The organism is Nocardia sp. NBC_01388 (genome assembly GCF_045040085.1).
GTDB lineage: Bacteria > Actinomycetota > Actinomycetes > Mycobacteriales > Mycobacteriaceae > Nocardia.
Genome location: NZ_CP109553.1, coordinates 6,968,164 through 7,890,909, shown reverse-complemented (window position 1 = coordinate 7,890,909; position 922,746 = coordinate 6,968,164). Strand labels below are relative to the sequence as shown.

Below are 922,746 nucleotides of genomic sequence, written 5' to 3'. Positions count from 1 at the left end.
TTCGATCTGACCGTGGCGCCCGGCGAGACGGTCGCCATCATCGGCCCCGCGGGCTCCGGCAAATCCACGCTGTCGCTACTGCTCCCCCGCTTCTACACCCCGGACTCGGGCCGGATCAGCCTGTACGGCAAGAACTCCCGAGCCGATGTCGCCGATCTGCGCGCCGCCGACCTGCGTTCGGCGGTGGGCGTGGTCTTCGACGAGGCCTTCCTGCTGTCGGACACCATTGCCGCCAATATCGGCCTCGGCAATCCCGATGCCACCGATGCCGAAATCCGCACGGCCGCAACCCGGGCCGCCGCCGACGACTTCATCGAGGCGCTCCCCCAGGGCTACGACACCGTGGTCGGCGAACGCGGCCTCACCCTCTCCGGCGGCCAGCGCCAGCGCATCGCCCTGGCCCGCGCCCTGCTCGCGAATCCCCGCATCCTCATCCTCGACGATGCGACCTCCGCCGTGGACGCCCTCACCGAGGCCGCCATCTTCGCGGCCCTCCCCACCGGCGAGTCCCGCACCACCCTCATACTGGCCCATCGCGAATCCACCCTCACCCACGCCGATCGCATCATCCGCCTCCCCGGACCCGTAGCGCACGCGAATCCGGCCCAGGATTCGCCCGCAGGCGACAGGTCCGGAACAGTCTCCGGCGCAACACGATTCACCACCGAGGAGAGGCCACCTGCCGGATCGGGGGAAGGCCCGGCAGCAGCCGATGACGAACCAGCCGAAGCGTTTTCCCGCCGCAGGACCGCACCGGGCTCGGACGCAACACCATTCGCGACTCGATCACCGAACGGCCATGCCGTGCAGGGTGAACGGGCCAGGCCCCTAGACGGGCAGGCCGCGTCGGCGCGACAGGACGGGCCGGACGCACCGGACGGGGGCGGCTCCATCGCGGAGCTGGATCCGGAGACGCCGGCGGAGGTTCGGCGGGTGCTCGCGAAGTTGCACGCGGCGACGGAGGAGCCGGGGCTGGACGGGCGAGAGTTGCGGGCGGCCGATCCGGAATTCCGGCTAGGGAAGGCCATGCGGGCGGTGCGGTGGCTCGTGGTGGCGGCGGTGCTGCTGCTGGCGATGGATGCCATGGTGGGCGTGGCATTTCCGTCGATCATGCGGTATGCGATCGATGGTGGTGTGACCAGGCACGATGGCGGGGCGCTGGTGCGCGCGGCGGTGATCGGGGCGGTGCTGGCCGGGGTGGGATGGCTGGCCGCTTCGACGGCGCTGGTGTGGGGTTCGCGGGCCGGTGAGCGGATTCTGTTCGGGCTGCGGGTGCGCAGTTACGCACATCTGCAGCGGCTCGGGCTGGACTACTACGAGCGCGAACTCTCCGGGCGAATCCTGACCCGCATGACCACCGATATCGACGCCCTCTCCACCTTCCTGCAGACCGGCGTGCCGGATGCGCTGGTGAGCCTGCTCATGCTGGTGGGCATCGCGGTGGCGCTGCTGGTGATCGATACGCAGCTGGCCCTGGTGGTCTTCCTGTCACTGCCGCCACTGCTGCTGGCCACCTGGTGGTTCCGGCGCGCCTCCGATGCCGCGTACACCGAATCGCGCGAGCACGCGGCCACCGTCAACGCGGACTTCGCCGAGAATGTGGCGGGACTGCGTGTGGTGCAGGCCAATCGGCACGAGCGGTTCTCCTCCGAGCGCTTCGCGCAGTACTCCGACCGCTACCGGATCAGCCGCATGCGCGCGCAGCGAGCGATCTCGGTGTTCTTCGCCTTCGTCGGCTCCTGGGCCGATATGGCGCTCGCGGTCGTCGTGTTCACCGGCGCGCACGCGGTCGCGAACGGCGCGACCACCCCGGGCACCCTGGTGGCCTTCGTGCTGTATCTGGAGTTGCTGTTCGGCCCGATCAGCCAGCTGTCCCAGCTCTTCGACGGGTACCAGCAGGCCCGAGTCGGGTTGCGGCGCATCGGGGAGCTGCTCGCGACACCGTCCTCGATCGCCGCCGACGCCCCTGATGCGGTCACCATCGCGGACCGGCTGCACGGCGAGGTGGTCTTCGACAATGTGCGTTTCAGCTATCCGGGCACCGATACCCGGGCCCTGGACGGGGTCAGCCTGCACATTCCGCCGGGCACCAGTCTGGCGCTGGTCGGCGCCACGGGTGCGGGCAAATCGACCATCGTGAAACTCCTGGCCAGGCTCTACGACATGCCCTATGACGGAAATCACGATCATCGGCGCCCGGTCGGACAAGTCGCAATAGCCGATTCGCATGACACTCATCGCAGCGCCGGCGAACACGGCGAAATCCGGGTGGACGGGGTCGATATCCGCGACTACCGGCTCACCGGCTACCGATCACGGTTGGGTGTCGTCCCTCAGGAAGCTCACTTATTCACCGGAGACATCGCCAGCAACATTGCATTCGGCAAACCTTTTGCGAAGTCAGCGGAGATCGAGGCCGCGGCCGCGGCCGTCGGCGCGCTGGCGACCATCAACGCTTTACCACTGGGAATGCGCCAACCGGTGGGTGAACGCGGTCGCGGGCTTTCCGCCGGGCAGCGACAGCTGATCGCGCTGGCCCGCGCGGAGCTGGTGCATCCCGATCTACTGCTGCTCGATGAGGCCACCGCGGTGCTGGATCCGGCCGCCGAGGCATCGGTGCTGGTAGCGAGCGAATCGGTAACGCGGGGGCGGACCGCGATCATTGTCGCGCACCGCCTCGCGACCGCCGCGCAGGCCGATCTGATCGCCGTTGTCGAACACGGCCGGATCGCCGAAATCGGCACTCATGAAGAACTGCTATCAACACGCGGCGGCTACTCCCGCCTGTGGGCTGCGGCGCAGGCTACGGAAGGAATATTCTCAGTCGAGGACGAGTCGTCACAAGGGAGCGTGTCCGCTCGGTGGTAGTCCATGCCCATGGGCTAACCGGGGTGGGCATATCCTCAGAGGGGGCGCATCGGCGCGCATCGAGCCGATTACCCGTGCCGGGCACGTCACAAACGTCGCAGCGCGAAGAACGAAATGAGGCGAACACCTGCTGTGAGCAGCTCAACAGACCAGTTCGGACAGAACCAGTGGCTTGTCGACGAGATGTATCAGAAGTACAAGCAAGACCCGTCGTCGGTCGATGAGAGCTGGCACGAGTTCCTCGCCGATTACACGCCGGAGAAGACCGGCGACACCGGCAACGGCCAGTCGGCCGCCCCGGCTGCCGTAGCAACCCCGGCCCCCGCCGCCCCGAAGCCCGCGCCCGTTGCCGCGCCCGCCCCGGCCCCGGCTCCCGCCCCGGCCCCGGCGCCCGCGCAGGTGCGTGCCCCGCAGACCACTCCGGCTCCGGCCTCCAACGCCGCCCCCACGTCGGGCGCGCCGAAGGCCGCTGTCACGGACGAGACCAAGATCCTGCGCGGACCTGCCGCCGCGGTCGTCAAGAACATGTCGGCGTCGCTGTCCATCCCGACGGCGACCAGCGTGCGGGCCATCCCCGCCAAGCTGATGATCGACAACCGGCTTGTCATCAACAACCACCTCGCGCGTACCCGCGGTGGCAAGATCTCCTTCACCCACCTGCTCGGCTACGCCATCGTGCAGGGCGTCAAGGCCTTCCCGAACATGAACCGGCACTTCGCCGAAATCGACGGTAAGCCGAATTCGGTCACCCCGGCGCACACCAATCTGGGTCTGGCCATCGATCTGCCCGGCAAGGACGGCAACCGCACGCTGGTTGTCGCGGCCATCAAGAACACCGAGGACATGACCTTCGCGCAGTTCCACACTGCGTACGAGGACATCGTCCGGCGCGCACGCGTCGGCAAGCTCACCGCCGATGACTTCTCCGGTGTCACCATCTCGCTGACCAACCCGGGCACCATCGGCACGAATCACTCTGTGCCGCGGCTGATGCCGGCTCAGGGCGCGATCATCGGCGCGGGCGCCATGGAGTACCCGGCCGAGTTCCAGGGCATGGCCGATGAGCAGCTGGCCGATATCGGCATCGGCAAGCTCATGACGCTGACCTCCACCTACGACCACCGCATCATTCAGGGTGCGGAGTCCGGTGACTTCCTGCGGACCGTGCACAACCTGCTGATCTCGGACGAGTTCTACGACGAGATCTTCCACGGCATGGGTGTCCCCTACGAGCCGGTGCGCTGGCGCAAGGACATCAAGGAACGCGGTATCGACAAGTCGACCCGCGTCCAGGAGATGATCACCGCGTACCGCAACCGCGGTCACCTCATGGCCGATACCGATCCACTGCGGTTGGTGCACGACAAGTTTCGCTCGCATCCGGACCTGGATGTCACCCAGCACGGCCTGACCCTGTGGGATCTGGATCGCGAATTCAATGTCGCGGGCTTCCACGGCCAGGAGCGCATGAAGCTGCGTGATGTGCTGTCCATCCTGCGTGACGCCTACTGCCGCCACGTGGGTGTCGAGTACACCCACATTCTGGATCCCGAACAGCTGCACTGGATTCAGGAGCGCGTCGAGCAGAAGCATGAGAAGCCTTCTGTCGCGGAGCAGAAGTACATCATGTCCCGGCTCAATGCGGCCGAGGCGTTCGAAACCTTCCTGGCCACCAAATACGTTGGGCAGAAGCGCTTCTCGCTCGAGGGCGCCGAATCCGTCATCCCGATGATGGACGGTGTCATCGACCAGTGCGCCGAGTACGCGCTCGACGAGGTCGTCATCGGTATGCCGCACCGCGGCCGCCTGAACGTGCTGGCCAATATCGTCGGCAAGCCCTACTCGAAGATCTTCACCGAGTTCGAGGGCAATATGAACCCGGCCGCCACCCATGGCTCGGGCGATGTGAAGTACCACCTGGGCGCCCGCGGCACCTACATCCAGATGTTCGGCGACAACGACATCGAGGTGTCGCTGACCGCCAACCCGTCGCATCTGGAGGCCGTCGACCCGGTGCTCGAGGGTCTGGTGCGCGCCAAGCAGGATCTGCTCACCAAGGAAGATCTGGTCACCAAGGGCGAAGAGGCGCGCAGCTTCTCCGTCGTGCCGCTCATGCTGCACGGTGACGCGGCCTTCGCCGGTCAGGGTGTTGTCGCCGAGACGCTGAACCTGTCGGGTCTGCGCGGCTACCGCACCGGTGGCACCGTGCACATCGTGGTGAACAACCAGATCGGCTTCACCACCGCTCCCGAGTACTCGCGCTCCACCGAATACTCCACGGATATCGCGAAGTTCATCGGCGCGCCGGTGTTCCACGTGAACGGTGACGACCCCGAAGCCTGTGTGTGGGTGGCGAAGCTGGCCGTCGATTACCGCGAGCGGTTCCACCGCGATGTGGTCATCGACATGATCTGCTACCGCCGTCGCGGCCACAACGAGGGCGACGACCCGTCGATGACGCAGCCGGAGATGTACGACGCCATCGACACCAAGCGCTCGGTCCGCAAGGCGTACACCGAAAGCCTCATCGGCCGTGGAGACATCTCCATGAAAGAGGCCGAGGACGCGCTACGCGACTACCAGGGCCAGTTGGAGCGAATCTTCAACGAGGTGCGCGAGCTGGAGAAGTACGTTCCGGAGCCGTCCGAATCGGTCGAGGACGAGCAGCAGATGCCGACCACCCTGGTCACCGCGGTCGACAAGACCGTGCTGCAGCGCATCGGCGATTCGTTCGTGAACGTGCCCGAGGGCTTCAATGTGCACCAGCGCGTCAAGCCGGTCATGGAGAAGCGCCGCGAAATGGCGTACGAGGGCAAGATCGATTGGGCCATGGCCGAATTGCTCGCCTTCGGTTCGCTGGTCGATGAGGGTAAGGCGGTGCGCCTGACCGGTCAGGATTCGCGTCGCGGCACCTTCTCGCAGCGGCATTCGGTGATCATCGACCGCAAGACCGGTGGCGAGTACACGCCGCTGCACAACATCGGGTCGAAGAATCCGGGCTGGTTCGCGGTGCACGATTCGGCGCTGTCCGAATATGCCGCTGTCGGTTTCGAATACGGCTACTCGCTCGGCAACACAGACGCACTTGTGTTGTGGGAGGCGCAGTTCGGTGACTTCGTCAACGGCGCGCAGACCATCATCGACGAGTTCATCTCCTCCGGTGAGGCCAAGTGGGGCCAGCTGTCCGAGGTTGTGCTGCTGCTGCCGCACGGTCACGAGGGCCAGGGTCCGGACCACACCTCCGGTCGTATCGAGCGGTTCCTGCAGCTGTGCGCCGAGGGTTCGATGACGGTGGCGGTTCCCTCCACCCCGTCGAACTACTTCCACCTGCTGCGCCGGCACGCGCTGGACGGCATTCGCCGCCCGATGGTGGTCTTCACCCCGAAGTCCATGCTGCGCAACAAGGCCGTGGTCTCCGAGGTCGAGGACTTCACCGACAACAAGTTCCGCAGTGTGCTCGAGGAGCCCACCTACGAGACCGGTGACGGTGACCGTTCGAAGGTCAAGCGCATCCTGCTGACCTCCGGCAAGATCTACTACGAGCTGGTCGCGGAGAAGAACAAGAACAAGCGCGACGATGTCGCGATCATCCGCACCGAGCAGCTCTACCCGATCCCGAAGTTCCGTCTCAACGAGGCGCTCGAGGGTTACGCCAACGCCACCGATCTGGCGTGGGTCCAGGAGGAGCCCGCCAACCAGGGCGCCTGGCCGTTCTTCGGCCTGAACCTCCCGGAGATCCTCCCGGCCCGCTTCGCCAAGCTGCGCCGCATCTCCCGCCGCGCCATGTCGGCCCCGTCCTCGGGTTCGTCCAAGGTGCACGCGGTAGAGCAGGCGGAGATCATCGGCGAGGCGTTCGCACCGACCGCATAACCTCCCGATTCACGCGCTGGGCCGGACCTCTCCCCGAGAGATCCGGCGCAGCGCCATTTCGCAGCGAGTCCGTGACCAGCAGTATTACAAATCCCGCGTATTATTGATATCGGCAGATCATAATATGGAGGTGTTCATGGCTACGACAGTCGAGATTCCCGACGAAGTGCTGGCCGAAGCAATGCGCCTCACCGGCCTCACCACCAAGAAGGCGGTCATCAACCTCGCCATGGCGGAGCTCGTTCAGGGCTACCGGCAGCGCGAAGCGTTGACCCGGCTGCAGCGTATGGATCACAACCCATTCCTAACCGAGGAAGAACTCGCTGAGGTGACCACCTCGGACGAGCCGTGACCGCCGGTAGCGATCGGCCCCACTACCTGCTCGACCAATCGGTCATGTCCCACTATTGGACACAGCAGGCAGTGCGTCATCGCGTGGACGAGCTGGCCGTTTTCGGCGTGCTGTGCTCATCGATGGTCACGATGGACGAGGGTCGCTTCAGCGCCCGGAACAAGCGCGATCTCGGGTTCATCACCGAGCTCTACGGCTCGGTATTCCGTTGGCTCCCAACCGATGCCGACGTCGAGAAGCATGCAGCCCACATCCGGTCCGCGCTGTGGAAGATCGGCGCCGGCCGCGGCGCTCAGACCACGGACATCCAGATCGCCGCAATCGCCCTGCGCCACAATGCAACTGTCGTACACAACGACACCGACTTCGTCACCATCCAGCGCGCAGTCCCCGAACTGCGGCAGCTGCGAGTTTCACCCACCTGAGTCGGGACTGAAACCGAAGCGGCACGGGCCGTTTCGGTGAGATAGGCAACACCGCAGCCCACCGGCTCGAGTCGGTGGGCTGCCTCATGGTCGGACTAGGTGTCCTACGACTCCATGCCTCCTTGGTGGCGGGTCAGTAATGACTTGCGCGGGGAATCCTCCGCGTCGTATATTCCACGCGGAATATTTGATGCGGAGGATGTCGGTGGCGGGCGGTAGCGTCGGCGAGCGGCTTATCGGATGGAGGTCCTCATGGCTGACAGGCAGACGGGTGTGGCGCTGACGCCGTTGGGGGTCGCTGTGCTCGCGCTGCTCGAGGAGAAGCCGATGCATCCGTACGAGATGTACCAACTACTCATGACCCGGCACGAGGACGAGCTGGTGAAGATCAAACCCGGCTCGCTCTATCACACGGTGGCCCGGCTGGCCGAGCAGGAACTGGTGGTCGCGGAGGGCACGGATCGGGCCGGTAACCGGCCGGAACGCACCACCTACCGCATCAACCCGGCGGGCCGCGACACCCTGCGCGACCGGATCACGGAAATCCTCCGACGACCCGTCAAGGAGTACCCGATCTTTCCGGTCGGAATGGCCGAGGCGCACAATTTGCCAGTGCACGATGTGATCGTTTTGCTGCGCGAACGCGTCACCTGGATCGACGGCCAGAACGCCGAATACGAGGCGCTGCAGGACTGGGTCGTCGCCCGGAAGGTGCCGCGGCGTTTCTGGATGGTGATCGAGTACCTGCACGTCATGACCGTCACCGAAGGCGAATGGTTGCGCCGCGTCCTCACCGAACTGGAGAGCGGCGAGCTGCCGTGGGACAGCTTCGGCGAGGAGACCGGTGAGCGCAACAGCAATTGTGAAGCGCAACTGGGCGCCGGTTGGGGCGCCGGCCTCAGCGAATCGGACTTCGCGGCCGTCCGTAAGGGCATCGTCCCGTGAACACAGACCTCAGATAGGAACCAATCCCATGTCCACTCAACGCAATCCGTGGTTGGCGCTATACGCGCTGGTTGTCGGGTTCTTCATGATCCTGCTGGACATGACCATCGTCGCGGTGGCCAATCCGGCGATCAAGGAGGCCTTCGACGCCGACTACAACAAGGTCATCTGGGTCACCAGCGCCTACCTGCTCGCCTACGCCGTACCACTGCTGGTGGCCGGGCGCCTCGGCGATCGCTTCGGCCCCAAGAACATCTACCTCATCGGCCTGGTCGTCTTCACCGCCGCCTCGCTGTGGTGCGCCGAATCGGGCAGCATCGAGATGCTCATCGCGGCCCGCGCCGTGCAGGGCCTGGGCGCGGCGCTCATGACGCCGCAGACCATGGCCGTCATCACCCGCACCTTCCCGCCGGACAAGCGCGGCGCGGCCATGGGTCTGTGGGGCGGCGTCGCCGGTCTGGCCACGCTCGTCGGCCCCATCCTGGGCGGCGTGCTGGTCGATTGGAAGGGCTGGCAGTGGATCTTCTATGTGAACGTGCCGATCGGCGTCGTGGCGTTCGCGCTGGTGGTCTGGCTGGTGCCCGCACTGGAAACCCATGAGCACAAGTTCGACTTCGTGGGCGTGGCGCTCTCGGGCATCGGCATGTTCCTGCTGGTGTTCGGCATTCAGGAGGGCGGCACCCGCGATTGGGACACCATCACCTGGCTGATGATCGGCGGCGGGCTGGTCGTGCTCGCGCTGTTCGTGGTCAATCAGGCCCGCAACAGCGATGAGCCGCTGGTGCCGATGAGCCTGTTCAAGGACCGCAACTTCTCACTGTCGAGCCTGGCCATCGCCTCGATGGGTGCGGCCATCACCGCCACCTTCGTGCCGTTCTACTTCTTCCTGCAGCAGGTGCACGGCATGTCGCCGACCAGGTCCGCACTGGTGCTGGCACCGATGGCGATCCTGACCGGCGTGTTCGCGCCGATCATCGGCAAGATCTCGGACCGCATGCCGCCGCGGGTGCTGCCGACCATCGGCTTCGCGGTCTTCGCGGCCAGCATCTTCGGTTTCGCGCTACTGATGAAGCCGGACACCTCGATCCCGCTGTTCCTGGTCATCGGCGCGGTCGCCGGTATCGCGAATGCCTGCATCTGGGCGCCGCTGGCCACCACCGCCACCCACAACCTGCCGATTCAGCAGGCCGGTGCGGGCGCGGGCGTGTACAACACCACCCGTCAGGTGGGTTCGGTGCTCGGCTCCGCAGCCATCGCGGCTCTGATGTCGTCGCGTCTGGCGGCGCAGCACCTGGGCGGCGGGCCCGCCATGGAGGGCGGCGGCGGTTCGGCCAAGCTGCCGCCGGAGATCGCGGACCGGATCAGCACCGCGCTGAGCCAGTCCATGTACCTGCCGGCCTGCATCCTGCTGATCGGTGTGGCGGCGTCCGCGCTGTTCATCGGTCACGGCAAGGCTCCCGGCAAGCCGGCGGCCGCACCCGCCAAGGCGGATGTGGCGGCCTGAATCAGCCTGTGGCACAACGGAGGCCCTCTTCGCAGCTGCGGAGGGGGCCTCTCCCGTCGGTAGCGCGAAGCCGTCAGTAGAGCAGGCCGTAGAGCCGCGTCCAGTCGATGCGAATCTCGATCGGCATGTCCACCAAGGATTCTCCGCCGAGCGGATGCAACCGGCGATGCGGGCGATAGCGGTCGAGCACCAGCACATGGGTCTGAATGGCGGTCACATGATCGCGATCCAGATACACGAGCCAGTACCAGGGAATGCCCGCCTGCGCGTATTCGGCCTGCTTGTCGGTGGTGTCGACGCGTTCGGTCACCGGCGAGACCACTTCGACGGCGATCTTGACCCGGGCGGCGGGCAGCGGCACGGAACCCGTTGGCGCGCAAGAGAACATGGCGATATCCGGCCGCCGCAGCGTGAGCCGCGGCGATTCCCACAGCAGCACATCCTGATCGGTGCCGACGTACAGCGGGCCGTCGTTGTAGCGGCTCATATGCGCTTCGGCGCCGGCCTCCATCATGACACCGAGCCGGCGGGCCGCGTTCTCGTGCCGATGCGCCGGCGGTTCGGCGCGCACCACATCACCGTTCACCACTTCGACGAGTCGGCAGAAATCACGGGGTAGTTGATTCCAGACATCGAGGGTGATCGGTTCGGGCTGCAGGTTTTCCGCCCGCGCCCATTCGAGTACTCCGGTCATGCGCGCTCCCTTGGATGGGCGTCGACGGCCGGGCCGATCGTAAACCGCGCGCGCTTTCAACAAGGGCGTTCGGCATTTTCAGCGCTCCAAACACCCCGGCAATTGCGATAATTCAGCCGATTCGGACAGAGATCGAGGGGTAACCGGTCGCACCGTCGGGCACCGGATAGGCCACATCGGAGGTCTGCACCACACCGGAGCCGTCGGTGGCGCGCGCCCACACGGTGTGCAGACCGGAGGTGGCCTGCCAATCGAAAGCCCACTGCCGCCAGGTATCGATCGACGGTTCGGCGGCCAGTCGCGCAGGCTGCCACGCACCATTGTCGATTCGCACCTCGACCGCCTCGATGCCCCGGTGCTGCGCCCACGCCACCCCGGCAACGGTGACCCGGCCCGGTGCGAGCGAACTCGCCGTCGGGGTGTCGATGCGGGTACCGGTCTTGATCGGGCCGTCCTGCGACCAGCCGCGCTTGGTCCAATACGCCTGCGCGCGATCGAATCTCGTGATCTCGATATCGGTCACCCATTTGGTCGCCGAGACATAGCCGTACAGGCCCGGCACCACCAGTCGCACCGGATATCCGTGCGCCGTGGGCAGCGGTTCACCGTTCATGCCCACGGCCAGCAGGGCGTCGCGGCCGTCCATGAGAGCGGCCAGCGGGCTGCCCGCGGTGAAGCCGTCGACACTGGTGGAGAGCGCCATATCCGCATCGGGATGCGGACCCGCCTCGGTGAGCAGCTCGTCCAGCCGATAGCCCAGCCAGCTGGCATTGCCGATGAGATCTCCGCCGACCGGATTGGAGACACAGGTCAGCGTCACCAGCTTCTCGACGGCCTTCCGGGCGGCGAGATCGGCATAGGTGAGCCGTATTTCGCGATCCACCATGCCGTGAATGCGCAGTGACCAGCTGTCCTTGCTCACCTGCGGGACGGTCAGCGCGGTATCGATCCGGTAGAAGCCGGCATTCGACGTGAGATACGGCGTGAGGCCGGGGATTTTGAGATCCGCCGCCGGATCGACCACGGGCACCGGCCCGGCCGGAGACGGCAACTGCACCTCGGCGCGCTCACTCGACACATTGTGCGAGCGCAGCCCCAGCACGCGCCCCACCACACCGGCGCCGATGCCCGCCGCCGCGGCAATCACTATGCCCCGCACGACCTGTCGCCGCTGCAGCGCCGGCTCGAACCCGGAGTCGTCCGCGGCCGATCGACCGGCACCACCGGGCACGGATCCGGCGGCCACCGCAGTATTCGCAGCCGCGTCAGGCGAAATATCATCCGCCCCAGCGGATTCGCCCGCGGCCGGACCGATTCCGCGCAGATCCGTTGCAGGCCCGACCGGAGCCACCGCCCCGCCGGTTGCCGAAATCTTCGTAAGCGCTTCCGCCGCAGCTTCTTTCGAGACGAGCTCCGCCGATGCTGCGGCGAATTCCTCGACACGCCGAATCAGGTTGCGCAGCACCGCAATGCCAGCCCAGGCGCCCAGCAGGGAGGGCAACGCCCACGTCCATCCGGCCTCCGGGCGACCCACGGCCGCGAGCAGCGACAGCAGCCCGAAGACGGCGAAGGCGATCGATCCCACCGGCCGCCGTATCCGTTCGGCAAACCCCGCCAGCCCGGCGACCAGCACTGTCACAATGCCCATCGAAATGAACAGCAGCAGTTTGTCATCGGTGCCGACGGTCTCGATCACCCGCTCGCGCACGGTATCGGGCGTATGGTCGATCACCCAGGCCCCGACCGCCTGCAACGGCGAGCTATCGGGGCTGATCAGCACAGACACCACTTCGGCGACACCCAGGGTCACCCCGGCCGCTGCCACTCCACTAGCTATCCGCAGTCCACGCTCGGCCACAAATCCGACCCTACTGCGGTATCGAGCCCCGGGACCCGCGCGGAAAATGACATTCCGGTGACGGCACGCGCTATGGCCAGCGGCACGCCGAGCCGCGAAAGCCGGTCGCCGCGACTGGGCCGGGGTGTAGTTGATCATCCACGGCACCGAGAACTTATCGGTGACCATGGCGAATGCCTCGGCCCATTCGGTCCTGCCGAGTTGCCTGGCCGCCAGCGGCGAATTCGCGGTATCGACCTGCTGTCCTGCCGGGCGGAGGAGGCCATCGACAGGGTGTCGCCGAGCGGCAGGTCGATGTGCGCGATGCCGTTCTTCGGCGCACATGACAAAGGGCGCTGCCTGCGAGATATCCGCCGGCAGCGCCCTTTTCGATGGTTCAGGAGTAGATGGCCGCCACGTCGGCCGCGTACTGCTTCATGACCACATTGCGCTTGAGCGAGAGCTTCGGGGTGAGCTCGCCGCCCTCCTGGGTCCAGTCGACCGGCAGAATGCGGATCTTCTTGATCGCCTCGGCGTGCGAGACCAGCTTGTTGGTGGCCGCGACGGCCTCGTTGATCTCCCCGACCAGTGCCGGGTTCTCGATCAGGTGCTCGATCGAGGTGCCGGCCGGAATGCCGTTGCGTTCCTTCCAGCCCGGCAGCGCTTCGGGATCGAGGGTGATGAGCGCGCCGATGAACGGCTCGCCGTCGCCGACAACCATGACCTGGCTGATCAGCGGGTTCTGTCGCAGCGAATCCTCGAGCATGGTCGGCGAGACGTTCTTACCGCCGGCGGTGACGAGGATTTCCTTCTTGCGGCCGGTGATGGAGATGAAGCCGTTCTCGTCGATCGCGCCCAGATCGCCGGTCTTGAACCAGCCGTCTTCGGCGAAGGCGTCGGCGCTGGCCTCGGGGTTCTTCCAGTAGCCGGAGAAGACGACCGGTCCGCGGATGAACAGCTCGCCGTCCTCGGCGACCTTGGCGCCGTGGCCGGGCAGCGGGCGGCCGACCGAGCCGACCTTGATGTGCTTGGGGGTGTTCACGCTGACGGCGGCGGTGGACTCGGTCAGACCGTAGCCCTCGTAGATGGTGACGCCGGCGCCGCGGAAGTAGTGGCCCAGGCGCGCGCCCAGCGGACCGCCGCCGGATACCGCGGAACTGCACTGCCCGCCCATGGCCTCGCGCAGCTTGCTGAAGACCAGCTTGTCGAGCACTGTGTGCTTGAGCTCGAGGACCAGGCCCGGGCCGCCGTTCTGCAGCGATTCGCTGTAGGCGACAGCCACATCGGTGGCGTAGTCGAAGATCTTGCCCTTACCGGCGTCGTGCGCCTTCTGCTTGGCGCCGTTGAAGACCTTCTCGAACACGCGCGGCACCGAGAGGATGAAGTTCGGCTTGTACTGCCCGAACTGCTCGACCAGCGTGGACCAGTCGGAGCTGTGCGCGACGGTGACGCCGGCATCGAAGGCGGCCAGCGCGACGGCCCGCGCGAAGACGTGCGCCAGCGGCAGGAACAGCAGCGACCGCTGACCGGGGCGCAGGAATTCGCTCATGGCGGAGCGGTCGGCGGCCGATTCGGCGTACAGGTTGGCATGCGAGAGCATGACTCCCTTGGGCCGTCCGGTGGTGCCGGAGGTGTAGATGAGGGTGGCGGGCGATTCGGCCTTCACCTGCGCGCGGCGCTCGTGGATCACCGAGTCGTCGATATCCGCACCGCGAGCGGTCAGATCACCGATCGCGTCCTTGTCGACCTGCAGAACTTCCTTCAGATCACCGAGTCCGCCTTCGATTTCCGCGATGGTGGCCCGGTGCTTCTCGTTCTGCACAACGGTGATCTTGGTGGCGGAATCGGCGAGGATCCAGCGGACCTGCTCGGCCGAAGAACTGTCGAAGATGGCGACGGTGCAACCACCGGCGGCCCAGATGGCGAAGTCCAGCACGACCCACTCGTAAGAGGTGGCGGCCATGATGGCGACGCGGTCCCCGAGTTCGATGCCGGAGGCGACCAGTCCCTTGGCAACGCCGGTGACGGCCTTCGCGAATTCCGTCGCCGTGACGTCGCTCCAGCCGCCCTTACCGTCCGGAACATTGAAGACGACCAGTTCAGGGGTCTTCTCAGCATGCCGGAACGCACCGTCCGACATATTGGCGTTTTCCGGAATGGTGTAGGTAGCCGGGACTTCGAACTCTCGCATCGTTGCCCTTCCACAGTGAGTTATACCGGCGGGTAATTTACGCCACGCTTACATGTCACACCCGGCAGCCCGCCCGAACAGGTTCTCGTTTGCTGTTCGAACGGGCGCCGCGATCGGTACCGCCTCTATCCTATGGATCGAGTTTGTGCAGGTCGAAGTGCCTGTCGCAAGAACTCACCGAGTTCGCGGGTAATCGCCGCCGCCGGAGCGACCAGGGATGCCTGCAATTGCGACACGTGCCAGAGGCCGTCGGTCTCGGTGAACCGGGTGTCGACACCCGCCGCGCGCAATTTCGCGACCAGCCGCGTGCACTGCTCGTGCAGCAGTTCGGACCTGTCGGCCTGCACATAGGTGGGCGGCAGCCCGTGCAGATCGCCGAGCATCGGCGCGTAGCCGGTGTCGGAACCATCGCCGTTGCCGAGGTAGGCGGCCGCGCAGGCCCGCGACCACGGCTTGTTGATGACCAGATCGCGGGTGCGGACCGGAACCTCGTTGGGATCGCCCCACGGCGCGATGAGACCCAGCGCCGCCGGGGTCATGCCGTGCTTGTCCCGCAGGCGCAGCGCCAGGGCCAGCGAGAGCCCGCCGCCGGCCGAATCACCGGCCACCGCAATGCGTTCCGGCTGGTAGCCGAAGGCGACCAGTTCCAGGAACGCCGCCTCGGCATCGTCGAGCGCGGCCGGGAACGGATGCTCGGGCGCCAGCCGGTAGTCCAATACCTGTATCGGGCAACCGGTTTCGCGCGCCAAATAACCCGCCAGCGGGCGGTGCGTGACGGGCGAGCCGACCGTATAACCGCCGCCGTGCAGGTAGAGCACGGTGGCGGTATCGGTGGCGGGGCCGAGCGTGACCCGCTCGGCGGGCCGCCCGCCCAGCCGGACCCGCTCCACATGGATGCCACGCGGGGCGCCCTGGGCGGGCGCGCTCAGATTCATCAGCGCCCGCTGCGCCGCGAACGGCAGCCGCTTGTTCAATATCACACGGAACATCGGATGCAGGACCAGGCGGGCAACGGGTAGGGGCAGTTTCACATCGGGCATATCGAATTCCTAAGGCAGGAAACGCTTCTGAACCACGGCGGAGATGCGCTGGTAGTACGAACCGGTACTGCGCACGAAAAGGTCGAGAAGCTTTGCCTCCCAGCCGATCAGCACCCGGCCGTGGCCACGGGCCACGCCCTCGGTAATGGTCTGCGCGGCCATTTCCGGGGTGTGCAGGGCGAGCTGCTTGTCGAACAGGGCGGCCAGGTTCTTCTGGTCCAGGCCCTCGGCGACGGTGGAATTGCGGGCCACCGCGGTCTTGATGCCGCCGGGGTGCACACAGGTCACCTTGACCGGATCGCCGCTGATCAGCATTTCCTGGCGCAGCGCCTCGGTGAAGCCGCGCACCGCGAATTTCGCTGCGTTGTAAGCACTCTGGCCGGGCACCGCGATCAGGCCGAACAGGCTGGAGATGTTCACCACGTGGCCGGAGCCGGATTCGATGAGGTACGGCAGGAATGCCTTGGTGCCGTTGACGACTCCGTAGAAATCGACATCCATGATGCGGTCGATGTCTTTGAAGTCCGTCTTGATCACATCACCGTGGTGCGCGATTCCGGCATTGTTGTAGATCTGGTTGACCTTGCCGAAGTGCTTCTTCACCGCATCGGCGTAGAGCAGAACGGATTCGCGCTCGGCGACGTTCAGGCGATCGGATTTGATGTCGACGCCGAACTTCTCGCACCGCTTGACGGTCTCGGCGAGACCTTCGGTGTCGATATCCGACAGCGCGAGCTTGGCCCCGCGACGGCCCAGGTTCTCCGCGAGGGCGCGGCCGATACCGGATCCGGCGCCGGTGATCACGCAGACCTTGTCCTTGAAGTAAGCATCGTTGCTCACGGGTTTACCACTTTCGATTGTCTAGGTCCCGCTCCGAATGACGTGGCGGGGTGAGTCGGAGGTTTAAGCGACAGGTACTGCGGCCGTGGAGGTCTCGTACGCGTCCACATCGAACTTCTCGAGCAGACCACGGAAGCGGAAGGTGAAATCCGGCCACAGTGTGGTGTTGTTGCCGTGCTTGTCGAGGTACCAGGAGGCGCAACCGCCGGTGTTCCACACCGCGCCGGTGAGCTTCTTCTGCAGATCGACGTTGTATTCGTCCTGCACATCCTTGCGGACCTCGACAGTACGCAGGCCCAGCTTGTCGATGGTAGCCACGGCGTCGGCAATGTAATTGATCTGCGATTCGATCATGTACACCATCGAGGTGTGGCCCAGGCCGACATTCGGGCCGAGCATGAAGAACATGTTCGGGTAGTTGTTGATGGCCGAACCCTTGTAACCCTGCTGGCCGATGGCGTCGAAGACCTCCGACATCGTGCGGCCGTCGCGACCGGAAATGGTCTCGTAGGCAGGCGAATCGGTGACATGGAAGCCGGTCGCCACGATGATGGCGTCCACCTCGCGCTCGACGCCGTCCTTGGTGACGACGGAATTGCCGCGAATCTCCTGGATGCCGTCGGTGACGACATCGACATTGTCGCGGCCCAGCGCCGGGTAGTACTCGTTCGAGATGAGCATGCGCTTGCACCCGATGCGGAAGTTCGGGGTGACCTTCTTGCGCAGCTCCGGATCCTTGACCTCGATGCGCAGCTTGGCGCGCGCGACGGTCTCCAGGATCTTCATGGCGGGCGGGAACTTGGCCAGGCCGACGACCTGGGTCTCGCGCGCGGCGTAGATGGCGGCGCGCGAGAGCGCCTGCACACCCGGAATGTATTTGAAGGCAAGCTTTTCCGGCGCCAGGTACGGGCGGTCCGCGCGCGGCAGCAGCCACGGGGCGGTGCGCTGGTAGAGGTCCAGATGCGCGACCTGCTTGGCAATGCTCGGCACGATCTGGATCGCGGAGGCGCCGGTGCCGATGACGGCGACGCGCTTGCCGGTCAGATCGGCGTCGTGGTCCCAGCGAGCGGAGTGGAAGATCTCGCCCTGGAAGTCGTTGAGGCCCTTGATATCCGGCAGGTTCGGCTCACAGAGCGCACCGACGGCGGAGATGAGGATCTCGGCGGTGAAATCGCCCTGGCTGGTCTGGATCTCCCAGCGGGCCGTGTCGTTGTTCCACTGTGCGCCGGTCATATCGCAATTGAAGATGTGCTTGTCGCGCACGTTGTACTTGGCGGCGACGGTCTGAATGTACTTCTGGATCTCCGGCTGCTTGGAGAACGAGCGCGACCAGTCCGGATTGAGCGCGAAGGAGTACGAGTACAGCTGCGACGGCACATCGCAAGCCGCGCCGGGATAGGTGTTGTCCCGCCAGGTGCCGCCGACATCATTACCGCGCTCGAGCACGAGATAGTCGTTGCGACCCTGCTGGCTCAGCCGGATTGCCATGCCCAGGCCCGAGAACCCGCTGCCGACGATGATGATGCGGGAGTGCCGTACGGGACGGTTGCCGACAGCCTTGTCTGTAACCTTGCGACTCATATATCCGAGCGTAGGGTCTTATTGAGTTGGAGTCAACAGTATTGACTCGCGTTCAGTAAGATTGGACCCATGACCAAGGAGCACAGCGTGAGCAAACCGGATTCCGGGGCCAAACGCACACGCCTGAGCCCCGACGAACGTCGCCAGCAGTTGATCACACTGGGCGCCCGCATGCTGCGCGAACGCGCCCTGGAAGACGTCTCCATCAGCGAGATCGCCGAACAGGCCGGCATCTCCCGCGGCCTGCTCTTCCACTACTTCCCCACCAAACAGGACTTCCACCTCGCGATCGTCGCGCACGCCAATGCGCAGCTGCTGGAACGCACCACGCCGGACCCGAATCTGGACCCCTTCGACATGCTGCGCGACTCCCTCGAGCGCTACGTCGACTACGTCAGCGAGAACCGCACCTCGTACCTGGCCCTCCTGCGCGGACCCGCCAGCGCCAGCCCCGAACTGGTCGCCATGGTCGACGCCCACCGTCAGGCCCAGGTCGACCGCATCCTCTCCGAAGCCCCCCGCCTCGTCGAGAACGCCGACGGCCCACTCCTGGGCCTGGCGGTCCGAGGCTGGATCGCCTTCGTCGAAGAGACCACCCTCACCTGGCTCCGCGAAGCCCCCGTCACCCGCGACGCCCTGGTGGACATGCTCGTAATCTCCCTCCCCGCCCTGGCCCTGAGCCAGGACCCCTCCGCCGCCGCACATCTCTGAGCGGCCCTGGACGGATTCGTGTGCCGCGCAGGCGAATCAGAGAGCGTGGGCGTCGAGCCAGTCGCGGGCCAGGCTGGCGGGGGCGGCGTGGTTGTCGCGGAGCTGGCGGATCATATCGGCGAGGTCGGTGGTGGTGAGTTCGCCTGCTACGTAGTTGAGTTTGCGGAGTTGCGGGTCGGTGAGGGCGCCTTTGCGGATGATCGGGAGGGCGCTGGCGGCGCGGAAGGCGTAGGCGGGGTCCGCGAGGGGGGTGAGGCCGGCGCCGCCGTCGGGGAGGTAGGCCGGGGGGCCGGAGAGGACTGCCAGTTGGATTTCTCCGGCGGACAGGGCTTTTCGGAGGTCCTCGGTGGTGGGGAAGGTGACGGGGTGCGCGACGGCGCAGCCGTAGGCGGCCTGCAGCGGGGCGACCACATCGCGTTCCGGGTCCAGGGGTGCGCGCATGGGGTCCAGTGGAATACCGGTGGCTATGCCGATGGTGAGGTCGGCGCAGCGGGGAGCGAGGTCCCGCAGTGAGGACGGGTACTCGTCGACACGCGTGGTGAGGGCCACCACCGTCGGGCGCAGATCGGTGCCGTCGGCCACGTCGCCGACGATCAAACCCTCGGGCAGCGCGCTGTTCAGCGCCTTGTTGACGTCGTCGGGAAGCCGTGCGGCGGAGGAGGAGTCGAGAGTGCTGAGCAGATCGCCGCTGATGTCTCCGGCCACCGCGGCGGTATCGGCGTCCAGGGCCGCCAGGTAGCCGGGGCGCTGGCCGAGCCCGCCTTTGACCGCGGTGCGCGCGCCGGTGCGGGCCAGCGCGCCGGCATAGATCTCGGCGAGCATGCCGGACTGCGCGGAGTCACCGGCGCCGACGGTCAGCACCGGTTGGTTGTCACCGGACCCGCAGGCGGCGGCCAGCGCCGCCATCATCACGGCCAGCGCGGAGCGCAGCAGAACCACGCGGGAACGCCGGAGGCCGCGAATCAGCGCGCGGGAGTCTGTGCTGCCCAACATGCGCAACAGTCTGCCGCGCCGGAGGACTCGGCGCGGGATCGGGTCGGCTCCAGCGTGTCTCACCGGCGCGGAGCGAGTGCCGGCGGACGGCGCATAAAGAAACCAACCCTGGGTAGGCAACGTTCGGAGAACAAAACGGGCAGTATGGACAACCAGGTTGGTTCTCCCGATGCGACCTTGTGCCGGAGAGCCCCGCATAACCCCCGCTCGGAAGGACGACAGTGCATTCGCTCATCACCACGCGCGCCGACGGCAGGCGCACCGCCCGCACCGTGCTACGCATCCTGGCCGCCGCAGTGGCACTCGCAGCGGCCATGGCCGCCTCCGCCTGCGGCGGCAATTCCGACAATCCCCTCGGCGGCAAGAGCGACTGCGGAGGCGGCACCGATAAGCTCACCGTTGGTTCGGCCAACTTCCCGGAATCGGAAACCGTCGCCGATGTCTATGCGGAAGCACTGCGCGCCAATGGCTTCCAGATCGACACCAAACTCAATATCGGCAGCCGCGAAGCCTATGTGCCCGCGCTGCGCCAGTGCGCCATCGACCTGATCCCGGACTACACCGGTAACCTGCTGCAGTACCTGGACAAGACCGCGACCGCCACCTCCCCCGCCGATGTGGACGCCGCGCTGACCAAGGCGCTCGGCGATCAACTCGGTGTCGGCGCCTCCGCGCCCGGCGAGGATTCCGACGCGGTGGTCGTCACCAGCGGCACCGCCCAGCGGTGGAATCTCAAGACCATCGCCGATCTGGCCCCGCATTCGGCCGAGGTCAAATATGCCGCGCAGGCCGAATTCGCCGAGCGCCCAGGGGGTCTGCCGGGATTGAAGAAGGTCTACAACCTGGATATCTCGGCGGCCAATTTCGTGCCCATCGCCGACGGCGGCGGCCCGGCCACCGTGCGCGCACTCACCGAGGGCCAGGTGACGGCCGCCGACATCTTCACCACCTCCCCTGATATCGCCACCAATAATCTGGTGGCACTGGCCGATCCGAGCCACAACTTCGCGGCCCAGAACGTGGTGCCGCTGTTCAATACCGCCAAGAAGAGCGACAAGTTGCTCGCGGTGCTCAATGCCGTCTCGGCGAAACTCTCTACCGCCGAACTGATCTCGCTCAATACCGCCGTCTCCGGCTCCGCCAAAACCGAACCGGCCGCGGCCGCGAAGGCGTGGGTGCAGGCGCAGGGGCTGGCCAAGCCCATCGGATAGAAGGCGGAAAACGGTGTCCGACATCGAGTTCAGCGGAGTGACCAAGACCTACCCGGGCGGGACCACCGCCGTGCACGACCTCAGCCTGCGCATCGAATCCGGTTCGTTCACCGTATTCGTCGGCCCGTCCGGCGGCGGCAAGACCACCGCCATGCGCATGATCAACCGGATGATCGCACCGACCAGCGGCACGATTTCCATTGCCGCGAAGGATATTTCGACGATCAATCCGGTTCAGCTGCGGCTCGGCATCGGCTATGTGATCCAGAACGGCGGGCTGCTGCCGCACCGCACCGTGCTCGACAATGTGGCCACCGTGCCGGTGCTGCGCGGCACCTCCCGCCGCGCGGCCCGCGGCGCCGCCCTGGAACTACTGGATCGGGTCGGCCTGGATCGCGCACTGGCGCAGCGGTATCCGGCCCAGCTGTCCGGCGGCCAGCAGCAACGCGTCGGCGTGGCGCGGGCGCTGGCCGCCGATCCGCCCATCCTGCTGATGGACGAACCGTTCAGCGCCGTCGATCCGGTGGTGCGCGCCGAACTGCAGACCGAAATGCAGCGACTGCAGGCCGAAATGCACAAGACGATCGTTTTCGTGACGCACGATATCGACGAAGCCATCAAACTCGGCGATCGGGTCGCCGTCTTCGGACCCGACGGGCATCTGCAGCAGTACGACGAACCGCAGCGCGTACTCTCCCAGCCCGCAACGGATTTCGTGGCCGGCTTCGTCGGCCGCGATCGCGGCTACCGGGAGCTGTCCTTCCGCAGTGCGTCCGCGGTGCCACTGCACGAGCTCGCCGTCATCACGCCGGAACAGGTCGCCGGACTGCGGCTGAACAAGGGCGAATGGCGGCTGGTCGTCGATCCCGATCGGCGTCCGCTCGGCTGGATCGACACCACCGGATTGGAGGGAGTGCGGGCCGGCCGCGCACTCGCGGACAGCATGGCCGCGGGCGGATCGCTCTACCCGCCGGACGGCGACCTGCGCCAGGCCCTCGACGCCGCCATCTCCTCCCCCGCCGAAATCGGTGTGGCCGTGGAACATTCCGGCGCGGTGCGCGGCGGCATCCTCGCCACCGACGTGCTCGAACAACTGACCCGGCAGCGCGCCGCCGAGGACGCCGAACGCAATCGCGCCTTCTTCGAGGAGGAGGCGGCCAAGTGAAGTATCTCCTCGACAATTTCGCGGAGATCGCCGGATACGCGCGCACCCATCTGTACCTGGCTCTGCTACCGCTGCTCATCGGCCTGGTCATCGCCATTCCCGCCGGGGCCCTGGCGCACCGGCTGCGCTGGTTGCGCCGCATCACCACCACCGCCGCGAGCATCGCCTTCACGATTCCCTCGCTGGCACTGTTCGTGATCATTCCCCCGCTGGTCGGCATTGCCGTCATCGATCCGCTGAATGTGGTTATCGCACTGACCATCTACTCGGTGGCGCTGCTGGTGACGGCGGTGCCCGCCGCCCTGGATTCGGTGCCCGCCGGGGTACTCGATGCCGCCGACGCCATCGGCTATACGCCGCTGCGCCGCGTGCTCACCGTCGACTTCCCGCTCGCCCTACCGGTTTTCGTCGCCAATCTGCGCGTGGTCGCGGTCACCAATATCTCCATGGTGACCGTCGGCGCGCTCATCGGCGTGGGCGGACTCGGCAAGCTCTTCACCCAGGGCTATCAGCGCGACTATCCGGACGAGATCGTGGCGGGCATCATCGTGGTGCTGGCGCTGGCGCTGATCATGGACCGGCTGCTGTATCTGCTCGGGCGGCTGGCCACCCCGTGGCTGCGCGCCGGCGCGATACCCGGCCGCCGGGCGAAAGACGCTGCGGCATGAACCTTTTCCTCGACGCCTGGCATTTTCTCACCGACGGCGCGAACTGGTCCGGGCCCACCGGCATCGAAACCCGTATCGCACAGCATCTTTGGTACAGCGTGCTCGCCGTAGGGCTCTCGGCGCTGATCGCGCTGCCGATCGGGCTGGTGGTGGGCCACACCCACCGCGGGTCCGCCGTCATCGTCGGCTTCGCCAATGCCATGCGCGCCCTGCCGACCCTGGGCCTGCTCACCTTCGTGGTGCTGCTGCTCGGACTGGGGCTGTTCCCGCCGATCCTGGCGCTGCTGACCGTCGGGATTCCGCCGCTGCTGGCGGGCGCCTACGCCGGTATCGCCACTGTCGATCCGGCGGTGGTGGACGCTTCGCGCGCCATGGGCATGACCGAACGCCAGGTGCTCTTCCGCGTCGAACTGCCCAATGCGCTGCCCGTCCTGCTCACCGGCCTGCGCGCGGCCACACTTCAGGTGGTCGCGACCGCCACCATTGCCGCCTACGTCAATCTGGGTGGACTCGGCCGCTACATCTTCGACGGCATCGGGCTCTACAAATACGACCGCGTGCTGGTCGGAGCCATCCTGGTGGCGGCCCTGGCACTGGCGCTGGACGGCGTGCTCGCCTTCGTCGTCTGGCTGTCGGCCCCGGGCGCCGGGCGACTGCGCCGCCGGAACACGCATTGACCTCAGCTGTGATCCGAGTAACGATGTGACGTGGCCAATGCACCATCCGCATCAATGAGGAGGTCTGCGTGAAAGCCATGAAAGCCCGCGACATCATGCATCGCATGGTGGAAACCATCCCGGCCGACGAAACCCTGGACCGAGCCGCGCAAATGATGCGCAATGCGGATGTCGGAGCACTGCCGATCTCCAATAACGACCGCATGATCGGCATGCTCACCGATCGTGACATCGTGGTGCGGTGCATTGCCGAAGGCCACGACCCCAGCCGGGTGCGCGCCGGCGACCTCGCCCAGGGCACGCCGTACTGGGTCGACGCCGAAACCGACGTCACCGAGATTCTCGGCATCATGGAGCAGAACCAGATCAAGCGGCTCCCGGTCATCGACGTCAAAGACGGCAAACGCCTGATCGGCATGATCTGCGAATCCGATCTGGCCCGCAACGTCAGCGATAAGCAGCTCGCCGAATTCGTCGCCGCGGTCTCCATTCCACACTGACCGCGCGCCCGAGCGGGGTCTGCCCACATCAGGGCAGGCCCCGCGTCCATGTCCGGGGTGGCCCGCGGTCCATGTCCGGGATAGCCCGCGGGGCCGGATGCCAGCCGATTCACAGCAGGCCGCAGCACAATGTCCGGGTGCAACCGGGACGAATTCTTGTAGTCGAGGACGCCGAAGCCATCCGCACGGCCGTCGCGGCGGGGCTGACGGCGGCGGGTCACGAGGTGCTCGGGCGTCCGGACGGGGCGCGACTGGAACAGGATCTGGCGCAATTCCGGCCGGATGTGGTGGTGCTCGACATCATGCTGCCGGGACGGGACGGCTTCGCGCTGCTGGAGACCGTGCGGGCGCGGTCGGCCTCCGGGGTCCTCATGCTGACCGCGCGCGACGGCGTCGAGGACCGGGTGCGCGGACTGCGCGCGGGCTCGGACGACTATGTGGTGAAACCCTTCGATCTGAACGAACTGGTGGCGCGGGTGGACGCGCTGCTGCGCCGCATGGGTCGCGCGCAGCACCGCATTACCGTCGGTGACCTCGAGGTCGACGTCGAATCCGGGACCGTGTGGCGGGGCGAGACGACCGTGCCGCTCACCGCGACCGAATTCAAACTGCTGTCCTATCTGGCGACCAATCGCGACCGGGTGGTCACCAAGACCCAGATCCTCACTGCCGTATGGGGATACGAGAGTTACGACCCCAATCTGGTGGAAGTCAATGTGAGTGCGCTGCGGCGCAAACTCGAGGAGCACGGAGAACGGTTGCTGCACACCGTTCGCGGGCTCGGCTATACGCTGCGGGTCGGCGGCCGATGAAGACCGTATCTCTGCGCCGGCGCGTAACCCTCACCACCGCGGCGGTTTCCGGACTGGTGCTGATACTGGTCGCGATCAGTGTGCACACCCTGTTCGGACTGGTGGTCACGCGCAGTGAGAACACCCTGCTCACCGACCGGGTTCAGCTCGCGAAACAGCTGTCACAGGACGGGATCTCACCCACCGAACTGGTGGCGCGGGTCGACAACCGTTCGGCGCGGGCCCGGCTGGTGCTCGCCGACGGACAGAGCTTCGGCAGCCTCTCGCGACTGCACGCGGAGGACAATGTGGGCAAAACCCGCAGCCTGAAACTGACCGGGCCCGGCGAAATCGACAATGCCAGGCTCACTCTCGAGATCGACACCCCGCTGCTCTCCCGGGTGCAGAAGCGGCTGGGCTTCCTGCTGATCATGGCCACCGCGAGCGCCATCGCGGTGATCGCCGCCGGACTCTGGTTCGGTGTCCCGCGCACGCTCGCACCGCTCGACGATATGACCCGGCTGGCCCGGGAAATCACCCGCGGCAGACTCGGCCGCCGCCTGAACCCCTCCAGCACCGACACCGAACTCGGCCGCACCGCAGCCGCTTTCGACGAAATGCTGGACGCACTGGAAGGGGCGCTGCGGGATACGACCGCCGCCGAGGCGCGCGCCCGCGCCTCCGAAGCGCGCATTCGCACGTTCGTCGGCGACGCCGCCCACGAACTGCGCACCCCCATCGCGGGCATTCGCGCCCTCGCCGAGGCGGTCGTCCAGCAACCCGCCGATGCCGATCCGGAGGACCGTCAGCGCATGCACCTGCTGCTGGTGCGCGAGGCCCACCGGGCCGGACGGCTCGTCGACGATCTGCTCGACCTGGCGCGTATCGACGCCGGTTTGGAACTGCGCCGCCGATCCGTAGATCTCCGCGAGCTCGCCGCCACCCAACTCGACCGAATGCGAATGCTGCACTCGGACATCGACTTCCGCCTCGAGGGTTTGCCGGTGACCACCGAGGTGGATCCAGAGCGCATCACTCAGATCCTCGCCAATCTGCTCACCAATGCCTGCCAGGCAGTGCACAACGACCCGCCTGCCCTGGTGGCACACGCCGATACGGCCGAAAACCTCTACCCCGCAACGGAACTCCGCACAGCAGCCGTCGCCGTCCATATCCGCACCACCACCGACAGCGCCGAGATCGCCGTCACCGACACCGGCCCCGGCGTGCCGCCCGAAGACCGCGAACGCATCTTCGACCGCCTGGTCCGCCTGGACACCTCCCGCGACCACCGCACCGACGGCTCCGGCCTCGGCCTCCCCATAGCCCGCGGCCTCGCCCGCGCCCACGGTGGCGACCTGACCTGCACCGACCCGAGCGACGCCACCGGCGCACGCTTCGTCCTGCGCCTGCCGCTGATCATCGACCCCGTGGAGTGACACACCGCCACAACCAAGTACACCGAGGACGATCTCTTCCACGATCCTGTGCATCTACGCCCGGCAACCCGGCCGAGCGCACTCAGGGCCGGTTGCTGCACGTCCGAGGACACCGGAGGGCGGGGCGCAGCACGACCGAGGACACCGGACGGCGGGGCGCAGCACGACCGAGGACACCGGACGGCGGGGCGCAGCACGACCGAGGACACCGGACGGCGGGGCGCAGCACGACCGAGGACACCGGACGGCGGGGCGCAGCACGACCAAGGACACCGGACGGCGGGGCGCAGCACGACCAAGGACACCGGAAGGCGGGGCGCAGCACGACCAAGGACACCGGACGGCGGGGCGCAGCACGACCAAGGACACCGGAAGGCGGGGCGCAGCACGACCGATCGGCATCGAAGGCATCGGTCGGGCCGCGGCCGCGGCGGGCGGGTTAGCTGAAGGTCTGCTGAAGATGGCGGGGCGATTCAGGGGTTCTTCAGGAACCGCGGGCAGATTCGGTGGAGACAAGTCCCCCGTCCCACAGGAGTGAGTATGAAGCGCACGATCGCCGCAGCATTGGCCGGAGTCGCCGGATTCGCCACCATCGCCCTGGCGGTGCCCGGCGTAGCGTCCGCCGACGCACCCGACTGCAGCCAGGCCGCGCTGACCGCGGCGCGGGCCGACGCCAAGACCAAGGTGCAGGCCTACCTGTCCACCCACCCGGACGCGCAGGCCGAATTCGCGAAGATCAAGGCCCTCCCCAAGGACCAGCGCAAGGCCGAAATCCACGCCTACAAGCAGTCCCACCCCCAGGACGCCCAGGCCCTGCGCGACGCCCGCCAGTCGGTTCGCGACTTCCGCGCCGCCTGCCCGAAGTAACCCGGCACCGTCATCCCGGTCGGCCGAGCACCCTCGCAAGCCCGGTCGGCCGAACACCCCACCACCCCGGTCAGCCGAACACCCCCGTGGGCCCGGTCAGCCGAACACCCCCATGAGCCCGGTCAGCCGAACACCCCCATGAGCCCGGTCAGCCGAACACCCCCATGAGCCCGGTCAGCCGAACACCCCCATGAGCCCGGTCAGCCGAACACCCCCATGAGCCCGGTCAGCCGAACACCCCCATGAGCCCGGTCAGCCGAACACCCCCATGAGCCCGGTCAGCCGAACACCCCCATGAGCCCGGTCAGCCGAACACCCCCATGAGCCCGGTCAGCCGAACACCCCCATGAGCCCGGTCAGCCGAACACCCTCGTGAGCTCCGTCGGCCGGACACCTGTCATCCCGCCATGCTTTTGGCCGGGATCCACCGCAGCGGTGCAGCATCACCAGTGTGGATCCCGGCCAAAAGCGCGCCGGGACGACGGTATTCGTGCGCCACGACCGTGTTTCGCACGCCTCGCTGCCATGGTTCGGCGGCCTGCGACGATGGGCGATCACAGACCAGGCCGGTCATTCCGGCGGGCGGTCCGCACAGACCAATCCATGTCGGTAGGCGTAGACCACCGCGTGAATGCGGTCGCGGACACCGAGTTTGGCCAGGACGCGGGAGACATGGGTTTTCACCGTCTCCTCGCCGACGCCTAGTTCGGTGGCGATCTCGCCATTGCTGCGGGCATCGGCTACCAGGAGCAGGACTTCGCGCTCGCGGGCGGTGAGCTGGGTGAATTCCGGGGGTTCGACGGGTGGGGCGAGACCTTCGGCGAAACGTGCTGCGAGCCTTCGGGTCATGGACGGGTCGATGACGGCGTCGCCGCGCACCGCCACGCGGATGGCGGCCACCAGATCCTCCGGGGGCAGGCTTTTCAGCAGGAAACCGCTGGCGCCGGCGGACAGTGCGCGGGAAAGGTTTCCGTCGCTGTCGTAGGTGGTCAGCACCAGGACGCGGGTACCGCCCGCGGCGACAATGGCCTCGGTGGCGGCCAGCCCGTCCAGTTTCGGCATGCGCACATCGAGAATTGCCACGTCCGGACGCAGCCGGGCGGCCGCCTCTATGGCCGCGCGCCCGTCGCCCACCTCCGCCACACATTCCAGATCCGGCTGCGCGTCCACTACGGCTCGCAGACCCGACCGGAACATGGTGTGGTCGTCCGCGATCAGAATGCGCACGGGGCGTGGGATATTCGGCCGGATCGACTCCGGAACCCGGTCGTTCATGCCGCTCCGATCGGTACGGATACCACGACGTCCCAGCGCTCTCCGGTGCGGTCCGGCCCATATTGCGCAGTGCCGCCGAACAATTCGGCACGCCGCCGGATGCCGTCCAAACCGCGGTGCACACCCGCCTGCGTGACAGCGGCGGACGCGATCGGATTGATGCCGCGAACCTCCACCCGCGTCGGCCGATAGCCGATCTCCAGTCGAGCCGGTTCCCGCCCGTGCCGCAGCGCATTGGTGAGAATCTCCTGCACCACGCGATAGAGCATGACGTCGAGCGATTCCGGCAGCACCGGCGGCTCACCCGAAATCTGCACCAGCACATCAAGACCCGCCGCGCGCACCCGCTCCACCAGATCGTCGATATCGGCGAGCCCGGGCTGCCGCTGCCCGTCGTCCTCACGACCGTGCAGCAGATCCAGCTGCCGCCGCAGATCCACCATGGCGGCCCGGCTGCTGGTCTCCACCGCCGTCAGCGACCGCGCCGCCGCCTCGGCGTCGGTGCGCGACAGCACCGAATCGGCCCTGGGCACAGCCGAATCCGACTCGGGCACAGCGGGATCGGCGCGCGACAGTGCGGGATCGGCCCGTGACAATGCCATACGCGCGACCCCGGCATGAATACCGATGGCACTCACATGATGGGAGATCACATCGTGCAGATCCCGGGCGATCGCCGCCCGCTCATCGGCGAGGGCCCGATCCAGCGCGGCGCGATGCTCCTGCTGCCGCAAGCGTTCCCGCTGCTCCAACTCGGCGATATAGGCGCCGCGCACCGCGGTGTACCGGCCGACCAGCCACGGCACCATACCGGATGCCACGGCCACCAGCACCCACCGCCAGTCCCGCGAAACCAGGCTTCCCACAAGAACATTCGCGGCAGGCATGCCACCGACGAGCACATTCGCAGCAGCCGCGCCACCGGCGAGCACGGCCACCACGATGAAGGACGTCGCACCGCTCAGCCACGCGCCCGCCCGATAACCGGCGACCAGGAACCCGACATCCGGTATGCGAGCCGGCAGCCCATAGTGATTCACGAAGCCGGCGATACCGACCTTCACCGCCACCTGCCCGACCGCCGCCAAGGCCGCCGTCGAGGGCGGCGCGGCGAGCGCGAGATCGGCGGCCACCACCGCCGCGAGCAGGATCGAGGCCACCACGGGCGCCGCGCCGAACGCACCGCACATCACCAACTGCATGCTGTCCACCAGCGCTGCCACCACCGCGACCACCAGCGACATCCGGCCCAGCGATCTGGTCACATCCACCGTGGCACCACCTCGTCGACTCGGTCCGATCGCGCGCCGCCCGCTCGGGCACACCGAGCGCGACGCTACCCGCGCACTCGCCCATCCCCCGTTCGGGGGACACGAAATCCCCCGGCCGAGCGACACCCCGCCGCACCCGGCCCAGCAGCGTCGGCGCAACCCCATCCGAGCAGGTGACGCAACGTTTTTCGGTCGCCCGGCAGCACCGAACACTCGGCCGGAAAGCCCGAACCGCCGCACGATGCGTCGCGCATCCGCGTCGAAGCGACGGCTCGAGCACCGCAGCCTGAACACAGTGAAAGGGGCGTCTCGTCGATGACGAAACGCCCCTTCGGCTGTACGACTATGTGATTACGCGACACCCTCGGCGCGAGCGGCGGCGCCCACGGCCTCGGCGACGGCCGGGGCCACGCGGGGATCGAGCGGGCTCGGGATGATCTTGTCCACGGCCAGCTCATCCGCCACCACCGCGAAAATGGCATCGGCCGCAGCGACCTTCATGCCCTCGGTAATGCGACGCGCGCCCACATCCAGCGCGCCCTTGAAGACACCCGGGAACGCGAGCACATTGTTGATCTGGTTCGGGAAGTCGCTGCGACCAGTCGCCACGATGGCGGCGTACTTGGCGGCCACCTCCGGGTGGATCTCCGGATCCGGGTTGGACATGGCGAACACGATGGACTCCGGCGCCATCGAAGCGATGAGCTCCTCGGCGATGGTGCCCGCCGACAGACCCAGGAACACATCGGCCCCGGCGAGCGCCTCGGCCGGACCGCCGGTGATCTTGCGAGGGTTGCTGCGCTGCGCCAGTTCGGCCTTCACATGGTTCAGGTCGCCGCGGTCGCTGCTGATAATGCCCTTGGAGTCCAGCACGACGATGTCGGTGACACCGGCGGCCAGCAGGATGTTCGTGCACGCCACACCGGCGGCGCCCGCACCCGAGACCACAACCTTCAGATCCGCGATCGGACGGTCCTGCACCGCGGCCGCACCCTTGAGCGCGGCGAGCACCACGATGGCGGTGCCGTGCTGGTCGTCGTGCATGACCGGGCAGTCGAGGGCCTCGATGAGCCGCTGCTCGATCTCGAAGCAGCGCGGCGCGGAGATGTCCTCCAGGTTCACCGCGCCGAAGCTCGGGCGCAGGCGGATCACGGTCTCGACGATCTCGTCGACATCCTTGGTGTCGAGCACGATCGGAATGGAATCCAGGCCGGCGAACTTCTTGAACAGCGCCGCCTTGCCCTCCATCACCGGCAGCGAGGCGCGCGGGCCGATATCGCCCAGGCCCAGCACGGCGGTGCCGTCGGAGACCACCACGACCAGGCGCTCGGCCCAGGTGTAGGTCTTGGCGAGCGACTCGTCCTTGTGGATGCCGCGGCAGACCTGCGCCACACCGGGGGTGTAGGCGATCGAAAGGTCGCGCTGGGTATCCAGCGGCGCGGTAAGTGCGACCGAGAGCTTGCCGCCCAGGTGGCCCGCGAAAATTTCTTCCGAGGTGATGTCGGAAAGGTTCGCAGTATTGGACTCGGGGCTTGCCTTGGTGGCATTCACTGCTTCAGTCACGGGTGACACGATTTCACTCCATCTCGGTGCGGACTCAACCGTTTGACGGTTACCGTTCGGTAATAGGTAAATGGGATTCTTGCTCTATATCGGGCGCACCGGCCACTGCGTTCCCGGCACTGCATGAACCCTCACCACGGTCATCGGGGCGGGCGTCACAAAGCATTACGGTTCGCGGGGCAGCGTGTCTGGACAACACAGCGCGGCGGAGATCGTCGAGCGGAACCGGACGGGTGTGTCCGGGCGATGTCGCCGGGGTGATCCAGGGGTAACCCGCGCGTCGCGGATCGTGATCACCGAGTCTCCTGAGCCGGGCGGTCAGCGACGGCGGGAGATCGCAACATTCTGCCACCGGCAGCGACAACGCGCCAAATCGCCCCCGGCCCGTCGCGCTCGTTCACCATCCACGCAGCCTAGGCGCGCCGAATCACCCTCAGGTAAAGGGAAACTCGCACGTCGGGCCGTAACCGCGGTGAACAGTCACAACAGGGCCCGCACGCGACGGTGAGCTGTCGCGCCTGGTTGGCAGCGCCGCGGTGAGGTCCGGGCGAGCCCGCGAATCCGATCACCGCAGAAGCACCCGGACGCGTCGCCACGCGATTCAGGACGCCTCAGCGATGCGATTCAGGATGCCTCAGCGATGCGATTCAAGATGCCTCGGGCGCGGCGGATTCGACGGGCCCGCGCATGGATCGGGGCACGGCCGTGCGCTCCGGCCGCACCCACACACTGTCCAGACCGCCCGAGATCAACCGCACGCGCCAATCGCTGCCCGCGCCGGGGTGATCTGTGCGCCGATGCATTCCGCGCGTCTCCGTGCGCGCCAGGGCGCTGTACTTGGTCCAGCGCGCCACGGCCAGCAGCGCCGCCGCCTGCCGGGCGCGCAGGCGTTCCGCACCCGCGCCGCCGAGATCGAATTCCGCGCCCGGCCACATGCCGTCCAGTTCGCCGATGCTGTCGCGCAGACTGCCGTCACTGCGCCAGTAGCTGCGCCGCAGCGGCAGCGTGTGCTCCTGCACCAGGCCGACCACCGCGCGCGGATCGATGCGCGCGCGATCGCCCAGTCCCGCGCCGGGTACCGGCCGGGTCCGGCCGAGCCGTTTGCGGCCGCCCGCGAACCGGGCGGCCGCCTGGCCCGCCCACGCTCCGGAGGACACCGCCCAGGCCCCGTTCTGCCCGCCGACTCCGGAAACAGCGCCGGTCAAAGGCTCGCGGGTGGTCACATCGCCCGCGCCGTAGAGGCCGGGAACCGCAGTCGCGCAATCGGGTCCGGCCAGCCAGAGCCCACCGGTGCCGCGCACCGTGCCCTCGAGCACCGCGCGCACCGGCACCCGGCCGGCCGAATCCTGATGCCGCAGCAGCTCTTCGCGCAGTGAATCCACCTGGTCACCGTCGCGCAGCAGATCCTCCGGGCCACCGGTGCGCATCAGTCCGTCGCGCGCGGCATCGGAGAGCTCGTCGAGCGCGGCGTAGACGCGACGGCCGCCGGCGATCGCGGTGAAGGCCTGCACCCGCGAGCCTCCGCCGTGCTCGTAGAGCACCGACCGCGATTCGTCGTACAGCGTGGCGAAGTGCATGACCTGCTCGGCCGAGAAGACCGTGGTACCGGCCGGGCGCTGGCCACTCATCGACGCCGGACCCGAATTGCCGATGGGCACCAGCGAATACGCGTTGGAGAACTCCATCCCGGACAGTTCGGCCCCGGCCTCCGCACCCATGAGCAGGCCGTCGCCGGTATCGACATCGGTGCCCGCGCCGCCGGAGAGGAAGGCGCAACCGCCGGTGGCCAGCACCACGGCCCGGGCGCGCGCGGTCCAGCTGTGCGCCTCACCGCCCAGCGCCACGCCCGCCGCGCCGGAGACAATGCCGTCACCGTCGGTGAGCAGCTGCAATGCCGGGTGGTAGTCCAGAATCCGGACCCCGGCGATCACCATGCTGCGGCGCAGGCGGCCGAGATATTTCGGTCCGTCGAGCCGGATCCGGGCCGGCTGTTCGGCGGCCACCATCCCGCGCCCGATGCGTTCTCCCGGCGACCGCAGACTGCCGTGCACCAGCTGTCCGATCCGCCGGTGGGTCTCGTCGAGCACGCGGTACATCCATTCCGGATCACCGAGTCCGCCGCCGTGCGCGAAGTTCTGCGCCACCGCCTCGTCACGCGCCGGGCCGGCCGGGATGTTCCAGAGGATCGCCCCGCCGCGCGCGGTGGGGCCGCTCGTTCCGCAGCGAGCCTTGTCGACGAGCAGAACCCGAGCACCGGCAGCGGCCGCGGCGAGCGCGGCCCAAGCCCCTGCCGGACCGCCTCCCAGCACAAGCACATCGGCGTCGAATTCGGTCATAACGACAAATGTTCGCGGACCGTTCAACTACCCGCAACCGTTACACGTATTTCAATTCCACCACTGCGCCCACAACAGCGTTCCGGCACCGACAAAAACGACCAATACCCCGAAAAGTGCAGTAATTCCCTGACGTCTGTCAGCAAATATTTGCGCGGCCACAACCAGTAACGCCGCGCACACATGCCAGGCCAGATCTGCGGTGCCCGGACCGGGAAAACCGCGCAGGGCACCGATGATGGACGCACCGGCAACCGTCGTCGCCAAAGCCACCGTGCCGCCGGCGACGATCCCGCTCAGACCCCGCAGCACCCTCACGCTGTCTCCATCTCCATTCGGCGTGAGCGGGGGACCTGCGTGGTTACGCGGGCTTCCGCCTCCGGCCCCTGCCCGCTCACGCCGCGATCACCGGCACACCACTGGATTTGCCCACCAGTATCTCGAATTGTGCTGGATCGGTGGTGAATTCGCCGAGCCTGATGGTCTTGTTACTGCCGTGGTAATCGGAGGAGCCGGTCGTCAGCAAACCCAGCTCGTCGGCGAGCGATGCCAGGACCGCGCGATCGGCCGCACTGTGATCGGGATGATCGAGTTCCAGCCCGCCGAGCCCGAGCGTCGCCAGTTCCCGAATGTGATCCAGGGACAGCAGGCGGCCGCGCTTGCGGGCCCGCGCATGCGCCACCACACTCACACCGCCGGCCGCCGCCACCATTTCCACCGCGCGCTGCAGCGGCGTGTCGGCCTTCTCGACGTAGTACTTGCCGTTCGGAGCGAGCAGATCCTGGAAAGCCGCGTCCACCGAAGGCACCACACCGGCCTCGACAAGCGCCCGCGCCAGATGCGGGCGGCCCGCCGACGGTCCGGCCGAAGCCATGACCGCGTCCGGATCCACCGGCAGCCCGTCGGCGGCCATATTCTCGGCGATCGCGCGCAGCCGCACGGTGCGTTCACCACGTAACCGCTCCCGCTCCAGCGCGAAGGACTCGTTCGCCGGGTCGAACAGGTAGGCCAGCAGATGGACCGGCACCGGCCGGCCGTCATCGCCGTCGCCGACACACGACATCTCCATGCCGCGCACCAGTGTGAGACCCGGGGGCAACGCCTCCACCGCCTCCGCCCAGCCCGCAGTGGTGTCGTGATCGGTCAGGGCGACCACGTCCAGGCCCGCGGCCGCGGCATTGCGAATGAGCTCGGCCGGAGCGTCGGTGCCGTCTGAGGCATTGGAATGAGTGTGGAGATCGATGCGCACGGGGTCCATCTTGCCCGCGCGGCCGCGTCCGCCCCGGGCGCCCGGCGGTTACCGGCAGGGCAACCTAGACTTCGGCGCGTGTCCTCACTGCCCCCGCTCCCCGCATTCCACTGGCCCGGCCGGGCCGGTGACCGGCCGAAACCCGCCGAGAAGCGGCCTGGCGCAAACGTCGTCGTCGACTGCGCGGTCTATGTCGACGGGCACCGGCTGCTGGAGCACTGCTCCTATGAGGAGGCCCTCGGGGAAGTGCGCGAGCACGGCAAGGGATTCGTCTGGCTCGGCTTGCTCGAACCCAGCATCAGCCTGATGACCGATGTGGCGCGCACCTTCGGATTGCACTCGCTCGCGGTCGAAGACGCGGTGCAGGCCCATCAGCGTCCCAAACTCGAACGCTACGACGACATTCTGTTCCTGGTGCTGCGCACCGTGCAGTACCACACACACGAACTCAATACGGTCAGCGAGATCGTCGACACCGGCGAGATCATGATCTTCCTGGGCCCGGATTTCGCGATCACCGTGCGGCACGGTGATCACAGCGGATTGGCCGGTGTCCGTACCGATCTGGAGTCGCAGCCGGAACAGCTGGCGCTCGGGCCGGGCGCGGTGCTGCATGCGGTGGCCGACCGCTGCGTGGACTCGTACGTGGAGGTCACCGCGGCCATCGAGGAGGATGTGGACGCCATGGAGGAGGCGGTGTTCACGCCCGCCAGCAAGATCATTATCGAGGCGATCTACCAGCTCAAGCGGGAGGTGGTGGAACTGCGGCGGGCCGTGAAACCGCTCGCGCTGCCGCTGCAGCTGCTCTCGCACGACCCCAAACTGCCACTGCCCGTGGAGATCCGGCGCTATCTGCGCGATGTCGCCGACCACCACACCGCGGTGACCGAGCAGATCATGGACTTCAACGAATCACTCAGCGCGCTGATCAATGCCGCGCTCGCGAAGGTGAGCGTGCAGCAGAACACCGATATGCGAAAGATCTCCGCCTATGCGGCCATGGCGGCGGTGCCGACCATGATCGCCGGCGTCTACGGCATGAATTTCATCCATATGCCGGAATTGAACTGGACCTTCGGCTATCCGGCGGCCGTCGCCCTGATGGTAGGGCTGTGCGGCCTGCTGTACGTCAACTTCCATCGCAACGACTGGCTCTGAACTCTGAAATCCCGTGCCCCTTCGAAGTTTCGAAGGGGCACCGCGGGGGTTAGGCGGACTACAGGGAGGCAGCTGCTCGATCCGCGTCGCGCACATCGATTTTCGCCTCGGTCCATGCCTCGCGGAGGGCCTCGGCGCCGCGAATACGGACCCAGGCCGCCTCGGTCGCGGTGATCGGCGTCGCGGTCAGGAAATGCACGGGCTCAGCGGGTTCCGGCAATTCCACCGCGGGAATCTCGCTCGCACCGAGCAGTACGGCGGTGAAGGGCGCGTTGAGCCACAGCGCTTCTCCCAGATCCAGCAGCGCATCGGCTTGCAGCACAATGCCTTCCACCGAGGGAGAGGCCGCCAGCATGCCGAGCGCCCGGGTCAGCCCGGCGCCCGCGCCGACGCCGCCGCGCAGCGTGAGCAGCAGTTCCGCGCGCGGCCCGCGCAGCGGATCGGCCAGCGCCGCAGTCGGATCCGTCATCGGATGCCGGGAACCGCCCAGCGTCACGTAGTGCACCAGGTCGCCGTCCGGAATGCGCAGGATATCGATGGGTTCCAACCCCAGGAACGTCACCGATGCCGCATCCGCGGACTCCACACCGAAATGGCCGAGCACCCCGGCCCGGACCGTATTGATCACATCCACGATCAGATTGCCAGCCTCGCCAGCATGTCCCGGGCCTGTTCGGCGGCCTTGGGATCACACAGCACGTCGTAGCGGCCGGCCACCAGCTGCATGGTGGAGGCGAAATCGCGCTGCCCGCGGGTGGCCGCGTACGGGATGGAGGTGGACAGCAGGCCGAAGATGATGCCGCCCACCAGGCCGACGATGATCGCGCCGCCACCGGAGAACATGCTCAGCAGCAGGCCGATGAACAGACCCAGCCACGCGCCCGAAACCACGCCCCCGCCAAGGACTTTGCCCCACGTCAGCCGATACAGCACGCGTTCGACCTGCATGAGATCGACGCCGACGATGGTCACGTTCTCCACCGGGAACTGGTTGTCGGCCAGATAGTCGACGGCCCGCTGCGCCTCGGCATAGGTCGGATAGGACCCGACGGGCCAGCCCGACGGAGGCGTCGGCAGGCCCGAACGGTTCCGGTTCGAGTTCCCCAAGGGATTCGTCATATCTCCATCATGCTATTTCGGTGTGCCGGACGGGGGTTCGCAGCGCCGCATTTAACGTGCGGTTCGCGTTTACTGTGCGGTTCGCTGCATTTTCGCGGCTCGGCCCTTATCGGCGATGACCTGCGCCATCTTGGCACTGGCCTCATCGATCATCTCGTCGCCGAGCATGACCGCACCACGCGCTCCACCCTCGGCCGAGGTGTGGAAGGCATACGCGTCCAATATCTCCTCGGCGCGGTCGTAATCGGCCTGACGTGGGCTGAAGATCTCATTACCGGCCGCGATCTGGTCCGGATGCAGCACCCATTTACCGTCGAAACCCAGCGCGGCGGTGCGGGCGGCATTGCGGCGGAAGCCCTCGATATCACGCACCGCGAGATAGGGCCCGTCGATGGCCTGCAACCCGTGCGCCCGCGCTGTGAGCAAGATCGTCATATAGATGTGGTGATACGCATCACCCGGTTCGTAGCCCTCGGGCTGCTCCCCCACCACGAGGGTGCGCATATTGATCGACGCCATGAAGTCGGCCGGACCGAAAACCAGGGTCTGCACCCGGGGGCTGGCGGTGGCGATCTCGTCGATATTGCGCAGCCCGAGCGCATTCTCGATCTGCGGCTCGATGCCGATCCGACCGACCGGCAGGCCGTTGGCCTTCTCCAGCTGGGTGAGCAGCAGATCCAGTGCCCGCACCTGTCCGGCATCGGTGACCTTGGGCAGCAGCAGCGCGTCGACCTGTGTGCCGGCGCCCTCGATCACGGTGATGACGTCGGCGTAGGTGTGCTCGGTGGTCCAATCGTTGACCCGCACAACACGAATCTGATCGCCCCAGCCGCCGGAGTTGAGGGCCGCCACGATATTCGCCCGGGCCGCCGCCTTGGCCGCCGGTGCGACCGCGTCCTCGAGGTCCAGGAAGACCTCGTCCGCGGCAAGTCCCTTGGCTTTCTCGATCATGCGCGGGTTGCTGCCGGGTACGGCCAGCACGGTGCGGCGGGATGTCACGGGTCACTCCTTCATACGTCCGCGCTCGTGGCGCGACATTTCGGGCTATCTGGACCCACTAGCCTTGTCACCTATGGCAGCGACGAGAGTTTTCGCCGCCCGGCTTGCGGGCTTGGTGGCATTGGGACCGGACGGGGAGTCTATCGGCCGCGTCCGCGACCTGGTGATCTCCATCCGCTATGACCGGCAACGACCGCGCATTCTCGGCATCCTCGTCGAACTGCCCACGCGGAAGCGGATTTTCGTGCCGATGCTGCGGGTGCAGACCGTGGACCCGGGCGCGGTGACACTGACCACCGGCACCATCAGCGTGCGGCGTTTCGAACTGCGGCCCGGCGAGATGCTCGCCGTCGCACAGCTGCTCGACTCCACCGTGCGGGTCGACGATCCGGAACTGCCGCAGCTGGCCACGACCGATGTGGTGGTGGTCGATCTGGGCATCGAGCAGACCCGCACCCGCGACTGGGTGGTCACCCGGGTCGCGGTGCGCGAACGCCGGCGCCTGGGTGTCGGATTCGGCCGGCGCGGCGCGGTGCACGTGGTGGATTGGGCGCAGGTGCGCGGCCTCACCCAGACCGAACTCAATCTGCCCGGCCAGGACGTCACCCAGCTGCTGTCGCAATTCGAGGGCATGCGGCCCGCCGATGTCGCGCACATGCTCCGCGAACTGCCGAGCAAGCGCCGCATCGAGGTGGCGGCCGCCTTCGACGACGAGCGCCTGGCGGACGTGGTCCAGGAGCTGCCGGAGGCCGATCAGGTGGAGCTGCTCGAGCAACTCGGTGTGGAACGCGCCGCCGATCTGCTCGAGGCCATGGACCCCGACGACGCGGCCGACCTGCTCGGCGAGCTCCCCGAGGGCGAAGCGGAATCGCTACTGGCGCTGATGGATCCGGAGGATTCCGAGCCGGTGCGCCGCCTGCTCGAGCATGCCCCCTACACCGCCGGTGGCCTGATGACCTCCAAACCGGTGGTGCTCACCCCGGCCACCACGGTCGCGGAGGCGCTGGCCCGTATTCGCGATCCGGAGCTGACTCCGGCGCTGGCCACCATGGCCTTCGTGGTACGACCGCCGACCGCCACACCGACCGGTCGCTATCTGGGCTGTGTGCACTTCCAGCAACTACTGCGCGAACCGCCGGCGAATATGGTGGGCGGCATTGTGGACGACGATCTGGTGCTGCTGCGCCCGGAAGCGCCGCTCACCGCCGTGACCCGGTATTTCGCCACCTACAACCTGGTGTGCGGGCCGGTGGTGGACGACGAGAATCATCTGCTCGGCGCGGTCACGGTCGACGATGTGCTCGACCATCTGCTGCCCGAGGACTGGCGTGAACAGGACGACCACGTCCATGATCTGAACGGCATTCCGCTGATCGACGGCACCGGAGGCAGGGCGTGAACGGTCAGGGCCCGAAGGAGGCAGCCCGCGTAACCACGCAGGGCCCCCGCTCACGCCGAAAGGAAACAGCGTGACCGACCGCATCGACAAGCCCGGCGCCCGGCAGCGCCTGGAGACGCCCGTCGAGAGCCGCTTCCGCGGATTCGATTGGGACGCAGAGGCTCTCGCGCGCAGCAGTGAGAAGCTCGCACGCTTCCTGGGCACCGGCCGCTATCTGGTCATCCAGACCGTCTTCGTCATCGTCTGGATCATGCTGAACGTCTTCGCGATTCGGCTGCAGTGGGATCCGTACCCCTTCATCCTGCTGAATCTGGCGTTCTCCACCCAGGCCGCGTACGCCGCGCCGCTCATCCTGCTGGCGCAGAACCGGCAGGACAATCGCGACCGGGTGGCGCTCGAGGAGGATCGGACGCGGGCAGCCCAGACAAAAGCTGATACCGAATTCCTGGCGCGCGAGCTCGCCGCGCTGCGACTCGCCGTCGGTGAGGTCGCGACACGTGACTATGTCCGCCGCGAGCTGGACGATGTCAAGGACGCGCTGCTCAGGCTGGAGAAACTCGCCACGGACGGCGAGGTCGCCGGCGAGAAGAAAGCAAAGAAGAGTACCGATCGAAAGAGGTCTGGAGTCCCGATTTCGGCACAGAAAGATGGCGAGTAACCGCACAAGTTGTACCGAACAAGCTGACTGATGGGTAACCTGGATCACGTTGTTCCGAGCGACCGACCCAGACACTCCGATTTTGAGGCTGTCATCACGGGAGATCGGCCGCACGACTGAGGGGATTGTGTGGTGGCGAAGAGAATATCTGCACCCGTGACAGCGTCGGCCCTGCTGATCGCAGGCCTGGTCACCGCCGGTTCGGCCACCAATACAACAGTGCACACGGTGGCGCCGCAGGCCGCACCCGAGGCACTGCTGGCCGCATCGGCATCCAGCACCGGAGACGCCGCCTCGCCGGCGTCCGATCAGACCGTCGGCCTGGTCCCGGCCGCGCCCGACGCCCCCCGCAAACTCAGCGCAATGACCCCGCCCGCCGACGGCGCACTCGGCGCACTCCCGCTGCAGAACATCGCGCTGCCCGGCGGCACCGGCGTGCTGGGCATCCCCGAGCTGGTGCTCGCCGCCTATCGCAATGCCGAACTGGCACTGCAGTCCTCACAGCCCGGCTGTGGCCTGCCGTGGAATCTGCTGGCCGGTATCGGCCACGTCGAGTCCAACCACGCCAGCGGCGGCAATACCGATGCCGCGGGCACCACCATCTCCCCCATCTTCGGCCCGTCACTGGACGGGACCCTGCCCGGCAACGAGGTCATCAAGGCCGCCAGCGGCGGCTTCGTGCGCGCCGTCGGTCCCATGCAGTTCCTGCCCAGCACCTGGGCGAGATACGCCTCCGACGGCAATGGCGACGGCGTCGCCGATCCGAACAATGTCTTCGACGCGGCGCTGGCGGCGGGCAAATACCTGTGCGACGGCGGACTGGATCTGCGCGATCCGGCGCAGCAGCTGCGCGCGGTGCTCCGCTACAACAATTCGATGACCTACGCGTCCAACGTGCTGAGCTGGTCGAACGCGTACAAGACCGGTGGCACGCCCGCCGCGGTGAGCATCTCCGCGGATATGATTCCGCCCGGCTCGTACCCGGTGAACGGCCCGGATATGTCGCTGGCCTCCACCACGATTCCGGCCACCACGAGCACCACCACCGACGCGCCGGCGCCGGCCACCCAGGCCCAGCAGACCCAGGTGATGATCACCATTCCGGGTCTGCCGCCCATCCCCTGCGGCATCTTCTGCCCGGCGCCCGCACCCGTGAATCCCTGTGTGGAGGCCTCGGTTCCGGCCCCGAAGCCTGATCCGGCGAATCCGGTCGACGCCAAGCCGGAGGACGGCTCGCAGCCGGGCCAGGCGGACAAGGTCGATCAAAAGCCCGATCCGAAGGCCGATCTGCAGTACGGCCCCGACGGCAAGCCGGTCCAGCAGCCCGCCGCCTGCACCCAGCCGGACCCGGCCGCACAGCAGCAGCCGCAGGGTCAGGCTCCCCAGGCCCAGGCTCCGCAGCCGCAGGGCCAGAACGAGCAGAACAGCCAGCCGGTCGTCACCACCGATCCGGCTCCCGCGGAGCAGGCTCCCGAGTCCGCGCAGCCGACCACGCCGGCGCCCGCCATCACCCTCCCGTTCGGCATCACCATCCCGCTGCCGGTTCCGGCGGCGCCGTAATCCGCCACCGCGGCGGCGGCGTGATTCGCCTCCGCGGCGGCGGCGTGATTCGCCTCCGCGGCGGCGGCGTGATTCGCCTCCGCAACTGAGTCCGGTTCGCCTGCGCCCCCAGCTTTTCGGGGTCGCAGGCGAATCTGTTCGGGCGTGTCGTTCTACCCCGCCCGGGGCTCGGAGTCAGTCTTTCCGAATCACTCAAAACTGCCCTACCTGCACCGTTGCCCCTCGGATGACCACAGAGACCGGTCGGCCGGTTTCCGGCCTGTAATCGAAACGTCAAACATGGTCACGAAGCAGTAACGGAAAGATCTCGAATGCGGTAGCGTGGCCGTCACTACATCACCTGGTTGTTACGACCGACGGCAATGGAGGGTCACCGCACAGTGGGACGTCACCGTAAACCCCCGGTCCCGACAATGCGTCGCGGATCGGTAATCGCACTCACCGGTCTCGTACCCGCCGGACTCGCCACCGTCACCGGCGCCGCCGACGGCAGCTTCATCGGCAAGGTCACTTCGACTGTCCAGCACGAGTTCTCGCCCGACGCCAAGGAAACGGCGCTATCGAGACCGGAGGCGGCCCTACCGGCCGCCGCCCCGGAAGCTCTGCTGCACGAGGCGAAACAGGTTGTCCCCGTTGGCCCGCCGGTCGTCAAGACCGTCGCGAACCCCGGCGATCGGGTCCCCGCCGCACTGCCCGCGGGCCCACTCGGCATACCCGGTATCGCCACCAACGCTTATCAGAACGCGGAACGCATTCTGGCCGTGGAGAATCCGGCCTGTGCCATGCCGTGGTCCATGCTCGCCGGCATCGGCCGGGTGGAATCCACGCATGCCTTCGGCGGCAAAGCCGATGTGAACGGCGATCCCCTCGCCCCGATCTACGGCCCGGTGCTCGACGGCAGCCTCGCCGGCAACAATGTCGTCCGCGACGCCGATGCCGAGCTGAGCGGCCTGTCCTCCGGTTACACCCGTGCGGTCGGCCCCATGCAGTTCCTGCCCGAGACCTGGCGCAAATACGCCGCCGACGGCAATGGCGACGGTGTCGCCGATCCGCAGAACCTCTTCGACGCCACCCTCACCGCGGGCAAGTACCTGTGCTCCGGCGGCCTCGATATGCGCGATCCGGCCCAGCAGACCCGCGCCATCCTGCGCTACAACAACTCCATGGCCTACGTCGCCAATGTGATGGCATGGGAGGCGGCCTACTCCTCCGGAGTCACCCCCGCCGCCGCGCAATTGCCGCGCATCTGAGGTCCCAGCCGGTCCCCCTCGCGGCGGGCCGGTCCGGCACTCCTATTCTTTGCGTATGCCAGTGGTAACGGAATCGGATGTGCGGGGCGCGCTCGCGAAGGTGAACGACCCGGAGATCAGGAAACCGATCACCGAATTGGGCATGGTGAAAAGCGTTGTGGTCGGCGCCGACAGCAGTGTCCAGGTCGAGATCTACCTGACGACGTCGGCCTGTCCGATGAAGGGCGCGATCACCGAGCGCGTCAGCAATGCCATCAACGATGTGCCCGGTGTCGGCAAGATCGACGTGACCCTCGACGTGATGAACGACGAGCAGCGCACCGAGCTCCGCAAGAAATTGCGCGGCGACAATGCCGAACCGGTCATTCCGTTCGCCCAGCCCGGCTCGCTGACCCGCGTGTACGCGGTCGCCTCCGGTAAGGGCGGTGTCGGAAAGTCCAGTGTCACCGTGAATCTCGCGGCCGCCATGGCCGCCAAGGGCCTGTCGGTGGGTGTGCTGGACGCCGATATCTACGGCCACTCGGTGCCGCGCATGCTGGGCACCGACGCCCGCCCCACCCAGGTGGAGCGGATGATCATGCCGCCGCAGGCGCACGATGTGAAGCTGATCTCGATCTCCATGTTCACCCAGGGCAATACGCCCGTGGTGTGGCGCGGCCCGATGCTGCACCGCGCACTGCAGCAGTTCCTCGCCGATGTGTTCTGGGGCGATCTGGATGTGCTGCTGCTGGACCTGCCGCCCGGCACCGGCGATGTGGCCATCTCGCTCGCGCAGCTGATTCCGAACGCCGAGATCCTGGTCGTCACCACCCCGCAGCTGGCCGCCGCCGAGGTGGCCGAGCGCGCGGGGTCCATTGCCCTGCAGACGCGTCAGCGCATCGTGGGCGTGGTCGAGAACATGTCCTGGCTGGATCTGCCCGACGGTTCGCGCATGGAGCTCTACGGCTCCGGTGGCGGACAGACCGTGGCGGACAATCTGACTCGCGCGGTCGGTGCGAATGTGCCGCTGCTGGGCCAGATCCCGATCGAGCAGCAGATGCGTGAGGCCGGCGACGACGGCACCCCGATCGTGCTGCGCGCCCCCGAGAGCGCCTCGGGCAGGGCCCTGCTCGAAATCGCCGACAAGCTGGCGGTCCGCCGCCGCGGCCTGGCGGGCATGTCCCTCAACATCGACACGACACGCCATCTGTAGTCGCCCCACCCCAGATCACAAGGCCCGTGCCCGTTGCCCTCGCAACGGGCACGGGCTTTTCCATGACCAGGAAACGATGAGAGGTGCTCGGCGACCGGCCAATTCGACGGCCGGATTCCGCCGGGGTGCGGGGCCTGCCGTGAGCACACTCCCCCTAAGCTCGGGGGCATGCTCACGCTGCTTCTCTATGTGCTGATCGTCGGTTTGGTGGCCGCGCTGCTCTTCCTCGTCGCCAGCGCGCTGTTCGGGCGGTCGGAAGAGCTCGGCCCCCTGCCCGAGGGCACCACGGTCACCGTGCTCCCCGCCGAGGCGATCAGCGGCAGCGATGTGCGCGCCCTGCGTTTCCAGCAGGTGGTGCGCGGCTACAAGGCGGGCGAGGTGGACTGGGCGCTGACCCGGCTCGCCGGTCGCATCGACGAACTGGAACGGCAGCTGGCCTACGCCCGCGCCGGACAGGCCGAGGCCGGAACCACACTCGCGCAGGGTGTGCCGCTGGCGTACAGCACCGGCACCTATGCCGCCGGGCAGGAGGCGCCCGCGGCACTCGGCGCTCCGCTCGCACCCTTCGGCGGCACGCCGGCCGTCCCCGTCGCCCCTCAGTTGCCCGAGGTGCTGCCGAGCGGGCCGTCGCAGACCGCTCCCGAAGCCGAGCCCGCTGTGGCCGCAGCATCGGATCCGGACCCTGCGGCGGCGGCGCCGGGTACGGCCGCGGGCACACCGTGTCCAGCGCCGGCGCCGGACACGGGCGACACGCCGGACGCGGGCCTCGATACGAAACGGCGGGCGCCCTCCGACTGGGTGGCCGGTCCGGGTGGTCAGAGTTCCGGTCCGGGTGCGCGGTGACGACGGTCGCCGCGGCGGGTGACGGCCGGGTGCGCTGCGGGTGGTCGGAGGCCTCGCAGCTGTACCGGGATTACCACGATCAGGAGTGGGGCCGGGCGCTGCACGGCGATGACGCCCTGTTCGAGCGGGTCTGCCTCGAGGCATTCCAGTCGGGCCTGGCCTGGATCACGATTCTGCGCAAGCGCCCGGCGTTCCGCGCGGCCTTCGAGGGGTTCGTGATCGAGCGCGTCGCGGGCTTCGGCGAGTCGGATGTGGCACGGCTCATGGCCGATCCCGGCATAGTTCGCAATAGCGCCAAAATTCACGCGAGCATCCACAATGCCCGGATCGTCCTCGACCTTCCGAAGAGCCTGGACGAGCTGCTCTGGTCCTTCGCACCGGCCACCGGAAAGCGGCCACGCACGCTCGCGGATGTGCCCGCCGTCACTGCCGAATCCACCGCTCTCGCAAAAGAACTGAAGCGGCTCGGATTCAAGTTCGTCGGACCCACTACGGCGTACGCACTCATGCAGGCGACCGGGATGGTAGACGATCACATCACCGATTGCTGGGTGAATGTCGGGACTGTCTGAACGCCGCATCGGTCGGTTTTTGGAACTCAGGTACCCGCCCCGATCCGCGATAGGGAAGAATGGGCGTGGTGCAGCCCGCCACATGCCGGCGGGCTGCCTGGTTGGTGACAACTGGAGTTCCATGAAAGTGCGCAGAAATTCGCGCAGATCTGGAGGGAGCAGAGGATGGCGGCCATGAAGCCCCGCACCGGGGACGGTCCCCTCGAGGCAACCAAGGAAGGGCGTGGAATCGTCATGCGGGTTCCACTCGAGGGTGGCGGGCGTTTGGTCGTCGAGCTCACGCCGGAGGAAGCTGCGGCACTGGGTGACGAACTCAAGAGTGTCACGAGCTAGTAGCCATACTTGCCCGTGCCGGTGAGCCGCACCGAACCGGTGGTTGACCCCGCTCTCGAGCCGCTCACCGGCGCCCCGGTGCATTCCACGCACCCCCTCGGCGCAGCCGATCCCCTGATCGACTGCGCCGGGTTACTGTCCTGTCCGGAATGCGGGCAGGACCTCACGCCGCGCGACCACACTCTGCGTTGTCCGCGCGGCCACAGTTTCGATATCGCCAAGCAGGGCTATGTCAGCCTGCTGACGGGCGCCTCCACCAAGATGACCGGTGATACCCCGGCCATGCTCGACGCCCGGGCGACCTTCCAATACGCAGGCCATTTCACTCCCATTGCCGCAGCCCTCGCGGCCGCGGCAGCCGCCACCTCCCCCGCCGCCGTGGATTCGCCGGCTCACGCCCAGCAGCGAATCGCGGCACCGCGACACGCCGACGGGATTATTCGCCCGGGCTCGACCGTGACGGCGGCCTCCGCCGCCCGGCTCGCCTCTACGCTGCTGCCCGCCGCGCGCGCCGGATTCGATATCCCGGCCCGCCCGGCGGGTGCGGCGGTGCTGGAAATCGGTGCGGGGACCGGTTACTACCTGAGCGCAGTGCTGGACGCCGTGCCCGGTGCCCGCGGTATCGCACTGGACGTGTCCAAACCGGCGGTGCGGCGTAGTGCCCGAGCACACGAGCGGGCCGGCGCGATACTCGCCGACGCGTGGCGCGGACTGCCCGTGCGAGACGGAGTTCTGACCGCCGTGCTGTCGGTTTTCGCACCGCGAAATGCCGATGAGGTAGCGCGAGTGCTGGCGCCGGAAGGACGTTTTCTGGTCGTCACTCCCACCCCCCGGCATTTGGCCGAACTCATCGAACCTTTGGACATGGTGAGTGTCGATGCCGCGAAGCAGGATCGCCTCGCCGAATCTCTGGGCGCCCGTTTCGAATTATCCGAGCGCAATTCGGTCGAGTATCGAATGTCGCTCACACACACCGATATCGCGAATGTGTCCGCCATGGGCCCCTCCGCCTTCCATGCCGCGGCACAGCGCGCGGACCGTATTGCGGCGCTGCCGGATCCGATGCCGGTGACCGCATCGGTCACCATCTCGGTTTATCGCCACCGCGAGCCGTAATTCAGCGCTGCGGATGATTCGGCAGCAATGCCAGACCTGACCGCGCCTGCGAGCTAGCTCTTGCGAACCAGGTCGTAGATGCGGGCGGTGCGGGACGCCATCTGATTCCAGTCGAATTCGGCGACGGCCCGGGCTCGCCCGGCCGCGCCCATGGCGGCCGCGCCGACCTGATCGGCGGCGACCTTGTTGATGGCCCGCGCCAGACCGTGTTCGAAGGCGTCCGGCCGGGCCGGGTCGTAGTGCACGAGGCGGCCGGTCGATCCCTCCGCGACGACCTCCGGAATCCCGCCGACATCGGAGGCCACCACGGCGGTCCCGCAGGCCATGGCCTCGAGATTCACGATGCCGAGCGGCTCGTAGACCGACGGGCAGATGAATACCGTTGCGGCGGCGAGCACCTGGCGCACCAGTTCGGTGGGGAGCATCTCGCGGACCCAGTGCACCCCGTCGCGGGTCTTGCCGAGTTCCCTTACGGCCGTGGCCACTTCGGCGTCCATGGCGGGGGTATCCGCGGCGCCCGCGAGCAGTACCAGCTGAATGTCGGGGTCGAGATGCCGGGCGGCGGCGAGCAGATGCGAGACGCCCTTCTGCCGGGTGATGCGGCCCACGAAGGCCGCCACCGGACGGTCCATGCGCACGCCGAGTTCGCCGAGAATGTCGCGGGTGTCGAGCGCGGGCCCGCCCGGATGCCAGACCTCGGCGTCGATTCCGTTGTGCACCACATGCACTTTCGCGGGATCGATATCCGGATACGCGTCCAGCACATCGGTGCGCATGCCCGCGCTCACCGCGATCACGGCATCGGCGTAGGTCACGGCATTGTGCTCGGACCAGGAGGAGAGCCGGTAGCCGCCGCCGAGCTGTTCGGCCTTCCAGGGCCGCCGCGGTTCCAGCGAATGCGCGGTGAGCACATGCGGAATCCCGTAGAGCTCGGCGGCCAGGTGCCCGGCCAGCCCGGTGTACCAGGTATGCGAGTGCACCACATCGGAGCCGCCGGCGGCATCGGCCATGCGCAATTGCGCGGACATCATCTGCAGCGCCGAATTGGCGGCGTAGAGCATCGAATCCGCCTGGTGCACCACCGCATCGATACGCGGCACGCCCATGCAGTGCACGGTCACATCGCACAGTTGCCGGAGTCGCGGGACCAGCTCGGTGACATGCACGCCCGCCCCGCCGTACACCTCGGGCGGGTATTCGCGGGTCATCATGGCAACGCGAAGGGCTGTGCCCAATTCGCCTGCGCTTCGCTCCGGCTGTTCGCGGCCCTGCAAGCTCGGTCTTCCCTCCTCCGCACTGTGTCTAATTTGCCCTCCGCTTCGCTCCGGGCGGGTTCGCGGCCCTGCTAGCTCGGTCTTCCCTCCTCCGCACTCTGTCCAATTTGCCTGCGCTTCGCTCCGGCGGTTCGCGGCCCTGCTAGCTCGGTCTTCCCTCCTCCGCTCCTCCGCTTCGCTCCCCCGCTCCGTCAGTCCAGACCGAGCCGGGCCGCGAACTTGGGGTGGATGCCACTACGGCGCTTCACGGCCGCCGGTTCAACTTAGACGCCGATCTCGAGGGGGACCACTCAGCGGTGCGATCAACATGGAATGTGGCAGACATTCCAGGTTCAGTGACAGGCTGTAGTTTGGCGAGTGTGAGGAGCCAGCCGCACGTACTCGGGATCGTGCTCGCCGGTGGCGAGGGCAAGCGCCTGTTTCCGCTCACGAAGGATCGTGCCAAGCCGGCGGTCCCGTTCGGGGGTGCGTACCGCCTCATCGACTTCGTCCTCTCGAACCTGGTGAATGCCGGCTACCTGCGGATCTGCGTTCTCACCCAGTACAAATCGCATTCGCTGGACCGGCATATCTCGCAGACCTGGCGGCTGTCGGGTTTCGGCGGCGAGTACATCACGCCGGTGCCGGCGCAGCAGCGGCTGGGCCCGCGCTGGTACACCGGCAGCGCCGACGCGATCATGCAGTCGCTGAATCTGATCTATGACGAGGACCCGGAGTACATCGTGGTCTTCGGCGCGGACCACGTGTACCGCATGGACCCCGAGCAGATGGTGCAGGCGCATATCGCCTCCGGCGCGGGTGTCACAGTGGCCGGAATTCGGGTGCCGCGCAGTACGGCGAGTGCGTTCGGTTGTATCGACACCGACGAATCCGGCCGCATCACCGGCTTTCTGGAGAAGCCGGCGCATCCGCCCGGCACCCCCGACGATCCGAATGTCACCTTCGCCTCGATGGGCAATTACGTCTTCACCACCAAGGTGCTGGTGGACGCCATCCGCGCCGATGCCGAGGACAACGACTCCGATCACGATATGGGTGGCGACATCATTCCCGGCCTGGTGCGGTCCGGCGCGGCCGCCGTCTACGACTTCGGCAGCAACGAGGTGCCCGGCACCACCGACCGCAGCCGCGGCTACTGGCGTGATGTGGGCACCATCGACGCCTTCTACGAGGCGCATATGGATCTGGTGTCGGTGGATCCGGTCTTCGATCTCTACAACCGGCACTGGCCGATTCGCGGCGCCGCGGAGAATCTGCCGCCGGCCAAATTCGGCCGCGGCGGGCTGGCGCAGGAATCGATCGTCGGCGCGGGCAGCATTCTGTCGGCGGCGACGGTGCGCAATTCGGTGCTGTTCTCGAATGTGATGGTGGAGGACGGTGCGACCGTGGAGGGCAGTGTGCTCATGCCCGGTGTGCGAATCGGCCGGGGCGCGGTGGTGCGGCACGCGATTCTGGACAAGAACGTCATGGTGACCGAGGGCGAGATCATCGGCGTCGACCTGGACCGGGACCACGATCGATTCGCGGTCAGCAAGGGCGGCGTGGTGACCGTCGGCAAGGGCATCTGGGTGTGAGAATCGCCGCCACCCGGCGGACGCGCGGATAACGGCGGACCGCCGGGGATGGATAACGGTGGACAGCCGGAGTTCGGGGTCCGAAAATCGGTGGGTGGAGTGCCGTCCGCTGGGCGGCGCGGGAGGGATGATCATGAGCCGCGCAACGAGGGTTCTCACCGCTGTCGCCTGTCTGGCCCTGACGGCCACGCTGGCGGGCTGTGCCAACAAGGGCACCGCGGTCCCGGGTGAAATGGACGTCCGCACGCTGGATACCGGCACCTATCCGGTGAATCGGTTCACCTACGACCGCAATTCGAACGGGCACGGCCCGACACTCGAGGGTATGCACATGGCCGATGCCGTGGTCCCGACGGTGAAGGTGGATCCGAGTCTGAAGGTCGGCCGCGGCGGCATCGTGCTGACGTCGGTCAAGGATGTGGTGAGCGTCAGCCACCTGTCCTCGTCCGCGACGCCGGTGCTGCAGAATCGCGGCTTCATCGCCGGTTTCGCCGCGAGCGGTTCGGATCTGCCCGATCCGGCGGGCTCGGACAATCCGGACCCGGCCAGCACCACGGTGACCGTCCGGGTGCTGCGCTTCCCCTCCGTCGACAATGCCAAGCTGGCGGCCAAGGAGCTCGAGGACGCCGATTTCAATGTGGCACTGGACCAGAACAAGAAGCTGACGCTGCCGGACTATCCGGATGCCTTCTCGCACTGGCGGCCGACCTCGCCCACCATCGGGGTGACCATGCCGCGCAAGGAGTTCGTGATCTCGATCTTCGCCTCGCGCCCCCGGATCGATCAGGCCGATCTGCTGTCGTGGGCGAAGAAGGCCCTCGATGCCGAGGTCCCCGTGGTCGATGCCTTCCAGGGCACGCCCGCCGGCCAGATCGATCAGCTACCCGTCGATCCGGATCGGCTACTGGCTCGAATCCTGGTGTCCGACCGCGACAATCACACGCCCGATCCCGATAATTTCGCCGTGTACGGCCCCAATCAGCTGGTCACGCCCGCCGGTGACGAGGCCCTGCGCCAGCGGCTGGTCGATGACACCGGTATGGATGCCATGGCGCTGACCGAGGACGGCTACCTGTTCCGCACCCGGGACGCCAGGGGCAGTTCGGATCTGGTGAGCGGACTGATCAGCAGTCTGGGCGAGACCAGCCTCAGCCCGTCGGCGCCGGACAAGGTGCCGGATACCAAGTGCGTGCAGCACACGTCGGACACCAGCACCTCCTACCGCTGCTATGTGGTCTACAAGCGGTATGTCGGCGTCGTCAGCTCCGACAATCAGGCCGATGTGCTGAAGAAGGGCACCGCGCAGTACGTGCTGCTGGTCAACAGCCTCTGACGCGTGCAGCGAACGAGCCTCTAGCGCGTGAAGCGGATGGTGTCCGCGTCGAGAGCCTGCCAGGCGGCGGGCCGGTGGGCGCCGGGCCCGCCGGGCCCGGTCGCCTCGGCGTGGTCGTTCTCGGCGCACCGCGCGCATTCGGAATCGCCTGCGGGCCCCGGGGTGTCGTGCCAGGGGCGGCCATGCCCGTTGCGCGGCAGGCCGTGCGCGCCGGTGCGGCTGTCGTCCCGGAAGCGGTAGTCGCGAAATCCGAATGGCTGCAACAGCGCTCGCAGGAAGGCCGGACCGTCGTCCGGCAGCACCGTGCGCTCCTCGCCGAGAATGTCCACGCCCTGGTGATACCAGACCCGCGCGACCAGCCCTTCGACCGGATCGACCGCCCGGAAGCTGGCGTGACCGTCTGCGGTGAGCCGGAATTCGGCAATGCGGCGCCACTGCCGCGACTCACGCAGGTACAAACCCACCACGGCCGGAGGTCGCTGACCCATGGAAAACCTCACTCATCGAACTTTTCCCTGGAGTATCCGCAACCGGCCCGCCGTAACCCTCTAGGAGGGCGCCGGGGCTGTGGTGGCGCAGGAAAATGGTGCGCACGAAACCGGCGTCGACGGCACCACATTCGGGTGATCGTCGAAGCGCGCACCGCCGACCAGCAGCAACACCAGCAGTGCCGCGAAGACCACCAGTCCGAAGAAGATCATTGCGGGCCATAGCCATCCAGACGGCAGATGCGTACCGAGTACCAGTGAATCGAACATCCCCCACCTCCTCTAAATCGGTCCCCCTACTCGTCTACCACCGGCGCTGCGGCTGAATCCACCCCCAACCCCTGCCCCAGCACTGCCCTCGACGGGGCGGAATACCACAGCGCACAGTTCCAGCATCCCGATGGATACCACGGAATCAATTGCAGCACAGTATGATCGGCCGCGCGAATCGTGAGGCGACAACTGATTTCGCAAGGTCGGGGTAACTCACCGGGTACGGGCTGACCGAGCCAGGTCGTGCCCGCCGGTCCGCGACGCCACTTGCCGAGCACCCAGGTGCTCGGCAAAAGGTCCGGGGAGGCGGGTTGTGCTCGGCAAAAGGTCCGGGGAGGCGGGTTGTGCTCGGCAAAAGGTCCGGGGAGGCGGGTTGTGCTCGGCAAAAGGTCCGGGGAGGCGGGTTGTGCTCGGCAAAAGGTCCGGGGAGGCGGGACAGCCCTAGCGCAGGTCGCGGCGGCGGAATCCGATCAGCCCCACGGTGATCAGGGCAGCGGCGACAAGCAGCAGGATAATGAGCGGGGTGGCGGAGAAGGCACCGCCGGGCACCTTCGGCGCGTGCTCGAACGGGTCGATATCCCGGAACCATTGCGGCGCACCGGAGATCGAACCGAGCAGGAATACCGCGATGGCGGCCGACAGCACACCCCAGGCAACCGGTGTCCAGCGCGGCAGCAGGCCGAACAGCGCGACGGTGACACCGGTGAAAACCCAGACCGCGGGTAGCTGCACGGCCGCGGCCGCCATGACATCACCCAGCTTGCCGCCGATATCCCCGGCCGCGCGCCCGTACATCAGTCCCGCGAGCACACCGGCGAACAGCAGCGCCGCCGCCGGACCGAGCAGCGCGAACACCAGATGTGAGGCAACCCAGCGGATTCGCGATACCGAACCGGTGAGCACGGTCTCCGCCCGATCGGCGGACTCCTCACTGCTCAATCGCAGCGCCGCCGAAATCGAGTAGGCGGCCGCGATCACCGCGAGCATGGTGAAGGCATAGGTGATGAGCGAATTCTCCAGTGACGCAGAGCCGCCCATGCGGGTGATCATGTCGCGGATCGACTGACTCGAGCCCAGTTCGTCGCCGATACCGTGCACCACACTGCCGATCAGCAACCCGTACAGGCCGAGCCCGGCCGTCCAGGCGATGAGCGTGCCGCGCTGCAACCGCCACGCCAGCCCGAACGGACCACTCAGCCCCGGCGCGGCGACCGCCGCGCCCGGACGTTCGGCAATGAGCCCGGCGCCGATATCGCGATTGCGCAGCAGTGTGAACGCGACCGCGGTCAGCACCAGCACGGCGGCCACGTGAATCAGCAGCACCCCGAAGTGATTGCCCGCGTACGGCCGCACCTGCAGCGACCATCCCATCGGCGAGAGCCGGCTCAGCGGGCTGGTGGGCCCGGCCCCGGAGCGCACATCCCCCACGGCGCGGAGGGTGTAGGTGACGCCCAGCACCGCGAAGGCGATACCGCGCGCCAGGCGCGCACTGCTGCTCAATTGCGCGGTCACCGCGGCCACGGAGGCGAACACCGCACCGGATCCGGCCAGCGCCAGCCCGAAGGCCAGCGACCCCTCGTGCGGCACCGGCTCGTTGTAGAGACTGAGGAAGGCCAGCAGCCCCACCGCCAGCGAGGCGCCGTAGGCGAGCAGCAGCGCCGCCGTCAGTTCCGCGAACCGTCCCATCCGGGTGGCAGCCACCAGTTCGCCGCGTCCGGTCTCCTCCTCGGCCCTGGTGTGCCGGATGACGGTGAGGATGGTGGCGATGGCGATGATCAGGTAGAACATCCCCGCCTTCCAGATCCCCGCCGCGCCGAGGCTGCTGTTGTACACCGGCCCGTACATGGCCAGCTGGGCCGGGCTCGCGAGGATGGAGGCCGTGAACGAGGCCAGATCGGCCGGGGTCTTGTACACCTTGTCGATGCTGCCGATGTACACACTGCCGACCGGCAGGCCCAGCAGCACCACCCACAGCGGCAGCACCACGCGATCGCGGCGCAGGAACAGCCGCAGCAGCTGCCCGGTGCCGGTGAAATCCGCTGCGCGTACCGGTGATTCGAAGCTCCGGGGAGCGGCGATGGCGGTCATTTCGCGACCTTCTCCGACGCACGTGCGGTCCGCGCCGACTCGCGTGCGGCGTCCGCCGAATCCGCGGCGGCCTCGCCGTCGAGCGAATAGTGGCGCAGGAAAAGCTCTTCCAGCGTCGGCGGCTGGCTGATCAGACTGCGCACGCCGACATCGCCGAGCACCTTGACGAGGTCGCCGAGATGCGCGCTGTCCACCTGGCAGTGCAGCGTATGGTCCTCGATGCTGATATCGCTGACGCCCGGGATTCGGCTCAGATCGCCTGGGTCCCCGATCATTTCGGCGCTGATGGAAGTCCGGCTCAGATGCCGCATCTCGGCCAGCGTCCCGGTCTCGACCGTCTTCCCGGCCCGGATGATGGTGACCCGCTGACACAGCTTCTCCACCTCCGAGAGAATGTGACTGGACAGCAGCACCGTGGTGCCGCGGGCCGAGGCCTCGGTGATGCATTCGCCGAAGGCCTGCTCCATCAGCGGATCCAGGCCGGAGGTCGGCTCGTCGAGCAGCAGCAGCCGCGCATTGGACGAGAACGCCGAGACCAGTGCGACCTTCTGCCGATTGCCCTTCGAGTAGGTGCGGGCCTTCTTGCGCGGGTCGAGTTCGAAGCGTTCGATCAGCTCCGCGCGCCGCGCCTGGTCGATACCGCCGCGCATGCGCGCCAGCATATCGATGGTCTCACCGCCCGACAGCGACGGCCACAGCGTGACATCGCCTGGCACATAAGCGATATCGCGGTGCAGAGCGACCGCATCGTGCCACGGATCGCGTCCGAGCACCACGGCCTCCCCGGAGGTGCGCGAGAGAATGCCGAGCAGGATTCGGATGGCGGTGGATTTGCCCGCGCCGTTGGGCCCCAGGAAGCCGTGCACCTCACCTTGGTCGACCTCGAGGTCGAGGCCGTCGAGGGCGTACACCTGCCCGAAGTGCTTGTGCAGGCCTCGGACCGAAATGGCCGAGCTGGCCGGAACGTTCATCGAATCTCCTTGTAGGAAAACGATTTCTGAGGAACAGGGATTACTGCTGAGTCGATTTCCGGGTCGATTGCTGCGCAGTCATGGCATCGAAGATCGCCGATTCGGCGAGCAGCCCGTGCGTGTAGAGCTCGACCGCGGGCAGCGTCATGACATCGGCGTACTCGCGCAAGGCTTTCCGAAAGTCCATCGGACCCTCGTTCCGTGCGTCGTACAGCTGCAGGAACATCATCATTCCGCCGCTGTTGGTGGTGGCGATATATCTGGCGGTGGCCTTCAAATCCCTTGGGGCCTTGAGTGTTCCGGCAGCAACGCCGGCGGCGAGGTACTGCTCGACATCGCCGACCATCTGCTCGAAGAAGGTGAGCATCAAGCTGCCGCCGGCCTGGAAGCTGCGCAGTACATAGGCCATATACGGCGCGAAGCTCTCCACCTCCGCCAGCGCCTGGATCCAGCTGTTCGGCGACGGATGCTCCATCGATTCCAGCTTGGCGGTCCGTACCACCTCCCGCACCTGCTCGTCGCAGGCTTCGCGGAGCCCCTCCTTGGAGCCGAAGTGATGGTTCACCAGCCCGGGTGACACCCCCGCCGCCGCGGCGATGGCCCGCACCCCCACCCCGAATCCCTGCTCCCCGAACACGATGATCGCGGCATCGCGAATCCGTGCCCGGGTGGTCAGATCCTCCTTGACTGAACGCATGTTCAATACATTAAACACTCGTTCAACCACTTGGCAAGACCCCATGCGACACCGAATCCGTAAAGAATGCAGCGACGCCGTACCGCTATCGAATCACCTGGTCAGCAGGGCTTTCCAGTGCTCCCCGCAAGGACTTTCCGCACGCGGAAATTTGGGCGACACCAGAATATTGCGATGCGGACAATCCCCGCGGTAACTACCCGCGAGAGGCACGTTGACTACCCCCGCGACGCGCAGAGCAGCCCGTCACCCACCGGAATCAGCACACTGGTGAGCAGCGGATTCTCCGCGATCGCCCGGGTCGCAGCCCGCACCGCCTGCGTCTGCGGATCGCGCTGCGCCGGATCCGGCACCCGCCCGCCGAGCAGCGCATTGTGCAGCAGAATCGCCCCGCCCTCGCGCAGCAGGCGCACGGCCTGATCCACATACTGCGGATGCTCGAGCGGCGCGGCATCGATGAACACCAGGTCGTAGGCCCCATCCGCCAAGCGCGGCAACACATCCAGGGCCCGGCCGTTGATGAGCCGGGTGCGCGCGGGCGTGATCTCGGCGGAACGAAAGGCTTCCCGGGCCGCGCGCTGATGTTCGGGTTCGGAGTCGATGGTGGTCAGGGTGCCGTCCTCGCGCATGCCGTCCAACAGCCACAGTCCGCTCACGCCGGCCCCGGTGCCGACCTCCACCACCGCCCGCGCACCCAGCAGCTGGGAGTACATGCTCAGCAGTGCGCCGACCGAGGGCGGCACGGGCGCAGCGCCCAATTCGAGGGCGCGTTCACGCGCCGCGACGAGGATCTCGTCCTCGGCGACGGATTCCTCCACGTAGGCGAGGTTGCGCTGCAGGTTCGTCGCGGGAGTGAGGCTCACGGATATGAGGCTAACGGCGCGGAGCCGCTATCGCGTGGCGGTGATCTACCGGTGTGGCGATTTTTCTCAGGTGTCCCTCAGCGTCCACATACGGCGAGCACATCAGGACCGGCGAGAGTATGGACTACGTCAGGCCAGCGACCGTCGGCTCGGCGACCGGGAACACACGACCCACCAGGTCGGTTGTACCCGGCAGTCGGAACCGATGGTCCCGAGTAGGAGGTAATCCCATCCACATGGTCGACACGGCGCGTGAACCCCTCATCCTGCCCGCGCAGGACCTGCTGCTGACCAGCGAAACCCCGCTGGACGGCGATCTCAACGCGGAAGCCCTGTCCGGAACCGCTGTCTTCGATGCCACCGGTGACCGCACCATGATGCCGACCTGGGACGAGCTCGTCCGGGAGCACGCCGACCGCGTGTACCGCCTGGCCTACCGCCTCTCCGGTGATCAGCAGGACGCCGAGGATCTCACCCAGGAAACCTTCATCCGGGTGTTCCGCTCACTGCAGAACTATCAGCCGGGCACCTTCGAGGGCTGGCTGCATCGCATCACCACCAACCTTTTCCTGGATATGGTGCGCCGTCGCAACCGTATTCGCATGGAGGCGCTGCCCGAGGACTACGACCGGGTGCCGTCCGAGGGCCCGGGCCCCGAACAGCTCTACCACGACGCGAACCTGGACCCGGAGCTGCAGGCCGCACTGGATTCGCTGGCGCCGGAGTTCCGCGCCGCGGTTGTGCTCTGCGACATCGAAGGTCTGTCGTACGAGGAGATCGGCGCCACGCTCGGGGTCAAACTGGGCACCGTGCGCAGCCGCATCCACCGAGGACGTCAGGCACTCAAAGAGCACCTTGCGCATAATGGTGTGGAGCGGCGTTTCGCCGCCACCGAGAACGTCGGCTGAAGGTGCGGGCTCAGCGCCCGCTCACCGACATTCCCGATGTAGCCGAGGTGGCCTGGAAGGGTGTGCAGCTTATGAGTGGCGAGGACAGAACGCCGCGTCGACCACCTCGTTTCGCCCCCACCGAGCATCTGGCCAGTGAGGCCATCGCCGCGTATGTGGACGGTGAATTGCGGATGAACGCGTATCTGCGTGCCGCTCACCATCTTTCCGTTTGCCGTGAATGCGCGGCCGAAGTAGACGCACAGCAGCAGGCGCGCATTGCGCTGCGCCAGTCGTCGGATCAGATTTCCGCGCCCATGCGCTTGCACGATTCGCTGAGTCGTATCCCGCTGTCGGAACTCCCCACTGCGGAAAACACGCTGAATGCCGATCGCAGCACGTTCGCCCGTGGCGCGAACTTCGTCGGGCTGCGCGAAGATTCGTTCGACAGCAAACGGTGGACTTCTTGGTGGCGCAAGTAGAGTTCATCGCGTGACCACCGAATCGAAGAACACGGGCCCGATTCCGGGTGAGGGGCCCGCGGCGAACAACCTGCCGCAGTCTGCGCAGGCTTCGGATTCGGCGGCTGATCGGGGGAACCTGAGGCCGTCGGACGCACCGGTCCTGGGGCCGCGACCGGTGTATCGGCCGCATGTGGACAAACACACCGCGCGTGCCTTCCGCCGCCCGGACGGGCAGCGCAGTTCGTTCGCCCCGCGCACCGCCGCAGCCGCCACCGCCGCCGCATCGGACGGCCCGCAGGTGCAGAACCGGCCGCCGGACGCCGTGCTGGCCGAGGCGTTCGGACGCCCCGCCGGTTCCGATGAACTGCTGCAGCGTGATCCGGAGGCGAAGGCCGAGAGCGCGCCCGCCGCCGGTCCCGCCGATCCGTGGCGCGATCCCGAATCCCCCGCCCGGCTGGGTGCGCCCGCCGTGGCCACCGCGCAGCCGGCCGCACTCACCCAGGGCGCGCAGCTGACCGCCCGGGAGGTGCTTTTCGGTGGCCGGGTGGCCCCGAAGGCGCTCATTATTCTTTCCGCCGTCGCACTGGTGATCGGGCTGGCGGGTGGCCTGGTGGGGCGGCTCACCGCCGAATCCACCTCATCGCTGACCTCCCGCAAGGTGGCGCTGCAGTCCGCCGATTCCACCAATCTGCCGCACGGCCAGATCGCGAAGGTGGTCGATGCCGTCATGCCCGCGGTGGTGACCGTGCGCGCGTGGGTCGGCGATACCGGGTCCACGGGTTCAGGCGTGGTGATCGACGGCGCGGGTTACATCGTCACCAATAATCACGTGGTCTCGCTGGCCGCCACCGATAAGACCGGCAAAGCCCAACTGCAGGTGGTCTTCTCGGACGGCACCCGGGTGCCGACCACGATCGTCGGCCGCGATATCAAGTCCGATCTGGCGGTGCTGAAGGTCGATGTGAAGAACCTGGCGGTGCTGCAGCTCGGCAATTCCAATGATGTGAAGGTCGGCGACGATGTCATTGCCATCGGTTCGCCGCTCGGCCTGGAGAAGACCGTCACCTCCGGTATCGTCTCCGCGCTGCACCGGCCGGTGAAGGTCGGCGGCGAGGGCACCGATACCGATGCGACGCTCGATGCCGTGCAGACCGATGCCGCCATCAACCACGGCAATTCCGGTGGCGCACTGGTGGATATGCAGGGCAAGCTGATCGGCATCAACTCGGCCATCAAGTCCGAGAGCGGCGGGTCGGTCGGCCTGGGCTTCGCGATTCCGGTGGATCAGGTGAAGCGGATTTCGCAGGCGCTGATCCGGGACGGCTCGGTGCATCATCCGCGTCTCGGGCTGAGCGCCAAGACCAAGATTGTCGCCAATGATGTGATGAGCGGCGCGGCGGTGGCCGATGTGCAGGCCGGCAGCCCGGCGGCCAAGGCGGGCATTGTGGAGGGCGACGTCATCGTCAAGGTCGGCGACCGCGATGTCTCCGGTCCCGACGAGCTGACGGTTGCCGTTCAGTCCCATCAGATCGGGCAGACGGTGACGGTTCGCCTGATCCGCGACGGCCGCGAGGTCGACGTCCCGGTCACCCTGGAATCGGACTGAGAAGGACATGAACCCCAAGGTTCGAGGCCCGTCTCGTTCTGGACCGAGTGGAGCGGAGGAGCGCAGCGGGGGAGCGGGGGAGGGAAGAACGAGACTCCCAGGGCCTCGGACCCGCCCGGAGCGAAGCGTAGGGCAAGATAGACAGAGTGTTCAGCAGTTTTGGCTTTGGCGAGTTGCTGATTCTGCTCGTCGCCGCACTCGTGATCCTCGGTCCGGAGCGCCTGCCCGGCGCGCTGCGCTGGGCGATGAACGCGCTCAAAACGGCCCGCGATTACGCGACCGGCGCGACGCAGCAACTCAAGGATGAGCTGGGTCCGGAATTCGAGGACATTCGCAAGCCGCTGGAGCAGTTGAACGAACTGCGCAGTATGAATCCGCGCTCGATGGTCACCAAACATCTTCTCAATGGCGATGATTCATTGCTGAACGATCTCACCGATCTGACGAAGGGCAATTTCGACAAGCCCGTCACGCCTGCGAGCAGCAGTTTCGAGAACTACTCCATGCCGAAACCGCAGAAGCCGCTGGAGCGCAACGAACGTCCGCCGGTCGATCCCGACGCCACTTGATCTTCGGTTCGTCAAGCGGACTAGACACCTGCGGCTGTTCAGGTATCTAGACTGCGCTCATGTCGGCCGACGAGGTGGCACGGGTGTTCGCGATCGAAGATAAGGTCGAGCGCCTAAAAGCCGCCACCGAAGGCGTGGCGGCGGCGCAGCAGGCCATCAATGAGCTGACTCGCATCCGCCGCGCTGTGATTCGTGAACTTCATGCCGAGGGCTGGACGTTCGCCAGAATCGGTGCGGCGGCCGGACTTTCCCGGGCGCGCATCCATCAGGTCAGTACGCAGGGCCCGGTGCCGGAGGGATTGTTCTTCGGGCACGGACCGCTCACCATTCTCACGCCGGACGTGCGCAGCACCACCCGCACGCTGGCGCTGGTGGGCGCTCCCGATGCCGCAGCGCCGCACCGCCTGGTGGAACTGCTGCGCGAACTCGGCTTCACCGCGAATGTGCAGCGCTTCCTGCCGGGCCGCCCGCTCGATCTGGACCGGGACGGGCTGATCGTGCTCGGCGGGCCCGAATTGTCGCCCAGCCTGCGCTATCTCGTGGCCGCCGATCCCCGGCTGCGCCGCACGGTGGCGCGCGCGGGCCGGGTCCGGCGCGGTATCGAGGACCGGGCCGCGCGGCGCGTCTACCGTCCGGGCGGCACCGAGCCGTACGACATCGCCTATCTGGCCAGACTCCCGCGTCCGGACGGCAAGGGCACGGTGCTGGTCATCGACGGTCTGCACCCGCCGGCGTCACTGGGCGCAATCCGTTTGCTGGCAACACGTTTGGCCACCCTGCACGAGCGCGCGGCCACCCACCCCTTCTCGGCGGTGGTGGGTGTCCGCTACGACCGCAATACCGGCGAACCGATCGAAGCGGATCTGCTCACCCCGATCTACCGCCACGACCGGTAACTCGGTCAGGTGCCGGGTAGATCGTTCAGGCCGCGGCCCATTCGGGTCGGAGCGTATTCATCGGCGGCCGATCTGCCAAGGAAACTTCCGTCGACTGCGCGGTGAATTCGCCTCCGACGAGCGGGAACTGGGTCAGCGCCGCACCGGAGTCGGCGACGCCGGCCCGGCCCAGCACGGTGCCGAGAATCTGCCGGCTCATGACGCCGAGTTCCGACAGCGGCCGGTTGCGATGCTGGCGCACACCGAGATTCACCTGGCCGATGGCGGACATCCCCAGCATGTCGTGGGTGTCCAGCAGCAACCCGATCTCCACGCCGTAACCGGGCGCGAAGGGTACGGCGGTGAGCAGTTCCCGCGTGCCGGCGTATTCGCCGCCCAAGGGCTGCAGCACATTCGAGAGCTGCGGGCGCAGGGCGGCCAGCAGTGGGCGGGCCACCAGTTCGGTGACGCGGCCGCCGCCGTTGTCGTCGATGGTGGCGCCCTGCCGCAGCGGACGGCGGTAATACGCCTTCACCAGGTGCATACCGTCCACGGTCAGCAGCGGGCCGAGCAGTTTCGGTACGAACATCGGATCCGGGTCGATCAGATCCGAGTCGACGAAGGCCACCAGATCACCGGTGGTGACGGCGAGTGAGCGCCAGAGCACCTCACCCTTGCCGGGGACCGGTTCGAGTTCGGGCACGGCCTGCTCCCGGGTCACCACCCGCGCGCCTGCGGCCTGTGCGCGTTCGGCGGTGGCGTCGGTGGACCCGGAGTCCAGGACGACGAGTTCGTCGACGAGCGTGCCGAGCAGGGGCCGAATGCTGGCCACCACGGCGGCGACGGTCTCCTCCTCGTTGAGCGCCGGCAGCACCACGGAGACGGTGCGGTCGCCCTTGGCGGCCACGAGTTCCTCGACCGTCCACTGCGGACGGTCCCAGCTGTTGGTTTTCACCCAGTTCTTGTTCATGCCAAACCTCGCAACGTGCGGGCGGGTGGGCGTAAGCCCTGAATCGCGGCGATCATGTCCACAACACGTCGGGTGGCTGCCACTTCGTGTACCCGGAAAACTCGAGCACCCGCGGCGGCCGACCATGCAGTCGCTGCCAATGTGCCCTCCAATCGCTCGGATAGCTCGACACCAAGAGTCTCTCCGATGAAATCCTTATTACTCAGCGCCATCAAGACAGGCCATCCGGTATTCACAAGAACGTCCACAGACCGCAACAATTCAAGCCCGTGATACGTGTTTTTGCCGAAATCATGCGTGGGATCTATAAGTATCGAATCTTTTGCCACTCCGGCGGCCGCCGCACTCTCGGCCGCCGCCACCACGGTTTCGGTGACCTCAGCCACCACATCGGCATAACGCACCCGATGCGGGCGGGTTCGCGGTATCGCGCCGCCGGTGTGACTGCACACGATTCCCGCGTGCAGTTCCGCCGCCACCCCGACCAGGCCGGGATCGGCCCCGGCCCAGGTGTCGTTGATCAGATCCGCGCCGACGCCGACGGCCGCCCGCGCGACATCGGCTCGCCAGGTGTCCACACTGATCAACAGGTCCGGAAACCGCGCCCGGATCGCCGCGACGAACGGGACCACCCGCCGGGCTTCCTCGGCGGCATCCACATCGCTACCGGGTCCGGCCTTGACGCCGCCGATATCGACAAGATCGGCGCCCTCGGCCACGGCGCGGGCGACCGCGGCCATGGCGGCTTCGTCACTGAAGGTCGCGCCCTTGTCATAGAACGAGTCCGGCGTCCGGTTCACGATCGCCATCACGAGCGCCCGATCCGTCGCCACCGGCTTCCCGCACAATGTCGGCAACGGCGCACACATGCGCTCCAATGTACCGACCCCTGTCCCGCCCCTGCTGGGCAGCCGACCGGAACCAGCCGCTGAACGGGGCGCTCGCCCCGGCCGGTCGGATCAGGCGCGCGGCGCCTTGGCCGCAGCTACCTCGGCGGGATATTCGGGGTAGAAGGGGACGTAGCCGTCGGTTCGCCCGGCCAGGGCGTAGAGGGTGCTGCTGTCATCGGTGGTGAAGCCCTGATTGCGGAGCTCCACCTTCCGGCTCTTGTAGGTCGAGGTCTGCTCGAGTGCGGTGACCACCCGAATGAACAGGGGGACAGCGTAAGTGGGCAGCCGGTCGTAGAGCACCTTGGCGGCGGCCCTGCCGTCGAACTCGGCGCCGGCCGCGAGGGTCACGGCGGCCATGCCCGCTTTCCCGTCGGTGCCGGGGATCTCGACGCCGTAGACGACCGCCTCGTCGATGGCGTCCACACCGCCGAACGCGCCCTCGACCTCGGTGGTTGCCACGTTCTCGCCCTTCCAGCGGAAGGTGTCGCCGAGGCGGTCGACGAAGGCGATATGACCCCAGCGCTGATCACGGACCAGATCGCCGGTGTCGAACCAGCAGTCACCGGCGGTGAAGCCGTCCCGGACCAGCTTGGATTCGGTTGCGGCACTGTCGGTATAGCCATCGAAGGGGGAACTATCGGTGACCTTGGCGAGCAGCAGGCCGACGCCGCCCGGGTGGACGCGGCGGAGTTTGCCGTCGGATCCGCGCTTGGCCCTGCCGGTGCCGTCGTCGTACTCGACGATGGCAAACGGCAGCGGGGTGAATCCGGCGGTCTTGTCGAGGCTGAACGCATTGATGAAGGCGATGTTTCCCTCACTCGCGCCGTAGAACTCGACAATGCGCTTGATGCCGAAGCGATTACGGAATTCGTCCCAGAGTTCCGGGCGCAGGCCGTTGCCGACGGCCAGGCGCACCTTGTGCATGCGGTCGGTGCGCTTGGGCGGCTGATTGATCAGGTACCGGCAGAGTTCGCCGATGTAGATGAAGGCGGTGGCCTGGGTGGCGATGGCCTCCTCCCAGAAGCGGGAGGCCGAGAACTTGCGCCCCAGTGCGAGTGTCGCGCCGCCGGCGATGACCGAGGACAGCGCCACCGTGAGCGCGTTGTTGTGATAGAGCGGCAGGCAGCAGTAGAGGGTGTCGCTGCCGTTGAGCCGGACGCCGAGGCCGCCGATGCCCGCCATGCTCTTGGTCCAGCGCAGATGCGTCATGACGCTGGCCTTGGGCAGTCCGGTGGTACCGGAGGTGAAGATCAGATAGGCGCGTTCCCGGGCCGTGATCTGTTCGCACACAGGCGGATTCGTGGCGTCCGCGGTGCGGGCGGCGGCCTCCAGATCCTTCGACCACAGCAGGCTCGGGCGCAGTTCGGTGAGCGTGCCGAGAGCGTCGGCGCACTCCTCCCCCACCACATCGAGCACCGAGTTCAGCAGTCCGAAACTGTGCTGCAGCACGGACTCTCGCTGATTGTGGTTCAGCAGTCCGGCGGTCGCACCGAGTTTCACCACGGCCAGCACCGTGAACAGCGCCTCGGGCCGGTTGGCCAGCAGGATGCCGACCACATCGCCGCGCTTCACCCCGCGTTCGGCCAGCGCGTGCGCGTACCGGTTCACCTCGGAATTGGCTTCGCCCCAGCGGTATTCGCGTCCCTCGAAGCGCAGGAAGGGCCGGTCCGGATGTTTGGCGGCCGCGCGCTGGAAGAACAGTCCGATCGACGCCTTCGAATCGGATTTCACCAGCATGTGCACGGCATTGCGCAGCATCCCTGGTCCCTGCACTGCCATACCGGGCAGGCTGCGGACCAAATCCATCAGGCCGACCGTCGATTGGGCGTCGGTATTCACTTCGCTGGGCTCCTCACCGGGTTGTGCTGCTGACCACACCCTTACGGAAGTACCCCGGGTTGTCGAGCAAAACCCACTGGACCGGTCGGTTCTGCGGGTCAGTCCTCCGGCGCGAGCGCCTCGAACGCCTCGGCGAAATCGGCGGTCACGATCACGCGGTCGAGGGCGGCCCGTCCGGCGAATCCGCGCTCGGCCACCTCCTCCAGCCAGGCGAACAGGCCGCGATAGTGGCCGTCGGGATCCAGGACCACCACCGGTTTGTCGTGCATGCCCAGGTAGGCCCCGGTCCAGGTCTCGAAGAGCTCCTCGAGCGTGCCGAGCCCGCCGGGCAGGGTGAGGAAGGCGTCGGCGCGCTCGTCCATGACCTGTTTCCGCTCGCGCATGGAATCGGTGACGATCAGCTCATCGGAGTCCACATCCGCCATTTCGCGGTGCACCAGCTTCTTCGGGATGACGCCGACGGTTTTCGCGCCCGCCTCCCGCGCCGCCGTCGCGACCGCGCCCATCATGGAGACGTGTCCGCCGCCGGAGACCAATTGCCAACCGCGACGGCCGATTTCGGCGCCCACGCGGCGGGACAACTCCAGCACCGCCGGATCGTCGACGCTGGCCGAGCAGTACACGCACACCGAATACGGCCGGCTCACCACTGATCTCCCGTTCCGGCGGCGGCGTCCATCTGGGCGCGGGTGTCGGCGGCCTGCTGCACCAGGGCGATGACCTCGTCCACACTGTCGGTGACGTGGATCAGGTTCATATCGCCGGGCGCGATCTTGGCGGAGCCGAGCAGTGAGTCGCGCAGCCAATCCACCAGTCCCGCCCAGTATTTGGTGCCGAACAGGATGATCGGGAACTGGTTGATCTTGTGCGTCTGCACCAGGGTGAGCGCCTCGAACAGCTCGTCCAGGGTGCCGAAACCGCCGGGCAGGCACACGAAGGCCTGCGCGTACTTCACGAACATGGTCTTGCGCGCGAAGAAGTACCGGAAGTTGATGCCGAGATCGACCCATTCGTTGAGGTGCTGCTCGAAGGGCAGCTCGATGCCGAGCCCGATCGAGTACCCGCCCGCCTCGGAGGCGCCGCGATTGGCGGCCTCCATGGCGCCCGGCCCGCCGCCGGTGATGACCGCGAACCCGGCGCGCGCCAGCGCCCCGCCGATGGCCATGCCCGCCTGATACTCCGGAGACTCCGGAGTCGTGCGCGCCGAACCGAACACCGCGACCGCGCGCGGCACCTCCGCCAAAGCCCCGAAGCCCTCGACGAATTCGGCCTGGATGCGCAGCACCCGCCACGGATCGGTATGCACCCAATCCGCCGGTCCCCGCTCATCGAGCAGATGCTGATCGGTGGTCCCGATCCCGACCTTCCGGTCCCGCCGCAGCATTATCGGACCGCGATACTGCGGCGTCCTGGCACTCGGCTCACCCTCAGCAGACATGCAGCCACTTTAGCTCTGTTTAATTTGCCCTTCGCTTCGCTTCGGGCGGGGCTGGATTTTCTGCCTCCGCTTCGCTCCGGCGGGGCTGGATTTTCTGCCTCCGCTTCGCTCCGGCGGGGTCGGGGCCCTGTTACCCCGTTCTTCCCTCCCTCCGCTCCTCCGCTGCGCTCCCCCGCTCCACTCAGTCCAGAACGGGGCGGGCCCCGACCTTGGGGCGGATGTCTCTTCAGGGTGGCGGTTGCGGGGGTGCGCTCTCGCCTCAGGTCTTGTCGCCCCGGAGGTAGCTGCGGAGCATGGAGGCGACCTGGGTGATCTGGGCTACGGGGAGGTGTTCGTCGCGCTTGTGGGCGAGGTTGGGGTCGCCCGGGCCGAAGTTGACGGCGGGGATGCCGCGGGCGGCGAAGCGGGAGACGTCGGTCCAGCCGTATTTGGCGCGGACGCCGCCGCTGCCGTGTGCGTGCACGATTTCGATGAGGTCCTTGGCGGCCGGGTTGGACAGGCCGGGCAGGGCGCCGGGGGCGCCATCCGTGCGTTCGAAGCCCAGGTCCAGGCCCGAGAAGACCTCGCGCACATGCTCGGTGGCCTCATCGAGGGTGCGATCGGGCGCGAAGCGGAAGTTCACATCGACCTCGGCCACATCGGGCACCACATTGCCCGCGACGCCACCGGAGACGCGGACCGCGGACAGGCCCTCGCGGTACACACAGCCGTCGATCTCCACCTCGCGCGCCTGGTATCCGGCGAGGCGTTCCAGCACGGGCGCGAGGCGGTGAATGGCATTGTCGCCCAACCAGGCTCGGGCGGTGTGCGCGCGCACGCCGGAGGTGGTGAGCCGAATCCGCAGGGTGCCCTGGCAGCCCGCTTCGATCCACCCGCCGGAGGGCTCACCGAGAATGGCGAGGTCGCCGGCCAGCCATTCGGGGAGTTCACGTTCGATACGCCCGAGTCCGTTGAACTCGGCGGCGATCTCCTCGCAGTCGTAGAAGATGAGCGTCAGATCGTGCACCGGATCGGCGACGGTGGCGGCCAGGTGCAGGAATACCGCATCGCCGGATTTCATATCGACACTGCCGCAGCCCCACAGCTCCCGCTCGCCCTCGGCCCCGACTTCGAACCGGCTGGGCACATTGTCGGCAATCGGCACGGTGTCGAGGTGCCCGGCGAGAATCACGCGCGTGGCCAGACCGCGATTGGTGCGGGCCAGCACGGTATTGCCGTGCCGCAGAATTTCGAACCCGGTGGTCTGCTCGCGTACGGCCCGCTCGACGATATCGGCGATCACCGTCTCGTCCTTGGACACACTGGGAATATCCACCAGAGCAGCGGCGAGGTTTATGGGATCGGCGCTCAGATCGATGGTCACTGTATCCATTTTGCCTCCGCTTCGCTCCGGCGGGGTTCGCGGCCCCCTTTGTCTCGTTCTTCCCTCCCTCCGCTCCTCCGCTGCGCTCCCCCCCGGCTCCACTCAGTCCAGAACGAGACGGACCGCGAACTTGGGGGATTTGGTGTGGTCGGTAATCTTTACTGCCGTGAGCACTCAGGGAGCAGTTGCAGTCGGTCTGGCCACGATCACCGCCAATGGAACGGTCCTGGACACCTGGTACCCGTACCCCGAGCTGAGTGATGTGACCGATACCGGGTCGAAGCGCCTGGACGCCTCCGATATCGAGTACGCCAAGTTCGCCGAGGTCGCCGGGGTCGATGAGGCCCGCCGGGTCGAGGTTGTCGTGGTGCGCACCAGCATTGCCGACCTGTCCGCCCCGCCGATCGACACCCATGACGTCTACCTGCGGCTGCACCTGCTCTCGCACCGCCTGGTCCGCCCGCACGGCGTGAACCTGGACGGCCAGTTCGGTCTGCTCGCCAATGTGGCGTGGACCAACCACGGCCCGTGCTCGCTCGAAGAGCTGGAGCTGACCCGCCTCAAGCTGCGCGCCCGCGGCCCGGTCACCGTGTACAGCGTGGACAAGTTCCCGCGCCTGGTGGACTACGTGGTCCCGTCGGGTGTGCGCATTGCCGATGCCGACCGGGTGCGCCTGGGCGCGCATCTGGCCTCGGGCACCACGGTCATGCACGAGGGCTTCGTGAACTTCAATGCCGGCACACTCGGCAATTCTATGGTGGAGGGCCGTATTTCGGCCGGTGTGGTGGTCGGCGACGGCTCCGATGTCGGCGGCGGCGCGTCCATCATGGGCACCCTGTCCGGTGGCGGCAAGCAGGTCATCTCGCTCGGCGAGCGCTGCCTGCTGGGCGCGAACTCCGGTCTGGGCATCTCGCTCGGCGACGACTGCGTGATCGAAGCCGGCCTCTACGTCACCGCCGGCACCAAGGTCACCCTGCCCGACGGTGCGGTCATCAAGGCCGCCGAACTCAGCGGCAAGGACAACCTGCTGTTCCGCCGCAATTCCGTCACCGGCGCCGTAGAAGTGGTGCCGCGCAAGGGCACCGGCATCGAACTGAACGCCGCCCTGCACGCCAACGACTGATACCTCGTCATTCCGGCGAACTTCGTGGGGCGCCTATGACGGCGTTCCGGGATTGTTGCCGTCATAGGTTTCGCCGAGAACCCCGCGGATGAGTGCGGCGATATCGCGAAGCCAGGCTTCGGCTGCGGCGTCGGAGGTGTCGTCGTCGAGAACCCGGTTGGCGTCGGCGGCCACCATCCACGACAGCGTGCCCGGTGGTTGGGCAGTGTCCAGCACCTCGTCGATGGCTGCCAGCTCGCGCCGGATACCCCGCTGATTGCGCGTCGCGATCCGGAACAGATGATCATGCAATTCGTCCAGACTCTCGCAGTCGGCGACGAACGCGCGCAGGAAATCCCGAACCTGATCTATCGCGGGCGGCAGGGGCCGATTCGCATGTGCGCGCAGCTTTTCGGGAAGCTCCATATCGATCAGCGTAATAGCCCGGCCGGGTACGCGGAGATGACCACGAACGACGGGGGTCTGCCCGGAACCAGGTTCAGGACCACCGTGGCGAAGCTGGTTCGGCTGGAACGCGCCGATTTCGGCCCGAGCCCGTTCATGCCTTCGTTGTAGAACCCTTCTCCGGTCAGGTGCCCCGTGTCGAAGGTGGCTTTATGGAATTCGTCGAGGGCGAGGTCGCTGCGAACGGTCTCCCAATTCGCCTGTAGGTAATCGTTGATCGTCCGGCTCATCGTCGATGTATCCGCCCAGCGGTACGACCAGTTCTGCGCGTGGGCCCACGGCGGATCGCCGTAGATCCGGCCCTCGATGGTTCGGTCCCCCGGCGGGGCGTCGTCCCGGTTCAGCGGCACCTCCGGCCCGTGCCGCTCGACGGTGTGCGCGCCGTCGAGCGCATGGGCGGCGTCGTTCTCGCCGATGTTCACCCGAGGCGGTGCTGCACCCAGAGCATCGTAGATCTCGGTGACCTTGCGCAGCCCGGCATCGGGTGGTGCGCTCCCGGCCCCGGCATTGTCCGGGTGGACGAGCACGTTCGAATGATCCACCTGGACATACGCATTCGTGACGCCGCGCAGCTCGCCGGCTCCGGATCGACAGGGTTCGGCAACCGCAACCGTCTCCCGCTCGGGGCCCAGCAGGTCGATCAGCCGCCGACCGACTCCACTCAGGGCTTCGCTCGGGTTCATCGACCCGAGCAGGCCTCCGCTGCCGGGACCGCGCCGGGTGGAGGGCGCCGACATCGGCAGGTGGGGATCACCGTCACCTCCGTTGCGCTGCGCGAACCTCTGACCACGGCGCGGTTCGTACCCGGCGCCGGGACGGCTGGACGGGCCTCACGAGTCCAGCCGGATCAGTCTGCCGGAGAACGGATCTCGACACAGTCGAGTCATCCCAGCAGTGGGAATACCCGTTTCGGCGCAGGGGTGCGGAGGCGGTCGCTCAGTCGATGCCGAAGGCGATGACGCGTTCGGGGGTGATGCGGATCAGTTCCGGGGAGCCGCCGGGGATGTAGGTTTCGACGTCGCGCAATGCCTGTGCGGTGCCGCGGATTTCGAGGCAGCGGACGGTCCAGGGGTGCACCGAGGGCACATCGTCGACGACGAAGGCGACGCGCTCCTCCTTGCTGAGATTGCGGAACTTCTGGGAGGCGCCCATATTGTGGCCGGCGATATCGATGGTGCCGAGCGCCTCGTTGTAGCGGAAGCCCACCGGATTGTTCTGCGGTGAGCCGTCCGGGCGAATGGTGGCGAGCCGGCCGAGTCGCTGACCGGCGAGGTATTCGAGCTGCGCGGGCGACAGTGTTGCGATCATGTAGGCGACGTTAGGACCTCGAGTGCGGTTCAGGTCAAGCGCAACGCCCGCTGTTCACTCAGAGCAGCAGTTTCTTCTGCACCTTGCCCATGGCATTGCGGGGCAGTGACGGCACCACCCGCACCTCGCGGGGCCGCTTGTGCGCCGAGAGTTCCGCTCCCACATGATCGATCAGCTGCTGCGCCACGGAATCGCCTGCGCCGTCCCGCAATACGACATAGGCGACGATGCGCTGCCCCAGATCGTCGTCGGGCAGTCCGACGACCGCGGTCTCCGCCACGGCCGGATGCCCCAGCAGCGACGTCTCGATCTCCCCGGCTCCGATGCGATATCCACCGGATTTGATGAGATCCACCGACTCCCGCCCGACAATGCGATGGAAGCCCGCGGCGTCGATGACGGCGACGTCGCCGGTCTTGAACCAGCCGTCCCCGGTCCAGTTCTCGGCCGTCACCTCCGGCTTGTTCAGGTACCCGTCGAACAGCATGGGCCCGCGCACCTGTAGCCCGCCGACGCTCTCACCGTCGTGCGGGAGCGGTGCACCGGCCTCGTCGACCAGCCGCGTCTCGACTCCGGCGAGGGCGGTGCCCACCCAGCCGGGCCGGCGTTCCCCGCCGGGCCGGGTGGAGAGCGTGATCATGGTTTCGCTCATGCCGTAGCGCTCGATGGGGGCATGCCCGGTGAGGGCGCGCAGCCGCTCGAAGACCGGGACCGGCAGCGGCGCGCTTCCGGAGATCAGAATGCGCGCATCCGCCAATTGCTTTGCCGCATCCGGTTCTTCGGCGATGCGGGACCAGACCGTCGGCACGCCGAAGTACATGGTGCCGGGTGCGGCGGCATACGCCTCGGGCGTGGGCTTGCCGGTGTGGATCAACGGGCTGCCGACCCGCAACGGTCCCAGCACGCCGAGGATGAGCCCGTGCACATGGAACAGTGGAAGTCCGTGCACCAGCACATCGTTCGCCGTCCAGTCCCAGGCCTCGGCGAGGGCGTCGAGTCCGGCGGCGATGCCGCGCCTGCTGAGCATCACCCCCTTGGGCGCACCGGTGGTCCCGGAGGTGTAGAGAATGAAAGCCGTTGCCTCGGGCGGTGGTTCGGCATAGGTGTGCCAGGACCGCGCATGCGTGCGCACCGGCACCACGGGCAGGTCGCTGCCCGCCGGGGCCTCACCCAGCCAGGCCTGCGCACCCGAATCCCGCAGGATGTGCGCGAGTTCCGCACTGCCCGCATCCGGCGGCACCGGCACCACGGTGACGCCGGCGATGAGGCAGCCCACCACCGCGAGCACCGTGCGCACCGTCGGCCGGGCCAGCACCGCCACCCGATCGGCCTGGGCGATCCGCTCGGCGACCGAGGTGGCCCCGCCCAGCAGATCGCTGCGCGAGAGCGTCATGCCGTCGATGGTGACGGCATCCGGAATATCGGCTCCGGCGGCCACGGCGGCCGGATTCAATGAGCTCAGCAAAAGCGGCGACCTGTACGACACGGTGCTCACGCTACCGAATTGCTGGCCGGACACCGATTTCCGCTCCCGGTACGGCGATCGAATCATCCAGATCGCAAATCTTCCATCGGGCACCGCACAATCAAGATCACACGTTCGTCGATGTTGATAACTGCCCGTCTGCGTCCTATTCAGCCGGGGGCTGCTGCCAGCAAATCTCGTGTGACAGGCAACCAGTCGACGTCATAAAACGTGGCGATCAAAGCTTTACGGAAGAAGAGCATCCGGATCCGCCACCGGTTCCTCGAACTTGGACCGGGGCGACATCCGAAACACGAAGCGGCCCGGAACTCTCCGGGCCGCTTCGCTGTTCTCCGGGCAGCGGCAGCCGCGGCGATGGCCGCGACCGGGACACGAATCGGGCGCGAACCCGCCAAGTCGGTTGACAGGTGAGCCGAGTGGGTAAGAAAGTTTATGTATAACCTTCTCACTCGAGGATGTGGTCAACGATGACCAGGCCGCTCAGCGCTCTGCCGCAAACGCCCCCGACCGCGGAACCACCCATCGATATCCGGCAGTTCCTCGACGGCGCCGTCGGACTGCTCGGCGGGGCGGCCAATGTGATCATGCAGCTCTCCCTCCGGCCTGTCGGCTACGGCGTGGTCGAGAGCCCGGTGGAGAGCGGGAACGTCATGATCCACCCGATCAAACGCCTGCGCACCACCGTCACCTACCTGGCCGTGGCGCTGCTCGGCACCGATTCCGATCGCGAGGCCTATCGCACGGCGGTCGACACCTCACACCGGCAGGTGCGGTCCCGCCCCGGAAATCCGGTGAAGTACAACGCTTTCGACCCCCGGCTGCAGCTCTGGGTGGCGGCCTGCCTCTACTGGGGCGCCCAGGACCTCTACGAGCGCATGCACGGCGAGATGAAACCGGCCGATGCCGACGCGTTCTACCGGTACTCCGCCCGGCTGGGCACCACACTGCAGATGCGCCCGGAGATGTGGCCCGCCGATCGTCCAGCGTTCGAACGCTATTGGACCGAGAATCTGGCCGGCACGGTCATCGACCCGAAGATTCGCGCCTATTTCGAGGACCTCATCGATCTGAAGATGATGCCCGCGCCGGTACAGCTGGCGTTCGGCGGCATCCACCGCTTCTTCGTCACCGGCCTACTGCCGCAACATCTTCGGGACGAGATGGGGATGACCTGGTCACCGCGTCAGGATTGGCTGCTGGCCCGCACCCTGCGCGCGATCGGCGCGGCCGAGGCGGTGGTACCGACCCCGGTACGCAGCTTCCCGCTCAATGCCTATCTGCTGGATATGCGGCTGCGCCGGCGACTGGGCCGTCCCCTGGTATAACCCGCCGTTCATCTGAAGGCGTTGCGCGTCAGTAGATCCGGAATCCCGGCACCACATGATCGATGGCGAATCGGCGCAATGCCGCTTCGTCATCGAGCGGAATAACCGTCTGCGGGGTCAGCGCCAGCGAGAGTGCGCTGCGCGCAATCATTTCCGCGAGCGGCAGCGGATCGTATTGGGGAAGTTTGCCTTCCGATTGCAGGCGCGTAATGAATTCGGCGACATAATCACGGCCCAGTTCGATGACGGCCGCGCCCTGCACGGTGAGGTAGGGCAGTACCATCTCCGGCTCGGTTTTGAGGAGTCGCTCCAGCAGTACATTGCCGCGCAGTCCCTCGATGCAGGCGACGAACAGGGCGACGATCTGCTCCTGGGCGCCGGCGTCCCGCTCGCTCTGCGAGTGCACCGCGGCATCCACATCGGCGATGAACTGCCGGGCCTGCCGCAGCCCGACGGCCTGGATCAGATCGGATTTGCCGGCGAATCGCCGATAGAGTGTGGCGAGCGACAGGCCGCCGCGGCGGGCGACCTCGACCATGCTGGTGCGTTTGATTCCGAAGTCCAGGAAGGCCACCAATGCGGCATCGAGCACCTTGGCCTGATTGCGGTCCTCCGGACCGGATCCGCGCACGAGCGGCAGGAGTTTGGCCAGCTTGGCCATGGTCCGGCCCCTTTCGAGTCGCGAAGATACGATGAGGCACCAATCATCGCACATTGACAGTGCGGCACCTCGATGAGAAGGTGAGAGCAAGAGTTTCTCACACTCTCCTCATTGGTGAGGAATGACGACGAGGATCGAGTCAACGATGACCGCCCCCCTGCGCAAGTCTTTCGATGATGCCTCCGGCCTGCCGGAACCACTGACTCCGGAAACCGTCCGCGCACATATCGACGGTGTCGCCGCCTTCCTCGGCGGCGCGGCCAATGTCATCATGCAGCTGTCCCTGAAGCCCGTCGGCTACGGCGTCATGGAGAGCGATGTCCGCAGCGGCAGCGTCATGGTGCGCCCGATCAAACGGCTGCGCACCACCCTCACCTACATCGCGGTCGCCATGATCGGCAATGACGAGGATCGCGCCGCCTACCGCGAAGCCGTCAATACCTCGCACCGCACCGTGCGCACCAAGCCGACCAGCCCGGTGAAGTACAACGCCTTCGATCCGAAGCTGCAGCTGTGGGTGGCGGCCTGCCTGTACTGGGGCATCGACGATCTGTACCACCGCATGCGCGGTCCGATGGATCCCGAAGTGGCAGCAGCCTTCTACCAGTACGGCGCCCGACTGGGCACCACGCTGCAGATGCGCGCGGAAATGTGGCCGCCCACCCGCGACGCGTTCTACGCGTACTGGGAGGAAACCCTCGCCACCCGCCATATCGACGAGCCCACCCGGGCGTACTTCAATGCCCTCACCGACCTGAAGATGCTGCCGTATCCGATGCAGTTCCTGTTCGGCGGACTGCACCGCTTCATCGTGACCGCCCTACTCCCCCAGCATCTTCGGGAGGAGATGGGGATGACGTGGACGGCGCGCGACGAACGCTTCTTCGGGCGCCTGCTGCGGCTGATCTCCGCGGTCTGGACCCGGATGCCGCAGGTGATCCGGATCTTCCCGTACAACTTCTATCTCGCGGATATGCGCCTGCGCCGGCGCTTCGGACGGCCGCTGGTCTAGCCGTCACCTCGCCAGGCCGGGCAGCGCGACCAGCGGAATCGATCTCCACTGCTCCGGTACGGTTCCGGCATCGGCGACGACGGCCCGCGGGTCCGGTAGCGCACCGGGATCCAGGTCGGCGAGCCACGCGGGTTCGGCCAGCAGGTGCGTGACCCACTCCTCGGCGAGCGCGGTATCGAGGTCGATAGCGTTGTCGGGCAATACTATCGACGCGCCCGCCATACCGGCGGCCACCAGTTCGAGCACCGCGAGCGGTGTTATTTCGCGCTGATCACCGGGTTCGCCGATCGGGTTGAACCGGATGGCAATGACGTCTGCCGCGGATTCGACCGTGGCGGTGAGCAGTTGGCCGTAGAGCGGGCTGCCGGACCGCCGCCGGCGATTACCACGCGCGGTACGCGGAACGCTGTCCATGGCGCTGAAGGTATCCGCGCCGAAATCCGCTCACGAGCCGAAAGATCCGGTGCCATCGACAATGGGGGCATGTGGCAGGCCCCCATTTCACACCACCTCTTCCTGCGAATTCGCCGATCCTAACCGCGCTCGGTGAGAGCCCGGAGGAAGAATCCGATATTGGCGGGACGCTCCGCCAGCCGCCGCATCAGATAGCCGTACCACTGGGTGCCGTAGGGAATGTAGACGCGCAGCGCATGCCCGTCCTCGACCAGCCGGCGCTGTTCGGCATCACGAATCCCGTAGAGCATCTGGAATTCGAAATCACCGGGGCTGCGCCGATGTTCGGCAGAGAGCGCGAGCGCGGCCTCGATCATGGCCGGATCGTGCGAGGCGACCATGGGATACCAGCCGCCCCGCAGGAGCACGTCCAGACAGCGCAGATAGGACGAGTCCACCTCGGCCCGGCGCTGATAGGCGACCGTCTCCGGTTCCTGATAGGCCCCCTTGCACAGCCGAACCCTCGTGCCCGAGGTCACCGCGTCCCGGCAATCGTCCTCGGCGGTGCGCAGATAGGTCTGCATTGCCACTGCCAGCCAGGGAAATTCGGCGCGCGCCTGCCGCACCGCGTGCAGCGTATCGCCGGTGGTGGTGTGATCCTCCGCGTCCACCGTCACCCAAACCCGCGATTCGACGGCCTTGGCACACAGCTTGTGCAGATTCTCGGCGGCGATGGCGGGCCCGTCGACCGCGATCGACTGCCCCAGCGCGGAGAGTTTGACCGATACCTCCACGCGCGGCACCGCATCATCCGCCCGCGCGGACGCGGGCGCTCCGGCGGGACCGGGCGGCGAGGTGGTCGAACCGCCGGCCGTCACCGGCACCGCCCGATCCAGTTCGGCCAGCTGGTCGATGAGCGAAATATATTCCGCCACAGCGGCATCCGCCATCGACCGCTCGGTGGTGTACTCACCGAGGAAGTCGACGCTGACCGATCGCCCGCTGGCCAGCAGTGCCCGCACCACCGGCCCGAGTTCGGTGCGGGTCTCCCCCGCCACGAACCGCCGCACCACGGCGGCGGTGACCGGGGTCGCGGTCACCGCCCGCTTCATGCGCGGCGAACCCGCCGCGGCGAGAATCAACGGCCGTAACGGGTTCATCGGCACCTCCTGCTCGAAGCGGCCGCCGGCTTCACGGCGTATCCATATGCGGGTAGCGGTAATCGGCGGGGGCGACGAAGGCTTCCTTCACCGTGCGCGGGGCGACCCAGCGCAGCAGGTTGAGATACGACCCGGCCTTGTCGTCGGTGCCGGAGGAGCGCGCACCGCCGAAGGGCTGCTGGCCGACCACCGCGCCGGTGGGCTTGTCATTGACATAGAAGTTCCCGGCCGCGAATCGCAGTGCGGCGGCGGCCTGTTCGACGGCCTGGCGATCGCGGGCGAAAATGGCTCCCGTCAGGGCATAGGGCGAGGTCGAGTCCACCACGGCCAGCACATCCGCATACCCGTCCGGACTGCTGTCGTCGTAGACGTATACCGACAGGATGGGCCCGAAGTACTCGGTGGCGAAGGATTCGTCACCGGGATCATCGCTGAACAGCACCGTGGGCCGCACGAAGAAGCCCGCACTGTCGTCGTAGACGCCACCGGCCGGGATGCCGACGCCCTGGTCCCGGGCCCGCTCGATGGCCGCGACATTCTTGTCGTAGGAACGCCGATCGATCACCGCCCCACCGAAATTCGACAGATCCGCGACATCGCCGTAGGTGAGCTCATCCACCTCGGTCAGGAAGTCGTGCCCCATCTTCTGCCATACCGACTTGGCGATATAGGCGCGCGAAGCCGCCGAGCACTTCTGCCCCTGATACTCGTACGCGCCGCGAATCATGGCGGTGCGCAGGGCATCCGGATCGGCGGAGGAGTGCGCGACAATGAAATCCTTGCCGCCGGTCTCGCCCACCAGACGCGGATAACCGTGGTACCGGCTGATATTCGCCGCGACGCTCTGCCACAGGGACTGGAAGGTCGGGGTCGACCCGGTGAAGTGGATGCCCGCCAGTCGCGGATCCTCCAGCGCCACGTCCGAAACCCGCCTGCCGTCACCGGTGACCAGATTGATCACGCCCGGCGGCAGGCCCGCCGCCTCCAGCACCTGCATGGTGTAGTACGCCGAAAGCGTCTGTGTCGGTGAGGGTTTCCAGACCACGGTATTGCCCATGAGCGCCGGGGCGGTGGGCAGGTTTCCGGCGATGGCGGTGAAATTGAACGGCGTGATGGCGTAGACGAACCCCTCGAGGGGCCGGTAGTCCATCCGATTCCAGACACCCGCTGACGATTGCGGCTGCTGCTCCAGAATCTGCCGGGCGAAGGCGACATTGAAGCGCCAGAAGTCGACCAGCTCGCAGGGCGCGTCGATTTCGGCCTGCTGCACCGATTTCGACTGTCCGAGCATGGTCGCGGCGGCAATGGTCTCGCGCCACGGCCCGGCCAGTAGGTCCGCCGCCCGGAGCAGGACTGCCGCGCGTTCGTCGAACGGCAGCGCCCGCCAGGCCGGGGCGGCGGCGTTCGCGGCTTCGACGGCCGCGCTCGCCTCCTCGTGTGTGGTGTCGGTGAAGGTGCCGAGCACATGGTGATGCCGATGCGGCATGACTATGTCGGCACGTTCACCGGTACCGGGTTGATGTTTGCCGCCGATCACCAGCGGCACGTCGACGGATCCTGCGGAGATTTCGGCGAGCCTGCCCGTCAGCAGTTCACGTTCTCGACTACCCGGTGCATAGGTGTGCACCGGTTCGTTTGCGGGGGCAGGGACAACCGTGACAGCGTCCATATCCCAGGCTATCGCGAACAACACGACCGCTGGGGTGCAGACGCACCGAAACTTCTGCGGTTACTTCAGATCTGTCGCGATGATTTTCTCGATATTGCGCTCTGCCAGCGCCGTAATGGTGACAAAGGGATTCACCGTCGTCATGCCCGGAATGAGCGATCCGTCGATGACGTACAGCCCCGGATAGGAGGTGAGCCGCCCGTAGTTGTCGGTGGACTGGTTGATCACGCAGCCGCCGAGCGGGTGGTAGGCGAAATCGTCGCCCCAGGTCTTGTACGTGCCGAACAGGTCGGTGCGGTAGATCGTCCCCTCCTTGCTGTTGATCTTGTCGAAAATGCGCTTGGCCGCATCGATGCCCGGCTGATTCCAGGCCGTCTGCCAGTTCAGGTCCACCCCGCCGCTGCCGGAGTTGTAGCTGAACGTGCCGCGATTCGGGTTCTTGGTGATCGCCAGATAGAGGCTGGCGAAGGTCTCGATCCCGGCCGGGAACGGCGATACCTCGGCGAACGCCGGACCGCCGGCATCGGCCCAGTTGTCGATGCCCAGACAGGGAATACACGATTGCAGCGCGCCGGTCGCGTCCCAGGCCTGGTTCTGCCGCGCCACCATGACATTGCCGTTGTTGCCCCAGCCGGTGCCGACCGAATCCGGCAGATTGGGCAGCTTGCCCGTGGCCTTCTGGGTGACCAGCAGCTTGCTGGTGCCGACACTGCCCGCCGCGAAGAAGACCCGCTGCGCCACAATGTTTTTGGTGGCCACGGTATTGCCGCTGGTATCGATCTGCTTCATGGTCACCTGGTAGCCGCCGGTGGTCGGCGCGACCGCGGTGACCATGTGCTGCGGCGTGATGCCGACCTTGCCGGTGGCGACGGCGGCGGCGAGGTAGGTCTTGTCCAGCGACTTCTTGCCGAAGTTATTGCCGTAGATGACCTCGGCATTGAGCGCCGACCGGGTGACGGTGTTCGCCTGCTCCTGCTTCATATAGTTGAAGTCGTAGACGTTCGGCACGAAGGTGTACGAAAACCCGGACCGCTGCGCCTGTTTGCGGCCCACCCGCGCGAACTGATAGCAGTCCGCGGTCTCGAACCAGGTCTGGTCGATCTGATTGACCCCGAGCGCGGTATTGGCGCGCGGGTAGTAGGTGCCGTACATCTCGCCCGCGTCCACCGACGGCAGGATGCTCGCGAAGTTCTCCTGCTTCGGCGTCACCGCCATGCCGCCGTTGACCAGTGAGCCGCCGCCGACGCCGCGACCCTGGTAGACCCGAATCCCGCTGAACTGCTCGGAATCCAGCACACCGGTGTAGCTGCTGATGGACTTGTTGTAGGGCGCGCCCATGAAGTGATTGACCGGCTGATCGGTCTCGGTGCGCAGCCAGAACGACCGGCCGTCCGGATTGAGCATGTTGCAGAAGACTTTTCCGTCGGAGCCGGCCTGCGACCACGACATGCCCTTCTCCACAATCGCGACATCGACCCCCGCCTGGGCCAGCCGCAGTGCAGCAACCGCTCCGCCATAGCCCGAACCGATGACCAGCACCGGAACTTTGTCCCCATCGGCCAGCTGCTTGGTCGGCAGCGCCTGCGCCGGGGCCTTCGTGGCGAGTACCGCGGCGCCCAAAATGACACCTGTTGCAGCTAGAAAACCCCGACGGCTGACATTACTGCCGAACTGGCTGCTACCAGCGTTTTCATAGACAAATCCGCGCATGGATCGGCTCCTCATCGAGACCTAGGTGGGAACCTGTTATACGAACTGTGAAGTGCCCGTGTGTCACTTTTGCGCAAAACTGAACACTTCGATCGGCGAGTCGACAAAGCGTGTCGCGCAACACAATAGCGAACCGAAAACGGGGTTCTAAAAGGCGACAACTGATTTCGCGAGGCCCGGGTAACTCACCGGGTACGTCCAAAATGGTTTCGGCTCTCAACCGCAGGCACGCGTGCCCAACGAGAAACGGCTCCCAGGCCGTGCGCAAAAGTTCCGGAGAGGCGGAACAGGCGGAACAGCTGCGACCCTGACGGGACTCGAACCCGCGACCTCCGCCGTGACAGGGCGGCGCGCTAACCAACTGCGCTACAGGGCCATGCTTGATGTCGAAGCAAAACCACCGGGCCTTGCAACGCGGTAGACGTTAGCACGACCCGGTGGGCAAGAGTAAATCAGCTGTTCAGGCGTTCAACCGCCGCGGCGATGCGTTCGTCGGTGGCGGTCAGCGCGATCCGCACATGCTGTGCGCCACGGGGGCCGTAGAACTCGCCGGGCGCGGCCAGAATGCCGCGTTCGGCCAGCCAGTCCAGCGTGGTGCGGCAGGGCTCGTCCCGGGTCGACCAGAGGTACAGTCCGGCCTCCGAATCGTCGATCCGGAACCCGGACTCCAGCAAGGCCTTTCGCAGCAGCTCGCGGCGGGCACGGTAGCGCTCGCGCTGCTGCGCCTCGTGCGTATCGTCGCCGAGGGCCGCGGTCATGGCGGACTGGATCGGGAAGGGCAGCATCATGCCGGAGTGCTTGCGCACCTCCAGCAGTTCCGCGACCAGCGCCGGATCACCGGTCACGAAACCGGCGCGGTAGCTGGCCAGATTGGAGGTCTTGGACAGCGAGTGGATGGCGAGCAGTCCGGTGTGGTCGCCGTCGCACACCTCGGGATCGAGGATCGAGACCGCGCGGCCCTCCCAGGCCAGGCCCAGATAGCACTCGTCGGAGGCCAGGACCGCGCCCCGCTCGCGCGCGAATTCGACCACCTTGCGCAGATGTTCGACGCCGAGCACCTTGCCGGTCGGATTGGACGGCGAGTTCAGGAAGATCAGCGCCGGGCGCTCCGGGCCGACTTGAGTCACACTGTCCGCCCGCAGGATTCGCGTGCCCGCCAGCAGCCCGCCCACCTCGTAGGTCGGATAGGCCACCTCGGGAATCACGACCAGATCGCCGGAGCCCAGCCCCAGCGTGCGCGGCAGTCCGGCGATCAGCTCCTTGGTGCCGATCACCGGAAGCACCGCCTCCGGCGTCACGCCGGTGATCCCGAACCGCCGCTTCAGTGCTGCGACAACAGCTTCGCGCAATTCGGGGGTGCCGTGCGTGGTCGGATAACCGGGCACCGCGGCCACCGCGGCCAGGGCCTGCTGGATCAGCGGGTCCACCGGATCGACCGGTGTGCCCACGGAAAGATCCACCAGGCCGCCCGGATGCGAAGCTGCCTTCGCCTTCACGGAAGTGATGGTGTCCCAAGGGAAATCGGGTAGTAGCGCACTCACCCGGCCACGCGCGACCAAGACCTACTCCGCGGCCATCGGGGGTAGCGCCGCGATGAACGGCACGTCGAAGTCCACCTTGCCGACCTTGGTCGCGCCACCCGGCGAACCCAGATCGTCGAACCACTCGACATTGGCGCTGATGTAACCGCTCCATTGATCCGGAGTGTCGTCCTCGTAGAAGATGGCCTCTACCGGGCACACCGGTTCACATGCACCACAGTCCACGCACTCGTCCGGTTGGATGTAGAGCATGCGGCCGCCCTCGTAGATGCAATCTACGGGGCACTCCTCGATGCACGCCTTATCCTTCACGTCAACGCACGGTTCAGCGATGATGTACGGCACTGCCGTTCTCCTAGTCTGTCCTCACATGCGGGATAGTCCGCCCCGCCGGAACAGTATCCCGGCGGGTTAAGGCTACTACCGGTCAGCCTGACCTAAGTATTGGCTGTGTTTAATTTGCCCTCCGCTTCGCTCCGGGCGGGGTCGTGGCCCTGTTACCCGGTTCTTCCCTCCCTCCGCTCCTCCGCTTCGCTCCCCCGCTCCACTCAGTCCAGAACCGGGCGGGCCACGACCTTGCAGTACGTGGCCCGAGTGCGACGGACCCTGGAGTACACGGCCTGAGTGGTCAGGCGACTGTCAGGGATGCTGGTGAACGGTGCGGCGGGACACCGTAGGTGGTGGTGCCCCGGCGGACGGGGCGGCCTATGCCGGTGGCGATCTCGGTCCGCTCCCCCGCTCCACTCAGTCCAGAACAGGGCGGGCCACGACCTTGCAGTACGTGGCCCGAGTGCGACGGACCCTGGAGTACACGGCCTGAGTGGTCAGGCGACTGTCAGGGATGCTGGTGAACGGTGCGGCGGGACACCGTAGGTGGTGGTGCGCTGGCGGACGGGGCGGCCTATGCCGGTGGCGATCTCGGTGAGTTCCTCGACCGATTTCGCGGAGCCGTGCTCGGAGCCGGCCATGCGGGAGATGGTCTCCTCCATGAGCGTTCCGCCCACATCGTTGGCGCCGCCGTTCAGCATCAACTGGGTTCCCTTGATGCCGAGCTTGACCCAGCTGGTCTGAATATTGTCGATGCGGCCGTGCAGCATGATGCGCGAGAGCGCGTGCGCGGCCCGGTTGTCGCGCACGGTCGGGCCCGGGCGCGAGGCTCCCGCCAGGTACAACGGCGCGCTCTGATGCACGAACGGGAGCAGCACGAATTCGGTGAAACCACCTGTCTCGTCCTGGATTCCGCGCAGCACGCGCAAATGCCCGACCCAGTGCTTCGGATTGTCCACGTGGCCGTACATCATGGTCGAGCTGGAGCGGATGCCCAGTTTGTGCGCGGTGGTGATGACCTCGATCCAGGCCGAGGTGGGCAGCTTGCCCTTGGTGAGCACCCAGCGCACCTCATCGTCCAGAATCTCGGCGGCGGTGCCCGGAATGGTGTCCAGCCCAGCCTCTTTCAGGGCCGCGAGCCAGTCGTGAATGCTCTGCCCACCGCGTGAAGCCCCATTGACGACCTCCATGGGGCTGAAGGCGTGCACATGCATGCCGGGGACCCGCGCCTTGATCGCGCGCACCAGATCCGCATAGCCGGTGACGGGCAGCTCCGGATCGATGCCGCCCTGCATGCAGATCTCGGTCGCACCCTCGACATGCGCCTCCCAGGCGCGGTCGGCGACCTCCGAAGCGCTCAGCGTGAAGGCGTCCGCATCACCCTTGCGCTGCGCGAACGCGCAGAACCGGCAGCCGGTGTAGCAGATATTCGTGAAGTTGATATTCCGGTTCACGATGTAGGTGACATCGTCGCCGACGGTATCGCGGCGCAGCTGATCGGCCAGCGCGGTAATGGCTTCCAGGGCCGGGCCGTCGGCGGTGGCCAGAGCCAGGTACTGATCGTCGGTGAGCCCGGCCGGATCCTTCTCCGCGGCGTGCAGCGCGGCCAGTACGTCGGAGTCGAAGCGTTCGGGCGCGGCGACCGCGAGCTCCTTGACCTGCTCGCGAATGGTCTCCCAGTCGCCGAACGCGCCCAGACCGTCACCGGCCAGCGCGGAATCGCTGCGCGATTCGGTATTGCGGCCCTCGGAGTCGATGGCGGTATTGAGATCGACCCGGCCGACCGATTCCCAATCGTGGTCCGGCTCCTGCCACGGTAGCCCGACCGGATTCACATCCCGGGCCAGGCCCGTCGCCGGATCGGCCAGCGCCGCCACATGCCCGGAGACGCGCGGATCGATCCACGGGTGGCCCGCCTGTACATACTTCGGGTGCACCGTGAGGCGCTGGGTGAGCACAAAACCCGCATCGGCGGTGACCTGCTCGAGGGTCTCCAGGTTCGGCCAGGGCCGTTCCGGATTCACATGATCGGGGGTGAGCGGCGAGACGCCGCCCCAGTCGTCGATGCCGGCATCGATGAGCGCGCGGCATTCGGCGAGCGATACCAGATTGGGCGGGGCCTGAATCCGCATCTTCGGGCCGAGCAGCAGCCGGGCCACGGCGATGGTGGCGCAGAACTCCTCGAGACCCGCATCCGGGGTATCGCGCATGGCGGTGTCACGCTTGGCCAGGAAGTTCTGCACGATCACCTCCTGCACATGCCCGAAAGCCTTGTGCGACTTGCGAATCGCCATAATCGACTCGGCGCGCTCGGTGAGGTTCTCGCCGATGCCCACCAGAATGCCGGTGGTGAACGGCACCGAGAGCCGGCCCGCATCGGTCAGCGTGCGCAACCGCACCGCCGGATCCTTGTCCGGGCTGCCGTAGTGCGCCTGGCCCGGCTCGGTGAACAGGCGGGTGGAGGTGGTCTCCAGCATCATGCCCATGGACGGGGCCACCGGCTTGAGCCGCGACAGTTCGGCCCAGCTCATCACGCCCGGATTCAGGTGCGGCAGTAGGCCGGTTTCCTCGAGTACCCGGATGGACATGGCGCGCACATAGTCGAGGGTGGAGTCGTAACCGCGCTCGTCGAGCCACTGCCGGGCCTCCGGCCAGCGCTCCTCGGGGCGGTCACCGAGGGTGAAAAGCGCTTCCTTACAACCGAGTTCGGCGCCCTTGCGGGCGATTTCGAGAACCTCGTCGGGCTCCAGATACATACCCTTGCCCGCGGCGCGCAGCTTGCCGGGCACGGTGACGAACGTGCAGTAGTGACACTTGTCCCGGCACAGATGAGTGAGCGGGATGAATACCTTGCGCGAGTAGGTGATCGGCAGCGTCTCACCCGCATAGCCGGTCTCGCGCAGTCCCGCATCGCGCACCCGGGCCGCGGATCTGCTCAGATCTTCCAGGTCGGCGCCACGCGCCTGCAGCAGCACCACCACCTCGTCGAGGTTGAGCGTCGCGCCGTCGCGCGCCCGCCGCAACGCCCGGCGCATCCCCGAGGGGCTGGGCGGAGCCGGTGGGGTACTCGGGTTCGGTAGATCCGTCACGCTCTCGATCATGCGCCATCCATCCGGCTGATCCGACTCGGGTGCCATAAGGGTTGGCAACCGGGCGCCACGGCAGGCTATTCCGTGTCTTCTGCCTTCGCTTCGCTGCGGCGGGGTCGTGGCCCTGTTACCCGGGTCTTCCCTCCTCCGCTCCTCCGCTTCGCTCCCCCGCTCCGTCAGTCCAGACCCGGGCGGGCCACGACCTTGAAGTGGATGTTTGTTCGGGATTTATTGCCTCCGCTTCGCTGCGGCAGGGTCGTGGCCCTGTTACCCCGGTCTTCCCTCCTCCGCTCCTCCACTTCGCTCCCCCGCTCCGTCAGTCCAGACCCGGGCGGGCCACGACCTTGAAGTGGATGTTTGTTCGGGATTTATTGCCTCCGCTTCGCTGCGGCAGGGTCGTGGCCCTGTTACCCCGGTCTTCCCTCCTCCGCTCCTCCACTTCGCTCCCCCGCTCCGTCAGTCCAGACCCGGGCGGGCCACGACCTTGAAGTGGATGTTTGTTGGGGCAAATCCTTGCGGGGTCGTCGCGGCTCTTCTAAGGTCATCCGCCACGATTACTCGCATCATTCGATTCGAATATTCGCACTGGACGTTTACAGAAAGCGGGAATCCGTGTTCGAAAGACTCAGCCGCGCCACCGTCGTCGCCGCGGCCGGTGCGACGCTCCTGCTGACCGTCGCCACGAGTCCGGCCTCGGCCACCTTCGGACCGCTACCACCCGCCGACCCGTATCTGGGCCCGGTCGGCACCGCGACCATGCACGGTGATGCCGAATCCTCCGACTCGACCCCACTGCCCGGACCCGGCACCGGCGGTATCAATGCCGACTTCCATGAGGAGGCCGCAGCCTGCCCGACCATCCTGCAGGGCGCGGACGGTTTCCCGCAGGCGCTGTGCACCAAGATCACCGACCGCTCGCCCGAGGTGCTGCTGCTCGACCCGAACAGTGGAAATACGCTCGCCACACTGGATCTCACCAAGGGCAGCCTGCTCGGCGGCGTGTATGCCTACCTGGACGAGCAGAACCGCATGGTCACCGTCGACGGCAGCGGCAATCTGCTGCGCATCGGGCACCAGCGCGGCGGCGACGGGTCCTGGACGCTGTCCATCGCGTCGAAAACGCCTGTGTCGCAGGCGGTTACCGCGCACTGCGGCGGCGGATCCTGCGATGAGGTCGCCGCGGTGACGCCCGACTACGACGGCCGCGTCTGGTTCGCCACCGACAATGGCGCCGCCGGTTACGTGGATCCGGCCACCGGCGCGGCCCGCGCCATCGAACTCGCGCCCGGCGAAACGGTGGCCAACTCCATCTCCTCGGCGCCGCAGGGCGTCTCCATCGCCACCGATCACGCGCTCTACCAGCTGAACACCGATTCCTCGGGCAATCCGCAGATCCTGTGGCGGCAGCCCTACGATCGCGGCCCCGCGCGCAAACCCGGTCAGCTGAGCTGGGGCACCGGCGCCACCCCCACCTTCTTCGGACCCGGCAGCGGCACCGAATACGTCGCCATCACCGATAACGCGGCGCCCAAGGAAAACCTGCTGGTATTCGACACCGCCACCGGACACAGCGTCTGCTCGGTACCGGCCATCGACGGCACCGAGAACTCCCCCATCGGCTCGGGCAACAGTCTCTTCGTCGCCAGCACCTACGGCTACCCGTACCCGCAACTGCCCGCGAACGCCGGACCGAGCCAACCGGCCAGCGCATCCTTCACCGGCGGCATGACCCGCATCGACGTCACCGGCTCCGGCTGCTCGGTGGTGTGGACCGATACCGTTCCCTCGGCCGCGGTCCCCCGCCTCTCGGTAGCCGACGGCAAGATCTATACGATCGCCCGCTACGGCGCACTCGGCTCCGGCAGCGCCGGCCTGCTCCCCAGCGGCAGCGCCGGCGGCGTAGCCGACACCTACAAATTCACCGTCATCGACGCTGCCACCGGCACTGTCGACAGCGCACAATCCCTGGGCGCCACCACAGTTCAGGACACCCTCCAAATGGTCGGCACCATCGCCCCCGGCCGCGTGCAATACCAAGGCACCCTGAGCGGCCTCTTCCGCATCACCCCCCGCTAGCCCTGGCCGCCCCTCGACCACACAGCACCCCGCCACGCCGCACAGCACATATTCGACTGTGTGAACCAGATCCAGGCTGTGCCGTCCCGACAACGGACGGCACAGCACCACCCTCAGTCGGACAGCGTGAATTCGCGCTGTACGGAACCGGAACAGGCTGCGCGATCCCGACGGGGACGACACAGCGCTGCTGCTGGTCGGACAGGGCGTATTCGGGGTGTGGGGAAGCGGGGCGGGGTGGGCGGTGTCGATGGGGGGTGTGGGTGTGGCAACTGCCGCGCTGGGGGGCGGAATCGTGAAAGCATGGCGGGTATGTCCGATCGTCCCGCCTCAGGCGACACCCGCACCGCCTCCGGCGAGCTTCGCACCGCCCCGGGCGGCATCATGGCGGACCCGGCCTGGCACCCGAGTCCGCGGGCCAAACTGCTGTGGGCGCTCAGTGCCACGCTGTCGTGGATCGTCCCGTTCATCGCGCTGATCATCTGGATGATCGTCGATCCGCCGCGGCGCACCACGCAGGTGTGGATCCTCGGAATCGCGGTGGTGGCGGCCGCATTCAGCATTGTGGCGGTGCCGCTGTGGCGGTATGCGGTGCATCGGTGGGAGATCACCGATGAGGCCGTCTACACGCGGACCGGGTGGTTCACGCAGGAGAGCCGGGTCGCGCCGATCACCCGCGTGCAGACGGTGGACACCTACCGTGGGCCGCTGGAGCGGTTGCTCGGACTGGCCACCGTTACCGTGACCACCGCTTCCTCCGCCGGGGCCGTGCACATCAGCGCCCTGGAAACCGAGGATGCCCGGCGCACGGTCACCCAGCTCACCGAGATCGCGGCCCGGCACCGCGGAGACGCCACATGAGCCATCCGCCCGGCCCCGATCCCGCACCGCCTTATGCGCCATCTCCCTACGCGCGTCCGTCCGATGCGCAACCGACCTATGCGTCCCCGCCCGATGCGCAGCCGTCCCACACGTCCCCGGCACTTCCGAGCTCGGCGGCCGCACCCGGCGCTCCGGAGGCCGAGTCCTGGCAGCGGCTGGATCGGCGCATGCTGCTGGTACATCCCATCACCGAGCTCATCCGCTATATCCCGGTGCTGCTGGCGACCTTGATCGCCGGTGCGCGCAGCGACAGTCCGGTGTGGAGCCTCGCCGTGGTCGGGGTCATCATCACCTTCGCGCTCACCCGCTGGTTCACCACCACCTACCGCATCACCCCGGACAATCTGGAACTGCGCACGGGATTGTTTCAGCGCAAACGACTTTCGGTGCCGCGCACTCGGGTCCGATCGGTCGATGTGGAGGCCGATCTGCTGCACCGGGTGCTGGGACTGGCGGTGCTGTCCATCGGCACCGGCCAGCAGGCCGAGCGCAAGGACCGGTTCCGGCTCGACTCCCTCGACGCCCGGCTGGTGCCCGCGCTGCGCACCACACTGCTCGAGCACACTCAGATCGGATCGGAACCCGCTGCCGGACAGCAGGTTACGGAATCAGGTGAGCGCCACACCGTCGTGCTCGGGAAATCGGCGACCCCCGCCCCCGAGGCCAGGCCGCCGGTGGAAATCGCGCACTGGCAGCCGGACTGGGTGCGGTACGCCCCGCTGTCCCTGACCGGATTCGCGATCATCGCCCCGATTCTCGGCCTGGCGTTCCAGTACGGCTTCGCGAAGGTCATCGTCAATTCCGACGCCGTACAGGGATTGGAAGACGGTGGCGCACAAGCCATTGCGCTGGCGATCGCCGCGCTCCTGGTCTTCCTGGTGCTGTTCGTCAGTCTCACCGCCTGCGCCCGCTACCTCGCCACCTACTACGGGCTGCGCGTCATCGACGACGGCAGCACCCTGCACATTCGGCACGGCCTGTTCACCACCCGCCAGATCACCCTCGATCTGGCCCGGCTGCGCGGTGTCACCGTCAACGAGCCCCTGCTGCTGCGCCTGGCCGGGGCCGCCGAACTCGAAACCATTATGACCGGCACCAAATCTCGCCAGAAGATTCTGCCGCAGGCGCCGCGCACCGCGATCGATCGCACCGTCGCGCATCTGCTCGACTCGGGCGCCGATATCGGTGCCCCCAGCCCCACCGCGCCACCGCCGGTGACCGCCGCGCTGCTCCCGCACGGACCGGCCGCACAGCGGCGGCGCATCACCCGTGCCTTCAGTCCCCTCGCGCTGATCGCCCTCGCCCTGATCGCGGCATCGCTTGCGGGCGTGGACATTCCGTCCTGGCCGTGGATGCTGCTGGCCGTGGCCGCCGTCCTGGCCGCCGCGCTGGCCTGGGATCGCTACCGCGGCCTCGGCCATGCGGTGATTCCCGCCGCACACGGCAATCCCACCTGGCTGATCACTCGCAGTGGCTCCCTGGATCGCGACCGTGATTGCCTGGAGGGCCCGGGCATCATCGGCTGGACGGTCAAGCAATCCTGGTTCCAGCGCCGGGCCGGGCTGGCGACCATCACCGCCGCGACGGCCGCGGGCAAGAAGCGCTATCACGTGATCGACATCCCCTTCGAGCACGCGTGGCCGCTGATCGAGGCCGTCACTCCGGGTCAGCTCGGAACGCGCTGAGCCACAACGCGCAGAACACGAACGAAGCCCGGCATAGGATCGAATGATCCACTGCCGGGCCTTGATTCGCGCTAGGGGTGCTTCGGTTCAGCCGTTCACCACTGGCCGGGGACGTAGTCGCCGCCGGCCATCCCCGCGATCACATTGAGACGGTTCCAGGCATTGATAGTCGCGATGAGGGAGATGAGCGCGCCGATCTGGTCGTCGTCGTAGGACTTGCGGACCTGCGCCCAGGTGTCCGCGCTGATGCCGCGGCTGTTGTCGGCCAGCCGGGTGCCCTCCTCGGTCAGCGCCAGGGCGGCGCGCTCGGCCTCGTTGAAGACATTGGATTCCTGCCAGGCGGCGATCAGGGCCAGACGCACCGGGGTCTCACCGGCGTGAACGGCATCCTTGGTGTGCATATCCAGGCACATCCCGCACCCGTTGATCTGGGACGCGCGGATCTTCACCAGCTCCTGGGTGGCTTTGTCCAGCGGGGATTCGTCGATGACCCGGGCGGCGGTCACCAGGCGCTTGTTGAACTTGGCGGCGATCTCGTTCTCGTACAGGGCGAAGCGGGTCATGGTCTGCTCTTTTCTGGTTCGTTGTGTGGCTACAACAGGTCGACGGCGCAGCCTGCCGAGGTGTGACATCGGCAGTAATGTGGGCGTGGTCACACCTGCGCGCGAGGCCCGCAAGCTCCGCACGATGTAACTGCCAATTCACCTGCGAACCAGAGACTTTGACCAGCTGGCAGCGCTCAAAAGTAAGCGCACATTCCGGTGCTGTGGTAGAAATCACCGAGAATTACGAAGGGTGGATTCGTCATGGAACCAACAGCCGGACAGCGGGCCGCGCTGGGCCTGATCTGCGATACGTTCCTGCCCGGAGACGGGCTGACACTCCCCGCGGCGACGGAGCTCGGGGCGGTCGACACCATCTTCCGGATCCTGGGCCGCAATCCCCGCGAGGCGGAGCAGAAGCAGCTCGCCACCCTGCTCGGACTGTGGGACTCACGGCTGACGGGACTGCTCACCGGCCATGGCCTGCGGCGCTTCTCGACCCTGACCCAGGAGCAGCGGGAGGCGGCACTGCTGCGCCTCGGCGACTCCCGGCTGGCACCGGTCCGCGCCGTCTTCCAGGCACTCAAGGGTGCGTCACTGCTCGCCTACAACGTCACCCCGGGCCCGACCGGCACCAACCCGCTGTGGAAGGAAATCGGCTACCCGGCCCCGGCCGGCCCCCTGCAGACCGCACCGCAGCCCGCCCTCGCTCCCCTGCGCTTCACCGAAACCACCACGCTCACTTGCGATGTCGTTGTCATCGGTTCCGGCGCGGGCGGCGGTGCGGCGGCGGCGGTGCTCGCCGCGGCCGGGCTCGACGTGATCGTGCTGGAGCGCGGAAACTATTACGACGACCGGGATTTCGGCGGCGGTGAGCTCGATGCCCTGACCGGTCTCTACGCACCCGGCCCCGCGGGCTCGGCCGAAGGCCAGATCACCCTGGTCGCGGGCAGCTGCCTGGGCGGCGGCACGGTCGTCAACTGGAGCACCTCGCTGCCCACCCCCGACAGCGTCCGCCAGGAATGGGCGGAGCTGGGCGCGAAACAGTTCGCCGAGGACGAATTCGGCGATGCGCTGGCGGTGGTGCAGCAGCGGCTGGGAGTCAACAGCAACCACTCGCCGCTGTCGGCGCGGGACGGCGTGCTGGAGCGCGGCGCACAGGCGCTCGGCTGGGAAATCGATACCCTGCCCCGCAATGTCACCGACGCCTGTGATGCCGGAATCGAATGCGGCCGTTGCGGTTACGGCTGCCGACTGGGCGCCAAGCAGTCCGTCACCAAGACCTGGCTCGCCGATGCCGCCGCCGCGGGCGCCCGCCTGGTGATCGATGCCGATGCGCGCCGGATCGATGTGAAAAACGGTCGCGCCGAGACGGTTTCGGCACACACCGCGGGCGGCGCCGAGATCACCGTGCGGGCCCGTGCGGTGGTGGTGGCGGCCGGCGCCATCCAGACGCCCGCGCTGCTGAAGCGTTCCGGGTTGCGCAACAAGAACATCGGCCGCCATCTGCGCCTGCATCCGGCCGCGGCGGTCTTCGGCGTCTTCGACGAGGAGATCCGGCCGTGGGAGGGCGGGCTGCAGACCCGCATCAGCCGGCACCACGCCGATCTGGACGGTAAGGGCTACGGCGTCATCTACGAGACCGGGCCGATCCATCCGGGCCTGGGCACCGGTTTCATGAACTGGCGCGGCGCGGCCGATCATCGAAATACCATGCTGGACTTCGCACGCTCGGATGCCATCGGCATCATCACCCGGGACCGCGATTCGGGCACCGTATCGGTGGACGGCGACGGCGAACCCATCGTGAAATACCGGCTCTCGGACTACGACGCCGCCCACCTGCACACCGGAATCACCGGCGCCGCATCGATTCTCGAAGCCGCGGGCGCACGCCGCATCTTCTCCGGACATCAGGCCGGGGTGTCCTACGAGCCGGGTGTGCGCGGCTCGCACGCCGAATTCGACGCCGCCTGCAAGCGCGCCGGTTACGGTCCGGGGCAGTGCGCGATGGGCGCACTGCACATTATGGGCTCGGCCCGCATGGGCGGCTCCCCGGAGCTCTCGGCCACCAATCCCGACGGTGTCACCTGGGATATCGCGAATATCGTTGTCGCCGACGGCTCCAGCTTCCCGACCGCGCCCGGTGTCAATCCGATGGTGTCCATCGAGGCCATCGCCTATATGAACGCCACACGACTGGCGGCACAGTTGATATAGCGATCAGAGCGATCTGATGCCCGCCAGTACCGCGTGCAGCAGTCCCATATCGGAGCTGTTGCCCGTGGGCACCGGCGGTGACCGGTACACCAGCCGCCCGTCGTCGATCAGATCACCGAGCAGCACCTTGGCCATGGTCACCGGCAGCCGCAGATGTGCCGCCACCTCGGCCACCGAAAGCGGTGTGCGGCACAGCCGGACGATGACGGTGTACTCGGGTTCGGTGCGCCGCAGCGCCATTCCCGGATACGCATCGGCCACCAGCGTGGTCAGATCCAGCTCCGGTCGTTCGACCCGGCCGCGGCCGCGGGTCACGGCGTAGAGGCGGACCAGCGGTCCGGCATCCTCCTCGTACCAGTGCTCTCGCGGCTCGTTCATGGCCGTTGCGGACTGCCCGCATGATTACGCGGGTCCACCGACAGGTGCGTGCCGACCCGCTGGACCGTCTGATTCATCCCGTAGGCCACCAGGCCCATATCGGCCGTCTCCGCGGCCAGCAGCGCCAGGCAGGCATTCTCCCCGGCCGCGGTGATGAACAGCACCGCCTGATCCAGTTCCACCACGGTCTGGCAGACCCCACCGGCCCGGAAGTGCTGACCGGCGCTGCGCGCGAGACTGTGCAGCGCCGAGGCCATGGCGCCGAAACGCTCGGCATCGGCACGCTCCTGGCCCTTCGAGAAACCGAGCAGCAGTCCGTCGGTGGACAGCAGCACCGCCGCCTGCGCGTCGGGCAGTCCGCTCACCAATTCATCGAGCAGCCAGCCGAGGTCGATTCGCTGGGAGGTGGTCATTGTGGTCCCTTCTCGGATTCCGGGCGCACCTGGCGGCCCTGCCGGGTGCCCTTCGCAATGGCGCTCATGAGATTGCGCGCTTCGTCGGGAGTGCGCTGGCGCGGCGGCGCGGAAACCGGGGGTGCGGACACCGGCGGCAGTGCATCCTCCTGCGGGCCGCCCGGACGGTTCCGGCGCGGCAGATGCGGCCGGTCGCCCAGCTCCTGCGGGAGCAGCGGTACCGGCGGCAGTGCGACCGGGGCGGGAATACCCACGAGTGTGGAAATCGTCGCCAGGCTCGGATCGGTGATCGGGCTGCTGGGCACCGGCGCCCGCAATGCCGGGAAGTGGTCCGAGCGCACGGCATTCGACCACGCGGGCGCCACCTCCAGCACGTTCGGACCGCCGCCGGGTATCTCGGCGCGCGGACCCGCGACCTCCATGAGCACGGACGGAATCAGCACCACCGCCCGCACGCCGCTGTACACGGACTCGGCCAAACGCACCGTAATACTGTGCCGCCCAGCAAGTTTCGCAACCACGAACAGTCCGAGCCGGGTATTGCCGGACAGCGTCGCCACGCTGAAGTCGGGCGGATTCGCCAGCACCGCATTGCGTTCGGCGTATTCGGCCTCCGTCATACCGAGACCCTGATCGATGACCTCGACGGCCAGACCCCGGCCGACCACCACCGCCGACACCGTAACATGCGATTCCGGCGGGGAACAGGCCGTCGCATTGTCCATGAGCTCGGCGAGCAGGTGAATCACATCGGCGACGGCATGGCTGGCAATGCGCACCTCGGGCAGCCGCCCGGTCTGAATCCTGGTGTAGTCCAGGCTTTCCGCCACCGCGCCCCGGACCAGATCGAGCAGCAGCACCGGATTACGCCAGCGGCGGCCGGGCTGCTCACCACCGAGAATGATCAGATTCTCGGCATTGCGGCGGGCCCGGGTCGCGAGATGGTCCAGCTGGAACAGCAATTCGAGCTGATCGGCGTTCTGCTCCTCGCGCTCGGCCCGGTCCAGCAGGGTCAGCTGCCGATGCACCACCACCTGGCTGCGATGCGCGATATCGAGGAATACCGCATTGCTGCCGGCCCGGGTCTTCGCCTCGGCGACCGCCGCCGACACCGCCGCGATATGGGCGCGGTTGAAGGCATTCGCCACATGGCCGAGCTCATCGGTGCCGAAGTCCAGCCGCGACACCTCGGCATTGATATCGACGTCCTCGCCCTCGCCCAGTTTGCGAATCAGCTCGGGCATGCGCTCATCGGCCAATTGCAGGGTGTCGCGGCGCAATCGGCGCATCCGCGCGATGAATCGGTTGGCAAGCAGCAGGGCCGCCACGAAAGCGATAGTCGCGATGAGCAATACCGCCGCACCGCCGAGCAGCGAATTGCGTGTGGCGTCGTCGCCCTGCTTGCGTGCGATGACGTGCGCGTCGCGGCTCTGGTCCTCCCACAGCTTCTGCAATGCCGCATTGATCTGCCCGGACGCCGTCTGCCATGCGGCCACACCGAGGGGCAGCGGGGTGGCGGCCTTCGGCGTCGTCCGGTCGTGGGGTTTCGCCGAACTGTCGGCAGTGCTGTCGGCGTCGGCATCGGTCACCGGGCCGCGCAAGATCAGCGCATCCTGCATCGAGGTGACCTGCTGCCACGCCGGATCACCGGTAATGGCGGTCAGCTGCGCGAGCCGCCTACCCTTCAGTACTGACGCGGAATAGGCCACCTCACTGCGGAATTCACCCACCCGATTGCTGAATTCGAGCAGCTGGGCCGCGGGCATCTCACCGGTCGTCAGGGCCACCGCGCCGATGGTGCCGGCCTGCGAGAGCGCCTCCGCCGCGCGCAATTGCTCGACGGCGTAGCCCAGCTCGATGCCGATCTTGGCCTCCGGCGCCACCCGGGCCGCCACCATGGAGGCGGCGACAATGGTGCCGATCACCTGCGTGAAGAACCCGAAGACCTGATCCGCCGGCATCTGCCGCGAATCGACGCCATTGCGCAGGACCGGCACCATCTCGAAGAGTTTCTGGAAGCCCGCGATTTCGGCGGCGGCGCCATCGGGATTGAGCGCGCGGGCCGCATCGCCCTTGGCGACCATTGCCGCCAGCGCCGCATCGGAGTGCTGACGCGCGCCGACCAGTGCCTGCACGGCGTCATCGTCACCGGCCAGCAGCAGCGCGGACAACCGCCGCTCCTCCTCCAGCGCCGACACCATGAGAATCGCCGGAGCCGTGGTGCTGCTGGCCAATTCGGCCCACTGCTTCGATTCCCGAGCGGATTTCACCAGATAGACGGCCGCGCCGCCGCCGATGGCCAGCAGCGTGACACTGGAGATGAGCACGATCCCCATCAGCCGGACCCGGACGCTCACCCAGCCGCGAACACCGCGCCCGCCCGAATCAGATGTCCTGCCCAGGGAATTGCGCAGGTTCCGCCAGCTGCCCACAGTGATACTTCCCGCTCCCGAACGCCGTGGCGCCCCACTTCATGCCACACCGCCGGAAATGAGCGATACGTCACGCTTCCTCGTCGAGAGAGTAACGGAAACATCCCGAATCGACTACAGGTTCAAATCATCTCGACAAACTGTTGACTTCACACGCCAAAGTTTGCGCGAATCACCGTGTGCGGGTCGCGCTCTCGCTTGACCGCCCGCAGCCGATCGACGGTTACCGCATCGAATGCCGAGGTGGCGGACTCCCCCGCGGCGAGGAACGTATAGGGCTTCGCGCCGCTCACGTGCGCCCCGAGCGCTTCGACCACCGCATCCTGCTTGGCGGACACCGCATCTCGCAACTGCGGAATGCCGAGGCCCAGCAGGTACAGCAGATACGGTTCGGCTACCGGCCCGCGCGCACCCGAACCCGGCCGGCTCAGCGCGCCGCCCAGATGCCGCACCTGAATATTGAGCAGCGGCGCAACCGGCTCGGCCAGAATCACTTTGAGCGTCGCCTCATCGAGGTCCGTGAGCAACTCGGCCCGGGAGACGGAGGGGCTGGGCGTGGTCGGCTCGGCGGAGATATCACCGAGGTTTCCCGTGGACATGGCGGCGCGGGTATCGGACGCGGCCCCACCCAGCCGGTCGATGACCGCCACCAGCTCACGGCCCTGCTCGGCGGCACCCAGGTAGGCGACATCGAGCGCCACCATTTCCGGTGCGTTCGGGAACTGGAAGCGGTGGAACCACACCGTCAGCTCGTCCGGAGCCTGAGAGGTCAACTCGCGGAACGCGTCCCAGACCTCCGGCAGGCGCTCGCCCGGCCACACCGCGCGACCGCCGTACAGCTGCGGCGCCGGGAACAGTTCGAATTCGAGTGCGGTCACCACCGCGACATCACCGCCACCGCCGCACAGCGCCCAGAACAGTTCCGGATCACTGCTCAGCGTGACCCGGGCCGGCTCGCCCGCGGCATCCACGATCTCGAAGGCGCGCACCGCATCCGAAGCCCAGCCGTATTTGCGGCCGAACCAGCCCAGACCGCCGCCCAGCGTGTAGCCCGTCACGCCCACCACCGGATTGCTGCCCGCCAGACCGGTCAGGCCGTGCTCAGCGGCCGCCGCCTGCACCTGCCCCCAGTTCGCGCCCGCGCCGACCCGGGCGAGCCGCTGCGCCGCATCGATCCGCACGGTATCGAGCCGCCCGGTGCGCAGCAGGATCGCGGTATCGATATCGCCGGTCGCGCCGTGCCCGGTCGGCTGGGTCGCGACGGCCAGTCCCGATGCCCGCGCGAACCGCACCACCGCGGCCACGTCATCGGCGTCGGCGGCCTCGACCACCACCGCCGCCCGCTGCGCGATCGCGATATTCCACGGGGTGACCGCCTGCTCGAAATCCGCGTCGCCGGGCGCCAGCACCCGGCCTCGGACCGCACTGCGCAATTGTTCGAAAGCCATGGTCGTTCCTCGTTCCTGATCAGCGTGCCGTCTCCGAGCGCTGCGGCGCACGGCCGGTTCAGCGCGATTCGACAGGCTGACGACGCAGGCCCGAAAAGTGTGACACCGGCCTACGACAGAAACGGCGACCGCTAGCGAGCGGCCGCGATCTCGTGCGCGTAGCGCGAGGTGGCCCGCCAGTACAGGTACAACCCCGCCGGCAGCAGCCCGCAGATGAGCAGCGCCATGGTCGGCCATTCGCTCATGAGCATGACGTCGCCGCCCGGACCGGAGCTGGCGCACACCAGGAAGCCGAGGGTCCACACGGTCAGCGGCATGATCATGACGGCGGTACGCGTACTCACCACGGACATGCCCGCCACCAGCAGCACATTCACCACCGCCGCCGCCAGCGCCGTCAGCGGCAGTGCGATGGCACCCGCGGTCGTACCGGTCGAGGCCAGCGGCGCGGCGGCCGCCAGCAGCGGCGCACTCTCGTGCACGGTCGCGTGCCCCGCGTAGAGCGGCAGGTAGAGCACCTCGAGCACCAGCGTGATCAAGGCATCGACAGTCAGGAACAGCGCGATGGCCGCGCCCACCCACCTATCGCTCGTGCGCAGTCCGACGCTCGCGTCATCACCGGTACGAGCGCTGACGGCGGCCGTCACGACACCGGCGGGAAGCCGAGCAGGGTCAGCAACTGGCTCTGCATATCGACGAAGCCGTACAGCACCGTCAGATACAGATCGTGCTGTGCCTGGAAATTGGGGCGCTGGCTCTCGACGAACGCCGCGATCGCATTCTGCAGATCCCAGTTGTACATGGAGGTCAGTGTCTCATCCCGGTCGACTGTGAAACATACGTGTCGGACAATCCGGCGAACAGGTCGTGCTCGCGGCCGTCCGCGCCGGGCTCACCGCGCCGGCCGCGGACCAGGATGTAGTGCTCCTCCGGGAGCACGGGCTGGGCGATATCGTTCGACAGCGCGAACTCGCGGCCGGACGGCGCCACCGTCACCTGGGTGGCGTGTGCGCGCAGGGCGGCCCGCTTGGCGGCCAGGGCATCCGCGATGTCCACCGTGGTGGTGACGGATTCGTGTGGCACACAAGCCAATTCGCCCTCGTGCGGCAATCGCCAGCCGGGCGGCAGCGCGCCCGGCAATTGATCGACGGTGCGGCGCTTCAGCGCTTCGGTATGCATGGCGAGGGTGGCACTGTCGGTGACGGTCCAGTAGACCTTCGGCACCTCCCACCCCAGCTCGACAGCGGAATCGACTGCGGCCATGGTGATTTCGTGCGCGCGAATATGGTCCGGATGGCCGTATCCGCCGCGCGGGTCGTACCCGACCACCACGCTCGGGCGCAGCCGAAGAATGACCTGGACCAGTGCCTGCACCGCCGCGTCGCCGGAGTTCACGAAGGCTCGGGGGTTGCTCGCCGAGGGCGTCCCGGCCATGCCGGAGTCCCGCCAGCGGCCCGCACCGCCCAGCAGTAGCGGCGGCGCCGCGTCCAATGCGACCAGAGCCCTGGTCAATTCGAGAATGCGATAGCCGCCGAGCTGATCGGCCTGATCGGCGACCAGTTGCGCCCACTGCTCCCCGATGACCTCACCCTCTTCGCCCAGGGTGCAGGTCACCACGGTGACCGGCACACCGCGCCGGCGATAGTGCGCGATGGTGCCGCCGGTGGTGATGGATTCGTCATCGGGATGGGCGTGCACCAGCAGCAGCCCTCCGGTTTCGGGCGCGGTCACGGCAGCCGGTGCCAGTTCGCGGCGTCGGCGAAGATGCCGATCTGGATGGCGCCGCTGAGCGAGGCCCCGTCCACACGCGGTCCGGCCGCCGCCACCTGGGTGTCCTGCACGATGGGCAGCACGGTCGCCAGATCCCACAGCTTCGCCTCCGAATCCCCGATCACCTTGCCGACATCGACACCGCGCAGGGCGGCGTCGATACCCGGCTGCAGCGTCGGATCACAGACACCGGACAGATTCGAGGGCGACTTCTTCGCCGCGTCCGCGACGGCGGTATCGCTGCCGGGGGCATCGGGCGCCACCACCGGCGGGCAGCCGTAGCGCGAGGCCAGCACGGTCGCCGGATCGGCGCCCGCCCGCTCCCAGCCCACAATGGCGTCCACGCCGGAATCGGTGTCGTCCTTGCCGTACAACTGCGCGGCCGGGATGCTGCGCACATTGACATCGATTCCGGCACTGCGCAATTGGTCGGCGGCGGTATTGGCGACCGCGAGCGTGGAATCGTCGCCCTCCACCGCGCCGATCCGAATCGTCAGCGTCTTACCGTTCTTGGCGATCGGACGCGGTTGCGGCGCAGGCGAAGTCGGCGACTGGGTGGCGGGAGTCTCGGGCGCGCGGCCGTATCCGGCTTCGTTCAGCAACCCGAACACCTCGTCGGTACTGAGCCGCGGCGGCGAGGTCGGCACATAACCGGGATCCGACGGCGCCAGCACCTGGGCGCGCACCGGCTCCACCCAACTGCCGGTCTGCGCGCCGACGGTGGCCAGCAGCACCGGATCCAGCAGGCCGAGCACGGCCCGCCGCACCCTGATATCGGCCAGATCCCCGACCCGGCCGTTGAGCACCAGCTGCATTTCCCGGGATTGCGCCATCACGGCGGTCCGCACCGACGGGATGGCCGCCAGCTGCGATTGCAGCGCGACCCCGCCGTGCACGAGCGCCATCTGCGCATCCCCGACCCGCAGCGATTCGGCCACCTGCGCGGGAGTTCCACCGCGCCGCAACAGAATCTGATCCGGCACCGCGGGCTTGCCCCAGTACCGGTCATTGCGCTCGAGCAGGATCTCCTCGCGACCGCGATCGGCCTGCTTGATGCGGAACTGCGCGCCGGACACCCGGATGGTGTCCATCAGGCCCTGCTCGAATCCGGAATCCTTGACCAGATGCTGCGGCAGCAGATCCGCGAACAGCTGCCGCCAGGCCGGGTACTCCTCGCGCATGGTCACGGTGACGGTCTTACCGCCCGCCGAGGAGCTGATATCCGAAATGAGCCGGTACCCAGCGGGATCCACCACACCGGGCTGCGTGATCATCTGCTGCCAGAGGTATTTGAAATCCTCCGCGGCAATGGGGGCGCCGTCGGACCAGGACGCCTCGTTCTTGATCTGATAGGTGATGGTGAACGGTTCCTGCGAGGTGACATCCGCGGACACCATGAGCGCCGGATCCAGCACCCAGTCGGTACCGCCCGGCACCGCCGGCGTGGGCGCCGGCCGGAAGGGGCTCGGCAGCACCATCGACGACACCGCGGCCGCCGCCGGCGACTGCTGCGAGCGCAGATGCGGATTGAACCCGATGCCGATGTCATCCACCGCCACCACCACGGAATTGCTCCCCGGCTTGGCAGGCTGCGTCTTCGGACTGTCGGTGCTCTCGATGGGCGGAGGCGGATTCGCCGTGCATCCGGTCGCGACCGCCAGCAGGGTCGCAACCATCACCAACACCGCCCGCAACGATGCTCGAACCCCGGGCCCCGTCTTCACGTTCGGCACTCTACTGGACCCACTTCTCTCCACCTGTCCACCGACCCCACTCGCGATTTCGTTCTACCCCAAGACGACCGACTCCCCCCGCTCCAAGTTCGCGGCCCGCCCCGGTCTGGACTGAGTGGAGCGGGGGAGCGAAGCGGAGGAGCGGAGGGAGGGAAGACCGGGGTAACAGGGCCGCGAACCCGCCGCAGCGAAGCGGAGGCCGAAAATACAGCACCCGCCGCAGCGAAGCGGAGGCAGATATTACTGTGCGCCGCGATCGCGAGCTTTCTTGCGAGACAGCTCGCGGCCACGCTCGGTGGCGCCCAGGACGACCTTGCGGACGCGGACGACCTCGGGGGTCACCTCGACACACTCGTCGTCGGTGCAGAACTCCATGGCCGCTTCCAGATCCAGGTGCAGCGGCTTGGCCAGGGTCTCGAACACATCAGCCGTGGCGGACCGCATATTGGTCAGCTTCTTCTCACGGGTGACATTGATGTCGAGATCCTCGGCGCGCGGGTTGATGCCCACGACCATGCCCTCGTAGGTGTCGGCGCCCGGCTCCACGAAGAACTGGCCGCGATCGGACAGCTGGATCATGGCGAACGGGGTGACCGAACCGGCGCGGTCGGACACCAGCGAACCGGTGTGGCGGGCGCGGATCTCGCCGGCCCACGGCGCGTAACCGTCGAACACGGCATTGGCGATACCGGTACCGCGGGTGTCGGTGAGGAAGTCGGTGCGGAAACCGATCAGGCCACGCGACGGCACGATGAACTCCATCCGCACCCAACCGGCGGAGTGGTTGCTCATCTGCACCATCTTGCCCTTGCGGGCGGCCAGCAGCTGCGTGACGGCGCCCAGGTACTCGTCCGGGCAGTCGACGGTCAGCTCTTCGAAGGGCTCGTGGATCTTGCCGTCGACGGTCTTGGTGACCACCTGCGGCTTGCCGACGGTCAGCTCGAAGCCTTCGCGGCGCATCTGCTCGACCAGGATGGCCAGCGCGAGCTCACCACGACCCTGCACCTCCCAGGCGTCCGGGCGGCCGATGTCGAGCACGCGCAGCGAGACATTGCCGACCAGTTCCTGGTCCAGGCGCGCCTTCACCTGACGGGCGGTGAGCTTGTGGCCCGACACTCTGCCGACCAGCGGCGAGGTATTGGTGCCGATGGTCACCGAGATGGCCGGCTCGTCAACGGTGATGCGCGGCAACGCAACCGGGTTGTCCACATCGGCGAGGGTGTCGCCGATCATGATGTCCGGGATGCCGGCGATGGCGACGATGTCACCGGCGATGGCCTCCTCGCCGGGCTTGCGCTCGACACCGATGGTCTGCAGCAGCTCGGTGATCTTGACGGTCTTGGTGCCCTCGGGGGTCATCCACGCCACGTTCGAACCCTTGCGCAGGGTGCCGCTGTAAATGCGGACCAGGCCGATACGACCGAGGAACGGGGAGGCGTCGAGGTTGGTCACGTGCGCCTGCAGCGCCGCGTCCTTATCGCCCTTGGGGGCGGGGACGTGCTTCATGAGCACGTCGAACAGCTCGTCGAGATTGTCCACGCCGGGGGCCTGGCCGTTCTCGGGGCGGGTGGTGGAGGCCTTGCCCTCACGACCGGAGGCGTAGACGACCGGCAGATCCAGCGCCAGCTCGGCGGCCTCGGAGGCTTCGTCGTCCAGATCGGAGGCCAGGTCCAGCAGCAGGTCGTGGCTCTCCTCGACGACCTCTTCGATACGGGCGTCGGGGCGGTCGGTCTTGTTGACCACCAGGATCACCGGCAGCGAGGCGGCGAGCGCCTTGCGCAGGACGAAGCGGGTCTGCGGCAGTGGGCCCTCGGACGCGTCCACCAGCAGCACAACACCGTCGACCATGGACAGACCGCGCTCGACCTCGCCACCGAAGTCGGCGTGGCCGGGGGTGTCGATCACATTGATGACAGTGAGCGAACCATCAGCGTTATGCCTGTGCACCGCGGTGTTCTTGGCGAGAATGGTGATGCCCTTCTCGCGCTCCAGATCACCGGAGTCCATCACCCGGTCGACCAGCTCGGCGCGTTCGGCAAACACGCCGGACTGACGCAGCATGGCGTCGACCAGTGTTGTCTTGCCGTGGTCGACGTGCGCCACAATGGCGACGTTACGGAACTCGACAGACGACACGTTAGATTCCTCCTGGTGCAAAGGGTTGGCCCGACCCGGCGGGTCATGCATGGGGAAACTCGAGATTCCACCGGGCATGCGGCGAGCTATACATTACCGTTCGCCGAAGTCACACGTTTAACCCGCCCGGCTTAGGTTAAGCTAACCAACATGGGCAAGGTGAAGGCGAAGGACGTTTCACGTCTGAAGCCGAAGAAGAAATGCTGCCGCAAGAAGACGCGGTGTGTGAAATGCCCTGTCGTCATCATGCGCATGAAGAAGCTCGAGGCCGCGGGATGCTGCGGCAAGGAGCTCAAGAAGGGTCTCAAAGCCGCCCGCGCGGCCTGAAACCCGAGCGCGGCAGCCGAACCGGGAGTACACCGGAACCATGACCCCCGCGCCGCTGTCCGAAGAAGAGATCACCAAGGCCCTCACCGATCTGCCCGGCTGGACCCGCACCGGGGACACCATCGCCCGCACGGTCGAGGCCGCCTCGTTCCTGGCCGGTATCGAACTGGTGCGCCGCGTCGCCGTCGCCGCCGAAGCCGCGAATCATCATCCGGATATCGACATCCGTTGGCGGCGAGTCACTTTCACGCTCTCCACCCATGACGCGAATAGCCTCACCGCGCTGGATGTGGCTCTTGCGCACGAGATCGATCGACTGCATCAGCAGGGCTGATGCGGCCCACCCGAATCACCCAGAGGTAGAAGACCAGCACACCGGCCGTGTACACCGTGCCGAGCCAGGACAGGATGCCCGGCCGGGAGATGGTCCAGATGGTGGGCTGGAAGAACATGAGCACCCACGGCACCCCGATCAGCGTGACGACCAACCAGTATCCGGCCAGGATGCGCGCGCCCGCGGCCGCGCGCAGCGGGCCGTAGCACAGCCACAGAATGGCCGGAATCAACCAGATCCAATGGTGTGACCAGGAAATCGGCGAGGCCAGCAGGCCGAAGAACTGCACGATGATGAGCGTGCCCAGGCGGTCACCGGAGCCCAGTGCACGCCAGGCCAGCACCGCGAGCACCGCGGTCACCAGCACGGCCGCGATCCACAGCGGCCCGGTCTGCACATCGTGACCGAGGATGCGGCTGAGCGTGCCGCGCAGCGATTGGTTCGACGCCGTGGCGACCGGGCCGATACGGGTGGCGTCGCCGAGCAGCTCAGCGAAGTACTTGCGGGTCTCGCCGGGCGTGATCAGAAAGGTCAGGCCGACGGTCCCGGCGAAAACGATCGCCGACCACACCGCCGTGAGCCAGCGCCGCTGCGTCAAGAAGTACAACCCGGTGATCGCGGGCGTCAGCTTCATCCCGGCCGCGACGCCGACCAGCGTTCCCGACACCCACCAGCGGGTACTGCGCACCGCGAGCATGGCGAGCAGCACCAGGAACACGTTGACCTGGCCGTAGTCGAGCGTGGTCCGCACCGGTTCCAGCCATAAGCCGACCGCCGTCCACGCGACCGCCGCCGTGCGCCAATGCTGTTCGCGCAGCGCCTCTTTCCCGAGGATCAATTCCAGCGCGATCCACACCACCCCGTACAGCGCCGCCATGGTCGCCAATAACCAGGCGAGGGCCACCAGCGTGAACGGCAGGAAGTGCAGCGGATAGAACACCAGCGCGGCGAACGGCGGATACGTGAAGGGCAGCGGGAAATCCGGGGTTTTGCTGGCATCGGTGTAGTCGTACAGATTGCCGCTGCCGAGGCCGGCCGACCCGTCCATATAGACATGCAGGTCGACGAAATTCATACCGTTCGGGAGCAGCAGCACCCAGGCCAGACGGGCCAGCACCGAAAGCACCAGTGCCGCTACGGCCAGGCGGAAGTGTCGATTCACGGCACAGACTTTCAGCTCGGGCGGCGGGATTTCCGGTCGGGCTTCACCGGTGGGCGTGCGGGCGACGACAAGAGTAGTCCCAGAAGGAAATGTGCCGGGAAACGCACACCCTCTGCTGTAACATTCGCATCACTGACCACACCAGTAACACGATTTCTGGTCGGACGTTCGATAGCGTTGCCGGATATAGGACAGCAAGATCACACCGTGGCTGTACAACCGGGCAGCACGGTCCCTAGAGTGGCGCGGAGCGATGTCTCCATCGCTGCTAGATGTACCCGAAGGTAAGGACGGCTACACCAGTGCTTCGCACCCGAGGATCGCGATTCGCAATGTCAGCGCTGGCCCTGGCGGCCTGCGCCACTGTTGCCGTGCCGAACACCGCGTTCGCCAAACCCGCACCGGCCCCGCAGCAGACCACCGCGACGATTCCGATGGTCCCGGAAGGGGTTTCGGTCGACGCACTGGCCTCGCTGATCCCGGCCATCATCGGAGCGGCCACCGGTCCGGCCGATATCGCGGCGCCCGGTCCGCAGACCGCAATCCTCGATCAGGCCAAGCAGATTCTGGCCGGTCTGAACCTGCCGCCGCAGATCAAGACCACGCTGAACTCGATCATCACCTTCCTCGACGGCAGTGGCGGTGGCGGCCCCGACCTGCCGAAGGACGGCCCGGTCATCGCCCAGTTCCTGTGGCCGACAATCGGTAAGGGCTGCATCGGCTCCGGCGCCGACTCGGTGGGCACCGCGCTCGCCGTGCCCGGACCGGCCACGCTGCCGCCGCCCGGACCCGCCGCCGGTCAGGCCGGATTCGTCTTCACCGCGCTGGGCACCAAGAGCCCCAGCGAGATTCAGAATCCGCCGATGACCGTGCAGTGGCTGAATCTGGACACCCGCCAGAGCGGCGTGCAGAACCTGACCGACGAGGCCAAGATCAATCCGGGCGGACCGGCCACACTGTCCGCCATCGTCAATACCGGTGCCGGTCGTGTTGTCGCCGTGGTCTCGGGCTCGCTGACCACCCAGGCCGATCCCGAGACCCAGCCGATCAGCTGCTCGTTCCTGCCGACGGTCGGATTCTTCACCGTCTGATTGCCGAGAATTCCGCCCCTGTTCCATTCCGCGAACCGCGGTCCGGAACAGGGGCGAAATCATTTCCAGGGGTGGATCAGTGTGGTAGACCGCTAGGTATGGCCGCTGTGAACGCTCCCCTGGGGAGTCTGAAATCGCGCCGATCGATCCTGTCGATTCGTTCGGAAGGATCGATCCTGTCCATTGGATCGGCGTATTCGATCCTGTCCATCGGCAGTGTGGGATCGGTGCTGTCGATCGGATCGGCGGGATCGTTCGGATCCCTGATCTCGTCCGCATCCTTCGGAAGTATCGGCTCGGCGTTCTCCGGATTGTCGCGCTGGTCGCTGTTCTCCTGGCAGGGCAACCGCCAGGCCTTTTCGCAGGGCGACGACGACGAAATCCGGGACCGGCACCTCACGCTGCGCGTGGTGCCGGACGAGCCGGATCTGCGCGACGATCCCACCTGCCACTGCCAGACCTAGATTCGCCCATCTACGACCGTGCCCCGCTGCCATCGGCAGCGGGGCACGAGTGTCCAGGGGTCGTCTACCACCACTGCCCGTATCGGGGTGCCAGCACCGCGTTCACGTCCACCCCGATGCCGCTGACCGAGCGCTTGTCGATCTCGAACTGGTGCAGGTGCGCATCGGGGTGCACGTAACCCTTGGGTGAGCCCCAATTGTGTTGCCAGAAGTAGGAACCCAGGCCCGCGCCACGGAGGGAGTCGATGGTCGGCGAGTTCGCGTACACACCGGTCCGCTCGTGTCCGATGACGGTTTCCCAGCCGCGCAGATACGGCTCGATGAGATTGTCGAAATCCTCATCGCTGGGGTTGTCGTCGATGGAGGCGTAGATCGGGGCGGTATCGGGACCACCCGCCGCCTTGTGCAGCACCAGCCCGCGGGTGGCGTGCTGGATTCCGGCCGCCAGGCCACCGCGCCAGTCGGCGGTGGGCCCCTTGCCGAACTGGTAGCAGGACACGACCGAGAGTCCGGCCGCGGACAGCGCGTCGACTTCGCGCGCCAGCAAAGGCTTTCCGGCCATCCACTCCGCGCCGGGCCGGCGATCGGAGACGTAGCGGATGACACCCATATGCCCGTCGGCGCTGATGGCGCCGGCATCGGGCACACCGCCCGCGTAATCGAGCAGGGTGCCGAGTTGTTGCCGGGCAGCGGCATTGGGGGCGGGCAGTGTCAATCCGGCGGAGATACCGGTGGCGATTGCCGCGCCCCCGAGTAGGAAAGCCCGGCGGTTGACATGGAGGGAACGCATCGCGGAACTCCTTTGCACACTCGCTGATCGAACATGCCGATGACGGTGCAAAACCGAAAAATTGCCCGTGACCGGTAGAACTATTGCGGCGTGCCCGGCGCACCTTCCCCGATGATCCGAAGATCATCTGCGCGCCGGGAGCCCTGAACGTGCCCTCATTCCACCATATTCACATGGGAATCTCCAGGCTCACAGGGCCCATAAGCACCAATAATCCCACAAGTCCTAAAACGGACTAACAGGATTTTCATCGATCAAGCCCCCGGGTCGATCGAACCCCGGGTCGATCAGACGCGAGTGCCGTCGAGACGCGCCGTCACATCGATGGTGCGACGGGAAACATCCGCCACCTCGGTGCGCACCACGGAAGCCACCTGGATCGCGATCTGTTTGCGAATACCCGCGAGCTTGCCGAGCGCGGCGGCCCGCAGCCCCTTCGCCTTGAACTCGAGCTCGATGTCCTCGGCGGCGGGCGGCGCGGCGTCGATAATGATCAGCAGCGGATCAGCGGCACGAGCGGTGAGGGCCACGGGCACCTGCACCTCGGCGCGATAGCGATTGGACTGCAGCACATCCACGGTGATGTCGAGACTCACCGGGATCATCAGATCGAAGGTCACCAGATCCTTGGTGTCGGCTCCGACCGGCTCCGGCTCCGAAACCTCTGCGAGACTGGGCAATTCGGCGATGACGGGCTCGGGTTTCGGGGCCGCGGCGAGATGCGTCGACGCCACGACCCTGGGTAGTCGCACCGTACCGCGCACGGTCACCTGCGCCTTGTTGCCCGGCCCGGTGCGCAGTGGGCCGACCTCGATGGGTTTGCCCGCCAGCGATTCGACCACCTCCCGCACCCGGTCGGCGGTCACGATGCGCTCGAAGAAGCGGTGCCCGAATTCGTCATAGCCGATCCATTCATGGGTCGGCCGCCCGTGATACGGCGATTTACTGCTGTTGAGGATGGCTTCCACATCGAAGGTGCGCCCGCGCTGCGAATCCGGATCATCGAGAATGCCGTTGATCCGATTGGCGACCTCGCGCTGCACCAGCTTGGCAATGGGATCGAGCAGCAGTTCCCAGGCCGCGCCGATGGCTTGCGCCCGCATGACGAAGCTGACATCGCGACTGGTGACCGGCGGAATATCGATGACTATGAGCAGCGGGTCGGCGGTGCGGGCATGCAGCTTCAGGTCGATGTCGACCACCGCCTCCAGGCGCAGCCGCTGCCCGCCGAGCGTGACGTCCACCCGGAGCTTCACCGGCAGGGCCACATCGAAGTGCACATGCGGACCGCGGCGAATAACGGTGGGTTTCCCGGCGCTGCCCTTGGCCACGAAGCGCGCCAGACCGGCGGGCCCGATGGAGAACGGGCCGATGGTGATACCGCGGCCGGCGATACCGGAAACCGCCGCTTCGATCCGGGATTCCGTTACCGCCGCCGCTACGAAACGTTCGCCGAATTCGGCGTAATCGATCCACATCGGCTCGTCGGACGGCGTCATCCAGCTACTTTCGTCGGGCGGGGATCCCTGCCCTGCCGATGAGGGGGCAGCAGGGCAGGGATCAATCGGCGACGCTGCCGGGCGCCGCCGACACCCATGGTAGGCGGAAGATCCAGCAAGTCCCACCCTCCCGCGCCAGCTTTTCAATAATGTGGAACTGCTATGTTCCCAATCTGCCGTATCCGACCACGCCGGGTACGTCGGCCGGGCGGAACCGATGAATGCTGATTCGGCCGAATTCATTGCCTCCCACCGTGGTCAGCGTGCCTGCGACAGCGGCGATCACAATATTCGTGTGCTGGCCGAACGCACTTCCGGGCGCGTACATCACCACATCACCCAGATGTGGCTGATATCCCGCCTCTTCGAAACGGTGCTGTTCGCGGTAGAACTGCTCCAGGGTGGCGACGCCCGGAATTCGCCAGGATCCGGAATTCGGATTCTCCAGCGGCTGCCCGGCATCCCGCATCACCCAGCTCACGAAATCCGCGCACCACGCCTCCTTGATGCCCTCGGAGTAGGTGGTGCCGTCGTGCTGCTGCCCGTATTCGCGCTTCGTCACATCCAGGACTCGCAGCTGGAAGTCATCGAGACCGGAGCGGTCGACGGCGGGGAAATCCTGCAGGCGCTTCCCGGCCAGCGCGCGGTCGTTCGAATATCCTTGCCACCAGCGGACTCCCACCACACCACCGGTCGCGAGCACCGCGAGCACCACGACCAGCACCAGCCAGCGCGCCCGCCCCCGGCCGGTACGACTCGCCTGTTCGCCCGGCAGCTCTTGTTCGTCGTGCAACGTCATGCGGATCCTCCCCAGCATCCCCGGCCGGTATTCGGCCACTATGTATTCGACGTCCCGCGATGATCGCCGGTTCCCGTCTACACAGGATCTCCACGAAATCCGCACCACCCCCATACGCGCACCGCCGGTGTGGGCTCCGATCGATCGCGCTGCGAGCCCACGACCCACCGAGCCGGACGACACTGCAATCAGCGGGCCCGGTTGCGGGTCAGTCGGAGGAAGGGTCGGGGACGCGGCAGGACTGGCTCAGCGAGACCTCGCGGACCTGCTGGGCGCGCACCGGAGCCCGGCTGGGGGCAGCGCGTTCGTCGAGCAGGGCGAGGTCCAGGGCGATGCGCTCACGCAGCCGGACCGCGGCGGTGCGGTGCGCGGCAGCGCGTTCCGGGTCGCCGAGGAATTCGGCCAGTTCGGCCAGCGTGAGATCCATCGGGCCCAGGACGGTGGCCCCGCTCTCCAGGCCGGCGATCGTGCCCGCGTACGGCAGCAACTGGTCGTACAGCTCGTGCGCCCAGTCCCGATCGGCGAGGCCGATGGCCAGGCGGGCCCGCACGGAGGTGAAGGTGGTCCAGAACTGCGGGGCGAGCGGCGGAGATTCGCGGAGCACACTCCGCGCCTGCTCCTCCTGGCCGGAGTGCAGCAGGGCGAGCGCGTAACCGTAGACGAACAGTTCGGGTTTGATCACCGCCCGCTCGCGCAGCTCGTCGACGAACTCGGACATGTCATTGCGAGCCCACGCCAGCGAGATGGCAATGCCGATATGCAGGGCATTGGGTTCACGCGAGGGTTCGGCCGCACCCTCGGCCGAATGCGCCACGATCTCATCGGCGGCCGCCGGCTCGACGGCGAGCATGAGCGCCACGCCTTCGGTATTGCCGCGCAACAGTTCCAGCACCATATCGAAGGGCGCGAGGGCGTCGAGCAGATGGCGGAGCTGGCCGTCGGTGGCGTATTCGCCCGCACTGCGGGCATGTTCGGCGGCGGCGACCAGGTCGGCGTCGGCGAGGGTGGCGCGGAAGAGCAGATAGTGTGCGAGCGCGCGGAACTCGGTGAGTTCGGCCTCGGTCGCAATGCGCAGCATGCGGGTCGCATGGCGTCTGAGATCGTCGGCGCGCAGAAAACCCTTGCGCGCGAAGGCCGCGAACGCCTGCGCGTTCAGCACCGTACAGAGCAGTTCCGGATCGGCACTGGGCGCGGCCAGCGCGCTGGCCGCCGCGGCGGCGGCACCGGTGGCCGCCAGATCGTCGAGCGCCCGGTCGAAAACCGTATTGACCTGGATCCGAACGCGCGTGGACACCGGCAGGCCCGGGTCCGCCAGCGCAGTGCGCAGCGGTTCCCGAAGACGCGGATCGGGGGTGTGCCAATCGTGCACCGACCAGATCAGCGGTGTCGGCCAGCAGGTCGCGGCACGCGCCAGAAACTCTGTGCCACCGAGTGATTCAGCAAGATCCAGCGCCTGCTCCCGGGCGGCGCGAGCAGCGATGTGCTGCCCGTCGTAGGCGAGCGCCGTCACCAGCTCACAGCGCGCCTCCAACAGCGCCACCCGATCGGCCCGAGCCGTCGCCGCGCCGTGTCCCGCCATATCGTGCAGCGCCAGCACCGAACGCCACCGGCGCACCGCATCCGCCCGCATCCGCCGCTCCACACACCGCCGCGCCGCGGCCCGCACGAATTCCAGTGCCCGCGCGGCAGTTTCGGCATTCGCCCCGAGCGACGCATGATGTGCCAGCGCATCGATATCAGCCACGGACGACGCCTGCGCGACAGCACGCGCGGCCGCCGACGCCGCATGAACAAGTGCATCGACGGCCGTACGACCGGCCGCCGAACGGGCATAAATAGCATTGCAGGACAGCGCAATTCGTGCGGCATCCCCCTCGCCCGCCCTCTCCAGCGCACCATTCAGCGCCTCGATGACACCGCCGCCCACCGACTCCGCGGCACCCGACTCCGCAGCCGATTCACCCACCGCACCCGCGAACGCCTCAACCACGTCCCCCGGCGAGAACCCCCGCTCACCGGATATCCCCGCAACATCAGCAAGAGCCTCGATCACATCCCCCGACAACGCCCCTCGATCCCCCACCACCTCCTGCGAATCAGCAAAAGCGTTGCCGGAGAACGACGCCGCGATCGCCGCCGATGCCGCTCCCGAATCGGTGAGACCGTCGATCGACCGCGCTCGCCTGCCGGGCAATGCCCGGGAATCGGCCTGCGGATCGTCCCCGTTGCCCGAAGGCGCCGCGATTGCCTTCGACACAGCCGCCGAATCCGCGCTGCGATCGATCGGCAGCGCTCGCCTGCCGGACAGCGCCCGGGAATCTGCCTGCGGATCGTCCCCGTTGCCCGAAGGTGCCGCGATTGCCTTCGACACAGCCGCCGAATCCGCGCTGCGATCGATCGGCAGCGCTCGTCTGCCGGACAGCGCCCGGGAATCGGCCTGCGGATCGTCCCCGTTGCCCGAAGGCGCTGCGATTGCCTTCGATACGGCTGCCGAGTGGGCGAGGGCGTCTATGGCGGTGACCGGGGGTGGGGTGGGGGTGCGGGAACAGAGGAGTTCGAAGGCGGCCCAGTGCATTCGGGCGCGGCGCAGGACGGGGATGTCGTAGTAGACGGTTTCGCGGACGAGGGCGTGGTCGAAGGCGATGCGGCCGCTGCGCTCGGTGCGCAGCAGGCGCGCCGATTCGGCGGCGGCGATCAGGTCGATGACGGTGTCGGCGGTGTGGCCGGCGGAGGCGGCGAGGGTATTGACGTCGCTGTGCTCACCCCAGATCGACATGTGCCGCAGCAGTTCGGTCACCTCATCCGGCAGCTGCGCGATGCGCCGGCCGAGCAGATCGCGCACGCTGTCCGGCAGACCGTCGGTGCTGCCCTGTCCGGCAACAAGTTTCGCGAGCTCGCGGACGAACAGCGGATTGCCGCCGGTGCGGCGGCGCAGCAGTTCCACGGTGCGATCGTCCAGGGTGGTGAGCCCGGCGGCGACCGCGGCCCGCCGCGTCCCGGCCAGATCGAGGCCGTCGAGTTCGATGCGATCGGCGGTGAACAGCGCCAGCGCCGCGGCGGTATCCCGCACTCCGGGACCGGCTTCGGTGCCGCGCATGGTGGCCACGATGAGAATGGGCCGGTCCCGCAACCAGTTCACCACCTGCCGCAGCACCTGCAGGGTGGCGGTATCCGCGCCGTGCACATCCTCGAGCACAATGGCCACCGGTCCGGTGGCCGCGCGTTCCCGGCAGGAGCGCACCACCCGCCGCGCCAGCGTGAAAGCATCGGCGGCGGTATAGCTTTCGGGATCGGCGGCATCGAGTCCGGTGAGCACCTCGGACCACGCCCAGGCGGGCGGTGCGCCCTCCACCTCGGGGCAGCGCCCGAAGACGGTGGTCCAGGACCGTCCGGCCAGCTGCGTGACAATGGTGGCGGCGAGCGTGGTCTTGCCCGCTCCGGCCTCACCGGAGAGCCAGACCAGCCGCACCCGTCCGGCGGCGGCCGAGTCGGCGGCGGCCAGCAGTCCGGCCCGCTGCTGGGCATATCCGCTGTCCCGCATCGGATCCTGCGGCAGCAGTGCCTCCGGTTCGGCCGTCCGCACCGTGATCGGCGGCGCCGGCGCATCGGTTTCCACCGAGTGCGTGAGGATGGCGGTCTCCAGATCACGCAGTCCCGGACCGGGATCCACGCCGAACTCCAGGGTGAGGAATTCGCGACTGTGCCGCACCGTGGCCAGCGCGTCCAGCGATTGTCCGAGCCGGTACTGCGCGAGCGCCAAGAGTCGCGCGCATTCCTCGCGGCCCGGAAACTCCTCGAAGATCGGCCGCAGCGCCAGGACCACTTCGGCGGGCCGGTTCATCTCCAGCGCGGCCTGCGCCCGCAGTTCGGCGGCGGTGAGCCGGAGTGCGCCCAGGCGGGCGGTTTCCTGTGCGGCCCAGGTCATTCCCGCGAAGGATTCGAAGGCGCTGCCGTGCCAGCAGCCCAGCGCCGCGTCCAGGACGCGGACCTGCTCCAGCGGATCGGGCCGCCCGGCCGGATCGCGCATGGCCGATTCATGCCCGTGCAGCAGCTGTTCGAAGTGCCACGAATCCACCTGCTCCGGTTCCAGATTCAGTGCGTAGCCGTGGGATTCGGAGACGATGACGCGCGACTGACCCCGCCGCGGCCGGTCGGGTTCGAAGACCCGGCGCAGATTGTGAATGTACACCTGCAGGGCGGCAACGGCTTTGGTCGGCGGATCGCCGCTCCAGAGATCATCGATGAGCCGGTCGGTGGGCACCACCCGCCCGCCCGCCGCGACCAGCCTGCCGAGCACCGCGCACTGCATGGGCGCCCCCGGTGGCACCCGCTGATCGTCGATGCTGATGTGCAATGGACCCAGCACACCGATTCGCGTGACCGCCATCGAGCCGAGCCACCCCCAATACCCACTACGAACAAAAACCAAACCGAGTGTCCAATATGGCAGAAATTCTGCGGTAACACCCAGTCTTGTGATCGGGCTTAACTCGATACGAAGTGGATCCGAAGAGTTGTACCGCACACTGCCTAGGGTGTCCGACCCCTCCCGGCTTCCGCCCGCCGATCTCGCGGTGCTGCACAGCCTCCCGTATCCGGCGTGCCTGCATGACGGCGCCTATGACGTGGTGGCCGCGAACAGTGCCTTCGATGCGATCTTCCCGGGCACCGGACCCGGCGCGAACCTGCTGACCGCCATCATGCTCGAACCCATGTCCCGCTACCGCCTCGGTGACTGGGAGGCGGAGGCGCAGATCATGGTCTCGACCTTCCGGACCATGGCTCCGGACCTGATCAGTCCGGAGCGACGTGAGGAGATTCTCAATCTGTGCCGGCGCGCACCGGAATGGGATCGGCTGTGGCAGAACGAGGCCGCCCCGGACGAACAGCGCGAGCGGACGCTGCTCATGCACGAGCCGGAGACGCGGGCCGAGATCCGGCTGCACGTGCAGACCTTCCACTTCCAGGCTCCGCGCCGGCCCTGGTCACTGCTGACCGTGGTGCCGTTCCACTGAGCCGGGCTCAGGCCTGCGCGGCCGGCTCTTCGAACCAGCCGTCCTCGGGTTCGGCGAACCCGTGATAGACGAGCGGAATGCGCCGATCCACCCCGAAATGCCGGTAGACGGCGAGCATGGCGGTGCGCACGGCCCGATCGTGGAAGTCGTCGATGCGCCGCACCCCGAGATCGTGTTCGGGTAGCAGCGCCAGCCGCAGCATTTCCGCGGGATCGTCGATATCCAGGCCCATCGGGGCGGGATCGGCGATGAAGTGATCGTGCAGTACCGCGCGCGCCCGGCCGGGATCGTGAATACCCGGCCCGAAGGCCCGGAATCGGGTGCGGACGGCGGGCGAGCAGTGCACCTGCAGCCAGTCCACGAGGACGGCATTGCGGCGGGGAATGCGGCCGGTGAGCGGCGTCTGCTCGAGCAGATGCAGCATGCTGCCGCCGTGGACGCGCGGATCGGGAACGAGGAACAGGGTGAGCGCGGGAGAACCGGACAGCCTGTCCGAGAGATAGACCTTGGTGGTCATGGGGTCGGGCATGCGCTTCTCCTTCGGGAAAAAGGGACCGCAACGCCGAGAAGTATAGTCGCCCAGAGTTAACCGGACCGGTCGGTTTAAGACAGGTCCGTTGTTTTTCCGGCCGGTGCCGACACCCGTCGGCACCGCCCGAAACGATCGATCAGGCGTCGATGAGCCGATTGCGCACAGGCAGTGCGCTGAACTGCCCCTCGATAGTGGCCCGGACAGTCGGCCACTCATCCTCCAGGATCGAGTAGAAGGCCGTACTGCGAACCTCACCGTCCAGCCCGCGCGAATGCGCCCGTCTGACCCCGTCGCTGGTGGCACCGAGTCTCTCGATTGCCAAGCGCGAGCGGTGATTTCGCACATCCGCCCGGAAGGTGATGCGCCGCACCCGCCAGGTCTCGAAGGCATGCTGCAGCAGCAGCATCTTGGACTCCAGATTGATGCCGGTGCCACGCGCCTCCGGCGACAACCAGGTATTGCCGATCTCGGCCGCGTCCGGCACTGCCATCAAGGCATCCCCCGGTGGCAATCCGTGCACCAGCGGCCACACCAGCGGCCCCTGCCAGTAGTCGAATCGGGTGAACCTGGTGGAGCCCAGTATCCGGCCACTGGCGACGGCGATGATGGCGAAGGCGAGCGAGGTTCCGGCGGCATGCCCGGATAGCGCTTGCGCCACATATTCCAGCGCCTCGTCCACCCCGTGTGGGACAGGCGTGAACGCGAAATCGTCACGGTTCCCCGCCGCTGCTTCCGATATACCCGAAGCATGGTGCGGCGCAAGGGGTTCCAGCCGTACCAGACGGCCGGTCAGAGAAAGGGGTACAGGCACGTTCCCTCGATCTTTCGGATACGGTCGGGGGCTCGCTCAGACAATGCCGCACCGGCCGTGTGCTCCGGAAACGACGAATCAGCCTAGGCGCGCCAGTAGCAGCATCGAACAGTGCGATGAACGATAGCGGAACACGGGCGCACAACAAGGCAGGCGGCGCGCAAATTTACTTCGCCGCCACGCGTGTCGCGCCTACGGGATGTCGTGCCGCGTAGGCGGGTTCGTCAGATCAGGTAACGATCTAGACGTTGAATCGGAACTCGACCACGTCGCCATCTGCCATGACGTAGTCCTTGCCCTCCATCCGGACCTTGCCGGCGGATTTGGCGGCGGCCATGGAACCGGCCGCGACGAGGTCGTCGAAGGCGACGATTTCGGCCTTGATGAAGCCGCGCTCGAAGTCGGTGTGGATGACGCCGGCCGCCTTGGGGGCGGTATCGCCCTGGTGGATGGTCCAGGCGCGCGACTCTTTCGGGCCGGCGGTGAGATAGGTCTGCAGGCCGAGGGTGTGGAAACCGGCGCGGGCCAGCGAGTGCAGGCCCGGCTCGGTCTGGCCGATGGATTCCAGCAGCTCGACGGCGGATTCCTCATCCAGCTCGATGAGCTCGGATTCGACCTTGGCGTCCAGGAAGACGGCGTCGGCGGGTGCGACGGCGGCCGCGAGCTCGGCCTTCTTCGCCTCGTCGGTGAGGATCGCCTCGTCGGCATTGAAAACGTAGAGGAAGGGCTTGATGGTGAGCAGCGAAAGTTCCTTCAGCAGCTCGACATCGAGTTCCTTGCGCGCCGCGAACAGCGTGCGGCCGGCATTGAGGATCTCCTGCGCCTGCTTGGCGGCGTCGGCGACCGGCTTGCGGTCCTTCTTGACGCGCGCTTCCTTGTCGAGGCGGACGGCCGCTTTCTCCAGGGTCTGCATATCGGCGAGGATCAGCTCGGTCTCGATGACCTCGATATCGGCGAGCGGATCGACCTTGCCGTCGACGTGGATCACATCGTCGTCGGCGAAGACGCGCACCACCTGACAGATAGCGTCGGCCTCACGAATATTGGCGAGGAACTTATTGCCCAGGCCCGCACCCTCGGAGGCGCCCTTCACAATGCCGGCGATGTCGACGAAGGACACCACGGCGGGGAGCTGGCGCTCGGAGTGGAAGATCTCGGCGAGCTTGGCCAGCCGCGGATCGGGCAGCGAAACGACGCCGGTGTTCGGCTCGATGGTGGCGAAGGGGTAGTTCGCCGCCAGCACGTCGTTGCGGGTCAACGCATTGAACAGCGTCGATTTTCCGACGTTGGGCAGGCCGACGATTCCGAGGGTGAGACTCACGAGAACAAGACTCTACCTGCGCACTTCCGACGGAACGGACTCGGGCCGGACAGTTCGGGCCGTTCGCGCCCGCGCGGGTCAGTCGAGCACCGCGGCGACAGCTGCCGCCAGGGCCACATATCCGGCGTCTCGCAGGTGCAGATGGTCGCCGCTGTCGAAGGCGGGGGCGAGCCGCTCGGGATCGGCCGGATCGGCGAGTACGGCAGCCGAATCCACCACGGCATCGTATTCGCCCGAGGTGCGAATCCACGCGTTCACGGCCCTGCGGACGCCCTCACGATCGTCGTAGCGGACTCGATCACCGTCACCGAAGGTGGAACCCGCGGCGGGCGGAATGGTCGCGCCGATGACCCGGATGCCCGCCGTGCGGGCAAGCGCGATCAGGGACCGATAGCCCGCGATCAGTTGCTCGGCCGAGACGCCGGGGCCCGGACCTCCGGTCGCCAGATTGCCGCCGCCGAGCCAGATGTCGTTGATGCCCTCCAGGATCACCACGGCGCCGACCCCCGGCTGGTCGAGGACGTCGCGGCGGAAGCGGGATATCGCACTCTCCCCCATCCACTGCGAATCGGCGGTCACACAGTTGCCGCCGATGCCGAGATTGAGTATCGGGCGCGGTTTACCTTGTGCGACAAGACTTTCGGCGAGTATCTCCGGGTAGGTGTGGTGGGCGTCCATGGTGGAGCCGACACCCTCGGTGAGGGAATCACCCAGCAGCGCCACCCCGGAGGGACGCGGTCGCAGCTGCTGGGTCTCCACCGCCGCCAGGTAGTAGTAGGACGAGGAGGTAACAGTGAATGCCGTTGGGGCGGCGTCGGATCGATGGTCGCCCCAGGCCAGGTACGAGGTGCCCAGCACCTGCGCGTGATACGTCCCGGGTCCGGTCGGATCGGCGAAGAACAGCGTCACCGTCAACAGCTCCAGAGGATCGACCGGCATGGCGATCGGATCGGTGACCGCCGTGGTCCCCGGCGCGATTCGGAACGCCGATTCGGAGCCGATCAGCAACTGCCGCAGGCTATCCGGATGCACCGCCGCGCCGCCTGCACTGCGCGCGACGGTCGCGCCGGTCACCTGCAGGGGTTTCGTGCCGAACTGGTTCGACAATCGCACGCGCAGTTGCGTTCCCCCGTCGCTGACCCGAATCACCTGGCGCACCGATTGATTCCCGAATCCGGCCATCGACCAGTTGGGCACGAAGCTGTTGTCGCCCGGCCGCTGTGTTCCGGTCGCCCACACCGCCTGCCACCCCGGTGCGGAGACCGGGGCGGCGGCGGTGGCGGCGGCGAGTACAACCAGCAGTGCGAAGAGGGCGGCGAGGATGCGCACGACGGGGATCGCCTTCATCGGCCCCCTGCCGACCGGACCGCACCCGCAAGACCGAGTTCATGCACGCACCCAGCTTGGCACTGCGTGGCCGATTTATCGCGGCGGTTCAGGCGCGCGGGTCGCGGCCCAGGTAACCGAGCAGCTCATCGGCCACGGGAGTGGCGCTCGCGGAATCGGATTCGACGACCGCGGCGTAGGCGCCCCACTGGCGCAGCGGTTCCACCAGACCCGTTGCGGCGGTGAGCAGGTGACCGGCCAGCTCCTCGGTCAGCGGCGGCGGCTGCCCGGTCGCGATGGCGATATCCCAGGCGTGCACCGCCGCGTCGAGGGCGCACATGACGGCGGCGACCGGGGTCGGCAGCGCGCCGTGCGGCAGCGGGGTGGGGACGGTTTCGGCCGCGCCGGTGACGGTGGCCCAGGCGGCGGCGGTCTCTTCGACTGCGGCAACGACCAATTCGGCCGGAGTGCCGTCAACGGTGCCGGAGGGCGAGAACGGGTCGTAGGCCGGGCCCGCGCCGACGCCGAGGGACAGGGCGTAGGCCGGCTGGTCGGCGGCGGCGTGCTGCACGACCTGGGTGACGGTCCACTCCGAGCACGGGGTGATCAGCTGCCACTGGTCGGCGCCGACACCGGCGACCGCGGTGAGTGCGCTGTAGGAGGAGGCGAGCGCATCCCGCCAGACGGGGGCGAGGGCGGCGACGGGGGTGGCGGTCTGCGAGTTGGTGCTCATGTTCTTGCCTGTCAGGGTGTTTCGATACGTTGAGACAAGGATATGAATCCTGATCACCCGGACTCAGCAAAAGACGCTTTGTGAACTCGACCACAACCCGGCTGCTGCGCCTGCTGCTCGCCGACGACGAAGCGGTCGCCGTGGCCGTCGCGGTGGGCCTGGCCGAAGACGGTTCCACCGGCATTGCCGATATCGGCCGTCCCAGTACGGACCGCGTTATGGCCGAATGTCACTGACAAATGTGACGGGCTGACGGGTTATTCGAGCGATCGTTCCGAAATCTCGATCATCACACAGCACCGCCAGCCGGTGATGCTCAGCCGTTGCCGCAATCAGTAGGTCGACCGGCCCAGCCGATCGATGGGTTCCTTCCTCTGTCATCAGCTGCTGAACCTCGTGGGCACGCTCATATCCACGCTCGTACATCGGTACCCAGGTGAACAAATCGCGCAGCATTCGCTGCTTCTCGAGCCGATCGGCCAGGGAACGAGCCGAGTGCATGAATTCGAGCTCCACGACGGGGCAGGTGGCGATGACCCCGGCTGTCAGCTGGTCGATCCATGCTTGCCGGACCTTGTCTTGCAATATTCGGAACAGACCGGATGTATCGATGAGATACAAGGCAGGCGTCATCGGCGGTATTTCGACTTGTTATCGAGAAACTCGTCGAAGTCCCCCTGGTCAGCCATCTCTCCCAGTCGAGCGAGCGCTCGAATACGAACCAGCCGCTGCCCCACCTCACGGAGTGCTGCGTTGACCGTGTCCTTCTTGGTCTTGGTTCCGAGCACCTCGGCCGCGATGGCCAGGGCCTCCTCGTCTATCTCTATCGGCGTCTTCGATGCAGCCATGAGCTCGCCTCCAGTGCGGGTGTCCGAGACTTCCATGATGGACGTCCAGTGTATCAGCGGCCGCCGAGGCCGGACATGGCGATGCCCTTGACGAAGGAGCGCTGGGCCAGGGCGTAGAGGAGCAGGAGGGGCAGAAGCAGGAGGATGGCGGCGGACATCAGAAGGGGCCAGTTCGTCGAGTATTGGCCTTGGAGGCGGATGAGGCCGAGGGTGGCGGTGGCGTATTCATTGCGCTGGATCATGATCAGCGGCCAGAGGAAGTCGTTCCAGACGGTGATCCAGGTGAGGACGGCCAGGACCATGACGGCGGGGCGGGCGTGCGGGAGCAGGACGCGCCAGTAGATCTGCCAGGGGGTGCAGCCGTCGAGGGCGGCCGCCTCCTCCAGTTCGGTGGGCAGGGTCTGGAAGAACTGGCGCATGAGGTAGGTGCCGAAGGCGCTGCCGAACAGGCCGGGAACGATCATGGACCAGGGGGTGTCCATCCAGCCGAGGGCCCGCATGAGCAGGAATTGCGGAATGACGGTGACGGTCAGCGGCACCATGAGGGTGGCCAGATAGGCGAGGAAGAGCGCCTCGCGGCCCGGAAAACGCAGGCGGGCAAAGGCGTATCCGGCCAGTGAGCAGAAGAAGACCTGACCTGCCGTCACGCAGCCGGCGTAGATGACGGTATTGAGCAGCATGCGCCCCAGCGGAATGGCGTCGAAAACATCGGCGTAGTTGGACCATTGGGGATGCGCGGGCAGCGGAGTCGCGTCGAGCAGTTCGCCCTCGGACTTCAGCGAGGCCGAGACGGCCCACAGGATCGGCAGCAGTGCGCACCAGGCCACCGCGATCAGGGCCAGATAGATCAGCGCGCCGTTCAGGACGCGACGACCGGGAGTACGCCTCACAGGTCCGCCTCCGCACGCCGCGAGAGCCGCAGCTGAATCAGGGTGAGCACCAGCAGAATTGCGAATATCACCCAGGCCAGCGCCGAGGCGTAACCGACCTCGTAGAAGCGGAAAGCGTTCTGGAACAGCATGATTCCGAGCACGTAGGTGCCCGTCTCCGGCCCGCCATTGCTGCCCGTCAACGCGTACGCCTGATCGAACGCCTGCACCGAATTGATGATCGTGATGACAAAAACGAAGGACAGCGCACCGCGAATCAGCGGCACGGTAATCGACCGGAAGCGCCGGAACGCGCCCGCACCGTCGATTTGCGCCGCCTCGTAAAGGTTTTCGGGCACCCCCTGCATGGCGGCCAGCAGAATCACCGTCGCGAAGGGCACGCTCTTCCACACCGTGACCAGGCTGAGCGATACCAGCGCCCAATCCGGATCCGTCAACCACGGCACGGGACCGAGGCCGATCCAGCTCAGCATGCGATTGAGCAGCCCGTCATCGCTGGCGAAAATGAAGCGGAAGACCACCGCCATCGCCACCGTGGAGGCCACCAGGGGCAGGAAGGCGATTGTCCGGAACACCGCGATACCGGCCAGTTTTCGGTTCAGCAGGGCAGCGATGGCGAGGCTGATCACTACGGTCGGCACCAGCGTGAGCACGGTGAATACCGCCGTATTGCGCAGCGCGATATAGAACAGCGGGTCGGCGGTGAACAGCCGCTGATAGTTGTCCACACCCACAAACCGCGGTGCGCTGAACAAGTCCCACGAATGGAAGCTCAGGTAGAGCGAAAACCCCAGCGGGAACAGCAGAAACACGGCTACGGCAGCGAGATTCGGCGCGATGAACAGTGCTCCGGCCCGCGCCCGCCGCCGGGCCAGCGCCGTCGCACCCGCCCGGCCTCGACCCTGGCCGCGCTCGGCAATGGGCGGCCGCGCCTCGTCTCCGGCGGCAGTCTCCCCGCTCAGCACCCCCGTCGCTCCCCGCTCGAGCCCGCTCATGTCGCCGCCCGCAGCACGGCGTCGATATCGGCGGCGGTCCGGCCGCCGAGCGAATCCGCGGTCGCCGCACCGCGCAGCACCCGATTGCAGCCACGTTCGAGCAGCGCCTCCACCTTTCCCCACTGGGGCGTGACGGCCATTTGACGCGAGTTCGCAGGCCCCTCGGTGAAGACCTCCAGATTGCGAATGCCGCGATGGGCATCGGCGAAACCCGTGGTGTGCATGGCGGATTTGAGCACCGGCACGAACAATCCGGACGCCGCGATCAGGGCTTGACCTTCCGGCCCGGTCGCGAATTTCACGAATTCCCAGGCCTGTTCGCGGCGCGGGCTGGCGGCGGCAATGGCGAGTCCGGTACTACCGACGTCGGTAATGGCCCCCGGTCCCCCGTGCGGTCCGACCGGCAGCACGGTGACATCGAAGTCGAGCCCGTCGTGCCCGGTGAATTCCGAATACAGCCAGTGCCCGCCCATGAGCATGGCGGCCTTGCCGCTGCGGAACAGGTCCTGTGCCGAAACCGATTGCCGGTCACCGACACTCGGCGCCACCGCGTGCCGCACCGCGAGGTCGGCATAAAATTGCAGCCCTTCGGCGAAACGCGGATCCCCGATATTGGTCCGCATCGGCTGCACGGGCGGGCTGAACCATTCGGCCCCGTTGTTCATTCCGAAGCAGGCGGCCGAGAAGTACGGCACCCAGGCATCCACAAAACCCCACTGCTGCGTGCGGCCACCGGAATCGCGGCGGGTCAGCGCGGTGGCCGCCGCCAGGAACTCGGCGTAACTCCAGGCCTCCGACCACCGGGCCGGTGGCTGAATTCCGGCTTCCTCGAACAGTTTTCGGTTGCAGTAGAGAAATACCCCCGACCATTGCTCCGGCAGGGCGTACTGCCCGCCCCGCCACAGGAAGGTGTCCCGCAGCGGCGCGTACCCGTCCTCGTGCAGCTGCGCCGCGTACTGCGGATCACGGTTCAGGAATTCCCGCAGATCCACCAGTACCCCGCGTTCGGCGAGTCCGGCGTAGAGCAGCTCCCATGACATCAGCACGTCCGGACACTTGCCGCCCGCGCAGTAGGTGAGCATCTGCTGCAGCGGATCGGGCCCGGACATGATGGTCCGGATCTTGATATCCGGTCGCCGCCTGCGGAATTCGTCGATGATCTGCAAGCGCGAGCGCGCCTCCTCCGGGCGCGCCTGGAAGAAGAAGGTCACCGCGTCGTCGCCACCACCATCGCAGCCGCTCATGGCCGCGACCAGCGCTGCCGCTGCCGCCGAACGGAGCACGGTGCGCCGAGTGACGTTGCTGTTCACGGTGTGTCGAGCATGCGTAGCTCGGCGCCGACGAGAGTCATCGCAGTCTCCTCTGTCGTGGAAACACGGATCCGGGGCCACGTGACGCAGGTCTCGAGCCAGCATGGCAGCATACGGAGAGCAACCTGCGACACGCGGAGAACACGCAGACTCGCGGGACCCACGCCGGATCTCGTCACCCGCGTTCCCCGGCGCACACGTCCGCCGGGCCACCCATACCTGTCGGTACGACACTTGGTGAACGGCTGGAGAAAGCCGGGGTCCAGGTGTGCCGAGTCGGCTACGTTTGTCCCATTTCGTTTAGATCCACAGCACGTAGATCCACAGCACGTAGATCCACAGCACGTAGATCCACAGCACGTAGATCCACAGCACGTAGATCCACAGCACGTAGATCCACAGCACGTAGATCCACAGCATTCAGATCCACAGCATTCAGATCCACAGCATTCAGATCCACAGCATTCAGATCCACAGCATTCAGATCCGCAGTACTCAGATACGCCGCACGGGAGGGTTGTCGCATGGCGACCATCGAATACCTCCGGACAGACCCCGACCTCCCCCCGGTCGGCGTCGTGGACCGGACGCCCATGACCCCCGCGAAGAAGGGCATCTTCTTCGCCGTCGCCGTTCTCGGCGCCATCGCCTGGACGGTCCTCGCGATCGCGCGCGGCGAGGACGTCAATGCGGTGTGGATCGTGGTGGCCGCCCTCTGTACGTATGTGCTGGCGTACCAGTTCTACTCGCGGCTGATCGAATGGAAGATCACCAAACCGCGCGATGACGTCGCCACTCCGGCCGAGGAGCTGGAGAACGGCCGCGACTACATGCCGATGGACCGGCGCGTACTCTTCGGGCACCACTTCGCCGCCATCGCCGGCGCGGGACCGCTGGTCGGTCCGGTGCTGGCCACGCAGATGGGTTATCTGCCGGGCACCATCTGGATCATTGTCGGCGTCGTCTTCGCCGGTGCGGTGCAGGACTATCTGGTGCTCTGGGCCTCGGTGAAACGCCGCGGCCGCAGCCTCGGGCAGATGGCCCGCGATGAGCTCGGCGTGGTCGGCGGCGTAGCCGCCATCGTGGCGGTGCTGGTCATCATGATGATCCTGCTCGCGGTGCTCGGGATCGTGGTGGTCAATGCGCTCGCCGCCACCCCGAACGCGAAAACCGGTGTGCTGGAGGGCGGTAGCCCGTGGGGCGTGTTCTCCATCGCCATGACGATTCCGATCGCCCTGTTCATGGGCGTGTACCTGCGCTTCGTGCGGCCGGGCAAGGTCGGCGAGATTTCCCTCGTCGGCTTCGCACTGCTGCTGCTGGCCATCATCTCCGGCAACTGGGTGGCCGGATCCGCTTGGGGCCGTGACTGGTTCACCATGTCCGGCACCAGCATCGCCTGGATGCTGATCATCTACGGCTTCATCGCCTCGGTGCTGCCGGTGTGGCTGCTGCTCGCCCCGCGCGACTATCTGTCCACCTTCATGAAGATCGGCACCATCACCCTGCTGGCCGTGGGCGTGCTGGTCACCATGCCGGTGCTCGAGGCCCCCGCCATCTCGCAGTTCGCGGGCAACAGCAACGGTCCGTCGTTCGCGGGCAATCTGTTCCCGTTCCTGTTCATCACGATCGCCTGTGGCGCGCTGTCGGGATTTCACGCACTGGTGTCCTCGGGCACCACGCCGAAACTGCTGGAGAAGCAGTCGCAGGCCCGCATGATCGGCTACGGCGGCATGCTCATGGAGTCGTTCGTCGCGGTCATGGCGATCATCACCGCCAGCATCATCGACCAGCACCTGTACTTCGCCATCAATGCCAGCCCGGCCCTGACCGGCAATAGCGCCGACAAGGCCGCCACCTACGTGAACGGCCTGGGGCTGAGCGGGAATCCGATCACGGCGGCGGATCTGAATGCGGCCGCGGCCGGAGTCGACGAGGCCAATATCGTCTCCCGCACCGGTGGCGCGCCGACGCTGGCCATCGGCATGTCGGAGGTGCTGCACAAGCTCATCGGCGGGTCGGGCCTGAAGGCGTTCTGGTACCACTTCGCGATCATGTTCGAGGCGCTGTTCATCCTCACCACCATCGATGCGGGCACCCGCGTGGCGCGCTTCATGCTGTCGGATTCGCTGGGCAATCTGCCCGGGGCCAAGCGCTTCAAGGATCCGTCCTGGCTGCCCGGCGCCTGGATCTGCTCGGCCATCGTGGTCGCGGCCTGGGGTTCGGTGCTGCTCATGGGCGTCACCGATCCACTGGGCGGCATCAATACGCTCTATCCGCTCTTCGGCATCTCCAACCAGCTGCTGGCGGCCGTGGCGCTGACCGTGGTGCTGGCCATCGTGGTGAAGAAGGGCCTGGTGAAATGGGCCTGGATTCCGGCGGTGCCGCTGGTGTGGGATCTGATCGTCACCATGACGGCGTCGTTCCAGAAGATCTTCTCGGGTGATCCGAAGATCGGGTACTGGACACTGCACCACAACACCGTGCGCACCCACGACGCCTATGTCGCCGCGCGCGACTCCGGCCAGCTGCCCAAGGGCGTGGCGAATATCGCCGCGCTGAATACGCAGATCTCCAACCTGGACAAGACGATTCGCAATACGTTCATCCAGGGCACGCTGTCGATCGTGTTCGCGGTGCTGGTGCTGATCGTGGCGCTGATCGGGCTGTGGGTGTGCATTCGCGCGCTGCGCAAGGGCGGCGGCGAAACCACCGAATCGCCGGAGCAGCCGTCCAAGATCTTCGGGCCGAGTTCCTTCCTGGCCACCAAGGCCGAGAAGGAAGTGCAGAAGGAATGGGACGACCTCGTCGCACAGGGCAAGGTGCGTGCGAGCGGGGCCGCGGCGCACGCACACTGAGACCGTGACCCCCGCTATGACCGACCCGGCCGCCCCGTCCTCCGCAGGCTTCCTGCGGACGGCGGGGCGCGCTGTTCTCCGGGCCGCACGCGCGCTGATCTGGTGGTTCAACTCGATCCTCGGCGGCAACGACTACCGGCGCTATGTCCAGCACCTACAGCTGCAACACCCGGACGCGCCGATCCCCAGCGAACGCGAGTACTGGCGCGACCGCCACGACGCCGCCGCCCGGAACCCGGCCAACCGCTGCTGCTGAGGACCCACCTGCGTCGTTTTTCCGCTGATAGTGGTGTCCTATTTCCGCTAGCGGAGTCGGCCGCATCCTGCGATCGTGGATCTTGTGAGTGCGAACGAGCTGGACTTCGAGCGGTGCTACCGCGCCGTGGCAACCAAGGATGCCCGCTTCGACGGGCAATTCGTGACGGCGGTGCGCACCACCGGAATCTATTGCCGCCCTTCATGTCCCGCCATAACCCCGAAACCTGCCAACGTCACCTTCCTGCGCACGGCCGCCGCGGCCCAGCAGTCCGGATTCCGGGCCTGCCGCCGCTGCCTGCCGGACGCGGCCCCCGGCTCCCCGCTGTGGAATACCCGTGCCGACCTGGCCGCCCGCGCCATGCGCCTGATCGCCGACGGTGTGATCGAACGCGGCGGCGTGCCCGCCCTGGCCGATACCCTCGGCTATTCACAACGCCAGCTCACCCGGGTCCTCACCAGCGAACTCGGCGCCGGACCCCTGGCGCTGGCCCGGGCGCACCGGGCGCACACCGCCCGGCTGCTCATCCAGACCACGCCGCTGTCCATGTCGGATATCGCGTTCGCCGCCGGCTTCGCGAGTATCCGGCAGTTCAACGACACCGTGCGGGAGGTCTTCGCGGTCAGCCCGACCACGCTGCGCGATGAATCCCGCCGCCGCAACGGCGATACGCTGCCCGCCACCAATGGCCTGCTGACGCTGCGACTTCCGTACCGGGAGCCGCTCGACAAGCCCTGGCTGGAGTGGTTCCTGTCCTCGCACGCTGTGCCCGGGCTGGAGCTGTGGGAAGACGGGGTCTACACCCGTAGTCTGCGAACCCCGCACGGCCACACCACCGTTCGCATGTCCGTGCAGCCCGGGCACGTCCGCGCCTCGCTGGCGCTGCACGATATGCGCGATCTCGCGCCGACCGTCGCCCGACTACGCCACTTCCTCGACCTCGACGCCGATCCCGTCGGCATCGACGAGGCCTTGGCGGCGGGCATGGCCGGAAACAGAGCGGGCGTGGTGCTCTCCCACGGCATTCGGGTGCCCGGCTGCCTCGACGGACCGGAACTGTTGCTGCGCACCATGATCGGACAGCAGATCTCGGTCGCGGCGGCCAATACCCACAGCGCCCGGCTGGTGCAGAACCTGGGCGAATCCATTCCCGGACCCCTCGCGCACCTGTTCCCCACCGCCGCGGCCATTGCCGAACACGGCGCCGAGGTGCTGACCGGCCCGTCCAAGCGCATCGAAGCCATCGTGGCCGCCGCCCGCGCCCTCGCCGACGGTGACCTGGTCCTGCACTCCGGGCGCACCGCCACCGAACTCCGGCGCGATCTGCTGGCCCTCGACGGTGTGGGCCCGTGGACCGCCGATTACGTCACCATGCGACTGCTGGCCGATCCCGACGTGCTGCTGCACACCGATCTGATCGTCCGCCGCGGCGCCGGTCTGCTCGGCATCGATCTGACCGATACCGCCCGCTGGGCGCCCTGGCGCTCCTATCTGACCATGCATCTGTGGAAGCACGCCCTGGCCCACCCTGCCACCGTCCCCGATGGCGCCCCCGGCGCCCGGAAAGCGAGAACAGTACCGTGACCCGATCCACCTCTGCTGCCGCCGATTTCGCCACCGTTACCACCCCGGCCGGCCCCTTCACCGCCCTCGTCGACCCCGACGGCGCGGTCCTGGCCGCCGGCTGGACCGCCGATGCGGAGAATCTCCGGCAGCTCATCCACACCACCCTGCGACCGGCCGAAATCCGCGAACGCGATTCGCTCGGCGCGGTCACCAAAGCCGTCGTGGACTACCACGCGGGCGATATCGCGGCCATCGACGCCATTACCGTCCGCCAGCTCTCCGGCCCGTTCCTGGTGCACGCCTGGGAGGTGCTGCGCAAAGTGCCCGGCGGAGAACCGATCACGTACACCGATTTCGCCGCCGCCTCCGGCCGTCCCGCCGCCACCCGGGCCGCCGCCAATGCCTGTGCCCGTAATGCGGCGGCCCTGTTCGTCCCCTGCCACCGCATCATCCGCACCGACGGCACGCTCGGCGGCTTCCGCTGGGGTCTGCCGGTCAAGCGCTGGCTGCTCGACCACGAGGCGCACTGACCTCGGTCACCGGCGCCAGAACAGGTGGTGCACCACCCCGCTCGGGCTCGGGATCCGCTCCAGATGGAAGCGGTCGGTGAGTTCGCCGGGGTCCTCGACCCACCGACAATGTGCTCGCGGAACCGGAACCGCATGATGCGCGGCGACCGAAACCGTTGTGCGGTGGTCAGCCGAGGGCGGTTTCGAGGCGGGAGCCGGTGCGGCCGCGGATGACGTGCAGGCGGCTGGGGATGCGCTGGCGCATTTCATCCACATGGCTCACCACCCCGACGACGCGGCCGCCGGAGCGGAGTTCGTCGAGGACGCCCATGACCGCATCCAGGGTGTCGGCGTCGAGGCTGCCGAAACCCTCGTCGATGAACAGGGTGTCGAGGACGAGGCCGCCGGATTCGGCGGCCACCACATCCGCCAGGCCCAGGGCGAGAGAGAGTGAGGCCATGAAGGTTTCGCCGCCGGAGAGGGTTTTGGCGGGGCGGATGGCGCCGGTGTAGTCGTCGCGGATGTCGAGGCCGAGGCCGCCGCGCCGGCCGCGCGGGCCGGCGGCATCGGTGTGGACGAATTCGTAACGGCCGCCGGACATGCGGCGCAGGCGGACCGAGCCGGAGACGGCCACCTCCTCCAGGCGGGCGGCGAGTACGTAGGAGCGCAGGGACATTCGGCGATTGTTCTCACCGCGTCCGGCCACCACATCGGCCAGACGGGCGAGTTCGTCGTGCGCCTGCTGGATGGGTGCGATTCTGTCCACAGCCGCCCACAGCTGCGTGCACAGTTCTTCGAGTTGCTCGACCCGCCGGGCGGCCACGGTGTGCGCGGCGACGGCGCGTTCGAGAGCCGTTTGCGCCTGTGTCACCGCGGCTTCCAGCCCGGCCAGATCGCCGAGTGCGATACCGGCGGCGGCCTGGATCTCCGGTTCGGCCAGCACGGTTTCCGCATGCGAGCGGGCACGGTCGGCAGCGACGAGTTCGGCCTCGATATCGGCCTGCCGCTGAGCCGTGCGCGAGGCGGCATCGACGGCCCGGGCGTATTCGGCCAGGACGCTGTAGTCCGGGCCGGTTTCGCCCATGACGGGCGGGGCGGTGCCGACCAGACCCGCGTCATACGACAGCTTTTCGACCCGGACGGCCAGTGCCGCAACCTGTTCGCGAGCGAGCACGGACTCCGTGCGTGCCGCACGCAGCGCCGTGGCGGCCGCGACCAGCGCATCCAGGCGGGCGCGGCGGCGGTCCACGGTGCCGTCCGCACCCGCGGCGGTGGTCAGCCGCTCGGTGAGTTCGGCCAGCCTGCGGTCGGTGGCCACCATGCGTTCCATCGTTGCGCTGCTACGGCTTTCGCCATCTCGCAGCTCGTCCTGGAGCCGGGTTTCCTCGGCGCGCAGCCGATCCAGCTCCGCGGCCAGACCGTCCGCCAGCTTCGCCCGGTCCCGCGCCTCGGCCCAGCGCGTCTCGGCGGCGGCCAGACCGCTCGCCAATTCCGCCTTATCGGCATCGCCTCCGCGTTCGACGAGCACTTCGATGGTGCGCTCCAACTCCGCGACCAGCTGCCCGGCCTGTTCCCGCGCGGTCTCGGCGGCCCGTTCCGCCGCCACCGCAGCGTCTTCCGCCTCCTTGGACACCGCCAGCTCACCCGCTCGCGCCGGCGCGGGATGCTCGGCCGACCCGCACACCGCGCACGGATCTCCCTCCACGAGCGCCCCCGCCAGCTCGGCGGCCATTCCCGCCAGCCGCCGCTCCCGCAGCGCGAGCGTGCGCTCCCGCGCATCCAGATGCGCAACCCGCTTCGCGTCGAAGGTCACCCGCGCCCGCGTCAGCTCCCCCTGCCGCCGCTGCAATTCGAGCGCCGCCTTGGCCGCAGCGCGCAACCGCTCCCGCTCCGCCTCCAACACCGGCAGCCCCGCGGCGGCATCTGTAGCCGCCCGCAGTCGAACTTCCACCCCCGCAATAACTTCCGGAACTTTGGCGCGCCGCTCGGTCACCTTCCGCACCGTCTCGACCAGCCCTCGCTGCTCCTCCCGCAGTCGCGCCAAGGCCCCCGTCAGCTTTGCAGCCGACTCCGCATCCACCCGCACCTCATCCAAGGCCCCCATCTGCGCACTCCACCGCTGCACAGCCGCCTCCAACCCCCGAACCCGATTCGCGCCCGAACCACCAACCGCCGCACCAGGTCCAGCTGCGCCCGAGTGGGACCCGGCAGCACTGCCCATCGACTCCGCCTCAGCCTCGATGACTTCGGCACCGAGGCCGGGATGCCGATCACCGGAGTTCGCCGGGTCATCGCTCGGCGAGGAGGGGAATGCGCCACCGCGGACGGATTCGGCGTCGGCGTTTTTCTCCAGGTAGTCCAGCTCTGCCCCAAGGTCGCTGCCCGCCAGTTCGGCCGCGGCGAGATCGGCCGCGGCCCAGGCGGTTCCATCGAGTTCGGCGCTGGCGGGTTCGAGGAGGCGGTCGGCGAGTTGTTCGGCGGTACGGGTGGCGTCGTCTTCGCGGCGGCGCAGGGCTACGGCGGCGGAGCGGGCCTCGGCGAGGGCGGTGGCTACCGGTTCGGCGCGGCGGGCTCGGTCGAGTTCGGTTTGCAGGGTGTCGCGGTGGGCCGCGCCGGAGGCGTAGGCGTCGAGTTGCGTGCGGGCCTCGGTGAGACGGCGGTGGCGGTCGTGGAGACGGCGCTGTTCTTCCGCCGCGGCATGGGCGCGGGTGGAATCGGCCTGGCGCTGTTCGAGTTCCGCGGCGGTGCCGGTGAGCGCGGCGCGGGCGGTGACCAGCAGCCGCTGCGACCATTCCACGGATTCGAGCGGACCGGCGGTTTCGGTCGCGGCCAGACCCGCTGCCGTGCCGACCCGGGCGATGAGGCGATCGATGCCCTGTTTGCGGGTATCGAGATCGGCGGAGCCCGCGCGGCGCTTATCGATCAGCCACTGTTCGGCGGTACCGAATCGTTCGGTGTCGAAAAGCTTTTCGAGGAGCTTTTCCCGATCCTCGTTGTCGGCGCGCAGGAATCGCGCGAAATCGCCCTGGGGCAGCAGCACGACTTGGAAGAACTGGTCGGCGCTCATACCGAGCAGGCGCAGCACCTCATCGCCGATATCGGGAATTCGGGACAGGTGCTGGCCGCGACCGTCCAGCCATTCCAGTGTCGCGGAGGCATTCTCTTTGACCCAGCCGCTTTTCGCGCGCGAGCTCGGCCGCTGAAATTCGGGCGAACGTGTCAATCGCAATCGCCTGCCGCCGAGCGTCGCCTCCAGTTGCACCCGCGGCGGCGTCTGCTCATCGGCGTGATCGGAGTGCAGCCGCTTCTCCCCGCGCGCCCCGGGCACACTGCCGTACAGCGCGAACGCGACCGCATCCAGCACCGTGGTCTTACCCGCGCCGGTCTGCCCGTGTAGCAGGAACAATCCGTCGGCCCCGAGCTTGTCGAAATCCACCACGGCCGTTTCGGCGAACGGGCCGAAGGCGGTCAGTTCCAGTCGATGCAGCCGCACGCGCCGTCCCCTTCGATCTCCGCCCATCCAACAACCCCGCACGGGCGAGCGCCCGCAGGACACGCCGCCGCGTCGCGATAAATGCGACTCATGCAGTCAACTCGCCTGCGCCACCATCGGATTCGGGCGGCACCAGACCGAAGAGCTCGAGATCCCCGTCGAGCTCATCAGTGCCCGATAGGCGATTGCTCCCGTCATCGGCAACCGGCTGCCCGGCATCGGCAATCCGCCGCGCCGATTCGGCTCGAGCGGCGGCTCCCCCCTCCGCACCGGCACCGGAGACGCGCACCTGACCGTCCACGCTTTCACCCGCGGCGCGCACGAGATCGTCTGTCCCCGCCACGCCGGCACTGCGGCCCAGCCCGTCGCCCGCTTGCTCACCGTGGGCGCGCACCGGGCCCTCCTTCTCCCGCACCGCGGCGGCCAGCGCCCGCTCCAGCCACGTCATCTCACCCGCGGTGGGCGCACCGCGCACATCGGTGAGGAAGCTCTGGGCGATCTCGGTATCGCGGCGACCGTGCACGCGCTCCCGATAGTGCAGTTCCGGATTGCCTTCGGGCCGAACCCATTCCACGTGCACGGCGTGCGGAAAGCGCTCGCGCAGCCGCCGCAGGGCATCGACCGGGCGCGCATGATCGGTCAGCGTCGCCGATACATAGTCCGGTTCGGCCGCCGCGTGCTCGGGCGCGTCCAGCAGCTCCTCCAGCGTTCCGCTGAGCTGGCTGAGCCCACGCACCACCGGCAGTTCACGCCGCGAGACCGCCGACAATCCACCGGCGTCCAATTCCACAATCCACACCGCTTTGCGCTGCGACCGCTCGCCGAACGAATACGGCAGCGGCGACCCGCAGTACCGCACCGATTCCGACAGTGTCTGCGGCGAATGCAAATGTCCCAGCGCCACATAGTCGATGCCGTCGAAGGCCCCCAGCGGCACCGTCTCCACGCCGCCCACCGAGATGGACCGCTCCGATCCGGTGGCCTCACCGCCCACCACGAAGGCGTGTGCCAGCACCACCGACCGCACCCCGGCCCGTTCGGCCAGATCGCCCCGGATCAAGCGCATGGCCGCATCCAGGATCTCGGCATGCGAACGCGCCTGCGGCACGCCTAGTTCCGCCCGCGTGATCTCCGGCTCCAGGTATGGGATGCCGTAGAAAGCGACCTCTCCGTGCGCGTCGGACAGCATTACGGGCCGTGCCACTTCGGATATCCCACACCGCAGATGCAGCCCGCCCGCCGCCGCGAAACTCCCCAGCGCACCGAGCCTGGTGGGCGAGTCGTGATTGCCGGAGGTGGCGACAATGGCCGCCCCGGCGTTCCGGATGGCTTCGAAACCGCGATTGCACACCGCGATTGCGTCCGCACTCGGAATGGAGCGGTCGTAGACGTCCCCCGGCAGCACCACCACGTCCACCTGCTCCGCGGCCACCAGTTCGGCAATGGCGCGCAGCGAACACTCCTGATCGGCGAGCAGATCGACACCGTGAAAGGTGCGGCCGATATGCCAGTCGGAGGTGTGCAGGATTCGCATGCCGCAAAACGTAGGCGATCCCTCCGACAGATTCATCCGTACCCTCGCGCGCTTTCGGAAACACGCCGGTGTATTGCGGGCGCGGGCAAACTTCGCACCCCGGCGCGCCGACCGGCTCCGTCGAAAGCTGCCACGCAGTTGCCGCTTTCACGGTTTTGTCGGTGGCATAGGGCAAACTCGCCACCCATGACCGCACCGATGCTGTTCGCGCTGCTTTTGGTGTTCCTCGCCGGGATCGGCCTGGGCTGGCTCGGGCATGCCGCGCGCGCGGGTCAGCGCGCGGCCGTGGCCGAGGCCCGGCTCTCGGCCATGCACGACAACGAGCGGCTACTGCATCAGTCGCTGGGTGCGGCCAGTGAGGATGCGGCGCGGCGGCAATCGCACGCCCTGGGTTCGATGATGGAACCGCTGCGCGAGGCGGTCGGCACCCTGAACCGGCATATCCAGGAGGTCGAGCACAATCGCATCAACGCGTATTCCGGCCTGCGCGAACAGGTTGCGGGCATGCAGCGCACCTCGCTCCATCTCTCCACGCAGACCGGGCAATTGGTCGCCGCGCTACGGGCGCCGCAGGTACGGGGCCGCTGGGGCGAAATCCAATTGGAGCGCGTGGTCGAACTGGCGGGCATGACCCGGCACTGCGATTTCGACACCCAGGTCACCCGCCGCGCCGGCACCACCGGAACCACCGAGGGCGTGGTTCGCCCGGACCTGGTGGTGCGCCTGTCCGCCGGCCGGCAGATCGTGGTGGACGCCAAGGTGCCGTGCACCGCGTATCTGGAGGCCGCGGCCACCGAGGAGCCGCGCGAGCGTGATCACCACCTCGCCCGCCATGCCAAACACCTGCGCAATCATGTCGATCAATTGGCCGCGAAGGAGTACTGGGCGGCATTCGATCCGTCCCCGGAATTCGTTGTCCTGTTCGTGCCCGGCGATCCCTTCCTGGATGCCGCGATGGGCGCCGACCCGGGTCTGCTCGAGTACGCCTTCGGCCGCAATGTGGTGCTCGCGACCCCGACCACATTGATCGCGCTACTGCGCACGGTGGCGCTCGGCTGGCGGCAGGAGGCCATGTCGCAGGATATGGCGTTGATCCAGCAGCTCGGTCGCGAGCTGTACACGCGGCTGGGCACCACGGGCCGCCATTTGGATCGGCTGGGCGCACAACTCGGCAAGGCGGTGGACTCGTTCAATCACACCGTCGCCTCGGTCGAAACACGAGTCATGGTGACGGCCCGCAAACTTCATGATCTAGAGATTTCGGACACCCCGGTGCCGGAATTACATCAGGTGGAAACCTGGCCTCGGGCCGTTGGATTCGCTGAATCCGACTAATAGGGCAATGCCATTACGGATCACCGCATGATGTCGCCTCCCTCGCGGAACAGCTGCATGCTTTAGTGTGCTTGACGTGGCAGTTACCCAGCGTGAGCGAGCAGAGGTGCCCCCGTCGCACCGTTCGATCCTGCCGACGGTCCCCGGCGTCCCGGCGGGCGCCGCTGTGCTCATTGCCGTGACCTGCACGTTCATCGGATTCTTCATCGATAAGCAGGGCGGCTCCGAGCTGACCGGCACCTTCGCGACGCTGTACGTGATCGGCTGCCTCGCGGCCGCGCTCGTCGTCCGATATCGCGGGCTCTTCACCACCATGGTGCTGCCCCCGCTGCTGCTGTTCGTCGCGGTGCCGGTCTCCTATCAGTTGCTGCTCGGCAACTCCGGCAGCCTGAAGCTCAAAGACATTCTGCTGAATCTGGCCATCCCGCTGGTGAATCGCTTTCCCACCATGGCGCTGGCCACCGTGCTGGTCCTGATCGTCGGTGCGGTGCGAGTGGTGCTGAACCGCCGCGAGCAGAACAAGGATTCGGACAGCACGCCGCGGACCCGGACCCCGCGGCCAACCGGAGCCGCACGCGCCCAGCGCGCCGGCGCGGCCGCCGCCAAGGACCCCGCCAGACGACGCTTCGGCCCTGCCTCGGCAGCGCAGGACGCGGGCGATCCACTCACGTCCACCCCGGCCGCGGGCCGCCGGGCGCCCGGCGGCCGGGTGGCCGCTCGCCCGCCGCGCGTGGGCGCACCGGATCGCCAGGCGGCCCCCGGTCAACCGGGCGCCAACCGGCAGCCCCCGGCCGATCGCAAGCGCACCCCGCCCCCCGACCGCAAGGCCGCCCCGGACCGCAAGCCTCCGGTCGATCGCAAGCCCCCCGCCGAGCGCGGCAAGCCCCCGATGGACCGCAAACCGCCGATGGATCGCAAGCCTCCGGTCGATCGCCGACCGCCGCCCGACCGCGCCAACCCGGCGGCCAACCCCGCGGCGGAACCCCGCCGCCGCCGTGCGGCGAACCCTGAGGTGCCGCCGCATCCGCGCCCCAATGTGCGCTACCGCGAACGAGATTCCGGACGCATCGAACGCTGAGAACGGACGCAGAAAACAGAAATCCCCGCACCGGAGAGTGCGGGGATTTTCGCTATCCGAGGTGAATCAGCGTTATCGGAGGTGAATCAGCCTCGCGCGGAACGCAATTCACGCGGCAGCGAGAAAACCAGCGTTTCATTGGCGGTGGACACCGGCTGCACATCGCCGAAACCGTGTTCGGCCAGCAATTCCAGCACACCCTCCACCAGAATCTCCGGCACCGAGGCGCCCGAGGTGAGCCCGATGGTACGCACACCCTCGAACCAGGCCGGATCGACCTCGCGGGCGTAATCGACCAGATACGAGGCCTTGGCGCCCGCACCGAGCGCGACCTCGACCAGCCGCACCGAGTTGGAGGAATTGCGCGAACCGACCACGATCACCAGATCGCAGGCCGGGGCCATGGCCTTGACCGCGGTCTGACGGTTGGACGTGGCGTAGCAGATGTCATCGCTCGGCGGATCCTGCAGATTCGGGAACCGCGCGCGCAAGCGGTGCACGGTCTCCATGGTCTCGTCCACCGACAGCGTGGTCTGGGAGAGCCAGATCACCTTGTTCTCATCGCGAACGGTCACCTTGTCGACCGAGTCGGGGCCGTCGACCAGCTGAATGTGTTCCGGCGCCTCACCCGCGGTGCCCTCCACCTCCTCATGGCCCTCATGGCCGATGAGCAGAATGTCGAAGTCGTCGCGAGCGAAACGCTTGGCCTCCTGATGCACCTTGGTCACCAGCGGGCAGGTGGCATCGATGGTGTGCAGATCACGCGCGGCGGCCGACTCGTGCACCGCCGGCGAGACACCGTGCGCCGAGAAGACCACCACCGCACCCGGCGGCACCTCGTCGGTTTCATCGACGAAGATCACACCGCGGTCTCGCAGCGTCTCCACCACGTGCCGGTTGTGCACGATCTCCTTGCGGACATAGAGGGGGGCGCCGTGCTTCTCCAGCGCCTTCTCGACAGTGACGACCGCGCGGTCGACACCGGCGCAGTAACCACGAGGTTCGGCGAGCAGTACCCGTTTCGGCGAGTCGGTATCACCTGCCACGGACCGGACGATTCCGACGTTCAAAGGGATAGCCGAAGACATGCCCACCAGAATACTGTGTTGAATTTGCCTCCGCTTCGCTCCGGCGGGGTTCGCGGCCCTGGAGTCTCGTTCTTCCCTCCCTCCGCTCCTCCGCTGCGCTCCCCCGCTCCACTCGGTCCAGAACGAGACGGGCCGTGAACCCAGAGGCGATTTGTCTCGAAAGTCGGCGAAATTGCATTTTGGCGACTTCTCGCCTTTGCATCACAGTGCGTTTCGGGCAGGCTAGGGGCATGTTCCGACCTCCGTTCCTGGCCCGGGTCGCCGCCGGGGCTGCCGTCTATGCCCTCGAGGAAACTCGTCGGCTACCGACCAACGCGATCAATTTCCCGATCACCGCGATCAGTCAGATGCTGCAGACGACCATGCATCTGCAGCAGTTCGTGACCAGCCTCGCCCTCAAAGGCGATGCCGTTTTCGACCGTTTGATCAATCAGCCGGAAGAACAGCCGGCATGGGCGACGTTCGATGAGGACGAGTCCTTCGAGCAAACCCCGAGCGCCGCACCCGAATCGGCACGCAAGAGCAGTTTCGACCTGTTCGTCGCCGAGGAAACGGTCACCGAAACCCCGGCCGCGCCCGTCTTCGAACCGATTGCGGCCGAACCGGAACCGATCGCCGAGCCCGTCGCCGAGGAATCGGCCGTCGCGCCGGAGGCGGCTGCTGTCACCGCGCCGGAGGCGGCTGCTGTCACCACGCCGGAGGCGGCTGCTGTCACCGCGCCGGAGACCGTAGCCGTGGCCGAGCCGGCGGTTGCCGAAATCGCCGCCCCCGCAACGCCTTCCAAGGCCTCGACCAACGGCCATCAGAATGGCAGCGTCGCCGTGGTCGAGCCCGAGGTGGCCACCCGCTACGACTACCCGAACATGACCCTGGCGCAGCTGCGCGCCCGGCTGCGCATGCTCACCATCGACGATCTGGCCACGCTGCTGGCGTACGAACAGGGCACCCGCGACCGCGCCCCGTTCGTCACCATGCTGACGAACCGGATCGCCACCGTTAAGGCCAAATGACTGTGTCTAATTTGCCCTCCGCTTCGCTCCGGGCGGGTTCGCGGCCCTGAAAGTCTCGGTCTTCCCTCCCTCCGCTCCTCCGCTTCGCTCCCCCGCTCCACTCAGTCCAGAGCCGAGACGGGCCGCGAACCATGGAGTTGAGACCCCGTGGCGGTCGCAGTGATGCGGCCGCCACCACTGTGTCGGAGGACATTGGCAGGACCGGCGTTCCGTGGTCGGTGGGAACTGACAGAATCGGTGCGGTGACCACCGACCAGCCGGCGAAGCCGCCGAGTTCCGCCGAGAATCCGATGCCGGTGCGCACCGTTGCCGTGAAGGTGGCGCAGTGGATCGACAAGCTGGGCGCGGTCTGGGTGGAGGGGCAGATCACCCAGATCAATCTGCGGCCCGGCACCCGCACCGCCTTCCTGGTGCTGCGCGATACCGCCGCCGATATGTCGCTCACGGTGACCTGTGATCCGGATCTGCTGCGCAATTCGCCGGTGCCGCTGCAGGAGGGCAGCCGGGTGGTGGTCTACGGGAAGCTGTCGTTCTTCACCGCGCGCGGCACGGTCTCCTTGCGCGTCACCGAGATCCGGCCGGTCGGCATCGGCGAATTGCTCGCCCGCATCGAACGACTCAAGGCGCTGCTGGCCGCGGAGGGCCTCTTCGACCCCCGCCTCAAGCGCCCGATTCCCTTCCTGCCCAATCGCATCGGCCTCATCACCGGCCGCGCCAGCGCCGCCGAGCACGATGTGGTGACGGTGGCCACTCAGCGCTGGCCCGCCGTGCAATTCGAGATCCGCAATACCGCCGTACAGGGCCCGACCGCGGTACCGCAGATCCTGGAGGCGCTGGCCGCCCTGGACGCCGACGAGGCGGTCGATGTCATCGTGCTGGCGCGCGGCGGCGGCAGTGTCGAGGATCTGCTGCCCTTCTCCGATGAAACACTGTGCCGGGCAATAGTTTCGGCCAAGACCCCGATTGTCAGCGCCATCGGCCACGAGCCCGACAATCCGCTCAGCGACTACGTCGCCGACCTGCGCGCCGCGACTCCCACCGATGCCGCCAAGCGCATAGTCCCCGACGCCGCAGCCGAATCCGCGCTGCTGCGCGAATTGCAGGCCCGCGCCGCCGCGGCGCTGCGCGGCTGGGTGGACCGGGAATCCCGTGCCCTGCAACAGCTCCGCTCCCGCCCGGTGCTGTCGGACCCACTGCGCCTGCTGGAGCAGCGCCACGACGAGGTGGAGCGCTTCCGCACCGCCGCCCGCCGCGCCATCAACCAGAGCCTCACCACCGAATCCACGGCCACCCGGCACCTGCGTGAAAAACTCTCCGCGCTGGGACCGGCGGCCACCCTGTCGCGCGGTTATGCGGTGGTGCAGAAGGTTCTCGGCAAGGAACGCGAGGTGGTCCGCTCCATCGACGACGCTCCCGCGGGCAGTCAGCTCCGCATCCGGGTGGCCGACGGTGCGCTCACCGCCGCCGCGCTCGGCTCCCAATCCCTCGGCCCCCGAAAGGAATCCACCCCGAATGACTGAGTCCGACCTCACCGAGATTGCCGCCTTCGGTTACGAACGCGCCCGTGACGAGCTCGTCAATGTGGTGAAGATGCTCGAACAGGGCGGCCTCGACCTCGACGATTCCCTCTCCCTCTGGGAGCGCGGGGAAGCCCTTGCCAACCGCTGCGAGGAACACCTCGCCGGTGCGCGTAAACGCGTCGAAGACGCCCTCTCCCACCGCACCACGGAGAACTGACCGCCCCGGGGCGAAGACCGTGCCCTGATGGAGCCCGCCTCTCCGACCCACCCGGGTCCGACCGAACAGCCCCGCGTCGCGGTCTCACAGCGCCCATTGCGGCTGTGCGATTGCGGCGCGGGCTGTTTCGCGCGGGCGATCAGTGCGCGGGCGATCAGTGCGCGGGGAGCGGCTGCGCGTTGTCCACGGCGGTGGCGAGGGTGTTGAAGGCGGAGGCGTTGCCGGCGCCCTTGATCAGGATTCGGACGTCGCCGAAGTCGGTGATCCAGGCGGGTTCGCTGCCGGGCTCGGAGTATTCGACCCACTTGCGGTCGCCGATCTGCGCGGTGCCGCTGGCGTAGCGGGAGCCGACGATCTTCTTGGCGAGCACGTCCTCGGTGGCGTTGGACTGCGTGTACTGCATGTAGCTGCCCTGCGGTGTGATGTAGCCGACGGTGCTCACCGCGCCGCCGCCCGCGGCGGGGATGGTGTCGCGGCTGCCGGAGTTCGGCTTCCAATCGGCGGACAGCGCGGGCTCGCGAATCGGGAATCCGATGGTCTTGGCATCGTCTGCGAGAGCGGTGTGCGCATCGAAGTGCGGGACCTGGCCCTGGGTGGGTCCGTTCGCGGTGAAGGTGCACTGGCTGGCGATGCCGGCAATGACCAGGCAGATCAGTACCAGTGGCAGGAGGGACCAGATGAGGTCCCGCCAGTCGTTCAGGATCCGCGGCTTCGTGTTCGACACGCCCCCAGTATCCACGGGCCCTTACTGCGACCCTCCTCACAGGGCAGGTGTCCGCGCCCTTGCGCATCCCCCGCGTCAAGCGGCTCGTCCGTAAAGGTCCAGCGCCGAGCCGGAAGTGAAACGCAAGTACTTGTCTAGGGCTCCGGAGCGCAATGCGACAATTCACGCAGCAGTAGACAACCTAGGAGGCACCGTAATGACGGCACCGACACCCGCATCCCGCCGTGAGGCCCCGGACCGCAACCTCGCTCTGGAGTTGGTCCGGGTCACCGAGGCCGGCGCGATGGCAGCGGGTCGCTGGGTCGGCCGCGGCGACAAAGAGGGCGGCGACGGCGCGGCAGTGGACGCCATGCGGCAGTTGGTATCGACGGTCACCATGCGCGGCATCGTGGTGATCGGCGAGGGCGAGAAGGACGAAGCGCCCATGCTCTACAACGGTGAGCTGGTCGGCAATGGCGAGGGCCCGGAACTGGACTTCGCGGTCGACCCCATCGACGGCACCACCCTGATGGCGAAGGGCTCGCCCGGCGCGATCTCCGTGCTCGCGGTCGCCGAGCGCGGCGCCATGTTCGACCCGTCGGCCGTGTTCTACATGGAGAAGATCGCGGTCGGCCCCGAAGCCGCCGACGTCATCGACCTCGCGGCCCCGATCGCGGAGAACCTGCGCCGCGTCGCGAAGGCGAAGAACTCCTTCGTCTCCGATCTGACGGTGTGCGTGCTGGACCGCCCGCGCCACAATCAGTACATCCAGGATGTCCGCGATGCGGGCGCCCGCATCCGCCTCATCTCCGACGGTGACGTCGCCGGCGCCATCGCCTGCGCCCGCCCGGAATCCGGCGTCGACGTACTGATCGGCATCGGCGGCACGCCCGAGGGCATTATCGCCGCGGCCGCCATGCGCTGTATGGGCGGTGCGCTGCAGGGCAAGCTGGCCCCGAAGGACGACGAGGAGCGGCAGAAGGCCCTCGACGCCGGCCACGATCTGGACCGCGTGCTCAATACCGAGGACCTCGTCTCCGGTGAGGACGTCTTCTTCAGCGCCACCGGCGTCACCGACGGTGATCTGGTGCGCGGCGTGCGCTACTTCGGCGGCGGCGCGTACACCCAGTCCATCGTCATGCGCGCCAAGTCCGGCACCGTGCGCATCGTCGATGCCTACCACCGCCTCACCAAGCTGCGCGAATACGCCTCGGTCGACTTCGTCGGCGACGACCAAGCCGCGCCCCCCATGTTCTGAGCCGTCCCGCCTCTCCGAACCTTTAGCGCACCAGTAGGAACGACGACAGTCCCGTGCCTGCGGTCAGGTGCGGCACCGGTTCTGGGGGTACCCCGGGAGTTACCCTGATCTCGCGAGATCAGTTGTCACCGTTCATAGGTGATTCGAGGCGGCGGGAACGGCCGGAGTGTGTTCGAGGCACTCCGGCCGTTGTCGTATTCCCGGTCCGTCCTGTGCGGATTCCCTCAGGCGTGGCGCCCCCATCCACCCCGGTGCGGGCCTAGGGTCGGATTCATGGCAGACGACACCCGGTACCGCATCGAACACGACACCATGGGTGAGGTCCGCGTCCCCGTGGACGCACTGTGGCGGGCGCAGACTCAGCGTGCGGTAGAGAACTTCCCCATCAGTGGCCGCGGCCTGGAGCGCGCGCAGATCCGCGCGCTGGGCCTGTTGAAGGCGGCCTGTGCGACCGTGAACCGCGATCTGGGTCTGCTGGACCCGGCCAAGGCCGATGCCATTGTCGCCGCCGCCACCGAGATCGCCGACGGCAAGCACGACGACCAGTTCCCGATCGACGTATTCCAGACCGGCTCGGGCACCAGCTCGAATATGAACGCCAATGAGGTGATCGCGGGCATCGCCGCGCGCAATGGCGTCACCGTGCATCCCAACGACGATGTGAACATGTCGCAGTCCTCCAACGACACCTTCCCCACCGCAACACATGTCGCCGCGACCGAGGCCGTGGTGAAGGACCTTGTCCCGGCGCTCGATCATCTGCGGCTGGCGCTGCTGGACAAGTCGGTGCAGTGGCGGGACGTGGTGAAGTCCGGCCGCACCCACCTCATGGATGCCGTGCCGATCACCCTGGGTCAGGAGTTCAGCGGCTACACCCGGCAGGTCAGCGCCGGTATCGAACGCCTGCTGACCACGCTCCCGCGCCTGGGTGAGCTGGCCATCGGCGGCACCGCGGTCGGCACCGGGCTCAACGCGCCCGAGGACTTCGGCGCGAAAGTGGTTGCCCAGCTGAAGAAGTCGACGGATATCGACGCACTGTCGGAGGCCCGCAACCATTTCGAGGCGCAGGCCGCCCGCGACGGCCTGGTCGAGCTCTCCGGTGCGCTGCGCACGGTCGCCATCAGCCTCACCAAGATCGCGAACGATATTCGCTGGATGGGTTCGGGCCCGCTCACCGGACTGTCCGAGATCCAGCTGCCGGATCTACAGCCCGGCTCCTCGATCATGCCAGGCAAGGTGAATCCGGTACTGCCCGAGGCTGTTACGCAGGTGGCGGCGCAGGTCATCGGCAATGATGCCGCGATCGCCTGGGGTGGCGGCAATGGCGCCTTCGAGCTCAATGTCTACATTCCGGTGATGGCGCGCAATGTGCTGGAGTCGATTCGCCTGCTGGCCAACGTCTCCCGGCTTTTCGCCGATAAGTGCGTGGCCGGGCTGGTGGCCGATGTCGAGCGCCTGCGCCGGCTCGCCGAATCCTCGCCGTCCATTGTGACGCCGCTGAATTCGGCCATCGGGTACGAGGAGGCCGCGGCCGTCGCCAAGGAAGCGGTCAAGTCGCACAAGACGATTCGCCAGACGGTCATCGATCGTGGCCTGATCGGCGACAAGCTCTCGATCGAGGAACTCGATCGCCGTCTTGATGTGCTGTCCATGTCGAAGGTCGACTACAACAAAGAGTAAGCCCGCACCGGAGGTAGTTCCGGACACGACTGTGCGGGCACGGAAGGCATTCGCCACCGTGCCCGCATTTGTCGTATTTTACCGAGCGGCAACGATTTCCGGGTAGTTCTTCAGATCGATATCGTTCTTGGACTTCTCGGCGGACTTGACCATCATGGCGAAGAAGCGGGAGCCCAGGAACCAATTGCGGAAGCGCAGCCCGAGCGCGGTCTCGGGCGCCAGGAATGCACCCGGGCTGGACGCGCCGGCCATTTTCCCGGTGCGCTTCATCATCTCCTGGTAGCGCGGGAAGGCGACGGTGTAATCGCCGTCCGCGGCGGCCAATTCACCGGCGAGAACATACGCGCCGACAATCGCGAGACCGCTGCCGAAGCCGGCCAGGGTATTGCCGTAGCCCGCATCACCGACCAGGGCCACTCGGCCCTGCACGAAGTTCTTCATCGTCACCTTGCTGAGGGAGTCGAGGTAGAAGCCGTCCAGATGCGGCAGGTCGGCCAGCATGCGCGGCACCTCCCAGCCGATGCCGGCGAACTGCTCGGCGACGATGCGGCGCTGGGCGTCGAAATCATCACGGTCGTAGTCGAGTTGGGGCGAGGCGAACATGTACATCTGCGCGGCCTTGGAGTTGCCGAGGCCGGCCAGATGGCCCGGCGTATTGAGGGCGTACGACACCGCACGCTCGCGCGGGGCATCGGGCTGACTCTCCCACTTCGACGCGCCGGCGAGGCAGTAGTAGTGGCCCTGGTGCTTCACGAACTTCTGTTCCGGGCCGAACGCCAGTTTCCGCACCCGGGAGTGGATGCCGTCCGCGCCGAAGACGAGATCGAAGCGCTGGGCGGGAGCGTGCGCGAATTCGACATGGACGCCGTCGGCGGTCTCGGTGAGCGCGGTGATGGTGTCGCCGAACAGGTATCGGCAGTTCCGCGCGGTGCGCTGGTAGATGACATCGGCCAGATCGCCGCGCAGGATCTCGAGATCGCCGCCGGTGAAATCGCCTGAGATGCGCGCTTTTTCGTTCCCGCCCTCATCGACGATCACCATATCCGTCTTGCCGGTCCGGCGGCGCTCGATGTCCGCGAGGATCCCCATGCGCTCCAGCACCGTCATGTGGGTGTGGCCGGTGAAGTCGACCGCCTGGCCGCCCGCCCGCAGTGCGGGGGACTTCTCGACCACGGTGACGTCGAAGCCGTAGCGGCTCAGCCAGTAGGCCAGGGCCGGGCCCGCGATGGAAGCGCCGGAGATGAGAACGGTGGTGTTGCGCATGATGTCACTCCTGATATTTATTTGCGTCCGTCGGCCGCTGTTGTTAATTAGCGTATGATGGACGCAGTTAGACGTCAAGTGGAGAATTCAGGAAGGATGACGGGCATGCCGGGACCGACCACGACAGAGCTGCTCTGGGGTATCGAGCAGAAGCCCAAGCGCGGGCCGAAACCGTCCCTCACGCTGGAGCGGATCGTCGCCGAAGCCATTGCCCTCGCCGATGCCGAAGGGCTCGGCAACCTGTCCATGCAGCGGCTGGCCGAACGGCTGGGGTGCGCCAAGATGGCGCTGTACCGCTATGTCCCGGGCAAAGCCGAGCTCACCGCGGTCATGCTGGACGCGGCGCTCGGCCGGCCGCCGGAGCGGGGTGCCGAGATCCCGGGGCCCGCCGAAAACTGGCGCGATTACCTGAACCGCTATACCGAAACGGCCTTCGAACGCTTCGGCGCCCACCACTGGGGGCTGGAGCTGGCCGTGGGCATTCGGCCGCTGGGCCCCAATGAAATGAGCTGGCTGGAGGCCGGACTCGAGGCCCTCGACGGCAGCGGCCTGACCGCCTCGGAGCAGATGGACAGTGTGGTACTGCTGTTCGGTCATGTCCGCGGCCTGGCGCAGACCCTCGGGCCGTCCCACGGACTCGATATGGAGGAGGACCTGGTCAAGGAACTGGGTGCGGTGCTGATCGAGCACGGCCACCGCTATCCCCATGTCGCGGAGGCCCTCGCCGAGCAGGCGGCCCGTCCGGACGGGGACACCGGCCGCAACCAGGCACTGCGATTCGGAACCGACCGCATTCTCGACGGCATCGGGGCGCTGATCGCCAGCCGGAAGTAGCTGTGTCGGGGGTGCGAAGGCGGCGAATGTCTATGCGCCAGTGAGTGCTCGGCCTACAGTCGAATCATGTCCGACTTACCGGAGTTGCAGCAGGATGCCGTCACCACCGTGCGCGAGTTCTTCGCCGCCATGGAGATGAAGGCCGTCACCGAGGCCCTCGATCTCGTCGATCCCGCCATCGTCTGGAAGAACACCTCGTTGCCGGATGTGCGGGGCGCCGACCGGGTGCGCTGGATTCTCGACAAGCTCAGCAATCCCCGCTACGGCTTCCGGGCCGATATGCACCACGCGGCCGCCGACGAGGACGGCGTGGTCCTGACCGAGCGCACCGACTACCTACGCTTCGGCCCCGTCGAGATCGCCTTCTGGGTCTGCGGCACCTTCGAACTCCGCGACGGCCGAATCACCCTGTGGCACGACCACTTCAGCTGGGAGAACTTCCTCCGCGGCACCGCCGTCGGCCTCTTCCGGGCAGCCCGCGGCCGCTGACAGTCGCCCCGACCGCACGATAGCTCGACCGTCGTCCACGAACCGGCTGCCACCATGCGGCAGCCGGAATCCGGTGTCGGACATAGTCGTAGGTGAGCACCCGCCACCGCGCGGGGCCTGGTTGCCTCGAAGGCCGCCGCCACGATCGCGTTACCAGCGAGCTGAGACTGCGGCACGCATTGCGCTGCGGCGCTACCGAGCGGCCTCGCAGCAGTAGCTATCGGCAAGAACTCCGCCGTCCTGGCTCAGGAAACAGCGGCCATGGGCGGTCCGTCGGGCCGAACGCAAACCGGCTGCCCCTGAGGGACAGCCGAAATGCGTGATGATGGCTCTGCGGAAGCGTCCGATTGCCACTCGAGGCCCCCGCTGAAGTTTCAGGTGGGTCCCGAGGGCCGGGTCAGGAGCGGAGGTGGGCGAGTTCGGCGCGGGACTTCTCGCCGGCTTCGCTGAAGTCGGTGCGGGTGAAGATGTTCCAGCGCTCCAGGAGGGGGCCGAAGACGAGGGCGGGCTCGTTGGCGCGGTCGTAAATGCCGGCCTCGGCGAGCAGTTCGTCGCTGGTGGTGCCGTCGGCGAGCTTGACCACGGGGACGTGGAAGTCGGCGATGCGGTCGGCAATGGCGCGCACGGCCTGATCGGGGGCCAGGTCGAGCGCGGCGGAGATCAGGTTCGCGAAGAAGACGGCCTGCAGTTCGTCATCTGCGGCCAGGCGCTCGGCAATGGTGGCGACGATCGGGCTGTCGGCGGTCGCCGCGGTATTGCGATGCCGGATGGCGGCGGCGGTCTCCTCGAGCGCGCAGGCGGCCAGCACGTCGAGCAGATGCATGGCGGGGCGGCTGAAGCCCTCCACCATATGCGTCATGCGCGCGCGCTCGAGCTCGATCGGATCCACCGCACGGGTCACCATGAGGTAGTTCCGGATGAGGATCTCGTGCCGGTTCTCCTCGGCGGTCCAGCGGCCGACCCAGCGCCACCAGGGACCGGTGCGCAGGTACTTGCCGAGCTCCCGGTGGTACGCGGGCAGATTGTCGGCAATCAGCACGCTCACGGTCAGCGCGAGCTTGGAGACATCACTGAGCTCGGACTGCCCGGGCTCCCAATCGGTTCCACCGAGGAACTCGAAGTTGCGGCCGTCGTCCCACGGCACATAGTCGTGAGGCTGCCATTCCGCCGCGAGGGCGATATGGCGAACCAGGTTTGCTTCCACCTCCGCTGCCAGCGATACCAGCAGTTCGCGGTCGGCCAAATCGTTCTGCACGTGGACAACCTAGCGGCTGCGCGGCAAACGCGGGGATCTTCGTCCTGCATTCGCAACGGCTATGGCGTCGACAGCGGCCGCAGCCGGGGTGCGGGCGACGCGGTCCGGGGCAGGGAAGGCCCCGGACCGACGGCCCCGCTACTTCTCGTTGACGCTGGTCTGCCCGTTCACCCAGGTGATATTGCCGCCGGTGAACTCACTCTGCTTTCCGCCGGGGATATCGGTCTCATCACTGGTCGGGTAGCCGAGTTTGCCTCCGGGGCCGCCGTTCTCGTCCCAGGCCTTGCGGATCTCGCCCCACACCACGTGCGTTCCGGTCGTCGGGCTGCTGCAGATGGCGCCGCCCGCGAATTCCTGTGAGATGCCGCCGCCGGGTGTGTCCTGCTCCGGACCGGTGGGCGCGCCGAGCGGTCCGGCCTCACCCTTGAATTCGTTGTACTTGGCGAGAACGGTTCCGCCGACTGCGATTTCACCGTCCCGGGTGGCGATCTTGGTCTCGGTGGCGCCGGTGGTCTCGCCGCCGGTGGTCGGCTGCTCGGTGGTGGTCACCACGACCGTGCTGGTCGTATCGGACTTGGAATCCTTATTGTCCTTATCGCAGCCCGCGGTGAAAAGGGTCACGACCGCAACGGCCGCGATGATGCCAGCCGTACGTCGAGCGAAGGTGTGCATTTCATCCTCTCGGTAACTCGGGCCAGGCACCCGGCAACCATTCGGCGAATATGCAGATCCCGCCGAGTAAACCGCCGAGCAGCTATTTCAGCGAAATATACCCTGCGGCATGTGAGTTGAAACACACACTAAAGATTTGCCCTGATCAGCCGGAGGAGTCCGGCTGATCAGGGCAGTGGAAAGCTGACTACCGCACGCTCATGCGTTCGGCCCGAACTCCTCCAGCATCTCGGTGACCAGTGCCGCGATCGGCGACCGCTCGCTGCGGGTCAGCGTGATGTGCGCGAAGAGCGGATGTCCCTTGAGCTTCTCGATCACGGCGGCAACACCGTCGTGCCGGCCGACCCGCAGGTTGTCGCGCTGCGCCACATCGTGCGTCAGCACCACCCGCGACCCGCTGCCCAAACGGCTGAGCACCGTGAGCAGCACATTGCGTTCGAGGGACTGCGCCTCGTCCACGATCACGAAGGAGTCGTGCAGCGACCGCCCGCGAATGTGGGTGAGCGGCAACACCTCCAGCATGCCGCGCGCCTGCACCTCCTCCATCACCTCCGGGCTGGCGAGCCCGTCGAGGGTGTCGAAGACGGCCTGCGCCCACGGCCCCATCTTCTCGCTCTCACTACCGGGCAGATAGCCGAGATCCTGGCCGCCGACCGCGTACAGCGGGCGGAACACCACGACCTTGCGATGCGTCCGGCGCTCCAGCACGGCTTCCAGCCCCGCGGTGAGGGCGAGTGCGGACTTACCGGTACCGGCCCGGCCACCCATCGAGACGATCCCGATGCTCTCGTCCATCAGCAGATCCAGGGCGATGCGCTGTTCGGCGGAGCGCCCGTGCAACCCGAAGGCCTCACGATCGCCGCGCACCAGCTGAATCCGCTTGTCCGGAGACACCCGGGCCAGCGCGCTGCCACGCGAGCTCAGCAGCCGGATTCCGGTGTGGCACGGCATATCCCGCGCCTCATCGAGATCGATGATGGAATCGCTGTAGAGCCGGTCCACGGTTTCGGAACCGACCTCGATCTCCACCATGCCGGTCCACCCGGAGGTGACGACATCCTGGGCGTGGTACTCGTCCGCCTGCAATCCGACCGCGCTCGCCTTGACGCGCAGCGGAATGTCCTTGGATACCAGTACGACTCGTTCACCCTCGGCCGCGAAATTCAGCGCGCAGGCGAGAATGCGGGAATCGTTGCTGTCCGTGCGGAATCCGACCGGCAAAACGGTCGGATCCGTGTGATTGAGCTCCACCTGGAGCGTTCCGCCCCCGGTGCCGATCGGGATCTTCTGGTCGAGCCGACCGTGTGCCAGACGCAAATCGTCCAGCATCCGCAATGCCTCCCGGGCGAACCAGCCCAGTTCGTGGTGGTGGCGTTTGCCCTCGAGCTCGCTGATCACCACGAGCGGCAGCACTACGCGGTTCTCACCGAAGCGGGTCAGCGCCCAGGGATCGGAGAGCAGCACCGACGTATCCACAACGAAGGTTTTCAGTCCGGAATCGGACGACTGCGAGGCGTGAACTCCCGGACCTGTGGTGCGCGTGCCCCGGTTGGAGGCGGCGTTCCCGGTGGGAGCGTTGACGGAGCGTGCATCAGTCACGGTGGGCTCCTTTGCCACTCGCGCGGCACCGCGCGAATGTTCTCGCTGGGCCGGTCGGCCGTTAGGGTCGTATGACCCGAGGGCCGGATGCCGGCCCCCTCGCACTGAGTTGCTCAGCCACGATCAGGACCTCCCGTACGAGCCACACCTACGCGGCCCGCACTCCCGACGTTACTGCCGAATTCGCAATCCGGCTGCCTGACTTACAGGCGTGTTGGTGAAGATCGCGTTAACGTCCCTCCCCCGCAGGGCTTTCGGCCAGCTCACCGAGCAATACCGGGACATGACTGCGCTCCGGCTCCTTCACCGCTGTCACCAGCGTCAATGGTCCGGCCGCGGCCTCGCGGCGCAACCGCGCCAGCACATCTCGGGCCGTGTCATTGTCGAGCTCGAGTCGATACCGTGTCTCGAATTCGGCGCGTCGCGCCTGCGGGTCCGCGTGGTACCACTTCCGCAGCTCGTTCGACGGCGTCACTTCCCTGGGCCAGTCGTCGATCGCCGCTTGCTGTTTGCTGATGCCGCGCGGCCAGAGCCGATCCACCAGCACCCGGCGGCCGTCGTCCGCATCGGGCGCGTCGTACACGCGCTTGACCCGGTAGCTCGGTTGCGCTGCCATGGGTCCATTACAGTCGACACTATGGCCGATACCCAGGATCTAGAGGCGCTCTCCACCAAGGAACTGCACGACCGGGCCGTCAAGGCCGCGGTTCGCCGCGGTGATGTGAAATTCCTCTGGGAGCTGCTGAAGTCCATTCCGGCCGCCGAGGCCGCCTCCGGCGATCTGGGCGAGAGCGAGGCCGATATCAAGTACGTGCTGCCCATGCTCGACGACTACGTGCACGCGGGCGAGGGCGAGATCGGCGAGGTGCTGCGCCCGATGTACGTGGACTACCTGAGCAAGCACGCCTGACCCGTCAGGCACTGCCGTGCAGGCCGGTCAATACGGCCTGCACGAACGGCAGATAACCCTCCGGGCCCGAATCCCAGTCCTTCATATGGACCGTGGTGCGAGTGCTGGTCTCGAAGATCGCGCGCACGGCACGCAGTCGTATCTCGAGATCCAAACCGGAGCCCATGATCACATGATCGACGCTGGTCTCCGCGAAGGCGGCCTGCAGCTCGTCGAGGCCTGTCCCGGAACGGATCTCGATGCCCGAGCCGGTCAGCTGCGCCCGCACATCGTCGATGACATTCGCCCGTGCGCCGAGCAGGAATACCGTGGTCGCCATGATGGCCTCCGATCTCTGCGCATCATAGAAGGCCAGGAACTGTTCGCGGACAATCTTTTTCGCCATACAATCCCGGTATGACCGCTGACACCGGCCCTGAACTGGTCGTTTACCGCCGCCCCGGCTGCCCCTTCTGCGCGCGACTACGCCGGGCGCTCAACAGCAATGGGATCGTGCATCGCGAAGTCGATATCTGGCAGGATCCGGAGGCGGCGGCCTTCGTCCGCAAGGTCGCCGACGGCAATGAGACGGTGCCGACCGTCGTGCTGAAAAGCGGTGCGTCGGAACGCACCTGGGTGAATCCCCGCCCGAAGTGGCTCATTTCCGTCGTCACCACCGAAGCCCCCGCGCTGACCGGCGGCCCGCGCAGCTACTGGCCGATCCGCCGCGATGACCTCCCTCGCCCGCGCCCCGCAGCGCCCACAACACCACCGGCGCCCTGACCTTTCGCACCGACCGGCACCGAATCGGGCCCGCGATTGCACAAGGCCCGCCGCGACTTTCGGTCGCGGCGGGTCTGTTCGGGCTGTGACTCGGCTCAGCCGAGCAGGCGCCAGTCCTCGAGGCCCTCGTACAGCGGGAAGGCCTGAGCCAGCTTGGAGACTCGCTGGCGCAGCGAGTCCAGCTCCGCGGAGCCGGTCAGTGCGGCGGCGATGATCTCGGCGACCTCGGTGAACTCGGTATCGCCGAAGCCGCGGGTGGCCAGCGCCGGGGTGCCGATGCGCAGGCCGGAGGTGACCATCGGCGGGCGCGGGTCGAACGGAACGGCGTTGCGGTTCACGGTGATTCCGATTTCGTGCAGCAGATCCTCGCCCTGCTGGCCGTCCAGCTGCGAGTTGCGCAGGTCGACCAGAACGAGGTGCACATCGGTGCCGCCGGTGAGGACATTGATGCCCTTCGCGGTGGCGTCCTCACGGGTGAGCCGCTCGGCGAGAATCTGGGCGCCGCGAATGGTGCGCGCCTGACGCTCGGCGAACTCTTCGCCCGCGGCGATCTTGAACGCCACGGCCTTGGCGGCGATGGCATGCATGAGCGGGCCGCCCTGCTGGCCCGGGAACACCGCGCTGTTGAGCTTCTTGGCGAACTCCTGCTTGGCCAGGATCAGGCCGGAGCGGGGGCCGCCGAGGGTCTTGTGCACGGTCGAGGAGACGACATCGGCGAAGGGCACCGGCGACGGGTGCAGCCCGGCGGCGACCAGACCGGCGAAGTGCGCCATATCGACCCACAGGTACGCGCCGACCTCATCGGCGATCTCGCGGAAGGCCGCGAAATCCAGGTGCCGCGGGTACGCGGACCAGCCGGCGACGATCACCTTCGGGCGGGTCTCGCGAGCGATCTTGCGCACCTCGTCCATATCGACGCGGTGGTCTTCCTTGCTGACGCCGTAGGCGTGCACCTCGTACAACTTGCCGGAGAAGTTCAGCCGCATGCCGTGGGTGAGGTGGCCGCCGTGCGCCAGATCCAGGCCGAGCAGCTTCTCGCCCGGGTTCATCAGCGCCATCAGGACGGCGGCATTGGCCTGCGCGCCCGAATGCGGCTGAACATTCGCGTATTCCGCGCCGAAGAGCTCGGTGACGCGGGCGCGGGCCAGATCCTCGACCACGTCGACGTTCTCGCAGCCGCCGTAGTAGCGGCGGCCCGGGTAACCCTCGGCATACTTGTTGGTCAGCACGCTGCCCTGCGCCTGCAGGACCGCGCGCGGCACGAAGTTCTCCGAGGCGATCATCTCGAGGGTGTCGCGCTGGCGGGCGAGCTCGCCACCCATCGCGGCAGCCACCTCGGGATCGAGTTCGGCGAGGGACTGGGAATTGACAGAGGCGGTCGTCTGCGTCACCCGGCCGAGTGTATTGGCCGGCGCCGGAGTGTCGACCAGCGGGTTCTGGGTGTCGGTAACTGAGTGATCCATCGCAACCTTCGCGCTCCGGGAGCTTCGGGGGTGCCCGAAGTCCTCATGCCCAGCACCCAGGCGCGCGGTGCGGGACTTGGATGCTTCCCGGTGGTTGCTTCCACCTCGAATGCGCCAGTCGCGGTGATGTGATGCTAACCCGCCGCTGTGCGGCATGCGCGAACGCGCACCGTGAGACACGCAACGACTGATTTCGTATGGTGGGATAACTCACCGGGTACGTCCGAATCGGGTTCCGATCCCAACCGCTCCTACGCGTCCTCGACAGTCAACGGCACTCAGCCGTGCGCAAGAGTTCCGGAGAGGCGGGACGGCTGCCCCGAAAATTGGGGGCAGTCTCTCCGTCATTGCAGCCGGGACGGTGGGTTTGTCCGAAGCGGTGGACAGCCTCCGAAATTCAGGCTATGGCGGAGCAACAAATCTCGGTAAGGTGACGGACCACTGGCCTCAGTGCGCCAGTGTCATTGGCCCAAACTAGCTTTCGAGGTAGACACACATGCTTTTCAATATCGCCGGCGCCGGTCTTCCGGACATCCTGATCACCCTGCTCAAGTCCATGTGCACGATGTCGAGCGGCGGCGCGGCCTGTTCCACCTGGGGCGCATAAGCTCCGCAGACCTGATCGGGGAGTCCCCTCACATCCGGCGGATCGCGCCAGGTGTGAGGGGTTCGTCCAAGAGACGGCGAAAACGCTCGGACCGATTCTCGCCATCCGGCGCCTGGTCCAGCCAGCCCCCGAGCAGCCGGTAACCCTCCACGTACGTACTGATGTAGGCCCGCCACAGCGGTGAGGACAGAAAGCGCAGCGACTGCCGCGCCCGCTCCGGCGTGGTCAGACTCCAGCGCTGCAGGAATTCCGCGACGGTATCGGCGCTGCGCCCGCGATCGTGCAGCAGCAGCGCCGCATCCTGACGCACGCCCAGCAGCTTTCCGGACGCGGTCGAAATGCGTTCGGCGCGTTCCCCGTCGAAGCGCAATCCGAGATCGGCGTAGATGTCCTGCGCCCAGCGTCCCCAGCCCGGGCCCACGATCGACTTCAGCGCCAGATCCGCCAGCCCCTCCGCCATCAGGCACTGCGGGGTATTGACCACGAACAGCGTCTGCTCGTCCTGCCCGGCCCCGACCAGTCCGGCCTCCTTGCGGCAGTGCTCGGTGTGATGGCCCGGATACGACTCGTGCGCGATCAGATGCGGCAGCTGGGACAGATGCTGTTTCAGGTCGGAGTTGATGGCGACCTTGGACTGGTAGTTGCCGAGGTAGTAGTTGAAGCCGGACCACGGCTTGTCCCCCACCACTTCGTATTCGACCCGCTCGTTATCGGGCAGCGGATAGCGCTCGCGCACCAGCTCGCGCAGTGCGCTGGAGAAGGCGTCCACACATTCGCGCAGGCGTTCCGGCGGGATCTCGTCACCGCGGCGGTGCGCGGTGATGCGCTCGAAGAGCGATCCGTCGCCGGGGAGCACCTCGTCCAGCTGCCGGTGCGCGTCGCGGTAGTCGTCCTCGTCGCCGGGGGCGATCTCGACATCGAAGTAGGCGTGCACCTCGTCGATGAAGGAGATGTCGTCCCCCGCGAATTTACGCCCGGAGCATTCCAGGGCCCGCAGATGCGCCTCCAGGAATTCGGTGCGCTGGGCGGGCAGGCCCGCCTCCGGAAGTTCCTTCAGCAGTGCGGCGGCCTGGTTCGCGAGCTCGCGCGGCTGCGGCGCCGGTGCGTTCTCGATTTCTCTCCGCAGCACCGGATCACCGGTGTAGGCGTCGACGAAGCCCTCCTCGAGCCGATCGAAAGCCAGTCCCAGCCGCAGGTATTCGGTGACGAGTGGATGCGCTGCCATAGCGAACGACCTTATTGGATTGCCCGGCGAGCTTCGAGCGTGTAGCCAATGTCACTCCGGTTACCGGTGAGTAGCATCACCTGGTGTTCACCACCCTGTTGAGGCCGAGCACAATTCGGCTATGCGTGGAGTGTTGCCGTGTCTGCCGTCCGGAAACTGTTGTCGGCCGACGCTGGGACGTGGCTAAGTGGCACGGATGAGCGAGCCGAGTCCCTATGTGGAATTCGACCGGAAGCAGTGGCGCACCCTGCGCAAGTCGACTCCCCTGGTGCTCACCGAGGAAGAACTGACCGGCCTGCGCGGCCTGGGCGAGCAGATCGACCTCGAAGAGGTCGCGGAGGTCTACCTCCCGCTGGCCCGTCTCATTCATTTGCAGGTCGCCGCGAAACAGCGCCTGTTCGCCGCGACCGCGACCTTCCTCGGGGAAACCCACCCCGATCGCCAGGTGCCGTATGTGATCGGTGTGGCGGGCTCGGTGGCGGTCGGTAAATCGACGACCGCGCGTGTGCTGCAGGCACTGCTGGCGCGCTGGGATCACCATCCCCGGGTGGATCTGGTCACCACCGACGGATTCCTGTACCCCACAGCCGAACTCACCCGGCGCGGCATCATGCACCGCAAGGGTTTCCCGGAGTCCTACGATCGCCGCAAGCTGCTGCGCTTCGTCACCGAGGTGAAATCCGGTGCGCCCGAGGTGTGCGCGCCGGTGTATTCGCATATCGCCTACGACATCGTGCCCGAGCAGTTCCACTGCGTGCGCCAGCCCGACATTCTCATCGTCGAGGGTCTGAACGTGCTGCAGACCGGTCCCCGCCTGATGGTGTCGGACCTGTTCGACTTCTCCGTCTATGTGGACGCCCGCATCGAGGACATCGAGAACTGGTACGTGCAGCGCTTCCTGTCCCTGCGCAAAACGGCCTTCACCGATCCGAATTCGGCCTTCCACCACTACGCGAACTTCACCGATTCCGAAGCCACCAATCAGGCCAAGGAGATCTGGCACAGCACCAACCGCCCGAACCTGGTGGAGAACATCCTGCCCACCCGGCCGCGCGCCACGCTCGTACTGCGCAAAGATTCCGACCACGCCATCAACCGGCTGCGCCTGCGCAAGCTCTGACCGCCTCCCCGAACCTTCGGCGCCCGGCCGAGTGCCGCCGACCGCCGGGCACGCGTGCTGACGTTCGGGACCGAACAGATTCTGGGCGTACCCAGGGGTTACCCCGGCACTCACGAAATCAGTCGTCGGCTTTCATAGCCTCCACGCCGCGTCGAGACGCGCGGCGACGTCGATATCGGTGGCGGCCTGGATATTCGGCTTGCGGATCTCGGTCGCGATATAGCGCGCCACGAAGCGGCGGATCTCGTGATCGACGCTGGCCAGAATGCGCAGCAGCTCCCCGCGGCGGGATGCGCTCGCCACATTGATGCGCACATTGCTGGGCTGCGGTTCGGCGATATCGATGAGCACGCGCAGCGGCTCGGCGGTGCGCACGGTCAGATGCAGGTGGATGGTGCCGTCCACATGGAACGGGTAGCGATCCACCGCGAGATCGATGAGCAGATCGATATCGAGCGGGATCACCAGGTCGTATGAAATATTGTCCTGCACTTCCCGATTCAGCCGCGGCTGACCCAGCCGCACCCCGGCGGACAGTTTGGCTATCCGCCCCGGTCCCACCCCGATCGGGCCGAATTCGAACGCCTCCCCGGTCAATTTCTCGAAGGCCCCGGCTATCCGCTCCGGCGAGGCCGCGTACTCCAGAAACCGGCGGCCGAACTCCTCATAGCTGAGGTACGACTCCGTGGTGACGATCGTCGAGTCCCCCGGGCCACTCTGCCCTTCGCGCAGCTCACTCATGCACTCCGACGGTACGGCAGCGACGGCCCCGCCAACCACGGAAGCCATTGCACTGCAATGTAACTGTGCTGAGTTCGAGGTGAAATTCAGCAACCCGAGTGTTCGCGGCCCGCCCGGGTCTGGACTGACGTAGCGGAGGAGCGGAGGAGGGAAGACCCGGGTAACAGGGCCGTGAACCCGCCTGGAGCGAAGGGGAGGGCAAATTAGACACCGAAACGGCGGTGCCGGGCAGCGAAATCACGCAGGGCCCGCAGAAAATCGACGCGCCGGAACTCCGGCCAGTACGCCTCGGTGAACCAGATCTCCGAATAGGCGCTCTGCCACAGCAGGAATCCGGACAGGCGCTGCTCACCGGAGGTGCGGATGACCAGATCCGGATCCGGCTGACCGGAGGTGTAGAGGTGCTGCCCGATGGCGTCGACGGTGATCGACTGCACCAGATCCTCGCCGGTCTCGCCCGCCTCGATCTCCTGGCGCACCAGCGAGCGCACCGCATCGGTGATCTCCTGCCGGCCGCCGTAGCCGATGGCCACGTTCACGTGCACGCCATCGCGGCCGCTGGTGCGCTCGGCCGCCACCCGCAATCGCTTGGCCACGTAGTCGGGCAACTGATCGAGCGCACCCACGATGCGCACGCTCGAATTCTGTTCCGGCGCAGAGAGTTCGTCCACCACATCGGTGATCACCTCGAAGAGCGTGTCCAGCTCCTCGCGGTCACGGCGCAGATTCTCGGTGGAGAGCAGATAGACGGTGACCATCTCGACGCCCGACTCACCGCACCAGCCGACCAGCTCGGCGATTTTGAGCGCCCCCACCCGATGCCCGTGACTGACATCGGTGAAGCCGTTCTCCCGCGCCCAGCGCCGATTACCGTCACACATGACGGCGACGTGCCGGGGGTGCTGCCTGCCCGCCAGCTGCTGGGCCAGTCTGGCCTCGTAAATCCGATACGGGAGTCCACGCACCTGACTCGCAAGCTTCACGGGAAGTGACAGTACGCTCCCCCGCCTCTCCGGAACTTTGACGCCCGGCCAAGAGGTCGTCCAGTCCCATTCGCGCAGTGCGGTCAGGTGGGGCACCGGTTCTGGGGGTGCCCCGGGAGTTACCCCGACACTCGCGAAATCAGTTGTTCAGAACACTTTCAAGACCTTCGGCCGCTAACCTACGGTACCGTAGGTTACTGAGGAGGTAACTAACGTGTCGGACACTGTGCAGCCTTCCGCCCCGGTGGCGGATGCCCTCGACTCCGTTCGGGAAGAGCTGGCGCTGATCAAACCGCGGATGCGCGGGTGGATTCACGCGTGGGCGGTCGGCGTGGCCGCCATCGCCGTGATCGTGCTGGTGAGCAAGGCCGCCACGATCTCCGCCACGGCCGCCTGGTCCACCGCCGTCTACGGGCTGACCGTGTGCGGCGTGTTCGGCATCAGCGCCACCTATCACCGGGTGAACTGGCGCACCGCGCGTGCCCGCATGTGGATGAAGCGGGCCGATCATTCGATGATCTTCCTGTTCATCGCGGGCAGTTACACGCCGTTCGCACTGCTCGGCGTGCGCGGACGCGCCGGGACGATTCTGCTGATCACGGTGTGGGCCGGCGCGCTGGCGGGTGTCGCACTGAAGATGCTGTGGCCCACCGCGCCTCGCTGGGTCGGGGTGCCGCTGTATCTGCTGCTCGGCTGGGCCATTGTGCCGGTCGCCGGAACCCTCATCGGAAATGTCGGCTGGGCGCCGGTATTGCTCCTGCTCGCGGGCGGTATCGCCTATAGCGTGGGCGGCATTCTCTACGCCTCCCGCTGGCCGAATCCGTGGCCGGAGACCTTCGGACACCACGAGTTCTTCCATGCCGCAACGGTCGTCGCGGCCCTATGCCACTATGTTGCTGTCTGGCTGGTCCTGCTCCACTGACCGGAGCAAAAACTCACAAACGTGCAATTGGGGCCGAAAGGTCTCTAAAGTCCTGAACATCAGCCGGACGACCCCTAGGCATGCAACCGCGATGACACCACCGACTGTCGCCACCCGCGCGACACCCTTGGCGCCGTGATAAGCAGGCTCATCCTCTGGGCGCTGCGCGCGCGCTGGGGACTCTCGGTGGTTGTCATGGCGTGCAACCTCAGCGGGCTCGCGGTCATCTCCACCGAACTGCTGCTGAGCGGATTCTTCGGCCGCCTCGGATCGACGTGGATGACCACCTTCGTCCAAGTCGCCATCTACCCGGCCATCGGCGCCGCGGTCGGCATCGTGCTCGCGGTGCGCGATCGGGAGCACTATTTCAGCTGGCTCGATCAGCGCCGCGCGCCCACCGAAACCGAGGCGCGGCGGCTGCTGCATCTGCCCATGGGCATCACCCTGCGCGCGCTGGCCATCTGGATTCCGGGTGTGATCATCGCCGCCGCGGTGTACGCGCACGCCACCTCGCCGCGGAATTTCGCGGTGGTGCTGTCCATGTTCACGCTCGGTGGGCTGGAGTCGGCGGCTCTCACCTATCTCATTGTGGACCGGCTGATCCGGCCCACCATTCCGGTGGTGGCGGAGGTGCTCGACGACACCGCGCACTGGAGTTCCACGGTGCTCATGCGGGTGCTGGTCACCTTCGCGGTGGTGGGCGCGGTACCGCTGCTCATGCTCATCACCGTGCTCGCCGATCCCACGACCGATCCGAGCGATCGCGTTCGCACCGGCATCTACCTTGCGGTGGTGGGACTTTCGGCGGGTTCGGTGGCCACGGCCGCACTGGCCCGCGCCGTCGCCACCCCGATGCACACGCTGCGCGACGCACTCGATCGCATCGCGCGGGGCGAACTCGATGTGCAGGTGCCGATCGGCAGCACCAGCGAGATCGGCCGCCTCGAGCATTCGGTGAACGAACTGGCCGCGAATCTGCGTGAGCGCGAACATATGCGCACCGTCTTCGGCCGCCACGTCGGCACCGAGGTAGCCGAGCGCGCGCTGGCCGGCACCACCAATCTCACCGGCGATCTACAGGTGGTGACAGCGCTTTTCGTGGATGTCACCGGGTCGGTGGCACTGTCCACCGAACTGGCCCCGCACGATTTCGTCGCCAAACTCAACCGGCTGCTGTCCATCGTGATCACGGCGACCGAGGACAATCACGGGCTGGTCAACAAGTTCGAAGGTGATGCGGCCCTGTGCATCTTCGGTGCGCCGATCGCGCTGGAGGACAATGCCACCCCCGCACTGCGGGCCGCCCGCCGCATTCGCGACGAGGTCGCCGCCGCGGGGGAACTCGATGTCGGCATCGGTGTGGCGCGCGGCCTCGTTTTCGCCGGTGATGTCGGTGCGGACACCCGCCTCGAATTCACCGTCATCGGTGACGCCGTCAATGAAGCGGCCCGCCTCACGACCGAGGCCAAACAGGTCGGCCGCCGAATCCTGGCCAGTCAGGCCGTTATCGACGCCGCCGCCGAGTTCGAACGCAGCAGGTGGGAGTTGCACGACACCCTCCACCTCCGCGGCCGCAAAGAGCCCACTCCAGGCTGGACCGACACTCCGTCCCGCAGGACAGTCCGCCGCAACGGCACCGACCCGCAGGCCGCTGCCCGCCCGGCCGCACCCCCGGCCCCAGCCGACGCCGACCAGGCAGCCGATCGCTAGTCATCCACGCACGCGTTCCGAGAGTCCTCGGCATATCCGGTCAAAGCACTCGAAATAAACACACCCGGACTGTAAGACCGCCGGCACCCCCCAGCAACGAATTAACCCATAACCTCGCCCGCCCAGCCCCTCCTGCCTCCATGCACGGACAATCCGCCATCCGGCAAATTCACACCCGACGTCGCGGCAGAAGCACCTCCCGCCATCGGGGCATGCTTTCGGCCGGGATCCACGACGGCGAGGGTGGATCCCGGCCGAAAGCGCGCCGCGATGACGGGGGATGTGCCGGGATGATGGGGAATGCGGGGAGACGGTCGAGATACATCGCCCGTTGCGTGGATCGGGTTGTCGTACTGCGGGATTAGGGCGTTGCAGTACTCGGGGGTGATCCGGCGAGGTGAGCGGGCGGGACATCGTTGCGGGTATGGACGATGCCGGTTTTACCGATAGAGCACCGAATGCGGGTGGGCCGCAACATACACGACTGCTGTCGCTGGCCTTCCGGGCGATTGCGGTCGCACTGCTGGCGGGGATCGGGGAGACGCTGCTGCATGTGGTGCTGGAACTCCGCGACCACGGGATGGGCGCGGGAGAGCTACTGTCGGCGCTGATCCCGCGGGGCGCCATCTACTCGGCGGTATTCGTTGTCGCACGGCGAATGGCGGCCGATATCCGTTGGGCCCGAGGCATTCTCGTGTTCGGGCTCGGCACCCTCGGGCTGGCTTCGCTGGTGGTCGAGCCCCTCACGGCGGTGCTGACGGCGGATCGGTTCGGCGACCTGTTCGCGCATTGGACTCCGGCCGCGGTCACGCTGGGCGTGTGTCGCAGTGTGCACATCGTGGCGGTGCTGGTGGCCCTCACCGCGATGATTCAGGCCAGTGGCGGCAGCAATGCGGCCCGGACCTCCGACACGGTGGTGACCGGCAGATCGCAGACCGAACCGCGGCAGACGTAGGCGGCGGACAGGTCCGCTACCGGGGGACGGTCGGCCAGCAGGGGCTGGGAATCCTGATCGCCGGAAACGATGACGGTACCGCCGGGGGCGGCCACGCGGGCTGCGGTGACAAGGCAGGCGGCCCACCCGTCCAGGTCGGCGTCGCCGGCGGAGACTGCCACCTGAATCGGTCCGCGCAGTGCGGCTTCGGCGACCGCGAGCCAATGGCCGGCCGAACGGGGCGCCCGCGCAAGCAGAACCGCACCGCGCGTGAGCGTCTGATCGGCCAGCTCGCGGTAGCGGGTGGCCCGCTCCGGATCACTGAGGGCGGCGGCGGTGAGCAGCGCGTCGGCCAGCACGGAGGTGCCCGCCGGGGTCGCACCGTCGACGGGATCTCGCGGGCGGGTGACCAGGGTTTCGGCATCGTCGGCGGTATCGAACCAGCTGCCCGGGGTTTCCGGATCGGCGAAGTGCGAGACCGCGGCATCGAGAATGCGCTCCGCCTGCGCCAGCCAGTCCCCACTGCTGGTCTGATGCACGGCGAGCAAACCCAGTGCGAGCCAGGCGTAATCCTCCAGCACGCCGGGAGCGGTCCCGGCGACCCCGCCGAGAGAGGCGCGGCAGACCCGGCCCTCGCGCACATGCACATTCAGCAGGAAGGCGGCGCAGCGCTCGGCGGCGGCGATCCAGACCGGATTCAGGTGCGCCGCACCGGCTTCCGCGAGCGCGGTGATGGCCATCCCGTTCCAGGCGGTCACCACCTTGTCGTCGCGCGCGGGCTGCGGGCGGGTCTGGCGGGCTGTGCTCAAGGTGGCCCGAATGCGTTCGAAGCGTTCGTAATCCGCCGCGCCGGGATCCCGGTACCGGGTCAGCACCGAGGTGCCCTGTTCGAAGGTTCCGGCAGTGGTGACGCCGAAAAGCTCTGCGGCCCAGGCCCCGTCGTGCGCGCCCAGCTCACCGTTCAGTTCGGCCGGAGTCCACACATAGGTGGCGCCCTCCACCCCGGGTTGTCCGGGCTCGAGATGAGTGTCGGCATCGAGCGCGGACGCGAACCCGCCGCGTTCGGTGCCCAGATCCTCCAGCAGGAATCCGGCGGTTTCGCGAGTTACCCGCAGCGCCAGTGGTTCCGAGGCATCCGGCGCCGCCAGCGGATCACGCCAGGGCGTGGCCTCCCCGTCCTGCGCCCGCCGCGCCAGGTGCGAATACACCCGCAGCAGTTGTGCGTTGTCGTAGAGCATCTTCTCGAAGTGCGGCACCACCCAGGCCTCGTCCACCGAGTACCGGGCGAAGCCGCCGCGCAGCTGGTCGTAGATACCGCCCCGCGCCATCGCCTCGGCGGTGAACGAAACCGCCTGCCGCACAGCCTCGTTCCCGGTCCGCTCGAAGTCTCGCAGCAATCCCTCGAGCAGTGCGGACGGCGGAAACTTCGGTGCGCCGCCAAATCCCCCGTGCTTGGGATCCATATCCTTCAGCACGGACGCGACAGCGTGATCGAGCAGGTTGGCGCTGAGCGCCACAATGCTGTCCGGCAGCCCCGCCGTCTGCTGCCGCAGCGCCTCCCCCACCTGAGCTGCCGCCTGATCCACCTCATCGCGCCGATTCCGCCACGTATCGGAGACCGCACTCAACAACTGCGTGAACGACGGCATCCCGTGCCGCGGCGTCTTCGGGTAGTAGGTGCCGCAGTAGAACGGCTCCCCCTCCGGCGTCAGGAAGCACGTCATCGGCCACCCGCCCTGCCCGGTCATGGCGACGGTCGCATTCATGTACACCGCATCCAGATCGGGCCGCTCTTCCCGATCCACCTTGATGCACACGAAGTTCTCGTTCATGAGCCCCGCGGTGCCCTCGTCCTCGAACGATTCGTGCGCCATCACATGGCACCAGTGGCAGCTCGCGTACCCGATCGACAGCAGGATCGGCACATCCCGCTCCCGCGCCGAGGCCAGCGCCGCAGCATCCCATTCCCGCCAGTACACCGGATTGTCGGCGTGCTGTCGCAGGTACGGCGAGGTGGCATCCTTCAGGAGGTTCACTCCTTCAGCTTTCCACAGCACAGCCCCGGTCAGCCGGTTCGCACCCGTGTGTACAGCGGACAACTGCGGGCGCGAGTGCACTCCGCTCGAACCCGGTTCTCGCGTAGGTGCGAATGACCGGTTCGGCTGGACGCGACCGGTGCGTATGGCTGACGATGGCTGAAATGTTGCTCACGCGCGAGGCCGAGCTGTTCGAGAGCTCCAGGAGCCGCCTGGAGGCGATCGCCTACCGCATGCTGGGCTCGGCCGGCGAGGCCGAGGACGCGGTGCAGGAGACGTATCTGCGCTGGCAGGCCGCTGACCGCGAGTACGTGCGGACGCCCGAGGCGTGGCTGACCAAGGTACTCACCAATCTCTGCCTCAACCAGCTCACCTCGGCCCGCGCGCGCCGGGAAACCTATGTGGGGCAATGGCTTCCGGAGCCGGTGCTGGCCGGCGACCCGATACTGGGCCCGGCCGACACCGTCGAACAGCGGGAATCGGTGTCGATCGCCATGCTCACGCTCATGGAGCGGCTCACCGCCAACGAGCGCGCGGTGTACGTGCTGCGCTAGGCCTTCGGCTACCCGCACCACGAGATAGCCGACCTGCTCGACATCACCGAATCCCATTGCCAGCAGGTCTATCGCCGCGCCAAACAGCATTTGGCCGTGGAACGGGCGCGCATCGAGGTGGACGCGACGACCGCCCGCCGGATCGTGGCGGAATTCCTGGCCGCGGCGGTCAGCGGCCGCACCGGCGAGCTGGTGCGGTTGCTCACTGATGACGCCGCCATCATCGGCGACGGCGGCGCGTACTTCCCCACCTTGAACAGGCCGCTCGTCGGCGCCGAGCGCATCGCGTGCGATCTGCGGCCACCAGGACCAGTGCGGGTCCTGCGGCTGCGGGAACGCCTGTCCCAGCTGCGGGCGGACGAGACCGTGCTGATCGTGGGCGGCGGCCTGACCGCCATCGAGACCGCCACCGAGATCGCCGAGGCGCGCCCGGATCTGCGGGTCGCCATGGCCGCGCGCCTGAAGGAACTGATCTGCTCGGGCGCGGCCTGGTCCGTGCGGCACCCGACCCTGCTGGTGCCGAGCCGGAGGCGCCGGGTCGTCGAGATCAGCGCGGCGGCGCGTACCGCGGCCGTCTGAACGCGCGGTGCCGAACCGGCATCAGGTCCGCCCCGCCTGCGGCGGACCTGATACCGCAGACGATCAGTTCGACTGCGCGGCCGCATGTTTCGGCAATCTGCACACCAGCTACGGTGTGGATCGTGAATCGTCCGACGTTGTGCCGGTCAAGGTTCGCAGGTCGATGGCCCGCTTGAGGATCTTGCCGGTCGATCCCTTCGGCAGGGCATCGACCAGACGGATGACACGCGGGACCTTGTATGCGGAGAGTCGCTCGCGGGCCCAGGCCGACACAGCGGCGGTGTCGAGGGTCGATTGCGGGCGGCGCACGATCACCGCGGCGACCTCCTCGCCGTAGTAGTCGTCGGGAATGCCGAGCACGGCCGCCTCGACAATGTCGGGATGCGCGTAGAGCGCCTCCTCGACCTCGCTCGGATAGACGTTGTAGCCGCCGCGAATGATGAGGTCCTTGACCCGGTCGACTATGCGCAGGTCACCGTCGGCGTCGGTCTCGGCGAGGTCTCCGGTGCGAAACCAGCCGTCACCGCTGAGCACGCCGGCGGTCTCGGCCGGGCGATTCCAGTACCCCTTCATCACCGTGGCGCCCTTGACGAATACCTCGCCGATCGTCGCGGGAGGACACGGACGGCCCGCTTCGTCGCGGACCTCGACCCGGGTGGCAGGCGTCGGGCACCCGACATAGCCGATCTTCCCGCCGCGGTCGATATCGGTGAATGTGGCGAGAGCCGTGGTTTCGGTGAGCCCGTACCCCTCGAGGATGGTGCAGCCGAAGCGCGCCTCGAACTCCCGCGCCACCGGACCGGGCAGCGACGCGCCACCGGAGACCGCGATGCGCAGCTGCGCGAAATCCGCGGGATCCGCGTCACCGGCGGTGTGCAGCATCGCGTTCCACATGGTGGGCACCCCGACCATGACGGTGAACCGATCGCGGCGCAGCATCGCCATCATCGCCCGGGCGTCGAAACGGGAGAGCAGGGACAGCGATCCGCCGGCGGTGAAGGTCGTCATCATGACCGAGGCCTGGCCGAAGACGTGGAACAGCGGCAGGCCGGTGCCCGTCCGGTCCTCGTGCGATGCTCGACTGCATTCGGCGCCGATCTCGCCTGCGGACAACAGGTTCGACACCGTCAGCTGCGCCCCCTTGGGCCGCCCGGTGGTACCGGATGTGTAGAGGATCGCCGCCGTATCGTCCGGATCGCGGTCGCGGACCGTGGCCACCGCCGGCCCGGTGTCGGCGCCGGGCCGCAGGGTCCAGACCGGAATACCCTGCGCCGCTGCGGCACTCGACGCGGCGGTGCCCAGCGTGTGCCAGGCGATGACCAGCGAGCATCCGGCGTCGGCGAGGACATACTCGATCTCGTGCCGGGTCGACATGGTGTTGACCGGGACCACCACGGCCCCCGCCGCCTGAATACCCATGTACGCGACCACGAATTCGGGAACCGACGGTGCGGCGAGCAGGATCCGGTCCCCCGCGCCAATCCCCGCCGCCGCCAGCGCGGCGGCGTAATTGATGCTCGTCGAACGCAATTGGTGATAGGTCCACGCGGCGAAGGCGCCGGAATCATTGCTGTCGCCGCGAATGGCCACGGCGTCGGGGTGGGTGTCCGCATGCCGGCGGATGGGGTCCAGCAGGTTTGGCACGGTCTGTCCTATCGGTCGTGGATGCCGGGTCGCGTGTGCGGTGCGGGGATTGCGGTGGCCTCCTTCACAGGTCGACCATGTCGTACTCGGCGACCCGGCCCATCAGGAATCGCAAATGGTCGCTGGAATTCCCGAAGGTCTGCTCGATGGCGGTCAGCCGGGCGAAATACTGTCCGACCGGGTAGTCCACGGTCATCCCGATACCGCCGTGCAGTTGGACCGCTTCCTGCCCCACATATCGCGCCGACCGTCCGACCCGCAATTTCGCGCGCGAGGCGATGGACTGGTCGATCACGCCGTCCGCCAGTGCCATCGACGCGTAGACGGACATGCCGTGGGCCATCGCGACCGCGATGTGCATATCCGCGGCACGATGGGACAGCGCCTGAAAAGTACGCAGGGGAACACCGAACTGTTCACGGGCACACAGATATTCGGCAGTGATATGCAAGGCTTCGGTCATCGCGCCCACCGCTTCGGCGCACAATGCCGCCTGGGCGGCGACCAGCGCGGCTTCGATGGCCTCCTCAGCGCGCAGGGAGGCCAGTGGCTCCGCCGGGGCAGCCGTGAAGACGATGTCGGCCGCGCGCCTGCCGTCGTACGTCGCACTGCCGTGTCTCGACACACCCGCACCGGCGGGGTCGACGAGGAACAGCCGGATGCCGTCGGTCACGGCGGCGCTGACAACGAGCAGATCGGCTTCGCCCCCGAACAGCACCGGCGACTTGCGACCCGTCAACCGCCACGTACTCCCCTGTCGCACAGCCGAAGTCGACAGCGTCCGCAGTGGCCAGCGCGATCGCGGTTCCTCGTGCGCGAACGCGGGTCGCAGCTGTCCGGCGGCGATCTTCGGCAACAGTTCGCGACGCTGGGCAGGACTGGCCGCTTCGGCCACCAGGTTCCCGGGCAGGTAGGCACAGTCGAGCAGCGGAACCCGGGCCGTGCTCGCACCCAGCTCGGACATGACGATCATCGCCTCGATCGGGCCGGCGCCCTGGCCGCCTTCGGATTCGGAGAAGGTCAGCCCGAGAAGTCCGAGGTCGGCCATTACGGGCCAGAGGTCGGTGGAATCCGCCGACGAGTGGCGGGCCAGGACGTTGTTCACGGTGTCGCGCAACATCGTTTGTTCCGTGGACGGTTCGAAGTTCATGGCCGGGCTCACAATCCGAGGATCGTCGAGGCGATGATGCCGCGCTGCACCTCGGAGGACCCTCCGTAGATGGAGGTCTTACGGCAGTTCAGATAGTCCGCGGTGCTGCGTCCGGCCCACCGGGTCACGTCCGGCAGTAGCGCGCCGGGCCCGGCGACCTCCATCATCAGCTCGGTGGCGGCCTGCTGTAGTTCGCTGCCGCGCAGCTTCAGAATCGATGAGGTCCCGCCGCTCTTCGCAGCGGTCGCGCCGAGCTGGATCAATTCCAGTGCCAGCGTGTCGTTTTCGAGCTCGGCGAGACGTGCCGCGAACAGTGGGTCGTCCAGCAGCGAGCCCGCGCCCATCCGGGTCTGCCTGGCTCGCGCCTTGATCATCGACAACCGTACCTTCGTGCGGCCGACGGCGGCCATGCCGAAGCGCTCATTGCCGAGCAGGAATTTGGCGTAGGTCCAGCCCTGATTCTCCTGCCCGACAAGGAGATCGGCGGGTACCCGCACCTGATCGAGAAATACCTCGTTGACCTCGCCGCTGCCGTCGACAAGCGCGATCGGGCGCACGGTGACGCCGGGCGCGTCCATCGGAAGCAACAGCAGGGAGATGCCCGCCTGCTTTTTCGCCGCGCCGGAGTCGGTGCGCACGAGACAGAACATCCAGTCCGCGTACTGGGCCGCACTGGTCCAGATCTTCTGCCCTGTAACGATATAACTGTCCCCGTCGCGAATCGCGGTGGTGCGCAGGGCGGCCAGGTCCGATCCGGCCTCCGGCTCGGAGAATCCCTGACACCACCAGATGTCGAGGTTGGCCGTCGGCGCCAGAAACCGCGCTTTGAGCTGTTCGGAGCCGTACCGGGCGATGACCGGCCCGATCATGTCGACATTGAACGTCAAAGGTTCAGGGACACAGGCGAGTTGCATTTCGTCATGCCAGATATGGCGCTGAATGGGGGTCCAGTCCCGCCCGCCCCACTGCTGCGGCCAATTCGGCACCGCGATGTGGTTGGCGTTGAGAATGCGCTGCGTGGTGACGAGGTCCGCGCGGCTGAGCTCGCGCCCCTCCCGCACACCGTCCCGGATCTCGAGCGGAATCTCGCGGCGGTACAGCGTCCGCATCTGATTGCGGAACCCGATCTCATCGCCGGTCAGAGCCAATTGCATTGCAGGTCTGCACTTTCCGAGGTTTCGGGGATGGGCGACCATCGGTGCGCCCTCTCCTCCTGCGGACGGAAGTCCATGGAACGTTCTAATCTAAACGTTCCATCAATAGGGGCATGGTGTCAACCATTCCGTCAGATTTTCAGGCATTTTGGCAATACTGGCATTACTATCAGTCAAGCACTTCCAGAACACGGTAACCTGCTGCGATATGACAAGGTCCGAACCCGAGCCTGCCGGTCCCGCGCCGCGCCGCCGTCCGTCGTCGGTGCGACCCTCCGATGACGCACTGCTGGACGGTGTGCTGTCGGTCTTCGCCGCCCGTGGTTTCGACGACGTCACCATGGATGAGCTGGCCCTCGCGGCCGACACCTCCAAGCCGACGCTGTACGCCCACTTCGGCACCAAGGACCAGCTGCTCGAAGCCTGCCTGCGCCGGGAAGCGGACGGTTTACTGCGGTGGATGCGTGAAAGTTACCGGCGTGCCAGGGGTTTCGACCTGGACCGGCACGTCGCGACGACAACGCGCGCGCTCTTCGACTTCGCCGCCACCCGCGCCGAAGGATTTCACGTACTGTTCGGCGCGCCCACCGCGGGCCGCTCGCACGAGGTGCGGGCCGCGGTGCTCTCCGCGGTGGCCGATACCGTCGCCGACCTGATCCGCAACGAATACGGCAGCGCCGACCTGAGCTGGGGCGCCAGCGCCGATTTCTGCGCCTCGGTGATCGCGGATATCGGGGTCCGCGGCGTACAGCAGGCCATCGCCCAGCAGCTCGATTTCACCGCGGCCGCGAATCTGACGGTATCGATCATTGTCGCGGCCATGCGTCACCTCGATCCGGCGGCCGTGCGCACGGTCGATGCGGTCGCGAAACCGAGCGGTGTTTGCGCCGCTGCCGAAAATGCCGGTGAGCCGATCGATTACCCGGCAATGATCGGCGTGCACACGCATGCCGCGACGGACGAGTCGCGGTCGGTACCTCGAAATGATGTGCTCGACACCGCGATTCGCATCTTCCGCAGCGGCGAGCGGCTGGAATTGCCCGTGGTGGCGGCCGAACTCGGCATCAGCCGCACCACCCTCTACCGCCGGTTCGGGACCAGAGACGAACTGCTGGGCGCGGCCCTGGCCCTGCAGTTCGAGCGGGTGGTCACCTCGATCGACCGGCGTTGCACAAGCCGGGGCGCCCACCGCATTTCCGAGATATTCGATCTCGTCCTGCGGCAGCTGGCGGCCGATCCGGCGCTGCGCACCTACCTCCAGAACGAATCCCCGGCCGCGCTTCGCCTGCTCACCCAGGCCGACGGACCCGTACACCGCGGCAGCGTCGCACTGGTCGAACGGCTGCTCCACCGCGCCCAGGAGCAAGACGGGTACCGCCCGCCGATCGAACGGGAGTCCGTCGCCTTCGCCCTGGTCGCCCTGGGCGAAGCCTTCCTCTACAACGATGCCGTCGCCGACATCCGAGGCGATATCGAGCATCTGCTGCGGGTGCAGACATCCCTGCTCGGCGTGGCCGGTCCCGTTGGCGGGCGGTGAATCGACCTGCGGTAGCACCGAATTCAGCCCAGCTGCCCGGCGGCCGGAATGTTCACCCAGCTGGGTTCGTTCGGATCCAATTGCAGGTGTTCGGGTTTGAGCCCGCTGGCATCGAGCATCGGCCGCATCGGCAGTCCGCGCAGCACATCGAATGCGTAGATGTCGACTCGTAGCCGGTGCCCCGGCTGCAGGACGCCGTCGGTGGCGGGCATACCGATATCGACAATGGTGGGCTGGCCCGGCACCACATCCTCCCGGGTATCCAGGGTGAGAGCGGGGTACGGATCGGTGTAGTCGCCGTTCGGTGATCGAGTCGCCCTGTCCTCGTTCACTTTTCGCAGCGAGGCCTGTAGCTGGCCGCTGGTCCACACGGTGGAATGCCCATCGGGTGCGACATCGTTGACCGTCGCCGACCAGAAACCGTCCGTCGCATCCAGCACCGTGTTCAGATGCACGGCGATCGGTCCGGAGATCTCGGTCGGAACCCCGACCGGCGCACTGGTGAAGGTCAAACCGCTGGTCTCATTGATGCGTGCGTCTTTCGCGCAGATGTCCAGCACCCCGGTCTCACCGGCGGTACCCACCGCGGCCTCGCGGGAGCACAGCCCGGTCAGCCCCGGCGCGACGGTCAACAGCGCGGCCCCGCCCGGCCCGGTGCGCAGGCTGCCGTCGTGCACGCTCAGCGCCGTCCCCGAGGGCGCCGGATCCAGATACAACCTGCGGTAATCCATACCCGGACTGGGGAACTGCTGCCGATTCACCCAATTCCCGCCCTGCTGCCACAGCGTCACCGGATCGAAGCGATCGATGCCGTTGTCGATGCCCTTGAGCCACTTGTCGAACCAGGCGCGCTGGAGCACATCCAGGCGCGGCGGGCCGCCGGGCAGACCGAGCCCCGCGCCGGTGGTCAGATGGTAGGTGTCGCCCATGATCAGTTTCTTCTGCTCCGCGGGAACATCGATGGCGTTGTAGATGCGCGTCGCGGAGTAGGCGAAGATGTCCTGCCAGCCGCCGTAGACGAAGGTCGGCACGCTGACCTGCTCGGGATGACCGTCCAGACTGCGGCGTAATGGGCTGTCCCCGTTCAGCATTTCCGTCAGCTCCGGACTGCCGGCCAGACTGGGGGCGGCCAGCGTGGCGAGCAGGACATTGGCATCGGTGAAGGGATCCCGCATCCGATCTCGCAACCACTGCCCGTCGAAATTGCCGGTGAACAGTGCTTGCAGATCCGGCACCAGTTTGAGGGCGTTGACACTGGCCAGCCAGGTCGGCATGAATCCGACGCCGAATCCGCCTCCGGTGGCGATGATGTCGTGCAGCATGTCGCTGCCTGGGACGACCGGGAAGATCGCACGCAGCGCCGCCGGTTTGCGTTCGGCGGTCTGCAGTTGGTTGGCAGCCGAATACGACAGGCCGTTCATTCCGACCGTGCCGGTCGACCACGGTTGCGCTGCAGCCCAATTCACCACTTCGACGCCGTCCTGCTGCTCGCGTTCGCCGAAGACCTGCCAGTCGCCCTCGGAGAATCCGGTGCCGCGCACATCGACCACGACCTGGGTGTACCCGGACTCCACCAGCTTTCGATCCACCCCGAAATTGCGCAGTGCGCCGGCGGCCAGCGCTTTCGCCAGATCGGAGTAGCCGCTCAGACCCACACCGGACAGATCGAAACCGGCCACGGCGGCGGTCAGCATGCCCGAGAGCGCGGGATCGCCGAGCACCGCGTCGACGACGGTGGTGGTGAGCTTCGAATACGGCGTCAGGTTGACGATCGCGGGCGTCTGCTCGGTCGCCGGGATGCCCGCGGCGTCCGCCGGGCGGTACACATTCGCCTTCAGCACCACACCGTCGCTCATTGTGATCGGGACGTCCCAATCGGTGTGCACATTCGGAAACGGTTGCGGCCCATCATGAGTCGCGGTCCAGACAGCCGCATCGTCGACCTGTTCGGCGAGGGCCTGCGCCGGCGCCGGCACCCCCAGCGCGAGCAGTAGTGCGGTGAGCACGGCGAGGGCGCCGGACAGGTATCGAGGTCGGGCGTAGGCGGTGGTCGGCGAGCTTGCCATAGTGAACCTTCAGGTCGGAATGCGTCGAGGTCGGCGGATCAGCTGTTACGCGGTAAGCCCGAGCAATCGACCGGTAGCGGATTCGCGGGATCCAGGGCGTTCAGAACATCCTGTGCGGCAACAGGATCGAAGGCCGCACCATTGTGCTCGAAGAGCGCCAGCGGGCACTGGTCCTGCACCACGATATTGGTGATATTCGGCGCGACCGGTCCATATCCGCTGGTGTAGGGCACCACGGCCTCGTCGTACCGGGTCATCAGGAACGTGTAGTCGATGCCGGGCAGGTAGGCGACGCCGGAGTTCACCGCGTTCAGGTAGTCCGATCCGGTGGTCAATTCCACGGTGATCGGAGCCCCCGAGCCTTCGGCCAGACGCTGCGCCCGCCCCCACAGTCCGACCGCGCCCAGCCCGCCCGCGAGCAACCCTGAACCATTGGCCTGCGTGCCGTTGTTGATCGGGGCCAGGTTCACCGATTTGGCCACCTTATCGGCCCCGCCCAGGAACTTGATGTACCAGCGCGGCATGACGGTCCCCTCCGAATGCCCGACAAAATCGACCTTCGCCGCGCCCGTCGCCGCCAGCACCCGATCGACGAACGGCGCCAATTCCTCCGTGGCGGAGTCGATCATGGACCGCACACCCGGCACACCGTTCAGCGGCGGCGGCAGCGCCGGACTCCTGCCGTAGGTCAGGGAGAACACGCAGTACCCGTTGTTCGCCAGCAGCGGCGCGAGAGTCGTCCAGTTCTCGGCCTGGGTCGCGGTGAGGCCGTGCAGCAGGATCACCGGTTCGGGGTGCTCCGCACTCGGGCGGCAATGCCAATCATTCGCTCCCGCAGGCGAAGACGAATCACCGAAGTGCGCGAGCGCCGCCCCCAGTCCGTACGGAACCGGGTAGTGCGGCGCGGCCTGCGCGGTGGCGGGCATACCCGCCACCGCGGCTGCCGCAAACGCAACGACCACCGCCAGCCGTTTCACCATCCCTGGACCGGGACCTGCCGACCGGGCTCGAATATGCGCTGGCATGGGGCACTCCTTGGACCTCGTCGAAGCTTTCGCAATTTCTAACACGCTTTACTGATCAGTAACGCGAAATGCTGAAATTGCCTCCGGAGACCCAGTGAACCCGGCCTACGTCAGGGAGTCGATATGGCGGCACCACCCCCCGCATGCCACACATAACCTGCTACAACATGGTTTGAGGCCACCCACATCAGCGCACAAGCGGGATTTCCGCCACCCCATCCCCACAGCGCCGAGTCCGGAGCAGTGGAACGCATGACCACAAACGTTTCATACCGCATGACCACACCGCGTCCTCAGTTCGAAGTGTTCAGGAGCACTGCCAGGGATCCGCGACCGGTGATCGAAAGGAACGCTCCCGCGACCACATCGGGCTTGCCGTCGCCGTTGAAATCGGCGGTGTCGAGGGAGTTCGGGGTCCAACCGGCATCACCGATCAGGACCGGGGGGTCGAACGATAGCGCCGGCGCAGCTTTGGCGGTCGTATTGCGCAGGAAAGACAGCTGATTGCGGATGTTCAGGTAGGGGCTGGCGAGAATGACGTCCGGCTTGCCATCGCCGTCGAAGTCCGCGACCGCCGAGTTCTCGGTGGCCCAGCCGCCGGCCTGATGCGCCTGCGCGCCGTCGAACACGGTGGGGAAGACCGGCACCGGCGAACCGGCAGGGGTCTGGTTCACCGATGAGAACATACCCACCAGCGGATTCCCGAGAATGCCAACATCGGATAACAGGTCCGGTTTACCGTCGCCGTTCATGTCCTCGAGGCCGACCCAGGTGGAGAACGGGTAGAAGTAGGTGGTGGGTCGGAGGTCCGGAACAGGTGCGCCATCCGGGGTGAAGTTCATGAGTATGGTGACGGTGCTGGAGCTGGTTTCGCCGATGGCGAGATCGATCTTGCCGTCGCCGTTGATGTCCGCGGCCGCGATGCCCTCGGTGGTGATGCCCCCATTGAAGAAATATGGTCCGCTGAATGTCGGTGTGTCCGAACCTGATTCGGTGGTGTTCATGAGGACCTGGGTGGTTCCGAGCACAACATTGGCGGTATCGCCGATGATCAGATCCGGGCGACCGTCGTTATTGATATCGGCGGTGGCCACCACCGCGGGCAGCAGTCCGCCGGCGAAATACCGCGGCGGCGCGAAGACCGGTACGTCCGCACCCGGCGGGGTCTCATTGAGCATCACCACCACACCGCCGACGCCGACCTTGGAGGCGTCGGTGGCGATCAGATCCGGCTTTCCGTCGCCATTGATATCGGCGACATTGCACCCGAAGGCCAGCGGCACACCCGGAACATTGAAGGGCGCGCTGAAATTCGTTGTGGACGCACCTGTTTCGGTGTGGTTGATGAGCACGGACATACCGCCCCAGCCGCCCTGCAGCGAATCACAGGTGACGATGTCGGGCTTGCCGTCGCCATTGAGATCCACGGCACGGATGAAGAACGGCCCGCCCGCGAAGGTGTCGTAGAACTGGGCGGGCGCGAACGATATGCCGCCCGCCGCATGCGCCGCTCCCGCACCGGGCGCGGTCGCGCCGGCCACCACCGATACCGCTAAGGCCGTGGCTATCCCACGCCACCAGCCGCGCCGGCTCACCGCGGAACCAATCCATGCCCGCATTCGACTCATGCCACTCCGCCTTCGGTACGTATCGGCTGCCGGCCCTCGACATCGGGTTCGGAATGCCCGGGGTCGGCGGGAAGGTGAGTGGTGGAAGGCTGCGTCATCGCGGCCGTGCTCCTTTCGACGGTCTAGCTCGGAGTCGCTGGTCGTACGTGGTCCCGTCATTTGAACGGCAGCGCGCCGTCCAGGCCGCCGACATCGTTGATCTTCCAGTCGGCATTACGGTCCACGGTGACGTTGTAGGTGACGGTGGTCTGCGCGCCATCGGGGTTCTGGGCGTTGGTGGAGGACACATTGACGAAGACATCGACCTTGTACACCCCCGCGGATTCGCCGACGACCTTGGCCGAGATGGGGCTGCCGGTAGAGGTCCACTTCAAGGGCGTGAGCAGATCCTGCAGTTTGGGCGCGGTGGCGTCGAACTTATTGGAGAGCGCGGGCGCGGTGTTCTTCTTCAATCGCGCGACCCAGGAGTCGAAGTCGGCGAAGTTCACCGTGGACGCGCCCACGGCGTAATCGCTGGCCACCTGTTCGGCGTGGGAGTTGTCGGAAGCGACGGACTCCCGGTGCGCGAGGTCGCCGCGAGCGGTGATCAGCGCGATGCCCAGCCCTATCGCGGTGACAACCGGGACCGCCACGGCCACCGACCACGCCAGGGTGCGCATCGAGACCGACACGGCCCGGGACGGCATTGCCCCGCGCTGCACGGGTTCCGTTCTCTCGGTGGGCTTATCGGCCTGCTCGGACAGTTCTTCGATCTCGATGGTCATCACTGTGCTCCCGGTGTGGATTACTTGACGGCGAGCTGCAGCCGCAGCGTGCCGTCGGGGCTGGTGGCGTGCAGGGCCTGGCTGATCAGGCTGCCCAGGTCCAGTCGCTGGATGATCGGGGTGGCCGTGGCGTACAGCGGCGCGATGAGCGGGGCCAGCGGTGCGAGCTCGGGGCCCAGCTGCCGCAGGCGGCCGATCAGCTGCTGCAGGAACGGCGCCAGGCCGAGCTGGTCTTTGCTGTTGTCCAGGAAGGAGTCCGGCAGATTGCCCGCCCGCACCACCGCGGCGATGGAGGCGGCGACCTCCGAGACCCGTGGCCCGAAATCGGCCCAGGGTCCTGCGGCGTCCAGCATGGACGGTTCCGCCCAATCCATATCGGTGGCGTGCGCCTGCAGGGCGAGCAGCATGCGCCGGATCAGGTCGGTACGGCTGACCAGGGTGGAAGCCAGTAGATCGGTGGCGCGGGACAGTTCGGGGACAACGGCTTCCGTGCCCGCGGTGGCCTGGCTGAAGGTGTCCACGATCGAGGACAGCGCGGCCGGATCCAGCTGGTGCATGAGTGCGGTCGTGGTCGCGGCCACCTCGGGGATCGACACCGGTGCGGCGATCTTGGTGGCCTGCAGCGTCTGTCCGTCCTGCAGATACGGCCCGGCCCCCGACGAGGGTTCGAACTCGATATAGGACTCGCCGAGCCCGGACAGTCCTTCGACCCGCACGGCGCTGTCCGCGGGAATCCGATAGCGGTCCGTAAGGCGCACCCGCACCAGCACCCCGCCGGTGATATGCGCGACCGAGGTGACCTGCCCGACCTGCACGCCCGACAGCAGCACCTTCGAACGCGGCAGCAATCCGCCGGACTGCGGGATGGTCATGGCGGCGTCGATATCGTGGCGCAGCCAATCCACCCGCGCCACACCGAAGGCCAGATAGGCGCTGCCCACCGCCAGAATCGCCAGAATGCTCACCATCGACAGCACCGAACTCGGTTTCATCGGACGATTCCGATCATGCGCAGGGCGCGGGTGAGGGCGTCGATCTGGTCGCCGGTGGACAGCGCCGCCGGGTCGTCGCCGAGGGTCACGGAGGTGACGTTCACCTTCGCCCCGTCCCGCACGAACGGAATGACCTGATCGCGCAACAGCGCTACCAGCCGGTTCAGGTTGGACGGCGCGCTCAGGTCGAGCGGGTTGCGTCCCAGCAGCATCGGCACGAAGGCCTCGGCCGCCGCATCCCCGGCCCGCAGCAACGCCGCGAACGGCACCAGCGACTGCCCGATATCGCCCAGGGACCCGACAATGCCGAGCGTGTACACCAGCGCTTGCACGTCCGCCGGAATATCGTGTGCGCCTTGCGCACTGAGCAGCGCGTTCAATTCGACAGGGTTGTCGCGCACGGCGTCGAGGTCACTCTGGAAGGCGTCCAGGGATTTGTCCAGCACATCGAGATGGCCGGACAGGTCTTCGACATCGGTCCCGATCCGATCGAAGATCCGGGCCGTGTCCCGCGGATCGGCGGGCAGCACGGCATTGGCCTGGCTGACGACATCCTGCAGCTGATGTATCGCACCGCCGCCCACGAAGGTGGACAGACCGGCCAGCAGATCCTCCACCTGCAATGCGGGTTTGGTCTGCGCTAGTGGAATACGGCCGTCAGCGGCGATGGCGTGCGCGAAATCCCCTGGGGGCGTGGTGAGCCCGATGAAGACGTCGCCCAGAATGGTGTCCTGCCGCAGCTGCGCGGTGGTGGCGGCCGGCAGCCGCACCGAATCCTCGATCTCCACGACGGCGTCGATGCGGCCGGGCGCGCCGGGGGCCGGATCGATCACGCGGACCGATCGCAGACTGCCGATCTTCGCGCCATTGGCCATCACCTTGGCCTGGGCGGGCAGGTTCAGGGCGTTCGCGAATTCGATGTGCACCCGGTAGGTCGGACCCGATACCGAGGCCCCGGGCACCGGCACCGACGACGGGTTGAGGCCGCAGCCCGCGGGCAGGAACGCCGCTACCGCAATTGCTGTGCAGACCAGCATGTTTCGTCTCATTTCACACCTGCCATACCCAGGACCAGCGGCATGAGATCGACCGTCGCCACACCCTTGTCGCCGCCGTGGCACCCACCCGGCCGCAATGCGTTGACCGCAGCGCACACCTGATCGGCGGTGTCGGGTGGCAGCGCCACCCGCGGCGGTGCGTAGCCGACCTTCACCTGCCCGGTCTGCGGATCGATGAACCGCCCGAACGCGGAGACCGCGGCCGGGATCATCTGCAGCAGCTGTTGCAGCGAGCCGACTCCGGCCGCGATCAACTTCAGCTTCGGCACCGCGGCGTCGAGGCCATTGAGGATGGAACGCCCGTACTTGTGCGCAATGGTGTTGAACCAGGGCAGAATCACCAGCAGCGAGTCGATGATCTGGACTGTCGCGCCCCACACCGAGTTGATGAAGCCGATGCCCTCACTGGCCTGCGTGAGCGCCACTTTGATATCGCCCCAGTTGAGCGCGACGCTGTCGGCGAGGGAGGCGAACGCGTCCAGTACCGCTCCCAGGTGGCCGATGGCCGCGTCGGGATGGTCGAGCGCCGCGCCGAGGTCCTTGATGAGCTGGTTCAGCTTCGGCCCGGTGCCGGAGGTGGCCCGGTCCAGAGCCTGCACTCCGTCCCGGAGCCGATTCTGCTGTGCGGGGTCGTCATTGCCGTTCAGCTGTTCGGCGAGGGTGGAGAAGGCCTGCAGCGTCTGGGTGATGCTCTTTGGGGTGAAAGTCTTGGTAATGCACGTGTTCTCGGGCCAGCGCTCGCCGGAAGTATTGTCGCCCAGTACTTCCAGATCCCGGTCGGCGACGAGCGTGTCCGACACCGTGGTGGCGGTGACCTTGCCGTGCAGCGGATAGGCTGCGTCCACCGTGAAATTCACCCGCACAGTGCCGTTCTCGGGTGTGACGGAGCTGACCCCGCCGACCGGCATGCCGAGCATGGTGACGTGATTGCCGGGGTAGAGCCCGATGGAGTCCGGCATGATCGCGCAGTAGCCGATGGTCTTCTTCATCGGGTCGAAGGCGAGGAAGTAACCGGCGACGGCGAGCAGCACCACCAGCCCGACGCCGATGGCGGTGACAAGACCCTGGGATGCGAGCAGGCGCTTCATCTCAGCATTCCCTTCCGGGCAGCGGAATGCAGACCTGCGGTGCGGCCACGGTGATTCCGGATTGATCGATCGTGACCCCGGCTCCGGCTGCGCCCTGCAGCCGAGTCTTGATCTCGCCCAGGCTGTTCAACGCCTGATCGAAGCGTCGCCCCAGGTCTTCCAGCTGCGGAACGGCCTGCTCCAATTTGTCGGCCAGAGGTTCGAGTTCGTCGTGCCAGGAGGGTTCGATCCCGGCGATGCGAGCGAGCATTGTCCCGGTGACGGAGAGTGCTTCGGCGATCTCGGTCTTCTTGGCCAGCCCGGCGGTCTCCAGCGAACCGATCTGCCGCAGGAAGGTGCCGACCAGCGAGCGGTTGGCGTTCACCGCGGTGAGGTACTCGTCCATCACCGTCAGTGCTCGCGATACATCGGTGTTCTGCCGATCGACCAGAGTGACCAGGCTCTGCATCGCGGTGCCCATGTGCCGCAGCGCATCCGGGCCGGCGCCGGTCAGGGAGTCCTGCAGGGCGGCGAAGTTCTTGCGCACAGTGTCACCGTCGACCTCCTGGATAGGCACGGTGGCGTCCTGCAGGGTGCGAATCAAGCTGTACGGCAGTCGAACTCGATCTGCCGGAATGGTGTGTCCGCGCAACGGCTGATCCCCCGCGGGGAACGCCGCGATGTAATGGCCGCCGACCACTGTGAGCATGCGAACCTCGAGCGTGGTCCGATCCCCCAGCACCACACTGTCGTTCACGGTGAACGTCATGTGAACCCGATCCGGCAGCAGTTCCAGCGATTTCACCGAGCCGACGTGAATGCCCGCGATGCGAATCTCATCCCCGGCCCGCACCGACCGTGATTCCGCGAGATCGGCTGTGTAGGTGGACTTTCCGATCGGCAGCAGATACACGGCGGCGGTCACCACCAGTAGCAGCACCAGCACCAGGGCGCCGAAGATGCCGTAGCGCAGCTCCCTGGCCGCGGTGCCCGGCGTCAGCTTCGGCATATCGAGACCCGGCTTCCGCTGATCAGCACCGAGAACGGCGCGGGCACCTCCGCGGGCCCCTTGGAGCAGGTCAGCTTGATCTCCCCGGCGGTCGCGCCGGCGGGCGGCAGCTGATCGGCCAGCGATTGCAGCAGACCGGGCAGCCGCCCGAGCACGTCGAGGGCTTGATTCGGGTCGGGGAACAATCGCTGCAGATCCTGCTCCAGGTTCGGATTCGAGTTCTCGGTGAAGCCGAGCGTTTCCAGCAGGCTGTTGAGTGGAGCCAGTGCCGAGGGCGCGACCGCGGCGAAGTGCAGCAGGCCGTCGAGTTCGGTGCGGAAGGAGGTGAACACGTCGGCGAGTCCCTTGAGCAGGGTCACCAATTGCGGTGACTTACCGCCGATCTGATCGGAGATGCCCTGCAGATTCGACAGCACCAGCGACAACACCGCCTGCTTGTCGGTGACGTAGCGGCTGAGCTTCTCGAACGCGTCCAGGGCCGGTCCGATTCCGTCCCCATTGCCCTGGACCACCGCCAGCACGCTCTCGGTGAACTGGTTCAGCGCGCCCGGCGAGAATTCCTGCAGCACCGGTTGCAGGCCATTGAACAACTGCGTGATGTCGAACGAGGGCACGGTCTTGTCGGCGCCCACCGTCGCGCCGGGCGACAGCCGCTCCCCCGGCGCATCGGGCTGCCGCACATCGACATACCGCTGCCCGGTGAGCGTCTGATACCGGATGGCCAGCCCGCTGGTGCGGTAGAACGGCCGGTCTCGGCTCACCGTGAACCCGACCAGCGCGCGCGTCCCGCGCAGATCGATGGCGGTCACCTTGCCCACCTGCACACCGAACATGCGCACGTCATCGCCGGTCTTCAGACCGCTCACATCGGTGAATTCGGCTCGGTAGGAGTCGGTTCGGCCGCCGACCGGGCGCACGACGGCGCCGATCACCACCGCCAGCAGCACCAGCATGACCGCGGTGAACGCACCGAGCCGCCACAGCAACGCGCCCGGTTTCCGCTGCCTCATCGCCCGGCCCCCAGCAGTGTCACGGCGACGCGCAGCGCCGGCCCGTCCGGGGTGTCGGCGAATATGCGGCCGAGCCGGTCGATGGTCTCGGTGAGCTGCGCATGGGAGGTCGCCGGGTCGGGAACCGTATCGGCGAGCGCCTGGACCACCGGCGCCAGCGGATCGGTGAAGCCTCCGAACTGCTGATACACGGCATCGAAGGTGGTACCCAAACCCTGCAGCACGCCCTGGCGCATGACCTCGATGGACGCGTCGTAGCGGTCGCGATCGTTGCGGAAGATCTCGATGTCCATGATCGCCTTGACCAGTTTGAAGGTGGCGGAGGTGAATCCGCCCAATCCATTGAAGAATCCGGCGTACCGGCTCAGCAGATACGACGTGGCGTACTGCTGGGTGTCGGCCACCGTCCGGCTGAGTTCGACGACCGCTCGCAGCACCGGCGTGAAGGCGCGCAGATCGGTATCGACCTGGGTCAGCAGCTGGATCAGTTTCGGCGTGAGCACCTCGGTCGAGGTCTGGGTGAGCGAGCGCAGCAGTGCGCTCATGGTCACGTCGTTCACCCGGTTCGCCAGGTCGATGACCTGTCCGGCCCGCAGGGCCGTGCCACCGGGTGCGGTATGCACTGCGACGGTGCTGATGCCGAAGAGATTCTCCGGCGCGTAGTCCACCGTGAGACTGTCGGTGAGTCCGCCGATCTGTGCCGGATCCAGATCCAGGGTGAGCAGCTGGCGCCCGGTATCGGCGGGCCGCACCTCGGAGATCCGGCCGATGGCCACCCCGTCGAAACGCACCGGCGTGCCCGGTGCGATGCCCTCGCCGATCTGCTCGGTGCGCAATTGGATTCGCAGTCGCGGCCCGGTGGCCCGGCTGTCGAGGAGCGTCCACACCGGCACGGCGAGGACCACCATCAGGACGACGAGCGCTCCGAGGAAGCGAGATCGCCACCGGCCGATGCGCACTCCGGGAATCGCATAGTTCGGCATGACCTACCCTGGGAATTCGATCGCGGAATTGATGCCCCACAGCAGCAGCGTCAGCACCATGTCCAGGCTGATGATGGCCACGAAACTGGCGCGCACCGCACGACCGGAGGCAATGCCCACGCCCTCCGGCCCGCCGGCGGCGAAGAAGCCGTAGTAGCAGTGGATCAGGATCACCGCGACGCCGAAGACGAGGATCTTCGCGACCGCCGCGAGAATGTCGTAGCCACTGGTGAATTGGAAGAAATAGTGGTCGTAGACGCCGCCCGCCTGTCCGTGCAGCAGCACGATCACCGCCGAACACGACAGGTACGACAGGATCAGTGCGATCAGGAACGTCGGCACGATGGCGATCGCGCCCGCGATGACCCGTGTGCTCACCACGAACGGAACAGACCGCAGCCCAAGGGATTCCAGAGCGTCGATCTCCTCGGAGATGCGCATGGCGCCGATCTCGGCGGTCATCCGGCACCCAGCCTGCGCCGCGAAACCGATGGCCGCCGCGATCGGCCCGAGCTCCCGGGTATTGGCGACGGCGGACACCACGCCCGAGACCGAGCCGAGCCCGATCAGGTCCAGTGCCGCGAACGCCTGGATGCCCACCCCGCCGCCGATTGCCACGCCGAGCACCAGCAGCATCGGCACGGTGCCGCCACCGACTAGCAAAGAGCCACGGCCCCAGGTGATATCGGTAATGGCGCGCAGCGTCTGGCCGCGATAACGACGCAGTGTCAGGGGGATTCCGGCCAGCGCTTCGATAATGAATCCGAGCATGAACCCGGCGTTCTCCAGCGGGCTCAGCATCCGCCCTGGGTTGCGAGTCGCCCGGATCACCGTGCGAAATCCCTTGGGAACATATGGTGTTGCGGTCATCAGGCCACCCGCATGGGCACGAACATGGCTACGATCTGGGTGAGCGCGAGATTGATCACGATGATCGCCGCGACCGACAGCACCACCGCCGCATTGACGCCGTCGGCCACGCCGCGCGGGCCGCCGCGCGCTTCCAGCCCGCGCTGGCAGGCCACGATCACCACAACGAAACCGAAAAGCACCGCCTTGGCCAGGGAGATCCAGACATCCGTCAGCGTGGTGAACGCGCCGAAGGTCGCCCAGTAGCTGCCAGGTGTCACATGCTGCGCACGGACAGCCACCACGTAGCCCGCCACGATGCCCACGAAGATGACGAGGATATTCAGCAGGGGCGCGACCAGCACCATGGCGGCCACACGCGGTATCACCAGCCGGTGCACCGGATCGATGCCCATCACCCGCAGGGCGTCGATCTCCTCGCGGACGGTGCGCGCCCCCAGATCCGAGGCGATGGCCGAGGCGCCCGCACCGCCGAGCAGCAGCCCGGTGGCGATGGGCGCACCCTGCTGAACGACGCCGAGTCCGCCGGCCGCGCCGATGAGCGAATCCGCGCCGAGCTGGTGAATCAGATTGCCGACCTGCACCGAGACCACCACACCGAACGGCACCGCCATGAGGATCGCGGGAATGGTGGTCACGGTGATGAGATACCAAGCCTGGTTGAGCATTTCGCGCCACTGAAAGCGCCGTGCCAGTAGATCGGTGACCGTGCCGCGCAGGGCCTCGGCGCCGAGGTCGACCGTCCGGCCGAAGGTGCGCAGCCCGGTGGTTGCGACCGTGCTGACATTGGTGCGCAGGATCCGCACGGCCATGGTCGTCTCACCACGCATTCGAATCACCGCCTCGGACCGCATCTGATGGTTCCTCCCCCTGTTGTTTTGCACGCTATGCAGTCCCGATGGCATTGCCCAGGACAGGTCTGGCCAGGGGTTGACAGTTTCCGACGGACGCTTCCGACGGACACGCCGCGCTCAGGACGCGAGCGGCGCCGGGGTCACCGTGCCGCGGATGAAGTCGGCGAGCGCCAGCGCGATGGGTTCGGGCGAACCGTCGGCCCGCGGATCGGCTCCGGCCGCCACATCGCAGTGCAGATAGCCGGGAAACCAGTGCACATTGTGGTCCGGGAACACTCCCGCTCCGGCGATGACATCGGTGAAGCTGGACTGACCCATGAGATTGACGAAAGGCAATCGGGCCGCACCGTTTTCGTACCGGAGTGGCCCGAGCGATCCGGTGCGGCGACCGCACAGCGTGGCCACCGCGTCGAGCTGCTGGCGAATCGGAAAATAGTCTTCGAAGACATTGAGACGTCCACCCGCGAGGATCTTGGCCAGCTCGACGATGCTGACCACCTCACTGCCCGCGGTGGCCGCCGGAATGCCGGTGCGGGTGAATTGCCCTGGGGCATCGGCGGTTCCGCAGCGGTCGTAGTCACGCCAGCGGTAGAGCGTCTCGAACGAGGTCGGGCTGTAGCGCGGGGCGGTGCCGCAGGTCGCGCGATACAGCCCACGCAGGCCGCGAGTCTGGCCCGCCTCGAAGGACATCGGAAAAGTACGCGGCGCGACCTCGGCGCTGTCGAGCGTGCCGCAGCTCATGGAAAGCACCGCCTTGTTCACCGACATGTGCGCACCGCCCAGCAGCCCGAGCACGGCCTGATTGGTCAGCCGAAGCGCTCGATAATCAGTTGCGCGGCTGATGAATTCGCGCCACGTGCGCGTGGTGGAGCCGCGCACGATTCGCTCCGGGGTGCCCCGCCGGGGCAGCAGCCGGAGGATGTCGGACTCCGCCTCCGGGGCCAGCACGGCGGCCGCGGCGGTGGCCGCGACGATCGCGAAGGTTTCCGGATTGCCCCAGCCGCCCTTCAGAACCGCGGTGCTGTTCGGGGCGAGTCCGCGGCGCATGAGCGCCGGAACGCGCGCGGCGCCTCCTCCCAGCAGGCCGACGGGTCCGGACAGTGCGCGGCGCTCGGACAGCCGCAGTGGATCGAGATGGGTGATGGAGTCCAGTGCCACGAGTCCGGCGATCTGATCATGCCCGGGCCGACCGGCGAAATCCCATGCGGCATAGGTTCCGGCCTGGATCGCACCGAGCGAATGTCCGCCCAAGAACACCTTCTGCGCGCGCAGGTCGGCATCCGGAATCTCCCGGCACAGCACCTCGTGTGTGTCCTGCACCGTGCGGGCAGAACCGAATTCGGACAGGAAGCCGAGTTCGCGATCACGATGGAAACCTCCGAAGACCCTGCCGCCGACCTTCTTTCCGCCGTAGTAGTAGTCGAAGGCGAGGTGGTAGTCGCCCTCGGCCAGCGCCACTTCGATGCCGGAGTGGTCCTCCACGCCATTGGCGCGCCGGTCCAGCACCCACACCTCGGCACTGATCCCGGACGCCAGCAGATTGCGAACGGTGTTGCGGCCCAGCGGTTGCAGCGATCGTGCACCGGCGATGGCCCCGGGCAGCAGCACGATCACCACGTCGGCGCGGGCCGGGTCGTCGGGCGCCCCGGCCGGTCTGATCCGCAGGTGACGCAGATCGTCGCAGTCCACCGGATGCGCGGGGAAACCCTCCGGCAGCGGGAGGTGATGAGTCACCATGCTCAGCCGGATATCGTCCGCGACCTCCAGGACCTGTTCCGTACGCGTCATCGCCCAATCTCCCCGTTCGGTCCGGTTGTGGTCGAGCCAGGTTAGGCAGATCGCCCGGGCGTTCGGCCGGAGCCGGGGCGCGACGGCGGAAAGAGCGAATGGACTGGCCGCTGGAATCAAACGGGCCTCGCGCCGACGCGAAATATCAATCGCGAGTCCGCGACTGCACTGGTCGCGACGGTGCTGACGCCGATAGCGTGCGCGGAACATCGGCAGTGCGGAGGAATACGACGTGAATATTTCCCAGCCCGGGAATGCGAACTTCGACTTCGATTGGCTCGTGATCGGCAGCGGTTTCGGCGGTGCGGTGAGCGCATTGCGGCTGTCGGAGAAGGGATATCGGGTGGGCGTGCTCGAACAGGGCCGTCGCTTCGCCGATACGGATTTCGCCGAAAAGGCCACGCAGTTGCGGAAATTCCTGTGGCTGCCCGGCCTCGGACTACGCGGGATTCTGCGGATCGCACCCTACAAACACGCCATGGTGCTGGGCGGAGTCGGTGTCGGCGGCGGCAGCCTGGTGTACGCCAACACCATGTATCAACCACAGCACGACGACTTCTACCGGCATCCGCAGTGGTCCGAATTGGCGGACTGGCGTGCGGAATTGGAGCCGCACTACCGGACGGCGTTGCGAATGTTCGGAGTGCAGGACTACCAGGGCGAACGACCGGTGGACGGTCTCATGCGCGAACTCGCGGCCGAACTCGGGGTGCCGGAGGGTTATCGGCACACACCGGTGGCGGTGCATTTCGGCACGGCCGGACAGACGGTCCCGGACCCGTATTTCGAGGGCGCCGGTCCCGCGCGAACCGGCTGCGTGCGTTGCGGGCAGTGCATGCTGGGTTGCCGCTACGGCGCGAAGAACAGCCTGCCGAAGAACTACCTGTGGCTCGCGGAAAAGTCCGGCGTCACAGTCGCTCCCGAGCTCAAGGCGATCGATATCACCCCGCTGGGAGGCGGCGACGGTGAGCACGGCTATCGCGTGCGCGCACGACGGCCCGGCCCGGGGCGCGGCCGTGCCCGGGAGTTCACCGCACGCGGGGTGGTCCTGGCGGCGGGAACGCTGGGCACCAACGAATTGCTCGGCGCGTGCAAACGCCGGGGTTCCCTGCCGAAGGTGTCGGATCGGCTGGGACAGGTGGTGCGCACGAATGACGAATCCATCCCGGCCGCTTCCAGTTCGACCGCCGGCGCGGACTACCGCAGTGATATCGCGATCACTTCGAGCGTCTTCCTCGACGAGCACACCCATTTCACCAACAACACCTACGGCGACGGTGGCGGATTTCTCGCCCTGACCTACGGACCCGTCACCACGGCCGGCACCTCGCTGGGTCGCTGGGCACAATTCCTGCGGGAATACCCGGTATACCTGCTGCGCCTACTGCGGAACCGGCAGTGGTCGCGGCGGACGGTCATCTTCACTGTCATGCGCGGCACCGACGTATCCCTGCGGCTGCGTAAGGGGTTCGGCCCCGGGCGCATGCAGACCGAGTCGGTGAGCACGCCGGCCGGCGGGGTCTCGGCGGTCGACGTCGCCCGGCGGGTCGCCGCCGCGGCCGCGCGCCGGATGAACGGCAGTCCGCTGGCCTCACTCGGGGAAACCCTCGGATCCGCGCCCATGACCGCGCACTTCCTCGGTGGCGCGGTCATCGGCGCGGATCGCGACCACGGCGTAATCGACCGCAACCATCGGGTTTTCGGCTACCAGAACCTGCTGGTCTGCGATGGTTCGGCGGTACCGGCGAATGTGGGCGTCAATCCGAGCCTGACCATCTGCGCCATGACGGAGGCCGCCATGGCGCAGGTCCCGGCGGGAGCGGACTTCACTCCTCGGTGAGGTCGGCGACCAGCACCTGAACCAGACGGGTGTAGCGCTGGACCTGTTTCGGCAATTCGGTCGCGGCGGCGGCGTCCACCACCCGCGGATCGGTGAAAGAACGGGTCCGGCCGCGATAGGTGACCTCGCCGCCACCCGCTGCCAGCACATTGCGCAGCCAATCGGACCTGCTGCCGTAGATCAGCGGCACCACCAGCAACTTCTCCGTGTAGCGGGCGGCCACCGGCGCGGCGAAGGAACGGCCGGACTTCCGGCCCCGATGGTGAACAACGCTGTAGGGCCGGATCTTTCCGGCATAGGCCCGCGCGATCCGATTGGTCACCCGGCGATTGAAACCCGCGAGCCAGCCCGGCGTAAGGGCGTCACCGCTGGATTCATCCCGCAGCCAGCGCAGCGGGCCCCGACGCCACATATCCGACTCCGGCTGGATGCCATAGGTGTTCAGCATCATGGCCAGCATCTCGTAGTGGCCGACCAGCATGCACAGGTCGACGATCTGCGGATGTGAAAGATGCTGGGCCAGTTCATGAAACGTCGGCTCCGAGATCGCGCGCGCCTCATGCAGCTCGTCCACTGCCCGCAACAGCACCCGCTGCGGTTCGCTCCAGCCCGGCGCTTCGGGGCCAGCGCTCACCCGCTCCACCGTCTGCACGGACAGCCCGCTGAGGCGAGCCGCGTAGACGTGATGGTGCCATTCGTAGCGCGCCCCGGCATTCCACGCGGTCCGCAAGGTGGCCAGTTCGCAGTCGACCCGGGACAGCTTGCTGCGCAGTACTATTCGAAGCCCGAAGGGCGCGTACGCGAGTGCCAGCGCCCCGCCGCGCCCCATGATCTCGAGCAGTTTGACCCGCCGCCCGCCGCCGACCCGACCGGCAGCGCGCGCGATCAACCAGGTGAGGGTGTCGGTGCCGCGAAACTCACCGAGGCCGGGCATGAGCTCCTGCGCCGGCCCCCGCCAGTGCGAAGCGGTCTCGGTGCGGGCGGCGACATCGGATTTGAGTGTCACATCACGTCCTTCGATAGCTCGCGGTCAATTGACGAACCGGAAGCAGGTGCGCTGGCCCGCGTCTCCGGGCCGGGCGGCACGGTGGCACACCATCGCGTAGTCGCGGCCCGGATGCTGGGACAGGTTGTTCCAGATGCTCAGGTTGGAGTGCAGGGGAACCACCTCCTGACTGCCGTCCTTGAGATAGAGGGTCATCTCACCATCCGCGCCGCCGGGATCGCCCAGTTTCAGATCGGCCAGCCAGCCCAGTGTGAAGATCGGAAGATCCGGGCTCACATACCAATTGCCCGCGTCATAGGTGGTCCACTCGGGCGTGAGGTCGGTGTGCTTGAAATCGAACCCGGCGAGATTGATACCGAAGTTGATCGGCGGCAACCAGCCGGCGCTGGTGGTCAGGCCCGGCGGCAGCGGCGCGGGCTGCGGCGCCGCCGGTTCGTTGACGGACGGCGGCAGTTCGGCGTCGGCCGGCGCCGGGGCGGCCGGCAGCGCGGCCAGGGTCGCGAGTACCGCGCCGGTGAGCACCCGGCGGGTGAAAGCGGAAGTCATGGCGAGTCTTTCGTCAGTCGTTGGGGAAGCGCAGGCAGGTACGGGTGCGGTACGGGTCGGTGGTGACCTCACCGCACACCTCCGCGTATGCGCCGGCCGGACGGCTCGCGGTGACCGCGTAGATGATGGGCAGGCCGCAGGTCTGGCCCACCGGCACGATCTCCGGCACGCTGCCGTCCTTGGGATAGAAGGCGAATCGGCCCGAAACACAATGTCCCCCAGCGGTAGTGGCCAGCACGCCGAGCACGCCCGGGGGCACCGCCGGAGTGAGGGTGGCGATATCGGCGTCGAACAGCGCACCCGCCGGGACGGTCGTGAAATGGTTGATTCCGGTGCCGCCGAAGTTGGTCCCGAAGGACAGGGTCGGCTCCACCGCGGACGCCTGCGGTGCGGCGAGCGTGGCGGTGACCGCCAGCGCCCCACCGGCCGCGACCAGTCCGGCAGCGATCTTGTTTCTCATCGACCCTGTTGCCCTTCATCGGAATCGAGCGGAATGCGGTTGCGCAGCACGGCCACCGATTCCGACAACATGCTCATGGTGATGATGTCGTCGTGCCGGTCGTTGTCCAGGCGCACGGCCTCGGCGGCCTGCCCGCCCAGCCCCACGGTGTGCTGTTCCACGTAGCTGAAGGTGCGGTCGCCGTTATTGCGGTAGATCAGGGCCGCCGAGGGCGCGTACTGCACCGCGGCGATGTCCATCCGGCCACTGCCGGTGAAATCGCCGATCGCGATCGCGCACGGGGTGATGGAGCCGAAGGTGTTCTGCGGCGGGCCGAAATTGCCGTGCCCGTCGCCGTACATCACCGAGAAGCTGAAGGCGGCGACATTCGCGGAGATGACATCGGCAATGCCGTCGCCGTCCACATCGGCGACCTTCAGATCCTCATCGGGCAGCGGCAGCAGGTTCCAGCGCGGCGCCTCGAAACCACCGTGCTGATCGTTGCGCAGCACCCAGAAGCCGGTGGTGCCGAGGTCACCGGTGACGATGTCGGCGTATCCGTCATTGTCGAGGTCTGCGACCAGGACCGTGGAACGGATCAAACCCCCGGCCAGCCACTGCGGATCACCGAAGTGACCGGTGCCGTCGTTGTGCATGACGCCGATCGCGCCGGGCACCGGAAGCAGATTGTTGAAAGCGAGGTCCAGATGACCCGTGTGGTTGAAGTCGCCGAGTTGCACACCGACCGGCAGACCACCGGTGCGGTAGGTGACCTCCGGATTCGGATCACGTGAGTAGACCCGATCGACGGTGAAATGACCGCTGCCGTCATTGAACAGCACGCTGATGCTGAACTGATTGCTCACCACCAGATCCAGATTTCCGGTACCCCGAATATCGCCCGCCACAACGGCATTCGCACCGATCTCGGTGGGGATGAATTGTGTCCGGCTCAGGTGACCGTGACCGTCTCCGCGCATGATGGCGACGCCGCCCGCCACACCGGTGGCGGCCACCGACTGATTTCCGTCATGGAAGAAGTCACCCGTGGCCATGGTCTGCGAGCCGTAGCCCGCGCCCAATCCGCCCGCATAGGACTCGGCGGAATCCTCGAACACCGGATCGGGTCCGGACGAGCCGGTGAGACTGGAGCCGGTATCGGGCGTGGCCGTCGCCGTACCGGGCACACTCGGGCCGGCCAGCGCCAGGGCCAGCGCTCCCACGGTGAACAGTGTCTTGTGTACCGACATATGTTGCTTCCCTGCTGAATTGGTCTCGACGGTCACTACTGCGGCGTGCAGTCGTGCCAGCCGGGGCTGCTGGTGAGGTTCTGGAGCAGGATCTGCGGACGCAGCACCTGTTCGAGGGTGGCGCGGTCCGGAATTGTCACGCACAGGCTGGGCCCGTCATGGCCCTGCGGCGCGTATTCGGTGGCCACCGCCCGCGACAGCCCGTCGACCGGCCGGCTCAGCGCATCGCAGGCCGCCTGATCGGGTTCGCCGCGGCCGTAGCAATCGAACCAGGACAGCGCGTAATGCACCGACAGCGCAGGGGATTTCACATTGTGCGGCACCCCGAGCCAGTTGATGGAGTCACCGTGGCTGCCGCCCTCGTAGGTGATCGACATCATCGGGCTGGTGCTGCGGGGGTCACGGCGCTCCATATCGTAGAGATCCTTGGTGCCGATCGGGCCGTCCGTCGCCGACAGCACCGGATTGGGGATGATCAGACCGTTCTCGTTGAGACCCGGAATATCGAGATCCGCGGTCTGATACTGCACCGCCGCCGAGGCCGGGGCCTGGGTGTAGCCGGAGAGGCCGACGAAGGAATCGACCCTGGGCAGTGGGCGGCCGTCGTAGCCGTGCCCCTCGTCCTGCCAGCGCAGGTACGACGACATGCCGATGGAGCCCACGGACTGCCCGTACAGATTGATGTGGTCGAGATCGAGCATGTTCAGCCACGGATTGGGCTGATTCTCGCCCGCCGGGGCGTACGCGGGATTGATCCGGACCAGTCGCGGGTTCTGCAGCCGCATCACATTGCCGAGTTCGTTGCCGAGCTCGCTGATCGCCGTAATGTCTTGACCGGCAACCCATCTGGTGACATCCTGCGCGTCCAGGCAGGAACCAGGCGCGAAACAACCCCAGGAGGCGAGCAGCGGCGTCACCAGATCCAGGGCATTGCCATCGCTGGCGGGCTGGCCGGCCTGGGCGAAGGTGAAACTGATGAACCCGTCACGAGCCGCGCCCTCGGAATACATGCCGATATCGCTCTGATGCTCGGCGGCGCCCGGGAATCCGATGGTGACAGGGTGCTTTTCGGGCCCCGGATTGTCCGGGTCGACTCCGGCGGGGAAGAAGACCTTGCCTGCCAGGGAGATTCCGCGCGCATTGATCACCCGGAACTTTCTGACCGTGCCCAGCTTGAACTCCGCGCCGGAATCCGCTGGGGCACAGACGCCGTCCGCGGTCTCGAACCACACGGTGCCGTCGGGGTTGTTGCACGGCAGCCGGAACGTGGCCGCATTGTCGGCCGGATTGTCGTAATCGTCATCCAGTGTTTGATCATCGGCGTCGTCGACGCCGAAGCGGCCGTTGTGATTCCAGTCCGGAACGTACGCCGGATGCGTCGGCAGACTCAGCCCGAACGGCGCGACATGGGTCAGCGCATCCCAGAACTTCTGCGCCGCGGCGAGCGCCCCCTGCGCGCCCGCCGGCGTATGCCAGGTCTCGGGTTTGCCCAGATCCTCGAAGGGCTGGGCCAGCCGGCCGACATTGGTGAGAATGCCGGCCTTCACGAAGTAGTCGAGCTGCCCGGGTGTCAGGAGATCGACAAATGTTCCGGTGAACACCTGCCCGATCTCACTGAACAGATACGACGGGTCCGGCGGCTGTGGCGCGGAATAGACATCCGCCTGTGCGGGCGCGATGCCCGCACTCCCGCCCAAAGCGAGCAGTGCCGCCGCCGGCAACGCCGCCAGACCACGAATACGACGGGCTCTACGCACCTGGAACCTCCTGGCTCACTCCACGACCCGAATCCGCGGTGATCCAGGTCTCAGTGTGAATTGAAGTGGCTCAGACACTCGATCGGCAGGTCGCCGACGGCCAGAAGATTGACAGTTGCCGACAGGACCGGTGTGCCGCCGCCGGGCGCGGCTCAGTTCACGGTTCCGACGGCCGGTCGATCCGGGTCGGGAAGGGGGCGCCTTCATCGGAATCGGGGGCAAAGGATGGGGTTGATCCGGCCATGCTGAGGTAGCCGTTGACACTCTGGGTGAGGGTGAGCCCGTAGCCGTCCCGGGTCTGGGTGTAGCCGGCGCGGGGGCGCGCATCTCGATCGGTTCGAATTGCCCAGCCCTGGGTGCGCCAGGCGTGCATCACCAGGTCGAAACAGCGGTCCGAGGTATCGGGAGTGGCGCCCAGCACCCAGTACCGAATGTCGAAGAATTCCAGCAGATTGTCGGGATCGCTTTCGTCCCACGGCAGTCTGACGCCGCGGTGGAAGGCGGCGGCCGGCAGATCCGGGTGACGGAGTGCCAGCGCCAGTTCGGCGGGCAGGGCCCGGAGCGTCTCGGTGAAGTGCCGCAGCAATTGCGCACGGATCTCGCCCTGCGTCGTTGCCGATGGCATATCGTCCTCGTTTCTGTTCAGCGGAGCAGGTCCTCGTGGCCGGTCAGGATCAGCCCGAGACTGCGGTAGGACTGATTGCGGGAGCCGAAATAGTTCTTACCCACATGGTCGGCCGGATTCCAGCCCAGCCGGGTCTCGCTGGGTGTGGTGCCCGATTCGAAAACCGTAGCGCCGAACGCCGGATCGGTCGGCGCGGGGCCGTGGGTGGGTGGCATCAGCTGGATGGAGTCGTATTCGGCCATGGTCGCGAAGACGTGGTCGCCGGTCTCGGCGGGGTCGACGCCCGTCAGTCGCAGATCCCCGGCGTGCGTCACGCCGGTGCCCCAGCTCCCGACGAATACCAGGGCGTCGGTGTTCAGCGCGTGACCATGCCCGGCCGAATGCCCGCCGGTGACACCGCCGTACGAATGCGCGATGGTCGTCGTATGCGCGGGCGGTCCCTGATGGGTGGCCCGCAGCCCGTCGTGATACTCCCGCACCTTCGCCGCTCCGTCCTCCGCATGGGCCGAATGCAGTGCCGAGACCAGCGAATTCGGATTGTTGTAGGCGCCGAAGAGAATCACCGACGTCGCCGCGGTCGGGTCGATCGCCAGCGCGGCCTGCCGCACCTGCTCCAGAGTTTCCAGCGCGTAGCCGACACCGCTGCGCCGGCGGAACGCACCGGCCAATTCGATCGCCACATTGTGGGCGGTATCGGGATTGCCCAGGGCATAGATGTATTGGAGCTTGTCGTCGAGATACGACAGGTAGTGCTCCGGCATGCCCTCCTCGGCCGGCTCCAGGAATTTCTGCATATCGCGGATGATGTCCAGGCGCTCCGGGCTGGTGTTCTCCGCGTGCTCCCGCAGCAACTCGAGGGTTTGCCGGTTGTACCTGTCGCGGTCGATCTGCGGTATGCCGTCCCGGTTTCCGATGAAGGGGTCGGCGCGATGCCAGGCGTCCTTCTGCTCCGGCGAAAGGTTCGACCAAACCTCGTGCAGCTGTTGCGGATCGGCGGGGAGCCGGTAGTCCGGATCGGCGGGAAGTCCGATATCCGGCGCCGGCGCACTCGCCGGAGTCTCCTCCGCGTCCGGCGGCCATCGGAACCATCGCGCACCCGAATCCGGGTCCTCGACAATGTGATTGCCCGCGAGCCGGATCCGCTCGATGGCCGTCGCGCCCGGCCCTTCATCGGCCGAACGGGCAAGATGTTCGGCCATCTCGGCTCGATACGTCAGATGAGCCTTCATGACGGCCTTGTGGAACGGCAGCGACAGGAAGTCGAGAACATTCGAAGCCCTTGTCGCAAGCCGGATCTCGTCGACGAACTGCCGGTCCTGCGCGGGAAGATCGGACTCGCGGCGACCGGCGTCGGCGAGCAGATCGTCCACCTGCCCGCGGGCGTGCTCGGGCAGCAGATCGGCAATGAGCTCGCGCCGTTCCGCCGCGCCCGGCGTGTCCTGCCGTAATCCGAGTCGCTCGACAAGGGACAGCGCCTCACGACGCAGGGAGTTGTGCTCGGCGGAATCGGGCCCCGCCTCCGGCGAGATCCGCGCCGCCTGTTCGGCCAGCGCCTGCAGCTGATCGATCCTGCCGAGATCGTGCGGGGTCGGGACGGATTCGGGATGGAACTCCCCCGGCCGCAGAATGCTCTCGGGCGGCAGATGCGCCAAATCGATGCGGCGAGCGAGGTCCGGATCGTATTCGGCCAGCAGCCGTTCCGCGGTGGGGGCGTGCGCGGGATCGCGCAGGCCCACCCGCTCGATCAGATCGTGCAGCTTGCCCTGTAGCTCCGGAACCTCGTGCTGCCGTGCACGATCCGTGGTGGCTTCGTCGATATGTGCTGCCAAGTCGCGCATGTCGCCGAATCGGTCGCGGAGATGCGGCGTCATCTCCGCGGGACGATCATCAGGAGAGGTGCCCTCGAGCACGGACTCTGGAGACAGATCCGCTGCGTCGCTGTGCCGCACGCCCGCGTGAGAATCACCGCCCGGGTCGGCCGCCCCGTGCTCCGTGCCGTTCTCGTGTGGAGCCGGGGGTTTGCCGATGTCCGAATGTGCCCAATTACCAGCGGAATCCGGCTCGTAGGAGATCACCCACCGATGCTCGGGCTGCGGCGGGGAGAACTCGGCCATCCGCTCGTGCGGGAGCTTATTGCTCGAGCCCGCGTCGATCGTGTAGTCGTAATCCTTATTGCCCGGGTGCGGGAAATCGGTGCGCTCCACCAGCTTGAACGGATTGGTTCCGTCCTGGTGCACCCGCTCCAGCGCCTCCCACAGCTTGGTGCCCAGAATGTGATTGCGGCTGCCCGGCGGCCCATCCACCTTGTCCGGCTTCATATCCCACTGGACTTCGACGCGCCCGCCCGGTGCGAGCCCCTCCGACAGGTTCCTGGCAATGGCGTCGTAGACGGCATCGGGGAGTTTGGCGCTGACATTATTGATGTAGACGCGTGCGATATCGCCGCCGAGCAGGTGGCTGTTGCCCAGCAGATCACCGAAGACCATGACGCTGCCCGGTTCGGTGAGCGGTCCGGGATCGAGAATGCCGAGATCGCGGCGGCGCTGACCGGCGAGGGCCGCATCGGCCAACTCGGTCTTGATGATCAGGCCACCGCCGGCCCGATCCGCGGCCGGTGTCATCTCGACGCCGAAGGCGCCGCGGCCGACACCCACATCGATGGTGTGCCCGCCCGCCGCCGCGGCGGGGACCGGCGGGCGCGGTTGCGGTGCGATCCGCTCATTGCCGGGCCCGAAGACCAACTGGTCCAAGGGCAATCGGTGTTGCGGCTGCGGGCGGGGCAGCACCTCGACGGTGGACAGGCCGTCCACCGGATCGTGCAGGATCACCGCGTATTCGACGGTGAGGCCGTTCTCGGCCGCGCCCCGGTTGGCGCGATCGATGCCGTGCAGGAAATCCGCCAGGGTGGTCTGCTCGCCGCCGACGGTCATCCGCCCCGTCTCGTGATCGATCACGCCGGTGATCCGATCCACAGCGGTCACGAAACCGTCTGCGGCAGCGTGCATCTGCGCGAAGCGGTCCGGACCGAGAGCCTCGCGCGCCGCTTCGGGCATGCCGTCGTGGAAGCGGTCGATGGCGCGGTGGATCGCCGCGGCCTGCTCCGGTCCGCGCAGCGTGGGGTGATTGATCGCCGCATTGATCGGGTCGAGCCCCCTGAACAACCCCGGCACCTGACCGCGCGCGGCCTTGGCCTCGGGTTCGAAGATCGGGTCGAAGACGCGCCGCGAGAGTTCTTCGCGCAGGCGGCCGTTCAGGCCCTGCTCCTCGGTGCGCACGACATCGCCGGCATGATCGCCGGTCAGCAGATCCCGCAACCCGCCCAGATGATTCTCGGCCGCCTGGTCGAATCCGGCCTGCGTGAGGTCCGGGTTGAATGCCGGGCGCTGGGAGTGCACACCGTCCCGCTCCAGCTCTATTCGGTGCGTGAGAGTCGAATCATGCCCGGCGAGCAGGTGTTCCACCGTAGGGGCGTGCGCGGGATCACGGAATCCCAGGTGATCCATGAGGTCGCTGAGATCACGGCGCAGTCCCGGAAGCTCGTGCGCCCGGCCCGGATCCACAATGGCTCGGTCGATATGGGTTGTCAGGGTGCGCAATTCGGCGAACCGTCCGCCCAGCTGCGTCGACATCCGGGTGGGGCGATCATCGTGCGGATCGATCAGGATGTCATCGTCCTGCGACAGCCGGATCTCGGCCAGCTCGTGCGCCAGCGCGCGGACAACATCCTGATCGCGAGCGTGCTCCGACACCCGCACATCGAAACCGTCCGCACTGGGCCGGAATTCGGCCACATTGTTCCGCTCCGTCGGACCGACCTCGATCCGCACCAGCCGGCCGTCGGAGAGCACAAAATGCTGCTCATCCCGATTCCAGGAAACCCCCTCGGGCGTAATGAGCCGACCCTGCTCCTTGATCTGATCGTGCACAAAATCCAGCGAGAGCGGATCCCCGGTACGCGCACTGCCATGAAACTCCCCCACCGGCCCCGCCGCGGCGACATCGTATTTCCGCGTCTCACCCGGAACACGCGGACCATCGGCCTCGGCACGGTGCGGTGCGGAAGTATCGACGGGAATCGGTACCACAGCTTCCGGCACCCCGGCACGCTCACCACCGGTACCCGTGTGATCGCCAGCCGCACCAGCATGATCGCCAGCCGCACCAGCATGATCGCCAGCCGGGCCGGCATGATCGCCAGCCGGGCCGGCATGATCGCCAGCCGGGCCGGCATGATCGCCGGGCACAGCCGAGCGATCGCCCGGTGCACCCGTGTGGCCGCCCGCCGGACCGACCCGGTCACCGGGCGCACCTCTGTCATCACTCGGGGCACCGGCTCGATCGGCCGACGCGGCCGCAAGCGGGTCCTGACCGTCCTGATGGTCACTGCCGCTATCGGTCCGGGCGTGCGCCGTGGCGGGCTCGATGCCGGTGCTGGCGGCCCGAACCGCTGCGTCCGGTCGGGTCGGTCGGTCTACCGCACCGGCGCGGGGATCGCTGCTGGGGGTGCTCGGTTTGAGGGCGGTGCCGTCGGACGGCGCTCCGGCGCGAAAGTCACGCGGGAGCGGGACGGCCTTGCCGGGATCGGCTGCGGGCGCCCGGACTTCACTGGCGGCCACGGGGTTCGGACTGGCCGAGGGAGTGGCGTGCGCGGGCGGGGCGCTTGCGGGCGGGGCAGGCTGGCCCGCCTCGCCGACCGGTCCGGTGGCGCCGGCCGGTGAGACGCTGTTCGCCGCCTGGGGATACGGGTCTGCCGAAGACTCCGAGGCGGGATGGGGTGCGGTGTCGCCCGGGTGGCTGGCCGCCTCCACCCTCGAGGCCGGATCGTCGATGGGACTGTGGATATCCGAGCGCGAGTTCGTACCGGGATCCGAATTTCCGTCGTTATCAACGAGATTCGAATCGCCTGCTCGATCGCCGCCCGGCGCGGAGGCGCCGGAGGCGGGATGCGAGGACGAATCCGTTGTGCCGGTGCCGTCCTGGGCATTCGCCTCCGGCTGATCACGCCGGTTGTCGATCACCGCCGGGACGTTGTTGTCGCCAGGCGCGGCGTCGTGGCCGGGCGCCGAGGTGTCCCGACCGGGCGCGGTAGTGGTGTCCACCCCGGTCGCACTGGTCGAGTGGACGCCAGGACCGCCCGGCTGCCCGTCAACCGCCGGATCGGTGACGCCACCGGAGCGTCCGGCGGTCGTGGCGCCCGGCTGGTCCAGCGTGCTCGCACCGGGCCGGTCCAGTGTGGTGACGCCGGAGTGGTCGGTGTCGAAGTTCTGGACACCGGCGGCGCGCGGTATCGGGGCGCTGCCGTCGCGAAAGTCCATGGGTCCGGCGTGATTGGTCTGGCCGTCATAGCCGTGCAGCCCACTGGGTCCGGCTCCGGCCAGCGCACCGCCGGTCAGGGTGCGCGGATCCAGGTCCCAGTTCCCATTGACGAGTCCACCGGCCAGCCAGGCCGTCCCGGCGCCGCCGAGACCCGCGGTCGCACCGGTGAGCCCGCCGTTGAACACACCGCGCATGCCGCCCATATCGGTCGGAAACATATGGTGCGCACCGAAACCCGCCGCGCCGCCCCCGGCGCCCGACACGGCGGAGACGAGGGCGTTCTTCCCGATCGCACCCCAGTCGTAGCCGTGCCCGTGGCCGGTCTCGTTCTGAATGGTCTGGACGAGGAACTCCTGGGTGGTGCCCTGGAAGGTGGAGACGAGCGCCCCCTGCCCGATCTCGTAGATGAGCTTGGGGAGAACCTCTTTCAGCACCGCATTGGTAATGCGGCCCTCGATCATCTGCTCGATGCGCTCGGCGGCCTGCTGCCCGAGCTCCCGGAAGAACACCCGCGCCGTGCTGAGCACAACGGCTTCCGACTCCGGTGCGAACGGCCCGGTCGCCGCGGCCCAGGCGAGTTCGCCGATCAACCAGGCGCCCGCGATATAGAAGTTGAGTTTGCCCGCCTGCAGCTGATCGCCCATACCGTCTGCGGCAGTCGACAACTGGCGATAATTATCGGCGAATTCCCGCACCGAGCCGTGCCCGGACGCATCACCGTCGCGCAGCGGCGTGAGCCATTTCAGTATTTCCTGGCCGCCGTCACCATCCGGATAGGCGTCGCCGAGGGCGTTGATCAGATGATCGAGGTCGGTGATGATGTCATCGGCCTGTCCCGCAACGGCTTCGATATCGCGGGCCATCTGCCACATCTTGTCTTCATTGCCGTGCGGCCACGCGGAACCCACCACCCAGCTCAGCCATTCGAGCCACGACGGAAACTCCAGCGCCACGGCGTATTACGCGAAGCCGTCGCGGTTACCGTGCTCCATGGCCGTGAGCCGCTGCGCGGAGGTCTGCAGCCCGCTGGTCAAATTGCCGAAGGAGTCCGACAGATTCTCGGTCCCCGCAGCCATATTCGCGCTCCCGGTGACAAATCCCTTGGCGCCGTCGGCGAACTTGCGCCCGAAATCGTCATCGCCCCAGGCGGTCTGCCCCGGCGCCACCGCGGCCCGGGCAGCATCGGCCATGCCCTGCAAGCGAGCGCGAATCTCCCCGGCAATGGCCGCCGCATCCTGCACGAACTCCGGATGCGCGTTCAGCTTCCCCGCCATAGTCAGCCCCTCGCGAGTTTTCCGATCGACACCGCGGTACCAGCAGCGCGGTGAGATCGACTGTCCCACAGCCGAACAGTGAACACAAGATGAACACCGGGCCGGCTCACGCCGAACGGGAAGAGGACAGCTGTGCCACCAGTCCCTGCGGCGAACAGATCCGAACCGGACGCGCCTGACCTTCCGGTGCCGCGTGGCAGACGGCCGACTCCCCATCACCGACCCGATCTCGTCGGCAATCTGATCGAGACCCAGTTCGGCGGCCGGCAGATATTCGAGGTCAAGGTCGAGGCGACCACCTCCCAACTGGCGATCAGCCCCGGAGGCATCACCCTCCAGCGGATCTTCGGCAGATAGTGGTAGAGCGTCATGGCCTCGACGCCCAGTTCCGCGCCGAGTTTGCGCATGGACAGACCGGCGACGCCTTCGCGATCAGCCAGGGTCAGGGCAGGGTTTCCCGTCGGCCGCGCGCTGAGCGCACTGAACGCGCTCACACTGTTCGTCATCGCGCACGCGACCGCGGAGGTCGATATCTCACCGGTCAATGCCGCCGAGGCGCCCGGTTCGGGCGAGTACGCGGAACTCGACCCTGCGGAATTCCCGCTGCTGGTGCAGGCCGCCCGCACCGCGCAGGGCACGGATGACGGCGCCCGCTTCGATTTCGCCGTCGAAGCGCTCATCACCGGCTACGCGGCCACGCTGTAATCGGTTCACGCTGCCATAGATTGTCAGCCCAGCCGCTGCCGGAAGAACGCGCCGATGTCATCGGTGGCCGCCCGCGCCTCCGGGGCATCACCCACGATCGGATAGACGTGCGGCAGCCCGGCGCGGACCTGCAGCGTCACCTCGACACCCGCCGCGACCGCCGCGTCCGCGAAACGCTCTGCGTCACTGAGCAACAGCTCGGCCGAACTGGCCTGAATCAGCAGTGGCGGCAGGCCGTCGAGCTTGCCGAACAGCGGTGAGACCAGCGGGGCGCGCGGATCGGCCGCTCCCACATAGGCGGCGAACGCGCCGCGCAGCATATCCGGGGTGAAAATCACGTCCACACCGTCGTTTTCGGTGACGGAATCACCGGAGACGGTCATATCGAGCACCGGTGAAAGCAGGGCGACGGCCACCGGCAGCTGCTCACCCGTGTCGCGCAGTGCGATGAGCAGCGCGGCGGCCAGCGTCCCGCCCGCCGAATCACCCGCCAGCACAATGGAATCCGCCGCAATACCCTGCTCCTCGCGCAGCCACTTCCAGACCGCCCGCACATCGTCGAGAGCGGCCGGATACGGATATTCGGGCGCGAGCCGGTACTCCGGGAACAGCACCCGCAATCCCGCGGCCCGTCCCACTCGCGCCACGAGTTCACCATGGCTGCGCAGCGAGCCGAGCGAGAAACCGCCACCGTGCACGAACAGCAGCACCCGGTTCGGATCCGCCTCCGGCGTGTCGACCCAGTACGCCGGTACCCCGCCGGCCGAAACCTCGCTCACCGCAGCGTCTTCGGGCAGCTGGTACGACTTACCCGCGGGCAGGAAATTCGCCCGGACCTGATCCAACGACGGCGGCTGCGCGGGGCGGTTCGCCCGGCGCAGCCGGAACTGCTCGATGACATCCTGCATTTCGCGACTGGGCATGCCGTCCGAAACCTCGGTCCGGGCAGGTTTGTTCCGAGCCGCGCGCACTACCTCAGCTGGAGGCCGACTCCGGCTTCGCGGTTTCGCTCTCCGGCTTCACAACTCCGGGCTCGGTGCCCTCGTCGGCCTGCTGATCCGGCTCCGGATGCTCCGGAGAGAAGGAGGCGGGCAGGTTCTTCAGGTGCTTGTTCATGCTGCGCACGAGCAGCACGGTGCCGGCCAGCAGCACCAGCACGATGACCAGGCCCAGTGGTGACGCCTTGCCGAACTCCGGCCCGGTGGGCGTGTTGTTCTGGGCCTGGGCGAGCAGGGCGAGCATCATCGGTTGTCATCCTCGGCGTCGTCTTCGGTGTCGGCGTCGTCGATCCCGGCGAACAGGTCGGTCTCCGGGATGGCGGTGCGCACCCGGGTCTTCGCCAGTTCGAATTCCTCTGTGGGCCACAGCTTCTGCTGCAGCTCGGTCGGAATCGCGAAGAAGGCGCCGTTGGGGTCTATCTGGGTGGCGTGCGCGCGCAGCGCTTCGTCACGCTGCGGGAAGTACTTGCCGCAATCCACCTGGGTGGTCACGCGGCTCATGATGTCGCCGCGGGCGGCGGCATAGCCGCGCATGCGGTCCATCCACTCCTGCATGGGGAACGGTTCGCCCATGCGCTCGTACTCGTCGGCGAACACCTCCATGCGGGCGAGGGTGAAACCGTGGTCGTAGTACAGCTTCAGCGGTGTCCACGGTTCGCCCGCATCCGGGAACCGCTCCGGATCCCCGGCCGCCTCGTAGGCCTCGACGGAAACCTTGTGGCACATGATGTGATCCGGGTGCGGGTAGCCACCCTGCTCGTCGTAGGTGGTGATGACATGCGGCTTGAATTCGCGCACCACGCGCACCAGCGCCTCGGTGGCCTCCTCGAGCGGCACCAGCGCGAAGCAGCCCTCGGGCAGCGGCGGCAGCGGATCCCCTTCCGGCAGACCGGAATCCACGAAACCGAGCCAGAGCTGCCGGACACCGAGCGCCGCGGCGGCCGCGGCCATTTCCTGGCGGCGCACCTCGGCGATATTGTCTTTGATGCCGGGCGTATCCATGGCGGGGTTGAGAATGTCGCCGCGTTCGCCACCGGTCAGGGTGACAACGAGCACCTCATTGCCCTCGGCCGCGTAGCGGGCGGTGGTTGCCGCACCCTTGCTGGATTCGTCGTCGGGGTGTGCGTGTACCGCCATGAGGCGAAGACCACTCACTTCTCGTTCACCTCACCGATCACTGTTTCACCTCATCGCTCTCCGCCAGGTCCAGGCAGGGGTGTCCGATCTCTATTCCCTATAGTTCCATCCGACCAACGTTTGTTCCGACCTACCCCCCGGGAGCGTCCCGTCATGAGCGAGCGCAGCGAGCGAATCATGGATACAGCGCGCAGCGCGCATGCCCGAGCCGAGCGCAGCGAGGGGCGGGCATGAGCGAAAGACCGGCCGACCGGTATGGGTCACCCCATCGCAAGACACCCCGGTGGCTGCCTCTCGTTCTGGGCGCGGTGGTCGTGCTGGCCGGACTCGGCATCGCGTACGTCGGCTACAAGCAATACGGACCGAAAGACATCGAGCCCGATCGCATCGGATACACGGTCGTCGATGATCACACGGTCGACGTGGATTTCAAGCTGACCCGCAAGGATCCGGGCAAAGCGGTCGTTTGTTTCGTCCGCGCCATGTCCGCCGACAGCGATGAGGTCGGCCGCCGCGAGGTGCTCATCCCGCCCTCCGGCAGTGGCACCGTCCGGCTCACGACTACCATCAAGACGACGGCCCGCGCCGGCGCAGGCAATGTGTACGGCTGCAGCGACCAGGTGCCGGCATATCTCCGCGTCGGGTGAAAAGTCCGGAACGCAACCCGCTTTGATGCCTCTACCTGCATCTTTGCGAATCGTGCTAAAATAACGCAACACACGGTTCCGGGGTTCGGAGCCGTGTTTGCTGCATTGACGGCCGGCGCTGTCGGGAACCTCCCCCAGGATGGCTCTGGCTGTCCGCTGTTGTCATGCCCACCCACCGGTGGGTAGCGGCGACGGATTTTTCAGGGAATCCCGGCTTGCGCCGGGGACAACTACTAGGGAGTGATCGAGATGACTGAGACGAACGTGACCTGGCTGACCCCGGAGTCGCACGAGAGGCTCACGAGCGAACTCGGCGTGCTCATTGCCAACCGTCCCGTCATCGCGGCCGAAATCAACGAGCGCCGTGAAGAGGGTGACCTCAAGGAGAACGGCGGGTACCACGCGGCTCGTGAGGAGCAGGGCCAGCAGGAGGCGCGCATTCGCCAGCTGCAGGAACTCCTCAACAATGCCAAGGTGGGCGTGGCGCCGACCAAGTCCGGTGTGGCGCTGCCGGGTTCCGTCGTCAAGGTCTATTACAACGGCGACGAGAGCGATACCGAAACGTTCCTGATCGCCACCCGCGAAGAGGGTCTGAGCCAGGACGGTCTGGAGACCTACTCGCCCGCCTCCCCGCTGGGCGGCTCCCTCATCAACGCCAAGGTCGGCGATACCCGCGAGTACACCTTGCCCAACGGCAAGACCATGAAGGTCACGCTGGTGACAGCAGAGCCCTACCACAGCTAACCCGCCTCCCCGAACCTTCAGCGCACGGCTGAGAGCCGTCGCCGGTTGGGAACGCGTGGTAGCGGTCGAGAGGGACACCGATTTTGGGGGTACCCGCGGAGTTACCCCGAACGTACGAAATCAGTTGTCACGCTCCATAAAACAAGCGAAGCGCCGCACCGGATTCCGGTGCGGCGCTTCGTTTTTACTACATGGCCCCCGCGGTTCAGGCCAGAGCTTCCTCGATGTCCGCCAGGAGATCGCTGATGTCTTCGATGCCTACCGAGAGGCGGACGAGGTCGGCGGGGACCTCGAGGGCGGAGCCCTCGGTGGAGGCGTGGGTCATGGCGCCGGGGTGCTCGATGAGCGATTCCACGCCGCCGAGGGATTCGGCCAGGGTGAAGATCTTGGTGCGGGAGCAGAAATCGAGGGCGGCATCCTTGCCACCGTGCACGCGGACCGAGATCATGCCGCCGAAGCGGCGCATCTGCTTCTGCGCAACGGTGTGACCCGGGTGCTCGGGCAGGCCGGGGTAGATGACCTGGGCGATCTTCGGGTGGTTGGACAGGAATTCGGCGAGGGTCTCGGCATTGTCGCAATGCCGGTCCATGCGCAGCGCGAGCGTCTTGATGCCGCGCAGGGTGAGGAAGGCGTCCATCGGGCCGGGGACCGCGCCGGCGCCGTTCTGCAGGAACGCGAACTTGGCGTCCATTTCCTGATCATCGGTAATGAGCGCACCGCCGACCACATCCGAATGCCCGCCCACGTACTTGGTGGTCGAATGCAGCACGATATCCGCGCCGAGCAGCAGCGGCTGCTGCAGGTACGGGGAAGCGAAGGTGTTGTCCACCACCAGCTTCGCGCCACCGGCGTGCGCGACATGAGCCAGTGCGGAGATATCGCCGATATTCAGCAGCGGGTTGGTCGGGGTCTCGATCCACACCAGCTTGGTGTTCGGGCGCATGGCCGCGGCCACCGCATCCGGATCGGTCACATCGGCCACCGAGTACTCGATGCCCCACTGCGTGAACACCTTGTCGATGAGCCGGAAGGTGCCGCCGTAGGCATCGTTCGGAATGACCAGGTGATCGCCGGGGCGCAGATTGGCGCGCAGCGCACAGTCCGTCGCCGCCATACCCGAGGAGAAGGCCCGGCCGTAGGTGCCGGATTCGAGGGCCGCGAGATTGGCTTCCAGCGCCGTCCGGGTCGGATTACCGGTGCGCGCGTACTCGTAACCGCCGCGCATGCCGCCGACACCGTCCTGGGCGAAAGTCGAACTCGCATAGATCGGCACGTTCACCGCACCGGTCTGAGGGTCCGGGTCGAACCCGGCGTGCACGGCCCGTGTGGAGAAACCCAGCTGATCGCTCATGGCCGTAAGCCTAAGTCGCTGCGAATTCACCCCTGCTTCCGGGCACGCCTGGAGCGGCCCGGGTCTCGTCCGGGACAGGTGCGCCGTCCTAGGCTGGGGCGCATGGTCACCGTAGACGAGCTGTTCGCCATCGACTCCCTGCTCAATGATGAGGAGCGTGCGATCCGCGATACCGTGCGCGCCTTCGCCGCGGAGCGGCTGCGGCCGCATATCGCCGATTGGTTCGAGACGGGCACCTTCCCGGCGCGCGAGCTGGCGCCGGAGCTCGGCAAGCTGGGGCTGCTCGGCATGCACCTGGAGGGATACGGGTGCGCGGGCACCTCCGCGACCGCCTACGGACTGGCCTGCATGGAGCTCGAAGCGGTGGATTCCGGTGTGCGGAGCATGGTTTCGGTGCAGGGATCACTGGCCATGACGGCCATCCACAAGTACGGGTCGGAACAGCAGAAGCAGCAGTGGCTGCCGGGCATGGCCGCCGGACAGCTGCTGGGCTGCTTCGGGCTCACCGAACCGGATTTCGGTTCCAATCCCGGCGGCATGCGCACCCGGGCGCGACGGGACGGCGACGACTGGATTCTCGACGGGTCCAAGATGTGGATCACCAACGGTTCCGTCGCCGATGCCGCGATCATCTGGGCGCAGTCGCGGGAGGGTGAGCGCGATGCCATTCGCGGCTTCGTAGTCCCCACGGACACACCGGGTTTCAGTGCGCGCGAAATGCACCGCAAGCTGTCGCTGCGAGCCTCCGTCACCGCGGAACTGTCGCTGGACGGCGTCCGCCTGCCCGCCGACGCCATACTGCCGGAGGCGCGCGGCCTGGCCGCACCGCTGGGCTGCCTGTCCGAGGCGCGGTTCGGCATTGTCTTCGGCGCGCTCGGCGCGGCACGCGACTGTCTTTCCGCCACTATCGATTACACCCGCACCCGCGAGGTTTTCGACAAGCCGCTCGCCGGCTATCAGCTGACCCAGGCCAAGCTCGCTGATATGGCGTTGGAGCTCGGCAAGGGCCAGCTGCTGGCGCTGCACCTCGGCCGACTCAAGGACCGCAACGAGATTCGCGCCGAACAGATCAGCGCGGGCAAACTCAACAGCACCCGCGAGGCCATAGCCATCGCGCGCGAATGCCGGACCATCCTGGGCGCCAACGGGATCACGCTGGAGTACCCGGTGCTGCGGCACGCCAACAATCTCGAATCGGTACTCACCTACGAGGGCACGGCCGAGGTGCATCAGCTGGTCCTCGGCGAGGCGCTCACCGGAGCCAAAGCCTTCCGCTGAACTAGAGGTCGAGTGCGCTATATCTCACAGCCACTCACGCGGATGCCGGGCGATTGCTAGCATGACCAGGTGTTTTTGCCCGGCTCCGCATTGCTCGTCGTCTCGGCGCGTAAGACTTTGAACCGCCTGCAGCGCACGCACGGAGCCCCGGCCCTCAGCGCCGCACAGGAGTTTCCCGGCGTGGCCGCGGTGGTGGATCAGCACGCCGCCTCCGTGCGCGACATTCTCGAAGTAGGCGTACGGAATTCGAGCATGGTGCCGGTGAGCGTACTGCTGGCCGGCTACGCGCGCGGACTGCTCGAAGACCTGCCCGGGATCGACCTGGAAGCGCCCACCACCCCCGCGGAATGGCAGCAGGCCGACTGGGTGCACCTGCGCCTGGCCGCGGTCTGCTCACTCGCCCGCGCCGCCTGAGCGCACAACAGCAGACAGCGAAAGTCCCGCGTACTCGAGTACGCGGGACTTTTCGGATATTCCGTACGTGTCAGCGCGTTCCCGGCCGATTGCCTCGATCAGACTGTCCGCCCTGTCCCGGCATCTGTCCACGCTGATCCGGCATACCGCCCTGTCCGGGCATCTGCCCACGCTGATCCATACCGCCCTGTCCCGGCATCTGCGCCGAGGCGCCCTGCCCGCCGTAGCCAGCCGGAGAGCCAACGGGTTGCTCGGCCCACTTCCCGACCGGCATCTGCTGGCCCGACTGCGCCGACTGCCGCTGCCGCGCGGCATCCTCACGCCCACGCTGGAACGCCTCGGCATGGCCCCGCACCTCGGGCATCTCGCCTTCGACGGTTTCCAGCCACCCCTCCCAGCGCTGCTGCATGGGCCGGATCAGACCACCGCCGACGCCGACCACCAGCACACCGCCGATGACCGCGAGCACCGTGATGAGAATGGGCATGGTGACCGAGGTAGCCACCCCGATCTGGTTGAGCGCCGCGACAATGCCTACGCCCCAAATGAATACGGCCGCGATGCGGCCCATCATGCGACCGTAGGACAGGCCGCTGAGCATATTCGCGATCATGTCCTTCACCACATTGGCGATCGCGCCCGCAATACAGACGATGATGATGGCGACCGCCAGCCTGGGCAGCCAGCCGACAATCCCGTCGAGCATGGTGCTGATCGGATTCGGCCCGAACACACCGAAACCCAGCTGCAGCGTGACCAGTAATACCGCGTAATACGCCAGCTTGGCGATGATGCCGGTGGCGTCGTAGCTGCTGCGGGACAGCATGTCCTTGATGCCGCCGCGCTCGGCGAGCCGGTCGAAGCCGATCTGATTCAGAATCCGGGTCACCAGCCGGGCGACGATCTTCGCCACGATCCAGCCGATGATGAGAATGGCCAGGAAGCCCGCGAACTTCGGCACGAACGTGGCGACCGAGCTCCACGCGTCCGAGAGGCCCTGTTGGATATCGATAGCCAATATCGAGGTGTTCATGTACCCCGTCCCTTCGCTATCTGCTCCGGCTGCTCCGGCCGGGTGCCGGAACTACTCCATTGGCGGTTATACCCGGAGTTGATCACCGGATTCGCCGGTTTGCGAAATAGTTGCCAAATCAGGTGCCTGGGATTTGCCGGGTGATGGCCGGACAGCCGGAACCCTCCCGGGCAACTGCTCCGGGAGGGTTCTGAGGGATCGGACCGGCTCAGTACGCGCTGTTGACGTTGTCCATCGAGCCGTAGCGGGCGGCGGCGTAGTTGCAGGCGGCCACGATATTGGCGACCGGATCCCACACGTCGGTCGAGGTGCCGCTCACGTGGTACGCGTTGAAGGTGGGATCGATGACCTGCAGCAGGCCCTTGGACGGGATGCCCATGGCCGCATTGGAGTCGTACAGGTTGATCGCCTGCGGGTTGCCACTGGACTCACGCAGCACATTGCGCAGGATGCCCTCATAGCTGCCGGGGATGCCGTGGGCGGACATGATGTCCAGCGCCTGCCGGATCCAGCCGTCCAGGTTGTTCGCGTAGGCCGGTGCGGGCGGCGCGGGCGGCGCAACCGGAGCAGGCGCCGGCATGGGGGCCGGAGCCGGAGCCGCGACCGGAGCCACCTTGGCCGGGGCCGCGGGAAGGGCCGCAGCGGCCGGAGCAGCCGGCACTGTCGCAGCCGCCAGCGTCTCCTTCAGCGCGACCGGGTGCACATCACCGGAGGCAGTGCCCGCGGCGGTGATGATGGAGCCGAAGACTCCGAGCGCAAGAGCGGCGGTGCCGACCGTACGGGCGGCAGCAACCACCTTGCTACGTCTAGCAGGGCAACGCAGAGCAGTCAGGGTATTCATAGGCATGATGGATGTAGATTCCTGTTCGGTTTCTGGGGCTCGCAGGCCTGAAAAAGGCAGCGCTCGACTACGGGACGTCTCTCGACGTCCGGCGTTGCACTGGGGCTGTTTCTGGTTTCTGTTGTGAGACCCGTTACGGGCCAGGGAAATTCAGTGCTTCAGGAGGTCTGCGGAGATCGCGTCGGCCGCTTCGGGCCGCGGTGCCTCATCACACCGCTGTCGTGTTCGCGTTCCGCATCTGTGTCGACATCTCCTCGCACCAACCAGACTTGTGGTCTGTTTCCAACAAGGTCACAGCTTGATTGCGCTCGTTTAACACAGCATGAATCAAACATGAACAGAAGGTGAACCGGCTCGCTTGGAGATCCTTAGACCTGCATCAATACAAGCACTGACCTGGTGATCCAATTGAAACCATTAAGTGTTTCAGATCACAGAACAATTTAGCCCAACTTTTGCGATATACCCGTTTCAGGCCATTTGTCGGCGTTTCGCGATAGCCAGGCGATCATTCAGCAATGCCAGGGCGCCAATCACACTCGCATCACTGGACAACTCGCGTAACGGCAGATCGGGGTGCGCCGAATCGCCGTAAAGCACGCATGAGCAGGGGGAGTGTGAACATCACAAGCAGTAGCCGAATGGTCTGCACACTGGTGATGAGCGGCAGATTCGCATTCATTTTGTCGGCCGTCGCGAGCACCGCATTGATTCCGCCGGGCGTGGTCGCGAGATACAGATCCGACAGCTCCAGATCGACGAAGTGCGCCAATCCCAGCGCCATGACCGCCACCAGACCCGACAGCGCGAGCACCGCGACGGTCATGGCCGGAATCATGCGCGCCATCTCCCGCACCACCTGCCTGGTGAAGCGGGTGCCGACCTCGAACCCGATGAGTACGAACAGCAGATCCTTGAACAGATGCGTGGGCGCATAACCGTGACTGACACCCGCGGCGGTGAGCACCGCGGTCAGCAGCATGGGGCCGAGCAGCGCCGCATTCGGCAGTCCGATACGACGGCCGACCCAAATTCCTATGAGGCACAACATGATTGCCGTCGAGATACCGGCAACCTGATCACCGCGGCCGACGATCATCCAGTACGGCAGTGAGGGATCCGTCACCGAACCGCCGAGAGTCGCTGGGCTGTAGGCGATTCCCTCTTCATCGTCGAGCAGCGCCGCTACCGCGGGCGCGCTCAGCGCCACCAGCGCAACGCGCAGATACTGCATGAAAGCCACGCGGCGCGGATCGGCATCGAGCTCATCGGCAGCGGAGACGACGGCGGCGGAACCACCGGCCAGCATGCCCAGCGTCGCGGTCGGCACATCCACCTTGGCGACCCGCGCGAAGACCAGAGCCACCGCGACGCTGACCAGAATGGTGGCCGCCGTGACCGCCAGCACGGGCAGCAGATCGAGGCCGATCGAGGTCAGCAGCGATACCTGCAGATAACTGCCCATCAGCACGCCCAGCATGGCCTGCACGCCGATACTCACCTGGCGCGGCAGCGGCCGCGGCAGCCGATTGCTCATGGCCAGCACCGCGCCCACCACGATCGCGAGAATCATCTGCGGAGCCGGAAACCCCAGGCGATCCAGCAGCGTCGCACCGCCCAGCACAGCGGCCGACAACGCTACCCAGGTCAGCAACTGTCTCGGGTTCATACTCACCAACCCTGCCCGGCGACAGTAAACAGACAGTAACGGTGCAGCTATCCCCTAGGCCGAGCTTTGTGATTTCCAATGCAGAACCGAATAATCAAGAGCCGCGCCACAAATCACACGCGAGTAATCCGCACGACCGCCACCCGCTCACGACCTCCGAATAGGCGACTCCAGATTTCGCAAGTTCGAGGTAACTCCCCGGGTACCCCCAAAACTGGTGTAGCACCTGACCGCCAGCACGCGAATGGGACCAACGCGGCTCCCACCTGTGTGCCAAAGGTTCGGAGGCGGAACTGATCTCGCAAATTCGGGGTAACTCCCCGGCTACCCCCAAAATCGTCTCGGCACCCAACCGCCGGCACGCGTACACAACAGCACACGGCCCCCTAGCCGTGCGCTGAAGGTCCGGGGAGGCGGGTCAGCGGGGTCAGAGTGCGCCGTCGCTGAGGAAGCCGAGCAGATCGTGGCGGGTGATGACGCCGACCGGCTTACCGTCGTCGACCACCATGAGCGCATCGGTGGACTCGAGCAGCTTGGTCGCCGCCGACACCGGCTCGCCGGAGCCGATCAGCGGGAACGCCGGGCTCATATGCTGCGCCACCGAATCGGTGAGCTTGGCCCGGCCCTCGAAGACCGCCGACAGCAGATCGCGCTCGGTCACACTGCCCGCGACCTCGCCGGCCATGACGGGCGGCTCGGCGCCGACCACCGGCATCTGCGAGACGCCGTACTCGCGCAGGATCTCGATGGCATCGCGCAGCGTTTCCTGCGGGTGCGTGTGGACCAGATCCGGCAGCTCACCGGTCTTGCCGCGCAGCACATCTCCGACGTGCACCTCGGCGGTAGAACCGTCCAGGCGCGAACGCAGGAAGCCGTAGGAGCTCATCCACTGATCGTTGAAGATCTTGGACAGGTAGCCGCGGCCACCGTCCGGGAGCAGTACGACGACAACCGCATCGGGATCGCGCTCGGCGACCTTGAGCGCCGCCACCACGGCCATACCGCAGGAGCCGCCGACCAGCAGGCCCTCCTCGCGCGCCAGGCGGCGGGTCATCTCGAAGGAGTCCGCGTCGGAGACGGCGATGATCTCGTCCGGGATGGCCGGGTCGTAGGCGCTGGGCCAGAAGTCCTCGCCGACACCCTCGACCAGGTACGGGCGGCCGGTGCCGCCGGAGTACACCGAACCCTCCGGATCGGCGCCGATGACCTGGACCTTGCCGCCCGAGATCTCCTTCAGGTAGCGACCGGTGCCGGTGATGGTGCCGCCGGTGCCGACGCCCGCCACGAAGTGCGTGACCTTACCGTCGGTATCGCGCCAGATCTCCGGACCGGTGGTCTCGTAGTGCGATTCCGGACCGCCCGGATTGGAGTACTGATTCGGCTTCCAGGCGCCGTCGATCTCGCGCACCAGGCGATCGGAGACGTTGTAGTAGCTGTCCGGATCCTCCGGTGCGACCGCGGTCGGGCAGACCACGACCTCGGCGCCGTAGGCGCGCAGCACATTCCGCTTGTCCTCGCTGACCTTGTCCGGGCAGACGAAGACGCAGTGGTAGCCGCGCTGCTGGGCGACGAGGGCGAGGCCGACACCCGTATTGCCGGAGGTCGGTTCGACGATGGTGCCGCCCGGCTTCAGCAGCCCGGCCTCTTCGGCGGCGTCGATCATCTTGACCGCGATGCGGTCCTTGGAACTGCCGCCGGGGTTCAGGTACTCGACCTTCGCCGCCACCAGTCCGGAGTTCGGACCCACCACGGAGTTCAACCGAACGAGTGGGGTGTTTCCGATCAGATCCACGACGGAGTCAGCGATGCGCATACCCCTCATCGTTGCAGAAAGGAGATCGGGGCTTTCGCGCACGTAGGCGATCTCACCGTCGCGGGAAATTACCATCGGCGCATGAGGAGCCCGACCTATGTGCGCGCAGCCCTGATGTTCGGATCCCTCGCGGGCGTCACCATGATCGTTTCCGCCCCGCCGGCCCAGGCCCAGACCGTGGAATTTCCGCAGGTGCCGACCATGTTCCGAGACGGACTGTGCGGCGGCAGCATCCGGGTGTGGGCGGACACCAGCCCGGATTGGCCGGGCCGCGCCATCATCAATGTGCGGGCCCAGCCGATCGTCGGATTCGGTCCGGGCGAGTGGAGCTTCGCTCCCCTGTGCGAGAACCTGACCACCGTCGCCTGGCGCAATATGAACACCGGTGCGACAGGCGAATATCGAGTGGTCGTGACCGCGGGCATCTACGGCAGCGTGCAGTACGCGCTGTTCCAGGACACCGGGCCGGGGCACATCGTGGTGACCTCCTACACCGACATGGCCAACATCCCTCAGACCGGCGCCTTCGACGTCCCGCGATAGGCCCCGCCCCTGGTCGTGGCCCGCTGCCGCGAGGCAGCGGGCCACGAGAGCGCCCGCGAGTGAGGGATATTCCACAGTTCAATGACTGGGATACGGGCATACCGGATGTTTGATGCAGGACACACCCGTCGTAGATTCGAAGTGGTTCACCCCCGCACTTAAAGGAGTCCTCATGGCTGAGGCCGTTATCGTTTCGTACGCCCGCTCGCCCATCGGCCGCGCAGGCAAGGGTTCGCTCGTGGGCATGCGACCGGACGACCTCGCGGCTCAGATGGTGCAGGCCGCGCTCGACAAGGTGCCCGCCCTGGCCGCCAGTGATATCGATGATCTGATGCTGGGCTGCGGTCAGCCCGCCGGTGAGTCCGGCTTCAATATGGCTCGCGCCGTGGCCGTACAGCTGGGCTACGACTACCTGCCCGGCGTCACCCTCAACCGCTACTGCTCCTCCTCGCTGCAGACCACCCGGATGGCGCTGCACGCCATCAAGGCGGGCGAGGGCGATGTGTTCATTTCGGCCGGCGTCGAGACGGTTTCGCGCTTCCCGAAGGGCACCGCCGACGGCTGGCCCGACACCCACAACATCACCTTCGCCGAGGCCGAGGCCCGCACCAAGGCCACCGCGGAGTCCAACGCCACCTGGATCGACCCGCGCGAGAACGACATCCTGCCGGACGTCTACATCGCCATGGGCCAGACCGCGGAGAATGTCGCCACCTACACCGGCATCTCCCGTGAGGACCAGGACCACTGGGCCGTGCGTTCGCAGAACCGTGCGGAAGAGGCCATCAAGTCCGGCTTCTTCGAGCGCGAGATCACCCCGGTGACCCTGCCGGACGGCACCATCGTCACCACCGACGACGGCCCGCGCGCCGGCACCACCTACGAGAAGATCTCCTCGCTCAAGCCGGTCTTCCGCCCCGACGGCACCGTCACCGCCGGTAATGCCTGCCCGCTCAATGACGGCGCCGCCGCGCTGGTCATCATGAGCGACACCAAGGCCAAGGCGCTGGGCCTGACCCCGCTGGCCCGCATCGTCTCCACCGGCGTCTCCGGCCTGTCCCCCGAGATCATGGGCCTCGGCCCGATCGAGGCGGTCCGCAAGGCCCTCGGCTACGCCGGTATGACCATCGGCGACCTCGACCTCTACGAGATCAACGAGGCCTTCGCCGTGCAGGTCCTCGGCTCCGCCCGCGAGCTGAACATGGACCACGACAAGCTGAACATCTCCGGTGGCGCCCTCGCCCTCGGCCACCCGTTCGGCATGACCGGCGCCCGCATCACCGCCACCCTGATCAACAACCTCCAGACCCAGGACAAGCAGTTCGGTCTGGAGACCATGTGTGTGGGCGGCGGCCAGGGCATGGCAATGATCATCGAGCGGCTGTAGCCGCCTCCCCGGAACTTTTACGCACGGCTGAGAGCCGTCGACAGTTCCGGACGCGTGCCTGCGGTTAGGTGCGGGAACGACTCTGGGGGTGCCCCAGGAGTTACCCCGACCCGTACGAAATACCGTGAACGGTCCCCACTTCCAGTGTGGGGGCCGTTCTTCGTATTACCCGACAGGTAATCGACTTCGCTCGCGGGAGCGGGAAACATTGTGGGCGCCAAGGTAGTACGCAGTATCGAAGGAGCCCTGATGCCCGGTTACGCCATTGCGCAGCTTTACGACGTGGATCTCAATGCGGAGATTGTGGAGTATCTCGAGCGGATCGACTCGACGCTGGCGCCGTTCGGGGGGAAGTTTCTCGTCCACGGCGGGTGCAGCAGGTGATCGAGGGGCCCGCGAGCGCAGTGGCCATTGTCATCGAATTCCCTGACTACCAGGCGGTTCAGGACTGGCACCAGTCCCCGGCATATCAGGCGATCCTGCCGTTGCGGACCGGAAACTGTTCCAGCATTGCGGTTCTCGCGCAGGACTGCGGGACGGACCATATCGCGACGGATGTATTGCAGGGCGCGGCGCCACAGGGCTGAGGACGATCTCTTCGAGAGCCCACGAAAACGGTCCCCCACTGGAAGTGGGGGACCGTACACGGTATTTCGCTAGTTCGGGGTAACTCCCGGGGCACCCCCAGAATGGTTTCCCCACCCAACCGCACCACGCGCCCGGAACTGCCAACGGCTCTCAGCCGTGCGCGAAAATTCCGGGGAGGCGGGTCAGTCGCGCTGGAAGTAACTGAGCAGGCGCAGGATCTCGATGTACAGCCAGACCAGAGTGACGGTCAGGCCGAATGCCACGCCCCAGGCCGCCTGCGCCGGTGCGTTGGCGCGGATGAGCTGATCGGCCGCGTCGAAGTCCAGCAGGAAGCTGAACGCGGCGACGGCGATGACCACCAGGCTGAAGATGATCGACATGGTGCCGCCGTCACGCAGGCCCAAACCGCCCGGAGTGATGAAGGAGGCGATGATATTGCCGACCATCAGCACCAGGATGCCGATCATGGCGGCGACGATCATGCGGGTGAAGCGCGGGGTGACGCGAATGGCGCCGGTCTTGTAGACGACCAGCATGCCGAAGAACACGCCGAAGGTGCCGAGTACAGCCTGCGCGATCAGCCCGGAGCCGCCGACACCGCCGAACGAGACATTGGTGAACATGAACGACAGCGCGCCGAGGAACAGACCCTCGAAGGCCGCGTAGCTGAGCACCAGCGCCGGATTGTTCTGCTTACGACCGAAACTCGCGATCATGGCGAGCACGAAGCCGACCAGGCCGCCGACGATCACGAACGGTGCGGCCAGCGAGTGGTTGGACGCGGTCAGCGCGTAGGAGATGATCGCGCCGACGGTCACCACACCCAGCGTGATGCCGGTCTTGGTGACGACGTCATCGATGGTCATGGGCCGGGTGAGCGGCACCGCGGGCTGATTGGGCTGCTGGTACCCGTAGGGCGGGTACTGCGGGGGCTGCTGACCGTACTGGGGATTGGGCTGTCCGGCTCCAGCGGGCGCCGAGCCGAAGCCGGCATAGCCGCCGTTCTGCTGGGGCGTCAGGTTCCGGAAAACCGGGTTGGAGGTGGTGCGCAAGGCGCTTCCCTTTCTGGAGTCGCGGCCCACGGTGGTCGTGGCCTCGTTCTAGCGAATCAACGACCCGTGCCGCCGGCAAGTTCCCAAGTGGCACGGATCGGACTAGTCGGACTTTACCTGACCTTTACTGTACGTGCTGTCCCGAAAACATCGAGCGTAGTCCGGGGCCATGACCCGCAGCAGGGTGCGAACTACCCCAGCTGGCTCATGACGCGGTCGGCGATGAGCGCCAGGTGATCCAGATCCCGCAGATCGAGCATCTGCAGGTAGACCCGCGTGGTTCCGGCGACCTCGGCGTAGCGGGCGATCTTCGCGACCACCTCGTCCGGACTGCCGGCCAGACCATTGGCCTTCAGCTCGTCCACCTCCCGGCCGATGGCCGCCGCGCGCCGTGCCACCTCGGCATCGGTGGCGCCGACACAGGCCACCAGCGCATTGGAGAAGGTCAGCTGCTCCGGATCGCGGCCGATGGCCTTGGCGGCCCGGCGAACCCGGTCGAACTGCTCGGCGCAGGTCTCGGGCGACTGGAACGGCACATTGAATTCGTCGGCGTACTGTGCGGCCAGTCGCGGCGTGCGCTTCGCGCCCATACCGCCGATGACCACCGGGATCTTGGCCTGTGCGGGCTTGGGGAGTGCGGGTGAATCGGTGAGCGTGTAGTGCTCGCCGGTGTAGGAGAAGGTTTCTCCGGCCGGGGTGGCCCACAGGCCGGTGATGACGGCCAGCTGCTCCTCGAATCGCGCGAACTTGTCGGCGGGGAACGGAATGCCGTAGGCGGTGTGCTCGGCCTCGAACCAGCCTGCGCCGAAACCGAAGTCGACGCGGCCACCGGACATGGCGTCAACCTGTGCGACCTCGATGGCCAGCACGCCGGGCGGCCGGAAGGTGGCGGCGGTGACCAGGGTGCCGAGGCGGATGCGGCTGGTCTCGCGGGCGAGACCGGCCAGGGTGATCCAGGCGTCGGTCGGCCCGGGCAGCCCGTCCGCATCGCCCATGGCGAGGTAGTGGTCAGAGCGGAAGAAGGCGTCGTAGCCCAGGTCCTCGGTGGCCTTGGCCACGGTGAGCAGGGTGTCGTAACTGGCGCCCTGCTGAGGTTCGGTGAAGATACGAAGATCGATTCGGCCCATGCCTCTATTGTGCTGGTCGGTCTTTCAGCTCGCGTCCCGGTCCACCGCAGGGGTGGTGTGCAGCCCGCGTACCGAGCGGGTGACGGTGAATTTGCGATTGCGGCCCATCACCTCGGTCTTGCCGACCATGCGCTCCATGACCCCACGGTAATTGAGGTGTGAGTTGTAGACGGTCCACAGTTCGCCGCCGGGCCGCAGTACTCGACCGGCCTGCTGGAACATCTTGATGGCGGATCCGGTGTGCACAGCCGCGCCGACATGGAAGGGCGGATTGCACAGCACCAGATCGGCGCTGTTGTCCGGTGTGCTCGACATGGCGTCGTCACGCAGCACGGTGATCCGCTCGGCCACCGCATTGGCTTCGGCGGTGGCGCGGGTGGAGGCGACGGCCGCGGCCGACTGGTCGGTGGCGGTAATGCGGATTCCGGGCCGGGCCTTGGCCAGCGCCACCGCGAGAATGCCTGTGCCGCAACCTAGATCGATGGCGTCGCGGGCATCGGGCTTCATCCGCCTGAGGTAGTCGAGCAGGAAGCGGGTGCCGATATCCAGCCGCGAACCGGAGAACGCGGCGCCGTGGGCGACCACCTCGAGGCCCTGATCGTCGAGCTGGTTGCGCACCGGGAACTGGGGATCTCCAGCGGTTTTCGGTTCGGCGGCCAGCAGGACGCGCGATTTCTGCCGCCCGCGACTGGCCTGGACGGAGCCGAAGGATTCGGCCAGCACGTCATTCATGGCGGGCGTCAGGTACTTGTCCCGGCCGCCCGCGTACACCCGCACCTCGGGGGATGCGTAGCGGGCGATGGCATCGGCGGTTTCCGCCAGTCCGGACAGCGCGCGCGGCAGCCGCCACAGCACCACCCGCACGTCCGCGAGCAGCCGCTCGCCCAGCTCCATGGTGGCGTATCGATCCGACAGTCCGACCAGGCGCGCATTATTGGCCAGGGCGAGTTCGCCGGTGAGCAGATCCTGGTGCACCCGAACGCCGCGCAGGTCGTACGCGGCGATGGCGCCGAGCGTCAGCGCGCCGTAGCCGTCGTCGATCACCGCCACCCGGCCATCCCCCGCTGCGGCAAGGGAATCGGCGGCGACATCCAGTAGCAACCGATCAGCGGCATCGACCGCATACAGGTTCACCGCCTCCACATCCGGATACCGCCGCAATCGGCTCAGCACGTCCTCGACCTCAACCACACCTACAGTGTGCTGGATCATTGCCGACGCGTCCCATCTGGCCCGTGTCTGGCGGATGACAAAGTTTGCTCGACCAGCCAAAACGGACAAACCAAACCGCTCAGTCTTGCAGCCCAGCCGATCGGTTTCGCGGCCCAATCGATCAGTTTCGTGGCATCGTGGCCACCGCCGCGATCATGACCACCGCCATGGCCGCGACGCCGAGGAAGACCAGGCGGATCGCGGGCGAGAGATCCTGCGGGGCTGGATGATCGGTGCGGCCGATGCGGGAATTCACCAGCGCGCCGAAGAGCGCCACACGGGCGGATGCGAGCCGCACCCTGCCAAAGGCGGCTAGGAGCGATCTCAGCGCGAAGCACAACGAGCCGAGATCTGGGCGCAGAGTCGCTCCCAGCACAGCGGGTGACCGTCATCGCCACCATCAGGGCCTGGCGGTAAGCCGGGCTTCGCGGTCAGAGAGTAGCGATGCGGGAGTGCGCGATGCGACGGGCAGAGAGTCGGCCTCTGCCCGCGGAGGCCGCCTGGCGCATGAGGGCCGGGTCAGTGCTCAGCGTGTGGTCAGAGGGTGGCTACGAGGTCTCGGAGGACGGGGAGGCTTACGGAGCCGGAGCCCAGGACCTTGTCGTGGAAGGTTTTGATGTCGAAGGCAGGGCCTAGGCGGTGTTCGGCGGCGGCGCGTTGGCGGCGGATTTCCAGTTGGCCGACCTTGTAGGCGACGGCTTGGCCGGGCATGGCGATGTAGCGGTCCACCTCGGTGCGGATTTCGTCTACGCCGACCGGGGCGTTGGCGATCATGAAGTCGATGGCCTGCTGGCGGGTCCAGCCCTTGGCGTGCAGGCCGGTGTCGACGACCAGGCGGCAGGAGCGCCAGGAGTCGGCGGCCAGCATGCCGATGCGGGTGAGATCGTCTGGGTACAAGCCCATTTCGTCGGCGAGGCGTTCGGTGTAAAGCGCCCAGCCCTCCACGAAGGCGGTATTGGAGAACGACATGCGCTGGAAGCGGGGCAGGTGGTCGAGCTCATTGGCAATGGTGAGCTGCAGGTGATGGCCGGGGATGGCCTCGTGATAGGCGACCGAGGCGGTCTCATACCTATTGCGGCCCTTGGGATCATGCTGGTTGACGAAGTACGCGCCGGGGCGGGAACCGTCGGCGGCGGGCGGGAAGTAGTAGGCCGCGGGCGCATCCGCCGCCAGGAACTCCGGCACGGGGAGAATGTCGCAGGACTCCCGGGGCAGCCGGCCGAACCAGTTCCCCATCTCGGCCTGTGCGGCGGCCAGGCACTGCCGCGCATCGACCATGATCTCCTCGCCGTCGCCGTAGCGCAGCCCGGAGTCCTCGCGCAGCCGGGCGAAGATCTCGCCGAGGTCGGTGAGACCGAAGAGCCGGCCGCCCACCTCGGCGTATTCGGTACGCAGCCCGTCCAATTCGTCGAGCCCGAGCTGATGGATCTCGTCCGCGCCCAGATCGGACAGCGTGGTGTGCTGACGCAGCAGGGTGCGATAGATATTCGCGCCGTCCTCGCCCAGCCAGCACAGCCCGGGCTGCTCATCGGAGCGCGCGGCCGGGAGCAGCTCGTCGGCGAGCACATCCCGGTAGGCACGGAAGGCGGGCCGGATGACATCGCGTGCCACCTCGGCCAGGTCTGCGCGCCAGGCGGTTTCGCCGTCCCAGTTCGGCGGACCGGGGAAGGTGACAAACGGGTCGGCGGCAATATCCGAGGCCAGGTACCCGTCCAGCTGGTTGAGCGAACGCTCGATGGCAATGCGCGCCGGGGTGCGCCCGGCGGCCAGCCCGGCGCGGAAGCGCTGCACGGCCTGGTCCAGGAGCTGACCGAACCGCCGGTAGCGCTGCACCAACCTCAGCGCATTCTCCGGCTCCGGCGCATTGAGCTGCGGAGCCATGGTGAGCAGACTCGCGTGCACGCCGGTCATCTGGTCGGAGGCCAGCTCGATCGGCCGCCATTCCAGATTGGCTGCGGCGGAGGCCAGCTCGGTGCGCAGCAGACTGCGGGTGACCTGGTCCTCGGCGGTCAGCCCCTCGGGATCGAGGGCGTCGACCCGGGTCAGCAACTCCCGCCAGGTACCGAGCAGCCGCTGTTCGGCGGCCTCCGACAGATCCTCGATCCGATCGTCGAATCGCCTGTCCCCCAACAGGGTTGCCTCACTGGGCGCCGCCTCCAGCATGGCGTCCCAGTACCGGTCGGCAAGAGCGATCAGTTCCTCGTGCGCATCCATGCGACCCACTGTATCTTTGGCCTCCGCTTCGCTCCGGCGGGTTCGCGGCCCCCTTTGTCTCGTTCTTCCCTCCCTCCGCTCCTCCGCTGCGCTCCCCCGCTCCACTCAGTCCAGAACGAGACGGGCCACGAACATGAGGTGCATGTTCTGGGGGGTTGAAGGCGAGCGTGCCTGGTAGCTGTATTTGATCAGCGGCGCGGCGGCAGCGGAATCCGCATCAGATCCTCGGCCACCACGATCTCACCGTCGAACTGCGCCCGCGCCTCCGCCAAATGCACATCGAGCGTCCGATATCGCTGCGAGAAATGCGTGAGCACCAGCGTCCGCACCTGTGCGCGCGCAGCCACCGCCCCGGCCTGCCCCGCCGTCAAATGACCGAATTCCGTAGCGAGATGCGTATCGGCATCCACAAAGGTGGCCTCGATGACCAGCATGTCCACCCCCGCGGCCAATTCATGCACACCCGCGCACAGCCGCGTATCCATGACGAATGCGAAGCTCTGCCCCCGCCGCAGCTCACTGACCTCGTCGAGCCGAACGGTCCGCCCGTCGAATTCCACCTCGCCGTCCCGCTGCAATTTCCCGACCACGGGCCCGGAGAGCCCGAACTCCCGCAGCCGCTCCGGAACGATGCGGCGCCCGTCGGGTTCGGTGAGCCGATAGCCGAAGGCCTCCACCGGATGTGACAGCGGCGCCGTATGCAGCGCGAAAGGCGCTGCGGGCCCGGGTAGTTCACCGGCCGCGGTGATCGGGTGCGGCCGCAGGTCACCGGTCTGGTGGTACGAGGTGGAGCTGCACAGCCGCTGGAAATACTGCTCACCGGAAGCCGGGTAGTAGACGTCCACCGGATGCGGCACCTTGTCGAGGCTGATGCGCTGTACAACCCCGGCCAGTCCGAGGCTGTGATCACCGTGGAAGTGGGTGATGCCGATGCGGGTGAGATCGGTGGCCGATACCCCCGCGTAGATCATCTGCCGCTGGGTGCCCTCCCCCGGATCGAAGAGCAGTCCTTCGCCGTCCCAGCGCAATAGATATCCATTGTGGTTGCGCTGTTTGGTCGGTACTTGGCTGGCTGTTCCCAGAATGACCAGTTCGCGCTGTGACACGGCGTCAGACTAACGTCCGGCTCGCCTCTACTCCTGGCAGTGCCGTTCCGGGCGCGCCACCCGAACGCCCCGGGCGCGCCCTCCGGAGATACCAGGCGGGGGTATTAGAATGGCCGCCGTGGTGGAACAGCAGGCACACGAAACCCGGTACATCCGGGCATTCGGGCTGTTCACCCTGCTCGCCGGAATCGCGATCATGCATTCGGTGATTTTCGGTATGGGTTCGAGCCACCACGAGTCCACCGTGGTCACGGACTCCGCCATGGTCACGGTCGCGGGCGCGATGAGCCCCGAGCACAACCCGACCATGCCCGGTTGCCCCGGTGGCGATTGCGACAGCGGCCACGCCGGAATGCACGGCTGTCTCTTCGTACTCACCACGCTCCTGCTGGCGCTCGGCCTGGCCCTGCTGGGCCGGCTCCGTCACCGCCGGCGCGATACCCCTGCCACCAAGGTGCGGCGATCGAGCCCGCACCGCGCCCGTCCGCCACCGTGGACGGTGCTCTCTTTGGCCGAATTGGCGATTCTGCGCGTCTGATGGACCGCCGCTGCCGCGTATCACGCACGCGGACGCGGGTTTTCGCATGCCCACTCCCCCGGGTCTTCGCATGCCTATCAGCAGGTTCTCGAGCAATCACCAAGGAGCACAACCATGTTCACCAGCCGTATCAAGTTCGCCGTCGTCGCGGGCACCGCCGCAGTGGCCCTCATCGCCGCGGGCTGCAGTACCGATGATCCGTCCTCGACCCCCGCCACGACCAGCACCGCATCCATGTCCGGCATGGATCACGGCGCCGCCACGAGCACGGCGGCCCAGCCCGCCACCCGCAGCGATTTCAACGATGCAGATGTCACCTTCCTGCAGATGATGTATCCGCATCATGCACAGGCGGTGGACATGGCGAAGCTGGTCCCGAGCCGCTCCCAGAATCAGCAGTTGATCACCCTCGCCAAGAATGTGGAGCAGGCGCAGGCGCCGGAGATGCAGCAGATGACAACGCTGCTGGAGGCTTTCGGCAAGGGTGCGCCCAGCGCCACGACGGGCCATGAGGGCATGGCCGGGATGATGTCGGCCGATCAGATGAAGTCCCTCGAAGCCCTGTCGGGCCCCGATTTCGACAAGCAGTGGATGCAGATGATGATCGAGCATCACCAGGGCGCGATCGCCATGGCGAATACCGAACTCGCGAGCGGCACGAACGCCGATGCGAAGGCCATGGCCCAGGCGATCGTCACCGGCCAGCAGGCCGAGATCGATCAGATGAACACCATGCTCGCCCGGTAGGCACCGGAAATGGCAACGGGTGCACCGGTTCTCCGGTGCACCCGTGCGCTGCTTCGCATCGCGGCCGCGGTCAGTTGCCGATGACCGTATTCATAATCGTTCCGGCACTGGTGGCGGTGGCGCCGCCGATCATGGCTCCGGCCACCATCTTCGGCGATTCGAGACCGCCGCCGCTCCACTTCTCCCAGGCGAACCGGCCGCCGCCGTACGTGATGGCGGTGACACCGGAGAGCATGGTGAACCAGGTGAAGTACCGGACCAGCTTCATCAGCTTGTCCGCCACCGGCGGGGTCTCCGGTGTCGGGTTGCCGATCTGCGCGACAACGGTCGTGTACGTCTCGTGCATAGCGAGGAGCATGCTCACGATCGGTTCCTCTCGGATGCTGAGGTGGTGCTGGTGGGGCGGATCCTGTGTCGCAACTCTCACTAGTTGGAGTCATTACACCTCATCCGGCCAGGTCGAGTCATGACGACACACCACCGGCACCGAACTCGAGCAGCCGATCAGCTACTTATTTTTGGCAACTTCCGCATTCGCCCGGCCGAGCAGCGAATGCTTGCGGCCGTAGAGGAAGTACACGGCGAACCCGACGGCCATCCAGATGACGAACCGCAGCCAGGTCTCCACCGACAGGTTGAACATGAGCCAGGCGCAGGCGATGACCGCCAGGATCGGCACGAACGGCACCAGCGGCACCCGGAAGCCGCGCTTCAGATCGGGGCGGGTGCGGCGGAGCACGACCACGCCGAGCGAGACCAGCACGAACGCGAAGAGCGTGCCGATATTGACCATCTCCTCGAGGGTGCCGAAGTCCACGAATCCGGCCAGCACCGCGCAGATGACGCCGACGATGGCGGTAATGCGGACCGGGGTGCCCCGGGAGCCGGTCTTGGCCAGCTTGCGCGGCATGAGCCCGTCACGCGACATGGCGAACAGCACGCGGGTCTGGCCGAGGAACAACACCATGACGACGGTGGTCAGACCGGCCAGCGCACCGATGGAGATGATGTTCTTGGCCCAGGTGACCCCGTGCACCGCGAAAGCCGTGGCGAGGGTGGCGTCCTCACCCTGCAGATCGGTATAGGGCACCATGCCGGTCAGCACCAGCGATACCGCCACATAGAGCACGGTGACGATGGCCAGCGAGCCGAGAATGCCGCGCGGCACATTGCGCTGCGGGTCCTTGGTCTCCTCGGCCGCAGTGGCGACCACGTCGAAGCCGATGAAGGCGAAGAACACGATGCTGGCCGCCGCCAGCAGGCCGTACCAGCCGAAGCTGCTGTGGCCGCCGCCGGTGACGAGCTGGAACAGCGTCTGATGCAGCTTGCTCGTTTCGGCGCCGGTGTTGGGCACCGATTTCGGGATGAACGGCTCGAGATTGGAGGCCTTGAAGTAGGTCAGGCCGACCACGACCACCAGTGCGATGACGGCCAGTTTGATGGCGACCGCGACCGCCGAGACCCGCGAGGACAGCTTGGTGCCCATGGCGAGCAGCACGGCCAGGATCGCGATGAGAAGTACTGCGCCCCAATCGAATTTGATCGAGCCGAAGTGCCAGATCGCGGGGCGGTCGCCCATGACCGTGCCGAGGTACTGCGACCAGCCCTTGGCGACGACGGAGGTGCCGAGCGCGAATTCGAGGATGAGGTCCCAGCCGATGATCCAGGCGATCAGTTCACCGAAGGTGGCGTAGGAGAAGGTGTACGCACTACCGGCCACCGGCACGGTCGAGGCGAATTCGGCGTAGCAGAGCGCGGCCAGGCCGCAGGCCACGGCGGCGAAGACGAAGGCCAGCGAGACCGCGGGTCCGGCCATCTGGCCGGCGGTGCGCGCGGTGAGGGTGAAGATACCGGCGCCGACCACCACCGCGACACCGAAAATGGTGAGGTCCCACGAGGTCAGGTCTTTGCGGAGTTTGGCATCCGGCTCGTCGGTGTCGCGCAGGGACTGCTCGACGGACTTGGTGCGGAACAGTCCGGTGGTGCGGCCGGCGGGCGGGCCTGACACCTCCGGCTGCGGGTCCGATATCGCCACTATGTCTCCTCTATCTGGCTTCGCGGCAACAATGCAGTTGGCACCAGGCCATCACGGCCCGGTGCCTGATTCCTTCGCCATCGCATGCAACCGGCAGACAGAAACCCTGGTCCTGCCCCGGTCAGTGCTCTCGGTCTCGGGGCGAGACCTGAGTTGTCGGCGTCACATCGCACCGTATCACCAACTGGTACGAACCAGTTCAGCAACTTGGCGGACAACATTCGCCGGATTGGCATGGTTGGCGGTTACCCGCACATCGTCGAACGAATCGCCGGAATCGGTCGCATCTCCCCCTTCCCACACATGACAACGGGCTCGGCGGCGGCAGTTTCCTGCCGCCGCCGAGCCCGGCGAGGATCGATGATCAGGGGACGAGAACCGCGCGGCCCCGGATCTGACCTTTGTCCAAGCGCTGCAGGGCTTCCGGACCATCGGCGAGATCGAAGCGCTCGACCTCCATGTGCAGCAGGCCCGCCTGAGCCAGGCCGACGCAGTCGTAGAGGTCACTTCGAGTGCCGCCCAGGGACTTTCGCACCGAAGCGCCCCAGGGCCAGCCCGGTCCACCGGCCGGGCCGGAGGTGATTTCCGGTGCGCCGCCGCCGATTCCGACCATGCGATAGGCGCCGTTGGGCGCCACGGTTTCCACCGCCAGCTTGGCGGTGGCGTCCACACCGACGAAGTCGAAGACGGCTTCGGCGCCACGGCCGCCGGTCAGCTCCAAGATCTCCTCGGCGGTGTCGTCACCGACCAGAAGGCCGAGGTCCGCACCGCATTTGGCGGCCAGGTCGAGCTTTTCCTGAGCCACATCCACCGCGATCACCCGCACACCGCTGATGGCGCGCAGGATCTGCACGGCCACATGCCCGAGGCCGCCGATGCCGATGGCGAGGGCGGTTCCACCGGGCCGCAGCACATCTCGCGCGCCGCGAATGGCGTGATACGCGGTCAGCGCGGCGTCGGCGACGGGCGCGGCCTGCAGGAAGTCCAGATCACCGATCGGCACGAACGAGGTGGCCGGAATGCGGACGTACTCCGCCATACCGCCCTCGACGGTGAGGCCGGGGCACGGCGGCATGGCGGTGCGACCGGCGGCAATGCAGACGTTCTCATTGCCGCTGACACATTCGCGGCAGACCCCGCAGGTCCAGAACAGATACACCAGACCGCGTTCGCCGATATCGCGACCGCTGACATCGGAGCCGATGGCCTCGATGGTGCCCGCGATCTCGTGGCCGAGGGTGAGCGGATCTTCGCGCAACTGGTACGGGAAGTTGACCAGGGTCAGGTCCGAATGGCAGACGCCGGCCGCGCCGACCCGCAGCAGCAGGTCGTTCGGTCCGATATCGGGGACCGGAATGTCATTGACCGCGACTTTTTCGGGACCGGTCCACTGGAGTGCTCGCATAGTCGTTCCTTGGCTCGAGCTTGTGATCTGTCGCACAACGTAGCACTCGCTTTACATTGCGTCTAGCCACTAACGGAATGTCTACCGATATTCGGAAAAGTCTTCCGAACGGCCGGATGCGCACCTAGGCTGCGGTGCCATGAACGAACCGCGGATCGCCATCGTCGGCGCCGGGATCTCCGGCATTGCGATGGGCGTCGCACTGCAGCGGGCTGGATTCACCGATTTCACCCTCTTCGAGAAGGCCGCGGACTACGGCGGCACCTGGCGCGACAACACCTATCCGGGCCTGGTGTGCGATGTGCCGTCGCGCTACTACCAATTCACCTTCGCTATGAATCCCGAATGGTCCCAGCTGTATTCGGGCGGTCCGGAGATCAAGGATTACCTGGCCCAGGTGGCGCGCGATCAAGGCTTGCACCGCCACACCAGATTCGGCGCCCAGGTGGTCGGCGCGCGGTTCGAGGACAACGGCTGGCAGGTCACGCTGGCCGGCGGCGAGGTGGAGCGCTTCGACTTCGTCATGTGCGCAACAGGATTTCTGCATCACCCGAATCGACCTGCCATTGCGGGGCTGGACGATTTCGCCGGACCTGTCATGCATTCATCCCGCTGGGATCACGAGGTCGACCTGACCGGTAAGCGCGTCGGCGTGATCGGCACCGGCTCAACCGGCACCCAGCTGGTGAGCGCACTGGCCGGGCAGGTGCCGAGAGTCGTGATGTTCCAGCGGACTCCGCAGTGGATACTGCCGACGGTCAACAAACCGTATTCGGAGCTGGCCAAGCGGGTGTATCGCCGACTGCCCGTACTCGGCTCGGCCGCCTATCACATGAATCGCGCGTTCTTCGCGGCCTTCTCGCAGGGCCTGGTGCACGAGGGCCGAATCCGCAGGCTCATTCAGTGGGTGGTGGAGCGAAACCTGAAGTCCGTCAAGGATCCTGAGCTGCGCCGCAAGCTGACACCGGATTACCAGGCCATGTGCAAACGCCTGGTGGTGTCGGATCGCTTCTACGCCGCCGTACAGCGCCCGGATGTCGAGCTGGTCACCAGCGGTATCGCGCAGGTGCTCGAGAACGGCGTCGTCACCGCGGACGGGCACCGGCACGAGCTCGATATCCTGGTGCTGGCAACAGGATTCGATTCACATGCCTATATGCGTCCGATGGCGATCACCGGTGCCGGTGATCGCACCCTCGATCAGGCCTGGGCGGATGGCCCGCGCGCCTTCGAGGGCGTCATGATGCCGGACTTCCCGAACTTCTTCATGCTGGTCGGCCCGCACAGTCCCTTCGCCAATCATCCGCTCACCGCCGTCGCCGAGGCCCAGTCCTTCCGCATTGTGAGCTGGTTGCAGCGTTGGCGCACAGGCGAATTCGCGACCGTGGCGCCGACGCACGCCGCCACCGATCGCTACAATGCGCAGATGCGCGCCGCCGCCCCGAGCACCGTGTGGACCACCGGCTGCCAGAGCTGGTACCTGGGCAAGGACGGACTGCCCGAGCTGTGGCCGTGGAGCCCGGGCCGGTACGAGAAGCTCATTCGCCGCGCGCCCGATCCGGTCGACTACCACCTGAACCGTCAGATCATGAGCCGGAAATGAGTACCTCGTGCTGAAATCCCTGTTGCGCTTCACTTCCCGGCTTCTGGGGCGGTACTGGTTCGCCGCGGCCCCCGATTGGGAGCTGGCCCGCCGCCGCGCCGAAACGACCACCGCCAACGCGCGCGCACCGCGCACGGTCGTGGTGACCTCGGCGCAGCTGGCGGACCTGCCGGTCGAAATCCTCACGCCCCCGGGCGCTCCCGCCGATGCCGCGGTGCTCTACCTGCACGGCGGCGGCTACGTCATCGGCAGCGCCCGCATGATGCGCCCGCTGACCGGCGCCCTCGCGCTCGATATGGGCACCACCGTCTACGCGCTCGACTACCGGCTCGCGCCCGAACATCCCCACCCGGCACCGATCGACGACGCCGTGGCCGTGTACCGCGAACTGCTGGAGCGCGGCATCCCCGCCGAACACATTGCGGTGGCCGGTGATTCGGCGGGCGGCGGCCTGGCACTGGAGGTGGGGATGCGCATACGCGACGAAAACCTGCCCGCCCCTGCGATTCTCGGGCTGATCTGCCCGGTGCTGGACTTCTCCCCCGACTCCGCCGCGTTCCACTGCGGCCCGACCCGGGAACCGCTGATCACCCCGAAGGTCATCGAGCAGTTCCTCGACGCCTACCTCCCGGGAATCCCCGCGGCCCAGCGCCACGCCCTCTCCCCGCTCTACCGCGACCTCACGGGACTACCGCCCATAGTGGTCCACTCGGCCGGCGAGGATCCGCTCTCCGGCGACGCCCGCCGCCTCGCCGCCCGCGCCACCGAACTCGGTGTCCCCCTGCGACATCGCGAATACCGCAAGGTCTGGCACGTCTTCCACGCCATGCCCATGAAGTCCGGCCGAGACGCCACCCGAGACCTGGCCGCCGTGCTCACCGAGGGCATCTACGGCCACCGCACCGGCTACCGCGCCACCAGCTAGGGACCGAATCCCCCGTCATCCCGGCATGGGTTCGGCCGGGGTCCACACCCATAGCGCTCTCACCGGTTCCGGTGGATCCCGGCCAAAAAAACGCGCCGGGATGACGGGTCCGCAGCACACCCAGGTGACAGGTCCGCAGCACACCCAGGTGACAGGTCCGCAGCACACCCAGGTGACAGGTCCGCAGCACACCGGGTTCGCGATCTCAGCCGGTGCGGATCAGGCGATGACGCGGGAGATCGTCGGCGCGACGAATTCCTCGAGCATCGCTCGCTCTTCGGCATCGTCACGCCCCGGCGCGGAGAGCAGCGAGACGATGATCCGGGTGAGCCAGCGCGCGAGACGGCTACGCTCCGGGTCGGTGCGGCCCATGGGTGTGAAGAGCCCTGCCGCAATGGATTCGACAACAGCGGAATCCTGGCTGATGCGTCCGGCCGACCCGGCCTCACCGGGCCGGAACCAGGCGATGAGCAAGGGGTCCGCGCGCACCTCACGCACCGCCGCGAGCATGGCGCCGACCACCCATTCGCCCGGATCGTCGGTGGTGCGGGCCTGCGCCGCGATGCGCGCCGCGATGCGGCGGGTTTCGCGATGCACGAAGGCCAGCCGCACCGCCTGCCGATTGTCGAAGTATCGGTACAGAGTGGCGCGTGAGCAGCCCGCGGCCTTGGCGATATCGCCCATGCCGACGGCGGTGACGCCGCGCTCGGCGAAGAGCGCGGCTGCGGCGTCGAGTATGCGTTCGGCGGCGAGGTCGGCGCGATCATCGGACAACCAGTCCCGGCTCATGCCACCTCCCCTCCTCGAATACACATCCGGTCGAGACTACCGATGCGGCGGCTCCCGCCGCCGTGCACCGTGGGTCGCACCGCTCAGGCGGTCGCCTGGAACGGCACGCTCATGGGCCAGCGCACATAGTTTCCGTTGGACCAGGTGACATTCTCGAGGTCGACGGAGAAGTCGGGGCAGCGGGTGAGCAGTTCTTCCAGCGCCACCCGCGCCTGCATCCGCGCGGCGGCCGCACCCAGGCAGTGGTGATGCCCGTGGCTGAAGGTCATGATCCGCTTGGGATTGCGGCGCACATCGAGTTCGCCTGCGGTGGAGCCGAATTCCCGCTCATCGCGATTGGCGGATCCGTACAGCAGCAGCACCTTGCGGCCGGCGGGGATGGTGGTGTCGTGCAGCTCCACATCCCGGGTGGCGGCGCGGGCCAGCCCCTGTACGGGCGAGGTCATGCGCAGGAATTCCTCCACCGCATCGGGGATGAGCTCCGGATTCTCGACCAGCAGTCGCCGCTGCTCGGGGTACTGCTCCAGCAGCTGCACCGCTCCGCCGAGATTGCCCGTGGTGGTGTCGTTTCCGCCGGTGATCATGGTGAAGGCGAAGCCGAGAATGGCCAGAATTCCCTCGTTGTCACCGTCTTCACCAAGTCCCGAGGCGAGCAGATGCGAGATGGTGTCATCGCCGGGCTCGGCGCGGCGGCGTGCGATGAGCTCCGCGAAGTAGCCCACCATTTCGCCTACGGCAGAGGGCAATTCGCCACCCGCGGCGATCTTCGCGCCGTCGATGGCGCCGCCGACGATGGCATAGGTCCACTCGTCGAACTTGCCCTGATCCGCCTCCGGCACACCGAGATAGTGCGCCACGACCATGGTCGGCAGCGGCTTGAACAGCTCGCCGACGATATCCCCGGACCCGGCCCTGCGCAGCCGCTCGAGGCGTTCCACGACAAAGGCCCGCACCGCCGGTTCCACCGAATTCACCTGGCGGGGTGTGAATCCCGCCGCGACCCGGCGCCGGAAGTCGGTGTGCTCGGGCGGGTCCATGAAGACGAACGGCTTGATCGGAATGCCCGCCGCCTCGAGACTCATGTAATCCACGGTCAGCCCGGAGGCGGAGGAGAAGGTCTCGGGGTCGCGCGCCGCGGCGTACACGTCCTCATGGCGTGAGAGCACATAGAAGTCGTCCGATTCCCGGTCACTGGGGACCACGCGATGCACCGGATCGTGTTCCCGCAGGGCCGCGTACATCGGCCAGGGATCACGCCAGGTATCCCCCGACATCAGCTCGAAACGCACTTCCTGAGACGCCATTGAACTCATGAACCGACGGTAAGACAAAAGATACGCTTTGTCTAGAACATGTTCCAGAAGGTGACTGCTGTCGGCCTGGGACAAGCCGAACCGGGAAATGAAAAACCGGCCGCCCCGCTGGATAAGTCAGCGGGAGCGGCCGGTCCTCATACGGCTAGGTATCGAGGCGGTAGACCTCCATATTGCCCAGCATCGTCACCGAGAAGTTGGCCTTGACCCAGCACACCGCGCGCACTCGAGCTCACCGATGCGGGCCACGCCATGGTCGAACCGGCGCGGTCGATGCTGCGCGCCCGCCGCGATATCGTCGATGCGATCGATACGGCGCACGGACAGGTGCGCGGTGAGGTCGTGATCGGCAATCTCATGAATGTGCGCAGTGTGGACCTCGCCGCGGCGATCGCCGACCTGCACGAACACTTTCCACAGGTGACAATGCATATGCGACAGAGCATTTCGGGTGTGGCGGGCAATATCGCCGGATTGCGCGGCGGCAGTCTGGACATCGCGTTCCTGACCGGATCGACCATGGATCTGCCGGGGATCACCCAGTACCTGGTCAGTGCGGAGACCCTGGTGCTGTGCACCGCGCCGGAGCATCCGCTGGCGGGCAGGCCCTTTCGCGCCGCGGACCTCACCGATGTCCGGTTCATCGATTTCGCTCCCGGCTGGGGCATTCGGAGCATTGCCGATACCCTTTTCCCCCGGCGACTTCCGGTCATCGAGGTCGCCGATCAGGTCTTCGCGCTGGAGTTGGCCGCACGGAATTTCGGTATCACGCTGACGGCCCGATCGGTTGCCGCGCGCATGCCGGGAACCGTGTATTCGGAGCGCATCGGTGAGCCCATTCCCTGGCAGATCTCCATCGGTCACGATGCCCGGCGCACGCCCTCCCATGCCGCTCGCACCGTGATGGACGCCCTGCGCCACGGTGCGGTATTCCCTGGAGGGGGTCATCATGCGCGGTGACGGCGACGGCTGGTCCCGCGATCTCGACGGCGTCCGGCACTGGGGCCGATTCGGCGCGGCCGGGCTGCTGCTGCGGGCGCCATTGGACGAATATGGCGGCGCCGCAGTGCTTTTGCAGCTCAGAGCACGTGGCCGGGCGGACACCCGGGGCACCTGGACCATCCCCGGCGGTGCGCGCGACAGTCATGAATCCGCCATCGAGGCGGCGCTGCGCGAAGCCTGGGAGGAGACCCGCGTCGACACCGGGCAGGTGATCGTGCGCGGTGAACACGTCTCTACCACCGCGATCGGCGGGTGGACCTACACCACCGTGGTCGCGGATGCCCCGGCGCTGCTCCCGACCGTGCACGATCGGGAGAGCGATGAACTGCGCTGGCTGCCCGAAGCCGAAATCGATGCGCTGCCTTTACATCCCGACTTCCGTGCGGCCTGGCCGCGACTGCGGGCGCGACCGGTGTATCTCGGCGGCGACGACGAACTGCACAGGCTGGCCGCGCGCACGCTGCCGCGCACCGTCGATCTGGGAGCGCAGGGTTTCGTGCGGTTGTACCGGTCGGGAGCACCGCGGGGTCGTACCGCGCGGCTCACCGAAGGGCCGATTCCCTTCTACCAGAAGCCTTCCGAGGAGTTGCTGCTGCGACCGGACCAGGTCTTCGATCAGCAGCAGACGGCGTGATTCCGCCGGGCACTTGACCTCAACGTAGGTTGAGGTACCAGACTGTTGATCATGAGTCACCGCGACTCCCCCGATCCCTCGCACCGCCTGTCGGCGCGAGCCGCGCCCCGCTGAGTCCCGTACACCCCTCAGCGGGGCGCGAAACCTTTCCACCGCTGCTACGGACGGTCATGGGCGCTCAGCCGGACCGAGGGCCGATACTCACAGGATGAGTTCCGATTCCGTGGCGGCGCTGCGCACCGAACGCGAGACACTGCTCGACTTCTGCCGCGACCTCACCGATGCGGAGTGGGCGACGCCGAGTCTCGCGGAGGGCTGGCGGGTACAGGACGTCGTGGCGCATATGACGGCGCTGTCGCGTGCGCTGATCACGCCGGCCGCGATCACGTCCATGTTCTCGCGGGATATCGAGCAGTCGAACAATGCCCCCGTCGAGAAGGCGCGATCCCAGTCGCCGCAGCAGGTGCTAGACGGGTTCGAGATCTGGAGCCGTCGCGGAATCACGGCGCTACGGGCTCTCACCCTGCCCGGTGTGCGCCGAATCCCCTTGCCGGTGGCCGAAATCGGGACCTATCCGCTGCGCATCTTCCCGGCGCTGTACCTCTTCGACTGGCACACCCATCTGCGCCACGACATCGCACCCGCCCTCGGCCGCCCCACCCCGGATACCGACGCCCCGCGCCTGGCCGCCATCCTCGCCTGGCTGATGATGCTGCTCGAGCAGTCCCAGCGCACCCGGCTGAACTGGCTCGACGCACCCCTCGCCCTCACCCTCGACGGCCCCGGCGGCGGCACGTGGCGTATCGAACCCGCCCTCGGCGGCCGCCTGCACGTCCGCCCCGGCACCCCCGACGGTGCGGCCGCCCACATCACCGCCCAGTCCCTCGAATTCCCCCAGTGGTCCACCACCCGCCGCCCCTGGACCGAATCCGACGTCACCCTCACCGGAAACACCGACCTCGCAACACATTTCCTCAACTCCCTCAACCTCATCTGAGCTATCTCACCGGCAGCGCCACCCTCCATCCGGCGGGATTCCCCGTCATCCCGGCATGCTTTTGGCCGGGATCCACGCAGGCGGCGCTGACGGGACGTTTCGGGCCCGCACCTATTTGCGAGTCGCATTGCGGGCGGTGCCGCGGTGGGCGGAGAGGGTGGTGGGGTCCTCCGGCCAGGCGTGTTTGGGGTAGCGGCCGCGAAGTTCGGCGCGGACCTGGGGCCATCCGGTGCGCCAGAAGGAGGCCAGGTCGGCGGTGACCGCGATCGGGCGGCGGGCGGGCGAAAGCAGGTGCAGGAGAATGGATGCACGGCCGTCGGCCAGGCGCGGCAGGTCGGTCCAGCCGAAGATCTCCTGCACTTTCACCGCGAGCACCGGCGGGTCGGCGGAGTAGTCGAGGCGGACATTGCTGCCGGAGGGCACCTCCAGGCGCTCCGGAGCCAGCTCGTCGAATCGCGCGGCCTCGGGCCACGGCAGCAGTCGGCGCAGCGCCTGCCCGGCATTGACGCACTCCAGGCCGGAACGGCGCTGGGCGGTGGAAAGCTCTGGGCCGAGCCAGCTTTCGAGATCGGCGAGCAAGGTCGCGTCATCGACGGCGGGCCACGGTGCGCCGAGCGTGCGATGCAGGAAGTCCAGGCGCTGACGCAGGGTGATGGCATCGTCGTTCCAGCGCAGCAGCTCGAGTCCGGCCGATTCGAGTCCACGGCGCAGCGCCTGCCCCACCAGGGCGCGATCGGGATTGCGTAAAGGCTTCTCGGACAAGATGATCGCCCCGAGCCGCTCGATCCGGCGAGCGACAACATCACCGTCGATCCAGTCCACCTCATCAACCGTCGCGACCAGGCTCGGAGCAGCCCGGCGAGCGAGTTGCTCATCGGCGGTGGCCGCCAATCGAATGCGCCCCTCGGACTGCCCGGGATCACGGGATGCTCCCGCCACGGCCAGCCAATCCGATTCGGCGACACCGGAACCCGGCGGCAGCTTCACCGCGGTCCCACCCGCCATCAGATAGCTCGCCGACCCGGCCCCGCGCCGCCGGGCCAAGCGCTCCGGATAGGCCAGTGCCGCAACCAGAGCCGGATCATCCACCGACTCGGCCGCGCGGGCCCGGCCACGATCCCGGCCCGGCGCACCCTCCGCTTCCGTCACCAGCCGGGTGAGCCGCTCGACCTCCCGCAGCCAGCGCGCGGGTCGCTCGGCCCGCAGTGCGCGAATTCCGGCCACCAGATCGACCTTCGACACCACGGTGTCATCGTCGAGCAGTGCGACCACCTCCGCGGCCGATCGCGCACCGACCTCCGCGGCGCCGTCGAGCAGTGCTCGTGCCAGCCGCGGGTGCAATCCCAGCGCGGCCATCCGCCGTCCGCGATCGGTCACGCCACCGTCGCCGTCCACGGCGCCCAAGGCCCGCAATACTTCTCGCCCTGCCGCCAGCCCACCGGCCGGCGGCGGATCCCACCAGCCGAGACCCGAACCGTCCGGGGTGCCCCAGCACGCCAGCTCCAGGGCCAGCCGCGTCAGATCGGCGGCCCGAATCTCCGGCTCCGGATAGGCGGGCAGGGTGGCGTGCTCGTACTCCGGCCAGCAGCGCCACACGTGCCCCGGGGCCTCGCGCCCCGCTCGCCCGGCGCGCTGATCGGCCACCGCGGCCGAAACACGCACTGTCGCAAGGCCGGACAGGCCGCGCCGATGATCCACGCGCGGTATCCGGGACAGCCCGGAATCCACAACCGCTCGCACACCCGGCACCGTCAGGCTGGATTCCGCTACGGCCGTGGACAATACGATCCGTCGCCGTGTTCCCGGACGCAAGGCCACATCCTGGGCGGCCGCCGGCAGTCTGCCGTGCAGTGGGACCACATCCACCTGCCCCAGACCGGACAATCGCTCGGCCGTCCGCCGGATCTCGGCCGCACCCGGCAGGAAAACCAGGACATCCCCGTCGATCTCGGCGAGCGCGCTGCGTGTCGCCCGCGCGACTTGCGCCTCGATCCGCTCCTTCGGCAGTGGCGGAACATACGACAGTTCCACCGGATACGCACGCCCGTGCACCTCGAGCACCGGAGCGGGCTGCGCACCGCCGAGCAGTATCGAAAGCCGATCCGCGGCAACCGTTGCCGAGGTGGCGAGCACTCGCAGATCCGGGCGCAGACCGCTGCGCGCGTCGAGCAGCAGCGCCAGCAGCAGGTCGGCGTCCAAATGCCGTTCATGGCACTCGTCGAGCACCACCACATCCACCCCGGCCAGTTCGGGATCGCCCTGCAGACGCCGCACCAGCAGACCGGAGGTCACCACCTCGACCCGCGTCCGCCCGCTCACCCGCCGATCGCCGCGCACCGAATACCCGACCGTCTGCCCGACCTGCTCCCCCAGCAGCGCCGCCATCCGCCCCGCCGCCGCCCGCGCCGCCAATCGCCGCGGCTCGGCCACCACAATCCGCCCACTGGTACCCGCGGCCAGAGCCAGCGGAACCAGCGTCGTCTTACCGGTCCCCGGCGGCGCGACCAGCACAGCCGTACCCCGCGCGGTCAAGGTCCCGACAATCTCATCGAGCGCGGCGCGGACAGGAAGATCAGGAAGTTCAGGCAGCTTCATTGCCAACCAGTCTGCCGCCCGCACGCGATTCGCCCCGACATCAGGGCAGCGATCCCGCACCGGCAGCGCCCAAGACCACCGCAGCACCACACCAAACGGTGCACTGCGCCGCTCGCTGACCAGGCGAGCACATCCTGTCGGCCCAGCTGGTCTGGGCAGCACCGACGCACACCGGCCGGACAGCAACACGGCTGCGATGACGTCGGGTCACCGGTCGACCGTCGGCATCCCGGCAAGGGATCGACGACTGATCAGCGGGAGTACACCCGCCACACCGGCATGGTGTGGCGGCATGCCCTGTGCGGTCCGGTGATTCAGGGATGTGTCAGAAGAGCTGCTGCTGATCGGCTGCGATCAGGAAGCCGTGGCCGCCTGCGTCGCAGCGAATGCCGGCCTGGGTAGAAGTACAGGCGGTGCCTCGGACGATGAGGGTTTGGCCGTACTGCAGGACCTTGCCGCCGCCCTTGTCGGTGCCGTCGGTGGGGCTGCCGACGAAAACGCCCTGGTTCAGGCAGAGGAATTTCGCTGCGCCGCCCATGACCTCGGCGGCCACGGCGCGGTTGGGGCGAGTGCCGCAGTCTGACAGTTGCGAGGGAACAACACTCGCGTGCTCGAGTTGGCAGCCCGTACCGAAGTTCTTGTCATCGATGATGCCGCACATGATGTTTCCGGTCGGCGACTGGAAATAGTACTTGTCGCCCTGCTGGAAGTCGCGGGCATCGACATTGGCATCGTCGCGAGTCGGCGCGGTGGTGACGGGCGCTGCGACTGTTGTCGGCGCTCCCTCATTACCTGCCGCGCTGGTCGTGGCGCTGCTCGCCGGTGCTCCACCGCTTGTCGCCTTGTCGTCGTTGCATCCGGCGATACCACCCACCGCAGCGACGACCGCGAATGCCAGAACCCATGCCCTCATGCGTTTCCTCCCGAATTGCTTCCGCCCCGAACCGTGAAGTCCATCGAAGCAACCGACCAGGTTGTTATCGCGACACTGTTCCCCCGGCGGCACGGCTCACCACGCGAAGATACCCGGCAGCGTCTCGTGCAGCGGTGGAAAACCGTCCTCGTGGCGTTCGGTCAGGCTGAACATTTCGATATCGCGCCAGGGGTGCGCCCAGCGCAGCGAATCCATCTGAAAGGTAACCCGCTCCCCGGATTCCGGCTCCACCACGATCACGGTGTCGTCGTCGTAATCGCTGTGCCCGATGGCGGTGTCCCACATTCGATCGAAGTGCGGGTTCACCCGGCACGCTTGCCGAATCGCGGCGATCTCGTCCTCGGGCACGAGCCCCAGTGAATTCTCCTTGAGGATGTACACGAGCCGGTGCACGATGCTCTCCCAGTTGTGCAGCACCTGCTGCGCCCGCGGGTCGGTCATCATCTGGACGATCACATTCACCGGGCGGTCCGGTGTGCCCAGCGCCGGGTCCAGCCACGGGAACATCTCGATCGCGCGCGCATTGGCGGCCAGCACGTAGTACTCCGGAACGCGGTGCAGGAAGGCGGGCCCGGGCATCCGATTCATCAGATGCAGTTCGCCCGCGGTGACCGCGGACAGCGATCCGGCGGAAATCGCGAGGTCCTCGCCCATCACCATCGACCACACCTTGCGGCGCTTGTGGCGGGGCAGGGCGAGCGCATTGCACCAGGAGCGGATCGTCGCCACCGTGGGCACCCGCTGCCCGTTCTCATACTTCTCGAACCCCGAGTTCGACATGAACAGCAGCGCGGCGACCTGCGCCTGCGTCAGTCCGAGTTCGAGCCGCTGCCGCTGCATATAGTTGCCCAGCATCTTGTGCTCACTGCCCTGGGACTCGGCCTGAACGGCGCGCATCGTTCTCCCCTTGCTCTCTCGTCTGTGCTGTGTCAAATAGGTTGGCGCGCAGGCATACACGCCTCATCGTTCAAGCCGTCGGCGAGGTCCAGCACGAGATCGGCCATGGCCGCCAGCGCGAGGACATCGGCATCCGGGGACGGCAGGCGCAATGCCTCGCGCACGGCCGAGCGGATCAGCAGACCGGCCTCCACCAGCGTGTCGGCGTTGTTCGCCAGGCGCAACCGGGAGATTTCGCGCGAGCCCTCGACGGTGTCGTAGCGGCGGGGCGCGATCGCCACGATCTGCTCGGCCAGGGCCTCGGTGCGAATCAGCAAGTTGTCCAGGTCATCCCACGCCATGCGCCGGCGCACGCTCGCGGTCGGCCGGGAAGGGGAGATCTGATCGACTTCGCGCACAATGCGTCTGGCGAGTGCGATGAACGCCTCGATTTCCCGCAACCGGTAGGTGCCTGGCAATTCGTCCGCCAGTGTCGGATCCATTCCCCATACCGCAGTAACGGTAGCGCTATAGCGCTGGAGCATTGCCAGAACGGCCACAGCTCGATGCTGCTGCCCCGCAACGGGTCCGGAACCGAGCCTGATGTCCATCGCCTGCCCGATGGCAGCACAGAGCTCCGCACAGTCTCGTTGTGTGCCGCTCGTGCCCGCAACCATGTCGTGAGCGTGTCACGAACCTATATGTGGCCACTAAATAGTCACGGCCGCAACACAATAAGCGTGCGCCAAGAGAGCATCGACGCCGACGCTGGAACGACTTCGATTGTGCAGCAGCGGCTGCCGGTTCCGCACCGCCCCGAGGCCACCCAAGTTGGGCGGGTCAGTTCAATTGACACGGTGTCGAGCGTAAGTGAGGCGCACCACTTGGCCAGTAACCACGGCGTTGGGTAACGTCGGCCCATGATCAGGTCGATTAGGCGTTTCGGGGCATTGGCAATTGCGGGAGTTGTCGCAGCCGCACTGTCCACCGTATTGGGTACCGGCACTGCGATCGCCGAGGACAACAACGATCCGATCATCGCATCGAAGAAACTGCTCGCGGATCCGATGGCCCCCGACGGCTCGAAGCTGGTATCCGGAACCGTCGACGGCCGCAATCTCACACTGCGGGTCCACTCCACCGCGATGGACAAGAACATCACCGTCAAAGTCCAGCGCCCCAATGACGCCTCGCAGCCGCGGCCGGTGCTCTATCTGCTGAACGGCGCCGGCGGCGGCACCGATATGGCGACCTGGTGGCACAACACCGATATCGGCGATTTCCTCGCCACCAAAGATGTGAATGTCGTGATGCCGGTCGGCGGCGCGTGGGCCTATTACACCGACTGGAAGCAGGACGATCCGGTCCTCGGGCGCAACAAATGGAAGACCTTCCTGCTCGACGAATTGCCCCCGCTGATCGACCCGGCCCTGAACACCAACGGCGCCAGCGCCATTGCGGCCAATTCGATGACCGCCACCGCGGTACTCCAGCTCGCGATCGCCAAGCCCGGCTTCTATCAGGCCGTGGCCGGCTACAGCGGCTGCGCCCAGATCGCCGATCCGATCGGTAAGCGTTTCACCAAACTGGTCGTGGAAACCTACGGCGGCGGCGACGTCAAGAACATGTACGGCGACGACGACGATCCGGCCTGGGCCGCCAACGATCCGGTCATCAATGCCGAAGGCCTGCGTGGCACCAGGCTTTTCATCTCCGATGGCAGCGGCCTCCCCGGCCCGCACGACCACATCGGTGATCCCACCATGCTGAACCCCACGCAAATGGGCCTGGCCAATCAGATGATCGTCGGCGGCGTGATCGAAGCAGCGGTCAACTACTGCACCCACAATCTGCAGAACCGCCTGAACGATCTGAGCATCCCCGCCACCTTCGACTTCCAGCCCACCGGCACCCACTCCTGGGGCTACTGGCAGGACGCCTTCTACGCCTCCTGGCCCACCCTCGCCGCCGGTCTCGGCCTTCCCGCGTAACTCCACTTCACCGCGCTGATCAGCCCGGTTGCCGGAACCTACCGGCGACCGGGACGCAGCACTTGCGCATTTCGGTTAATGGCATTAACTTCTAGTTAGTGCCATTAACCCCCGCTGCAGGAGCTGAGATCATGACCGCTATCGCCACCACCCGCACCACCGCCGGGTCCCTTCGCACGGTTCCCGCCCTCGCCGGAATCGGGTACGCGGTGTCCTGGGTTATCGCCCTCTCGGTTCCGGTGCCCAACTCCGCATTCGGCGACTCCGGGAGTTCGCTGGTCGCCAAGATGGCCGGGCATGCCGTCGCCATGGACGTGAACAACCTGTTCAGTGAAGGACTTCCGGCTATCGGGCTGGTTCTCGTCTCGCTGTGGCTGGCGCGGGCGGCCGGCTGGTCCCGGGCGGGCCGTATTACCGCGGCGGCGGGAGCGGTGGCGGCGGCCATCTCGCTGGTCGAGTTCGGCATCGGACTCGCGCTGGCCCGCACGACCACCCCCGATACCGCGCACCTGCTGTTCCACTCGCTGAACCGGCTCGACGGAGTCAAGATGTTCGTGCTGGCGGTGATGGGTGTGGCCGGTGCCATGACCGGGATGCTGCCGCGCTGGCTGCGCTACACGGGGATCGCCATGGCGGTCGCCATCGCGGGATCGGGCTTCGCGTATCTGTTGCTCAGCTCCGGTTTGGCTACCCTGGCCTACGTGTCCCTGCCATTGCTCATCGTGTTCGTCACCGGTACCGGCATCGCCCTCGGCCGATCGGCCGAATAGATGCCCCGTGTCGGCCTGACTCCGCAAAGGATTGTCACCGAGGCCGCGACCGTCGCCGATGAGGTGGGCCTGGACAGGCTCACGCTGGCGACGGTCGCGAAGCGCTGTGGCGTCTCACTTCCCGGGTTGTACAAGCATGTCGACGGACTCGATGCCGTGAAACGGGATATCTCCGTCCAAGCCACGCGGGAGCTGACCGCGAAGCTCGCGGCGGCCACCTCCGGCGTAGCGGGAAAGGAAGCGCTGCAGGCGCTTTCGGCGGCATACCGCGAGTACGCCAGGGCTTACCCCGGCCGCTATACCGCGAGCGTCCAGGCGCCCGCCGCCGATGATCGGGAGCACGAGGAAGTGGCGGTGCAGGCGGTCGGCGTCATCAGCGCCGCCCTCAAGGGCTACCGGCTGGATGGCGCGGATCTGATCCACGCCATTCGCATCTGGCGCATCGCCTGCCACGGCTTGGCATCCCTGGAAGGCGCGGGAGCCTTCGGCCTCCCCGACCCGATGGACGAGACATTCACCCGCCTGATCGACGCCCTGGACGCATCCTTCCGCGCCGAGCGGTAATCCCGGGTCACCGGAATGTACTGCGGCGCAACCGTTCAGCGGTAGAGCGCCGGTCAGCCTCGGGCAACACCCTCGGGAGCGGAATCACGCGGCGGCGAAACCGCGGATTCTTCCACCCGACCGCAGTGTCATGACCGATATTTCCACCCGGTCTCGCTCCGGCCGAACCGTGCGCTCAGCGGGCGGCGCGGGCGATGACCTCGCGGGCCAGGGCCCGGTACTGTTCTGCGCCACCGGATTTGGGGGCCCAGGTGGTGACCGGTTCACCGGCGATGCTGGCGTCGGGGAAGCGGACTGTTCGGGAGATGCGGGTGCCGTAGACCTGGTCGCCGAAGACTTCGACCACTCGGGTCAGCACCTGGCGCGAATGCAGCAGGCGGCGGTCGAACATGGTGACCAGGATGCCGAAGAGGCTCAGGCGCGGGTTGAGGCGGTCGCGGACCTTGTCCATGGTGTCGGTCAGCAGCGCGAGGCCGCGCAGGGCGAAGTATTCGGGCTCCATCGGGATGATGACGCCGTCCGCGCAGGCGAGCGCATTGACGGTGAGCAGGCTCAGCGACGGCTGGCAGTCGATGAGGATGTAGTCGTAGCGATGGCGAATCGGCTCAAGCACCCGGCGCAGCGACTGCTCCCGGCCGACCTCGTTGACCAGCTGGATCTCCGCCGCGGACAGGTCGATATTGCTCGGCAGCAGATGCACATCGGCGACGCCGGTCTCCATGAGCACCTCGTCGACCGACGGTCCTGATCTGCCTAGTAGGTCGTAGACGGTCAGCTCCAGATCGTTGACGGACACGCCCAGTCCCGCGGACAACGCACCCTGCGGATCGAGGTCGACCAGCAGGACACGCCGTCCCTGCTCGGCAAGTGCGGCACCCAGATTGATGGTCGACGTCGTTTTACCGACCCCACCCTTCTGATTGCACAGAGCAACGATCTGCGCTTCGCCCTGGATCGCCTTCGCTTCGCCCGAAAGGGTTGCCAACATGTTGCCAGGCTAGCCGGACACCTCCGTTTCGGGCGGATGCGACGCATGAGTCATTGCTCACGAAACGAAATCCGCAGGTGCCGGCCACCCTGACAAGCCGAAATGCTCATCGCGCCAGAACAGTTCCAACCCCGCCCTGGTGTAGGGCACCGTGTCCGCCGGAATCTCCTCACGATGAAACCACCGCAGGTCGGAACATTTGTGCGGCTCGGCATTGAACGGTTCGCCGATCCACTTGTCGGCGTGGAAGAAGAACCCGACCCGGCCCTGTCCCTCGGGCGCCCGCAGATGCAGCGCGGCCACCATGCGAATATCCTTGCGGCTCAGCTGTATCCCGACTTCCTCGTGCGCCTCGCGAATCATCGCCGCTTCCAGGTCCTCATCGGATTCGAGCTTTCCGGACGGCAGATTCCACAGACCGTCCGAGTACCCGGTATTCGCACGGCGCGCGAGCAGGATCTCCTCGCCCCGAGTCGCGATGAGCAGCACGTCGACAAAACTTGTGTAGGTCATCCCGTATTCCTTCGGTCAGCTCTTGCGCGTGGGTCGACTGACGGGCAATGAATGACCCGTCTCCAGCAGGGATTTCAAGTCGCTGAGCATAAACGGGTAGCCGCCGCCGAACCCTTCCGATTCCAGATCGCCGGAGATGATGATCGAGATGAGCGGGCCGCCGAATCCGTAGCGCACGGTCCAGTCCGGATCGGCGACGGCCTGCCAGATCCGCGCGGCCGGTGCGGCAATGATCACGCGATGGATCTGCGTCGTCTCCGGGCGCGCCCGCGCGAGGACTTCGTCGAAGCTCACGATTCCAGGTCCCTTTTCAGATCGGTCAGTGCGGAGATCTGCTGTTCGGTGAATTTGCCGATCCAGCGATCGTGAATCAGCCGGATCGGCACGGGATTGAGATAGTGCAACTTCTTCCGCCCGCTGCGGACAGCCGTCACCAGCCCCGCCTCCTCGAGCAGCCGGAGATGTTTGCTGATGCCGAAGCGGGTCATCTCCAGCCCGGATTCCAGCTCGGTCAGCGTCTGGCCGTCCTTGACGAACAGCGCGTCCAGCAGACGCCGCCGGGCCACCATCACCTGCACTGGGCCGAGCAGTGTGAAATCGTCGTGCTCGAGGAACAGCCGATTCCCGAACTCCAGCACTGACCCCCAGCCGCCGGGCCGAAACAATTAGAACGTGTTCTATATTCGGGGGACCGTTCCGGCGATCCCTTGGGAGCTCACGACATGTACCAGTGGTCCGACGAAGACCTGATGTTCCGCGACGCACTGCGCGGGTTCATCGACAAGGAGCTCAAGCCTCACGTCGACCAGCTGGAGAGCGGCGCGCTGCCGCCCTTCGACATCATCCGCAAGATGTACGCGACCTTCGGGCTGGACGAGATGGCGCGCGAAGGGCTGGAGAAAACCCTGGCCCGGGAGGAAGCGGGCACCACGGGCAAGTCGGGCGGCGGATTCAGCGGGGCGGGCAGCATGGGGGTCATCCTCAACAGCGAGCTCGCCGGCATCAGCCTGGGCCTGGTGGCGTCGATGGGCGTGAGCCTCGGGCTGACCGTCGGCACCATCCGCACCCGTGGCACCCTCGCGCAGAAGAAGCGCTGGCTGCCCGAACTGGTCACCATGGAGAAGGTCGGCGCCTGGGCGATCACCGAACCCGATTCGGGCTCGGACGCTTTCGGCGGCATGAAGTCCTATGTCCGGCGCGACGGCGCGGACTACATCCTCAACGGGCGCAAGACCTTCATCACCAATGGCCCGTACGCGGATGTCACCGTCGTCTACGCCAAGCTGGACGAGGAGGACGGCACCGATCGCCGCGACCGCAAGGTGCTGACCTTCGTCCTGGACAAGGGCATGCCGGGATTCGTGCAGAGCGCCGCGTTCAAGAAGATGGGCATGAACTCCTCCCCCACCGGTGAGCTGTTCTTCGACAATGTGCGCATCACCCCCGACCGTCTGCTCGGTGAGACCGAGAGCCCGGCCAAGGGCGACGGAAAGGACAGTGCCAAAGAGTCTTTCGCGGCCGAGCGCATCGGCATCGCATCACTCGCGCTGGGCATCATCAACGAATGTCACCGGCTCAGTGTGGATTACGCGAAGTCGCGCAAGCTGTGGGGTAAGGAGATCGGGCAGTTCCAGCTCATTCAGCTCAAGCTGGCCGAGATGGAGATCGCTCGAATCAATGTGCAGAACATGGTGTTCAACGCCATCGAGCGCACGGCTGCTGGTGAGAAGGTTTCTCTCGCGGAGGCATCGGCGATGAAGCTGTACTCCTCGCGCGCCGCCACCGAGGTCGCCATGGAAGCCGTCCAGCTGTTCGGCGGCAACGGCTATATGGCCGAGTACAAGGTGGAACAGCTCGCCCGCGACGCCAAGTCTCTGATGATCTACGCCGGCAGCAATGAAATCCAGGTCACCCACATCGCCAAGGGCCTGCTCAGCCGGTAGCTGTTGGGCCCCGATCATTCTCGAACGAGCGTCAGATCGACGCTGATATTCCCACGGGTTGCCCGTCAATACGGGCACACCCGGTGGGAGATCATCCGTCTCATCGGGAATGAAGCCAGCTTCAACCTCTCAGTGCGCGCCCGGCCGCACGATCATGAGGACGACGACCGCTGCCCAGAGCAGGTTGTAAATCCCGGCCAGCATGGAGAGTTTGCGCAGGCGCTCACCTGCGTCCGGCTTGTCGAGGGCCTCACGCTGGAGGGGATGGATGAAGGCCGCCAGGAGACCGCCGGCGAGGAAGGTGAGTGCCATGGCGAGGGTGATCCAGATTTCGCCCATCCGGCCCTGGACCTCGGCCAGGATGATGCCTACGACAGGCACTACGAGGGACAGTAGTGCGTAGCTTCCGGTGATTCGATGAAATGCCTTGGCCACCGCAAGATTTCGCTCCTCCGCAGGAGGCCCTGCGACCGGCGCATAGCGCGGAAACAGACTCGCGGCGACCGCCGATCCGCCCACCAGGACGATCGCGGCCAGCACGTGTATCGACAGCAGGGCCTTTTCCATGACTTCCCTTCCCATCCTTCAGTCGACCTGAAGCATAGCGATGAGCTTCAGTCAGGTTGAAGGTTGTGCGAAAGCTCACGGAATGCGCGAAAACCGGTAATCAGGACGCGTTTCGACGCGCGAATGCGGCGGCGATGGCGGTGCCGACCTCTCGCCGGAACAGATCCGCCTCCGACCCGAACAGCTGCTCGTCCACCGCTGCGACCGCTTGTTCCGCAGACCGTAATAGCCGCCTGCCCTTGGCAGTGAGTTCGATCGTCGACGCCGAGCCCGCACGCGCCGTGCGGTCTCGCACCAGGCCGCCGGCAACCATCGCCTTCACCGCGGTATGCACGCTCTGCACACTGATCGCACCCATCCGTGCCAGATCACTGAACGAGGCGCCCGGCACGCTCGCAATATGACCGAGCAGCGCGAGCCGGGCAACGGTGAGATCCAGCGGCGCCAGCGCCGCACCGAGTTCCGCCTCGACACGGTGCGCCAAGGTCAGCACGATGATGGACGCGCTGGCGGGCGGCGGCACGGGGCGATCGCTCTCGGTGGTCACCGCCCCATTTTCCAGTACCGCCCCATTCACTATCGCGAGGCACCCGGGTCGAAGGCTGTGTCAGCGACCCTGTCAGGCCGGCGTCAGCAGGCTGTCAGCAGCACCGGACAAAGTACTCACATCGAACAAAACAAACCCGGACCAGTAACCGGCACCGGGCCACTGCCACAACAGCTTTCGAAGGAGCACACCATGTCCGCCACCCTCGCCCTCACCGCCCAGAACGAGGCCACCGTCCGCTCCGCCGCCTACGGCGCCGTCTCCCTCATCAGCGCCGCCTCCGACAAGCCCCACAAGGCCGCCATCGCAGGCTCCCTCGCCCTGACCGCGGCCACCGGCCAGATCGGACACGTACTCAACGCCAAGTCCAAGGACATCCACCTCAGCGGCAAAACCATCGCCGACCTCGCCGACCAGGTCCTCCCCGCCCTCACCGCCGCCGCAACCCTCCTCGACCAGCAATCCCCCACCGAGGCCGACAACTTCCGCACCACAGTCCTCGTCGCCCTCGAAGCCGCCGCCGCGACAGGCCGCAACGGCCACCCCGGCCCGGTCGTCACCGAAATGACCCGCAAGGTCACCGCCGCCCTGCACACCGCATGAATTGAAATCGCCGAGAAGGCCCTGACGGTGGGCCCTCTCGGCGTGTCACCACCACCAGAGCCCTCTCGTGCACTGCGAAAGCCCCAGCACGCCAGGGCTTTCGACAGTGTGGTGCTACTTCTGAGCCGAAAGGGTGCTCAGGAGGCCGCCGATCACCGGAATGGAATTCGCGCTACCCGTGCCGCCAGCAGACGGGGTGCAGCTCGACCCGGCGGGAGCCGTTTGCACGACATTGACGGCCAACGGTGCCGAAGGAGTCGTGACAACGTGGGCTTCCTCGACATGCAGACTCCACGCCCCCACCGCCGACTGTCCCGCGTAGACGGATTTCGACGGCGTCCACTGGAACGTAACATCTTGGCCTGGAACATATGTCACCGTCGGGGACCACCAGTAGATGGGACCCGGGCCGGTGGCCCCCATGACCAAATCATTCTGTCCGGACGCGGCCGCCATCGCGGCGGCATCTGCCGCAGGAAAGGTAACCGTGTAGGTGGTGTCCGCGCAGTAGGCCGACGACGCCGTAATTGCCAACTGCGCTGATGCGGTCGTAGCCGACACGATGGTGGCCACCCCCATCGCCGCAGCCGCAGCGATACCGACTGTCGAACGAGCAAAGACCGACATATTCATACTTCCTTTGTCAATTGTCGAAAATCCCCGTGCGTCAAGGGGACTGGCATAGGCTAGCGCGAGTGACCGACATCGTTTTCAGAGTGATGTGGCACCGATTGCGCTGGCGTTTCAGTTGCAGGAGAGAGAGATTCAGCCCCGGAACACCCATCACAACCGATCCTCCCGGCACGGTATGGGACGACGCGATGGGTCGACTGATCACGCAAACAGCCGTGATCGCCGCGATGCTATTCCTCATTATCGGATGGACCCCCCACCCGAAGCTCGACGGCGAGAATCCGTCCCAACCGCGAAAGCCCCGGCACGCCAAGGCTTTCCACAGGGTGATGCTACTTCTGAGCCGAAAGGCTGCTCAGCAGACCGCCGATCACCGGGATGGAGCTCGCGCTACCGGTGCCGCCCGTGGACGGTGCGCAGGTCGCTCCGGACGGAGCGGTCTGGACAACGTTGATCGTGGGCCCATCCTCACCGAAATTCGCCAGCCCCGTGTAAATGCTGTTGGGCCACGCACTGACCATCACCTGACCCGGCGCCGTTGGCGTCCAAGACGCAACAACATCCTTGCCCGCGACATACGGCACCGTGGTGAACGTGGTGAACGTCGACCCCCCAGCCGGCGACGTGCGGAACGCGAACTCGGTATCCGAGGGCACATTACCGATCAGCACCGTGGCATCGGCAGCAGGCAGAGTCACGGTGTAGGTCGAGCCGACACAGTAAGCCGTCGACGACGTGATGCTCATATCCGCTGATGCGGTCGCAGCCGAAACACTGATGGCCACCCCCATCGCCGCAACCGCAGCGATACCGATAGTCGAACGCGCAAAGACCGACATTCTCATACTTGACATCTCCCCAGTTATCGAAAGCCCCCGTGTGTCAAGGGGACTGGCGCAGCGTATCGCAACTGACCGACATCCTTTTCGGATTCACGTCGCACGGATTGAGCAAGCAAAGCGGGCCATGCACACCCCGCGCGAACCGCTTCGTAGTGCCCCCGGTCGGACTCGAACCGACACTTGGCGGATTTTAAGTCCGCTGCCTCTGCCAATTGGGCTACGGGGGCGTCTGGGTCAGAGTACCGAGCAGTACGGTCGGAGGGGAATCAGGATGGGGTGGGTTAGCGGAGTTTGTGGGGGGAGCGGCGGATGGTGGCGTCTTCGGCGACGGTGAGGAGGAGGGTGATGGTGTCGGGGGTGTGGGCCCACCAGCGGTGACGGGTGTTGGCGGGGCAGTAGTAGGAGTCGCCGGTGGTGAGGGTGGTGGGGGTGGATTGGGCTTCCAGGGTGATGGTGCCGGTGACTACGTAGATGAGTTCGTCGTTGGGGTGGGTGAATTCGCGGGCGCCGTGCTGGGTGCCGCCGGTTGTGGATCACATGCGGCAAGAAGATCGACACCGCCGCCACGGTGGGGCGCACCATTCGCGGCGATGCCGTGACCTCGCTGCTGTCCGGCGCGCTCGGCGGCGCGACCATGGTGACCAGTGGCGAGAATATCGGACTCATCCAGCTCACCGGGGTGCGCAGCCGGTACGTCACGGCACTGACCGGCGTGCTGCTGGCGATCGCGGCCTTCTTCGCGCCGATCGGCCGGCTGGTGAACTCCCTGCCCGGCCCGGTGATCGGCGGCACCGCCGCAATCGCCTTCGCCATGATCGTCGCCTCCGGCATCGGCATGTTCGAACGCGTCGATATGCGCGATGACGGGGTACTGATCACCGCGACGGCGGCGCTGACGGCAGGGCTGCCGCCGATCCTCACACCCGGTCTCTATCAGAGCTTTCCGGCCGATCTACGACTGTTGCTCGGCAGCGGCGTGACCATGTCCGCGCTGGTCGGCATGCTCGTGCACCTGCTGTTCGCCCGGATCAGTGCACGCCCTCCATATGACGGGTCACCCACGGAGCGATAGCCAGCACGCCGAAGCCGACCAGGACGGCCACCAGCCCGGTGATACCGAAGTACGCCAGTTCCCGCGAGGGATCGTAGAACTTGGAGAGCACACCCGACATCGAGGTGCCGATGCCGACCGAGAAGAAGTAGAGGGCCATCATCTGGGCGCGGAAAGCATTGGGCGCCAGCTTGGTTGTCACCGCCAGGCCGATCGGCGAGAGCAGCAGTTCCGAGATGGCGAAGCCGCCGAGCACCGCGAACACGAACAGAATCGGCACGGACTTGCCGTCGGTGCCGGAGAAGATCGCGAAAAGCATGAAGGCCGCGCCCATTCCGAGCACGCCGAACGCGAACTTGTGCGGGGTGCTCGGCGCGCGATTGCCCAGCCGGGTCCACATGATCGCGAACAGCGGCGAGAGCGCGATGATCCACACCGGTTCCATGGAGCCGATCCAGTTGGACGGTGCGGTCCAGCCGAAGACGTTCCAGTCGATCCGCTCATCGGAGTACACCGCCAGCACGGTGAAGATCTGCTGGAACAGCGACCAGAACACCGCGTTCGCAATGAACAGCGGGATGAAGGCGCGCACCCGGACGCGCTCGGTGGGTTCGACCTTCGGGCTGGTCAGCATGATGGTGAAGTACGCGATCGACGCCACCACGATCACACCGGTGGTCGCGTTCGGCAGATTCGAGAGCGTCAGCAGGCCGGTCAGCGCGGCCACGGCGACCAGCACCCCGAACAGCACGACAGCGGCGATGGACTTCGGAATCGCGGTGCGGGGCAGCGGGTTCGGCACATCGCGGCCGTGGTCGCCGAGATTGCGGCGGAACACCACGTACTGGGTCAGACCCAGCGCCATACCGATGGCCGCCGCGCCGAAGCCGTAGTGGAAGCCGACATGATCCTGCAGTAGACCGGTGAGCAGCGGGCCCGCGAACGCGCCGAGGTTGATGCCCAGATAGAACAGTGTGAAGCCGCCGTCCGCGCGTGCGTCGCCCTTGTCGTACAGGGTGCCCAGCAGCGACGAGGCATTCGCCTTCAGCGCACCGGAACCCAGCGCCACCAGCACCAGGCCGACGCCGACACCGGTCAGGCCGGGCAGAACCGCCAGCGCGATATGACCCGCCATGACGACCACGCCGCCGTAGAACACGGTGCGCTCGGAGCCCAGCACCCGGTCGGCGATCCAGCCGCCGAGCACCGTGGAGAGATAGACGAGACCACCGTAGGCGCCGACAATGCCGGTGGCAGTTGTCTTCTCCAGGCCCAGACCGCCGTCGGCGGTCGTGTAGTACAGGTAGTACCCCAGGATGGTGACCATGCCGTAGAACGAGAACCGTTCCCACAGCTCGACGCCGAACAGATTCGCCAGACCGATGGGATGGCCGAACAGGGTCCGTTCGGAGACCGGTTTCGCGTGGTGAGCTACCTCTGACATGAACCAGACCCTCCCATATTGGGCAATCTGACAGCAACCTCAGCTGTTGACCTGCGTCACAAACTCGAGAGCAAATGCACAGGTCAAAGCGCTCTTGGCAAGGGTCTTCAGTTTGCCAGGCAATGGCCCTATCAAGGACCCTGACCAGCGGCGAGTCGCTCTCGAACGGGATATGCCCGGTTTACCAGCTTCGAATCGGAAGCTCGCACGGAAACGCCGTCAGCCCGAATCCGAAAGCGGGCCGCGGTGATACGACCAGCCACTCGGTACCCGCCGAGATCGCGCGGCCGCATACGCCGGCTTCCGGCGGCCGGACCACCCGAGCACCGCGACCGAGGTGGGACGCGGGTCAGGCGATGGAGAGGGCGATGCCGTCCAGGATGTCGTGCTCGCTGATGATCAGCTCGGAGATTCCGGCTCGCCGCGCCAGCTCATCGGCCAGTACCTCGGCGATCACCGCACCGCCGCCGATCACATCGACCCGGCCGGGATGCATGGGACCCAGTGCGGCCCGCTCCTCGTGACTCATGCCGATCAGCAGATCGCTGACCCGGCGCACCTCGCTCAGCGGCAGGCGGGTGAGATGCACCTTCTCCGAATCGTATTCGGGCAGGTCGAGTGCGACCGCGGCCAGCGTGGTCATGGTGCCGGCCACGCCCACCCAGGTGCGCGCCCGCTCCACCGGCACCACGCCGAAGGCCTGCGCCAAACGCTCGGAGGCGAAGAAGCGCGCCGACGCGACCTCCTCGCGCGTGGGCGGATTGCCGAGCAGGCAGCGTTCGGTGATCCGCACACAGCCGATATCGGCCGAATACGCGGACTGCACGCCGTCACTGTCGCCCAGCACCACCTCGGTGGAACCGCCGCCCAGATCGACAACCACGAAAGGGCCGTCTTCGCTGGACAATTCGCCGACCGCACCGGCGAAGGACAGCCGCGCCTCCTCATCGCCGGTGATGACCTCGGCCTGCGCACCATCCACGACCCGGCCGAGTTCGACGCCCGTCATGGTGAAGAAATCCTCGCGATTGCTCGCATCCCGGGTCGCGGAGGTGGCGGTCATCCGCACCCGCGTGACACCGTGCTCGATCATCAGATCCACATAGTCGTGCAGTGCGACCCGCGTGCGCTCGATGGCCTCCGGATTCAGCGCACCGGTGGCGTCCACGCCCTGGCCGAGCCGGACGATCCGCATTTCCCGATGCACATCGGTGAGATGCGCGCCCCGCGTCTCGTCCCGGGTGGCATCGGCGATCAGTAGTCGAATGGAGTTGGTGCCGCAATCGACGGCGGCGATCCGCTCACTCATGCTGCGTCCTTTCGGCCTGAGCGGGGGCCATGACCACTCATGCCATACCTTCTGAGTTCGCCTCGTGGTCTGCACGTGCTGGGTACTTCGGCCAGTCTGCCGGAATCGCCTTGCCACGCAACCCGTGTTCGGCGGCGGCGGCCACCGCCTCGTCACCGAGCGGGTTCACCCCCGGCCCCTTGGCCAGCGCATGGGCGATGAGAACATGCAGGCATTTGACCCGATCCGGCATACCGCCACCGGCGAAATCCGTGCCGAGATCCTCGATGGCATTGCGCTCGGCCAGGTAGCTCTCGTACGCGGCGCGGTACCCGGCGGCCAATTCGGTATCGCGGGTGAGCCGTTCGGTCATATCGCGCATGAGACCCGTGGTCTCCAACCGGCTGGCCTCGGCGGTGAGCCGCGGGTCGGTCAGGTAGTACAGGGTCGGAAAGGGCGTGCCGTCTGGCAGTTTCGGCGCGGTCTTCACGACCGCGGGCAGCCCGTCCGGGGTGTGGTACGCGATGGCGAGTACGCCGCGCGGCTCCCGGCCCAGTTGCTTGGCGACGATCTCGAGATCCCGCTCGCTGGGCTGACCGGGGTTCTCGGATGTGGTCACCTGGGTTGTCCTTCCTCGACTGGGGCAGGCGGATTCGGCGGTGGTGGCGCCGGATCCGCGGGTGGGGCGGCGGCGGGTTGCGGCGCGGAAATACTGCGCCACAGCTCCGTGTACCAGGGATCCGGTTCCCGCGCCTTCGCGGGCTGGGTCGGAATGGCCGGCTGGTCTATGCCGGGGATCTGCACGATATAGGGGGTCTCGCCGGGCATGACCAGCCGCAGCCGGTCGCGCGCCTCGGACTTGATGTAGGCCGGATCCTGTTGCTGCGCACGGCGATCGCGCAGGCGCGCCACATCGTCCTGCAATTGCTCACGCTGCGAAGCGAGTTCGGCGGCATCGGCGCGCTGGGTGAAATACGTGCGCAGCGGCACCGCCAGGGTGAGTGCGAGCCCGCACAGCACCGCGGCCAGCAGCACGGCGCGACCGGTGGACATACCGAGGATCTGGCGTTCGTGCCGTTCCGATTTCGCCCGCGCGGTGCGCTTCGAAGTGGCCGCCTTCGCGGCCGAACGCCGCTTGGGAGCGGCGGCACCGGTGGCGGACGCGGCGGACTCGGCCCGCTTGGTACTGGTTCGAGGCTTGGCGGTGCGCGACGGGCGGCGGTCACCGCGTCCTGCCGGACTGGTACCGCGCGCCCGTCGCTCCGTCATTTCACACCCCGAAACTCAGCCGATTGTCCCAACCTTCGGGGATCGATTATTCAGCCTTCGAACGCGAAACGAGGGAAGGCGACATCTCCGGCGTAGCGCGCCGAGTCACCGAGCGCGTCTTCGATGCGCAGCAGCTGGTTGTACTTGGCAACCCGCTCCGAGCGCGCCGGGGCGCCGGTCTTGATCTGACCGGAACCGACGGCGACGGCCAGATCGGCGATGGTGGTGTCCTCGGTCTCGCCGGACCGGTGGCTCATCATCGTCTTGTAGCCGTTGCGGTGCGCGAGATCGACCGCGTCGAGTGTCTCGGTCAGCGTGCCGATCTGGTTCACCTTCACCAGCAGCGCGTTGGCGGCGCCCTTGGCGATGCCCTCTTCCAGGCGCTCCGGGTTGGTGACGAACAGGTCGTCGCCGACCAGCTGCACCTTGTCGCCGATGGAGTCGGTGAGCGCGACCCAGCCGTCCCAGTCGTCCTCCGACAGCGGATCCTCGATGGAGACGATCGGGAACTGGGTGATGAGCTCGGCATAGAACTCGTTCATCTCGGCGGCGGTGCGGACCGAGCCCTCGAACTTGTAACCCTCACCGGCGGTGTAGAACTCGGTGGCGGCCACATCGAGCGCGAGCGCGATATCGGTGCCCAGCTTGTAGCCGGCCTTGTCGATGGCGATGGCGATCAGATCCAGCGCGGCGCGGGTGCCCGCGACGTCCGGCGCGAAGCCGCCCTCATCGCCCAGACCGGTGGACAGGCCCTGCGCCTTGAGCACCGACTTCAGCGAGTGGTAGACCTCGGTGCCCCAGCGCAGCGCCTCCTTGAAGGTGGGCGCGCCGATCGGGGCGATCATGAACTCCTGGACGTCGACGCCGGTATCGGCGTGCGCACCACCATTGAGGATGTTCATCATGGGAACGGGCAGCACATGGGCGTTCGGTCCGCCGATGTAGCGGAACAGCTCCAGGCCCGAGGATTCGGCGGCGGCGCGGGCCACGGCGAGCGAAACACCCAGCAGGGCATTCGCGCCCAGGCGCGACTTGTCCGGGGTGCCGTCCAGATCCAGCAGGGTCTGGTCGACGGTGCGCTGCTCGACGGCGTCCAGGCCGATCACGGCCGGCGCGATCTCGTCCAGCACGGCCTCGACGGCCTTCTGCACACCCTTGCCGTTGTAACGGTCACCGCCGTCACGGAGCTCCACGGCCTCGTGCTCGCCGGTGGACGCGCCGGACGGCACGGCCGCGCGAGTGAGGGTGCCGTCGTCGAGAGCGATCTCGACCTCGACAGTGGGGTTGCCACGCGAATCCAGGATCTCGCGAGCTCCGACCTGTTCGATGATGGCCACGAAACGACACTCCTTTGGCTGCTTACCCGGCAGGTCGCACGGCAGTCCCGTGCGCCAACGAGCCTAGCAATATCCTCGGCCTCCGCTTCGCTCCGGCGGGGTTCGCGACCCTGTTACCCGGTTCTTCCCTCCTCCGCTTCTCCGCTTCGCTCCCCCGCTCCGTCAGTCCAGACCCGGGCGCGCCGCGAACTCGGGGTGGGTCGACCCTGCTTGAACTCGAAGAACATTCAGGCCCGGCGGCCGACGCTGTACGCGGCGGCGCGGTAGCGGACCGTGCTCATGTAAGTCGTGGACTGGTTGTAGGTGAGCAGCGCCTGCTGCCAGCCGGGGGCGCCGGTGAGGTCACCGCCGCTGGCGCAGAGGTAGCGCGCGGCGGTGAGCGCCGCATCGTCGATATTGTCCGGATCGGCAATGCCGTCACCGTTCGCGTCCATACCCCAGCGCTGCCAGGTCTCGGGGATGAATTGGAACGGGCCCATGGCCCGGACGGGATTGCCGTCGGCGTCCACGATCTTGGCGACGCCGGGTGAACCGTCCAGGGCCCGGCCCCGGATCGGCGGCGTCACCTTGCCGTCGTCGGCGACGTGCGCCCCGCTGTGCGTGCCGTGCTGACTCTCGACACTGGCGATGGCGGCCACGGTGGTCCACCCGATGCCGCATTCCGGGCGTGAGCGCGCCATGAGCGCGGCGGCATATCCGTAGGCCTCCAACGCGACCACGCCGATGCCGAGCGAGCCGGACTGCTCCTGCGCCCAGGAGTGCAGCTGAATCGCGCTGCGCCCCGGCGCATCCAGATCGATGAGCGGCAGCGGCGCGCCCGCACCGGGCGGCATGCTGTCCGGGACAGGCGTGAGATCGACTGTGCCGCAACCCGCCAGCAGCACGAGAGCGGCCGCCGTGACCATCAGGCCGGCGCGGTTCAGAGTGGCGCCGACACCGGCCTGTTTGGAACGCACTCCATACATCATCCAGGTAGTTCGGTTTTCCTTCCACGAACGTGAACGGACGCTTGTTCGAGTCGCCCGGATCGATATGGGTCGGTTACCCTCCCGGCTAGTCTTTGATGCTTATCAGCTATCGTCGAACACGCCCATTAGGTAAGCCTTGCCAAATTTCTCGTGGCCGGATACCTTCCCTCGGGAAGCTGAAACCCGCGTGTCACCCCTGAAGCCAGGAAGGCATCCCCTTGGTGAAAAGCGTTCTCTCTGAACGTAAGACGTTTCACCCTTCACAACTCGAACGACGCGAACTCCCGGACTCCGCCGGACAGGCGGTCCGCGCGCTGGCTGATGAGATTGCCGTCACACTGGGTCCCAGCCCGGCGATAGCAATCACGCTCACCGACCCGGACCTGCTGCACCACATCGACGCCCGCTATCTCGAACTCCCCGAGGCCGTGCACCAGGCCATGCGCGCGCCCGCCACCGACGCGGGCGTCACGGTTGTCGGCCGGCTGCCGCTGCGCGACGACGAACTCGGGCATACGCCCCTGGATTGGCGGCAGGCCGCGGCCTGGGCCGGGGACGCCGGGCGGCGGTCCTCCTCCTATGCCCTCGACATCACCATGCTGCTGCTGGCGCGCTGCGCGGGTGAGCCCTTCGGCTGGCAGGGGCAGCAGGGCGGACGGCTGGTCAACAACATCGTGCCCTCCCCCGGACACGAGCACGAGCAGTCCGGGGCGAGCAGTACCGCACTGCTGAGCCCGCACTCCGAAGACGCCTTCCATCCGCAGCGCGCCAATCTGCTGATGCTCGGCTGCCTGCGCAATCCGGATGATGTCGGCACCACCGTGTCCTCGGTGCGGCAGGTGGAACTGGATGCGGCACAGCGGGAACGGCTCAGCCGGCGCGAGCTGCCGATCCTGCCGGACGTCTCCTACGGCGCCGATTTCCCGGACGAGCCCGCGCCCCCGATCGCCACCCTCGGCGACGAGGACGGACAGCTGACCCTGCGCTTCGATCCCGCGTACACGCCGCTCGACGAGGCCGATCCCGAATTCCGTTCCGCCTATGACCATTTGGCGGCAGAACTCGAAAGGGTGTGCATCACCGCCGCTTTGGCCCCCGGAGAACTGCTGCTGGTGGACAATGACGTGGTGGTGCACGGCCGGGTGCCGTTCACCCCCCGCTACAACGGCACCGACCGCTGGCTCAAGCGCGTGAACATCCGGCTGCCGCAGCGTCGTCGCGCTGCGGCCGAGGCCGCCGAGAGCGGCTACGGCCAGCGGGTGGTGGCGCCATTCCGGACGATCCGAGGTAACCGCAGGTGAATACCCGACCGACCCCGCTGCGCGTACTCAGCCGCAGCGATCTCGCGGATGTGCCGATCAGTCCCGCCGAGGTGGTGCGCGCCGTCGAGGACGCGTATCTCGCCTTCGCGGCGGGAGATTCGGATAATCCGCGCAAGCTCAGCGTCGCGCATCCGGACGGCTGGTCCGTGGCCTACGCCATGCTCGGCCGGGACGGCCGGCGGCGGGTGGTCGCCATGAAGACCTCGTACAAGTTCGATCCGCACCACGACCGCAGCACCAAGCGGTACTACACCACCATCACGCTCTACGACGACGCCACCGGTATGCCGCTGGCCATGATGGATTGCGCGCGCGTCGGAGCGCTGCGCACGCCGGCGGTATCGGCGCTGCTGGTGCGCGAGACGGCCCGGCCCGGGGCGCGCAGTGTGCTGCTCATCGGCACCGGCACCCAGGGGCGCAATGCGCTGCCGCATCTGCTCGCCGCCAATCCGCAGCTGAATCGGCTGATGCTGTACGGCACCCATCCCGAGGGGCTGGAGTCGGTGTATCAGCAACTGCGGCAGCATCATCCACAGGCCGAGCTGGAACTGGTCAGTGACCCGCACGCCGCCGCCCGCACCGCCGATGTCGTGCTGGCGACCGCCGGGCCCGGCACTCGGGTCAGCATCGAGGCGAAGGATCTCGCACCCGGCGCGACCGTGGTGCTGGTCGGCTACGGCCTGGCGCCCTCCACGCTCACCGAGGCGGATCGCGTAATCGCCACCAGCGCTGAGCAAATGACGCTGACGGGCACCGATATGGCGGGCCCGGACGGGCGGCTGCGACAGGTCGACGCCGAGCTACCGCAGATCCTCGATCACCGCGCCGTCGGCCGCCGCACCGACGACGAGCGCATCTTCGTCTACAACAGCGGTCTGGTGCTCACCGATATCGCGGTCGCGCACGCGCTGGCCACCCGCGCCATCGCCGAAGGCCGCGGAACGGAGGTGCCGCTGTGGGACTGACCGGCCTGCAGCCCGGCCGCTCCACCATCACGGCGGCGCCCATGCCCGCCCATCGCGACGAGTGGGAAGAGCGTTTGCTGGCGCACCCGACACTGCTGCGCGATATAGCCGAAAGTGTCGGCGGACAGTTCCACCTCATGTATCCGGCCCGAGTAGCCGTGAATATCAAAGCCTTTCAACAGGTATTCGCCGGTAAAGGCGTGGTGGGCGCCATCTACTACGGCAAGAAGGCCAATAAGTCGCCCGCCGTGGTGCGCGCCTGCGCGGAAAACGGTGCGGGCGTGGATGTCTCCAGTGCGGGGGAATTCCGGGCGGCGCTGGCCGGGGGCGTACTCGGTCACGATCTCATGGTCACGGGCCCGGCGAAATCGCAGGAATTGCTTTCATTGGCCGCGCGCCATCGCGCCCTGGTCGCCATCGACGATCTCGACGAACTCGCCCGGCTGAGCGCCCTCGGTAGTGCTCATGGCGTCCTCGGTAGTGCTCATGGCGTCCTCGGTGGTGCCCAGGGGGGCGCTCGCGCGCTATTGCGGGTGCTGCCGCCCGGGTCGACAAGTCGCTTCGGCATGACCGGGGATGAACTCGATCTGGCGCTGACCCTGATCGATGCCGATTCGATTCGACTGGAGGGCTTCAGTTTTCATCTCCGGGGCTACGCGGTCGCCGATCGCGCCGCACTCGCCTCGACGCTGATCGCCCGCTGCCGGGAGGCCCGCGGCCTGGGCCACCCCGTCACCACGCTGTCCATCGGCGGCGGTTTCGGAGTGGACTATGTGCCCGCCGCCGCGTGGGACGCCTTCCGCGACGGGGTGAATCCGCGCTGGTTTCACAGTGACCGTGCACCGCAACCGGATTCGTACTACCCGTATCACTGCCCGGTGCCGGGCCCGGCCATGCTGGCGGCCATTCTCGATTACGAGGATCTGGGAGATCGGCTGCGCGCGGCCGGGATTCGGATCGCCATCGAGCCCGGCCGGGCTCTGCTGGATCGCGCCGGCAGCACCGTCTTCCAGGTGCAGGGCGCGAAAACCCGTACCGCACACGGTCACCCGTACCGCATCCTGACCGTGAACGGCACCAGTCTCAGCCTCTCCGAGCAGTGGTTCGACAGCGAATACCTGCCGGATCCGGTGCTGTGGCCACAGCGCCCGGGCAGTGTGAGCCCGACCTGTGTCGGCGGCTCCTCCTGTCTGGAGGAGGACATGCTCAGTTGGCGGCGCATTCCGCTCCCCCGGCCCGCAGTAACGGACGATCTGCTCATTTACCCCAATACGGCCGGTTATCAGATGGACAGCAATGAATCGGCCTTTCACGATCAGCCGATTCCCCCTAAAGTCGTATTGCATAACGTCACCGGGGAGCGGTGTTTCGAATGGGAGCTCGACTCCCCCAACTGAAAAGCTGCGCTTTCCGGACATCGCTCAATCGCCCGAAATCGGGTGGACTATTGTTGCGCTGAGCTTCGATCGACTGCGTTGAACAGCACGTATCCGCATAACACCGATCGCGAGGAGATACTTTCATGCCGGTTGTCACGACGCGCGTGACAGACCTTATCGGCCACACCCCACTGTTCGAGCTGGCGGCTACGGACACCGGCACCCGGCTGTTCCTGAAACTCGAGAACATGAACCCCACCGGCGCCGCGAAAATCCGAATGGCCAAGGCCATGATCGACGATGCGGAAGCGCGCGGATTGCTGCGCCCCGGTGGGCACATCATCGAATCCACTTCCGGGAATACGGGTCTGGGGCTGGCGGTTATCGCCGCCGAACGCGGGTACCGCTTTACCGCGGTGGTGGACCATCACGCCTGCCGCGACAAACTACGCACGATGAAAGCCATGGGCACGGAACTGATTTTCGTCTCCGGAGGCGATGACGACGGCCTCTCCACCTCGGCGCGGGAAGACCTCGCCGAGCACATGGCGCTGGACGAATGCGCGGCGGCATTGCGGGAGGGCCGCGAGCCCAACACGTACTTCACCGAGCAGCACAACAACGATGCCAATCCGCTCGGGTACTACGTGCTCGCCGAGGAATTGCTCGCCGATCTCGGGCACGTGGATGCGCTGATTTCCGCTGTGGGGACCGGTGGTTCGCTGTTCGGGACGGCGCGGCGGCTGCGCGAACTGGGCCGCGAGCCGCTGCTGTACGGGGTCGAGCCGGTGGGTTCGATCGCCTTCGGCGGGCCGGGTGGGCCGTACTGGCAGTCGGGGACCGGGACGCCGGAGGGCGCCGATCCGGGCAAGACCGTCGCCGAGGATCTGAGCATGCTCGAGGACGGGGTGAAGGTCTCCGATGTGGAGGCGTTCGCCGCCACCCGGGTGCTGGCCACCAAGCTCGGACTCATGATCGGCGGTTCCGCGGGTGGTTCGATCTACGCCGCGCTGGAGCGGATGGACGAATTCCCGGCAGGGTCCACGGTGGTCACGATTGTGGGCGACGGCGGGGAGAAGTATCTCGACACCGTCTTCGACGACTTCTGGATGAGCGAGCGGAATCTGCTCGATCCGGCCACCGAGACCAAGGTCGCGGCGATGCTGGATCGCTACGCGCCGGCGCGCGGCCGCCGGGCTGCCACGCCGCCTGCTGACGGGACGCACACGATTCTGGTGCCGGAGCACGCCGAGGCGTTCGCGAGCGGGGCCACGGCCAAATGATTTACGGCCCTCGGCAATCCGATGGGCGGCGGCTGACCTCGCTGGCCATGCCCATCGCCTTGACGCAGCTCGCCCAGGTCGCGGTATCGACCACGAATATCGCGCTGATGGGCACGCTCGGCGTGCGGCAGGTGGCGGCGGGCGGCCTGGCGCTGGTGCTGTTCAACCAGATTCGCACCATGTGCGTCGGATTGATCACCGGCACCGGCAATCAGGTCGCCACCGTGGTCAGTCACGCCGGCAAGCGCACCGGCGGCCGGGCCGCGGCCGCGGACGAGGTCCGGGAGGTGGTGCGGTCCAGCTTCCTGATCGCGACCATTGCCGGAATCCTCGGCGGCGCACTGCTGATCGGCCTCGGCTGGGCCTTGCGCTGGCTCGGTCAGGACGCCTCGGTGCTGGCCGAGGCGCGGCCCATGATGGTCGCGCTGGCGCCGGGGTTGTTGCCCTGCCTGTGGTTTCAGGTGCTGCGGCAGTACACCGTCGGCATGCAGCGGCCGCAGGCCCTGCTGCTGGTGACGCTCGGATCGGTGGCGCTGAATGTGGCGCTGGCGCTGGCCTTCATGCACGGCTGGGCGTTCCTGCCGGATCTCGGGCTGACCGGAGTCGGCGTCGCCACCTCACTGGTCTTCCTGATCACCTTCGGGGTGTTCTGGACCATGGTGCACCGGGATCCGAAACTCGGCGCCACACTGCCGGTGCGGATGTGGCCGGTGCAGTGGGCGACCGTGCGCGATGAACTGCGGCTGGGTACACCCATCGCGCTCACCTACGGTTCCGAGGCCGGCATGTTCTCGGTGCTGGCGCTGGTGATGGGCAGTCTCGGCGCGGCGGCGCTGGCGGCACACAATGTCGTCTACCAAATCGTCTACATCGTGTTCCAGGTGGCGATCGGGTTGTCGCACGGCGCTTCGATTCTGGTGAGCAAGGCGGTGGCGCGCGACGAATTCGGGCATGCGCGCTCGGTGGCGTGGCTGGCGCTGCGCTATGCCGCGGTGGTCGCGGCGCTCACCGGCATCGTCTATGTGGCGGCACCGGACTGGGTGCTCTGGCCGTTCCTGGACGACACCGATGCCGCGACCGTCTCGCTGGCACACGGGCTGCTGCTCATCGCCATCGTGCTGCAGTTCTTCGACGCCGCCCAGAACATCGGCGTGGGCCTGCTGCGCGGCCTCAAAGACACCCGGGCAGGTTTCCGGCTGTCGCTGGTGGGGTATTGGATTGTGGGATTGCCCACGGCATTGCTGCTCGCCTTCCCCTTGCATCTGGGCGCGGCGGGCGTGTGGTGGGGCCTGACCGCCGGTCTGGCCACCACAGCTGCCCTGATGCTGCGCCGCTACTTCACGCTGCTCCACGCGCGTGAGCAGGAGCATCCCCGAGTGCTGGCGGGTAGCCTCGGACACTGAGTTGACACATAAACCTCACCTCCCCGCAAGCATGCCGTCATTGACCGTGGGCACTCTGAAGTAAAAGGCTTCGCTATTCTGGCGGACGGAATCAGCAAGCTGAGGGCACACACCATCCGGGGAGGATGTCCGTGTACATCGCGAGAGTCGCTGAGCACCCGAGGGCAGACCATGTTCTGTTCCACTTCAGTGACACCCATCTGATCGCCGCCGACGCCGATCTCTACGGGGACGTCGACGCGGAAGCACGGCTACGCCAGCTCCTCGACGAGGCCGAGGCCAGCCGCATCACCCCCACCGCCATCGTCTTCACCGGCGACCTCACCGATCAGGGTGAGGCAGGCGCCTATCGCAAGCTGCGCGCGCTGGCCGAACCCTGGGCCGCGCGCATCGGCGCACCCCTGATCTGGGTGGCCGGCAATCACGACAGCCGGGCCGTACTGCGCGAAGAACTGCTCGATGAAAAAGGTTCTGCCGCACCGCTCGACGCTGTGCACATGTTCGACGGGCTGCGCGTCATCGCCCTCGACACCACTGTGCCCGGCCACCACTACGGCGAGATCACCGATGCTCAGCTGCAATGGCTGCGCGACGTGCTGGCCGAGCCGGCGCCCTTCGGCACCATCCTGGCCATGCACCACCCGCCCATCCCCTGTGTGATGGATCTGGCGGTGACGGTGGAGCTGCGCGATCAGCGCCGCCTCGCCGATGTGCTGGACGGCACCGATGTACGCACCATTCTGGCTGGGCACCTGCACTTCTCGACCAGTGCGACCTTCGCCGGGATTCCGGTGTCAGTGGCGTCGGCCACCTGCTACAGCCAGGATCTGGCGGTGCAGCAGGGCGGGCAGCGGGGCCGGGACGGGGCGCAGGCCTTCAACTATGTGCACGTCTATCCGGACACCGTGGTGCATTCGGTGGTGCCGCTGGGTGCGGGACCGACGGTCGGCGAACCCGCGACCCCGGAGCAGGCGGCCGAGCGACTCGCCGAAGCCGGGATCGTGATTCCGGAAGCCGCCCGCATCCCGCACGTCATGCGGCGGCGCGACAGTGCCACGGAGTCCGACGGGGTGCTCTGACGGTGGATCCCGGCCGAAAGCACGCCGGGATTACGGGGCGGACCACCCGCTGACATGGCCGCCCGATGATGACGGGCCGGGCCACCGATAGCGCGGCCCGCCCAATGTCCGAGCGGGCCGCCGTGGACCTGGAAATCGGTTCAGGCAGCGCCTGATTCGAATGCGGCGATGGTGTCGGCGACCGTTTCGGGCTTCTCCCAGGGCGCGGCTTCGGGGAAGTAGGTGTCCAGGAACTCCGACACCGCGCGCACCCGCTCCGTCTCCGGGACCTCCGGGAAACTACCGTCATTGAGGCAGAAGAAGTCCACATTGCGGCGCTTGGCCAAACCGTCGAGCAGTGCGAGGCCGGTGTACATGGTGGTGTCCACGTAGCGGACCTTCGCCGCCTCCTGCGCGACGGCGCGCCCGGTGAGCAGCGCGTAGTAGTGGTAGAGCGAATTGGTCACCGAGATATCGGTGGCCGCGCGGAAGCGGCTGGTGCGGGTGCGGGCGAAATCCTCCGGGAAGGCCTGCTCCATCTCGTGCAGCACGCTGCGGCGCAGCGGAACCGGGGTGTGCTCCAGATGCCGGGTGATGATGTGCCCGAAGCGCCGGGTCAGCAATTGCCGGTTCATCCGGGCGGCGTTCTCGAAACCACTGCGGCGTTCATTGTTGGCGCCCGGGCCGATTCGGGTGCCCGCCTCGATATAGCGGCTGATCCCGGCCGGGGTGAAGAACATGGACGGCCGCACCGGACGTGCGAAGAACATGTCGTCATTGGAGTACAGGAAGTGCTCCGAGAGCCCCTCGATGTGCTGCAGCTGGCTTTCCACCGCATGCGAATTGAACACCGGCAGACCGCTCGCATCGGCGAAGTGGTCGATCGCCCGCACGACGGTCACCTGCGGATCGTCGGCCAGCCAGTCCGGCACTCTGGAATCGGTGGCGATGAAGATGCGTCTGATCCACGGCGCGTTCTTGTGCACCGAGCGCAGCGCGTAGCGCAGTTCGTCGATCTGGCGGATGCGGGCATCGGCCTCGTCGCCCTCACCGACCACCACCTGCGCGAGCATTCCCGCACGGCGAGCACGGAATTCGGGATCGGTGCCGTCCACCCAGGAGAAGACGATATCGATATCGAAGCCGACATCGGTGGAGTGCGGGGTGAACATGCCCTCCAGCGTCGGCCAGCTGGTGTCGTACAGCAGCACGGTGGAGAACTCCACGTCGGCGAGGTCGAAGACATTGCGGGTCAAGGCATTCGGACGCGGGCACTCCACGGTGTCGCCGTGGTACTCCCACAGTTCGACATCCACGTGATGGGCGGTGTCCAGGTCCCGGCCGAGCCGGAAGACATTGTGCTGCTTCTCATTGAATTTGAATCCGGACACCATGGCGGCGCCGAGCACGCGCCGCAGCGCCGCCCGATGCTGGGTGTCGACCGCCAGAACCAGGCGGTGATCGGAGTCACGCACCAGCAGGTACGGGACTTCCGCCACTGTCAGTTCCCCACGCAGGTAGCGCAGGTCATCTATCACCGCATGGGACGCCACGAGATTGGCCACCGTCGCGCCTCCCACCGTTGCGACCATGTCCGACTGCTGCTGCGCCGACCCGAAATCCACCATCACCGTCTCCGCTCTCTTCGTGCTCGCACCTCACACTGACTTCACAACACGGCGACCCAACGCGTCTACGCGGCGCGCTGCCGACCTGATCCGCAGGTATGGGCGCGTGCCGCGAAAACTGTTGGGCGCATTCAGAAGAACGGGGCGGACAGCGGAATGCGCGGGATGCTCCACGGTCGTCTCGGGTACGGCCGGAACCCCATACGCACTCACCTCACTCGCTCGCCGGGACGCCTGAGCGTCATGTTTGACGCCTGGTGCGTCATGTTTTTCGATGCTGCTGCGTTCGTCGACGCCGAGGGGCGGACGGACTTCACCGGGCGTACATTGGCCGGTTACTCGCATGACCCCGAATGAACGGGGGACTGTAACGAATGATGCAACCGTTATCGCTTCTCGTCAATCCATTACCTCGCAGGTCCAAAGGTGTTTTCACATCTGTAACCGACGAGCATCACGAGCCGGGCGCTCCGAACGCCCGCGACGGACGCCAGCGCACCAGGGGGGCAACGGCATACACTTGCGGGCAACACAGTCCAGCCCGCTGTGTTGGTACCCGATCGTGAGGTGACGCAGATGGTAGCCGAAGCGCGGGAACGTCAGGAGCCCTCGACGGAAGGCCCGGAGACGGAACACCCCGAACTGAGCGTACTGCCGGAGTGGCCGCTGGACACCATCGCGGTGTTGGTGACCACAGATCCCGCCCCGCACGCCATCCCGGTCTCGTGGCCGGTGCGTGCCGGAGATCGGCGGATTCTGCTCAGTCTCAAATCGGATCGCGGCTCGCTGGCGCGGCTGCGGGAGCGGCCCGATGTGGCGCTGCTGATCCTCGGCGGCGGCAATGTGGCGCTGTGCGCCCGGGGTCGCGCGCAGATTCTGGCCGACCCCATGCCCGGCGCGGACGACTACACGGCGGTCGCGATCGAGGTCGAGGTGATCGATGATCATCGGCAGTCGGCGTTCGCGGTGCTGTCCGGGATCCAGCGCAATGTGCTCGACCCCACCGAATTGCGGTATCTGGAGAAGCGGGTCGCGACGCTGAAATCGATGGCGGCCGAACGTAACTGAGCGCTGCCCCCGCGCCACGCATTCGGACATTTCAGACACTGTTTCGATGGGTGCTGCCCGCCGCCGAAATGAATGCCCGCAGCAGGTCGGGACTTCGACCATAATCGGGAAGGGATGCGGTGTGAATGCACCGCGGGGAAGGAGAGATGTGAGCGTCAGTCTGGCCAAGGGCGGAAATGTATCGCTGTCCAAACAGGCCCCGAACTTGACCAAGGTCGCCGTATGCCTCGGTTGGGATGTCCGGACCACCACGGGTGCGGACTACGACCTGGATGCGAGCGCCATGGCCACGGGGCCGAATCAGCGGGTGCTGTCGGATGCGCACTTCGTGTTCTACAACAACCTGCGTTCGCCGGAAGGCACCATCGAGCACACCGGTGACAACCTCACCGGCGCCGGCGACGGTGATGACGAGGTGATCAATGTCGATCTGGCAGCCATGCCCCCGACGATCACCAATATCTTCTTCCCGGTATCGATTCACGAGGCAGACATCCGCCGCCAGTCCTTCGGACAGGTGCGCAATGCCTACATTCGCGTGGTGGACGCGGTCACCAGCGCCGAGCTGGCCCGCTTCGACCTCACCGAGGACGCCTCCACCGAAACCGCCATGGTCTTCGGCGAGCTCTACCGCAATGGCGCCGAATGGAAATTCCGCGCCATCGGCCAGGGCTACGCCTCCGGCCTCGCCGGCATCGCCCGCGACTACGGCGTCAACGTGTAGGCACCTAGCCATTCCATGTCCTGATGTCCTCAGTTTAGAGACATTATTATGAAATATGTCCTAAGATTGAAGACATCAGGACAGGAGGACGCGCGTGCTCTACTCCACACCCGAGCTCGACGACACCGACACCGCGGTGCTGGCCGGCATCTACCGCCGCCGCGATGCCATCGCGTCCGAAATGCGCGTCCCCAAGCGCTGGCCTGGGCTGTTGCGACGAAATCTCATGGCCAGAGCCATCCGAGGGTCGAACAGCATCGAGGGCTACGTGGTCGAGACCGACGATGCCGCCGCGGCCGTGGATTACGAAGAGGCGCTCACCGCCGACGAGCGGACCTTCGCCGAGATTCGAGGCTATCGGCAGGCCCTCGGCTATGTCCTGACGATGGCCCAGGGCTCCGCGACGATCGACGAATCAACGCTCAAGGCACTGCATTTCATGATGCTCGGGCACGAACTCACCAAGAGTCCGGGTCAGTACCGGACCGGCCCGATCTACGTACACGACGACCACAGCGGCGACACCGTGTACGAGGGCCCGGGGTCGGCGATGATTCCGGCATTGATGGCGGAGTTGGTGGCAGCGCTGGCCGCGGACGCCGATCCCATTGTCGCCGGGGCCATGGCACATCTGAACCTGGTCATGATTCATCCGTTCCGGGACGGCAACGGTCGAATGGCTCGCGCCCTGCAGACGCTCACCGTGTCGCGCGGAGGTCTTGCGGAGCCGACCTTCTGCAGTATCGAAGAGTGGCTCGGAGTGAATACCGACGATTACTACCGGGTGCTGGCCCGCACCGGCGCGGGCGCCTGGAGCCCCCGCCGGGATGCCCGGCTGTGGATGAAGTTCAACCTGCGCGCTCACGACATCCAAGCCCAAACCGTCGAAGGACGGTTGCACCGCACGGCGCGGGCCTGGTCGCGCCTGGATGATCTGGTTGCGGCACAGCGACTTCCGGACCGGGCGACCGATATCCTCTACGACGCGCTGATCGGATTCCGGATCCGGCGGCACGGCTATCTGACCCGCGCCGGTATCGACGAACGGACAGCGTCCCGAGACCTCAAGGCGCTCACCGATATCGGGCTACTGTCCGCGCGCGGTGAAACCCGCGCCCGGCACTACATCGCCGGCGACAAGCTCCTCGACCTCAAACTGCATCTGCGCGAGGACGTCCCGCGAACCATCGTCGACCCGTATCCGCGCCTGCGCGCGGAACTCCTCGAACCCTGAGTGCGGCTGATTCAGTTCAGTTGGCGGATTTTGGCGGCTATGCGGTCGGTGATGACGGCTGAGGTGCGGGCGTCGGCGTAGGCGCAGCTGGAGACTTCGATGATGGCGTTGCCCTGGGTGCGCATGGTGTCGGAGCAGACCCAGGTGCTGCCCGTGGAGGAGACGGTCCAGTCGGCGGAGACGGCGGTGGGGTCGCTGTTGTGGGTCACCGCATTGACGTGCAGGACGCTGGCTTTGTCCTTGGTGGCGTCTTTGGGGGTGTTGGTGACGTCCTGGTCCTTGCACTGGGCGAGCACGCCCTGGTACTGGTGCACGAGGGATTCGGCGACGAGGAAGTTCTTGAAGGTGGCCACCGTCTCGTAGACGGCGTGCTGATAGTTGTCGCCGGCCTCCTGCAGCGAACGCAGGCGGAAGCCGTTCCACTTGTCGCCGTAGGTATCGGAATCGGCGGTGTACATCATGGGTGCGCACTGGGTCGGCGCGTAGGTGAAGTTCGGGGCGGTCGGCACCGTGTTCTCGAACTTCTGCGTGAGGGTGGTGGAGGCGACGATCTTGCCGACCTCATCGGTGGTCAGCAGCACATCGGAGATCTTGTCGGGTGTCAGCCGCGGCATCTTGGCCACCACCGGATCCGGCGCGGGCACACCGCTGACCACTCGGCCACAGCCCGCGACCGCGAAAAGCACGGTCAAGCATATGGCGATAGTTCGCCCCCGCATTGGTCCTCCTCTGAACCCGAAACAGCAGAAGCATAACGGGCAGAGGCGGGGTCCCGCCCGGCGTCGGTGCTGCGATCGGGTCACGACGAACGTGTCGCGGGCCTGTCGGTCAGCTGCCGGGCCAGTACCGCAGCCACTCCCCCGGCGCGAGCGCGCGACGTTCGCCGCGCTCGGATTCGGCTGTGTCCTCGGCGATCCGGATGGCGGCGGCGAAGGCGAGGGTGGCTTTGCGGAGGCGCTCCTCGGCACTGTCGGCGCCGCCGAGGTGGATGACGCGCAGGTCTTCGGGGATCAGCTCATCGGGGAGTCCGGCCTTGGCGCTGCGCGAGCGCACCTTCTCGGCCAGGGCCAGGGCGGGCTGTGCCATGGCGATGCCGTCCAGGCAGGAGCGGCGGGACTTCTCGGCGGTCTTGCGCTCCTCCCAGGCGGCTTCCTGGGCGGCGATCTTGTCGGCGAGCGCGGCGGCGGGGTCGATGCCGTTGTCGATCAGGTGCGGGCTGCGGTGCGTCAGCTTGGCGACCAGGGCGGCGGCCACCTCGGCGACGGTGAATTCGCCTGCGGCCTCGGCGATCCGGGAGTGGAAGAGCACCTGCAGCAGCAGATCGCCGAGTTCCTCCCGAATGGTTTCCCCGTCACCGGCCTGGATGGCGTCGAGCAGCTCGTAGGTCTCCTCGAGCAGATACGGGCGCAGCGAATCATGCGTCTGGGTGACCTCCCAGCCGCCGAAATTCCACAGCCGATCCATCACATCCACGGCCTCGCCCAGCGCCTCGGTCATGTGCGCGGTATCGGCCGCCACATCGCGCCCGGCACCGCCCGCCACTTCGGTCGTGTGCGCGGTATCGACCACCACATCGCGCCCGGCACCGCCCGCCACTTCGGTCGTGTGCGCGGTATCGACCACCACATCGCGCCCGGCACCGCCCGCTACCTCGGCCGAGCGCGCAGTGGTACCCGCCGCCTCGGTCGAGCTTGCGGTATTACCCACCACTTCGGCCGAGCGCCCGGTGTCGGCGATGGCATCCCGCTCGCCCGCGGCCGGAGCTACGCCGCGCTCCGGATCTGCCACGCCATGGACCCCGGTCCCGCCCGAGGCCGGGCCGTGCGCGCTGATGTGGGGCCCGCTCATCGGGCGGCGGCCGCCTGTGGTGCAGGCCGCACATCCACTGCGCCGGGGGCTTTTCCGTCGAGGGCCAGGAGTAGGTCGGCGACGAACTGCAGCACTTCGATATCGCGGACGCGGGCCGCGCCGACGCTGTCCTCCACGCGCGGCAGCGGCAGCTGGACGATGCCGGTGGCGGGGCGGTAGGTGGCGTTCGGGTACAGACGCTTGAGCCGCAACTGCTTCGAATCGGGCAGTTGCAGCGGCGCCACCTTGAGTGTGGTTCCGGTGACTGCGATTTCGGCGATCTTGTACTGGCGCGCCAGCAGGCGCAGCTTGGCGACCGACACCAGTCGCAGCACCTCCACGGGCAGCGGGCCGTACCGGTCGACCAGCTCCTCGACCACCGCGGCCAAACCCGAATCGTCCTGGGCGGCAGCCAGTTTGCGGTAGCCCTCCAGCCGGAGTCGATCGGAGGCGATGTAGTCCGGCGGAATGTGCGCGTCCACCGGGAGATCGATGCGGACCTCGCGCACCTCCTCGTCCACGGTGATGGGCCGGCCGTCGGCGGCGGCGCGGTAGGCCTCCACCGCCTCGCCGACCAGGCGCACGTACAGGTCGAAGCCGACACCGGCGACATGTCCGGACTGTTCCGCGCCGAGCACATTGCCCGCACCGCGAATCTCCAGGTCCTTCATGGCCACCGCCATACCCGCGCCCAGATCCGAGTTCTGCGAAATGGTGGCCAGGCGGTCGTAGGCCGTCTCGGTGAGCGGCTTCTCCGGCGGGTACAGGAAATAGGCGTACCCGCGCTCGCGACTGCGGCCGACCCGGCCACGCAGCTGATGCAGCTGCGAAAGGCCCAGGGCGTCAGCACGTTCCACGATCAGCGTATTGGCGTTCGAGATATCGAGGCCGGTTTCGATAATGGTGGTGGAGACCAGCACATCGTATTCGCGCTCCCAGAAGCCCTGCACGGTCTTCTCGAGCACGTCCTCGTTCATCTGGCCGTGCGCGATGGCGACCCGCGCCTCCGGCACCAGATCGCGAATCCGCTTGGCGGACTTCTCGATCGAGGACACCCGGTTGTGCACGTAGAACACCTGGCCGTCGCGCAGCAGTTCGCGGCGAATGGCGGCGGCGACCTGCTTGTCGTTGTACGAGCCGACGTAGGTGAGCACCGGATGCCGCTCCTCCGGCGGGGTGAGGATCGTCGACATCTCGCGAATGCCGGCCAGGCTCATCTCCAGGGTGCGCGGGATCGGGGTGGCGGACATGGTGAGCATGTCCACGTGCGTGCGCAACGCCTTGATGTGCTCCTTGTGCTCGACGCCGAAGCGCTGCTCCTCGTCGATAATGGTGAGGCCCAGGTCTTTCCAGCGAATGCCGGTCTGCAGCAGCCGGTGCGTGCCGATGACGATATCCACCTCGCCGGTGGTCATACCCTCCATGGTTTCCCGCGATTCGCCCGGATCGGTGAAGCGGGACAGACCCTTCACGGTGACCGGGAAGCCGGCGAGCCGCTCGGTGAAGGTCTGCAGATGCTGTTGTGCCAGCAGCGTTGTCGGCACCAGCACCGCGACCTGCTTACCGTCCTGCACCGCCTTGAACGCGGCACGCACCGCGATCTCGGTCTTGCCGTAACCGACATCGCCACAGATGACACGGTCCATCGGGACCGCCTTCTCCATATCCGATTTCACCTCGGCAATGGCGGTGAGCTGATCGATGGTCTCGGTGAACGCGAAGGCGTCCTCCATCTCCACCTGCCACGGTGTGTCCGGGCCGAAGGCGTGACCGGGCGCGGCCTGCCGGGCGGCGTAGAGCTGCACCAGCTCGGTGGCGATCTCGCGAACGGCCTTGCGCGCCTTGCGTTTGGTGTTCTGCCAGTCGGAACCGCCGAGCTTGGACAGACTCGGCAACTCGCCGCCCACGTAGCGGGAGAGCTGATCGAGCGAATCCATCGGCACGAAGAGCCGGTCGCCGGGCTGCCCGCGCTTGCTGGGCGCGTATTCGATGACCAGGTACTCACGCCGGGCGCCGCCGATGGTGCGCTCGATCATCTCCACGAACCGGCCGATGCCGTGCTGATCGTGCACCACCATGTCACCGGCGCGCAGCGCCAGCGGATCGACCTGATTGCGGCGGCGGGCGGCCAGCTTCTTGCCGTCGCCGGCGGTGACGCGATTACCGGTGAGATCGGATTCGGCGATCACCACCAGTTTCGCGTCATCGAAGACAATGCCGTCGTGCAGCGAACCGCAGAGCACGCCGACCAGCCCGCGCACCGGTTCCGCACCCGGCTCGAGCGTGGCCGCGGGCACCTCGGCATCGGCGAGGCGTTCCAGAATGCGTTGCGCCGTACCGTGTCCCGCGACAACGATGACCGCGCGACCACCGGTGGTGACATGTGCGCGCAGCGACGCGAAGATGGTGGCGACCAGTTCCTCGGAGCCGCGGGCGGACGGCGCGGACAGCACCGGCAGCACGATCTCGTCCGGATGGTCGGCGACCAGCGGGCTCAGCGTCCACCAGGGCAGACCGCGTTTGCGGGCATCGGCGTGCACCACATCCAGACCGCGATAGCCCGAGGCCGCGAGATCGAGGCCGTGCGCGCCCAGCGGCGCGGCGCCACCGAAGGAGGCCGCCGTCCAGGACGCCTCCAGGAACTCCTCGCCGGTGCGCACCAGATCGGCGGCACGGGTGCGGACCTTCTCCGGATCACACAGCAGCACATGCGATCCCGCGGGCAGCAGCTCGGTGAGCAGCTGCAGCGAACCCGGCTGCAGGACCGGCAGCAGCGCCTCCATACCGTCCACCGGAATGCCCTCGGCGAGCTTGGCCAGCATTTCCAGCAGTGAGGCGTCGGCCGGATTCTCCTCGGCCACCTCCACCGCCCGCGCGCGCAGCGCCGGGGTGAGCAGCAGTTCGCGGCAGGGCTGGGCCACCGCCAGTTCGATCGGCACCTCGTTGATCGAGCGCTGATCGGCGACCGAGAAGGCGCGCAGCTCGCTCACCTCATCGCCCCAGAACTCCACGCGCACGGGATGATCCGCGGTGGGCGGGAAGAGGTCGAGAATGCCGCCGCGCACCGCGAACTCACCGCGCTTGCCGACCATATCGACCCGCTCGTAGGCGAATTCCACCAGCCGCTCGAGCAGTTCCTCGAAGTCGAACTCGGCGCCGGCGCGCAGCACGATGGGCTCGATATCGCCGAGACCGCGCGCCATCGGCTGCATGAGCGAGCGCACCGTGGTCACCACCACCCGCAGCGGCTCCCCGTAGATCGGATCCTCCGGATGCGCCAGCCGCCGCAGCACCTGCATGCGCTTGCCGACCGTATCCGCGCCGGGCGAGAGCCGCTCGTGCGGCAGCGTCTCCCAGGACGGGAAGAGCGCCACACCCGGGCCCAGCATCTCGGTGAGTTCGGCGGCCAGATCATCGGCCTCGCGACCGGTGGCCGTCACCACCACCAGCGGGCGCTGCCCGGCAATGGTCGCGGCCACGAACGGGCGCACCGCCGAGGGCGCCACCAGCATGGCCGAATCGCGCCCGATCAGCTTCTCGACCTGCTGTAGAGCTGTATCGGCACCGGCCACCGCGGCCAGTCCCGCTAGAGGTGGACGTTGGCTCGACATGAGGCGGACTCCTGGGCGCAGATCAGCGGTTCGGACAGCTCATCGAGTCTAATGGCCCGTGCCGACAGCCCAGCGCATGGACAGCCATTCCGCCGTGATCCCGCCACGATCACCCTTCGTCGTGCTTCGATGTCCCCATGTCCTTTGTGGCTGATCCGCGAGTGGATGCGTACATCGAGACCCTGCCGCCATGGCAGCAGGCCGTCTGCCGTCAGGTGCGCGACCTCGTGCACGAGGCGGATCCGGAGGTCACCGAAACCGTCAAGCGGCGGGTGCGGCCGTACTTCGTGCTCGACGGAAACATCTGCGCACTGCTCGGCACCAAGCACGCCGTCGACATCTTCCTCTACGACGGCGCGATGGTGCCCGATCCAGAGGGCATCATCACCGGCGGCCACGACAATAAGACCGCACGGATGATCGCGGTGCACGAGGGCGAAACCCTCAACGCACCAGCGCTTCTCGCCATGTTCCGGCAGATCGTCGCCGACAATCGCGCGGGCGGCTGGCGAAAACTGCAGCGCGAGGGCTCGCAACCATAGCGACGGCGCGAGTTTGCCGTGGTAACAATGGTCCCCACGGGTACGGGTTCCGGGGAGCCGATCCGTGTGCTCCGAACCGGCCCCGGGTCTAGGGGATGTTTTGAGTACACAGCCGCCGACCTTTTCGCCCAACGGGTATCAGCCCGCGTCCGGACAGCCCTACGGGCAGCCGAGCTACGCCGGGCAGCAGCCCTATGCGGGACAGCAGCCGGAGGGCCAACTGGGTTACGCGCCACAGGGTTACGGGCCCGGCCGCGGGCTTTCGTATCCGCAGCAGCAACCCGCGGCGCAGCAGCCCGTCTCGCAGCAGCAGTTTCTGCGGCAGTTCGGACAGCGGGGGCAGCAGTTTCCCCCGCCGCCGACGGGCCGGGACCGGTGGAAGCTGGTGGGGCTGGCCGTACTTGTCGTGGTGCTCGCGCTGGGCGCGGTCGTCGCGATCGTGGCGAGCAGCGCCGACGGCGAGAAGACCCGGGCCAGCCCGGCCACCACACCGGCGAACGTCCCCCTGGCGCCGCCCGTGACCACGGTCGCGCCCACGACCACCGTCGCGCTTCCCGCGGCGCCGACCGCGGCCGACCTCATGCCGCTCGTGCTGGCCGACTCCGATGTGCCGTTCTCCTGGCAGGAGGCCACCGATAAGGAGACCGACGACGACGGCATCACCGATGCCGACAAGGTCTCCGGCGAAACGCCGGAATGCACTGCGGCGCTGCGGCAATACGTGACCCCGTCGGCGGAGAAGGCGCTGGCGAAGGTGAAGACCGTCTTCGCCCGCACCGGCCCGCACGGCGGCCCCTCGGTGAAGACCGTGGCGGAGGCGGATTCGCTCACGAAGGCGACCTCGGATTTCGCGGCGGAGATGTCCACCTACGACAGGTGCCCGACGGTGATCTACGACGGCACCCGCATCACCTACACCCCGATCGCCGGACTGCCCGTGGTCGGTGACGAGATCCTCGGCTACAAGGTCGTCGCGACCACGCCGGGCGGCGGTCAGGCCAAGGGGCTCGAGTACGTCGCCCGCTCCGGCGGCAAGGCCTGGACGTTCGAGTACAACGCCAATGTCAACGACTACGTCGACAGCGAAGCGAACCTGCTCTACACCAAGGCGCTGGCGAAGTGGACCGCCGGCATCAAGTAGCCGCCATCGGCTGTATCAAAGCGGCCGCCATCGGCTTTATCAAAGCGGCCGCCATCGGCTGTATCAAGCGGCCGCCATCGGCCGATCCGCCTCTGCCGCTGGTGGATTCGCCCCCAGCGGCCCGGTAGTCCGGGCCGCCACACGTGTTACCCGCAGCAGCTATACGTAACGGCGCAGGCGGCGAGCCGCGAATTCGCGGAAGTAGGCGACCTTTTCGTCCGGAACGATGGACGGGAGCAGGAAGTACCAGGCGCGTTCCATGCGGGTGGCCATCTGGTCGATGGACTCGGTGCTGACCGCGACCATATGGACGCCGGTCGTCATCTCCTGCAGCAGTAGGCCGATGGTCTCCGGATCGAGTTCCGGCTCCAGATCACCCTGTGCGATAGCACGTTCGGCGAGCAGACGATGTGTCTCACCCCAGGTCTTGGCGATATTGTCGCCGCCCGCCCCGCGATAGTCGCCGATCTGGTGGGTCAGCTTGAGCATCGCACCGACCATGGCGTCGTTCATGGTCAGATCGGCCACCACATAGGTGATTCCGATGCACGCCTCCAGCGCGGGCACCCGCGGATCGAAGAAGCCCTGGCAGGCGCTGATCAGTCGCTCATTGCCCTGATCGACCACCGCGCGCGCCAGCTCTTCCTTCGAGCCGAAGTGAAAGTACAAGGCGCCCTTGGTTACATTCGACTGCGCGATGATCTCGCTCAGGCTCGCGTTCGCATAGCCAAGTCGCAGAAAGACATCGGCAGCGCCCGCGAGCACGGAATCGCGAGTGATCTCCGCACGCGCTTGCCTAGCCATCAGATCCGCCTGTCATCAAACCAGCCATTCCTGAAGTAGACCGACATCCCGAAGTTGACCGACATCACAGTTCGAACACCACTCGAAGGATGGGTGAACCGTACCACCCGGCTGCCGGATGCCAGCCGATTCGAGCATTCAACCCGTCCTCCTTCGCAATTCGCTAGTTAACTGTCCAGTTCCACCCCTATACGACCAATATTTCAGACCGTCAGGTCTCAGACTCCTTTGCCGCTGGGCCATTCCGACGCCAGCTTGGGTTCCGCCTCCAGATGCGTGAGGCCGTTCCAGCACAGATTCACCAGGTGCGCGGCGACCACTTCCTTGGACGGCTGACGCTCGTCCAGCCACCAGGTGGCCGCCGTCGCGACCATGCCCACCAGCGCTTGTGCGTACAGCGTCGCCAAACTCGTATCGAACCCGCGGCGCTCGAAATCCCCGGCGAGTATGTGCGCCACCTGATTCACCGCCTCGTTCAGCAGACTGGAGTAGGTACCCACCGCCGCGGAGACCGGTTGATCACGCATCAGGATGCGGAACCCGTCCGTGCGCTCCTCCATATAGGTGAGCAACGCCAGCGCCACCTGCTCGAGACGCACCCGCGAACGGTTCTGCGCGAGCGATGCGGTGATCATCTCCAGCAGTGCGGACATCTCCCGGTCGACGACAACGGCGTACAAACCCTCCTTGCCGCCGAAGTGTTCGTACACCACAGGTTTCGAGACCTGCGCCCGCTGCGCGATCTCCTCCACCGAGGTGGCGTCGTACCCGCGCTCCGCGAACAGGGTCCGCCCGATCTCGATGAGCTGCTGCCGCCGTTGGGTTCCCGTCATACGCGGACGCGACACCCGGCTGCCATCACCCGAAGTCATCGATCCCGCCTTCCCCTGTATGCCGTACAACCGTCCTGTAACCCTGCCAGACCCGAGACCCCATGTCCTCGAGCGCCCCGCCGACACACGAAGAACGATCACGCGCGGTTCACCCCGGCTGTCCAACCGATCTGGTCGCACCCGCCGGCGGGTTGCCAACGCAACGACTGGTTTCGTGAGGTCGGGGTAACTCATCGGGAACGTCCAAAACCCAGCCCCGTCGCCAACCGCAAGCGCGGCGCGAAACCCTCGAACTACCCGGTGACCGCTAAAAGTTTCGGGGAGGCGGAACAGTGTGCGAGTATCTACACGCGCATGCCATAACCAGCAGAGCGGCGTACCGTACGGTCCGCCGGGTTGCAATCCGCCGTAGTGTAATGGCAGCACCACTGATTTTGGTTCAGTTAGTTCAGGTTCGAGTCCTGGCGGCGGAGCTCGCGAACGGGGTCACTATGGTTGGCCCCGCACATCGCTGACGCAGCACAACTGTGGCCCAGCGCAACCAAAGAACTCAGCACGATGCCGCGCAGCCGAGGGAGATCCATGCCACAGCAGACCGCCGTCGTCGTTCTCGCCGCCGGAGCCGGAACCCGAATGCGGTCCAAGACCCCCAAGGTGTTGCACCCACTTGCCGGCCGCAGCATGCTCGCTCACGCGTTGCATGCGGCGAACGAGATCGACCCCGCGTTCCTCATCACGGTGGTTGGCCACGACCGCGAACAGGTCGGTGCGGCCGTCGGCAAGGTCGCCGCCGACCTCGGCCGGGACATCACCCTGGCGGTCCAGGAGGAACAGCTCGGCACCGGGCACGCGGTGCAGTGCGCACTCACCGCCGTGCCGGAAGATTTCGACGGTGACCTCTTGGTCACCTCCGCGGATGTGCCTCTGCTGGACGGGCATACGGTCTCCGCACTGCTCGACGAGCACCGCAGCTATCCGGAGCGATCCGCGGTCACGGTGCTGACCTTCGAGCCCGATGATCCGAACGGCTACGGCCGCATCATCCGCGATACGCACAATCACGTGCTCGAGATCGTCGAGCACGCCGACGCAACGCCGCTGCAGGCCGCCATCACCGAGGTCAACTCCGGTGTGTACGTCTTCGACGCGACCGTGCTGCGAATCATGATCTCCCAGTTGACCACTGCGAACGCCCAGCACGAGCTGTACCTCACCGATGTGCTGAAGCTGGCCCGCGAGGCCGGGCATCCGGTGCACGGCGCGCGCCTGGTCGATTCCGCCAAGGTCACCGGCGTCAACGATCGGGTGCAGCTGGCCGGTGCGGCCGCCACGCTCAATCGCTATATCCTGGAGCGGCATATGCGCGCCGGGGTCACCATCATGGATCCGGGCACCACCTGGATCGACGGCGAGGTGCGCATCGGCCGCGACGCGATCATCCGGCCGGGCGTACAACTGTTGGGCGGCACCGTGATCGGCGAGGACGCCGAGGTCGGCCCGGACTGCACACTCACCGATGTGGTGGTCGGCGACGGCGCCCACGTGGTGCGCACGCACGGCGAGCGGGCCACCATCGGACCCGGCTCCACCATCGGACCGTTCAGCTATCTGCGCCCGGGCACCGTGGTCGGCGACTCCGGCAAGCTCGGGGCGTTCGTCGAGACCAAGAACGCGAATATCGGCGCGCACTCCAAGGTCCCGCACCTCACCTACGTGGGTGACGCCACCATCGGCGAGCACAGCAATATTGGCGCGTCGAGCGTTTTCGTCAACTACGACGGCGTGAAGAAGCACCACACCGTAGTCGGCTCGCATGTGCGCACGGGCAGCGACACCATGTTCGTCGCCCCGCTCACCGTGGGTGACGGGGTGTATACGGCAGCAGGTACTGTACTGCGCAGAAACGTTCCGCCAGGTGCGCTTGCGGTGTCGGGCGGAGCGCAACGAAATCTCGAGGGCTGGGTGCAGCGCAATCGCCCCGGTACCGATGCCGCCCTGGCGGCCGAGGCTGCCATCGCGGCAAGTGAGAAAGCGGCCCTGGAGGCCGATGAGATATCCGACGAGCAAAAGGATGGCGAACGTCCGTGACCGCGTTCTCTACCGAAAACCACAAGAACCTGATGCTGTTCTCGGGACGCGCTCATCCCGAGCTCGCCGAGGCGGTGGCCAAGGAACTCAATGTCCATGTGACCCCGCAGACCGCGCGCGACTTCGCGAACGGCGAGACCTTCGTCCGGTTCGAGGAATCGGTCCGCGGCTCCGATGCCTTCGTGCTGCAGAGCTTCCCGGCCCCGCTGAATCAGTGGGTCATGGAGCACCTCATCATGATCGACGCGCTCAAGCGCGGTTCGGCCAAACGCATCACCTCGGTGTTGCCCTTCTACCCGTATGCCCGCCAGGACAAGAAGCACCGCGGTCGTGAGCCCATCTCGGCTCGCCTGATCGCGGATCTGCTCAAGACCGCGGGTGTCGATCGCATCATCACCGTCGATCTGCACACCGATCAGATCCAGGGCTTCTTCGACGGCCCGGTCGATCACATGCACGCACAGGTGCAACTGGCCGAGCACATTCGCAACAACTACGCGCTCGACAATATCGCCGTGGTCTCGCCGGATGCCGGTCGTGTGAAGGTCGCCGAGAAGTGGGCCAACTCGCTGCAGGACGCGCCGCTGGCGTTCATCCACAAGACGCGGGATCCGCTGGTGGCCAACCAGGTTGTGGCCAATCGTGTGGTCGGCGACGTCGAGGGACGCACCTGCATTCTGATCGACGACATGATCGACACCGGTGGCACCATCGCCGGCGCCGTCAAGGTGCTCAAGGAGGCGGGCGCTGGCGATGTGGTCATCGCCGCCACCCACGGCATCCTCAGCGCCCCGGCCGCCGAGCGGCTGGCGAACTGCGGCGCCAAGGAAGTCGTGGTCACCAATACGCTGCCCATCGACGAGGCCAAGAAGTTCCCGTCGCTGACCGTGCTGTCGATCGCGCCGCTGCTGGCGCAGACCATTCGCGAGGTCTTCGAAAACGGTTCGGTCACCGGCCTTTTCAACGGCAACGCGTAGCACCTCGACGCTTGCGCAGCGCGCCCCTTCCGATTCGGGAGGGGCGCGTTCGTATATATGGGTGGCGCAATGGGTGCTCCCTCCCGAGCACAGCGGTAGCGTTGACTCGAAGTCACGCGGGTTTGCCAAAGGTGCGCTGTAGCGCGGAGAGGTGTGGTTCCGTATGGACGACCGGCGCAACGATGATGAAGACCAGCTCATCGACGAGGTGCTCGACACCGATGACGTCGAGGATCTCGACTACGACATGGGCGACGACGATCAGGCCGACGAGGTCCGCGAATACGAGCGGGCCATTGCCGACCCACCGGACGACCTCATCATCCGCAACCGCGAGAACGACGACACCGGGCGCCTGGGCATAGGAGAAGAGCTCGACCAGGAGTGGACCCGCCGCCGGCAGCGCGATGAATACAAGGCGGAGGACGACCGGCCCGCCGAAGTCGCCGCCATGGAAATCATCGACGAACCCCGCGACTGACACGTTCCGCCGCGGACCGGTGCGTGTTCACGCATCGGCCCGCCATTGTGATACCCATGGGGACGGTCCGACACCACCCACCGAGAAGGGCGCGACATGAGCACGCCGCCGAACGAACCGCACGCCGGCGCCGACCCGGGCGACATGTTCAAGAAGAAGCCCGAGGGCACTTCCGGGCAGGACGCCGCGGCAGCCGAGCAGCCGCAGGATCCGGCGGCGACCGAGTACAACGCGGGCGCCTGGGGACAGGATGCCGCGACCACCCGATACAACCCCGGCACGCCGGCGCAGGATGCGCCGCCGATCACCCAGTACTACCCGGGCACAGCGGGTTCGGACGTGCCGCCGCTGCAGTATCCGCCCGCGCAGGCTTATCCACAGGGTTCCGCGCAGGCCTATCCACAGGGGGATGCCTACCCGGCGGGCGGGGTGCACAACTATCCGCCGATGGGCGGGCAGCCGCAGGGTGGTTATCCAGCCGGTGACCAGGGCGGATACCTCGGCGGGCAGCCGCCTTACGGCCAGCAGCCCTATCCGCAGCAGCAGTACGGTCAGCAGCAGCCCTATGGCCAGCAGCCCTATGCGCAGCAGCCGTACGGCCAGCCCTATGGACAGCCCGGATATCCACCGATGGGATACGCGCCGCCGACGAGCACCAACGGTCTGGCCATCGGCGGTCTCATCACCTCGCTGGTCGGATTCGTCACCTGCGGTATCGGCTCGATCATCGGGATCATCCTGGGTGTCGTGGCGCTGAACCAGATCAAGCAGTCCGGGCAGCAGGGACGCGGTATGGCGCTGGCGGCCATCTGGGTCGGCGTCGGCGTGATCGTGCTCTACCTCCTCTACGTCCTCATCATGGTCGTGGCCGTCGGCAATTCATCGACGTAGGAGCGCAACAGCAGTGCCACAGTTCACCGGATTCCCCCTGACCGGCCTCGACTTCTACGAAGATCTCGAGGCCGACAACTCCAAGGCGTTCTGGACCGCGCACAAGCAGGTCTGGGAGACGTCGGTCCGAGATCCCATGCAGGCCTTGATGTCCGAGCTGGAGCCGGACTTCGGGCCGGCCAAGATGTTCCGGCCGTATCGGGATGTCAGGTTCTCGAAGGACAAGACCCCGTACAAGAATCATCAGGGTGCGGTGGTGCACACCTCGCCCGGTGCGGGGTTCTATGTGCAGATCGGCGCGGCCGGACTGTTCATCGCCGTGGGGCTATACGGGCCGACGCCCGCGCAACTCGCCCAGTTGCGCACCGCCATCGACAACGAGGTGCGCGGCGTCGAGCTGGAAAACCTGCTGGCCGGACTGACCGCCGCCGGGTACACCCTGGGCGGCGACCGGCTGGTCACACGGCCCAAGGGGTATCCGGCCGACCATCCGCGCATCGAACTGCTGCGGCACAAATCTCTCACCCTCAGTAAGGATTTCGGCGCGCCGGCGTGGCTGGAGAAGCCGCGCGCGGCCGTCGAGATCCGCAAGGCGTGGGAGGAACTGCGGCCCGCCGCGGAGTGGATCGCCGCCGTAACCGGTTGAGCGCCTGCCGGTCCGGAGCCGAGCGCCTGCCGGTCCGGAGCCGAGCGCCTGCCGGTCCGGAGCCGAGCGCCTGCCGGTCCGGAGCCGAGCGCCTGTCAGTCCGGAGCCGATCTGCGGAGCGGCCGTCGCAGCGTGCGGCTGCTCAGCGCCAGCGTCACCAGGGCTGCGGCCGCGACCACGCCGATGGTCTCCAGGCGCGTTGTGGTATTGCGGTCGCAGTGCACGTGGAAATCGGGTGCGAGGCAACCGGGTTCGAGGCAGAGCCGGGAACCGTTCCATTCGTGGCGCGGGCTGATCACGGTGCCGCAGTCCACGCTGCCGGCGGGGTGCGGCAGCGGCAGGAACAGCAGCGCCACCGCCCCGGTCAGCAGGAGCAGGCCGCCCAGAAACCACAGACGGTCCCGGCTCCAGCCCAGTAATGGCGGCAGCACGATACAGAAGGCCGCGACGCCAAGGACGAGGCCGAAAATCTCCCACGGCTTCACTGTTTTCTGATCCTATGACGCGAATACTGCCGCTATTGCCGGAATTGACTGTTTACGGCGACATCACGGTCTGACTATCGCGGTACCGGACATCGCTGTTATCGGCGTTCGGCCAGCCAGAGGGCGAAGCGCTCCTGCGAGTCGGTCCACCTGCGTTCGGTCGCGAAACCCGCTGCGGCGAGCTCGTTCTCGAGGCCATCACGCCGGAACTTCGCGGAGATCTCGGTGCGCAATTGCTCACCGGCCGCGAAATCCACCGACAGCTCCAGGTCCGCGATGGTGACGGACACGGCCTCGGTGGCCTCCAGGCGCATTTCGATCCACTCGTTCTCGGCATCCCAGAGCGCGATGTGCGCGAACTTCTCCGGGACGAAATTCGCGCCGAGGCGGGCGTTGAGCACATGCAGCACATTGCGATTGAATTCCGCGGTGACTCCGGCGGCATCGTCGTAGGCGGGCACCAGCACCGCCGGATCGATGACCAGACCGGCGCCGAGCAGCAACTGCTCACCCGGTTCCAGCACCTCGTGCACATCGGCCAGGAACTGCGCGCGTTCGGCCGGAACCAGATTGCCGATGGTGCCGCCGAGGAAGGCGATCATGCGGCGGCCGCCGCGCGGCAGATTGTCCAGCGTGGCGGTGAAATCGCTGACCACCCCGTGCACGCTCAGCCCCGGGAACTCGGTGGCCACCTCGTTCGCCGAAGCGCTCAGTGCCGCCACTGATACATCTTGCGGCACATAGGTTTTCAGCGGACCTTCCGCCGTCAGTGCCTCGAGCAGCAGCCGGGTCTTGGCGGCCGATCCGGCGCCCAGCTCCACGAGCACCTCGGCCTGGGCGATCTTGGCGATCTCCCCGACCACCTGCTCCAGCAGCGCGCGCTCGGTGCGCGTGGGGTAGTACTCGGGCAGCTGCGTGATCTGCTCGAAGAGTTCACTGCCCCGCGCGTCGTAAAACCACTTGGGCGGCAACCATTTCGGTTCCGCCGTCAGCCCGCGGCGCACATCCGATCGCAAACCCGCGGTCAGATCGTCGTCGGTCAAATGGATCTCCAGCGTCGCCGAAGTCATCGAGAAGTCCTTCCATTTTCGAAATCCAGCGGTTTCACCGTCAGCCGCCCGGGCCGCACCACCACCAATTGCCGATCAGCGATCGACTGCCAGCGCGGGTCATCGTCATACGGCTCCGAGGCGACCACCGCGAAGTCATCGGCCACCAGCACCGACAGCGCGTGCTGCCACGTGGTGGCCCACACCGTTTCGCCATCCCCCAGCAGGAGGTTCAATCGCGCCCGCGGCGACAGTTCATACACCGCGCGAACCACCGCCGTCAGCGCGATCTCCGGGTCGAATACCGTCCGAATCGCCGCTGTCAGCGCAACTTCCGGCTCGATATCCGCGCCGGACGGCGGCGTTTTGTTCTCCAGCAGGCTGCGCAGAATCACCCAGAGCAGGGCCGAATCCGTCAGCGACTCGGCATCGAGCAGCGAGGGCGAATCGAACTGGGCGGCAACGGCGGTGAGGGCATCGCGCCAGTCCGGGATCGCACCGTTATGGCTGAAAGCCCAGCGGCCGTGGGTGAACGGCGCGCACGCCGCCTGCTCGACCGGTAGGCCGGCCGTGGCCGAGCGGACCGCGGCCAGCACTGCCGATGAATGCAGTTGCGGCAGCACCTCCGCCACCGCCGGATCGGTCCAGATCGGGGCCGCATTGCGATAGCGCGACACCGTCGGCTGCTCGGCTGCCGCAGTCACCGATTCGGCTCGATCCGCACCGCTGTCGCCGAGGCCGGGGCCGAGAGCGCGCGCCGCGACGAGGTGCGCAGCGGCCGGGGCTGGAATCCACCAGGCGACGCCGAAGCCGTCGGCATTGATGGTTCCGCCGCCGCGCATATCGCGCGGGGCCCAGGATTGGGTGCGGAGGGAGTGCGGGCCGCGAGTGAGGATGTCTCCCACGGGAACCGGCGGGCCCAGGTAGGCGAGGTGGCGGCACATCAGAGGTCCTCCGGGCGGAGGTCTCTGGCCAGGCGGAAGCCGGCGAAGATCTGGCGGCGAATGGGATGGTCCCAATTGCGGAAGGTGGCGCGGCAGGCGACATCGTCCGCGCCGAAGGAACCGCCGCGCAGGACTCGGTAGTCGCCGCCGAAGAAGACCTCGGAGTATTCGCGATAGGGGAACGGCTGGAAGCCCGGGTACGGCGTGAAACCGGAGGAGGTCCACTCCCAGACATCGCCGATCAGCTGGTGCACACCCTGCGGTGACGCACCTGCGGGATATGCGCCCGCATCCGCCGGTTCCAGGTGCCGCTGACCGAGATTCGCGGTATCGGCGGTGGGGTCGGCATCACCCCACGGGTAGCGGCGGGAGCGACCGGTGGCCGGATCGAAGCGGGCGGCCTTCTCCCATTCCGCCTCGGTCGGCAGGCGTTTGCCCGCCCAGTTGGCGTAGGCCTCGGCCTCGAACCAGCAGACGTGCACCACCGGCTGATGCGGGCGCACGGGCTGCATGACGCCGAAAACCCTTCGCCACCAACGGCCGCCGCCGTCCCGCTCCCAGAATTGCGGGGACACCAGACCGGCCTCGCGGCGGTGCGCCCAGCCCGCTTCCGACCAGAGCTCGGGGCGGTCGTAGCCGCCGTCCGCCATGAATTCGAGGTACTGCTCATTGGTGACCGGAGCGGTATCGATGGCGAAGCCGGGCACGTGGACGGGGTGCGCGGGGCGCTCATTGTCCAGCGCCCAGGGATCGCCGTCGGTGCCCATGGTGAATTCCCCTGCGGCAATGACGACTTCGCTGCGCACGGGGGTGCGCACCACCGGAGCGGCGGGCGCCGACAGCACCGCTTCGCCCTGCCGCAGCTGATGGGTCGCGAGCATGGTTTCGTCGTGCTGCTGCTCGTGCTGCGCGATCATCCCGAAGGCGAATCCGTCCGCCACCAGCGCGTCACCGCGTAAGGGGCTGTGCTCCAGCACATCCCACACCTTGCCCCGCACCTGGCCGACGTACTGTTTGGCCTGCGCCGGATTGAGCAGCGGCAGCGCGGGCCGATTCGCGCGTGCGTGTTTGAACGCGTCGTACAGCTCGTCGATATCGGCGCGCACGGCCTCGCGGCCGCCCACATCCCGCACCAGCCAGAGCTCTTCCTGATTGCCGATATGCGCGAGATCCCACACCAGCGGGCTCATGATCCGCGAATGCTGCGCCACCAGCTCGGCCTCGTCCAGGCAATCGGTGAGCCCGGCGGTGCGCCGCCGTGCCCGCTCCAGCACCTGCGCGATCCGCTCCCGCAGCCGATCCGTCTCGGCCCGGTCAGTACCCGGTAGCTGAACAGTCATGAGAGAACTCCGAATTCAGGAAGTCGAACAGGCAGGGGCTTTCCGCGAAACCGGCGGCAGGCTGCGCACTCATGCGCCACCCCCGGATTCGGGAAATGCCGCGGGTGCGTGTCCCTGGCGGCAACGCGCCGCGGCGGCGGCCAATTCCGCTGCGGCAACCGGAGTTGCGGCCTGCGCGGTGGCGAGCTCCAGGAGAGCCACTGCGGCCGTGCGGATTTCGGGGTCGGCCAGCCCGTAGCGAGCAGCCTCGGACCAGCGGCCGACCGTCGAACCCGCCAGCGCCGTCGCCTCGGCCACCACAGCGGGCGTGGAGAGCAGGGCGTCGATGGCATGCACCGGGACCGTCCAGGTATTGCCGGGCTGGGCGTCCAGGTAGCGGACCTCGAGGTGCCCCGAGGCTCGGACCGGCGGAAAGACCGTGGTCAGGTGATAGTCGAGATCGTCGGTGGTGGGGCGACGGCCGATCTCGTCATCGAGCGCGCCGCACAGCCAGTCCGCGAAGGTGGCGCCGGGCGGAGCCGTCCAGTCGGCGCTCAGCACGGCCGCGGCACCGTTCGAACCATGACCACCTGCCGAACTGTGACCACCTACCGAACCGTTCGCGGCCTCCGAACCGTGCGAGCCATTCGCACCTGCCAGGCCCGGTGAGCCATTCGCACCGCCCGAGCCGTGCGAGACATTCGCACGGGCCGAGCCGTGGGATCCGCTCGCACCACCCTCACGGTGGGATCCGGCCGAACCGCGGGGACCGTTCCCGCCGTCGGGGCCGGATGAGCCGCTGGTGGCGACCGCGCTTTCGGGCCGGACGCACAGCAGCGGCACATCCAGCGCCCAGCGGGCGTAACCGTTGATGGGGTCCGGCCAGTCGTGAACGGGTGGGCGGGTGCGCAGGTGATCCAATCGGAGCCACGTACGCATGCGCTGGGAGGCCCAGGCGCCGGGCGGTGCGCCACTGAGCTCCGGGGAGCAGGCGAAAGCGGCCAGGAGTGCCGGGCCGATGGCGTAGAGGGCGGTCCAGCGGGCCGCGATATCGGTGGCATCCACCCCGGCGTCAACGCTCACCTGGGCGGCGGCGGTATTGCACATCATCAGCGCCCCGAACGGGCCGATGCCGGTGAACGCGGATTCCATGGCGCGATAGCGCGGCAATTGGAGCAGGCGCTGCGGTGTGCGCACCGGATCGGCGGAGGCGGCGATGATGTGGATATCGCGGGTATCGAGTAGCACCCGTAGGCGGCCGGTATCGGCCAGCAGGCGCTCACACAGTTCGGCGGCGGTGCCGAACGGGGCGCTGGAGAGTTCGATCTGACCGCCGGGCTCGAGGGTGACCCGGCTGCCTCCCGGCAGCGGATCGGCCGGGGAATCAGGAGAAATGGACTGTGGCGCATAGGATCCCAGCGCGTCTGCCAGCACAGTCAGCTGCGGACGCGGGGCGGACGCCGACGGCTCTCCCTGCGCGGTAAGCCACTCGAGTTCGGCGCCGATAAGCATCGGCGGGCCCTGTTTGAAACAGACCTTTCCGATGTACGCCTCGGCCGCGGCCCGCGTGGAGAACTCTGTTCCCGGCCCCAGTTCTGCGCGGCCCGTCCGCACGGCGCCGGGCACAGCCCCACGCCCGGCAACTCGCGGCAACTCGCTGGGGGACGTCGTGACCACCATGCCAACCTCCGCTCGACCGCTCCGGCACCGCCCGATGCGAAGGGCGATCAAACCAGAGTAGCGATGTATACCGACAACAAATCTGACGAAATGGAGAACACACCAACCGATATGGTCGTTCCCATGGTGAACATTGCCCGGTTACGCGCCGATACACCCGGTTGCGAAGGTCAGATTTTTCTCGACAGCGCGGGTTCCTCCCTACCCCCGCGGATCGTCGTCGAGACCGCCATCGCGCATCTGCGCCGGGAGGCCGAGATCGGTGGCTATCGTGCCGCCAACGAGCGGCTCGACGATCTGCACGCCGTCAAGACCGCGATCGGGCAACTCATCGGTGCCGAGGCGAGCTCCATCGCGCTCAGCGACAGCGCCAGCCGATCGTGGAGTGATTTCTTCTACTCGGTACCGCTGCGGGCCGGAGATCGGATTCTCATCTCGGGCGCCGACTACGCCAGCAATGCCATCGCCGCCCTGCAGCGCGCCCGGCAGACGGGGGCCGTCGTGGAGACGATTCCCAGCGACAGCAGTGGGCAACTCGATCTGGACGCGCTGGAATCCATGATCGACGAACGGGTGAAACTCGTCTCGCTGGTACATGTTCCGACCAACGGCGGCCTGGTGAATCCGGTCGCCGAGGCCGCGCACATCGCGCGCCGAGAGGGTGCGCTGGTACTGCTGGACGCCTGCCAGTCGGCGGGTCAGCTGCCCCTGGATGTCGCGGAACTCGGCGTGGACGCGCTTTCCGCGACCGGCCGCAAATGGCTGCGCGGCGCGCGCGGCACCGGCTTCCTCTACGTGCGCCCCGAACTGGCCGCCACCATGGAACCCAGCCGCCTCGATCTGCACAGCGCGGTGTGGACCGGGCCCGCCGAATACACCCTCGCCCCGGGCGCCGAGCGCTTCGAATTCTGGGAGTGCGATATCGCCGGACGCCTCGGCCTGGGCGCGGCGGTGCGCTATCTGCTCGAGGCCGGGCCCGCCGAGATCTACGCCGCGATCGCCGAGCGCGCGGAGTACCTGCGCAAGCTACTGCGGGCGCTCCCCCGCGTCACCGTGCGCGACCGCGGCACCCAGCACGCGGGCATCGTGTCCTTCACCGTGGACGGTCTCGCGCCACTCGAGATCCGTGATCGCCTCGCCGCCGAGTCCATCATCGTGACGGTCAGCCACGCCTCCTCCACCCTGCTCGATATGACCGCCCGCGACCTGGACTCGGTTGTCCGCGCCTCCCCCCACTCCTTCGTGAGCTTCGAAGACCTCGACCGTTTCGCCGAAGTGGTGACCGCACTTCGCTGAGCAACATCGCGAAACGGTTAACAGGGCGGCGCGGCGGCGGGATAGTTGAGGTGTTGGCCAGCGTTTGAGGAGTCGATCGTGAGCCGCTTCACCGATGAGATGTATGCAACGGCACGAACATCCGGGCACGGGCTGGTGACCGGGGAGCCGGACTCGCCACTGCGGCAGACGTGGGGCGAGATTCACGCGATCGCCCGGCAGATGGCCGGCGGGCTGGCGGACGCCGGCATCGGACACGGGGATGCGGTGGCTGTGCTCGCCGGCATGCCGGTGGATATCGCGCCCGCCTGCCAGGCCGTGTGGATGCGCGGCGCCTCGATCACCATGCTGCATCAGCCCACACCGCGTACCGATCTGCTGATGTGGGCGCATGACACCGAAACCGTGCTGCGCATGATCGACGCGCAGGTCGTGGTGCTGGGCGCGCCGTTCGAGGCGGCGGCCCCGCTGCTGGCCGAACGCGGTATCGCGGTGGTGACCATCGATCGGATGCGCGGCGGTCGCGATACCTCGCCGCTGCCGACCGGTGAGGCCGATATCGCCCTGCAGCAGTTGACATCCGGGTCCACCGGATCACCGAAGGCGGTGCGGATCACGCACGGCAATTTCTTCGTCAATGCCTACGCCATGTTCGATCGGGTGAAGTTCCAGCTCGACGACGATGTGATGATCAGCTGGCTGCCGCTCTTCCACGATATGGGCATGATCGGATTTCTGAGCGTGCCGATGCACCTCGGTGCGGAAGTGGTGTGCGTGACGCCGCTGGACTTCCTCGCGCGCCCGATCCTGTGGGCCGAACTGATTTCGAAGTATCGCGGAACAGTCACGGCCGCACCGAATTTCGCGTATTCACTGCTCGCCCGCAGGCTGCGCAACGCCGAGGAGGGCGCGCTCGATCTGAGCAGCGTCCGGTACATGTGGAACGGTGCGGAGCCGGTCGACGCCGACACCATGGAGGCGCTCGCCGAGGCCGGAAAACGGTTCGGGCTCAACCCGATGGCGCTCACCCCTGTCTACGGCATGGCCGAAACGACTCTGGCCGTGTCCATTCCGGATCCGGGGCTCGGGCAGATTCTCGATGTGGTCGATGCCGATCTGCTGGAAGCGCTCGGCAAGGCGGTGCCGGTCAAGAATCCCGATCACCATCACGGCGCGGTGCGCCGCCTGCCCACGCTCGGCTATCTGGTCGACAATCTCGAGGGCCGGATCGTCGACGCCGACCGGCACCCGCTCCCGGTGCGCAGTGTCGGCGTGATCGAATTGCGCGGCCCCGCAGTGACTTCCGGCTATGTGACGGTCGAGGGCTTCCGGCCCACCCTGGATGCCGAGGGCTGGCTCGACACCGGCGATATCGGCTACTTCACCGAAGACGGACTGATGGTGGTGTGCGGCCGCATCAAGGACGTCATCATTATGGGCGGCCGCAATATCTATCCCACCGATATCGAGCGAGCCGCCTTGCGCATCAAGGGAGTTCGCCCCGGCAATGCCGTGGCCGTGCGCTTGGACGCGGGACAGAAACGCGAAAGCTTCGCGGTCGTGGTGGAGAGCAACGACTTCCAGAACCCGGAGGAGGTGCGGCGCATCGAACACGACATCGTCCACACGGTGTTCTCCGAAGTAGGCGTCCGCCCCCGCAGCGTCACCATCCTCGGCCCCGGCGCCCTGCCGAAAACCTCGTCAGGGAAGCTCCGCCGCTCCGCCACCAGTACCGCCTCCCCGGACCTTTAGCGCGCGGCTTATGAGCCGTTGAACGTTGGGAACGCGTAGCGGCGGTGGGTTACACCACCGATTTTGGCCGTGCCCCAGGAGTTACCCCGACCCTTACGAGATCAGTTGTCGCGTTGCGGAACCACCGCCACTAATGCAGTTGGTTCTGCGCTGTTTCGAGTCCGACCCGGAGCAGCAGCTCGACCGCGTCCGCAGCCTGCTCGACGATCACCGGAACCTCTTTGCGCTCCGGTGCGGAGAAGGGCTTGAGCACATAGTCGGCGGGGTCCTGGCGGCCGGGCGGACGCCCGATGCCGAACCGAACCCGCAGGTAATCCTTGGTCGTCAAGGCCTGCGACATGGAGCGCAGGCCATTGTGCCCACCCTCGCCGCCGCCCTGCTTCAACCGGATCACGCCGAACGGCAGATCCAGCTCGTCGTGCACGGCGATCACCTCGGTCGGCGGCACCGAGAAGAATTTCGCCAGCGCGGCGACCGGGCGACCGGACAGGTTCATGAAGCTGCGCGGTTTGGCGATCAGCACCTTGCGCCCGTCCAGACGCGCCTCCAGCAGGTCTGCGCCGGATTTCTTGTGCACGGTGAAACGGCCGCCGACGCGCTCCGCGAGCACATCGGCGACCATGAAACCGACATTGTGCCGGGTCCGCTCGTATTCGGGTCCGGGGTTGCCCAGTCCGACCACGAGCACGGGCCCGGCCATTGCCTCGGTCATTGAAAACCGTTAGCAGGCAGTATTACTCGGCGGCTTCGGCAGTGCCGTTGGCCTCGGCGGCGGCATCCTCGGACTCCTGCGCGGAGGCCGGGGCGGCGATGATGTTGACGATCAGCGCCTCCGGGTCACCGGCCAGGGTGACGCCCGCAGGCAGCGTGATGTCGCCGGCATTGATCTGGGTACCGGCCTCGACGCCCTCGATGGAGACGTCGATGAATTCCGGCAGGCTCATGGCGTCGGCCTCGACGGACAGCACGGTGACGTCCGAGGTGACCAGGGTGGCCGAGGCGGCCTCGCCGACCAGGTTCACGCGCACATCGACGACGACGCGCTCGCCACGACGGACGATCAGCAGGTCGGCGTGCTCGATGTAGCGGCGGATCGGGTGCACGACCACGGACTTGGTCATGGCCAGCGCCGGGGTGCCCGCGATGTCCAGGTTCAGGATGGCGTTGGTGCCGTGCTCACGCAGCACCGCGGCGAACGCGCGGGCGTTGATGGACAGGTGCTGCGGCTCTTCGTTGTGGCCGTACAGCACGGCGGGCACATTGCCGTCGCGGCGGGTACGACGCGCGGCACCCTTGCCGAACTCGGTGCGTACGGTGGCTTCCAGAAGGTTGGCGTCGGACATGACTGTCTACTCCTACGGCTCGGTCCGGGCTGATATCAGCGTGCTGGCCAGGGGAAACTGCCGCCCTGGCGCAATATTGGTCTGCTAGTCGGGCGAAAAACCGAACAGCGACGGCCGGGAGCCGAGCCGCGTCGATCACGGTGGACATTTTGGGGTGTCGCACCCTCGCCGAGACAACCCGAAGACTTTAACACGCGGCCCTAACCGCTTTACACAGCCCCCACCTCGAGCTATGCCGCTTCGGCATGTCTTTCGAATGTGGCTGCGTAGCAATCCACGTACTGGCGGCCGGAGCGGCGCACCAGGTCGGCCATGAGCTCATCGGTTGCCTGTCGTACAGCGTACCGATCGGCCGGTACGAAGTAGCGCGGGCGGCCGATGGAAATGCGCACCTTGGCCGGACGCAGGAAGCGGCGGTCGCGCGGATTCACCCGATCGGTTCCCGACAGCACGACGGGCACCACGGGCGCGCCGGTCCGCATGGCCACGCGGATGACGCCGGTGCGGCCGCGATAGATGCGACCGTCCGGGGATCGGGTGCCCTCCGGATGGATTCCCCAGATGCCGCCCTGCTCCAGAATCCGGGCCGCCGCCGTGAGCGAATCACCGCCGACCTTGCCCGGGGTGCGATCCACCGCCACCTGACCGGTCGCGTTCATAACCCACCGGTTCAGCCTGCCGCGCCACCCGCCGGTGGTGAAGTACTCCTGCTTGGCGATGAAGGTGACCTTCCTGGGCAGCATGCCCTGCCCGCGGCCATCGCCGCCCGCGGCTACGCCGATCTCGGCGCCAGACTCGAAGCGGTACAGGGCAATACACCCCGGGCACGCATCGAGAACAGCTGCCTGACCTATGTCGAATTCGCCGCCCGGCGCCCGGAGATGTTCGCGCTCATGTTCCGGCACGACCTCCTGGAGGGCGCCGGCGAGAACCTTCGAGCCACCATCACCCTCCCCATGTTCCGGAGCTGGCGCGACCTGGTCGCCGCAGGTCTCATCTCCGGCAGCACCACGAGCGCAGACGAATTGACCCTGGTCCTGTGGACCAACCTGCACGGCATCGCCTCGGTCGTGGCCAACCGCAGCATCGAAGCCATCGCCCCCGGCACCGACATCCCCCGCCTGGTAGCGCAGGCCATCACCCGCCACCTCCCCGAATCCGCCTGACCAGGCACCCGCCTGCGGGAAGGCAATCGAGCGGGCTCTGACGGTGGCGACTCGCCGCGCAACGCCACCACCAGTGCCCACTCGGCGAGGCGCAGGGCGAGATTTATCCGCCGGCAGGGGCGGTATGGGGGTCGAGGGTTCGGAGTGTGGGGTTTGGGGGCGGTCGGCGGGGAACCGGCTGGTCGGGGGTGGGGGGCCGTCGCGTAACCTGGACAGGTTGCCTCGTCTGCTAAGGAGTCCCCCGTTGAGTTCCCCGACCGCCAGCGCGACCAACGCACCCAGTTCCGGGCGGTTGGCCGGCGAGGTAGCCCGGCGGCGCACCTTCGCGGTGATCTCCCATCCGGATGCCGGTAAGTCGACGCTCACCGAGGCGCTCGCACTGCATGCGAAGGTCATTTCCGAGGCCGGCGCCATTCACGGCAAGGCGGGGCGCAAGTCGACCGTCTCCGACTGGATGGAGATGGAGAAGGCGCGCGGTATCTCCGTCAGCTCCACGGCGCTGCAGTTCGAGTACGGCGACTGCGTCATCAATCTCGTCGATACGCCGGGCCACTCCGATTTCTCGGAGGACACCTATCGGGTGCTGACCGCGGTTGATGCGGCCGTCATGCTCATCGACGCGGCCAAGGGCCTGGAACCGCAGACGCTCAAGCTCTTTCAGGTCGCGCGCGATCGCGGCATTCCGGTGATCACCGTCATCAACAAGTGGGACCGGCCGGGCCAGGCGCCGCTGGAACTGCTGGACGAGATCACCGATCGCATCGGCCTCACGCCCACCCCGCTGTTCCTGCCCGTCGGCATCGCCGGTGATTTCCGCGGTCTGCTGCGGCGCGGCGCGGAGGGCGCACCGGTCGAATACATCCACTTCACCCGTACCGCGGGCGGTGCGACCATCGCCCCCGAGGAGCACCTCACCCCCGAGCAGGCCGCCGAGCGCGAGGGCGCGGAGTGGGTGACCGCCGTCGAGGAGAGCGAACTGCTCTCCGCCGCCGGACAGGACCACGATGAGGAACTGTTCCTGGCCGGGCACACCTCACCGGTGATCTACGGGTCCGCCATGCTGAATTTCGGTGTGCGGCAGATACTCGAGACCCTCATCGAGATCGCCCCGCCGCCGCGCGCCCGCATCGATATCAACGAGAAGCCGCGCGAGACCTCCGATCCGTTCAGCGCCGTCATCTTCAAGGTGCAGGCCGGTATGGATACCGCGCACCGCGACCGGCTGGCGTTCATGCGCATCGTGTCCGGCGAATTCGAACGCGGCATGGTCGTGACGCACGCGCAGACCGGTCGCCCGTTCGCCACCAAGTACGCGCTCACCATCTTCGGTCGCGAGCGTTCCACCGTGGATACCGCGTACCCCGGTGATGTGGTGGGCCTGGTCAATGCGACCGCCCTGGCCCCCGGCCACACCCTGTACGCGGACAAGAAGGTGCAGTTCCCGCCGATCCCGTCCTTCGCCCCGGAGCACTTCGCCACCCTGCGCGCGCAGAGCGCCGGCAAGTACAAGCAGTTCCGCAAGGCCATCGACCAGCTCGACTCCGAGGGCGTAGTCCAGGTGCTGCGCAATGACATTCGCGGCGACGCCTCCCCCGTGCTCGCCGCCGTCGGCCCCATGCAGTTCGAGGTCGTCACCGCCCGCATGCTCGGCGAGTACAACGTCGAAACCAACCTCGACAACCTGCCGTACCAGCTGGCCCGCCGCACCGACGCCGAATCGGCCGTCGAACTGAGCCGCCAGCGCGGCGTAGAAGTCTTCACCCGCACCGACGGCGTCATGCTCGCCCTCTTCGGCGACAAGTGGAAGCTGGCCTACGTCCAGAAGGAACACCCCGGCCTGACCCTGGAACCTCTCGTCGCCACCACCGACTGACAGCCGCACCGCGCAACCCGTCCCAATACGGCACAGCCCCGATAAGAGCTGTGCCACAGAGAAACACGCTGCGCGGGTGTCCCCCATCCGGCGAAGCCCGCTGCGGCAGGCGGCCGCACAGCCCGCCTGAACTCCCCACAGCCCGTACGAGCGCTGCGCGATCGAGTCACGGTCTGCGCGGTCGAGATATGCGCTGTCCGACCCGGGCGATCAGCCCATCGTGCCGGTGGAGTCCGGGGGCATCGGTTCGGTGCGGGGGGCGTCTGCCGGGTCGCGGGCTATCAGGCCCCAGCGGCTGGAGGTGAGCCGCAGGCTCGGGAGGTCGGAGAGGGACATGACGACCTCGTAGGTGCGCTCGTAGCCGGTGTGGGCGATGCGCCATTTGCCGTCATCGCATTTGACGTACTGGTCGGAGTAGAAGGCCGCACCGCGCAGGAGCATATTGTGGCCGGGGATCAGGACTGTGTCGGCCAGGTACCAGGTGCCGACGGCGGTATCGCCGGTGACGTCGATCTCGGGGTGGTCGCAGCGGTGCTCGGTGATGACGTGCGGGCCGAGGGTGTTGCGCATGAAGGCCAGGAAGGCATCGCGCGATTCGAATTGGAGGTACTCGCTGTAGGTCGCGGTCGCCTCCGGAATCATGGTGTCGGCGAACTCCTCCCACGACTTGGTATCGAGGGCACGCAGATACCGGAACTTCAACCGGCTGATCGCGGTGACCGCATCGGAATCCATACCTCCCACAATCCCATCAGGACCGCGGGATACCGCGCCATTGGCGCAGATTTGTACCGGATCGCTATCAGTCGGACACACCCCCGCCCCCTGCGCGGCGAGGCGCGGGAGTCGCTCAGCCCTGAATGCTGAAGCAGGTGGTGCAGAAGTCCTCGCCGAATTCGGTCAGTCGCAGGCTCTTTCGCACTATCTTCGGCACACGCCCGGCCTTCTTGAGCGCCGTCTCCACCACCGGCTGCACCTCCAGCACCATGTAGCGCGACAGCACCACCGGATCGTCGGAGGTGATGGTGAGCCCGAGCCGGTTCAGATTGATCAGATAGTGCCGGGAGCGGTCCGGGTAGCGCACGCCCGCCTGCTCCGGCACCGAGGTGAGATCGCCCTTTACCAGTTCCGAACCGATGCCCAGCGGCCGGTTGGTGCGCACATCGACCGTCGGCTGCGGGCCGTTCAGCGCCATGAAGCGCAGGATGCGGGCCTCATCGGGCGCGAGCTGATCGAGAATGCGGTCGTAGGCCGGATGCACGTCCTCGGTGAAGTAGACGTCCGCCGAACGGGCCAGCAGTGAGTCGCCCCGGCGGCGCAGCTCCTCGCTGCTGGCCGAACGCAGCAGGCTGCCCGCCCCGATGGCATGCTGATTCGGGCCACCGACCGGTGTCGGCACATAGCTGACGATCTCGCGCACCGAACCCTCGGTGACGCCGAGTGCGCTGCGCGCGATGGACCGCAGCGCCGCACCGGTGCGCTCGGCGATATCGGCCGACGATTCGCCGTCCAGCGCGGCCTGGGTCAATTGCTTGGTGATCTCGAAGCTGGTGCCGACCGCCCACTGGCCGCTGCGGGCCGCGGTGCCGACCGCCAGTCCGGCCGCCCGGAACACGCCGCGGATCAGTCGTGCCTCATTGCTGATCTGCCGCTGCTCGGCGTCCGAACTGCGTTCCACTGCACGAGAACCCGGACGGACCACCTCCGCCGCACCCCCCGGCGCCTGCACGGTCCTGTCCTCTGCCACGTCCATCTCCGAATATCGCCAGGTGAACTATTCGTCCACGATTATTGCCGCCGACAGACCCACTGGCATGTCGAACCCGGAAAGCCATCCGAAGGTTACCGCGTTCACTTAGCACAACACGCGCCCAACATGACCCTCAACGCCCCCGCACTGCATGCAAGTTGGATGTGCTTCCCGCCATTCTCGTGGTCCCAACGTGACAGGGGAACAGCGGGGTGGAACAGTGTGACCGAGATCTCCGACTCAGACACTCCTTCGCTGGACTCGATTCCTGGACGCACAGTAAGGTCCGAGTCGCCGAGGGGTATCTATGCCGGCGGCGGTTCCGGTATGGATCGGCAGGAGGGTGAACGTTGCTAGAGAGTCTTTTCGGAGTCCACCCGACAATATTGCTGGAACTGATCACGATTCCGTTGTTCACGGGTGTCATCGGCTACATCACCAACTGGACCGGCGTGCTCATGCTGTTCAAGCCGATCAGTTTTCACGGCATCCGGCTTCCGGGGCTCGCGGCCTTGTTTCCATTCCTGCCCAAGCGGATTCAGGTGCTGCCGCTGCTGCAGTACGACGGCCGTATGGGCTGGCAGGGGATTGTGCCGTCGCGTGCGGACAAGATGGCGAGTATCGCGGTCGACAAAGGATTGGCGAAACTCGGAAGCGTCTCGGACTTCTATCGGGAACTCGAACCCGACAAGCTCGCCGAACATCTCACCGAAATAGCGGAACTCCAGATTCGCGACATCGTCGAAGACATCCTGAAACGCGAACATCCGCAACTCTGGTACAACCTGCCCAATGGCGTTCGCGAGATGGTGCACTCGCGCGTGGCCGAACAGCTCCCCACAATTCTGCGTGAACTCACCGATGAACTCGGCAACAACATCGATCAACTGCTCGACGTCAAGCAGATGGTGATTCGCTACTTCCAGGCGCGGCCGCAGTTGCTCAACAGCCTGTTCCAGGTGCTGGGCGCCAAGGAACTCCGGTTCATGCAGAACTTCGGTTTCTACTTCGGCGCGCCCATGGGTCTGGTACTGGTGGGCATCCTGCACTGGACCGGATGGTCGGCGCTGGCGGTGCTGCCGATCGGCGGCATCGTCATCGGCTGGGTGGTCAACTGGGTCGGCATCAATATGATCTTCGCGCCCGCCTACCCGAAGTGGTGGGTGCCGTGGCGGCAGGGGCTGCTCGTCAAGCGGCAGCCCGAGATCACCGAGGGCTACGCCGACATGGTGGCCAGCCAGATCATGACGGTCGCCAATATCGGCGACGAACTGCTCAACGGGCCGCGCTCGGACCGCACCATGCAGATGCTGGCGGACACCCTCAAGCCGGCGGCGGACCAGGCGCTCGGGCCCGCCCGCGGCGCGGTGAAGTTCCTGCTCGGCAATCGTGAATACGACGAGCTGCAGGACAGTTTCACCGCCGAGTCCATGAAGATCGCCCCGATCGCCTTCGCGGACCCGGCGTTCAACGTGCAGCAGGGCAAGCAGGTCCAGGAGTACATCGCCAAACAAATGTCGGCACTGCCCCCGCCGGACTTCGTGGACATGCTGCGATCGGCCATCAAACAAGATGAATGGCTCTTGTTTGTCCATGGCGGCGCGCTGGGGCTCATCGCCGGTTACGCTCACCTCCTGATCTTCGGAACAGGAGTGGCTACCTCATGGATATGACCGAAACCGACTCGGGCGAAGGGGAACCCGCAGATACCTCCACCGAGCTGGTGGTGCGCCCTGCCGCACCGATGCCGGTTCCGGTACCCGGGCCCGCCTACCCCGCCGGACCGGTGCGCACCGCGACCGGCGTTGTCCGGGTTGCCATGTCGGCGGCCGTGGAGGCCGGAGTCTGGAGCCTGAGCACCGCGCTCGGCGTCACCTCGGTGGTGCTGCGGGGCAGTATGGCCGGGCACCCGCCGCGCGATATCCTCTCCGAAGCCGGTGCCCAGGTGCGGCATTCGGTGCTCCAGGTGCTGGGAGTCGCCGCCACCGATGTGGCCGAGACCGACGCCCCCGCGCCCTCCCCCGCCACCGTCCTGCGGGCGCGCGGCGCCGAATTACTGCGCCGCTCAGCCGATTTCCATTCCGAGGACGATAATCACCATCCCGCCTACGCCCGCATTCTCGGTGAGCTCGCTCCCGACGAAGCGCGCATAGTGCGCCACCTCTACCTGGACGGCCCGCAGCCCGCCCTCGAAGTGCGCGGCGGGCGCGCCGCCGCCGGTGGGCAGTTCAATCTGCTGGGTGACGATGCCGGTCTGCGCTATCCGAATCGGGTCGAGGAATACCTCATCAATCTCGATCGCCTCGGCCTCATCGACGTCACCCGCGAGCCGCTCGGCAACCCCAACCGCTATCAGCTGCTGGAAGCCCTCCCCGAGGTCCGCCGCCTGCTCAAGCGCACCAGCTTCGGCACCAAAGTCCTCTACCGCACAGTCGAACTGACCTCCTTCGGCGCCGGTTTCGTCCGGACCTGCCTCCCGGTCCCGACCCTCGACCACCCTCCCCTAGAACACCACGGCTGACCTCAACTCATACGAATCAGCCCGCACCCGAACCGAACAGCACTGACACAGGCTGTGCCCGCCCGGATGCGGGCTGAGTGGTACCGAACAGCCCGCGCCCGCACCGAACAGCGCTGGTACCCGCTGTGCGGTGCGGACAAGGGCTGCGCGGAGACACGGGCTGCGCCGTGCTGAGCGGAGACACCGGCTGCGCCGTGCTGAGATGGGCTGAGTGGTGCCGAACAGCCCGCGCCCGCACCGAACAGCGCTGGTACCGGCTGTGGGGTGTGGACGCGGGCTGTTCGGCGGGGAGGGCCGGGGTCAGTAGTCGGCGAGTTCGAGCCAGCGCTCTTCCGTGGATTCCTTTTCGGCCTGGACCTGCTTGAGTTCGGTGCCCAGGGCGATGAGCTTGTCGGGGGTGGTCGCGGCGTCGGCGAGGGCGGCGTGCAGTTTCGCCTCGCGTTCGTCCAGCTTCTGAATGGCACGCTCCAGCTTGGAGAGTTCCTTGCGGGCGGCGCGGTGGGCGGCGGCATCGGTGACGGGTGCGCCGGCATTCGAGGAGCTCTGGCCGCCGACCTTGGCGGCCGACATGGCGGAGCGCTTCTTCAGGTATTCGGTGATGCCGCCGGGCAGGTTGGTGAGTTTGCCGTCGCCGAACAGCGCCCAGGTGGAATCACAGATGCGCTCCACCAGGTACCGGTCGTGGGAGATGACGACCATGGTGCCGGCCCAGTTGTCGAGCAGGTCCTCCAACTGCTGGAGGGTGTCGATATCCAGGTCGTTGGTGGGCTCGTCCAGGAGCAGGACATTGGGCTCGGCCATGAGGATTCGGGTCAGCTGCAGGCGGCGGCGCTCACCACCGGAGAGATCGCGGATCGGCGTGCGCTGCTTGGCGGGCGTGAAGCCCAGGCGCTCGGCCAGCTGGCTGGCGCTGATCTCCTTGCCGCCCAGCATGGTTCGCATGGCGACATCCTGAACCGCTTCCAGCGCACGCATATCCAGCGGCAGATCGTCGAGTTCCTGTCGCAGCCAGCCGATCTTGACGGTCTGGCCTTCGATGCGCTTGCCGACCTTCAATTCCGAATCACCGGCGAGGGCGCGCAGCAGCGTGGTCTTGCCGGAGCCGTTCACGCCGACCAGGCCGACGCGCTCACCCGGGGCGAGCCGCCAGGTCAAGTCCTGCACCAGTTCCCGGCCGTCCGGGGTGGCGAGGGTGGCGTCCTCGAGCTCGATCACCACGCGGCCCAGGCGTTTACGGGCGAACGAGGCCAGTGCGACGCTGTCGCGCGGCGCGGGCACATCGGCGATCAGCGCCTCGGCGGCCTCGATGCGGTACTTCGGCTTGGAGGTGCGCGCGGGCGCACCGCGGCGCAACCAGGCGAGTTCCTTGCGGGCCAGGTTCTGGCGGCGCGCCTCGGTGGCATCGGCCTGCCGGGTGCGCTCGGCGCGGGCGAAGATCCAGTCGTTGTAGCCGCCCTCGTAGGTCTCCACCTTGCCGCCCTGCACCTCCCAGGTGCGGGTGGCGACGGTATCGAGGAACCAGCGATCGTGGGTGACCACGACCAGTGCGCTGCGCCGGGCCACCAGATGCTCGGCCAGCCACTGCACACCCTCGACATCGAGGTGGTTGGTGGGCTCGTCCAGCACCAGCAGGTCCAGATCGCGGACCAGCGCGGCGGCCAGCGCGGTACGGCGGCGCTCACCACCGGAGAGATTGGAGACCAGGGCGTCCATGCCGAGGTCGGCGATGCCGATGCCCTCGACCACCGTGCGGATGCGGGTGTTCGCGGCCCATTCGTGCTCGGCGACGCCATCGGTCATCTGATCCTCGGCCAGTCCGGCGAGCACCACCTCGCCGACGGTCGCGCCGTCCGGCAGCACCCCGCGCTGGGTGACCACGGCGATGCGCAGGCCGCCGACCCGGCTGACCCGTCCGCTGTCGGCCGGTTCGAGCCCGGTCAGCACCTCCAGCAGCGTCGTCTTACCGCCGCCGTTGAGCCCCACCACCCCGATACGTTCCCCGGCATGCACCCCGAGCGAGACATTGTCCAGCAGCGGCGTGATCCCGAAGCTCTTCGAGACCTGTTCCAAGTTGATGAGGTTGGACATGAAGCTCAGCCGCCTCTCCGCGATTTCTGCCGGTCGTGGCAGCGTAGTTACTTCACGTCGCGGGCCGGCGGCCACGTACGGGAAGACTTTTGGACGTACCCGGCGAGTTACCCCGACCTCACGAAATCAGTTGTCACCTCGCGACACGGCCTTACGGCCGACTGGCACAGTAAGAGTCTGCCTTGCGTGCCGAATCGCGGTGTGGTTGGGTCGGAATCACTTCGGACAGGTGCCCCCGGAACAGCGTCGCAGAATGGGGCCCCACATCTCACATCGATGAGATGGTGAAGCGGGCGGCAGTATTCGCCAACCCCGCATATGGAGGATCCTCATGCAGTTCGGTATCGGCCTGCCCATTTCCGCTCCCGCCACGCTGCTCGACTGGGCTCGGCGCGCTGAGGCGGGACCGTTCACGACCCTCGGCCTGCTCGATCGCCTGGTCTGGGACAACCCCGAGCCGCTCGTCGCGCTCGCCATGATCGCGGGCGCCACCAGCCGCGTCCGGGTGCAGACCGAGGTGCTGATCGCCCCGCTGCGCGATTCGGCGCTGCTGGCCAAGCAGGCCGCGACGCTCGATGTCATGTCCGGCGGCCGCCTGGTGCTCGGGCTCGGGGTCGGCGGTCGCGAGGATGACCACATCGCCTCCGGCACCGACCTGCGCACCCGCGGCAAGCGCCTCGACGAGCAGCTGGAGATCATGCGCCGACTGTGGTCGGGCAAATCCTTCAACGACGATTGCGGACCCATCGGCCCCGCACCGCTGCGCCCCGAAGGCCCGGAGATCCTGTTCGGCGGCTTCAGCCCCGCCGCCGTCGACCGGGTCGGCCGCTGGGGTGGCGGTTTCCTCGCCGCCGCCGCGCCGAGCTGGGCCGGCGGCCTGTTCGACACCGCCCGCAAGTCCTGGACCACGCACGGCCGCACCGGTTCTCCACGCATAGTCGCCCAGGTCAATGCCGCACTCGGCGCCCAGCACGTGATCGACGACGCCCGCGCCTCCCTCGGCGCCTACTACGAATTCTCCGGTCGCGCCGAGTACATGCTCGGCGGAATCCTCACCACCCCCGACCAAATCCGCACGGCCATAACCCAATTCGCAGATCTGGGCGCCGACGAGGTCATGTTCTACTGCTACGGCCGCGACGCAGACCAGATCGACCGCCTCGCCGACGCGATCAGCTGAATCGGAAGCTCGCCAGGTGAGGTCCACGAACCTCTCACAATCCCCCGGCCTGTCGTGCGAACCTGTCGAGCCCGGCGCTCAGCGGGTGATCGCCGAGAAGCCGCGCGAATGCCTGCCGCTCAGCGCTTGGCGGAGTCGGCCGAGCCGCTCAAGATACGAGCGCCGGGGACGGGGCCGTAGGCGGTGCGGACGCTGCGGCACACGCCCGCGCCGGAGAGTTCGGCGGCAACGGCTACAGCCGCGTCTTCACTTTCGCAGAGGAAGGCGCAGGTCGGGCCGGAACCGGAGACTATCCCCGCCAAAGCCCCGGCTGTGACGCCCGCACGCAGCGTGCGGCGAAGTTCGGGGGCGAGGGAGAGCGCGGCCGCTTGCAGGTCATTGCCCAGTAGCAGGGCGAGCTGCTGCGGGTCGCCCGAGGCGAGGGCCTGCAGCAGTGCTTCGGGACTGCCGAGGCGGGGCGGGTCGCCCGCCTCGCGCAACCGGTCGAGTTCATGGAACACCGAGGGGGTGGACAGGCCGGCCTTGGCCAGCGCCAGTACGAAGTGGAAGGTGTTGCGGCACAGCACCGGGAGCAGTTCCTCGCCGCGACCGCGGCCCAGTGCGGTCGCACCGTGCAGGGCGAACGGGACATCACTGCCGAGTTCGGCTGCGATATCGGACAATTCAGCGCGCCCGAGGCCGAGTTCCCACAGATCGTTCAGGCCGACCAGGGCGGCGGCGGCATCGGCGCTGCCGCCCGCCATACCCCCCGCCACCGGAATGCCTTTGGCGATCGCGATTTCCACCAGCGGCGCGCGCCCGCCGAGGTGGGCGAGGCGGACCGCCGCCTGCCACACCAGATTCCCGCGATCGGTGGGGACCTGGTCGGCGCCCTCGCCGCTCACCTTCACCGTGAGGGCGGCGGCCGGTGCGATCTGCAAATCGTCACCGAGTGAGAGCGCCTGGAAGACCGTGGTGAGGTCGTGATATCCGTCCTCGCGAAGATCGCCGACCCCCAGGTGCAGATTCACCTTGGAGGGCGCGCGCACGACGAGGGGACTAGGCACAACAGACAGCACGGTGTCAGAGTAGTTGGCCCTACAGGAGCGCGCCCCCGGTGGCATCGATCCACTGCCCTGCCACCCAGCGGGAGTCGTTGGAGGCCAGGAAAGCAACGATGTCGGCGACATCGGCGGCTCCGGCGACCCGATTGAGCGGCGACAGGGCGGAGACCGCGGCCCAGACCTCGTCATTGCGCAGCCAGTCGGCGTTCATATCGGTGTCGATCGCGCCGGGAGCCACCGCATTGACCGTAATACCCTGTGCCCCAACCTCTTTGGCGAGCACACCGGTCAGCGAGTCGATGGCGGCCGAGCTGTTCAACGAATCCATCGCGGTCTACGGGGCCAATTGCGCGGGCTTCGCGGAGCGTGCGCTCGCCGAGGAGCCGACAGCCCGGGCCGCCATGGCCCGCACGCTGCGGGAGGTGGCCGTCGAATACACCAAATCCGGCCAACCCGGCGGCTGCATGGTGATCAGCGCCGGGCTCAATACCACGAACACCGAGGTGGCAGCCGCGCAAGAGCAGATGCGCACGGCGAATGCGGACGCCTTCGCCGCGCGGATTCGCACCGATATCGACGCCGGGCTGCTGCCCACCGATACCGATGCGGCCGTCCTGGCCCGCTATATCGGGACCATCATGCAGGGCATGTCACAGGGCGCCCGCGACGGCGCGCGGCGCAGCGAACTCCAGCAGGTCGCTGAGCTGGCCCTACGCACCTGGCCGGAGGACACGCCGTTAGATCGCTGAAATTCCACGCCGAACCGCTTGCGCCAGGTACCCACGGGGGGTATGTTTCTGGATGTCGGGGATACCCCCACACCGTATAGAGCGCGAGCCGAGGAGCAGACATGGCCACCAGCACCTACACCGTCACCGGAATGACCTGCGGGCACTGCGCCGGATCGGTCCAGAAGGAGATCGGCAAGATCGACGGCGTCACCAGTGTCGATGTCGACCTCGCCTCCGGGCTGGTCAAGGTCGAATCCGCCGCGCCGATCGCCGACGCCGATGTGACAGCCGCCGTCGACGAGGCCGGATATCAGGTGGCGAGCTGAATGAACGATCGACTGAGATTCGCGGCCTTCGGCGGCGGACTGGTCGTACTGTTCGGGGCCGCGCTCGGGATCGGCGCCCTGGTGGGCGATCCGGCCGGGCCGGCCACCGGCGCGGCCTCCGCACACAGTGCGCACACCGAGAGTGATGCGGCCCCCGGGCTGAAAGACAGCGAGTCCGGCTACACCCTCACCGATATCACCGCCCCCGCGACCGCGAATCAGCAAGGCGCACTGCGCTTCCGGATCATCGGACCGCAGGGCCCGGTCACCCGATTCAACAGCCTGCACGAGCAGGATCTGCACCTGATCGTGGTCCGCTCGGATGCGAGCGGGTTCCGGCACGTGCATCCCCAACTCGCCGCCGACGGCACCTGGTCCATCGACTGGACCTGGGCCGCACCCGGCGCCTACCGGGTCTTCACCGACTTCTCCCCCGCCGGCGGGCCCGGCGAACTGACACTGAGCCGGACCGTGCACGTCGCCGGCAGCGCCGCGGACACACCGCTGCCGCCGGTGTCCAAGACGGCCGATGTGGACGGTTACCGGGTCACTATGACCGGCGATATGTCCACTGCGGGAAGCGAATTGACGTTCACCGTGACCCGTGACGGCAAGGCCGTGACCGATCTGCAGCCCTACCTGGGCGCGTACGGGCACCTGGTGGCACTGCGCGCGAGCGATCTCGCCTACCTGCACGTGCACCCGGAGGGCGAGGTCGGCAAGACCGCCCCGGGCCCTGACGTAGCATTCCACGCACAAGCGCCCAGTGACGGCACCTATCGCCTGTACCTGGACTTTTCACATAATGGCGCGGTACACACCGCGGAATTCACCGACGCGACCACAACCGCCGCATCCGCCTCGGATGCGACTTCGCAGCACGGAGGAGGTCACTGATGAGCGCACCGGCACCGGAGCGGTCGATCGAGCTGGAAATCGGCGGGATGACCTGCGCCTCCTGCGCGTCTCGAATCGAGAAGAAGCTCAATAGGATCGACGGCGTCACGGCCACGGTGAACTACGCCACCGAGAAGGCGAAGGTCAATTTCCCGGAGTCGGTGAGTACGGATGATCTGATCGCCAAGGTGGTCGATACCGGGTACACCGCCGCCGTGCACAGTACGGAGCCGGTGAAAACCGCTGATACCGAGGGTGATTCGGCTCCCAGCGCCACCCGGCAACTGCGGCACCGCCTGCTGGTGACACTCGCGCTGGCCGTCCCCGTGGTGGCCATGGCCATGATCCCGGCCCTGCAGTTCACCAATTGGCAGTGGCTCTCGCTGACGCTGACCGCACCCATCGTGGTGTGGGGCGGCGCGCAATTCCACCGTGCCGCCTGGGTGAACGCCAAGCACGGCGCGGCCACCATGGACACGCTGATCTCGCTCGGCACCCTTGCCGCCTTCAGCTGGTCGGTGTACGCGCTGTTCTTCGGCGATGCGGGCATGGCCGGCATGAAACACCCGTTCAGCTTCGCCATTGTGCGCGGTGACTCGTCCTCCGCCCTCTACTTCGAAGTGGCGGCGACGCTGATCACGGCCATTCTGGCGGGCCGGTATTTCGAGACCCGGTCCAAGGAGAAGGCCGGATCCGCACTGCGGGCGCTGCTGGAGCTCGGCGCGAAAGATGTCGCGGTACTGCGCAATGGTGTCGAGACCCGGATTCCGGTGGGCGAACTGCGGGTCGGCGAGGAGTTCCTCGTCCGCCCCGGCGAGAAGATCGCCACCGACGGTGTTGTGGTGCAGGGAAATTCGGCATTGGATATGAGCATGCTCACCGGCGAATCGGTGCCGGTGGAGGTCGGATCCGGTGATCCGGTGGTCGGTGCGACCGTGAACGCGGGCGGTCTGCTGACCGTGCGGGCCTCCCGGGTCGGCGCGGATACCCAGCTGGCGCAGATGGCTTCGCTCGTGGAGGAGGCGCAAAACGGCAAGGCGCCCGTACAGCGGCTCGCGGATCGGGTGGCCGGGGTTTTCGTGCCCATTGTCATCGCGATCGCCATTGCGGCACTGGGCTTCTGGCTCGGCACCGGCGCCGCGGTCTCGACCGCCTTCGGTGCGGCGGTGGCGGTGCTGATCATCGCCTGCCCGTGCGCCCTCGGCCTGGCCACGCCCACCGCACTGCTGGTGGGCACCGGCCGCGGTGCGCAGCTGGGCATTCTGATCAAGGGCCCGCAGGTGCTGGAGTCGACCCGCCGGATCGACACCGTGGTGCTGGACAAGACCGGCACCGTCACCACCGGCAGAATGAGTCTCGCCGAGGCGATTCCGAGTACCGGAGTCGATGCCGACGAGCTGCTGGCGGTCGCGGCCGCGGTGGAGCACGGCTCCGAACATCCGGTCGCCAAGGCCGTAGTGGCGGGAGCGGTCGCCCGCGGACTCGCCACCGAACAGGTGCAGCAGTTCGTCAGCCACGGCGGCAAGGGTGTGCAGGGTCTGGTCGGTGACCGCGCGGTGGTCATCGGGCGCACCGAACTGCTCGACGACTGGTCGATCCGGCTGCCGGAAGGATTGGCGGAGGCCAAGACTCGCGCCGAGCGGGTGGGCGGCACCGCAGTCGTGGTGGCCTGGGACGGGGTGGCGCGCGGGGTGCTTGTCATCACCGATGCCGTCAAACCCACCAGTGCACAGGCGATCTCGGAAATGCGGGCGCTCGGTCTCACCCCGATCCTGCTGACCGGTGACAATGCCGCCACCGCCCGCACGGTCGCGGATCAGGTCGGCATCGACGAGGTCATCGCCGAGGTGCTGCCCAGTGACAAGCTCGAGGTGGTGAAGCGGTTGCAGGCCGAGGGCAAGGTGGTCGCCATGGTCGGCGACGGCGTCAATGACGCGGCCGCGCTCGCCCAGGCCGATCTCGGCCTGGCCATGGGCACCGGGACGGATGTGGCCATCCAGGCCGCCGATCTGACCCTGGTGCGCGACGATCTGCGCTCGGTGCCGACCGCCATCAAACTGTCGCGGGCCACCCTGCGCACCATCAAGAGCAATCTGTTCTGGGCGTTCGGCTACAACGTGGCAGCCATCCCCCTGGCCGCCGCCGGACTGCTGAACCCCATGCTCGCCGGGGCCGCCATGGCGCTGTCCAGCGTGTTCGTGGTCAGCAACAGCCTGCGCCTGCGCCGCTTCCGCGGCTAGGCCGGAACGAACAGGCGATACCCGTTGCCGCACTGGGCCGTTCGGATCCCCGATCCGGGCGGCCCTTGCGCATGGGTAGGCGGGTGCACCGGCCGCCCGGCAACTCGTGTTCAATGGCGAAAGACTGCGGTGGGGACCGCCTCGCCCGCGTAGCCGAGGAGCAGACTTCGTGACCACCATTGCCGAGTACCTGGTCGCAGCGGATATCGAGATCGCGCCCGTGGAGCGTGGGAGCGAAGGGACACCCGAGGTCTCCATCGCGCTGTCGGAGGATTGGCAGACGATCGACGCGGCCATGTTCCCGGGCGCCTACGGCGTCTTCACGCGGCCGCCGGAGGACGGGTGGGCCGACAATGTGGTGCTGCTGGTGGGCAAGCTGTCGAAGCCGGTGAATGCCGCGGAATTGCTGGAATCGGCGTTCACCGATGCGCGGCAATTGCCGCAGTGGCAGGAACTCGGCGCGGAAATCGGTGACTACCAGGGTTACCCGTCGGCGGCGGTGACCGGCACCTACGCCATGGACACCCTGGTGCTGTGGGTACACACCCGCTACGTCATCGTGGCGGTCGGCACCGACGAGTTCCTCATCCAGCTCACCGTCACGGCCAAGGCCGATCAGATCAGTTCGGAGGCCGGCATTCTCGGCGGCCTGGAAATCCGCGTCTAGCCGGATCAGGCCTGCGCCGCCAGGCGCACGAACGCGGCGGTATCGAGGGTTTCACCGCGGGCGGTCGGAGCGATTCCCGCTGCGACCAAACGCCTTTCGGCTTCGACCGGAGATCCGGCCCAACCGGCCAGTGCGGCGCGCAGGGTTTTGCGGCGCTGCGCGAAGGCGGCGTCGACCACCTCGAAGACCTTCTTGCGATGGTCCTCGTCGATGGGCCAGGGAGCTTCCTCGAAGCGGTCGATGCGCACCAGCCCGGATTCGACCTGCGGTACGGGCCAGAAGATTTGGCGGCCGACGGTGCCGGCGCGGCGGACGGTGCCGTAGAAGCCCGCCTTGACGCTGGGGATGCCGTAGATGCGGCCGCCCGGCTTGGCGGAGAGGCGGTCGGCGACCTCGAGCTGCACCATGATGAGAGTGGTTCGGATGCTGGGCAATTCGGCGAGCAGGTGCAGCAGGACGGGGACCGCCACGTTGTAGGGCAGGTTCGCGACCAGCGCGGTGGGTGCGGCCGGAAGATCTTCGGCCCGCACCCGCAGCGCATCGGCCTGCACAATGCTGAGGCGGTCGGCCAGTTTCGGCGCCCGATCCTGCACGGTGCCCGGCAGATGCCCGGCCAGATTCGGATCGATCTCGACCGCGATCACCCGGTCGACCACATCGAGGATGGCGAGGGTCAGCGAGCCGAGCCCGGGACCGACCTCCAGCACCACATCCTCGCGCCCCACCCCGGCGGCGGAGACGATGCGGCGCACCGTATTGCCGTCATGCACGAAGTTCTGTCCGAGCTGCTTGGTCGGGCGCACCCCGAACCGCTCGGCGAGCACCCGCACTTCGGCAGGGCCCAGCAGGGCGGCTTCTCCACGACCAGCGTTTTCGAATTCGGACACCCTGCGAAACCTACCGTGTCTAATTGCCTCCGCTTCGCTCCGGCGGGTTCGCGGCCCCCTTTGTCTCGTTCTTCCCTCCCTCCGCTCCTCCGCTTCGCTCCCCCGCTCCACTCAGTCCAGAGCCGAGACGGGCCGCGAACTCGGGAGGTTTGGTGTGGTCGGCTTGGCCAGAATGCGGTCGCTATGACCGAGACCTGGTGAGCGGCGGACCTAACTGAACCGGCGGACAGGGGTTGGTCAGGACTGGACAGGCGTGGAGAGCACGCGGGCGGTGAAGTTGTCGATGGCGGCCCACATCTGGGGGTTCAGCTGGCAGTGGGTGCCGGTGCCGACGACGGTGTCGAAATCCACGCCGTTCGCGGCGAACTGTGCGACGAGGGCGCCGTGCAGCGGTGACGGGACCGTGGTGTCGGTGGCGTTGACCAGCAATAGGATCGGCGCATCGTAGCCACGGACCGGAACGGTCATGTAGTCGTTCAGGACACCCGGGAACGGGCCCTGCGACAGCGGGCGGGAGAGCAGATCACCGATCGAGACATCGGCCATGCGCTTGCTGATGGCGGGCAGGCATTCGGTGCCGATATCGTCGAGCAGCTGCCGGCCGCGGTCGGTCAGATAGCTGTCGACCTGTGCGTCCGGGCGAGCGGCGCGCACGCCGGCCAGAATGCTGGCGCTGAAGCTGCCGACGCCGGTGCCGATCGCACCCGGCAGTTCCGGCACCCACGGGCCCGCGATCGGCAGCGCCTTCTCCACATCGGTGGCGGGATCGATGGCGATGGTGCCGCGGAAGTCGAGATCCGGCGCATCGCTCACCTGCAGATTGGAGGCGCCGAGCGAGGCATGACCGCCCTGCGACATCCCGCTCACCGCCCAGGTGCGCGACAGTCCGGGGTTGGCGGCACGCGCGGCGCGCACCATATCGATGGTGGCGGTCGCCTCGGTGCGCAGTTCCAAATACGGATGCGGGCCGGTGTCGAAGACGCCCAGCCCGAGATGATCGGGGGCGACAACAGCGAAGCCCTTCGAGACGAAGTACTGCATCAGTTCTTCGTCGGCCTTCAGCGGTACCGCCAGCGGCGCGGTGGACGGATCGGACTGCCCGCCGCAATTCGCGCCGAGTCCGGTGGTGCCGTGGTTGTAGGCCATGATCGGCCAGCCGCCGGCGGGCGCGGGACCTTCGGGGACGAAGAAGGCGCCGCTGGCCTGAACGGCCTCACCATTGGATCGGGTCGTCCAGTAGGTGAGGACCGAACCGTTCCCGGTGTTGTGGTGCCAGCCGGCGGCTTGCGCGGTCTGGGCGATCGGCGCGCCCGCCGGGTCCGCGTGCGCGGCGCTCACGGGGACGACGAGCAGGGCGCCCGCGGCGACCGCCGTCGCGATCAGACCTCTGCCGAATGTGCTTGTAAATCCCATGATTCCTCCACCGATGCCGCCCCGACACCGGGCCGAACTTTCGAAGACATTTCCGACCAATGTATTTGCCGCAAGATAGCCGTGATCACTCGGGGCGGCGCGATGGACAAATCAGGACTTGGTCGGCGTGGCCAGAATGCGGTCGCTGAACGCCCCGATGGCATCCCACATCCTCGGATTCAATTGAGTGTGCGTGCCGGTGCCGACCACCGCCTGGAAATCGACGCCATCGGCCGCGAACTGAGCAGCCAGCGCGGCATGCAGCGGGGACGGCACAGTGATGTCATTCGTGTTGAGCAGCAACAGGATCGGCGCGTCGTAGCCACTGGTCGGCACGGTGATGTAGTCGTTGAACGCGGCCATGAAGCGGGCGTCGTTCAGCGGGCGCGAGATCATATCGCCGATCGAGGTGCCGTCGATGACTTTCGTAATGCCCTTGAAGCACAGGCTCGAGGCCTGGTCCACCACCTCACGCCCGCGCGGTGTCAGGTAATTCGCGTTCAGGTCGAGTTCCGGGTGGGTAGCGCGCAGGCCCGCGAGCATGCTGACCACAAATCCGCCGACACCGTCGCCTGCCTCGCCCGGGATGGCGGGCACGTAGGGGCCGACGAACGGGGAGACCTTCTCGATATCCGAGGCCGGGTCGACGGCGATGGTGCCGCGGAAGTCCAGATCGGGAGCGTCGGTGTGCTGCAGATTGGCAGCGCCCAGTGCCGCGTGACCGCCCTGGGAGACACCGGTCAGCGCCCAGGTGCGCGACAGCTCCGGATCGGCGGCACGGGCGGCGCGGACCATATCGATGGTCGCGGTGGCCTCGGTGCGGATTTCCAGATACGGGTGCGGTCCGGTGTCGAAGCGGCCGAGTCCGAGGTAATCGGGGGCGACAACAGCGAAGCCCTTGCCCAGGAAGTACTGCAGCACACGGTCTTCCGCGGGACGGTTCACCTGCGTGGTATCGGTCTGGCCACCGCAGCCGGGTCCGAGACCGGAGGTGCCGTGGTCGTAGGCCATGATCGGCCAGCCGCCGGCGGGCGCCGTGCCGTTCGGGACGAAGAGCGCGCCGCTGGCCTTGACCGCTTCACCATTGGAGCGCGTGGTCCAGTAGTCGATGATGGAGCCGTTCGGCATGCCGCGGAAGCCGTCGGGTGCCGCGGTTGTCGCGATAACCGCGCCCGGCGTCTCCGCCTGGGCCGGCGCTCCCGGAATTATCAGGAACGCACCCGCGGTCACCATGGACGCGGTGAAAATCCGCGTCCGCCAACCCAAAACCCTCATCAGTCCTCCATAAAACACCGACCCACAAACTCATTGCGTGCGCGAATGAGCTTAGCGATTAGATCGACCGTCCAGTATGAGAAATCTCTGTGATCGGGCGGCCGCCGATCAGCCATTGACGCCGAGTGAAACTTGTTCTAATTTCGCGCCATGCTGAGCAGATTTGAAGGACGCCGAGTAATCGTCACCGGAGCCGGTTCCGGAATCGGCCAGGGCATCGCCCTGCGCCTCCTCTCCGAAGGCGCGCAGCTGGTCGCCGCCGATATCAACGACGCCGGGCTGACCGCCACCGTCGAAGCCGCTCCCGCCGACCAGCGGGACCGGCTGCGCACCGTGCACCTGGACGTCTCCGATCCGGAGTCGGTGCACACCGCCACCGCCGACGCCTTCGAAACCCTAGGCGGCCTGGACGTTCTCGTGAATGCCGCCGGCATCATGCGCGCCGGGCACACCCACGAGATGCCCGTGGAGGTCTGGAACCAGGTGCTCGCGGTGAACCTCACCGGCACCTTCCTGATGATCCAGTCCGCTATCCCCCAGCTCATCGAATCCGCGCACGGCGGCGTGATCGTGAACTTCTCCTCCACCGCGGCCTTCGGCTCCAACCCCTACATGGCCGCGTACGCCGCATCCAAGGCCGGCGTCAACGCGCTGACCCACTCCATCGCCCTCGAATACGTGAAAAAGGGTCTGCGCGCGGTGAATATCGTCCCGGGCGGCATCAGCACCGGCATCACCTCCGGGCTCTCCCTCCCCGCCGACGCCGACTGGTCGCTCATGGCCCGCCTCCCCGGCTGGATCGACGGCGGCGCCCTGGGCAAGCCGGAGGACATCGCCGGCGTGGTCGCCATGGTCGCCTCCGATGACGGCCGCTACATGACCGGCACCGAACTCCGCGTAGACGGCGGCGCACTGATGTAGGCGCTGCACACACAGCAGGTGTTCCAACGGGCCCAGCTCCCGAAACCCCTGCACCACAACAGCAGATCCACACCCCATGACCCCCGCTCCAAGTTCGCGGCCCGCCCCGTTCTGGACTGAGCGGAGCGGGGGAGCGAAGCGGAGGAGCGGAGGGAGGGAAGAACGGGGTAACAGGGCCGCGAACCCGCCGGAGCGAAGCGGAGGCAAAAGATACAGCTAGCTGATGCCGAGGCGGCTTGTGCACGCAGGCCAGGCGCCCCAGCCCTGGCGGGCGCGGGTTACCTCGGCGATGGCGATCTGTTCTTCGCGGGTCGCGAGGTCGGCGCGGGGGGCGTAGCGGGTGCCGCCCTGGCGCTCCCAGGTGTTCTGGTCGAATTGCACGCCGCCGTAGAAACCGTTGCCGGTGTTGATCGCCCAGTTGCCGGTGGATTCGCATTTGGCGAGGGCGTCCCAGGTGGCGCCGTCGCGGACGGGCGGAACCTCGGTACCGGGTTTGGCGCCCTTGCGAATGGTCTTGGGTGCGGCGGGGACGATCACGGTGGAGTGGATCGGATCCCGGCCCGCCTCTTTGCCGTTCACGATGGACACCGCGAAGGTGACGTCCTGAGTGCCTGGTGTGCCCTGGTTTTCGACAATGGTCCGGCTCATATTGAGCGTGGGGTCGTCGATGATGTTCTCGGGCGGATCCAAAGGCACGCGCTCGGTGCGGTTTTCGACGACCTTGCGGGTGACCACGATTTTCATGCCGTCGGTGAGCGGGGTATCAGCGGCCGGGACGACAAAATCCTGATTGATGAGCGGGCGGCCCTGCACCTCGAGCAGCTGCCCGACCGTGGGGGCGGCCAGACGCACCAGTGAAGCGGCACTGCCGTTGTCGGCCAGCTCCACGGTGCGCGGATTGGTGATGAGCAATTGCGCCCCCACCAGCGGCAGCGGCGTCGGGCGCGAGGGCGAGGTGAACACATCGCCGGGCAATTTCAGCTGCACGATCGCCTGCGCGACGGTGAGCGCGGTGGTCCAGGCCTTGGACGGGGTGCCGTCGGTGATGAGCGAGACCTCACGGGCCCGGTTCAGCGTGATGGTGTCGCCGTCGTGGACTCGTGAACCGGCAGAAGGGGATACGTCATCGCGCGAGCTGATGTCGTACCCGGCGTCCTTGAGCACGCCGCGCACATTCAGGTACATGGTGCTGCGGCTGGTGGATTGGCCGTCGATCACGACGGTGACCACCTTCTTGTTCATGATGGCCAGGCCAGCGCCGACTATGAGCGTGGCAAGCATCGCCGCGATGGCGCCGTACAGCAACGGCGAGCGCGACGAGTTGATCTTCGCCAAAGCGTTCACAGGAAATCCCGGCATGGTCACAGTACGATAACGAGGGGGTCAGCGATTGACAACCGATCCACCGGAACTGCGCGTATCAAAATTACGAACGGATATCGAGCCGCAGGTGAATCAAGATCACGCTGGATCATAGTGAGCCAAGCCACAAACCCAAAGCCGGGGCCGCAATCAGATTCCGTACACCCGCCGGGCATTCGCCGTGGTGATCTTGGCCAGCGTCACCGGATCCTGTTCGCGCACCCCGGCCAGCGCGCGCACCGTGTACGGCAGCACGTAGGACTCGTTCGGCGCACCCCGGAACGGATGCGGGGTGAGGAACGGCGCGTCCGTTTCGACCAGAATGTGGTCATCTGGAACGAGTTTCGCCGCCTCCCGCAATTCATGGGCATTCTTGAAACTCACGGTGCCCGAGAAACTCAGCACGTACCCCTGATCCACGCAGGCCTGCGCCATGTTCGCATCGGAGGAGAAACAGTGGAAGATCACGGTTTCCGGCGCACCCTCGTCCAGCAGCACCGCCAGCAGATCGTGATCGGCCTCGCGATTGTGGATCATGAGCGGCTTGCCCAGCCGTTTGGCCAGGTCGATATGCCAGCGGAAACCTTCGACCTGCTCCTCGATATCGGCGCAGCCCTCCAGTTTTCCGGGCCAGTAGTAATCGAGCCCGGTCTCACCGATCGCGACCACGCGCGGGTCGGCGGCCAGGCGCTCGAGCTCCGCTTTGGCCGCGTCGTCGAGTGCGTTGGCCCGGGTCGGGTGCAGGGCCACGGCCGCGTACACCCGCCGATCCCAGTGCGCGGCCCGCACCGCGAACTGTGCGGCGACCAGATCGTCGGCCACCGTCACCACCTCGCGCACACCGACCGCTTCGGCGCGATCCATAATGGCCGCAACCGATTCCGCATCGGTCGCACCGCAGGCATCCAGATGGGTGTGCGCGTCGATGAGCGGCGCCAGCGGCTCCGGTGGTTCGGGCGCGGGCCGGCTGCTACTCATGGACGACACCTGCCACGGGGATATTCACGCGAGCGACTAGAGGCACGCAGATTAGAGTAGACACACCATGAGTGCATCCGAACGCCCCGCCTTCTATGTCACCACGGCCATCGCCTACCCGAACGGCGCGCCGCACATCGGCCACGCCTACGAGTACATCTCCACCGATGCGCTGGCCCGCTTCAAGCGGCTCGACGGGTTCGATGTCTTCTTCATGACGGGCACCGACGAGCACGGCCAGAAGGTGCAGCAGGCCGCCAAGGCCGCCGGTGTTCCGGAGCACGAATACGCCTCCGGCAACTCCGATGTGTTCGAGCGCATGGACAAGGCCCTCGATATCTCGTTCGACCGGTTCATCCGGACCACCGACGAGGACCACCTCGCCGCGTCCGCCGCCATCTGGGAGCGGATGGTCGCCAATGGCGATATCTACCCGGACACCTACTCCGGCTGGTACTCGGTGCGCGACGAGGCGTTCTACACCGAGGAGGAGACCACCCTCCAGGCGGACGGCACCCGCATCTCCACCGATACCAAGACGCCGGTGGAGTGGACCGAGGAGTCGAACTATTTCTTCCGGCTGTCCGACTACCAGGACAAGCTGCTCGAACTGTATGAGACCAAGCCGGAATTCATCGCGCCCGCGACCCGGCGCAATGAAATCGTCTCGTATGTGAAGGCCGGGCTGAAGGATCTGTCGATCTCCCGCACCACCTTCGACTGGGGTGTGCCGGTGCCCGGCGATCCGGCGCACGTCATGTACGTGTGGGTGGACGCGCTCACCAACTACCTCACCGGTGCGGGCTTCCCGAATACGGATTCGGCTGCCTTCCAGAAGTTCTGGCCCGCCGATCTGCACATCATCGGCAAGGACATCACCCGCTTCCACGCCGTGTACTGGCCGGCGTTCCTGATGTCGGCCGGAATCGAGCTGCCCAAGCGCGTTTTCGTGCACGGGTTCCTCTACAACAAGGGCGAGAAGATGTCGAAGTCGACCGGCAATGTGGTCGATCCGACGGAGCTCGTCGACACCTACGGGCTCGATGCCGTGCGGTTCTTCCTGCTGCGCGAGATCTCCTACGGGCAGGACGGCTCGTACAGCCACGAGGGCATCGTCAGCCGGATCAATACCGATCTGGCCAATGAGTACGGCAATCTGGCGCAGCGCACGCTGAAGATCTCCGCGCGTGACTTCGGCCCGGTGGTGCCGGCGCCCGGTGATTTCACCGATGAGGACAAGGCGCTGCTGGAGCTCGCGAACGGGCTGCTGGAGCGGGTGCGGGCCGAATTCGACCAGCAGCAGCTCCATTTGGGCCTGGAGGAGCTGTGGATCGCGCTGCGCGAGACCAACCGCTACTTCTCCGCGCAGGCGCCGTGGACCCTCGCCAAATCCGGCACGCCGGAGGATGTGGCCCGTGAGGCCACCATTCTCTACGTGACCATGGAGGTGCTGCGCATTGTGACGATCCTGGTGCAGCCGGTGATCCCGGCTTCCGCGGAGAAGATCCTGGATCTGCTCGGCCAGACCGGGCGCACCTTCGCCGATATCGCCACCCCGATCCAGCCGGGCACCGCCCTGCCGGAACCGGAGGTCGTCTTCCCGAAGTACGTGGAGCCCAAGGTCTAGCCACTCTCGCCAATCAACCGACGGCCCTGAGCAATTCGCTCGGGGCCGTCGTCGCTGTGCACCGGATGTTCACGCACCCCACAGCCCGCGAATTCCGGTGCGACGGTTGCCGTTCATCGATGTCCGGTGCGAAACCCACTGCCGCTCAGACAGTTTCAAACGGAAATACACGTAACTACAGGTTACATCTTTTGTTCCCGGCGACAGAGGTGAAGTCCCTCACAGGCCCGAATGATAGGCCAATGCTCTCACCGGCGAAAACCTTTGCCGAACAAGATGTCTCAGACAATGCACGGGCGTCCGTCCGGTCGCAGCCGTGGTTACCGTCGAGTAGTCTCAGTTCGTCACCGATTCAGATTGCAATTCTTCGCACTTTCAGGAGTCCCTGTGTCGCATTCTCGATTCGAGTCGATAGGCGCCTACCTGCCATCGAAACGCGTCACCACCGAAGAGCTCGTCTCGCAATTGAAGGAGACGCCCGGGTTCGATCTCGAAAAAATCACAGGTGTTAAGGAAAGACGCTTCCGCGACACTACACCCGAAAACCACGAAGACTCGTACATTCTCGCGATGAATGCCGCGCAGGACTGTTTGTCGAGGTCACAGTACGCGGCAGCCGATCTCGACGTGATCATCTCCACCTCGATCACGCGCAGCCGGGGCACGAAGATGTACATGCAGCCCTCCTTCGCCGGCACGCTTGCCCGGGATCTCGGAGCGCGTGCCGACACCATTTCCTTCGACCTTTCCAATGCCTGCGCCGGAATGATGACCGGCACCTACATTCTCGATCGAATGATTCGTTCGGGTGCGGTGAAGCGCGGCATGGTCGTGAGTGGTGAAGCAATTACTCCGATCGCCGAAACAGCGGTCGAGGAGATCACTGAGAAATACGATCTGCAATTCGCATCGCTCACCGTCGGCGATTCCGGCGCGGCCGTCATCATCGATGAGGCCGTCGACGACAACGATAAAATTCACTACATCGAACTGACCACCGCATCGGAATTCTCGCACCTGTGCCTGGGTATGCCCAGTGAGAAATCCCAGGGCGTCTCGCTGTACACGGACAACCGGAAGATGCACAACGAGTCGCGGTTCCTGCTCTGGACCGACACCCAGGGCAACTTCATGGCCGATCGCGGCACCACGTTCGAGGACGAGGGCTTCGACTACATTATCCACCACCAGTTCGGCGCCGGCGCGATCCCGTTCATGAACGCGATTGCCGCACGCGAGTTCGGCCACCCGATGCCGCCGGACCTGAATGTGATCGAGAAGTACGGAAACACCTCCACCACTTCACATTTCATCGTGCTGCACGATCAGCTGAGCCAGCAGAACATCGCATCCGGATCCAAGGTCCTGATGGTCCCCGCCGCCTCCGGCGTCGTCGGGGGATTCCTGTCCACCACGATTTCATCTCTGAAGGTCTGACATGGGCGTGCGTATCAAATCCACCGGAATCAGCCGGGCCGGAGACACTTTCAGCATTGTGGAGCTCAGCGGGGCCGCCGCGCGCCAGAGCATGGAGCGGGCCGGGGTGCGCCCCGACCAGGTCGGCGTGCTGATCAACGCGGGCATCTTCCGTGACTCGAATACGGTCGAACCGGCCGTCTCGGCACTCATCCAGAAGGCCGCCGGCATCGGGCTCGACTATGTGAAGGAAGACCCGCGGTCATTCTCCTTCGACCTGATGAACGCCGGTGTGGGCGTGCTCAATGCGGTGCAGGTGGCGCAGTCCATTCTCGCGACCGGCAGTGCCGAGCATGTGCTGATCGTCTCCGGCGACACCCACCCGTCCATGAAGCGCGGTGCGGGCGATGACGAATTCCCTTACGCCACTTCGGGTGCCGCGCTGCTGCTGGAGAACACCGACGAGCCCGAGGGGTTCGGCCGGGTGCACACCGTCGCCGGTAGCGGCACTCCCGCCATCGAGTCCTACGTGGATCTGAACACCATGGGTACGCGCGGTCGCGGACTCATGACCGTCATCCGCGAACCCGATGCCGAGGACCGGCTGCTCGCCGTCGCCGCCGACGCGGCCCGGCTGGCGCTGTCGGAGGCCGATCCGGAGCAGGCCACCACCGCCCTGATCGCGTCCACCCCGACCGGCGACTTCCCGGAGCGGCTCGCGGCCGAACTGGGTATCGCACCGAACGCGGTCTTCGGACCCGATCTGTCCCAGGGTGATCCGCACACCGCCGCGCTGCCGCTGGCGTACGACGCGGCCATCGCGGGCAAGGCGCTCGACGGCTTCACCCATGTGCTGTTCGTCGCGGCCGGCGCGGGTCCCTCGGCCGCCGCCGCGCTCTACCGGCTCCCCGCCCCCGTCGGAGCCGCGGCGTGACGACCGCTACGTACTGGCAGGCCATCGACCGCTTCCGCGCGGTCGTGGCCGACCAGCCCGACCGGGAAGCGGTGATCTTCCCTGCCGGTACGGCGGCGACCGGCCTGCCGGACTACCGCCACCTCACCTACCGCGAGCTCGACACCTGGTCCGACACCATCGGCGGCCACCTGGCCGCCGCGGGTGTCGGCCGCGGTACCCGCACCATCGTGCTGGTGCTGCCCAGCCCTGAGCTGTACGCGATCATGCTGGGGCTGTTGAAGATCGGCGCGGTCCCGGTGGTCATCGATCCCGGCATGGGCCTGCGCAAAATGCTCAACTGCCTGCGCGCCGCCGACGCCGAAGCCTTCATCGGCATCCCCCAGGCGCACGCCGCCCGCGTCCTGTTCAGCCGCTACTTCCGCGACGTCCGCGTGAAGATCACCGTCGGCCCCCGCTGGTTCTGGGGCGGCGAAACCTTGCAGAGCTGGGGTACACCCCGCGGCTCGGAAGCCACTGCGGCACAACTGAATACAGTCACCCAGGTATCGAGCGACAAGTCCGGCGCCACGCGTGATGTACGGACCGCCGCTGTGGCCACCCAGAGCGCGGCCGCGACCGACGCACCCGGCGCGATCGTCAACCAGCACGACGCCGAAGCGGCTGCCGGCTCGGACAGCGAGGCCGATACGCCCGCGACCGCGGACGAGGCCCTCACGGCTACGGCGAGTGCGGACGGCGGACTCGGTAGGCCGCATGCTCCGGACGATGTCGCCGACGGCGCGGCGGCGGCGCGAAACACCCTGGGCGGCAAGCCATCTCCTGCTGGGGCGATGAGCGTTCGACTGCACGCGCTGCTCGAGTCGCTCGAGCAGAACGCGCCTGCCGGACGCGGGGGTACGGCGATCGCCAAGGCTGCCGCGACCGCGGACCGTTTCAGCCCGGTGGTGGGTTCGCGTCTGCGTACCCTGCGCTCCACCGCAGTGGGCGCGCGCGCCCGCTGGGAGCGGCGGGCGACCGGGGCAGGCACTGCCGGCGCCGGGGACACCATCGCTCTCGGAACCGGTTCGCTCGCCGATCGGGTGCCCGCGCCCGATGGGGAGTTGCTGCTCATCGCATTCACCACGGGTAGTACGGGTCCGGCCAAGGCGGTCGAGATGACGCACGGGAATCTGTCGGCCATGGTCGATCAGGTTGATGCGGCGCGGGGGCGGGTCGCACCGGATACCTCGCTGATCACGCTGCCGCTGGTGGGGATTCTGGACATGCTGCTCGGGGCGCGGTGTGTGCTGCCGCCGCTGGTGCCGAGTCAGGTCGGGTCGACCGATCCGGCGCATGTCGCCGATGCCATCAATCGGTTCGGGGTGCGGACCATGTTCGCCTCGCCCGCCGTATTGATCCCGCTACTGCGGTATCTGGAGAGTTCGAAGACGGAACTTCCTACGCTGCACAGCATTTACTCCGGTGGCGCACCGGTGCCGGACTGGTGCATCGCCGGCCTGCGCGAGGTACTGCCCGCGGACTCCGAGGTGCATGCCGGATACGGCTCCACCGAGGCGTTGCCCATGTCGACCATCGAATCGCGGGAACTGCTCGGCGGTTTGGTCGAACGCGCCCATCACGGCGAAGGCACCTGCATCGGCCGCCCGGCCGAGGGCGTCCGGGCGCGACTGGTGGCCATCACCGATGATCCGATCAAGCTCTGGTCCGATGCCGAGGCCCGCGAGGCCGAACTGGTCGCGACCCGCGGCATCGGTGAGCTCGTGGTGGCGGGGCCGAATGTGAGCACCCGGTACTACTGGCCGCGCGAGGCCAATCGCGCCGGCAAGATCATCGACGGCGATACCGTGTGGCATCGCACCGGCGATCTGGCCTGGATCGATCAGGAGGGCCGAATCTGGTTCTGCGGGCGCAAGAGTCAGCGTGTGCACACCGCCGCCGGACCCATGTTCTCGGTACAGGTGGAGCAGGTCTTCAATACGCTGCCCGGCGTCGTCCGTACCGCCCTGGTGGGCGTCGGACCGCGCGGCGCGCAACAGCCGGTGCTGTGCGTGGAGGCCGAGTCCGGTGCGGACACCGTGCTGCTGGCGGCGCAATTGCGCACGCGGGCCACCGAATTCGAGGTGACCGCACCGGTGGCGACCTTCCTGTTCCATCCGAAGTTTCCGGTCGATATCCGCCACAATGCCAAGATCGGCCGCGAGCAGCTGTCCCTCTGGGCCACCCAGCAGCTCGGAGAGGACAAGTGACATGCTGAAACCGACTGCCCTCCGGGCCATTCCGATTCTCGGCTGGCTGTACCTGACCGCCGGGCTGATCGCCGCCCTGACCGATCGCGCACCGGCCAACCGGCTGCTGCGCGCCGCCTGGTGGATCGACGTCTTCCTGAGCACCGTGGTGCACGCGGCGCAGATCCCGGCCGCACTGCGCGCCGCGGCGGGCACCGGCCGATCCCCCGTCGAAACCGCCGTACTGACCCAGGTTTTCGGAGCCACCTGGTGGAAGACGCGGGAGGCCGCCTGATGCCCGCAGCGAGCAATACTATGAAGGCGCTGGTCACCGGCGCGTCCGGTTTCCTCGGCGGCGCGATCGTGCGCCGCCTGGTCCGCGATGGACAGTACGACGTGGTGATCCTGGCGCGGGCCACCAGCAATCTGCGCGATCTCGGCGATGTCATCGATCAGGTGGAGGTCGTCACCGGCGACCTCGCCGACGCGGCCTCCCTGGATTCCGCGACCAAGGGCATCGATGTGGTGTTCCACAGCGCCGCCCGGGTCGACGAGCGCGGCACCCGCGCCCAGTTCGTGGCCGAGAACCTCACGGCCACCGAACATCTGCTGAAGTCTGCCCGCCGCAACGGCGCCTCCCGCTTCGTCTTCATCTCCAGCCCCAGCGCACTCATGGATCGCGACGGCGGCGACCAGATCGATATCGACGAATCGGTGCCGTATCCGAGCCGCTACCTGAACCTCTACTCCGAGACCAAGGCCGCCGCGGAACGCGCTGTGCTGGCAGCGAATTCGCCCGGCTTCTCGACCTGCGCACTGCGGCCGCGCGCCATCTGGGGTGCGGGCGATCGGTCCGGGCCGATCGTGCGGCTGCTGAGCCGGGCCGCCGCGGGCAGCCTGCCGGATCTGTCGTTCGGCAAGGACGTCTACGCCTCGCTCTGCCATGTCGAGAATATCGCCGCGGCCTGCACCTGGGCGGCAGCGTCCGAGAAGTCCGGCGGCAAGGCGTATTTCATCGCCGACGGCGAGCAGACGAATGTGTGGGGCTTCCTCGGCGAGGTCGCGACCGACCTCGGCTACGAGCCGCCCAGCCGGCAGCCCAATCCGCGGGTGCTGAATGCGGCGGTATCGATCATCGACACCATCTGGCGCATTCCGGCCGTCGCCACCCGCTGGTCACCGCCGCTCTCGCGGTATGTGGTGGCGCTGATGACGCGTACGGCCACCTACGACACCGGCGCCGCCACCAGGGATTTCGGGTACCGGCCGGTCATGGATCGCGAGACCGGGCTCGCCACCTTCCTGGCCTGGCTCGAAACCCAGGGCGGCATTGTCGAATTGACCAAAGAACTGCGGTAATTCGCGGTCACCCCTGCAGGAGACGCACGTATGAGCACCTTCCGCCGCCCCATCTCCCCCACCGAGCTGATGTACTTCCCCATGCGGGAACTGGCTCCCCCGTTCCTCATGCAGCTGGCCATCGAGGGCACCGGCGGCCTGGACGCGGAGGAACTGCGGCGGGCCGTAGCCGTTGCGTCCGAGGCGAATCCGGGAGCACGACTGGTCCGCGAGGGTAAGTACTGGGTGGACAACGGGCAGGCGCCCGCCGTGCGGGCGGTGCCTCATGTGCTGGAATACCCTGCGCTGGAGGGCGATCCGGTGCTGAACAGCCCGATCGGGCCGACGTCCGCGGCCACCGCCGAGGTGCTGCTGCTCACCGCCGATCCGGTCACCGTGATCTTCCGGGTGTTCCACGGCGTCATGGACGGTATGGGCATGGTCATGTGGGCCACCGATGTGCTGCGGGCGCTGCGCGGGCAGGAACCGATCGGTGCGGCCGACCCCGTTGCCGACGAGGAATTGGTGCGCAAGGTCGGCGCGCCCGGCCGTCCCGCGCTCATGCTGCCGCGCTGGCGCTCCGCGCTCGGCACCGGCCGGCAGGATGCGGGCCAGCCGCGACATCTGTTGCGCCACCGCACCATCAATGCCACCGGACCCGGCGCCATGGTGCGCGTCGCGGCGATTCTGGCCGATGAGGGCGGGCCGGTCTCGCGCATCATGATCCCGGTCGATCTGCGCCGCCACGATCCGGAACTGCGCTCCACCGGCAATCTGGCGCTGCCGCTGTTCCTGGATGCGAGTCCCGGCGTCGACTGGAAGCAGCTCAACGCGGACAAGAAGATCGGCCTGCAGGAACGCCGCGAACTCAATCAGATGGAAGCCGCGCGGCTGTCCAATGTGCCGCCCGCCGCCGGTAAGGTCCTGCTGCGCTCGCTCAACTGGGCGGGCGCCCGGCTGGGCCGAAACCTGGCCTCCGCCACCGTCTCCCATATGGGCCGCTACGACTTCGAGGACATGGCCGTCCCCGGCTTCACCCCCACCTCGGTCCGCGTCCTCCCCCAGCACAGCGTCGCCATGCCCCTGCTCTTCGGTCTCACCGAAGGCGGCGGCCGCACCGAGCTCACGGTCTCCGCCCGCAGCGGCCGCGGCATCCCCGCCCGCCTCGACGCCCTCCTGGACCGCATCGTCACCACCCTGGAAACCGAATTCGCCCCCTCGGATTCGGCCGCGTCATGACCGCTGACGCGCTACCACCCGTCATCACCCGCACCGAACAGCCCGCATCCCTATCGAACAGCCTTCGTCGGCCCTGTTCGATGCAGACAGGGGCTGTTCGGTCAGTCCACACAGCCTTCGTCATCCCGGCGAGCTTTCGGCCGGGATCCACACCCGCGACACTGCCACCCAGTGCGGTGGATCCCGGCCGAAAGCATGCCGGGATGACGGGGCGTGCTCACGCCGGAATGACGCGGAGTGCTTCGGCCGGCATGTGCAGGCGGGCCGCATGATTACGGCGTGGGCGCGGATTGTGTTGGCGCGGCCGAAGACTGTGCTGGTGGTGGCGGTGTTGTTCGCGCTGGCGTGCGGGCTGTTCGCCACCGGGCTGGCGAGCAAGGTCAGTGCGGCGGGGTATACCGATCCGGGCAGTGAATCCAGTGCGGTCGACGACTGGGTGAAACAGGCTGTGGGGCCGCAGAATCCGGATGTGGTGGCTATTTACACCGCGCCGGAGGGGCAGACGCTGGCCGATATCGGGCCGCAGGTGCAGGCGGCGGTGGCGAAGGTCGATCCGAAACTGCTGGATCGGCCGGTCGAAACCTATTGGAACAGTCCGCGATCGCAGTATCTGCGCTCCGCCGATGGGCGCGAGGCGGTGGCCGTGGTGTTCGCGGCCGGTGACGAAAACCATCGCATTGCGGTGTATCCTCAGATTGCGGACGCGCTGCGGATGCCGGGGCTGCAGACCAAGATGACCGGATACAGCGCGCTGGCGCAGGCCATCAGCGACCAGTCGCGGCACGATCTGATTGTGGCCGAATCGATTTCGATTCCGCTGACCGCGCTGGTACTGGTGCTCGTCTTCGGCGGCATCGTGGCGGCCTCGCTGCCGGTGATCGTCGGCACGCTCGCGGTGATCGGCGCGCTGGGAGCCGTCGGCATCATCGCCCAGTTCACCGAAGTCAGCGTGTTCGCGATGAACGTCGTCTCACTGCTCGGGCTCGGATTGGCCATCGACTACGGGCTTTTCATAGTCGGGCGATTCCGTGAGGAGCTCGTACAGGGCCGCTCCACGGAAGCGGCGGTCACCCGCGCGCTGGACACCGCGGGCCGCACCGTGCTGTTCTCCGCGGTCCTGCTGATGTGCGCCTTCGCGGGCACCTTCGTCTTCCCGCAGGCGGTGCTGCGCTCCCTCGGATTCGGCGCCATCGCGGCGGTCGGCCTGGCGGCGCTGCTGTCGGTGACCGCACTCCCCGCCGCACTCGCCCTGCTCGGTCCCCGGATCAGCAAATGGAGTTGGCGCGCAGACGCTTTCGAACGCTCCGAGGAACGCGCACACCGATTCTGGGGCCGCGTGGTCACCGCGGTCATGCGCCGCCCCGGCGCGGTCGCCATTGCGGTCGGCGCCCTGCTGCTGGTGCTGGCCGCCCCGCTGACCGGCGTACGGCTCGGCGATATCGACCACACCGCATTGCCCGCGGGCAATGAAACCCGCACGGCCGTAGAGGAATTGTCGGCCCGATTCCCCGCCGCGAACAGCGGTGCGACCGTACTCGTGCGCGAATCCGACGGCAGCGCACCGACTCCCGCCGCCATCAGCACCGCCCTGCGTGAGCTGGGCGCGGTTCAGGGCGTCAAACAGGCGCTGCATCTGGAGACCCGCGACAGCGTCGCCGTCATTCACACGGTGCTGGTCGCGCCCGACCGCTCACCGGCCGCACAGGAGACTGTGCACCGCCTGCGCGATCTGCGACTCGACGGCCTCGCGCTACAGATCGGCGGCGAAAGCGCCGCCACCGCGGACAGTGTCACGGCGGTGCTGTCCAATCTCCCGCTGATGATCACCGTCATGGTGCTCGCCACCCTGCTCATGCTCGGCCTCGCGTTCCGGTCCGTGGTGCTGCCGGTCAAAGCGGTGCTCATGGCCTTCCTCAGCCTGGCCGCCACTTTCGGCATCCTCACCTGGATCTTCGACAAGGGCCATCTGGCGGGCATCCTCGGCGTGAGCGTCGGCCCGGTATCGGCCAGCATGATGGTCCTGATCATCGCCGTGGTCTTCGGGCTCTCCACCGACTACGAGGTCTTCCTGCTCTCCCGCATGGTCGAAGCCCACGAGGCCGGAGCCGATACCGAGGAAGCGGTCCGCACCGGCACGGTCCAGACCGCCCGCGTAATCACCGCGGCCGCAGCCCTTCTCGTCCTCATCACCGGAGCCTTCACCCTCTCGCCCCTCACCCCGATGCGCTTCCTCGGCCTCGGCATGGTGATCGCCCTGATCATCGACGCCACCCTGGTCCGCATGCTGCTGGTCCCGGCCCTGGTCAAACTCATGGGCCCCGCCAACTGGTGGACGCCACCGCGCAGCAGAGTGAAACCATTGCCGCACAGCCGGATCGACGCCGAAGTCGTGCAGCCCCAGGACTCCAGGAGCGGATAAGCCTGAGTCAGTCGGCGGTGCGGGCGGAGAGAACCGCGTCGTAGAGTTCGCGGCGCGAGGCGCCGGTCGCCGCGGAGACCTCGGCGCAGGCGTCCTTGAGGCGCAGGCCGCCGGAGATGAGGGCCTCGACCTGACTCACCAGATCGGCGGGTTCCTCCGAAACCGGTTGTGCGCCTTCGAGAACCACGGTGATCTCACCCCGCGCCCCGTCGGCGGCCCAGGCGGCCAGCTCGGCCAGGGTGCCGCGCCGCACCTCCTCATAGGTCTTGGTGAGTTCGCGGCAGACGGCGGCGCGGCGGGTGGGTCCGAGAATCTCGACCGCGTCGGCCAGGCAGTCCCCCAGGCGGTGCGGGGCCTCGAAGAAGGCGACCGCGCGCTGTTCCGAGGCCAGCGTCCGGAACCACTCCTTGCGCTGACCGGATTTACGCGGGGCGAAGCCGTCGAAGCAGAAGCGCTCGACGGGAAGACCGGACAGTGCCAGCGCGGTGGTGACCGCCGAGGGACCGGGCAGACAGGTGATGGGAAGGCCGCGCTCCACACAGGCGGCGACCATGGTGTACCCCGGATCGCTGACCGAGGGCATGCCCGCATCGGTGACCAGCAGCACGGTGCGACCGCCCTGGATCTCGTCCAGCAGCATGGGAATCCGGGCCGTCTCCACATGATCGTAGAAACTCACCACCCGGCCGGTGATCTCCACCTCGAGCGCCTTGGCGAGCGAGCGCGTGCGGCGGGTGTCCTCGGCGGCGACGATATCCGCCGAGCCCAGCGCATCCCGCAGCCGCTGCGAAGCGTCACCGATATCGCCCATCGGTGTCGCCGCGAGCACCAGTCGTCCGACCGCGATCGGCTCGCCGCTCATTGCACTCCTGTTCGTAGATGGACTACATCGCCCCCGGCAGCTGTCCTCGAGAACCCGGCCGCATCGCTCGGCGGCTGCCGCGGACTCCTGCCGCGATCCGGACCGTGCCAGCATACGGGCGCAGTTCACGGGAGCCCGCCGGACCGATCGGCCACCGCTGCGGTGGCCCCGGCCGCAAGCGCGATCGGCGCTGCCCGATCGTCCTGCGCAGCAGTCGACAACACGCCCACCGGAGTCGCCAGGAAGCGGGCGGACTGCGCGTAGCGCGAGGTTGGGTGCAAGGCTCGGGCGATGCGGCGGTTACCAGGGCGGGACCTCGGGCCGAGTACCGCCTAACATCAACGGCGTGACCCAGGTGACCGACGCGCGACCGCCAGCTACGGAGGCGGGGGTGGCGCTGTCCAGCCCGGCGCCGCTGCGACCCTCACCGGATTTCGGGCCTGCCGACCGGGCCCGCGGGTGGGTAGTCACGCTCTTCCTCACCGCCGTGGCCGGACTCACCCGCTTCATCCAGCTCGGATATCCGACCGACGGCAAGACACCCGTCTTCGACGAGAAGCATTACGCCCCGCAGGCCTGGCAGATCCTCACCGGCGGCGGCGTCGAGGACAACCCGGGCTATGGCCTCGTGGTGCACCCGCCGATCGGCAAGGACATGATCGCCCTGGGCGAGGCCATCTTCGGCTATACCGGCTGGGGCTGGCGCTTCTCGGCCGCCGTCTGCGGAACCCTGCTGGTATTCCTGGTGATTCGCATAACGCGGCGGATGACCCGATCCACGCTGATCGGCGCGTTCGCCGGCATTCTGCTCATTGCCGACGGCGTCAGCTTCGTCTCCTCGCGGCTCGGAATGCTCGATATCTTCCAGGCCATCTTCGTGCTCGGCGCTTTCGGCTGCCTGATCGTGGACCGCGATGAAATGCGGGCGCGCATCGCCCTGGCCTACGCCGAGGGGCGCATCGACGACAGTGAGTACGGGCCGCGCTTCGGGGTGCGCTGGTGGCGCTTCGGCGCGGGCGTCCTGCTCGGGCTCGCCTGCGGAACCAAATGGTCCGGTTTGTATTACGTGGCAGCCTTCGGCATTATGAGCGTCGCCTTCGACCTGGCCGCCCGGCGTGGATACCGGGTGCGGCGGCCGTGGGCGGGCACGGCCGTCCGGGACGTCGGGCCCAGTCTGTACGCGCTCGCGGTGGTGCCGTTCCTGGTCTACATGGGCACCTTCTGGGCCTGGTTCGCCAATGAGACCAGCTACGACCGGTACGCGGTGGGCATTCACGTGGGTCGCGGCGGCGCCTTCGACTGGGTGCCGACCGCGCTGCGCTCGCTCTGGTACTACGGCGGCGAGGTGCTGACCTTCCACGAGGGCCTCACCAATTCCGCGGGCAATCACCATCCGTGGGAATCGAAGCCGTGGACCTGGCCGATGGGCTTGCGGCCCATGCTCTACTACTACGCCGACAGCGGCGTGGGCGGCTGCGGGCAGGCGGTGTGCGTGAAGGCCGTCATGCTGATCGGCACACCCGCGCTCTGGTGGGTGGCCTTCCCCATGCTGGGCTGGGCGGTGTGGCGCAGCTTCGTGCGGCGTGACTGGCGGTACGCGGCCATGCTGGTCGGCTACTGCGCCGGACTGCTGCCGTGGTTCCTGCAGCTGGACCGGCAGATGTACTTCTTCTACGCCGTCCCGATGGCGCCCTTTCTGGCCATGGGCGTCGCGCTGGTGCTCGGCGATGTACTCGGCCACGCCCCACCGAGCGGGCGGCGACTATCGGGCGCGCCCGGCTGGCAGCATCCGGCGCCGCAGAGCGAACGGCAGGGCCTCGGACTGCTGCTGGTGTGCCTGTACGTGGCGCTGGTCATCGCCAATTTCATCTGGCTCTGGCCGATTCTGACCGGCATGCCCATCACCACGGGCAGCTGGCACGACCACCTGTGGTTACCCAGCTGGCGATGAGCCCGATCACTCCCTGATCTCGCCCAGTGCGGCGCGCAGATAACGCACCGCCGCTTCGTCATCCAGGCCGAGCCGCCGGATCACCGCCACGTATTCGGTGGCGGCGCGACCGGCCACATCCCGGGTCGGATCGCCCGATGAGGCGATGAAAGAGCCCAGGCGGCCGCGGGTTTCGAGCACACCGTCCTGTTCGAGCTCGCGGTAGGCGCGCGCTACCGTATTGGGCGCGAGCGTCAGCTGTGCCGCGAGCGCGCGCACCGTGGGGATCTTGGTTCCGGCGGCGAGCTCCCCGGACCGCACCCGGGCGACAATGCCCTGGCGCAGCTGTTCGTACGGCGGCACCGTCGAATGGTGGTCAACCGGGATGTCGAGCATGGTTTTTCACACCTCGTCACGCGACAGCGGGCAGGACAGGCAGCGCGGACCGCCTCGGCCGGAACCCAATTCGGAACCCGGAATGGCCAATACCTCGATACCGGCGTCGGCGAGCCGCGCATTGGTCATCTCATTGCGCTCGTAGGCCACGACCACGCCCGGCGCGAGCGCCAGCGTGTTGTTGCCGTCGTCCCACTGTTCCCGTTCGGCGGCAACACCATCCAGGCCGGTATCGATCACCCGCAGCTCACCGATGCCCATGGCCTTCGCCGCGGCCGGCAGGAAGGGGTCCGGTCCCAGCATATGCACCGTCCCGTCCACCTCCTTGCGAATGGTGAACGCGCACAGGGAATCCTGCAGATTCGGGTACATGACCATGGCATCGGTGTCGACCATGGTGCACACCGTGTCCAGATGCATGGTGGCGCGGGTCTGCGCGATCGGAACCGCCAGCACGGTATGCGCGAGATCGTCCTCGAAGAGACTGCGCGCCAAGGCTTCCGCACCGGCGGGTGTGGTGCGCTCCCCCACCCCGACCGCCACCACGCCCTTGGCCAGCAGCAGCACATCGCCGCCCTCGATGGGCGCGGTATGCGATTCGTAGGCCCGCCGCACCCCCAGGAAACGCGGATGGAAGGCGTAGATGAGATCGGTCAGCGAGGTCTCCCGCGCCCGGGCGGGCAGCGCCAGCGAGGTGATGGCCACCCGCGGACCCACCCAGAACGACGAATCCCTGGTGAAGAGCAGATTCGGCAGCGGGTCGATGACAAAATCGTGCCCGTGGTGCATGCGCACCACCAGCGAGGTGTGATCGGGCCCGAAGGGCAGCTCATCGAAGGTCATGCCCGCCATCAGCAACTGCGCCAGATCCGGCGCGGGCACCGTGCGCAGATAGGCCGCCAGTTCGTCGGCGAGCGCATGCCCGAGCCGCCGTGCGTCCACCGCGCCGGAAATGCCCTGTATCCGGGCCGCCCCGCTGACCGCGATGGTCTCGGTGAGCAGATCGGCCAGCAGCAGTACCTCGACTCCGCGCTCGCGCAACACCCCGGCGAAGAGGTCGTGCTCCTGCTGCGCCCGTTCCACCCACGGGATGGCGTCGAAGAGCAACTGATCATTGTTGCGAGGGGTGAGCCGGCGCAGTTCGTCACCCGGCCGGTGCAGCAGCACCGTGCGCAGTGCGCCGACTTCCGAGGTCACGGAAAACGGTCGCGCCGTGGGCGCAGCCTTTGTTCCCATATCCTGACGGTAGTTCCCCGCGGCACAGAAGGCATGCAATTCGCGCGCGGGAAAAACCTCGACTAACCTTCAGGTATGCAGACCGCGTCATGGCAGGCGAAGGAATTGACGCCGGGCCAGCTGGCACAACGCGCCGGAGTTACGGTGTCCGCCTTGCATTTCTACGAACGTGAGGGCTTGATCACAGCCCGCCGGACGAGCGGCAATCAACGCCGCTACCCCCGGGAAACCCTGCGCCGGGTGGCCTTCATCCGCATCTCACAGCGTGTCGGAATTCCGCTCGGCGAAATCCGCCAGGCCCTCGACAATCTGCCCGACGGCCGCAACCCCACGCGGCGCGACTGGGAGGCGCTGTCGACGGCGTGGCGATCCGATCTCGACGAGCGCATCGAACAGCTGATTCGCCTGCGCGACAGCCTCACCGGCTGCATCGGCTGCGGCTGTCTGTCCCTGGGGACCTGCAAAATCGTCAATGCGCACGATCACCTCGGCGACGAGGGTCCGGGCGCACGCGTGCTGGACGTGCACGCCGCCGAATCCTGCGGCAAGCACGAGAGCGCCGACCATGCGGGCTGCGAACTGCCGCTGGCGGAAACTTCCTGAGCCGCACCTCGGGAGAAGACCCCCGGGGTCTAGGCCTCGGGCGTGAGCTCGGGCTTCGGGGCCTTCACGGGCTCGGGCTCGGATTGAGCTTTCGGGAGGTCCGGCTTCGGCGGGATCTCCGCAACCTGCACGCGCGGCAGGAACGTCGTGAACAGCGCATTGGCGCGGCGCATGGCGAATTCGTACGGCCAGGCGAACTTGCGCACCCACCAGTAACCGAAGCGGATATCGAACTGGGTGTGAATCAGGTACCGGCCCTTCTGCACTCCCGACAGAATCGACTGCGCCACCTCGTCCGGATTCTTGGCATGCCGGCGGAAACGATTGATCCACGCCTGGATTCGCGGATCGTCCCGATCCACGCCGACAATATCCACGCTCTGCACCAGCGGGGTGTCCACCGCACCCGGCACCACCAGGTGCACGGAGATATCGTGCCGCTCCAGATCGAACCGCAGCACCTCGGAGACCCCGCGCAGCCCGTATTTGCTGGCGCTGTAGGCCGCATGCCACGGGAATGCCATCAGTCCGGCCGCCGAGGACACATTCACCAGCGCCCCGCCGCGTCCGGCCTTGATCATCGGCGGCACGAAGTTCTCGATCACGTGAATGGGACCCATGAGGTTCACATCCACCATGCGCTTCCAGTGCTTGTGCTCGAGGTTCTCGACCGTGCCCCAGGTCGAGACGCCGGCGATATTCATCACCACGTCGAGCGCGCCCACCTGCTCGTGCACCTGCCCGGCGAAGGCGGTGACGGCGTCGTAGTCGCTGATATCGAGGGCCTGCGCGAAGTCGACCACCCCGCCCGCGGCGCGGACCTCCGCGACCGCCGTATCCAGGCCGTCGGAATTCACGTCCGTCAGTATCAGCTGCGCCCCGCTACGGGCCGCGGCGAGGGCGGTGGAGCGCCCGATGCCGCTGGCAGCTCCGGTGATCAGAGTCTTCTTGCCGCTGAAGGTTCGCTCGCGCACGCCGGTCCACATCCCTTGATCGCCCCTTTAGTCCACGAACGTACTACGCGCTCAGGTGCGCTCGCGAGCAGCGCGACCCCCAATTGAGCCCCTATTTTCAGGGGGTACCCATCCGACCGGTACCCGGTAGATCCAGGTCGAGGGCGATGCGCCCGGCGGCCAGATGCTGCTCCACCTCATCGGCGGGCATGGGTCGCGCGATCAGAAATCCCTGCGCACGATAGCACCCGAGAGCCACCAGGGTGCGCGCCGCGACGGTCGTTTCCACACCCTCGCCGACCACGCCGAGACCGAACGAACCGGCCAGTCCGACAATCGATTTCACGATGGCCAGATCGTCCGCGCTGGCGCCCAGGCGCTGCACGAAACCACGGTCGATCTTGACCGCGTCGACCGGCAGCGCCTTGAGATGGGAGAGCGAGGAGTAGCCGGTGCCGAAGTCGTCGATGGCGATCTGCACGCCCATGCGCTTGAGCCCGCGCAGCGTCACCTGGGTGCGCGCGAGATCCTGCACCACCACATGTTCGGTGATCTCCAGGCAGACCGAACTGCCGTCGATGCCGTAGCGGCGCAGAATTCCCTCCATGGTCTCCACGAAGTCGAGACTCACCAGCTGCACCGGCGACACATTGATACGGATGACCACACTCGAGGCCAGGCCCCGCCGGCGCCACGACGCGAACTGCTCACACGCCGTGCGAATCACCCAGCGCCCCAGCTCACCCGCGAGATTGGTGGCCTCCGCCACGCCGACGAACGCGCCCGGAGGCAGCAGTCCGCGCGTCGGATGCTGCCAGCGCACCAGCGCTTCGAGCGCCACCACCCGGCCGGTGCGTAGATCCACTTCCGGCTGATAGTGCAGGATCAGCGAACCGTCCGACACCGCGCCGCGCAGGTTCAGCTCGACATCGTCCTGCAGTTCGAACTGAGCGCGCATGGCATCGGTGAAGACCGCGACGCCATTGCCGCCGCTCGACTTCGCCGACAGCAGTGCGTGATCGGCGCGGCGCAGCACATCGGCGACCGTGGTCTCCCCCGGAATGCCCACGGCCACACCTACACTCGCGCCGCGGCTGACCGTCTCCCCGCCGACCGTCACCCGCCGGGCGATCAGCTGCTGGATCCGGGTGGCCTCGAGATCGGCCGCACCGGCGTCCATCGGCTTGGCCGGGACGATGACGAACTCATCGCCGCCCAGCCGAGCGATCATGTCGCCGGGATCGAGGTGATCACGCAGCCGGGTGGCCAGCGTGCGAATGAAATTGTCCCCCGCCGTATGCCCGAGGAAGTCGTTGAGCGCCTTGAGCCGGTCCAGATCCAGGAAGAACGCCGCCACCGGACCGGGAGCTCCCGTCCGCAGCCGCTCCTCCATATGCTCGAGCAGCGCGCGCCGATTGGCCAGCCCGGTCAGATCGTCGTGCATGGCGATATAGCGCAACCGCTCCTCGGCCACCACGCGCGCCTGCAACTGCGCGAACAGCGCGGCAATCGCCTTGAGCACATTGAGCTCTCGCGTACTCCATTCGCGATCGCCCTCCTTGACGAAACCGAGCACACCGGTCGATTCGCCGCGCGATACCAGTGGCACACACGCCATCGACACCTGCGGGATCCCGGAGGACAGATGGATGGTGTGCTGATAGTCGGCGTGTTCGGGGATCGGCCGCACGATCAGCGGCTCGGTGGCGTGCTCCAGCTTCGCGAACACCGAATCGGCGCGATCGAAGTAGGTGACGCGCAATGGATCCGGTTCGATGGTGACCGAACGGCTCGGCCATTCCGCGATGAGCACGGAGGCACGTCGTTCCCTGTCGGTGTGGCGCAGGTAGCTGAAGTCGACATCGAAGTGCTCGACGAGCCAGGACAGCACGCGCTCACTCGCCGCCACCATCGTGGTGGCGTCGACACCCATCAACTCCGAGGCAACCTGGGTTACCAGTGAGTCGAGCGTCTGCCGAGGCACCTTGTCTCCGATCCCATCAGCGGTCTTCCGCACCCGGTGTGGGAAGGCGCCGGCTCCGGACCGTGACCTCCGCCGCATAGCTCAGGCGAAGTACCAACGCCACGGTCTCGTGCTCGGGCACTCCCAGCAAGTCCAGGAAACGGCCTTGAAGTGACGCTAGTGTATCGGCGAACTCGGTGGAAACCGTGTTCAGATCAGCAGCCTGTCGGGCGTACAGGAACACCGGAGAGACCGGCTGCACCGCCAGGCCGTGCCGCTGCGCCTCGATCCACACCCGCTGCAGCGTCTCGCCCGCGCGGGCGTAGGCGGTCAATTCTTCCGGGTCGTGCAGTGGCGGCGCCGGGAAGGTGACCACCGCGATCGCCGAGGCGGACAGCACCCGGTCGCGGGTGTACTCGCCCAGTGCGATGCCGCCGTTCCAGTCCCGAATCCGGTCCATCACATCGGCGCGCCCGGCGATATCGAGCTTGGCCAATTCGTCGGGCGCCAGTTCCATCGTCCGCAGGTCCAGGCCGGTGCGCAGATCGCCGCTGGGCCAGCGCAGTTCGGAGAACATCTCGGCATGCAGGCTCGGGGTCAGGTAGCGCGCCTGATCGGAGGCGGCGAGCAGGGTCGCGGCGGTCGCCAGATCGTCGGCCTCGGTCACCCAGCGCAGCCCGCCGCCCGCCTTGGCCGCGGTGGTGCCGAGGGTGTCGAGTACGGCCGGGTCCAGCGGATCGCCGCTGCCCAGCCTGCGATTGGTGACGCGGCTGAGCAGATCCGGGTAGTCACGGGCCAGCTCGGGCTCACTCCAGTCGCTCAGATGCAGGACGGCGGTGAGCGGTGCGGTTCGGCTGTGCCGTCCGGTTTCGCCGGTGAACAGGTAGGACTCGCCGAGCACACCGCGCGCGGCCGCGGCGGCGCGGGCGTTGTACAGGGCCGCGCCGACCGCCACCGCACTGCCGCGGTAGCCGATGTCCATGCCCGACGAGCGCTGCACATCCAGTTCTATGACGATCGCCGAATTCTCCCGGCGCAGTGACCAGGGCTGCACATTGCCGCCCGAGGGGGCGAGCTGGGCGGCCGCGAGCACGGCTTCGGCCGCACTGCCGGGCTGGTCCGCGGGCGCGGGCTCCGCGGGCCACCGCAGCTCGGTGACGCCCGCGGGTTCGGCGATCGCATCCAGGCTGGCGGCCAGGTCCACGCGGGTGCGGCCGGACGGCAGCACACCGCCCAGCCCGATGCGGCGCACCGCGGCGGCCACGGTGGCGCCGCCCAGTTGCACATCGCTGGCGAGCTGTGGCCAGCTGTCGAGGGTCTGGTCGATTTCCACCAGGCTGGCGGCAAAGCGGTCGGAAAGGCCGTGCGCGTCCAGGATTCGCACCACGAATGGCGCTTTCTCGCGCGTGCTCAGGCCCCGGAGATCGGCGCGCGTCGCACCGCCGAGTAGTCCGTGGAAAGGCTCGCGATCGGGTTCGAGGTCATAGCGCTCGATATCGAGCAGCCCGCGATCGCTGGTCTCCATGAGCAATGGGATCCGATAGCGGCGGGCGGCCTCCCGAACGGCCAGCTTGATATCGAGGGAGTCGCACTCCTCCACCACCAGGGTGAGGCCCGCGAAGAAGTCGTCGACGTTCTCGTCGGTGAGTCCGGCCTCGAAGATCTCCACCGGGAGGTACGGGTCGATCTCGGCTATCCGGCGGGCGGTGACCACCGCCTTGTTGACGCCGATATCGAAGAGCGAGCCGGGAATCCGGTTCAGGTTGGCCAGTTCGATGGTGTCGAAATCCGCCAGCCTCATCCGCCCGCAGATGCCCTCCATAGCCAGCGTGTGCGCGATGGCGTGACCTACGCTCTGCCCGACCACACCGATCGTCTGCTGTGCCAGCTTTTCCTGCTCCGAGCGGGTCAGCTTGTTGCGATTGCGGTCCAGCCGGACGGTCCGCAGCAATTCCGGGCCGGGCAGAGCTACCGCCGCGTGCCGCCACGGATAATAAATCCAGCGATCCGCTTCCGGACCTTCCGACAATTCCGGCGGCGCTACCAGATCATTGAATTCGGTGCGCAGCAAATCCCGCAGATCGGTGAATTCGATACCTGGTTCGGCGCGCAATTCATTTATCCGGCGCGCATCCTCCGGATCGGATTCATCGAGAAACAGCGGTCGATATTCCGCGGCCGCTTTTTTGTCGGGATTCATTGTCAGGCAAGCCCTCCGGTGCCAGTGAGATCCGCCGGCAGCTCGGTATCGCCGGCCGCGAGCGCGAGCTGCTCGGCTTCGATCAAAGTCAGCTGTGATTCGGCGGCTACCGAGCGATAGGTCCGCATATCCCACCACAGCGGAACGGTTCGATAGCGATTGTCGGGAAAGGGCACCGCGGGAATCCACCAGTCGGAGCGGGCGCCGCTGGTGCGATAACCCTCGGCAGCGTGCTCACCTGCGGTGACAAAGCCGTAGCGGGCGCGCAGTAATGAGGTGACGTGCACAACGCAGCGGTCGAGGGCGGCACCGAGTGCGCGGCGCTTGCCGCGATCCAGGCCACGATCGGCCCAGACGGCTTTCACCTCCACGACACCCTCCGGTATCCGGTCGGCAACCCGCTTGCGCAGGGCCGATTCGCCGGGCCGACCGGCCCAGGCGGCGAGGGCATTGACCTCGTCCACGTGGGTGTACGGACCTTGCACCCGCATGCCCGCTACCACGTCTCCGAATGGATCGATGGCGGCCACGAAGAGTGCGCTGGAACGCCCGTCAGCCGTTTTGTCGTATTCGAGTGCTGCATCAACTCCATAGCGTCGGTAAGCACGCAATGCGCCGGTGATGTTGCGGCGCCACAGGCCCGGGTGCGCTTGCGGTGTACCCACCCAGAAGGTGCACCCTGACGACGCATCCTGGAATCGCAGCAAGTCCTCATCAGCTGAATCCGACGGGACGACTGCGACCACTTCCACAGCCATACAGTTCCTACTCCGTTGCTGCGCGGGCTCCCGCGCGACTACCGAGCCCCCGCCCGATACGGTCGTGTATCAACCGTGCCCGGTACAGGCACCCAAGGGAGTATCCGCCAGCCGGAGAAAATTGTCCAGGCGTCCGGCAAATCTTCCGAAACCCGAATGGACGTCTAGAAATCCCCCCTGGTCAAACCATTGCTATCAGGTATGAAACACAACCACAAGACTGGTTGGTTTCCATTTAGCTAACAGATGGCTATCAGATCAAGATCGAGATGAACAACTCCAGTTCGGACGGCCCCGACCAGATCTCGATCTCCTCGCGGTAGGCCCGGGAAATCTCCGCCGAGGCGGTCGCATCGTCCACCTGAGCCCACACATCCTCGGCCGGATCGTGATAATCACCATTCGGCTGAAAGCGGGCGTAGACACCCTTGGGAACCCGGATCAGCACATCGCCGATCGGAGCCTGCTCCGGCGTCGGGTATTGGTAGGAGACGAGCACGTTGTAGTTCCCCGCCGGATCCGGCACGTACACGGTGGCCAGGGGAAGTTCGTCGCCGTCGCGGTCGCGCAACCGGTCGCGCAGGAATTCGATGAGCTCGCTGTTGCTGACCTTGAAGCTGGGCCGCACCCGCGGTACCACGAGACCGCCGTACACACCGCCCGGCCGCACCACGATCGAATAGGTCATGAAGGCTCGACCGCCAGATACAGCTCGATCTTGTAGGCGTGTGGGTAGCACTCGAAATCACCGCTGTGCGTGCGCCGGATGTGGTTGTGCTCCTCGGCGTACGCGATCTGGGTCCAGAGATCGGTCATCACCTGCGGAAAGCTACCGACCGAAGAGAATCTCGCATAGGTCCCGCGCGGCAGCCGCGCCACCACGTGACCGCGGGTGACCTCGTCGAAGGATTCGCACTGGTACCCGACGATCTGGGTGTTGTAGGTGCCGAGTTCGGCCGCGTAATCGGTATAGGCCGAGGCGAGCGGGCCGCCGAGTTCCTGATGCAGGACCGCGGCCCAGGCCACTTCCAGATCGTGATCGCGCAGTTCACCGAGAGCACGTTTGGGGCTGCGCACCGGCAGTCCGGCGACCCACGTCTCGTCCCGCTCGACGATCTCAAACTGCATTGGTAGGAACTCTCTCTGGGTGTGACGCACAGCCCGCTGGCCAACCTTCGCCATGCTATCAACCATGTTCGGAGTGCTCGGGCAACACGACTGGGGCGCTGTCACCGCGTGCCCGGAGGTCACGCCGGATCGCGCCTGCGGTGAGGCCGGGCCAGCGGTGCGCGCCAGTGCCGCCAGAGCGCGAGGAAGCGGAGTGCCACCGCGCCCGCACCCGCCAAACCGCCCGTCCAGTAGGTGTATTGACCGTGGTGCAGCAGTACGGCGGTCGCGGCCGAGCCGAGCAGTGCGGGCACCGCGTAGAGCTCACCGTCACTCAGCACGCTGGGTGTGATTCCGGCCAGCACGTCCCGGACCACGCCGCCGCCGACCGCTGTGACCACACCCAGCGCCGCCGCCGAGGTGGCCGGAAGTCCGTGCTGAAATGCGCTGACAGTGCCGGTCACACAGAAGATCCCGAGCCCGACCCCATCGGCCAGCAGCAGCGGGGTGCGGGTGACTCGATGCGGTGGATGCCAGAAGAAGATGAGGGCTGCGGCCAGCAGGGCCGTGGCCGCATAACTGACGTGCACGAAGGCTGTCGGCGGAGTCTCACCGATAATGAGATCGCGCAGGATGCCGCCGCCCGTCGCGGTGCAGACGGCCAGGACCGCGATGCCGACCACATCGAAATTGCGGCGCACCGCGAGCAGCGCACCCGAGACGCCGAATGCGAACACGCCCACCATATTTCCGACCTTCTGGGCCGTCCCGACTGCATTGCCGAGCTCGACGAGATCACTCACGGCACCGGTTCCTTTCACTGTCGCAAACAGTCGGCTACCGGGGCACAGTATGCCTCGCCGCCGCGCCGCGCCGACATCTCCCGCTCGACCGGGCGATGTGGTTGAGTCACCCACGTGTGCCGGACAATTGCGGAGCTCGAAGCGCAGCTCACAGCCTGTCGCGCCTGCCCGCGACTGGTCGAATGGCGGGAACAGGTCGCGCACGACAAACGCGCCGCTTTTCGTGACGAAAATTACTGGGGCAAACCGGTTCCCGGACTAGGCCCGGCCGACGCCCGAATCCTCATCGTCGGCCTCGCCCCAGCCGCCCACGGCGGCAATAGAACCGGCCGCATGTTCACCGGAGACCGCAGCGGCGACGTACTGTTCGCCGCCATGCACGCCGCCGGCCTGACCAACCAGCCCCAGAGCACCCACCTCGGCGACGGCTTGGAATTGCTGGGAACCCGCGTCACCGCCCCGGTGCACTGCGCCCCACCCGACAACAAACCAACCCCCGCCGAACGTGACACCTGCCGCCACTGGCTCATCACCGAACTGGGCCTGATGGCATCCACCGTCCGCTCGATCGTGGTCCTCGGCGGCTGGGGCTGGCAGGCCCTCCTACCCGCACTGTCCGAATCCGGCTGGGAAATCCCGAAACCCAAGCCGCGCTTCGGACATGGCGTGCATTACGAACTCGCACCCGCACGGGACGACCGCGCGCCGCTCCACCTGTTCGGGAGCTATCACGTAAGCCAGCAGAACACTTTCACCGGACGACTCACGCCCGCGATGCTGGAAACCGTGCTGCTCGAAGCCAAGACCGCCACCGGCCTGGATAACGACTGAAGCGCAGGCTTCCCATACTTCGGCGCTAGCCCCATTCGCTGACCACGAACTCACGTCGGACGAAACCGCAACGCACGAGGTATAGTGATTACTATACTCACTCCGGTGGCCGGCCAGGGCTGGGACATCTATGTAGTCGATGAAGTTCGGGAATGGATCGAGCAATTGGAAGGATCCGACTTCAATCGGGTGGTTCAAGCCATCGACATATTGGCCGAGTTCGGACCCGGCCTCGGGCGGCCACTCGCGGACACCATCACGTGTTCGAAGATCCCGAACCTGAAGGAGCTGCGCCCAGGCACCGTCCGCATCCTGTTCGTGTTCGATCCCTGGCGATCGACTGTTCTCTTGGTTGCCGGCGATAAGCACAAAAGGTGGGATTCGTGGTATCGCACAGCGATTCCGCTAGCCGAACAACGCTACGAGACATACTTGACCGAACGACGAGAGGAACTGGAGGGGCCGCGATGAGCGGACACTCGCGCTGGCAAGACATCCGCGCCGAGCTCATCGAACGCGCGGGCGGCGAAGAAGCTGTTGCTGTCGGCAGAGAGGAACTGCTGGCCGAGATGATCGGCCATCGTCTCGCCGAGATCCGCCTGTCTCGCGGGCTGACCCAGCTGCAGATCGCCGAACGCATGGGAGTCACCAAGGGGCGGATCTCGCAAATCGAGCGCGGCAATATCGCGGGCTACGAACTGCTGGCTCGCTACGCGACTGCGCTCGGCGGCCGACTCCAACAGTCGATTCACTTCGACGATGGGGAGACAGCGGCCATCGCTTGATCCCGGACAGGCGCCGGAAGACCTTGTCGCCCGGCCTGAGCGGTCGAAAATCGACCGACACATGCAAAATTTGCCGCCTCGAGGCGATTTGTGACCGCTCAGGCCGATACCCCGGTGACCCGATATGGGCTCGCGCCCTCCTGCCTCTCGCACCGCACCCGATACGATGCGGTCGTGAGCAGGGCCGATAACTCCCCCAACGGCGATGTGGTCGGCCCTCGACTGGGCACCGCCGAAACAGCTGCGGCGATGAATCGCCGACCGCCGCGTTCTGGCAGCGAAACGCCGGTGAATCGCCGCGAACCGTCGCGAACCGCGGGTTCCGGCGGTGAAACGCCGGTCAAGCGCAGGCGGTCGCAGACTCGGCAGCGGCTACTCGATGCGGCATTCGATGCCTTCGCCGAGGACGGGCTGGGGCGGTGCACGGTCGAGCAGATTTGTGAGCGGGCCGGGTTCACGCGGGGCGCGTTCTATTCGAACTTCACCTCATTGGAGGAGTTGTTCCTCGCCATGTGGGAACAGCGCTCGGCGGCAATGCTCGAGCAGGTGACCGCAGTGCTGTACACCGACCTCCCCGTCGACGATCCGCGGCAAGTGGTAGAGCATGTGCTGGCCGCAGTCCCCGTGGACGACAAGTGGTTTCGCATCACCTCCGAATTCACCGCCCACGCCCTCCGCAACCCACCCCTGCGCCGAGTCATGGTCGCCCGCGAGGAAGCCATCAGCGCCGCCCTCACCCCCGTCCTCACCCGCCTCCTGAAGCGCGCCGGCCGCCAAGTCCCTGACCCGGCAGCCCTGAGCCGAGCCTTGATCGCAGTCCACGACGGCACGATGGCCCAATGCCTCCTCGAACCCGGCACCCCCGCCCTCCGCGACTACCGCCTAGACCTCTTCCTCCGAGTCCTCGACTCCTACACCACCCCCCTCGATTCCCCCTGAGAAACAGCCCCCAACCAGCCGATTCGGCGACACCCCCGCCCACCTGCTAAAGTTTTCCACCGCAGGCCGGTAACGGTCAGCGGCTGGGGCTATAGCGCAGTTGGTAGCGCGTCTCGTTCGCATCGAGAAGGTCAGGGGTTCGATTCCCCTTAGCTCCACTTTCACCGATCGCCCGTGATCTCGACAGAGGCTGCGGGCGATCGTCGTTTTCGCACTTGTGTAATCACACCTTCGCCATCCGTCGACAACTGGGCGCCTTGCTCCGGTATCCGCTTGCACTGTCACCGTTATCTGCCCGACGCCGCCTTCCGCGCCGGAGCCGGTCGCCTGGGCCTGTGCCACCCGCCCTCCGGCCATCATCATCGAGCCCGCAATCCCCGCCACCACGAACGCATGGATTCGTTTCATGGCCAGGCACCCTACGCGGTGTGTGACGCCGAGGAGCGCTTTGGACTGGGGTGAGCGAGGCCCTCATCGGAGTGCTTCTGTAATGCGTGCTGCCATAGGCTTTCTCGCTATTGCTACGGTCTTTCCCGGTGCGCCGGTCGCTTCGGCGCTGCCTGTTCACGGAAACTCCACGCCGGAGGCCGTGTCGTTGCCACTGCAGCGCCAATCGGCACTGTCGCATTTACATGGCTTGCCATGCACTCTCGAAGGCGGCTGCGCACGCAGTATCGATGGAGGGTGAGAATGGAACCACCTGAGGCACTCCCGGTCGACCGGCGCACCTCACTCGAATATGTGATCAATCATCTCGCTCGGCTCATGGAACAGGCGCTGCGCGATCGAATCGCCGAATACGGTGTGGTGCCAGGACAATTCGCGCAACTGCTCGCACTGTACGAGAAGGACGGTATTGCGCAGAACGAGCTCTGCGAGAAAGTGCGCATCGATCAGTCGACGATGGCCCACACGCTCAAGCGGATGGAACGTGACGGGTTGATTCTGCGCACTGCCGATCCAGCGGACGGGCGACGGGCGCTGATCCACCTCACCGATCGCGCCCGGGAACTGCAGGGCCCGCTGGTCGCGGCTGCGCTCGACGTGAATGCCATTGCCACTGCGGGTTTTCCGGATCCGCAGGAAGAACATTTCCTTCGCATGGCTCGACGGGCGATCGGCAATCTCGACGCCGATCGGGCCGGATGACCGCCGAAGAGAGGTGAACCATGCTCTCCCGCATTCATCCCTTCGCGGGTGCAATCGGACTGACCACCATCGCGACCTTCTGGATCTCGACCGTGGCGACGGAGATGTTCGGATCGACGCAGGATGTCACCACGCTGAAGCAGACAATTCCGTTTGGACTGCCGATTCTGGTCCTCACCCTGGCGATCACCGGAGCGAGCGGCTTCCGTATGTCCGCGGGATCGACAGCACCGCCTGTCCTCGCAAAAAAGCGCCGGATGCCGATCATCGCCGGCAACGGTCTGCTGGTGCTGATTCCGTCGGCGATCACACTGGACGTACTCGCCGGGCACGGTCACTTCGGTGTCGCGTTCTATTGCGTGCAGGCCCTGGAGCTCATCGCGGGCGCGACCAATATCGCATTGATGTCATTGAATGTTCGCGACGGTCTCCGGCTCACCGGCCGGCTCCGCCCGGTCGCAGGTGGCCGGAGCGGTGTGAACTCACCCGCGACCGGCCCCTCCCTCGAATAGGAAGGCTGTCTGGAATCAGTGCTCGTGGTCGTCTTCGCCGTGCGGGTGGCCGTGTGCGAGCTCGTCCGCGGTGGCATCGCGGACGTCGACGACGCGGACCTGGAAGGTCAGGCGCTGACCGGCCAGCGGGTGGTTGGCGTCGACGGTCACCTCATCGCCGTCCAGTTCGCGGATGGTGATGATCTGGACGTCGCCGTCGGGGGTCTCGGCGTGCAGTTCCATGCCGACCTCGAGCTCGTCGATGCCCTCGATATCGCCGCGGCTGACAATGCTGATCAGCTCGGCCTCGTATTCGCCGTAGCCGTCCTCCGGCTCGATGACGACCTTCAGCTCGTCACCGACGGCCTTGCCCTCCAGCGCGCCTTCCAGCCCGGGGACGATGTTGTCGGCGCCGTGCAGGTATTCGAGCGGTTCGGCGCCGGTCGAGGTGTCGATGACCTCGCCGTCGTCGTCGGTCAGGGTGTAGTCGATGGAGACAACCTTGTTGGCAGTGATCGACATGGGGTAACCCTTTCGGAGAGGAACGCTGAACGAGCAAATGTATATGGCCGCTACGCCCCCTGTGTGCTCAGGTGGAAGTCCTCGGCGTCGGGATCGGAGAGCATGGTTTCCATGGTGTGGCGGTTGAAGGGCAGCAGGTCGATATGGCCGCCCTCGGTGAAGTACCAGGAGTTGCAGCCGGTGTTCCAGACCGTGGGCTCCAGCGCCTCGGCCACGTGCGCGCCGAAGCGGTCGGTGGCCGCTTCGGTGACCTCCAGGGTGTCGAATTCGCCTGTGCTCCAGCGGTTTATCCAGGCGGCGATGTAGCGCGCGGTGACTTCCGCGGCGTGGTGCAGAGGGATGGAACCGGTGGGCGAGTTGGGGCCGAGCACGGTGAAGAAATTGGGGAAACCGGGGATCGCGGTCATGCGGTAGGCGCGGGGGCCCTTGGCCCAGGCCTCGTCGATGGAGATTCCGTCGCGGCCGGTCAATCTCATCGGGCGCATATAGTCGTGCGCGCGGAAGCCGGTGGCGAAGACGATCGTATCGACCTCGTGGTGGCGGCCGTCGGAAGTGCGAATGCCCGTCGGGGTGATCGCCTCGATGCCGGTGGTGACGAGTTCCGCATTGCCGGCGCGCAGTGCGCGATAGTAGCTGCCGGACAACACCTGTCGCTTACACAGCGGCTGGTAGTCGGGGGTGAGCCGCTCGCGCAGTTCCGGGTCGCCGACCTGGGTGCGCAGACTCAACCGCGCGTACTGCTGCACGGCGCGCCGCCGCCAGCTCGGGCGGGTGACCACATCGGTGAACAGCTTCGCGCCGGTCATTCCGGCCTGGTAGAGCGCCCGGTTGAGAGCCGGTAGCCGATCCAGTACGGCGCCGACAAACGCCGGCTGCGGCAATTGCATCGGGGCCCAGATCACCCACTGCGGGCTGCGTACGAAGTGGGTGATCTGCCGCGCCTTCGGCTGCAGTGCCGAAACTACTTGCACCCCAGTGGATCCGGTGCCGATCACGGCGATCCGCCGCCCGGCGGTCGGCAGGGAATCATCCCAGCGGGCGGTGTGCACCACGGTGCCGGTGAACTCGTCCAGACCCGCGATATCGGGCCAGGCCGGATGATGCAGGACGCCGGTGGCGGCGATCACGAAGTCGGCGTCGTAAGCCTCCCCGGCACCGGTCTCGACCCGCCACCCGGAGCCGGTGAATTCCGCCGCGACCACCTCGGCATCGACCCGCAGATGCGGGCGCAGTCCGAACTGGTCGACAATATCGGCGAGATAGCGCTGGATCTCCGGGCCGGGTGCGAACACGTGCGACCAGTCCGGCTTCGGCGCGAAGCCGAACTGGTACACCTGCGACGGCACATCGCAGGTCAGTCCCGGGTAATGGTTCCAATGCCAGACCCCGCCGACGTCGGACCCCTTCTCCAGTATTACGAAATCGTGGAAACCGTTGCGCTGCAGCGTAATCGCACTCGCAATACCGGACACACCCGCGCCGATGATCACGACGCGGGGTTGACGAGACGCAGACATGCCGCACACATCCTTCACTTTGATACCGCCAGAATTCGAATACCGACGGTATTTCTGTTTGGTGAGGATGTCAACGAAGGATCGGATCAGGCCCAGGCGCGACGGGTGCCGGGCATACCGGTGCGGCCCTGCGGGTCGGGAACCACGCCGAGGACCTGGTGCAGCCCGATGCCGCCGTCTTCGAAGCCGAGGGCGGAGGCCGCCATGTAGATGCGCCAGATGCGGGCCCGGCCCTCGCCCGCGAGGGAAACCGCTTCGTCCCAGGCGTTTTCGAGGTTGGCCACCCATTGACGGAGGGTCAGCGCGTAGTGCTCGCGGAGGGCTTCCACATCGCGGACCTCGAAACCGGCGCGTTCCATTGCCAGGGTGACATCTCCGACGTCGAGCAGTTCGCCGTCGGGGAAGACATAGCGGCCGATGAACGAGCGGGCCGTGATCTTGGAACCGCCCTTGGACGAGATCGCGTGGTTGAGCAGGCGGCCCTCGGGATGCAGCAGTGCGCGCAGGGTTTCGAAGTACGCGGCCATGCGATTCGCGCCGACGTGTTCGAACATGCCGATCGAGGAGATCGCGTCGAACTCCTCGCCACGCAGGTCGCGGTAGTCGGACAGGCGGATTTCGACACTGTCGGAGAGGCCGGCTTCGGCGATGCGTTTACGCGCGGCCTCGGCCTGCTCCTTGCTGATCGTGACGCCCACGACCTGCGCGCCGTAGACCTCGGCCGCATGCATCGCCATGGAACCCCAGCCGCAGCCGACATCCAGCAGGCGCATACCGCGACGCTCGGACAGGCCCAGCTTGCGGCAGATCAGATCATGTTTGGCAGCCTGGGCGTCTTCCAGGGAGACGTTGGCGTCGGCAGCCCGTCGGCCGTCATCATCAGCGGCGACGAAGCGCGCACACGAGTAGGTCATGCTCGGCCCGAGCACCAATCGGTAGAAGTCGTTGCCGACGTCGTAGTGGTGGCTGATGGCCGCCGCGTCACGTCCGCGCGTATGCAGCCAGCCGCGCGGGGCCGGGGCCTCCTCGGGCGGCGGCTTCGGACGATGGCTGAGCGCGCCGAGCTGCCGCGCCGCACCCGCGGCCTTGACCGCACCGCTCAGACCCAGCCGCGCACTGTCCGGCACCGCGGTCTGCAGCGCACGCAGAATCTTGAAGATATCGCCGTCGAGGTCGACGCTGCCGGAGACGAAAGCACGGCCGAGTCCCAGCTCGCCTGGCGCCCAAACCATATGGCCCAGAGCATCTTTCGAGCGAATGCGCATGGCGCCGGGAGACTCACCGGCGGGTTGCACCGAGCTGCCGTCCCAGAACTCGAACCGTAGCGGCGGCTGTGTGCCGAAGGCGGCCCGCAGAAGAGGTTCGAACGCGGCCGCGACTGTTGCGTTGTTGCCCATACAACCACTATTGCCTGTCACACGCGGCTGCGCGCGGAGGTCAGCGCCCGAGGGCGTTGCCGAGTTTGTCGACCGCGCGCGCGGCATTACCGCTGGCGCGGTCGAGGCCGCCCTGGTTCCGCAGGCGGGTGTCGCCGATGGCACGGCCGATGAACTGCTTGATCGTGCCGCGCGCGATCTTGGCCTTGTGGGCGATCGCCCTGCCGATGCTCATCGCGGTTGTCCCTTCCTGCGCTTGATTACTCGAGCCGGTCCCGCCAACTCGGGTGGGTGCGAATATGCCGGGAGCCACCGGCGTTTTCGCTGAGGTCACGCCCCGCGGCGGTGACCCCCGGGCGCGTGCGGCGGCTCAGCAACGCCATTCCGATTGCGCCGATGAGGATTCCGGCGCACAGCGCGATGATGACGATCATCGAGACTCCTCAGGGGTGCTTACGCCCGGATCGCTGTCGATCAGTAGTAGTGGCTGCGGCCGCCGACGGCGTGCCCGGTGCGGCCCGCGATCATCAGCACTGCGCCGATGATCAGCAGGATGATCCCGATGGTGACGAGGAGGTGGAAGCCCAAGAGGAATCCCACGACTAGCAGGACCAGTCCGAGAGCGATCATGAGTGGATACCTAATTTCTCTGGTGGTCTTTCCAGTACACGCCTCCGCCACCGGTATGTCAACGCTGTAGACCTACACTTGCAACCTACAGTGGATTTTCCGAGAGAGGGGCCGCTCCACCAGGGCCGCGGATTAGGCCGGCGCAGTCCCCCTGCCCCGCACAGCGAGGTGTATTGCCCGCACCCAGCCCGCGACCCAGACCATCTACAAGGATGCCGCGCACCCGTCGTCGGTGACGCTGCCCATCATCCCGGCCGGGGCAGCAGGCTCCAGCACCTTCGATCTCCGGCCGGGGAAATAGTCAGTTCCAGAGGGCCGCGATCCGGTCCGCCACGGACTTGCCTTGATCGCGACCGGCATCAGCGGACGGCACGCGGGAGACGGTGTCCAGCGGATTCGCCCCGAAGGCCGTGAACGAAGCCTCGTCGGGACTGATCACCTCGACCCGGGCGCCCTTCTCGGTGAGGGTCGAGATCTGCTGTTCCAACTCCTCGTCCGGGAGCGGGGCGATGATCAGCACCCGCTCGTAGCCGACGGCCAGGTCCGCATTCACGGAGGTGCGCACGCCGCCATCGGTGTAGTGCACCCCGTCGATGAGGTGGCAGGGCCAGACCAGCGGGACGGCCGAGCTGGCGGTCACCGCATCCACCAGTGCGATACCCGAATCGCGGTCGAAGACCTGCGGCTCACCGGTTTCCGCGTTCACCACGGTGACCAGCAGCGCTTGCCGCGGCCATTCGTGCGCCGGCAGCCGGGATTCGATGACCGCCCGGCGGGCCGCCACGGGCACCGAATGCACGGTCCTGGCCAATGCGCAGAGCCGCCGCCGCGCCTCGGCCGGATTGCCCTCGGTCGCCGCCTGAATATCGAGAATCTCCGCCCAGAGGCCCTCGACCGAATTGCCCTCCGGCACCAGCTCTTTGCTCTGCAGAGCCGGATCGATCTGGCGCGCGAACAGCTCCTCCGGTGTCAATCCGCTGCTGACCTGCGCGGCGACATTGGCGCCCGCTGAGGTACCCACCAGCACATCGGCATTACGCACATCGACGCCGTTCTCGGCCAAGCCCGCGACAATCCCGTTCGCCCAGGCGATTCCAGCGACGCCACCGCCGCCGATGACCAATGCCCGTTTGTCCGCCATCTACCCGCTCCTCTGCCATACCCCTGCGCCCACTGTCCGTCCTCACACTTCCGGAGAGCGGGCGTAGGGGCAATGGGAGCGCTGAACCGGGTCAGCGGGCGGACCGGCCGGCTCGGGCGAGCCCGCCGCCTATGCGAGCCGCGCTCGTACCCAGACCGGTCGGTCGCAGGAAGAGCAATGCGGGGGTCGGTTCGGCCACGACGGGTGCCGCCGGTGCACTGCGGAATCGCTCCTGCAGCTTCGACTCGGTGTAGCGGCCACAACCGATGTGCCAGTTCAGGATTGCCGCCATCCAGTCCTGTAGTTCGACCGCACGCTGGTCGAGGACGCGGCGGGCGGATTCGTCGAGTTGGTACTCCTCGTACAGCGTGGGCAGTTCGTGGGTGACCACGCGCTCGAACTGCTGCAGGCGTGCGGTCATGAGATCGTTGACGATCTCGACGGCTCGATCGCGGTCGCAGCTCAGGAAATTCTGAATGACGCTGACGCCATTGTGGAAGTCGCCTTCGAACTGCGTCTCCTTCTGATAGGAGAACAGGTCGTTGAGCAGGATCGCGTAGTCGGCGGCGGTGTTCTCCAGGTTCTTGAGCGTCTGGGTGCGATAGACCTCCGGTGGAACCAGATTGCCGTGCGAGAGCCGGGACAGCGCCTTGGTCAGATCCGAACCGAAGGTATCGCGGCGCATCTCCACATAATCGATGGGATCGGGGATGCGGTGCAGCACGTGATTCAGCACCTCCCATTCGCATGCGGAAATGAAACTCTGTACGGCCGTGCGGAATTCGCGCTTCTGGGCGGCGTCCATCACGCCGGTGGTACGTGCCCAGAGATCGGCCAGGCCCATTTCGATGGGATTCGCGGCGGGCGGGAGCGCCGCCGAGTCGAGCGGCATGAAGTCCAGCATCCGGCGGCCCTGGAGTTTGGCGCCGAGCAGGTTCTTGGTGGGGAAGAAGACCGCCGGATAGTAGTCGTCGACGTAGGTGCCCCAGGTCAGCCAGTGCGTCGCCAGATCCAATTCGGATTCGGTCGCGTCCGGGTCCAAACCCGAAGAGCAGAGCGCGAAGTCGAACTCCCGCAGATCGTTTTCGCTCCACCGGGTCAGCTCGGTATCGGGCACCGCGCCGAGCATGCCCACCCCCCGGGCCCAGGTGACCGCATTCTCGCGCGCGGCGTCCAGGTGCGGATTCAACCGCAGGGCGAAGGGCATATAGATCTCGGGCAGCGGGGTGGGCCCGACCTCCGCATAAGGCACATGCAGGAAGCTGTTGAATCGCTTGAGCCCCAGGCCGCTCGGGCTGATCCGCAGTGCGGACATGCCCAGACCGCTCGGCGCGAGCATGGCGAGCAGCGGATTCGCCGTGGACTTGCGCCCCTTGTTCATATAGCGGCTGGACCGCAGATGCCATTCGTGGCCGCCGGCCTGCCAGTCCTGTAATCCCTTGGCGTACAGCGCCACATCGGCCTGCTCCTGCGGGCTGACGCCGAATTCGGCGAAGAGCAAAGGCAATTCGGTGACGGCGGTGTACTCGAACTGCTGGACCCGCGAGGTCAGCAGATCATTGACCACCTCCGCGGCCGGCTGGGTATCGAGGCCGAGGAAACGCTCCAGTACCAGAATGCAATTGGCGTTCTCACCCTCCTCCCGCACCTCACGCTCATAGGAGAAGATGTCGTTGCGCAGATGCACGCCGTCGGAGAAGGTGTCGCGCAGGACACACAGCGGCCGGGTGGCGGCCAGCTCGGCGGGGACTTCCGCCTGCACGGCGTGCTCCACCAGATTCGCCGACCACGGCGCGCCACCGACCTTACGGCGCATCTCGATGTACTCGATCGGATTGGCGATCCGGCCCTCGGTGATATTGGCCAGCTCCCAGCGCGATTCCTCCAGCAGCGCCTGAGTGGTGACAGCGAAGCGGCGGCGCCAGTCCAGCGACATGCTCGGCACCGTGCGCGGCCACAGATCGGCCAGCCCGCGTTCGACCGGATTGGTCGGCTCGGGCATTTCGGTGCCGGTGAGCGGCATGAATTCCCGGAGGCGGTGCAGGTAGTCGCGCGCGCCCTCGGAATCCTGGGTGCGCTTGTAGAGCTCCAGGAAATGGTCGTCGAAATAGAAAACCCAGACATACCAGTCGGTAATCAGATCCAGTTCCGCACCATCGCATTCGGGATGCGTATAGGCGCACAGCAGCCCGTAATCGTGACGTTCCAGGTCCGTTTCGTCCCAAATGTGGTGACCCTCTTGGATTTCGAAGAATCCCATCTCCGCGGCCCACTCCCGGGTGTGCGCCCGAGCCTGGTCGACATGGGGATTCAGCCGCGCCGGATAGGGCATATAGAAATCGGGAAGTTCGAACGGCTGCACAGCACAACCCCCTGGGACTCAACCGAGAATACTGACGAGCGAGACAAGCCGTTATGCGGTATCTACGGTACGACCCGAACCTGGAACCATCACGAAAATCGGTGAAGGTGATCAGGATGCCGGTGCGTCGCGCGCAGACCTGCGGCGAGTAGCACACCCGCGCCGTGCAGCACGACACTGCCGAAAACGGTGAAGACCATGGTGATCAGGGCGAAATCGGCTGGCTCACCGGACAATCCGTTGCAGGCCAGCAGCGCGAAGACGATCGAGGTGGTGCCGCGCGGGCCCAGCCGCAGCCGGTCGCGCCAGGAAAAGGTGGAGCCCAGCATGGCCGCGAAGGCCGGCAGAATCCGCACAATGGTGAGGGCGGCCAGGCTGAAGAGCAGGGTCCTCCACAGGTGCGGACCGACCGGTACATAGACCGCGACACTGCCGACGACGAACCACATCACCACGGTGAGCAGGAAGCCGATATCGTCCAGCAGCTCGAGCTCGTGCCGGAAGTTCGAGGAGCGACGCCAGTATTTGAACGCCAGCCCTCAGACGAACGCGGCGACAAAGCCATCGCCGTGGACGCCGACCGCCACGGCATAGGACAGTATCGGCGCGGCGGCCAGCAGCAACACAGGCCAGGACAACCCCCGCAGCAGCCATGCCCTGCACATCCTCTCAGACGCGGGATCCATTCGACCGCAACACACAAGCGAACACTTGTGGACATCGCCTTCGGCGTTCAGGTGTGCGGATTCGCGTGGCGGTGCTGGATGGCCCACCAGACGCGGATGGCGCTGTGCGGTGCGCGCAGGTCGGTGCCGGTGAGGTCTTCGAAGCGAGCGAGACGGTAGCGAACGGTATTCTGGTGCACTATCAGTCGCTCGGCGGTGGCCTCGATGCGCAGGCCGGATTCGAGGTAGCGCTCGACGGTGTCGATGACCGTGCGGGCCTGCTCGCCGGAGCCCAGCGGATCGAGGTAGCGGGCGGCGAGTTCCTCGCCGAGGTCGGTGTCGGCGACGATCGCGGGCAGCAGGCCGAGGCGGTCGAGATCGGCCGCACCGGTGAGATCGAAGCGGTGCGCGGTGGCGAGCATTCGGCTGGCCAGCCGGAATGATCGCGGCAGATCGGCCAGGTGGGTCGCGGGACCGAAGCCGATGGTGCCGGCGCTCTCGATCAGATCGCTCCCGAGCACGAACCCGGCGAGATCGCCGTCCATGGCCGTGGAGAACCCGCGTATCGCCTGCGGGCCCGGCCGGAGTAATCGACGTAGATCGGCAGCGGCGAGTGGATCGTCGCCGCGGGCGCGAAAGGCGCGGTAGACGTCCTGCACGTCCAGCCCGTACCGCTGCGCCTGAATCTGAATATCCGCGGGCGCGAGCCCGCCCAGCAGCAGACCGCGCGCGAATTCGGCCCGGAACTGCTGATCGTGCCGCGCGAGCTCGATCTCCACATCGCGGTGACCGGCGCTGTAGGCCCGATTGGCCTGATCGACAATATCGAGCAGATCGTGGGTGAGGGCCAGCACGGCGCGGTCGGCAATACGGCCGCTGCGGCCGGAGGTGATGAGATCCGCCAGGATTTCCCGCACCGCGATGCGCCAGCCGTTCTGCACATCGGACAGTGAAACACCTTGCCGCGCACGAGTTTCCCCGAACTCACGCAGCGCGGCCAGATCGTCCGCGGTGAGTGCGCGCTCGGCGCGGAGCGCGGCGAGCAGCCGATCCACCATGAGCTCGGTCGTCGCGGCGATCTCCGCATCCGTGAGCGCGGAATAGCCGGCCATCTCCGCCCGCGCGCGGGCGACGATACGGCCGACCAGCTGGTCGGCCTGCGCGAGCACACGATTCAGCAGCCGGCTGCGTGCGGTCGGTGACGCGGAGTCGCGGGAATCGGTCATCTCGGGTTCGAGGCTACGGCCGGACTTTGGAAAAACCAACAAACCCGGCGGTCGATAGTCCGGTGCCCACTCCATGGCCCAGGTCACAGTCCCCTGCCGATACTTGTGACGTCCGACACCGCCGTTCGACAGAGGATTCGCCCCATGTACCTGACCCAGGGACTGCACCGCGCCGCACAGCAAACCCCCGACGCCGTCATGACCATTTTCGGGGACCGCACCCGGACCTTCCGGGAGGGCCTGGATCGGGTGGCCCGGCTGGCGAGCGCACTGCGCGACCTCGGGGTCGGCGACGGCGACCGGGTGGCCATCCTGGGCCTGAACTCCGATCGCTATCACGAATATCTGCTGGCCGTGCCGTGGGCGAATGCCGTGCTCAATCCGGTCAATATCCGCTGGAGCCCGGCCGAGATCAGCTATTCGCTGCGCGACTCCGGCACCACGGTGCTGCTGGTCGACGATGCCTTCGCACCCATGCTGCCCGCACTGCGGCAGGAGCATCCCGAACTCGCCACGGTGATCCACTGCGGCGAGGGCCCCACGCCCGAGGGCATGCTCGGCTACGAGGAACTGATCGCCGCGGCGGCGCCGATCGCGGACGCCCGGCGCGGCGGTGACGCGCTCGCCGGAGTGTTCTACACCGGTGGCACCACGGGTTTCCCCAAGGGCGTCATGCTCAGCCACACCAATATCGCGACCTCCGCACTGGGCGGTGTCGCCAGCGGTGAGTTGTTCACGCCCGGTGTGCGATTCCTGCACGCCGCGCCCATGTTCCATCTCGCCGATCTGGCGGGCTGGTACGGCACCCTGCTGCTGGGCGGCACCCACGTCATGATCCCGGCCTTCGATCCGGTGGCCACCATGGCCGCCATCGAAACGCACCGGGTGACCGGAACGGTATTGGTACCGGTCATGATTCAGCTGCTGGTCGATCATCCGGCGGTCGCCGAACACGATCTCTCCAGCGTCCGGCAACTCATGTACGGCGCATCACCCATTTCGGCCGCACTGCTCGAGCGCGCCATGAAGGCTTTCAGCGCAGCGGGTTTCGTGCAGGCGTACGGCATGACCGAACTCGCGCCCATCGCCACCCTGCTCGGCGCCGCGGATCACCTTGCGGGACACCTGCGTTCGGCGGGGCGCGCGATGCCGCACAGCGAAGTGGTGATCATGGATCCGGACGGCAACGAGGTGCCGCGCGGCACGGTCGGCGAAATCGTGGTCGGCGGTGCGCATGTCATGCTCGGCTACTGGAACCGGCCGGAGGAGACCGCGGCCGCGGTGCGCGACGGCTGGATGCACACCGGCGATGGCGGCTATATGGATGAGCAGGGCTACGTCTACATCGTCGACCGGATCAAGGACATGATCGTCAGCGGCGGGGAGAACGTGTATTCCGCCGAGGTCGAGAACGCGGTCGCCGCCCACCCCGCCGTCGCCGCCTGCGCGGTAATCGGCGTGCCCGACCAGGATTGGGGTGAGCGCGTGCACGCGGTCATCGTCTGTCAACCCGGGAGGCAGGTGACCGTCGAGGAGATCCGCGCGCACGCCAAGAACCTCATCGCCGGTTACAAGGCGCCCCGCACCATCGATGTGGTGACCGCGCTCCCGGTCTCCGGGGCGGGCAAGATACTGAAACGCGATCTCCGCAAACAGTATTGGGACGCCGACGCCCGCCAGGTGAACTGACTCGGCTCACTCGAGGCTGAAGTAGGCGAGACTGCCGACGCCGACCACCAGGCAGTAGATGGCGAACGGCGTCAGCGTCTTGGTCTCGAAGTAGCTGACCAGGAACTTGACCGAAACGTAGGCGAGCACACCGGCCACCACACTGCCCGCCAGGGCGGGACCCAGAATGTCGTGGTTCTCGGGCTTGAACAGCTCCGGCGTCTTGAGCACTCCGGCCGCCAGGATCACCGGCGTGGCCAGCAGGAACGCGAAACGCGCCGCATCCTCGTGCCGCATGCCCTTGAACAGGCCCGCGACAATGGTGCTGCCGGAGCGGCTGATACCGGGGAAAAGCGCTGCGATCTGGGCGGATCCGATAATCAGCACGGACTTCACGCCGAGCCTGGACAGCCGCACATCGGAGGCGTGGTCCGGGTCGGTCGTGGGCAGCACCAGGGTGTCCTCCGCGGACAGATCCACCGTGCGGGCGGTGGGGCTGGAGAGCACCAGATTGCGCTCGGTCTCCCGCTTGCGCAGCAGTTCCGCCGACAGCAGCACCACGCCGTTGAGCGCGAGGAACGCCGAGGTGGGTATCGGCGTGCCGAGATAGTTGCGCACCGCCTTCTCCAGCACCAGCCCTGCCAGGCCGACCGGAATGGTGGCGATGATCAGCAGCACTCCCAATTGCGCCTCGGGAGAGCGGATCTGCCGGGTGCGCGCGACATCCCACAGCCCGCGGAAAATGCGCACCCAGTCGCGCCAGAAGAACACGACCAGCGCGATGGCGGTGGCGACGTGCATGGCGACCAGCAATGCCAGGTACGGCGAATCCTTGGCCGACATATTCAAGTCATCGGCCCACTTTCCGCCCACCAGGGCGGGCAGCAGAATGCTGTGTCCCAGACTCGATACCGGGAACAGCTCGCTCACCCCCTGGAGCGCGCCGACGACGATCGATTCCACGTAGCTTATGGCCATACGAATTCCTGTCGGGGAGCGGCGAGCGGTCGGGCCACCTCGAAACCGGTCGAGGCTACTCGCTCCGGGAGGCTACTCGATCACCCGGGCGACTGCTCAAAGGCGGTGGATGAGGCAAGTCGGTGGTAGGAAATAGCCATGAGACCCGAACTGACCGATTGGCTGGCGCGGGGCCGGTACTTCGAGCACGACGGGCAGCGCACCTTCTACATTCGCGAGGGCAGCGGGCCCACCCTACTGCTCATCCACGGCTATCCGTTCAACTCCTATGACTGGCACCGCATCTGGCCCGATCTCACCGCGCACTACGACGTGATCGCCCCGGACATGCTCGGTATGGGCTTCTCGGACAAGCCGATCCGGCACACGTACAGCGTGCTCGAACACGCCACCCGGCACGATGCGCTGCTGCGGCAACTGGACGTGCCGCACACGCTGCTGCTCGCGCACGATCTCGGCGTCAGCGTGGCGCAGGAATTGCTGGCCCGCCGGGTGGACGGCGCGGAGGTACCCGGCATCGACGCGGTGGTGTTCCTCAACGGCGGGCTGTTCGCGGAGGCCTACCGGCCGCGGCTGGTGCAGAAACTGCTGACCTCACCGCTCGGCAATATCGCCGGGCCGCTCATGACCGACGGTCTGGTCAAGGCCTCGGTGCGGGAGATGTTCGGCCCGGCCACCAAGCCCACCGACGACGAGATGCGGGTGCTGCTGGAGGTCCTGTTCTACAACCGCGGCCGCTTCGTCTCACACCTGGTCGGGCGCTTCATCGACGAGCGTGTCACCTTCCGCGACCGCTGGGCCGAACCGCTGGTGCACGCGACCGTGCCGATGCGCATGATCAACGGCTCGCTCGACCCGAACTCGGGCGCGCATATGGCCGCCCGGTACCGCGAAATCGTGCCGAACCCCGATATTGTCAGCCTCCCCGAAATCGGCCACTGGCCGCAGCTCGAAGATCCGCGCGGCGTATTCGAGGCGGCACATGCCTTCCTGCAACAGAACTCGGGTGACTGATCGGCGGTTCGCGGGCGAACGCAAACCATTCAGCCAGCATGGACGGTATATGCGTGGAATACTTCGGCAATATGCAGACCAGGGGGTCGAGCGGCCGTAAGGTCCTCCCGAACCGCATGATCCGAGGAAACCGTGTTCGATAGCTACGATTCCGCCGACGATCCGGAATTGGCGCAGGCCAGAGTCTTCTTGTCAGAGCTGGAAAAGCATGCGGTAACTCTCGCCCGAAGACTACAGACGGCGGGCACGCTGGATATGCGGCAATCGATCAATGCCGATCTGGCGGTGGTCCGCCGGTGCGTAGATCGAATTCAGCGCCGGTTCCCCGGAATTGCCGTACCGCGGATCGCGGGCGCGCCACCGGCCGGGCCGCCGCCCTGAGGTCTCACCCTCGAACAATCCCCGCGATCAAAACCATCAAAGCCGTCTGAGCCTGCTCCCGGGCCACCTCGGGATCATCGGCATGGGCGACAATCAATGCCGCCTCGCTCAACGCACTGATCAGCAATTGCGCCAACACCGCAATCGGAACCTCGGCAATCAATCCCGCCGCCCGGGCCCGCTCGAGCTGTGCGGTGATCAATCCCAGACTGTGCGCCGTCTCGAACTCCCGCCAGGCACTCCACCCGAGCACCGCCGGAGCATCGGTGAGCACGATCCGCAGCATGGCCGGCCGCCGGCAGATCTCCAGAAAAACACTGAGACCGACCGCCATCCCGCCCAGAATATTGTCGGGATCGACTGTCGCGATGGAACTTTCGATTTCGTCCGTGGTCTCGTTCTCGATCTGCTCGAGCACGACCAGGAACAATCCGCGCTTATCACCGTAGTGGTGATGCAGCGCGCCCCGGGTGACGCCCGCGGCGGCAACCAGGTCCTCCGCCGAGGTACCGGCAAAGCCGCGCTCGGCGAAGAGCCGGCGTCCGGCCTCCTCGAGCGCGGCCCTGGTGGCGCGCGAACGGTCCTCCTGGCTACGGCGTGGCATGCAGCCGAGTGAACTCCAGGATCGCGGCGGAGAGCAACTCGGGCTGATCTTCGGGGAGGAATGCGTAGGAATCGTCGATGAGCCGCAGCGTCGCCCCGGGCAGATCGCGGACCAATCGTTCGGCGTTGGCGACCGCGAAGATCTTGTCCTCGGCAGCCCACACCACCAGGATCGGAAGGGCGATCTCGCCGAAGTGCTCGGCTGCCGCCAGGGTGTAGCCGCGGTTCAGCGTTTTCAGCACCCGCCGCACGTCCTGGCGGATGGCGGCGGATTTGCGGCTCGGCAGCAGATACGAGTCGGCGATCTCCCGGGGCACCGGGCGCTTGGCGACCCAGCCGAAGGCGATCGGCAGGCGATGCAGTGCGCGGATGCGCATGGTCTCGGTCAGCAGTCGGACGGATCCGGGAATGCGCGCGATGATCGGCAGCGCGTTCAGCGGTTTCGGCAGGAAGTCCTCGTAGCTGTCGCAGGAGGTCAGCACCACCCGGCCGATGCGAGAACGGTTGCGCGCCAGCAATACCTGGGTGATCGCGCCGCCGGTGTCATTGGCCACCAGGGTGACATCGCGCAGATCGAGTCGCTCCAGGAAGGCGGCGATCAGATCCGCCACGCCCGTCGGCGTGAGATCTGCTGCGGGAACCGGGATTTCATGGGCGCCGAGCGGCCAGTCCGGGGCCAGGCAGCGGTATCCGGCGGCGGCGATCGCGGGCACCACCTTGCGCCACAGATCGGCGTTGACGAGCAGGCCGTGCACGAAGACCACCGGCGGCCCCTCCCCGGTGTCGTGATATCTGATGCGACCGCCGGGCAGCTCCACCTCGCGGGTACGGCCGAGTGATGTGCTTGTTGCCATCGTTTCTCCAATGCCTGTGGGACCCCTCCACTTTTACATACATACTGTATGTATGTCTATGGCATCGGCGATATTCACCGGCGGCGGATCACCCCTCGAGCTGAGCCCGCCAGCGCTCGGCGGAGCGGACCATATCGAGCCCGACCTTCTCCAGGTACTCGCTCATGCCCAGCAGCCGGCTCCCCGCGGGCGTGGTCGCACCGAGGGAGTCGGCGCCGTCGCGGGCCTTCGCCGCCAGCAACTCATTGGCCCGCGCACCGGCGAGAGTGGTTCGGTACCAGGCCGATTCATCGACGAAGTAGCGGTCGCGGCGGGTGCCGCCGTCCCGCTCGCGGCGAATGAGCTCCTGATCCTCCAGATAGCCGACGGCGGCGGAGACCGTGGCGGGGCTGACGCGCAGATGCCGGACCAGCTCACCGGCGGTCACGCTGCCGGAATCCGCGGCGTACAGGCGGGCCAGGACGGCGGCCGGCATGCGGGGAAAGCCGGTGCGGGCGAAGAGCTCGGCGAACTGGGCGCTGAAATCGGCGACCAACTCCGGAGCGCGGCCGTATTCATCTGTCCCGACCGGCTTTTCGACGCGTTTGGGGCGCGGCACCCGGCGCCGCGAGCGGACCACGGTGGCAGCGTGCGCCGCCTCGGCGCGATAGCTGCCCGGGCCGCCATTGCGCGTCACCTCCCGGCTCACCGTGGAGGTGGGCCGGCCGAGTTGGCGGGCGATCTCCGCATACCCGAGACCCTGCGCCAGACCTGCGGCAATACGCCGGCGGTCATCCGGGGTGAGTCGTCCACCAGGCATCAGGACACCTCCTTCATCCCTGTTATTGCAACACAGGGGCCACCCAATTGCATTGGGATATAACGCCACTGGCGGAGGTGTACCTAATTGCGTTGGTATTATCCAGTTTTCGAGTGCATTCGGCGATTATCCCGGTTGCGAACGCAACGTAGCGTTCGCCCCGCCCCGAATACGGCTCCGGAGCAGGGTTGCCGAGGTCACGGTGTCGGGGTCACGGCATTCGGGTCGAACCCGCCGGGAATCTCGTAGACCAGGCCGGTGAAGGTGATGCCGAACAGCCGGCCGGCCGAAAAGCCCTGGCCACCACGGCCGTAGATGACCTCACTGGTCAATTGCGGGCCGAAGCCCAGTGCGCAGTACTGCCCGGGGGCATCGATCCGCACCACCTGCCCGGACGGATTGAACGGCACCACCGGGCGCTCCAGGGAATCGAGCGTCAGGCCGTCCGGTGCGTCGAGCGGGCCGAGATCCAGCAGGGACTGCGGCGCCCACGGGGCCGCCGTGGGTATCCGGCTCACCCCGGGATTGACGAATGTCCGCGAGACATAGAGGAACTGGTTGTCCCGGCTGAGCACCGCGCCGTTCGCACTGGGGAAGTTCCCCCAGTCCGCCTGCACCACCCCGTTCGGGTAGACCCTGCCCACCAGACTGCCGAAATCATTGGTGGCGTAGACGGTTCCGTCATGAGCGACATCCATGCCGTTAGCGGCGCTCAATCCGGCGGCGAAGGGCTGCACCGCACCGGTATCCGGATCGACCTTCACGATCCCGGACTGCCGCAGCGTATCGTCGACCACCGCTCGGGCGTCGGCGCCGTATCCGACCAGGAGCTTGCCATCGGTGCTCCAGGCCAGTGCGCCGCCGCCACCACTGGGCACCGTGGCGATGGGCACCGGTGGCGCGCCCGGTGCGTCGATCCGAAAGACCCGGCCGCTCACCAGATCGGTGACGAACGCGCGCCCGCCGCCGTCGACCGTGATGCCCTCCAGCGCCGCGCCCGGCACCGAGGCCGCCGGAACGGTCGGCTGGCCCGCGCCCGCACAGACCGGCGCGGCATTCGCGGGGGTGGCCGCGATCGTCGAGAAGGCGGAGAAGGTGAACGTCGCAAGCGCGAGCGCCGCTGACTTTCGCTTATTCATTTCGCACCTCGCATCTTCCCGCACAGCGAGATTCTCCCGCCGCATTCGGGGGCATTGCCCTACATCCTATGACGTAGCACTCGCGCGACAGGTTCAATTCAGAACCTGCGGGCTCCCGTCACCGGCATATTGTCCATGGGCGAGATCTTCACGCCGGAGCCGTAGGTGCTGGCATGAATTACCTGGCCGTCGCCGACATACAGCGCGGAGTGGCCGCCGCCGTAGAAGGACACCAGATCGCCGGGCTCCAATTCATCCACCGAAACCGGGGTGCCCGCCGACAGCTGCGAATAACTCGTGCGCGGCAATTCGACACCGGCCTGACGGTAGGACCACTGCACCAGACCCGAGCAGTCGAAGGCGTCGGGGCCGACCGCGCCGGAACTGTAACCGGCGCCCAATCGCGTGCGGGCCGCATCCACTGCGCGCTGGCCGGCGGACTTCTTCGGCATGGCGGCGGGCATGGGTGCGGACCGCGCGACGGCAGCATCGGTCAGGCCGGGAATGCCCGCCAGCGGGGGCAGAAAGTTCGGTACGGAGAAATCACCCAGACCAGCCAGCGTTATCTGGCGGGAATCCGCGGCAGGCGCGGGAACGGGGGCCGAAATCTCCGGGGCCTGAAGCAGTTCCGGAACCGCGGCCGGAGCGGCCGCCTGCGGAATGACGATGACGGCAGGTACCTCTGCGGTACGCACACCCGGAATCGTCACAGGACGGAATTCGAAGGTCTCGAGCACCGACTGCTCCGCGGCCGGAGCTTCGGCCGGCGCGAGCCGGGGTGCGCTTTCGGGTGCGAGTTCCGGAGCGGCGGCGGGAATTCCGAGCTGCGCGGCGAGTGCGTCGGCGATCTCGAACTGCCCGATACCGGGAACGTCCACCGGCGTTGCGTCCGCCCGGCCCGCTGTGTACAGCAGGGCCCCGCCCATAGCGGCGGCACAGAGCAAGCCTGTCGCCAAACCCTTCCACGTCAGCAGAAGGGGCCGAACCACCTGTTTGTCACCGATACTTTCCATGATGCGGTCCTCCGATCAAGCGTTAGCTATCCGGTTTCCGTCACGAACATCTCGGTACTGCGAGTGGATCCACATTGCATAGTTCGCCCGATCGACAACCGCGCAACGAATGACACGCGTGTTATTCATAACGGAATCGTAAACATCGGCCTCTGAGTCCAATTGGACACAGCCCGATTTCACGCTGTTTCCGCGTCGATTTCGCACCGTTTTCATGAAACAGCGAAACTAATCCGGGGCCTGAACAGCGACTCGTGTGAGACTGGCCGCACGAGCTCCCTCCTCATAATCCGGAGGATTGTCCATGACCGATTCCATTGCGCTGCCCCCACTTCCCGAGCCGCTGGTGGTCACCCTGGGGAATCTCAAAGGCGGCGTCGGTAAAACGACGTCGGCCTTTTTCCTCGCCTCGTATTTCGCCACCGTGCACCCACTTCGAGTCCTCGTCATCGATGCCGATCCACTGAGCCAGACCGGCTACTCCTGGTATCGGCGATTACAGAAGGAGGATGTCGACATCCCCTTCGAGCTCATCGCCTTCCCCTCCCGGCACGTCAACGACTGCATTACCGACAATGCCGCGAAATACGACGTCATCATCGTCGACGCCGGCGGTGAATCCGCCGATATCTTCAAGGCCGCCGTGCCGGAGAGCGATGAATTGATCCTGGTCACCAGCGTGAGCCCCTCCGAGGTCAAACGCGTGCCCAGTACCTATCGCGCCGCCGAGGAGGCCGCGGCGGAGAGCTCACGGGCCATTCGCGTCCGCGTGCTGATGACCAAGGTGCCGGTCACCATGAAGAACGGCGTCAATGTCTCCACCGAATACCGTTCGCAGCGCGGCAATCTCGAAGACGCCGGATACGACGTGTTCGAGTCCTATGTGAGCGCCTGGAAGTGGTATCGGGAGGCCGCCGACGGCGAAGTCGGCGACGGCGCGGAGAACCCCATCGCCGATCTCGGTGAATACCGGCAGGTCGGCGAGGAACTCCTCCGGCCGTACCTGCAGGCCACGGACAGCGACCGCACCATTCCCAGCGCACTGGAGGTACCCGCCTGATGCCCCCGCAACGACGCAAGAGCTCCATCGGCGGCGGACCGGCCGCACCCACCCGCAACCCCCTGGCGGACGAGGCCGAACACACACCCCCGGTATCCCCGCTCCGCGACGCCGAATGGCACAGCACCGCAGTGGGTTCCGCCCGGGCGATCAGTATGCCCCCCAAACAGGGAGCCACCGCCCCGCCCACCGCACCCGCACCGGTCGCGGTGGCGGTGGCGGACCCTCCTGCGGCTGTGCCAGATCCCTCTGCGCCCGAGTCGGATAAGGGCGCGGCCACAACAGATCCGAGTGCAGCTGCGGCGAATCCAGGTGCCGCGGCGGTGAATCCGGATGCGGCCGCTGATCCAGGTGCCGCAGCCGCGGGTCCAGGTGCCGCGGTAGCGGGTCCGGGTACCGCGGTAGCGGGTCCGGGTACCGCGGTAGCGGGTCCGGGTACCGCGGTAGCGGGTCCGAATGCCGCAGTAGCGGGTCCGAATGCCGCAGTAGTGGGTCCGAATGCCGCAGTAGCGGGTCCGAATGCCGCAGTAGCGGGTCCGAATGCCGCAGTAGCGGGTCCGAATGCCGCAGTAGCGGGTCCGAATGCCGCGGTGGCGGATCTGCCTGCGGCCGCTGCGGACCCCGCACCGCCGACCGGCACACCCGACCCCGCGCCCCGGGGGAACGCACCCAAACCGCGCGGCATCGATCCGGCGCTGCGGAGTGTGGGGTCGACGCTGCGCGGGGCGGCGACCGCTTCGCCGAGTGTGCTCACCATGCCGCTGCCCGCCGCGGGCGATGGACCGCTCAATGCGGGCGAGCTGGAACAGCTCGATCTGTGCGAGTCCTCCATCGACGCACTGCGGGTGGCGTTCTGGGTGGCGGGGCGGGCACTGCAGATCGTGCGGGACGGCCGGCTCTACCGGGCCGACCACGCCACCTTCGACGAGTACGTGGAGAAGCGCTGGGATATGCAGCGGTCCTACGCGCACAAGCTGATCCGCGCCTGGCCGCTGGCCGCCCGGTTGCATCCACTGGCGCCGTCCATCAACGAGGGGCAGATTCGCGAGCTGCTGCCCATTGTGGCGGCGCACGGGGAGGATGCGGCGGTGACCGTGTACACCACCCTCGCCGCCGATCTGAAGGTCACCGCCGGCAAACTCCGGGAAGCGGTGGCGGTCCTGCCCGCGGCCTACGACCGCAGTGCGGTGGTCGAACTGCTGCAGTCCTGGATGCGCGGTGATCTGGCCGAGGAGAGTCCGCAGGTTCCCGATGTATTCAGCACTGCCGAATCGCGATTGGCCGCACTTACGCCGAAGGTGGTGCAGGGCTCCAGCGGTGATCCGATAGCCGCGCGCGAATTCGCCACGAAGCTGCGGACTCTCGCCGAACTCATCGAGAAGCAGCTGCCGATCACCACACGAATGCCGGTGAACCACTAGCGGTTCGCCCGGACGAACAGGAAGGGCCCGGCAGCTGCCGGGCCCTTCCTGTGTGACTCCGCCGGTCTTCGGTACCGCTATTCGCCGACCGCGTGGCGGACCCGCCCCGCGGCGCGTTCCCGGGCGGCCCGGGCGGTGGCGGCATCGAACAGTTCGAGATTCTCGAAGACCGGGTCTTCATCGTCCGGTTCGACCAGGACCGCGCGGCGCAATTGCGTGCGGGTCTCTTCCCGATCGGGGCGCGGGCGTTCGGGCTCGGGAGCCGATTCCGGAGCGGCCTCCTCCTCGGGCGAGCGGGACAGCCGGGCCATGCGGCGGCGGCGAATGTCCTCCTCCAGGCGGACCTGCTTGCGTAGGTACGCGAGGTAGCCCACCAGCACGATGCCCGCGAGCGCGCACAGCGCCCACATGGCGGCCGAAATGGCCAGCGCGCCACCGGCGAAGATCAGCGTGCTCAGCACCAGACCCAGTACCGCGCGCTGCCGGAAGGTGTAGCGCGCCGCACGGGCGATGGCATCGGCCTCGGGGTCGTAGCCGCCACGGCCCCGCCGCGAGGGCACGAAATCCGGGTCATCGGCATCGACTTCGTCGTCCCACTCCCGCAGCGCTGGGACCCTGGTGCGCTGCGGAGGTTCGGGCCGACGGCGGCCCTTCACCGGCGGCATATCTTCGGCGGGGATATCGGCGGTGGCCTGCCGGTTCTCCGATCGAGCGGCGGCACGCTCCACCACCTGCTCGGAATCTGTTGTCTCGGAATCGAATTCAGCCTCGACGGGCTTCTCGGCACTTTCCTGCGCGGCTACCGGATCCGCCGTCGACTCGGTCTCGGCGTTCAGTTCGGTATCCGCAGGCACGGATGTGGCGCTCTCCGTATCGCGTTCGCGGTCGGTGTCGAAATCCTCGTCGTCCGATTCAGCTGTGGTGCTGTCGTCCGATCTGGTCATCCGATCCTCCGGATCATCGTGGTGATGCTTCCTGCGAACCGGCACGTAGTCCGGATCGGTGTCGTGTCCGGAAGCCGGACCTTTTCTGGTGCGTGGTTCGGCGTCCCCGCGATGCAGTACCCGAGTGGCCAGTGCGGCGTCGGTGTGCTGGCGGACCCGCGGATGGCGGTTGGCCAGCATGGGGAACAGCACGAACACCCAGAGCACGACAAGACCAATCCACAAGATCGAATTCGGCATCGCGCTCTACACCTCCGTCCCCGCCTGGCACTCTTCCCTTCAGCACTTACCGGTGGTACGAGGACGCACCACCGACGTCCGTAGGCTAGTTCGGCACCTCAGTGATCACCGGCAGGCGCGCCGTCAACACCTGCCACAGTAGTCACACAAGTTACGGGAAATGCGGATCTCACAGCCACGCCTCAGGTCTGAGAAGCGCGCCCCGCACGAATCAACTTGTCCACCACGGTCCCCGACACCTCTTCGACCGTCAGGCCCACCAGCAGGTGATCGCGCCACGCCCCGTCCACATCGAGGTAGCGGCGCAGCATTCCCTCCTCGCGGAAACCCACATTGCGCAGTACCGCCTGGCTCGCAAGGTTTTCCGGCCGCACGGTGGCCTCCACCCGATGCAGTCCGACCTCGCCGAAGCAGTGGTCCAGGCCCAGCGCCAGCGCGGCCGTCGCCACACCCTGACCGCTGATCTTCTCCGACACCCAGTAGCCGATCCAGGCCGACCGCAGTGCGCCGCGCACGATATTGCCGATCGTGAGCTGTCCGGCGAAATAGCCGTCCACCTCGATCACCAGCGGAATCATCGCGCCCCGACGGGCTTCCGCCTTCAGACTGGACCACAGCGACGGCCAATTCCCGGAATGATTGCGCGCCTCCCAGGCCCCGCGGCCGGTCGGCTCCCACTTCTCCAGATACTCCCGATCGCGGGTGCGGATCTTGCTCCACGCCCCGGCGTCCCGCAATCTGATGGGCCGCAGGGTCACCACGCCGGCACCGACCCGTACCGGTCCGAGATGTGCGGGCCAGCCCGGATGCTGGGCCGACCGGAATACATTCATGTCCAAGGCCTCACCCTCGCTGTGCGAGGAAAGCGACCCGTACCTCGTCACCGGTGCGTACCTCGGTGATATCCGGATCGATCACGATAAGACTGTTCGCCTCCGCCATGGTGGCGAGCAGGTGCGAGGACGCCCCGTTCGGACCACCGAGGGGCTGCACCAGGTAGTCGCCGGTCTGCTCATCGCGCATGAGCTGCGCGCGCAGATAGCCGCGCCGCCCCGGAATAGAGGCGATCGGCAGAATGGTGCGAGCCCGCACCACCCGCCGCATGGGATGGCGGCGGCCCAGTGCGATGCGAATCAGCGGCCGCACCATGACCTCGAAAACCACCAGTGCGCCAACGGGATTCGACGGCAGCAGGAAGGTCGGCACCTCATCGCGGCCGAGCAGGCCGAAGCCCTGCACCGAACCCGGATGCATACCGACCCGGGTGATCTCCAGCTCGCCGAGACCCTCCAGGGCCTCCCGGATCTGCTCGGACGCCCAGCCGCCCACCGCACCCGCGATCACCACGACCTCGGAGCGAACCAGCTGGCCCTCCACCACATCTCGCAGGCGCTTGGGGTCACCGCTGACAATGCCGACCCGGTTCACATCCGCGCCCGCATCACGCGCCGCCGCCGCGAGGGCATAGGAGTTCACGTCGTAGACCTGGCCGGGGCCGGGCGTGCGGTCGATATCGACCAGCTCGCCGCCGACCGACAGCACCGACAGGCGCGGGCGCGGATGCACCAGCACCTTGTCGCGGCCGACCGCCGCCAGCAGCCCGACCTGCGCCGGGCCGATGATCGTGCCGGCGCGCACCGCGAGATCACCCGGCTGCACATCGTCACCGATGCGGCGCACGTAATCGCCCGAGCGCACCGACTCGTACACCTTGACGCGCGCCCGGCCGCCATCGGTGAAATCAAGCGGCAGAACGGCATCCGCGAGCGTCGGCAGCGGTGCGCCGGTATCCACCCGCACCGTCTGGCGCGGCTGCAGCCGGATCGGCTGCCGGGAACCGGCCGCCACCTCACCCACCACCGGCAGCGTCAACTCGACGGGCTCGCCGTCCTCACCGCGAATATCCGCGCCCGCACCGGACACATCCACACTGCGCACGGCATAGCCGTCGATGGCCGCCTGATCGAAGCCCGGTAGCGGGCGTTCGGTCACCACGTCCTCAGCGCACAGCAGTCCCTGGGCCTCCGAGATCGCGACCCGGACGGGCCGCGGCGCGACAGCCGCCGCGGTCACCTTGATCTGCTGATCCTCAACCGAGCGCATGCCGCCCTTCCCTGGTCTCGCGCATTGCACACCTCGTCACGGTATTGGTCACTCGTACGAGGTCAGCTGCGGATTCCAGCTCGGGCTGAGTCGCTGTTCGAGCCACTCACGCAGAGCCGGGCCGTATTCCTCTCGTTCCAAAGCGAAATCCACCGCAGCACGAAGATATCCGCCCGGGTTGCCCAGATCGTGGCGCGACCCGCGATGGACGACCACGTGCACCGGATGTCCCTCCGCGATCAGCAGCGCGATGGCGTCCGTCAACTGCAGTTCGCCGCCCGCTCCGGGCGTGATCCGGCGCAGTGCGTCGAAAATGGCGCGGTCCAACAGATATCGGCCGGCGGCCGCGAAAGTGGAGGGCGCCTCGTCCAGGGCGGGCTTCTCCACCATGCCGTTGACCTTGAGCACATCCGCGGACGCACCCGGCAGCACCTCGACATCGAAGACGCCGTACGCGCTGACCAGTTCCTTCGGCACGTCGATGGCGCACAGCACCGAACCGCCGTAGATCCGCCGCACGCGGGACATGACCGTCAGCACACCGCTCGGCAGCACCAGATCGTCGGGAAGCAACACCGCGATGGCGTCCTCATCGGCGTCCAGCACCGATTCCGCCTGTGCCACCGCATGACCCAGGCCGAGCGGCTCCTCCTGCACCACCGAGGTGACATCGAGCAGCCCCGGCGCCTTGCGCACCTTCTCCAGCAGATGGAATTTGCCGCGCTCCTCGAGCGTGCTCTCCAACACCAGATCCTCGACGAAATGCGCTACCACACCGTCTTTTCCGGGGGAGGTGACGATCACCAGCCGAGTGGCGCCGGAATCCGCGGCCTCGGCGGCGACCAATTCGATGCCCGGGGTGTCGACCACCGGCAGCAGCTCCTTGGGGACCGTCTTGGTCGCGGGCAGGAACCTCGTGCCGAGTCCCGCCGCGGGCACCACCGCGGTGCGGAAGCACGACTCGGTTCCGCCGCCGTTAGCTGTCATGAACTCACCCTATCCATCCGTCTCATCTATCGACGCGCCCCGAACAGCGCCCCGACATCCACGAGAGCCTAAGCGAGCTGTGTTTAATCTGCCTCCGCTTCGCTCCGGCGGGGGTGCGGCCCCTGGTCCCGGTTCGTCCCTCCCTCCGCTCCTCCGCTTCGCTCCCCCGCTCCACTCAGTCCAGAACCGGACGGCCGCACCCCTCGAAGTGTTCCTCGATTGCGGAATGCAGCCTGGTCGAGATGTCCGCGTCGGAGCGGACTCCAGATCTCGATACCCGGTGTCACCAGTGGTAAACCGTGCATATCGCCACACGCTCATCGAAAGGCGGCCCGCCGACGTGTTCACGTATCGTTCGCCGCGCCGTGGCTTGTCGCGAACCCGGCCGAGGTTAGCTGGCAGCCATGAGCGAGCGTGAGGATTCCCACAGCAGCGGTCCCGACACTCCCGGGGGCGGTGGCACTCCCGGTGCGGCGGCGGGTGGCGTCAGCCGGCGGCGGCTCTTCGGCGCGTCCGCGAGTGCGGCGCTGGCCGGGCTCGCGGTCGGGGCGGGCGGGGCGGTCGCCCTGCGCGGCAACGGATCCGGCGCGGCGGCCTGGCCGTGGTCGGCCGAATTGGTGATCGCACCGGATCAGGCTGCCGCGCCGCGGGTTTCGGGACTGCACCTGCAGTACGGCGCGGATGCCGCGCGCGAGGCCGTGGTGTCCTGGCATACCGCCGGCTCGGTCAGCAAGCCGGTGGTGCGGTACGGGACCGCCGCCGACGGCTTCGGCAAGACCGCGGACGCCGAGACACGCACCTATCGGGATGCCAAGGCCGGCATCGAGATTCAGGCGCACCATGCCCGCCTGACCGGGCTGAGCCCGGACACCGACTACGTCTACGCGGCCGGGCACGACGGTGCGCCGCCGGAGCTGGGCACGCTGCGCACCGCACCCGGCGGACGGGCGAAGTTCCGGTTCACCAGCTTCGGCGATCAGGGCACGCCGACGGTCGGCAAGGCCGTGAACGGCACCTGGGTCAACGACAATCTGGGCTCGCCGTTCGCCGGTGACGTGACCGGCGGCATCGAACAGCTGGCGCCGCTGTTCAACCTCGTCAACGGCGACCTCTGCTACGCCAATCTGGCCACCGACCGGCTGCGCACCTGGAACGACTGGTGGGCCAACAACTCTCGCTCGGCCCGCTACCGGCCCTGGATGCCCGCACCCGGCAACCACGAGAACGAACTCGGCAACGGGCCCATCGGCTACGCGGCCTTCCAGACGTACTTCACCGTGCCGGACTCCGGCAGCGAGGAGCACGCGAAGGGACTCTGGTACTCCTTCACCGCCGGCGGCGTGCGCGTGATCGCGGTCGCCAATGACGACATCTGCTACCAGGACGCGGGCAACAGCTACATTCGCGGCTACTCCGGCGGCGCCCAGAAGCGCTGGCTGGAAAGCGAACTGGCGAAGGCGCGCGGCGATCGCGGCATCGACTGGGTGGTGGTGTTCATGCACCAGACCGCCATCTCCTCCGCCGACAAGTTCAACGGCGCCGACCGCGCCATCCGCGAGGACTGGCTGCCGCTGTTCGATAAATACCAGGTCGATCTGGTGCTGTGCGGGCACGAACACCACTACGAGCGTTCACATCCCGTCCGCGGCACGCTGGGCACCGAAACGCTGACACCCAAGCCCGCCGACACCCGCAAGGACGTCATCGACACCACCAAGGGCACCGTGCACCTGGTGATCGGCGGCGGCGGCACCTCGGCGCCGTCCAACGCCCTGTTCTTCCCCGGCGACAAATGCCGGGTCATCACCGCCGTGGGCGATGTCGACCCCGCCACCGGCAAGAAGACCCCCGTCTACGTCATGGAGGACGCGCCCTGGTCCGCCTTCAAAGACGCCGAACACCCCTACGGCTTCTGCTCTTTCGACGTCGACCCCGGCACCCCCGGCGGCAACACCACCATCACCGCCACCTACTACGCCCTCACCGGCCCCACCAGCGACCTGAAAGCCATCGACAAGTTCACCCTCACCCGCCCCCGCTCGGACCGCTAGGCAGCACCTTCGTCATCCGGCGCGCTGGACCCTCGTCACCCCCAGCGCGCTACACCCTCGTTATCCGGCGCGCTGCACCTCGTCATCCCGGCGCGCTTCTTGGCCGGGATCCCACCGCGCGTGTGGATCCCGGCCGAAGCATGCCGGGATGACGAGGAGGCTTGCCGGGCGACCAGGGGCCGAGAGCGCGGTCGCTTCAGCGGCGGCGCTTATCGTGAGGGCGTGAGCGGTAGCGGCGGGCGGGACAAGCGGGCGTGGCGGGAGGAGATTCTCGCGCGGCGGAAGGCGGTGCCTGCCGAGGTGCGGGCGCGGGAGGCCGCGGCGCTGGCCGAGGGTGTAGGGCAGCTGCGGGCCGGGGGGTGGGTGTGCGCCTACGTGGCCGTCGGTGGTGAGCCGGGATCGCTTGCCCTGCTGGACGCGCTGCGGGCCGGAGGGGCGCGGGTGCTGCTGCCGGTCACCGGCGAGCCCGGTCCACTGGAGTGGGCGGAGTACACCGGGGCGGAGGGGCTGCGGCGCGGGCGGTTCGGGCTGCGGGAGCCGGAGGGGGACATCGTGCCGGACGCCTTGGCGGCGGCCGAAGTGATTCTGGTGCCCGCCCTGGCGGTGGATCGGCGGGGTGTGCGATTGGGCCGCGGAGCGGGCTATTACGACCGCAGTCTGGGCGCGGCGCGATCGGATGTACGGTTGGTCGCGGTCGTGCGGGACGATGAACTCGTGGACCATTTGCCGGAGGAGCCACACGACCACCGAATGGGGTGGGCGCTGACTCCGTCCGGCGGGCTGTACAAGCTGGAAGAACGCGCCGGGAATTGACACCCGATTGGCAGCGTTGGCACTGCCAGCTGTAGAGTGCTAATTCGACAAAGAGCGTGGAGGATAATCCCGATGCCTACTTACTCGTATGCGTGCACCGAGTGCGACAACAAGTTCGACATCGTGCAGTCCTTCTCCGATGATGCGCTGACCACCTGCGACCGCTGCAACGGCAAGCTGCGCAAGCTCTTCAACTCGGTCGGCATCGTCTTCAAGGGCAGCGGCTTCTACCGCACCGACAGCCGCAACGGCTCCACCTCGAGCGAGCCCGCCAAGGCGCCGTCGGGTGAGAACGGCTCCGGTAGCGGAAGTACTCCGGCGAGCACCCCCGCGAGCACCGCGACGCCGTCGGCCCCCGCCAAGCCGAGCACGTCGAACAGCACGTCCGCCGCCTGATTCGCATTCTGCACCAGGCGATTTCCACATAGTTTCCGTTATCCACAGCCGGCCCTTTTCCGGGGTCGGCTGATCGTCGTGCGGCCATAGTCTGGCCGCATGATCCGATTCCGCACGGCCGGCGGCCCGGACGCCGAGCTCGGCCACGATTCCCGCTTCGAGTTCGCCGCGCGCCTGCGCCCGCCCTGGGCCGACGGCGCCCTGGTGCGCCGCATCGCGGCGGTCGCGCTCCTGGCATTCGCGGCCGTACTGGCGGTGCGCGGCGATCCGGCGGCCCGGCACACCGACGTCCTCGTGGCCACGCGGGAGCTGCCACCCGGGCATGTACTCGCCGACGACGATCTGCGCGCCGCGCCCCGCGAGAGCGCCACCCTGCCCGACGGCGTGATTCGCGAACCCGATCGATTGCGCGGCGCCACCCTCACCGGCGCGGTGACCGCGGGCGAGATCCTCACCGAACTGCGGGTGGTCGGCCCGCGGCTGGCGGCCGTCGCCGCCCACTCCCCCGATGCCCGCATCGTTCCGATTCGGCTGGCGGACAACGGCCTTGCCGACATACTGCGCGCCGGCGACCGGGTCGATGTGGTGGCCGCCGAGGAACCGGGCGCCGGCGGGCGTCCGGCCCGGCTGCTGGCCGCCGACGCCGCGGTCGTCCTGGCTCCCGGCGCGAGCACCGTGCGGGGGCGCGACGAGCGGCTGGTGCTGGTGGCGCTGGACTCCCGGCGCGCGACCGCGGTGGCCGCCGCCTCGCTGCGTACGGCGCTCACCGTGGTTTTCCACTGACCGGCAACCGGTCCTGCAACACCGGTACGGATGTTCCACAACCTCACGCGCCGGTGAACTACCATCGCCCGATAACCGCATGGTCATGAACTACCACCGCATGAACTTCGCCCGACTCGCTATCCGGCCCGCGCTCGCGCGAGCCAATCACGTAGAGGAGTTTTCGGCAATGCTCAAGGGTTTCAAGGAGTTTCTACTTCGCGGTAATGTCGTCGACCTGGCGGTCGCCGTTGTCATGGGTACCGCATTCGTCGCGATCGTCACCGCGTTCAGCGATGGCATCATCACTCCATTGCTCGCGGTGTTCGGCAACACCGGCAACCTGGGCCTCGGCTTCCAGCTGATCGCCGATAAACCGGCGACCTTCATCGCCATCGGCCCGATCATCACGGCGGCGCTCAATTTCGTCATTATCGCGGCGCTGCTGTACTTCGTCCTGGTGATCCCGGCCAACCAGGCCAAGGCGCGCTGGGGCGCCAAAGAGACACCGCTCTCGGATAACGAACTGCTGGTACAGATTCGAGACCTGCTCGCCGAGGGCGGTAAAGGCACCGGCGGCGGCAAGCACGAAAGCTGAAGTTGCACAGAGATATTCGAAGTCTACTGAAACGAAAGCGGGCCCGGCGCGAAATGCGCCGGGCCCGTTCGTCTTACGGTCCTGCAATCAGTCGAGCATTCGGCCGAGGCCGAATCCCTATCAGCCGAGGCTGAACGGGGCACCCCACAGCGTGGTCCAGGTGATCACATTGTCGGTCTCGATCTCGACATTGACGAAGGCACGCGCCTGGGCGTAGCCGGCGCAACCGTTCAGGCCGATGGTCTCGTCGGACCAGGTGACCGAGCCGCTGGAACCCTTGAAGGTGTTCTTGGTCTTGTGGGTCGGGTTGCCGAAGTCATCCGGCATTTCCCGGTCCAGGATGTAGAACGACTTGGCCTGGCCGGGGCCGAGGGTCAGGTTGCCGCCGCCGGTGGCGCCAGCGCTCGGGGTGACATTGCCCGAGCTGTCCCAGGAAGCGCCGCCGCTGACGCCGCCGTTGGTGTTGGCGCCATCGATGGTGACCTGGCAACCGACCACGTAACCGGGGTAGATGTTGCCGCCGACATCGGTGTTGTTACCCGAGATCTGGACCTGCGCCGAGGCGGAGACCCACGCGTTGCGGTGCAGTGGGGTGTCACCCATGGACGGGTTGATATTGGCGGACTCGCCGACGAGGTTCACCGTCACCACGGTGCCGTCGGAGAGGGTCTTGGTGAGAGATCCGCCCGGCAGCGGAATGTTGGTATCGGCGTTGGCAGCGCCGGTCGAGGAGAGCAGGCCGAGGGCGACGGTTGCGACAGCGCCGACACCAGCCACCCGAGCCACAGTCTTACGGATGTTCATTACAATTGTCCCTCAGGGTTGAGTTCGCTTACGCGAGAAGTGATCTGGCGGGGGTTACCACTCAGCCGACGCTGAACGGCTGGCCGTACAAGGTGGTCTTCGAGTAGTTGTCGCCGATGACCTCGACGGTTGTGTACGCCCGCGCCTGCGCATAGCCCGCGCAACCCTGGATCTGGATTTCGGCATCCTGGTACTCCACCGAGTAGGTACCCGGCTTCTTGATGTCCTTGTAATCGATCTGTACGAACGTCACCTGACCGGGGCCGATATTGACGCCGATCGAGCCACCCAGGTTCGCGTCGCTGAGGCTGACGCCACCGGAGATTCCGGCGGAGACGGCGTCTTCGCCGATGCTGACCTGGCAACCGATGATGTAACCGGTGCTCAGCTGCGAGGCGCCATGGGTGGACGAGTTGTTGGAGCCGGGACTGTTCAGCGGACCGTTGTTCGGACCGACTGTGCCGTCGGGAGTGTCAGTCACATCGGCAACGGCGTTGCCCGTGACCCATACGACGCGGCCAGCGCCGTTGGCCGCCAGCGACGGCGAAATGACGGCGTGCTCACCCGTACGGGTGATGGTGACTGTCCCACTCGGGGACACCTTCTGACCGTCCGGCAACGGTGCGAAGACATCGGCAGTAGCTGCCCCAGTCGAAAAAAGGCCGATGGCCACGGCCGCGGCCGCGCCGATACCCGCAATGCGGGCACCACGACGCAGACCGTGGGTGCGGTTCTCGCTCATACTTCCCCTCATCAGGTTTCTAGCGATCAGCCTCGACCACCGAGGCTGAAAAGGGTTCCGGCGAACCCAGCATGTGGGCCCTTGCGGACCCCGGTAAGTTTGTCGCCGCATTGTTGCCACTGTGTTACTGCTTACAATTTCTTTCATGCTGCGACGCTGGGCACTTTACATCACCGTTGTGAGCCATGAGGTGTGAGAGAAGAGGATCCAGTGCAACTACACAAGACGGAGTACCTATGTCGAGAATGCTATCGATAGCGAAAAGGGCCCGGCGCTAATCGCGCCGGGCCCCCGGGGGTTCTGCTGAAACGAACGAATCAGCCGAGGCTGAAGGGCTGTCCCCACAGCGTGACAGCGGTGATGACGTTCGGGGTCTCGATCTGCACCGCCACGAAGGCGCGAGCCTGAGCGTATCCGCCGCAACCGTTCAGATTGACGGTCTCGTCGGACCAGGTCACCGAGCCGTTCGAACCCTTGAAGACATTGCGGGTGTAGTGGTCCTCGTTGCCGTAGTCATCGGGCGCCTCCTCGTCGAGGAGGTAGTAGGCCTTCGCCTGCCCGGGGCCGAGCGTCAGGTTGCCGCCCGCGGTGCCGCCGGTGTTGCCGCCGTTCACGGTCGGTCCGTTCGCACCGAAGTCGGCGCCGCCGGTCGCGCCGCCATTGGCGCCGCCACCTGCGATATTCACCTGGCAGCCGACAACGTAGCCGGGGACGATCTTGCCGCCCACGCTGCCGTTGGCGCCGGACAGCTCGACCTGCGCGCTACCGGAGACCCACGCGTTGCGGTGCAGCGGAGTGGCGCCCATCGACGGGTTGATGTTCGCGGACTCGCCGACGAGGCGGACCGTCACCACGGTGCCGTCGGACAGGGTCTGGGTGAGCGTGCCGCCCGCGAGCGGGACGAAGGTGTCGGCATTGGCCGCGCCGGTGGACAGCAAACCCAGAGCGGCGGTAGCGGCGACGCCGATACCGGCGGCCCGGGCCATGGTCTTTCGAAGGTTCATCGTTCTTTCCCTCTAGGGTCGAATTCGCTTATGCGAGGAATGAATTGGCGTTCACGGCGCGGTGCCGCGACATGCGGCGTCAGCCGAGGCTGAACGGCTGCCCGTAGAGGGTGGTCTTCGAGTAGTTGTCGCCGATGATCTCGACAACGGAGTAGGCACGCGCCTGGGCATAACCGGCGCAACCCTGGATCTCGATCGGCACATCCTGGTACTCGACCGAGTAGGTGCCCGGCTTCAGGATGTCCTTGGAGTTGATCTGAACGAGCTTGACCTCACCCGGGCCGACATTCAGGCCGACCGAACCGCCCAGACTGCCGCCGGACAGATTCACGCCGCCGGAGACGCCGGCCGAAATGGCATTGTCGGCGAGACTGACCTGGCAGCCGATGACGTACCCGGTGTTCAGCTGCGAGGCGCCGTGGGTGGAGGAGTTGTTGCTGCCCTGGCCATTTGCCGGTCCGTTGTTCGGGCCGACGGTGCCGTCCGGGGTCGCGGTGACGTCGGCGAAGGTCTTGCCCGACAGCCATGCGGTACGGCCGGCGCCATTGCCCGCCATCGAGGGCGAGATGACGGCGTGCTCGCCGATCCGGGTGATGGTCACGCCCGCCGGACTCGTCTTCTGACCGTCCGGCAACGGTACGAAGGTGTCGGCATTGGCGGCGCCGGTCGACAGCAGACCGAGCGCTAGGGCGGTGGCAGCGCCGAAGCCCGCGATGCGGACGGCGCGACGGACACCGCTGGTGCGGTTCTCGCTCATTCTTTCCCTCATCAGGTTGTCTCGCATTCAGCTCCGACCACCGGAACCGACTTGGTCGCCGCCTGCCCAATCTCCCAAAGCGAGCAAAACTCAAGCAGCCTGCTCAAACTTCTTGGACACGTGGTTTTATCGACCCGCGGGAGACAATAGCCACACTGGTTACTATTTGGCAACACTGCTGCGGCATGCGAATACCACGATGATTTGTCGCAAATGTGATTTATGCCGCCGAGCGGCGAGAGGCCGCCGGGAAAGAGTTGCGAATGCGATTATGAGCGCACTCAGCGCTGAGCGAACTCAGCTGTGATGCCGCCCGAACTCAGCTGTGACGCCGCGCCAACTCAGCCGTGATGCGGGGGCACCTGGGAGCGCAGCCAGTCATCCCCCGACTGCCCCGAATCCGGTTCGGGTGTGCGCTCATCACCGGTGGTGCTGGGCAGCGCGTCACCGAAGACGGCCGCCAGTGTGGCGGCCTCGGCCGCCGATAAACGACGAGACCCCGCTCGGCGCGCTGCCGGGCGAGGTTCGTCGGAAGAACGGTCGGACTCGGAAGTCATTCCGCCAGACCGGAGAGCTCGTCGATGACCTTGCTGGCCAGCGGGCCCAGGGTCGCCATGCCGTCGCGGATCGCGGCGCGCGAACCCGGCAGGTTCACCACCAGCGTGCTGCCCGAGACGCCGGCCAGACCGCGCGACAGGCCGGCCTCCAGCGAACCCGACGACAGCCCGGACGCGCGCAGCGCCTCGCTGATGCCCGGGAGCAGCCGGTCCAGCACCTCCTCGGTGGCCTCGGGCGTGACATCGCGCGGCGACATACCCGTGCCGCCGACCGAGATCACCAGATCCACACCGCCGATGACCGCGGTATTGAGCGCATTGCGAATCTCCACCTCATCGGCCTGCACCGATACCGAAGCATCGACCAGGAACCCCGCCTCGGTGAGTAGTTCGGTGACCAGCGGACCGAAGGAGTCCTCGCCACCGTGGGCGGTTCGGTCGTCGACGACCACGACAAGAGCACGGCCCGCCACTGCGGCATCGATTTCCATGGTGCTCACCGTAGCGTCCCCGCCCGACAACACGTCGCCCGTGCCCGACAACAGAGCGCCCTTGTCGGACAACAGCTCCCAGCCGCCCTCCGCGGTCACTCGAATCGCGGGCATCGGGGTCGGTCCGGTTTCGTGCTGCATCAGGATGCCGCCTCTCCGAGGGTCACGTCGACGGTCTTGGCATTGTTGCCCTGATCGTCGGTGTAGGTCAGCTTGACCTTGTCGCCGGGCCGGTGCGAGCGCACCGCGGCGATCAGCGCATTGCCCGAATCGATAAGCTGGTCATCGAGTTTCGTGACGATCACATTATTCGGGACGGCGGCCTTGGCGGCCGGACCGTCGGCGGTGACCTCGAGGATGCGAGCCCCGTTGGCGTCATCCTGCGCGCGGACCTTCACACCGAGCTGCGCGTAGGTGGCCTTGCCGTTCTTGATCAGCTCATCGGCCACCCGGCGCGCGGTATCGACCGGAATGGCGAATCCGAGACCGATGGACCCGCTCTGCGCACCCGCGGCCTCCGACGTCCCGAGGGTGGCGATGGCGGTATTGATGCCGATCAGCTTGCCGTTCATATCGACCAGCGCGCCACCGGAGTTGCCCGGATTGATCGCCGCGTCGGTCTGGATGGCATCGATGACCGTGCCCTGCGAGCCCGGCTCACCGCTGGTCGACACCGGGCGGTTGAGCGAGGAGACGATGCCCGTGGTCACCGTGCCCGCCAGTCCGAGCGGCGAACCGACCGCCACCACCGACTGACCGACCTGCAGGCCCGCGGACGCGCCGAGATCGATCGGGGCCAGGCCCTGCTTGCCGTCGACCTTGACGACCGCCAGATCCGAGACCGGATCCGCGCCGACCAGCTTCGCGGGCACCATGCTGCCGTCGCTGAACGCCACCTGCATCCGGGCATTCGGCCCGGCGCCGCTGACCACATGATTATTGGTGAGGATCAGGCCGTCGGTGGACAGGATCACACCGGACCCCTCCCCCTCGGCCTTACTGCTCGCGACCTTGATCATGACGACACTCGGCAGCACCTTCTGCGCGACGGCCTGCACCGAACCGGCGGGCGCATTGGCCACCGTGTTCACCTTCGGCTGCGGAGCGTCGAGCGCATTGGTCAGCGCGGAACCGTTGTTGTCGTGGGTGGCCAGCGCACCCACCGCGCCGCCGATGCCACCGCTCAGCAGTGCCAGCGCCACCGCGCCCACGACCAGGCCGGTGCGGACGGGCCGCTTGGGCGCGGGGCCGGGCGCACCGGGGTACCCGGGACCTCCCGGCGGACCACCCGGGCCGACCGGCCCGCCGAAGATCGGCTCGGTGGGCGGATGCCCGCCCGCGTACCCGGACGCCGCATACGACTGCCCGTAGGCGCCGGCCGGGAGCTGTTCGGTGCCGGAGGCCGGAAACTGTTCTGTGGCATGCACTCCCGAGGGATCCACACCGCCGTAGCCGGACGGAGCCGCACCGTAGGGCTGACCGCCGAAGCCCTGGGCGGGATAACCCCGGGGCGCGGACGCGCCAGGCCCGTAGCCCGGACCGCTCGAGCCCGGACCGCCCGGACCGCTCGGACCGCTCGGAGCGCTCGGAGCGCTCGGAGCGCCGTAGCCGGGAGCGGACTGGCCCGCCTGGTAGCCCGGGTAGGGCGCGCCGGAGCTCTGGCCGCCGCGCGCCCAGGCCGAATCCTGATGCTGCTGTGCCGAGGCTCCCGGATACGGCTGTGCCGGTGCTTCCGGATTCGGCTGTGCCGGTGTGCCGGGGGCCGTGGCAGGCTCCGCGGCGGCGCTCTCGGCGGAAGCGCCGGGCGGGGTGGCCGATTCGACGGGCTGTGCGGAGGCGCCGGAATCGGATCCACCATGAGCCGGGGACGCGGGAGGGGCGGAAGGGTCGACGAACGACCGATCGGCATCGCGGGGGTCGGGCTGCACATCGCGGTGGTCGGGCTGCGCAGAGGAGGCGCCTGGTTCGGTGCCCCGCTTCGAATCCTCGGTCATGTTTCTCGTTTCTCCTCGAGTCTCGTAGCCAAGAGTGGCGGTGACGACTGAGAGCGGACTGAGACCGTGCTGGTTTTTTCCGGAGGCTTTCCGGAAATCAGGTCTCGGGGACCGCGAAGGGTGTGCCTTCTCCAGGCAGCACGATACGGATCAAAGCGCCGCCGCGTTCGGAAGTATCGATGCTGATGGTGCCGCCGTGCTTGGTCACCACCTGCTTCACGATGGCCAGGCCCAGGCCGGAGCCGGGCATGGAGCGCGAGGTCATTGTCCGATAGAAGCGTTCGAACACCAGCTCGCGCTCGGCCGGCGGAATACCGGGACCGGCATCGTCGACGGCCAGCTCCAGCAGTCCGCGTCCGGCCTCACGCATGGTGACCCGCACCGTGCCGCCCGCCGGACTCCATTTGGCGGCATTGTCGAGCACATTGAGGATGGCACGCTCGAGCCCCGCCTCGTGGCCGAAGACGAACCAGGGCAGCAGCTGGGCATCGAATTCGACGCCGCTGCGCCGCCGCCGCGCCCGCTCCAGTGCGCGCTCGGCCACCTCGCCGATGTCGACCTGCTCGTAGACGAGATCGGGGGCGTCCTCGCGAGCCAGGTCCACCAGATCACCCACCAGCGTGGACAATTCCTCGATCTGCGCCATCACATCCGAACGCAATTCGACCATGTCCTCATCCGGAATACGCGGTGCGCCCGGACGCGAGGAGGCGATCAACAACTCCATATTGGTGCGCAAAGACGTCAGTGGCGTCTTCAGCTCATGACCGGCATCGGCCACCAAACGCCGCTGCCGCTCACGGGATTCGGTGAGCGCGCGCAGCATGGTGTTGAAACTCTCAGTGAGCCTGGCGAGTTCATCATCACCCGTCACCGGAATGGGAGTGAGGTCATCGGTGCGAGCGACTCGTTCGGTGGCCGCGGTCAGCCTGGCGATGGGCCGCAAACCGGTGCGGCCCACCGCGGTTCCCGCGGCCGCGGCGAGCATGACCCCGCAACCGCCGACGACGAACAGCAACCACGCCAGCCGGTCCAGTACCTCCCGCGTGGGCTGTAGTCGCTGCGAAACCACCAGTGTGGAACCGGAATGCGTGCGCCGGGCCAGCACCCGCTGATTGTCGACGGTGCGCAGCGAGAAGCCGATCTCCCCGCGCGCCACCGCCAATTCCTGTTTGCCCACCGGCGGATTGGTGGTCTGCGGCGGCACATACGGGGATAGGTCCGGAAAGATCAGCGCCACACCGACATCATTCGAATACAGCCCCGCCAGCACAATCGACTGGAAACCGAGCGAATCGAAGTTGTTGTCGATCATCAGCGAAGCCCGCGCGCGCAGTTGCGAATCCACATCCGCGTACAGCGAACGCGCCACCATCGCATAGGCGGCGATGGAGGTGAATGCGACCGCGACGGCCACCACGGAGGCGGCCAGCAGCGTCACCCGCCAGCGCAGTGATACCGAACGCGTCAGCGGCATCGGCGGGCGCATATCGGGTTCCGGCGAATTGCCGAGTCCGGCGACCAGCGGCCGCCGCGGAATACTCCTGCCCACGTACCCGGCCCCTACGGCGGGGTCTCGCGCAGCACGTACCCGACACCGCGCACGGTGTGGATGAGTCGCGGCTCACCCTCGGCTTCGGTTTTGCGGCGCAGATATCCGATATAGACCTCCAGCGCATTGCCGGAGGTCGGAAAGTCGTAGCCCCACACCTCTTCGAGAATTCGACTGCGGGTCAGCACCCGGCGCGGATTGGCCATCAGCATTTCCAGCAGTGAGAACTCGGTGCGGGTCAGGCTGATCGAACGTTCGCCGCGCAGCACCTCGCGGGTGACCGGATCCAGCGACAGGTCGGCGAACTGCATGGCCTCCGACCCCTCCATCTGGTCGACGGTGGTGCGGCGCAGCAGCGCCCGCAGCCGGGCCAGCAGCTCTTCCAGGGCGAACGGCTTGGGCAGGTAGTCGTCGGCGCCGGCATCGAGTCCGGCTACCCGCTCGGAGACCGAATCCCGTGCCGTGAGTACCAGAATCGGCAGATCATCGCCGGTGCTGCGGAGCCGGCGACACACCTCGAGCCCGTCCATGCGGGGCATCATCACGTCGAGTACCAGCGCGTCGGGTCGCGAGCTGGTGGTCTTCTCGAGGGCGTCCACACCGTCGACCGCGAGGTCGACGGTGTAGCCGTTGAAGGTCAGCGAGCGACGCAGCGATTCCCGGACCGCGCGGTCGTCGTCGACTACCAGAATGCGCATGGCCTCCAGTCTGCCCACAGCGACTGAGAGGCGACTGAGAGGGCCCCTTCGACACGCCGGACAGGATCAGCCGGTGACCAGCGAGTTTCACCGGGCCTGAGGGATACGGGCTCCGCGGCCCGCTTTCGGTATTCGAAAAACGTTGCGCGCGGCTGTATTCGGAGTCATGTACAGCGAGTTGCTCGAATTGCCGATACACAGCCCGCGCGGTATGTTGCAGGCCGGAAAAGAAGACCTCTAGTTGGTTCCGCGCGGGGTTCTGCCCTACGCCGCACAACCGCATACGACCTGGGGGTCACTCGTGAAAAGCGGAGGCGACGGAAGCGGGATGGAAGCGACACCCCGGTCCTGGCAATTGAGCCTGTCCAACTGGCCCGTCACACGCAAGGTCGGCATCGTTCTGGTGCTCCCGGTGTTGCTCGCCTCGACCTTCGCGGTCTTGCGCATCAACTCAGAGCTGCAAACGATCAACAACCTGAGCGCCGGTACGGAACAGGCCGCCATAATGGGCCCAACAATCAAATTCGAGTCCGCAACACAGGAACTCGCCGTACAGACGATCGACGGCTGGGGAAACCCGGACGCTGATCCCGCCATCGACGCCGCCGCCGGAAAATTCGATCAGGCCGCCGCTGACCTCGATACGCTGCTGCGCGCCTCCAAGGTGGACGTCAGCATCGTGCAGCAGCTCGATCAGGCCATCACGATGGCCAAGACCATGCGCAACAACCGGCACAGCGGCTCCGCGCAGGCGATGGCCGATCAGTCCGAGGCGGTCTCGCAGAAGATCCAGACCGCGCTCTCGACCTCGCAGTCGGTCTCGGATCTGCGTGTGCAGCAGCTGTTCCTGCAGCAGGGCACCCTGATGACCGCGGGACGCCTGCTCACCCAGGAACGCACCATGCTGGCCACCCCGGGGCTCGGCACGAACCAGGGCCTGCGGGTCCGGCTGCTCACCTCCATCGGCGCCGAGATGACGCTGCTGCAGGTCTATCAGAGCCTGTACGCGAATTCGTCGCAGAGCGACGGCGGACTCCGGGACGCCGCGAACGTCCGCATCGGCATCCTCGCTCAGGGTGTGCCCGATCCGGCCGCGGTCCCGGCCATGAACGACGCGGTCAACACCAGTCTCAACGGCTACCACTCGGTGATGGCCGATATCGGAGTCGCGCTGGACGCCAAGCTCGCTCAGCTCAGCACCGATGCCCGCAATACGGTGCTGCGCGATACCTCCATCGTTATCGGCATGCTGCTGGCCGGTCTGGCGCTCGCCCTGGTGGTGGCGCGCTCACTGGTCGTGCCGGTCCGGCGCCTGCGCCGCGACGCGCTCCAGGTCGCGCACATCGATCTGCCGCAGGAACTCGAAGTGGTGCGCGCCGGTGGCGCCACCCCCGAGATCACGCCGGTCGACGTGCACACCACCGAGGAGATCGGGCAGCTGGCTCGCGCCGTCGACGATATCCACACCCAGGCGCTGCACCTCGCCGCCGAACAGGCCCGACTGCGATTGCAGATCGGCAATATGTTCGAGACCCTTTCCCGCCGTAGCCAATCGCTCGTCGAACAGCAGTTGACGCTGATCGAGGAGCTGGAGCGCGACGAGGACGACTCCGAGCGACTGCAGAGCCTGTTCCGCCTCGATCACCTCGCCACCCGCATGCGCCGTAACGGCGACAACCTGCTGGTGCTGGCCGGAACCGCGCTGCGCCGTGGCCATCTCACGCCGGTGCCGCTCTCCGACATGCTGTGGTCCTCGGTCTCGCAGGTGGAGGACTATCAGCGCGCCGAGATCGGCACCGTGCCCGACGGCATCGTCGCCGGTGAGCCGGCCGTCGATATCGAGCACCTGCTGGCCGAGTTGATCGACAACGCACTGCGCTACTCGCCGCCGTCCACTCCGGTGGCGGTGTCCGTGGCGCGCGCCGTGGACGGGGGCTACCTCATCGAGATCACCGACCGGGGCCTCGGCATGAATGCCGAAGACCTGCAGTCCATCAACGACCGGCTCGCCTCCGGTGGTGAGGTCAATGTCGAGACCGCCCGCCGCATGGGCCTGTTCGTCGTGGGCCGGCTCGCCAAGCGGCACAACATCACCGTGAGCCTGCGCCGCACCTCCGCCATGGTGCAGCAGCCGGGCATCACCGCCAGCGTCCACCTGCCGGGCACCCTCGTCTCGCCCGCGCCGGAACGCGGCGGCGACAGCGGCAATACCGGTCAGTTCCCGGTCACCGCGGCACTGCCCGTGGCGCCCGGCGCGGTGGCTCCGGTCTCGACGCTGCCGCAGTCTCCGGGGTCCGCACCACAGCCGGCGGTCACTCCGCCGCGGCTGATGCCGGTGCCGAACGCACCGGAGGTCGTGACCACCGGCAGGTTCGGGGTCACCAGTTCCGGCCTGCCGCAGCGCAAGACGCCCGGCGGCGATACCGGCGAACAGCCGGCCCTCACCGGGTTCGGTGCGGAGAAGCCGTATACGGACAACTTCGTCGATGCCTTCGCGGGCGCCGGCGATCCCACCGCGACCTACAGCGTGGTGGGTCCGCAGACCCAGCCGCCGGTCGACTTCTGGGGCGATACCGGACAGCACGAGGTGCAGCAACCCGAACCGGCTGCCCCCCTGAGCCCGGCCGCGCCGGTGGGCAACGGCGGCAATGGGAACGGCGGCAACGGCTATGACGCCGGCACTACCGGCGACGACGGCACGGGCAGCTACTTCCCGAACGGGTACAGCGCGTTCGGGAACGACCGCGGCAACTCGGCAGGCAGCGGTCCGGCCGGGCCGAATGCCAACGTGCCCAACGGAAACGGCCTGACCAGCGGCGATACCTACCGCGAACCGGTCGGCAGTGGCGGCAATGGCAACGGCGCCACTGAGAACGGCCTCGGAAGCAATTTCGGCAACGGCAACAGCCACGGTTTCGGCAATGCACCCGTGGCCGCCCCGCTCCCGCAGCGCGGGCAGGCTCCGCAACAGCAGCAGCCGCAACAGCAACCGCAGCCCGCGCATCGCCCGGCCGGTGACTCCGTCATGTCGGGCAGCCCGATCTATCAGCGCATGGTCTCGGAATGGCTGGTGGAACCCGCCTCCGGTGCACAGGACGACAGTGCGGAATGGTCGTCGACCTCGGATGCCGGCTGGGCCGCCGCCGCGGAAGCCGCCAATCCGACCTCCAGTTCCAAGACGCAGGGCGGGTTGCCGATCCGGCGGCCGGGGGCGCAGTTGGTGCCCGGCGCGGTGGCGCAGGAGGACGAGACCGGTGCCCGCAATCCGGATGAGATCCGTAACAGCTTGACGAGGCACCTCAGCGGCGTTCGCTCTGGACGCGCAGACTCGCAGTACACAGACGGAGGGCATGCATGACCGACTCCCAGCGCACCACCACCGATGAGAATCTGAACTGGCTGGTCACCCGCTTCACCCGCGAAGTGCCCGGTGTCTCGCATGCGGTCCTGGTTTCGGCCGACGGACTTATGCAAGCGACCAGTCCGCATCTGCCGGCCGATCGGGGCGAGCAACTCGCCGCGGTCACCGCCGGTCTGGCCAGCCTCTCGGCCGGTGCGGCACAGCTTTTCGACGGCGGCAAGGTCATGCAGTCCATCGTCGAAATGCAGCGCGGCTACCTGCTCGTCATGACCGTCGGCAACGGCTCGCACCTGGCGGTGCTGGCCAATAAGCAGCACGACATCGGCCGTATCGGCTACGAGATGGCGCTGCTGGTCGACCGGGTCGGGTCGGTGGTGCAGGCCACTGCCCGAACGGCCTGATGAGCCGCCGATGACATCTCCGAACGGGGGAGTCGGAGGCACTCGGCCCACCAGCCGTGTCCGGCCCTATGCGTTGACCTCCGGTCGCACCGAACCGGCAGTTGATCTGCCGCTCGAGGCGGTCGTCGAAACACTGTCCTACACCGCCCATTTCGACTGGCCCGCGGGTGACATCCGCACCGAGATCCTGCGGCTGGGCACGGCCCGGCTGTCGGTCGCCGAGATCGCCGCGCATCTGCAGCGACCTCTGGGAATGGTCCGGGTGGTGATCGGTGATCTCGTCGTCACCGGGACCCTCCGCGTGCATTCGACCCTGAGCGACCAGGCGACTTTCGACGAGCGCCGCTCTTTGATGGAGAGGACCCTGCATGGACTCCGCGCCCTTTGACGGCGGGAGCTACAACGGGGGTGCGCCGCAGTACCCCAACGGCGGGCCCCAGTATCCCGGTCAGCAGTTCGCGAATCCGGGTGTAGCGCAGCAGCAGTACCCGCCCCGTCCGGGCGAGGAGTTCCGGGCCGTCGCCTCCACCAAGATCGTGGTGGCGGGCGGCTTCGGCGCGGGCAAGACCACCTTCGTCGGCGCGGTCTCGGAGATCGTGCCACTGCGCACCGAGGCCATGGTGACCGCCATGTCGGACGGGGTCGACGACCTCGCCGCCACGCCGGGCAAGGAAACCACCACGGTGGCCATGGATTTCGGGCGCATCATCCTGCCCGGGAACATGGTGCTGTACCTCTTCGGCACGCCCGGCCAGCGCCGGTTCTGGTTCATGTGGGACGACCTCATCAAGGGCGCCATCGGCGCGGTGGTGCTGGTCGACACCCGTCGCATCGAGGACAGTTTCGCCGCGGTCGATTTCTTCGAAGCCAAATCGCTGCCGTTCCTCATTGCGGTGAACCGCTTTCCGAACGCGCCGCGTTTCCCGGTCGCCGAACTACGCGAGGCCCTCAGCGTGCGCGAGGGGGTGCCGATCGTCGATATCGACGCGCGGGACGCGGGCGAGGTCCGGCGGACACTGGCGGCGGTCACCGAGTACGCGATCGAACGGCTGATGAACGCACAGCGCGAAACAGCGCGCCGCGGCTAGACATTCACGTTCACAGCTGGAGATTACGCAGGTAGGCAAGGGGTTTCGGGTGATCTATTTCTCGATGGGCTACTGGGTCATCGGCTTGGCACTGATCGTGTCGGTGGCCGGTGCCTCATGTGGGCTGGCATGTATTCGCCAGTCCACCAAATCGGTCACGCTCCGATTCCGGTTGCTGTGGCTGTTCGTGGCCGCCAGTTCCATCGGCGGCGTGGGCATGGCCATGCCGGTGTTCGTATCGATGCTCGGCTTCAGTGTGAAGGGCAGTCAGGTCCGCTACGACAGCCTGCTGACCACGCTGTTCTCGGCGCTGTCGGGTTTGACGGTGTTCGCGGGTCTGGTGATCGCGGGCAAGGTCCTGAACTGGTGGCGACTGACAGCCGCCTCGCTGGTCACGGCGGGCGGACTGGGATCGGTGCACCTGCTGCTGCTTTCGGCGGTGCGCGTACAGGGCACCACCGATCGCAGCCTGGTATCGGTGATCGCGGTGTACGTGATCGCGGCCCTGCTGTCGGCGCTGCTGCTGTGGTTCAGCCTGTGGGCGAAGTCGGTGCCGGTGCTCATGGCCGGATCGCTGGCCTACGCCATTCTGGTGACCGGTATGCACTACGCCGGGCTCACCGGACTGCAGGTGCATGTGGACACGACCGCACCGCTGCCCGAGGGTGACGACCTCTTCAACTTCTTCGTGCCGTTCTTCATCATCGGCTCACTGTCGCTTGCCGTTCCGATCACGGCGATCCTCGTCGCGCCGGACCGGCGGGAAGCCCGGCAGGCGCCGCTGGGCTCCGATATCGATCTGTCGCACAGCGCTTCGCTGGCGGTCTCGTCACGAAAGAGCGGTCGCGCCAAGGTGTCCGCGCGCTGACGCCCGCGCCATCGTCCTTCGGGCCGGGTCGCCTCGTTTCCGACGAGGGACCCGGCCCGAGGCGTTCGGCGCGGTTCAGCCCTCGGGTGCGGACATCTCCCCCACCGTCACCGGTTCGAGCAGTGCGAACATCTCCCCCTGCGGCGCGGCCAGAATCGCCATGCGGCCGAACGGTCCGTCCTGGGCGGGCACGAGCACGGTGGCGCCCAGTTCCGCGGCGCGGCGCAAACCCTCGTCGAGTCCGTCGAATTGGAACCAGGTGAGCCAGTACGGCTGCTCGGGTGCGGCGCCGTCGACGGTGTCGTCATTGATGCCGGCGACCGGCTCGGTCGCACCCGGCGGCACCAGCGTCCCGTAACGCATTGCGCCGTCCCCGAATTCGGTGACGGTGAAGCCGAAGACGCTGGAGTAGAAGTCCTTTGCGGCCTCGTAGTCGCCGGTGTGCAGATCGTTCCAGACGTAGGCCCCGTGCTCGTTGTGCACGGCCGCGCCATTGTGCGCTCGCGCCTCCCACACCGCGAAGGGTGCGCCGGAGACATCGGCGGCCACGAACATGCGGCCGAATTCCATGACGTCGAAGGGCGGCACCAGTATTCGCCCGCCCGCGGCGGTGATGCGCTCCGCCGTGGCGTCGGCTTCCGCGACGGCGAAGTAGGTGGTCCATACCGAGGGCACGCCCCCTTCGGGTTTGGGCCCGACGCCGGCGATGGCCTGTCCCTCACGCAGGGCCATCAGATACCCCCCGGCATCCTCCCCCGCGCCGCGTACGTCCCAGCCGAACAGTTCCGCGTAGAACTCACCGGCCTTGGCCGGATCGTCGACCTGGCAGTCGATCCAGCACGGTGTACCCGGGGACCACGCCTCGTTGCGAACAGGCATCGGTTATCTCCGTTTCTGAAGTAATGCAAAGACATTTGTAAGTGCAAACGAAAAGGCTGACGTGACGCCGCTCACACAACCGCACCCAGTCAACCACTCCGTCTCGACAAATTCAGAGACTTCGGCCGGGTCGATGACCCCCGACTTCGGGAATGCTGCACCCGCGGCACGGCTCGCGAATTACAGTGACTGTCATGCGTTTCGGGTTGGATTACGCCGGAGGACGGCCCCCCGCGAGCGCCATCCGGGCGGCCGGTTTCGATTTCGTCATCCGCTATCTCTCCGATGGCGGACCCACGCTGCCGGGCAAGCTGCTCACCCCCGCCGAGGCCGGCGATCTCCGCGCGCACCAGGTGTCGATCGTGTCCAACTGGGAGACCACCGCCGCCCGCATGCTCGACGGATTCGGCGCGGGCGTCACCGATGCGCGCGCCGGGCTGGCCGTGGTGCTGCGCTGCGGCGGACGGCCGGATCGGCCCATCTACTTCTCCGCGGACTTCGACGCGTCACCGCAGCAGCAGGCCGCCATCAATGCCTATCTCGATGGGGCGGCCAGCGTGCTGGGGCGGGCGAATGTCGGTATCTATGGCGGGTATTGGCCGGTGAGCCGGGCCTTGGATACCGGGTCGGCGACCTGGGCGTGGCAGACGGTGGCGTGGTCGGGCAGCAATCGGGAGTCGCGCGCGCAGCTGCTGCAGACCGGGGCGCAGGTCACGGTCGCCGAGGTGCAGTGCGATGTGAACGAATCCGACGATGTGGATTTCGGCCAATGGGACTTCGAACCGGAGGAACAGGACTTGACGCCCGAACAGGACCAAATACTGCGCGATATCCAAACCCAGCTGCGCGGCCCCGGACTGGCCGGCTGGCCGCAGCTCGGCAGCGATCCGGCAGGACAGCACAATACGGTGGTGGACGGCCTGGCGGCCGCACTCGCCAAGATCGATGAACTGCGCACGGAGATCAGCGATCTGGAGGCGACGACCCACGAGCTGACCAGTGAGGTGACCCGGCTGTCCGGGAATCACTGGCCTTTCCCGCTCTCGCTCATCGAGGGACCGGCCCTGGCGGTCGCCGATCAGCTGGCTCGACTGGAACAGCTGCTGCCGGCGCTACCGCTGCCCGGATGGGGTGAAAGCCCGAAGAACGGACAAAACACCACAGCGGCCAGTCCTGTTGCCACAGTGGACAACCGAATTGGTTGATTTGTCGGAATTTCTCCGGCGAGTAATGCGGTGGAACTCCCCCAGAAGTGGCGATGAGCGGGTTCTTCTGTTGTCAGAAGAACCCGCCCTCGGCCACGAGGATACCGTCGCAACAGCACGAATTCACAACTTTGAGAAGACTTTTTCGACCCACCGCACAAAGGCAGCCCACCTGCCCTAACGCAACACGTGAGCAGATCTATGGTGGCGCAGCGACATTCCCACTATCGTCGGCTGGGTCCGAACGTGCTCTATCGAAGGAGGCTCAAGTGGCCGTCAACGTGGTACTCGACAAAGCTCTCGACAAGGCGTACGAAAACAAGACTCTCGCGGAGATCCTCGCGGCCCCGCCGTCGGCGCTGGCCGGACTCACCGAGAAGCACGATGTGCAGCTGCTCGAGGCCCTCGGTGTGAAGACCATCGCCGACCTGGCCAAGAACAAGTACTTCCAGCTCGCATCCACCCTCGCGGACCTGGCAGCCAAGGAGGGCTAGCCTCTCCACGCGGGCGCCGGGTGCACGCGCGTGCACCCGGCGCCGCGGCGGCGTCCCTGCTCGGGACCGCTCAGAGCTTGTCGAGATCGATCACTCCACGCTGCACCGCGCGCACCAGTTTGCGCGGTACGCGATGCACCACACCGGCCACCGTGACCGGAACAAGATCGGGCGGAGCGGCCTTCCATTGCGCGCGGCGACTTCTGGTATTGGAACGCGACATCCGTCGCTTCGGAACGGCCATGTCAGCTCTCCTGTCCGGCAGTCGAATTACTCGCGCCGTGTATGCGTTTGCCGTATCGGCGTTCGAACTTCTCGACGCGGCCCGCCGTATCGAGTGCTCGCTGTGAACCCGTCCAGAACGGATGGGAATCGGAAGTCACATCGACGATCATGTGCGGATAGGAATTGCCGTCCTCCCATTCCACCGACCGGTCCGAAGTCGCGGTCGAGTGGGTCAGGAAACGCTTTCCGGTACTCGCGTCCTCGAAGATCACCGGATGGTAATCGGGGTGGATTCCTGCTTTCATCGCATCACCTTTCGTTCTGACGGGAACCGCCGTCGCCGGTCGCCGGCGTGGATCGGGTTGTGTCGCAGGGTTCCTCGTGCTGTTCGCCGAACGGATCCGCCCACGCCGCGACACGATCGGGCGCGAAACGCACCTGCCGCAGCTCGTCGTCGTCCACCAGCGCCCAGTACAGGGCATGCCGGATCTCCTCGGTATCGGCCTCGTGGACCAGGATCACCAGTGAGGTGTGACGGTCGCCGAAATGCTCGTGCCAGCGCAGCGCGGCCATGAGATCACGTTCGGGGTCGACCCCGGCGCGCTCCTCGGAAGTCATGGCGGCCAGCCATTTTCCGGCGCCGCCGACGCGCATGCCGCCGCCCGCCGACTCCAGCCACACCACCTCCTCGGGCTGGGTGGCCAGCCACACTCGGCCGCGCGCGCTCACCACACCGTCCAGCAGCACATCGATGGCCGAGTGCAGGCGGTCGGGGTGAAAGGGGCGGTCGGTGTCGAATTCCACCAGTGCCACACCGCAATCCGGCTCCAACGGCGGTTGACCACGCAGCAGGGACATATGCGGATCGAAACCCGCGCCCCGGCGCGCATCCGAGGGAATTCGGTCGAGCAGTCCGAAAAGCGCATCCGCGCGCAGCATTTCGGAGGGTGCGTACCCGGCGAGCGAGGCGGGCTCGTCCAGCCACGCGATCGGCGCGCCCGGCGCCAGGCGGGCCAGCACCGCGGCCGTCCGCATGCGCTCGTCCGGATCCGCGCCGCCGTCGAAACCCAGTAGGGCATCGGCGTATTCGACCTGGCCGACGGCCAGCTGCGCCATGGTGCGATCGTCGTCGACGGTGGCATGGCCGCGCTCGGCGAGGGTTTCGTCGCCGGTGGCGTCGGCGAGCCAGTCCCGGGCGTCCAGACAGGTGAGCACGGCTTCGATGCGCACATTGCGGGCGGCCGGTCCGTCGACCCGGCCGATCACGCCGGTGACCACCACATCGCGGATGGCCTGGCAGACCGCCTCGGCCTCGAAGGCCGGATCCAGCGCAAGCACTATGCGCCGCACCGAATCCCGCTGTGCGAGCACGCACAGGTAGGGCAGCAGATCGGCGCGCAGCGTGCAGGAGACGCAGCCGTGCGCCAGCTCGAGCACGGTCACATCCTCGCGGCCGTTCAGCTGCACCGTGCGGCGCACCACGCCTTCGCGCAGTTCGGTCAGATCGTGACGGACCACGACGGTGCCGGGCTCCGCGCCCAGCCGGCGGGCCGCCTGCCGCACGCCGTCCGCGGCCCGGCCGGGGAGTCCCGCAATGACCAGCACGGGTGTGGGAGATGGCACCGGTACCCCTTTCGACAATGATTTTCATTTACCGAGGGCTCAGCGTACATTGGAATAAACCCGTTGTCGAAAACGATTGTCATCATCAGGAAGGGGCGTCCATGTCGGCCATCTGCCAGGTCACCGGTCGCAAGCCGGGGTTCGGCAAGTCCGTATCGCACTCGCACACCCGGACCAACCGGCGCTGGGACCCCAATATCCAGCGCAAGACCTACTACCTGCCCAGCGAAGGCCGCCGCATCACGCTCGCCGTCTCCGCCAAGGGCATCAAAACCATCGACCGCGACGGCCTCGAAGCGGTCGTGGCCCGGCTGCGTGCTCGCGGCCAGAAGATCTGAGGAGAGACCGATGGCATCGAAATCGACCGAACTCCGGCCGATCGTCAAACTCGTATCCACCGCCGGGACCGGGTACACCTACGTCACCCGCAAGAACCGGCGCAACAACCCGGACCGCATGACGCTGCGCAAGTACGACCCCGTCGTCCGCAAGCACGTCGAATTCCGTGAGGGCCGGTGACGTGGCCAAGAAATCGAAGATCGCCAAAAACGAAGAGCGCAAACAGATCGTGGCCCGCTACGCCGATCGGCGCGCGGAACTGAAGGAGATCATCCGCAAACCCACCAGCTCAGCGGAGGATCGGGCGGCCGCACAGGCCGCCCTCGCCCGGCAGCCACGCGATGCCAGTCCGGTACGATTGCGCAATCGGGACGCCACGGACGGTCGCCCCCGTGGTCACCTCCGGAAGTTCGGCCTCTCACGAATACGCGTACGCGAGATGGCCCACCGCGGAGAATTGCCCGGTGTACACAAATCGAGCTGGTAAGCATCCACAGATCTCGTGAGTAAGGAACCGCTGATATGGCAGTGAAGCGAGCACCGTCGAAGAAGGTCCGGGCCGAAGCGGGCCGCAAGCCCAAGAAGAACCCCCTCATCGCGGCCGGCATCGAAGTCGTCGACTACAAGGACGTGAACCTGCTCCGCACGTTCATCTCCGACCGCGGCAAGATCCGCAGCCGCCGCGTCACCGGCCTCACCCCACAGCAGCAGCGGCAGGTCGCCATCGCGGTGAAGAACGCCCGCGAAATGGCATTGCTGCCGTTCACGAGCCGGTAGGCACCGGCTCGCCCACTCTGGACGAAAACTGAAGCGCCCCAGATGCTTTCGCATCTGGGGCGCTTGCATAGCGGGAGGAGGCCAAGGCCCACATGACTTCAGGGCGCAAGACCCCGCAACGTTCGGGGGTTCGGGGGCGACGCCCCTGAGGGTTGTTTCTCCCCGGAACGGCCGAGTCCCCGAGTGCATCGCACTCGGGGACTCGGATTCAGCCGGTGTGACGCATCCGCGATTTACGGGATGGTCAGAACCTGGCCGACGTCGATGGCGTCGGGGTTGGCGATGCCGCTGGCATTGGCGATGTCCTGGAAGCGGTTGCCGTCGCCGTAGAAGCGCTCGGCAATGGCCCAGAGGGTATCGCCCGGCTCGACCGTGTAGGTCTGCGCGGCCGGCGGAGCCTCGACCGGAGCGGGAGCCGGCTCCTCGACCGCGGCGGCGACCGTCTCGGCCTCGGCCTGGATCGGGCTGTCGGTATTGGTGCCGGTCGACCAGACGCCGCTGCCGTCAGTGCCGTAGAGCACCACATTGCGGTCCGGCTGCACGACGAGGCGCTCGACGCCCTTGCCGTCGGTGCTGGTGGACCACTCGGCGCCGCCGTCTTCCTTGTACAGGACGAAGTTGCCGTCGGCCTGCAGCGTGGCGCGGGTGACACCCTTGCCGTTGGTGCCCGAGGCCCACTCGACCTTGCCGCTGGGGTCCGACAACACCAGGTTGCCATCATCTTGCAGAGTCAGGGAATAAGCGCCGCCCTTGAGCGACTGTCCGAGACCGAGTTCTTCGCCAACCTTCAATGCGTCGCCCACGGTGTGTCCTTTCCGGAAGGGGAGATCATTAGATAAGTCGATGGCGCGTAAGTGCATTCGCACATCTGATACCGAGGTTACTGGTCCGCCCCCGGTCCTCGTGGTGATTACGCGCCGAGTCCTCGGATAATTTGGCTCACTGTCGCTGGGTGTTCGCCACGCGGACATATCCGCCCCGACCGGTCGGACCGTTAGGGTGGTGGCCATGTACGGGACCTGGGGCCGCCGCGCCCTGATCGCCACCACCGCCGCCGCACTCCTGAGCGGGACCGTGGCCGCCTGCGGAGACACCGGAAATACTGCCGACCAGCCGAAAACGAGCACCGCGACCTCGGCCGTCCCCGACCCGGTGGAAGCCCCGCAGGGCCAGCCGGGCCGCCCCTTCACCGCCGATCCGACCATTGTGAACACGCACCCCCTGCAGTTCGACAGCTGGACCCGGGTCGGCGACAACAAGATCGCGGTCAACTTCACCACCGGCTCCCCCGAGTGCTACGGCGTGGACGCCACCACCACCGAGACCGACAAGACCGTCACCGTCAACCTGCGCTCGGGCACCCTCCCCGGCGCGGTCGGCCGCATGTGCACCATGATCGCCGTCTTCGGCACCCTGGAGATCCAGCTCAAAGCCCCACTGGCAGACCGGAAAGTATTGAGCGGCAAATAATTCCGTACCGGTAGCCCCGAAAACAGCGGAGCCGGTTGCCGATCGCAGCAGCGACCGGCAACCGGCTCCGAAATTCTTTGTGGCTCAGTGAGCGAATCGTGGTGGCTCAGTGAGCGAAGTGCCGCGAACCCGTCAGGTACAGCGTGACACCGGCCTCGCGGCACAGCTCGATGGTGTCCTTGTCGCGAATCGACCCGCCCGGGTGCACGATGGCGCGCACGCCCGCGTTCACCAGAATCTGCGGACCGTCCGAGAACGGGAAGAACGCATCAGAGGCGGCCACCGAACCGGCGGCGCGCTCACCGGCCCGCTCCACCGCCAGCTTGCACGAGTCGACCCGGTTGACCTGCCCCATACCGACGCCGACGGCGGCGCCGTCGTGGGCCAGCAGAATGGCATTCGACTTCACGGCACGGCAAGCGCGCCAGGCGAATTCGAGATCGGCCAGGGTCTGCGCATCGGCGGCTTCACCGGCCGCGAGCGTCCAATTGGCCGCGCTGTCGCCCTCGGCGTGCAGGATATCGCGATCCTGCAGCAGCAGACCGCCGCTGATCGGGCGCAGCTCCGCACCCCGCCGCTGCGCGGGGGTGGCGACGAGCACGCGCACATTCTTCTTGCGCTGCAACACTTCCACCGCGCCATTGGCATAGCCGGGCGCGACGATGACCTCGGTGAAGATCTCGGCGACCTGCTCGGCCATCTCCACACTGACCTCGCGGTTGGCCGCGATGACGCCGCCGTACGCGCTGACCGGATCGGTGGCGTGCGCCTTGCGGTGCGCCTCGGCGATATCCGCGGCCACGGCCACGCCACACGGGTTGGCGTGCTTGATGATCGCCACGGCGGGCTCGTCGAAGTCGTACGCGGCACGCCAGGCGGCATCGGCATCGGTGTAGTTGTTGTACGACATTTCCTTGCCGTGCAACTGCTCCGCCTGCGCCAGACCCGCGGGACCGGCCTCGCTGGTGTACAGCGCGGCGCCCTGGTGCGGGTTCTCGCCATAGCGCAGCACCGAGTCACGGTTCCAAGTCGCGCCGACCCACTCCGGGAAGTGCTGTGCCGCATCCGATTCCACGCCCTCGGCGACCTGCGCGGCCGGAACCGCCACACTGGTCATCCAGCTCGCGACCGCCACATCGTAGGTGGCGGTGTGCTGGAAAGCCTTGGCCGCCAGCGCGGTCCGCTCGGCGAAGGTGAAGCCGCCGTCCTGCACGGACTTCAGCACGCGGTCGTACTCGCCCGTATCGACGACCACCGCGACCGAGGGGTGGTTCTTGGCGGCGGCGCGCACCATGGAGGGCCCGCCGATATCGATCTGCTCGACCGACGCGTCGATGCTCGCGCCACTGGCGACGGTCTGGGTGAACGGGTACAGGTTCACCACGACCAGCTGGAAGGCCTCGACACCGAGCTCGACGAGCTGATCGAGGTGCTCATCCTTGCGGGTGTCGGCCAGGATGCCGGCGTGCACGCGCGGGTGCAGGGTCTTGACCCGGCCGTCCAGGGTCTCCGGAAAACCGGTCAGGTCTTCCACTTTGGTGACCGGGATACCGGCATCGGCGATCTTGCCCGCGGTCGAGCCGGTCGACACCAGCTCCACACCCGCGGCGTGCAGACCCGACGCCAGTTCGATCAGACCGGCCTTGTCGTAGACGCTGACCAGGGCCCGCTTGATGGATTTACGCTCAGCTGAGCCCGACTGCCGTTCGCTGCGCTCACTCACCGGAGAACCTCATCTGGGATAACTGCCTTTCGTCCATCGGAGACAATGCCTCGATTCGCGACCGCGGCGACAACCTCCGCCAGCAGCCGCCGCTCCACAACCTTGATGCGCTCGTGCAGGGTGGCCTCGTCATCGGAGGGCAGCACCGCCACCGCCTCCTGCGCGAGGATGGCACCGGTATCGATACCCGAATCCACCAGATGCACGGTGGAACCGGTCACCCGGACCCCGTACGCCAGCGCGTCCCGCACCCCGTGCGCGCCCGGGAAAGCCGGCAGCAGCGCGGGATGGGTATTGATGATGCGACCGTCGAACCGCTTCAGGAAACGCGGACCGAGGATCTTCATGAAACCGGCGGACACCACCAGATCCGGTGCGAAGGCATCGACGATCTCGGTCAGCGCCTGATCCCAGGCATCACGATCCTCGAAATCGCTCAGCTCGACCATGAACGACGAAATATCGAAGGCCTCGGCATGATCCATGGCCGCGCACTCGCGATCCACTCCGACGGCGACGACCCGGGCCGGATAGCCGGGCTTCCCAGTGGCTTCGAGCAGTGAATGCAGCAGCGAACCGGTACCGGAGGCGAGCACGACAACCGTCGCGGGCGCGCTCGGCGGCAGCAGCTGGGCAGGCGAGGAACTCAGCGCACTACTCCCTGTGTATCGGGCGGAAAGGGGACGGCGGGATGCAGCCCCGCTTCCCTAAAGCCTAGCTGTGCCGCCTCTCCGGAACTTTAGCGCCCGGCTGAGAGCAACTCCGGTCCCATTCGCGTAGTGCGGTCAGGGGCGCCGAAACTTTTGGGGGTACCCAGGGAGTTACCCGGACCTCACGAGATCAGTGGTCGCCTTCTACTACTTCGGCGTCGAGGATCTCGGAGTCGTCGTCGGGCGCCCGATGTATTTGCGGGATGAGTTCGGGGTCGTCGTCGAGGAGTTCACCGTCGAGCTCGACCACCTGGCCGGGGTCGTCGTAGTAGTCGTCGTCGTACTCGTCGTCCTCGTAGTAGTCCTCTTCGTATTCGGTGTCGTCGTAGGTGTCGTCCTCGTACTCGGCGCTGTAGTCGGGCTCGTCGTAGTCGTATTCGGCGGGCGGGGCGGGCGCGAACCAGCGGGCGGCCAGTACGCCGACGTAGCCGGGCACCGCGAGCCAGAGGAAGGCCAGCGCGGCCGCGACGGCGACGTTCGGCCCGAGCCAGCCGAAGGTGCCCAGGTCTCCCCCGGCGACCACGCCGAGGATCGTGAGCAGTACGGCGGCGACGCCGGCGGCGGTCAGGGTCGCCCAGGGGGCGCGGGGGTGATCGCCGGCATTGCGGCCGCAGTCCAAGCCGCCGAGCACGCCCACCGCGGCGGGAGCCACCAGCAGTACGAACCACCAGGCGGCGGCCGGGCCCGACGGCACGGCCGCGACCAGGGGCACCGCGGGCACGGGCGCACCGTCGACACCGAAGACACCCAGTGATCCGGCGCCGATGTGGACCTCACCGCCGAGCAGCACGCTCACCGCGCCGACCAGCGCGTTCGGCAGGTAGGCCAGCGACAGCAGCGTCAAACCCAGTGCGCCCCAGAAATTTCCGGCATTGTGATAGGTATCGCCGATCCGCGACCAGTGCACCAGGAACGACACCAGCGTGAGCACCGCCGCGACGGCGAGCAGTCGCCACACCGCGCGCAGTCCGGCCCGCACGCCCGAAACCACCCAGTGCGGCAGCGGAATCGGCAGCAGATCGGTGTAATCCCGCCAGTGCCGCAGGCCCACACCCGCGATCACGGCCAGCAGTTGCAGGCCGATCACCCAGGCGAAGGCGACCGAGGTATTCGGCGGCTGCAGGGCCACCACCGCCGACGCGTCATCGGCCACGGCCAGGCATACCGCCGTCACCAGCAGCGGACCACCGACCGCCGCACCCGCGATCCAGGCCAGATCGGTCGGCGTGCAATCCCCGTCGGCCGCACAGTGATCCGCGGCCCGCGCACAATCGCGCGCCACCAGCCACAGCATCAACCCGGTGGGCAGCAGCGGCCACAGTCCGATCGCCGTCCTGCCGATGGTCAGCGGAACCTGGTGCACCGCAAGCCAGCTCGCCGCAATGGCTCCGGACGCCCCGGACAGCCCGCTCCCCGCCGCGAACAGCGTCCCGAACACCACCGCGAAAATCAGCAGCAGCGTAATGGCCGACGCGCGCGCCGCCACGAAGAACAACACCCGGGCCCGCTCGGGTGTGAGCGACCCGAACCCGCCCCCACCCGCCGAGACCGGACCACGCGGCACATCCCGCAGATCGTCAGTCACGCGAGCCAGGGTAGTTCTCGGGGCACTCATGGAAAACCAGCGTGGCAGCTCTCACCAACGGAAAGTGGCAGGCGCGCCGGATGACTCGAACCGTAATACCAGGTCAGCCACTCGGCATCGAGTAAAGCAGCACCCCGTCATCCCGGTGCGCATTTGGCCAGGATCCCCTGGAATCGGATGGGTCACCGTGGATCCCGGCCAAAAGCTTGCAGGGATGACGAGGGTGTACGGCTGAGCCGACGGGGGTTCGGTGGGGACCCGGCGAGGGGTCGGGGACCCGGCGAGGGGTCGGGGACGGAGCCTCGGGGGCGATGCCGGATATACACGAACGGCCCCCGGTGTCTACCGGGGGCCGTTCGGGTATTCGTTTGTCGAGCGCTACTGCTTATCGTCCTGACCCGGACGGAATGAGCGGGTCGCGTCCGCGGACGGGTCGGCGGCCTGCTCGCCGCCGAACGGCTGCGCCGGACGCGCGGACGGCTGGGCGCCGAAGTGCTGCGTCGGAGCGGCGTCGCCACCGGCTGGCTGCTGCTGGCCGTACTGCTGCTGGCCGTAACCACCACTCGGCTGCTGACCGTAGGACGGCTGCTGCTGACCGTAGGTCGGCTGCTGCTGTGAACCGGTGCCGTATCCGGCGGGCTGCTGCCCGTAGGACGGCTGCTGCGGGTACTGACCACCCGTGCCGTAGCCCGGCTGCTGACCACCCTGCTGCGCCGGCTGCCCGAACGCGGGCGGCTGACCCGGCTGACCGTAACCAGCCTGCTGGCCGTAACCCGGGTACTGCTGCCCACCGGTCTGTCCGAACTGCTGCTGACCGTAACCCTGCGGCGCGGCCGGCTTCGGCGCCGGCGGCTTGATGATGCCCGCCTCGAAAAGCACTGCCAGCACGGCGATCACGGCCTGCACGAAGGACAGGAACACGACCACCCAGCCACCCCACTTGGTGGCCAGATCACCGGTGAAGGAGTTGAACAGGATCGACAGGAAGCCCGCCACCGAGGCGGCTGCGATCACTGCGTTCAAGTTCTGCTTGGGCAGAATCAGCGACAGACCCGCGAGCAGACCCGCGAAGAGCAGGATGCCGACGAGCAGCGGATCCGACTCGAAAAGGCTGTAGGTGAGGCTGAGTTCCTTGCTGCCCTTGTAGGGCGCCCACCCGAGCAGGAAGTTGATCACACCGAGGGCGGCGATGCCGACGGTGAGGAAAAAGGGAAGTCCCTTGCCTGGTGCGGCCGTCGTACTCGACCCTGCTGCGGGACCACCCGTGGGCTGCGAGCCATATCCAGGCGTGTTGGAAGGCGTCTGCGCGGGCCCGTTGTATCCCGAGCCCCCGGTCGGGTATGACATGTCGTCGTCTCCTATCGAGTCGTTCACGAACTCCCACCGACGCTACTGCACCGCACCGCCGAGAGCACCACCTACCACCGGCCGTGCCCATTCCGCAATAGCCGAAACCCCCTGTCCGCACAGTCGGATTCGCCCCCCGCCGCCCCCACAACCCGAAGCCCCGCCGCCCCCACGACCCAAATACGACGAAGGCCGCCTCCCCAGCGGGGAGGCGGCCTTCGAGGCTCGTATTGCGATGGCGACACCTGATTTCGCGAGTTCGGGGTAACTCCCCGGGTACCCCCGAAATCGGTGTCGCCCCTGAACCGCACCACGCGTCCCCAACCCCAACGGCTCCCAGCCGGGCGCTAAAGGTCCGGAGAGGCGGTTACGCGGTGATGCTGGCCTTCTCCAGGATTTCGCGCGCCAGGGCGGCGGTCTCGGACGGGGTCTTGCCGACCTTCACGCCCGCGGCCTCGAGGGCCTCCTTCTTGCCCTGCGCGGTGCCCGCACCGTCGGAGACGATGGCGCCGGCGTGGCCCATGGTCTTGCCCTCGGGCGCGGTGAAACCCGCGACGTAGCCGACGACCGGCTTGGTGACATTGGCCTTGATGTAGGCCGCGGCCCGCTCCTCGGCGTCGCCGCCGATTTCGCCGATCATGACGATGAGCTTGGTCTCGGGATCCTTCTCGAACGCCTCGATGGCGTCGATGTGGGTGGTGCCGATGACCGGGTCGCCGCCGATGCCGATGGCGGTGGAGAAACCGAAGTCCCGCAGCTCGAACATCATCTGGTAGGTCAGGGTGCCGGACTTGGAGACCAGGCCGATCGGGCCCTTGCCCGCGATGGTGGCCGGGGTGATGCCGACCAGCGACTCACCCGGGGTGATGATGCCGGGGCAGTTCGGGCCGATGATGCGGGTCTTGTTGCCCTTCTCCACGTTGTAGGCCCACGCGTACGCGGAGTCCTGCACCGGGATGCCCTCGGTGATGACCACGAGCAGCGGGATCTCCGCGTCGATGGCCTCGAGGATGGCGTCCTTGGAGAACGCGGGCGGCACGAAGGCGATCGAGGTGTCGGCCCCGGTCTTCTCCATGGCCTCGGCGACGGTCGCGAACACCGGCAGCTCGACGGGGTTGCCGTCCTTGTCGGTGTGCGACACGGTGGTGCCGGCCTTACGGGCGTTGACGCCGCCGACGACCTGGGTGCCGGCCTTCAGCATCAGTGCGGTGTGCTTGGTGCCCTCGCCGCCGGTGATGCCCTGGACGATGACCTTGTTGTCCTTGTTGAGGAAGATCGACATGTTGGTTCGTGTCCTTACTTGGCGGCGGCCAGTTCGGCAGCCTTGTCGGCGCCTTCGTCCATGGTCTGAGCAAGCGTCACCAGCGGGTGCGCGAAGTCGGCGAGGATCTGGCGACCCTCTTCGACCTTATTGCCGTCGAGCCGGACGACCAGCGGCTTGTTGGCCTCGGCGCCCAGGGTGTTCAGCGCGCCGACAATGCCGTTCGCGACCGCGTCACAGGCGGTGATGCCACCGAAGACGTTCACGAACACGGACTTGACCTGGGCGTCGTTCAGGATGACGTCCAGACCGGCGGCCATGACGGCAGCCGAGGCGCCGCCGCCGATGTCCAGGAAGTTGGCGGGCTTGACGCCGCCGTGGTTCTCACCGGCGTACGCGACGACGTCGAGGGTCGACATGACCAGACCCGCGCCGTTGCCGATGATGCCGACCTCACCGTCGAGCTTCACGTAGTTGAGGTCGTTCTGCTTGGCCTTGAGCTCCAGCGGATCGGTCGCGTCGATATCCGCGAACTCCGCATGGTCGGGGTGGCGGAACTCGGCGTTCTCGTCCAGCGTGACCTTGCCGTCGAGGGCCAGGATCTGGTTGTCCGGGGTGCGGACCAGCGGGTTGACCTCGACCAGGGTGGCATCTTCCTTGACGAAGACCTCCCACAGCGCCTGGATGGTCACGGCCGCGGCGTCGAGGATGTCGGCGGGCAGGTGGCCCTGCTCGGCAATGGAGCGAGCGAACGCCAGATCCACGCCCTTGACGGCGTCGACCGGAATCTTGGCCAGCATCTCGGGCTTCTGAACGGCGACCTCTTCGATCTCCATGCCGCCCTCGACCGAGCACATGGCCAGGTAGCTGCGGTTGGAACGATCGAGCAGGAAGGAGATGTAGTACTCCGAAGCGATGTCCTTGGCCTCGGCGACCAGGACCTTCTTGGTGATGTGTCCCTTGATGTCCAGGCCCAGGATGTTCGTGGCGTGGGTGAAGGCGTCATCGGGGGTGGCGGCGTACTTCACGCCACCGGCCTTGCCGCGCCCACCGGCCTTGACCTGTGCCTTGATCATGACAGGCTTGCCGATTTCTTCCGCGATCGCGCGCGCGTCCTCGGCCGTGTCGGTGACGCGGCCCTCCGACGAAGGCACTCCGTGCTTCACGAAGAGTTCCTTCGCCTGATATTCGAAGAGATCCATGTACTCACCGTCTCGTCTGCGTTGTTGTGACAACGTCTGTGTTGGTGGCCCGTGGTCGGCCCGTAGCGACTTGCTTGCATGTCACTCGAAAGGGCCAGGGGGTCGGGTCGGACTCTAATCAGTCACACGGAGCCGAAATCAGCCGCATACAGCCTAAGTGGCGCAGGTCACGGTACTGTCTCTGTGCTTACAAAACGCCTTGTCAATGCTACTCGCGGGTAGCTTGTTGACGGTGCGCCAGGTAGGACACTCGAATCCCGGAGAGTGACCGGGAGTACTACATGTTGTCGTTGACAAGGCGCACTTGGTTACCCAAAGCACAGTGTGGAAATTCCGACCCGTAAGGTGATGAATGTCACACACGCGCGCCGAACCATGTTCATCGCTTGCTGACCCGCAATCGTTTCGTTACCGTCGATGCGGTCGATGTCACAACCCGGTCACGACAGGAGGACGGCAGGCTTGACGCAGCACAGCGCTCCGCAGGTAGAGCTTCGCTCCGCAGGCACTCCGTCAGCACCGCGGCTTCACCAGGGTCAGCTCCGATGAGCGACGGCCCCTTCCCCGAAACTCTGCGCGCCAACCGCGGCCACCGCTATCGTGATGAGGCCGAGAACGTCGGCGGCGCAACACATTCCGCCACAGCCCAGGCCACTCGCGGGCAGGTCTCGCACGGCGACTGGGAGGCCACCCGCTCCTGGCACGCGCCCGCGGTGAGCCGGCAGCCCCAGCCTGATTGGCAGGCGGCGCAAGCCACATGGGAGCCCCGCGCCGATACCGGCACCGCCGACAATTGGTCGGCTCCCGCCGCCGACGGCTGGGCCGCGCCCGAGCCGGCCGGGCAGTTCCGGGCCGAGTGGGATGCGCCGGCCGATCCGGCGCGCTCAGCCGATTACCGGCCGGTCTACAGCTTCCGCACCGCTTCCGGCGCGCGCCTCGATTTCTCCGGTGACGGCGCCCGTGTCGATCAGCCCGCTCCCGAGAACGATTCGGCCGAGCCGGTCGCGGCCCGCTCCGGCGGTCGCCGCCGCGCGACCGGTACGCACCGTGTTCCCAGCCCGCCGCACTCGCTCAAGGGTCGCGCCGCAGTGGTGGCCGTGGCCGCCGGCGCGGTTGTCGCCGCCGCGCAGAGCGGTCTGGAGACCAGCGCACCGCACGCCGACAATGTCGAATACCAGGCTGCCTCCCAGGTTCGCGATCTCGCCGCCACCCAGAACCTCGCCTCCGACGCACCGAGCGGCGCCCCGCAGGTCCTGAATGTCGGCACCGCGGCGGATATCAACCAGTTCAACGACATTCTGCAGAAGGGCCAGAAGTACGCGGCCGATCTGACCGCGGCCGCGGACTCCAAACTCCGCCCGCTGTTCACCAAGTTCGCCAGCGGCACTTTCACCTCCGGCTTCGGTACTCGCTGGGGCGTAGAACATCTCGGCGTGGACGTGGCCGCCCCCATCGGCACCCCCATCTACGCCGTAGCCGACGGCACCGTCCTCGACGCCGGTCCCGCCTCCGGTTTCGGTATGTGGGTGCGCCTGATGCACGATGACGGCACCATCACCGTCTACGGCCACGTCGACACGGCCGTCGTCTCGGTCGGCCAGCGCGTCCTGGCAGGCGATCAGATCGCCACCGTAGGCAACCGCGGCTTCTCCACCGGCCCCCACTGCCACTTCGAAGTCTGGCTCAACGGCTCCAACAAAATCGACCCCCTCCCCTGGCTCGCCTCCCGAGGCATCTCCCTCGGCATCGAGCGCGATTAGCTGTCCCGCCTCTCCGAACCTTTGGCGCACCGGTAAGAACCACAGCAGTCCCATTCGCGTGCCCTCGGTCAGGTACGAAAAAGTTCTGGGGGTACCCCAGGAGTTACCCAGACCTCACGAAATCTGTTGTCGCCTTTACCTTCAAAATCCGGCTCGGCCACGGCCGAGCCGGATCTACTCGACTTTGCGCGGCCCGCTGGCATAAAGCCACCAGAGCGGCAGCAGTCTGGGTGGTGACGGGACAACTGATCTCGCGACCGTCGGGGTAACTCCTGGGGCACCCCCAAATCGAGTGCGCACCCAACCGCCGGCACGCGTGCACGACAGCAGACGGCTCCGAGCTGGGCGCCAAAGTTCCGGGGAGGCGGGTCAGAGTTTGACTATGGTGCGGCTGTAGCTGGGGATGAGGCGGATTTTTCCTGCGGTGCCGAAGTCGATGGTGACGGTGGCCAGGGCGCCGAAGCCTTCGGCGGCTACTACTCGGCCGAGGCCGTATTTGTCGTCGCTGACGCGGTCGCCTACGGCGAGGACCAGGCCGGAGTTATTGCGTTTGCCGGTGCCGCCCGCGGCGGAGGGGGCGGGGCGGCGTTCGCCGCGGACGCCGGGGCGCGGTTCCCAGCCGTCGCCGCGGGTCCAGTCGCGGTCGAGGCCGTCGTCGTCACCGCGGCGGCGCAGGCTGCGGCCGGTTTGGGAGACGACGGGCTCGAGGCGGCGCCAGTCCATCAGGTGGCCCGGGATTTCCTGCAGGAAGCGGGATTCTGGGTTGGAGACGGGCTGGCCCCAGCCGGAGCGGACCACGGCGCGGGTGAGGTAGAGGCGCTTGCGGGCGCGGGTGATGCCGACGTAGGCGAGGCGGCGTTCCTCGGCGAGTTCGGTGGGGTCGCCGAGCGCGCGCATATGCGGGAACTGACCGTCCTCCCAGCCGGTGACGAAGACGACGGGGAATTCCAGCCCCTTGGCGGTGTGCAGGGTCATCATGGTGACCACGCCGGTGCCCTCGTCCGGAATCTGGTCACTGTCGGCGACCAGGGACACGCGCTCGAGGAAGGCGGCGAGCGTTCCCGGATCGGGCTCGCCCTCGGCCTGCTCGGGCACGATGCCCTCGGCCGCGGCGGCCTCCACATTGTTGCGGGCCTCGGAGCTGAACTCGCGTGCCACGCTGACCAATTCATTGAGGTTGTCGAGCCGCGCGCCGTCCTGCGGATCGTCGGAGGCCTCGAGTTCGCGGCGGTAGCCGGTGCGGTCGAGCACGGCTTCGACGATATTGCCCACATCCGGGAAGTCGAGGTCGTCCTGCGCACCCGCGGCCCGGATCTCGTCGAGCAGTTCCACGAACCCGGCGATGGCCCGCTGCGCACGGGTATTGAGCAGCGCCACCGTGCCGCCGGCGGCATCCCGAAGCGCCTGTGCGAAGCCGATATTGCGCTGTTCGGCATGCACGGCGACACAGGCTTCGGCGCGATCACCGATGCCGCGGCGCGGCGTATTGAGAATGCGGCGCAGGCTCACCGCATCGTCCGGATTCTGCAGCACGCGCAGGTAGGCGACGATATCGCGGACCTCTTTGCGCTCATAGAAGCGCACGCCGCCGACAACCTTGTACGGCAACCCCATTCGAATGAAGATCTCTTCGAGCGCACGGGAGTTGTTGTTGGTGCGATAGAAAACCGCGACATCGTTGTAGCTGGCATCGCCCGCATCCACCAGCCGGTCGATCTCGCGCGCCACGAACGAGGCCTCGTCGTGCTCGTTGTCTGCGACGTAGCCGACGATCAGGTCGCCGTCACCGGCATCGGTCCACAGCTTCTTGTCGCGCCGGTTCTCATTGCGGGAGATGACCGCGTTGGCGGCGGCCAGAATATGCTGGGTGGAGCGGTAATTCTGTTCCAGCAGAATGGTTTCCGCATCGGGGAAGTCCCGTTCGAACTCTTCGATATTGCGAATGGTCGCGCCGCGGAACGCGTAGATGGACTGGTCCGCGTCACCGACAACACAGAGTTCGCTGGGCGGCACCGCATCCGGCCCGTCCTGGGTGAGGGTGTCATCGTCACCCCATGCGGTCCGGTGATGCCCGACCAGTTCGCGCACGAGGGTGTACTGCGCGTGGTTGGTGTCCTGGTACTCGTCGACGAGCACGTGCCGGAACCGCCGCCGGTAGTACTCGGCCACCGGCGGATGCCGCTGCAGCATGCCGACCGTCTCGCCGATGAGGTCGTCGAAGTCCATGGCATTGGCCGCGCGCAGCCGCCGCTGATACTCGTCGTAGACGCGGGCGACCAGGCGCGGCAGTTCGGCCTCTTCGCTCTCGGCGTCGGCGGCGGCCTGGGCCGGGTCGATGAGCTCGTTCTTGAGGTTGGAGATGGCGGTGGCGAGCAGGCGCGGCGTGTACTTCTTGGCGTCGAGATCGAAGTCGCGGCTGACCATGGCCAGCAGCCGGCGCGAGTCGTCGGCGTCGTAGATGGAGAAGTTGGAGTTGAGCCCGGCCACCAGCGCGGCCTGGGTGCGCAGAATGCGGACGCAGCTGGAGTGGAAGGTGGAGACCCACATTCCGGCCGCGCGCGGACCCACCAGCCCGGCCACGCGCTCCCGCATTTCGGCCGCGGCCTTGTTGGTGAAGGTGATCGCCAGGATTTCGCCCGGGCGGACGCCGCGGGCGTCCAGTAGGTAGGCGATGCGGCGGGTGAGGACAGCCGTTTTGCCGGATCCGGCGCCCGCCACGATGAGCAGCGGAGTTCCGGTGTGCACCACCGCCGCGCGCTGTTGCGGATTCAAACCTTCGAGCAATTGCTCGGTCTTCTGCTCGTCCTGCGCCACCGTCGTCTTCATCGCCCAACCACGCTACCGGCGACCACCGACAGGTACGCAGTCCGGCGGCAGAAGGTGTCCGATAAGTGCCGGTGCGGCGAACTCCAGGAGAACCGCGGGGGCCGAAAAACTCAGGAGATTCACAAACGATCATGTTTTGGTTTGCCTGCCCCACATGGCACACTGGCCTCATGACCGGCGCTTTGGCGACTGAATACACCTGAGCGCGCCCCGCGGGGGACAATGTAGGGCGCAAGAGGTCACATTCTTGGTGAAGAACCGATCGGTAACGGGTCGGGGCCGCCTGCCGATCGACGTTCTGGACCACGAGGAGTTGAAAGTATGAGCATCTCGACGACGGGGCAATCCGAACCTGCCACCGGAGCGGACTCCGCCAAGCCCGCCGAAGCCGCGCCCACCCCTACTACGGCGCTGCTCCCGGAAGCGGAGATCGACAAGCTGCGCAAGGAAATCGACAAGCTCGACGCCGAGATTCTCGCGGCAATCAAGCGCCGTACGGAGGTCTCCCGCATTATCGGGCGGACCCGCATGGCCAATGGCGGCACCAAGCTCGTGCACTCTCGCGAGATGAAGGTGCTGGAGCGTTTCAGCGAGCTGGGCCAGGAGGGTCACACCCTCGCCATGCTGCTGCTGAGACTCGGCCGCGGCAGACTGGGGCACTGAATTTTCTGCACTGAATTTTCTGCCTCCGCTTCGCTGCGGCGGGTTCGCGGCCCTGTTACCCGGGTCTTCCCTCCTCCGCTCCTCCGCTTCGCTCCCCCGCTCCGTCAGTCCAGACCCGGGCGGGCCGCGAACTTGGAGTGGGGGCACGGGATGGATTTTGGTGGCATAAGCACTGAGAATTCGCCGGTCGGCCACCAGTTCGGTGCTCTGTGCTAACGCCGGGCACCTCTCGTGCCGATACAACGGTCGGTGTGCCGTAGGGGCCACACACAAACCACGCGACACTCGTGCGAGCGAGTCGAGCTTTCCAAGAGGCCGCCCCGGGTGTCATACCCCGGGGCGGTTCTTCATTTTCCGGTCAGGGCGGCTTCCGGTCAGGGCAGGGCGATGTACTTGGTGTTGAGGTACTCCTCGATGCCTTCGGAGCCGCCTTCGCGCCCGAAGCCCGATTCCTTCACACCGCCGAAGGGCGCGGCCGGATCGGAGATCACGCCGCGGTTGACACCGACCATGCCGGTCTCGAGTCCCTCGGCCACGCGGAGCGCGCGGTCCAGACTCTGTGTGTAAACGTATGCGACCAGCCCGAATTCGGTGTCGTTCGCCGCGGCCAGGCCCTCCTCCTCGGTATCGAAACCGACAATCGGGGCGACCGGCCCGAACACCTCTTCGCGCAGGATGCGGGCCTGCGGCGGCAGATCGGTGAGCACCGTCGCCGGGTAGAACCAGCCAGGTCCACCAGGCGCTTTGCCGCCCAATTCGATTCGCGCACCGACCGAAACAGCGTCCTCGACCAGTTCGGTGACGGTCTCCAACTGGTCCTGATTGATCAGCGGTCCGAGCGTCGTGGCCGGATCGGTGCCCGGTCCGAGCTGGTATTCGCCCATGGCGGACACCAGTTTCCGAGTGAACTCCGCGCGCACCGAGTTGTGCACATGAAAACGATTGGCCGCCGTGCACGCCTCACCGCCGTTGCGCAGCTTGGCCAGCACCGCGCCCTGGACGGCCGCATCGATATCGGCATCGTCGAAAACCACGAAGGGTGCGTTGCCGCCGAGTTCCATGGAGGTGCGCAGCAGCCCGTGCGCGGACTGCTCAACGAGCTTCTTACCGACCGGAGTGGACCCGGTGAAGGTGAGCTTGCGCAGCCGCGGATCGTTCAGCAGCGGGCCGGTGACGGCACCGGAACGACTGGTTGTGATCACCGACAGCACACCGTCGGGCAGTCCGGCGTCACGGCAGAGCTGTGCGAGCAGCAACATGGTGAGCGGCGTCTCGCCGGCGGGCTTGACGATCATGGTGCAACCGGCGGCGAGGGCGGGCCCGATCTTGCGGGTGCCCATGGCCAGCGGAAAGTTCCACGGTGTGATGGCCAGACACGGCCCGACCGGCTGTTTGGTCACCAGGATGCGGCCGGTGCCGCCCGGCGCGGACTGGTAGCGGCCGTGGATGCGGCTGGCCTCCTCGCTGAACCAGCGGAAGAATTCCGCGCCGTAGCGGACCTCATTGCGACTCTCGGGCAGGGCCTTGCCCATTTCGAGCGTCATGAGGAGCGCGAATTCCTCGGCGCGCGCGGTGATGGCCTCGAAGACGGCGCGCAGGATCTCCCCACGCTGCCGGGCCGGGGTGGCGGCCCATTCGGCCTGCACGGCGACGGCCGCGTCGAGGGCTCGAACCGCGTCCTCGGGACTGGCGTCGGCGATCTCGACGAGGACCTCCCCCGTCGCCGGATTACGCACCGGGAACGTCGCGCCGCCGGTCGCGTCGACCGGCCCGCCGATCCAGAGCTGGGTGGGTATGGAGTCGAGTAGTTCGCGTTCGGAAACCATGCCTGCCAGCGTAAGCCCGGTAGATCCGCGATGAGCCCACCGCGAGTTACCTGGCTTACCTGCGCGTAGCGACGGCGGGTTGTAACCTCGGCGGACGTGAGCAGCGACATCACCGCATCGGCGGCCTGGCGGAAACTGCACGACCATCATGCGTCCGTCGCCGGACGTCATCTGCGCGAATTCTTCGCCGAGGACCCAGCGCGCGGGCGTGAGCTGACCGTGCAGGCTGCCGACCTGCACATCGACTACTCCAAGCACCGGGTCACCCGCGAGACGCTGGATCTGCTGATCGAATTGGCGGAAACCGCTGGGGTGCAGGGCCATCGCGATGCCATGTTCGCCGGTGCGCACATCAATACCTCCGAGGACCGCGCGGTCGAGCATGTGGCGCTGCGGGTTCCGGCCGGGCAGGTGGTGCCGGTGGACGGCGCCGATGCCGGTGCACAGGTGCACGAGGTGCTGGACCGCATGGGTGCGTTCACCGATGCGGTGCGGTCCGGGCAGTGGCGCGGCGCGACCGGTGCACGCATCGCGACCGTGGTGAATATCGGTATCGGTGGTTCGGATCTGGGTCCGGCCATGGTGTATCTGGCGCTGCGGCACTACGCCGATGCCGGGATCTCGGCGCGCTTCGTCTCGAATGTCGATCCGGCGGACCTGGTTTCGAAGCTGGCCGGTCTGGATCCGGCGACCACGCTGTTCATCGTGGCGTCCAAGACCTTCTCCACGCTGGAGACGCTGACCAATGCCACCGCGGCGCGCCGCTGGCTGGTCGCGAGCCTCGGCGAGGAGGCGGTGGCCAAGCATTTCGTCGCGGTCTCCACCCATGAGCAGCGGGTGTCGGAGTTCGGTATCGACACCGCGAATATGTTCGGCTTCTGGGATTGGGTCGGCGGCCGCTATTCGGTGGATTCGGCCATCGGCCTGTCGGTGATGACGGTGATCGGCAAGGAGCGGTTCGCCGAATTCCTCGATGGCATGCACCGGATGGACGAGCACTTCCGCACCGCGCCGCCGGCCGAGAACGCGCCGCTGCTGCTGGGCCTGCTCGGCGTCTGGTACTCGAACTTCTTCGGCGCGCAGTCGCGGGCGGTGCTGCCGTATTCCAATGATCTGGCACGCTTTCCGGCGTATCTGCAGCAGTTGACCATGGAGTCCAACGGCAAATCGGTGCGCGCGGACGGCACCCCGGTGACCACGTCGACCGGTGAAATCTTCTGGGGCGAGCCGGGAACCAACGGCCAGCACGCGTTCTATCAACTGCTGCATCAGGGTACGCGGCTGGTGCCCGCCGATTTCATCGGATTCGCCCAGCCCACAGACGATCTGCCGACCATCGACGGCACCGGCAGCATGCACGACATCCTGGTCAGCAATCTGGTCGCGCAGACGAAGGTGCTGGCATTCGGCAAGACGGCCGAGGAGATCACCGCCGAGGGCACCGATCCGAAGCTGGTGCCGCACAAGGTGATGCCGGGCAATCGCCCCTCCACCGCCATTCTGGCGCCGAAGCTCACACCGTCCACGCTGGGCCAGCTCATCGCGCTCTACGAGCACCAGGTGTTCGTGGAGGGTGCGATCTGGGGCATCGACAGTTTCGATCAGTGGGGCGTGGAGCTGGGCAAGCAGCAGGCGCTCGCCGTGGCGCCGCTGCTGACGTCGGCCGAAGAGCCTGCTCCGCAATCGGATTCGTCCACCGATGAGCTGATCCGCTGGTACCGCGCTCGCCGGCTCACCTAGCCGTCGGCCCACCCGGTGCGGTCAGACCGCGATCGCCAGCCCCAGCGAGGCGATCGCGAAGGCCAGGAACAGAACCGGGAAGGCGATATTGTGGACCACCCGGGTCCACAGGTGCACGATCACCGCGCACACGAAGAACAGGGTCAGGCCCGCCGCCGCGGCGATTCCCAGCGGCCGCAGGCCCAGCAGTCCGGCCAGCAGGCCGAGCGCCCCGGCGGCCTTGGCCGCGCCGAGCATCGGCAGCCAGGAGACGGGCACCCGGACCTCGGCGATGTTCTGCTTGACGAAGTCGGCCTTGATGATGGTCGCGACCCCCTCGAAGGCATTGGCCACGAGGGTGACGAGTGTGACGACGATGTAGGCGATAAACATGCCCACAGCCTGGTCAACCTCGCAGAAACGCGCCAATACCTGTTGTCATAACCAGGGGTTATGACTACTTCGCCTTCTTCGCCCGCTCCGGAAGCAGATCGGTCAGCGCCTCGTCGAGGGTCGGGTACCGGAAGCGGAATCCCGCCTGGCGCAATACCTCCGAGGTGGCGTGGCGTCCGGTGAGACCCAGCGCCGCATCGGTGCGCAGGAAGACCGCGCCGATGGCGAGCGCCGCCGCGGGTGTGGGCGGTGACCAGGGGCGGCGCAACTGGCGGCGCAGGGCCGCCATGAGCTCCCGATTGCGCACCGGGAAGTCGGTGGCCGCCACCACGATTCCGTTCGGCAGCGCCACGTCCGGGTCGAGGCCGAGGGCCGCGCGGACGATGCCGAGCCAGTCCCCGTGGTGAATCCAGCTGAACCACTGCGTGCCCGGGCCGACGCTGCCGCCCAGACCCGCCTTGGTCAGGGTCACCAGCCGCTTCATGGCCGGTGCGTCCGGATCGAGCACGATCGAGGTGCGCAGGATCGTCCAGTGCGTGACATTCGCGGCCACCTTGCCGCCCGCTCCCACAGCGCCGCTCGCGCCGGCGCCGCGACTCTCGACCTCGCCGCCGGTCTCGATGGCGGTACCGCTCTCGCCCGCAGCGGAGTTCATGCTCCCCCGCTCGCCGAAGAACGCGCGCTCCCAAGGCTCGGCGACCCCGGTCATCTGCGGCAATCCTGGATCCGGCAGCGGAGTGGTTTCGGTGCAACGGATTTCGCCCGCATCGGCCCAGATGGCGGTGGTGCTGGCCTGCACCCAGTAGTCGACGGGCCGCTCCAGGGTCTTCGAGGCCTCGACCAGCGCCTGTGTGGAATCGACTCGGCTGCGGCGCAATTCGGCGACATTGCGGGCGGTCGGCCGGCAGTCGACCAGCTTGCCCGCGAGATTGATGACCGCGGTGCGCCCCGGATTCCGCAGTGCGGTAACCCATTCACCGACGGTGCGCCCGTCCCATTCGAATTGCGCGTAGGGCAGCTCCGGCACCGCCCGGCGGGTGAGAATACGCACCCGCTGGCCACGGCAGGTCAGATCGGCGGCCAGGGTGCGCCCCAATGCCCCGGTGCCACCGGCGATTACGACAGTGAGCGCATCCTCGACCGGCCGCAGTCCGGCGAGCCGCGCCAGCCGGGCGAAGCAGGTGTGCGCATCGGTCTGCAGCAGCTGACCGACCACCTTGCGCGCGACCATCGCCGATCCGCCGCTGAAAGTGAGCCGCTGCACCAGTTCGGTGCCGCCGTCCCGCGGAGTCAGGGTCCAGCGCAGTCGCATGAGACCCGCGGGTTCGGGCTGTTCGAGGGTGAGTTCGCGTTCGGGCACGAAGGTGGCGATGGTGAAGGGTGCGGCGAGCCGCCCGTGCACCGCCTCGTTGACGCGCCCGCGCGGCAGGTAGTCACCGGTGACGCCGGCACCCGGTGCGGCGTGCAGGGTCACCGCCGTGACAGCCGGATTCCAGTCGGGCCAGCGGGCCGGATCGCCGAGCACCGCCCAGAGCCGCTCGGGCGGGAGGGCGATCCATTGGGTGTACGTCGTTGTACGAGGCATGCACTGACGCTATAACCGGGCCGCCCCGACCGGAACGTGGGCTTGGTCGCACCCGCCCGCTCCCGCCCCGGATATGAACCGCGACACCGCGCAGCACGGAGCCCTCGTGCATCGATAATCCTCGCTTCTCAATGGCGGGGAATTCTCCCGTTGACAGTGTGGGAGCGTGCGGCGGATGCTCGGCACGACCAGGTGACGGGCCGGGTCCTGTGCGAGCGAAGAGAGATACCCATGACCGCGAAAACCCGTGTCGAAGCAGTGATTACGGTTCACAAGTACGAGCCGTCCGTCTACGAGGAGCCCGCCGCGGGCCCGGTGCTGAGCAAGATCCACGTGGAGGAGAGCTTCAGCGGCGGCATCGAGGGCGACGGCGTTGTCGAATTCCTGCAGTCCGGCAATGCCGACGGCACCGCCAGTTTCGTCGGCATCGAGCGCATCACCGGCTCGGTCGACGGCAAGTCCGGCACATTCCTGCTGCAGGACAATGGAACCGTCGCCGACAACATCGTGAGCGGCGACTGGTTCGTGGTGCCGGGTTCGGGCACCGGCGAGCTGACCGGACTGCGTGGCACGGGCGGCTTCCGCGCCAATCTCGGTGAGGGCGCGCAGGTGTGGCTCGAGTACTGGTTCGAGGGATGAGCCTTGTCGTCTGACGCGGTGTCGCCCCAGAAAACCGCACTGATCACCGGCGCCGCTACCGGAATCGGTCGCTCCATCGCGGAAACTCTTGCGGCACAGGGTGTCCGGGTAGCCATCAATCACCCGCACACCCCCGAGCTCGCCGACGAAGCGGTCGCGAAGATCGCGGCGGACGGCGGGCAGGCGCTCGCGCTGGCCGCGGATGTGCGCGATCGGGACGAGTACACGGCCATGATCGACCAGCTGCTCGGGACCTGGGGGCAGTGGGACATCCTGGTCAACAATGCGGCGGTGGCCATTACCAAGCCGTTCGCCCAGATCACCTCCGAAGAGTTCGATCTGAGCTACGCCGTGAACGTCAAGGGCGTCTTTCACGGTATGCAGCTGGCCTGGCGGCATATGGCCGACCGGGGCCGGATCATCACCATCTCCAGCTCCACCACCGCACTCATGCTGCCCGGTTATGCCGTGTACGACTCCACCAAGGGTGCGGTCGAGCAGCTCACGCACATTCTGGCCCGGGAGTTCGGGCCGCGCGGGATCACCGTGAACGCGGTCAGCCCGGGCGCCACCGAGACCGAAACCTATCGCCTCGGCAAGAGCGATGAGTTCCTGTCCCGGCTCGAGGACATGAGCGTCTTCGGGCGGCTCGGGCAGCCGAGCGAAATCGCCGCCGTCGTAGCGTTTCTCGCCACCGATGCCGCGGGGTGGGTTACCGCGCAGAACATTCGGGTCAACGGCGGTACCGCCTAGCGATCGTGCCCGCTCCCGCTACGACCAGACCTCACTTATCGGGGTGAGGTCGGTCGGCGCGGGGGCGGGCACGGCCGCGGGCGTGCGCGAGAAGCGGGGCGCGGGAGCCGGCTGGCGGATACCGTCCACGTCGACGAGGGAACCGCGGGCGTGCAGGTGCTCATCCTCGGCGGCGTCGGTCCAGCTGCGCACCGGCGTGACGCAGGCGTCGACCTCGTCGAAGAGTGCACACCACTGCGCCTGGGTCTTCGAGGCGAACTTGTCGGTGAAGGTCTTGCGCAGAATCTCCTGCCCGGCCGGATCCATCTGCTGCGGAAGCGATTCCGGGTCCAGCTCAAGCACCCGCAGCAGCTCCGCGAAGAACTGGGGCTCGAAGGCGCCGACCGCCATATGCTTGCCGTCGGCGGTGGAATAGGTGTCGTACCAAGCCATTCCGGTATCGAGCAGATTGGTGCCGCGCTCATCGGACCAGTGCCCGCCCTGATGCAGGCTCCAGATGGAGTGCGCCAGCGTCAGTACGCCGTCCACCATGGCGGCATCGACCACCTGGCCCTGGCCGGAGCGCTGCCGTTCGAGCAGTGCGGCCATGATGCCGAGGACCAGGAAGACCGAGCCACCGCCGTAATCGCCGAGCAGATTGATCGGCGGTACCGGCCGCTCACCTTTGCGCCCGATGCCGTGCAGCGCGCCCGTCAGTCCGATGTAGTTGATGTCGTGCCCGGCTCGCGCCGAGCGCGGACCCTCCTGGCCCCACCCGGTCATCCGGCCGTACACCACGCGCGGATTACGTGCGTGCACCTGCTCCGGCCCGAGCCCGAGCCGCTCGGCCACGCCCGGCCGGAAGCCCTCGATCAGCACATCGGCCTTGTCGATGAGTCCGAGCACCTCCTCGACCGCCGCGGGATCCTTGAAATCGGCTGCCACGAACCGGCGTCCGCGCATCTGCGCCCGCATGGGCCCGAATCCCGACCGATCCCCCGGCCGCTGCACCCGGACCACATCCGCGCCCAGATCGGCCAGCATCATCCCCGCGTGCGGACCGGGCCCGATGCTCGCCAGCTCGACGACCCGAATTCCCTCCAGCGGACCCCGCGATGCGCTCAACGTCTACCCCTCTGCGGTTCTACGACGAATATCCCTGGAGTAGAACACGTGACAGATTTATCTGCCACCCCCAACCACTCCGGCTGGTAGAGCCACCAAATATACGACTGAACACACAGCAGTCAGCACAACCGGCGCGGTGGTCCGGCCCGCACCTGCCCGGACGCGGATAGGCTCGGCATGAGTGATTCGAACCTCCCGCGCGGCATCGGAGCCCCCGCGACCAGAGCCCTCACCGCCGCCGGATATCTCCGGCTCGAACAGCTCGCAGGAGTCTCCGCCGACAAACTGCTCGCCCCGCACACGGCGTGGGACCGAAGGCGATTCGCCTCCTGAAAGAGGCGCTGTCAGCCCAGGGACTCGGCCTGAGCTGACAACCCCTCCGTCATTCCCGCATACTTTTGGGCCGGAATCCACCGGGATCGGCCGAGCGACCCCGAGCGTGGATCCCGGCCGAAAGCGCGCCGGGATGACGGTTGGACTCTCAGCCGGGATGACCCCCGGTACACGTCAGTCGACGTACGCGCGCTCCAGGATCGCCTCGGTGTCGATACCGGTCGGCAGGGTACCGAAGGCAATGCCCCAGTCGCCGCCGAATCGGGTGGCGCAGAAGGCATCCGCCACGGCCTGGTTGCCGTGCCGGACCAGCTGCGAGCCCTGCAGCACCAGTGCCATGAGCTCCACGACGCGGCGGGACCGGTATTCGATATCGCTCAGATCGGTGAGTTCCTTGCCGATCCGGTCGATGGCGGTATCCAGATGCGCGTTCGCACCGCGCGCCAGCGACACCTCGTCGAAGTACGCCTGCACGCTTTCGGGCTGACGGGCCATGGCGCGCAAGGCATCCAGTGCCGCCACATTGCCCGAGCCTTCCCAGATGGACATGAGCGGCGCCTCGCGGTACAGCCGCGGCATGCCGGACTCCTCCACGTAACCATTGCCGCCCAGGCATTCCAGGGCTTCGGCGGCATGCGCGGGCGCGCGCTTGCACACCCAGTACTTGGTGACCGCCAAGGCAATTCGGCGCAGTGCCGCCTCGGCCGGATCGGTGGCAGCGCGATCCGTAGCGCCCGCCAGCCGCATCATGACGGTGGTGGCGGCCTCCGATTCGACCACCAGATCGGCCAGCACATTGCGCATGGCGGGCTGGTCGATCAGGGTGGCGCCGAAGACATTTCGATGCCGGGCGTGATGCACGGCGTGCACCACTCCGGCCCGCATGCCGGTAGCCGAGCCGATGACGCAGTCCAGCCGGGTCATATTGACCATTTCGATAATGGTCTTCACGCCCGCGCCCTCGGCGCCGACCAGCCAGCCGATAGCGTTCTCGTACTCGATCTCCGAGGAGGCATTGGACTTGTTGCCCAGCTTGTCCTTGAGCCGTTGCAGCCGAAGGGCATTGCGCGATCCGTCCGGCAGCACGCGCGGCAGCAGGAAGCAGGACAGGCCGCCGGGGGCCTGCGCGAGGGTCAGGAACATATCCGACATGGGCGCGGAAGTGAACCACTTGTGGCCCACGATCCGGTACGTCCCGTCGGAAAGCGGTGTGGCCGTGGTGGTATTGGCCCGAACGTCGGAACCGCCCTGCTTCTCCGTCATCGACATGCCGGCGATGAGACCGGCTTTGGTCGACGGTTCCCGCAGCCCGTAGTCGTAGACGCGAGAGGCCAGCAGCGGCTCGAACCGAGCCGAGAGCTCCGGATTGTGCCGCAGCGCAGGCACTACCGCGTAGGTCATAGAGATCGGGCACATATGCCCGGCATCGGAGGAACCCCAGACGGAGAACTTGGCCGCCCGCGCCGTATGCGCGCCCGCCCGGTCCTCCTGCCACGGCGAACCGTGCAGTCCGTGTGTCACAGCCACATTCATCAGCTCGTGCCAGTACGGATGGAATTCGACCTCGTCGATGCGATTGCCGTAGCGGTCGTGGGTGTGCAGGATCGGCGGGTTCTCATTGGCCACCCGCCCCCACTCCTGCGCCTCGACTCCGCCTGCGAGAACGCCGAGTTCGCGCACCTCCCCCTCGGCCCAGCCCGCGCCTTCCCGGTGCAGCCCCTCGAGCAGTGCGGGATTGCGGGAATTGTCGAAGGGCACCAGGTTCGGCACCTGATTGAACACATCATGCGTATGCATGCGAGGGACTCCTTATTCCTGGGGCACGCCGAGCGCACGCAGCGCGAAGGCGACAAGTTCGGGGACCACCGATTCACTCTCCAGCTGTTCGGCGAGTGGGCCGACCAGCACCTCACCGATGGCGCCGACCAAGGCGGTGGCACTGGTGCGCGGATCCTGCGGGGGTAGTTGGCCGGTGGCCACGCCTTCGGCGACGGCGGATTCGAAGGTCTCCGCGAAGGCCCGCCGGAACCGCAGGCGCTCCGTGTCGACGGCGGCGTCCACCGGTTCCGCGAGCAGTACATAGGCCAGTTTGGGGTTCTTGAGCGCGCGCCCGGCGAAGGTCTCCACCGCCGCCGTGACCCGTTCCCGCGCGGTCTTGCCCGCGCCGTCGGTATTGCCGGCCGCGGCGACGGCGGCGACCTCACCGGTGACGACCTCGCGGAACACCGCGGTCACCAATTCGGCTTTGCCCCTGAAGGTTTTGTACACCGTGCCGGTGGCAACAGCGGCCTCGGCGGCGACGGCCGCCATGGAGAGTCCGGCGAAGCCGTCGCGAGAAAGCACAGTCATGGCGGCCCGCACGATCGACCCGGCCTGGGCGTCGAGGCGGGCTTGTACAGCAGGGGTTCTGCGATAGGCCACGCAAGAAGTGAACCACTAATTCATTTCTTGACGCAAGCCCTCCCGTCGCCCACCACCACCCTCAACGGGGACGCTTCGCGTCGCTGTGCCCATTCTGTTCACGGCGTATGGTCGAGCCCGTGAGCGTACGAGTCGAACGCAATGGCCCCGTGACCACCGTGATCCTGCATCGCCCCCAGGCCCGCAATGCCGTCGACGGCCCCACCGCCCAGGCCCTCGCCGACGCCTTCCGCGAATTCGATGCCGACCCCACCGCGGCGGTCGCCGTGCTCTGGGGCGACGGCGGCACCTTCTGCGCCGGCGCCGACCTCAAGGCCCTCGGCACCGAGAACTCCAATCACGCGGCCGAGGACGGCGACGGCCCCATGGGCCCGACCCGCATGCAGCTGTCCAAACCGGTGATCGCCGCCGTCTCGGGCTACGCGGTCGCGGGCGGCCTGGAACTCGCCCTGTGGTGTGATCTGCGAGTTGCCGAGCAGGACAGCACCTTCGGCGTCTTCTGCCGCCGCTGGGGCGTCCCGCTCATCGACGGCGGCACCGTCCGCCTGCCGCGCATTATCGGCACCGGTCGCGCCATGGATCTGATCCTCACCGGCCGCGCCGTAGGAGCCCCCGAGGCGCTACAGATCGGCCTCGTCACCCAGGTCGTTCCCAACGGCGAATCCCGCAGGGCCGCAGAGGAACTCGCCGCCCAGCTCGCGGCACTCCCGCAAACCTGCCTGCGCTCGGATCGCATGTCGGTCCTGGAACAGGACGGCCTCACCGAAACCGCGGCCATCACCAACGAATTCCAGCACGGCCTGAAGGCCCTGATGGACGGCGCCCTCGACGGCGCACAACGGTTCGCCTCCGGCGCGGGCCGCCACGGTCAGGCCACGTAGTAACCATAGGTAGTGCTGCACATACGAATTCGGCCGGAGAGCCAAATTCTCGGCAGCGCAGCCACCACGCCGAAGTGGATGGCGGGACCAGTCCGCCGGCTGTCGGCCGATCGCGGCCGGGGACCAATCGATCCGCTTCGGACCGGGCCGGCCCGACATCGCCGGGCCTGACTCCAGAGCGGACCGTGCCCTCGATCGCCCGCGCGGCGCACAGGCGCGGCCGGTAGTCTGCCCTGCAATGAATCGGCTGAGTGTGGTGGACGAAATGTTCCTGCGGGCGCATCGGGGCATGGGTACCCCGATCGCTCTGCAGGGGCTGTGGCGTACCGCCGATCCGGTCGATACGGAGCTGGTCGAGCGGATTCACGAGGCTTTGCGAGTCGGGCCGCTGGGGCGGCGGGTCATCGGGGCCAGGGTGCCCGGGGCGCGACCGCGCTGGCAGCAGACGGCGTGGGCGCATCCGCTCCGTATTTCGGAACAGCCGATTCCGGCTGCCGCGCTGCTGGATTGGGCCGATGCGCAGGGCGGCGATCTCGATCCGGCGCTGGGCCCCGGCTGGCGATTGTCGGCCACGGCCCTGCTGGATGGCGGCTCCGTGCTGTCACTGACGTGTTCGCACGCGCTGGCGGACGGCCGGGCACTGACCCTGGCCATCGACCATGCGCTGGCGGGCACACCGCTGGCGGCGCCGATTGCGGGGCAGTCGGATTGGGCCGATGCCCGGCGGCAGTGGGCGACCGTGCTCGGCGGTACGGCTCGCGCGCTGCGCCGCGGTCTGCCCGCGCGCCCGGCCCCGGCCACCGAGCGGAACGTCGTGCTCGCAGCCGATTACACCGGCCCGGCCACCCGCAGCGCCATCCTGCAGATCCCGGCCCGGGAATGGAACCGGGTGGCGGTCGCCCACGACGGCACCGCCAACAGCCTCTTCGTCCTTCTGATCGCGAATATGCTGTGGGACAGCGGATTCCCGGCCCCCAGCCTGGCCGCCAGCCTGCCGGTGGACACCCGCGACGAACCGCGTGTCGACAATGACATGGCCATGACGGAGATCGCGATCACCCGCGCCGACACGCCCTCCACCCTGCGCCGCAAGGCCCGTGCCGCCTATGAGCACCGCATGACCAGCCCCGGCGGCATCCCGGAGGAACTCCTGCAGGTCATCCCCGACCGCTGGGCGCATGCCCTGGCCAAGGGCGCGGGCGAGCGAGACATCCTGTGTTCCAACATAGGAACCCTCCCGGACTCCCTGCTCTCCCTCGGCCCGCACCCCTGCACCGGCGTGGCCGCCCGAGCCATCCACCCCGGCCTGCGCGCCGACACCCTCCCCCGCACCCGCCTCTCCGGCTACCTCACCCGTATAGCCGACACCTACACCCTGTCCCTGGTGAGCCTCGACCCCGAAGCCATCCCGACGGCAGCCGCCCTCACCGGCCTGGCCCACAAGTCCCTGGCAGAACTCGGCCTCGACGCCACCAACTGGTAGCGCTACCGGGCCGTCGCAGTTTCGGTACACCGTGCCAGAACATGTTCGGGCACTTCGATTCCCGCTTCCAGATCCGCCGAGGAGATCGGCGCATCCCACACCTGCCGCAGCGGCAGCACGCCCGCCCACACGCCACCGGCATCGATGTCGGCGGCATCGTCGCGCGGATCACCGGTGCGGATCTTCACCGACGCTTCGGTGAGGTCGAGCGCCAGCACCATCGTCGCGGCCATTTCCTTCTTATTGGGCGACCGCACCGCATCCCAGGCGCCGGGAGCGGAGTGCTCGACAATGATGCGCAGCGCGCGCACGCGTTCCGCCTCATCGGTGAGTTCCACCGGGCGCGCGTGGATTACGGCCGATCGGTAGTTCATGGAGAAGTGCATGGCCGCACGGGCGTAGACCAATCCATCCACCTGTGTGACGGCGATCGACACCTCACCGGTCATGGCGGCACGGAGATTGCCGGCACCGGTGGAGCCGTGCAGGTACAGGGTGTCACCGTCGCGGCCGTAGATCGTGGGAATGACGACCGGGCTGCCGTGCAGCACAACGCCCAGGTGGCAGAGCATTCCGGTATCGAGGATCGCATCCAGCTCGGCGCGGTCGGTGGCTCCGCGCTCCTTCGCACGGGTGAGCGCACTGCGCGAGGTGGGCGACAATGGGGTCCGTTCGACGGATGAATCGGTCATACGACCAGCTTTATCGGCAAAATGGCATTACTGAATAGCCAATTCCACACAAGTTCCACAGACCACTTCTCCGGGGGAGATATTTCGGTGCCGTTCACACTCGCCCACCCCGCCGCCGTACTCCCGCTCCGGCGAGCGCTCTGGTTTCCCGGGCTGGTCGCAGGCAGTATTGCACCGGACATTCCGTACTACATCCCGATCGGAGCCGGTGCCGAGCGCACCCACTCCCTCCTGGGATTGCCCATCGATCTGGCACTCGGAGCAGCCCTGCTGATACTCGCCCGGCTGGCCCACCGCCCGCTGCTGACCCTCCTCGGCAGGTCCGCGACGGTCCCGGGAACCACCCTCCCGCGCGCAGCACTGGCCACCGCGGTCGGCGCCCTCACCCACCTCGCCTGGGATTCCTTCACCCACACGGAAGGTATTGCGGTGCAGCACTGGGAAATACTGCGAGAGTCCGTCACCGGACCGCACCGCGTCTACAACGTATTCGGCTACCTCTCCTCCGCCGGCGGAGTCCTCATCCTCACCTGGTACGCCACCCGGTGGTACCGCACCGCCACCCCGACTCCACCAGCCCCACAGCGCAATTGGATCCTGATTGCCCTCCTCCTGGCAGTCACGATCAGCGCCCTGCTCGCAAGCACCGACCCCATCGTCCATACCAGCCTCTACGACTGCGTCCGCCACCTACTGGTCGCCGCCACCCAGGGCGCCCTCCTGACCTTCACCGCCTGGGCAGCAGTGCATACCGCCCTCGAGCGCACCCGCTGACAATCTCAACACCAGCGATCGCTGTGTCGCAGGGGCATGAAAACGCAGCAATATCATGCGCTTTGAACATTGCCTTGAGAATTGTTCACAAGACCCTTCGAACCCACCCGCCCGCACGAGCTCATACCGTCGGGTTTCCACGCGGCGAGCGAATAGCCAATATGCCGGAGCCACAATCGATCTGGGCGATCGGATGAGTGTGGACCAAGCCCGCGGTCCGCAATCTTCGCCCACACCTACAGTGCCGCGATATTCGATGATTTCCTTCGCGATCACGTCGGCAGCCCAGCCGGCCGAACCCGGCCGAACCGGAAATCAGCGGACCGAGCCGGTTTCCGCTTCGGCCGCGTGAGGCCCGAAAGGTCCGGATCGAGTGGCAAGCTGTATACGCCCAGTTTCCGGACTTCAAGGAGGCCACTTCGATGGAAACCGGCTCGAAAAACTGGGGGGCCCGCGCCGATTCTGCCGAGCGGGCCCCGAGCGGACCGGCGGTCCTGGTCGACGATTTGCCGTTCGGGGTCGATCGGGAGTCCGTGGTGCCGTTGGCCGTGCAGGTGGCGGACGGGCTGCGGGGGGCGGCTACGACGGGGACGCTGCGGGGTGGGGACAGGTTGCCTTCGTCTCGGGAGTTGGCCACCCGGCTGGGGGTGAGCCGGACGGTGGTCACTGCCGCGTATGACCAATTGCATGCGGAGGGGTGGTTGCGCGGGCGGCACGGGTCGGGGACGTATCTGACGGCTTCGCCGCAGCCGGTGGCCGAGCGGGCCACGGCTGATCAGCGGGCGAATCCGCTCAGTGGGCTGCTGGATCTGGGTGCGGGGGCGCCGTGTATCGAGACGATCGATCGGGCGGCCTGGCGGCGGGCGTGGCGTACGGCCTCGGATCGAACTCCCCTGGTGCGCAAGGATCGCGCCGGTGAGCCCGACTATCGGGAGGCGGTGGCCGAGCATCTGCTGCGGCACCGCGGGCTGGGCGCGGGCGGCAGTAGCGCGGTACTGACCACCTCCGGAACCAGTTCCGCGGTAGCCGAACTCGCGGCGGCCATGCTGCGGCCCGGAGATGTGGTGGCCTTCGAGGATCCGGGGTACACCCGCGCCGCGGGCGCCTTCACCGCGGCGGGAGTGCGGCTGGTCCCCATTCCCGTCGATGCGGACGGACTGCGGGCAGATCTACTGCCACCCGAAACCAAAGCGGTGTATTGCACTCCCGCACACCAGTTCCCACTCGGCGCGCGCATGCCCGCCGCCCGCCGCATCGAGCTCATCGAATTCGCCCGCCGCACCGGCGCTCTCGTTATCGAGGACGATTACGACGGCGAATTGCGTTACGACACCACTCCTTTGCCGCTGCTCGCGACCCTCGCGCCGGAGTACGTCGTACATCTGGGCACCACCAGCAAGATCCTCACCCCGACCCTGGGCATCGGCTGGCTGGTCGCCGCCCCGAACGTGGTCGATGCCGTGCTCACCCATCGTGAACTCACCGGCACCGGCCCGGCCCCCGCCGGTCAGCAGGTTGTCGCCGCCCTCGCCCGGCACGGCGATCTGGCTCGCCACCTGCGCCGGCTGCGCCGGGAGATGCCACTCCGCCGCGCCCTGGTCGTCGAAGAACTGCGCAGCCACGGCCTGCGGGTGAGCGGCGATGACGCGGGCTCGCACCTGGTGGTCCCACTGGCCTCGGCCACCCAGGAGGACCGGGCCATCGCCGCCGCCCGCGAGGCGGGCGTCTATCTGGACGGCCTGGGCCGCCACCACCTCGGCACCCGACACACCTTCGGCATCGCGCTCGGTTATGCCGCCCTGTCCAGGGCAGACCTGCCGGTCGCGGTGCGCTCGGCGGGGCTCGCGCTGGCGCGGGTCGTACACTCGAGCCCATGAGCGAACAGGACATCCTCGCGCGTATCAAAACCCTGGTAGATCAGGAGCATGAGCTCCGCTCCCAGAGCGGTCAGGGCGAGATCGACCCGGAGACCGAGCGTCGCCAGCTCGCCGAACTCGAGGTCATGCTGGACCAGTGCTGGGATCTGCTGCGCCAGCGCCGCGCCCGCCTCGACCAGGGCCGCAACCCCAACGAGGCGCAGCCCAACTCGGCGCATCAGGTCGAGGGCTACCTGCAGTAGGCGGCGCGCGGCCGCCCGGCCGGGCCGAATTTGTCATATTGCCCGGCCGCACGCACCGCTACCATCGGTAAATGGTGGCAACGACAGACATCACGACCGCTGACGGTGTCGTCCGCGGTTCCGAGGGCCGCCGCGTTTCACGCTGGCGGTCCATTCCTTTCGCGGCGCCCCCGGTGGGCGATTTCCGATTCCGGGCGCCGCAGCCCGTCCAGCCGTGGCGCGGGGTGCGCGATGCCACCGAATTCGGTTTCGCCGCAATGCAGCATCGCCGCGGCGCGCAGATCGGCCCGCGGCAGCAGCAGCCGACCGGCGAGGACTGCCTGACCCTCAATATCACCGCGCCCAAGACGCCCTCGGCCACACCGCGGCCGGTCATGGTGTTCATTCACGGCGGCGGATATTTCATCGGCACCTCCGCGCTGGGTTTGTATTCCGGCTCCCGGCTGGCGCTGCGCGGCGATGTGATCGTGGTGTCGATGAACTATCGGCTCGGCGCGTTCGGATATGTCGATTTCAGCGAATTCGCCACGGCCGCACACCCATTCGACACCAATCTGGGCCTGCGGGATCAGGTCGCGGCGCTGGAGTGGGTGCAGCGCAATATCGCGGCCTTCGGCGGCGATCCGGCCAATGTGACGATCTTCGGCGAATCCGCCGGTGCGCACGCGGTACTCGCGCTCATGGCCGCGCCCGCCGCCGCGGGACTCTTCCACCGGGGCATCTCGCAGAGTCCGCCCGCCGATTGGGGCCCCTCGCAGGCCGATGCGAAACTCTTCGCGCGCCGCTGCCTCGACAAGCTCGGGGCGGCCCCCGGCGATGCCGCCGATGCCCTGATTTCGGCCCGCCCCAATGATATTCGCCGTGCGGTCGACACTGCCCTCAACGAGGTGATGCACACCCAGCCCGGCCTGTTCCCCGCCGCGCCGCAGGTCGACGGCGACTTCCTGCCGCAATCGATCACCGACGCGTTCACCGGCGGCAGCGCACACCCGGTGCCGTTGATCATCGGCACCAATCGGGACGAGGCCACACTCTTCGTCCGCTTCGACGACACCCTCCCCACCACTCCCGACCGCATGCGCTGGCTGCTGCGCCAGGCGGGCGACGGCGCCGAATCCCGGGTCACCGCGGCCTATCCCGGCTTCCCCGGCCGTAAGGTCACCGTCCGCATGGGCGGCGATTTCACCTTCTGGCGGCCCTCGCTCGCGATCATGGAGGGTCACAGCCGCTACGCCCCGACCTACGCCTACCGCTTCGACTTCGCCCCGCGCGCAATGCAACTCGCGGGTTTCGGGGCCACCCACGCCCTCGATCTGCTCCCCGTCTTCGGCGCCACCGACACTCCGGTCGGCCGGGCGCTCACGGCGGCCGGCGGCGGCCGCGGCTTCCGCGCGGTCACCCGGCAATTCCAGGACAACTGGCTCTCCTTCGCCCGCACCGGAGCGCCCCTGTCGAACTGGCCCGCGTACACCGAGGACCGGCGCGCCACCATGATCATCGACAGCCCGCAGCGCGTGGAGAACGACCCCGAGAAGGCGAAACGCCTTGCCTGGCAGGGGGTTCACGTCCCCGCACTGGTCTGAACCACTCGAGACCGGTCTGAACTACTTGAGCAGCCGTGACATCCGGCGGTCGGCGAGGATCTTGCCGCCGGTCTGGCAGGTCGCGCAGTACTGGAACGACTTGTCCGCGTAGGCGACCTCCCGGACGGTGTCGCCGCAGACCGGGCAGGGCAGGCCGGTGCGCCCGTGCACCTGCATACCGGAACGCTTCTCGCCCTTGAGCCGAGCCGCATCCTGCCCGACCGATCGTGCGATGGCATCGGAGAGCGCGGCGCGCATGGCCGAGTACAGCCGAGCCACCTGCTCCGGATCCAATCCCGAGGATGTCGCGAACGGCGAGAGTTTGGCGGTGTGCAGAATCTCGTCGGAGTAGGCATTGCCGATGCCCGCCAGCACCGTCTGATCGGTGAGCGCGTTCTTGATCCGCTGCGAGGTGCCCTTCAGCAGCTCCGCGAATTCGGGCTCACTCACCGCCATGGCATCGGGCCCGAGCCGCGCGATGCTGGGCACCGACTGCGGATCGGCAACGATCCACACCGCCAGCCGCTTCTTGGTCCCCGCCTCGGTGAGATCGAACGCCGGGGTATCCCCCTCCGGCGTGAAGAAGTGCACCCGCAGCGCCAGTGGCCCCTTGCCCGGCTTCGGCGGCGCGGCGCCGGGCTGATCGATCCACCGCAACCACCCGCCCCGCGACAGATGGGTGATCAACCACAGCCCGTCACAATCCAACCCGAGATGCTTGCCCCAGTGCCCCGCCCCCGTGACGTCACGGCCCGACAGCGCGGTCACCGGCGGATCGAAAGTCTTCAGCACACTGAGTGCCGACACATCGACCCGTCCCACAACCGCGCCCACCGCATGCTCGGCCAAGAACTGCTCGAGCGCCACGATCTCCGGTAATTCGGGCACCCCCGCAGCCTACCCACGCCCCCCGACAACCTCGATCAGCCACAGCGCGACGTGTTCATGAAATCGCGGTCGCCGCACGCTGTGGAACGTGTGCTCGAAACCGCTTGATCCGACAGCCCTATCCGTTGCGCCGCAGCAGGTAGGTATCCATGATCCAGCCCTTGGCCTCCCGCAGCGCGGCGCGCCGACGCGTGATGCGTCCCTCGACGATTCGCAGCGGGCCCTCGATGACGGTCTCGTCGGGCATCCCGAGGTAGGCGCCCCACCAGATATAGATGTCATCACCCGGCACCTGCGTGAAAGAGCAGTCGCTGTCCAGCATTACGAGCGTCGACTGTCCCGAGGCCAGCCCCTCGTCGCGCAGCCGCCGCCCGGTGGTGATGTGCAGCGGCTCGCCGATCTCGTGCAGCACCATGCGATGCGCGGCGGCCAGCGCCTGCACGCTGGTAATCCCCGGAATCACCTCGTAGTCGAAGCCGACCCGCCCGCGTTCGATCACCCGCTCGACCACCCGCAGCGTGCTGTCGTACAGCGACGGGTCGCCCCAGACGAGAATTGCGCCCGCCCCGTCGGTTTCGGCGAAGGCTTGTTCGAGCAGCGCGGCGCGCGCCTCGTGCCAGTCCTCGACCACACCCCGGTAGGCCGTATCGGCTCCGGTCCCCGGCACGCTCCGATCCCGTGGTGGATCGGGGATCTGCACCATCCGGTGGGGTTGGTCCGCGTACTCGGCCACGATGGTGGCGCGCACATCGGCCAGTTCCTGTTTCCCGGCGCCCTTGCCGATGAGAAAGAACACGTCCGTCCGGCGCATGGCCTTGACGGCCTGCACCGTCACCTGGTCCGGATCGCCGGCGCCGATTCCGATCACATAGAGCTTCCGCACAGCGCCTCAGCATGCCAGGCCCAGTGATGCGTAAGCTTGTCAGGCGTGAGCAGCGACCCTCGAGACCCGCAGAGCACGGCCCCCCGTGACACCCAGTACGAGGATCTTCTGAAGTTGGTGCTGGAATCCGGCACTCCGAAGGCGGATCGGACCGGTACCGGCACCCGCAGCATTTTCGGGCACCAGCTGCGGTACGACCTGTCGCAGGGTTTCCCGCTGATCACCACCAAGAAGGTGCATCTGAAATCCATCGTCTACGAGTTGCTGTGGTTCCTGCGCGGCGATTCGAATGTGGGCTGGCTGCAGGAGCACGGGGTTTCCATCTGGGACGAATGGGCCGACGCCGACGGCGATCTGGGCCCGGTCTACGGCGTGCAGTGGCGGTCCTGGCCGACGCCGGACGGCACCCATATCGACCAGATCTCGCAGGTGCTGCAGACGCTGCGCACCGATCCGGATTCCCGCCGCATGATCGTATCCGCCTGGAATGTGGCCGAATTGAATCGGATGGCGCTGGCCCCGTGCCACGCCTTCTTCCAGTTCTATGTGGCCGACGGCAAGCTGTCCTGCCAGCTGTATCAGCGCAGCGCGGACCTGTTTCTGGGCGTGCCGTTCAATATCGCGAGTTATGCGCTGCTGACGCATATGGTGGCGCAGCAAACCGGGCTGCTTCCCGGCGATTTCGTGTGGACCGGCGGCGATGTGCACATCTACGACAATCATGTGGCGCAGGTTCGCGAACAGCTGACCCGTGACCCGTACCCGTTCCCGAAGCTGGAACTGCGCCCGGCGCCGACCCTCTTCGATTACGCCTACGAGGACGTGGAAATCCAGGATTACCAGCATCATCCGGCCATCAAGGCCGCGGTGGCGGTGTGAGCCGGACGATCGGGCTGATCTGGGCCCAGACCCCGGACGGGGTGATCGGTCTGGACAACACCATTCCCTGGCGGGTGCCGGAGGATATGGCGCATTTCAAGGAAGTCACCTGGGGCCATCCGGTGGTCATGGGCCGGCGCACCTGGGATTCCCTGCCCACCAGATTCCGCCCGCTGGACGGCCGCCGAAATATTGTCGTGACCAGACAAACAGACTGGTCCGATGAGGGCGCTGACCGGGCGAGCTCCCTCGAGGATGCGCTCGAGACCAGCGGAACCGGCACGGTGTGGATCATGGGCGGCGGCGAAATCTACCGCGCCGCAATGCCGTTCGCCACCGAACTGATGGTCACCGAGGTCGATTCGAGGGTGGCCGGTGATTGCTATGCGCCCGGCATCGGCCCGGAATGGTCGGCCGGCGAAGACCCGTGGCGCGAGTCCTCGACCGGTCTGCGATTTCGCTTCCGCCGCTATACGCGGCACAACGGATAACGCGAACATCCCGCGTCCAGTAATTCCTCGGCACGAACGGCGAATCTGCCGATCACGCCGGAAGGTGTCCGGCATACTCACGGATACCCAGGCGAAAGGCAGTCCATGGACAAGAAATCGCTGACCGCGGTCGCGCGCCAGCAGCTGAAGCTGGCCGCAACCGCCTCGAGCGGACGCAGTTCGGTGACCATCTACGGGGGCCACGCACACAGCCTCCGCCAGACGGTGATCGCCATGACGGCGGGGCAGAGCCTCGCGGAACATGAGAATCCGGGCGAGGCGACCATGGTCGTGCTCAGTGGCGTGCTGGCTCTGATCAGCGGCACCAACGAATGGAAAGGCTCGGCGGGAGATCTTCTGGTGATCCCCGACGCGCGGCACAGCGTGAAGGCCATCGACGATGTCGCCTTCCTGCTCACGGTGGCCAAATAGCGCACATCGCACGCCGAATAGCAGACACAGGGCTACCGGGCGACCGGTATGTCCGGTGCGGCCTCTAGGCTGGAGCCCATGGGTGAGCCGCAGCCGCTTCTCGATCCGCTTACGCCCGCCGCGCTCTTCCTCGTCGCGACAATCGATGAGGGCGGCGAGGCGGCGGTGCGCGATCTACTCGCAGAACTACCCGGTCTGCGCCGCTCCGTCGGCTTCCGAGTACCCGGCGCGGGGCTCGGGTGTATCACGAGCATCGGTTCCGCCGCCTGGGATCGACTCTTCGCCGGGCCCAAACCCGCTGAGCTGCACGAGTTTCCGGGGTACGTCGGGGACAGGCATCAGGCTCCGGTCACACCGGGCGATCTGCTCTTCCATATCAAGGCCCAGAACCAGGACGCGTGCTTCGAACTGGCGATGGCTGTGGCAGACCGGCTTTCCGGCGCCGTCACGATCGTCGATCAGACCGTCGGCTTCCGATATTTCGAACAGCGCGATCTGCTCGGATTCGTGGACGGCACCGAGAATCCCGAGGGCCGGCTCGCGGTGTCGGCCGCGCTGGTCGGCGAGGCGGATGCCGAGTTCGCCGGTGGCAGTTATGTGATCGTGCAGAAGTACCTGCACAATCTCGCCGACTGGAAGGCCCTGTCCGTCGAGGAGCAGGAGCGGGTGATCGGCCGCACCAAGGCCGATGACTTCGAACTCTCCGATGCGGCCAAACCGGCGAATTCCCATGTGGCCGTGAATGATCAAGATGACAATGGAACCATCCTGCGCGCGAATATGCCGTTCGGCAGTGTGATGGACGGCGAGTTCGGCACCTACTACGTCGCCTACGCCGCCACCCCGGCCGTGACCGAGCTGATGCTCGAGCGCATGTTCCTGGGCACCCCCGACGCCGCGTACGACCGCATCCTGGATTTCTCCACCGCCGTCACCGGCACGCTGTTCTTCACCCCGCCCGCGGGGTTCTTCGACGCGCTGCCGGACGCACCCGCGCTGGCGGCCGTGGAGGTCCCGGCATCCGTGGCAACCAATGGCGTTGTTTCCCAGGCTGGTTCCCTGGGTATCGGCACGTTGAAAAGGAGCTGAAATATGAATAATCTGCACCGCGAACTCGCGCCGATCACCGCCGCCGCCTGGACGGCGATCGAGCAGGAGGCGACACGCACCTTCAAGCGGCACATTGCCGGTCGCCGCGTGGTCGATGTGTCCGGCCCGCACGGGACCGACTACTCCGCGGTCGGCCTGGGACGCACCACCGCCATCGGCTCACCCGGTGAGGGAGTGCAGGCCCGCCAGCGCGTGGTGCTGCCCCTGGTGGAACTGCGTGTCCCCTTCAAGCTTTCGCGTGCGGAGCTCGACGATGTGGAGCGCGGCGCCCAGGACACCGATCTGGAAGCCGTGAAGGACGCGGCCAAGAAGATCGCCTTCGCCGAGGACCATGCCATATTCGAGGCCTACCCGGCCGCGGGCATTGTCGGCGTCCGCGCCGCCACCTCCAATGAGCCGGTCAAGCTGCCGACCGATCCGCGCCTGGTTCCGGAAGCCGTGGCACAGGCCCTGAGCGAGCTGCGGCTCGCGGGTGTGGACGGCCCGTATTCGGCGCTGCTGTCGGCCGATCTCTACACCGCGGTCAGCGAGACCTCCGATCACGGCCACCCGATCCGCACGCATATCGAGCGGCTGATCGACGGCGACATCATCTGGGCCCCGGCCATCGACGGCGCCTTTGTGCTCTCCACCCGCGGCGGCGATTTCGATCTGCAGATCGGCCAGGACCTGTCCATCGGCTACCTGTCGCACGATGCCGAATCGGTCGAGCTGTACTTCCAGGAGAGCCTGACCTTCGTGGTCTACACCGCCGAAGCCGCAGTCGCACTGGAGGCATGAGCGCCGGTACATCCGCCGGTAACCCGTATCGCTGGAGGCAAGACCACACCGAGAGGTACGGTGACGCGCAGCAACGTGCGGGAGGCGGGTCGACGATGGTGCGCGGGGAATGACAATGGTGCGGGCCGGCGTGGTGCCCGGGCGTCGTGCCATGTTCTACGGAATCGCGGGACTGCTGGTGACGTCCGGGATCGTGGCGGCCACCGTCGGGGTATTCGGGCTGAACCGGCTGTTCACCGGGATTCTGCTGGGCGTCGCGGCCGGAGTGGGAGTGCTGTTCCTGCTGTTCGCGCGGGACGGGGTGGTGCTGACCGATCAGTCGATCGTGCGGCGGACGCCGTGGGGCGCGGCCACCATCGACTGGAATCGGGTGGTGGCGGGCCGCTTCGCGCTGGACGAAAAGTCGCGCTGGTCCCTGGCTTTGGATCTCAACGGCGGCGACGAACAGCACGGTGAACTGGTACTGCTGTCCATTCCGCCGGTGCAGCGGCCCATTGCGAATGCCTACGACATGCGTAAACGCGAGCAGGTCAATGAGATTCGGAGCATTCTGCGCCGCAAGCAGATTCCGGTGATCCTGCTCCCGGAGATCGCCGAGGCGCTCACCCAGCATTGGCGGCTGGCTCCGCCCACCCGCTGAGGCGCCGCGCAACGGCTGGGTAGGGTGTTGGCCGTGATTCGCACAGCGGCACTGGCACATATCCGGGATCGTCGTCTGCTGCAGACCAGGTCCACCGGCAAGGACGTCTTCTACATGGCGGGCGGCAAGATCGATCCGGGCGAGACCCCGGAATCGGCGCTGCACCGCGAGATTCGCGAGGAGCTCGGCGTCGGCGCCACCGAGGTCGCCGAACTCGGCGTCTTCGAGGCGGAGGCCTTCGGCCATGCGCCCGGCACCCGGCTGCACATGACCTGCTTCCTCGGTGAGCTCACCGCCGACCCGTTCCCCTCCGGCGAGATCGCCGAGCTCCGCTACTTCACGCTCGCCGAATACGCGGCCATGCCGCACGTCGCGCCCGGTTCGCTGCTGGTGTTCCAGCGCCTGCACACGCTGGGCCTCATCGACGCCTAGTCGTTCCTGTTCGACGCAGAGCCGGCCCGCATAGACGCAGAGCCGGCCCGCCGACGCAGAGTCGTTGCGGCGCAGCCACTTACTCGTCCGAGGGCGCGACCTCCGAGTCGGTAATCGCGGAAGCTTCCGGAGCCCGGTAGGGGATGCGGGTGGCGGCGGCCAGCCCGAGCATGAGGAAGATCGCCGCGGCCAGCAGGGTGGTGCGCGTGGCATCGGTGAAGCCACGGGCCAGCGCGTCCACGACCGCCGTCGCGCCTTCGTGATCGCGCAGGCCGGAGATGGTGCCACCGGCGGATTCGCGAGTAGCCGTCGAGAGGGTGTCGGCGGATTTGGCGGGCAGATCCTTGACCTCGGCCAGCCGCTTGGGCATTTCGTGGCCGAGTCCGACCGAGAGCAGCGCGCCGACCACGGCGATACCGAAGGCCGAGCCGATCTGCCGGACGGTGCTCTGGGTGGCCGAACCCTGCCCGGAGGTCTCCGGCGGCACATCGGCCAGCACCACACCGGTCAGCTGCGCGGAGGCCAGGCCCAATCCGACGCCGTAGACGGCCAGCAGCAGCGCGAGCCACCAGGCGGAGATGTGCGGGGTCACGAACAGCGCTGTGAGCGCCACAGCGACGGCCTCGAAGCCCAGGCCGAGTTGCACGATCCGCACGGCGCCGAGCCGCTGTACCAAGCCCTCCGCGATCCCGGCGGCGAGGAAGGCGCCCGCGGCCATGGCCGCCAGCACATAACCGGCCCCGAGGGTCGAGAGTCCGAGCACGTTGACCAGGAACAGCGGCAGTACGAACAGCAGCCCGAATTCGCCGAGGGCCACCGCGAATGCGGTCACATTGCCCCACCGGAAGCTGGGGATCCGGAACAGTCCGGGATCCAGCAGCGCCGAGCGCCGGATCAGATTGCGGTGCTGCTCCCACCGCAGGAAGAGCACCAGCGCCAGCACCGCGAGCGCCAGAATGACCGGGATCGGCGAGATGATCGCGGTCTTCGACCAGGTGAATCCGGCCAGCGGGAATTCCCGCAGCGGCCGCCACCAGCCGTAGGTCGAGCCCTCGATGAGCGCGAACACCAGCAGGGCGAAACCGACCGCGCTGAGCAGGAATCCGTCCACATCGAGTCCGGGCGCGGTCTTGCCCATCTTGGTCTCGGGCACGAACAGCAGCAGTCCGACAAGTACGACCGCACCCAGCGGCAGGTTGACCAGGAAGATCCACGGCCAGGTGTAGTAGGTGGTCAGCCAGCCGCCGAGCAGCGGACCGATGGCGGCGACGCCGGAGATGACCGAGCCCCACACCGCGAAGGCGATGATCCGATCGCGCCCGCGGAACAGGGCGTTCATGGTGGCGAGCGTGCCGGGCATGACCGCGGCCGCGCCGACACCCTGCACGATCCGGCCCCACAGCAGTGGCCAGGCACTGGTGGCGGAGGCGGCGAGCACGCTGCCCACGAGGAATACCAGCACGCCGAGCGCGAACATCTTGCGCCGCCCGAGCCGATCGCCCAGCCGCCCGGCGGTGATCAGCAGGGCCGCGAGCACCACCGCGTAAATGCTGGTAACCCATTGCGCCTGAGTGAAATTGAGGCTCAGGTCGGCAATGATGACCGGCAGTGAGACGGAGACGATGGTGCCGTCGAGCACCACCATGGACAGGCCCAGAGCCAGTACGCCGAGCGCGAGCCATTTCTTACGACCCAGGTCGAGCTGCACTTCCGTCATCCGTCGCTCCTGCCGCACAGGGACAGCTGTCCGAAGAATCCGGTCTCTCTAGATAGCCGTTCGGGTGCCGAACAACCGTTACTCAGTGTAGGTCGAAGGGTATGAGCAGCGACTCGAGGTAGCCGAACCGGCTGGATAATCGCAGATATCCCCAGGTCTGAATGAGTATATGAACTCAGCTATACCTACCCGATACGGCGCGTCTACACAGCCCTGCCCTGCCGCTGAATATTTGCTGAACAAGAGATGGGGTGGCCGGCGAACAACTGGCACAATTCTCCGCCTCGCAGTCGGCACGGCAACAAGGTCCCGTCCCCACAGGTCCGGCGACCACTCGGGACGGCCGTTCCGCGCCGTATTGCGAGTTGCTCTCACCGGTATCGAAGCGGGACAGCCGATGTCCGAATCGGATACGTTTGAAGCTGTGTCGATGATGAAGGGTTCCAACGTTCCGGTGGTGGCCACCGCGGTACGGGTCGAGCTGGGGTGGCAGTCGGGTCCCGGCGTTCCGGACGCCGATGCGTCAGCATTGCTGCTGGCCGGAGGCCGGGTGCGGTCGGACAGCGATTTCGTCTTCTACAACCAGCCGGAGCACGCATCGGGGGCGGTGCGGCACGAGGGGAAGCAGCAGGGCCCGCAGGTCACCGATGCGCTCTCGGTCAATCTGGCGCAGGTCGAGCCGCAGATCGAAACCATCGTCATCGCCGCCTCCTCGGACGGCGGCACCTTCGCCCAATTGCCCGGACTGCACGTGCGTTTGGTCGATGCGAGCAGCGGCGCGGAGCTCGCTCGCTTCGACAGCACCGACGCCTCCTCGGAAACCGCCTTCGTCCTCGGCGAGCTCTACCGCCGCCAGGGCGCCTGGAAGTTCCGCGCCGTAGGCCAGGGCTACGCCACCGGACTGGCAGGCCTCGCAAGCGATTTCGGCATCACCGTCGACGACGCCCCGGCCTCGCAATCCCCTGCATCCCAACCCGCATCCCAAGCTCCCCCGCCGCCCGTACCCGCCGCGCCTTCCCAGACCACACCCCCGGCATTCCCGCCCGCCGCACCCCCGCTGCCCCAGCCGGCCGGTTCGCCATCGTACGGCATTCCCCAGCCGTCGGGTTCGCCATCACATTCCGCCCCACCCCAGCCGAATTACGCAGCGCCGCAAGGCTACAACCCGCAGCAGCCGCCAACGCCACCGGCATTCGGCGAACCCGCCCCGGGCGAGTTCCCACCACCGCCGGGCCGATACGCGCCGCCGGGACAGTACCCGCCACCGGCCGGGCAATACGGTTCACCGACGCCCGCAGGCCAATACCCCGAACCCACAGGGCAATACGGTTCCCCGCCTGCCGCAGGGCAATATTCGGGCCCCGCAGGGCAATACGGCGCTCCTCCTCCGACAGGGCAGCCCGCTGGGCAATATCCGGACCCCGCAGCACAATACGGCCCTCCCCCCACAGGGCAGCCTGCTGGGCAATATCCGCCGCCTCCGGGCCAGTACCCAGAGCCACCCGCCGGTCGATACGCGCCGCCCGCCGGCCAGTACCCACCGCCGCCGGGGCAGCACCAGGGCCCCTCCGCCGGGCAGTACCCACCCCCCGCCGGGCAGTACTCGGACCCTTCCGCAAGCCAATATCCGGCTCCTCCCGCCGGGCAGTACGGGGCCGCCGGGGGGCAGTACCCGCTCCCTCCCGGGTACTCGGAACAGCCTGCGGGCCAGTACCCGCCCGCTGGTCAGTACCAGCCCCCGGCCGGGCAGTATCCTCCGCCCGCCGGATACGCGGAGCCGTCGTATTCGCCTGCGCCGGGCGGTTATCCGGCTCCGCCGCAGTTCGCGCCACCGACCCCGCCCACGCAGTCGGGCGCGAATCCCATTCCGCCGCAGCCTTATCAGCCGGGCGGGAATCAGCCGCCTCCGCCATATCAGTCGGGCGCGAATCCGGTTCCACCACAGCAGCTTCAGCAGCCATCGGGCCCCGGCGCGACGCCGCGGGTGAATCTGGGCAAGATTTCGCTGACCAAGGACGCACCGGCCGTCTCGCTGACCAAGCAGGGTGCGACCGGCGGGATCATGCGGATCAATTTGAATTGGTCGGTGCCGGGCGCGACGAGTGGGTTGTTCGGGCGTAAGCGCGGCGGCAATGGCGGGCTGGATTTGGATCTGTGCTGCTTCTGGGAGCTGACCGACGGCTCCAAGGGCTGCATCAGTCCGCTCGACACCATGGGCAAGCTGCAGCGCGCCCCATTCATCGAGCTGGATCAGGACGATAGGACCGGGGCGAGCGCGACCGGCGAGAACCTGTCCATCAATCTCGATCACACCACCCAGTTCCGCCGCATCCTGGTCTTCGCCTCGCTGTACGAGGGCGCGGAGGATTTCCGGGGCGTGCACGCCACCGCAACCCTCTACCCGCGCAATTCCCCGCCCATCGAGATCGAGGTCAGCGGCTGCGTCGACGACTCCCGCGAGATGGTGCTGGCGCTGATCGAGAACATCAACGGCGAGTTGGTGGTTCGGCGCGAGGGCACCTTCGTGCGCCCGCCGGACGGACACCGCTTCTGGGGCAAGATCGCTGTGGATCAGGCTTACCGCTGGGAGCTGAAGTGGGGCACGTCGAAGGGCAAGTCCTAGCTGCTGTCGATCCCGGCCACAAACATGCCGGGATGATGGGTCCAGCCCGGAATGACAGGCCAGGTCACATCAAATGAGCTGCGGCGGTGCGGGTTTCGGCGAGGTCACCCTTCCAGCCGAGGAGCTGGAGTACCGCATCGGGGATGAGCTGTCCGGCGTACTCCGGCGGCGTGCCCTCGTCCGAGCGGATATTGATGACGGATTCGACCAGCCGGAACGGCAGCAGTTCGGCACCGGGCACCGCCGTCGCCCCCGCCTCGGCAATGACTGCGACGGCGAGGGTTTCATAGTGCCCGCGCAATTCGTCGCGCCGGGCGCGGAAGGCCGCGAAGCGCTCACTGCGCAGCTCCGGTAGCAGGTAGAGCGCGCCCAGATTCCAGCGCGCCGCGCAGAGCTGGCTCACGTCGAATCGCGCCAGCGCGTAGAGCCGCACAGCCGCCGATTCCGGCGCCGCGGCCAGTCGCTCCGCCAATTCCAGTGGTGCGGTGATGGTTCCCGCGAGCAGTGCGTCCAGGATGTCGTCCTTGGACGCGAAGTGGTGGTACAGCGAGGCCTGCCGAATGCCGACGGCGTCCGCGATCCCCCGGGTGGAGGTGCTGCCGTACCCATTGTTGGTGAAGAGTTCGGCGGCCGCGTCGAGGATCTCGGCGCGCGGCGTCTGCCCCTCCCGGCGGCGGGGTTCGAGGCGGGGACGTCCGGGTCCGAGTTGGGTCACGGGATTCATTCTGCACTGCCGATCCCCATGACCCGCTGGTCTATCAACGCTGCTGACAGCCGCTGACCACGCCGGGTGAGGTTTCTGTCATTCGATAGAAATACCGGCAATGCAGAAGTTACGGCGCGCCATCTGACGGATACCTCGACGTCATCGCGCGAGCGATCGCACTGGGAAAACTTTCAAGCGATAGATATTCACCGCTCGCGAAGGATTAGCCATGGTTGCCTCCGCCGATTCCATCGTCCCCAACCACCCGCCGAACAGCGCCCTGAGCACTGTCAATGCCGACAGCGCCGATCTGGAGGGCTTCGGCTACCAGCCCGTTCTGCACCGCAAGCTCGGCCGGTACGCCTCCTTCGCCGCGGGCTTCTCCTTCGTGTCGATCCTCACCACCATCTTCCAATTCTTCGGCTTCGGCTACTCGTTCGGGGGCGCCGCCTTCTTCTGGACCTGGCCGATCGTCTTCGCCGGCCAGTTCCTGGTGGCACTGAATTTCGCCGAACTGGCTGCCCGCTACCCGATTTCGGGCTGCATCTACCAGTGGTCGCGACGCCTGGCCGGTGAGCTGGTGGGCTGGTTCGCGGGCTGGATGATGATCATCGCGCAGATCGTCACCGCCGCCGCGGCCGCCATCGCGCTGCAGGTGGTGCTGCCCTCGATCTGGAGCGGCTTCCAGATGGTGGGCACCGACAGCGCGCTGACCTCGCACGACGGCGCGGTGAACGCCGTCCTGCTGGGCAGCATCCTGCTGGCGCTGACCACGCTGATCAATGTGGTCGGCATCGACTGGATGTCGCGCATCAATTCACTCGGCGTCACCATCGAGATCATCGGCGTCATCGCGGTGATCGCGGTCTTCTTCACCCATGCCGATCGCGGCCCGGGTGTTGTCATGCACACCGATCAGGCCGCGGCCGGGCCGTACTGGGGCGCCTTCCTGGTCTCCGGACTCATGGCCGCCTACGTCATGGTCGGATTCGATTCCGCCGGTGAGCTTTCCGAGGAGACCAAGAATCCGCGGCAGGTGGCGCCGCGCACCATTCTGACGGCGCTGGCGGTCTCGGCCCTGGGCGGCGGACTGATTCTGCTGGGCGCGCTCATGGCCGCACCGAGTCTCACGGACGGTTCGCTGAGCAGCGGCGGCCTCGCCTATGTCATCGAAGCCAAGCTGGACAGCCCGGCGGGCAAGGTCGTACTGGCCTGCGTCGCATGCGCTATCACGGTGTGCACCTTGGCGATTCAGACCGCCGGTTCGCGCCTGATGTTCTCCATGGCCAGGGACGGCCGGCTGCCCTTCTCCGAGCGCCTCGCCGCCGTGCACCCCCGCTTCGGCACTCCGGTGCTGCCGTCCGTGGTGATCGGCGTCCTCGGCATCGGCCTGCTGGTGCTGAACCTCGGCAATGCCGCCATCTTCGCGACCCTGGCCAGCGTCTGCATTGTGACGCTCTACCTCGCCTATCTGCTGGTGACGGTGCCGCTGCTGGTGCGCCGCATCAAGGGCTGGCCCGCCGAGGACCGCACCAGCGAGTCCGGCGCCCCGCTGTTCGCCCTGGGCCGCTACGGAATTCCGATCAATGCCCTGGCGGTGGTGTGGGGCATCGCGATGGCGGTGAACCTGGCCTGGCCGCGCCCGGAGGTGTACACCCCCGCCGGCGGCAGCTGGTGGATGCTCTGGGCCGCACCGCTTTTCGTCCTCGTGACCATCGGTGCGGGCGCGGTCGTACTCCGCTTCGTCACCCCCGCGACGCCGAGGGAGAGCGCCGGTCCGCTGGCCCAACCCGCCTGAACCACACGCCATCCGAGATACCCATCGGCCGCTGGCAGGCGGCGCATGGAAGGAGTAGCAATGACGAACACCGCGGATACCTCGAGCGCGCGGGCGCACGCACGATCACAGGCTGCGGGGGCGGCCATCAGCGGCCCCGAGCTGCCGGAAGGTGTGGATTCGGCGAAAATCACCTTCGCACAGCGGATTCCCGCCGGCGGGTATGCCAATATCGTGGTCGCTCGCGGCACCCGGGTGCGCCTGTCCGATCCGAGGGGTGCGGCGTGTGCGCATCTGCTGCTGCTGCGCGCCGAATCACCTTGGGAGCGGCTGAATGTCGCCGATACCGTGAAGGTGCCGTGGCAGGCGTACCTGGGTGCCGGGCATCCGCTGCTGTCGGATCAGGGCCGCGTGCTCGCCACCATCGTCGCCGATTCCTCCGATCATCACGACACCCTCTGCGGAACCTCGGCACACGCACGGGACCGGCTGCGGATGGCAGGGGTCAAACAGGGCCTGGAGCCGCGCGATATCGGGCCGACCGTGTCCTTCTTCCGCGGTGTGCGAGTGGATTCGGACGGCGGGCTCGTCTCCACCGGCAGCGCCGGACCGGGCGGCGCGGTCGAGCTGCTCATCCAGCTCCCGGTCACGGTGCTGGTCGCCAATGCCGCGCATCCCCTCGATCCCACTCCCATCACGGATCTCGATCTGGTGGCGTGGTCCGCACCGGAAGAGCTGGCGCAGCAGCTCGGTACCGACCCGGAATACCTGCGCGCGGTGCAGAACACCGAACTGGATTGGCACGCCCGCACTCTGGAGGCCCTCGCATGATCACCTCGTCCCGCACCATCGTCCTCGACGAGGCCGTCCCCGCCCGCGCACCCTGGTCGACCGTGGTGCGCGCGGGTGAGCAGCTGGAGATCATCGATCTGCACGGCAATCAGGCGGTGGACTGCCTGCTCTACGCGGCCGATGATCACACCGAGCGCTACAGCGCGCAGGCCACCGTCGCGGCGCAGCGCAATATCTTCCTCACTACGGGCAGTGTGCTGCGCACCGATGCCGGAACCGCGCTCATGACCGTGGTCGCCGACGAGGTCGGCAATCACGACACCGTCGCCGGCGCGTGCTCGCAGGAGTCGAATACGCTCCGCTACGGCCATCACACCCGGTACCAGCACGCCTGCGTGGAGAACTTCCTCGCCGAGGGCATGAAGTGGGGCCTGGGCAAGCGCGACCTGGTCTCGAATATCAACTGGTTCATGAATGTCCCGGTCGAGGCCGACGGCACCCTCGGCATTGTCGACGGCCTCTCCGCGCCCGGCAAGAAGATCACCCTGCGCGCCGATATCGACACCCTCGTCCTGGTCTCGAACTGCCCGCAGATCAACAACCCCTGCAATGGTTTCGACCCCACACCGGTGCGAATGGTGGTGACACGATGACGACAACGCTCCCGGAGAACACGGTCGCCGCATCGACACCGCAGCAAGGCCCCGCGGACGACGCCGCGTCGCGCGGCCTCACTCCCGCGGAACACGCTGCGGTAGTGAGCGTCTCCGGCACGACGCACATCCCCGCCACGGCAGGCATTTCCAGCGCGGTGAACGGCCCCGGCACGACACAAGCCCCAGCCACGGCAGGCATTTCCAGCGCAGTGAACGGCCCCGGCACGACACAAGCCCCAGCCACGGCAGGCATTTCCAGCGCAGTGAACGGCCCCGGCACGACACAAGCCCCAGCCACGGCAGGCATTTCCAGCGCAGTGAACGGCCCCGGCACGACACAAGCCCCAGCCGCAGCAGGCATTTCCAGCGCAGTGAACGGCCCCGGCACGACACAAGCCCCAGCCGCAGCAGACATTTCCAGCGCGGTGAACGGCTCCGGCACGGAGGGCATTCTCAGGTCGGTCGGTCATTCCCCCACCGCGGATCTCGCCGCAGTGGACCGCACCGCCACGGTGCTCGAGGACGAGCCGGTCTCGCCGGCCGACGGCGCGCCCGCCGCCCGGACGGTTCATGTCGTTCGCCCCGGTATGCAGACCACCGTGCAGGATTGGCCCGGCCGCGTCGGGTATTGGCATGTGGGAGTGCCGCCTTCGGGGCCGATGGATGATCTGTCGTTCCGCCTGGGCAATCGCGCGCTGGGGAATTCGGAGGGTGCGGCCGGGCTGGAATGCACGCTCGGCGGACCGGCGCTGCGGTTCGACGCACCTACCTGGGTGTGTGTCACCGGTGCGCCGGTACCCGTCACCGTGAACGGCCGTCCGGTGCGGCAGTGGCGCAGCGTGCTGGTTCCGGCCGGCGGCGTACTGGATGTCGGCGCGGTGCGCGGACCGGGAATGCGCAGCTACATCCTGATGGCCGGTGGCATCGATGTGCCCGAATATCTGGGTAGCCGTGCGACTTTCACACTCGGCAAGTTCGGCGGCGGTACCGGTCGGGCGCTCGCGGTCGACGATGGGCTGGCGCTCGGCCTGCCCGGAAAGGTGAGCGCGGGCGTGCCCGGCGATGACCAGCCGGTGCTCACCCGGCGCTGGGAGCTGGCCGTCACCGAGGGCCCGCACGGTGCGCCGGAGTTCTTCACCCGCAGCGACTTCGACACCATTGTCGGCACCGATTACGAGGTGCACTTCAACTCCGATCGGACCGGTGTCCGCCTCGTCGGCCCGAAACCGCAGTGGGCGCGACAGGACGGCGGCGAGGCGGGCCTGCACCCGTCGAATATCCACGACACCGCGTATTCGATTGGTGCACTGGACTTCACCGGCGACACCCCGATCCTGCTCGGCCCCGACGGCCCGAGTCTGGGCGGCTTCGTCTGCCCCGTCACCGTGGTGGCCGCCGATCGCTGGAAGCTGGGCCAGCTCACCCCCGGTGACAGCGTGCGCTTCGTCCCGGTGCGCGCCGATCGCGCGGCCTCGCTACGAGAGCTGGGCGCCGCACGCCGGGCGGCCTGGCCGATCGTGCTGTCCTCCGGCGGCGACGGGGACGACGGCATCGTGGCCCGGCGCGAGGGCACGGAAACCGCCGTCACCTATCGCCGGGCGGGCAATGACGGCCTGCTCGTCGAATACGGCGATATGACACTGGATCTGGAGCTGCGCGCCCGCGTGCACGCCCTGCACCAGGCGCTGCTCGAACGCGCGGAGCCGGGTGTCACCGAGCTCACCCCGGGCGTGCGCTCGCTGCAGGTACGCACCGACCCCGATCGCCTGCCCACCGGCAAGCTGCTGGACCTGCTCGGTGAGGTGGAGGCCGAACTGCCCTCCGCCGACGAACTGGTGGTGCCCAGCCGCACCGTGCGCCTGCCGCTGTCCTGGGACGATCCGTCGACGCGGGAGGCCATCACCCGCTACATGCACGGTGTGCGCGCCGACGCCCCCTGGTGCCCGTGGAATATCGAGTTCATCCGCCGGATGAACGGATTGCCCTCGGTGGACGATGTTTTCGATACCGTCTTCGCCGCCGAGTACCTGGTTCTCGGTCTCGGCGACGTCTATCTCGGCGCTCCCGTCGCCACCCCCACCGACCCGCGGCACCGCCTGGTGACCACCAAATACAATCCGGCCCGCACCTGGACGCCGGAGAACGCGGTCGGCATCGGCGGCGCGTACCTGTGCATCTATGGCATGGAGGGCCCCGGCGGTTACCAGTTCGTCGGCCGCACCACCCAGGTGTGGAATCACCGCTCCACCGGTGTGGGCGAAGATCCTTGGCTGCTGCGGTATTTCGACCGCATCAGCTGGTATCCGGTGAGCGGCGAGGAGCTGCTGGATCTGCGCTCCGATGTGGCCGCCGGTCGCGGTGAACTGCTCGCGGCGGACGGTGAGTTCCGGCTGGCCGACTACCGCCGCTTCCTCACCGACAATGCCGAGTCCATCGGGGAATTCCGCGCCAAGCAATCGGAAGCCTTTACTGCCGAACGTAATTCGTGGCGACAAGCCGGCGAGCTGACCGAAACGCCGTGAACTCGAACCACTGACAGGAGACCCGAGCATGACTGTGTGGATCCACCGCCGCCCCGAGGCCGAGGTGATCGCCGAAACCGCCGGCGCGACAGGACCGTTGGCGGGTCTGCGGCTGGCGGTCAAGGACAATGTGGATGTCGCCGGAGTGCCGACCACCGCGGGCTGCCCCGATTACGCCTATCTTCCGGACCAGGATGCGGCCGTCGTGGCCGCCCTGCGGGCGGCCGGTGCGGTGGTGGCGGGCAAGACCAATCTGGATCAATTCGCCACCGGCCTGGTCGGCACCCGCTCGCCGTACGGCGCGGTCGAGAATGCGCTGCGTCCCGAATACATCTCCGGCGGTTCGAGTTCCGGGTCCGCGGTGGCCGTGGCGCGCGGCGAGGCCGATATCGCCATCGGTACCGATACCGCCGGTTCCGGCCGGGTCCCGGCGGCACTGCACGGCCTCGTCGGCATCAAACCGACGATCGGCGTGGTCTCCACGGACGGTGTGGTTCCCGCCTGCCGCTCCTACGACTGCGTGACCATTTTCGCGGCCGACCTGGTACTGGCCAACCGTGCCATGGGTGTCATGGCGGCTGGCGCACCACACCGCCCGTGGCCCGCCGATACGCGACTGGCCGCCCCGCCCGCGCCCGTCGTGGCGGTCTTCAACGCTCTCCCCGATCTGGATCCCCTGTGGCACAGTGCTTTCGAACGCACCGTCGCCGCTCTTCGGGAGAGCGGCGCGACCATCGTCGAGATCGATCCCGAGCCGTTCCTCGCCGCCGCCAAACTGCTGTACAACGGCGCACTGGTTGCCGAGAGATACGCCGCGGTAGGCGATTTCGTCGACGCCCACCCCGACTCCACCGACCCCACCGTGCGTTCGATCATTCGCGCCGCCCGCACCATCCCCGCCCACCGATTGGTCACGGACCTGGCCGAATTGGAGCGCCTGCGCACGCTGGCCATGGCGAGTCTCGCAGGCGCCGATGCCCTGCTGACCCCCACCGCCCCCACGCATCCCACCCTCGCCGAGGTGGCAGCCGACCCCATCGGCGTGAATTCCCGCATAGGCACCTACACCAACTTCTGCAACCTCTTCGACATGTGCGCCGTCGCCGTCCCCGCGGGCACCGCCGGCGATTCCCCCTTCGGCGTCACCGTCCTGGCCCGAGCCTTCGAAGACGCCGTCGCCTACGACATCGCCACCCTCATTGCCGCAGCACCGAATTCATCCACAGCCGTCCCCAACCCTCTCGGCCCGAACAGTCACGAGGCATCCGCACCGGCCACCGAGTCAGCGCCACTCGAGGATCCGGCCTGGCCCCTCCGAGTCGCGCCGCACCTGGACCTGATCGTCTTCGGCGCACACCTGCGCGGCCAGCCCCTCGAACATCAACTCACCACCCTCGGCGCCCGCTGGGCGGGTGAGGTCCACACCTCCCCCAACTACCGCCTGGCAGCCCTCACCACCATCCCACCCAAACCAGCCGTAACCCGCCTCCCCGAAGGCACCCCCGGCGCCACCATCACCGCCGAACGCTGGCTCCTCTCCCCCGCCGCCCTCGGCCACTTCCTCGCCAACCTCCCCACCCCGATGCAACTGGGCTCCATAGAACTCTCCGACGGCACCTGGCGCCCCGGCTTCAGCTGCACCGGCGCGGCCGCTGAATCCGCCAAAGACCTCAGCGAATACCCCGGCTGGAAAGCCGCCCTAGCCGCCGACGCCGTCGGCTGAGAGGTCACCCCGCAAAGCACCCACCAGCGGTATGCCGCCACAATAGGTCAACATCCGAGGTAGTGTGGATGTCATGAGCGCTGCCTACGATGTCGTCCCTTTCAGCGAGCTGCTACACAAGCCCGCCGTCACCACAGGTCGCCTCGACCAGGTGCGCGCTCTGCGCCTGCGCCGCCGCGACGCCGGAGATCTGGCCCTGATGCGGGTTGAGCAACTGGACGCAGAGGGCGCGGTGGTCGATTTCACCGCGCGCCTGCTCGCCGGCGTCGTCCGCAAATTCGGGGCCGGCGCGGTACGGGAGGTACTCCCCGACGCCGTCCCGTGGATCACCTTCCTGCCCGATAAGGACGTCGATCAGTTCGTCACCGAACTCGTCGAAGTAGCCGGGGGCGCAGCCGCACTCGAAAATCTCGCCCCGCTGGCCACACTCCTCACCCAGTGGCGCAACACCGCCGAAATCCACGCCGATCCCGCATTGCTGAAACTGGTCACCCAGGATCCTGAGGGCGATCTCGGCCCGGCATCACCACCGGGAGCCGACGAGTGAGCCCGAAGCGCGGCGACCGCGGCGCACCACCACCCCTGCACACGGAGTTCGAAATCCGCTTCGCCACAACGGAAGCCGCCACCGGCCGGGACCAGCTCGCCCAGCAGGCCCCCGTCAACCTCCGCCGAGCCTTCGACACAATCCGCGCCGACCCGAGAGAGGCAACCAACCCGGACCGCCACCACCGCCTGAAAGGCTCCCTCGGATCAGCCAACTGGAAGGGAGCCGCACTGGAACGCTGGCAATACGAGGTAACCAGCGGCGGCCGGATCTGGTACCTCGTTGATGACGAGAGGCGAACTGCGTGGATCGTTTACGCCGGTACCGGACATCCCAAGTCGACAGAGCGATGACAGTTGCGCAGGCGGCCGATTGCGGCTCATGGAGCCTGCTTGGTCCAGGTGATCGAGTAGCGCCAGTAGACGTGGCGGCGGTAGCAGGAGCCGGGGAGGGTGCGGTGGGTCAGGGAGCGGATTTCGGAGTAGGTGCGGAGTGGGAGGATGGAGGGCGAGTGTGCCTCCGGGGGTGAGTAGTTCGGCCATTCGGGTGGGGGCGGGCCCCCTGTGATGGAGGGCCGCTACCGAGACGACGGCATCGCAGGGGCGGGCGGGAACGGGTGGGGTCAGTCCGTGGTGTGGGTGGCTTCCGGATTGGCGGTGTCGCGGACGATGCGCAGCGCGGAGGTGAGGGCGTCCAATTGCTCCGGGGCGAGCAGGCCGGTGAACCAGCGCTCGACGCCGTCGAGGTAGGCGGGGAGGACGCGGGCCACCCGGGTCGCGCCGGCGGCGGTGAGCACGGTGTAGGAGCTGCGGCGGTCACCCGGATCGGCCTCGCGGCGAACGAATCCATTGCGCTCCAAGCGATCCACCAGTCTGGTGACACCGCTGGTGGACAGATTGGTCTGGGTCGCCAGATCGGTCATCCGCAGCTTGCGCCCGGGCGAACGACTCAGCCGCATAAGCGCATTCAGGTCGAGCGCGGAGAGCCCGCTGGCCTTCCAGGTCGGCCCGAGCCGGGCGATCACGCCGTCGTGGGCCTCGAACAGCAGGCCGACGGCGGTCAGGCGAGGGTCATCGAAGAGATGCTTGGGATCCACGGGGACAAACCTAGACCAGACCATTGCCTTGCGGATAGTTGACACGCGGAACAAATCGAGTAGATTTTTGCCAACGCAATATTCCGCACCGCAACTAAATCGAGGTTCCCATGAGCACAGCACGCTGGGTGGCCGTTTTCCGTGCGCCACTGGTGAATCCGGCCGAGCAGATCCGGCTGGCCGAACCCCGAAGCTTCGCCGGCGAGACCCTGCGGCAGCGCCAACTGCCCACCAGCCGTCATAACCCCTCCAAGCAGCGCCAGAGTCGATGTCCTCAACCACGATACGTACGGCGGTCCCATCCGGTTCGACTGTGATTCCGGGCCGGACATCGTGTCAGCGGGCGTATCAGGCCGGCGTCAGGTCGGCATCAGCCGAGCCCGCGAAAGTAGTTCCTGTCAGTAACACAGCAGCCGCGGCCCCCGGGGCGCGAATACCGCAGGAGTACAGGTCATGACTACTTTCCAGACCCAGAAACCGATCGCCATCACCGTCGACACGCTGTCCGGCAATGTCACGGTCATCGCCTCCGACCGCACCGATACCGTCGTGGAGGTCCGGCCGGCCGATGCCTCCAAGAAGGCCGATGTGCACGCCGCCGAGCAGACTCGGGTCGATTTCGCCGCGGGCGCGCTGACGGTGCAGGCACCGAAGGGGTGGCGCACGCACTCCCCATTCGGCAGCAACCAGTCGATCGAAGTGATCATCAAGGCGCCCAATGGATCCCGATTCACAGCGACCGCCGGAGAAGGCAAGCTGCGAGGCACCGGCGAACTCGGCGAGTGCGATCTGGCGGTGTCGGCCGGCGATATCGACATCGACAGCACGCGTGGTTCGGTAACCGCGAAGACCGCCAAGGGCGACATCCGCATCGGTGCGGCCTCGCACGGCGTGGTCCGATTGGAGACCTCCATGGGCAATCTGGAGGTGGGCATCCGCCCGGGCAGCGCGGCCCGGCTGCAGACCAATACCCAGAACGGCACCGTGCAGAATCAGCTGGGGCCGGTCGGCGGGGCGGACCAGGACATCGTGCAGGTATTCGCGCGAACCTCGTTCGGCAACATCACCATCGGGCACTCCACCGCTGTGTGACGCGCCTTGCCTTCGAGGTGGCGACCGATCCGATCCGAAGGCCCCGAATCCTCGGGGCCTTCGGCGATTCGGTCTTCGCGCGGCTATTCGATTGCGGTGAGCCGCACGTTCACCAGGTCGACGACCCGATCCGTGGGCATGATCTCGACCATGGCGTTCGTGTCCGTACCCGATGCGATCATGCCGTCGATGAAATTCGCCAGCGCCGAACACGGTCGGGCCGAACACCGTGCCACCGTTCCGGGAGTTACCGGGTGGATCACCTGCACGCGATAGCGACCCGGTGGAATCGAATGCTCGGCTTCGGTGCCGGCGGCATCGACGGTCAGTACGTCGTCACCCGACCAACTCGCCTCCGGTAGCGCGGTGACCACGCTCCCCGAGCGTCGCCCGTCCGGCACGGTGTGCGGATCATGCCCGCCGCGCATGACGCCGGTCGCAACTCCCAGCGTTGCGGCAATGCCGGCGCAGGCGACTCCGGCGATCTTCAGCCCGCGTTTCACTGATCGACCGCCCCCGGCGAATTCGGGCGGCGGTGTCGAGACTCATGCGATTCGGTCATGTTTCCCTCACTGGAATTCGTTGCCGCCGTGACCATACGGCCACAATTCCGCGATTGTCAGAACCTGACCAGAATTCGCACGAATCGTCAGTAGGACATTTCGGTCAATTCCGAAAATTACTCCGCCTGTTGCAGGCCGGAAGAGTGGGCGAGCGCGTTGTACACCCAGTTGTGGGCCTGTCCGACGGTGATGCGCGCTCCGAAGAACTTCCCGGTCAGAGTCCAGTAGCGATGGATCCGGCGGTCGGCGTCGGTGGCGTCGAGCAGCAATTGCTCGCGGAAACTCGGGGAATCGCGTTGTCCTCGCGCACCGGCATGGGCATTGACAAATCGATCGAGCTCTTTGCCGCCGTGCGGCCGTACGCCCTCCGATACGAGTGGCACCACATCCGTCATCAATTCGCCTACATCGACATACAATTCGCGAGGGTTCCGGATCAACTCCGGCTGATTCCGCCAGAGCTGCTGTCGCACCGCCCGGTTGAATTCGGGATCAGCGGCAAGCGCGGCCAATTCGGCGTAGGCGACAACCTCGTCGACGGACGGATCGGCGGGCGGTTCCGGGACACAAGTACGGCGTCCAGATCCCCGACGAGGACATGGCAAGCCTGCGCACAGTCAACGACGCAGTCACCTACGTACAAAAGATGGAGACCGAAAAGCCGCTGATAGCAGACTATTTGGAGTCGAAATTCAAGGAAGGACGTGTTGAGTGATAGCCGATGCGAAGTTGAATCCCGTCGCGGTCGAACTCGGCAGCTTCTTCCCGCAACCGCCGGAGACCGTCTGGCGCGCGCTGACGGAGCCGGATCTGCTGGAGCGCTGGCTGCTTCGTCCGACCGGATTCGCCGCAAGGGCCGGAACCCGCTTCCGATTCACCACCCCGGACTCATCGATCGATGAAATCGCCTGCGAAGTGCTGGCGGCCCGTCCTGGCGACCAGTTGACCTACAGCTGGACGTACTCGCGGGCCGAATATCCCGCAAGGTGGATCGTCGACTGGACGATGCGTCCACAAGGCCGCGGTACCCGACTTCTCTTGACGCAGACAGGTTTCGACATCACAGACCGTCGACAGAAGATGGCCCGCAACGCCATGGAGCGAAGCTGGAAGCGTCTCATCCTGCCGCGCCTCGGCGAGGTGATCCACCCTCTGATATAACGGCGAGAGAAGGCCCGCCTCCGATTCTGGAGTCGGGCCTTCTGGTCCAATGAGCCGGGCGATCTCGCGACCTGAGCGGAGAATCGTTCTCGAATCACGACGCATCCCGGCAACCGGATTCAACGCATGGAAGGCAAGCATCGACTCGATGGCCGTACACCGAATGATGGTCGAAACAGCCGACGCGAGGACTCGCCACGGTAGGGCAGCTGCGGTGAAAACTCATGGGTGACCGCACACTTCCGTATTTTGCGGCCAATGCGGCGGCAGCGGTCGTCATCGTTGCCGCGTTCGCCGCCTGGGTCTACTCCGAGTACCGCATAGGTCGGAACCGTCCGGCGCTCGGCGCAAAAAACCGCGACGGCGGCTCGGGGCGATGGGTTGGCATCGGCTTGCTCGCCTCGTATGTCGGCGGTGCGCTGATCAGCGCCCTCGTACCGCGGACGGTGATCACCGGGCACGGCGGCACGGTATTCATCGCAGGCCTGCTCATCGCCGTCGTCGGCCAAGGTCTCAGGCTGGCCGCCGTTCGCCAACTCGGCGAGTCGTTCACTTTCAAAATCCACACCGCGCCCGGCCAGATTGTCGTCGATTCCGGCCTCTACCGCTTCGTCCGGCACCCGTCCTACACCGGCGCCCTGATCTGCGCCCTCGGCTTCACCATCGCCTACACGAATTGGCTGGCCCCACTGACAGTCCTGGTCCTCGCCTTCGGCTACGTCAAACGTATCCCCGCCGAAGAACAAGCCCTCGCCGCCGACCTCGGCGAGCCCTACCGCCGCTATATGTCCCACACAAAAAGGCTGATCCCCTTCGTGTTGTGAACCGTTCGCAGAAAACAGCTGTCGCTCCCGCCAACCTCCCATCAGCGAACACCCGCATCGCCACTAAACCAGCCTCCGCCACACCACGGAAGCCACCGCTGTAGCGGGTCATGAGCCGTGCCGCCGCGGCGTAGCGAAGACCTACTGGCCGTCGGCCACCTGAAGCCGGCCCGCTTGCGCACTCATTGAGCCAATTCCGCGCATCGACCCGAGGTGAACTTTTCGTGCAATCCATCGCCTCGTCGACGGGATTTCGACCAATTCATGCGCTGATCGCACGAAAAGATCACTTCTGCAGGTGAATTCACATCAACTAGGGCAATCCGCCGCACCTGGGCCCCGGGCCAGTGTGGCAGTCCACCGGCAAGCCGCTTCAGCCAGGAATTCACGACGAAGGAGTGTGAGTCGGGCCTTCGCCAGATCGAAACTGTGGATGTCGAGCTGGTCAGCCGGGTTGGGGTGGGTCTTCTGGGGTGCGCTCGTCGAGGGCGTTTTGGAGGTTGGCGTTGATGCGCTGGGCTTCGGCGAGTTGGTCTTCGAGGATGACTATGCGGCAGGACGCCTCGAGGGTGTTGCCGGCATCGACGAGTTCGCGGACGCGCGAGGCGATTCGGAGTTGGTAGCGGGAGTAGCGGCGGTGGCCGCCTGCGGACCGCTGCGGGGTCAGTAGGTGGGCGGCGTCGAGGCCGCGCAGGAAGGATTGGGTGACGCCGAGGATTTCGGCGGCCCTGCCCATGCTGTAGGCGGGGTAGTCATCGTCGTCTAGCTTGTCGTCGGCGCTGGCGCCATCGGCGGGGTTCGGGTTCGGTTGCTGCACAGCACCTCTCATGATTCAACGCCGTCAGGCCCCGGCGCACTGTGCGCCGGGGCCTGGAGATTTACGTATCGGAAATTGACTGCTCACCGGCCCATAGGGCCGATCTGGTACACCGCCCCCGATGCTTTCCGGGACGCGGTACCGGTATGGGACTACTCAGTGACCACCACCTCCTGAAACGCCGGTCTTGCGAGCTACCGGATCTTTCAATTCGAACGACAGTGAATGTATACCGCCTCGCGACAAATGTCTACACCCGTCACCGCAGATTTTGTTCGCCACGGTAACGCGTTTACCTCTTGTCGCTGCTGTCGAAGAGCCCCATAATCTCCCCCGTGACCGACACCGTTTCGCACACTGGCGCCCGCCAGCCGAGCCTGGCGCAGATCGCCGCGGGCAGTCCGTACCTGATCGGAAGCTTCTGGTTCAGGTTCGCCGACCAATGCTGGGCATGGTCCGATCAGGTCGCAGCCCTGCACGGCTACGAACCCGGCACGGTGGTCCCGACCACGGAGCTGCTGCTCGCACACAAGCATCCCGATGACCGCGACACGGTCGCCGAAACCCTGGCCGCCGCGGTCCGTCACGGTGAGGCGTTCTGTTCCCGGCACCGCATCATCGACACCGCCGGCGTTGTGCACCACGTCCTGGTCGTCGGCGACCGCATGCACGATGACACCGGCGCCACCGTCGGAACGACCGGCTACTACATCGATCTGACGGTCCCGCTGGATCAGAGCAGACGCGATGCCCTCACCGACGCCCTACCCGACGTGGTCGAGGCCCGCTCGGTGATCGATCAGGCCAAGGGCGTGCTGATGTTCGTCTACGGCATCGACGCCGAACAGGCATTCCGAGTGCTGCAGTGGCGCTCTCAGGAGACCAACACCAAATTGCGCACCCTGGCAACCAAACTCATCACCGCGGTCAACGCCTTCGACGGCGCCCCGGTCAAGGTCCGCACCCAGTTCGACCACCTGCTGCTCACCATGCACGAACAACCCGACCCGCCAACCGATCTCACCGATCTCACCGATCCAAACAGGTAACCCACTCCACAGGGCGGCCTGGCAAAGGGCCCAGCCGACTACGGCAACAATGTCCCTGGATCGACGGTGAACTCGAAGGGGCTGTGCAGAGTGACAATTTCGCCAGCGGGAGCACGGTGCGCGAGCTGGTACTCGCCGTCGTCGTCGAGTACGAACGCAAACAGCACCGGCAAGGACTCACCGGGCAGCTGCCCTTTGAAACGATTGGTCTCGATGCGCCAGTAGTTCGGGATGCGAGCGTCCGCGTACAGCACCGGCTTGACCATTCGATCCGTTAAGGTCGTCGACCGGGATACCACTTCGACGGCCAGCATGACTTGATCGGCCGCAATCCCACGGTCGGTCCACGGGATGGGATCGGCCGCAATCATCAGGTCCGGAATCGGCTCGTCGTCGCCGATGAGCACACCAACCCCTAGAAGAGCGAAGGCACCGGGGGGTAGCGCCGGTTTGATCGCATCTCGCAATTCAGTGACCACCCACTGGTGGATCGGTTTCGGCGCGGCGTTCACGATGAGCTGACCATTCAGGACCTCGTAGCGGAGACCGTTCTCGGGAAGGTGGTCGAGATCGGTCGCGATCCAGCGGTCGGACTCGGGAACGTGCATACCCGAATTGTCGACCTCAGGCACCGGCATAGCCAACGCAACCACCTCCTTTCTCAGCGAACCGGACGAAGCAGGGTTGTGACCTGGGCTGAGGCTAGCGAGAACCGGCACGCGACTCGCCGGTGACGCACAAATTCTGCGGGCGTCACCGGCGGGTTGCGGCTAGTCGGGGATGATGCGGACTTCTTCGGGTGCCTCATCCGTCCGGTCGGCGGCGGTGGTGAACCAGTGGGTTACTTCACCCTCGTCGAGGTCGGTGGCGAGGTCCTCGGTCGGGAGGACCGAGAGGGCGCCGGCGGTGGCGGAGGTGAGGAATTCGTCTACGGCGGGCAGGCCCGCTGTCGCGGTGGTGAACGTCGTCGATTCGTAGTCGATTTCGTGATCGGCGCGCAGGGCGGTGGCGCGGTCGAGGGCTTCGGTCTGGGTGAGGGTGGCCCAGGCGCCGGTGGGGGCGCGGTAGACGAAGGCCGGATCGGATTCGGCGAGGGGGCGGACCCGGTCGGTGTAGGTGACCGGGTGCGCGGGGCGAGCGATCAGATCGGCTTGGACCTTGGGGTCGGAGGGGACCAGCCAGCGGACCGAACTGGCCGCCGGTTCCTTGGCTATGCCGAAGTTGGCGCCCGCCGCGAGGATATCGCCGAAGGACATGCCGTCGGCGAACAGCGCTGCGGCGCCGGACTTCTGGATGGCCCACACCGCGACCACCGCATCGACCGAGCGCGGCAGCGCGACGGCGACAATGTCACCGGGGCCCGCCCCGCGGTCGATGAGCAGTCGCGCCAGCTGGGACGAGCGGCGGTCGAGGACGTGGTACGCGGTCTCCTGGCCGTCCCGCAGGAGAGCGGGGGCCTGCGGATCCTCTTCCACCACTTCGGCCAGCACATTGGCCACGGTGCGCGCACCGACCCGAGCCGGTTCCACCGCGGAATCCGGTGCGGCGACCGCACTTTCGGCGAGGATGCGAGCGCGCTCGGTCTCATCGAGGATATCGATGTCACCGACCAGCGCCGAAGGCTCGCCCAGCAGCGAGTCCAGCACCCGGTTCAACCGCGCCGCAAGGGTTTCGACCTCGTCGGCGGTGAAGCGAGTATCGAGATACCGCATGGAGATCTCGATGGTCTCGCTGGCCATGACCACCAGCGTCATCGGGTAGTGGGTGTCGTCGTTCATGCCGACACCGTTCACCGACATACCGTCGATGGAGCTGGCCGCGGCGATCGCGTCCTTGTCCACCGGATAGGACTCGAACACCACGAGAGTGTCGAATTCCGCTCCGGCACCGGCCAATTGCTGAATCTCGGTCAACCCGATGTAGTGGTGATCCAGCAGATCCGCCTGCTCGACCTGCACCCGCTCCAGCATGCCGCCGAGGGTGAGGCGATCATCGATGCGAATCCGCACGGGCACCGTATTGATGAACAGACCCACCATGGATTCCACGCCCGCCAGATCGGCCGGACGTCCGGAGACGGTGGCGCCGAACACCACATCGCCACGCCCGGTGAGGCGTCCGATGAGAATGGCCCACGCCGTCTGCACCAGCGTATTGACGGTGACGCTGAGTTCCGCGGCCCGCTTGCTGAGCTGACGGGTGCGTTCGGCATCGACCTCGAGGACGTGCCGCCCGATCTCGTACTGCTCGTCGGCACGGCCAGCGGGTGCGAGCTGGGTCGGCTCGGACACACCGGTGAGCGCACGGGTCCACGCCCGCAACGATTCCTGACGATCCCGCCCGGCCAGCCAGGCCAGGTAGTTCCGGTAGGACGCCACCCGCGGCAGCGCGGACAGATCCCCGCGCACCGCGTACAGCACCAGCAGATCGCGCATGAGCAGCGGCATGGACCAGCCGTCCACCAGAATGTGGTGGGTGGTGATCACAAGGTTCCACTGATCATCCGCGGTGCGGAACAGCGTGAACCGCATGAGCGGCGCGGCCGCCAGATCGAAGTGCTCGGCGCGATCGGCGTCGATCAGCTCCCGCATCCGCGAAACGCGTTCCGCCTCCGGCATATCGGTGAGATCGACAATCCGCCACGGCGCCTCGACCCGATCCATCACGACCTGATGCGCCTGACCCGCGGCATCGGTGACGAACGCCGTCCGCAGGCTCGGGTACCGGTCGACGATGGCCTGTGCGGCCGCGTGCAGCCGCTCGGTATCGACAACACCGTTCAGATCCAGGACCGCCTGCATGGTGTAGACGTCCACGGCCTGCCGGCTCTGCGACATCATGGCCTGGAACAGCAGACCGGACTGCAGCGGCGAGAGCGGCCACACCTCGGTCATGGCCGGATAGGTCCGCTCCCAGCCTTCGATATCGCTCTGAGTCACCTTGACCAGCGCCATATCCGACGGTGTGAAGCCACCGGCGTCGGGCCGCCTGGCATGCTCGGCCAGCGCCGTCAGCGCCGCCACGAACAGATCGGCGAACTCCTGCACCCGCTCGCGGGTCAGCAGTCCGGTCGGGAAGGCGAAGGCCGCGCCCAGCTGCGGGCCGTCCTCGCCGTCGGTGACGATGGCATTGATATCGAGGGTGGCATTGGCGGGCATGTCCAGATCCATCTCCGCGTCCAGCTGCCCGAGGTCGGCCACCGGCACCCAGCCCAGCTCCGAAAGCTGTTCGGGCACTTCACCGGTGGATACGCGACCCAGGTAGTTGAAGCTGATCTGGCCGACACTGCGCAGCTGCGGCGCCGTCTCCGGGTTCAGATAGCGCAGCAGACCGTAGCCGAGGCCCTTATCGGGCACGGCGAGCAGCTGCTCCTTCACCGATTTCACAATGTCGCCCAGGGCATTTCCACCCGCGAAGGCGTCATCGAGATCGGCCCCGGCCAGATCCAACCGCACCGGATAGGCACTGGTGAACCAGCCGACGGTGCGCGAAAGATCCGCGCCCGCGACAACTTCCTCTTCACGGCCGTGACCCTCGAGCTTGATCAGCGCGGCATCATTGCCGTTGCCACGCCAGCGCGCGACCGCCATGGCCAGCGCCGACAGCAGACCGTCATTGACGCCACCCCGGTACCGGCCCGGAATCGAGGTGAGCACCGCATCGGTGACCGCGGCGGGCACGGTGACCTCGACGCGTTCGACGGTGGCGAAGGTATCCACCGCCGCATCGAACTCGCGAGCCCCCAGCAGCGGATCCGCGGTCTCCACCACGCCCTGCCAGAACGACAGTTCCGCAACACGTTCCGGCGCGACGGCCGCATCGACGAGGGCGTGCGCCCAGCGCCGCATGGAGGTGCCGTTGGCGGGCAGCGCGACCGGCTGATCGAACGCCAGCTGCGACCACGCCACCGCGAGGTCCGGAATCAGAATGCGCCAGGAGACGCCGTCGACCACGAAGTGGTGCGCGGCGACGAGCAGCACATCCGGCCGGCCCGCGCCGAACGCGAACCAGACGAACTGCATCATGGAGGCCTGCGCCGGGTCGAGACGGCCCAGGGCCGCATCGAGCTCGGCACTGGCCACCTTGGACAGCTCGGCATCGGCGATATCGGCGGCGACCTCGACGCGGTGCACCAGCGCATCCACATCGACGCCACCGCGCGGCAACGCCTCGAATTCCCAACCGGCGCTCTCACTGCCGCGCAGGCGCGACCGCAGCATATCGTGGTGGTCGAAGACCGCCGCGAGCGTGCCGACCAGCAGCTTGCGATCGATGCCGTCGGGCAGGCGCAGCGCCATGGACTGCGAGAACCGCTGGTAGGTAGAGCCGCTCGACAGAATCGCCGTCATGATCGGCGTCAGCGGAATATCGCCGACCCCGCCGCCGGGCAGTTCCGCCAGTCGCTCCTGCTCGTTGTCCCCGCCCAGCACAGCGACTTCGGCCAGTCCGGCCACACTGCGCTTCTCGAAGACCTCACGAGGTGTGAACAGGATGCCGCGTGCCTTGGCCCGCGACACCAGCTGGATCGAGAGAATGGAGTCGCCGCCGAGCGCGAAGAACGAATCGTCCGCGCCGACCTGATCCACACCCAGGACCTCGGCGAACACCTCGGCGATCAGGGCCTCGATATCGCTGACCGGAGCCCGGAATTCGCGCGGTGCGAGCACCGGTTCCGGCAGTGCGCGCCGGTCCAGCTTGCCCGCCGGGGTCAGCGGAATCTGGTCCAGCACCGTAATGGCGGTCGGCACCATGTATTCCGGCAACCGCGCCGCGGCATGCTCGGTCAGCGCCGCGATATCGATGACCGCACCGTCGACCGGCCGCACATAGGCCGCCAGCATGGTGGTGCCGATATCGGTCTTGTGCCCGACCGTGACCGCGAAGTCCACACTCTCGTGCGACATGAGCGCCGCGTCGATCTCGCCCAGTTCGATACGGAAACCGCGCACCTTGACCTGGAAGTCATTGCGGCCCACGTACTCCACCACGGCGCTGCCCTTGGCGTCGCGACGCCAGCGCACCACGTCACCGGTGCGGTACAGACGCTGACCCGGCTCACCGTACGGATCGGCGACAAACCGCTCCGAGGTCAGACCCGGCCGGGCGTGGTAGCCCCGCGCCAGCTGCAGACCGGCCACGTACAGCTCACCCGCGACACCCTCGGACACCGGGTGCAGGCGTGCGTCCAGCACCATGGCCCGCATACCGCGCACCGGACCACCGATGACAACGGTGTCCCCGGGCGCCAGCGCCGCACTGATATTGGTGGCGATGGTGGCCTCGGTCGGACCGTAGGCATTGTGGAAGCGCCGCGGCCCGGCCGGATTCACCGACCACTTGGCGACGAGGTCCGCCGAGACGGCCTCGCCACCGGCGATGATGACCTCCATGCTCGCCAGCTGCGAGGGCTCCAGCGAGGCCAGCACCGACGGCGTGATGAGGCCGACCGTGACCCGCTCGCGGGCGATCAGTTCACCCAGCTCGTCGCCACCGTAGGTACCCGGCGGGACCACCACCAGCGTGCCGCCCGCGCCGAGCGCCAGCAGCAGCTCGAGCACCGAGGCGTCGAAGGACGGCGACGCGAATGCCAGTGCGCGCGAGGTGGAGTCGAGGCGATAGCGCTCGACCTGTTCGCGGCTGAAGTTGGCCAGACCCGCATGGGTCACGACAACGCCCTTGGGCAGACCCGTCGAACCCGAGGTGTAGATGACGTACGCCGCATGCGCGGGCCGGATCGGGGCCCACCGCTCGGCATCGGTGACCGCCCCGGGCGAATGCGATTCGATCTCCGCGATGACCAGCGGGTCGTCGAGCGAGATCCACCCGGCCAGGCTGACCACCGGCGGCAGCGCCGCCAGCTCGTCGCTGAGCGTAAGACCCAGTACCGCACCGGAATCGGAGATCATGTGCGCAATGCGATCGGCCGGGTAGGCCGGATCGACCGGTACGAACGCCGCACCCGACTTGGCCACGGCCCACACCGCGAGCACCGATTCGAACGAGCGCGGAATGGCCACGGCCACCCGCACATCCGGTCCGGCGCCCCGCTCGATGAGCATGCGCGCCAGGCGGGAGGAGGCCGCGTCGAGTTCGGCGTAACCGAGCACCTGACCGTCGAAGACCACGGCCTCGCCGACCGGGTTGGCGGCCACCGCATTGCCCATGATCTCGGGCAGGGTCAGCGGCTGCACGGCCGGTCCGCCATTGCGCGACAGCAGATCCGCGCGCTCGGCGGCCGACAGCAGTTGCAGATCGCCGACCGGCAGCTGCGGCCGCGCGGTGATCTGCTCCAGCAGCCTGGTGAAGCGCTGTGCGAAGCGTTCGACGGTGGCGTCGTCGAACAGGTCACGGGCGAAGGCGAATTCGGCGTACATGCCCTCGCCGGCCGCGCCCGCCTCGGTAATCGTCAGCGACAGATCGAATTTGGCCGTCTCGTTCTCGAAATCGACGGCGGCGACCCGCAATCCGGGCAGCTCGAAGGTGCTGTCCGGCAGGTTCTCGAACGACAGCACCACCTGGAACAGCGGGTGGCGCGCGGTCGAGCGCTCCGGATTGATGACCTCGACAAGCCGCTCGAACGGAATATCCGCGTGTGCGAAGGCCTGCAGATCCGCATCCTTGGCGCGCGCCAGCAGCTGCGCGAAGGTCAGGTCCGCGTCCACCTCGGTGCGCAGCACCAGGGTATTGACGAACATGCCGATCACATTGTCGAGTTCGGCCTCGCCGCGACCCGCGATCGGGGTGCCGATGGCGATGTCCTCGGTGCCCGACAGGCGCGAGAGGAATACCGCCAGCGCGGCGTGCACCACCATGAACATGGTCGCGCCCTGTTCGCGGGCAATGCTCTGCAGGCCGCGATGCAGTCCGGCCCCGATGGGGAAGTGCACCTTGCCGCCGCGGAAGGACTGCGCGTTCGGCCGCGGACGGTCGGACGGCAGATTGAGCTCATCGGGCAGATCCGCCAGCGCGGTGCGCCAGTAGTCGGCCTGCGCGGAGATGAGGCTCTCGGGATCCTGTTCGGAACCGAGCACCGCCCGCTGCCAGATCGAGTAGTCGGCGTACTGCACCGGCATCGGCGCCCAGCCCGGCGTGACGCCATTGGCGCGCGCCGCGTAGGCGATCATCACATCGCGGGTGAGCGGGCCCATGGACCAGCCGTCCGCGCTGATGTGGTGCGCCACGAACACCAGGACGTGCTCGATGACCGGCTCGGCCGGGACCGGAGTCCGGACCATGCCCAGGGCGACGGCCGCATGTGCGCCGACGGCCCGCAGGGTGGCGGCCTCGAAGGCGTCCGCCACGTCCAGGAACGCGGCCTCGTGCGCACCGAGCGACTCCGCGACAGCGGGTGTCTCGACGCGGAACAGCTTGGCGCGCAACGGCACCTCCGCCGTCACATCGAAGCCGGTGGAGATGAGCTCGGCGATCCGGTCACGCACCGATTCAGCGGTCACCGTGATCGGCGTCAGATCCGGAATCGCCTGTGCGGCGGTCACGATCACCTGGGTGGCGGCGCCGTCTGCCTGCGGGTAGATGGTCCGCAGCGTCTCGTGGCGGCCGATCACATCGGCGACGGCCTGCTGCAGCGCATCCGTATCCAGTTCGCCGGTGAGGCGGACGGCGACCGGAATGTTGTAGGCCGCCGAGGTGATGTCGAACTGGTTGAGGAACCACATGCGCTGCTGTGCCAGCGACAGCGGCACCGAGGCCGGGCGCTCCTGCGCGACCAGCGGACGGCGATCACCGGAACCGGCGTGCAGTTCCAGCTTGATGGCCAATCCGGCGACCGTGGAGGCCTCGAACAGGGTCCGGACCGGAACCCGGCTGTCCAGCGCCGCGCCGAGGCGAGCGGCGACCTGCGTTGCCAGCAGCGAGTTTCCGCCGAGGGCGAAGAAATCGTCGTCCGCACCGACCCGTTCGGCGCCGAGCACCTCGGTGAACACGCCCGCCACGATCTCTTCGATCGGGGTGGACGGCGCGCGGAAGGCCTGGGTCTCGAACTCGGGTTCCGGCAGCGCCTTGCGATCCAGCTTGCCGTTGACGTTCAGCGGCAGTGCATCGAGCACCACGAACGCCGACGGCACCATGTACGACGGCAGCGCCGCCGACAGGACCGACTTCGCCTGTGTCACTTCCACGCTCGCGGCGAGATCGGACGGCACCAGGTAGGCGACCAGGCGGTCACCGGTGCGCTGATCGGACTTGGCCAGCACCGCGACCTGCGCGATCTCCGGCATGGCCAACAGCGCCGCTTCGATCTCACCGAGCTCGATACGGAAACCCCGGATCTTCACCTGGAAGTCCGTGCGACCCCGATATTCGAGCTCACCATTCGCCGCCCAAGCGACAAGGTCACCGGTGCGATACATACGCTCACCATTGCCGAACGGGTTGGCCACGAAGCGATCCGCAGTCAGATCCGCACGACCGAAGTAACCGCGCGCCAACTGCGCACCCGCCAGATACAGCTCACCCGAAACACCGGCGGCAACCGGGTGCAGGCGCGAATCGAGCACGTAGACCTGGCTGTTCCACTCGGGCAGACCGATGGACACCGAACCCTGATCGGCATCGGTCACCAAGTGCGAGGTGATGGACACCGCCGCCTCGGTCGGGCCGTACAGATTGAACAGCTGCGCGGACGCATTGGCCTTACGGAAGCGCTGCGCGACCGTCGCGGGCAACGCCTCACCGATAGCCAGCACCCGCCGCAACGAACTCGTCAGCACGCCACCGGATTCGGTCAGCAGCGCGTCCAACATCGACGGCACCACATGCAACGTGGTGACCAGCTCACGAGCCATCAACTCGTTCAAGTACGCCGGATCACGATGACCATCCGCCGAAGCGATGACCAGGCGACCACCGCAGACAACGGCCGACCAGAACTCCCAGACCGAAAGGTCGAAGGTCGCTGCGGTCTTGAGTAGCACCGCGTCATCGACACCGAGACCGAATTCAGCGGTCTTCCACTGCAACTGATTCGCCACCGCAGCATGCGGCAGCGCCACACCCTTCGGACGACCCGTCGAACCGGACGTGAAGATGATGTACGCGGTATGCGACGGCAGCAACGGCGAAACCCGCTCGGCATCGGTAATCGCGTGGACCGCAACCGATTCCAGCTGCAGCTGATCGAGGCGCACCAGCGGCGCGGCCTCGGTACTGAAGCGGGCCTCGGCATTGGTGAGCACACACACCGGGGCGGCGGTCTCGAGAATGTAATCCGTGCGCTCGGCAGGCTGATCCGGATCCACCGGCACATACGCACCACCGGCAACCGACACCGCGTACATCGCGACAACCAGATCGACCGAACGCCGCAGCGCCAGCGCGACCCGCGACTCCGGGCCGACACCGATCGAGATCAGATGCCGGGCAAGACGATTCACCCGGTTGCCGAGCTCGGCATAGGTGAGAACTTCACCATCGGGCCCGATCAGCGCGACCGCGGTCGGAATGGCCGACACGGTGGCGTTCAGCAGCGATACCAGGGTCGCGGCCGAATCCGTCTCGTGCACAGTCGCATTGCGAGCGCTCAGCAGATCGGTGCGCTCGGCCGCGGCCAGCAGCTCGATATCGCCCACCGCCGTATGCGGTGCGGCGGTGATCGCACCGAGCAGTCGCACGAAACGATCGACGAAGCCCTGCACGGTCGCGTGATCGAACAGATCGGTGGCGTAGGTGAACAGACCGGTGATACCCACCGGTGTGCCCGCCTCTTCGTACCGGTCGGTGGCGATCAGATGCAGATCGAACTGCGAGATCTGCGTATCGATATCCAGACCCGAGACGGTCAGCCCCGGCAGTTCGAGAGTGGACTGCGCCAGGTTCTGGAACGACAGACCCACCTGGAACAGCGGATGCCGCGCCGTGGAACGCACCGGATTGAGCACCTCGACCAGACGCTCGAACGGCACGTCGGCATTCGCGAACGCCTGGATGTCGGTCTCACGCTGGCGGGCCAGCAGCTGGGTGAACGCGGCATCGGTGTCGACCCGGGTGCGGAACACCAGGGTATTGACGAACATGCCGATGAGGTCGTCGAGCACGGCCTCACCGCGACCGGCCATCGGGGTGCCGATGGCGATGTCGGCGGTGCCGGACAGGCGGGCCAGCAGTACCGCGAGCGCGGTGTGCACGACCATGAACAGCGTCGCACCCTCGGCCCGGGCCAGATCGACCAGCGCACGGTGCATTTCAGCATCGATGCGCAGTTCGACCTTGCCGCCGGCGAAGGACTGCACCGCCGGGCGCGGACGATCGGACGGCAGATCCAGCTGATCCGGCAGCTCGGCCAGCGCCGACTTCCAGTAGGCGACCTGCTTGGTCGACAGCGATTCCGGATCGTCCTCGCTGCCCAGCAGATCGCGCTGCCAGATGGAGTAGTCGGCGTACTGCACCGCGAGCTTGGACCAGCCCGGACGCTGCCCGATGGAGCGGGCGGCGTAGGCCATCATCAGATCGCGGGTCAGCGGGCCGACCGAGGAGCCGTCACCGGAGATGTGGTGAATCGCCAGGGCCAGAACGTACTCGGTGGATTCGTCATCGCCGATGCGGAACAGCGCCACCTTCAGCGGCACCTCGGTGGTGACGTCGAAGACCGTGGAGGTCAAGGCCACCACGGCGGCGGCGACCTCGTCGGCGCCGACGGTGCGCACCTCGAGCTCGGGCACGGCCTGTGCGGCCGACAGGATGACCTGCACCGGACCGGTCTCGGTCTGCGGGTACACAGTCCGCAGAATCTCGTGGCGGGCAACAACATCCACAATCGCGGCGCGCAGCGCGTCCACGTCGAGGGCGCCGGACAGGCGCACCGCCACCGGCACGTTGTAGGCCGCCGACTGATTGTCGAAGCGGTTGAGGAACCACATGCGCTGCTGCGCCAGCGACAGCGGAATGCTGTCGGGGCGCGGCCCGGCGGTGAGCGCCTTGCGGCCGCCCGCACCGGCATCGTGCTCCACCCGCGCCGCCAGGGCGGAGACGGTGGTCGCCTCGAACATCAGGCGCACCGGCACCCGGGTGTTGAGCGCCTCGCCGAGGCGGGCCGCGACCTGGGTGGCCAGCAGTGAGTTACCGCCCCAGGCGAAGAAGTCGTCATCGAGACCGATGCGACCACCCTCGATGTGCAGCACGTCCGCGAACACGCCGGCCACGATCTGCTCGATCGGGGTGACGGGTGCGCGGAAGACCGCCTTCTCGAAGCTGGGCGCGGGCAGCGCCTTCCGATCGAGCTTGCCATTGGCGTTCAGCGGCAGCGCGTCGATCTGCATGAAGACCGACGGCACCATGTACGACGGCAGCTCCGCCGACAGCGCGGATTGCATTGCCTGCTTGTCGATTTCGCCGCCGGCGGGAGCGACGGGCCCGGAGGCGGCAGCCTGCGTAGCCATGGAGGGACCCGCGGACGCCGCATTGGGCACAGCGGCGACGACGTAGGCGACGAGGCGGTCACCGAGCGCCGGATCCTGGTGTGCGACAACGGCAGCGGAGGCGATGGCCGACTGGCGCAGCAGCGCCGATTCGATATCGCCGAGCTCGATGCGGAAGCCGCGGATCTTCACCTGGAAGTCGGTGCGGCCCCGGTACTCCAGCTCACCGGCCGCATTCCAGGCCACCAGGTCACCGGTGCGGTACATACGAGCACCGCCGGTACCGAACGGGTTCGCCACGAACCGATCCGAGGTCAGATCGGCGCGGCCGTAGTAACCGCGCGCCAGCTGCGCACCGGCCAGGTAGAGCTCACCGGACACGCCCACCGGCACCGGCCGCAGGCGCGAATCCAGTACGTACACCTGGCTGTTCCACTCGGGCGAACCGATGGATACCGACATCTCGTCGGCATCGGTCACCCGGTGGCTGGTGATCGAGACCGCGGCCTCGGTCGGGCCGTACAGGTTGAACAGCTCGGTACGCGGCCGCTCGGCACGGACCCGCTGTGCCAGCGGGCCGGGCAACGCCTCACCGATGGCGAGAATGCGCCACAGCGAATCCGGCAGGCCGTCGGCCAGCAGTGCGTCCAGCATGGACGGCACCACATGCAGCGTGGTCACCCATTCCCGGGCGATGAGCTCGTTCAGGTACGCCGGATCCCGATGCCCGTGCGGCTGCGCGATGACCAGGCGGCCACCGCAGGCGGCGGCGGACCAGAATTCCCACACCGAGAGGTCGAAGGTCGCGGCGGTCTTGAGCAGCACCGCATCGGCCGGATCGAGGCCGAATTCGGTGGTCTTCCACAGCAACTGGTTGACCACGGCGCCGTGCGGCAGCGCCACACCCTTCGGTCGACCGGTAGAACCGGACGTGAAGATGATGTACGCCGTATTGGCGGCCGTCAGCTCCCGCACCCGCTCGGCGGCGGTGATCGGCTTATCGGAGTGACCCGACAGATCGAGCTCGTCGATAGCCAGCACCTCGATCGCGCCGATACCGGCGGCGTCGTCACCCTCGGCAGCGATGGCGAACCCGTCACGGCTGGTGGTGAGCACGCAGGCGGGCGCGGCGATGTCGAGAATGTAGTTGGTGCGGTCGGCCGGCTGATCCGGATCGATCGGCACATACGCCGCACCGGACTTGGCAATGGCGTACATGGCGACGACCAGGTCCGCGGAGCGCCGGATGGCAAGGCCCACACGGTCTTCCGCGCCGATGCCGCGGGCGATGAGCTCGCGGGCCAGGCGGTTGACCCGCACGTCGAGCTCACGGTAGGTCAGCGTTTCGACCCCGTCGGCGGTGTCCGCCACCAGGGCGACGGCCTTCGGGTCGGCGGCGACGGCGGCGTCGAGCAGCGTGACCAGGGTGGCGGTCGCGCCGTCCGGGAACACCTCGGCGACATCCTGTGCGGTGTTGTTCCACTGCAGCAGGATTCGGTCGTTCTCCGCGGCGTCGAGAATATCGATCTCGCCGACCGTGGCGGTGGCGTCCTCGAGGACGGCATCGAGCACCCGCAGGAACCGGTCGGCGAATCCGCGCACGGTGGATTCGTCGAACAGGTCGGTGGCATAACCGAATTCGGTGAGGATCTCGGCCGGCGCACCGTCATCGGTGTACCGGTCGTAGAGCGTCACATGCAGATCGGTCTTGGCCAGCTGCGATTCGAACTGCACCGCGCTGACGTGCAGGCCCGGCAGTTCGAAGGCGGTCTCGGCCAGGTTCTGGAACGAAAGACCCACCTGGAACAGCGGATTGCGCGCATTGGAGCGCACCGGGTTGAGCACCTCGACCAGGCGCTCGAACGGCACCTCACCATTGGCGAAGGCTTCCAGATCGCGTTCGCGCACCTCGGCGAGCACATCGGCGAAGGTCACCGCGCGATCGATGCGGGTGCGGAACACCAGCGTGTTCACGAACATGCCGATGAGATCGTCGAGTTCGCGCTCACCACGGCCCGCGATCGGGGTGCCGACGGCAATATCGTCACTGCCGGACAGGCGCGAGAGCAGTACCGCCAGCGCCGCGTGCACCACCATGAACAGCGACGCGTTATTGGCGCGCGCCAACTCGTGCAGCCTGGCGTGCCGTCCGGCGTCGATATCGAAGCGCAGCGCCTTGCCGTGGAACGACTGCGCGGGCGGGCGCGGCCGATCGGTCGGCAGTTCCAGCTGATCGGGCAGTTCGGCGAGCGCCCGGGTCCAGTAGCCGACCTGCTGTGCGGCAAGCGATTCCGGATCCTCTTCCGAACCCAGCACCGTGCGCTGCCACAGCGCGTAGTCGCCGTACTGCACCGGCAGCGGAGCCCACTGCGGGGCTTCGCCATTGGCGCGCGCCACATAGGCGGCCATGACATCGCGCGCCATCGGGCCCATGGAGGAACCGTCGGCGGAGACGTGATGGATGGTGAAGGCCAGCACATGCTCTTCGGTATCGCTGTCGCTGATGCGGAACAGCTTCACCGCGAGCGGCACCTCGACGGTGACGTCGAAGGTGGTCATGGCGAATTCGATGACCTTGCCCAGCAGATCGCCCTCGGCGACCGCCTCGGGAATCAGCGACAGATCGGTCTGCGTCGCGGGCAGGATGACCTGGTGCGGGCCGTCGGCCGAACGCGGGTAGACGGTGCGCAGCACCTCGTGCCGGTTGATCACATCGCCGATGGCCAGCTTCATGGCGGTGAGATCGAGCGCACCGATGAGCCGCACCGCGAGCGGAATGTTGTCCACCGCTGAGGTACTGGTGTCGAACTGGTTCAGGAACCAGTAGCGCTGCTGCGCCGGGGAGAGCGGCAGATTGTCCGGACGCTCACCGGCGACCAGGCGCGGACGGGCCCGGCCGGAACCGGCGGCCCGCTCCACCCGGGCGGCCAGCGCCGCCACCGTGGAGGCTTCGAACAGATCGCGCACGGCCAGCTGGATGTCCAGGGCCGCGCCGAGGCGCGCGGTCACCTGGGTGGCGATGAGCGAGTTGCCGCCGAGCTCGAAGAAGTCGTCGTCGACACCGACGCGGCCGACGCCGAGCACATCGGAGAAGGTGCCGGCCACGATCTCTTCGATCGGGGTGGACGGGGCCCGGAAGACCTTGGCCTCGAAGACCGGCGCGGGCAGCTTCTTGCGATCGAGCTTGCCGGAGGCATTGAGCGGGAAGGCCTCCAGCACCACGAAGGCGTTCGGCACCATATAGCCGGGCAGGGCATCGCCGAGTTCGGCGCGCACGCCCTCCACGTCCACCGCCAGACCCGCGGCGGCGATGACATAGGCGACGAGCTGATCGCCGAGACGATCGTCGCTGCGCACCACGACCACCGACTGGGCAATGGAGTCGACGGCGGTGAGGGCGGCTTCGATCTCGCCGAGCTCGATGCGCAGACCGCGCAGCTTCACCTGGAAGTCGGTGCGGCCCAGGTATTCCAGCTCGCCCGCACCGGTCCACTTCACCAGGTCACCGGTGCGGTACATGCGCGTGGCGTGGTGGAACGGATCGGCGACGAAGCGGTCGGCGGTCAGTTCCGGACGTGCGACATAGCCGCGCGCCAGCTGGACGCCCGCGAGGTACAGCTCACCCGCGACACCCGGCGCGACCGGGTGCAGGCGCGCATCCAGCACGTAGACACGGGTATTGAAGACCGGGCGGCCGATCGGCACCGAGACGGTGTCGGCCGCCGTCACCTCGTGATAGGTGACGTCGACGGCGGCTTCGGTCGGGCCGTACAGGTTGTGCAGTTGCGCGCCGGTCAGCTCGCGCAGCTTCTGCGCGGTGGGGGCGGGCAGCGCCTCACCGGAGGCGAACACCTGGCGCAGCTGTATTTTCTGCCTACGCTCCGCTCCGGCGGGGTGCTGTATTTTCTGCCTACGCTCCGCTCCGGCGGGGTGTGGGGGTTCTGCGGCCGCGTCGAGAGCAGCGACGAAAACCGACAGCATGGACGGCACGAAGTGCGCTGTCGTGACGTCGTACTCGGCGATGAGATCGGCCAGGTAGGCCGGATCGCGGTGGCCGTCCGGCTTGGCGACGACCAGCTGCGCACCGACCTGCAAGGGCCAGAAGAACTCCCAGACCGAGACGTCGAACGTCGCCGGGGTCTTCTGCAGGATCACATCGTCGTCGAACAGCCCGTACTCGGTCTGCATCCAGACCAGGCGGTTGACGATGGCGGCATGGGTGACCGCCACCCCCTTCGGGCGCCCGGTCGAGCCGGAGGTGAAGATCACGTACGCGGTATGCGATTCCCGCAGCGGCGCAGTGCGATCCGCGTCGGTGATCGGTGCGTCCGAGTACTCCGACAGGTCGATCTCGTCGATACGCAGTGTGCGCGTACCGGATTCGAAACCGTCGCGGGTGGTGGTGAGCACGCACACCGGCTGGGCGGTGCCGAGCACATACCCGTTGCGCTCCTCCGGATGATCCGGATCCAGCGGTACGTACGCGCCACCGGCGGCGATGACGGCGTACATGCCGATCACCAGATCGAGCGAACGGCGCATGCCCAGGGCGACAAACGAATCCGGTCCGACACCCTCGGCGATCAGGTGCCGCGCCAGCTGATTCACCCGGGCGGCGAACTCACCGTAGGAGAGGGCTGTCCCCTCGAACACCACGGCGGTGGCCTTGGGTGTCTGCGCCGCCTGGGCGGCGAACATGGACGCCAGGGTGACGTCGGCGTCGGACTTGCGACCGGCCAGGGCCACCCGGGTCACGTCGTATTCGGTGGCGTTCCAGGACCGCAGCACCTTGCGGCGCTCGGCATCGTCGAGCACCTCGATATCGCCGACCAGCGTGCTCGGCTCCGCGACCACGGCGCTCAGCGTGCGCACCAGGCGAGCCGCGAAGGCGGCAATGGTGGAGGCGTCGAAAATATCGGTGGCGTAGGCGAATTCGGCGGTCATACCGTCGATGACGCCGTCCGCGCCGAGCCGCTCGGTCAGGTTGAGGTGCAGGTCGAACTTGGCGGTGACCACGTCCAGGGGCACGCCCGCCACTTCCAGACCCGGCAGCGTGAAGCTGGCTTCGCCGGTGTTCTGGAACGACAGCATGACCTGGAACAGCGGATGCCGGGCCTGCGAGCGGGCCGGGTTGAGAATCTCCACCAGGCGCTCGAACGGCAGATCGGCATGGCCGAAGGCCGACAGGTCGGTGTCCTTGGTACGGGCGAGCAGTTCGGTGAACTTCTCCCCCGACTCGATCGGCGTCCGCAGCACCAGGGTGTTGACGAACATGCCGATGGCATCGTCGAGCGCGGCCTCACCACGGCCGGCGACCGCGGTACCGATGGCGATATCGTCGCCGCCGGACAGGCGGGCCAGCAGTGCCGCGAAGGCCGCGTGCACCACCATGAACAGGCTCGCGCCGTGCTCACGGGCGAGGTTGTCCAGTCCGTTCAGCAGTTCGGCGTCGACCGAGAACTCGTGCACGCCACCGCGGTTGGAGGCCACGGCGGGGCGCGGGCGATCCGACGGCAGGTCGATCTGGTCCGGCAGACCGGCCAGCGCATCCGACCAGTAGCCGACCTGCTGGGAGATCAGCGAGGCGGAATCCTCTTCCGAACCCAGGGTCTCGCGCTGCCACAGTGCGAAGTCGGCGTACTGCACCGGCAGCGGAGTCCACTGCGGCACGGCACCGTTCGCGCGGGAGGCGTAGGCGAGCATGACGTCGCGGGCCAGCGGACGCACCGACCAGCCGTCACCGGAGATGTGGTGCACCACGAAAACCAGGACGTGCGCGGGCTGCTGGGCGTCTTCGACCTGGAACAGTCCGGCGCGCACCGGGGGCGCGACGGTGACGTCGAAGCCGGTGAGCACCAGTTCGGCAATGCGTTCGCGCAGTTCGGATTCGGTGACCGCGATGGAAGCGAGGCCGTTACCCGCGACGGCCGGGAGGGCCGAAGCGCCCTCGGCCTCGCCCGATTCGGCGTTGCCGGTCTCCTCCGCGGTGGTCGCATCGCTACGCAGCAGGGTGTCGAGGCGAACCTGGTCGGCGGGCAGGATGACCTGCACGCCACGGCCTTCGATGTTCTCCGGGTAGACGGTGCGCAGCACCTCGTGCCGCTCCAGCACATCGCCGACGGCGTCCAGCAGCGCATCCACGTCGAGGTCGCCGGTGAGGCGGACCGCGAGCGGGATGTTGTTCACAGCCGAAGCCGTGTCGAAACGGTTCAGGAACCACATACGCTGCTGCGCCAACGACAGCGGAACCTCGTCCGGACGCTCCTGCGCCACCAGTTCACGGCGACTGCCGGTGCCCGCCTGCGCCTGCACACGGGCCGCCAAAGCCGCCACGGTCGGGGCATCGAACAACATACGCACAGGCACACGAGTGTCGAGAGCAGCACCGAGTCGAGCGACAACCTGAGTCGCGATGAGCGAGTTGCCGCCCAGCTCGAAGAAGTCGTCCTCCGCACCGACGGACTGCTCGAGACCGAGCACCTCGGAGAAGACCGCGGCGACGATCTCCTCGGCATGAGTGGCCGGAGCACGGAACTCGCGAGCAGCGAACTCCGGCTCAGGTAGCGCACGACGGTCGAGCTTGCCATTCGCATTGAGCGGGAACGCATCCATGGTCACGAACGCCGCCGGAACCATGTACGACGGCAGCTGCTCCGACAGGTGCGCACGCAAGGCGTCCACATCCACCGAGGCAACAGACGGGACCACATAGCCGACCAGCTGATCACCGGTGCGAGCGTCCGAACGCAAGACAACAACCGCCTGCGCGACCGAACCATGCACGGTCAGCGCCGACTCGATCTCGCCCAGCTCGATCCGCAGACCACGCAACTTCACCTGGAAATCGGTGCGCCCCAAGTACTCCAGCTCACCGCCGGCGGTCCACACCACCAGGTCACCGGTGCGATACATCCGCTCACCCGGCGTGAACGGGTTCGCCACAAACCGATCCGAACTCAGATCCGCCCGCGCCACATAACCACGCGCCAACTGCACACCCGCGAGGTACAGCTCACCCGCCATACCCGGCGCCACCGGGTGCAGACGCGAATCCAACACGTAGACCTGGGTATTGAAGACCGGACGACCGATCGGCACCGTCTCGATATCAGCATCCACAACCTGGTGATAGGTCACATCGACCGCGGCCTCGGTCGGACCGTACAGATTGTGCAGCGCCGCACCGGTCACCGCACGCAACTGCTGCGCGGTGGTCGCCGGCAACGCTTCACCGGAAGCGAACACCAGACGCAGGCTCGTGCACTGGGCCGCAGTCGGCTCGGCCACGAACACGGCAAGCATCGACGGCACGAAGTGCGTGGTCGTGACACCCTCCGCGGCAATGACCTCCGCCAGGTACACCGGGTCACCATGGCCGTCGGGCTTGGCCACAACCAGGCGCGCGCCGATCTGCAAGGGCCAGAAGAACTCCCAGACGGACACATCGAACGTGGCCGGAGTCTTCTGCAGCACCACATCTTCGGCGGTCAGCCCGTACTCGGACTGCATCCACACCAAGCGGTTGACGATGGCTTGGTGAGTGACGGCCACACCCTTCGGGCGACCGGTCGAACCCGACGTGAAGATGACGTACGCGATATTCGACGACCGCAGCGGCGCACGACGATCCGCATCCGTCAGCGGCGCATCCGAGTACGCCGACAGCTCGAGCGCATCCACCGCGAGCACCGAGACACCCTCGTGGGTGAACCCGTCGCGCTCGGTGGTCAGCACGCACACCGGATCGGCGGTATCGAGCACATACGCAATACGATCAGCAGGCTGATCCGGATCCAGCGGCACGTACGCGCCACCGGCCTCCAGCACCGCGTACATGGCGATCACCAGGTCCAGCGACCGGCGAATGCCCAGTGCCACCAGGCTGTCCGGGCCGACTCCGGCTTCGATCAGCTTGCGCGCCAACTGGTGTACGCGCCCGGCGAACTCGCCGTACGAGAGCTCTGCTCGTGCCTCGCCGCGCTCGGGTGTCCCCTCGAACGAGAGAGCGGTGGCGTCCGGAGTACGCGCGGCCTGCGCCTCGAACAGCGCGACCAGCGTATTCGCGGCATCGCCGGTCCAGGCGACTCGCATTATGTCGCCACGGGCCTTATCGGCATCTTCCGACTGAATGGCGTCGGCCCGGTCGGCGAGCACGTCGCCGACTCGGAAACCGGTGCGGTTCCAGGTGGAGGTGACCAGGGACCGCTCGGCATTGTCGAGCAGGTCGATATCGCCGACCGCGCGATCCGGCTGTGCCGTTATGGCTTCCAGCAAGCGGCCGAAGCGCTTGGCGAAACGCGCCATGGTCGCGTTGTCGAACAGGTCGGTGGCGTAGATGAGTTCGGCGGTGATGCCGGACGGAGTGCCGCCGAACCCGTTGCCGGACACATTGTGTGCGGCGTTCTGTTCGGTGAGCACCAGTTGCAGATCGAACTTGGCGGTGTCGAGCGGCAGATCGACGCCGCTGACGGTCAGGCCGGGCAGCTCCAGTTCGGCCGGGCCGGTGTTCTGGAACGACAGCATGACCTGGAACAGCGGATGCCGGGCCTGCGAACGGGCCGGATTGAGGATCTCCACCAGACGCTCGAACGGCAGGTCGGAGTGACCGAAGGCCGCGATATCGGTGGCGCGCACCGATTCCAGCAGTGCGTTGAAGCCCGCGCCGCTGTCGATCGGGGTGCGCAGCACGAGGGTATTGACGAACATGCCGATGAGGTCGTCGAGCGCGCGCTCACCACGACCGGCCACCGGGGTGCCGATCGCGATATCCGATTCCCCGGACAGGCGCGCGAGCAGGGTGGCGAGTGCCGCGTGCGCCACCATGAACAGTGTGGCGCCGCGACGGCGGGCCAGCTCCAGCAGCTTGCCGTGCACCTCGGCGTCGATGGTGAAGACGTGTGTGCCACCGCGGCCGGAGGCGACCGCCGGGCGCGGCCGGTCGGACGGCAGCTCCAGCTGATCCGGCAGCCCGCGCAGCGTCCGGTCCCAGTACGAGATCTGCTGTGCGATCACCGATTCCGCATCGGCCTCGTCGCCGAGGACCGCGCGCTGCCACAGTGCGTAGTCGGCGTACTGCACTTCCAGTGGCCGCCAGGCGGGTTCGCCGCCCTCGACCCGAGCGCCGTAGGCGGTCATGACATCCCGGGTGAGCGGGCCCATGGAGAACCCGTCGGCGGAGATGTGGTGCACCACCAGCGCGAGAACATGCTCGGTGGGGCTGACCTCGAACAGGCGGGCCCGGAACGGCACATCGACGGTGACGTCGAAGCCGGTCCGCACCAGCTCCGAAAGGGCCTGCGGCAGTTCGGCTTCGGTGACGTCCACCGGGGTCAGATCGGGGATGACCTGGCCGGTGGGGACGATCTCCTGGTACGCGGTCCCGCCGACCTCCGGGTAGCGGGTGCGCAGTGATTCGTGGCGCGCCAGCACATCGGCGACGGCGATCTGCAGGGCCTGGCGATCCACCAGACCCGAAAGCCGCACGGCCGCGGGGATATTGTCCACAGCCGATTCGGGATCGAACCGGTTGAGGAACCACATGCGCTGCTGTGCCAGCGACAGCGGGAGCCGGTCGGGGCGCTCCTGTGCGGTCAGGGCCTGACGCGCACCCGCACCGGAGTGCGATTCACCGCGCGCCGCCAGTGCGGCGACGCTGGAGGCCTCGAAGATCTCGCGCACACCCAGCTGGGTGTCCAGCGCGACGGACAGGCGTGCCGCCACCTGGGTGGCGATGAGCGAATTGCCGCCGAGCGCGAAGAAGTCATCGTCCAGGCCGACCTGGTCCAGGCCGAGAACCTCGGCGAAGATGCCCGCCACGATCTGCTCGATCGGGGTGGTCGGGGCGCGGAAGACCGCGGCCTCGAAGACCGGAGCGGGCAGGGCGCGGCGGTCCAGCTTGCCGGAGGCATTGAGCGGGAACTCGTCGAGCACCATGACCACCGACGGGACCATGTACGCGGGCAGCCGCTCGGCGAGCTCGGCCCGCGCGGACTCGATCTCCACGGTGCGACCGGGGGCGGCGACGACATACGCGACGAGCTGATCGCCGGTGTGCTGATCACCGCGCACCACGACCACCGACTGCGCGACCGAACCCAGTGCGGTGAGCTCGGCTTCGATCTCACCGAGCTCGATGCGCAGACCGCGCAGCTTCACCTGGAAGTCGGTGCGGCCGAGGTATTCGATCTCGCCGCCGGCATTCCAGACGACGAGGTCGCCGGTGCGGTACATGCGCTCGGACGCGCCGAACGGGTTGGCCACGAAGCGATCCGAGGTCAGATCCACCCGGGACACATAGCCGGTGGCCAGCTGATCGCCCGCGAGGTAGAGCTCACCCGCGACACCCACCGGAACCGGGCGCAGGCGCGAATCCAGCACGTAGACCTGGGTATTGAAGACCGGGCGGCCGATCGGCACCGTATCGACGTCGAGGGCGGTCACATGGTGGTACGTGACGTCGACGGCGGCCTCGGTCGGGCCGTACAGGTTGTGCAGCTCGGCGCCGGTGATCTCGCGCAGGCGATGGGAGGGCTTGGGCGAGAGCGCTTCACCGGAGGCGAAGACCATGCGCAGGCTGGTGCACTGCACGGCCGCGGCTTCGGCGACGAAGACCGCGAGCATGGACGGCACGAAGTGCGTGACCGTCACACCCTCGCGGGCAATGAGTTCCGCCAGGTAGGCCGGATCGCGGTGACCGTCGGGCTTGGCGACGACCAGCTTCGCGCCGATCTGCAAGGGCCAGAAGAACTCCCACACCGACACGTCGAAGGTGGCCGGAGTCTTCTGCAGCACGATGTCTTCGGTGGTCAGCCCGTACTCGGACTGCATCCACACCAGGCGATTCACGATCGCCGAATGCGGTACGGCCACACCCTTGGGGCGACCGGTCGAACCCGAGGTGAAGATGACGTACGCGGTATTCGATTCCCGCAGCGGCGCAATGCGTTCCGCGTCGGAGATCGGCGCGGCCGAGTAGCTGGACAGCTCCAGCAGATCGATGCGAACCTGCGCGGTGTCCACGGGCAGATCCGCGCCCGAGGTCAGCACGGTCACCGGATCGGCGGTGGCCAGAATGTATTCGGTGCGCTCGGCCGGGTGCTCCGGGTCCAGCGGCACATACGCGCCACCGGCCGCGGCGACGGCGTACATGCCGACCACCAGATCGATGGAACGCCGCATACCCAGCGCCACAAAGGATTCGGCTCCCACGCCGCGTTCGATGAGCCAGCGCGCCAGCCGGTGCACCCGCTCGGCGAGCTCACCGTAGGTCAGCTCTGCCCGTGCCTCGCCGCGCTCGGGTGTCCCCTCGAAAGTGAGAGCTGTCGCGTCGGGAGTACGCGCGGCCTGCGCCTCGAACAGCGCGACCAGCGTGGCTGCCGCATCGCCCGAGACGGTCCGCACCACGCTGCGCGGCGCGACGGCGGCAGAGCCACTCCCCGCGACGACGTCGGCGGTGGCCACCTCGTCATCGATCAGTGTTCCGTCGGTGAGCACGGCAAGCACCGTGTCCACGTCATAGCCGGTGTCGTTCCACTCGGTGACCACGAGCTCGCGCTCGGCGGCTTCGAGCAGTTCGATATCGCCTACTGCCGCAGCGGGTTCGGTGGTGATGGCGGTCAGCACGCGCACCAAGCGGTCGGCGATGTGCCGCACCGAATGCTCGTCGAACAGGTCGCGCAGGTAGCCGGCGCGAATGCGCAGGCGGCTGTCGAGCTGGGCGATGAGGGTGAGCGGGTAGTGGGTGGCGTCGGCGGCCTCGAGGTCGGTGACGCCCATGCCGTCGATATCGGCGGCCTGTGCCCGAATGCCGTCGGCGTCGACCGGGTAGGACTCGAACACCACCAGGGTATCGAAGAGTCCGCCGATGCGCGCGGCCGATTGGATGTCGGCGAGGCCGATGTAGTGGTGATCCAGCAGGTCCGCCTGCTCGCCCTGGGTGCGAGTGAGCAGCGACTGCGCCGATTCGGCCGGATCGAAGGCGACCCGCACCGGCACGGTATTGATGAACAGGCCGACCATGGATTCGACGCCGGACAGCTGGGCCGGGCGGCCGGAGACCGTGGTGCCGAACAGCACGTCCTCACGACCGGTGAGGCGGCCGAGCAGAATGCCCCACGCCACCTGCAGCACGGTATTGGGCGTGACGCCGAGGTCGGCGGCGACGCCGGTCAGGCGGGCGGTCGCCGCCTCGTCCAGCTCGAAGAAGTACTCGCCGGACAGTGCGGTGATCTCGTGGCTCGGGTCCGGTCGGGTGAGCAGGGTCGGCTCGGAGACCCCGCGCAGCGAGGTCTTCCAGGCCTCCAGCGACGCCGTACGGTCCTGCTGCGCAACCCATTCCAGGAAGTAGCGGTAGGAGCGCACCGGCGGCAGCACGCTGGTATCGGAGTGCGTCGCGTACAGCACCAGCAGGTCCTGCATGAGCAGCGGCATGGACCAGCCGTCGAGCAGGATGTGATGATTGGCCACGGCCAGCTGCCAGCGATCGGCGGCCACCTGCACCAGGGTGTAGCGAATGAGCGGCGGCTCGGTCAGGTCGAACCGCTGGACGCGATCGGCCTCGAGAATATAGCTCGCATCACCCGTCTGCGTGCGGTCGTACTGCGACCAGGCCACGTGGATACCGTCGAGGACCAGCTGCACCGGAACGCCATTGGCGTCGGAAACATATGCGGTGCGCAGGATTTCGTGCCGCTCCAGCAGCGCCTGCGCGGCGGCGCGCAGGCGATCGGCATCCACCCGGCCGGTGAGGGTGAGCACCGCCTGCGCGGTGTACACATCCACCGAGGTGGCGGCCAGCTGCGCGTGGAAGAGCAAACCGGACTGCAGCGCCGAGAGCGGCCACACCTGGTCAACTCCGCCGAAACGCTGTTCCCAGCCGTCGATATCACCCTGGGTGATATTCACCAGCCCGAAGTCGGACGGGGTGTGCCCGCCCGCCTCGGCCGATTCGGCATGGTGCGCAACGGCTTCCAGCGCAGTGGTCCACAGTGCGCCGAATTCGGCGACCGCGGCGGCGTCGAGCAGGGTGCTCGGGTAACCGATATTGGCGGTCAGCCTGTCGCCGGTCACGATGGCATTGATATCGATCGGCGCCATGGCGGGCATATCGGCGTCGTACGCACCGCCCAGATCGCCCAGGTCCGCCGCGGGAATCCAGCCGAAACCGCGTAGCGCCTCGGGCACATCGCCCTCGTTCACGCGGCCCAGATAGTTGAAGCTGACCTGGCCGGGCTGCTGCTTGGGCAGCTGATCGGCGGTGGCCTGGTTCACATAGCGCAGCAGGCCGTAGCCGAGGCCCTTGTCCGGCACCGCGAGCAACTGCTCCTTGACCGCCTTGATGGCGTGACCCATGGCAGGTCCGCCGGTGAGCGCGGCATTCACATCGAGCTGCGAGAGATCGAAGCGGACCGGGAAGATGGCGGTGAACCAGCCGACGGTGCGCGAGAGATCCGCGCCGGGCACGACCTCTTCCTCACGCCCGTGGCCTTCGAGTCGGACCAGGGCGGACTTCTCCCCGGCAATCCCCCGGTCCGAGCGCCACTTCGCGACAGCGAGTGCCAGCGCGGTCAGGAGACCGTCATTGACGCCGCCGTGGAAGAGCGCGGGCACGGTGGTGAGCAGCGATTTGGTGACCTCGGCCGAGACCTCGACCCGGTGCACCTCGATCACGGCGGTGACATCCACCGCCGGGTCCAAGGGCCGCTCGGTGAGCAGCGGATCCGGACCGTCGACGACACCTCGCCAGAAGTCGAGTTCGGCGACCCGCTCCGGGGTTGCCGCCGCACGCTCGAGAGCGTGCGCCCAGGTGCGCATGCTGGTCGCGGGGGCGACCAGTTCGGGAGTCTGACCGGCGGAGAGCTGACCCCAGGCGGTGACGAAGTCCGGCACCAGGATTCGCCAGGTGACACCGTCGACCACGAGGTGATGTGCGGCCACGATGAGGCGACCGGCGCGAGAGGCGGTGTCCGATGCACGGCTCGCCGCGGCAGGCTCCAGCCAGACGAACCGAATCACCACGCCCGCTATGGGATCGAGCTTATCGAGCGTGGCATCCAGTGCGGCCGAGGCGATTTCGAGGAATTCCTCGGGACCGACGGCCGGATCGAACTCGGTGCGGTCGATAAGCGCGTCCACGTCGATGGCGCCGGCGGCGGCCGTCTCCACGACCGGATCCGCACCCGGCACCCGCCGCAGGCGCGCCCGCAACATGTCGTGGCGGTCGATGACCGCGCCGACCGTGGCGGCGATACCCGCACGGTCGATGCCGATCGGCAGTTCCAGCGCCATGGTCTGGTTGAACCGCCCGATGCCGCCCGGCCGTTCGACCATGAACCGCACCACGGGGGTGAGCGGCATGACGCCGACTCCCCCACCGGGCAGTTCGGTCAGCTGCGGTGTCGAATCACCCTGTCCGTCAGCGGTTTGCGCGACAGCTGCCAGCCCCGAGACAGTCCGCTGCTCGAAGACGTCACGCGGGCTGAAGATGATGCCGCGCGCCTTGGCCCGCGATACCAGCTGGATGGAGACGATGGAATCGCCGCCCAGCGCGAAGAACGAATCGTCGATGCCGACCCGCTCCAGGCCGAGCACCTCGGCGAAGACCTCGGCAATGGTGTGCTCCACCGTATTGCGCGCGGCCCGGAACACCACCTCGGTGGCGAAGACCGGTTCGGGCAGCGCCCGGCGGTCCAGCTTGCCGACCGGGGTCAGCGGGACGCGGTCGATGATCATCACCGAGGACGGCACCATGTACGCGGGCAATTGCTGCTCGACGTGCGTGGTGACGGCGGCGATATCCACCGAATGACCCGGCGTGGCAACCACGTACGACACCAGCGAGACAGCGCCGGCGGCATTCTTGTGGCCGACGGTGACGGCGAAGTCGACACTCTCGTGCGAGGCGAGGGCCGCATCGATCTCACCGAGCTCGATGCGGAAACCACGCACCTTGACCTGGAAGTCGGAGCGGCCGACGTACTCGACCTCACCGGTGCGGGTCCAGCGGACCACGTCACCGGTGCGGTACATGCGCTGACCCGAGACATACGGGTTGGCGACGAAGCGGTCCGTGGTCAGACCCGGACGCGCGTGGTAGCCGCGGGCCAGCTGAATGCCCGACAGGTAGAGCTCACCCGCGACACCCACCGGAACAGGGCGCAGGCGGTTGTCGAGAATCAGCGACTGCATGCCACGGATCGGACCACCGATGGTGACCAGATCACCCGGGACCAGCGGATCACTGATATTGGTCATGATGGTGGTCTCGGTCGGACCGTAACCATTGTGGAAGGCGCGAATCGTGCCGTCCGGCCCGGTCCCCTCGCCAATGGGAATCGCCCACTTGGCGACCAGATCGGCCGGGACCGCCTCACCACCGGCGACGAGGACGCGCAGGGAGTCCAGGCCGCTCGGATCGAAGGTGGCCAGCGCGGCCGGGGTGATGAAAGCGTGCGTGACGCCCTCGGAGCGGATCAGCTCGGAAAGCTCGTCACCGCCGTACACACCCGGCGGGACCACTACGAGGGTGCCGCCCGCGCCGATGGCCAGCAGGAATTCCAGGATGGACGCGTCGAAGGACGGCGAGGCGAAATGCAGTGCGCGCGAGCGGGAATCGAGGCGGTAGCGCTCGATCTGCTCGGCGCTGAAGTTGGCCAGGCCGGCGTGCGTGACCACCACGCCCTTGGGGACGCCGGTGGAGCCGGAGGTGTAGATGACGTACGCCGGATGCTCCGGCCGCAGCGGGCGCACCCGATCGGTGTCGGCAATCGCGGTGTCCGCGAAGGTGTTCAGGTCGAGCTCGTCCAGGACCAGCCACTCCACCGATTCCGGCAGATCGGCGCGCACCGCGGCCACGGTCAGGCCGACCGGGGAACCGGAGTCGGTGACCATATGGGCAATACGGTCGGCCGGGTAGTTCGGGTCGACCGGGACGAACGCCGCACCGGTCTTGGAGACGGCCCATTCGGCGAAGTAGGAATCGGCCGAACGCGGGACGGCGATGGCGACCAGGTTCTCGGTGCCGATGCCGCGCTCGATGAGCAAGCGCGCCAGGCGGTTCGAGCGCTCGTCGAGATCGACATAGGACAGACCGGTGCCCTGGAAGCGCACCGCAGTGGTCTGTGGATCGCGGGCCACAGCCTCGGCCAGCAGCTCCGGCAGCGTACGGCCCGGAATGACCGGGGCGCCGAAACGGGCTACCAGATCGGCCCTTTCGGACTGATCGAGAATATCGATGGCACCGACGCGGATCTCCGGATCGGCGGCAATGGCCTCCAGGACCCGCATCCAGCGCTCCGCGAATCCCTCCGCGGTGGCCTCGTCGAAGAGATCCACGGCGTAGGTCAGCGCGAGCGCCATACCCGCGTCGGAACCCGGCCGGGTCTCGCCGGCGTCCGTCCCGGCCTGTTCCGACAGCGTGAACTGCAGGTCGAAGCGGGAGATGTTCTCGTCGAGATCCAGTGCGGCGACGGTCAGGCCGGGCAGTTCGAGGGCGGTGCGATCCAGGTTCTGGAAGGCCAGCATGACCTGGAACAGCGGATTGCGGGCCTGCGAACGCTCCGGGGCGAGCAGTTCCACCAGTCGCTCGAACGGCACATCGGCATTGCCGAAGGCGTCGAGATCGGTGTGCCGGGCACGATCGAGCAGATCCGAGAAGGACTCCGCCGGATCGATCCCGGTGCGCAGCACCAGGGTATTGACGAACATGCCGACCAGATCGTCGAGCGCGGCCTCGCCACGACCGGCGACCGGGGTGCCGACGGCGATGTCATCACTGCCGGACAGCCGGGCCAGCAGCACCGCGAGCGCGCTGTGCATGACCATGAACAGCGATGAGCCACGCTGGCGCGCAACATCTTCCAGCGCGCCGATGAGTTCGGGACGCAGGGTGCGCTGCAGGGTCGCGCCGCGATGCGAGGCCACGGCCGGGCGCGGGCGATCGGTGGGCAGTGCCAGCTCGTCCGACACACCCTCCAGCGCGCGCTGCCAGTACCCGACCTGACGGGCCATGAGCGAGCCCGAATCCTCCTCGGACCCCAGCACTTCCCGCTGCCAGACGGCGAAGTCCGCGTACTGCACGGCCATCGGCGCCCATCCCGGCACCGCACCCTGGGTGCGCGCCGAGTAGGCGACCATGACATCCCGGGTCAGCGGCGCCATCGAGAAGCCGTCGCCCGCAATGTGATGCACCACGACGACAAGCACATGCTCACGCGCGGACGAGGCTGCTTCCGCTCCTGCCGAATCGGCATGCGCACCATTCGTCGTGGTCGCAATATCGGCGATGGCGGAGTCGGCAGGCGATGCGCCCGCGGCGGACGTGCTCGACGTCGCGGCGGGAGCGTCCGGCGCCGACCCGACCCGGAACAGGCGGGCGCGCAGCGGAACCTGGTCCGCCACATTGAATCCCAGGGTGGCGAAGGCGGTGACAGTGGCGGTGAGGTCCGCGGCCGCGACCGTAACCGGACGCAGATCGAGGGCGATCTCCTCGGCGGGCACGACCACCTGCATCGGGGTGCCGCCGTGCTCCGGGTAGCGGGTGCGCAGCGACTCGTGCCGGCGTACGACGTCGGCGACCGCGAGTTCCAGTGCGGCGGTGTCGAGTTCACCGGTGAGGCGAATCGCCAGCGGCAGGTTGTAGGCCGCCGACGAGGTGTCGTACTGGTTGAGGAACCACATGCGCTGCTGTGCGAAGGACAGCGGCACCAGTTCCCCGGCCGGGCGCGGGCGTGCGACCAGCTTGGCGCGGGACGCGCCGTCGGCATGCGATTCGATACGGGCCGCGAGGGCCTCGACCGTGCTCGCCTCGAAGAGCGTGCGCACCGCGACCGTGGTGTCCAGGGCCGCGCCGATGCGCGATACCACCCGGGTCGCGATGAGCGAATTGCCGCCCAGATCGAAGAAGTCGTCGTCGAGTCCGGCCCGCGGCAGGTCCAGGACCTCCGCGAAGACGGCGGCGACGGTCTCCTGGGTGGGCGTCTCCGGCGCGCGGAAGGCGCGCGCCTGCACCGCCGGCGCGGGCAGCGCGCGACGATCCAGTTTGCCGTTGACAGTCAAGGGGATTCGGTCCAGCACGACCATGGCGGCGGGCACCATGTACGACGGCAGGCGCTCGCCCGCACCGTCGCGGATATCCAGCAGCCACGCGTCCGAGCCGGTGGCCGGTCCGGAGGCGTCCACGCTCCCACCGGGAGCGGTGTTGTCCGGCACCACATAGGCGACGATGCGCTGATCACCCGGCAGGTCCTCGCGCACGATGACGGCGGCCTGGGCGACGCCCGGCTGCGCCAGCACGGCGGCCTCGATCTCGCCGAGCTCGATGCGGAAACCACGCACCTTCACCTGATCATCGGCGCGACCCAGGTATTCGAGCTCGCCGAAGCGGTTCCAGCGCGCCACGTCGCCGGAGCGGTACAGGCGACTGCCCTGCGCGCCGAACGGGCTGGCCACGAAACGGGCCGCGGTGAGGTCGGGGCGGCCGAGGTAACCGCGCGCCAATTGCGCACCGGCCACATACATTTCACCCGCGACGCCGACCGGGACCGGGTGCAGGCGCTCATCGAGCACGTACACGCGCAGGCCCGCGATGGCGCGGCCGACCACGCTGCCGGTGGCGGCGGTAATCGTGCCGGCATCGAGAACGCGATGCGAGACGTGCACCGTGGTCTCGGTGATGCCGTACATATTCACCAGGTACGGCGCGGAATCACCGTGCCGGGCAACCCAATCCGACAGGCGGCGCAGCTCGAGCGCCTCACCGCCGAAGATCACGTAGCGCAGCGCCAGCGCCTGCTCATCGGCATCGGCGATACCGGGTTCCCGGCTCGCCGCGGCAATACGCTCGGCCTCGGCCAGCTGGTAGAAGGCCGACGGCGTCTGGTTGAGCACCGTAACCCGTTCGCGGCGCAACAGTTCCAGGAACTGCTCCGGCGAGCGGGACACGTAGTAGTCGACGACCACCAGGGTGCCGCCGTAGAGCAGCGGTCCCCACAGCTCCCACACCGAGAAGTCGAAGGCGTAGGAGTGGAACAGCGTCCACACATCGTCGGCGCCGAACCCGAACTCGCGATCGGTATTCGCCATGAGCCGCACCACATTCCGGTGCGCCACGGCCACGCCCTTGGGGCGGCCGGTGGAACCGGAGGTGTAGATGACATACGCGACGTGATCGGGATGCAGCGGCGCGGTGCGGTCGGCGTCGGTGATCGGGGAATCGTCGGCGTCCTCGATATCGCCGGCCTCGACGGTGTAGCCGTCGAGTATGACGGTCGGCAGTCCGGCGGGCAGCTCCACCTGCACGGTCGAATCGATGACCACACTGGTCGGCTGGGCGTCCGAGAGGACGAAGGCAATGCGATCGGCCGGGTAGGTCGGATCCACCGGTACATAGCCCGCACCGGTCTTGATCACCGCGAGCAGGGCGACAACCAGATCCAGCGAACGCGGCAGCAGCACGGCCACCAGCGACTCCGGACCCGCGCCGTCCTCGATCAACCTGCGCGCCACCACATTCGCGCGCCGATCCAGATCGTTGTAGGTCAGTTCGTCATCGCCGAATCGGGCCGCGACCCGATTCGGATCGGCGGCCACCACCAGGTCGAACAGACCCGACAGGGTGGCGTTCGGGTCCACGAACGGGCTCGACAGCGTGGCCACCGGATCGATGAACAGCTCGGCGAGCGCGCCGAGGGCGCCGCCCGGAGACAGCACCTCCGCGATTCCGCCGCCGTTCGCCTGCGCCGCGGTGCGTGCGGCCGCCGCGAGCTCGACAATGTCATCGCCCGCGGAAACCCAGCGCTCGGATACCTCGTGCCGCTCGACCCCGCCGAGCAGATCGATATCGCCCAGCAGCACGGCCGGATCCTCGGCGACGGTGCGCAGAATGCGGACCAGGCGCTCGGCGAAGGAGGCGACGGTTTCCGGATCGAACAGATCGGTGGCGTAATTCCAGGACAGGCCCAGCGCGCCGTCGGCGCGCTCGCCCACGGTCAGCTGCACATCGAATTTGGCGGTACCCGCATCGAATTCGACGGCCTCCAGCTCCAAGCCGGGCAGCGCGACCGCACCCGCGTCCGCGGCGCCCGCGGCCTCGAAGGTCAGCGCCACCTGGAACAGCGGGTGGTGCGCCTGCGAGCGGACCGGGCTGAGCACGTCGACCAGGCGCTCGAACGGCACCTCGGCGTGTGCGAAGGCGGCCAGATCGGTGCGCCGGACCTGCGAGAGCAGATCGCGGAAGGCGGCACCGGGCAGGACCGCGGTGCGCAGCACCAGGGTATTGACGAACATGCCGACCAGATCGTCGAGCGCGCGGTCACCGCGACCGGCGATCGGGGTGCCGATGGCGATATCGATGGAGCGGGACAGGCGGGCCGACCAGGTGGCCAGCGCGGCGTGCACCACCATGAACAGCGTGACGTCGTGCTCACGGGCCAGGGTGTTGAGCGCCCGGTGCAGCTCGGCGTCGATCGAGAAGTCGTACGTGCCACCGGCATTGGTGGCGATTTCCGGTCGCGGCCGGTCCGCGGGCAGCTCGATCTGCTCGGGCAGATCGCGCAGCTGCTCGGTCCAGTACGACACCTGCTGTGCGGCAACCGATTCCGGATCGTGTTCCTCGCCCAGCACATCGCGCTGCCACAGCGCGTAGTCGGCGTACTGCACCGGCAGCGGCGTCCAGGCGGGGGCTTCGCCGCCACTGCGGGCCAGGTACGCGCCCACCACATCACGCAGCAGCGGACGCAGCGAGACGCCATCCGAGCTGATGTGATGCAGCACCAGCACCAGCACGTGCTCGGTGGCGCTCAGGCTCAGCACCGTGGCGCGGAACGGCAATTCCCGGGTGACGTCGAAGAACACGCTCGCGAGTTGGGTGATGCGCATGGGCAGTTCGTCGGCGGTCACCGATTCGGCGCGCACCTCGAACTCGATCTCCGAGAGCGACAGCACCCGCTGGAAGCCGTCGCCGGCGATCTCCGGGTAGATGGTCCGCAGCGCTTCGTGCCGCGCCAGCACATCGCCGAGGGCGGCGGCGAAGGCCTCGATATCCACCACACCGGTGAGCTTCAGCGCCACCGGAATGTTGTTGACCGCGGTGCGATTGTCGAAGCGGTTGAGGAACCACATGCGCTGCTGCGCCGGGGACAGCGGCACCAGCTGGGCGGTCTCCCCCGTCGGCAGGGTCACCGGCGCGGGACGCTCCTGCGCCACCAGCGGCGCGCGGCCACCGGTGCCGACACGCGATTCCAATTGCGCCGCGAGGGCGGCCACGGTGGTGGCCTCGAAGATCGCGCGCAGCGGGATATCGGCGTCCAAGGCGGCGGACAGGCGCGATACCACCTGGGTGGCGATGAGCGAGTTGCCGCCGAGCTCGAAGAAGTCGTCGTCCAGGCCGATGCCGTCGCCGCCGAGCACATCGGCGAACACGCCGGCGACCGTCTGCTGCACGGGGGTGGCCGGGGCGCGGTACACCTTGGCCGCGAAAGACGGTGCGGGCAGCGCCCGGCGATCCAGCTTGCCGGAGGCATTGAGCGGGAGGGCGTCCAGCATCACGAAGGCGGCCGGGACCATATAGGCCGGAAGCTGCTGCGACAGTGTGGCCTTCACGGCCTCCAGGTCGATCCGGCCGTCGGCGGCGACAACGTACGCGACCAGCTGATCACCGGTGCGCTCATCGTGGCGGACCACGACGACGGACTGCGCGACGTCTGTCAGCCCGGTCAGCGCGGCTTCGATCTCGCCGAGCTCGATGCGCAGACCGCGCAGCTTCACCTGGAAGTCGGTGCGGCCCAGGTATTCCAGTTCACCCTGGCCGGTCCAGACCACGAGGTCACCGGTGCGGTACATACGTGCGCCGGAGCCGAAGGGGTTGGCCACGAAGCGATCCGCGGTCAGATCGGGGCGCGCGACATAGGCGGTGGCCAGCTGATCGCCCGCGAGATAGAGCTCACCCGCGACACCCACCGGAACGGGGCGGAGCCGCGAATCCAGCACGTACACCTGGGTGTTGAAGACCGGGGCGCCGATCGGCACCGAGGTGATGTCCGCGTCGGTGACCTCGTGATAGGTGACGTCGACGGCGGCTTCGGTGGGGCCGTACAGGTTGTGCAGGCGCGCACCGGTCAGCTCGCGCAGCAGCTGCGCGGTCGGGCCGGGCAGGCCCTCACCGGAGGCGAAGACATTGCGCAGACTCGAGGACGACACCGCCGAACCAGCGGGCTCGCTCGCGAGCGCGGCCACGAATACGGCCAGCATGGACGGCACGAAGTGCACCGTGGTGACCTGCTCGGCGGCAATGAGCCGCACCAGGTACGCCGGATCGCGATGGCCGTCCGGCCTGGCGATCACCAGGCGGGCGCCGACCTGCAACGGCCAGAAGAACTCCCACACCGAGACGTCGAAGGTGGCAGGGGTCTTCTGCAGCACCACGTCGTAGGCGGCCAGCCCGTACTGGGCATGCATCCACACCAGGCGGTTGACAATGGCGGCGTGCGAGACCGCGACGCCCTTGGGGCGACCGGTGGAGCCGGACGTGAAGATCACGTACGCGGTGTTCTCCGGAAGCAGCGGGCCGCGGCGATCGGCATCGGTGAGCGGGGTGTCGGCGAAGGCCGACAGGTCCAGCTCATCGATCCGAACCTGGCGAGCGGTAATGCCTTCCAGATCCGCGACACCGTCCAGATCGTCACCGGAGGTCAGCACGCAGACCGGTTGCGCCGTCTCCAGGATGTACCGGGTGCGCTCGGCCGGATGATCGGGGTCCAGCGGCACATACGCGCCACCGGCGACGGTGACGGCGTACATGCCCGCCACCAGATCGATGGAGCGGCGCATACCCAGCGCCACAAACGATTCCGGTCCGACGCCCTCGGCGATGAGCCAGCGGGCGAGTTTGCGCACCCGAGCGGCGAACTCGGAATAGGAGAGACTTGTCCCCTCGAACGTGACAGCGGTGGCGTCGGGAGTCAGGGCGACCTGCGCCTCGAACAGCGAAACCAGCGTTGCCGCAGCGCCTTCCGAGACCTCCGGCAGTGCCGCGTCCAGCTCGAAGGCGGTGTCGTTCCAGCCGGTCAGCACGCGCCAGCGCTCGCTGTCGCCGAGCAGTTCGATATCACCGACACGCACCGACGGATCGGTGACCACAGCGGTGAGCACACGAACGAACCGGCGCGCGAAGAGCTCCGCGAAGCGATCGTCGAAAAGGTCGGTGGCGAAGACGAGTTCGGCATCCATGGCCGCGGCCTCGGCGCCGGGGCCCGCCACCGCATTCGACTCGCGGCCCGCCGCGGCGCCGCCGGCGACCTCACTCAGCGTCAGTTGCAGATCGAACTTCGCCGACTGCTGATCGATGCCCAGCTCGGATACGCGCAGCCCCGGCAGCTCCAGCGCGGTGCGGCCCAGGTTCTGGAACGACAGCATGACCTGGAACAGCGGATGGCGCGCCTGCGAACGGGCCGGATTCAGCACATCGACAAGGCGTTCGAACGGCACATCGGCGTGTGCGAAGGCCTGCAGATCGCGTTCGCGCACCTTCTTCAGGAGCTCGGCGAACGTCTCGCCGCTATCGACCGGTGAACGCAGCACCAGGGTATTGACGAACATGCCGACCAGATCGTCGAGCGCCTGCTCGCCACGACCGGCCACCGGAATACCGACGGCAATGTCATCGGTACCGCTCAGGCGCGCCAGCAGCGCCGCAAAAGCGCTGTGCACCACCATGAACAGCGTGGTGCCCTGCTGCTTCGCGACCCGCTGCAGGCCGGTGATGAGCTCACCCGGCACCTCGAAGCGGTGTGTGCACGCCTCGTAGGAGGCGACGGCGGGACGCGGCCTGGTGGACAGGCGCAGCTCGTCCGGCAGGCCGCCGAGCGTCCGGCGCCAGTAGTCCAGCTGCTCGGTGATGAGCGAGCGCGGATCTTCCTCGGAGCCGAGGGTCTCGCGCTGCCACAGCGCGTAGTCCGCGTACTGCACCGGCAGTTCCGGCCAGCCCGGGGCCTCGCCACTACTGCGCGCCACGTACCCGGTCATCAGGTCGCGCACGAGCGGGTTCATCGAGAAGCCGTCGGCGGCAATGTGATGCGCCACCAGCACCAGCACGTGGTCGTCGTCCGCGAGCCGGAAGGCGCGCAGGCGCACCGGCGGCTCCGCGGTGACATCGAAACCACGCCCGGCGAAGTCGTAGACCGCGGCGAAGAGTTCGCCCTCGGCCACATCCCGCACCTCGAGCTGCGGAATGGCGCGCGCCGTCGGCAGCACCTTCTGGTACGCGACGCCCTCGTAGGACGGGTAGATGGTGCGCAACGATTCGTGCCGCGCCATCACATCGGCGACCGCACCGCGCAGGGCGTCGAGATCCAGTGTGCCGGTGAGCCTTACGGCCGCCGGGATATTGTTCGCGGCCGAATCGGTGTCGAAGCGGTTGAGGAACCACATGCGCTGCTGCGCGAGCGACAGCGGCGGATACTCCGGCCGGGTGCGCACCGTAAGCGCCTGGCGCACACCGGTTCCGGCATGCGATTCGACTCGCGCGGCCAGGGCCGCCACGGTCGGCGCCTCGAAGAGGGCGCGCACGCCGATCTCGGCGCTGAGCGCGGCGGACAGTCGTGCGACCACCTGGGTGGCCACCAGCGAGTTGCCGCCGAGCTCGAAGAAGTCGTCGTCCACACCGACGCGCTCGGCGCCGAGCAGTTCGCCGAAGATCGCGGCGATGATCTCTTCGATCGGGGTGGCGGGCGCCCGGAAGCGTTTGGTTTCGAAAACCGGTGCGGGCAGCGCCTTCCGGTCCAGCTTGCCGGAGGCGTTGACCGGGAAGGCGTCCAGGACCACGATCGCGGACGGGACCATATAGGCGGGCAGCGAGCGACCCAGCGCGGCCTTGACCGCGTCGACATCGACACCGGCAGCACCTGATTCGCGGCCCACCGCGGCCGGCTCACGAACCACATAGCCGACCAGCTGATCGCCCGCGTGGGCATCGGCCCGCACGACAACGACCGACTGACCGATGCCCTGCTGTGCCAGCAGTGCGGCCTCGATCTCGCCGAGTTCGATGCGCAGACCGCGCAGCTTCACCTGGAAGTCGGTGCGGCCCAGGTATTCCAGCTCGCCCGCGGTGGTCCACTTCACCAGGTCGCCGGTGCGGTACATGCGCGCGCCGGAGGCGTCGAACGGGTTTGCCACGAAGCGATCCGCGGACAGGTCGGGGCGGCTGAGGTAGCCGCGAGCCAGCTGATCGCCCGCGAGATAGAGCTCACCCGCGACACCCGGCGCGACCGGGTGCAGGCGGGCATCCAGCACGTAGGTCTGGGTGTTCCACACCGGGCGGCCGATGGGCACGAAGACGGTGTCGGCGTCGACCACCTCGTGGTAGGTGACATCGACCGCGGCTTCGGTGGGGCCGTACAGATTGTGCAGACGGGCGCCGGTCAGCTCGCGCAGCTTCTGCGCGGTGGGGGCGGGCAGGGCCTCACCGGAGGCGAACACCTGGCGCAGCTGGATTTTCTGCCTACGCTCCGCTCCGGCGGGGTGCTGGATCTTCTGCCTACGCTCCGCTCCGGCGGGGTTCGTGGCCCTGGGAGTCTCGTTCTTCCCTCCCTCCGCTCCTCCGCTTCGCTCCCCCGCTCCACTCAGTCCAGAACGAGACGGGCCACGAACCTGGAGTGGGGGTTCTGCGGCCGCGTCGAGAGCAGCGACGAAAACCGACAGCATCGACGGCACGAAATGGGCTGTCGTGATGCCTTCTTCAGCGATGATCTGCGCGAGGTAGACCGGGTCACGGTGACCGTCATGCTTGGCGACCACCAGACGCGCACCGGTCTGCAAGGGCCAGAAGAACTCCCAGACCGAGACGTCGAAAGTGGCCGGAGTCTTCTGCAGCACAGCGTCATCCGGGCCGATCGGATACTCGTGCTGCATCCACAGCAGCCGGTTCACGATCGCGCCGTGCTCGACCGCGACGCCCTTGGGGCGACCCGTCGAACCGGAGGTGAAGATCACGTAGGCCGCGTGTTCGGGCCGAATGGCCTGTCCGCGTTCGGCATCGGTGATCGGTGCGGCCGAATAGGCCTCGAGGTTGAGCGTCTCGACCTCGAGCACCGGCACATTCCGGCCGGTCACGAAGTCGTCGCGACCGGTGGTCAGAATGGCGACCGGGCGGGCGGTATCGAGCACGTAGTCGATGCGCTCCCCCGGCTGATCCGGATCCAGCGGCACGTACGCGCCACCGGCCTCCAGTACCGCGTACATGGCGACCACGAGGTCGATCGAGCGGCGGATGGCCAGCGCGACCAGCGATTCCGCGCCGACGCCCTGCGCCATGAGCTTGCGGGCCAGGCGATTGACGCGGCCGGAGAGGCCCGCGTAGGTCAGACTTGTCCCCTCGAAAACAACGGCGGTCGCATCGGGGCTGATCAGAGCCTGTGCCTCGAACAGCGAAACCAGAGTTGCCGACGCGGCGTGCCGCGCATCGGACACAGCGCCTTCCGGCAGTGCGGGGAGGACCCGGGCGAGTTCGAACCCGGTGTTGTTCCAACCGGTGAGCACCTTGTCGCGCTCACCCTCGACCAGCAGATCGATATCGCCGATCGGCTGCTCCGGGTCGGCCACCACGGCATCCAGGATCAGATCCAGGCGGTGCGCGAATGCCGCGACCGTCGACTCGTCGAAAAGGTCACGCGCATAGGAGAACTCGGCGGACATGCCCGCGTTCTCACCATTCGCGTCCTGTGCCTCCTGCAGCGTCAGCTGCAGATCGAACTTGGCCAGCTGGGCGTCGTAGTCGATGCCGTTGACCGAGAGTCCGGGCAGTTCCAGGCTGGCCTGCCGGGTGTTCTGGAAGGTCAGCATGACCTGGAACAGCGGATGGCGGGCCTGCGAACGCGCCGGATTCAGCACCTCGACGAGCCGCTCGAACGGCACATCGGCATGCGCGAAGGCCTGCAGATCGCTTTCCCGGGCCTGCGCCAGCAGATCCGCGAAGGTCTTCTCGCCGTCCACCTCGCTGCGCAGCACCAGCGTATTGACGAACATGCCGATCAGGTCGTCGAGCGCCTGCTCGCCACGACCGTGCACCGGCGTCCCGATGGCGATATCGCTGGAACCCGAGAGCCGCGCGAGCAACACCGCGAGAGCACTGTGCAGCACCATGAACAGCGAGGCATTGTGCCTGCGACCCAGGTCGACCAGACGCTGCTGCGTCTCGGCGGAAATGGCGAACGGGTAGGTGCCGCCCTTGTAGGAGGCGGCGGGCGGGCGCGGGCGGTCCGAGGGCAGCACCAGCTCGTCCGGCAGATCGGCCAGGGTCTGGGCCCAGTAGCTGATCTGCTTGGAGATGAGCGAGCTCGGATCGTCCTCCGCGCCCAGCACCTCGCGCTGCCAGAGCGCGTAATCGGCGTACTGCACGGGCAATTCGGCCCAGGTGGGCGCCTCCCACGAGGTACGGGCGGCATACGCGACCATGACATCGCGAGCCAGCGGGCCCATGGACCAGCCGTCCGCGGAGATGTGGTGCACCACCATGCCGAGCACGTACTCGGACTCGCTGAGTTCGAACAGCGCCGCGTGCATCGGCACCTCGTCGGTGACGTCGAAGGCCATCGACGCCAGCTCGACCAGGTGGTCGATGAGATTGGCCTGGGTGACCGGCACCGGGGTCAGGTCGGGCACGATCTGCGCGGCGTCCAGCACCAGCTGCACGGGGCCGTGCGCGGTCTCCGGGAAGACGGTGCGCAGCGACTCGTGCCGGTCGATGACGTCGATGACGGCGACCTGCAGCGCCGCCACATCCAGTTCACCGGACAGCCGGATGGCGACCGGGATGTTATTGACCGCCGAGGCGGTGTCGAAGCGATTCAGGAACCACATGCGCTGCTGCGCAAGGGAAAGCGGAATCTCCGCCGGGCGCTCGCGAGCCACCAGCGCCTTGCGCGCACCGTCACCGGCATGCGATTCCACACGGGCGGCCAGCGCGGCCACCGTGGCGGCCTCGAACAGCATGCGCACGGGGACGCGGGTGTCCAGTGCGGTGCCCAGGCGGGTCGCCACCTGGGTGGCGATGAGCGAGTTGCCCCCGAGTTCGAAGAAGTCGTCGTCGACGCCGACGCGGGCGATACCGAGGACCTCGCCGAAGATCTGGGCGACGATCTCTTCGATAGGCGTTGTGGGGGCCCGGAATTCGCGGACCTCGAACACCGGGCTGGGCAGTGCGCGCCGGTCGAGCTTGCCGGAGGCATTGAGCGGGAAGGCTTCCAGCACCATGAACGCGCCGGGGACCATGTAGGCGGGCAACGTACGGTGCAGCAGCGTTTTGACGCTGTCGAGATCGACCGGGCCACGGGTGACGACGTAGGCGACGAGCTGGTCGCCGGCGACGGTGTCGATGACCAGAACCACGGCCTGGTTGACCGACGGGTGGGTCAGCAGGGCGGTTTCGATCTCGCCGAGCTCGATGCGCTGGCCACGGAACTTGACCTGGAAGTCGGTGCGGCCGATGTATTCCAGTGCGCCGGAGCTGTTCCAGCGCACCAGGTCACCGGTGCGGTAGAGGCGGTCTCCGGGTGCGCCGAAGGGGTCGGCGACAAATCGTTCGGCGCTCAGGTCGGGGCGGGCGTAGTAGCCGCGTGCGACCTGCGCGCCGCCGAGGTAGAGCTCACCGGGGACGCCGCCCGGGACCGGGCGCAGGCCCTCGTCCAGGACGTAGGTGCGGGCGTTCCAGACCGGGCGGCCGATCGGCACGGCGGCCGGTGTCGGGGTCGCGATGGCCGCGGCGGTGGCGTGGACGGTGAACTCGGTCGGGCCGTAGAGGTTGTGCACGGCGGCGGTGGAGAAGCGCCGGAACGCGGTCACGGTCGCGGGCGGCAGGGCTTCACCGGCGACGAGAACCGCACGCAGGGAAAGGCATTCGGCGGCCGAGGCGCTGCTGGCGAACACGCTGAGCATGGACGGGACGAACGAGGTCAGGGTGACGCGGTGGTTGCCGATGACCTCGGACAGGTACATCGGGTCACGGTGCCCGTCGGGCGCGGCGATGACCTGCTGGGCACCGACTGCGAGGGAGCCGAACAGCTCCCAGACCGACACGTCGAAGGTGACGGGGGTCTTCTGCAGGATCACATCGGTGTCGTCGATGCCGTATTCGGCGGTGATCCAGGCGATCTGGTTGAGGACCGCGCTGTGCGGCACCGCGACGCCCTTGGGGCGGCCGGTGGAGCCGGAGGTGTAGAGCACGTACGCGGTGTTCGACGAGCGCAAGGGCGCCAGCCGATCGACGGAAGTGACCGGAGCATCGTCGAACTCGCTCAGATCCAGCGAATCCAGGTGCAGAACCTGGCAATCCGAGCTCTCCACCGCATCGTCGGTGGTGGTGAGCAGGACGACCGGCTGCGAACTGGCCAGCACATAGTCGGTGCGCTCGGCCGGATGATCGGGATCGACCGGCACATAGCCGCCACCCGCGGTGAGGGTGGCGTAGATGGCGACCAGCATGTCGATCGAGCGGCGAATGCCCACCGCGACCAGGGTCTCCGGGCCGACGCCCTCGGTGATGAGCTTGCGCGCCAGGCGATTGACCCGGCTGGAGAACTCCGCATAGCTGAGATCGGCAGGGGTGCCGAACATTCCGCTGCTGCGCTCGCCCGGATCGAAGATCAGAGCGGTGCCGTGCGGACGCAGGCGGACCTGTTCCTCGAACAGGTCCAGCACGGTCTGCGCGGACGGCAGCGAGTGCTCGTTGCGGCTCCAGTCGCCCAGGACCAGGGCGCGTTCGTCCTCGTTGAGGATGTCGATATCGCGCACCACGGTATCGGGTGCGGTGACGGCGGTTTCGAGGATGCGCAGGTAGCGGTGGCCGAATTCGGCGACGGTGCGCTCGTCGAACAGATCGGTGGCGTAGGACAGCACCACCGACAGTCCGGCGGGCTCACCGGCCATGCCGCGCTGTTCGGTCAGCGTCCACTGCAGGTCGAACTTGGCGATATCGACTTCGAGCTCATCGGCCGAGACGGTCAGGCCCGGCAGCTCCATGGAGCCGTGCGACATCTCCTGGAAGGAGAGCATGACCTGGAACAGCGGATGGCGTGCTTGGGAGCGGGTCGGGTTGATGACCTCGACGAGGCGCTCGAACGGCACATCGGTGCTGGCGAAGGCCGCCAGATCGGTTTCCCTGGTCCGGGAGAGGAAGTCGGTGAAGGCCTCGGACCCGTCGACCTCGCTGCGCAACACCAGGGTGTTGACGAACATGCCGATCAGATCGTCCAGGGCCTGTTCACCACGACCGGCGACCGGGGTGCCGATGGAGATATCGCTGGTCCCGGACAGGCGGGCCAGCAGCACCGCCAGCGCCGAATGCATCACCATGAACAGCGAAACACCCTGCGCGCGAGCCAATCCCGAAAGCCGGGTGTGCAGCTGCACCGGAATCTCGAACGTGACCCGGTTACCGCGGAAGCTCTGCACCGGCGGGCGCGGGCGATCGGCGGGCAGATCGAGCTGATCGGGCAGTCCGGCCAAAGCGCCACGCCAGTAGGCGATCTGGCGTGCGGCCATGGAATCGGGATCGGCTTCCGAACCCAGCACCTCACGCTGCCAGATGCTGAAGTCCTGGTACTGCACCGGCAGCGGCGCCCACGCGGGCTCCTGACCGGAGACCCGCGCCAGGTAGGCGGCGGTCATATCGCGCGAGAGCGGGCCGAACGAGAAACCGTCCGCCGCAATGTGATGCACAACGAAGGCAACGGCGTAATCGTTGAGGGCGACGCCGTCGGCCTCGTCCTCGATCGTCTCGCCGACCTGGAATACCCGGACGCGAATGGGCAGCTCACGCGAGACATCGAAACCCCGCGAGGCGAATTCGGCCAGGGCCGGGAACAATTCGGCCTCATCGATGGAGACGACCTCGATGCCGAGATCGACCTGCTCCATGGGCAGCACCTGCTGCAGGCCGCCGTCCCCGGATTCCGGGAAGATGGTGCGCAGCGATTCCTGCCGCGCCACCACATCGGTCAGCGCCAGCTGCAGCGCCTCGATATCGACCCGGCCGCGCAACCGCACCACGAACGGCAGGTTGTAGGTCGGCACATCGGGATCGAACTGATTGAGGAACCACATGCGCTGCTGTGCCAGCGACAGCGGCACTCGCTCGGGGCGCTGCTGCGCCACCAGCGGCGGACGCGAAATATCCGACGGCGCAATGGTTTCCATGCGCGCGGCAATGCCCGCGACGGTGGGGGTCTCGAACAGTGCGCGCACACCCAGGCGGGTGCTGAACGCGGCGGAGATGCGAGCGACCACCTGGGTGGCGACCAGCGAGTTACCGCCGAGATCGAAGAAATTGTCGTCGATGCCGACCCGCTCGTGGCCCAGGACATCGGCGAAGATGCCCGCCACGATCTCCTCGGCGGCGGTGCGCGGGGCCCGGTAGCCGGCGGCGTCCACGCTGAACACCGGATCCGGCAGGGCCTTGCGGTCCAGCTTGCCGGAGGTATTGAGCGGGAACCCGTCCAGCACCATGATCGAGGCCGGGACCATGTAGGTCGGCAGCTTCTCGGCGGCGAAGCGGGTCAGCTCGACCGGATCGATGCTCTGGCCGGGCATGGGCACCACGTAGGCGACCAGTTGCTGGCCGGTGGCGGTGTCCATGACCAGCACCGCGGCCTGGCTCACAGCCGGGTGCGCGAGCAGGTCGGTCTCGATCTCGCCGAGCTCGATGCGCTGGCCACGGAACTTCACCTGGAAGTCGGTGCGGCCGATGTACTCGATCGCGCCGGAATCGTTCCAGCGCACCAGGTCACCTGTGCGGTACATGCGCTCACCGGTGGCCGAGAGCGGGTTCGCGACAAAGCGATCCGACGTCAGATCCGGGCGGCCCTTGTACCCACGGGCGAGCTGACGCCCACCGAGGTAGAGCTCTCCCGCGGCACCGATGGCGGCCGGTCGCAGCCGCGAATCGAGCACGTAGACATCGACATTCCACTCGGGCACACCGATCGGCACCGTCACGGTGTCGGCATCGGTGTTCTCCCAGTAGGTCACCGAGACCGCGGCCTCGGTGGGTCCGTAGAGGTTGTGCAGGCCCGCGGAGCTCAGCGCACGGAAGCTCGCACCGGTCTCCGGCGGCAGGGCTTCACCGATGACGAACACGCTCTTGAGCGAAACACACTGTGCGGCACTGGCATGGGAGACGAAGACCGTCAGCATGGACGGCACGAAGTCGGTAACCGTCACCCCGTGGCGCTGGATGGTTTCCGCGACGTAGACCGGGTCGCGGTGCCCGTCGGGGGTCGCGATGATCATCTTCGCGCCGACCATCAAGGGCAGGAAGTAACCCCACAGCGAGACGTCGAAGGTGGTCGCGGTCTTCTGCAGGTACACATCGTCAGCCGTGAGCTGGTACTCATCGAGCATCCAGAGTTCTTGGTTGACAATGGCGTGGTGGGTGACCGCGACGCCCTTGGGGCGGCCGGTCGAGCCCGAGGTGTAGATGACGTAGGCGGTATTGAACGGCCGCAGCGGCGCGATCCGATCCGCATCCGTCACCGGAAGATCGGCGTAGCCCGACACGTCCAGGGTGTCGATCTGCAAGCGCCGCACCGACTCCGGCAGCTCGAGCCCGTCGCGCTCGGTGGTCAGAACACAGACCGGTGCCGCGGACTCGAGGATGTAGGCGGTGCGATCGGCCGGATGATCCGGGTCGATCGGCACGTACGCGCCACCTGCCCGCAGCACCGCGTGCATGCCGATAACCAGTTCCAGCGAGCGCCGCATACCCAGAGCGACAAGCGATTCCGGGCCGACACCATCAGCGATGAGGAAGCGTGCGAGGCGGTTCACCCGGGCACCGAATTCGGCGTAGGTGAGGGTCGCACCCTCGAATTCGAGGGCGATATTGTCCGGCGTCAGCGGGATCTGGGCATCCAGCAGTGCGGGCAGCGTGGTCTCGGGGACCTCGTGATCCGCCGAATTCCACTCGACCAGCGTGCGGGTGCGCTCGGCCGCGGTGGTGACGGACAGACCCCACACCGGCTGCTCGGCCGAGGCCGACAGGAAGTTGTCGAAGAACTCCAGGAACCGCGAATGATGGCGCTGCGTCTCGGTTTCCGAGTACAGGTTGGGGTTGGTCTCGAAGTCGATGTGGTTCCGGGTACCGGCCACCGACTGATAGAAGTTGATGCCCAGGTCCTCGATGGAACCGGTGGACAGCACGCTGAACTCACCCGTCACCGGGCCGAGGGTGACCTCATTGTGGAACAGCATGATATTGACCCAGGGCCCGAAGAACTCCCGGGTCACCACACCGTCGCCCGCACTGTCGCGGCGAATGTCCTCGTGCCGGTAGCGCTGATGGCGCAGGGCGCCGGACACCGCGACCGTCACCTGCTTGAGCAGTTCGGCAATGCTGGTGTCGTGCCCGACATGCAGGCGCAGCGGCACGATATTCGATACCGCGCCACCGGAACGGCGCATGACGGCGGTGGTGCGCGCGGTCACCGGCAGCGAGAGGATGACGTCCTCGGTACCGGTCCACTGCGCCAGATAACCGGCGAAACCGGCGATCAGCAAAGCGGCAGGGGAAGATTCGTGTACCGCCACCGCGGTCTCGAGCAGCGAATTCTGATCGCTGGTGAGCGATGCGCTGGCAATGCTGTTGATCGCGGCCGGCGGGGCACTGCGACCGGACAGACTTGTCCCCTCTTCCAGACCGGCTACTCGCTCGGTCCAGTACTCCTTATCGGACTGGAAGCGGGTGCTGTCGCGGTAGGCGAACTCCTGCTCCACCAGCGTGCGCAGATCGGTGACCTTCGACGCGGCGGGCTCGTCGCCCCGGAACCGCGCGGTGTAGATCTCCGCGACGCGGGTCATATAGGTCATGGCGCCGAGGCCGTCGAGCACGATGTGGTGGACACGGGCGTACCAGTAATAGTGGTCCTCGCCCACCCGCAGCATGGCGGAGCGGATCAGGCGGTCGGCGAGCAGATCCAGCGGACGGCTGTAGTCATCGCGCATCCACTGCAGCGCGGCGGTGTGCGGATCTTCTGCAGCACGCAGATCGACCTGGTAGATGGTGCGATCCAGATTCGGATCGACGATCTGCAGCGGTTCGCCGTTGCGCTCGACGATGCGCAGGAAGCCGGAACCGACCTCGAGGGAACCGTCGACCATGGCCTGTTCGAGCAGCGGCACGTCGATCTCGCCGCGCAGTTCGACGTACTGCGCGATATTGATCGGCACTTGCGGATCCAGGTGCTGGGCGTACCAAATGCCCAGCTGAGCGGGCGACAGCGGAAACGCCTCGCCCGATCCCGGCGCGATTTCGCTGCCAGCTTCGCCGTTGCCGCCGAAATCTAGCCGGTCCAACCCAAACCTCGCTTCCGGAACACCATGCAGCGCTCCCCACCGAAAACCCCAACAGGACGCCACACCGACCAGCGTGGCGTCCGATGCTCGGGGCTCACTTCACGTAACAATCAGACAAAGATGTTCTCTGGGCTATCCGTCCAGGCGGCCGATCTTGTTACAAGGGCGCGTCCGCACCCGCTGGCCACCGCCTGGCCCTTTCGACGATTCTGCTGCTGAACACCGAACCAATCTACCGGCAGCCGAGCCTCCACAACCACGAAGGGTCATAGCCTTTCGGCATCATCGCATTTCGGGGTTTCAGCCAGTGAGATGCGTCCTGTTCCGGGCCGGATCGTAGAGGTGCGACTGGGCGCAATCGACCGCTTTCGCCAGCGCCGGTCCGACCAGAATCACCGCCGCCTGACGCAATTCGGCCGCCTCGACCCGATCCGCGATATCGGCGAGAGTGCCTCGCAGAACTAGTTGTTCGGGCTGACTGGCCCGGTAGACGACCGCCACCGGACAGCTCGGGCCGTACTCGTCGACCAGCTCCTCGGCGAGGGTTCGGATGCGCGTGACGGCCAGATGCAGCACCAGGGTCGCGCGGGTCCGCGCGAAATTCCGCAGCGACTCCGATTCGGGCATAACGGTCGATCGAGCCTGTGTGCGCGTCAGCACCACCGACTGGACCAGTTCCGGGACCGTCAGCTCGGCGCCCAGCACCGCCGCCGCGGCGGCGTAGGCCGGAACTCCGGGTGTGACGTCCCAGGGGATACCGGCGGCGTCCAGCCTGCGCTTCTGCTCGGTCAGCGCCGAATAGAGGGACGGATCGCCCGAACACAGCCGGGCGACGTCCCGGCCCTCGGCGTTCGCCCGGGCGCAGTGCTCGATGATCTGATCCAGGTCCAGGCCCTGGGTGTCGATGAGCTCGGCATCGGGGGCGCAGTGGGCCAGCACGCCGGGATCGAGATAGGTGCCCGCGTACAGGCAGACCGGCGACCGCCGCAGCAGCTCCACCGCGCGCACGGTCAGCAGATCCGCCGCACCCGGTCCGGCCCCGATGAAGTGCACAGTCATGCCGCGAGTCTGGCATTGCCCGGCGCGCGAACCCTCCGCAGGGGAGGTGATCGGCGAATCAGGCGGTGGCGTCGAAGTGCGCGATGACCTTGGCCGGATGCAGGCGGACGACCAGTTCACCGGCGACGCCATTGCGCTTGCCGAATTCCTCGGCCCGGTCCGCACCCATATAGCGGGCGCCGATGAGCGTGGCCGTGCGGACGAGTTCGTCCAGGTCCTCGGAGACCGTGGCCACACCCTGCACCTGTACGTGGGGGTAGGGCGGGCCGTCCAGGTCGACGCACAGCGCCAGGCGGCTGTCGTGTGCGATCGCCTTGCCCTTGGCGGTGGCCTTACCGGTATTGAAGACGATGGTGTCGTCCTCGACGATGAACCAGACCGGCGTGACCAGCGGCCTGCCGTCGGCGGCGATGAACGCGAGCTTGGCGGTGCGGGTGCCTTCGGACAGGAATTCCCGCACGCCGGGATCCGAGAGTGAGGTCATAGGGCCACCGTAGGACGTCCGTCCCGGAAACAAGATCAGCGAAACCGGGTCAGATGGCTCCGCGTTCGCGCGCCCGGGCCACCGCCGAGGTGCGGGACTTCACGCCGAGCTTGGCGTAGATGTGCACGAGATGGGATTTGACGGTGGTCTCGCTCAAGAAGAGGCGGCGGCCGATCTCCCGATTGGAGTGGCCGTCGGCGACCAGGCGCAGCACTTCGATCTCACGGGGACTGAGTGTGGTGTCCGGCTTGCGGACCCGGGTCATGAGGCGTGAGGCCACCGAGGGGGACAGCACGCTTTCGCCGTCCGCGGCCGAGCGGACGGCGGCCAGCAGTTCGGCGGGCGGGGTGTCCTTGAGGATGTAGCCGCAGGCGCCCGCCTCGATGGCGCCGAGGATATCGGCGTCGGTGTCATAGTTGGTGACCACCAGGACATTCGGCGGATCGGGCAGTTCGCGAACGGCGGCGGTGGCGTCCGCACCGGACTTGCCCGGGCCGAAGCGCAGATCCATGAGCACCAGATCGACCTGGTGGGTGGAGCAGAAGGCGACGGCCTCCTCCGCGGTGGCGACCTCGCCGATCACCTCGATATCCGGGCCGGAATCACTTTCGGCCACACCGGAATCCAGTAGGGCGTGCAGGCCCGCGCGGACGATGGCGTGATCGTCGGCGAGCAGAATGCGGATCACGTGCTTCCCTCCTGGAAATGTCACTGCTCCTCCAGCGGGAACGAGACGGTGACCGCGGTATGGCCGGGCTCGGACTCCACATCCATGGTGCCGCCCTGCTGCTCGACGCGACTGCGCATGGCATTGAGACCGAAAGTGCCGGAAGGGGGTTGGGCGAGCACGGCCGGATCGATGCCCACGCCGTCGTCGACCACATCCAGGTGCACCGCATCACCGCCGTAGGTGAGGGTGACGCGCATGCGCTGAGCCCGGGCGTGCCGCACCACATTCGAGACCGCGCCCTGGGTGATGCGCACCAGGGCGGCCTCCATCGGCATGGGCAGGCGGTGCGGTTCGCCCTCCACCAGGATCTGGGCATCGAGTCCGGGTGCGGTGGCGCGCTGGGCGATTCGGGTGAGCGCACCGGCCAGTGACTGGCCCTCCAGCGCGACCGGCGTGAGTTCGGCGATGAGATGGCGGGTTTCGACCAGGCTGTCGGCGGCGGTCTCGCGGGCCAGCCGAATCTTTTCCAGCGCAGGATGATCCGGGGCGGCGCGCTCCACAGCGTGCAGCAGGAGCTGAATACTGCTGAGCCCCTGGGCGACCGTGTCGTGGATCTCGTGTGCCAGGCGTTCGCGCTCGGCCATCTTGCCGGCGGTGCGCTCCTGTTCGGCGAGAGTGTTTCGGGTGTCCAGCAATTCGTCGATGAGGCGCTGCCGTTCGGCGGCCTCGCGGAACAGCGCGCCGTAGCCGAGCCCGATGGCGACGGCGACCAGCGCGCCGAGCACCGGTCCGATCACCGCGCCCATGGTCCAGCCCTTGTGCGAGGCGTACCCGACCACCGATACGACCGTGGTGGCGGTGACGGCCAGCAGACCCCAATTGCGCGGCAGCAGGTGCAGATAGAGGAAGAAGAGCCCGAACACCAGATAGACCGCGTCCGGAACGAAGGCCACCAGGCCCAGCCAGAGCACGGTCAGCGCGACCAGCCACACCCGCGCCGCGAACAGCCGGCGGCGGAACAGGCCCCCGGCGAAGTACACGCCCAGGAAGACGCCGGCCAGCACCACCACGAAGAACGGATGGGCGTCGGCGATGATCGCGCGCACCGCGACCACGATCGTCAGCGCCACCACCATGACATGCAGACCCAGTTGCATGGCGGAGAAGACGGGGGTCAGTGGCGATCGGTGCACGCCGACCAGCTTATGCCCGGCAACTCGGGCGGCATCCATCGAAAGTAGGAAACGCCGCACCTCCCTTGGCTGATCAGGTTTCGTTCCGCTGCGCGATGGTTTCCCGGAGTTTCGCGGACAGAGTGGAGTCATGTTCGTAGCACTCCGAGATCTGCGGGCCGCCCGCGGCCGCTTCCTCCTCATCACCCTGGTGGTCATGCTGGTCGCCCTGCTCGTCAGTTTTCTGAGCGGGCTGACCGCCGGGCTGGCGCACCAGAATATTTCCGCCATCCAGTCGCTGAACACCAGCTCCGTGGTCTTCTCCGACAACGGGTCGGCGCCCTCCTTCGACTCCTCGACTCTGAGCCCGGAGCAGGTGTCGGCCTGGCAGCAGGCCGGCGGCACCGCCGACCCGATCGGCATCAGCCGGTCCCGGGCCACCAAGGATGGCGCCTCCCCCACCCAGGTCGCCATGTTCGGCGTCGAAGGCACACCCTTCGGCAATCGCGTGGCAACCGATACCGGGCAGGTGGTGCTCTCCAAAGCCGCCGCCAAGAACCTGCATGCCGGCGCGGGCGACACCGTCATGCTGGGGTCCGGCAACTTCACGGTGCGCGGCGTGACCGATGACGACTGGTACGCGCACACCCCCGTGGTGTGGATGACGCTCTCGGATTGGCAGGCGCAGAATCCGCGGGCCGGTGCGGCCACCATTCTCGCGGTCTCCGGCGTGAGCGATACCGCCGCCGTGAACGCCGCGGCGCACACCACCACGACCTCGTCGAAGGATTCGTTGTCGGCCATGAGTTCGTACAAGGCCGAGAACGGTTCGCTGACGCTGATGACGGTCATGCTGTTCGCCATCTCGGCCTTGGTGATCGGCGCGTTCTTCACCGTCTGGACCGTGCAGCGCGCACCCGATATCGCGACGCTGAAAGCCCTTGGCGCTACCACCGGTTCGCTGGTGCGTGATGCCCTGAGCCAAGCTCTCGTAGTGCTGCTGATCGGCGTGGGCATCGGTGTCGGCCTGACCGCAGTGGCGGGCACATTCGTCGGCGACGCGGTGCCATTCATCCTCAGCGTGAGCACGACCCTGTTCCCCGCCGCCGCCCTGGTGCTGCTCGGCGTGCTCGGCGCGGCCTTCGCCCTGCGTTTCCTGGCCACCACCGACCCGCTCGACGCCCTCAGTCAGGCGCGCTGATCACCATGTCTGCCAGGAGTTTTGCGATGACCAATTCCCTGAAGGTCGCCGACCTCACCCTCACCTTCCCCGATGGCGCCGAGACCATTACGGCGCTCGACCACGTGAACCTGTCGGTGCGCGGCGGCGAGATCGCGGCGATCACCGGCCCCTCCGGATCCGGCAAGTCCACGCTGCTGGCCGCCACCTCGACCCTCGTCCGTCCCGATTCCGGTCGTGTCGAGCTCGAAACAGCCTCCGGGACTGTCGATCTGGCGAAGCTCAGCCGCCGCGAAGCGACCACGGTGCGCCGCGATTCCATCGGCATCGTCTTCCAGCAGTCCAATCTGATTCCCGCGCTGACCGCGCTGGAGCAGTTGGAGGCCATGGTCCATCTGGGTCAGACCTTCTTCGTCTCGCCCGCCCGGCGGCGCGAAGCCCGTTCGCACGCAAGCGAACTCCTCGCCGCGGTCGGTCTGGGCGACCACCGGAACAAGCGCCCCGCCCAGCTGTCGGGCGGTCAGCGCCAGCGGGTGAATATCGCTCGCGCCCTGATGAACAATCCGTCGCTGCTCGTCATCGACGAGCCCACCAGTTCGCTGGATCAGGAGCGCGGCGCGGCGATCATCGACCTGATCGTCAAGATCGCGCGCGAGCACAATGCGGCGACCCTGCTGGTCACCCACGACCTGTCCCATATGCATCAGATGGATACCGTCTACCGCATGGTCGACGGCGTCCTGAGCTTGGAATCCGCGAACGCCGCCGCCTGAACCAACCTCCGGCGGTTGCCCGCGCCGCCCGGTACACGAGGATGCCCGCATGGAACTCGTGACATCGCTGCCCGCCGGCACCCCACTCTCGGAGGTGGCGGCCCGGGTCCGGCGGATCGAGGACCTCGGCTTCGACACAGAATCATCGTGGTCCCCAAGGCACTCACCGGCCGAGACGAAGCCGCTGTAGCCACCGCCCGCGAATCCATGCGCAGCGAACTTGCCTTCCTCTACTCCACCCCCGCCTACCGAGGCACGCTCGACCGCCTAGGCCTCACCGACGTAGCCGACCGCCTAACCCAATCCGCCCAATCCGGCGACTGGACAGCCCTCCCCCAAATCCTCACCGACAAAATCCTGAAAACCCTCGTCCCCCAAGCCCCCTACCCAGACCTCCCCCCACTCCTCCACTCCTGGTACGCCCACACCTGCCATGGCATCTCCCTCGACGTCCCCCCAACCCCCGCCGACGACCCCGCCTTCCGCACCATGCTCACCACCCTCCGCACCCTCCCCAGCGCGTAGCCGCACTGTCGACCAGGAACTGGTGGCGGACCACACTCGCGGTTTGCCGCCACCAGTTCCTGGTGATCGTCAGTCCAGATCCCTAGGCGGGAGCCAGGTGCGGGAGGACTCGGGCGCGTAAGGCGGATTTGTCGGAATCGTCCAGCCAACAGCCTTCGACCGCATTGAGAGTGAAGGCCAGCAGTTGGTCGGTGTCGTATCCCAGGGTGCGGTGCAGGACTTCGAAGTCGTTGGTGGGGTTGGTGCCGAACATCGGCGGGTCGTCGGAATCGATGGTGACTCGGAGGCCGGCTTCGACCATGGCCGCGATCTTTTCGTGTTTGCCATTGCCGCTGCCGGAGTAGCGCCCGATATCGGAACTCACCGGGGTGCAGGTGAAGACGATGCCCTCGGCTCGGCAGCGGTCGGTGATGCGCGGGCTGTCGACAACGTGATAGCCGTGGTCGACCCGGGTGCAGCCGAGGACATCGAGGAGGATTTCGATATTCGGAGTCGGCCCGGATTCCGAGTGAGCGGTGCGATTCAGGCCCGCTTTACCGGCCAGCCGGTACGCCTCATGGAAAAGCTCCGGCGGGCCGTGGACTTCGGCGTAATCCAGGCCGATGCCGACCACCTCATCACAGCGGTATTCGATCACCTGGCGCACCAGTTCGACGGCGGCCGCCGGGGTGTCCTCGCGATTGATAGCCACAATGATGCGGCTTCCGATTCCGGTGTCCTGCTCCGCCTCTCGCATTCCGGCGCGGACACCGTCGAGCAGAACCCGATAGCCGGCGCCAGGGTGCGCGGGCGGGCTGACGAAGATTTCTCGATACAGCACACCGTGTTTCGAGCCGAGCTCGGTCAGGGACTCGTAGGCGATTCGGCGGAAGTCGTCGGCATCACGGACGACCTGACCGACCATGTCGTACACCCGGAGGAATTCATCCAGATCGACATGGCTGTCGATGTCGTACAGGTCCTGAGCCGTTCGCCCGCCCGGCATCGGCACCCCGTGCTTGCGGGCCAGTGCGGCCACGGTTTCGGGCAGCACCGAACCGGTGAGATGGCAGTGCAGGCTGACCTTCGGCAGCTCACGGAAGCGAATGCTCATGCGCGATCTCCGGACTGCTCGGCCGCCGCGAGGACGCGGGCGGCTTCGCGTGTCGCATTGGTATTGGGTTGTCCGGCACGGGAACCCGCGAGTTTGGCGCGAATATGATCGGCGACCGTCACCGGCTCGTACTTGCTGCCGTCACCGACGCACGAGGGCAGCGTTTCGATGAGAGCGTCGATATTGCCGTCGTGGAAGTAGGCGGCGCTGCGACGCCGCTGGATGGCGCCGTCCACGATCGGCGGCTTCACCCGGTGCAGGGTGGAGAGCCAGCGCTCATTGGTCCAACGGGCCATCAGATCCCCGAGATTCACCAGTAGAGCGCCGTCGGCGGGCTGAACATCGTGCCAGCTGCCGTCCGCCCCGAGCACCTGCAGACCGGGTGCCTGATCGGCCCACAGCACGGTGACTATGCCGTAGTCGGTGTGCTCTCCCATTCCGGTGAGATCGCCGTCGAGATCGATCGTGCCCGGCGGCAGCGCGTAGTTGTTCATGCGCAGCACATCCAGGGAATGGTCGGTGTAGTCCCCGAAGTAGCCCGCCGGCAGTTCGAGCGCGTCCGCGAAGGCGAGGGTCAGGGTGCGGGCAACCCGCGCGGCCTCCGCGAAATACGCCTGCACCGGTGCCCGGAACTGCGGAACCTGCTGCGGCCACAGGTTTTCCGCATAGTCATCGGCTGGCAGCTCCAGCCCGGGATAGTCGGCGGTCGAGGCCCCGATATTGAAGGCCTCGAAGAAGTCGTTCATCCGAGTCGCCGATTCCACGCCGAGACTCAAGCTCAGGCTTTCACTCTTTGGCGGCGAATAGCCCCGATTGATCGCCGGTGGCGTGCGGTATTGCTTCTTCGAATCCAGATCGAGCGCGAAGAAGGCGTCCAGCGCGGCGGCGAATCCGTCGATCACCGGCCGCGGCACCGCGTGTCCGGTGATCTGCATGAAACCGACTGTGCGAGCGGCCTCGTCGAGCTGCCGCGCCACCTCGCGACGAGCGGTCGCGTCCCCGCCGCTCACATAGGGCGTGATGTCGATGATCGGTACGTGGAATTCCACGAGTCTTCCTTCCTCTTCAGTGCGTGGAAACGGCTGGACTGAACTGGGATTCGGCAATGACGCCGCGGCGAGCGGTCAGGCAGTACGCGAGCCCGCCGACCAGCAGCCCGGCCGGAACGCTCAAATCCGCACCGCCGCACAGGTTTGCGATGGGTCCGACGAACACCGAGGTATTGATGCAGCACAGCGCCGCGACCATGCCCGCGATCTGGGCCAGTACACCCGGCAGATGCAGCCCGCCGCGCCGCACATAGCGGCCGCCCGATTCCCCGAGCGAATCCAGGTCGTAGCGGCCACGGCGGAAGAAGTAGTCGACGACGAAGATCGCCGACCAGGGTGCGAACCAGACGATCATGAACAGCAGGAAGTTGCTGACGAAGGTATTGAAGTCCGAGGAGAACACCACGATCGCCCCGACGGCCGCGCAGATCACCCCGTCCAGCACCACCGCCTGCCAGCGTCCGATGCGCAGCCCGATCGCCTGCAGAGTGACTCCGGACGAGTACAGGTCGATGGCGTTCAACGAGATCATCTGCGCGATAACCAGAATCAGATACGGCGCCAGGAACCAGCCCGGGTACACGCTCGGCAGCCCGCTGATCGGATCGGACGCCTGCTCGGTGAGCAGCGCCACGCCGACGCCCAGCAGCATGAGCAGCGCCTGCGGTACCGCGCCGCCGATGGTCACCGCGGCCACCACCTTCCGGCGCGGGGTGGCGGTCGGCAGATAGCGAGAGAAGTCGGTGGCATTGGGCGTCCAGCCGAGCCCGCTGGCGCTGGCGGCCAGGGCGACTCCGCCGAGGAAGGCCGACCATCCGGCGGGATGCCCGACGGTGATATCGAGCTTGTCGGCGGTGAGCCAGGCCATGATGAGGAACAGCGCCGCGAACGGGACCACCAGCATATTCAGCACCCGGGTGATGGCGGCGTGGCCGAGACTCGGCAGCAGGCTCTGTTCGACCGAGAATGCCACCAGCAATACGACTTTCGTACTGTCGGAGACATGCACGCCGCCCATGTCCAGCAGTGCCGAGCCCGCCAGTACCAGGATCACCAGATCCAGCACCTCGTAACCGATCTGCTGTAGCCAATTGCAGAAAGCGATGGGCCGCATGCCGTTCCGGCCGAAAGCCGCTCGGCTCACCGCGAAGGTGGTGGTGCCCGCCGCCGGGCCCGGTAGGCTCGCCAATCCGGCGAGTGCCCAGGTGGCGGTGCCGATGGCGACCGCCGCCAGCGCCTGCCACACATTCAGGCCGATGGCGACGAGCAGGGTGCCGTACACCACCACCTGCACATTGAGAATGACTCCACTCCACATGAGCCCGAGCTGCCGGACGGTACCGGTGCGCTCGGCCTCCGGGATGTGATCGATGCCGCGCTGTTCGACCAGACGGGTGGTGGTGGCAGGCGGATCGCCTTCGAGGACCGACAACGGGCACGCTCCGAGTAAAGCAGGGGTGATAAGTGACAGCAGTCAGATTGGCCTATTTGTGTGGCCATAACGTTCACCCGCGTCACGAACATGTAAATGCCCGCGCGCGTCCCGTAACCGCGATCGGGCACACTGGCCTGTGTGAACGAGATACCGGAGGCAACTCGCGAACCGGACGAGCCGGGCCTGGCGAAGCTGGTCGGCAGCGTGGTCCGCGACCTGCGTGAGAAGTCCGGACTGTCTATGCGGGAACTCGCCAAGCGCGCGGGCATCAGTCAGCCCTTCCTCAGCCAGATCGAACGCGGCGTCAGCGCACCCTCGATGATCACCACCTATCGCCTGGCCTCCGCCCTCGATGTCACCCCCGGCGATCTGCTGCCCGCCCCGGTGACGGACCGCGTCACCGTTGTCCGCGCCGACGAAGGCCTGCGCCTCCCGGTGGCCGACCGCGCGGACGCCGCCGTGGGCCGTGCCCTGCACATGCGCCCCAACAGCCCGCTCGAGGTCATCGAATACCTGGTGGAGCCAGGCCAATTCATCGGCGGCTGGTTCGAATCGACCGGAGTCACCGGCGTATACGTCGTCTCCGGCCACCTGGACGTCGAACTCGTCGGCGCGGGCAAAATCCGCCTGGGCCCCCGCGACTTCGTGAACTTCCCCTCCACCATGCGAGACCGCTGGCACCTCGTCGACAACGAACCCGCCCACGTCCTCCTCGTCATCGCCCAACCCGCCTAGCCCAAGATCATCAGGAACTGGTGGCGGCAAAACGCGAGTAGGTCCCGCCACCAGTTCCTGGTCGATGAACAGTTATCCACAGGGGCGCTGTGGGGGGTGGATTGGTGGGTGGGGTGGCGTATTAGTGGGGAGATGGGGGTGTTGGAGGGGCCGTTTCCTGGGTCGTGGGCAGTGGCTGCGGGGATCGTTTCGCGGTGGGAGCTGCGGCACGACTTCGTGCGGGTATTTCCCGATGTGTATCTGAGAAAGGGGTGCACCCTCGACGCAGGAGGGAGAGCCCGGGCGGCCGCGCATTGAGCGAAGGGCGACGGCGTGCTGGTGGGGCTGTCCGCTGCGGCACTGCACGGGACTCGCTGGCTGCGCGAAGACACGCCCGCAGAACTGGCGCGGGAGGGGAATTGCAAAGCACCTGCGGGGATTCACCAAATTCAGGCATCCATAGAACCGGGCGAATGCTGTGAGGTGGACGGTTTCCGGGTGACAACTCCGGCACGCACCGCATTCGATATCGGGCGGCGACTCGAGAGGGACCGCGCAGTACCGATTCTCGACGCGCTCTGTGCGGCCACGAACACCCCGCCACACGACATTGCCGACGTCGCCCGGCATCATCCGAGACTGCGTGGCGTACGCCGGCTCGCGGAGGTTATTCGATTTGTTGACAGCGGCGCGGAGTCACCGCCCGAATCACTGACCCGGCTACTGCTCGTGGATGACGGATTACCCTGCCCCACTACCCAGTTGGTCGTGCGCGACCATACTGGACAGTTCGTAGCTCGCGTCGATATGGGTTGGGACGACTGGCGTGTCGCTGTCGAATACGACGGTGCGCACCACTGGACCGATCCCGCACAGCGCGCCGAAGACATCAACCGGCTGGCGGCACTGGAATCCCTTGGCTGGCGCGTGGTCCGGGTCAGCGCCACCCTCCTGCATTGCCGCCCCTACCTTGTCACCGACCGGGTCCGCGCAGCCCTTCATGCCCAGGGCGCCGCGCTGAACCCGTGATCACCAGGGAATTGCGGCGCATTACCTGACTGGATCCATCGGTTCACGGGCGATGAAATCGCGTGTTGGAGTTGTGGTTACGTTCTCGTCATTTGAGGAGAATAGGGTGCTCTGAAATCGCATTAGCGGTAGAGGAGCGGGGTTATGCTGGAAGCGCTTCCGAGTAAGAGGCAGGTTTTGCTGGCTTGTCGGGGGACGAGTTATCCGGGGCATCCGGTACTTAGCGCGGCGCATGAGTTGACCGAGCTGCATGGGCGGCGGATGGCGGCGGCGCCGGAGGTTTGTGCCGAACTCGATAGTCTGCGAAACGATTTGGTGCACACTATTGATTGCTGGGTGACCTCGCGCCTACCACCGTCGCACGGTGCGGCGCGCGTGCATACCGAGACACTCGGCGCCGTTATCGATCGGCTGGCGCAGTTGACAGCGCATGCCTATGCTGCTCTCGCACATTCCTCGGGTCGGGAATTGACCGTCGCTTGGGAAAGCCTTGCCGAATTGGCTATCGGCTATGAGGATTTGGCGTCCGAGGTGTGTACCGGACGCCGTCGGCTGCCCGGTGGTCATTGAACTGCCGGGTTGCCATTGAATCAGCTCGGAGGCCGGTGTTGTGCGTACCAGTCCAGTAGTGAGGGGTCGTCCACCGCTGTGGGCGCCACCACGCGGGACAGGTCCGCGCCCTGGAAGAGTTTCTTCAGGGGCACCTCGAGTTTCTTACCGGTGCGGGTATGCGGAATGCCTGGGGCGGAGATGATTTCGTCGGGGACGTGGCGCGGTGAGACCTCGGCGCGGATGGCGCTGTTGATGCGCTGCTTCACCTCGTCGGTGAGCTCCACACCGGGCGCGGGCACGATGAACAGCGGCATCCAGTAGCGGCCCTCGGGTAGTTCGACGCCGAGTACCAGGGCCTCGGCGACTTCGGGGAGGGCCTCCACGGCCTGGTAGATATCGGCGCTGCCCATGCGGATGCCGTGCCGGTTCAGCGTGGAATCGGAGCGGCCGTGCACGGTGATGCTGCCGTGGTCGTTGATGGTGATCCAGTCGCCGTGCCGCCAGACGCCGGGGAACATATCGAAATACGCGTCGTGGTAACGAGATCCGTCCGGATCGTCCCAGAAGCTGACGGGCATGGAGGGCATGGGTTTGGTGATGACCAGTTCGCCCACCTCACCGCGGACGGGGTGGCCGGTCTCGTCCCAGGCGTCCAGCGCCACGCCGAGGTAGGGGGCGGAAAGTTCGCCGGGCCAGACGGGGACGGTGCGGACACCACCGATGAAGGCCGAGACCACATCCGTACCGCCGCTGATGGAGGCGACCGGAATGTGCTCACCCACATTGTCGCGCAACCAGAGTGACGACGACGAGGGCAGCGAAGAGCCGGTGATGCCGATCAGTCGCAGCGCCGTCAGATCATGATCGCGCCGCGGTACGACACCCGCCTTGATGCAGGCGAGCACATAGCCGGGGCTGGTGCCGACCACTGTGGCCCCGACACGAGCGGCGATGGCCCACAGCGCATCCGGGGTCGGCGCGGACGGGCTGCCATCGTAGGTGACAATGGTCGCGCCGGTCAGCAGGCCCGCGACCTGGAAGTTCCACATCATCCAGCTGGGACTGGTGTACCAGAGGAAGGTGTCGTCGCGGCCGATATCGGATTGCAGGCCAACAGATTTGAGATGCTCCAGGAGTACTCCTCCGTGCCCGTGCACAATTCCCTTGGGCTTGCCGGTGGTGCCGGAGGAGTACAGCACCCAGAGTGGGTGCTCGAAATCGACAGGAACGGTCGGTATTTCAGTCGCGTGCTCGACGGGTTGCAGGCTGTCCCAGGCGATGACATCCGGCAGCGACCCGCCCATACGGGAAACCAGCACCGTCGCGACCAGGCTCGGAAGTCCGGCCCGCAGCGCCTCGATATCGGCGGTCTTATCGTGCAGCTTGCCGCCGAAACGGTAGCCGTCGGCGGTGACCAGGACCTTCGGCGCCAATTGGCCCAGGCGATCGAGGGCGGCCTGCGCGGAATAGTCCTGACCACAGGCACTCCAGACGGCGCCGAGACTCGCGGTGGCCAGGAAGGCGATCACGGTCTGCGGAATGTTCGGGAGATATCCGGCGACCCGATCACCGGGACCGACGCCCAGTCCACGCAGGGCATCCGCGAAAGCCACTGTGGTACCGATGAGTTCGGCCCAGGAGATCTCGTCGATGCTGCCGTCCTCGTCGACGCCGAGGATGGCGGGCCGGTCGGTGCGGGCGTGGCGGGCAATCTGGTCCACATAGTTCAGTTGGACGGCCGGAAACCACTTCGTGCCGGGCATCTCGGTCGAGTAGAGCACGTCACCGGACCGCTCGCCCAGGTCGAAATAATCCCAGAGCGCACCCCAGAAGCTCGCCAGATTGTCCACGGACCACTGCCACAGCGACGGGTAGTCCGGTACGGACTCCCCCGTGCGCTTGGCCACGAATTCCGCGAAATCGGTGATCCGCGCCCCGGCGATATCCGCCTCGGTCGGCACCCACTGTGGTTCCACCGCACTACCTCCTACGACGCGAATCCGGTGCTGCCGGCGATCTGCGCCCGCGTCACGATCCGCTCGGCATGCCGGATGACCGGCATATCCACCATCCGGCCCTCGAAGGTGAAGACACCCCGATGGTTCGGCACCTCCGCCAAAAGCCTTTGCGCCCAGTCGACTTCCTTCGCCACCGGAGCATAGGCCCGCCGGATCACCGGCACCTGACTCGGATGGATGGCCACCTTGGCGTCGAAGCCGATGGATACCGCATCCAGCGATTCTTCCGCCAGGCCTTCGAGATCGGCGATATTCAGGAATACCGAATCGAGCGCGAACTTGCCGTACGCCTTGGCCGCCAGCAGTGATTGCGACCGCACATGCAGCGCCACATCACGATAACCGCCATGGGCGTGCCTGCTCGAATTGCCGCCGAGCGCCGCCACCAGATCCTCCGCGCCCCACATGACGCCGATGGCATTGCGCACCATGACCGCCCGCCCGACCGCCATGGCGCCGAGCGGTGATTCGATGAGCGCGATCACCTCGTAGTCGGCCATCCGCGTAATCTGCTCGGCAGATTCACATTTCGGCAGCATGAGCCGCCGGTATTCGGTGCGCAACAGCGCGTCCAGATCGAGCATGTGCTCGACGGTGCCCGCCGCGTTCACCCGGATCACGGTCTTCTCCGGATCCTGCGGATTGGCGATGAGCGCCTCGCGGGCGGCAGGCTTATCAGCCTCCGCCACACCGTCTTCCAGATCGATGATCACCACATCGGCTGCGACAGCGGCCTTTTCGAAGCGCTCCGGGCGATCGGAGGGGCAGAACAGCCACGCCGGTCCGGGCATATCCCAGCTCATGCCTGCCCCGCATCCGAGCCGTCGGCGGGCCGCTTGCGCACCAGGGTCTTGCGGACGGCGGTCGCCACCACATCCCCGTGCTGATTGCGGCCGGTGTGCGCGAATGTCACTATGCCCTCCCCCGGGCGGCTCTTGGATTCCCGGAGATCGGTGATCACCGTCTCCGCGTACAGCGTGTCACCGTGGAAAAGCGGTTTGGGAAAGGCGATTTCGGAGAAGCCGAGATTTCCCACGATGGTGCCCTGGGTCAACTGCGCGACCGAAAGCCCGACCAGCGTCGAGAGCGTGAACATGGAGTTCACCAGCCGCTGATGAAACGGCGCCTGCGTCTGCGCGAACGCCGCGTCCAGATGCATGGCCTGGGTATTCATGGTGAGCGTCGTGAACAGCACATTGTCGGCTTCGGTAATGGTGCGGCCGGGCCGGTGCTCGTACACCACCCCGGTCTCGAACTCCTCGAACCAGAGACCGCGCTGCACAACCCGCCGGACCTCCCGGGTGGCGGCCGCTTCCGGCACGGGCTCAGTGGTCACAGGCCCAATTCCCGCCCGATAAGCATCAACTGCACCTCCGTGGTGCCCTCGCCGATCTCCAGGATCTTGCTGTCGCGATAGTGCCGCGCCACAGCATATTCGTTCATGAAGCCATAACCGCCGAAAATCTGGGTGGCGTCCCGAGCATTGTCCATCGCGGCCTCGCTGGCGACGAGTTTGGCGATAGAGGCCTGCTTCTTGAACGGCTTGCCGGAGAGCATGAGCGCCGCCGCGTCGTAGTAGGCGGTGCGGGCCATATGGGCGCGCACCTCCATGCGGGCGATCTTGAAGGCAATGGCCTGATTGCTGCCGATGGGACGGCCGAAGGCCTCACGGTCTTTGGCGTACCGGACACTCTCGTCGACGCAGCCCTGCGCCGCGCCGACCGAGAGGGCGGCGATGGCAATGCGGCCCTCGTCGAGAATGCGCAGGAAGTTGGCATAGCCGCGACCGCGTTCGCCGAGCAGGTTCTCGCTCGGCACCCGCACATCGGTGAAGCTCAGCGGATGGGTGTCCGAGGCATTCCAGCCGACCTTGTTGTACGCGGGCTCGGCCACGAAACCGGGGGTGTCGGCGGGCACGATGATCGTCGAGATCTCCTTCTTGCCGTCGGCCTGCCCGGTCACGGCGGTGACGGTCACCAGGCGGGTGATATCGGTGCCGGAGTTGGTGATGAACTGCTTGCTGCCGTTGATGATCCAGCTGTCCCCGTCCTGCACGGCGGTGGTGCGGGTGCCGCCCGCATCGCTGCCGGCGCCGGGTTCGGTGAGACCGAAGGCGCCGAGGGCGCGCCCGCTGGCGAGCAGCGGCAGCCACTCCTGCTTCTGCTTGTCATTGCCGAAGCGGTAGATCGGCATGGCGCCCAGCGAGACTCCGGCCTCCAGGGTGATGGCCACGCTCTGATCGATCTTGCCGAGCTCCTCGAGGGCCAGGCACAGTGCGAAGTAATCCCCGCCCATACCGCCGAACTCCTCCGGGAACGGCAGGCCGAACAGGCCCATATCCGCCATGCCCGCGATCACCTCATACGGGAAGCTGTGTTCGGCATCGTGTTTGGCGGCGACGGGGGCCACCACCTGATTGGCGAAATCGCGGACGGTGAGCGCCAGTTCGCGGTACTCGTCCGGCAGGGTTCCGGTGGACAGGAAGTCGGTCATGACGCGTTGCTCTCCTGGGAATCAGCGGTGATGATGCGGGCCAGCAGCTGCTCGAGCTTGACCTGGGCGCCGGGTTCGACGAGTAGTTCGACACGACCAGCGATGGGTGCGGTGAGCGTGTGCTCCATTTTCATGGCCTCCACGATCACGATCGGGGTGCCGGCGGCGACCTCGGCGCCGGCGAGTGCGGGCACCGCGATGACGGAACCCGGCATGGGGCTGGTGATCTCGGCATCACCCACATGTTCGCCGCCGCCGCGAATATCGGCATCGGCGACCTCGCGCAGCTGGGCGACGCCGGTGGCGTCGGCGACCCACAGCTGACCGTCGGCGGCGGCGACACGGTAGCGGCTGCGCAGACCGGCCACGGTCACGGTCAAACCATCGGAATCGGCTTCGGCTGTGAGCGACGATCTTTCACCATCGTCCAGCCGGACCGCGCCCTGCTCCGGCGTACCGGACAGCGCGACATGCACGGTGCGGTCACCGCCGATCAGCCGGAATACCGTGTCCGCATGCTGTCCGACCCGCCAGCCGCTCGGTATCGTCCACGGATCGTTCGAGGCGCTCGGCCACCGGCGCAGCCACAGATCGGTTGCCGCCGCGATGAATTGCGCATCGGTGACCGGAGCGGGGACGAAGTCGACGGCGCGGCGGTCCAGTAGGCCGGTATCCAGTTGCCCGGCGCGCACGTCGGGATCGGCGAGCAGGAAGCACAGGAAGTCGATATTGGCTCGCACGCCTAGGATCTGAGTATCGCGCAGCGCCGCATCCAGTTTCGTGATCGCGGCGGCGCGGTCGGGGGCGTAGGCGATAACCTTCGACAGCATCGGGTCGTAATCGGCGCCGACGACGGTTCCGGCCCGCAGGCCCGAATCGACGCGCACGCCTTTGCCTTCCGGCTCGGACAGCGCCAGCACGGTGCCGCCGGTCGGCAGGAAGCCGCGACCCGGGTCCTCGGCATAGACGCGAGCTTCGACGGCGTGCCCGGTGAGCTTGATGTCCTCCTGGCTGACCGCCAGCTTCTGCCCGGCGGCGATGCGGACCTGGCATTCCACCAGATCCACGCCGGTGACCAGCTCGGTCACCGGATGTTCCACCTGCAGCCGGGTATTCATCTCCATGAAGAAGAACTCGTCGGGCGTATCGGCGGAGACGATGAATTCGACGGTGCCCGCGCCGACGTAATCGACACTGCGCGCGGTATTGCAGGCGGCCGCGCCGATCCGGGCGCGAGTCTTCGCATCCAGCAGCGGCGAGGGCGCTTCCTCGATCACCTTCTGGTGCCGGCGCTGCAGGCTGCATTCGCGCTCGCCCAGGTGCAGCACCTGGCCGAATTCGTCGGCCAGGATCTGGACCTCGATATGCCTGGGGCGGTTGACAAATCGCTCCAGGAAGAGGGTGTCGTCGCCGAAGGCCGAGGCGGCCTCGCGGCGGGCGCTGGCCAGCGCCTCGGGGAGCAGGGCCGGATCTTCCACCCGCCGCATGCCCTTACCGCCGCCGCCGGCGGACGGCTTGACCAGTACGGGATAGCCGATATCCGTTGCCGCCTCGATCAATTCGGCATCGGTGAGACCGGGCCGCGCGATACCGGGCACCACGGGGACACCGTAGGCCGCGACCGCGTTCTTGGCGGTGATCTTATCGCCCATGACCTCGATGGCCCGGGTCGGCGGGCCGAGGAAGACGATGCCCGCCTGCTCCAGTGCCGCGGCGAAGGCCGGATTCTCCGACAGGAAGCCGTATCCCGGGTGCACGGCCTGTGCGCCGGAGCGCTCGGCCGCGGCGACGACCTTGGCGATATCCAGGTAGGACTCGCGGGCGGGGGCGGGTCCGAGGCGTACGGCGACATCCGCCTCGTGCACGTGGCGGGCATGCACATCGGCATCGCTGTACACCGCGACCGAGCGAATTCCCATGGCGCGCAGGGTGCGAATGACCCGCACGGCGATCTCACCGCGATTGGCGACCAGCACCGTATCGAAGGCGACGGGGTGTGCTTTGTTCATCATCTCGATCACATCCGGAAGACGCCGTAGGAGACCGGCTCCAGCGGCGCCTGCGCGCACGCTGAAAGAGCCAGTCCGACAACTGTTCTGGTATCGGCGGGGTCGATGACGCCATCGTCCCAGAGCCGCGCCGTCGAGTAGTAGGGATTGCCCTGCGCCTCGTACTGGTCGCGAATGGGGGCCTTGAAAGCCTCCTGATCTTCGGGTGACCAGGGCTTGCCGGTGCTGTCGAGCTGATCGCCGCGCACCGTCGCCAGGACGGAGGCGGCCTGCTCGCCGCCCATGACGGAGATGCGGGCATTGGGCCACATCCACAGGAAGCGCGGCGAATACGCGCGCCCGCACATGGAGTAGTTGCCCGCGCCGTAGGAGCCGCCGATGACCACGGTCAGCTTGGGCACGCGCGCACAGGCCACAGCGGTGACCATTTTCGCGCCGTGCTTGGCGATACCGCCCGCCTCGTAGTCGCGGCCGACCATGAAGCCGGTGATGTTCTGCAGGAACAGCAGCGGGATCTTGCGCTTGTCGCACAGTTCGATGAAATGTGCGCCCTTCATGGCGGATTCGCTGAACAGCACGCCATTATTGGCCACGATGCCGACCGGGTGGCCGTGGATATGCGCGAAGCCGGTGACCAGGGTGCGGCCGTATTCGGCCTTGAACTCACTGAATTCGCCGCCGTCGACCATGCGGGTGATGACATCGCGCACGTCGTAGGGCGTCCGAAGGTCAACGGGCACAATGTCGTACAGCTCGTCCTGGTCGGCGATGGGAGCCACCGCCGGCCGGACCTCCCACGGGGTCGGCGTCTTCGGGCCGAGCGTGGCGATGATATTGCGCACGATGCGCAGGGCGTCCTCATCGTTCTCGGCCAGGTGATCGACCACACCCGAAGTGCGCGCGTGCAATTCGCCACCGCCCAGATCCTCGGCGGTGACCACCTCGCCCGTGGCGGCCTTCACCAGCGGCGGGCCGCCCAGGAAGATGGTGCCCTGATCGCGGACGATGATCGTCTCATCACTCATGGCGGGGACATAGGCGCCGCCGGCGGTGCAGGAGCCCATGACGGCGGAGATCTGCGCAATCCCCTTGGCGCTCATATTCGCCTGGTTGTAGAAGATGCGGCCGAAGTGCTCGCGATCGGGGAAGACCTCGTCCTGCTTGGGCAGGAAGGCTCCGCCGGAGTCGACCAGGTAGATGCACGGCAGATTGTTCTGCAGCGCCACCTCCTGCGCCCGCAGATGCTTCTTGACGGTCATCGGGTAGTAGGTGCCGCCCTTGACCGTGGCGTCATTGGCGATGATCACGCATTCGCGACCGGACACCCGGCCGATGCCGCCGATCACGCCCGCGCCCGGGCATTCGTCCCCGTACAGACCGGTCGCGGCCAGGGGCGACAACTCCAGGAAGGGCGAGCCCGGATCGAGCAGTCGATCCACCCGCTGACGTGGCAGCAGCTTGCCGCGGGCCAGATGACGCTCGCGCGACTTCTCCGGCCCGCCCAGCGCGCTCACCGCCAGACGGTCGCGCAGCTCCTCGACCAGCGCGCGGTGCGCGGCCCGATTGCCGGCGCGCACCTCCTCGGTGACCGTCATTCGCTCCGCCTCTCCGCGCGGGCCATCCGGCCCATTCGGTTAATCACCAATAACTGGAATTTAAGATAATCTGCACTAACCGAGTTGTCCAGGACCGAGAAGGGAGACCACGGTGACCAGCAGCGACACCGTCGCCCCGACGCGGCGTGAACAGCTCAAGGCGCAGCGCAGGCAGCAGTTGCTGGATGCGGGCGCGCGGCTCATCGCCGATCGCGGGTTCCTGGGGATGCGCCTGGACGACCTGGGCGCGGCCGCGGGCATCAGCGGCCCGGCGGTCTACCGCCACTTCCCCAATAAGGAAGCCCTCCTGGTCGAGCTCCTGGTCGGCATCAGTCAGCGCCTGCTCGACGGCGGCCGGGCGGTGGCAGCCCAGGCCCCCACCCCCGCCGAGGCGCTCGACGCGCTCATCGACTTCCACCTCGATTTCGCGCTCGGCGAGCCCGAACTCATCCGCATCCAGGACCGCGACCTGGAAAACCTGCCGGACTCGGCCCGCCGTCAAGTTCGCCGCACCCAGCGCCAATACGTCGAGGTCTGGGTAGCCGTCCTCCGCGACCGCTACCCCGACCTCCCCGAGTCCACCGCCCGAGTCCAGGCCCACGCCACCTTCGGCCTGATCAACTCCACCCCCCACAGCGCCCCCGCCGCAACGGCCACCCGCGCCCGCCCGGTCCTGCGCCGCATGGCTTTAGCCGCCCTCGGCTGACCGACTCCCCCACCACCAGACACGGCCACCCCGATCATCCGGCACCGCTACCTCGCCATCCAGCACTGCCACCTCGTCATCCCGGCATGCTTTTGGCCGGGATCCGCGCCCACGGCGCATGTCCCACAGGTGTGGATCCCAGCCAAATGCGCGCCGGGATGACGGGGGTTGGAGTTCAGTTCGGTTGGGCGGCTGTGGATTTGCGGGCGGTCGTGAGGATGGCGGCGATGACGGGGTCGGATTCCGCCGCTTCGGCGAGGGCGGCGGTGAGGGTTTCGTCGTAGGTGGGGACGGCCTGCTGGTAGCGGGTGCGGCCGGTGTCGGTGAGGACGGTGTAGACGCCGCGTTTGTCGTCGGGGCAGAGGTCTCGGTAGGTGAGGTCGGCGGCATTGAGGCGGGTGACCAGGCGGGTGACCGAGCTTTGGTTGAGGCCCAGTTCGGCGGCCAGGTCCTGCATGCGGAGTTCGTTGCCGGGGGCCTCGCCGAGGAAGACCAGGGCGCGGTATTCGGAGAGACCCAGGCCGTGGCTGCGCTGCAATGCGGCGGTCAGGCGGGTTTCGACGTGGGCGTGCAGGGTGAGCATGCGGTTCCACATCTGGGGATCGCCGGCCACTTCGGCGGGGCTGACACGGGATGGCATGGGGCTCCTCGATTTCCGCCGGGCGGGGGTTGACACGAGTTTACTTGTACATGCATGCTTCTTGCTACAAGAACTTGCATATACATGCAATTACTGAATCTGGAGTCTCCCATGGCATGGGTTTACTTGCTGATCGCTTCGGTGTTCGAGGTGGTATTCGCCCTGGGCACCAATGCGACTCACGGTTTCACAGTGCTCGGCCCCTCGGTGCTGACCGCACTGGCCGCGGCGGGCGGGATCTTCTTCCTGAGCCTGGCGCTGAAATCGCTCGATGTGGGTGTCGGCTACACGGTATGGACCGGAATCGGATCCGTGGGCACCGTCATCCTCGGGTCGATCGTCTTCCACGAGGAGGTGACGCCCGCGAAGGTGGCGGCATTCGTACTGATCATCGGCGGTGTGCTCGGCCTCAAGGTGGCCGACAAGCTCGCGCAGTCGAGCGCCGCCTAGTTCACTTCACACACAACAGCTTTCGAGGAGGGCCGTCATGGCTTGGGGTTATCTACTCATCGCCGCCGTATTCGAAATCGCGTTCGCACTGGGGACCAATGCCACCAAGGGATTCACCCGGCTGTGGCCGTCGGTGTTCACCCTGCTGGCCGCGGCGGGCGGGATATTCATGTTGAGCCTGGCGTTGCGGACGCTGGATGTCGGTGTGGGGTACACGGTCTGGACCGGGATCGGATCGATCGGCACGGTGGTGCTCGGCGCGCTGATCTACAAGGAGAAGATCACGGTGCCGAAACTCATCTCGTTCGCCGCCATCATCGCGGGCGCGATCACACTGCGCATCGCCTCGGGCGGATAGCCGAATCCCGCTCACGCACCGCGGAGTTCGCGCTCCGCGGTGCGCAGCACCATCAGGAAGCCCTGATGAATCGCGGGCAGAAACAGATACGTGCACAACCCCGGCAGTACCGGCGAGGCGATCTCGAAGGTCGAGAACCAGCGCACCCGGGTGCCGCGCGCAACCTTCTTGAAAGCGATGAATCCTTCCTGATGCCGCAGCGGCGGAACAGATTTCAGTAGCCGATAGCGCATGATCTCGTTCGGCTTGTACTCGACGATCTCCTCGGTGAGCCGGATGAGCGGTGTGACGATCAGCCGCACCGCACCCTCACCGTGACCCGCGGTATTACCGGGACGTACCAGGGTGACCCGGCGCACCAGTGGAACCCGTTGATAATTGGTGGCATCGGTCAGCCAATCGAAGACATCGGGCAGGGGTGCTCGGATGGTGCGCTCAACATCGACCGTGCGCATGCCGGCTCCGTTCTGATCTCGCCCGAACCTCTGGGCAGCCTACGAGATCCTACGGTCGGGCGGCGAAATAAACAGGCCACAGTTGGGTAACTGCGTACCGAACCATGCACACCGAATCAAATGAGCGCCTTGTGCTTTCGTAGCCTGCGGCGCACATCACCCATCATCGACCGGGTACCCGCGTTACGAATGAACCTGGGTATGAAGCGATTGACGAAGCCCACGAAGAGGAACAGATTTTCGAAGCGGCGCTGATCGGTCGCGGTCCACTCGACGCCCATCAGGTCGCGGAAGTGCGGCGCCAGGAAGCCCGCGGTGAGGAAGCGCAGCAGACCGCCGAAGAACAATCGCAGGTACCAGTGGATCATTCGCAGGTGCAGTAGATCGTCGACGTAGGCGCGCACCTTCTCGTCGACGATGGACTGCTCGACCGCCAGGTTCCAGTACTCGCCGAATTCGGCACGGGTCGCGGGCCACATCTCCTCGGTGACCTGCAAGGTCGTACCCAGCGGGGACGAGGTCCGGTAGAAGTCCTCGGCCTGCTCCGGACTCATCTTGCCGTTCAGCAACTGGTAGGAATCCTCGAAGCCGACGTACAGGCAGGCCGCGACCCACAGCTGCAGATCGCGGTCGAAGGCGTTGTACTTCACGGCCGCGCCGGGCTCCGATTTCACCTGGCGGTGCGCCACATTCACCGCCTCCCGGAAGGCCACCCGCTCCTGCGGCGTGCCCAGAATGGCGACCGCGAGATACGACGCCGTGGTGCGCAGGCGTTTCCAGGGATGCACCATGAGCGCGCCGGATTCCACCCGGCTGTCGGCGACGCCGTGGCCGACGCCGGGGCGGGTCATCTGCATGGCGACATTCGCCGCCGCGCCGGCGAATTGCCAGAAGTCGAGAGCGTCTGCCAGCGCGGGCGGGCGCTTGGTCCGCGAGCGATGAATTCCGGGGATGTGCACGCGAGTCCGCTCGGTCGTCAATGAGCCGGATCCCGCCCCTGCGGGGAACGGCCCTGTGCCGCCGGGGAACGACCCCGCGCCCCGCGGGAACGACTCGAAGGGCTGCGCCGCCGCCGATGTCATGGCTGTCCTTTCGCACTTAAGTGCTGAATCCTCCATAACTTAGAACCCGAGGAAGTCTCGGTCAATAGCCATTTTCCGCCATAAACACGCAGAGCATGGAGTGTGAATCCAGTTTCCGAAAACGCGCCGAGTATAGAAGAATCATGAGTAACATACGCCGTTGCGACCCGTCACTCGATCCGATGGGCCGCGATCTAGGAAGGAATCTGCGCACATGCTGCAACGGCTGGATCGCATCCTGAGCTATGAGATGAAGGTTTCCGAGTTCCTCGGAACGCTCGTTCTGCTCGGCATCCCCTATGGGCTCGTCGGGGTCATCTGGACGCTCACGCACACCTCGCATCTGAAGCAGTTGCACGGCATCGACGTGATCGTCTCGTTCCTGGGATCGATCGTGTGCTGGCCGGTGCTCACCTTCTCGAATGTGTGCATGACGTAATGATGATTCTGGTCTGGCTCATCGACCTTCTCGTCATGGGAATCAAGGTGCTCGGTGGGCGTACGAAGGTGAATCCCGTTCTCCGCTTCGCACTCTGGACGGCCGTGCTCAGCACCTTCGCCGCCGGCGTCGCGGTACTGGGCTTTCTGCTGGTGCTGCTGCAGCACCACCTCCACAACCTCGCGTAAGGGGTGCGACATTGACCACCACCGAAAAGCCGCGCAGTCGCGTCAGGCCACCGGTCCCGGAATACGGTGAGCTCGCGCGGATCGGCGCGAGTCTCGCCGGACTCTGGCGCCGCCATCCACAGCAGTCGCTGGAGACCCTCGGCCGGCAGGTGCTGCTGGGCCGGGAAGCCCTGCTGCAGTTGATCGTTTCCATTGTCCGGCGGCGCTTTCCGTATCGGGAGTTCATCAAGCAGTGCGCCTTCATGACCAGCGTGTCGGCCGCACCGACCGTACTGGTCGCGATTCCCATCGCGGTGGTGGTCTCGATTCAGGTGGGTGCGCTGGTGAACCAGGTCGGTGCGACCACCTTCATCGGCGCGGTCGCCGGGCTGGGCATCATCCGGCAGGGTGCGCCGCTGGTCACCTCGCTCATGATCGCGGGCGCCGTCGGGTCGGCCATTACCGCCGATCTCGGCTCCCGGACCATTCGCGAGGAGATCGACGCCATGATGGTGATGGGCGTGGATCCGGTGCGGCGCCTGGTGGCGCCGCGGCTGCTGGCGGCGGTGCTGGTGAGCATGCTGCTGTGCGGGTTCATCGTCTTCGTGGGCTTCGGCACCGCCTACATGTTCAATGTGTACGCACAGCAGGGAACTCCGGGTTCGTTCATCGGATCGTTCGCCTCGTTCGCGGTCGCGAATGACCTCGTCATAGCGCTGGTGAAGGCCGCCATCTTCGGAGTGCTGACGGCAATCATCGCCTGCGACACCGGATTACACGCGCACGGCGGTCCGGGAGGCGTTGCCAATGCGGTGAATTCGGCGGTGGTCAGTTCCGCGCTCATGCTCTTCGCCACCAATGTCATTCTGACGCAGCTCTACAACACCTTCTTCCCGACGAAGGTGGTGTGAGATGGGCAGCACCTACACTCCCCCGGCGCTCCGGCCCGTACGCATGGCGAGCAATGCGCTGGCCGCGCCCATCCAGGCGAATCAGCGGCTCGGGCATCAGACGATCACGTTCTTCCAGTCGGTGATCGCAATGCCTTTCGTGCTCGAGCACTATCGCAAAGAGGTACTGCGGCTGACCGCCGACGTCGGCTGGGGCAATGGTTCGCTCATCGTGGGCGGCGGCACCATCGGCATCGTGGTGGCGCTGTGCGGATTCGCCGGCATCACCGTCGGCATGGAGTCGTTCACGGCGCTGAATCTGCTGACCATGAGCCCGCTCACCGGCGCGATCTCCGGCTTCGCCACCACGCGTGAGCTCGCGCCCATCATCGCCACGCTGGCCTTCGCCATTCAGGCCGGCTGCCGGTTCACCGCTCAGCTGGGCGCCATGCGCATCTCCGAGGAGATCGACGCGCTGGAATCCATTGCCATCCGGCCGCTTCCGTATCTGGTGAGCACCCGGATGATCGCCTCGACGCTCACCATCATCCCGCTCTACAGCGTGGGCCTGGCGGTGGCGTATCTGGCGACCAAGTTGTCGGTGCTGTTCCTGGGCGGCACCACCTCGGGCACCTACGACCACTACTTCTTCCAGTTCCTGCTGGGTCCGGACGTGTTCTGGTCGCTGCTCAAAGTCATGATCTTCGTGATGATCTCGACGTTCATCCAGTGCTACTACGGCTATATCGCCTCGGGCGGGCCGGAGGGTGTCGGGGTGGCGGCCGGACGGGCCATCAAGATGGTCATCGTCGTCATGGTGTTCGTGAATCTGTTTCTCACCCTTGCCATCTGGGGCATCGACCCCGGCTTCCGGATTTCGGGGTAGGCGAATATGTTGCTCGATCCGAGTGGGCGCGGGCCCACGGCCCGGCAGCTGTCGCTGGCCGGGCTGGCCATGATGACCGCGCTGGCCCTGCTGCTGTATCTGCTGGCGCTGCGCTACAACGGGCGTTTCGAAGACAAGGTGCCGGTCACCGCACTGCTCACCAGTACCGGCGACGGCCTGCCCGCCCGCGCCGATGTGAAGTTCCGGGGCATGGTGGTCGGCCGCGTCGAATCCGTCGAGGTCATGGCCAGGGGGGAACGGCAGCAGGCGCGCTTGGTACTGAAACCCGCTGCGGCGGGCACTATTCCGGCGAACGTCGCGGCTCGGGTGATCCCGAACAACATCTTCGGCGTGACCGCCGTCGAGCTGGTCGATACCGCACCCACCCAGCAGACCCTGCACGCGGGAGCCACTATTCCGGAGGACACCAGCGCGGGCACGGTCCAATTGCAGACCACCCTGAATGTGCTGCGCAATGTGCTGCAGAACATTCAGCCGGAGAAGCTCGGCCGGGTGCTGGGCACGCTGTCCGCGGCACTGGATCCGCAGTCGCGGGTGCCGGGCTCGACCATCGAGCGACTCGACAATTGGATGACCGAGGTCCATGCCATTCCCGGCATCGGCAATATGCTCGGCGATCTCGGGCGGGCCGCCACCGCGCTCAGCGTCTCCGCGCCGGATCTCGTGGGGATGCTGGCGAAGTCGGTGACGACCGCGCGCACGCTCACCGAGCAGCGCGCGAATCTGGTCGCACTGCTGACCACCGGCGGCGCCACGCTGGACCAGGTCAATGCGCTCTTCGCCCGCAATCCCGATTCCGGCAAGTTCCTGGTGTCGGGCCTGGATCAGCTCTTCGGCTCACTGGCCCAGGACCCGCAGGCCATTCCCTATACGGTCGCCAATCTCAATACCGCGCTACAGCGATTGCAGGGCGCGTTCAGCTTCGGTCCCAAGAAGCAAATGGTGTGGAAGATGGATGTGACCTTCACGCCGTTCCAGCAGTACACGGCCAAGGATTGCCCGCACTACGGCGATCAGGCGGGACCACGCTGCGGCGGTGCCACCGTGCCGGAAGTCGCTCCGGCACAGCAGTATCCGCAACAGTTGCAGCCGCAGCATCTCGACGCCGCCGGACCGGCTCCGGTGACATCGCCGGGGGCGAATGCGCCGGGCATCCCCGGGTTGCCGAGCATTCCGGGACTGTCACTGCCGAACCTGCCCGCGATTCCGGGACTGCCGTCCATACCCGGTATCACCGCTCCGGCGGCGCTGAACGAATCCTCGCCTGCCACAGCACAACCCGCAGGACTGCGGGGCAGTGCCGCCGTGGCCGCACTGGTCGGCGGCAGGCCCACCGCGGCTCAGCTGCTACTGCTCGGCCCCGTACTGGCCGGTGGGTCGCTGGTGCCGTCCGAGTCCGGAGGTGCCGCATGAAATCCGGAAAGTCCCTGGCGGGCTTCAGTCTCTTCGCGATTGTCGCGGTGCTGCTGACCTACACCATCTGGTCCACCCTGCAGCGGTCCGTGCCGGGTAGCACCGCCAATTACTCCGCCGTCTTCTCCGATGTCCTGGGCCTGCGCGTCGGTGACGACGTCCGCATGGCCGGGGTGCGGGTCGGGCGAGTGGACAAGATCGAATTCGGCGATGAGTACCGCGCCCGGGTGGCCCTGCGCATCCAGGACGCTCAACATCTGAGCACCACGACGAAGGCGCTGGTCAGGTATCAGAATCTCATCGGACAGCGCTATATCGCACTGATGCCGGGGAAGGATGCCGGGCAGCTACTCGCACCGGGCGGGCAGATCCCGCTGGAGCACACCGAGCCGTCGTTCGATGTCTCCACCCTGCTGTCCGGGTTCGAGCCGCTGTTCAGTGTGCTGCAACCGGATCAGATCAACTCGCTGTCGGAGACGCTCATTCAGGCGCTACAGGGCAATGGGGTATCACTGAGCGCGCTGGTCACCCAGGCCGCACAGCTGGCGGGCACCTTCGGGCAGCGCGATCAGATTCTCGGCGATGTGGTGTCCAATCTCAGCAGTGTGGTCTCGGGCCTGGCCCACCGCAGCGGCGAGCTGGAAACCCTGATCACTCAGACCCGGGCGCTGACCGAGGCGCTGTATTCGCAGGGCGAATCACTGAAGAGTTCGGTGGATCATGTTGCCACCGCGACGGATTCGCTGGTCGGAATCATCGCCCAGGTCAAGCCCGGCATGGCGCAGGCGCAGACCGACGCCACCAGCGGGATCGCCCTGCTGCTGACCAATGGCGCGTCGCTGGATCGGGCCGCCGTGCAATTGCCCGACTTCCTCAATGGGGTCGCCCGTTTCAGCAGTTACGGCGCGTACGGCAATGCGTACATCTGCCGCCTGGATGTGTCGCTGTGGGGTGTTGCCCTGCCGCCGGGAGTGTTCTCGCAAATCGGCGGACCCGCCCAATCGGAGGTGTGCCGGTAATGAAACGACTACGACTACCCGCGATCCGGTACCCCGGATTTCTGCGCAATCGCTCTCTGCGACTCGGGCTGTACGCGTCCGGATTCGTAGCGCTGCTGCTCATCGGCTCGACGGCATTCAGTCAGGCACGCCTGGGCGACAAGACGATTCACGCCGAATTCGCGCAGGCCGCCGGGCTGCGCCCCGGTGCGACGGTGGATATCTCCGGTATCGAGGTCGGCTCGGTCACCGCCGTCAAGCTCGACAACGGCAAAGTGCTGGTGGATCTGAAGGTGCACCGTGATGTGCACCTGGGCGCGGATGCGAAGGCCGCGATCAAGATGTCCACCATCCTGGGCCGGCTGCATGTGGACCTGACGCCGGGCAAGGGAACAGCACTGTCCGGTGATCGGATCAAGCTCGAAAACACCACTGTCCCTTACAACCTCGGCAAGGTCATTCAGGATCCGCAGTACAAGTCCTCGTTCGAGCACATCGAGCGCATCGACCCGCAGAAGCTGCGGCAGGCGCTGGATGTGGTCGATCAGCAGATGGGCAGCTCCCCCGAACTGGCGGTGCAGGCGCTCGACAGCGTCGGCGCGCTGGCCAAGGTCATCAATGATCGGCGGGACGAGGTGGACAGCCTGCTCGAGGGCATGGATACGGTGTCGCAGCTGGCGGCCGACAATCAGAACAGCGTGCTCCTGCTGCTGACCCGCGGTGAGGCTATCGGCACGGCGGTGCAGCAGCGGCAGACGCTACTGAAACAGCTGCTCGACAATGTGGCGTCGCTGTCACAGCTGCTGCAGCAGATGGGCCTGGAGAACAACGGCCAGCTGGGGCCGCTCATCGGCAATCTCAACACCATGTCCCAGGGCCTGGAGAAGAACAAGGCCAATCTGGACCGGCTGTACGAGATCATGCCGGTCGCCCTGCGGCAGTTCAACAATGTGCTCGGCAACGGACCGTACGGGGATGTGTACGCGCCCTGGATCTTCCCGGACAACTGGTTGTGCTTCGCGCAGGCCGTGAGTGGGTGCAAATAATGAAACTCCGTCTGATTGCCAAGCTTGCCGCGATCTGCGTGGTGGCGACGGTCGGATCGGGCTGTTCGCTACTGCCCGCGAGCCTGACCGCACTGCCCGAGGAGTACCTGGGCAATCGCATGCGCATTACCGCGGACTTCGACAATGTGGCCGGACTCTATGCGGGCAATGAGGTTTCGGTGCTCGGGGTGCCGATCGGCGATGTCGAATCGGTGACAGCCAAGGGCAGTTATGTGCAGGTTGTCATGTCGGTCGACCGGGGTGTGAAGATTCCGGCGGATGCCATTGCGGCGCTGGTGAATCCGCAGTTGATCACCAATCGCCACGTAGAGCTGGCGCCGGCCTACACCGGCGACGGGCCGACGCTCGGCGACAATGCCTATATTCCGAAGGAGCGCACCAGGGTTCCGGTGGAACTGGATCGGATTCTGGCGAATTTCGATCAGCTGGGTGCGGCGCTGAAGGGCGACAACCAGACCGGGCCGATGGCCAGCCGGGTGCTGTTCCCGCTGTTGAACGGCAATGGCGATCGGCTGCGGGGCACCCTGGACGCACTGTCCTCGGCCTTCGAGGTGACCTTCGCGAACAAGGACCAGATCTCCAACACAATTATCAAACTCAATGACGTCACCCAGGTCATCGCGTCCAATGACCAGACGGTGCGCGATTTCAGCGGGCGGCTCACCGATCTGGTGAACCTCATGGGTGAGCAGGCGCCGGGTTTGCAGGCGGTACTGCGGCAGCTCGACGACTTCGTCACCAACACAGCGACTTTGGTCGGCGACAATAGGGACCAGCTGGCGGGTGCGCTCACCAGGTTCGTCGCGATCACCAGCCAGATGCGCACCAACGCACGGGGTCTCACCGAAATCGTCGATGTCGCGCCGCTGCTGTTCCAGAACATCTCCAATGCCACCAGCCGGGAGCATCAGGCGCTGCGCCTGCACGGACTGCTGGACAAATCCGTGCTCGACAGTGAGGTGCTCTCGACCTTCTGCCAGCGGCTGCTCATCCGCTCCGATGGCTGCCGCACCGGCAGGGTCGAGGACTTCGGGCCGGACTTCGGACTCACCGCCGCCCTGCTCGGGATTGCGAATCCACAATGACCAGAAGACATGTGCGCTCGCTCGCCGTTGCCGCACTGACCACCGCCGCGCTCACCGGCGCGACGAGCTGTGCGGTCACCGTGGATCAGGTGCCGCTGCCCAAGCCCGGTATCGGCGGGCCGGGCTACACCATTCACGCCACCTTCAATGACGCCCTGAACCTGCCCGACCGGGCGCACGTGAAGATCGGCGGCACCGATATCGGCGTGGTCACCAAGATCAAGACGACCAATTACATCGCCGATATCCAGATGCTGATTCGCAAGGACATCCAGCTGCCGCACGGCACCACCGCCGAACTGCGGCAGGCCACTCCGCTCGGCGATATGTTCGTGGCCATGTCGCTGCCCTCGGCACAGGAGGCCGGGGAGCCGCTGCGCGAGGGCGAGACCATCGGCGCCGATCACACCTCGGCCGGGGCCTCGGTGGAACAGCTCATGATGTCGATCTCGCTGCTGCTCAATGGCGGTGGCATCAATCAGGCGGCGAAGATCACCAGTCAGATGGACTCCATGTTCGCCGGGCGCGCGCCCGAGCTGTCGCATCTCATCACCGAAATGACCAGTGTCATCACGGCATTGAACAATCGCACCGGCGATATCGACAATGTGCTCGGCGGTATGAACAGCCTCACCGGCGAATTGGCAAGACGTAAAGCCGAACTCGGCCAGGCCGCCGATACCTTCCCGCAGCTGATCGGGCTCTTCACCGAGAACAATCAGAAGATCGTGGATCTGCTGACCAAGGTGTCCACCACCATGCAGGCGCTCGGCGACTTCTCCGATACGACCGGACCGCAATTCGTGAGTCTGTTCAACAGCATTCAGTCGCTCATGTCCGGGTTCACCCAGATGGGCGATAATCTGAACGGCACTCTCGACGGGCTGGACAAGCTGTATCCCTCGCTCATGGCCAGTTTCCGGGGGCCGACGCTCGCGGTCGCGGCGACCGTCTCCTACTTGAGCATCGGTGCGCTCAGCGATCCCAGTGGTAGTCGCTGGCCGGAGCTCGGCGATGCCGGGCAGTTCATCGGCAGTCTGACGCAGGTGCTGGAGAAGGTGTTCGGGCGGCTCACCAGTCCCCCCGGACAACCCGATGCTGCGCCCGCGCCCGCACCTGCGCCCGCACCGGGAGGCGATCGGTGAATTCCCCTCTGTGGCTGTGGATTCTGCGTCGTCGCATCGGCATCGCCAATCTGGGCCTGGTCGCCGTGCTGATTGTGGGCTGCGGCTATATCGGCGGATATGTGCTGCGGTTCAATCCGATTCCGCATACCTACGATGTGACAGTCGAATTCGCCACCGCCGGCGGCCTCGCGGCCGGCAATGACGTGAACTTCCGCGGCGTGCGGGTCGGGAAGGTCAGTTCTGTCAAGGCGTCCGGGGACGGCGTCGCGGCCATTGCCGAAATCGATGATTCGGCAAGGATTCCCGTGGGCGGCACCGTGGCCATCGGGCGGTTGTCGGCGGCGGGTGAGCAGTACCTGGACTTCCGGCCGGACTCCGATACCGGGCCCTATCTGCACGGCGGTTCGGTGGTGGAGCGCGCCGGAACCACTGTGCCGGTGCAGATTCAGTCGGTGTTCGCGAATCTGGGCAATCTCATCGGCGGGATGAATCCGGATCGGCTGAACGTCATTATCGACGAGCTCGACAAGGCGCTGGCGGGTGGTCCGGATCGGCTGCGCAATATGATCTCCGGGCTCAGCCGGGCCATGTCGGGGCTCACCGATCTGCTGCCGCAGACCCGGCAGCTCATCGAGAATCTCGAGGTCATCGCCGATACCACCCAGCACGCACAGCCGGATCTGAGCACGCTCACCAAGGCGGGCAGTGCGCTGTTCGATCAAATGACCGCAGCCGATCAGGAATTGCGCACGCTGCTGCAGCAGGGGCCGGGGCAGCTCACCACCTTCGGCGACTTCCTGTCCCGGACCCAGGACCCGATGACGGATCTGGTCACCAATTTCGTGGCGGTCACCAAGGCCGCCAAACTGCGGGCCCCGGCGATCGCCGCGCTCTTCCCGGCACTTCGGGTGGGCTCCGAAGCGCTGGGCATTCCCGCGCACGACGGCGCGTACAACACGCTGGTCGATCCGTGGCCGCGGCCGACCTGCGAATACGACACCATCCCGGTGGTTCCCACCGACGCGCAGGTCGATACCCGGGTGCGGCTCTACAACTACTGCGTCACCAGCAATCCGGCGCTGCAGGTCCGCGGTTCCGCCAATGCGCCACGACCGGATGTGCCCGACAACGGCGCGAGCGCCCCGCCCGGTGTCACCGGCAATGAACTCTCCCAGCCCGTACCCACCCGATAGGAACGATCATGAGCGAGATCGACCTCGACCACGAGACCGCCGCCGACAGTGTGGAGTCCGAGCCCGCGCAGTCACCAGGCGAGCCCGGCACAATCGCGGACAGCGCGCCCACCGCATCCGCGGACGCCGCACCTGCGCTGCCATCGGTGGAGTCCGGGCCTGCATTGCCGTCGGTAGCGCCCGAACCCGCACTGTCGTCGGCGGAGTCCGAACCTGAAACTATTGCGGCCGAGGATGATTCGGAGCCGATTACCGAGGGGGCGCGGCGGTTCGCGGTGCCGAAAGTGCCTTCTCTCGGACGCGGCGGGCGGATCGTGGCTCGTGCGGCGGTGGCGGTTGTCGCCGGCGCGGCGGTGGCCTCGAGCGTGTTCTTCTACGTCCAGAACAAGGACAAGCAGGACGTCCTCGACGCCCATCAGGCGGCGCAGACCGCGGCCTGCGCGTATGCGCCGGTGCTCGCCACCTATGAAGCCAAGAACCTGGACGCCTACTTCACCGCGGTGCTCGACGGGGCGACCGGTGAGTGGCGCAAGCAGTTCGACTCGACCAGCAAGGATCTGCGCGATGTGCTCTCGCAGGGCCAGGTGGTGTCGAAGGCGACCGATGTGCAGTGCGCGGTGCGGGCCGGGGACCGGGATTCGGCGGAGGCCATCGTGGTGATCGGCCAGACCATCACCAGCCTGGGTACGCAGAACAAGCCCGCGCCCGGCCAGCTCTCCATGGTCATGCGGCTGGAACGGCACGGCGATCGCTGGCTGGTGAACAAGGTCAATTCCCCACTGTCGCAACAGCCGCTGCCGTGACCCGGGACCGCCTGCCGCCGGATGGCCGCCGCCAACCCGGCAGGGACACAAAAGACCTGGTGGCTACGATAGCCGACATGAATGTCGAGGAGCAGCGCGTGATCCGCCGCCGCCCGAAGAACCGGCGCGCCCAGATCGCCGCCACCTCGGCGGCCGCTTTCGGCTCGCTCGGCTACCACGGTGTGAGCATGGAGGATATCGCCGCACGCCTGGGCATCTCCTCGGCCGCGCTGTATCGGCACTATCCGAGCAAGTACGCGCTGTTCCGGGAGGAGTTGCTGCGGCTCGGGCAGCTCACCCTCGATTCGGTCACCCCGCCGGACGAGTCCGATGGGCTCAGTCCCCGCGCGCGACTGGAGAGCGTGCTCGACAAGATCATCTCCGAGACCATCGCCAATCGCGCCACCGTCACCCTGGTGCGCTGGGAGCAGCGGTATCTCGACGAGACCGACCGCCAGACGCTGTCCGATCAGTTCGCCGAGGCGCTGAGCGTGCTGCGCGGGCTCATCGGGGATGTGCGCCCGGAACTCGACGAGCACGAGCGCGCATTGCGGGCGGTGGCGCTCTTCAGCGTGATCAGCAGCATCGGCGACCACCACGCCGCACTTCCGGCGAAACCGCTGACCGCACTGCTGCATTCGACCTGCGGTCCGCTCATCGACGGCGAACTGCCGCCGCCTGGCACCGCCGCGACCACGCCGCGCGCCACCGAGATTCCGCAGTCGTTCAAGCATGAACTGCTGCTGAAGAAGGCGGTGGAACTCTTCCACCAGCGCGGCTATCCCAATGTGAGTGTGGAGGACATTGCCACGGCGGCCGATCTGTCGGCGGCCTCCGCGGTGTACCGCTACTACCGCAGCAAGGGTGATCTACTGGCGGCGGCCTTCCGGCGCGCGGCCGATCGGGTGTCGGGGGCGATCGGCCCGGCGGTGGCGTCCTCGTCGGCTCCCGGCGAAGCGCTCACCAAGCTCATCGATCTCTATGTCGCGGGCTCCTTCGCCGAGCGCGAGCTGACCTTCGTCTATTACGCCGAGTTCGGCCATGTTTCGCCCGAGGAACGCACCATGCTGCGCAATGTGCAGCGGCTGATCGTGGCCGAATGGGTGCGCCTGCTGGTCGCGGTGCGGCCGGAGCTGTCCGAGGGCGAGGCGCGCATTCTGGTGCACGCCGGTTTCGGGCTGGTCGTCGATATGGGTCGCGTCTTCGGCGACAATCAGCGAATCTGCCCGCAGGAGCGAGTGATTCGGCTCATGGAGATCACGCTCTTCGGTACGGCACGGGTGGTCGAAGCGGCGGTGCCGGAACCCTGAGTACTCAGGGCACCGGTCACCGTCGCGACCGGGCACGCTACGTGTCCGGTCCGCTACAGCCGGACGGGCATTGGGCACTGCTACCCGTCGGCTGTCGCGAATGACGACACGGGGGTGAACGGCGCGTAGTCGCGCACATGTCCGCTCTCCCACCCCCATACCGAGATCGGATCGACAGAGATCCCACTCTGCAGGATCAGCCGCCAGCCGGCATCCTCCCGCTGCCAGATATCACCGTCCCGGTCCCAGTACAGACCGGCCAGGTGGGGTTCGGTGCTGCTGGGCCCGGCGGAGTCTCCATTGGGGGCGGCAGCCGCGGTCGGCGCGCACATCCACGTCGGGGCAAATTCATCGTTCATTGTGTTTTCTCCCAGCAACTTACGAGCAACGGACTGCGGATGGTCGCCGCGCGGAGCGGGCGGCTTCGTCTCGTACCGGTGACTCTGTGCTGTTCGGCAGTTACCGCGAGTGGTGACCATCGGATTTCCCTTCGTGGCGTTGTGAACACAAGTATTCAACGCGCCACTTCTGGGACTCTTCCGTGCGAATTCGGCCACTACTTTCGCGCGAGTTTATTCGCCAAAAGTTTGCTGTCACTGTAACAGTCGGACCACTACCCATGAAAGTCCTGAAATTGCCGGGTATTTCGGTCCCGGGTTGCTCGCGGTGTGCCAACGTTCGAGGTGACGGACATTCCGGCTCGACCAATCCGGTGTGGAAGGGTGTCGACGATCATGGCGCAGCCACGCGTGCAGGTGCTCGGGCCGATTCGATTGATCGTCGACGACCGACCGGTCGGACTGGGCGCCACCATGTTGCGGGCGGTACTCGCCCGCCTGGTGGCCGCCGGCGGGCATGCCGTCACCGCCGACCAGCTCATCGACGATCTCTGGGAGGGCAAACCGCCGCCCAGCGCCGCCTCCGTGCTGCAGGTGCACATTCACAATCTGCGCCGGCACTTCGAACCCGACCGCCCGCGCCGCGCGGCCGCTCGCTACGTGGTGAACGAATCCCTCGGCTACGCACTGAAACTCGATACCCATGCGGTCGACGCCTGGCATTTCGAAGCCCAGCTGCGACACTACGATCAGCGGCTGCGCGATCACGCCGATCCGCCGGCCCCGAGGGAACGGCGCGAACTGCTCGATGCGGCGCTCGCCTGCTGGAACGGCGCACCCTACGAGGGGCTCACGCTCTTCGGATGGGCCGGGCGGGAAGCCAACCGGCTCAGCGACTTACAACTCGCCACCGCCGAGCGCCGCGCCCAGGTGGAACTCGATCTGGGTCATCCGGCCGAGGTGGCCGCGGAACTGCGCGCACTCTTCGACCAGCATCCCGAACGTGAGGAATGCGCGCGGCTGCTCGCCACCGCGCAGTACCGGAGCGGGCAGCAGGCCCAGGCGCTGGCGACGCTGCGGCGGACGCGGGAGTATCTCGGCGAGGAATACGGCATCGATCCCGGTCCGGCACTGCGGGAACTGGAAATCGCCATCCTGGATCACGCCGAGATGCTCACCCCCGCAGTGATTTCGCCGCCGGCGCCGATCAAGCCGGTGCGAAAGGCACCGTCCTACAGCGGCTACGGCAATGAGCGCGACACTCTGCATCGGGTGGCGGCGGAGGTTCGCGGCGGTCATCTGCAGACGATCTGGGTCGCCGGTGCGCCCGGAGCCGGTAAGACCACGCTCGCCGAATCCGTGCTCACCGAACTCGCCGCGCAGCAGTGGACCGCGGTGCGCGGCGGCTGTCCGGAAGTGGACGGCGCGCCCCCGGCGTGGGCGTGGTCGGAAATCCGCGCCGGACTCGAAACCGATGGCGCGCAACCGGATCTGTTCGCGACCGATGATGCCTTCACCATTGCCCGCACGGTGGTCAGCGCCTGCCGGCAGCGCACCGCGTCCGGGCCGGTGCTCATACTGCTCGAGGACACCCATCGCGCCGATACCGCCACCCTGCAGGTGCTGCGGCAGACGGTGAACTGGTTGCGCGATGAACCGGTGCTCATTCTGATCACCCTGCGCGGGGCCGAAGCCGGTCCGGGGCTGCACGCCACCGCGGGCGCGCTGGCCCATCACACCGCCGCGTGGCTGGAGCTGACGGGGCTCGATCTGGCTACCACGCGCGCCGTCGCCCAGGCCGCCGGACTCGGCGCGCTGACCGACGAATCACTGGCGCGGCTGCACCGGCGCACCGGCGGCAATCCGCTGTTCATCCGGGAGATCGCGAAACTGCTTGCGGCCCAAGGTTCCGACGTCGTGCTGGACGAGGTGCCCGACACCATCCGGGAACTGATCAATCAGCGCTTCGGCAACCTTCCCGACCCGGTGATCGCCGCGCTGCAGCAGCTGGCGATCTGGGGCGAGGGCGTGGACCTGCGCATTCTCAGCCGGGCCGCGGGGGTGAGCGAGGAGGAGCTGATCGATCTGATCGCGGCGGCCGAATCCGCGGGGCTGGTCCGTACGGACCGGACAGGGCGCATCACCTTCGATCACACGCTCATCCAGGACACCGTCTATCGGCGCATCCCCATGCTGCGGCGGGTCCGAATGCATTGGGCCGCCTTACAACTGCTGGAGGCGTCCGAGGACAGGTATCCGGGTCTGGCCCGCGATCCGGACATGCTGGCGCATCATGCGATTCTCGGCGCGGGGCCCGAAACGGCTTCCCGGGCCATCGAATACGTGCGGGCGGCGATCGCTCGCAGCATGGAGCGCGCCATGCGGGCGGATACCGTGCGGCTGTGGCAGTCCGCGATCGAGCTGCACGAATTGGCCGGGCACACCGGGGATCACGCCGCACCGGGCGAGCAGGCCATGGTGTTGGAGGCGCACTGCGAACTGGTCAATGCGCTGGCCTATCAGGGGCGGCTGCTCGATGCCCGCGGTGAACGGCAGCGGGCAATCGCACTCGCCCGGCGGCTGGACGATCGGCAGCTGCTGATTCGAGCGCACACCAGTTGGCGGGTGCCGAATATGTGGACGCTTGCCGAGGCGGGCACGCCCACGCCCGTTCTCACCGAGATACTCGGTCCGGTCGTCATGACGGAGCTCCCGCGCGAGACGCAGGCACGATTGCTGCTTTCCATCGTCCTCGATACCGCGGTGGCGGCGCGGACCCGGGAAACCTGGGCGGCCGCCGAACGGGCCGTACAGCTCGCACGGGCCGTCGGCGAGCCCGAATTGCTGTGCTGGGCGCTCAATATCCAGATCTTCGCGCTGCTGCAGGGCAGCCCGCGCGAACCGGCCGCGGAGATGCTGCGGATTGCCGAGGCGGCCGGGCTCGGCGAGTACCGGGCCGTCGCGCACTACTCGCTGTATCGCGCCGCGCTCTGCGAGAGCGATCTGCGGGCGGCGGCCGACCATGCCGCGCTCGCGCTGGAGGACGCCACCGACGGTCAGCTCCAGCAGATTCTCGATGCGCTGGGGCTTTTCGGTTTCGAGGCGGCCATGCTGCGCGGCGATCTGCCGGCGGCCCGGCGCGCCTTCGAAGAGCGCTTCACCCGGCTGGCGCAACGCGGGCTCGCCGATGCCGCGGGCGTGCTGCTGATGGGCGAGGTCTCGCTGGCCTGGGCGCAGGGTGATCTATCCCGACTGATCGAACCGGTGACCGAACTGTTCGAGTTGGCGCCGGAAATCGCGGCGCCGGTGTACACCATGACGCTGCTGCACGCCGGTGGGCGTGACCGCGCCCGCGCGGTGTACGACCGGTATCCGCGGGTCTTCCCGTACGTGTGGCCGAACACCTTCGCGGTACTGCGGGCGCACGCGGCGATCGAGTTCGGCGATCGCGAGGAAATTCGCGGACTGTACGAGCAACTCGCGGGGCACAGCGAAACCATCGCGGGCATCGAGACCGGGCTTTGCCTGCATCTCGGCCCGATGGACAGTACGCTCGCCGATTTGGCGGTAGCGCTGGGCAATACGAAGAAGGCCGCTATCCATCGGGCCCGTGCCGAAGCCCTGCTCTTACGAATGCGCGCCGATCTGGCGGTGATCGACCGGGAGGTCAGCCGGCCGCGAATGACGACATCGGCGTGAACGGCGCGTAGTCGCGCACACAGCCGCTGTCCCAGTCCCACACCGAGACCGGATCCACGGCGATACCGCTTTGCAGGATGAGACGCCAGCCGCCGTCCTCACGCTGCCAGATATCGCCGTCACGGTCCCAGTAGAGGCCTACGGTGTTCGGTTCGGTCTTTTCGCTCCGGCTCATGCTGTTCCTCTCCACTTCACTTGGGGGCCAACACTGCGTAGCTATCGATCAGCGAGTACACGGAAAGTCATCACCGCCACGGACACTTGGACTTTCGCGGCAGATTCGGACGTTTCTTCCCATGAATATATTTGCCAATCATTCGCCAATGAACGAACCAAGGTCGGCGAGTCTAATTCGAACCGTGATTTCAGGTCATTCGGGCCGGTAACCGGTGGAATAATCGCTGTTTCACAACCCTTTCCGCTCGAGGAAGACCGGCTCGGAGGTTGTCGCGGAGCATGACGGAACCGCAGGTACGCGTACTCGGGCCCATTCAGTTGATTGTGGACGACCGACCGGTCGGATTGGGTGCGACCATGTTGCGCGCCGTCCTGGCCCGTTTGGTCGCCGCCGGTGGGCGCTCGGCCGCTACGGATCGGCTCATCGACGATCTGTGGGAGGGCAATCCGCCGCCGACAGCCGCATCGGTGCTGCAGGTGCACATTCACAATCTGCGCCGGCTGATCGAACCAGATAGGCCGAGGCGAGCCAGATCTCAGTACTTGGTGTCCGAATCGTCCGGTTACGCACTGAAACTCGCGCCTGAATCGGTGGACGCCTGGCAATTCGAAGCGCTGATGCGCTCCTATGAGCAGCGGTTGCGCGCGCCCGGCGGGCTGGCGGATCCGGTCGAACGGCGCAATGCCCTCGATGCCGCACTCCGGTGCTGGAACGGCGCCGCGTTCGAAGGGCTCACCACATTCGGGTGGGCCGCACAGGATGCCGATCGCCTCACCGATCTGCGATTGACCGCGGCCGAAATGCGCGCCGCCGTCGAACTCGATCTCAATCGGCCCACCGAAGTCACCATCGAACTGCGCACCCTGCTCGACGAACATCCCGAGCGCGAGGAAATCGCCCGGCTGCTCGCCACCGCGCAATACCGCATCGGGCAGCAGGCGCAGGCGCTCTCGACACTGCGGCACTCTCGCGAATTTCTCGGCGAGCACTACGGAATCGATCCGAGTCCGGCGCTGCGGGAGTTGGAGGCGGCCATCCTCAGCCACTCCGAAACTCTCGCTGGTGCGGAAGCTCCGACCGGGCCCGCGCCCGCCATTCGAATTCGGCGCACCCGGGAGCACAGCGGGTATGTCCGGGAACACACCGTGCTGCGCGAAACCGCCGCCATCGCGGCGACCGGACGCTTGCAAATGGTGTGGATCGCGGGTGAGGCGGGTGCCGGAAAAACCACACTCACCGAATCCGCGCTCGCCGATCTCGGTGCGGAATCGCTGACATTTCTGCGGGGTGGATGTCCCGAGGTGGATGGCGCGCCACCAGCATGGGCGTGGGCGGAGGTGCTCAATGCGCTCGATCCGGTGGCTTCCGAAAATCTGGCCGCGGGTGACGCATTCACCATTGCGCGGACGGTGGTGGGTCTGTGTAAACAGCGCACTGCGGCCGGACCGGTTGTCATTCTCATCGAAGACGCGCATCGCGCGGATACCGCGACCCTGCAGGTGCTGCGGCAGGTGGTGAATTGGCTGCGCGATGAGCCGGTGCTCATGGTGATCACCCTGCGCGGCTCCGAGGCCGGGCAGGGGCTGCACGCCACCGCGGCGGCGCTCACCCACTGCACCGCGGAATGGCTGGAACTCGGCGGGCTCGATCTGGCCGCCACGCGGACATTGGCTTTGAGCTCCGGATTGCGGGAAATCTCCAAGGAGGCATTGGAGTTGCTGCACCGGCGGACCGGCGGCAATCCGCTGTTCGTCCGGGAGATGGCCAAACTCATTGCCGCGCAGCATGGATCGGGTGAGACCGGGGAGGTGCCCGATTCCATTCGGGAGCTGATCACCACCCGGCTGCGGCGGCTGTCGCCCGAAGTCGGCAGTGCCCTGGCGCATCTCGCCATCTGGGGCGACGGCGTCGATCTGCGGGTGCTCAGCCAGGCCGCCGGGATCTCCGAAGACGAGGTGATCGATCTGATCGCCGAGGCGGAGGCGGCGACGCTGGTGCGCACCGACCGCACCGGGCGCATCACATTCGACCACGCGCTGATCCATGACACGGTGTATCTGGGGATTCCACGGTTGCGGCGGATGCGGTTGCATTGGGCGGCATTGGAACTGCTGGATGGCAGGGTCGAGGATTTTCCGGGGCTGGCGCGTGATCCGGAGACGCTGGCCCGGCATGCGGCGCTCGGCGCTCGGCCCGAAACAGCCGTGCGGGCAATCGAATACGTGATGGCCGCCGCGCGTCACGATACCGATCGGGGTATGGCGGCCGATACCGTGCGGTTGTGGAAGTCCGTTATCGAACTGCACGAATTGGCCGGGCACAATACGGTTCATGCCGAGCGCGAGGTACGGGTGGCGGTGATCGAGGCCCATCTCGCGCTGGTGAATGCCCTTGCCTACCAGTGTCGCTGGTTCGAAGCGCGCGATATCCGCGATCGGGCCGTGGAGCTCTCGCAGGCATTCGGCGAGCAGCAGCTGCTGGTGCGGACGCTCACCTGCTGGCGGGCGCCGATCATGTATCCGGCGCTGCAGGGCTTCGATCCGCGGGAGCGGCTCGTGCGAGCCGTCGACAGCTGCCTGACGGGCGAGATCGACGATGCCGACCGGGTACGCCTGCTCGTGACCGCCGCAATCGAAACAGCTGGGGATTACCGTGATTCGGGGCTCAGCCATCGATACGCGGTAGCGGCGCTGGCGCAGGCGCGCGTATGCGACGATCCGGAGCTGCTCTGCGCCGCGATCAATGCCGTGGCCCTGGTGCGGTTCACCTCGGGCGAGGATCTGGCGCTCGTGCAGGAATTGCTGGAGGTGGCCGAGCGCGCCGAGCTGGATCAGTATCGGGCACTGGGTCATTACGGCCTGTTCCGCTGCGCGCTCGGCCGGGTGGATCTGCCAGAGGCGTGCAGACAAGCCGAACTTGCCCTAGGGGTCGTCACCGACGCCCTACTGCCGCAGCTGATTCTCATGCTCGGCTGCATTGCCGCACCGTTTGCACTGCTGCGCGGTGATATCGACGGAGCGGATCGGCTCTACACGGAATTCGACGAACGGCTCGCCCAACTCGGGTTCCTCCGCAGCGGCGGCCCCCGCTCCGCCATCGCCCTCTCACAGGCGTGGGCCAGTGGCGATCTGGCCGGATTGCAGGAGCAAATGCACGAGGTATACACGCAGGCGCCAGGTTACGGCGGACCGTTCTACGCTTTGGCGTTACTCGCGGCGGGACAACACGACAGAGCCGAAGAGCTCTACCGAGAATTCACCCCCATCCGCCCCACCCTCTTTCCACAAGCCGAGTATGGAATTCGCGCCTACGTGGCACTCGGGCTCGGCCTCACCGAAGACTTCGAATCCCTGTACCGCCAACTCGCCCCCTACGCCGGAACATTCCTCGGCCTGGAAGGCGCCGGCGCCGTCTGCGGCACCACCGACACCGTCCTGGCCATGCTCGCCATGTCCCAGGGCGACTTCGAACGAGCAGCAACCCACCAAGAGAACTCCGAGCGCCTCACCACCCGCACCCGAACTGAACTCGCGGACCTCCAACCACCCCGCCTCGACCCCATGGGTTACCGCCGGCGCACCACGGTCGTAGCGCACTGATCGAAACGACTCCCCCCGGCCTGAGCGGTCAAAGAATGACGCAGGGCGGCAATTATTGCCGCGGTGGGGCGATCTTTGACCGCTCAGACCGGTTTCGCCCGATGGCGCGCGATGATTCACCCCACCTCCGGCTCGACCACGCTCCTCACGTTCGAGCCGGTCGCAGATGCTCGCCACAGTCCGACACTGTCCCCGTCCCCACGAGTCAACGGATTGCTCACTGGCACCGCGCAATCCGAGGGTCCACACCCCGAGGCCGCCCGCCGCAAGGCCGAGCACGAAGGGAGATACCAGACCGGTCATGAAATATCTTGTGGTCGTTGGTGGTGCCCGGCCTACGCGGTCAAAGATTGAGGTGGGGCGGTAATTATTGCCGGTCAGGGGCGATGTTTGACCGGTGAGGCCGGTTTTCCACAGGGGCAGAGTTATCCACAGGTGTCCACATTCGGCTGCGACAGCCACGGTGGTTGTCGCCAGCGGCGAAGAGACTGCTGTGTATGGGTTTTCATGGGGTGTGGACTCGCAAGGAGTTGATCGCGTCGGGGATGTCGGCGTCCACCTTGGACGATCGGTGTCGGGCGGGGATGTATACGCGGGTACTGCCGGGGGTTTACTGCGTCGGCAGGGTGACTTCACTGGCACGCTGCGCTGCTGTTGTTGCTTGGATTCCGGGCGCCGTGCTGAGTCATCGGACTGCGGGGTGGTTGTGGGAGATGTTGCCTGAGCCTGCGGTTTTCGAGGCGACAGTTCCACGGGGTGTGCATCGGGTCGTGCCGGAGTGGGTCACGCTGTATCGGCGGGATCTGCCGGGCAGGGATGTGCATGAGGCTTGGGGTGTGGCGGTTACGTCGGCTGCGCGGACTCTGATGGATTGCCTTGTGGTACTGCCGGAGTCGGCGGCGGACGAGTTGGTCGACTCGCACTTGGGGAAGACCGTCGAGCGGGATGCGGTGCTCGAGTTGTGCGGTGGAGGTGGGGTGGGGGCGCCGGGGTTGCGGCGGCAGGTTTGGATGGCTGCGACCAATGCGTTGTCCGAGCCGGAGCGGCTATTCGCCAGGGCGGTCGCGCAGCGGCGGGTGCGGCTGTTGGCCAATCATTCTGTCGGGCCTTATGTGTGCGACTTCGTGCATAGGCGGTCGCGGACGATTGTCGAGATCGATGGGCGGGAATTCCACAGTGGGGCGGCGGCATTCCGGCGGGATCGGCAGCGACAGAATTGGTTGGTGCTGCAAGGGTGGTTGGTGCTGCGGTATGCGGCGGCTGATGTCTACCTGCAGCTGGAGCGGTCCGCTGATGAGGTGGTCGCTGTCATACGCGACCGAGGTAGGCGGCGGTGAGGGGGCGCTGTCATACGCGACCGAGGTAGACGGCGGTGAGGGGGCGCTGTCCTACACGACCGAGGTAGACGGCGGTGAGGGGGCGCTGTCCTACACGACCGAGGTAGACGGCGGTGAGGGGGCGCTGTCCTACACGACCGAGGTTGCGGCGGTGAGTGGTCGATGTCAAACGCGACCGAGGGTGTGGCAGGGGCGGGAGCGGTTGCCGGGTGCAGCGGGTGGGGTTGCGAAAAATGTTCGTGGAGTGGGGATTTTACGGAATAACTATATGAAACATATGTATTCCATTTGTTTGGATGGGGCTTTTGCGGAGGATTCGCGGTGGCGCTGCCATAATTGAATTCATCTGGTACGCCGCAGCGTGCCGGTCCGGCAGGGATTGGTGGACGGCACGCCGCGGCGCTTATTCAGGTGGATTGTGTGGCTGCCGGGGCGTATCGGCGCTTTGGCAGCCTCACGTCCTCAGGCCGGAGGTGGGTAGGTGACCGAAGAACCGGTCCCGAGCACCTTGGCGATCAGGAGGAGGAAGTTGTTGATCGCACTTCCGCTATCCATGGTGGACTCCTAGACGCCGGGGGTCGGCTGGATGATCGAGGTCGACGAACCCGACGTGATCAGGTGGGCGATGGCGGCCAGGATGTCGAGGGCGCCGCTGCCGGTACTGGTAGGCATGGTTGATCCTTTCGAAAAGTGTTGCTTGGAACGGAAGCGACTAGTGCGGGGTGTAGCTGGCGGTGGAACCGCTGCTCAGGAACTTCAGCACCGTCGCGAGGATGCCGGCGATGTCGATGGTGCCACCGCCGGTGGGCGGCGGGGTGGTGGTGCGCATGGTGGGACGGGTGACCTTCATATGTTCTTCCTTTTCCTAGTTCGCGGACTGACCCCCGAGGCCGTTGGCCGGGACCGCCGCACGGGATGCTAGTGCACCCCGGGTCTGTGTTGCGGGCTGTATTGTGCCGCAAAGTCTTTCGGGTCAGTGGCTATTCGGCTTCACTGGCCATGAAGTCCGCGAGTGATTTCGGACGCATATCGGTCCAGTGCGACTCGACGTACTCCAGGCAGGCCCAGCGCGGGGCCGGGCCGTGCGCGATGGTCCAGCCGCCGGGGATGGTCGCGAACACCGGCCACAGCGAGTGCTGGGCCTCCTCGTTGACCAGCACATAGAACTGAGCGTCTTCATCGTCGAATGGATTGCTCATTCTCGAAAACCTTTCTTACCGTGAGAGTTCGGATTAGGGGAAAATCGGTCTGCTATCGCACTGCCCGCTGGCCGACGGTATTGAGCACCGAGCCGATCTGGGCGAGCGCATCGGGTGCGGTCATCCGCCAGTGCGTGGCCTGCACCGCATAGGTGTGCACCACACCGTCCACGGCATCGGTCCACCCGGTGACCCCGACCGTGCAGCTCGGATCGTCCAGCGCGGCCGCGAAATACAGCACATCGCCCTTGAATCGGCGCGGCCGGTATTCGCCGATGAGCGAGATCGAGCGGAGGCCGGTATCGATCACCCGGGTCACCCGATCGGCGCCCATGGACGCGAACGGCTCGGGCAGTTCGGACAGCCGCGCGACCAGCTCCTCCGGTTCCAGCGCCACACCGAGGTTCTCGTCCACCAGACCGCCGAGCAGTTCGGCCACCGGAATTCGCACCCCGTCACCGACCTCGACCTGCAGCGAACTGTCCAGCATGGCCAGGGTCGCCACCTGCTGCCCCTGCTCCTGCAGCTGCACCGCCACCGCATGCGCCAGCACACCGCCGAGCGACCAGCCCAGCAGGTGGTACGGGCCCTCCGGCTGCACCGCGCGGATCTCCCGCACATAGCGCCCCGCCCACTCGTCGATCGAATCCGGCAGCGGCACATCCGCTCCCAGCGTCGGCGACTGCAGGCCGTACAGCGGCCGGTCAGCGTCCAGGTATGCGGCCAGACCCGCGAAGGACCAGGACAGACCGCCCACCGGGTGGATGCAGAACAGCGGCGCACCGGAACCCGTTGTGCGCAGCGGCAACAGCACCTCGTACGCGGCATCCGCACCGAACCCGCCGGAACCGTCACCGGTCAGCTGCGTGGTCAGCCCGGCCGGGGTCGGTGCGGTGAACAACCGCGCGACCGGAACCCGTTCGCCCAGTGCGGCACTCAGTCGCGCCGCCAGCTTCACCGCGATGAGCGAGTTGCCGCCCAGCTCGAAGAAGTTGTCGTCCAGTCCGATTCGCTCGAGATGCAGCACGTCGGCGAAGGCGGTGCACACCGCGATCTCCAATGCCGTGGCGGCGGCCCGGAATTCGCGGAGGGCGAGCTCGGGTTCGGGCAGTGCCCGGCGATCCAGCTTGCCGTTGGCGTTCAGCGGCAGAGCATCGAGCGCCACGAACGCCGACGGCACCATGTACGACGGCAGCACCGCCGACAACGCCGACATCAGCTGCGGCACATCGATACCCGAGTCCTGATCGGAAGGCACCAGGTAGGCCACCAGCCAATCCGCACCACTCAGCTGCGCTTCGGTGCGCTGATCGGACTTGGCCAGCACCGCGACCTGCGCGATCTCCGGCATGGCCAGCAAAGCCGCCTCGATCTCACCCAGCTCGATACGGAAACCCCGGATCTTCACCTGGAAGTCGGTACGACCCCGATACTCCAGCTCACCACTCGCCGCCCAGGCAACCAGGTCACCGGTGCGATACATACGCTCACCAGCGGCAAACGGGTTGGCCACGAAGCGATCCGCAGTCAGGTCGGCACGGCCGAAGTAGCCGCGCGCCAGCTGCGCACCCGCCAGGTACAGCTCACCCGAAACACCGGCGGCAACCGGGTGCAGGCGCGAATCGAGCACGTAGACCTGGCTGTTCCACTCGGGCAGACCGATGGACACCGAACCCTGATCGGCATCGGTCACCAAGTGCGAGGTGATGGACACCGCCGCCTCGGTCGGGCCGTACAGATTGAACAGCCTCGCGAACGGGTTCGCCTTGCGGAAGCGCTGCGCCACGGTCGCAGGCAGCGCCTCACCGATAGCCAGCACCCGGCGCAACGAACTCGTCAGCACGCCACCGGATTCGGTCAGCAGCGCGTCCAACATCGACGGCACCACATGCAACGTGGTGACCAGCTCACGAGCCATCAACTCGTTCAAGTACGCCGGATCACGATGACCATCCGCCGAAGCGATGACCAGGCGACCACCGCAGACAACGGCCGACCAGAACTCCCAGACCGAAAGGTCGAAGGTCGCTGCGGTCTTGAGTAGCACCGCGTCATCGACACCGAGACCGAATTCAGCCGTCTTCCACTGCAACTGATTCGCCACCGCAGCATGCGACAGCGCCACACCCTTCGGACGACCCGTCGAACCGGACGTGAAAATCACGTACGCGGTATTGGCGGGCGTCAGCTCCCGGACCCGTTCGGCGGCGGTGATCGCCTTGTCGGAGTGGGCCGACAGATCGAGCTCGTCGATCCGAAGCAGCGGAATGTCGCTGCCGTGGATCCCGGCCGAAAGCGCGCCGGGATGACGGGGGGTGGACCCGTCGAGATGACGGCGAGTGGTCCCGTCAAGGGCGGTCGCGGTGAGTTCGAAGGCGTCGCGGGAAGTGGTGAGCACGCAGACCGGGGCGGCCGATTCCAGCACATAGGCGGTGCGGTCGGCGGGCTGATCCGGATCCACCGGGACATACGCGGCACCGGCAACCGACACCGCGTACATGGCGACAACCAGATCGATCGAACGGCGCAGGGCCAGCGCGACCCGGTCCTCCGGACCGACACCCTGCGAGATCAGGTGCCGCGCCAGGCGATTCACCCGTGCACCGAGTTCGGTGTAGTCGAGCGCCGTGCCGTCCGGGCCGATGAGGGCGACCGCATCGGTACGGGCGGCGACGGTGGCATCGAGCAGCGTGGCCAGGGTCGCCGTGGTGTCCACGGTGTGCGCGGTCGTATTCCACTCGGTCAGCACCCGGTGCTGTTCGGTCCCGTCCAGCAGGTCGATATCACCGACCGGAGTATCGGCATCGACCGCGACGGCGGTGAGCAGGCGAAGGAACCGATCGGCGACGAGCTGCACCGTAGCGGCGTCGAAAAGGTCTGCGCCGTATGTGATCACACCGCTGATGCCGGCCGGAGTCCCGTCGGCGTGGTAGTCGTCGCCGACGATCCAGTGCAGATCGAACTGCGAGACCTGGTTATCGAAATCGATACCGGTGACCGACAGACCTGGCAGTTCGAGGTTGGACTGCGCCAGGTTCTGGAACGACAGACCCACCTGGAACAGCGGATGCCGCGCGGTCGAGCGCACCGGATTCAGGACCTCGACCAGCCGCTCGAACGGCACATCGGCATTGGCGAACACCTGCAGATCCGTCTCACGCTGACGCGCGAGCAGATCGGTGAACGACTCACCACCATCCACCCGGCTACGGAACACCAGCGTGTTCACGAACATACCGATCAGATCATCCAGTGCCGCCTCACCACGACCCGCCATCGGCGTACCGATCGCAATATCGTCGGTGCCCGAGAGCCGCGCCAGCAGCACCGCGAGGGCCGTGTGCACCACCATGAACAGCGTCGCGCCCTGAGCCCGCGCCAGTTCGGCCAGTGCACGATGGATTTCGGCGTCGATGGACACCTCGACCTTGCCACCGGCGAAGGACTGCACCGCCGGTCGCGGACGATCGGACGGCAGATCCAGCTGATCCGGCAGCTCGGCAAGGGCCTGCTTCCAGAACCCGACCTGCTTGGCGGACAGGGATTCCGCGTCACTCTCCGCACCCAGCAACTCACGCTGCCAGATCGAGTAATCCGCGTACTGCACCGCCAGCGGCGCCCAGGCCGGCGCGTGACCGGCGGCTCGGGCCGCATAGGCGGTCACCAGATCGCGGGTCAGCGGCGCCATGGAGGAACCGTCCGCGGAAATGTGGTGAATCACCAGCGCCAGTACGTAATCGGTGGCCAGGCCCCCGATATCGAACAGTGCGACCTTCAGCGGCACCTCCGCGGTGACATCGAAGCGGGCGCCGACCAGTCCGGCCACCGCATCGACAATCCGATCCTCGGTGATGGTGCCGACCACAAGTTCCGGCAGCACCTGCGCGGCCGGGAGCACCACCTGCACCGGACCGTCCTCGGTCTGCGGGTAGACGGTCCGCAGAATTTCGTGGCGCGCGACGATATCGCCGATAGCCAGCCGCAGCGCGACCACATCCAGCTCACCGGTCAGGCGAATCGCGACCGGCACGTTGTAGGCGGTCGCATCGGTGTCGAACTGGTTGAGGAACCACATGCGCTGCTGCGCCGGCGAGAGCGGAATCGCTTCCGGCCGTGGGCGAGCCACGAGTGCCGGTCGTGCGCCCGCACCGGCCGTCTCGGCCAATCGGACGGCCAGTCCGGTCACGGTGGAATCCTCGAACAGTGCGCGCACCGGCACCTGGGTGTCGAGCGCCGCGCCGAGGCGTGCCGCCACCTGGGTGGCCAGCAGCGAATTACCGCCGAGCGCGAAGAAATCGTCATCCGCGCCGACCAGCTCCGCGCCGAGCACCTCGGCGTAGACCCGGGCGACGGCCGTCTCGATTTCGCCTGCCGGAGGCCGGAATTCACGGGCGGCGAACACCGGATCCGGCAGCGCCTTGCGATCCAGCTTGCCGTTGACGTTCAGCGGCAGTGCATCGAGCACCACAAAGGCCGACGGCACCATGTAGGACGGCAGGGAGGCCGAGAGCGCCGACTGCACCTGCGCTTGATCGAGTTCCGGGCCCGCGGACACCAGGTAGGCGACCAGACGATCACCGGTGCGCTGATCCGACTTGGCCAGCACCGCGACCTGCGCGATCTCCGGCATGGCCAGCAAAGCCGCCTCGATCTCACCCAGCTCGATACGGAAACCACGGATCTTCACCTGGAAGTCGGTACGACCCCGATACTCCAGCTCACCACTCGCCGCCCAGGCAACCAGGTCACCGGTGCGATACATACGCTCACCAGCGGCAAACGGGTTGGCCACGAAGCGATCCGCAGTCAGATCGGCGCGGCCGAAGTAGCCGCGCGCCAACTGCGCACCCGCCAGGTACAGCTCACCGGACACGCCGACCGGGACCGGCCGCAAGCGTGCATCCAGCACGTACACACTGCTGTTCCACTCCGGCGCACCGATGGACACCGAACCCTGATCGGCATCGGTCACCAAGTGCGAGGTGATGGACACCGCCGCCTCGGTCGGGCCGTACAGATTGAACAGCCTCGCGAACGGGTTCGCCTTGCGGAAGCGCTGCGCCACGGTCGCAGGCAGCGCCTCACCGATAGCCAGCACCCGGCGCAACGAACTCGTCAGCACGCCACCGGATTCGGTCAGCAACGCATCCAACATCGACGGCACCACATGCAACGTGGTGACCAGCTCACGAGCCATCAACTCGTTCAAGTACGCCGGATCACGATGACCATCCGCCGAAGCGATGACCAGGCGACCACCGCAGACAACGGCCGACCAGAACTCCCAGACCGAAAGGTCGAAGGTCGCTGCGGTCTTGAGTAGCACCGCGTCATCGACACCGAGACCGAATTCAGCCGTCTTCCACTGCAACTGATTCGCCACCGCAGCATGCGACAGCGCCACACCCTTCGGACGACCCGTCGAACCGGACGTGAAAATCACGTACGCGGTATGCGACGGCAACAGCGGCGACACCCGACCCGCATCGGTGATCGGCTCGACCGCAACCGATTCCAACACCAGCTGATCCAAGCGCACCAGCGGCGCGGCCTCGGTACTGAAGCGGGCCTCGGCATTGGTGAGCACACACACCGGGGCGGCGGTCTCGAGGATGTAATCCGTGCGCTCGGCAGGCTGATCCGGATCCACCGGCACGTACGCGCCACCGGCGACGGAGACGGCGTACATGGCCACGACCAGATCGACCGAACGCCGCAGCGCCAGCGCGACCCGCGACTCCGGGCCGACACCGATCGAGATCAGATGCCGGGCAAGACGATTCACCCGGATACCGAGCTCGGCATAGGTCAGCACCTCACCGTCCGGCCCGATCAGCGCAACAGCGGTCGGAGCGGCGGCCACGGTGGTGTTCAGCAGCGATACCAGGGTCGCGGCCGAATCCGTCTCGTGCACAGTCGCATTGCGGGCAGCAGTCAGTTCGGCACGCTCGCGGGACTCCAGCAATTCGATATCGCCGACCGGGCGGGCGGCATCGGCCACCACGGCGGTGAGCAGGCGAAGGAACCGATCGGAGAATATCTGCACCGTAGCGGCGTCGAAAAGATCGGCGCCGTAGGTGATCACACCGCCGATGCCGGCCGGAGTGCCGTCGGCAAGGTAGCTGTCGCCGATGATCCAGTGCAGATCGAACTGGGAGATCTGGGTGTCGAAGTCCAGACCGGAGATGGTCAGGCCCGGCAGTTCGAGAGTGGACTGCGCCAGGTTCTGGAACGACAGACCCACCTGGAACAGCGGATGCCGCGCCGTGGAACGCACCGGATTGAGCACCTCGACCAGGCGCTCGAACGGCACATCGGCATTGGCGAACACCTGCAGATCCGTCTCACGCTGACGCGCGAGCAGATCGGTGAACGACTCACCACCATCCACCCGGCTACGGAACACCAGCGTGTTCACGAACATACCGATCAAGTCATCCAGTGCGGCTTCGCCACGACCCGCCATCGGCGTACCGATGGCGATGTCATCGGTGCCCGAGAGCCGCGCCAGCAGCACCGCGAGGGCCGTGTGCACCACCATGAACAGCGTCGCGCCCTGAGCCCGCGCCAGTTCGGCCAGTGCACGATGGATTTCGGCGTCGATGGACACCTCGACCTTGCCACCGGCGAAGGACTGCACCGCCGGTCGCGGACGATCGGACGGCAGATCCAGCTGATCCGGAAGCTCAGCCAATTCCTGCTTCCAGAACCCGACCTGCTCGGCGGCCAGCGATTCCGCGTCGTCCTCGGCACCCAGCAGCTCACGCTGCCAGATCGAGTAATCCGCGTACTGCACCGCCAGCGGCGCCCACGCGGGGGCGGCACCCGCGATACGGGACCGGTAGGCGGACACCAGATCCCGGGTGAACGGGGCCATCGACGTACCGTCGCCGGCGATGTGGTGCATCACCAGGACCAGCACCCACTCCTGGGCGGCCGTATCACCGAGGACCTCGATGAGCGCGGCCCGCAAGGGCACCCCGGTGACAACATCGAAGCTGGTGCCCACCAGTTCGAGCACGGCGGCTTCGATATCCGCCGCCGGTACGGCAAGCCGTTCCAGCTCCGGTGTGGCCTCGCCGACGGGCAGGATGACCTGCACCGGCCCGGCGGGCGTCTGCGGGTAGACGGTGCGCAGGATCTCGTGGCGCGCAACGATATCCAGCACGGCCGCCCGCATGGCGTCCGCGTTCAGATCGCCGGACAGACGGATGGCGACCGGGATGTTGTAGGCGGCCGATTCGGCATCGAAGCGGTTCAGGAACCACATGCGCTGCTGGGCGGGTGACAGCGGAATCGCTTCCGGGCGTGGGCGAGCCGTCAGGGCCGGGCGCGCGGCGATACCGCTGTAGCGCTGCACCCGCAGTGCGAGGTCGGCAACGGTCGACGCCTCGAATACGGCCCGGACCGGCACCTGGGTATCGAGGGCCGCACCGAGCCGCGCCACGATCTGGGTGGCCAGCAGCGAGTTGCCGCCGAGTGCGAAGAAGTCGTCGTCCGCACCGACACGCTCGCTGCCGAGGACCTCGGTGAACACCTCTGCCACAATCACTTCGATCGAGGTGGACGGCGCACGGAAGATCGTGGCCTCGAACTCCGGCTCCGGCAAGGCCTTTCGGTCCAGCTTGCCGTTGACGTTGAGCGGCAGGGCATCGAGCACCACGAAGGCCGACGGCACCATGTACGACGGCAGTGCCGCCGACAGGGCCGACTTGACCTGCGGCACTTCGATACCCGTTTCGGGATCGACAGGGACCAGGTAGGCCACGAGCCGGTCACCGGTGCGCTGATCCGACTTGGCCAGCACCGCGACCTGCGCGATCTCCGGCATGGACAGCAAAGCCGCCTCGATCTCACCCAGCTCGATACGGAAACCCCGGATCTTCACCTGGAAGTCGGTACGACCCCGATACTCCAGCTCACCACTCGCCGCCCAGGCAACCAGGTCACCGGTGCGATACATACGCTCACCAGCGGCAAACGGGTTGGCCACGAAGCGATCCGCAGTCAGATCGGCGCGGCCGAAGTAGCCGCGCGCCAACTGCGCACCCGCCAGGTACAGCTCACCGGACACGCCGACCGGGACCGGCCGCAAGCGTGCATCCAGCACGTACACACTGCTGTTCCACTCCGGCGCACCGATGGACACCGAACCCTGATCGGCATCGGTCACCAAGTGCGAGGTGATGGACACCGCCGCCTCGGTCGGGCCGTACAGATTGAACAGCTCCGTGCGCGGTGCCAGTTCCCGGACCCGCTGCGCGACCGCGGCGGGCAGGGCCTCACCGATGGCGAGGATGCGCCACAGGCTGTCCGGCAGGCCATTGGCGGCCAGCGCGTCCAGCATGGACGGCACCACGTGCAGGGTGGTCACCCACTCCTGGGCGATCAGCTCGTTCAGGTACACCGGATCGCGGTGTCCGTCCGGCGTCGCGATGATCAGGCGGCCACCGCTCACCGCGGCCGACCAGAATTCCCAGACCGAGAGGTCGAAGGTGGCGGCGGTCTTGAGCAGCACCGCATCGGCGGCGTCCAGCGCGAATTCCGCTACCTTCCACTGCAATTGGTTGGCAATGGCCGCGTGCGGCACCGCCACGCCCTTGGGGCGGCCGGTGGAACCGGAGGTGAAGATCACGTACGCCGTGTGCGAAGGATGCAGCGGCGCACGGCGATCCGCGTCCTGCACCGGCGCACCGGAGTGCACGGACAGGTCCAGCTCGTCCATGTGCACAACGGGTGCGATATCGGTGTCGAATCCGGCGTCGGCATTGGTGAGCACGCATACCGGGGCGGCGGATTCCAGCACGTAGGCGGTGCGCTCGGCGGGCTGGTCCGGATCCACCGGCACATACGCGCCACCGGCGACCGAGACCGCGTACATGGCGATCACCAGGTCGATGGAGCGGCGCAGGGCCAGCACCACCCGGTCCTCGGGACCGACGCCCTGCGAGATCAGCTGCCGGGCAAGGCGATTGACACGCTCGCCGAGTTCACCGTAGGTGAGTTCGGCCCGCCCGGCCTCCGTCTCGGGCAGGTCCGCGACGATCGCGACCTCCTTGGGCTGCCGCGCAATGCCGGCGGCCAGCAGTGAGGCCAGGGTCGCCGTGGTGTCCACCGCATGCGCGGTACTGTTCCACGACTGCAGGATTCGCTCCCGCTCGGGCGCTGCCAGCAGCTCGACCTCGCCCACCGGTGTACCGGGCGCGGTGGCGACCGCCTCCAGCAGGCGCCGGAAGCGATCCGCCAGATCGGCGACCGTCGAATGCTCGAACAGCGCGGTGGCATAGGTGATGGTGGCGAGCAGCTCGGCTGCCGTGCCATCGGCCCGGTGCTGCGGCGCAACCACGAGATGCAGGTCGAACTGTGAGATGGGGTTGTCGAATTCGGCTGCGCTGACGGTCAATCCGTCCAGTTCGAGACCGGCCCCGCCCTGGTTCAGGAAGGAGAAGCCGATCTGGAAGAGCGGATGCCGGGCGGTGGAGCGAGCCGGGTTGAGCACCTCCACCAGACGTTCGAACGGCACCTCGGCATGGGAGAAGGCGGCCAGATCGGCGGCCTTGACCCGCTGCACCAGAGCGGCGAAGGTCTCGCCGGCCCGAATATCGGTGCGCAGCACCAGGGTATTGACGAACATGCCGACAACGTCGTCGAGCACGGCCTCACCGCGACCGGCGATGGGCGTGCCGACGGCGATATCGGCGGTGCCGGACAACCGGGCCAGCAGGACCGCGAAGGCGGCGTGCACAACCATGAACGGCGTCGCGCCGAACGCGAGAGCCAGTTCCTCCACGCGGGCGTGAATGCTCGCGTTGATGGTGAAATCGACCTCGTCGCCCGCGGTGGACACGATCGCCGGGCGCGGCCGATCGGTCGGCAGCGACAGTTGATCGGGCAGCTCCGCCAGGGTGTCCTGCCAGAACCGCAGCTGCCTGGAGAGCAGCGACTCGGCATCGTCCTCGGCGCCGAGCCGATCACGCTGCCAGAGCGTGTAATCCGCGTACTGCACCGCGAGCGGCGCCCAGCCGGGCTCCCGGCCCGCGCGGCGCGCGTCGTAGGCGGTCATCACATCGCGGGTCAGCGGAACCAGCGACGAACCGTCGGCGGCGATATGGTGTACGACCACCACCAGCACGAATTCATCGGTCGTTCCGGCGACCGCGAGCAGCGTCGCGCGCAGCGGCACGGCGGTGGTCACATCGAACGGGCGGGCGATGAATTCCGATACGGCGGCCAGCACCTCGTCCGCTGCCACGCCGATCGGTTCCAGGGCCGGGACGGGAGCCTGCTCGAGGGGCAGGATCACCTGTGCCGGACCGGATTCGGTGAGCGGGTAGACAGTGCGCAGCACCTCGTGACGGCCGATCACATCCCGGAGGGCGGCGGCGAGCGCGGCCACATCCAGATCGCCGGACAGCCGCATGGCCATCGGAATGTTGTAGGCGGCCGATTCCCCGTCGAGCCGGTTGAGGAACCACATGCGCTGCTGCGCCAGCGAGAGCGGCGTCGGGCCGCTGCTCGTGCGCGGGGCCAGCACCGGACCGCTCGCGGCCGCATCGGCCGCGCCGAGCACCGCGGCCAGGGCGGCCACGGTCGACTGCTCGAAGACCGTGCGCATGGCGACCGCCACACCCAGGCGGGCGGAGAGGCGGGCCGAAAGCTTGGCCGCACTCAGTGAATTGCCGCCCAGGCCGAAGAAGTCGTCGTCCAGGCCGACGGCCGCGAGGTCGACCTCGAGCACCTCGGCGATCACCTCGGCCACCGCGTGTTCGGCGACGGTGACCGGTGCGCGGAACTCCGCGGCCCGGAAGATCGGCTCCGGCAGGGCCTTTCGGTCCAGCTTGCCGGTCGGGCTGAGCGGGATGGCGTCGAGCACCATGATCGCCGAGGGCACCATGAACGCGGTCAGCGAGCGGGCCGCGAAGGCGCGCAGTTCGTCCACATCGACGGTGCGACCGGCGGCCGCGGTCACGTACGACACCAGCGAGACATCACCATTGGCGGCGGTGTGCCCGACGGTCGCGGCGAAGTCGACGGCGTCGAAGGACGACAGCGCCGCATCGATCTCACCGAGCTCGATGCGCAGGCCGCGCACCTTCACCTGATCATCGGAGCGGCCGACGAACTCCAGCACCGGGTAGGCGATGCCGCCGACACTGCGGGTGGACCAGCGCACCAGGTCACCGGTGCGGTAGAGCCGCTCCCCCGGCGCGCCGTAGGGATCGGCCACGAAGCGACCGGCGGTCAGGCCGGGGCGATCGAAGTAGCCACGTCCCAGAGCCGGTCCGCGCAAATACATTTCGCCGACAACGCCGTCCGGCACCGGCTGCAGCCAGGTGTCGAGCACCGCCGCGGACATGCCGGGTACGAAGCTGCCCAGTACCGGGCCCTCACCCGGCCGCATGGCCGAGCTCATATTGGTGATCATGGAGGCTTCGGTCGGGCCGTACACGTTGTACAGTTCCCGGCCGGCGCCCCAGCGCTCGATCAGCTCCGCGCCGTAGGACTCGCCCCCGACCGTGATGTGCTCGAGGCCGGGCACCTGCTTCGGGTCCATGGTCAGCAGCACCGACGGGGTCATGAAGGTCTGGGTGACCCGTTCGGTGCGGATCAGATCGCTCAGTTCCGCGCCGCCGAACACATCGGCGGGCGCCACGACCAGTGCCGCCGCCACCGGCAGCGCCATGCACACCTCGAGCAGCGAGGCGTCGAAGCTCGGGGACGAACGGTTCAGCACCCGGTCTTCGGAGGTGGTGTGGCAGCGTTCGGCATTGGCCGCGCCGACACCCACGATGCCCGCGTGCGAGATGACACAACCCTTGGGCAGTCCGGTGGAGCCGGAGGTGTAGATCATCCACGCCGCATTGGCGGCGCTCACCGGGCGGACCAGTTCGGTGTCGCCGATCGGTGCGCCGCTGCGGCCGGTCAGATCGGACACCAGCTCGGGCCCGTCGACGACCAGCCAATCGGTCTGCACCGGAAGGCCGTCCGCATGGGCGGCGAGGGTCAGGCCGATCACCGCGCCGGAGTCGGCGAGCATATGCGCGATGCGCCCGGCCGGATAGTTCGGATCGATGGGCAGGTAGGCCGCACCGGTCTTGGCGATGGCCCACAGCGCCACCATCGATTCGATCGAGCGCGGCACGGCGACGGCCACGTAGTCCTCCGCACCCACCCCGCGCGCGATGAGCAGGCGGGCCAGTCGCGAGGACCGGTCGTCGAGCTCGGCGTAGGTGAGCGTGGCGGTCCGGCCGATCAGGGCCGGGCCGTGCGGGTTCAGTTCGACTGCAGCCCGCATCATCTGGGCCAGGGTGCGCACCGGCTGTGCACGCGGACCGCGGCGGTTCAGCACCTGGGCCCGCTCGTGCGGGGACAGCAGATCGATGGCGCCCAGGCACACCTGCGCGTCCGCGGTGATCGCGGCCAGCACCCGGCCGAATCGGCGCAGCAGTCCGGCGGCGGTCGACTCCTCGAAAAGGTCGGTGGCATAGGTGATCTCGACGGCCAGGTGGCCGTCCGCATCGAGGTTCTCACCGATGGTGAAGAGCAGATCGAACTTCGACATGGTGTCGCCGGAGTCGACGGCCTCCATCACCAGACCCGGGACCGCGCGAGCGCCCGATTCCAGATCCATATAGCTGAGAGCCACCGTGAACAGCGGATTCCGGCCCGGTGCGTGCTCGACGCCGAGTTCGGTCACCAGGCGTTCGAAGGGCACCGTGGCATGCGCGAACGCGGCCAGGTCCACCTCCTTGGTCTGCGCGAGCAATTCGGTGAAGGTCCGGCCCGGGGCCGGAGTGGTGCGCAGCGGCAGCGTATTGACGAACATGCCGATCAGGTCGTCGAGCGCCGCGGCCTCGCGACCGGCGACCGGGGTGCCGATGGCCACATCGTCGGAACCGGCCATCCGGCCCAGCAGTACGGCCAGGGCGGCATGCAGCACCATGAACGGCGTCGCATTGTGCCGCTGCGCCAGGGCGGTGATGCCCGCACCGATGCCGCCGCCGAAACGGCCGCGGACGCCGCCGCCGCGCATGGAGGCGATGGCCGGGCGCGGGTGATCCAGCGGCAGTGCGAGTTCGTCGGGAAGTTCGGCGAGTGCCGCACGCCAGTAGGCGATTTCGCGATCGGCGTGCAGTTCCAGCACCTGCTGCTGCCACAGCGTGTAGTCGGCGTACTGGACCGGCAGCGGCTGCCACTGCGGCGCCACGCCGATCAGCCGGGCCAGATAGGCCGCGACCAGATCGCGCAGCAGCGGGTTCATCGAAACACCGTCGCCGGCGATGTGATGCAGCACGATCACCAGGACGTGGCTGGTATCGGATTCGCGCAGCAGCAGGGCGCGGACCGGGACCTCGGTGGTGACATCGAAACCGCGCGTGACGGTTTCGGCCAGCCGGCGCTCCAGCGGACCGGTGAGGGTCTCCACCTCCAACTGCATGGCGGTGTGCGGCGGCAGGATGACCTGGTGGCCGGCGCCCTCGGCATCGAACGGGTAGACGGTGCGCAGCACCTCGTGCCGGGTCACCACATCGGTGAAGGCCAGTCGCATTGCGGCGTAGTCGATCTCGCCGACAATGCGGACCGCGATCGGAATATTGTGCGCGGCGGAATCCGGATCGAGCCGGTTCATCAGCCACATGGACTGCTGCGGGGCCGAGAGCGGAATCCGGTCCGGGCGCGGGCCCGCGACGAGTGCGGGCAGGGCGGGGCTCGTATCGTCGCCGCCGAGTCGCGCGGCCAGGGCGTGCACCGTACCGGCCTCGAAGAGCAGGCGCACCGGAATGCGCTGCCCCAGCCGCTCGCCGATGCGGGAGAGCACCCGGGTGGCGATGAGCGAATTGCCGCCAAGCGCGAAGAAGTCGTCGTCCAGACCGACCTGCTCGAGGCCGAGGACCTCGGCGAAGACCGCGGCCACCGCCTGTTCGGCAGCGGTGCGGGGCGCCCGGTAGGCGGTGGCTTCGAACACCGGGGCGGGCAGCGCCGCGTGGTCGAGCTTGCCGTTGACGGTCAGCGGAATCCGGTCCACCGCGACGATGGCAGACGGGACCATGTACTCGGGCAGTCGCAGCGAGACGGCCTGACGCAGTGCGGCCGCATCGAGATCGCCGGTGGCGACCACATAGCCGACAATGCGGTCCTCGCCGAGGGATTCGTCGTGCCGCACGATGACCGCGGCCTCGCGAATACCGGTCTCGGCCAGCAGGGCCGCTTCGATCTCGCCGAGCTCGATGCGGAAGCCGTGCAGGTTCACCTGCTGGTCGGCGCGGCCGAGGTACTCCAGATCACCGGTGGCCGTCCAGCGCGCGACATCGCCGGTGCGGTAGGCGAGGGATCCGGCGGGGCCGTACGGATCGGCGACGAAGCGGACGGCGGTCAGATCGGGACGGTTCAGGTAGCCGCGCGCCAACTGTCCGCCGGAGACGTAGAGCTCGCCGGGCACGCCCACCGGGACGGGGCGCAGGCGCGAATCCAGCACGCGCACCGTCAAACCGGGCAGAGCTCCGCCGATGACGCTGGCGGAACCGGTCTCGGCGGTGATCGGGCGGTACGAGACGTGCACCGTGGTCTCGGTGATGCCGTACATATTCACCAGCGCCGGGGTCTGCGGATGCCGGTCGAACCACGGCCGCAGGCGCTGCGGTTCGAGCGCCTCACCACCGAAGATCACGTAGCGCAGGGCGAGATCGTCACCGGCTTCGGCATCGGCGGCAATGAGCTGATAGAACGCCGACGGCGTCTGGCTGAGCACCGTGACCCGCTGTGCGGCAAGCAGTTCCCGGAACTGCTCGGGCGAGCGCGAGGTGAAGTAGTCGACCACCACGACGCTGCCGCCGTAGAGCAGCGCGCCCCACAGCTCCCAGACCGAGAAGTCGAAGGCGTAGGAGTGGAACATGGTCCACACGTCCGACGCGCCGAACTCGTAGTGCTGCTGCGAATTGTCGAAGAGCCGCACCACATTCCGGTGCGGAATGACAACGCCCTTGGGGCGGCCGGTCGAACCGGAGGTGTAGATGACGTAGGCGGTATTGCCATCGGCCAACGGCGCCAGGCGATCCGCGTCGGTGATCGGTGCGGCATCACCGCCGTCGAGGTCCGCGGTATCGAGATCGAGGACGAGGCCGTCGAACCAGTCCGCGGGCAGATCGGCTGCCGCACTGCTGATCGCGCACACCGGGCTGGCGTGATCGATCACGTACGCAATGCGATCGGCCGGGTAGTTGGGGTCGATGGGCAGATAACCACCACCGGCCTTCACCACCGCCAGCAGCGCGACCACCAGGTCGGCGGTGCGCGGCAGGGCCACGGCCACCAGCGATTCCGGGCCGACACCCGAGGCGATCAGCAGGCGGGCCAGCCGGTTTGACCTGGCGTCCAGCTCGGCATAGGTCAGGGTGACCGCACCGGCGCGTACCGCGACCGCCTGCGGATCGAGCAGCGCGGCGGTGGCGAAGCGGTCCGCGATGGTACCGGCTCCGGCGAGATCCACACCGGCACTGGACCATTCGTACAGCGCCCGCTGCTGCTCGGCAATGCTCAGCAGTTCGATATCGCCGACGATGACGGCGGGATCGGCCGTGACGGCGGTCAGCACCTGCTCGAGCCGGCGGGCCAGCACCTCGATGGTGGCGGCGTCGAAGAGATCGGTGGCGTAGGTGAAACGAACGGCGTCGTCCGCCACCGTCACCTGCAGATCGAATTTGCTGCTCTCGTAATCGAAGTCGTAGCCGTCGACCTCGATACCGGGCAGTCGCACGGTGATCGGGTCGAAGTTCTGCACCGCCAGCACCACCTGGACCAGCGGGTGCCGGGCCGCCGAGCGCGGCGGGTCGAGCACCTCCACCAGGCGTTCGAACGGCACCTCGGCGTGGTCGAAGGCCGCCAGATCGGCGGTGCGGGCCCGGCCGAGCACGGCGCTGAAGGGCTCGGATTCCGAAACCTGCAGTCGCAACACCAGAGTGTTGACGAACATGCCGATCAGCGCGTCCAGGGCCGCCTCACCACGACCGGCGACCGGTGCGCCGATGGCGATATCGCCGCTGCCGGACAAGCGGGCCAGCAGTACCGCGAGCGCGGCGTGCAGCACCATGAACTCGGTGGACTCGTACCGGTCCGCGACCGTCGCGACAGCGGCGCGCAGGGCCGGATCCAGCGGTACGACAAGCGCTGCGGCCGCATTCGAGGCGACCGGGGGGCGCGGCCGGTCGGCCGGCAGCTCGAGCTGTGCGGGCAGGCCGCCGAGCGCCTCGCGCCAGTAGTTCAGCTGCTGTGCCGCCACCGATTCCGGATCGTCCTCGGCGCCGAGCAGCTGCTGCTGCCACAGCGCGTAATCGGCGTACTGCACCGGCAGCGGGTGCCACTGCGGATCGGCGCCGGTGGTGCGAGCCAGGTAGGCCAGGGCGATGTCCCGGGCCAGCGGGGCCATGGAGAAACCGTCGGCGGCAATATGGTGCACCACCAGGGCCAGTACGAACTCCCGCTCGGAGAGCGTGCCGACACCGATGCGCAGTGGCGCCTCCGAGGTCACGTCGAAGGGGGTCATCACCAGCGCGGACAGTTCCGCCGCGAGATCGGCGCCGGTGAAGCGGGTGACCGCCGGCAGGAAGCCGCGCGGCAGAATCCGCTGGTAGCCGATGCCGTCGAGCTCCGGGTACACGGTGCGCAGCGTCTCGTGCCGATCGACCACATCGAGCAGGGCGGCGCTCAGGGCGGCGGTGTCCACGTCGCCGGTGAGCCGCAGCACGATCGGGATGTTATTGACCGTCTCCAGCGGATCGAACCGGTTCAGGAACCAGATGCGGCGCTGTGCCGGTGAGAGCGGCACCAGATCCGGGCGCGCGGCCGCGGCCAGCACCGGACGCTCCGAGCCGCCCTGACGCTGGGCGGCGCGGGCCGCCAGCGCGGCGACGGTGGGCGCCTCGAACAGCAGGCGCATCGGAATATCGGCGTTCAGAGCCGCGCCCAGGCGGGCCACCAGGCGGGTACCCATGAGCGAGTTGCCGCCGAGAGCGAAGAAGTCGTCGTCCGCGCCGACACGCTCGACACCGAGCAGGTCGGCAATGATCTCGGCGACCGCGCGTTCGGCCGCCGTGGCGGGCGCCCGGTAGGAGGTGGCCTGGAACTCCGGTTCCGGCAGGGCCTTTCGATCCAGCTTGCCGGAGGAGTTGAGCGGGAAGGCGTCCAGCGCCACGAAGGCGGCGGGCACCATGTACGGCGGCAGGACCTCGGCGAGCTGTGCGCGCACGTGGTCCAGGGACAGGTTCGCGCCCTGATCGGAGACCAGGTAGGCGACCAGCTGATCGCCCAGCCGGTCATGGCTGCGGGCCACCACCACCGCCTGGGTGACGGAATCGATGGCGATGAGCGCGGTTTCGATCTCACCGAGCTCGATGCGCTGACCGCGCAGCTTCACCTGGAAATCGGTGCGGCCGATGTACTCCAGGCGCTCGGAGCGAGCGCCGTCGGCCGCACGCCACACCACCAGGTCGCCGGTGCGGTACATGCGGGCGCCGGGCTCGAAGGGGTTGGCCACGAACCGATCCGACGTCAGATCGGGACGGCGCACATAGCCGCGCGCCAGTTGATCACCGGCGAGGTAGAGCTCGCCCGGCACCCCGGCCGGAACCGGGCGCAGCCGCGAATCCAGCACGAAGACGCGGGAGTTCCACTGCGGCAGACCGATCGGCACCGATCGGACATCGTCGCCCTCGGCCTGCCAGTAGGTGATCGAGACGGCGGCCTCGGTCGGGCCGTACAGGTTGTGCACCTTGATGCCGTCACCCAGCGCGAGCACGGCGTTCACCGTCTCCGGCGGCAGCGCCTCACCGATGACGAAGACGTCCCGCAGTGTCGGCAGCGTGCCGGCGGCGGTCTGCGCGGCGAACACCGTCAGCATCGACGGCACGAAGTCGGTGACCGTCACGCCTTGCGCCGCAATGGTTTCGGCAATATAGCCGGTATCGCGGTGACCGTCGTGGGTGGCCACGACCAGGGTCGAACCACTGCGCAGCGGCATGAAGTAGCCCCACAGCGAGACGTCGAACGTGGTCGCGGTCTTCTGGAAGTAGACGTCCCGCGGACCCATGGGGAATTCGGCGAGCATCCAGGCGGTCTGGTTGTGAATCGCGCCGTGCGAGACGGCCACACCCTTGGGGCGGCCCGTCGAACCCGAGGTGAAGATGGCGTACGCCGGGTTGTCCGCGCGAACCGGGCGCAGGAGCTCGTCCGCGGTGACCGGCGTGGTCGAGAAGCCTTCCAGCGCAACCGTGTCCAGGAAGAGCACCGGGGTGCTGTCGGACACCGGCACCGCATCGGCGGTCGTGGACAGCACGCAGGCGGGCTGGGCGGTGTCGAGAATGTGCGCGATGCGCTCGGCCGGGTGATCGGGATCCAGCGGGACCCAGGCGCCACCGGCGGTGACGATCGCGTACATGCCGACCACGAGATCCAGCGAGCGGCGAATGGCCAAGCCCACCAGGGACTCCGCACCGACACCCTGCGAAATCAGCAGGCGTGCCAGCTGATTGACCCGTGCGTCGAATTCGGCGTAGGTCAGCTGTGCGCCCTCGTAGACAACCGCGACCGAGTCCGGGTACTGCGCGACCGCACGCCGGTAGCCGTCGAGCAGCAGCTCGGGCGCGACCGGGTAGCGGGTCTCGTTCCAGTCCAGCAGCATTCGCGAACGCTCGGCGGTCTCCAGCAGTTCGATCTCGCCCACCGGCAGCGCCGGATCGGCGACAGCGGCGCGCAGAATGCGGGTGAACCGGTCGGCGAACTCCCGCATGGTGGCGACGTCGAAGAGATCGGTGGCGTAGCGCAGCACCGCGTACAGCGCGGTGCCGCCGTCCGCCGCCCCCTCGGTCAGGGCCAGCGAGATGTCGAACTGGGCGCCCACGTTCTCCATCGGGAACGCCGCGACCTCGAGTCCGGGCAGCACCAGCACGCTGTCGTCGCGGTGCTCGAAGGTGAGCAGCGCCTGCACGATCGGCGAATAGGCCTGCGAGCGCACCGGATTCAATTCGTCCACGAGGCGCTCGAACGGCAGATCGGCATTGGCGAAGGCCCGCACATCGGTGTCGCGGACGGCGCCGAGCAACTGCGCGAAGGAGGCGTCCGGCGCCACCCGGGTGCGCAGCACCAGGGTGTTGACGAACATGCCGACCATATCGTCGAGAGCCTGTTCGGAGCGCCCGGCGATCGGGGTGCCGATGACCACATCCTCGGTGCGCGCCAGGCGTGAGAGCAGGGCGGCGTAGGCGGCGTGCACCACCATGAAGGTCGAAACACCCTGGCGGCGAGCAAGTTCCGCGATATCCGCGGTGGCGGCGGCGGGGATTTCGAAGGCGAAGGCGGAACCGCGACCACTGGCCACCGCCGGGCGGGGCCGATCGGCGGGCAGCTCCAGCAGCGGATCCAGCCCGGCCAGTTCGGTGCGCCAGTGCACGATCTGCTTGCCCAGCACCGATTCCGGATCGGCGGCATCGCCGAGCACCTGGTGCTGCCAGAGCGTGAAATCGGCGTACTGCACCGGCAGCGGCGCCCACTGCGGAGCCTGGCCCGCCGTGCGGGCGGCGTAGGCGACCATGAGATCGCGGGCCAGCGGTGCGGTGGAGACACCGTCGGCGGCAATGTGGTGCGTCACCACGACCAGCGCGTACTCCGGAACGGACAGCTCCGGATCGGCGGAGCGCAGCAGCGTTACACGGACCGGCGCCTCGGTGCGCAGATCGAAACCGTGGTCCAGGAATGCGGCGACCGCGGCGGCCATATCGGTGGTGTCGAGCGCGGTGAGCTCCGGCAGGTTCAGCTCCGTGACGGAGTGCACGACCTGCCGCGGGCCGTCGGCATCCTCCGGGAAGAGGGTGCGCAGCGATTCGTGCCGCTCCAGTACATCCAGGAAGGCGTCCCGCAGTGCGGGCACATCCAGATCACCGGTGAGCTTGATGGCGGACGGGATGTTGTAGACCGGCGATTCCGCATCCAGGCGGTTGAGCAGCCACATTCGGGTCTGCGCCAGCGACAGCGGGATTCGCTCCGGACGCGGGCGCGGGGCCAGCGGCACGGCGGGCGCGCCCGGCCGGGTGGCGCGCACGGCCAGCTCGGCGACGGTCGGGGCCTCGAACACCTCGCGGACGCTCAGCTCACAGCCCAGCGCCGCATTGGTGCGGGCGACCAGGCGCATGGCCAGCAGCGAATTGCCGCCCCGGCCGAAGAAGTCGTCGTCGGCGCCGATCGGGCCGCTGCTGAGCAGATCGGCGATGACGGTGGCCAGCACGGCTTCCGCACCTTCGCGCGGCGCCCGGTAGGGCACCGTGGCGGCGGTGAACTCGACCTGCGGCAGGGCCTTGCGGTCGAGCTTGCCGACGGTGGTGAGCGGCATACGATCCAGGACGACCAGATGTGCGGGCGTCATATAGGCGGGCAGCCGGGTGCGGGCCTGGGCCAGCACCGTCTCGGCGGTGAGCGGACTGCCGGAATCCGGTGCGCCGGAGATGTATCCGACGAGGCAGTCGGTGCCGGCGCTGTCCTTGGCCAGCAGCACGGCGGCATTGGCGACACCGTCCGCGGCCAGCAGGGCGGCCTCGATCTCGCCGAGCTCGATGCGCTGACCGCGCAGCTTCACCTGGAAATCGTTGCGGCCCAGGTACACCAGATCGCCATTGCGGTTCCAGCGCACCAGGTCGCCGGTGCGGTACATGCGGGTGCCGGGTACGCCGAACGGGTCCGCGACAAAGCGTTCCGCGCTGAGCGAGCCGCGGCCCTGGTAGCCGCGCGCCAGCTGATCGCCGGCCAGATAGAGCTCACCCGTGACACCGGTCGGTACCGGACGGCAGCGGGCGTCGAGCACATAGGCGCGGGTGTTCCAGTTCGGGCGGCCGATGGCGACCTCGAACTCCGGATCCGCATCCGAGAACTCGTGGTAGATGGTGGAAATCGCCGCTTCGGTGGGGCCGTACGCATTGTGCACGGAGCCGCCGACGTGGGCGCGCAGCTGGCCGAGCAGTTCGGCGGGCAGCGCCTCACCACCGGTGTGCAGATGCCGGAACGAGCGCAGCGCATCGCCGCGGCCCTCGGCGACCAGTGCGGCCAGCACCGACGGCACGTGTTCGGCGATGGTGACGCCGTACTCGCGCATGAGGTCGGCCAGGTAGTCCAGGTCCTGATGACCGCCGGGACGCGGAATCACCAGCGGCGCACCGACAAGCGCGGGCAGGAAGCACTCCCACACCGAGACGTCGAAGCTCAGCGGCGCACGCTGCATGATGCGGTCCGCGCCGGTGACCCGGTAGCGGGATTCGAGCCAGCGCAGCTGGTTCATGATCGCGCGGTGGCTGGTGGCCACGCCCTTGGGCAGGCCGGTCGAGCCGGAGGTGAACAGCACGTAGGCGAGATTGTCCGGGCGCAGTGCGCCGCGCCGGTCGGCATCGGTGAGCGGGGCGGCGGACAGGTCCGACAGGTCCAGCCCGTCGACCTCGACCACCCGCACGCCGTGGAGCTCGGGCAGCGCCGCACCGCCGACCGAGAGCACCAGGGTGGTGTTCGAGGTGTTCAGCACATGCATCAGGCGGTCGGCCGGATACGCCGGATCGACCGGAACGTAGGCCGCGCCCGCCTGCACCACGGCGAACAGGGCGACGACCATATCGAAGGAGCGCTGCGCGGTGACGCCGACAATGTCGTCCGGACCGACGCCTGCCGAGACAAGTTGGCGCGCAAGACGATTCGCCCGATCGGCGAGTTCGGCGTAGGTGCGGGTATCGCCCTCGAAGATCAGGGCGACGGTGTCCGGGTCCTGCGCCGCCCGGGCGTCGAGCAGATCGGCGAGCGTTTCGCGGGGCAGCGGGCGGACGGTGGCATTGCGGTCCACCAGCAGCATGCCGCGCTCGGTGGGCGACATGAGCTCGACATCGCCGGCGGGGACGCGGGTATCGGCGACGAGCGCGCGCAGCACCCGCTCGTAGCCGGTCAGGAACTCGGTAACGGTGGACTCGTCGAACAGGTCCAGCGCGTACACGAGGTGCACATCGAGACCGGCAGGCGTGCCGTCGGCCGCGGTGTTCTCCCACAACGTCCAGTCGACATCGAATTGCACTGTGCTGATGTCGATTTCGACCGGTGCGATGGCCAGATCGTTCAGCTGGAAGTCGGCCCGGGCCATGTTCTGCAGCGTCAGCGTCACCTGGGTGAGCGGCGAATGCGCCTGCGAGCGCACCGGATTCAGCGCATCGACCAGGGTCTCGAAGGGCACCGCGGCGTGATCGAAGGCGGCCACATCGGTGGCGCGCACCAGGTCGAGCAGCTCGCCCAGCGGCATATCGGGTCGCACCTCGGTGCGCAGCAGCAGGGTATTGACGAACATGCCGACCAGATCGTCGAGCGCCTCCTCACCGCGACCCGCGACCGGAGTGCCGATGACGATATCGCTGGTACCGGACAGTCGCGCCAGCAGTACGGCCAGCGCGGCGTGCAGCACCATGAACAGGGTCACGCCCTGTGCGGCGACGAATTCCAGTACGGCGGCGTGCAATTCGGCGTCCAGGTGGCCGCTGACGCTGCCGCCGCGACCGGTCGCCACGGGCGGCCGCGGGCGGTCCGCGGGCAGGGCGAGCAGATCCGGGGCACCGGCCAGAGCGCCGGTCCAGAAGCGCAGCTGCTGCGCCAGCTCGGAATCCGGGTCCGTCACGCTGCCGAGCGTCGCGCGCTGCCAGATGGCGAAGTCGGCGTACTGCACCGGCAGCGCCGCCTGATCGGGCGCGCCGCCCGCGGCGCGCGCCACGTACGCGGTGGCCAGATCCCGGGTGAGCGGGGCCAGGGACCAGCCGTCGGAGGCGATGTGATGCACCACGAACAGCAGCACGTGCTCGTCGTCGGCCAGCCGGAGCAGCCGGATCCGCAGCGGCACCTCCACCGTGACATCGAAGACGGTGTTCGCCACGGCATCCACCACCGCGGGCAGTTCGGCGGCGGTGACGGTTTCGGGCGCCAGATCCACCAGCCGGGTCCCGGCGGGCAGCACCACCTGGGTGGCCTCGCCGTCGTGCTCCGGATACAGGGTGCGCAGGGTTTCGTGGCGGGCGATCAGATCCGTGACCGCGGCCTGCAGGGCGGGCACATCCAGCGTGCCGGTCAGGCGCAGCGCGAACGGAATGTTGTAGGAGGTCGCGGCACTGCCCACATCGAAACGATTGAGGAACCACATGCGCTGCTGGGCGATCGACAGCGGGATGAGGTCACCGCGCTGCTGCGGGACGAGCGGGGCGATCGCCGGGGCGGCATTCGCGCTCAGGTCGGTGAGCCGCACCGCCAGGGCGCGCACGGTGGCGGCCTCGAAGATGGTGCGCAGCGGGACTTCCACGCCGATCGATTTGCCGAGGCGGGCGGCCAGCTGGGTGGCGATGAGCGAGTTGCCGCCGAGCTTGAAGAACACATCGTCGGCGCCGACCGGCTCGTCGAGACCGAGCAGCACGGTGAAGGTATCGGCGATCAGCCGCTCGGTCGCGGTGAGGGGCACCGTGACTTCCAGCGGGACGAATTCCGGTGCGGGCAGCGCGCCGCGGTCCAGCTTGCCGTTCGGGGTGAGCGGCAGCTCGTCGATGATCACCAGGGCGTCGGGAACCATATCGGCGCTGAGGAATTCGGCCAGCCGGTCGCGAAGCGCGCGGGAATCGAGAGCGACACCGCTATCGGGGACCGCATAGCCGATGAGCCGATCGCCGATCTGCTCCTCCGGCCGCACCACCACGACGGCCCGGCGGACACCGGGGCAGCGCAGCAGCGCGGCCTCGATCTCCCCGAGTTCGATCCGCATACCGCGCAGCTGGACCTGGAAATCATTGCGGCCCAAGTATTCCAGTTCGCCATCCGAGTTCCAGACGGCGAGGTCGCCGGTGCGGTACATGCGGGCGCTGTCACCGAAGGGGTTGGCCACGAAGCGATCCGAGGTCAGATCGGCGCGGGCGACGTAGCCGTGCGCGAGCTGATCACCGGCGAGATAGAGCTCACCCGTGACGCCCACGGGAGCCGGGCGCAGGCGCGAATCCAGCACGTACACCTGGGTATTGAAGACCGGAGAACCGATCGGCACCGAGGCCGTGTCGGCGGCGGTGACCTCGTGGTACGTGACATCGACGGCGGTTTCGGTCGGGCCGTACAGGTTGTGCAGCTCGCCGCCGGTGATCGCACGCAGACGCTGGGCCGGCTCGGGCGTGAGCGCCTCACCGGAGGTGAACACCAGGCGCAGGCCGGTGCACTCGGCAGCCGCCGCCCCCGCAAGGAAGTCCGACAGCATCGACGGCACGAAGTGCGTGACCGTCACGCCCGCGCGGGCGATGAGGCCGGCCAGGTAGGCCGGGTCGCGGTGGCCGTCCGGCGTGGTGACGATCAGCTTGGCGCCGATCTGCAACGGCCAGAAGAACTCCCACACCGAGACATCGAAGGTGGCCGGGGTCTTCTGCAACACGATATCGGCGGCGGTCAGCCCGTACTCGGACTGCATCCACACCAAACGGTTGACGATCGCCGAGTGCGGCACCGCCACACCCTTCGGGCGGCCCGTCGAACCGGAGGTGAAGATGACGTACGCGGTATTCGAATCTCGCAGCGGCGCACGGCGATCCGCATTGCCCAGCGGCGCCGCGGAGTAGCCGGTCAGATCGAGCAGATCGATGCGGACCTGCGCGGTGTCGACGTCCAGATCGGCACCGGAGGTCAGCACGCATACCGGATCCGCGGTGGCGAGCATATCTTCGGTGCGCGCTGCCGGGTGCTCCGGATCCAGCGGCACATACGCGCCACCGGCGACGGTGACCGCGTACATACCGACCACCAGGTCGAGGGAGCGCCGCATACCGAGCGCCACAAAGGATTCCGGTCCGACGCCCTCGGCGATCAGCCAGCGCGCCAGGCGGTGCACCCGGGCGGCGAACTCGCCGTAGGACAGAACTGTCCCCTCGAATTCGAGGGCAGGTGCATCGGGGCTGGTCAGCACCTGTGCCTCGAAGAGCGAAACCAGGGTCGAGGCAGCGGAATTGCGCTCGGTGAAGACCGAATCCCAGTGCACGGCGGTGTCGTTCCAGTCGGTCACGACCAGTGCGCGCTCGGCGGCGTCGAGCAGTTCGAGATCGCCGATGGCCACGGACGGATCGGCGGCGACGGCGGCGAGCACCTGGACGAAGCGCCGCCCGAAGGCGGTCGCGAAGTGATCGTCGAAAAGCTCGGCGGCGTACGTGAGTTCGGCCGCCATGCCGGATTCAGCGTCCGAGAGGGTCAGCTGCAGGTCGAATTTGGCCGACTGCTGGTCCAGGTCCACGCCGGAGACGGCGAGACCGGGCAGCTCCAGGGCGGCGACGCTCTGATTCTGGAAGGTCAGCATGACCTGGAAGAGCGGGTGCCGGGCCTGCGAGCGGGGCGGGTCGAGCACCTCCACCAGGCGCTCGAAGGGCACCTCCGCATAGGCGAAGGCCCGCAGGTCGTGTTCGCGCACCCGGCTCAGCAGGTCGGCGAAGGATTCACCGGTGCGCACCTGCGCGCGTAGCACCAGCGTATTGACGAACATGCCGACCATATCGTCGAGCGCGCGGTCACCGCGGCCCGCGACCGGAACGCCGACGGCAATGTCCTCGCCGCCGGAGAGCCGGGCGAGCAGGGCGGCGAAAGCACTGTGCACCACCATGAACAGGGTCGCGCCGTGCTGCTGCGCCACCCGGTTCAGACCGGCCACCACGTCGGCGGGCAGTGCGAACAGGCGCGCACCGGCGCGGTAGGAGGCGACGGCCGGACGCGGCCGGGTGGACAGCCGCAGCTCGTCCGGCAGACCGGTCAGGGCCTGCGTCCAGTAGTCGAGCTGGCGGGCGGCGAGCGATTCCGGATCGTCCTCGGAGCCCAGGACCCGCTGCTGCCACAGTGCGTAGTCGGCATACTGTACCGGCAGCGGATTCCACTGCGGCACAGCGCCTTCGGCACGGGCAGCATAGGCGGTCATCAGATCCCGGGTCAGCGGACCCAGCGACCAGCCGTCACCGCTGATGTGGTGCAGGACGAAGACCAGAATATGTTCGGCTGTCGCAGTGCCGGTGTCCGCGAGGCGGAACAGCGCCACGCGCATCGGAATCGCGGTGGTGAGATCGAAACCGACCGTGACCAGTTCGGAAATACGCTCGGCCAGTTCGGCTTCGGTGACCGTGACCGGTTCCAGACCCGGAAGGCGCTGGCCGGTGGGAAGCACCACCTGGGTGCTGCGGCCGTCGGCGGTGGCCGGGTAGACGGTGCGCAGCACCTCGTGCCGGTCCACCACATCACCGATGGCGCGGCGCAGGGCCGCCACCTCGAGATCGCCGGAAAGACGCACGGCCAGCGGAATATTATTGACCGCCGACTCCGGATCGAGGCGGTTGAGGAACCACATGCGCTGCTGCGCCGGGGACAATGGCAGCATTTCGGGGCGCGGACGCGCCACCAGCGGCGCCCGGCCACCGGTACCGGCGGCTTCCTCCGCACGGGCGGCCAGCGCCGCTACGGTCGGCGCTTCGAAGAGCACGCGCACACCGAGATCGGCGCGCAGTGCGGCGGCCAGGCGGGCCGTGACCTGGGTGGCGACCAGCGAATTGCCGCCCAGTTCGAAGAAGTCGTCGTCGAGGCCGACCCGCTCGATGCCGAGCACATCGGCGAAGGTGCCCGCCACGATCTCCTCGATCGGGGTCGTCGGCGCGCGGAAGACCTTGGCCTCGAATACCGGCGCGGGCAGGGCATTTCGATCCAGCTTGCCCGAGATGTTCAGCGGGAAGGCGTCCAGCACCACGAAGGCGGCCGGAATCATGTAGCCGGGCAGGGATTCCGCCAGCGCCGTCCGTGCCTCGTCGATATCGACGAGGTGGCCGGCGGCCGGAATCACATAGGCGGCGAGCTGATCGCCGAGTCGCTCATCGGTGCGCAGCACCACCACGGCCTGGGCGATGGCGTCCTGTGCGGTGAGCGCGGTCTCGATCTCGCCCAGCTCGATGCGCTGACCGCGCAGCTTGACCTGGAAGTCGGTGCGGCCCAGGTATTCCAGTTCACCGGCGGCACTCCACTGCACCAGGTCACCGGTGCGGTACATGCGCTCGCCCGGGTGGAAAGGGTCCGCGACGAACCGATCGGCGGTGAGGTCGGCGCGGCGCAGGTAGCCGCGCGCCAACTGCACGCCGGACAGGTACAGCTCACCCGGAACACCGAGCGGCGACGGGTGCAGACGCGAATCCAGCACGTACACCCGGGTGTTCCAGACCGGGCGGCCCATAGGCACGAAATCGGCGTCCCCGAGCATGAATTCACGGAAGGTGACCTCGACCGCGGCCTCGGTGGGGCCGTACAGGTTGTGCACCCGCGCACCGGTCAATTCCCACATGCGGCGGGCGGCCGCGGCAGGCAGTGCCTCACCGGAGCAGAACACGTGACGCAGCGAATTACACCGTGCGGCTTTGGGTTCGGTGACGAAGACCGCCAGCATCGACGGGACGAAGTGGGCGGAGGTGATGCCTTCGCGGCAAATCAGCTCGGACAGATAGGCCGGATCGGTATGACCGTCGGGGCGGGCCAGTACCAGTCGGGCGCCGACCTGCAGCGGCCAGAAGAACTCGGGCACCGAGACATCGAAGGTGACCGGCGTCTTCTGCAGCAGTCGATCGCTCTCGTCGAGAGCGACATGCGCCTGCTGCAGCCAGCGCAGGCGGTTCACGATGGACGCGTGCGATACCGCGACGCCCTTGGGGCGGCCGGTGGAACCGGAGGTGAAGATGACGTAGGCGGTGTTGTCCGGGCGCAGCGGTGCGATGCGGTCCGCATCGCGCAGCGGCCCGGCGGCGTATCCGGACACGTCCAGCAGGTCGATCCGGAGCTGCCGCTCGATGCTCGAATCCAGATCCGCGCCGGAGGTCAGCACGAACACCGGCCGGGCGGTATCGAGGACATGGCCGATGCGATCGGCCGGATGATCCGGATCCAGCGGCACATACGCCGCACCGGCCGCGATGACGGCGTACATGCCGACAACGAGGTCGATGGAGCGCCGCATGCCCAGGGCGACCAGGCTTTCCGGGCCGACGCCCGCGGCGATCAGGTGCCGGGCCAGCCGGTGCACCCGCGCGGAGAACTCGGCGTAGGTCAGCTCGGGCGTGCCCTCGAATACCAGCGCGGTCCGCAGCGGAGTGCGCGCCGCCTGCTCCTCGAACAGCGAGATCAGGGTGGCGGAATCGGCCCACTCGTGCGCGGTGGTGTTCCAGACATCCAGCAGCAGACTGTATTCGGCGGCGTCGAGCAGTTCGATATCGCCGACGGCGGCGGCCGGATCGGCGGCCACCGCATCCAGGATGCGGACCAGGCGCTCGGCCCACAGCGCAATGGTGCCGGCGTCGAACATATCGGTGGCATAGGTGAATTCGGCGACGATGCCGCCGGCGGCATCGTCGGTCATATTCAGCTGCAGATCGAACTTCGCGGTGGCGGTGTCGAAGGGCACCCCGTCCACCGCGAGGCCCGGCAGGGTGAACGCGGTGGCGCCGGTGTTCTGGAAGGACAGCAGCACCTGGAACAGCGGGTGCCGGGCCTGCGAGCGGACCGGGCTGAGAATCTCCACCAGGCGCTCGAACGGCAGATCGGCGTGGCCGAAGGCGGCCAGATCGGTGTCCTTGGTGCGGGCCAGCAGGCCGGTGAAGCTTTCGGCCGTATCGAGTTCGGTGCGCAGCACCAGGGTATTGACGAACATGCCGATGGCCTCGTCGAGCAGGGCCTCACCACGGCCGGCGACCACGGTGCCGATGGCGATATCGGCGGAGCCGGACAGCCGCGACAGCAGTGTCGCGAAAGCCGCGTGCACCACCATGAACCGGCTGGCGCCCTGGGTTCGGGCTAGGCGGTCGAGCGCCTCGGCCAGATCGGACTCCAGCGAGAAACGGTGCACGGCACCGTGATTGGAGGCCACCGCGGGGCGCGGGCGATCGGAGGGCAGATCGAGCTGTTCGGGCAGACCGTCCAGGCCGCGGGTCCAGTAGTCGATCTGCTGTGCGATCGGCGAGCTCGGATCCTCCTCGGAGCCGAGCACCTCGCGCTGCCACAGCGCGTAGTCGGCGTACTGCACGGGCAGTGGGTTCCACTGCGGCGCCGCGCCATTCGCACGGGCCGCATAGGCGGTCATGATCTCGCGGGCGAGCGGGGCCAGCGACCAGCCGTCGGCGGCGATGTGGTGCACCACGAAAACCAGGACGTGCACGGGCTGTTCGGCGTCGGTGACCCGGAACAGGCCGGTACGCACCGGAGCCGCGGCGGTCACGTCGAAGCCCGCGGTGAGCAGCGGGGTCAGCGCGGCCTCGAGGTTGCGCTCGGTGACGTCGACCGGTGCCAAGCCCAGGCCGTCGGCAACCGGTCCGGACGGCAGGATGACCTGCACGCCACGGCCCTGCGCGGTCTGGGGGTAGACGGTGCGTAGCACCTCGTGACGGTCGATGAGATCGCCTACGGCCAGCGCCAGCGCCTGGACGTCGAGGTCGCCGGTGAGGCGGACCGCGAGCGGGATGTTGTTCACAGCCGAAGCGGTGTCGAAACGGTTCAGGAACCACATACGCTGCTGCGCCAACGACAGCGGAACCTCGTCCGGACGCTCCTGCGCCACCAGTTCACGGCGACTGCCGGTGCCCTGCTGCGCTTCCATGCGGGCCGCCAAAGCGGCGACGGTCGGGGCATCGAACAGCGTGCGCACCGGCACCCGGGTATCGAGAGCCGCACCGAGTCGAGCGACAACCTGAGTCGCGATGAGCGAGTTGCCACCCAGCTCGAAGAACTCGTCCTCGGCACCCACCGGGAGCTCGAGACCGAGCACCTCGGTGAAGACCGCGGCGACAACTTCCTCGGCAGGAGTTGCCGGAGCACGGAACTCGCGAGCAGCGAACTCCGGCTCGGGCAAAGCGCGACGATCGAGCTTGCCGTTCGCATTGAGCGGGAACGCACCCACGGCCACGAACGCGGCCGGAACCATGTACGAGGGCAACTGCTCCGACAGGTGGGCGCGCAGCGCGTCCACATCCACCGAACCATCGGCCGGAACCACATAGCCGACCAGCTGATCACCGGTACGAGCATCCGAACGCAACACCACAACGGCCTGCGCGACCGAATCATGTGCGGTGAGGGCAGCCTCGATCTCGCCGAGCTCGATCCGCAGACCACGCAACTTCACCTGGAAATCGGTGCGGCCCAAGTACTCCAGCTCACCGGTCGCGGTCCAGACCACCAGGTCACCGGTGCGGTACATCCGCTCACCCGGCGTGAACGGGTTCGCCACAAACCGATCCGAACTCAGATCCGCACGCGCCACATAACCGCGCGCCAACTGCACACCCGCGAGATAGAGCTCACCCGCCATACCCGGCGCGACCGGGTGCAGACGCGAATCCAACACGTAGACCTGGGTATTGAAGACCGGACGGCCGATCGGCACCGTCTCGATATCAGCATCGACGACCTGGTGATAGGTCACATCGACCGCGGCCTCGGTCGGACCGTACAGATTGTGCAGCGCCGCACCGGTGAGCGACCGCAACTGCTGTGCAGTGGTCGCGGGCAAAGCCTCACCGGAGGAGAAGACCAGTCGCAGGCTCGCGCATTCGGCGGCGGCGGGCTCAGAGACAAAGACGGCCATCATGGACGGCACGAAGTGCGTGGTGGTGACGCCTTCTCCGGCAATGACTTCCGCCAGATACACCGGATCGCCATGACCGCCGGGCTTGGCCACAACCAGGCGCGCACCGATCTGCAAGGGCCAGAAGAACTCCCACACCGACACATCGAAGGTCGCCGGAGTCTTCTGCAACACCACATCATCGGCAGTCAGGCCGTACTCCGACTGCATCCAGATGAGCCGGTTGACAATCGCCGCGTGGGTGACCGCCACACCCTTCGGGCGACCGGTCGAACCCGAGGTGAAGATGACATAGGCGGTGTTCGAAGGCCGCAGCGGCGCAAGGCGATCCGCATCGGTCAGCGGAGCATCCGAGTACGCCGACAGCTCGAGCGAATCGATCGCGAGCACCGAAACGCTCGCGTGGGTGAACCCGTCGCGCTCTGTCGTCAGCACGCAGACCGGGTTGGCCGTGTCGAGCACGTAGGCAATGCGGTCCGCAGGCTGATCCAGGTCCAGCGGTACATACGCGCCACCCGCCTCGACCACCGCGTACATGGCGACGACCAGATCCAGCGAACGGCGAATACCCAGCGCGATCAGACTGTCCGGGCCGACACCGGCCTCGATCAGCTTGCGCGCCAGCTGATGTACGCGCCCGGCGAACTCGCCGTAGGACAGACCTGACCCCTCGAAGCTGAGGGCGGTCGCGTCCGGAGTACGCGCGGCCTGCGCCTCGAACAGCGAGACGAGCGTGTGTGCGGCATCGCCGGTCTCGACAACGCGCAGCGCATCGACGAATTGACGTTCCAGTATATGCGCCCCGGCCAGGTCGGCCTTCTTGTCGTAGGCCGTCTCGACTCGCTTGCCGATCTCCTCGCCCACACCGAATGCGGTCCGATTCCAGTCGCGCCGGACAAGGTGGCGCTCGTGGTCATCGAGCAGGTCGATATCGCCGACGGCGCGATCAGGCTGTGCCGTAACGGCTTCCAGCAGTCGCTCGAAGCGCTGCGTGAAAATCGCCATGGCGGGGGCGTCGAAAAGATCGGTGGCGTAGATGAGTTCGGCGGTGATGCCGGACGGCGCGCCGTCGTGCTGTTCGGTGAGCACCAGTTGCAGGTCGAACTTGGCGGTGTCCAGCGGCAGGTCGACGCCGCTGACGGTCAGGCCGGGTAGCTCCGCTGCGGCGGGGCCCGAGTTCTGGAAGGACAGCATGACCTGGAACAGCGGGTGCCGGGCCTGCGAGCGGGCCGGCTCGAGGATCTCCACCAGGCGCTCGAACGGCAGGGTGGCGTGCGCGAAGGCGGACAGATCGGTTTCGCGGGTGCGGGAGAGCAGTTCGGTGAAGGTATCGCCGCCCTCGACCCGGGTGCGCAGCACCAGGGTATTGATGAACACGCCGATCAGATCGTCGAGCTGCTGTTCGCCGCGGCCGGCGATCGGCGTGCCGACGGCGATATCCGCATCGCCGGACAGCCGGGACAGCAGCACCGACAGCGCCGCGTGCATGAGCATGAAGACGGTGACGCCCTCGGCGCGGGCCAGGGCCGCGACCGCTCGGTGCAGGTCGGCATCGATGGTGAAACCGATGCGCCCGCCCCGGTAGCTGGCCTCCTGCGGCCGGGGGTGACTGAGGGGCAGATTCAGCTCTTCGGGCAGTTCCGCGAGAGTCTGCTGCCAGTAGGCGATTTCGCGGGAGAAAGTGGAGTCGGGGTCGTGCTCGTCGCCCAGCACGGCGCGCTGCCACAGCGCGTAGTCGGCGTACTGCACGGGCAGCGGGCTCCACTGCGGGGCTTCGCCGTTCGCTCGTGCCAGGTAGGCCGCGGTCAGTTCGCGCACCAGCGGACCGAACGAGAAGCCGTCCGCCGCAATGTGATGCACGACGAAGGCGATCGCATACTCGTCGGCGGCGACCTGATAGAAGCGCACTCGGAGGGGCAGCTCACGAGCGACGTCGAAGCCGCGCGCGGCGAATTCCGCCACCGCCGAATCCACTTCGGGCACGGATACCGGGCGCACGGCGAGATCGAGATCGACCTCCGTCATCGGAAGCACCACCTGGTGACCGCCGTCCACGGATTCCGGGAACAGGGTGCGTAGCGATTCCTGACGCCGCACCACATCCAGCACGGCGGTGCGCAGCGCATCCAGGTCCACGCGGCCGCGCAGGCGGACCACGAAGGGCAGGTTGTATGTCGGTGCGGCGGTGTCGAACTGGTTGAGAAACCACATGCGCTGCTGCGCCGCGGACAGCGGCAGCAGTTCCGGACGCGGCTGGGCGGTCAGCGGGAGCCGCTGGTCGGCGGGGTGCCCGGCGGTCGCGGCGCGGGCCGCGAGACCGGCCACGGTCGGGGACTCGAACAGGGCGCGCACCCCGATCCGGGCGCCGAAGGCCGCCGATACCCGGGCCACCACCTGGGTGGCGACCAGCGAGTTGCCGCCCAGGGCGAAGAAGTCGTCGTCGGCGCCGATCCGCCGTACGCCGAGGATATCGGCGAAGATACCGGCCACGATCTCCTCGGCCGGGGTGCGCGGGGCCCGGAAGCCGGCGTCGTCGGCGCCGAATACCGCTTCCGGCAGGGCCTTTCGATCCAGCTTGCCCGAGGAGTTCAGCGGGAAGGCATCCAGGACCAGCACGGCGGCCGGGATCATGTAGGACGGCAGCTGGCCGGCGGCGGCGCGGAGGAGTTCGGCGGTGTCCACCGTGCGGCCCGGCGCGGGCACCACGTAGCCGACCAGCTGCTGGCCGGTGGCGGTATCGGCGACCAGCACCACGGCCTGGCTCACCGCCGGATGGGCCAGCAGGACGGTCTCGATCTCACCGAGTTCGATGCGCTGGCCGCGGAATTTGACCTGGAAGTCGATGCGGCCCAGGTAGACCAGTTCACCCTCGGCGGACCACTTGACCAGGTCGCCGGTGCGGTACATGCGCTCACCAGGGGTGAACGGGTTGGCGACGAACCGGTCGGAGCTCAGATCGACCCGGCCGAAATAGCCGCGGGCCAGCTGCACGCCCGCCAGGTAGAGCTCACCCGCCACGCCGATCGGCGCCGGGCGCAGGCGTGAATCCAGCACGTAGACCTGCGAATTCCACTCGGGCTCGCCGATCGGGACGGTCGCGGTGTCGCTATCGAGGGCTTCGCGGAAGGTGATGGACACCGCGGCCTCGGTGGGGCCGTACAGATTGTGCAGACCGGCGCCGCTGACCGCGCGGAAGGCCGCCACCGTCTCCGGCGGCAGCGCCTCGCCGATGACGAAAACATCGCGCAGCGAATCGAGTTCGGCGCGCTGGGCGTGCATGGCGAAGACCGTCAGCATGGACGGTACGAAGTCGGTGAGCGTAACACCGTGCCGGGCAATGGTTTCCGCCACATATCGAGGGTCGCGGTGGCCGTCGGGGGTGGCCAGCACCATGGTGGCGCCGGTGCGCAGCGGCAGGAAGTAGCCCCACAGCGAGACGTCGAAGGTGGTGGCGGTCTTCTGCAGGTACACATCGGACCGGTTCACACCGTATTCGGCCTGCATCCAGGCCAGCTGATTGGCAATGGCGCGGTGGGTGACCGCGACGCCCTTGGGCTTGCCGGTGGAGCCGGAGGTGAACAGCACGTAGGCGGGATGGTCCGGGTGCAGCGCGGCGCGGCGGGCGCGATCGTCGATGCGGGTGGCCGGGTAGCCGGACAGGTCCAGCTCGTCCACGTAAAGCAGTGGCACGTCGGCGGTTTCGGGCAGGGTGAACCCGTCGGCGCGAGTGGTCAGCACGACGTGCGGGTGGGCCGTGCCGAGAATATGACCGATGCGCTCGGCCGGATGACTCGGATCGATCGGCACGTAGGCGCCGCCGGCGCGCAGTATCGCGTACATGGCGACGATCAGCTCGACCGAGCGGGCCATGCCCAGCACAACCTGCGATTCCGGGCCAACGCCGGACTCGATCAGCAGCCGGGCCAATCGGTTGGCGCGCTCGGACAATTCGGCGTAGGTGAGTTCGGTGGCACCGAAGATGAGCGCGGTGGCCTGCGGGGTCCGGCGCTCCTGGCCATCGAAGCCCTCGTGCAGATAGAGGTCGGAGACCCGGTGGCCGCTGGCATTCCAGCTCGCGGTGACATAGTCGAATTCGCCGGCGTCCAGCAGTTCGATATCGCCCACCGGGCGATCGGCGGCGGCGGTCGCGGCGGTCAGCAGCCGGGTGAATTTGGCCGCGAACTCGTGCACGGTGGCGGCGTCGAACAGGTCGGTGGCGTAGGTGAAGGCGGCGCTGTACGCCTCGTCGCGATCCGAGATCGTCAGCTGCAGATCGAATTTGGCGACACCGGTCTCGAAGTCGAACACCTCGGCGTCCACACCGGGCAGCAGCAGGCTCTGCTCCCCCAGGTTCTGCATGAACAGCGCCACCTGGAACAGCGGATGCCGGTTCTGCGCGCGGGCCGGATTGAGCACCTCGACCAGGCGCTCGAACGGCACCTCGCGGTGCGCGAAGGCGCTCAGGTCACGCTGGCGAGCGTGCGCGACCAGATCGGTGAAGGAGGCCGCGCCGTCCACCTCGGTGCGCAGCACCAGGGTATTGACGAACATGCCGATGAGGTCGTCCAGGGCGGCATCGCCGCGGCCGGCGACCGGAATGCCGATGGCGATATCGGCGGAGCCGGAGAGCCGGGCCAGCAGCGCCGCGAGCGCGGCGTGCAGCACCATGAACGGGGTGGCCTGACAGGCGGCAGCGACCCGGTCGACGGCGGCGCGCAGTTCCGCGCCGATCTCGAATTCGATGGTGGCACCGCGGTAGCTGGAGACGGCGGGGCGGGCGTGATCCAGCGGAAGTTCCAGCTGGGCGGGCAGTTCCGCGAGTTCCTGTGCCCAGAACTCGAGCTGGCGGGCTGCCAGCGAGTCCGGATCGGTCTCGTCGCCGAGCAGTGCCTGCTGCCACAGCGCGTAATCGGCGTACTGCACCGCGAGCGGGGCCCAGCCGGGCGCGGCACCGGCCTGCCGAGCGGTATAGGCGATGACCAGGTCCCGGGCCAGCGGGCCCATGGACACACCATCACCGGCAATGTGGTGCAACACCAGCACCAGTACATGGTCGGCCGGACCGACCCGAAGTAGTCGCATTCGCAACGGCACCTCGGCCGCGACGTCGAATCCCTTTGCTGCCGTGCCGAATACGGCGGCGATAAGATCGTTCTCGGCGACCTCGACCGGAGCCAGATCGACCGCGAGGGACGGCAGCACGACCTGGGCGGGACCGGCAGGGGTCTGCGGGTAGTACGTGCGGAGCGATTCGTGCCGCTCGATCAGGTCGGAGACCGCAGCGGCTAGTGCCGGTACGTCCAGGTCACCGCGCAGCCGGAGCGCGAACGGCATATTGTCGACCGCCGACTGGTCGAAACCGTCTGCGGCCGTGCCGGATTCGCTGTGCGCGTAGCGGTTGAGGAACCAGATGCGCTGCTGAGCGGGCGAGAGCGGCACCCGATCCGGGCGAGCGCCGGCGGCCAGCGCCGGGCGGTCGGCGTCGAATTCCGCCGGCCCGATCAGCGCGGCATCGGAATTGTGCTGTGCGACCGGATCTTCCGCGAGCAGAGCGAGCGCGGCGACGGTCGGGCGATCGAAGAAGTCGCGCACATCCAGGGTGATGCGCAGGGCCTCGGAGATCCGGGCGATGGCCCGGGTGGCAATGAGCGAATTGCCGCCCAGGGCGAAGAAATCATCCTCGGCGCCGACCCGCTCGAGGCCGAGCAGATTCGCGAAGACGGCCGCCACGGCCACCTCCGCGGTGGTCTCGGGCTCGCGGTATTCGGCTGCGCTGTCGGTGAATTCGGGCTCGGGCAGGGCCCGGCGGTCCAGCTTGCCGCTCTGGTTCACCGGGAACTCCGGCAGCACCATGAGCAGTGACGGCACCATGTACTCGGGCAGGCGCTCGCGCGACGCCGCCAGCACCGCCGCGGTATCCAACTCGCCGGCGGCGGGCACCACATAGCCGACCAGGTGATCGCCGCTCACCGTGCGGTGCAGCAGTACGGCCGCCTGCGCTACGTGCTGGTGATCCAGCAGTGCCGCCTCGACCTCGCCGAGTTCGATGCGCAGGCCGCGCAGCTTCACCTGGAAGTCGCTGCGGCCCAGGTACTCCAGCTCGCTGGGGCCGCCGTCCAGGGCGGGGGTCCAGCGCACCAGGTCACCGGTGCGGTACATGCGATCGCCCGGCGCACCCTCGGGATTGGCGACAAAACGCTCCGAGGTCAGCGCCGCCCGGGCGACATAGCCGCGGGCCAATTGCACACCGGCCAGGTACAGCTCGCCGACCACACCGGCCGGGACCGGCTCCAGATTGTCGTCGAGGACGAGCAGATCGGTGTCATCGGCGGCCGCGCCGATCGGGACCTGCACGGTATCGGCGGCGGTGACCTCGTGCGCCGTCACGTCGACGGCGGCTTCGGTCGGGCCGTACAGATTGTGCAGGGTGGCGCCGCTGACATCGCGGAAGGCGGCGGCGGTCGCGGCGGGCAGCGCCTCACCGGAGGCGAAAACGCCACGGAGGGAATCGGATACGCCGTCACGCGCGGCCCAGGCGGGCGCGTCAAGCCCGGAGGCGGCAGCCTGCGTAACCACGTAGGGCTCCGTGTCCGCCTCGTTCAGCGCAGCAACGAAGACCGACAGCATGGAGGGCACGAAGTGGGCGATGCTGATGCCGTAGTCGGCAATGGTGCGCAGCAGATAGGCCGGATCGCGGTGACCCTCCGGCTCGGCGATCACCAGGCGCGCGCCGACCTGCAGCGGCCAGAAGAACTCCCAGACCGAGACGTCGAAGGTGAAGGGCGTCTTCTGCAGCACGGCGTCGGCCTCGTGCAACCGGTACATGCGCTGGCGCCAGCGCAGATTCGCGACGATCGCGCGGTGCGAGACCGCCACGCCCTTCGGGCGTCCGGTGGAACCCGAGGTGAAGATGACATAGGCGATGCTGTCCGCATGCGCCTGCACGACATCGTGATCCGCGGTGGGCGAGAGCGCGGCGCCCGTCGCGGTGCGCTCGAATTCGTCGATGCGCAGCACCTGGACGGCGGTGTCGAAGTCCGGCTCATCGGCCGTAGTGGTCAGTACGACAGCGGGTTTGGCCACCGACAGCACATAGGACAGGCGCTCGGCCGGGTGATCCGGATCCAGCGGGACGTACGCGCCGCCCGCCTTGACGATGGCGTACATGCCGACCAGCAGTTCGAAGGAGCGGCGCACGGCCAGGCCGACCAGCACCTCCGGTCCGACGCCGGCGGTGAGCAGCCGCCGGGCCAGAGCACTGGCGCGGGCATCGAATTCGGCGTAGGTCAGGGACTCGCCGCCGAACTGCAGCGCCACCGCGTCGGGGGTGCGGCGCACCTGCTCCTCGAACAGCGAGGCCAGCGTCTCGATCGGCGCCAGATGCGGCGACAGCACCGCGGCCGCGGCCTTGACGGCATCGTTCAGCAGGTCCTCGAGGACGGCGGTGAGCGCGCCCTCCTCGCCCTCCATCAGGGCGGGCAGCTGACCGGAAATGACGACCTGAACCAGCGACTCCGGTTCCAGCGCACCACCCATGGCCTCGGCGAGCATGCCGAGTTCAGCGGCCAGCGCACCGTAGCCGACCGAAATATCCCCACCCCGCACCGCGATACGGTCCGGCTCCAAGGCCGCCACCGTCTCGATCAGATTCGGCAGATCGGCGAGACCGTAGGCGCTGCGCAGCGCCGCCTGGTTACCGAACCGGCTGATTGCGACCGACTCCACACCGGACATCAGAGGGCTCCTTCTGACAAAAGCAGTGCCTGCGCATCGCCCGAGAGCGTCCGCAGGACTTGGGACAGGCCACCCGCACCGAGGGCGGCCAGGATGCCGGGTACCAAACCGGCCAGTGCGACATTCACCAGTGCCTCCGGCTTCGCCGCCGCACCCATGGCACGGGCGACGGTGGCGATCTTGGCGGCTAGGTCGCGGTAGGTGACGCGGTATTCGCCGTGCGAGACGGCGATCGCGCCGGGAGCGAGCTCGGCGGCGGCGGCGATCAGCGCCGGGAGCTCGGCCGGTGGCACCGCGGCGGGCGCCTGCGGGGCGCCGGTGCCGGAGTGCGCTGCCACATCGGAGGACTCCGATGCGACCGACCGTGCGGACTGCCCACTGCGAGGGCGTTCCGCATCGGTACGAATATCGATGGCGCGCACCACGATCGCCGGATCGCCGGCGACGGTGTCGAGCACCCGCAGCAGCCGTCCCGCCATCAGGCGAATGGTGGCTGCCTCGAAAATATCGGTGGCATAGGCGAACTGCATGCGCAGGCCGGTGACCCGGCCCTGCGCGTCGTAGCGCTCCATACCGGTGAGCTGCAGATCGAACTTGGCTTCGGTCAGCTCCGGCTCCAGCACCTCGACCTCGAGACCGGGCAGCGCCACCGCGGGGGTGTTCATGTTCTGGAAGGTGAACATGACCTGGAACAGCGGGGTGTACGCGCTGGAGCGGGTACGGCCGGAGGTGGACAGCACCGCCTCCACCACGCGCTCGAACGGCACTTCGGCCTGGGCCAGGGCCGCGAGATCACGATCGCGGACCTGGCGGAGCAGCTCGTGGAACGGGGCTCGGGTGTCCACCTCGGTGCGCAGCACCACGGTATTCACGAACATGCCGATCAGATCGTCGAGAGCCCGCTCGCCACGACCCGCGACGGGTGCGCCGACCGCGATATCGCGCAGCCCGGACAGCTTCGACAGCAGTACCGCGAAAGCGCTGTGCACCACACCGAACAGGGTCGCGCCGTGCTCGCGGGCCACCACCGCGAGCCGAGCGGTGAGCTCGGCCGGAACCTCGAAATCGACGGTCGCGCCGCGCATATCGCGACGGGCCGGACGGGGCCGGTCGGTCGGCAGCGGGAGCTGCTCCGGCACACCGGCCAGTTCGGCGGTCCAGAAGGCGAGCTGCGCGCTGAGCAGGCTCTGCGGATCGGTGTCCGCGCCGAGCACCGCACGCTGCCAGTCGCTGTAATCGCCGTACTGGATGGCCAGCGGAGTCCACGCGGGTGCCACACCACCGCGACGACTCGTGTAGGCCTGCACCAGATCCCGGGTCAACGGCGTGACCGAATAGCCGTCCGAGCTGATGTGGTGCATGACCACGACCAGGACGTGCTCGGTGGCCGAGATCCGCAGCAGTGCCATGCGCACGGGCGGCCGCGCCGTGACATCGAAACCGGCGGCGATGACGTCGGCCAGCTTCGCCGGAATTGCCGTGGCGGACACCGGGATCGGGGTCAGGTCGACGGCGACCTCGTCCACGGCCAGCACCTGCTGCACCGCCTCGCCGTCGATCTCGGGGTAGCTGGTGCGCAGAATGTCGTGGCGGCCCAGCAGATCTCGTACCGCGGCGGTCAGCGCCTCGTGGTCGAGTGTGCCGGTGAGGCGGATGGCGGCGGGCACATTGTAGGCCGTCGAATCCGGGTGCAGGCGGTTGACGACCCACATGCGCTGCTGCGAAAGCGACAGCGGCGCAGGGCCTTCGCCGGTCCGGCGGACCAGCGCGAGCCGGGCCTCGGACGGGTCGGCCGTCGCCAGCCGCTCCGCCAGCGCGGCCACGGTCGGGGCCTCGAACACCGCCGCGACCGGCACCCGCACACCCAGATCCGCGCCGAGCCGCGCGGCGAGCCGGGTCGCCATGAGCGAATTGCCGCCCAGGGCGAAGAAATCGGCGTCCAGACCGGCCACCGGATCGGCATCGGCATTCGACTCCAGGCCGATGACCTCGGCGAAGGAGGCGGCGACCAGGCGCTCGAGCCGGGTCTCCGGGGCGCGGTAGGCGGCGGCGGTGAAGCCGGGCTCGGGCAGCCGGGCCCGATCGACCTTGCCGTTCGCATTGAGCGGCAGGGCTTCCAGCACCACCAGGGCGGCCGGAACCATGTACCTGGGCAGGTCGGCGGCGAGGCGCGCGCGCAGTCCGGCCGCCACCTCGTCGTACCGGGCCGGGTCGGCGCCCGGCACGGCCGCATAGGCGACCAGCCTGGCTCCGGAGTCACCGGCGGTGCGGGTCACCGCGACCGCCGCGGTCACGCCGTCCTGACGACGCAGCGCGGTCTCGACCTCGCCGAGTTCGATGCGGAAGCCGCCGATCTTCACCTGGAAGTCAGCGCGATCGACGTACTCGAGCACGCCGTCGGCGCGGCGGCGGACGATATCGCCGGTGCGGTAGAGCCGTCCTTCGCCGAAGGGGTTGGCGACAAAGCGATCCGCGGTGAGCGCGGGGCGGCCGTAGTAGCCGCGGGCCAACTGCGCACCCGCGAGGTACAGCTCACCCGGTACGCCGATCAGGACCGGCTGCAGGCGGGCATCGAGCACGTACGCGCCGCTGTTCCAGGCCGGTGCGCCGATCGGCACGGTCTGGGCGGGCTGCTCGGCCACCTCGAAGGAGGTGATCGAGACGGCGGCCTCGGTCGGGCCGTAGAGGTTGAACAGCCGGGCGGACCGCTCCCGATGCTTGTCCAGGAAATCCACGGCGGTCGCGGCGGGCAGCGCCTCGCCGATGGCCAGCACGGCCCGCATCGAGGCGGGCAGCGGACCCGCGGTGAGCAGCATGCCGAGCAGTGAGGGCACCGGGTGCAGCACGGTGACGGCGTGCCGCTCCATGAGCTCGCGCAGGCGGTCCGGATCGCGCTCGTCGCCGGGCGCGGTCACCACCAGGCTGCCGCCGGTGGTCAGCAGCGACCAGAATTCCCACACCGACAGGTCGAAGGTGGCGGGCGTCTTCAGCAGGGCGCGATCGTTCGCACCGAGCTCGAAAGTGCCGCGCAGCCACTGCAATTGGTTTGCGATGGCGGCGTGCGGCACCGCGACGCCCTTGGGCGTGCCGGTGGAGCCGGAGGTGAAGATGAGGTACGCGGGATTGTGCTCGCGCAGCGGGCTGATCCGCTCACCCGCGGTGATCGGCGCGGCCGAGAAGGCGGTGTCGTCCAGGCGATCCACCCGGTGCACCGGCAGCACGGTCTCGAACGGGACGCCGTCGGCGACCGTGGTCAGCACGCAGACCGGCGCGGCCGTATCCACGATGTGGGTGATGCGGTCGGCCGGATGGTCCGGATCGATGGGCACATAGGCGCCGCCGGCCTTGACCACCGCGTACATGGCGACCACCAGCTCGATGGAGCGGCGCATGGCCAGCACCACGGTGCGCTCCGGGCCGACGCCGCCGGCCAGTAGCAGCCGCGCCAGCCGGTTCACCCTGGCATCGAATTCCGCGTAGCTGAGCGAGATCTCACCATCGGCGCTGAGCAGCGCGACAGCGTCCGGGGTGGCGGCGACCTGGCTGTCGACCAGATCCACCAGGGTGACGGGATCGACCGCGCGCTCGGTGGCATTCCACTCGGTGAGCACCCGGCGGCGCAATTCCGCGCCCAGCAGATCGATCTCGCCGACAGCCGTCTCCGGTTCGGCGGCAACGGTTTCCAGTACGCGGCGCAGGGCGGCGCTGAAGCGCGCCGCGGTCGCCTCGGTGAACAGGTCGGTGGCGTAGCCGAGCGTGAGGTCCATGCCGGCGGGCACACCGGCCGGGTCGTAGTGGTCTATCGCGAACAGGTGCAGGTCGAACTGGGCGATCTCATTGTCGAATTCGACCTCCGTGACCGACAGGCCGGGCAGCCGCAGGGCAGCCCGCTCATGGTTCTGGAAGGACAGGCCGACCTGGAACAGCGGGTGCCGAGCGGTGGAGCGCTGCGGGTTCAGCACCTCCACCAGGCGCTCGAAGGGGACGTCGGCATGGGCGAAGGCGGCGATATCGGCGGTCCGGACCCGGTTCAGCAGTGCCGAGAACGGTTCGGCGGCAGCGATTTCGGTGCGCAGCACCAGGGTGTTCACGAACATGCCGATGAGGTCGTCCAGCGCCGTCTCGCCGCGACCGGCGATCGGGGTGCCGACGGTGATGTCGGCGGTGCCGGACAGCCGGGCCAGCAGGGCGGAGAACGCGGCGTGCACCACCATGAAGAGCGTGGCGCCGTGTGCGCGGCCGACCCGGGCGAGGCGGGCGTGCAGTTCGGCGTCGACGGGAACGGTGATGTGCTTGCCGCGCAGGCTCTGCCGGGCCGGGCGCGGGTGATCGGTGGGCAGATCCAACTGATCGGGCAGACCGGCCAGGGTGTCCCGCCAGAACGAGATCTGCTGTGCCGACAGCGATTCGGCATCGTCCTCGGTGCCCAGCAGGGCACGCTGCCACAGGGCGTAGTCGGCGTACTGCACGGACAGCGGCGACCACACCGGGGCCTGCCCCGCCAGATGCGTGCCGTAGGCGTGCATGAGGTCGCGCACGAACGGCACCACGGAGGAACCGTCGGCCGAAATATGGTGCAGGGCGCCGGCGAAGACGTATTCGGTGCGGCGGGCATCGGTGATACGGAACAGGCGCAGGCGCACCGGCACCTCGGCGGTGACGTCGAAGGCGGCGGCCAGCTCCAGAATGCGCTGCGGCAGTTCGGCTTCGGTGATATCGATCGGCTGCAGCGCCTGCACGGCCCGCTCGGCGGGCAGGATCACCTGCACCGGACCCGATTCGGTCTCGGGGTAGACGGTGCGCAGGGTCTCGTGGCGGGCGACCACGGCCGCGACGGCGGCCTGCATCGCGGCCACATCGAGTTCACCGGTCAGGCGCAGGGCCAGCGGAATGGTGTACGCGATCGAATTGCCGTCGAAGCGGTTCAGGAACCACATGCGCTGCTGCGCCGGTGAGAGCGGCAGCTGCTCCGGGCGGGTCCCGGCGACCAGCACCGGGCGCAGGGCCGCACCGGTTGCGGCGCTGACCCGGGCGGCGAGATCCCCGACCCGGGACGCCTCGAACAGCAGCCGCACACCGACCGTGCCGCCGAGCAGACCGCTGAGCCGGGCGGCCGCCTTGGCGGCCAGCAGAGAACTGCCGCCGAGCTCGAAGAAGTCGTCGTCCACACCGATGCGCTCGACACCGAGCAGATCCGCGAAGACATCCGCGATGGTCTTCTCCGCGGGAGTCGCGGGAGCACGGAAGACCTTGGCCTCGAATACCGGCGCGGGCAGCGCGCGGCGGTCGAGCTTGCCGGAAGCGTTGAGCGGGAGGGCATCCAGCACAACGAAGGCGGCGGGGACCATATAGCCGGGCAGGGCGGCGGACAGGGCGGCCCGCACCGAGTCGGCATCGATGGCCGCGGCGGCGGCGATCAGGTAGGCGACCAGCTGATCGCCGAGGCGCTCGTCCGGGCGGACGACCACCACGGCCTGGGCGACGGAATCCAGTGCGGTGAGCGCGATCTCGATCTCGCCGAGTTCGATGCGCAGACCGCGCAGCTTGACCTGGAAATCGGTGCGGCCGAGGTATTCCAGCTCGCCCGCGGCACCCGATTCGCCGCTCCCGGTGGTCCACTTGACCAGATCGCCGGTGCGGTACATGCGGGCGCCGGCGGCGTACGGGTTCGCGACAAAACGATCCGAGGACAGATCGGTGCGGTCCAGGTAGCCGCGGGCCAGCTGATCGCCCGCCAGGTACAGCTCACCCGGGATGCCGGGCGCGACGGGGTGCAGGCGCGAATCCAGCACATACAGCTGGGTATTCCAGACCGGGCGGCCGATCGGGACGGAGGCGAGGTCGGCATCGATGACCTGGTGATGGGTCACGTCGACGGCGGCTTCGGTCGGGCCGTACAGATTGTGCAGACGGGCGCCGGTCAGCTCGCGCAGCTTCTGCGCGGTGGGGGCGGGCAGCGCCTCACCGGAGGCGAACACCTGGCGCAGCTGGATTTTCTGCCTACGCTCCGCTCCGGCGGGGTGCTGGATCTTCTGCCTACGCTCCGCTCCGGCGGGGTTCGTGGCCCTGGGAGTCTCGTTCTTCCCTCCCTCCGCTCCTCCGCTTCGCTCCCCCGCTCCACTCAGTCCAGAACGAGACGGGCCACGAACCTGGAGTGGGGGTTCTGCGGCCGCGTCGAGAGCAGCGACGAAGACCGACAGCATCGACGGCACGAAATGGGCTGTCGTGATGCCTTCTTCAGCGATGATCTGCGCGAGGTACACCGGGTCACGGTGACCGTCATGCTTGGCGACCACCAGACGCGCACCGGTCTGCAAGGGCCAGAAGAACTCCCAGACCGAGACGTCGAACGTGGCCGGAGTCTTCTGCAGCACAGCGTCATCCGGGCCGATCGGATACTCGTGCTGCATCCACAGCAGCCGGTTCACGATCGCGCCGTGCTCGACCGCGACACCCTTGGGGCGACCCGTCGAACCGGAGGTGAAGATCACGTAGGCGGTGTTCGAGGGCCGCAGCGGGACAGGGCGTTCCGCGGCGGTGACCGGCGTGCTGTCATAGCCGGTGAGGTCCAGTGCGTCCACGGCGAGCACGGGAGCGATGTCCTCGGTGCGGAAGTCGTCGCCGGTGGTGGTCAGGATGACGACCGGGCGCGCGGTGTCCAGCACGTATTCGATGCGGTCGGCGGGCTGATCGGGGTCCAGCGGCACGTACGCGCCACCGGCCTCCAGCACCGCGTACATGGCGACGACCAGATCGACGGAGCGGCGAATGGCGAGTGCGACAGTCGATTCCGCGCACACGCCCGCGTCGATGAGCCTGCGGGCCAGGCGGTGCACGCGGCCCGCCAGGTCGGCATAGGTCACGGTGGTCTCCCCGAAGACGACCGCGATGGCCTCGGGAGTGGTCCGCACCTGCGCGTCGAACAGCGAAACCAGGGTGGCGGCAGCGCCTTCCGGCAGTTCGAGTTCGCGAGTGGTGGCATTCCATTCGGTCAGCACCCGGGCCCGCTCATCGGCGCGCAGCAGCTCGATATCGCCGACCGCGACGGTGCAGTCGGCGGCCACGGCCGCCAGCACCTGCTCGAAGCGGCGCGACAGCAGGGCAATGCTCTCGGCGTCGAAAAGGTCGCGGGTGTAGGTGATTTCGATATCCAGGCCACCGGTCTGCCCGCCGTCGGAGCAGGTCTCGGTGACGGTGAACTGCAGATCGAATTTGGCCACGCCCGATTCGATCTGCGCGGGCGCGGCCAGCAGTTCCGGCAGCACCAGGGTGGGCAGCGGGAAGTTCTGGAAGGTCAGCGCGACCTGGAACAGCGGATGCCGATTCTGCGCCCGGGCGGGTGCGAGCACCTCCACCAGGCGTTCGAACGGCACATCGGCGTGCGAGAGCGCCGCGATGTCACCGGCGCGAACACCGGCCAGCAGGGTGTCGAATCCGGCGGCCGGATCGACCTCGGTGCGCAGTACGAGCGTGTTCACGAACATGCCGACCAGACCGTCCAGGGCCTGCTCACCACGACCGGCGACCGGGGTGCCGATGGCGATGTCCGAGGTGCCGGACAGCCGGGACAGCAGCACCGCCAGCGCGGCGTGCACCGTGCTGAACAGGGTGGCATCCAGTTTCTGGGCCAGAGCGGCGAGCTCGGCGTGCAGGTCGGCGTCGACCGTGCTGCGGTGGGTGCCGCCGCGCTGCGTCGACACCGCCGGGCGCGGGCGGTCGGCAGGCAGATCCAGCTGTTCGGGCAGGCCGGAGAGCCGGGTGCGCCAGTAGTCCAGCTGCCGTGCCGATTCCGAGTCCGGATCGGCGTCCGAGCCCAGCACCTCGTGCTGCCAGAGGGCGTAGTCGGCATACTGCACGGGCAGCGGCTGCCAGTCCGGAACCGCGCCGGCGTGGCGGGCGGTGTACGCGGTCATGAGGTCGGTGGCGAGCGGGCCGAGCGAGTAACCGTCGGCGCTGATGTGATGCAGCACCAGGGCCAGTACGTGATCGGTCTCCGATACCGTGAACAGTGCGGCGCGCAGCGGGGTTTGGACGGTCAGATCGAAACCGCGGGTGGCGGCGGCGACCAGCCGGGCATCCACCTCGGACTCGTCGATGCGCTCGGCGGTCAGGACCGGAAGGCTCTCCGCGACAGCGCGAATAACCTGTTCCGGTCCGTTCGGACCGTCCGGGTAGACGGTGCGCAGGGTCTCGTGCCGCTGCACCAGATCGGCGAGCGCACCTGCCAGCGCGGCGGTGTCGAGCGCACCGGAGAAGCGGATGACCAGCGGGATATTGTCCGCTGCCGCACCGGGACCGGAGGTCTGCTCGGCGGACCAGTACCGGTTCAGGAACCACATGCGCTGCTGCGCCGGCGCCAGCGGCAGCCGGGCCGGGCGGGTCCGCCGGGTCGGTGCCAGCCGCGCACCCGCGCCCGAGACCTCGTGCGCATACGCGGCAAGCGCTGCCACACTGCGTGTTTCGAACAGCGCGCGCACCGGGATCTCGCAATCGAGGGCCACACCGAGGCGGGCGACCGCCCGGGCCGCCAGCAGTGAACTGCCGCCCAGCGCGAAGAAATCGTCGGCCGCACCGACCCGCTCGATGCCGAGCAGTTCGGCGAAGACCTGTGCCACCGCCACCTCGGCGGGCGTGGCGGGCGCGCGGTAGGCGGCGGTTTCGAAGGCCGGGGCCGGCAGGGCGGCGCGATCCAGCTTGCCGTTGACGGTCAGCGGGATTCGGTCGATGACCACCAGGGCGGCGGGCACCATGTGCTCGGGCAGCCGCCGGGCCACCGCCTGGCGCAGGACCGCGGTATCGACGGCGGAGTCGGTCACCACGTAGCCGACGATCCGGCCCTCGGCGACGGTCTCGTCATGGCGGACCACCACCGCCGCGGCACGCACGTGCGGTTCGTCGAGCAGCGCGGCCTCGATCTCGCCGAGCTCCACCCGGAAGCCGTGCAGGTTCACCTGCTGATCGGCGCGGCCCAGGTACTCCAGCTCGCCCTGTGTGGTCCAGCGGGCGAGATCGCCGGTGCGGTAGGCGGATTCGCCGGGAGCGCCGAACGGGTCGGCCACGAAGCGGGCCGCCGACAGCGCCGGGCGGGCCAGGTAGCCGCGGGCGAGCTGCCCACCGGAGACATAGATTTCGCCGGGAGCGCCGACCGGAACCGGGCGCAGGCGCGAATCCAGCACGCGCACCGTCAGACCCGGCAGCGCGCCGCCGATGACACTGGCGGAACCGGTTTCGGCGGCGATGAACCGATGCGAGACGTGCACCGTGGTCTCGGTGATGCCGTACATATTCACCAGCGCGGGGGTCCGCGGATGACGGGCGAACCAGTCGCGCAGGCGCGCCGGTTCCAGCGCCTCGCCGCCGAAGATCACCCAGCGCAGCGCCAGATCGTCGAGATCGTGCACCTGATCGGCGGCGATCAGCTGGTAGAAGGCCGACGGGGTCTGGTTCAGCACCGTAACCCGCTGTGCGGCAAGCAGTTCCCGGAACTGCTGCGGCGAGCGCGAGGTGAAGTAGTCGATCACCACGACGCTGCCGCCGGACAGCAGCGGCGCCCACAGCTCCCACACCGTGAAGTCGAAGGCGTAGGAGTGGAACATGGTCCACACGTCCGACGGCCCGAATTCGAAGAGGCGCTGCGTATTGTCCAGCAGCCGCACCACATTCCGGTGCGGGATCAGCACGCCCTTGGGGCGGCCGGTCGAGCCGGAGGTGTAGATGACGTACGCGACATTGCCCGGATCCAGGGGCGCGCGGCGATCCTGATCGGCGACCGGGCCGGCGGCGAAACCGGCCAGCTCCACGGTGTCCAGATCGAGCAGCGGACCACCGAACCAGCCCGCGGGCAGATTCGCGGCGGCACTGGTGATGGCGCAGACCGGGCGGGCATCGTCGAGCACGTACTCGATGCGGTCCGCCGGGTAGTTCGGGTCGATGGGCAGGTAGCCGCCGCCGGCCTTGAGCACTGCGAGCAGGGCGACAACGAGCTCCTCGGTGCGCGGAAGGGCAACCGCCACCAGCGATTCCGGGCCGACACCGGCGGCGATGAGCCGGCGGGCGAGCCGGTTGGCGCGGGCATCGAGATCGCCGTAGGTGAGGGTGACCTCGCCGGAGCGGACCGCGGGGGCCTGCGGGTCCAGCAGCGCCGCCCGCGCGAAACGTGCTGCGAGCGTGTCGTCTTCGGAACTATCCGCACCGGTGACCGACCATTCGTGCAGTACCCGCTGCCGTTCACCGGCATCGAGCACCTCGATATCACCGACCGCGATCTCCGCGTCCGCCGTCACCGCCGCGAGCACCCGCTCGAACCGGCGCGCCAGCACCGCGATGCCCTCGGCCTCGAAAATATCGGTGGCATAGGTGAATACGGCGGAGAGGCCGCCGTCGGCGCTGTCGGCCAGCGTCAACTGCAGATCGAATTTGGCGGTGTGGGTGTCGATATCCAGGCGCGACACCCGCAGGCCGTCCAGCGCCAAATCGGCGGTGGCGGTGTTCTGCAGATCCAGCACCACCTGGAACAGCGGGTGCAGGCCCGGCGTGCGCACCGGATTCAGCGCCTCCACCAGGCGTTCGAACGGCACATCGGCGTGCGCGAAGGCACGCAGATCGGTATCGCGCACCGACGCGACCAGCTCGGCGAAGGAGCCGCGCGGCGCGACCTCGGTGCGCAGCGCGAGAGTATTGACGAACATGCCGACCAGGCCGTCCAGCGCCTGCTCGCCGCGACCGGCCACCGGGGTGCCGATCGAGATATCGGACTGCCCGGAGGTTTTCGCCAGCAGTGCGGCGAAGGCGGCGTGCAGCACCATGAACAGCGAGGCGTGCGTCTGTTCGGCGATCTCGCGCAGTCGGGTGTGCAGTCCGGCGTCCAGGGCGAATTCGTATCGCGCGCCGCGACCGGAAGCGACGGCGGGGCGGGGCCGATCGGCCGGCAGCGCGAGCTCCGGGGCCAGCCCCGACAGCTCGTCGCGCCAGAAGCGCAACTGCTGCGCCAGTACCGATTCCGTATCCTCGGCGGCGCCGAGCAGCTCACGCTGCCACAGCGCGTAATCGGCGTACTGCACCGGCAGCGCGGGCCACTGCGGCGCGGTTCCGGCGCGGCGCGCGGAGTAGGCGGCCATCAGGTCGAGGGTCAGCGGTGCGATGGACCAGCCGTCGGCGGCGATGTGGTGCACCGCGAAGACGAGCACATGCTCGGTATCGCCGGTGGACGCGGGACGCAGCAGCGTCAACCGCAGCGGCGCTTCGTCGCCGACCGCGAACGGGGTGGTCGCGAGTGCTCGAATGCGCTCGTCGAGGGCAGCCGGATCGACCTCCTCGGCGACCAGATCGACGGCGGCCTCGGCGATCGGCAGCACCCGCTGATAGCCGATGCCGTCCACCGCCGGGTAGACGGTGCGCAGCGTCTCGTGGCGTTCGATCACATCGGTGAGGGCCGCGGCCAGGGCGGCGCGATCCAGGGCTCCGGTGAGCTGGATGGCGGCGACCAGATTGTCGGCCACCGAATCGGTGTCGAGGCGATTGAGGAACCACATGCGCTGCTGCGCGTAGGACAGCGGCACCAGCTCCGGCCGCTCCCCCGCCACCAGCGGCGGGCGGCCGCCGGTGCCGGCGAATTCGGCCAGCGCGGAAGCGAGTTCGGCGACCGTCCGGGCGTCGAAGATCAGGCGCACGGGCACCCGGGCGTCCAGGGCCGCACCGAGCCGGGCCGTCAGCCGGGTCGCGATGAGCGAATTGCCGCCGAGTTCGAAGAAGTCGTCGTCCGCGCCGATCGGCGTGGTCAGGCCGAGCACCTCGGTGAAGGCGGCGCCGACCAGACGCTCCGCCGAGGAGCCGAGCGCCCGGAACTCGCGCGCCGCGAACTCCGGCACCGGAAGGGCGCGGAGGTTCAGCTTGCCGTTCGGGGTCATCGGCAGCTCATCGAGCACCATGAACGCGGTGGGCACCATATGCGGCGCCAGGCGGCCCTGCAGGCTCGCCCGCACCGTCTCGGTGGGCACCCCGGCCGTGGCATCGGCCGCGACCAGATAGGCGACCAGCTGATCACCGCGGGCGGCATCGCTGTGCACCACGACCACGGCCTGGCGCACCTGCTCGTGCTCGGCCAGCACGGCCTCGATCTCGCCGAGTTCGATGCGGTAGCCGCGCACCTTCACCTGGGAGTCGTTGCGGCCCAGGTACGTCACGGTGCCGTCGGCATTCCAGCGCACCAGATCGCCGGTGCGGTACATGCGCTGACCGGGCGCCCACGGGCAGGCCACGAAGCGGTTCGCGGTCAGCTCCGGGCGGCCGTGGTAGCCGCGCGCCAATTGCGCACCGGCGACGTACAACTCACCGGTGGCGCCCACCGGGACCGGCTGCAGCGCGCTGTCGAGCACCCATTCCCGCACACCGCGGATCGGACGGCCGATATGGACGGGCTCGCCGGCCCGCAGCGGCTCGGACATATTGACCACAACGGTGGTTTCGGTCGGGCCGTAGGCATCGACGATGATCCGGCCGGCCGCGATCCAGCGCCGGACCAATTCCGCCGGAACGGCTTCGCCGCCGACCGCGATCGACTGCACATCGGGCAGCGTCGCGGGATCGAGCGAGGCCGCGGCCGAGGGGGTCATACCCAGATGGGTCACCCGCTGCGCCCGGGCGAAGTCGGCCAGTTCCGCGCCGACCGTGACACCGGCCGGCGCGATCACCATGGTGGCACCGGAATTCACGGCCAGCAGCAGCTCCATGACCGAGATGTCGAACGACGGCGAACCGACGCTCAGCACCCGCGCACCGGGATGCCCGAAGTAGTGCGCGGTCTGCTCGGCCGCCAGGCTCACCAGCGCCGCGTGCGTGACGAGCACGCCCTTGGGCAGACCGGTCGAACCCGAGGTGTAGATGGTGTAGGCGATGTGCTGCGCGTGCAGCGGCCGCACCCGGTCCGCATCTCCGATCGGGGTGTCTTCGAAAGCGGCACAGGCACTGCGGAACTCGGGATCGTCGAGCAGCAGCCAGGGCAGTACGTCGGGCATGGCGGCATGGGCCGCGACGGTGGTCAGACCCAGCACCGCGCGCGAATCGGTCACCATGTGGGTGATGCGCTCGACCGGATAGCCCGGATCCACCGGCACCCAGCCCGCACCGGACTTGATCACGGCCCAGACGGCGGTCACCTGTTCGATCGAGCGTGGCACACCCACGGCGATCAGATCGTCCGGCCCCACCCCGCGACTGATGAGCAGGCGCGCCAAACGTGATGAGGCAGCATCGAGTTCGCCGTAGGTGAGGGCGCGACGTTCGTCACAAATGGCAACATTGTCGGGATCTGCCTCGACGGCTTCCTCGAGTACGCCGGGCAGTAGCCCGGTGGCTGCCAGCGCGCCGCCGGAGCGGGTGGTGAGGTCGGCGTACTCGAGCTCGGAGAGCAGGGGGAGCTCGGCGACGACGGTCGCGGGAGCGGTGACGGCGGCCTCGAGCAGACGCAGGAAGCGCCCGGCGAGAACGGAAATGGAGGCGGGGTCGAAGAGATCCGTGGCGAAAGAGAATTCCGCGTGAATCCCCGCCGGTGCCGGACCTTCCCCGGGACCGGCACCGGCGAAGCTTTCGGTGACCGCGATCGATAGGTCGAACTTAGCCACTCCGGTATCCAGCGTACCCGCCGTGGCAAGCAATCCGGGCAGTTCGACACCGATATTCCCGATGCCGGTGAAAGACAGCGATACCTGGAAGACCGGATGACGCGCCTGCGAGCGTGCCGGATTCAGGACCTCGACCAGCTGCTCGAACGGCACATCGGCGTGTGCGAAGGCGGCGAGATCGGATTCCCGTACAGCGCCTAGGAATTCGGTGAAGGGCACGCGCGTGTCGAGCTGCGTGCGCAGCGGCAGGGTACCGACGAACATACCAATCAGTTCGTCAAGTTCACGTTCCCCGCGGCCGCCGACCGGCGTGCCGATGACAATGTCGTCCTCGCCGGAAAGCCGCGACAGCAGCACCGCGACCACCGCGTGCACCAGCATGAAGGCCGAAACACCCTGCTGCTGAGCCGTTTCCAGCAGTTTTACGTGGAGACCGGCCGGTATCTCAAGCTGATGCACACCGCCACGGCCACTGGCCACGGCCGGGCGCGGCCGATCCGACGGCAGATCCAGCTGCTCCGGAGCGCCCGCGAGGGTATCGGTCCAGAACGACAACTGCTGCGCCAGCAGGGAATGCGGATCCGCGGCATCGCCGAGCCGTTCCCGCTGCCACAGTGCGTAATCCGCGTACTGCAGCGCCAGCGGGGTCCAGCCCGGAGCATGCCCCTCGCGGCGAGCGGTGTAGGCGGTCACCAGATCCCGCGCCAGCACCGGCAGCGACAGCCCGTCGGCGGCGATGTGGTGCAGGACAACGGCCAGCGCATGTTCGTTAGCTGCAAGATTGCTATCGCCGACTACATGCCCCTCGGCAAACACCCCGAAAAGGCGAGCCCGGAACGGGATCTCGTTTTCCAGGTCGAATCCGCGCTCCGCGAAACCGCGCAATTCGGCATCCAGGTCCGCCGCCGCGATCGGCTCGACGGACACGATCAGGTCGGTGCCGGCGATCAGGCCCGCGCCCATCGACTCGAAATCCGCCATGCCGACATCCGGCAGCGACAATTCCGCGAACGACTCCAGCACCGCGAACGGGGACAGCACGGCCGCCGGCAGCACACGCTGGGCCGGACCGGCCGGGGTCTGCGGGAAGACGGTGCGCAGCACCTCGTGCCGCGCCACCACATCCGCGACCGCCGCACGCAGCGCCGCCACATCCAGGTCGCCGCGCAGGCGCAGGGCGAACGGCATGTTGTAATCGGCGCTCGCGGTATCGAAGCGGTTCATGAACCAAATGCGCTGCTGCGCGGGCGAGAGCGGCAATACCTCCGGGCGCTCCCGGACGGCCAATTCCGGTACCGACGTACCGAATTCGGCATCCTCGTCGAGGAATTGGCGCTCCACCAGAGCCGCCAGCGCGGCCACCGTGGGCGCGCCGAAGATCTCGCGCAGGCCGATCCGGCATCCCAGATCGCCGCTCAGCCGTGCCGCCACCCGGGTGGCGATCAGGCTGTTGCCGCCCAGGGTGAAGAAGTCGTCGTCCAGGCCGATGCTCTCGCGCTCGAGCACCTCACCGAAGACGGCCGCCACCGAACGCTGCACCACCGATTCCGGGGCGCGGTAGCGGACCACCGTGCGCTCCGGATCGGGCAGCGCCCGGCGATCCAGTTTGCCGGAGGAGTTCAGCGGCAGGGCCTCGAGCCCGACGAATACGGCGGGAACCATGTACGCGGGCAGCGCCCGGGCCGCCTCGGCCCGCAACTGGGCGGCGGGCAGCACACCCGGCTCGGACGGCACCACGTACGCGACCAACTGCTCATCGCGCACCAGCACGACCGCCTGGCGTACGGAATCGATTGCCGCCAGCACGGTTTCGATCTCGCCAAGTTCGATGCGCAGGCCGCGCAGCTTCACCTGGAAGTCGGTGCGATCCAGGTAGCGCAGTTCGCCCTCCGACGTCCAGCACACCAGATCTCCTGTGCGGTACATCAATTCACCCGGGCGGCCGAGCTCCTCGGGTCCGGCGAATGGGTCCGCGAGGAACCGTTCGGCCGTCAACCCCGGTCGCGCCACGTAGCCCCGGGCGAGCTGAACCCCCGACAGATACAGCTCACCCGGGGTCCCCACGGGGACCGGCCGTAGACGTGAATCGAGCACGTACAGCCGGGTATTGGACACCGGGGCGCCGATCGGCACACCGTCGATGTCCAAGTCTGTGACCTCATGAAAGGTGACGTCGACCGCCGCCTCGGTGGGGCCGTAGAGATTGTGCAGCCGGGCGCCGGTCAGCGCGCGCAGGCGCTGCGCCGTCGCGGCGGGCAGCGCCTCACCGGAGGCGAAGACCAGCCGCAGCTGGATTTTCTGCCTCCGCTCCGCTCCGGCGGGGTGCTGTATTTTCTGCCTACGCTCCGCTCCGGCGGGGTTCGTGGCCCTGGGAGTCTCGTTCTTCCCTCCCTCCGCTCCTCCGCTTCGCTCCCCCGCTCCACTCAGTCCAGAACGAGACGGGCCACGAACCTGGAGTGGGGGTTCTGCGGCCGCGTCCAGGGCCGCTGTGAACACCGACAGCATGGAGGGGACGAAATGGGCTGTGGTGATGCCTTCTTCGGCGATGATCTGTGCCAGGTAGGCCGGATCGCGATGCCCGTCCGGGGTCGCGACCACCATGGTCGCGCCGATCTGCAAGGGCCAGAACAACTCCCACACCGATACGTCGAAGGTGGCGGGCGTCTTGTGCAGCACCACATCGGCCGCGGTGAGGCCGTACTCGGACTGCATCCAAACCAGGCGATTGACGATGGCCGCGTGGCTGACCGCCACACCCTTCGGCAGACCGGTGGAACCGGAGGTGAAGATGACGTACGCGGTATTCGAAGGGCGCAGCGGCGCAAGCAGTTCCGACGGCGCGAGCAGCGCGTCGGAATAACCGGCGAGGTCCAGTTCGTCCAGGCACAGCACCGGTGCGCCGAAGTCGGCCGCGGGCCGATCCACGGTGCTGGTCAGCACGACCGCCGGTCGCGCGGTGGCCAGAATGTGCCCGGTGCGCTCGGCCGGATGATCCGGGTCCAGCGGCACATAGGCCGCGCCCGCCGCCTGCACGGCGTAGAGCGCCGTGACCAGCTCGGGCGAGCGGCGCAGATGCAGCGCCACCATGGTCTCCGGACCGACTCCCAGCGAGATGAGATGGCGGGCAAGGCGATTCACGCGGCCCGACAGTTCGGCATAGGTGAGTTCGGTGGCCGGTTCCCCGGCGTAGCGCAGCGCCACCGCGTCCGGGGTGCGCGCCACCTGCGCCGCGAACATCGACACCAGCGTGGCCTCGGCGTCCGCCGGGCGGCGGGTGTCGTTCCAGATCCGCAGGCTCACTTCGCGTTCCAGCTCGGTGAGCACCGGGACGGCGGCGAGCGGCGCGGCGGGATCCAGCTCCAGCAGCCGCTCCAGGAAAGTGGTGAAACGCGCGTGATGCCTTGCGAGTTCGTCGGTGCCGTAGAGGTTCGGATTGGCCTCCAGCTCCAGCGTCACCTTGCCCGCATCGGCGTAGTACATCTGCAGGCCCAGATCCTCGAGCGGGCCCGAGCTGACCATGTGGAAGCGCGCGGGCGCGCCGTCGATCGACAGGGTGACGTCGAACATCATCAGATTCACCTGCGGACCGAACAGCGCCCGCCGGGTCTGCTGCCCGTCCCGGTCGACGTCCCGGCGAATGTCCTCGGCGCGGTAGCGCTGGCGGCGCACCGCGGCGGACAGTTCGGTCCGGGCGGCGGCCAGCAGATCGGCCCAGGTGGCCGCCGGGCCGATCGCCAGCCGCAGCGGCACGATATTGGAGAGCATGCCTCCCGACCGCCGGGTCAGATCATCGGTACGCGCCGTCACCGGCAGGCTGATCGCCACTTCGTCCCGATCGGTGAGTCGCGCCAGGTACGCGCCGAAGGCGGCGACCACGACGGCGGCGAACTTCACCCCGTGCGCGGCGGCGACCTCGTGCAGCCGCTGCAGCACCCGCGGCGGCAGCAGCCGGCCGAGTCGCAGATTGGTGGCCGCGGCCGGGGCGGTGCGCCGGTTGAGCGTGGTGGCCTCCAGGCCGCGCACCCGGCCGGCCCAGTACTCGCGGTCCTCGAGGAAACGCTCGCTGTCGCGATAGTCCTGTTCGCCGGCGACCAGCTCGCGCAGCGAACCGGGCTCGATGACGGACGGTTCGACACCGCTCATCAGCGCGTTGTATCGCTCGGTCATGCGCATCATGGTGGTGAGGGCGCCGAAACCGTCGATCACGATGTGATGCGCACGCAGGTACCAGAGGTGATGGTCGTCGGCGACCCGCAGCACCGCGCTCGCGAACAGGCTGCCGTGCAGCAGATCCACCGGAGCGGTGTAGTCGGCGCGCATCCAGGCTTCGGCGGCGGCCAGCGGATCGGCATCGGCACGCAGGTCGATCAGGGGAACGTCGAACCGATTCCCGGTGTCGACGAATTGCCTGGGCTGCCCGTCGATCTCAACCAGGCGCACCACGAGGGATTCGAATTCCTGGATGGCGGCATTGATCGCCTGCTCGAGCACCGGTGCGTCGAGCGGTCCGCGCACATCCACGTAATTGACCACATTGAGCGGAACCTCGGGATCGAGGAGCTGTGCGTACCACAGGCCGAGCTGCCCGGGCGTGAGAGGAAACGGTTCCGATGCGGGGGGACTACCCACTCCGCGATCGCTGCCCGCTCCGACTCCACCCAACTCCGTACCCTGCACCGAAGCCTCCTCGCTATGCCGAATTGCTGTGTGGCCGAACGCTTTCGGGCATCGCGAAATAGACCTGGCGACGCCGGTGAGTGACCGGCATCCAGGTCGGTAGAACCGCACTGCCCTGGGTGTTTCGACGAATGCGCGGCGTCGGGGGTGACGCTCGTGCGCGTGATCCAACTAGTGCTCGAACCGGCCGGGTTGCCCGTTATTCCGCGGCCGGGGATGCGGGTGCCTCCGGGCCATCCGCATCTGGGGTGTACTGCTGTCGATCTCCTCCAACTTCACTACGAACGCTGCTCACCCGGCTCTGGTGAGCGATGCCCTGTCGCCTGCATCACACGGATGCCCTCCATGCATTGCGAAGACTAGGCGGAATCGTAATAAAACGGAACTTTTTCCCCGAAAAAAGTTGGACGAGCGTCTAGTTGGTTCCGAAGATCGCGGAGAGTCCGCAGAAAATGTGGGTGCGACCACATGGCGAAGCCGCGCTGTGACCGAGCGCACTTCCGGTTGCGAAGACTATGAGTCGAAACGTTGCAACTGCGTTGCATCGACGCCCATGCGCCGGTCGAGCACTCGGATTTTCGCCTCGATCTGCGCATACAGCGGAGAATCTCGGTCAACGGTCGATCGATACACCGCCCAGGCGGCCGAATCGTCGCGTCCTTCGGCACCCGCGGTCCATCGGCTCAAGACCGAAGCTTCACCGGAACGCAACACAGCGGTCCGCAGACGCACCCGCAATTCATCGCGAATGTCTATAACTCCAGGAGCGTTCGAACGCGGCAGCGCCGGGCCAGCGTAGAGCCGCACCGCCGTATCGACGTCCCCGGAGTCCAGGGCGGCCCGCAGCGCCTCCACATCCGTGGCGATCGGGACCCGCAAACGATACGGGCGGGAACCGAAGACATTGGGGCCGACCACCGATCGCAAGCGCGACATCGCAGCCCGAATCGTAGCGTTGTCCAGATCGGCGTCATCGAGCAGCAGCGCCAGATGATCGGCCGACAGTCCCTCGGGATGTTCGGCCAGCAGCAGCAGGATCTCGGCATGCCGCTGCGAGAGCGGCACCCGCTCCCCCGCCACCGTCAACTGCGGCTGACCCAGGCCGAGCACCTCCAGGCCCAGACGCTCCGGAATCGGCGCGTCCGCACTGCGGCGGTCATGGCCGGAACGGACCGCGGCCAGCAGCAGATCCATCTCCGCGGCCGTCGCCGCCGCCTTCACCAGCGCCAGAATCTCCGGCCGCGCCACCCGCACGCCGCCGGCGATCATCAGCACACCGACCAGGCGGCCGTCCGGATCATGAACGGGCGCAGCAGCTCCGGTGATCTGATGCATGCGCTGCAGGAAATGCTCGGGGCCGTGAATCCACGCCGCCCGCCCGGTGCGCACCACCAGGCCGACGGCATTGGTGCCGACCCGGCGCTCGCTCAGGTCATTGCCCTCGCGCAAACCGGCCTCGGCCGCGGCCTGCACCCGATCAGGATTACCGTGCACCGAAAGCACCCGGCCGAACTGATCGGCGACCACCACCATGAGTCCCGTACTGGTGGCATCGCGCAGCAGCAACTTGTCCACCAGCGGCATCACGGCCGCGATGGGGTGCGCGACGCGATAGCGCTCCAGATCGGTTCCGCGTAGCCCGCGGCCGTCATTGTCATCCAGAGGATCGACACCGCCGCGGAGCGTGCGCAACCATGATTCGAGAACCATGGGGCGTAGGAGGCCGGGCAGCTGATTGAGCTGTTCGCCGCCCACACTGAGATATCCGTGGGCTTGAGCGGCATAGGCTTCGAGCGCACCCAACTGGGTGCCCGGCTCGGCACCGTGCTGCGGGCTACTCCCACCTGCGAGATTGCTGACCATTTGCCTTTCTTTCTGTCCCCGAAGAGTACCGGCGGGGTCCGACGCCTAAGTACGAAGCTGGTCGTTTGTCCCGCAGGTCACATCGGAAACCGAACCCCGCAGAATGTGAGCTGTGTCTATTTCGCCCTCCGCTTCGCTCCGGGCGGGGGCTGTATCTTCTGCCTCCGCTTCGCTGCGGCGGGGTCGTGGCCCTGTTACCCGGGTCTTCCCTCCTCCGCTCCTCCGCTTCGCTCCCCCGCTCCGTCAGTCCAGACCCGGGCGGGCCACGACCTTGAAGGTCATTGCGCCACTGGGAAATCGAGTGTTGTGGGAGGGTGACCTGGTGGACGGTATCGATCTGACAGCGCTGGATCGATTCGCGGCGGGGTTTCCGCACGAGGTCTTCGACCGGCTCAGGGAGCACGCGCCGGTCTGGTGGCATCCGCCAGCCGAGCACACCCCGGGCGGGGCTTGAAGGTCATTGCGCCACTGGGAAATCGAGTGTTGTGGGAGGGTGACCTGGTGGACGGCATCGATCTGACAGCGCTGGATCGATTCGCGGCGGGGTTTCCGCACGAGGTCTTCGACCGGCTCAGGGAGCACGCGCCGGTCTGGTGGCATCCGCCAGCCGAGCACACCCCGGGCGGGGCTTGAAGGTCATTGCGCCACTGGGAAATCGAGTGTTGTGGGAGGGTGACCTGGTGGACGGCATCGATCTGACAGCGCTGGATCGATTCGCGGCGGGGTTTCCGCACGAGGTCTTCGACCGGCTCAGGGAGCACGCGCCGGTCCGGTGGCATCCGCCAGCCGAGCACACCCCGGGCGGGGCTTGAAGGTCATTGCGCCACTGGGAAATCGAGTGTTGTGGGAGGGTGACCTGGTGGACGGTATCGATCTGACAGCGCTGGATCGATTCGCGGCGGGGTTTCCGCACGAGGTCTTCGACCGGCTCAGGGAGCACGCGCCGATCTGGTGGCATCCGCCAACCGAGCACACCCCGGACGGGGAAGGGTTCTGGGTATTGAGCCGATATGCCGACATTGTCGAGGCGGCAGCCGACGGCGCGACCTTCTCCTCGCAGGGCGGCGGAAGCCGTTCCGGCGGAGGAACACTCATCGAGGATCTGCCCGCGGACCGGGCCGCCGGGGTTTTGCTCAATATGATGGACGACCCCCGGCATGCGCGGGTGCGGCGGTTGCTGACGCCCAGCGTTGCGCCGCGGACGCTGCGGCTCATAGAAGAAGAGCTGCGCGAACGCGCCGCGACGATCGTGGCGGCGGCGATCGGCAAGGGCGAGTGCGATTTTCTGCTCGACCTCGCTGCCGAGTTGCCCCTGCAGGCGGTCACGCAGTTGCTCGGGGTGCCGCAGGAGGATCGGCATCAACTGTTCGCATGGGCCAATGTGGCGCTCGACTACCAGGATCGGGAGCTGGGCGAGGTCACCGCGCGCACGCAGCAGGCGGTCGCCGAGACCCGCGCCTACGGTGCGCGACTGCGGGCGGCCAAGCGGATCGCACCCGCCGAGGATCTGATGTCGCTCGCCGCGCACGCCACCGTCGACGGCGAGCCGCTCTCGGATCTGGAGCAGGCCATGCTCTTCAGCCTGCTGATCGCGGCGGGCAGTGAGACCACGCGGAACTCGATCGCACTCGGCATGGCGGCGCTGATCGAGCGGCCCGAGGTGTGGCGGCGGCTGCGGGACGATCGGACGCTGGTGGACGGCGCGGTGGAGGAAATGCTGCGATGGGCCTCCTCGACGCCCTACAACCGGCGCACCGCCACCCGCGATGTCTCCCTGGGCGGGCAGCACATCCGGGCCGGGGACAAGGTGACACTGTGGTGGGCCTCGGCCAATCGGGATGCGGAGGTCTTCACCGATCCGCACCGGTTCGATATCGACCGGCGGCCCAATCCGCATCTGGCCTTCGGGCGCGGCGGGCACTTCTGCCTCGGTTCGGCGCTGGCACGCATGGAGATGCGGGTGGTCTTCACCGCACTGCTGGATCAGGTGGGCACGGCGGAATTGACCGGCCCGATCGAACACACCCGCAGCAACAAGCACACCGGCGTCCGGCACATGCCGGTGCGCTTGACCGCGGTCGGCTGAATTCAGTTGGGCGGCAGGGTCGGTCGCAGGGCAGCGCCGTCCCGCAGTTTGGCCGCGCCCCACCACAGGCCGGTGCCGTAGGCGACATCCTCGAGCCGCTTGCACAGCACGTACCGGGTCGGGTCGAGACTTCCGGCCTCACGATGGACGAACCAGTCGGCCAGACCGTCGGCCACCGCGATGGTCACCGCGAGGTGCCGGATGCGGCGCGAGAACAGCATGCCCAGCAGCGTCACCGGCCAATAGTGGCGGCACATCGAGGAAGCCATGCGCCACATGCCGCCGGAGAAACCACGCGCCATATATATGGCGGCCACCCGCGTCGGATTGTCGAGTTCGGCGAAGACCCGGCGCAGCCGGAACAGCGTCGCGACCAAGGTCAGCGTGCCGCCGATCGCGCCCCAGCGGGTGAGGCTGCCGAACAGCAGCGCCGCCACCGCGGTCCAGATCGGAATCGACAGCGGCGCGGCCATTCCCGCATGCCGCTGCCCCAGCGGAGCCACGCCGGTACCATGGGTGACCTTGTGCGCGAACCATTTTCGCAGCGAGACCGGATTGCTGTGCGCGACCCGCGCGGCCGGCTCGTAGCGCAGCCGCCACCCGGCGCGATCGAGCCGCCAGCACAGGTCGATATCGCCACCGGCGGCCATGGATTCGTCGAACCCGCCCTCCCCCAGCAGCACGAGGCGGCGCACCAGCAGTGCGGTACTCGGCACGTACGGCACCGGGCCGTGCGCCTGCACCGCCGACTCGCGGCGGCCGCGATGCAGCGAACCGCGGGTGTGCTCATAGCGGGCCAGCAGGGTGGAATCGGGATCCATGGCCAGGATGCGCGGTGCGACCAGGGCCACCTTCGGATCACTGAAGTGCCCGAGCATGACCTCCAGCCAGCCGGTGCGCGGGACCACGTCCGGATCCAGGAAGGCTACGAATTCGGTCGCGGCGCATCGCAATCCGAAATTGCGGGCGGCGGCGACGCCCTGCCGGCGATCCCGGCGCAGCACCGTGACCCGGCAGCGATTGCCCGGCGACCGCGGAATCCGCACGGGCCGATCGGAACCGTCGTCCACCACGATCACGGTGTACCCGCGCAGGGCCGACAGCAGCCGCGTGAGACCGTCCGGATCATTGTGCACCGGCACGATGACGGTCACGTCCTCCAGCGAAGGGAGCAGGCGCGGACGCGGATTCGCCACTCCGGAGTCGAGCAGACGTCTGGCAACCCGAGCTGAGTTCGGGTCGGTCACCTCGAGGTACCCGTCACCGATCATGGCCGCAGCCTCCGGCGCTAGGCGGAGCAATCTGTTCGGCGAACCGCCGACCAGGAACCGTCCACCGGAGTAAGTGCGCACCCTGGGATCGATCCGCACCCCGAAACCATCGGGAAGGCGATCATGGCGCATTCCACAAATGCTAAGTCAGCCAACCGTTGGCAATCATGATTGGCGCGCCGCACTACTCCGGTTAGTCCGATTGGTCCGCGCACCGAGTACGCAGCCGGACCACGGCAACACCCGGCGCTCTAGACTGCTGGGGAGAAAAAACCAGCAGGTGAAACAGGCAGGGGACGGAAATCCGAACCCACTGTGCCCACCGAGGATGCGGTCGAGGTGGTATGGGAGTCGGACGGATGCAGACAAGCGGGGGCGGAAGCAACACACTCTCGGAAGCCGAGATCGTCGAAGCCGCACTGCGGGTGGTCCGTCAGGACGGAGTGGAGAAACTCTCCATGCGCCGGCTCTCCCGCGAACTCGGCGTCTCCCCGATGGCCCCGTATTACTACGTCGCCGACAAACGCGAGCTGCTCGACCTGGTCGCCACCGCCGCGCTCACCGGAGTGCGCAAGCCGCCACCGGAATTCGGGCCGTGGCAAATGCGGTTGCGCGATCTCATCGATCAGATCGACGACAAATTGCGCCGGCATCCCGGACTCGGCGATGTGCTCATCGAACAGATGCTCGGCAAACAACTCGATCTCATCGCCGCCGTGATGGAGATCCTGTTCGACGCGGGATTCGACGATCGCAATGTGCTCGCCTCGTATGCGACCATCCACACCTACCTCTTCGGGCGCAGCAAGGTGAATCCGCGTGATCGTGGGGCACTACAGGATCGGGCGCTGCCGGAGGCGGTGGAGCGGGCCATGAAGCATCTGCCCGACCTGCGTGGGAAATACTCCTACGACTTCTCCATGGATGTGCTGATCGCCGGACTCGAGGCTCAGCTTGTCCGGCAGCGAGACAGCCACGTATAGTCAAACTAGAACACGTTCTAGTTTGGTTCGAGAGGACACTATGACCACCGTCGACGTACCGCACAGCTCACGATCAGCCGTGCTGCGGGTCTCCGCGGTCATCAATGAGACGGCCGATTCCTGTTCGCTGGTATTCGACGTCCCCGAGGACCTCCGCGAACGCTTCAGCTACCTGCCGGGGCAGTTCCTGACCCTGCGCATCCCCAGCGACCGCACCGGGTCCGTGGCCCGCTGCTACTCGCTCGCCAGCTCACCGCACACCGACGACAAGCCCAAGGTGACGGTCAAGCGCACCGTCGACGGGTACGCGTCGAACTGGGTGTGCGACAACCTGATCGCGGGCAGCGAGATCGAAGTACTGCCGCCCTCCGGCATTTTCACGCCCAAGAACCTCGATACCGACCTGCTGCTGTTCGCTGCCGGGTCCGGCGTCACGCCGATCATGTCGATCCTCAAATCCGCGCTCGCGCGCGGCAGCGGGCGTGTTGTCGTGGTGTACGCCAACCGCGACCACGCCTCTGTGATCTTCGCCAACGAGCTCCGCGAACTCGCGGGCAAGCATCCGCAGCGGGTCGTCGTCATCCACTGGCTCGAGCATCTGCAGGGGCTGCCGTCCGTCGACGCGCTCGCCACCCTCACCGCGCCCTACGCCGGGTACGAGGCCTTCATGTGCGGGCCCAAGCCGTTCATGGACTGCGTGCACGACGCCCTCGCACAGCTCGGGGTGCCGCGCAGCCGCACCCACGCCGAGATCTTCAACTCGCTCGCCGGTGACCCGTTCGCCGATGTGGCGCCGGCCGAGATCACCGCGGAGGAAGCCGCGGACGCGGCCACCGTCGAGGTCGAACTCGACGGCGAGACACACGAACTCAGCTGGCCGCGCAGCCAGACGCTGGTGGACATCATGCTGTCCAAGGGCCTCGATGTGCCCTACTCCTGCCTCGAGGGCGAATGCGGATCCTGCGCGTGCACGGTGCTCGACGGTGAGGTGGAGATGGGGAATTCCGAGATCCTGGATCCCGAGGACATCGCCAACGGGTACATCCTGGGGTGCCAGGCGCGCCCCGTGACCGATCACCTCAAAATCCAGTTCTGAGACCGGACTCTCCGGATATATCGGCCGCCGCGTCAGGGACGCGGCGGCCGATTACCGTTGCGGGACAGGAATACTCGGGCCTGAGGGCTCGGGGCAAAGCCCCCGAGAGGTGGGAACCCTCAGTAGGCCGAGAAGACGTTCGAGATGGAGCCGTAGCGGTGCGCGGCGTAGTTGCAGGCGGCCGAGATGTTGGCGACCGGGTCGTAGATGTCCCAGGACGTGCCGTCGACGTGGTACGCCTGGAACGTCGGGTCGATGACCTGCAGCAGACCCTTGGACGGGATGCCGGCGGCGGCATTGGAGTCGTAGAGGTTGATCGCCCGCGGGTTACCGCCCGACTCCCGCTGGATATTGCGGAAGATGCCGTCGTAGTCGCCGGGGATGCCGTGCTGACCCATGACGTACAGGGCGTTCTTGATCCAGCCGTCCAGATTGTTCTCGAAGACCGGCGGCAGTAGGTCCGAATACGGCGCGGGCAGCGTCTGGACGAAACTCCGGACCGCATCCTGCTGCGGCTGCGGCAGGTTCTCGGCGTACTGCTGGGCCTGCTCAGCGGGCTGCTGCAGCTCCGGCGGCACACCGGGCACCTCCGCGGCGGCCTGGACGGGCACTACCGCGAGGGCGGCGAGGATGGCGAGGGGAAACAGTTTTCGCAATGCAATGACCTGCTGACTTGTGTTGTGAACACCGCCGCCGGCTGCGTCTCGCGTTGCGGGGAGATTCCGCATGGATGTCGAGTACGCCTGGCTATAACCGAACGTTCGGTCTGTTCCTGACAAGTCACAGAATGATTGCGCCACATGAACGTAAACTTAATTACAAATGAACAAACGGTGCAGGGTCTCGAGAGGCCGCTCACCGGGATCGCTATCTGCGCTGATCAGCGCAGAGATCTATAGTGCGCCCGCTGCTCCGCCGGGAGGTGTTCTGTGGCGTAGCTCAAAGCTGTCCGGCCCATCGCGGGTGCGTGCACATCGAGAAAACCGGTGAGAATCGACCGATCCACCCGCTTGCCGATCTCGCGCAGCATCCAGCCGACGGCCTTCTGAATCAGATCGCGCTTGTCCGAGAGCAGTCGCTCACACAACTCGATCGTGGTACCGGCATCACCGGCCTTGATGAATGCGAAACTCGACAGCAGCGCCACCCGCCGCTGCCACAGCGATTCCTGCTCCGCCAACTCGAATAGCAATGCGCGCGGCCGCTCCAGCAACCACGGCCCCACAATGAACTCCGCCGAAGCATCCACCAGATCCCAGTTGTTCACGCGCCCCCGCCGCACCGCGGCCAGATACAACTCGATGATCTGCTCCTGCCGGGCGATATCCGCGCCCCGCTTGCGCATGGCCCGCGCCATCTCCCCATTCAAAATCACCAAACCCGCCAGCCGATGCTCATGCACCGCACTGTCGAGCAACACATCGATCTCCGAAAGCGGCAACCCGGCGAACGGCTTCACCACCGCCCGCGTCTTCGGCACCCGCACCCCGATGAATACATCCCCCGCCCCGTACTCCCCCGGCCCGGTCTTGAAGAACCGCTGCAACTGCACCGCATCCGCGGCATCGGCGACTTTCCCCAATTCGCCCTGCACCGCCGCCGCCGTCAATTCACCCATCACACCATGATCGAGCACCCCACCGACAAGAATTCGCACCCGCGCCGATCAATTCGGCGGCGGCGCCGGATCATTCAGCCCGCGCGCCGCCCGCTCCCAGCTGCGGCGGACACGTCGGCTGCCCTTTGTGCCGTGGAACGGCACTCGGCCTCAAGCGGTTTCGGCCGCGGCCTGTAACAGCACCTCGCCGAATTTGCGCATATGTTCGGGGCCGCCGTACCAGGCGGCGATCAGATCTACTGCGGCGGCGCGGGTGCGGCGAGCTGCCTGGGTCAATTCGGAGACGGCGCCTTCGGCTTCGGCGGCCTGGGCTGCTACATCGAGATCGTGGCTGGCGACCAGCAGGCTCATGATGTGGTGCAGATCGATATTGGGGGCGTCCTCGGCGCGGAATTCGCGGGCTCGGGCGGCATCGGGGTTCGGGGACGGTTCGGGCAGTTCGGGTTCCGGGGCGGCGCGGCGGTGCGAGGGCTCCGGGTCCGGGGCGGCGCGGCGCGGGCTCGCGTCGAGATCCGGGACGGCGCGATGCGCTGACGAGTCGGGATCGGGGGCGGCGCGGCGGGAAACCGAATCGGCGGGCAGGCGGCGGACAGGGGTGTCCACCTCGGTCGCCGTGCGGTGCGCGGACATATCGAAATCCGGAGTGCTGAGTCGCGGAGTGGAATCGAGATCCGGCGCGGCGCGGCGCGGCGCGGAATCGAGGTCCGGGGCAGCGCGGCGGGGAATCGACTCGAGTTCCGAGGTGCTCAGTCGCGGCGTGGAATCCAGATCGGGAGCGGCGCGGCGGGGTGAGGCGTCGAGATCGGCCGACCACTGCGGGACGGCGTCCAGATTCTGCACCGAACGGCGGATCGGCGAATCCACCTCGGGGGCGCTGCGGCGGTTCACCGGGGCCGACCACTGGACCGGCTGTTCCTGCTGGTCCAGGCTGGTACGGCCGAGCATGGCGTGATTCCCGGTGTCGACGCCGGTCAGCACCGGGTTCGGCGAACCGCCCGGATCGGCGGTGTCCGGGTGAGTGAGACGGTAGCTCTCCTGACGAGAGTTCGGGGACGAACCCAGCCCGTTGGTGTAATCGGCATCCATGGGCGACATTCTTACCGTCCCACCGCAGCCCGTGCGAGTCGGGCTGCGGCGAAAGCGATTCACGAGCAACGGTATTGGGGGATTGACTGTTATCGGCAGTTCGTCGGGGCCGGTTCACCGCGCAAACGGGCATCCAACCAGGCCAGAGCGGACGGCATACCGAGCACCGCGGCGGACAGGTGTTCCGGTGATCCGTTCATATCCATATCCAGGGTCACCCCGGCCGCACAGTAGCGGCGATCGGTATTGACTATGGCATCCACCGGGATCAGCGGATCACTCGGCGAATGCCACTCGAACACCGGCATATTCGGAATGCCGTCATAGAGCTCGAGACTGTTCTCCTCCAGGACGCCCCGCACCGCCGGATCATCGATCATCGAAGTGCTGGCGGCAAATTCGCCGGCGCTGTGACCCGCGCCGACGGCCATGATCTCATTGGTGCAGCCATTGGCCATGGCATTGCGCGCCGCCAGGCCCCGCTGATTCATCTGCGTACTGATCGGCAGCCGATCCGGATACTCCCGTTCCAGGCCGATCGCCGCCGCCATCGCCAGTCCGAAAGCCGGATGTGATTGCATGCCAAGCGAATTCACCATCTTCAGCAGACTCATCGGGACACCGCCCTCGGCCGCACCGGCAATGTGCAATTCGGGTGCGTAGCTCGATGCCATGGCCGCCGCCCAGGCCGTCGCCATCCCGCCGCCGGAATATCCGGCCATCGCCACCGGGCTGTTGGCCGCCTGCAGTGCCGGCAGCCGCCGCACCGCGCGAATACCGTCCAGGGTGATCTGACCACCCAGTTTGGCCGCACCGTAGGCGACGTTCGGGCCCAGGTGGTCGGGCAGGGCCACCGACCAGCCGCGCCGCAGCGCCACATTCAGAGCGACAGACTCCTTCACGAACAGATTCGGATCCGTCGTGTACAGCACTCGAGATACCGCGCACTGGGCGCCCAGACCGTTGATGATGTGCTGATAGGACAGCACCGGGCCGTCCGGGCGATGCTCCCGCGGCGTCAGCACCGTGGTGACGGCGGCGATCGGCGCACCCTCGGAGCTGGTGGAGCGGAACTTGATCATGGTGACGGTGGTGTCCGGGAAGTAGAACAGCGGCGGCATGACTCGCGAATCCAGGACATCACCGGGACTGTGACTCGCCATATCGGCGGGCTGCGCATAGAACGGGTCCGGATCCGCGACGGGATAGATGGGCTCCGCCGACGCCGCCGGGGCGACGGCCACGATCACCAGCCCCACGGTGAGCACACCGCAGTAGCCGAGTATTCGTGGCAACCATTTGGCCCTCATCAGTTCCTCCACGACGGATTGCAGTGCTCGCACCGGATTACATCCCGAAACGAGTGTCGTGTGGATTGCATTCAGAGTGTGCAGCGACACGCCAGCAAACATTCAGCCCAGCCGTGTCAGCCCAGGTGTGTCATCCCCGCCGCGACCACCTGCGCCACATTGAAGATCTCATCGCCGGTCGGGATCGGCACACCGTCGAGGGCGTGCAGCCGATCGGTGCTGGCAATGGCGAACATGGCCGAAACCCATGCGGCCGCACAGGCGCGCAATGTGCCCGGTTGCACCGGACCCGGCGCGCTGGCCTGCAACACCCGCGCGGTCACATCCAGCAGCTGATCACGCATGCGGCGCAACTGTTTACGCACATCCGGATGGGTATCGGCCTCACGCCACATGATGACGCGCAATACCGAGGAGTGATTGTCGCGCAGATTCAGCGCGGCATCCAGATTCACCAGACTCTTCGCCGGATCACCCGGGGCGACAACGGATTCGATGTCATCGATGGGAGCGGCGGGGACGCGTTCGGCCATGAGTGCCGAGAGAATCGCATCCTTGGTCGGAAAGTAGTAGAAGACAAGGCCTTTGGGGACGTCGGCCCCGGCGGCAATGGCAGCCGTCGGGGTCGCGTCGAATCCCTGTGCCGCGAACAGTTTCTCCGCGGCATCGAGAATGAGCTGACGGGCGTCGCCGTCGAGTCTCCGGGTCCGGCGACGCCCCGCTCCGGGTCGATGCATCTGCATCAGTGATGTGTCACCGTATGCAGCCGACCCGACACCGCCGGCACTGCCGCGAGTCCGATCACCGCGGTCAGCGCACCGGCCACCCACGCGGTCCACGAGGCACCGGTGTAGTCATGGAAATTCATCACCCACGGGGAGATGAACAGCAGCGCGCCGAGCACGACCATCGCGTATTGGGCGGTGCCCGTGAGGGCGTTGGCGAGATGGCCGAGACCGGTGAGGGCGATGAGTACGCCGAGCACGATCAGGGTCCACATGGCGCGATCACTATGGGCAACCCAGAGGGAAGACAGAGCGGTGTACGCGCCGAGTACGACGGCCACCGCATCCTGGGTGCGGCTCTCGGTGAACATGGGGTGCCTCCTTCAAGGCTGGGAACTGAGAATATGTCCTACTTACCGGTTTAGTCCTGATTGACCGCCCGATCAATAAATACTCGGCTACGATTCAGCAGCTGATCGATACGCTCGAACATCCCGAACGTGACAACTGATTTAGTGCGGTCGGGGTAACTCCCCGGGTACGTCCAAAATCGTTCCCGCACCCGACCGCAGGCACGCATGCACAACGGCACACGGCTCCCGGGCCGTGCGCTGAAGGTTCGGAGAGGCGGGACAGGGTAACTCCCCGGGTACGTCCAAAATCGTTGCCGCACCCGACCGGCGCCACGCGAACGAAACAGGCAACGGCTCCCAGCCGTGCGCTCGAGTTTCGGGGAGGCGGGTGGAACCGATATGGTGTGCGATATGTCGCACTCGGTAGAACACGTTCTAATTGTTGGCGCGGGACTGGCCGGCCTGAGAACCGCCGAGGAACTGCGACACGCAGGTTACGAAGGGGAACTGACCCTCCTCGGCGACGAAAACCGCGCACCCTACGACCGGCCGCCGCTGTCCAAACAGTTCGTTCGCGGCGAGCTCGACGACACCGCCCTGCGGCCCGCCGAATTCTTCCAGGAAATGCGCATCGGCCTGCGGCTCGGCGTGGCCGCCACCGGCGTCGACACCGGCGCCCGGCAGGTCACGCTCAGCGACGGCAGCACGCTCGGCTACGACCGGCTCGTCATCGCCACCGGACTGCGGCCCCGGCGCATTCCCAGCTTCCCGCAGGCCCGCGGCGTCCACGTGCTGCGCACCCACGACGATGCCGCCGGACTGCGCGAGCACCTCGGCACCGCACAGCGCGCGGTGGTCATCGGGGCCGGATTCATCGGCTGCGAACTCACCGCAAGCTTCCGGGCCCGCGGCGTGGACGTCGTCCTCGTCGAACCGCAGCCCACTCCCCTGGCTGCCGCCCTCGGCGAGCAGATCGGCGCACTGGTGGCGCGCATGCACCGCGAGGAGGGCGTCGACGTGCGCTGCGGGGTCGGCGTCGAGGCACTGCTCACCACCCACGATGCTGCGAATGACGTTCCGGCTCAGGCGGATACCACCGGAGACAGCGCGCCCGAGGAGGCGGCCGTACGCGGCGTCCGGCTGAGCGACGGCAGCGTCGTCGACGCCGACCTGGTGGTGGTCGGCGTCGGCTCGGTGCCGGTCACCGACTGGCTCGCCGAATCCGGCATCCCGCTGGCAGCGCCTGCCGACGGCGGCGGCGTGCTCACCGACGAGGTCGGCCGCACCGGGGTGGACGGCGTCTGGGCGGTCGGCGATGTGGCCGCCTGGCGGCTCGGCACCGGCCGCAACAGGCGGGTCGAGCACTGGACCAATGCGGGCGAGCAGGCGAAAACGCTCGCCTACGCCCTGCTCGGCGTGGATCATCCTGCCGCCGTGCATGTTCCGTACGTGTGGAGCGATCAGTACAACGTGAAGATCCAGGTGCTCGGCAGCCCCGGCCTCGCCGACGAGGTCCGGATCATCGAGGACCAGGGGCGTAAGTTCCTCGCCCACCTCTTCCGCGCGGGCACCCTGGTCGCGGTCGTCGGCGCCGGGATGACCGGCAAGGTGATGAAGATGCGCGCACAGCTCGCCGGAGCCCAGCCGGTCTCCTGAGCCCTGCGGCCGATCCCCTCCGCCGGTCCCCTGAGCCCTCTCCGTCACGGGCCCCCGTCCGGTCTGCTGAGCTCCCGGCCCGAAGGACGCGGCGACACTTCCGAACTGCGTGGATCCGCGCCGTTCGGCGGCTTATTCCAACCCTTGGGCGGACACGGTTCGCGATCGAGGTGCGATGTTCACTACCGTGACAGGTGTGATCGTCGCGCTCATAGACTCCGGACTGGGGATGCTGCCCACGGGGGCGTGGTTGCGGAAACTGCGGCCCGATATCGATCTGCTGCTGATGATGGACCCCGACGGCGCGCCGTGGGGACCGAAACCCGAGCAGTGGGTCACCGAACGCGTGCTCGAAACTGCCCGCACCGCACTGCGCGAGGGCGCGGAAGTCATTGTGGTGCCGTGCAATACGGCCAGTGTCACCTCGCTGGAGCCGCTGCGGGCCGAGGTCGGTCCGGGCGTGCCGGTGATCGGCACCGTGCCCGCCATCAAACCCGCCGCCGCGGCTTGCCGGAAGGTAGCGGTCTGGGCGACCGCGGCCACCACGGCCAGCGCGTACCAGGCCGATCTCATCACCCGGTTCGGTGGCGACGCCGAAATCACCGGAGTCGCGTGCCACGGTCTCGCCGACGCCATCGATCGCGGTGATCTCCCCGCCATCGCCGAGGCGATCACCGGGGCCGCCGGGCGCACTCCGGCGGACACCGAGGGCATCGTCCTCGGCTGCACCCACTATCCGCTCGTCATCGACGCCATTCTGGCCGCGCTACCCCCTGGCATCCGGGTCTTCGACAGTGCCGAAGCCGTGGCCGGGCAGACGCTGCGCCGCATGGCCGCCCTCGGCCGGCCGCTGACCGGTACCGCCGCCACCCGCGTCCTCGCCAGCAACCGCCCCGGCGAAATGCCCGCCGCCGCAGCCGCTTTCGACTCCGGGCGGCTCCTCGGAGCGACGCTCCGGCCGCTCGGATCCACACCTTTCGCCTGATCATCGGCCCGCCGCAGGTTTGCCGCGGGCGCATACGGGCAGTCGTGCCATATGAGCACAGAGAGCATGGATATCGCGGGCAACGAGCCCGCAGCAGCGAACACACCGCCGAATGCACAGCCGGCGACACCGGAGCCGGAAGTCCTCGCGGAGCACCGCGAACAGGCGCACAAGATGGCCGAGTCCTACCGCGATGATCGCCCCACCACCGTCCTGCCCGGCAGCGGCGGCATGATCTCCGGAACCGCGATCAGCGACTGGGTCGACAAGGACGGCAACTCGGCCTTCGCCGAGGAGACCGATACCGACCGGCCCCAGAAATAGCGAAAGGGCCGCTCCCCCAAGGGGAACGGCCCTTTCAGTGATTCAGTGGATCAAATCACTTGATGATCTTGGTGACGCGACCGGCACCAACGGTGCGGCCACCCTCACGGATCGCGAAACGCAGGCCCTCTTCCATGGCGACCGGCTGGATGAGCTTGACGCTCATCTCGGTGTTGTCGCCGGGCATGACCATCTCGGTGCCCTCGGGGAGGGTAACGACGCCGGTCACGTCCGTGGTACGGAAGTAGAACTGCGGGCGGTAGTTGTTGAAGAACGGGGTGTGGCGGCCGCCCTCGTCCTTCGACAGGATGTAGGCCTGGCCCTCGAACTCCGTGTGGGGAGTCGTGGTGCCCGGCTTCACGACGACCTGGCCGCGCTCGACATCTTCACGCTTGATGCCACGAACCAGCAGACCGACGTTGTCGCCCGCCTGGCCGTTGTCGAGCAGCTTGCGGAACATCTCGATGCCGGTGATCGTGGTCTTGGTCGTCTTGTCCTTGATGCCGACGATCTCGACCTCTTCGTTGACATTCACGATGCCACGCTCGATACGACCGGTGACGACGGTGCCACGACCGGTGATCGTGAAGACGTCCTCGATCGGCATGAGGAACGGCTTCTCGGTCTCACGAACCGGCTCCGGGATCGACTCGTCGACCGCGTTCATGAGCTCGACGATGGACTCGGTCCACTTCGGGTCGCCCTCGAGCGCCTTCAGGCCGGAGACGCGGATAACCGGGGCATCCTCGTCGAATTCCTGAGCGGCCAGCAGTTCGCGGACCTCCATCTCGACGAGCTCGAGGATTTCCTCGTCGTCGACCATGTCCGACTTGTTCAGCGCGACCAGGATGTAGGGCACGCCGACCTGACGGGCGAGCAGCACGTGCTCGCGAGTCTGCGGCATCGGGCCGTCAGTGGCGGCCACGACCAGGATCGCGCCGTCCATCTGCGCGGCACCGGTGATCATGTTCTTGATGTAGTCGGCGTGGCCGGGGGCGTCTACGTGGGCGTAGTGGCGCTTCTCGGTCTGGTACTCGACGTGGGAGATGTTGATCGTGATACCACGAGCCTTCTCCTCCGGCGCCTTGTCGATCTGGTCGAACGCGAACGCCGCGTTCAGCGTCGGGTACTTGTCAGCCAGCACCTTGGTGATCGCTGCCGTCAGCGTGGTCTTGCCATGGTCGACGTGACCGATGGTGCCGATGTTGACGTGGGGCTTCGTCCGCTCGAACTTCGCCTTCGCCACTGTGGTCCTCCTGGACTAGTTAAGTGCGTGCTTTTTTTGCAGCAGTGCGGTGTGTATTACAGGGGGTCGATCTGAAACCGATGAGAGACTACCCAGCGACCGAATACTCAGTCGCTGTGCTCTACTCGCCGGTTGCCTTGGCGATGATCTCTTTCGCCACGTTGGCCGGAACCTCCGCGTACGAAGCGAACACCATGGAGAAGTTGGCCCGGCCCTGGGTCTTCGACCGCAGGTCACCGATGTAGCCGAACATCTCAGACAGCGGAACCAGCGCCTTGACGATACGGGCACCACTGCGCTCCTCCATGGCCTGGATCTGGCCACGGCGAGAGTTCAGGTCGCCGATCACTTCGCCCATGTAGTCCTCGGGCGTGATGACCTCGACCGCCATGAGCGGCTCGAGAATCACCGGACCGGCCTTGCGGGCCGCTTCCTTGAGGGCGGCGGAACCGGCGATCTTGAACGCCATTTCCGAGGAGTCGACCTCGTGGTAGGCGCCGTCGAGCAGCGCGGCACGCACATTCACCAGCGGGAAGCCGGCAAGCACGCCGTACTGCATGGCGTCCTGGATACCAGCGTCCACGGAAGGGATGTACTCACGCGGAACGCGGCCACCGGTGACTTTGTTCTGGAACTCGTAGGTCGCGCCGTCCTCGGCATCGGTCAACGGCTCCACAGAGATGATCACGCGGGCGAACTGGCCCGAGCCACCGGTCTGCTTCTTGTGGGTGTACTCGTGCTTCTCGACCGTCTTGGTGATGGTCTCGCGGTAAGCGACCTGCGGCTTGCCGATATTGGCCTCGACCTTGAACTCGCGCTTCATGCGGTCCACGTAGATATCGAGCTGGAGCTCGCCCATACCACCGATGATGGTCTGGCCGGTCTCCTGATCGAGCTTCACGTTGAAGGTCGGGTCCTCTTCGGCGAACTTCTGGATCGCGCCGCCGAGCTTCTCCTGATCGGCCTTGGTCTTCGGCTCGATCGCGACCTGGATAACCGGGTCCGGGAAGGTCATGGACTCCAGCACGATCTGGTTCTGCGGATCGCACAGGGTGTCACCCGTGGTGGTGTCCTTGAGGCCGATGACCGCATAAATGTGGCCGGCGACGCCCTCGGGCACCGGGTTCTCCTTGTTGGAGTGCATCTGGAACAGCTTGCCCAGACGCTCCTTCCGGCCCTTGGTCGCATTGATGACCTGGGCGCCGGAATCGACCCGGCCGGAATACACACGAATGTAGGTCAGCTTGCCGAAGAAGGGGTGCGTCGCGATCTTGAACGCCAGGGCCGCGAACGGCTCCTCGACGCTCGGACGGCGAGTCAGAACCTGATCTTCCTTGCCCGGAACGTGGCCCGTGACGGACTCCACATCCAGCGGGGTCGGCAGGTAGTCGATGACGGCGTCGAGCATGGGCTGAACGCCCTTGTTCTTGAACGCCGAACCGCACAGCACCGGGTAGAGCTCGGAGTTGACGGTCATCTTGCGGATGGCGCCCTTGATCTCATCGATCGAGAGCTCCTCACCACCGAAGAACTTCTCCAGCAGCGCCTCATCGGACTCGGCGACGGTCTCGAGCAGCTGCTGACGGTAGTCAGCGGCCTTCTCGACCAGATCGGCCGGGATCTCGACGACCTCGTACTCTTCGCCGAGCTTGGTCTCGCCGCGCCAGACCTTGGCATTGTTCTCGACCAGGTCGACGATGCCCTCGAAGGAATCCTCGGCGCCGATCGGCAGCTGGATCACCAGCGGGCGCGCGCCCAGACGATCCTTGATGGTCTGCACGGTGTAGTAGAAATCAGCACCGAGCTTGTCCATCTTGTTCACGAAGCAGATACGCGGCACGTCGTACTTATCGGCCTGACGCCACACCTGCTCGGACTGCGGCTCGACACCTTCTTTGCCGTCGAATACGGCAACGGCGCCATCGAGCACGCGGAGCGAACGCTCCACCTCGACGGTGAAGTCGACGTGACCCGGGGTGTCGATGATGTTGATCTGGTTGTTCTTCCAGAAACAGGTCGTCGCGGCCGACGTGATGGTGATGCCGCGTTCCTGCTCCTGCGCCATCCAGTCCATCGTGGCGGCGCCGTCGTGCACCTCACCGATCTTGTACGTGATACCGGTGTAGAAGAGGATGCGTTCGGTCGTGGTCGTCTTACCGGCATCGATGTGGGCCATGATGCCGATGTTGCGGACCTTGTTGAGGTCGGTGAGCACGTCCTGTGCCACGGAAATCTTCCCCGCTCGTAGCTAGTTGGGATCTTCGGGAACGACCCTGGCGCTCTTTCGAGAATTTCAGCCAGCGGTCATCACGTTGTCAACGCCCGGCGTGGCGCTTGCGTGCCACGCCGGACTGTGACTCGACTCCCGGCACTTCCGAACGGAAAAGCCGGGGGCCGAATCACCAGCGGTAGTGCGCGAACGCCCGGTTGGACTCAGCCATCTTGTGGGTGTCCTCGCGACGCTTCACCGAAGCGCCCAGGCCGTTGCTGGCGTCGAGGAGCTCATTGGCCAGACGCTCGACCATGGTCTTCTCACGACGGGCACGGGAGTAGGTGACCAGCCAGCGCAGCGCCAGGGTGTTGGCGCGGCCCGGACGGACCTCGATCGGCACCTGGTAGGTGGCGCCACCGACGCGGCGGGGCTTCACCTCGAGGGCGGGCTTGACGTTGTCGAGCGCGCGCTTGAGGGTGACGACCGGATCGGTGCCGGTCTTCTCGCGTGCCTGCTCCAGCGCGGCGTAGACGATGCGCTCGGAAGTCGACTTCTTGCCGTCCATCAGGATCTTGTTGACCAGCTGAGTAACCAGCGGGGACCCGTAAACCGGATCGTTGATCAGCGGACGCTTGGGTGCGGGGCCCTTGCGTGGCATATCAGCTCTTCTCCTTCTTGGCGCCGTACTTGCTGCGAGCCTGCTTGCGGTTCTTCACACCCTGGGTGTCGAGCGAACCGCGAATGATCTTGTAGCGCACACCCGGGAGGTCCTTCACTCGACCACCGCGAACGAGCACCATCGAGTGCTCCTGCAGGTTGTGACCCTCACCGGGGATGTAGGCCGTGACCTCGACCGCGCTGGTCAGGCGAACACGCGCGACCTTACGCAGCGCGGAGTTCGGCTTCTTCGGAGTCGTGGTGTACACGCGGGTGCACACGCCACGACGCTGCGGGCTCTCCTTGAGGGCCGCGGTCTTGGTCTTGGTGACCTTGTCGCGACGACCCTTGCGGACCAGCTGGTTGATGGTTGGCATAGACCGGCTTTCCTTATTAGTAACCAGATGTCTGGAACTTCATGTCTTGGTCATTCGAGCTTTCGGCCCAGTTCCCGCGCTATTTCCTCACCACGGGGTCGGGCGTGTCATGCGCAATGCACCGCCCGGTTTCCGGGCATGCTGGGGAGGTCAGCCGCTCTCGCTGGCCTACGTACCGCGCACAAACCTGCCCGAATGCTTCCGGGCACAGCGGTCCACGATACCCGCACCCTCTACAGGGGGCAAAAAGGGGTCCCCGCACCGACCCTTTCGAGCGACCTGCAAGCAGTCGCTACGGCGCTGGCAGAGCGATTATCGCGACAGATTGAGAGTCAACTCCACCAGCTTGCGGGCCGCATCGCACGGATCCGGATGGTTGGAGCCGGCCCGATAGTTGAGCCACCAGCCGACAATCCCCGTGTCGGCGGCGGGTGCGCTCACGCCGCACGAGTCGGGGTCGTTGGGGCGATGTGTTTCGAGTGAGCGGCGACCCTGCACGGTTATGTCGTTGGTCACGTAGTGCAGTTTGTCGTTATTGGCCTTCTCATTCGCGAGCGAACCCTCTTCGTACCAGTTGAGCGTGATCATCCCGCTGCCCGCGGTGCCGCCCTCGATATCCCACATGCAGACCGCGCCGTTGAAGGACGGGTTCACATAGGTGCCGTCGCCGACGGTCTTGGTGATGTCGTCGAGCGAGACCACATCGCATTCGCGCAGCAGCTTGTCGAAATTGGTGTTGATCTTGCCGCCGCTGTCGGTGGTGGTGCCGCCCGCGGGCAGTGCGGTGCCGGGGACCGTCTTGCTGCAGCCGGCGACGGCGGTGGTCAGTGCGAGTGCCGCGAGCAGCACCGCGCCGTGGGTCCGCCGCATGCCCATCCTCCTCATCCGAGCCTCTGCACGGTCAGTTCCGCCATCTTGTGGGTGCGGTCGCACGGGTTGCCCAGATTGCCGGAGGAGAACAGGCCGTAGGAGATGGACCATTCGAAGAAGTCGTCGTCCAGCTGCACGGCGAGATCGCAGACGGCGCCGGCCGGGTCGAGGGCCTGGAAGCCCTTCTTGCCGCCGACGTCGATGGTCTGCGGATTACGGCCGACGCTGGCCACCCAGGCCTTCTCGCGGTCGATGGGACTGCCGCGGTAGGAGGCGAAAGTCACGCTGGCCGAGCCCAATCCGGAGGCCTTCCAATTGCAGCCGACCGCGTTCTTGAACACCTGCGAGACATTGCCGAGGCCGCCGAGGTCGCGGACCTCGTCATCGGTGAGGTGGCCGCATTCGCCGACGAACGGGCCCAGCGTCGCCACTTTGGGCGGTGGCCGCAGTCCGGTGGTGTTGTCCGAATCGCTCTTTCCGCCGCACGCCGACAGCAGCAGCGCGAGGCTCAACCCCGTGACGATCGCTGTGCCGATTTTGCTCCTCCGCTTCGCTCCGAAGCGGGTTCGCGGCCTGGAAGTCTCGATTCTTCCCTCCTCCGCTCCTCCGCTTCGCTCCCCCGCTCCGTCAGTCCAGAATCGAGACGGCCGCGAACCATCTGCGTGCATGCATTGGACGGTACCGGAAGTAGGTGATGGAGTCGCGATGGCAGCAGGCGCGGATAGCCCGTCCCTATCAAAGGTTTCCGCGTGCCTCTTGTTCCCGTTCGATGGCCTGGAACAGCGCTTTGAAATTGCCCTTGCCGAAACCGAGGGAGCCGTGGCGTTCGATGAGTTCGAAGAAGACGGTGGGCCGGTCGGTGATGGGCTTGCAGAAGATCTGCAGCAGATAGCCGTCCTCGTCGCGGTCGACGAGGATGCCGCGGGACTGCAGGGCCTCGGCGGGGACGCGGACGTGGCCGATGCGGGCGCGCAGTTCTGGGTCCTCGTAGTAGGTGTCGGGGGTGTCGAGGAATTCGATGCCCTCGCGGCGCAGGGTGTCGACGGCGGTGAGGATGTCGCCGGTGGCGAGGGCGATGTGCTGGACGCCGGGGCCGCGGTAGAACTCCAGGTACTCGTCGATCTGGGATTTCTTGCGGCTCACGGCCGGTTCGTTGAGCGGGAATTTGACGCGGTGGTTGCCGTTGGCGACCACCTTGCTCATGAGGGCGGAGTAGTCGGTGGCGATATCGTCGCCGACGAATTCGGCCATGTTCTCGAAACCCATGACGCGGCGGTAGAACTCGACCCAGGTGTCCATCTGCCCGAGTTCGACATTGCCGACGACGTGATCGATGGCCTGGAAGATCCGCTTCGGTGCGTCCGCGCGGGGCTCGTACTCGGAGCGGCGGGCGACGAACCCCGGCAGATAGGGGCCGTCGTAGCGGGAGCGGTCGATGAGGGTGTGCCGGGTTTCGCCGTAGGTGGCGAGGGCGGCGGAGCGGACGGTGCCGTGCTGGTCGGTGTCGTCGTGCGGTTCGACCAGGATGGTCGCGCCGTGGGTGCGCGCCCAGGTGATGCAGCGGTCCACGTCCGGGACCGCGAGGGCGATATCGGTGATGCCGTCCCCATGCCGGTCGTGATGGGCCACCAGCGGGCTGCCGGGGTCCACCGCACCGCACACCACGAAGCGGGCGCTGCCGCTGCGCAGCACGTAGGCCTTGTGGTCGCGATTTCCGGTTTCGGGGCCGGAGTAGGCCTCCAGCCGCATGCCGAAGGCGGACTCCAGGAAGTGCGCGGTCTGGGTGGCATTGCCGACCGCCCAGACCAGTGCGTCCCAGCCGATGACGGGGAAGGGATCGGCGGCCGCGTCATGATCGACCAGGCCGATCAGCCGGCGTAATTCGTCGGACTCCGGTGGCACAACCTCGATGCTCATGTGATCAGCAAATCGCTGCGGGTGCCAGCTGAGCAATATCGGCGAATTCCAGTAGACATCCTGGTTGATTACGCCACCATCCGGGCCCTGGTGCTGGACAATTTGAATACCACATCACCCTCGAGCGGAGGTCCTGCCATGGCACGCACGCCCGCCAAGCTGGACGAACTGGATCTTGCCATTCTGACGGCCATGCACGAGTACCAGAAGGCCGGGATTCTGGAGCTTTCGCGGCGCACGCGGGTGGCCCGCGCGACCGTGCAGTCGCGGATCGCGCGCATGGAGGACGCGGGGGTGATCGCCTCCTATGATCCGCAAATCGATGTCACCGCAGCGGGTTTCGATGTGCAGGCGTTCGTGACGCTGGAGATCGCGCAGGGTGCGCTGGAGGCGGTGGCCGCCGATCTGGAGGCTATCCCGGGGGTGCTGGAGGCGTATGCCACCACCGGTTCCGGTGACGTGATGTGCCGGATCGGGGCGGATTCGCATGCCGGGTTGCAGCATGTGCTGCTGAGCATCGATCGCAGCTCCTCGGTATCGCGGTCGCACAGTGTGATCGTGCTGTCCACCGTGGTTCCGCAGCGCACGCTGCCGCTGCTGCGCACGCTCACCCCGTCCGGGTCGAGTAAGGCTCCGGCCTACCGCAATTCACACTGAAGCTACCGCTGACCCGCTCGGGTAGATCCCGGCCGAACGAACACGCCAGGGTGACGAAGCTGGCCATGTCGGGAGAGTGCGAAGCAGAGATGCGCCGGGATGACGAGGACGTCCCCGACACGACGAGACCTCACGCACAACGCGATTGACTCGTGCTCCACGTGACTGCCTCGCGCTGGAGCCATTCGGGTGTGCGGGGTCAGGTGCGGTTCATGCGGGTGATCAGGCCGCAGACGTGGGCCTCGGCGGCGGTGCGGGCGTCTGCCGGGTGGCCGGATTCGAGGGCTTCGAGGATGCGGCGGTGTTCGCGGAGGGCGGTGCGGCGGTTGCGGGGGTGTGCCCAGAGGTCGCCGCGGTAGAGGTGGGCCTGGGCTTCGAGGCGCGCGAGTTCCTCGGCGACGGTGCGGTTTCCGGAGCGGTCGCGGATGAAGGTGTGGAATTCGAGGTCGAGATCGGTGTCGCGGGCCGGGTCCACATTGTCGCGGAGGTTGTTCTCCTGTTCGGACAGCATGGCGGTGAGTTTGCCGAGATCGAATTCGGTGAGGCGGGTGGCGGCGCCGGCGGCGGCGAGGCCGTCGAGAACGGAGCGCACCGCGAGCACATCGCGGATCTGGGCGTCGTCGACGACGGCCACGCGCGCCCCGGCGTGCGGGACGTTCACGGCCAGGCCCTCGTAGATGAGCTGCTGCACCGCTTCGCGAACGGGGCTGCGGCTCACCCCGAGTCGCGCGGACAGGGCGAGGACGCTCAGCGGTGCGCCCGGTGCGAGTTCGCCGGACAGCACGAGCTGCCGCAACTGCCGGTGCACGGAGGGGCCGAGCAGTTCGCTGTCCGGTTCGGTCATGGTGGTCCTTTCGGTGCTCGGTTCGAAATTACCCTTGCGGCCGGTAGTTGGCCCGGACGCGCTCGGTGAGGAACTCGGCGGCGGTGACGGGCGGGTAGACGCCCTGCGGGCCTTCGATGATCGCGTCGCGGTCGGCCTGGGCGAAGTAGGCGATGCTGTAGCGGTCACCCTGGTATTCGTCGGCGCCGGGGCTGCGGACGCGGTGGAAGTTGGAGGGCAGCAGGTCATCGCTCCAGCGGGTGAGCATGTCACCGATATTGCAGGTGATGAGCGAGGAGGACGGGGTGATGGAGGTCCACTGCTGTTCGGCCATCTCCTTGCCGGGGCAGACCTGCAGTCCGCCCTGGCCGTCGCGCTGGAAAAGCAGTGTGAGGCAGTCGAAGTCGGTGTGCGCGCCGGCCCGCCAGCGGCCGGGCACATCACGCAGTTCGGCGGGGACGGCGAAGTAGTGCAGCAGGCGCAGGGTGGACTGGTAGTGCTCGGAGTCCGGGTTGTGCGCGGTGGTGAAGTGCTCACGGGGCAGGCCGAGGCGGTCGGCGAAGCAGGACAGCACCTGCATGGCGACACCCCAGCAGCGATTCTCGAATTCCAGTACGGCCGTGGTGAATCCGGGTAGTTCGTCAGCGGTGGGCCAGCGGCCGTCCATATGCGGCCGGGTGATCTGGTAGGACTCCTTCTGGTCGGGGACGCCGATGGACGGTCGCACCTGGCTCAGCGATTCCCATCCCGCATTGTCGGCTTTGACCAGTGGGTACTGGCCTTTCACCGGCTCGGGCAGCGCGAAAAAGCCTGCGGTGAGACCGAATACGGCATCGATCTGCTCCTGCGGAATACCGTGGCCGGAGAGCTGGAAGAAGCCGATATCGGTGGCGGCGACCCAGAGCTGCTCGGTGATCTCGGCGCGGCGGTCCTCGAAATCGGTGAGGTCGATAATGCGGATGTCCCGGGCAGCCTCGGCGCCCAGCCCGCCCATCTGCTTCTCGCGGGCGACTTCGGCGGTGTCGTTGGTCATGGGTTTCCCTGTCTGATAAGGGCTTTCAGCCTGCGGTGATGGTGTGGTCCAGGAATTCTTTGTCGACGAGGTCCTTGGCGGTGAGCCCGGCGGGCACATTCGCGCCGCCGTGGCGCAGGATGGGCGCGAATTGGTCGATGACGCGCTGCACCCGGGCTTCGTCGAAACTGCCGAGCACGCCGTCGGTGTCATTGCCGATCAGGCCGCTGTCGATGAGCGTCTTGGAGCCGTAGGCGGCCAGGGCCGCGCTGTAGGGCGTCAGGTTCGCGCTCTTGGAGACGACGTCGACGACCACATCGTTGACGTGGCTGGGGTCGGTGCGGAATTGCGCTGTGGCCCTCTGGATCATGGGGACCAGGCGCTGCAGGCACGGGCGCAGTTCGTTCAGCTTGTCGGTGCGCACGTTCACGGTGCGGGCGTAGCCCTCGTAGCCGACGTCACGCAGCAGCTGGTACCCGACCGGCTTGTCCCAGGCCTTCACCTCGTGCTCGTAGACGTAGGGCTCGGAGTTGGCGAAACCCTGCTGTGCGAAGGAGGGATCGGAGACGAAGCGGGAGGGTCCGTTGTCGTAGGAGGCGTCGATCTGCTTGGCGTTCAACAGCCCTCGCGACACCAGCCATTCCGGATAGAGCTGACCCTGCGAAACCACCACGGGTGCCCCGGCTTTGCCGATATCGGCGATGCCGTGCCAGTCGGGATGAGTTGTGGGGTCCCACATGAGCATCTGCGGGCTGGAGCGCAGCAGGGTGGTGACCGCGGTGATCGGCTGCTTGCCCGAGGCCGCGATGGCGTCCTCGGAGTGGTCCAGGCCCAGCGTGATGGACGAATCCACGTACATCTGCGAGGGCACGGTCTGGAAGCCGATGGCCGGGCCGCCGGCGCGGATCTCCAGTTTGACGCCAGTGTCCTTGCCGTCCACCACCAGCGGCCCGGTGACCTTGTTGTTGTCGGAATCGACGTGATAGCCGGGCCCGAGCAGCCCGAAGATGGGGCCGGAGTCGGTCTCCGGATCCCATTGCAACTGGACCACGACGGTCGCGGGGCAGCGGCCGGCCAGTTGCTGTTCGGCCGGCGCGGCCGGGAGTTGCACTGCGGCGGAATCGTTCTCGGAGGAGCTGGAGCAGGCGGAACCGGCTGCGACGACCAGGGTGGCGATCGCGGCGGCGCCGAGGAGGCGCAGAGGGGTGTGCATGAGTTCTCCACAGGCTGTTGATAAGTGGGGTGCGGGAAGTTCAGCGGCCCGACGCGTGCCAGCGGCCGACGGTGAGTCGCTGGGCGACGGTGAAGAACGCGAAGACGGCGACACCGAACAGGGCGGCCAGCAGCAGCGCGGCGAGCAGATCCTCCGATTGCAGCCGGGCGCGGTAGGTGTCGAGCAGGGTGCCGATTCCGGGCTGGCCCTTGGCGAAGAACATGTCGCCGATGACCGCGCCGGTCACCGAGAGTCCGGCTGCGGTGCGCAGGCTGGCCATGATGGACGGCAGGGCGGCGGGCAGTTCCAGGGATATCAAGCGCCGCAGTCGATTCGCCCGGCCGAGGGTGAACAGTTCCCGCAGGTTGCGGTCGACGCTCTGGATGCCGAACAGGGTCATGGCGATGATCGGGTGCACCGCGATGAGCACACAGACCAGTACGCGGGCGGTGAGGCCGTAGCCGAACCACAGGCCGATGAGCGGGACCACGGCGAGCACCGGAATCGCCTGCAGCACTACGGCGTACGGATACACCACCCGTTCGATCGCCTTGGTCTGGCTCATGAGTACGCCGATGGCGATTCCCAGGACGGCGGCGAAGAACAGTCCGGTGACGGCAACCCTGGCGGTGACCGCCAGCGCGCGCAGCATCACCTCCATTTTCGCCGGGTTGCTGAGGGATTCGGCGAAGACCTGGTGCGGCGGCGGCAGCAGGAAGCGGCGGTCGGGGGCGAGCAGCACCAGCGATACCGTGTACCAGGCGCCCAGCGCCAGGCCGATACAGACCAGGGGCACAACGGCTTTGCCGAGCCAGCGGTACGGGAGGCGCGGGGCGGTGCGGGTGTGCACGGGGGCGGAGAGGGCGAGACCCACCATTACGAAGCCTCTTTCAGAGAATGGGAGACCCGCGACACCAGTTCGGTGAAGGCGGGCTCGAAGCGCAGTTCCCGGCCGCGTGGATACGGCAGGTCGATATCGATCACCTCGTGCACCCGGCCGGGGCGGGCGGACATGACCACCACCCGGCCCGCCAGGAACACCGCCTCCGAGACCGAATGGGTGATGAACAGTGCGGTGAAGGCATTGTCGCGGTATAGCCGCAGCAGCTCCTCCTGCATGCTCAGCCGGGTGATCTCGTCGAGGGCGCCGAAGGGTTCGTCGAGCAGCATGAGGCGTGGTTCCAGGGCCAGCGCGCGGGCGAGGGACACCCGCATGCGCATACCACCGGAAAGCTGTCCGGGGAGTTTGGCCGCGAAATCGGCCAGGCCGACCGCATTCAGCGCGCGGGTGGCTCGCTCACGCCGCGCGGTGCGGTCGATACCGCGCAATTGGGCGCAGAGTTCGACATTGCGCAGCACATTGCGCCACGGGAGCAGTGTGGCGTCCTGGAAGATGAAGCCGACCGAATCGGTCTGCACCACAACGCTTCCGGAGGTCGGCGGTTCCAGGCCGGCGGCCAGTCGCAGCAGGGTGGACTTACCGCAGCCGGAAGGTCCCACCACAGCGACGAATTCGCCGTTCCGCACCTGCAGGTTGATATCGGCGAGTGCGATGACCTCGCCGGATCCATTGCCGGAGTATCGCTTTCCGATGCCGGCGAACGCGATCTCCGAGTTCGTCCCCAGGTCGTGCACGGTGCTGCCGGCCGGGTTCCGCGCTGTGTCTTGCAGGACCACCGCACTCACCTTCTCTCGCTTGGAATTGCGTGCACTGTGTGCGCGAGATCAAGTGTTGTCGATCTGAATTACATGCAATCGTGCGACTGTTTCCAATTGATTAACTGTCACTGCATGCTATTGAGCTGCTTAACCAATGCCTGTTCGTCGGTGCGGGTGCTGTGGCCGTCGCGGATCACGGCCTCCCCGTCCACCCACACCGTGTCCACCACGCGCGGAGAGGCGGTGGTGAGCAGCATGGCTCCCGGATCCCGCGCCGGGAGGCAGGCGAAATCCCGGTCGAAGCGGATGAGGGCCAGGTCGGCGCGGTCGCCCACCCGCACTCCGGAATGGGTGGCGGGATCGCCCAGGGCGCGGCCCGCACCGCGGGTGGCCATGCGCAGCATGTCGTCGAAGCCGAGCAGGTCGGCGCGCTGGTGGGTGACGCGCTGCAGGTACGCGCCCATGCGCAGGGCCAGCAGCATGTCCTGGGTGTCATTGGAGGCCGCACCGTCCACACCGAGGCCGACGCCGATTCCGGCGGCCAGCATGGCGGGCACCGGGGCCACGCCGCTGCCCAGTCGCATATTGCTCAAAGGGTTGTAGGACACCGAGACTCCGCGTTCGGCGAAGACGGCCCGGCCGCGCTCGTCGAGTTTGCAGCAGTGCACGGCCAGCGTCCGTTCGCCGAGCAGGCCGCCGGCGTCGAGGTAGTCGACGGCCGACGAGGCTGCATGCAATTGGCACATATCCTCGTCGGTGCTGGTTTCCAGCAGATGGATGGAGATGGTTTTGCCGGTGCGGTCGGCGTAATCGCGCACGGTCGCCATGCCCTCGGGCGTGAGGCAGCGCGGGTTCGGTACCGCCAGCGCGGTGGTGATACGGGAACCCGCCAGCCGCACATCGAGGTCGTCGATATGCGCCAGGACCTCCGAAAGTGGTTGCATCAGGCGCGGATCCATCCCCCATTTGCGGGAGGCGTCCGCACGATCGGCGAGACCACGCCCGAAGACCACTCGAATGCCCAGCTCCCGCAGCGCCCGCAGCGCGGCATCGTGCACGGCCTCCGAGGGGTTCGGCCACATGTGCTCGACCACGGTGGTGACGCCGCTGCGCAGCAGCTCCAGCCCACCCGCCAATGCGGCGAGATAGGTCTGCGCGGGGGTGGCCGCCACCGTGAATTCGCCCACGCAGTGCAGCCATTCGAGCAGCGGCAGCCCCTCCCCCGCCCCGCGCAGCACCGACTGCTGCAGATGGGTGTGGGTATTGACGAACCCGGGAATCAGATGCCCGCCGCTCCCGTCGAACCGCGATCCCGGGCGATCGGCGCCCGCGCCGGGCCCGATCGCGACTACACGACCGTCCTCGACAACGACATCCTGACCCGAAAGCCATTGCGGCCCGGCCGCAGTGGCGGCATAGACGGTGACATCACCGATAACAGCGGACAGAACAGTAGAGCGCACCATGCGGCATTCCTCCAGGAAATGCGGCTGGTTCGCCCGCCTCCATCCGACGGTGCACCTGCGTCCGTTTCAGCCATGAACGCCGTGCCGCCACCCTAACCACCCCATATTGCATGCCGGTAAACCCCGACACCACGCCAGCTCGACACGAATGCATCCAGCCCCACCCCCGCCATCCCGGCAGGTCACCACTCGTCATCCCGGCATGCTTTCGGCCGGGGTCCACACCGCCCGCGCTACACCGGTGCGGTGGATCCCGGCCGAAAGCGCGCCGGGATGACGGGGCGGCCAACCGGCGGGGCCGTCACTGTCGGCCGGTATTGCCTTGTCAGGGTTTGAGATTCGCTCCCGGAGCGAGGATTTCGACACTGTGCGTGCGGTCGGGTTCCAGGAATTCCAGCAGGGCATGGGCTTCCGCTTCGACGTCGGCGTGCTGCCGGGGTGACCAGACCGCGCGGGGGCTGATGCGGAGGCGGGCGGTGCCGGGGGTGGTGAAGGTTTTGTAGATGCCGGAGAGGTAGCCGTCGACGAGGATGGAGGAGACCTGGGCGGCGAAGGCTTGCAGGGGTGGGGCGGCGCCGTCGGGGATGATGCGGGTGCGGTCCTGGTGGGACAGCAGGGCATTGTCGTACCAGCTCAGCAGGCGGACGGGGGCGGGGAGGCCCGGGTCGGCGAGTTCGGCGTCGGCGGCGTCGTAGAGGGTGCGGCCGCGGTCGTCGGTGTAGGTGCGGACGCGGTCGCCGAGGCGGGCCACGGCCGGTTTCATGCCGGTGAGTTTGGACCAGGTCTGCATATCCATGGTGGTGGCGGGTCCGAAGGCGCGCAGATAGCGCAGCAGCAGTTCCTCCAGCGGATATCCGTGGTCCAGGGGTGCGCCCAGCCAGGGTTCGGCGCGGGACCAGACGGGGCGGCTGCTGTCTCCCCAGCGGCCACGCGGCGGGGTCTGCAGCACGGGGAGCTGGTAGAGCCAGGTCTGCAGGACCGCACCCGGATCGCGGCCGGGGTACAGCGCGGCGGCGTGCGCACGCAGGTCGGCCGCGGACATGGGCTCATCGCCCAGGACCTTCTCGCCGTGCGCGCGCACCTCTTCGGGATCGAGGCCGACCATGGCGCCGTAGTTGAATCCCTTACGGAACGGGATCTTTTCGAGCTCCGGCTGGATGTGCGGGGCGATACGCAGCGCGTCCACCGGGGTGACCAGGTGAATAGTGCCGCGCATCAAGGTGATTCGCACCAGCGAGCGGTCGTCCAGCGCCGCCGAGACTGTTGCCGGATCGAAATCGGTTGTGCGACTCCATAAAGCGACGAACGGCGGCAGCATGTCCTGCGCCTGCAATCCGACCAGCTGTGCACACAGCTGCGGCGCGGTGAGCGTGGCACGCGCCAGCAGGTGCTGGCGCGCGAGCAGGGTGCGGTTCAGAACCTGCCGGGAAAGCTTCACAGTGCAGCCACGCTACGGGATTTCACGGTCGGCAGCGTGCGGTCAGCGCAGGGTGACGACGACCTTGCCTGTCGCGGTGCGCTTGTCGAGCGCGGAGACGGCCTCGGCGGTGTGCTCGAGGGTGTACAGCAGCGGGTCCGGCGGGGCGATCTGGCCGCTGGCGAGCAGCGGCGCCACCTCGGCCCACTGCTCCTGCAGGTAGCCGGGGTGGGTCATGACCCATTCACCCCAGGCCGCACCGATCACCTCGACGTTCTTGAGCAGCAGGCGATTCACCTTCACGGTCGGGATATCGCCCGCGGTGAAGCCGACGACCAGCACCCGGCCGCCGGAGGCCAGCGAGCGAATGCTGTCGGTGAAGCGGTCGCCGCCGACCGGGTCCAGCACGATATCCACCCCGCGCCCGCCGGTCAGTTCCTTGACCGCGGCCAGCCAGCCGTCGGTGAGGACCACATCGGTCGCCCCGTTCGCGCGCGCCACTTCGGCCTTCTCCTCGGTGCTCACCACGGCGATGACCCGGCCCGCGCCCAGCGCCTGCGCCATACGCAGCGTGGAGGTGCCGATACCGCCCGCGGCGCCGTGCACCAGCACGGTCTCACCGGGGGCCAGGCGGCCGCGCTTGGTGAGGCAGAAGTGCACGGTCAGATCGTTGAACAGCACACCCGCGCCCGCGGCGAGGGACACATTGTCGGGCAGCGTGAACACCATGTTCGCGGGCGACACCGCGACCTCGGCGGCAGCATTGCCGAGCAGCGTCAGCGCCACCACCCGGTCGCCCGCCTTGACGTGCGCGTCCGCGGGAGCCTCGCGCACGATGCCGGCGACCTCGCAGCCGACGACATACGGCAGCGGCGGCTTCATCTGGTACAGACCGCGCGTCATGAGCACATCGGGGAAGGCGATGCCCGCCGCGTGCACCTCGATGACAACGCCGCCGGGGTAGGCCGCGGGCTCCGGTACGTCGAGAACCTCGATGGCCTCCGGCCCTTCGAGCTTGCTCACCACGGCTGCACGCATGCCACACACTCCGATCAATGCACCATTGGATACCCAGCCGAACGTAACCCATACAGCCATGGCGTGTCACCGCCACCGGGCGAGTCGGCAGTAATCAGCGGTGGGTGTACTCGATCATCGGCTCGTCGGCGAGGGTGGCGCCGCCCTGGACGATGGTCAGCGCGCTGGAGGTGACGCGGTACCGGGTGCCGTCGCCGCCGTTGGTGGCGGTGAAGCCGCCGGAACCGTCCGGCACCGGATCGTCGATCTCGATGCCCGCACCGTCGCTGATACGGGCGCCCTTGTAGTAGTAGCGGCCGACGCCGGTTCGGCAGATCACCACGCGGGAGGCGGTGGTACGGCCGATGGCGTAGGCCGGGTTGTCGGCATTGCAGCGCGGTCCGGCGACAAAACCCTGTGCGTCCGTGCCGGATACGGATCCGGCGAACGGGGGCAGGGCGGGAGCGGCAGGGGCGGGAGTGGTCGCGGGGTTGCTGTAGGCCGGCGCCGTCGCTGCGGTCGGCGCGGTCGCACCGGGCGTGGTGGCCATCGTCGAATTGCCGCCCGCGGTGGTCGTGGTGGCGCCGCCATTGTTCTTGCCGGACAACAGCAGCCAGCCGAGCAGGCCGCCCATCACCAGTACCGCACCGACGAGTGCGCCGACCACGATGGGCAGGGAACTGCGCTGCGGGGGCGGCAGGGGCAGCGGCGCGGACGGGTGCTCGCGCAGCGGTTCCGCGTACGGCACGCGGAACTGCGTCGGCTGCGACGCCTGGTAGTCGACCGGACCCGACGGGTGATCGGCCGGACCCGACGAATAGCCGACCGGGCCGGAGGAGTGATCCCCCGGATAACCGACCGGTCCGGAGGGGTGATCCCCCGGATAACCGACCGGTCCGGAGGGGTGGCCGCCCTGCGACGGCGGATAGCCGGTCGGCGGAAATGATTGCGGGACATGCGAAATCAGGTGGGTCGGGGCGACCGAGGTGCGGGTGGTCGCACCGTGTTCGGCCGATACGAGCGCCGCGCGGGCCGCCCTGGCCAGCTCGCCCGCGGTGGCGTACCGGCGGGCCGGATCCTTCGCCATGCCGATCGCGATCACCTGGTCGAAGCCGATCGGCACCCCGGGCCGGGCACTGGGCCGGGGCGGCGGGGTCATCATATGCGCGCGAATGGTGGCGAGATTGCTGTCGGTCTTGAAAGGTATTTCGCCGGTGAGGCTTTCGTACAGCACACAGGCCAGCGCGTAGATATCGACGGACGGGGAGATCGCCGTGCTGTGCTCGAAGCGTTCCGGCGCCATATACGCGAACGATCCGATGGCGCTGCCCATACTCGTCAGCTGCACATCCGATTCCGCGTGTGCGATACCGAAATCGACCAGGTACGCGAACAATTCACCGGTCAGCAGAATATTCGCGGGCTTGATATCGCGATGCACCAGGCCGCCCTGATGCGCGGCGTCCAGCGCCGAGCCGATCTGTTCCACCACTTCGACGGCGCGCCCCGGCGGCATCGGCCCCTCGGAGGTCAGGTACGCCTTGAGATCTCGGCCGCTGACCAGTCGCATATCGATGAACAGGACACCGTCCACCTCGCCCCAGTCGTGCACCGGAATGACGTGCGGCTCCTGCAGCCGGGCGGCAGTGCGGGATTCGCGGCGGAAGCGCTCCACATAGGTGGGCGATTTGGCCAGCTCGACATCCAGCAGTTTGAGCGCGACCGTGCGATCTCGGACGGTGTCATAGGCGTCGTAGACCTCGCCCATGCCACCGACGCCGAGTAGGCGCCGTAACTCGTACTGCCCGAATCGTGAACCGGCCCGGTCCCCTGCGACCACCTGCGTCGCCTCCCCTGTGTTGTCCTACCCCAGGAAAAGGCTACGGCCCGCGCACCGGCCTGTCATGTCCCTGAAGGGAAATCGTCAGCGGTGGGCGTATTCGAGCATCGGCTCGGTGGCCAGGATCTGACCGGCCTTGACAATGGTCAGCGCATGCGTGGTGATGAGGTATTCGGTGCCGTCGGCGGGATTGGTCGCGGTGAATCCGCCGATTCCGACCGGGACCGGATCATTGATCTCCTGGGTCGCACCATCGCTGATCCGCAGCCCCCTGTAGTAGTAGCGGCCGGTATCGGTCCGGCACACCACGAGCCGAGAGGCCGCCGTAGTGCCGACCGCCAGGGCCGGATCACTGGCATTACAGCGCAGTCCGCCGACGAAACCCTGTGCGTCCGTATCGGATACGGTGCCGACATACGGTGCGACGGTGGTGGTGACGGCGCCCGTGGCGGTCGTTGTCGTCGTGGTACCCCCGGTGGTGGTGCCACCGGCGACGTCGTCGCCGGACCACAGCCGCCAGCCCAGCACGCCCCCGAGCAGCACCATGCCCACGATCACACCCCCGACCGCCACGACCGGGCGCAGGATCCGCTTCGGCGGCGGCGGAGCGAGCGGAGCCGTGGCGGGACGGCCGTTGCCCACGGCCGGTGACTCCGTGCTTCCGGTCGGCGGGTAGACGAGCGGAATCGGTTGCGAGACAGCCGGACCCCCCACGCTCGGCGGGACCGTGACGAGCGGTTGCGCAGGCGCGGGTGACAGCGCCGCCCGGGCGGCCCGGGCCAGCTGGCTCGCCGAGGTGTAGCGGCGCGCCGGATTCTTCGCCATACCGGTCGCGATCACCTGATCGAAACCGGCGGGTACGCCCGCGCGCAGACTGGGTTGCGGCGGCGGAGTCATCATGTGCGCGTGAATGGTGGCCAGATGACCATCGGTGCGAAACGGAGTCTCACCGACGAGACTTTCGTACAGCACGCATGCCAGCGCGTAAATATCGGCGCTGATCGACGCGCCGGTGCTGTGCTCGAACCGTTCCGGCGCCATATACGCGAACGACCCGATGGCACTGCCCGCGGTGGTGAGCTGCATATCGGATTCCGCGTGCGCAATGCCGAAATCGACCAGGTACGCGAACAATTCACCGGTCAGCAGAATATTGGCGGGTTTGACATCGCGATGCACCAGACCGCTTTCGTGCGCGGCGTCCAGGGCGGCGGCGATCTGTTCCACCACCTCGACGGCCTGCCGCGGTGTGAGCGGGCCGTGCGTGGCCAGGTGCGCGCTGAGATCCTGACCGCGCACCAGGCGCATATCGATGAAGAGAACGCCGTCCACCTCACCCCAGTCGTGCACCGGAATGACATGCGGCTCCTGCAATCGGGCCGCGGTGCGGGATTCCCGGCGAAAGCGCTCCACATAGGTGGTCGACTTGGCCAGGTCCACATCGAGAAGTTTCAGCGCCACCACGCGGTCGCGCACCGTGTCGTGCGCCTCGTAGACCTCACCCATGCCGCCGACGCCGAGCAGCCGGCGCAATTCGTACTGTCCGAACCGCGAACCGGCCCTGTTTTCCGCAGCCACCCGCGTCGCCCTCCCCGTGCTTTCGTGCAACGGGAAAAGGTTACGGGCCGGGCGGTCGACTGTCATTCCGTGCGGGATTCCGGACCCGTCCGACACAAGTAGGGGCGACTCGCCGCGAGTGTGTGACACGCGCCCCGTAAAGTCGAGTCACAGCAAGCACCGCACGAAACGCGGCACACCTGTGCAGCGCGAGGAGCACCAGTGTCACTCGATCAGCCACTCGCCCCGCTTCCCCAGGAGGGCATGGGTTTCGCCACGGCGTGGCCCGTCCGGGCTGGCGATGTGGATCCCTATCAACGGGTGCGTTTCGACGCCGTAGCCCGTTATTTGCAGGACATTGCCTGGGAGGAAATGCATTCCGGGTTCTTCCATCGCACCGACCCGGCCTGGATCGTGCGCCGCACGGTCGTGGACGTGGTGCGGCCGATCCACTGGCCGGAACGGGTGGAGCTGACACGCTGGTGTTCGGCCATGTCCACCCGCTGGACGAATATGCGGGTCCGGGTCACCAGCGAGAACGGCGGTCTCATCGAGACCGAGGGTTTCTGGATCAATATCAACGAGTTCACCAATATGCCGACCCGCATCAGCGATGAGGGATTGGCCGAACTCTCGCGCACGACCAGTGAGCACCGGCTGCGCTGGCGGCCGTGGCTGGTCGACCAGACACCGCCGGAATCCGATGCCGACCTCACGTTTCCGGTGCGCGCCACGGATATCGACCAGTACAACCACGTGAACAATGCCGCGTACTGGCAGGCTGTGGAGCAGTATCTGGTCGACTATCCGAAGCTGGTGGCCGGGCCGCATCGCGCGGTCATCGAATACATCGCGCCGGTGCTGGCGCGGCAGCACGTGAGTGTGCGCAGCCGCTACGAGCCCGGTGACAGGACCGGCTATCCGGTACTGCGACTGTGGTTCGTGGTCGGCGGGATCACCACCACCACGGTCCGGATCGGCCCGCTGCCGGTCTGATCGAATGGTGGTGCTCGCCGGACATTCCCGGCGAAATAACGTTCGCTGACAATTAGCCTGGCAGACTCTCGCAGTGCCGATCACCGTGCGGTGGTCGAGAACAGGAGTTCGCCGACATGAGATTCGCCCGTCTCACACTGCTCGCGGCCGCGCCGGCATTGGTGGTCGGGCTGACCGCCTGCGGCCACTCCTCGGATTCGGCGACGAGCAGCACCACCACCTCCGCGAAGCCGACGAGCGCCGCGGGCACGACCACGCCGGGGCCCGTCGGTCCGACCCATTCGCCCAACCCGACTCGCCCGCCCGCGCCCACACCCTCGCCCGCCGATGTGAACTGCGGGCCGGTCACCGGAGCCAACGGCGGATCCTCGGATGTGATCGCGTACTCGAATCAGGCCGGTATCCCCGGCTGCACGGAGGCCGTCACGGTCGCCAGCGATTACGTCAATGCCGGCCGCACCGGCGATGCCGCACAGGTGGACGGCTGGACCTGTGAACCGCAGCCGGACACCGACGTTCCGCACATCTGCTTCAAGGACGGCTTCCAGATCGGCCTGCGCGGCACGGCGGCCCCCACTCCGCCCGCCCCGCCGACCACCACCCCGCCGCCCACCACCTCCCCAGCCCCGGTCGGGGACGCCAGCTGCGGCACGGTCACCGATGCGGGCGGCGGCCTCCGCACCATCATCGCGGTCGGCACCCCGGCCGGGCGCGTCGGCTGCACCGAAGCCATCAATGTCGCAACGCAATACGTGCAGACCGTCAGCGATACCGATGTGGCCAGCATCGACGGCTGGAGCTGCAATGCCCAGCCCGACCCCGCGATCCCGTCCATCTGCGCCAAGGACGGGCTCCTGATCAACCTGCTGGCGCACTGATACAGCGAACACAGCGGCCCCACCCGAATCATGGTGGGGCCGCCCCCGTTTCACCCCGAGGAGACAGGCCGGTTCTGTCCACACCTGCCGTAAGCCAGCGCCGGCGCGAGTCGGGTGCACTTTTCACCGGAATCGTTCTGGGCGGCCCGCAGCGGCATTCACGGGGCTCGGGGACACCAGTGCGGCCCATCCGATTCGGATGGGCCGCACTGTTTCAGGTATTGCGGAGCGTTCGGGTGCGGCGGGGCTCAGCCCTTGGCGGCCTTGAGGAGATCCTCGAGGCTGGTGAACTTGACGCGGGGGCGGCCGGCCGCCTTGCCCGCAGTGCGTTCGGCCTGATCGATGGCCTTCCAGCCTTCGCGGCCGACCATATCGGGCTGCCGTTCGGCCAGCAGCGCCGCGAGGGCCTGCCGGTCCGCCTGCGGCGCAACCAGTTTGCCGTTGGTGAAATCGGCGATCAGGTGATCGACGGTTTCCTGCGAGTCGACGCGGTTGGAGCCGATCACACCGCGGGGGCCGCGCTTGATCCAGCCGGAGACGTAGACGCCCTGCACCGGGTTGCCGTCCGCGTCGAGCACGCGGCCACCGGCATTGGGCACCACGCCCCGGCTCTCGTCGAACGGGACATCGGCGAGCGCCGTGCCCCGGTAGCCGACGGAGCGCAGCACGAGCGACGTCTCCAGGCTGCCGGTGCGATCGGACGGCCGCGCCACGGTGCCGCCCTCCTCCTTGACGAGTTCGTTGTGCACGTACTCGACGGTCTCGACCTTGCCGTCGCCGGTGATCTCGGTCGGCGAAACCAGGTAGTGGAAGACGATTCGCTTATTGCCAGGCTTCGGCGTGTTGGCCGAGTACTCCTGCGCGAGGGTGTACTTGAGCTTCAGCGAGGGCTCCACGTCCGGATCCTCGAGCTCGGCCCGGCTGGCCGGATCGAGTTCCAGATCGGCGGGATCGACAATGATGTCGACGCCCTTCAGATGCGCCAGCGCCAGGAACTCCGACGAGGTGTAGGCGGCCTGCAGCGGCCCACGGCGGCCCAGCACCACGACCTCCTGGATATTGCTGCGGCGCAGCGCATCCAGGGCGTGGTCGGCGATATCGGTCTTGGCCAGCACATCCGGATCGACGGTCAGCACGCGCGCCACATCGAGCGCGACATTGCCGTTGCCGACAATCACGGCCCGCTCACCGGACAGGTCGAATTCGCGGTCCGCGAAATCCGGGTGCCCGTTGTACCAGGCGACGAATTCGGTGGCCGAAATGCTGCCGGACAGCTCCTCACCCGGGACGCCGAGACGGCGATCGGTGGAGGCGCCGTGCGCGTACAGCACCGCGTGGTGGTGCCGCAGCAGCTCCTCGTGCGAAATGTGCTTGCCGACCTCGACATTGAGCCGGAACTGCAGCGCATCGCGGCGGAAGGCCGATTCGAACAGGGTCGCCACCGATTTGGTGCCCGGGTGGTCGGGGGCGACGCCCGCGCGCACCAGGCCGTACGGGGTGGGCAGCCGGTCGAACAGCTCCACCTCCACATCGGCGCGGCGCAGTAGCTCCTCGGCCGCGTAGCTGGCGGCCGGCCCGGCGCCGACAATGGCGACGCGCAGGGTGCCCAGCTCCTTGGGCGCGCGGCTCGGCGGCACCAGCGGCTCGAAGTTCGATTCCAGGGGGTGCCGGACGAAGTACGCGGCATTGATGTCCTGGAACCTGGCCAGCGACGCGAGCAGGTCATCTTCGGAGAAGATGGCGTCCACCGGGCAGGCATCGACGCACGCACCGCAGTCGATGCAGGTGTCGGGGTCGATGTAGAGCTGCTCGGTCGTCGCGAACTCGCGTTGCTCAGGAGTGGGACGAATGCAATCGACCGGACACTCGGGTACGCAGCTGGCGTCGTTGCAACAACGCTGCGTGATCACATAGGCCATATCTCGCAGATCCTCGAAACAGTCGCGTGGTGCTACTCCGCTCGGGGTTCGAGCAGGGCGGTAGAACACGTTCTAATATATGCGGCGTTCCGGTGCCTGTCGGCACGCAGGTGTCACGCCACCTTCAGTGTGCCTCGAGTGTGAGGCGAGTCTCCCGCCGGGAGCTGGATCGCGTGTTGTGACACCAGTCTCGGCAGGTAGCGGGGTAGCGAATACCGTAGTGCACATGGCACGGACTCTCATCTTGATGCGCCACGGCAAATCCGGCTACCCGGACGGCGTGGCGGACCATGAACGACCGCTCGCGCCGCGTGGTCTGCGCGAGGCCGGATTGGCCGGGGACTGGCTGCGCGCGACCCAGCCACCCATCGACGCCGTGCTGTGCTCGACGGCGACCCGCACCCGCGAGACGCTCGCGGCGACCGGCATCACCGCGCCGGTGTCGTACGAGGAATCCATGTACGAGGCGACGCCGCACTCGCTCATCCAGTTGGCGCAGCTGGCCGACGATGACGTGCAGACGTTACTGATGGTCGGGCATTCCCCCGGAATGCCGTGGACCGCTTGGGAATTGGCCGCCAACCGGGATTCGGACGCGGCGGCGGAGCTCAGCGCGAAATTCCCCACCTCGGCGCTGGCGATTCTGGAATTCGACCGGCCGTGGGCGGACGTCGATCCGGGCACGGGCGAACTGGTCCGCTTTCACGTGCCGCGCTAGCCGGCACCTGCCACGCCAGGAGGCTGGGGCTAGCCCAGCAGCTTTCCCTTCCAGACCACGACGCCGCCGACGACCAAGAGCAGCAACAGCGCCCAGAAGAAGCCTGCCACCGCCCAGATCACTCCGAACACTGCCAGCACCGGCAGGATCGCAATAGCCGCGATCACCGGATTTTCCTTGACGGTCTCCAGCGCCGAACGCGCCCGAACCCGATCAATGTCTTTTGCCATGACCCCAGCGTAGGCGCGTATCGCCCGCGACACAGCGCTGAACAGATCCTCGCACCCCGGCACGCCGAGGGTGCCGCCGTCACCGCGTGTGCGGCGGGCAGCGCCTGGATTCGGCAGAATGGGACTTGCTTGGAGTGCACTCCAGGTGGCTACCGTCGGAATAGTTCCACCGAGAGGGGCGAGACCGTGAGCACCGCAGCACCCGCGCGGAACAGCGCAGCATCCACCGCACACGGCGCCGATTACGAGCGCCCGCAGTATTCGATCGGCGAGGTCTCCGAGCGCAGCGGCCTGAGCCGGGACACGCTGCGCTGGTATGAACGTATCGGCCTGCTGAACTACGTGGGCCGCGATCACGCCGGGCAGCGGCGCTTCTGCGATCGCGATCTGGATTGGCTGGCGCTCATCTCGAAGTTGCGGCTGACGGGTATGCCGGTGGCCGATATGGTGCGCTACGCGGAACTTGTGCGGGCCGGTGAACACACCTTCCCCGAGCGGCTGGAGATGTTCCGGCGCACGCGCACCGATGTGCTCGCGCAGATCGAGGAACTGCGGCAGACCGTGGCCGTTCTCGACTACAAGATCGCCCTGTACGAGGGGGATCGGGCCGTGGATCAACCGGCCGTGCTGACCGGATGCACCGTCGAGGAACAGCGGGCGCTCTAGCGAGCGAGCCCGCGCGGACATGGCGTGATTCACAAACCGGAGGGCACGTTTCACATTCGCGGCTTAGTATGCGACCACTATGCAGTCGCCCGTATCCCATGACCGTGTCTGGATAGACAAGCAGGCACCCGAGGTCTTCCACGCGCTCAGCGATGTCGCGCTGGCGGTGCGCAATGCCGCTGCCGCAGTCGATTTGGGGCGGGCGGTGATGGAATTGGTGAATGTGCGCGTCTCGCAGCTCAATGGCTGCGCGTACTGCCTCGACGCCCATCACCGGGCCGCCCTCGAGGCCGGGGTCACGGCGCAGCAACTCGCGATCCTGGACGCGTGGGAGCGCAGCCCGAACCTCTACTCCGAGCAGGAGCAGGCCGCCCTCATCCTCGCCGAAACGGTGACTTCGCTGCCCGGGGAGGAATGTATGCAACGTAGGTATGCTGCTGCGCGGCAACACTTGTCGGATGACCAGATGTCGGTTCTCATCTGGGCCGCGGCCACCATGGGCACATTCAATCGCGTCTCGATACTGAGCAGACATCCGGTACGGGTGCGGAAGGAGAACTGAACAATGAGCGAACAAGCCGTGGCGACCGCTGTCGTCCGCAACGACTCGCAGCACCGTTATGAAGTCTGGTACGGCAACTCGCTCGCCGGGTTCACCGAATACCGCGAACGGGACAACGACACCACCTTCATCCACACCGAGGTGGACAGTGCGTTCGGCGGCAAGGGCTTGGGCAGCGCACTCGCCCGCAAGGCGATCGAGGATGTGATCGCCCGCGGCAATGTCATCGTGCCGCGCTGCCCGTTCATCAAGGCCTGGCTGGACAAGCATCCGGAATACGACGAGCACGTCGTCGGCAAGGGCATCAAGCGATGAGCGACCTGGAGCCGAATCCGGAGGAGTCGCTGTGCGAGGCCTCCGGCCGGCCGGGGCCGCGCGCCGAATTCTTCCCCGCGCGGGAGGTGCCGCTCGGCGGGGTCCGCGGCGTGACCGTGCACCGCTCACTGCCGCAGCGCGATCTGCCGACCGTCGGCGCCTGGTGCTTCCTCGACCAGTTCGGTTCCGGGTCGGAGGCGAATCCCGAAGGGCACGATATCGATCCGCATCCGCACATCGGATTGCAAACGGTCACTTGGCCTTTGAACGGGCGTATCCGGCACCGCGACAGCGTCGGCTCGGATGTGGAGATCGAGCCCGGGCAGCTGAACATCATGACCTCGGGGCGCGGCATCGACCACTCGGAGTACCGGGTGGCCGGGCACGAATCGGGTGCGGGATTGCAGCTGTGGATCGCGCTTCCCGGTGAAACCGCCGCTATCGCACCGCATTTCGAGCAGTATCGGGAACTCCCGACGTTCACGCTGAGCGAGGACGGCCGTGCCGGGGTGCTGGGCACGGTCCTGATCGGCACACTCGGCGACGTCACCTCCCCTGCCACCGCGTACACCCCGATCGTCGGCGCGGAACTGCGGATCCAGCCGCACGCCGATGTCCGGCTGCCGCTGCGCCCGGAATTCGAGCACGCGGTACTGGTGATCGAAGGCGAGCTCACCGTCGACACCACCGTCGTCGCACCGGGATCGCTGTTCTACCTGGGCAGCGACCGCTCCGAACTGCGCCTGCACCATACCGACGGCGCCCGCCTGCTCCTGCTCGGCGGCGAACCCTTCACCGAAGACCTGGTCATGTGGTGGAACTTCGTGGCCCGCAGCCACGAGGAGATCGAAGCGGCCCGAAACGACTGGGAGAACCACAATCTCGCCCGCTTCCCCGATATCCCCGGTCACACCCCCGACCAGCGCATCCCCGCCCCGCCCCTCCCGCCCCTGCACCTGACACCCCGCAAACGCCGCTACTGACCAGCGCGCCCGCAGATCGACACGAATTCGGCCCCGGACCCCGGGGCCGAATTCATCTCAGCTGCTGTACCTTCCGAGTAGCACGCACCCACAGGGCATGCCACGTCATTCCGGCTCCGAGCGGCACTCGCCCGCGCACGGCATTGCCCCGTCATCCCGGTTCCAAGCAGTGGCCGCCCGCGACATCCTGACGCGCGGCAGGCCCGGTCATCCCGGCATGCTTTCATCCGGGATCCACCCTCACAGCGGCTCAGTGCGTTTCGGTGGACGTCATCCGAAAGCTCTTGGGGTGCAACGAGTCAGGGGTGGTGGGCGAGGTTTTTGGTGCCGATCATTTCGTCCGGGGTCCACACTCACAGCGGCTCAATGCGTTTCGGTGGACGTCATCCGAAAGCTCTTGGGGTGCAACGAGTCAGGGGTGATGGGTGAGGTTTTGGGTGCCGATCACGCGGAGGAGCTCGAGTTTCTCCTGGGTGTCGGTGCCGGACTTGGGGTAGTAGACCAGGAGTTGGCGGGTGGCGCTGGGAGTCAGCAGGGGTTCGCAGATCAGTTCCAGGAGACCGACTTCCGGGTGGATCATGCGTTTGTCGTGGCCGGGGTGGGCGCGGACCTCGTGCTCGTGCCAGAGCTCCTCGAATTCGGGGCTGGTGGCGCGCAGGCGGGCGACCAGGTCGGTGACATCCGCGTCGCCGGCGCGGCGGGCGGCGGTGGCGCGCAGACCGGCCACGTGGTGGCGGCCCATGACGGCATGGTCCTCGGGCGGGAAGCGGTGGCGCTCGGTGGTCGCGCCGAACCACAGCCAGGGGATGCAGCGGTCCAGGCCGCGGCGCTGCGAGAAATCGCCGCTGACCAGCGTGTGCATCCGATTCTGGACCAGCACCTCGCCCAGATCGGAGATGACGCAGGCGGGGGTGTCGTCGAGCTTGGCCAGGACGTGCAGGATGCCGGGACCGACATGGGTGTCGCCACCGCGCGCGGGCGGCTGCTGTCCGGCCAGGTAGTAGAGGTGGTCGCGCTCGCTGTCGGTGAAGCGCAGGGCGCGGGCCAGGGCGCCGAGCACCTGGGTGGACGGGCGCGGGCCGCGGGCCTGCTCGAGACGGGTGTAGTAGTCGGTCGACATGCCCGCGAGCATGGCGACCTCATCGCGGCGCAGGCCGGGGGTGCGACGACGCAGGCCCTCGGGCAGTCCGACAGCGGCCGGCTGCAGGCTCTCCCGGCGGCGGCGCAGGAAATCGGCAAGTTCGTCGCGGTTCACTCCACCACTGTCCCGCACCCCCGGAGCGCGATCCAGGGACTGGCTATCCCCCGATAAGCGATCTCTGCCGGATCCCCCGGTCCGGGGCGCATCGTTATCCCATGACCAAGAACCTCGGCACAGTCCAGCTCGGCAAGACCGGGCCCAGCGTTTCCCGCATCGGCCTCGGCGCCATGGGTATGTCCGGCATGTACGGCAGCAGCGATGACGCCGTCTCCATCGCCACCGTGCACGCGGCCCTCGACTCCGGCGCGAATCTCATCGATACCGGCGACTTCTACGGCATGGGCCACAACGAAATGCTGCTCGGCCGCGCCCTCGCCGACCGCAAGCGGGAGGATTACCTGCTCAGCGTGAAATTCGGCGCGCTGCGCGGACCCGACGGCGGCTTCGGCGGTGTGGACACCCGCCCCGCGGCGCTACGCAATTTCCTCGCGTACTCGCTGCAGCGGCTCGGCGTCGACTACATCGACATCTACCGCCCCGCGCGGCTCGACCCGAATGTGCCGATCGAGGAGACCGTCGGCGCACTGGCCGAGCTGGTGCAGGCCGGATACGTACGGCACATCGGCCTGTCCGAAGTAGGCGCGGACACGCTGCGCCGGGCTGCCGCCGTCCATCCGATCGCCGATCTGCAGATCGAGTACTCACTTCTCTCGCGTGGCATCGAAGCCGAAATCCTGCCCACCGCAAGGGAACTCGGCGTCGGAATCACCGCGTACGGCGTGCTCTCCCGCGGCCTGCTGAGCGATTCCCTGCGCGGCGGAGCACAATTCGCCCCCAGCGACTTCCGCGCCCACAGCCCGCGCTTCCAGGGTGAGAACCTCACCGCCAACCTGCGACTGGTGGACGCACTCGCCGAGATCGCGGCCCGCCACGATGTGAGCGTGGCACAGCTGGCCATTGCCTGGGCCCTGTCCCGCGGCGAGGACATCGTCCCGATCATCGGCGCCCGCCGCCCCGAGCGCTGGACCGAAGCCCTTGCGGCAGTGGATATCCAGCTCTCGGCCGACGAACTCGCCGCCATCGAGGCAGCCGTCCCGGCCGACCAGGTCGCCGGCGGCCGCTACGCCGAAGCCCAGATGGCCATGCTCGACAGCGAACGCTGAACCACCGACGAGAGACGGGCGGCGGCCCCCACCGCCCCCTCGTCCCGACACGAACACGCCGCCCCGGCACGACCACGCCGCCCCGGCACGACCACTCGTCATCCTGGCGCGCTTTCGGCCGGGATCCACCGAACCCGCGCAGGTGTGGCCCCCGGCCGAAAACATGCCAGGATGACGGGGCTGCCGCCGATTCCGATTACCGGCATTCGCCGGTTGGCGGCTACTTGCGACGGGGGCGGATGACGGCGGTGAAAGCCGCTTTCGCTACGGCCTTTCCGGTGCTGTCGGCGATGCCGACGGGGACCTCGAGTTCGATTTCCTTCCGGGACTGGATGTTCGCGCGGGTTTGCTCGATCACCTCGGCGGTGAGTTCGGCGGTGGCCAGGAACGGGCCCGCCGAACCCTTGGCGCGGGCGAGGTATTCGATGCGGCCGTCGCGGGCGACGATGAAGGTGTCGCCGAGCAGATCCACGATGCCGGAGATGGATGCGCCCATGGCGGCGGTTTCGGCCAGCCCGAAGAGCAGGGCCGCGTGCACATCGCCATTGTGGTTGAAGTGCTGCGGCTCGGCGGCCATGCGGACGACATTGCGGCCGGACGCGTAGTCGACCCCTTCGATACCGGCGAACTGGATGAAGCCGAGCTTCTGAAAACCGGCCATCACCTGTTCGCCCATGGTGGCGCTGTCCATCGCATCTCCTGTAGCCGGTGGTCGAAATTGAAACGTGTTCTAATTTCATACCGGGTACGGAGGGGCTTGTCCACGTCCGCTTCCCGCCGGGACCTGCTCACCCGGCGTTCGGCAGCTCCAGACCCAGGGTTTCGGCGGTCCGCACCATGGTGCGCCGGGCCAGCCGGGCATCCCCGGCCAGACTCGACCCGAGCGTCGGAATCAGCTCCCGCAGCCGCGGCGCCCAGATCCGGCGATAGCGCGGGAAGCTGCGCTCCAGCACCTCCAGCAGCATGGCCGGGGCGGTGGCCGCACCGGGCGCGGCGCCCAGCACCCCGGCAATCGAACCATCCGGCGCGGCAATCACTTCCGTATCGAATTGCAGTATCCCCCGGCCGTCGTCCGCACGCCGCACCAGCTGGGCGTACTGACCGGCCGTGACCATCGACCAATCCCCCACCGCGGCCGCCGGCGCGAATTCGCGCAGCGCGGCCAGCTTCCGGCCGCGCGTGGCGGTCACCTGGGACAGCACCTGCCACATCAGACCCGGATTGCTCTTCACCATCGAGGCGATCGGCGCCACATTGTGCGGGCGCAGCGCGGCCGGCGCATCCAGGATCGAACCGGTCCGCAGGAACTTCGGAATCGCTCCGGCATAGGGACCGAACAGCAGCGCCCGCTTGCCGTCGATCACCCGGGAATCCAAGTGCGGCACCGATATCGGCGGCGCCCCGGGTGCGGCCCGGCCGTACACCTTGGCATCGTGCTGCTCGATGACCTCCGGATTGTCACAGCGCAGGAAACGACTGCTCACCGGAACCAGTCCGTAACCGTGCACCTCCGGAATACCCGCCTGCTGCAACAGTTTCAGCGCCCAGCCGCCGGTGCCCGCGAAAACGAAACGGGCATCGACCCGCCGGGTGAGGCGATCGTTATCGGTGAACTGGTGAATGCGCAATTGCCAGGAGCCGTCATTGTTCTTGCGCAGACCGCGCACCTCACAGCGCCGGTGTATTTCGACACCGGCCGATTCCAGATGCTCGAACATCTGACGGGTGAGCGCACCGAAATCGATATCGCTGCCGGTGCTGTCGCGGGTCGCGGCGAACGGTTCGTACAGGCCGCGCCGCTCGGTCAGCAGCGGCGCCCAGCCCTCGATGACCTTCGATTCGGAACTGAATCGCATCGATTCGAAAAGGTGGTGCGCCGACATGGTTTCCTGCCTGCGCCGCAGATAGTCGACATCCTCGGTCCCGTGCACCAGCGTCATATGCGGTACCGGATTGATGAAAGTGTCCGGCTTGCCGAGGATTTCGGCCTCTACCAGCGACGCCCACAACTGCCGGCTCTGCTGAAATTGCTCATTGAGGGCGACGGCCCGGGTGATATTCACCGAGCCGTCCGGATTCTCGCCGGTGTAATCGAGTTCGCACAGCCCGGCATGCCCGGTTCCGGCATTGTTCCAGGCGGCGGAGGCCTCGGCGCCGAGTTCCGGCAGGCGTTCGTACACACCGATCGACCAGGTCGGCTCCACCTGCTTGAGCAGAATTCCGAGCGTCGCGCTCATGATTCCACCGCCGACCAACACCACATCGTAAGGACGCAGGGCCGCTTGCGTATTCATCGTCATGCCTCGAAATCCACATCGAACTCATTCCGCCACGGGCACGCTAACACCGAACCGTCGCGATCACCGGGCCACGCCAGGACCGTCAAGGGGCCCGGACGGTGTGCCTCCGCGAGCTAGCGCTGCCGGGCGCGGTAGGCGGCCACGGCATTGCGGTTGCCGCAGGCGGTGCTGCAGTAGCGGCGGGAACGGTTGCGGGACAGGTCGAGGACGATGCCTTCGCAGGTGTCGTCGGCGCAGACGGCGAGGCGGCTCAGCTCATCGGAGCGAATGAGGTCGATCATGGCCATGGCGGTTTCGACGGCAATGCGGACGGGCAGCGGAGCCTCCGCGGGGACCGCGTGGATGTGGTAGTCGAGATTGTCGTGCCGCACCAGCTGCGGCACCGCGCGATGCTCGGCGAGGATGGTGTTGACCAGCTCGACGGCGGTGCTTCTGGCACTGGTCAGCAGGCGGCGCAACGGTGCGCGCTGGGCGCGGACGGCGGCCAGTTCGGCGGCCTCGCCGGTACGGGTGCCCGTATAGCCGTGCCGCTCGAAGAACTCGCGCAGCTGGGCGATCTCGGTCATGGTGTCCGGATCCTCCGCCGAATTCACCAGATCGACCGCGGCCGCCAGCGAGGCGACCGTGTCATCAGCAAAAAGCATGTTGACATATTACACACGCGCCCCTTAGCGTCATCAGTCATGGCGACGTTGACTCATGACGCACCCGTGCGCAGCCGGCTCCGCACCGGGCTGATCTTCGCGGCGCTGTCCGCGTCGTCCTTCGGGCTCTCCGGGGCGCTGGCCCGCGGGCTCATCGATGCGGGCTGGAGTCCGGCCGCCGTGGTCATCGTGCGCGTCCTGCTCGGCGCCGCCGTGCTGCTGCCCTTCGCCCTGCGGCAGCTGCGCGGCGACTGGGATCTACTGCGCCGCAATGCCTCCCTGCTCGCCGGATACGGACTGCTCGCGGTGGCCGGAGCGCAGCTCGCCTACTTCAATGCCGTCGCGCACATGGATGTCGGTGTGGCACTGCTCATCGAATACACCGCACCGATCGCCGTGATCGGCTGGCTGTGGCTGCGCCATCGGCAACGACCCGGCCGCGCAACGGTTCTCGGCGCGCTCATCGGCATCGCCGGACTGCTGCTGGTGCTGGATCTGCGCTCCGGAGCGGCCACCAGCTGGATCGGCGTCGCGTGGGCGCTCGGCGCGATGGTCGGCGCGGCAGCGTATTTCATCCTCTCCGGCCGCACCGGGGACGGCATTCCCGGCACCGTGCTGGCCACCAGCGGACTGATCGTCGGCGGCCTCAGCATCCTGCTCGCCGGGCTCGTCGGCATCTTCCCGCTGCACGCCACCACGAATGCCGTTGCCTTCGAAGGCTTCACCACGTGGTGGTGGATTCCGCTGCTCACCCTCGGCGTGATCACGGCGGCCCTCGCCTATGTCACCGGAATCGCGGCGACCCGGGCGCTCGGCTCCCGGCTGGCCTCCTTCGCGGCCCTCACCGAGGTGCTGGCCGCGATCCTGTTCGCCTGGGCGCTGCTGGGTCAGACCCCGCACCCCATCCAATTGCTCGGCGGCGTCCTGATTCTCACCGGCGTCGCGGTGGTCCGGCTCGGCGAACCCGCCGAGAGCGCCGTGCAGGCGCCCGCGACACCCGAGGGCATCTAGGACAGTTCCAGACCTAGCTGTGCCGGATCATTGAGCGTATGAGCGATACACCGGCGCGGCTGCTGCAACTGCTGTCCCTGCTGCAGACTCCCCGAGAATGGCCGGGGAGCGAGCTGGCCGAAAAGCTCGGGGTCAGTGATCGGACGGTACGCCGGGATATCGACCGGTTGCGAGAGCTCGGCTATCCGGTCGAGGCAACGCTCGGCGTCACCGGCGGATACCGGCTGACAGCCGGGGCCGCCATGCCGCCGCTGGTACTCGACGACGAGGAGGCCATTGCCATCGCGGTCGGACTGCGGGCCGCCGCCGGACAGGCCGTGGCGGGAATCGAAGAGGCCTCGGTGCGCGCGCTCGCCAAGCTCGAACAGGTGCTGCCCGCCAAACTGCGCCGCCGGGTGCGCGTAATCGGTGCGGCCACCGCCACATTCAGCCCGGCCGGGCCGACCGCCGACCCGGAGGTGCTCGCCACCCTCGCCGCGACCATCACCAATCACGAACGGGTGCGATTCGCCTATCGGGATGCGAAGGGCGCCGAATCGCGGCGCAATATCGAACCGATCGGCCTCGCAACCAACCAACGGCGCTGGTACCTGGTCGGATTCGATCTGGATCGCCAGGCCTGGCGCAGTTTCCGGGTGGATCGCGTGGAATCGCCACAGCCCACCGGAGCCCGCTTCACACCCCGGGAACTGCCCGCCGCCGATGCCGCCGCCTATATCGCCGGCGACCGGACCGATTGGGGCACAGGGACCTACCGCGTCGATGTGATCATCCACGCACCCAGCTACCGGGTGGCAGGCCGGGTGGGCGACCAGCCGGGCGAGATCACCGCCATCGACACCGAGACCTGCCGCATGGCCGGTGAACGCGATGACGCTCCCGAATGGCTTGCCGCACAACTGATCTCACTCGGGTTCGAGCTCGAGGTTCGCGACTCACCGGAGCTGACAGCGGAATTGCGCGCCGCCGGGGACCGCATCACCCGCGCCCTCACCGGAAAGTGAGCGGAGCGGCGCATATGCGCCGCGGGGTTCCGCTCCCCCACCCGGCCCGGGTACGTTTCACCTCCATGGGAATGACCAGGGCCATCGCGCCAGCGCTACTTTGCCTGACGGCCGCTGTCACCGTCAGCGCTACAGCTACCGCCGAGCCCGCACCCGCGCCGGCCGCGACACCGCTCACCGTCCAGGGCACCGATCACGGCATCGCCTATCAGGTGGCGCTCTCCGACGATCACCGCTCCACCATCGGCACCCTGCAGACCGGGCGCTTTCTGACCACCTGGGACGGCGAGGCGGTCATCGCCACCGATGACGCCGGACGCGTAATCGCCACCGTCCCACTGAAATACGATATCGCCGGCAAAACCCTCGCACTCACCCCGGCCATCGACACCGACAACCGGCGGCTCACCCTCACCCCCGTCGCCGAATCCGCCACCCCGCTGCGCGATATCGACGCCCAGCAGCGCTTCTTCGATGTGGTGCAGGCCAATATGCCCGCGGTCGCCACCGGCGCGGCCATCGGCGGCGCCATCGGCTTCCTGCTCGGCTTCCCCGCGGGCCTGTTCGTCCTGGACTTCATCACCGCACCGATCGGCCTCGTTGTCGGCGCCCTCATCGGCGGGGCCCTGGGCCTGCAGCAGTCGGGCGGCCAGCCCGCCATCGACGCCGCCCTCACCTATGCCGACAGCGTTGTCCCCGGCATCGCGCCCGCCGCCGATCCCGCTGCCGCGCAACCCAACTGACACAGACTCACTGACGCAGGACTACTGCACGAAGGTCGCACCGGCAACGGCCATGCTGTTGTCGGTGTAATACCAATCGCCGTTCATCGGCCAATCGAGCCGGAACTGAAGGGTGTGCCCACTCGCGGGCCCGGACGTAATCGTCCACAGCGTATTGGGCAACCCCGTCGCAGTGCTGACACTGCCATCCGACCAGGTGAACGTCCCCGACGTGGGTGTCCCGAACCCGAGCCACGGCAGCTCAGCGGAGAAATGCCCGGAACCGATGCCGGGCAACAGGGAACTGGAACATCCCCACAGATCCGCCGCCCGCCGCACACTCTGCCCCGCGCTCCCGGTGCCGGGCATTCGGTTCCCGGTCAGCACATTCCCCTGCGCGCACCCTCCGAGCCCCGCGGCCTGCGCGGTCGCCGCAGCGGCGCCCCCTGCGAGCGACAGCAGCGCTCCACCCAGCACCACCGCGATCACACTCCGAAAAGCTCCCACGCCAACCCCTCCCACCGAGGAATCACCACGTCACTTCAGGCACTGACGAGCCTACTCGGCAAACCCCTCGCCCTCTCCGATTCGCCCGATTGCGACCGGACAAGATCGCCAGCGCCCTCGAACCGCACGACCACCTCGAAACCGCGCAGCCCGCATCGCAATCGCACAGCGCCGATGAGTGCCGTGCGATTGCGATGCGGGCTGCCGGGCCGGAGGCAGGCTGTACGGTCCGGCCCTGAACGGCAAGCGGCCCCCGCTCCGAAACGGAGCGGGGGCCGAATGTTTGTGCCTCAGCTAGGGATTCAGCGGTAGTCGCTGAAGCCGTAGTCGTCCAGCGGGACTGCGGCACCGGTGGTGGTGCCGAAGCCGTCCGGGCTGTAGTAGGTGTCGTCGTAGGACGGCACCGCGTACGCGGCCTGGCGCGCCTCTTCGGTCGGCTGAACCGTGATGTTGCGGTAGCGGTTGATACCGGTACCGGCCGGGATCAGCTTGCCGATGATCACGTTCTCCTTCAAGCCGATCAGCTTGTCGGAGCGGCAGTTGATGGCCGCGTCGGTGAGCACCCGGGTGGTCTCCTGGAAGGAGGCCGCCGAGAGCCACGAATCGGTGGCCAGCGATGCCTTGGTGATACCCATCAGGACCGGACGGCCGGAAGCCGGCTCGGAACCCTCAGCGACCACGCGGCGGTTCGAGTTCTCGAACTCCGCGCGCTCGACCAGCGAACCGGGCAGGAACTCCGTCGCACCCGAATCGATGATGGTGACGCGGCGCAGCATCTGGCGAACGATGACCTCGATGTGCTTGTCGTGGATGGAAACACCCTGCGACCGGTACACCTCCTGGACCTCGTGCACCAGGTGGATCTGCACCTGACGGGGGCCCATCACGCGCAGCACCTCGTGCGGATCCGCGGAGCCTTCCAGCAGCTGCTGGCCGACCTCGACATGATCGCCATCGGCGAGCAGGCGCTCGGAACCGTCCTCGTGCTTGAACACCCGCAGACGCTGACGCTTGGAGAGCTTGTCGTACAACACTTCTTCGGAACCATCGTCGGGAATGACGGTGATCTTGTAGAAGCGGTCGTCGTCCTCCATGCGCACCCGGCCGGAGACCTCCGCGATGGGGGCCTTGCCCTTCGGCACACGAGCCTCGAAGAGCTCCTGCACCCGGGGCAGACCGCCGGTGATGTCCTCGCCCGCGACACCACCCTGGTGGAAGGTACGCATGGTGAGCTGGGTACCGGGCTCACCGATGGACTGCGCGGCGACGATACCGACAGCCTCACCGATATCGACCAGCTTGCCGGTCGCCATCGAGCGGCCGTAGCAGGTCGCACACACGCCGGTGCCGGTGGTGCAGGTCAGCACGGAGCGGACCTTCACCTCGGTGATGCCGGCCTCGAGCAGCGCATCCAGAGCCGGGTCGCCGAGATCGTGACCCTTCTCGATGATGACGTTGCCCTTGGCGTCCAGCGCGTCGGTGGCCAGCGTACGAGCGTAGGTGCTGGTCTCCACGTGCGCGTCCCGGATGAGCGAGCCGTCGGCCTGCTTCTCCGCGATCGCCACCATGATGCCGCGCTCGGTGCCACAGTCGGTCTCGCGAACGATGACGTCCTGCGACACGTCCACCAGACGACGGGTCAGGTAACCCGAGTCGGCGGTACGAAGCGCGGTGTCGGCCAGACCCTTTCGAGCACCGTGGGTGTTGATGAAGTACTCCAGAACCGTCAGGCCCTCACGGAAGGAGGACTTGATCGGCTGCGGGATGAACTCACCCTTCGGGTTCGTCACCAGGCCCTTCATACCCGCGAGGGTACGAGTCTGGGTGAAGTTACCCGTGGCGCCCGACTCGACGATCGTGATGATCGGGTTGTCCGGCGGGTAGTGCGCACGCATGGACTGACCGACTTCTTCGGTCGCTTCCTGCCAGATCTTGACCAGGGCGTTGTTGCGCTCGGAGTGATCGAGCGCGCCACGCTGGTACTTCTTCTCGATCTGATCGGCCTGCGCGTCGTAGCGCGCCATGATCTCGGGCTTCTCCGGCGGAACCAGAACGTCCGACATGGCGACGGTGACGCCGGAACGCGTGGCCCAGTAGAAGCCCGAGTCCTTCAGCTTGTCGACCGTCTGCGCGACCACGATCATCGGGTAGCGCTCGGCCAGATCGTTGATGATCGTCGCCTGACGCTTCTTCGGCATCTGCTCGTTGATGAACGCGTAGTCCGCCGGGAGCAGCTCGTTGAAGATGACGCGACCCAGCGTGGTCTTCGCGAGCCACGCGTCGCCGCGCTTCCAGCCGTTCGGGAAGAGCTCGGCTTCGATCTCCTTCTCCGGACGCTGCTCGGTCAGGCGCACCTTGATCTGCGAACGCACGGTGAGCTCACCGCGGTCGACAGCCATCTGCGCCTCGGCCGGCGAGGAGTACACACCGAACTCGGCGTGATCCTTGGAGCCCTCGCGGTACTCACCCTTCGCGCCCTCCTGCAGGCGAGTCAGGTAGTACAGACCGGTCACCATGTCCAGACGCGGCATGGCGAGCGGACGACCCGAGGCGGGCGACAGGATGTTGTTCGAGGACAGCATCAGGATGCGAGCCTCGGCCTGCGCCTCCGCGGACAGCGGAAGGTGCACGGCCATCTGGTCACCGTCGAAGTCGGCGTTGAACGCCTCACACACGAGCGGGTGCAGCTGGATTGCCTTGCCTTCGACCAGCAGCGGCTCGAAGGCCTGGATACCCAGGCGGTGCAGGGTGGGCGCGCGGTTCAGCAGCACCGGGTGCTCGGAGATGACCTCTTCGAGGACGTCCCACACCTGAGCGCGCTGACGCTCGACCATCCGCTTGGCGGACTTGATGTTCTGCGCGTGGTTGAGATCCACCAGGCGCTTCATGACGAACGGCTTGAACAGCTCGAGCGCCATCAGCTTCGGCAGACCACACTGGTGCAGCTTGAGCTGCGGACCGACCACGATGACCGAACGGCCCGAGTAGTCGACACGCTTGCCCAGCAGGTTCTGCCGGAAACGACCCTGCTTGCCCTTGAGCAGATCGCTCAGGGACTTCAGCGGGCGGTTACCCGGACCGGTGACCGGACGGCCACGACGGCCGTTGTCGAACAGCGCGTCCACCGACTCCTGAAGCATGCGCTTCTCGTTGTTCACGATGATCTCGGGCGCACCCAGATCGATCAGTCGCTTCAAACGGTTGTTGCGGTTGATGACGCGGCGGTACAGGTCGTTGAGGTCGGAGGTCGCGAAGCGGCCACCGTCCAGCTGGACCATCGGGCGCAGCTCCGGCGGGATCACCGGGACAGCGTCCAGCACCATGCCCATGGGCGAGTTGCCGTTCATCTGGAACGCGGCGACAACCTTCAGACGCTTCAGCGCGCGAAGCTTCTTCTGGCCCTTGCCCGTACGGATCGTCTCGCGCAGGTTCTCGGCCTCGGCCGGGATGTCGAACTGCTCCATGAGCTTCTGGATCGCCTCGGCGCCCATGGCTCCGGTGAAGTACTCGCCGTAGCGGTCCTGCAGCTCGCGATAGATGATCTCGTCGATGATCAGCTGCTTCACCGCAAGCTTGGTGAAGGTGGTCCAGATCTCGTCGAGCCGGTCCAGCTCACGCTGGGCGCGGTCGCGCAGCTGGCGCATCTCACGCTCGCCGCCGTCCTTCACCTTGCGGCGGACGTCGGACTTGGCGCCCTCGGCCTCGAGCTCGGCAATGTCTGCCTCGAGCTTCTGGGCGCGGGCCTCGAGATCGGCATCACGCTGATCGGCGAGGTTCTTCTTCTCGACCTCCATCTCGGCTTCGAGAGTGGAGAGTTCGTTGTGGCGCAGCTCGGTATCGACGCCGACGATCACGTAGGCGGCGAAGTAGATGATCTTTTCCAGATCCTTCGGCGCCAGATCCAGCAGGTAGCCCAGACGGGACGGGACACCCTTGAAGTACCAGATGTGCGTGACCGGAGCGGCCAGCTCGATGTGGCCCATGCGCTCACGACGCACCTTGGCGCGAGTCACCTCGACACCACAGCGCTCGCAGATGATGCCCTTGAAGCGGACGCGCTTGTACTTACCGCAGTAGCACTCCCAGTCCCGGGTGGGACCGAAGATCTTCTCGCAGAACAAGCCGTCCTTCTCGGGCTTGAGCGTGCGGTAATTGATGGTCTCCGGCTTCTTCACCTCGCCGAACGACCACTGTCGGATGTCGTCAGCGGAGGCCAGGCCGATCCGGAGTTCATCGAAGAAGTTGACGTCTAGCACGTAACTTCCTTTCCCCTGTTCGGGTTCAAGTATGAGCAAAAGTCGCTAAATCCGTTGCCCGGGAGCGCTTTTCAGCAAATGCCGGAAGCGCTCCCGGACCGATCGCTCTTACTGCGCCAGGTCGTCGACCGTCGCAGCCTCGTTGCGGGACAGGTTGATACCCAGGTTCGCCGCAGCGCGCTCCAGGTCCTCATCATCGCCATCGCGCATTTCGATCGCGGCGCCGTCCGAGGACAGCACCTCGACGTTCAGGCACAGCGACTGGAGCTCCTTGAGCAACACCTTGAACGACTCCGGAATACCGGGCTCCGGAATGTTCTCGCCCTTGACGATCGCCTCGTAAACCTTTACGCGGCCGACAACATCGTCGGACTTGATGGTGAGCAGTTCCTGCAGGGTGTAGGCGGCGCCGTACGCCTGCATGGCCCAGCACTCCATTTCACCGAAGCGCTGACCACCGAACTGGGCCTTACCACCGAGGGGCTGCTGCGTGATCATCGAGTACGGACCCGTCGAACGCGCGTGGATCTTGTCGTCCACCAGGTGGTGCAGCTTCAGGATGTACATGTAGCCGACCGAGACCGGGTACGGGAACGGCTCGCCGGAGCGGCCGTCCAGCAGTACGGCCTTGCCGTTGTCGTCGATCATCTTCTCGCCGTCGCGGTTCGGCAGCGTCGAGGCCAGCAGGCCCGTCAGCTCCTCCTCGCGCGCACCGTCGAAGACCGGGGTGGCGATATTCGTGTCAGCGGGCTGACCGAGCATCTCCTCGGGGAGCTTGCGCGCCCACTCCGGCTCACCGTCGACCTGCCAGCCGGTCTTGGCGATGTAACCCAGATGGGTTTCCAGCACCTGACCGATGTTCATACGACGCGGCACACCGTGCGTGTTCAGGATGATGTCGACCGGAGTTCCGTCCGGCAGGAAGGGCATGTCCTCCTGCGGCAGGATCTTGCCGATAACACCCTTGTTGCCGTGGCGGCCGGCCAGCTTGTCGCCGTCCTGGATCTTGCGCTTCTGCGCGACGTACACGCGCACCAGCTCATTGACGCCGGGAGGCAGATCGTCGTCGTCGTCACGCGAGAACACGCGGACGCCGATGACCTTGCCGGACTCGCCGTGCGGCACCTTGAGGGAGGTATCGCGAACCTCGCGGGCCTTCTCACCGAAGATGGCGCGCAGCAGGCGCTCCTCGGGGGTCAGCTCGGTTTCACCCTTCGGGGTGACCTTGCCGACCAGGATGTCGCCGTCACGAACCTCGGCGCCGATGCGGACGATGCCGCGCTCGTCGAGATCCGCGAGCACCTCGTCGGAGACGTTCGGGATATCCCGGGTGATCTCCTCGGCGCCCAGCTTGGTGTCGCGAGCATCGATTTCGTGCTCCTCGATGTGAATCGAGGTGAGCACGTCATCCTCCACGAGGCGCTGCGACAGAATGATCGCGTCCTCGTAGTTGTGGCCTTCCCACGGCATGATCGCCACGAGCAGGTTCTTGCCCAGCGCCATCTCACCGTTCTGGGTGCAGGGGCCGTCGGCGAGCACATGCCCGGCTTCCACGCGCAGACCCTCGTCCACGATCGGACGCTGGTTGGCACAGGTGCCCTGGTTGGAGCGCTCGAACTTGCGCATGCGGTACGAACGGCGGGTGCCGTCGTCGTGCATGACGGTGATGAAGTCGGCCGAAACCTCTTCCACCACACCGGCCTTCTGGTTCACGACGACATCGCCGGCATCGACCGCGGCACGCAGTTCCATGCCGGTGCCGACCAGCGGCGACTCGGAACGGACCAGCGGCACGGCCTGACGCTGCATGTTCGCACCCATGAGGGCACGGTTGGCATCGTCGTGCTCGAGGAACGGAATCATGGCGGTCGCGACCGAAACCATCTGGCGCGGTGAGACATCCATGTAGTCGACCGCGTTCGCGTCGACGTATTCCATTTCCTCGTTACCGTGGCGGGCGAGGACGCGCTCCTCGAGGAAGTTGCCGTCCAGGTCGACAGGCGAGTTCGCCTGGGCCCGGATGTGGCGGTCTTCCTCGTCGGCGGTGAGGTACTTGACCTCATCGGTGACGCGGCCGTTCGCGACCTTGCGGTACGGGGTCTCGATGAAACCGAACGGGTTGACCCGCGCGTACACCGACAGCGAACCGATCAGGCCGATGTTCGGGCCTTCCGGAGTCTCGATCGGGCACATGCGGCCGTAGTGCGACGGGTGGACGTCACGAACTTCCAGACCGGCACGCTCACGGGACAGACCACCCGGGCCCAGCGCCGACAGGCGGCGCTTGTGGGTCAGACCCGAGAGCGGGTTGTTCTGGTCCATGAACTGCGACAGCTGCGAAGTTCCGAAGAACTCCTTGATCGCGGCGACCACGGGACGGATGTTGATCAGGGTCTGCGGCGTGATCGCCTCGACGTCCTGAGTCGTCATACGCTCGCGGACAACGCGTTCCATACGCGAGAGGCCGACGCGGATCTGGTTCTGGATGAGCTCGCCGACGGTACGCAGACGACGGTTACCGAAGTGGTCGATGTCATCGACGCCGACCGGAACTTCCTGGCCGCCGGGGGCGGTCATGGTCCGGTCGCCCTGGTGCAGGCGCACCAGGTACTCGATCGTCGCGACGATGTCTTCCTTCGTCAGCGTCGAACCGACCACCGGCTGGTCCAGATTCAGGCCCAGCTTCTTGTTGACCTTGTAGCGGCCGACACGAGCCAGGTCGTAGCGCTTCTCCTTGAAGAACAGGTTCTCCAGCAGGGTCTGCGCGGATTCCTTCGTCGGCGGCTCGCCCGGGCGCAGCTTGCGGTAGATGTCGAGCAGCGCCTCGTCCTGGCCCGGAGTGCTGTCCTTCTCCAGGGTGGACATCATGATCTCGGAGAAGCCGAAACGCTCGACGATCTCCTCGGCCGTGAGACCCAGCGCCTTCAGCAGCACGGTGACCGGCTGACGGCGCTTGCGGTCGATACGCACACCGACGGTGTCGCGCTTGTCGACGTCGAACTCCAGCCACGCACCACGCGAGGGGATGACACGCACGGAGTGCAGCGTCTTCTCGGTGGACTTGTCGATGGTGTCGTCGAAGTACACGCCCGGCGAACGGACCAGCTGCGATACGACGACGCGCTCGGTGCCGTTGATGATGAACGTGCCCTTGTCGGTCATCATCGGGAAATCGCCCATGAAGACCGTCTGAGACTTGATCTCACCGGTGTTGTTGTTGATGAACTCCGCGGTGACGAACAACGGCGCCGCGTAGGTCATGTCCTTGTCCTTGCACTCTTCGATGGAGGCCTTGACCTCTTCGAAGCGTGGGTCGGAGAAGGACAGCGACATGGAACCGGAGAAATCCTCGATCGGCGAAAGCTCCTCGAGCACCTCCTCGAGCCCACCGAAGGGGTTGACGTCGCCTCGGGCGACTGCCTTTTCCCGCCAAGTCGGTGAACCGACCAGCCAGGCGAACGAGTCGGTTTGTAGATCGAGAAGACCCGGAACCTCGAGGGGCTCACGAATCTTCGCGAAAGACACCCGCTTCGGGGCTCCGGGAATACCGGCCTTGGTCTGGGTGGAGACTGCCAAGATGCGTCCTTCCAGCACCTCACGCGCGTCGCGTGGTGGTCCGCGACCGTCGCTTGTCTGCTACGAATTCCGCTGGTAGCACCCGAACGAAACCCGAACAGCAAACAGCGGAAGTAACACCGGAAGGTGGAACTTTCGACGATGCGATCAAGGTATGGACAGGAGGCAGCCAGCGCAACGTCCAAAACTACACCCAAACCTACGGGGGTGTCAAAGTACCACCCGTGGTGAACCCCGGAGGGCTAACGCGCCGAAGCGTGTCGCGGCGGTGACCACACCGCATCGCAGTGAGGTGGAACACCACCGGCGGCCGATCGAACACCGCACAGCGATGAGATCGGGTACCGCTCAGCGACGCCGCCACACCTCTGCCGACTGGCTCCGCTGTCCGCTGGCTGCGTTCCTCGAGGGCCTCGCCGGCGTCTGGTTCCCCTGTGACAGCCGCCGCTGTTGTGAATAGCGTGACGGGTCGGACGAAACTCGTCAAGTGGCGCGAGAAGTTGACAAACCACGGAATCGCCTGCACCACTACAAGATCGCTGGGAGCGACCGGTCCGGTACCGCGGTCCAGGCGATACACCGCCCGTTCAGGGGCCGGTTCCGGCCCGCCGAGAAGAGCCGGGCCCGCCTAGTTGTCGGCGATTTCGGAGGCCAGCCAGTGGCCGTTGATCTTCTGCATACGCAGCACGATCGGACCCGAGGCGAGGGGCGCGGGCTGGCCGCCCTTCACGGTGGAGACATTCAGGTTGAGCAGCAGTTCAGCACGATCGGCGGTGAGCATGGTCACGCCGATCGGATCCGTTTTGACCACGGTGTCGGCCTGGGCCTGCTTGATCGAATTGACGGTGGTGTCCATGTACTTCTGGAAGTCGTTGCTCATCTTCTCGGTCACCACCGCACTGACCGCGGCCTTCCACTTGTCCTTGTCGATCGAATCGGCCTTGTAGGCGTAGAGCGTCGTCAAGGCGTTCGTGGCGGCGGCCTTGACCTCGTTGGTGGAACTGTTGTCGAGGAAGGCCTGATTGCTGTCGTTGGCACCGGGGCGCAGGAAGCCGACGATCGCGACGACCGCCAAAAGGACGGCCGCGACCGTGCAGAGGATCGCGGTGCGCCAGGTCCGCCAGACGCCGCCGGGGGTGCTCGGCGTGCGCTGGGACTTTGCGGAGGATTTCTTCGAAAGATCGGGACCGCGGCTGGCGCCCTCGGCGCCACGGCTGGCACCGAAGCGCGACTTCGCGCCACGAGCGCCGGTGGGCACCCGTTCGGCGGCGGGGCGCGGGGTCTCGGCGCCGCGGAGGTCGGCGGCGGTGGTCCGGGAGCCGGAGCTGCGCTGCGCGGCCGGTCGGCGCTTCGGGCTGACGCGATTGACGGGGCGTTTATTGGCCATGATCGCGGTCTCCTAGTTGCCCGGTTGCGGGTTCGCCGGCTGGGGCGCGGTGGTGGCCGGGGCCGGGTTCTGCGGCGCGGCCGAGCCGAGCGCGACCGGATCCGCCACCGACTGCACCTGATCGGCCTTCCACACACCCTTGTCCAGGGTCACATCGACCTGCCAGGTGTAGCGGAACTTGTCGGCGGGCTTGTCGGGGCCTGATTCGGTCACCTCGAACACGACCAGCGCGGCGGCATGATCGCGTTCGGAATTCAGCTCGGTGACCGCGCCACCGACCACCTTGGCGGTCGAATTCACATTGGAGTCCGCGGCCGACTTCTTGATCTGCGCATCACCCTTGTCGGAGGCGGCGAGCAGGTCGCCGGTCATCGACGAACGGGCCAGCGCCACCGAGCCGTTGATGTCCTTCAGATTCATCGAGGTGATGTTGATGGCGGCCTGCTGCGCGGCGACCAGCGCCGCGTCCCGCGCCTCGGCCCGGGGCCGGTCGCGCAGCAGCCCGCCGACGATCCAGGTGCCGCCGAACCAGGCCGCGGCGACCGCGGCGACCGCCAGCAGGGCGATCGAGCCGAGGGTCACGGCCTTGCGGGTGCCGAAACCTGCCTTGCCGGCGGATCCGCTTGCGGCAGAATCGGATTCAGCGGAGGCGGCATCGCGGTCCGGCTTCGACTGCGCCTTGGCAGCGGTCTCACCAGCGGCAGCCCCGGACTCGGCACCGGCGACGGGCTCAGGCTCAGCACCGGTGACGGGCTCAGGCTCAGCACCGGTGACGGGCTCAGGCTCAGCACCGGTGACGGGCTCATCGGTGGCGGCGGCAGCGGCGGACGTGCCGTCGGCTGCGGCCTCGGCCGCATCCTCGGGCTGCGGACCGGCGGCGACGCCGGCCTCCGGATGGCTCTCGCCGACCGGTGTGGCGGTCGGCTCGCCGAGATCGACCTCCGGATTGCTGTCCTTTTGCTGACTCACGCCGACACCATACTTTCCTCTCCGCGCATCACCGTCCGGCTGTGCGCATTACCACGCTGCGTCACCGCTTCGGGGTGACGCCCATGAGCGTTGCGAGCTGATTCGCGACCGGGTTCAGATTGAGCTTCTCCGGGTCGGTCTTGGGCTTGTCATCCCACGGCTGCGACAGGCTGGGGTCGGCCTGCTCGGCATGCGCCCCGCCGCGCACCGCGGTGTCACTGCCTTGTGGCGCAGTGCATTTCGCGTCGGTGTTGAACGGGAAGTCGTCGCGGGTGTCGTCGAACTTGGGGTTCTGCGCCTTCATCTGATCGATGATGGCCTTGGTGCCCTCGTAGCCGACGGTGCAGGCGGGCGGATTGTTGGTCTCGAGCACCAGGCCGAAGTGGGTGGTGCCGTCGCCGGGCGCCGTCGCCGAGGCGCCGATCGAGAGCAGCGGCAGCATCTGCAGCACCGGGCCGAGCGCGTAGAACTTCGGCGAGACGGTCAGCAGCAGCGTGCGCAGATTGGTGAGGTCCTGGGTGAGCGAGGGACCGCTCTCCTTCAGCAGGCTGGAGAGCTGACTGCCCGCATCGGTGCCGGTGCCGATGAGCCGGCGGATATCCGGATCACTCGACTTGAGCTGTGCGGTCAGCTTGTCCAGGCCGTCGCTGAAGTTCAGGATGGCCGGACCCTGCTCGGCCTGGGTGGCCAGCACACCGCGGGCATCCCGGATCAGGGCGAGGGTCTGCGGCAGCGATTCCACGCCGGTGGCGGTGAACTTGTTGAGCGAGTCCACCAGCACCCGCAGATCATTGCCCTTGCCGTCGAACGCCTTGCCCAGTTCCGTCACGGCGGTGCTGAGCGCCGCCAGGTCGGTGGACTTCGCGAAACCGTCGACGCTGGCGAGCAAATCCTCGACATGGATCGGCAGCGTCGCACCGACGATGACCGAACCGTCCTTCAGATACGGCGAACCATTGCTGGTCGGCTGCAGGTCCACGTACTGCTCGCCGATGGCGGAGCGGTCGGCGACCACGGCCTTGGCGCTCGCGGGCACCTTCGGCTTACCGGAATCCATTTCGAGCGTGACCACCACACCGTCGGGCGTGATGTCGAGATTGCCGACCCGGCCCACCGGCACACCGCGGTAGGACACCTCGGCGCCCTTGGACAGATTGCCGGTCTCCGGCATCTGCAGGGTGACCTTGTAGAGGCCGAAGCCGAGCAGATTGTTCAGTCGCACGTACTTGGCGCCGACGAAGCTGACGCCGAGCACCGCGATGATCACGAACAGAATCAGCTGGTTGCGCACCAGACGGCTCATCGCGGACCACCCACTCCCAGCTGTTGCAGGATCGATCCCAGCGGATCGGTCGGACCGGGCTGGTCGGTGGGACGCGCCACGGTGGGCGGCAGCGGCAGCAGCGAGATGGTGGGCCACCCGCCGCGCGGGCCGTTGCCGTTGTAGTACGGGTTGGTCGGATCGACGTTCACCTGCCGGCCGTTCGGCGGCAGGTACTGCGGATCCGGTTTGCCCACACCGAGATTCGACAGCAGCGTGCCGACCTGGAGGTCCACGGACAGGAAGGTGTTGACCTGACCGCCGAACGAGGACTTGATGGCCTCATCCGGGAACGGGTAGGTCGGAATGAGCGGGAACGCGGTCACCAGATCATCGGCGGACGCACCGAGCGCCTGCAGCGTGGGCCGCAGCGAGCTGAGGTCCTGGATCAGGTTGTCCTTGGAATGATCGAGCACGTCGATTCCGGCCTGGCCCACCCGATCCAGCTGGCTGAGCAGCTGAATCAGTTGCGGCCGTTGCTCGTTCAGAATCTTGATGCCCTGCGGCAGCTCGTCGAGCACCTTGCCGATCTGCTCGGTCTGGGCGCCGACCCGGGTGCTGAGGGTGTCGAGCTTGTCCAGCGCGCGGGTGATGTCGCCGACCTGGTCATTGAGACCGCTGATCAGCGTATTCGCCTGCTCGAGCAGATCGCGGACCTTGTTGTCGCGGCCGTCGAGCGCCTTGTTGAGCTCCGAGACGATGGGCTGCAGCTGCGCGACGCCACCACCGTTGAGCAGCAGCGACAGTGCGCCGAGCACCTGTTCGACCTCGGTGGCCGTGCGGGTGTTCTCGACCTTGATGGTCGAGCCGTCCTTCAACCGATCGGGCTCCGGATCGTTTGCGGGCGAGGACAATTCGATGAACTTCTCACCGAGCAGATTGGTCTGCTTGACCTCGGCCCGAGCATTGGCGGGCAGATTCACGGAGGAATTCACCACCACCTTGATGCTGGCGGTCCAGCCGTCCGGCGCGAGTTCGATCTTGTCCACCCGGCCCACGGCCACACCGTCGACCTTGACGCTCGACTGCGGAACCAGATCCAGCACATCGGAAAAGCGGATATCCAGATGCATGGGGTGATCGCCGACATTGGCGCCGCCGGGCAGCGGCACGCCGTACACACCGGTACCGCAACCGCTCACCAGCAGCGTCACCGCGCCGATGCTCATGGCCAGCACACCGATTCGAGTGGCTTTCATCGCTGTCCACCTCCCTGCGACGGCGGCTGCTGATCGGACTGGTTGCCGGGGACGGTGCCGGGAGCGACATTGCGCTGCTCGTTGTCACCGCTGAGAATGCCGAACGGCAGGACCAGCGACGGCGTCTTGACGCCCGCCGCGAGCTGACTGGTGATGATGCCGCAATTGTCGAGAATCGGCTTGAGCTGCTGCGAGATGGCGTCGAACTTCGGATCGCCCGGCCGCAGCTTGCCCAGATCCAGCAGCTCGCAGATGGTCCCGAACGGGTTCTGCAGATCGGTGAAGTTGGGCCGCATATCGAGGGTGCCGGTCTCACCGTTGTGCACATTGATGAGGTTGCTCAGCGCGGTCGGGATGAGCGGCAGCGCCTTGGCCAGATCGTCGCGCTGATCGGCGAGGGTCTTGGTCAGCGAGGTCAGCGCATCCGCGTTGTTCTGCACCAGTTCTCGATTGTTGTCGATGAACCGGGCCACATCACCGAGCGCGATCGACAGCAGATTCAGCGCGTCACCGAGGTCGCGGCGTTCGTCGGACAGGAATCCGGCCAGCGAGGACAGCTGGGTGTTGAACGTGCGGACCTGCGCGTCGTTATCGGCCAGCATATGCACGAACTGCTGCAGGTTCTTCACCGTGTCGAAGATGTCCGTGCGCGAATCCGACAGTGTGGCAGCGGCTTTGGACAGCTGCGTGAAACTGTTGGCGAGCGCGTCACCATTGCCCGCGAGGTTCTGCGAGGCGGAGCGCGCCAGATCGTTGACCGCGCCGTCTTTATTGGCGCCGTTGGGGCCCAACGCATCCGAGAGTTCGGTGATGCTCTTGTAGAGCCGGTCCACCTCCACCGGGGTGGCGGTGCGGTCCTTCGGGATGGTGGCATTGCGCCCCATCTTCGGACCGCTCTTGTAGGCGGGCGCGAGCTGGATGTACCGGTCCGAGACGACCGACGGAGTGATCTGCGCGGCCTTGGCGTCGGCGGGGACGTCGTACTTGCGGTCCACCGACATGACGACCTTGACCTGCTCGCCCTCCGGCGTCACCGAATCGACCGAGCCCACCGGCACCCCGAGGATGCGGACGTCCGATCCGGAGTAGATGCCCACGGACTTGTCGAAGTAGGCGGTGATGGTGGTGGTGTTGAGCCTGTCGAATCCCCACCAGGCCACACCGGCCAGCACGACCGCCACGACGGCGACTCCGGCGATGACCTTGCTCTTCGTACTGGTCGCAGCCAGAGCGTTCAGCGGATTCTTCGCCATTGCTAGCCTCCCATCTTTCGGATCGGCGGACGGTCGCCCGGAATATCGGGCAGGGCGGGCGGAATGAGGTTGGTGATGACCGCGTCGAACCAGCGGCCGGTACCGAGCACATTCGCGTACAAGCCGTAGAACGGCGCCGCCAGAGTGAGCGTCTTGGAGATGTTCGCCTGGTTGGCATTCAGCATGTCGATGGTCTTTTTGAGGTTCGTCAGCGCGGGGCCGATCTGCTCCTCGTTGTCGTGCACCAGCGCGGTCAGTTCGGCCGCAACGGATTTCGCACCGGTCAGCAATTGCGCGATGGACTGCTGACGGATATTCAACTCGGCGAGCAACTGCCCGCCATTGCCGATCAGCCGCTCGAATTCGGCATTGCGATCGGCCAGCACCTGGGAGGTCTTCTTGGTGGCGCCGAACAGCTTCTTCAGCTGATCGTCACGTTTGGCCAGCGACTCCGACAGGCGTGCGACGCCGTCGATGGAACCGCGAATATCAGCCGGTGTTTCCGAGAACGCATCCGACAGCACCCGGAAACTCTGGGCCAGCTGTGCGGTATCGGTGTTCTCGATATCGGAGGCGGCATCGCTGAAAGCGTCCACCACGTCATACGGAGACACCGTGCGCGCCAAGGGAATCGTCTTGCCCGGATCGGCGGCGCTGGTGCCCTTGGGATCGAGTGCCAGGTACTTCTGCCCGAGCAGCGTCTTGATCTGGATGGATGCGGTGGTCTCGTCACCGATCCAGGCATCCTGGGTGCGGAATTCCACCAGCACCTTGTCGCCCTCCAGGCCGACATCCTGCACCTGGCCGACCTTCACACCGGCGATACGCACCTCATCGCCCTTGCGCAGGCCCGCGGCCTCGGAGAATTCGGCGCTGTATTTGGTGCCGGCGGCCAGAATCGGCAGTTTGTCGAGGCCGAATGCGGCCACCGTCACCAAAAGCACCAGGAGCAGGCCCAATCCGCCCATGAACGCCGGACTGCGTTTACCGAGTACTACCCGATCGTCCATCAGCGGCCTCCCTTCCCATGGCAGCGCGGAGCCGGATTCGTATAGATCGGCTGATTGACGGTCGGCAGGTTCGTTATCGCCGGGGGCAGATTCAGCTGCGGCGCATCGGCCGTGCCGGGACCCGCGACGATATCGATGCCGCACAGGTAGAACTGGAACCAGGAGCCGTAGCTGGCGGCCCGGCCGAGCTTGTCCATCTTGATGGGCAGATTGGCCAGACCCTCGTTGACCTCGTCGGACCGGCTGTTCAGCGTACCGGTCAACTGGTTCAGGCCCGCGATGGCGCCCTGCAGATTCGGCCGCACCGGCACCAGCAGGTCCGAGGTGGCCTCCGCCAGATTGCCGAGCGAGGTGATGGCCGAGCCGATGGTGCCGCGATCGGCATTGAGCCCGGTGACCAGCGCCTCGGTATTGACGATCAGCGCGTCCAACTGGCCGTCGTGCTGATTGACGGCGTCCAGCACGGCATTCAGGTTCTTGACCACCGCGCCGATCACCGCATCCTTGTCGGCGATCTTGTTGGTGAGCGAGGCGGTGGTGGAGACCAGATCCCTGATCGTCCCCTTCTCGCCCTGGAAGACCTGAATGATGTTGTAGGACAGCTTGTTCACATCATCGGCGGTGAGCGTCTGGAACAGCGGCCGGAAACCGTTGAACAGCTCGGTCAGATTCAGGGCCGGCTTGGTGCGCTCCAGCGGGATGGTGGCGCCCTTGTTGATCTTGCGCCCCTGCTCGCCGGCGCCCTGCTCCAGCGCGATGTAGCGCTGGCCCACCAGGTTCCGGTACTTGATGGCCGCGGTGGTCGAGGCCGGCAGCGAGGAACGATCGGTCAGCTCGAACTCCACGTTCGCCAGCCGCTTGTCCACGATCGTCACCTTGGTGACCTTGCCGACGCGCACACCGGCGATCCGCACCTCGTCTCCCTTGTTCAGGGAGGTCACATCGGTGAAGCGGGCATTGAACTTGGTGCCGCCACCGCTGTAGTTGGCGATGGTCAGCGCCAGGATGCCGGTGGCCAGCACCGTCACCACGATGAAGACCACCAGTTTGGTCAGCGTGCCGCCGAGGCCGCGCAGGGTATCCCTCATCGGATCGTCACCTCACTGCCGCGCAGGGCCGGGGCCGCGATGCGGGAAATCCAGCCGGGCACCTGGTCCGGCGAAACACCCTGGGCCGCACCGTAGATCGTGTTCAGCGTCTGCTGCTCCTGCGGAGATCCGGCGGTGGTCGGCTGCTGCGGGCCGAACACCCTGTACTGCGCCGCGGGCACGATTCCGACGGCCTGGTCACCGGGGGTGCGACTGGGCGGCTGGTAGGAGCCGTCGTTCGCGGAACCGTCCGTGTACTGGCCCGGGTCGGTACCCAGCGGGTACTCCGGAATGCACACCGCGCCACGGGGATCGAACCAGCGCGGCTCGTCCTGATTGGGGACGTAGCGGCCGCGATCGTTGACGATCTCGATCGTCACGCGGGAACCCGGCAGGTCGGTGCCCTTACCGAAGATGTCGTCGATGCGCGGCTTCATCTGCGCGAAGTTCCGCAGTGCGCAGGTGTAACCGGGCGAGAACCTCGCGAGTGCCTCGAGTGCGGGCCGCGAATCGGCGGCCACATCGATGATGTTGTCGCGGTTGGCCACCAGGAAGTCGGCCAGCGCCGACGAGCTCGGGGTCAGCGTCGCGAGCATGGTGTCGATCTGCGAACGCTTCTGCACGATGGTCGTATTCGTGGTGCGCAGATTGTCCAGCGCGTCCACCAGCTGCGGAGCCGCGTCGGAGTACACGGTGGCCACATCGGCGAAGCTCTTCAGATCCTGCTGCAGCGTGGGCAGTTCGGTATTGACCTGGGTGAAGATGTCATCGAGACGATCGATGGTCTTGCCCAGCTCCTCGCCCTGCCCCTGCAGCGCCTGCGAGACCGCGCCCAGCGTGGACGAGAGGTACTGCGGCGGAACGGCCTGCAGCAGCGGCAGCAGATGATCCAGCAGCTGGCTCACCTCGATGGCATGGCCACTGGTGTCCTGATGCAGTGTCATGCCGGCCTTCAGGTGCTGGCTGTCGGGCTGCTCCGGCCACACCAGATCGACATAGCGCTCACCGAAGAGTGTCTTCGGGAGCAGCCGTGCGGTCACATTGGCCGGAATCCTGTCGGCCTTCGCCGGATCGATGGCCAGGTCCAATGTGACCTGATGCCCGTCGTACGAGCTGGAGCGCACCTCGCCCACCATGACACCGCGGACCTTGACATCCGCATTGCGGGTCAAGGCATTTCCGACGGTATCGGTCAGCAGATTCACCCGGACGGATTCGACGAACTGCTTGTTGTAGATCGCGATGGTGGTCCACAGGAACAACGCCACCACCACGAAGAACAGCACGCCGAGGGTGCGGGAGCGGATCTTCTCGGTCGAACGCCAGAACTCCACCCGCTGCGGATTGCTCATGCTGTCACCCTCCGGGATGAACGGGGGCCTTGCGTGGTCACGCAAGCTGCCGCCTCCAGGCCCTGACCGCTCATCCCGCCACCCGCACCGTCGTGGTCGTGCCCCAAATGGCAAGGCTGAGGAAGAAATCGAGCACATTGATCAGCACGATCGCGGCACGCACCGCACGACCCACGGCCACACCGACTCCGGCGGGACCGCCGGTGGCATTGAAGCCGTAGTAGCAGTGCACCAGGATGATGACGAACGCGAAGACGAGCACCTTCAGGAACGAATAGATGACGTCTTCGGGTGGCAGGAACAGGCTGAAGTAGTGGTCATACGATCCACTCGATTGCCCGTTGAAGTAGATGCTGATCAACCGCGAGGCGACGTACGTGCCGAGCAGGCCGACGATGTACAGCGGGATCACCGCCACGAAGCCCGCGATCACGCGCGTGGTGACCAGGAACGGCACACCCGGCACCGCCATCACCTCGAGCGCGTCGATCTCCTCGGAGATGCGCATGGCGCCCAGCTGCGCGGTGAAACCACAACCGACCGTTGCCGAAAGTGCCAGCGCCGCAACCAGGGGCGCGAGTTCACGCGTATTGATGTAGCCGGTCAGGAAGCCGGTCAGCACACCGCTGCCCAGCGAATCGAGAGCCTTGAAGCCCTGCAGGCCGACGACCACACCCACCGAGGCGGACATGAAGACGATGACGCCGATGGTGCCGCCGATGACCGCCAGCGCACCCGAACCGAAGGTCACCTCGGCCAGCAGCCGCATGACCTCCTTGCGGTAGTGCACAACGGTTCTCGGAATCCACGCGATCGCTCTCGCGTAGAAGGACATCTGATCGCCGGCCCGGTCGACCAGGTTCACCGGCGCTTTGAGCGCACCGGTCACCCGGCGCGCCGACCGGGAGAAAACGGTGGAGCGCGTGGAAACGACCATGGATCACGCGCCCTTGGCCGGGACGACCTGAAGATAAATCAGGGTCAGCACCAGGTTCAGGAAGAACAAGACCAGGAACGTGATCACCACGGATTGGTTCACCGCGTCACCTACTCCTTTCGGGCCGCCCTTGGGATGCAAACCCTTGTACGCGGCGATAACACCCGCGACAAGTCCGAAGATCAGGGCTTTGATCTCACCGATCCAGAGGTCCGGGAGCTGTGCGAGCGCGGAGAACGAAGCCAGATAGGCGCCGGGAGTACCGCCCTGCAGGGCCACATTGAAGAAGTAACCGCCGCAGATGCCGACCACCGCGACCAAGCCGTTCATGAGCAGCGCGACCAGCATCATGCCCAGCACCCGCGGAACCACAAGGCGCTGAATGGGATCGATGCCGAGGACCTCCATGGCGTCGATCTCCTCGCGAATGGTCCGCGAGCCGAGATCGGCGGCCACGGCCGAACCGGCGGCGCCCGCGATGATCAGGGCGGTCACCACCGGGGCGGCCTGCTGCACCGTGGCGAGCACGCTGGTGGCGCCGGTGAAGGACTCCGCGCCGAGCTGCTTGATGAGTGAGCCGGTCTGCAGTGCGACTACAGCGCCGAAGGGAATCGCGACCAGTGCGGCCGGGAGAATCGAGACAGACGCGATGAACCACGACTGCTCGATGAACTCCCGCCACTGGAACGGCCGGCGGAACGTCTTACGCATGACGTCCAGAAGAAGCGCAAAAATGTTGCCGGCCTGCGCAAGACCCGACTCGACCGGGGTGCGCAGCCGTGTCAGGGTTTGATTCACGGGCGGTATGTTACCCGTTAGTCAGGTTGTGTCGAACCGTGGTGTCATACCCGCCCGTGTAAGCGGGCATTACCTGTGTGTCGGAATCACCGTCCTGCTCCAGCGAATCCCGAATCGCCTCCTGCGCGGCGGGCGGCAGGGTGTGCAGAATCTGGCGCACGCGCTCACGACGACGGCCCACGGCCTGACGCACCGGCATACCCGGGGTGGCACGCATCTGCGGGATGATGCCCTCGACTTCCTCGGCACCGCCCTGATTGTGACCGGCGTCGAACATGGCCTGCTCGCGGGCCATCTGCGACTCGTCCTTCTCCTCGGACATGCCGATCGGGCCGATCATGCGACCGTTGAGGAACTGCTTCACCACCGGCTCGTCCGAGGTGAGCAGCACCTCGCGCGGGCCGAACATGACCAGCTGCCGGCGGAACAGCATGCCGATATTGTCCGGCACCAGACGCGCCAGGTTGATGTTGTGCGTGACGATCAGAATCGTCGCGTCGATCTGCGCATTGATATCGATGAGCAGCTGCGACAGGTAGGTGGTACGCACCGGGTCCAGACCGGAGTCCGGCTCGTCGACCAGGATGATCTGCGGGTCCAGCACCAGCGCGCGCGCCAGGCCGGCGCGCTTGCGCATACCGCCCGAGATCTCGCCCGGCAGTTTGCCTTCCGCGCCGAGCAGACCCGTCAGCTCGAGCTTCTCCATGACAACTTTTTTGATGTCGGATTCGCTCTTCTTGGTGTGCTCACGCAGCGGGAAAGCCACATTGTCATACAGATTCATCGAGCCGAAGAGCGCGCCGTCCTGGAAGAGGACACCGAACAGCTTCCGGATCTCGTACAGCTCCTTGTTGGAGCAGGTGGTGATATCGGTGCCATCGATGTAGATGGAGCCGCGCTCGGGGCGCAGCAAACCGATCAAAGACTTCAGAAAGACGGACTTACCGGTACCCGAGGGGCCGAGCAACGCGCTGACTTCCCCCGTCGGCAGCGTCAACGAGACGTCCTGCCAAATACGTTGCGAACCGAATGACTTCGTGATGCCTTCGGTCCTGACCTCGACGCCCACGCCAACCTCCACAATTCTCAGAACGAGCGCCCTACTGCGGCGACTCACGAATATACGTGCGCGGTGTGGCGCATCACAGTAGGTCCGGTCACTGTATCGCATACCGACCGTCTCGGACACAGGTCCTGACTCGCCAGTAGAAACAATAACGAGTCAATCACAAGTAACGACATGCAAAAGAGCGGCCCCCACAGGGGACCGCTCTTTTGTCAGTGCAACGCCCGCCGGACCGCTGAAGTGTCGCGGCCCTGGACCCTTTTCAGGGGTGGCCCCGTCCCCCTTGTTCGGGGGGTGCGGGGGAAACCCCCCGACTCACCTCGTAGTGGTCCTACGGGATCCCGGCAAGTATTACTTGACGGAGATCTTGGCGCCGGCCTCTTCGAGCTTGGCCTTGGCAGCCTCGGCCGCATCCTTGTTGACCTTCTCCAGGATCGCCTTCGGGGCGCTCTCGACGAGGTCCTTGGCTTCCTTCAGGCCCAGGCCGGAGACGATCTCGCGAACGACCTTGATGACCTGGATCTTCTTGTCGCCGGCCGACTCGATGATGACATCGAACTCGTCCTGCTCTTCGGCGGCCTCGACCGGGGCAGCGCCCGCGGCGGCGACGGCGACCGGAGCGGCAGCGGTGACCTCGAACTTGTCCTCGAACGCCTTCACGAACTCGGAGAGCTCGAGCAGGGTCATGCCACTGAAGGTTTCGAGCAGCTCTTCGACGTTAGCCATGGTGGTTCCTTTCGATGGTTTTCATCGCCGCGCGAGCGGCGACGAATAGCTTTGGGGTAGTGACTTATTCAGCGTCGGCCGCGGGAGCGTCGGCAACGGGAGCGGCAGCGCCACCCTCGTTGGCCTTCTTCTCCTCGAGGGCCGCGAACAGCCGAGCGACCTGGTTGCCGGGCGCAGCGAACAGCGCCGCGGCCTTCGACAGGTTGCCCTTCATGGCGCCGGCCAGCTTGGCCAGCAGGACCTCGCGGGACTCCAGGTCGGCGATCCGCTCAACTTCGGCCACGGACAGCGCAACGCCGTCCATGTAGCCGCCCTTGATGATCAGCGCCTTGTTGTCCTTGGCGAAAGCCTTGAGCGCCTTCGCGGCGTCGACCGGCTCACCCTTGATGAAGGTGATGGCGGTCGGACCGACGAACAAGTCATCCAGGCCTTCGACGCCCGCTTCAGCAGCGGCACGCTTGACCAGGGTGTTCTTGGCGACGGAGTAAGTGGTGCCCGCGCCGAGCGCACGACGCAGCTCGGTGATCTTGCTGACCGACAGGCCACGGTATTCCGTGACAACAGTGGCCGTCGAGGTCTTGAACTGCTCCGTGATCTCCGCTACCGCGGTGACCTTCTCGGGGTTTGCCATACTTCGCCTCCTCTCTGGATGGTCGGTTCATATATGAACTACCGATTTGCGCCAGGGGCCAGCGAAAAAGCAAACGCCCCGCGGACGCAGAGGTCCCGGGGCGCAAAAGAAACACAGCGCGAGCGAACTCGCAGTGGTTTCCCAACCTCGGCTCTCCCTGCGTGGGCCGCCAGCAATAACGCTGGACCTTCGACTGCCCGAGGGCAGCAACCAACGGTCTTCGGTAGAACGATTTGGGGTGATCACCGAACAAGTCGGCGACCGTGGACCAGCATAGCCGAAGTGCATCTGTCCACCAAAACGGGGGTGAACGACCGGAGACTGCCACCCCGCACCCCCCGGCAACAAGACTATGGAACCTAGGGATTTCAAACCAAGGGGTTCCTCGCTACGGTTCGACCAACTCAGCCCCGGGAGGAACCACCATGCACCGAGCCGTAGCCAAAACCCTTGCCACAGTATCGATTTCCGCAGGGGCCCTGGGCGTGATGCTCGCACCCGCCGACGCTTCTCCGGCCCCCGCCCGGCCCGTCGCCGCCCAGCCGATCGCCGACTCCGGCTCCGGCGGCACCGGTTCACTGGCGTCGCTTCCGGCCTCGCTGCTGTGGGACGTCTTCTGCAACGGCTCCGTCGTCGGCGGCGGCGCGAGCCCGTTCTGCGTACTCGTGAACTCGATCACCACCGGCAGCGCCAAATAGCGCCCTCCGCTCGAAAAGCAAAGGGCCGGTACAGGTTTCCCTGTACCGGCCCTTGGTATTTCGCAAGGATCGGGGTAACTCCCGGGGTACCCCCAGGATTGTTCCCTCACCTAACAGCTACCACGCGTGCACGAGTCCCCACGGCTCTCAGCCGTGCGCTGAAGGTGCGGGGAGGCGGGCTAGCTCAGTCTTCTTCGGCGAAGTTGCGGGTGCGGTTCGGGTCCACCGGGATGCCCGGTCCGGTGTTCGTCGAGAACGTCACCTTCTTGAGGTAGCGGCCCTTCGCAGTGGAGGGCTTGACGCGCAGGATCTCATCGAGTGCGGCGCCGTAGTTCTCCGCCAGCTTCTTGTCGTCGAAGGACGCCTTGCCGATGACGAAGTGCAGGTTGGCCTGCTTGTCGACGCGGAAGTTGATCTTGCCGCCCTTGATCTCGTTGACAGCCTTCGCCACATCGGGGGTGACGGTGCCGGTCTTCGGGTTCGGCATCAGGCCACGCGGGCCCAGCACGCGAGCGATACGACCGACCTTGGCCATCTGATCCGGGGTGGCGATGGCGGCGTCGAAGTCCAGCCAGCCGCCCTGGATGCGCTCGATCAGGTCCTCGGCGCCCACGGCGTCCGCACCGGCGGCCTCGGCCTCGGCGGCCTTGTCGCCGACGGCGAACACGATGACGCGGGCGGTCTTACCGGTGCCGTGCGGCAGGTTGACCGTGCCACGGACCATCTGATCGGCCTTACGGGGATCAACGCCGAGACGGACGGCGACCTCGACGGTCGCGTCGGTCTTGGTGGTGGCGGTGTCCTTCGCGAGCCGCACGGCGGCCAGCGGGAGGTACAGCGCGTCGCGGTCGACCTTGGCGGCCGCCTCGAGATAAGCCTTGCTTCGTTTTGCCATGTTGTTCTGTCCTTGTCCTGGTTCAGACGTGGTTTCCGGGCCTGGCCGGCCCTCCCACGGAATTGCAGCCTCGAGGGCTACTACGCGACGGTGATACCCATCGAGCGAGCGGTGCCGGCGATGATCTTCGCGGCCTGCTCGATATCGTTGGCGTTCAGATCCTCGGCCTTGGTCTTCGCGATCTCACGGACCTGGTCCATGGTGACCGTCGCGACCTTCAGGCGATGCGGCTCAGCGGAACCCTTCGGCACACCGGCGGCCTTGAGCAGCAGCTGCGAAGCAGGCGGCGTCTTCAGCTTGAAATCGAAAGAACGGTCCTCGTAGACCGTGATCTCGACCGGGATGATATTGCCGCGCTGCGACTCGGTCGCCGCGTTGTAGGCCTTGCAGAATTCCATGATGTTGACGCCGTGCTGACCCAGCGCGGGGCCGACGGGCGGAGCCGGATTAGCGGCACCGGCCTTGATCTGGAGCTTGATAAGCCCAGAGACCTTCTTCTTCTTCGGGGGCATCTTTCATTCCTTGGTTTAGGTTTCTTACGTAATCCGTAAGCCTGCTCCGGGATTGCGCCCGGGCATACCTGACCGTGGAAAAACAGCCAGACCCGAGGCGCAACCCGGAAAGTCTAGTCGCAGGTCGATCGGGGGCCCAAAGCGCCCCCGAATCAGCTAGATCTTGGCGACCTGAGTGAACGCCAGCTCGACCGGAGTCTCGCGGCCGAAGATGGAGACCAGCACCTTGAGCTTCTGCTGCTCGGCATTGATCTCGGAAATGCTGGCCGGGAGGGTGGCGAACGGGCCGTCCATGACGGTGACCGACTCGCCGACCTCGAAGTCGACATCGATGGTCGGCTTGGCGATCGTGGTCTCGCCCGAGGCATCGCCGCCGGCGGCAGCGGTGGCCGCGGCCTTCTTCTGCTGCGCGGCCGGGACCAGGAACTTCACCACATCGTCGATGGACAGCGGCGAGGGCCGCGAGGTGGCGCCGACAAAACCGGTCACACCGGGGGTGTTGCGCACCGCGCCCCACGACTCGTCGTTCAGCTCCATGCGGACCAGGATGTAACCCGGCAGCACCTTGCGATTGACGTTCTTGCGCTGGCCGTTCTTGATCTCGGTGACCTCTTCGGTCGGAACCTCGACCTGGAAGATGTACTCCTCGAGACCGAGGTTCTGCACACGGGTCTCGAGATTGGTCTTCACCTTGTTCTCGTAACCGGCGTAGGAGTGGATCACGTACCAGTCACCGGGGGCGCGACGCAGCGCGGCCTTCATCTCGGCGACGGGATCGGCGGGCTCGGCGTCGATGGGAGCGGTGAGCTCCTCCTCGGACAGCTCCACCTCGGCAGGCTCAGTGGATTCCGCCGCGTCGGCGGAGTCGCCGGATTCCTCGACGTCGATGCCGGTCTCCTCGACCACCACGTCGTCGATCTGGAATTCGTCGGTTGTGCCGTTCTCCGGGGTGCTCACTGGGGCACTCGCTTCCTTGTCGTCACGTAATCCTCTGCGCGCCGGGATAAATCACCCGGCGGATGGTCCCGCTCCCCGCCTCAGCTGGCGAGGCGGTTACCGGCGCCGACGGTCTGACACGGCTGCGGGTTCAGCTAGCCGAACAGCCAGTTGACGCCCTTGATGAAGCCCAGATCCAACCCGCTGATGAAGGCGATCATGAAGATCACGAACACCAGAACGACGCTCGTATAGGTGACCATCTGCTTGCGGTTGGGCCAGATGACCTTACGAAGTTCCGCGATTACTTCTTTGAGGAACTTCATCAGGCGCTTGAACGGATTACCCGCACCGCCACCGGCCTTGCCGGACTTCTTCTTGTCTGCCTTGACCTGCGATGTAGGCCGATCGATCGTTGCGACATTCGTCGCGGACGATGACGCGGCGCGTGATCGCCGGGCGGAACGCTTACCGCTCGGACGAGCCACTGCGGCGGTGTCATCGCCATCTTCGTGGCGAGTATCCCGCTCGTCGCTCACGTCGATCCTCTCTCGTCGCTAGGCATTCAAACTGTTTCGCGCGAACTGAAAATCAGTCGTTACGAATGCAGGGGCGACAGGAATCGAACCTGCAACCTGCCGCTTTGGAGACGGCTGCTCTGCCAATTGAGCTACGCCCCTTCGGTAGGACGGCGATCACTCGCTTGTCCCACCACAGTACTTGTTCAGTTGTACTACCGGGGCTTGACATACATACGCGCCGCTCCTCGGAGCAGCGCGTATCGGCTGGTGACCCCAGAGAACCGAGTCTACGTCACTTCGCGCAGCTATCGCCAATCGGGGGTCAACGCCAAAGGTCAGGCCAACTGGACCGTTGCGGTCGCGCGGCCGAAGATCTTGCGGCCCTCCGATTTAGCGACAATGGCGACCACGGCGGTGCGAGTTTCCGGGTCCACGGACTTCACCTTGCCGGTGTATTCGATCTCCGCGGGCTTGTCGACGCCCACGTAGACGGGGCTGGTGAAGCGCACGTTGTACTCCTTCACCGCACCCGGGTCGCCGAGCCAGGAGGTGACGAAGCCGCCGCCCAGACCCATGGTCAGCATGCCGTGTGCCACAACGTTTTCCAGGCCGACCATCTTCACGACATCGTCGCTCCAGTGGATCGGGTTGGCATCGCCGGAGACGCCGGCGTAGTTGACCAGATCGCCGCGGGTGAGGCGCACGACACGAGCGGGCAGCACATCGCCGACCGAAACATCCTCGAAGCGAATGGCGTGCTTGCCCGGAACGACCTTGCCGGTCGCGGCCACGGGCACCGGCTGCGGGGTGAGCACGGAGGCCGTCTCCGCCGCGGTGCGCGGGTGGTGGTCCGGGGTCTCCTCCGGGCCGACGCCGTGCATGAGCACATTGCGCACGGTGTCACCGATATTGGGATCGATGTCACCACCGCTGCGGCCGATGAGGGTGGTGTAGGTGGTGAGCACCAGTTCGTCGTTCTGCGCGACCACGTCGTTCTTGGTGACTATGATGTCGCCGCCGAAGGCCTGCCGGAACGAGTGCAGGTAGACGATGCAGGTGAGCTGATCGCCGGCCTTGATGGGCCGGTGGAACTCCAGGATCTGGTCCGTCTGCATGATCTGACTCAGGTCGTAGCCGGTGACGATCTGCTCGAAGAGCTTGCGCTGGGCCAGGATCCCGACCAGGGAGATGAAGCTGAGGGGGGCGACCAGACCGTCGTAGCCGTACTCCTGGGCGACGTCCTCGTCCCAGTGCACCGGGTGGTAGTCCTGCACGGCGCGGGCGTATTCACGCACCTTTTCGCGGCCGACCTCGTAGTAGTCGCCCACCCGGTAGTGGTGGCCGACCATGGTGGCGGCGTGTGCGGCGGGATCGAAAGCCTCGTCCGGCTGGGGCATTTCCGCCTCGATATTGCTGACCAATTCGGCCTCGGTGTTGATAGTCACGGCAGAGAGTCACCTATCTGATCCCGGACCCGGGATCGGTGGAGCGCTGAACCACCGCTATATACACCAAGTGCCGGACCAGGTGCCACTGTCCCCTGGTAGGGAGGACGTAGTGGCCGACCGATCCGGCACTTCTTCCACGCGGTAGAACGCGCGGGGTTAAGTTAGCGAGACTCGCGGTGGGCCCGGTGGGTACCGCAGTTCGGGCAGAACTTCTTGAGCTCGAGACGATCCGGGTCGTTACGCCGGTTCTTCTTGGTGATGTAGTTGCGGTGCTTGCACTGCTCGCAGGCCAAGGTGATCTTGGGCCGGATATCAGTGGACTTCGCGGCCACGATGCGCCTTCTTTCCGGTCAGCCTGATAGTTAAATCAGTATTGGGTAGCGATGGCCGGACTTGAACCGGCGACACAACGATTATGAGTCGTTTGCTCTACCAACTGAGCTACACCGCCATGCGGAGGATTCGCGGCGGCGATAGCCCGGTCCATCGATCTGGATGCCGAGTCGGTCACCACCGGCAATCCGGCGAGCCCCCTAACGGAATCGAACCGTTGACCTTTTCCTTACCATGGAAACGCTCTACCGACTGAGCTAAGGGGGCATGTCTGCTCAGCTCCGGTCTTTGGAACCGGGCGCTGAAGACTTGAACGAGGTTACACAACATCCGGTCCACTATCCAAACCGAGTGGTCAGAGCAGGTTTTCCGGCCTACCGGAGTGGGTATCCAGCTTCCAGGACCGGCTGCCGGTCGACAACGGCGTCGACCACCGGCGACCTGGTTCCTGAGGTAAGGCCGGGTTGGACGCACAGAACCCCCCGAGACCGCGCGGTCTCGGGGGGTTCGTGTGTGGCAGATGTAGGATTCGAACCTACGTAGGCTTTCGCCGACGGATTTACAGTCCGCTCCCATTGGCCGCTCGGGCAATCTGCCTGGGTGCACCTTGCAGCGCGGTGACGAGAATACATCGAACACCCGCCCGCAATGCAAACCGGCTGGAAAACGCGGTGCCGGACGGACTACCTTCGTCGAGGCACACCCCCAAACTTCCGATCTCGGACAGGAGCACAAGCGTGGCCGATTCGTCGTTCGACGTTGTCAGCAAAATCGATCGCCAGGAGGTCGACAACGCCCTCAACCAGGCGTCGAAGGAGATCGGGACCCGCTACGACTTCCGCGGCACCGGCGCGAGCATCGAATGGTCCGGCGAGGAGAAGATCGTGCTCTCCGCCGAGGCCGAGGATCGCGTCAAGGCGGTCCTGGAGGTGTTCAAGGAGAAGCTGATTCGGCGCGATATCTCGCTGAAGGCCTTCGACGCCGGCGATCCGCAGATCTCCGGAAAGGTGTACAAGATCACAGGCACCCTGGTCGAGGGACTCTCCTCCGAGAATGCCAAGAAGATCGCCAAGAAGATTCGCGACGAGGGCCCCAAGGGCGTGAAGGCGCAGATCCAGGGCGAGGAACTGCGGGTCAGCAGCAAGAACCGTGACGACCTGCAGGCCGTGATCTCCCTGCTGAAGAACGCCGACTTCGACATCGCCTTGCAGTTCGTGAATTACCGGTAACCGCCTCCCCGAACCTTCAGCGCACGGCTGGGTGCCGTGGACGGTTGGCGACGCGTGCCTGCGGTTGGGTGCCGATTACATTCTGGACGTACCCGGCGAGTTACCCCGACCTCACGAAATCAGTTGTCACGAAACGTAATTCCGGGCCCCGGACCGTCAGTAGGTCCGGGGCCCGGAATTTCATTGTCAATACTCGCGGGTTCCCGGTGAGCCCGTGGTGCCCCCCGCCATGGCTTCCAGGCGAGCGATGCGGTCGGCCATGGGCGGGTGGGTGGAGAACCAGCGCGCCATCTTGTCGCCGGCCCGGAAGGGGTTGGCGATCATCAGGTGTGACTGTGCGGTCAGCTGCGGCTCCGGGGGCAGCGGGGCAGCCTGGACACCGCGTTCGAGCTTGCGCAGCGCTGACGCCAGCGCCAGGGGGTCGCCCGTGAGGGCTGCGCCGTCCTCGTCGGCCTGATACTCGCGGGAGCGGGAGACGGCGAGTTTGATGAGCGAGGCCGCGATCGGGCCGAGCAGCGAAACCAGCAGGATGCCAATGACATTCGGGCCCTCGCCATTGCGATTGCCGCCGAAGGCGCTGGCGAAGAAGGCCAGGTTGGCCAGGCCGGAGATGATCGAGGCGAGGGCTCCCGCCACCGACGAGATCAGGATGTCGCGGTTGTAGACGTGCGACAGCTCGTGGCCGAGCACCGCGCGCAGTTCCCGCTCGTCGAGGATCTGCAGGATGCCGGTGGTACAGCAGACCGCGGCGTGGCGCGGATTGCGGCCGGTGGCGAACGCGTTCGGCGCATTGGTGGGGCTGATGTACAGCCGCGGCATGGGTTGCCTTGCCGCCGTGGCCAATTCGCGCACGATGCGATACATGACCGGTGCTTCCAGTTCGGTCACCGGTTGGGCGTGCATGGCCTTGAGGGCCAGTTTGTCGCTGTTGAAATAGGCGTAGGCATTCATGCCCACCGCTAGCAGAACAGACAGGATCAGAATCGTCGGACTGCGGAACATGGCGCCCGCGAACACGATCAGCGCCGACATCCCCACCAGCAGCCCAAACGTCTTCACACCATTTGCGTAACCGTGCACTGTCCCGCCTCTCCGCGTCTTTGGCCTGCCACTAAGTGCCGCGAGACTGAGCTCCAGGACTTACGTCAGGCGCCTGGTCCGGGTCTGGACGTACCCGATGAGCTACCCGGACCTCACGAAATCTATCGTTGCGTTACACCAGGTCAACGATGCGGGGCAGGCTGAAGTTCCCTGCTAGCCGACCCGTTCGATGGTGTACCGAACCAGCCGCTCCAGGGCCTCATTGGCCGGACCACCGGGCAGGGCGGAGAGTTCGGCGTGCGCGATATCGCCGTAGCCGTGCAGTTTCTCCTTGGCCAGCACCATGCCGCGGGAGCGGGCCAGCAGGTCCAGGGCCTCTTCCACCTCGGCGTCGGTCTGCAGCGGGTGGGCCAGCAGCTTGCGCAGCCGGTCGCCGTCGGAGCCCTCGTCACGCAGGGCGTAGAGGACGGGCAGGGTGTGCACGCCTTCGCGCAGGTCGGTGCCCGGGGTCTTGCCGGACTGCTCGGAGACCGACGAGATATCGATGATGTCGTCGGAGATCTGGAAGGCGGTGCCGACCGCGTCGCCGAGCCGGGCGAGGCGTTCCACATGCTCGAGGCCCGCACCGGAGAAGGTGCCGCCGAAGCGCCCGGACGCCGCGATGAGCGAACCGGTCTTCTCCCAGACCACGCGCAGATAGTGCTCGACCGGATCCTGCGACTGCCGCGCGCCGATGGTTTCCCGCATCTGGCCGGTGACCAGTTCGGCGAAGGTTTCGGCGATGATGCGCACCGCGTCCGGGCCGAGGGTGGAGACCAGCCGGGAGGCGTGCGCGAAAAGGTAGTCGCCGGCCAGGATCGCGACGCTGTTGCCCCAGCGGGAATTCACGCTGGGCGCACCGCGGCGCATCGAGGCCTCGTCCATGACGTCGTCGTGGTAGAGCGTGGCCAGGTGCACCAGTTCGACCACGGTTCCGGCGGTGATCAGATCCGGGCTGTCGGGCCGCGGGCCCAGCTGACCGGTGAGAATGGTGAACAGCGGACGGAAGCGCTTACCACCGGCCTTGGCGAGGTGCAGCGCGGCCTCCTGCAGGAAATCCTCCCCGTCGGACAGCTCTTCGATCATCAGGTCTTCGACTTCGACCAGGCCCTTACGCACTGTTTCCGCGAGCTCGGGATCGCCGAGATCCACCCCCGCCACCACCGTGCTCTCATCGCTCACAGCCGATGCGCTCATTTCATCTCCCAGTGCCGCGTCCGACCCCACGCCAAAGAACCTAGCGTGTGGACACCTGGCCCCCTAGGCACACCACCGTAGTGCGACGCAGTGCATACTGCTCCGCCTATTTGCCTCCGCTTCGCTCCGGCGGGTTCGCGGCCCTCTTTGTCTCGTTCTTCCCTCCCTCCGCTCCTCCGCTTCGCTCCCCCGCTCCACTCGGTCCAGAACGAGACGGGCCGCGAACTTGGGGTGTTCGCGTTGATGGCCATACATGTCGGATGTGATTGATAGCCATCCACATCGACAGTGATTGTGAAGGGCTGCAAGTATTGAGCGCATGGGTTCAGCGGAAGTCGCGCCGGAGCAGGGGCAATCGTCGAGTGTGCTGCCCGCGCATGCCGATGTGCTGGTGGTAGGGGCCGGACCGGCCGGATCGGCGGCCGCGGCCTGGGCCGCGCAGGCCGGGCGGGATGTGCTGCTGACGGATTCGGCGGTGTTCCCGCGGGACAAGACCTGCGGCGACGGGCTGACCCCGCGCGCCACCGCCGAGCTGGAGCATCTGGGGCTCGGGGATTGGCTGCGGGCGCACACCGTCAATCGCGGGCTGCGCATGGCCGGGTTCGGGCGCGAGGCCCTGCTGCCCTGGCCGGGCGGCTCGTTCCCCGCGTACGGCAGTGCGGTGCCGCGCACCGAACTCGACGACAAGCTGCGGGAGACCGCGGTGAAGTTCGGGGCCCGAATGGTGCAGGGCGCCAAGGTAGTCGAGGTGGCGCGGGACGGTGATCGGGTCACCGGGGTGACCGTCAAGACCGATTCCGGCTTGCAGGCGGTGTCCTGCAAGGTGCTGATCGTCGCGGACGGGGTGCGGTCGCCGGTCGGAAAACTGCTGGGACGCACCTGGCATCGGGAGTACGCGTACGGGACGGCGGCGCGCGCGTACATCAAGTCCGAGCGCAGCGATGATCCGTGGATCACCTCGCATCTCGAATTGCGGGATGCGAACGATGAATTGGTGCCCGGCTACGGCTGGGTGTTCCCGCTCGGCAACGGTGAGGTCAATATCGGGGTCGGCTCGCTCGCCACCGAGAAGCGGCCCTCGCATATTTCGTTGAAACCGCTGCTGCAGCACTATGTTTCGCAGCGCCGCACGGAGTGGGGCTTCGAAGGTGAGGCGCGGGCCGTCGCCTCGGCGCTGCTGCCCATGGGCGGTGCGGTCTCGAATGTGGCCGGGTGCAATTGGGCGCTGGTCGGCGATGCCGCGGGCTGCGTGAATCCGCTCAACGGTGAGGGTATCGACTACGGCCTCGAGGGCGGGCACATGCTCGCGGAGCTGCTGGACGAACCCGATCTGACCACGCTCTGGCCGCAGACGCTGCGGGCCCGCTACGGCCGGACCTATTCGGTGGCACGGCGTTTGGCCGCACTGGCGACCCATCCGCGGGCGGTGCCGCTCGGCGGTCCGCCGGTGATGCGGTCGAAGCTGTTGCAGCGCACGGCGGTTCGGGTGATGGGCAATCTGGTGACCGATGAGGACCTGGATCTCACCGCCAAACTGTGGCGTGGCGCGGGGCGGGCGTCGATGCGATTCGACAAGCTGCAGCCCTTCGCATGACCACCCGGCCGGTCGCCGAGGAACTGCTCCCGCATCTGCGGCGCGCACGGGATCTCGCGGACCGGCACTATGCGGAGCCGCTGGACCTGGACGGTCTGGCGGCCGCCGCCGGGGTGTCCAAATACCACTTCCTGCGGTGTTTCGCCGCGACCTACGGTAAGACCCCGGCGCTGTATCTGGCGGAGCGGCGCATCGAGCGCGCGCAGGATCTCTTGCGCGCCACCAATATCACGGTGACCGAGACCTGCATGATGGTCGGCTACAGCAGTCTGGGTTCCTTCAGCCGCAAATTCACCGATCTGGTGGGGATGTCGCCCTCGGAGTATCAGGCCAAGTTCGCCGTCGAGGGCGCTCCCCACATTCCGGGGTGCTACATCTTCATGCACGGTCTGTCGGACCGGAAACCGGCCGAATCCGGCGACACCGCAATTTCGGAGAAGCCTCCCGGGGTCGCGGGTCCCTAGCCTTGCGGTATGACGATCACCAACGTTTCCCTGGCCACCGTGTACGTGACCGATCAGAGCGCCGCCAAACAGTGGTACACCGACAAACTCGGTTTCGTGGAGACCGCGGATGTGACCATGGGCGACAACGGCTTCCGCTGGGTGACAGTGGCGCAGCCGGATCATCTCGAGCTGGAGGTGACCCTCATGCTGCCGGGGCCGCCGCTGGACGAGCAGCTGGCCGAGGCCATCCGGCGTTCGCTGGCCAGTGGCACGCACGGCGCGCTCGGGCTGCGAACCGACAACTGCCAGAAGACTTTCGAGGAGCTCAGCGCCAAGGGCGTGGAGTTCGTGCAGCCGCCGTCGGAGCGCCCGTACGGCGTGGAGGCCATCATTCGCGACAACTCCGGGAACTGGCTCGTGCTGGTGGAGAACCGCGAATTCGATCCCACTCGAGGGCAATAGACCCTCCCCCCGCCCCGAGTTCGCGGCCCGTCTCGGCTCTGGACTGAGCGGAGCGGGGGAGCGAAGCAGAGGAGCGGAGGGAGGGAAGAACGAGACTTCAGGGGCCGCGAACCGCCCGGAGCGAAGCGGAGGGCAAATTAGACAGAGCTCTGTGCGGCGAACCACGCCTCGATGGACTTGCGCTCGCTCTTCATCACCTTCTCGAGCAGGTTCTCCACCAGCGGCTCGATGGCGCCGCCGACCAGGGGAACCTTGACGTTCACCGTGCCGGCGGCCTCGATCTCGGAACCCTCGGCGGTGGGCCGCAATTCGAGGGTGCCCGACATATCGGTGGTGATACCGGTGGAGGCGCCCTGGAAGGTGCCCGTGGCGGTATCGCCGTCGAGCACGCCCCAGCTGTCGGTGCGCTGGAGTTCGAGATCGCTCTTGAGGACCTTCTTGACCAGGCCCGGAATCTTGTCTTCGGCTGCTTTTTCGGTCATATGGATGCGGATGGTGCCGGGCCCGTCGGGATGGGACAGGTTCAGGGTGGCGGTGGACGCGCCGGTGAAGCGGGAATTCCACATCTCGTCGTTGGTCAGTGCCCGGTGAAGCTCTTCTACCGGAACGCTGTACTGCACGGTGAAGCTGAATTTACGGGACATGGCGGCAACGGTAGCCCAGTCATGGAATAGCCTGGTGAAGTGTCGGAAACCAGCCAGTCTGTCACCGCAGCGGAGCGGAGCAGTCTCACCGCAGCGGAGCGGAGCAGTGTGACCGCAGCGGAGCGGAGCGGACTCACCGCAGCGAAGCGGAGCAGTGTGACCGAGGCGGAACCGGGCGCCACCGCGCCGCCGCTCGCCGACGCTCCCCCACCACCGCCCGCGACCCGCTGGCGGCGCACACGCATGGGAATCCTGATCGCCGCGTCGGCCATCAGCGTGCTCGCGGTGCTGCTGGTGCTGGCCGCCTGGAAGGACGATCGGCTCATCAGTTCGGATATGGGCACGACCAGCGGCGAAGTGCTGTCGGCCGGACGCCTGCGGTCCGCGGTCATCTTCGTGACCCCGGACGGTGAGACGCACAATCCCAAGGTCGGCGTGCTGTACCCGACCAGACTGACCGTCGGCGAACGCATCAATGTCGAATATCAGCGCAGCGATCCCGATCTGGTCCGCGTGGCCGGTCGCGATGCGCGCGTCGCCATCATCCCGGCACTGTCGGTGATCGTGGTGACATGGGCGATAACCCTGCCAGCACTGTGGATTCTCGGCGTACGCCCACGTCGCGAGCGCCCATGGTTCGCGGCCCGGCTCGCTCTGGACTGAGGTAGCGGAGGAGGGAAGAGTGCGACTCCCAGGGCCGCGAACCCGCCCGGAGCGAAGCGGAGGGCAGAATGGGCAGAGTGAAAACAGAGCGGCGGGAATCGGTTCGGGCCTCGTTGGAGAAGCAGCCGCACGAGGTCGCGTCGATGTTCGACGGGGTCGCGAAGCGGTACGACCTCACCAATACGGTGATCTCCGGTGGCCAGGACTATTACTGGCGGTGGGCGACGCGTAAAGCGCTGGCGCTGCGGCCCGGTGAGCGGGTGCTGGATCTGGCCGCGGGCACCGGCGTCTCCACGCTCGAGCTGGCCAAGTCCGGCGCCTGGTGCGTGGCCACCGATTTCTCGCAGGGGATGCTGGCGGCGGGGCGGTTCCGCAAGGTCCCGATGGTGGCCGGTGATGCCATGGCGCTGCCGTTCGCGGACGAATCCTTCGATGCGGTGACCATCTCCTACGGTCTGCGCAATGTCGCCGATCCGGATCTGGCGCTGCGCGAGATGCTGCGCGTCACCAAGCCCGGCGGCCGGCTGGTGGTGGCGGAGTTCTCCACGCCGACCTTCGCGCTTTTCCGCACCGTCTACATGGAGTACCTGATGAAGGCGCTCCCGGCGGTGGCCAAGCGAGTCTCCAGCAATCCGGATGCGTATGTCTATCTGGCGGAATCGATCCGGGCCTGGCCGACGCAGACGCAGCTCGCACTGCGTATCGCCGATGCCGGTTGGTCGTCGGTGAAGTGGCGTAATCTTTCCGGGGGCGCGGTGGCGCTGCACCGCGGCTTCAAATTGGACTGACCAGCATTTTTGTGGTCCGCCTCACACCCGAGGGGCCGAAAAGCCCGCCTCACGGACAGCGAAACCCACTGTGAGGGGGAATGTCATCTGCCGATAACGTCCGGTAAATCCGGCGCAACCGGGGATGACGAAGATCGGAAGCATGCCCGATTCCAGCATTCCCCCGACGAGCACTCGGACCGCGTGCTCGTACTGCGGGGTGGGCTGCGGCATCGTTGTGCACACCCGCCCAGATGACTCCGGCGCCCCGGTCATCGCGTCGGTCAGTGGCGACAAGCTGCATCCGGTGAATGCGGGACGCCTGTGCACCAAGGGCGCCACCCACGCCGAGCTCATGCGCACGGACGGGCGGATGGCGACCGCGTACCGGCGGCCGGAACGCGGGCAGCCGCCGATGCCGGTGCCGGTCGACGCGGCGATCCAGGAGGCCGCCGACCGGCTGCGCGCGATTCTCGACGAGCACGGCCCGGATGCGGTGGCGCTCTACGTTTCCGGGCAGATGTCGATCGAAGCCCAGTATCTGGCAAACAAATTGGCCAAGGGTTATCTGCGGACCGTGCATATCGAGGCCAATTCGCGGCTGTGCATGGCCAGTGCGGCCACCGGATACAAGCAGTCGTTCGGAGCGGACGGGCCGCCCGGCTCCTACGAGGACCTCGACCACGCGGATCTGTTCTTCGTGATCGGCGCGAATATGGCGGACTGCCATCCGATTCTGCTGCTGCGCATGGCGGGGCGGTTGAAGGCGGGCGCGAAACTCATCGTGGTGGATCCGCGGCGCACCGAAACCGCGAAAAAGGCGGACCTGTTCCTGCAGATCCGGCCCGGCACGGATCTGGCGCTGCTGAACGGTTTACTGCATCTGCTCGTCGAAAACGGGGATATAGATACCGAATTCATCGCCGAGCACACGCAGGGGTGGGCGGCGATGCCGGAGTTCCTCGCCGAGTACGCGCCCGCGCAGGTCGCGGAGATGACCGGTCTGGCGGAGGACGATATTCGCACCGCGGCGGAGTGGATCGGTGCGGCCGGTGAATGGATGTCGCTGTGGACCATGGGCGTCAATCAGTCCACACACGGCACCTGGACCACCAATGCGATCATCAATATGCATCTGGCCACCGGCGCGGTCTGCCGCACCGGCAGCGGGCCGTTCTCGCTCACCGGGCAGCCGAATGCCATGGGCGGGCGCGAAATGGGTTATATGGGACCGGGATTGCCCGGGCAGCGCAGTGTGCTGTCGGCGGCGGACCGGAGCTTCGTGGAGACGGCGTGGGAGCTGGAACCCGGTGCGCTGCGGGACAAGGCCGGGCCCGGCACCGTCGAGATGTTCCGCGGGCTCGCGGACGGCGATATCAAGGCGTGCTGGATCATCTGCAGCAATCCCGTTGCCTCCATGGCGAATCGGAAGACCGTGATCGACGGGCTGGAAGCCGCCGAGCTGGTGATCGCCCAGGATGTGTACACCGAGACCGCCACCAATTCCTATGCCGATCTGATGCTGCCCGCCACTCTGTGGGCGGAATCGGATGCGGTGATGGTGAATTCGGAGCGCACTCTGACCCTGCTGCCGCAGTCGGTGCCGCCGGTGGGCGAGGCCCGGCCGGACTGGCAGTTGATCGCGCAGGTGGCGAGCGCCATGGGGTTCCCCGGCTTCGACTACAAGAGCAGTGCCGAGATCTTCGAGGAGATACGGCAATTCGCGAATCCGGTGACGGGATATGACCTGCGCGGCATTACCTACGAGGCGCTGCGGGACGGGCCCATGCAGTGGCCGTGCCCCGATCCGGCACAGCGCCGCAATCCCATTCGCTATCGCAATGACGGTGTCAGCCAGCACCTGTTCACCGATGAGAGCGGTACGCGGCCGCGCCTGGCCTTCGCCACACCCAGCCGGCGCGCCGTCTTCTGGCCGCGCCCGCATCTGCTGCCCGCCGAAATGCCCGACGATGACCACCCCTTCGTGCTCAATACCGGTCGCCTGCAACATCAATGGCACACCATGACCAAGACCGGCAAGGTCGCGAAACTGGTCAAACTCAACGGCGACCCGTTCCTCGAGGTGCATCCGGACGATGCCGCCGCACTCCAACTACACGAGGGCGATCAGATCGAAATCGCCTCCCGCCGTGGACGTGCCGTACTCCCCGCCCGCATCAGCGACCGCGTGCTGCCCGGCTCCTGCTTCGCCCCGTTCCACTGGAACGACGAACAGGGCGAATACCTGACCATCAATGCCGTCACCAACGACGCTGTGGACCCGGACTCCCTGCAACCCGAATTCAAGGCCTGCGCCGTCCGGCTCCGCAAGGTCGCCGCCGTCTCCACCACCCCCCGCCAGGTCCCGGCCACCGATCGCCGTGGAGCGGACTCCCCTGCCGCAGGCCCAAGGAGCGTAGAGACCAGTCCGTTCGGCTTCGACCGAGACCCGATCCACACTTCCAGTGCTCCGAACGGAAGTGCATCACATCCGTTCGGCACAGCGGCGGACAGCGCTGGGCGTGAGGGAGTGCATCCGCTGTCGGCAATGCTCGGGCTCGACGGAGCGGTCGCGCCGACGCTGAGCGATGCGGAGCGGATCTATCTGGGCGGGTATCTGGCGGCATTGCAGACCTTGCCGGTGGCAGGGGTGCCGATACTGCCCGAGACCGCGCCTCTTTCACGGGGCAGCCGACTCTGGATCGACGGGTTGCTCGCGGGCATGTATTCCCGCGGAGCACAGCCGCAATCGGCGGGTATCGCCGATGCGGGCGCCTTGCAGACAGGCGCCGGGAACGGCGAGCCGGTCACACGGACGGTGACAGTGCTGTGGGCTTCCCAGACCGGGACCGCAGAGGAGCTGGCAGCCGCGGTCGCAACACGTCTCGCCGCAGCCGATTTCACGCCCCGGCTGGTGGATATGGACTCCACCGATCTCGCAGATCTGACCGGTGACGTGCTGGTGATCACCAGCACCTTCGGCGACGGCGGCCCGCCGGACAATGGCCAAGACTTCTGGGATCGTCTCAGCGACAGCGCAATCCGCCTCACCGGCATGCGGTATGCCGTCTTCGCGCTGGGCGATTCCTCGTACGACGAATTCTGCGGACACGGGCGCAAGCTGGATGAACTTCTCGCCGAATGCGGTGCGAGTCGCCTGCTACCGCGCGTGGAAAGCGAGCCCGATCACGACGACCTGTCCGAACAATGGATCGACGACGTGACCGCAGCACTCGGCGGAAATCCGGAACCCCTTGGTTCGCAAGCGATTCGGGCCAACAGCCCCACCACTAGAGACGGATCACCAAGCCCGGGCAGCCGGTACGCGGCTGCGGGCACCCCGGCCTCGGGCGGCGCGCCAGAACCGCACGGCGCGTCGGCTTTCAGCGGCGCGCCAGCCACCAACAGCGCCCAGATTCCTGGCGGGTTGTTGTCATATGGCGGCGGGCTCATACCCGGCGGTGGGTTCGGGCCCGGTGGTGGAGCGTCCGGCGGTTCGGCCGCCCGGCCACATTCCCCCGCGACCACCGGCACCGCGCGCGGTGCCGTAACCACCCTCGCTCCTGCCCAATTCACTCGTAATGCACCGCTTTCGGCGCGGCTGGTGCGTAATGAGTTGCTGTCGCGGCCGGGGTCGGAGAAAGAGGTGCGGCAGTTCGGGTTCGATCTGCGGGGACTGGATGCGAGTTATGAGGTCGGCGATTCACTGGGGATCAAGCCTGCCAATTGTGATGCGCTGGTAGCGGAATGGCTGGCTGCGACCGGGCTCGACGGGCGACGGCTCATCGATCTGGAGGATCGGGAGTTGCCGCTGGCGGAGGCGCTGCGCACGCATTACGACATCACCAAGGTGAGTACCGATCTGCTGTCGTTCATTGCCGAGCACAATGCGAGTCCGCATCTGGCGAAACTGCTGCGGCGCGACAATCGCAACGAGCTGGACAGCTATCTGTGGGATCGGCAGCCGGTGGATGTGCTGCGCGACTTTCCGGTGCGGGCCGATCTGGTGGAGTGGCTGGGCACGCTGAAAAAGCTGCAGCCGCGCCAGTATTCGATTTCCTCCAGTCCGCTGATCGACCCGCACGAGGTGCAGCTGACGGTGGGCGTGGTGCGCTACGGAAATCCGGTGGCCGCCGGCGCCGCCCGGCGCGGCGGCGTCAGTTCCACCTTCCTGGCCGATCGCGCGGGCGAGGCGCCGATCTTCCTGCAGCGCGCCCCGCATTTCCGCCCCCCGCTGGATCCGAACGCGCCCATGATCATGGTCGGTCCGGGCACCGGCATCGCACCGTTCCGGGGTTTCCTGCACGAGCGCCGCGCGCTCGGCTGCCAGGGCCGCAATTGGCTGTTCTTCGGCGATCAGCACGCGGCGGACAATTTCTATTACCGCGCGGAACTGGAGGATATGTTCCGCTCGGGCTTCCTGACCCGGTTGGATCTGGCTTTCTCGCGGGATCAGCGGGAGCGGGTCTATGTGCAGCACCGCATGATCGAGCACGGTGCGGAACTGTGGGCATGGCTGCGTGAGGGCGGCCATTTCTACGTCTGCGGTGATGCCGCACGCATGGCCAGGGATGTGGACGACACCCTGCTGCGGATAGCCCGGATTCACGGGAAATTGAGCGAGGAGGCCGCACTGGCCTTCAAGAAGCAGCTGGTCGCCGAGAAACGCTACGTGCGCGACGTGTACTGAGCCCCGAATTCTCTGGGGTTCCCAGCCATGGATTTCCCGGATTCCCTTCCCTACGATGTGAAATCGTCGTGTTTACAACGGAGGGTCGGGTCTTGAACCGAAGAATCACCGGGCGAATCGCATTGGCGGCCTTGGCGGCTACCGTGTCGATCGGAGTGAGCGCTTATCCCGCGACGGCGGATACCCCGACCGCCCCCGGAGTGACCACCACGGCGACATCGCCCGACGGTTCCTACATCAAGAACGTCACGGTCAAGGACGACCGCAACATCCAGCTCCAGATCTACTCCGCCGCCATGGACCAGACCTTCCCGGTGGACGTCCTGCGCCCCGCCGATACCGCCGACGCGCGGCCCACCCTGTATCTGCTCAACGGCGCGGGCGGCGGCGTCGACAATGCCTCCTGGCAATTGCGCACGGACGCACTGGATTTCCTGTCCGGCAAGAACATCAATGTCGTGCAGATCATCGGCGGCGCGTTCACCTGGTATACCGACTGGCTGAAGCCCGACAAAGCACTCGGCGTGAACAAGTGGTCGACCTATCTGGGCCAGGAACTGCCGCCGCTGATCGATGTCGCCCTGAACACCAATCGGGTGAATGCCATTGCGGGACTGTCCATGGCGGGCTTGCCGGTGCTGAACTCGGTGATCTTCAATCCCGGGCAGTACCGCAGCGCCGCCGTGTACAGCGGCCTCTCCCAGACCACCACGCCGACCGGGCGCGAGGCCGTCAAGATGACCACGGAACTCTACGGCGGCGGTGACGTCCAGAATATGTGGGGTGCGGACGACAACCCGCTCTGGGCGGCCAACGATCCCACCCTCAATGCCGAAAAACTGCGCGGCACCAATCTTTTCATCTCGACCGGCACCGGAATCCCCGGCGCCTATGACATGCCGGGCGGCAAATTCCGCATGGAGAAGCCCGCGGACTTCGCACAGACGGTCGCGCTCGGCAGCTTCATCGAGGCCAATATCGATGCGTCCACCCATACTCTGCAGGACCGTCTCGATCAGCTGAACATTCCGGCGACCTTCGTCTACCGCAGCACCGGCACCCACTCCTGGGGCTACTGGCAGGACGATCTGAAGACGTCCTGGCCGGTACTGGCGGCGGGACTGTACTCCGCGCCTTAGACCGCCGGCGGATTCAGCCGGGTGAAATCCGCGAGCCGGTAGTACGGGTAGTAGGGGTAGGGCGGCGTCACCGCGCTCGCCTTGTCGAGGCGGGCGATCTGCTCGGCGTCCAGGCTCCAGCCGACGGCGCCGAGATTCTGCCGCAGCTGCTCCTCATTGCGCGCGCCGACCATGACGGTCGCGACGGTGGGGCGGGTGAGCAGCCAGTTCAGCGCGATCTGCGGGACGGTGCGGCCGGTCTCGGCGGCGAGGTCGTCGAGCACATCGACCACGTCGTAGAGCACCTCGTCGTCCACCGGCGGCCCCGCCGCGGCGGTCAGGTGCAGGCGGCTGCCTTCCGGAAGCGGTTGGCCGCGGCGGATTTTGCCCGTGAGGCGACCCCAGCCGAGCGGGCTCCACACCACCGCACCGACACCCTGATCGACGCCGAGCGGCATGAGTTCCCACTCGTAGTCGCGCCCGACCAGCGAGTAGTAGACCTGGTGCGCGACATAGCGCGGGAGCCCGTAACGGTCCGCTGCGGCAAGGGATTTCATGAGTTGCCAGCCCGCGAAGTTCGAGGCGCCGACATAGCGGATCTTGCCCGAACGCACCAGATCATCCAGTGCCGCAAGGACTTCCTCCACCGGGGTGCCCGCGTCGAAGGCGTGCAGTTGGAACAGATCGATGTGCTCGGTGCCGAGCCGCCGCAGTGAGCCCTCGACCGCGCGGATCAGGCGGGCGCGCCCGGAACCGGAATCGTAGGGTCCGGGGCCGGTCGGCAGGGAGGCCTTGGTGGAGATCAGCAGATCGTCGCGGCGGCCCCGAATCGCTTCGCCGAGAACCTCTTCCGAGGCGCCGTCCGAGTAGACGTCGGCGGTGTCGAACATGGTGACGCCTGCTTCCAGACTGATGTCGACGAGGCGGCGAGCCTGCCGCGCATCGGTATCACCCCACGCGCCGAAGAGTTCGCCGCGACCCCCGAAGGTGCCCGCGCCGAAGCTCAATGCCGGAACCATCAGACCTGATGCGCCGAGCCTGCGGTACTCCATGACAACCCCTAACGGAACTACAGTTTTATTAACAAAATCGACGATACACTCACCCTGTCGCAAATGGAACTGGAGGCCCGTTATGGAGCAGGACGTCACCGCACCCGGATCGATCCGCCCGGGTGGGCGCACCGCACGCGTCCGCGAGGCCGTGCTGCGCGCCGCCGGCGATCTGCTCACCGAACGCGGTTTCGCAGAGCTGGATCTGGCCGAGGTGGCCGCGCGCGCCGAGGTCGGCAAGACGACGGTCTACCGCCGCTGGCGCACCCCCGCCGGACTGGTCGCCGACCTCCTCGTCGAAATGGCGGAAACCTCACTGCCGCACAGTGATACCGGCTCCCTCCGCGGCGATCTGGACGCCAATGCCCGATTGGTCGCCGCCACCCTCACCGACCCCCGCCAGGGCCGCCTCTTCCGCGCCCTCCTGGCCGCCGCCACCACCGACGACACCGCGGCCACCGCCCTGCACGCCTTCTACGACACCCGTCTCACCGAATGGTCCCCCTGCATCGAAATCGCCGTCGCCCGAGGCGAACTCCCCCCCGGCACCGACCCCCGCGCCGTCCTCTCCGCGGTCTCGGCCCCCCTCTACTACCGCCTCCTCACCGCCAGCTCCCCCATCGACAAGCCAGCGATCACCGCAGCCGTCGAAGCCGCCACCCTCGCGGCCCGAGCAGGCGTCTTCATCACCGCCCCAGGCGCGGCAGGCATCGCTCGACGCAACGACTGATCTCGCGAGATCCGGGTAACCCCCGGAGAACACCCAGAACTCGGCCACCCACTCGACCGCCTCTCCGCGACGTAACTCCCGTGGCACCCGACGTCCGGCAGACGGCGCGGAGAGGCGGGACTGCAACCGGTTCGTTAGCGGTATCGGGGCCGGATTCCTCGCGAAAAGCGCTGGTAGCGAGGAGAATTGGGAGATGAAGGGTGATCGCGTGGAGATTGTCGTCGATATGGGCGGCGAGTCTCGAAATTACGAAGTGACGGCCAGCCGAGCCGGGCGGCGCGTCGAGGTGCGCATAGCGCGCGGGGTGGTGGAGGTCAGTGAAGTGACCAGGACCGGAACGACGGTTCGCACCGCACGATTCATGGCCGGAAAAGTCTTGGCGCTGGTCGAGCATCCGGCCGATAACGGAGCACTGCCCGGGGAGTGATGTCCGGGTTGCCGTACCGGCGCGGGCGGGGCATCCTCGGAGGTGCCCGACTTCACCCGGTCACACCGATACGGCGGAGAGGAGCATCCGATGACCGAACGCATCGACGCGGTACCCGAGGCCGACTATGTCGAGCAGCACACCGCAGCTTTTCCGAGCGATTCCGCAGATCCGGAGCCTTATCCCGACAGGGACGCACACACCGGGGAGCTGCTGGAATCAGATTCCGAGATCACCCCGCCACCGGTCGGGGACAGCGGCTGGACGGCCGACGAGGCGGATCTCATCGAACAATCGATACCGGTCCCGCTGGGCGACGATTACGACAGCTCCGGCAGCTCCGACACCGAATACTGACGGCGAGCGCTCGGGGCGGCGGCCCGGTGCCGCCGCCCTGCCGCTCACTTCGAGATGCCCGCGCGCACGGTCGCATGCAGTTCGCGCAGGCTGGACCGCTCGGTCGCGACCTCGAGCACCCGAATGCCGTGCGCGTTACCGGTGAGCGCCACCGCCAATTCCGCCGGATCGACCTGCCGGTGCGGCACCCGATAGGCCGCGCACAATGCGGCCAGATCCATACCGTGCGGGGTGCCGAACACCCGCTCGAAGACGCCCGCGTACTGCGGATCGCCCTGTTCGAGCAGTTCGAAGATGCCGCCGCCGTCGTCATTGGCGACCACGATGGTGAGGTCTTCGGGCCGCGGTTCACCCGGGCCGATGAGCAGACCGGACGCATCGTGCAGGAAGGTCAGATCACCCATGAGCGCGACGGTCCGCCCCGAATGGGTCAGTGCCGCACCGACTGCCGCCGAAACGGTGCCGTCGATACCGGCCACACCGCGATTGGAGAGCACCCGGATACCGGGCCGCGGCTGGGAGACCAGCGCGGCGTCGCGCACCGGATTCGACGCGCCCAGCAGCAATTGATCGCCGTCGTGCAGTGCGTTCATCACCACTTCGGCCACATGCAGACCGGTCGGCTTGGGGTGGGCGTCCAGCTCGGCGCGCACCACCGCGATCGCCTTCTCGTTCAGGTCGCGGCACTGCTCCAGCCATTCGGCGCGCGGGCTGCCGTGCGTGACGGCCCGGGTACCGGTGCCCACCACATTCCCGGACACATCGGGCCAGCGCGGGCCGGTGGTGAGCGCGTACACCACCACCTCGGGATCGGCGAGCACCTGCGACACCTGCCGGTGCAGGGTGGGCCGCCCGGTGATGATGGCCTGCTTCGGCCGCAGCAATCCGAGCGCGAGCGGATGCAGCGCCGGCCCGTGCATGGGCGCGGTCGGTTCGGCGACGGTCGGCACGTTCGCGAGTTCCGGCCGGCGCCCCGCACCGTGCCCGGAGATGACCACGGTATCGACGCTGAGATCGATATCCAGCGGTACGTCCAGGGTCGCGTATTGCGTTGCGGTCCAAGGGGCGTCATCGGCGCGCCCGACCGGCAGCACCTCGCCGGCGGCCATATCGGGGACCAGCGGTTCGCGCAGCGGAATGTCGAAGTGCACCGGCCCGGCATTGCCCGAGCGGGTGCCGCGGGCGGCGGCCAGCACCCGGCAGACGGCCGAGCGCCACACGCTGTTCTGCTTGGCGTACTGCTCCGAACCGGTTTCGGTCTCGGCCAGGCCGAGGCTGACGGTGGCGCGCACCTGGCTGCCGAACAGACCGAGCTGCTCCACGGTCTGGTTGGCGCCGGTGCCGAGCATCTCGTAGGGCCGGTTGGCGCTGAGCACGATGAGCGGCAGTCGCGCGTAGTTGGCTTCGAGCACGGCCGGGCCGAGATTGGCGACAGCGGTGCCGGAGGTCATGACGACGGGCACCGGGCGGCCGCTCGCGGCGGTCAGGCCGATGGCGAGGAAACCGGCGCTGCGTTCGTCGATGCGCATGTGCAGGCGCAGTCGCCCGGCGGCATCGGCCGCCTGTAATGCGAAGGCCAGTGGCGCGTTTCGCGATCCCGGGCACAGGACCACATCTCGCACTCCGCCGCGCGCGAGCTCGTCGACGACGACCTGCGCCTGTGCTGTCGAAGGATTCACCCTCTCAGCCTCTCAGACAGTCGCTCATCACGCTGCGTCAGCCCGCTCACACCTGGTCTTATATACTTAGGGTTTGCTAACCTAAGCCCATGTCGAAGCGCCCCAAATACGTCAAACCCGAACACCGCGAAATCCTGACCGCGGAGGTACTGGCGAGCAAACGCATCAGCCCGAACTTCCAGCGTGTCACCCTCGGCGGCGACGGCCTCGCGGGCTTCACCGCCATGGGCTGGGACCAGTGGTTCCGGCTTTTCCTGCCCGGTCGCGACAACAGCCTGCGCCTGCCCACCTCCACCAGCAGCCTGGGCTGGTACGCGCAGTACCTCATGATGGGCAAGGAGCACCGGCCGCTGGTGCGCAACTACACCGTGCGCGATTACCGCGCCGCCGGGTTCGGCGAATTCGGCAGCACCGCCGAGATCGATATCGACTTCTTCGTGCACGGCGACGACAGTCCGGCCGCCACCTGGTCCAACAGCACCACGCCCGGCGACAAGGCCGGAATGCTGGACGAGGGCATCACCTACCAGGCCCCGGATCACACCGATTGGTCTCTTCTGGTGGGTGACGAGAGCGCGCTGCCCGGCATCGCGGGCATTCTGCGCTCGGCGCCGCGCGGCCTGAAAGGCGCGGCGTACGTGGAGATCTCACATGCCGACGACGCCCAGGAACTGGGCGAACCCGAAGGTGTACAGGTCAACTGGCTGGTCCGTACGGATCCGAACGCCGAGGTCGGCGCAGTGGCCGCGGAGGCGGTACGGGCGGCGGAACTGCCCGCCAAGGGCGTCTACGCCTTCATCGCGGGCGAGCAGAAGCTGTGCGCCGGAGTACGGCGATACCTGGCCCAGGACCGCGAAATCCCCAAGGTGGACATCACTTTCACCGGTTACTGGCGAGTAGGCAAGGCGGCGGGCTGAATTCGGGCCGCGGATGCCGAATTCGAGCCGGCCGCGAATACCGAGTTCGCGGCCCTGATCAGGGCCGCGAACCGGTCATTTGATTAACCAGCGTGACGCTGGATGAGCGCACCGACACGCGGAAGCGCCTCGGCGACATGCTTCTTCGCCGAGTTACGCATCGAGTTGTAGACCTTGGTCAGCGCGGGACGCGACGACGCGGCAGCGCGCTCGTCGGTCACCGAGAGCAGCGCCTCGGAGACCTCGTCCTGCTTGGCGACCAGCAGGTCGGCGAACGACCCGGCGCCGGAAGCCTGGTACTGCGACCAGAACGGCTCGAGCTGCGCGACAAAACGGGGAATGAAGGATTCGAGGGCATCGCCGACAATTGTCGGGCTGACCTTCTTGACCGCGGCGTAGCCGCCCTTCACAGCGAGACCCGACGCGCCGCCCTTGTCCGACACCTCAGCATCCAGAACCTCTTTGGCGTCGACCAGGAAGGCCGGACGCTTGGCGTCATCGAGCAGGGATTCAGACAGTGCTGCAACCACTTTCAGGTTCCTCCGGATAGTTTTTCGATGAACGAGCGCATGGAACTATACGCACCGGCGTTCCGCCGCACACGACGCCGATACAGCTCGACTGCCGAAGCAGCAACTGCACTGTAAAGCCTCCGCAATCGATTGGCAGCGTTTCAGTTTCGCCTCTCCGATACTTCAAGCGACCACTTGGGAGCCGTCCCGCCTCCCCGCGACTTCGGCGCACGGCAGAGTGCCGCGCACAGTCATGCACGCGTGCCGGCGGTCGGGTGCCCACCCGATTCGGGGGGTAACCCCAGGAGTTGCCCCTGGCGGCACGAGATCAGTAGTTGCCTCCGCGACGAACGAAAACACCGGGGCGCGGCGCCTCCAGCGCCGAGCACCCAAACTGGGCGGCCGCGGTAGCCGGCGATGGAGTTCGCGTTATGTTCGTGGCTGTGACCTTCAATGAAGCGCTGTGGCAGCCCGTCCCGGGGTTCAAGGACCTCACCGACATCACGTATCACCGGCATGTCGAGCAGGGCACCGTACGAATCGCCTTCGACCGGCCGGAGGTGCGCAATGCGTTCCGGCCGCACACCGTCGACGAGCTGTACCGGGCGCTCGACCACGCCCGCATGACCTCCGATGTGGGTGCGGTGCTGCTCACCGGCAACGGGCCGAGCGCCAAGGACGGCGGCTGGGCCTTCTGCTCCGGCGGCGACCAGCGCATTCGCGGGCGCAACGGGTATCAGTACGCCGAGGGCGAGACCGCGGACACCGTGGACCCGGCCCGGGCCGGGCGCCTGCACATCCTCGAGGTGCAGCGGCTCATCCGCTTCATGCCCAAGGTGGTCATCGCGCTGGTCAACGGCTGGGCGGCGGGCGGCGGGCACAGCCTGCACGTCACCTGCGACCTCACCCTGGCCAGCCGCGAGCACGCCCGGTTCAAGCAGACCGATGCCGATGTGGGCAGCTTCGACGGCGGCTACGGCAGCGCCTACCTCGCGAAGATGGTGGGGCAGAAGCGCGCCCGCGAGATCTTCTTCCTGGGCCGGCCGTACACCGCCGAGGAGATGCACAAGATGGGCGCGGTCAACGAGGTCGTCGATCATGCCGAGCTGGAGAATGTGGCGCTGGAGTGGACCGCGGAAATCCTCGGCAAGTCGCCCCAGGCGATTCGCATGCTGAAGTACGCGTTCAACCTCAGCGATGACGGACTGGTCGGCCAGCAGCTGTTCGCCGGTGAGGCCACCCGCCTCGCGTATATGACCGATGAGGCCGTCGAAGGCCGCGACTCCTTCCTGGAGAAGCGCGCCCCCGACTGGGCCCCGTACCCGTACTACTTCTGAAACCCCAAGTCCCGCACCCCACCAGGCACCATGGTGGTCCACGCAGAACGAAGCCACCGATCAACATCCACCCCAAGTTCGCGGCCCGCCCCGTTCTGGACTGAGCGGAGCGGAGGAGCGAAGCGGAGGAGCGGAGGGAGGGAAGAACGGGGTAACAGGGCCGCGAACCCGCCGCAGCGAAGCGGAGGCAAATCAAACACGGAGGCAGAAGATATGGAGATTCTCAGCAGTCGGTTGATCCTGCGGCCGGTGGACTATCAGCGCACGCTGGAGTTCTACCGGGACACGCTCGACCTGGCGATTGCCCGGGAGTATCCGGGCGGCACGGTGTTCTTCGCGGGGCAGTCCCTCATCGAGGTCGCGGGGCACGGGCGCGGTGACGACGCACCGGTGGGATTCGGGGGCGCGATCTGGCTGCAGGTGCGCGATTGCGGGGCGGCGTCGGTCCAATTGGCATTGTCGGGGGTGCCGATCGACAAGAAGCCGGAGCTGCAACCGTGGGGGTTGATCGAGATGTGGGTGCGCGATCCGGACGGGGTGCCGATCGTGCTGGTCGAGGTGCCCGAGGATCATCCGATCCGGCGGGACAGTCGTTCGCGGCCGAAATGATCGACACGCCACACCTTTCGGGTCGATGACACGCCACACACGGGTGTGTCGCTCACCATGCGCGAAACCCTTAGCACGTATGTAGCTGTGATCTTTTTCCGGGGGCGTCGGTTAACGCGGCGTTCACCGGATAGCGCAAACTGGGCGTCGTGTCTGCCGAACTGCTCGTTCTGCTGATCGTTGTTCTCACAGCCTTGGCATTCGACTTCACCAACGGATTCCACGACACCGCGAACGCGATGGCGACCTCGATCGCGACCGGTGCGCTCCCGCCGCGTACTGCGGTACTTCTCTCCGGAGCGCTCAATCTGGTCGGTGCTTTCCTCAGCGTCGCCGTGGCCGCGACGGTCGCCGAGGGCATTGTCGACCTCTCCGAGGTGAGCGGGCGGGCACTGCTCGACATCGTCTTCGCCGGACTGGCCGGCGGCATTCTTTGGAATCTGTTCACCTGGCTGCTGGGTTTGCCGTCGAGTTCCTCGCACGCGCTTTTCGGCGGGCTGATCGGCGCGACCATCGCGGCGCTCGGCTGGGACGGGGTGATCTGGTGCGCCGGCAACAAAGGTGTGCTGGCCAAGATCATCATTCCGGCGCTGGCCGCACCCGTGGTCGCGGCGCTGGTCGCCGCGCTCGGCTCGTGGGCGGTGTATCGCATCACCCGCGGCGGCAACGAGAAGTCCGTGAACCGCGGATTCCGGTGGGGGCAGATCGGTTCGGCCTCACTGGTGTCGCTGGCCCACGGCACCAATGACGCGCAGAAGACCATGGGCATCATCTTCCTGGCGCTCATCGCGCACGGCTCCGCCAAGGCCAGCGATCCACTGCCGCTGTGGGTGATCGTGTCCTGCGCGGTCGCCATTGCCGCGGGCACCTGTCTGGGCGGCTGGCGCATCATCCGCACCCTGGGCAAGGGCCTGGTCGATATCGCGCCGCCGCAGGGCTTCGCGGCCGAATCCACCAGTGCGGCGATCATTCTCACCTCGGCGCATTTCGGCCTGCCGCTGTCCACCACGCAGACCGTGACCGGATCCATCCTGGGCTCCGGCCTCGGGCGGCCCGGCGCGGAGGTGCGCTGGGGCGTGCTGGGCCGCATGGTCGTGGCCTGGGTGCTCACGCTGCCGCTGGCCGGTGTGGTCGGCGCGCTCTGCTGGGGCATCCTGGACGCCATCGGCGGAACCGCGGGCGTGCTGGTGGTATTCGCGCTGCTGATCGTGGTGGCCGGGGCAATCTGGATGCGCTCCAGGCAGACTGCCGTGAACTCGCACAATGTGAACGACGACTGGCAGGGCGAGACCGCCGCGGACGCACCGGCCCGCACCGAGCACCACGCCGGCAACGGCCTCGGATAGGAGCGCGACACGATGCACACCTTCCTGTCCAACCTGACCGACCTGTGGCGGGTCACCGTGGCCGCCCTGGTGTTCGGCGCGGGACTGCCCGTCGTCTTCGCGCTGGGCATTCGCTACCGCGCGCAGCTCGACGACGGCGCCACCGGATCCACCCGCACCGTGGCGCTCACGGTCTCCACCGTCTGTTTCGCCGTGGTCATGATCGCGGTGCTGGCCGGTGTGCTGTTCATCGCACGCGGCTTCCTCGCGACCCGACTCGGAATTCATCTGCTCGGCGCCTGACGCCGCCGGATCGAAAGGCATGCTGGTGAGCACCCCCGAACCGCCGAACACCGACCCCACCCCGGCGCCGCAGCAGCGTTCCAATGTGCTGCAGAAGGTCCTGGACTGGCTCAAAGCCGGTTATCCACAGGGCATTCCGCAGTCCGATTACGTGGCGCTGCTGGCGGTGCTGCATCGCCGGCTCACCGATTACGAGGTGCATCTCGTGGTCGAGGATCTGGTGAGCGAGCGGGTGGCCACCGGAGAGATCGCACTCGCCGATATCGAGGCCGCCATCGCCCGAGTTGCCAAGGAGCAACCCGGCGAGGACGATATCGCTCGAGTGGCCTCCCGGCTGGCAGCCGGTGGATGGCCGCTGGCGACACCGACGTCCGACTGACAGCTCGACCGACCCCATCGAACCCCGGCGGCGGACCCCCTAGGTGCGCCACCACCCCACGAGATGACACGATCGCGAACGTGAGCAATACCCTCCGCATTCTTCCCATGCCCACCGGCGCATCGGTAGGCGAAGTATTGCCGCATCTGCGTGAAGCCCTGGAAGGCACCGGGCCCACGTGGTTGCCGGTACCCACGGCCGATCGCCGCGAGGCGCAACGACTCAGCAGCAATCTGCGCCCCGGCGAAGAGATCGACGACGATGTGGCGCTGGTGGTCACCACCTCCGGTACCACCGGAATACCCAAGGGCGCCATGCTCTCCGCCTCGGCGCTGCGGGCCAGCGGGGACGCCACCCATGAGCGCCTCGGCGGTCCCGGGCAGTGGCTGCTGGCGCTGCCCACCCATCACATCGCAGGCATCCAGGTGCTACTGCGCAGCATCCTTTCAGGTACCGAACCGGCCGTGCTCGATGTCACGGACGGATTCCTGCCCGGGGGACTGCCCGGCGCGATCGCCGGTATGCGCGGGCCGCGGCGGTACACCTCGCTGGTGCCCACACAGCTCATCAAGGCCCTCGACGAGCCCGCGGCGGCCGCGGCCCTCGCCGAACTCGACGCGGTGCTCATCGGCGGCGCAGCCACCCCGAAGCCGGTACTGGATCGCGCTCGGGCCGCGGGCATCACGGTGTTCCGCACCTACGGCATGAGCGAAACCTGCGGCGGCTGCGTCTACGAGGGCATTCCCCTGCGCGGCACCGAGGTGCGCATCGAGGACGGCCGGGTCATGCTCGGCGGCGCCATGCTCGCGAAGGGCTACCGCAATCAGCCCGAGCATCCGGCCTTCGCCGAACCCGGCTGGTTCCGCACCGAGGACGCGGGCACCTTCGAGAACGGCGTCCTGAACATCTCCGGCCGCCTGGACGAAGCCATCATGACCGGCGGCCTGCTGGTCCTCCCCCAGGTAGTCGAGGCCGTCCTCATCACCCACCCCGCCATCTCCGAATGCGTCGTCCTGGGCCTCCCCGACGCCCGCCTCGGCCAGCGCGTGGTCACCGCCATAGTCACCACCCCCGGCGCCACCGCCCCCACCCTCGACGAACTCCGCGAACACGTCGTCGCCGAACTCGACGCCATCGCCGCCCCCCGCGAACTCGCAGTCCTGCAAGAACTCCCACTCCGCGGCCCCGGCAAACCCGACCGCGCGAAACTGCGCGAACTCCTCCTCACCACCTCCCCCAACTGACCCGCCCCTCGATTGGGCGTCTCGTGCAAAGGCGCCTTGCGCGCCCACGCAAGAGCGATGCATGGGGCATGTAAGACCCGGTCTGCAGAGTGTGTGTCATGACTTCTTACACACCTGCCGAGGCACTCGCCATCGAGGCGGAGGGGCTGGTCAAGGTCTTCGGGGAGCAGCGGGCTGTCGACGGCGTGAGCCTGGCGGTTCCGCGGGGCGCGGTATACGGCGTACTCGGCCCCAACGGAGCCGGTAAGACCACCACCATCCGCATGCTCGCCACCCTCATGAAGCCCGACGCCGGCAGCGCCCGCATCTTCGGCCGCGACGTCCTGACCGAACCCAATGCGGTGCGCAAACTGGTCGGCGTGACCGGCCAGTACGCATCGGTCGACGAAAAGCTCACCGCCACCGAGAATCTGGTGATCTTCTCGCGGCTGCTCGGCCTGTCCAAGGCCGACGCCCGGCGCAAGTCCGCCGAGCTCCTGGAGGAGTTCGGGCTGGAGGAGGCCGCGAACAAGTCGCTGGAGAACTTCTCCGGCGGTATGCGGCGCCGGCTCGATCTGGCCGCCAGCCTGATCACGGCCCCGCCGCTGCTGTTCCTGGACGAGCCGACCACCGGTCTGGACCCGCGCACCCGCGCCCAGATGTGGGAGACCATCCGCCGCCTGGTCCGCGAGGGCTCGACGGTGCTGCTCACCACCCAGTACCTGGACGAGGCCGACCAGCTGGCCGACCGGATCGCGGTCATCGACCGCGGCAAGGTCATCGCCGACGGCACCTCCGACGAACTGAAGGGCTCGGTCGGCCTGTCCGCACTGCAGCTCACCCTCGGCGATCGCGACCGCATCGAAGAGGCGCGCACCGTGGTCTCGGAGTACCTCTCCCGCGCCGCGGGCAAGCCGGTCGAGGCCGCCATCAGCCCCGAGGCGGGCCGCGTCACGGCTCCGCTGCCCGACCCCAGCGTCACCACCGACATTCTGATCCGCTTGCGCGAGCACGACATTCGCGTCGAAGAGATCAATGTCAGCAAGCCCAGCCTGGACGAGGTGTTCTTCGCACTCACCGGCCACGGCGCCGAAGACGAGACCAACGATTCCGAAAAGAGCGCGGCATGACCACCACCATCACGGCTCCGGCGCGGCGGCACGCGGCGGTAGCCCCGGCCCCCATACCGGATGTCAGTAATCACATCAGCCTCGAGCAGACCGCGGCGAATTCGCTCACCATGGCGTACCGCGGCATCCTCAAGATCAAGCACAATCCGGAACAGCTGTTCGACGTCACCGTGCAGCCGATCCTGTTCACCGCGCTGTTCGCCTACATTTTCGGCGGCAGCATCGGCGGCAGCGTCTCGGCCTATCTGCCCATCCTGATTCCCGGCATCCTGGTGCAAACCGTGGTGCTGAGCTCGGTCACCACCGGCACCCAGCTGCGCGAGGATATGGACAAGGGCGTCTTCGATCGCTTCAAATCCCTTCCCATCGCCCGTATTTCGGCGCTGGCCGGAGCGCTGCTCGCCGATATGGTGCGGTACGGCCTGGCCTCCGTGCTGACCGTCATCGTGGGCATCTGCATCGGTTACCGCCCCGACGGCGGCCTGGCCGGCGTCGTCGGCGCCATGCTGGTGGTCGTGTTCTGCTCCTTCGCGGTCAGCTGGATCTGGGCGCTGGTCGGTGTGACCGGTAAGAGCGCCGCCGCCGTGCAGGGCATCTCCATGATGATCATGTTCCCGCTGACCTTCATGTCCGGCGCGTTCTCCCCCGTCGAGAAGATGCCGGGCTGGCTGCAGGGCATCGACAAGGCCAATCCGGTCTACTACATGGTCAATACGGCCCGCGATCTGATGAGCGGCACCGGCGTCACCGCCAATCTCGGCTGGTCGCTCATCGGCTCCGTCGTGGTGATCGCCATCTTCGCCCCGCTCACATTGCGCGCGTACATGCGCCACGCCTGAGTTCGATTCCCGCCCTGGGCCGAATTCCCACGGAATGCCCGTCCACCCTGGTGGGCGGGCATTCCGCATTGCCCCGAAGTCGGCCTGTTATGGTCGGGGCAGTGAATTCCTGCCGCGCCCCGCACAGCCGAAAGCCATTTCGGCTGTCCTGTGCTGTGCTGCTAGCGGGTCTTTTCGCAATAGCCGGGATGGTCGCGGCGACAGCGGAATGGGGCTCCGGACAACAGGTCTCATATGCCGCGGCATCAACGCAGACGGAGCAGGCCTCCGCACGGACCGCCGCAGTCGCAGGTAATACGTTTCCCGTCTGCGGTAAGCACGACAGTCCGAGCTCGGACCCGATGGGACAGCTCGCCGCGCCACCCCGCTCCGCCGGAGATCAGCTGGTCCCGGCCGGTCTCGGGACGGTTCCGCAATTCGCTGCCACACAGTGGCTTTCGTATGACATTCGGCCGCGAGCGCCCACCCTGCCGGTGGCGGCTCCGCATCTGACGACTGTGCTGATCATTTAGGACATTCGGCGTACAGCCATGTCCTGAAGCACTTTTCCGTCGACCCGGACGTTGCCGTCCAGGAGTATTCGCATGCCAAAAAACAGCCGGACCACCGCCCGGAACAGTAATAGGAAATTCTTGGCCGGACTCGCCGCCGCGGCCGCGGTCTGCCTGCTTGCCATTGCCGCTTTCCACATGCTCGGCGCTGACAAGAAATCCGAGACGAAAGCCGCGCAGTCCACTCAGACCAATCCGCTCTACGCCGAACTCGCGAAGCTGGCCCGCCGGGATGCGCACGATCCGCTGGCGCTGGGCCGCACCGACGCACCGGTGGTGCTGATCGAGTACTCCGACTTCCAATGCTCGTTCTGCCGCACCTTCGGGCGCACCATCGAACCCCAGCTCATCTCGAAGTACGTGGAGAAGGGCGTACTGCGGATCGAATGGCGCAACTTCCCGATCTTCGGCCAGGAATCGGAGAACGCGGCCCGCGCCGCCTGGGCCGCGGCGCAGCAGGGCCGGTTCTGGGAATTCCACAACACGCTGCAGGCGAAGGCCCCCGAGAAGAAGAACACCGGCGTACTGACCCCGGATCACCTGGCCGAGCTGGCACAGGAGGCAGGCGTCGCGAATATCGCCAAGTTCCATGCGGACCAGCAATCCCCCGCCGCCGCCACCGCCGTGCGCCAGGATGCCGGTGAGGCGTACTCGCTCGGCGCGTCCTCGACACCGACCTTCCTGATCAACGGCCGCCCGATTCTCGGCGCGCAGCCGATCGAACAGTTCGAGGCGGTTATCGAGGCGGCCCGCGCCGCTGCCCCGGAGCACGCGGAATGAGCGGCACCGTAGGCTTTTTCGCGGCCTTTCTGGGTGGTCTGCTGGCACTGGTGAGCCCGTGCAGCGCACTGCTGCTGCCCAGTTTCTTCGCGTACTCGTTCGATTCACAGGGCAGACTGCTGGCCCGGACCACGGCGTTCTATCTCGGCCTGGCCACCACCCTGGTACCGCTGGGAATCGCGGGATCGTTTGCGGGACGGCTGTTCTCGGAACACCGGGAGCTGCTCATCACCGTCGGCGGCACCGTCATCATCGGCCTCGGTGTACTCCAGATCCTCGGCCGCGGCTTCTCCTTCGGCTTCGCGCAGCGCGCCGCCGCCCGGCAGGGGCGGCCGGAGAAATCCGGCGCCGTCTATCTGCTCGGCCTGGTCTACGGTCTGGCCGGATTCTGCGCCGGGCCGATCCTCGGCTCCATCCTCGCGGTGGCGGCGGTCGGCGGCTCCCCCGTCCAGGGTGGTCTGCTGCTGGCGGTCTACGCACTCGGTATGGCGGCGCCACTGTTCGTACTGGCCTCGGTGTGGGACAGATTCGGCCTGGGTCAGCGAAAATGGTTGCGCGGCAAAATCTTCAGCATCGGAAAACTGGAGCTGCACACCACCTCGCTGGTGTCCGGCCTGTTCTTCATCCTGCTCGGCGCGCTGTTCCTGCTCTTCGGCGGCACCTCGGCGCTGCCGGGGCTGCTGGGCGCGGAGACCGAATTCCACTTGGAGACAACGGTTCAGCGATTCGGTGCGGCCGTATCGGATACAACGGTGCTGCTGATACTCGGCGCCGCCGCACTGGGCATGCTGGCATGGCGGCTATTGCGGACACATCCCGGTGACAGTGAGATCAGCAGGGACTCAATCGTTTCCAGCGAGACGTTGGATTAGCAGCAGAATTCGCTCCGCCGCCGACCGCCGATTCCGGACCGAGGCGGCGGCCAGCGCCGCATCCATGCGCTCCGCCCCGACCGCTTCGCGGTGCAGATCCACATGACGCTGCCAGTTCATGGACGGATAGTCCTGGCGGGCGAACACTTTCGGCGAAAGGGCCAGTAGCTCGAGCGCGGTCTCGATATTCGCACCGGTGGCGATCAGATAGCTGCCCACCGCGCTCGCCACCGAACCGATTTGCGGCAGATCCCAGAACTGCCCCAGCCGCTCGTCGGCCAGCTCGACCAGCTCGCCGAACACCTCGCGCACCTCGTCCGTGCGGCCGCACAGCACGTGAGCATCGACGACGGCGGCCGCCACCATCACATCGGCGGGACCCGGCGCAACCGCCCCGTTCGGCCACGCCATGAGCACCAGCGTCTGACGGAAGCGGCGCAGCCCGGTATCGATATCGCCTTCGGCCAGTTCGACTTCGGCCAACCCCGCGGAGACATTGGCGCGCCGATGATTGGGTGAGGGGAGAATCTGCGTGGCGGTGAGATCGATACCGGCGCCGGCCAGCAGCGGATCCAGCTCGCGGCGGGCCAGCTCGACCTCGCCGATACCCACCAGAGAGCAGGCGAGCAGGCTCCGGATCTCCACGCTCTCGTCGTGGGCCCGCAATTTTACGAGCAGATCAGCGGCCTGCCGGTAGTAGTCGACCGATTCGCCGTAGCGCGCGGACTGCCCGTACATGCCACCCAGGTGCTGGCACACCATGGCCATCCCCCACAGGTCTTCGGTGACGCCGGAACCCAAGGCCCGCACCGCATCCCGCATCGATCCGTACACGTCCCCGGCGTTCTCGCGAATATTCGCCCGCACCAGCAGGGCGGCGACGCGGGTGGGCGGATCCTCGGAGCGGACGCCGTCACCGAGCATGCGCGCCAACTGCCAGCTGTTGGACGGTGCGGTGGCAAGCTCGCCGAGGAAACGGAATACCGGGCTCAATGCGTCGCCGTCGCGCACCAGACGCCGAATCCCGGTGCGCACCACCGCCGCATCGCGCGGACCCGAGCCCAGGTACATGACGTGCAAGCCCAGCATCAGCTGGCCGAACATCTGCAGATCGGCTTCGGCCGAAGTCAGCGAACCCCGCCGCAGCGGCGTCGCCATGATGCGCGGCGCCCAGCTCACGAATTCCAGGTGTGCGCCGCGCATGATCCACATCATGGCCAGCACCGGATAGACCGCGTGCGCGGTGGCGAGATCGCGCCGATCGATCGCATAGCGCAGTACCGCGACCAGATTGTCGAGTTCGGCGGCAACGCCGTACACCACGGACAGCTGATCGGCGCCGCTGTATCGACGAGCCACATCGAGCGCGAATTCCCTTGCCCAGTCACTCATCCGGGCCATGACAAGATCGGCCTCGCCCGCCGCGACGAGCTGCTCCTCGCCGAATTCGCGGACGGTCTCCAGCATTCGGTAGCGCGTGACTTCGTATTCGGCGTCGTCCGACTCCAGCACGGTGAGCAGGGATTGACTCACGAGTCCGTCGATAGCCGTTGCGGCATCGAGGATTTCGGGACCGGAGATCACGCTCTCGGCGGCCGACAGGGTGAACCCGCCCGGAAACCGGCACAGTCGCCGCAGCGCCGTGCGCTGTTCGCCGTCCAGCAGGTTCCAGCTCCACTCGATGACCGCGTGCAGCGTGCGATGCCGCTGCGGGGAACTGCGATCTCCGCTGCGCAGCAGGGCGAATCGGTGATCGAGCCGGGATTCGATCTCCTCCACGCTCATCGTCCTGGTCCGCGCGGCGGCGAGCTCGATGGCCAGGGGCAAGCCGTCCAGCATGCGGCACAGTCGCGCCACCACCTCCGGATCCAGTCGCACCGTGGGCCGCACGGCCCGCGCCCGCGCCGTGAACAGATCGGTGGCCGGGGAGCCGTGCGCGTCGATCAGCAAGGGCGGCAAGGGATAGACGGTCTCCGCCGTGATTTCCAGCGGCGCCCGGCTGGTGGTGAGCACGGTCAGCTGCTCGCTGGCGCCGACGAGATCGGCTACCACCTCCGCGACCGCGTCGATGAGATGCTCGCAATTGTCGAGAATGAGCAGCATCGGCCGCGAGCTCAGCGCCTCCCGCAGGCGCTGCCGCAGATCCCGGTTCCGGGCCGTCCGAAGCACATTGGCGTCCCGGCTGAATTCACCGACACCGAGCGTCGCGGCAATGGTCGCCTCGATCTCGACTCGCGTTTCCGCGGTCTCCTCCGAATCTGCCCGCAGCGAAGCCAATTCGATCAGAGCGACAGTCTGCTCACTCGCCAGCCGCGCACCCAGCTCGTTCGCCACCCGAGTCTTGCCGGTACCCCCGGGCCCGAGCACGGTGGTAACCCGCGAACTGCGCAACAACCGTTCCAGCGCATCGATATCCGCCTCGCGCCCCAGCAGCGGATTCGGCGCCGCCCGCAACCCGATCGCCGCCCCGGCGGGCTCGTACTCCGTCCCCACCGCATGCTGCGCCGCCGACACCATTCGCAACGCCTGCGCAGAACCTCCTCGGCCACCGGATTCGGCGGCGTCCGAAACAGAGTGCCCCGCACCGGACCCGGTCCATGTCCGCCCGGATTCCCCGCCCTCGAACTGCGTGGAACCCTGGCCCGAATAGCCCTGTCCTGGGCTGCCACCCGAACCGGCCATGTGGTTCGCTCCGCCGGAATGCCCCTGCTCCGGAGGGTAATTCGGTCCGGTGGTGGTGTTCGGTGCCGTAGCGCGAGCGACCGGTAGTGGTTCACCCCGCAGCAGCGCGGTATTGAGTGCGACCAGCACGGGCCCCGGGTCGGCGCCGAGCTGATCCACCAGCCGGGTGCGCAGTGAGGCGAAGACATCCAGCGCCTCATTGGTGCGTCCGTCGGCGGCGAGCAGCCGCATGAGGGTGGCGTGCGCGGGTTCGTCGAAGGGTTCCGCGACGGCCGCGGCACGGGCCAGTTCCAGTGCGCCCGGAAGATCGCCGACCGCCTCGCGCACGGAGAGTTCCAGAACGTCGAGTCCCCGCCGGCGGGCGGTGGCCAGCCCGGCGAGCTCATCGGCGACCGGGCCGGAGGGCAGGTCGGCTGCCGGATCACCACGCCAGAGGGTGCGGGCGGCGGCAATCCAGGCGAGGCAGGCGGGGCCGTCGCCGGCGGAATGTGCTTGGCGCGCCTGGTTTTCCAGGTGCTGGGCCAGGGTGAGGTCGACCTGATCGGGGGCCAGGACCAGGCGGTATCCGGCGGGGCCGATTTCCAGTGCGCCGTCGGGCAGTGCGGAGCGCAGCCGGGAGACCTGGGTGTGCAGGGCATTCATCGGAGCGCGCGGGGGGTCTTCGCCCCAGACGTCCTCGATGAGCGCCTGGGCGCTGCGGCTGCGGCCGGGGTGCGTCGCGAGGGCGGCCACGAGCAGCCGGGCGCGGGCGCCGGGTACGGGTGCGAGCGTGCCGGGCGCGCTCCCGGACGCCGCCTGGGCACCGTCGCGTCGCAGCGCGACCTCGCCCAGCAGGGCTACCAGAACCGTGTCGCCTGCGGATACCGGCCGGGTGGTCCCGGCGCTGCTAGAACTGCCTGTTTGCGAAAACATTCCTCGTCAATCCTAGGTGAGACACCGGGGGGTGCCGGATTCGCCGGATCCGTCGGCGCGGTCGCCTACGCTCGGTCCATGAGCGAATTCGACATCCACCGGGAAACGGTCATCAAGGCCGATCCCGGGCAGATCCAGGCGCTCGTCGACGACTTCCACCAGTGGCAGCGGTGGTCGCCGTGGGAGAACGTGGATCCGGCCATGGAGCGCACCTACAGCGGGGCCGATCGGGGCATCGGCGCCCGGTACTTCTGGAGTGGAAACCGCAAGGCCGGTCGCGGCAATATGGAAATCACCTCCGCCACCACCGACGCCATCGGCATCCGGTTGAATTTCGAGAAGCCCATCGAGAACACCAATCAGGTCACCTTCGAATTCCGTCCGCAGTCCGACGGCACCGCTGTCACCTGGCGGATGACCGGCGAGCGCACCGGAGCGATGGCACTCATGGCCAAGCTTCTCCCGATGGACCGCATGCTGGCAAAGGATTTCGACAAGGGTCTCGCCCAGCTGAAGGCCGCCGCCGAGTCCTGAGGGCGCCTCCCCCACGCCCGGAACGACCTCCGCCGCACAGCCTGAACAGGGCCGCGATCGCCATTCCCAGGTGGGGGCGGGCGCCGGGAGGTGCCGGCCCGGGCCTCGGATTAGGCTGCGATGCATGGCTACAGCAGCACAGTGGATCGAGGGCGCTCGGCCGCACACTCTGCCGAACGCGATCGCCCCGGTCCTGGCGGGCACGGGGGCCGCGGCCTCCATCGACGGGGCGGTGTGGTGGAAAGCGGTACTGTGCCTGCTGCTTTCGCTCTCCCTGATCATCGGCGTGAACTACGCCAATGACTACTCCGACGGTATTCGCGGCACCGATGACGACCGGGTCGGCCCCCTGCGCCTGGTCGGCTCGAAGCTGGCCAGTGCCGCCGCCGTGCGCAATGCCGCCATCGGCTGCCTGGCGCTCGGCGCGGTACTGGGCCTGATCCTGGTGTTCACCAGCGCCTGGTGGCTGCTGCTGGTCGGTGCGGGCTGCCTGGCCGGGGCGTGGTTCTACACCGGCGGCCGGAACCCGTACGGGTACAGCGGTTTCGGTGAGATCGCGGTCTTCGTCTTCTTCGGCCTGGTGGCGGTGCTCGGCACCGAGTTCGTCCAGGCCGGGCGGGCGGAGTGGGCCGGACTGGCCTGCGCGATCGCCGTCGGCGCGTTTTCCAGCGCGGTGCTGGTCACCAATAATCTGCGCGATATCCCGACCGATTCGGTCTCGGGCAAGACCACGCTCGCGGTGCGCCTCGGCGATACCCGCACCCGCACACTGCATGTGGTGCTGCTGGCGGTGCCGTTCCTGGCCACGCTGGCCCTGGCCGCCCGGACGCCGTGGGCCCTGGTCGGCCTGGTCGCGCTGCCGCTGGCCCTCAAGGCCAATGAGCCGGTCCGCACCGGCAAGAACGGGCCGGGATTGATTCCCGCTCTCGCCGGTACCGGACTGGCACTGTTGATCTGGTCGGTGGCCACGGGCCTCGCACTCGGCCTCGGCTGAGGTCAGTCCTCGTCGGGGACGAGGATTCCGAGCACCCAGTTCACCAGGGTGATGATGATCGCACCCCAGACGGCCGCCCAGAACCCGTCCACGCGCAGGCCGTACTGGGTGGTCTCGGTGATCTTGGCGGTCAACCACAGCATGAAGCCGTTGATCACCAGCAGGAACAGGCCGAGCGACAGCACCACCAGGGGCAGTGACAGCAGTTTCACGATCGGCTTGATCAGGGCGTTCACAATCGCGAACACCACGGTGATGGCCGCGATCACGAGCAGCTTCTTGGCGGTGGTGTCGTCGGGGCTCTTGATCTCGATTCCGGTCACCCAGACCGAGGCGAGCCAGATCGCGACACCATTGATGATCAGACGTAGCAGGAGCGTCATGCCCCGATCGTAGGGGGCGAACGCGTCCGGGGGCGGTCCTCACACGCGCCACCACCTCCGGACCGGTACTCATGCCGCGTTGTCGAGGTATTCGGTGACCGCGGCGCGCAGCGTGTGCACCGCCTCGTTGTCACCGAGCAGCTGCCGCGTCGCCGCATTGGGTGCGCGCAGTATGCCGAGCAGCACATGCCCGGCCGCAATGTGGTTGTCGCCCCGGGTCAGCGCCTCGCGCAGGGAAAGCTCGAGGGCCTTCTTGGCATCGCGATCGAACGGAATGTGCCCCGTGGGGAAGCCTTTCGGGCCGCGGAAGCGCCCGCGCCGCGGTTCGTCAACGGGGACAGCGCGTTCCAGCGCATCCTCACCGAAGGTGGCTTCCAGACTCTCGCGGACCGCGTCGAGATCGATGCCGATGGAGCGCAGGGCTTCCGCGTCCTCCGCGCCGAGGGGATCGCCGGTTCGCTTGCGCGCCAGCGCCTCCCGCACGCCTTCGGCGGTATAGCCGCGTTCGGCGAGCATCTGCTTGAGCCCGTCGTCCGGCGAGGCCAGCAGCCCCAGCAGCATGTGCTCCATTTCCACGGAGGAGGAACGCAGTTCGCGCGCTTCCTCCTGCGCGACCACGATCGCGTATTTGGCTGCCTTGTCGAATCGTTCGAACATCAGCGGATACCGCCCTTCCGGTTGTACTTCTGGTGGACCGCCTGCCTGCTGACCTCGAGCGCGTCCGCGATGGCCTGCCAGGACCAGCCCTGCCTGCGGGCATTGGTGACCTGAATGGCCTCGAGTCGCTCGAGCAGCCGGCGTAGTGCCAACACCGCACGGAGTCCGACCTGTGGGTCGGGACTGCCGGCGGCGGCCGCCAGAGTTGTCGCTTCGCTCATGACGTCAATTTACGTTGACATCGCGGGCGCGTCAACGAAAATTGACACAACCGGATTTGTTCTCGCGATCAGTTCCAGGGAACGAACGGCGCGTAGTCGCGCACATGCCCGTCCACCCAGCCCCACACCACATCGGGCTCGACCTCGACCCCACCCTGGAACCGCAGCCGCCAGCCGCGGACTTCCTTCTCCCAGATATCACCGTCGCGGTCCTCGTAGAGTCCGAAGGCCGCCGGTTCCCACGCGTTCACGAACTCTCCGAATCCCGTCTCGACGATTCGCATTTCCTGCTGGCAGGTGACCACGGTTCGCCCCGAGGTGAACACCCAGGGCCCCTCCGTGACCTTGCCACCGGCCACCGATCTCGGATGCTGCCCCAACTCGACTCCTGATTTGTTGTTGTTTCAAACTATTGGAGCAGAACCGGACACCGCACACCCCTCGTCGACCATCCCGTGCGTGTATCACCGTACGACCGCGTGTGTACCAGACGGCAATACAAGTAAGGTCACCCTAAGCAATGAATGGAGTACCCACGTTCGGCGAGTACGTTCGCCAGCGCCGAACGGCCGCGAATCTCACCCGCCCGCAGCTCGCCTGGCTCGCCAGCCTCTCGGTCCCCTACCTGACCAAGATCGAGGGCGGCGCCAACCCCTCCCGCCGGGTCATCGAATCCCTCGGCACCGCCCTGGAATTGCAGGCCGCCGAGTTCGAATACGCCCTGGTACTGGCCGAAGGGCCATTCCCGCGCATCGAGGCCGACCACCCGGCCCCCACCGATCTCGAGTATCTGGAACTGCTCAACCCGAAGATCGCTGCGTACATATCGGGCACCATGGACATGCTGGCCATCAATTCGGCACACGCGGAAGCCTTCCCGGAACTCGACCCTGGCTGCAATTACGTCGAGTGGATGATGCTCAACCCGGTGGCGCGCACCGTACTGGTCGACTGGCCGGGCGAGATGCGGCAGGCCGCCAGCCTGTTCCGGTTGCTGCTGGCGCGGCGCGGCCCGGACGAGCACACCCAGCGGATCCTCGACAACTGCCTGGAGAGTCCGGAGTTCGCCACCGTCTGGCGCACCGAATCGGTATCCAATGAGCGACCCGATCGCACCAAGCTGGTGCGGAACCCGCGGACGCTGGCCATCACCGAGTTGCGGATCAACATCTGGCGTACGCAATCGAGCATGCAGTCTTGGATGCTCGTACTCGGCAGCGGCGTCGATCATCCGATGGCGGTCACGCGTCCAGTAATTCGCGAAAGGCCCCGCGCGTCAAGGCCCATTAACGCCTTGGAGACGGCCGAATCCCCGGGCCGACGCTCAGAAATGGAAGCTTCGCTACGCGAACCGACACCAACGCGGCCGCTACAGCAACCCAGTAGCAATCAATTGGATGGGTGATCAACCCTTCTCATCCGACCGCCGTGCCGTGGGGAAACTAGCCGGACCAATGACCGGTAGCGATGAATCGATCGATGACGGCGGTAGGCTCCACCAGGCTCAGCCCCTGACCGGCAACCCAGTCGTCATTGAAATAGGTTCCGGCATAACGGTCTCCACCGTCACACAGCAGAGTCACCACACTGCCGGTACGATCCGCGGCGATCATGTCGGCAATCAGGGCAAATGCGCCCCACAGATTGGTGCCGGTGGACCCGCCGACCCGGCGGCCCAGCATTGCGCTCGCATGCCGGGCGGCCGCAATGGAACCCGCATCGGGCACTTCGATCATGGTGTCGACCACCTGGCCGACAAACGAGGGCTCCACCCGCGGCCGGCCGATGCCCTCGATACGTGAGGACATTCCGGTCTGATATCCGGCGTCCGAAAGCTCGTATCCGCCGTAGAAGGCCGAATTCTCCGGATCCACCACGGCCAGCCGGGTGGCATGGCGGCGGTAGCGGATATAGCGGCCGATGGTCGCGCTGGTACCGCCGGTGCCGGCGCCGACCACGATCCACTCCGGAATCGGGTGCGACTCCAAAGTCAGCTGGTGGAAGATCGATTCGGCAATATTGTTATTGCCCCGCCAGTCGGTGGCGCGCTCGGCATGGGTGAACTGGTCCATATAGTGGCCGTTGCATTCAGCTGCGAGTCGCGCTGCCTCGGTATAGATGTCCGGCGACTTGGCGACCAGGTGTGAACGCCCACCCTGCGCCTCGATGAGCGCGATCTTCTCCGGCGAGGTGGTAGCGGGCATGACTGCCACGAATTCCAGGCCGAGCAGTTTGGCGAAATAGGCTTCGCTGATGGCCGTCGAACCCGACGAGGCCTCCACCACGGTGGTGCCCTCGGTGACCCAGCCGTTGCAGATCGCGTAAAGAAACAGCGAGCGCGCCAGGCGGTGCTTGAGACTGCCCGTGATGTGGGTGGATTCGTCTTTCAGGTACAGCTGCACACCCCAGTCGGCGGGCAGCGGATAGCGCAGCAGATGCGTGTCGGCGCTGCGTTGCGCATCCGCGTCGATCAGTCGCACCGCATTGTCGACCCAGTCGCGCGGCGCGGAATGATCGCAGCGTTTCACTTCTCGTCGCCCCGAAGACGCGACATCAACTGCTCCTTGTCCGAGCGTCGCTTCGCATCGAAGGCGGCGATGTCCCGATTGAGCTGCGTCCGAAGCTTTTTGAACAGCAGCAGCGACATCGGCAGGGCGATGAGCAGCGCGAACAGCAGCGCCACAATGATGGGGATGTCGACGTTCACGATCGCTGCGACGCCCAGAATGATGGCGGCGAGGACTGCGACCAGGGCGAGCCGGGCCAGGGTGTAGATGGCCAGGGTCTTGCCCATGCGGCGGCCCGCACTCGCGGGCGGGGTTGCGTCACTCACGCGGAACAGCCTAGGTGACGGCGATTCGGGAAGACGCGGTGCCCTCTGCCCGAATGTCGCTGGATATTCGCTGCAACCGCCGAATCCGTGACCGCGAACACAGTACGGATATCCGTTTTGTCTATTACTTCCCCTTTACCAAATCGAGACTGTTCGAACACACAGGGGGTGCAGTGCAACGATGTCGCTACTGATGAGGGATCTGACGAAACGGAAAGGTTTGCGAATGACTGCGTTCACCGCGGCGAGCCGCGTAATGGGTTCCGTCAACGGCCAGGACACCCTGCTTACCCCAGGCCAGGTGGCAGCCCTGTTCCATGTCGATCCGAAGACCGTGACGCGATGGGCTCATGCGGGACGGCTCGGCTCACTGCGGACTCCGGGCGGTCACCGCCGGTTCCGCGAAAGCGAAGTATTGACGCTGCTCCGGTCTCTCACCACCGAGGCGACCCGCGTCTAAATCCCATATTTACCGTTCCGCGGTGCTGCGGGTACGGACACGGATTACCCTCGTTGGCAGGAGGTGAGCGACGTGACGTACCTGTTGGCACTCATCGCAGTAGTGGCCGTCGCGATGTTGTGCTGGAAAGCTTTCGGCCCCCAGCGACCGGCCCGCACCGGTGCAGCATCGGCACCACACAAGCGCGTCATCGGACCCGATGACGACCCGGATTTTCTCTGGCGGCTCTCTCGCCAGCACCGAGAGGGCGAACCCGGCTCCCCCGATCACTGAGCCCTTCTCCCAGGTCGGCGATTCTCTAGCAAACCGACCGTCCTGGTTATTTTCCAGCGAGACCGCTCCTGTCGGGCACTGCCCCGAGCGCATACTGGTTGACATCCGTATGCGACCGGAAGGTGCCCGATGGAAAAGGACGAGAACCTCTCACAGGATGCACGCCGCAAGCAGGGAGATACGCACTCCGCCGAACGCCGCGACCAACGCCGCGAAACAGATGCGGCCCGCCTGGCCTCCGGCACCGGTCCACCGCCCGACCCGCTGATCGAACCCATGCAGGCCCGGGTAGCCGAGAACAATCACACCGACAATCCCAAATGGGACCGCGCCCGCGCCAAGGAAGCCACCGGCGAAGCCGTCAAACTCGCCAATGCCGACTCCATCGAGCTCGACCCCAGCTGAGACCGAGTTCCCCGCGCCCATCCCGGGCCGCGGGGAACTCTCTTTTCAGCCCGCCGGTGGAAAGCGGTGTGCCGCGAGATCCGTTGCGGTGCAATAACAAACGCGAGCACCCGACGCTGCCGGCCCTCCCCCGCATGAAGTTCGGTGGCACGAATATCGGGGGCGCGGGCGCTCGGGGCAACGGTTTTGCCGGATACGACGGTCCCGCTCGCTGCCATAACGTTCTGGCCCGCAAGGCACTCGGCTGCGGGAGGAATCGGGGTGGTGACACAGTTGGCGGCCGAGGTGATCGGTGCGGACGCGGAGCGAGCGGCGGGCGAGCGGTGGCATCCGCTGGTGCGCATGGGTTTCCGGTTCGGTTTCGTCTTTCTGGGAATCGGAATGGCGGGAGTGTGGCTGACGTATGCGCTGCTGCGCTCGTTCGGGTTGCCGCAGCGGACGGTGACCGCGGTGGCGGAGTGGACGGCGCTGCATCCGCTCACCGATGTGGTCGGTGCGCACCTGTTCGGCGTGCGCATCGATTACACGCCGACCGGTAGTGGAGATACTGCGGCGCAGTGGGTTTCGGTCTTCACCTGGCTGCTGGTCGCCGTGGTGGTCACCGCCGTGTGGTCGGTGCCGGATCGGCGGCGGCCGGACTACTCGCGTTTGTACGAGTGGTTCCGGCTGCTGTCGCGGGCCGCGCTGGTGAGCGCACTGCTGCTGTACGGGATGGTGAAACTGCTGCCCTCGCAGATGTCGTTCGGTCTGGATCGACTGGTGTAGCCGTTCGGCGATATGAGTCCGATGGCGGTGCTGTGGGCGCAGACGTCACTGTCGCAGCCGTACGAGATCGCTTTGGGCGCAGCGGAAATCACCGCCGCGCTGCTGCTGGTGCTGCCGCGGACCGGCCGGTCTGGGTTCGGTGCTCGCCGTCATCGTGACGCTGCAAATCTTCCTGCTGAATCTCACCTTCGATGTGCCGGTGAAGATCTTCTCCCTGTAGCTGTTCATGTACGCACTGGTGCTGGCCGCACCCCATATGTTCCGGATCGTCACGGTACTGGCCGGGGCGCCGTGCAGGTTCGGAGCCCGGAGCCATCGCGCACCACACCGCGCGGCAAGCGGATCCTGCTGATCGCTCAGCTGGCATTCGGGGCGTGGCTCCTGTTCACCGCGATCACCGAGGGGGCCGACGCGTGGCACGGCTACGGCAATGGCCGGCCGCACTCCCCGCTCTACGGCATCTGGCGCGAATGGACCGATCCCTCCTGCCCGGTCGCCCGCACCGCCGACCTCGTGGGCGACCGCTGGAGCCTGCTCATCGTGCGCGATGCCATGGACGGCGCGTCAAGCTTCACCGACTTTCAGCAGCGACTCGGCATAGCCCGGAACATCCTCACCGATCGCCTCCGCAAACTCGTCGACCGGGGCATCCTCACCACCAGCACCCTCCCCGGCGGCAAGCGGCACAGCTACGAACTCACCGCAGCCGGCCAGGATCTCTTCACCGTCATCGTGGCACTGCGCCAGTGAGGAGAACGCCATGCCTTCACGGCCGGCGAATCCCACTCGGCACTCGTCGATCACGACGGCAACGCCCTCTCACCGCTACGCCCCGAAAACCGTAAGGGCAACCCCGTCACCGCGACAACCACCCGCGTCCGCAAGACGTCACACTGAGCGGACGGGATGAATCAGCCTGTCTGGCTGGGTGATTCCTCCGCCGCGCATCTACTTTCCAGATGGAAAGTAGATGCATAAAGGAATTTCCAAGTGACTTCGTGCCGGCAAAGGTCCGGTCTGAGCGGTCACACAACGCTCCTGAGCGGCGAAATATGCCACCCCGGCGCGATCTTCGACCGCTCAGGCCGACTGACGCGTGCCGGCTCAGTTCGTGGCGCGGAAGGCCGGGCAGCCGATGTTCGTCGCGCCCTTCGGGCCGATTTGACCGTCGTAGGCCTGCAGGGTGATGACACGATCGTTCGTATCGAAGGTCGCGAGGAAGATCGTGGTGTCCGCGTCCCATTCGGCGAAGGTCATTCCGGTGTCGCCCAGTCCGGAAACCCATGAGTCGGACTGATTTCCGTTCGGTGCGCCCATCTCGGCCAGCACCGCGTCCTTGGCGTCACCGAGATTCAGCGAGCACCAGACGGCCGGCAGATTCGGTTCGGCAGCGGCGGTGCCACCGCTGACGACAGCTGAAATGAGAACGGCGGGAAGAACTCCCACGGTCGCCATACCGATAATGCGGCCAACGGATCGGAGCCGAGTCATAGATTCCCCTTCTGAGCATGCATTACAACCGGCCAATGTATAGCACGGTGAACTGCCCAGGCGGTCAGCGCGTTTCAGTTGCAGAAGAGGAGAGTCCGGGCATCGATCGGCCCGGACTCCTCGGAATGTACGTTCAGCGTGAGCTATTCACGGCTTGCGGGACCCTCGATCAACCCGTACTCGATCGCGCCCGAGGTGCTGAGTATCCGTTGCTGTTCGAGGTCGTGACGGATCTCGTCGATATCGCGGCCGGTGAGTTCCGCCAGCCGCGTGAGCAATTCGCCGAACATGGCTCGCGCGTGCTCGAGTCGCGGTTCGACACGACTGAGCCCGCCGTCCAGACTCACCGACGGCTCCCGCAAGACGAACTGGGCGCTTCGGTAGGCGTAGCGATGCTCGCACGAGGCCAGTACTCCCAGCGCCGCACCGCCGAGTGTGCCGCTCACGTAGGCGCTCACGGGCGCCCGAAGCACGTCCAGCACATCGGTGACAGTGCTGGCATCCAGCAGATCCGCTTCCAGCCCATACATTTCGAGCCGGATCGGCCGCGCGCTCTCCGCGTCCAGCGTCAGCAACCGGGCACACAACTCGGTGGCAGCCGCGGCGCCCAAACGCCCGTGCGCGATAACCGTCCGCTGCGCGAGCAATGCCTCCGCCGATCCGTCGGGTCGAGGATCGATCCACACGTGCGTCGAGGGCTGCGATACCGGAACAGGCTGCGGTTCTTCACGTTTCGCCGGGTAGAAGTTCGGAAACTCCGACGGCCAAGGCTGCCACCGGGAGGTAGGTGCGCTCGTCTCGATTCTCAAGACTGTTCTCCGATCCGATTCGATTCAGCCGTCGCACTTGTCACGTGCAAGGTGATGCGGCTGTCGACCGCGGCGGCGTACCGCTGCAGTGTCGAGGTCCGCACATCGACGTTCTCCGTCTCCAACCGCGCCACCGCCGACTGCGAAGTACCCATCCGGGCAGCGACTTCGGTCTGCGACAACCCCGCCGCCCGCCGCCGCTCCGCCAGCTCGGCAATCAGTCGCGCGCGATCCTCCGACATCCTGCGCAATGCCATCTCCCGGAACCCGGGCAGCACCGGGAGAGGTTCCTCGCCCGGCGACTCGGTCACCTTCTCACTCATACCTACAACGATATCTCACTTTAGATATATCGCCAGGTCCAAAGGTGCCACTTCGAACCAGTCCCCGCAACTACCTACACCTGGACGGGCACACTTTCCGAACGGACCGGAGCTGGAGTCGACTGCTGACCCACGGTGTACGCGGCATGCACTTCACGCCGCCGATAGTCGAGGTCGGTGCCGCCGCCGAAGTGCGCCGCGACACGCAGGGTGAGCCAGATACCAACCGGCAGCACGGCCACAGTGGGGTCGATCACGATGTCTCCCTCGGGTTTCCGATACGCACAGTCACAGACAACTGGACAGTACAAGCACCCCACCCGCGAAGGAACCTTACCGAGACGTGATGTCACACTCATTCGCCCCGGGACATGTCTGATCCACCAATGACGAACGCGCCGAACCGGATCCGCAGAAAGCGGTCGGGGTTAGTTGAGGCCCGCGTAGCTGTGCAGGCCGCTCACCACGATGTTGATGATGAAGAGGTTGAAGAGCATGGCGGTGAAGCCGGCGATATTGATCCAGGCGGCCTTGGTGTCGCGCCAGCCGGAGGTAGCTCGGGCGTGCAGGTAGGCGGCGTAGAGGACCCAGGCTATGAAGGAGCAGGTTTCCTTGGGGTCCCAGCCCCAGAAGCGGCCCCAGGCGGCCTCGGCCCAGATGGCACCGAGGATGACGCCGGTGCCGAAGATGGGGAAGCCGATGATGGTGGTGCGGTAGGCGAGGCGGTCCAGCATCTGGGCGTCGGGGAGACGGCTGGCGAACTGGCCGAAGATATTGTCGGACTCGTGGCCCGCCGGCTGCCAGAGGCGGTACAGGAACAGCAGACTCGCGACGCCGGAGACCAGGAAGACACCGCTGCCGATGGATACGACGGTCACGTGCACGGGCAGCCAGTACGACTTCAGCGCGGGGACAACGGGTGCGGCGTCGACATGCAGTTTGGTGCCGGCCAGGAACAGCAGGATGAGCACCGGCAGCAGCAGGAACGACCACATGGCGCGGTAGCGCTGATCACGCAGCAGCACCAGGCCGACCAGCAGCGCGGCGGCGCACGCCATGGTGATGAACTCGAACATATTGCCGAGCGGGAAACGGTGAGTCGCGAAGCCGCGCAGGATGATCGACACCACATGCGCGCCGAAGCCGACGAACAGCACGGCAAAAGCCATGTTGCCCAGGCGTTCCGGGAACGCGCGCTGCGCGCGGCCGGCGGGAACGACCTTGCCGGGCACCTGCCCCGAAGCCACGGGCACCGGATCCGGTGTGCCGCCGCCGACGGTCACCAGCTCCCGGGCCGCGGTGGGCACCGTACGGGTGATGGCGAACTGCCACACCAGCATGATGAAGACCAGCGTATAGATCACGATGGCCGATTTGAACGCGAGATCGCTATAGGAGGCGATGGTCTCGTTGATCGGCATTTACTTCTCTCCCGTGTTCTCGGTCAGCAACCGCTCACGTAATCGGTCGAATTCGCCGCCCCAACCGGCCTGGTCGGTGCGGGCCAATCCGCCCATTTCTACTACGGTACGTCGTTTGTCGTTGAATTGGACACTGCCGTCGTTCTCGGTGCCCGGGTACACCCGGAGCCAGATGCGCCGCCGCTTCACCAGTAGCGAAACGAGCAGACCCGCCATCATGGTCACCGCGCTCACCAGCACCCACTGCTGCGCCGGATCATGCGAGACCTGCAGGTTCACGAATTCCTGCGCGCCGTCGAAGGTCACCTTGGTGCCGTCGGACAGGTTCGAGGACTCACCGGGCTTGAGATTCACCCGCTGCTCCTTGACCAACCGGCCCTGCTTGATCATCTCCGGATCCAGCGAGAACAACGACTGTGCGCGACCGGTATCCAGCCCGGTATCACCCTTGTAGATATCCACCGCGACCATCGGATCCCGCATGCCCGGATACATGGAGGTCAGCAGCGAACCGTGCAGCAGTGCGGTCGGCGCGAACAGGCCCTGGATGGCGACCTGATGCTTGCGCCGCTCCTCCTCGTTCGGATACATGCCGCCCGGCGGATCGATGCGCAGCACACCCGAGGACAGGAAGGTGGTCCCGTCGTCGGGCTTCCACTGGATCGTCTCGGTGCGCGTCTGCCCGTTCGGGAAGGTCACCGTGAAGGTCGGCGCAAAACCGTGGCCCTGCAGGTAAACCCGGTCTCCGGCGACGCGCAGCGGATGATTCACCTGAATGGTGGTGTCGCGCCAGGTGCCGGAGTCCAGATCCTTACCGGTCTGATACTGGATGTTCGAGGTGAACATGGAGGCCTCGCCCGTGGGCAGGTAATCGGCCTTGAAGTCCTTGACCCGTATACACATCGGAGCCAATCCGGTGCCATCGTTCACATTGCCCGCGCGGAAAGAGTCGAACACCGCGGGCGAGGTGGTACAGAAACCCGGGCCGTCGTTCGCGATGACGACAACATTGCCCTCGTAGCCGAACAGCTTGCCGATGGCGATGCACGCCAGCAGGCAGACCAGCGCCAGGTGGAAGACCAGATTGCCGGCCTCGCGGGTGTACCCCTTCTCCGCCGAGAGTGTGATCTCGCCTTCGCGAGTGCCCGGGAGCACCACGGTTCGCCAGCCGCGCAACTCTTTCCGGGCGCGCGCGATGACCTCGTCCGGCGTACCCGCATCACTACCGCTGAAGTGGTGTGGCAGTCGCGCGAGATTGCGCGGCGCCTTCACCGGCGGTGTGCGCAGCGCCCGATAGTGATCGAGCACGCGCGGCAGGATGCAGCCCACCAGCGAAACGAACAGCAGCACATAGATCGCCGTGAACCAGAAACTGGAGAACACGTCGAACAGTTGCACCCGGTCCATCCAGTGACCCAGCGTCGGCCGGTTCCCGATGTAGGTGTCGACCTTCTGCTTGTTCAGACTGCGTTGCGGCAGTAGCGCACCCGGGATGGCGGCCAGCGCCAGCAGGAACAGCAGCATGAGCGCGGTGCGCATACTGGTGAGCCCGCGCCAGGTATTGCGCAGCACCGCGAATGCGCGACCGGGCAGCGACTGGCGCGGCGGGCGGGCGGGGGCGGCGGGAGTTTCGATGGTTGTGGTCATCAGATCGGCAGGGTCACATTCGAGACGAAGGCGTCGCGGACCCAGGAGATGAACTGGTCCCACGCTCCGGTCACCAGGGCGATGCCGACGGCAACCAGCAGGATGCCGCCGATCACCTGAATGGTGCGGGAATTGCGGCGCAACCAGCCGACGCCGCGCAATGCGGTCGCCGAGCCGAACGCCAGGATTACGAAGGGCAGGCCGAGCCCCAGGCAGTAGGCCACGATGAGGGCGACACCGCGGATGGCGGTGGTGCCCTCGGTGCCCGCCGATACGGCCATCACCCCGGACAGGGTGGGGCCCAGGCACGGCGTCCAGCCGAGCGCGAAGACCGCGCCGAGCAGGGGTGCGCCGATGAGACCGCTCAGACGCCGCGGCTCCATACGGGTATCGCGCTGCAGGGCCGGAATGAGTCCGATGAACGCCAGGCCCATCAGGATGGTGACGCCGCCGCCGATGCGCTGCAGCAGTTCACGATTCACGTTCAAGGCCTGGATGGTGCCGAATACCGTGGCCGAGGCGAGCACGAACACCACGGTGAAACCGAGCACGAACAGGCCCGCCGCGCCCGCGACCCGCATGCGGCCGCGATGGCGTTCGGCGACCGCGGTGCGCTGCGCCGATTCGACCGTCACCGGCGGGGCTTCCGCACCGACGACTCCGGCCAGATACGACAGATACCCCGGTACCAGCGGCACCACACACGGGGAGGCGAACGACACCAGACCCGCCAGCACGCACGCACCGAGCGCGAGCAGCAGCGGTCCGGTAGCGGCGGTCTGCTGGAACGAATCCCCCACGCTCGCAAGCACAGTCACGTTCACTGGGCGGTCTCCGCGGCGAGGCGGGTCACGGTGGGCTGCAGGTCATCCGCGAGCAGTGAGCGCAGGAAGACCGCGGCGACACGGTGATCGCGGTCGAGCACGATGGTGGTGGGGATGACGCTGGTCGGGAATTTGCCGCCGAGGGCGAGCAGGCTGCGCATCGACGGGTCGTAGATCGACGGGTAGCCGATCTTGTTGTCGGTGACGAAATCCTGGGCCTTGTCCTGCTGGTTGTCGCGGACATCGATACCGAGGAAGGCGACGCCCTTGTCCTTGGTCGCGGTGTAAACCTGTTCCAGCGCAGGCGCTTCCGCGCGGCACGGGCCACACCACTGACCCCAGATATTGATGACGACGACCTTGCCGGGGAAGTCGTCCACCGACGTGGTCTTGCCGGAGGTCATGAGATCCGGGCCCGACAGCTTGCCGATGGTGCCGCGCGCGGACGGCGGATCGTAGGTGATGTCGGTCTTGCCGCCGGGCGAGATGAATTCGAAGGTGCCGCCCTGCGCTACGGCGTCCTTACCCGCGGAGCAACCGGCGAGCACCGCCACCAGGGACAGGCTCGCCAGCAGGATCGACGCCGTACGCCGCAGCGATCCAGGCAGGGACGCGGACCCGCTCATGCTGTGCCCTCTCGGCATGAGCGGGGGGCCTGCGTGGTTACGCAGGCTGCCGACTCCGGGCCCTGACCGCTCATGCCCCCGTCACCTTGGGATCCGAGGCCCCCGCGGGTTCGCTGTACACGATGTCGATCAGCGTATCGCCTTGGTAGACAAGGGAAGTGATGGATGCGAGCGAGCACTGGCGATTGCGCGGATCGTGCCAGAGCCGCTGCCCCTGCAGGAAACGCCGCAGCGTCCACACCGGCAGCTGATGCGATACCAGCACGGCCTCGCGCCCGGCGGCCTCGACCCGGGCTTTGTTCGCGGCAGCCAGCATCCGGTGCGCGATCTGCAGGTACGGCTCACCCCACGACGGGGTGAACGGATCCCGCATCTTCCACCAGTGCCGCGGCTTGAACAGCGCGCCGTCACTCATGGACACCCGCAGGCCCTCGAAGGTGTTCCCCGCCTCGATGAGGTTGTCATCGGTCCGAATGATCAGCCCGTGATGCGCCGCAATCGGTTCCGCGGTCTCCTGCGCCCGCTGCAGCGGCGAGGCCACCACCAGCGCGATATCGTGATCGGCCAGCGACCGCGCCACGGCCTGCGCCTGCGCCCGCCCCGTCACCGACAACTGGAACCCGGGCAACCGCCCGTACAGAATCCCCTTCGGATTGTGCACCTCACCATGCCGCATGACATGCACGATCGTCTCGGCATCGGAAGCCACATCCCCCGGCAGCAGCACCCCGCTCACCTGCGGTGCGGCAGTTGTGCCCGATGCGTCGACACCAGATTCGACTGACTCCGCAGCGACCTCGCCCGACTCGGCCGCACCGGATTCGGTCGCACCCGCATCCGAGTTGCCGCCCTCGGATTCTGCGACAACGGCGGCAAACTCATCGGTATCGGCAGCCTCGGAGGCCGCAGACGCAGCGACCGTAGGTTGATCGACTACACCTGCCACAGCCTCAGTGGGTCCGGCCTCGGTCGAGCCGTCCACAACCGTCGCCGCAGCCCACTGGGCAACAACAGCCGCCAGCTCAGCGGCAGACGCCTCGGTTTCCACGGCATCCACGGCGACCTGCTCGGCCACGACCGGCACGGCTACAGCGTCGGCGGTGACCGCGACAACCGGCTCGGACGGCGGAGCCACCTCGGCGGCTTGCTTCGCGGCGACGCCGGAGCGCGATGCCCTGGAAGCCTTGGCCCTCGCGGGCTTCGTTGCGGCGGAGCCGGTTTCAGCGGCGGCGGCGGTCTTGCGCTTGCGCGCACGCGGCGCGGCGGCGGAAGTTGCTGCGGGGGTAGGGGTTTCGGCCGGGAGGGAGACAGCGATGTGCTCGCCGGTCTCGGCCAGTTCCTCTTCCGCCTGGCGGATGGAGTCGAGGAGGCGGGCGGCCTCGGCGGGTGAGAGGGGGGCGGGCGCGGGGGCGGGTAGGCCGGTCTCGGGATTGGAGCTCACGCGGCGGATCCTTCGGGGGTGGCGGCGGCCGCGGCGCGCGCGGCGGCAGGGAGGGCGGCGGCGATGCGATCGAATGCGTCCTCGTCGAGTGCCGCGGAAACGAACCAGGCCTCGAAGGCGCTCGGCGGCGCGTACACGCCGGCCTCGAGCAGGGCGTGGAAGAAGGCCGGAAAACGCCAGGTCTCGGCGGCCTTGGCGGCGGCATAGTCGGTGACCGGGGCGTCAGCGAAGAACACGCTCACCATATTGCCCGCGAATTGCACCTGATGCCGGACGCCTTCGGCCGCGAGCGCGTCGGTGAGCAACGTGCCGAGCCGCTTCGAGTTCCGATCCAGGGCCGCGTAGACCTGATCATCGGCGGCGCGCAGCGTGGCCAGGCCCGCCGCGACCGCGACCGGGTTCCCGGAGAGCGTGCCCGCCTGATAGACCGGGCCCAGCGGAGCCAGGCGATTCATGATGTCGGCGCGGCCGCCGAAGGCCGCCGCGGGCAGGCCGCCGCTCATCACCTTGCCGAAGGTGTAGAGGTCTCCGGCCACGCCTTCGAGGCCGTACCAGCCGGAGGCGCTGACCCGGAATCCGGTCATGACCTCGTCCATGATGAGCAGTGCGCCATGGTCTTCGGTGAGCTTGCGCAGACCGGTGTTGAATCCGGGTAGCGGCGCGACCGCGCCCATATTGCCCGCCGCGGCCTCGGTGATCACGCAGGCGATCTCCCCCGGATGAGCGGCGAAGGCGGCGGCCACGGCCTCGAGATTGTTGTAGGGCAGCACGATGGTGTCGGCCGCCTGCGCACCGGTGACACCGGGCGAGGTGGGCAGGCCCAGCGTCGCGAGGCCGGAACCGGCGTCGGCGAGCAGCGCATCCACATGCCCGTGATAGCAACCGCTGAATTTGACGATCTTGGAGCGCCCGGTGAATCCGCGGGCCAGCCGGACCGCGCTCATGGTGGCCTCGGTGCCCGAGTTCACCAGGCGCACCCGCTCGACGGGTTCGACCCGTGCCGCAATGGCTTCCGCGAGCAGGATCTCGGCCTCGGTCGGCGCGCCGAAGGACAGGCCACCGGTGGCCGCCCGCTGCACCGCCTCGACAACCTCCGGATGCGCATGCCCGAGAATCATCGGACCCCACGAACACACCAGGTCCACGTACTCGTTGCCATCGGCATCGGTCAGCGTGCACCCGCGCGCGGAAGCCATGAACCGCGGCGTCCCGCCCACCGAATTGAAGGCCCGCACCGGCGAATTCACGCCACCCGGAATGACCGCCGCGGCGCGTTCGAAAAGCTGGGCTGAGACCGGCACCGACGCCTGGCTCACACGCGGAGAAGAACTCACGGCACCCAGTGTCTCAGCCCGCACAACCTCATCGACGACAGGGTGTAGTGGATGTGCGCCACCCCACCCCGAACCCGCCATCCTCGCACCCCGCCCCCACTCCCGCATCCGCTGGCCATTCCCCACCGAAGACCAGCGAACATCCACCGCCACCTCCTCCACCCCAACTCCGGCTCGCAGTGCGACCTCGCCCTCGCCCCCACTCCGGCTCCCGCCTCGACCCGGCCTTCTCACCGGTCCGGCTCGCACTGCGGCCCTGCCTTCGCCGCCGCTCCAGCTCACGCTGCGACTTCGCCCTCTTCACCGGCCCGGCTCGCACTGCGACCCTGCCGTCACCGCCGGTTCGGATCTCATTGCGACCCAGCCGTAGTCGTCGGTTCGGATCTCGGTGCGGTCCCGCATTCGTCGCCACTTGGCGCTGACCGCTAGTTGGCACCGGCCGCCAACCCGACTTCCGGAATACGGGAGCGGGGTGGGTGCGGGCGGCAACACGCAGGGTCGTTTGTGTGCGACTTCGATTGCTAGATAGTTGCTATTGCGTAATCTTTCGAGGTAGGGGCGTCGTCTAGAGAGAGCGGGACGGTATGCGGATTGCGCGGTTCGGTGCGGGATTGGTTGCGGTTTCCGGAGTTGGGGTGGCGTTGGCCGCGGGGGCGGGGCAGGCGGCGGCGGGAGCGCCGTTCGCTCAGTTCGATCAGGGGCGGATCGGGGTGTCGCTGTCGCATGATGAGACGGCGGCCGTGGCGGACGGGCCGGTGCCGGCGGTGGTGAGCATGTTCGTGCCACTGAGCCGGATGGGCGCGGGGCTGCAGCCGGACACCTCCATCCGCAAGGACGAGAACGGCGGCGTGCACGCCTCGCTGCGGCAGGTGGTGGCGGAGGCCGCCGACCATCCGGACGGGTCCGTTGTCATGTACTTCAATGCGCCCGGCACCCACGGCGGTCGCGTGATGGACATCTACCAGAACTGGGGCTGACCGGCGGGAGTGCCACTAGGACAGCGGCACTCCCAGGCAGAACGCCGCCCAGCCGGTGGAAATCAGGCAATCCAGGGGTGGCGGTAGCAGGTCTTGCCAGGACGTCCCGAAGACCGGCGACTGCGGTGCGGACGGAGCGGCAGCGAGCGGTGCGGCAGCGGCCGGAGTCACCACCGCGGCGCCGAAAAACCCGGTGGCCAGCACTGCGAAGGCGGTGCGTTTCACGAGATCTGTGCGCGTCATGACATCGATTCTCCGCGTACCCACCGGCCCGAGCCACCGAATGCAGATCCTCGCGCACCCCCACTCGGCGTGGCGCGACACGCCCTCAGCGTGCGAGCCGGAAAACCCGTGCGATCAGGTCGAGCAACAGCAGCCCGGCCGCCGTCATCACCACGGCCGCGCCGGCCAGCCACGGCCCCGAATACCGGGAGGCCGTGTACCCCGGCGCATCCCCCGACGCCGCGAACCAGCCGGTGTGAATTCCCTTGTGCCAGCACCATACTGCCGTGATGACGAGCACCGGCGTGAGCACGAATTCGACGAGCACAGCGAGCCATCGCATTATCGCGCCTCCTCCTCGTCGCTCTCGGCCTGCCCGGTCTTCTTCTCGGTCGCGGCGCCGGACAGCTGTTCCACCGCCGCGGTCAGCTCGGCCCGCAGCGTGTAGTGATCGCGCGCCCACGCCTGCACCAGACTGCCGTCCCGCAATTTCAGCCCGATGCCCTTGCGCCGCCGCGGTACTCCGGTGAGTTCGCCGAGCGCCCGCGCCGACTCCCAGTCCTCATAATCCCAGGACTCGTCGTCAGTTTCCGGCAACACCGCCGCGATGCCGCTCAGCGGCAGTGTTTCGGTACCTTCGCGCAGCGTGTCGGGGGTGAGTTCGATGCTGATGTGGCGCTTGCCCGCGATCACCTGCAACCAGACGAAGCCGCCCAGCAGCACTCCGCAGAAGACGAGTCCGAACCAGTGCACCGCACCGCCGCGAATGACCTCCACCACCAGGATCAGCCCACACAGCACGGGACCGTAGGCAATGGTGCGATGGCGCGCACCGGGCTCGGAGAACAGAACGTTCGCAGCGGACTCACTCATAGTGAGAATCTAGCGGCACCGCGATCGGGAGCAACCGCGCAATAGGTGCGCGAGGATCCGCGCGCGGAGTGCACAGCGCTCAGCCGAAGAGACCCGGAATCAACAGCACTGCGAGGGTGAGCAATCCGAACAGGAACAGCAGGCTCAACCCCAGCACATCGCGCCGAAGGCTGTGCGGCTGCTGGATCACCACTCGCATCGTTGCCTCCGATTCTCCGGAGCTGAACGCATAACGAGCGGCTTCCGGTTCCCGAACTCTCTGTGACTGCCCTCACCCTACCCGTTAGTACGCTCGTAACAAACTTCACGGTCCTCACCGTGGCCCCGGCCGGAAGAAGAGCTCGGATTCCTTTCGGTAACACAGGAATACGGCCCCGCCCGCCAGCACCGCCTGCACGATTCCGGCACATCCGGCGACCACCGCCGCCGCACCGGGTTTCGCGCCCGATCCGATCAGCGTGCCGGCCGCCCCGAGCAGCAGGAATACCGCGAATCCGGTGAGTATGCTGCGCGCCCAGCTCTTTCCGCGCGCCAGCTGGTACACGAACGCGACCGCGATCCCGCTCAGCACCAGCCAGAACACCGCGACGAGCACAAGCAGCACCATGACCCACACCTGCACCTGGGCCAGGGTGACCGGCTGCTGCCCCTGCACCTGGTCGAACATCTGCTGCGCCAGATCCCGCCGCTGCCCGATCGATGCGATCAGCGAGCCGACCGCCTGCACCACACCGACCGCCAGGGCCAGGTACCAGAGCAGGCCCGCGGTGCGCACATCTTCGGGGACCGGACGCGGAATCACCGGGGGCGGCATCGGATTCACGGCGAGCAGTTGGTCACGCAAGCCAGTGCGACGCTTCGGTAGCCCAGTAGGTGAGCACCATATCGGCGCCCGCCCGCCGGATGCCGAGCAGTGATTCCAGAATGGCGCCGCGGCGGTCGATCCAGCCGTTCTGCGCGGCCGCGGTGATCATCGCGTACTCGCCGGAGATCTGATAGGCCGCGACCGGAACGGTCGAGCGGTCCGCCACATCGCGCAGGATATCGAGATACGACATGGCGGGCTTCACCATGACGATGTCCGCGCCCTCGGTCAGATCCAGTTCCAGCTCGCGGATGGCCTCGCGGCGATTGGCCGGATCCTGCTGGTAGGTACGGCGATCGCCCTCGAGCGAGGAACCCACCGCCTCCCGGAACGGGCCGTAGAAGGCGGAGGCGTACTTGGCGGCGTAGGCGAGGATGCCGGTATCGGTCCGCCCGGCCGCGTCCAGTCCGGCGCGGATGGCGCCGACCTGGCCGTCCATCATGCCGCTGGTGCCGAGCAGGTCGGCGCCGGTGCCGGCCTGTGCGAGCGCCATGTCGACGTAGCGGCGCAGCGTCGCGTCATTGTCGACGGCGCCGTGCTCGTCGAGGACTCCGCAGTGCCCGTGGTCGGTGAATTCGTCGAGGCAGGTGTCGGCCATGACGACTGTGGAGCCGCCGACCTCCTGCACGAGGGCCCGCAGCCCGCGATTGAGAATGCCGTCCGGATCGCTGGCCTGACTGCCGATCGCGTCCTTGTCCTCACTGCGCGGCACCCCGAACAGCATGAGCCCGCCGACGCCGGCGGTGACGGCTTCGACGGCCGCCTTGCGCAGCGAATCCATCGAATGCTGGTAAACGCCCGGCATGGAAGAGATTTCGCGTGGTTCGTCGAGCCCGTCGGCGACGAACATGGGGAGGATCAATTGCCGTGGCTGCAGGGTGGTTTCGGCCACCAGACGGCGTAGCGCAGGGGTACGGCGCAACCGCCGTGGGCGGTCCATTCCGGTCATAGTCGCATGATATGCCCGCGTCGCGGAGGCCTCGCGGGGGCCTGTATATGTCAGTGCCCCCGAGTAGAATCGAAGATGTGTTCGAAGAGTTCGCGGCGAGATTCGTTCGCCCCGAACCCTGATCGCGACGGGAGGATTGGTCGTGCTCGCAGCCGTACCAAATATGGCCGGTAAGAAAAACATGTCCGACAAGACCGGTGTGCCCAAGAGGGGGGACATCATCGATCACGCTTGGACGCCTTTGGCCAAGCAGCCACTTCCCGCGGGCCGTCCGCGCTCGTGGTACATCTCGCACAATCGGCGGCTCAAGGCCATGCGCCTGGCGATCGCACTGCTCGATTCCGGTTCCTTCAGCCCGGATGAGGCCACCAACGAAAGAATCAGGGACACCGCCGAATTCGTCGGCCTGCACCGGCCCTCGGATGCGACGTGCCGCATGGTCCGCCGCATGATGCAGGCCCAGCGCTGAGGCATCCCCCGCACCGATGACGAAGGCCCTCGCCGAGTGCGAGGGGCCTTCGTTATCGAACGCCGTTCGCGGGTTCGGTGAAGCAATTACTGCAGGCAGCCGTTGCCGGTGGTGCCCGGCGTACCCGAACCGGCGGTCAGGCACTTCAGCAGGAAGGCCAGGGGGTTCGAAATCCCGCTGCCACTGGTGCTGCCCGAGTCGGTGCCGGCCGCAATCGGTGCGACCTGCGCGGACACGGGCGCCTGCTCCAGTGCCGCCCCGCCGGTCGCCGCCGAGGCCGCCGCCGGCGACAGCACCACAGCGAGGGAGATTCCGGTCATCGCGAGCAAGCCAGCCGCCGTGCGCTTCATGGGCGTTCACCTTTCGAAGATCGAATACCCGGCAAACCCTATGGACCCCCGCGCACTATCGAACGACCACACTTCCATGGGCACTCGAACGCCGGGCGGGTTCCGGCATGCCTCGACCCGCAGGCGCGTGGTGCAACTGAGCACTGTCCGCACAGTCGCTGTCCGCGCAGCGACTGTGCGGCGAGGCGACAATCCACGGCCCGAAACCGAACGGGCCCCGCATCATTGGATGCGGGGCCCGTTCGGGTGGAATGCGACAGCCTCAGCGGCTGCGGCGGCTCTTCTTGCGGGGCGGGGGCAGCAGGCCCTCGGCGCGCAGGTGGGCGGCGTGCTCGGCGAGGGATTCGACGAGGGGGCCGACCTGGGCGATTTCGGGCTGCACGTCTACGCGCAGGCCGAATTCGATGGCTGTTTCGGCGGTTTTCGGGCCGATGCAGGCAACGATGGTGCGGGCGTGCGGTTTACCTGCGATGCCGACCAGGTTCCGGACCGTGGAAGACGAGGTGAAAAGCACCGCGTCGAAACCGCCGGTCTTGATCATTTCGCGGGTCTCCGCGGGCGGCGGGGAGGCCCGCACGGTGCGGTACGCGGTGACATCGTCGATCTCCCAGCCGCGGTCGCGCAGACCCTCGGCCAGTGTCTCGGTGGCGATATCGGCGCGCGGCAGCAGCACCCGGTTCACCGGATCGAAAACGTCGTCATAGGGCGGGAAATCGGCAAGCAGGCCCTCGGAGGACTGCTCACCGCTGGGGATCAGCTCCGGATTGATGCCGAACGAGCGCACCTTCTCCGCGGTGGCCTCGCCCACGCAGGCGATCTTCACACCGGAGAAAGCCCGTGCGTCCAAACCGAATTCACCGAACTTCTCCCACACCGCGCGCACCGCGTTCGTGGAGGTGAACACCACCCACTGGTAGCGGCCGTCGACCAGACCCTTGACCGCGCGCTCCATCTGCGCGGGGCTGCGCGGCGGCTCGACGGCGATGGTCGGGACCTCCATGGGGATGGCGCCGTGCATGACGAGCTTCTCGCTCATCTCGCCGGCCTGCTCCTTGGTCCGCGGCACCAGTACGGTCCAGCCGTACAGGGCACGCGACTCCCACCACGAAGTCTTGGCGCGCTTCTCGACCTCTTTACCGACGGTGACCACCAGCGGGCCGACCAGCTCCGAGGCCGCGTTGTTCAGAGTCGCCAGCGTGGCATCGATCGTGCGCTGCTGACGCGTGGTGCCGCGCACCGTCACCGCGACCGGAGTCTGCGGCGCCATACCGTGTTCCACCAGCGCGCTGGCGGTCTCGGCCAGATGGCCGGAGGTGGCGTGCAGCACCAGCGGGCCGGGCGCGGCCGCGACGGCCGCCCAGTCCACCTCACCGCGCACATCGACCTCGGTGTGGCTCGAGCCCAGCTCGATACCGGCGTAGGCGGGAACCGTGGTTCCGGCCGACAGACCCGGTAGCACCTCGAACATCAGGTGCGAACGAGTGACCGCATTGACCTCCTGGATCACCGAATCGGTGGTCAGCGGGTCACCGGAGACCAGGCGCACCACGTCGAAGCCGTTGCGGGCCTCCGCGATCAGCGTCTTGGCCACCTCGGCCGGGTCGCCCAGCGCGGGACGCACATCGACGGGAAGCTCCCCGTCGGGGCCCGGCTCGGCGGCGCTGCCGATGAGGGCGAGCACGCCCTTGTCGACATCGGGATCTGTGAACGCCAACTCGGCCCGCGCGATGACCTCACGCGCACGCACCGTCAACAGCGCCGGATCGCCCGGACCTGACCCAACGAAAAGGATCCGACCGGGGTGCTTCTTCGTCGCCCGGCTCACAACTGCACCTCGCTAACGCTCGGCGCAGCCGTGCCCGAAGGCGCTGTGCCTATGATTCGTTCGCTGCGCTCGCTCATCGAATATTCTCCATTGGGCTGGGATTGCTGTTGTCGGATGGCTCGGCCCCCGGGTTCGCATCTCCGGGGTCACTGAGCAGGTCGCGCGCCCCCAGCTCCAAGAGCTCACGCGCCAGTGCCCGGCCCAGCTCCGCGGCATCCGCGAGCGAGCCGACCACAGAGGCCCGGATGGTGTCCGAGCCGTCGATCGCCGCCACGCAACCACGCAGCGACAGTTCGTCTATCACTCTGCCGTCATCGTCGAGAGATTCGACGACCTCGGCCAGCGCGCCGATCGGGGCGGTACAACCCGCCTCCAGTTCGGCCAGCAGCGCCCGCTCGGCGGTGATCGCGGCACGGGTGCCGGCATCGTCGAGAGCGGACAGGATGGTGACGAGTTCGGTGTCCTCGCTGCGGCATTCGACCGCCAGCGCACCCTGCGCCGGAGCGGGCAGCATCTGCACCGGCTCCAGCGATTCGGTGATGGCGTCCAGGCGGCCGATGCGGGCCAGCCCGGCCCGGGCCACCACGACGGCATCGAGTTCACCATTGGCGACTTTGCCGATGCGGGTGTCGAGATTGCCGCGCAGCGGCACGATTTCGACCCCGAGGCCCAGGGCCAGCAGCTGCGAGGCACGGCGCGGCGCGGAGGTCCCGATGCGGGAGCCGGCGGGCAGCTCACCCAGCACCAGACCGTCACGAGCCACCAGCGCATCGCGCGGATCCTCACGCGGCGGAATGGCCGCGATATCGAAGCGCGGATCCTGCGCGGTCGGCAGATCCTTGTACGAGTGCACCGCGATATCGACTGTGCCCGCGGCCAATTCGTCACGCAGCGCGGCGGTGAAGACACCGACGCCGATGGTCTGCACCGGCGCGGAGGACTTGTCACCGGCGGTCTTCACGATCACCAGTTCGGCCTGCTGACCGGCGCCGATCAGTGCGTCGCGCACATGCCCGGCCTGGGTCAGGGCCAGCAGACTGCCGCGGGTACCGATCCGCCACGGGGCGTCGACTGTTCCACGTGCTGTGCCGCGCACTGCTTCGTGCACTGCAGCGGTACCTGTTTCGGGCACGGCTTCCCGCCCTGTCTGTGTGTCCTGCACCATCGCTCCGGTCATGCGGTCAGCCCCTGTTCGTCCCCCGAATGGGCGGCGGTGAAATCGTCGGCCAGCTGACCAGCCGGCGCGGAGATCTCCATCGGCGCCGCAACTGCCTGCGCCGCACCGGGTTTCAGTTCGAACAGCTCCCGGAGCGCCTCGGCATAACTGTCACCGCCGGGCGTGGACGCCAACTGCTTGACCCGCACCGTCGGCGCGTGCAGCAGCTTGTCCACCACGCGGCGCACGGTGCGAGCGACCTCTTCGCGGTGCGCGGCGTCCAGCTCGGGTAGTCGCGAGTCCAGGCGCAGCAGCTCGCCCTCGACCACATCGGCGGCCATCTGCCGCAGCGCGGCGACGGTCGGGGTGACCTCGGCCATGCGCTGTCCGGCAAGGTATTTGGTGAGTTCCTCGGCGACGATGGTGCGCGCCGCGGCGGTGTCGTCGGCGGCCGCGCCGGCCGACGGATCCCGCTGCAGGGTCTCCATATCGATGACCGTCACACCGGGCAGTCCAGCCACCGCGTGATCCACATCGCGCGGCAGGCCCAGATCGCAGATGACCAGCTGCGCGGTCGAATCGGCGGCGGAGAGCGCATTGTGCACATCGGCGATGCTCACCACGGTGCCCACCGCGCCGGTACAGGTGACCACCACTTCGGCCACGGCCATGGCCTCGACCAGCTGCTCGATATCCATCGCCGTGGCGGCGACACCGTGCATGGTGGTGGCCGTATTGGCAAGTCGCTGCGCACGTTCCAGCGTCCGGTTCACCACGATGATGCGCGCGACCCCGGCCCGCGCCAGCTGCGCCACCGCGAGCCCGCCCATGGCGCCCGCGCCCAGCACCAGCGCCGTGCGCCCGGTCAGCGGACCCAGCACCAGCCGGGCCCGATCCAGCGCCACCGACACCACGGAGGCGCCCGCCCGGTCGATCCCGGTCTCGGAGTGCACCCGCTTGCCCACACGCAGCGAATGCTGCGCCAGTTCGTGCAGGGTGCGCCCGGAGGCCTGCTGCGAATCGGAGGCCGCATAGGCGGCGCGGATCTGGCTGAGCACCTGCTGCTCGCCGATCACCATCGAATCCAGGCCGGAGGCCACGGCGAACAGATGCTCGGCCGCGGCTTCGGCGTAGCGCACATACGCGTACTTGGTGAGCTCGGGCAGCGGCAGCCCGGAGTGCTTGGTCAGCAGTTCGCTGATCTCGCCCAGCGCGGGGTGGAAGGCGTCGACCACGGCGTAGATCTCGACACGATTGCAGGTGGAGACGATCATCGCTTCGGAGACATGGCTGGAGGCCAGCATCTTCTCGGTCAGCTTGGGCCGATCGTGCTCGGTGATCGCGATCTTCTCGAGCACCGCAACTGGAGCGCTGCGATGCGAGATCCCGACGAGAAGCACACTCATGGCTGGACCACCGCTCCCTTGCTGGCTGTCTCAGTGCCGCCCGACGGCCGCGCTGCCGCATGTGAAGTCGTTATCGGCGTGCAGTTCATCGCCGCGGCCGTGTTCCGGGGCGCCGAGCGCACACCCACCGGACCCGCGGCGGCCGCGCGCACCGTCTCCCCGGCGGCCTCCGCATTGCGGGCCAGCTCGAAGGACAGCAACTGCATCTCCACCGCGAGATCCACGCGCCGCACCTCTACGTGCGGCGGCGCGTCCAGCGCGACGGGCGAAAAGCTGAGAATGCACAGCACCCCGGCGGCGACCAGCAGATCGCAGACGGTCTGGGCATGGGCATCGGGCGTGGTGATGACCGCGATGGTCGGCGCCAGTTCGGCCACCGCACCGGTCAATTCGGCCACATCGCGCACCGGCAGACCACAGACCGGCGTACCGATCAGCGCCGGATCATTGTCGAAGAGGCCGACCATGGCGAACCCGCGGCGGCGGAATCCGCCGTAGCCGACCAGGGCCCGGCCCAGATTGCCCGCGCCCACCAGCACCACCCGATGACCCTCGGAGAGTCCGAGCACATCCTCGATGCGGTCGCGAAGCTTGATCACGTCATATCCGACACCGCGGACACCATTGGGTCCGAGGAAGGAAAGATCCTTGCGCAACTTGGCGGAACCGACACCCGCCGCGACAGCCAGTTCCTCACTCGATACGATGGCAACAGCATCGTCGGCGAGAACGGCGAGCACCCGGAGATAAGTGGCCAGACGCGCCACTGTGGCCTGCGGGATGTCCTTCTGCAGAGCCTTGCCGGAGACACCACTCTGCGGCGTCTCATGCTGCTCCGTCACGTCGCTTGCGCTCCTCGTCCGGCCGGGGGTGAGTGTCCGGGTGCTTTTGTCGACCCGACGCCGGGGACCGTCACGTGGCGGCCGAGCAGGCAAGGTCGAGTCATAGGTTCGGGGTCGCTTCCGCTGAAGAGCGGGTTGCGTGCCACCACCGTAACCGCTTGTGAAGCCCTGCACAAAGTCGGTGAATTCAGTCACTTTGCGGGGGGCCTCCTGCCCCGGGATCATTCAACCCTGCTCACGGGGAACCCGCTACGCAACGCGCCGGGAATCGAACAGTCGAACACCCGGTTACGGGGTGGCGTCGGGCCGGTGGGGGGCCGAACCGGACGACCCGCTGTTTCACCGGCTCAGGTCGGCGCGTAAGCGCGCCTCGTCCACATCGAAATAGCTGTGCTCACGACCGTTGAGCAGCACCACCGGCAGCCGATCACCGTATTCGGCGCGCAGGGCCGGATCGGTGGCCGCGGCCTCGTCCACATCCACGATCGCCACCTCGATGCCGAAATCGGCGCAGATCGGCCGCAATTGCTCCAGCGCGACCGCGCACAGGCCGCACCCATCGCGGGTCAGCAGGGTCACCGAGGGGGTGGAATCGCTCATGAAACTCATTCAACACCCCCGTCATGTCAGTCAGCGTCTACGTCACCGTCACCGCTGGGCGTTACTGTGGACTGTGCCGGTGCATGCACCAACCGGATTGGTCACGGACTCTCAAATGTGGCGGCAAGAACAGGCGGAGGTACTGGTGCCGGAACGATCGAAAGAGGCCGGACAGGGTTCGAAGGACTCGCGGTCGGGCTTGATCGCGGGCAGATTCGGTGAATTCGCGCCCCGCTGGGGACAGGGTCTGCAGGACCAGTTCACCCGAATCACGCGCAGCCCGTTCGGTCCCAGCGATGAAGAGGTGCGCGCCAATCTGGCGGGCGAGGCCAGCGCCGATGCCGCGCTCGCCCTGCACGACGCCGAACTCGCACTGTACGACGAGCCGAGACCCGCGATTCCGCGTGATCTCACCGCCGCCGCGTTCTTCGATGTGGACAACACCATGGTGCAGGGTGCGTCCATCGTGCATTTCGCGCGCGGACTGGCAGCGCGCAAATACTTCAAGACCTCCGATCTGGTCGATATCGCCTGGAAACAGGTGAAATTCCGGGTCACCGGCAAAGAGAACAGCGCCGATATGAGCAGCGGTAAGGAGCGCGCCCTCGAGTTCATCGCCGGCCGCCCCACCGCCGAATTGGCGGCGCTCGGCGAGGAGATCTACGACGAGATCATCGCCGACAAGATCTGGCCGGGCACCCGGGCGCTCGCGCAGATGCATCTCGATGCCGGACAACAGGTTTGGCTGGTCACCGCGACACCGGTGGAACTGGCGCAGGTCATCGCCAAGCGGCTGGGCCTCACCGGCGCGCTCGGCACCGTCGCGGAAAGCCATGACGGCGTATTCACCGGCCGCCTGGTCGGCGACATCCTGCACGGGCTGGGCAAGGCGCATGCGGTGCGCACCCTCGCCATTCGTGAGGGGCTGAACCTCAAACGCTGTACCGCCTACTCCGACAGCCACAATGACGTGCCCATGCTCTCGCTGGTCGGCACGGCGGTGGCCATCAATCCCGATGCGGACCTGCGCGAGGTCGCCAAGAACCGCGGCTGGGAGATCCGGGACTTCCGCACCGGCCGGAAAGCCGCGAAAGTCGGTGTGCCGACGGCACTCGCACTCGGTGCGGCCGGCGGCGCCGCGGCCGCGGTACTCAGCCGCAAACGCGAGGCCAAAGCAAGCTAGCTGTCCCGCCTCTCCGGGAATTCAAGCCCGACTCAGGTGGGGCAACGGTTGCGTCGGCCGCCGGCGGTGGGGTGGGGGGCGAGTTGGCTCGTACCCGGCGAGTTACCCCGATCGGCGCGAAATCAGTTGTTGCGCTGTCGAATTCCGGCCAGCTTCGCTGGGCCGGAATTCGCAGGGAGACAGTGCGGCTCTAGCCGGTGAAGGGGTTTCGGCGTTTGGTGAGGAGCTTGTAGAGGGTGCCCTGAATCGTTTCGCGGACCTGGTCGGTGATCTCGAACATGGTCATCGGATCGTCGGCGGCCTCGGGCTCGTATTCGCCCGTCGGAATCGGCTCACCGAATTCGATGTACCACTTCGACGGGAACGGAATAGCGCCCAGCGGGCCCAGATGCGGGAACGTCGGCGTCACCGGGAAATACGGCATGCCCAGCAGGCGCGCGAGCGGCTCGAGATTGCCGATCTTCGGGTAGATCTCCTCCGAACCGACGATCGAGACCGGAATGATCGGCACCCCGGTGCGCACCGCCGCCGCCACGAAACCGCCGCGGCCGAAACGCTGCAGCTTGTAGCGGTCACCGAACGGCTTGCCGATGCCCTTGTAGCCCTCCGGGAACACGCCCGCGACTTCCCCTGCGCGCAAAAGCCTTTCGGCGTCGGCGGGGCAGGCCAGGGTATGCCCGGCCTTGCGTGCGAGACCGCCCACCACCGGCGTCTCGAAAATGAGGTCCGCGGCGAGCAGGCGCAGCAGGCGCTGCTTGGGATGGCGATCGTGCACGGCCAGCTGCAGCATCAGCCCATCGATCGGCACCGTGCCCGCGTGATTGGCCACGAGCAGCGCGCCGCCCGCCTCCGGAATGTTCTCGATACCGCTGACCTCCACCCGGAACCACAGATCCGAGAGCGGGCGCAGCATCGGCAGGATCACCGATTCCAGCAGATGTTCGTCCAGGCCGAATTCGTCGACCTGATAGTCACCGGTCAGGCGGCGCCGGGCGAAATCCGCGGTGCGGCCGACCCCCTCGACCACCGCCCCCCGGATCATCTCGCTCAGCGACTTCGGCTGCCGGGACTCGACTTCGGCGAGGCGATCGGTCAACGAGGTCACCGGCTTCAGCGCCGGCTCCCCCGGCCAGACCCGCGACGGCCGATGCCGTGCCTCGATATCCACGTCGTGAAGACGAATCACCTTCGCTACATCACTCATTGGTGTGCTCCCGTCCCAGCCCCGAGCAGGCCGAGAAGTTTGTTCTCTGCGGCGTCGATCCAGCGAGGATCGATGACGGGCCGCAACGCTGCGCCCCCTATGAAGTCGTCGAATGCCTGCACCGTTGTCCAGCGCGGCTGAAAACCCAGTTCGGTGCGCATCCTGGTGGTGTCCAGACCGCAACCGAAATGGAAATAGTCGATTTGTTCGGCGGTGAACTCCCGCATCACCGGACCCATGAGGGTGCGGCCGACAGTGCGGAACACGTTGTACGGCACCGGCATTTCGATCCGGCCTGCCCGGCGGATCGCCTGCGACAATGCCATCGCGCCGTCACCCGCTACGTTGAAGGTACCCCCTGGCGCCGCGATCGCGGCGTGTGTGAGGGAGGCAATCGCATCTTCCTCGTGCAGCAGTTGCATTCGCGGATCACGCCCCAAGATCGTCGGGGTCACCGGCGAACGGAAATACTGCACACCGCGATTCGCCAACTGCGGACCCACAATCGGCGGAAAACGCAATATCGCGGTACAGATATCGGGACGACGCCGCGCCAGGCCGCGCACGAATCCCTCCACCTCGATCATGTCGCGGGCGAACCAGCCCCGCGGCGGGGTACGCGCAGACATTTCCTCGGTGAATTTCACCGGATCCTTGGCGCTGCACCCGTATACGGCGGAGGAGGAACGCACCACCACGCGGCGCACGCTGGAAGCCTTGCGGCACACCGCGAACAACTGCATGGCGCCCAGCACGTTCATATCCTTCATCGCAGCCCGGCCCCCACCGGCCGGCGGGCGCGACAATGCCGCGGGATGAACTACCGTGTCCACTTCATTGCCGTCGATAACTTTGCGTATCAACGGATTTCGAATATCGGCGCGCACGAATTCGGCTCGGCCCATACGGCGCAGCAACTCCGGACTCGGTTGCTTGGCATCCACCGCGATGATCCGTTCGATGGCAGGATCGGCTGCCAGCCTGGCCACTACATTGCCGCCGAAGAAACGGCTCGCGCCGGTCACCATCACGATCTTGGGCGCCGAACCGTCCCGGGCGCCTGAACCTGCCGCTCCGGATCCCACTCGCAAGCCCCCATTTCTGTTATTCCCGCGTCCCAGGGTAACCGGCGGACCAGTGCTCCCCGAAGGGTATTAACCAGGATCTAACGATGAGTTCTGTCACCCGTGACAAACAGAAAGCCCGCCACCGAAGGTGACGGGCTTCCAGCTACGACGCAGCGGCCAGGCTTGCCCCAACAGTATTGGGAGGGCCTCTAGCCAGCGATCACTTGCCGAGTTTCCTGCGCTGAACGCGCGTACGGCGAAGCAGCTTGCGGTGCTTCTTCTTCGACATGCGCTTGCGGCGCTTCTTGATCACAGAACCCATAGGGTTGTTCCTCGCGTTCTCTCGGGTCATCCCCGCCTTCGCGGGGAGCACACTTTCAACCCTGCACAGTCCTACCCGGTTCGGGCCGACGCGGACCCGGCTGCACCACCGGCCCGTACAGGATGCCGGTTCATGCTACCGGGCCACCGGCGAGCGAACTAACCCGCCTCCCCGAGCCAACCCGCCTCCCCGAATCTTCAGCGCCAGGCTCACAGCCGCTGGCCGACACGCATGCGTGCCGGCGGTTAGGCGCGACGACGATTTCGGCGGTACCCGGGGAGTTACCCGGGCCGCGCGAAATCAGTCGTCACGACTCGAACCATTGGTGGGGACTCTTCAGCGGGGTTTCACCCCGCGTCGAAGTAGGACGTCTCCAGGTAGTCGTGCACGGCTTTAGCGTGCACCCGGAACGAACGACCCACCCGCACTGCGGGCAGCTCTCCGGAATGCACCAACCGGTACACCGTCATTTTGGATACCCGCATCAGATTCGCCACCTCGGCGACGGTAAGGAACTGAGTTCCACCGCCGAGAACATTTCCGACTGCGCTGACTGGGGTGTTTGCGGACCTCGCTTGACTGTTTCCAGACATCATTGCGCCACTGACCTCCGGCACGCCCGCGCCGCCGGCTTCCCCACCGGCGGAACAGACACGCACGTGCTCCTTGAAGCTTAGCGGGACCAGTGGTGTTGCTGCGACGGGTGTGAGAAATCAGCCTTTGCCGTGGCGAGTCGTAGCCCAGCAGCAAACAAGCTACTGGCGAGTCAGCCTATTCGGCGGTGCCGGCCAGCTCGACAGAACGACGTTTAGCGGCGTTCAGCGCCTCGTGGAAAGCCGAGCGCACCGCACCCCGCTCCAGTTCCCGCAATGCCGCCGCCGTGGTCCCGGCGGGCGAGGTGACGCCCCCGCGCAACTCCGCGGCACTCTGGCCCGACTCCTCCAGCAGCGCGGCCGAACCGAGCATGGTCTGCACCACCAGGGTGGTGGCCACATCGCGGGTCAGGCCCAGGCCGACGGCCGCGTCGACCATGGCCTCGACCACGAGAAAGAAATACGCCGGGCCCGAACCGGATACGGCGGTCACCGCGTCCATCTGCGATTCGGGGACGGTCACCACCTTGCCGACCGACTCCAGCATCTCCGAGACCAGGGCCAGCTGCTCCTTGCGGGCGTAGCGGCCGGGCGCGATGGCGCTCATGCCCTGGCCCACCAGCATCGGGGTGTTCGACATGACCCGGACCACCGGGAAACCGGCGGGCAGCTTCACCTCGATGCGGCCGGTCGGCACGCCCGCGGCCAGCGAGACCACCACGGCCTCCTGCTCCTGCTCACCGAGCTCGGCCTTGGCCAGCTCCAGGACCACACCGTCGACATCCTGCGGCTTCACGGCGATCACGATCAGATCGGCGCCTTCGGCGGCCTCGGCCACCACCTCGGTAACCCGGACCCCGAAACGCTGCGCCAGCAACTCTCCGCGAGCCGGCACCGGCTCGACCACCACCAGATCCTTGCTCGCCCGTCCGGATTCGAGGAGCCCGGCGATCAGCGCCTCCCCGATCCGGCCTCCACCGATCACCGCAATCCTCGTCATGGATTCAGATTAGTAGGCCGGCCCGACTTTGCGAATTGGCGACAACTGATCTCGCAACCTCGGGGGTAACTCATCGGGTACCCCCAAAATTGCTTCGGCTCCCGACCGCCGGCACGCGTCGAGAACGGTCCACGGCTCCCGGTTGGGCGTTGAAGTTTCGGGGAGGCGGGACAGCTACCGCGCCTGCGGGATCAGGGCGAGCTGGCGGCTCTGGGCGACGACGGCTCCGGTGGAGTCGATGACCATTTGATCTTCGTCGAACATGCGGCCGCCCACTTCGCGGCTGTGCGCGATGACGCGCAGCCAGCCCGGGGCCGGGCGGCGGCGCAGGTAGGTGGTGAGCTGAACCGTTGGGGCCCAGCCGAATTGGCCGAGGTTCATCGGGACGGGCGGGGACATGTCGGCGGCCATCATGGCGAAGAAGGTGGCGACGTCCGGATCCTGCTCATCACCGTCGAGGGGGCGAATCCACAGGCGCAGTCGGGGTTCCGCGGTTTCACCGGCGAGGAAACGGGCCCACTTCGTATCGATGGCGACCGAAGAGCCCTGTGCCACATGGACCATCTTGCCCATCGGGTTGCGGTCGTCGTATGCGAGCGCGTCGGCCGACGGCTCGGCGGGCATGTCCTGCGCGTGGTCGGCGGCGTACGCCGGTGCGGTGTCATCGAGATGCCCGAAGGTGAAAGCGGTATGCACCAGAACGCGGCCGCCCTGGATCAGACTGACGTCGATCAGGCAGATCTGACGGCCGATCTTGCGGGTGCGGACCTCGTACTCGACCTCGCCAGGATCCGGGGCGCCGAGGAAGTCGGAGCTGGCGGCGATCGGGAACATGTCCGCGCGCTCGGGGGCGGTGCGGCGCAGCCATTCAGTGGCGGCCGCGGCGCTGCCGGCGACCATGGTGCCGCCGTGCAGCTTCTTGCCGATGGTCCAGATGGACTCGATGACACCCCGGTAGCGGCCGATGCCCGAGTCGTCCGAGGGCAATTCGGTCAGGGCGCAGACGCGGCTGAAGGGCGCGTCGACCGGGCTACTCGCCGGTTTATGTTCGACGGTCAACTCCGTTGTCATCTGATCCGCCTCCCCGGAACTTCAGCGCCCGGCTGAGAGCCGTCGCCGTTATGCACGCGTACCTGCGGTCGGGTGTCGAACCTATTGCGGACGTACCCCGGGAGTTACCCCGAACCTCACGAGATCAGTTGCCGACTTGCGAGATGCCGCTGGTTAGCTTTGACTTTTTTATAGCGTACAAGTGAGCTGCCAGCGAACGAACTACCGGTGGCAGGGATCACCTCCCGGCGGGCCTGTGTGCGTCAGCCGCGGCTCACACCCGTCGGTTCCGGCGCCGGAACCGGCGGGGTGACGCCGTTGAGGTGGGTGCGGGCGAAGGTGAGGGCGCGGTCGAGCATGGCGGCGCGGTCCATGGTGGTGCGGGCCGCCTGGGTATTGACCTCGATCACCGCCTGACCCTGGAAACCGTTGCCGACCAACATTTCACACAGTTCGGCGACCGGCTGGGTGCCCTCGCCCGGGATGAGGTGCTCATCGGTGGCTGCGCCGCGGCCGTCGGCGAGGTGCAGATGGGTGAGCCCGGATCCCATGCGGCGGGCCAGCATCAGCGCATCCGTGCCCGCCGTCGCGGTGTGCGAGGTGTCGAGCGTGTAGTGCCGGTAGCCGGTATCGGTCGGATCGAAGGACGGGCTGAAGGTGGTGATGGACGGCCCGGGACCGCCGCGCCGCTCCAATCGGCGAATGGAAGTTCCGCTGCGGCCGAAGAGCGTGTCCACCCGCATGGGGAACATATTCTCCACCGCCACCGAAACCGGACTGTCGTTTTCCAATTCGGCCACCTGCTCGGCGAAACCGTCGGCATAGCGGCGCTGCCACCGGAACGGCGGATGCACCACCACGGTGGCCGCGCCGAGCGCCTCGGCGGTGTGCACGCTGCGGGTGAGCTTCGCGACGGGGTCCGACCCCCAGACCCGTTGCGAGATCAGCAGACACGGCGCATGAATGGCCAGCACCGGTATGTCGTATTTGTGCATGAAGGATTGCACGATGGAGATGCTCTGGCTGGCCGGTTCGGCCCACACCATCAATTCCACACCGTCGTAACCCAACTCGGCCGCATAGCGGAAAGCGGCCTCGGTGTTCTCCGGATACACGGACGCCGTGGAAAGCCCGACTCGGACTTCCCTTCGCCCGACTCGATTTTCGATGTTCGCCCCCTGCGCGATATTCCCCACTGCCGCTCCCTGCTCAGTTCGTACTGAGTAGAAAGGCTAGCGGTCCGAGCGTCACAAAGACGCCTACGACGACGGCAATCACAGTGCTGAAAATATCGTCGGTCCGGCGCAGGACCCGGACAAGTGCCACCAAACCGAGAATCACGATCATCGCCAGGGCCAGGGCAACCCACGGGAGCATCTCCCACATGCGTTCGAAACCCTTGAACAGCAACATTCCCGCGACTGCCGCGCCCACACTCTGCCCGGCCAGAATCAACCACTGGCGGCGATTATCCTCCTGCTCCGACGACTGATTCCCGCGCGACCGCGAGGGTGCGGACACCGCGCGCGCGGCGGGCCGGGGGAATTTCGACGTGAGCGCCGAAAAGCGTTCGGCCAGCGATATTCGCGGCTCGTCGTCGTAGTCGTCGTCATCGTCGTACTCGTCGTCGTAGTCGTCGTCGAGCGGCTGGAAGACTTCGGTGAGGTGCTCGTCCGGATCATGTTCCTCGACCGCACCGCGACGGCGCGAACCACCGGCGCGGCGTTTGCCACCACGTCGCGAGTCCTGTTCCGCGCGTTGATCTTCGCGCTCGAGCGCATTGTGCAGCAGATCACCGGCAACCGTGCCGCCGGAGACCAGTTGCTGATCCTGGTCCGGTGAAGTCCAGGCGGCCGTCGGGATCGAACCCTGATCGCGCCGGTCCGGCTGCGGGGCGGGCTCGGCGGCCGGACGTCTTCGCGCCGACCATGCGGGCAGACCGCCGACCGGGGCGCCGCGACCGGCATCCGGCTCCGGCCCGCGGCGAGTGTCGCGGCGCGGATCGTCCTGCCGCAGCGCGGCGGGCGGGCGCCGGCCGTCGAGTTGCCACTGGGGTTCGGGCTGCCGCTGCGCGTCCTGCTGCCAGGCCTGCGGCTGCCGCGGCGCCTCGTTCTGCCACTGGGGTTCCGGCTGCTGCGGCCAGGAGGGGGCGGCGGGCTGGCGCTCGGCCTCCGCCTCACGCTGGGCCTCCGCGTGCCGGCGGGCCGAACGGGACATGGGCGGGGCGGCGGGCGCGGCCGCCTGCAGGGGGTCGAATCCGGGGGCGCGCTCCGCGCTCGGATTCCGGGGTAGCGGTTCCGGCGACCAGGTCGGGCCGTTGTCGAGATGCCGGGTGCGGGCGCCGTTCTCCAGGCCGCCCATCGCACTGTCGAGACCGGCGTAGCCGTTGCCCGGCTCGGGAGCCCGGCTGCCGCGGAAGGGCCGCACCTCGGTGGTCTCGTCGTCCGGATCGAAGCGGCGCCGGCGGCGGCCGCTCTCCCCGCGCAGCGGCGGCGGGGCGGACGGGTCCTCCAGTTCGGACAGCGAGACATCCGCGTCCAGCGGGTCGGGTTTGCGGCGGCGCCCGCTGCGGGGCGGCTCGACACCGGGGGCGCTGTGGCCGCTGTATTGGCCGGAGCCGTCCGACCACTGGTAGCCGGACGGCTCGGGTAGCGAGGGCGCTCCGGCGGGGCGCTCCGTGGGCGCCAGCGGGTCGTAGAAGGAGATCGGCCCGGAGAGCGGGGAGTAGGCGGGCTCCGGATCGGGTACCGAGTAGGGCGAGTAAACCGGCTGCGGTTCGGGCGAAACACCTGAATAGTCAGGGTAATTCGAATAGTTCGAAAAGTTTGAATAGTCCGTTTCGCCAGAATTAGGCTGAGGCGCTGCGGTGAGGGCGTCATACGCCGTCCCGTCCGGCGCCGCCTCGTCGGAGGCCGCGTGCGAGGACGAGCCGTTGCGCACCACCGGTATATCGCCGGTCAGATCCGCGACCGAAAGGCCACGCCCACTCCGGCGCCTGCGCCCGCCGCCACCGGCGGAGGGCGCGCCCTGCTGCCCGTTTCGCGCCAGTAGTTCGGCGACGGACAGTTGACTTACATCCTCGGTCATCGAGACACCGTTTCGATCGTGCCCGGCTGGCCACCGTTCGGTCCGCCAGTTATCGGTTCGCTATCCAGGTCGGTATCAAGTTTTCGCAGGATCAATCCCTCACGCAGTGCCCAGGGACAGATTTCCAGCGTATCCAGTGACAATGCCCGCATACTCGCCTCCGCGACCAGCGCGCCGGCCACCAATTGCTGTGACCGATCGGAACTTACGCCTTCCAATTCTGCCCGGTCCGCAGCTGTCATTCTCGAGATGAACGCAATCAACTGCCGCAGGCCGGAACTGGTGAGGGTACGCCGCACACGCACCCCCGCAACAGAGGGGGCCGCGCCCGTCAGGCGGGCGAGTGATCGGAAAGTCTTCGAGGTACCCACCGCGAGATCGGGGCGGCCGACCTCGAGCAGCTGCTTGGACGGCACCACCAACTCAGCATCCAGCCAATCGCGCAGCACCGCCACTCGGCGCTTGCCCGGCGGATCGTGATGCAGCCAATCCCGGGTGAGCCGGCCCGCGCCCAATTGCAGCGACAGCGCCACATCCGGCTGTTCGTCGGCGCCGTTGCTCATCTCCAGCGAGCCGCCGCCGATATCGAGGTTCAGAATTCGCCCCGCGCTCCAGCCGTACCAGCGCCGCACCGCGAGGAAGGTGTGCCGGGCCTCTTCGGCTCCTGTCAAGACCTGGAGATTCACTCCGGTCTGGGAGCGCACCCGCGCCAGCACCTGTTCGGAATTGGTCGCCTCGCGCACCGCGGAAGTAGCAAACGCCATCAACTCCACACATCCGGAAGTTTTTGCGATGCTTGCGAATTCGGCGACCGTCGTGGTCAGCCGAGCCGCGCCCGCGGGCGTGATGCGCCCCTGGTCATCCATGCTTTCCGAGAGACGCAACGTCGCCTTCGTAGAGCTCATGGGCATCGGGTGGCCACCGCGATGCGCGTCCACCACCAGCAGATGGACGGTATTGCTTCCCACATCGAGTACACCGAGCCGCACATGAACACGGTACTGGGTGCGTCACGACTTCAGGCCAGGCGACCGAGCTGTTAGCGTTCCGCACTGTGACATCAGGTGCATCCGCGAGTGGTCCTACCGGGCTGCGACCAGCGGCGAAGATCGACCCGGCCCCCGAAGTCGAACTGGACTTCCCCCGGGAGTGGATCGAATTTATTGATCCAGCAAATGATGAGCACCTGATTGCTGCCGATATGACGTGGCTGTTGTCGCGGTGGACGTGCGTTTTCGGCACTCCCGCATGCCAGGGCATCATCGCCGGGCGTGAGGACGACGGCTGCTGCTCGCACGGCGCGTTCCTCTCCGACGAGGAGGACGGCAAGAAGCTGGCCAAGGCTGTGAAGATGCTCACACCCGAGGACTGGCAGCTCATGCCGGAGGCCCAGGACGAGAACGGCAAGGTCCGCAAGAAGCTGTACCTGGAAGAGGACGACCTCGACGATGAGCCCGCGCTGCGCACCCGGCGGTTCGACGGCGCGTGCATCTTCCTCAATCGGCCCGGCTTCGCGGGCGGCATCGGCTGCTCGCTGCACACGATGGCGCTGCGCAAGGGCCTGGAACCGCTGACCGTGAAGCCGGAGGTGTGCTGGCAGCTGCCCATTCGCCGCACCCAGGACTGGGTGGACCGGCCGGACGGGGTGGAGATTCTGCGGACCGTCGTCGGCGAGTACGACCGCCGCGGCTGGGGGCCCGGCGGTTTGGACCTGAACTGGTACTGCACCGGCTCGCCGGACGCGCATGTCGGCACCCGGCCGGTCTGGGAGGCGTACGCGCCGGAACTGATCGAACTGCTCGGCAAACCCGCCTACGACGAGCTGGCACAGCACTGCCGGCGACGGCAGGGACTGGGCATCGTGGCGGTGCATCCGGCGACGGTCATCGCGCAGGAGAAGGCTGCCGAGGAGAAGCGGGCGAGCGCCGTGGCCAAGCCGGCCGCCGGCGCGAAGAAGTCAGCGAAGAAGTAGCGACCCGCCGGTAACTTTCTGAAATTACCCAATTTCACATCTCCGCTCCCCTACTGTGCGACGAACCCACTCCCCCTCGTGGGTCGCAGCACAGGAGAACTCATGAGCAACACCCCGCCCAGCCGGCGCTACCTCGGCGCGGGCATCGCCGGGCTCGCCGTCGCGACGGGCGTCGTCGCCGTCCTCGCGGCGTCCCCGGCGCATGCGAGCGTCGACTCGATCAGCATTTCCGATTCGAATGTCGTCGTCGGCCACAGCTACACCCTCGACGCCAACCTCAGCGGCGCGTCCATCGGCCTGCTCGTCTACTGGAGTGACAACGGCAGCAGCCTCACTCCCGTCGGCAAGGTGCCGTGGCCGGTCGGCCACGCCAGCTTCGGCTGGACCCCGAGCACCACCGGGCAGCACGTGCTCACGGTCTCGCAGGGCAGCAGCACCAAATCGCTGGTCGTGAATGTGACCGACGGGTCCACCCCGCCGGCCACCACCACACCGCCGACCACGACGGTCCCGCCGACGACCACGGCCCCGCCCACCACGACGGTGCCGCCGACCACCACGGTCCCGCCGGTGACCACCACCGACCCGCCCGTCACCACCACGGTCCCGCCCGTCACCACCACCGACCCGCCCGTCACCACGGTGCCGCCGACGACCGTCCCGCCGACCACCACACCTCCGGTGACCACCACGCCGCCGGTGACCACGACCCCGGGTGGCGGCGGTACCGGCAGTGCCGACGGCCTGCCCTTCGGCCTCTGACGGCTGGCCGGAAAACTCTCGACTATCGATTCTCCAGGAGCGCAATCTCTTTCCCTGGAGTGCACAGGAGAACCCATGCGTTACAACAACACTCGCCGCCGCATCGGCGCGGGGGCGGCGGGACTGGCGATTGCCGCCGGAACGGGCATTGTGATCGCCATGTCGCCGACGGCGCAGGCCACGGTCGACACGATCACCCTCTCGGGATCGGATTTCCAGGTCGGCAGCACCTACACCGCCACCGCCGATCTGAGCGGCGCCTCGGTCGGCCTGCTCGTGTACTGGAGCGATAACGGCACCAGCCTCACGTCGGTCGGCAAGGTGCCGTGGCCTCCGGGACACGCCTCGCTCGACTGGACCCCGACTACTCCCGGCCAGCACATCCTGACCGTGTCACAGGGCAGCAGCAGTAAGTCCGTGGTGTTGAACGTGGGCGGCGGGACGACCACTCCCCCGCCCACGACTCCTCCGACCACTCCGCCCACGACCCCGCCTACGACTCCTCCGGCCACAACGCCGCCCACCACGTCACCCAGCAGTGGCAGCGGCAGTAGCAGTAGCGGCAGTGGCACCGGCAGCGCCGGCAAGCTGCTCGGCGGGCTGTTCGGCAGCTCGTAGGCCCGAAAGCGGTTCGCGGGCAGCGCGGGCCGGACAGGTGGGTGCGGGAAATTCCCCGGGATTTCGCGCACCCACCGAAACCAAGCGGACGCTTGCTTGATAATTTATTCGAAATAACTACATTTCACTCACCGGGTCGCCTAGTGTGCGGATGCCCACACCCGTCCCCGTGGGCAGCAGCACAGGAGAACACATGCGCAACGCACCACCGAGGATCACCACCCGCACGGCCGGTGCGGGGATCACCGGTTTCGCAGCCCTCGCCGTGGTCGCCGCACTCACGGCCCCCACCGCATGCGCGGCCGTCGACACCGTGTCCGTCAGCGGCTCGAACTACCAGGTCGGTACCCAGTACACGATCTCGGCCGATCTCAGCGGCGCCTCGGTCGGACTGCTCGTGTACTTCAGCGACAACGGCAATTTCATCGGCAGCCCGAAGATTCCGTCGCCGCCCGGACACTCCAGCATCAGCTGGACCCCGTCGGACAAGGGCCAGCACATCCTCACCGTCTCGCAGGGCAACAGCACGCAGTCCACGATCGTGAACGTCAGCGACGCGCCGATCGGCTCGGGCAGCTCCAGCTCCGGCAGCGGCTTCGGCCCGGCCGGACCACTCGGCAGCGGCAGCAGCGGCAACACTTCGAACTGACAGGAACACCCGGTATGAACTCCCTTTCCCGCCGCATCGGCGCGGGTGTCGCCGGTGGCGCCATCGCCGCCGCCGTCGCCGTCTACGCAGCGCCCCAGGCCGGCGCGACCGTCGACTCCGTGAGCGTGTCCGGCAGCGACCCGTACACCATCAATACCCAGTACACGCTCACCGCCGCGCTGAGCGGCGCGGGCATCGGCCTGCTCGTGTACTGGACCGACAACGGCAATACCCTCACCCCGGCCGGCAAGGTCCCGTGGCCGGTCGGCTCCTCGACGCTGAACTGGACGCCCACCACCGCGGGGCAGCACCTGATCACCGCGTCGCAGGGCGGCAATGTCAAGACGATCGTGGTGAACGTGGTCGACCCGGCCAACCCGGGCGGCGGCACCACTCCCCCGACCGGCGGCACCGGCGGCAGCGCGGGCACCGGCAGTGCGAGCGGGCTGCTCGGTGGCCTACTCGGCGGGCTGACCGGAAGCGCCGGAAGCTAACCAGACCTGTCCCGCCGGCCGCCCACCCAGCGGCCGGTGCTGGGCCGCACCGTCCCTCCGGCCCGGACATCGGGAGACGCGCTCACCTCGGATCGAGGTGGGCGCGTCTCTTTCCGTATCAGCCCGGCCGGTTTCATCCACCGGGTGTACGGCAGGTGAATTCACCTCGGCCGGAGCGACATTCCAATCAGCCTGCGCGGAAGTCTGTTTCGGAGTGCCACCTGGTCGGTGACCTCGGGGTGTGAGTTGCGGGAAGTGTGCGTGACATCGTTTCGCCACTGCGGGTTCACCGGAACGTGTTAGACATCCAGGCCATGATCAAGAAATCGCTCACCGTCGCCGCGCTGGCCGCCGGTGTTGTTCTCAGCCTTGCGCCGCACGCCGGTGCCGATAGCGTCGATCCCACCAAATACGCCGACGTCACCGCCAATTTCGTCTCCTACACCGATCCCGCCGCCCTGAACGCCAAGGCCGACGGCAAACTGCTGATCATGACCCCGTACGGCACCAACAACACCATCGCCTGCCGCGGCAACGGCGCGGACGTGGCCTGGTACGACTGCCAGCAGCAGGACGCCTACGGCTGGATCGTCCTGAAGCAGCTTGACACTCCGTTGGGCACCGCCTGGGCCGAACTGCCGTAGCAGTTCCGCCCCTCCGAACCTTCAGCGCACGGCTGAGAGCCGTTGGGACTTCCGCACGCGTAGACGCGGTTAGGTGGGGAACCTATTTTGGACGTACCCCGGGAGTTACCCCCAGCTCACGAAATCAGTTGTCGCCTTACGTAAAAGACGCGCTCGCCTCGGATTCCGAGGCGAGCGCGTCTTTTTGAATGTCCTAGCTCAAGCTTCGAGCTTATAGCCCAGGCCACGCACCGTGACGAGGTGTTCCGGTTTGGCCGGGTCGCCTTCGATTTTGGAGCGCAGGCGCTTGACGTGGACGTCGAGAGTCTTTGTGTCGCCTACGTAGTCGGCGCCCCAGACGCGGTCGATGAGCTGGCCGCGGGTGAGGACGCGGCCGGAGTTGCGGAGCAGGTACTCGAGCAGGTCGAACTCCTTGAGCGGCAGGGTGACCGGCTTACCGTTCACCTGCACGGTGTGGCGGTCCACATCCATGCGGACCGGGCCCGCCTCCAGGACGCTGGTCTCGCTGCCGCTGTCGGCCTCCTCGCCGACGCCGCGGCGCAGCACGGCGCGGATACGGGCGATCAGCTCACGGGAGGAGTAGGGCTTGGTGACGTAGTCGTCGGCGCCCAGTTCCAGGCCGACCACCTTGTCGATCTCGCTGTCGCGAGCGGTCACCATGATCACCGGGACACTGCCGCGGGCCCGCAACTGCTTGCATACGTCGGTACCGCTCATACCGGGCAGCATCAGATCGAGCAGGACGATGTCCGCACCCGACCGGTCGTACTCTGCCAAGGCAGAGGGTCCGTCGCCCACCACGGTGACCTCGAACCCCTCCTTGCGCAGGAGGAATGCGAGCGGATCGGCCAGCGACTCCTCGTCCTCGACGATCAGCACACTCGTCATCGGGTTGCCTCCACACCGTTGGTTCTGGCCCGCCCGAGATGGGCGGAAAGCCTCTTGTCGATGCCGTTGGAATCGGCGGGGTGGGACGGGATCCGCAGGGTGAATGTGGATCCGGTGCCCAGCTTGCTCCACAGGGTGACTTCACCGCTGTGGTTGGCGGCTACGTGCTTGACGATAGCCAGCCCCAGCCCGGTACCGCCGGTGGCGCGCGAGCGCGCCTTGTCGGCCCGGAAGAATCGTTCGAAGACGCGTTCCTGGTCTTCCTTCCCGATGCCGATACCGCGATCGGTGACCGCGATATTCACATGCCCGCCGCGCAGCGCCCGGCTCACCGAGACCTGCGAACCCCGCGGCGAGTACGCGATGGCATTCTCCACCAGATTCGACAGCGCGGTGACCAGCAGCGTCTGATCGCCGATCACCTCGAGTCCACTGCTGGTATCGGTGCTCACCGTGATGCCGGCGGCTTCCGCGGCGGTCCGGGAGCGCTCGATGGCCTGGGTGACCACGCTGTCCACATCGACGGCGTCGAGTTCCGGCAGCTTCTCCGCGCCCTGCAGGCGGGAGAGCGCGATCAACTCGGTGACCATCTTGCCCATGCGGCGGGCCTCGCCGTGCAGGCGTTCGCCGAAGTGCCGCACCGAATCCGGATCGTCGGCCGATTCCAGCAATGCCTCAGCCAACAGGCTCATGGCACTGACCGGGGTCTTGAGTTCATGGCTGACGTTCGCGACGAAATCGCGGCGGGTGGCCTCCATGCGGGCCTGCTCGGAATCGTCGTCGGCGAAGAGCACCACGAAGTTCGGGTTCTCCTGCGACAGCGGCCGGGCGACACCGCGGACCGCGAGCCGGGCGCGGCCGGGCAGCGGGATCTTCGCGGTGAGCTCGAATTCGATGTCCTTGCCACCACCGAGCACCTGCTGCACCGCGGACCAGGCGCGCTCGTCGAGCAGCCGATCGTGGACTATGCCCAGCTCCTCGGCCCGCGGATTGACCAGCACCACATCCCGGTACTGATCGACCACCGCGATTCCGCTCTCGGAGGCGAGCACAATGAGATCGAGCACCTGCGACATGGTCAGGCCCGAATCGGTGGCGGCGCGCAGCCGCTCCTGCCGGGCATTCACATAGGGAATGAGCAATCCACCGACTGCCAGTCCAACGACGGCCGCCAGGACTGCCAACAGCACGGCCTGTGGAACGCTCACACTGTGAATCGTACGGTCGCCCGAGCCGGGTCCGGCCCCGGGTGCAGGAAGTTTCACGCAGGTCACAGCGGCTTCCACGAGCGTTAGCCCGGCGTTTACGCAATGTTCGGACAGCGCGGGGCAGGTCGCTGGCAGTTTTCCGGCAAACGCCGTGAAATGCCGGGATCACACCGCCGGCCCGGGCTGACGAGCCGGAGGTGTCGACAATCACCAGCCGGAGTTACCGCGCACCGGGATATTGACGAAGCTGGGCGCGGCCGGATCCAGCAGCAGGTGCTGGGGGCGCAGGCCGCTGTCGACCATCATGGCGGTGATGGGCAGGCCCTTGGGGAAGTTGCCCGCGTAGACGTCCACGCGCAGCCGGTGGCCGGGTTGCAGCACGGCGTCGATGCCGGGGACCGAAATATCCAGTGCCACCGGCCCGGCCCGGGACGGTCGGCTGACGGGTGTCGAGGGACAGGTCCGGCACCGGGTCGGTGTAGTCGCCGTTCGGCAGACGGGTGCTGCGGGACTCGTCGATGGCGCGCAGCGAGGCGACGAGCTGGCCGGAGGACAGGGTGGTCGAATTGCCATCGGGGGCAACATCGTTGACGGTGGCGACCCAGTAACCGTCGGTGCCGTCCTGCACGGTGTTCAGATGTACGGCGATCGGCCCGGAGACGGTGGTGATGTCCGCGACCGGCGCACTGGTGAAGGTCAGCCCGTTCGATTCCTCGATACGGGAGTCCTTACCGCAGGCGTCGATGGCGGTCAACGCTGAAATTGCGCAGCAGTCCGCCGCCGAGCGCCCTGGTGAGGTCGGTGAGCCCGGAGAACGGGGTGCCGGACAGGTCGGCAGTGCGGAACAGCTGCACGAGCAGATCGGACAGCCCGGGGACCGACAGCGCCGAATCGGCGATCATCGAGCCGAGTTTCGTATAGGGCGTGAAATTCAGAATGCTCGGCGTCGGGTCGGTGACGGGATGGCCCGCGGCATCGGCGGGGTGGTACACATTCGCCTTCAGCACGGTGCCGTCACTCATCGTGACGGGCACGTCCCAGTCGATGTACACATTGGGATAGAGCTGTGGACCGTCTTCCGTCGCAGCCCATTCCGCACCGCTCGCACCGCCGTCCGGGCCGGCCGGATCGGCGGTAGCCGCCGGTGCCAGGAACTGTGTTGCCGCAACGACGGCGGTCAGTGCGACGACCGTCTTGACCAGGAATCCCATAGTGCCCTAGCCACTCTCCGTCCGCATGGAAACTCGCCCCAAGCTAGAGCGAAGGCAACTGTCCGGGCAGTTTTTCCCGAAGAATCGTGAAAGTGCACAAAGAAAAGCCCCGGAGGTGTACGCCGTTGTACACGTCCGGGGCGCTCAGGCCCGGTGGGGCGGAATCACCAGCCGGTGTTACCGCGAACCGGGATATTCACGAAGCTCGGACGATTCGGATCCAGCTGCACATGCTGCGGCTTGAAACCGGTATCCAGGAGCATCGGCAGAATCGGCAGGCCCTTGGGGAAATTGCCCGCGAACACATCCACCCGCAACCGGTGTCCCGGCTGCAGAATGCCTTCGGTGCCGCTCAAGGCGATATCGAGGGTGGTGGCCTCACCCGGCACCGTCGGCTGCTGCCGGTCGAGCGAGGTGAAGGCGCGCGGGTCGGTGTAATCGCCATTGGCTGACCGCGTGCTGTTCGCATCGTCGATCTGCCGCAGCGAGGCCATGATCTGGCCGGAGGTCAGCACGGTCGACTGCCCGTCCGGCGCGACATCGTTGACCGTGACGGTCCAGTACCCGTCGGACGCGTCCTGAACCGTATTGAGGTGCACCGCAACGGGACCGGAGATGGTGGTGGCCTCGGCGACGGGAGCGCTGGTGAAGGTCAGGCCGTTGGTCTCCGCGATCCGGGAGTCCTTGGCGCAGCCGTCGATGATCGACAGCACACCGGCGCTGCCCTGCGCGGCATCGTTGGAGCACAGGGTGGTCAGGCCCATCGACACACTGAGCCGGTCGGTGTCACCGTTGGCGCCGCTGGTCAGCGAGCCGTCGTAGAGGCTGTTGGCGGTGCCGCTGCGCTGCGACGACAGGTACATGCGCTGGTAGCGCGAGGCCTCTTCGGCGGGAGCGGTGTCACCGAAACCGCCCTGGGTGATCCAGCCGCCGCCCTGCTGCCGCAGGGTCACCGGACCATAGGAGTCGATCCCGTTGTCGATGCCCTTGAGCCACTTGTCGAACCAGGCGCGCTGCAGCACGTCCAGGCGCGGAGGCAGGCCGGGGAAGCCGGCTTCGGAGCCCGAGGTGACGTGATAGGTATTGCCCATCAGCAGCTGCTTCTGCCCCGGCGGCACCGAAATCGCGTTGTAGATCTTGGATTCCGAGTAGGTGAACAGATCGTGCCAGCCACCGGTGACGAAGGTCGGGATGGTGATCTGGCTGGGATCGCCGATCCAGCCCGCCCGGTCGGCCGACATATCGTTGAGCATCGACTTCACCCGCGGATCGAGGCTCTCGATATTCGGGCTGGTGTACGCGGACATCAGCACGTCCAGGTAGCCGAACGGGTCGGCCTGACGATCCTTCAGCCACTGGAAGTCGAACTTGCCCTGGGCAATCGAGGCCAGGTCCGGCACCCACTTGAGACCGTTGACGGCGCTGAGCCACAGCGGAATGAAGTTGAAGCCGAAGCCGCCGCCGGGCGCGAGCACATCGTCGACGAGGTCGCTGCCCGGGACGATCGGGAAGATGGCCTTCAGGGCGGGCGGATGCTTCTCCGCGGCCTGCACCTGATTGATGGCCGAGTACGACAGACCGCTCATACCGATACGGCCGTTGGACCAGCTCTGCTTGGACGCCCAGTCGATGGTCTCGACGGTGTCCTGCTGCTCGCGCTGGCGCAGGATGTCCCATTCGCCCTGAGAGAAACCGGTGCCGCGCACGTCGACGACGACCTGCGTGTAGCCGGACTTGATGAGCTGGCGATCGACGCTGAAGTTTCGAAGTTCGCCATTACCAGCGGCATTCAGCAGTTCGCCGAATCCGGAGATCGGGGTGCCGTCGAGGTGGATATTGCGGAACACATTGAGCAGTGCGTCGCCCAGTCCCGGGATGGCGAAGGCGCTGTCGGCGACGTTGGACACCAATTTGGTGTACGGCGTCATGTTCAGCACGGTCGGCGTGGGGGTGTCGATCGGGCGGCCGGCGGCATCGGCCGGGTGGTAGACGTTGCCCTTCAGCACGGTGCCGTCACTCATGGTGATCGGCACGTCCCATTCGACGAAGACATTGGGGTATTGCTGCTGCCCGTCCTCGGTGCCGGTCCAGGCCGCACCGGCGGCGCCGCCGTCGGGACCGGCCGGAACGGGAGCGGCATCGGCCGATATGGCCATCAGGGGAAGGAGCAGAGCGGCCGCAGAAGCGACAATTGTGGCCCGTAGCGCGTGCTTCATCGAACGTGATCTACCTCTCGCATTTGGTCGAACGCCCAGAGCATATCTACTCGGGAGTAAGTTGCAAACACCGGTTACAGTTACCGCTTTTAATGGGCAAAGCTTCGGCAAATTCGAATTGCGTTGGCGTGGAATACCCTACGGTCCCGTAATGAGAGTTGGATCACAGTCGCTACGAATACGATGAATGAAAACCGCGCTGTAGCCGGGTAATTCGGCTACAGCGCGTTGCGCGTATTACTGGTTCGCAGACTTACTTGGCGCCCTGATTCGCCACCGCGGCAGCGCCTGCGGCGGCCGCCTCCGGGTCGAGGTAGACACCCGGGCCGAGCGGCAACAGGTTCTCGTCCAGCTCGTACTTGAGCGGAATTCCGGTGGGAATGTTCAGCCCGGCAATATCCTCGTCGGAGATCCCCTCCAGGTGCTTCACCAGCGCTCGCAGCGAATTACCGTGCGCCGCAACAAGAACCGTCTTACCACCGCGCACGTCCTGGGCGATGGTGTCCTCCCAGTACGGCACCATGCGGGCGACGACATCCTTCAGGCATTCCGTCAGCGGCACATCGATTCCGGCGTACCGCGGATCGCCGTCCTGGCTGTACTCGCTGCCGGTCTCGATAGGCGGCGGCGGGGTGTCGTAGCTGCGGCGCCACAGCATGAACTGCTCGTCGCCGTACTCGGCCTTGGTCTGGGCCTTGTCCTTACCCTGCAGCGCACCGTAGTGACGCTCGTTGAGCCGCCAATCCCGGACGACCGGAATCCAATGCCGGTCACAGGCATCCAGCGCATTGTTCGCGGTGCTGATCGCACGCCGCAGCAGCGAGGTATAGACGATATCCGGGAGAATTCCGGCCTCGGCCAGCAATTCACCGGCACGCTTGCCTTCGGCGACACCCTTTTCCGTGAGCCGGACATCCACCCAGCCGGTGAACAGGTTGAGGGCATTCCATTCGCTCTCGCCGTGGCGCAGCAGCACGAGGGTGTACGTCATGGGGGTCATCTTTCCACGCGCCGGTTCGCTGTCGGCTCCGGCCCTGCGGGCCCGGTCAGGCCCACTCCACCTCGTCGAAGGTCATGGTCAGTCCGTGCCGCTGCTCCCCCACCGCCACTTCGACCCGTAGTTCCGAGCGGGCGGAGTCGACCGCCTGCACCACGGCGCAGACGCCACTGAACGGCCCCTCCGGAACGTAGACGACGTCACCCGGCTCGAATTCGATTAGCCCCACGTCCGCCACCGTAGTGGCAGCGTCACGCGACACACCGAACCTGTTTTCCCGACACGCGAAGTCAGGACCGGAGTGCGAGCAGGGCGGCGCCGGCGAGGGTCGCCTGATCGGTGAGCTCCGAAGGAACCACCCGCAGTTCACGTACGAAAACCAGGCGGGCATGCGCCGCGGCCGAGTCGAGCAGCGGCCGCCACAGCAGGTCGCCCGATTGCGCGAAGCCCCCGCCGACCACCACCAGATCGGTATCCAGCAGCGCGGCGGCGGAAGCGATGGCGGTGCCCAGCGCGGTACCCGCACGCTCCAGCGCGGCGCGGGCGAGACCGTCACCGGCCCGGGCGGATTCCGATAATTCGATGCCGGTGCTGCCGGTCCACCCCTGCCGCCGCGCCCAGCGCACGGACGACGGCCCGCTGGCCACCGCCTCCACACAGCCGAAGCCGCCGCAGGCGCAGGGTTCCGCACTGCCGGGGACCACGATATGACCGATGTGCCCGGCATTTCCGGTGCGCCCCATAAGGACTCGGCCCTCGGAGATGATGCCGCCGCCGATTCCGGAGGACACCGTCAGCGCGAGCACGTCCGCGATACCGCGGGCCGCACCCCAGCGCTGTTCGGCCAGGGCCAGGCAGACGCCGTCGATGGCGAAGCGAACAGTGGCGTCCGGGAACAACTCCCGGACCGCCCCCACAATGCCGAACCCGCCTGCCCACTCCGGAATATTGAGCGGGCCGGTCGAACCGGCGCGCACGTCCACCGGTCCCGCCGCGCCGATGCCGACCGCGGTCACCCGCCCGGTTCCCGCTACGCGCAGCAGCAGCTCACGGCAGGCGGGCCAAACCCCGGCCGCGGGAACTTGAATGCGCTCGGACGACGGCACGCTGCCCTGCGAATCAACAAGGCCCGCAGCGAATTTCGTCGCGCCGATATCCAATGCCAACGCCACCATGGGCCGTCGGTCTCCTTCGATCCGGGTGCTGAACAGACGATTCCGACGGGCCGCGTCTGCGATTCCGCCGTCCGGAGGCTAGACCTTCTCTGCCTTGTCGTCGGCGTCCACGAGATGTTCGAACGCGCGCAGATTCTTCAGCGATTCGCCGCGCGAGACCCGCCACTTCCATTCCTTGCGAATGGATTCCGCGAAACCGAGCTCGAGCAGGGTATTGAAATCGGCGTCCACGGCCTCGAGCACCTGACCGAACCAGCGGTCGAGTTCATCGGGCGTGACGGCGTGCGTGGACATGCGGCCGACCAGGTAGATGTCACCGACATTGTCCAGCGTGTATGCCACCCCGTAGAGGCGGCGATTACGGCGCAGCAGGAATTTGTAGACGCCCTCGAAGTTCTCGTCCGGCTTGCGGCAGACGAAGGACTCCATCCGAATGCCGTGCTTGCCGACGGTGACGCCGAGCGCGGTCTTGAGTTTCCGCTCTCCCGGCAGGATGACGACGAACGTACCGTCGGCCTCACGGGTGTATTCGATCTCGCGATCCCGCAGGGTGTCGTCGATCAGCTTCGCGGTGGCCTCGGCGGTATCACCCTGTGCGGCTTCGCTCATCGGCGTACGACTCCCATCCGGCGCCGCCATGCCGGCTCGACCTCGACCCGTATCGGTCTCGGACTCCCAACTGGCCACGGCATTGATCTTGCATGAGGACTGTCGGCGTGCACGCTACCGGTGCGAACGCGCCCGGTGCGGGACTGGGCGAGCGCGGCGGAATAGCTGTCCAGCAGACCGTCGGCGGTATGCGCCCAGGAGAAGTTCGAGGCGTGCTCGACAGCCGCCGTGCCCATCTGCTCCAGCCGGGCGGGGTCGTCGAGCAGAAGTCGCAGTGCCGCAGCCCAATCGGCGGTCTGATGGCCGGGCACCAGCAGCCCCGTGGCGCCGTCCCGCACCGCGGTGCCGAGCCCGCCCACATCGGCGGCCAGCACCGGAGTGCCACTGGCCTGCGCCTCGATGGCGACGAGGCCGAAAGATTCGTTGTAGCTGGGCACGGCCACCAGATCGGCCGCGCGATACACCTGCACCAGGCGGTGCGGCGGCTGCGGCGGCAGGAAGGTGACACGATCGGAAATGCCGAGCGCGGAAGCCAATTCGATCAGCGCGTCGGGGCGCTCCAGGCCGGTGCCGGACGGGCCGCCGACGATCAGCACGCGCAGCGGGCGCGTGGCGTCCATTCCGGTGCGCGCGTCCTCGTCGGCCAGCATCTGCGCGGCGGCGCGCACGAGCACATCCGGCGCCTTGAGCGGCTGGATGCGGCCGACGAAGGCCACGATCCGCTCATTGTGGGGCAGGCCCAGTTCCGCACGGGCGGCCGCGCGGTCGCCGGGGCGGTAGCGGGTGAGGTCCGCGCCGGGCAGCACCACATCGATGTGCTCGGGGTCCGCGCCGTACAGCTCGACCAACTGCCGCGCTTCCTCGGCGGTATTGGCGACCAGGCGATCGGACTCCGCGACGATCTGCTTCTCACCGATCACCCGGGCGGCCGGTTCCGGGGTATCGCCCTCGGCGAGGTAGAGGTTCTTCACCGCGGCGAGCGTGTGCGCGGTGTGCACCATGGGCACCCGCCAGCGATCCCGCGCCAGCCAGCCGACCTGGCCGGAGAGCCAGTAGTTGGAGTGGATGAGGTCATAGTGGCCGGGCAGGTGCCGGGCCTCCTGCCGCAGCACCTCGGCCGCGAACGGGCACAGCTGGGTGGGCAGATCGTGTTTGTCCAGGCCCTCGAACGGGCCGGCGACCACATTCCGGACCAGCACGCCGGGGGCGGCCTCGACCAGGGGTTCGTCATTGGAGGAGGTGGCGCGGGTGAAGATCTCCACCTGGGTGCCGCGGCGGGCCAGTTCGATGGCCGTCTGCAGGACGTACACATTCATACCGCCGGCATCGCCGGTGCCCGGTTGGGCGAGGGGGGAGGTATGTACCGACAGCACGGCAATCCGATGGGGCCGTAGGTCGGAACGTTGACTCACTACACCAGTGTGCACGCCTCGGGTAGCCGGAGAGACGTGGGTTACCCTACGAAGTGACCCTGCTCACAGGAAAGCGCCCGGTCAGCCCAGGGATTCCACGAAGGCCGTGAGTTCCGCGACAAAGCGTTCGGGGTCCTCGACGAACAGGCCGTGCTGCGCGCCCTCCCAGTAGGACGTGCTCGCGTTCGGGACGGTCTCGGCGATGTAGCGGCCGTTCGCGACCTCGACCACCGGATCGGCGGTGCCGTGCATGACGAAGACCGGAACATCCAGCGTGCGCAGGGTTTCGGTGTTGTCGACAGTGCGGTAGAACAGCGCCTTGCGCACCCGCGGCAGGGTGGCGAGGCTGCCACCGAACAGCCGCTGGGCGTCGCCGCCCTTGTCCCGGCCGGGCCCGGTATTGGCGCTGCCGAACGCCCCGAAACCGCGCATGGCGCGACCGGCGCTCTCCTCGAAGACATCGGGAATGGCCTTCTGCATGGCCGGGCCGGGCTGCGCACCCGGGACTCCCCTGCCGATGCCCGCCTGCGATCCGGTGTAGACGACGCCCGCGACCGCGCCGGTGCCGTAGGCGGCGAGGTAGTCGCTGAGCACGATGCCGCCGTAGGACCAGCCCAGCAGGACCGCGCCGTCGGCGATGCCCTCGGCGGCCAGCACGGCGGCCACGTCGGCGGCCCAGTTCTTCGGGTCGTCGTATCCGGCCTCGGGGGCGTCGGAGTAGCCGTGGCCGCGCAGATCCAGCGCGATCACCCGGAATCGCCCGGCCAGATCGTCCGCGGCGCGACCCCAGCACCGCAGGTTTCCGGACCAGCCGTGCAGCAGCACCAGCGGCCGCGCACCCTCCGGACCGGTGACCCGGTAAACGATGGTGGTGCCGTCCGCGCTGACTACTTCCCGAATCGCCATACCCGCCAGGCTAACCGGCAGGGGGTGCCGGACTCTCGCGCCCGCGCGGCAGGCTTCGCTCGCGCGTCCGCGGGGAAGGCTTCGCTCGCGCGCCCGCGCGGCAGGCTTCGCAGCACATGGCGGGACTCGCGCTCCCCTGACACAAATGGGCACGGGGGCGTAGCGCTCACCCTGACGCAAAAGCGGTCACGCGGCGGATGCGTGGTCGGAGCAGGGGGATCGCACTGCCCACGTCGCCACGGCGGAACCTCGGCGGGGCGGGGCGGACACGCCGTGTTTAGGCTCTGAGCATGAGCATTCGTACCGCTGTCGTGACCGGGGCCAGTTCGGGGATCGGGGAGGCTACTGCCCGGGAACTCGCGAAGCAGGGGTACCACGTGGTGGTGGGGGCGCGTCGGATCGATCGGCTGGAGCAGCTGGCCGCGGAGATCGGCGGGACGGCGCTGCCGCTGGACGTGACCGGCGACGAGTCGGTGCGGGCCTTCACCGAGGCGATCGGCGAGGTGCACGTGCTGGTCAACAATGCCGGTGGCGCAAAGGGTTTGGCGCCGGTCGCCGAGGCCGATCTGGACGACTGGCGCTGGATGTGGGAGACCAATGTGCTCGGCACGCTGCGTCTGACCAAGGCGCTGCTGCCGAAACTCATCGCGTCCGGCGACGGCCTCATCGTCACCATCACCTCGGTGGCGGCATTCGTCCACTACGACAACGGTTCCGGCTACACCTCCGCCAAGCACGCCCAGGCGGTGCTGCACCGCACCCTGCGCGGCGAACTCCTCGGACAGCCGGTGCGCCTCACCGAAATCGCCCCCGGCGCAGTCGAAACCGAATTCTCCCTGGTCCGATTCGACGGCGACGCCGAACGCGCCGCCAAGGTCTACGAGGGCATCGACCCGCTGCTGGCCACCGATATCGCCGAGATCGTCGGCTTCGTCGCCTCCCGCCCACCGCACGTCAACCTCGACACCATCGTCGTGAAGCCCCGCGACCAGGCCGAAGCCGGCCGCTTCGCCCGCCGCAGCTGACCCTGCCGGGACGACAGTCCCCGCCATCCCGGCCGCAGCCCCGCCATCCCGGCCGCAGCCCCGCCATCCCGGCCGCAGCCCCGCCATCCCGGCCGCAGCCCCGCCATCCCGGCCTACTCTTGGCCGGGATCCACTGCGGCCGAACATCAATCGGTCAGGCGAATCCGCAACGTCTCGTACGTGGGGATGAAAACGTTTCTGCGGTAACGGCGTTCGACGATTTCCCACGGACGGCCGTTGGCGGTCAGCGCCCCGAGCAACGCCGTCAGCTCCGAATGGACGAGTTGTGCGCCCAAGCAGAGGTGACGGCCGCCGCCGAACCAGAGCTGGCGGGCCTCCGGATTGTAATCGCGGTGGATGCTGAATTTTCCGGCAGCATTGTTGATTGACCAGGTCAGGATTTTGACATGTTCGCCCGCAATCAGTTGGCGGCCCGCGATTTCCACATCGGCGGTGACGGAGCGCCCCACCAGATAGGCCGGGCTGGTGACCCGCAGGGTCTCGCGAACGGCGTCGGGAGTGCGCTCCGGTGCGGCCAGCAGCGCGCGCTGGTCACCACTGTCGTGCAGCAGGGCAACCATGCGGCTCATGGCGCTGGCCAGGGTGTCGGTGCCCGCGACGGCCATGAGCATGGCCAAACCGGACGCATGATCCTGGGCCAAGCCGAGTTCGCGGCAGCGGCCGAGGGTGGTCGAGCCATCGGCGCGGGCATAGGCGGCGGGGACGGAGCTGGAGAGCTTGCCGACAAGCGTGCGGGCGCGGTCCACCGCCACCGGGTCGAGCGTGGTGGAGGCCATGGTGCCCATGGCCAGGTTCACCAGCTCTTCGACGTGCTCGAAGAGAATCCGGAACGGCTCGTCCGCATCATCGCCGGAGGTCCGGCCGTCACCGGCGAACGTCGCGGAAATCAATTCGGCGTCGATCGCGCACTGCCACGCCAGCGGATCATCGGACAGCAGTCGCCGCACCGGAATTCGCGGATCCTGCAGCGGCAGCAACCGGGGGTCGCCACTGCCCGCGTCCGCCACACCCACCCGCAGGAGCGGGTATTCGGCGGTCAATGCCGCTGCCGCGCACTCGATTCGCTCGGCGGTGAGCTGCCCGCGCACGCGCACCCGCGCGGTGCAATTCGACGGGGAAATCCGGTCGATGATCCAGAACCAGCGCTCCGAAGGGCTCAGCGGCCGCCCGAAAGCCGTTGCCGCTGTTGCCGACGTACTCGCGACCACCGTCCAACCTTCCGCACTGCTCCCTGCGACGCAGATTAGTGCCATTCCCCAGGCTTCGCACCTGGCGATAACTCTGTACGCAGCTCGGGATATCGCGCGGTGCACGCATCGCGACAACCCGTGCGCAGACGGAAGCGGCGCAGGCGCTCCCGGTGGGGTGCCTGCGCCGTTCTGTGACTATCCGGACGTGCTGTGACTATCGGAAGGTCAGCGAGCGCCCGGTGTGGTCGGGGCGGCGCCGCCCGGCGCCTGCGGGGCGACCGGAGCCGCCGAGACCACGGTGGCCGGATCGGCCTGCAGCGCCGACATGCTCTTCCAGGTATCCCAGTCGATGGTCCAGTCGTAGAGGTCGCCGTCCGCCGCGGAGAGATTGATGCGGGTGCCGGTCACCTCCACCGGATCACCGTAGAGCGCGGTCGGGAAGAAGGCCTGGGCATCACTCGGGCTGAGGTTGATGCAGCCGTTGGTGACATTGGAATTACCCTGTGCGGAAATCGATTCCGGGTTCGCGTGGATGAACTCGCCGTTATTGGAGATGCGCACCGCCCAGCGCTCGCGCGCATTCGTGTAGAACGGCGGATTCGACATGACGAAATCCTCGTACTTCTCCGTCACCACGTGGATGCCGGAGCGCGTCACATTGCGATCCTCATTGCCCTCGCCGTAGCTGACGGGGATATCGACCACGGTCTGCCCGTCGCGGATGACCTGCATGCGGTGGCTGGTGGCCACGGCCCGCACGATCTGCGAACGGCCGATCTTGAAGTCGGAGGTGATATCGGCGGTGCCGAAGGCGCCCTCACCCATATCGAGACCGTAGAGCTTGGCGCCCACGTGCACGGTGGTGCCGGGCTGCCAGTACTCGCGGGGCCGCCAGTGCGCGCGGGAGCCGCCGTTGGAATCGGGCAGCCAGGCCCACGAACCCTCGGCCGCGGGGGTGGTGGTGACGGTCAGCGCCTTCTCGACGGCCGCCTTGTTGTCGATATGCGAGTTGAACTGCAGGATGATCGGCGCGGCAATGCCGACCTGCTGGTTGTCGGCGATATTGATCGTCGCCGACACCTGGTTCTTGGGGGTGACGGTGGTGAACTTGGATTCGATCGGCACCGGCTTGCCGTCGGTGCCGGTGGCGGTACCGGACCAGCTGTAGGTGACGCCGTATCCGAGCGGTTCGGTGACGGTGAACCTACTGTGGTCGGGGGCGAGCTCGCCGGTGACCTGCTTACCGTTCGGATTGGTCAGCGCCACCTGATCGATGCGGCCCTGGGTCACCGAGACCGAGACCGGGGCGGTGGGGTTGACGTTCTGTGTGCCGTCACCAGGGGTTGTGGTCACCTTGGCGGCGGGAACGGCCGGCTTGTCGGGGGTGCCGCCGCCCTTATCGGACGTGCATCCGGCCACCAGCGCCACCACCGCCAGCAGCGCGGCCATGACAGCGGCTGCCCGCCGGACCGGGAATCCTCGATTGCTCACCCGCTCGAGGTTACCTGGGCAAACCGACACCTCCAGCCGCCGAAACCGTGGTCCCCGCCACCCCTACAGCGTGACTCCCACTGTGACAGGTTCCGGTTCCAGATGGATTCGGAACCGTTCAGCAACTCCCTGGCGAACTGTTCGCGCCAATACCGCCAGATCTTCCGCGGAGGCCGCGCCCCGATTGGTCAGTGCCAAAGTGTGTTTGGTGGACAGCCGTGCCGGAGCCGCCGCGTCCGGATAGCCCTTGGCGAATCCGGCGCGCTCGATGAGCCAACCCGCGGAGAACTTCACCCCGCCCTCGACCGGCCAGGTGGGCACCGCCACATCGGGACCGACATATGTGGCGATCGCCTCACGCACCGCCGCCGCGTCGCTGTCCGGAACCACCGGATTCGTGAAGAACGATCCGGCACTCCAGGTGTCGTGGTCGCCCGGATCGAGCACCATGCCCTTACTCGCCCGCAGCCGCAGCACCTCGGCCCGCACCGGCGCGGCCGGACGGGATTCCCCCTCCTGCGCACCCAGCGCGGCCGCCAGCTCCCGATAACCCAGCGGTGCGCTGGAACCATCGCCGCGCAGCGCGAATTCGACCGCCAGCACCACCGCCGCCGAACTGTGCTTCAACACCGAAGTGCGATAACCGAATCCGAGCTCGCCCGGTTCGGCCCAGCGAATCTCACCGCTCGCACGATCCAGCAGCCGCACCCGGCGCAGCAGCGAGGCGACCTCCACGCCATAGGCGCCGACATTCTGCACCGGCGTGGCGCCGGCGGAACCCGGTATGCCGGAAAGGCATTCGAGACCGCCGTAGCCCGCCTCGACCGAAGTCGCCACCACCGCATCCCAATTCGCACCCGCCGCCGCGGTCACGAAGCCGTCGCCGATCTCGACGTCGGTCGTGGCGATATGGACGACCACGCCCGGGAAACCCTCGTCGGCGATCAGCAGATTGGAGCCACCGGCGATGAGCAGCACCGGAATTCCGGCCGCGTCCAGCTCGCGCACGGTCGCCACCAGCGATTCGGTGCTCGCGCACTCCGCGACAATCGCGGGACCGCCCACCCGCAGCGTCGTCAGCTCCGCCAGCGGCACCGCGGCCCGCAGGCTCGCGCCGGTCCCGGCGAGCCGGTCCCGCACGTCGTCGAAGGACACCACCCCAGTTGTACGCACAGGCACAGACGGTAGCCTGTCCGACCATGGCGACACCTCTGGCCTTCACTGGGCAATCGACCCATTCCACCGCCGCCGTGCGCGCTGCCTTCTCGAACGAGCAGTACTGGAAGGACCGGATCGAGGCCGTCGGCGGGCCCAACGCCCGCATCGAATCGCTCTCCATCTCCGGCGACCAGGTGCGGGTGGAGATGATCCAGGCGATTCCGGCCTCCGAACTGCCCGCTCAGGTCACCGCGGTGCGCCCGGGCGATCTGGTGATCCCGCGCATCGAGACCTGGAACGGCAGCGGCGGCACCGTCGAAGCGCGCGTGGACGGCGTACCGGCCAGCGTGAACGGCACACTGACCGTCAGCGATTCGGGCACCGGCTCCGCCTACGTGGTGGACGCCGTGATCGAGGTGAAGATCCCGCTCTTCGGCCGCAAGATCGAAGCCGCCATCCAGGAACACCTGACCGAACTGCTCGCACGCGAGGCCGAGTTCACCGACAATTGGCTGAGTTCGCACTGACACGGCCCGCACGGCAGTAACCTGACCGATCGTGCCCCGCCGACTCGACTATTCCGCGCGCTATCCGCTGCACACCACCAAAGAGGTGTACGCGGCGCTCATGAACCGCGACCTCTGGGACGCGCGGATCGAGGAGATGCGTAAACACTCCCCCAACGACCTCGTCCGCCTCGAATCCGGTGATTCCGGGATAGAGGTCGAAACCCGCCACGTGCTGCCGCGAGAGAGCCTGCCAGACCTCGCACAGGCCGTCATGCGCAAGGACATGGTGATCACCCGCACCGAGCGGTACGGGGCCTTCGGACCCGAGGTGACCGGCGAATACACCACTTTCATGCCCGGCGGACCGGGCACCCTGAACGGCACCATGCGGCTGTTCCCCACCGATACCGGCTGCACCCTGCGCACCTCCTCGGAGGCGCATGTGCAGCTCCCGTTCCTCGGACGCAAGCTCGAACAGCTCATGCTGGTGAACCTGATCGACCTGTTCCGAGCCGAGGCCGAGGTGACGAAGCTCTGGCTGGATCAGCAGCACCCCGTCGGCTGATCAAACCGATCGGCACCATCACCCGCGGCACCACCGGCATCAACCGGCTGCGCCGCGGGGATCGATGGCTCGCGCACGAGGCGACGGTCGCCGAACGATTGCTGAATGCGGACGACCCACTCGTAGTCGACCTCGGCTACGGCGCGAGTCCGGTCACCACCCTGGAAATGGCGGCGCGACTACGGACCGTGCGCGCGGATCTGCGCGTGGCCGGCCTGGAAATCGATCCGGCGCGGGTGGTCCCCGGACAGGACGGGGTCGTGTTCGCCCGCGGCGGTTTCGAATTGGCCGGACTGCGGCCGATCCTGGTGCGCGCCTTCAATGTGCTGCGCCAATACCCGGAATCGGCTGTCCCCGAGGCCTGGTCGACCATCCTGTCCGGCCTCGCCCCCGGCGGCCTGCTGCTCGACGGCACCTGCGATGAACTCGGCCGCCGCTGCGCCTGGATCCTGCTGGACCGCACCGGCCCCCGCACCCTCACCCTGGCCTGGGACCCCTTCACCGTCGACCAACCCTCGGACCTCGCCGAACGCCTCCCCAAAGCCCTCATCCACCGCAATATCCCCGGCGAACCCATCCACGCGCTCCTCACCGCCGCCGACCGCGCCTGGTCCCACGCCGCCCCCCTCGCCCCCTACGGCCCCCGCGCCCGCTGGCGCCACGCCGCAGACCTCTTGCGCCAGCAGGGTTTCCCCCTCCGCCCCCAGCGCCGCCGCCTCCGCGACAACCAGCTCACCATCCCCTGGTCAGCCGTCGCGCCCCTCCCCCACTGACGCCCGCCCCCGCCATCCCGGCGTGCGCACAGCCCGTGACCGCGATATTCGCGCGCCCGAAAACCACTCGGGGCCGGACAATTCAGCGCCGGAAGCCGACCGTTCCATGAAGCGCTGTGCCGCACCGCGCCGCAGGCGGCAGGACCCGAAACCGTTGCGCCGCTGAGAGACGCGCTGCGCGGCCCAGGTGTGGATGCCCGGCCGACAATATGCCGGAATGACGAGCGAGGCCGGGGCCGATCAGTCGTCGAGGTCCAGGGCGGAGCCGACGCGATCTCGGAGTGCTTGCAGCGAGCCGGATACCGCGGCCGGGGCCAGCAGCGAGCGGGGAGTGAAGGGTTGCCGCCAGAGACCGCCGTGGGCTGCGCCATCGGTGAACAGCAACTCCGGATTCCTTGGGCCACCGGCTGATTCGCCTGGGCTATCGGCGGTTCCGCGTGGGCTATCGGCGGTGCCCCTCGAGCCGTCGGCAGTCTCGGGCGTGCCCGCGGGCGACTCCCCGGGTGTCATGAGGTCGGCGACCAGCTTGGCGGCCAGCAGTACCCGGGCGGTCGCGGCGTCGAAGACCTCGATGCCGAAGTGGGTGGCGGCCCGGTATGCGGCGGCGCGCCAGGGGTTTTCGTGGACCGCGGAGTTCCAGGTGGGCGGGGCCACGGTGTAGGAGACGGCGTGGCCGGTGGAGTGGGCGCGGACGGCACGCCAGCGTGGGAGGCGCTGGGCGAGGGCGTAATCCGGGCCGCTCAGGTAGGGCAGGTTGTCGAACAGGCCCCAGCGCGATCCCTCCGCGTCCAGGACGGGGCGCAGATAGTTCAAGCGGTACAGCGAGTTCGGGGCCAGCCGGTGCAGCACATCCTGGGTGGTTCCGCGAATTCCGCGGCGGTCCAGCTGTTCCCGGGCGGCGAGCACGATCGATTCCGGGACGGCGTAGCAGTCGGTCGGCGAGCCGAGCAGTGCCAGCGCGGCGTCCGGATGCTCGCGCAGCAGGGATTCGGCGAGCACATCGGAGGCGGCGGCAATGCGCAGACCGGCCGCACCGGGCAGGCCCGCGTACAGGCCGAGCGCCGGACGGGCATCGGTGTGCGCGGCGATCCAGTGCGTCAGCGCCGGAAGGTATCTGGTGATATCCACACCCGGACCGGCAGCCGCCGCGGGAAAGGATACGGCCCCGGCGCCGGCGCGAGCCTGTGCGCGCAGCCGATCCCAGCGCGCCCGTCCGGGCCGATCGACCGCGAGCACCTCCGCGCCCCAGGCCAGCAGCGGGCTCAGCGGGCTCAGCTCCGCCGCCGCACCGATCACCGTCAGCCGGAATCCGGGCAGCCGCAACCACTCCGGATGATCGATCACGCGCTGTACCGCGGCCACGAAACCCGGTTCGAAGATGCCGCGGTCTTCCCATTCGACCAGTTGCCGCCGCAATTCGTCCGCGGCCAGCACTCGCCCGCGCCAGGGCACTTCCAATCGTGCTGTCGGCGTGCCGGTTCCGGTGACCGTCTCGGTGTCGAGCCCCGCCCCCTTGCCGGGCGCCGACATATCGGCGTCCTCCAGCGAAGTGACGGTGCGCCCGGCGGCGAAGCGCAGCACGGTGCGCACCGAATGCAGCCCGTCGGTGGCGATTCCGAGCGATACCCGGGGCGAGCTCACCGCCAGCGCGGTGATCCCCCGGAAGACGCGGCGATGCCCATGCCGCCAATCCCGGCTGGTCTCCACCGATTGCGCGAGATCGGCGTCATAGCGCCGCACCGCGTCCGCGACCACCGCCGCCGACACCATCTCCGCCATTCTTTCGGGCGGTCCGGGCGGAAAAGCCAGATCCCACATGCCATCGCGGACCATCCCCATGATCAGTCACCCTGCCACGAAACAGGGCCGCGCAAAACTCGAACGTCGCAGAACGGGCGCATAATCCGCGGGGCACATCGGCGGAATTCAGACACGAGTGAGAGCGCGGTGCAGCCGGGCGGCGGTCATGGGCGGGAGTGCCGTACTGGCGGAACGGATTTCGGCGCGCGCACAGCGATGAATGGCCACCGCATCGGCGACGACCTCGTCGAGCGCCGTCTGCCCGATCCCGGCCTCGGCCAGATCCAGCACGGTGCGCAACGGGGTCGTCACCAGGAAGGTGCCCGCGGACTCCACATCCTTGCGGGCGAAACTGCGGCGCAGCACCACCAGGCGGGGCGAGAGCGGGAAGCGGCCGATCCGCGCCGACATATGCACGAAGCGCGGCCGCAGCCGTCCGAGTCCGTGCAGTTCAGCGGCGCTGTGATGGGATACGGCGGCCGCGCCGTCGAACCAGGCCGACCACATGGCGTACTCGTCGAGCGGCCCGTCCGGCCAGCGCCCGAGGCGCAGCAAACCGACACCGGCCCGGACCACCGACCCGTCCCGCAACCCGTCTCGGATATGGGACTCACAGCCGGTGTGCAGCACCTGCCGGGTGGTGAAATACCCGGCGTGCCGACCGGCCAACTCTTGTAGCGCCTGCCAGCCGTGTTCCGGGTCCGGCTCCGCTGCGGGAATCCCAGCCATGCACTCAGGCTACGCCGACCATCTGTGTGTTATGTCACATTCCGCCGGGTGTGTGCCGACACCTCATGAGAAGCACAGAACTCACACAGAAAGCTCGGGAAGAATCGCGGCCATGAGTTCGAACCCCACCTCGGACGACGCCAAGAACGTCCCCCCGGAAACCGACGCGGTGCGCGCGGACGGCACCGCGGCCGAACACCCCGGCGCTGCCAATTACGGGATCCCCGGCGGCGCAGCCGAACTCGGCGAACAGCCCGGCACACCTCCGGCCGGTGAACCGCCGACCGAGGTCATCGGCGGAGCGCCCTATCCCGCGGGTGCGGGCGAGTCGTCCGACGCCACTCAGGTGCTGCACGACGACGCCACCCAGGTAATCCACGACCGAGGCGCGGCCCAGGGGCCACCGCCCGCCGAATGGTGGCAGGGGGAAACCGCACAGGTCGGAGCCCAGAACACCGGCCCCCAGCCGACCGCGGTGCTCGGCAACCACGGTACGGAGGCGCTCAGCCCGGGCGAGGCCGCCGCCTATGCGGCGGGCGCCGGCTCAATCCCCGGCGGCGGGCAGCAGCCGCCGTTCACACCGCCGCCCACCGCGAATACGGGAGGCGGACAAGGCGGTTCGCCCGGTAACCGCCGCAGTCGCCGGACCCTGTTCGTCGTGATCGGCCTGGTGCTGGTGCTGGTCGTGGTCGGCGCGCTGGCCGGTGGTGAGGCGTATGCCCGAAACAAGGTGGGCAACTGCATCAGTTCGCAGTTCGAACAGCAGATGGGCTCCAAGATCGACGTATCGTTCGGCGCGAAACCCATGCTGCTCACCATGATCGACAACAAGGTCGGCTCGGTGACGGTGGACAGCGACGACACCAAGTTCGGCCCGGCGGTCGGCATGACCGTGCACGCCACCTTCCACGACATCGAGCTGCAGGACGGCGGTAAGGCCGGCGGCACCATCGGCAGCTCCGAGGCCCAGGTCACCTGGAGCAATGACGGCATCGTGAAGACGTTGGGCGGCTTGGTTTCCGCGGCCGCCTCCGATCCCTCGGCCGGCACGCTGAGCTTCACCGTGCTGGGCGGGCTGGCCCAATTGCAGGTCAAGCCGAAGGTGGTCGGCGACAAGGTCGAGGTCGAGACCATGTCGGCGTCGTTCCTCGGCATCGGCCTGCCCACCGATCTGGTCTCGGGCATCGTGGATCTCATGACGCAGAGCCTGCAGACCTACCCGATGGGGTTGAAGCCCACCGGGGTGGCGGTCACCCAGGACGGGCTGAAGGTCAGCCTGCAGGGCGGCCCCACCACCCTGCAGACCACCGACGACAAGGGCAAGACGCAGAACATCACCTGCTGAGCGGCGACCGGCTCAGGCCGGAAACCCCTGCAGCACTTCACGAGAACGCGACAGTCCCAACCGCGTGGCGCCGGCGGCGATCATCTCCGCCGCCGCCGCCGCGGTGCGGATACCGCCGCTGGCCTTGACCCCGAGCCGCCCGCCGACCGTCTCCGCCATCAGCCGCACCGCGTGCGCACTGGCGCCGCCCGCCGGATGGAAACCGGTGGAGGTCTTCACGAAATTCGCGCCCGCCTGTTCGGCGACCCGGCACACGCCCACGATCTGCTCATCGCTGAGCGTCGCCGATTCGATGATCACCTTGAGCACGGCCCGGTCCCCCATGGACTCGCGCACGGTGATGATGTCGGCGAGCACCGCGTTGTAGTCGCCGGTGCGGGCGGCGGCGATATCGATCACCATATCCACCTCGTTCGCGCCCTGATCGACCGCGAGCCGGGCCTCCGCACCCTTCACCAGCGAATGATGTTTGCCGGACGGAAAACCCGCGACGGTCGCCACCACCAGGCCGGGCGCCCGCACCGGCAGCATGGACGGCGAGACGCAGATCGCCAGCACGCCCAGCTCACGCGCCTCTTCGATCAGCGCGTCGACTTCCTGACCGGTCGCTTCCGGCGCCAGCAGGGTGTGGTCGATCATCGCGGCCACGTCTCGACGAGAAATCTCTGTCATGAGCGGTGAGTTTGGCATACAGGTGGCGAATTCCATTGCGGGCCGCCACCGCTGTCGCGCACACTCGTACCTGTGCTGATCCGTCGTGAACGAACCAGCGACCTCGCCGCGATCGATGCGGTGCATCGCAGCGCCTTCGCCGACCACTACGCGAACGCCGGCAGCGGGCATCGATCCGACCATGCCACCACCCGCCCCGAACCACCCGAGGTCGATCTGGTCCGGCGGCTGCGCGATCACTCCGGCTGGATGCCGACCCTGTCCATGGTGGCCGAACTGCACGACGACATCGTCGGTCACGTCTGCCTCACCCGGGCCGCGGTCGGCCCGTTCCCGGTGCTCGCGCTCGGGCCGATCGGCGTCCGCGCCGACGCACAGGCCGGCGGCGTCGGTTCCGCCCTCATGCACGCCGTCCTCGGCGCCGCCGATGCCCTGGACGAGCCGCTGGTCGGCCTCGTCGGCCACCTCGACTACTACCCCCGCTTCGGCTTCGCCCCCGGCCCCCGCCTCGGCATCGTGCCCGATCAGTCCGATTGGACCTCGCACTTCCAGATCCGCCCGCTCACCGCGTTCGACACCGAGATCAAGGGCGAATTCCGCTACGCCGATCCGTTCTATGAGCTCTGAGCTCGTGCCCCTGCCTCAGGCCGCATCGTGGCTGCTGAGATCATCAATGCCATGAGCTCCACCCCTGGCGACCTCGATGATCGTCGTTACGTGCTGACCCTGGGCTGCCCGGACCGTCCCGGCATCATCGCCCGCATCACCTCGTTCATCGCCGATTTCGGCGGGTCGATCGTGGAGGCCGGCTACCACTCCGATCCGGATATCGGCTGGTTCTTCACCCGGCAGGCCATCAAGGCCGGCACCGTTCCGTTCGGACTCGACGAGCTGCGCGAGCGGTTCACCGCCGTCGCCGCCGAACTGGGCCCGGAAACCGAATGGCAGGTGCACGATTCGGGTGAGCGCCGCCGCGCGGTGCTGCTGGTCAGTAGGGACGGGCACTGCCTGCACGATCTGCTGGGCCGCGCGAGCAGCGGGGAACTGCCCGCCACCATCGAGGCCGTCATCGGCAACCACCCCGACCTCGCGGGCATGACCGAGGCACACGGCGTCAAGTTTCACTACGTGCCGTTTCCGAAGGATCCGGCCGAACGCGGGCCCGCCTTCGAGCAGGTGCGCGAACTGGTCGACGCGCACGATCCGCACGCGGTGGTGCTGGCCCGGTTCATGCAGGTGCTGCCCCGGGAGCTGTGCGAGCACTGGGCGGGCAAGGCGCTCAATATCCACCACAGCTTCCTGCCGTCCTTCGTGGGCGCGCGCCCGTACCACCAGGCCTTCGCACGCGGTGTGAAGCTGATCGGCGCGACCTGCCACTACGTGACCCCGGAGCTCGACGCCGGACCGATTCTCGAACAGGACGTCACCCGCATCGACCACGCCGACACCGTGCACGACATGGTGCGTCAAGGCCGCGATATCGAACGCGTGGTGCTGGCCCGCGGCCTGCGCTGGCATCTCGAGGGCCGCATTCTGGTGCACGGCCGCCGCACCGTCGTCTTCTCCTGAGCCGACGACCCCCTGCCAAAGCCGAAGCGCCCCTTCCACGTCATTGGGGAAGGGGCGCTTCGGTTTTTCTGGAAATAGGTATCAGCCCGCGGCGGCGACCATGCCGCGGCGGCCCGCCCGGATGACCCGGGCGAGTTCGGCATTGAAGGCATCCGCGGCCTCGATGTTCACCAGGTGACCGGTGGGCAGGATGAGGTAGCGGTCGAGATATCCGGAATCGGCCAGGGTATCGGCGATTTCGCGGGAGTGCTCCTCCGGCAGCAGCTTGTCGTAGGAACCGGCGACCACGCTGGTCGGCACCGTCAAATGAGCTGCGGCGCCGTGCAAGTCGAGGTGCAGCAGGCTGCGGGCGACCGCGGCGCGCGTCGACGGACGACAGGACCGGACGATCGACATACCGAAATCCACCTGATCGGGGGTGGCGGCGGCATTGCACAGCCGGTGCTTGGCGATCAGTCGCACGGCACGGCCACCGGGCAGCGGCAGCGGAGTGCCGAACAGCGCCAGCGACAGCCAGTCCGGCGCCGGAATCAAATCATTGAAGACCGGAAGCACGGTGGCGCGGTTGGGGATTCGCCGCGCCGCGGTGGTGGCCAGCAGTACCGCGGCGGCCCGCTGCGCGACCTGATGCGGGTACCGCTGCGCCCATGCCTGAATGGTCATGCCGCCCATGCTGTGCCCGACCAGCGTCGCGCGCTGACCCGGGCGCAGCACCGCGTCCAGCACATCGGAGAAGTCGTCGGCGAGCTGGTCGGCGCCGAAAGCCCTGCGGCCGCTTTCGCTTTCGCCGTGGCCGCGCTGATCATAGGCGTACACCCGGTATTCCCCGGCGAACGCGTTGATCTGCGGGTTCCAGTATTCGATGGCACAGGACCAGCCGTGCGCCAGCACAATGACATCACCCTCGGCGGGTCCGTAGGCGTGCACCCGCAGGCGAGCGCCGTCACGGGTGGTGACCGGGATGATGTCGGCCGGTCGCGGAGTATTCAGCGACGCGGTCTTGTAGATGCGGGACCGGAGTCCGGCGCGGAAGGGGGCGGTCACCATGTCTGCGCCCGCCTCGGGCAGCTTCACCAGCATGAGCACTCCTTTGTGTTCCAGGGCACACTACCGCGCTAGCTGTGGTGCTTGCTAGTGCAAGCGGCAGATATTTTTCGATCCGCCGCCTGCGGCCCTTCTTCCGGGATACCCGTTCCGTCGCAACGGCATTCACGTTCACCGCGTGGAAGTCGGGTTATAGCTGTGTTCTACGACACATCCTGCGGTGAGAAACACCCGCCCGGTTCAGGCGCCGACGACCCGCTGCGCCGTTCCGAACGCAGTGCCGGCCACCCGCGCGAGTTCGTCGTTGAACTCCCGGTAGGCCTCGACATTGCCGAGGTGACCGGTCGGCAGAATGTGAAAACCGTCCAGACTGCCCGCCTCGGTGAGCAATTCGGCGATCCGCTCCGCGTGCACCACCGGCGTCATGAAGTCGGCGGAACCGGCGATGACGGAGGTCGGCACGGTCAGATTCGCCGCACCGCGTCCCACATCCAGATGCGACAGCAGCGTGCCGAACCGCGCGCGCACCAGCGCCGGGCAGGACCGCACGATGTTCTGCGCGAATTCGGCGATATCGCCGGTCGAATCCAGACTCATGACCTGCCGGCGGAATATCCACTTCACCGGCGCGATCGGCGGGAAGGCAATGGGCAGGCTCAGACCGAGCAGCCCCACCAGAAACGGCAGCCGCAACTTGCCACGGTTGTAGAACGGCAGCACCGTGGTCTCGGCAATGAGCTGTCCCGCAGAACTATTGGTGAGCAGTACCGCGAGGGCGCGCCGCCGCACCTGCTCCGGATACCGCCCGGCCCAGGCCTGCAGGGTCATGCCGCCGAGGCTGTGGCCCACGATGACCGCGCGCCGGCCGGGCGCCAGGGCGGCATCGAGCACGGCTTCGAGGTCGTCGGCGAGCAGATCGGTGGTGAGCGGGGCCGTGCCCAGATCGCTCTCACCGTGCCCGCGCACGTCGTAGGCGATGACGCGGTAGTCACCGGCGAAGGCATTGATCTGGGGGTTCCAGTACTCGAGGCAGCAGGTCCAGCCGTGCACCAGCACGAGGACATCGCCATCGGCGGGGCCGTAGGCGTGCACCCGCAGGTGCGCACCGTCGGCGGTGGTGACCGGAACGACCTCGTACGGACCGGCGGGCGGATTCAGATCCGCATTCGCGTAGGTCCGAGTCCGCAGGTCGGCGCGGTGGGCTCGCACCCGGTTCTGGACCCACTGGGTGAGGCCCGCTCTAGTAGGCAGCGTTGCCCGCATAGGACACTCCTTTGTGTTACTGCTAGATACAGTAACTCCTGCCGGAGCGTGCTAGCTAGTGCAAGCACCCATTGACTTCGGAGACCGGTGGATCTCGGAACGGACACGTCCAACACCGGAAAAAAATCGGCCGCCACCCCCGACCAGCGGGAATGACGGCCTTGATACAACGTCTGCGCTACCAGCGCGGGCCGCGCTGGACCTCGTCCACTTTGGGCCGCACATCGGCCAGATAAACACCCGTGGCGACGATCGCGGCAATGCTCAAGATGTTCACCGGGTTCCGCGTCAGCAGCAGTCCGCCGAGCGAGGCGACCAGAATCGCCAGCCACACCGGCTTGGTCAGCTTGTCCACGGCAGGGAAGGCATCCGAGCGCTGGCGTATCGCGTGAACCAGCGCGAACACCACCATTCCGAGCTCGCACAGCAACAAGGCCGACAAAATGAATCCGGGAATTCCCATCACCCGCTCAGTCTAATTGCCTCCGCTCCGCTCCGGCGGGGTCGCGGCCCCTGGTCCCGCTTCGCTCCCCCGCTCCACTCAGTCCAGAACCGGGACGGCCGCGACCTTCGGGCGTGCCTTGATGCGGTCAGCCTCGGTGCCCAGCGAAACGACCGTGGCTCCCGCACGGTGAATGTGCGGGAGCCACAGGGTGTTTCACGTTCAGAGGGAACGCGCGACGTTACTTCTTGGCAGCCGGGGCGGCGGCCTTCTTGGCCGGAGCCTTCTTCGCGGGCGCCTTCTTGGCCGGAGCCGGAGCGACGACGGGCTCGGCCTCGGTGGTCACGGCGACGACCTCGGCATCAACGGCCTCTTCGACCTCGGCGGCCGCGTCCTTGGCGACACCCAGCAGCGGGGCGACCTGGTCGGAGACCTTGCCGAAGACGTCCTGCGCCTGGGTCACCAGATCGGTGTACAGGGTCTCGACCTGCTCGAAACGCTCTTCGAAGGTCGGGTTGGCCTTCAGCTTCTCGACGGTCTCCTCGCCGCGGGCGGCCAGGTCGGCGTACAGGTCGATCAGCTGGTGGTAGTACTGATCGACAAGCTTGCGCAGCTCTTCGGGGGTGGCCTTCTCACGCAGCTCGGCCAGGTCCTCCGGCAGTTCGGACGGCAGCGCGGAGATGCGCTGGCGCACGACCTCGACCTGCTCCTGCAGGTCGGCGGGCAGGTTGGCGAAGCGCTCGCGGGCCTCTTCGACGCGGCCGGAGACGTCCACGGCGGCGGCCCGGGTGCGGACCTTCTCGACGGTGTCGAGAACCGACGCGTAGATGGCGTCACCTGCACCGACGGTCGCGTAGAGCGGCTTGGTGACGGTGGTGGTCAAGTTCGTTTCGGTCATATCTGTTCGTTCTCCTGGCGTGGCGGAACTTCGGTTGTTCGGTGCGGAACCTCGTTGTCCCCGAGAGCGGTGCTCTCATTTCCCCCCGGAACGCCCCCCATCGGGTCCGTCGCGTCCCCTCTGTCCTCGTTCACCGCGTTTTCCCGGCGGAACGATTCATAGATGTCCAGGAGGACCTGCTTCTGCCGCTCGGTGATTTCCGTATCGGCGAGCAGTGCATCCCGGACCGGACCGTGTGCCCTCTGCTCGAGGTACCCGGCCCGCATGTACAAGACCTCCGAGGACAGCCGCAGACCCTTTGCGATCTGCGCCAATACCTCGGCGGACGGGTTCCGCAGCCCGCGCTCGATCTGGCTGAGATACGGATTGCTCACCCCCGCCAGTTGAGCCAACTGACGCAGGGAGACCTGTGCGATCTCGCGCTGCGCCCGGATGAAGCCCCCGATATCGTGCGCCGCGTTGGCTACGCGGCCCGGTCGTTCGTCGGTAGCGGGCGTCTCCGTCTGCGTGCCGTCGAGCTTTTCGGGAACCTCGGGATCGTGTGTCATCACTGACCTTCCGGCGGTTGTGCGGTCAATTCTAAAGGGGGGTGCTAACTCTTGCAAGCGCTCTGCTAGCGCAACCCGTCAGCCATGGAACAGCAAATTTGAAACGGCATAGATCACAAGCCCGGCCAGCGAACCGACAACCGTGCCGTTGATGCGGATGAACTGCAGATCGCGACCCGCGGCCAATTCGATCTTGCGACTGGCCTCGTCCGCATCCCACCGGGCAACGGTATCGCTGACCAGGGTGGCGATCTCACTGCCGTAGTTGGCGACCAGATAGCGGACGCCACGCTCCAGCCAGCCGTCCACTTTGTCGCGCATGCCCTGGTCCGCCGAGAGCCGTTCACCCAATTGCTGCACATTCTCCGCAACCTTGCGGCGCAGCGTCGAATTCGGATCGTCCGCCGATTCCAGAATGAGCCGCTTGGCAGCGCGCCAGGTCGCGTGCGCCAGTCCGGTGATCTCCTCGCGGCCCATCAACTCGGACTTCACCCGCTCCGCCTTCTTGATCATGGCGTCGTCGAATTGCAGATCGTTCGCGAAATCCTCGAGAAAACGATTGGCCGCCATCCGCACCTCATGATCGGGCTGCGTGCGAACCTTCCAGGTGAATTCCACCAGCTCCCGGTAAATACGTTCGGCCAGTAGCGAATTCACGAATTTCGGAGCCCAGGACGGGGAGTCTCGATTCACGATGCGATCGATGGTCTCCTGCGAATCGAGGGCCCACTGATGGGCGCGCTCGGCCAGCAGATCCAGCAGCGGAGCCTGCCGGTTGTCGGCCAGCAACTCCTTGAGGACCTTGCCCAGCGGCGGACCCCAGAGCGGTTCGGCAATGCGTTTGACGATGGTCTGGTCGATGATCTGCTCGACGTCCTCGTCACGCAGGGCGCCGATCACCGCCCGCAGGATGGTGGAACTCTCCTCCGCCACCCGCTCGGCATGCGCCTGGTCCGCCATCCAACGGCCCACGCGCAGCGAGATCTGGGTGGAATTGAGTTTCGCCACAACCACATCGGGTGAGAGGAAATTCGTGCGCACGAAATCGCCGAGCCCCGCGCCCAGCTGATCCTTCTTCTTGCGGATGATGGCGGTGTGCGGGATCGGCAGGCCCAGTGGATGCCGGAACAGCGCCGTCACCGCGAACCAGTCGGCGAGGGCGCCGACCATGCCCGCCTCGGACGCGGCTCGCACATAGCCGACCCAGCCGCCACCGTGACCACGTGATTGCGCCCACGCGCAGATCAGATAGATCAGGGTCGCGGCCGCGAGGAAGGCCGTGGCAATGGCCTTCATCCGCCAGAGATCTTTGGCCTTGCCTTCATCACCCAGCAGGTCGGCGAAGGCTCCACCTGGTGAAGCGGCCGGTTGTGCCGACCGCCCGCTCGATTCGAGGACCCCGGCACTGCCGGTCGGTTGCTCCATATGTTCCATTCTGCTGCTTCCCCGAACCTACTCCCGGCCACCGGGCCGGTCCCGAACGTCCGCGATCGGGACCGTGCGAGGCTTAAGCTGAATAGGCCCAGCACAACACGCCATGTAGGGAGTTCACCCTGTCCACCCAAAGAGCCGTCGACGCCGGCGCGCGAGCCGACGCCGCACCCCCTCGACCGGGACGGGTGGACGGCCGCAAGAAGCGCTGGCAGCAGCACAAGATCGATCGCCGGGAGGAGCTGGTCGACGGCACCCTCGCCGCGATCCGCACCCGCGGCGGCGATGCCGGCATGGATGAGATCGCCGCCGAGATCGGCGTCTCCAAAACCGTGCTGTACCGGTATTTCTCGGATAAGCAGGATCTGACCCGGGCCACTATGGAGCGGTTCATCGAGACCACGCTCATGCCGCGTATCTACGAGGCCATCAGCGACGATCTCGACGAGTACCAGCTGGTGCGCAATACGCTCGCCGCGTATGTGCACACGGTCGATGCCGATACCGACGTCTACCGGTTCATCATGGGCAACGGGGCGTCGACCGACACCTCCACGCTGGCCGACTTCGAGAAGTTGTTCGCGCAGGTGGTGTCCGCGGTCATCATCGACAAGGCCTTCAGCCGGGACGTCCAGACCGAGGGCGCCATGCTGTGGGCCTACGTGCTGGTCGGCGGCGTGCAGCTGGCGACGGACTGGTGGATCACCAACCGCACCATGTCCAGCGAGGAAATGCTCGACTACCTGACCATGATGGCGTGGAGCGCCATCGAGGGCATGGTCCGCGCGGGCGGCGATCGCACCTGGTTCAACTCCCGGCCGCACCGACTGCCGGACCCCGAAAACAAGAGCAGTGCCGCCTCTCCGGAACTCTGACGCGCGGCCTGAGAGCCGTACGGACTTCGGTACGCGTAGGAGCAGTCAGGTGGGACACCGATTTCGGGGGTACCCGGGGAGTTACCCCGACCTCACGAAATCAGTTGTCACCGGCGTTCGGGTCCGAACGTCTTCACCAATCTGGCTGGTTCGGGGCTGGGCTGGAAGATCAAGGTGTAGTTAGGCTGAACGAGGTAGGTGCCTGAGAGGCGTCTACCGTCGCATCGGCACCAACGGGGGCGCCGGGTCCAATGGAGGGTCACTGATGGCGAAAGAGCTGCCGACATCCAGGCTTACTCGGGGGACGAAGCTGGGGATGGCCGTCGCCGGTAATGCGATTCGCGCTCAGAAGACCCGTCGTTCCATGCGCGGGCGCTCCGAGGCGGTGCGCGAGCGGATGGCCGAGGAGTCGATGATCCGGGCCACCGAGCAGATGGTCATGGTGCTGGGCACCATGAAGGGCGTCGCCATGAAGCTCGGGCAGATGCTGTCGGTGCTCGACTTCGATCTGGTGCCGCCCGAACATCGCGAACGGTTCCAGCGGCGGCTGGCCGTACTGCGCGACAGCGCGCCCTCGGTGTCCTTCGAGGTGATGCGCGCGGTCATCGAGGAGGATTACGGCAGAACCCTCGAGCAGGTGTTCGCCGAATTCGAGCCGGAACCCATCGCCGCCGCCTCCATCGGCCAGGTGTACCGGGCGAAACTGCACGACGGCCGGACCGTCGCGGTGAAGGTGCAGTACCCGGGCATCGATGCCGCGGTGCGCGCGGACCTGAAGAATCTGGCCATGTTCCGGCGCATTCTGCAATCGGCCATGCCGTGGGTGACCCCGGCCGTGCTGGACGAATTGCGGCTGAATCTGGAGAGCGAACTCGACTACGTCGCCGAGGCGAACACCCAGTCGCAGATCGCTGCGCTGTACAGCGGGCATCCGTTCATCGTGGTGCCGGACACCATGCCGGAGCTGTCCTCGCAGCGGGTGCTGGTGAGCGAATACTTCCCGGGTCGCAGTTTCGGGGATATCCGGGCGCTGCCCGCCGAGGAGCGCAATCGGATCGGCGAGATCATCTACCGGTTCTATGTCGGTTCGCTGTTCACGTTCAACGAGTTCTGCGGTGACCCGCATCCGGGCAATCTGCTGCTGGGCGCGGACGGCAAGGTGGCGTTCCTGGACTTCGGGCTCTACAACCGGATGGATCCGGAGCATGTGGAGTTCGAGGCCACCTGTATTCGCGCCGCGGCCGAGGATCGCGCGGAGGAATTGCGCGATCTGATGGTGCAGCGCGGCGTCATCGACTCCCCCGACGAGATCACTCCCGAGGAGTGTCTGGAGTACGTGCTGTCCGCCTGCGAATGGGCGCTGGTGGACGAAGACCTCACCATCACACCGGAATTGGCGTCGGGCGCGTTCATCCTGGCGGTCGATCCGCGGGGCAGCGAGTTCGCGGGCATGAAGCAGCAGAACCTGCCGCCGGAGCACCTGTTCTCACGCCGCGCGGAATTCCTCACCTTCGGGGTGCTGGGTCAGCTGGAGGCGACGGCCAATTGGCATCGCATCGCCCGCGAATGGCTGTACGGCGACGATCCGGTCACCGAACTCGGTCGCGCACACCGGGAATGGCTCTCCACCCGGCCCGCACCCGTGCCGACCACCGGCCCCAAGAAGAAGACCACTCGTAAACGCGCCGCAAAGGCGTAACCCCACCGGACAGGAAACACTATGGCTGACAGGGAATTCGACCTAGCGCTATTCGGCGCGACAGGCTTCGTCGGCAAGCTGACGGCGGAGTATCTGGCGGAGGCCGCCCCTGCCGGGGCGCGCATCGCCCTCGCCGGGCGGTCGCTGGAGAAGCTCACCAGGGTGCGGGCCGAACTCGGCCCGGGTGCGGCGGATTGGCCGCTGGTACAGGCTGATTCGACCGATCAGGCGAGCCTGAACGCGCTCGCCGCGCGGACCAGGGTCGTCGTCTCGACTGTGGGGCCGTACCTGCGCTACGGGCTGCCGCTGGTGGAGGCATGCGCCGAAAACGGTACGCACTACGCCGATCTCACCGGTGAGCCGCTGTTCATTCGCGAATGCATCGACCGTTTCGGCGAGCGGGCCGCCGAGACCGGCGCGAAGATCGTGAATTCCGCGGGCTACGACTCGATTCCGTCGGATCTGAGTGTGTACCAGCTGTACAAGCGCACCGTCGAGGACAACACCGGCGAGCTCACCGATGTCACCCTGGTGGCCTGGCTCAAGGGCGGCGTGAGCGGCGGCACCGTCGATTCCGGCCGCGCCATGATGGAAGCCATTGCGGCGGACCCGAAGAAGGGCGCGATCATGTCGCACCCGTATTCGCTGAGCCCGGACAAGGCCATGGAGCCCGATGTCGGCCGCCAGAGCGATCAGGCCCTGGAGCGCGCGTCGAATATCGATCCGAGCCTGGACGGCTGGGTGGCGACCTTCATCATGGGCGCGCACAACACCAAGATCGTGCGCCGCAGCAATGGCCTGCTGGGCTGGCCGTACGGCAAGAACTTCCGCTACCGCGAGGTCATGAGCGCGGGTAAGTCGGCCACCGCACCGCTGGTCGCGGCGGGCATGGCCGGCGGCATCGTCGCCACCATGGCGGCGGGCGCGGTGCTCTCCCGCGTGGCCGCCGGCCGCCGGCTGCTGGACCGGCTGGTCCCCAAGCCCGGCACCGGCCCCAGCGAAAAGGCCCGCAAGAGCGGCTGGTTCACCATGCGCACCTTCGCCCGCACCACCTCCGGCGCGAAGTACGTGTGCACCTTCGCCGGCAAGGGCGATCCGGGCTACGCCGCCACCGCCGTCATGCTCGGCGAATCCGGCCTCACCCTGGCCTTCGACCAACTCTCCGAACTGGCGGGCATCCTCACCCCCGCCGCCGCCATGGGCGACGCCCTCACCGACCGCCTCCGCAAGGCGGGCATGACGATCGACGTCGACATCGCCTGACGCGCAAGCGTTTCCTTCCCCCGAACTCACCTCCCGCGCATGCGATAGCCTGCTGATCCGTGCGCGGGAGGTGAGTTTGTGCGTGGCAGGAGAACTCGGGAAGGGCTGCGGCTCGATGAGATCGCCGCGCTGGGCTTATGTGGCGCTGCCACCACTTCTGCTGCGCTGCCGCCTATTACCCGCTCCGCGTCAGTGGCTCCGGTAGCGCTCAGCGCGGCCACCGGTTCCCGTGATGCGGCTACTACCGGCCATCGCGCAGCGAAATCAGGCCGCCGAGGACGCCCAGGTAGGCGGTGCCGTCGGGGCCGAGGGCGATGCCCGCGTAGTTGTTGTTGTAGAGCGGCCCGGAGCCGGATCGGCGCTGCCACACCAGGTTTCCGCTACGGAAGTCGAGGGTGGTCCAGTACCAGGGGTCGGTGAGGTCGGAGCCGCCGCCGAAGTTCGAGAAGGCGCCGGGCTTCAGGAATTCACCGGCCCCGCGACCGGACAGCGGATAGTGGCCGAGCACCTTCAGTCCGGCCGGATCGATCAGGTATAGACCGGGATTCAGCCCCGGGCAGTTGGAGATGATGCGCCCGGCATGGTCGAAGGCGATGGATCCGCACTCGCTGCCGAGCAGCAGCGAATCCACCCGGGTGTCGTTGCCGAGCGGTCCGGGCCGGGTGTAGGTATCGCTCATCCAGCCGTCGCCGTGGATTCCGGAGTCGCCGTTGGCGGCCAGCCAGGGATGCCCGGGGACGGCGGGTACGCCGGTGACGGGCTGCGCGGTCGCGGGTGCACCGAGGAAGTCCGCCACTGGTCCGGGCAAGTGCGGGAATCGGCGCGGCGCCGGCGGTTCCGGTGGCGAGCACGGTCGCGAGGGCGGCCGCGGCCAGCAGCCGGGCACCGGTTTTCATCTCTACCTCCGGCTATTCGCTTGCGGCGCAACGGCACACACAGCTCTGGTCACGTGACCAGATTCGGCATGATCGCACATCTCGGCTCCGAACCCTACCGTGCGGTTCGTCACAGTAAGCCCCCTTGCACGACGGGACGCGCCCGCAGAAACCCTCCGGTAGGGTCGCGATCGGGACGGAGGGTCGTACCGCAGAAAGGGGGGACGACCGTAGTGAAATGGATGCTGACCCCGGACGAATTCGCCATGGTCTGGTCCCGCGAAACGCAGCTGGATCGCCGCCCCTATCCCCTGGACACACTCCCCCGGGTGCAGGAAAACCCCGGCGCCGCACCCCGATTGGGGCACCGCTTCCTGCGCCGCACAGATCCGGAGCTGACCGCCGCGCTCATGCTGTGCGCCCGCACCGATACCACCACGGTCTCGCTGTACGGGGAGAGCAGCACACCCGAGCCCCGCCGCATTCTCGCCTTCGCCGCCGTGGCGCAGCAGCGCGCCGGCATTCTGGTCGCCCGCCCCGATGCGGTGAGCGTATTGCTGTGCCCTGCCGAACAACTCGGGCAGGAACTGGTGGAAATCATCGGATCGGCCCCGCCCGGCAGTCACGAGACCATGCAGGAGCCGCAGAACACGGTGCTGCAGACGGATGATTCAGTCACCCAGGGCGATAATTTTCGCCGCAAACTCCGCGAGCCGGTGGACGGCCGCGGCTTCATCACCGTCACGGTCGAACCGGCGAATCCGCTCTCCCCGCCCACCCGGCACCGCACCTGGATGGATTTCACCGGCGACGGCCGCTATCTGCTCACCACCGCGACGGACCTGACGCTGACTCCGGTCACCGATGCCGAACTGGCCGAGCATCTCGTGCGATTGGCCCGGGTGTGACCGCAGCCCCGCCCGGGGTTCGACGGCCCGATTTCGGCGTGCTTGCCCACAGGAACAGCCGCAGCGTGTTACGCATGGGGGATGGCGAAGGCGACAACCTGGTCGAAACCCGTCACCAAGGTCCTGCGGGCCGATGGTGTACAGGTCAGCGAACTGAACACTTCCGGAACCCCTGGATTCAAGGGCGACAAGCGCGACGGCGAGAAAATGCTCGCCGAGCGGGCCGCTGTGCTGTCGGATCTGCAGGAGAAGCTCTATGCGAACGGCAGGCACGGCGACAATCGCAGCGTGCTGCTGGTGCTGCAGGGCATGGACACCGCGGGCAAGGGCGGCATCGTCCGGCATGTGATCGGCTCGGTCGATCCACAGGGTGTGGATCACGCGTCGTTCGGCGTGCCCACGGCGGAGGAGAAGAAGCACCACTACCTGTGGCGCATTCGCAAGCAGCTGCCGCGCGGCGGCCAGATCGGCGTATTCGACCGCTCGCACTACGAGGACGTGCTGGTGGTGCGGGTGCACGATCTGGTGCCGCCGGAGGTCTGGGAGAAGCGCTACGACGAGATCAACAAGTTCGAGCGCAAGCTGGTCGACGACGGCACCACCATTGTGAAGGTGGCCATGTTCGTCTCCCTCGACGAGCAGAAGAAGCGGCTCGGGCAGCGGCTGGACCGCCCGGACAAGTACTGGAAGTTCAGCACCAACGATCTGCACGAGCGCGCCTACTGGCCCGACTATCAGGACGCCTACCAGGCAGTTCTAGACCGCACCAATACCGAGCACGCCCCCTGGCACGTGCTGCCCTGCGACCACAAGTGGTACGCCCGGCTGGCCGTCACGGAACTGCTGATCGACGCTCTGCAAGGATTGAAGCTGGATTGGCCGCCGGCGACTTTCGATGTAGAAGAGCAGAAAAGGCTCCTCGCCGAGGCGTGATTTCCCTCTCCCCCACACCCTCAACGCCTCACCTGTAGTTCGTGGCCGTCCCGATTCTGGACTGAGTGGAGCGGGGGAGCGCAGCGGAGGAGTGGAGGGAGGGAAGAATCGGGACCAGAGGCCGCGAACCCGCCCGTAGCGAAGCGGAGGGCAAATTAACACTGTTCTCTCAGGTTCTCGGGCCAGGATGGGCCCGTATGAGTCGTGACAATGGAAGGCGTGGTGCGCACACGTGAGCAGCAAACCGGGTGATCGCAAGAATCCTCTGGCGAAGGCTCAGCGAGCCGATCGCAATCGCAAGATCGCTATCCAGGCCGGCGTCGCCGTAGTGATGGTGGGTCTGGTCGCGGCGATCGGCATCGGGCTGGCCATGCGCAAGAGCGATGACAAGAGCACGGCGGCCTCGTTCGCCCCGGTCGTCACCCACGATCAGGGCGCGGGTGCGGTACCGGCGAATATCACCTCCACCGGCGCCATTCGCATCGGCAATCCGGATGCCAAGGTGAAGGTGCAGGTGGTCGCCGACCTGCAGTGCCCGGCTTGCCAGATGTTCGAGCAGAACAACTCCAGTGCGCTCGAGGCCGCGGTGAAGAACGGCTCGGCGGTTGTCGAGTACAACATCATCTCGTTCCTGGACCGCGCCTCCAACGGCAACCAGTATTCGACGCGTGCGGCGAATGCGGCCTATGCGGTGGCGGCCGCCGATCCGTCGAAGTTCCAGGACTGGCTGGCGTCCATGTACAGCCAGCAGCCCAAGGAAAACGGCAACGGTATGACCGATGACCAGATCATCGCCGTCGCGACTGCCGCCGGTTACACCGAACCGTCTGTGGCACAGGACATTACGTCGCAGAAGTATGTCGCCTGGGTGGGCGATGAGACCAAGGGCGTGTTCGCCACCGGCCTCAAGTCCACGCCGTCGGTGTACGTCAACGGCAAGGCCGTCACGGACGGCCAGACGCTGATGAGCCCGAACGGCATCCAGTCGGTCATCGAGGCCGCGGCGAAGTGATCATCGCGGCTGCACCCAAATCCGCGTGGCCGCTACTACTCGGCGGACTGATCGGCTGGGCGGCGTCGGTGACGCTGCTCGTCGACAAGTTCAAGCTCTACACCGAACCCGGCTTCAAACCGCTGTGCAGCATCGATCAGACCATTTCCTGTACGACGGTGATGGATTCGGATCAGGCGGCGGCCTTCGGCTTCCCGAATCCGATCATCGGCGTGGTCGGGTATTCGGTGGTGGTGACGCTCGGCGTGCTGGCCATCGCGAATGTCGGTCTGCCGCGCTGGGTCTGGGGCGGCCTGTGGGTCGGCCTGGCCGCGGGCATGGGCTTCATCGGCTGGCTGATCTACCAGGCGGTCTTCCTGATTCACGCGTTGTGCCCGTGGTGCATGGTGGTGTGGGCGGTGACGCCGCTGCTGCTGGCCGTGGTGACCGGGCAGCTGTGGGGTAAATCGCGGGGCGTGCTGCAGATCGTGGTGGAGTGGCGGTGGACCGTGGTCGCCATCTACTACGCGGTGGTCATTCTGATCGTGTACATCCAGTTCCAGGATTACTGGCGCGATCACCTCTGAAGTGAACCTGCGGGCCTAGTTCGGCGGGCCGGCGATGAGCGTGACGCTCACCGTGCGCTGCCCGCCGCCGGGCTCGTTCAGGTCGAGCCGCACCACATCCTCCGGTTTATGGAGGTTGAGTGCGGCTTTCAGCATTTGGGTGGTGCTGATCGCGCGGCCGTCCACGCCGGTGATCACCTCCCCCTCGGTGAGCCCCGCCGCGAAGGCGGGCTGCCCGTACACGGCCACATCGATGCGCGCGCCCGCGGGCTGGGCATCCGAGGTGAGAATGCCGAGGGTTGCGGTCGGGCCTATATGCACGGTGTCCGTCGGTGTGCCGGAACGGATTTGGCGCACCACCGTCATGGCGGAATCGATGGGCACCGCGTACCCCTCGGGGCCGTGGCCCAGCGCCTTCTGCAGATCCCCGGACGCCGCGGCGACCACGCCGACCACCGCGCCGTAGCGATCCGCCAGTGCCCCACCGGATTGTCCGGCGGCGACGGCCGCGGCGACTTCGATCAAGCCGTGCAACGCTTTCCGCGACATATCGACTTCGTTCCGCGCCACGATGGTGCTGTCCAGATTGGTGACCGGTCCCCCGACCGCGGTGGGCGAACCGGTGCCGCCCGCATTGCCGATGGCCAGCAGTTGGTCACCGAGCCGCAGGGCGGCGGAATCACCGACCCGCGCGATCGGAAGTCCGTGTGCCCCGGTGAGTTCGATGAGCGCGATATCGGCGCCGGAGTCGTAGCCGAGCACGGTCGCGGGATAGACCGCACCGGTGCCGACATCCGTAACCTTCACGGTGTCAGCGCCTTTGATCACGTGATGGCTGGTGAGCACCTCCCCGTCCGCGGTGAGCACGATGCCCGTGCCCGCCGCGCCCAGCCCGAACGGCTGGATGCCCGCGGTGATGTTCACGAGTGCGGGTTCGACGACATTCGATACGAGCTTGGTGTCCAGCGGCGGCAGCGGTGGTCCGAGCAGGGTCGCGGTGGGTGGGTCATGGTGAAAGGACAGACGCGCCAGGTCGCCGTGATATCCGAGGAATGCCGTGACGGCCAGGACCGCGACGAAGAGCAGAACGAGCAATCGCCCGCCGCCGGTATGAGAGGGGTCGCCTCCGGTCATGCGACGCGTGTCGTCGTGCATCGATCCCCTCCGACTGCTGTGCGCTGATCGGCTTCCGAGCATCTGTACCCTCTGGTGTACCAGGAGACAGAGCCCTCCGCGGGTCTTCGAGGTAACACATATGTACCGCCCAGTTCGCTGAGCATGTGCTCGAATCCGGCCGTCAGTGGCTCGCCGCCGCGACCAGCAGCATGAAGCCCAGCCCGAGCAGGGTGAACAGCAGCGGGGCCGTCGAGGGCTTTCCGGCATGCGCCTCCGGCAGGATGTCCGCGGTCGCGAGATACAGCAGGAATCCGGCGAAATAGCCGAGATACATACCTACGAAGGTGGTCGGGACCTTCACGAAGGTGCCGACGATCGCGCCGATGACCGGTGCGATGGCATCGGCCGCGAGCATGGCCAGACCGCGCCGCCGGGCGTTCCCGTACAGCGTGGTGAGGGTGAAGGTATTGAACCCGTCGGCGAAATCGTGGCTGATCACCGCGATGGCGACGGCCGCACCGGCCGCGGCGCCGACCTGGAAGCTGATCCCGATACTGAACCCGTCCAGGAAGCTGTGGAATACCAGCCCGGACGCGGCCACCAGCCCGACCGAGGCGAAATCGTGGTGGTGCGCACCGAATTCGTCCTCGTGCCCGGTGTGCAGCGCCACCGTCCGCTCCAGAATGTGCACGGTGAAGAAGCCGACGACCGCGGCCAGCAGCGGCACGGGCACGCCCAGCGCACTGCGGGGGTCCGCCTCCAGCGCCTCGGGCAGTAGATCGAAGGCCACCACGCCGAGCATCACACCGGCGGCCAGGCCGAGCACCAGCCGCTTGCGCTCGCCGATGCGGTCGGCCACCAGTCCGCCGGTGAAGGTGGAGCACATCGACACCAGCGCCAGCAGAATCGCCATCGGCCCAGCATGTTCCATGCTCAGCAAGGTGGTGGGGATATCCGATCAGCGAGTTCGCCCGCCGACAGTCCGGCGGGCGACATCTCGATCAATCGCTGATAATTCATGCCTAGGCAGGCATGTATTCTTGACGTTTCCCTCCCGAAGAAGAGATCCAGGCCTCACGGACTGAGTTTTCTGCTTCGCAGACGATTGCCTGCCCGGATAGCTCCGTTGAGGTCTTATATCGTCTCCACAGACTGTCACCACCCGCCCGGCGGCCGGTTCTTACGCTAGCACTAGTGTTCGAATGGCACCCCCGTTTCAGCCGGAGTCCCGCAGAGGAGTTTGTTGTGAGCACTGCAGCCGCATACGCCGTGTCTACCCCCGACGGCCATTTCGAGAAGCTCGCCATCGAACGCCGCGACCTCGGACCCAACGATGTGCTGATCGATGTGAAGTACGCGGGCATCTGCCACTCCGACATACACACCGCCCGCGACGAATGGGGTGGCGCCCGCTACCCCTGTGTGCCCGGCCACGAGATCGCGGGCCTGGTCGCCGCGGTCGGCTCGGCCGTCACCAAGCACGCCGTGGGCGACCGCGTCGGCGTCGGCTGCATGGTCGATTCCTGTGGCAAATGCGAACCCTGTCTGGCCGGCGAGGAGCAGTACTGCATCCCCGGCGCGACCATGACCTACAACACCGCCGTGGCGCCGGAGCTGCAGTCCAATGGCTACACCATGGGCGGCTACTCCACGCAGGTCGTGGTGACCGAGGGCTTCGTGGTCGGCATTCCGGAGGGCATCGGCCTGGATGTGGCCGCACCGCTGCTGTGCGCGGGCGTGACGCTGTTCTCGCCGCTGCGGCACTGGAATGCCGGACCCGGCAAGAAGGTGGCCATCATCGGTATGGGCGGGCTCGGACATGTCGGCGTGAAGATCGCCGCCGCCATGGGCGCGGAGGTCACCGTGCTGAGCCATTCGCTGAGCAAGCAGGAGGACGGTAAGCGTTTCGGCGCGCACCACTACTACGCGACCAGCGATAAGCAGACCTTCCGCGAGCTGCGCGGCAAGTTCGACCTCATCCTCAATACGGTGTCGGCGGATCTGCCGATCGACGACTATCTGCGACTGCTGGCCCTCGACGGCACCCTGGTGATCCTCGGCCTGCCCGAAAAGCCGCTCCAGGTAAAGCCTTTCACCATCGCCGGCTACCGGCGCTCGCTGGCCGGATCCATGATCGGCGGCATCGCGCAGACGCAGGAAATGCTGAACTTCTGTGCCGAGCACGGCATCGGCGCGGAGATCGAGGTCATTTCCGCGGATCGCATCGACGAGGCGTACGACCGGGTGGTCGCCAGCGATGTGCGCTACCGCTTCGTCATCGACACCGCGACCATGTAGCTCTCGCTCCGGCTCGTTCAGCAACACGCGGCGTCGTCTGCTCCCACGGAGCGGGCGACGCCGCGGCTACGTTTGCGGAGTGCCAGAGGAAGCAGACGAAACAGTCGATGTACCGCGCAGAATCACCGTCCAGTCGATCATTCCGGCGTGGCTGCCACGCGCCTATCTGATGGCGGCGGTGACGGTCGCCGGCATCGTCATCACCTTCTGGTCGCTGGCCAAATTGCAGGGCCTGCTCACCGTGCTGGTGATCTCGCTGTTCCTGGCCTTCGCCATCGAACCGGCGGTGAACTGGCTGGCCGCGCGCGGCTGGAAGCGCGGGCTCGCCACCGGCGCGGTCTTCGTCATCGTGCTGGTGGTGATCATCGGATTCCTCTGGACCATGGGCGGTTTGATCGTCGACCAGGTGACCTCGCTCATCCGGAACGCGCCGCACAATACCGAAGACGCTGTGGCCTGGATCAATTCGACGTTCCACACCGATCTGTCCGGCGCCGATATCACCGAGCGGGCCTCGGAACTGAGTTCCTCACTGGAGAAGTGGGTGGTCGGGCTGGCCGGTGATGTGTGGGGCATCGGCACCACCGCGCTCGGCGTGCTGTTCCAGGGGCTCGGGGTACTGCTGTTCACCTACTACTTCGCCGCCGACGGGCCGCGTTTCCGCAATGCGGTCTGCTCGGTGCTGCCGCCCAAGCGGCAGCGACATGTGCTGCGCGCCTGGGATATCGCCGTCGAGAAGACCGGCGGCTATCTGTATTCCCGTGCGCTGCTGGCACTCTGCTCGGCCGTCGCGCACTACGCGGCCATGCGGATACTGGGTATTCCGTCGGCGTTCGCGCTGGCGCTGTGGGTGGGCGTTGTCTCGCAGTTCATTCCGACCGTCGGCACCTATCTCGCCGGTGCGCTGCCGGTGCTGGTCGCGCTGAGTCAGAGTTCGAGCACCGCACTGTGGATTCTCGGTTTCATCGTCGTCTATCAGCAGTTCGAGAACTATGTGCTGCAACCGCGCATCACGGCCACCACCCTGGATATGCATCCGGCGGTGGCCTTCGGCGCGGTGCTCGCGGGGGCGGCGCTCTTCGGAGCGACGGGCGCACTGCTCGCCATTCCGGTCACCGCCACCGCGCAGGCCTTCATCGGCGCGTATATCCGCCGCTACGACGTCGCGCCGAGCTGAGCCCTACGTACCCTGTTCGTGCAGCGCCTTATTTGCCCTGTTCGTGCAATGCCTTTTTCGCGGCTTCCTGCACCTTGTCGACCTGACCGGCGAACTTGCCCTCGGTGCGCTCGTCGACCAGGTCACCGACCTTGTCCACCAGCGGATCCAGCTTGTCCGCATGCTCACTCGCCAGATCGGCGGCCTTGCCCGCGACATCCTTCAAATTGTCGAACAGACCCACAGTCGTCACTCCTGTCATCGAATCAACCTCGCCCACAGGCTAACCGGCGGACGCGGCGGAAACGCCGAGCGACGACTGTGTGCCGCACCGCTACTGCGGCGGCCCGGACTTCCACGGTTCCGGCGGCGACACCTGATCACCCTTGTTCTGATAGGTGTCGTCGAACTCCTTGCCGTCCTCCGGTGTATCCGGCTGATCGCCCTTCCCCGTCGGATCCATATCCGCCTCCTGTCTCGAAACTTCCTGCGCCACAGGCTAGGCGCTGTTTCGTGACCGGATCATGAATACCGCCGCAGCGTGAAACGCACCCCGCATACTCGCCCCGTCATCCCGGCACGCTCGTGGCCGGGATCCACCCCGCCAACCACAACGGCGGCACGGGTTTTCGCCCGTGCCGCCGTGATGTTCAGGTGCTTCGTGCCGGTCAGCCCTCCGACTGCGTGCGAGCGGCTTCCGCGCGGCGGCGGACGCGGCGGGCGGCCGCGACCATATTGCGCAGCGACGGGTCCAACTGCCAGTGGTGGCGGGTCTTCAGACCGCCATCCGGGTTGGCCCACAGGCGTTCCGGGGTGACGGCAGCCGCGGCGGCCGTCAGGGCCTCGTCGAGCTCGTCGATATCCGGGATGCGCGCCGAGCGGCTCTCGTACACACCCGGGCCGACGCCGTGGGTGAGCCCGCGGCCTTCGGCATTGTCCTCCTGCAGCGATTTGAGCACCCATTCGATGGAGCGGGTGGCGACGATGGCCGTCACGTCCGCATCCAGTTCCTCGATGGCCTGCACGACATCACCGCGGCTGGAATAGCCGATGTGCGTATGGATCTGGGTCGCCGCCTGCACGCCGGAGGTGGCCAGGCGGAAGGCACCGACGGCCCAGCGCAGGTATTCGGCGCGGCCCTTCGCCCGCAGCGGCAGCAGCTCGCGAATGGACGGCTCGTCCACCTGGATGATGGCGATGCCCGCCTTCTCCAGATCCACGACCTCGTCCCGAATGGCAAGCGCCACTTGGTCTGCGGTGTCGAACAACGGCTGGTCCTGGCGCACGAAGGACCGCGCCAGCATGGTGACCGGCCCGGTGACCATGCCCTTGACCGGCTTATCGGTGAGCGACTGGGCGTAGGTGGCCCATTCGACCGACATGGCGGCCGGGCGCGAGACATCGCCGTAGAGGACAGGCGGTCGGACACAACGGGATCCGTACACCTGCACCCAGCCGAAGTGCGTGGTGGCGAAGCCGTCCAACTGCTCCGCGAAGTACTGGATCATATCGTTGCGCTCGTGCTCACCGTGCACGAACACATCGAGGCCGATGTCCTCCTGCAGCCGGATGGTGGCCTCGATCTCAGCTTCGATGCGCTTGCGGTAGTCCTCGTAGGACAGCTTGCCCTGGCCCAGGTCGTAGCGGGCCTGGCGGATCGCGGTGGTCTGCGGGAACGAGCCGAGCGTGGTGGCGGGCACCAGCGGCAGATTCAGCTTGGCCTGCTGGGCGACGCGCCGCACCTCGTACGGTTCGCGCTCGCGCATCCGCTGGGTGACGTTGTACACCCGCTGCCGCACCGCGTGCTTCTGCTTGAAGTGCACCGACGTCGGCCGCTTGCGCCACTTCTCCGAGGGGCCCTCGGTGAGCGCCTTGGCCAGCGAAACCACCTCCAGGACCTTCTGTTTCGCGAAGGCCAGGCGGTCGGCGACGTTCTCCTCGAGCTCGTATTCGACGAGCAGGTCGTAGGGCACGTGCAGCAGGGTCGCGCCGGTGGAGACGACCAGGTCCGGGCAGACCTTGGACAGCGCGTTCAGGTATTCCAGCGCCACCACCCGGTCGGCGCGCCACACATTGGTGCCGCTGATGACGCCCGCGTACAGGCGCTTTCGGCCGATGCCCGGGATCTTGGCCAGATCGTCGGGGGTGATGCGGTGGTTGGCCAGGTCGAGCCCGATGGCCTCGACCTTGGTGCGCGCCAAGGCTTCCAGCGCCTCGCCGAAATCGCCGTACTGCCCCGTGACCAGCAGTCGCGGGCGCAGCGGCGCGGTCGAAAGTCGTTGGTACGCCTGCTCGAACACCTCGATGGTGGAGGGCGAGCGGTCGCTGGTGAAGCAGGGCTCGTCCAGCTGCACACAGGTGGCGCCGCGCTTGGCGAGCGCCTCGAGTAGCTCCTCGTAGACCGGTAGCAGCTTGTCCAGCAGCACCAGCTTGTCGAATTCGGTCTCGCCCGGGACATGTCCGGTCTTCGACAGCAGCAGCAGCGACAGCGGGCCCAGAATGACCGGCCGCAGTTCGATGCCCGCCGCCTTGGCCCGATCGAACTCGTCGAGCAAAGCCTCCGGGTGCAAAGAGAATTCGGTATCGGAGTCGAGTTCGGGCTGCCGGTAGTGGTACGGCGTATTGAAGAAGCGCACCAGCTCCAGCGGCGGCAGGTCGGGCCGCCCGCGCGCCATCAGGAAGTAGAAATCCAAGGGGTGCAAGCCTTCTCGATACGGCTCGAACCGCTTCGGCACCGCGCCGAACAGCAGCGCGTTGTCGAGGACGTGATCATAGAAGGAGAAGGTGTTGCCGGGGACCTGGGTCAGCCCGGTGGCCGCCAGTTCGAGGAACTGACTCTCCTGGATCTCCCGCCCGACCGCGAGCAGCTCATCGCGCTCCAGCGTGCCGTGCCAATAAGACTCGAGAGCACGCTTGAGTTCGCGGTGCAGTCCGATGCGGGGATAGCCCAGGATGCTGGATCCGAAACCATCGCTGACATTGACCATGTGCGGGACACTCCCTTCGAAGCTGCCGGTCCAACTCGACCCATTTGCAGCTTATGCTGACCCGCCTCCCCGCACCTTCAGCGCACGGCTGGGAGCCGTTCGCCGTCATGCACGCGTAGCGGCGGTCGGGTGCGGCACCGATTTTGGACGTACCCGGTGAGTTACCCGACCCTCACGAAATCAGTCGTCGCGTTCCGGAGGGAACTCACGGAGCGCCACATATCTCAGCAGCAACTGCGAGCCGCCATATGTGGGACACATAGCGGCGCTCAGCCAGGTGTTACGAACGAACAGCGGCAGGGGCGTTGTACTGGTAGAAGCCGGTCCCGGCCTTCTTGCCCAGCAGACCCGCTTCGACCATGCGCATGAGCAGCGGCGGGGCGGAGTAGAGCGGCTCCTTGAACTCCGAGTACATGGAGTCCGCGATGGACTTCACGGTGTCGAGGCCGACCAGGTCGGTGAGCGCCAGCGGGCCCATCGGGTGAGCACAGCCCAGCACCATGGCCTTGTCGACGTCTTCCTTGGTGGCGAAGCCGGATTCGACCATGCGGATCGCCGAGAGCAGGTACGGCACCAGCAGCGCGTTGACCACGAAGCCGGAGCGGTCGGCGGAGCGCACGACCTGCTTGCCGAGCACCTCGGAGGCGAACTGCTCGGCGCGCTGGGAGACCGCCTCGGTGGTCTTGAGCGTGGTGACCAGCTCGACCAGCGGCAGCACCGGCACCGGGTTGAAGAAGTGCATGCCGACAACCCGCTCGGGGTTGTTGGTGGCCACGGCGATCTTCATGATCGGGATGGAGGAGGTGTTGGAGGCCAGCACCGCGTTCGGGTCGGTGACGACCTTGTCCAGCTCGGAGAAGATGGCGGTCTTCACATCTTCGTTCTCCAGCACGGCCTCGACGACCAGCTGCCGGTCGGCGAAATCGGCGAGGTCCGAGGTGAAGCGCAGCCGCCAGGCGGTCTGCTCGCGCTCCCGCTCGGAGATCTTGCCGCTGGACACCGCGCGGTCCAGCGACCGCAGGATGCGGGCCCGACCGGCCGCGGCAAGCTCACGAGTCTGCTCGAAGACAAGGACATCGACATGTGCCCGGGCGCAAACCTCTGCGATACCCGCGCCCATCTGTCCGGCGCCGATAATGCCGACACGCTGAATCTTTTCGCTGCTGCTCACGTCCCGCTCCGTTCCGCCTCCCCGCAACTTTTGCGGGCGGCTAAGTGCCGTTGTCAGTCGGGCACCCGTACCTCCGTCAGGTTCCGAACCAATTTTGGTCGTACCCCGGGAGTTACCCCGACCGTCACGAAATCAGTTGTCGCCTACCGAACGCCTTCGGGTAAGTCTCGAAATCAAAGCTATAGGAAAAAACCCTCCCCGCCGGGGCTGTCGACGGGAAGGGAGGGTGAACACCGTCGAGGGGAACTTGCGTCCCCCTCGACGGGTTCCGGGTACCCAGAGCGGCGGAGGTTGTGATGCGACTACCGCTCTGAGTGGAAGCCCTCGAAACCCGTTGTTACGGAACGTAACAACTGATCTCGTGAGATCCGGGTAACTCCTGGGGTACGTCCAAGATTGTGTCCGTACCCAACCGCTCCTCCGCGTCCTCAGCGGTCAACGGCTCTCAGCCGTGCGCCGAAGTTGCGGAGAGGCGGAGCAGTTCTCAGTGGAACTGGCCCTCTTCGGTGGAGCCCTTGAGCGCCGCAGTCGAGGTGTTCGGGTCAACGGTGGTGGCGATGGTGTCGAAGTAGCCGGCGCCGACCTCACGCTGGTGCTTGATGGCGGTGAAGCCACGCTCGGAAGCGGCCTTGAACTCGCGCTCCTGCAGGTCGACGAAGGCGGTCATGCCCTCACGGGCGTAGCCGTACGCCAGGTCGAACATGCCGTAGTTGAGCGAGTGGAAGCCGGCCAGGGTGATGAACTGGAACTTGAAGCCCATGGCGCCGAGCTCACGCTGGAACTTCGCGATGGTCGCGTCGTCCAGGTGCGCCTTCCAGTTGAACGAAGGCGAGCAGTTGTAGGCCAGCAGCTGGTCCGGGAACTCGCTGCGAACCGACTCGGCGAACTTACGGGCGACCTCGAGGTCCGGCACGCCGGTTTCCATCCAGATGAGGTCGGCGTAGGGGGCGTAGGCCTTGGCACGCGCGATGCAGGGCTCGATGCCGTTCTTCACACCGAAGAAGCCCTCGGCGGTACGGGTGCCATCGAGGAACTCGCGGTCGCGCTCGTCCACATCGGAGGTGATGAGGGTGGCGGCCTCGGCGTCGGTGCGGGCGATGATCACCGACGGCACGTCGGCGACGTCGGCGGCCAGACGCGCGGAGGTCAGGGTGCGGATGTGCTGCTGGGTGGGGATCAGCACCTTGCCACCGAGGTGGCCGCACTTCTTCTCCGAGGCGAGCTGGTCTTCCCAGTGCACACCGGCGGCGCCGGCCACGATCATGGCCTTCTGCAGCTCGTAGGCGTTCAGCGCGCCACCGAAGCCGGCCTCGGCGTCGGCGACGATCGGGGCGAGCCAGTTGGCGACGGAGGTGTCACCCTCGACCTTGGAGATCTCGTCGGCGCGCTTGAGCGCGTTGTTGATACGACGGACCACGGTCGGAACCGAGTTGGCCGGGTACAGCGACTGGTCCGGGTAGGTGTGGCCGGAGAGGTTGGCATCACCGGCGACCTGCCAGCCGGACAGGTAGATGGCCTTCAGACCGGCGCGGACCTGCTGGACCGCCTGGTTGCCGGTGAGGGCGCCGAGGGAGTTGATGTAGTCCTCGTTGTTGACGAGGTCCCACAGGATCTCCGAGCCGCGACGGGCCAGGGTGGCCTCTTCGACGACGGTGCCCTGCAGCTTCGAAACCTGCTCGGCGGTGTAGGTGCGGGTGAGGCCCTTCCAGCGCGGGTTGGTGTCCCAATCCTGCTGGATTTCCGCGGTGGTCTTCGGGGTGCCGGTGGTCGACATCTCTGACTCCACTTCCTGTTCGGTCGGTTGGCCCCAGTGGTCGTACTCTCGCGATGTTCGAACACTGCTGGAGCAGCAATTTGCAGGCTTGCTATGCCCGCGGGGTGTACTTCCACACGATGGCACAACAAAAAATGTCCGTCTACCTGTTGCAAGTGTGAATCCACGCTAGCTTTCACGAGGCTTTTGCTAAGCCTGCGAAATTTGCTTGCTAATAGCAGCCGTGGAATCTACTTGCGAGTAGCCCTGACGTGCAGTTTTGCATAACGCCCGTACTGTTTGGGTGACGAGGGCCACCGGCACGCGACGCGCCGATGTCCGGCGAGCTGTGAGCACCTTCACATTCGATTGTGATCTTGATAGGTGTGGGGGTGACCACCCGGGGTACCGATAAGGCCCTAATCTGGGCAAGCGTCCAGGCTAGGTGCGACGTCAGCGAACCAAAGGAGACACCGATGCGGAAACGATGGATGTCCACGACGGCCCTGGCCGCCACTTCGATCGCGGTGCTGGCAGGCGCGCCGAGCGCGACCGCCGACCCGGCCGGCGAGATCGGCACGGTGACTTCCGTCGAGCCCCTCGCGCCCGCCGCGGTACTGCCCGGCTCGGCCCATTCCGAGCGCATCCTCTACGGCAGCACCACCGCGAACGACCAGCCGACAACCACCAGTGCGGCCGTGTACTTCCCGCCCGGCGAAGCGCCCGCCGGCGGCTGGCCGGTCATCGCCTGGGCGCACGGCACGGTCGGGCTCGGCGATCAGTGCGCGTACTCCATTGCCGGACCGGCCGCGGTGGACCGCGATTGGGCCTATCTGGGCACCTGGCTGAACCAGGGCTACGCCATCGTCGCCGCCGACTACGCGGGACTGGGCACGCCGGGCGATCATCCCTATCTCAACGGCACGGTCGAGGCACACAATGTGGTGGATGCGGTCAAGGCCGCGACCAGCCACTATTCCTCGCTGGCGAAGAAGTGGGTGGTGGTCGGCCAGTCGCAGGGCGGCGGCGCGGCGGTCGTCACCGCGCGCTACGCGACCGAATTCGGCGAGCCCGGCCTGGACTACCGAGGCGGAGTCGGCACCGGCGTACCGGCCTATATCGAGGACATTCTGCTGCCGCTGGGGCCGGGCGTGCCGCCGGTCAAACTGCCGGCGCACAGCACCGGTTATGTGCTGTACATCCTCAACGGCCTGCGGGCCACCTACCCCGAGCTGAATATCGAGTCCTACCTCAATGATTCGGGCCGCTACTGGCTCGATCGCGCCAACGGCTCCTGCCTGGAGTCGCTGGGCGAGGAGCTGACCGCGAACAATGTGGTGGTCGGCAATCTCTTCTCGCGGCCGCTGTCGCAGATCCCGGATCTGCAGGGCATGCTCGCGCGGGTCATGGGCCTGCCCGAATCGGGTTATGACAAGCCGCTTTTCATGGGCCAGGGTCTGCTCGACACCGATGTGATCATGCCGGCGACGCTGGCGTTCGCGGCCAAGCTGCAGGCGAACGGTCAGCCGGTCACCCTGCACACCTATCCGACCACGCACGACGGCACCGTGAATGCCTCACTGCCGGACTCGGTTCCGTTCGTGCGCAATCTTTTCTCCTGATCAGGACCCTCCTCCACACTTAAATCTAGCAACGCTAGACAGACTAACTGCGCCACTGTTATGGTTGCTTCAGTTCCTAGCGATGCTAGATTTCAGAGGAAGAGGCCCCCGATGCTCACCACCACCGGCCAGATCATCGCCATCGCCGCCGTACTCGCCAATGGCGCCGTCTACGGCACCGATATCTGCGCGTCGGTCATCACCCGCTCGGTCAACAAGCACCTCGACGACGCACAGGTGACCGTCGCCGCCGGCTGGGGCCACTTCTACGGCGACAAGCGCATGCCGGCCTTCGGTGCGGGCGGCGTCGTCACCGCGGTACTCACCACCATCGTCGCCGCCGTCGCGGGCCAGATCGGCGCGGCCGTCGCCGCCGGTATCGCCGTCATCGCCCTGCTGACCTGGCTGGGCTTCTACGTCCGCGTCGCCAAGCCGATCAACACCGCCCAGACCGCGGCCGCACAGTCCGGCATCATTCCGCCGAATGCCCGTGCCCTGCAGGACAACTGGGACAGCATCCTCCCCTACCGCGTCGGCCTCCAGGCCATCGCCCTCGCCGGCCTGGCCGCCTCGATCGCCCTCTTCTGAGCCGGACGCCATACCGAAATCGGCCCCGCACCAATAGGTGTGGGGCCGATTCGATCGATCAGGCGTGGACCGATTCGATCGACCGGTCAGCTGCCCCGGTAGGTCGAGAAGGCGAAGGGCGAGAGCAGCAGGGGGACGTGATAGTGGCGTTCCTCGATGACCGAGAAGGCGATACTCACCTCGGGATAGAAGGCGTCGACGGCCTGCGCCTCGAAATATGCTCCGGTCGCGAAGAGCAGCCGGTAGTCACCGGCCGCGAGTTCGCCGCCCAGTCCGGCGATGCGCCCGTCGGCATCGGTGAACCCCGACCCCAATTCGTCACCACCCCAGGCGAACAGCGTCACCTCGACCCCGGCGGCGGGTGTGCCCCGCACGGCGTCGAGCACATGGGTACTGAGCGAGCTCATACCGTCACCCCCGTAGTCAGCAGGCGTCGCAGCCGGATCCGGTTGATCTTCGCCAATTCCTCTCGCACGATGCGCCTTTCGGTAGCGGGTTCGTTTCCGAGACGAGCGGTGAGCACCTCCAGCAGTTCCTCCGGTGTCCGCCCGGTGGCGCACACCAGGTACACATGCCCGAATTTTGCCTCGTACTCCCGGTTTCCGGCGGTGATGGCGGTGCGCACGGCGGTGTCGGCAGTGGCCATGCCGGCTTGTTCGCGCGCCGAGTTCGCGCTGTCCGGCCGCTCCCCGATGCGGGGATGTCCGGCGAGCGCCCGGTCGATCTCGGCTTCGCTGATCTCCCCCAGCTCCGTATCGGCGGCGCGCAGCACCTCGTCGATGGTCGCGTAGGGCCGTCGTGCCGCCACCGCCTGCGCCCAGGCGGGCGACGAGCAGCATGTCAGCAACATGTCCGCCGCGGCCGTCTCGGGCAGTGCGGCGAATTCGTCCAGGCCGATCCTGTTCTCCGTCATCGCTCTCCAGGATCGGTCATGGTTACGGCCTTCGCCACTCGAGCAGCGAATATCGGCGCGCGGCGCTACCCTCGCGGGCATGAGCTCGGAATGCCGCGATCAGAGGGTGCCGCCGACCGGCGCCGGAGACCGGCGCGGTATGCCGAAAGCACTGGCCGGTGCGGGAATCCGCCAGGTCTCGCAAACCCCTCGCATTGCTCTCGGACCGCTGCAGAACAGGTCGCGAACGGGAGATGTCCGCCCGCAGCACAACGTTGCGGCGGGGATAACCCCCGTGGGGATTACTCGCATGAGGATTACTGCGCTCGGGATTGCCACCGGTGGCGATACCGCATCCTTGATTGTGCTCGGTCCGAAGCACGGAGCGGGCGCTTGTGTGAATGCCACGGGAAATTCTGGTGCCAGGACTTATTTGCGCAGAAGAGCGGATATGGTGTGCGTCACGTGTGATGACCTTGCGACGGGGATCGAATGGGACTACCCGTGCGGCACACGGTGATCGGGAGCAAGTAAATGCGGGATATCGTCGACGACCTACTTCGCGTATGGCACAGCGGGCGAACGGGCGGCCTGGCCACCCTGGTGCGGACGGTCGGACCGACACCCCTGCCGATCGGTGCGGCAATGGTCGTGGATGCGGAGGGCCGGGCCTTCGGTTCGGTGTCGGCGGGATGCGCGGAAGCCGCGGCCTACGAGGCGGCCCTGGAGGCAGCCCACACCGGCCGCCGCGGGCTGCACCGCTTCGCGCCCGGCAGCGGCCTGGATGCCGGTATGGATTGCGGCGGCACCCTCGATGTCTTCACGGAACCGTTCTCACGCAGGCATTTTCCCGAATTCCCGGATGTGGCCGCCGATATGGTGGCGCAGCGTCAGGTCACCGTGTTCACGGTGGTGTGGCACAACGATCCCGATGTGATCGGGCAGCATCTGATCACCGATCGCAAACACGGCACCGAGCTGGTGTCGCTGCCGGATTCGGATGTGTTCGTCTCCTCCTTCACCCGCCCGCCGCGCCTGATCATCGTGGGCGCCAATGCGATTGCCGGTGCGCTCGCGATCCAGGCCAAACTGCTCGGCTATCGGGTGACGGTCTGCGATGCCCGCGCCACCTTCGCCAATGCCGATGCCTATCCCGGCTGCGAAGTGGTGGTCGACTGGCCGCACCGCTATCTGAACACCCTGGCGGCGGCGGGTGAAATCACCTCCAGCACAGCGGTGGTGGTGCTCTCACACGACGCCAAATTCGAGATCCCGCTGCTCACCATCGCGCTGCGACTACCCGAGCTGGGCTTCCTGGCCGCCCTGGGTTCGACCGCCGCGAACGCCCATCGCATGGAGGCGCTGCAGGCCGGCGGCTTCGACGACGAAACCCTCTCGCGCCTGCACGCCCCGGCGGGGCTGGATCTGGGTGCTCGCACCCCCGCCGAGACGGCCGTGTCCATTGCCGCGGAATTGCTGGCGGTCCGCAATGAAACGACCGCCGAGCCGCTGTCCAGTCTGGGCGGCTCGATCAGTCAGCATTCGTCGTCGCTGGTCTCCTGATTCAGGCGATCGGCGCCTTCAATTCGGGATGCTCCGCGTAGACCTCTTTGAGAATCGACATATCGAAGAGCTTGTCGGCGGTAATGCTGATCTTGGCCTTGCCCAGCGCCGCAATGTTTTTCGCGATGAGATCGTCCGACATGGTGAACAGCCCATTGGCCTGCGACTCCGGCGAGACGACCAGACCGTTCTGCGCCGTGACCTCCTTGGTCTGCTCGCCGAGTTCGAGCCGCTGATCCTTGCCGTACACCTCCACAGCCAGTCGCGCCGCCTCGGCGGAATTGGCCACCGCGTCCCGCCAGCCCTTGATATCGGCGGCCAGCCAGGCCTTCAGCTTCTCGCGCTCATTGTCGATCGTCCGCTGATTCACGGTCAGCGATTCGGCGACGAGCGGTAGCCCGAAGTCCGCGAAGAGGAAATTGGCATTGGCGAAGCCCTTGGCGGCCAGGGTGATCGGCTCATTGGTGACATAGCTGACCCAGCCGTCGACCTCACCGTTGGCGAGCGGTGACGGATCGAACTGCGCGGGCACGATGGTGACGTCACTCGGCGACATGCCGTTCGCGGTCAGCAGCGCGTTGAAGATGAGCTGATTGGTGTCCTGCACACCGATCTTGCGGCCCTTCATATCCTGCGGCGAGTGAATGGGTTTCGCGGCCGAGCTCACGATGCAGAACGGGTTCTTCTGATAGGTGGCGCCCACGATCTTGGCGTTCAGGCCCTCAAGCACCGCGGGCGCGGTGGTCTGCGGCGCGGACATGCCGATCCAGATCTTGCCGGTGGTCAGACCGGCTTCCACCGAGGTGCTGGCCGCGCCGCCCGCGACCAGATTCACCGATCCGAACCCGGCGTCCTTGAAGTAGCCCTTCGAATCGGCGAAGTATTCACCCGCGAATTCGATGTTCTTCAACCAGGACAGCTGTACGGCCACCGTCCCGTATTTCGAACCGTCACTGGTGGTGCCATTGTTGGACCCGGACGAATCCTTGCCGCAGGCGGCGAGGACTCCGCCGCCGGCGACCACGCCGGCGGTGAGCCCGGCGAAGCGGAAGAAGGATCGCCGATCCAGGGACAGCGGGGAGGCCGGAACCGGCCGGGACATACGACTCATAGACCGAATCTAGGGTGTGTCAGTTTCCATCGTTTTACTTTCGCATTTCCACTACCACCCGGGTACCCGGCAGCAACGCACTGGCAGTCAATCCGAACATGGCGTGGAACGTATCGCTGAAATGACTAGGCGACGCGAATCCGGCTTCGATTGCCGCCGTGGTGAAATCCGCGCCCTCCCCCACGGCCCGCGCGACGTGCGCCATCCGCGCCCAGAGCCGGTACCGGCGGAAGCTGGTCCCGGTCTCCGCCGAGAACGAATGCAGGAATCGGGGGACCGAGAGCTTCGCCGCCGCGGCGAGTTCGGCCGCCGTGGGGTTGGCGGCAAAATCGCTGCGAATAGTTTTCAGCGCGGCATCGATCCGCGGATCCATGGCCACCGGATCGATGTAGAAGAAGAGCATCCGCTCCCCACCGGCAATGACCTGATGTGTGGTGCGCGGCGGAATGAGTGCACCGCGCACGCACTGCTGGGTGTGGCAGCGGCGAATGTGGGTGGTATTCGCACGAGAGCGGTCCTGGCGGTGGCGGCCGCACTGGGCGGCATGCGCCGGGCGCATTGTTCCCCGCGCGCTCGACCGCTCCGTCAGGTTCTATCCGATGTGGTTCTACTGCGGTGTGGAGCTGATCGCAGCCGGGTTGCTCTGTGCCGCTGCGTGATCCGGGCTCAGTCGTGGCCGCGCTGGGGGGCGAAGCGGGCGAGGACCAGATTCTCCAGGACGCCGACCACCGCGTAGGCGCAGACCGAGACGACCGTGACCAAGGCGATCGAGGCCCAGAGGCGGTTGTACTGGAAGGTCGGGATGGCGCGGATCAGGCCCGCTCCCAATCCGGTTCCGCTGCCGAGCCATTCGCCGAGCAGCGCGCCGATCAGGGCGCCCGGCACCGAGACTCGGGCGGCCGCGAAAACCGAGGGCAGGGCGGCGGGAACCGACACCATCCGCATGGCCGTCCAGGGTGAGCCACCATATGCGGCAACAAGTTCCATGGCCTGGCGGGGTGCGCCGCGCAGGCCGGTCATGATCATGACCAGGGCCGGGAAGAACACCACGACCGCCGTCAGGACGGTGACGCCGAGCAGTCCGCGGCCGAATACCAGCACGATGATCGGGGTCAGCGCCACCAGCGGCACCGAGCGCAGCAGCATGGCGACCGGCATGAAGGCCTGCGCGATGGCGGGTACGCCGACGAAGAGGGCGGCCACCAGCAGCGCCCCGCCCATGCCGAGGCCGAAGCCGACGGTGGCGTCGCGCAGGGTGATTCGCATTTCGGCGAAGAGCGCCTGGCGGGCCGTACCCGAGTTCGGACCTGTCACCAGATAGGTCCAGACATCGCCCGGACTCTTGCCGACCAGGCCGACCTGCGGGTACAGCGCCAGGAACCCGTACCAGAGCACCACCAGCAGGATCAGCGAAACCACCAGTGGCAGCAGGAATTTCCCGATGGGCCGCAGTACCTGCAATGCCTTCAGTGTCTTCATGGCCTGCTCGTTTCTCATTGCGCCTCAGCTCGGGTCCACGGCAGCGCCAGTCGCGCCACCAGGGACACCACGGCGTAGCCGAGTCCGGCGAGCGCGGCGGCGGCCAGGGCCATACCCCAGGTGCGCGGCACATTGTAGGAGGTCTGCGCGGCGGTCAGCGCCACCCCGATACCGCTGTCCACCCCGCCCAGATATTCGCCGATGATCGCGCCGAGCACCGCGGACGGCGCGGCGATTTTCAAGGCCGCCAGGGTATTCGGCAGCGCCGAGATGAGCTGCACCTGCCGCATGCGCTGCCAGCGCCCGCCGCCGTACGCGCGCACCAGATCGAGACTGGTGCTGTCGGCCGAGCGCAGCCCGGTCACCGCACCGACCATGGTGGGAAAGAAGCAGTACATGGCGGCCAGGAACACCGTCGGGGTGCGCCCGCCGAAAACCACCAGAATGATCGGCCCGAGCGCCAGCAGGGGCGTGCAGTAGCTGAGGATGGCCAGCTGGGTGACCAGCATTTCGATCGGCGGAATCAGCACCACCAGCAGCGCCAGCACGATCGCGAGCGCATTGCCCCACACGAACCCCTGCAGCGCACCCTGGGCCGTGACCCGGAAGTTGGGCCCGTACAGCGCCCAGCCGTCGCTGTACATGGTGTGCAGCACCAGCCACGGTCCCGGGATGGTGCCGTTCGCGACCTTCATGGCCGCCAGCAGCGCCCAGACCGCGAGCAGCGCGACGATCCCCGCCAGTCCGCCGAGTCCGGTCGAGGGTAGGCGGGCGCGAAGCGCGGACCAGCCGCGCGCCGTCTCGACTTCCGTTGCCACGCCGGTCATTCCGCCACCACCCCGCCTTGCCCGGTGCGACCGAACAGCAGTTCGGAGAGGTAATCGCAGAGCTTGTGGAATTCGGGGGTGCGCATCATCTCGGGCGTGCGCGGGCGAGGGAGGTCGATATCGACCATCTCGACGACGCGGCCCGGTCGCGGGCTCATCACCGCCACCACGTCCGAGAGGAAGACAGCTTCGGCAATGCCGTGCGTGACCATCAGTGTGGTAGCGGGCTTTTCGGTCCAGATGCGCAGCAGTTCCAGGTTCAGCCGCTGGCGCGTCATATCGTCGAGTGCGCCGAAGGGTTCGTCGAGCAGCAGGATGCTGGGCTTCACCACCAGGGCGCGGGCGATCGAAACCCGTTGCCGCATACCGCCGGACAGCTGTGCGGGCTTGGCCTTCTCGAAGCCTTCGAGGCCGACCAGCGCGACCAGGTCCGCGATCAGCTCCGGATCCGCGGGCAACCCCGCGACCTGCAGCGGCAGCTTGATATTGGATTCCACACTGCGCCAGGGCAGGAGCGCCGAATCCTGGAAGGCGATACCGAATTCGTGCCGCCGCCGCAGCTCCGCCGGGGTCTCGCCATTGATGCGGGCGGTGCCGGCGCTCGGGGTGTCGAGTCCGGCCAGAATGCGCAGGATGGTGGATTTCCCGCATCCGGACGGGCCGAGCAGCGACAGGAACGCCCCCTGCGCGGTATGCAGATCCACCGCGTCCAGCGCGGCGACGCTGCGCCGCCCGGACCGGAAGGTCTTGCTCAGACCGCTGATATGAATGCCTGTTCCTCCGGCGGCAACGTCCGAACTCACTGGGCCGACTTCCGAACTCATAGGGTCACGGTAAAGGCCGGGAATTGCGCGGACATTGCGAATCGGGCGACGAGATGACCAACCTGTTACGGCCGATGACCGAACTCGATTACCGAACCTTCACCAGGCGGCGGGTTCGAACCAGTCCCGGGCTTCCCGGCGAAAGAGCAGCACGATCACCGCGAGCGCACTGATCGGCCCGAGCGGCCCCGGCGGATGCCCCTCGGTAATGGACGGCACCGTCCAGAACATTTCCAGCACGGCCAGCAGAATCGCCCCGATCCGCACCGACTGCCCTACCGACTGGAAGGTCAAGGCCACCAGCCCGAGCAGCCAGCTGGGCAGGAACGGTACGGCCGTCTCCATCGCGGACCGGGCGCCCAGCAACCATCCGGACGATGCGGCACACAGAATCCCCACCACGGCCATCCCGACCGCGATCACCTGTGCCGCGCGCACCGCCCGCGGCATTCGGTATGTCTCATCCAGGTCCGGCCCCTGATCGGGCGGCATTCGGAGGTCCGACATCCCACCGAATTTACCCCGTCATCCACCGCCTCCCCCGAAACCACGCCGCCGCTACAGGTCAGTCATTTCCGACAAAACGGGCGGCTGCGCGGGCGGCACTACGGCCGGGCGGCAACGGGTTCGAGTTCGGTCACCCGGACGGTGGGAGTGAGGCGATCCCGGAGCACACGATCGATCTCACCCGCGACCGGAATGACAACGGCGGCCGCGGAGGTGGCGACCGCATCGATGAGAAGGGTCGGCCAGTGCGGAGCCGGATTGGCGGACAGGCCGGAGATGACCGCCGCGACAGCGGCGTCCCCCGCGCCGGTGGGATTGCCCGCAAGCGCTTTCGGTAGCGCGGCGGACCACGCCCGGCCGGCGGTCACGGCGATCATGCCGAGCCCACCGCGGGTGACGATGACCGCGCCGGCACCGTCCGCGATGAGCGGATCCACGGCAGCCAGGATTTCCGAGGCGGTACCGGCGGGACGGCCGGTGAGCCGTTCCAATTCCTCGATATTGGGCATGAGGACCACCCCGGGCACCTTGGCGGAGAGTTCGAGCGCCGCGCCGTCCACATCACAGATGGTGGGCACCCCGGCGCGCACCGCGGTCCGGGCGAGCTCGGCGGGCATGCCGGCGTCGACGCCGCCGGGCAGCGATCCGGCAATCACCATGCCGCTCATATCGGACAGCATTCCGGCCACCCGCACCCGCAACTGGTCCACGGCGTGCGGTTCGGAAATGCGCGGTCCGGGTTCCCACAGCGCGGTGGCGGTGCCGTCATCGGATTCGCTGATCACGACGGTGCGGCGCACCCACGGCAGCGCGTGCACGAAGTCGACCGGCATCTCCAATTCGGCCGCGGCGGCGAAGGAGTGGTCCGAGAACCCGGTGGCGCGTGCGTACTTGCCCAGCTGATTGAGCACCCGGTTCACATTGATACCGCGACCGCCGAGCCGCTGGTCCACCGATCGCACCCGATGCGCACGACCCCGCTCGAAATGCTCGACCCGGTACGTCATGTCGTAGGCGGGGTTCATGGTCACGGTGAGGATCACCACTACAGCTAGTCCACGTCCGAGCAACGGACGCAACCCCCAAACCTCGCGAAAGGTCAGCAAAGAGGTTCGCAAAGGCAGCAATTCGTGCGAGGAATACTTGCTGGTCGAAAGCTCAGTTCGGCACGGCGCGCAGCGTGCGGGCCGCAATGACGCGCAGGTGGTGTTCGACATCCCGCTGAATGCCGGAACGTCCCGGGCCTAGGTACTTTCGCGGATCCGACGTTCCGGGGGCGGCGGCCAGGGCGATGCGGACGGCCTCGGTGAGCGCGATATTCAGGCGGGTGCCGTAATTGATCTTGACCATGCCGTGCCGGACGGCCGCGCGCAGACCCTCGTCGGGCACGCCGGAGGAGCCGTGCAGCACCAGTGGAATATCGAGAGCCGCGGCGAGGCGGGTGATGAGCTCCTCGTCCAGTAGCGCGGCCCGCGTCTGCATGGCGTGCACCGACCCGACCGCCACGGCCAGGGCGTCCACACCGGTGGCGGCGGCAAAAGCGGCCGCCTCGTCCGGATCGGTGCGCACGCCCGGCGCGTGCGCGCCGTTCTTGCCACCGACCTCGCCGAGTTCCGCTTCCACGAAAACCTCCCGCTCATGACACCAGCGCGTGATTTCTGCTGTCGCAGCGATGTTTTCGCCGTACGCGAGCACGGCGCCGTCGTACATGACCGAGCCGAGTCCGAGCTCGACCGCCTCCCGGATCAGTGCGGTATCCGTCGCATGATCCAGATGCACCGCGAGAGCGGCCGTACTGTCCTCGGCGATCGCCAGGCAAGCGCGGCCCAGTGGTCTGAGACCACCGTGATACTTCACCGTATTCTCTGAAATCTGCAGTATCGCAGGCCTTTCGGTGGCTTCGGCCGCAGCGGCGATGGCTTCCGCATGCTCGAGGGTGATGACATTGAAGGCGCCGAGTCCGCCCGGCCCGGCCAGCTCGATCAGTCTCGGGACAGGTGTCAAAGGCATGGCTGCTCCTGAATATTCGGCCCGCCCACCGGTTCCACTCGAACCTGTCGAATGAGGCGATCCCGCAGTTCGTGGTCGATCTCGCCGGCCACCGGCCGGGCCACGGCCGCCGCCGAGGTGGCGACGGCATCGGCAAGCAGCGCGGGCCAGCCGATTCCGGCGGCCAGTCCGGCAATGACGGCAGCGGCGGCGGCATCACCCGCACCGGTCGGATTACCGGAGATCACCTCCGGCGAGTGCGCGGACCAGGCGCAGGTCGCGGTGACGGCCACCATGCCCGCGTGGCCCCGGGTGGCGACGATCGCGGCGACTCCGGCATCCAGCAGGGGCTTCGCCACCGTCACCACTTCGGCGGAAGTGCCCGGCGCGACACCTGTCAGAGCAAGCAGCTCATCGGTATTGGGCATGAGCACCACGCCCGGCACCCGCACCGCCGCGTGCAGCGCCGCACCGTCGACATCACAGATGACGGGGATTCCGGCGGCGACCGCGAGCCGCGCCAGCTCGGCCGGGAAGTCGGGCCGCACCCCGCCGGGCAGCGAACCGGAGATCACCAGGCCCCGGGTCGCCGGCAGTAGCTCACCGATCCGGCGGCGCAGATCCGCCATGGCCCGCTCCGGATCGGCCAATTCCGCACCCGGCTCCCACAATCCGGTGGTGGTGCCGTCGGCCTCACTGAGGACGACGGTGCGCCGCACCCGCGGCAGCGCGGTCACGAAGTCGACCGGCAGTTCACGCGCCGCCTCGACGGCGAAGGCGTGATCGGCGAATCCCATTGCCACGGAACTGTTCCCCAGCGCCTTCAGCACCCGCGAGACATTGATTCCCTTACCGCCGATCCGCTGCGTCAGCACCGGAACCCGCTGCACCGCACCGTATTCGAAGCGATCGAGCCGATAGGTCAGGTCGTAGGCGGGATTCATGGTCACCGTGAGAATCACAGCCAGCGCCCCCGATACAGCACCCGGCGCAACGCCAATTCGTCGTCGACCACCAGAAGATCCGCATATCCCCCGGCGCGCACCTCACCGACATCGGCCAGACCGGCAATGCCCGCCGGTGTCGCGGTGGCCGCGCGCACCGCGTCGGCCAGGGACACACCGCATTCACGCACCGCCCAGACCAGGCACCGCAGCAGATGCGCGGTGCCACCGGCGATGGAACCATTCGCGATACGCGCCACCCCATCGCTGACCCGCACATCCTGCGATCCGAGCCGGTAGGCGCCGTCCGGCATCCCGGCCGCCGCCATGGCATCGGTGATCAGCGCGACCCGCCCCGGAGCGACAGCGAAAGCCAGTGCGCCGAACCCGGAGTCGACGTGCACCCCATCCCCGATCAGCTCCACCGAGGCATTGCCACCCGCCGCGGCCGTAAGCGCGGCGGCCACCGGCCCAGCCGATCGATGGTGCAGCGGCGGCATCCCGTTCCCGAGATGGGTCACCGAACGCGCAGGACCGTGAGGCCGCAAAGCCTCCCGGAAGCACGCGAAGTCGGCATCACTGTGCCCGAGCGAGACCGTCACCCCGTGATCAGCCAATAATCCTGCCACGGAATCGAATCCGGGAAGCTCCGGCGCCAAAGTCATGATTCGCAGCTGCCCACCGGCAGCAGCGAGCAGCCGCCGCACCAGCCCCGCATTCGGATCGATGAGATACCGCGGATCGTGCGCACCGCAGCGTTTTGCCGCCAGGAAGGGCCCTTCGGCATAGATCCCCCCGATCACCCCGGACTCGGCCAGTTCCCGCAGCGCCGCGACCTGCGCCACCATCGCGTCCGGTGCGGCGCTCACGATCCCCGCCAGCACGGTGGTACTCCCCCGCGCCCGGTGATACTCCGCAGCCCCCGCCGCCTCCCCCTGATCCACGGTGTCGAACCGATGCCCCGCACCCCCGTGCACATGGATGTCGACCAACCCGGGCAGTACCGTCCCCTCGAACGGCAATTCCGCCGAACTCGGATGCGTCGCAACCCATTCGGCAAGAGAGTGCACCGCGGTGATCCGCTCCCCCGCCACAGAGATCACCCCGTCGGCGACATCTTGCGTGGCCGAGAGGACTCGCCCGCGAATATGCATCCCCGCATCAGAACCCCACCTGCCGGCACCCTGCTCCGCCCGGCCTCCTCCGCTCGTGGACAGGCGCGCGGGATTCCGCCAAGCGCCGCTCATGCGCCCGACCTCCGCGTGCGGCCCGCAGCTCGGTGTGGGGTCCGCCGCCGGCACGGGCTTATCGGGTCGGCGCCTCTCGCAGTGGTCATGCGAGCACACCGCATTTGGCGAAGAGGGCGGCGCCGGTGAGCCCGGCGCGCGCGCCGAAGGCGCCGATGACCACTTCGGGCGCGGGGACCACACGCAGGCGTTCGGTCAGGGCCTGATGCAGCGGGTGGGCCAGGGCGTCGCCCGCGCCGGCGAGGCCGCCGCCGAGCACGATCAGTTCGGGGCAGGTGGCATGGACGACGCCGAGCAGCCCGGCGGCCAGGGCGTCGACGGCATCGTCGAGAACGGCACGCGCCTCCGAATCATGGGCGAGACGGTCGAAGACCACTGCCGCGCTGAGGCATTCGGTACCGGTGCGCCGGGCGTAGGCGCGGGCGATGGCGGCGGCCGAGGCCACCGTCTCGACGCAGCCGGTATTGCCGCAGGGGCAGGGCAGGCCGTCCTTGCGCACCGCGATATGGCCGTATTCCCCGGCCTGGCCGATACCGCCGCGTACGAATCGCCCACCCACGGACAGGGTTCCGCTGATTCCGGTGCCGATGATGACCACACAGACCGAATCCCGGTCGCGCCCCGCGCCGAACCGCCATTCCGCCCAGCCGGCCGCCACCACATCGTGTTCGAGCAGCACCGGCATCCCCCACCGATCACTGAACCGGGTACCCACCGCCACATTCCGCCAGCCGATATTGCTGCTGAACACCGCGATCGACCGGTCCGTGTCGACCACCCCGGGCAGCAGGACCGCCGCGCGTTCCACCCGCGACCGCTCCGCCGCGGAGAGCTTGCCCAGCAGCGCATCTCCGAGCTCCAGCATGGCGGTGAAAGCCGCCGCTCCGCGCGGGGTGGCGATATCACCGGCGGCCAGCGCGACGCCCTCGGCGTCGGTGATTTCCGCCTTGATGGTGGTGCCGCCGACATCGAGACCGAGCACGAGCGCGTCCGCTCCAAGTCCGATGACGGTTTGCAGATTCATGCCGGGCTCCGCTCAGGAATCGAGAACTACCGAGCGAGTGAGGCTACGCGGATGGTCGGCATCCAGGCCCAGATCGGCCGCACGGAGCACACAGAGCCGGTGCACGCGAACAAGATCCGCCATCGGATCGATGGCCCGGTGCTCCAGATGTGCCCCGGTCGCGGCGATATCCGCGGCGAATCCGGGCAGCAGCGGACCCAGCGCCCACACCGCACGCCCGGGCGCGGCGATACTGATCGGCCCGTGCCGGTACTCGGTGGACAGGTAGGACTCGGTCCAGGACTGACAGGATTCACGCAGTTTGAGCGCCGCCTCCTCGCCCAGCGCGGCGGCGAAACCCATTCCGGTGAAGGTGATCTGGTCCGCGTGCCGCACCGCGCCGAGAGCGGTCGCGGGCTCCTCGGCCAATACCGCTCTGGCCTGGGCGATTACGGGCGTGAGATCCTCGCCGAGGCTCCAGCGCAGGATGGCCAGCGCGGTGGTGGCGAAGCGCGTCTGCACCACCGACCGCTCGTCCACCTCATCGATGAGGATCGAATCGCCCAGTGCGAGCACGGGTGTGCCGGGGCTCGAGCAGATGATCGTGCGCGGCGCCCCGGCCGGAAGCGCGCGCAGCGCATCGATCACCTCGGTGGTGGTGCCGGACCGGCAGATCACCACATACCTGTCGTACCGGCGGCCGATCGGCATCTGCCCGGCGGGCCAGGCATCGGTCAGCCCCTGTCCGGACCCCTCGCGCAGCGCCGCGTACGCGCGCGCCATGAAAAGGGATGTGCCGCAACCGATCGCGGCCACACTGTCGCCGGAGACCGGAAGCAGTGCGCGATGGGTCGCGGCAACGGTCCGCGCCCCGGTCCAGTTGTCGGGCTGCGAGGCGATCTCGGCGGAGAGATGAGTGGCTGAGGGTTTTTCGGCGGAGGACAGCACCAGCCCAGCCTGCGCTCAGTGATCGTTCATGTCAAATTTACAGCCAAAGCAGTCACAATCGATCACGCCTGCGTTAGATTCGACAACAATCACCCGTTCGACCTCATCATCCTCGGTTTCGCCCGGGTGCGTGTATCGAAAGGTTCCACAAGTGAAAAGATCCCTCCACCAGACCATTGCGGGCGTGGCAGTGCTCACGGCAGCCGTCCTCGCCACCTCCTCCTGCGGCTTCGGCTCGAAGAGCTCCTCCAATAACGGGCCGAACAACCTCAACCTGCTGGTTCCCGCCTACAGCGACGGCCCGCACGGCACCAAGGCGCTGTGGGAGGGCATCCTGAAGGGCTTCCACGACCAGAACCCGGACATCACGGTGAATCTGCAGGTGGAGTCGTGGGACACCATCAATGATGTGGTGCGGACCGATTTGCAATCGACCTCCAGCACGCCGGACGTGCTCAATATCGACGCCTACTCCAGCTTCGCGGGCGACAAGATGCTGTATCCGGCCTCGGATATCGTCTCCGATTCGGTGCTCGCCGATATCCAGCCCGGTTTCAAGCAGAACGCCACCATGGACGGAACCCAGTGGGCGCTACCGCTGTTCGCCTCCACCCGGACCCTGTTCTACAACACCGACCTGCTGACCCGCGCCGGCGTCACCACCCCGCCCAAGAACTGGGCCGATCTCACCGATGCGGCCAAGAAGGTCGAGGCGCTCGGCGGCGGCGTCTCCGGGTACGGCCTGCCGCTGGGCAGTGAGGAAACGCAGGGCGAGACCTCCATCTGGACCTTCGGCGCGGGCGGCAATTGGTCGGCGGACGGCAAGGTCACCGTCGACACCCCGGAGAATCTGACCGGTGTGCGCGCCATGAAGTCGCTCGCCGATGCCGGTGTGACGCAGCCGAATCCGGGTGCGACCGACCGCAAGGACGTCCTCAATGCCTTCATCCAGGGCAAGATCGGCATGATCGAGGGCCTGCCGCCGCTGATCGGCATGATCGCCGACAAGAACCCGGGGTTGAAGTACGCGACCGCGCCCTCGCCGACCGAGTCCGGGCAGCCGGTGACCCTCGGTGTGGCCGATCATCTGATGGCCTTCAAGAAGGACGGCAGTAAGCAGGCCGCCATCAAGAAGCTGCTCGACTACTTCTACGCGCCGGACGCCTATACGAATTTCGTGAAGTCCGAGCACTTCATTCCGATCACCGTCAGCGGCCTCACCGCCCTCGCCGACGATCCGGTGACCAAGGCCTTCGCCGCCACCCTGCCGGCCGCCAAGTTCTACCCGAGCAACAATCCCAAATGGGCGGCGGCACAGGGTGCGATCAAGCAGCAGCTGGGCACCATCACCCAGGGCGCCGATCCGGCCGATGTGCTGAAGAAGATCCAGCAGGCCGCGAATTGAGCAGGCGCGGAACCAGATTCACGGCAGGGCTGGCTGCCCTGCCGTGGGTCGGCCCGGTTCTGATCCTGGTGGTCGCGATCGTCGTGTTCCCCGCCGGATACATGTTCTGGACCAGCACCCGGAATCTGTCCCCCTACGGCCAGGATCGCGGCTCGGCGGGATTCGGGAACTACCGCACGCTGTTCGCGATTCCGGAGCTGGGATCGGTGCTGTGGCACACAGCGTTCTGGGTGATCGGGGTCGTATTCATCACGCTGGTGCTGTCGGCCGGACTGGCACAGTTCCTCAACAAGGACTTCCCGGGACGGACGGCGGTGCGGCTGGCGGTACTGGTGCCGTGGGCGGCGTCGGTGATGATGACGACGACGATCTTCTACTACGTGCTCGACCCGGATGTCGGCATCGCCAATCGGTTCCTGGTCGATATCGGCGTGCTGGACCGGGGTTTCGGCTTCACCAAGGAGCCCACCCAGGCCTTCCTGGTGGCGATCGGCGTCGGCGTCTTCGTCTCCATCCCCTTCACCACCTATACGATTCTGGCCGGGCTGCAGGCGATTCCGGCCGAGGTGGTGGAGGCGGGCCGGATGGACGGCGCGAATTCCTGGCAGCGCTACCGCCATCTCGTACTGCCGCAGCTGCGCCCGGCCATGGCGGTGGCCGCCATCATCAACATCATCAACGCCTTCAATTCATTGCCGATTCTGCAGGTCCTGACCGGCAGCATCGCCGGATTCGCCGCCGACACCACGACCACGCTCACCTTCAAGCTCATTCGGCAGAACCAGCAGATCGGTACCGCCGCGGCCATGAGCGTGCTGAATTTCGTGCTGATCGTGGTGATCATCGCGATCTACGTGAAGGTGATCCGCCCGACCGATCAGGTGGACTCGTGACGACTACGCTCCCCACTCCCGACGCGAGCGCCGCCGCGGCGAAACGCCCCGCGCCCCGGCGGAAACGACGCCGCTGGGAACTGACCGCGGTCGGCGTACTGCTCGCCGCGCTCTTCCTGATCCCCTATGTGGTGATGGTGCTCGGCTCGCTCAAATCCCGCGCCGAGATCCTGCGCATTCCGCCCACCTATCTGCCGCACGTCTGGCATCCGGACAACTACTCCACCATGTGGAACACCCCGGAGACGCCGCTGCCGTTCAATCTGGTGAGCACGATCGTCATTTCGGTGAGCGCGACCCTGCTGGTGCTGGCGGTGGCCGTTCCGGCCGCGTATTACACTGCGCGCCGCCGCTTTCCGGGCCGCGCCGCCTTTCTCGGCGTGGTGCTGATCACCCAGATGCTGCAGCCGACCGTGCTGGTGACCGGTCTGATCCGGGAGTTCTTCGCACTCGGCATCAATGACACCTGGCTGGCCATGATCCTGGTGAACGCGGCCTTCAATCTGTCCTTCGCGGTGTGGATTCTGCACAGCTTCTTCGCCTCGGTGCCCGTGGAGATCGAGGAGGCCGCACAGCTGGACGGACTCAGCCGGTGGCAGATCCTGAGCCGGGTGAGCCTGCCGCTGGTGTGGCCGGGCATCGTCACCGCGACCATCTTCGTCATGGTGGCGTGCTGGAACGAATTCGCCGCCAGCCTGGTGATCCTGACCACGCCGGAGAACCAGCCGCTGTCGGTGGCCTTGACGAAGTTCATCGGTCAGTACGACACGGCTTGGCAATACGTGTTCGCCATCTCTACCGTCGGTATCGTGCCGGTCGTCATCCTCTTCGCATTCATCGAAAAACGTCTGGTCGCCGGTCTCACGGCCGGCAGCGTGAAATGACAGGCAGGGTGCAATGACCGCGGCGGCCGATCGATCCACCCGCTGGAACCGGCTGCTCGAGCTGCTGGCCGAATCCGGCCGGCTCTCGGTGGAGGAGGCGTCCGAACGACTGGGCGTCTCCGCCGCCACCGTCCGCCGCGATTTCACCTCGCTGGCCGACCAGCAGTTGGCCACCCGCACCCACGGCGGCATTGTGGCGACCTCGGTCGCCTACGATCTGCCCGCCCGGTACCGGCACAGCGACGATGCCAAGCAGCGCATCGCCGAACACGCGGCCGGGCTCATCGATACGCATGCGGTGGTCGGGCTCAATGGCGGCACCACCACCACCGCCGTGGCCCGCGCGCTGGCGAGCCGCCCCGACCTGGCCACCGCCACGGACGAGCGGCTCACCATCGTCACCAATGCGCTGAATATCGCCTCCGAGCTGGTCCTGCGCCCCTATCTGCGCACCATCTGCCTGGGCGGTATGGCCCGCCGTGAGTCCTACGAACTGCACGGCCCGCTCGCCGAGCGTTCCCTGGCCGAATTGCGCTTGGACACACTGGTTCTCGGCGTCAACGCGCTCTCCGTCGACGGCGGTGCGCAGTGCACCCACCTCGACGAGTCCGGCGTGAATGCCGAAATGGTCCGCCGCGCACAGCATGTCATCGCGGTGGCGACCTCGGACAAACTCCAGCGCACCGCACTGGCCCGGATCTGCCCGATCGAGCGGATCCACGTCCTGGTCACCGATTCCGACGCCGATCCGGAGACCGTCGCCGGGCTGCGCGCCGCCGGTGTGCGAGTCGATCTGGTGTGAGCCGGATGCCCGGGGCCGCCGAGCGAATCGGTGCACTCCGATTCCACACCGATTGCTGACCGGTTGCCGTGGGAGAGCCGACAATCCGGGCACGGGGCAGGCTGGCGGCCCGGCGATCGTGCACGGCAAGATGAGCCGGGTGCAGATCGGGATGCTTGGACCGCTGGTTATTCGGGCGGATGACGGCGGTGCGATAGAGGTGCCGGGCGCCCGGCTGCGTGCGCTGTTGATCGCACTCGGCCTCGAACCCGGGCGTGCCGTCTCGAAAGCGAAGCTGGTCGATTGGATCTGGGGTGAGCAGCCGCCCGCCGATGCGGCGAATGCGCTGCAGGCCTTGGTCTCCCGGCTGCGACGGGTGCTGCCGGACGGTTCGATCGAGGTGCAGGCGGGCGGATACCGGCTGACCGTGGAACCGCACGCGGTCGATGCCGTGCGGTTCGAAGAGCTGCTCGACCAGGCCCGCGGCAGCGCGGACCCGCGCCGCGCCCAGCTGCTGCGGGAGGCCCTCGAACTGTGGCGCGGCACCGTGATGCAGGACGTCGGCCTGCGGGACAGCGAGGCCTTCGACGCCGTCGTCACCCGGCTCGAGGGGCTGCATCTCGCCGCGCTGGAGGATCGCTACGAGGTGGAGATCCGCCTCGGCCGGGGTGCGGAACTGGTCGCGGAGCTGACCGAATCGGTGGCCCGGCATCCGGTGCGGGAACGACTCGCCGCCGCGCTCATGCGTGCCCTCGGCGCCGCGGGCCGTGGCACCGAGGCACTGCAGGTGTACCAGCGGGCGCGGGAAGCGCTCGCCGACGAGCTGGGCGTGGACCCCTCGCCGGAGTTGTCCGCACTGCACGTCGCGCTACTGCGCGGCGAATTGGACGCACCGGAGCCGACTCCGGCGACCGAGGAAGTCCGCAAGACCAACCTGCGGGCCGAGCTGACCACCTTCGTCGGCAAGTCCGCCGATGTCGCCGCGGTGGCCGAACTTGTTGCGGAGCACCGGCTCACCACCTTGAGCGGGCCCGGGGGCTCCGGTAAGACCAGGCTGGCCGTGGAAACCGCGCAGACCCTGCTCGGCGAACTGCCGGACGGGGCCTGGCTGGTGGAACTCGCGCCCATCGGCGCGAGCGGTGATGTGGCCCAGGCGACGCTGGCCGCGCTCGGACTCCGCGAGGCGCTGCTCGGCGGCGCACCGGACGCGGAACCGATGGACCGGCTCATCGCCGCGTTCCGCGAGCGCGAAGCGCTGTTGATTCTGGACAACTGTGAGCATGTGATCGAGGCGGCGGCGAAATTCGCCCACCGGTTGCTCGGCGAGTGCCGGCAACTGCGGATTCTCGCGACGAGCCGGGAGCCGCTCGGCATTACGGGTGAGGCGCTGTGGCAGGTCGAGCCGCTGGCGCTACCGGCCGCGGACGCGGCTCCCGCCGATATCGAGTCCTCCCCCGCTGTTCAGCTCCTCCAGGACCGCGCCGGCGCGGTGAGCCAGTCGCTGGCAGCGGACGCCCACGCACTCTCGAATATGGCGCGCATCTGCCGCGCGCTCGACGGGATACCGCTGGCCATCGAACTGGCCGCGGCCAGATTGCGCACCATGTCCCTCGATCAGCTCGCCAACCGCCTCGACGATCGATTCCGTCTGCTCACCGGCGGCAGTCGTACCGCGATACCGCAGCACCGGACGCTGCGCGCGGTGGTCGACTGGAGCTGGGAGTTGCTCACCGACGCCGAACGCACTGTGCTGCGCCGACTTTCGGTGTTCGCCGGCGGCGCGAGCCTGGACGCCGCCGAGCAGGTCTGCGCCGGGGATGCCCTGTGGAGCGACCCGCGAGGAGACGCCAGCGGTGCCAATTCGAGCGACCTGCAAGCAGTCGCCAACAGTGCCAATTCAAGCGACCTGCAAGCAATCGCCAACAGTGCCAATTCAAGCGACCTGCAAGCAATCGCCAACAGTGCCAATTCAAGTCACCTGCAAGCAATCGCCAACAGTGCCAATTCAAGCGACCTGCAAGCAATCGCCAACAGTGCCAATTCAAGCGACCTGCAAGCAATCGCCAACAGTGCCAATTCAAGCGACCTGCAAGCAATCGCCAACAGTGCCAATTCAAGCGACCTGCAAGCAATCGCCAACAGTGCCAATTCAAGCGACCTGCAAGCAGTCGCCAGCGGTGCGGTCGAGCAGTGGGAGGTGCTCGAGCTGCTGACCACGCTGACCGAGAAATCGCTGCTGCGCACCGTGGCGAGCAGCGCAGGGCCCGCGGCGGGCGACAGCGCACCGCGCTACCGGATGCTCGAGACGATCAAGGAGTACGCCCGGGAACGGCTCACGGAGGCAGGGGAATCGGAGTCCGCGCGCCGGGCGCATCTCGCGTACTTCACCGAGCTCGCCGCCACCGCCGATCCGCATCTGCGCCGCGCCGAGCAGCTGGAGTGGCTCGCCACCCTCGCGGCCGACCACGACAATATCGCCGCCGCCCTGCGCGCCGCGCTCGCGGCCGGCGATGCGACCGGGGCCATGCGGCTCGCGGCGGCCGCCGGCTGGTACTGGTGGCTCGGCGGGCACAAGGCCGAGGGCATGGAGCTCATCATCGCGGCCGCCGAGGCGCCCGGCGAGGTGGACGACGACACCCGGGCCATGGTGTACACGCTGGTCGTGCATTTCGTGTCCGCCGGGCGGAATGACGAGTTCCAAGTGGAGGATTGGATACATCGGGCGCACCACTACAGCCGGGACTCCCAGATCCGCAACCCGCTGCTCGGATTCGTCGGCGCGCTGGAGCGCATGCTGCAGGGGCCGGATGCGTTTCTGACCGCGTTCGAACCGCTGCTCACCGATGAGGACCCGTGGGTACGCGCACTGGCCCGGTTGCAGATGGGCAAGATGCGGATCGTGCTCGGCCGGGATACGCAGGATGTGGATGCGTATCTGGAGCAGGCGCTCGCGGAATTCCGGGCGATCGGCGAGCGCTGGGGTATGTCGTTCGCGCTGACCGAGGTGGCGAATCGCATCGCCATGCGCGGCGAATTCCGCAGTGCGATCGAACATTTCGACCAGGCGATCGCGGTGGTCACCGAGGCCGGCGCGCTCGAGGACGTGGTGCAGCTGCGGGCGCGGCAGGCGCAGCTGTACTGGCTGCTCGATGATGCCGAGGCGAGCGCGGCCGCCATGGCCGAGGCGCAGCGGTGCGCGCAGCGCTGCGCCTGGCCGAACGCACTGGCCGAGCTGGCCCTGGCGCAGGCGGAGCTGGCTCGCTGGAGCGGCGACACCGATCAGGTCTACCGCCAAATCGACGTCGCGACAGTCACATTGGATACCGAGTCGACCAATATCCGGGCGGTGACCCACGATCTGCTCGGCTATGTCGTCGACAGCCTCGAGGATGCCCGCGAGCACCGCGTCACAGCATTCCGGGCGGCGTCCGAGACGGGGTACGCACCCCTGATCGCGCAGGTGCTCATCGGAATCGCGGACCAGGCGCTGCGCGGGGAACAGTACGAGCAGGCCGCGCGGCTGCTCGCGGCGAGTACGACGGTGCGCGGTCTGCCGGATCGGTCGCATCCGGATGCGGCCCGCATCGAACAGGCCACGCGCGAAAGCCTCGGCGAACCGAAGTTCGCCGAGGCGATGCGGGAGGGTGCGCAGACCAGCTGGCATGAGCTGATCGAAACTACGCTCGCCTGCTGAATGTGGCACGGGACCACAGGTATCCGACCAGGGCGATACCGGCGCACCAGGCCAGCGCGGCCGCCGTGTAGCCGCCCGACGGGTTGCCGGTGAGCAGGCCGCGCAGCGATTCGATGATCGGCGTGAAGGGCTGGTACTCCGCGAATTGCCGGATACCCTGGCCCATCTGGTGCGCCGGCACGACCGCACTGCTCACGAAGGGCAGCATGATCAGCGGCACGGTGGTCATGCCCGCGGATTCCGGAGTCTTCGCGGCCATGCCCAGTGCGACGGTGAGCCAGGCGGTGGCGAAGGCCGTCGCCGCGATGACTCCGATCGCGCCGAGCCATTCCAGCGGGCTTGCCGCAGAACGGAATCCCAGTGCGAAGCCGACGCCGATGACGGCCGCGGTGGAGATCGCGATGGTCAGCATGGTGGCCACCACGTGGCCGGTCAGCACCGCGCCGCGAGAGACGTCCATGACCTTGAACCGGTTGATGATGCCCTTGGTCATATCGGAGTTCACCGATACGGCGGTCGAGGACAGTCCGTAGCTGATGGCCAGCAGGATCATGCCCGGCAGGGCGTAGTTGATGTACTTCTCGCCGACATTGAAGGCATTGCCGAAGACGTAGACGAAGATCAGCAACATCATGATCGGCATCAGGGCCGCGTTGAAGATCGTGACGGGCGTGCGTGCGGTGTGTTTGAAGTTGCGCCGCAACATGATCGACGCGTCTGCCAGTGGTGCGGAAAGGGTGCTCATGATGCGTCGGCCTCCGTGGTCGCGTGTCCGGTCAGGGCAAAGAAAACGTCGTCGAGATCGGGGGTGTGGATCGAGACGTCCGCGGTCTCGATCGAGTGGTCGGCGAGCCGATTCAGCAGCTCGCGCAGCGATTTGGTGCTCCCGTCGCCGGGAATCCGCAGGGCCAGCGCCTCGTCGTCGCGGGTGGAACCGGGCAGAATCCGTTCCGCCGCATCCATTTCCGCGACAGCGGTGAAGGTGACCTGGATGTGGCTGCCCGGTATCTGGCGCTTGAGCTCGGCGGGCGCGCCCTCGGCGACAATGCGCCCCTGATCGAGCACGGCGACCCGGTCGGCCAGCTGATCGGCTTCCTCGAGGTACTGGGTGGTGAGGAAGACGGTCACACCGTCGGCCGTCAGATCCCGCACGATGTCCCACATGGTGCGCCGGCTGCGCGGATCCAGTCCGGTGGTCGGCTCGTCCAGGAAGATGATCTCCGGCCTGGTGACCAGCGTCATCGCCAGATCCAGCTTCCGGCGCATACCTCCGGAGTACGTCGACGCGTGCTTGCGCGCCGATTCCACCAGATCGAATCGCTCCAGCAGGCCGGCGACCACCCGCTTGCTCTCGCTGCCCCGCAGGCGATGCAGATCCGCCATCAATCGCAGGTTCTCCTCGCCGGTCAGCAGGTCGTCCACCGCCGCGAACTGCCCGGTGACGCCGATCGCCTTGCGAACCGCCTTGGGTTCGGTGGCGATATCGTGCCCGGCCACACTCGCCGTGCCGCCGTCGGCGGTCAGCAGTGTGGTCAGCACATTGACCGCCGTCGTCTTCCCCGCACCGTTCGGGCCGAGCAGCGAGAAGATCGTGCCGGTGCCGATATTGAGGTCAATGCCATCGAGAACTGTTTTGTCCCCGTACGTCTTTCGCAACCCGGAGGCCGCGATCGCTGAACTTGTCATGGGAATACCTTCGCCAGCCCGCCTGATACGGGCCTGACGCAGACCTGACATGGCTCCTGACATGAGGAGGCACAGGGATCAACCCAATGTTTGTGATTGTTAATGATCGGTTTCCGTATAGACAGAGCATAAACGCTCAATTACTCTCGGTGAATCGATTCCGGCCGCAGAGGACACCTCATGCATGAACTTCCCGCACCCGATCTCCTCGGCACGATCCTCGGCTACCTGCTCATGTCGCCGGTGTCGCTGTTGCAGAATTTGGGCCAGCTCATCGTGAATCTGCACTGAGGGGGACGCGATCATGAGCAATCGGCTTCTCCGCGCACTCGCCGCGACCGCGCTGTTCGCGGCGGGCGCCACCCTGTCCCTCACGCCCGCCTCCGCTGTGCCCATCCCGGGCGGGCAGATCACCACGCTTTTCATCCCGGGCGCGGACGGGGTGCCGATGAATGCCGTGATCACCGCGCCGCCGGACCTCGCCGCGCACCGGAACGCGCTGGTATTGCAGCCGTCGGGATGGGGAGTGCCCGCGATGGGCAGCCTCGGATCGGCCTACAGGCTTTCCGCCGCGGACGGTTTCGTCTCCATCGAATACACCGCGCGCGGCATGTACCTCTCCGGTGGCGATGTGGACCTGTTCGGCGAGAAGGATGCCGAGGACGCGTCGGCGATCATCGACTGGGCCGTCGCCAATCTCAATGTGGACCCGGAGCGCATCGCGGTCGCGGGCGGCTCGTACGGTGCGGGGCTGAGCGTGCTTGCGGCAGCGCATGATTCACGCATCAAGGCCATTGTCGCCGACTCCCCGCCCGGTGATCTGGCCGATGCGCTCGCACCGAACGGCACCCCGAAGACCGGCGGCCCGGTCGCCCTCGCACTGGCCGGGGTCGCGACCAACCGGTTCGGTCCGGAGCTCGTGCGGCGCGGCCTCGACGCGATCGTGCGCGGCAACGGCGTCGCCTTCGATTCGCTGGCTTCGCGGCATGTGCTGGCCGACGCCATACCGAAGCTCAATGCCAATGGCACGGCAGTCTTCCTGGCCCACGACTGGCAGGACAGCCTGCTGCCCGTCGGCCCCGTGTACTCCCTGTTCGATCAGCTCACCGGGCCGAGGATGCTGTATCTGGCGCCCGGCGACCATTCGACCGCCGGCGGCGCGGGCCAGATCGTCGGGCTGCCGAATTCGTACTGGGACGCTGGAATTCGGTGGCTGGACCACTACGTCAACGGCACAGACAATGGCATCGACCGGGAGCCGGCGGTGAATATCCAGGCTGCCGATACCGTCAGCCTGCTGCCCGATCCCCAGGCGCTGGTGCACTTCGACTCGGTCGCCGATGCGCGGGCCCCGCTCCGCGACTTCCCGCTCTCGGCCCCCGCGGCCGGGGTGCTGGGCGGGGATACCAACGAATCCTGGAGTCAGCCACTGACTTCCGGACCGACAACCGCCATCGCGGCGGTTCCCTACGTCACCGGTTCCCTGGCACAGCTGGGACTGGCTCCGGCCATCCCGATCAGCAGTGTCGACCGCGATGACGCGGGCGTCTGGCGCACCGAGCCGTTTGCGAACGGCGGCGTCGTCTCCGGCAGCGTGCACCTCGATCTCACTGTCGCACCGTCGACTTCGGATCTGACCATGATCGGGATCCTCTACGACGAGGGCCCCGACGGTAGTGGCAAGACGATCAGCTACTGGCCGATCACCCGGCACGGTCTCGCCGCGGGCGCTCCGAACACGGTGCGGTGGGATCTCGCACCGACCTATTGGAATCTCGCACCGGGCCACCGCCTGACGCTCACCGTCACCACCCAGGACCCGATCCCGTTCGAGAGTTCGACCCCGATGGGCAGTCAGGTCGTCTTCTCCGCGCCGTCCATGGCGGAACTGCCGGTGCGCGCCTCGTGAGCCGGCTGCCGTTGACGATTGCGGCCGTACTGGGGGCGGCCGCGTTCTGCACCGGAAGTCTCACCCTGCCCGCACCGGCGGGACGGGCCGATATCGTGCCCGTCCTGCCGGTGACGGTGCCGAGCGTGCACGAATTCACGCCTGGCTCAGGATATTTCGATCTCGCGAGCGGCGCGCACATCGTGGCCTCCGGCGAGGCCGCGCCGATCGCCACCCGATTGGCCGGTGATCTGACTCGCGCCGGTCACGTCGCGACCCCGGGCGGCGGCGCGGCGGGTCCAGGTGCGGTGACACTGCGCATCGACGATTCCGGCCCGCCGCAGCCGGAGTCGTACCGCATCGATATCGGCGACACCGTTACCGTTACCGCCCGCACCACCGAGGGCGCGATTCACGCCACACAGACACTGCTGCAATGGTTCTCGCAGAGCACGGTATTGCCGTTCGGAACCGTGACGGACTGGCCCGACTACGGCGAGCGCGGCCTGCTGCTCGATCTCGGACGCAAATTCCTCACCGTCGACTGGATCAAGCAGCGCATCCGCGAGATGGCCTACTACCGGATGAATCTCATCCAGCTGCATCTTTCGGATAGTTACGGATTCCGGCTGGCGAGCATCTCGCATCCGGAGATCACCTCGCCGCAGCATTACAGCCGAGCTGAAATGTCCGAAATAATCTCCTACGCCGCCGATTACGGCATCGAGGTGATGCCCGAGATCGGATTTCCGGGCCATATGAACGGCATTCTGGAATCGCATCCGGACCTGATCCTGCACCCGGCCACCACGAGTCCGGTCGATGCCGCCACCGACAGTCTGCTCGCGGGCACCGCGCAGGGCCGCATCGATCTGTCGAATCCGGCCGCCCGGCCGCTCATCGAAGATCTGCTGCGAGAATTCGTGCCCTTGTTCCCCGGCCGCTATTTCCACCTCGGCGGCGATGAGTACGTCAGCGATTACAGCCGCTTTCCACAGCTCACCGACTACGCTCACACCACGCTCGGCCCGCAGTTCACCGGTCAGGATCTGGTCGCGGACACCGTGAACCGGGCGGCGGGCATCATCCGGTCCTACGGTAAGACTCCCCGCATGTGGAACGACGGCATTCCGGCCGGCGGACGCATACCGGTCGACCGATCGATCATCGTCGACTATTGGACGGGGGGAAACGGATTGATCCCCTGGATCGGCACTCAGAACGGCCCCGAATCCCTTGCCGACCAAGGCTTCACGCTCAGCAATGCGAGTTTCACCCCCACCTATTGGGCCACCGGCGGTACCGCCGCCGCACTGAACTCACCGCCGGAACTGCTCTACGCCTGGGACCCCGCACTTTTTGTCAACGGCACCCGATTGCGGGCCGATCAGCGCGATCGATTGCTGGGTTCGAAGTTGTTCGTCTGGGCCGACGATCCGAATGCCATGACCGAACAGCAGATGGTCGATCCGGTCCGGGCGAGATTGCCCATCATGGCGCAGCAGCTGTGGGCCGGCACCAAGGGCAACCCTTATCCGGTATTCGTCGATCAGGTTCGCGCCGTGGGTAACCCGGCTGGCTGAATGCCGAGAACTGGCGCAACACAAAACAATTCATGATAGGAGAGGGCAATGGTCCGAATCTCGGGCACAGCCCTGGCGGCAGCGGTCGCGACAGCCGTCCTCACCGGTATGGCCGCCACACCCGCGACCGCCGGGCCCGCCGATCCGGCCGGAACCTGCCGCCCCACCGCCGACCATCCGTACCCGGTCGTGCTGCTGCACGGCACCATGGACGATGCGAGCGCCTGGAATGTGCTGGCGCCCAACCTGACCGCGGCCGGATACTGTGTCTTCGCGCCCAGCTACGGGCAGGACAGCTCATCCCTGCCCTACGGCGGCATCGCACCCATCGCCCGCGCCGCCGTCGAGGTAGCGACCTATATCGACGGGGTGCTGGCCCGGACCGGTGCGGCCCGCGTCGATATCGTCGGGCACTCCCAGGGCGGCACCATCGCCGAGTACTACGCCAAGAATCTCGGGCAGGCGCGGCACGTGCACACCGAACTCCTGCTGGCCCCCGGTACACACGGCACCACCCTGTCGGGCCTGGTCGGTCTCGTGGATCAGGCGCCCGCGGTGCGCAGCGCCGTGGACAGCGAGATACTGCCCGCGTTCTGCGCGGCCTGCGCCGATCTGGAGGTGGGCTCGACCTTCATGAACACCCTCGATGACGGCCCGATCGCCCAGCCGGGCGTGCACTACGCGGTCCTGGCCACCCGCGACGACACCACGGTCACTCCGGCGGGCCCGGCCTCGTTCATCGACGAGCCCGGCGTGACAAACCAATTCGTGCAGGATCTGCGACCCGGCAGCGTCGCACATCAGCACCTGCCCCTCGATGCCGCCGTCGGCCGGTGGGTCCTGGACCAACTCGGATCCGGCCGGTAATCACCGCTCCGGCACGGGGTTGCACCGCAGGTCCGGCGAATGTTGTTGCCAATCGGAGATATTCGCGTAGCACTATGGCGGCCGTGCCCCTGCTCCCCCCGAAACATCTGCTGCTGCAGGCCTGCCGCGGCCTGCCCCCCGAAGACCATCCGGTGCTGCGCTGCGCCGGGCTGCTGGCGGATCTGCACGAGCGACGACTGACCGCGGCGGCGACCGGGCGCATCGATCAGGAACGGGCGCACCTGGTGCTCGATATCGACCGCTGGGTGGCGGCCGAACTCCCCAAGGCCGACCGTGATGCCCAGTTGCATACCGAAACCGTCGGCACGGTGGTGGATCGCCTGGCGCAATTCTCGGCCCTGGCCTATGTGACGCTGGCCAGCTCGCCGGACGATGCGATCAATGACGCGGCGCTGCGGCTCACCGAGCTCTCCATCGCCTACGAGCATCTGGCGACCGAATTGGCCGCGGGCCGCCGGCGCCTGCCCAACCTGACGGGCAATCGCGAATACGAGTACTGATCGCGGCGGAATGCCGCGGACGTACGTCGGCGGCGCCCGGCGAGGGGTCGGGACGCCGCCGACAGCACAGGTGGATCATGCGCAACCCACCGTTGAAAGCCCCGGCCCGGCACACGGAGAGCAGAACCCACATGGGAGATGCGGAGGCAGTGTCCACTCCCCGTCACCTGACAACAACCAGGCCCGAGCTATCAACAAAATGAATCCTGCACCCCCAACCTCGGAGGACCCTGTCTATCCACCTGTGAATCCGCTGTGTCTAATTTGCCCTCCGCTTCGCTCCGGGCGGGCCGTGACCCTGTTTGATTTGCCCTCCGCTTCGCTCCGGGCGGGTCGTGGCCCTGTTACCCGGTTCTTCCCTCCCTCCACTCCTCCGCTTCGCTCCCCCGCTCCACTCAGTCCAGAACCGGGCGGGCCACGACCCTGTTTGATTTGCCCTCCGCTTCGCTCCGGGCGGGCCGTGGCCCTGTTACCCGGTTCTTCCCTCCCCCCACTCCTCCGCTTCGCTCCCCCGCTCCACTCAGTCCAGAACCGGGCGGGCCACGACCTCGGGGCGGATGTCGTTCTGGGCGGTTCCGTCGTGCGGAAGGGACGGCTGGCGGTCGGTGGGAAGTGTTGGGGTGGTGGCGGTTTCCGGGAGCAGGGCGCGCAGGGTGGTGATGGTGTCGGCCTGGTGCGGTTCCTTGTCCGGGCGGTAGCGGACCACGCGGGCGAAGCGCAGGGCGATGCCGCCGGGATAGCGGGGGCTGACCTGGACGCCATCGATGGCGATCTCGACGACCAGTTCCGGGCGCAGGTACACGGTATTGCCGTCCTGGCGGCGCTCGTGCCGGGGGAATTCGGCGGTCTGCCAGTGCAGTAGCGCATCGGTGAGGCCCTTGAAGGTCTTGCCGACCATGATGGGCTCACCGCCGTCCGGATCCAGGGCTCCCAGATGCAGATTCGACAGGTACCCGGTGCGGCGGCCGTAGCCCCATTCCGCGCCGAGGACGATGAGGTCCAGGGTGTGCGTGGGTTTGATCTTCTGCCAGGCGCGGCCGCGCCGACCGGCCGCGTAGGGCGCGTCCAGGGATTTGATCATGATGCCCTCGTGACCGGCCGCCAGGGCGCCGTCGAAGTATTCGGCGGCGGCCTCGGCATCGGGGGCGATGAGAGCCGGAATGCTCAGTCCGCAAGCCACTTTCGTGAGCGCGAGGCGGCGCTCCCGCAGCGGGGCGTCGAGCAGGTCCACACCGTCCAGATGCAGGCAGTCGAAGAAGTACGGGTGCAACAGCAGCTCCTGCGCGGTGGCGGCCCCGAATCGGCTCATGGTCTCCTGGAAGGGCCGGGGCCGGCCGGAGTCGTCGAGCGCCAGGGTCTCCCCGTCCAGCACCACACTGGTGCAGTCGAGTTCCCTTACCAGGCTGACCAATTCGGGAACGCTGCCGGTGATATCGCGCAGCGTGCGGGTGAACACCCACACTCGGTCACCGTCCCGGTGCACCTGGATGCGCGCACCGTCCATCTTGTGTTCGACGCTCACCGCACGGTCGAATTCGCTCAGCGCCTCATCGAGCGCGGCCCCGGGCGAGGCGAGCATGGGCTGAATCGGCCGCCCGACCTCCAGCCGGAAGGCGGCCAGCGCCTCCGCTCCGCCGGTCCGGGCCGCCAGCGCCGTCACGGGCAGGCGCCCCGACAGCATGTGCGCCCGCCGCACGAGTTCGATCGGCACCTCGAAGGCCATGGCGACCGCCTCCGCCACGACGGCGGTGAGCGCGCCCTGCCGCATCTCCCCGGTCAGCAGGCGGATCAGGAATTCCTGCTCGGCTGCGGTGGCGACGGTGAACATCTGCGCCAGCAACTGCTTGCGCCGGGCGGTCGACCCGCTGCCCGCGACCTCCGACAATTCGGTGAAGACCTGATCCACCTGCTGCACGGTCAGCGTCTGCAGCTCGGCAGGGTCGGTTTCCATCGAGGTCAGCGTCCGCCACCCGGTGCCTATTCGCCCCTGCGGCAATTCCCCCGAAACCCAGGCCACGACCTGGGCCAATTCCAGCGGATCGGCCGCGCCCAGCAATCGCGCCAGCGTATTTATCTTGGTCTTGCGCGAGGACGTCGCGCGCACGGCCTGTGACGCCTGAACCACCTGCGACAAGAGCACCGAACGACGGTAGCGCCGGGGTATGACAGATCTGGGACCTTCGCGCCGCGCCCGCTGTGACGCAGCACTCAGCAGAGTTGCTAATTCCGGGTTGGCAGGCCTGCGAAACCGCCCATAAACTGGGCACATGGCCAAGACTTTCGTCGGCGCGCGCCTGCGGCAATTGCGCACCGAACGCGGGCTGAGCCAGGTCTCCCTCGCCAAGAAGCTGGAGATTTCGGCCAGCTACCTCAACCAGATCGAACACGACGTTCGCCCGCTCACCGTACCGGTCCTGCTGCGTATCAGCGAGGTCTTCGGGGTGGACGCCGGATTCTTCTCCTCCCAGGACGACACCCGCCTCATTGCCGAACTGCAAGAGGTGGTGATGGACCAGGAGCTCAGCATCGAGGCCGATGCCCAGGAAATCGCCGAAATGGTCTCCGCGCACCCGGCTTTGGCGCGTGCCATGGTGAATATGCACCGCCGCTATCGCAATACGACCGCGCAGCTGGCTGCCGCCACCGAGGACCGCTTCGCCGACGGCAGCGGGTCCGGCGCCATCTCCAAACCGCACGAGGAAGTGCGCGACTACTTCTATCAGCGGCAGAACTACATTCACGAATTGGATACCGCGGCCGAGGAACTCGCGAACCGCATGCGTTTCCACGGCGGCGATCTGAAACGGGAGATCGCGCGCCGCCTCACCACCGCGCACGGAGTGCAGATCGTGGAACGCATCGACCTGCACGACGGCGTACTGCACAGATACGACCCCGAACAGCGCCGCCTGGAAATCGCGCCGCATCTCTCCGGCGGGCAGCGGGTATTCAAACTCGCCGCGGAACTCGCCTATCTGGAGTGCGGGGATCTCATCGAAAAGCTGGTCGAGGAGGGCAACTTCTCCAGTCCCGAATCACGGGTACTGGCGAAACTCGGCCTGGCGAACTATTTCGCGGCGGCCACGGTGCTGCCGTACACGCATTTCCACGAGATGGCCGAAGACTTCCGCTACGACATCGAACGCCTGTCGGCCTTCTTCACCCAGAGCTACGAGACCATCTGCCACCGCCTCTCCACCCTGCAGCGCCCCCGGCTGCGTGGCGTCCCGTTCTCCTTCGTCCGAGTGGACCGCGCCGGCAATATGTCGAAACGCCAGTCCGCCACCGGATTCCACTTCTCCTCCAGCGGCGGCACCTGCCCGCTGTGGAACGTCTACGAGACCTTCGCCTACCCCGCGAAGATCATGACCCAGATCGCCCAGATGCCCGACGGCCGAAAGTATCTGTGGGTGGCCAGAACCGTGGAACGCCGCGCCACCCGCTACGGCGAACCGAGCAAGGTATTCGCCATCGGCCTCGGCTGCGAACTCCGCCACGCCGGTCGCGTCGTCTATGCCGACGGCCTGGATCTCAACGAGCCCAAGGCAACTCCCATCGGCGCCGGCTGCCGAGTCTGCGAACGCTCCAACTGTCCCCAGCGCGCCTTCCCCCCACTCGGCAAATCCCTCGACATCAGCGAGCACCGCAGCTCTATCTCCCCCTACGTGATCCAGTAACCGCAGCATCCGGAAAGTTACTTCCGGGTAGGACATCTCACAGTCCGATTCGTTCCGGCGCCAGCACCCATTGACACCGAATCGGGCCTTGTCACCCATTCTCACCTGCTGTTATAGCCGCCGCACCCGAACCGGAAGTTCTTGCGGTGAGCGGAAATTCACTCCACGGAAACATCAGCAATCGGACCGTCACCGAGAGTCATTCCGGCGCAACACTTCCCGTTTACCGTTCGCACCACGAATACAGCCGTTGTATACGCGGCGGTATTCGCAAGCGGCGCACGTGGCGTCGCTGTGCTGGTAACCGGCTGATGCCGAACCCCGTGAAGTGAGAAGGGTCCGCCCCATGCAAGATTCCCACCGCCGACAGCGAACTGCGCGCCTGGTCAGAGCAATCACCATCCCGACCGCCCTGGTGCTGTCCGTAGCGCTCGTCTCGGGCTGCGGTTCGCGCGACGACAACACCGCGTCGGGCTCCAACGCCAAGTCCTGTGTCGACACCTCGAAGGACACCATCAAGATCGGTTCGCTGCACTCACTGACCGGCACCATGGCCATCAGCGAGGTCACCGTCGCGAATGCGACCAAGTTGGCGGTGGACCAGATCAACGCGTCCGGCGGCGTCATGGGCAAGAAGCTCGAGGTGGTGCTCGAGGACGGTGCGTCCGACCCGAAGACCTTCGCGGAGAAGGCCGAGAAGCTGATCAGCTCCGACTGCGTCGCAGCGGTTTTCGGTGGCTGGACCTCCTCCAGCCGCAAGGCCATGAAGCCCAAGTTCGAATCGCTGAACTCGCTGCTCTACTACCCCGTCCAGTACGAGGGCCTGGAGGACAGCAAGAACATCTTCTACACCGGCGCGACCACCAACCAGCAGATCGTGCCGGCGCTGGACTACCTGAAGCAGAAGGGCATCACCTCCCTCTACCTGGTCGGCTCGGACTACGTGTTCCCGCAGACCGCCAACCGGGAGATCAAGGCGTACGCCAAGGCCAACGGCATCGAGATCAAGGGCGAGGACTACGCGCCGCTCGGCTCGACCGACTTCTCCACCATCGTCAACAAGGTTCGCAACTCGCATGCCGGTGCGGTGTTCAACACCCTGAACGGCGACTCCAATGTGGCGTTCTTTCGCGAGTACTCCAACGCGGGCCTGAAAGCCGCTGAGATGCCGGTGGTTTCGGTCTCCATCGCCGAGGAGGAGGTCGCGGGCATCGGTGCGCAGAACATCACCGGCCAGCTGACCGCCTGGAACTACTACCAGACCGTCGACAGCCCGGCCAACAAGGCGTTCGTCACCGCGTACAAGGCCGCCTACGGCGCCAACAAGCCCACCTCCGACCCGATGGAAGCCGCCTACACCTCGGTCTACCTGTGGAAGAACACCGTCGAGAAGGCGAAGTCGTTCGCAGTGGCCGACATTCAGGCCGCCGCCAATGGCGTCACCTTCGACGCCCCGGAGGGCACCGTCACCATCGACGGCGACAACCACCACATCACCAAGACCGCCCGCATCGGTGAAATCCATCCGGACGGCCTGATTTACACCGTGTGGGATTCCGGCAAGCCGATCCAGCCGGACCCGTACCTGACCACCTACGACTGGGCCAAGGGCCTGAAGTAGCTGCATTTTCGGCTCCGCTTCGCTGCGGCGGGTGCTGTATTTTCGGCTCCGCTTCGCTGCGGCGGGTGCTGTATTTTCGGCCTCCGCTTCGCTGCGGCGGGTTCGCGGCCCTGTTACCCCGTTCTTCCCTCCCTCCGCTCCTCCGCTTCGCTCCCCCGCTCCACTCGGTCCAGAACGGGGCGGGCCGCGAACTTGGAGTTCTACTTGTTCGGGGTGATTCGTGTGGACGAGGTGGGCGCGAACCAGAGCTCGGGTGAGCAGAACCGTCAGATGACCCTTGCCGTGAGGGTCGACAGGAATTGCCGCCGATGAGGGGCGGCCGGTGCGATACCGGGCTTCCGATATCGCACCGGCCGCGCGGTGGCACCGCCCGCTACATCGTCCGCACGACGCGCGGCCGCTCGAGAGAACTACAGAGGTAATCACATGGAAGTCGCTGTCGGACAGCTCTTCACGGGCTTGAGCCTCGGCTCTATCCTGCTGCTCGCCGCGCTGGGCCTGTCGCTGACCTTCGGTCAGATGGGCGTGATCAATATGGCGCACGGCGAATTCATCATGGCCGGTTGTTACACCACATTCGTTGTGCAGCAGGTCATTCACTCGACCGGCGTCGCACTCATCGTGTCGCTGTTCGTCGGCTTCCTGGTCGGCGGGCTACTGGGCGCGGCCCTGGAAATGGGTCTCATCCGCTGGATGTACGACCGGCCACTGGACACCCTGCTGGTCACCTTCGGCGTGGGCCTGGTGCTACAGCAGGCCGCCCGCAATATCTTCGGCGCTCCCGCCAAGAATGTGGTGGCCCCCGACTGGCTGACCGGCGGCATCACCATTGCCGGCACCGTGGTTCCCAAGACCCGCATCTTCATCATGGTGCTGGCCCTGGTCGCGGTCATCGCGCTGGCCACCGCACTCAAGACCACACCGCTGGGCCGGCGCATCCGGGCCGTGGTGCAGAATCGCAGTCTTGCCGAAACCTCCGGCGTCTCTTCTCGTTTCACCGATATCAGCACCTTCTTCATCGGCTCCGGCCTGGCCGCGGTCGCCGGGGTGGCGCTCACCCTGATCGGTTCCACCAGCCCGACCATCGGTCAGTCGTATCTCGTCGATGCCTTCCTGGTGGTGGTCATCGGCGGCCTGGGACAGATCAAGGGCACCGTCATCGCGGCCTTCGGCATGGGCCTGCTGAATTCGTTCGTCGAATACTCCACCACCGCGCCGGTCGCCAAGGTGATCGTCTTCATCGTGATCGTGATCTTCCTGCAGGCCCGCCCGCAGGGCCTGTTCACCGTTCGCACGAGGAGTCTGGCATGACTCTCATCCAGCGCACTTTCAAAGACGCATCGTCGTTCAAGGTCGTGGGCGGTTTCGTCCTGGCGGCCGTCGTCCTGTTCGGTATCGCACCCGCGATGCTCAGCGATTTCCGGCTGAGCCTGCTGGCGAAGTTCCTCTGCTTCGCCATTGTCGCGGTCGGCATCGGCCTGTCCTGGGGTCGCGGCGGCATGCTCACCCTGGGCCAGGGCGTGTTCTTCGGCATCGGCGCGTACATCATGGCCATGCATATGCAGATGGCCGACGCCGCCAAGGCGCACGAGGACGTGCCGGAGTTCATGTCCATCGCCGGCATCTCCGAATTGCCCTCGTACTGGCGGCCTTTCGCCTCCGCACCGGTCGCGATCCTGGGCATTCTGGTGGTGCCCGCACTGGTCGCGGCGGTGCTCGGCTTCGGAGTGTTCAAGCGCCGCGTCAAGGGCGCGTACTTCGCCATTCTGAGCCAGGCGCTCGCGGCGGCGCTGGCCATTCTGCTCACGGGTCAGCAGACCATCGGCGGCTTCACCGGTCTGAGCGACTTCAAGACCTTCTTCGGCTTCCGCCTGGACGATCCGGTGAACCGGCGCATGCTGTTCTTCATCGCGGCGGGCGCACTGCTCGTGGTGGTCGCCATCGCGCGCCAGCTGATGAACAGCCGCTACGGCGAACTCCTTGTCGCCGTGCGTGATCAGGAGGAGCGCGTGCGCTTCCTCGGCTACGACCCGGCCAATATCAAGATCGTCGCGTATGTGGTGGCCGCCTTCTTCGCGGGCATCGCGGGTGCGCTGTTCACCCCGATCGTCGGCATCATCTCCCCCGCCGATATCGGCGTGGTGCCCTCCATCGCCTTCCTGGTCGGCGTCGCCATCGGCGGCCGCACCACCCTGCTCGGCCCGGTGCTGGGCGCGATCGGCGTGGCCTGGGCGCAGACCACGCTCTCGGAGAACTTCCCGTCGGCCTGGACCTACTTCCAGGGCGCGCTGTTCATTGTGGTGATCGGCTTCCTGCCCGCCGGTCTGGCCGGATTGCTGCCGCTGGCAAAGCAATTGGCGGAGCGGATGCGCCCGGCGCCGGGCTCCGGCCCGGCGGTCACCGCCTCGGCCGTCTCCGTCGAGGCACCGGCCGACGAGACCGCCGAACCCGCCACCGAGCCGGATGCCCCCGCGGACGAAGAGAAGGTGAAGGCATGACGACCGCTGCCGCGCAGGAACCCAAATTCGGCGGCAATGCCGGAATGGACAGCGAATACCTCGAAATCCGCGGCCTGTCGGTGAGTTTCGACGGCTTCAAAGCCGTCACCGATGTGGATCTCACTGTGCTGCAGGGTGATCTGCGCTTTCTCATCGGACCGAACGGCGCGGGCAAGACCACGCTGATCGACGCCATCACCGGTCTGGCCGCCGCCACCGGTTCGGCGCGCAAGTCCGGCAGTGAGCTGATCGGTAAGAAGGTGCATCAGATCGCCCGGCTGGGCGTCGGCCGCACCTTCCAGACCGCCAGCGTTTTCGAGCAGCTCACCGTGCTGCAGAATCTCGATATCGCCGCCGGCGCCGGACGTTCGGCGCTGACGCTGCTGCGTAAGCGCAAGTCGGTGCTGCCCGCCATCGAGGAGGCGCTGGAGACCACCGGCCTGACGGCCCTGCGCGACAAACCCGCCGGGGTGCTCGCGCACGGCCAGAAGCAGTGGCTGGAGATCGGCATGCTGCTGGTGCAGAACGCCTCGGTACTGCTGCTCGACGAACCGGTCGCCGGTATGAGCGCCGAGGAGCGCGAGGAGACCGGAAACCTGTTGCGCCGCATCGGCGGTGAACGCATCGTCGTGGTCGTCGAACACGATATGGACTTCATGCGCGCCTTCGCCACCTCGGTCACCGTGCTCGCGGGCGGCCGGGTGCTCAGCGAGGGCACCGTCGAACAGGTCCAGGCCGATCCGAAGGTGCAGGAGGTCTACCTCGGCACCGCGGCGGCCGGTGACCTGCCGCCCGCCGCCGACTCGGCCGGTCCCGCCGAGAGCGCATCCACCGACGCAGAGGAGGCCGCGAATGCTTGAGATCATCGACCTACAGACCGGATACGGTCGCAGCCAGGTGATTCACGGTGTCTCGCTGACAGTTCCGAGTGACGGCGTGGTTGCCGTCATGGGCCACAACGGCGCCGGGAAGACCTCGCTGCTGCGCGCCGCGGTTGGCCTGCTGCCCGCCAAATCGGGGCGGATCCGCTTCAATGACGAGGACATCACCAAGATGGCCCCGTCGCGGCGGGTCAAGCGCGGCATCGCCTATGTACCGCAGGGGCAGCAGTCCTTCCCGCAGCTGACCGCGCTGGAGAACCTCCAGGTGGTGGCGGACGGGCGCAAGCGCGGTAAGGAGCTCATCGCCGAATCGCTGGAGCTGTTCCCGGCCCTGAAGGAATTGCTCACGCGCAAGGCCGGATTGCTCTCCGGCGGTCAGCGGCAGCAGCTGGCCATCGCACGCGCGCTGATCACCGAACCCAAACTGCTCATTCTCGATGAGCCGACCGAGGGCATCCAGCCGTCGGTGGTGGCCGAGATCGAGCGCACCATCATCGATCTCACCAATCGCGGTGGTCTGAGCGTGCTACTGGTGGAGCAGCACATCGGCTTCGCCCTGCAGGCCGCGCAGCAGTACTACGTGCTGCAATCGGGCCGCATCACCTCCTCCGGGGCGGGCGGCGCGGGCGCGGAATCCAACGTCCGTCTGGCCATGGCGATCTGATCGGCCGTCCCGACATGGCGCGCAGGGGGCGCATTCCGTTGTCCGAACGGGTCTATCTGGCCCTGCAGCGGGATCTCGCGGCAGGGGTGCTGGTACCGACCGAACGGCTCGGCGAGGAACGCCTCGCCGAGACCTACGGCGTCTCCCGCACTCCCGTCCGCGAGGCCCTGGCCCGGCTCTTCGCCGACGGACTGCTCGAACGTCACCCCGACGGCTTCTACCCCTACCGGCCGCGAGTGGACGAACTCGGCGACCTGTACGAACTGCGAATCGTGCTGGAGGCCAGGGGAATCCAGCGACTGCAAACAACCCCCGCCGGGCTCGGCGGACTGGATCCGATACCGGTGCAGGCCTATCCGCAGGATTCGGCCTACGGCTACGCCGGCGGATCACAGGCGCACGAGGCGGCCGCGGAATACCCGGCCTACGGCGCCCTGCGGCGCACTCCCGCCCCCGGCCCGGCCTTCGCGGCGGCGCACCTGCTGCAGGACGCGGCCGCGGTGCAGCGCGAGCTGGAGACGTGGCGGTATCTGCGCGACAACCCACCGGAACCCGACGCCGACCTCATCGCCGCCGACGAGCGCTTCCACATCACCCTGCTCGCGGCCGCGGGCAATTCCGCACTGGCCGACGCCCTCTCGACGGTGCACACCCGCGTCCGCCCCGTCCGCGCCATCGATATGCCCACCCCCGAACGCGTCGCCGCCATGGCGGAAGACCACATAGCCATTGCCGAATACCTCCTCATGGGCGACCTCGACGCCGCCCTCCGCACCCTCCTCGCCCACCTGACAAGCTCCCGTGCCCACGTCCTCACCCGCGCCCGCCGAGCCCTGGAAATGACGAAACTCGCTCAGGCCGTGAGGGAGTGACTCCCTCTCCCCCACACTTCGGGTGACCGCCGCCCGCCATCTCGGCTGCTGGTGACCGCCTCGGCGCGTTCGGCCAGATCCACCTGTGCGGTGTGAATCCCGGCCGAACGTATGCCGGATTGCCGAAGGTGCAGATCTGTGCGACGAGTGAGTGGGCCGGGCGCAGGGTCGAATGGCTGGTGCGGCGGGGGACGAACGGTGGCGAGTGGCTGGGACAGACTGTTAGCGTTGGGCATGGTGTCGACGCAGCCACGTATCGCGCCCGGGCGTCTCCGGGAGCTGGGTCCGGTCAACTGGGTTGTCTGGCAGGCGCTTTCCCGCGCCGCGGGCACGGATGACGCGCACCTGTTCAGCACCCTCGGGCGCACCGGCGGCCTGTTCCGCGGCTGGCTGCACTTCTCCGGCAAGCTCATGCCCGGCGGGCGGCTGCGCCGCTACGAATCCGAAATGGTCATCCTGCGAGTCGCGCACCTGCGCGAATGCGAGTACGAGACCGACCATCACATTCGACTCGGCAAGCGCGCGGGCATCACCCAGGAGGTCCTCGACCGCCTGCGCCTCGGCCCCACCGCCCCCGGCTGGACCGACAAGGAACGCGCCCTCCTCACCGCCGTCGACCAACTGGTGACCACCCGCAACCTCGACGACCCCACCTGGACCACCCTCGCCGAGCACTACGACGACCGCCGCCTCATCGAAATCGTCCTGCTCACCAACCAGTACGAGGGCCTCGCCAGCACCATCACCGCCCTCCGAATCCAAACGGATCACTGAGCAATCTCCCTCATCCCAGCGCAATCCCCCGCCATCCCGGCGCAATCTCCCTCATCCCAGTGCGATCCCCGTCATCCCGGTGCGCTTTTGGCCGGGATCCACACCCGGGCGGCTGTACCTCGCTGATGGATCCCGGCCAAAGCATGCCGGGATGACGAGGGCTCCCACGCCGGGCGGTTGCTAGCCGTCCGCGCGATGCCGCGCCCGCGAACCCAGTGCGAGCGGCAGGGTTTCGGTGGAGAGGTCGCCTGCGACGCGGGCGTGCATATGCATGTCGTGCCAGCCGTCGGCGTGCAGGGTGGCGCTGCGGTTGGTGCCCTCCAGGGCGTAACCGGACTTCATCGCCACCCGGCAGGACTGCGGATTGTGCACGGAATGGCGGAGTTCCAGGCGGTGGAAGCCGATCTCGTCGAATGCCCACGAGGTGAGCGCGGCAACGGCCCGGGGCGCGATCCCCTGCCCGCGCGCCCGCGGCGCCACCCAGTACGCCATCTCACCCAGTCCCTGGGACAGCAGCATCGACCGCAGCGACGCCCGCCCCACCACATGCCCGGTATGGCTGTCGGCCACAGCCCAATTGGCGTCGGCCCCGCCGCTCCAGGCATGCAGCCACAGCTCGATCCAGTCGTCCGCCTCCTCCACCGATTCGGCCGTCCGCGCATGCCACCGCTGAATCGCCGGATCCTGGAAGGCCGCGAACACCTCCGGCGCATCCCGGCGCAGCCAGGGCCGCAACACCAGCCCCTCGCCCGCCGGGATCACCGGCTGCGCGCCCTTGGTAAAGACTTCAGCGGCAATGATTGCCGGCACCGATCGCGGCATACCCGAAATTCTGCCCCGCCCCCGCACCCCGTGTCGCCGGAATTCCGATCAGCCACCCGGCCGCGACCCCGGACCACCTGAAACGGTGGCCCACACCACTCGGCCCGGCTCTGCGCAAGCCCGTTCCGCGCCACGCTATTCCACCGCGGCGAGCGCGGCCCGCCGACATTGCGGCTCAGCCGGACGAGGTTTCGATGAGGGCGGCGAGGCCGTCGAGGACGCGGGCGAGGCCGAAGTCGTAGGCGTGGCCGGCGCTGTAGGCGCTGTCGTGGGCCTGGCCGGCGGCCGCGCCGACGCGGGCGGCGAGGGGGTAGCGGTCGGCGGAGAAGACGCGCTGCAGCAGTGGGGCGGCGCGCTGCCACCAATCGTGGTCGGATTCACCGCTTTCGGCGGCGGCGCGGTCGGTGTCGATGGCGATGCGGGCGACCGCATGGTGAGCGCCGCCAACCCCTGACCGTCGGCGATCTCCAGCGCCGCATCGACTACGGCGTCGAACGTGGTGCGCTGCTTCGGACCGCGCGCCGCCCCGCTCTGCCCGGGCTAGCGCCACAGCAGTTCCAGGGTGCGCACTGATCATGTCGATTCCGGACCGTCCCGTTCGAGGAGTAGTCATGGGCCGAACCGCGGCCCGCTCCTCGACGGGAAGGACCAGCCATGCGAAAAGTGGTGGCAATCGAGAACATGACCCTGGACGGGTACGTGGACTCGCAGACCGGACTCGGGTTCGAATGGACCTTCCGGGGTTACAGCCCCGAGGTCGACGCCTTCGGTAATCAGTATGTGCGCGCCGATGTCGGCACCGCGCTGTACGGGCGTCGTACCTTCGAAGGCATGCGGGACTTCTGGTCCGGCGTCGCCGCCAATCCGGATGCGGCCGACGGCGAGAAGGCGCACGCCGAATGGGTGACGAACGTGAACAAGATCGCCTTCTCCACCACGCTGCGGGAGGCGGGCTGGAAGAACACCCGGATCATCGCCGCCGACGCGGCCGCCCGGGTTGCCGAACTCAAAGCGGAAGACGGTGGCACGCTTGCCATCTACGCCAGCCCGAAACTGGTGCACTGGTTCATCGACAACGGTCTCATCGACGAATTCCGGATCATGGTGCATCCGGTGACGGTCGGCTCCGGCACGCCGCTGTTCCATGACAAGGCCGCGTTGAATGTGGATCTGCTGGAATCGAAGACGTTCGACTCGGGTGCGGTCTACCTCCGCTACCAGGTCGCCTGAGCCAAGGAAGAGAGCGAAACAATGCGAAATCTGGTGCTGATCCGGCTCGACCCGTCCAAGGCCCCCGAACAGGGCCCGGACGAGAAGCTCATGGCGGATATGAACACGCTCATCGAAGAGATGACCAAGGCGGGCGTCCTGCTCGACACCGCCGGATTGCGGCCGACCGAGGAGGGCACCCGCATCCACCAGGTCGACGGGAAGCAGACCGTCATCGACGGCCCCTTCACCGAATCCAAGGAGATCATCGGCGGCTACTGCCTGCTGCAGACCCGATCCACCGAGGAGGCGGTGGAGTGGGCTTCCCGCTTCCTGCGGGTGCACGGGCCGGAGTGGGATATCGAGGTCGAGGTCCGGCAGCTCGCCGATCAGGACTGAGCCGTGCCCGAGCGGTCACCGCGGGAGCGAGCGCGCCAGGCCGTCGAGGCGGCCTGGCGCATCGAGTGGCCGCGCCTGGTCGCCGGCCTGACCCGCGTGGTCGGTGATATCGGCGCGGCCGAGGAGCTCGCCCAGGACGCCCACGTGGCGGCCCTGGAGCAGTGGCCGCGCGACGGGGTGCCCGCGAATCCGGGCGGCTGGCTCATGCTGACCGCGAAACACCGTGCCATCGACCGGATTCGGCGGGATGCCACCTTCGCCCGCAAGCTCGAACTGCTCGGCCGGGAGGTGGAATTGGACGAACAACCGCCGGAACCGGCCGAGGCCATCTCCGACGATCTGCTGCGCATGATCTTCACCGCCTGCCATCCGGTGCTGACGCCGCCGGCCCGTGCCGCACTGACACTGCGCATGGTCGGCGGCCTGACCACCGGTGAGATCGCCCGCGCCTATGTCATCTCGGAATCGACTGTGGCGCAACGTATCGTGCGCGCGAAGAAGACCATCGCCACCCGAAAGGTGCCCTACGAGGTACCGCAGGGCGCGGAACTGACGGCCCGGCTGGATTCGGTCCTCGAGGTGATCTATCTGATCTTCAACGAGGGCTACACCGCGACCTCGGGCGAACGCTGGGTGCGCGCCGAATTGTGCGAGGACGCACTGCGTTTGGCGCGCATCCTGTCGGCGCTGCTGCCCGGGGAACCGGAAACGCACGGCCTGGCCGCCCTGCTGGAATTGCAGGCGTCCCGCACCGGAGCCCGCAGCGCGGACGGCAACGATATGGTCCTGCTCGCGGATCAGGATCGCGCACACTGGAATCGGCTCTACATCCGGCGCGGTTTCGCCGCGCTGGCCCGCGCGCACACCCTCGCCCGCACCCGCGGCGGCCCGGGCCGCTACGCACTGCAGGCGGCGATCGCCGCGGTGCACGCGATGGCGCCGACCGCCGCCGATACCGATTGGCGGCGCATTGCCGGACTGTATGCCGTACTGGCCCAGCGTTTTCCGTCACCGATCGTGGAATTGAACCGGGCCGTGGCCGTCGCCATGCTGCACGGCCCCGCCGCCGGGCTGGAACTGGCCGACAAGGCGGCGGCCTCCGGCGCCCTCGACGACTATCACCTGCTGTATGCCGTCCGAGGCGATCTGCTGGCCCGGCTCGGTCACGCCGACGACGCCCGCGCCGCATTCCTGCGCGCCGCGGAACTGACCGCCAACGCTACTGAGCAGGCCCTGTTGACGGAACGAGCGAATAAGGCTTGAGCAGCGCAGATACCCGCAGAGATTACTGAACGACGCGCCGGGAAGGCTCCCCGCGAACACCGCGGGAGCGAGTACGTTGACTCCTGATTACGATTCTTCGACCGACTATTCGTGATTGCTCAGCTACCCGAATCGGCTACATCGCAACGGCGGGGACTCCGAGCGAAAACCCTCGGAATGCTCCTGGTGGTGGCCGCACCGATCGTGATCGGCGCAGGCAGTCCCACCGCGCAAGCGACTCCCGACGAACAGGTCGCCCAGCTGGTCGATATGACCTCGTCCGCGCTGCAACTGGCGGCGAAATCCCTTGGCCCGGTGGCGACTACACTCATTCCCACGGTGACGGCCCTCGGCTTGGACCCGTCGTCGGCGTTTCCCAGACCGGTACTGAAAGCCATGGCGCTCACCATTGTCCCCCTCGATCAGTTCGGGGCCTTCGATGAGGTGATAACCCATGAGAGCAGCTGGCGGGTGTTCGCCGTCAATCCCAGCTCCGGCGCCTACGGCCTGGCCCAGGCGCTGCCCGCGCTCAAGATGTTCAGCGCGGGCCCCGACTGGCTGGTCAATCCGATGACCCAGCTGCGCTGGGCCTACCGGTACATGGTCGAGAGGTACGGCAGCCCGGTCGCGGCCTGGGATTTCTGGCAGGCCCACCACTGGTACTGATCCGGGGCCGCCGGTACTGATTTGGGGCTGCGGAGGCGCTCAGGCGAGAGCGGCGCGGAACACCTCGACCGCGGGGGTAGGCGTGCGGCCGAGCAGCCGCTGCAGATCACCGGTCTCGATATCCAGAATGCCCTGGGCGATACCGGCATCCGCGTCGGCGAGCACCTGCGCGTACTGCGCGGGGACGCCGTTCTGCGCGAGCGCGGCGGCGTAATCCGCCTGCGGCAGATCCTGGTAGCGCACCGGCTTGCCGGATGCCTCCGAAATCGCTTGTGCCAGATCGGCATACGCGAGAGGTTCGCCGCCGAGCTCGTAGTTCTGCCCGCCGTGACCGTCCGTGGTCAGCACCTTCGCGGCGGCTTCGGCGTAGTCGGCACGGGAGGCGCCGGCCACCCGGCCGGTCCCGGCCGCGCCGTACAGCACGCCCGATTCGATGGCGGGCGCCAGGCCGCTGAGGTAGTTCTCCCAGTACCAGTCGTTGCGCAGCCGGACCACCGGCACGCTCGCCTCGTCCAATACCGCCTCGGTGCCGCGGTGCTCCTGGGCGAGGATCATTTCATTGCGGTCGATATTCGGAATGCTGGTGTAGGCGAACAGTTCCACACCCGCGCGCTCGGCGGCGCGAAGCACATTGGTGTGCTGGGCGACCCGGCTGCCGAACTCGTTGCCGGAGACCAGCAGCACCCGATCCACACCTTCGAAGGCGCGATCCAGGGCGGCCGGATCGTCGTAACCGGCCTGCCGGATCTCGGCGCCCAGCGCGGCCAGATCGGCCACCTTGGCGGGATCGCGGACGACCGCGACGGGGGTGACACCCTCCTTCAACAGGGCTTCGACAACAAGGCGGCCGAGCTGACCACTGGCTCCGGTGACTGCGACGGTCATGACTTACTCCAGGTTCTCGGTGGGAACAAAATGCACTGTCTGGATGTACTAACTAATAGTAAGCACATGCTATTCCGAAACCGCAACCTGAAGGGTGGGTAATCTCGAACCATGAGTACGCCGCCCGACGACACCGACCCGACCTTGGAAGCCGACGTCTTCGCGCGCAATTGCACCTCCCGCCCGGTCCTGCAGAACATTGCCAGCCGCTGGGGTGTGCTGGCACTGGTCGCGCTGAAGGAAGGTCCCACCCGCTTCAGCGCCCTGCGCCGCCGCGTCGACGGCATCAGCGAGCGCATGCTGTCGCAGACCCTGCAGACCCTCGAGCGCGACGGCATGATCCACCGCGAGGTCCAGCAGTCCATTCCGCCACACGTCGAATACACCCTCACCGACCTCGGCGCCAAGGTCGCGGACCAGCTGGAGGGGCTCGTGCACATGCTGGAGACCAATATCGACCAGATCCGCGCCGCCCAGGACGCCTACCACCGCGACTGATTCCGCCCGCGCGACGAACTGAATCTCTGCACATCCATCCACAGGCGGACAGTTATCCACAGGATGGCGACGAAAAGGCGCCCCCCGGTTCGGAAACCGAGGGGCGCCTTGGTGATTCGGGGCGGATCAGAAGTTGATCATGTGCCCGGCCAGGCCGTGGATGGCCTCCTGCAGGGCTTCGCTCAACGTCGGGTGGGTGTGCACATTGCGGGCCAGCTCATTGACCGTGAGGTCCCACTTCTGGGCCAGGGTCAGCTCGGGCAGCAGCTCGGAGACATCCGGGCCGATGAGGTGGCCGCCGATGAGCTCGCCGTACTTCGCATCCGCGATGAGCTTGACGAAACCATTGGGGTCGCCCAGGCCGTGCGCCTTGCCATTGGCGGTGAACGGGAAGGTGGCGACCTTCACGTCGTAGCCCTCGTCGCGAGCCTGCTGCTCGGTGAGACCGAAGCTGGCGACCTGCGGCTGGCAGAAGGTGGCGCGCGGCATCATGCGGTAATCGCCGAGCGGCAGGGTTTCCGCGCCCGCGATGGTCTCCGCGGCGACCACGCCCTGAGCTTCCGCGACATGCGCGAGCTGCAGCTTGGCGGTGACGTCACCGATGGCGTAGATGCCGGGGACATTGGTGCGCATGACATCGTCGATGGCAATGGCGCCACGGTCGGTCAGCTGCACGCCGGTGTTCTCCAGGCCGTAGCCCTTGATCCGCGGCGCGAATCCGACTGCCTGCAGCACCTTGTCGACCGTGACGGTCTCGACATTGCCGGACTTGTTGTCCTTGATCGCGACGGTGACCTTGGATCCGTCATCGTCGATGGACTGCACGGCCGCACCGGTGGTGATGGTGACGCCGAGCTTCTTGTACGCCTTGGTGATCTCCTTGGAGACGTCGACGTCCTCGTTCGGCAGTGCGCGATCGAGGAATTCGACGATCCGCACATCCACGCCGTAGTTCTTCAGGACGTAGGCGAACTCCATGCCGATGGCGCCCGCACCCACGATGAGGATGGAGCCCGGCAGGTCGCGGGTGAGGATCTGCTCCTCGTAGGTCACCACATTGGCCGAGAGCGAGGTGCCCGGCAGCAGCTTGGTTTCGGTACCGGTCGCAATGATCACGTTGTCGAACGTGAGGGACTCGGTGCCGCCCTTCGACAGCTCGACCGAGAGGGTCTTCGCGTCGGTGAACGTGCCCTTCCCGTCGAACTCGTCGATCTTGTTCTTCTTCATCAGGAAGTGGACGCCCTTGACCCGGCCGTCCGCCACCTTGCGGCTGCGGTCGAACGCCGCACCGAAGTCGAAGCTCACCTCACCGGAGATGCCGAAGGTTTTGGCTTCTTTATTGAAGATATGGGCCAGCTCCGCGTTCCGAAGCAGCGCCTTGGACGGAATGCAGCCCACGTTCAGGCACACGCCACCCCAGTATTTCTGCTCGACGATCGCTGTTCGCAGGCCGAGTTGAGCGGCGCGGATCGCGGCGACGTAACCGCCGGGACCAGCGCCGAGAACGACGACATCGTAGTGGGAAGTCACGCCCCCGAGCCTAGCTCTTCCGCCTCCCCGAATCTTTAGCGGGCAGTTGGGAGCCATATCAGCTGGCAACCCGTGCTGGCGGTCGGGTGCGCCCTGAGTTCCGGGGGTACCCCCGGAGTTACCCCGATCCTTGCGAGATCAGGAATTACGCTCCAGCCTGCCCGGTTTCGAAGCGGCTGATGAGGCCGTCGCGGACGGTGAAGCGCCAGGCCGTGCGCATGCTTCCCCACCGGTCATTGCTGTAGTCGGCGACGAATTCGGTCGGGCTGGTGGTGGATTCGACGCTCATGCGGGCATTGGTGGCGAAGATCTCCGAATCGGTCCACTGAGCGAGATTCCGCTCATTGCCGTCATCGGACATGCTGGCGTCTTCGCTCAGGGTTTCGAAAAAGGCATCGGAATCGTGCGCGTTGATAGCGTCCACGAATTTCTGCACCGTGCGATCGAGCTGCGTCATTGTTCATCCCTCTCGGCGGCAAAATGGCAAGAGCAGGGCAAACACCGCGTTCGAGTCTAGCGGCAGCTCAATCACGCCAGACCTGCTGCGCTACCCGGGCAAAATTTCCGCCGAATACGGCCGCGCGCTCGGCGTCGGAGAAACCGCGTCCGGCGAGCACCTCGTTCAAGCCGGGCACCTCGGATCCGCCGAGCAGGTCCTCCGGCGGCGTCCACCGCAGCGGCCCGTAGCGGGTGAACTCCTCGGAGAAGATCTCCGGATTGCGCGCGATCTCCTCGTTGAAGTCGTCGCCGTCGAAGGAGAAGTCTGAGCTGACGCCGATGTGCTCGATACCGACCAGCATGGCCCCGTAGGCAATGTGGTCCGCCATGGCCTCGATGCGTTCGGCACGCTGACCGGGCTCATTGCGGCCGAGGAAGATTCCCACGCCATTGATGCCGATCACCCCGCCGGTGCCGGCGCACGCCCGCGCCTGATCATCGGTGATATTGCGCGGATGCGCCCGCAGCGCAGCGAAATTGGAGTGGCTGTAGATCATCGGGACTGCGGTGATCTCGGCGATGTCCAGCCCGGTGCGCGCCGAGCAGTGCGAGCCGTCGGCGAACATGCCCACCGCATTGAGCGTGCGGATCAGATCGCGCCCGTAGGCGGTGAGTCCGGTGTCCTCCGCATCCAGACAGCCACATCCGGCCGCATTCGCATAGTTGTAGCTGGGCAGCAGCGAGCGCACGCCCAGGTCGTAGAACATCTTCACATTGTCGAGGTCGCCGCCGAGGGGACCGGAATCCTCCAGATCGAAGGCCAGCGCGATGGTGTCGGGATCGGGTTCGACAGCATCCGTGATCCGCTCGACGAGCCGGAATCGGCCGTCCGCCAGGGCATCCCGCCGGAACTGGTCCAGCAGCACCAGCGCATCCCGGGTGGACTGCGGCGAATACCCCACGTTCACCGACAGATACGAGCCGAGCGGATAGCGGGCCAATTCGGAAATATCGGCCGACGGCAGCAGGGGCAGGCAGCAGTGCTGCTCCCACAGTCTGGGCCCGGTCTGTTCCGGCGACTGATACGGCAATCCGGGACCTCCTGCAGCGGATCGGCATAGACCCAGCAATCGTACTGACCGTTATGTGACAACCGGCGGACTCGATCGGCCCGCCTCGACCGGTCGTGGCACCACGGCCCTCCGGACTCGGCAAGAATGTAGGGCATGACCGGTGATGGCGAGACCGTGACAGACCCGTACCTGTGGCTCGAAGAAGTCACCAGTGATCGTGCGCTGGATTGGGCGCGGGCGCACAACGAGGTGGTGCTGGCGCGGTTCGCGGCCTCGGAACGGTTCAGCGGGCTCGAGGCGCGCATCCTCGACATGCTCGATACCGATACCCGCATCGCCTATCCCGGGCGGCGCGGGCCGTGGCTCTACAACTACTGGCGGGACGGCGAGCACCCCAGGGGACTGTGGCGGCGCACCACTTTCGCCGAATACGCCAAGGACGAACCGGCGTGGCAGGTGCTGATCGACCTGGACGCGCTCGCCGAGCTCGAGGGTGAGAACTGGGTGTGGAGCGGGGCCGCCGTCCTGCGGCCCGAACAGCACAGGGCCCTGATCAGCCTCTCGCGCGGCGGAGCGGACGCCAAGGTGGTGCGGGAATTCGATATCGAGACAAGGACTTTCCGCGAACCGGAGGACGGCGGGTTCGCTCTGCCCGAGGCCAAATCCGAAATCCGCTGGATCGATGCCGATACGGTCTATGTCGGAACGGATTTCGGTCCCGGCTCGCTCACCGACTCCGGATATCCGCGCATCGCCAAGCGCTGGCAGCGCGGAACGCCGCTCGCCGAGGCCGTCACCGTCTTCGAGGGCGAGGCCGGGGATGTGGCCGTCTCCGCCGGATACGACCGAACCCCCGGCTACGAACGGCATTTCGCCGGTCGCGCCACCGACTTCTTCAATGAGGAGGTCTTCCTGCTCGAGGATGACGGCAGCCGCCGGCTCATCGAGGTGCCCAGCGATGCCTCCGAATCCTGGTACAAGGACTGGCTGCTGGTGCGGCTGAAATCGCCGTGGGAGATCGGTGCGGTCAGCTATCCGGCGGGCGCGCTGCTGGTCATCGATTTCGAGCGATTCCTCAGCGGCGCAAGCGATTTCGAGATGCTGTTTACCCCCGACGAGCACACTGCCCTGCACGGTTACGGCTGGACCGAGAACCACCTGCTGCTCATCACCCTGCAGGACGTGCAGACCAAACTGCATGTGGTCACCCCCGGGCCGGACGGCTGGGTGCGCGAGGTCCTCGGCGATGCCCCGCCGATGGCCACCACCAGCGTCATGAATCTGGACCCGCTCGAGGGCGGTGACGAATTCATGCTCTCGACAAGCGGTTTCACCAGTCCCACCACACTGCTGACGAGTTCGGTCGGCGGCGCCACCGAAATACTGAAGAAGGAACCGGAATTCTTCGACGCCGCCGGTGTGGAGACCGAGCAGTTCTTCGCCCGCTCCGACGACGGCACCATGATCCCGTATTTCGTACTGCGGCACCGGGATCGGCGCGGAACCCCCGGCCCGGCGGTCATGTCCGGCTACGGCGGTTTCGAGGTCTCCCGCACCCCCGCCTACAGCGGTGCGGCCGGTATGGGCTGGCTGGAACGCGGCGGCACCTGGGTGATGACCAATATTCGCGGCGGCGGCGAATACGGCCCCGAATGGCACACCGCCGCACAGAAGGCCAACCGGCACCGGGTCTACGAGGACTTCTCCTCGATCGCCCGTGATCTGGTCGCGCGCGGCATCACCACCCACGATCAGCTGGGCGCGGTCGGCGGCAGCAATGGCGGCCTACTCATGGGCGTCATGCTCACCCGCTACCCGGAACTGTTCGGCGCCATCGTGTGCCAGGTCCCGCTGCTGGATATGAAGCGCTATCACCTGCTGCTGGCGGGTGCGTCGTGGATCGCCGAATACGGTGACCCGGACAAACCCGAGGAGTGGGAGTACATCTCGAAGTACTCGCCGTACCAGAACACCGATCCGGACGCGAAGTACCCGCCGATCCTGCTCACCACCTCCACCCGCGACGATCGCGTGCACCCCGGCCACGCGCGAAAGATGGCCGCGCTCTTGGAATCCCAGGGTCATCCGGTCTGGTACCACGAGAATATCGAGGGCGGCCACGGCGGCGCGGCCGACAACAAGCAGTCCGCGTTCCAGGCCTCGCTCATCTACGAGTTCTTCACCAGGACGCTCATCGAGAAAGACGCCTGAGCGGTGCGTGCGGATCGGGGCCCTCACCGTCCCGATCCGCCGGTCACCGGTCCCTGAGCCACTTTTCGACATAGTCGACGGTGGAATCCGGGTCGCTGATCCACCCGTTGTGCCCCAGCGGCGCCGGATTGTGCCAGGTGGTGATGGCGGCCTTGGGAAGCTTGTCCAGCAGCTGCCGGGCCGAGCCGGGCGGGGTGAGGTCGTCGCCGGTGATGGTGATCGACAGGACCGGCAGTTTCAGTCGCCCGATGCGCTCTTCGTAATCGATGTCCGCACCGGCCGGCTGGAATTTCCCGCTGCGCGCCAGCCGCGCCCAGTCGGAGATCAGCAGCTTCGGCTGGCGGCCGAAGCTGCCCGCGATCATGGTGTCGCCGGGCCAGAACCCGGCGAGCCCGGCGGTCAAAGAGACTGCGGCACTGCCCAGCAGGGATCCCGGCGCGGCCAGACCCCGGTAGCCGCGGTGATGCGGCGTGCCGGAGGCGACCAGAATCAGCCCGCCGAGCCGTCCGCGAATCCGCGAGGCGTACATGACGCCCAGATGTCCGCCCATACTGTGTCCGAGCAGGTAGGGGGTGCTGTCCGGGAAACGGTTCCGCACCACCTGGAACATGGCGGGAAAATCCACCGCAACCAGTTCCTGATAACCGTAGGGTCCGGGCGGATTCGGTTTCGGCCGGCTGTCGCCGTTGCCGCGCAGCTCCAGCAGGGCGACGTCGAATCCCCTTGCCGCCAAGGGCTTTCCGAACAGCGAGTAGTACTCCCCCGGCACCCCCAGCCCCGGCACGATCACCACGACCGGCCGCGGCGAGTCGGCGGTGATCGGATGCCGATGCGCGCCCTTCGCCGGAATCAACCACACGGTGACCGTCGACCCGTCCGGCATCTGAATCGGCACACTCTCCACGCCCCGCACGCTACCGCCTCCCGGTCTCCCATCCCGGCAGCCCGGCGGCGGCCCGGACCGGGTGCCCACCCTCGGGCCGCCTCGGCCGCGCTGACGCTGCGGTCGGGAATACCGGATAGTTCGCCGCCCCATCCGAACTCGGCCATCCCGGAGGGAAACCGCGCTTACCCGCCGACGGCAGCAAGATCAAGTCCGGCGCGCGCCGTCGGGTCGGCACTACGACGGCCTGGCGCGTCCGCTACGGGGTTTGCTTGCGCCGGGCGGGTTGCGTGACGCCGCGACGGCTGTGGCCGCCCAGCGGCGCGCGCCGGACGGGCCACCGAAGGCGTGCGGGCGGTGCCCCGGGCCGTCCTGGCAGCAGTCGCAGCGGGAGTGGTAAGTGAATCCGGAGTCGAGCACGGTGGCCAGGGCGCGCCAGCCCGACAGGTCGGCGCGGCGCGGAACGGCGAGGTTGGGTCCGGCATCGCGCATGGGGCGGCGGCAGACCGGGCACGGCCGGGCCGGATTGCCGTGCCCGAGGGCGCGTTTCATCGACACACGACAGCCGGTGCACACCAGGTGCGTACTGCGGATTCCCCCGTACATGCCCGCCACGGTACCGCCCCCGGTACGCACCCGCGAGTGGAAAATCGGTGCGGCCGAGGGCGGTTGACGTGCGGTCAGGCGCTGACGGCGCCCATGATGACGCGGCGCAGCACGCTGATGACCTCATCGAGCGGCGACCGGGGTTCGGAACCACTCCAGGCATCCACCACGTAGTTGACGGCGCCGATGATCGCCAGCACGCGCATCTCGTAGTCACCGGGCGGGATTTCGCCGTGCAGGGCGGCATCCTCGGCGGCGCTGGCGAGCAGTGCGCCCCAGGCGCGGCGCAGCTCGAGCCGGAACTGCTCGACCTTCGGCCCCGCGCCGACGACCTCGACCAGCGCGACCCGGGCTTTTCGGGGATCGCGCCCGATCGACTCGATGTACGCGCGCACGGCGGCGTCGATGATGTCGATGGCGTTCGCATCGGAGTGCTCGGCGATGGTGGCCGCCACGGCTTCCCGTGATTCGCGGTCGATCTGCTCGTAGAGCTCGAGCAGCAGCGATTCGCGACCGGTGAACTCCTCGTAGAACTGCCGTGAGGAGAGGCCGGCGTCCTTACAGATGGCGCCGACGGAGCTGTTTGCGTATCCGTCTCGCGCGAACACCGTCAGCCCCGACTCCAGAAAACGCGCACGACGCTGCCGTTGCCGGTCTTCTACGGGCTGCCCGGCGTACATTCTTCCCGCGTTCGTTTCCTGTGACATTGCGCCAGACAATACCGAAGGGCCCGATCCCCTCGTCATGGATCGGGCCCTTCGTTTGCACCTTCGACATCCCGCGCGATAGCCGAAAGTTGGCTCAGCTACTTCGGGCCAGTACGGCGCACCTGGGGAGGCGGGTATAGGCAGGGGAACCGCCCCAGGTTCGGAACGCGGTTCCGGGGGAAGAAACGCATTCCGATGCCGCATTGGCCCGAAAGTCACTGATCGTTTGCCAATCAACACGATACAGAGCGGGCGAACTGGACGGAATACTTTTGAAGGAGTTTTTTAGAATATATTTCCGCGCAAATGGCGGCTCGTGCGGCGACCAGCGCCATACCCCCACCGAACCGGACATTCACCCTGGACATGACGAAGGGCCTGATCCCCTCGTCATGGATCAGGCCCTTCAGTACCTCGTCGGCTCCCGCGCAGTAGCCGAAAGGTGGCACTCGCGTGGCTACTTGGCGGAACCGCTGGCCGAGCCGGTCGCGAGCAGCTTCAGGATGGTCTGCACGAGTACGTTCGAGATGATGTCCGTCATGGTGGTGCTCCGATCGAATAACGGGTGCCAGTGTTGCTTCACTGACTGTTTGCCATCGGGACCATACCGAGCCGGACCACGCCTCGGGAAGGTTTTCGAGGAAAAATCTAGTTTTTTTTCGAGATGGGGCTAGACGCTGGCCTACCTGGGGTTTCGGGGAGACTCGCCGACTCCCGGCGCTCCGGGGAAGCGGTCACGGAGATCCACCCATGATGCGGTTGCTGCGACTGTCTGGCAACCCCCTTTGCGAGGTTCCGGGAAGCCGTCAATCCGCCTGCGGAACCTCCGGTTCACCGAGTGTGAGCATGAGCCGGTTGGCCCAGGAGAACGACGCCGCGGACAGCACCAGATCGTGGATTTCGGTATCGGCCAGACCCAGTTCCCGCAGCCGTTCGATATGCGCGTGGCCGGCGCGCGGCGGGTTGGCCGCCAGCGCGTCCACGAAATCGACAATGGCATCCCATCTTTCGTCGATCAGGTACGCGTCCAGCAGTGGCGTCTGGATCTCCCAGAGGGTGACGTCCGGGGCACCCCACCGCTGTGCGAGGGTCGCCGATCAGCGAGCCGGGGCTCGAACATGCTGATACTCGTGACCGTGGGGGCAAATGTAGCGACGCGAGAATGGGCCGAGAACCCTTGGAATCAAGGCGATGTGAAAAATGGGACGAATCGCCTGTTGCGCAGGCGGTCTCGCCGCTGGTGTGGCGGCTATCGTGCCAGGTGGGAGGCCAGCCAGGCCGGAAATGCGGTGAGATCGGCGAGGACGATATCCGCACCCGCCGCGGACAGTTCCTCGGCGGAATACGGACCGGTCGTCACCGCCACAGAGTAGGCATCGGCCACCTTCGCGGCGCGCACATCACCGAGATGGTCGCCCACATAGATCGACGCGCCGTACTCGCGCAGCACCTCGCCCTTCTCCTCCGCCCATGCGCCGCCGACCAGATCATCGACCTCGAGACCGAGATGATCGAGATGCAATTGCGCGTGCGGGCCGTTCTTGGCGGTGATCACCAGCACCCGCCCGCCGGCGGCATGCACCGCGGCCAGCGCATCGACCACACCGGGCAGATGATCGCTCGGCTCCACCGCGAGTCCGGGATAGAACCGCCGATACATGGCCACCACCTCCGGCACCCGGTCCTGCGGGAACCATTCGGCCGCCTCCACCGCCAGCGGCGGACCGAGCCGCGACACCACCAGCTCGGAATCGATCGGCACACCGGTCTCGGCGGCCACCGCATCCCACACCGCGGCAATGCCGGGGCGGGAGTCGATCAGCGTCATATCCAGGTCGAACCCGACAACAAGTTCGTTCGGAACGGCGGTCGCACGATCAATGGCCACGCCCCGACCATACGGATACGCCGTTCGCCGCAAGAAACCGGTTGCGACCTCGAACTAGGCTTATCGCCATGGCAAGTGATCGCGGATCCCTGTTCTGCGGCATCGAGATCGGCGCGCGCATCGAACAGGTCGAGACGGAACTGATCGCCACCGGCGGCGCGGCAGCGAGCGCCCGGCTCGGCACCGAGGAGGGATTCGTCCAGAACGCCCAGCGCAGCGGCTTCGACCTGCTCTACACCCGCGCCATCCTCGTCGAGTCCGCCCCAGACTGGCCCAGCCGGCGCGCCGAAGTAGCTCAGCGTCCGGAGTCCGGAGTGGAGTAACTCAGCGCCCGGCACCGAGTAGCTCAACGTCGAGGGTGGGGCAACTCGGAGGTCGGCGCAGTTCAGTCCGGAATTCGGTGCGCGGCAATAGGTTTCAATTGCTCCCGCAGCTGCTCACCGGCGGGTCCGAACATCTGCGCATCGGTATCGACGGCAATCTGCACACCCTTGCCCACCAATTCACGTCCAGCAGTGGTGATTTCGATGCGCAGCACGCGGGCATCCACCGGATCCGCGCGGCGGGCGAGCAGCTCGCGCTCCTCCAGTACCCGAATGACCTTCGACGCCATCATCCGATCCGCCCCGGACATATCGGCCACCTGCTGCTGGGTCGGCAGCTCACCCTGCCGGCCCAGCCAGCCCGCCGACGCCAGCAGATTGAACTGGGTCGGCGTCAACCCGAGCGGCCGCAGATTCCGTTCCAGCGTCGCCCGCCACTCCAGCGCGGCGTGGTGCAGCCAGAACCCCGGGCTCATGAGCGGACCCCGCGGGATGCCGCGAGGTCCGTCCGATGATTCAGCCACGCTGTAGCGCCTCCTTCTCCAATGCCGCGAAGGTGAGCGGCATATCCGCCCGCATCGCCTTCGCCCAGATCAGTTTGAACAGTGGTCCGAACGGGCCGTGGACCTCCACCCGCTCGGACACCCGCAGCGTGCCATCGCCGAGCGACTCATAGGTGCGCTGCCCGCGCAGCTTCCCGAACGGGATGCCCGCCTCGCTGGTCCACGATCTACCCGGCTCGACCGCCGTGATCGTGAACGGTCCGGGCGGAGCGCCCTTCGGCTTGACCCACCCGGTGGTTCCCACCTGGAATGGTCCGTCGATCCGCGACTGCTCCTCGTGCGGATCCCACTCCGACCAGCGTGCCACATCGGTCGCCACCGCCCAGACCTGGTCGATATCACCCTTGATCACGGCTTCTTCGATGAACGAGTACATCATGACTGCCCCTGGATCTCATTCGCATTTTCGTTGTTGCGACAACAGTAACTGTAGTTGCGACAACAATCAACCCTTGAATCGCGGCGCCCTTCGGAGACGAGAAAGTGGCTGGTCCGCAACAGCACGGACCAGCCACCTCTATACCTCGCCACCCGGCCGTACGCGGCGAGCCGAGCCGGGCGGGTCCGACGCCCGGCCCAGCGGAGACCAGGCCGATGTCCGGCCCGCACCCGCACGGGTCAGGACCTGAGCTACTACCGCACCGACGCCCGCTCATATCCGAGCGGGCGGCTGGTGAAGGTCCCGCGCCCCTGGGTCCGGCTGCGCAAACGCGTTGCGTACCCGAACACTTCGGCCAACGGCGCGGACGCCGTCACGACCACGGTGCCACCCCGGGCCACCGAATCCAGGACCCGGCCGCGGCGAGCGGCGAGATCACCGAGCACCGCGCCGAGCGACTCCTCGGGAGCGGTGACGGTCAGCTCGAGCAGCGGCTCGAGCAGTGCCATCTCGCTGGCGCGCAACGCTTCTCTCAGTGCGAGCCGCCCCGCGGCACGGAAAGCCCGCTCCGACGAGTCGACCGGATGGGTCGCACCGTCGGTGAGAGTGACCCAGCGCGGTCGCCAGCCGTTCGGCATCGGCCGCGGTGCGGGCCTCGACCGCCACCGATACCACCGGATCACTGACGGTCGGCGGCTCCAGCAGCACCGGAGTCTCCGGTGCGCACAGCGTCGCCCCGGGTCGCGCGGACTTGGGCCCGATCACGGCGACAATCTGACCCGCCACGGCCTCCTCCAGTTCCTCGTGCCGGTCGGCCTGCACCCGCAGGATGCGGCCGATCCGCTCGATGCGCCCGGCGCCGACATCCAGCACCGACGCGCCCTTCCGCAGCGTGCCCGCGTATACACGCACGAACGTCAGTCGCCCGGTACCGGTCGCCTGCACCTTGAATACGAGCGCCACAGGGGATTCCGCCGGATCCGCGGTGAGCTCGAAGCCCTCGCCGCGCACCGGAGGTCGATCCGACGGCGAAGGCAGGTATGCCACCACGGCATCCAGCAGCGGTTCCACCCCGATATTCCGGTACGCCGCACCGCACAGCACCACCACGACCTCGCCCGTGAGGGTGAGCGCGCGCAGTGCCGCCGCCAAGGTCTCGTCCGACAGTGCCGACCGCGCGTAGAACTCGTCCAGCGCCGCCGAATACCGCTCGGACACAGCCTCTTCCAGTGCTCTCCGATGCCGACGAGCAGTCTCCGACAGCTCCTCCGGAATCGGAGCGACGGTCAGCGCACCCGCCACCCAGAGCAGCGCGCGCATACGAACCAGATCGACCACACCGGCGAATCCGTCCTCGGCCCCGATGGGCAACTGCACCGCAAGCGCCACCGCATGCAGGCGCTCCCGAATGGAGTCCACGGCCATCCCGAAATCGGCGCCGACCCGATCCATCTTGTTCACGAACGCAATTCGCGGCACCCCGTACCGGTCCGCCCGCCGCCACACGGATTCACTCTGCGGCTCCACACCGGCCACCGCATCGAAAACCGCGACAGCACCGTCGAGCACCCGCAGCGAACGCTCGACCTCATCCGAAAAGTCCACGTGCCCAGGCGTATCGATGACAGTGAGCCGATGCCCGGCCCACTCGCACGCCACCGCCGCGGCGAAAATGGTGATCCCGCGTTCCCGCTCCTGCGGATCGAAATCGGTGACGGTGGTCCCGTCGTGCACCTCACCACGCTTGTGGGTCATCCCCGTGAGGAACAGCATGCGCTCGGTGACAGTCGTCTTCCCCGCATCGACATGGGCGAGGATGCCCAGGTTGCGAACAGTGGTCAGAGCTTGCCGAGAAGCATTGGTACGCATGGTCGTCAGTCCTTCGTGCTGGTCCTTGAACAGAACAGCGCGATTCCCGAGACGACGAGAGAGGTCGCCCGGGTAACTCAGTACCGGCCGCGCAGCCGGCACCGAGCCGGCGAGGACACCAGGATCACCTCGAAGCGAGGGCGGGGAGCGACAAGCGTGCGTGCGTCACGCATCACGGTCTCCCTCCTGGATGTCCCGCGTGCCATTCGGCACGAGATCTCCTGTGAGAGTACGGAACCCCGTCGATCGGCGAAACCGAATTAATCGGTGCGAAGGGTGTCCGGATACGACAAAACCCCCAGCCCGAAGGCTGGGGGTTTTGCGAATGATGTTCCGGCGGTGTCCTACTCTCCCACACCCTGTCGAGTGCAGTACCATCGGCGCAGGTGGCCTTAGCTTCCGGGTTCGGAATGGGACCGGGCGTTTCCCCACCGCTATAGCCGCCGTAACTCTATGAAACCAAGGGGGTACGGGGGCATAGCCCCCGAAACTCCCCACACGTGCCGGGGATTCGAAAGGGGCACAGCCCCGTTCGTATCCGCCAACACAATGTGTGTTGTTTCAGATACCGCACAGTGGACGCGTAGCTTCTTTGTTGGTAAGTCCTCGGCCTATTAGTACAGGTCACCTGCACCCGTTACCGGGCTTCCAGTTCCTGCCTATCAACCCAATGGTCTGTTGGGGGCCTTAACCCCTCGAGGGGGTGAGAAACCTCATCTTGGAACAGGCTTCCCGCTTAGATGCTTTCAGCGGTTATCCCTTCCGAACGTAGCAAACCAGCCGTGCCCTTGGCAGGACAACTGGCACACCAGAGGTTCGTCCGTCCCGGTCCTCTCGTACTAGGGACAGCCTTCCTCAAGTTTCTGACGCGCGCGGCGGATAGAGACCGAACTGTCTCACGACGTTCTAAACCCAGCTCGCGTGCCGCTTTAATGGGCGAACAGCCCAACCCTTGGGACCTACTCCAGCCCCAGGATGCGACGAGCCGACATCGAGGTGCCAAACCATCCCGTCGATATGGACTCTTGGGGAAGATCAGCCTGTTATCCCCGGGGTACCTTTTATCCGTTGAGCGACACCGCTTCCACTTGCCGGTGCCGGATCACTAGTCCCGACTTTCGTCCCTGCTCGACCTGTCGGTCTCACAGTCAAGCTCCCTTGTGCACTTGCACTCGACACCTGATTGCCAACCAGGCTGAGGGAACCTTTGGGCGCCTCCGTTACATTTTGGGAGGCAACCGCCCCAGTTAAACTACCCACCAGGCACTGTCCCTGAACCAGATCATGGTCCGAGGTTAGAAGTCCAATACGATCAGAGTGGTATTTCAACGATGACTCCACGAACACTGGCGTGCCCGCTTCACAGTCTCCCACCTATCCTACACAAACCGTACCGAACACCAATACCAAGCTATAGTGAAGGTCCCGGGGTCTTTTCGTCCTGCCGCGCGTAACGAGCATCTTTACTCGTAATGCAATTTCGCCGAGTCTGTGGTTGAGACAGCTGAGAAGTCGTTACGCCATTCGTGCAGGTCGGAACTTACCCGACAAGGAATTTCGCTACCTTAGGATGGTTATAGTTACCACCGCCGTTTACCGGGGCTTAAATTCTCAGCTTCGCCCCAAAGGGCTAACCGGTCCTCTTAACCTTCCGGCACCGGGCAGGCGTCAGTCCGTATACATCGTCTTACGACTTCGCACGGACCTGTGTTTTTAGTAAACAGTCGCTTCTCACTGGTCTCTGCGACCTCACCCAGCTCCCGGAGCAAGTCCGTTCACCAGACAAGGCCCTCCTTCTCCCGAAGTTACGGAGGTATTTTGCCGAGTTCCTTAACCACAGTTATCTCGATCGCCTTAGTATTCTCTACCTGACCACCTGTGTCGGTTTGGGGTACGGGCCATGTACCAGCTCGCTAGAGGCTTTTCTCGGCAGCATAGGATCACTGAATTCGCCTCAATCGGCTACGCATCACCTCTCAGGCTACATGTTGTGCGGATTTGCCTACACAACGCCCTACAGGCTTACACCCGGACAACCATTACCGGGCCCAGCTACCTTCCTGCGTCACCCCATCGCTTGACTACTACCAGCAGGGTCCTGTGCAGCCGTTCCCCCTCTCGCCCGAAGGCTCGATAAGGAAACTTTTGGACAGTTAGCACACTAGATTCGCCATTGGGCGCGGATACACGGGTACGGGAATATCAACCCGTTGTCCATCGACTACGCCTGTCGGCCTCGCCTTAGGTCCCGACTCACCCTGGGCGGATTAACCTGGCCCAGGAACCCTTGGTCATTCGGCGGACGAGTTTCTCACTCGTCTTTCGCTACTCATGCCTGCATTCTCACTCCCATAGCCTCCACGGCTGGATCACTCCGCCGCTTCCCTGGCTACAGGACGCTCCCCTACCCATCCACACTCCTGGCCCGAAGGCGGGATAATGTGTGAATGCCGCGGCTTCGGCGGTGTACTTGAGCCCCGCTACATTGTCGGCGCAGGATCACTTGACCAGTGAGCTATTACGCACTCTTTCAAGGGTGGCTGCTTCTAAGCCAACCTCCTGGTTGTCTTCGCGACCCCACATCCTTTTCCACTTAGTACACGCTTAGGGGCCTTAGCCGGCGATCTGGGCTGTTTCCCTCTCGACTACGAAGCTTATCCCCCGCAGTCTCACTGCCACGCTCTCACACACCGGCATTCGGAGTTTGGCTGACTTCGGTAAGCTTGTGGGCCCCCTAGGCCATCCAGTAGCTCTACCTCCGGTGTGAAACACGTGACGCTGCACCTAAATGCATTTCGGGGAGAACCAGCTATCACGGAGTTTGATTGGCCTTTCACCCCTACCCACAACTCATCCCCTCAGTTTTCAACCTAAGTGGGTTCGGGCCTCCACGACGTCTTACCGTCGCTTCACCCTGGCCATGGGTAGATCACTCCGCTTCGGGTCCATAGTGTGCGACTGAAGGGCGCCCTATTCGGACTCGCTTTCGCTACGGCTACCCCACACGGGTTAACCTCGCCACACACCGATGACTCGCAGGCTCATTCTTCAAAAGGCACGCCATCACCCCACAACACCGAAGTGCGAAGGCTCTGACGGATTGTAAGCGCACGGTTTCAGGTACTATTTCACTCCCCTCCCGGGGTACTTTTCACCTTTCCCTCACGGTACTAGTCCGCTATCGGTCACCAGGTAGTATTCAGGCTTATCGGGTGGTCCCGACAGATTCACAGCAGATTTCACGGGCCCGCTGCTACTCGGGTACTCATTACAAGAGAGAACGCGTTTTCGTCTACCGGACTCTCACCGTCTACGGTTGGCCGTCCCAGACCAATTCGACTAACGCGATCTTTTCTGACTCTTGCTCAGTTCGGCAGAACCAAGAAAATGAGCCCCACAACCCCGCATAGACAACGCCTGCCGGCTATCACATCTACACGGTTTAGCCTCTTCCGCTTTCGCTCGCCACTACTCACGGAATCACTGTTGTTTTCTCTTCCTGTGGGTACTGAGATGTTTCACTTCCCCACGTTCCCTCCACACGCCCTATATATTCAGGCGCGGGTAACACGACATCACTCGTGCTGGGTTTCCCCATTCGGACATCCTCGGATCTCAGCTCGGTTGACAGCTCCCCGAGGCTTATCGCAGCCTCCTACGTCCTTCATCGGCTCCTGGTGCCAAGGCATCCACCGTACGCTCTTACACACTTACTAACAAAGATGCTCGCGTCCACTGTGCAGTTCTCAAACAACACACAAAACCCGATCTCGATTGCGACACCAGCAGAAACTCGGTAAGAGTCGCCCGGTATGTTGCGGACCAGATTTTGTCGTTATCTTGCCTGGAAAGAAAGACTTACGTCTGTTCTTTCAGGACCCAACAGTGTGCCGATATATCACTCGCCGGCCAGCCACTAGGGACTGTCCGATTGCGAGGAGGTTGTCAGTGTTCCACCCATGAGCGTCCGCCGGAAAACATGTGTTTCCGAAACGGTCTCTGCCACAACGTCATTCACCTGTGTGAAGAGTCGTGGAGATGTGCTCCTTAGAAAGGAGGTGATCCAGCCGCACCTTCCGGTACGGCTACCTTGTTACGACTTCGTCCCAATCGCCAATCCCACCTTCGACGGCTCCCTCCACAAGGGTTAGGCCACCGGCTTCGGGTGTTACCGACTTTCATGACGTGACGGGCGGTGTGTACAAGGCCCGGGAACGTATTCACCGCAGCGTTGCTGATCTGCGATTACTAGCGACTCCAACTTCACGGGGTCGAGTTGCAGACCCCGATCCGAACTGAGACCGGCTTTAAGGGATTCGCTCCACCTCGCGGTATCGCAGCCCTCTGTACCGGCCATTGTAGCATGTGTGAAGCCCTGGACATAAGGGGCATGATGACTTGACGTCGTCCCCACCTTCCTCCGAGTTGACCCCGGCAGTCTCTCACGAGTCCCCGCCATGACGCGCTGGCAACATAAGATAAGGGTTGCGCTCGTTGCGGGACTTAACCCAACATCTCACGACACGAGCTGACGACAGCCATGCACCACCTGTACACCGACCACAAGGGGGGCCATATCTCTACAGCTTTCCGGTGTATGTCAAACCCAGGTAAGGTTCTTCGCGTTGCATCGAATTAATCCACATGCTCCGCCGCTTGTGCGGGCCCCCGTCAATTCCTTTGAGTTTTAGCCTTGCGGCCGTACTCCCCAGGCGGGGTACTTAATGCGTTAGCTACGGCACGGATCCCGTGGAAGGAAACCCACACCTAGTACCCACCGTTTACGGCATGGACTACCAGGGTATCTAATCCTGTTTGCTACCCATGCTTTCGCTTCTCAGCGTCAGTTACTTCCCAGAGACCCGCCTTCGCCACCGGTGTTCCTCCTGATATCTGCGCATTTCACCGCTACACCAGGAATTCCAGTCTCCCCTGAAGTACTCTAGTCTGCCCGTATCCCCTGCAAGCTTAAGGTTGAGCCCCAAGTTTTCACAGAAGACGTGACAGACCGCCTACAAGCTCTTTACGCCCAGTAATTCCGGACAACGCTCGCACCCTACGTATTACCGCGGCTGCTGGCACGTAGTTGGCCGGTGCTTCTTCTACAGGTACCGTCACTTGCGCTTCGTCCCTGTCAAAAGGGGTTTACAACCCGAAGGCCGTCATCCCCCACGCGGCGTCGCTGCATCAGGCTTTCGCCCATTGTGCAATATTCCCCACTGCTGCCTCCCGTAGGAGTCTGGGCCGTGTCTCAGTCCCAGTGTGGCCGGTCACCCTCTCAGGTCGGCTACCCGTCGTCGCCTTGGTGGGCCGTTACCCCACCAACAAGCTGATAGGCCGCGGGCCCATCTCGCACCGATAAATCTTTCCACCCTCGAACATGCATCCGAAAGTCATATCCGGTATTAGACCCAGTTTCCCAGGCTTATCCCAGAGTGCGAGGCAGATCACCCACGTGTTACTCACCCGTTCGCCGCTCGTGTACCCCGAAGGGCCTTACCGCTCGACTTGCATGTGTTAAGCACGCCGCTAGCGTTCGTCCTGAGCCAGGATCAAACTCTCCGTTGAAGACTCTCAACCACACCCCGAAGGATGCAATCAGAAGAATTAACCAGAGTCCGAAAACCATGGCAAAACAAAACGCCAGCAAAAAGTATTTGCTGACTAAATGTCCGACCTCTCAACCGGGGGGTATGAGAAGCCGGAACCAATTAAATAATTGGCACTGACATTCATCGACACACTATTGAGTTCTCAAAGAACACACGCACACAGAACTTCGCGGGCTCTTTGTCCCGGTCGGTCTCTGAGGCAACTTTTACAGCTTAGCTCTTACCGCACAGCAGAACCAAATCCGCTGGTCAGGAGAGCTAGTGCGACTGTCGGGCGCTCCTCGTACAACCTCGTTTCCCAGGCCGTTAAGGCTCCGGGTCGGTGTCCGTGTCGCTCTGACTCGAACTAAGTTACGTGTCGCTACGAATGAAGTCAAATCGGCTGGTCAGGGGCTTGAACCCGGCAATCCGAACGAATGGTCTTGGTCGCGGACCGCCGAAGCGCACCCTAGAGGGCGTGTACGTCTGCGATTGGTCGATTACCACCGGCATCCTCGACGAGTTCGCAGAGCGACTCCCCGGCCATCAGCACAACGCGTCCATCCCCCCACACGCGCAGGACATCTCGCGGACAGCGGAGGCCGTCCCGCAGCACGCGGAGTGGCGCGTCAGCTGGCTCCCGGGCCGGCTGCTGACCCGAGACCAGGCGATCGCCGCCATCGAATTGGTCGAACTCCTCTATGCCCCTGCCCCGTACAGCGATGCGGCCTGCCGCGCCGCCATTGCGGCGGCCGCCGAACTCGTCGGCGTCCGGCCCATCGATGCGGCGGCCACACTCTCCGAACGACATCCCCGGCCCTGACTCCCCCACATAGGCGAGCCCGCGAAACCACAAGGGCCGGCCCACCGTGAGGGTGGACCGGCCCGCGTCATCCAGCTACGGAGCCGTGGATCAGCTCGCGTTATCCGTGCACTTCGACGTGACCAGGATGCCCGGCCCACCCGACGCACTCAGCGACGACGGCCGGAACGCCTGCGACAGCGCCTGCCGCTCCGCCTCGAAACGCGTGGGCGCCGAGGCCCAGAAGTACCGGGAGTCGGAATCCGACGTCTTGGCGATGGCGCCGCAGCCGTCGACGAAACGCACCACGATGTGGCAGTACTCCGGGTCGCCGCAGTCGTTCAGTGCATCCCGATCCGCCTCTGCCCAGTTCGGGTAGTTGTATGCGGCAGACCAGTTCTCGGTGTTGTCATCCCATTGCAGCAGCGCGATCGAACCGTAGAGACGTCCATCCGGTCCCGCTTCGGCGCTCGCGGATCCCGCGCCTGCCACCACACCGGCCATCATCGAGACAGCCGCCAGCCCCAGGGCGATTTTGCCCATTCCAAACATTCGAGATACTCCCCATCAGAAACGGTTTCGCGAATGAAACCGGTTGTGACAGTAGCGGGAAGGTCCGACAGAACGCCACTGACATTCAACGCCGAAGGCCGGCCCACCCAGGGGGTGGACCGGCCTTCGGTTGTGTACTGCGAGAACCGAATCGGTTCGACGCGGACTCAGATCCGGGGGATCAGAAGTCCATGCCGCCCATGCCACCGGTCGGGTCGCCCGCGGGGGCGGCCTTCTCCGGCTTGTCGGCGACGACGGCCTCGGTGGTGAGGAACAGAGCCGCGATGGAAGCCGCGTTCTGCAGGGCCGAGCGGGTGACCTTGACCGGGTCGGCAACGCCGGCGGCCAGCAGGTCGACGTACTCGCCGGTGTCGGCGTTGAGGCCGTGGCCGGCCGGAAGGTTCGAGACCTTCTCGGCGACAACGCCGGGCTCCAGGCCCGCGTTGAAGGCGATCTGCTTCAGCGGAGCCGAGAGCGCGACGCGAACGATGTTCGCGCCGGTGGCCTCGTCACCGGTGAGGGTCAGCTCGTCCAGCGCCGGGGCGGCCTGCACGAGAGCCACGCCGCCACCGGCGACGATGCCCTCTTCGACGGCAGCCTTGGCGTTGCGCACGGCATCTTCGATGCGGTGCTTGCGCTCCTTGAGCTCGACCTCGGTCGCAGCGCCGGCCTTGATCACCGCAACACCGCCGGCCAGCTTGGCCAGGCGCTCCTGCAGCTTCTCACGGTCGTAATCCGAGTCCGAGTTCTCGATCTCGGTGCGGATCTGCGCCACGCGGCCCTTGATGGCCTCCGGGTCGCCGGCACCCTCGACGATGGTGGTCTCGTCCTTGGTGATGACAACCTTGCGGGCGGTGCCCAGCAGCTCGATGCCGGCGGTGTCCAGGGACAGGCCGACCTCTTCGCTGATGACCTCGCCACCGGTGAGGATGGCGATATCGGCCAGCATGGCCTTACGGCGGTCACCGAAGCCCGGCGCCTTGACGGCGATGGACTTGAAGGTGCCACGAATCTTGTTGACCACCAGGGTGGAAAGGGCTTCGCCCTCGACGTCCTCGGCGATGATCAGCAGCGGCTTGCCGGCCTGGATGACCTTCTCCAGCAGCGGCAGCAGGTCCTTGACGGTCGAGATCTTCGAGCCGACGAGCAGGATGTACGGATCCTCGAGGGTCGCTTCCTGACGCTCCGGGTCGGTGACGAAGTAACCCGAGATGTAGCCCTTGTCGAAGCGCATGCCCTCGGTGAGCTCCAGCTGGAGACCGAAGGTGTTGCTCTCCTCGACGGTGATGACACCTTCCTTGCCGACCTTGTCCATGGCCTCGGCGATCAGATCACCGATGGACGAGTCGCCGGCCGAGATACCTGCGGTGGCAGCGATCTGCTCCTTGGTCTCGACCTCCTTGGCGGTCTCGAGCAGGCGGGCAGTGATGGCCGCGACGGCCTTCTCGATGCCACGCTTCAGACCCAGCGGGTTCGCACCGGCCGCGACATTGCGCAGGCCTTCGCGTACCAGCGCCTGGGCGAGCACGGTGGCGGTGGTGGTGCCGTCGCCAGCGACGTCGTCCGTCTTCTTGGCAACTTCCTTGACGAGCTCCGCGCCGATCTTCTCGTACGGATCTTCGAGCTCGATTTCCTTGGCGATGGAGACACCATCGTTGGTGATGGTGGGGGCGCCCCACTTCTTCTCCAGCACGACATTGCGGCCCTTCGGGCCCAGCGTCACCTTGACAGCGTCGGCCAGGGCGTTCAGACCCCGCTCGAGACCGCGGCGAGCCTCTTCGTCGTACGCAATTGTCTTGGCCATTGCGTTGAGATCCTCCAGATCAGGGGATTGACACGATCTGGCCAGGCGCGGTGCCCGCGACGGACGACCATAGGGGCCTCACCGTCCCGACCTAGCACTCACAGGTCAGGAGTGCCAAGCCATTTCTAGCACTCACACACCGGGAGTGCAAGGTCGGGGGTCAGCGCACCAGGCGGTCATCCACCCGCAGTAGCAGCGCAATCAGCGCATCGGTGCGGCGCTCCTCGGGGGTTCGCGGCTCACCCTGATCGATATTGACCAGCTCGGCGTCGTTCAACAGCAACTCCGCCTCGATCCGCATGATGGCGCGGACGAACACCGGAGCCACGTCGGGGGGCAGGTCACCGTTCACGATGAACCCGCCGTCCGGCGCCTCTTCGGTGGAGACATAGGAGAGCGCGCGCACCAGATCTGCGCGGCGTTCCCCTGCAACTAGGTCGGAACCTTCGTCGTCCGCCATGCCCACATGGTATCCGCCGTGGCTAGTGGGACACGTGAGGCGGGGTTCACTGCGCGTCAGCTGCGGGGTCCGCGAACTGCGCGAGCAGTTCCCCGAGGTCCGCCGATACCGCGTCCTTCTCCAGGCCGAGGCCGGAGAGCACGCCGGTCCCGGCCTCGACCTCCAGCAGCGCGAGCAGCAGGTGCTCGGTGCCGATGTAGTTGTGGCCCAGGCGAAGTGCCTCACGGAAGGTCAACTCCAGGACCTTCTTGGACTGAGAATCGAAGGGAATCAGGGCCGGAATCTTCTCCGCGGCGGCGGGCAGGGCGGCGGTGGCGACCCGGCGGACCGCGTCCACACCGACACCCTTGGCCTTGACAACCTGCACGGCAAGCGAATCCGGCTCGCGCAGCAGACCGAGGACCAGGTGCTCGGGGACGATCTCGGCATTGCTGCCGTTGCGGGCCTCCTCCTGCGCGGCGATCACGACACTGCGGGCCCGGTGCGTGAAGCGCGCGAAACCGGTGCTCGGATCGAGCGCCGCGGCGTCGGCGGCATCGCCCGGCCCCTTGGGGACGAAGCGCTTCTGCGCGGCCTGCTTGGTGACGCCCATGCTGCGGCCGATATCGGTCCAGGAGGCACCGGATCGGCGGGCCTGGTCGACGAAGTGGCCGATCAGGTGATCGGCCAGGTCACCGAGGTGATCCGCGGCGACCACGGCGTCGGAGAGCTGCTCGAGGGTGTTGTCGGGACGGGCCTTCTTGATGCCGTCGATCAGATCGTCGAGGCGAAAGGGAGTTGTCATGCGTCAACTGTAGGTTGACCATCTAACGATGGTCAACCCTTAGTTGACGATTTCCGTGGACCGACTCAGGGCCGCGCCGCACTACCCGCGGTGCGCACGATCTGCTCCTTGACCCAGGCCGCGGTACGACCGGTCAGGACCGTGCGGGCGGGTGCATCGTCGGCGTGCACGAATTGCACGACGGCATCGCGGCGGCCCAGGCTCACGCACTGCAGGACATAGCGGAAACGCCGGGGCGCGGGCGCCTTTCCGGCAAGACGCGCGGTGAGGGCGGTCGCGGCATATTTGCCCGCAGGCAGTGCGGTGGCGCACGCCATGCGCAATTCACGATCCTCCGGACCGGTCATGACGGCCGAATCGCCGACGGCGTACACCTCGGGATGCGAGCGCGAGCGCAATTCGTCGTCGACCAGGACCCGGCCGCGGGGATCCACGGCCAGACCCGAGCGGGCGGCCAGCTCCGGGACCGCGAATCCGGCTGTCCAGAGGACTGTTTCGGCGGCCAGACCTGCGCCGCCGACCAGCTCGAGACCGTCGGCGGTGACCTCGGCGACCTTCGCACCGGCGTGCACCTCGACGCCCAGGCGGTCGAGCACCTCGCGAATGTGGGTGCGGGCCTTCTCCGACAGCCAGGCTCCCGGCTCCTCGGCGCTGACCAGCAGCACCGTGAGATCCGGTCGGGCCTCGGCCAATTCGGTGGCGGTCTCGATACCGGTGGAACCGCCTCCGACCACCGCGACCCGCCCGGACAGGTCGGACGCTCGCCGCACATCCTCCGGCGTCGCCACCGAGTGGGCGTACTCGGCGACTCCGGGCACGCCGCCGAGATCGGCGACGCTACCCAGCGCGTAGACGAGCGAGTCATAGGAGACCGGCGGCGCATCCTCCAACCGCACCTGGCGGGCGGCGGTGTCGATACCGGTCGCCCGCCCCTGGACGAACTCGATACCCTTGCGCTCCAGCATCTCTCGCAGGTTCCATCGCGGGATCTGCTGACCGGCGAGCAGCTGATGCAGGCGCACCCGCTCCACCAGCTCTGTGCGCGTATCGATCACGGTGACGCGTACGCCGCGCGCCCGCGCCGCCTGCCTCGCCGCCGCCAATCCGGCGTACCCCGCACCGAGCACGACGATTCGATGTTCTCCGGTCATGAGAGAGCTCCTTTCCCCAAAGGACGACCCTGCACCGGGCCGACACTCTCTAGACCGGACAGCCCCGCGATCCCTGACAACTCCGGCATGTGTGCTGCGTCACCGACGCGCGAGAGGGCGGTTATGCCGTGCGCGAGGCGGCTTTGTCGGCGCGCACGAAGTAGGCCAGCTTGTCGGGATTGACGATCAGCCGCAGCGAGGCGAGGTGGTCGTCCGCGAATTCGGCGGACGCGATCAGGATGGTCACGTCGGCCGCGCGGGCCACGACGGCGGGCGCACCGTTGACATCCTCGATGGACAGGGACAGGTCCGGGACGTCGTGCGAGAAGAGCCAGGCGACGTAGCGGGCCACGCGGCCGGCGCCGAGCACGGCGCGGCGGGCGGCATTCACCTTGTCGCCGCCGTCCGCGACCGAGACGATATCCGCGGTGAACATGGCCTCCAGGGCCGCGACATCACCGGATCCGGCTGCGGTCAGGAACTTTTCGAAGAGAGCGCGCGCGTGCGCGGGTGCCGGATCGAAGCGGGGGCGCTCCTCTCGCACGCGCAGGGTGGCGCGGCGGTAGAGCTGCTGGGAATTGGCTTCGGAGAGGTCGAGCATGTCGGCGATCTCGCGGTGCGCGTAGCCGAAGGCCTCGCGCAGGACGAAAACCGCGCGCTCGGCGGCGGTCAGCCGTTCGAGCAGGGTCAGGAAGGCCAGGGAAACCAGTTCGCGCTGTTCGGCCGATTCGAGTGGGCCCAGCTCGTCGGTCGCCACCGGCTCGGGTAGCCAGGGGCCGATATAGGTTTCGCGGCGGGCGCGGGCCGAATCCAGCCAGGTGCGGCACAGATTCACCAGCACGGTGGTCAACCAGGCTTCGGCGGAACGGATTTCGGCGCGGTCGGCGGCGGCCCAGCGCAGATAGGTCTCCTGCACGGCGTCTTCGGCCTCGCTCGCCGAACCCAGCAGCCGGTACGCGAGTGCGAACAGTCGCGGACGATGTCGCTCGTATTCCACCAGCCCGCCGGCGTCCATCACTTCACCCGTCCTCGTACGTAGGTTCGAGACGATACGCCTGCGCGCCACCCCGCCAGTGGTGACCATCCACACGCCCCTACGGTCCGCTGCACACCTGATAGGACCGCAACCGACACCGCGGGAAGCCACACCCGGCGGCCACGCTGCCGGATGCACGGGAATCGGTTGCGCCGCACTGCCTATCGGCGGGACGCGCCGCGGAGTTACTTGGCGGCGCCGATGGCGTTTGCTACCGATGTGCCGGCGTAGGCGGGCGCGAGGCAGACGAGTTTTGCGGTACCGAGCGCGACATTGGGGCTGCCGTCGAATTTGGAACCCGGGTTGGCGGCCAGGACCTGCTGGATGACCTGCTTCTCGGTGTCGTTGTCGAGGTCGCGGAAATCGCCGCAGGTGGTCTGGGCGCCGTCGGGGGCGGTGGTCTTCTTGGCGGCCGCGGGGGTGGTGTTCGCACCGGCGGGCGGCTCGACGGGGGCCTCGGCCGTGGTGGCGGCGACCGGAGCGGAAGCGGGCGTAGCGGTGGGTGTGCCGGTGGGCGCCGCGACACTGCTCGAGCTCGGGGCGCCCTTGGTCTGGCTGCTCGCTTCGGTGGATTTTCCCGATCCGCAGCCGGCTAGACCCAGCACCAGCGCTCCTGCGGCGAGGGCGACGATCACAGTCTGTTTCATACCCTTTTCCGAGCTTCCCGAGAGTGCCTGCGCACCGGGGCGCCCGGCGCTCGGAGCAGAGTACCCGCAGGCGACCGCTACCGGTAGCAAGAGCACTCCCGTATCGTCACTATCAGGCGAAATGAGACGAATCACGTGCAACCAGAGGAGATCTCATGCCTGCACCGAAAACCCCGATCGTCTTCATCCACGGCCTGTGGATGCATAGCGACAGCTGGACACCGTGGCTCGAGTATTTCGACCGCGCGGGCTTCGCGCCCATCGCCCCCGGCTGGCCCGGCGACGGACGGGATCCGGCGGCCACCCGGGCCAATGCCGAGGCTCTGAACAATCGCGGCATCGCCGAAGTCACCGAGCACTACGCCAAATACATTGCCGATCTACCGGCGCCGCCGATCGTCATCGGGCACTCCTTCGGCGGGCTCATCGCACAGCAACTGCTCGCCCAGGGCATCGCCATCGGCGGCATCGCCATCGCGCCCGCGCAGTACCGGGGCGTGTACGTGCTACCGCCTGCTCAATTGCGCAGTGTCGGAGGGATTCTCGCGAAGCCCTGGTTGCGCCGCAAGACCTGGGCGCACACCGCCGACAGCTATCACCGCGTCTTCGGCAATGCCATCAGTCGTGCGGAATCGGATCAGCTGTTCCGTCAGTACGTGATTCCCGCGCCGGCCAAGCCAGTGTTCCAACTGGCCCTGGCGAATGTCAGCCCCAGGAGCGAAGTCAGCGTGGACGTCCACGCGGTGCGCGGGCCGCTGCTGCTGATCGCGGGCGCCGAGGACCGGGCCACTCCCCCGGCCGTGGTGCGCGCGCAATTCCGGCTGCAGCAGCGCAATCCGGGTGTCACGGAGTTGCAGGTGCTCAACGGCCGCGGGCACTCCATGGTGGCCGATCACTGCTGGCACAATCTCGCGGATCTCTCGCTCGCCTTCCTCAGCAGCCACAAACTCGGCCCGGAAGAATGAGAATCCCTGGGAGACAAGTTCTCCCAGGGATTCACCCAGTACCGCCGACCGTCAGTTCAGGTGACTCTGCCAGTCCGCCGGCACCCGCTCACGCGGCCCGGGCACCGTCTGCGTCGCCGGATGCGAATGCGGTGCGGCCAAATCCGGCCCCTCGCCGTACATTTCGTCGGTCGCGTAGTTGTAGAACCAATCCTCGCCCGGCTCGTAGCTCTGCGCGAACGGGTGCCCGGAATCTTTGAAGTGCTTGGACGCGTGCTGCGACGGGGAACTGTCGCAGCAGCCGACGTGGCCGCACTGGGCGCAGCGGCGCAGATGCAGCCACCAGCCCTGAGCGGCGTCGCAGTCCTGACAACCGGGGCCGCTGGGGGCCGCGGACGGATCGATACCCTCGATCTTCTCCGACATCACTGGTCTCCTGTATCAGCTTGCCATGCTTACGGTTTCGATATTCTCAGGCACATCGACGCGCTCGAACGGAATCCGCACGATGAACCGGGTATCGCCCGGCTCCGACTCCACCCGGATATCGCCGTGATGCTTGTTCACCACAATGCGGAACGAGATATCCAGTCCCAGACCGGTTCCCTCGCCCACCGGCTTGGTGGTGAAGAACGGTTCGAAGATGCGGGTGCGGATCTCCTCCGGCACGCCCGGCCCGGTATCGCCGATTTCCACTGCGACACAGGGACCGTCGCGGTAGGTGCGAACGGTGAGGGTGCCGCGGCCGTTCATGGCCGAGATGGCATTGTCGATCAGATTGGTCCACACCTGATTCAGTTCCGCCGCATAGCAGGGCACCGGCGGCAGCGCGAGGTCGTACTCCTTGACCACCTGCACATTGTCGCCGATCTTGCGGCCCAGCATGACCAGCGTGCTGTCCAGCAGCTCATGGATATCGACCACCTGGAACGGGGCCCGGTCCATCTGCGAGTACTGCTTGGCCGCGTTCACCAGCGTGGAGATGCGGGTCGTGGAGTCGGAGATCTCGTTCATGAGCAGTTCGGTCTCGACCGTGTAATTCAGCCAGCGGATCGCGCCCTCGAAAACCGCGCCCTCACAACCGGTGAGCGTGCCGTGCACCTTCTCCAGCCAGTCGATATCGAAACCGGCCTGTACGAAGGTCGGGGCGATATCCCAGCCGTTGGCGATACCGTGCGCCTCCAGCCAATCACCGAGCTCGTCCTCGCGATCGGCCGCCTCCAGCGGGGTCAGCGTCGGCGCCTTCGCCACCTGGGCGGCGGCCTCCTCCTGCAATTGCGCCAGCGCCTCCATGGTCGCGGAGTCGAACTTGCCGTGCGCCATCATCTTCAGCTTGTGCCGCATACCGGCCACGCGTTCCCGCAGCGAGGAGGTGGCGCGCACGGCTGCCGCGGCCGGATTGTTCAGCTCGTGCGTCAGGCCCGCCGACAGCGAACCCAGCGCCAGCAGGCGTTCGCGCTGCCCGATGATCTCATTGGAATTGCGATTGCCGAAGAACACACCCTCCAGCAGATGCAATGCCATCGGGAACCATTCCTTCATCATGTGCGAGAAGGTTCCGGCATCGAGCACAAAGAATTTCGACGGCTTGGTCACATAGAAGGACGCGCTGTAGTTCTGGTCGACCTTATCGCCCATGTACGCGGTCCACGCGCCCGAATACGACCCGTGATGATCGGTGCGGACGAGTTCGATCTCCTCGCCCCCCGAGATCTTGGTCATCCGGACCTCGCCCTCCATGAGGACGTAGAAGCAGGTGGCCGGCTCGCCCTCGCGGAAGACCAGACCCGGTTCGAAACGCTCGACCCGGCCGTCCTTGCACAGCCAGGCCAGCTGTTCGTCGGTCAGCTTCTCGAAGAGGAACAGGTCCCGTAGTTCATTGGGATCGCAGATCAGTGATGTTGTTCCCACGATTGCACTCCTACTGTTTCGCGATCCAGCGGTGGACCAGCATGACGGCCATCGCGCCCTCGCCGACGGCGGACGCCACCCGCTTCGCCGATTCCGAACGTACGTCGCCGGCCACGAAAACGCCGGGAACGCTGGTCTCCAGGTGTTGCGGCGGGCGCGGTAGCTCCCAGCCCGCCGGGCGATTGCCGTCGACCATCAGATCGGGTCCGGCCAGGACATAGCCCTTGTCGTCCCGGTGGACGACACCGTCGAGCCATTCGGTTTCGGGGGCAGCGCCGATGAACAGGAACAACCGTTCGGCATCCACTTTTTCTTCCGCGCCGGTGGCATTGTCACGCAGCAGGATCCGCTCCAGATGATCGTCACCGTCCGCCGACACCACCTCGGTGCGGGGATGCACCTTGATATTCGGGATCTGCTCGATCTGCTGGATCAGATAGTGCGACATGGAATCCACCAGCGAGGTCGCGCGCACCAGAATGTGCACGGTGCGCGCGTGCCGGGACATATAGACCGCCGCCTGACCTGCCGAATTCGCGCCGCCGACAATGTAGATGTCGCGGTCGCTGCAATCGGAGGCCTCGGTCATCGCGGAGCCGTAGTAAACGCCGCGCCCGGTGAAATCGTCCACCCCGGGCGCCGGATGATGCCGGTAGTTGACGCCGGTCGCGATCAATACGCTGTGGGCGGAAATGCTGCCGCCGTCCGCGAACTTCACCACCCGCGCGGCGCCGCACGGTTCCAGGCTGACCACCTCGCGTGCGGTGATGAGTTCGGCGCCGAATTTGACGGCCTGCCGCCGCGCCCGATCGGCCAGCTGGGAACCGGACACTCCGTCCGGGAAGCCCAGATAGTTCTCGATGCGCGAGCTCTGGCCCGCCTGCCCGCCCGTCGCGGTGCGCTCGACCAGGACCGTGCGCAAGCCCTCCGACGCGCCGTACACCGCCGCGCCCAGACCGGCCGGGCCGCCGCCGACCACGATCAGGTCGTAGAACTCGCTGGCGGGAACGATATTGAGGCCGACGGCGGCCGCCAATTCCGAGTCCGACGGCATGCGCAGCACTTCACCGGACTGATTGATGACGACCGGACAGTCGTCCTCGGTGGCATTCGCGGCGGCCAGCATCCGCGCGCCCTCGGGCTCGTCGACCTGGTACCAGCGATACGACAACTGATTGCGCGCCAAGAACTCCCGGACCTCGGAGCAGCGGGCCGACCAGCGGTGGCCCACCACCTTGGTCTCCGTCACCGGCTTGTGGTCATCGCTGCGCCAGGCGTCGAGCAGGGCGTCGATCACCGGATAGAGCTTCTCCTCCGGCGGATCCCACGGCTTGAGCAGGTAGTGATCCAGATCGACCACATTGATGGCCTCGATGGCCGCATCGGTGTCGGCGTAGGCGGTGAGCAGCACCCGCCGCGCGTGCGGATGCAGGTCCATGGCCTGCTCCAGGAATTCGACGCCGTTCATGCCCGGCATCCGATAGTCGGCGATCAGGACCGCGACCGGCTGGCCGCGCAGTTTCAATTCCCGCAGTACCTCGAGCGCGTCGGCACCCGACTCCGCCCGCAGGATCCGGTAATCCGCGCCGAACCGGCGGCGCAGATCACGAACCACGGCACGGGAGACACCGGGATCGTCGTCCACGCTGAGGATGGCCGGTTTGGCGGCAGCTGGTGAAGTCACCTAAAGAGTATGAGCCGAGTTGGCAAGTGATTTCGGCCCGCGCTGCCCCCGAGAGACGATCGCCACGTCAGATCCGGTGGTGCTGAACGATATCGAGCTCGTTCGGTGTGAGCAGTCGCTCCAACCGTTCTTCGAGTTGACCGTTCGGTCTGGTCCGTCTCGGCCGGCCGGGAGGTTGCGCGGCGTCGCGGTTCTCGTCGGCTGGCAACAGCGGAACCGTCTTGGTTCTGCGATGCAGGAGCGATAGCAATTTCACGGCCGATCACCTCACGTTTCGCATCGGAAGCTGGTGGCCTTAACTGTTAATTCGGTTATCCCACATTGTGCGTTAGCCATTACCTTTGACAATGCGGCAACACAGGAATGTGATCTAGTTGATTTTCAGTGTTCGGTTCGATGTTCGAGTGGGAACTAGGATCACTGGTACCCATCGTCACATCTTTCGGAGGCAGCGTTGCCGAACACTCTCGAAGCCACCATCGACATCGCAGCACCGCCTGAGCAGGTCTGGAGCATCGTCTCCGATCTCAAGCGGATGCCGGAATTCAGTCCGCCGACCGTGCGCGTGCAGCCGCTCGGCAAGATCCGCACCGGCACCTGGGTCGTCAATCTCAATCGTGACGGCGCCAAGTACTACCCCACTTCGTCCCGGGTGGTGCGTTATGAGCCGAACCGCGCCATTGCCTTCCGGATGAACGAGAACCGCACGATCTGGAGCTTCACGCTGGAGCCCATCGAGGGCGGCACCCGGGTTGTGCAGCGTCGCGATATCCCCCACGGGGTCAGCTGGCCCGTCCGGCGCATGATCGATTCGATACTCGGCGGCGAGCAGCCCTTCGAGGCGAATCTCGTCAGCGGTATGAACGAAACCCTCGGCAAGATCAAGCAGACCCTCGAGAGCTGATCTGCGTGTTGTCCGGTGGCGCCGCGGGCGGATAAGTAGGTTCGCGGTATGCGACGACTTATAGCTATCTGTGCCGCGGCCACCGGTCTCGCGCTCCTGCTCACCGGTTGTGGTTCCGATAACGATCGGTCGGTGACCGTGGCCGGCACCGGCAAGGTGCAGGGCGTTCCCGATGTGCTCACGGCCGATCTCGGAGCCCAGGTGAACGCCGCCGACGTGTCCACCGCCGTCGACGGTGTCAACGGCAAGGCCAAGGCCATGACCGACGCCATGGTCGGAGCGGGCATCAAGCGCGAGGACGTACAGACCAGCGAGCTGTCCGTGCAGCCCACCTACGGCCCGGAGGGCCACACCATCACCGGGTACCAGGCCACCAATTCCGTGCATATCGCGGTGCACGATCTGCCCAAGGCCTCGGCCATCCTGGATGCGGCGGTCAAGGCCGGCGGCAATGACACCCGGGTCAGCTCGGTGGCCTTCAGCCTCGAGGACAACACCAAACTGCTGGCCGATGCGCGCGCCCGCGCGTTCGACGACGCCAAGGCGCGCGCTCAGCAGTACGCCGACCTCGCGGGGCTGAAACTCAAGAGCGTCAAGACGATCAGCGAGGGCGGTGGCGGCAATACCCCGCCGACCGCCGCGCGCGATGCGGCGCCCGCGCCGAGCTTCAGCCTCGAACCCGGCCAGCAGACAGTGACTTTCACCGTCAATGTGGTGTGGGAACTCGGGTAGTTACTTCCAGTTCGGAAGCGTCACAACCTGTGCGGCGTAGGACAGGCCCGCGCCGAAGGCGATGAGCAGTGCGGTGCCGCCCGGTTTGGCATCGCCCTCGCGCAGTAGTGCCTCGATGGCCAGCGGGATCGAGGCGGCCGAGGTGTTGCCGGTCTCCTCGATGTCATTGGCCAGGGCGCAGTGATCGGGCAGATGCAGCACCCTGGCCATGATCTCGATGATCCGGCCATTGGCCTGGTGCGGGACCATGGCGTCGAGATCGTCGGTCGTCAGGCCCGCGACCTCGATGGCCTCCCGGCACACCTTTTCCAGAGAGTGTGCGGCCCAGCGGAATACGGCCGTGCCCTCCATGGCGAGATAGGGCCGGACCGCGGCCGTGCCCTGCGCGTCGATCTCGCGGAAGAAGTCCATCCAGTCCTTGTCCTGGCGGATGGCGTGATGCTGGGTGCCGTCCGAACCCCAGACGGTAGGACCGATGCCGGGTTCGTCGGAGGCGCCCACCACGACCGCGCCCGCACCGTCTGCGAACAGGAACGCGGTGCTGCGATCGGCCGGATTGACCGTGTCGGTGAGCCGCTCCACACCGATGACCAGCACGTTCCGGGCGGTGCCGCCCTTCACCAGATCAGAGGCCACGGCCAGCGCGTGGCAGAAACCGGCGCAGCCCGCGGAGATATCGAAGGCGGCGACGCCATTGCAGCCGAGTTCGGTGGCGATCTGCGGTGCGGCGGCCGGTGTCAGCAGCAGCCAGGTCGAGGTGGCGACAATGACGCAGTCGATATCGCCGGCGCCGATCTCGGCGGCTTCGAGCGCATCGCGGGCGGCCGCGGCGCTCATGAAGATGATCGTCTCCTCTTCCGAGGCGAAGCGGCGATTGCGGATACCGGAGCGGGTCCGGATCCATTCGTCGCTGGACTCGATCGGTCCCGCGACTTCCTCGTTGGTGACGACCCGTGCAGGGCGATATACGCCGAGTCCGCGTATTGCGGTGTGCTCTACCCCGCTGATCGAGGCAATTCGAGCAGCCATGGTGCTTCTCCTATGTACTGCGCTTCGAACATGACCTTCATCGGGTTGTTCCCCCACCCCCTTGCGGCCACGATGCCGCAGACATGAGGCCCCCTCATATTAATCGAAACAGCTTCCCATGCATGTGGGTTCGATCACAAATGGCGGCTGCTGCCAGACTGCTCACTCTGCACCGAAGATCGCTGCGGTAGCCGAGGCAAATCAATTTCGGTCACCTTCCCGTATCGTGTGATCGCGGTCCTGAACCGCACCTACCCGCGCATGAAAGAGGAGCTTGTGGCCCGCCGTCCCACCCCGCCCGGCACCCCCGAAACCACCGGACTCGGCCATGTGGTCGATCTGGTCCGCTCCGCCATCCCGCCGCTGCACCCGGCCGGCCTGCCGTTCGTGGCAGCGCCGCTGGCAGTCGCCGTGCTGGGCGTCCGGCGCAAGTGGGTGCGCCGCACGGGACTGCTCGCGGCCGCGGCCACCGCCACCTTCTTCCGGCACCCGCACCGGGTGCCGCCGAATCGTCCCGGTGTGGTGGTCGCGCCCGCCGATGGTGAAGTCGCACTGGTCGATTCGGCCGTGCCGCCCGTCGAGCTGAATATGGGCGATCAGCCGCTGCCGCGCGTGAGCATCTTCCTGTCGGTGCTGGATGTGCACGTACAGCGGATGCCGATCTCCGGCAGCGTGGAGAACATCGTCTACAAGAAGGGCGAATTCCTTTCCGCGGATCTGCCCGAGGCCAGCGACGCCAATGAGCGCAACAGCATGGTGCTGCTCACCGAGAGCGGACAGCGGCTGGTGGTCGTGCAGATCGCCGGGCTGCTCGCGCGGCGCATCGTGTGCGAGCCGAAGGTGGGCGACAAGCTCAGCATCGGCGAGACCTACGGTCTGATCCGTTTCGGCTCCCGCGTGGACACCTACTTCCCGGCCGGTACCAAGCTGCTGGTCGTCCCCGGGCAGCGGACCATCGGCGCGGAAACGGTGCTGGCCGAACTGGATTCATGATGGAGCAACTCGCGCCCGCACCGTCGCTGCATCGGTCGGCCCGCAACCGCACCGTGCGACTGCTGCCGAGCATGGTCACCATTCTCGGGCTGTGCTCCGGGCTCTCGGCGGTCAAATTCGCCATGCAGGGCGAACTCGCGATCGCCCTGGCCCTGGTCGGCGCCGCCGCGATTTTCGACATGCTGGACGGTCGCATCGCCCGCATGCTGGATGCCACCAGCCGGATGGGCGCGGAACTCGATTCGCTCTCCGACGCCATCGCCTTCGGCGTCGCGCCCGCCCTGGTGCTGTACGTGACGTTCCTGCACGCCAACAGCGTGGGCTGGATCGTCGCGCTCATGTTCGCGGTCTGCATGGTGCTGCGGCTGGCCCGCTTCAATACGCTCCTGGACGACGACAGCCGCCCCGATTGGCAGCGTGAGTACTTCACCGGTGTGCCCGCGCCCGCGGGCGCACTCATCGTGCTGCTGCCCATCGCGCTGTCCGAGCAGTTCCACGACGGCTGGTGGGTCAGCTTCACGGCCGTCGCGATCTGGACCGTACTGACCGGCCTGCTGTGTGTGAGCACGCTGCCGACGCTGGCCATCAAGTCGGTATCGGTCGCGCCCCGCACCGCACCGCTGTTCCTGGTGCTGGTCGCGCTCGCGGCCGCGCTGCTGGTCACCTACCCGCTCATCCTGATGATGGCGCTGGTGGTGCTGTACCTCGGGCACATTCCGTTCGCTGTGCATTCGGCGCGCTGGGTCGCGGCCCGTCCGGAGACCTGGGATCACAAGCCCGCCGAGCGCCGCGCCCAGCGGCGTGCACAGCGGCGCCGGCCGATTCGGGTGCCGATTCGCGGCGTATCCACGGCCCGATTGCGCCTGCGCCGACCGGGTGGCCGACTGTAATACCTGCCTCCGCTTCGCTCCGGCGGGTTCGTGGCCCTGTTACCCCGTTCTTCCCTCCCTCCACTCCTCCGCTTCCCTCCCTCCACTCCTCCGCTTCCCTCCCTCCACTCCTCCGCTTCGCTCCCCCGCTCCACTCAGTCCAGAACGGGGCGGGCCACGAACTTGCAGCGGGCCGATATTGCGGGCGATGACTGTAATATCTGCCTCCGCTTCGCTCCGGCAAGTTCGCGGCCCTGTTACCCCGGTCTTCCCTCCCTCCACTCCTCCGCTTCGCTCCCCCGCTCCACTCAGTCCAGAACGGGGCGGGCCACGAACTTGCAGCGGGCCGATATTGCGGGCGATGACTGCGGGATTGTTACGGGCGGGTCGCGCACAATGGGTGGCGTGCCCGAACTCGCGCTGACCGCACGACTGAACATCTCGGCCGCCGATGCCCGGAGGGGGTTGGTGCGGCTGCATCCGGAAGCGCTGGCAGCGCTGGGGTTGCGGGAGTGGGATGGGATTTCGCTGATCGGGGCACGGCGGACCGCCGCCGTGGTGGCCGTCGCTCCCGCCGGAACACCGGCGGGGGTGGTGCTGCTCGATGATGTGACGCTCTCGAATGCCGGGGTGCGCGAGGATGCCACCGTGGTCGTCTCGCCGGTGACGGTCTATGGGGCGAAACAGATTTCGGTGACGGGCTCGGCACTGGCCACCAGTTCGATTCCGGAGACCACACTGCGGCAGGCACTGCTGGGGAAAGTGGTCACGGTGGGAGACGCCGTCTCGCTGCTGCCCCGGGATCTGGGGCCGGGGACCAGTAGTTCGGCTGTGCCCCAGGCGCTTTCGCAGACCTTCCGGATCGCCTGGACCTCCGAACTGCTGACGGTGACGGCCACCGATCCCGCACCCGGGCCGGTGAGTGTGCAACCCAATAGCGCGGTGGTGTGGGGGCCGGGTGTGGCGGCGACCGATCGGCCGCGGTCACTGCTGGGCGACAGCTCGGCCCAGGCGCCCGACCGCCCCGATCGACCGGTGATGCCGCCGCGCACCCGGTCGCAGGCGCCGGTGTCGGCCGTCGCGCTGGCCGATCTCGCGGGCGTGCAGGCACAGTCGGCCAAGCTGACCGAATGGCTGAATCTGGCACTCGATGAGCCGGAACTACTGAAAACCCTTGGCGCGTCCTCCCAATTGGGCGTGCTGATCACCGGACCCGCCGGAGTCGGCAAGACCACGCTGGCCAGGGCGGTGGCCGGATCGCGGCGGTTGGTGGAGCTGGACGGGCCGTCGGTCGGCGCCACCGAGAGCGGCACCCGGCTGCGCGAAGTGGGCATGGTGGTGTCCGATATCTGTTCCGGCGCGGGCGGGGTCCTGCTCATTACCGATATCGATGCCCTGCTGCCCGCGGTGGCCGAACCGGTGGCGACGCTGATTCTCGATCAACTCCGGGCGGCCGTGGCCAGCCCGGCGGTGGCACTGCTGGCGACCACGGCGCATCCGGCCGAGATCGACGCCCGGCTGCGCGGCCCGGAACTGTGCGATCGCGAGGTGACGCTGCCGCTGCCGACCGCGGCGGTGCGTGTGGCGCTGCTGGAGCAATTGCTGCGCACCGCGCCGACCGAGGGTCTGAAGCTGGACGAAATCGCTTCCCGCACACCCGGATTTGTCGCCTCGGATCTGGCGGCGCTGGTGCGCGAGGCGGCGCTGCGGGCGGCGTCCCGGGCCAGCCGCGAACATTCGGAACCGATGTTGCGCCAGCAGGATCTGGCGGGTGCGCTGGAGGTGATCCGCCCGCTGTCCCGTTCCGGGACTGAGGAATTGGCCATCGGCAGCCTGAGCCTCGACGATGTCGGCGACATGATCGAGACCAAGCAGGCGCTCACCGAGGCGGTGCTGTGGCCGCTGCGGCATCCGGATTCGTTCGCCCGGCTCGGCATCGATCCGCCGCGCGGCGTGCTGCTGTACGGCCCGCCCGGCTGCGGTAAGACCTTCCTGGTGCGCGCCCTGGCCAGCACGGGGCAGCTGAGCGTGCACACGGTGAAGGGCGCCGAGCTCATGGACAAGTGGGTGGGCTCGTCCGAGCGGGCGGTGCGCGAATTGTTCCAGCGCGCACGCGATTCCGCGCCCTCGCTGATCTTCCTGGACGAGGTGGACGCGCTGGCTCCGCGCCGCGGCCAGAGCGGTGACTCGGGTGTGGCCGATCGGGTGGTGGCGGCCCTGCTCACCGAATTGGACGGGGTGGAGCCGCTGCGCGATGTGGTGGTGGTCGGCGCGACCAACCGCCCGGAGCTCATCGATCCCGCGCTGACCCGGCCGGGCCGTCTGGAGCGCCTCGTTTTCGTCCCGCCGCCGGATGCCGCCGCCCGCACCGAGATCCTGCGCACGGCCGCCAAATCCGTACCGCTGGCGAAGGAGGTCGATCTGCGCAGGCTGGCCAAGGATCTGGACGGCTATTCGGCCGCCGATTGCGCGGCGCTGCTGCGGGAGTCGGCGCTGGCGGCCATGCGCCGCGATATGGAGGCCGCCGATGTGACCGCGGCGGACGTGGCCGCCGCGCGCGCGGTGGTCCGGCCGTCGCTGGACCACACTCAGGTGGAGTCGCTGCGGAAGTTCTCCGAGCAGCGTGCGGGAACAGGCCGAGTCGGTACCGCAGAGGGCTATGTCTGAGTGGTAATGAGCGATAGCTGATCCGAAGCCAATTGTCCAGCAAATGACATAACTTAGGCGAGTCGAACTGGTCGGTCCGCCCCGCCACGGTATTTTCACCCAGGTGAGGCCGTATCAGGTAGCGACCGAGACAATCACGGCACTGGTCGCGACGACGGTTGCCGGACTTTCACTAGCCATGCCGATCGACTTCGGCTGGACGTCCAACACCTCAGCCCTGCACATGGATCTGATGGCCTATACGCTGCCGCGCGCCGTCGGCGCCGGCGCGCTGGTGGCCATGATCGTCGCGGTATTGATCACCACGCTCGGCAGCACCGTCATCGCCTGGGCCACCGCACTCGGCGGTCTGCTCGCGCTGACTGTGAACCATATCTTCGGCCACACCACCGAACCCGCGAGCGCGCTCGCCACCTTGAATTTCATCGATTCGCTGGCGGGCGGCGTGGTGCTCGGCGCCTTGGGCGCGGCTGTCCTGCATCATCGACTCCCCGCCTACGGCTGGACACTCGGTGTGCTGATCAGCGTGCTGCTGGGCTCGGTCAGCCCGATGCCGCATCTGGGCGGCCTGCTGAACGAGAGCCTGTCGAGTTCGGCGACCTCGTCGTGGGATGCCATGGATATGCCGCCGCTGTGGATGCTGGTGGTGGCGCTGGTGCTGGTGGCCATCGGCACCCTGGCCAATCGCAATCGCAAGCCCGCCGAGCGACCCTCCATCGAGCTGCCCATGACCCCGATCCTCGCGGGCGTGGTGCTGGTCGGGGTGACCGTGGCCAGTGCGGAATGGCTGGCCCGCAATGGCGACAGCTTCGCCGGGATCGGTATGGCGGTGGTGACGACGGTGGCGACCGCGCTCATCGCGGCCATGCTGCTGCCCGGCCGGGACGGTGAACTGGTGCTGGTCATGGTGGGCCTGAGCGCGGTGGGTTCCGCCGCGCTGGCGGCCCAGCTCCCGGCCTGGTCCATACCGCTTTCGGTGGCCGTGATGTCGGTGGGCATGTGGTACGGCACCCGGCGCGGTGCGCCCATGGTCTGCCTGCTGCTGGTGCTGGTGCTGGGCTTGTTCACGGCGCTCACCGCGAATACCGATCGGGCGATCTGGACCGTCGGCGGTACGACCGCGCTGGTGTGGCTGGCCGGCTACGCGCTGACCTCGGCGACACCCCGGTATGTGCCGAACCGGGTGCTGGCCACCGTGGTCATCTTCATTCCGTCCGCGGTGCTGGGCCTGCGCGACTATGCGGCCCGCGGCCACTACGCCATGCAGGAATCGAGCCGGTCGATCGTGTGCACGGTGGTGCCGGAGGATGTGTCCGCGCCCGCCTGGACCGCGAGTCTCATAGTCATCGGCTGCATTGTCGGTCTGTACGTGCTGCGCTACAACCGGCCGCCCTCCGGGCCAGCGGATGCGGAGATGGCCGAATCCCCCACTCTCACACCGGCGGACGAGTGATTCAGGCGGTGGCGGCAGCCTCGACGGGCAGCGGCTGCGGCGCGGTCGCGAACCAGGTGCGGTAGAACGCCGCAACATAGCCCGCGAGCAGTCCGAGGATCATGATCCCGGCGGGCACCGGATGTTCGGCGATGTCCACCGACAGATAGCGGTAGCCCAGCAGCAGGGCGGCCACGAGAGTGGCGCCGCCCGCGACCAATTGGATGCGCGCGGCGTCCCAGCCGCGCTCGGGTGCGCGCAGCGCCGATTCGATGGTCAGGCACAGCACCGCGCCCGCCACCAGATCCGCGCCGTAGTGATAGCCGAAACCGAGTGTGGCCGAGAGCGTCGCGATGAGCCACAGCGTGCCGCCCCAGCGCAGCCAGCTCGGCGCGAGCGCACCGGTGCTCGCATCGCGGCGGGAGTGGATGAAGATCGACAGCGCCCACGCGGTGTGCAGCGACGGCATGCAATTGCGCGGGGTGTAGTGGTCGAAGGGAATGGCGCCGGGCGAGAGGTCCAGTGGCGGCACGATATTCGGCCAGTAGTTGCCGAGCGAGAAGGCGTGCCCGTCGGCGCCGTACGCGAACATGGGCCCGACCACGGGGAACATGACGTAGACGAGCGGGCCGATGAGCCCGACCACCAGGAAGGTGCGCACCAGGTAGTGGCCGGGCCACACCCCGGTCTTCACCACATCGCGCAGCTGCCACAGCGTCACTATCATGGCCCCGACGGGTAGTTCGATATACACCCAGTGCAGGGCGAAAGAGGCTGCCGGCCCGAGGAAATCGATGATCTGACCCATTACCCAGGAGGGATTGCCGAGGGCGCGGTCGACCAGCGCGATGTGCTGATCCAGCACCTTGGGCCCGGCGAGCACAGTAACGCCCAGCCAGACCTCGGCCACCTTGCTGGAGAGGGTGAGCAGAATGCCGAGCGCCGCGGCGTGCAGTGCGTTCTTGCGTTCGGTGCCCTGCCAGTGGAAGGCGGCCAGCAGGACCAGAGCGGTGAGCACGATGACCGGGCCGTTGCCCAGTGCCAGTGGTCCGCCGTGCAGGCTGCGCACGATCTGATAGACGAGATCGATGCCCGCCGCGGCTCCCACGGCAAGGAAGCGCCGTCGCCAGGACAGTCCGATGAGGGCGAGCCCGAGTCCGGCCCACGGCACCGACACCGATTTCGGGGTGCCGGTGTAGTCGTCCCAGAGACTTTCGAGGGGACCGCCGAAGTGATTGTGTGCCGCGAAGATCTGGAGTCCGATGAGCAGCACGGGGACGGCGGCCAGCAACGCCGTGATCTGGACGCGCCGCGACAGCATCCACGTCAAGTTCCGGCGTGCCCCACCCACCATTTCGGAACGCGGACCGTCGAGCAACACCCAGCCATAGTAAACGTCGTGTGAACGCCACCCCCCGGGTGAGCTGAACACAACCCCCGCTGTCGGATGAACAGCCCCCGGTCGTAGCAATGTCGTTCCAGGCCAGGACACCTGGAGGCCATCTGGAAGTAACCGAATTCACACTCGCGGACATCGAACGTCCGGTCCGGACACCCGTGCGCCCAGGGCGCGGGGCCCCGTCATCCCGGCATGCTTTCGGCCGGGATCGGCACCTACTGCGCGAGCTCCTGCACCAGCGAATCCACCACGGCCACAAAATCGCCCTGTGCGGCGGCTGCAGCGCGGCGCTGTCGCTGATAGGACGCCCCGCGCTTGGGGATATCGGCGACCATGGCCAGTTCGGTCTCGCAGCCGAGGCTCTTGGCGGTCGGTTCGAGGCGGTTGAGCAGATCCGTCAGATCGTCGGTCACCAGGCGCTCATTGCTGGCGGCGTCGGTGATGATGATGGCGTCGAGCCCGTAGCGGGCGGCCCGCCACTTGTTCTCCTGCACATGCCACGGCGGAATGGTCGGCAGGGTTTCGCCGGATTCGACGCGGCGGTCCAGGTCGACGATGAGGCAGTGGATAAGGGCCACGATCGCCGATAGCTCGGCCCGGCTCGGGGTGCCGTCGCACACGCGGACCTCGATGGTGCCCCATTTGGGGGCGGGCCGGATATCCCAGTGCATGCCGCCGATCTGTTCGAACACACCGGTTTTCATCTGGTCGTGTGCGAAACCCTCGAACTGCGCCCAGTTTTCGAATTGGAAGGGCAGTCCGGCGGTGGGCAGCTGCTGGAACATGAGCGCCCGGTTGCTGGCGTAGCCGGTGTCGACGCCCGCCCACATGGGGGACGAGGCGGACAGCGCGAGCAGGTGCGGGTACGACAGCAGCAGGCTGTTGATGATCGGGAAGACCTTCTCGGGGTGCGAGACGCCGACGTGCACGTGTACGCCCCAGATCAGCATCTGGCGTCCCCACCACTGGGTGCGCTCGATGAGTTCGTCGTAATGCTCACTGCGCGTGAGCTGTTGGGCATCCCACTGCGCGAAGGGGTGGGTGCCCGCGCAGAACAGGTCGACGCCCAGCGGGTCGGCCACGCGGCGCACCGTATCCATGGTCGTGTGCAGCTCGTCCACCGCTTCGCCGACGGTGTCGTGCTTTCCGGTGACGAGTTCTACGGTGTTGCGCAGCAGTTCCTTGGTGATCTGCGGATGGCCGTCCCAGGCGCGCAGATCACCGCAGGCCTCGAAAACCGCTGCGGCCGTGTTGGAAAGGTCGCGCGTCTGTTTGTCGACGAGCGCGACCTCCCACTCCACGCCGAGCGTGGGCCGAGGCGAACTGTTGAAGTGGACCTTCGAAATGCCTGCCCCGGCCATGGCTCACCTATTGGGTTATGCGATGACGCCGCAAGCGACCCGGGCACCCGCGTCGCCGGTCGCCATGGTTTCGGCGTCCGGTCCGGCGGCGCCCCCGGCCTGCGTGTATCGACTGGGGATATTGCCGAAGTTGTCCGCACCCGCGTGGATCATCAGGGCCTTGCCCTTGAGTTCGTCCAGCGTGACTGCGTCGGTAGTGGTGACGAGCTTGGCGGTGCCGTCCTGCTTGACCTCGAGCGACGTCAGATCGCCGCTCGCCGGGTGCATATTCTGGTCACCGGCCTGGAAGTGGCCACCGGCGGAGAGGAAATCGCCGGCCGGGCCGCCGGTGGGTGCGACGGAGTTCGCTTCGCACTTACCGAACTGGTGGACGTGCAGGCCGTGGAAGCCGGGCTTGAGGCCGTGGGCCTCGACGCTGACCTCCAGATGGTTGCCCACCACGCCGAACGTGGCGGTGCCGACCGTCTGGCCGTTCGAATCCTTCAGCGTGGCGCTGACGGAATCGGTGGGCGGGTTGGTGAGCCCACCACCCTGCGCGGTGCCGGCCGGCGCCGCGGAACTGGTGAACACCGGCGGCGTCGTTCCCTTGACGTCGCTCGATTCCTGGCTGTTGGAGCAGCCGGCGAGGCCGAAGACCGCGACCGCGAGCACCGGGGTCACTGTCCGCCAGGACGGGCGACGAGTTGACGAGGCCATCGGGGAACTCCTTTACGAGTCCGAGTTTACGAAAAGCTGGGTGGACATGATTACTACTCGGACAAGATGATGCCAGAGCCGTGACCCACTCCCCCGCAGGGGCTGGCCGGGTGTTCCGATGCCGCTCGGACCAGGTCCGGAAGCCGGTCAGTTGCCGGTGACGATGATGATGAGCCCGGGCGGGCTGTCCGCGATTCCGGCGAAGCGCGGTTCCGCGGAGATGCCGAGCTGATTGGCGATGGCCAGCGCGGATGCCTTCTCCCCTGCCGAAGTGCCGTAGTACACGGTCGTTTTGGGGATGACGCCGGTGCCGTAGTTGCCGGTCTCGGCGATGTTCCAGCCGTCGGCGGAGAGCTCGTTCGCGGTTTTCGCGGCGAGACCGGAGATCATGCTGTTGTTCAAAACCCTTACGGGAATAGTCTTGTCGACGGCGCCCGCGGCGGGCGTGGTAGTCGGCGGCGGGGTCGTGGTGACCGGCGCGGTGGTGGTTGCCGAGGGCGCGGTGGTTGCCGGGGGCGGCGAAACCTGCTGCGCCGCAGTGGTGGTGGCCGCGGCGGACGGCGCTGCGGACGAGGTGGCCGCGCTGGAGGCGGCCCCCGCGTCCGAGGAGTCCGAACTCGACAGCGACATCGCACCGAGCCCGGCGAAGACGATGGCAAGCGCGATCAGCACCATGGCCAGGGCGCGCAGCGGCGGACCACCGGACGGCGTATTCGGAGTGCTCACGTCGCAGAGCCTAATCTCTGATCGGTCTGCGGGCGGTTCACACCTGGAATCCCAGACGGCGTGCGGCCCTGGTCTTCTGACGGCTGGCCCGCAACCGGCGCAGTCGTTTCACCAGCATGGGGTCGGCGGCCAGCGCCTCGGGCTTGTCGACGACCGCGTTCAGCACCTGGTAGTAGCGGGTGGGCGAGAGGTCGAACAGTTCCCGGATGGCTTCTTCTTTCGCACCGGCGTACTTCCACCATTTGCGTTCGAAATCGAGGATGTCGATTTCCCGCCGTGAGAGGCCGTGCGCGCCATCCTCATCGGGTGTCGCGGCACCGGCGGCGATGTTCTCGCTCACGGAAGGATCGTCCCCGCTTGCGGAAAATCGTGCCGCTGCGCTGTCCATAGTGCTCCCTCGCCGAGTGGTCACCAGACGAATATGGTGCTTGTACGTCGCCGCTCATTCAACCACGCGGCACTGACTTCGCGGCGCGTACCGTTCGGCGTGTTTTAGTGATCTACGCCCGGCGTGTCGCTCTGGCAACAGGTCCCGGATGGACCTCCGGAACCACCCAGTAGGCTGCTCAGCATGGCTATTCTCCCGATCGTCATCGTCGGCGACCCGGTTCTGCACAACCCGACCGAGAAGGTCACGCAGACACCCGAGGAACTTGCCGAGCTGATCGCGGACATGTACGAAACCCTCGACGCCGCCCGCGGTGTGGGCCTGGCCGCCAATCAGGTCGGTGTGCCGCTTCGACTGTTCGTCTACGACTGCCCCGACGAGGGCCCCGACGGCAAGATGGTCCGCCGGCGCGGCGCGGTGATCAACCCGGTATTGGAAACCTCCGCGATTCCGGAGACGATGCCCGATCCCGATGACGACGAAGAGGGTTGCCTCTCGGTTCCGGGCGAGCAGTGGCCTACCGGTCGCGCCGAATGGGCGAAGGTCACCGGCACCGATGAGCACGGTGATCCGGTCGAGCTGGAGGGTGAGGATTTCTTCGCCCGCATGCTGCAGCACGAGGTGGGTCACCTCGACGGCTTCCTGTATGTGGATGTGCTCGTGGGCCGCAATGCGCGCGGCGCCAAGAAGGCCATCAAGCGGAACGGCTGGGGCACGCCGGGTTTGAGCTGGGTGCCGGGTACCGTGCCGGATCCGTTCGGGCATGACGACTGATCACCCCCCGGCCGGCGTGCCCGGAGCCGACGGCGGCCTGCCGCCCCTCGGACGCCGGATGGTGGTGCGCTATCGCCTGCCCGAGGGCTATCCGCAGCCGCTCACCGATGTGATCGGCGAACTCGTCGCGATCGACCCCCTGACCGTGCGCACCGCCGACGGCCAGGTGCTGTCGATCGCCGCGGATCGGGTGGTCGCGTGGAAAGAGCTGGGCGCCAGGCCGATTCGGACCAGTGAGATCCGCGCCCTGGAGGCGGCGGCGGCCGACGGCTGGCCTGGTCTGCAGCGCGCCTGGATCGACGGCTGGCTGCTGCGCGCCGGGGAGGGCTACACCGGACGCGCGAATTCCGCTGTGCCGCTGGGCGGTTCGGAAGGTCCGGCGCGGTTCGACGCGGAAACCATGCACCGGATCGGCGAGTGGTACACCGCGCACGGGCTGCCGCTGCAGCTGCTGCTGCCGGATCGGCTCACCGCGATTCCGCAGGGCTGGCGGACCTGGAACGAAACCATGGTGCTGGCAATCGATCTCGAGACCTTCGTGCTGCCGCCGGGTGTTCCCATGCTGCGCATCGCCGCAGAACCGGACGGCGCCTGGCTGTCCATGTACCGGCATCGCGGTGGGGATACCGAGATCGGCCGGCCGCCGGTGGTGGAGGTGCTGACCGCCGTGCGCGACGGTGAATTGGGTTTCGCCACAGTGGGCCTGCCCGCGCCGCTGGCTATCGGCCGGGCCGCGGTCACCACCGCGCCGGACGGCCGCCGCTGGGTGGGGTTGACCTGTGTCACGGTGGCGGACGAACATCGCAGGCACGGTCTGGGTTCACTGGTGTGCGCGGAATTGCTCCGCTGGGGTCACGCCCGCGGTGCGACGCATGCGTACGTCCAGGTCGAGGCCGGCAATACCGGAGCGATGGCGCTGTACCGGGAGCTGGGTTTCGTCGAGCACCACTGGTACCGCTACGTGGCGCCCTGAGCGCCGGAGGATTTTTGCAGAAGTCGAAAAACCCTATCTCCGAAAGGCTTCGCCGTGCGGCTCGCAACCTGGAATGTGAATTCGATTCGCTCCCGGCAGGATCGAGTGCTGGCCTGGCTCGATCGCTCGGATATCGATGTCCTGGCCATGCAGGAAACCAAGTGCAAGGACGAGCAGTTCCCCTTCGAAGCCTTCGAGGCCGCGGGGTACGAGGTCGCGCACGCGGGCTACAACCAGTGGAACGGTGTGGCCATCGCCTCGCGCATCGGCCTGGAGAATGTGGAGGTCGGCTTCCCGGAGCAGCCCGGTTTCGACAAGGATGCCGGTGAATCGCTGCTGAGCACCCCGGTGGTGGAGGCCCGCGCGATCGGCGCGAGCTGCGGCGGCGTGCGAGTGTGGAGCCTGTACGTCCCCAACGGCCGCGCGCTGGACGATCCGCACTACACCTACAAGCTGGAATGGCTTGCGGCCCTGCGCAATGCGGGCACGCAGTGGCTCACCGAGGATCCGCAGGCGCAGATCGCCCTCGTCGGCGACTGGAATATCGCGCCGACCGACGCGGACGTCTGGTCACCGGAATTCTTCGAGGGCAAAACGCACACCTCGGCCAGGGAGCGCGCTGCTTTCGAGGCCATGACCGAGGCAGGCTTCGCCGACGTGATGCGGCCCATCCACCCCGGTCCGGGCATCTACACCTACTGGGACTACACCCAGCTGCGCTTCCCGCGCAAAGAAGGCATGCGGATCGATTTCATCCTCGGCTCCCCCGCCCTGGCCGCCCGCGTCACCGACGCGAATGTGGACCGGGAGGAGCGAAAGGGCAAGGGCGCCAGCGATCACGCGCCCGTCGTCACCGAGCTGGCCGACTAGCCGACTAGCCGACTAGCCGAGATTACCCAAGGCACACGGGGTTCCGCCGCTGGCCGAACGAAGTGCGCAAATCGCGGCGAGGACCCCCGCGCCCCCTACCACCAGACCCCCTGCGAGAAGGTCGGTCAGCGCGCTGCCGGTGCCGAGGCTGACAGATACGCTGTTCGCTTCGGGTGTAGCGCTGGGAGCATCAGCGAGGGCAGCGCCGGCGCCGACGGTGAGTGCGGTGGTGAACGCGGTGCCGATGGCGAATGCCCGAAGGGTCTGCCTCATAGCGGTGGATCTCTTTTCGTCCGAAGCTGCACAGCTCTGCTGGGGCCCACCATAGTGGATAGCAGCCATTTCAGATTGGCGTTTCACCAGGTCTCGCCGCCCCCTATTCGGGGGCTTGCGAAACTCGGTATGCCGGGCGAATTCCGTTACGCCGGGCGGGTTTTGATGGCGTCGCGGGAGATGAAGACGTCGTAGCTGCCGCCGGTGGCGATGACGGCATTGCCGTAGGCGGAGCGGACGAACGGCTTGGTGTACCAGGACTGGTCCCGCATATCGGAGAAGAAGTCGCCGTCGCCGCCGTTGAGGAAGATCTGGTTCTGCTTGGTGGCGACGCCGTCGAGGCGCTGGCCGAACAAGCGGGTCACCTTGTAACCGGAGTGGAAGCCGAGCGCGTTGACCCACGGTTCCAGTTCGACGATATCGGCCTGCAGCACCCACATATCGCCCTCGACTTGGTATTTCAGGTGCTGCTCGTCGTGATCCTTGTCCCCGTACAGGGTCAGGTCGACGTTCATCATGTGCTGCTGCCCGGCCACGGGCGAGGTCACGATGTGCGCGGCCTTCACTTCACCGGTGAGCCCGAGGAACGTTTGCAACAGCGTGGTGATCCAAAGGATCACCACCGCAACGAAGATCAGCGAGACAGCGCCCGTGCCGCGTCCGACGAGGACCTTGAATCCCACTTTGCGAGACTTGAGCAGCGCGGTCACCAGTAGCGCGATCGCCGCGATCACGAGCGCGGCCAGCAAGAACTGCAGCCAGCCGAAAGATACCGGGAAAACCATGCGGTAGTTGTACCCGCTGAGCGTGAAGCAACACAGCAGGTCACATACAGAACGCGCGTGTCACCCGGCGAGTCCGCAAACCTACTGCCTCAAAACACAATCCGGCCCGCCCCGGCCGCCGAGATCCCCAACACTCCGGCACCGCCGTTGTCCGGGGAGACCCGACCACCCGCACCCAAACCCGCCCACACCCCTCTGGCCGCGGACCCGATCACCCCTCACCCACTCCCGCCCGCACCCCTTTGGCCGCGGACCCGATCACCCCTCACCCACTCCGGCCCGCACCCCTTTGGCCGCGGACCCGATCACCCCTCACCCACTCCGGCCCGCACCCCTTTGGCCGCGGACCCGATCACCCCTCACCCACTCCGGCCCCCGCACCTTGGGTGCGGGGGCCGGGAGATCTCAGCGAGTTTCTAGAAAGCCGCCTCGTCCAGCTTCATGATGTCGTTGTCGAGGTTCTCCACGACACTGCGCACACCGGTGATGAGCGGCAGCTTGTTCTTCGCGAACCAGGAGGCGACGGCGATCTTGCCGGTGTAGAAGTGCTTGTCCTTCTCGGCGGCATTGCCGTCCAGCGCGGCCTGCGCGATGGCGGCGCTCTCCAGCAGTCGCCAGGAGATCACGAGATCGCCTACGGCGTAGAGGAATCGGACCGAGCCGAGGCCGACCTTGTACAGCTCCTCCGGGTTCGTCTGCGCGGCCATGAGGTAGCCGGTGAGCGTGGCGGCGATGCCCTGCACATCGGTGAGGGCGGTGCCGAGCAGTGCGCGCTCGGCCTTGAGCTGGTCCGGTCCGCCGTCGACGAACTTCTGGATGAGCCCGGCGACGTGGGCCAGCGCCACACCCTTGTCGCGAATGATCTTGCGGAAGAAGAAGTCCTGCGCCTGGATGGCGGTGGTGCCCTCGTACAGCGAGTCGATCTTGCAGTCGCGAATGTACTGCTCGATCGGGTAGTCCTGCAGGTACCCGGAGCCGCCGAGGGTCTGCAGCGATTCGGTGAGCGATTCGTAGGCGCGGTCGGAACCGCAACCCTTCACCAGCGGCAGCAGCAGATCGTTGACGCGGGCGGCGAGGTCGGCGTCGACGCCCCAGTTGGCGGCGGCGACATCGTCGTTCTGGTACGAGGAGCAGTACATGTAGAGCGCCCGCAGGCCCTCCGCGTACGCCTTCTGCGTCGCGAGGCTGCGGCGCACATCGGGGTGGTGGGTGATGGTGACGCGCGGCGCCGCCTTATCCGTCATCTGGGTCAGATCGGCGCCCTGTACGCGCTGCTTGGCGTATTCGAGGGCGTTCAGGTAACCGGTCGAGAGCGCGCCGGTGGCCTTGGTGCCCACCATCATTCGCGCGTTCTCGATGACCTTGAACATCTGCGCGATGCCATTGTGCACATCGCCGACCAGGTAACCGACGGCCGGAATATCGCCGCCGAAGGTGATCTCACAGGTGGGCGAGGACTTGATGCCCATCTTGTGCTCGAGACCGGTGACCAGCGCGCCGTTCTTGGCGCCGATCGTCATGGTCTCGCGGTCGAACAGGAAGCGCGGCACGATGAACAGCGACAGGCCCTTGGTGCCCGGTCCGGCGCCCTCGGGGCGGGCCAGCACCAGGTGGAAGATGTTGTCGGCGGTATCGCCCACATCGCCGCCGGAGATGAAGCGCTTCACACCGTCGATGTGCCAGGTGCCGTCGGACTGCTGCACGGCCTTGGTGCGGCCCATGCCGACATCGGAGCCGGCGTCCGGCTCGGTGAGCACCATGGTGCCGCCCCAGCGGTTCTCCCAGGCGTGCGCGGCCCAGCGCTTCTGCTCGTCATTGCCCTCGTCGAAGATGACCTTGTGCATGAGCGGGCCCATATTGAAGAAGCTGGCCGAATTGTTCGCGGCCACAATCATTTCCTGAATGCCCCAGATGAGGGCGTTCGGCGCGGCCACACCGCCCATCTCCTCGGGCAGGCCGAGCCCGGAGTACCCGGCGTCATTGACCGCGGCGACGGTCTTGCGCAGCAGGTCCGGCACGATGATCGTGTTGTTCGGGGCATCGAATTCGATGGGGGTGCGGTCGCCCTCGACAAAGGATTCGGCGATCGGCCCTTCGGCCAGGCGCACCACCTCGGTGAGCATGTCACGGGCGGTCTCGCTGTCGAGATCGCCGTAGGCGCCCTGATCGAGCAGCGCCCCGATTCCCAGTACTTCGAACAAGTTGAACTCGATGTCACGCAGGTTCGCCTTGTAGTGGGACACGGACGGGCCTCCTCAGCCTTAGGTCTTGATGATCAAGAGGAGGTTGCCGTAGTCTCGTCCGGTTACGCAACCGTAGGCGGACGTGGGCCAGGTCACGGTAAGGGATAAATCGGGCAGCGCACCCCCGAATCCCGCTGGTTGGAACACCGCGGCGCACACAGGCCGTACCGATCGCCCCGGTACATGTCACTCCGCAATCCCGCGCGCATCACTCCGCGATCCCGGCGCATCTCCCCCGGTCATCCCGGCGCATCACCCCGTCATCCCGGCGCGTTTTTGGTCGGGATCCACCTTCGAACAGTGTGGATCCCGGCCGACAGCATGCCGGGATGACGGGGCTGGGCCGGGCCGGCTATGCGCCTTTGGCAGCGCGGCCGTAAAGCTCCTTCGCCTGCGACGGCGTCACCGTGACCGGGTTCCGCGGGGTGCCCGCGCGCAGGTGCTCGCGGAGCAACCGGCCCGTCATCGGCCCGATGAAGTTCGCCGCGACCGCGTGTTCCAGCCGGTCGTTGCCGAGCACCTTCATGGCGGCCCGCACGGCCTTCGGATAGGCAGCGTCGACCACGCCCGGCTGATCGAATCCGCCTGTGCGGCGCATCCATTCGGGCAGGGTGGCAATGGCGGCGGGGGCCACCAGGCGGCTGCCGGCCCACAGTTTCATACCGCGATCGCGCGGGGTGAACAGCAGGTAGTGCATGCCCTCGTGGGCGCGCTCGGAGGAGCTGAGCTTGGGCCGCATCTCGGCGAAGTAGTCGCGGACCTCGGCGCGGGAGGTCGGCACATCGGACGGCTTACAGGTCTGCAGTTCGGCGGCGATGACGCATTCCGCCCAGTACTGCCGCTCCTCCTCCGGGCTCAGCGGTCCGGGGCCGTACATCTCGTAGCACTTGAGCACCGAATGCCAGCCGGTGACGTGGATCCACAGCTGCGAGTCGGGATTGTTTGCGCTGTAACGCTTTCCGCTGATCGGCTCGATGCCGGTCGCCTTGGCGTGCACCTGCATGAGGTGTTCGGACGCCTCGATCGCCATGCGACTGTCGGCGACGGCGGCGATCAGGAAGTACGCGAAGGTGTGGTCGAGCCGCCCGCGCGGATCGCTGTAGATGCCACCGACATCGGCAACGGCCGCGGTGAGCGCGGGATCGAAGTGCTCGAGCACCACCGAACGCTGGAATCCGATGAGCGCGGTCGGCGCGGTCCACACCTTCCAGGTGGGCGAATCCGGGCCGAAGAACCCGTAATCGACCTCACGGATGGTGCGGGCAGGGGCGTCGCCCCCGCCTCCCCGCATATTCAGCGGGCGGCCGACGAGCCGTCGGCGTTGGGCACCCGTGCCGGCGGTTAGGTACCGCACCAATTTTGGACGTACCCCAGGAGTTACCCGAACCCTCACGAGATCAGTTGTCCCTTCTCACACTGCGCGAGTGCATTCATCGGTTTCATTCACGAATGTAGCATTTGCCCGCCCCTACCGAGGGCGGGCGCGGACACGATCAGGGAGTCATTTCGTACGCCCCGGCGAGCGCCCTGACCTGGCGCAATACCACCTCGAAGCGGACCGGGTCGGCGACCGGGCGGCGTACCAGATCGAGTGCGCGGGCCTGCTGCGCCTTGGTCGCGGAGGGCTTGGCGCTCAGGGCGACCGCGTGCTTGGAGAAGTCGCGGACGAAGATGTCGAAGAGCTGATCGAGCACATCGACATCCGCGTTCGCGATGTCGGCCTGCTCCAGGATGAGCTGGGCGTAGGGCACCATCGTGAACAGTTCGCCGAGCCCGAACAGGAAGTCGACATCCGCCTGCTGCTCGCGGGTGGGGGTGGCGGCGGCCAGCAGTGTCTGCAGGCCGAGCGCCTGCTCCAGGAACACCGCGACATTCGGGATGTGCGCGAACTTCTCGAAGACCGGCTTCCAGTCGGCGAAGCGAATCCGGCCGAGGCCGCTGCTCGGGCCCTGCCGCCACAGGAAGTCGTCGTCGGCCGCGTCGCGCCGGGTGGGCACGGGAGCGTAAGTGGCACCGGCCAATTCGCTGCGCAACGTGGGCACCAGGCCCCCGGCACGCGGGGCGACCCGGCGACTGGACCAGCTCAGCGCCTCGGAGACCGCGCGCACCGCACCGGCCGGGCTCGCGGCGGGCAGATAGCGCAGCGCGGCCAGGGCGGCGTCGGCCGGGTGGAACATGTAGTTGGGCATGAACTTCAGCGACAGCGCCATATTCACGTGCACGGTGCCCTCGAGGCGCGGCAGGCCGAACATGCCGACCATGGCCATCGGGAAGTACATATCGTTCTCGAAGCCGCGGGCCGCGATCACATCCGCGAGATCCTCGTAGATCTTCTGCCCGGTGCGGGTCACCGACATCTTCTCGATGGCGCTGACCAGCAGGTAGCGGCGGTCCTTCTCGTTCGCCGAGCGCATGTAGTCGATGGCGCGCTCGCTGTAGAGCTTCATGCCGACCAGTCGCGCGAAACTGTCCGCCAGCAGGGATTTCACCTGCGGGAACTCGGTCACCTTGTGCCCGAACAGGATTCGGTTCTCGGCATGCGTGACGGCCTCGTACATGGCGTGCTCACACGCGCCCACCGCACCGAAGCCGAGGTTGAACTTGCCGACATTGACGGTGTTCATGGCGGCGTCGAAGGCCTCGCGGCCGGTGTGCAGAATGTCGGCCTCGGCGACCGGGTACTTGTCGAGTTCGAATGCGGCGACGTACATCTGGGAGTCGACGACGTTCTTCTGCAGCTTGTAATTCTTGTGCCGGGAGTCGGCGGCGAAGAAGAGGTAGCCGGAGTACTCCTCATCGGTCATCTTCCGCTGGAAGTCGGCGGAATCGATGATCGGCTTATCGGCGCGGCGGCCGAAGACCGACACCATGGCGGCCTGATTGCCATTGCCGATGTAGTACTTGCCGCCGGTCGCGGTGAAGCCGCCGCCGCGGGTCTTCGGTTCGAGGATCATGTCGGTGGAGTACACATCGGCGCCGTGCGCCTGCTCGGACAGCCCGAAGGCGAAGATCTCACCGGAGTCCAGCGCGGCCGCGGCGCGCGCCTTGGCCTCGGCATTGGCGCTCTGCCAGATCGGCCCGAGACCGAGGATGGTGACCTGCCAGACGTACCAGTACTGCATGCCGTAGAAGCCGAGGATCTTGCTCATCATGGCGATGCGCGCGGTGTCCCAGCGCTTGTTCGGATCGCCGGCGGCCTCGGCCGCGGGGGTCAGGAAGGTGGCGAAAACGCGCTCGCTCTTGATGAAGTCGAGGAATTCCGAATACCAGACCCGATCGCGGCTGTCGGCCAGCAGGCGCACCTTGCCGAGGCTCTCGAACCAGTTGACGGTGGCGCGCAGCAGGCGCCGGGTCTCCGCATCGAATTCGGCGAACTCGTGCGTCTTCGGGTTGAACAGGGTCTCGGTCATGTCGTCTTCCTCAGGCCGGGGCGTCGGTCGCGGGCACGTTTCCTTCGCGAATGTAGCATTTTTATTCACTCACGCAGGAAACGATCTCGCAATCCCCGTGGAGCATGAAGTTCACATACCGGGCCACCCGGTGCACACCGGTCGCGACCAGCCGTTCCCCCGCCCGCCCACGCTGCTATGGTCGGTGCTCATGGGCACCGAATCGGCTGTACGACCACGCCAGCGCGCGCGGCATCTCGGGCCCGAACGCCGCCGCCCGCAGGTGCTCGACACCGCCCTGAAGATTGCCGCCGACGACGGCATCGCCGCGGTGACCATTGCCGCCGTCGCCGATCGCATGAAGGTGACCCGCCCGGTCGTGTACGCCTGCTTCGCCGATCGGGTGGAGCTCATCGAGGCCCTGCTGCGGCGTGAAGAAGACCTCATGCTCACCGGTGTGCTGGCGGCGCTGCCTCGCCGCCGGGTCGAGGCCGACGAGGCCGTCTTCGTGGAGGGCTTCCGCGCCCTGCTGCAGACCGCGACTGCTCGCCCCGACGGCTGGCGACTGCTGTACGGCAATCCCGATCCGGCCGTTGCCAGTTCCTTCGGGCGGGCCCGGGAGCTGGCCGTGGAACGCTGCACCCGCCGCCTGCGCCCGACTCTGCGCGCCTGGGGCACCGTCGACGCCGAGCACAAACTGGCCGCGCTGGTGGAATTGTGGGTGTCGGCAGGTGAGGGCGCGGTGCGCACGCTGCTTCATGAACCCGGCGACTGGACCTCGGACACGCTGGGCGAATTCGTCGGCGCGGCCGTATATCGCGCCCTGCGGCACGCCTGAGCCGGCCCTGCGGCACGCCTGAACAACACTGTGCCTGAGCAATTCTGCGGCCGCGTCGGCAATCCGGTGGCTACGATGGACAAGGGACCATCAGTCAGTGGGAGACCGCGATGACGTTCTATCGACAGGTGGGGGCGGTGCCGCCGAAGCGGCACACCCAGCATCGTGATGAGCAGGGTCAGCTCTACTACGAGGAGCTGATGGGCGAAGAGGGTTTCTCCGGCGACTCCTCCCTGCTCTATCACCGCGGATTGCCGCCCGCCATTGTGGATTCGACGGTGTGGGCACTCCCGGATCAGCGCACCTCTCCGAATCATCCACTGCGGCACCGGCATTTGAAACTGCATGAGCTGTTCCCCGAGGGCAGGCCCGCGGAGACCGATATGGTCACCGGCCGGCGATTGCTGCTCGGCAATGCCGATGTCCGCCTCTCCTATGTGGCCGCGCTGCGGGAATCACCGCTGTACCGCAATGCCATCGGCGATGAGCTGGTCTACATCGAATCCGGCAGCGGCACCGTGGAGACGGTGTTCGGCGTGCTGCGGGTGCACCAGGGCCATCAGGTGCTGCTCCCCCGCGCGACCACGCACCGCTGGCTGCCAGAGGGCTCGGAACCCTTGCGCGCCTACATTATCGAGGGCTCCGGTCACATCACGCCACCCAAGCGCTACCTCTCCAAATACGGTCAGCTGCTGGAGCACTCCCCCTATTGCGAGCGCGATCTGCACGGGCCGGCCGAGCCGTTCGAGACGCCGGGGACGGACGTGGAGGTGCTGGTCAAACACCGGCCCGCCGGTGAAATCGTCGGCACTCGACTGGTTTACGCCGCGCACCCGTTCGATGTCGTGGGCTGGGACGGCTGCCTGTACCCGTTCGCCTTCGATATCGCCGACTTCGAACCCCTCACCGGCCGCGTGCATCAGCCGCCGCCGTCGCATCAGGCGTTCGAGGGCAATAACTTCGTGGTCTGCAATTTCGTGCCGCGCAAGGTGGACTACCACCCGCTCTCGATTCCGGTGCCGTACTACCACTCCAATGTGGACTCCGACGAGATCATGTTCTACTGCGGCGGAAACTACGAGGCGCGCAAGGGTTCCGGCATCGGCCAGGGCTCGGTCTCGGTGCATCCGGGCGGATACGCGCACGGCCCGCAGCCCGGTGCGTACGAGCGCAGTATCGGCATCGAATTCTTCGATGAGCTGGCGGTGATGGTCGATACCTTCCATCCGCTGCAACTCGGTGAGGCCGCACGGGCCTGCGAGGATCCCGGTTATGCCTGGACCTGGTCCGGTCGCGGACCCTCCCGGTGGATTTGAGTCGAGCACCGATGACAAGGGGTGGGTATGAATAGTCGTGTGCGGATCGAGGTCCCCGCGGACTCCGGATTCGGCCCCGCGCATCTGCCGTACTGCGTGTTCCGCCCATTGGGCGAACAGCCGCGAGTGGGTGCGCGACTGGGCGACAGCGTCATCGATCTGGCCGTGGCGCTGGACGATCCGATGTTCGCGCAGCCCAGCCTGAATGCCTTCATGACCCAGGGCCCGCAGTGCTGGCGCGAGGTGCGACAGCTGATCCAGACGGCCGCCGAACACGAATTCTCCGCCGCGGCAGTGCATTCGGTGCAGTCGATCCAGCTGGAACTGCCCGTGCGGATCGCCGACTACGTCGATTTCTACGCCAGCATCGACCATGCCACCGCCATGGGCCGCATGCTGCGCCCCGATGGTGAACCGCTGCTGCCGAATTGGCGGCATCTACCGGTGGGCTATCACGGCCGGGCGGGCACAGTCGTGGTGTCGGGCACCGAACTCACCAGGCCACATGGTCAGCGCCGGACAGATTCCGGCACAACGGATTTCGGGCCGACTCGCCGCCTGGATATCGAGGCCGAACTTGGCTTTCTGGTGGGCGCGGGTTCGGATCTGGGCACTCCGATCCAGACCGGCGACTTCGCCGAGCACGTTTTCGGCGTGGCCCTGGTGAACGACTGGTCGGCCCGCGATATCCAGGCCTGGGAGGGGCAGCCGCTCGGCCCGTTCCTCGGCAAGTCCTTCGCAACCACGCTCTCGGCCTGGGTGACGCCCCTGGAGGCCTTGGTGGCGGCCCGGATTCCGCTTCCCGAGCAGGATCCGGAACCACTGCCCTATCTGCGGGACAGCGCGCCCTGGGGCCTGGATATCGAGCTGGCGGTGCAGTGGAACGGGCAGCAGGTCAGCGCTCCCCCGTTCCGGCGCATGTACTGGTCCCCGGCGCAGCTGCTGGCCCATATGACGGCCAACGGCGCGTCCACCCGCACCGGTGATCTGTTCGCCTCCGGCACCATCTCCGGTCCGGAGCGGCAGGAGCGCGGTTCGTTCATGGAATTGAGCTGGGGCGGCACCGAGCCGATCGATCTGGACGGGGTGCAGCGCACTTTCCTGGAGGACGGCGATGAGGTGGTGGTCACCGCGACCGCACCGGCGTCGGGCGGCGGCCGGTTGACGCTCGGTGAGGTGCGGGGCCGTATCGCCAAGCAGTAGGGCGACATCGCTGAGTAATAGCTGATCGATATATCCATGACCATGGTCACTGTCGATCGCTAGGAAGAACTCAGGAACGCTACCGTTCCGAAGTCGAATGACTTCGGAGGGTGTGCGTCAATGCTGACCAATCTTGCCCGGTTCGCCATGACGCGCCCGCGCGCCGTCCTGGTGGCCGCACTGTTGCTGATGATCATTTGCGGCGGCTTCGGCGTCACCGCGAAATCGCATATGGTCGGCGGCGGCTATCTCACGCCCGAGCTGGAGTCGGTGCAGGCCAACGATTTCATCGACAAACACTTCCCCGGCGGCAATCCCAATCTGATCGTCATGGTCAGCACCGATGCCGGAGTCAACAGTCCCGTGGCACGCGAGGAGGCGCAGAGCGTCACCGATCGGCTCACCCAGGATCCGAATGTGACCGGGGTGCAGTCGTATTGGACCGATCTGACGACCCGTCCGGATCTGGCCACCGCACTGCGCAGCAAGGACAGTCACCGCGGCCTGATCATGGCCACCATCCTGGGCACCGATAACGAGGTGCAGAACCGGGCCGTCGCGCTCAGCGCGGATATCAATGGTGACCGCGATGGCGTGCAGGTGCGGGTGGGCGGTATGGCCGGCAGCTTCGCCGATATCAACCACCAGGTGGAGAAGGATCTGATCCTGGCCGAATCCATCGCCGTGCCGGTCTCCGGACTGCTGCTGGTGCTGGTGTTCGGCAGTGTGGTCGCGGCGGCGCTGCCACTCATGGTGGGCTTCTTCGCCATTGCGGCAACCCTCGGCATTCTGCGCCTGATGACCGTGTTCATGGACGTGTCCATCTTCGCGCTGAATATGACCAGTGCGCTCGGGCTGGCCCTGGCCATCGATTACAGCCTCTTCATCGTCAGCAGATATCGCGAGGAACTCGGCAACGGCCTCGACAGCCGGGCCGCCATTCTGCGGGCGGTGCAGACGGCCGGGCGGACCGTGGTGTTCTCCGGCCTGACGGTGGCACTGGCCCTCGCCGCGCTGGCGGTGTTCCCGCAGCCGTTCTTCAAATCCTTTGCCTACGCCGGTGTCGCGGTCGTGGCCGCCGCGGTGGGTGCGGCAGTGCTGTTGCTACCCGCCGCGCTGATCCTGCTCGGCGACCGCGTGAACGCCTGGGATCTGCGAAAGCCGCTGCGACGCCTGCTGGGTCGCGGTGAGCGGACGGTGGTGCGCGCCGAGGACAGCGGCTGGTACCGGCTGGTGTCCGGCGTTATGAAGCGTCCGATCCCCGTCGCCGTGGCCGTCACCGGCATTCTGCTGTTGCTCGGAACCCCTTTCCTGTCAGCGCATTTCGGCACTCCCGACGATCGAATGATCGGCACCTTCGCCTCCAGCCGCCAGGTCGGTGACGCGGTGCGCGGAGATTTCAACGCCAATATGGCGTCCAGCGCGGTGGTCGTGCTGCCCGGATTCCACGGCACATCCACCGAGATCCGGGACTACGCAACGGCATTGGCGAAGGTGCCCGGCGTGCCCGCGGTGCTGTCCAGCGACGGCGTGTACGCCGACGACGGGACCGGTGTGCGCAAGGTGGCGGCGGGGATTTCGCAGATGGCCGGGCCGGATGGGGCCTATCTGTCGATCGGCACCAGGGAATCGCCCTTCACCGAGGCGGGAAAGACGCAGCTGGAAGCATTGCGTGCGGTACCTGCGCCCGGTCCGGTGCTGTTCGGTGGTGCGGCGGCGCTGAACAAGGACACCATGGACTCGGTCATCTCACGACTTCCGCTGGCAGGGGCGGCAATCGCCGTGATCACCCTCATCCTGCTGTTCCTGTTCACCGGCAGTGTGGTGCTGCCGGTGAAGGCGCTGCTGCTGAACGTGCTGTCCCTGACGGCCACCTTCGGCGCCATGATCTGGATCTTCCAGGACGGTCACCTGGCAGGTGTCCTCGGCTTCACCCCTACCGGCAGCGTCGACATGTTCATGCCGATCCTCATGTTCTGCCTGGCCTTCGGCATGTCCATGGACTACGAGGTCTTCCTCCTCTCCCGCATCCGCGAAGAATGGCTGTCCTCCGACCGCACCCCCGAAGCCAACACCCGCTCAGTAGCCCTGGGCGTAGCCCGAACCGGCAAAATCTTCACCGCCGCAGCAGGTCTGATGGCAGTAGTCCTCCTGGCAGTAGCCACCTCCGAAGTAACCGCCATGAAACTCTTCGGCATAGGCCTGGCCCTGGCAGTAATAGCCGACGCCACAGTAATCCGAGCCCTCCTGGCCCCCGCCCTGATGCGCCTGATGAGCACCACCAACTGGTGGTCCCCCAAACCCCTAGCCGCCCTACACAAAAAAATCGGCCTGGAAGAAACCCCCACCGAACACCCCGCCCCCAATCCAGTACAAGAACCCGCCCTGACAAAGTAATTACCGCCACCGCCTAAGCCCTGAGCCAAAAGCACTTCGTGTTTTGTTCCCGAGAACGGCACCACAGCCGGTCGACCCCGCCGGTACCGCAGGTATCTCCTTGGCCCGGAAGGTCAATCGGGTACCTCTCCCGACGTGCCCAGCACGGCCATCTCGGGCTTTGCCCGCACCCCCTGCTGACCAACCCTGCCGGGGGAGGCAAGAAACCCAGGTGCACCGACCGTTTCGGCATAGAAACCGTCCGCTGCCGGGGATGGAACAGCGGGTCTCTCAGCGGCACAAAGGGTTATGGGGTCGGTGCCGCGCGGACACCTGCTGTGCGGTCCGGGAGAAGTCCTGTGCGCTGCCCGCTTCGGGGGGGGATTCAAGGCCGAGATAAGCCGGTGCACCTGGGTTGCTTGCGCCGAGGGGCGGTGGTGGGTTTCTGGGTGCGGGCAGGGCCCGAGATGGCCGTGCTGGTGACGCCGGGGTGGGGTACCCGGTTGACCTTCCGGGCCGAGGAGATACCTGCGGTACCAGCCGGGTCGACCGGCTGTGGTCCGGTTTCACAGACACCACACGAAAAGGCAAGAGCCGAAACGACAAAGGGCGAAAGACAAGGACGCCTGGAAACAAGGAATCGAAGAACAAGAACCCGGAAGGCCACGTCGGGCAACGGCCTACAGCAGGAGCGGGATCAGGCCGACAGGGGCAGCGGCAGCGACAGCGGGCAGCGGGCAGCGGCAGCGGGCAGCGGGCAGGGGCAGGGGGCAGGGGCAGGGGCAGGGGCAGGGAAGACTCGCGGTCTGGCGTGGTGGTGTGGTGGTGTGGTCCGGTGGGCGGCAGATTCGGTGGTGGCCCTCGGTGGTGTTGCCGCCCTGCGGGTACACATCCGGGGCGGGGAAACCTGTTGTCGCGGTCGGGTTGTCATTGTTCGGCGAGCGAACCGGCCTGAAAGCCGATACGGCAACGACCTCCAGCACCGACAGGAACAACCTGCCGGTGACACCAGAGGCGGGAAACCTATTGTCGCGGTAGGGGTGTGACGACCCGGCCGAGCACCCGGTACCGCACCGGTGACAATCCCGAGGCACGACACACCCTGCGAGGCCGCACCGACGGCGGAACCTCGGTCAACAACTCCTCGGGATGATGCAGGTGGTTGACCCGTGGCGTCCGCGACGGATCCACATGCGCCGGGGCGATCCACGCCGTCCGGCCCGGGAAGTCCGAATCCGCACCGAGTTTGATGGTTTTCCACCCGCGTGGCCCGTCTTTGACCAGGGCGTGGCAGTGATCGCACGCCAAGGTCAGGTTTTCGATATCGGTGGGGCCGCCCTTGCTGAACTCGGTCACATGATGGGCCGCGGCCATACTCGCCGGAGCCGAGCACCCCGGGCGGGTGCACCCACGCTCGGTCGCGATCAACGCCAACCGTTGCGCCGGGTTCGCCAACCGGATTTCCCCGATATGCAACGGCATCCCGTTCTTGTTCTTCACGAGCACGAACGTCTTGCAGTGGCGGGCCATCAACCGGAGGGCGTTCTCGACCGGGACCTGCCCACCGGTGGCGGTGGTGGCCACCCCCGCAGCGCGTTCGACATCCTCGATGCTCATGGTCATGATCGTGGAGACCGGCAGCCCACGGTGCGATCCCAGCTTGGTGGGGTTGAAGTCCGGGTGCAACACCGCCATGAGGGCGTCGTGCTGGCGTTGGGCCTTGCTGCGCTCGTCACGGGCCGCGCACGCCTCCAGCACATCCCGGGGCACCGGGTTGTCCTCATCCTCGGCCCACGGGCTTTCCTTGTCCGCCGGGTTGCACATACCGGGACGGGCCAGCTTGGCCATGACAGCATCGAATGCCGCACGGGCGTCGGGGGTGAGTTCGACGGTGAGGGTGGACATCAGGTCGTAGCGTTGCGGGCTCAGAACCGCACTGCGCTGGTTCTGCCGATCAGCGTCCTCGGTGAGCTTGCCGTCCGGGTCCAGGAAACCCAGGATCATCTCCCCGATCCTCGGCAGATGTGTCGGGTCCAGGGCGCGCGCCTGGAAGGCGAGTTGCTTCTCGGCGTAGGCGCGAGCCTCAGCAGGAACCTTGCCGGGCAACCGGTTCATCACCTGCCGGATGACCCGCACGTGATCGAGCGAAATCGCCCCCTCGTCCAGGGCTTGGGCGACGTTCGGCAGGACCGGGGCCGGGTCGGGCTCGTCACCGACGCGATGCCACACCGCGAGATCCTCAGCGGCACGCCACCGGTTGATCGCATCCCCGTGTGAAATATGCAGGACCGATTGCAAATACAGGGCCGGGCTCCCGGAACCGTTGAGAGCGGGCAATGACCGGGCGCAGGCTTGCACGATCAGATCCCGTTGCACCGACGCCAACCGGCGGGTACAGGTTTCGATCTGCTGCATCAACGCCACAATGTCGGTGTCCGGCACCGGGATCAACGGCAGAGCAGTGAGAGATTCGACCGCAGCGACCAGTGCGGCTGCACCGGCCGCGATTGCGGATTCTCCCCCTGATTCCATGCCTCTATTCTACTCCCGGAAAACAGACCCGGAAAGACGAATTCCGTTGTGATATAAGGTTATTCAGAATTTCCGGTCTTCACATTTTGTCGCTTTCCGTTCTGCGCCTTTCGTTTTCGCATTCTTGTCCAGGCGTTTTTGCCTTTACCGCTCGCCCCGCCGACCGTTGTCGACCACCGCGATGAATCGCGTCAGGTCCTCGGTCAATGTCTCGACGGCGTCGGCTTCTCCACCATCGTCGTGATGGTGCAGCCAGTCGGCGACCAGTTCGAACATGCCGCCGATGGTGGCCAGGCAGAGGGCCAGGCCCTGGCGGTCGGTGAGTGAATCCTGGTGTGGCCATTGCTGGTTGAGGAAGGCGGCGGCCCAGCGGCGGTTGCTGCGGCGTTTGGCTTCTACAGCCGGGGAGATTCCGCCTGCTTCGCCGAAGGTGACCTTGGCGAGGCGGGGGTCGTCGGCGATGGCGTGCACGAAGGCGGTGGTGAGGGCGCGCAAGCGGCCGGGCCAGTCGTGGCCCTCGGTGTCGGCGGCGGTTTCCGCGACCCGCTGCTGGATCTGTGCCGTGATCTGTTCCAGCAGTGCCGTATAGCACGCCTCCTTGCTGTCGAAGTGGTCGTAGAAGGCTTTGGTGCCGACGTAGGCCTGCTGACAGATCTGCTCGATCGACGTTCCCGAATAGCTTTGCCGGGCAAAGAGTTCGGTGGCGGCGGCGAGCAGTTGCCGGCGCCTTTGCGCGCTGCGCTCGTCCGCGTCGAGGCCGCGGATCCGGCGGCGCACAGGGGTCCGGTCTGGCGCCGCGGCCGGTTTGCTGCGGGTCATGCCATGACGATAGCCGGGAGTGTTTCAGAAAGACATCTTGTTGACAACACGGTGCCGTGTTGTAATCGTCGTCACGTCGATGAGGAAGGGAACAGACGTGGCTATCAATGGGGATCGCCGGCGGAGGGGGTGGCGGCGGTTTACCGCGGCCGCGCTCTCGACGGCAATGACGGCATCCATCGCGGTGCTACTGGGGGGCGCGGCCACGGCACCGGCCGCCGCACAGCCGGAACCGGTGAACGTCGACCAGTTCTACAGTGCGCCAGACGGTTTCGAATCGACCGCACCGGGCACCATCCTGCGCTCCCGCGAAGTGCAGCTGGCGGTGCTCACCGTATTGCCGGTGCACATCCGCTCCTGGCAATTGCTTTATCGCACAACCGATCTGAACGGACAGCCCGCGGTCGCGGCCACCACCGTCGCGATACCGGAAGGCGCCGATACCTCGCACGGCCGCCCGCTGGTATCGCATCAGTTCTTCTACGACAGCACCTCACCGAATTGCGCGCCGTCGTACGTACTGCAGCAGGGCGGCGGACTGCCCGCGCTGGAGGGCATCCACTCCACGGTCGAGTACCTGGAGCTGGCGGCCTCGATCAGCCAGGGCTATGCCATCAATGTTCCCGACTACGAAGGGATTTACGGGCACCTCGCGGTGGCCAAGGAACCCGGCTACATGATTCTGGACAGCGTGCGCGCGGCGGAGAGCTTCTCCCCGCTCGGCCTGGACGGCGTCAATACCCCTGTCGCGCTATGGGGTTACTCCGGCGGCGGCATGGGCAGCGGCTGGGCGGCGGAGATGCAGCCCACCTACGCACCAGAGCTGAATATCAAGGGCATCGCCATGGGGGCGCCCGTCTCGGACGTGGAATCGCTGCTGCACGTGAACGGTTCGATGTTCGCCGCGCTGATCGGCGTCGGCATCGCCTCACTGCGCAATGCCTATCCGAAGTTCGCGGACGCCGTCGACCGCTATATGACACCGGAGGGCCGGGCGATCATGGATCGCACCGCCGGCCAGTGCCTGCCGCGCAATGCGCTCACCCTCATGTTCACCGACTACCAGCGCATGCTGACCATCCCCATCGCCGACTTCCTGGCCCTGCCGGAGGTCAAGGAGGTCTTCGATTCGACTGTGCTGGGCAGCAATCCGCCCACCGCGCCGACCATGGTCTACCAGGGCGTCTACGACGAGGCCGTGCCCTGGTACACCAACGATCGCATGGTGCAGCAGTGGTGCGACGGCGGCACCTCGGTCTACTACAAGCGCGACCATCTCAGCGAACACCTGACCCTGACCACCCTCGGCATGGCGGACGCCTTCAACTGGATCAAGGGCCGTTTCGCACCCGGCGCACCCGATCCGGTCGGCTGCCGCACCGACAATGTGGTCACCATGCTCGGCAATCTGGACGCCCTGGCGACCCAGACCGAGATCAGCCTGAACGCCACCTTCGGCGCACTGGGCTGGCCCATCGGCCCGCAGGAGCACTGACCCGCTGGGCGGCCGCTCGTGTGGCCGCCCAGTTCCCGCGTGTCACCTGCACGGACAGTTCTGTGTGATTGTCCGAGTCCGCGTACTCCGGCAACCCGGTAAGGTCGGCCACGGTAATCATGCCAACGGGGGCTCGCACCAGCGGGCTGAGAGGACGGCTAGCCCATTCGGGCGGAGCAGGGCCGTCGACCGTATGAACCTGACCGGGTAATGCCGGCGTAGGGAGGATTCACATGTCATCGAAGTCTGTCGTGCCCAAGGGCGGTTCCGCCGTAGTCGACACCGTGACAACCGGGCCCATTCAGGGCAGCGTCAAGCATTACGAGCAGGTCGAGGCCGATGGCACGACACTGCGGATTCCGGTGCGGCGCATCAACCTCACCAATGGCGAGAAGTTCGACGTCTACGACACCTCCGGGCCGTACACCGACGACAATGCCGTGATCGATCTACAGGCCGGGCTGCCCAAGGTCCGTGACACCTGGACCAAGCCCGATGTTCCGGGTCCGCGCACCCAGCTGGCCTGGGCGCGCGCGGGCATCATCACCCCGGAGATGCACTTCATCGCGGCGCGCGAAGGCGTTGCCGCCGAGTTGGTGCGCGATGAGGTCGCCGCCGGTCGCGCCGTGATCCCGGCCAACCATAATCACCCCGAATCCGAGCCGATGATCATCGGCAAGAAGTTCCTGGTGAAGATCAACGCCAATATCGGCAACTCGGCCGTGAGCTCCTCGATCGCCGAGGAGGTGGAGAAGATGGTGTGGGCCACCCGCTGGGGCGCCGACAACATCATGGATCTGTCCACCGGCAAGAACATTCACGAAACCCGCGAGTGGATTCTGCGCAACTCCCCCGTCCCGGTCGGCACCGTGCCGATCTACCAGGCGCTGGAGAAGGTGAACGGCGATCCCACCCAGCTGACCTGGGAGCTGTACCGCGACACCGTCATCGAGCAGGCCGAGCAGGGCGTCGACTATATGACCGTGCACGCGGGTGTGCTGCTGCGCTATGTGCCGCTCACCGCCAAGCGCGTCACCGGCATCGTCTCGCGCGGCGGCTCGATCATGGCCGCGTGGTGTCTGGCGCATCATCAGGAATCGTTCCTGTACACCAACTTCCGCGAACTCTGCGAGATCCTGGCCAAGTACGACATCACCTTCTCCCTCGGTGACGGCCTGCGCCCGGGTTCGGTCGCGGATGCCAATGACGAGGCCCAGTTCGCCGAACTGCGCACCCTCGGCGAACTCACCAAAATCGCGAAATCCTATGGCGTGCAGGTGATGATCGAGGGCCCCGGCCACGTCCCCATGCACAAGATCGTGGAGAACGTGCGGCTGGAGGAGGAACTCTGCGAGGAGGCCCCCTTCTACACCCTCGGCCCGCTGGCGACCGATATCGCGCCCGCCTACGACCACATCACCTCGGCCATCGGCGCGGCCATCATCGCGCAGGCCGGCACCGCCATGCTCTGCTACGTCACGCCCAAGGAGCATCTGGGCCTGCCCAACCGGGACGACGTCAAGGTCGGCGTGATCACCTACAAGATCGCCGCCCATGCCGCCGATCTGTCCAAGCAGCACCCGCACGCCCAGGACCGCGACGACGCACTGTCCAAGGCGCGCTTCGAATTCCGCTGGCACGATCAGTTCGCGCTCTCCCTGGATCCCGATACGGCCCGGGAGTACCACGACGAGACCATGCCCGCGGAGCCCGCCAAGACCGCGCACTTCTGCTCCATGTGCGGCCCGAAGTTCTGCTCCATGCGCATTTCCGCGGATGTCCGCGAATACGCCGCGAAGCAGGGGCTCACCGATGTAGCGGCCATCGAGGCCGGTATGGCCGAGAAGTCGGCCGAATTCGCCTCGGCGGGCAATCAGGTCTATCTGCCGGTCATTTCGTAGCACACACGTAATACGCACTGGGCGTGCACTACTCGGGTTCATTCCGATCGGTGCACGCCCGGTTCGTCCGTGCCGGAGAGTGCTCCCCGACATGGTTGTCGCACAACCTATTTCTTGTCGGCGGTGAGCGTTCCCCCGATGGCCCAGCTGTCGGTCGGGACCTCCTGGATCCACACCTGCACGGCCTCGGCGGGAATCTGCAACGCGTCGACAAAAGCGTCGGTCACCCGGCGCACCAGCTCACGCTTGAGTTCGACGGTGCGGGGACCCTGCTGAATGGTGACGATGGGCATGACTGCTCTCCTCTGCGATGTGCTGAATTCGATTGGGCCCGTCCGATTTCCGGTTCTTCCGGCGGCCTGAGAACAGTTCACCGCAGCACGAGGCCGCGACCAATGGCCAGTCCGTTCACGCAGCGATAAGCAATCCTTATCGTGCCTCCGAACCCACCTGTTCGCTCTCGGAAATCAGCCTGACCAGCAGATTCAACTGCGGCGACGCGGCACCCGACCGCACCGCCAATCCGATGGGCAGCGACATGCCAGCCTCCGCGAACGGCCGGAACGCCACCCTCGGGTTGTGCACCAGGCGGGCATTCGACGCGTAGACAACGGTCCACATCGGCGCACCGGCGCCCACCGCGGCCATCGTGTCCTGCAGGGTGCTCGAGGCCGGCGAGGGCAGCGGGGTCGGCTCGAAACCGGCACGCTGACAGGCGGAGAGCACCAGATCCACCAGCGCCGGATGCTCACGCCGCTCGATCAGCCGGATCGGAAGCGCGGCCAGGTCGGCAAGGCTCACCGACTCCCGCGCGGCCAGCGCATGCCGGGCGGGCAAGGCCACCACGAGCGGATCATCCCAGGCGGGAAGCAGATCCAGCTCCGGACTGTCCTGCGGCGACCGCACGAACGCGGCGTCCAATCGCCCGTCGGCCACCTGCTTGATCCGCTCCTGCACCGGCAGCGCCACCAATTCGACCCGCACCTGCGGCGCCCGCTCGGCGAAACCCTCCAGCAGCGCGTCCAACCGCTCCCCGAGTCCGGTCACGGTGCCGAGCCGGAAGACCTCCGCGCGCCCACCGGCCAGATCCGCCACCGAAGCCCGCGCTTGATCGGCGGCGGCCAGCACGGCGCGCGCCCCCGGCAGGAACCGCATTCCTGCCTCGGTCAATCGCACCCGGCGCGGAGAGCGTTCCAGCAGTTGCACTTTCAGATCCCGCTCCAGCCGCTGCACCTGCTGGCTGACCGCCGGCTGCGCAATATGCAATCGCTCGGCGGCCCGCCCGAAGTGCAATTCCTCGGCCACCGTCACGAAGTACCGCAGCTGACGCAGTTCCATCTACTGCGCCTGAATCGAACTCACGTCGACGGGAAGCTTCGGACCGCCGTCGCCCGGCCCCATTTTCTCGTCCGTTCCACCCGCCGCGACCTTGTCGAGCACTGCCAGCCCGGCTGTGTCGATGGTCCCGAAAACGGTGTACGAGGGCGGCAATTGCGAGTCGCCGTAGACGAGGAAGAACTGGCTGCCGTTCGTTCCCGGACCGGCATTCGCCATGGCGAGCGTGCCGCGCGGGTACAGCACCGGCCCGGAGGCCGCCGCGGCATCGGTGGAGCCGAAGGTGTCGGTCGGATACTCGTCATCGAATTCGTATCCGGGACCGCCCATTCCGGTACCCGTCGGATCACCGCACTGCAGCACCTTCAAATCGTCGGCGGTGGTCAACCGGTGGCAGTGCGTGCCGTCGAAGTAGTGCTGCGCCACCAGACTGCTGAAACTATTGACGGTGCAGGGTGATTCGGCACTGTTCAGACTCAGCCCGACGCTCCCCTGCCCGGTCGCCATCACATACTGCGTCACCGAAGAGCTCGTATTCGCCGGAACACCATCGGTTTTCGGCAACTGCGCCTGCCCCTGCTGCGCCCCCGCCTTCGTCCGGTAGACACAGCTCACCGCGGCGGGTTTCGTTCCGGGAGCCGGTAGTGCGCCACCGGCCGGTGCGGCCGGTGCGGTGGTGGAATCAGGGGCCGATTCCGGGGCCGACGCGGCGGCCGACGTCGTCATGGGCAGGGCGGTGCCCGACTCCTCGGACTTCTTCGAATACACGACCGCCGCGACCACAAGCACAACAAGGGCCACGACCACCGCGGGAATGGCCACCAGCAGCCACTTCGGCACCGATCGGCGCGGCGGACCCGGCGGCGGATATCCCGGACCAGGGCCGTACACCGGCGGACCGGGCGGATAGGCGCCCGGCGGCAGCGGCGGGGCGGGATACGCGTCCCGCGCCGAATGAACCGGTTGCTGCTGCGGCGGCATGCCCGCCGGATCCTGATTCATGCTGTCCTCTCACCTGCGCTACCCGCCGCACCTTACCCAGGTGCCGTTACCGGCCGGTTCTGATGAGGGATCACATCGCTACTCGGGCGAGTAGAAGGTGCCGCCACCGGCAATGTGCGGGAAATTGGTGTCGATGGTGACCTGGACCCGACCGGGACCGGTGGGCAGGGTCTCCGGGACCCAGAGCGCATCGGTGGGTCCGAACGGGGTGTCGTCACCGAGCGAAACCGGCGGGAAGGTGCCGCTCGCTCCGCTGTCGAGGTTCCTCCAGCTGAGGGTCGCGGTGGCCCCACAGCCGCCGGTCAGAACGGGAAGATAGGTGAAATCGGCTCGCACCCAGCGGGCGCTGACGCGTCTCAGGCGTGCTCGTGAGCCGGGCCCCAGGACGGGAAGGGATCGCGGAAGCCGAGCCAGGCCTGCCGCCCGGATTCCATTTCGGCGTCGGTGAGCAGTGCGGAGTAGAGCAGGTCCCGCACATGCGGGCGATCCAGCTTCACCCCGATGAAAACGATTTCCTGACCGGGGTGCATCTCCAGCGCGGACCAGTACGCCCCCGCCTCGAAGGTCAGATTGGGGCCGGCTTGCGACCAGATGGCCGCCATATCCGGCCGGCTGGCGAGCCAGAAGAAGCCCTTGCTGCGCAACAGCCGATGCAGTTGCGCCAGAGCGGCGTCCAGGCGTTCGGGATGGAACGGCCGATCGGCGGTGAAGGTGATGCTGCTGATCCCGTATTCCTCGGTCTCCGGGGTGTGCCCGCCCGCGAGCTCGGAGTCCCAGCCCTCGAACTGGGCGGCGATATCCGGGTTGTAGAGACCGGTGCCGAGCACCTCGGCCAAGTCGACCACACCGTGCGAGGCGTGCACGATGCGCGCGGCCGGATTCAGCCGCCGGATCGTAGCCTCCACGGTGCCAACGGCTTTCGCGCTCACCAGATCGGTCTTGTTGAGCACCAGGACGTTCGCGAACTCGACCTGATCCACCAGCAGATCGGCAATCGTTCGCGCATCCCCTTCGCCCGCTTGCAGATTCCGCTCCGCAAGCGCCTGCCCCTGCACCACCTCGGAGAGGAAGGTGGAGGCGTCCACCACGGTCACCATGGTGTCGAGCCGGGCCAGCTCGCCGAGGGTGAAACCGTCCTCGAATTCCCATTCGAAGGTGGCGGCCACCGGCATGGGTTCGGAGATGCCGGTGGATTCGATGATCAGCTGATCGAAACGGCCCTCGCGGGCCAGCTGACCCACCGATTCGATGAGGTCCTCGCGCAGGGTGCAGCAGATGCAGCCGTTGGTGAGCTCGACGAGCTTCTCCTGCGTGCGGTCCAGATGCCCCTGGCCGGCGACCAGCGCCGCGTCGATATTCACCTCGCTCATGTCATTGACGATGACCGCCACCCGGCGGCCCTCTCGATTGGCCAGGATGTGGTTGAGCAGGGTCGTCTTACCCGCGCCGAGGAAGCCGGAGAGCACGGTCACGGGCAGTTTGGCGGGTTCTCGGTCTGAAGTCATCAGATAATGATAATGGTTTTCATTAACAGCGACGGGGTGGGGTCTCCCATGCCGGGTAGCGAGAAAAGTAGGGTCGGTGTCGTGAAACTCCTGCCGCTCTCCCCCAACGGGCAGACACCCGTCCGCGCACTCACCATCGCGGGCACCGACTCCGGCGGCGGCGCCGGAATTCAGGCCGACTCCCGCACCATGGCGCTGTGCGGCGTCCATGCGTGCGTGGCGGTCGCCGCGGTCACCGTGCAGAACACGCTGGGCGTCAGCGGTTTCCACGAGATCCCGCCGGAGATCGTGGCGGGCCAGGTGCGCACCGTGGTCGGCGATATCGGCATCGGCGCCGCCAAAACCGGCATGCTGGCCTCCACCGCCATCATCGAGGCGGTCGCGGCGGTCTGCCAGGAGGTCGGCATCGGCCGCAACGGCGGCATTCCGCTGGTGGTGGACCCGGTCGCGGCCTCCATGCACGGCGATCCACTGCTGCACGCCGAAGCCCTGGACGCGCTGCGGCACACGCTCATTCCGCTCGCCACCCTCGTCACCCCCAATCTCGACGAGGTGCGACTGCTCACCGGTATCGAGGTCGTCGACGAGGTCACCGCCCGCAAGGCCGCCGAGGCCCTGCACGCACTCGGCGCGCAGTGGGCCATCGTCAAGGGCGGGCACCTGCGCACCTCCGATATGAGCACCGATCTGCTCTTCGACGGCGACACCTTCCACGAGCTCCCCGCCCCGCGCCTGACCACCGGCAATGACCACGGCGGCGGTGACACCCTCGCGGCCGCCACCACCTGCGCCCTCGCACACGGCTATTCGGTGCCGGACGCGGTGGCCTTCGCCAAGGAGTGGACCTTCCGCTGCCTCGAGGCCTCCTACGATCTGGGCGCGGGCCACGGCCCGGTCTCCCCGCTGTGGCGACTGCACACGGGTCCGCAGTAACAGCGGCAGTGCTCACTTCCGGCGATGCCAGACCCTAGTTTTCGGTCTTGTTGGGGTCCGATCTGAACAGATAACGTTTCGGATCATGAAGAACACCAAGGCCCACCGCATCGGCGCGGTCACGGCGGGCATCGCAGCCCTGACCGCCACCGTCGCGCTGGCCGCTCCGTTCGCGGCCGCCGACATCACCAACAACGGCCTCACCCTGTCCGGCTCCGCCTACCAGACGGGCCAGACCTACCAGCTGTCCTTCGACGGCAGCCAGTTCACCGGCGCCAGCTACAGCGTCTACGACAACGTCAACAACGACCCGAGCAACCGGGTCAAGATCGCCGACGGCTTCACCACCAGCGCGCACCAGCAGATCTCGGTGAACTGGACCCCGAACACCGTTGGCGCGCACTCACTCTGGGTCGCCATCGGCTACCTGTCCGCCGCGACCCCCGAGCCCGGTCCGGTGAATGTGACCGTCACCCAGGGCACCTCCTCGGGCAGCTCGCTCACCAACCTGCTCGGTTCCCTCAGCGGCTAAACCTTGCTGATCGCCGGACGACCCACGGCCATCGGGTCGTCCGGCACCGAGGGGCGGGGTCGGGTAGGTCCGGCCCACGACACGCCCGGCTCGCAGGACGGTATCCGAGGCTCGATAGCTGGGATGCGAGATCACCCCGGCGAATGTGATGCAAACTCGCCGGCCACGTCGATCGCCGAGCCGCAGTCGGCGACTTCCTATTGTTCACCAGCACGTGCGCGATATTTTCGTGGATCTTGCGCCGGCTATCCCCCGGGCCGCCGCCTGCGATAGCTGATCAATAGCACGTGAGCGCGAACAAACAGCTACTTGCTCCCAGGAACTTCCCAGCTCTGCCGCAGTCCCGGCCCAGCGGGGTCGGCGAGCGTAGTGATCATGTCGGAGACCGTGACCGCCGTCCGGGCGGCGGAACCAGTAGAGTCCGTGACCACGCCCGTCGTGGATGTGGTCGTTCCCGTCTACAACGAGGAAGCCGACCTCGGGCCGTGTGTGCTGCGGCTGCACGCGTTTCTCAATGACAATTTTCCGTTCACGGCGCGAATCACCATCGCCGACAACGCATCCACCGATTCCACCCTGCAGGTCGCGAACCATCTCGCCGACCAGCTCGAAGGGGTGCGCGTGGTGCATCTCGATCGCAAGGGCCGCGGGCGGGCGCTGCGGGAGGTCTGGCAGGGCTCCGACGCACAGGTCGTCGCGTATATGGACGTCGATCTCTCGACCGATCTGAACGCACTGCTGCCGCTGGTGGCGCCGCTGGTCTCCGGACATTCGGATCTGGCCATCGGCACCCGGCTCGCCGCCTCCTCACGGGTGGTCCGCGGACCCAAGCGCGAATTCATCTCGCGCTGCTACAACCTCATCCTGCGCACCTCGCTGCAGGCCAAGTTCTCCGATGCGCAGTGCGGTTTCAAGGCCATGCGCGCCCAGGTGGCCCGCATGGTGCTGCCGCTGGTGGAGGACGGCGAATGGTTCTTCGACACCGAGCTACTGGTGCTGGCCGAGCGCATCGGGCTACGCATCCACGAGGTGCCGGTGGACTGGATCGACGATCCGGACAGCAGCGTCGACATCATCGACACCGCCCGCAAGGATCTGCAGGGCGTGTGGCGCGTCGGGCGCGCACTGGGCAGCGGGCGCCTGCCCATCGCCGAACTGCGCGCGGCCATCGGCCGGGAACCGCTCATGGAGGGGGTTCCGCTGGGCATGGTCGGACAGCTGGTGCGCTTCGGCATCGTCGGCATCGGCTCCACGCTCGCCTACATGCTGCTGTACGTGCTGTTGCAATCATTCACGGGCGCACAGGTCGCCAACTTCCTGGCACTGCTCATCACCGCCGTAGCGAACACCGCGGCCAACCGCACCTTCACCTTCGGTGTGCGCGGCGCGACCCAGGCGGTATCGCATCAACTGCAAGGTCTGCTGCTGTTCGGCATCGGCCTGTTCCTCACCAGCGGATCGCTCTTCGCCCTGCATCACTGGGCTCCGGACTCCGCCGTGCATCTGGAACTTGCGGTGCTGGTCATTGCCAACCTGCTGGCCACGCTGATCCGATTCGTGGGTCTGCGCTGGGTGTTTCGCCAGGCCGGCGCCTCGCCGCACCGGGCGACCGTGACCGGGATCCGCCCGTGACGGCGACACTGGCCGATCCCCGGCCGATCGCTCCCGACGTTCCCCCCGTACAGACGCGCAACCGGCGCTGGGAGTACCCGGCGCTGGCGGTGCTGCTGATCGGGACCGCTATCGCGTATCTGCAGAACCTGTCGGTCAACGGCTGGGCGAATTCGTTCTATGCCGCTGCGGTGCAGGCGGGTTCGGTGTCCTGGAAGGCCTTCTTCTTCGGCTCCTCCGACGGCGCGAACTCCATCACGGTGGACAAGACCCCGCTGTCGCTGTGGCCGATGGAAATCTCGGTGCGAATCTTCGGACTGCACTACTGGAGCGTGCTGCTGCCGCAGGCGCTCATCGGCGTGGCCTCGGTGGCGCTGCTGTGGGCGACCGTACGCCGGAGCTTCGGCCCGGTCGCCGGGCTGCTGGCCGGACTGGTCCTGGCCGTGACTCCCGTTGCGGCACTGATGTTCCGGTTCAACAATCCGGACGCACTGCTGGTGCTGCTCATGGTCGCCGGCACCTGGGCCATGACCCGGGCAGTGGAGGACGGGCGGTGGCGCTGGCTGCTTTCCGCCGGAGTGTTCCTCGGCCTCGGCTTCCTGACCAAACAGCTGCAGGTGCTGCTGGTGGTGCCCCCGCTGGCGCTGGCCTATCTCATCGCCGGCCCGCCCAAGCTCGGCAAGCGCATCGCGCAGCTGTGCACCGCGGGCGCGGCCATGGTGGCGGGCGCGGGCTGGTGGCTGCTCATCGCGGAACTGTGGCCGGATGACGACCACCCGTACTTCGGTGGCTCCCAGCACAATTCGATTCTCGAACTGACCTTCGGCTACAACGGCCTCGGCCGCCTCAATGGCGATGAGACCGGCAGCACCGGAGGCGGCGGCCCGGGTGGCGGGCACGGCATGTGGGGCGAAACCGGTATCGCCCGGCTGTTCCAGCCCGCACAGGGCGGGCAGATCGCCTGGCTCATTCCGGCGGCGCTGGTGCTGCTGGTCGCCGGACTCGTCCTGCGCGGCAGGCTCGCTCGCACCGATCAGAAGCGCGCCGCACTGATCATGTGGGGCGGCTGGCTGCTCACCACCGGACTGGTCTTCAGCTTCATGAAGGGCATTTTCCACCAGTACTACACGGTGGCATTGGCCCCGGCGGTGGCGGCGCTGATCGGCATCGGGGTGGCGCAGCTCTGGGGTGAGCGCGAAAAGTCCTGGGTGCGTGCGACATTGGCGCTGGCGCTGGGACTGACCGTGGCGACGTCGTGGATGCTGCTCTCCCGCACCGAATCCTTCCAGCCGTGGTTGCGCTGGACGGTGCTGATCGCCGGAATCGCCGCCACGGTGGCGCTGCTGATCCCGCTGCCGCGCAAGCTGTCGCTGGTCGCGGCGAGTGCCGCGGTGCTCATCGGCCTCGCCGGACCGCTCGCCTACACCGTGGATACCCTCGCGACCGGACACGAGGGGCCGATCCCGAGTGCCGGACCGGCGGTACGCGGCGGCTTCGGTGGCTTCGGCGGACCGCGACAGGGTGGCGGCGGCAATCACGGCCCGAACGCGGGCGGTGGCAATCACCGCAACAATGCCGGACCGGGTGCGGGCCAGGCACCCGGCGGAAGCCAGGCACCAGGCACAGGTCAGGGAGCGGGCGCGGGCCAAGGTCCCGGGGCAGCGGGCTGGGGCGGCGGCGATCGCATGGGTGGCGCGGCAGGCGGGCTCATGATGGCCAGTAAGCCTAGTGCGCAGGTCACCGCCCTGCTGGCGGCGAACGGCGACTCCTACACCTGGGTGGCCGCGGCCATCGGCTCCAATAGCGCCGCCGGCTTCCAGCTGGCCACGCAGCTGCCGGTCATGCCGATCGGCGGCTTCAACGGCAGCGATCCGTCGCCGACGCTGCAGCAGTTCCAGCAGGATGTCGCGGGCGGCGAGATCCACTACTTCATCAGCAGTGGTGACGGTGGCGGCGGCCGCGGCGGCACCGCCGGGACCGGCGGCAGCAATGCGAGTTCCGAAATCTCCCAGTGGGTGCAGGCGAACTTCACCGCGAAGCAGGTGGACGGGGTAACCCTCTACGACCTGACCGCACCGAAGACCGCGACACCGCAGTAAAGCCTCGCAGCCGGGTCGGACCGGCAGCCAGGGGACAGCAGAACGCCCGGCACCTGTGGCGCCGGGCGTTCTGCTGTCTATCGCCAGTGATGTATTACCACCGGTGAGGCATCCGAATCAGGCGAGGCCCCACGAGTGCAGCAGGTACGTGATGTTGGACGCGATGCTGGTGACAACATTCGCGAGATTCAGTGCGGCAGAGCCGAGATCGATGATGGGCACAGCATTGTCCTTCGAGGATCGGGTTCAGAGTTAGCCCAACGTATGCCACTGGACAATCGCCCAACAATGATGCATTTCACGTATCGTCGCAGTTCAGTGGTGATTCGCAGCACGCGTTACGGCAATCGTGGTTGCCGTCACCGCCGGTGCGACGCCCCTGCACCCCTGTCATCCCGGCGCGTTTTCGGCCGGGATCTACCCCGGACTTCCGACCAGCATGCGTGGATCCCGGCCAAACGCATGCCGGGATGACGGGGGTGGTCCCGAGTATGGATTCGCAGTCAGTGCTGGGTGGCAGCGAGTGCGGTGTGGAGTGTGGCGGCCCACTGCTGGACGATCTCCTTGCGGCGCAGGGAGTCGTCGGTCAGCACATCGGCGAGCCCGAGACCGCGGGCGAGGTCGAGGGTGGCCTGAACCAGGTGGTGCGCAACGGGATCGGAGTCGTCCACGCCGAGCGCCTCCACCGCCATGCGATGTGAGACGCGGCCGAAGCGGGCCTCGAGCGGCACGATGCGCTCCCGCAGCGCGGGATCGGCGGCCGCATGTGTCCACACCTGGAGGGCGGCCTTGAACAGCGGCGTGGTGAAGCCTTCGACCAGCGCGGTCACCACGGCTTCGGTGCGACCCACACCCGCGGCCACCTCGCCGATGGCCTTGGAATCGGCCAGCGACTGGGCCATGCGGGTGTCGAACATGTACTCGAGGGCGGCGGTGATCAGATCCTCCCGAGTCGGGAAATGATGCTGTGCCGCGCCGCGTGACACCCCGGCCCTTTCGGCGACCACGGCGACCGTCGCCGCTGCCCAGCCGGTTTCGGCCAGGCAGTCGATGGTCGCCTCCAGCAGCCGCTGCCGGGTGGCCCGGCTGCGGTCCTGCTTGGGTTCGTGGGGTGTAGCCATGGTGGCTATTGTGCCCAGCTCGGCGGGCGGCGCTCGAAGAAGGCCGTCATGCCCTCGATCACCTCGGCGGTGCCGAAGAAGCTGCCGGAGCGTTTGGCCAGAGTGTCGGCATAGCCGTCGAACTCGCGCAGCGTGGCCGCGGTGGTGAGCCGCTTGCTCTCGGCCAGGCCCTGCGGGGAACCCTTGCGCAGCGCGCTGACCAGCTGATTCACCTCGGCAATCGGATCGTCCGCGGCAATGGTGATGAGTCCGGTGCGTTCGGCCTCCGCGGCGTCGAAGGTCTCACCGGTCTGGAAGTACCGGGCGGCGGCACGGGAGGTCAGGCGCGGCAGCAACGTCAGCGAAATCACGAACGGGGCCAGCCCCAATCGCGCCTCGGTGAGCGCGAAACTGCTGCCGCGACCCGCGACCGCGATATCGCAGGCGGCGACGATGCCCATACCGCCCGCGCGCACATTGCCGTCGATCCGGGCGAGCACCGGCTTGGGCAGTTCCAGGATGCGGCGCAGCACCTGCACCATCCAGCCGGTCCGGATCTCGGCGGCCGCCGACGGGTCGGCGTCGATGGCCTCGCGTAGATCCGCACCGGCACAGAAGGTATTGCCGGTATGAGTGAGCACCACCCCGCGCACCTCGGTGTCCTCGGCCGCCCGGCCGAGCCCCTGTAGCAGCTCGGTCACCAGCCGGGACGAGAGCGCATTGCGATTGTGCGGGGAATCGAGGGTGAGCACGGCGAACCCGTCCTGCACCTCGTAGCGCACGAACGGCGCGTCGGGAGCGGTGTCACTCATGAGATCTCCTGGCTTCTCGAATATCGTTGCGGCTCAGTACGACCGGGGCAAACCGAGCGAATGCTGCGCGACGAAGTTGAGGATCATCTCGCGGCTGACCGGGGCGACCCGGGCGATGCGCGAGGCTGCGAGCATGCCCGCCAGGCCGACATCGGAGGTCAGGCCCGCCCCGCCGTGCGTCTGGATGGACTGATCGAGCGCCTTGATACTGGCTTCCGCCGCAGCGTATTTCGACATATTGGCCGCCTCGGCCGCACCGAATTCGTCACCGGCGTCGTAGAGGTGCGCGGCCTTCTGCATCATCAGCTTGGCCAGCTCCAGTTCGATCTTCACCTGGGCCAGCGGATGCGAAATACCCTGGTGCGCACCGATCGGCACACCCTTCCACACCGAACGCTCCTTGGCGTAGGCGACGGCCTGGTCGATGGCGTAGCGGCCCATGCCCACGGCCATGGCCGCGCCCATGATGCGCTCGGGATTGAGTCCGGCGAACAGCTGCGCGATGGCGGCGTCCTCCTTGCCGACCAGCGCGGTGGCGGGCAGGCGCACATCATCGAGGAAGAGCGTGAACTGATTGTCCGGCTCGATGATGTCCATCTCCTGCTTCGTCTTCACGAAGCCGGGGGCGTCGGTCGGCACGATGAACAGGGCGGGCTGCAGATTGCCGGTCTTGGCATTCTCACTGCGGGCCACGATGAGCACGGCCTCGGCCTGATCCACACCGGAGATGAAGATCTTGCGGCCGCTGACGATCCAGTCCTCACCGTCGCGGCGCGCGGTGGTGGTGATCTTGTGCGAGTTCGAACCGGCGTCCGGCTCGGTAATGCCGAATACCATCTTGCCGGAGCCGTCGGCCAGCTTGGTCAGCCACTCCTGCTTCTGCGCCTCGGTGCCGTACTTGGTGATGATGGTGCCGCAGATGGCCGGGGACACCACCATGAGCAGCAGGCCGCAGCCGCGCGCGGCCAGTTCCTCCTGCACCAGCGCCAGCTCGTAGATGCCCGCGCCGCCACCGCCGTACTCCTCCGGCAGGTTCACGCCGAGGAAGCCGAGTTTGCCCGCCTCGTCCCACAATTCGTCGAACGGCTCACCCTTGCGGGCCTTGGGTCCGGCGTAATCGCGGAAGTTGTACTTGGCGGCCAGCTGAGCTACCGCGGCGCGCAGCGCCTTCTGTTCGTCGGTTTCCACGAAACTCATTGCCTACTCCTGATCTTCGCTGTCGGCCTGGACCACGGCCAGTACGGTGCCGACCTCGACCTGCTGGCCGGTGGTGACGTTCAATTCGGTGAGAATTCCGGTGACGGGGGCGGAGATGGTGTGCTCCATCTTCATCGCCTCCAGCCACAGGATCGGCTGGCCCTTCTCGACCCGGCCGCCCGCTTCCGCCGCGACGCGAATGACGGCGCCGGGCATGGGTGCGAGCAGTGAGCCCTCGGCCACCTGATCGGCGGGATCCTCGAAACGCGGCAGGCGGCGCACCGCCACCGGGCCGAGCGGGGAATCGACGGCCACCAGATCGCCGTAGCGGGCGATCTCGAAGCGGCGGCGGACCGCACCCCGCTCCCCCGGCACCTGCAGCACCACGAGATCCGGTGTGGCTTCGAGCAATTCGAGTCCGGGATGCCCGTCCACCTCGATACCGGCGCGGGTGAGCCGGTAGCGCACCTCGTGCTTACCGGTCAGGCGGCTCTCGTAGGACTTGGACTGGGTCTGCGACGGCAGATTGCGCCAGCCGCTCGGCAGGCCCCGAACCACCCGTGCCGCCTGCCGATTCGCGGCGGCATCGGCGAGGGCGGCCGCCACGATGGACAGCGCCTCATCGGCCTCCGAGGCCAGCGGTGCGGACAGCACGTCCAGACCGTGCGTGGCGAAGAAGGCGGTATCGGTGTCCCCGGCCAGGAAGGCCGGATGCCGCAGCACCCGCACCAGCAGGTCCCGATTGGTGACCAGGCCGTGGATCTTCGCCCGCTGCAAGGCCGATGCCAGCAGGTGCGCGGCCTCGTCGCGGGTGTCGGCGTAGGAGATGACCTTCGAGAGCATGGGGTCGTAGTGCACGCCGACCACGGAACCGTCCACCACACCGGTGTCCAGGCGCACTCCCGGTTCGGTCAGCACGGTGAATTCACCTATGGTGCCCGGGATTTCGAGCTTGTGCACCGGACCGCTCTGCGGCTGCCAGTCATGCGCCGGATCCTCGGCATAGAGCCGCACCTCGATGGAGTGGCCGCGCATGGCGGGCTGCTGCGCCGGCAGCGGGCGACCCGCCGCCACCTGCAATTGCAGGCGCACCAAATCCAGTCCGGTCACCTGTTCGGTGACCGGATGTTCCACCTGCAGACGGGTATTCATCTCCAGGAAGAAGAAGTCGCCCTTCTCGTCGGCGAGGAATTCGACGGTGCCCGCACCCTCGTAACCGATGGCCTCGGTCGCCAGCCGGGCCGCCTCGAAAAGCCGCGCCCGCATGCCGTCGATCTTCTCGACCAGCGGAGACGGCGCTTCCTCGACGACCTTCTGGTGGCGGCGCTGGATGGAGCATTCGCGCTCGCTGACGGCCCACACGGTGCCCTGGGTATCGGCCATGACCTGGACCTCGATATGACGGCCGGTCTCCAGGTAGCGCTCACAGAACACGGTCGGATCGCCGAAGGCCGACGCCGCCTCGCGCCGTGCGCCTTCCAGCTGCTCGGTCAGCTCGGCGAGGTCGCGCACCACGCGCATACCGCGACCGCCGCCGCCGGCGGAGGCCTTGATGAGCACCGGCAGCATATCCGCGGTGACCTCGGCCGGGTCGAGCTCGGCGAGCACCGGGACACCGGCGGC

The 922,746-nt window shown here is 67.0% G+C and carries 784 protein-coding genes, 8 tRNA genes, 3 rRNA genes, 8 pseudogenes and 3 riboswitches (2 of these 806 cut by a window edge); of the genes and pseudogenes, 340 read left to right on the top strand and 463 right to left on the bottom strand.

Features of this window, described 5'->3' with window-relative positions; genetic code table 11:
* From OG716_RS37320 to OG716_RS37295, 6 genes are all read left to right on the top strand, one after another.
* Positions 1-2,868, top strand: partial view of an ABC transporter ATP-binding protein gene (locus OG716_RS37320; RefSeq protein WP_405134952.1) — the 3' portion only. Its footprint begins 1,128 nt before the window's first position; the window shows 2,868 of its 3,996 coding nt (coding positions 1,129-3,996); the start codon falls outside the window, past its left edge; the stop codon is at positions 2,866-2,868.
* A 114-nt stretch (positions 2,869-2,982) separates the two neighbouring features.
* Positions 2,983-6,738 (top strand): multifunctional oxoglutarate decarboxylase/oxoglutarate dehydrogenase thiamine pyrophosphate-binding subunit/dihydrolipoyllysine-residue succinyltransferase subunit, encoded by a 3,756-nt coding sequence (locus tag OG716_RS37315; RefSeq protein ID WP_405134951.1) that lies wholly within the window; start codon positions 2,983-2,985, stop codon positions 6,736-6,738.
* Positions 6,739-6,874: 136 nt separating this feature from the next.
* Positions 6,875-7,090 carry a type II toxin-antitoxin system VapB family antitoxin gene (locus tag OG716_RS37310; protein WP_405134950.1) on the top strand — a complete coding sequence of 72 codons (216 nt, stop codon included), beginning with the start codon at positions 6,875-6,877 and terminating at the stop codon, positions 7,088-7,090.
* A complete protein-coding gene (locus OG716_RS37305; protein WP_405134949.1) occupies positions 7,087-7,515 on the top strand; it encodes a type II toxin-antitoxin system VapC family toxin in 429 nt (142 codons plus the stop codon). Before OG716_RS37310 ends, OG716_RS37305 begins: the two co-directional genes overlap by 4 nt.
* 252 nt (positions 7,516-7,767) lie before the next feature.
* Entirely contained in the window at positions 7,768-8,460 is a 693-nt protein-coding gene (locus tag OG716_RS37300) for a PadR family transcriptional regulator (protein ID WP_405134948.1), read from the top strand.
* A 28-nt stretch (positions 8,461-8,488) separates the two neighbouring features.
* Complete coding sequence (locus tag OG716_RS37295) at positions 8,489-9,964, top strand: DHA2 family efflux MFS transporter permease subunit (protein WP_405134947.1); 1,476 nt, start codon at positions 8,489-8,491, stop codon at positions 9,962-9,964.
* 73 nt (positions 9,965-10,037) lie between these two features.
* Here the strand turns inward: OG716_RS37295 and OG716_RS37290 are convergent, their stop codons facing one another.
* The 6 genes from OG716_RS37290 to OG716_RS37265 form a co-directional block, all read right to left on the bottom strand.
* Positions 10,038-10,658, bottom strand: coding sequence for a Uma2 family endonuclease (locus OG716_RS37290; RefSeq protein ID WP_405134946.1), 621 nt, complete (start codon positions 10,656-10,658; stop codon positions 10,038-10,040).
* Between the two features lie 112 nt (positions 10,659-10,770).
* Positions 10,771-12,516, bottom strand: coding sequence for a molybdopterin-dependent oxidoreductase (locus OG716_RS37285; RefSeq protein WP_405134945.1), 1,746 nt, complete (start codon positions 12,514-12,516; stop codon positions 10,771-10,773).
* Positions 12,517-12,892: 376 nt separating this feature from the next.
* Positions 12,893-14,686, bottom strand: coding sequence for an AMP-dependent synthetase/ligase (locus tag OG716_RS37280; RefSeq protein WP_405134944.1), 1,794 nt, complete (start codon positions 14,684-14,686; stop codon positions 12,893-12,895).
* Between the two features lie 125 nt (positions 14,687-14,811).
* Positions 14,812-15,726 carry an alpha/beta hydrolase gene (locus OG716_RS37275; RefSeq protein WP_405134943.1) on the bottom strand — a complete coding sequence of 305 codons (915 nt, stop codon included), beginning with the start codon at positions 15,724-15,726 and terminating at the stop codon, positions 14,812-14,814.
* A 9-nt stretch (positions 15,727-15,735) separates the two neighbouring features.
* The gene (locus OG716_RS37270) at positions 15,736-16,566 is read right to left on the bottom strand and encodes an SDR family NAD(P)-dependent oxidoreductase (RefSeq protein WP_405134942.1); all 831 of its coding nucleotides are present in this window, start codon (positions 16,564-16,566) and stop codon (positions 15,736-15,738) included.
* 63 nt (positions 16,567-16,629) lie between these two features.
* Complete coding sequence (locus OG716_RS37265; RefSeq protein ID WP_405134941.1) at positions 16,630-18,147, bottom strand: flavin-containing monooxygenase; 1,518 nt, start codon at positions 18,145-18,147, stop codon at positions 16,630-16,632.
* A gap of 69 nt (positions 18,148-18,216) precedes the next feature.
* Between OG716_RS37265 and OG716_RS37260 the strand changes: the two genes are divergently transcribed.
* Entirely contained in the window at positions 18,217-18,858 is a 642-nt protein-coding gene (locus tag OG716_RS37260) for a TetR/AcrR family transcriptional regulator (protein WP_355119098.1), read from the top strand.
* Between the two features lie 36 nt (positions 18,859-18,894).
* Here OG716_RS37260 and OG716_RS37255 read toward each other — a convergent pair whose 3' ends face one another.
* Positions 18,895-19,851 carry a glycine betaine ABC transporter substrate-binding protein gene (locus tag OG716_RS37255; protein ID WP_405134940.1) on the bottom strand — a complete coding sequence of 319 codons (957 nt, stop codon included), beginning with the start codon at positions 19,849-19,851 and terminating at the stop codon, positions 18,895-18,897.
* A 314-nt stretch (positions 19,852-20,165) separates the two neighbouring features.
* Here OG716_RS37255 and OG716_RS37250 point away from each other — a divergent pair, with 314 nt between their 5' ends.
* From OG716_RS37250 to OG716_RS37215, 8 genes are all read left to right on the top strand, one after another.
* Positions 20,166-21,062, top strand: a complete 897-nt coding sequence (locus OG716_RS37250; protein ID WP_355119809.1) for an ABC transporter substrate-binding protein — start codon at positions 20,166-20,168, stop codon at positions 21,060-21,062.
* Positions 21,063-21,075: 13 nt separating this feature from the next.
* A complete protein-coding gene (locus OG716_RS37245; RefSeq protein ID WP_405134939.1) occupies positions 21,076-22,227 on the top strand; it encodes an ABC transporter ATP-binding protein in 1,152 nt (383 codons plus the stop codon).
* Positions 22,224-22,895 carry an ABC transporter permease gene (locus tag OG716_RS37240; RefSeq protein WP_405134938.1) on the top strand — a complete coding sequence of 224 codons (672 nt, stop codon included), beginning with the start codon at positions 22,224-22,226 and terminating at the stop codon, positions 22,893-22,895. The genes OG716_RS37245 and OG716_RS37240 overlap by 4 nt, the downstream gene beginning before the upstream one ends.
* Positions 22,892-23,572: an ABC transporter permease gene (locus OG716_RS37235; protein WP_405134937.1), complete on the top strand. Its 681-nt coding sequence runs from the start codon at positions 22,892-22,894 to the stop codon at positions 23,570-23,572. The genes OG716_RS37240 and OG716_RS37235 overlap by 4 nt, the downstream gene beginning before the upstream one ends.
* A 77-nt stretch (positions 23,573-23,649) precedes the next feature.
* Positions 23,650-24,072: a CBS domain-containing protein gene (locus OG716_RS37230; protein ID WP_405140187.1), complete on the top strand. Its 423-nt coding sequence runs from the start codon at positions 23,650-23,652 to the stop codon at positions 24,070-24,072.
* Positions 24,073-24,209: 137 nt separating this feature from the next.
* The gene (locus tag OG716_RS37225; protein WP_405134936.1) at positions 24,210-24,884 is read left to right on the top strand and encodes a response regulator transcription factor; all 675 of its coding nucleotides are present in this window, start codon (positions 24,210-24,212) and stop codon (positions 24,882-24,884) included.
* The gene (locus tag OG716_RS37220; RefSeq protein WP_405134935.1) at positions 24,881-26,302 is read left to right on the top strand and encodes an ATP-binding protein; all 1,422 of its coding nucleotides are present in this window, start codon (positions 24,881-24,883) and stop codon (positions 26,300-26,302) included. The genes OG716_RS37225 and OG716_RS37220 overlap by 4 nt, the downstream gene beginning before the upstream one ends.
* Positions 26,303-26,842: 540 nt before the next feature.
* The gene (locus OG716_RS37215; protein ID WP_327141919.1) at positions 26,843-27,169 is read left to right on the top strand and encodes a hemophore-related protein; all 327 of its coding nucleotides are present in this window, start codon (positions 26,843-26,845) and stop codon (positions 27,167-27,169) included.
* Between the two features lie 570 nt (positions 27,170-27,739).
* Here the strand turns inward: OG716_RS37215 and OG716_RS37210 are convergent.
* From OG716_RS37210 to OG716_RS37185, 6 genes are all read right to left on the bottom strand, one after another.
* The gene (locus tag OG716_RS37210; RefSeq protein ID WP_405134934.1) at positions 27,740-28,444 is read right to left on the bottom strand and encodes a response regulator; all 705 of its coding nucleotides are present in this window, start codon (positions 28,442-28,444) and stop codon (positions 27,740-27,742) included.
* Positions 28,441-29,715: a sensor histidine kinase gene (locus tag OG716_RS37205; protein WP_405134933.1), complete on the bottom strand. Its 1,275-nt coding sequence runs from the start codon at positions 29,713-29,715 to the stop codon at positions 28,441-28,443. Before OG716_RS37205 ends, OG716_RS37210 begins: the two co-directional genes overlap by 4 nt.
* 351 nt (positions 29,716-30,066) lie before the next feature.
* The gene (locus OG716_RS37200) at positions 30,067-31,287 is read right to left on the bottom strand and encodes an NADP-dependent malic enzyme (protein ID WP_405134932.1); all 1,221 of its coding nucleotides are present in this window, start codon (positions 31,285-31,287) and stop codon (positions 30,067-30,069) included.
* 638 nt (positions 31,288-31,925) lie between these two features.
* Complete coding sequence (locus OG716_RS37195) at positions 31,926-33,614, bottom strand: FAD-binding protein (protein WP_405134931.1); 1,689 nt, start codon at positions 33,612-33,614, stop codon at positions 31,926-31,928.
* 51 nt (positions 33,615-33,665) lie between these two features.
* The gene (locus tag OG716_RS37190; protein WP_405134930.1) at positions 33,666-33,932 is read right to left on the bottom strand and encodes a hypothetical protein; all 267 of its coding nucleotides are present in this window, start codon (positions 33,930-33,932) and stop codon (positions 33,666-33,668) included.
* A gap of 76 nt (positions 33,933-34,008) precedes the next feature.
* The gene (locus OG716_RS37185; protein ID WP_405134929.1) at positions 34,009-34,863 is read right to left on the bottom strand and encodes a PHP domain-containing protein; all 855 of its coding nucleotides are present in this window, start codon (positions 34,861-34,863) and stop codon (positions 34,009-34,011) included.
* Between the two features lie 78 nt (positions 34,864-34,941).
* Between OG716_RS37185 and OG716_RS37180 the strand changes: the two genes are divergently transcribed.
* Positions 34,942-36,021, top strand: a complete 1,080-nt coding sequence (locus tag OG716_RS37180) for a magnesium and cobalt transport protein CorA (protein WP_405134928.1) — start codon at positions 34,942-34,944, stop codon at positions 36,019-36,021.
* 58 nt (positions 36,022-36,079) lie between these two features.
* On the opposite strand, the gene OG716_RS37175 is transcribed toward OG716_RS37180, so the two are convergent.
* The 3 genes from OG716_RS37175 to OG716_RS37165 form a co-directional block, all read right to left on the bottom strand.
* Positions 36,080-36,655 carry a suppressor of fused domain protein gene (locus OG716_RS37175; protein ID WP_405134927.1) on the bottom strand — a complete coding sequence of 192 codons (576 nt, stop codon included), beginning with the start codon at positions 36,653-36,655 and terminating at the stop codon, positions 36,080-36,082.
* 2 nt (positions 36,656-36,657) lie between these two features.
* On the bottom strand, positions 36,658-37,140 hold the full coding sequence (locus OG716_RS37170; protein WP_297616525.1) for a general stress protein: 483 nt from the start codon (positions 37,138-37,140) through the stop codon (positions 36,658-36,660).
* Positions 37,141-37,209: 69 nt separating this feature from the next.
* Positions 37,210-38,139: an HpcH/HpaI aldolase/citrate lyase family protein gene (locus tag OG716_RS37165; protein WP_405134926.1), complete on the bottom strand. Its 930-nt coding sequence runs from the start codon at positions 38,137-38,139 to the stop codon at positions 37,210-37,212.
* Between the two features lie 73 nt (positions 38,140-38,212).
* On the opposite strand from OG716_RS37165, the gene OG716_RS37160 reads away from it, so the two are divergent.
* From OG716_RS37160 to OG716_RS37120, 9 genes and pseudogenes are all read left to right on the top strand, one after another.
* On the top strand, positions 38,213-39,538 hold the full coding sequence (locus tag OG716_RS37160; RefSeq protein WP_405134925.1) for a magnesium transporter MgtE N-terminal domain-containing protein: 1,326 nt from the start codon (positions 38,213-38,215) through the stop codon (positions 39,536-39,538).
* A 70-nt stretch (positions 39,539-39,608) separates the two neighbouring features.
* Positions 39,609-40,196, top strand: coding sequence for a DUF1003 domain-containing protein (locus OG716_RS37155; RefSeq protein WP_405134924.1), 588 nt, complete (start codon positions 39,609-39,611; stop codon positions 40,194-40,196).
* A 156-nt stretch (positions 40,197-40,352) separates the two neighbouring features.
* Positions 40,353-41,756, top strand: a complete 1,404-nt coding sequence (locus tag OG716_RS37150; RefSeq protein ID WP_405134923.1) for a lytic murein transglycosylase — start codon at positions 40,353-40,355, stop codon at positions 41,754-41,756.
* A gap of 380 nt (positions 41,757-42,136) precedes the next feature.
* On the top strand, positions 42,137-43,006 hold the full coding sequence (locus OG716_RS37145; protein WP_405134922.1) for a lytic transglycosylase domain-containing protein: 870 nt from the start codon (positions 42,137-42,139) through the stop codon (positions 43,004-43,006).
* 55 nt (positions 43,007-43,061) lie between these two features.
* A complete protein-coding gene (locus OG716_RS37140; protein WP_405134921.1) occupies positions 43,062-44,198 on the top strand; it encodes an Mrp/NBP35 family ATP-binding protein in 1,137 nt (378 codons plus the stop codon).
* A 168-nt stretch (positions 44,199-44,366) separates the two neighbouring features.
* Positions 44,367-44,669 (top strand): annotated as a pseudogene (locus tag OG716_RS37135) (DivIVA domain-containing protein); the annotation flags it as partial.
* Positions 44,670-45,037: 368 nt separating this feature from the next.
* Complete coding sequence (locus tag OG716_RS37130; RefSeq protein ID WP_405134920.1) at positions 45,038-45,613, top strand: DNA-3-methyladenine glycosylase I; 576 nt, start codon at positions 45,038-45,040, stop codon at positions 45,611-45,613.
* A 165-nt stretch (positions 45,614-45,778) separates the two neighbouring features.
* Positions 45,779-45,946: a DUF3117 domain-containing protein gene (locus OG716_RS37125; RefSeq protein ID WP_006554284.1), complete on the top strand. Its 168-nt coding sequence runs from the start codon at positions 45,779-45,781 to the stop codon at positions 45,944-45,946.
* Positions 45,947-45,967: 21 nt separating this feature from the next.
* Positions 45,968-47,062: a putative RNA methyltransferase gene (locus OG716_RS37120; RefSeq protein ID WP_405134919.1), complete on the top strand. Its 1,095-nt coding sequence runs from the start codon at positions 45,968-45,970 to the stop codon at positions 47,060-47,062.
* Positions 47,063-47,115: 53 nt separating this feature from the next.
* Here the strand turns inward: OG716_RS37120 and glgA are convergent, their stop codons facing one another.
* On the bottom strand, positions 47,116-48,273 hold the full coding sequence (gene glgA, locus OG716_RS37115; RefSeq protein ID WP_405140185.1) for a glycogen synthase: 1,158 nt from the start codon (positions 48,271-48,273) through the stop codon (positions 47,116-47,118).
* Between the two features lie 422 nt (positions 48,274-48,695).
* Here glgA and glgC point away from each other — a divergent pair, with 422 nt between their 5' ends.
* On the top strand, positions 48,696-49,910 hold the full coding sequence (glgC, locus tag OG716_RS37110) for a glucose-1-phosphate adenylyltransferase (protein ID WP_355119147.1): 1,215 nt from the start codon (positions 48,696-48,698) through the stop codon (positions 49,908-49,910).
* Positions 49,911-50,043: 133 nt separating this feature from the next.
* Positions 50,044-51,243, top strand: coding sequence for a hypothetical protein (locus OG716_RS37105; protein WP_355119149.1), 1,200 nt, complete (start codon positions 50,044-50,046; stop codon positions 51,241-51,243).
* A gap of 20 nt (positions 51,244-51,263) precedes the next feature.
* Here OG716_RS37105 and OG716_RS37100 read toward each other — a convergent pair whose 3' ends face one another.
* The 6 genes from OG716_RS37100 to OG716_RS37075 all read right to left on the bottom strand — a co-directional run bounded on the left by OG716_RS37100 (position 51,264) and on the right by OG716_RS37075 (position 56,623).
* Entirely contained in the window at positions 51,264-51,731 is a 468-nt protein-coding gene (locus OG716_RS37100) for a hypothetical protein (RefSeq protein WP_405134918.1), read from the bottom strand.
* Positions 51,732-51,791: 60 nt separating this feature from the next.
* Complete coding sequence (locus OG716_RS37095; RefSeq protein ID WP_405134917.1) at positions 51,792-52,001, bottom strand: hypothetical protein; 210 nt, start codon at positions 51,999-52,001, stop codon at positions 51,792-51,794.
* A gap of 444 nt (positions 52,002-52,445) precedes the next feature.
* Entirely contained in the window at positions 52,446-54,092 is a 1,647-nt protein-coding gene (locus tag OG716_RS37090; RefSeq protein WP_405134916.1) for an ABC transporter permease, read from the bottom strand.
* The gene (locus OG716_RS37085; RefSeq protein WP_405134915.1) at positions 54,089-55,063 is read right to left on the bottom strand and encodes an ATP-binding cassette domain-containing protein; all 975 of its coding nucleotides are present in this window, start codon (positions 55,061-55,063) and stop codon (positions 54,089-54,091) included. Before OG716_RS37085 ends, OG716_RS37090 begins: the two co-directional genes overlap by 4 nt.
* A 40-nt stretch (positions 55,064-55,103) precedes the next feature.
* Positions 55,104-55,760, bottom strand: a complete 657-nt coding sequence (locus OG716_RS37080; protein ID WP_405134914.1) for a TetR family transcriptional regulator — start codon at positions 55,758-55,760, stop codon at positions 55,104-55,106.
* 218 nt (positions 55,761-55,978) lie between these two features.
* Positions 55,979-56,623 carry an O-methyltransferase gene (locus tag OG716_RS37075; protein WP_355119159.1) on the bottom strand — a complete coding sequence of 215 codons (645 nt, stop codon included), beginning with the start codon at positions 56,621-56,623 and terminating at the stop codon, positions 55,979-55,981.
* A gap of 236 nt (positions 56,624-56,859) precedes the next feature.
* Here OG716_RS37075 and sigE point away from each other — a divergent pair, with 236 nt between their 5' ends.
* From sigE to OG716_RS37050, 5 genes are all read left to right on the top strand, one after another.
* A complete protein-coding gene (gene sigE, locus OG716_RS37070; protein ID WP_405134913.1) occupies positions 56,860-57,531 on the top strand; it encodes an RNA polymerase sigma factor SigE in 672 nt (223 codons plus the stop codon).
* A 71-nt stretch (positions 57,532-57,602) separates the two neighbouring features.
* On the top strand, positions 57,603-57,992 hold the full coding sequence (locus OG716_RS37065; protein ID WP_355119163.1) for a hypothetical protein: 390 nt from the start codon (positions 57,603-57,605) through the stop codon (positions 57,990-57,992).
* Between the two features lie 10 nt (positions 57,993-58,002).
* The gene (locus OG716_RS37060) at positions 58,003-59,580 is read left to right on the top strand and encodes a trypsin-like peptidase domain-containing protein (protein ID WP_405134912.1); all 1,578 of its coding nucleotides are present in this window, start codon (positions 58,003-58,005) and stop codon (positions 59,578-59,580) included.
* A gap of 146 nt (positions 59,581-59,726) precedes the next feature.
* Positions 59,727-60,149: a Sec-independent protein translocase protein TatB gene (gene tatB, locus OG716_RS37055; protein ID WP_405134911.1), complete on the top strand. Its 423-nt coding sequence runs from the start codon at positions 59,727-59,729 to the stop codon at positions 60,147-60,149.
* 59 nt (positions 60,150-60,208) lie between these two features.
* Positions 60,209-61,045: a hypothetical protein gene (locus OG716_RS37050; RefSeq protein ID WP_327141946.1), complete on the top strand. Its 837-nt coding sequence runs from the start codon at positions 60,209-60,211 to the stop codon at positions 61,043-61,045.
* Positions 61,046-61,070: 25 nt separating this feature from the next.
* Here OG716_RS37050 and OG716_RS37045 read toward each other — a convergent pair whose 3' ends face one another.
* From OG716_RS37045 to dapE, 6 genes are all read right to left on the bottom strand, one after another.
* Complete coding sequence (locus tag OG716_RS37045) at positions 61,071-61,994, bottom strand: glucosyl-3-phosphoglycerate synthase (RefSeq protein WP_405134910.1); 924 nt, start codon at positions 61,992-61,994, stop codon at positions 61,071-61,073.
* A complete protein-coding gene (gene folP / locus OG716_RS37040) occupies positions 61,991-62,863 on the bottom strand; it encodes a dihydropteroate synthase (protein WP_405134909.1) in 873 nt (290 codons plus the stop codon). Before folP ends, OG716_RS37045 begins: the two co-directional genes overlap by 4 nt.
* Before the next feature lie 90 nt (positions 62,864-62,953).
* Complete coding sequence (locus OG716_RS37035; RefSeq protein WP_405134908.1) at positions 62,954-64,723, bottom strand: long-chain-acyl-CoA synthetase; 1,770 nt, start codon at positions 64,721-64,723, stop codon at positions 62,954-62,956.
* A gap of 98 nt (positions 64,724-64,821) precedes the next feature.
* On the bottom strand, positions 64,822-65,373 hold the full coding sequence (locus OG716_RS37030; protein ID WP_405134907.1) for a TIGR00730 family Rossman fold protein: 552 nt from the start codon (positions 65,371-65,373) through the stop codon (positions 64,822-64,824).
* Entirely contained in the window at positions 65,367-66,161 is a 795-nt protein-coding gene (locus tag OG716_RS37025; protein ID WP_405134906.1) for a TIGR00730 family Rossman fold protein, read from the bottom strand. Before OG716_RS37025 ends, OG716_RS37030 begins: the two co-directional genes overlap by 7 nt.
* Positions 66,162-66,420: 259 nt before the next feature.
* Entirely contained in the window at positions 66,421-67,533 is a 1,113-nt protein-coding gene (dapE, locus tag OG716_RS37020; protein WP_405134905.1) for a succinyl-diaminopimelate desuccinylase, read from the bottom strand.
* A 157-nt stretch (positions 67,534-67,690) separates the two neighbouring features.
* Between dapE and dapD the strand changes: the two genes are divergently transcribed.
* Positions 67,691-68,647, top strand: a complete 957-nt coding sequence (gene dapD / locus OG716_RS37015) for a 2,3,4,5-tetrahydropyridine-2,6-dicarboxylate N-succinyltransferase (protein WP_405134903.1) — start codon at positions 67,691-67,693, stop codon at positions 68,645-68,647.
* A gap of 33 nt (positions 68,648-68,680) precedes the next feature.
* Here the strand turns inward: dapD and OG716_RS37010 are convergent, their stop codons facing one another.
* The 4 genes from OG716_RS37010 to OG716_RS36995 all read right to left on the bottom strand — a co-directional run bounded on the left by OG716_RS37010 (position 68,681) and on the right by OG716_RS36995 (position 71,885).
* Positions 68,681-69,052: a hypothetical protein gene (locus tag OG716_RS37010; RefSeq protein WP_405134902.1), complete on the bottom strand. Its 372-nt coding sequence runs from the start codon at positions 69,050-69,052 to the stop codon at positions 68,681-68,683.
* A 5-nt stretch (positions 69,053-69,057) separates the two neighbouring features.
* Entirely contained in the window at positions 69,058-69,774 is a 717-nt protein-coding gene (locus OG716_RS37005) for a hypothetical protein (RefSeq protein WP_405134901.1), read from the bottom strand.
* A 253-nt stretch (positions 69,775-70,027) separates the two neighbouring features.
* Positions 70,028-70,399 carry a PPOX class F420-dependent oxidoreductase gene (locus tag OG716_RS37000; protein WP_405134900.1) on the bottom strand — a complete coding sequence of 124 codons (372 nt, stop codon included), beginning with the start codon at positions 70,397-70,399 and terminating at the stop codon, positions 70,028-70,030.
* A gap of 58 nt (positions 70,400-70,457) precedes the next feature.
* Positions 70,458-71,885: an acyl-CoA synthetase gene (locus OG716_RS36995; RefSeq protein ID WP_405134899.1), complete on the bottom strand. Its 1,428-nt coding sequence runs from the start codon at positions 71,883-71,885 to the stop codon at positions 70,458-70,460.
* A 467-nt stretch (positions 71,886-72,352) separates the two neighbouring features.
* Between OG716_RS36995 and OG716_RS36990 the strand changes: the two genes are divergently transcribed.
* Positions 72,353-73,210, top strand: a complete 858-nt coding sequence (locus OG716_RS36990; protein WP_405134898.1) for an oxygenase MpaB family protein — start codon at positions 72,353-72,355, stop codon at positions 73,208-73,210.
* Positions 73,211-73,238: 28 nt separating this feature from the next.
* Here the strand turns inward: OG716_RS36990 and OG716_RS36985 are convergent, their stop codons facing one another.
* A complete protein-coding gene (locus OG716_RS36985; RefSeq protein ID WP_405134897.1) occupies positions 73,239-73,871 on the bottom strand; it encodes a TetR/AcrR family transcriptional regulator in 633 nt (210 codons plus the stop codon).
* A gap of 145 nt (positions 73,872-74,016) precedes the next feature.
* Here OG716_RS36985 and OG716_RS36980 point away from each other — a divergent pair, with 145 nt between their 5' ends.
* Complete coding sequence (locus tag OG716_RS36980) at positions 74,017-74,883, top strand: oxygenase MpaB family protein (RefSeq protein WP_405134896.1); 867 nt, start codon at positions 74,017-74,019, stop codon at positions 74,881-74,883.
* A gap of 3 nt (positions 74,884-74,886) precedes the next feature.
* Here OG716_RS36980 and OG716_RS36975 read toward each other — a convergent pair whose 3' ends face one another.
* The 8 genes from OG716_RS36975 to OG716_RS36940 form a co-directional block, all read right to left on the bottom strand.
* Positions 74,887-75,297, bottom strand: a complete 411-nt coding sequence (locus OG716_RS36975; protein ID WP_405134895.1) for a hypothetical protein — start codon at positions 75,295-75,297, stop codon at positions 74,887-74,889.
* 119 nt (positions 75,298-75,416) lie between these two features.
* On the bottom strand, positions 75,417-76,436 hold the full coding sequence (locus tag OG716_RS36970; RefSeq protein ID WP_405134894.1) for a proline dehydrogenase family protein: 1,020 nt from the start codon (positions 76,434-76,436) through the stop codon (positions 75,417-75,419).
* Positions 76,437-76,467: 31 nt separating this feature from the next.
* Positions 76,468-78,105, bottom strand: coding sequence for an L-glutamate gamma-semialdehyde dehydrogenase (pruA, locus tag OG716_RS36965; RefSeq protein ID WP_405140183.1), 1,638 nt, complete (start codon positions 78,103-78,105; stop codon positions 76,468-76,470).
* Between the two features lie 60 nt (positions 78,106-78,165).
* Positions 78,166-79,815, bottom strand: coding sequence for a GMC oxidoreductase (locus tag OG716_RS36960; RefSeq protein WP_355119199.1), 1,650 nt, complete (start codon positions 79,813-79,815; stop codon positions 78,166-78,168).
* 302 nt (positions 79,816-80,117) lie between these two features.
* Positions 80,118-80,191 (bottom strand) — tRNA-Asp (locus OG716_RS36955).
* A gap of 76 nt (positions 80,192-80,267) precedes the next feature.
* Positions 80,268-81,356, bottom strand: coding sequence for a succinyldiaminopimelate transaminase (gene dapC / locus OG716_RS36950; RefSeq protein WP_405140181.1), 1,089 nt, complete (start codon positions 81,354-81,356; stop codon positions 80,268-80,270).
* Positions 81,357-81,377: 21 nt separating this feature from the next.
* A complete protein-coding gene (gene fdxA / locus OG716_RS36945; protein WP_327141967.1) occupies positions 81,378-81,701 on the bottom strand; it encodes a ferredoxin in 324 nt (107 codons plus the stop codon).
* A gap of 479 nt (positions 81,702-82,180) precedes the next feature.
* Positions 82,181-84,784, bottom strand: a complete 2,604-nt coding sequence (locus OG716_RS36940) for a bifunctional FO biosynthesis protein CofGH (RefSeq protein ID WP_405134893.1) — start codon at positions 84,782-84,784, stop codon at positions 82,181-82,183.
* A gap of 600 nt (positions 84,785-85,384) precedes the next feature.
* On the opposite strand from OG716_RS36940, the gene OG716_RS36935 reads away from it, so the two are divergent.
* The 3 genes from OG716_RS36935 to OG716_RS36925 all read left to right on the top strand — a co-directional run bounded on the left by OG716_RS36935 (position 85,385) and on the right by OG716_RS36925 (position 89,415).
* Entirely contained in the window at positions 85,385-86,848 is a 1,464-nt protein-coding gene (locus tag OG716_RS36935; protein ID WP_405134892.1) for a hypothetical protein, read from the top strand.
* A 312-nt stretch (positions 86,849-87,160) separates the two neighbouring features.
* A complete protein-coding gene (locus OG716_RS36930) occupies positions 87,161-87,709 on the top strand; it encodes a PH domain-containing protein (protein ID WP_405134891.1) in 549 nt (182 codons plus the stop codon).
* Positions 87,706-89,415 (top strand): PH domain-containing protein, encoded by a 1,710-nt coding sequence (locus OG716_RS36925; protein WP_405134890.1) that lies wholly within the window; start codon positions 87,706-87,708, stop codon positions 89,413-89,415. Before OG716_RS36930 ends, OG716_RS36925 begins: the two co-directional genes overlap by 4 nt.
* A 95-nt stretch (positions 89,416-89,510) precedes the next feature.
* On the opposite strand, the gene OG716_RS36920 is transcribed toward OG716_RS36925, so the two are convergent.
* Positions 89,511-89,978: a carboxymuconolactone decarboxylase family protein gene (locus OG716_RS36920; protein ID WP_405134889.1), complete on the bottom strand. Its 468-nt coding sequence runs from the start codon at positions 89,976-89,978 to the stop codon at positions 89,511-89,513.
* Positions 89,979-90,221: 243 nt separating this feature from the next.
* On the opposite strand from OG716_RS36920, the gene OG716_RS36915 reads away from it, so the two are divergent.
* A complete protein-coding gene (locus OG716_RS36915; protein WP_405134888.1) occupies positions 90,222-92,177 on the top strand; it encodes a GMC family oxidoreductase in 1,956 nt (651 codons plus the stop codon).
* Between the two features lie 3 nt (positions 92,178-92,180).
* Here the strand turns inward: OG716_RS36915 and OG716_RS36910 are convergent, their stop codons facing one another.
* The 9 genes from OG716_RS36910 to typA all read right to left on the bottom strand — a co-directional run bounded on the left by OG716_RS36910 (position 92,181) and on the right by typA (position 102,487).
* Entirely contained in the window at positions 92,181-92,555 is a 375-nt protein-coding gene (locus tag OG716_RS36910; RefSeq protein ID WP_405134887.1) for a DUF742 domain-containing protein, read from the bottom strand.
* Entirely contained in the window at positions 92,552-92,968 is a 417-nt protein-coding gene (locus OG716_RS36905; protein WP_405134886.1) for a roadblock/LC7 domain-containing protein, read from the bottom strand. The genes OG716_RS36910 and OG716_RS36905 overlap by 4 nt, the downstream gene beginning before the upstream one ends.
* Positions 92,965-95,400 (bottom strand): nitrate- and nitrite sensing domain-containing protein, encoded by a 2,436-nt coding sequence (locus OG716_RS36900; protein ID WP_405134885.1) that lies wholly within the window; start codon positions 95,398-95,400, stop codon positions 92,965-92,967. The genes OG716_RS36905 and OG716_RS36900 overlap by 4 nt, the downstream gene beginning before the upstream one ends.
* Before the next feature lie 149 nt (positions 95,401-95,549).
* Positions 95,550-96,848, bottom strand: a complete 1,299-nt coding sequence (locus tag OG716_RS36895) for an FAD-binding oxidoreductase (protein ID WP_405134884.1) — start codon at positions 96,846-96,848, stop codon at positions 95,550-95,552.
* A gap of 131 nt (positions 96,849-96,979) precedes the next feature.
* Positions 96,980-97,495, bottom strand: a complete 516-nt coding sequence (locus tag OG716_RS36890; protein ID WP_405134883.1) for a hypothetical protein — start codon at positions 97,493-97,495, stop codon at positions 96,980-96,982.
* Entirely contained in the window at positions 97,492-97,650 is a 159-nt protein-coding gene (locus tag OG716_RS36885) for a hypothetical protein (RefSeq protein WP_327141978.1), read from the bottom strand. The genes OG716_RS36890 and OG716_RS36885 overlap by 4 nt, the downstream gene beginning before the upstream one ends.
* Before the next feature lie 5 nt (positions 97,651-97,655).
* Positions 97,656-98,579 (bottom strand): N-acetyl-1-D-myo-inositol-2-amino-2-deoxy-alpha-D-glucopyranoside deacetylase, encoded by a 924-nt coding sequence (gene mshB, locus OG716_RS36880; protein WP_405134882.1) that lies wholly within the window; start codon positions 98,577-98,579, stop codon positions 97,656-97,658.
* Positions 98,576-100,294: an ABC transporter family substrate-binding protein gene (locus OG716_RS36875; protein ID WP_405140179.1), complete on the bottom strand. Its 1,719-nt coding sequence runs from the start codon at positions 100,292-100,294 to the stop codon at positions 98,576-98,578. The genes mshB and OG716_RS36875 overlap by 4 nt, the downstream gene beginning before the upstream one ends.
* 297 nt (positions 100,295-100,591) lie before the next feature.
* Complete coding sequence (typA, locus tag OG716_RS36870) at positions 100,592-102,487, bottom strand: translational GTPase TypA (RefSeq protein WP_355119222.1); 1,896 nt, start codon at positions 102,485-102,487, stop codon at positions 100,592-100,594.
* 150 nt (positions 102,488-102,637) lie between these two features.
* Here typA and OG716_RS36865 point away from each other — a divergent pair, with 150 nt between their 5' ends.
* Positions 102,638-102,814 (top strand): hypothetical protein, encoded by a 177-nt coding sequence (locus OG716_RS36865; RefSeq protein ID WP_327141981.1) that lies wholly within the window; start codon positions 102,638-102,640, stop codon positions 102,812-102,814.
* 40 nt (positions 102,815-102,854) lie between these two features.
* Positions 102,855-103,148, top strand: coding sequence for a 4a-hydroxytetrahydrobiopterin dehydratase (locus OG716_RS36860; RefSeq protein WP_405134881.1), 294 nt, complete (start codon positions 102,855-102,857; stop codon positions 103,146-103,148).
* Here the strand turns inward: OG716_RS36860 and OG716_RS36855 are convergent.
* The gene (locus OG716_RS36855) at positions 103,090-104,340 is read right to left on the bottom strand and encodes a mannosyltransferase (protein ID WP_405140177.1); all 1,251 of its coding nucleotides are present in this window, start codon (positions 104,338-104,340) and stop codon (positions 103,090-103,092) included. The two genes, OG716_RS36860 and OG716_RS36855, sit on opposite strands and share 59 nt — an antisense overlap.
* A gap of 302 nt (positions 104,341-104,642) precedes the next feature.
* Here OG716_RS36855 and OG716_RS36850 point away from each other — a divergent pair, with 302 nt between their 5' ends.
* Together OG716_RS36850 and OG716_RS36845 are read left to right on the top strand one after the other, a co-directional pair.
* On the top strand, positions 104,643-105,401 hold the full coding sequence (locus OG716_RS36850) for a hypothetical protein (protein WP_327141984.1): 759 nt from the start codon (positions 104,643-104,645) through the stop codon (positions 105,399-105,401).
* 98 nt (positions 105,402-105,499) lie between these two features.
* Complete coding sequence (locus tag OG716_RS36845; protein ID WP_355119228.1) at positions 105,500-105,865, top strand: hypothetical protein; 366 nt, start codon at positions 105,500-105,502, stop codon at positions 105,863-105,865.
* A 64-nt stretch (positions 105,866-105,929) separates the two neighbouring features.
* On the opposite strand, the gene OG716_RS36840 is transcribed toward OG716_RS36845, so the two are convergent.
* The 4 genes from OG716_RS36840 to OG716_RS36825 form a co-directional block, all read right to left on the bottom strand.
* Positions 105,930-106,655 carry a DUF1906 domain-containing protein gene (locus OG716_RS36840; RefSeq protein WP_405134880.1) on the bottom strand — a complete coding sequence of 242 codons (726 nt, stop codon included), beginning with the start codon at positions 106,653-106,655 and terminating at the stop codon, positions 105,930-105,932.
* A gap of 287 nt (positions 106,656-106,942) precedes the next feature.
* On the bottom strand, positions 106,943-108,154 hold the full coding sequence (locus tag OG716_RS36835) for a hypothetical protein (protein WP_405134879.1): 1,212 nt from the start codon (positions 108,152-108,154) through the stop codon (positions 106,943-106,945).
* A 160-nt stretch (positions 108,155-108,314) separates the two neighbouring features.
* Positions 108,315-108,953, bottom strand: a complete 639-nt coding sequence (locus OG716_RS36830; RefSeq protein ID WP_405134878.1) for a CHAP domain-containing protein — start codon at positions 108,951-108,953, stop codon at positions 108,315-108,317.
* A 208-nt stretch (positions 108,954-109,161) separates the two neighbouring features.
* Entirely contained in the window at positions 109,162-113,340 is a 4,179-nt protein-coding gene (locus tag OG716_RS36825; protein WP_405134877.1) for a BTAD domain-containing putative transcriptional regulator, read from the bottom strand.
* Positions 113,341-113,488: 148 nt separating this feature from the next.
* On the opposite strand from OG716_RS36825, the gene OG716_RS36820 reads away from it, so the two are divergent.
* Entirely contained in the window at positions 113,489-113,968 is a 480-nt protein-coding gene (locus OG716_RS36820; protein WP_405134876.1) for a hypothetical protein, read from the top strand.
* Between the two features lie 7 nt (positions 113,969-113,975).
* Here OG716_RS36820 and OG716_RS36815 read toward each other — a convergent pair whose 3' ends face one another.
* The 5 genes from OG716_RS36815 to OG716_RS36795 form a co-directional block, all read right to left on the bottom strand.
* Positions 113,976-114,497, bottom strand: a complete 522-nt coding sequence (locus OG716_RS36815; protein WP_405134875.1) for a hypothetical protein — start codon at positions 114,495-114,497, stop codon at positions 113,976-113,978.
* Positions 114,498-114,636: 139 nt separating this feature from the next.
* Positions 114,637-115,311, bottom strand: coding sequence for a GNAT family N-acetyltransferase (locus OG716_RS36810; RefSeq protein WP_405134874.1), 675 nt, complete (start codon positions 115,309-115,311; stop codon positions 114,637-114,639).
* 241 nt (positions 115,312-115,552) lie between these two features.
* Positions 115,553-116,632, bottom strand: a complete 1,080-nt coding sequence (ychF, locus tag OG716_RS36805; RefSeq protein ID WP_405134873.1) for a redox-regulated ATPase YchF — start codon at positions 116,630-116,632, stop codon at positions 115,553-115,555.
* A gap of 78 nt (positions 116,633-116,710) precedes the next feature.
* Positions 116,711-117,979 carry an SGNH/GDSL hydrolase family protein gene (locus tag OG716_RS36800; RefSeq protein ID WP_405134872.1) on the bottom strand — a complete coding sequence of 423 codons (1,269 nt, stop codon included), beginning with the start codon at positions 117,977-117,979 and terminating at the stop codon, positions 116,711-116,713.
* An 88-nt stretch (positions 117,980-118,067) separates the two neighbouring features.
* A complete protein-coding gene (locus tag OG716_RS36795) occupies positions 118,068-118,691 on the bottom strand; it encodes a TIGR03086 family metal-binding protein (RefSeq protein WP_405134871.1) in 624 nt (207 codons plus the stop codon).
* Positions 118,692-118,771: 80 nt separating this feature from the next.
* On the opposite strand from OG716_RS36795, the gene OG716_RS36790 reads away from it, so the two are divergent.
* Positions 118,772-118,927: a hypothetical protein gene (locus tag OG716_RS36790; protein WP_405134870.1), complete on the top strand. Its 156-nt coding sequence runs from the start codon at positions 118,772-118,774 to the stop codon at positions 118,925-118,927.
* Here the strand turns inward: OG716_RS36790 and OG716_RS36785 are convergent.
* From OG716_RS36785 to OG716_RS36760, 6 genes are all read right to left on the bottom strand, one after another.
* Positions 118,908-119,324 carry a PIN domain nuclease gene (locus OG716_RS36785; protein ID WP_405134869.1) on the bottom strand — a complete coding sequence of 139 codons (417 nt, stop codon included), beginning with the start codon at positions 119,322-119,324 and terminating at the stop codon, positions 118,908-118,910. The genes OG716_RS36790 and OG716_RS36785 overlap by 20 nt on opposite strands.
* Positions 119,321-119,539, bottom strand: a complete 219-nt coding sequence (locus OG716_RS36780) for a type II toxin-antitoxin system VapB family antitoxin (RefSeq protein WP_405134868.1) — start codon at positions 119,537-119,539, stop codon at positions 119,321-119,323. Before OG716_RS36780 ends, OG716_RS36785 begins: the two co-directional genes overlap by 4 nt.
* A gap of 53 nt (positions 119,540-119,592) precedes the next feature.
* Positions 119,593-120,429 carry a carbohydrate ABC transporter permease gene (locus tag OG716_RS36775; RefSeq protein WP_405134867.1) on the bottom strand — a complete coding sequence of 279 codons (837 nt, stop codon included), beginning with the start codon at positions 120,427-120,429 and terminating at the stop codon, positions 119,593-119,595.
* Entirely contained in the window at positions 120,426-121,424 is a 999-nt protein-coding gene (locus tag OG716_RS36770; protein WP_405134866.1) for a carbohydrate ABC transporter permease, read from the bottom strand. Before OG716_RS36770 ends, OG716_RS36775 begins: the two co-directional genes overlap by 4 nt.
* Positions 121,421-122,668 (bottom strand): ABC transporter substrate-binding protein, encoded by a 1,248-nt coding sequence (locus tag OG716_RS36765; protein ID WP_405140175.1) that lies wholly within the window; start codon positions 122,666-122,668, stop codon positions 121,421-121,423. Before OG716_RS36765 ends, OG716_RS36770 begins: the two co-directional genes overlap by 4 nt.
* Before the next feature lie 346 nt (positions 122,669-123,014).
* The gene (locus OG716_RS36760) at positions 123,015-123,260 is read right to left on the bottom strand and encodes a pentapeptide repeat-containing protein (protein ID WP_405140173.1); all 246 of its coding nucleotides are present in this window, start codon (positions 123,258-123,260) and stop codon (positions 123,015-123,017) included.
* Between OG716_RS36760 and OG716_RS36755 the strand changes: the two genes are divergently transcribed.
* The 4 genes from OG716_RS36755 to OG716_RS36740 all read left to right on the top strand — a co-directional run bounded on the left by OG716_RS36755 (position 123,259) and on the right by OG716_RS36740 (position 127,941).
* On the top strand, positions 123,259-125,589 hold the full coding sequence (locus OG716_RS36755) for a carbon starvation CstA family protein (RefSeq protein ID WP_405134865.1): 2,331 nt from the start codon (positions 123,259-123,261) through the stop codon (positions 125,587-125,589). The two genes, OG716_RS36760 and OG716_RS36755, sit on opposite strands and share 2 nt — an antisense overlap.
* A gap of 4 nt (positions 125,590-125,593) precedes the next feature.
* Positions 125,594-125,845, top strand: coding sequence for a YbdD/YjiX family protein (locus OG716_RS36750; protein WP_405134864.1), 252 nt, complete (start codon positions 125,594-125,596; stop codon positions 125,843-125,845).
* Positions 125,846-125,929: 84 nt separating this feature from the next.
* Positions 125,930-127,429: an AlkA N-terminal domain-containing protein gene (locus tag OG716_RS36745; protein WP_405134863.1), complete on the top strand. Its 1,500-nt coding sequence runs from the start codon at positions 125,930-125,932 to the stop codon at positions 127,427-127,429.
* Complete coding sequence (locus tag OG716_RS36740) at positions 127,426-127,941, top strand: methylated-DNA--[protein]-cysteine S-methyltransferase (RefSeq protein WP_355119260.1); 516 nt, start codon at positions 127,426-127,428, stop codon at positions 127,939-127,941. The genes OG716_RS36745 and OG716_RS36740 overlap by 4 nt, the downstream gene beginning before the upstream one ends.
* Positions 127,942-127,947: 6 nt before the next feature.
* Here OG716_RS36740 and OG716_RS36735 read toward each other — a convergent pair.
* From OG716_RS36735 to OG716_RS36725, 3 genes and pseudogenes are all read right to left on the bottom strand, one after another.
* A pseudogene (locus OG716_RS36735) lies at positions 127,948-128,037 on the bottom strand (deaminase); the annotation flags it as partial.
* A gap of 70 nt (positions 128,038-128,107) precedes the next feature.
* Positions 128,108-131,413, bottom strand: a complete 3,306-nt coding sequence (locus tag OG716_RS36730; protein WP_405134862.1) for an AAA family ATPase — start codon at positions 131,411-131,413, stop codon at positions 128,108-128,110.
* Positions 131,414-131,792: 379 nt separating this feature from the next.
* Positions 131,793-132,947, bottom strand: a pseudogene (locus OG716_RS36725) (exonuclease SbcCD subunit D); the annotation flags it as partial.
* A 186-nt stretch (positions 132,948-133,133) separates the two neighbouring features.
* Between OG716_RS36725 and OG716_RS36720 the strand changes: the two are divergent.
* Both OG716_RS36720 and OG716_RS36715 read left to right on the top strand, forming a co-directional pair.
* On the top strand, positions 133,134-134,282 hold the full coding sequence (locus tag OG716_RS36720; RefSeq protein WP_405134861.1) for a DNA recombination protein RmuC: 1,149 nt from the start codon (positions 133,134-133,136) through the stop codon (positions 134,280-134,282).
* 76 nt (positions 134,283-134,358) lie between these two features.
* Positions 134,359-135,360, top strand: a complete 1,002-nt coding sequence (locus OG716_RS36715) for a DUF6542 domain-containing protein (RefSeq protein ID WP_405134860.1) — start codon at positions 134,359-134,361, stop codon at positions 135,358-135,360.
* Positions 135,361-135,446: 86 nt separating this feature from the next.
* On the opposite strand, the gene OG716_RS36710 is transcribed toward OG716_RS36715, so the two are convergent.
* Positions 135,447-136,448: a 4-hydroxy-3-methylbut-2-enyl diphosphate reductase gene (locus OG716_RS36710; protein WP_355119268.1), complete on the bottom strand. Its 1,002-nt coding sequence runs from the start codon at positions 136,446-136,448 to the stop codon at positions 135,447-135,449.
* A 230-nt stretch (positions 136,449-136,678) separates the two neighbouring features.
* On the opposite strand from OG716_RS36710, the gene OG716_RS36705 reads away from it, so the two are divergent.
* From OG716_RS36705 to OG716_RS36695, 3 genes are all read left to right on the top strand, one after another.
* Positions 136,679-137,458 carry a lipid droplet-associated protein gene (locus OG716_RS36705; protein WP_405134859.1) on the top strand — a complete coding sequence of 260 codons (780 nt, stop codon included), beginning with the start codon at positions 136,679-136,681 and terminating at the stop codon, positions 137,456-137,458.
* 290 nt (positions 137,459-137,748) lie between these two features.
* Positions 137,749-138,978, top strand: coding sequence for an exodeoxyribonuclease VII large subunit (gene xseA / locus OG716_RS36700; protein WP_405140171.1), 1,230 nt, complete (start codon positions 137,749-137,751; stop codon positions 138,976-138,978).
* Positions 138,971-139,195, top strand: coding sequence for an exodeoxyribonuclease VII small subunit (locus tag OG716_RS36695; protein WP_405134858.1), 225 nt, complete (start codon positions 138,971-138,973; stop codon positions 139,193-139,195). The genes xseA and OG716_RS36695 overlap by 8 nt, the downstream gene beginning before the upstream one ends.
* A 154-nt stretch (positions 139,196-139,349) precedes the next feature.
* Here OG716_RS36695 and OG716_RS36690 read toward each other — a convergent pair whose 3' ends face one another.
* Positions 139,350-139,919 (bottom strand): DUF4245 domain-containing protein, encoded by a 570-nt coding sequence (locus tag OG716_RS36690; RefSeq protein WP_405134857.1) that lies wholly within the window; start codon positions 139,917-139,919, stop codon positions 139,350-139,352.
* Between the two features lie 196 nt (positions 139,920-140,115).
* On the opposite strand from OG716_RS36690, the gene glpX reads away from it, so the two are divergent.
* The gene (gene glpX / locus OG716_RS36685) at positions 140,116-141,156 is read left to right on the top strand and encodes a class II fructose-bisphosphatase (protein WP_327142012.1); all 1,041 of its coding nucleotides are present in this window, start codon (positions 140,116-140,118) and stop codon (positions 141,154-141,156) included.
* 273 nt (positions 141,157-141,429) lie between these two features.
* The gene (locus OG716_RS36680) at positions 141,430-142,836 is read left to right on the top strand and encodes a class II fumarate hydratase (protein ID WP_405134856.1); all 1,407 of its coding nucleotides are present in this window, start codon (positions 141,430-141,432) and stop codon (positions 142,834-142,836) included.
* Positions 142,837-142,914: 78 nt separating this feature from the next.
* Here OG716_RS36680 and OG716_RS36675 read toward each other — a convergent pair whose 3' ends face one another.
* Complete coding sequence (locus tag OG716_RS36675; RefSeq protein ID WP_405134855.1) at positions 142,915-144,099, bottom strand: FAD-dependent monooxygenase; 1,185 nt, start codon at positions 144,097-144,099, stop codon at positions 142,915-142,917.
* A 105-nt stretch (positions 144,100-144,204) separates the two neighbouring features.
* Here OG716_RS36675 and OG716_RS36670 point away from each other — a divergent pair, with 105 nt between their 5' ends.
* Entirely contained in the window at positions 144,205-144,933 is a 729-nt protein-coding gene (locus OG716_RS36670) for a TetR/AcrR family transcriptional regulator (RefSeq protein WP_405134854.1), read from the top strand.
* Positions 144,934-144,999: 66 nt separating this feature from the next.
* The gene (locus tag OG716_RS36665; protein ID WP_327142016.1) at positions 145,000-145,422 is read left to right on the top strand and encodes a limonene-1,2-epoxide hydrolase family protein; all 423 of its coding nucleotides are present in this window, start codon (positions 145,000-145,002) and stop codon (positions 145,420-145,422) included.
* Positions 145,423-145,819: 397 nt separating this feature from the next.
* Here the strand turns inward: OG716_RS36665 and OG716_RS36660 are convergent, their stop codons facing one another.
* The 4 genes from OG716_RS36660 to OG716_RS36645 form a co-directional block, all read right to left on the bottom strand.
* A complete protein-coding gene (locus OG716_RS36660; protein WP_405134853.1) occupies positions 145,820-146,677 on the bottom strand; it encodes an acyl-ACP desaturase in 858 nt (285 codons plus the stop codon).
* A 138-nt stretch (positions 146,678-146,815) separates the two neighbouring features.
* Positions 146,816-147,298, bottom strand: coding sequence for an LGFP repeat-containing protein (locus tag OG716_RS36655; protein ID WP_405134852.1), 483 nt, complete (start codon positions 147,296-147,298; stop codon positions 146,816-146,818).
* Between the two features lie 249 nt (positions 147,299-147,547).
* Positions 147,548-148,948, bottom strand: coding sequence for a PhoH family protein (locus OG716_RS36650; RefSeq protein ID WP_355119287.1), 1,401 nt, complete (start codon positions 148,946-148,948; stop codon positions 147,548-147,550).
* Positions 148,949-149,177: 229 nt separating this feature from the next.
* Positions 149,178-149,564, bottom strand: a complete 387-nt coding sequence (locus OG716_RS36645) for a DUF488 domain-containing protein (protein WP_405134851.1) — start codon at positions 149,562-149,564, stop codon at positions 149,178-149,180.
* A 21-nt stretch (positions 149,565-149,585) separates the two neighbouring features.
* Between OG716_RS36645 and OG716_RS36640 the strand changes: the two genes are divergently transcribed.
* A complete protein-coding gene (locus OG716_RS36640; RefSeq protein WP_355119291.1) occupies positions 149,586-149,858 on the top strand; it encodes a hypothetical protein in 273 nt (90 codons plus the stop codon).
* A 4-nt stretch (positions 149,859-149,862) separates the two neighbouring features.
* Here the strand turns inward: OG716_RS36640 and OG716_RS36635 are convergent, their stop codons facing one another.
* A complete protein-coding gene (locus OG716_RS36635) occupies positions 149,863-150,243 on the bottom strand; it encodes a hypothetical protein (protein ID WP_405134850.1) in 381 nt (126 codons plus the stop codon).
* 11 nt (positions 150,244-150,254) lie between these two features.
* Here OG716_RS36635 and OG716_RS36630 point away from each other — a divergent pair, with 11 nt between their 5' ends.
* Positions 150,255-150,620 carry a glutaredoxin family protein gene (locus OG716_RS36630; protein ID WP_405134849.1) on the top strand — a complete coding sequence of 122 codons (366 nt, stop codon included), beginning with the start codon at positions 150,255-150,257 and terminating at the stop codon, positions 150,618-150,620.
* Between the two features lie 95 nt (positions 150,621-150,715).
* Here OG716_RS36630 and glyA read toward each other — a convergent pair whose 3' ends face one another.
* On the bottom strand, positions 150,716-152,011 hold the full coding sequence (gene glyA / locus OG716_RS36625; RefSeq protein WP_355119830.1) for a serine hydroxymethyltransferase: 1,296 nt from the start codon (positions 152,009-152,011) through the stop codon (positions 150,716-150,718).
* 119 nt (positions 152,012-152,130) lie between these two features.
* A riboswitch (ZMP/ZTP riboswitch) is annotated at positions 152,131-152,215 on the bottom strand.
* A gap of 503 nt (positions 152,216-152,718) precedes the next feature.
* Positions 152,719-153,915: a DUF885 domain-containing protein gene (locus OG716_RS36620; RefSeq protein ID WP_405134848.1), complete on the bottom strand. Its 1,197-nt coding sequence runs from the start codon at positions 153,913-153,915 to the stop codon at positions 152,719-152,721.
* A gap of 187 nt (positions 153,916-154,102) precedes the next feature.
* Between OG716_RS36620 and coaA the strand changes: the two genes are divergently transcribed.
* A complete protein-coding gene (gene coaA / locus OG716_RS36615; protein ID WP_355119297.1) occupies positions 154,103-155,035 on the top strand; it encodes a type I pantothenate kinase in 933 nt (310 codons plus the stop codon).
* A gap of 132 nt (positions 155,036-155,167) precedes the next feature.
* On the opposite strand, the gene OG716_RS36610 is transcribed toward coaA, so the two are convergent.
* Both OG716_RS36610 and OG716_RS36605 read right to left on the bottom strand, forming a co-directional pair.
* Positions 155,168-155,776, bottom strand: coding sequence for a hypothetical protein (locus OG716_RS36610; protein ID WP_405134847.1), 609 nt, complete (start codon positions 155,774-155,776; stop codon positions 155,168-155,170).
* Positions 155,777-155,979: 203 nt separating this feature from the next.
* Entirely contained in the window at positions 155,980-156,759 is a 780-nt protein-coding gene (locus OG716_RS36605) for an isoprenyl transferase (protein WP_327142027.1), read from the bottom strand.
* 226 nt (positions 156,760-156,985) lie between these two features.
* On the opposite strand from OG716_RS36605, the gene OG716_RS36600 reads away from it, so the two are divergent.
* The 3 genes from OG716_RS36600 (at position 156,986) to OG716_RS36590 (ending at position 160,346) form a co-directional block, all read left to right on the top strand.
* Positions 156,986-157,681: a hemolysin III family protein gene (locus tag OG716_RS36600; protein WP_405140169.1), complete on the top strand. Its 696-nt coding sequence runs from the start codon at positions 156,986-156,988 to the stop codon at positions 157,679-157,681.
* Positions 157,682-157,816: 135 nt separating this feature from the next.
* The gene (locus OG716_RS36595) at positions 157,817-159,391 is read left to right on the top strand and encodes an adenylate/guanylate cyclase domain-containing protein (protein ID WP_405134846.1); all 1,575 of its coding nucleotides are present in this window, start codon (positions 157,817-157,819) and stop codon (positions 159,389-159,391) included.
* A gap of 397 nt (positions 159,392-159,788) precedes the next feature.
* Positions 159,789-160,346: a hypothetical protein gene (locus tag OG716_RS36590; protein ID WP_405134845.1), complete on the top strand. Its 558-nt coding sequence runs from the start codon at positions 159,789-159,791 to the stop codon at positions 160,344-160,346.
* On the opposite strand, the gene OG716_RS36585 is transcribed toward OG716_RS36590, so the two are convergent.
* Positions 160,262-162,361, bottom strand: coding sequence for a thioredoxin domain-containing protein (locus OG716_RS36585; protein WP_405134844.1), 2,100 nt, complete (start codon positions 162,359-162,361; stop codon positions 160,262-160,264). The two genes, OG716_RS36590 and OG716_RS36585, sit on opposite strands and share 85 nt — an antisense overlap.
* 164 nt (positions 162,362-162,525) lie before the next feature.
* Between OG716_RS36585 and OG716_RS36580 the strand changes: the two genes are divergently transcribed.
* Both OG716_RS36580 and OG716_RS36575 read left to right on the top strand, forming a co-directional pair.
* A complete protein-coding gene (locus OG716_RS36580; RefSeq protein WP_405134843.1) occupies positions 162,526-162,915 on the top strand; it encodes a sigma factor in 390 nt (129 codons plus the stop codon).
* A 96-nt stretch (positions 162,916-163,011) separates the two neighbouring features.
* Positions 163,012-163,494: a hypothetical protein gene (locus tag OG716_RS36575; RefSeq protein WP_405134842.1), complete on the top strand. Its 483-nt coding sequence runs from the start codon at positions 163,012-163,014 to the stop codon at positions 163,492-163,494.
* 108 nt (positions 163,495-163,602) lie between these two features.
* Here the strand turns inward: OG716_RS36575 and OG716_RS36570 are convergent, their stop codons facing one another.
* The 3 genes from OG716_RS36570 to OG716_RS36560 all read right to left on the bottom strand — a co-directional run bounded on the left by OG716_RS36570 (position 163,603) and on the right by OG716_RS36560 (position 167,442).
* The gene (locus OG716_RS36570) at positions 163,603-165,138 is read right to left on the bottom strand and encodes an AMP-binding protein (protein ID WP_405134841.1); all 1,536 of its coding nucleotides are present in this window, start codon (positions 165,136-165,138) and stop codon (positions 163,603-163,605) included.
* Positions 165,139-165,202: 64 nt separating this feature from the next.
* Positions 165,203-166,288: an acyl-CoA dehydrogenase family protein gene (locus OG716_RS36565; protein WP_405140167.1), complete on the bottom strand. Its 1,086-nt coding sequence runs from the start codon at positions 166,286-166,288 to the stop codon at positions 165,203-165,205.
* Between the two features lie 8 nt (positions 166,289-166,296).
* Positions 166,297-167,442, bottom strand: a complete 1,146-nt coding sequence (locus OG716_RS36560) for an acyl-CoA dehydrogenase family protein (RefSeq protein ID WP_405134840.1) — start codon at positions 167,440-167,442, stop codon at positions 166,297-166,299.
* 208 nt (positions 167,443-167,650) lie between these two features.
* Here OG716_RS36560 and OG716_RS36555 point away from each other — a divergent pair, with 208 nt between their 5' ends.
* Positions 167,651-168,979: a QsdR family transcriptional regulator gene (locus OG716_RS36555; RefSeq protein WP_405134839.1), complete on the top strand. Its 1,329-nt coding sequence runs from the start codon at positions 167,651-167,653 to the stop codon at positions 168,977-168,979.
* A gap of 23 nt (positions 168,980-169,002) precedes the next feature.
* On the opposite strand, the gene OG716_RS36550 is transcribed toward OG716_RS36555, so the two are convergent.
* The 13 genes from OG716_RS36550 to OG716_RS36490 form a co-directional block, all read right to left on the bottom strand.
* Positions 169,003-171,045 (bottom strand): CocE/NonD family hydrolase, encoded by a 2,043-nt coding sequence (locus tag OG716_RS36550; RefSeq protein WP_405134838.1) that lies wholly within the window; start codon positions 171,043-171,045, stop codon positions 169,003-169,005.
* 38 nt (positions 171,046-171,083) lie between these two features.
* A complete protein-coding gene (locus OG716_RS36545; RefSeq protein WP_405134837.1) occupies positions 171,084-172,070 on the bottom strand; it encodes a lipase family alpha/beta hydrolase in 987 nt (328 codons plus the stop codon).
* Positions 172,071-172,363: 293 nt separating this feature from the next.
* Positions 172,364-173,698: an FG-GAP repeat domain-containing protein gene (locus OG716_RS36540; protein WP_405134836.1), complete on the bottom strand. Its 1,335-nt coding sequence runs from the start codon at positions 173,696-173,698 to the stop codon at positions 172,364-172,366.
* 155 nt (positions 173,699-173,853) lie between these two features.
* The gene (locus OG716_RS36535) at positions 173,854-174,462 is read right to left on the bottom strand and encodes a hypothetical protein (RefSeq protein ID WP_405134835.1); all 609 of its coding nucleotides are present in this window, start codon (positions 174,460-174,462) and stop codon (positions 173,854-173,856) included.
* Positions 174,463-174,482: 20 nt separating this feature from the next.
* The gene (locus tag OG716_RS36530; RefSeq protein WP_405134834.1) at positions 174,483-175,454 is read right to left on the bottom strand and encodes an MlaD family protein; all 972 of its coding nucleotides are present in this window, start codon (positions 175,452-175,454) and stop codon (positions 174,483-174,485) included.
* Positions 175,451-176,503: an MlaD family protein gene (locus OG716_RS36525; RefSeq protein ID WP_405134833.1), complete on the bottom strand. Its 1,053-nt coding sequence runs from the start codon at positions 176,501-176,503 to the stop codon at positions 175,451-175,453. The genes OG716_RS36530 and OG716_RS36525 overlap by 4 nt, the downstream gene beginning before the upstream one ends.
* On the bottom strand, positions 176,500-177,600 hold the full coding sequence (locus tag OG716_RS36520) for an MlaD family protein (RefSeq protein ID WP_405134832.1): 1,101 nt from the start codon (positions 177,598-177,600) through the stop codon (positions 176,500-176,502). The genes OG716_RS36525 and OG716_RS36520 overlap by 4 nt, the downstream gene beginning before the upstream one ends.
* Position 177,601: 1 nt before the next feature.
* Positions 177,602-178,588: an MlaD family protein gene (locus OG716_RS36515; RefSeq protein WP_405134831.1), complete on the bottom strand. Its 987-nt coding sequence runs from the start codon at positions 178,586-178,588 to the stop codon at positions 177,602-177,604.
* Entirely contained in the window at positions 178,576-179,598 is a 1,023-nt protein-coding gene (locus OG716_RS36510; protein ID WP_405134830.1) for an MCE family protein, read from the bottom strand. Before OG716_RS36510 ends, OG716_RS36515 begins: the two co-directional genes overlap by 13 nt.
* Entirely contained in the window at positions 179,595-180,581 is a 987-nt protein-coding gene (locus tag OG716_RS36505) for an MlaD family protein (RefSeq protein WP_405134829.1), read from the bottom strand. The genes OG716_RS36510 and OG716_RS36505 overlap by 4 nt, the downstream gene beginning before the upstream one ends.
* A 3-nt stretch (positions 180,582-180,584) precedes the next feature.
* Entirely contained in the window at positions 180,585-181,451 is an 867-nt protein-coding gene (locus tag OG716_RS36500) for an ABC transporter permease (RefSeq protein ID WP_405134828.1), read from the bottom strand.
* Positions 181,451-182,305, bottom strand: a complete 855-nt coding sequence (locus OG716_RS36495) for an MlaE family ABC transporter permease (protein WP_405134827.1) — start codon at positions 182,303-182,305, stop codon at positions 181,451-181,453. Before OG716_RS36495 ends, OG716_RS36500 begins: the two co-directional genes overlap by 1 nt.
* A gap of 117 nt (positions 182,306-182,422) precedes the next feature.
* Positions 182,423-184,093 (bottom strand): hypothetical protein, encoded by a 1,671-nt coding sequence (locus OG716_RS36490; protein ID WP_405134826.1) that lies wholly within the window; start codon positions 184,091-184,093, stop codon positions 182,423-182,425.
* Between the two features lie 232 nt (positions 184,094-184,325).
* Here OG716_RS36490 and OG716_RS36485 point away from each other — a divergent pair, with 232 nt between their 5' ends.
* The gene (locus OG716_RS36485) at positions 184,326-185,933 is read left to right on the top strand and encodes a GMC oxidoreductase (RefSeq protein ID WP_405134825.1); all 1,608 of its coding nucleotides are present in this window, start codon (positions 184,326-184,328) and stop codon (positions 185,931-185,933) included.
* Here OG716_RS36485 and OG716_RS36480 read toward each other — a convergent pair.
* The 9 genes from OG716_RS36480 to OG716_RS36440 all read right to left on the bottom strand — a co-directional run bounded on the left by OG716_RS36480 (position 185,920) and on the right by OG716_RS36440 (position 198,553).
* A complete protein-coding gene (locus tag OG716_RS36480) occupies positions 185,920-186,939 on the bottom strand; it encodes a nitroreductase family deazaflavin-dependent oxidoreductase (RefSeq protein ID WP_405134824.1) in 1,020 nt (339 codons plus the stop codon). The genes OG716_RS36485 and OG716_RS36480 overlap by 14 nt on opposite strands.
* Positions 186,940-186,963: 24 nt before the next feature.
* Positions 186,964-187,485, bottom strand: a complete 522-nt coding sequence (locus tag OG716_RS36475; protein WP_405134823.1) for a hypothetical protein — start codon at positions 187,483-187,485, stop codon at positions 186,964-186,966.
* Positions 187,486-187,498: 13 nt separating this feature from the next.
* Positions 187,499-187,945, bottom strand: coding sequence for a hypothetical protein (locus OG716_RS36470; RefSeq protein ID WP_405134822.1), 447 nt, complete (start codon positions 187,943-187,945; stop codon positions 187,499-187,501).
* Positions 187,942-189,174 carry an FG-GAP repeat domain-containing protein gene (locus OG716_RS36465; RefSeq protein WP_405134821.1) on the bottom strand — a complete coding sequence of 411 codons (1,233 nt, stop codon included), beginning with the start codon at positions 189,172-189,174 and terminating at the stop codon, positions 187,942-187,944. The genes OG716_RS36470 and OG716_RS36465 overlap by 4 nt, the downstream gene beginning before the upstream one ends.
* Before the next feature lie 35 nt (positions 189,175-189,209).
* Complete coding sequence (locus OG716_RS36460; RefSeq protein WP_405134820.1) at positions 189,210-190,931, bottom strand: hypothetical protein; 1,722 nt, start codon at positions 190,929-190,931, stop codon at positions 189,210-189,212.
* A gap of 157 nt (positions 190,932-191,088) precedes the next feature.
* The gene (locus OG716_RS36455) at positions 191,089-191,556 is read right to left on the bottom strand and encodes a hypothetical protein (RefSeq protein ID WP_405134819.1); all 468 of its coding nucleotides are present in this window, start codon (positions 191,554-191,556) and stop codon (positions 191,089-191,091) included.
* 17 nt (positions 191,557-191,573) lie between these two features.
* Positions 191,574-197,825: a hypothetical protein gene (locus tag OG716_RS36450; RefSeq protein WP_405134818.1), complete on the bottom strand. Its 6,252-nt coding sequence runs from the start codon at positions 197,823-197,825 to the stop codon at positions 191,574-191,576.
* A gap of 6 nt (positions 197,826-197,831) precedes the next feature.
* Positions 197,832-198,146 carry a hypothetical protein gene (locus tag OG716_RS36445; RefSeq protein ID WP_405134817.1) on the bottom strand — a complete coding sequence of 105 codons (315 nt, stop codon included), beginning with the start codon at positions 198,144-198,146 and terminating at the stop codon, positions 197,832-197,834.
* A 215-nt stretch (positions 198,147-198,361) separates the two neighbouring features.
* Positions 198,362-198,553, bottom strand: coding sequence for a hypothetical protein (locus tag OG716_RS36440; protein ID WP_405134816.1), 192 nt, complete (start codon positions 198,551-198,553; stop codon positions 198,362-198,364).
* Between OG716_RS36440 and OG716_RS36435 the strand changes: the two genes are divergently transcribed.
* Positions 198,552-198,851, top strand: coding sequence for a TetR/AcrR family transcriptional regulator C-terminal domain-containing protein (locus OG716_RS36435; protein WP_405134815.1), 300 nt, complete (start codon positions 198,552-198,554; stop codon positions 198,849-198,851). The genes OG716_RS36440 and OG716_RS36435 overlap by 2 nt on opposite strands.
* Positions 198,852-198,874: 23 nt before the next feature.
* On the opposite strand, the gene OG716_RS36430 is transcribed toward OG716_RS36435, so the two are convergent.
* From OG716_RS36430 to mca, 3 genes are read right to left on the bottom strand one after another with little or no spacing between them, the layout of a single operon-like run.
* Positions 198,875-199,774: an alpha/beta hydrolase gene (locus tag OG716_RS36430; RefSeq protein ID WP_405134814.1), complete on the bottom strand. Its 900-nt coding sequence runs from the start codon at positions 199,772-199,774 to the stop codon at positions 198,875-198,877.
* 52 nt (positions 199,775-199,826) lie between these two features.
* Entirely contained in the window at positions 199,827-200,093 is a 267-nt protein-coding gene (locus OG716_RS36425) for a hypothetical protein (protein WP_327146721.1), read from the bottom strand.
* The gene (gene mca, locus OG716_RS36420) at positions 200,093-200,986 is read right to left on the bottom strand and encodes a mycothiol conjugate amidase Mca (protein WP_405140165.1); all 894 of its coding nucleotides are present in this window, start codon (positions 200,984-200,986) and stop codon (positions 200,093-200,095) included. Before mca ends, OG716_RS36425 begins: the two co-directional genes overlap by 1 nt.
* A 230-nt stretch (positions 200,987-201,216) precedes the next feature.
* Here mca and OG716_RS36415 point away from each other — a divergent pair, with 230 nt between their 5' ends.
* Complete coding sequence (locus OG716_RS36415) at positions 201,217-201,633, top strand: DUF4307 domain-containing protein (RefSeq protein WP_405134813.1); 417 nt, start codon at positions 201,217-201,219, stop codon at positions 201,631-201,633.
* Positions 201,634-201,882: 249 nt separating this feature from the next.
* Entirely contained in the window at positions 201,883-202,377 is a 495-nt protein-coding gene (gene greA / locus OG716_RS36410; RefSeq protein WP_327142046.1) for a transcription elongation factor GreA, read from the top strand.
* A gap of 205 nt (positions 202,378-202,582) precedes the next feature.
* Here the strand turns inward: greA and OG716_RS36405 are convergent, their stop codons facing one another.
* Complete coding sequence (locus OG716_RS36405; RefSeq protein ID WP_405134812.1) at positions 202,583-203,728, bottom strand: cystathionine gamma-synthase; 1,146 nt, start codon at positions 203,726-203,728, stop codon at positions 202,583-202,585.
* Positions 203,729-203,830: 102 nt separating this feature from the next.
* Between OG716_RS36405 and OG716_RS36400 the strand changes: the two genes are divergently transcribed.
* Both OG716_RS36400 and OG716_RS36395 read left to right on the top strand, forming a co-directional pair.
* Positions 203,831-205,006, top strand: a complete 1,176-nt coding sequence (locus tag OG716_RS36400) for an acyl-CoA dehydrogenase family protein (RefSeq protein WP_405134811.1) — start codon at positions 203,831-203,833, stop codon at positions 205,004-205,006.
* A gap of 69 nt (positions 205,007-205,075) precedes the next feature.
* Complete coding sequence (locus tag OG716_RS36395; RefSeq protein ID WP_355119339.1) at positions 205,076-205,420, top strand: DUF6401 family natural product biosynthesis protein; 345 nt, start codon at positions 205,076-205,078, stop codon at positions 205,418-205,420.
* A 70-nt stretch (positions 205,421-205,490) separates the two neighbouring features.
* Here the strand turns inward: OG716_RS36395 and OG716_RS36390 are convergent, their stop codons facing one another.
* The 4 genes from OG716_RS36390 to OG716_RS36375 all read right to left on the bottom strand — a co-directional run bounded on the left by OG716_RS36390 (position 205,491) and on the right by OG716_RS36375 (position 210,776).
* A complete protein-coding gene (locus tag OG716_RS36390) occupies positions 205,491-206,453 on the bottom strand; it encodes a mechanosensitive ion channel family protein (RefSeq protein ID WP_405134810.1) in 963 nt (320 codons plus the stop codon).
* A gap of 208 nt (positions 206,454-206,661) precedes the next feature.
* A complete protein-coding gene (locus tag OG716_RS36385) occupies positions 206,662-207,249 on the bottom strand; it encodes a transglycosylase SLT domain-containing protein (protein ID WP_355119343.1) in 588 nt (195 codons plus the stop codon).
* 589 nt (positions 207,250-207,838) lie between these two features.
* Positions 207,839-208,963, bottom strand: coding sequence for an AbrB family transcriptional regulator (locus OG716_RS36380; protein WP_405134809.1), 1,125 nt, complete (start codon positions 208,961-208,963; stop codon positions 207,839-207,841).
* Between the two features lie 427 nt (positions 208,964-209,390).
* On the bottom strand, positions 209,391-210,776 hold the full coding sequence (locus OG716_RS36375) for a cystathionine beta-synthase (protein ID WP_355119347.1): 1,386 nt from the start codon (positions 210,774-210,776) through the stop codon (positions 209,391-209,393).
* 81 nt (positions 210,777-210,857) lie between these two features.
* Here OG716_RS36375 and OG716_RS36370 point away from each other — a divergent pair, with 81 nt between their 5' ends.
* The 4 genes from OG716_RS36370 to OG716_RS36355 all read left to right on the top strand — a co-directional run bounded on the left by OG716_RS36370 (position 210,858) and on the right by OG716_RS36355 (position 213,293).
* The gene (locus tag OG716_RS36370; protein ID WP_405134808.1) at positions 210,858-211,319 is read left to right on the top strand and encodes a hypothetical protein; all 462 of its coding nucleotides are present in this window, start codon (positions 210,858-210,860) and stop codon (positions 211,317-211,319) included.
* Between the two features lie 172 nt (positions 211,320-211,491).
* Positions 211,492-212,706 carry an acetyl-CoA C-acetyltransferase gene (locus tag OG716_RS36365; RefSeq protein WP_405134807.1) on the top strand — a complete coding sequence of 405 codons (1,215 nt, stop codon included), beginning with the start codon at positions 211,492-211,494 and terminating at the stop codon, positions 212,704-212,706.
* 249 nt (positions 212,707-212,955) lie between these two features.
* Positions 212,956-213,090, top strand: coding sequence for a DUF1330 domain-containing protein (locus OG716_RS36360; protein ID WP_405134806.1), 135 nt, complete (start codon positions 212,956-212,958; stop codon positions 213,088-213,090).
* Positions 213,087-213,293: a DUF1330 domain-containing protein gene (locus OG716_RS36355; RefSeq protein ID WP_405134805.1), complete on the top strand. Its 207-nt coding sequence runs from the start codon at positions 213,087-213,089 to the stop codon at positions 213,291-213,293. Before OG716_RS36360 ends, OG716_RS36355 begins: the two co-directional genes overlap by 4 nt.
* Positions 213,294-213,476: 183 nt before the next feature.
* Here OG716_RS36355 and OG716_RS36350 read toward each other — a convergent pair whose 3' ends face one another.
* The 6 genes from OG716_RS36350 to OG716_RS36325 form a co-directional block, all read right to left on the bottom strand.
* Positions 213,477-214,346: a Bax inhibitor-1/YccA family protein gene (locus OG716_RS36350; RefSeq protein WP_355119353.1), complete on the bottom strand. Its 870-nt coding sequence runs from the start codon at positions 214,344-214,346 to the stop codon at positions 213,477-213,479.
* 191 nt (positions 214,347-214,537) lie between these two features.
* A complete protein-coding gene (locus tag OG716_RS36345; protein ID WP_405140163.1) occupies positions 214,538-215,464 on the bottom strand; it encodes an LLM class F420-dependent oxidoreductase in 927 nt (308 codons plus the stop codon).
* 33 nt (positions 215,465-215,497) lie between these two features.
* Positions 215,498-216,664 carry a class I SAM-dependent methyltransferase gene (locus tag OG716_RS36340; RefSeq protein ID WP_405134804.1) on the bottom strand — a complete coding sequence of 389 codons (1,167 nt, stop codon included), beginning with the start codon at positions 216,662-216,664 and terminating at the stop codon, positions 215,498-215,500.
* 142 nt (positions 216,665-216,806) lie between these two features.
* A complete protein-coding gene (locus OG716_RS36335) occupies positions 216,807-216,983 on the bottom strand; it encodes a hypothetical protein (protein WP_405134803.1) in 177 nt (58 codons plus the stop codon).
* A gap of 239 nt (positions 216,984-217,222) precedes the next feature.
* Complete coding sequence (locus OG716_RS36330) at positions 217,223-218,899, bottom strand: DUF885 domain-containing protein (protein ID WP_405134802.1); 1,677 nt, start codon at positions 218,897-218,899, stop codon at positions 217,223-217,225.
* Positions 218,900-219,087: 188 nt separating this feature from the next.
* Complete coding sequence (locus tag OG716_RS36325; protein ID WP_355119361.1) at positions 219,088-220,005, bottom strand: ribonuclease Z; 918 nt, start codon at positions 220,003-220,005, stop codon at positions 219,088-219,090.
* Between the two features lie 118 nt (positions 220,006-220,123).
* On the opposite strand from OG716_RS36325, the gene OG716_RS36320 reads away from it, so the two are divergent.
* Together OG716_RS36320 and OG716_RS36315 are read left to right on the top strand one after the other, a co-directional pair.
* Positions 220,124-220,543: a DUF6153 family protein gene (locus OG716_RS36320; RefSeq protein WP_405134801.1), complete on the top strand. Its 420-nt coding sequence runs from the start codon at positions 220,124-220,126 to the stop codon at positions 220,541-220,543.
* A gap of 114 nt (positions 220,544-220,657) precedes the next feature.
* Positions 220,658-221,290 (top strand): DUF305 domain-containing protein, encoded by a 633-nt coding sequence (locus tag OG716_RS36315; protein ID WP_405134800.1) that lies wholly within the window; start codon positions 220,658-220,660, stop codon positions 221,288-221,290.
* A 70-nt stretch (positions 221,291-221,360) separates the two neighbouring features.
* On the opposite strand, the gene OG716_RS36310 is transcribed toward OG716_RS36315, so the two are convergent.
* The 3 genes from OG716_RS36310 to OG716_RS36300 all read right to left on the bottom strand — a co-directional run bounded on the left by OG716_RS36310 (position 221,361) and on the right by OG716_RS36300 (position 224,730).
* On the bottom strand, positions 221,361-221,648 hold the full coding sequence (locus OG716_RS36310; RefSeq protein WP_327146724.1) for a hypothetical protein: 288 nt from the start codon (positions 221,646-221,648) through the stop codon (positions 221,361-221,363).
* Between the two features lie 150 nt (positions 221,649-221,798).
* The gene (locus tag OG716_RS36305) at positions 221,799-223,325 is read right to left on the bottom strand and encodes an APC family permease (protein WP_405134799.1); all 1,527 of its coding nucleotides are present in this window, start codon (positions 223,323-223,325) and stop codon (positions 221,799-221,801) included.
* 364 nt (positions 223,326-223,689) lie between these two features.
* Complete coding sequence (locus tag OG716_RS36300; RefSeq protein ID WP_405134798.1) at positions 223,690-224,730, bottom strand: NAD(P)-dependent alcohol dehydrogenase; 1,041 nt, start codon at positions 224,728-224,730, stop codon at positions 223,690-223,692.
* Between the two features lie 139 nt (positions 224,731-224,869).
* Here OG716_RS36300 and OG716_RS36295 point away from each other — a divergent pair, with 139 nt between their 5' ends.
* Positions 224,870-226,333 (top strand): flavin-containing monooxygenase, encoded by a 1,464-nt coding sequence (locus OG716_RS36295; protein WP_405134797.1) that lies wholly within the window; start codon positions 224,870-224,872, stop codon positions 226,331-226,333.
* Between the two features lie 7 nt (positions 226,334-226,340).
* The gene (locus OG716_RS36290) at positions 226,341-227,258 is read left to right on the top strand and encodes an alpha/beta hydrolase (protein ID WP_405134796.1); all 918 of its coding nucleotides are present in this window, start codon (positions 226,341-226,343) and stop codon (positions 227,256-227,258) included.
* A 219-nt stretch (positions 227,259-227,477) separates the two neighbouring features.
* Here OG716_RS36290 and OG716_RS36285 read toward each other — a convergent pair whose 3' ends face one another.
* Positions 227,478-228,047, bottom strand: a complete 570-nt coding sequence (locus OG716_RS36285) for a helix-turn-helix domain-containing protein (RefSeq protein ID WP_405134795.1) — start codon at positions 228,045-228,047, stop codon at positions 227,478-227,480.
* An 83-nt stretch (positions 228,048-228,130) separates the two neighbouring features.
* Complete coding sequence (locus tag OG716_RS36280) at positions 228,131-229,360, bottom strand: cytochrome P450 (RefSeq protein WP_405134794.1); 1,230 nt, start codon at positions 229,358-229,360, stop codon at positions 228,131-228,133.
* A gap of 252 nt (positions 229,361-229,612) precedes the next feature.
* Between OG716_RS36280 and OG716_RS36275 the strand changes: the two genes are divergently transcribed.
* The 3 genes from OG716_RS36275 (at position 229,613) to OG716_RS36265 (ending at position 231,993) form a co-directional block, all read left to right on the top strand.
* Positions 229,613-230,320 (top strand): LysR substrate-binding domain-containing protein, encoded by a 708-nt coding sequence (locus tag OG716_RS36275; protein ID WP_405134793.1) that lies wholly within the window; start codon positions 229,613-229,615, stop codon positions 230,318-230,320.
* The gene (locus OG716_RS36270; RefSeq protein ID WP_405134792.1) at positions 230,310-230,996 is read left to right on the top strand and encodes an NUDIX domain-containing protein; all 687 of its coding nucleotides are present in this window, start codon (positions 230,310-230,312) and stop codon (positions 230,994-230,996) included. The genes OG716_RS36275 and OG716_RS36270 overlap by 11 nt, the downstream gene beginning before the upstream one ends.
* A 208-nt stretch (positions 230,997-231,204) precedes the next feature.
* Positions 231,205-231,993, top strand: coding sequence for a maleylpyruvate isomerase family mycothiol-dependent enzyme (locus OG716_RS36265; protein WP_405134791.1), 789 nt, complete (start codon positions 231,205-231,207; stop codon positions 231,991-231,993).
* A 111-nt stretch (positions 231,994-232,104) separates the two neighbouring features.
* Here OG716_RS36265 and hrpB read toward each other — a convergent pair whose 3' ends face one another.
* The 4 genes from hrpB to OG716_RS36245 form a co-directional block, all read right to left on the bottom strand.
* The gene (hrpB, locus tag OG716_RS36260) at positions 232,105-234,588 is read right to left on the bottom strand and encodes an ATP-dependent helicase HrpB (protein WP_405134790.1); all 2,484 of its coding nucleotides are present in this window, start codon (positions 234,586-234,588) and stop codon (positions 232,105-232,107) included.
* A gap of 325 nt (positions 234,589-234,913) precedes the next feature.
* Positions 234,914-235,501: a DUF6636 domain-containing protein gene (locus OG716_RS36255; RefSeq protein ID WP_405134789.1), complete on the bottom strand. Its 588-nt coding sequence runs from the start codon at positions 235,499-235,501 to the stop codon at positions 234,914-234,916.
* A gap of 96 nt (positions 235,502-235,597) precedes the next feature.
* Positions 235,598-236,419 (bottom strand): helix-turn-helix domain-containing protein, encoded by an 822-nt coding sequence (locus OG716_RS36250; RefSeq protein WP_405134788.1) that lies wholly within the window; start codon positions 236,417-236,419, stop codon positions 235,598-235,600.
* 32 nt (positions 236,420-236,451) lie between these two features.
* Entirely contained in the window at positions 236,452-236,901 is a 450-nt protein-coding gene (locus OG716_RS36245; protein ID WP_405134787.1) for a hypothetical protein, read from the bottom strand.
* Between the two features lie 417 nt (positions 236,902-237,318).
* Between OG716_RS36245 and OG716_RS36240 the strand changes: the two genes are divergently transcribed.
* The 3 genes from OG716_RS36240 (at position 237,319) to OG716_RS36230 (ending at position 239,723) form a co-directional block, all read left to right on the top strand.
* Positions 237,319-238,389 (top strand): alpha/beta hydrolase, encoded by a 1,071-nt coding sequence (locus OG716_RS36240; RefSeq protein ID WP_405134786.1) that lies wholly within the window; start codon positions 237,319-237,321, stop codon positions 238,387-238,389.
* A 131-nt stretch (positions 238,390-238,520) separates the two neighbouring features.
* A complete protein-coding gene (locus OG716_RS36235) occupies positions 238,521-239,159 on the top strand; it encodes a hypothetical protein (RefSeq protein ID WP_405134785.1) in 639 nt (212 codons plus the stop codon).
* The gene (locus OG716_RS36230) at positions 239,160-239,723 is read left to right on the top strand and encodes a TetR/AcrR family transcriptional regulator (RefSeq protein WP_405134784.1); all 564 of its coding nucleotides are present in this window, start codon (positions 239,160-239,162) and stop codon (positions 239,721-239,723) included.
* A 175-nt stretch (positions 239,724-239,898) separates the two neighbouring features.
* Here OG716_RS36230 and OG716_RS36225 read toward each other — a convergent pair whose 3' ends face one another.
* Genes OG716_RS36225 through OG716_RS36210 form a run of 4 tightly spaced genes read right to left on the bottom strand, consistent with a single transcriptional unit; the run spans position 239,899 to position 241,862 of the window.
* Positions 239,899-240,711, bottom strand: coding sequence for a ParA family protein (locus tag OG716_RS36225; protein WP_405134783.1), 813 nt, complete (start codon positions 240,709-240,711; stop codon positions 239,899-239,901).
* A gap of 57 nt (positions 240,712-240,768) precedes the next feature.
* The gene (locus OG716_RS36220; protein WP_405134782.1) at positions 240,769-241,224 is read right to left on the bottom strand and encodes an NUDIX domain-containing protein; all 456 of its coding nucleotides are present in this window, start codon (positions 241,222-241,224) and stop codon (positions 240,769-240,771) included.
* A 15-nt stretch (positions 241,225-241,239) separates the two neighbouring features.
* Positions 241,240-241,518: a hypothetical protein gene (locus OG716_RS36215; protein ID WP_405134781.1), complete on the bottom strand. Its 279-nt coding sequence runs from the start codon at positions 241,516-241,518 to the stop codon at positions 241,240-241,242.
* Positions 241,515-241,862, bottom strand: coding sequence for an ArsR/SmtB family transcription factor (locus OG716_RS36210; protein WP_405134780.1), 348 nt, complete (start codon positions 241,860-241,862; stop codon positions 241,515-241,517). The genes OG716_RS36215 and OG716_RS36210 overlap by 4 nt, the downstream gene beginning before the upstream one ends.
* 84 nt (positions 241,863-241,946) lie before the next feature.
* Here OG716_RS36210 and OG716_RS36205 point away from each other — a divergent pair, with 84 nt between their 5' ends.
* Positions 241,947-243,167 carry an acyl-CoA dehydrogenase family protein gene (locus tag OG716_RS36205; RefSeq protein ID WP_327142092.1) on the top strand — a complete coding sequence of 407 codons (1,221 nt, stop codon included), beginning with the start codon at positions 241,947-241,949 and terminating at the stop codon, positions 243,165-243,167.
* Between the two features lie 129 nt (positions 243,168-243,296).
* On the opposite strand, the gene OG716_RS36200 is transcribed toward OG716_RS36205, so the two are convergent.
* Both OG716_RS36200 and OG716_RS36195 read right to left on the bottom strand, forming a co-directional pair.
* The gene (locus OG716_RS36200) at positions 243,297-243,734 is read right to left on the bottom strand and encodes a hypothetical protein (protein ID WP_355119419.1); all 438 of its coding nucleotides are present in this window, start codon (positions 243,732-243,734) and stop codon (positions 243,297-243,299) included.
* A gap of 100 nt (positions 243,735-243,834) precedes the next feature.
* Positions 243,835-244,281, bottom strand: a complete 447-nt coding sequence (locus OG716_RS36195) for a MarR family winged helix-turn-helix transcriptional regulator (RefSeq protein ID WP_405134779.1) — start codon at positions 244,279-244,281, stop codon at positions 243,835-243,837.
* A gap of 192 nt (positions 244,282-244,473) precedes the next feature.
* Here OG716_RS36195 and OG716_RS36190 point away from each other — a divergent pair, with 192 nt between their 5' ends.
* The gene (locus OG716_RS36190; RefSeq protein WP_405134778.1) at positions 244,474-244,884 is read left to right on the top strand and encodes a hypothetical protein; all 411 of its coding nucleotides are present in this window, start codon (positions 244,474-244,476) and stop codon (positions 244,882-244,884) included.
* A gap of 114 nt (positions 244,885-244,998) precedes the next feature.
* Here OG716_RS36190 and OG716_RS36185 read toward each other — a convergent pair whose 3' ends face one another.
* The 4 genes and pseudogenes from OG716_RS36185 to OG716_RS36170 form a co-directional block, all read right to left on the bottom strand.
* Positions 244,999-245,517, bottom strand: coding sequence for a hypothetical protein (locus tag OG716_RS36185; RefSeq protein ID WP_405134777.1), 519 nt, complete (start codon positions 245,515-245,517; stop codon positions 244,999-245,001).
* Positions 245,518-245,849: 332 nt separating this feature from the next.
* Positions 245,850-246,308, bottom strand: coding sequence for a hypothetical protein (locus OG716_RS36180; protein WP_405134776.1), 459 nt, complete (start codon positions 246,306-246,308; stop codon positions 245,850-245,852).
* A 204-nt stretch (positions 246,309-246,512) separates the two neighbouring features.
* A tRNA-Leu gene (locus OG716_RS36175) sits at positions 246,513-246,586 on the bottom strand.
* A 54-nt stretch (positions 246,587-246,640) separates the two neighbouring features.
* A pseudogene (locus OG716_RS36170) lies at positions 246,641-246,871 on the bottom strand (cupin domain-containing protein); the annotation flags it as partial.
* Between the two features lie 14 nt (positions 246,872-246,885).
* Here OG716_RS36170 and OG716_RS36165 point away from each other — a divergent pair.
* Positions 246,886-247,431: a solute carrier family 23 protein gene (locus OG716_RS36165; RefSeq protein ID WP_405134775.1), complete on the top strand. Its 546-nt coding sequence runs from the start codon at positions 246,886-246,888 to the stop codon at positions 247,429-247,431.
* Here the strand turns inward: OG716_RS36165 and OG716_RS36160 are convergent.
* From OG716_RS36160 to OG716_RS36135, 6 genes are all read right to left on the bottom strand, one after another.
* Positions 247,388-248,854 (bottom strand): peptide MFS transporter, encoded by a 1,467-nt coding sequence (locus OG716_RS36160; protein WP_405134774.1) that lies wholly within the window; start codon positions 248,852-248,854, stop codon positions 247,388-247,390. The two genes, OG716_RS36165 and OG716_RS36160, sit on opposite strands and share 44 nt — an antisense overlap.
* A gap of 349 nt (positions 248,855-249,203) precedes the next feature.
* Positions 249,204-250,163 (bottom strand): exopolyphosphatase, encoded by a 960-nt coding sequence (locus OG716_RS36155; RefSeq protein WP_405134773.1) that lies wholly within the window; start codon positions 250,161-250,163, stop codon positions 249,204-249,206.
* A 37-nt stretch (positions 250,164-250,200) separates the two neighbouring features.
* A complete protein-coding gene (locus tag OG716_RS36150; RefSeq protein WP_405134772.1) occupies positions 250,201-250,761 on the bottom strand; it encodes a DUF501 domain-containing protein in 561 nt (186 codons plus the stop codon).
* Positions 250,758-251,411 (bottom strand): septum formation initiator family protein, encoded by a 654-nt coding sequence (locus OG716_RS36145; RefSeq protein ID WP_405134771.1) that lies wholly within the window; start codon positions 251,409-251,411, stop codon positions 250,758-250,760. The genes OG716_RS36150 and OG716_RS36145 overlap by 4 nt, the downstream gene beginning before the upstream one ends.
* 50 nt (positions 251,412-251,461) lie before the next feature.
* Positions 251,462-252,748: a phosphopyruvate hydratase gene (gene eno, locus OG716_RS36140; RefSeq protein ID WP_327142111.1), complete on the bottom strand. Its 1,287-nt coding sequence runs from the start codon at positions 252,746-252,748 to the stop codon at positions 251,462-251,464.
* A 227-nt stretch (positions 252,749-252,975) separates the two neighbouring features.
* Complete coding sequence (locus OG716_RS36135) at positions 252,976-253,713, bottom strand: lytic transglycosylase domain-containing protein (protein WP_405140160.1); 738 nt, start codon at positions 253,711-253,713, stop codon at positions 252,976-252,978.
* A gap of 224 nt (positions 253,714-253,937) precedes the next feature.
* Here OG716_RS36135 and OG716_RS36130 point away from each other — a divergent pair, with 224 nt between their 5' ends.
* From OG716_RS36130 to OG716_RS36105, 6 genes are all read left to right on the top strand, one after another.
* Positions 253,938-255,017, top strand: coding sequence for a TauD/TfdA family dioxygenase (locus OG716_RS36130; protein WP_405134770.1), 1,080 nt, complete (start codon positions 253,938-253,940; stop codon positions 255,015-255,017).
* Entirely contained in the window at positions 255,014-256,003 is a 990-nt protein-coding gene (locus OG716_RS36125) for an ornithine cyclodeaminase family protein (RefSeq protein ID WP_405134769.1), read from the top strand. Before OG716_RS36130 ends, OG716_RS36125 begins: the two co-directional genes overlap by 4 nt.
* Complete coding sequence (locus tag OG716_RS36120; protein ID WP_405134768.1) at positions 255,994-257,400, top strand: Y4yA family PLP-dependent enzyme; 1,407 nt, start codon at positions 255,994-255,996, stop codon at positions 257,398-257,400. Before OG716_RS36125 ends, OG716_RS36120 begins: the two co-directional genes overlap by 10 nt.
* Before the next feature lie 125 nt (positions 257,401-257,525).
* Positions 257,526-258,665 carry a PLP-dependent cysteine synthase family protein gene (locus tag OG716_RS36115; protein WP_405134767.1) on the top strand — a complete coding sequence of 380 codons (1,140 nt, stop codon included), beginning with the start codon at positions 257,526-257,528 and terminating at the stop codon, positions 258,663-258,665.
* A complete protein-coding gene (locus tag OG716_RS36110) occupies positions 258,662-260,068 on the top strand; it encodes an MATE family efflux transporter (RefSeq protein WP_405134766.1) in 1,407 nt (468 codons plus the stop codon). The genes OG716_RS36115 and OG716_RS36110 overlap by 4 nt, the downstream gene beginning before the upstream one ends.
* 131 nt (positions 260,069-260,199) lie before the next feature.
* On the top strand, positions 260,200-261,147 hold the full coding sequence (locus OG716_RS36105) for a metallophosphoesterase (RefSeq protein WP_405134765.1): 948 nt from the start codon (positions 260,200-260,202) through the stop codon (positions 261,145-261,147).
* Between the two features lie 140 nt (positions 261,148-261,287).
* Here OG716_RS36105 and OG716_RS36100 read toward each other — a convergent pair whose 3' ends face one another.
* On the bottom strand, positions 261,288-262,718 hold the full coding sequence (locus OG716_RS36100; RefSeq protein WP_405140158.1) for a stealth family protein: 1,431 nt from the start codon (positions 262,716-262,718) through the stop codon (positions 261,288-261,290).
* Positions 262,719-263,330: 612 nt separating this feature from the next.
* On the opposite strand from OG716_RS36100, the gene OG716_RS36095 reads away from it, so the two are divergent.
* From OG716_RS36095 to OG716_RS36085, 3 genes are all read left to right on the top strand, one after another.
* Positions 263,331-263,822 (top strand): hypothetical protein, encoded by a 492-nt coding sequence (locus OG716_RS36095; RefSeq protein ID WP_405134764.1) that lies wholly within the window; start codon positions 263,331-263,333, stop codon positions 263,820-263,822.
* Positions 263,823-263,970: 148 nt separating this feature from the next.
* Positions 263,971-264,546 (top strand): TerD family protein, encoded by a 576-nt coding sequence (locus OG716_RS36090; protein WP_297616081.1) that lies wholly within the window; start codon positions 263,971-263,973, stop codon positions 264,544-264,546.
* A gap of 94 nt (positions 264,547-264,640) precedes the next feature.
* Entirely contained in the window at positions 264,641-265,780 is a 1,140-nt protein-coding gene (locus tag OG716_RS36085) for a Fic family protein (RefSeq protein ID WP_405134763.1), read from the top strand.
* Positions 265,781-265,791: 11 nt separating this feature from the next.
* Here the strand turns inward: OG716_RS36085 and OG716_RS36080 are convergent, their stop codons facing one another.
* The 3 genes from OG716_RS36080 to mfd form a co-directional block, all read right to left on the bottom strand.
* On the bottom strand, positions 265,792-266,466 hold the full coding sequence (locus tag OG716_RS36080; protein WP_405140156.1) for a sensor domain-containing protein: 675 nt from the start codon (positions 266,464-266,466) through the stop codon (positions 265,792-265,794).
* Between the two features lie 142 nt (positions 266,467-266,608).
* On the bottom strand, positions 266,609-267,277 hold the full coding sequence (locus OG716_RS36075) for a MazG family protein (protein ID WP_405140154.1): 669 nt from the start codon (positions 267,275-267,277) through the stop codon (positions 266,609-266,611).
* Positions 267,278-267,624: 347 nt separating this feature from the next.
* On the bottom strand, positions 267,625-271,239 hold the full coding sequence (gene mfd / locus OG716_RS36070; RefSeq protein ID WP_405134762.1) for a transcription-repair coupling factor: 3,615 nt from the start codon (positions 271,237-271,239) through the stop codon (positions 267,625-267,627).
* Positions 271,240-271,376: 137 nt separating this feature from the next.
* Here mfd and OG716_RS36065 point away from each other — a divergent pair, with 137 nt between their 5' ends.
* Both OG716_RS36065 and OG716_RS36060 read left to right on the top strand, forming a co-directional pair.
* Positions 271,377-271,781, top strand: coding sequence for a DUF1801 domain-containing protein (locus OG716_RS36065; protein WP_405134761.1), 405 nt, complete (start codon positions 271,377-271,379; stop codon positions 271,779-271,781).
* A 100-nt stretch (positions 271,782-271,881) separates the two neighbouring features.
* Positions 271,882-272,922, top strand: coding sequence for a hypothetical protein (locus tag OG716_RS36060; RefSeq protein WP_405134760.1), 1,041 nt, complete (start codon positions 271,882-271,884; stop codon positions 272,920-272,922).
* A gap of 159 nt (positions 272,923-273,081) precedes the next feature.
* On the opposite strand, the gene OG716_RS36055 is transcribed toward OG716_RS36060, so the two are convergent.
* Positions 273,082-273,726 (bottom strand): TetR/AcrR family transcriptional regulator, encoded by a 645-nt coding sequence (locus tag OG716_RS36055; RefSeq protein WP_327142124.1) that lies wholly within the window; start codon positions 273,724-273,726, stop codon positions 273,082-273,084.
* Positions 273,727-273,944: 218 nt separating this feature from the next.
* Positions 273,945-274,559, bottom strand: a complete 615-nt coding sequence (locus tag OG716_RS36050; protein ID WP_327146729.1) for a TetR/AcrR family transcriptional regulator — start codon at positions 274,557-274,559, stop codon at positions 273,945-273,947.
* A gap of 402 nt (positions 274,560-274,961) precedes the next feature.
* On the opposite strand from OG716_RS36050, the gene OG716_RS36045 reads away from it, so the two are divergent.
* The 6 genes from OG716_RS36045 (at position 274,962) to OG716_RS36020 (ending at position 279,642) form a co-directional block, all read left to right on the top strand.
* Positions 274,962-275,032 (top strand) — tRNA-Gln (locus OG716_RS36045).
* 109 nt (positions 275,033-275,141) lie between these two features.
* A complete protein-coding gene (gene glmU / locus OG716_RS36040; RefSeq protein ID WP_405134759.1) occupies positions 275,142-276,647 on the top strand; it encodes a bifunctional UDP-N-acetylglucosamine diphosphorylase/glucosamine-1-phosphate N-acetyltransferase GlmU in 1,506 nt (501 codons plus the stop codon).
* On the top strand, positions 276,644-277,624 hold the full coding sequence (locus tag OG716_RS36035) for a ribose-phosphate diphosphokinase (protein WP_355119468.1): 981 nt from the start codon (positions 276,644-276,646) through the stop codon (positions 277,622-277,624). The genes glmU and OG716_RS36035 overlap by 4 nt, the downstream gene beginning before the upstream one ends.
* Before the next feature lie 163 nt (positions 277,625-277,787).
* The gene (locus OG716_RS36030; RefSeq protein ID WP_405134758.1) at positions 277,788-278,105 is read left to right on the top strand and encodes a hypothetical protein; all 318 of its coding nucleotides are present in this window, start codon (positions 277,788-277,790) and stop codon (positions 278,103-278,105) included.
* Positions 278,106-278,201: 96 nt separating this feature from the next.
* Positions 278,202-278,996, top strand: coding sequence for a DUF4190 domain-containing protein (locus OG716_RS36025; protein WP_405134757.1), 795 nt, complete (start codon positions 278,202-278,204; stop codon positions 278,994-278,996).
* Positions 278,997-279,009: 13 nt separating this feature from the next.
* Positions 279,010-279,642 carry a DUF2461 domain-containing protein gene (locus tag OG716_RS36020; protein WP_405134756.1) on the top strand — a complete coding sequence of 211 codons (633 nt, stop codon included), beginning with the start codon at positions 279,010-279,012 and terminating at the stop codon, positions 279,640-279,642.
* A gap of 95 nt (positions 279,643-279,737) precedes the next feature.
* On the opposite strand, the gene OG716_RS36015 is transcribed toward OG716_RS36020, so the two are convergent.
* The 5 genes from OG716_RS36015 to OG716_RS35995 form a co-directional block, all read right to left on the bottom strand.
* Positions 279,738-280,127, bottom strand: a complete 390-nt coding sequence (locus OG716_RS36015) for a hypothetical protein (RefSeq protein ID WP_405134755.1) — start codon at positions 280,125-280,127, stop codon at positions 279,738-279,740.
* 98 nt (positions 280,128-280,225) lie between these two features.
* Positions 280,226-281,197, bottom strand: a complete 972-nt coding sequence (gene egtD / locus OG716_RS36010) for an L-histidine N(alpha)-methyltransferase (protein ID WP_405134754.1) — start codon at positions 281,195-281,197, stop codon at positions 280,226-280,228.
* Positions 281,194-282,120, bottom strand: a complete 927-nt coding sequence (locus tag OG716_RS36005) for an ergothioneine biosynthesis protein EgtC (protein ID WP_405134753.1) — start codon at positions 282,118-282,120, stop codon at positions 281,194-281,196. The genes egtD and OG716_RS36005 overlap by 4 nt, the downstream gene beginning before the upstream one ends.
* A complete protein-coding gene (gene egtB / locus OG716_RS36000; protein ID WP_405134752.1) occupies positions 282,120-283,460 on the bottom strand; it encodes an ergothioneine biosynthesis protein EgtB in 1,341 nt (446 codons plus the stop codon). Before egtB ends, OG716_RS36005 begins: the two co-directional genes overlap by 1 nt.
* Positions 283,461-283,529: 69 nt before the next feature.
* Positions 283,530-285,119 (bottom strand): glutamate-cysteine ligase family protein, encoded by a 1,590-nt coding sequence (locus OG716_RS35995; protein ID WP_405134751.1) that lies wholly within the window; start codon positions 285,117-285,119, stop codon positions 283,530-283,532.
* Positions 285,120-285,242: 123 nt separating this feature from the next.
* Here OG716_RS35995 and OG716_RS35990 point away from each other — a divergent pair, with 123 nt between their 5' ends.
* Both OG716_RS35990 and OG716_RS35985 read left to right on the top strand, forming a co-directional pair.
* Positions 285,243-286,415 (top strand): aminotransferase class V-fold PLP-dependent enzyme, encoded by a 1,173-nt coding sequence (locus tag OG716_RS35990; protein ID WP_405140152.1) that lies wholly within the window; start codon positions 285,243-285,245, stop codon positions 286,413-286,415.
* A gap of 78 nt (positions 286,416-286,493) precedes the next feature.
* Positions 286,494-288,146, top strand: a complete 1,653-nt coding sequence (locus OG716_RS35985; protein WP_405134750.1) for a fatty acyl-AMP ligase — start codon at positions 286,494-286,496, stop codon at positions 288,144-288,146.
* Positions 288,147-288,276: 130 nt separating this feature from the next.
* Here OG716_RS35985 and pth read toward each other — a convergent pair whose 3' ends face one another.
* The 3 genes from pth to OG716_RS35970 all read right to left on the bottom strand — a co-directional run bounded on the left by pth (position 288,277) and on the right by OG716_RS35970 (position 290,394).
* A complete protein-coding gene (gene pth / locus OG716_RS35980) occupies positions 288,277-288,858 on the bottom strand; it encodes an aminoacyl-tRNA hydrolase (RefSeq protein WP_405134749.1) in 582 nt (193 codons plus the stop codon).
* Between the two features lie 22 nt (positions 288,859-288,880).
* On the bottom strand, positions 288,881-289,489 hold the full coding sequence (locus OG716_RS35975) for a 50S ribosomal protein L25/general stress protein Ctc (protein ID WP_327142137.1): 609 nt from the start codon (positions 289,487-289,489) through the stop codon (positions 288,881-288,883).
* 230 nt (positions 289,490-289,719) lie between these two features.
* Positions 289,720-290,394 carry a lysophospholipid acyltransferase family protein gene (locus tag OG716_RS35970; RefSeq protein ID WP_405134748.1) on the bottom strand — a complete coding sequence of 225 codons (675 nt, stop codon included), beginning with the start codon at positions 290,392-290,394 and terminating at the stop codon, positions 289,720-289,722.
* On the opposite strand from OG716_RS35970, the gene OG716_RS35965 reads away from it, so the two are divergent.
* Positions 290,383-290,655 carry a hypothetical protein gene (locus tag OG716_RS35965; RefSeq protein ID WP_405134747.1) on the top strand — a complete coding sequence of 91 codons (273 nt, stop codon included), beginning with the start codon at positions 290,383-290,385 and terminating at the stop codon, positions 290,653-290,655. The two genes, OG716_RS35970 and OG716_RS35965, sit on opposite strands and share 12 nt — an antisense overlap.
* Before the next feature lie 244 nt (positions 290,656-290,899).
* Positions 290,900-292,528, top strand: a complete 1,629-nt coding sequence (locus OG716_RS35960; RefSeq protein ID WP_405134746.1) for a peptide chain release factor 3 — start codon at positions 290,900-290,902, stop codon at positions 292,526-292,528.
* A gap of 210 nt (positions 292,529-292,738) precedes the next feature.
* On the opposite strand, the gene OG716_RS35955 is transcribed toward OG716_RS35960, so the two are convergent.
* Positions 292,739-293,263, bottom strand: a complete 525-nt coding sequence (locus tag OG716_RS35955; protein ID WP_297628458.1) for a nuclear transport factor 2 family protein — start codon at positions 293,261-293,263, stop codon at positions 292,739-292,741.
* Between the two features lie 115 nt (positions 293,264-293,378).
* Positions 293,379-294,281 carry a DUF4393 domain-containing protein gene (locus OG716_RS35950; RefSeq protein ID WP_405134745.1) on the bottom strand — a complete coding sequence of 301 codons (903 nt, stop codon included), beginning with the start codon at positions 294,279-294,281 and terminating at the stop codon, positions 293,379-293,381.
* A gap of 347 nt (positions 294,282-294,628) precedes the next feature.
* Between OG716_RS35950 and OG716_RS35945 the strand changes: the two genes are divergently transcribed.
* Both OG716_RS35945 and OG716_RS35940 read left to right on the top strand, forming a co-directional pair.
* Positions 294,629-295,951, top strand: coding sequence for a hypothetical protein (locus OG716_RS35945; protein ID WP_405134744.1), 1,323 nt, complete (start codon positions 294,629-294,631; stop codon positions 295,949-295,951).
* Entirely contained in the window at positions 295,942-296,799 is an 858-nt protein-coding gene (locus OG716_RS35940; RefSeq protein WP_405134743.1) for an Abi-alpha family protein, read from the top strand. Before OG716_RS35945 ends, OG716_RS35940 begins: the two co-directional genes overlap by 10 nt.
* 300 nt (positions 296,800-297,099) lie before the next feature.
* Here the strand turns inward: OG716_RS35940 and OG716_RS35935 are convergent, their stop codons facing one another.
* Complete coding sequence (locus tag OG716_RS35935; RefSeq protein WP_405134742.1) at positions 297,100-298,887, bottom strand: ABC-F family ATP-binding cassette domain-containing protein; 1,788 nt, start codon at positions 298,885-298,887, stop codon at positions 297,100-297,102.
* A 331-nt stretch (positions 298,888-299,218) separates the two neighbouring features.
* Here OG716_RS35935 and OG716_RS35930 point away from each other — a divergent pair, with 331 nt between their 5' ends.
* Positions 299,219-300,067: an LLM class flavin-dependent oxidoreductase gene (locus tag OG716_RS35930; RefSeq protein WP_405134741.1), complete on the top strand. Its 849-nt coding sequence runs from the start codon at positions 299,219-299,221 to the stop codon at positions 300,065-300,067.
* Positions 300,068-300,186: 119 nt separating this feature from the next.
* Here the strand turns inward: OG716_RS35930 and OG716_RS35925 are convergent, their stop codons facing one another.
* Positions 300,187-301,125 (bottom strand): 4-(cytidine 5'-diphospho)-2-C-methyl-D-erythritol kinase, encoded by a 939-nt coding sequence (locus OG716_RS35925; RefSeq protein WP_405134740.1) that lies wholly within the window; start codon positions 301,123-301,125, stop codon positions 300,187-300,189.
* 19 nt (positions 301,126-301,144) lie between these two features.
* Positions 301,145-301,429: an SDR family oxidoreductase gene (locus OG716_RS35920; protein ID WP_405134739.1), complete on the bottom strand. Its 285-nt coding sequence runs from the start codon at positions 301,427-301,429 to the stop codon at positions 301,145-301,147.
* On the opposite strand from OG716_RS35920, the gene OG716_RS35915 reads away from it, so the two are divergent.
* From OG716_RS35915 to OG716_RS35895, 5 genes are all read left to right on the top strand, one after another.
* A complete protein-coding gene (locus tag OG716_RS35915; protein ID WP_405134738.1) occupies positions 301,410-301,859 on the top strand; it encodes a TetR/AcrR family transcriptional regulator in 450 nt (149 codons plus the stop codon). The genes OG716_RS35920 and OG716_RS35915 overlap by 20 nt on opposite strands.
* Positions 301,860-301,960: 101 nt before the next feature.
* Positions 301,961-302,167: a cation transporter gene (locus OG716_RS35910; protein WP_355119508.1), complete on the top strand. Its 207-nt coding sequence runs from the start codon at positions 301,961-301,963 to the stop codon at positions 302,165-302,167.
* Positions 302,168-303,064: a hypothetical protein gene (locus OG716_RS35905; protein WP_405134737.1), complete on the top strand. Its 897-nt coding sequence runs from the start codon at positions 302,168-302,170 to the stop codon at positions 303,062-303,064. It begins immediately after the preceding gene.
* Positions 303,064-305,304, top strand: coding sequence for a heavy metal translocating P-type ATPase (locus OG716_RS35900; RefSeq protein ID WP_405134736.1), 2,241 nt, complete (start codon positions 303,064-303,066; stop codon positions 305,302-305,304). The genes OG716_RS35905 and OG716_RS35900 overlap by 1 nt, the downstream gene beginning before the upstream one ends.
* Before the next feature lie 169 nt (positions 305,305-305,473).
* Positions 305,474-305,971, top strand: a complete 498-nt coding sequence (locus tag OG716_RS35895; RefSeq protein WP_405134735.1) for an LpqN/LpqT family lipoprotein — start codon at positions 305,474-305,476, stop codon at positions 305,969-305,971.
* A 5-nt stretch (positions 305,972-305,976) separates the two neighbouring features.
* Here OG716_RS35895 and rsmA read toward each other — a convergent pair whose 3' ends face one another.
* The 3 genes from rsmA to OG716_RS35880 all read right to left on the bottom strand — a co-directional run bounded on the left by rsmA (position 305,977) and on the right by OG716_RS35880 (position 309,546).
* Positions 305,977-306,858, bottom strand: coding sequence for a 16S rRNA (adenine(1518)-N(6)/adenine(1519)-N(6))-dimethyltransferase RsmA (gene rsmA, locus OG716_RS35890; RefSeq protein WP_405134734.1), 882 nt, complete (start codon positions 306,856-306,858; stop codon positions 305,977-305,979).
* 237 nt (positions 306,859-307,095) lie between these two features.
* Entirely contained in the window at positions 307,096-308,271 is a 1,176-nt protein-coding gene (locus tag OG716_RS35885) for a lipase family protein (protein WP_405134733.1), read from the bottom strand.
* A 111-nt stretch (positions 308,272-308,382) separates the two neighbouring features.
* Entirely contained in the window at positions 308,383-309,546 is a 1,164-nt protein-coding gene (locus OG716_RS35880) for an alpha/beta fold hydrolase (protein WP_405134732.1), read from the bottom strand.
* Positions 309,547-309,699: 153 nt separating this feature from the next.
* Here OG716_RS35880 and OG716_RS35875 point away from each other — a divergent pair, with 153 nt between their 5' ends.
* On the top strand, positions 309,700-310,467 hold the full coding sequence (locus tag OG716_RS35875) for an SDR family NAD(P)-dependent oxidoreductase (RefSeq protein ID WP_405140150.1): 768 nt from the start codon (positions 309,700-309,702) through the stop codon (positions 310,465-310,467).
* A gap of 216 nt (positions 310,468-310,683) precedes the next feature.
* Here OG716_RS35875 and OG716_RS35870 read toward each other — a convergent pair whose 3' ends face one another.
* Both OG716_RS35870 and OG716_RS35865 read right to left on the bottom strand, forming a co-directional pair.
* Positions 310,684-311,811, bottom strand: a complete 1,128-nt coding sequence (locus OG716_RS35870; protein WP_405134731.1) for a transglycosylase family protein — start codon at positions 311,809-311,811, stop codon at positions 310,684-310,686.
* 168 nt (positions 311,812-311,979) lie between these two features.
* Positions 311,980-312,807, bottom strand: a complete 828-nt coding sequence (locus OG716_RS35865; protein ID WP_405134730.1) for a TatD family hydrolase — start codon at positions 312,805-312,807, stop codon at positions 311,980-311,982.
* A gap of 67 nt (positions 312,808-312,874) precedes the next feature.
* On the opposite strand from OG716_RS35865, the gene metG reads away from it, so the two are divergent.
* The 8 genes from metG (at position 312,875) to OG716_RS35825 (ending at position 323,987) form a co-directional block, all read left to right on the top strand.
* Positions 312,875-314,434 (top strand): methionine--tRNA ligase, encoded by a 1,560-nt coding sequence (gene metG / locus OG716_RS35860; RefSeq protein ID WP_405134729.1) that lies wholly within the window; start codon positions 312,875-312,877, stop codon positions 314,432-314,434.
* 387 nt (positions 314,435-314,821) lie between these two features.
* Complete coding sequence (locus tag OG716_RS35855; RefSeq protein WP_405140148.1) at positions 314,822-315,871, top strand: 3-oxoacyl-ACP synthase III family protein; 1,050 nt, start codon at positions 314,822-314,824, stop codon at positions 315,869-315,871.
* 1 nt (position 315,872) lies between these two features.
* On the top strand, positions 315,873-316,784 hold the full coding sequence (locus OG716_RS35850; RefSeq protein ID WP_405134728.1) for a hypothetical protein: 912 nt from the start codon (positions 315,873-315,875) through the stop codon (positions 316,782-316,784).
* Complete coding sequence (locus tag OG716_RS35845) at positions 316,781-319,012, top strand: AMP-binding protein (protein ID WP_405134727.1); 2,232 nt, start codon at positions 316,781-316,783, stop codon at positions 319,010-319,012. Before OG716_RS35850 ends, OG716_RS35845 begins: the two co-directional genes overlap by 4 nt.
* Before the next feature lies 1 nt (position 319,013).
* Positions 319,014-319,286: a hypothetical protein gene (locus tag OG716_RS35840; protein ID WP_405134726.1), complete on the top strand. Its 273-nt coding sequence runs from the start codon at positions 319,014-319,016 to the stop codon at positions 319,284-319,286.
* A 20-nt stretch (positions 319,287-319,306) separates the two neighbouring features.
* Complete coding sequence (locus tag OG716_RS35835) at positions 319,307-320,350, top strand: NAD-dependent epimerase/dehydratase family protein (RefSeq protein WP_405134725.1); 1,044 nt, start codon at positions 319,307-319,309, stop codon at positions 320,348-320,350.
* Between the two features lie 30 nt (positions 320,351-320,380).
* The gene (locus tag OG716_RS35830) at positions 320,381-321,568 is read left to right on the top strand and encodes a peptide synthetase (RefSeq protein WP_405134724.1); all 1,188 of its coding nucleotides are present in this window, start codon (positions 320,381-320,383) and stop codon (positions 321,566-321,568) included.
* Positions 321,569-321,839: 271 nt separating this feature from the next.
* Positions 321,840-323,987 carry an MMPL family transporter gene (locus OG716_RS35825; protein ID WP_405140146.1) on the top strand — a complete coding sequence of 716 codons (2,148 nt, stop codon included), beginning with the start codon at positions 321,840-321,842 and terminating at the stop codon, positions 323,985-323,987.
* 7 nt (positions 323,988-323,994) lie between these two features.
* On the opposite strand, the gene rsmI is transcribed toward OG716_RS35825, so the two are convergent.
* Positions 323,995-324,849: a 16S rRNA (cytidine(1402)-2'-O)-methyltransferase gene (gene rsmI, locus OG716_RS35820; protein WP_405134723.1), complete on the bottom strand. Its 855-nt coding sequence runs from the start codon at positions 324,847-324,849 to the stop codon at positions 323,995-323,997.
* Between the two features lie 125 nt (positions 324,850-324,974).
* On the bottom strand, positions 324,975-325,130 hold the full coding sequence (locus tag OG716_RS35815; RefSeq protein WP_405134722.1) for a hypothetical protein: 156 nt from the start codon (positions 325,128-325,130) through the stop codon (positions 324,975-324,977).
* A gap of 65 nt (positions 325,131-325,195) precedes the next feature.
* On the opposite strand from OG716_RS35815, the gene OG716_RS35810 reads away from it, so the two are divergent.
* Complete coding sequence (locus OG716_RS35810) at positions 325,196-326,800, top strand: dolichyl-phosphate-mannose--protein mannosyltransferase (protein WP_405134721.1); 1,605 nt, start codon at positions 325,196-325,198, stop codon at positions 326,798-326,800.
* A gap of 6 nt (positions 326,801-326,806) precedes the next feature.
* On the opposite strand, the gene OG716_RS35805 is transcribed toward OG716_RS35810, so the two are convergent.
* The gene (locus OG716_RS35805; protein WP_405134720.1) at positions 326,807-327,175 is read right to left on the bottom strand and encodes a GntR family transcriptional regulator; all 369 of its coding nucleotides are present in this window, start codon (positions 327,173-327,175) and stop codon (positions 326,807-326,809) included.
* Positions 327,176-327,181: 6 nt separating this feature from the next.
* Positions 327,182-328,411 carry an arginine deiminase gene (gene arcA / locus OG716_RS35800; protein WP_355119540.1) on the bottom strand — a complete coding sequence of 410 codons (1,230 nt, stop codon included), beginning with the start codon at positions 328,409-328,411 and terminating at the stop codon, positions 327,182-327,184.
* Between the two features lie 75 nt (positions 328,412-328,486).
* Here arcA and soxR point away from each other — a divergent pair, with 75 nt between their 5' ends.
* Positions 328,487-329,014, top strand: coding sequence for a redox-sensitive transcriptional activator SoxR (gene soxR, locus OG716_RS35795; RefSeq protein ID WP_355119542.1), 528 nt, complete (start codon positions 328,487-328,489; stop codon positions 329,012-329,014).
* Positions 329,015-329,043: 29 nt separating this feature from the next.
* Here the strand turns inward: soxR and OG716_RS35790 are convergent, their stop codons facing one another.
* From OG716_RS35790 to OG716_RS35760, 7 genes are all read right to left on the bottom strand, one after another.
* Positions 329,044-329,988 (bottom strand): SDR family oxidoreductase, encoded by a 945-nt coding sequence (locus OG716_RS35790; protein WP_405134719.1) that lies wholly within the window; start codon positions 329,986-329,988, stop codon positions 329,044-329,046.
* Positions 329,989-330,085: 97 nt separating this feature from the next.
* The gene (locus OG716_RS35785; protein WP_405134718.1) at positions 330,086-331,951 is read right to left on the bottom strand and encodes a putative bifunctional diguanylate cyclase/phosphodiesterase; all 1,866 of its coding nucleotides are present in this window, start codon (positions 331,949-331,951) and stop codon (positions 330,086-330,088) included.
* A 16-nt stretch (positions 331,952-331,967) separates the two neighbouring features.
* Positions 331,968-334,130 carry an Rv1355c family protein gene (locus OG716_RS35780; RefSeq protein ID WP_405134717.1) on the bottom strand — a complete coding sequence of 721 codons (2,163 nt, stop codon included), beginning with the start codon at positions 334,128-334,130 and terminating at the stop codon, positions 331,968-331,970.
* Between the two features lie 2 nt (positions 334,131-334,132).
* Positions 334,133-334,795 carry a hypothetical protein gene (locus tag OG716_RS35775; protein WP_405134716.1) on the bottom strand — a complete coding sequence of 221 codons (663 nt, stop codon included), beginning with the start codon at positions 334,793-334,795 and terminating at the stop codon, positions 334,133-334,135.
* A gap of 346 nt (positions 334,796-335,141) precedes the next feature.
* Positions 335,142-335,576 carry an effector binding domain-containing protein gene (locus OG716_RS35770; protein ID WP_327142172.1) on the bottom strand — a complete coding sequence of 145 codons (435 nt, stop codon included), beginning with the start codon at positions 335,574-335,576 and terminating at the stop codon, positions 335,142-335,144.
* On the bottom strand, positions 335,573-336,016 hold the full coding sequence (locus tag OG716_RS35765) for a GyrI-like domain-containing protein (RefSeq protein ID WP_327142173.1): 444 nt from the start codon (positions 336,014-336,016) through the stop codon (positions 335,573-335,575). Before OG716_RS35765 ends, OG716_RS35770 begins: the two co-directional genes overlap by 4 nt.
* 119 nt (positions 336,017-336,135) lie before the next feature.
* Positions 336,136-336,741, bottom strand: coding sequence for a trimeric intracellular cation channel family protein (locus OG716_RS35760; RefSeq protein ID WP_405140144.1), 606 nt, complete (start codon positions 336,739-336,741; stop codon positions 336,136-336,138).
* Between the two features lie 171 nt (positions 336,742-336,912).
* Here OG716_RS35760 and OG716_RS35755 point away from each other — a divergent pair, with 171 nt between their 5' ends.
* The 7 genes from OG716_RS35755 to OG716_RS35725 all read left to right on the top strand — a co-directional run bounded on the left by OG716_RS35755 (position 336,913) and on the right by OG716_RS35725 (position 341,014).
* On the top strand, positions 336,913-337,629 hold the full coding sequence (locus tag OG716_RS35755) for a uracil-DNA glycosylase (protein WP_405134715.1): 717 nt from the start codon (positions 336,913-336,915) through the stop codon (positions 337,627-337,629).
* A 105-nt stretch (positions 337,630-337,734) separates the two neighbouring features.
* The gene (locus OG716_RS35750) at positions 337,735-338,100 is read left to right on the top strand and encodes a type II toxin-antitoxin system RelE/ParE family toxin (RefSeq protein WP_405134714.1); all 366 of its coding nucleotides are present in this window, start codon (positions 337,735-337,737) and stop codon (positions 338,098-338,100) included.
* Positions 338,097-338,414, top strand: coding sequence for a helix-turn-helix domain-containing protein (locus tag OG716_RS35745; RefSeq protein ID WP_405134713.1), 318 nt, complete (start codon positions 338,097-338,099; stop codon positions 338,412-338,414). Before OG716_RS35750 ends, OG716_RS35745 begins: the two co-directional genes overlap by 4 nt.
* 249 nt (positions 338,415-338,663) lie before the next feature.
* Positions 338,664-339,353, top strand: a complete 690-nt coding sequence (locus tag OG716_RS35740; RefSeq protein WP_405140142.1) for a TetR/AcrR family transcriptional regulator — start codon at positions 338,664-338,666, stop codon at positions 339,351-339,353.
* A gap of 85 nt (positions 339,354-339,438) precedes the next feature.
* A tRNA-Ala gene (locus OG716_RS35735) sits at positions 339,439-339,511 on the top strand.
* A gap of 532 nt (positions 339,512-340,043) precedes the next feature.
* The gene (locus tag OG716_RS35730) at positions 340,044-340,502 is read left to right on the top strand and encodes a MarR family winged helix-turn-helix transcriptional regulator (RefSeq protein ID WP_405134712.1); all 459 of its coding nucleotides are present in this window, start codon (positions 340,044-340,046) and stop codon (positions 340,500-340,502) included.
* Between the two features lie 20 nt (positions 340,503-340,522).
* Positions 340,523-341,014: a hypothetical protein gene (locus OG716_RS35725; protein ID WP_405134711.1), complete on the top strand. Its 492-nt coding sequence runs from the start codon at positions 340,523-340,525 to the stop codon at positions 341,012-341,014.
* 15 nt (positions 341,015-341,029) lie between these two features.
* Here the strand turns inward: OG716_RS35725 and OG716_RS35720 are convergent, their stop codons facing one another.
* The 11 genes from OG716_RS35720 to OG716_RS35670 form a co-directional block, all read right to left on the bottom strand.
* Positions 341,030-341,515: a peptidylprolyl isomerase gene (locus OG716_RS35720; protein ID WP_405134710.1), complete on the bottom strand. Its 486-nt coding sequence runs from the start codon at positions 341,513-341,515 to the stop codon at positions 341,030-341,032.
* A gap of 50 nt (positions 341,516-341,565) precedes the next feature.
* Complete coding sequence (locus OG716_RS35715; RefSeq protein ID WP_405134709.1) at positions 341,566-343,032, bottom strand: flavin-containing monooxygenase; 1,467 nt, start codon at positions 343,030-343,032, stop codon at positions 341,566-341,568.
* Between the two features lie 86 nt (positions 343,033-343,118).
* Positions 343,119-344,429 carry a class I SAM-dependent methyltransferase gene (locus OG716_RS35710; RefSeq protein WP_405134708.1) on the bottom strand — a complete coding sequence of 437 codons (1,311 nt, stop codon included), beginning with the start codon at positions 344,427-344,429 and terminating at the stop codon, positions 343,119-343,121.
* 40 nt (positions 344,430-344,469) lie between these two features.
* A complete protein-coding gene (locus OG716_RS35705) occupies positions 344,470-344,643 on the bottom strand; it encodes a CsbD family protein (RefSeq protein ID WP_405134707.1) in 174 nt (57 codons plus the stop codon).
* Between the two features lie 25 nt (positions 344,644-344,668).
* Complete coding sequence (locus OG716_RS35700) at positions 344,669-344,842, bottom strand: hypothetical protein (RefSeq protein WP_405134706.1); 174 nt, start codon at positions 344,840-344,842, stop codon at positions 344,669-344,671.
* Positions 344,843-344,882: 40 nt separating this feature from the next.
* On the bottom strand, positions 344,883-345,038 hold the full coding sequence (locus OG716_RS35695) for a DUF6131 family protein (RefSeq protein ID WP_355119578.1): 156 nt from the start codon (positions 345,036-345,038) through the stop codon (positions 344,883-344,885).
* 301 nt (positions 345,039-345,339) lie between these two features.
* Positions 345,340-346,179 (bottom strand): patatin-like phospholipase family protein, encoded by an 840-nt coding sequence (locus tag OG716_RS35690; RefSeq protein WP_405134705.1) that lies wholly within the window; start codon positions 346,177-346,179, stop codon positions 345,340-345,342.
* A 91-nt stretch (positions 346,180-346,270) separates the two neighbouring features.
* Positions 346,271-348,541, bottom strand: coding sequence for a germacradienol/geosmin synthase (locus tag OG716_RS35685; RefSeq protein WP_405134704.1), 2,271 nt, complete (start codon positions 348,539-348,541; stop codon positions 346,271-346,273).
* A gap of 89 nt (positions 348,542-348,630) precedes the next feature.
* Positions 348,631-349,077, bottom strand: a complete 447-nt coding sequence (locus OG716_RS35680; protein ID WP_405140140.1) for a cation:proton antiporter — start codon at positions 349,075-349,077, stop codon at positions 348,631-348,633.
* Between the two features lie 3 nt (positions 349,078-349,080).
* Positions 349,081-349,206: a hypothetical protein gene (locus OG716_RS35675; RefSeq protein WP_405134703.1), complete on the bottom strand. Its 126-nt coding sequence runs from the start codon at positions 349,204-349,206 to the stop codon at positions 349,081-349,083.
* A gap of 68 nt (positions 349,207-349,274) precedes the next feature.
* Positions 349,275-350,432: a helix-turn-helix domain-containing protein gene (locus tag OG716_RS35670; protein WP_405134702.1), complete on the bottom strand. Its 1,158-nt coding sequence runs from the start codon at positions 350,430-350,432 to the stop codon at positions 349,275-349,277.
* Between the two features lie 144 nt (positions 350,433-350,576).
* Between OG716_RS35670 and OG716_RS35665 the strand changes: the two genes are divergently transcribed.
* The gene (locus OG716_RS35665) at positions 350,577-352,121 is read left to right on the top strand and encodes an acyl-CoA synthetase (protein ID WP_405134701.1); all 1,545 of its coding nucleotides are present in this window, start codon (positions 350,577-350,579) and stop codon (positions 352,119-352,121) included.
* 6 nt (positions 352,122-352,127) lie between these two features.
* Here the strand turns inward: OG716_RS35665 and OG716_RS35660 are convergent, their stop codons facing one another.
* The gene (locus OG716_RS35660; RefSeq protein WP_405140138.1) at positions 352,128-353,084 is read right to left on the bottom strand and encodes an undecaprenyl-diphosphate phosphatase; all 957 of its coding nucleotides are present in this window, start codon (positions 353,082-353,084) and stop codon (positions 352,128-352,130) included.
* Positions 353,085-353,216: 132 nt separating this feature from the next.
* On the opposite strand from OG716_RS35660, the gene OG716_RS35655 reads away from it, so the two are divergent.
* Together OG716_RS35655 and OG716_RS35650 are read left to right on the top strand one after the other, a co-directional pair.
* A complete protein-coding gene (locus tag OG716_RS35655) occupies positions 353,217-354,092 on the top strand; it encodes an alpha/beta fold hydrolase (protein ID WP_405134700.1) in 876 nt (291 codons plus the stop codon).
* Between the two features lie 132 nt (positions 354,093-354,224).
* On the top strand, positions 354,225-354,473 hold the full coding sequence (locus OG716_RS35650) for a hypothetical protein (RefSeq protein WP_355119594.1): 249 nt from the start codon (positions 354,225-354,227) through the stop codon (positions 354,471-354,473).
* Between the two features lie 4 nt (positions 354,474-354,477).
* On the opposite strand, the gene OG716_RS35645 is transcribed toward OG716_RS35650, so the two are convergent.
* The 5 genes from OG716_RS35645 to OG716_RS35625 form a co-directional block, all read right to left on the bottom strand.
* Complete coding sequence (locus OG716_RS35645) at positions 354,478-355,077, bottom strand: TetR/AcrR family transcriptional regulator (protein WP_405134699.1); 600 nt, start codon at positions 355,075-355,077, stop codon at positions 354,478-354,480.
* A complete protein-coding gene (locus OG716_RS35640) occupies positions 355,064-355,930 on the bottom strand; it encodes an alpha/beta fold hydrolase (protein ID WP_405134698.1) in 867 nt (288 codons plus the stop codon). The genes OG716_RS35645 and OG716_RS35640 overlap by 14 nt, the downstream gene beginning before the upstream one ends.
* Positions 355,931-356,018: 88 nt before the next feature.
* Complete coding sequence (locus OG716_RS35635; protein ID WP_355119600.1) at positions 356,019-356,729, bottom strand: helix-turn-helix domain-containing protein; 711 nt, start codon at positions 356,727-356,729, stop codon at positions 356,019-356,021.
* Positions 356,730-356,926: 197 nt separating this feature from the next.
* Positions 356,927-357,868, bottom strand: coding sequence for an SMP-30/gluconolactonase/LRE family protein (locus OG716_RS35630; protein ID WP_405134697.1), 942 nt, complete (start codon positions 357,866-357,868; stop codon positions 356,927-356,929).
* A 98-nt stretch (positions 357,869-357,966) separates the two neighbouring features.
* Complete coding sequence (locus tag OG716_RS35625; RefSeq protein ID WP_405134696.1) at positions 357,967-358,881, bottom strand: NlpC/P60 family protein; 915 nt, start codon at positions 358,879-358,881, stop codon at positions 357,967-357,969.
* A 304-nt stretch (positions 358,882-359,185) separates the two neighbouring features.
* On the opposite strand from OG716_RS35625, the gene OG716_RS35620 reads away from it, so the two are divergent.
* The gene (locus OG716_RS35620) at positions 359,186-359,941 is read left to right on the top strand and encodes a ParA family protein (RefSeq protein ID WP_405134695.1); all 756 of its coding nucleotides are present in this window, start codon (positions 359,186-359,188) and stop codon (positions 359,939-359,941) included.
* On the top strand, positions 359,941-361,362 hold the full coding sequence (locus tag OG716_RS35615; RefSeq protein WP_405134694.1) for a hypothetical protein: 1,422 nt from the start codon (positions 359,941-359,943) through the stop codon (positions 361,360-361,362). The genes OG716_RS35620 and OG716_RS35615 overlap by 1 nt, the downstream gene beginning before the upstream one ends.
* A gap of 77 nt (positions 361,363-361,439) precedes the next feature.
* Here OG716_RS35615 and glpR read toward each other — a convergent pair whose 3' ends face one another.
* The 4 genes from glpR to OG716_RS35595 all read right to left on the bottom strand — a co-directional run bounded on the left by glpR (position 361,440) and on the right by OG716_RS35595 (position 365,636).
* Positions 361,440-362,546 carry a gephyrin-like molybdotransferase receptor GlpR gene (gene glpR / locus OG716_RS35610; protein ID WP_405134693.1) on the bottom strand — a complete coding sequence of 369 codons (1,107 nt, stop codon included), beginning with the start codon at positions 362,544-362,546 and terminating at the stop codon, positions 361,440-361,442.
* A gap of 182 nt (positions 362,547-362,728) precedes the next feature.
* Positions 362,729-363,379: a GNAT family protein gene (locus OG716_RS35605; protein WP_327142213.1), complete on the bottom strand. Its 651-nt coding sequence runs from the start codon at positions 363,377-363,379 to the stop codon at positions 362,729-362,731.
* Positions 363,380-363,389: 10 nt separating this feature from the next.
* Positions 363,390-364,649, bottom strand: a complete 1,260-nt coding sequence (gene glp, locus OG716_RS35600) for a gephyrin-like molybdotransferase Glp (protein WP_297613443.1) — start codon at positions 364,647-364,649, stop codon at positions 363,390-363,392.
* A 48-nt stretch (positions 364,650-364,697) separates the two neighbouring features.
* The gene (locus tag OG716_RS35595; protein ID WP_327142214.1) at positions 364,698-365,636 is read right to left on the bottom strand and encodes a UTP--glucose-1-phosphate uridylyltransferase; all 939 of its coding nucleotides are present in this window, start codon (positions 365,634-365,636) and stop codon (positions 364,698-364,700) included.
* Positions 365,637-366,040: 404 nt separating this feature from the next.
* On the opposite strand from OG716_RS35595, the gene OG716_RS35590 reads away from it, so the two are divergent.
* From OG716_RS35590 to mscL, 5 genes are all read left to right on the top strand, one after another.
* Positions 366,041-367,687: a purple acid phosphatase family protein gene (locus OG716_RS35590; RefSeq protein WP_405134692.1), complete on the top strand. Its 1,647-nt coding sequence runs from the start codon at positions 366,041-366,043 to the stop codon at positions 367,685-367,687.
* A 222-nt stretch (positions 367,688-367,909) separates the two neighbouring features.
* Positions 367,910-368,500, top strand: coding sequence for a 5-formyltetrahydrofolate cyclo-ligase (locus OG716_RS35585; RefSeq protein WP_405134691.1), 591 nt, complete (start codon positions 367,910-367,912; stop codon positions 368,498-368,500).
* Between the two features lie 72 nt (positions 368,501-368,572).
* On the top strand, positions 368,573-368,896 hold the full coding sequence (locus OG716_RS35580) for an FmdB family zinc ribbon protein (protein ID WP_355119616.1): 324 nt from the start codon (positions 368,573-368,575) through the stop codon (positions 368,894-368,896).
* Between the two features lie 99 nt (positions 368,897-368,995).
* The gene (locus OG716_RS35575; protein WP_405134690.1) at positions 368,996-369,679 is read left to right on the top strand and encodes an SAF domain-containing protein; all 684 of its coding nucleotides are present in this window, start codon (positions 368,996-368,998) and stop codon (positions 369,677-369,679) included.
* A 169-nt stretch (positions 369,680-369,848) separates the two neighbouring features.
* Entirely contained in the window at positions 369,849-370,256 is a 408-nt protein-coding gene (gene mscL, locus OG716_RS35570; RefSeq protein ID WP_405140136.1) for a large conductance mechanosensitive channel protein MscL, read from the top strand.
* Positions 370,257-370,376: 120 nt separating this feature from the next.
* Here the strand turns inward: mscL and OG716_RS35565 are convergent, their stop codons facing one another.
* From OG716_RS35565 to OG716_RS35525, 9 genes are all read right to left on the bottom strand, one after another.
* Positions 370,377-371,060 carry an MspA family porin gene (locus OG716_RS35565; protein ID WP_405134689.1) on the bottom strand — a complete coding sequence of 228 codons (684 nt, stop codon included), beginning with the start codon at positions 371,058-371,060 and terminating at the stop codon, positions 370,377-370,379.
* Between the two features lie 61 nt (positions 371,061-371,121).
* The gene (locus OG716_RS35560; protein ID WP_327142220.1) at positions 371,122-371,802 is read right to left on the bottom strand and encodes an MspA family porin; all 681 of its coding nucleotides are present in this window, start codon (positions 371,800-371,802) and stop codon (positions 371,122-371,124) included.
* Positions 371,803-372,119: 317 nt separating this feature from the next.
* Entirely contained in the window at positions 372,120-372,806 is a 687-nt protein-coding gene (locus tag OG716_RS35555; RefSeq protein ID WP_405134688.1) for an MspA family porin, read from the bottom strand.
* A gap of 79 nt (positions 372,807-372,885) precedes the next feature.
* On the bottom strand, positions 372,886-373,563 hold the full coding sequence (locus OG716_RS35550; protein ID WP_405134687.1) for an MspA family porin: 678 nt from the start codon (positions 373,561-373,563) through the stop codon (positions 372,886-372,888).
* Between the two features lie 341 nt (positions 373,564-373,904).
* Entirely contained in the window at positions 373,905-374,120 is a 216-nt protein-coding gene (locus OG716_RS35545) for a hypothetical protein (RefSeq protein ID WP_405134686.1), read from the bottom strand.
* Positions 374,117-374,611 carry a molybdenum cofactor biosynthesis protein B gene (locus tag OG716_RS35540; RefSeq protein ID WP_297613539.1) on the bottom strand — a complete coding sequence of 165 codons (495 nt, stop codon included), beginning with the start codon at positions 374,609-374,611 and terminating at the stop codon, positions 374,117-374,119. The genes OG716_RS35545 and OG716_RS35540 overlap by 4 nt, the downstream gene beginning before the upstream one ends.
* A gap of 140 nt (positions 374,612-374,751) precedes the next feature.
* Positions 374,752-376,053 carry a S1C family serine protease gene (locus OG716_RS35535; protein ID WP_405140134.1) on the bottom strand — a complete coding sequence of 434 codons (1,302 nt, stop codon included), beginning with the start codon at positions 376,051-376,053 and terminating at the stop codon, positions 374,752-374,754.
* Positions 376,054-376,702: 649 nt separating this feature from the next.
* Positions 376,703-378,094 (bottom strand): HAMP domain-containing sensor histidine kinase, encoded by a 1,392-nt coding sequence (locus OG716_RS35530; protein ID WP_355119867.1) that lies wholly within the window; start codon positions 378,092-378,094, stop codon positions 376,703-376,705.
* 74 nt (positions 378,095-378,168) lie between these two features.
* A complete protein-coding gene (locus tag OG716_RS35525) occupies positions 378,169-378,855 on the bottom strand; it encodes a response regulator transcription factor (RefSeq protein ID WP_327142224.1) in 687 nt (228 codons plus the stop codon).
* A gap of 328 nt (positions 378,856-379,183) precedes the next feature.
* Here OG716_RS35525 and OG716_RS35520 point away from each other — a divergent pair, with 328 nt between their 5' ends.
* From OG716_RS35520 to OG716_RS35500, 5 genes are read left to right on the top strand one after another with little or no spacing between them, the layout of a single operon-like run.
* The gene (locus tag OG716_RS35520; RefSeq protein WP_405134685.1) at positions 379,184-382,213 is read left to right on the top strand and encodes a sensor histidine kinase; all 3,030 of its coding nucleotides are present in this window, start codon (positions 379,184-379,186) and stop codon (positions 382,211-382,213) included.
* Positions 382,210-382,617: a roadblock/LC7 domain-containing protein gene (locus OG716_RS35515; protein WP_297613417.1), complete on the top strand. Its 408-nt coding sequence runs from the start codon at positions 382,210-382,212 to the stop codon at positions 382,615-382,617. Before OG716_RS35520 ends, OG716_RS35515 begins: the two co-directional genes overlap by 4 nt.
* A gap of 10 nt (positions 382,618-382,627) precedes the next feature.
* Positions 382,628-383,005 carry a DUF742 domain-containing protein gene (locus OG716_RS35510; protein WP_405134684.1) on the top strand — a complete coding sequence of 126 codons (378 nt, stop codon included), beginning with the start codon at positions 382,628-382,630 and terminating at the stop codon, positions 383,003-383,005.
* Complete coding sequence (locus OG716_RS35505; RefSeq protein WP_355119630.1) at positions 382,986-383,705, top strand: ATP/GTP-binding protein; 720 nt, start codon at positions 382,986-382,988, stop codon at positions 383,703-383,705. The genes OG716_RS35510 and OG716_RS35505 overlap by 20 nt, the downstream gene beginning before the upstream one ends.
* A gap of 49 nt (positions 383,706-383,754) precedes the next feature.
* A complete protein-coding gene (locus tag OG716_RS35500) occupies positions 383,755-384,573 on the top strand; it encodes a hypothetical protein (RefSeq protein ID WP_405134683.1) in 819 nt (272 codons plus the stop codon).
* 75 nt (positions 384,574-384,648) lie between these two features.
* Here OG716_RS35500 and OG716_RS35495 read toward each other — a convergent pair whose 3' ends face one another.
* Together OG716_RS35495 and OG716_RS35490 are read right to left on the bottom strand one after the other, a co-directional pair.
* Entirely contained in the window at positions 384,649-385,452 is an 804-nt protein-coding gene (locus OG716_RS35495) for a VOC family protein (RefSeq protein WP_405134682.1), read from the bottom strand.
* A 3-nt stretch (positions 385,453-385,455) separates the two neighbouring features.
* The gene (locus OG716_RS35490) at positions 385,456-385,527 is read right to left on the bottom strand and encodes a hypothetical protein (protein WP_405140131.1); all 72 of its coding nucleotides are present in this window, start codon (positions 385,525-385,527) and stop codon (positions 385,456-385,458) included.
* 119 nt (positions 385,528-385,646) lie between these two features.
* Between OG716_RS35490 and OG716_RS35485 the strand changes: the two genes are divergently transcribed.
* Together OG716_RS35485 and OG716_RS35480 are read left to right on the top strand one after the other, a co-directional pair.
* Complete coding sequence (locus OG716_RS35485) at positions 385,647-386,657, top strand: DUF1906 domain-containing protein (protein ID WP_405134681.1); 1,011 nt, start codon at positions 385,647-385,649, stop codon at positions 386,655-386,657.
* Between the two features lie 269 nt (positions 386,658-386,926).
* On the top strand, positions 386,927-387,151 hold the full coding sequence (locus tag OG716_RS35480; RefSeq protein ID WP_327142231.1) for a hypothetical protein: 225 nt from the start codon (positions 386,927-386,929) through the stop codon (positions 387,149-387,151).
* Positions 387,152-387,221: 70 nt separating this feature from the next.
* On the opposite strand, the gene rpmF is transcribed toward OG716_RS35480, so the two are convergent.
* Genes rpmF through mrf form a run of 3 tightly spaced genes read right to left on the bottom strand, consistent with a single transcriptional unit; the run spans position 387,222 to position 388,999 of the window.
* A complete protein-coding gene (rpmF, locus tag OG716_RS35475; protein WP_405134680.1) occupies positions 387,222-387,395 on the bottom strand; it encodes a 50S ribosomal protein L32 in 174 nt (57 codons plus the stop codon).
* Position 387,396: 1 nt separating this feature from the next.
* Complete coding sequence (locus OG716_RS35470) at positions 387,397-387,681, bottom strand: type B 50S ribosomal protein L31 (RefSeq protein ID WP_405134679.1); 285 nt, start codon at positions 387,679-387,681, stop codon at positions 387,397-387,399.
* A gap of 4 nt (positions 387,682-387,685) precedes the next feature.
* Positions 387,686-388,999 carry a ribosome hibernation factor-recruiting GTPase MRF gene (gene mrf, locus OG716_RS35465; protein WP_405134678.1) on the bottom strand — a complete coding sequence of 438 codons (1,314 nt, stop codon included), beginning with the start codon at positions 388,997-388,999 and terminating at the stop codon, positions 387,686-387,688.
* Between the two features lie 101 nt (positions 389,000-389,100).
* On the opposite strand from mrf, the gene rpmB reads away from it, so the two are divergent.
* The 4 genes from rpmB to rpsR are packed head-to-tail and all read left to right on the top strand — an operon-like array spanning position 389,101 to position 390,115.
* Positions 389,101-389,337: a 50S ribosomal protein L28 gene (rpmB, locus tag OG716_RS35460; RefSeq protein ID WP_405134677.1), complete on the top strand. Its 237-nt coding sequence runs from the start codon at positions 389,101-389,103 to the stop codon at positions 389,335-389,337.
* Between the two features lie 10 nt (positions 389,338-389,347).
* Entirely contained in the window at positions 389,348-389,518 is a 171-nt protein-coding gene (rpmG, locus tag OG716_RS35455) for a 50S ribosomal protein L33 (protein ID WP_297613398.1), read from the top strand.
* Position 389,519: 1 nt separating this feature from the next.
* Positions 389,520-389,825 (top strand): 30S ribosomal protein S14, encoded by a 306-nt coding sequence (gene rpsN / locus OG716_RS35450; RefSeq protein ID WP_405134676.1) that lies wholly within the window; start codon positions 389,520-389,522, stop codon positions 389,823-389,825.
* A gap of 35 nt (positions 389,826-389,860) precedes the next feature.
* Complete coding sequence (rpsR, locus tag OG716_RS35445; protein ID WP_327142236.1) at positions 389,861-390,115, top strand: 30S ribosomal protein S18; 255 nt, start codon at positions 389,861-389,863, stop codon at positions 390,113-390,115.
* Positions 390,116-390,348: 233 nt separating this feature from the next.
* Here rpsR and OG716_RS35440 read toward each other — a convergent pair whose 3' ends face one another.
* Positions 390,349-390,918 carry a LysM peptidoglycan-binding domain-containing protein gene (locus tag OG716_RS35440; protein ID WP_405134675.1) on the bottom strand — a complete coding sequence of 190 codons (570 nt, stop codon included), beginning with the start codon at positions 390,916-390,918 and terminating at the stop codon, positions 390,349-390,351.
* 205 nt (positions 390,919-391,123) lie between these two features.
* Here OG716_RS35440 and OG716_RS35435 point away from each other — a divergent pair, with 205 nt between their 5' ends.
* On the top strand, positions 391,124-391,585 hold the full coding sequence (locus OG716_RS35435; protein WP_405134674.1) for a hypothetical protein: 462 nt from the start codon (positions 391,124-391,126) through the stop codon (positions 391,583-391,585).
* 106 nt (positions 391,586-391,691) lie between these two features.
* On the opposite strand, the gene purH is transcribed toward OG716_RS35435, so the two are convergent.
* The 6 genes from purH to sucC all read right to left on the bottom strand — a co-directional run bounded on the left by purH (position 391,692) and on the right by sucC (position 399,413).
* Positions 391,692-393,308 carry a bifunctional phosphoribosylaminoimidazolecarboxamide formyltransferase/IMP cyclohydrolase gene (gene purH, locus OG716_RS35430; RefSeq protein WP_405134673.1) on the bottom strand — a complete coding sequence of 539 codons (1,617 nt, stop codon included), beginning with the start codon at positions 393,306-393,308 and terminating at the stop codon, positions 391,692-391,694.
* Positions 393,305-393,958 (bottom strand): phosphoribosylglycinamide formyltransferase, encoded by a 654-nt coding sequence (gene purN, locus OG716_RS35425; RefSeq protein ID WP_405140129.1) that lies wholly within the window; start codon positions 393,956-393,958, stop codon positions 393,305-393,307. The genes purH and purN overlap by 4 nt, the downstream gene beginning before the upstream one ends.
* 190 nt (positions 393,959-394,148) lie before the next feature.
* Positions 394,149-395,603, bottom strand: a complete 1,455-nt coding sequence (locus OG716_RS35420) for a DUF6350 family protein (RefSeq protein WP_405134672.1) — start codon at positions 395,601-395,603, stop codon at positions 394,149-394,151.
* Between the two features lie 378 nt (positions 395,604-395,981).
* Positions 395,982-396,950 (bottom strand): DUF5336 domain-containing protein, encoded by a 969-nt coding sequence (locus OG716_RS35415; protein ID WP_405134671.1) that lies wholly within the window; start codon positions 396,948-396,950, stop codon positions 395,982-395,984.
* Between the two features lie 367 nt (positions 396,951-397,317).
* Positions 397,318-398,232: a succinate--CoA ligase subunit alpha gene (sucD, locus tag OG716_RS35410; RefSeq protein ID WP_355119655.1), complete on the bottom strand. Its 915-nt coding sequence runs from the start codon at positions 398,230-398,232 to the stop codon at positions 397,318-397,320.
* 14 nt (positions 398,233-398,246) lie between these two features.
* On the bottom strand, positions 398,247-399,413 hold the full coding sequence (gene sucC / locus OG716_RS35405) for an ADP-forming succinate--CoA ligase subunit beta (protein ID WP_355119657.1): 1,167 nt from the start codon (positions 399,411-399,413) through the stop codon (positions 398,247-398,249).
* 713 nt (positions 399,414-400,126) lie between these two features.
* On the opposite strand from sucC, the gene OG716_RS35400 reads away from it, so the two are divergent.
* Complete coding sequence (locus OG716_RS35400) at positions 400,127-401,173, top strand: M23 family metallopeptidase (RefSeq protein WP_405140127.1); 1,047 nt, start codon at positions 400,127-400,129, stop codon at positions 401,171-401,173.
* Positions 401,174-401,542: 369 nt separating this feature from the next.
* Here OG716_RS35400 and pcrA read toward each other — a convergent pair whose 3' ends face one another.
* A complete protein-coding gene (pcrA, locus tag OG716_RS35395) occupies positions 401,543-403,999 on the bottom strand; it encodes a DNA helicase PcrA (protein ID WP_405134670.1) in 2,457 nt (818 codons plus the stop codon).
* A 321-nt stretch (positions 404,000-404,320) separates the two neighbouring features.
* On the opposite strand from pcrA, the gene OG716_RS35390 reads away from it, so the two are divergent.
* Positions 404,321-404,662: a chorismate mutase gene (locus tag OG716_RS35390; protein ID WP_355119663.1), complete on the top strand. Its 342-nt coding sequence runs from the start codon at positions 404,321-404,323 to the stop codon at positions 404,660-404,662.
* 374 nt (positions 404,663-405,036) lie between these two features.
* On the opposite strand, the gene OG716_RS35385 is transcribed toward OG716_RS35390, so the two are convergent.
* Complete coding sequence (locus OG716_RS35385; RefSeq protein ID WP_405134669.1) at positions 405,037-406,488, bottom strand: NAD-dependent succinate-semialdehyde dehydrogenase; 1,452 nt, start codon at positions 406,486-406,488, stop codon at positions 405,037-405,039.
* Between the two features lie 96 nt (positions 406,489-406,584).
* On the opposite strand from OG716_RS35385, the gene pgi reads away from it, so the two are divergent.
* Positions 406,585-408,228, top strand: a complete 1,644-nt coding sequence (pgi, locus tag OG716_RS35380) for a glucose-6-phosphate isomerase (RefSeq protein WP_405134668.1) — start codon at positions 406,585-406,587, stop codon at positions 408,226-408,228.
* A 21-nt stretch (positions 408,229-408,249) separates the two neighbouring features.
* Here the strand turns inward: pgi and OG716_RS35375 are convergent, their stop codons facing one another.
* Entirely contained in the window at positions 408,250-408,600 is a 351-nt protein-coding gene (locus OG716_RS35375) for a DoxX family protein (protein ID WP_405134667.1), read from the bottom strand.
* A gap of 64 nt (positions 408,601-408,664) precedes the next feature.
* Positions 408,665-410,185 carry a DUF1731 domain-containing protein gene (locus OG716_RS35370; protein ID WP_405134666.1) on the bottom strand — a complete coding sequence of 507 codons (1,521 nt, stop codon included), beginning with the start codon at positions 410,183-410,185 and terminating at the stop codon, positions 408,665-408,667.
* Positions 410,186-410,416: 231 nt separating this feature from the next.
* Between OG716_RS35370 and OG716_RS35365 the strand changes: the two genes are divergently transcribed.
* Together OG716_RS35365 and OG716_RS35360 are read left to right on the top strand one after the other, a co-directional pair.
* On the top strand, positions 410,417-410,824 hold the full coding sequence (locus tag OG716_RS35365; protein WP_405134665.1) for a DUF3224 domain-containing protein: 408 nt from the start codon (positions 410,417-410,419) through the stop codon (positions 410,822-410,824).
* 18 nt (positions 410,825-410,842) lie between these two features.
* A complete protein-coding gene (locus tag OG716_RS35360; protein WP_405134664.1) occupies positions 410,843-411,577 on the top strand; it encodes an SDR family NAD(P)-dependent oxidoreductase in 735 nt (244 codons plus the stop codon).
* 18 nt (positions 411,578-411,595) lie between these two features.
* Here the strand turns inward: OG716_RS35360 and OG716_RS35355 are convergent, their stop codons facing one another.
* On the bottom strand, positions 411,596-412,681 hold the full coding sequence (locus OG716_RS35355; protein WP_405134663.1) for a CaiB/BaiF CoA transferase family protein: 1,086 nt from the start codon (positions 412,679-412,681) through the stop codon (positions 411,596-411,598).
* 180 nt (positions 412,682-412,861) lie between these two features.
* On the opposite strand from OG716_RS35355, the gene OG716_RS35350 reads away from it, so the two are divergent.
* On the top strand, positions 412,862-413,017 hold the full coding sequence (locus tag OG716_RS35350) for a hypothetical protein (protein WP_405134662.1): 156 nt from the start codon (positions 412,862-412,864) through the stop codon (positions 413,015-413,017).
* Between the two features lie 174 nt (positions 413,018-413,191).
* Here OG716_RS35350 and OG716_RS35345 read toward each other — a convergent pair whose 3' ends face one another.
* Together OG716_RS35345 and OG716_RS35340 are read right to left on the bottom strand one after the other, a co-directional pair.
* A complete protein-coding gene (locus OG716_RS35345; protein ID WP_405134661.1) occupies positions 413,192-414,814 on the bottom strand; it encodes an acyl-CoA dehydrogenase family protein in 1,623 nt (540 codons plus the stop codon).
* A 12-nt stretch (positions 414,815-414,826) separates the two neighbouring features.
* Entirely contained in the window at positions 414,827-415,438 is a 612-nt protein-coding gene (locus tag OG716_RS35340) for a TetR/AcrR family transcriptional regulator (protein ID WP_405134660.1), read from the bottom strand.
* 107 nt (positions 415,439-415,545) lie between these two features.
* Between OG716_RS35340 and OG716_RS35335 the strand changes: the two genes are divergently transcribed.
* Together OG716_RS35335 and OG716_RS35330 are read left to right on the top strand one after the other, a co-directional pair.
* Positions 415,546-416,319 carry a crotonase/enoyl-CoA hydratase family protein gene (locus tag OG716_RS35335; RefSeq protein WP_405134659.1) on the top strand — a complete coding sequence of 258 codons (774 nt, stop codon included), beginning with the start codon at positions 415,546-415,548 and terminating at the stop codon, positions 416,317-416,319.
* A gap of 238 nt (positions 416,320-416,557) precedes the next feature.
* Positions 416,558-417,802, top strand: coding sequence for a hypothetical protein (locus OG716_RS35330; protein ID WP_405134658.1), 1,245 nt, complete (start codon positions 416,558-416,560; stop codon positions 417,800-417,802).
* 2 nt (positions 417,803-417,804) lie between these two features.
* Here OG716_RS35330 and OG716_RS35325 read toward each other — a convergent pair whose 3' ends face one another.
* Complete coding sequence (locus tag OG716_RS35325; RefSeq protein WP_405134657.1) at positions 417,805-418,494, bottom strand: pyridoxamine 5'-phosphate oxidase family protein; 690 nt, start codon at positions 418,492-418,494, stop codon at positions 417,805-417,807.
* An 87-nt stretch (positions 418,495-418,581) separates the two neighbouring features.
* Between OG716_RS35325 and OG716_RS35320 the strand changes: the two genes are divergently transcribed.
* From OG716_RS35320 to OG716_RS35305, 4 genes are all read left to right on the top strand, one after another.
* A complete protein-coding gene (locus OG716_RS35320; protein WP_405134656.1) occupies positions 418,582-419,268 on the top strand; it encodes a DUF4184 family protein in 687 nt (228 codons plus the stop codon).
* 422 nt (positions 419,269-419,690) lie between these two features.
* Positions 419,691-421,145, top strand: coding sequence for a PLP-dependent aminotransferase family protein (locus OG716_RS35315; protein ID WP_405134655.1), 1,455 nt, complete (start codon positions 419,691-419,693; stop codon positions 421,143-421,145).
* Positions 421,142-421,387, top strand: coding sequence for a DUF2630 family protein (locus OG716_RS35310; protein ID WP_405134654.1), 246 nt, complete (start codon positions 421,142-421,144; stop codon positions 421,385-421,387). The genes OG716_RS35315 and OG716_RS35310 overlap by 4 nt, the downstream gene beginning before the upstream one ends.
* 71 nt (positions 421,388-421,458) lie before the next feature.
* On the top strand, positions 421,459-422,970 hold the full coding sequence (locus tag OG716_RS35305) for a carboxylesterase/lipase family protein (RefSeq protein ID WP_405134653.1): 1,512 nt from the start codon (positions 421,459-421,461) through the stop codon (positions 422,968-422,970).
* A 21-nt stretch (positions 422,971-422,991) separates the two neighbouring features.
* On the opposite strand, the gene OG716_RS35300 is transcribed toward OG716_RS35305, so the two are convergent.
* Both OG716_RS35300 and cobF read right to left on the bottom strand, forming a co-directional pair.
* On the bottom strand, positions 422,992-423,858 hold the full coding sequence (locus OG716_RS35300; protein ID WP_405134652.1) for an Fpg/Nei family DNA glycosylase: 867 nt from the start codon (positions 423,856-423,858) through the stop codon (positions 422,992-422,994).
* A gap of 118 nt (positions 423,859-423,976) precedes the next feature.
* Complete coding sequence (gene cobF, locus OG716_RS35295; protein ID WP_405134651.1) at positions 423,977-424,741, bottom strand: precorrin-6A synthase (deacetylating); 765 nt, start codon at positions 424,739-424,741, stop codon at positions 423,977-423,979.
* A gap of 45 nt (positions 424,742-424,786) precedes the next feature.
* On the opposite strand from cobF, the gene OG716_RS35290 reads away from it, so the two are divergent.
* The 7 genes from OG716_RS35290 to OG716_RS35260 all read left to right on the top strand — a co-directional run bounded on the left by OG716_RS35290 (position 424,787) and on the right by OG716_RS35260 (position 429,505).
* Entirely contained in the window at positions 424,787-425,620 is an 834-nt protein-coding gene (locus tag OG716_RS35290; protein ID WP_405134650.1) for a thymidylate synthase, read from the top strand.
* Positions 425,617-426,111 carry a dihydrofolate reductase gene (locus tag OG716_RS35285; RefSeq protein ID WP_405134649.1) on the top strand — a complete coding sequence of 165 codons (495 nt, stop codon included), beginning with the start codon at positions 425,617-425,619 and terminating at the stop codon, positions 426,109-426,111. The genes OG716_RS35290 and OG716_RS35285 overlap by 4 nt, the downstream gene beginning before the upstream one ends.
* 105 nt (positions 426,112-426,216) lie before the next feature.
* Positions 426,217-426,543 (top strand): cupin domain-containing protein, encoded by a 327-nt coding sequence (locus OG716_RS35280; protein ID WP_297613326.1) that lies wholly within the window; start codon positions 426,217-426,219, stop codon positions 426,541-426,543.
* A gap of 78 nt (positions 426,544-426,621) precedes the next feature.
* A complete protein-coding gene (locus OG716_RS35275) occupies positions 426,622-427,632 on the top strand; it encodes a Dyp-type peroxidase (protein WP_405134648.1) in 1,011 nt (336 codons plus the stop codon).
* Positions 427,633-427,635: 3 nt separating this feature from the next.
* Positions 427,636-428,433 carry a family 1 encapsulin nanocompartment shell protein gene (locus OG716_RS35270; protein ID WP_327142268.1) on the top strand — a complete coding sequence of 266 codons (798 nt, stop codon included), beginning with the start codon at positions 427,636-427,638 and terminating at the stop codon, positions 428,431-428,433.
* Between the two features lie 109 nt (positions 428,434-428,542).
* Entirely contained in the window at positions 428,543-429,073 is a 531-nt protein-coding gene (locus OG716_RS35265) for a hypothetical protein (protein ID WP_405134647.1), read from the top strand.
* Between the two features lie 33 nt (positions 429,074-429,106).
* Positions 429,107-429,505, top strand: coding sequence for an NUDIX domain-containing protein (locus tag OG716_RS35260; protein WP_355119708.1), 399 nt, complete (start codon positions 429,107-429,109; stop codon positions 429,503-429,505).
* A 79-nt stretch (positions 429,506-429,584) separates the two neighbouring features.
* Here the strand turns inward: OG716_RS35260 and OG716_RS35255 are convergent, their stop codons facing one another.
* Positions 429,585-431,222: an MFS transporter gene (locus tag OG716_RS35255; protein ID WP_405134646.1), complete on the bottom strand. Its 1,638-nt coding sequence runs from the start codon at positions 431,220-431,222 to the stop codon at positions 429,585-429,587.
* A 430-nt stretch (positions 431,223-431,652) separates the two neighbouring features.
* Between OG716_RS35255 and OG716_RS35250 the strand changes: the two genes are divergently transcribed.
* Positions 431,653-433,845 (top strand): TerD family protein, encoded by a 2,193-nt coding sequence (locus OG716_RS35250; protein WP_405140125.1) that lies wholly within the window; start codon positions 431,653-431,655, stop codon positions 433,843-433,845.
* A 64-nt stretch (positions 433,846-433,909) separates the two neighbouring features.
* Here the strand turns inward: OG716_RS35250 and OG716_RS35245 are convergent, their stop codons facing one another.
* Complete coding sequence (locus tag OG716_RS35245; RefSeq protein WP_405134645.1) at positions 433,910-434,560, bottom strand: TetR/AcrR family transcriptional regulator; 651 nt, start codon at positions 434,558-434,560, stop codon at positions 433,910-433,912.
* Positions 434,561-434,780: 220 nt separating this feature from the next.
* Here OG716_RS35245 and OG716_RS35240 point away from each other — a divergent pair, with 220 nt between their 5' ends.
* The 7 genes from OG716_RS35240 (at position 434,781) to OG716_RS35210 (ending at position 442,921) form a co-directional block, all read left to right on the top strand.
* Complete coding sequence (locus OG716_RS35240) at positions 434,781-436,349, top strand: amino acid permease (RefSeq protein WP_405134644.1); 1,569 nt, start codon at positions 434,781-434,783, stop codon at positions 436,347-436,349.
* A gap of 60 nt (positions 436,350-436,409) precedes the next feature.
* The gene (locus tag OG716_RS35235) at positions 436,410-437,159 is read left to right on the top strand and encodes a DUF1989 domain-containing protein (RefSeq protein ID WP_405134643.1); all 750 of its coding nucleotides are present in this window, start codon (positions 436,410-436,412) and stop codon (positions 437,157-437,159) included.
* Positions 437,156-437,773: an urea amidolyase associated protein UAAP2 gene (locus OG716_RS35230; RefSeq protein WP_405134642.1), complete on the top strand. Its 618-nt coding sequence runs from the start codon at positions 437,156-437,158 to the stop codon at positions 437,771-437,773. The genes OG716_RS35235 and OG716_RS35230 overlap by 4 nt, the downstream gene beginning before the upstream one ends.
* 590 nt (positions 437,774-438,363) lie before the next feature.
* Positions 438,364-440,298, top strand: a complete 1,935-nt coding sequence (locus OG716_RS35225) for a 5-oxoprolinase/urea amidolyase family protein (RefSeq protein ID WP_405140123.1) — start codon at positions 438,364-438,366, stop codon at positions 440,296-440,298.
* Between the two features lie 28 nt (positions 440,299-440,326).
* A complete protein-coding gene (gene atzF / locus OG716_RS35220; RefSeq protein ID WP_405134641.1) occupies positions 440,327-442,021 on the top strand; it encodes an allophanate hydrolase in 1,695 nt (564 codons plus the stop codon).
* 73 nt (positions 442,022-442,094) lie between these two features.
* Entirely contained in the window at positions 442,095-442,568 is a 474-nt protein-coding gene (locus OG716_RS35215; RefSeq protein ID WP_405134640.1) for a hypothetical protein, read from the top strand.
* On the top strand, positions 442,565-442,921 hold the full coding sequence (locus OG716_RS35210; RefSeq protein ID WP_405134639.1) for a hypothetical protein: 357 nt from the start codon (positions 442,565-442,567) through the stop codon (positions 442,919-442,921). The genes OG716_RS35215 and OG716_RS35210 overlap by 4 nt, the downstream gene beginning before the upstream one ends.
* A gap of 269 nt (positions 442,922-443,190) precedes the next feature.
* Here the strand turns inward: OG716_RS35210 and OG716_RS35205 are convergent, their stop codons facing one another.
* Positions 443,191-443,664 carry a MarR family transcriptional regulator gene (locus OG716_RS35205; protein WP_355119728.1) on the bottom strand — a complete coding sequence of 158 codons (474 nt, stop codon included), beginning with the start codon at positions 443,662-443,664 and terminating at the stop codon, positions 443,191-443,193.
* A gap of 453 nt (positions 443,665-444,117) precedes the next feature.
* Here OG716_RS35205 and OG716_RS35200 point away from each other — a divergent pair, with 453 nt between their 5' ends.
* Complete coding sequence (locus OG716_RS35200) at positions 444,118-444,756, top strand: DUF4097 family beta strand repeat-containing protein (protein WP_405134638.1); 639 nt, start codon at positions 444,118-444,120, stop codon at positions 444,754-444,756.
* Positions 444,757-444,839: 83 nt separating this feature from the next.
* Here OG716_RS35200 and OG716_RS35195 read toward each other — a convergent pair whose 3' ends face one another.
* Positions 444,840-445,259, bottom strand: a complete 420-nt coding sequence (locus tag OG716_RS35195) for a hypothetical protein (protein WP_405134637.1) — start codon at positions 445,257-445,259, stop codon at positions 444,840-444,842.
* A 176-nt stretch (positions 445,260-445,435) separates the two neighbouring features.
* Positions 445,436-445,924 carry a hypothetical protein gene (locus OG716_RS35190; protein ID WP_405134636.1) on the bottom strand — a complete coding sequence of 163 codons (489 nt, stop codon included), beginning with the start codon at positions 445,922-445,924 and terminating at the stop codon, positions 445,436-445,438.
* On the opposite strand from OG716_RS35190, the pseudogene OG716_RS35185 reads away from it, so the two are divergent.
* The 3 genes and pseudogenes from OG716_RS35185 to OG716_RS35175 form a co-directional block, all read left to right on the top strand.
* Positions 445,888-446,034: pseudogene (locus tag OG716_RS35185) on the top strand (acyl carrier protein); the annotation flags it as partial. The gene OG716_RS35190 and the pseudogene OG716_RS35185 overlap by 37 nt on opposite strands.
* Positions 446,031-446,480 carry an SRPBCC domain-containing protein gene (locus OG716_RS35180; RefSeq protein WP_405134635.1) on the top strand — a complete coding sequence of 150 codons (450 nt, stop codon included), beginning with the start codon at positions 446,031-446,033 and terminating at the stop codon, positions 446,478-446,480. The pseudogene OG716_RS35185 and the gene OG716_RS35180, both read left to right, overlap by 4 nt.
* Before the next feature lie 224 nt (positions 446,481-446,704).
* Positions 446,705-447,304, top strand: a complete 600-nt coding sequence (locus OG716_RS35175) for a methyltransferase family protein (RefSeq protein WP_405134634.1) — start codon at positions 446,705-446,707, stop codon at positions 447,302-447,304.
* Positions 447,305-447,749: 445 nt separating this feature from the next.
* On the opposite strand, the gene OG716_RS35170 is transcribed toward OG716_RS35175, so the two are convergent.
* Complete coding sequence (locus OG716_RS35170; RefSeq protein ID WP_405134633.1) at positions 447,750-448,121, bottom strand: helix-turn-helix domain-containing protein; 372 nt, start codon at positions 448,119-448,121, stop codon at positions 447,750-447,752.
* A 335-nt stretch (positions 448,122-448,456) separates the two neighbouring features.
* Here OG716_RS35170 and OG716_RS35165 point away from each other — a divergent pair, with 335 nt between their 5' ends.
* Positions 448,457-449,170, top strand: coding sequence for a PAS and ANTAR domain-containing protein (locus OG716_RS35165; protein ID WP_405134632.1), 714 nt, complete (start codon positions 448,457-448,459; stop codon positions 449,168-449,170).
* Between the two features lie 38 nt (positions 449,171-449,208).
* Here OG716_RS35165 and OG716_RS35160 read toward each other — a convergent pair whose 3' ends face one another.
* From OG716_RS35160 to OG716_RS35135, 6 genes are all read right to left on the bottom strand, one after another.
* Complete coding sequence (locus OG716_RS35160) at positions 449,209-449,778, bottom strand: Uma2 family endonuclease (protein ID WP_405134631.1); 570 nt, start codon at positions 449,776-449,778, stop codon at positions 449,209-449,211.
* A 162-nt stretch (positions 449,779-449,940) separates the two neighbouring features.
* Complete coding sequence (locus OG716_RS35155) at positions 449,941-494,880, bottom strand: non-ribosomal peptide synthase/polyketide synthase (RefSeq protein WP_405134630.1); 44,940 nt, start codon at positions 494,878-494,880, stop codon at positions 449,941-449,943.
* 300 nt (positions 494,881-495,180) lie between these two features.
* Positions 495,181-495,939, bottom strand: coding sequence for a precorrin-4 C(11)-methyltransferase (gene cobM, locus OG716_RS35150; protein WP_405134629.1), 759 nt, complete (start codon positions 495,937-495,939; stop codon positions 495,181-495,183).
* Positions 495,940-495,997: 58 nt separating this feature from the next.
* Complete coding sequence (locus OG716_RS35145; protein WP_405134628.1) at positions 495,998-496,423, bottom strand: PPOX class F420-dependent oxidoreductase; 426 nt, start codon at positions 496,421-496,423, stop codon at positions 495,998-496,000.
* Positions 496,424-496,472: 49 nt separating this feature from the next.
* Positions 496,473-497,111, bottom strand: coding sequence for a LuxR C-terminal-related transcriptional regulator (locus OG716_RS35140; RefSeq protein WP_405140121.1), 639 nt, complete (start codon positions 497,109-497,111; stop codon positions 496,473-496,475).
* 20 nt (positions 497,112-497,131) lie between these two features.
* Complete coding sequence (locus OG716_RS35135; protein WP_405134627.1) at positions 497,132-498,286, bottom strand: sensor histidine kinase; 1,155 nt, start codon at positions 498,284-498,286, stop codon at positions 497,132-497,134.
* A 130-nt stretch (positions 498,287-498,416) separates the two neighbouring features.
* Here OG716_RS35135 and OG716_RS35130 point away from each other — a divergent pair, with 130 nt between their 5' ends.
* The 3 genes from OG716_RS35130 (at position 498,417) to OG716_RS35120 (ending at position 500,743) form a co-directional block, all read left to right on the top strand.
* Complete coding sequence (locus OG716_RS35130) at positions 498,417-499,466, top strand: ABC transporter permease (protein ID WP_405134626.1); 1,050 nt, start codon at positions 498,417-498,419, stop codon at positions 499,464-499,466.
* Between the two features lie 26 nt (positions 499,467-499,492).
* Entirely contained in the window at positions 499,493-500,218 is a 726-nt protein-coding gene (locus OG716_RS35125; protein ID WP_405134625.1) for an ABC transporter ATP-binding protein, read from the top strand.
* A gap of 147 nt (positions 500,219-500,365) precedes the next feature.
* Positions 500,366-500,743 carry a hypothetical protein gene (locus OG716_RS35120; RefSeq protein WP_405134624.1) on the top strand — a complete coding sequence of 126 codons (378 nt, stop codon included), beginning with the start codon at positions 500,366-500,368 and terminating at the stop codon, positions 500,741-500,743.
* An 82-nt stretch (positions 500,744-500,825) separates the two neighbouring features.
* Here OG716_RS35120 and add read toward each other — a convergent pair whose 3' ends face one another.
* Genes add through OG716_RS35105 form a run of 3 tightly spaced genes read right to left on the bottom strand, consistent with a single transcriptional unit; the run spans position 500,826 to position 504,317 of the window.
* Complete coding sequence (add, locus tag OG716_RS35115; RefSeq protein ID WP_405134623.1) at positions 500,826-501,836, bottom strand: adenosine deaminase; 1,011 nt, start codon at positions 501,834-501,836, stop codon at positions 500,826-500,828.
* Positions 501,833-502,885, bottom strand: coding sequence for an isopenicillin N synthase family dioxygenase (locus OG716_RS35110; RefSeq protein ID WP_405134622.1), 1,053 nt, complete (start codon positions 502,883-502,885; stop codon positions 501,833-501,835). Before OG716_RS35110 ends, add begins: the two co-directional genes overlap by 4 nt.
* A gap of 16 nt (positions 502,886-502,901) precedes the next feature.
* A complete protein-coding gene (locus tag OG716_RS35105) occupies positions 502,902-504,317 on the bottom strand; it encodes a purine-cytosine permease family protein (protein ID WP_405134621.1) in 1,416 nt (471 codons plus the stop codon).
* A 141-nt stretch (positions 504,318-504,458) separates the two neighbouring features.
* Here OG716_RS35105 and OG716_RS35100 point away from each other — a divergent pair, with 141 nt between their 5' ends.
* The 3 genes from OG716_RS35100 to OG716_RS35090 all read left to right on the top strand — a co-directional run bounded on the left by OG716_RS35100 (position 504,459) and on the right by OG716_RS35090 (position 506,633).
* A complete protein-coding gene (locus OG716_RS35100) occupies positions 504,459-505,055 on the top strand; it encodes a helix-turn-helix domain-containing protein (protein WP_405134620.1) in 597 nt (198 codons plus the stop codon).
* 477 nt (positions 505,056-505,532) lie between these two features.
* The gene (locus OG716_RS35095; RefSeq protein WP_405134619.1) at positions 505,533-506,063 is read left to right on the top strand and encodes an endonuclease domain-containing protein; all 531 of its coding nucleotides are present in this window, start codon (positions 505,533-505,535) and stop codon (positions 506,061-506,063) included.
* A gap of 144 nt (positions 506,064-506,207) precedes the next feature.
* A complete protein-coding gene (locus OG716_RS35090) occupies positions 506,208-506,633 on the top strand; it encodes a DUF4254 domain-containing protein (RefSeq protein WP_355130872.1) in 426 nt (141 codons plus the stop codon).
* A 20-nt stretch (positions 506,634-506,653) separates the two neighbouring features.
* On the opposite strand, the gene OG716_RS35085 is transcribed toward OG716_RS35090, so the two are convergent.
* Genes OG716_RS35085 through OG716_RS35060 form a run of 6 tightly spaced genes read right to left on the bottom strand, consistent with a single transcriptional unit; the run spans position 506,654 to position 514,730 of the window.
* Positions 506,654-508,591: an acetoacetate--CoA ligase gene (locus tag OG716_RS35085; RefSeq protein WP_405134618.1), complete on the bottom strand. Its 1,938-nt coding sequence runs from the start codon at positions 508,589-508,591 to the stop codon at positions 506,654-506,656.
* A gap of 11 nt (positions 508,592-508,602) precedes the next feature.
* On the bottom strand, positions 508,603-509,436 hold the full coding sequence (locus tag OG716_RS35080; RefSeq protein ID WP_405134617.1) for an HpcH/HpaI aldolase/citrate lyase family protein: 834 nt from the start codon (positions 509,434-509,436) through the stop codon (positions 508,603-508,605).
* On the bottom strand, positions 509,433-509,969 hold the full coding sequence (locus tag OG716_RS35075) for a MaoC family dehydratase (protein WP_405134616.1): 537 nt from the start codon (positions 509,967-509,969) through the stop codon (positions 509,433-509,435). Before OG716_RS35075 ends, OG716_RS35080 begins: the two co-directional genes overlap by 4 nt.
* Positions 509,966-511,126 (bottom strand): acyl-CoA dehydrogenase family protein, encoded by a 1,161-nt coding sequence (locus OG716_RS35070; RefSeq protein ID WP_327142304.1) that lies wholly within the window; start codon positions 511,124-511,126, stop codon positions 509,966-509,968. Before OG716_RS35070 ends, OG716_RS35075 begins: the two co-directional genes overlap by 4 nt.
* Entirely contained in the window at positions 511,123-513,138 is a 2,016-nt protein-coding gene (locus OG716_RS35065) for an acetyl/propionyl/methylcrotonyl-CoA carboxylase subunit alpha (RefSeq protein ID WP_405134615.1), read from the bottom strand. The genes OG716_RS35070 and OG716_RS35065 overlap by 4 nt, the downstream gene beginning before the upstream one ends.
* A gap of 5 nt (positions 513,139-513,143) precedes the next feature.
* The gene (locus OG716_RS35060; RefSeq protein ID WP_405134614.1) at positions 513,144-514,730 is read right to left on the bottom strand and encodes a carboxyl transferase domain-containing protein; all 1,587 of its coding nucleotides are present in this window, start codon (positions 514,728-514,730) and stop codon (positions 513,144-513,146) included.
* A 112-nt stretch (positions 514,731-514,842) separates the two neighbouring features.
* Here OG716_RS35060 and OG716_RS35055 point away from each other — a divergent pair, with 112 nt between their 5' ends.
* Entirely contained in the window at positions 514,843-515,436 is a 594-nt protein-coding gene (locus tag OG716_RS35055) for a TetR/AcrR family transcriptional regulator (RefSeq protein WP_405134613.1), read from the top strand.
* Positions 515,437-515,611: 175 nt separating this feature from the next.
* Here the strand turns inward: OG716_RS35055 and OG716_RS35050 are convergent, their stop codons facing one another.
* Complete coding sequence (locus OG716_RS35050) at positions 515,612-516,076, bottom strand: MarR family winged helix-turn-helix transcriptional regulator (RefSeq protein ID WP_405134612.1); 465 nt, start codon at positions 516,074-516,076, stop codon at positions 515,612-515,614.
* Between the two features lie 111 nt (positions 516,077-516,187).
* On the opposite strand from OG716_RS35050, the gene OG716_RS35045 reads away from it, so the two are divergent.
* Together OG716_RS35045 and OG716_RS35040 are read left to right on the top strand one after the other, a co-directional pair.
* Positions 516,188-516,526, top strand: a complete 339-nt coding sequence (locus OG716_RS35045; protein WP_355130856.1) for a multidrug efflux SMR transporter — start codon at positions 516,188-516,190, stop codon at positions 516,524-516,526.
* 37 nt (positions 516,527-516,563) lie between these two features.
* Entirely contained in the window at positions 516,564-516,884 is a 321-nt protein-coding gene (locus OG716_RS35040; protein WP_327142310.1) for a multidrug efflux SMR transporter, read from the top strand.
* 11 nt (positions 516,885-516,895) lie between these two features.
* Here the strand turns inward: OG716_RS35040 and OG716_RS35035 are convergent, their stop codons facing one another.
* A complete protein-coding gene (locus OG716_RS35035; protein ID WP_355130854.1) occupies positions 516,896-517,339 on the bottom strand; it encodes an SRPBCC family protein in 444 nt (147 codons plus the stop codon).
* 116 nt (positions 517,340-517,455) lie between these two features.
* The gene (locus OG716_RS35030; RefSeq protein WP_405134611.1) at positions 517,456-518,421 is read right to left on the bottom strand and encodes an oxygenase MpaB family protein; all 966 of its coding nucleotides are present in this window, start codon (positions 518,419-518,421) and stop codon (positions 517,456-517,458) included.
* Positions 518,422-518,635: 214 nt separating this feature from the next.
* On the opposite strand from OG716_RS35030, the gene OG716_RS35025 reads away from it, so the two are divergent.
* The 12 genes from OG716_RS35025 to OG716_RS34970 all read left to right on the top strand — a co-directional run bounded on the left by OG716_RS35025 (position 518,636) and on the right by OG716_RS34970 (position 529,820).
* Positions 518,636-518,860: a hypothetical protein gene (locus OG716_RS35025; RefSeq protein ID WP_355130850.1), complete on the top strand. Its 225-nt coding sequence runs from the start codon at positions 518,636-518,638 to the stop codon at positions 518,858-518,860.
* A complete protein-coding gene (locus OG716_RS35020) occupies positions 518,860-519,048 on the top strand; it encodes a hypothetical protein (RefSeq protein WP_405134610.1) in 189 nt (62 codons plus the stop codon). The genes OG716_RS35025 and OG716_RS35020 overlap by 1 nt, the downstream gene beginning before the upstream one ends.
* An 11-nt stretch (positions 519,049-519,059) precedes the next feature.
* A complete protein-coding gene (locus OG716_RS35015) occupies positions 519,060-519,938 on the top strand; it encodes an MlaE family ABC transporter permease (protein ID WP_405134609.1) in 879 nt (292 codons plus the stop codon).
* 1 nt (position 519,939) lies between these two features.
* Positions 519,940-520,803 (top strand): ABC transporter permease, encoded by an 864-nt coding sequence (locus OG716_RS35010; RefSeq protein WP_405134608.1) that lies wholly within the window; start codon positions 519,940-519,942, stop codon positions 520,801-520,803.
* Positions 520,804-520,809: 6 nt separating this feature from the next.
* A complete protein-coding gene (locus tag OG716_RS35005) occupies positions 520,810-522,237 on the top strand; it encodes an MCE family protein (RefSeq protein WP_405134607.1) in 1,428 nt (475 codons plus the stop codon).
* Positions 522,234-523,256, top strand: a complete 1,023-nt coding sequence (locus OG716_RS35000) for an MlaD family protein (protein WP_405134606.1) — start codon at positions 522,234-522,236, stop codon at positions 523,254-523,256. The genes OG716_RS35005 and OG716_RS35000 overlap by 4 nt, the downstream gene beginning before the upstream one ends.
* Positions 523,256-524,281, top strand: a complete 1,026-nt coding sequence (locus OG716_RS34995) for an MCE family protein (RefSeq protein ID WP_405134605.1) — start codon at positions 523,256-523,258, stop codon at positions 524,279-524,281. Before OG716_RS35000 ends, OG716_RS34995 begins: the two co-directional genes overlap by 1 nt.
* Positions 524,281-525,387, top strand: coding sequence for an MCE family protein (locus OG716_RS34990; RefSeq protein ID WP_405134604.1), 1,107 nt, complete (start codon positions 524,281-524,283; stop codon positions 525,385-525,387). The genes OG716_RS34995 and OG716_RS34990 overlap by 1 nt, the downstream gene beginning before the upstream one ends.
* Positions 525,384-526,532 carry an MCE family protein gene (locus OG716_RS34985; protein WP_405134603.1) on the top strand — a complete coding sequence of 383 codons (1,149 nt, stop codon included), beginning with the start codon at positions 525,384-525,386 and terminating at the stop codon, positions 526,530-526,532. Before OG716_RS34990 ends, OG716_RS34985 begins: the two co-directional genes overlap by 4 nt.
* Positions 526,529-527,707 carry an MCE family protein gene (locus OG716_RS34980; RefSeq protein ID WP_405134602.1) on the top strand — a complete coding sequence of 393 codons (1,179 nt, stop codon included), beginning with the start codon at positions 526,529-526,531 and terminating at the stop codon, positions 527,705-527,707. The genes OG716_RS34985 and OG716_RS34980 overlap by 4 nt, the downstream gene beginning before the upstream one ends.
* An 8-nt stretch (positions 527,708-527,715) precedes the next feature.
* Entirely contained in the window at positions 527,716-528,510 is a 795-nt protein-coding gene (locus tag OG716_RS34975) for a hypothetical protein (RefSeq protein WP_405134601.1), read from the top strand.
* A 77-nt stretch (positions 528,511-528,587) separates the two neighbouring features.
* On the top strand, positions 528,588-529,820 hold the full coding sequence (locus tag OG716_RS34970) for a TetR/AcrR family transcriptional regulator (RefSeq protein WP_405134600.1): 1,233 nt from the start codon (positions 528,588-528,590) through the stop codon (positions 529,818-529,820).
* A gap of 80 nt (positions 529,821-529,900) precedes the next feature.
* On the opposite strand, the gene OG716_RS34965 is transcribed toward OG716_RS34970, so the two are convergent.
* Positions 529,901-530,179 carry a hypothetical protein gene (locus OG716_RS34965; RefSeq protein ID WP_405134599.1) on the bottom strand — a complete coding sequence of 93 codons (279 nt, stop codon included), beginning with the start codon at positions 530,177-530,179 and terminating at the stop codon, positions 529,901-529,903.
* Positions 530,180-530,554: 375 nt separating this feature from the next.
* On the opposite strand from OG716_RS34965, the gene OG716_RS34960 reads away from it, so the two are divergent.
* Entirely contained in the window at positions 530,555-533,857 is a 3,303-nt protein-coding gene (locus OG716_RS34960; protein ID WP_405134598.1) for a BTAD domain-containing putative transcriptional regulator, read from the top strand.
* Here OG716_RS34960 and OG716_RS34955 read toward each other — a convergent pair.
* Entirely contained in the window at positions 533,826-534,032 is a 207-nt protein-coding gene (locus OG716_RS34955; RefSeq protein WP_327142327.1) for a hypothetical protein, read from the bottom strand. The two genes, OG716_RS34960 and OG716_RS34955, sit on opposite strands and share 32 nt — an antisense overlap.
* A gap of 281 nt (positions 534,033-534,313) precedes the next feature.
* On the opposite strand from OG716_RS34955, the gene OG716_RS34950 reads away from it, so the two are divergent.
* Both OG716_RS34950 and OG716_RS34945 read left to right on the top strand, forming a co-directional pair.
* Positions 534,314-537,634, top strand: a complete 3,321-nt coding sequence (locus OG716_RS34950) for a BTAD domain-containing putative transcriptional regulator (protein ID WP_405134597.1) — start codon at positions 534,314-534,316, stop codon at positions 537,632-537,634.
* Between the two features lie 758 nt (positions 537,635-538,392).
* Positions 538,393-538,971 (top strand): endonuclease domain-containing protein, encoded by a 579-nt coding sequence (locus OG716_RS34945; protein WP_405134596.1) that lies wholly within the window; start codon positions 538,393-538,395, stop codon positions 538,969-538,971.
* 712 nt (positions 538,972-539,683) lie between these two features.
* Here the strand turns inward: OG716_RS34945 and OG716_RS34940 are convergent.
* The 5 genes from OG716_RS34940 to OG716_RS34920 form a co-directional block, all read right to left on the bottom strand.
* Positions 539,684-539,821, bottom strand: coding sequence for a hypothetical protein (locus OG716_RS34940; RefSeq protein WP_405134595.1), 138 nt, complete (start codon positions 539,819-539,821; stop codon positions 539,684-539,686).
* 130 nt (positions 539,822-539,951) lie between these two features.
* Positions 539,952-540,170, bottom strand: coding sequence for an MbtH family protein (locus OG716_RS34935; protein WP_327142334.1), 219 nt, complete (start codon positions 540,168-540,170; stop codon positions 539,952-539,954).
* Between the two features lie 52 nt (positions 540,171-540,222).
* Entirely contained in the window at positions 540,223-578,568 is a 38,346-nt protein-coding gene (locus OG716_RS34930) for a non-ribosomal peptide synthase/polyketide synthase (RefSeq protein ID WP_405134594.1), read from the bottom strand.
* Positions 578,568-596,816: a non-ribosomal peptide synthase/polyketide synthase gene (locus OG716_RS34925; protein WP_405134593.1), complete on the bottom strand. Its 18,249-nt coding sequence runs from the start codon at positions 596,814-596,816 to the stop codon at positions 578,568-578,570. Before OG716_RS34925 ends, OG716_RS34930 begins: the two co-directional genes overlap by 1 nt.
* 561 nt (positions 596,817-597,377) lie before the next feature.
* Positions 597,378-598,727 (bottom strand): GAF domain-containing protein, encoded by a 1,350-nt coding sequence (locus tag OG716_RS34920; protein WP_297610166.1) that lies wholly within the window; start codon positions 598,725-598,727, stop codon positions 597,378-597,380.
* A 301-nt stretch (positions 598,728-599,028) separates the two neighbouring features.
* Between OG716_RS34920 and OG716_RS34915 the strand changes: the two genes are divergently transcribed.
* Genes OG716_RS34915 through OG716_RS34900 form a run of 4 tightly spaced genes read left to right on the top strand, consistent with a single transcriptional unit; the run spans position 599,029 to position 600,813 of the window.
* Positions 599,029-599,181, top strand: a complete 153-nt coding sequence (locus tag OG716_RS34915) for a hypothetical protein (RefSeq protein ID WP_405134592.1) — start codon at positions 599,029-599,031, stop codon at positions 599,179-599,181.
* A 26-nt stretch (positions 599,182-599,207) separates the two neighbouring features.
* A complete protein-coding gene (locus tag OG716_RS34910) occupies positions 599,208-599,360 on the top strand; it encodes a hypothetical protein (RefSeq protein ID WP_405134592.1) in 153 nt (50 codons plus the stop codon).
* A gap of 26 nt (positions 599,361-599,386) precedes the next feature.
* On the top strand, positions 599,387-599,539 hold the full coding sequence (locus tag OG716_RS34905; RefSeq protein ID WP_405134591.1) for a hypothetical protein: 153 nt from the start codon (positions 599,387-599,389) through the stop codon (positions 599,537-599,539).
* A gap of 29 nt (positions 599,540-599,568) precedes the next feature.
* Positions 599,569-600,813, top strand: coding sequence for a cytochrome P450 (locus OG716_RS34900; RefSeq protein ID WP_405140119.1), 1,245 nt, complete (start codon positions 599,569-599,571; stop codon positions 600,811-600,813).
* A 2-nt stretch (positions 600,814-600,815) separates the two neighbouring features.
* Here the strand turns inward: OG716_RS34900 and mftF are convergent, their stop codons facing one another.
* A complete protein-coding gene (gene mftF, locus OG716_RS34895) occupies positions 600,816-602,216 on the bottom strand; it encodes a mycofactocin biosynthesis glycosyltransferase MftF (RefSeq protein WP_405134590.1) in 1,401 nt (466 codons plus the stop codon).
* Positions 602,217-602,443: 227 nt separating this feature from the next.
* Here mftF and mftR2 point away from each other — a divergent pair, with 227 nt between their 5' ends.
* Complete coding sequence (mftR2, locus tag OG716_RS34890) at positions 602,444-603,067, top strand: mycofactocin system transcriptional regulator MftR2 (RefSeq protein ID WP_355130814.1); 624 nt, start codon at positions 602,444-602,446, stop codon at positions 603,065-603,067.
* Between the two features lie 40 nt (positions 603,068-603,107).
* Entirely contained in the window at positions 603,108-604,163 is a 1,056-nt protein-coding gene (locus OG716_RS34885) for a 2Fe-2S iron-sulfur cluster-binding protein (RefSeq protein ID WP_405134589.1), read from the top strand.
* A gap of 119 nt (positions 604,164-604,282) precedes the next feature.
* Here OG716_RS34885 and OG716_RS34880 read toward each other — a convergent pair whose 3' ends face one another.
* The 6 genes from OG716_RS34880 to OG716_RS34855 all read right to left on the bottom strand — a co-directional run bounded on the left by OG716_RS34880 (position 604,283) and on the right by OG716_RS34855 (position 609,273).
* Complete coding sequence (locus OG716_RS34880) at positions 604,283-604,819, bottom strand: transglycosylase SLT domain-containing protein (protein ID WP_405134588.1); 537 nt, start codon at positions 604,817-604,819, stop codon at positions 604,283-604,285.
* 224 nt (positions 604,820-605,043) lie between these two features.
* Positions 605,044-605,781, bottom strand: a complete 738-nt coding sequence (locus tag OG716_RS34875; protein ID WP_405134587.1) for a DNA alkylation repair protein — start codon at positions 605,779-605,781, stop codon at positions 605,044-605,046.
* A 150-nt stretch (positions 605,782-605,931) separates the two neighbouring features.
* Positions 605,932-606,867 (bottom strand): hypothetical protein, encoded by a 936-nt coding sequence (locus OG716_RS34870; protein ID WP_405134586.1) that lies wholly within the window; start codon positions 606,865-606,867, stop codon positions 605,932-605,934.
* An 89-nt stretch (positions 606,868-606,956) separates the two neighbouring features.
* The gene (locus OG716_RS34865) at positions 606,957-608,177 is read right to left on the bottom strand and encodes a lipase family protein (protein WP_405134585.1); all 1,221 of its coding nucleotides are present in this window, start codon (positions 608,175-608,177) and stop codon (positions 606,957-606,959) included.
* Positions 608,178-608,293: 116 nt separating this feature from the next.
* Positions 608,294-608,914 carry a helix-turn-helix domain-containing protein gene (locus OG716_RS34860; RefSeq protein WP_355130888.1) on the bottom strand — a complete coding sequence of 207 codons (621 nt, stop codon included), beginning with the start codon at positions 608,912-608,914 and terminating at the stop codon, positions 608,294-608,296.
* A gap of 5 nt (positions 608,915-608,919) precedes the next feature.
* Positions 608,920-609,273 carry an SPW repeat protein gene (locus OG716_RS34855; protein ID WP_297610141.1) on the bottom strand — a complete coding sequence of 118 codons (354 nt, stop codon included), beginning with the start codon at positions 609,271-609,273 and terminating at the stop codon, positions 608,920-608,922.
* Between the two features lie 393 nt (positions 609,274-609,666).
* Here OG716_RS34855 and OG716_RS34850 point away from each other — a divergent pair, with 393 nt between their 5' ends.
* The 3 genes from OG716_RS34850 to OG716_RS34840 all read left to right on the top strand — a co-directional run bounded on the left by OG716_RS34850 (position 609,667) and on the right by OG716_RS34840 (position 612,220).
* Positions 609,667-610,911, top strand: a complete 1,245-nt coding sequence (locus OG716_RS34850) for an NAD(P)/FAD-dependent oxidoreductase (protein ID WP_405134584.1) — start codon at positions 609,667-609,669, stop codon at positions 610,909-610,911.
* 196 nt (positions 610,912-611,107) lie between these two features.
* Positions 611,108-611,896 (top strand): glutamate racemase, encoded by a 789-nt coding sequence (locus OG716_RS34845; RefSeq protein WP_405140117.1) that lies wholly within the window; start codon positions 611,108-611,110, stop codon positions 611,894-611,896.
* A gap of 51 nt (positions 611,897-611,947) precedes the next feature.
* Positions 611,948-612,220 carry a hypothetical protein gene (locus tag OG716_RS34840; protein ID WP_405134583.1) on the top strand — a complete coding sequence of 91 codons (273 nt, stop codon included), beginning with the start codon at positions 611,948-611,950 and terminating at the stop codon, positions 612,218-612,220.
* A gap of 55 nt (positions 612,221-612,275) precedes the next feature.
* On the opposite strand, the gene tuf is transcribed toward OG716_RS34840, so the two are convergent.
* From tuf to hppD, 7 genes are all read right to left on the bottom strand, one after another.
* Positions 612,276-613,466 (bottom strand): elongation factor Tu, encoded by a 1,191-nt coding sequence (gene tuf, locus OG716_RS34835; RefSeq protein WP_327142348.1) that lies wholly within the window; start codon positions 613,464-613,466, stop codon positions 612,276-612,278.
* A 121-nt stretch (positions 613,467-613,587) separates the two neighbouring features.
* Positions 613,588-615,693 (bottom strand): elongation factor G, encoded by a 2,106-nt coding sequence (gene fusA / locus OG716_RS34830; RefSeq protein WP_355130798.1) that lies wholly within the window; start codon positions 615,691-615,693, stop codon positions 613,588-613,590.
* Between the two features lie 172 nt (positions 615,694-615,865).
* The gene (rpsG, locus tag OG716_RS34825; RefSeq protein WP_297627059.1) at positions 615,866-616,336 is read right to left on the bottom strand and encodes a 30S ribosomal protein S7; all 471 of its coding nucleotides are present in this window, start codon (positions 616,334-616,336) and stop codon (positions 615,866-615,868) included.
* A gap of 1 nt (position 616,337) precedes the next feature.
* Positions 616,338-616,712, bottom strand: coding sequence for a 30S ribosomal protein S12 (gene rpsL, locus OG716_RS34820; RefSeq protein ID WP_297627061.1), 375 nt, complete (start codon positions 616,710-616,712; stop codon positions 616,338-616,340).
* Between the two features lie 312 nt (positions 616,713-617,024).
* Entirely contained in the window at positions 617,025-617,582 is a 558-nt protein-coding gene (locus OG716_RS34815) for a DUF3558 domain-containing protein (protein WP_405134582.1), read from the bottom strand.
* Positions 617,583-617,593: 11 nt separating this feature from the next.
* Positions 617,594-618,094, bottom strand: a complete 501-nt coding sequence (locus OG716_RS34810) for a DUF3558 domain-containing protein (RefSeq protein ID WP_405134581.1) — start codon at positions 618,092-618,094, stop codon at positions 617,594-617,596.
* 223 nt (positions 618,095-618,317) lie between these two features.
* Complete coding sequence (hppD, locus tag OG716_RS34805; RefSeq protein WP_405134580.1) at positions 618,318-619,499, bottom strand: 4-hydroxyphenylpyruvate dioxygenase; 1,182 nt, start codon at positions 619,497-619,499, stop codon at positions 618,318-618,320.
* Positions 619,500-619,637: 138 nt separating this feature from the next.
* On the opposite strand from hppD, the gene OG716_RS34800 reads away from it, so the two are divergent.
* Complete coding sequence (locus OG716_RS34800; RefSeq protein ID WP_405134579.1) at positions 619,638-620,156, top strand: Lrp/AsnC family transcriptional regulator; 519 nt, start codon at positions 619,638-619,640, stop codon at positions 620,154-620,156.
* 199 nt (positions 620,157-620,355) lie between these two features.
* On the opposite strand, the gene OG716_RS34795 is transcribed toward OG716_RS34800, so the two are convergent.
* The 10 genes from OG716_RS34795 to OG716_RS34750 all read right to left on the bottom strand — a co-directional run bounded on the left by OG716_RS34795 (position 620,356) and on the right by OG716_RS34750 (position 632,181).
* On the bottom strand, positions 620,356-621,000 hold the full coding sequence (locus OG716_RS34795) for a GntR family transcriptional regulator (RefSeq protein ID WP_405134578.1): 645 nt from the start codon (positions 620,998-621,000) through the stop codon (positions 620,356-620,358).
* Positions 621,001-621,028: 28 nt separating this feature from the next.
* Complete coding sequence (locus OG716_RS34790; protein WP_405134577.1) at positions 621,029-622,012, bottom strand: isopenicillin N synthase family dioxygenase; 984 nt, start codon at positions 622,010-622,012, stop codon at positions 621,029-621,031.
* 25 nt (positions 622,013-622,037) lie between these two features.
* Positions 622,038-623,204 carry a nitrate ABC transporter substrate-binding protein gene (locus OG716_RS34785; RefSeq protein WP_405134576.1) on the bottom strand — a complete coding sequence of 389 codons (1,167 nt, stop codon included), beginning with the start codon at positions 623,202-623,204 and terminating at the stop codon, positions 622,038-622,040.
* Positions 623,205-623,244: 40 nt separating this feature from the next.
* Positions 623,245-624,081 (bottom strand): ABC transporter permease, encoded by an 837-nt coding sequence (locus OG716_RS34780; protein WP_405134575.1) that lies wholly within the window; start codon positions 624,079-624,081, stop codon positions 623,245-623,247.
* On the bottom strand, positions 624,081-624,881 hold the full coding sequence (locus OG716_RS34775) for an ABC transporter ATP-binding protein (protein WP_405134574.1): 801 nt from the start codon (positions 624,879-624,881) through the stop codon (positions 624,081-624,083). Before OG716_RS34775 ends, OG716_RS34780 begins: the two co-directional genes overlap by 1 nt.
* Before the next feature lie 107 nt (positions 624,882-624,988).
* Entirely contained in the window at positions 624,989-626,329 is a 1,341-nt protein-coding gene (locus tag OG716_RS34770) for an amidohydrolase family protein (RefSeq protein WP_405134573.1), read from the bottom strand.
* A gap of 325 nt (positions 626,330-626,654) precedes the next feature.
* Entirely contained in the window at positions 626,655-627,767 is a 1,113-nt protein-coding gene (locus OG716_RS34765) for a winged helix DNA-binding domain-containing protein (protein WP_405134572.1), read from the bottom strand.
* A gap of 42 nt (positions 627,768-627,809) precedes the next feature.
* A complete protein-coding gene (locus OG716_RS34760) occupies positions 627,810-628,784 on the bottom strand; it encodes an NADPH:quinone oxidoreductase family protein (RefSeq protein WP_405134571.1) in 975 nt (324 codons plus the stop codon).
* A 94-nt stretch (positions 628,785-628,878) separates the two neighbouring features.
* The gene (locus tag OG716_RS34755) at positions 628,879-630,603 is read right to left on the bottom strand and encodes a serine/threonine-protein kinase (protein ID WP_405134570.1); all 1,725 of its coding nucleotides are present in this window, start codon (positions 630,601-630,603) and stop codon (positions 628,879-628,881) included.
* An 84-nt stretch (positions 630,604-630,687) separates the two neighbouring features.
* A complete protein-coding gene (locus OG716_RS34750) occupies positions 630,688-632,181 on the bottom strand; it encodes a serine/threonine-protein kinase (protein WP_405134569.1) in 1,494 nt (497 codons plus the stop codon).
* Positions 632,182-632,382: 201 nt separating this feature from the next.
* Between OG716_RS34750 and OG716_RS34745 the strand changes: the two genes are divergently transcribed.
* Both OG716_RS34745 and OG716_RS34740 read left to right on the top strand, forming a co-directional pair.
* Positions 632,383-633,156 (top strand): acyl-[acyl-carrier-protein] thioesterase, encoded by a 774-nt coding sequence (locus tag OG716_RS34745; protein WP_297628770.1) that lies wholly within the window; start codon positions 632,383-632,385, stop codon positions 633,154-633,156.
* A 116-nt stretch (positions 633,157-633,272) separates the two neighbouring features.
* Entirely contained in the window at positions 633,273-634,034 is a 762-nt protein-coding gene (locus OG716_RS34740) for a hypothetical protein (protein ID WP_405134568.1), read from the top strand.
* Between the two features lie 248 nt (positions 634,035-634,282).
* On the opposite strand, the gene OG716_RS34735 is transcribed toward OG716_RS34740, so the two are convergent.
* Positions 634,283-635,953 (bottom strand): FAD-dependent oxidoreductase, encoded by a 1,671-nt coding sequence (locus tag OG716_RS34735; protein ID WP_405134567.1) that lies wholly within the window; start codon positions 635,951-635,953, stop codon positions 634,283-634,285.
* A gap of 226 nt (positions 635,954-636,179) precedes the next feature.
* On the opposite strand from OG716_RS34735, the gene OG716_RS34730 reads away from it, so the two are divergent.
* A complete protein-coding gene (locus tag OG716_RS34730) occupies positions 636,180-636,671 on the top strand; it encodes a histidine phosphatase family protein (RefSeq protein WP_355129360.1) in 492 nt (163 codons plus the stop codon).
* Positions 636,672-636,700: 29 nt separating this feature from the next.
* On the opposite strand, the gene OG716_RS34725 is transcribed toward OG716_RS34730, so the two are convergent.
* Positions 636,701-636,901 carry a hypothetical protein gene (locus OG716_RS34725; RefSeq protein ID WP_405134566.1) on the bottom strand — a complete coding sequence of 67 codons (201 nt, stop codon included), beginning with the start codon at positions 636,899-636,901 and terminating at the stop codon, positions 636,701-636,703.
* A gap of 186 nt (positions 636,902-637,087) precedes the next feature.
* On the opposite strand from OG716_RS34725, the gene OG716_RS34720 reads away from it, so the two are divergent.
* The 4 genes from OG716_RS34720 to OG716_RS34705 all read left to right on the top strand — a co-directional run bounded on the left by OG716_RS34720 (position 637,088) and on the right by OG716_RS34705 (position 639,427).
* A complete protein-coding gene (locus OG716_RS34720) occupies positions 637,088-637,567 on the top strand; it encodes a MerR family transcriptional regulator (protein ID WP_405134565.1) in 480 nt (159 codons plus the stop codon).
* 79 nt (positions 637,568-637,646) lie between these two features.
* Positions 637,647-638,129: a carboxymuconolactone decarboxylase family protein gene (locus OG716_RS34715; RefSeq protein WP_405134564.1), complete on the top strand. Its 483-nt coding sequence runs from the start codon at positions 637,647-637,649 to the stop codon at positions 638,127-638,129.
* A 3-nt stretch (positions 638,130-638,132) separates the two neighbouring features.
* Positions 638,133-638,444, top strand: coding sequence for a GNAT family N-acetyltransferase (locus tag OG716_RS34710; protein ID WP_355129352.1), 312 nt, complete (start codon positions 638,133-638,135; stop codon positions 638,442-638,444).
* Complete coding sequence (locus OG716_RS34705; protein WP_405134563.1) at positions 638,441-639,427, top strand: pirin family protein; 987 nt, start codon at positions 638,441-638,443, stop codon at positions 639,425-639,427. Before OG716_RS34710 ends, OG716_RS34705 begins: the two co-directional genes overlap by 4 nt.
* A 412-nt stretch (positions 639,428-639,839) precedes the next feature.
* Here OG716_RS34705 and OG716_RS34700 read toward each other — a convergent pair whose 3' ends face one another.
* Entirely contained in the window at positions 639,840-640,682 is an 843-nt protein-coding gene (locus OG716_RS34700) for a helix-turn-helix transcriptional regulator (RefSeq protein WP_405134562.1), read from the bottom strand.
* Between the two features lie 101 nt (positions 640,683-640,783).
* Between OG716_RS34700 and OG716_RS34695 the strand changes: the two genes are divergently transcribed.
* Entirely contained in the window at positions 640,784-641,791 is a 1,008-nt protein-coding gene (locus tag OG716_RS34695) for an aldo/keto reductase (RefSeq protein ID WP_405134561.1), read from the top strand.
* 220 nt (positions 641,792-642,011) lie between these two features.
* On the opposite strand, the gene OG716_RS34690 is transcribed toward OG716_RS34695, so the two are convergent.
* From OG716_RS34690 to OG716_RS34680, 3 genes are all read right to left on the bottom strand, one after another.
* Positions 642,012-642,482, bottom strand: coding sequence for a PaaI family thioesterase (locus tag OG716_RS34690; protein ID WP_405134560.1), 471 nt, complete (start codon positions 642,480-642,482; stop codon positions 642,012-642,014).
* A 97-nt stretch (positions 642,483-642,579) separates the two neighbouring features.
* On the bottom strand, positions 642,580-644,085 hold the full coding sequence (mqo, locus tag OG716_RS34685; RefSeq protein WP_405134559.1) for a malate dehydrogenase (quinone): 1,506 nt from the start codon (positions 644,083-644,085) through the stop codon (positions 642,580-642,582).
* Positions 644,086-644,204: 119 nt separating this feature from the next.
* Entirely contained in the window at positions 644,205-644,735 is a 531-nt protein-coding gene (locus OG716_RS34680) for a CGNR zinc finger domain-containing protein (RefSeq protein ID WP_405134558.1), read from the bottom strand.
* A 39-nt stretch (positions 644,736-644,774) separates the two neighbouring features.
* On the opposite strand from OG716_RS34680, the gene OG716_RS34675 reads away from it, so the two are divergent.
* The 3 genes from OG716_RS34675 (at position 644,775) to OG716_RS34665 (ending at position 647,493) form a co-directional block, all read left to right on the top strand.
* Complete coding sequence (locus OG716_RS34675; protein WP_405134557.1) at positions 644,775-645,746, top strand: EamA family transporter; 972 nt, start codon at positions 644,775-644,777, stop codon at positions 645,744-645,746.
* A 38-nt stretch (positions 645,747-645,784) separates the two neighbouring features.
* Positions 645,785-646,750 carry a helix-turn-helix transcriptional regulator gene (locus tag OG716_RS34670; RefSeq protein ID WP_405134556.1) on the top strand — a complete coding sequence of 322 codons (966 nt, stop codon included), beginning with the start codon at positions 645,785-645,787 and terminating at the stop codon, positions 646,748-646,750.
* 65 nt (positions 646,751-646,815) lie between these two features.
* Positions 646,816-647,493 carry a hypothetical protein gene (locus tag OG716_RS34665; protein ID WP_405134555.1) on the top strand — a complete coding sequence of 226 codons (678 nt, stop codon included), beginning with the start codon at positions 646,816-646,818 and terminating at the stop codon, positions 647,491-647,493.
* Between the two features lie 21 nt (positions 647,494-647,514).
* Here OG716_RS34665 and OG716_RS34660 read toward each other — a convergent pair whose 3' ends face one another.
* From OG716_RS34660 to rplJ, 16 genes are all read right to left on the bottom strand, one after another.
* Entirely contained in the window at positions 647,515-647,979 is a 465-nt protein-coding gene (locus OG716_RS34660) for a hypothetical protein (protein WP_405134554.1), read from the bottom strand.
* Positions 647,980-648,281: 302 nt separating this feature from the next.
* Complete coding sequence (locus tag OG716_RS34655) at positions 648,282-652,235, bottom strand: DNA-directed RNA polymerase subunit beta' (protein ID WP_355129330.1); 3,954 nt, start codon at positions 652,233-652,235, stop codon at positions 648,282-648,284.
* A 108-nt stretch (positions 652,236-652,343) separates the two neighbouring features.
* A complete protein-coding gene (locus OG716_RS34650; RefSeq protein ID WP_327142380.1) occupies positions 652,344-655,829 on the bottom strand; it encodes a DNA-directed RNA polymerase subunit beta in 3,486 nt (1,161 codons plus the stop codon).
* Between the two features lie 610 nt (positions 655,830-656,439).
* Positions 656,440-657,198: a hypothetical protein gene (locus OG716_RS34645; protein ID WP_405134553.1), complete on the bottom strand. Its 759-nt coding sequence runs from the start codon at positions 657,196-657,198 to the stop codon at positions 656,440-656,442.
* Between the two features lie 12 nt (positions 657,199-657,210).
* Positions 657,211-658,167 carry a hypothetical protein gene (locus OG716_RS34640; RefSeq protein ID WP_405134552.1) on the bottom strand — a complete coding sequence of 319 codons (957 nt, stop codon included), beginning with the start codon at positions 658,165-658,167 and terminating at the stop codon, positions 657,211-657,213.
* 61 nt (positions 658,168-658,228) lie between these two features.
* Positions 658,229-659,470, bottom strand: a complete 1,242-nt coding sequence (locus OG716_RS34635; RefSeq protein WP_405134551.1) for an MCE family protein — start codon at positions 659,468-659,470, stop codon at positions 658,229-658,231.
* Positions 659,467-660,687, bottom strand: a complete 1,221-nt coding sequence (locus OG716_RS34630; protein WP_405134550.1) for an MCE family protein — start codon at positions 660,685-660,687, stop codon at positions 659,467-659,469. The genes OG716_RS34635 and OG716_RS34630 overlap by 4 nt, the downstream gene beginning before the upstream one ends.
* Positions 660,684-661,940, bottom strand: a complete 1,257-nt coding sequence (locus OG716_RS34625; RefSeq protein ID WP_327142385.1) for an MCE family protein — start codon at positions 661,938-661,940, stop codon at positions 660,684-660,686. The genes OG716_RS34630 and OG716_RS34625 overlap by 4 nt, the downstream gene beginning before the upstream one ends.
* 2 nt (positions 661,941-661,942) lie before the next feature.
* On the bottom strand, positions 661,943-662,950 hold the full coding sequence (locus OG716_RS34620; RefSeq protein WP_327142386.1) for an MCE family protein: 1,008 nt from the start codon (positions 662,948-662,950) through the stop codon (positions 661,943-661,945).
* On the bottom strand, positions 662,950-664,038 hold the full coding sequence (locus OG716_RS34615; RefSeq protein WP_355129318.1) for an MlaD family protein: 1,089 nt from the start codon (positions 664,036-664,038) through the stop codon (positions 662,950-662,952). The genes OG716_RS34620 and OG716_RS34615 overlap by 1 nt, the downstream gene beginning before the upstream one ends.
* The gene (locus OG716_RS34610; protein WP_405134549.1) at positions 664,035-665,390 is read right to left on the bottom strand and encodes an MCE family protein; all 1,356 of its coding nucleotides are present in this window, start codon (positions 665,388-665,390) and stop codon (positions 664,035-664,037) included. The genes OG716_RS34615 and OG716_RS34610 overlap by 4 nt, the downstream gene beginning before the upstream one ends.
* A 70-nt stretch (positions 665,391-665,460) precedes the next feature.
* The gene (locus tag OG716_RS34605) at positions 665,461-666,327 is read right to left on the bottom strand and encodes an ABC transporter permease (protein WP_355129314.1); all 867 of its coding nucleotides are present in this window, start codon (positions 666,325-666,327) and stop codon (positions 665,461-665,463) included.
* 3 nt (positions 666,328-666,330) lie between these two features.
* A complete protein-coding gene (locus OG716_RS34600; protein WP_327146750.1) occupies positions 666,331-667,038 on the bottom strand; it encodes an ABC transporter permease in 708 nt (235 codons plus the stop codon).
* Between the two features lie 97 nt (positions 667,039-667,135).
* Complete coding sequence (locus OG716_RS34595; RefSeq protein WP_327142389.1) at positions 667,136-668,194, bottom strand: ABC transporter ATP-binding protein; 1,059 nt, start codon at positions 668,192-668,194, stop codon at positions 667,136-667,138.
* Positions 668,195-668,542: 348 nt separating this feature from the next.
* On the bottom strand, positions 668,543-668,917 hold the full coding sequence (rplL, locus tag OG716_RS34590; protein WP_297623928.1) for a 50S ribosomal protein L7/L12: 375 nt from the start codon (positions 668,915-668,917) through the stop codon (positions 668,543-668,545).
* Between the two features lie 64 nt (positions 668,918-668,981).
* Positions 668,982-669,548: a 50S ribosomal protein L10 gene (rplJ, locus tag OG716_RS34585; RefSeq protein ID WP_355129311.1), complete on the bottom strand. Its 567-nt coding sequence runs from the start codon at positions 669,546-669,548 to the stop codon at positions 668,982-668,984.
* A gap of 425 nt (positions 669,549-669,973) precedes the next feature.
* Here rplJ and OG716_RS34580 point away from each other — a divergent pair, with 425 nt between their 5' ends.
* Complete coding sequence (locus OG716_RS34580) at positions 669,974-670,246, top strand: hypothetical protein (protein WP_405134548.1); 273 nt, start codon at positions 669,974-669,976, stop codon at positions 670,244-670,246.
* Between the two features lie 184 nt (positions 670,247-670,430).
* On the opposite strand, the gene rplA is transcribed toward OG716_RS34580, so the two are convergent.
* The 10 genes from rplA to OG716_RS34530 form a co-directional block, all read right to left on the bottom strand.
* Positions 670,431-671,141, bottom strand: a complete 711-nt coding sequence (gene rplA / locus OG716_RS34575; RefSeq protein ID WP_297623923.1) for a 50S ribosomal protein L1 — start codon at positions 671,139-671,141, stop codon at positions 670,431-670,433.
* Positions 671,142-671,221: 80 nt separating this feature from the next.
* The gene (rplK, locus tag OG716_RS34570) at positions 671,222-671,653 is read right to left on the bottom strand and encodes a 50S ribosomal protein L11 (protein ID WP_355129307.1); all 432 of its coding nucleotides are present in this window, start codon (positions 671,651-671,653) and stop codon (positions 671,222-671,224) included.
* A 156-nt stretch (positions 671,654-671,809) separates the two neighbouring features.
* On the bottom strand, positions 671,810-672,610 hold the full coding sequence (gene nusG / locus OG716_RS34565) for a transcription termination/antitermination protein NusG (RefSeq protein WP_405134547.1): 801 nt from the start codon (positions 672,608-672,610) through the stop codon (positions 671,810-671,812).
* Between the two features lie 134 nt (positions 672,611-672,744).
* A complete protein-coding gene (secE, locus tag OG716_RS34560) occupies positions 672,745-673,128 on the bottom strand; it encodes a preprotein translocase subunit SecE (RefSeq protein ID WP_327142392.1) in 384 nt (127 codons plus the stop codon).
* 68 nt (positions 673,129-673,196) lie between these two features.
* Positions 673,197-673,269: transfer RNA gene (locus tag OG716_RS34555), tRNA-Trp, on the bottom strand.
* A 176-nt stretch (positions 673,270-673,445) separates the two neighbouring features.
* Positions 673,446-674,507 (bottom strand): fused (3R)-hydroxyacyl-ACP dehydratase subunits HadA/HadB, encoded by a 1,062-nt coding sequence (locus OG716_RS34550; RefSeq protein WP_405140115.1) that lies wholly within the window; start codon positions 674,505-674,507, stop codon positions 673,446-673,448.
* Positions 674,508-674,719: 212 nt separating this feature from the next.
* Positions 674,720-674,890: a 50S ribosomal protein L33 gene (gene rpmG, locus OG716_RS34545; RefSeq protein ID WP_029925945.1), complete on the bottom strand. Its 171-nt coding sequence runs from the start codon at positions 674,888-674,890 to the stop codon at positions 674,720-674,722.
* Positions 674,891-674,936: 46 nt separating this feature from the next.
* Positions 674,937-675,009, bottom strand: a tRNA-Met gene (locus tag OG716_RS34540).
* Positions 675,010-675,085: 76 nt separating this feature from the next.
* Positions 675,086-675,158, bottom strand: a tRNA-Thr gene (locus OG716_RS34535).
* A gap of 247 nt (positions 675,159-675,405) precedes the next feature.
* Positions 675,406-675,488, bottom strand: a tRNA-Tyr gene (locus OG716_RS34530).
* A gap of 140 nt (positions 675,489-675,628) precedes the next feature.
* On the opposite strand from OG716_RS34530, the gene OG716_RS34525 reads away from it, so the two are divergent.
* Positions 675,629-676,120, top strand: coding sequence for a YajQ family cyclic di-GMP-binding protein (locus OG716_RS34525; RefSeq protein ID WP_327142393.1), 492 nt, complete (start codon positions 675,629-675,631; stop codon positions 676,118-676,120).
* Positions 676,121-676,306: 186 nt separating this feature from the next.
* Here OG716_RS34525 and htpX read toward each other — a convergent pair whose 3' ends face one another.
* Positions 676,307-677,200 (bottom strand): zinc metalloprotease HtpX, encoded by an 894-nt coding sequence (gene htpX, locus OG716_RS34520; protein ID WP_405134546.1) that lies wholly within the window; start codon positions 677,198-677,200, stop codon positions 676,307-676,309.
* Between the two features lie 174 nt (positions 677,201-677,374).
* Positions 677,375-678,397 carry a polyprenyl synthetase family protein gene (locus OG716_RS34515; protein ID WP_355129302.1) on the bottom strand — a complete coding sequence of 341 codons (1,023 nt, stop codon included), beginning with the start codon at positions 678,395-678,397 and terminating at the stop codon, positions 677,375-677,377.
* Positions 678,398-678,716: 319 nt separating this feature from the next.
* On the opposite strand from OG716_RS34515, the gene OG716_RS34510 reads away from it, so the two are divergent.
* The 3 genes from OG716_RS34510 to OG716_RS34500 are packed head-to-tail and all read left to right on the top strand — an operon-like array spanning position 678,717 to position 680,899.
* Positions 678,717-679,991 (top strand): geranylgeranyl reductase family protein, encoded by a 1,275-nt coding sequence (locus tag OG716_RS34510; RefSeq protein WP_405134545.1) that lies wholly within the window; start codon positions 678,717-678,719, stop codon positions 679,989-679,991.
* Positions 679,988-680,455 carry a helix-turn-helix transcriptional regulator gene (locus tag OG716_RS34505; RefSeq protein WP_405134544.1) on the top strand — a complete coding sequence of 156 codons (468 nt, stop codon included), beginning with the start codon at positions 679,988-679,990 and terminating at the stop codon, positions 680,453-680,455. The genes OG716_RS34510 and OG716_RS34505 overlap by 4 nt, the downstream gene beginning before the upstream one ends.
* A gap of 9 nt (positions 680,456-680,464) precedes the next feature.
* Positions 680,465-680,899, top strand: a complete 435-nt coding sequence (locus OG716_RS34500; protein ID WP_405134543.1) for a VOC family protein — start codon at positions 680,465-680,467, stop codon at positions 680,897-680,899.
* Positions 680,900-681,036: 137 nt separating this feature from the next.
* Here the strand turns inward: OG716_RS34500 and OG716_RS34495 are convergent, their stop codons facing one another.
* On the bottom strand, positions 681,037-681,543 hold the full coding sequence (locus OG716_RS34495) for a DUF2505 domain-containing protein (protein ID WP_405134542.1): 507 nt from the start codon (positions 681,541-681,543) through the stop codon (positions 681,037-681,039).
* 243 nt (positions 681,544-681,786) lie between these two features.
* Here OG716_RS34495 and OG716_RS34490 point away from each other — a divergent pair, with 243 nt between their 5' ends.
* From OG716_RS34490 to OG716_RS34475, 4 genes are all read left to right on the top strand, one after another.
* The gene (locus tag OG716_RS34490) at positions 681,787-682,206 is read left to right on the top strand and encodes a DUF3592 domain-containing protein (RefSeq protein ID WP_405140113.1); all 420 of its coding nucleotides are present in this window, start codon (positions 681,787-681,789) and stop codon (positions 682,204-682,206) included.
* A gap of 77 nt (positions 682,207-682,283) precedes the next feature.
* Positions 682,284-682,994, top strand: coding sequence for a demethylmenaquinone methyltransferase (locus tag OG716_RS34485; protein WP_405134541.1), 711 nt, complete (start codon positions 682,284-682,286; stop codon positions 682,992-682,994).
* A 142-nt stretch (positions 682,995-683,136) separates the two neighbouring features.
* A complete protein-coding gene (locus OG716_RS34480) occupies positions 683,137-687,663 on the top strand; it encodes a molybdopterin-dependent oxidoreductase (RefSeq protein ID WP_405134540.1) in 4,527 nt (1,508 codons plus the stop codon).
* A gap of 149 nt (positions 687,664-687,812) precedes the next feature.
* A complete protein-coding gene (locus OG716_RS34475; RefSeq protein WP_405140111.1) occupies positions 687,813-688,802 on the top strand; it encodes an alpha/beta hydrolase in 990 nt (329 codons plus the stop codon).
* On the opposite strand, the gene OG716_RS34470 is transcribed toward OG716_RS34475, so the two are convergent.
* Positions 688,799-689,833 carry an aldo/keto reductase gene (locus OG716_RS34470; RefSeq protein WP_405134539.1) on the bottom strand — a complete coding sequence of 345 codons (1,035 nt, stop codon included), beginning with the start codon at positions 689,831-689,833 and terminating at the stop codon, positions 688,799-688,801. The two genes, OG716_RS34475 and OG716_RS34470, sit on opposite strands and share 4 nt — an antisense overlap.
* Before the next feature lie 82 nt (positions 689,834-689,915).
* Here OG716_RS34470 and OG716_RS34465 point away from each other — a divergent pair, with 82 nt between their 5' ends.
* The 3 genes from OG716_RS34465 to OG716_RS34455 all read left to right on the top strand — a co-directional run bounded on the left by OG716_RS34465 (position 689,916) and on the right by OG716_RS34455 (position 691,347).
* A complete protein-coding gene (locus tag OG716_RS34465) occupies positions 689,916-690,563 on the top strand; it encodes a TetR/AcrR family transcriptional regulator (RefSeq protein ID WP_405134538.1) in 648 nt (215 codons plus the stop codon).
* 193 nt (positions 690,564-690,756) lie between these two features.
* Positions 690,757-690,990: a hypothetical protein gene (locus OG716_RS34460; RefSeq protein ID WP_355129282.1), complete on the top strand. Its 234-nt coding sequence runs from the start codon at positions 690,757-690,759 to the stop codon at positions 690,988-690,990.
* A 90-nt stretch (positions 690,991-691,080) separates the two neighbouring features.
* Complete coding sequence (locus tag OG716_RS34455; protein WP_355129280.1) at positions 691,081-691,347, top strand: hypothetical protein; 267 nt, start codon at positions 691,081-691,083, stop codon at positions 691,345-691,347.
* Positions 691,348-691,391: 44 nt separating this feature from the next.
* Here OG716_RS34455 and menD read toward each other — a convergent pair whose 3' ends face one another.
* Positions 691,392-693,026, bottom strand: a complete 1,635-nt coding sequence (gene menD / locus OG716_RS34450) for a 2-succinyl-5-enolpyruvyl-6-hydroxy-3-cyclohexene-1-carboxylic-acid synthase (RefSeq protein ID WP_355129278.1) — start codon at positions 693,024-693,026, stop codon at positions 691,392-691,394.
* A gap of 89 nt (positions 693,027-693,115) precedes the next feature.
* Between menD and OG716_RS34445 the strand changes: the two genes are divergently transcribed.
* Positions 693,116-693,943: a siderophore-interacting protein gene (locus tag OG716_RS34445; protein ID WP_405134537.1), complete on the top strand. Its 828-nt coding sequence runs from the start codon at positions 693,116-693,118 to the stop codon at positions 693,941-693,943.
* Positions 693,944-694,026: 83 nt separating this feature from the next.
* On the opposite strand, the gene OG716_RS34440 is transcribed toward OG716_RS34445, so the two are convergent.
* Positions 694,027-694,473 carry a DUF6918 family protein gene (locus tag OG716_RS34440; RefSeq protein WP_405134536.1) on the bottom strand — a complete coding sequence of 149 codons (447 nt, stop codon included), beginning with the start codon at positions 694,471-694,473 and terminating at the stop codon, positions 694,027-694,029.
* A gap of 413 nt (positions 694,474-694,886) precedes the next feature.
* Between OG716_RS34440 and OG716_RS34435 the strand changes: the two genes are divergently transcribed.
* The 10 genes from OG716_RS34435 (at position 694,887) to OG716_RS34390 (ending at position 703,803) form a co-directional block, all read left to right on the top strand.
* Positions 694,887-695,792, top strand: a complete 906-nt coding sequence (locus OG716_RS34435; protein WP_355129274.1) for a 1,4-dihydroxy-2-naphthoyl-CoA synthase — start codon at positions 694,887-694,889, stop codon at positions 695,790-695,792.
* 213 nt (positions 695,793-696,005) lie between these two features.
* Positions 696,006-696,401 (top strand): VOC family protein, encoded by a 396-nt coding sequence (locus OG716_RS34430; protein WP_327142411.1) that lies wholly within the window; start codon positions 696,006-696,008, stop codon positions 696,399-696,401.
* 149 nt (positions 696,402-696,550) lie between these two features.
* Complete coding sequence (locus OG716_RS34425; RefSeq protein ID WP_405134535.1) at positions 696,551-697,747, top strand: anion permease; 1,197 nt, start codon at positions 696,551-696,553, stop codon at positions 697,745-697,747.
* Between the two features lie 12 nt (positions 697,748-697,759).
* Positions 697,760-698,029 carry a hypothetical protein gene (locus OG716_RS34420; RefSeq protein WP_405134534.1) on the top strand — a complete coding sequence of 90 codons (270 nt, stop codon included), beginning with the start codon at positions 697,760-697,762 and terminating at the stop codon, positions 698,027-698,029.
* Positions 698,030-698,054: 25 nt separating this feature from the next.
* On the top strand, positions 698,055-698,408 hold the full coding sequence (locus OG716_RS34415; protein WP_297610249.1) for a DUF3349 domain-containing protein: 354 nt from the start codon (positions 698,055-698,057) through the stop codon (positions 698,406-698,408).
* 107 nt (positions 698,409-698,515) lie between these two features.
* The gene (gene menE, locus OG716_RS34410; protein ID WP_405140109.1) at positions 698,516-699,652 is read left to right on the top strand and encodes an o-succinylbenzoate--CoA ligase; all 1,137 of its coding nucleotides are present in this window, start codon (positions 698,516-698,518) and stop codon (positions 699,650-699,652) included.
* 98 nt (positions 699,653-699,750) lie between these two features.
* Positions 699,751-700,761, top strand: a complete 1,011-nt coding sequence (locus tag OG716_RS34405; RefSeq protein WP_405134533.1) for an ATP-binding cassette domain-containing protein — start codon at positions 699,751-699,753, stop codon at positions 700,759-700,761.
* A complete protein-coding gene (locus tag OG716_RS34400; RefSeq protein ID WP_405134532.1) occupies positions 700,758-701,600 on the top strand; it encodes an ABC transporter permease in 843 nt (280 codons plus the stop codon). Before OG716_RS34405 ends, OG716_RS34400 begins: the two co-directional genes overlap by 4 nt.
* Before the next feature lie 584 nt (positions 701,601-702,184).
* Positions 702,185-702,931: a DsbA family protein gene (locus tag OG716_RS34395; protein WP_405134531.1), complete on the top strand. Its 747-nt coding sequence runs from the start codon at positions 702,185-702,187 to the stop codon at positions 702,929-702,931.
* Entirely contained in the window at positions 702,928-703,803 is an 876-nt protein-coding gene (locus OG716_RS34390; RefSeq protein ID WP_405134530.1) for a cytochrome c biogenesis CcdA family protein, read from the top strand. Before OG716_RS34395 ends, OG716_RS34390 begins: the two co-directional genes overlap by 4 nt.
* On the opposite strand, the gene OG716_RS34385 is transcribed toward OG716_RS34390, so the two are convergent.
* Complete coding sequence (locus OG716_RS34385) at positions 703,774-707,397, bottom strand: BTAD domain-containing putative transcriptional regulator (protein ID WP_405134529.1); 3,624 nt, start codon at positions 707,395-707,397, stop codon at positions 703,774-703,776. The two genes, OG716_RS34390 and OG716_RS34385, sit on opposite strands and share 30 nt — an antisense overlap.
* A gap of 78 nt (positions 707,398-707,475) precedes the next feature.
* On the opposite strand from OG716_RS34385, the gene OG716_RS34380 reads away from it, so the two are divergent.
* On the top strand, positions 707,476-707,931 hold the full coding sequence (locus OG716_RS34380; protein ID WP_405134528.1) for an SRPBCC family protein: 456 nt from the start codon (positions 707,476-707,478) through the stop codon (positions 707,929-707,931).
* Between the two features lie 124 nt (positions 707,932-708,055).
* A complete protein-coding gene (locus OG716_RS34375; RefSeq protein ID WP_405134527.1) occupies positions 708,056-708,925 on the top strand; it encodes a 1,4-dihydroxy-2-naphthoate polyprenyltransferase in 870 nt (289 codons plus the stop codon).
* A gap of 2 nt (positions 708,926-708,927) precedes the next feature.
* Here OG716_RS34375 and OG716_RS34370 read toward each other — a convergent pair whose 3' ends face one another.
* The 4 genes from OG716_RS34370 to OG716_RS34355 form a co-directional block, all read right to left on the bottom strand.
* Entirely contained in the window at positions 708,928-709,308 is a 381-nt protein-coding gene (locus OG716_RS34370; protein WP_355129249.1) for a phage holin family protein, read from the bottom strand.
* Between the two features lie 69 nt (positions 709,309-709,377).
* Positions 709,378-709,965 (bottom strand): Clp protease N-terminal domain-containing protein, encoded by a 588-nt coding sequence (locus OG716_RS34365; protein WP_355129247.1) that lies wholly within the window; start codon positions 709,963-709,965, stop codon positions 709,378-709,380.
* Positions 709,965-710,186 (bottom strand): helix-turn-helix domain-containing protein, encoded by a 222-nt coding sequence (locus OG716_RS34360; RefSeq protein WP_067817856.1) that lies wholly within the window; start codon positions 710,184-710,186, stop codon positions 709,965-709,967. Before OG716_RS34360 ends, OG716_RS34365 begins: the two co-directional genes overlap by 1 nt.
* Before the next feature lie 68 nt (positions 710,187-710,254).
* A complete protein-coding gene (locus OG716_RS34355) occupies positions 710,255-710,566 on the bottom strand; it encodes a hypothetical protein (RefSeq protein ID WP_405134526.1) in 312 nt (103 codons plus the stop codon).
* A 140-nt stretch (positions 710,567-710,706) separates the two neighbouring features.
* Here OG716_RS34355 and OG716_RS34350 point away from each other — a divergent pair, with 140 nt between their 5' ends.
* A complete protein-coding gene (locus OG716_RS34350; protein WP_405134525.1) occupies positions 710,707-711,591 on the top strand; it encodes a helix-turn-helix domain-containing protein in 885 nt (294 codons plus the stop codon).
* 37 nt (positions 711,592-711,628) lie between these two features.
* Here the strand turns inward: OG716_RS34350 and OG716_RS34345 are convergent, their stop codons facing one another.
* Positions 711,629-712,714 (bottom strand): PLP-dependent cysteine synthase family protein, encoded by a 1,086-nt coding sequence (locus OG716_RS34345; RefSeq protein ID WP_355129240.1) that lies wholly within the window; start codon positions 712,712-712,714, stop codon positions 711,629-711,631.
* On the bottom strand, positions 712,711-713,019 hold the full coding sequence (locus OG716_RS34340) for a DUF4229 domain-containing protein (protein WP_355129238.1): 309 nt from the start codon (positions 713,017-713,019) through the stop codon (positions 712,711-712,713). Before OG716_RS34340 ends, OG716_RS34345 begins: the two co-directional genes overlap by 4 nt.
* A gap of 226 nt (positions 713,020-713,245) precedes the next feature.
* Here OG716_RS34340 and OG716_RS34335 point away from each other — a divergent pair, with 226 nt between their 5' ends.
* The 5 genes from OG716_RS34335 (at position 713,246) to OG716_RS34315 (ending at position 715,672) form a co-directional block, all read left to right on the top strand.
* The gene (locus OG716_RS34335) at positions 713,246-713,479 is read left to right on the top strand and encodes a BldC family transcriptional regulator (RefSeq protein ID WP_297628623.1); all 234 of its coding nucleotides are present in this window, start codon (positions 713,246-713,248) and stop codon (positions 713,477-713,479) included.
* Between the two features lie 72 nt (positions 713,480-713,551).
* Positions 713,552-713,752: a hypothetical protein gene (locus OG716_RS34330; RefSeq protein WP_405134524.1), complete on the top strand. Its 201-nt coding sequence runs from the start codon at positions 713,552-713,554 to the stop codon at positions 713,750-713,752.
* 129 nt (positions 713,753-713,881) lie between these two features.
* The gene (locus OG716_RS34325; protein ID WP_355129235.1) at positions 713,882-714,157 is read left to right on the top strand and encodes a hypothetical protein; all 276 of its coding nucleotides are present in this window, start codon (positions 713,882-713,884) and stop codon (positions 714,155-714,157) included.
* 264 nt (positions 714,158-714,421) lie between these two features.
* The gene (locus OG716_RS34320) at positions 714,422-714,922 is read left to right on the top strand and encodes a hypothetical protein (protein ID WP_405134523.1); all 501 of its coding nucleotides are present in this window, start codon (positions 714,422-714,424) and stop codon (positions 714,920-714,922) included.
* Positions 714,923-715,213: 291 nt separating this feature from the next.
* Complete coding sequence (locus OG716_RS34315) at positions 715,214-715,672, top strand: winged helix-turn-helix transcriptional regulator (RefSeq protein WP_405134522.1); 459 nt, start codon at positions 715,214-715,216, stop codon at positions 715,670-715,672.
* Between the two features lie 354 nt (positions 715,673-716,026).
* On the opposite strand, the gene OG716_RS34310 is transcribed toward OG716_RS34315, so the two are convergent.
* The 10 genes from OG716_RS34310 to hemL all read right to left on the bottom strand — a co-directional run bounded on the left by OG716_RS34310 (position 716,027) and on the right by hemL (position 724,919).
* A complete protein-coding gene (locus OG716_RS34310; RefSeq protein ID WP_405134521.1) occupies positions 716,027-716,413 on the bottom strand; it encodes a hypothetical protein in 387 nt (128 codons plus the stop codon).
* 143 nt (positions 716,414-716,556) lie between these two features.
* A complete protein-coding gene (locus OG716_RS34305; RefSeq protein ID WP_405134520.1) occupies positions 716,557-717,222 on the bottom strand; it encodes an ATP-dependent Clp protease proteolytic subunit in 666 nt (221 codons plus the stop codon).
* The gene (locus OG716_RS34300; protein ID WP_405134519.1) at positions 717,219-717,545 is read right to left on the bottom strand and encodes a helix-turn-helix domain-containing protein; all 327 of its coding nucleotides are present in this window, start codon (positions 717,543-717,545) and stop codon (positions 717,219-717,221) included. The genes OG716_RS34305 and OG716_RS34300 overlap by 4 nt, the downstream gene beginning before the upstream one ends.
* Positions 717,546-717,619: 74 nt before the next feature.
* Positions 717,620-717,802, bottom strand: a complete 183-nt coding sequence (locus OG716_RS34295) for a hypothetical protein (RefSeq protein WP_405134518.1) — start codon at positions 717,800-717,802, stop codon at positions 717,620-717,622.
* Between the two features lie 171 nt (positions 717,803-717,973).
* Complete coding sequence (gene ccsB / locus OG716_RS34290; protein WP_405134517.1) at positions 717,974-718,966, bottom strand: c-type cytochrome biogenesis protein CcsB; 993 nt, start codon at positions 718,964-718,966, stop codon at positions 717,974-717,976.
* The gene (locus OG716_RS34285; RefSeq protein WP_405134516.1) at positions 718,967-720,613 is read right to left on the bottom strand and encodes a cytochrome c biogenesis protein ResB; all 1,647 of its coding nucleotides are present in this window, start codon (positions 720,611-720,613) and stop codon (positions 718,967-718,969) included.
* Positions 720,613-721,437, bottom strand: coding sequence for a cytochrome c biogenesis CcdA family protein (locus OG716_RS34280; protein ID WP_405134515.1), 825 nt, complete (start codon positions 721,435-721,437; stop codon positions 720,613-720,615). The genes OG716_RS34285 and OG716_RS34280 overlap by 1 nt, the downstream gene beginning before the upstream one ends.
* Complete coding sequence (locus tag OG716_RS34275; RefSeq protein ID WP_405134514.1) at positions 721,434-722,063, bottom strand: TlpA disulfide reductase family protein; 630 nt, start codon at positions 722,061-722,063, stop codon at positions 721,434-721,436. Before OG716_RS34275 ends, OG716_RS34280 begins: the two co-directional genes overlap by 4 nt.
* Positions 722,064-722,133: 70 nt before the next feature.
* Positions 722,134-722,739: a histidine phosphatase family protein gene (locus OG716_RS34270; RefSeq protein ID WP_327146757.1), complete on the bottom strand. Its 606-nt coding sequence runs from the start codon at positions 722,737-722,739 to the stop codon at positions 722,134-722,136.
* 761 nt (positions 722,740-723,500) lie between these two features.
* A complete protein-coding gene (gene hemL / locus OG716_RS34265) occupies positions 723,501-724,919 on the bottom strand; it encodes a glutamate-1-semialdehyde 2,1-aminomutase (protein ID WP_405134513.1) in 1,419 nt (472 codons plus the stop codon).
* Positions 724,920-725,473: 554 nt separating this feature from the next.
* Here hemL and OG716_RS34260 point away from each other — a divergent pair.
* Positions 725,474-725,815 carry a hypothetical protein gene (locus OG716_RS34260; protein WP_405134512.1) on the top strand — a complete coding sequence of 114 codons (342 nt, stop codon included), beginning with the start codon at positions 725,474-725,476 and terminating at the stop codon, positions 725,813-725,815.
* Between the two features lie 15 nt (positions 725,816-725,830).
* Here the strand turns inward: OG716_RS34260 and OG716_RS34255 are convergent, their stop codons facing one another.
* The 5 genes from OG716_RS34255 to hemB form a co-directional block, all read right to left on the bottom strand.
* Positions 725,831-726,058 (bottom strand): hypothetical protein, encoded by a 228-nt coding sequence (locus OG716_RS34255; RefSeq protein ID WP_405134511.1) that lies wholly within the window; start codon positions 726,056-726,058, stop codon positions 725,831-725,833.
* An 85-nt stretch (positions 726,059-726,143) separates the two neighbouring features.
* Entirely contained in the window at positions 726,144-726,380 is a 237-nt protein-coding gene (locus OG716_RS34250) for a hypothetical protein (RefSeq protein ID WP_405134510.1), read from the bottom strand.
* Positions 726,380-726,910 (bottom strand): hypothetical protein, encoded by a 531-nt coding sequence (locus tag OG716_RS34245; RefSeq protein WP_405134509.1) that lies wholly within the window; start codon positions 726,908-726,910, stop codon positions 726,380-726,382. The genes OG716_RS34250 and OG716_RS34245 overlap by 1 nt, the downstream gene beginning before the upstream one ends.
* Before the next feature lie 313 nt (positions 726,911-727,223).
* The gene (locus tag OG716_RS34240; protein WP_405134508.1) at positions 727,224-727,754 is read right to left on the bottom strand and encodes a hypothetical protein; all 531 of its coding nucleotides are present in this window, start codon (positions 727,752-727,754) and stop codon (positions 727,224-727,226) included.
* Entirely contained in the window at positions 727,747-728,724 is a 978-nt protein-coding gene (gene hemB / locus OG716_RS34235; RefSeq protein ID WP_405134507.1) for a porphobilinogen synthase, read from the bottom strand. The genes OG716_RS34240 and hemB overlap by 8 nt, the downstream gene beginning before the upstream one ends.
* 142 nt (positions 728,725-728,866) lie before the next feature.
* Here hemB and OG716_RS34230 point away from each other — a divergent pair, with 142 nt between their 5' ends.
* Entirely contained in the window at positions 728,867-729,193 is a 327-nt protein-coding gene (locus tag OG716_RS34230) for a hypothetical protein (protein WP_405134506.1), read from the top strand.
* 86 nt (positions 729,194-729,279) lie between these two features.
* On the opposite strand, the gene OG716_RS34225 is transcribed toward OG716_RS34230, so the two are convergent.
* The 6 genes from OG716_RS34225 to OG716_RS34200 all read right to left on the bottom strand — a co-directional run bounded on the left by OG716_RS34225 (position 729,280) and on the right by OG716_RS34200 (position 735,372).
* The gene (locus tag OG716_RS34225) at positions 729,280-729,543 is read right to left on the bottom strand and encodes a hypothetical protein (RefSeq protein WP_405134505.1); all 264 of its coding nucleotides are present in this window, start codon (positions 729,541-729,543) and stop codon (positions 729,280-729,282) included.
* A gap of 262 nt (positions 729,544-729,805) precedes the next feature.
* A complete protein-coding gene (locus OG716_RS34220) occupies positions 729,806-731,368 on the bottom strand; it encodes a uroporphyrinogen-III synthase (RefSeq protein ID WP_405134504.1) in 1,563 nt (520 codons plus the stop codon).
* Positions 731,369-731,441: 73 nt separating this feature from the next.
* Positions 731,442-732,476: a hydroxymethylbilane synthase gene (gene hemC / locus OG716_RS34215; protein WP_405134503.1), complete on the bottom strand. Its 1,035-nt coding sequence runs from the start codon at positions 732,474-732,476 to the stop codon at positions 731,442-731,444.
* A 65-nt stretch (positions 732,477-732,541) separates the two neighbouring features.
* The gene (locus OG716_RS34210; RefSeq protein WP_327142447.1) at positions 732,542-733,930 is read right to left on the bottom strand and encodes a glutamyl-tRNA reductase; all 1,389 of its coding nucleotides are present in this window, start codon (positions 733,928-733,930) and stop codon (positions 732,542-732,544) included.
* Positions 733,927-734,772, bottom strand: coding sequence for a redox-sensing transcriptional repressor Rex (locus tag OG716_RS34205; RefSeq protein WP_405134502.1), 846 nt, complete (start codon positions 734,770-734,772; stop codon positions 733,927-733,929). Before OG716_RS34205 ends, OG716_RS34210 begins: the two co-directional genes overlap by 4 nt.
* Positions 734,773-735,111: 339 nt before the next feature.
* Positions 735,112-735,372, bottom strand: coding sequence for a glutaredoxin family protein (locus OG716_RS34200; protein WP_405134501.1), 261 nt, complete (start codon positions 735,370-735,372; stop codon positions 735,112-735,114).
* Between the two features lie 142 nt (positions 735,373-735,514).
* Between OG716_RS34200 and OG716_RS34195 the strand changes: the two genes are divergently transcribed.
* A complete protein-coding gene (locus tag OG716_RS34195; RefSeq protein ID WP_405140106.1) occupies positions 735,515-736,555 on the top strand; it encodes an HAD family hydrolase in 1,041 nt (346 codons plus the stop codon).
* A 190-nt stretch (positions 736,556-736,745) separates the two neighbouring features.
* On the opposite strand, the gene OG716_RS34190 is transcribed toward OG716_RS34195, so the two are convergent.
* From OG716_RS34190 to OG716_RS34150, 9 genes are all read right to left on the bottom strand, one after another.
* Positions 736,746-737,759: a lysophospholipid acyltransferase family protein gene (locus OG716_RS34190; protein ID WP_405134500.1), complete on the bottom strand. Its 1,014-nt coding sequence runs from the start codon at positions 737,757-737,759 to the stop codon at positions 736,746-736,748.
* Complete coding sequence (locus tag OG716_RS34185) at positions 737,756-738,787, bottom strand: NAD-dependent epimerase/dehydratase family protein (RefSeq protein ID WP_355129378.1); 1,032 nt, start codon at positions 738,785-738,787, stop codon at positions 737,756-737,758. The genes OG716_RS34190 and OG716_RS34185 overlap by 4 nt, the downstream gene beginning before the upstream one ends.
* 259 nt (positions 738,788-739,046) lie before the next feature.
* The gene (locus OG716_RS34180; protein WP_003402602.1) at positions 739,047-739,148 is read right to left on the bottom strand and encodes a 30S ribosomal protein bS22; all 102 of its coding nucleotides are present in this window, start codon (positions 739,146-739,148) and stop codon (positions 739,047-739,049) included.
* Positions 739,149-739,495: 347 nt separating this feature from the next.
* Positions 739,496-739,744: a helix-turn-helix domain-containing protein gene (locus OG716_RS34175; RefSeq protein ID WP_405140104.1), complete on the bottom strand. Its 249-nt coding sequence runs from the start codon at positions 739,742-739,744 to the stop codon at positions 739,496-739,498.
* 175 nt (positions 739,745-739,919) lie between these two features.
* Positions 739,920-740,741, bottom strand: coding sequence for a pyrroline-5-carboxylate reductase (proC, locus tag OG716_RS34170; protein WP_405134499.1), 822 nt, complete (start codon positions 740,739-740,741; stop codon positions 739,920-739,922).
* A gap of 174 nt (positions 740,742-740,915) precedes the next feature.
* On the bottom strand, positions 740,916-741,812 hold the full coding sequence (locus OG716_RS34165) for a thioesterase family protein (RefSeq protein WP_405134498.1): 897 nt from the start codon (positions 741,810-741,812) through the stop codon (positions 740,916-740,918).
* Between the two features lie 242 nt (positions 741,813-742,054).
* Positions 742,055-742,987 carry a sugar phosphate isomerase/epimerase family protein gene (locus OG716_RS34160; protein ID WP_405134497.1) on the bottom strand — a complete coding sequence of 311 codons (933 nt, stop codon included), beginning with the start codon at positions 742,985-742,987 and terminating at the stop codon, positions 742,055-742,057.
* A 13-nt stretch (positions 742,988-743,000) separates the two neighbouring features.
* The gene (locus tag OG716_RS34155) at positions 743,001-744,878 is read right to left on the bottom strand and encodes a hypothetical protein (RefSeq protein WP_405134496.1); all 1,878 of its coding nucleotides are present in this window, start codon (positions 744,876-744,878) and stop codon (positions 743,001-743,003) included.
* On the bottom strand, positions 744,875-745,867 hold the full coding sequence (locus OG716_RS34150; RefSeq protein ID WP_327142455.1) for a Ppx/GppA phosphatase family protein: 993 nt from the start codon (positions 745,865-745,867) through the stop codon (positions 744,875-744,877). Before OG716_RS34150 ends, OG716_RS34155 begins: the two co-directional genes overlap by 4 nt.
* A 65-nt stretch (positions 745,868-745,932) precedes the next feature.
* On the opposite strand from OG716_RS34150, the gene OG716_RS34145 reads away from it, so the two are divergent.
* The 6 genes from OG716_RS34145 (at position 745,933) to OG716_RS34120 (ending at position 750,017) form a co-directional block, all read left to right on the top strand.
* Entirely contained in the window at positions 745,933-746,850 is a 918-nt protein-coding gene (locus OG716_RS34145; protein ID WP_405134495.1) for a hypothetical protein, read from the top strand.
* 102 nt (positions 746,851-746,952) lie between these two features.
* Complete coding sequence (locus OG716_RS34140; protein ID WP_405134494.1) at positions 746,953-747,612, top strand: hypothetical protein; 660 nt, start codon at positions 746,953-746,955, stop codon at positions 747,610-747,612.
* A 75-nt stretch (positions 747,613-747,687) separates the two neighbouring features.
* A complete protein-coding gene (locus OG716_RS34135; protein WP_405134493.1) occupies positions 747,688-748,230 on the top strand; it encodes a hypothetical protein in 543 nt (180 codons plus the stop codon).
* Between the two features lie 193 nt (positions 748,231-748,423).
* Entirely contained in the window at positions 748,424-748,879 is a 456-nt protein-coding gene (locus tag OG716_RS34130; RefSeq protein ID WP_405134492.1) for a hypothetical protein, read from the top strand.
* Between the two features lie 14 nt (positions 748,880-748,893).
* A complete protein-coding gene (locus OG716_RS34125) occupies positions 748,894-749,373 on the top strand; it encodes a hypothetical protein (protein ID WP_405134491.1) in 480 nt (159 codons plus the stop codon).
* A gap of 314 nt (positions 749,374-749,687) precedes the next feature.
* Complete coding sequence (locus OG716_RS34120) at positions 749,688-750,017, top strand: hypothetical protein (protein ID WP_327142461.1); 330 nt, start codon at positions 749,688-749,690, stop codon at positions 750,015-750,017.
* Positions 750,018-750,215: 198 nt separating this feature from the next.
* On the opposite strand, the gene OG716_RS34115 is transcribed toward OG716_RS34120, so the two are convergent.
* From OG716_RS34115 to OG716_RS34065, 11 genes and pseudogenes are all read right to left on the bottom strand, one after another.
* Positions 750,216-750,905, bottom strand: a complete 690-nt coding sequence (locus OG716_RS34115) for a response regulator transcription factor (RefSeq protein WP_327142462.1) — start codon at positions 750,903-750,905, stop codon at positions 750,216-750,218.
* Positions 750,902-752,113 (bottom strand): sensor histidine kinase, encoded by a 1,212-nt coding sequence (locus OG716_RS34110; RefSeq protein ID WP_405134490.1) that lies wholly within the window; start codon positions 752,111-752,113, stop codon positions 750,902-750,904. The genes OG716_RS34115 and OG716_RS34110 overlap by 4 nt, the downstream gene beginning before the upstream one ends.
* Before the next feature lie 207 nt (positions 752,114-752,320).
* Positions 752,321-752,873: pseudogene (locus tag OG716_RS34105) on the bottom strand (CocE/NonD family hydrolase C-terminal non-catalytic domain-containing protein); the annotation flags it as partial.
* The gene (locus tag OG716_RS34100) at positions 752,842-753,324 is read right to left on the bottom strand and encodes a hypothetical protein (RefSeq protein ID WP_405134489.1); all 483 of its coding nucleotides are present in this window, start codon (positions 753,322-753,324) and stop codon (positions 752,842-752,844) included. The gene OG716_RS34100 and the pseudogene OG716_RS34105, both read right to left, overlap by 32 nt.
* A 164-nt stretch (positions 753,325-753,488) precedes the next feature.
* Positions 753,489-755,540 (bottom strand): CocE/NonD family hydrolase, encoded by a 2,052-nt coding sequence (locus OG716_RS34095; RefSeq protein WP_405134488.1) that lies wholly within the window; start codon positions 755,538-755,540, stop codon positions 753,489-753,491.
* A 253-nt stretch (positions 755,541-755,793) separates the two neighbouring features.
* Positions 755,794-756,531 carry a phosphoglyceromutase gene (locus OG716_RS34090; protein WP_355129169.1) on the bottom strand — a complete coding sequence of 246 codons (738 nt, stop codon included), beginning with the start codon at positions 756,529-756,531 and terminating at the stop codon, positions 755,794-755,796.
* Positions 756,532-756,586: 55 nt separating this feature from the next.
* Positions 756,587-756,766: a hypothetical protein gene (locus OG716_RS34085; RefSeq protein WP_405134487.1), complete on the bottom strand. Its 180-nt coding sequence runs from the start codon at positions 756,764-756,766 to the stop codon at positions 756,587-756,589.
* A 61-nt stretch (positions 756,767-756,827) separates the two neighbouring features.
* On the bottom strand, positions 756,828-757,712 hold the full coding sequence (locus OG716_RS34080; RefSeq protein ID WP_405134486.1) for an ROK family protein: 885 nt from the start codon (positions 757,710-757,712) through the stop codon (positions 756,828-756,830).
* A 78-nt stretch (positions 757,713-757,790) separates the two neighbouring features.
* Positions 757,791-758,321 (bottom strand): YbjN domain-containing protein, encoded by a 531-nt coding sequence (locus OG716_RS34075; protein ID WP_405134485.1) that lies wholly within the window; start codon positions 758,319-758,321, stop codon positions 757,791-757,793.
* Entirely contained in the window at positions 758,318-759,733 is a 1,416-nt protein-coding gene (mshA, locus tag OG716_RS34070) for a D-inositol-3-phosphate glycosyltransferase (RefSeq protein ID WP_405134484.1), read from the bottom strand. The genes OG716_RS34075 and mshA overlap by 4 nt, the downstream gene beginning before the upstream one ends.
* A gap of 81 nt (positions 759,734-759,814) precedes the next feature.
* On the bottom strand, positions 759,815-760,639 hold the full coding sequence (locus tag OG716_RS34065; RefSeq protein ID WP_405134483.1) for an alpha/beta fold hydrolase: 825 nt from the start codon (positions 760,637-760,639) through the stop codon (positions 759,815-759,817).
* 290 nt (positions 760,640-760,929) lie between these two features.
* Between OG716_RS34065 and OG716_RS34060 the strand changes: the two genes are divergently transcribed.
* Entirely contained in the window at positions 760,930-761,664 is a 735-nt protein-coding gene (locus OG716_RS34060; protein ID WP_405134482.1) for an SDR family NAD(P)-dependent oxidoreductase, read from the top strand.
* 146 nt (positions 761,665-761,810) lie between these two features.
* Here OG716_RS34060 and OG716_RS34055 read toward each other — a convergent pair whose 3' ends face one another.
* The 3 genes from OG716_RS34055 to OG716_RS34045 all read right to left on the bottom strand — a co-directional run bounded on the left by OG716_RS34055 (position 761,811) and on the right by OG716_RS34045 (position 765,473).
* The gene (locus OG716_RS34055) at positions 761,811-762,893 is read right to left on the bottom strand and encodes a cytochrome P450 (protein ID WP_405134481.1); all 1,083 of its coding nucleotides are present in this window, start codon (positions 762,891-762,893) and stop codon (positions 761,811-761,813) included.
* A 207-nt stretch (positions 762,894-763,100) separates the two neighbouring features.
* Positions 763,101-764,324 carry an Ig-like domain-containing protein gene (locus OG716_RS34050; RefSeq protein WP_405140102.1) on the bottom strand — a complete coding sequence of 408 codons (1,224 nt, stop codon included), beginning with the start codon at positions 764,322-764,324 and terminating at the stop codon, positions 763,101-763,103.
* Positions 764,325-764,429: 105 nt separating this feature from the next.
* Positions 764,430-765,473 (bottom strand): UDP-N-acetylmuramate dehydrogenase, encoded by a 1,044-nt coding sequence (locus OG716_RS34045; protein ID WP_405140100.1) that lies wholly within the window; start codon positions 765,471-765,473, stop codon positions 764,430-764,432.
* Between the two features lie 92 nt (positions 765,474-765,565).
* On the opposite strand from OG716_RS34045, the gene OG716_RS34040 reads away from it, so the two are divergent.
* The 3 genes from OG716_RS34040 to OG716_RS34030 are packed head-to-tail and all read left to right on the top strand — an operon-like array spanning position 765,566 to position 767,371.
* Positions 765,566-766,051 carry a DUF2505 domain-containing protein gene (locus OG716_RS34040; protein WP_355129147.1) on the top strand — a complete coding sequence of 162 codons (486 nt, stop codon included), beginning with the start codon at positions 765,566-765,568 and terminating at the stop codon, positions 766,049-766,051.
* Positions 766,052-766,082: 31 nt separating this feature from the next.
* Positions 766,083-766,598, top strand: coding sequence for a DUF2505 domain-containing protein (locus tag OG716_RS34035; protein WP_327142478.1), 516 nt, complete (start codon positions 766,083-766,085; stop codon positions 766,596-766,598).
* Positions 766,595-767,371 carry a class I SAM-dependent methyltransferase gene (locus OG716_RS34030; RefSeq protein WP_405140098.1) on the top strand — a complete coding sequence of 259 codons (777 nt, stop codon included), beginning with the start codon at positions 766,595-766,597 and terminating at the stop codon, positions 767,369-767,371. Before OG716_RS34035 ends, OG716_RS34030 begins: the two co-directional genes overlap by 4 nt.
* Before the next feature lie 240 nt (positions 767,372-767,611).
* Here OG716_RS34030 and OG716_RS34025 read toward each other — a convergent pair whose 3' ends face one another.
* Positions 767,612-769,210 (bottom strand): hypothetical protein, encoded by a 1,599-nt coding sequence (locus OG716_RS34025; protein WP_405134480.1) that lies wholly within the window; start codon positions 769,208-769,210, stop codon positions 767,612-767,614.
* Positions 769,211-769,297: 87 nt separating this feature from the next.
* A complete protein-coding gene (locus OG716_RS34020) occupies positions 769,298-769,900 on the bottom strand; it encodes a type IV toxin-antitoxin system AbiEi family antitoxin domain-containing protein (RefSeq protein WP_405134479.1) in 603 nt (200 codons plus the stop codon).
* A 112-nt stretch (positions 769,901-770,012) separates the two neighbouring features.
* On the opposite strand from OG716_RS34020, the gene OG716_RS34015 reads away from it, so the two are divergent.
* Positions 770,013-771,245: an LmeA family phospholipid-binding protein gene (locus tag OG716_RS34015; protein ID WP_405134478.1), complete on the top strand. Its 1,233-nt coding sequence runs from the start codon at positions 770,013-770,015 to the stop codon at positions 771,243-771,245.
* Positions 771,246-771,257: 12 nt separating this feature from the next.
* On the opposite strand, the gene deoC is transcribed toward OG716_RS34015, so the two are convergent.
* Positions 771,258-771,917, bottom strand: a complete 660-nt coding sequence (gene deoC, locus OG716_RS34010; RefSeq protein ID WP_405134477.1) for a deoxyribose-phosphate aldolase — start codon at positions 771,915-771,917, stop codon at positions 771,258-771,260.
* A 72-nt stretch (positions 771,918-771,989) separates the two neighbouring features.
* On the opposite strand from deoC, the gene OG716_RS34005 reads away from it, so the two are divergent.
* Together OG716_RS34005 and purU are read left to right on the top strand one after the other, a co-directional pair.
* Positions 771,990-772,544, top strand: coding sequence for a GNAT family N-acetyltransferase (locus OG716_RS34005; protein ID WP_405134476.1), 555 nt, complete (start codon positions 771,990-771,992; stop codon positions 772,542-772,544).
* A 51-nt stretch (positions 772,545-772,595) separates the two neighbouring features.
* A complete protein-coding gene (purU, locus tag OG716_RS34000; protein WP_405134475.1) occupies positions 772,596-773,486 on the top strand; it encodes a formyltetrahydrofolate deformylase in 891 nt (296 codons plus the stop codon).
* An 81-nt stretch (positions 773,487-773,567) separates the two neighbouring features.
* Here purU and OG716_RS33995 read toward each other — a convergent pair whose 3' ends face one another.
* The 6 genes from OG716_RS33995 to OG716_RS33970 all read right to left on the bottom strand — a co-directional run bounded on the left by OG716_RS33995 (position 773,568) and on the right by OG716_RS33970 (position 779,106).
* Positions 773,568-774,566 (bottom strand): alpha/beta fold hydrolase, encoded by a 999-nt coding sequence (locus tag OG716_RS33995; RefSeq protein WP_405134474.1) that lies wholly within the window; start codon positions 774,564-774,566, stop codon positions 773,568-773,570.
* Positions 774,567-774,770: 204 nt separating this feature from the next.
* Positions 774,771-775,793, bottom strand: a complete 1,023-nt coding sequence (locus OG716_RS33990; RefSeq protein ID WP_405134473.1) for an alpha/beta fold hydrolase — start codon at positions 775,791-775,793, stop codon at positions 774,771-774,773.
* Between the two features lie 178 nt (positions 775,794-775,971).
* Positions 775,972-776,256, bottom strand: coding sequence for a DUF2516 family protein (locus OG716_RS33985; RefSeq protein WP_327146764.1), 285 nt, complete (start codon positions 776,254-776,256; stop codon positions 775,972-775,974).
* 220 nt (positions 776,257-776,476) lie between these two features.
* Positions 776,477-777,133: a heparin-binding hemagglutinin gene (locus tag OG716_RS33980; protein ID WP_355129131.1), complete on the bottom strand. Its 657-nt coding sequence runs from the start codon at positions 777,131-777,133 to the stop codon at positions 776,477-776,479.
* A complete protein-coding gene (locus OG716_RS33975; RefSeq protein ID WP_405134472.1) occupies positions 777,130-777,681 on the bottom strand; it encodes a helix-turn-helix domain-containing protein in 552 nt (183 codons plus the stop codon). Before OG716_RS33975 ends, OG716_RS33980 begins: the two co-directional genes overlap by 4 nt.
* Before the next feature lie 78 nt (positions 777,682-777,759).
* A complete protein-coding gene (locus tag OG716_RS33970) occupies positions 777,760-779,106 on the bottom strand; it encodes a DUF445 domain-containing protein (RefSeq protein WP_405134471.1) in 1,347 nt (448 codons plus the stop codon).
* 194 nt (positions 779,107-779,300) lie between these two features.
* On the opposite strand from OG716_RS33970, the gene OG716_RS33965 reads away from it, so the two are divergent.
* The 3 genes from OG716_RS33965 (at position 779,301) to OG716_RS33955 (ending at position 782,949) form a co-directional block, all read left to right on the top strand.
* On the top strand, positions 779,301-779,987 hold the full coding sequence (locus OG716_RS33965; protein ID WP_405134470.1) for a TetR/AcrR family transcriptional regulator: 687 nt from the start codon (positions 779,301-779,303) through the stop codon (positions 779,985-779,987).
* A gap of 265 nt (positions 779,988-780,252) precedes the next feature.
* On the top strand, positions 780,253-781,686 hold the full coding sequence (locus tag OG716_RS33960; protein ID WP_355129127.1) for an AarF/ABC1/UbiB kinase family protein: 1,434 nt from the start codon (positions 780,253-780,255) through the stop codon (positions 781,684-781,686).
* Between the two features lie 21 nt (positions 781,687-781,707).
* Positions 781,708-782,949 (top strand): saccharopine dehydrogenase family protein, encoded by a 1,242-nt coding sequence (locus tag OG716_RS33955; protein WP_405134469.1) that lies wholly within the window; start codon positions 781,708-781,710, stop codon positions 782,947-782,949.
* A 241-nt stretch (positions 782,950-783,190) separates the two neighbouring features.
* On the opposite strand, the gene OG716_RS33950 is transcribed toward OG716_RS33955, so the two are convergent.
* Entirely contained in the window at positions 783,191-783,757 is a 567-nt protein-coding gene (locus OG716_RS33950) for a hypothetical protein (protein WP_405134468.1), read from the bottom strand.
* A 309-nt stretch (positions 783,758-784,066) separates the two neighbouring features.
* Between OG716_RS33950 and OG716_RS33945 the strand changes: the two genes are divergently transcribed.
* From OG716_RS33945 to OG716_RS33930, 4 genes are all read left to right on the top strand, one after another.
* Positions 784,067-784,732 (top strand): ESX secretion-associated protein EspG, encoded by a 666-nt coding sequence (locus tag OG716_RS33945; RefSeq protein WP_405140095.1) that lies wholly within the window; start codon positions 784,067-784,069, stop codon positions 784,730-784,732.
* An 81-nt stretch (positions 784,733-784,813) separates the two neighbouring features.
* Positions 784,814-785,665: a polyphosphate kinase 2 family protein gene (locus OG716_RS33940; protein WP_405134467.1), complete on the top strand. Its 852-nt coding sequence runs from the start codon at positions 784,814-784,816 to the stop codon at positions 785,663-785,665.
* A gap of 232 nt (positions 785,666-785,897) precedes the next feature.
* Entirely contained in the window at positions 785,898-786,677 is a 780-nt protein-coding gene (locus OG716_RS33935; protein ID WP_405134466.1) for a thioredoxin domain-containing protein, read from the top strand.
* Positions 786,674-787,243, top strand: coding sequence for a vitamin K epoxide reductase family protein (locus tag OG716_RS33930; RefSeq protein WP_405134465.1), 570 nt, complete (start codon positions 786,674-786,676; stop codon positions 787,241-787,243). Before OG716_RS33935 ends, OG716_RS33930 begins: the two co-directional genes overlap by 4 nt.
* 15 nt (positions 787,244-787,258) lie before the next feature.
* Here the strand turns inward: OG716_RS33930 and OG716_RS33925 are convergent, their stop codons facing one another.
* Complete coding sequence (locus OG716_RS33925; protein ID WP_405134464.1) at positions 787,259-788,377, bottom strand: S1C family serine protease; 1,119 nt, start codon at positions 788,375-788,377, stop codon at positions 787,259-787,261.
* A gap of 142 nt (positions 788,378-788,519) precedes the next feature.
* On the bottom strand, positions 788,520-789,251 hold the full coding sequence (locus OG716_RS33920; protein WP_405134463.1) for a ZIP family metal transporter: 732 nt from the start codon (positions 789,249-789,251) through the stop codon (positions 788,520-788,522).
* 332 nt (positions 789,252-789,583) lie between these two features.
* Between OG716_RS33920 and OG716_RS33915 the strand changes: the two genes are divergently transcribed.
* Positions 789,584-790,636, top strand: a complete 1,053-nt coding sequence (locus tag OG716_RS33915; protein ID WP_405134462.1) for an NAD(P)-dependent alcohol dehydrogenase — start codon at positions 789,584-789,586, stop codon at positions 790,634-790,636.
* A 79-nt stretch (positions 790,637-790,715) separates the two neighbouring features.
* The gene (locus tag OG716_RS33910; protein ID WP_405134461.1) at positions 790,716-791,813 is read left to right on the top strand and encodes an AI-2E family transporter; all 1,098 of its coding nucleotides are present in this window, start codon (positions 790,716-790,718) and stop codon (positions 791,811-791,813) included.
* A 28-nt stretch (positions 791,814-791,841) separates the two neighbouring features.
* On the opposite strand, the gene OG716_RS33905 is transcribed toward OG716_RS33910, so the two are convergent.
* The 5 genes from OG716_RS33905 to aceA form a co-directional block, all read right to left on the bottom strand.
* A complete protein-coding gene (locus OG716_RS33905) occupies positions 791,842-792,054 on the bottom strand; it encodes an antitoxin (RefSeq protein WP_355129111.1) in 213 nt (70 codons plus the stop codon).
* Positions 792,055-792,126: 72 nt separating this feature from the next.
* Positions 792,127-792,255 (bottom strand): hypothetical protein, encoded by a 129-nt coding sequence (locus tag OG716_RS33900; RefSeq protein WP_405134460.1) that lies wholly within the window; start codon positions 792,253-792,255, stop codon positions 792,127-792,129.
* A 205-nt stretch (positions 792,256-792,460) separates the two neighbouring features.
* Positions 792,461-794,779, bottom strand: coding sequence for a 5-methyltetrahydropteroyltriglutamate--homocysteine S-methyltransferase (gene metE / locus OG716_RS33895; RefSeq protein ID WP_405134459.1), 2,319 nt, complete (start codon positions 794,777-794,779; stop codon positions 792,461-792,463).
* A 280-nt stretch (positions 794,780-795,059) separates the two neighbouring features.
* The gene (locus OG716_RS33890) at positions 795,060-795,950 is read right to left on the bottom strand and encodes a 3-hydroxybutyryl-CoA dehydrogenase (RefSeq protein ID WP_405134458.1); all 891 of its coding nucleotides are present in this window, start codon (positions 795,948-795,950) and stop codon (positions 795,060-795,062) included.
* A 484-nt stretch (positions 795,951-796,434) separates the two neighbouring features.
* Positions 796,435-797,724 (bottom strand): isocitrate lyase, encoded by a 1,290-nt coding sequence (aceA, locus tag OG716_RS33885; RefSeq protein ID WP_327142503.1) that lies wholly within the window; start codon positions 797,722-797,724, stop codon positions 796,435-796,437.
* A gap of 455 nt (positions 797,725-798,179) precedes the next feature.
* Here aceA and OG716_RS33880 point away from each other — a divergent pair, with 455 nt between their 5' ends.
* Together OG716_RS33880 and OG716_RS33875 are read left to right on the top strand one after the other, a co-directional pair.
* The gene (locus OG716_RS33880) at positions 798,180-799,325 is read left to right on the top strand and encodes an alpha/beta hydrolase family protein (protein WP_405134457.1); all 1,146 of its coding nucleotides are present in this window, start codon (positions 798,180-798,182) and stop codon (positions 799,323-799,325) included.
* Between the two features lie 111 nt (positions 799,326-799,436).
* Positions 799,437-799,913 carry a DUF1772 domain-containing protein gene (locus OG716_RS33875; RefSeq protein ID WP_405134456.1) on the top strand — a complete coding sequence of 159 codons (477 nt, stop codon included), beginning with the start codon at positions 799,437-799,439 and terminating at the stop codon, positions 799,911-799,913.
* 86 nt (positions 799,914-799,999) lie between these two features.
* On the opposite strand, the gene uraH is transcribed toward OG716_RS33875, so the two are convergent.
* Positions 800,000-800,320, bottom strand: coding sequence for a hydroxyisourate hydrolase (uraH, locus tag OG716_RS33870; RefSeq protein WP_355129103.1), 321 nt, complete (start codon positions 800,318-800,320; stop codon positions 800,000-800,002).
* On the bottom strand, positions 800,317-800,826 hold the full coding sequence (gene uraD / locus OG716_RS33865; protein WP_405134455.1) for a 2-oxo-4-hydroxy-4-carboxy-5-ureidoimidazoline decarboxylase: 510 nt from the start codon (positions 800,824-800,826) through the stop codon (positions 800,317-800,319). The genes uraH and uraD overlap by 4 nt, the downstream gene beginning before the upstream one ends.
* Positions 800,827-801,339: 513 nt before the next feature.
* Between uraD and OG716_RS33860 the strand changes: the two genes are divergently transcribed.
* Positions 801,340-802,368 (top strand): XdhC family protein, encoded by a 1,029-nt coding sequence (locus OG716_RS33860; RefSeq protein WP_355129099.1) that lies wholly within the window; start codon positions 801,340-801,342, stop codon positions 802,366-802,368.
* 1 nt (position 802,369) lies between these two features.
* Here OG716_RS33860 and OG716_RS33855 read toward each other — a convergent pair whose 3' ends face one another.
* From OG716_RS33855 to OG716_RS33800, 12 genes are all read right to left on the bottom strand, one after another.
* Positions 802,370-803,470 carry an ABC transporter substrate-binding protein gene (locus tag OG716_RS33855; RefSeq protein ID WP_355129364.1) on the bottom strand — a complete coding sequence of 367 codons (1,101 nt, stop codon included), beginning with the start codon at positions 803,468-803,470 and terminating at the stop codon, positions 802,370-802,372.
* A gap of 43 nt (positions 803,471-803,513) precedes the next feature.
* Positions 803,514-804,038: a helix-turn-helix domain-containing protein gene (locus OG716_RS33850; protein WP_405134454.1), complete on the bottom strand. Its 525-nt coding sequence runs from the start codon at positions 804,036-804,038 to the stop codon at positions 803,514-803,516.
* A gap of 107 nt (positions 804,039-804,145) precedes the next feature.
* Positions 804,146-804,958, bottom strand: a complete 813-nt coding sequence (locus OG716_RS33845) for an ABC transporter permease (RefSeq protein ID WP_405134453.1) — start codon at positions 804,956-804,958, stop codon at positions 804,146-804,148.
* Between the two features lie 14 nt (positions 804,959-804,972).
* Complete coding sequence (locus tag OG716_RS33840; protein WP_405134452.1) at positions 804,973-805,785, bottom strand: ABC transporter permease; 813 nt, start codon at positions 805,783-805,785, stop codon at positions 804,973-804,975.
* The gene (locus OG716_RS33835) at positions 805,782-806,609 is read right to left on the bottom strand and encodes an ABC transporter ATP-binding protein (protein ID WP_405134451.1); all 828 of its coding nucleotides are present in this window, start codon (positions 806,607-806,609) and stop codon (positions 805,782-805,784) included. Before OG716_RS33835 ends, OG716_RS33840 begins: the two co-directional genes overlap by 4 nt.
* 99 nt (positions 806,610-806,708) lie before the next feature.
* Positions 806,709-807,116, bottom strand: a complete 408-nt coding sequence (locus OG716_RS33830; protein WP_355129087.1) for a hypothetical protein — start codon at positions 807,114-807,116, stop codon at positions 806,709-806,711.
* Positions 807,117-807,214: 98 nt separating this feature from the next.
* A complete protein-coding gene (locus tag OG716_RS33825) occupies positions 807,215-808,162 on the bottom strand; it encodes a hexose kinase (RefSeq protein WP_405134450.1) in 948 nt (315 codons plus the stop codon).
* 112 nt (positions 808,163-808,274) lie between these two features.
* Positions 808,275-809,126 (bottom strand): class II fructose-bisphosphate aldolase, encoded by an 852-nt coding sequence (locus OG716_RS33820; RefSeq protein WP_405134449.1) that lies wholly within the window; start codon positions 809,124-809,126, stop codon positions 808,275-808,277.
* A complete protein-coding gene (locus OG716_RS33815; protein ID WP_405134448.1) occupies positions 809,117-810,055 on the bottom strand; it encodes a hexose kinase in 939 nt (312 codons plus the stop codon). The genes OG716_RS33820 and OG716_RS33815 overlap by 10 nt, the downstream gene beginning before the upstream one ends.
* Positions 810,056-810,063: 8 nt before the next feature.
* On the bottom strand, positions 810,064-811,203 hold the full coding sequence (locus OG716_RS33810; RefSeq protein ID WP_405134447.1) for an N-acetylglucosamine-6-phosphate deacetylase: 1,140 nt from the start codon (positions 811,201-811,203) through the stop codon (positions 810,064-810,066).
* A gap of 178 nt (positions 811,204-811,381) precedes the next feature.
* Positions 811,382-812,320, bottom strand: coding sequence for an ROK family protein (locus OG716_RS33805; protein ID WP_405134446.1), 939 nt, complete (start codon positions 812,318-812,320; stop codon positions 811,382-811,384).
* Positions 812,321-812,332: 12 nt separating this feature from the next.
* Positions 812,333-813,247: an SIS domain-containing protein gene (locus OG716_RS33800; RefSeq protein ID WP_405134445.1), complete on the bottom strand. Its 915-nt coding sequence runs from the start codon at positions 813,245-813,247 to the stop codon at positions 812,333-812,335.
* Positions 813,248-813,398: 151 nt separating this feature from the next.
* On the opposite strand from OG716_RS33800, the gene OG716_RS33795 reads away from it, so the two are divergent.
* The 5 genes from OG716_RS33795 to OG716_RS33775 all read left to right on the top strand — a co-directional run bounded on the left by OG716_RS33795 (position 813,399) and on the right by OG716_RS33775 (position 820,904).
* Complete coding sequence (locus OG716_RS33795) at positions 813,399-814,652, top strand: extracellular solute-binding protein (RefSeq protein WP_405134444.1); 1,254 nt, start codon at positions 813,399-813,401, stop codon at positions 814,650-814,652.
* Entirely contained in the window at positions 814,649-815,545 is an 897-nt protein-coding gene (locus OG716_RS33790) for a carbohydrate ABC transporter permease (RefSeq protein ID WP_405134443.1), read from the top strand. Before OG716_RS33795 ends, OG716_RS33790 begins: the two co-directional genes overlap by 4 nt.
* The gene (locus tag OG716_RS33785; RefSeq protein WP_405134442.1) at positions 815,542-816,429 is read left to right on the top strand and encodes a carbohydrate ABC transporter permease; all 888 of its coding nucleotides are present in this window, start codon (positions 815,542-815,544) and stop codon (positions 816,427-816,429) included. The genes OG716_RS33790 and OG716_RS33785 overlap by 4 nt, the downstream gene beginning before the upstream one ends.
* Positions 816,430-816,442: 13 nt before the next feature.
* Positions 816,443-817,231, top strand: a complete 789-nt coding sequence (locus tag OG716_RS33780; RefSeq protein ID WP_355129067.1) for a DeoR/GlpR family DNA-binding transcription regulator — start codon at positions 816,443-816,445, stop codon at positions 817,229-817,231.
* 130 nt (positions 817,232-817,361) lie between these two features.
* Entirely contained in the window at positions 817,362-820,904 is a 3,543-nt protein-coding gene (locus OG716_RS33775; RefSeq protein ID WP_405134441.1) for a BTAD domain-containing putative transcriptional regulator, read from the top strand.
* On the opposite strand, the gene OG716_RS33770 is transcribed toward OG716_RS33775, so the two are convergent.
* Together OG716_RS33770 and OG716_RS33765 are read right to left on the bottom strand one after the other, a co-directional pair.
* Positions 820,888-821,649 carry an ABC transporter permease gene (locus OG716_RS33770; RefSeq protein WP_405134440.1) on the bottom strand — a complete coding sequence of 254 codons (762 nt, stop codon included), beginning with the start codon at positions 821,647-821,649 and terminating at the stop codon, positions 820,888-820,890. The genes OG716_RS33775 and OG716_RS33770 overlap by 17 nt on opposite strands.
* Entirely contained in the window at positions 821,646-822,590 is a 945-nt protein-coding gene (locus OG716_RS33765; RefSeq protein WP_405134439.1) for an ATP-binding cassette domain-containing protein, read from the bottom strand. Before OG716_RS33765 ends, OG716_RS33770 begins: the two co-directional genes overlap by 4 nt.
* A 304-nt stretch (positions 822,591-822,894) precedes the next feature.
* On the opposite strand from OG716_RS33765, the gene OG716_RS33760 reads away from it, so the two are divergent.
* The 4 genes from OG716_RS33760 to OG716_RS33745 all read left to right on the top strand — a co-directional run bounded on the left by OG716_RS33760 (position 822,895) and on the right by OG716_RS33745 (position 827,449).
* Positions 822,895-824,499: a CocE/NonD family hydrolase gene (locus OG716_RS33760; RefSeq protein ID WP_405134438.1), complete on the top strand. Its 1,605-nt coding sequence runs from the start codon at positions 822,895-822,897 to the stop codon at positions 824,497-824,499.
* A complete protein-coding gene (locus OG716_RS33755) occupies positions 824,496-826,061 on the top strand; it encodes a beta-N-acetylhexosaminidase (protein ID WP_405134437.1) in 1,566 nt (521 codons plus the stop codon). Before OG716_RS33760 ends, OG716_RS33755 begins: the two co-directional genes overlap by 4 nt.
* 48 nt (positions 826,062-826,109) lie before the next feature.
* On the top strand, positions 826,110-826,928 hold the full coding sequence (locus tag OG716_RS33750) for an esterase/lipase family protein (protein ID WP_405134436.1): 819 nt from the start codon (positions 826,110-826,112) through the stop codon (positions 826,926-826,928).
* Between the two features lie 83 nt (positions 826,929-827,011).
* Entirely contained in the window at positions 827,012-827,449 is a 438-nt protein-coding gene (locus tag OG716_RS33745) for a DUF4254 domain-containing protein (protein ID WP_405134435.1), read from the top strand.
* Positions 827,450-827,969: 520 nt separating this feature from the next.
* On the opposite strand, the gene OG716_RS33740 is transcribed toward OG716_RS33745, so the two are convergent.
* The gene (locus tag OG716_RS33740) at positions 827,970-829,589 is read right to left on the bottom strand and encodes an ATP-dependent DNA ligase (RefSeq protein WP_405134434.1); all 1,620 of its coding nucleotides are present in this window, start codon (positions 829,587-829,589) and stop codon (positions 827,970-827,972) included.
* A 127-nt stretch (positions 829,590-829,716) separates the two neighbouring features.
* On the opposite strand from OG716_RS33740, the gene ramB reads away from it, so the two are divergent.
* The 8 genes from ramB (at position 829,717) to OG716_RS33700 (ending at position 838,436) form a co-directional block, all read left to right on the top strand.
* On the top strand, positions 829,717-831,126 hold the full coding sequence (gene ramB / locus OG716_RS33735) for an acetate metabolism transcriptional regulator RamB (protein ID WP_327142533.1): 1,410 nt from the start codon (positions 829,717-829,719) through the stop codon (positions 831,124-831,126).
* 346 nt (positions 831,127-831,472) lie between these two features.
* Positions 831,473-832,747: an urea ABC transporter substrate-binding protein gene (gene urtA, locus OG716_RS33730; protein WP_405134433.1), complete on the top strand. Its 1,275-nt coding sequence runs from the start codon at positions 831,473-831,475 to the stop codon at positions 832,745-832,747.
* Positions 832,748-833,173: 426 nt separating this feature from the next.
* Complete coding sequence (urtB, locus tag OG716_RS33725; RefSeq protein ID WP_405134432.1) at positions 833,174-834,058, top strand: urea ABC transporter permease subunit UrtB; 885 nt, start codon at positions 833,174-833,176, stop codon at positions 834,056-834,058.
* Complete coding sequence (urtC, locus tag OG716_RS33720) at positions 834,055-835,245, top strand: urea ABC transporter permease subunit UrtC (protein ID WP_405134431.1); 1,191 nt, start codon at positions 834,055-834,057, stop codon at positions 835,243-835,245. Before urtB ends, urtC begins: the two co-directional genes overlap by 4 nt.
* Positions 835,242-836,105 carry an urea ABC transporter ATP-binding protein UrtD gene (urtD, locus tag OG716_RS33715; protein ID WP_355129045.1) on the top strand — a complete coding sequence of 288 codons (864 nt, stop codon included), beginning with the start codon at positions 835,242-835,244 and terminating at the stop codon, positions 836,103-836,105. The genes urtC and urtD overlap by 4 nt, the downstream gene beginning before the upstream one ends.
* A complete protein-coding gene (urtE, locus tag OG716_RS33710; protein WP_405134430.1) occupies positions 836,098-836,790 on the top strand; it encodes an urea ABC transporter ATP-binding subunit UrtE in 693 nt (230 codons plus the stop codon). The genes urtD and urtE overlap by 8 nt, the downstream gene beginning before the upstream one ends.
* Positions 836,791-836,804: 14 nt before the next feature.
* Entirely contained in the window at positions 836,805-837,662 is an 858-nt protein-coding gene (locus tag OG716_RS33705) for a GntR family transcriptional regulator (RefSeq protein ID WP_405134429.1), read from the top strand.
* Between the two features lie 234 nt (positions 837,663-837,896).
* Complete coding sequence (locus tag OG716_RS33700) at positions 837,897-838,436, top strand: carboxymuconolactone decarboxylase family protein (RefSeq protein WP_405140093.1); 540 nt, start codon at positions 837,897-837,899, stop codon at positions 838,434-838,436.
* A 180-nt stretch (positions 838,437-838,616) separates the two neighbouring features.
* Here OG716_RS33700 and OG716_RS33695 read toward each other — a convergent pair whose 3' ends face one another.
* Positions 838,617-839,258: a GNAT family N-acetyltransferase gene (locus tag OG716_RS33695; RefSeq protein WP_405134428.1), complete on the bottom strand. Its 642-nt coding sequence runs from the start codon at positions 839,256-839,258 to the stop codon at positions 838,617-838,619.
* Between the two features lie 175 nt (positions 839,259-839,433).
* Positions 839,434-839,808: a TetR/AcrR family transcriptional regulator C-terminal domain-containing protein gene (locus OG716_RS33690; protein ID WP_405134427.1), complete on the bottom strand. Its 375-nt coding sequence runs from the start codon at positions 839,806-839,808 to the stop codon at positions 839,434-839,436.
* 104 nt (positions 839,809-839,912) lie between these two features.
* On the opposite strand from OG716_RS33690, the gene OG716_RS33685 reads away from it, so the two are divergent.
* The 4 genes from OG716_RS33685 to OG716_RS33670 all read left to right on the top strand — a co-directional run bounded on the left by OG716_RS33685 (position 839,913) and on the right by OG716_RS33670 (position 842,795).
* The gene (locus tag OG716_RS33685) at positions 839,913-840,488 is read left to right on the top strand and encodes a dihydrofolate reductase family protein (RefSeq protein ID WP_405134426.1); all 576 of its coding nucleotides are present in this window, start codon (positions 839,913-839,915) and stop codon (positions 840,486-840,488) included.
* A 21-nt stretch (positions 840,489-840,509) separates the two neighbouring features.
* Entirely contained in the window at positions 840,510-840,866 is a 357-nt protein-coding gene (locus OG716_RS33680; protein ID WP_355129029.1) for a YciI family protein, read from the top strand.
* Between the two features lie 3 nt (positions 840,867-840,869).
* Positions 840,870-842,129: an RNA polymerase sigma factor gene (locus OG716_RS33675; protein ID WP_405134425.1), complete on the top strand. Its 1,260-nt coding sequence runs from the start codon at positions 840,870-840,872 to the stop codon at positions 842,127-842,129.
* A 177-nt stretch (positions 842,130-842,306) separates the two neighbouring features.
* On the top strand, positions 842,307-842,795 hold the full coding sequence (locus OG716_RS33670) for a hypothetical protein (RefSeq protein WP_405134424.1): 489 nt from the start codon (positions 842,307-842,309) through the stop codon (positions 842,793-842,795).
* Positions 842,796-842,834: 39 nt separating this feature from the next.
* Here the strand turns inward: OG716_RS33670 and OG716_RS33665 are convergent, their stop codons facing one another.
* Complete coding sequence (locus tag OG716_RS33665; protein ID WP_405134423.1) at positions 842,835-843,680, bottom strand: SDR family oxidoreductase; 846 nt, start codon at positions 843,678-843,680, stop codon at positions 842,835-842,837.
* 111 nt (positions 843,681-843,791) lie between these two features.
* Here OG716_RS33665 and OG716_RS33660 point away from each other — a divergent pair, with 111 nt between their 5' ends.
* Positions 843,792-844,178, top strand: a complete 387-nt coding sequence (locus OG716_RS33660; RefSeq protein WP_405134422.1) for a winged helix-turn-helix transcriptional regulator — start codon at positions 843,792-843,794, stop codon at positions 844,176-844,178.
* A 126-nt stretch (positions 844,179-844,304) separates the two neighbouring features.
* Here the strand turns inward: OG716_RS33660 and lpdA are convergent, their stop codons facing one another.
* The 3 genes from lpdA to OG716_RS33645 form a co-directional block, all read right to left on the bottom strand.
* The gene (lpdA, locus tag OG716_RS33655) at positions 844,305-845,708 is read right to left on the bottom strand and encodes a dihydrolipoyl dehydrogenase (RefSeq protein WP_405134421.1); all 1,404 of its coding nucleotides are present in this window, start codon (positions 845,706-845,708) and stop codon (positions 844,305-844,307) included.
* Positions 845,709-845,853: 145 nt separating this feature from the next.
* A complete protein-coding gene (locus OG716_RS33650; protein ID WP_405134420.1) occupies positions 845,854-846,165 on the bottom strand; it encodes a nuclear transport factor 2 family protein in 312 nt (103 codons plus the stop codon).
* Positions 846,166-846,232: 67 nt separating this feature from the next.
* Positions 846,233-847,237, bottom strand: a complete 1,005-nt coding sequence (locus OG716_RS33645) for a dipeptidase (protein WP_405134419.1) — start codon at positions 847,235-847,237, stop codon at positions 846,233-846,235.
* 135 nt (positions 847,238-847,372) lie between these two features.
* On the opposite strand from OG716_RS33645, the gene OG716_RS33640 reads away from it, so the two are divergent.
* Positions 847,373-849,430 (top strand): prolyl oligopeptidase family protein, encoded by a 2,058-nt coding sequence (locus tag OG716_RS33640; RefSeq protein ID WP_405134418.1) that lies wholly within the window; start codon positions 847,373-847,375, stop codon positions 849,428-849,430.
* Positions 849,431-849,473: 43 nt separating this feature from the next.
* Here OG716_RS33640 and OG716_RS33635 read toward each other — a convergent pair whose 3' ends face one another.
* The 5 genes from OG716_RS33635 to OG716_RS33615 form a co-directional block, all read right to left on the bottom strand.
* Positions 849,474-850,334, bottom strand: a complete 861-nt coding sequence (locus OG716_RS33635) for an alpha/beta fold hydrolase (RefSeq protein ID WP_405134417.1) — start codon at positions 850,332-850,334, stop codon at positions 849,474-849,476.
* A 216-nt stretch (positions 850,335-850,550) separates the two neighbouring features.
* Positions 850,551-850,919 carry a hypothetical protein gene (locus tag OG716_RS33630; protein ID WP_405134416.1) on the bottom strand — a complete coding sequence of 123 codons (369 nt, stop codon included), beginning with the start codon at positions 850,917-850,919 and terminating at the stop codon, positions 850,551-850,553.
* A gap of 74 nt (positions 850,920-850,993) precedes the next feature.
* Entirely contained in the window at positions 850,994-851,626 is a 633-nt protein-coding gene (locus OG716_RS33625; RefSeq protein WP_327142558.1) for a TetR/AcrR family transcriptional regulator, read from the bottom strand.
* Positions 851,627-852,432: 806 nt separating this feature from the next.
* The gene (locus tag OG716_RS33620) at positions 852,433-852,609 is read right to left on the bottom strand and encodes a hypothetical protein (RefSeq protein ID WP_405134415.1); all 177 of its coding nucleotides are present in this window, start codon (positions 852,607-852,609) and stop codon (positions 852,433-852,435) included.
* 46 nt (positions 852,610-852,655) lie between these two features.
* A riboswitch (SAM riboswitch) is annotated at positions 852,656-852,762 on the bottom strand.
* Positions 852,763-852,875: 113 nt separating this feature from the next.
* The gene (locus OG716_RS33615) at positions 852,876-853,514 is read right to left on the bottom strand and encodes an HAD family hydrolase (protein ID WP_405134414.1); all 639 of its coding nucleotides are present in this window, start codon (positions 853,512-853,514) and stop codon (positions 852,876-852,878) included.
* Positions 853,515-853,582: 68 nt separating this feature from the next.
* Here OG716_RS33615 and OG716_RS33610 point away from each other — a divergent pair, with 68 nt between their 5' ends.
* The gene (locus OG716_RS33610; RefSeq protein WP_405134413.1) at positions 853,583-853,837 is read left to right on the top strand and encodes a hypothetical protein; all 255 of its coding nucleotides are present in this window, start codon (positions 853,583-853,585) and stop codon (positions 853,835-853,837) included.
* A 62-nt stretch (positions 853,838-853,899) separates the two neighbouring features.
* Here OG716_RS33610 and OG716_RS33605 read toward each other — a convergent pair whose 3' ends face one another.
* The 8 genes and pseudogenes from OG716_RS33605 to OG716_RS33570 all read right to left on the bottom strand — a co-directional run bounded on the left by OG716_RS33605 (position 853,900) and on the right by OG716_RS33570 (position 862,216).
* Positions 853,900-854,361 carry a MarR family winged helix-turn-helix transcriptional regulator gene (locus tag OG716_RS33605; protein ID WP_405134412.1) on the bottom strand — a complete coding sequence of 154 codons (462 nt, stop codon included), beginning with the start codon at positions 854,359-854,361 and terminating at the stop codon, positions 853,900-853,902.
* Positions 854,354-854,779: an SRPBCC family protein gene (locus OG716_RS33600; RefSeq protein WP_405134411.1), complete on the bottom strand. Its 426-nt coding sequence runs from the start codon at positions 854,777-854,779 to the stop codon at positions 854,354-854,356. The genes OG716_RS33605 and OG716_RS33600 overlap by 8 nt, the downstream gene beginning before the upstream one ends.
* A gap of 254 nt (positions 854,780-855,033) precedes the next feature.
* Positions 855,034-855,288, bottom strand: coding sequence for a hypothetical protein (locus OG716_RS33595; protein WP_405140091.1), 255 nt, complete (start codon positions 855,286-855,288; stop codon positions 855,034-855,036).
* A 48-nt stretch (positions 855,289-855,336) separates the two neighbouring features.
* Positions 855,337-855,417: pseudogene (locus tag OG716_RS33590) on the bottom strand (hypothetical protein); the annotation flags it as partial.
* Positions 855,418-855,562: 145 nt separating this feature from the next.
* Positions 855,563-856,648 (bottom strand): annotated as a pseudogene (locus OG716_RS33585) (GTP-binding protein); the annotation flags it as partial.
* Between the two features lie 331 nt (positions 856,649-856,979).
* A 5S ribosomal RNA gene (gene rrf / locus OG716_RS33580) occupies positions 856,980-857,096 on the bottom strand.
* A 146-nt stretch (positions 857,097-857,242) separates the two neighbouring features.
* A 23S ribosomal RNA gene (locus OG716_RS33575) occupies positions 857,243-860,364 on the bottom strand.
* A gap of 335 nt (positions 860,365-860,699) precedes the next feature.
* A 16S ribosomal RNA gene (locus OG716_RS33570) occupies positions 860,700-862,216 on the bottom strand.
* Together the 16S, 23S and 5S rRNA genes form the textbook arrangement of a ribosomal RNA operon.
* A 501-nt stretch (positions 862,217-862,717) precedes the next feature.
* Between OG716_RS33570 and OG716_RS33565 the strand changes: the two genes are divergently transcribed.
* The gene (locus tag OG716_RS33565) at positions 862,718-863,062 is read left to right on the top strand and encodes a hypothetical protein (protein WP_405134410.1); all 345 of its coding nucleotides are present in this window, start codon (positions 862,718-862,720) and stop codon (positions 863,060-863,062) included.
* Between the two features lie 90 nt (positions 863,063-863,152).
* Here the strand turns inward: OG716_RS33565 and OG716_RS33560 are convergent, their stop codons facing one another.
* From OG716_RS33560 to OG716_RS33530, 7 genes are all read right to left on the bottom strand, one after another.
* Positions 863,153-863,584: a DUF4189 domain-containing protein gene (locus OG716_RS33560; RefSeq protein ID WP_405134409.1), complete on the bottom strand. Its 432-nt coding sequence runs from the start codon at positions 863,582-863,584 to the stop codon at positions 863,153-863,155.
* A 190-nt stretch (positions 863,585-863,774) separates the two neighbouring features.
* Positions 863,775-865,397 carry a chaperonin GroEL gene (gene groL / locus OG716_RS33555; RefSeq protein ID WP_327142572.1) on the bottom strand — a complete coding sequence of 541 codons (1,623 nt, stop codon included), beginning with the start codon at positions 865,395-865,397 and terminating at the stop codon, positions 863,775-863,777.
* Positions 865,398-865,557: 160 nt separating this feature from the next.
* On the bottom strand, positions 865,558-865,857 hold the full coding sequence (locus OG716_RS33550; protein WP_327142573.1) for a hypothetical protein: 300 nt from the start codon (positions 865,855-865,857) through the stop codon (positions 865,558-865,560).
* Positions 865,858-865,903: 46 nt separating this feature from the next.
* A complete protein-coding gene (locus OG716_RS33545) occupies positions 865,904-866,641 on the bottom strand; it encodes a Clp protease N-terminal domain-containing protein (RefSeq protein WP_405134408.1) in 738 nt (245 codons plus the stop codon).
* Between the two features lie 65 nt (positions 866,642-866,706).
* Complete coding sequence (locus OG716_RS33540) at positions 866,707-867,792, bottom strand: NAD(P)/FAD-dependent oxidoreductase (protein WP_405134407.1); 1,086 nt, start codon at positions 867,790-867,792, stop codon at positions 866,707-866,709.
* A 121-nt stretch (positions 867,793-867,913) separates the two neighbouring features.
* Positions 867,914-868,807 (bottom strand): RNA polymerase sigma-70 factor, encoded by an 894-nt coding sequence (locus OG716_RS33535; RefSeq protein WP_405140089.1) that lies wholly within the window; start codon positions 868,805-868,807, stop codon positions 867,914-867,916.
* A 206-nt stretch (positions 868,808-869,013) separates the two neighbouring features.
* A complete protein-coding gene (locus tag OG716_RS33530) occupies positions 869,014-869,475 on the bottom strand; it encodes a hypothetical protein (protein ID WP_355131479.1) in 462 nt (153 codons plus the stop codon).
* A gap of 155 nt (positions 869,476-869,630) precedes the next feature.
* Between OG716_RS33530 and OG716_RS33525 the strand changes: the two genes are divergently transcribed.
* On the top strand, positions 869,631-870,440 hold the full coding sequence (locus OG716_RS33525; protein WP_405134406.1) for an alpha/beta hydrolase: 810 nt from the start codon (positions 869,631-869,633) through the stop codon (positions 870,438-870,440).
* Positions 870,441-870,491: 51 nt separating this feature from the next.
* Here OG716_RS33525 and OG716_RS33520 read toward each other — a convergent pair whose 3' ends face one another.
* Genes OG716_RS33520 through OG716_RS33510 form a run of 3 tightly spaced genes read right to left on the bottom strand, consistent with a single transcriptional unit; the run spans position 870,492 to position 874,014 of the window.
* On the bottom strand, positions 870,492-870,845 hold the full coding sequence (locus OG716_RS33520) for a UBP-type zinc finger domain-containing protein (RefSeq protein WP_355131483.1): 354 nt from the start codon (positions 870,843-870,845) through the stop codon (positions 870,492-870,494).
* 15 nt (positions 870,846-870,860) lie between these two features.
* A complete protein-coding gene (locus tag OG716_RS33515; RefSeq protein WP_405134405.1) occupies positions 870,861-872,330 on the bottom strand; it encodes an ATP-binding protein in 1,470 nt (489 codons plus the stop codon).
* A 10-nt stretch (positions 872,331-872,340) separates the two neighbouring features.
* Positions 872,341-874,014: an FAD-dependent oxidoreductase gene (locus tag OG716_RS33510; protein WP_405134404.1), complete on the bottom strand. Its 1,674-nt coding sequence runs from the start codon at positions 874,012-874,014 to the stop codon at positions 872,341-872,343.
* Between the two features lie 454 nt (positions 874,015-874,468).
* Between OG716_RS33510 and OG716_RS33505 the strand changes: the two genes are divergently transcribed.
* Together OG716_RS33505 and OG716_RS33500 are read left to right on the top strand one after the other, a co-directional pair.
* The gene (locus tag OG716_RS33505; protein ID WP_405134403.1) at positions 874,469-874,918 is read left to right on the top strand and encodes an SRPBCC family protein; all 450 of its coding nucleotides are present in this window, start codon (positions 874,469-874,471) and stop codon (positions 874,916-874,918) included.
* 48 nt (positions 874,919-874,966) lie between these two features.
* Positions 874,967-875,650: an SIMPL domain-containing protein gene (locus tag OG716_RS33500; RefSeq protein WP_405134402.1), complete on the top strand. Its 684-nt coding sequence runs from the start codon at positions 874,967-874,969 to the stop codon at positions 875,648-875,650.
* On the opposite strand, the gene OG716_RS33495 is transcribed toward OG716_RS33500, so the two are convergent.
* Positions 875,651-876,679: a beta-ketoacyl-ACP synthase III gene (locus OG716_RS33495; protein WP_405134401.1), complete on the bottom strand. Its 1,029-nt coding sequence runs from the start codon at positions 876,677-876,679 to the stop codon at positions 875,651-875,653.
* 276 nt (positions 876,680-876,955) lie between these two features.
* Here OG716_RS33495 and OG716_RS33490 point away from each other — a divergent pair, with 276 nt between their 5' ends.
* The 4 genes from OG716_RS33490 (at position 876,956) to OG716_RS33475 (ending at position 882,661) form a co-directional block, all read left to right on the top strand.
* Positions 876,956-877,672, top strand: coding sequence for a phosphatidylserine decarboxylase (locus OG716_RS33490; protein WP_355131537.1), 717 nt, complete (start codon positions 876,956-876,958; stop codon positions 877,670-877,672).
* On the top strand, positions 877,669-878,562 hold the full coding sequence (pssA, locus tag OG716_RS33485; protein WP_327142585.1) for a CDP-diacylglycerol--serine O-phosphatidyltransferase: 894 nt from the start codon (positions 877,669-877,671) through the stop codon (positions 878,560-878,562). The genes OG716_RS33490 and pssA overlap by 4 nt, the downstream gene beginning before the upstream one ends.
* A 384-nt stretch (positions 878,563-878,946) precedes the next feature.
* The gene (locus OG716_RS33480; RefSeq protein ID WP_405134400.1) at positions 878,947-881,208 is read left to right on the top strand and encodes an AAA family ATPase; all 2,262 of its coding nucleotides are present in this window, start codon (positions 878,947-878,949) and stop codon (positions 881,206-881,208) included.
* A gap of 103 nt (positions 881,209-881,311) precedes the next feature.
* Entirely contained in the window at positions 881,312-882,661 is a 1,350-nt protein-coding gene (locus OG716_RS33475) for a hypothetical protein (RefSeq protein WP_405134399.1), read from the top strand.
* A gap of 1 nt (position 882,662) precedes the next feature.
* Here the strand turns inward: OG716_RS33475 and OG716_RS33470 are convergent, their stop codons facing one another.
* The 5 genes from OG716_RS33470 to OG716_RS33450 all read right to left on the bottom strand — a co-directional run bounded on the left by OG716_RS33470 (position 882,663) and on the right by OG716_RS33450 (position 887,210).
* A complete protein-coding gene (locus OG716_RS33470) occupies positions 882,663-884,021 on the bottom strand; it encodes a DUF5933 domain-containing protein (protein ID WP_405134398.1) in 1,359 nt (452 codons plus the stop codon).
* A 233-nt stretch (positions 884,022-884,254) separates the two neighbouring features.
* A complete protein-coding gene (locus OG716_RS33465; RefSeq protein WP_405134397.1) occupies positions 884,255-885,400 on the bottom strand; it encodes a glutamate--cysteine ligase in 1,146 nt (381 codons plus the stop codon).
* A 15-nt stretch (positions 885,401-885,415) separates the two neighbouring features.
* Entirely contained in the window at positions 885,416-886,096 is a 681-nt protein-coding gene (gene sodC / locus OG716_RS33460) for a superoxide dismutase[Cu-Zn] (protein ID WP_405134396.1), read from the bottom strand.
* A gap of 147 nt (positions 886,097-886,243) precedes the next feature.
* Positions 886,244-886,822, bottom strand: coding sequence for a LytR C-terminal domain-containing protein (locus OG716_RS33455; RefSeq protein ID WP_405134395.1), 579 nt, complete (start codon positions 886,820-886,822; stop codon positions 886,244-886,246).
* A 37-nt stretch (positions 886,823-886,859) separates the two neighbouring features.
* Positions 886,860-887,210 carry a DUF3263 domain-containing protein gene (locus OG716_RS33450; RefSeq protein ID WP_297626259.1) on the bottom strand — a complete coding sequence of 117 codons (351 nt, stop codon included), beginning with the start codon at positions 887,208-887,210 and terminating at the stop codon, positions 886,860-886,862.
* A 183-nt stretch (positions 887,211-887,393) separates the two neighbouring features.
* Here OG716_RS33450 and OG716_RS33445 point away from each other — a divergent pair, with 183 nt between their 5' ends.
* From OG716_RS33445 to OG716_RS33435, 3 genes are read left to right on the top strand one after another with little or no spacing between them, the layout of a single operon-like run.
* The gene (locus OG716_RS33445; RefSeq protein WP_355131509.1) at positions 887,394-887,984 is read left to right on the top strand and encodes a peptide deformylase; all 591 of its coding nucleotides are present in this window, start codon (positions 887,394-887,396) and stop codon (positions 887,982-887,984) included.
* The gene (locus OG716_RS33440) at positions 887,974-888,957 is read left to right on the top strand and encodes a GNAT family N-acetyltransferase (RefSeq protein ID WP_405134394.1); all 984 of its coding nucleotides are present in this window, start codon (positions 887,974-887,976) and stop codon (positions 888,955-888,957) included. The genes OG716_RS33445 and OG716_RS33440 overlap by 11 nt, the downstream gene beginning before the upstream one ends.
* Positions 888,958-889,011: 54 nt before the next feature.
* Positions 889,012-889,827, top strand: a complete 816-nt coding sequence (locus OG716_RS33435) for an exodeoxyribonuclease III (RefSeq protein ID WP_405134393.1) — start codon at positions 889,012-889,014, stop codon at positions 889,825-889,827.
* A 419-nt stretch (positions 889,828-890,246) separates the two neighbouring features.
* Here OG716_RS33435 and OG716_RS33430 read toward each other — a convergent pair whose 3' ends face one another.
* The 4 genes from OG716_RS33430 to OG716_RS33415 form a co-directional block, all read right to left on the bottom strand.
* Entirely contained in the window at positions 890,247-890,885 is a 639-nt protein-coding gene (locus tag OG716_RS33430; protein ID WP_355131519.1) for a hypothetical protein, read from the bottom strand.
* Between the two features lie 416 nt (positions 890,886-891,301).
* Complete coding sequence (locus tag OG716_RS33425; protein WP_405134392.1) at positions 891,302-893,128, bottom strand: acyl-CoA dehydrogenase; 1,827 nt, start codon at positions 893,126-893,128, stop codon at positions 891,302-891,304.
* A 352-nt stretch (positions 893,129-893,480) separates the two neighbouring features.
* A complete protein-coding gene (locus OG716_RS33420; protein WP_405140086.1) occupies positions 893,481-894,419 on the bottom strand; it encodes an oxygenase MpaB family protein in 939 nt (312 codons plus the stop codon).
* A gap of 202 nt (positions 894,420-894,621) precedes the next feature.
* Complete coding sequence (locus OG716_RS33415; RefSeq protein WP_405134391.1) at positions 894,622-896,538, bottom strand: acyl-CoA dehydrogenase family protein; 1,917 nt, start codon at positions 896,536-896,538, stop codon at positions 894,622-894,624.
* 190 nt (positions 896,539-896,728) lie between these two features.
* Between OG716_RS33415 and OG716_RS33410 the strand changes: the two genes are divergently transcribed.
* The 4 genes from OG716_RS33410 (at position 896,729) to OG716_RS33395 (ending at position 902,271) form a co-directional block, all read left to right on the top strand.
* Positions 896,729-897,355: a TetR family transcriptional regulator gene (locus OG716_RS33410; protein WP_355131527.1), complete on the top strand. Its 627-nt coding sequence runs from the start codon at positions 896,729-896,731 to the stop codon at positions 897,353-897,355.
* A gap of 110 nt (positions 897,356-897,465) precedes the next feature.
* A complete protein-coding gene (locus OG716_RS33405) occupies positions 897,466-898,671 on the top strand; it encodes a homogentisate 1,2-dioxygenase (protein ID WP_405134390.1) in 1,206 nt (401 codons plus the stop codon).
* A 27-nt stretch (positions 898,672-898,698) separates the two neighbouring features.
* Positions 898,699-899,874 (top strand): fumarylacetoacetase, encoded by a 1,176-nt coding sequence (gene fahA / locus OG716_RS33400; protein WP_405134389.1) that lies wholly within the window; start codon positions 898,699-898,701, stop codon positions 899,872-899,874.
* Positions 899,875-899,994: 120 nt separating this feature from the next.
* Positions 899,995-902,271: an MMPL family transporter gene (locus OG716_RS33395; protein WP_405134388.1), complete on the top strand. Its 2,277-nt coding sequence runs from the start codon at positions 899,995-899,997 to the stop codon at positions 902,269-902,271.
* Between the two features lie 1,002 nt (positions 902,272-903,273).
* Here OG716_RS33395 and OG716_RS33390 read toward each other — a convergent pair.
* A complete protein-coding gene (locus OG716_RS33390) occupies positions 903,274-904,782 on the bottom strand; it encodes a DUF222 domain-containing protein (protein WP_405134387.1) in 1,509 nt (502 codons plus the stop codon).
* Between the two features lie 144 nt (positions 904,783-904,926).
* Positions 904,927-905,601, bottom strand: a complete 675-nt coding sequence (locus OG716_RS33385) for a TetR/AcrR family transcriptional regulator (protein WP_405134386.1) — start codon at positions 905,599-905,601, stop codon at positions 904,927-904,929.
* A gap of 166 nt (positions 905,602-905,767) precedes the next feature.
* Between OG716_RS33385 and OG716_RS33380 the strand changes: the two genes are divergently transcribed.
* Positions 905,768-907,096, top strand: a complete 1,329-nt coding sequence (locus OG716_RS33380; RefSeq protein WP_355130754.1) for a lipase family protein — start codon at positions 905,768-905,770, stop codon at positions 907,094-907,096.
* Between the two features lie 115 nt (positions 907,097-907,211).
* Positions 907,212-907,338: riboswitch (TPP riboswitch) on the top strand.
* Positions 907,330-908,997 carry a phosphomethylpyrimidine synthase ThiC gene (gene thiC, locus OG716_RS33375; RefSeq protein ID WP_405134385.1) on the top strand — a complete coding sequence of 556 codons (1,668 nt, stop codon included), beginning with the start codon at positions 907,330-907,332 and terminating at the stop codon, positions 908,995-908,997. (Overlaps the previous riboswitch by 9 nt.)
* Before the next feature lie 107 nt (positions 908,998-909,104).
* Here thiC and dmpI read toward each other — a convergent pair whose 3' ends face one another.
* From dmpI to OG716_RS33350, 5 genes are all read right to left on the bottom strand, one after another.
* A complete protein-coding gene (gene dmpI / locus OG716_RS33370) occupies positions 909,105-909,371 on the bottom strand; it encodes a 4-oxalocrotonate tautomerase DmpI (RefSeq protein WP_355130750.1) in 267 nt (88 codons plus the stop codon).
* 55 nt (positions 909,372-909,426) lie between these two features.
* A complete protein-coding gene (locus tag OG716_RS33365) occupies positions 909,427-910,335 on the bottom strand; it encodes a LysR substrate-binding domain-containing protein (protein WP_405134384.1) in 909 nt (302 codons plus the stop codon).
* Positions 910,336-911,334, bottom strand: coding sequence for a peptidylprolyl isomerase (locus OG716_RS33360; protein WP_405134383.1), 999 nt, complete (start codon positions 911,332-911,334; stop codon positions 910,336-910,338).
* 78 nt (positions 911,335-911,412) lie between these two features.
* The gene (locus tag OG716_RS33355) at positions 911,413-911,670 is read right to left on the bottom strand and encodes a hypothetical protein (RefSeq protein ID WP_405134382.1); all 258 of its coding nucleotides are present in this window, start codon (positions 911,668-911,670) and stop codon (positions 911,413-911,415) included.
* A gap of 20 nt (positions 911,671-911,690) precedes the next feature.
* Positions 911,691-912,839, bottom strand: a complete 1,149-nt coding sequence (locus OG716_RS33350) for a GTP-binding protein (RefSeq protein WP_405134381.1) — start codon at positions 912,837-912,839, stop codon at positions 911,691-911,693.
* Positions 912,840-912,920: 81 nt separating this feature from the next.
* Between OG716_RS33350 and thiD the strand changes: the two genes are divergently transcribed.
* The 4 genes from thiD to OG716_RS33330 all read left to right on the top strand — a co-directional run bounded on the left by thiD (position 912,921) and on the right by OG716_RS33330 (position 918,014).
* A complete protein-coding gene (thiD, locus tag OG716_RS33345; RefSeq protein WP_355130736.1) occupies positions 912,921-913,772 on the top strand; it encodes a bifunctional hydroxymethylpyrimidine kinase/phosphomethylpyrimidine kinase in 852 nt (283 codons plus the stop codon).
* A gap of 85 nt (positions 913,773-913,857) precedes the next feature.
* Positions 913,858-914,304, top strand: a complete 447-nt coding sequence (locus tag OG716_RS33340; RefSeq protein ID WP_355130734.1) for a hypothetical protein — start codon at positions 913,858-913,860, stop codon at positions 914,302-914,304.
* A 375-nt stretch (positions 914,305-914,679) separates the two neighbouring features.
* A complete protein-coding gene (locus OG716_RS33335; RefSeq protein ID WP_405134380.1) occupies positions 914,680-915,936 on the top strand; it encodes a glycosyltransferase in 1,257 nt (418 codons plus the stop codon).
* Positions 915,933-918,014, top strand: coding sequence for a glycosyltransferase family 39 protein (locus tag OG716_RS33330; RefSeq protein ID WP_405134379.1), 2,082 nt, complete (start codon positions 915,933-915,935; stop codon positions 918,012-918,014). The genes OG716_RS33335 and OG716_RS33330 overlap by 4 nt, the downstream gene beginning before the upstream one ends.
* A 503-nt stretch (positions 918,015-918,517) precedes the next feature.
* Here OG716_RS33330 and OG716_RS33325 read toward each other — a convergent pair.
* The 4 genes in view from OG716_RS33325 to OG716_RS33310 are tightly spaced (at most 33 nt apart) and all read right to left on the bottom strand, a layout consistent with a single transcriptional unit that may run on beyond the window.
* The gene (locus OG716_RS33325) at positions 918,518-919,135 is read right to left on the bottom strand and encodes a TetR/AcrR family transcriptional regulator (protein ID WP_327142618.1); all 618 of its coding nucleotides are present in this window, start codon (positions 919,133-919,135) and stop codon (positions 918,518-918,520) included.
* A gap of 5 nt (positions 919,136-919,140) precedes the next feature.
* Positions 919,141-919,926: an enoyl-CoA hydratase family protein gene (locus OG716_RS33320; RefSeq protein WP_405134378.1), complete on the bottom strand. Its 786-nt coding sequence runs from the start codon at positions 919,924-919,926 to the stop codon at positions 919,141-919,143.
* A 33-nt stretch (positions 919,927-919,959) separates the two neighbouring features.
* On the bottom strand, positions 919,960-921,123 hold the full coding sequence (locus tag OG716_RS33315) for an acyl-CoA dehydrogenase family protein (RefSeq protein WP_405134377.1): 1,164 nt from the start codon (positions 921,121-921,123) through the stop codon (positions 919,960-919,962).
* 3 nt (positions 921,124-921,126) lie between these two features.
* Positions 921,127-922,746 carry the 3' portion of an acetyl/propionyl/methylcrotonyl-CoA carboxylase subunit alpha gene (locus OG716_RS33310; RefSeq protein ID WP_405134376.1) on the bottom strand. The gene runs 375 nt beyond the window's last position, so the window shows 1,620 of its 1,995 coding nt (coding positions 376-1,995); the start codon falls outside the window, past its right edge; it ends in the stop codon at positions 921,127-921,129.

What these genes read in the sequence shown, in the direction of transcription:
- OG716_RS37315 (WP_405134951.1), top strand. Translation starts at nt 2,983, where the DNA reads ATGAGGCGAACACCTGCTGTGAGCAGCTCAACAGACCAGTTCGGACAG.
- OG716_RS37310 (WP_405134950.1), top strand. Translation starts at nt 6,875, where the DNA reads ATGGCTACGACAGTCGAGATTCCCGACGAAGTGCTGGCCGAAGCAATG.
- OG716_RS37300 (WP_405134948.1), top strand. Translation starts at nt 7,768, where the DNA reads ATGGCTGACAGGCAGACGGGTGTGGCGCTGACGCCGTTGGGGGTCGCT.
- OG716_RS37295 (WP_405134947.1), top strand. Translation starts at nt 8,489, where the DNA reads ATGTCCACTCAACGCAATCCGTGGTTGGCGCTATACGCGCTGGTTGTC.
- OG716_RS37290 (WP_405134946.1), bottom strand. Translation starts at nt 10,658, where the DNA reads ATGACCGGAGTACTCGAATGGGCGCGGGCGGAAAACCTGCAGCCCGAA.
- OG716_RS37280 (WP_405134944.1), bottom strand. Translation starts at nt 14,686, where the DNA reads ATGCGAGAGTTCGAAGTCCCGGCTACCTACACCATTCCGGAAAACGCC.
- OG716_RS37275 (WP_405134943.1), bottom strand. Translation starts at nt 15,726, where the DNA reads ATGCCCGATGTGAAACTGCCCCTACCCGTTGCCCGCCTGGTCCTGCAT.
- OG716_RS37265 (WP_405134941.1), bottom strand. Translation starts at nt 18,147, where the DNA reads ATGAGTCGCAAGGTTACAGACAAGGCTGTCGGCAACCGTCCCGTACGG.
- OG716_RS37260 (WP_355119098.1), top strand. Translation starts at nt 18,217, where the DNA reads ATGACCAAGGAGCACAGCGTGAGCAAACCGGATTCCGGGGCCAAACGC.
- OG716_RS37255 (WP_405134940.1), bottom strand. Translation starts at nt 19,851, where the DNA reads ATGTTGGGCAGCACAGACTCCCGCGCGCTGATTCGCGGCCTCCGGCGT.
- OG716_RS37250 (WP_355119809.1), top strand. Translation starts at nt 20,166, where the DNA reads ATGGCCGCCTCCGCCTGCGGCGGCAATTCCGACAATCCCCTCGGCGGC.
- OG716_RS37235 (WP_405134937.1), top strand. Translation starts at nt 22,892, where the DNA reads ATGAACCTTTTCCTCGACGCCTGGCATTTTCTCACCGACGGCGCGAAC.
- OG716_RS37230 (WP_405140187.1), top strand. Translation starts at nt 23,650, where the DNA reads ATGAAAGCCCGCGACATCATGCATCGCATGGTGGAAACCATCCCGGCC.
- OG716_RS37220 (WP_405134935.1), top strand. Translation starts at nt 24,881, where the DNA reads ATGAAGACCGTATCTCTGCGCCGGCGCGTAACCCTCACCACCGCGGCG.
- OG716_RS37215 (WP_327141919.1), top strand. Translation starts at nt 26,843, where the DNA reads ATGAAGCGCACGATCGCCGCAGCATTGGCCGGAGTCGCCGGATTCGCC.
- OG716_RS37210 (WP_405134934.1), bottom strand. Translation starts at nt 28,444, where the DNA reads ATGAACGACCGGGTTCCGGAGTCGATCCGGCCGAATATCCCACGCCCC.
- OG716_RS37195 (WP_405134931.1), bottom strand. Translation starts at nt 33,614, where the DNA reads ATGACCGAATTCGACGCCGATGTGCTTGTGCTGGGAGGCGGTCCGGCA.
- OG716_RS37170 (WP_297616525.1), bottom strand. Translation starts at nt 37,140, where the DNA reads ATGACGAATCCCTTGGGGAACTCGAACCGGAACCGTTCGGGCCTGCCG.
- OG716_RS37160 (WP_405134925.1), top strand. Translation starts at nt 38,213, where the DNA reads ATGGCAGCGACGAGAGTTTTCGCCGCCCGGCTTGCGGGCTTGGTGGCA.
- OG716_RS37140 (WP_405134921.1), top strand. Translation starts at nt 43,062, where the DNA reads ATGCCAGTGGTAACGGAATCGGATGTGCGGGGCGCGCTCGCGAAGGTG.
- OG716_RS37125 (WP_006554284.1), top strand. Translation starts at nt 45,779, where the DNA reads ATGGCGGCCATGAAGCCCCGCACCGGGGACGGTCCCCTCGAGGCAACC.
- glgA (WP_405140185.1), bottom strand. Translation starts at nt 48,273, where the DNA reads ATGATGACCCGCGAATACCCGCCCGAGGTGTACGGCGGGGCGGGCGTG.
- OG716_RS37105 (WP_355119149.1), top strand. Translation starts at nt 50,044, where the DNA reads ATGAGCCGCGCAACGAGGGTTCTCACCGCTGTCGCCTGTCTGGCCCTG.
- OG716_RS37100 (WP_405134918.1), bottom strand. Translation starts at nt 51,731, where the DNA reads ATGGGTCAGCGACCTCCGGCCGTGGTGGGTTTGTACCTGCGTGAGTCG.
- OG716_RS37095 (WP_405134917.1), bottom strand. Translation starts at nt 52,001, where the DNA reads ATGTTCGATTCACTGGTACTCGGTACGCATCTGCCGTCTGGATGGCTA.
- OG716_RS37090 (WP_405134916.1), bottom strand. Translation starts at nt 54,092, where the DNA reads ATGACCGCCATCGCCGCTCCCCGGAGCTTCGAATCACCGGTACGCGCA.
- OG716_RS37085 (WP_405134915.1), bottom strand. Translation starts at nt 55,063, where the DNA reads ATGAACGTTCCGGCCAGCTCGGCCATTTCGGTCCGAGGCCTGCACAAG.
- OG716_RS37080 (WP_405134914.1), bottom strand. Translation starts at nt 55,760, where the DNA reads ATGCGTTCAGTCAAGGAGGATCTGACCACCCGGGCACGGATTCGCGAT.
- sigE (WP_405134913.1), top strand. Translation starts at nt 56,860, where the DNA reads ATGGTCGACACGGCGCGTGAACCCCTCATCCTGCCCGCGCAGGACCTG.
- OG716_RS37065 (WP_355119163.1), top strand. Translation starts at nt 57,603, where the DNA reads ATGAGTGGCGAGGACAGAACGCCGCGTCGACCACCTCGTTTCGCCCCC.
- OG716_RS37050 (WP_327141946.1), top strand. Translation starts at nt 60,209, where the DNA reads ATGTCGGCCGACGAGGTGGCACGGGTGTTCGCGATCGAAGATAAGGTC.
- OG716_RS37045 (WP_405134910.1), bottom strand. Translation starts at nt 61,994, where the DNA reads ATGAACAAGAACTGGGTGAAAACCAACAGCTGGGACCGTCCGCAGTGG.
- folP (WP_405134909.1), bottom strand. Translation starts at nt 62,863, where the DNA reads ATGTGTGCGCCGTTGCCGACATTGTGCGGGAAGCCGGTGGCGACGGAT.
- OG716_RS37025 (WP_405134906.1), bottom strand. Translation starts at nt 66,161, where the DNA reads ATGTCTGCTGAGGGTGAGCCGAGTGCCAGGACGCCGCAGTATCGCGGT.
- dapE (WP_405134905.1), bottom strand. Translation starts at nt 67,533, where the DNA reads ATGGATACAGTGACCATCGATCTGAGCGCCGATCCCATAAACCTCGCC.
- OG716_RS37010 (WP_405134902.1), bottom strand. Translation starts at nt 69,052, where the DNA reads ATGGAGCTTCCCGAAAAGCTGCGCGCACATGCGAATCGGCCCCTGCCG.
- OG716_RS37005 (WP_405134901.1), bottom strand. Translation starts at nt 69,774, where the DNA reads ATGAACCCGAGCGAAGCCCTGAGTGGAGTCGGTCGGCGGCTGATCGAC.
- OG716_RS37000 (WP_405134900.1), bottom strand. Translation starts at nt 70,399, where the DNA reads ATGATCGCAACACTGTCGCCCGCGCAGCTCGAATACCTCGCCGGTCAG.
- OG716_RS36990 (WP_405134898.1), top strand. Translation starts at nt 72,353, where the DNA reads ATGACCAGGCCGCTCAGCGCTCTGCCGCAAACGCCCCCGACCGCGGAA.
- OG716_RS36985 (WP_405134897.1), bottom strand. Translation starts at nt 73,871, where the DNA reads ATGGCCAAGCTGGCCAAACTCCTGCCGCTCGTGCGCGGATCCGGTCCG.
- OG716_RS36980 (WP_405134896.1), top strand. Translation starts at nt 74,017, where the DNA reads ATGACCGCCCCCCTGCGCAAGTCTTTCGATGATGCCTCCGGCCTGCCG.
- OG716_RS36975 (WP_405134895.1), bottom strand. Translation starts at nt 75,297, where the DNA reads ATGGACAGCGTTCCGCGTACCGCGCGTGGTAATCGCCGGCGGCGGTCC.
- OG716_RS36970 (WP_405134894.1), bottom strand. Translation starts at nt 76,436, where the DNA reads ATGAACCCGTTACGGCCGTTGATTCTCGCCGCGGCGGGTTCGCCGCGC.
- pruA (WP_405140183.1), bottom strand. Translation starts at nt 78,105, where the DNA reads ATGGACGCTGTCACGGTTGTCCCTGCCCCCGCAAACGAACCGGTGCAC.
- OG716_RS36960 (WP_355119199.1), bottom strand. Translation starts at nt 79,815, where the DNA reads ATGCGCGGATTTGTCTATGAAAACGCTGGTAGCAGCCAGTTCGGCAGT.
- OG716_RS36940 (WP_405134893.1), bottom strand. Translation starts at nt 84,784, where the DNA reads ATGATCGAGAGCGTGACGGATCTACCGAACCCGAGTACCCCACCGGCT.
- OG716_RS36930 (WP_405134891.1), top strand. Translation starts at nt 87,161, where the DNA reads ATGTCCGATCGTCCCGCCTCAGGCGACACCCGCACCGCCTCCGGCGAG.
- OG716_RS36925 (WP_405134890.1), top strand. Translation starts at nt 87,706, where the DNA reads ATGAGCCATCCGCCCGGCCCCGATCCCGCACCGCCTTATGCGCCATCT.
- OG716_RS36920 (WP_405134889.1), bottom strand. Translation starts at nt 89,978, where the DNA reads ATGACCCGCTTCGCCCTGTACGAGAACGAGATCGCCGCCAAGTTCAAC.
- OG716_RS36915 (WP_405134888.1), top strand. Translation starts at nt 90,222, where the DNA reads ATGGAACCAACAGCCGGACAGCGGGCCGCGCTGGGCCTGATCTGCGAT.
- OG716_RS36910 (WP_405134887.1), bottom strand. Translation starts at nt 92,555, where the DNA reads ATGAACGAGCCGCGAGAGCACTGGTACGAGGAGGATGCCGGACCGCTG.
- OG716_RS36905 (WP_405134886.1), bottom strand. Translation starts at nt 92,968, where the DNA reads ATGACCACCTCCCAGCGAATCGACCTCGGCTGGCTGCTCGATGAATTG.
- OG716_RS36895 (WP_405134884.1), bottom strand. Translation starts at nt 96,848, where the DNA reads ATGGCTTTCGAACAATTGCGCAGTGCGGTCCGAGGCCGGGTGCTGGCG.
- OG716_RS36885 (WP_327141978.1), bottom strand. Translation starts at nt 97,650, where the DNA reads ATGTACAACTGGGATCTGCAGAATGCGATCGCGGCGTTCGTCGAGAGC.
- OG716_RS36875 (WP_405140179.1), bottom strand. Translation starts at nt 100,294, where the DNA reads ATGGTTGCGACCCTGCTGGCGGTCGCGACCGGATGCACGGCGAATCCG.
- OG716_RS36865 (WP_327141981.1), top strand. Translation starts at nt 102,638, where the DNA reads ATGGGCAAGGTGAAGGCGAAGGACGTTTCACGTCTGAAGCCGAAGAAG.
- OG716_RS36860 (WP_405134881.1), top strand. Translation starts at nt 102,855, where the DNA reads ATGACCCCCGCGCCGCTGTCCGAAGAAGAGATCACCAAGGCCCTCACC.
- OG716_RS36850 (WP_327141984.1), top strand. Translation starts at nt 104,643, where the DNA reads ATGTCAGCGCTGGCCCTGGCGGCCTGCGCCACTGTTGCCGTGCCGAAC.
- OG716_RS36845 (WP_355119228.1), top strand. Translation starts at nt 105,500, where the DNA reads ATGGCCGCTGTGAACGCTCCCCTGGGGAGTCTGAAATCGCGCCGATCG.
- OG716_RS36840 (WP_405134880.1), bottom strand. Translation starts at nt 106,655, where the DNA reads ATGCGTTCCCTCCATGTCAACCGCCGGGCTTTCCTACTCGGGGGCGCG.
- OG716_RS36835 (WP_405134879.1), bottom strand. Translation starts at nt 108,154, where the DNA reads ATGACGCCGTCCGACGAGCCGATGTGGATCGATTACGCCGAATTCGGC.
- OG716_RS36830 (WP_405134878.1), bottom strand. Translation starts at nt 108,953, where the DNA reads ATGACGTTGCACGACGAACAAGAGCTGCCGGGCGAACAGGCGAGTCGT.
- OG716_RS36825 (WP_405134877.1), bottom strand. Translation starts at nt 113,340, where the DNA reads ATGGCGGTCACGCGAATCGGTGTGCTGGGTCCATTGCACATCAGCATC.
- OG716_RS36815 (WP_405134875.1), bottom strand. Translation starts at nt 114,497, where the DNA reads ATGCCCGACCCCATGACCACCAAGGTCTATCTCTCGGACAGGCTGTCC.
- OG716_RS36800 (WP_405134872.1), bottom strand. Translation starts at nt 117,979, where the DNA reads ATGAAGGCGATCCCCGTCGTGCGCATCCTCGCCGCCCTCTTCGCACTG.
- OG716_RS36795 (WP_405134871.1), bottom strand. Translation starts at nt 118,691, where the DNA reads ATGAGCACCAACTCGCAGACCGCCACCCCCGTCGCCGCCCTCGCCCCC.
- OG716_RS36785 (WP_405134869.1), bottom strand. Translation starts at nt 119,324, where the DNA reads ATGACGCCTGCCTTGTATCTCATCGATACATCCGGTCTGTTCCGAATA.
- OG716_RS36780 (WP_405134868.1), bottom strand. Translation starts at nt 119,539, where the DNA reads ATGGCTGCATCGAAGACGCCGATAGAGATAGACGAGGAGGCCCTGGCC.
- OG716_RS36770 (WP_405134866.1), bottom strand. Translation starts at nt 121,424, where the DNA reads ATGAGCGGGCTCGAGCGGGGAGCGACGGGGGTGCTGAGCGGGGAGACT.
- OG716_RS36765 (WP_405140175.1), bottom strand. Translation starts at nt 122,668, where the DNA reads ATGAGCGGCTGCGATGGTGGTGGCGACGACGCGGTGACCTTCTTCTTC.
- OG716_RS36755 (WP_405134865.1), top strand. Translation starts at nt 123,259, where the DNA reads ATGGCGACCATCGAATACCTCCGGACAGACCCCGACCTCCCCCCGGTC.
- OG716_RS36760 (WP_405140173.1), bottom strand. Translation starts at nt 123,260, where the DNA reads ATGCGACAACCCTCCCGTGCGGCGTATCTGAGTACTGCGGATCTGAAT.
- OG716_RS36720 (WP_405134861.1), top strand. Translation starts at nt 133,134, where the DNA reads ATGACCGCACCGATGCTGTTCGCGCTGCTTTTGGTGTTCCTCGCCGGG.
- OG716_RS36710 (WP_355119268.1), bottom strand. Translation starts at nt 136,448, where the DNA reads ATGTCTTCGGCTATCCCTTTGAACGTCGGAATCGTCCGGTCCGTGGCA.
- OG716_RS36705 (WP_405134859.1), top strand. Translation starts at nt 136,679, where the DNA reads ATGTTCCGACCTCCGTTCCTGGCCCGGGTCGCCGCCGGGGCTGCCGTC.
- xseA (WP_405140171.1), top strand. Translation starts at nt 137,749, where the DNA reads ATGCCGGTGCGCACCGTTGCCGTGAAGGTGGCGCAGTGGATCGACAAG.
- OG716_RS36695 (WP_405134858.1), top strand. Translation starts at nt 138,971, where the DNA reads ATGACTGAGTCCGACCTCACCGAGATTGCCGCCTTCGGTTACGAACGC.
- glpX (WP_327142012.1), top strand. Translation starts at nt 140,116, where the DNA reads ATGACGGCACCGACACCCGCATCCCGCCGTGAGGCCCCGGACCGCAAC.
- OG716_RS36680 (WP_405134856.1), top strand. Translation starts at nt 141,430, where the DNA reads ATGGCAGACGACACCCGGTACCGCATCGAACACGACACCATGGGTGAG.
- OG716_RS36675 (WP_405134855.1), bottom strand. Translation starts at nt 144,099, where the DNA reads ATGCGCAACACCACCGTTCTCATCTCCGGCGCTTCCATCGCGGGCCCG.
- OG716_RS36670 (WP_405134854.1), top strand. Translation starts at nt 144,205, where the DNA reads ATGCCGGGACCGACCACGACAGAGCTGCTCTGGGGTATCGAGCAGAAG.
- OG716_RS36665 (WP_327142016.1), top strand. Translation starts at nt 145,000, where the DNA reads ATGTCCGACTTACCGGAGTTGCAGCAGGATGCCGTCACCACCGTGCGC.
- OG716_RS36645 (WP_405134851.1), bottom strand. Translation starts at nt 149,564, where the DNA reads ATGGCAGCGCAACCGAGCTACCGGGTCAAGCGCGTGTACGACGCGCCC.
- OG716_RS36640 (WP_355119291.1), top strand. Translation starts at nt 149,586, where the DNA reads ATGGCCGATACCCAGGATCTAGAGGCGCTCTCCACCAAGGAACTGCAC.
- OG716_RS36635 (WP_405134850.1), bottom strand. Translation starts at nt 150,243, where the DNA reads ATGGCGAAAAAGATTGTCCGCGAACAGTTCCTGGCCTTCTATGATGCG.
- OG716_RS36630 (WP_405134849.1), top strand. Translation starts at nt 150,255, where the DNA reads ATGACCGCTGACACCGGCCCTGAACTGGTCGTTTACCGCCGCCCCGGC.
- OG716_RS36620 (WP_405134848.1), bottom strand. Translation starts at nt 153,915, where the DNA reads ATGGCAGCGCATCCACTCGTCACCGAATACCTGCGGCTGGGACTGGCT.
- OG716_RS36610 (WP_405134847.1), bottom strand. Translation starts at nt 155,776, where the DNA reads ATGAGTGAGCTGCGCGAAGGGCAGAGTGGCCCGGGGGACTCGACGATC.
- OG716_RS36580 (WP_405134843.1), top strand. Translation starts at nt 162,526, where the DNA reads ATGTTGCTCACGCGCGAGGCCGAGCTGTTCGAGAGCTCCAGGAGCCGC.
- OG716_RS36565 (WP_405140167.1), bottom strand. Translation starts at nt 166,288, where the DNA reads ATGAACTTCGAACCGTCCACGGAACAAACGATGTTGCGCGACACCGTG.
- OG716_RS36560 (WP_405134840.1), bottom strand. Translation starts at nt 167,442, where the DNA reads ATGCAATTGGCTCTGACCGGCGATGAGATCGGGTTCCGCAATCAGATG.
- OG716_RS36555 (WP_405134839.1), top strand. Translation starts at nt 167,651, where the DNA reads ATGACAAGGTCCGAACCCGAGCCTGCCGGTCCCGCGCCGCGCCGCCGT.
- OG716_RS36550 (WP_405134838.1), bottom strand. Translation starts at nt 171,045, where the DNA reads ATGGCAAGCTCGCCGACCACCGCCTACGCCCGACCTCGATACCTGTCC.
- OG716_RS36545 (WP_405134837.1), bottom strand. Translation starts at nt 172,070, where the DNA reads ATGCCAGCGCATATTCGAGCCCGGTCGGCAGGTCCCGGTCCAGGGATG.
- OG716_RS36540 (WP_405134836.1), bottom strand. Translation starts at nt 173,698, where the DNA reads ATGAGTCGAATGCGGGCATGGATTGGTTCCGCGGTGAGCCGGCGCGGC.
- OG716_RS36535 (WP_405134835.1), bottom strand. Translation starts at nt 174,462, where the DNA reads ATGACCATCGAGATCGAAGAACTGTCCGAGCAGGCCGATAAGCCCACC.
- OG716_RS36530 (WP_405134834.1), bottom strand. Translation starts at nt 175,454, where the DNA reads ATGAAACCGAGTTCGGTGCTGTCGATGGTGAGCATTCTGGCGATTCTG.
- OG716_RS36525 (WP_405134833.1), bottom strand. Translation starts at nt 176,503, where the DNA reads ATGAGACGAAACATGCTGGTCTGCACAGCAATTGCGGTAGCGGCGTTC.
- OG716_RS36520 (WP_405134832.1), bottom strand. Translation starts at nt 177,600, where the DNA reads ATGAAGCGCCTGCTCGCATCCCAGGGTCTTGTCACCGCCATCGGCGTC.
- OG716_RS36515 (WP_405134831.1), bottom strand. Translation starts at nt 178,588, where the DNA reads ATGCCGAAGCTGACGCCGGGCACCGCGGCCAGGGAGCTGCGCTACGGC.
- OG716_RS36510 (WP_405134830.1), bottom strand. Translation starts at nt 179,598, where the DNA reads ATGAGGCAGCGGAAACCGGGCGCGTTGCTGTGGCGGCTCGGTGCGTTC.
- OG716_RS36505 (WP_405134829.1), bottom strand. Translation starts at nt 180,581, where the DNA reads ATGCCGAACTATGCGATTCCCGGAGTGCGCATCGGCCGGTGGCGATCT.
- OG716_RS36500 (WP_405134828.1), bottom strand. Translation starts at nt 181,451, where the DNA reads ATGACCGCAACACCATATGTTCCCAAGGGATTTCGCACGGTGATCCGG.
- OG716_RS36495 (WP_405134827.1), bottom strand. Translation starts at nt 182,305, where the DNA reads ATGCGGTCCGAGGCGGTGATTCGAATGCGTGGTGAGACGACCATGGCC.
- OG716_RS36490 (WP_405134826.1), bottom strand. Translation starts at nt 184,093, where the DNA reads ATGACGCGTACGGAACAGGTCCTGGAGGTCGCGGACGATATCCGGCTG.
- OG716_RS36475 (WP_405134823.1), bottom strand. Translation starts at nt 187,485, where the DNA reads ATGACTTCCGCTTTCACCCGCCGGGTGCTCACCGGCGCGGTACTCGCG.
- OG716_RS36470 (WP_405134822.1), bottom strand. Translation starts at nt 187,945, where the DNA reads ATGAGAAACAAGATCGCTGCCGGACTGGTCGCGGCCGGTGGGGCGCTG.
- OG716_RS36465 (WP_405134821.1), bottom strand. Translation starts at nt 189,174, where the DNA reads ATGTCGGTACACAAGACACTGTTCACCGTGGGAGCGCTGGCCCTGGCG.
- OG716_RS36455 (WP_405134819.1), bottom strand. Translation starts at nt 191,556, where the DNA reads ATGCCATCGGCAACGACGCAGGGCGAGATCCGTGCGCAATTGCTGCGG.
- OG716_RS36445 (WP_405134817.1), bottom strand. Translation starts at nt 198,146, where the DNA reads ATGGCGGGGAAGCTGAACGCGCATCCGGAGTTCGTGCAGGATGCGGCG.
- OG716_RS36435 (WP_405134815.1), top strand. Translation starts at nt 198,552, where the DNA reads ATGGACAGACCGGCGACGCCTTCGCGATCAGCCAGGGTCAGGGCAGGG.
- OG716_RS36440 (WP_405134816.1), bottom strand. Translation starts at nt 198,553, where the DNA reads ATGCGCAAACTCGGCGCGGAACTGGGCGTCGAGGCCATGACGCTCTAC.
- OG716_RS36430 (WP_405134814.1), bottom strand. Translation starts at nt 199,774, where the DNA reads ATGCCCAGTCGCGAAATGCAGGATGTCATCGAGCAGTTCCGGCTGCGC.
- OG716_RS36425 (WP_327146721.1), bottom strand. Translation starts at nt 200,093, where the DNA reads ATGCTCGCCCTGCTCGCCCAGGCCCAGAACAACACGCCCACCGGGCCG.
- mca (WP_405140165.1), bottom strand. Translation starts at nt 200,986, where the DNA reads ATGGCGGTACACGCACACCCCGACGACGAATCCAGCAAGGGTGCGGCA.
- OG716_RS36415 (WP_405134813.1), top strand. Translation starts at nt 201,217, where the DNA reads ATGAGCGAAAGACCGGCCGACCGGTATGGGTCACCCCATCGCAAGACA.
- greA (WP_327142046.1), top strand. Translation starts at nt 201,883, where the DNA reads ATGACTGAGACGAACGTGACCTGGCTGACCCCGGAGTCGCACGAGAGG.
- OG716_RS36405 (WP_405134812.1), bottom strand. Translation starts at nt 203,728, where the DNA reads ATGAGCGATCAGCTGGGTTTCTCCACACGGGCCGTGCACGCCGGGTTC.
- OG716_RS36400 (WP_405134811.1), top strand. Translation starts at nt 203,831, where the DNA reads ATGGTCACCGTAGACGAGCTGTTCGCCATCGACTCCCTGCTCAATGAT.
- OG716_RS36390 (WP_405134810.1), bottom strand. Translation starts at nt 206,453, where the DNA reads ATGAACACCTCGATATTGGCTATCGATATCCAACAGGGCCTCTCGGAC.
- OG716_RS36380 (WP_405134809.1), bottom strand. Translation starts at nt 208,963, where the DNA reads ATGAACCCGAGACAGTTGCTGACCTGGGTAGCGTTGTCGGCCGCTGTG.
- OG716_RS36375 (WP_355119347.1), bottom strand. Translation starts at nt 210,776, where the DNA reads ATGCGCATCGCTGACTCCGTCGTGGATCTGATCGGAAACACCCCACTC.
- OG716_RS36370 (WP_405134808.1), top strand. Translation starts at nt 210,858, where the DNA reads ATGAGGAGCCCGACCTATGTGCGCGCAGCCCTGATGTTCGGATCCCTC.
- OG716_RS36365 (WP_405134807.1), top strand. Translation starts at nt 211,492, where the DNA reads ATGGCTGAGGCCGTTATCGTTTCGTACGCCCGCTCGCCCATCGGCCGC.
- OG716_RS36360 (WP_405134806.1), top strand. Translation starts at nt 212,956, where the DNA reads ATGCCCGGTTACGCCATTGCGCAGCTTTACGACGTGGATCTCAATGCG.
- OG716_RS36330 (WP_405134802.1), bottom strand. Translation starts at nt 218,899, where the DNA reads ATGGATGCGCACGAGGAACTGATCGCTCTTGCCGACCGGTACTGGGAC.
- OG716_RS36315 (WP_405134800.1), top strand. Translation starts at nt 220,658, where the DNA reads ATGTTCACCAGCCGTATCAAGTTCGCCGTCGTCGCGGGCACCGCCGCA.
- OG716_RS36310 (WP_327146724.1), bottom strand. Translation starts at nt 221,648, where the DNA reads ATGCTCCTCGCTATGCACGAGACGTACACGACCGTTGTCGCGCAGATC.
- OG716_RS36300 (WP_405134798.1), bottom strand. Translation starts at nt 224,730, where the DNA reads ATGCGAGCACTCCAGTGGACCGGTCCCGAAAAAGTCGCGGTCAATGAC.
- OG716_RS36295 (WP_405134797.1), top strand. Translation starts at nt 224,870, where the DNA reads ATGAACGAACCGCGGATCGCCATCGTCGGCGCCGGGATCTCCGGCATT.
- OG716_RS36285 (WP_405134795.1), bottom strand. Translation starts at nt 228,047, where the DNA reads ATGAGCCGGGACTGGTTGTCCGATGATCGCGCCGACCTCGCCGCCGAA.
- OG716_RS36280 (WP_405134794.1), bottom strand. Translation starts at nt 229,360, where the DNA reads ATGAGTTCAATGGCGTCTCAGGAAGTGCGTTTCGAGCTGATGTCGGGG.
- OG716_RS36275 (WP_405134793.1), top strand. Translation starts at nt 229,613, where the DNA reads ATGGTCGAACCGGCGCGGTCGATGCTGCGCGCCCGCCGCGATATCGTC.
- OG716_RS36270 (WP_405134792.1), top strand. Translation starts at nt 230,310, where the DNA reads ATGCGCGGTGACGGCGACGGCTGGTCCCGCGATCTCGACGGCGTCCGG.
- OG716_RS36265 (WP_405134791.1), top strand. Translation starts at nt 231,205, where the DNA reads ATGAGTTCCGATTCCGTGGCGGCGCTGCGCACCGAACGCGAGACACTG.
- hrpB (WP_405134790.1), bottom strand. Translation starts at nt 234,588, where the DNA reads ATGAAGCTGCCTGAACTTCCTGATCTTCCTGTCCGCGCCGCGCTCGAT.
- OG716_RS36255 (WP_405134789.1), bottom strand. Translation starts at nt 235,501, where the DNA reads ATGAGGGCATGGGTTCTGGCATTCGCGGTCGTCGCTGCGGTGGGTGGT.
- OG716_RS36250 (WP_405134788.1), bottom strand. Translation starts at nt 236,419, where the DNA reads ATGCGCGCCGTTCAGGCCGAGTCCCAGGGCAGTGAGCACAAGATGCTG.
- OG716_RS36245 (WP_405134787.1), bottom strand. Translation starts at nt 236,901, where the DNA reads ATGGATCCGACACTGGCGGACGAATTGCCAGGCACCTACCGGTTGCGG.
- OG716_RS36240 (WP_405134786.1), top strand. Translation starts at nt 237,319, where the DNA reads ATGATCAGGTCGATTAGGCGTTTCGGGGCATTGGCAATTGCGGGAGTT.
- OG716_RS36235 (WP_405134785.1), top strand. Translation starts at nt 238,521, where the DNA reads ATGACCGCTATCGCCACCACCCGCACCACCGCCGGGTCCCTTCGCACG.
- OG716_RS36230 (WP_405134784.1), top strand. Translation starts at nt 239,160, where the DNA reads ATGCCCCGTGTCGGCCTGACTCCGCAAAGGATTGTCACCGAGGCCGCG.
- OG716_RS36225 (WP_405134783.1), bottom strand. Translation starts at nt 240,711, where the DNA reads ATGTTGGCAACCCTTTCGGGCGAAGCGAAGGCGATCCAGGGCGAAGCG.
- OG716_RS36220 (WP_405134782.1), bottom strand. Translation starts at nt 241,224, where the DNA reads ATGACCTACACAAGTTTTGTCGACGTGCTGCTCATCGCGACTCGGGGC.
- OG716_RS36205 (WP_327142092.1), top strand. Translation starts at nt 241,947, where the DNA reads ATGTACCAGTGGTCCGACGAAGACCTGATGTTCCGCGACGCACTGCGC.
- OG716_RS36200 (WP_355119419.1), bottom strand. Translation starts at nt 243,734, where the DNA reads ATGGAAAAGGCCCTGCTGTCGATACACGTGCTGGCCGCGATCGTCCTG.
- OG716_RS36190 (WP_405134778.1), top strand. Translation starts at nt 244,474, where the DNA reads ATGTCCGCCACCCTCGCCCTCACCGCCCAGAACGAGGCCACCGTCCGC.
- OG716_RS36185 (WP_405134777.1), bottom strand. Translation starts at nt 245,517, where the DNA reads ATGAATATGTCGGTCTTTGCTCGTTCGACAGTCGGTATCGCTGCGGCT.
- OG716_RS36180 (WP_405134776.1), bottom strand. Translation starts at nt 246,308, where the DNA reads ATGGGGGTGGCCATCAGTGTTTCGGCTGCGACCGCATCAGCGGATATG.
- OG716_RS36160 (WP_405134774.1), bottom strand. Translation starts at nt 248,854, where the DNA reads ATGTCAGAGGTAGCTCACCACGCGAAACCGGTCTCCGAACGGACCCTG.
- OG716_RS36155 (WP_405134773.1), bottom strand. Translation starts at nt 250,163, where the DNA reads ATGAGTGAGCGGATCGCCGCCGTCGATTGCGGCACCAACTCCATTCGA.
- OG716_RS36145 (WP_405134771.1), bottom strand. Translation starts at nt 251,411, where the DNA reads ATGACGGAGCGACGGGCGCGCGGTACCAGTCCGGCAGGACGCGGTGAC.
- OG716_RS36135 (WP_405140160.1), bottom strand. Translation starts at nt 253,713, where the DNA reads ATGTATGGAGTGCGTTCCAAACAGGCCGGTGTCGGCGCCACTCTGAAC.
- OG716_RS36115 (WP_405134767.1), top strand. Translation starts at nt 257,526, where the DNA reads ATGCCGGTTGTCACGACGCGCGTGACAGACCTTATCGGCCACACCCCA.
- OG716_RS36110 (WP_405134766.1), top strand. Translation starts at nt 258,662, where the DNA reads ATGATTTACGGCCCTCGGCAATCCGATGGGCGGCGGCTGACCTCGCTG.
- OG716_RS36100 (WP_405140158.1), bottom strand. Translation starts at nt 262,718, where the DNA reads ATGGTCGCAACGGTGGGAGGCGCGACGGTGGCCAATCTCGTGGCGTCC.
- OG716_RS36095 (WP_405134764.1), top strand. Translation starts at nt 263,331, where the DNA reads ATGGTAGCCGAAGCGCGGGAACGTCAGGAGCCCTCGACGGAAGGCCCG.
- OG716_RS36075 (WP_405140154.1), bottom strand. Translation starts at nt 267,277, where the DNA reads ATGACCGAGGCGCTGGGCGAGGCCGTGGATGTGATGGATCGGCTGTGG.
- mfd (WP_405134762.1), bottom strand. Translation starts at nt 271,239, where the DNA reads ATGTCGAGCCAACGTCCACCTCTAGCGGGACTGGCCGCGGTGGCCGGT.
- OG716_RS36065 (WP_405134761.1), top strand. Translation starts at nt 271,377, where the DNA reads ATGTCCTTTGTGGCTGATCCGCGAGTGGATGCGTACATCGAGACCCTG.
- OG716_RS36055 (WP_327142124.1), bottom strand. Translation starts at nt 273,726, where the DNA reads ATGGCTAGGCAAGCGCGTGCGGAGATCACTCGCGATTCCGTGCTCGCG.
- OG716_RS36050 (WP_327146729.1), bottom strand. Translation starts at nt 274,559, where the DNA reads ATGACGGGAACCCAACGGCGGCAGCAGCTCATCGAGATCGGGCGGACC.
- glmU (WP_405134759.1), top strand. Translation starts at nt 275,142, where the DNA reads ATGCCACAGCAGACCGCCGTCGTCGTTCTCGCCGCCGGAGCCGGAACC.
- OG716_RS36030 (WP_405134758.1), top strand. Translation starts at nt 277,788, where the DNA reads ATGGACGACCGGCGCAACGATGATGAAGACCAGCTCATCGACGAGGTG.
- OG716_RS36025 (WP_405134757.1), top strand. Translation starts at nt 278,202, where the DNA reads ATGAGCACGCCGCCGAACGAACCGCACGCCGGCGCCGACCCGGGCGAC.
- egtD (WP_405134754.1), bottom strand. Translation starts at nt 281,197, where the DNA reads ATGACTTCGGCGACGCTGGAGATCCATTTGACCGACGACGATCTGACC.
- OG716_RS36005 (WP_405134753.1), bottom strand. Translation starts at nt 282,120, where the DNA reads ATGTGCCGCCACCTCGCCTACCTGGGCCCGCCGGTTCCCGTGGGAGAC.
- egtB (WP_405134752.1), bottom strand. Translation starts at nt 283,460, where the DNA reads ATGACTGTTCAGCTACCGGGTACTGACCGGGCCGAGACGGATCGGCTG.
- OG716_RS35995 (WP_405134751.1), bottom strand. Translation starts at nt 285,119, where the DNA reads ATGGTGGTCACGACGTCCCCCAGCGAGTTGCCGCGAGTTGCCGGGCGT.
- OG716_RS35990 (WP_405140152.1), top strand. Translation starts at nt 285,243, where the DNA reads ATGGTGAACATTGCCCGGTTACGCGCCGATACACCCGGTTGCGAAGGT.
- pth (WP_405134749.1), bottom strand. Translation starts at nt 288,858, where the DNA reads ATGACCGAGGCAATGGCCGGGCCCGTGCTCGTGGTCGGACTGGGCAAC.
- OG716_RS35975 (WP_327142137.1), bottom strand. Translation starts at nt 289,489, where the DNA reads ATGTCCGACGCCAACCTTCTGGAAGCCACCGTACGCACCGAGTTCGGC.
- OG716_RS35965 (WP_405134747.1), top strand. Translation starts at nt 290,383, where the DNA reads ATGTTCCGGCACGACCTCCTGGAGGGCGCCGGCGAGAACCTTCGAGCC.
- OG716_RS35955 (WP_297628458.1), bottom strand. Translation starts at nt 293,263, where the DNA reads ATGGATTCCGATGCGGTCACCGCGATCAGCCGGTTGAAGTTCCGGTAT.
- OG716_RS35950 (WP_405134745.1), bottom strand. Translation starts at nt 294,281, where the DNA reads ATGGACGTGGCAGAGGACAGGACCGTGCAGGCGCCGGGGGGTGCGGCG.
- OG716_RS35940 (WP_405134743.1), top strand. Translation starts at nt 295,942, where the DNA reads ATGGATATGACCGAAACCGACTCGGGCGAAGGGGAACCCGCAGATACC.
- OG716_RS35935 (WP_405134742.1), bottom strand. Translation starts at nt 298,887, where the DNA reads ATGTCCAACCTCATCAACTTGGAACAGGTCTCGAAGAGCTTCGGGATC.
- OG716_RS35930 (WP_405134741.1), top strand. Translation starts at nt 299,219, where the DNA reads ATGCAGTTCGGTATCGGCCTGCCCATTTCCGCTCCCGCCACGCTGCTC.
- OG716_RS35915 (WP_405134738.1), top strand. Translation starts at nt 301,410, where the DNA reads ATGGCGGCCGAGCTGTTCAACGAATCCATCGCGGTCTACGGGGCCAAT.
- OG716_RS35910 (WP_355119508.1), top strand. Translation starts at nt 301,961, where the DNA reads ATGGCCACCAGCACCTACACCGTCACCGGAATGACCTGCGGGCACTGC.
- OG716_RS35905 (WP_405134737.1), top strand. Translation starts at nt 302,168, where the DNA reads ATGAACGATCGACTGAGATTCGCGGCCTTCGGCGGCGGACTGGTCGTA.
- OG716_RS35900 (WP_405134736.1), top strand. Translation starts at nt 303,064, where the DNA reads ATGAGCGCACCGGCACCGGAGCGGTCGATCGAGCTGGAAATCGGCGGG.
- OG716_RS35885 (WP_405134733.1), bottom strand. Translation starts at nt 308,271, where the DNA reads ATGGGATTTACAAGCACATTCGGCAGAGGTCTGATCGCGACGGCGGTC.
- OG716_RS35880 (WP_405134732.1), bottom strand. Translation starts at nt 309,546, where the DNA reads ATGAGGGTTTTGGGTTGGCGGACGCGGATTTTCACCGCGTCCATGGTG.
- OG716_RS35865 (WP_405134730.1), bottom strand. Translation starts at nt 312,807, where the DNA reads ATGAGTAGCAGCCGGCCCGCGCCCGAACCACCGGAGCCGCTGGCGCCG.
- metG (WP_405134729.1), top strand. Translation starts at nt 312,875, where the DNA reads ATGAGTGCATCCGAACGCCCCGCCTTCTATGTCACCACGGCCATCGCC.
- OG716_RS35850 (WP_405134728.1), top strand. Translation starts at nt 315,873, where the DNA reads ATGGGCGTGCGTATCAAATCCACCGGAATCAGCCGGGCCGGAGACACT.
- OG716_RS35840 (WP_405134726.1), top strand. Translation starts at nt 319,014, where the DNA reads ATGCTGAAACCGACTGCCCTCCGGGCCATTCCGATTCTCGGCTGGCTG.
- OG716_RS35835 (WP_405134725.1), top strand. Translation starts at nt 319,307, where the DNA reads ATGAAGGCGCTGGTCACCGGCGCGTCCGGTTTCCTCGGCGGCGCGATC.
- OG716_RS35830 (WP_405134724.1), top strand. Translation starts at nt 320,381, where the DNA reads ATGAGCACCTTCCGCCGCCCCATCTCCCCCACCGAGCTGATGTACTTC.
- rsmI (WP_405134723.1), bottom strand. Translation starts at nt 324,849, where the DNA reads ATGAGCGGCGAGCCGATCGCGGTCGGACGACTGGTGCTCGCGGCGACA.
- OG716_RS35805 (WP_405134720.1), bottom strand. Translation starts at nt 327,175, where the DNA reads ATGCTCGACATCCCGGTTGACCACCATTCGACGGTGCCGCCGTACGAA.
- arcA (WP_355119540.1), bottom strand. Translation starts at nt 328,411, where the DNA reads ATGGGAACAAAGGCTGCGCCCACGGCGCGACCGTTTTCCGTGACCTCG.
- soxR (WP_355119542.1), top strand. Translation starts at nt 328,487, where the DNA reads ATGCAGACCGCGTCATGGCAGGCGAAGGAATTGACGCCGGGCCAGCTG.
- OG716_RS35780 (WP_405134717.1), bottom strand. Translation starts at nt 334,130, where the DNA reads ATGAATCCCGACAAAAAAGCGGCCGCGGAATATCGACCGCTGTTTCTC.
- OG716_RS35770 (WP_327142172.1), bottom strand. Translation starts at nt 335,576, where the DNA reads ATGACCTATTCGATCGTGGTGCGGCCGGGCGGTGTGTACGGCGGTCTC.
- OG716_RS35765 (WP_327142173.1), bottom strand. Translation starts at nt 336,016, where the DNA reads ATGCAGTTTGAGATCGTCGAGCGGGACGAGACGTGGGTCGCCGGACTG.
- OG716_RS35760 (WP_405140144.1), bottom strand. Translation starts at nt 336,741, where the DNA reads ATGGTGGGCGTGTTCGCATTCGGCGTCTCGGGTGCGCTGCTCGCGGTG.
- OG716_RS35745 (WP_405134713.1), top strand. Translation starts at nt 338,097, where the DNA reads ATGAGCGGACACTCGCGCTGGCAAGACATCCGCGCCGAGCTCATCGAA.
- OG716_RS35740 (WP_405140142.1), top strand. Translation starts at nt 338,664, where the DNA reads ATGAATCGCCGACCGCCGCGTTCTGGCAGCGAAACGCCGGTGAATCGC.
- OG716_RS35730 (WP_405134712.1), top strand. Translation starts at nt 340,044, where the DNA reads ATGGAACCACCTGAGGCACTCCCGGTCGACCGGCGCACCTCACTCGAA.
- OG716_RS35725 (WP_405134711.1), top strand. Translation starts at nt 340,523, where the DNA reads ATGCTCTCCCGCATTCATCCCTTCGCGGGTGCAATCGGACTGACCACC.
- OG716_RS35720 (WP_405134710.1), bottom strand. Translation starts at nt 341,515, where the DNA reads ATGTCGATCACTGCCAACAAGGTTGTCTCCATCGACTACACCCTGACC.
- OG716_RS35715 (WP_405134709.1), bottom strand. Translation starts at nt 343,032, where the DNA reads ATGTCTGCGTCTCGTCAACCCCGCGTCGTGATCATCGGCGCGGGTGTG.
- OG716_RS35710 (WP_405134708.1), bottom strand. Translation starts at nt 344,429, where the DNA reads ATGGGCAACAACGCAACAGTCGCGGCCGCGTTCGAACCTCTTCTGCGG.
- OG716_RS35705 (WP_405134707.1), bottom strand. Translation starts at nt 344,643, where the DNA reads ATGAGCATCGGCAGGGCGATCGCCCACAAGGCCAAGATCGCGCGCGGC.
- OG716_RS35700 (WP_405134706.1), bottom strand. Translation starts at nt 344,842, where the DNA reads ATGATCGTCATCATCGCGCTGTGCGCCGGAATCCTCATCGGCGCAATC.
- OG716_RS35695 (WP_355119578.1), bottom strand. Translation starts at nt 345,038, where the DNA reads ATGATCGCTCTCGGACTGGTCCTGCTAGTCGTGGGATTCCTCTTGGGC.
- OG716_RS35690 (WP_405134705.1), bottom strand. Translation starts at nt 346,179, where the DNA reads ATGGCGGACAAACGGGCATTGGTCATCGGCGGCGGTGGCGTCGCTGGA.
- OG716_RS35675 (WP_405134703.1), bottom strand. Translation starts at nt 349,206, where the DNA reads ATGTGCAGGGCATGGCTGCTGCGGGGGTTGTCCTGGCCTGTGTTGCTG.
- OG716_RS35670 (WP_405134702.1), bottom strand. Translation starts at nt 350,432, where the DNA reads ATGACCGATTCCCGCGACTCCGCGTCACCGACCGCACGCAGCCGGCTG.
- OG716_RS35665 (WP_405134701.1), top strand. Translation starts at nt 350,577, where the DNA reads ATGTACCTGACCCAGGGACTGCACCGCGCCGCACAGCAAACCCCCGAC.
- OG716_RS35655 (WP_405134700.1), top strand. Translation starts at nt 353,217, where the DNA reads ATGAGACCCGAACTGACCGATTGGCTGGCGCGGGGCCGGTACTTCGAG.
- OG716_RS35645 (WP_405134699.1), bottom strand. Translation starts at nt 355,077, where the DNA reads ATGCCACGCCGTAGCCAGGAGGACCGTTCGCGCGCCACCAGGGCCGCG.
- OG716_RS35640 (WP_405134698.1), bottom strand. Translation starts at nt 355,930, where the DNA reads ATGGCAACAAGCACATCACTCGGCCGTACCCGCGAGGTGGAGCTGCCC.
- OG716_RS35635 (WP_355119600.1), bottom strand. Translation starts at nt 356,729, where the DNA reads ATGCCTGGTGGACGACTCACCCCGGATGACCGCCGGCGTATTGCCGCA.
- OG716_RS35630 (WP_405134697.1), bottom strand. Translation starts at nt 357,868, where the DNA reads ATGAATAAGCGAAAGTCAGCGGCGCTCGCGCTTGCGACGTTCACCTTC.
- OG716_RS35625 (WP_405134696.1), bottom strand. Translation starts at nt 358,881, where the DNA reads ATGGAAAGTATCGGTGACAAACAGGTGGTTCGGCCCCTTCTGCTGACG.
- OG716_RS35620 (WP_405134695.1), top strand. Translation starts at nt 359,186, where the DNA reads ATGACCGATTCCATTGCGCTGCCCCCACTTCCCGAGCCGCTGGTGGTC.
- OG716_RS35615 (WP_405134694.1), top strand. Translation starts at nt 359,941, where the DNA reads ATGCCCCCGCAACGACGCAAGAGCTCCATCGGCGGCGGACCGGCCGCA.
- glpR (WP_405134693.1), bottom strand. Translation starts at nt 362,546, where the DNA reads ATGCCGAATTCGATCTTGTGGATTGGTCTTGTCGTGCTCTGGGTGTTC.
- OG716_RS35605 (WP_327142213.1), bottom strand. Translation starts at nt 363,379, where the DNA reads ATGAATGTATTCCGGTCGGCCCAGCATCCGGGCTGGCCCGCACATCTC.
- glp (WP_297613443.1), bottom strand. Translation starts at nt 364,649, where the DNA reads ATGCGCTCGGTTGAGGATCAGCAGATCAAGGTGACCGCGGCGGCTGTC.
- OG716_RS35595 (WP_327142214.1), bottom strand. Translation starts at nt 365,636, where the DNA reads ATGACAGCTAACGGCGGCGGAACCGAGTCGTGCTTCCGCACCGCGGTG.
- OG716_RS35590 (WP_405134692.1), top strand. Translation starts at nt 366,041, where the DNA reads ATGAGCGAGCGTGAGGATTCCCACAGCAGCGGTCCCGACACTCCCGGG.
- OG716_RS35580 (WP_355119616.1), top strand. Translation starts at nt 368,573, where the DNA reads ATGCCTACTTACTCGTATGCGTGCACCGAGTGCGACAACAAGTTCGAC.
- OG716_RS35575 (WP_405134690.1), top strand. Translation starts at nt 368,996, where the DNA reads ATGATCCGATTCCGCACGGCCGGCGGCCCGGACGCCGAGCTCGGCCAC.
- mscL (WP_405140136.1), top strand. Translation starts at nt 369,849, where the DNA reads ATGCTCAAGGGTTTCAAGGAGTTTCTACTTCGCGGTAATGTCGTCGAC.
- OG716_RS35565 (WP_405134689.1), bottom strand. Translation starts at nt 371,060, where the DNA reads ATGAACATCCGTAAGACTGTGGCTCGGGTGGCTGGTGTCGGCGCTGTC.
- OG716_RS35560 (WP_327142220.1), bottom strand. Translation starts at nt 371,802, where the DNA reads ATGAGCGAGAACCGCACCCACGGTCTGCGTCGTGGTGCCCGCATTGCG.
- OG716_RS35555 (WP_405134688.1), bottom strand. Translation starts at nt 372,806, where the DNA reads ATGAACCTTCGAAAGACCATGGCCCGGGCCGCCGGTATCGGCGTCGCC.
- OG716_RS35550 (WP_405134687.1), bottom strand. Translation starts at nt 373,563, where the DNA reads ATGAGCGAGAACCGCACCAGCGGTGTCCGTCGCGCCGTCCGCATCGCG.
- OG716_RS35545 (WP_405134686.1), bottom strand. Translation starts at nt 374,120, where the DNA reads ATGACTTCCGAGTCCGACCGTTCTTCCGACGAACCTCGCCCGGCAGCG.
- OG716_RS35540 (WP_297613539.1), bottom strand. Translation starts at nt 374,611, where the DNA reads ATGGAAATCGATGCCGCAGTGGCGGGCCGTGCTCTTGTCGTGGTCGTC.
- OG716_RS35530 (WP_355119867.1), bottom strand. Translation starts at nt 378,094, where the DNA reads ATGCGCCCGCCGATGCCGCTGACGCGTTCGGTATCACTGCGCTGGCGG.
- OG716_RS35525 (WP_327142224.1), bottom strand. Translation starts at nt 378,855, where the DNA reads ATGCGCATTCTGGTAGTCGACGACGACCGCGCGGTCCGGGAATCGCTG.
- OG716_RS35520 (WP_405134685.1), top strand. Translation starts at nt 379,184, where the DNA reads ATGGAAGCGACACCCCGGTCCTGGCAATTGAGCCTGTCCAACTGGCCC.
- OG716_RS35515 (WP_297613417.1), top strand. Translation starts at nt 382,210, where the DNA reads ATGACCGACTCCCAGCGCACCACCACCGATGAGAATCTGAACTGGCTG.
- OG716_RS35510 (WP_405134684.1), top strand. Translation starts at nt 382,628, where the DNA reads ATGACATCTCCGAACGGGGGAGTCGGAGGCACTCGGCCCACCAGCCGT.
- OG716_RS35505 (WP_355119630.1), top strand. Translation starts at nt 382,986, where the DNA reads ATGGACTCCGCGCCCTTTGACGGCGGGAGCTACAACGGGGGTGCGCCG.
- OG716_RS35495 (WP_405134682.1), bottom strand. Translation starts at nt 385,452, where the DNA reads ATGCCTGTTCGCAACGAGGCGTGGTCCCCGGGTACACCGTGCTGGATC.
- OG716_RS35485 (WP_405134681.1), top strand. Translation starts at nt 385,647, where the DNA reads ATGCGTTTCGGGTTGGATTACGCCGGAGGACGGCCCCCCGCGAGCGCC.
- rpmF (WP_405134680.1), bottom strand. Translation starts at nt 387,395, where the DNA reads ATGGCCGTTCCGAAGCGACGGATGTCGCGTTCCAATACCAGAAGTCGC.
- OG716_RS35470 (WP_405134679.1), bottom strand. Translation starts at nt 387,681, where the DNA reads ATGAAAGCAGGAATCCACCCCGATTACCATCCGGTGATCTTCGAGGAC.
- rpmB (WP_405134677.1), top strand. Translation starts at nt 389,101, where the DNA reads ATGTCGGCCATCTGCCAGGTCACCGGTCGCAAGCCGGGGTTCGGCAAG.
- rpmG (WP_297613398.1), top strand. Translation starts at nt 389,348, where the DNA reads ATGGCATCGAAATCGACCGAACTCCGGCCGATCGTCAAACTCGTATCC.
- rpsR (WP_327142236.1), top strand. Translation starts at nt 389,861, where the DNA reads ATGGCAGTGAAGCGAGCACCGTCGAAGAAGGTCCGGGCCGAAGCGGGC.
- OG716_RS35435 (WP_405134674.1), top strand. Translation starts at nt 391,124, where the DNA reads ATGTACGGGACCTGGGGCCGCCGCGCCCTGATCGCCACCACCGCCGCC.
- OG716_RS35415 (WP_405134671.1), bottom strand. Translation starts at nt 396,950, where the DNA reads ATGTCATACCCGACCGGGGGCTCGGGATACAACGGGCCCGCGCAGACG.
- sucD (WP_355119655.1), bottom strand. Translation starts at nt 398,232, where the DNA reads ATGTCGATCTTCCTCAACAAGGACAACAAGGTCATCGTCCAGGGCATC.
- sucC (WP_355119657.1), bottom strand. Translation starts at nt 399,413, where the DNA reads ATGGATCTCTTCGAATATCAGGCGAAGGAACTCTTCGTGAAGCACGGA.
- pcrA (WP_405134670.1), bottom strand. Translation starts at nt 403,999, where the DNA reads ATGAAGACGACGGTGGCGCAGGACGAGCAGAAGACCGAGCAATTGCTC.
- OG716_RS35390 (WP_355119663.1), top strand. Translation starts at nt 404,321, where the DNA reads ATGAGCATCTCGACGACGGGGCAATCCGAACCTGCCACCGGAGCGGAC.
- OG716_RS35385 (WP_405134669.1), bottom strand. Translation starts at nt 406,488, where the DNA reads ATGGTTTCCGAACGCGAACTACTCGACTCCATACCCACCCAGCTCTGG.
- OG716_RS35375 (WP_405134667.1), bottom strand. Translation starts at nt 408,600, where the DNA reads ATGTTTATCGCCTACATCGTCGTCACACTCGTCACCCTCGTGGCCAAT.
- OG716_RS35370 (WP_405134666.1), bottom strand. Translation starts at nt 410,185, where the DNA reads ATGCCTCGTACAACGACGTACACCCAATGGATCGCCCTCCCGCCCGAG.
- OG716_RS35365 (WP_405134665.1), top strand. Translation starts at nt 410,417, where the DNA reads ATGACCGCGAAAACCCGTGTCGAAGCAGTGATTACGGTTCACAAGTAC.
- OG716_RS35350 (WP_405134662.1), top strand. Translation starts at nt 412,862, where the DNA reads ATGAGTGATTCGAACCTCCCGCGCGGCATCGGAGCCCCCGCGACCAGA.
- OG716_RS35345 (WP_405134661.1), bottom strand. Translation starts at nt 414,814, where the DNA reads ATGCATACGCATGATGTGTTCAATCAGGTGCCGAACCTGGTGCCCTTC.
- OG716_RS35335 (WP_405134659.1), top strand. Translation starts at nt 415,546, where the DNA reads ATGGTCGAGCCCGTGAGCGTACGAGTCGAACGCAATGGCCCCGTGACC.
- OG716_RS35330 (WP_405134658.1), top strand. Translation starts at nt 416,558, where the DNA reads ATGAATCGGCTGAGTGTGGTGGACGAAATGTTCCTGCGGGCGCATCGG.
- OG716_RS35325 (WP_405134657.1), bottom strand. Translation starts at nt 418,494, where the DNA reads ATGACCGATTCATCCGTCGAACGGACCCCATTGTCGCCCACCTCGCGC.
- OG716_RS35315 (WP_405134655.1), top strand. Translation starts at nt 419,691, where the DNA reads ATGGAAACCGGCTCGAAAAACTGGGGGGCCCGCGCCGATTCTGCCGAG.
- OG716_RS35310 (WP_405134654.1), top strand. Translation starts at nt 421,142, where the DNA reads ATGAGCGAACAGGACATCCTCGCGCGTATCAAAACCCTGGTAGATCAG.
- OG716_RS35305 (WP_405134653.1), top strand. Translation starts at nt 421,459, where the DNA reads ATGGTGGCAACGACAGACATCACGACCGCTGACGGTGTCGTCCGCGGT.
- OG716_RS35280 (WP_297613326.1), top strand. Translation starts at nt 426,217, where the DNA reads ATGGACAAGAAATCGCTGACCGCGGTCGCGCGCCAGCAGCTGAAGCTG.
- OG716_RS35275 (WP_405134648.1), top strand. Translation starts at nt 426,622, where the DNA reads ATGGGTGAGCCGCAGCCGCTTCTCGATCCGCTTACGCCCGCCGCGCTC.
- OG716_RS35270 (WP_327142268.1), top strand. Translation starts at nt 427,636, where the DNA reads ATGAATAATCTGCACCGCGAACTCGCGCCGATCACCGCCGCCGCCTGG.
- OG716_RS35265 (WP_405134647.1), top strand. Translation starts at nt 428,543, where the DNA reads ATGACAATGGTGCGGGCCGGCGTGGTGCCCGGGCGTCGTGCCATGTTC.
- OG716_RS35255 (WP_405134646.1), bottom strand. Translation starts at nt 431,222, where the DNA reads ATGACGGAAGTGCAGCTCGACCTGGGTCGTAAGAAATGGCTCGCGCTC.
- OG716_RS35250 (WP_405140125.1), top strand. Translation starts at nt 431,653, where the DNA reads ATGATGAAGGGTTCCAACGTTCCGGTGGTGGCCACCGCGGTACGGGTC.
- OG716_RS35240 (WP_405134644.1), top strand. Translation starts at nt 434,781, where the DNA reads ATGGTTGCCTCCGCCGATTCCATCGTCCCCAACCACCCGCCGAACAGC.
- OG716_RS35235 (WP_405134643.1), top strand. Translation starts at nt 436,410, where the DNA reads ATGACGAACACCGCGGATACCTCGAGCGCGCGGGCGCACGCACGATCA.
- OG716_RS35230 (WP_405134642.1), top strand. Translation starts at nt 437,156, where the DNA reads ATGATCACCTCGTCCCGCACCATCGTCCTCGACGAGGCCGTCCCCGCC.
- OG716_RS35225 (WP_405140123.1), top strand. Translation starts at nt 438,364, where the DNA reads ATGCAGACCACCGTGCAGGATTGGCCCGGCCGCGTCGGGTATTGGCAT.
- atzF (WP_405134641.1), top strand. Translation starts at nt 440,327, where the DNA reads ATGACTGTGTGGATCCACCGCCGCCCCGAGGCCGAGGTGATCGCCGAA.
- OG716_RS35215 (WP_405134640.1), top strand. Translation starts at nt 442,095, where the DNA reads ATGAGCGCTGCCTACGATGTCGTCCCTTTCAGCGAGCTGCTACACAAG.
- OG716_RS35200 (WP_405134638.1), top strand. Translation starts at nt 444,118, where the DNA reads ATGACTACTTTCCAGACCCAGAAACCGATCGCCATCACCGTCGACACG.
- OG716_RS35175 (WP_405134634.1), top strand. Translation starts at nt 446,705, where the DNA reads ATGGGTGACCGCACACTTCCGTATTTTGCGGCCAATGCGGCGGCAGCG.
- OG716_RS35160 (WP_405134631.1), bottom strand. Translation starts at nt 449,778, where the DNA reads ATGCACGTTCCCGAGTCCGACCGCTGGATCGCGACCGATCTCGACCAC.
- cobM (WP_405134629.1), bottom strand. Translation starts at nt 495,939, where the DNA reads ATGACTGTGCACTTCATCGGGGCCGGACCGGGTGCGGCGGATCTGCTG.
- OG716_RS35145 (WP_405134628.1), bottom strand. Translation starts at nt 496,423, where the DNA reads ATGACCTCACTCTCGGATCCCGGCGTGCGGGAATTCCTGTCCGAAGGC.
- OG716_RS35130 (WP_405134626.1), top strand. Translation starts at nt 498,417, where the DNA reads ATGTTCGTAGCACTCCGAGATCTGCGGGCCGCCCGCGGCCGCTTCCTC.
- OG716_RS35125 (WP_405134625.1), top strand. Translation starts at nt 499,493, where the DNA reads ATGACCAATTCCCTGAAGGTCGCCGACCTCACCCTCACCTTCCCCGAT.
- add (WP_405134623.1), bottom strand. Translation starts at nt 501,836, where the DNA reads ATGAGCATTCGCTTCCGTGAGCTGCCGAAGGTCAGCCTGCACTGCCAT.
- OG716_RS35090 (WP_355130872.1), top strand. Translation starts at nt 506,208, where the DNA reads ATGCTGGAAGCGCTTCCGAGTAAGAGGCAGGTTTTGCTGGCTTGTCGG.
- OG716_RS35080 (WP_405134617.1), bottom strand. Translation starts at nt 509,436, where the DNA reads ATGAGCTGGGATATGCCCGGACCGGCGTGGCTGTTCTGCCCCTCCGAT.
- OG716_RS35070 (WP_327142304.1), bottom strand. Translation starts at nt 511,126, where the DNA reads ATGACCGACTTCCTGTCCACCGGAACCCTGCCGGACGAGTACCGCGAA.
- OG716_RS35065 (WP_405134615.1), bottom strand. Translation starts at nt 513,138, where the DNA reads ATGATGAACAAAGCACACCCCGTCGCCTTCGATACGGTGCTGGTCGCC.
- OG716_RS35060 (WP_405134614.1), bottom strand. Translation starts at nt 514,730, where the DNA reads ATGACGGTCACCGAGGAGGTGCGCGCCGGCAATCGGGCCGCGCACCGC.
- OG716_RS35050 (WP_405134612.1), bottom strand. Translation starts at nt 516,076, where the DNA reads ATGCCATCCCGTGTCAGCCCCGCCGAAGTGGCCGGCGATCCCCAGATG.
- OG716_RS35045 (WP_355130856.1), top strand. Translation starts at nt 516,188, where the DNA reads ATGGCATGGGTTTACTTGCTGATCGCTTCGGTGTTCGAGGTGGTATTC.
- OG716_RS35040 (WP_327142310.1), top strand. Translation starts at nt 516,564, where the DNA reads ATGGCTTGGGGTTATCTACTCATCGCCGCCGTATTCGAAATCGCGTTC.
- OG716_RS35035 (WP_355130854.1), bottom strand. Translation starts at nt 517,339, where the DNA reads ATGCGCACGGTCGATGTTGAGCGCACCATCCGAGCACCCCTGCCCGAT.
- OG716_RS35030 (WP_405134611.1), bottom strand. Translation starts at nt 518,421, where the DNA reads ATGACATCGGCGGCGGCGCAGCCCTTCGAGTCGTTCCCGCGGGGCGCG.
- OG716_RS35025 (WP_355130850.1), top strand. Translation starts at nt 518,636, where the DNA reads ATGCTGCAACGGCTGGATCGCATCCTGAGCTATGAGATGAAGGTTTCC.
- OG716_RS35020 (WP_405134610.1), top strand. Translation starts at nt 518,860, where the DNA reads ATGATGATTCTGGTCTGGCTCATCGACCTTCTCGTCATGGGAATCAAG.
- OG716_RS35010 (WP_405134608.1), top strand. Translation starts at nt 519,940, where the DNA reads ATGGGCAGCACCTACACTCCCCCGGCGCTCCGGCCCGTACGCATGGCG.
- OG716_RS35005 (WP_405134607.1), top strand. Translation starts at nt 520,810, where the DNA reads ATGTTGCTCGATCCGAGTGGGCGCGGGCCCACGGCCCGGCAGCTGTCG.
- OG716_RS35000 (WP_405134606.1), top strand. Translation starts at nt 522,234, where the DNA reads ATGAAATCCGGAAAGTCCCTGGCGGGCTTCAGTCTCTTCGCGATTGTC.
- OG716_RS34995 (WP_405134605.1), top strand. Translation starts at nt 523,256, where the DNA reads ATGAAACGACTACGACTACCCGCGATCCGGTACCCCGGATTTCTGCGC.
- OG716_RS34990 (WP_405134604.1), top strand. Translation starts at nt 524,281, where the DNA reads ATGAAACTCCGTCTGATTGCCAAGCTTGCCGCGATCTGCGTGGTGGCG.
- OG716_RS34985 (WP_405134603.1), top strand. Translation starts at nt 525,384, where the DNA reads ATGACCAGAAGACATGTGCGCTCGCTCGCCGTTGCCGCACTGACCACC.
- OG716_RS34975 (WP_405134601.1), top strand. Translation starts at nt 527,716, where the DNA reads ATGAGCGAGATCGACCTCGACCACGAGACCGCCGCCGACAGTGTGGAG.
- OG716_RS34970 (WP_405134600.1), top strand. Translation starts at nt 528,588, where the DNA reads ATGAATGTCGAGGAGCAGCGCGTGATCCGCCGCCGCCCGAAGAACCGG.
- OG716_RS34965 (WP_405134599.1), bottom strand. Translation starts at nt 530,179, where the DNA reads ATGAACGATGAATTTGCCCCGACGTGGATGTGCGCGCCGACCGCGGCT.
- OG716_RS34960 (WP_405134598.1), top strand. Translation starts at nt 530,555, where the DNA reads ATGGCGCAGCCACGCGTGCAGGTGCTCGGGCCGATTCGATTGATCGTC.
- OG716_RS34955 (WP_327142327.1), bottom strand. Translation starts at nt 534,032, where the DNA reads ATGAGCCGGAGCGAAAAGACCGAACCGAACACCGTAGGCCTCTACTGG.
- OG716_RS34950 (WP_405134597.1), top strand. Translation starts at nt 534,314, where the DNA reads ATGACGGAACCGCAGGTACGCGTACTCGGGCCCATTCAGTTGATTGTG.
- OG716_RS34940 (WP_405134595.1), bottom strand. Translation starts at nt 539,821, where the DNA reads ATGAAGGTCACCCGTCCCACCATGCGCACCACCACCCCGCCGCCCACC.
- OG716_RS34935 (WP_327142334.1), bottom strand. Translation starts at nt 540,170, where the DNA reads ATGAGCAATCCATTCGACGATGAAGACGCTCAGTTCTATGTGCTGGTC.
- OG716_RS34930 (WP_405134594.1), bottom strand. Translation starts at nt 578,568, where the DNA reads ATGTCCGGTGTGGAGTCGGTCGCAATCAGCCGGTTCGGTAACCAGGCG.
- OG716_RS34920 (WP_297610166.1), bottom strand. Translation starts at nt 598,727, where the DNA reads ATGGTCAGCAATCTCGCAGGTGGGAGTAGCCCGCAGCACGGTGCCGAG.
- mftF (WP_405134590.1), bottom strand. Translation starts at nt 602,216, where the DNA reads ATGCGCCATGATCGCCTTCCCGATGGTTTCGGGGTGCGGATCGATCCC.
- mftR2 (WP_355130814.1), top strand. Translation starts at nt 602,444, where the DNA reads ATGCAGACAAGCGGGGGCGGAAGCAACACACTCTCGGAAGCCGAGATC.
- OG716_RS34885 (WP_405134589.1), top strand. Translation starts at nt 603,108, where the DNA reads ATGACCACCGTCGACGTACCGCACAGCTCACGATCAGCCGTGCTGCGG.
- OG716_RS34875 (WP_405134587.1), bottom strand. Translation starts at nt 605,781, where the DNA reads ATGGGTGAATTGACGGCGGCGGCGGTGCAGGGCGAATTGGGGAAAGTC.
- OG716_RS34870 (WP_405134586.1), bottom strand. Translation starts at nt 606,867, where the DNA reads ATGGATGCCGATTACACCAACGGGCTGGGTTCGTCCCCGAACTCTCGT.
- OG716_RS34865 (WP_405134585.1), bottom strand. Translation starts at nt 608,177, where the DNA reads ATGAGGGCCAAATGGTTGCCACGAATACTCGGCTACTGCGGTGTGCTC.
- OG716_RS34860 (WP_355130888.1), bottom strand. Translation starts at nt 608,914, where the DNA reads ATGCATCGACCCGGAGCGGGGCGTCGCCGGACCCGGAGACTCGACGGC.
- OG716_RS34855 (WP_297610141.1), bottom strand. Translation starts at nt 609,273, where the DNA reads ATGTTCACCGAGAGCCGCACCCAGGATGCGGTGGCCGTCGTACTCGGC.
- OG716_RS34850 (WP_405134584.1), top strand. Translation starts at nt 609,667, where the DNA reads ATGTCGCACTCGGTAGAACACGTTCTAATTGTTGGCGCGGGACTGGCC.
- OG716_RS34840 (WP_405134583.1), top strand. Translation starts at nt 611,948, where the DNA reads ATGAGCACAGAGAGCATGGATATCGCGGGCAACGAGCCCGCAGCAGCG.
- rpsG (WP_297627059.1), bottom strand. Translation starts at nt 616,336, where the DNA reads ATGCCACGCAAGGGCCCCGCACCCAAGCGTCCGCTGATCAACGATCCG.
- rpsL (WP_297627061.1), bottom strand. Translation starts at nt 616,712, where the DNA reads ATGCCAACCATCAACCAGCTGGTCCGCAAGGGTCGTCGCGACAAGGTC.
- OG716_RS34815 (WP_405134582.1), bottom strand. Translation starts at nt 617,582, where the DNA reads ATGCGGCGGACCCACGGCGCGGTGCTGCTCGCGGCACTCGCACTGACC.
- hppD (WP_405134580.1), bottom strand. Translation starts at nt 619,499, where the DNA reads ATGAGCATCGAGGTTGTGCCACCGGAGTCCGACGAATTACGCCGGCTG.
- OG716_RS34800 (WP_405134579.1), top strand. Translation starts at nt 619,638, where the DNA reads ATGGCACGCACGCCCGCCAAGCTGGACGAACTGGATCTTGCCATTCTG.
- OG716_RS34795 (WP_405134578.1), bottom strand. Translation starts at nt 621,000, where the DNA reads ATGACCGAACCGGACAGCGAACTGCTCGGCCCCTCCGTGCACCGGCAG.
- OG716_RS34790 (WP_405134577.1), bottom strand. Translation starts at nt 622,012, where the DNA reads ATGACCAACGACACCGCCGAAGTCGCCCGCGAGAAGCAGATGGGCGGG.
- OG716_RS34785 (WP_405134576.1), bottom strand. Translation starts at nt 623,204, where the DNA reads ATGCACACCCCTCTGCGCCTCCTCGGCGCCGCCGCGATCGCCACCCTG.
- OG716_RS34780 (WP_405134575.1), bottom strand. Translation starts at nt 624,081, where the DNA reads ATGGTGGGTCTCGCCCTCTCCGCCCCCGTGCACACCCGCACCGCCCCG.
- OG716_RS34770 (WP_405134573.1), bottom strand. Translation starts at nt 626,329, where the DNA reads ATGGTGCGCTCTACTGTTCTGTCCGCTGTTATCGGTGATGTCACCGTC.
- OG716_RS34760 (WP_405134571.1), bottom strand. Translation starts at nt 628,784, where the DNA reads ATGCGTGCAGCCGTGGTGAGCAAGCTCGAAGGGCCGGAGGCCATCGAG.
- OG716_RS34740 (WP_405134568.1), top strand. Translation starts at nt 633,273, where the DNA reads ATGAGATTCGCCCGTCTCACACTGCTCGCGGCCGCGCCGGCATTGGTG.
- OG716_RS34735 (WP_405134567.1), bottom strand. Translation starts at nt 635,953, where the DNA reads ATGGCCTATGTGATCACGCAGCGTTGTTGCAACGACGCCAGCTGCGTA.
- OG716_RS34730 (WP_355129360.1), top strand. Translation starts at nt 636,180, where the DNA reads ATGGCACGGACTCTCATCTTGATGCGCCACGGCAAATCCGGCTACCCG.
- OG716_RS34725 (WP_405134566.1), bottom strand. Translation starts at nt 636,901, where the DNA reads ATGGCAAAAGACATTGATCGGGTTCGGGCGCGTTCGGCGCTGGAGACC.
- OG716_RS34715 (WP_405134564.1), top strand. Translation starts at nt 637,647, where the DNA reads ATGCAGTCGCCCGTATCCCATGACCGTGTCTGGATAGACAAGCAGGCA.
- OG716_RS34710 (WP_355129352.1), top strand. Translation starts at nt 638,133, where the DNA reads ATGAGCGAACAAGCCGTGGCGACCGCTGTCGTCCGCAACGACTCGCAG.
- OG716_RS34705 (WP_405134563.1), top strand. Translation starts at nt 638,441, where the DNA reads ATGAGCGACCTGGAGCCGAATCCGGAGGAGTCGCTGTGCGAGGCCTCC.
- OG716_RS34695 (WP_405134561.1), top strand. Translation starts at nt 640,784, where the DNA reads ATGACCAAGAACCTCGGCACAGTCCAGCTCGGCAAGACCGGGCCCAGC.
- OG716_RS34690 (WP_405134560.1), bottom strand. Translation starts at nt 642,482, where the DNA reads ATGGACAGCGCCACCATGGGCGAACAGGTGATGGCCGGTTTTCAGAAG.
- mqo (WP_405134559.1), bottom strand. Translation starts at nt 644,085, where the DNA reads ATGAATACGCAAGCGGCCCTGCGTCCTTACGATGTGGTGTTGGTCGGC.
- OG716_RS34680 (WP_405134558.1), bottom strand. Translation starts at nt 644,735, where the DNA reads ATGCTTTTTGCTGATGACACGGTCGCCTCGCTGGCGGCCGCGGTCGAT.
- OG716_RS34675 (WP_405134557.1), top strand. Translation starts at nt 644,775, where the DNA reads ATGGCGACGTTGACTCATGACGCACCCGTGCGCAGCCGGCTCCGCACC.
- OG716_RS34670 (WP_405134556.1), top strand. Translation starts at nt 645,785, where the DNA reads ATGAGCGATACACCGGCGCGGCTGCTGCAACTGCTGTCCCTGCTGCAG.
- OG716_RS34665 (WP_405134555.1), top strand. Translation starts at nt 646,816, where the DNA reads ATGGGAATGACCAGGGCCATCGCGCCAGCGCTACTTTGCCTGACGGCC.
- OG716_RS34645 (WP_405134553.1), bottom strand. Translation starts at nt 657,198, where the DNA reads ATGGCCAATAAACGCCCCGTCAATCGCGTCAGCCCGAAGCGCCGACCG.
- OG716_RS34635 (WP_405134551.1), bottom strand. Translation starts at nt 659,470, where the DNA reads ATGAGCCGTCTGGTGCGCAACCAGCTGATTCTGTTCGTGATCATCGCG.
- OG716_RS34630 (WP_405134550.1), bottom strand. Translation starts at nt 660,687, where the DNA reads ATGAAAGCCACTCGAATCGGTGTGCTGGCCATGAGCATCGGCGCGGTG.
- OG716_RS34625 (WP_327142385.1), bottom strand. Translation starts at nt 661,940, where the DNA reads ATGGCGAAGAATCCGCTGAACGCTCTGGCTGCGACCAGTACGAAGAGC.
- OG716_RS34620 (WP_327142386.1), bottom strand. Translation starts at nt 662,950, where the DNA reads ATGGACGATCGGGTAGTACTCGGTAAACGCAGTCCGGCGTTCATGGGC.
- OG716_RS34615 (WP_355129318.1), bottom strand. Translation starts at nt 664,038, where the DNA reads ATGAGGGATACCCTGCGCGGCCTCGGCGGCACGCTGACCAAACTGGTG.
- OG716_RS34610 (WP_405134549.1), bottom strand. Translation starts at nt 665,390, where the DNA reads ATGAGCAATCCGCAGCGGGTGGAGTTCTGGCGTTCGACCGAGAAGATC.
- OG716_RS34605 (WP_355129314.1), bottom strand. Translation starts at nt 666,327, where the DNA reads ATGGTCGTTTCCACGCGCTCCACCGTTTTCTCCCGGTCGGCGCGCCGG.
- OG716_RS34600 (WP_327146750.1), bottom strand. Translation starts at nt 667,038, where the DNA reads ATGCGTAAGACGTTCCGCCGGCCGTTCCAGTGGCGGGAGTTCATCGAG.
- rplL (WP_297623928.1), bottom strand. Translation starts at nt 668,917, where the DNA reads ATGGCTAACGTCGAAGAGCTGCTCGAAACCTTCAGTGGCATGACCCTG.
- rplJ (WP_355129311.1), bottom strand. Translation starts at nt 669,548, where the DNA reads ATGGCAAACCCCGAGAAGGTCACCGCGGTAGCGGAGATCACGGAGCAG.
- OG716_RS34580 (WP_405134548.1), top strand. Translation starts at nt 669,974, where the DNA reads ATGCACCGAGCCGTAGCCAAAACCCTTGCCACAGTATCGATTTCCGCA.
- rplA (WP_297623923.1), bottom strand. Translation starts at nt 671,141, where the DNA reads ATGGCAAAACGAAGCAAGGCTTATCTCGAGGCGGCCGCCAAGGTCGAC.
- rplK (WP_355129307.1), bottom strand. Translation starts at nt 671,653, where the DNA reads ATGCCCCCGAAGAAGAAGAAGGTCTCTGGGCTTATCAAGCTCCAGATC.
- OG716_RS34550 (WP_405140115.1), bottom strand. Translation starts at nt 674,507, where the DNA reads ATGCCCCAGCCGGACGAGGCTTTCGATCCCGCCGCACACGCCGCCACC.
- OG716_RS34515 (WP_355129302.1), bottom strand. Translation starts at nt 678,397, where the DNA reads ATGAGCGCATCGGCTGTGAGCGATGAGAGCACGGTGGTGGCGGGGGTG.
- OG716_RS34510 (WP_405134545.1), top strand. Translation starts at nt 678,717, where the DNA reads ATGGGTTCAGCGGAAGTCGCGCCGGAGCAGGGGCAATCGTCGAGTGTG.
- OG716_RS34505 (WP_405134544.1), top strand. Translation starts at nt 679,988, where the DNA reads ATGACCACCCGGCCGGTCGCCGAGGAACTGCTCCCGCATCTGCGGCGC.
- OG716_RS34500 (WP_405134543.1), top strand. Translation starts at nt 680,465, where the DNA reads ATGACGATCACCAACGTTTCCCTGGCCACCGTGTACGTGACCGATCAG.
- OG716_RS34495 (WP_405134542.1), bottom strand. Translation starts at nt 681,543, where the DNA reads ATGTCCCGTAAATTCAGCTTCACCGTGCAGTACAGCGTTCCGGTAGAA.
- OG716_RS34490 (WP_405140113.1), top strand. Translation starts at nt 681,787, where the DNA reads ATGGGAATCCTGATCGCCGCGTCGGCCATCAGCGTGCTCGCGGTGCTG.
- OG716_RS34480 (WP_405134540.1), top strand. Translation starts at nt 683,137, where the DNA reads ATGCCCGATTCCAGCATTCCCCCGACGAGCACTCGGACCGCGTGCTCG.
- OG716_RS34470 (WP_405134539.1), bottom strand. Translation starts at nt 689,833, where the DNA reads ATGGAGTACCGCAGGCTCGGCGCATCAGGTCTGATGGTTCCGGCATTG.
- OG716_RS34465 (WP_405134538.1), top strand. Translation starts at nt 689,916, where the DNA reads ATGGAGCAGGACGTCACCGCACCCGGATCGATCCGCCCGGGTGGGCGC.
- OG716_RS34460 (WP_355129282.1), top strand. Translation starts at nt 690,757, where the DNA reads ATGAAGGGTGATCGCGTGGAGATTGTCGTCGATATGGGCGGCGAGTCT.
- OG716_RS34455 (WP_355129280.1), top strand. Translation starts at nt 691,081, where the DNA reads ATGACCGAACGCATCGACGCGGTACCCGAGGCCGACTATGTCGAGCAG.
- OG716_RS34445 (WP_405134537.1), top strand. Translation starts at nt 693,116, where the DNA reads ATGTCGAAGCGCCCCAAATACGTCAAACCCGAACACCGCGAAATCCTG.
- OG716_RS34435 (WP_355129274.1), top strand. Translation starts at nt 694,887, where the DNA reads ATGTTCGTGGCTGTGACCTTCAATGAAGCGCTGTGGCAGCCCGTCCCG.
- OG716_RS34430 (WP_327142411.1), top strand. Translation starts at nt 696,006, where the DNA reads ATGGAGATTCTCAGCAGTCGGTTGATCCTGCGGCCGGTGGACTATCAG.
- OG716_RS34420 (WP_405134534.1), top strand. Translation starts at nt 697,760, where the DNA reads ATGCACACCTTCCTGTCCAACCTGACCGACCTGTGGCGGGTCACCGTG.
- menE (WP_405140109.1), top strand. Translation starts at nt 698,516, where the DNA reads ATGCCCACCGGCGCATCGGTAGGCGAAGTATTGCCGCATCTGCGTGAA.
- OG716_RS34405 (WP_405134533.1), top strand. Translation starts at nt 699,751, where the DNA reads ATGACTTCTTACACACCTGCCGAGGCACTCGCCATCGAGGCGGAGGGG.
- OG716_RS34400 (WP_405134532.1), top strand. Translation starts at nt 700,758, where the DNA reads ATGACCACCACCATCACGGCTCCGGCGCGGCGGCACGCGGCGGTAGCC.
- OG716_RS34395 (WP_405134531.1), top strand. Translation starts at nt 702,185, where the DNA reads ATGCCAAAAAACAGCCGGACCACCGCCCGGAACAGTAATAGGAAATTC.
- OG716_RS34390 (WP_405134530.1), top strand. Translation starts at nt 702,928, where the DNA reads ATGAGCGGCACCGTAGGCTTTTTCGCGGCCTTTCTGGGTGGTCTGCTG.
- OG716_RS34385 (WP_405134529.1), bottom strand. Translation starts at nt 707,397, where the DNA reads ATGTTTTCGCAAACAGGCAGTTCTAGCAGCGCCGGGACCACCCGGCCG.
- OG716_RS34380 (WP_405134528.1), top strand. Translation starts at nt 707,476, where the DNA reads ATGAGCGAATTCGACATCCACCGGGAAACGGTCATCAAGGCCGATCCC.
- OG716_RS34375 (WP_405134527.1), top strand. Translation starts at nt 708,056, where the DNA reads ATGGCTACAGCAGCACAGTGGATCGAGGGCGCTCGGCCGCACACTCTG.
- OG716_RS34370 (WP_355129249.1), bottom strand. Translation starts at nt 709,308, where the DNA reads ATGACGCTCCTGCTACGTCTGATCATCAATGGTGTCGCGATCTGGCTC.
- OG716_RS34365 (WP_355129247.1), bottom strand. Translation starts at nt 709,965, where the DNA reads ATGTTCGAACGATTCGACAAGGCAGCCAAATACGCGATCGTGGTCGCG.
- OG716_RS34360 (WP_067817856.1), bottom strand. Translation starts at nt 710,186, where the DNA reads ATGAGCGAAGCGACAACTCTGGCGGCCGCCGCCGGCAGTCCCGACCCA.
- OG716_RS34350 (WP_405134525.1), top strand. Translation starts at nt 710,707, where the DNA reads ATGAATGGAGTACCCACGTTCGGCGAGTACGTTCGCCAGCGCCGAACG.
- OG716_RS34335 (WP_297628623.1), top strand. Translation starts at nt 713,246, where the DNA reads ATGACTGCGTTCACCGCGGCGAGCCGCGTAATGGGTTCCGTCAACGGC.
- OG716_RS34325 (WP_355129235.1), top strand. Translation starts at nt 713,882, where the DNA reads ATGGAAAAGGACGAGAACCTCTCACAGGATGCACGCCGCAAGCAGGGA.
- OG716_RS34310 (WP_405134521.1), bottom strand. Translation starts at nt 716,413, where the DNA reads ATGACTCGGCTCCGATCCGTTGGCCGCATTATCGGTATGGCGACCGTG.
- OG716_RS34300 (WP_405134519.1), bottom strand. Translation starts at nt 717,545, where the DNA reads ATGAGTGAGAAGGTGACCGAGTCGCCGGGCGAGGAACCTCTCCCGGTG.
- ccsB (WP_405134517.1), bottom strand. Translation starts at nt 718,966, where the DNA reads ATGCCGATCAACGAGACCATCGCCTCCTATAGCGATCTCGCGTTCAAA.
- OG716_RS34285 (WP_405134516.1), bottom strand. Translation starts at nt 720,613, where the DNA reads ATGACCACAACCATCGAAACTCCCGCCGCCCCCGCCCGCCCGCCGCGC.
- OG716_RS34275 (WP_405134514.1), bottom strand. Translation starts at nt 722,063, where the DNA reads ATGAGCGGGTCCGCGTCCCTGCCTGGATCGCTGCGGCGTACGGCGTCG.
- OG716_RS34270 (WP_327146757.1), bottom strand. Translation starts at nt 722,739, where the DNA reads ATGCGGCATGGTGAGGTGCACAATCCGAAGGGGATTCTGTACGGGCGG.
- hemL (WP_405134513.1), bottom strand. Translation starts at nt 724,919, where the DNA reads ATGGCGGGTTCGGGGTGGGGTGGCGCACATCCACTACACCCTGTCGTC.
- OG716_RS34255 (WP_405134511.1), bottom strand. Translation starts at nt 726,058, where the DNA reads ATGACGCGCACAGATCTCGTGAAACGCACCGCCTTCGCAGTGCTGGCC.
- OG716_RS34250 (WP_405134510.1), bottom strand. Translation starts at nt 726,380, where the DNA reads ATGCGATGGCTCGCTGTGCTCGTCGAATTCGTGCTCACGCCGGTGCTC.
- OG716_RS34245 (WP_405134509.1), bottom strand. Translation starts at nt 726,910, where the DNA reads ATGAGTGAGTCCGCTGCGAACGTTCTGTTCTCCGAGCCCGGTGCGCGC.
- hemB (WP_405134507.1), bottom strand. Translation starts at nt 728,724, where the DNA reads ATGACCGGAATGGACCGCCCACGGCGGTTGCGCCGTACCCCTGCGCTA.
- OG716_RS34225 (WP_405134505.1), bottom strand. Translation starts at nt 729,543, where the DNA reads ATGAAGCGCACGGCGGCTGGCTTGCTCGCGATGACCGGAATCTCCCTC.
- OG716_RS34210 (WP_327142447.1), bottom strand. Translation starts at nt 733,930, where the DNA reads ATGAGTGTGCTTCTCGTCGGGATCTCGCATCGCAGCGCTCCAGTTGCG.
- OG716_RS34200 (WP_405134501.1), bottom strand. Translation starts at nt 735,372, where the DNA reads ATGAGCGATTCCACCCCCTCGGTGACCCTGCTGACCCGCGATGGGTGC.
- OG716_RS34190 (WP_405134500.1), bottom strand. Translation starts at nt 737,759, where the DNA reads ATGAGTGATGTAGCGAAGGTGATTCGTCTTCACGACGTGGATATCGAG.
- OG716_RS34185 (WP_355129378.1), bottom strand. Translation starts at nt 738,787, where the DNA reads ATGGTGACCGGCGCGAGCCGTTTCTTCGGCGGCAATGTAGTGGCCAGG.
- OG716_RS34180 (WP_003402602.1), bottom strand. Translation starts at nt 739,148, where the DNA reads ATGGGTTCTGTGATCAAGAAGCGCCGCAAGCGCATGTCGAAGAAGAAG.
- OG716_RS34175 (WP_405140104.1), bottom strand. Translation starts at nt 739,744, where the DNA reads ATGATGTCTGGAAACAGTCAAGCGAGGTCCGCAAACACCCCAGTCAGC.
- proC (WP_405134499.1), bottom strand. Translation starts at nt 740,741, where the DNA reads ATGACGAGGATTGCGGTGATCGGTGGAGGCCGGATCGGGGAGGCGCTG.
- OG716_RS34165 (WP_405134498.1), bottom strand. Translation starts at nt 741,812, where the DNA reads ATGACAACGGAGTTGACCGTCGAACATAAACCGGCGAGTAGCCCGGTC.
- OG716_RS34155 (WP_405134496.1), bottom strand. Translation starts at nt 744,878, where the DNA reads ATGACCGAGGATGTAAGTCAACTGTCCGTCGCCGAACTACTGGCGCGA.
- OG716_RS34140 (WP_405134494.1), top strand. Translation starts at nt 746,953, where the DNA reads ATGAGCAACACCCCGCCCAGCCGGCGCTACCTCGGCGCGGGCATCGCC.
- OG716_RS34135 (WP_405134493.1), top strand. Translation starts at nt 747,688, where the DNA reads ATGCGTTACAACAACACTCGCCGCCGCATCGGCGCGGGGGCGGCGGGA.
- OG716_RS34130 (WP_405134492.1), top strand. Translation starts at nt 748,424, where the DNA reads ATGCGCAACGCACCACCGAGGATCACCACCCGCACGGCCGGTGCGGGG.
- OG716_RS34125 (WP_405134491.1), top strand. Translation starts at nt 748,894, where the DNA reads ATGAACTCCCTTTCCCGCCGCATCGGCGCGGGTGTCGCCGGTGGCGCC.
- OG716_RS34120 (WP_327142461.1), top strand. Translation starts at nt 749,688, where the DNA reads ATGATCAAGAAATCGCTCACCGTCGCCGCGCTGGCCGCCGGTGTTGTT.
- OG716_RS34115 (WP_327142462.1), bottom strand. Translation starts at nt 750,905, where the DNA reads ATGACGAGTGTGCTGATCGTCGAGGACGAGGAGTCGCTGGCCGATCCG.
- OG716_RS34100 (WP_405134489.1), bottom strand. Translation starts at nt 753,324, where the DNA reads ATGGGATTCCTGGTCAAGACGGTCGTCGCACTGACCGCCGTCGTTGCG.
- OG716_RS34095 (WP_405134488.1), bottom strand. Translation starts at nt 755,540, where the DNA reads ATGAAGCACGCGCTACGGGCCACAATTGTCGCTTCTGCGGCCGCTCTG.
- OG716_RS34090 (WP_355129169.1), bottom strand. Translation starts at nt 756,531, where the DNA reads ATGACGTACACCCTCGTGCTGCTGCGCCACGGCGAGAGCGAATGGAAT.
- OG716_RS34080 (WP_405134486.1), bottom strand. Translation starts at nt 757,712, where the DNA reads ATGGTGGCGTTGGCATTGGATATCGGCGCGACGAAATTCGCTGCGGGC.
- OG716_RS34075 (WP_405134485.1), bottom strand. Translation starts at nt 758,321, where the DNA reads ATGAGCGAAGCCGCACAGGGTGATACCGCCGAGGCCACCGCGAAGCTG.
- OG716_RS34065 (WP_405134483.1), bottom strand. Translation starts at nt 760,639, where the DNA reads ATGGCGATTCGGGAAGTAGTCAGCGCGGACGGCACCACCATCGTTTAC.
- OG716_RS34060 (WP_405134482.1), top strand. Translation starts at nt 760,930, where the DNA reads ATGAGCATTCGTACCGCTGTCGTGACCGGGGCCAGTTCGGGGATCGGG.
- OG716_RS34050 (WP_405140102.1), bottom strand. Translation starts at nt 764,324, where the DNA reads ATGGCCGCGCTGCTGGCGGTGGTGGCGCTGGTGGCCGGATGCACGTCC.
- OG716_RS34040 (WP_355129147.1), top strand. Translation starts at nt 765,566, where the DNA reads ATGGCGACACCTCTGGCCTTCACTGGGCAATCGACCCATTCCACCGCC.
- OG716_RS34025 (WP_405134480.1), bottom strand. Translation starts at nt 769,210, where the DNA reads ATGGGGATGGTCCGCGATGGCATGTGGGATCTGGCTTTTCCGCCCGGA.
- OG716_RS34020 (WP_405134479.1), bottom strand. Translation starts at nt 769,900, where the DNA reads ATGGCTGGGATTCCCGCAGCGGAGCCGGACCCGGAACACGGCTGGCAG.
- OG716_RS34015 (WP_405134478.1), top strand. Translation starts at nt 770,013, where the DNA reads ATGAGTTCGAACCCCACCTCGGACGACGCCAAGAACGTCCCCCCGGAA.
- deoC (WP_405134477.1), bottom strand. Translation starts at nt 771,917, where the DNA reads ATGACAGAGATTTCTCGTCGAGACGTGGCCGCGATGATCGACCACACC.
- purU (WP_405134475.1), top strand. Translation starts at nt 772,596, where the DNA reads ATGAGCTCCACCCCTGGCGACCTCGATGATCGTCGTTACGTGCTGACC.
- OG716_RS33995 (WP_405134474.1), bottom strand. Translation starts at nt 774,566, where the DNA reads ATGCTGGTGAAGCTGCCCGAGGCGGGCGCAGACATGGTGACCGCCCCC.
- OG716_RS33990 (WP_405134473.1), bottom strand. Translation starts at nt 775,793, where the DNA reads ATGCGGGCAACGCTGCCTACTAGAGCGGGCCTCACCCAGTGGGTCCAG.
- OG716_RS33985 (WP_327146764.1), bottom strand. Translation starts at nt 776,256, where the DNA reads ATGGGAATTCCCGGATTCATTTTGTCGGCCTTGTTGCTGTGCGAGCTC.
- OG716_RS33980 (WP_355129131.1), bottom strand. Translation starts at nt 777,133, where the DNA reads ATGACCGAAACGAACTTGACCACCACCGTCACCAAGCCGCTCTACGCG.
- OG716_RS33975 (WP_405134472.1), bottom strand. Translation starts at nt 777,681, where the DNA reads ATGACACACGATCCCGAGGTTCCCGAAAAGCTCGACGGCACGCAGACG.
- OG716_RS33970 (WP_405134471.1), bottom strand. Translation starts at nt 779,106, where the DNA reads ATGGAGCAACCGACCGGCAGTGCCGGGGTCCTCGAATCGAGCGGGCGG.
- OG716_RS33960 (WP_355129127.1), top strand. Translation starts at nt 780,253, where the DNA reads ATGGCGAAAGAGCTGCCGACATCCAGGCTTACTCGGGGGACGAAGCTG.
- OG716_RS33955 (WP_405134469.1), top strand. Translation starts at nt 781,708, where the DNA reads ATGGCTGACAGGGAATTCGACCTAGCGCTATTCGGCGCGACAGGCTTC.
- OG716_RS33945 (WP_405140095.1), top strand. Translation starts at nt 784,067, where the DNA reads ATGCTGACCCCGGACGAATTCGCCATGGTCTGGTCCCGCGAAACGCAG.
- OG716_RS33940 (WP_405134467.1), top strand. Translation starts at nt 784,814, where the DNA reads ATGGCGAAGGCGACAACCTGGTCGAAACCCGTCACCAAGGTCCTGCGG.
- OG716_RS33925 (WP_405134464.1), bottom strand. Translation starts at nt 788,377, where the DNA reads ATGCACGACGACACGCGTCGCATGACCGGAGGCGACCCCTCTCATACC.
- OG716_RS33920 (WP_405134463.1), bottom strand. Translation starts at nt 789,251, where the DNA reads ATGGCGATTCTGCTGGCGCTGGTGTCGATGTGCTCCACCTTCACCGGC.
- OG716_RS33905 (WP_355129111.1), bottom strand. Translation starts at nt 792,054, where the DNA reads ATGACAGGAGTGACGACTGTGGGTCTGTTCGACAATTTGAAGGATGTC.
- OG716_RS33900 (WP_405134460.1), bottom strand. Translation starts at nt 792,255, where the DNA reads ATGGATCCGACGGGGAAGGGCGATCAGCCGGATACACCGGAGGACGGC.
- metE (WP_405134459.1), bottom strand. Translation starts at nt 794,779, where the DNA reads ATGGTCAATGTCAGCGATGGTTTCGGATCCAGCATCCTGGGCTATCCC.
- aceA (WP_327142503.1), bottom strand. Translation starts at nt 797,724, where the DNA reads ATGTCGACCACCGGCACCCCGAAGACCACCGCGGAAATCCAGCAGGAT.
- OG716_RS33880 (WP_405134457.1), top strand. Translation starts at nt 798,180, where the DNA reads ATGCGGAAACGATGGATGTCCACGACGGCCCTGGCCGCCACTTCGATC.
- OG716_RS33875 (WP_405134456.1), top strand. Translation starts at nt 799,437, where the DNA reads ATGCTCACCACCACCGGCCAGATCATCGCCATCGCCGCCGTACTCGCC.
- uraH (WP_355129103.1), bottom strand. Translation starts at nt 800,320, where the DNA reads ATGAGCTCGCTCAGTACCCATGTGCTCGACGCCGTGCGGGGCACACCC.
- uraD (WP_405134455.1), bottom strand. Translation starts at nt 800,826, where the DNA reads ATGACGGAGAACAGGATCGGCCTGGACGAATTCGCCGCACTGCCCGAG.
- OG716_RS33860 (WP_355129099.1), top strand. Translation starts at nt 801,340, where the DNA reads ATGCGGGATATCGTCGACGACCTACTTCGCGTATGGCACAGCGGGCGA.
- OG716_RS33855 (WP_355129364.1), bottom strand. Translation starts at nt 803,470, where the DNA reads ATGTCCCGGCCGGTTCCGGCCTCCCCGCTGTCCCTGGATCGGCGATCC.
- OG716_RS33850 (WP_405134454.1), bottom strand. Translation starts at nt 804,038, where the DNA reads ATGCGCCCGGCGCATGCCGCCCAGTGCGGCCGCCACCGCCAGGACCGC.
- OG716_RS33845 (WP_405134453.1), bottom strand. Translation starts at nt 804,958, where the DNA reads ATGAAGACACTGAAGGCATTGCAGGTACTGCGGCCCATCGGGAAATTC.
- OG716_RS33840 (WP_405134452.1), bottom strand. Translation starts at nt 805,785, where the DNA reads ATGACCGGCGTGGCAACGGAAGTCGAGACGGCGCGCGGCTGGTCCGCG.
- OG716_RS33835 (WP_405134451.1), bottom strand. Translation starts at nt 806,609, where the DNA reads ATGAGTTCGGAAGTCGGCCCAGTGAGTTCGGACGTTGCCGCCGGAGGA.
- OG716_RS33830 (WP_355129087.1), bottom strand. Translation starts at nt 807,116, where the DNA reads ATGTCGGACCTCCGAATGCCGCCCGATCAGGGGCCGGACCTGGATGAG.
- OG716_RS33820 (WP_405134449.1), bottom strand. Translation starts at nt 809,126, where the DNA reads ATGCCTTTGACACCTGTCCCGAGACTGATCGAGCTGGCCGGGCCGGGC.
- OG716_RS33810 (WP_405134447.1), bottom strand. Translation starts at nt 811,203, where the DNA reads ATGCATATTCGCGGGCGAGTCCTCTCGGCCACGCAAGATGTCGCCGAC.
- OG716_RS33805 (WP_405134446.1), bottom strand. Translation starts at nt 812,320, where the DNA reads ATGAATCTGCAAACCGTCATCGGACTTGGAGCGGACGCGCTCGTGCTC.
- OG716_RS33780 (WP_355129067.1), top strand. Translation starts at nt 816,443, where the DNA reads ATGACCGCGGCGGCCGATCGATCCACCCGCTGGAACCGGCTGCTCGAG.
- OG716_RS33775 (WP_405134441.1), top strand. Translation starts at nt 817,362, where the DNA reads ATGAGCCGGGTGCAGATCGGGATGCTTGGACCGCTGGTTATTCGGGCG.
- OG716_RS33770 (WP_405134440.1), bottom strand. Translation starts at nt 821,649, where the DNA reads ATGAGCACCCTTTCCGCACCACTGGCAGACGCGTCGATCATGTTGCGG.
- OG716_RS33765 (WP_405134439.1), bottom strand. Translation starts at nt 822,590, where the DNA reads ATGACAAGTTCAGCGATCGCGGCCTCCGGGTTGCGAAAGACGTACGGG.
- OG716_RS33760 (WP_405134438.1), top strand. Translation starts at nt 822,895, where the DNA reads ATGAGCAATCGGCTTCTCCGCGCACTCGCCGCGACCGCGCTGTTCGCG.
- OG716_RS33750 (WP_405134436.1), top strand. Translation starts at nt 826,110, where the DNA reads ATGGTCCGAATCTCGGGCACAGCCCTGGCGGCAGCGGTCGCGACAGCC.
- ramB (WP_327142533.1), top strand. Translation starts at nt 829,717, where the DNA reads ATGGCCAAGACTTTCGTCGGCGCGCGCCTGCGGCAATTGCGCACCGAA.
- urtA (WP_405134433.1), top strand. Translation starts at nt 831,473, where the DNA reads ATGCAAGATTCCCACCGCCGACAGCGAACTGCGCGCCTGGTCAGAGCA.
- urtB (WP_405134432.1), top strand. Translation starts at nt 833,174, where the DNA reads ATGGAAGTCGCTGTCGGACAGCTCTTCACGGGCTTGAGCCTCGGCTCT.
- urtC (WP_405134431.1), top strand. Translation starts at nt 834,055, where the DNA reads ATGACTCTCATCCAGCGCACTTTCAAAGACGCATCGTCGTTCAAGGTC.
- urtD (WP_355129045.1), top strand. Translation starts at nt 835,242, where the DNA reads ATGACGACCGCTGCCGCGCAGGAACCCAAATTCGGCGGCAATGCCGGA.
- urtE (WP_405134430.1), top strand. Translation starts at nt 836,098, where the DNA reads ATGCTTGAGATCATCGACCTACAGACCGGATACGGTCGCAGCCAGGTG.
- OG716_RS33705 (WP_405134429.1), top strand. Translation starts at nt 836,805, where the DNA reads ATGGCGCGCAGGGGGCGCATTCCGTTGTCCGAACGGGTCTATCTGGCC.
- OG716_RS33700 (WP_405140093.1), top strand. Translation starts at nt 837,897, where the DNA reads ATGGTGTCGACGCAGCCACGTATCGCGCCCGGGCGTCTCCGGGAGCTG.
- OG716_RS33695 (WP_405134428.1), bottom strand. Translation starts at nt 839,258, where the DNA reads ATGCCGCGATCGGTGCCGGCAATCATTGCCGCTGAAGTCTTTACCAAG.
- OG716_RS33685 (WP_405134426.1), top strand. Translation starts at nt 839,913, where the DNA reads ATGCGAAAAGTGGTGGCAATCGAGAACATGACCCTGGACGGGTACGTG.
- OG716_RS33680 (WP_355129029.1), top strand. Translation starts at nt 840,510, where the DNA reads ATGCGAAATCTGGTGCTGATCCGGCTCGACCCGTCCAAGGCCCCCGAA.
- OG716_RS33670 (WP_405134424.1), top strand. Translation starts at nt 842,307, where the DNA reads ATGCTCCTGGTGGTGGCCGCACCGATCGTGATCGGCGCAGGCAGTCCC.
- OG716_RS33665 (WP_405134423.1), bottom strand. Translation starts at nt 843,680, where the DNA reads ATGACCGTCGCAGTCACCGGAGCCAGTGGTCAGCTCGGCCGCCTTGTT.
- OG716_RS33660 (WP_405134422.1), top strand. Translation starts at nt 843,792, where the DNA reads ATGAGTACGCCGCCCGACGACACCGACCCGACCTTGGAAGCCGACGTC.
- OG716_RS33650 (WP_405134420.1), bottom strand. Translation starts at nt 846,165, where the DNA reads ATGACGCAGCTCGATCGCACGGTGCAGAAATTCGTGGACGCTATCAAC.
- OG716_RS33640 (WP_405134418.1), top strand. Translation starts at nt 847,373, where the DNA reads ATGACCGGTGATGGCGAGACCGTGACAGACCCGTACCTGTGGCTCGAA.
- OG716_RS33630 (WP_405134416.1), bottom strand. Translation starts at nt 850,919, where the DNA reads ATGTACGGGGGAATCCGCAGTACGCACCTGGTGTGCACCGGCTGTCGT.
- OG716_RS33625 (WP_327142558.1), bottom strand. Translation starts at nt 851,626, where the DNA reads ATGTCACAGGAAACGAACGCGGGAAGAATGTACGCCGGGCAGCCCGTA.
- OG716_RS33610 (WP_405134413.1), top strand. Translation starts at nt 853,583, where the DNA reads ATGGCAAGTGATCGCGGATCCCTGTTCTGCGGCATCGAGATCGGCGCG.
- OG716_RS33600 (WP_405134411.1), bottom strand. Translation starts at nt 854,779, where the DNA reads ATGATGTACTCGTTCATCGAAGAAGCCGTGATCAAGGGTGATATCGAC.
- OG716_RS33595 (WP_405140091.1), bottom strand. Translation starts at nt 855,288, where the DNA reads ATGGCACTGCTCGAGCCGCTGCTCGAGCTGACCGTCACCGCTCCCGAG.
- OG716_RS33560 (WP_405134409.1), bottom strand. Translation starts at nt 863,584, where the DNA reads ATGGGCAAAATCGCCCTGGGGCTGGCGGCTGTCTCGATGATGGCCGGT.
- groL (WP_327142572.1), bottom strand. Translation starts at nt 865,397, where the DNA reads ATGGCCAAGACAATTGCGTACGACGAAGAGGCTCGCCGCGGTCTCGAG.
- OG716_RS33550 (WP_327142573.1), bottom strand. Translation starts at nt 865,857, where the DNA reads ATGGCGGACGACGAAGGTTCCGACCTAGTTGCAGGGGAACGCCGCGCA.
- OG716_RS33545 (WP_405134408.1), bottom strand. Translation starts at nt 866,641, where the DNA reads ATGACAACTCCCTTTCGCCTCGACGATCTGATCGACGGCATCAAGAAG.
- OG716_RS33540 (WP_405134407.1), bottom strand. Translation starts at nt 867,792, where the DNA reads ATGACCGGAGAACATCGAATCGTCGTGCTCGGTGCGGGGTACGCCGGA.
- OG716_RS33535 (WP_405140089.1), bottom strand. Translation starts at nt 868,807, where the DNA reads ATGGACGCCGGCGGGCTGGTGGAATACGAGCGACATCGTCCGCGACTG.
- OG716_RS33530 (WP_355131479.1), bottom strand. Translation starts at nt 869,475, where the DNA reads ATGAAACAGACTGTGATCGTCGCCCTCGCCGCAGGAGCGCTGGTGCTG.
- OG716_RS33525 (WP_405134406.1), top strand. Translation starts at nt 869,631, where the DNA reads ATGCCTGCACCGAAAACCCCGATCGTCTTCATCCACGGCCTGTGGATG.
- OG716_RS33520 (WP_355131483.1), bottom strand. Translation starts at nt 870,845, where the DNA reads ATGTCGGAGAAGATCGAGGGTATCGATCCGTCCGCGGCCCCCAGCGGC.
- OG716_RS33500 (WP_405134402.1), top strand. Translation starts at nt 874,967, where the DNA reads ATGCGACGACTTATAGCTATCTGTGCCGCGGCCACCGGTCTCGCGCTC.
- OG716_RS33495 (WP_405134401.1), bottom strand. Translation starts at nt 876,679, where the DNA reads ATGGCTGCTCGAATTGCCTCGATCAGCGGGGTAGAGCACACCGCAATA.
- pssA (WP_327142585.1), top strand. Translation starts at nt 877,669, where the DNA reads ATGATGGAGCAACTCGCGCCCGCACCGTCGCTGCATCGGTCGGCCCGC.
- OG716_RS33465 (WP_405134397.1), bottom strand. Translation starts at nt 885,400, where the DNA reads ATGGCCGGGGCAGGCATTTCGAAGGTCCACTTCAACAGTTCGCCTCGG.
- sodC (WP_405134396.1), bottom strand. Translation starts at nt 886,096, where the DNA reads ATGGCCTCGTCAACTCGTCGCCCGTCCTGGCGGACAGTGACCCCGGTG.
- OG716_RS33450 (WP_297626259.1), bottom strand. Translation starts at nt 887,210, where the DNA reads ATGGACAGCGCAGCGGCACGATTTTCCGCAAGCGGGGACGATCCTTCC.
- OG716_RS33445 (WP_355131509.1), top strand. Translation starts at nt 887,394, where the DNA reads ATGGCTATTCTCCCGATCGTCATCGTCGGCGACCCGGTTCTGCACAAC.
- OG716_RS33440 (WP_405134394.1), top strand. Translation starts at nt 887,974, where the DNA reads ATGACGACTGATCACCCCCCGGCCGGCGTGCCCGGAGCCGACGGCGGC.
- OG716_RS33430 (WP_355131519.1), bottom strand. Translation starts at nt 890,885, where the DNA reads ATGGTTTTCCCGGTATCTTTCGGCTGGCTGCAGTTCTTGCTGGCCGCG.
- OG716_RS33420 (WP_405140086.1), bottom strand. Translation starts at nt 894,419, where the DNA reads ATGCGGGGAGGCGGGGGCGACGCCCCTGCCCGCACCATCCGTGAGGTC.
- OG716_RS33415 (WP_405134391.1), bottom strand. Translation starts at nt 896,538, where the DNA reads ATGACCGAGACCCTGTTCAACCCGAAGACGCACGAGTTCGCCGAATTC.
- OG716_RS33410 (WP_355131527.1), top strand. Translation starts at nt 896,729, where the DNA reads ATGGGCACCGAATCGGCTGTACGACCACGCCAGCGCGCGCGGCATCTC.
- OG716_RS33405 (WP_405134390.1), top strand. Translation starts at nt 897,466, where the DNA reads ATGACGTTCTATCGACAGGTGGGGGCGGTGCCGCCGAAGCGGCACACC.
- fahA (WP_405134389.1), top strand. Translation starts at nt 898,699, where the DNA reads ATGAATAGTCGTGTGCGGATCGAGGTCCCCGCGGACTCCGGATTCGGC.
- OG716_RS33395 (WP_405134388.1), top strand. Translation starts at nt 899,995, where the DNA reads ATGCTGACCAATCTTGCCCGGTTCGCCATGACGCGCCCGCGCGCCGTC.
- OG716_RS33390 (WP_405134387.1), bottom strand. Translation starts at nt 904,782, where the DNA reads ATGGAATCAGGGGGAGAATCCGCAATCGCGGCCGGTGCAGCCGCACTG.
- OG716_RS33385 (WP_405134386.1), bottom strand. Translation starts at nt 905,601, where the DNA reads ATGACCCGCAGCAAACCGGCCGCGGCGCCAGACCGGACCCCTGTGCGC.
- OG716_RS33380 (WP_355130754.1), top strand. Translation starts at nt 905,768, where the DNA reads ATGACGGCATCCATCGCGGTGCTACTGGGGGGCGCGGCCACGGCACCG.
- thiC (WP_405134385.1), top strand. Translation starts at nt 907,330, where the DNA reads ATGTCATCGAAGTCTGTCGTGCCCAAGGGCGGTTCCGCCGTAGTCGAC.
- OG716_RS33365 (WP_405134384.1), bottom strand. Translation starts at nt 910,335, where the DNA reads ATGGAACTGCGTCAGCTGCGGTACTTCGTGACGGTGGCCGAGGAATTG.
- OG716_RS33360 (WP_405134383.1), bottom strand. Translation starts at nt 911,334, where the DNA reads ATGAATCAGGATCCGGCGGGCATGCCGCCGCAGCAGCAACCGGTTCAT.
- OG716_RS33350 (WP_405134381.1), bottom strand. Translation starts at nt 912,839, where the DNA reads ATGACTTCAGACCGAGAACCCGCCAAACTGCCCGTGACCGTGCTCTCC.
- OG716_RS33340 (WP_355130734.1), top strand. Translation starts at nt 913,858, where the DNA reads ATGAAGAACACCAAGGCCCACCGCATCGGCGCGGTCACGGCGGGCATC.
- OG716_RS33335 (WP_405134380.1), top strand. Translation starts at nt 914,680, where the DNA reads ATGTCGGAGACCGTGACCGCCGTCCGGGCGGCGGAACCAGTAGAGTCC.
- OG716_RS33325 (WP_327142618.1), bottom strand. Translation starts at nt 919,135, where the DNA reads ATGGCTACACCCCACGAACCCAAGCAGGACCGCAGCCGGGCCACCCGG.
- OG716_RS33320 (WP_405134378.1), bottom strand. Translation starts at nt 919,926, where the DNA reads ATGAGTGACACCGCTCCCGACGCGCCGTTCGTGCGCTACGAGGTGCAG.
- OG716_RS33315 (WP_405134377.1), bottom strand. Translation starts at nt 921,123, where the DNA reads ATGAGTTTCGTGGAAACCGACGAACAGAAGGCGCTGCGCGCCGCGGTA.